The sequence below is a fragment of the Sphingobium sp. TomMM15 genome (assembly GCF_055397045.1).
In genome coordinates, this window is sequence record NZ_AP027314.1 from 778,694 (window position 1) to 1,675,512 (window position 896,819).

845 protein-coding genes, 22 tRNA genes, 1 other RNA gene, 12 pseudogenes and 1 other annotated feature (2 of these 881 running past the window's edge) are annotated in these 896,819 nt (G+C 61.6%); of the genes and pseudogenes, 406 read left to right on the forward strand and 474 right to left on the reverse strand.

The genetic code is table 11. From position 1 onward, the window contains the following. The 4 genes from ACZ51H_RS03995 to ACZ51H_RS04010 all read left to right on the forward strand — a co-directional run. Positions 1 to 542, forward strand: the 3' portion of a protein-coding gene (locus ACZ51H_RS03995) for a hypothetical protein (RefSeq protein ID WP_464802506.1). 250 nt of this gene lie to the left of the window's left edge; the window shows 542 of its 792 coding nt (coding positions 251–792); its start codon lies beyond the left edge, outside the window; its stop codon occupies positions 540 to 542. Beyond that, positions 542 to 3,877, forward strand: a complete 3,336-nt coding sequence (gene carB / locus ACZ51H_RS04000) for a carbamoyl-phosphate synthase large subunit (protein WP_464802507.1) — start codon at positions 542 to 544, stop codon at positions 3,875 to 3,877. Before ACZ51H_RS03995 ends, carB begins: the two co-directional genes overlap by 1 nt. 80 nt (positions 3,878 to 3,957) lie before the next feature. Next, positions 3,958 to 4,434: a transcription elongation factor GreA gene (gene greA, locus ACZ51H_RS04005; RefSeq protein ID WP_449472156.1), complete on the forward strand. Its 477-nt coding sequence runs from the start codon at positions 3,958 to 3,960 to the stop codon at positions 4,432 to 4,434. 25 nt (positions 4,435 to 4,459) lie between these two features. Then, positions 4,460 to 5,101 (forward strand): rhomboid family intramembrane serine protease, encoded by a 642-nt coding sequence (locus ACZ51H_RS04010; RefSeq protein WP_464772256.1) that lies wholly within the window; start codon positions 4,460 to 4,462, stop codon positions 5,099 to 5,101. A 4-nt stretch (positions 5,102 to 5,105) separates the two neighbouring features. Here the strand turns inward: ACZ51H_RS04010 and ACZ51H_RS04015 are convergent, their stop codons facing one another. From ACZ51H_RS04015 to ACZ51H_RS04035, 5 genes are all read right to left on the reverse strand, one after another. Further along, a complete protein-coding gene (locus tag ACZ51H_RS04015; protein ID WP_449472159.1) occupies positions 5,106 to 5,327 on the reverse strand; it encodes a DUF4170 domain-containing protein in 222 nt (73 codons plus the stop codon). A gap of 102 nt (positions 5,328 to 5,429) precedes the next feature. After that, on the reverse strand, positions 5,430 to 6,017 hold the full coding sequence (locus ACZ51H_RS04020) for a hypothetical protein (RefSeq protein WP_464802508.1): 588 nt from the start codon (positions 6,015 to 6,017) through the stop codon (positions 5,430 to 5,432). Next, the gene (locus tag ACZ51H_RS04025; RefSeq protein WP_464802509.1) at positions 6,010 to 6,333 is read right to left on the reverse strand and encodes a hypothetical protein; all 324 of its coding nucleotides are present in this window, start codon (positions 6,331 to 6,333) and stop codon (positions 6,010 to 6,012) included. The genes ACZ51H_RS04020 and ACZ51H_RS04025 overlap by 8 nt, the downstream gene beginning before the upstream one ends. After that, complete coding sequence (locus ACZ51H_RS04030) at positions 6,330 to 6,707, reverse strand: hypothetical protein (RefSeq protein ID WP_464802510.1); 378 nt, start codon at positions 6,705 to 6,707, stop codon at positions 6,330 to 6,332. The genes ACZ51H_RS04025 and ACZ51H_RS04030 overlap by 4 nt, the downstream gene beginning before the upstream one ends. A gap of 53 nt (positions 6,708 to 6,760) precedes the next feature. Further along, positions 6,761 to 7,375, reverse strand: a complete 615-nt coding sequence (locus ACZ51H_RS04035; RefSeq protein ID WP_464772260.1) for a hypothetical protein — start codon at positions 7,373 to 7,375, stop codon at positions 6,761 to 6,763. Between the two features lie 210 nt (positions 7,376 to 7,585). On the opposite strand from ACZ51H_RS04035, the gene eno reads away from it, so the two are divergent. From eno to ACZ51H_RS04055, 4 genes are all read left to right on the forward strand, one after another. Continuing rightward, the gene (gene eno, locus ACZ51H_RS04040; RefSeq protein WP_464802511.1) at positions 7,586 to 8,860 is read left to right on the forward strand and encodes a phosphopyruvate hydratase; all 1,275 of its coding nucleotides are present in this window, start codon (positions 7,586 to 7,588) and stop codon (positions 8,858 to 8,860) included. A gap of 75 nt (positions 8,861 to 8,935) precedes the next feature. Then, a complete protein-coding gene (locus ACZ51H_RS04045) occupies positions 8,936 to 9,247 on the forward strand; it encodes an FtsB family cell division protein (RefSeq protein ID WP_449472169.1) in 312 nt (103 codons plus the stop codon). Between the two features lie 110 nt (positions 9,248 to 9,357). After that, entirely contained in the window at positions 9,358 to 10,431 is a 1,074-nt protein-coding gene (gene pdhA / locus ACZ51H_RS04050; protein ID WP_464802512.1) for a pyruvate dehydrogenase (acetyl-transferring) E1 component subunit alpha, read from the forward strand. After that, a complete protein-coding gene (locus ACZ51H_RS04055) occupies positions 10,431 to 11,810 on the forward strand; it encodes a pyruvate dehydrogenase complex E1 component subunit beta (RefSeq protein ID WP_464802513.1) in 1,380 nt (459 codons plus the stop codon). Before pdhA ends, ACZ51H_RS04055 begins: the two co-directional genes overlap by 1 nt. Before the next feature lie 99 nt (positions 11,811 to 11,909). Here the strand turns inward: ACZ51H_RS04055 and ACZ51H_RS04060 are convergent, their stop codons facing one another. Then, on the reverse strand, positions 11,910 to 12,056 hold the full coding sequence (locus ACZ51H_RS04060; RefSeq protein WP_464772263.1) for a hypothetical protein: 147 nt from the start codon (positions 12,054 to 12,056) through the stop codon (positions 11,910 to 11,912). A 243-nt stretch (positions 12,057 to 12,299) separates the two neighbouring features. Here ACZ51H_RS04060 and ACZ51H_RS04065 point away from each other — a divergent pair, with 243 nt between their 5' ends. Together ACZ51H_RS04065 and ACZ51H_RS04070 are read left to right on the forward strand one after the other, a co-directional pair. Beyond that, a complete protein-coding gene (locus ACZ51H_RS04065) occupies positions 12,300 to 12,824 on the forward strand; it encodes a hypothetical protein (protein WP_460987978.1) in 525 nt (174 codons plus the stop codon). A gap of 11 nt (positions 12,825 to 12,835) precedes the next feature. Beyond that, positions 12,836 to 13,300 carry an EF-hand domain-containing protein gene (locus ACZ51H_RS04070; protein ID WP_449472174.1) on the forward strand — a complete coding sequence of 155 codons (465 nt, stop codon included), beginning with the start codon at positions 12,836 to 12,838 and terminating at the stop codon, positions 13,298 to 13,300. 12 nt (positions 13,301 to 13,312) lie between these two features. Here ACZ51H_RS04070 and trmFO read toward each other — a convergent pair whose 3' ends face one another. Beyond that, positions 13,313 to 14,665, reverse strand: coding sequence for a methylenetetrahydrofolate--tRNA-(uracil(54)-C(5))-methyltransferase (FADH(2)-oxidizing) TrmFO (gene trmFO, locus ACZ51H_RS04075; protein WP_464802514.1), 1,353 nt, complete (start codon positions 14,663 to 14,665; stop codon positions 13,313 to 13,315). A 62-nt stretch (positions 14,666 to 14,727) separates the two neighbouring features. Between trmFO and ACZ51H_RS04080 the strand changes: the two genes are divergently transcribed. Beyond that, on the forward strand, positions 14,728 to 15,144 hold the full coding sequence (locus ACZ51H_RS04080; protein WP_464802515.1) for a VOC family protein: 417 nt from the start codon (positions 14,728 to 14,730) through the stop codon (positions 15,142 to 15,144). Between the two features lie 52 nt (positions 15,145 to 15,196). Here ACZ51H_RS04080 and leuA read toward each other — a convergent pair whose 3' ends face one another. Beyond that, positions 15,197 to 16,867, reverse strand: coding sequence for a 2-isopropylmalate synthase (gene leuA, locus ACZ51H_RS04085; protein ID WP_464802516.1), 1,671 nt, complete (start codon positions 16,865 to 16,867; stop codon positions 15,197 to 15,199). A gap of 301 nt (positions 16,868 to 17,168) precedes the next feature. On the opposite strand from leuA, the gene ACZ51H_RS04090 reads away from it, so the two are divergent. Continuing rightward, on the forward strand, positions 17,169 to 17,735 hold the full coding sequence (locus ACZ51H_RS04090; RefSeq protein ID WP_464802517.1) for a DUF1993 domain-containing protein: 567 nt from the start codon (positions 17,169 to 17,171) through the stop codon (positions 17,733 to 17,735). Positions 17,736 to 17,836: 101 nt separating this feature from the next. Here the strand turns inward: ACZ51H_RS04090 and ACZ51H_RS04095 are convergent, their stop codons facing one another. From ACZ51H_RS04095 to miaA, 6 genes are all read right to left on the reverse strand, one after another. Beyond that, on the reverse strand, positions 17,837 to 18,460 hold the full coding sequence (locus ACZ51H_RS04095; RefSeq protein ID WP_464802518.1) for a YceI family protein: 624 nt from the start codon (positions 18,458 to 18,460) through the stop codon (positions 17,837 to 17,839). A 200-nt stretch (positions 18,461 to 18,660) separates the two neighbouring features. Beyond that, on the reverse strand, positions 18,661 to 19,680 hold the full coding sequence (gene ilvC / locus ACZ51H_RS04100; RefSeq protein WP_066523990.1) for a ketol-acid reductoisomerase: 1,020 nt from the start codon (positions 19,678 to 19,680) through the stop codon (positions 18,661 to 18,663). A gap of 205 nt (positions 19,681 to 19,885) precedes the next feature. After that, positions 19,886 to 20,401 (reverse strand): acetolactate synthase small subunit, encoded by a 516-nt coding sequence (gene ilvN, locus ACZ51H_RS04105; RefSeq protein WP_464794743.1) that lies wholly within the window; start codon positions 20,399 to 20,401, stop codon positions 19,886 to 19,888. Beyond that, the gene (locus ACZ51H_RS04110; RefSeq protein ID WP_460987985.1) at positions 20,401 to 20,751 is read right to left on the reverse strand and encodes an LSm family protein; all 351 of its coding nucleotides are present in this window, start codon (positions 20,749 to 20,751) and stop codon (positions 20,401 to 20,403) included. The genes ilvN and ACZ51H_RS04110 overlap by 1 nt, the downstream gene beginning before the upstream one ends. Positions 20,752 to 20,761: 10 nt before the next feature. Continuing rightward, positions 20,762 to 22,510: an acetolactate synthase 3 large subunit gene (locus ACZ51H_RS04115; RefSeq protein WP_464794745.1), complete on the reverse strand. Its 1,749-nt coding sequence runs from the start codon at positions 22,508 to 22,510 to the stop codon at positions 20,762 to 20,764. 99 nt (positions 22,511 to 22,609) lie between these two features. After that, on the reverse strand, positions 22,610 to 23,554 hold the full coding sequence (gene miaA / locus ACZ51H_RS04120) for a tRNA (adenosine(37)-N6)-dimethylallyltransferase MiaA (protein ID WP_464802519.1): 945 nt from the start codon (positions 23,552 to 23,554) through the stop codon (positions 22,610 to 22,612). On the opposite strand from miaA, the gene serB reads away from it, so the two are divergent. Beyond that, entirely contained in the window at positions 23,553 to 24,431 is an 879-nt protein-coding gene (gene serB / locus ACZ51H_RS04125; RefSeq protein WP_464772269.1) for a phosphoserine phosphatase SerB, read from the forward strand. The two genes, miaA and serB, sit on opposite strands and share 2 nt — an antisense overlap. A 35-nt stretch (positions 24,432 to 24,466) precedes the next feature. Here serB and ACZ51H_RS04130 read toward each other — a convergent pair whose 3' ends face one another. Next, complete coding sequence (locus ACZ51H_RS04130; protein ID WP_464802520.1) at positions 24,467 to 25,228, reverse strand: MauE/DoxX family redox-associated membrane protein; 762 nt, start codon at positions 25,226 to 25,228, stop codon at positions 24,467 to 24,469. 71 nt (positions 25,229 to 25,299) lie between these two features. Here ACZ51H_RS04130 and ACZ51H_RS04135 point away from each other — a divergent pair, with 71 nt between their 5' ends. Continuing rightward, on the forward strand, positions 25,300 to 25,698 hold the full coding sequence (locus ACZ51H_RS04135; protein WP_464802521.1) for a MerR family transcriptional regulator: 399 nt from the start codon (positions 25,300 to 25,302) through the stop codon (positions 25,696 to 25,698). Between the two features lie 19 nt (positions 25,699 to 25,717). Here the strand turns inward: ACZ51H_RS04135 and ruvX are convergent, their stop codons facing one another. Both ruvX and ACZ51H_RS04145 read right to left on the reverse strand, forming a co-directional pair. Next, complete coding sequence (ruvX, locus tag ACZ51H_RS04140; protein WP_460987990.1) at positions 25,718 to 26,191, reverse strand: Holliday junction resolvase RuvX; 474 nt, start codon at positions 26,189 to 26,191, stop codon at positions 25,718 to 25,720. Next, a complete protein-coding gene (locus ACZ51H_RS04145) occupies positions 26,188 to 27,306 on the reverse strand; it encodes a DUF3089 domain-containing protein (protein WP_464802522.1) in 1,119 nt (372 codons plus the stop codon). Before ACZ51H_RS04145 ends, ruvX begins: the two co-directional genes overlap by 4 nt. A gap of 126 nt (positions 27,307 to 27,432) precedes the next feature. Here ACZ51H_RS04145 and gatC point away from each other — a divergent pair, with 126 nt between their 5' ends. The 4 genes from gatC (at position 27,433) to ACZ51H_RS04165 (ending at position 31,834) form a co-directional block, all read left to right on the forward strand. After that, positions 27,433 to 27,720 carry an Asp-tRNA(Asn)/Glu-tRNA(Gln) amidotransferase subunit GatC gene (gene gatC, locus ACZ51H_RS04150; RefSeq protein ID WP_196226230.1) on the forward strand — a complete coding sequence of 96 codons (288 nt, stop codon included), beginning with the start codon at positions 27,433 to 27,435 and terminating at the stop codon, positions 27,718 to 27,720. Then, on the forward strand, positions 27,720 to 29,294 hold the full coding sequence (gatA, locus tag ACZ51H_RS04155) for an Asp-tRNA(Asn)/Glu-tRNA(Gln) amidotransferase subunit GatA (RefSeq protein WP_464802523.1): 1,575 nt from the start codon (positions 27,720 to 27,722) through the stop codon (positions 29,292 to 29,294). Before gatC ends, gatA begins: the two co-directional genes overlap by 1 nt. A 95-nt stretch (positions 29,295 to 29,389) precedes the next feature. Further along, positions 29,390 to 30,892 carry an Asp-tRNA(Asn)/Glu-tRNA(Gln) amidotransferase subunit GatB gene (gene gatB, locus ACZ51H_RS04160; protein ID WP_464802524.1) on the forward strand — a complete coding sequence of 501 codons (1,503 nt, stop codon included), beginning with the start codon at positions 29,390 to 29,392 and terminating at the stop codon, positions 30,890 to 30,892. A 72-nt stretch (positions 30,893 to 30,964) separates the two neighbouring features. Further along, positions 30,965 to 31,834 (forward strand): hypothetical protein, encoded by an 870-nt coding sequence (locus ACZ51H_RS04165; RefSeq protein WP_464802525.1) that lies wholly within the window; start codon positions 30,965 to 30,967, stop codon positions 31,832 to 31,834. Between the two features lie 160 nt (positions 31,835 to 31,994). Here ACZ51H_RS04165 and ACZ51H_RS04170 read toward each other — a convergent pair whose 3' ends face one another. Genes ACZ51H_RS04170 through ACZ51H_RS04180 form a run of 3 tightly spaced genes read right to left on the reverse strand, consistent with a single transcriptional unit; the run spans position 31,995 to position 35,905 of the window. Continuing rightward, positions 31,995 to 34,424, reverse strand: coding sequence for a TonB-dependent receptor (locus tag ACZ51H_RS04170; protein ID WP_464802526.1), 2,430 nt, complete (start codon positions 34,422 to 34,424; stop codon positions 31,995 to 31,997). Then, positions 34,408 to 35,337: a FecR family protein gene (locus tag ACZ51H_RS04175; protein WP_464802843.1), complete on the reverse strand. Its 930-nt coding sequence runs from the start codon at positions 35,335 to 35,337 to the stop codon at positions 34,408 to 34,410. Before ACZ51H_RS04175 ends, ACZ51H_RS04170 begins: the two co-directional genes overlap by 17 nt. Before the next feature lie 55 nt (positions 35,338 to 35,392). Then, entirely contained in the window at positions 35,393 to 35,905 is a 513-nt protein-coding gene (locus ACZ51H_RS04180; RefSeq protein WP_464802527.1) for an RNA polymerase sigma factor, read from the reverse strand. A gap of 145 nt (positions 35,906 to 36,050) precedes the next feature. On the opposite strand from ACZ51H_RS04180, the gene ACZ51H_RS04185 reads away from it, so the two are divergent. The 3 genes from ACZ51H_RS04185 (at position 36,051) to npdG (ending at position 38,919) form a co-directional block, all read left to right on the forward strand. Beyond that, the gene (locus ACZ51H_RS04185) at positions 36,051 to 37,250 is read left to right on the forward strand and encodes a serine hydrolase domain-containing protein (protein ID WP_464802528.1); all 1,200 of its coding nucleotides are present in this window, start codon (positions 36,051 to 36,053) and stop codon (positions 37,248 to 37,250) included. Positions 37,251 to 37,360: 110 nt separating this feature from the next. Next, entirely contained in the window at positions 37,361 to 38,095 is a 735-nt protein-coding gene (locus ACZ51H_RS04190; RefSeq protein WP_460987997.1) for a TetR/AcrR family transcriptional regulator, read from the forward strand. A gap of 158 nt (positions 38,096 to 38,253) precedes the next feature. Further along, positions 38,254 to 38,919 (forward strand): NADPH-dependent F420 reductase, encoded by a 666-nt coding sequence (gene npdG / locus ACZ51H_RS04195; protein WP_464802529.1) that lies wholly within the window; start codon positions 38,254 to 38,256, stop codon positions 38,917 to 38,919. A 44-nt stretch (positions 38,920 to 38,963) separates the two neighbouring features. On the opposite strand, the gene ACZ51H_RS04200 is transcribed toward npdG, so the two are convergent. Together ACZ51H_RS04200 and folK are read right to left on the reverse strand one after the other, a co-directional pair. Next, positions 38,964 to 39,039: transfer RNA gene (locus ACZ51H_RS04200), tRNA-Lys, on the reverse strand. Positions 39,040 to 39,083: 44 nt separating this feature from the next. Next, on the reverse strand, positions 39,084 to 39,596 hold the full coding sequence (folK, locus tag ACZ51H_RS04205; protein ID WP_464802530.1) for a 2-amino-4-hydroxy-6-hydroxymethyldihydropteridine diphosphokinase: 513 nt from the start codon (positions 39,594 to 39,596) through the stop codon (positions 39,084 to 39,086). Positions 39,597 to 39,619: 23 nt separating this feature from the next. On the opposite strand from folK, the gene ACZ51H_RS04210 reads away from it, so the two are divergent. After that, the gene (locus ACZ51H_RS04210; RefSeq protein WP_464802531.1) at positions 39,620 to 40,270 is read left to right on the forward strand and encodes a uracil-DNA glycosylase; all 651 of its coding nucleotides are present in this window, start codon (positions 39,620 to 39,622) and stop codon (positions 40,268 to 40,270) included. Between the two features lie 10 nt (positions 40,271 to 40,280). Here ACZ51H_RS04210 and ACZ51H_RS04215 read toward each other — a convergent pair whose 3' ends face one another. From ACZ51H_RS04215 to rpsD, 7 genes are all read right to left on the reverse strand, one after another. Then, the gene (locus tag ACZ51H_RS04215) at positions 40,281 to 40,571 is read right to left on the reverse strand and encodes a putative quinol monooxygenase (protein WP_464802532.1); all 291 of its coding nucleotides are present in this window, start codon (positions 40,569 to 40,571) and stop codon (positions 40,281 to 40,283) included. Positions 40,572 to 40,586: 15 nt separating this feature from the next. Beyond that, positions 40,587 to 41,435, reverse strand: coding sequence for an N-carbamoylputrescine amidase (aguB, locus tag ACZ51H_RS04220; RefSeq protein WP_464802533.1), 849 nt, complete (start codon positions 41,433 to 41,435; stop codon positions 40,587 to 40,589). A 13-nt stretch (positions 41,436 to 41,448) separates the two neighbouring features. Beyond that, on the reverse strand, positions 41,449 to 41,802 hold the full coding sequence (locus ACZ51H_RS04225) for a DUF3147 family protein (RefSeq protein ID WP_464802534.1): 354 nt from the start codon (positions 41,800 to 41,802) through the stop codon (positions 41,449 to 41,451). Next, positions 41,802 to 42,785 (reverse strand): agmatine deiminase family protein, encoded by a 984-nt coding sequence (locus tag ACZ51H_RS04230; protein WP_464802535.1) that lies wholly within the window; start codon positions 42,783 to 42,785, stop codon positions 41,802 to 41,804. The genes ACZ51H_RS04225 and ACZ51H_RS04230 overlap by 1 nt, the downstream gene beginning before the upstream one ends. Before the next feature lie 81 nt (positions 42,786 to 42,866). Further along, a complete protein-coding gene (locus ACZ51H_RS04235) occupies positions 42,867 to 43,421 on the reverse strand; it encodes a PilZ domain-containing protein (RefSeq protein WP_460988021.1) in 555 nt (184 codons plus the stop codon). A gap of 172 nt (positions 43,422 to 43,593) precedes the next feature. After that, positions 43,594 to 45,249: a M28 family peptidase gene (locus ACZ51H_RS04240; RefSeq protein WP_464802536.1), complete on the reverse strand. Its 1,656-nt coding sequence runs from the start codon at positions 45,247 to 45,249 to the stop codon at positions 43,594 to 43,596. A 129-nt stretch (positions 45,250 to 45,378) separates the two neighbouring features. Next, positions 45,379 to 45,993 (reverse strand): 30S ribosomal protein S4, encoded by a 615-nt coding sequence (gene rpsD / locus ACZ51H_RS04245; protein WP_449472226.1) that lies wholly within the window; start codon positions 45,991 to 45,993, stop codon positions 45,379 to 45,381. A gap of 232 nt (positions 45,994 to 46,225) precedes the next feature. Here rpsD and ACZ51H_RS04250 point away from each other — a divergent pair, with 232 nt between their 5' ends. Then, positions 46,226 to 46,522 (forward strand): chorismate mutase, encoded by a 297-nt coding sequence (locus tag ACZ51H_RS04250; protein ID WP_464772591.1) that lies wholly within the window; start codon positions 46,226 to 46,228, stop codon positions 46,520 to 46,522. Here the strand turns inward: ACZ51H_RS04250 and ACZ51H_RS04255 are convergent. The 4 genes and pseudogenes from ACZ51H_RS04255 to rpiB all read right to left on the reverse strand — a co-directional run. Beyond that, positions 46,519 to 47,310 (reverse strand): annotated as a pseudogene (locus tag ACZ51H_RS04255) (RNA methyltransferase); the annotation flags it as partial. The gene ACZ51H_RS04250 and the pseudogene ACZ51H_RS04255 sit on opposite strands and share 4 nt — an antisense overlap. A 27-nt stretch (positions 47,311 to 47,337) precedes the next feature. Next, positions 47,338 to 47,799: a transcriptional regulator NrdR gene (gene nrdR / locus ACZ51H_RS04260; RefSeq protein ID WP_196226215.1), complete on the reverse strand. Its 462-nt coding sequence runs from the start codon at positions 47,797 to 47,799 to the stop codon at positions 47,338 to 47,340. An 88-nt stretch (positions 47,800 to 47,887) separates the two neighbouring features. After that, positions 47,888 to 49,207, reverse strand: a complete 1,320-nt coding sequence (gene glyA / locus ACZ51H_RS04265; protein WP_464802537.1) for a serine hydroxymethyltransferase — start codon at positions 49,205 to 49,207, stop codon at positions 47,888 to 47,890. A gap of 12 nt (positions 49,208 to 49,219) precedes the next feature. Further along, positions 49,220 to 49,657 (reverse strand): ribose 5-phosphate isomerase B, encoded by a 438-nt coding sequence (gene rpiB, locus ACZ51H_RS04270; protein ID WP_449472229.1) that lies wholly within the window; start codon positions 49,655 to 49,657, stop codon positions 49,220 to 49,222. Positions 49,658 to 49,760: 103 nt separating this feature from the next. Here rpiB and ACZ51H_RS04275 point away from each other — a divergent pair, with 103 nt between their 5' ends. Continuing rightward, the gene (locus ACZ51H_RS04275; RefSeq protein WP_460988024.1) at positions 49,761 to 49,958 is read left to right on the forward strand and encodes a hypothetical protein; all 198 of its coding nucleotides are present in this window, start codon (positions 49,761 to 49,763) and stop codon (positions 49,956 to 49,958) included. Positions 49,959 to 49,960: 2 nt separating this feature from the next. Here ACZ51H_RS04275 and ACZ51H_RS04280 read toward each other — a convergent pair whose 3' ends face one another. After that, entirely contained in the window at positions 49,961 to 51,052 is a 1,092-nt protein-coding gene (locus tag ACZ51H_RS04280; protein ID WP_464794765.1) for an HPP family protein, read from the reverse strand. A 112-nt stretch (positions 51,053 to 51,164) separates the two neighbouring features. Beyond that, on the reverse strand, positions 51,165 to 51,821 hold the full coding sequence (locus ACZ51H_RS04285) for an alpha/beta hydrolase (RefSeq protein ID WP_196226211.1): 657 nt from the start codon (positions 51,819 to 51,821) through the stop codon (positions 51,165 to 51,167). 146 nt (positions 51,822 to 51,967) lie between these two features. On the opposite strand from ACZ51H_RS04285, the gene ACZ51H_RS04290 reads away from it, so the two are divergent. The 11 genes from ACZ51H_RS04290 to hisI all read left to right on the forward strand — a co-directional run bounded on the left by ACZ51H_RS04290 (position 51,968) and on the right by hisI (position 61,249). After that, positions 51,968 to 53,005: a cysteine desulfurase family protein gene (locus ACZ51H_RS04290; protein ID WP_464802538.1), complete on the forward strand. Its 1,038-nt coding sequence runs from the start codon at positions 51,968 to 51,970 to the stop codon at positions 53,003 to 53,005. Continuing rightward, entirely contained in the window at positions 53,002 to 54,093 is a 1,092-nt protein-coding gene (locus ACZ51H_RS04295; protein ID WP_464802539.1) for a cysteine desulfurase family protein, read from the forward strand. The genes ACZ51H_RS04290 and ACZ51H_RS04295 overlap by 4 nt, the downstream gene beginning before the upstream one ends. A 17-nt stretch (positions 54,094 to 54,110) precedes the next feature. Further along, the gene (locus ACZ51H_RS04300; protein WP_464802540.1) at positions 54,111 to 54,446 is read left to right on the forward strand and encodes a 2Fe-2S iron-sulfur cluster-binding protein; all 336 of its coding nucleotides are present in this window, start codon (positions 54,111 to 54,113) and stop codon (positions 54,444 to 54,446) included. A 36-nt stretch (positions 54,447 to 54,482) separates the two neighbouring features. Further along, entirely contained in the window at positions 54,483 to 55,388 is a 906-nt protein-coding gene (blaSGM, locus tag ACZ51H_RS04305) for an SGM family class A beta-lactamase (RefSeq protein WP_464802844.1), read from the forward strand. Positions 55,389 to 55,429: 41 nt separating this feature from the next. Continuing rightward, an RNA gene (gene ffs, locus ACZ51H_RS04310) (signal recognition particle sRNA small type) lies at positions 55,430 to 55,527 on the forward strand. A gap of 51 nt (positions 55,528 to 55,578) precedes the next feature. Beyond that, complete coding sequence (locus ACZ51H_RS04315) at positions 55,579 to 57,186, forward strand: DNA polymerase III subunit gamma/tau (protein WP_464802541.1); 1,608 nt, start codon at positions 55,579 to 55,581, stop codon at positions 57,184 to 57,186. Then, entirely contained in the window at positions 57,183 to 57,506 is a 324-nt protein-coding gene (locus ACZ51H_RS04320; RefSeq protein WP_196226206.1) for a YbaB/EbfC family nucleoid-associated protein, read from the forward strand. The genes ACZ51H_RS04315 and ACZ51H_RS04320 overlap by 4 nt, the downstream gene beginning before the upstream one ends. Positions 57,507 to 57,627: 121 nt before the next feature. After that, entirely contained in the window at positions 57,628 to 60,024 is a 2,397-nt protein-coding gene (gene lon, locus ACZ51H_RS04325; RefSeq protein ID WP_460988030.1) for an endopeptidase La, read from the forward strand. 182 nt (positions 60,025 to 60,206) lie between these two features. Then, on the forward strand, positions 60,207 to 60,479 hold the full coding sequence (locus ACZ51H_RS04330; RefSeq protein WP_196226204.1) for an HU family DNA-binding protein: 273 nt from the start codon (positions 60,207 to 60,209) through the stop codon (positions 60,477 to 60,479). A gap of 258 nt (positions 60,480 to 60,737) precedes the next feature. Next, positions 60,738 to 60,814: transfer RNA gene (locus tag ACZ51H_RS04335), tRNA-His, on the forward strand. Between the two features lie 63 nt (positions 60,815 to 60,877). Next, positions 60,878 to 61,249, forward strand: coding sequence for a phosphoribosyl-AMP cyclohydrolase (gene hisI, locus ACZ51H_RS04340; RefSeq protein WP_464795059.1), 372 nt, complete (start codon positions 60,878 to 60,880; stop codon positions 61,247 to 61,249). 523 nt (positions 61,250 to 61,772) lie between these two features. Here the strand turns inward: hisI and ACZ51H_RS04345 are convergent. Together ACZ51H_RS04345 and ACZ51H_RS04350 are read right to left on the reverse strand one after the other, a co-directional pair. Beyond that, positions 61,773 to 62,450 (reverse strand): L,D-transpeptidase family protein, encoded by a 678-nt coding sequence (locus ACZ51H_RS04345; protein WP_464802542.1) that lies wholly within the window; start codon positions 62,448 to 62,450, stop codon positions 61,773 to 61,775. A 30-nt stretch (positions 62,451 to 62,480) separates the two neighbouring features. Continuing rightward, the gene (locus ACZ51H_RS04350) at positions 62,481 to 64,748 is read right to left on the reverse strand and encodes an NADP-dependent malic enzyme (RefSeq protein ID WP_464802543.1); all 2,268 of its coding nucleotides are present in this window, start codon (positions 64,746 to 64,748) and stop codon (positions 62,481 to 62,483) included. 152 nt (positions 64,749 to 64,900) lie between these two features. Between ACZ51H_RS04350 and alaS the strand changes: the two genes are divergently transcribed. Both alaS and ACZ51H_RS04360 read left to right on the forward strand, forming a co-directional pair. Further along, on the forward strand, positions 64,901 to 67,555 hold the full coding sequence (gene alaS / locus ACZ51H_RS04355; protein ID WP_464802544.1) for an alanine--tRNA ligase: 2,655 nt from the start codon (positions 64,901 to 64,903) through the stop codon (positions 67,553 to 67,555). 649 nt (positions 67,556 to 68,204) lie between these two features. Then, the gene (locus ACZ51H_RS04360) at positions 68,205 to 69,200 is read left to right on the forward strand and encodes a tetratricopeptide repeat protein (protein WP_464802545.1); all 996 of its coding nucleotides are present in this window, start codon (positions 68,205 to 68,207) and stop codon (positions 69,198 to 69,200) included. Here ACZ51H_RS04360 and ACZ51H_RS04365 read toward each other — a convergent pair. The 7 genes from ACZ51H_RS04365 to aroA all read right to left on the reverse strand — a co-directional run bounded on the left by ACZ51H_RS04365 (position 69,187) and on the right by aroA (position 75,744). Next, positions 69,187 to 70,980, reverse strand: coding sequence for a cation:proton antiporter domain-containing protein (locus ACZ51H_RS04365; RefSeq protein ID WP_464802546.1), 1,794 nt, complete (start codon positions 70,978 to 70,980; stop codon positions 69,187 to 69,189). The genes ACZ51H_RS04360 and ACZ51H_RS04365 overlap by 14 nt on opposite strands. 72 nt (positions 70,981 to 71,052) lie before the next feature. After that, positions 71,053 to 71,138 (reverse strand) — tRNA-Leu (locus ACZ51H_RS04370). 51 nt (positions 71,139 to 71,189) lie between these two features. Next, on the reverse strand, positions 71,190 to 71,477 hold the full coding sequence (locus tag ACZ51H_RS04375; protein WP_449472252.1) for an integration host factor subunit beta: 288 nt from the start codon (positions 71,475 to 71,477) through the stop codon (positions 71,190 to 71,192). A gap of 161 nt (positions 71,478 to 71,638) precedes the next feature. Further along, entirely contained in the window at positions 71,639 to 73,351 is a 1,713-nt protein-coding gene (gene rpsA, locus ACZ51H_RS04380) for a 30S ribosomal protein S1 (RefSeq protein WP_460988199.1), read from the reverse strand. A gap of 172 nt (positions 73,352 to 73,523) precedes the next feature. After that, complete coding sequence (cmk, locus tag ACZ51H_RS04385) at positions 73,524 to 74,159, reverse strand: (d)CMP kinase (protein WP_464802547.1); 636 nt, start codon at positions 74,157 to 74,159, stop codon at positions 73,524 to 73,526. After that, a complete protein-coding gene (locus ACZ51H_RS04390; RefSeq protein WP_460988037.1) occupies positions 74,156 to 74,407 on the reverse strand; it encodes a CBU_0592 family membrane protein in 252 nt (83 codons plus the stop codon). Before ACZ51H_RS04390 ends, cmk begins: the two co-directional genes overlap by 4 nt. Further along, the gene (gene aroA, locus ACZ51H_RS04395) at positions 74,404 to 75,744 is read right to left on the reverse strand and encodes a 3-phosphoshikimate 1-carboxyvinyltransferase (RefSeq protein ID WP_464802548.1); all 1,341 of its coding nucleotides are present in this window, start codon (positions 75,742 to 75,744) and stop codon (positions 74,404 to 74,406) included. The genes ACZ51H_RS04390 and aroA overlap by 4 nt, the downstream gene beginning before the upstream one ends. Before the next feature lie 149 nt (positions 75,745 to 75,893). Here aroA and ACZ51H_RS04400 point away from each other — a divergent pair, with 149 nt between their 5' ends. The 3 genes from ACZ51H_RS04400 to ACZ51H_RS04410 all read left to right on the forward strand — a co-directional run bounded on the left by ACZ51H_RS04400 (position 75,894) and on the right by ACZ51H_RS04410 (position 76,605). After that, positions 75,894 to 76,229 (forward strand): TIGR02300 family protein, encoded by a 336-nt coding sequence (locus ACZ51H_RS04400; RefSeq protein WP_449472261.1) that lies wholly within the window; start codon positions 75,894 to 75,896, stop codon positions 76,227 to 76,229. An 88-nt stretch (positions 76,230 to 76,317) separates the two neighbouring features. Next, a tRNA-Ala gene (locus ACZ51H_RS04405) sits at positions 76,318 to 76,393 on the forward strand. 136 nt (positions 76,394 to 76,529) lie between these two features. Then, positions 76,530 to 76,605, forward strand: a tRNA-Ala gene (locus tag ACZ51H_RS04410). A gap of 387 nt (positions 76,606 to 76,992) precedes the next feature. On the opposite strand, the gene ACZ51H_RS04415 is transcribed toward ACZ51H_RS04410, so the two are convergent. Then, the gene (locus ACZ51H_RS04415) at positions 76,993 to 79,269 is read right to left on the reverse strand and encodes an ATP-dependent helicase (protein ID WP_464802549.1); all 2,277 of its coding nucleotides are present in this window, start codon (positions 79,267 to 79,269) and stop codon (positions 76,993 to 76,995) included. 324 nt (positions 79,270 to 79,593) lie between these two features. Here ACZ51H_RS04415 and ACZ51H_RS04420 point away from each other — a divergent pair, with 324 nt between their 5' ends. After that, positions 79,594 to 80,007: a Fe-S oxidoreductase gene (locus ACZ51H_RS04420; protein WP_464802550.1), complete on the forward strand. Its 414-nt coding sequence runs from the start codon at positions 79,594 to 79,596 to the stop codon at positions 80,005 to 80,007. Here the strand turns inward: ACZ51H_RS04420 and ACZ51H_RS04425 are convergent. Continuing rightward, complete coding sequence (locus tag ACZ51H_RS04425) at positions 79,955 to 80,443, reverse strand: Rrf2 family transcriptional regulator (RefSeq protein ID WP_464802551.1); 489 nt, start codon at positions 80,441 to 80,443, stop codon at positions 79,955 to 79,957. The two genes, ACZ51H_RS04420 and ACZ51H_RS04425, sit on opposite strands and share 53 nt — an antisense overlap. A gap of 115 nt (positions 80,444 to 80,558) precedes the next feature. Between ACZ51H_RS04425 and ACZ51H_RS04430 the strand changes: the two genes are divergently transcribed. Then, on the forward strand, positions 80,559 to 81,008 hold the full coding sequence (locus ACZ51H_RS04430) for a globin domain-containing protein (protein WP_449472266.1): 450 nt from the start codon (positions 80,559 to 80,561) through the stop codon (positions 81,006 to 81,008). A gap of 48 nt (positions 81,009 to 81,056) precedes the next feature. Here ACZ51H_RS04430 and rsmD read toward each other — a convergent pair whose 3' ends face one another. After that, on the reverse strand, positions 81,057 to 81,605 hold the full coding sequence (gene rsmD / locus ACZ51H_RS04435; protein ID WP_460988042.1) for a 16S rRNA (guanine(966)-N(2))-methyltransferase RsmD: 549 nt from the start codon (positions 81,603 to 81,605) through the stop codon (positions 81,057 to 81,059). A 59-nt stretch (positions 81,606 to 81,664) separates the two neighbouring features. Next, on the reverse strand, positions 81,665 to 82,582 hold the full coding sequence (locus ACZ51H_RS04440) for a pseudouridine synthase (RefSeq protein ID WP_464802552.1): 918 nt from the start codon (positions 82,580 to 82,582) through the stop codon (positions 81,665 to 81,667). Between the two features lie 161 nt (positions 82,583 to 82,743). On the opposite strand from ACZ51H_RS04440, the gene ACZ51H_RS04445 reads away from it, so the two are divergent. After that, a complete protein-coding gene (locus ACZ51H_RS04445; RefSeq protein ID WP_464802553.1) occupies positions 82,744 to 83,202 on the forward strand; it encodes a response regulator in 459 nt (152 codons plus the stop codon). Between the two features lie 245 nt (positions 83,203 to 83,447). Here the strand turns inward: ACZ51H_RS04445 and ACZ51H_RS04450 are convergent, their stop codons facing one another. Beyond that, entirely contained in the window at positions 83,448 to 84,200 is a 753-nt protein-coding gene (locus ACZ51H_RS04450) for a hypothetical protein (protein ID WP_464802554.1), read from the reverse strand. Continuing rightward, entirely contained in the window at positions 84,197 to 84,748 is a 552-nt protein-coding gene (locus tag ACZ51H_RS04455; RefSeq protein WP_464802555.1) for a hypothetical protein, read from the reverse strand. The genes ACZ51H_RS04450 and ACZ51H_RS04455 overlap by 4 nt, the downstream gene beginning before the upstream one ends. A 434-nt stretch (positions 84,749 to 85,182) precedes the next feature. Between ACZ51H_RS04455 and ACZ51H_RS04460 the strand changes: the two genes are divergently transcribed. Next, positions 85,183 to 86,508, forward strand: coding sequence for an AmpG family muropeptide MFS transporter (locus ACZ51H_RS04460; protein ID WP_464802556.1), 1,326 nt, complete (start codon positions 85,183 to 85,185; stop codon positions 86,506 to 86,508). Here ACZ51H_RS04460 and ACZ51H_RS04465 read toward each other — a convergent pair. From ACZ51H_RS04465 to ACZ51H_RS04495, 7 genes are all read right to left on the reverse strand, one after another. Further along, the gene (locus tag ACZ51H_RS04465; RefSeq protein ID WP_464794781.1) at positions 86,493 to 86,933 is read right to left on the reverse strand and encodes a DUF6628 family protein; all 441 of its coding nucleotides are present in this window, start codon (positions 86,931 to 86,933) and stop codon (positions 86,493 to 86,495) included. The two genes, ACZ51H_RS04460 and ACZ51H_RS04465, sit on opposite strands and share 16 nt — an antisense overlap. Before the next feature lie 71 nt (positions 86,934 to 87,004). Further along, positions 87,005 to 88,330 carry a bifunctional folylpolyglutamate synthase/dihydrofolate synthase gene (locus ACZ51H_RS04470; RefSeq protein ID WP_464802557.1) on the reverse strand — a complete coding sequence of 442 codons (1,326 nt, stop codon included), beginning with the start codon at positions 88,328 to 88,330 and terminating at the stop codon, positions 87,005 to 87,007. Between the two features lie 26 nt (positions 88,331 to 88,356). Beyond that, positions 88,357 to 89,208, reverse strand: coding sequence for an acetyl-CoA carboxylase, carboxyltransferase subunit beta (gene accD / locus ACZ51H_RS04475; protein WP_449472282.1), 852 nt, complete (start codon positions 89,206 to 89,208; stop codon positions 88,357 to 88,359). Beyond that, positions 89,205 to 90,035 carry a tryptophan synthase subunit alpha gene (gene trpA, locus ACZ51H_RS04480; RefSeq protein WP_464802558.1) on the reverse strand — a complete coding sequence of 277 codons (831 nt, stop codon included), beginning with the start codon at positions 90,033 to 90,035 and terminating at the stop codon, positions 89,205 to 89,207. The genes accD and trpA overlap by 4 nt, the downstream gene beginning before the upstream one ends. Before the next feature lie 147 nt (positions 90,036 to 90,182). Further along, positions 90,183 to 91,412 (reverse strand): tryptophan synthase subunit beta, encoded by a 1,230-nt coding sequence (trpB, locus tag ACZ51H_RS04485; protein ID WP_464802559.1) that lies wholly within the window; start codon positions 91,410 to 91,412, stop codon positions 90,183 to 90,185. Next, complete coding sequence (locus ACZ51H_RS04490) at positions 91,409 to 92,053, reverse strand: phosphoribosylanthranilate isomerase (RefSeq protein WP_464772305.1); 645 nt, start codon at positions 92,051 to 92,053, stop codon at positions 91,409 to 91,411. The genes trpB and ACZ51H_RS04490 overlap by 4 nt, the downstream gene beginning before the upstream one ends. 50 nt (positions 92,054 to 92,103) lie before the next feature. Continuing rightward, positions 92,104 to 92,952, reverse strand: coding sequence for a lysophospholipid acyltransferase family protein (locus tag ACZ51H_RS04495; RefSeq protein WP_464772594.1), 849 nt, complete (start codon positions 92,950 to 92,952; stop codon positions 92,104 to 92,106). A 53-nt stretch (positions 92,953 to 93,005) separates the two neighbouring features. On the opposite strand from ACZ51H_RS04495, the gene ACZ51H_RS04500 reads away from it, so the two are divergent. Then, the gene (locus ACZ51H_RS04500) at positions 93,006 to 94,130 is read left to right on the forward strand and encodes a glycosyltransferase (RefSeq protein WP_460988054.1); all 1,125 of its coding nucleotides are present in this window, start codon (positions 93,006 to 93,008) and stop codon (positions 94,128 to 94,130) included. A 779-nt stretch (positions 94,131 to 94,909) separates the two neighbouring features. On the opposite strand, the gene ACZ51H_RS04505 is transcribed toward ACZ51H_RS04500, so the two are convergent. Together ACZ51H_RS04505 and gyrA are read right to left on the reverse strand one after the other, a co-directional pair. After that, positions 94,910 to 95,257 carry a DUF952 domain-containing protein gene (locus tag ACZ51H_RS04505; RefSeq protein ID WP_460988056.1) on the reverse strand — a complete coding sequence of 116 codons (348 nt, stop codon included), beginning with the start codon at positions 95,255 to 95,257 and terminating at the stop codon, positions 94,910 to 94,912. Beyond that, entirely contained in the window at positions 95,254 to 97,986 is a 2,733-nt protein-coding gene (gene gyrA / locus ACZ51H_RS04510; protein WP_464802560.1) for a DNA gyrase subunit A, read from the reverse strand. The genes ACZ51H_RS04505 and gyrA overlap by 4 nt, the downstream gene beginning before the upstream one ends. A 223-nt stretch (positions 97,987 to 98,209) precedes the next feature. Between gyrA and ACZ51H_RS04515 the strand changes: the two genes are divergently transcribed. Together ACZ51H_RS04515 and ACZ51H_RS04520 are read left to right on the forward strand one after the other, a co-directional pair. After that, the gene (locus tag ACZ51H_RS04515; protein WP_464802561.1) at positions 98,210 to 99,490 is read left to right on the forward strand and encodes a hypothetical protein; all 1,281 of its coding nucleotides are present in this window, start codon (positions 98,210 to 98,212) and stop codon (positions 99,488 to 99,490) included. A gap of 127 nt (positions 99,491 to 99,617) precedes the next feature. Then, positions 99,618 to 100,871: a hypothetical protein gene (locus tag ACZ51H_RS04520; RefSeq protein WP_464802845.1), complete on the forward strand. Its 1,254-nt coding sequence runs from the start codon at positions 99,618 to 99,620 to the stop codon at positions 100,869 to 100,871. A gap of 80 nt (positions 100,872 to 100,951) precedes the next feature. Here the strand turns inward: ACZ51H_RS04520 and ACZ51H_RS04525 are convergent, their stop codons facing one another. Then, on the reverse strand, positions 100,952 to 101,425 hold the full coding sequence (locus ACZ51H_RS04525; RefSeq protein ID WP_449472300.1) for an Lrp/AsnC family transcriptional regulator: 474 nt from the start codon (positions 101,423 to 101,425) through the stop codon (positions 100,952 to 100,954). 200 nt (positions 101,426 to 101,625) lie between these two features. On the opposite strand from ACZ51H_RS04525, the gene ACZ51H_RS04530 reads away from it, so the two are divergent. From ACZ51H_RS04530 to ACZ51H_RS04545, 4 genes are all read left to right on the forward strand, one after another. Further along, a complete protein-coding gene (locus ACZ51H_RS04530) occupies positions 101,626 to 103,383 on the forward strand; it encodes a sensor histidine kinase (RefSeq protein ID WP_464802562.1) in 1,758 nt (585 codons plus the stop codon). A 49-nt stretch (positions 103,384 to 103,432) separates the two neighbouring features. After that, complete coding sequence (locus tag ACZ51H_RS04535) at positions 103,433 to 104,470, forward strand: polysaccharide deacetylase family protein (RefSeq protein WP_464802563.1); 1,038 nt, start codon at positions 103,433 to 103,435, stop codon at positions 104,468 to 104,470. A 25-nt stretch (positions 104,471 to 104,495) separates the two neighbouring features. After that, a tRNA-Ile gene (locus ACZ51H_RS04540) sits at positions 104,496 to 104,571 on the forward strand. A gap of 222 nt (positions 104,572 to 104,793) precedes the next feature. Next, a tRNA-Pro gene (locus ACZ51H_RS04545) sits at positions 104,794 to 104,870 on the forward strand. 84 nt (positions 104,871 to 104,954) lie between these two features. On the opposite strand, the gene mauJ is transcribed toward ACZ51H_RS04545, so the two are convergent. From mauJ to ACZ51H_RS04560, 3 genes are all read right to left on the reverse strand, one after another. Further along, positions 104,955 to 106,280, reverse strand: a complete 1,326-nt coding sequence (mauJ, locus tag ACZ51H_RS04550; protein ID WP_464802564.1) for a methylamine utilization protein MauJ — start codon at positions 106,278 to 106,280, stop codon at positions 104,955 to 104,957. A gap of 184 nt (positions 106,281 to 106,464) precedes the next feature. After that, on the reverse strand, positions 106,465 to 106,677 hold the full coding sequence (locus ACZ51H_RS04555; RefSeq protein WP_066523849.1) for a hypothetical protein: 213 nt from the start codon (positions 106,675 to 106,677) through the stop codon (positions 106,465 to 106,467). A 155-nt stretch (positions 106,678 to 106,832) separates the two neighbouring features. Beyond that, entirely contained in the window at positions 106,833 to 108,206 is a 1,374-nt protein-coding gene (locus ACZ51H_RS04560; RefSeq protein WP_464802565.1) for a M28 family peptidase, read from the reverse strand. Positions 108,207 to 108,308: 102 nt separating this feature from the next. On the opposite strand from ACZ51H_RS04560, the gene ettA reads away from it, so the two are divergent. Next, positions 108,309 to 109,994 carry an energy-dependent translational throttle protein EttA gene (ettA, locus tag ACZ51H_RS04565; RefSeq protein ID WP_449472309.1) on the forward strand — a complete coding sequence of 562 codons (1,686 nt, stop codon included), beginning with the start codon at positions 108,309 to 108,311 and terminating at the stop codon, positions 109,992 to 109,994. Positions 109,995 to 110,336: 342 nt separating this feature from the next. On the opposite strand, the gene ACZ51H_RS04570 is transcribed toward ettA, so the two are convergent. Genes ACZ51H_RS04570 through ACZ51H_RS04580 form a run of 3 tightly spaced genes read right to left on the reverse strand, consistent with a single transcriptional unit; the run spans position 110,337 to position 112,038 of the window. Continuing rightward, positions 110,337 to 110,615 carry an acylphosphatase gene (locus tag ACZ51H_RS04570; protein WP_464802566.1) on the reverse strand — a complete coding sequence of 93 codons (279 nt, stop codon included), beginning with the start codon at positions 110,613 to 110,615 and terminating at the stop codon, positions 110,337 to 110,339. Between the two features lie 2 nt (positions 110,616 to 110,617). Continuing rightward, a complete protein-coding gene (locus tag ACZ51H_RS04575) occupies positions 110,618 to 111,385 on the reverse strand; it encodes an NYN domain-containing protein (protein ID WP_464802567.1) in 768 nt (255 codons plus the stop codon). Continuing rightward, entirely contained in the window at positions 111,385 to 112,038 is a 654-nt protein-coding gene (locus ACZ51H_RS04580; protein WP_464802568.1) for a carbonic anhydrase, read from the reverse strand. Before ACZ51H_RS04580 ends, ACZ51H_RS04575 begins: the two co-directional genes overlap by 1 nt. 44 nt (positions 112,039 to 112,082) lie before the next feature. On the opposite strand from ACZ51H_RS04580, the pseudogene lipA reads away from it, so the two are divergent. Next, positions 112,083 to 113,040: pseudogene (gene lipA, locus ACZ51H_RS04585) on the forward strand (lipoyl synthase). 4 nt (positions 113,041 to 113,044) lie between these two features. Beyond that, on the forward strand, positions 113,045 to 113,515 hold the full coding sequence (locus ACZ51H_RS04590; protein WP_464794797.1) for a type II toxin-antitoxin system RatA family toxin: 471 nt from the start codon (positions 113,045 to 113,047) through the stop codon (positions 113,513 to 113,515). Here ACZ51H_RS04590 and ACZ51H_RS04595 read toward each other — a convergent pair. Both ACZ51H_RS04595 and ACZ51H_RS04600 read right to left on the reverse strand, forming a co-directional pair. Then, the gene (locus ACZ51H_RS04595; RefSeq protein WP_196226101.1) at positions 113,467 to 113,979 is read right to left on the reverse strand and encodes a CinA family protein; all 513 of its coding nucleotides are present in this window, start codon (positions 113,977 to 113,979) and stop codon (positions 113,467 to 113,469) included. The genes ACZ51H_RS04590 and ACZ51H_RS04595 overlap by 49 nt on opposite strands. A 4-nt stretch (positions 113,980 to 113,983) precedes the next feature. Next, the gene (locus tag ACZ51H_RS04600) at positions 113,984 to 115,159 is read right to left on the reverse strand and encodes a bifunctional 2-C-methyl-D-erythritol 4-phosphate cytidylyltransferase/2-C-methyl-D-erythritol 2,4-cyclodiphosphate synthase (protein ID WP_464802569.1); all 1,176 of its coding nucleotides are present in this window, start codon (positions 115,157 to 115,159) and stop codon (positions 113,984 to 113,986) included. Between the two features lie 102 nt (positions 115,160 to 115,261). Between ACZ51H_RS04600 and dusB the strand changes: the two genes are divergently transcribed. The 7 genes from dusB to hflX all read left to right on the forward strand — a co-directional run bounded on the left by dusB (position 115,262) and on the right by hflX (position 124,568). Continuing rightward, positions 115,262 to 116,281, forward strand: coding sequence for a tRNA dihydrouridine synthase DusB (gene dusB / locus ACZ51H_RS04605; RefSeq protein WP_460988067.1), 1,020 nt, complete (start codon positions 115,262 to 115,264; stop codon positions 116,279 to 116,281). Beyond that, positions 116,278 to 117,390, forward strand: a complete 1,113-nt coding sequence (locus ACZ51H_RS04610; RefSeq protein WP_449472316.1) for a two-component system sensor histidine kinase NtrB — start codon at positions 116,278 to 116,280, stop codon at positions 117,388 to 117,390. The genes dusB and ACZ51H_RS04610 overlap by 4 nt, the downstream gene beginning before the upstream one ends. Then, positions 117,387 to 118,829: a nitrogen regulation protein NR(I) gene (ntrC, locus tag ACZ51H_RS04615; protein WP_464802570.1), complete on the forward strand. Its 1,443-nt coding sequence runs from the start codon at positions 117,387 to 117,389 to the stop codon at positions 118,827 to 118,829. Before ACZ51H_RS04610 ends, ntrC begins: the two co-directional genes overlap by 4 nt. A gap of 93 nt (positions 118,830 to 118,922) precedes the next feature. Further along, complete coding sequence (locus tag ACZ51H_RS04620; RefSeq protein ID WP_464802571.1) at positions 118,923 to 121,175, forward strand: sensor histidine kinase; 2,253 nt, start codon at positions 118,923 to 118,925, stop codon at positions 121,173 to 121,175. Then, positions 121,165 to 122,538, forward strand: coding sequence for a nitrogen assimilation response regulator NtrX (gene ntrX / locus ACZ51H_RS04625; protein ID WP_449472322.1), 1,374 nt, complete (start codon positions 121,165 to 121,167; stop codon positions 122,536 to 122,538). Before ACZ51H_RS04620 ends, ntrX begins: the two co-directional genes overlap by 11 nt. Before the next feature lie 150 nt (positions 122,539 to 122,688). After that, positions 122,689 to 123,171, forward strand: coding sequence for an RNA chaperone Hfq (gene hfq, locus ACZ51H_RS04630; protein WP_196226095.1), 483 nt, complete (start codon positions 122,689 to 122,691; stop codon positions 123,169 to 123,171). A 65-nt stretch (positions 123,172 to 123,236) separates the two neighbouring features. Then, positions 123,237 to 124,568, forward strand: a complete 1,332-nt coding sequence (gene hflX, locus ACZ51H_RS04635) for a GTPase HflX (protein ID WP_464802572.1) — start codon at positions 123,237 to 123,239, stop codon at positions 124,566 to 124,568. 4 nt (positions 124,569 to 124,572) lie between these two features. On the opposite strand, the gene mazG is transcribed toward hflX, so the two are convergent. The 10 genes from mazG to ACZ51H_RS04685 all read right to left on the reverse strand — a co-directional run bounded on the left by mazG (position 124,573) and on the right by ACZ51H_RS04685 (position 134,597). Next, entirely contained in the window at positions 124,573 to 125,361 is a 789-nt protein-coding gene (mazG, locus tag ACZ51H_RS04640; protein WP_464802573.1) for a nucleoside triphosphate pyrophosphohydrolase, read from the reverse strand. A gap of 210 nt (positions 125,362 to 125,571) precedes the next feature. Then, positions 125,572 to 126,873 (reverse strand): MFS transporter, encoded by a 1,302-nt coding sequence (locus tag ACZ51H_RS04645; RefSeq protein ID WP_464802574.1) that lies wholly within the window; start codon positions 126,871 to 126,873, stop codon positions 125,572 to 125,574. Next, positions 126,870 to 127,496, reverse strand: a complete 627-nt coding sequence (locus tag ACZ51H_RS04650) for a retropepsin-like aspartic protease family protein (RefSeq protein ID WP_464802575.1) — start codon at positions 127,494 to 127,496, stop codon at positions 126,870 to 126,872. The genes ACZ51H_RS04645 and ACZ51H_RS04650 overlap by 4 nt, the downstream gene beginning before the upstream one ends. 4 nt (positions 127,497 to 127,500) lie before the next feature. Continuing rightward, positions 127,501 to 128,286 carry an MBL fold metallo-hydrolase gene (locus ACZ51H_RS04655; RefSeq protein WP_464802576.1) on the reverse strand — a complete coding sequence of 262 codons (786 nt, stop codon included), beginning with the start codon at positions 128,284 to 128,286 and terminating at the stop codon, positions 127,501 to 127,503. Beyond that, entirely contained in the window at positions 128,283 to 129,071 is a 789-nt protein-coding gene (locus ACZ51H_RS04660; RefSeq protein ID WP_464802577.1) for a TatD family hydrolase, read from the reverse strand. Before ACZ51H_RS04660 ends, ACZ51H_RS04655 begins: the two co-directional genes overlap by 4 nt. Before the next feature lie 3 nt (positions 129,072 to 129,074). Beyond that, entirely contained in the window at positions 129,075 to 130,637 is a 1,563-nt protein-coding gene (gene metG, locus ACZ51H_RS04665) for a methionine--tRNA ligase (protein ID WP_464802578.1), read from the reverse strand. Positions 130,638 to 130,681: 44 nt separating this feature from the next. After that, complete coding sequence (locus ACZ51H_RS04670) at positions 130,682 to 131,653, reverse strand: AAA family ATPase (protein ID WP_464802579.1); 972 nt, start codon at positions 131,651 to 131,653, stop codon at positions 130,682 to 130,684. Next, positions 131,650 to 132,276, reverse strand: coding sequence for a dTMP kinase (tmk, locus tag ACZ51H_RS04675; RefSeq protein WP_464802580.1), 627 nt, complete (start codon positions 132,274 to 132,276; stop codon positions 131,650 to 131,652). The genes ACZ51H_RS04670 and tmk overlap by 4 nt, the downstream gene beginning before the upstream one ends. Next, on the reverse strand, positions 132,273 to 133,436 hold the full coding sequence (locus ACZ51H_RS04680) for a D-alanyl-D-alanine carboxypeptidase family protein (protein ID WP_464772323.1): 1,164 nt from the start codon (positions 133,434 to 133,436) through the stop codon (positions 132,273 to 132,275). The genes tmk and ACZ51H_RS04680 overlap by 4 nt, the downstream gene beginning before the upstream one ends. Before the next feature lie 114 nt (positions 133,437 to 133,550). Next, positions 133,551 to 134,597, reverse strand: a complete 1,047-nt coding sequence (locus ACZ51H_RS04685; RefSeq protein WP_464802581.1) for a lytic murein transglycosylase — start codon at positions 134,595 to 134,597, stop codon at positions 133,551 to 133,553. 313 nt (positions 134,598 to 134,910) lie between these two features. On the opposite strand from ACZ51H_RS04685, the gene ACZ51H_RS04690 reads away from it, so the two are divergent. Together ACZ51H_RS04690 and ACZ51H_RS04695 are read left to right on the forward strand one after the other, a co-directional pair. Continuing rightward, positions 134,911 to 135,000: transfer RNA gene (locus tag ACZ51H_RS04690), tRNA-Ser, on the forward strand. Between the two features lie 15 nt (positions 135,001 to 135,015). Continuing rightward, complete coding sequence (locus ACZ51H_RS04695) at positions 135,016 to 135,249, forward strand: hypothetical protein (protein ID WP_464802582.1); 234 nt, start codon at positions 135,016 to 135,018, stop codon at positions 135,247 to 135,249. Positions 135,250 to 135,315: 66 nt separating this feature from the next. Here ACZ51H_RS04695 and ACZ51H_RS04700 read toward each other — a convergent pair whose 3' ends face one another. After that, positions 135,316 to 135,624, reverse strand: coding sequence for a hypothetical protein (locus tag ACZ51H_RS04700; RefSeq protein ID WP_464802583.1), 309 nt, complete (start codon positions 135,622 to 135,624; stop codon positions 135,316 to 135,318). 80 nt (positions 135,625 to 135,704) lie between these two features. Between ACZ51H_RS04700 and ACZ51H_RS04705 the strand changes: the two genes are divergently transcribed. Further along, a complete protein-coding gene (locus ACZ51H_RS04705) occupies positions 135,705 to 135,938 on the forward strand; it encodes a helix-turn-helix domain-containing protein (RefSeq protein WP_464802584.1) in 234 nt (77 codons plus the stop codon). 42 nt (positions 135,939 to 135,980) lie between these two features. Here ACZ51H_RS04705 and ACZ51H_RS04710 read toward each other — a convergent pair whose 3' ends face one another. From ACZ51H_RS04710 to ACZ51H_RS04730, 5 genes are all read right to left on the reverse strand, one after another. After that, entirely contained in the window at positions 135,981 to 136,211 is a 231-nt protein-coding gene (locus ACZ51H_RS04710; protein WP_464802585.1) for a hypothetical protein, read from the reverse strand. A gap of 5 nt (positions 136,212 to 136,216) precedes the next feature. Next, entirely contained in the window at positions 136,217 to 136,537 is a 321-nt protein-coding gene (locus tag ACZ51H_RS04715; protein WP_464802586.1) for a hypothetical protein, read from the reverse strand. Continuing rightward, the gene (locus tag ACZ51H_RS04720) at positions 136,527 to 136,949 is read right to left on the reverse strand and encodes a hypothetical protein (protein ID WP_464802587.1); all 423 of its coding nucleotides are present in this window, start codon (positions 136,947 to 136,949) and stop codon (positions 136,527 to 136,529) included. The genes ACZ51H_RS04715 and ACZ51H_RS04720 overlap by 11 nt, the downstream gene beginning before the upstream one ends. Before the next feature lie 85 nt (positions 136,950 to 137,034). Next, positions 137,035 to 137,520, reverse strand: coding sequence for a DUF5681 domain-containing protein (locus ACZ51H_RS04725; RefSeq protein WP_464802588.1), 486 nt, complete (start codon positions 137,518 to 137,520; stop codon positions 137,035 to 137,037). Positions 137,521 to 137,549: 29 nt separating this feature from the next. After that, positions 137,550 to 138,260 (reverse strand): hypothetical protein, encoded by a 711-nt coding sequence (locus ACZ51H_RS04730; protein ID WP_464802589.1) that lies wholly within the window; start codon positions 138,258 to 138,260, stop codon positions 137,550 to 137,552. A gap of 314 nt (positions 138,261 to 138,574) precedes the next feature. Between ACZ51H_RS04730 and ACZ51H_RS04735 the strand changes: the two genes are divergently transcribed. Then, the gene (locus ACZ51H_RS04735; RefSeq protein WP_464802590.1) at positions 138,575 to 139,423 is read left to right on the forward strand and encodes a hypothetical protein; all 849 of its coding nucleotides are present in this window, start codon (positions 138,575 to 138,577) and stop codon (positions 139,421 to 139,423) included. A 240-nt stretch (positions 139,424 to 139,663) separates the two neighbouring features. On the opposite strand, the gene ACZ51H_RS04740 is transcribed toward ACZ51H_RS04735, so the two are convergent. The 3 genes from ACZ51H_RS04740 to ACZ51H_RS04750 all read right to left on the reverse strand — a co-directional run bounded on the left by ACZ51H_RS04740 (position 139,664) and on the right by ACZ51H_RS04750 (position 143,200). After that, on the reverse strand, positions 139,664 to 141,121 hold the full coding sequence (locus tag ACZ51H_RS04740) for a DUF3987 domain-containing protein (protein WP_464802591.1): 1,458 nt from the start codon (positions 141,119 to 141,121) through the stop codon (positions 139,664 to 139,666). A 201-nt stretch (positions 141,122 to 141,322) separates the two neighbouring features. Next, complete coding sequence (locus tag ACZ51H_RS04745; RefSeq protein ID WP_464802592.1) at positions 141,323 to 141,556, reverse strand: helix-turn-helix transcriptional regulator; 234 nt, start codon at positions 141,554 to 141,556, stop codon at positions 141,323 to 141,325. A 378-nt stretch (positions 141,557 to 141,934) separates the two neighbouring features. Further along, on the reverse strand, positions 141,935 to 143,200 hold the full coding sequence (locus ACZ51H_RS04750; protein WP_464802593.1) for a tyrosine-type recombinase/integrase: 1,266 nt from the start codon (positions 143,198 to 143,200) through the stop codon (positions 141,935 to 141,937). A 306-nt stretch (positions 143,201 to 143,506) separates the two neighbouring features. Here ACZ51H_RS04750 and ACZ51H_RS04755 point away from each other — a divergent pair, with 306 nt between their 5' ends. Further along, entirely contained in the window at positions 143,507 to 144,064 is a 558-nt protein-coding gene (locus ACZ51H_RS04755) for a DUF6680 family protein (RefSeq protein WP_464802594.1), read from the forward strand. A 131-nt stretch (positions 144,065 to 144,195) separates the two neighbouring features. Here ACZ51H_RS04755 and ACZ51H_RS04760 read toward each other — a convergent pair whose 3' ends face one another. From ACZ51H_RS04760 to ACZ51H_RS04780, 5 genes are all read right to left on the reverse strand, one after another. Then, complete coding sequence (locus tag ACZ51H_RS04760; RefSeq protein ID WP_464802595.1) at positions 144,196 to 144,504, reverse strand: formate dehydrogenase subunit delta; 309 nt, start codon at positions 144,502 to 144,504, stop codon at positions 144,196 to 144,198. 4 nt (positions 144,505 to 144,508) lie between these two features. Next, a complete protein-coding gene (gene fdhF, locus ACZ51H_RS04765) occupies positions 144,509 to 147,355 on the reverse strand; it encodes a formate dehydrogenase subunit alpha (RefSeq protein ID WP_464802596.1) in 2,847 nt (948 codons plus the stop codon). Further along, a complete protein-coding gene (locus ACZ51H_RS04770) occupies positions 147,352 to 148,929 on the reverse strand; it encodes a formate dehydrogenase beta subunit (protein ID WP_464802597.1) in 1,578 nt (525 codons plus the stop codon). The genes fdhF and ACZ51H_RS04770 overlap by 4 nt, the downstream gene beginning before the upstream one ends. Further along, on the reverse strand, positions 148,926 to 149,378 hold the full coding sequence (locus tag ACZ51H_RS04775; protein ID WP_464802598.1) for an NAD(P)H-dependent oxidoreductase subunit E: 453 nt from the start codon (positions 149,376 to 149,378) through the stop codon (positions 148,926 to 148,928). Before ACZ51H_RS04775 ends, ACZ51H_RS04770 begins: the two co-directional genes overlap by 4 nt. A 92-nt stretch (positions 149,379 to 149,470) precedes the next feature. After that, a complete protein-coding gene (locus ACZ51H_RS04780) occupies positions 149,471 to 150,376 on the reverse strand; it encodes a LysR family transcriptional regulator (protein ID WP_464794817.1) in 906 nt (301 codons plus the stop codon). A gap of 207 nt (positions 150,377 to 150,583) precedes the next feature. On the opposite strand from ACZ51H_RS04780, the gene ACZ51H_RS04785 reads away from it, so the two are divergent. Continuing rightward, positions 150,584 to 150,823: a hypothetical protein gene (locus tag ACZ51H_RS04785; RefSeq protein WP_464794818.1), complete on the forward strand. Its 240-nt coding sequence runs from the start codon at positions 150,584 to 150,586 to the stop codon at positions 150,821 to 150,823. A gap of 289 nt (positions 150,824 to 151,112) precedes the next feature. Further along, a complete protein-coding gene (locus ACZ51H_RS04790) occupies positions 151,113 to 151,535 on the forward strand; it encodes a DUF983 domain-containing protein (protein ID WP_464802599.1) in 423 nt (140 codons plus the stop codon). A gap of 139 nt (positions 151,536 to 151,674) precedes the next feature. Here ACZ51H_RS04790 and secA read toward each other — a convergent pair whose 3' ends face one another. Beyond that, positions 151,675 to 154,407 (reverse strand): preprotein translocase subunit SecA, encoded by a 2,733-nt coding sequence (gene secA / locus ACZ51H_RS04795; protein WP_464802600.1) that lies wholly within the window; start codon positions 154,405 to 154,407, stop codon positions 151,675 to 151,677. 163 nt (positions 154,408 to 154,570) lie between these two features. On the opposite strand from secA, the gene argJ reads away from it, so the two are divergent. Then, positions 154,571 to 155,797: a bifunctional glutamate N-acetyltransferase/amino-acid acetyltransferase ArgJ gene (gene argJ / locus ACZ51H_RS04800; RefSeq protein WP_464802601.1), complete on the forward strand. Its 1,227-nt coding sequence runs from the start codon at positions 154,571 to 154,573 to the stop codon at positions 155,795 to 155,797. Further along, positions 155,797 to 156,594 (forward strand): inositol monophosphatase family protein, encoded by a 798-nt coding sequence (locus ACZ51H_RS04805; protein WP_464802602.1) that lies wholly within the window; start codon positions 155,797 to 155,799, stop codon positions 156,592 to 156,594. The genes argJ and ACZ51H_RS04805 overlap by 1 nt, the downstream gene beginning before the upstream one ends. Positions 156,595 to 156,678: 84 nt before the next feature. Here the strand turns inward: ACZ51H_RS04805 and trxA are convergent, their stop codons facing one another. The 10 genes from trxA to ACZ51H_RS04855 form a co-directional block, all read right to left on the reverse strand. Further along, positions 156,679 to 156,999, reverse strand: coding sequence for a thioredoxin TrxA (trxA, locus tag ACZ51H_RS04810; protein WP_449472362.1), 321 nt, complete (start codon positions 156,997 to 156,999; stop codon positions 156,679 to 156,681). Positions 157,000 to 157,029: 30 nt separating this feature from the next. Next, positions 157,030 to 160,470: a double-strand break repair helicase AddA gene (addA, locus tag ACZ51H_RS04815; protein ID WP_464802603.1), complete on the reverse strand. Its 3,441-nt coding sequence runs from the start codon at positions 160,468 to 160,470 to the stop codon at positions 157,030 to 157,032. After that, entirely contained in the window at positions 160,451 to 163,426 is a 2,976-nt protein-coding gene (gene addB, locus ACZ51H_RS04820; protein WP_464802604.1) for a double-strand break repair protein AddB, read from the reverse strand. The genes addA and addB overlap by 20 nt, the downstream gene beginning before the upstream one ends. Beyond that, the gene (locus tag ACZ51H_RS04825) at positions 163,419 to 164,129 is read right to left on the reverse strand and encodes a nucleotidyltransferase family protein (protein ID WP_460985834.1); all 711 of its coding nucleotides are present in this window, start codon (positions 164,127 to 164,129) and stop codon (positions 163,419 to 163,421) included. The genes addB and ACZ51H_RS04825 overlap by 8 nt, the downstream gene beginning before the upstream one ends. Further along, positions 164,126 to 165,112, reverse strand: coding sequence for an aminoglycoside phosphotransferase family protein (locus tag ACZ51H_RS04830; protein WP_464802846.1), 987 nt, complete (start codon positions 165,110 to 165,112; stop codon positions 164,126 to 164,128). The genes ACZ51H_RS04825 and ACZ51H_RS04830 overlap by 4 nt, the downstream gene beginning before the upstream one ends. Next, positions 165,109 to 165,546, reverse strand: a complete 438-nt coding sequence (gene tsaE / locus ACZ51H_RS04835) for a tRNA (adenosine(37)-N6)-threonylcarbamoyltransferase complex ATPase subunit type 1 TsaE (RefSeq protein ID WP_464802847.1) — start codon at positions 165,544 to 165,546, stop codon at positions 165,109 to 165,111. The genes ACZ51H_RS04830 and tsaE overlap by 4 nt, the downstream gene beginning before the upstream one ends. A gap of 13 nt (positions 165,547 to 165,559) precedes the next feature. Continuing rightward, positions 165,560 to 167,908, reverse strand: a complete 2,349-nt coding sequence (locus ACZ51H_RS04840; RefSeq protein WP_464802605.1) for a PAS domain-containing sensor histidine kinase — start codon at positions 167,906 to 167,908, stop codon at positions 165,560 to 165,562. A gap of 258 nt (positions 167,909 to 168,166) precedes the next feature. Further along, the gene (gene ahcY, locus ACZ51H_RS04845) at positions 168,167 to 169,576 is read right to left on the reverse strand and encodes an adenosylhomocysteinase (protein ID WP_464802606.1); all 1,410 of its coding nucleotides are present in this window, start codon (positions 169,574 to 169,576) and stop codon (positions 168,167 to 168,169) included. A 120-nt stretch (positions 169,577 to 169,696) separates the two neighbouring features. Then, complete coding sequence (locus tag ACZ51H_RS04850) at positions 169,697 to 170,248, reverse strand: hypothetical protein (RefSeq protein ID WP_464802607.1); 552 nt, start codon at positions 170,246 to 170,248, stop codon at positions 169,697 to 169,699. A 184-nt stretch (positions 170,249 to 170,432) separates the two neighbouring features. Continuing rightward, a complete protein-coding gene (locus ACZ51H_RS04855) occupies positions 170,433 to 170,993 on the reverse strand; it encodes a YqgE/AlgH family protein (RefSeq protein ID WP_196226065.1) in 561 nt (186 codons plus the stop codon). Positions 170,994 to 171,130: 137 nt separating this feature from the next. On the opposite strand from ACZ51H_RS04855, the gene ACZ51H_RS04860 reads away from it, so the two are divergent. Both ACZ51H_RS04860 and ACZ51H_RS04865 read left to right on the forward strand, forming a co-directional pair. Further along, positions 171,131 to 171,613, forward strand: a complete 483-nt coding sequence (locus ACZ51H_RS04860; protein WP_464802608.1) for a redoxin family protein — start codon at positions 171,131 to 171,133, stop codon at positions 171,611 to 171,613. A 76-nt stretch (positions 171,614 to 171,689) separates the two neighbouring features. Further along, complete coding sequence (locus ACZ51H_RS04865; protein WP_464802609.1) at positions 171,690 to 173,144, forward strand: AMP nucleosidase; 1,455 nt, start codon at positions 171,690 to 171,692, stop codon at positions 173,142 to 173,144. A gap of 12 nt (positions 173,145 to 173,156) precedes the next feature. Here the strand turns inward: ACZ51H_RS04865 and ACZ51H_RS04870 are convergent, their stop codons facing one another. The 5 genes from ACZ51H_RS04870 to ACZ51H_RS04890 all read right to left on the reverse strand — a co-directional run bounded on the left by ACZ51H_RS04870 (position 173,157) and on the right by ACZ51H_RS04890 (position 178,167). Beyond that, complete coding sequence (locus ACZ51H_RS04870; RefSeq protein WP_464802610.1) at positions 173,157 to 173,918, reverse strand: alpha/beta fold hydrolase; 762 nt, start codon at positions 173,916 to 173,918, stop codon at positions 173,157 to 173,159. Positions 173,919 to 173,920: 2 nt separating this feature from the next. Further along, entirely contained in the window at positions 173,921 to 174,610 is a 690-nt protein-coding gene (locus ACZ51H_RS04875; RefSeq protein WP_464802611.1) for a DUF2238 domain-containing protein, read from the reverse strand. A gap of 9 nt (positions 174,611 to 174,619) precedes the next feature. Beyond that, on the reverse strand, positions 174,620 to 175,645 hold the full coding sequence (locus ACZ51H_RS04880; protein ID WP_464772343.1) for an aspartate-semialdehyde dehydrogenase: 1,026 nt from the start codon (positions 175,643 to 175,645) through the stop codon (positions 174,620 to 174,622). 97 nt (positions 175,646 to 175,742) lie between these two features. After that, positions 175,743 to 177,977 (reverse strand): S9 family peptidase, encoded by a 2,235-nt coding sequence (locus tag ACZ51H_RS04885; protein WP_464802612.1) that lies wholly within the window; start codon positions 177,975 to 177,977, stop codon positions 175,743 to 175,745. A 115-nt stretch (positions 177,978 to 178,092) separates the two neighbouring features. Further along, positions 178,093 to 178,167, reverse strand: a tRNA-Val gene (locus ACZ51H_RS04890). Between the two features lie 137 nt (positions 178,168 to 178,304). On the opposite strand from ACZ51H_RS04890, the gene ACZ51H_RS04895 reads away from it, so the two are divergent. Continuing rightward, positions 178,305 to 178,430 carry an entericidin A/B family lipoprotein gene (locus tag ACZ51H_RS04895; RefSeq protein ID WP_097091531.1) on the forward strand — a complete coding sequence of 42 codons (126 nt, stop codon included), beginning with the start codon at positions 178,305 to 178,307 and terminating at the stop codon, positions 178,428 to 178,430. 28 nt (positions 178,431 to 178,458) lie between these two features. Here the strand turns inward: ACZ51H_RS04895 and ACZ51H_RS04900 are convergent, their stop codons facing one another. Next, positions 178,459 to 178,647 carry a hypothetical protein gene (locus ACZ51H_RS04900; RefSeq protein WP_464802613.1) on the reverse strand — a complete coding sequence of 63 codons (189 nt, stop codon included), beginning with the start codon at positions 178,645 to 178,647 and terminating at the stop codon, positions 178,459 to 178,461. A 199-nt stretch (positions 178,648 to 178,846) separates the two neighbouring features. On the opposite strand from ACZ51H_RS04900, the gene hslV reads away from it, so the two are divergent. After that, a complete protein-coding gene (hslV, locus tag ACZ51H_RS04905; protein WP_449474625.1) occupies positions 178,847 to 179,389 on the forward strand; it encodes an ATP-dependent protease subunit HslV in 543 nt (180 codons plus the stop codon). Between the two features lie 132 nt (positions 179,390 to 179,521). Then, the gene (gene hslU, locus ACZ51H_RS04910) at positions 179,522 to 180,823 is read left to right on the forward strand and encodes an ATP-dependent protease ATPase subunit HslU (RefSeq protein ID WP_449472387.1); all 1,302 of its coding nucleotides are present in this window, start codon (positions 179,522 to 179,524) and stop codon (positions 180,821 to 180,823) included. A gap of 133 nt (positions 180,824 to 180,956) precedes the next feature. Here hslU and proS read toward each other — a convergent pair whose 3' ends face one another. Beyond that, positions 180,957 to 182,483, reverse strand: coding sequence for a proline--tRNA ligase (proS, locus tag ACZ51H_RS04915; RefSeq protein WP_464802614.1), 1,527 nt, complete (start codon positions 182,481 to 182,483; stop codon positions 180,957 to 180,959). Positions 182,484 to 182,564: 81 nt separating this feature from the next. Continuing rightward, positions 182,565 to 183,155, reverse strand: coding sequence for a polyhydroxyalkanoate synthesis repressor PhaR (phaR, locus tag ACZ51H_RS04920; RefSeq protein WP_449472391.1), 591 nt, complete (start codon positions 183,153 to 183,155; stop codon positions 182,565 to 182,567). On the opposite strand from phaR, the gene ACZ51H_RS04925 reads away from it, so the two are divergent. Then, positions 183,154 to 184,242: an alpha/beta fold hydrolase gene (locus tag ACZ51H_RS04925; protein ID WP_464802615.1), complete on the forward strand. Its 1,089-nt coding sequence runs from the start codon at positions 183,154 to 183,156 to the stop codon at positions 184,240 to 184,242. The two genes, phaR and ACZ51H_RS04925, sit on opposite strands and share 2 nt — an antisense overlap. Positions 184,243 to 184,287: 45 nt before the next feature. Further along, positions 184,288 to 185,460 carry an acetyl-CoA C-acetyltransferase gene (locus tag ACZ51H_RS04930; RefSeq protein ID WP_464802616.1) on the forward strand — a complete coding sequence of 391 codons (1,173 nt, stop codon included), beginning with the start codon at positions 184,288 to 184,290 and terminating at the stop codon, positions 185,458 to 185,460. Between the two features lie 45 nt (positions 185,461 to 185,505). Here the strand turns inward: ACZ51H_RS04930 and alr (ACZ51H_RS04935) are convergent, their stop codons facing one another. The 6 genes from alr (ACZ51H_RS04935) to ACZ51H_RS04960 all read right to left on the reverse strand — a co-directional run bounded on the left by alr (ACZ51H_RS04935) (position 185,506) and on the right by ACZ51H_RS04960 (position 194,494). Continuing rightward, positions 185,506 to 186,552 (reverse strand): alanine racemase, encoded by a 1,047-nt coding sequence (gene alr, locus ACZ51H_RS04935; protein ID WP_464802617.1) that lies wholly within the window; start codon positions 186,550 to 186,552, stop codon positions 185,506 to 185,508. A 245-nt stretch (positions 186,553 to 186,797) separates the two neighbouring features. After that, a complete protein-coding gene (locus tag ACZ51H_RS04940) occupies positions 186,798 to 188,783 on the reverse strand; it encodes an acetyl-CoA carboxylase biotin carboxylase subunit (RefSeq protein WP_464802618.1) in 1,986 nt (661 codons plus the stop codon). A 172-nt stretch (positions 188,784 to 188,955) separates the two neighbouring features. Beyond that, positions 188,956 to 189,957 (reverse strand): biotin synthase BioB, encoded by a 1,002-nt coding sequence (gene bioB / locus ACZ51H_RS04945; RefSeq protein ID WP_464802619.1) that lies wholly within the window; start codon positions 189,955 to 189,957, stop codon positions 188,956 to 188,958. Then, positions 189,954 to 192,107, reverse strand: coding sequence for a methylmalonyl-CoA mutase (gene scpA, locus ACZ51H_RS04950; protein WP_464802620.1), 2,154 nt, complete (start codon positions 192,105 to 192,107; stop codon positions 189,954 to 189,956). Before scpA ends, bioB begins: the two co-directional genes overlap by 4 nt. A 172-nt stretch (positions 192,108 to 192,279) precedes the next feature. Then, positions 192,280 to 192,717: a methylmalonyl-CoA epimerase gene (gene mce / locus ACZ51H_RS04955; RefSeq protein ID WP_464802621.1), complete on the reverse strand. Its 438-nt coding sequence runs from the start codon at positions 192,715 to 192,717 to the stop codon at positions 192,280 to 192,282. Between the two features lie 244 nt (positions 192,718 to 192,961). Next, positions 192,962 to 194,494 carry an acyl-CoA carboxylase subunit beta gene (locus ACZ51H_RS04960; RefSeq protein ID WP_464802848.1) on the reverse strand — a complete coding sequence of 511 codons (1,533 nt, stop codon included), beginning with the start codon at positions 194,492 to 194,494 and terminating at the stop codon, positions 192,962 to 192,964. Positions 194,495 to 194,616: 122 nt separating this feature from the next. On the opposite strand from ACZ51H_RS04960, the gene ACZ51H_RS04965 reads away from it, so the two are divergent. Together ACZ51H_RS04965 and ACZ51H_RS04970 are read left to right on the forward strand one after the other, a co-directional pair. Then, positions 194,617 to 196,032: a helix-turn-helix domain-containing protein gene (locus tag ACZ51H_RS04965; RefSeq protein ID WP_464802622.1), complete on the forward strand. Its 1,416-nt coding sequence runs from the start codon at positions 194,617 to 194,619 to the stop codon at positions 196,030 to 196,032. Between the two features lie 72 nt (positions 196,033 to 196,104). Continuing rightward, positions 196,105 to 196,821, forward strand: a complete 717-nt coding sequence (locus tag ACZ51H_RS04970; protein ID WP_464802623.1) for a 2OG-Fe dioxygenase family protein — start codon at positions 196,105 to 196,107, stop codon at positions 196,819 to 196,821. 1 nt (position 196,822) lies between these two features. On the opposite strand, the gene gor is transcribed toward ACZ51H_RS04970, so the two are convergent. Next, positions 196,823 to 198,169: a glutathione-disulfide reductase gene (gene gor, locus ACZ51H_RS04975; protein WP_464802624.1), complete on the reverse strand. Its 1,347-nt coding sequence runs from the start codon at positions 198,167 to 198,169 to the stop codon at positions 196,823 to 196,825. 54 nt (positions 198,170 to 198,223) lie between these two features. Continuing rightward, the gene (pgi, locus tag ACZ51H_RS04980; RefSeq protein WP_464802625.1) at positions 198,224 to 199,741 is read right to left on the reverse strand and encodes a glucose-6-phosphate isomerase; all 1,518 of its coding nucleotides are present in this window, start codon (positions 199,739 to 199,741) and stop codon (positions 198,224 to 198,226) included. A 180-nt stretch (positions 199,742 to 199,921) separates the two neighbouring features. Between pgi and lepB the strand changes: the two genes are divergently transcribed. The 4 genes from lepB to era all read left to right on the forward strand — a co-directional run bounded on the left by lepB (position 199,922) and on the right by era (position 202,724). Continuing rightward, positions 199,922 to 200,746 carry a signal peptidase I gene (gene lepB, locus ACZ51H_RS04985; protein WP_449472415.1) on the forward strand — a complete coding sequence of 275 codons (825 nt, stop codon included), beginning with the start codon at positions 199,922 to 199,924 and terminating at the stop codon, positions 200,744 to 200,746. Then, a complete protein-coding gene (gene rnc, locus ACZ51H_RS04990; RefSeq protein WP_464802626.1) occupies positions 200,701 to 201,414 on the forward strand; it encodes a ribonuclease III in 714 nt (237 codons plus the stop codon). The genes lepB and rnc overlap by 46 nt, the downstream gene beginning before the upstream one ends. Positions 201,415 to 201,493: 79 nt before the next feature. Next, the gene (locus tag ACZ51H_RS04995) at positions 201,494 to 201,778 is read left to right on the forward strand and encodes a GIY-YIG nuclease family protein (RefSeq protein ID WP_464802627.1); all 285 of its coding nucleotides are present in this window, start codon (positions 201,494 to 201,496) and stop codon (positions 201,776 to 201,778) included. A gap of 37 nt (positions 201,779 to 201,815) precedes the next feature. Beyond that, complete coding sequence (gene era / locus ACZ51H_RS05000) at positions 201,816 to 202,724, forward strand: GTPase Era (protein WP_464802628.1); 909 nt, start codon at positions 201,816 to 201,818, stop codon at positions 202,722 to 202,724. 57 nt (positions 202,725 to 202,781) lie between these two features. Here era and topA read toward each other — a convergent pair whose 3' ends face one another. The 3 genes from topA to plsY all read right to left on the reverse strand — a co-directional run bounded on the left by topA (position 202,782) and on the right by plsY (position 207,090). After that, positions 202,782 to 205,337: a type I DNA topoisomerase gene (gene topA, locus ACZ51H_RS05005; RefSeq protein WP_464802629.1), complete on the reverse strand. Its 2,556-nt coding sequence runs from the start codon at positions 205,335 to 205,337 to the stop codon at positions 202,782 to 202,784. A gap of 74 nt (positions 205,338 to 205,411) precedes the next feature. After that, complete coding sequence (gene dprA, locus ACZ51H_RS05010; RefSeq protein WP_464802630.1) at positions 205,412 to 206,494, reverse strand: DNA-processing protein DprA; 1,083 nt, start codon at positions 206,492 to 206,494, stop codon at positions 205,412 to 205,414. Next, positions 206,491 to 207,090, reverse strand: coding sequence for a glycerol-3-phosphate 1-O-acyltransferase PlsY (gene plsY, locus ACZ51H_RS05015; protein WP_460985862.1), 600 nt, complete (start codon positions 207,088 to 207,090; stop codon positions 206,491 to 206,493). Before plsY ends, dprA begins: the two co-directional genes overlap by 4 nt. Before the next feature lie 270 nt (positions 207,091 to 207,360). Here plsY and murI point away from each other — a divergent pair, with 270 nt between their 5' ends. The 4 genes from murI to ACZ51H_RS05035 all read left to right on the forward strand — a co-directional run bounded on the left by murI (position 207,361) and on the right by ACZ51H_RS05035 (position 212,308). Next, complete coding sequence (murI, locus tag ACZ51H_RS05020) at positions 207,361 to 208,164, forward strand: glutamate racemase (protein WP_464802631.1); 804 nt, start codon at positions 207,361 to 207,363, stop codon at positions 208,162 to 208,164. Between the two features lie 154 nt (positions 208,165 to 208,318). Continuing rightward, complete coding sequence (gene hemA / locus ACZ51H_RS05025; protein ID WP_449472429.1) at positions 208,319 to 209,539, forward strand: 5-aminolevulinate synthase; 1,221 nt, start codon at positions 208,319 to 208,321, stop codon at positions 209,537 to 209,539. Positions 209,540 to 209,589: 50 nt separating this feature from the next. Then, entirely contained in the window at positions 209,590 to 210,582 is a 993-nt protein-coding gene (locus ACZ51H_RS05030) for a ligase-associated DNA damage response exonuclease (RefSeq protein WP_464802632.1), read from the forward strand. 142 nt (positions 210,583 to 210,724) lie between these two features. Continuing rightward, positions 210,725 to 212,308 carry a cisplatin damage response ATP-dependent DNA ligase gene (locus ACZ51H_RS05035; protein WP_464802633.1) on the forward strand — a complete coding sequence of 528 codons (1,584 nt, stop codon included), beginning with the start codon at positions 210,725 to 210,727 and terminating at the stop codon, positions 212,306 to 212,308. A 4-nt stretch (positions 212,309 to 212,312) separates the two neighbouring features. On the opposite strand, the gene ACZ51H_RS05040 is transcribed toward ACZ51H_RS05035, so the two are convergent. Beyond that, positions 212,313 to 213,662: a hypothetical protein gene (locus ACZ51H_RS05040; protein WP_464802634.1), complete on the reverse strand. Its 1,350-nt coding sequence runs from the start codon at positions 213,660 to 213,662 to the stop codon at positions 212,313 to 212,315. A 135-nt stretch (positions 213,663 to 213,797) separates the two neighbouring features. Here ACZ51H_RS05040 and ACZ51H_RS05045 point away from each other — a divergent pair, with 135 nt between their 5' ends. After that, entirely contained in the window at positions 213,798 to 214,145 is a 348-nt protein-coding gene (locus ACZ51H_RS05045) for a GFA family protein (RefSeq protein WP_464802635.1), read from the forward strand. Between the two features lie 54 nt (positions 214,146 to 214,199). Here ACZ51H_RS05045 and ACZ51H_RS05050 read toward each other — a convergent pair whose 3' ends face one another. After that, positions 214,200 to 214,598 (reverse strand): DUF1801 domain-containing protein, encoded by a 399-nt coding sequence (locus ACZ51H_RS05050; protein ID WP_464802636.1) that lies wholly within the window; start codon positions 214,596 to 214,598, stop codon positions 214,200 to 214,202. 122 nt (positions 214,599 to 214,720) lie between these two features. Here ACZ51H_RS05050 and ACZ51H_RS05055 point away from each other — a divergent pair, with 122 nt between their 5' ends. From ACZ51H_RS05055 to ACZ51H_RS05065, 3 genes are all read left to right on the forward strand, one after another. Further along, positions 214,721 to 215,926: a saccharopine dehydrogenase family protein gene (locus ACZ51H_RS05055; RefSeq protein ID WP_464802637.1), complete on the forward strand. Its 1,206-nt coding sequence runs from the start codon at positions 214,721 to 214,723 to the stop codon at positions 215,924 to 215,926. Positions 215,927 to 216,061: 135 nt separating this feature from the next. After that, positions 216,062 to 217,234, forward strand: a complete 1,173-nt coding sequence (locus ACZ51H_RS05060; RefSeq protein ID WP_464802638.1) for a carboxynorspermidine decarboxylase — start codon at positions 216,062 to 216,064, stop codon at positions 217,232 to 217,234. 149 nt (positions 217,235 to 217,383) lie between these two features. Then, positions 217,384 to 218,574 carry a type III PLP-dependent enzyme gene (locus ACZ51H_RS05065; protein WP_464802639.1) on the forward strand — a complete coding sequence of 397 codons (1,191 nt, stop codon included), beginning with the start codon at positions 217,384 to 217,386 and terminating at the stop codon, positions 218,572 to 218,574. A 67-nt stretch (positions 218,575 to 218,641) separates the two neighbouring features. Here ACZ51H_RS05065 and ACZ51H_RS05070 read toward each other — a convergent pair whose 3' ends face one another. From ACZ51H_RS05070 to ACZ51H_RS05105, 8 genes are read right to left on the reverse strand one after another with little or no spacing between them, the layout of a single operon-like run. Beyond that, positions 218,642 to 219,856: a class I SAM-dependent RNA methyltransferase gene (locus ACZ51H_RS05070; RefSeq protein WP_464802640.1), complete on the reverse strand. Its 1,215-nt coding sequence runs from the start codon at positions 219,854 to 219,856 to the stop codon at positions 218,642 to 218,644. Then, the gene (locus ACZ51H_RS05075; RefSeq protein ID WP_464802641.1) at positions 219,853 to 221,244 is read right to left on the reverse strand and encodes an NAD(P)H-hydrate dehydratase; all 1,392 of its coding nucleotides are present in this window, start codon (positions 221,242 to 221,244) and stop codon (positions 219,853 to 219,855) included. Before ACZ51H_RS05075 ends, ACZ51H_RS05070 begins: the two co-directional genes overlap by 4 nt. Then, a complete protein-coding gene (locus ACZ51H_RS05080) occupies positions 221,241 to 221,624 on the reverse strand; it encodes a hypothetical protein (RefSeq protein ID WP_464802642.1) in 384 nt (127 codons plus the stop codon). Before ACZ51H_RS05080 ends, ACZ51H_RS05075 begins: the two co-directional genes overlap by 4 nt. After that, positions 221,605 to 223,326, reverse strand: coding sequence for a dihydroxy-acid dehydratase (gene ilvD / locus ACZ51H_RS05085; protein ID WP_464802643.1), 1,722 nt, complete (start codon positions 223,324 to 223,326; stop codon positions 221,605 to 221,607). The genes ACZ51H_RS05080 and ilvD overlap by 20 nt, the downstream gene beginning before the upstream one ends. A gap of 44 nt (positions 223,327 to 223,370) precedes the next feature. After that, a complete protein-coding gene (locus ACZ51H_RS05090) occupies positions 223,371 to 224,087 on the reverse strand; it encodes an N-formylglutamate amidohydrolase (RefSeq protein WP_464802644.1) in 717 nt (238 codons plus the stop codon). Continuing rightward, entirely contained in the window at positions 224,084 to 224,953 is an 870-nt protein-coding gene (locus ACZ51H_RS05095) for a 4-(cytidine 5'-diphospho)-2-C-methyl-D-erythritol kinase (protein ID WP_464802645.1), read from the reverse strand. The genes ACZ51H_RS05090 and ACZ51H_RS05095 overlap by 4 nt, the downstream gene beginning before the upstream one ends. Then, positions 224,940 to 226,571: a tetratricopeptide repeat protein gene (locus ACZ51H_RS05100; protein WP_464802646.1), complete on the reverse strand. Its 1,632-nt coding sequence runs from the start codon at positions 226,569 to 226,571 to the stop codon at positions 224,940 to 224,942. Before ACZ51H_RS05100 ends, ACZ51H_RS05095 begins: the two co-directional genes overlap by 14 nt. A gap of 16 nt (positions 226,572 to 226,587) precedes the next feature. After that, a complete protein-coding gene (locus ACZ51H_RS05105; protein ID WP_464802647.1) occupies positions 226,588 to 228,240 on the reverse strand; it encodes an electron transfer flavoprotein-ubiquinone oxidoreductase in 1,653 nt (550 codons plus the stop codon). Positions 228,241 to 228,378: 138 nt separating this feature from the next. Here ACZ51H_RS05105 and ACZ51H_RS05110 point away from each other — a divergent pair, with 138 nt between their 5' ends. Genes ACZ51H_RS05110 through ACZ51H_RS05125 form a run of 4 tightly spaced genes read left to right on the forward strand, consistent with a single transcriptional unit; the run spans position 228,379 to position 232,513 of the window. Further along, the gene (locus tag ACZ51H_RS05110) at positions 228,379 to 229,089 is read left to right on the forward strand and encodes a uracil-DNA glycosylase family protein (protein WP_464802648.1); all 711 of its coding nucleotides are present in this window, start codon (positions 228,379 to 228,381) and stop codon (positions 229,087 to 229,089) included. Further along, positions 229,086 to 230,873 (forward strand): lytic transglycosylase domain-containing protein, encoded by a 1,788-nt coding sequence (locus ACZ51H_RS05115; protein ID WP_464802649.1) that lies wholly within the window; start codon positions 229,086 to 229,088, stop codon positions 230,871 to 230,873. The genes ACZ51H_RS05110 and ACZ51H_RS05115 overlap by 4 nt, the downstream gene beginning before the upstream one ends. Beyond that, a complete protein-coding gene (moaB, locus tag ACZ51H_RS05120; protein ID WP_464772374.1) occupies positions 230,873 to 231,400 on the forward strand; it encodes a molybdenum cofactor biosynthesis protein B in 528 nt (175 codons plus the stop codon). Before ACZ51H_RS05115 ends, moaB begins: the two co-directional genes overlap by 1 nt. A gap of 45 nt (positions 231,401 to 231,445) precedes the next feature. Beyond that, positions 231,446 to 232,513: a PA0069 family radical SAM protein gene (locus tag ACZ51H_RS05125; RefSeq protein ID WP_464772375.1), complete on the forward strand. Its 1,068-nt coding sequence runs from the start codon at positions 231,446 to 231,448 to the stop codon at positions 232,511 to 232,513. Here ACZ51H_RS05125 and dnaE read toward each other — a convergent pair whose 3' ends face one another. Continuing rightward, positions 232,514 to 236,056, reverse strand: a complete 3,543-nt coding sequence (gene dnaE / locus ACZ51H_RS05130; RefSeq protein ID WP_464802650.1) for a DNA polymerase III subunit alpha — start codon at positions 236,054 to 236,056, stop codon at positions 232,514 to 232,516. Positions 236,057 to 236,225: 169 nt separating this feature from the next. On the opposite strand from dnaE, the gene ACZ51H_RS05135 reads away from it, so the two are divergent. Further along, positions 236,226 to 238,034: a diguanylate cyclase gene (locus ACZ51H_RS05135; RefSeq protein WP_464802651.1), complete on the forward strand. Its 1,809-nt coding sequence runs from the start codon at positions 236,226 to 236,228 to the stop codon at positions 238,032 to 238,034. Here the strand turns inward: ACZ51H_RS05135 and ACZ51H_RS05140 are convergent. Both ACZ51H_RS05140 and ACZ51H_RS05145 read right to left on the reverse strand, forming a co-directional pair. Continuing rightward, positions 238,020 to 238,709: an ABC transporter ATP-binding protein gene (locus ACZ51H_RS05140; protein ID WP_464794868.1), complete on the reverse strand. Its 690-nt coding sequence runs from the start codon at positions 238,707 to 238,709 to the stop codon at positions 238,020 to 238,022. The genes ACZ51H_RS05135 and ACZ51H_RS05140 overlap by 15 nt on opposite strands. Next, positions 238,702 to 239,952 (reverse strand): lipoprotein-releasing ABC transporter permease subunit, encoded by a 1,251-nt coding sequence (locus ACZ51H_RS05145; protein WP_449472472.1) that lies wholly within the window; start codon positions 239,950 to 239,952, stop codon positions 238,702 to 238,704. The genes ACZ51H_RS05140 and ACZ51H_RS05145 overlap by 8 nt, the downstream gene beginning before the upstream one ends. A gap of 459 nt (positions 239,953 to 240,411) precedes the next feature. On the opposite strand from ACZ51H_RS05145, the gene ACZ51H_RS05150 reads away from it, so the two are divergent. Further along, a complete protein-coding gene (locus ACZ51H_RS05150) occupies positions 240,412 to 240,876 on the forward strand; it encodes an Hsp20 family protein (protein ID WP_196226014.1) in 465 nt (154 codons plus the stop codon). 47 nt (positions 240,877 to 240,923) lie between these two features. Here ACZ51H_RS05150 and ACZ51H_RS05155 read toward each other — a convergent pair whose 3' ends face one another. From ACZ51H_RS05155 to ccmC, 7 genes are all read right to left on the reverse strand, one after another. After that, positions 240,924 to 242,852 (reverse strand): potassium transporter Kup, encoded by a 1,929-nt coding sequence (locus ACZ51H_RS05155; protein ID WP_460985887.1) that lies wholly within the window; start codon positions 242,850 to 242,852, stop codon positions 240,924 to 240,926. 133 nt (positions 242,853 to 242,985) lie between these two features. Then, positions 242,986 to 243,630 carry a tetratricopeptide repeat protein gene (locus tag ACZ51H_RS05160; protein ID WP_464802652.1) on the reverse strand — a complete coding sequence of 215 codons (645 nt, stop codon included), beginning with the start codon at positions 243,628 to 243,630 and terminating at the stop codon, positions 242,986 to 242,988. After that, entirely contained in the window at positions 243,627 to 244,037 is a 411-nt protein-coding gene (locus tag ACZ51H_RS05165) for a cytochrome c-type biogenesis protein (protein WP_464802653.1), read from the reverse strand. The genes ACZ51H_RS05160 and ACZ51H_RS05165 overlap by 4 nt, the downstream gene beginning before the upstream one ends. Then, entirely contained in the window at positions 244,034 to 244,561 is a 528-nt protein-coding gene (locus ACZ51H_RS05170) for a DsbE family thiol:disulfide interchange protein (protein WP_464802654.1), read from the reverse strand. Before ACZ51H_RS05170 ends, ACZ51H_RS05165 begins: the two co-directional genes overlap by 4 nt. Further along, the gene (locus ACZ51H_RS05175) at positions 244,558 to 246,489 is read right to left on the reverse strand and encodes a heme lyase CcmF/NrfE family subunit (RefSeq protein WP_464802655.1); all 1,932 of its coding nucleotides are present in this window, start codon (positions 246,487 to 246,489) and stop codon (positions 244,558 to 244,560) included. The genes ACZ51H_RS05170 and ACZ51H_RS05175 overlap by 4 nt, the downstream gene beginning before the upstream one ends. Positions 246,490 to 246,535: 46 nt before the next feature. Continuing rightward, positions 246,536 to 246,982 (reverse strand): cytochrome c maturation protein CcmE, encoded by a 447-nt coding sequence (gene ccmE / locus ACZ51H_RS05180; protein WP_464802656.1) that lies wholly within the window; start codon positions 246,980 to 246,982, stop codon positions 246,536 to 246,538. Between the two features lie 132 nt (positions 246,983 to 247,114). Next, positions 247,115 to 247,837, reverse strand: coding sequence for a heme ABC transporter permease CcmC (gene ccmC / locus ACZ51H_RS05185; protein WP_464772382.1), 723 nt, complete (start codon positions 247,835 to 247,837; stop codon positions 247,115 to 247,117). Between the two features lie 183 nt (positions 247,838 to 248,020). Here ccmC and purF point away from each other — a divergent pair, with 183 nt between their 5' ends. Continuing rightward, the gene (gene purF, locus ACZ51H_RS05190; RefSeq protein WP_449472500.1) at positions 248,021 to 249,499 is read left to right on the forward strand and encodes an amidophosphoribosyltransferase; all 1,479 of its coding nucleotides are present in this window, start codon (positions 248,021 to 248,023) and stop codon (positions 249,497 to 249,499) included. Between the two features lie 98 nt (positions 249,500 to 249,597). Next, positions 249,598 to 250,308, forward strand: coding sequence for an SDR family NAD(P)-dependent oxidoreductase (locus ACZ51H_RS05195; protein ID WP_464802657.1), 711 nt, complete (start codon positions 249,598 to 249,600; stop codon positions 250,306 to 250,308). 2 nt (positions 250,309 to 250,310) lie between these two features. On the opposite strand, the gene ACZ51H_RS05200 is transcribed toward ACZ51H_RS05195, so the two are convergent. After that, a complete protein-coding gene (locus ACZ51H_RS05200) occupies positions 250,311 to 251,576 on the reverse strand; it encodes a class I SAM-dependent methyltransferase (RefSeq protein WP_464802658.1) in 1,266 nt (421 codons plus the stop codon). A gap of 36 nt (positions 251,577 to 251,612) precedes the next feature. Then, positions 251,613 to 252,989, reverse strand: a complete 1,377-nt coding sequence (locus ACZ51H_RS05205) for a cryptochrome/photolyase family protein (protein WP_464802659.1) — start codon at positions 252,987 to 252,989, stop codon at positions 251,613 to 251,615. Between the two features lie 180 nt (positions 252,990 to 253,169). Here ACZ51H_RS05205 and ACZ51H_RS05210 point away from each other — a divergent pair, with 180 nt between their 5' ends. From ACZ51H_RS05210 to ACZ51H_RS05235, 6 genes are all read left to right on the forward strand, one after another. Beyond that, a complete protein-coding gene (locus ACZ51H_RS05210; protein ID WP_464802660.1) occupies positions 253,170 to 253,655 on the forward strand; it encodes an RNA pyrophosphohydrolase in 486 nt (161 codons plus the stop codon). 98 nt (positions 253,656 to 253,753) lie between these two features. After that, positions 253,754 to 254,977 (forward strand): hydrolase, encoded by a 1,224-nt coding sequence (locus tag ACZ51H_RS05215; RefSeq protein ID WP_464802661.1) that lies wholly within the window; start codon positions 253,754 to 253,756, stop codon positions 254,975 to 254,977. Continuing rightward, positions 254,974 to 255,990 carry an arginine N-succinyltransferase gene (locus ACZ51H_RS05220; RefSeq protein ID WP_464802662.1) on the forward strand — a complete coding sequence of 339 codons (1,017 nt, stop codon included), beginning with the start codon at positions 254,974 to 254,976 and terminating at the stop codon, positions 255,988 to 255,990. Before ACZ51H_RS05215 ends, ACZ51H_RS05220 begins: the two co-directional genes overlap by 4 nt. Beyond that, a complete protein-coding gene (locus ACZ51H_RS05225) occupies positions 255,987 to 257,246 on the forward strand; it encodes an N-succinylarginine dihydrolase (protein WP_464802663.1) in 1,260 nt (419 codons plus the stop codon). Before ACZ51H_RS05220 ends, ACZ51H_RS05225 begins: the two co-directional genes overlap by 4 nt. Before the next feature lie 25 nt (positions 257,247 to 257,271). Next, the gene (locus tag ACZ51H_RS05230) at positions 257,272 to 257,493 is read left to right on the forward strand and encodes a hypothetical protein (protein WP_449472509.1); all 222 of its coding nucleotides are present in this window, start codon (positions 257,272 to 257,274) and stop codon (positions 257,491 to 257,493) included. Between the two features lie 60 nt (positions 257,494 to 257,553). Further along, the gene (locus ACZ51H_RS05235) at positions 257,554 to 259,008 is read left to right on the forward strand and encodes a cobyric acid synthase (RefSeq protein WP_464802664.1); all 1,455 of its coding nucleotides are present in this window, start codon (positions 257,554 to 257,556) and stop codon (positions 259,006 to 259,008) included. Positions 259,009 to 259,148: 140 nt separating this feature from the next. Here ACZ51H_RS05235 and ACZ51H_RS05240 read toward each other — a convergent pair. Then, positions 259,149 to 259,225, reverse strand: a tRNA-Arg gene (locus ACZ51H_RS05240). 141 nt (positions 259,226 to 259,366) lie between these two features. Between ACZ51H_RS05240 and ACZ51H_RS05245 the strand changes: the two genes are divergently transcribed. After that, positions 259,367 to 259,810 carry a hypothetical protein gene (locus ACZ51H_RS05245; protein ID WP_464802849.1) on the forward strand — a complete coding sequence of 148 codons (444 nt, stop codon included), beginning with the start codon at positions 259,367 to 259,369 and terminating at the stop codon, positions 259,808 to 259,810. A gap of 45 nt (positions 259,811 to 259,855) precedes the next feature. Here the strand turns inward: ACZ51H_RS05245 and ppdK are convergent, their stop codons facing one another. The 3 genes from ppdK to ACZ51H_RS05260 all read right to left on the reverse strand — a co-directional run bounded on the left by ppdK (position 259,856) and on the right by ACZ51H_RS05260 (position 266,059). Next, the gene (ppdK, locus tag ACZ51H_RS05250) at positions 259,856 to 262,555 is read right to left on the reverse strand and encodes a pyruvate, phosphate dikinase (RefSeq protein WP_464802665.1); all 2,700 of its coding nucleotides are present in this window, start codon (positions 262,553 to 262,555) and stop codon (positions 259,856 to 259,858) included. A 149-nt stretch (positions 262,556 to 262,704) separates the two neighbouring features. Continuing rightward, entirely contained in the window at positions 262,705 to 265,077 is a 2,373-nt protein-coding gene (gene glyS / locus ACZ51H_RS05255) for a glycine--tRNA ligase subunit beta (protein WP_464802666.1), read from the reverse strand. A 109-nt stretch (positions 265,078 to 265,186) separates the two neighbouring features. Next, positions 265,187 to 266,059: a glycine--tRNA ligase subunit alpha gene (locus ACZ51H_RS05260; RefSeq protein WP_460985904.1), complete on the reverse strand. Its 873-nt coding sequence runs from the start codon at positions 266,057 to 266,059 to the stop codon at positions 265,187 to 265,189. A 163-nt stretch (positions 266,060 to 266,222) separates the two neighbouring features. On the opposite strand from ACZ51H_RS05260, the gene ACZ51H_RS05265 reads away from it, so the two are divergent. The 9 genes from ACZ51H_RS05265 to ACZ51H_RS05305 all read left to right on the forward strand — a co-directional run bounded on the left by ACZ51H_RS05265 (position 266,223) and on the right by ACZ51H_RS05305 (position 274,205). Then, entirely contained in the window at positions 266,223 to 267,137 is a 915-nt protein-coding gene (locus ACZ51H_RS05265) for a TraB/GumN family protein (protein ID WP_464802850.1), read from the forward strand. A gap of 35 nt (positions 267,138 to 267,172) precedes the next feature. Continuing rightward, on the forward strand, positions 267,173 to 268,012 hold the full coding sequence (locus ACZ51H_RS05270; RefSeq protein ID WP_464802851.1) for a TraB/GumN family protein: 840 nt from the start codon (positions 267,173 to 267,175) through the stop codon (positions 268,010 to 268,012). Positions 268,013 to 268,123: 111 nt separating this feature from the next. Next, a complete protein-coding gene (locus ACZ51H_RS05275; protein WP_464794884.1) occupies positions 268,124 to 268,738 on the forward strand; it encodes a 50S ribosomal protein L25/general stress protein Ctc in 615 nt (204 codons plus the stop codon). A gap of 146 nt (positions 268,739 to 268,884) precedes the next feature. Next, the gene (gene pth, locus ACZ51H_RS05280) at positions 268,885 to 269,454 is read left to right on the forward strand and encodes an aminoacyl-tRNA hydrolase (protein WP_464802667.1); all 570 of its coding nucleotides are present in this window, start codon (positions 268,885 to 268,887) and stop codon (positions 269,452 to 269,454) included. A 135-nt stretch (positions 269,455 to 269,589) separates the two neighbouring features. Further along, on the forward strand, positions 269,590 to 271,218 hold the full coding sequence (locus ACZ51H_RS05285; protein ID WP_464802668.1) for an alpha-D-glucose phosphate-specific phosphoglucomutase: 1,629 nt from the start codon (positions 269,590 to 269,592) through the stop codon (positions 271,216 to 271,218). Between the two features lie 61 nt (positions 271,219 to 271,279). Then, positions 271,280 to 271,984: a DUF2490 domain-containing protein gene (locus ACZ51H_RS05290; RefSeq protein WP_464802669.1), complete on the forward strand. Its 705-nt coding sequence runs from the start codon at positions 271,280 to 271,282 to the stop codon at positions 271,982 to 271,984. Positions 271,985 to 272,053: 69 nt separating this feature from the next. Beyond that, on the forward strand, positions 272,054 to 273,154 hold the full coding sequence (gene ychF, locus ACZ51H_RS05295) for a redox-regulated ATPase YchF (RefSeq protein WP_464802670.1): 1,101 nt from the start codon (positions 272,054 to 272,056) through the stop codon (positions 273,152 to 273,154). 4 nt (positions 273,155 to 273,158) lie between these two features. Next, complete coding sequence (locus ACZ51H_RS05300) at positions 273,159 to 273,686, forward strand: DNA-deoxyinosine glycosylase (RefSeq protein WP_464802671.1); 528 nt, start codon at positions 273,159 to 273,161, stop codon at positions 273,684 to 273,686. 57 nt (positions 273,687 to 273,743) lie between these two features. Continuing rightward, positions 273,744 to 274,205 carry a MaoC family dehydratase gene (locus ACZ51H_RS05305; protein ID WP_464802672.1) on the forward strand — a complete coding sequence of 154 codons (462 nt, stop codon included), beginning with the start codon at positions 273,744 to 273,746 and terminating at the stop codon, positions 274,203 to 274,205. Positions 274,206 to 274,218: 13 nt separating this feature from the next. On the opposite strand, the gene ACZ51H_RS05310 is transcribed toward ACZ51H_RS05305, so the two are convergent. Beyond that, positions 274,219 to 274,761, reverse strand: coding sequence for a hypothetical protein (locus ACZ51H_RS05310; RefSeq protein WP_464802673.1), 543 nt, complete (start codon positions 274,759 to 274,761; stop codon positions 274,219 to 274,221). Beyond that, positions 274,758 to 276,536 carry a DNA mismatch repair endonuclease MutL gene (gene mutL / locus ACZ51H_RS05315; protein ID WP_464802674.1) on the reverse strand — a complete coding sequence of 593 codons (1,779 nt, stop codon included), beginning with the start codon at positions 276,534 to 276,536 and terminating at the stop codon, positions 274,758 to 274,760. Before mutL ends, ACZ51H_RS05310 begins: the two co-directional genes overlap by 4 nt. Before the next feature lie 159 nt (positions 276,537 to 276,695). On the opposite strand from mutL, the gene ACZ51H_RS05320 reads away from it, so the two are divergent. From ACZ51H_RS05320 to rodA, 5 genes are read left to right on the forward strand one after another with little or no spacing between them, the layout of a single operon-like run. Then, the gene (locus ACZ51H_RS05320; protein WP_007685698.1) at positions 276,696 to 277,742 is read left to right on the forward strand and encodes a rod shape-determining protein; all 1,047 of its coding nucleotides are present in this window, start codon (positions 276,696 to 276,698) and stop codon (positions 277,740 to 277,742) included. Positions 277,743 to 277,760: 18 nt separating this feature from the next. Then, the gene (gene mreC / locus ACZ51H_RS05325) at positions 277,761 to 278,675 is read left to right on the forward strand and encodes a rod shape-determining protein MreC (RefSeq protein WP_449472535.1); all 915 of its coding nucleotides are present in this window, start codon (positions 277,761 to 277,763) and stop codon (positions 278,673 to 278,675) included. Then, on the forward strand, positions 278,672 to 279,199 hold the full coding sequence (gene mreD / locus ACZ51H_RS05330; RefSeq protein ID WP_196225982.1) for a rod shape-determining protein MreD: 528 nt from the start codon (positions 278,672 to 278,674) through the stop codon (positions 279,197 to 279,199). Before mreC ends, mreD begins: the two co-directional genes overlap by 4 nt. Beyond that, positions 279,196 to 281,262 carry a penicillin-binding protein 2 gene (gene mrdA / locus ACZ51H_RS05335; RefSeq protein WP_464802675.1) on the forward strand — a complete coding sequence of 689 codons (2,067 nt, stop codon included), beginning with the start codon at positions 279,196 to 279,198 and terminating at the stop codon, positions 281,260 to 281,262. The genes mreD and mrdA overlap by 4 nt, the downstream gene beginning before the upstream one ends. Then, a complete protein-coding gene (gene rodA, locus ACZ51H_RS05340) occupies positions 281,262 to 282,377 on the forward strand; it encodes a rod shape-determining protein RodA (RefSeq protein WP_464802676.1) in 1,116 nt (371 codons plus the stop codon). The genes mrdA and rodA overlap by 1 nt, the downstream gene beginning before the upstream one ends. Positions 282,378 to 282,432: 55 nt before the next feature. Here rodA and ACZ51H_RS05345 read toward each other — a convergent pair whose 3' ends face one another. From ACZ51H_RS05345 to ACZ51H_RS05360, 4 genes are all read right to left on the reverse strand, one after another. Further along, positions 282,433 to 282,714 (reverse strand): hypothetical protein, encoded by a 282-nt coding sequence (locus ACZ51H_RS05345; RefSeq protein ID WP_464802677.1) that lies wholly within the window; start codon positions 282,712 to 282,714, stop codon positions 282,433 to 282,435. After that, positions 282,711 to 282,848 carry a hypothetical protein gene (locus ACZ51H_RS05350; RefSeq protein ID WP_464802678.1) on the reverse strand — a complete coding sequence of 46 codons (138 nt, stop codon included), beginning with the start codon at positions 282,846 to 282,848 and terminating at the stop codon, positions 282,711 to 282,713. Before ACZ51H_RS05350 ends, ACZ51H_RS05345 begins: the two co-directional genes overlap by 4 nt. 3 nt (positions 282,849 to 282,851) lie before the next feature. Then, the gene (locus tag ACZ51H_RS05355; RefSeq protein WP_464802679.1) at positions 282,852 to 283,805 is read right to left on the reverse strand and encodes a hypothetical protein; all 954 of its coding nucleotides are present in this window, start codon (positions 283,803 to 283,805) and stop codon (positions 282,852 to 282,854) included. A gap of 354 nt (positions 283,806 to 284,159) precedes the next feature. Continuing rightward, a complete protein-coding gene (locus ACZ51H_RS05360) occupies positions 284,160 to 285,122 on the reverse strand; it encodes an IS1595 family transposase (protein WP_464802680.1) in 963 nt (320 codons plus the stop codon). Positions 285,123 to 285,296: 174 nt separating this feature from the next. Here ACZ51H_RS05360 and ACZ51H_RS05365 point away from each other — a divergent pair. The 5 genes from ACZ51H_RS05365 (at position 285,297) to ACZ51H_RS05385 (ending at position 291,785) form a co-directional block, all read left to right on the forward strand. Continuing rightward, positions 285,297 to 285,372: transfer RNA gene (locus ACZ51H_RS05365), tRNA-Lys, on the forward strand. A gap of 225 nt (positions 285,373 to 285,597) precedes the next feature. Next, the gene (locus ACZ51H_RS05370; RefSeq protein ID WP_464802681.1) at positions 285,598 to 287,868 is read left to right on the forward strand and encodes an N-6 DNA methylase; all 2,271 of its coding nucleotides are present in this window, start codon (positions 285,598 to 285,600) and stop codon (positions 287,866 to 287,868) included. Between the two features lie 32 nt (positions 287,869 to 287,900). Beyond that, positions 287,901 to 289,301 carry a restriction endonuclease subunit S gene (locus tag ACZ51H_RS05375; RefSeq protein ID WP_464802682.1) on the forward strand — a complete coding sequence of 467 codons (1,401 nt, stop codon included), beginning with the start codon at positions 287,901 to 287,903 and terminating at the stop codon, positions 289,299 to 289,301. Beyond that, a complete protein-coding gene (locus tag ACZ51H_RS05380) occupies positions 289,298 to 290,779 on the forward strand; it encodes a ParB N-terminal domain-containing protein (protein ID WP_464802683.1) in 1,482 nt (493 codons plus the stop codon). Before ACZ51H_RS05375 ends, ACZ51H_RS05380 begins: the two co-directional genes overlap by 4 nt. Position 290,780: 1 nt before the next feature. Next, the gene (locus ACZ51H_RS05385; RefSeq protein WP_464802684.1) at positions 290,781 to 291,785 is read left to right on the forward strand and encodes a restriction endonuclease; all 1,005 of its coding nucleotides are present in this window, start codon (positions 290,781 to 290,783) and stop codon (positions 291,783 to 291,785) included. A 50-nt stretch (positions 291,786 to 291,835) separates the two neighbouring features. Here ACZ51H_RS05385 and ACZ51H_RS05390 read toward each other — a convergent pair whose 3' ends face one another. Further along, positions 291,836 to 292,126, reverse strand: a complete 291-nt coding sequence (locus ACZ51H_RS05390) for a hypothetical protein (protein ID WP_464802685.1) — start codon at positions 292,124 to 292,126, stop codon at positions 291,836 to 291,838. A gap of 158 nt (positions 292,127 to 292,284) precedes the next feature. Here ACZ51H_RS05390 and ACZ51H_RS05395 point away from each other — a divergent pair, with 158 nt between their 5' ends. The 4 genes from ACZ51H_RS05395 to ACZ51H_RS05410 all read left to right on the forward strand — a co-directional run bounded on the left by ACZ51H_RS05395 (position 292,285) and on the right by ACZ51H_RS05410 (position 294,020). Next, on the forward strand, positions 292,285 to 292,449 hold the full coding sequence (locus ACZ51H_RS05395; RefSeq protein WP_464802686.1) for a helix-turn-helix domain-containing protein: 165 nt from the start codon (positions 292,285 to 292,287) through the stop codon (positions 292,447 to 292,449). Between the two features lie 142 nt (positions 292,450 to 292,591). After that, positions 292,592 to 293,191 (forward strand): hypothetical protein, encoded by a 600-nt coding sequence (locus ACZ51H_RS05400; RefSeq protein ID WP_464802687.1) that lies wholly within the window; start codon positions 292,592 to 292,594, stop codon positions 293,189 to 293,191. A 213-nt stretch (positions 293,192 to 293,404) separates the two neighbouring features. Beyond that, the gene (locus ACZ51H_RS05405; RefSeq protein WP_464802688.1) at positions 293,405 to 293,632 is read left to right on the forward strand and encodes a hypothetical protein; all 228 of its coding nucleotides are present in this window, start codon (positions 293,405 to 293,407) and stop codon (positions 293,630 to 293,632) included. A gap of 70 nt (positions 293,633 to 293,702) precedes the next feature. Continuing rightward, positions 293,703 to 294,020: a hypothetical protein gene (locus ACZ51H_RS05410; RefSeq protein ID WP_464802689.1), complete on the forward strand. Its 318-nt coding sequence runs from the start codon at positions 293,703 to 293,705 to the stop codon at positions 294,018 to 294,020. Between the two features lie 178 nt (positions 294,021 to 294,198). On the opposite strand, the gene ACZ51H_RS05415 is transcribed toward ACZ51H_RS05410, so the two are convergent. The 9 genes from ACZ51H_RS05415 to ACZ51H_RS05455 form a co-directional block, all read right to left on the reverse strand. After that, entirely contained in the window at positions 294,199 to 295,971 is a 1,773-nt protein-coding gene (locus ACZ51H_RS05415) for a bifunctional DNA primase/polymerase (protein WP_464802690.1), read from the reverse strand. Continuing rightward, on the reverse strand, positions 295,968 to 296,288 hold the full coding sequence (locus ACZ51H_RS05420; protein ID WP_464802691.1) for a hypothetical protein: 321 nt from the start codon (positions 296,286 to 296,288) through the stop codon (positions 295,968 to 295,970). Before ACZ51H_RS05420 ends, ACZ51H_RS05415 begins: the two co-directional genes overlap by 4 nt. Next, positions 296,285 to 296,506 carry a helix-turn-helix transcriptional regulator gene (locus ACZ51H_RS05425; RefSeq protein WP_464802692.1) on the reverse strand — a complete coding sequence of 74 codons (222 nt, stop codon included), beginning with the start codon at positions 296,504 to 296,506 and terminating at the stop codon, positions 296,285 to 296,287. The genes ACZ51H_RS05420 and ACZ51H_RS05425 overlap by 4 nt, the downstream gene beginning before the upstream one ends. A 129-nt stretch (positions 296,507 to 296,635) precedes the next feature. After that, a complete protein-coding gene (locus ACZ51H_RS05430; RefSeq protein WP_464802693.1) occupies positions 296,636 to 297,256 on the reverse strand; it encodes a hypothetical protein in 621 nt (206 codons plus the stop codon). A gap of 26 nt (positions 297,257 to 297,282) precedes the next feature. Then, positions 297,283 to 298,461: a tyrosine-type recombinase/integrase gene (locus ACZ51H_RS05435; protein ID WP_464802694.1), complete on the reverse strand. Its 1,179-nt coding sequence runs from the start codon at positions 298,459 to 298,461 to the stop codon at positions 297,283 to 297,285. A 297-nt stretch (positions 298,462 to 298,758) separates the two neighbouring features. Further along, on the reverse strand, positions 298,759 to 299,343 hold the full coding sequence (locus ACZ51H_RS05440) for a hypothetical protein (protein WP_464802695.1): 585 nt from the start codon (positions 299,341 to 299,343) through the stop codon (positions 298,759 to 298,761). A 2-nt stretch (positions 299,344 to 299,345) separates the two neighbouring features. After that, positions 299,346 to 299,792 carry a hypothetical protein gene (locus ACZ51H_RS05445; RefSeq protein ID WP_464802696.1) on the reverse strand — a complete coding sequence of 149 codons (447 nt, stop codon included), beginning with the start codon at positions 299,790 to 299,792 and terminating at the stop codon, positions 299,346 to 299,348. Positions 299,793 to 299,919: 127 nt separating this feature from the next. Next, positions 299,920 to 300,507 (reverse strand): topoisomerase DNA-binding C4 zinc finger domain-containing protein, encoded by a 588-nt coding sequence (locus ACZ51H_RS05450; protein WP_464802852.1) that lies wholly within the window; start codon positions 300,505 to 300,507, stop codon positions 299,920 to 299,922. 662 nt (positions 300,508 to 301,169) lie between these two features. Further along, entirely contained in the window at positions 301,170 to 301,577 is a 408-nt protein-coding gene (locus ACZ51H_RS05455; RefSeq protein WP_464802697.1) for a MarR family winged helix-turn-helix transcriptional regulator, read from the reverse strand. Between the two features lie 132 nt (positions 301,578 to 301,709). Between ACZ51H_RS05455 and ACZ51H_RS05460 the strand changes: the two genes are divergently transcribed. Continuing rightward, positions 301,710 to 303,392, forward strand: coding sequence for a chloride channel protein (locus ACZ51H_RS05460; protein ID WP_464802853.1), 1,683 nt, complete (start codon positions 301,710 to 301,712; stop codon positions 303,390 to 303,392). A gap of 204 nt (positions 303,393 to 303,596) precedes the next feature. Here ACZ51H_RS05460 and ACZ51H_RS05465 read toward each other — a convergent pair whose 3' ends face one another. From ACZ51H_RS05465 to ACZ51H_RS05485, 5 genes are all read right to left on the reverse strand, one after another. Beyond that, on the reverse strand, positions 303,597 to 304,634 hold the full coding sequence (locus tag ACZ51H_RS05465; RefSeq protein ID WP_460985936.1) for a rod shape-determining protein: 1,038 nt from the start codon (positions 304,632 to 304,634) through the stop codon (positions 303,597 to 303,599). A gap of 166 nt (positions 304,635 to 304,800) precedes the next feature. After that, positions 304,801 to 306,240, reverse strand: a complete 1,440-nt coding sequence (locus tag ACZ51H_RS05470; RefSeq protein ID WP_464802698.1) for a glycosyltransferase family 2 protein — start codon at positions 306,238 to 306,240, stop codon at positions 304,801 to 304,803. After that, positions 306,240 to 307,067 (reverse strand): HEAT repeat domain-containing protein, encoded by an 828-nt coding sequence (locus ACZ51H_RS05475; RefSeq protein ID WP_464802699.1) that lies wholly within the window; start codon positions 307,065 to 307,067, stop codon positions 306,240 to 306,242. The genes ACZ51H_RS05470 and ACZ51H_RS05475 overlap by 1 nt, the downstream gene beginning before the upstream one ends. A 146-nt stretch (positions 307,068 to 307,213) precedes the next feature. Continuing rightward, positions 307,214 to 308,335, reverse strand: a complete 1,122-nt coding sequence (locus tag ACZ51H_RS05480) for a YaiO family outer membrane beta-barrel protein (protein WP_464802700.1) — start codon at positions 308,333 to 308,335, stop codon at positions 307,214 to 307,216. Next, the gene (locus tag ACZ51H_RS05485; RefSeq protein ID WP_460985940.1) at positions 308,332 to 308,706 is read right to left on the reverse strand and encodes a response regulator transcription factor; all 375 of its coding nucleotides are present in this window, start codon (positions 308,704 to 308,706) and stop codon (positions 308,332 to 308,334) included. The genes ACZ51H_RS05480 and ACZ51H_RS05485 overlap by 4 nt, the downstream gene beginning before the upstream one ends. 415 nt (positions 308,707 to 309,121) lie before the next feature. Here ACZ51H_RS05485 and ACZ51H_RS05490 point away from each other — a divergent pair, with 415 nt between their 5' ends. The 17 genes from ACZ51H_RS05490 to ACZ51H_RS05570 all read left to right on the forward strand — a co-directional run bounded on the left by ACZ51H_RS05490 (position 309,122) and on the right by ACZ51H_RS05570 (position 326,869). Then, on the forward strand, positions 309,122 to 309,352 hold the full coding sequence (locus tag ACZ51H_RS05490; RefSeq protein WP_464802701.1) for a hypothetical protein: 231 nt from the start codon (positions 309,122 to 309,124) through the stop codon (positions 309,350 to 309,352). 290 nt (positions 309,353 to 309,642) lie between these two features. After that, the gene (locus tag ACZ51H_RS05495) at positions 309,643 to 311,034 is read left to right on the forward strand and encodes a sugar transferase (protein WP_464802702.1); all 1,392 of its coding nucleotides are present in this window, start codon (positions 309,643 to 309,645) and stop codon (positions 311,032 to 311,034) included. A 148-nt stretch (positions 311,035 to 311,182) separates the two neighbouring features. Further along, positions 311,183 to 311,374, forward strand: coding sequence for a hypothetical protein (locus ACZ51H_RS05500; RefSeq protein WP_460985942.1), 192 nt, complete (start codon positions 311,183 to 311,185; stop codon positions 311,372 to 311,374). A 400-nt stretch (positions 311,375 to 311,774) separates the two neighbouring features. Next, the gene (locus ACZ51H_RS05505; RefSeq protein WP_464802703.1) at positions 311,775 to 312,848 is read left to right on the forward strand and encodes a hypothetical protein; all 1,074 of its coding nucleotides are present in this window, start codon (positions 311,775 to 311,777) and stop codon (positions 312,846 to 312,848) included. A gap of 43 nt (positions 312,849 to 312,891) precedes the next feature. Beyond that, a complete protein-coding gene (locus ACZ51H_RS05510) occupies positions 312,892 to 313,692 on the forward strand; it encodes a polysaccharide biosynthesis/export family protein (RefSeq protein WP_460988079.1) in 801 nt (266 codons plus the stop codon). Continuing rightward, positions 313,689 to 315,110, forward strand: coding sequence for an ATP-binding protein (locus ACZ51H_RS05515; protein WP_464802704.1), 1,422 nt, complete (start codon positions 313,689 to 313,691; stop codon positions 315,108 to 315,110). Before ACZ51H_RS05510 ends, ACZ51H_RS05515 begins: the two co-directional genes overlap by 4 nt. Further along, positions 315,107 to 316,465 (forward strand): GNVR domain-containing protein, encoded by a 1,359-nt coding sequence (locus tag ACZ51H_RS05520; RefSeq protein ID WP_464802705.1) that lies wholly within the window; start codon positions 315,107 to 315,109, stop codon positions 316,463 to 316,465. Before ACZ51H_RS05515 ends, ACZ51H_RS05520 begins: the two co-directional genes overlap by 4 nt. After that, the gene (locus ACZ51H_RS05525; RefSeq protein ID WP_464802706.1) at positions 316,462 to 317,370 is read left to right on the forward strand and encodes a P-loop NTPase family protein; all 909 of its coding nucleotides are present in this window, start codon (positions 316,462 to 316,464) and stop codon (positions 317,368 to 317,370) included. The genes ACZ51H_RS05520 and ACZ51H_RS05525 overlap by 4 nt, the downstream gene beginning before the upstream one ends. After that, complete coding sequence (locus ACZ51H_RS05530) at positions 317,367 to 318,167, forward strand: WecB/TagA/CpsF family glycosyltransferase (RefSeq protein WP_464802707.1); 801 nt, start codon at positions 317,367 to 317,369, stop codon at positions 318,165 to 318,167. Before ACZ51H_RS05525 ends, ACZ51H_RS05530 begins: the two co-directional genes overlap by 4 nt. 124 nt (positions 318,168 to 318,291) lie before the next feature. Further along, positions 318,292 to 319,539 (forward strand): polysaccharide biosynthesis protein, encoded by a 1,248-nt coding sequence (locus tag ACZ51H_RS05535; protein ID WP_464802708.1) that lies wholly within the window; start codon positions 318,292 to 318,294, stop codon positions 319,537 to 319,539. A gap of 5 nt (positions 319,540 to 319,544) precedes the next feature. Then, positions 319,545 to 320,909 (forward strand): O-antigen ligase family protein, encoded by a 1,365-nt coding sequence (locus ACZ51H_RS05540; protein ID WP_464802709.1) that lies wholly within the window; start codon positions 319,545 to 319,547, stop codon positions 320,907 to 320,909. Then, on the forward strand, positions 320,902 to 321,831 hold the full coding sequence (locus ACZ51H_RS05545) for a glycosyltransferase family 2 protein (protein ID WP_460985949.1): 930 nt from the start codon (positions 320,902 to 320,904) through the stop codon (positions 321,829 to 321,831). The genes ACZ51H_RS05540 and ACZ51H_RS05545 overlap by 8 nt, the downstream gene beginning before the upstream one ends. Then, entirely contained in the window at positions 321,828 to 322,772 is a 945-nt protein-coding gene (locus ACZ51H_RS05550; RefSeq protein WP_464802710.1) for a glycosyltransferase family 2 protein, read from the forward strand. The genes ACZ51H_RS05545 and ACZ51H_RS05550 overlap by 4 nt, the downstream gene beginning before the upstream one ends. Next, positions 322,772 to 323,740, forward strand: coding sequence for a glycosyltransferase family 2 protein (locus ACZ51H_RS05555; protein ID WP_464802711.1), 969 nt, complete (start codon positions 322,772 to 322,774; stop codon positions 323,738 to 323,740). Before ACZ51H_RS05550 ends, ACZ51H_RS05555 begins: the two co-directional genes overlap by 1 nt. Continuing rightward, positions 323,737 to 324,864 (forward strand): endo-1,4-beta-xylanase, encoded by a 1,128-nt coding sequence (locus tag ACZ51H_RS05560; RefSeq protein ID WP_464802712.1) that lies wholly within the window; start codon positions 323,737 to 323,739, stop codon positions 324,862 to 324,864. Before ACZ51H_RS05555 ends, ACZ51H_RS05560 begins: the two co-directional genes overlap by 4 nt. Continuing rightward, positions 324,861 to 325,946, forward strand: coding sequence for an acyltransferase family protein (locus ACZ51H_RS05565; protein ID WP_464802713.1), 1,086 nt, complete (start codon positions 324,861 to 324,863; stop codon positions 325,944 to 325,946). Before ACZ51H_RS05560 ends, ACZ51H_RS05565 begins: the two co-directional genes overlap by 4 nt. Then, positions 325,943 to 326,869 (forward strand): glycosyltransferase family 2 protein, encoded by a 927-nt coding sequence (locus tag ACZ51H_RS05570; protein WP_464802714.1) that lies wholly within the window; start codon positions 325,943 to 325,945, stop codon positions 326,867 to 326,869. Before ACZ51H_RS05565 ends, ACZ51H_RS05570 begins: the two co-directional genes overlap by 4 nt. On the opposite strand, the gene ACZ51H_RS05575 is transcribed toward ACZ51H_RS05570, so the two are convergent. The 3 genes from ACZ51H_RS05575 to ACZ51H_RS05585 form a co-directional block, all read right to left on the reverse strand. Next, positions 326,854 to 328,245 carry a glycoside hydrolase family 16 protein gene (locus ACZ51H_RS05575; RefSeq protein WP_464802715.1) on the reverse strand — a complete coding sequence of 464 codons (1,392 nt, stop codon included), beginning with the start codon at positions 328,243 to 328,245 and terminating at the stop codon, positions 326,854 to 326,856. The two genes, ACZ51H_RS05570 and ACZ51H_RS05575, sit on opposite strands and share 16 nt — an antisense overlap. Before the next feature lie 120 nt (positions 328,246 to 328,365). Beyond that, a complete protein-coding gene (locus tag ACZ51H_RS05580) occupies positions 328,366 to 329,709 on the reverse strand; it encodes a UDP-glucose dehydrogenase family protein (RefSeq protein WP_464802716.1) in 1,344 nt (447 codons plus the stop codon). 270 nt (positions 329,710 to 329,979) lie between these two features. Beyond that, positions 329,980 to 330,741: a competence/damage-inducible protein A gene (locus ACZ51H_RS05585; RefSeq protein WP_464802854.1), complete on the reverse strand. Its 762-nt coding sequence runs from the start codon at positions 330,739 to 330,741 to the stop codon at positions 329,980 to 329,982. A 90-nt stretch (positions 330,742 to 330,831) separates the two neighbouring features. Here ACZ51H_RS05585 and map point away from each other — a divergent pair, with 90 nt between their 5' ends. From map to ACZ51H_RS05605, 4 genes are all read left to right on the forward strand, one after another. Beyond that, the gene (map, locus tag ACZ51H_RS05590; protein ID WP_460985956.1) at positions 330,832 to 331,656 is read left to right on the forward strand and encodes a type I methionyl aminopeptidase; all 825 of its coding nucleotides are present in this window, start codon (positions 330,832 to 330,834) and stop codon (positions 331,654 to 331,656) included. A 238-nt stretch (positions 331,657 to 331,894) separates the two neighbouring features. Further along, on the forward strand, positions 331,895 to 332,233 hold the full coding sequence (locus ACZ51H_RS05595; RefSeq protein ID WP_196225956.1) for a P-II family nitrogen regulator: 339 nt from the start codon (positions 331,895 to 331,897) through the stop codon (positions 332,231 to 332,233). Between the two features lie 103 nt (positions 332,234 to 332,336). Next, entirely contained in the window at positions 332,337 to 333,749 is a 1,413-nt protein-coding gene (glnA, locus tag ACZ51H_RS05600) for a type I glutamate--ammonia ligase (protein ID WP_460985957.1), read from the forward strand. Positions 333,750 to 333,939: 190 nt separating this feature from the next. Next, positions 333,940 to 334,788 carry an FkbM family methyltransferase gene (locus ACZ51H_RS05605; protein ID WP_464802855.1) on the forward strand — a complete coding sequence of 283 codons (849 nt, stop codon included), beginning with the start codon at positions 333,940 to 333,942 and terminating at the stop codon, positions 334,786 to 334,788. Between the two features lie 26 nt (positions 334,789 to 334,814). Here ACZ51H_RS05605 and ACZ51H_RS05610 read toward each other — a convergent pair whose 3' ends face one another. Together ACZ51H_RS05610 and ACZ51H_RS05615 are read right to left on the reverse strand one after the other, a co-directional pair. After that, entirely contained in the window at positions 334,815 to 335,459 is a 645-nt protein-coding gene (locus tag ACZ51H_RS05610) for a histidine phosphotransferase family protein (protein ID WP_449473052.1), read from the reverse strand. A gap of 91 nt (positions 335,460 to 335,550) precedes the next feature. After that, positions 335,551 to 335,952: a M67 family metallopeptidase gene (locus ACZ51H_RS05615; protein ID WP_449473053.1), complete on the reverse strand. Its 402-nt coding sequence runs from the start codon at positions 335,950 to 335,952 to the stop codon at positions 335,551 to 335,553. A gap of 17 nt (positions 335,953 to 335,969) precedes the next feature. Here ACZ51H_RS05615 and ACZ51H_RS05620 point away from each other — a divergent pair, with 17 nt between their 5' ends. The 4 genes from ACZ51H_RS05620 to ACZ51H_RS05635 all read left to right on the forward strand — a co-directional run bounded on the left by ACZ51H_RS05620 (position 335,970) and on the right by ACZ51H_RS05635 (position 339,823). Continuing rightward, positions 335,970 to 336,920 (forward strand): RluA family pseudouridine synthase, encoded by a 951-nt coding sequence (locus ACZ51H_RS05620; RefSeq protein WP_464802717.1) that lies wholly within the window; start codon positions 335,970 to 335,972, stop codon positions 336,918 to 336,920. 77 nt (positions 336,921 to 336,997) lie between these two features. After that, positions 336,998 to 337,909, forward strand: a complete 912-nt coding sequence (rpoH, locus tag ACZ51H_RS05625) for an RNA polymerase sigma factor RpoH (RefSeq protein ID WP_196225951.1) — start codon at positions 336,998 to 337,000, stop codon at positions 337,907 to 337,909. Between the two features lie 139 nt (positions 337,910 to 338,048). Next, the gene (mtgA, locus tag ACZ51H_RS05630) at positions 338,049 to 338,747 is read left to right on the forward strand and encodes a monofunctional biosynthetic peptidoglycan transglycosylase (RefSeq protein ID WP_464802718.1); all 699 of its coding nucleotides are present in this window, start codon (positions 338,049 to 338,051) and stop codon (positions 338,745 to 338,747) included. Positions 338,748 to 338,968: 221 nt separating this feature from the next. Then, entirely contained in the window at positions 338,969 to 339,823 is an 855-nt protein-coding gene (locus ACZ51H_RS05635; RefSeq protein ID WP_464802719.1) for a trypsin-like peptidase domain-containing protein, read from the forward strand. A 191-nt stretch (positions 339,824 to 340,014) separates the two neighbouring features. Here the strand turns inward: ACZ51H_RS05635 and clpX are convergent, their stop codons facing one another. The 5 genes from clpX to ACZ51H_RS05660 all read right to left on the reverse strand — a co-directional run bounded on the left by clpX (position 340,015) and on the right by ACZ51H_RS05660 (position 345,044). Beyond that, positions 340,015 to 341,283: an ATP-dependent Clp protease ATP-binding subunit ClpX gene (gene clpX, locus ACZ51H_RS05640; RefSeq protein ID WP_066523548.1), complete on the reverse strand. Its 1,269-nt coding sequence runs from the start codon at positions 341,281 to 341,283 to the stop codon at positions 340,015 to 340,017. A gap of 132 nt (positions 341,284 to 341,415) precedes the next feature. Beyond that, positions 341,416 to 342,051, reverse strand: coding sequence for an ATP-dependent Clp endopeptidase proteolytic subunit ClpP (clpP, locus tag ACZ51H_RS05645; RefSeq protein WP_449473060.1), 636 nt, complete (start codon positions 342,049 to 342,051; stop codon positions 341,416 to 341,418). 89 nt (positions 342,052 to 342,140) lie between these two features. Then, complete coding sequence (locus tag ACZ51H_RS05650) at positions 342,141 to 343,118, reverse strand: glycosyltransferase family 2 protein (RefSeq protein ID WP_464802720.1); 978 nt, start codon at positions 343,116 to 343,118, stop codon at positions 342,141 to 342,143. A gap of 172 nt (positions 343,119 to 343,290) precedes the next feature. Then, the gene (gene tig / locus ACZ51H_RS05655) at positions 343,291 to 344,892 is read right to left on the reverse strand and encodes a trigger factor (protein ID WP_464802721.1); all 1,602 of its coding nucleotides are present in this window, start codon (positions 344,890 to 344,892) and stop codon (positions 343,291 to 343,293) included. 67 nt (positions 344,893 to 344,959) lie between these two features. Then, positions 344,960 to 345,044 (reverse strand) — tRNA-Leu (locus ACZ51H_RS05660). A 117-nt stretch (positions 345,045 to 345,161) separates the two neighbouring features. Between ACZ51H_RS05660 and ACZ51H_RS05665 the strand changes: the two genes are divergently transcribed. From ACZ51H_RS05665 to ACZ51H_RS05675, 3 genes are all read left to right on the forward strand, one after another. Next, positions 345,162 to 345,353 carry a hypothetical protein gene (locus tag ACZ51H_RS05665; RefSeq protein ID WP_460985963.1) on the forward strand — a complete coding sequence of 64 codons (192 nt, stop codon included), beginning with the start codon at positions 345,162 to 345,164 and terminating at the stop codon, positions 345,351 to 345,353. Between the two features lie 139 nt (positions 345,354 to 345,492). Continuing rightward, positions 345,493 to 346,092 carry a sigma-70 family RNA polymerase sigma factor gene (locus ACZ51H_RS05670; protein ID WP_464802722.1) on the forward strand — a complete coding sequence of 200 codons (600 nt, stop codon included), beginning with the start codon at positions 345,493 to 345,495 and terminating at the stop codon, positions 346,090 to 346,092. Then, positions 346,016 to 346,411: a DUF4880 domain-containing protein gene (locus tag ACZ51H_RS05675; RefSeq protein WP_464802723.1), complete on the forward strand. Its 396-nt coding sequence runs from the start codon at positions 346,016 to 346,018 to the stop codon at positions 346,409 to 346,411. Before ACZ51H_RS05670 ends, ACZ51H_RS05675 begins: the two co-directional genes overlap by 77 nt. A 23-nt stretch (positions 346,412 to 346,434) precedes the next feature. On the opposite strand, the gene ACZ51H_RS05680 is transcribed toward ACZ51H_RS05675, so the two are convergent. Further along, complete coding sequence (locus tag ACZ51H_RS05680; protein WP_464802724.1) at positions 346,435 to 347,133, reverse strand: NAD-dependent deacylase; 699 nt, start codon at positions 347,131 to 347,133, stop codon at positions 346,435 to 346,437. 104 nt (positions 347,134 to 347,237) lie between these two features. On the opposite strand from ACZ51H_RS05680, the gene dapB reads away from it, so the two are divergent. The 4 genes from dapB (at position 347,238) to ACZ51H_RS05700 (ending at position 349,309) form a co-directional block, all read left to right on the forward strand. Further along, positions 347,238 to 348,002, forward strand: coding sequence for a 4-hydroxy-tetrahydrodipicolinate reductase (dapB, locus tag ACZ51H_RS05685; protein WP_464802725.1), 765 nt, complete (start codon positions 347,238 to 347,240; stop codon positions 348,000 to 348,002). Positions 348,003 to 348,009: 7 nt separating this feature from the next. After that, positions 348,010 to 348,669, forward strand: a complete 660-nt coding sequence (gene nth, locus ACZ51H_RS05690; RefSeq protein ID WP_449473072.1) for an endonuclease III — start codon at positions 348,010 to 348,012, stop codon at positions 348,667 to 348,669. A gap of 103 nt (positions 348,670 to 348,772) precedes the next feature. Next, positions 348,773 to 349,159, forward strand: coding sequence for a hypothetical protein (locus ACZ51H_RS05695; RefSeq protein WP_464802726.1), 387 nt, complete (start codon positions 348,773 to 348,775; stop codon positions 349,157 to 349,159). A 73-nt stretch (positions 349,160 to 349,232) separates the two neighbouring features. Continuing rightward, positions 349,233 to 349,309 (forward strand) — tRNA-Arg (locus tag ACZ51H_RS05700). A gap of 21 nt (positions 349,310 to 349,330) precedes the next feature. Here ACZ51H_RS05700 and ACZ51H_RS05705 read toward each other — a convergent pair. From ACZ51H_RS05705 to ACZ51H_RS05720, 4 genes and pseudogenes are all read right to left on the reverse strand, one after another. Next, positions 349,331 to 349,807, reverse strand: a pseudogene (locus ACZ51H_RS05705) (methylated-DNA--[protein]-cysteine S-methyltransferase); the annotation flags it as partial. Positions 349,808 to 349,899: 92 nt separating this feature from the next. Continuing rightward, complete coding sequence (locus tag ACZ51H_RS05710; protein ID WP_464802727.1) at positions 349,900 to 352,797, reverse strand: M16 family metallopeptidase; 2,898 nt, start codon at positions 352,795 to 352,797, stop codon at positions 349,900 to 349,902. A gap of 107 nt (positions 352,798 to 352,904) precedes the next feature. After that, the gene (locus ACZ51H_RS05715) at positions 352,905 to 354,281 is read right to left on the reverse strand and encodes a DEAD/DEAH box helicase (RefSeq protein ID WP_449473079.1); all 1,377 of its coding nucleotides are present in this window, start codon (positions 354,279 to 354,281) and stop codon (positions 352,905 to 352,907) included. 274 nt (positions 354,282 to 354,555) lie between these two features. Further along, positions 354,556 to 355,026, reverse strand: a complete 471-nt coding sequence (locus ACZ51H_RS05720; protein WP_464802728.1) for a pyridoxamine 5'-phosphate oxidase family protein — start codon at positions 355,024 to 355,026, stop codon at positions 354,556 to 354,558. 113 nt (positions 355,027 to 355,139) lie between these two features. Here ACZ51H_RS05720 and ACZ51H_RS05725 point away from each other — a divergent pair, with 113 nt between their 5' ends. From ACZ51H_RS05725 to ACZ51H_RS05775, 11 genes are all read left to right on the forward strand, one after another. After that, positions 355,140 to 355,715 carry a NifU family protein gene (locus ACZ51H_RS05725; RefSeq protein ID WP_464802729.1) on the forward strand — a complete coding sequence of 192 codons (576 nt, stop codon included), beginning with the start codon at positions 355,140 to 355,142 and terminating at the stop codon, positions 355,713 to 355,715. 94 nt (positions 355,716 to 355,809) lie between these two features. Continuing rightward, the gene (gene tsaB / locus ACZ51H_RS05730; RefSeq protein ID WP_464802730.1) at positions 355,810 to 356,460 is read left to right on the forward strand and encodes a tRNA (adenosine(37)-N6)-threonylcarbamoyltransferase complex dimerization subunit type 1 TsaB; all 651 of its coding nucleotides are present in this window, start codon (positions 355,810 to 355,812) and stop codon (positions 356,458 to 356,460) included. Beyond that, the gene (gene rimI / locus ACZ51H_RS05735) at positions 356,457 to 356,936 is read left to right on the forward strand and encodes a ribosomal protein S18-alanine N-acetyltransferase (protein ID WP_449473086.1); all 480 of its coding nucleotides are present in this window, start codon (positions 356,457 to 356,459) and stop codon (positions 356,934 to 356,936) included. Before tsaB ends, rimI begins: the two co-directional genes overlap by 4 nt. Before the next feature lie 112 nt (positions 356,937 to 357,048). Further along, positions 357,049 to 357,471, forward strand: coding sequence for a Ros/MucR family transcriptional regulator (locus tag ACZ51H_RS05740; protein ID WP_449473088.1), 423 nt, complete (start codon positions 357,049 to 357,051; stop codon positions 357,469 to 357,471). Between the two features lie 120 nt (positions 357,472 to 357,591). Then, the gene (locus ACZ51H_RS05745; RefSeq protein ID WP_196225926.1) at positions 357,592 to 358,014 is read left to right on the forward strand and encodes a Fur family transcriptional regulator; all 423 of its coding nucleotides are present in this window, start codon (positions 357,592 to 357,594) and stop codon (positions 358,012 to 358,014) included. A 5-nt stretch (positions 358,015 to 358,019) separates the two neighbouring features. Beyond that, positions 358,020 to 358,778: a lysophospholipid acyltransferase family protein gene (locus ACZ51H_RS05750; protein ID WP_464802731.1), complete on the forward strand. Its 759-nt coding sequence runs from the start codon at positions 358,020 to 358,022 to the stop codon at positions 358,776 to 358,778. 9 nt (positions 358,779 to 358,787) lie between these two features. Beyond that, positions 358,788 to 360,137: a tRNA (N6-isopentenyl adenosine(37)-C2)-methylthiotransferase MiaB gene (miaB, locus tag ACZ51H_RS05755; RefSeq protein ID WP_464802732.1), complete on the forward strand. Its 1,350-nt coding sequence runs from the start codon at positions 358,788 to 358,790 to the stop codon at positions 360,135 to 360,137. 122 nt (positions 360,138 to 360,259) lie between these two features. Continuing rightward, entirely contained in the window at positions 360,260 to 361,264 is a 1,005-nt protein-coding gene (locus tag ACZ51H_RS05760) for a PhoH family protein (RefSeq protein WP_464802733.1), read from the forward strand. A gap of 50 nt (positions 361,265 to 361,314) precedes the next feature. Then, positions 361,315 to 361,827, forward strand: a complete 513-nt coding sequence (ybeY, locus tag ACZ51H_RS05765) for an rRNA maturation RNase YbeY (RefSeq protein ID WP_464802734.1) — start codon at positions 361,315 to 361,317, stop codon at positions 361,825 to 361,827. Positions 361,828 to 361,835: 8 nt separating this feature from the next. Then, the gene (locus ACZ51H_RS05770; protein WP_464802735.1) at positions 361,836 to 362,780 is read left to right on the forward strand and encodes a hemolysin family protein; all 945 of its coding nucleotides are present in this window, start codon (positions 361,836 to 361,838) and stop codon (positions 362,778 to 362,780) included. A 231-nt stretch (positions 362,781 to 363,011) separates the two neighbouring features. Next, positions 363,012 to 364,460: a DUF2142 domain-containing protein gene (locus ACZ51H_RS05775; RefSeq protein WP_464802736.1), complete on the forward strand. Its 1,449-nt coding sequence runs from the start codon at positions 363,012 to 363,014 to the stop codon at positions 364,458 to 364,460. Here the strand turns inward: ACZ51H_RS05775 and ACZ51H_RS05780 are convergent. The 4 genes from ACZ51H_RS05780 to ACZ51H_RS05795 are packed head-to-tail and all read right to left on the reverse strand — an operon-like array spanning position 364,422 to position 368,260. After that, positions 364,422 to 365,195, reverse strand: a complete 774-nt coding sequence (locus tag ACZ51H_RS05780) for a phosphatase PAP2 family protein (protein ID WP_464802737.1) — start codon at positions 365,193 to 365,195, stop codon at positions 364,422 to 364,424. The two genes, ACZ51H_RS05775 and ACZ51H_RS05780, sit on opposite strands and share 39 nt — an antisense overlap. Continuing rightward, positions 365,173 to 366,570 carry a dihydrolipoyl dehydrogenase gene (gene lpdA, locus ACZ51H_RS05785; RefSeq protein WP_464802738.1) on the reverse strand — a complete coding sequence of 466 codons (1,398 nt, stop codon included), beginning with the start codon at positions 366,568 to 366,570 and terminating at the stop codon, positions 365,173 to 365,175. The genes ACZ51H_RS05780 and lpdA (ACZ51H_RS05785) overlap by 23 nt, the downstream gene beginning before the upstream one ends. Before the next feature lie 5 nt (positions 366,571 to 366,575). Further along, positions 366,576 to 366,992: an acyl-CoA thioesterase gene (locus ACZ51H_RS05790; protein ID WP_449473104.1), complete on the reverse strand. Its 417-nt coding sequence runs from the start codon at positions 366,990 to 366,992 to the stop codon at positions 366,576 to 366,578. Next, positions 366,992 to 368,260, reverse strand: coding sequence for a pyruvate dehydrogenase complex dihydrolipoamide acetyltransferase (locus tag ACZ51H_RS05795; RefSeq protein ID WP_464802739.1), 1,269 nt, complete (start codon positions 368,258 to 368,260; stop codon positions 366,992 to 366,994). The genes ACZ51H_RS05790 and ACZ51H_RS05795 overlap by 1 nt, the downstream gene beginning before the upstream one ends. Before the next feature lie 208 nt (positions 368,261 to 368,468). Here ACZ51H_RS05795 and ACZ51H_RS05800 point away from each other — a divergent pair, with 208 nt between their 5' ends. Next, positions 368,469 to 368,924 carry a universal stress protein gene (locus ACZ51H_RS05800; RefSeq protein ID WP_460985984.1) on the forward strand — a complete coding sequence of 152 codons (456 nt, stop codon included), beginning with the start codon at positions 368,469 to 368,471 and terminating at the stop codon, positions 368,922 to 368,924. 171 nt (positions 368,925 to 369,095) lie between these two features. Here the strand turns inward: ACZ51H_RS05800 and rnr are convergent, their stop codons facing one another. From rnr to ACZ51H_RS05815, 3 genes are all read right to left on the reverse strand, one after another. Further along, on the reverse strand, positions 369,096 to 371,447 hold the full coding sequence (gene rnr / locus ACZ51H_RS05805; protein ID WP_464772451.1) for a ribonuclease R: 2,352 nt from the start codon (positions 371,445 to 371,447) through the stop codon (positions 369,096 to 369,098). A gap of 67 nt (positions 371,448 to 371,514) precedes the next feature. Then, positions 371,515 to 372,165: an MOSC domain-containing protein gene (locus tag ACZ51H_RS05810; RefSeq protein WP_464802740.1), complete on the reverse strand. Its 651-nt coding sequence runs from the start codon at positions 372,163 to 372,165 to the stop codon at positions 371,515 to 371,517. A gap of 42 nt (positions 372,166 to 372,207) precedes the next feature. Further along, on the reverse strand, positions 372,208 to 372,426 hold the full coding sequence (locus ACZ51H_RS05815) for a hypervirulence associated TUDOR domain-containing protein (RefSeq protein ID WP_196225914.1): 219 nt from the start codon (positions 372,424 to 372,426) through the stop codon (positions 372,208 to 372,210). Between the two features lie 120 nt (positions 372,427 to 372,546). Here ACZ51H_RS05815 and ACZ51H_RS05820 point away from each other — a divergent pair, with 120 nt between their 5' ends. The 4 genes from ACZ51H_RS05820 (at position 372,547) to ACZ51H_RS05835 (ending at position 376,055) form a co-directional block, all read left to right on the forward strand. Then, the gene (locus tag ACZ51H_RS05820) at positions 372,547 to 373,725 is read left to right on the forward strand and encodes a glycosyltransferase family 4 protein (protein ID WP_464772453.1); all 1,179 of its coding nucleotides are present in this window, start codon (positions 372,547 to 372,549) and stop codon (positions 373,723 to 373,725) included. Positions 373,726 to 373,752: 27 nt separating this feature from the next. Next, entirely contained in the window at positions 373,753 to 375,072 is a 1,320-nt protein-coding gene (locus ACZ51H_RS05825; protein ID WP_464802741.1) for a replication-associated recombination protein A, read from the forward strand. Between the two features lie 16 nt (positions 375,073 to 375,088). Next, complete coding sequence (locus tag ACZ51H_RS05830) at positions 375,089 to 375,949, forward strand: hypothetical protein (RefSeq protein ID WP_464802742.1); 861 nt, start codon at positions 375,089 to 375,091, stop codon at positions 375,947 to 375,949. 30 nt (positions 375,950 to 375,979) lie between these two features. Beyond that, a tRNA-Thr gene (locus ACZ51H_RS05835) sits at positions 375,980 to 376,055 on the forward strand. Positions 376,056 to 376,077: 22 nt separating this feature from the next. On the opposite strand, the gene ACZ51H_RS05840 is transcribed toward ACZ51H_RS05835, so the two are convergent. The 4 genes from ACZ51H_RS05840 to folE all read right to left on the reverse strand — a co-directional run bounded on the left by ACZ51H_RS05840 (position 376,078) and on the right by folE (position 379,211). Next, the gene (locus ACZ51H_RS05840; protein ID WP_464802743.1) at positions 376,078 to 376,371 is read right to left on the reverse strand and encodes a hypothetical protein; all 294 of its coding nucleotides are present in this window, start codon (positions 376,369 to 376,371) and stop codon (positions 376,078 to 376,080) included. Positions 376,372 to 376,939: 568 nt separating this feature from the next. Continuing rightward, positions 376,940 to 377,716 (reverse strand): enoyl-CoA hydratase-related protein, encoded by a 777-nt coding sequence (locus ACZ51H_RS05845; RefSeq protein ID WP_464802744.1) that lies wholly within the window; start codon positions 377,714 to 377,716, stop codon positions 376,940 to 376,942. Between the two features lie 53 nt (positions 377,717 to 377,769). Continuing rightward, positions 377,770 to 378,606: an SDR family oxidoreductase gene (locus tag ACZ51H_RS05850; RefSeq protein WP_449473120.1), complete on the reverse strand. Its 837-nt coding sequence runs from the start codon at positions 378,604 to 378,606 to the stop codon at positions 377,770 to 377,772. Continuing rightward, the gene (gene folE / locus ACZ51H_RS05855; protein ID WP_449473122.1) at positions 378,603 to 379,211 is read right to left on the reverse strand and encodes a GTP cyclohydrolase I FolE; all 609 of its coding nucleotides are present in this window, start codon (positions 379,209 to 379,211) and stop codon (positions 378,603 to 378,605) included. The genes ACZ51H_RS05850 and folE overlap by 4 nt, the downstream gene beginning before the upstream one ends. 193 nt (positions 379,212 to 379,404) lie before the next feature. On the opposite strand from folE, the gene ACZ51H_RS05860 reads away from it, so the two are divergent. Further along, the gene (locus ACZ51H_RS05860; protein ID WP_464802745.1) at positions 379,405 to 379,986 is read left to right on the forward strand and encodes a nucleotidyltransferase family protein; all 582 of its coding nucleotides are present in this window, start codon (positions 379,405 to 379,407) and stop codon (positions 379,984 to 379,986) included. Positions 379,987 to 379,990: 4 nt separating this feature from the next. On the opposite strand, the gene ACZ51H_RS05865 is transcribed toward ACZ51H_RS05860, so the two are convergent. Further along, on the reverse strand, positions 379,991 to 381,652 hold the full coding sequence (locus ACZ51H_RS05865) for an MFS transporter (protein WP_464802746.1): 1,662 nt from the start codon (positions 381,650 to 381,652) through the stop codon (positions 379,991 to 379,993). Between the two features lie 149 nt (positions 381,653 to 381,801). On the opposite strand from ACZ51H_RS05865, the gene ACZ51H_RS05870 reads away from it, so the two are divergent. The 5 genes from ACZ51H_RS05870 (at position 381,802) to ACZ51H_RS05890 (ending at position 388,355) form a co-directional block, all read left to right on the forward strand. Then, positions 381,802 to 383,010 carry an acetyl-CoA C-acetyltransferase gene (locus ACZ51H_RS05870; protein ID WP_464802747.1) on the forward strand — a complete coding sequence of 403 codons (1,209 nt, stop codon included), beginning with the start codon at positions 381,802 to 381,804 and terminating at the stop codon, positions 383,008 to 383,010. A gap of 77 nt (positions 383,011 to 383,087) precedes the next feature. Further along, positions 383,088 to 385,265, forward strand: coding sequence for a 3-hydroxyacyl-CoA dehydrogenase NAD-binding domain-containing protein (locus ACZ51H_RS05875; protein ID WP_464802748.1), 2,178 nt, complete (start codon positions 383,088 to 383,090; stop codon positions 385,263 to 385,265). Between the two features lie 246 nt (positions 385,266 to 385,511). Beyond that, complete coding sequence (galE, locus tag ACZ51H_RS05880) at positions 385,512 to 386,528, forward strand: UDP-glucose 4-epimerase GalE (protein ID WP_464802749.1); 1,017 nt, start codon at positions 385,512 to 385,514, stop codon at positions 386,526 to 386,528. Continuing rightward, positions 386,518 to 387,219 (forward strand): 6-phosphogluconolactonase, encoded by a 702-nt coding sequence (gene pgl / locus ACZ51H_RS05885; protein WP_464802750.1) that lies wholly within the window; start codon positions 386,518 to 386,520, stop codon positions 387,217 to 387,219. Before galE ends, pgl begins: the two co-directional genes overlap by 11 nt. Continuing rightward, a complete protein-coding gene (locus ACZ51H_RS05890) occupies positions 387,216 to 388,355 on the forward strand; it encodes a pyridoxal phosphate-dependent aminotransferase (protein WP_464802751.1) in 1,140 nt (379 codons plus the stop codon). The genes pgl and ACZ51H_RS05890 overlap by 4 nt, the downstream gene beginning before the upstream one ends. 415 nt (positions 388,356 to 388,770) lie before the next feature. Here the strand turns inward: ACZ51H_RS05890 and ACZ51H_RS05895 are convergent. Continuing rightward, positions 388,771 to 388,855 (reverse strand) — tRNA-Leu (locus ACZ51H_RS05895). A 198-nt stretch (positions 388,856 to 389,053) separates the two neighbouring features. Here ACZ51H_RS05895 and zwf point away from each other — a divergent pair. From zwf to ACZ51H_RS05920, 5 genes are all read left to right on the forward strand, one after another. Then, positions 389,054 to 390,529, forward strand: a complete 1,476-nt coding sequence (zwf, locus tag ACZ51H_RS05900) for a glucose-6-phosphate dehydrogenase (RefSeq protein ID WP_464802752.1) — start codon at positions 389,054 to 389,056, stop codon at positions 390,527 to 390,529. Beyond that, on the forward strand, positions 390,522 to 392,348 hold the full coding sequence (gene edd, locus ACZ51H_RS05905; protein ID WP_464802753.1) for a phosphogluconate dehydratase: 1,827 nt from the start codon (positions 390,522 to 390,524) through the stop codon (positions 392,346 to 392,348). The genes zwf and edd overlap by 8 nt, the downstream gene beginning before the upstream one ends. Positions 392,349 to 392,457: 109 nt before the next feature. Beyond that, positions 392,458 to 393,423 (forward strand): glucokinase, encoded by a 966-nt coding sequence (glk, locus tag ACZ51H_RS05910; RefSeq protein WP_464802754.1) that lies wholly within the window; start codon positions 392,458 to 392,460, stop codon positions 393,421 to 393,423. Beyond that, a complete protein-coding gene (eda, locus tag ACZ51H_RS05915) occupies positions 393,423 to 394,040 on the forward strand; it encodes a bifunctional 4-hydroxy-2-oxoglutarate aldolase/2-dehydro-3-deoxy-phosphogluconate aldolase (protein ID WP_464802755.1) in 618 nt (205 codons plus the stop codon). Before glk ends, eda begins: the two co-directional genes overlap by 1 nt. A 53-nt stretch (positions 394,041 to 394,093) precedes the next feature. Then, a complete protein-coding gene (locus ACZ51H_RS05920; RefSeq protein ID WP_464802756.1) occupies positions 394,094 to 394,606 on the forward strand; it encodes a hypothetical protein in 513 nt (170 codons plus the stop codon). Between the two features lie 120 nt (positions 394,607 to 394,726). Here ACZ51H_RS05920 and ACZ51H_RS05925 read toward each other — a convergent pair whose 3' ends face one another. The 4 genes from ACZ51H_RS05925 to ACZ51H_RS05940 are packed head-to-tail and all read right to left on the reverse strand — an operon-like array spanning position 394,727 to position 397,441. Then, positions 394,727 to 395,314, reverse strand: a complete 588-nt coding sequence (locus tag ACZ51H_RS05925; RefSeq protein WP_449473136.1) for a gamma carbonic anhydrase family protein — start codon at positions 395,312 to 395,314, stop codon at positions 394,727 to 394,729. 4 nt (positions 395,315 to 395,318) lie between these two features. Further along, a complete protein-coding gene (gene hemB, locus ACZ51H_RS05930; RefSeq protein WP_464802757.1) occupies positions 395,319 to 396,314 on the reverse strand; it encodes a porphobilinogen synthase in 996 nt (331 codons plus the stop codon). Between the two features lie 58 nt (positions 396,315 to 396,372). Next, entirely contained in the window at positions 396,373 to 396,864 is a 492-nt protein-coding gene (locus ACZ51H_RS05935) for a 2'-5' RNA ligase family protein (RefSeq protein ID WP_464794978.1), read from the reverse strand. Between the two features lie 37 nt (positions 396,865 to 396,901). Then, entirely contained in the window at positions 396,902 to 397,441 is a 540-nt protein-coding gene (locus ACZ51H_RS05940) for a peroxiredoxin (protein WP_449473139.1), read from the reverse strand. A gap of 96 nt (positions 397,442 to 397,537) precedes the next feature. Here ACZ51H_RS05940 and ACZ51H_RS05945 point away from each other — a divergent pair, with 96 nt between their 5' ends. Further along, positions 397,538 to 397,957, forward strand: a complete 420-nt coding sequence (locus tag ACZ51H_RS05945) for a sugar transporter (RefSeq protein ID WP_464794980.1) — start codon at positions 397,538 to 397,540, stop codon at positions 397,955 to 397,957. Positions 397,958 to 398,127: 170 nt separating this feature from the next. Here the strand turns inward: ACZ51H_RS05945 and mltG are convergent, their stop codons facing one another. The 5 genes from mltG to fabD form a co-directional block, all read right to left on the reverse strand. Further along, positions 398,128 to 399,099, reverse strand: coding sequence for an endolytic transglycosylase MltG (gene mltG, locus ACZ51H_RS05950; RefSeq protein ID WP_464802758.1), 972 nt, complete (start codon positions 399,097 to 399,099; stop codon positions 398,128 to 398,130). 10 nt (positions 399,100 to 399,109) lie between these two features. Then, positions 399,110 to 400,369 (reverse strand): beta-ketoacyl-ACP synthase II, encoded by a 1,260-nt coding sequence (gene fabF / locus ACZ51H_RS05955; protein WP_449473145.1) that lies wholly within the window; start codon positions 400,367 to 400,369, stop codon positions 399,110 to 399,112. A gap of 174 nt (positions 400,370 to 400,543) precedes the next feature. Continuing rightward, positions 400,544 to 400,777: an acyl carrier protein gene (locus ACZ51H_RS05960; protein WP_006950224.1), complete on the reverse strand. Its 234-nt coding sequence runs from the start codon at positions 400,775 to 400,777 to the stop codon at positions 400,544 to 400,546. A gap of 191 nt (positions 400,778 to 400,968) precedes the next feature. Then, positions 400,969 to 401,709: a 3-oxoacyl-[acyl-carrier-protein] reductase gene (gene fabG / locus ACZ51H_RS05965; protein WP_449473148.1), complete on the reverse strand. Its 741-nt coding sequence runs from the start codon at positions 401,707 to 401,709 to the stop codon at positions 400,969 to 400,971. Between the two features lie 17 nt (positions 401,710 to 401,726). Next, positions 401,727 to 402,662, reverse strand: coding sequence for an ACP S-malonyltransferase (gene fabD / locus ACZ51H_RS05970; protein ID WP_464802856.1), 936 nt, complete (start codon positions 402,660 to 402,662; stop codon positions 401,727 to 401,729). A 171-nt stretch (positions 402,663 to 402,833) separates the two neighbouring features. On the opposite strand from fabD, the gene ACZ51H_RS05975 reads away from it, so the two are divergent. From ACZ51H_RS05975 to rplI, 9 genes are all read left to right on the forward strand, one after another. Continuing rightward, positions 402,834 to 404,282, forward strand: coding sequence for an efflux transporter outer membrane subunit (locus ACZ51H_RS05975; RefSeq protein WP_464802759.1), 1,449 nt, complete (start codon positions 402,834 to 402,836; stop codon positions 404,280 to 404,282). Further along, positions 404,275 to 405,702: an efflux RND transporter periplasmic adaptor subunit gene (locus ACZ51H_RS05980; RefSeq protein WP_464802760.1), complete on the forward strand. Its 1,428-nt coding sequence runs from the start codon at positions 404,275 to 404,277 to the stop codon at positions 405,700 to 405,702. Before ACZ51H_RS05975 ends, ACZ51H_RS05980 begins: the two co-directional genes overlap by 8 nt. Positions 405,703 to 405,706: 4 nt before the next feature. Then, a complete protein-coding gene (locus ACZ51H_RS05985) occupies positions 405,707 to 406,405 on the forward strand; it encodes an ABC transporter ATP-binding protein (RefSeq protein ID WP_460988087.1) in 699 nt (232 codons plus the stop codon). A gap of 184 nt (positions 406,406 to 406,589) precedes the next feature. Then, positions 406,590 to 407,795 (forward strand): ABC transporter permease, encoded by a 1,206-nt coding sequence (locus ACZ51H_RS05990; protein ID WP_464802761.1) that lies wholly within the window; start codon positions 406,590 to 406,592, stop codon positions 407,793 to 407,795. A 124-nt stretch (positions 407,796 to 407,919) separates the two neighbouring features. Then, positions 407,920 to 408,297, forward strand: coding sequence for an RcnB family protein (locus ACZ51H_RS05995; RefSeq protein WP_449473156.1), 378 nt, complete (start codon positions 407,920 to 407,922; stop codon positions 408,295 to 408,297). 144 nt (positions 408,298 to 408,441) lie between these two features. Then, the gene (locus ACZ51H_RS06000; RefSeq protein ID WP_464772471.1) at positions 408,442 to 408,843 is read left to right on the forward strand and encodes a BLUF domain-containing protein; all 402 of its coding nucleotides are present in this window, start codon (positions 408,442 to 408,444) and stop codon (positions 408,841 to 408,843) included. Positions 408,844 to 409,003: 160 nt separating this feature from the next. Then, the gene (gene rpsF, locus ACZ51H_RS06005) at positions 409,004 to 409,435 is read left to right on the forward strand and encodes a 30S ribosomal protein S6 (RefSeq protein WP_449473159.1); all 432 of its coding nucleotides are present in this window, start codon (positions 409,004 to 409,006) and stop codon (positions 409,433 to 409,435) included. A 13-nt stretch (positions 409,436 to 409,448) separates the two neighbouring features. Next, on the forward strand, positions 409,449 to 409,673 hold the full coding sequence (gene rpsR, locus ACZ51H_RS06010) for a 30S ribosomal protein S18 (protein ID WP_004212076.1): 225 nt from the start codon (positions 409,449 to 409,451) through the stop codon (positions 409,671 to 409,673). Between the two features lie 13 nt (positions 409,674 to 409,686). Next, positions 409,687 to 410,283: a 50S ribosomal protein L9 gene (gene rplI, locus ACZ51H_RS06015; protein ID WP_449473163.1), complete on the forward strand. Its 597-nt coding sequence runs from the start codon at positions 409,687 to 409,689 to the stop codon at positions 410,281 to 410,283. Between the two features lie 242 nt (positions 410,284 to 410,525). Here the strand turns inward: rplI and ACZ51H_RS06020 are convergent, their stop codons facing one another. Beyond that, on the reverse strand, positions 410,526 to 411,236 hold the full coding sequence (locus tag ACZ51H_RS06020; RefSeq protein ID WP_464802762.1) for a helix-turn-helix domain-containing protein: 711 nt from the start codon (positions 411,234 to 411,236) through the stop codon (positions 410,526 to 410,528). 157 nt (positions 411,237 to 411,393) lie between these two features. Here ACZ51H_RS06020 and lgt point away from each other — a divergent pair, with 157 nt between their 5' ends. Continuing rightward, the gene (lgt, locus tag ACZ51H_RS06025; protein ID WP_464802763.1) at positions 411,394 to 412,296 is read left to right on the forward strand and encodes a prolipoprotein diacylglyceryl transferase; all 903 of its coding nucleotides are present in this window, start codon (positions 411,394 to 411,396) and stop codon (positions 412,294 to 412,296) included. Next, a complete protein-coding gene (locus ACZ51H_RS06030; protein WP_464802764.1) occupies positions 412,286 to 413,356 on the forward strand; it encodes a class I SAM-dependent methyltransferase in 1,071 nt (356 codons plus the stop codon). The genes lgt and ACZ51H_RS06030 overlap by 11 nt, the downstream gene beginning before the upstream one ends. 54 nt (positions 413,357 to 413,410) lie before the next feature. On the opposite strand, the gene gmk is transcribed toward ACZ51H_RS06030, so the two are convergent. After that, positions 413,411 to 414,076: a guanylate kinase gene (gmk, locus tag ACZ51H_RS06035; RefSeq protein WP_196225878.1), complete on the reverse strand. Its 666-nt coding sequence runs from the start codon at positions 414,074 to 414,076 to the stop codon at positions 413,411 to 413,413. Between the two features lie 27 nt (positions 414,077 to 414,103). Between gmk and ACZ51H_RS06040 the strand changes: the two genes are divergently transcribed. Beyond that, positions 414,104 to 414,703, forward strand: a complete 600-nt coding sequence (locus ACZ51H_RS06040; RefSeq protein ID WP_464802765.1) for a DUF2585 domain-containing protein — start codon at positions 414,104 to 414,106, stop codon at positions 414,701 to 414,703. Here ACZ51H_RS06040 and ACZ51H_RS06045 read toward each other — a convergent pair. From ACZ51H_RS06045 to ACZ51H_RS06055, 3 genes are all read right to left on the reverse strand, one after another. Then, positions 414,700 to 415,038 carry a hypothetical protein gene (locus ACZ51H_RS06045; RefSeq protein ID WP_449473171.1) on the reverse strand — a complete coding sequence of 113 codons (339 nt, stop codon included), beginning with the start codon at positions 415,036 to 415,038 and terminating at the stop codon, positions 414,700 to 414,702. The genes ACZ51H_RS06040 and ACZ51H_RS06045 overlap by 4 nt on opposite strands. A 40-nt stretch (positions 415,039 to 415,078) precedes the next feature. Further along, a complete protein-coding gene (fumC, locus tag ACZ51H_RS06050) occupies positions 415,079 to 416,461 on the reverse strand; it encodes a class II fumarate hydratase (RefSeq protein ID WP_464802766.1) in 1,383 nt (460 codons plus the stop codon). A 66-nt stretch (positions 416,462 to 416,527) separates the two neighbouring features. Then, complete coding sequence (locus ACZ51H_RS06055) at positions 416,528 to 417,004, reverse strand: SspB family protein (protein WP_449473174.1); 477 nt, start codon at positions 417,002 to 417,004, stop codon at positions 416,528 to 416,530. A gap of 98 nt (positions 417,005 to 417,102) precedes the next feature. On the opposite strand from ACZ51H_RS06055, the gene hisB reads away from it, so the two are divergent. The 6 genes from hisB to ACZ51H_RS06085 all read left to right on the forward strand — a co-directional run bounded on the left by hisB (position 417,103) and on the right by ACZ51H_RS06085 (position 420,946). Then, positions 417,103 to 417,690, forward strand: a complete 588-nt coding sequence (gene hisB, locus ACZ51H_RS06060) for an imidazoleglycerol-phosphate dehydratase HisB (protein ID WP_196225873.1) — start codon at positions 417,103 to 417,105, stop codon at positions 417,688 to 417,690. Next, positions 417,687 to 418,304 (forward strand): imidazole glycerol phosphate synthase subunit HisH, encoded by a 618-nt coding sequence (gene hisH / locus ACZ51H_RS06065; RefSeq protein WP_464802767.1) that lies wholly within the window; start codon positions 417,687 to 417,689, stop codon positions 418,302 to 418,304. Before hisB ends, hisH begins: the two co-directional genes overlap by 4 nt. Before the next feature lie 30 nt (positions 418,305 to 418,334). Continuing rightward, positions 418,335 to 419,072, forward strand: coding sequence for a 1-(5-phosphoribosyl)-5-[(5-phosphoribosylamino)methylideneamino]imidazole-4-carboxamide isomerase (gene hisA, locus ACZ51H_RS06070; protein ID WP_464772477.1), 738 nt, complete (start codon positions 418,335 to 418,337; stop codon positions 419,070 to 419,072). 97 nt (positions 419,073 to 419,169) lie between these two features. Beyond that, on the forward strand, positions 419,170 to 419,934 hold the full coding sequence (hisF, locus tag ACZ51H_RS06075; protein ID WP_464802768.1) for an imidazole glycerol phosphate synthase subunit HisF: 765 nt from the start codon (positions 419,170 to 419,172) through the stop codon (positions 419,932 to 419,934). Positions 419,935 to 419,980: 46 nt separating this feature from the next. After that, positions 419,981 to 420,301, forward strand: a complete 321-nt coding sequence (locus ACZ51H_RS06080) for a phosphoribosyl-ATP diphosphatase (RefSeq protein WP_464802857.1) — start codon at positions 419,981 to 419,983, stop codon at positions 420,299 to 420,301. A 72-nt stretch (positions 420,302 to 420,373) separates the two neighbouring features. Continuing rightward, a complete protein-coding gene (locus tag ACZ51H_RS06085; RefSeq protein ID WP_464802769.1) occupies positions 420,374 to 420,946 on the forward strand; it encodes a hypothetical protein in 573 nt (190 codons plus the stop codon). Here the strand turns inward: ACZ51H_RS06085 and ACZ51H_RS06090 are convergent. Continuing rightward, positions 420,930 to 421,847 carry a histone deacetylase family protein gene (locus ACZ51H_RS06090; protein ID WP_464802858.1) on the reverse strand — a complete coding sequence of 306 codons (918 nt, stop codon included), beginning with the start codon at positions 421,845 to 421,847 and terminating at the stop codon, positions 420,930 to 420,932. The genes ACZ51H_RS06085 and ACZ51H_RS06090 overlap by 17 nt on opposite strands. Positions 421,848 to 421,906: 59 nt before the next feature. On the opposite strand from ACZ51H_RS06090, the gene ACZ51H_RS06095 reads away from it, so the two are divergent. The 3 genes from ACZ51H_RS06095 to ACZ51H_RS06105 all read left to right on the forward strand — a co-directional run bounded on the left by ACZ51H_RS06095 (position 421,907) and on the right by ACZ51H_RS06105 (position 424,429). Further along, positions 421,907 to 423,361 carry a L,D-transpeptidase family protein gene (locus tag ACZ51H_RS06095; RefSeq protein ID WP_464802770.1) on the forward strand — a complete coding sequence of 485 codons (1,455 nt, stop codon included), beginning with the start codon at positions 421,907 to 421,909 and terminating at the stop codon, positions 423,359 to 423,361. A 6-nt stretch (positions 423,362 to 423,367) separates the two neighbouring features. Beyond that, the gene (locus ACZ51H_RS06100; RefSeq protein WP_449473188.1) at positions 423,368 to 423,658 is read left to right on the forward strand and encodes a hypothetical protein; all 291 of its coding nucleotides are present in this window, start codon (positions 423,368 to 423,370) and stop codon (positions 423,656 to 423,658) included. Between the two features lie 90 nt (positions 423,659 to 423,748). Beyond that, positions 423,749 to 424,429 (forward strand): murein L,D-transpeptidase catalytic domain-containing protein, encoded by a 681-nt coding sequence (locus ACZ51H_RS06105; protein ID WP_449473190.1) that lies wholly within the window; start codon positions 423,749 to 423,751, stop codon positions 424,427 to 424,429. Between the two features lie 180 nt (positions 424,430 to 424,609). Here ACZ51H_RS06105 and ACZ51H_RS06110 read toward each other — a convergent pair whose 3' ends face one another. From ACZ51H_RS06110 to ACZ51H_RS06135, 6 genes are all read right to left on the reverse strand, one after another. After that, complete coding sequence (locus ACZ51H_RS06110; protein WP_464772482.1) at positions 424,610 to 425,305, reverse strand: ATP12 family chaperone protein; 696 nt, start codon at positions 425,303 to 425,305, stop codon at positions 424,610 to 424,612. Further along, positions 425,302 to 425,556, reverse strand: a complete 255-nt coding sequence (locus ACZ51H_RS06115; RefSeq protein ID WP_449473194.1) for a hypothetical protein — start codon at positions 425,554 to 425,556, stop codon at positions 425,302 to 425,304. Before ACZ51H_RS06115 ends, ACZ51H_RS06110 begins: the two co-directional genes overlap by 4 nt. Next, positions 425,553 to 426,212 (reverse strand): HAD-IA family hydrolase, encoded by a 660-nt coding sequence (locus ACZ51H_RS06120; protein WP_464802771.1) that lies wholly within the window; start codon positions 426,210 to 426,212, stop codon positions 425,553 to 425,555. Before ACZ51H_RS06120 ends, ACZ51H_RS06115 begins: the two co-directional genes overlap by 4 nt. Then, complete coding sequence (locus ACZ51H_RS06125; protein ID WP_464802772.1) at positions 426,209 to 427,540, reverse strand: RluA family pseudouridine synthase; 1,332 nt, start codon at positions 427,538 to 427,540, stop codon at positions 426,209 to 426,211. The genes ACZ51H_RS06120 and ACZ51H_RS06125 overlap by 4 nt, the downstream gene beginning before the upstream one ends. Next, positions 427,537 to 427,920, reverse strand: coding sequence for a fluoride efflux transporter CrcB (crcB, locus tag ACZ51H_RS06130; RefSeq protein ID WP_464802773.1), 384 nt, complete (start codon positions 427,918 to 427,920; stop codon positions 427,537 to 427,539). Before crcB ends, ACZ51H_RS06125 begins: the two co-directional genes overlap by 4 nt. Positions 427,921 to 427,981: 61 nt before the next feature. Continuing rightward, complete coding sequence (locus ACZ51H_RS06135; RefSeq protein ID WP_464802774.1) at positions 427,982 to 428,704, reverse strand: hypothetical protein; 723 nt, start codon at positions 428,702 to 428,704, stop codon at positions 427,982 to 427,984. 152 nt (positions 428,705 to 428,856) lie between these two features. Between ACZ51H_RS06135 and ACZ51H_RS06140 the strand changes: the two genes are divergently transcribed. Together ACZ51H_RS06140 and rarD are read left to right on the forward strand one after the other, a co-directional pair. Continuing rightward, entirely contained in the window at positions 428,857 to 429,078 is a 222-nt protein-coding gene (locus ACZ51H_RS06140) for a hypothetical protein (protein ID WP_464802775.1), read from the forward strand. A gap of 29 nt (positions 429,079 to 429,107) precedes the next feature. After that, positions 429,108 to 429,977 (forward strand): EamA family transporter RarD, encoded by an 870-nt coding sequence (gene rarD / locus ACZ51H_RS06145; RefSeq protein ID WP_464802776.1) that lies wholly within the window; start codon positions 429,108 to 429,110, stop codon positions 429,975 to 429,977. A 13-nt stretch (positions 429,978 to 429,990) separates the two neighbouring features. Here the strand turns inward: rarD and ACZ51H_RS06150 are convergent, their stop codons facing one another. After that, a complete protein-coding gene (locus ACZ51H_RS06150; RefSeq protein WP_464802777.1) occupies positions 429,991 to 431,322 on the reverse strand; it encodes a dihydroorotase in 1,332 nt (443 codons plus the stop codon). Between the two features lie 48 nt (positions 431,323 to 431,370). Here ACZ51H_RS06150 and ygfZ point away from each other — a divergent pair, with 48 nt between their 5' ends. Next, positions 431,371 to 432,108: a CAF17-like 4Fe-4S cluster assembly/insertion protein YgfZ gene (gene ygfZ, locus ACZ51H_RS06155; RefSeq protein WP_464802778.1), complete on the forward strand. Its 738-nt coding sequence runs from the start codon at positions 431,371 to 431,373 to the stop codon at positions 432,106 to 432,108. Then, positions 432,105 to 432,869: a glutaminyl-peptide cyclotransferase gene (locus ACZ51H_RS06160; RefSeq protein ID WP_464802779.1), complete on the forward strand. Its 765-nt coding sequence runs from the start codon at positions 432,105 to 432,107 to the stop codon at positions 432,867 to 432,869. The genes ygfZ and ACZ51H_RS06160 overlap by 4 nt, the downstream gene beginning before the upstream one ends. Here the strand turns inward: ACZ51H_RS06160 and ACZ51H_RS06165 are convergent. After that, a complete protein-coding gene (locus ACZ51H_RS06165) occupies positions 432,866 to 433,171 on the reverse strand; it encodes a plasmid stabilization protein (protein WP_196225854.1) in 306 nt (101 codons plus the stop codon). The two genes, ACZ51H_RS06160 and ACZ51H_RS06165, sit on opposite strands and share 4 nt — an antisense overlap. A gap of 58 nt (positions 433,172 to 433,229) precedes the next feature. After that, complete coding sequence (locus ACZ51H_RS06170) at positions 433,230 to 433,604, reverse strand: hypothetical protein (protein WP_464802780.1); 375 nt, start codon at positions 433,602 to 433,604, stop codon at positions 433,230 to 433,232. 20 nt (positions 433,605 to 433,624) lie between these two features. On the opposite strand from ACZ51H_RS06170, the gene ACZ51H_RS06175 reads away from it, so the two are divergent. The 4 genes from ACZ51H_RS06175 (at position 433,625) to ACZ51H_RS06190 (ending at position 436,731) form a co-directional block, all read left to right on the forward strand. Continuing rightward, complete coding sequence (locus ACZ51H_RS06175; protein ID WP_464772493.1) at positions 433,625 to 433,870, forward strand: hypothetical protein; 246 nt, start codon at positions 433,625 to 433,627, stop codon at positions 433,868 to 433,870. 107 nt (positions 433,871 to 433,977) lie between these two features. Continuing rightward, on the forward strand, positions 433,978 to 434,907 hold the full coding sequence (locus ACZ51H_RS06180; protein WP_464802781.1) for a DUF808 domain-containing protein: 930 nt from the start codon (positions 433,978 to 433,980) through the stop codon (positions 434,905 to 434,907). A 28-nt stretch (positions 434,908 to 434,935) separates the two neighbouring features. Next, the gene (locus ACZ51H_RS06185; RefSeq protein WP_464802782.1) at positions 434,936 to 436,327 is read left to right on the forward strand and encodes an MATE family efflux transporter; all 1,392 of its coding nucleotides are present in this window, start codon (positions 434,936 to 434,938) and stop codon (positions 436,325 to 436,327) included. 83 nt (positions 436,328 to 436,410) lie between these two features. Beyond that, positions 436,411 to 436,731, forward strand: a complete 321-nt coding sequence (locus ACZ51H_RS06190) for a hypothetical protein (protein ID WP_464802783.1) — start codon at positions 436,411 to 436,413, stop codon at positions 436,729 to 436,731. Between the two features lie 34 nt (positions 436,732 to 436,765). On the opposite strand, the gene ACZ51H_RS06195 is transcribed toward ACZ51H_RS06190, so the two are convergent. From ACZ51H_RS06195 to ACZ51H_RS06205, 3 genes are all read right to left on the reverse strand, one after another. Next, on the reverse strand, positions 436,766 to 437,536 hold the full coding sequence (locus ACZ51H_RS06195; protein ID WP_449473216.1) for an ABC transporter permease: 771 nt from the start codon (positions 437,534 to 437,536) through the stop codon (positions 436,766 to 436,768). Next, positions 437,533 to 438,465 (reverse strand): ABC transporter ATP-binding protein, encoded by a 933-nt coding sequence (locus ACZ51H_RS06200; protein WP_464772496.1) that lies wholly within the window; start codon positions 438,463 to 438,465, stop codon positions 437,533 to 437,535. Before ACZ51H_RS06200 ends, ACZ51H_RS06195 begins: the two co-directional genes overlap by 4 nt. Before the next feature lie 64 nt (positions 438,466 to 438,529). Then, on the reverse strand, positions 438,530 to 439,159 hold the full coding sequence (locus ACZ51H_RS06205) for a class I SAM-dependent methyltransferase (RefSeq protein WP_460986037.1): 630 nt from the start codon (positions 439,157 to 439,159) through the stop codon (positions 438,530 to 438,532). A gap of 324 nt (positions 439,160 to 439,483) precedes the next feature. Between ACZ51H_RS06205 and ACZ51H_RS06210 the strand changes: the two genes are divergently transcribed. Continuing rightward, positions 439,484 to 439,786: a glycine zipper 2TM domain-containing protein gene (locus ACZ51H_RS06210; RefSeq protein WP_449473222.1), complete on the forward strand. Its 303-nt coding sequence runs from the start codon at positions 439,484 to 439,486 to the stop codon at positions 439,784 to 439,786. A 67-nt stretch (positions 439,787 to 439,853) separates the two neighbouring features. Here the strand turns inward: ACZ51H_RS06210 and ACZ51H_RS06215 are convergent, their stop codons facing one another. Beyond that, positions 439,854 to 440,138 carry a hypothetical protein gene (locus ACZ51H_RS06215; protein ID WP_449473223.1) on the reverse strand — a complete coding sequence of 95 codons (285 nt, stop codon included), beginning with the start codon at positions 440,136 to 440,138 and terminating at the stop codon, positions 439,854 to 439,856. 134 nt (positions 440,139 to 440,272) lie between these two features. Then, a complete protein-coding gene (locus tag ACZ51H_RS06220) occupies positions 440,273 to 440,680 on the reverse strand; it encodes an EVE domain-containing protein (protein ID WP_464802784.1) in 408 nt (135 codons plus the stop codon). Positions 440,681 to 440,803: 123 nt separating this feature from the next. Here ACZ51H_RS06220 and ACZ51H_RS06225 point away from each other — a divergent pair, with 123 nt between their 5' ends. Beyond that, positions 440,804 to 441,700 (forward strand): isopenicillin N synthase family dioxygenase, encoded by an 897-nt coding sequence (locus tag ACZ51H_RS06225; protein WP_464802859.1) that lies wholly within the window; start codon positions 440,804 to 440,806, stop codon positions 441,698 to 441,700. A gap of 12 nt (positions 441,701 to 441,712) precedes the next feature. Here ACZ51H_RS06225 and ACZ51H_RS06230 read toward each other — a convergent pair whose 3' ends face one another. Continuing rightward, the gene (locus tag ACZ51H_RS06230; RefSeq protein ID WP_464802785.1) at positions 441,713 to 442,096 is read right to left on the reverse strand and encodes a dihydroneopterin aldolase; all 384 of its coding nucleotides are present in this window, start codon (positions 442,094 to 442,096) and stop codon (positions 441,713 to 441,715) included. 110 nt (positions 442,097 to 442,206) lie between these two features. Here ACZ51H_RS06230 and ACZ51H_RS06235 point away from each other — a divergent pair, with 110 nt between their 5' ends. Genes ACZ51H_RS06235 through ACZ51H_RS06250 form a run of 4 tightly spaced genes read left to right on the forward strand, consistent with a single transcriptional unit; the run spans position 442,207 to position 445,135 of the window. Further along, the gene (locus tag ACZ51H_RS06235) at positions 442,207 to 442,725 is read left to right on the forward strand and encodes a GNAT family N-acetyltransferase (RefSeq protein ID WP_464802786.1); all 519 of its coding nucleotides are present in this window, start codon (positions 442,207 to 442,209) and stop codon (positions 442,723 to 442,725) included. A 43-nt stretch (positions 442,726 to 442,768) separates the two neighbouring features. Continuing rightward, positions 442,769 to 443,335 (forward strand): DUF1285 domain-containing protein, encoded by a 567-nt coding sequence (locus tag ACZ51H_RS06240; RefSeq protein WP_464802860.1) that lies wholly within the window; start codon positions 442,769 to 442,771, stop codon positions 443,333 to 443,335. Next, positions 443,332 to 443,943, forward strand: coding sequence for a CoA pyrophosphatase (locus ACZ51H_RS06245; protein ID WP_464802787.1), 612 nt, complete (start codon positions 443,332 to 443,334; stop codon positions 443,941 to 443,943). The genes ACZ51H_RS06240 and ACZ51H_RS06245 overlap by 4 nt, the downstream gene beginning before the upstream one ends. Next, entirely contained in the window at positions 443,924 to 445,135 is a 1,212-nt protein-coding gene (locus ACZ51H_RS06250; RefSeq protein ID WP_464802788.1) for a CCA tRNA nucleotidyltransferase, read from the forward strand. The genes ACZ51H_RS06245 and ACZ51H_RS06250 overlap by 20 nt, the downstream gene beginning before the upstream one ends. Here the strand turns inward: ACZ51H_RS06250 and ACZ51H_RS06255 are convergent. Next, positions 445,099 to 446,850: a putative bifunctional diguanylate cyclase/phosphodiesterase gene (locus tag ACZ51H_RS06255; RefSeq protein WP_464802789.1), complete on the reverse strand. Its 1,752-nt coding sequence runs from the start codon at positions 446,848 to 446,850 to the stop codon at positions 445,099 to 445,101. The genes ACZ51H_RS06250 and ACZ51H_RS06255 overlap by 37 nt on opposite strands. An 84-nt stretch (positions 446,851 to 446,934) precedes the next feature. After that, the gene (gene parC / locus ACZ51H_RS06260) at positions 446,935 to 449,223 is read right to left on the reverse strand and encodes a DNA topoisomerase IV subunit A (RefSeq protein WP_464802790.1); all 2,289 of its coding nucleotides are present in this window, start codon (positions 449,221 to 449,223) and stop codon (positions 446,935 to 446,937) included. Positions 449,224 to 449,338: 115 nt separating this feature from the next. Between parC and otsB the strand changes: the two genes are divergently transcribed. The 4 genes from otsB (at position 449,339) to purC (ending at position 454,314) form a co-directional block, all read left to right on the forward strand. Further along, complete coding sequence (otsB, locus tag ACZ51H_RS06265; protein WP_464802791.1) at positions 449,339 to 450,103, forward strand: trehalose-phosphatase; 765 nt, start codon at positions 449,339 to 449,341, stop codon at positions 450,101 to 450,103. Positions 450,104 to 450,255: 152 nt separating this feature from the next. Next, positions 450,256 to 451,980: a glycoside hydrolase family 15 protein gene (locus ACZ51H_RS06270; RefSeq protein ID WP_464772505.1), complete on the forward strand. Its 1,725-nt coding sequence runs from the start codon at positions 450,256 to 450,258 to the stop codon at positions 451,978 to 451,980. Continuing rightward, positions 451,977 to 453,383: an alpha,alpha-trehalose-phosphate synthase (UDP-forming) gene (otsA, locus tag ACZ51H_RS06275; RefSeq protein ID WP_464802792.1), complete on the forward strand. Its 1,407-nt coding sequence runs from the start codon at positions 451,977 to 451,979 to the stop codon at positions 453,381 to 453,383. Before ACZ51H_RS06270 ends, otsA begins: the two co-directional genes overlap by 4 nt. Positions 453,384 to 453,531: 148 nt before the next feature. Beyond that, a complete protein-coding gene (purC, locus tag ACZ51H_RS06280) occupies positions 453,532 to 454,314 on the forward strand; it encodes a phosphoribosylaminoimidazolesuccinocarboxamide synthase (RefSeq protein WP_449473245.1) in 783 nt (260 codons plus the stop codon). 79 nt (positions 454,315 to 454,393) lie between these two features. Here purC and ACZ51H_RS06285 read toward each other — a convergent pair whose 3' ends face one another. Together ACZ51H_RS06285 and ACZ51H_RS06290 are read right to left on the reverse strand one after the other, a co-directional pair. Then, on the reverse strand, positions 454,394 to 455,146 hold the full coding sequence (locus tag ACZ51H_RS06285; RefSeq protein ID WP_464802793.1) for a sulfite exporter TauE/SafE family protein: 753 nt from the start codon (positions 455,144 to 455,146) through the stop codon (positions 454,394 to 454,396). A 53-nt stretch (positions 455,147 to 455,199) separates the two neighbouring features. Continuing rightward, complete coding sequence (locus ACZ51H_RS06290) at positions 455,200 to 455,349, reverse strand: hypothetical protein (protein WP_176502204.1); 150 nt, start codon at positions 455,347 to 455,349, stop codon at positions 455,200 to 455,202. A 126-nt stretch (positions 455,350 to 455,475) separates the two neighbouring features. On the opposite strand from ACZ51H_RS06290, the gene purS reads away from it, so the two are divergent. Together purS and purQ are read left to right on the forward strand one after the other, a co-directional pair. After that, a complete protein-coding gene (gene purS, locus ACZ51H_RS06295; RefSeq protein ID WP_022683267.1) occupies positions 455,476 to 455,709 on the forward strand; it encodes a phosphoribosylformylglycinamidine synthase subunit PurS in 234 nt (77 codons plus the stop codon). Positions 455,710 to 455,712: 3 nt separating this feature from the next. Further along, positions 455,713 to 456,387: a phosphoribosylformylglycinamidine synthase subunit PurQ gene (gene purQ, locus ACZ51H_RS06300; RefSeq protein ID WP_464802794.1), complete on the forward strand. Its 675-nt coding sequence runs from the start codon at positions 455,713 to 455,715 to the stop codon at positions 456,385 to 456,387. A 570-nt stretch (positions 456,388 to 456,957) separates the two neighbouring features. Here purQ and ACZ51H_RS06305 read toward each other — a convergent pair. The 26 genes from ACZ51H_RS06305 to ACZ51H_RS06430 all read right to left on the reverse strand — a co-directional run bounded on the left by ACZ51H_RS06305 (position 456,958) and on the right by ACZ51H_RS06430 (position 482,703). Further along, on the reverse strand, positions 456,958 to 457,173 hold the full coding sequence (locus ACZ51H_RS06305; RefSeq protein WP_460986051.1) for a hypothetical protein: 216 nt from the start codon (positions 457,171 to 457,173) through the stop codon (positions 456,958 to 456,960). 252 nt (positions 457,174 to 457,425) lie between these two features. Then, entirely contained in the window at positions 457,426 to 457,950 is a 525-nt protein-coding gene (locus tag ACZ51H_RS06310; RefSeq protein ID WP_464772508.1) for an A24 family peptidase, read from the reverse strand. Beyond that, positions 457,947 to 458,774: a tetratricopeptide repeat protein gene (locus tag ACZ51H_RS06315; protein WP_464772509.1), complete on the reverse strand. Its 828-nt coding sequence runs from the start codon at positions 458,772 to 458,774 to the stop codon at positions 457,947 to 457,949. Before ACZ51H_RS06315 ends, ACZ51H_RS06310 begins: the two co-directional genes overlap by 4 nt. Next, a complete protein-coding gene (locus ACZ51H_RS06320) occupies positions 458,771 to 459,604 on the reverse strand; it encodes a tetratricopeptide repeat protein (RefSeq protein ID WP_464772510.1) in 834 nt (277 codons plus the stop codon). The genes ACZ51H_RS06315 and ACZ51H_RS06320 overlap by 4 nt, the downstream gene beginning before the upstream one ends. 24 nt (positions 459,605 to 459,628) lie before the next feature. Further along, complete coding sequence (locus ACZ51H_RS06325; RefSeq protein ID WP_464772511.1) at positions 459,629 to 460,600, reverse strand: type II secretion system F family protein; 972 nt, start codon at positions 460,598 to 460,600, stop codon at positions 459,629 to 459,631. A 4-nt stretch (positions 460,601 to 460,604) separates the two neighbouring features. After that, a complete protein-coding gene (locus tag ACZ51H_RS06330; RefSeq protein WP_449473261.1) occupies positions 460,605 to 461,609 on the reverse strand; it encodes a type II secretion system F family protein in 1,005 nt (334 codons plus the stop codon). Continuing rightward, positions 461,606 to 462,967 (reverse strand): CpaF family protein, encoded by a 1,362-nt coding sequence (locus ACZ51H_RS06335; RefSeq protein WP_460988090.1) that lies wholly within the window; start codon positions 462,965 to 462,967, stop codon positions 461,606 to 461,608. Before ACZ51H_RS06335 ends, ACZ51H_RS06330 begins: the two co-directional genes overlap by 4 nt. Further along, a complete protein-coding gene (locus ACZ51H_RS06340) occupies positions 462,967 to 464,178 on the reverse strand; it encodes an AAA family ATPase (RefSeq protein ID WP_464802795.1) in 1,212 nt (403 codons plus the stop codon). The genes ACZ51H_RS06335 and ACZ51H_RS06340 overlap by 1 nt, the downstream gene beginning before the upstream one ends. 20 nt (positions 464,179 to 464,198) lie before the next feature. Further along, positions 464,199 to 464,771 (reverse strand): TadE/TadG family type IV pilus assembly protein, encoded by a 573-nt coding sequence (locus ACZ51H_RS06345; protein ID WP_464775213.1) that lies wholly within the window; start codon positions 464,769 to 464,771, stop codon positions 464,199 to 464,201. A 65-nt stretch (positions 464,772 to 464,836) separates the two neighbouring features. Further along, a complete protein-coding gene (locus ACZ51H_RS06350; RefSeq protein ID WP_464772516.1) occupies positions 464,837 to 465,349 on the reverse strand; it encodes a TadE/TadG family type IV pilus assembly protein in 513 nt (170 codons plus the stop codon). Beyond that, entirely contained in the window at positions 465,349 to 466,971 is a 1,623-nt protein-coding gene (locus ACZ51H_RS06355) for a pilus assembly protein TadG-related protein (protein ID WP_464772517.1), read from the reverse strand. The genes ACZ51H_RS06350 and ACZ51H_RS06355 overlap by 1 nt, the downstream gene beginning before the upstream one ends. Positions 466,972 to 466,990: 19 nt before the next feature. Next, the gene (locus tag ACZ51H_RS06360) at positions 466,991 to 467,278 is read right to left on the reverse strand and encodes a hypothetical protein (RefSeq protein ID WP_464802796.1); all 288 of its coding nucleotides are present in this window, start codon (positions 467,276 to 467,278) and stop codon (positions 466,991 to 466,993) included. A gap of 14 nt (positions 467,279 to 467,292) precedes the next feature. Further along, the gene (locus tag ACZ51H_RS06365; protein ID WP_464802797.1) at positions 467,293 to 468,807 is read right to left on the reverse strand and encodes a type II and III secretion system protein family protein; all 1,515 of its coding nucleotides are present in this window, start codon (positions 468,805 to 468,807) and stop codon (positions 467,293 to 467,295) included. Beyond that, positions 468,794 to 469,678: a Flp pilus assembly protein CpaB gene (gene cpaB / locus ACZ51H_RS06370; RefSeq protein WP_464802798.1), complete on the reverse strand. Its 885-nt coding sequence runs from the start codon at positions 469,676 to 469,678 to the stop codon at positions 468,794 to 468,796. The genes ACZ51H_RS06365 and cpaB overlap by 14 nt, the downstream gene beginning before the upstream one ends. A gap of 118 nt (positions 469,679 to 469,796) precedes the next feature. Then, positions 469,797 to 469,982: a Flp family type IVb pilin gene (locus tag ACZ51H_RS06375; protein ID WP_464772520.1), complete on the reverse strand. Its 186-nt coding sequence runs from the start codon at positions 469,980 to 469,982 to the stop codon at positions 469,797 to 469,799. 696 nt (positions 469,983 to 470,678) lie between these two features. Further along, positions 470,679 to 471,461, reverse strand: a complete 783-nt coding sequence (locus ACZ51H_RS06380; RefSeq protein ID WP_464802799.1) for a DUF2569 domain-containing protein — start codon at positions 471,459 to 471,461, stop codon at positions 470,679 to 470,681. A 216-nt stretch (positions 471,462 to 471,677) separates the two neighbouring features. Then, positions 471,678 to 473,336, reverse strand: coding sequence for a sensor histidine kinase (locus ACZ51H_RS06385; protein ID WP_464802800.1), 1,659 nt, complete (start codon positions 473,334 to 473,336; stop codon positions 471,678 to 471,680). Between the two features lie 367 nt (positions 473,337 to 473,703). Continuing rightward, the gene (gene uvrC / locus ACZ51H_RS06390; protein ID WP_464802801.1) at positions 473,704 to 475,620 is read right to left on the reverse strand and encodes an excinuclease ABC subunit UvrC; all 1,917 of its coding nucleotides are present in this window, start codon (positions 475,618 to 475,620) and stop codon (positions 473,704 to 473,706) included. 479 nt (positions 475,621 to 476,099) lie between these two features. After that, positions 476,100 to 476,714 carry a F0F1 ATP synthase subunit B family protein gene (locus tag ACZ51H_RS06395; protein WP_464772525.1) on the reverse strand — a complete coding sequence of 205 codons (615 nt, stop codon included), beginning with the start codon at positions 476,712 to 476,714 and terminating at the stop codon, positions 476,100 to 476,102. Then, complete coding sequence (locus tag ACZ51H_RS06400) at positions 476,707 to 477,201, reverse strand: F0F1 ATP synthase subunit B family protein (protein WP_464772526.1); 495 nt, start codon at positions 477,199 to 477,201, stop codon at positions 476,707 to 476,709. Before ACZ51H_RS06400 ends, ACZ51H_RS06395 begins: the two co-directional genes overlap by 8 nt. A gap of 85 nt (positions 477,202 to 477,286) precedes the next feature. Continuing rightward, a complete protein-coding gene (locus tag ACZ51H_RS06405; RefSeq protein WP_021240110.1) occupies positions 477,287 to 477,514 on the reverse strand; it encodes a F0F1 ATP synthase subunit C in 228 nt (75 codons plus the stop codon). Between the two features lie 54 nt (positions 477,515 to 477,568). After that, positions 477,569 to 478,354 (reverse strand): F0F1 ATP synthase subunit A, encoded by a 786-nt coding sequence (locus ACZ51H_RS06410; RefSeq protein WP_196225809.1) that lies wholly within the window; start codon positions 478,352 to 478,354, stop codon positions 477,569 to 477,571. A 46-nt stretch (positions 478,355 to 478,400) separates the two neighbouring features. Further along, positions 478,401 to 478,724 (reverse strand): AtpZ/AtpI family protein, encoded by a 324-nt coding sequence (locus tag ACZ51H_RS06415; protein ID WP_449473288.1) that lies wholly within the window; start codon positions 478,722 to 478,724, stop codon positions 478,401 to 478,403. A 174-nt stretch (positions 478,725 to 478,898) separates the two neighbouring features. After that, positions 478,899 to 479,300, reverse strand: coding sequence for a DUF1318 domain-containing protein (locus tag ACZ51H_RS06420; RefSeq protein WP_449473290.1), 402 nt, complete (start codon positions 479,298 to 479,300; stop codon positions 478,899 to 478,901). Further along, positions 479,297 to 479,485 (reverse strand): YnbE family lipoprotein, encoded by a 189-nt coding sequence (locus tag ACZ51H_RS06425; protein WP_196225806.1) that lies wholly within the window; start codon positions 479,483 to 479,485, stop codon positions 479,297 to 479,299. Before ACZ51H_RS06425 ends, ACZ51H_RS06420 begins: the two co-directional genes overlap by 4 nt. Next, on the reverse strand, positions 479,482 to 482,703 hold the full coding sequence (locus ACZ51H_RS06430; protein ID WP_464802802.1) for an intermembrane phospholipid transport protein YdbH family protein: 3,222 nt from the start codon (positions 482,701 to 482,703) through the stop codon (positions 479,482 to 479,484). The genes ACZ51H_RS06425 and ACZ51H_RS06430 overlap by 4 nt, the downstream gene beginning before the upstream one ends. 130 nt (positions 482,704 to 482,833) lie before the next feature. Here ACZ51H_RS06430 and radC point away from each other — a divergent pair, with 130 nt between their 5' ends. Then, entirely contained in the window at positions 482,834 to 483,529 is a 696-nt protein-coding gene (radC, locus tag ACZ51H_RS06435; RefSeq protein ID WP_449473294.1) for a RadC family protein, read from the forward strand. A 46-nt stretch (positions 483,530 to 483,575) separates the two neighbouring features. Here radC and ACZ51H_RS06440 read toward each other — a convergent pair whose 3' ends face one another. Further along, positions 483,576 to 484,922, reverse strand: coding sequence for a DEAD/DEAH box helicase (locus tag ACZ51H_RS06440; RefSeq protein WP_464772528.1), 1,347 nt, complete (start codon positions 484,920 to 484,922; stop codon positions 483,576 to 483,578). 123 nt (positions 484,923 to 485,045) lie between these two features. Beyond that, a complete protein-coding gene (locus ACZ51H_RS06445; RefSeq protein ID WP_464772529.1) occupies positions 485,046 to 485,480 on the reverse strand; it encodes a hypothetical protein in 435 nt (144 codons plus the stop codon). A gap of 77 nt (positions 485,481 to 485,557) precedes the next feature. On the opposite strand from ACZ51H_RS06445, the gene ACZ51H_RS06450 reads away from it, so the two are divergent. The 3 genes from ACZ51H_RS06450 to ACZ51H_RS06460 all read left to right on the forward strand — a co-directional run bounded on the left by ACZ51H_RS06450 (position 485,558) and on the right by ACZ51H_RS06460 (position 488,274). Beyond that, complete coding sequence (locus tag ACZ51H_RS06450) at positions 485,558 to 486,997, forward strand: FAD-binding oxidoreductase (RefSeq protein ID WP_464802803.1); 1,440 nt, start codon at positions 485,558 to 485,560, stop codon at positions 486,995 to 486,997. 126 nt (positions 486,998 to 487,123) lie between these two features. Then, the gene (locus ACZ51H_RS06455) at positions 487,124 to 487,912 is read left to right on the forward strand and encodes a SapC family protein (RefSeq protein ID WP_449473299.1); all 789 of its coding nucleotides are present in this window, start codon (positions 487,124 to 487,126) and stop codon (positions 487,910 to 487,912) included. 287 nt (positions 487,913 to 488,199) lie between these two features. Then, positions 488,200 to 488,274 (forward strand) — tRNA-Glu (locus tag ACZ51H_RS06460). A 46-nt stretch (positions 488,275 to 488,320) separates the two neighbouring features. Here the strand turns inward: ACZ51H_RS06460 and pobA are convergent. After that, positions 488,321 to 489,490, reverse strand: a complete 1,170-nt coding sequence (gene pobA / locus ACZ51H_RS06465; protein WP_464772531.1) for a 4-hydroxybenzoate 3-monooxygenase — start codon at positions 489,488 to 489,490, stop codon at positions 488,321 to 488,323. A gap of 113 nt (positions 489,491 to 489,603) precedes the next feature. Here pobA and ACZ51H_RS06470 point away from each other — a divergent pair, with 113 nt between their 5' ends. After that, on the forward strand, positions 489,604 to 490,491 hold the full coding sequence (locus ACZ51H_RS06470) for a helix-turn-helix domain-containing protein (protein ID WP_464802804.1): 888 nt from the start codon (positions 489,604 to 489,606) through the stop codon (positions 490,489 to 490,491). Here ACZ51H_RS06470 and ACZ51H_RS06475 read toward each other — a convergent pair. From ACZ51H_RS06475 to ACZ51H_RS06505, 7 genes are all read right to left on the reverse strand, one after another. Next, positions 490,452 to 491,390 (reverse strand): Gfo/Idh/MocA family oxidoreductase, encoded by a 939-nt coding sequence (locus ACZ51H_RS06475; protein ID WP_464802805.1) that lies wholly within the window; start codon positions 491,388 to 491,390, stop codon positions 490,452 to 490,454. The two genes, ACZ51H_RS06470 and ACZ51H_RS06475, sit on opposite strands and share 40 nt — an antisense overlap. Positions 491,391 to 491,426: 36 nt before the next feature. Beyond that, positions 491,427 to 491,789 carry a hypothetical protein gene (locus ACZ51H_RS06480; RefSeq protein WP_464802806.1) on the reverse strand — a complete coding sequence of 121 codons (363 nt, stop codon included), beginning with the start codon at positions 491,787 to 491,789 and terminating at the stop codon, positions 491,427 to 491,429. Between the two features lie 21 nt (positions 491,790 to 491,810). Next, positions 491,811 to 492,659, reverse strand: a complete 849-nt coding sequence (locus tag ACZ51H_RS06485; protein ID WP_464802807.1) for a class III extradiol dioxygenase subunit beta — start codon at positions 492,657 to 492,659, stop codon at positions 491,811 to 491,813. Further along, entirely contained in the window at positions 492,659 to 493,063 is a 405-nt protein-coding gene (ligA, locus tag ACZ51H_RS06490; RefSeq protein ID WP_404954720.1) for a protocatechuate 4,5-dioxygenase subunit alpha, read from the reverse strand. The genes ACZ51H_RS06485 and ligA overlap by 1 nt, the downstream gene beginning before the upstream one ends. 106 nt (positions 493,064 to 493,169) lie before the next feature. Continuing rightward, a complete protein-coding gene (locus ACZ51H_RS06495) occupies positions 493,170 to 494,195 on the reverse strand; it encodes an amidohydrolase family protein (protein ID WP_464802808.1) in 1,026 nt (341 codons plus the stop codon). A gap of 330 nt (positions 494,196 to 494,525) precedes the next feature. Beyond that, positions 494,526 to 495,443 carry an NAD(P)-dependent oxidoreductase gene (locus tag ACZ51H_RS06500; RefSeq protein WP_464802809.1) on the reverse strand — a complete coding sequence of 306 codons (918 nt, stop codon included), beginning with the start codon at positions 495,441 to 495,443 and terminating at the stop codon, positions 494,526 to 494,528. 64 nt (positions 495,444 to 495,507) lie between these two features. Beyond that, a complete protein-coding gene (locus ACZ51H_RS06505) occupies positions 495,508 to 496,659 on the reverse strand; it encodes a LysR substrate-binding domain-containing protein (RefSeq protein ID WP_464802810.1) in 1,152 nt (383 codons plus the stop codon). 103 nt (positions 496,660 to 496,762) lie between these two features. Between ACZ51H_RS06505 and ligK the strand changes: the two genes are divergently transcribed. The 6 genes from ligK to ACZ51H_RS06535 all read left to right on the forward strand — a co-directional run bounded on the left by ligK (position 496,763) and on the right by ACZ51H_RS06535 (position 502,674). Beyond that, the gene (gene ligK, locus ACZ51H_RS06510) at positions 496,763 to 497,437 is read left to right on the forward strand and encodes a 4-carboxy-4-hydroxy-2-oxoadipate aldolase/oxaloacetate decarboxylase (protein WP_460986086.1); all 675 of its coding nucleotides are present in this window, start codon (positions 496,763 to 496,765) and stop codon (positions 497,435 to 497,437) included. Then, positions 497,430 to 498,485: a 4-oxalomesaconate tautomerase gene (locus ACZ51H_RS06515; RefSeq protein WP_464802811.1), complete on the forward strand. Its 1,056-nt coding sequence runs from the start codon at positions 497,430 to 497,432 to the stop codon at positions 498,483 to 498,485. The genes ligK and ACZ51H_RS06515 overlap by 8 nt, the downstream gene beginning before the upstream one ends. After that, positions 498,482 to 499,369, forward strand: a complete 888-nt coding sequence (locus tag ACZ51H_RS06520) for an amidohydrolase family protein (protein WP_464802812.1) — start codon at positions 498,482 to 498,484, stop codon at positions 499,367 to 499,369. The genes ACZ51H_RS06515 and ACZ51H_RS06520 overlap by 4 nt, the downstream gene beginning before the upstream one ends. Before the next feature lie 199 nt (positions 499,370 to 499,568). Next, positions 499,569 to 500,672, forward strand: a complete 1,104-nt coding sequence (locus ACZ51H_RS06525) for a Rieske 2Fe-2S domain-containing protein (RefSeq protein ID WP_464802813.1) — start codon at positions 499,569 to 499,571, stop codon at positions 500,670 to 500,672. A gap of 8 nt (positions 500,673 to 500,680) precedes the next feature. Then, positions 500,681 to 501,643, forward strand: a complete 963-nt coding sequence (locus tag ACZ51H_RS06530; protein WP_464802814.1) for a PDR/VanB family oxidoreductase — start codon at positions 500,681 to 500,683, stop codon at positions 501,641 to 501,643. Between the two features lie 89 nt (positions 501,644 to 501,732). Beyond that, a complete protein-coding gene (locus ACZ51H_RS06535; RefSeq protein WP_460986091.1) occupies positions 501,733 to 502,674 on the forward strand; it encodes a helix-turn-helix domain-containing protein in 942 nt (313 codons plus the stop codon). A gap of 267 nt (positions 502,675 to 502,941) precedes the next feature. Here ACZ51H_RS06535 and ACZ51H_RS06540 read toward each other — a convergent pair. After that, positions 502,942 to 503,980, reverse strand: a pseudogene (locus ACZ51H_RS06540) (IS110 family RNA-guided transposase). A 113-nt stretch (positions 503,981 to 504,093) separates the two neighbouring features. Beyond that, a complete protein-coding gene (locus ACZ51H_RS06545; RefSeq protein WP_464802861.1) occupies positions 504,094 to 505,389 on the reverse strand; it encodes a chloride channel protein in 1,296 nt (431 codons plus the stop codon). A gap of 507 nt (positions 505,390 to 505,896) precedes the next feature. On the opposite strand from ACZ51H_RS06545, the gene ACZ51H_RS06550 reads away from it, so the two are divergent. After that, positions 505,897 to 506,091, forward strand: coding sequence for a KTSC domain-containing protein (locus ACZ51H_RS06550; protein ID WP_464802815.1), 195 nt, complete (start codon positions 505,897 to 505,899; stop codon positions 506,089 to 506,091). Here the strand turns inward: ACZ51H_RS06550 and glmS are convergent. The 3 genes from glmS to glmU all read right to left on the reverse strand — a co-directional run bounded on the left by glmS (position 506,078) and on the right by glmU (position 510,140). Then, a complete protein-coding gene (gene glmS, locus ACZ51H_RS06555) occupies positions 506,078 to 507,901 on the reverse strand; it encodes a glutamine--fructose-6-phosphate transaminase (isomerizing) (protein ID WP_449473326.1) in 1,824 nt (607 codons plus the stop codon). The two genes, ACZ51H_RS06550 and glmS, sit on opposite strands and share 14 nt — an antisense overlap. A 92-nt stretch (positions 507,902 to 507,993) precedes the next feature. Then, on the reverse strand, positions 507,994 to 508,851 hold the full coding sequence (locus ACZ51H_RS06560) for a metallophosphoesterase (protein WP_464802816.1): 858 nt from the start codon (positions 508,849 to 508,851) through the stop codon (positions 507,994 to 507,996). Beyond that, positions 508,848 to 510,140 carry a bifunctional UDP-N-acetylglucosamine diphosphorylase/glucosamine-1-phosphate N-acetyltransferase GlmU gene (glmU, locus tag ACZ51H_RS06565; protein WP_464802862.1) on the reverse strand — a complete coding sequence of 431 codons (1,293 nt, stop codon included), beginning with the start codon at positions 510,138 to 510,140 and terminating at the stop codon, positions 508,848 to 508,850. The genes ACZ51H_RS06560 and glmU overlap by 4 nt, the downstream gene beginning before the upstream one ends. Positions 510,141 to 510,295: 155 nt before the next feature. Between glmU and ACZ51H_RS06570 the strand changes: the two genes are divergently transcribed. Together ACZ51H_RS06570 and ACZ51H_RS06575 are read left to right on the forward strand one after the other, a co-directional pair. Beyond that, positions 510,296 to 510,964: an HAD family hydrolase gene (locus tag ACZ51H_RS06570; protein WP_464802817.1), complete on the forward strand. Its 669-nt coding sequence runs from the start codon at positions 510,296 to 510,298 to the stop codon at positions 510,962 to 510,964. A 139-nt stretch (positions 510,965 to 511,103) separates the two neighbouring features. After that, positions 511,104 to 512,276: a GGDEF domain-containing protein gene (locus ACZ51H_RS06575; protein ID WP_464802818.1), complete on the forward strand. Its 1,173-nt coding sequence runs from the start codon at positions 511,104 to 511,106 to the stop codon at positions 512,274 to 512,276. 54 nt (positions 512,277 to 512,330) lie between these two features. Here ACZ51H_RS06575 and lpdA (ACZ51H_RS06580) read toward each other — a convergent pair whose 3' ends face one another. From lpdA (ACZ51H_RS06580) to ACZ51H_RS06625, 10 genes are all read right to left on the reverse strand, one after another. After that, positions 512,331 to 513,731 carry a dihydrolipoyl dehydrogenase gene (gene lpdA / locus ACZ51H_RS06580; protein WP_460986095.1) on the reverse strand — a complete coding sequence of 467 codons (1,401 nt, stop codon included), beginning with the start codon at positions 513,729 to 513,731 and terminating at the stop codon, positions 512,331 to 512,333. Positions 513,732 to 513,864: 133 nt separating this feature from the next. Next, a complete protein-coding gene (gene odhB, locus ACZ51H_RS06585; protein ID WP_464802819.1) occupies positions 513,865 to 515,112 on the reverse strand; it encodes a 2-oxoglutarate dehydrogenase complex dihydrolipoyllysine-residue succinyltransferase in 1,248 nt (415 codons plus the stop codon). An 8-nt stretch (positions 515,113 to 515,120) separates the two neighbouring features. Then, a complete protein-coding gene (locus ACZ51H_RS06590) occupies positions 515,121 to 517,916 on the reverse strand; it encodes a 2-oxoglutarate dehydrogenase E1 component (RefSeq protein ID WP_464793371.1) in 2,796 nt (931 codons plus the stop codon). An 89-nt stretch (positions 517,917 to 518,005) separates the two neighbouring features. Beyond that, positions 518,006 to 518,890 (reverse strand): succinate--CoA ligase subunit alpha, encoded by an 885-nt coding sequence (gene sucD / locus ACZ51H_RS06595; protein ID WP_464772547.1) that lies wholly within the window; start codon positions 518,888 to 518,890, stop codon positions 518,006 to 518,008. Positions 518,891 to 518,988: 98 nt separating this feature from the next. Beyond that, the gene (gene mdh / locus ACZ51H_RS06600) at positions 518,989 to 519,951 is read right to left on the reverse strand and encodes a malate dehydrogenase (RefSeq protein ID WP_449473341.1); all 963 of its coding nucleotides are present in this window, start codon (positions 519,949 to 519,951) and stop codon (positions 518,989 to 518,991) included. A 271-nt stretch (positions 519,952 to 520,222) separates the two neighbouring features. Continuing rightward, a complete protein-coding gene (zapE, locus tag ACZ51H_RS06605) occupies positions 520,223 to 521,335 on the reverse strand; it encodes a cell division protein ZapE (RefSeq protein WP_464802820.1) in 1,113 nt (370 codons plus the stop codon). Next, positions 521,332 to 521,793, reverse strand: coding sequence for a PaaI family thioesterase (locus ACZ51H_RS06610; RefSeq protein ID WP_464802821.1), 462 nt, complete (start codon positions 521,791 to 521,793; stop codon positions 521,332 to 521,334). The genes zapE and ACZ51H_RS06610 overlap by 4 nt, the downstream gene beginning before the upstream one ends. Before the next feature lie 4 nt (positions 521,794 to 521,797). After that, positions 521,798 to 522,586, reverse strand: a complete 789-nt coding sequence (locus tag ACZ51H_RS06615; protein WP_460986101.1) for a succinate dehydrogenase iron-sulfur subunit — start codon at positions 522,584 to 522,586, stop codon at positions 521,798 to 521,800. A gap of 316 nt (positions 522,587 to 522,902) precedes the next feature. Then, positions 522,903 to 523,685: a nucleotidyltransferase family protein gene (locus tag ACZ51H_RS06620; RefSeq protein WP_464801305.1), complete on the reverse strand. Its 783-nt coding sequence runs from the start codon at positions 523,683 to 523,685 to the stop codon at positions 522,903 to 522,905. A gap of 49 nt (positions 523,686 to 523,734) precedes the next feature. After that, entirely contained in the window at positions 523,735 to 525,267 is a 1,533-nt protein-coding gene (locus ACZ51H_RS06625; protein ID WP_464801306.1) for a peptidoglycan DD-metalloendopeptidase family protein, read from the reverse strand. A gap of 227 nt (positions 525,268 to 525,494) precedes the next feature. On the opposite strand from ACZ51H_RS06625, the gene ACZ51H_RS06630 reads away from it, so the two are divergent. The 4 genes from ACZ51H_RS06630 to ACZ51H_RS06645 all read left to right on the forward strand — a co-directional run bounded on the left by ACZ51H_RS06630 (position 525,495) and on the right by ACZ51H_RS06645 (position 529,659). Beyond that, the gene (locus tag ACZ51H_RS06630) at positions 525,495 to 528,098 is read left to right on the forward strand and encodes a helicase-related protein (protein ID WP_464801307.1); all 2,604 of its coding nucleotides are present in this window, start codon (positions 525,495 to 525,497) and stop codon (positions 528,096 to 528,098) included. Beyond that, positions 528,091 to 528,387, forward strand: a complete 297-nt coding sequence (locus tag ACZ51H_RS06635; protein WP_449473352.1) for an RNA-binding S4 domain-containing protein — start codon at positions 528,091 to 528,093, stop codon at positions 528,385 to 528,387. Before ACZ51H_RS06630 ends, ACZ51H_RS06635 begins: the two co-directional genes overlap by 8 nt. An 84-nt stretch (positions 528,388 to 528,471) precedes the next feature. Next, positions 528,472 to 528,810 carry a ferredoxin FdxA gene (gene fdxA / locus ACZ51H_RS06640; RefSeq protein WP_375196194.1) on the forward strand — a complete coding sequence of 113 codons (339 nt, stop codon included), beginning with the start codon at positions 528,472 to 528,474 and terminating at the stop codon, positions 528,808 to 528,810. Positions 528,811 to 529,131: 321 nt separating this feature from the next. Then, complete coding sequence (locus tag ACZ51H_RS06645; protein WP_097091261.1) at positions 529,132 to 529,659, forward strand: CarD family transcriptional regulator; 528 nt, start codon at positions 529,132 to 529,134, stop codon at positions 529,657 to 529,659. 284 nt (positions 529,660 to 529,943) lie between these two features. Here the strand turns inward: ACZ51H_RS06645 and ACZ51H_RS06650 are convergent, their stop codons facing one another. From ACZ51H_RS06650 to ACZ51H_RS06685, 8 genes are all read right to left on the reverse strand, one after another. Continuing rightward, a complete protein-coding gene (locus ACZ51H_RS06650; protein ID WP_196224095.1) occupies positions 529,944 to 530,186 on the reverse strand; it encodes a hypothetical protein in 243 nt (80 codons plus the stop codon). 385 nt (positions 530,187 to 530,571) lie between these two features. Next, positions 530,572 to 531,069 carry an asparaginase domain-containing protein gene (locus ACZ51H_RS06655; protein WP_464801308.1) on the reverse strand — a complete coding sequence of 166 codons (498 nt, stop codon included), beginning with the start codon at positions 531,067 to 531,069 and terminating at the stop codon, positions 530,572 to 530,574. 169 nt (positions 531,070 to 531,238) lie between these two features. Further along, positions 531,239 to 532,051, reverse strand: coding sequence for a pyrroline-5-carboxylate reductase (gene proC, locus ACZ51H_RS06660; RefSeq protein ID WP_464801309.1), 813 nt, complete (start codon positions 532,049 to 532,051; stop codon positions 531,239 to 531,241). Between the two features lie 9 nt (positions 532,052 to 532,060). Next, positions 532,061 to 532,567 (reverse strand): type III secretion system chaperone family protein, encoded by a 507-nt coding sequence (locus ACZ51H_RS06665; RefSeq protein WP_196224098.1) that lies wholly within the window; start codon positions 532,565 to 532,567, stop codon positions 532,061 to 532,063. Positions 532,568 to 532,675: 108 nt separating this feature from the next. Beyond that, the gene (locus tag ACZ51H_RS06670; protein WP_464793379.1) at positions 532,676 to 532,975 is read right to left on the reverse strand and encodes an accessory factor UbiK family protein; all 300 of its coding nucleotides are present in this window, start codon (positions 532,973 to 532,975) and stop codon (positions 532,676 to 532,678) included. Positions 532,976 to 533,024: 49 nt separating this feature from the next. Further along, positions 533,025 to 533,573: a TspO/MBR family protein gene (locus ACZ51H_RS06675; RefSeq protein ID WP_464793380.1), complete on the reverse strand. Its 549-nt coding sequence runs from the start codon at positions 533,571 to 533,573 to the stop codon at positions 533,025 to 533,027. Positions 533,574 to 533,751: 178 nt separating this feature from the next. Beyond that, positions 533,752 to 534,489 carry a TlyA family RNA methyltransferase gene (locus ACZ51H_RS06680; protein WP_464801310.1) on the reverse strand — a complete coding sequence of 246 codons (738 nt, stop codon included), beginning with the start codon at positions 534,487 to 534,489 and terminating at the stop codon, positions 533,752 to 533,754. Beyond that, a complete protein-coding gene (locus tag ACZ51H_RS06685; RefSeq protein ID WP_464801311.1) occupies positions 534,489 to 536,510 on the reverse strand; it encodes a protein-disulfide reductase DsbD family protein in 2,022 nt (673 codons plus the stop codon). Before ACZ51H_RS06685 ends, ACZ51H_RS06680 begins: the two co-directional genes overlap by 1 nt. A 78-nt stretch (positions 536,511 to 536,588) precedes the next feature. Here ACZ51H_RS06685 and ACZ51H_RS06690 point away from each other — a divergent pair, with 78 nt between their 5' ends. Beyond that, positions 536,589 to 538,235, forward strand: coding sequence for an alkaline phosphatase family protein (locus ACZ51H_RS06690; protein ID WP_464801312.1), 1,647 nt, complete (start codon positions 536,589 to 536,591; stop codon positions 538,233 to 538,235). Between the two features lie 3 nt (positions 538,236 to 538,238). Here the strand turns inward: ACZ51H_RS06690 and epsC are convergent, their stop codons facing one another. The 8 genes from epsC to ACZ51H_RS06730 form a co-directional block, all read right to left on the reverse strand. Beyond that, on the reverse strand, positions 538,239 to 539,249 hold the full coding sequence (epsC, locus tag ACZ51H_RS06695) for a serine O-acetyltransferase EpsC (protein ID WP_464801313.1): 1,011 nt from the start codon (positions 539,247 to 539,249) through the stop codon (positions 538,239 to 538,241). Positions 539,250 to 539,360: 111 nt separating this feature from the next. Beyond that, on the reverse strand, positions 539,361 to 540,683 hold the full coding sequence (locus tag ACZ51H_RS06700) for an ATP-binding protein (RefSeq protein ID WP_464772561.1): 1,323 nt from the start codon (positions 540,681 to 540,683) through the stop codon (positions 539,361 to 539,363). 8 nt (positions 540,684 to 540,691) lie between these two features. Continuing rightward, a complete protein-coding gene (locus ACZ51H_RS06705; protein ID WP_449474649.1) occupies positions 540,692 to 541,402 on the reverse strand; it encodes a response regulator in 711 nt (236 codons plus the stop codon). Positions 541,403 to 541,597: 195 nt separating this feature from the next. Then, positions 541,598 to 542,449 (reverse strand): TorF family putative porin, encoded by an 852-nt coding sequence (locus tag ACZ51H_RS06710; RefSeq protein ID WP_464770944.1) that lies wholly within the window; start codon positions 542,447 to 542,449, stop codon positions 541,598 to 541,600. Positions 542,450 to 542,738: 289 nt separating this feature from the next. Next, complete coding sequence (locus tag ACZ51H_RS06715) at positions 542,739 to 544,235, reverse strand: SulP family inorganic anion transporter (RefSeq protein ID WP_464770945.1); 1,497 nt, start codon at positions 544,233 to 544,235, stop codon at positions 542,739 to 542,741. Between the two features lie 3 nt (positions 544,236 to 544,238). Next, on the reverse strand, positions 544,239 to 544,937 hold the full coding sequence (locus tag ACZ51H_RS06720; RefSeq protein ID WP_464770946.1) for a carbonic anhydrase: 699 nt from the start codon (positions 544,935 to 544,937) through the stop codon (positions 544,239 to 544,241). A gap of 126 nt (positions 544,938 to 545,063) precedes the next feature. Further along, positions 545,064 to 545,774 carry a response regulator transcription factor gene (locus ACZ51H_RS06725; protein ID WP_460986117.1) on the reverse strand — a complete coding sequence of 237 codons (711 nt, stop codon included), beginning with the start codon at positions 545,772 to 545,774 and terminating at the stop codon, positions 545,064 to 545,066. Further along, on the reverse strand, positions 545,771 to 546,208 hold the full coding sequence (locus tag ACZ51H_RS06730; protein ID WP_464770948.1) for a hypothetical protein: 438 nt from the start codon (positions 546,206 to 546,208) through the stop codon (positions 545,771 to 545,773). Before ACZ51H_RS06730 ends, ACZ51H_RS06725 begins: the two co-directional genes overlap by 4 nt. Positions 546,209 to 546,459: 251 nt before the next feature. Between ACZ51H_RS06730 and ACZ51H_RS06735 the strand changes: the two genes are divergently transcribed. Together ACZ51H_RS06735 and ACZ51H_RS06740 are read left to right on the forward strand one after the other, a co-directional pair. Beyond that, entirely contained in the window at positions 546,460 to 547,560 is a 1,101-nt protein-coding gene (locus tag ACZ51H_RS06735; protein WP_464801314.1) for a glycosyltransferase family 4 protein, read from the forward strand. 10 nt (positions 547,561 to 547,570) lie between these two features. Then, complete coding sequence (locus tag ACZ51H_RS06740) at positions 547,571 to 549,790, forward strand: amylo-alpha-1,6-glucosidase (RefSeq protein WP_464802863.1); 2,220 nt, start codon at positions 547,571 to 547,573, stop codon at positions 549,788 to 549,790. 36 nt (positions 549,791 to 549,826) lie between these two features. Here ACZ51H_RS06740 and ACZ51H_RS06745 read toward each other — a convergent pair whose 3' ends face one another. Next, complete coding sequence (locus tag ACZ51H_RS06745; RefSeq protein WP_464801315.1) at positions 549,827 to 550,366, reverse strand: hypothetical protein; 540 nt, start codon at positions 550,364 to 550,366, stop codon at positions 549,827 to 549,829. On the opposite strand from ACZ51H_RS06745, the pseudogene ACZ51H_RS06750 reads away from it, so the two are divergent. The 13 genes and pseudogenes from ACZ51H_RS06750 to ACZ51H_RS06810 all read left to right on the forward strand — a co-directional run. Beyond that, positions 550,302 to 550,718 (forward strand): annotated as a pseudogene (locus ACZ51H_RS06750) (IS630 family transposase); the annotation flags it as partial. The gene ACZ51H_RS06745 and the pseudogene ACZ51H_RS06750 sit on opposite strands and share 65 nt — an antisense overlap. A 616-nt stretch (positions 550,719 to 551,334) precedes the next feature. After that, the gene (locus ACZ51H_RS06755) at positions 551,335 to 552,225 is read left to right on the forward strand and encodes a LysR family transcriptional regulator (protein WP_464801316.1); all 891 of its coding nucleotides are present in this window, start codon (positions 551,335 to 551,337) and stop codon (positions 552,223 to 552,225) included. 90 nt (positions 552,226 to 552,315) lie between these two features. Further along, positions 552,316 to 553,545 carry an amidohydrolase family protein gene (locus ACZ51H_RS06760; protein WP_464801317.1) on the forward strand — a complete coding sequence of 410 codons (1,230 nt, stop codon included), beginning with the start codon at positions 552,316 to 552,318 and terminating at the stop codon, positions 553,543 to 553,545. 18 nt (positions 553,546 to 553,563) lie between these two features. Further along, positions 553,564 to 555,027: a bifunctional 3-(3-hydroxy-phenyl)propionate/3-hydroxycinnamic acid hydroxylase gene (locus tag ACZ51H_RS06765; RefSeq protein ID WP_464801318.1), complete on the forward strand. Its 1,464-nt coding sequence runs from the start codon at positions 553,564 to 553,566 to the stop codon at positions 555,025 to 555,027. Beyond that, entirely contained in the window at positions 555,024 to 555,455 is a 432-nt protein-coding gene (locus tag ACZ51H_RS06770; RefSeq protein ID WP_464801319.1) for a GlcG/HbpS family heme-binding protein, read from the forward strand. The genes ACZ51H_RS06765 and ACZ51H_RS06770 overlap by 4 nt, the downstream gene beginning before the upstream one ends. After that, the gene (locus ACZ51H_RS06775; protein ID WP_464770955.1) at positions 555,452 to 556,351 is read left to right on the forward strand and encodes a VOC family protein; all 900 of its coding nucleotides are present in this window, start codon (positions 555,452 to 555,454) and stop codon (positions 556,349 to 556,351) included. The genes ACZ51H_RS06770 and ACZ51H_RS06775 overlap by 4 nt, the downstream gene beginning before the upstream one ends. Then, positions 556,351 to 557,175, forward strand: a complete 825-nt coding sequence (locus ACZ51H_RS06780) for a fumarylacetoacetate hydrolase family protein (RefSeq protein WP_464801320.1) — start codon at positions 556,351 to 556,353, stop codon at positions 557,173 to 557,175. Before ACZ51H_RS06775 ends, ACZ51H_RS06780 begins: the two co-directional genes overlap by 1 nt. Before the next feature lie 25 nt (positions 557,176 to 557,200). Continuing rightward, positions 557,201 to 559,546 (forward strand): TonB-dependent receptor, encoded by a 2,346-nt coding sequence (locus ACZ51H_RS06785; RefSeq protein ID WP_464801321.1) that lies wholly within the window; start codon positions 557,201 to 557,203, stop codon positions 559,544 to 559,546. A 64-nt stretch (positions 559,547 to 559,610) separates the two neighbouring features. Further along, positions 559,611 to 560,450, forward strand: a complete 840-nt coding sequence (locus tag ACZ51H_RS06790; protein ID WP_464801322.1) for an alpha/beta hydrolase — start codon at positions 559,611 to 559,613, stop codon at positions 560,448 to 560,450. A gap of 20 nt (positions 560,451 to 560,470) precedes the next feature. Next, the gene (locus ACZ51H_RS06795) at positions 560,471 to 561,781 is read left to right on the forward strand and encodes a family 1 glycosylhydrolase (RefSeq protein ID WP_464801323.1); all 1,311 of its coding nucleotides are present in this window, start codon (positions 560,471 to 560,473) and stop codon (positions 561,779 to 561,781) included. Positions 561,782 to 561,813: 32 nt separating this feature from the next. After that, entirely contained in the window at positions 561,814 to 562,755 is a 942-nt protein-coding gene (locus ACZ51H_RS06800) for an alpha/beta hydrolase (protein WP_464801324.1), read from the forward strand. Positions 562,756 to 562,771: 16 nt separating this feature from the next. Next, positions 562,772 to 566,101: a glycosyl hydrolase gene (locus ACZ51H_RS06805; RefSeq protein WP_464801325.1), complete on the forward strand. Its 3,330-nt coding sequence runs from the start codon at positions 562,772 to 562,774 to the stop codon at positions 566,099 to 566,101. Between the two features lie 17 nt (positions 566,102 to 566,118). Next, complete coding sequence (locus tag ACZ51H_RS06810; protein WP_464801326.1) at positions 566,119 to 567,144, forward strand: nucleoside hydrolase; 1,026 nt, start codon at positions 566,119 to 566,121, stop codon at positions 567,142 to 567,144. A gap of 80 nt (positions 567,145 to 567,224) precedes the next feature. Here ACZ51H_RS06810 and ACZ51H_RS06815 read toward each other — a convergent pair. Continuing rightward, positions 567,225 to 567,356, reverse strand: a pseudogene (locus ACZ51H_RS06815) (FAD-dependent monooxygenase); the annotation flags it as partial. On the opposite strand from ACZ51H_RS06815, the pseudogene ACZ51H_RS06820 reads away from it, so the two are divergent. After that, positions 567,342 to 567,473: pseudogene (locus ACZ51H_RS06820) on the forward strand (2-pyrone-4,6-dicarboxylate hydrolase); the annotation flags it as partial. The pseudogenes ACZ51H_RS06815 and ACZ51H_RS06820 overlap by 15 nt on opposite strands. A 148-nt stretch (positions 567,474 to 567,621) precedes the next feature. After that, positions 567,622 to 567,963 (forward strand): hypothetical protein, encoded by a 342-nt coding sequence (locus ACZ51H_RS06825; RefSeq protein WP_464801327.1) that lies wholly within the window; start codon positions 567,622 to 567,624, stop codon positions 567,961 to 567,963. A 312-nt stretch (positions 567,964 to 568,275) separates the two neighbouring features. Here the strand turns inward: ACZ51H_RS06825 and ACZ51H_RS06830 are convergent, their stop codons facing one another. The 5 genes from ACZ51H_RS06830 to ACZ51H_RS06850 form a co-directional block, all read right to left on the reverse strand. Beyond that, complete coding sequence (locus tag ACZ51H_RS06830; RefSeq protein ID WP_464801328.1) at positions 568,276 to 569,583, reverse strand: Hsp70 family protein; 1,308 nt, start codon at positions 569,581 to 569,583, stop codon at positions 568,276 to 568,278. Between the two features lie 105 nt (positions 569,584 to 569,688). After that, positions 569,689 to 570,165 carry a YaiI/YqxD family protein gene (locus tag ACZ51H_RS06835; protein WP_464770965.1) on the reverse strand — a complete coding sequence of 159 codons (477 nt, stop codon included), beginning with the start codon at positions 570,163 to 570,165 and terminating at the stop codon, positions 569,689 to 569,691. A gap of 29 nt (positions 570,166 to 570,194) precedes the next feature. Continuing rightward, positions 570,195 to 570,878: a CDP-alcohol phosphatidyltransferase family protein gene (locus tag ACZ51H_RS06840; RefSeq protein WP_464801329.1), complete on the reverse strand. Its 684-nt coding sequence runs from the start codon at positions 570,876 to 570,878 to the stop codon at positions 570,195 to 570,197. 215 nt (positions 570,879 to 571,093) lie between these two features. Next, positions 571,094 to 571,390 (reverse strand): hypothetical protein, encoded by a 297-nt coding sequence (locus tag ACZ51H_RS06845; RefSeq protein ID WP_460986138.1) that lies wholly within the window; start codon positions 571,388 to 571,390, stop codon positions 571,094 to 571,096. Between the two features lie 85 nt (positions 571,391 to 571,475). Next, a complete protein-coding gene (locus ACZ51H_RS06850; protein WP_460986139.1) occupies positions 571,476 to 572,297 on the reverse strand; it encodes a DUF1206 domain-containing protein in 822 nt (273 codons plus the stop codon). Positions 572,298 to 572,490: 193 nt separating this feature from the next. Here ACZ51H_RS06850 and ACZ51H_RS06855 point away from each other — a divergent pair, with 193 nt between their 5' ends. From ACZ51H_RS06855 to ACZ51H_RS06865, 3 genes are all read left to right on the forward strand, one after another. After that, complete coding sequence (locus tag ACZ51H_RS06855) at positions 572,491 to 573,273, forward strand: SIMPL domain-containing protein (protein ID WP_460986140.1); 783 nt, start codon at positions 572,491 to 572,493, stop codon at positions 573,271 to 573,273. A 2-nt stretch (positions 573,274 to 573,275) separates the two neighbouring features. Beyond that, on the forward strand, positions 573,276 to 573,617 hold the full coding sequence (locus ACZ51H_RS06860; RefSeq protein ID WP_464801330.1) for a hypothetical protein: 342 nt from the start codon (positions 573,276 to 573,278) through the stop codon (positions 573,615 to 573,617). 104 nt (positions 573,618 to 573,721) lie between these two features. After that, positions 573,722 to 574,462 (forward strand): SIMPL domain-containing protein, encoded by a 741-nt coding sequence (locus ACZ51H_RS06865; protein ID WP_464801331.1) that lies wholly within the window; start codon positions 573,722 to 573,724, stop codon positions 574,460 to 574,462. A gap of 247 nt (positions 574,463 to 574,709) precedes the next feature. Here ACZ51H_RS06865 and ACZ51H_RS06870 read toward each other — a convergent pair whose 3' ends face one another. Both ACZ51H_RS06870 and ACZ51H_RS06875 read right to left on the reverse strand, forming a co-directional pair. Next, positions 574,710 to 575,372 carry a glutathione S-transferase family protein gene (locus ACZ51H_RS06870; RefSeq protein ID WP_464801332.1) on the reverse strand — a complete coding sequence of 221 codons (663 nt, stop codon included), beginning with the start codon at positions 575,370 to 575,372 and terminating at the stop codon, positions 574,710 to 574,712. Continuing rightward, the gene (locus ACZ51H_RS06875; protein WP_464801333.1) at positions 575,369 to 576,070 is read right to left on the reverse strand and encodes a glutathione S-transferase family protein; all 702 of its coding nucleotides are present in this window, start codon (positions 576,068 to 576,070) and stop codon (positions 575,369 to 575,371) included. Before ACZ51H_RS06875 ends, ACZ51H_RS06870 begins: the two co-directional genes overlap by 4 nt. A gap of 238 nt (positions 576,071 to 576,308) precedes the next feature. Here ACZ51H_RS06875 and ACZ51H_RS06880 point away from each other — a divergent pair, with 238 nt between their 5' ends. From ACZ51H_RS06880 to ACZ51H_RS06895, 4 genes are all read left to right on the forward strand, one after another. Continuing rightward, on the forward strand, positions 576,309 to 578,510 hold the full coding sequence (locus ACZ51H_RS06880) for a TonB-dependent receptor (protein ID WP_464801334.1): 2,202 nt from the start codon (positions 576,309 to 576,311) through the stop codon (positions 578,508 to 578,510). Beyond that, positions 578,507 to 579,613 (forward strand): PepSY-associated TM helix domain-containing protein, encoded by a 1,107-nt coding sequence (locus tag ACZ51H_RS06885; protein ID WP_464801335.1) that lies wholly within the window; start codon positions 578,507 to 578,509, stop codon positions 579,611 to 579,613. The genes ACZ51H_RS06880 and ACZ51H_RS06885 overlap by 4 nt, the downstream gene beginning before the upstream one ends. Then, positions 579,594 to 579,977: an ATP-binding protein gene (locus tag ACZ51H_RS06890; RefSeq protein ID WP_464801336.1), complete on the forward strand. Its 384-nt coding sequence runs from the start codon at positions 579,594 to 579,596 to the stop codon at positions 579,975 to 579,977. Before ACZ51H_RS06885 ends, ACZ51H_RS06890 begins: the two co-directional genes overlap by 20 nt. Positions 579,978 to 580,590: 613 nt before the next feature. Further along, entirely contained in the window at positions 580,591 to 581,628 is a 1,038-nt protein-coding gene (locus ACZ51H_RS06895) for a helix-turn-helix transcriptional regulator (RefSeq protein ID WP_464801337.1), read from the forward strand. On the opposite strand, the gene ACZ51H_RS06900 is transcribed toward ACZ51H_RS06895, so the two are convergent. Continuing rightward, positions 581,620 to 583,344 (reverse strand): N-acyl-D-amino-acid deacylase family protein, encoded by a 1,725-nt coding sequence (locus tag ACZ51H_RS06900; RefSeq protein ID WP_464801338.1) that lies wholly within the window; start codon positions 583,342 to 583,344, stop codon positions 581,620 to 581,622. The genes ACZ51H_RS06895 and ACZ51H_RS06900 overlap by 9 nt on opposite strands. Positions 583,345 to 583,619: 275 nt before the next feature. On the opposite strand from ACZ51H_RS06900, the gene ACZ51H_RS06905 reads away from it, so the two are divergent. Further along, complete coding sequence (locus ACZ51H_RS06905) at positions 583,620 to 584,522, forward strand: TauD/TfdA dioxygenase family protein (protein ID WP_464801339.1); 903 nt, start codon at positions 583,620 to 583,622, stop codon at positions 584,520 to 584,522. Between the two features lie 598 nt (positions 584,523 to 585,120). Here the strand turns inward: ACZ51H_RS06905 and ACZ51H_RS06910 are convergent. Then, the gene (locus tag ACZ51H_RS06910; protein ID WP_464801340.1) at positions 585,121 to 587,265 is read right to left on the reverse strand and encodes a TonB-dependent receptor; all 2,145 of its coding nucleotides are present in this window, start codon (positions 587,263 to 587,265) and stop codon (positions 585,121 to 585,123) included. Positions 587,266 to 587,304: 39 nt separating this feature from the next. Continuing rightward, a complete protein-coding gene (locus tag ACZ51H_RS06915) occupies positions 587,305 to 589,170 on the reverse strand; it encodes an alkyl sulfatase dimerization domain-containing protein (protein ID WP_464801341.1) in 1,866 nt (621 codons plus the stop codon). Positions 589,171 to 589,243: 73 nt separating this feature from the next. On the opposite strand from ACZ51H_RS06915, the gene ACZ51H_RS06920 reads away from it, so the two are divergent. The 5 genes and pseudogenes from ACZ51H_RS06920 to ACZ51H_RS06940 form a co-directional block, all read left to right on the forward strand. Next, the gene (locus ACZ51H_RS06920; RefSeq protein ID WP_464801342.1) at positions 589,244 to 591,586 is read left to right on the forward strand and encodes an arylsulfatase; all 2,343 of its coding nucleotides are present in this window, start codon (positions 589,244 to 589,246) and stop codon (positions 591,584 to 591,586) included. A 5-nt stretch (positions 591,587 to 591,591) separates the two neighbouring features. After that, positions 591,592 to 593,913, forward strand: coding sequence for an arylsulfatase (locus ACZ51H_RS06925; protein ID WP_464801343.1), 2,322 nt, complete (start codon positions 591,592 to 591,594; stop codon positions 593,911 to 593,913). A 109-nt stretch (positions 593,914 to 594,022) separates the two neighbouring features. Next, complete coding sequence (locus ACZ51H_RS06930) at positions 594,023 to 595,309, forward strand: TetR/AcrR family transcriptional regulator (protein WP_464801344.1); 1,287 nt, start codon at positions 594,023 to 594,025, stop codon at positions 595,307 to 595,309. Between the two features lie 80 nt (positions 595,310 to 595,389). Beyond that, positions 595,390 to 596,301 carry a formylglycine-generating enzyme family protein gene (locus ACZ51H_RS06935; RefSeq protein WP_464802864.1) on the forward strand — a complete coding sequence of 304 codons (912 nt, stop codon included), beginning with the start codon at positions 595,390 to 595,392 and terminating at the stop codon, positions 596,299 to 596,301. 98 nt (positions 596,302 to 596,399) lie between these two features. Beyond that, positions 596,400 to 596,957: pseudogene (locus tag ACZ51H_RS06940) on the forward strand (catalase); the annotation flags it as partial. Positions 596,958 to 597,032: 75 nt separating this feature from the next. On the opposite strand, the gene ACZ51H_RS06945 reads toward ACZ51H_RS06940, so the two are convergent. Genes ACZ51H_RS06945 through ACZ51H_RS06955 form a run of 3 tightly spaced genes read right to left on the reverse strand, consistent with a single transcriptional unit; the run spans position 597,033 to position 600,330 of the window. Next, complete coding sequence (locus tag ACZ51H_RS06945; RefSeq protein ID WP_464801345.1) at positions 597,033 to 597,710, reverse strand: TadE/TadG family type IV pilus assembly protein; 678 nt, start codon at positions 597,708 to 597,710, stop codon at positions 597,033 to 597,035. An 11-nt stretch (positions 597,711 to 597,721) separates the two neighbouring features. Continuing rightward, positions 597,722 to 598,285, reverse strand: coding sequence for a TadE/TadG family type IV pilus assembly protein (locus ACZ51H_RS06950; protein ID WP_464801346.1), 564 nt, complete (start codon positions 598,283 to 598,285; stop codon positions 597,722 to 597,724). A 47-nt stretch (positions 598,286 to 598,332) separates the two neighbouring features. Continuing rightward, complete coding sequence (locus tag ACZ51H_RS06955; RefSeq protein ID WP_464801347.1) at positions 598,333 to 600,330, reverse strand: TadE/TadG family type IV pilus assembly protein; 1,998 nt, start codon at positions 600,328 to 600,330, stop codon at positions 598,333 to 598,335. 217 nt (positions 600,331 to 600,547) lie between these two features. Here ACZ51H_RS06955 and ACZ51H_RS06960 point away from each other — a divergent pair. Next, positions 600,548 to 601,764: pseudogene (locus tag ACZ51H_RS06960) on the forward strand (IS3 family transposase). After that, positions 600,829 to 600,945: a sequence feature (AL1L pseudoknot), on the forward strand. It overlaps the preceding pseudogene by 117 nt. 248 nt (positions 601,765 to 602,012) lie before the next feature. On the opposite strand, the gene ACZ51H_RS06965 reads toward ACZ51H_RS06960, so the two are convergent. The 5 genes from ACZ51H_RS06965 to ACZ51H_RS06985 form a co-directional block, all read right to left on the reverse strand. After that, positions 602,013 to 602,089, reverse strand: a tRNA-Arg gene (locus ACZ51H_RS06965). A 34-nt stretch (positions 602,090 to 602,123) separates the two neighbouring features. Next, entirely contained in the window at positions 602,124 to 602,597 is a 474-nt protein-coding gene (locus ACZ51H_RS06970; RefSeq protein WP_464771045.1) for a DUF1178 family protein, read from the reverse strand. Further along, a complete protein-coding gene (locus ACZ51H_RS06975; protein WP_464801348.1) occupies positions 602,594 to 603,424 on the reverse strand; it encodes a carbon-nitrogen hydrolase family protein in 831 nt (276 codons plus the stop codon). The genes ACZ51H_RS06970 and ACZ51H_RS06975 overlap by 4 nt, the downstream gene beginning before the upstream one ends. Positions 603,425 to 603,429: 5 nt before the next feature. Further along, positions 603,430 to 603,687, reverse strand: a complete 258-nt coding sequence (grxC, locus tag ACZ51H_RS06980; RefSeq protein WP_449473447.1) for a glutaredoxin 3 — start codon at positions 603,685 to 603,687, stop codon at positions 603,430 to 603,432. Positions 603,688 to 603,731: 44 nt separating this feature from the next. Beyond that, positions 603,732 to 604,481 (reverse strand): double zinc ribbon domain-containing protein, encoded by a 750-nt coding sequence (locus ACZ51H_RS06985; protein WP_464771047.1) that lies wholly within the window; start codon positions 604,479 to 604,481, stop codon positions 603,732 to 603,734. Positions 604,482 to 604,525: 44 nt separating this feature from the next. Here ACZ51H_RS06985 and ACZ51H_RS06990 point away from each other — a divergent pair, with 44 nt between their 5' ends. Next, positions 604,526 to 605,374, forward strand: a complete 849-nt coding sequence (locus ACZ51H_RS06990) for a class I SAM-dependent methyltransferase (protein ID WP_464801349.1) — start codon at positions 604,526 to 604,528, stop codon at positions 605,372 to 605,374. 62 nt (positions 605,375 to 605,436) lie between these two features. Here the strand turns inward: ACZ51H_RS06990 and ACZ51H_RS06995 are convergent, their stop codons facing one another. Both ACZ51H_RS06995 and ACZ51H_RS07000 read right to left on the reverse strand, forming a co-directional pair. After that, positions 605,437 to 606,405 carry an acylglycerol kinase family protein gene (locus ACZ51H_RS06995; protein ID WP_449473449.1) on the reverse strand — a complete coding sequence of 323 codons (969 nt, stop codon included), beginning with the start codon at positions 606,403 to 606,405 and terminating at the stop codon, positions 605,437 to 605,439. Positions 606,406 to 606,411: 6 nt separating this feature from the next. After that, the gene (locus tag ACZ51H_RS07000; RefSeq protein ID WP_460986163.1) at positions 606,412 to 606,906 is read right to left on the reverse strand and encodes a DUF2141 domain-containing protein; all 495 of its coding nucleotides are present in this window, start codon (positions 606,904 to 606,906) and stop codon (positions 606,412 to 606,414) included. A 136-nt stretch (positions 606,907 to 607,042) separates the two neighbouring features. Between ACZ51H_RS07000 and lptF the strand changes: the two genes are divergently transcribed. Together lptF and lptG are read left to right on the forward strand one after the other, a co-directional pair. Further along, positions 607,043 to 608,254, forward strand: coding sequence for an LPS export ABC transporter permease LptF (gene lptF / locus ACZ51H_RS07005; protein ID WP_464801350.1), 1,212 nt, complete (start codon positions 607,043 to 607,045; stop codon positions 608,252 to 608,254). A 3-nt stretch (positions 608,255 to 608,257) separates the two neighbouring features. Then, the gene (lptG, locus tag ACZ51H_RS07010; RefSeq protein ID WP_460986165.1) at positions 608,258 to 609,358 is read left to right on the forward strand and encodes an LPS export ABC transporter permease LptG; all 1,101 of its coding nucleotides are present in this window, start codon (positions 608,258 to 608,260) and stop codon (positions 609,356 to 609,358) included. Between the two features lie 82 nt (positions 609,359 to 609,440). Here the strand turns inward: lptG and ACZ51H_RS07015 are convergent, their stop codons facing one another. Then, complete coding sequence (locus ACZ51H_RS07015; RefSeq protein WP_464771050.1) at positions 609,441 to 610,508, reverse strand: fatty acid desaturase family protein; 1,068 nt, start codon at positions 610,506 to 610,508, stop codon at positions 609,441 to 609,443. A 142-nt stretch (positions 610,509 to 610,650) separates the two neighbouring features. Between ACZ51H_RS07015 and ACZ51H_RS07020 the strand changes: the two genes are divergently transcribed. Beyond that, on the forward strand, positions 610,651 to 611,811 hold the full coding sequence (locus tag ACZ51H_RS07020) for a GNAT family N-acetyltransferase (protein ID WP_464801351.1): 1,161 nt from the start codon (positions 610,651 to 610,653) through the stop codon (positions 611,809 to 611,811). Positions 611,812 to 611,815: 4 nt separating this feature from the next. Here the strand turns inward: ACZ51H_RS07020 and ACZ51H_RS07025 are convergent, their stop codons facing one another. Further along, positions 611,816 to 612,706: a diacylglycerol/lipid kinase family protein gene (locus tag ACZ51H_RS07025; RefSeq protein ID WP_464801352.1), complete on the reverse strand. Its 891-nt coding sequence runs from the start codon at positions 612,704 to 612,706 to the stop codon at positions 611,816 to 611,818. A 72-nt stretch (positions 612,707 to 612,778) separates the two neighbouring features. Between ACZ51H_RS07025 and ACZ51H_RS07030 the strand changes: the two genes are divergently transcribed. Next, complete coding sequence (locus ACZ51H_RS07030; RefSeq protein ID WP_464801353.1) at positions 612,779 to 613,660, forward strand: metallophosphoesterase family protein; 882 nt, start codon at positions 612,779 to 612,781, stop codon at positions 613,658 to 613,660. Positions 613,661 to 613,674: 14 nt separating this feature from the next. On the opposite strand, the gene ACZ51H_RS07035 is transcribed toward ACZ51H_RS07030, so the two are convergent. From ACZ51H_RS07035 to ACZ51H_RS07065, 7 genes are all read right to left on the reverse strand, one after another. Next, positions 613,675 to 614,193, reverse strand: coding sequence for a DUF2239 family protein (locus ACZ51H_RS07035; protein WP_464801354.1), 519 nt, complete (start codon positions 614,191 to 614,193; stop codon positions 613,675 to 613,677). A gap of 66 nt (positions 614,194 to 614,259) precedes the next feature. Further along, entirely contained in the window at positions 614,260 to 615,033 is a 774-nt protein-coding gene (xth, locus tag ACZ51H_RS07040) for an exodeoxyribonuclease III (protein ID WP_460986171.1), read from the reverse strand. Between the two features lie 164 nt (positions 615,034 to 615,197). Further along, positions 615,198 to 615,524 carry an iron-sulfur cluster insertion protein ErpA gene (gene erpA, locus ACZ51H_RS07045; protein ID WP_196224126.1) on the reverse strand — a complete coding sequence of 109 codons (327 nt, stop codon included), beginning with the start codon at positions 615,522 to 615,524 and terminating at the stop codon, positions 615,198 to 615,200. 81 nt (positions 615,525 to 615,605) lie between these two features. Beyond that, positions 615,606 to 616,331, reverse strand: coding sequence for a M23 family metallopeptidase (locus tag ACZ51H_RS07050; protein WP_464771055.1), 726 nt, complete (start codon positions 616,329 to 616,331; stop codon positions 615,606 to 615,608). Between the two features lie 109 nt (positions 616,332 to 616,440). Then, on the reverse strand, positions 616,441 to 617,250 hold the full coding sequence (locus ACZ51H_RS07055; RefSeq protein ID WP_464801355.1) for a ferritin-like domain-containing protein: 810 nt from the start codon (positions 617,248 to 617,250) through the stop codon (positions 616,441 to 616,443). Beyond that, positions 617,247 to 617,708: a thioredoxin-dependent thiol peroxidase gene (gene bcp, locus ACZ51H_RS07060; protein WP_464801356.1), complete on the reverse strand. Its 462-nt coding sequence runs from the start codon at positions 617,706 to 617,708 to the stop codon at positions 617,247 to 617,249. Before bcp ends, ACZ51H_RS07055 begins: the two co-directional genes overlap by 4 nt. After that, complete coding sequence (locus ACZ51H_RS07065; RefSeq protein ID WP_464801357.1) at positions 617,692 to 620,412, reverse strand: bifunctional [glutamine synthetase] adenylyltransferase/[glutamine synthetase]-adenylyl-L-tyrosine phosphorylase; 2,721 nt, start codon at positions 620,410 to 620,412, stop codon at positions 617,692 to 617,694. Before ACZ51H_RS07065 ends, bcp begins: the two co-directional genes overlap by 17 nt. A 29-nt stretch (positions 620,413 to 620,441) precedes the next feature. Between ACZ51H_RS07065 and ACZ51H_RS07070 the strand changes: the two genes are divergently transcribed. Next, a complete protein-coding gene (locus ACZ51H_RS07070) occupies positions 620,442 to 620,672 on the forward strand; it encodes a hypothetical protein (protein WP_464801358.1) in 231 nt (76 codons plus the stop codon). Positions 620,673 to 620,743: 71 nt separating this feature from the next. Further along, positions 620,744 to 621,088 (forward strand): hypothetical protein, encoded by a 345-nt coding sequence (locus ACZ51H_RS07075; protein WP_464801359.1) that lies wholly within the window; start codon positions 620,744 to 620,746, stop codon positions 621,086 to 621,088. A 16-nt stretch (positions 621,089 to 621,104) separates the two neighbouring features. Here ACZ51H_RS07075 and ypfJ read toward each other — a convergent pair whose 3' ends face one another. Continuing rightward, a complete protein-coding gene (gene ypfJ, locus ACZ51H_RS07080; RefSeq protein WP_464801360.1) occupies positions 621,105 to 621,980 on the reverse strand; it encodes a KPN_02809 family neutral zinc metallopeptidase in 876 nt (291 codons plus the stop codon). 145 nt (positions 621,981 to 622,125) lie between these two features. Between ypfJ and ACZ51H_RS07085 the strand changes: the two genes are divergently transcribed. The 5 genes and pseudogenes from ACZ51H_RS07085 to ACZ51H_RS07105 all read left to right on the forward strand — a co-directional run bounded on the left by ACZ51H_RS07085 (position 622,126) and on the right by ACZ51H_RS07105 (position 626,383). Then, complete coding sequence (locus tag ACZ51H_RS07085; RefSeq protein ID WP_460986182.1) at positions 622,126 to 623,304, forward strand: patatin-like phospholipase family protein; 1,179 nt, start codon at positions 622,126 to 622,128, stop codon at positions 623,302 to 623,304. Then, positions 623,301 to 624,092 (forward strand): 3-hydroxybutyrate dehydrogenase, encoded by a 792-nt coding sequence (locus tag ACZ51H_RS07090; RefSeq protein WP_464801361.1) that lies wholly within the window; start codon positions 623,301 to 623,303, stop codon positions 624,090 to 624,092. Before ACZ51H_RS07085 ends, ACZ51H_RS07090 begins: the two co-directional genes overlap by 4 nt. 21 nt (positions 624,093 to 624,113) lie before the next feature. Continuing rightward, positions 624,114 to 624,272, forward strand: a pseudogene (locus ACZ51H_RS07095) (opacity protein); the annotation flags it as partial. A gap of 121 nt (positions 624,273 to 624,393) precedes the next feature. Continuing rightward, entirely contained in the window at positions 624,394 to 625,749 is a 1,356-nt protein-coding gene (locus ACZ51H_RS07100; RefSeq protein WP_464801362.1) for an amidohydrolase, read from the forward strand. Between the two features lie 46 nt (positions 625,750 to 625,795). Continuing rightward, on the forward strand, positions 625,796 to 626,383 hold the full coding sequence (locus ACZ51H_RS07105; RefSeq protein WP_464801363.1) for an arsinothricin resistance N-acetyltransferase ArsN1 family B: 588 nt from the start codon (positions 625,796 to 625,798) through the stop codon (positions 626,381 to 626,383). Here the strand turns inward: ACZ51H_RS07105 and ACZ51H_RS07110 are convergent. Genes ACZ51H_RS07110 through ACZ51H_RS07125 form a run of 4 tightly spaced genes read right to left on the reverse strand, consistent with a single transcriptional unit; the run spans position 626,380 to position 629,049 of the window. Continuing rightward, complete coding sequence (locus ACZ51H_RS07110; protein ID WP_464801364.1) at positions 626,380 to 627,411, reverse strand: nucleotidyltransferase domain-containing protein; 1,032 nt, start codon at positions 627,409 to 627,411, stop codon at positions 626,380 to 626,382. The two genes, ACZ51H_RS07105 and ACZ51H_RS07110, sit on opposite strands and share 4 nt — an antisense overlap. Further along, on the reverse strand, positions 627,408 to 628,271 hold the full coding sequence (locus tag ACZ51H_RS07115) for an HprK-related kinase A (RefSeq protein WP_464801365.1): 864 nt from the start codon (positions 628,269 to 628,271) through the stop codon (positions 627,408 to 627,410). The genes ACZ51H_RS07110 and ACZ51H_RS07115 overlap by 4 nt, the downstream gene beginning before the upstream one ends. Then, positions 628,268 to 628,549, reverse strand: a complete 282-nt coding sequence (locus tag ACZ51H_RS07120; RefSeq protein WP_464801366.1) for an HPr-rel-A system PqqD family peptide chaperone — start codon at positions 628,547 to 628,549, stop codon at positions 628,268 to 628,270. Before ACZ51H_RS07120 ends, ACZ51H_RS07115 begins: the two co-directional genes overlap by 4 nt. A 59-nt stretch (positions 628,550 to 628,608) precedes the next feature. After that, the gene (locus tag ACZ51H_RS07125) at positions 628,609 to 629,049 is read right to left on the reverse strand and encodes a hypothetical protein (RefSeq protein WP_464801367.1); all 441 of its coding nucleotides are present in this window, start codon (positions 629,047 to 629,049) and stop codon (positions 628,609 to 628,611) included. 98 nt (positions 629,050 to 629,147) lie between these two features. Here ACZ51H_RS07125 and ACZ51H_RS07130 point away from each other — a divergent pair, with 98 nt between their 5' ends. The 7 genes from ACZ51H_RS07130 (at position 629,148) to phoB (ending at position 636,543) form a co-directional block, all read left to right on the forward strand. After that, positions 629,148 to 630,401, forward strand: coding sequence for an ATP-binding protein (locus ACZ51H_RS07130; protein WP_464801368.1), 1,254 nt, complete (start codon positions 629,148 to 629,150; stop codon positions 630,399 to 630,401). A gap of 145 nt (positions 630,402 to 630,546) precedes the next feature. Further along, on the forward strand, positions 630,547 to 631,602 hold the full coding sequence (locus ACZ51H_RS07135) for a substrate-binding domain-containing protein (protein WP_464771070.1): 1,056 nt from the start codon (positions 630,547 to 630,549) through the stop codon (positions 631,600 to 631,602). A 9-nt stretch (positions 631,603 to 631,611) separates the two neighbouring features. After that, complete coding sequence (pstC, locus tag ACZ51H_RS07140) at positions 631,612 to 633,006, forward strand: phosphate ABC transporter permease subunit PstC (RefSeq protein ID WP_464771071.1); 1,395 nt, start codon at positions 631,612 to 631,614, stop codon at positions 633,004 to 633,006. Continuing rightward, entirely contained in the window at positions 633,006 to 634,250 is a 1,245-nt protein-coding gene (pstA, locus tag ACZ51H_RS07145; protein ID WP_464801369.1) for a phosphate ABC transporter permease PstA, read from the forward strand. Before pstC ends, pstA begins: the two co-directional genes overlap by 1 nt. Before the next feature lie 5 nt (positions 634,251 to 634,255). Next, positions 634,256 to 635,044, forward strand: coding sequence for a phosphate ABC transporter ATP-binding protein PstB (gene pstB, locus ACZ51H_RS07150; RefSeq protein WP_449474654.1), 789 nt, complete (start codon positions 634,256 to 634,258; stop codon positions 635,042 to 635,044). A gap of 99 nt (positions 635,045 to 635,143) precedes the next feature. Next, on the forward strand, positions 635,144 to 635,839 hold the full coding sequence (gene phoU, locus ACZ51H_RS07155) for a phosphate signaling complex protein PhoU (protein WP_449473488.1): 696 nt from the start codon (positions 635,144 to 635,146) through the stop codon (positions 635,837 to 635,839). 2 nt (positions 635,840 to 635,841) lie between these two features. Then, positions 635,842 to 636,543: a phosphate regulon transcriptional regulator PhoB gene (gene phoB / locus ACZ51H_RS07160; protein WP_460986193.1), complete on the forward strand. Its 702-nt coding sequence runs from the start codon at positions 635,842 to 635,844 to the stop codon at positions 636,541 to 636,543. A 211-nt stretch (positions 636,544 to 636,754) separates the two neighbouring features. Here phoB and def read toward each other — a convergent pair whose 3' ends face one another. Further along, positions 636,755 to 637,285, reverse strand: a complete 531-nt coding sequence (gene def, locus ACZ51H_RS07165) for a peptide deformylase (RefSeq protein WP_464801370.1) — start codon at positions 637,283 to 637,285, stop codon at positions 636,755 to 636,757. A gap of 48 nt (positions 637,286 to 637,333) precedes the next feature. Next, complete coding sequence (gene recR, locus ACZ51H_RS07170; protein ID WP_460986194.1) at positions 637,334 to 637,930, reverse strand: recombination mediator RecR; 597 nt, start codon at positions 637,928 to 637,930, stop codon at positions 637,334 to 637,336. A 53-nt stretch (positions 637,931 to 637,983) separates the two neighbouring features. Between recR and fmt the strand changes: the two genes are divergently transcribed. Beyond that, complete coding sequence (gene fmt / locus ACZ51H_RS07175) at positions 637,984 to 638,892, forward strand: methionyl-tRNA formyltransferase (protein WP_464801371.1); 909 nt, start codon at positions 637,984 to 637,986, stop codon at positions 638,890 to 638,892. 127 nt (positions 638,893 to 639,019) lie between these two features. Continuing rightward, on the forward strand, positions 639,020 to 639,757 hold the full coding sequence (gene truA / locus ACZ51H_RS07180; RefSeq protein ID WP_464793450.1) for a tRNA pseudouridine(38-40) synthase TruA: 738 nt from the start codon (positions 639,020 to 639,022) through the stop codon (positions 639,755 to 639,757). A gap of 40 nt (positions 639,758 to 639,797) precedes the next feature. Here the strand turns inward: truA and ACZ51H_RS07185 are convergent, their stop codons facing one another. Continuing rightward, positions 639,798 to 640,517, reverse strand: a complete 720-nt coding sequence (locus ACZ51H_RS07185) for a queuosine precursor transporter (RefSeq protein WP_464801372.1) — start codon at positions 640,515 to 640,517, stop codon at positions 639,798 to 639,800. Positions 640,518 to 640,604: 87 nt separating this feature from the next. Here ACZ51H_RS07185 and ACZ51H_RS07190 point away from each other — a divergent pair. Then, positions 640,605 to 640,681, forward strand: a tRNA-Arg gene (locus ACZ51H_RS07190). A gap of 94 nt (positions 640,682 to 640,775) precedes the next feature. Here ACZ51H_RS07190 and ACZ51H_RS07195 read toward each other — a convergent pair. Together ACZ51H_RS07195 and fsa are read right to left on the reverse strand one after the other, a co-directional pair. Beyond that, the gene (locus ACZ51H_RS07195) at positions 640,776 to 641,126 is read right to left on the reverse strand and encodes an antibiotic biosynthesis monooxygenase family protein (RefSeq protein ID WP_464801373.1); all 351 of its coding nucleotides are present in this window, start codon (positions 641,124 to 641,126) and stop codon (positions 640,776 to 640,778) included. 168 nt (positions 641,127 to 641,294) lie between these two features. Beyond that, positions 641,295 to 641,948 (reverse strand): fructose-6-phosphate aldolase, encoded by a 654-nt coding sequence (fsa, locus tag ACZ51H_RS07200; RefSeq protein ID WP_464801374.1) that lies wholly within the window; start codon positions 641,946 to 641,948, stop codon positions 641,295 to 641,297. Positions 641,949 to 642,086: 138 nt separating this feature from the next. Here fsa and ACZ51H_RS07205 point away from each other — a divergent pair, with 138 nt between their 5' ends. From ACZ51H_RS07205 to ACZ51H_RS07215, 3 genes are read left to right on the forward strand one after another with little or no spacing between them, the layout of a single operon-like run. Next, the gene (locus ACZ51H_RS07205; protein ID WP_464801375.1) at positions 642,087 to 642,752 is read left to right on the forward strand and encodes a DUF2490 domain-containing protein; all 666 of its coding nucleotides are present in this window, start codon (positions 642,087 to 642,089) and stop codon (positions 642,750 to 642,752) included. Positions 642,753 to 642,797: 45 nt separating this feature from the next. Continuing rightward, a complete protein-coding gene (locus ACZ51H_RS07210) occupies positions 642,798 to 644,969 on the forward strand; it encodes a primosomal protein N' (protein WP_464801376.1) in 2,172 nt (723 codons plus the stop codon). 14 nt (positions 644,970 to 644,983) lie between these two features. Further along, positions 644,984 to 645,139: a DUF1289 domain-containing protein gene (locus ACZ51H_RS07215; RefSeq protein ID WP_464801377.1), complete on the forward strand. Its 156-nt coding sequence runs from the start codon at positions 644,984 to 644,986 to the stop codon at positions 645,137 to 645,139. A 163-nt stretch (positions 645,140 to 645,302) separates the two neighbouring features. On the opposite strand, the gene ada is transcribed toward ACZ51H_RS07215, so the two are convergent. Next, positions 645,303 to 646,367 carry a bifunctional DNA-binding transcriptional regulator/O6-methylguanine-DNA methyltransferase Ada gene (gene ada, locus ACZ51H_RS07220; RefSeq protein ID WP_464801378.1) on the reverse strand — a complete coding sequence of 355 codons (1,065 nt, stop codon included), beginning with the start codon at positions 646,365 to 646,367 and terminating at the stop codon, positions 645,303 to 645,305. 104 nt (positions 646,368 to 646,471) lie between these two features. On the opposite strand from ada, the gene ACZ51H_RS07225 reads away from it, so the two are divergent. The 8 genes from ACZ51H_RS07225 to ACZ51H_RS07260 all read left to right on the forward strand — a co-directional run bounded on the left by ACZ51H_RS07225 (position 646,472) and on the right by ACZ51H_RS07260 (position 655,985). Beyond that, the gene (locus ACZ51H_RS07225; protein ID WP_464801379.1) at positions 646,472 to 648,019 is read left to right on the forward strand and encodes a S1C family serine protease; all 1,548 of its coding nucleotides are present in this window, start codon (positions 646,472 to 646,474) and stop codon (positions 648,017 to 648,019) included. A 201-nt stretch (positions 648,020 to 648,220) separates the two neighbouring features. Beyond that, entirely contained in the window at positions 648,221 to 648,775 is a 555-nt protein-coding gene (locus tag ACZ51H_RS07230) for a F0F1 ATP synthase subunit delta (RefSeq protein WP_449473511.1), read from the forward strand. A 2-nt stretch (positions 648,776 to 648,777) separates the two neighbouring features. Continuing rightward, a complete protein-coding gene (gene atpA / locus ACZ51H_RS07235; RefSeq protein WP_464801380.1) occupies positions 648,778 to 650,307 on the forward strand; it encodes a F0F1 ATP synthase subunit alpha in 1,530 nt (509 codons plus the stop codon). Positions 650,308 to 650,421: 114 nt separating this feature from the next. Further along, positions 650,422 to 651,306 (forward strand): F0F1 ATP synthase subunit gamma, encoded by an 885-nt coding sequence (locus ACZ51H_RS07240; RefSeq protein ID WP_464801381.1) that lies wholly within the window; start codon positions 650,422 to 650,424, stop codon positions 651,304 to 651,306. A gap of 24 nt (positions 651,307 to 651,330) precedes the next feature. Further along, complete coding sequence (gene atpD, locus ACZ51H_RS07245; RefSeq protein WP_449473516.1) at positions 651,331 to 652,776, forward strand: F0F1 ATP synthase subunit beta; 1,446 nt, start codon at positions 651,331 to 651,333, stop codon at positions 652,774 to 652,776. Between the two features lie 157 nt (positions 652,777 to 652,933). Continuing rightward, positions 652,934 to 653,188 (forward strand): ATP synthase F1 subunit epsilon, encoded by a 255-nt coding sequence (locus ACZ51H_RS07250; RefSeq protein ID WP_449473518.1) that lies wholly within the window; start codon positions 652,934 to 652,936, stop codon positions 653,186 to 653,188. A 219-nt stretch (positions 653,189 to 653,407) separates the two neighbouring features. Then, positions 653,408 to 654,937: a CpaF family protein gene (locus tag ACZ51H_RS07255; protein WP_464771080.1), complete on the forward strand. Its 1,530-nt coding sequence runs from the start codon at positions 653,408 to 653,410 to the stop codon at positions 654,935 to 654,937. A gap of 109 nt (positions 654,938 to 655,046) precedes the next feature. Then, positions 655,047 to 655,985, forward strand: a complete 939-nt coding sequence (locus ACZ51H_RS07260; RefSeq protein ID WP_464801382.1) for a DMT family transporter — start codon at positions 655,047 to 655,049, stop codon at positions 655,983 to 655,985. Here the strand turns inward: ACZ51H_RS07260 and ACZ51H_RS07265 are convergent. Further along, entirely contained in the window at positions 655,977 to 656,408 is a 432-nt protein-coding gene (locus ACZ51H_RS07265; RefSeq protein ID WP_196224163.1) for an OsmC family protein, read from the reverse strand. The two genes, ACZ51H_RS07260 and ACZ51H_RS07265, sit on opposite strands and share 9 nt — an antisense overlap. 86 nt (positions 656,409 to 656,494) lie before the next feature. Here ACZ51H_RS07265 and ACZ51H_RS07270 point away from each other — a divergent pair, with 86 nt between their 5' ends. The 11 genes from ACZ51H_RS07270 (at position 656,495) to ACZ51H_RS07320 (ending at position 667,034) form a co-directional block, all read left to right on the forward strand. Then, on the forward strand, positions 656,495 to 656,860 hold the full coding sequence (locus tag ACZ51H_RS07270) for a PRC-barrel domain-containing protein (RefSeq protein ID WP_464801383.1): 366 nt from the start codon (positions 656,495 to 656,497) through the stop codon (positions 656,858 to 656,860). 150 nt (positions 656,861 to 657,010) lie between these two features. Further along, entirely contained in the window at positions 657,011 to 657,685 is a 675-nt protein-coding gene (locus tag ACZ51H_RS07275; protein WP_464801384.1) for an RBBP9/YdeN family alpha/beta hydrolase, read from the forward strand. A gap of 97 nt (positions 657,686 to 657,782) precedes the next feature. Then, a complete protein-coding gene (locus ACZ51H_RS07280; RefSeq protein WP_449473523.1) occupies positions 657,783 to 657,974 on the forward strand; it encodes a YezD family protein in 192 nt (63 codons plus the stop codon). 173 nt (positions 657,975 to 658,147) lie between these two features. Continuing rightward, a complete protein-coding gene (locus ACZ51H_RS07285; protein ID WP_464801385.1) occupies positions 658,148 to 660,607 on the forward strand; it encodes a TonB-dependent receptor in 2,460 nt (819 codons plus the stop codon). A 152-nt stretch (positions 660,608 to 660,759) separates the two neighbouring features. Beyond that, a complete protein-coding gene (gene panB, locus ACZ51H_RS07290; RefSeq protein ID WP_464801386.1) occupies positions 660,760 to 661,632 on the forward strand; it encodes a 3-methyl-2-oxobutanoate hydroxymethyltransferase in 873 nt (290 codons plus the stop codon). 74 nt (positions 661,633 to 661,706) lie between these two features. Then, a complete protein-coding gene (locus tag ACZ51H_RS07295) occupies positions 661,707 to 662,405 on the forward strand; it encodes a tetratricopeptide repeat protein (protein WP_464801387.1) in 699 nt (232 codons plus the stop codon). A gap of 10 nt (positions 662,406 to 662,415) precedes the next feature. After that, entirely contained in the window at positions 662,416 to 663,765 is a 1,350-nt protein-coding gene (locus ACZ51H_RS07300; RefSeq protein ID WP_464801388.1) for a PQQ-binding-like beta-propeller repeat protein, read from the forward strand. Positions 663,766 to 663,881: 116 nt separating this feature from the next. After that, a complete protein-coding gene (der, locus tag ACZ51H_RS07305; RefSeq protein ID WP_449473531.1) occupies positions 663,882 to 665,261 on the forward strand; it encodes a ribosome biogenesis GTPase Der in 1,380 nt (459 codons plus the stop codon). After that, the gene (locus tag ACZ51H_RS07310) at positions 665,248 to 665,463 is read left to right on the forward strand and encodes a sulfurtransferase TusA family protein (RefSeq protein ID WP_449473533.1); all 216 of its coding nucleotides are present in this window, start codon (positions 665,248 to 665,250) and stop codon (positions 665,461 to 665,463) included. The genes der and ACZ51H_RS07310 overlap by 14 nt, the downstream gene beginning before the upstream one ends. Positions 665,464 to 665,547: 84 nt before the next feature. Continuing rightward, positions 665,548 to 665,988 carry an Hpt domain-containing protein gene (locus ACZ51H_RS07315; RefSeq protein WP_449473535.1) on the forward strand — a complete coding sequence of 147 codons (441 nt, stop codon included), beginning with the start codon at positions 665,548 to 665,550 and terminating at the stop codon, positions 665,986 to 665,988. A 56-nt stretch (positions 665,989 to 666,044) separates the two neighbouring features. Next, entirely contained in the window at positions 666,045 to 667,034 is a 990-nt protein-coding gene (locus ACZ51H_RS07320; RefSeq protein WP_464801389.1) for an LLM class flavin-dependent oxidoreductase, read from the forward strand. Here ACZ51H_RS07320 and ACZ51H_RS07325 read toward each other — a convergent pair. Next, positions 667,027 to 668,118, reverse strand: coding sequence for an acyltransferase family protein (locus ACZ51H_RS07325; protein WP_464801390.1), 1,092 nt, complete (start codon positions 668,116 to 668,118; stop codon positions 667,027 to 667,029). The genes ACZ51H_RS07320 and ACZ51H_RS07325 overlap by 8 nt on opposite strands. A gap of 228 nt (positions 668,119 to 668,346) precedes the next feature. Here ACZ51H_RS07325 and ACZ51H_RS07330 point away from each other — a divergent pair, with 228 nt between their 5' ends. Beyond that, the gene (locus ACZ51H_RS07330; protein ID WP_464793513.1) at positions 668,347 to 669,999 is read left to right on the forward strand and encodes an ATP-binding protein; all 1,653 of its coding nucleotides are present in this window, start codon (positions 668,347 to 668,349) and stop codon (positions 669,997 to 669,999) included. Between the two features lie 3 nt (positions 670,000 to 670,002). Here the strand turns inward: ACZ51H_RS07330 and ACZ51H_RS07335 are convergent, their stop codons facing one another. The 5 genes from ACZ51H_RS07335 to ACZ51H_RS07355 form a co-directional block, all read right to left on the reverse strand. Further along, positions 670,003 to 671,454, reverse strand: a complete 1,452-nt coding sequence (locus tag ACZ51H_RS07335; protein WP_449473540.1) for an MATE family efflux transporter — start codon at positions 671,452 to 671,454, stop codon at positions 670,003 to 670,005. A 35-nt stretch (positions 671,455 to 671,489) separates the two neighbouring features. Then, entirely contained in the window at positions 671,490 to 674,312 is a 2,823-nt protein-coding gene (locus ACZ51H_RS07340; RefSeq protein ID WP_464801391.1) for a valine--tRNA ligase, read from the reverse strand. A gap of 108 nt (positions 674,313 to 674,420) precedes the next feature. Beyond that, a complete protein-coding gene (locus ACZ51H_RS07345) occupies positions 674,421 to 674,897 on the reverse strand; it encodes a DUF2497 domain-containing protein (protein ID WP_460986221.1) in 477 nt (158 codons plus the stop codon). 18 nt (positions 674,898 to 674,915) lie between these two features. After that, positions 674,916 to 676,376 (reverse strand): TolC family outer membrane protein, encoded by a 1,461-nt coding sequence (locus tag ACZ51H_RS07350; RefSeq protein WP_464801392.1) that lies wholly within the window; start codon positions 676,374 to 676,376, stop codon positions 674,916 to 674,918. Between the two features lie 15 nt (positions 676,377 to 676,391). Continuing rightward, positions 676,392 to 677,024, reverse strand: a complete 633-nt coding sequence (locus tag ACZ51H_RS07355; protein ID WP_464801393.1) for a protein-L-isoaspartate O-methyltransferase family protein — start codon at positions 677,022 to 677,024, stop codon at positions 676,392 to 676,394. A 188-nt stretch (positions 677,025 to 677,212) separates the two neighbouring features. Between ACZ51H_RS07355 and ACZ51H_RS07360 the strand changes: the two genes are divergently transcribed. Next, positions 677,213 to 677,286: transfer RNA gene (locus tag ACZ51H_RS07360), tRNA-Cys, on the forward strand. A gap of 8 nt (positions 677,287 to 677,294) precedes the next feature. Here the strand turns inward: ACZ51H_RS07360 and ACZ51H_RS07365 are convergent. Next, a complete protein-coding gene (locus ACZ51H_RS07365) occupies positions 677,295 to 678,089 on the reverse strand; it encodes a sulfite exporter TauE/SafE family protein (protein ID WP_464793518.1) in 795 nt (264 codons plus the stop codon). 167 nt (positions 678,090 to 678,256) lie between these two features. Here ACZ51H_RS07365 and ACZ51H_RS07370 point away from each other — a divergent pair, with 167 nt between their 5' ends. Further along, positions 678,257 to 678,931, forward strand: a complete 675-nt coding sequence (locus ACZ51H_RS07370; RefSeq protein ID WP_464801394.1) for a glutathione S-transferase family protein — start codon at positions 678,257 to 678,259, stop codon at positions 678,929 to 678,931. Positions 678,932 to 679,176: 245 nt separating this feature from the next. Here ACZ51H_RS07370 and ndk read toward each other — a convergent pair whose 3' ends face one another. The 3 genes from ndk to ACZ51H_RS07385 form a co-directional block, all read right to left on the reverse strand. Then, on the reverse strand, positions 679,177 to 679,599 hold the full coding sequence (gene ndk / locus ACZ51H_RS07375) for a nucleoside-diphosphate kinase (RefSeq protein ID WP_009820765.1): 423 nt from the start codon (positions 679,597 to 679,599) through the stop codon (positions 679,177 to 679,179). 89 nt (positions 679,600 to 679,688) lie between these two features. Next, positions 679,689 to 680,126, reverse strand: coding sequence for a DNA polymerase III subunit chi (locus ACZ51H_RS07380; RefSeq protein ID WP_464777835.1), 438 nt, complete (start codon positions 680,124 to 680,126; stop codon positions 679,689 to 679,691). After that, positions 680,126 to 681,571: a leucyl aminopeptidase gene (locus ACZ51H_RS07385; protein ID WP_464801395.1), complete on the reverse strand. Its 1,446-nt coding sequence runs from the start codon at positions 681,569 to 681,571 to the stop codon at positions 680,126 to 680,128. The genes ACZ51H_RS07380 and ACZ51H_RS07385 overlap by 1 nt, the downstream gene beginning before the upstream one ends. A gap of 255 nt (positions 681,572 to 681,826) precedes the next feature. Between ACZ51H_RS07385 and ACZ51H_RS07390 the strand changes: the two genes are divergently transcribed. The 4 genes from ACZ51H_RS07390 (at position 681,827) to rsmA (ending at position 687,370) form a co-directional block, all read left to right on the forward strand. Then, positions 681,827 to 684,031 carry an LPS-assembly protein LptD gene (locus ACZ51H_RS07390; RefSeq protein ID WP_464802865.1) on the forward strand — a complete coding sequence of 735 codons (2,205 nt, stop codon included), beginning with the start codon at positions 681,827 to 681,829 and terminating at the stop codon, positions 684,029 to 684,031. Between the two features lie 100 nt (positions 684,032 to 684,131). Next, the gene (locus ACZ51H_RS07395; protein ID WP_464801396.1) at positions 684,132 to 685,517 is read left to right on the forward strand and encodes a peptidylprolyl isomerase; all 1,386 of its coding nucleotides are present in this window, start codon (positions 684,132 to 684,134) and stop codon (positions 685,515 to 685,517) included. After that, entirely contained in the window at positions 685,495 to 686,532 is a 1,038-nt protein-coding gene (pdxA, locus tag ACZ51H_RS07400; RefSeq protein ID WP_464802866.1) for a 4-hydroxythreonine-4-phosphate dehydrogenase PdxA, read from the forward strand. Before ACZ51H_RS07395 ends, pdxA begins: the two co-directional genes overlap by 23 nt. Continuing rightward, positions 686,522 to 687,370, forward strand: coding sequence for a 16S rRNA (adenine(1518)-N(6)/adenine(1519)-N(6))-dimethyltransferase RsmA (gene rsmA, locus ACZ51H_RS07405; RefSeq protein ID WP_464801397.1), 849 nt, complete (start codon positions 686,522 to 686,524; stop codon positions 687,368 to 687,370). The genes pdxA and rsmA overlap by 11 nt, the downstream gene beginning before the upstream one ends. A gap of 96 nt (positions 687,371 to 687,466) precedes the next feature. Here the strand turns inward: rsmA and ACZ51H_RS07410 are convergent, their stop codons facing one another. The 16 genes from ACZ51H_RS07410 to ACZ51H_RS07485 form a co-directional block, all read right to left on the reverse strand. Beyond that, on the reverse strand, positions 687,467 to 688,036 hold the full coding sequence (locus ACZ51H_RS07410) for a peroxiredoxin (protein WP_464801398.1): 570 nt from the start codon (positions 688,034 to 688,036) through the stop codon (positions 687,467 to 687,469). A gap of 423 nt (positions 688,037 to 688,459) precedes the next feature. Continuing rightward, positions 688,460 to 688,978: a tetratricopeptide repeat protein gene (locus tag ACZ51H_RS07415; protein WP_464801399.1), complete on the reverse strand. Its 519-nt coding sequence runs from the start codon at positions 688,976 to 688,978 to the stop codon at positions 688,460 to 688,462. Between the two features lie 77 nt (positions 688,979 to 689,055). After that, entirely contained in the window at positions 689,056 to 690,231 is a 1,176-nt protein-coding gene (locus ACZ51H_RS07420; RefSeq protein ID WP_464801400.1) for an RsmB/NOP family class I SAM-dependent RNA methyltransferase, read from the reverse strand. A gap of 12 nt (positions 690,232 to 690,243) precedes the next feature. Beyond that, positions 690,244 to 691,701 (reverse strand): IMP dehydrogenase, encoded by a 1,458-nt coding sequence (gene guaB / locus ACZ51H_RS07425; RefSeq protein WP_464801401.1) that lies wholly within the window; start codon positions 691,699 to 691,701, stop codon positions 690,244 to 690,246. Between the two features lie 154 nt (positions 691,702 to 691,855). Next, the gene (locus ACZ51H_RS07430) at positions 691,856 to 692,206 is read right to left on the reverse strand and encodes a hypothetical protein (protein WP_464801402.1); all 351 of its coding nucleotides are present in this window, start codon (positions 692,204 to 692,206) and stop codon (positions 691,856 to 691,858) included. A 90-nt stretch (positions 692,207 to 692,296) separates the two neighbouring features. Then, positions 692,297 to 694,246 carry an ATP-dependent zinc metalloprotease FtsH gene (gene ftsH / locus ACZ51H_RS07435; RefSeq protein WP_196226569.1) on the reverse strand — a complete coding sequence of 650 codons (1,950 nt, stop codon included), beginning with the start codon at positions 694,244 to 694,246 and terminating at the stop codon, positions 692,297 to 692,299. A 73-nt stretch (positions 694,247 to 694,319) separates the two neighbouring features. Then, on the reverse strand, positions 694,320 to 694,511 hold the full coding sequence (locus ACZ51H_RS07440; RefSeq protein WP_196224194.1) for a hypothetical protein: 192 nt from the start codon (positions 694,509 to 694,511) through the stop codon (positions 694,320 to 694,322). A gap of 211 nt (positions 694,512 to 694,722) precedes the next feature. After that, positions 694,723 to 695,673 carry a tRNA lysidine(34) synthetase TilS gene (tilS, locus tag ACZ51H_RS07445; protein ID WP_464801403.1) on the reverse strand — a complete coding sequence of 317 codons (951 nt, stop codon included), beginning with the start codon at positions 695,671 to 695,673 and terminating at the stop codon, positions 694,723 to 694,725. Positions 695,674 to 695,682: 9 nt separating this feature from the next. Then, on the reverse strand, positions 695,683 to 696,588 hold the full coding sequence (locus tag ACZ51H_RS07450) for a hypothetical protein (protein ID WP_464801404.1): 906 nt from the start codon (positions 696,586 to 696,588) through the stop codon (positions 695,683 to 695,685). 132 nt (positions 696,589 to 696,720) lie between these two features. After that, positions 696,721 to 697,662: a helix-turn-helix domain-containing protein gene (locus tag ACZ51H_RS07455; protein ID WP_464801405.1), complete on the reverse strand. Its 942-nt coding sequence runs from the start codon at positions 697,660 to 697,662 to the stop codon at positions 696,721 to 696,723. A 90-nt stretch (positions 697,663 to 697,752) separates the two neighbouring features. After that, complete coding sequence (gene ptsP, locus ACZ51H_RS07460) at positions 697,753 to 700,029, reverse strand: phosphoenolpyruvate--protein phosphotransferase (protein WP_460986254.1); 2,277 nt, start codon at positions 700,027 to 700,029, stop codon at positions 697,753 to 697,755. A 139-nt stretch (positions 700,030 to 700,168) separates the two neighbouring features. Then, on the reverse strand, positions 700,169 to 700,636 hold the full coding sequence (locus ACZ51H_RS07465; RefSeq protein WP_464801406.1) for an SRPBCC family protein: 468 nt from the start codon (positions 700,634 to 700,636) through the stop codon (positions 700,169 to 700,171). Continuing rightward, positions 700,633 to 701,121, reverse strand: a complete 489-nt coding sequence (locus tag ACZ51H_RS07470) for a VOC family protein (protein WP_464801407.1) — start codon at positions 701,119 to 701,121, stop codon at positions 700,633 to 700,635. Before ACZ51H_RS07470 ends, ACZ51H_RS07465 begins: the two co-directional genes overlap by 4 nt. 11 nt (positions 701,122 to 701,132) lie before the next feature. After that, on the reverse strand, positions 701,133 to 701,936 hold the full coding sequence (locus ACZ51H_RS07475) for a VOC family protein (protein WP_464801408.1): 804 nt from the start codon (positions 701,934 to 701,936) through the stop codon (positions 701,133 to 701,135). Positions 701,937 to 701,961: 25 nt separating this feature from the next. Further along, positions 701,962 to 702,318: a DUF1428 domain-containing protein gene (locus ACZ51H_RS07480; protein WP_449474659.1), complete on the reverse strand. Its 357-nt coding sequence runs from the start codon at positions 702,316 to 702,318 to the stop codon at positions 701,962 to 701,964. 31 nt (positions 702,319 to 702,349) lie between these two features. Continuing rightward, positions 702,350 to 702,793 carry a VOC family protein gene (locus ACZ51H_RS07485; protein ID WP_460986258.1) on the reverse strand — a complete coding sequence of 148 codons (444 nt, stop codon included), beginning with the start codon at positions 702,791 to 702,793 and terminating at the stop codon, positions 702,350 to 702,352. A 123-nt stretch (positions 702,794 to 702,916) separates the two neighbouring features. Between ACZ51H_RS07485 and ACZ51H_RS07490 the strand changes: the two genes are divergently transcribed. Then, entirely contained in the window at positions 702,917 to 703,585 is a 669-nt protein-coding gene (locus tag ACZ51H_RS07490) for a winged helix-turn-helix transcriptional regulator (protein ID WP_464801409.1), read from the forward strand. Here the strand turns inward: ACZ51H_RS07490 and ACZ51H_RS07495 are convergent. The 3 genes from ACZ51H_RS07495 to ACZ51H_RS07505 all read right to left on the reverse strand — a co-directional run bounded on the left by ACZ51H_RS07495 (position 703,582) and on the right by ACZ51H_RS07505 (position 706,949). Next, positions 703,582 to 704,364, reverse strand: a complete 783-nt coding sequence (locus ACZ51H_RS07495; protein ID WP_464801410.1) for a hypothetical protein — start codon at positions 704,362 to 704,364, stop codon at positions 703,582 to 703,584. The two genes, ACZ51H_RS07490 and ACZ51H_RS07495, sit on opposite strands and share 4 nt — an antisense overlap. Before the next feature lie 176 nt (positions 704,365 to 704,540). Beyond that, the gene (locus tag ACZ51H_RS07500) at positions 704,541 to 705,554 is read right to left on the reverse strand and encodes an NAD(P)H-dependent flavin oxidoreductase (RefSeq protein ID WP_464793536.1); all 1,014 of its coding nucleotides are present in this window, start codon (positions 705,552 to 705,554) and stop codon (positions 704,541 to 704,543) included. A gap of 129 nt (positions 705,555 to 705,683) precedes the next feature. After that, on the reverse strand, positions 705,684 to 706,949 hold the full coding sequence (locus tag ACZ51H_RS07505; protein WP_464801411.1) for an aspartate kinase: 1,266 nt from the start codon (positions 706,947 to 706,949) through the stop codon (positions 705,684 to 705,686). A 167-nt stretch (positions 706,950 to 707,116) separates the two neighbouring features. On the opposite strand from ACZ51H_RS07505, the gene ACZ51H_RS07510 reads away from it, so the two are divergent. After that, the gene (locus ACZ51H_RS07510; protein ID WP_460986263.1) at positions 707,117 to 707,323 is read left to right on the forward strand and encodes a hypothetical protein; all 207 of its coding nucleotides are present in this window, start codon (positions 707,117 to 707,119) and stop codon (positions 707,321 to 707,323) included. A 42-nt stretch (positions 707,324 to 707,365) separates the two neighbouring features. Next, entirely contained in the window at positions 707,366 to 708,124 is a 759-nt protein-coding gene (gene ubiG / locus ACZ51H_RS07515) for a bifunctional 2-polyprenyl-6-hydroxyphenol methylase/3-demethylubiquinol 3-O-methyltransferase UbiG (protein ID WP_464801412.1), read from the forward strand. Positions 708,125 to 708,391: 267 nt separating this feature from the next. Here the strand turns inward: ubiG and ahpF are convergent, their stop codons facing one another. The 4 genes from ahpF to ACZ51H_RS07535 all read right to left on the reverse strand — a co-directional run bounded on the left by ahpF (position 708,392) and on the right by ACZ51H_RS07535 (position 711,954). Next, positions 708,392 to 709,972: an alkyl hydroperoxide reductase subunit F gene (gene ahpF / locus ACZ51H_RS07520; RefSeq protein ID WP_464801413.1), complete on the reverse strand. Its 1,581-nt coding sequence runs from the start codon at positions 709,970 to 709,972 to the stop codon at positions 708,392 to 708,394. Positions 709,973 to 710,136: 164 nt separating this feature from the next. Continuing rightward, on the reverse strand, positions 710,137 to 710,700 hold the full coding sequence (gene ahpC, locus ACZ51H_RS07525; protein ID WP_196224206.1) for an alkyl hydroperoxide reductase subunit C: 564 nt from the start codon (positions 710,698 to 710,700) through the stop codon (positions 710,137 to 710,139). A gap of 105 nt (positions 710,701 to 710,805) precedes the next feature. Next, positions 710,806 to 711,504 (reverse strand): transcriptional regulator BetI, encoded by a 699-nt coding sequence (gene betI, locus ACZ51H_RS07530; protein ID WP_464802867.1) that lies wholly within the window; start codon positions 711,502 to 711,504, stop codon positions 710,806 to 710,808. Between the two features lie 105 nt (positions 711,505 to 711,609). Further along, the gene (locus tag ACZ51H_RS07535) at positions 711,610 to 711,954 is read right to left on the reverse strand and encodes an ArsR/SmtB family transcription factor (protein ID WP_449473592.1); all 345 of its coding nucleotides are present in this window, start codon (positions 711,952 to 711,954) and stop codon (positions 711,610 to 711,612) included. Between the two features lie 287 nt (positions 711,955 to 712,241). Here ACZ51H_RS07535 and ACZ51H_RS07540 point away from each other — a divergent pair, with 287 nt between their 5' ends. Both ACZ51H_RS07540 and folP read left to right on the forward strand, forming a co-directional pair. Further along, the gene (locus ACZ51H_RS07540; RefSeq protein ID WP_464801414.1) at positions 712,242 to 713,381 is read left to right on the forward strand and encodes a DNA methyltransferase; all 1,140 of its coding nucleotides are present in this window, start codon (positions 712,242 to 712,244) and stop codon (positions 713,379 to 713,381) included. A gap of 115 nt (positions 713,382 to 713,496) precedes the next feature. Beyond that, a complete protein-coding gene (folP, locus tag ACZ51H_RS07545) occupies positions 713,497 to 714,621 on the forward strand; it encodes a dihydropteroate synthase (RefSeq protein WP_464801415.1) in 1,125 nt (374 codons plus the stop codon). A gap of 379 nt (positions 714,622 to 715,000) precedes the next feature. Here the strand turns inward: folP and ACZ51H_RS07550 are convergent, their stop codons facing one another. The 5 genes from ACZ51H_RS07550 to glmM form a co-directional block, all read right to left on the reverse strand. Beyond that, the gene (locus ACZ51H_RS07550) at positions 715,001 to 715,672 is read right to left on the reverse strand and encodes a L,D-transpeptidase family protein (protein ID WP_464801416.1); all 672 of its coding nucleotides are present in this window, start codon (positions 715,670 to 715,672) and stop codon (positions 715,001 to 715,003) included. 519 nt (positions 715,673 to 716,191) lie between these two features. Beyond that, a complete protein-coding gene (locus tag ACZ51H_RS07555) occupies positions 716,192 to 716,791 on the reverse strand; it encodes a ribonuclease HII (protein WP_464801417.1) in 600 nt (199 codons plus the stop codon). Beyond that, positions 716,784 to 717,545 (reverse strand): bifunctional hydroxymethylpyrimidine kinase/phosphomethylpyrimidine kinase, encoded by a 762-nt coding sequence (thiD, locus tag ACZ51H_RS07560; protein ID WP_464801418.1) that lies wholly within the window; start codon positions 717,543 to 717,545, stop codon positions 716,784 to 716,786. Before thiD ends, ACZ51H_RS07555 begins: the two co-directional genes overlap by 8 nt. Beyond that, positions 717,542 to 717,766 carry a DUF1272 domain-containing protein gene (locus ACZ51H_RS07565; RefSeq protein WP_464801419.1) on the reverse strand — a complete coding sequence of 75 codons (225 nt, stop codon included), beginning with the start codon at positions 717,764 to 717,766 and terminating at the stop codon, positions 717,542 to 717,544. The genes thiD and ACZ51H_RS07565 overlap by 4 nt, the downstream gene beginning before the upstream one ends. Beyond that, positions 717,766 to 719,106, reverse strand: a complete 1,341-nt coding sequence (gene glmM / locus ACZ51H_RS07570; RefSeq protein WP_464801420.1) for a phosphoglucosamine mutase — start codon at positions 719,104 to 719,106, stop codon at positions 717,766 to 717,768. Before glmM ends, ACZ51H_RS07565 begins: the two co-directional genes overlap by 1 nt. Positions 719,107 to 719,194: 88 nt before the next feature. Here glmM and ACZ51H_RS07575 point away from each other — a divergent pair, with 88 nt between their 5' ends. Then, positions 719,195 to 720,592, forward strand: coding sequence for an alanine/glycine:cation symporter family protein (locus ACZ51H_RS07575; RefSeq protein WP_464801421.1), 1,398 nt, complete (start codon positions 719,195 to 719,197; stop codon positions 720,590 to 720,592). 64 nt (positions 720,593 to 720,656) lie between these two features. Here the strand turns inward: ACZ51H_RS07575 and ACZ51H_RS07580 are convergent, their stop codons facing one another. The 5 genes from ACZ51H_RS07580 to ACZ51H_RS07600 all read right to left on the reverse strand — a co-directional run bounded on the left by ACZ51H_RS07580 (position 720,657) and on the right by ACZ51H_RS07600 (position 723,478). Then, on the reverse strand, positions 720,657 to 720,839 hold the full coding sequence (locus ACZ51H_RS07580; protein WP_449473604.1) for a CsbD family protein: 183 nt from the start codon (positions 720,837 to 720,839) through the stop codon (positions 720,657 to 720,659). A 140-nt stretch (positions 720,840 to 720,979) separates the two neighbouring features. Then, positions 720,980 to 721,507: a 30S ribosomal protein S9 gene (rpsI, locus tag ACZ51H_RS07585; protein WP_464801422.1), complete on the reverse strand. Its 528-nt coding sequence runs from the start codon at positions 721,505 to 721,507 to the stop codon at positions 720,980 to 720,982. Beyond that, on the reverse strand, positions 721,507 to 721,986 hold the full coding sequence (gene rplM, locus ACZ51H_RS07590) for a 50S ribosomal protein L13 (protein WP_097092068.1): 480 nt from the start codon (positions 721,984 to 721,986) through the stop codon (positions 721,507 to 721,509). The genes rpsI and rplM overlap by 1 nt, the downstream gene beginning before the upstream one ends. 131 nt (positions 721,987 to 722,117) lie before the next feature. Next, the gene (gene cutA, locus ACZ51H_RS07595) at positions 722,118 to 722,438 is read right to left on the reverse strand and encodes a divalent-cation tolerance protein CutA (protein WP_460986274.1); all 321 of its coding nucleotides are present in this window, start codon (positions 722,436 to 722,438) and stop codon (positions 722,118 to 722,120) included. Further along, a complete protein-coding gene (locus ACZ51H_RS07600) occupies positions 722,435 to 723,478 on the reverse strand; it encodes a COX15/CtaA family protein (RefSeq protein ID WP_460986275.1) in 1,044 nt (347 codons plus the stop codon). The genes cutA and ACZ51H_RS07600 overlap by 4 nt, the downstream gene beginning before the upstream one ends. A gap of 140 nt (positions 723,479 to 723,618) precedes the next feature. On the opposite strand from ACZ51H_RS07600, the gene ACZ51H_RS07605 reads away from it, so the two are divergent. Further along, positions 723,619 to 725,655: a hybrid sensor histidine kinase/response regulator gene (locus tag ACZ51H_RS07605; protein ID WP_464801423.1), complete on the forward strand. Its 2,037-nt coding sequence runs from the start codon at positions 723,619 to 723,621 to the stop codon at positions 725,653 to 725,655. A gap of 193 nt (positions 725,656 to 725,848) precedes the next feature. On the opposite strand, the gene ACZ51H_RS07610 is transcribed toward ACZ51H_RS07605, so the two are convergent. Beyond that, complete coding sequence (locus ACZ51H_RS07610) at positions 725,849 to 726,478, reverse strand: 2-dehydro-3-deoxy-6-phosphogalactonate aldolase (protein ID WP_460986277.1); 630 nt, start codon at positions 726,476 to 726,478, stop codon at positions 725,849 to 725,851. Beyond that, positions 726,475 to 727,377, reverse strand: coding sequence for a 2-dehydro-3-deoxygalactonokinase (locus ACZ51H_RS07615; protein ID WP_464801424.1), 903 nt, complete (start codon positions 727,375 to 727,377; stop codon positions 726,475 to 726,477). The genes ACZ51H_RS07610 and ACZ51H_RS07615 overlap by 4 nt, the downstream gene beginning before the upstream one ends. A gap of 99 nt (positions 727,378 to 727,476) precedes the next feature. Between ACZ51H_RS07615 and ACZ51H_RS07620 the strand changes: the two genes are divergently transcribed. Genes ACZ51H_RS07620 through ACZ51H_RS07630 form a run of 3 tightly spaced genes read left to right on the forward strand, consistent with a single transcriptional unit; the run spans position 727,477 to position 731,002 of the window. Further along, positions 727,477 to 729,279 carry an IlvD/Edd family dehydratase gene (locus ACZ51H_RS07620; protein ID WP_464801425.1) on the forward strand — a complete coding sequence of 601 codons (1,803 nt, stop codon included), beginning with the start codon at positions 727,477 to 727,479 and terminating at the stop codon, positions 729,277 to 729,279. 17 nt (positions 729,280 to 729,296) lie between these two features. Further along, positions 729,297 to 730,226, forward strand: a complete 930-nt coding sequence (locus ACZ51H_RS07625) for a Gfo/Idh/MocA family protein (RefSeq protein WP_464801426.1) — start codon at positions 729,297 to 729,299, stop codon at positions 730,224 to 730,226. Between the two features lie 11 nt (positions 730,227 to 730,237). Further along, positions 730,238 to 731,002, forward strand: coding sequence for a FadR/GntR family transcriptional regulator (locus tag ACZ51H_RS07630; protein WP_464801427.1), 765 nt, complete (start codon positions 730,238 to 730,240; stop codon positions 731,000 to 731,002). A gap of 180 nt (positions 731,003 to 731,182) precedes the next feature. Here ACZ51H_RS07630 and ACZ51H_RS07635 read toward each other — a convergent pair whose 3' ends face one another. Further along, the gene (locus tag ACZ51H_RS07635; RefSeq protein WP_464801428.1) at positions 731,183 to 733,849 is read right to left on the reverse strand and encodes a GAF domain-containing hybrid sensor histidine kinase/response regulator; all 2,667 of its coding nucleotides are present in this window, start codon (positions 733,847 to 733,849) and stop codon (positions 731,183 to 731,185) included. A 541-nt stretch (positions 733,850 to 734,390) separates the two neighbouring features. Between ACZ51H_RS07635 and ACZ51H_RS07640 the strand changes: the two genes are divergently transcribed. After that, positions 734,391 to 735,380 (forward strand): LacI family DNA-binding transcriptional regulator, encoded by a 990-nt coding sequence (locus ACZ51H_RS07640; RefSeq protein WP_464801429.1) that lies wholly within the window; start codon positions 734,391 to 734,393, stop codon positions 735,378 to 735,380. Positions 735,381 to 735,519: 139 nt separating this feature from the next. On the opposite strand, the gene ACZ51H_RS07645 is transcribed toward ACZ51H_RS07640, so the two are convergent. Further along, on the reverse strand, positions 735,520 to 736,377 hold the full coding sequence (locus tag ACZ51H_RS07645; RefSeq protein ID WP_464801430.1) for an SMP-30/gluconolactonase/LRE family protein: 858 nt from the start codon (positions 736,375 to 736,377) through the stop codon (positions 735,520 to 735,522). 3 nt (positions 736,378 to 736,380) lie between these two features. Further along, positions 736,381 to 737,475 (reverse strand): aldose epimerase family protein, encoded by a 1,095-nt coding sequence (locus tag ACZ51H_RS07650; RefSeq protein WP_464801431.1) that lies wholly within the window; start codon positions 737,473 to 737,475, stop codon positions 736,381 to 736,383. 165 nt (positions 737,476 to 737,640) lie between these two features. On the opposite strand from ACZ51H_RS07650, the gene ACZ51H_RS07655 reads away from it, so the two are divergent. Next, positions 737,641 to 738,945 (forward strand): sugar MFS transporter, encoded by a 1,305-nt coding sequence (locus ACZ51H_RS07655; protein WP_449473626.1) that lies wholly within the window; start codon positions 737,641 to 737,643, stop codon positions 738,943 to 738,945. 66 nt (positions 738,946 to 739,011) lie between these two features. On the opposite strand, the gene ACZ51H_RS07660 is transcribed toward ACZ51H_RS07655, so the two are convergent. After that, positions 739,012 to 739,905: an N-formylglutamate amidohydrolase gene (locus ACZ51H_RS07660; protein WP_464801432.1), complete on the reverse strand. Its 894-nt coding sequence runs from the start codon at positions 739,903 to 739,905 to the stop codon at positions 739,012 to 739,014. A 147-nt stretch (positions 739,906 to 740,052) separates the two neighbouring features. Between ACZ51H_RS07660 and cpdR the strand changes: the two genes are divergently transcribed. Then, positions 740,053 to 740,430: a cell cycle two-component system response regulator CpdR gene (gene cpdR / locus ACZ51H_RS07665; protein ID WP_449473629.1), complete on the forward strand. Its 378-nt coding sequence runs from the start codon at positions 740,053 to 740,055 to the stop codon at positions 740,428 to 740,430. Positions 740,431 to 740,437: 7 nt separating this feature from the next. On the opposite strand, the gene ACZ51H_RS07670 is transcribed toward cpdR, so the two are convergent. After that, a complete protein-coding gene (locus ACZ51H_RS07670) occupies positions 740,438 to 741,772 on the reverse strand; it encodes a dicarboxylate/amino acid:cation symporter (protein ID WP_460986286.1) in 1,335 nt (444 codons plus the stop codon). A gap of 125 nt (positions 741,773 to 741,897) precedes the next feature. Between ACZ51H_RS07670 and ACZ51H_RS07675 the strand changes: the two genes are divergently transcribed. From ACZ51H_RS07675 to ACZ51H_RS07700, 6 genes are all read left to right on the forward strand, one after another. Then, positions 741,898 to 741,972 (forward strand) — tRNA-Val (locus ACZ51H_RS07675). Between the two features lie 546 nt (positions 741,973 to 742,518). Continuing rightward, the gene (locus ACZ51H_RS07680) at positions 742,519 to 743,556 is read left to right on the forward strand and encodes a tyrosine-type recombinase/integrase (protein ID WP_464801433.1); all 1,038 of its coding nucleotides are present in this window, start codon (positions 742,519 to 742,521) and stop codon (positions 743,554 to 743,556) included. A 252-nt stretch (positions 743,557 to 743,808) separates the two neighbouring features. Next, entirely contained in the window at positions 743,809 to 744,828 is a 1,020-nt protein-coding gene (locus tag ACZ51H_RS07685; protein WP_464801434.1) for a glycosyltransferase family 2 protein, read from the forward strand. After that, on the forward strand, positions 744,821 to 745,510 hold the full coding sequence (locus ACZ51H_RS07690; RefSeq protein WP_464801435.1) for a class I SAM-dependent methyltransferase: 690 nt from the start codon (positions 744,821 to 744,823) through the stop codon (positions 745,508 to 745,510). Before ACZ51H_RS07685 ends, ACZ51H_RS07690 begins: the two co-directional genes overlap by 8 nt. A gap of 16 nt (positions 745,511 to 745,526) precedes the next feature. Next, positions 745,527 to 747,449, forward strand: a complete 1,923-nt coding sequence (locus tag ACZ51H_RS07695) for a GtrA family protein (protein ID WP_464801436.1) — start codon at positions 745,527 to 745,529, stop codon at positions 747,447 to 747,449. Further along, the gene (locus ACZ51H_RS07700; RefSeq protein ID WP_464801437.1) at positions 747,446 to 749,017 is read left to right on the forward strand and encodes a hypothetical protein; all 1,572 of its coding nucleotides are present in this window, start codon (positions 747,446 to 747,448) and stop codon (positions 749,015 to 749,017) included. Before ACZ51H_RS07695 ends, ACZ51H_RS07700 begins: the two co-directional genes overlap by 4 nt. Before the next feature lie 503 nt (positions 749,018 to 749,520). Here ACZ51H_RS07700 and rlxS read toward each other — a convergent pair. Further along, positions 749,521 to 751,485, reverse strand: a pseudogene (gene rlxS, locus ACZ51H_RS07705) (relaxase/mobilization nuclease RlxS). A gap of 320 nt (positions 751,486 to 751,805) precedes the next feature. On the opposite strand from rlxS, the gene ACZ51H_RS07710 reads away from it, so the two are divergent. Beyond that, positions 751,806 to 752,084, forward strand: coding sequence for a hypothetical protein (locus tag ACZ51H_RS07710; protein ID WP_464793569.1), 279 nt, complete (start codon positions 751,806 to 751,808; stop codon positions 752,082 to 752,084). A gap of 238 nt (positions 752,085 to 752,322) precedes the next feature. Here ACZ51H_RS07710 and ACZ51H_RS07715 read toward each other — a convergent pair whose 3' ends face one another. The 4 genes from ACZ51H_RS07715 to ACZ51H_RS07730 form a co-directional block, all read right to left on the reverse strand. Next, positions 752,323 to 752,940 carry a lytic transglycosylase domain-containing protein gene (locus ACZ51H_RS07715; RefSeq protein WP_464801438.1) on the reverse strand — a complete coding sequence of 206 codons (618 nt, stop codon included), beginning with the start codon at positions 752,938 to 752,940 and terminating at the stop codon, positions 752,323 to 752,325. Continuing rightward, on the reverse strand, positions 752,928 to 753,509 hold the full coding sequence (locus tag ACZ51H_RS07720) for a S26 family signal peptidase (protein WP_464801439.1): 582 nt from the start codon (positions 753,507 to 753,509) through the stop codon (positions 752,928 to 752,930). Before ACZ51H_RS07720 ends, ACZ51H_RS07715 begins: the two co-directional genes overlap by 13 nt. Beyond that, positions 753,506 to 753,736, reverse strand: coding sequence for a helix-turn-helix domain-containing protein (locus tag ACZ51H_RS07725; RefSeq protein WP_464801440.1), 231 nt, complete (start codon positions 753,734 to 753,736; stop codon positions 753,506 to 753,508). The genes ACZ51H_RS07720 and ACZ51H_RS07725 overlap by 4 nt, the downstream gene beginning before the upstream one ends. Before the next feature lie 159 nt (positions 753,737 to 753,895). Then, positions 753,896 to 754,195 carry a DUF736 domain-containing protein gene (locus ACZ51H_RS07730; RefSeq protein ID WP_464801441.1) on the reverse strand — a complete coding sequence of 100 codons (300 nt, stop codon included), beginning with the start codon at positions 754,193 to 754,195 and terminating at the stop codon, positions 753,896 to 753,898. 646 nt (positions 754,196 to 754,841) lie between these two features. On the opposite strand from ACZ51H_RS07730, the gene ACZ51H_RS07735 reads away from it, so the two are divergent. From ACZ51H_RS07735 to ACZ51H_RS07760, 6 genes are read left to right on the forward strand one after another with little or no spacing between them, the layout of a single operon-like run. Next, positions 754,842 to 755,192, forward strand: coding sequence for a hypothetical protein (locus ACZ51H_RS07735; protein ID WP_449473744.1), 351 nt, complete (start codon positions 754,842 to 754,844; stop codon positions 755,190 to 755,192). Continuing rightward, entirely contained in the window at positions 755,192 to 755,902 is a 711-nt protein-coding gene (locus ACZ51H_RS07740) for a cellulose synthase operon protein YhjQ/BcsQ (protein WP_460986346.1), read from the forward strand. Before ACZ51H_RS07735 ends, ACZ51H_RS07740 begins: the two co-directional genes overlap by 1 nt. Beyond that, on the forward strand, positions 755,899 to 760,254 hold the full coding sequence (gene bcsA, locus ACZ51H_RS07745) for a UDP-forming cellulose synthase catalytic subunit (RefSeq protein WP_464801442.1): 4,356 nt from the start codon (positions 755,899 to 755,901) through the stop codon (positions 760,252 to 760,254). The genes ACZ51H_RS07740 and bcsA overlap by 4 nt, the downstream gene beginning before the upstream one ends. After that, the gene (locus ACZ51H_RS07750; protein ID WP_464801443.1) at positions 760,251 to 763,718 is read left to right on the forward strand and encodes a cellulose synthase subunit BcsC-related outer membrane protein; all 3,468 of its coding nucleotides are present in this window, start codon (positions 760,251 to 760,253) and stop codon (positions 763,716 to 763,718) included. The genes bcsA and ACZ51H_RS07750 overlap by 4 nt, the downstream gene beginning before the upstream one ends. Beyond that, entirely contained in the window at positions 763,715 to 764,179 is a 465-nt protein-coding gene (gene bcsD, locus ACZ51H_RS07755; RefSeq protein WP_464801444.1) for a cellulose biosynthesis protein BcsD, read from the forward strand. The genes ACZ51H_RS07750 and bcsD overlap by 4 nt, the downstream gene beginning before the upstream one ends. Further along, positions 764,169 to 765,170, forward strand: coding sequence for a glycosyl hydrolase family 8 (locus ACZ51H_RS07760; protein ID WP_464801445.1), 1,002 nt, complete (start codon positions 764,169 to 764,171; stop codon positions 765,168 to 765,170). The genes bcsD and ACZ51H_RS07760 overlap by 11 nt, the downstream gene beginning before the upstream one ends. 7 nt (positions 765,171 to 765,177) lie before the next feature. Here the strand turns inward: ACZ51H_RS07760 and ACZ51H_RS07765 are convergent, their stop codons facing one another. Together ACZ51H_RS07765 and ACZ51H_RS07770 are read right to left on the reverse strand one after the other, a co-directional pair. Then, positions 765,178 to 766,413 carry a diguanylate cyclase domain-containing protein gene (locus tag ACZ51H_RS07765; protein ID WP_464801446.1) on the reverse strand — a complete coding sequence of 412 codons (1,236 nt, stop codon included), beginning with the start codon at positions 766,411 to 766,413 and terminating at the stop codon, positions 765,178 to 765,180. Between the two features lie 281 nt (positions 766,414 to 766,694). Next, entirely contained in the window at positions 766,695 to 768,149 is a 1,455-nt protein-coding gene (locus ACZ51H_RS07770) for a chromosome partitioning protein ParB (RefSeq protein ID WP_464801447.1), read from the reverse strand. Positions 768,150 to 768,238: 89 nt separating this feature from the next. On the opposite strand from ACZ51H_RS07770, the gene ACZ51H_RS07775 reads away from it, so the two are divergent. Together ACZ51H_RS07775 and ACZ51H_RS07780 are read left to right on the forward strand one after the other, a co-directional pair. Next, positions 768,239 to 769,270: an IS110 family RNA-guided transposase gene (locus tag ACZ51H_RS07775; RefSeq protein ID WP_464801448.1), complete on the forward strand. Its 1,032-nt coding sequence runs from the start codon at positions 768,239 to 768,241 to the stop codon at positions 769,268 to 769,270. Positions 769,271 to 769,583: 313 nt separating this feature from the next. Continuing rightward, positions 769,584 to 770,715, forward strand: a pseudogene (locus ACZ51H_RS07780) (IS3 family transposase). Positions 770,716 to 770,992: 277 nt separating this feature from the next. Here ACZ51H_RS07780 and tnpB (ACZ51H_RS07785) read toward each other — a convergent pair. Continuing rightward, positions 770,993 to 771,184, reverse strand: a complete 192-nt coding sequence (gene tnpB / locus ACZ51H_RS07785) for an IS66 family insertion sequence element accessory protein TnpB (RefSeq protein ID WP_464801449.1) — start codon at positions 771,182 to 771,184, stop codon at positions 770,993 to 770,995. 14 nt (positions 771,185 to 771,198) lie between these two features. Between tnpB (ACZ51H_RS07785) and ACZ51H_RS07790 the strand changes: the two genes are divergently transcribed. The 3 genes from ACZ51H_RS07790 (at position 771,199) to ACZ51H_RS07800 (ending at position 774,515) form a co-directional block, all read left to right on the forward strand. Then, complete coding sequence (locus ACZ51H_RS07790; protein WP_464801450.1) at positions 771,199 to 771,516, forward strand: DUF5372 family protein; 318 nt, start codon at positions 771,199 to 771,201, stop codon at positions 771,514 to 771,516. 115 nt (positions 771,517 to 771,631) lie between these two features. Then, entirely contained in the window at positions 771,632 to 772,096 is a 465-nt protein-coding gene (locus ACZ51H_RS07795) for a helix-turn-helix domain-containing protein (RefSeq protein ID WP_464801451.1), read from the forward strand. Positions 772,097 to 772,397: 301 nt separating this feature from the next. Beyond that, positions 772,398 to 774,515 carry a recombinase family protein gene (locus ACZ51H_RS07800; protein WP_464801452.1) on the forward strand — a complete coding sequence of 706 codons (2,118 nt, stop codon included), beginning with the start codon at positions 772,398 to 772,400 and terminating at the stop codon, positions 774,513 to 774,515. A gap of 6 nt (positions 774,516 to 774,521) precedes the next feature. Here the strand turns inward: ACZ51H_RS07800 and tnpB (ACZ51H_RS07805) are convergent, their stop codons facing one another. The 3 genes from tnpB (ACZ51H_RS07805) to ACZ51H_RS07815 all read right to left on the reverse strand — a co-directional run bounded on the left by tnpB (ACZ51H_RS07805) (position 774,522) and on the right by ACZ51H_RS07815 (position 776,266). Continuing rightward, positions 774,522 to 774,731, reverse strand: coding sequence for an IS66 family insertion sequence element accessory protein TnpB (tnpB, locus tag ACZ51H_RS07805; RefSeq protein WP_464801453.1), 210 nt, complete (start codon positions 774,729 to 774,731; stop codon positions 774,522 to 774,524). Beyond that, on the reverse strand, positions 774,728 to 775,096 hold the full coding sequence (locus ACZ51H_RS07810) for a transposase (RefSeq protein ID WP_464801454.1): 369 nt from the start codon (positions 775,094 to 775,096) through the stop codon (positions 774,728 to 774,730). The genes tnpB (ACZ51H_RS07805) and ACZ51H_RS07810 overlap by 4 nt, the downstream gene beginning before the upstream one ends. A gap of 4 nt (positions 775,097 to 775,100) precedes the next feature. Next, a protein-coding gene (locus ACZ51H_RS07815; protein ID WP_464801455.1) for an IS3 family transposase occupies positions 775,101 to 776,266 on the reverse strand; the annotation gives its coding sequence in 2 pieces (ribosomal slippage) (positions 775,101 to 776,014 and positions 776,014 to 776,266; 1,167 coding nt in all). Between the two features lie 396 nt (positions 776,267 to 776,662). Between ACZ51H_RS07815 and ACZ51H_RS07820 the strand changes: the two genes are divergently transcribed. Next, positions 776,663 to 776,736 (forward strand) — tRNA-Gly (locus ACZ51H_RS07820). Positions 776,737 to 777,090: 354 nt separating this feature from the next. Here ACZ51H_RS07820 and ACZ51H_RS07825 read toward each other — a convergent pair. Further along, positions 777,091 to 777,306: a hypothetical protein gene (locus tag ACZ51H_RS07825; RefSeq protein ID WP_464801456.1), complete on the reverse strand. Its 216-nt coding sequence runs from the start codon at positions 777,304 to 777,306 to the stop codon at positions 777,091 to 777,093. Between the two features lie 190 nt (positions 777,307 to 777,496). On the opposite strand from ACZ51H_RS07825, the gene ACZ51H_RS07830 reads away from it, so the two are divergent. Beyond that, entirely contained in the window at positions 777,497 to 778,795 is a 1,299-nt protein-coding gene (locus ACZ51H_RS07830; RefSeq protein WP_464801457.1) for a class I SAM-dependent methyltransferase, read from the forward strand. A 36-nt stretch (positions 778,796 to 778,831) separates the two neighbouring features. On the opposite strand, the gene rfbA is transcribed toward ACZ51H_RS07830, so the two are convergent. Genes rfbA through ACZ51H_RS07855 form a run of 5 tightly spaced genes read right to left on the reverse strand, consistent with a single transcriptional unit; the run spans position 778,832 to position 783,401 of the window. Beyond that, positions 778,832 to 779,701 carry a glucose-1-phosphate thymidylyltransferase RfbA gene (gene rfbA / locus ACZ51H_RS07835; protein WP_464801458.1) on the reverse strand — a complete coding sequence of 290 codons (870 nt, stop codon included), beginning with the start codon at positions 779,699 to 779,701 and terminating at the stop codon, positions 778,832 to 778,834. Then, on the reverse strand, positions 779,698 to 780,600 hold the full coding sequence (rfbD, locus tag ACZ51H_RS07840; RefSeq protein ID WP_464801459.1) for a dTDP-4-dehydrorhamnose reductase: 903 nt from the start codon (positions 780,598 to 780,600) through the stop codon (positions 779,698 to 779,700). Before rfbD ends, rfbA begins: the two co-directional genes overlap by 4 nt. Continuing rightward, the gene (rfbB, locus tag ACZ51H_RS07845) at positions 780,597 to 781,661 is read right to left on the reverse strand and encodes a dTDP-glucose 4,6-dehydratase (RefSeq protein ID WP_464801460.1); all 1,065 of its coding nucleotides are present in this window, start codon (positions 781,659 to 781,661) and stop codon (positions 780,597 to 780,599) included. The genes rfbD and rfbB overlap by 4 nt, the downstream gene beginning before the upstream one ends. A gap of 4 nt (positions 781,662 to 781,665) precedes the next feature. After that, a complete protein-coding gene (gene rfbC, locus ACZ51H_RS07850) occupies positions 781,666 to 782,229 on the reverse strand; it encodes a dTDP-4-dehydrorhamnose 3,5-epimerase (RefSeq protein WP_464801461.1) in 564 nt (187 codons plus the stop codon). A 56-nt stretch (positions 782,230 to 782,285) separates the two neighbouring features. Then, entirely contained in the window at positions 782,286 to 783,401 is a 1,116-nt protein-coding gene (locus tag ACZ51H_RS07855; protein ID WP_464802868.1) for a polysaccharide biosynthesis/export family protein, read from the reverse strand. Between the two features lie 715 nt (positions 783,402 to 784,116). Between ACZ51H_RS07855 and ACZ51H_RS07860 the strand changes: the two genes are divergently transcribed. Then, complete coding sequence (locus ACZ51H_RS07860) at positions 784,117 to 786,444, forward strand: glycosyltransferase (protein WP_464801462.1); 2,328 nt, start codon at positions 784,117 to 784,119, stop codon at positions 786,442 to 786,444. Between the two features lie 41 nt (positions 786,445 to 786,485). Here the strand turns inward: ACZ51H_RS07860 and ACZ51H_RS07865 are convergent, their stop codons facing one another. From ACZ51H_RS07865 to petA, 13 genes are all read right to left on the reverse strand, one after another. Continuing rightward, positions 786,486 to 787,277: a methyltransferase domain-containing protein gene (locus ACZ51H_RS07865; protein ID WP_464801463.1), complete on the reverse strand. Its 792-nt coding sequence runs from the start codon at positions 787,275 to 787,277 to the stop codon at positions 786,486 to 786,488. A 17-nt stretch (positions 787,278 to 787,294) separates the two neighbouring features. Further along, positions 787,295 to 788,281: a phytanoyl-CoA dioxygenase family protein gene (locus ACZ51H_RS07870; protein WP_464801464.1), complete on the reverse strand. Its 987-nt coding sequence runs from the start codon at positions 788,279 to 788,281 to the stop codon at positions 787,295 to 787,297. A gap of 9 nt (positions 788,282 to 788,290) precedes the next feature. Next, positions 788,291 to 788,938 (reverse strand): ABC transporter ATP-binding protein, encoded by a 648-nt coding sequence (locus ACZ51H_RS07875; RefSeq protein ID WP_464801465.1) that lies wholly within the window; start codon positions 788,936 to 788,938, stop codon positions 788,291 to 788,293. Continuing rightward, complete coding sequence (locus ACZ51H_RS07880) at positions 788,935 to 789,717, reverse strand: ABC transporter permease (protein WP_464801466.1); 783 nt, start codon at positions 789,715 to 789,717, stop codon at positions 788,935 to 788,937. The genes ACZ51H_RS07875 and ACZ51H_RS07880 overlap by 4 nt, the downstream gene beginning before the upstream one ends. Next, a complete protein-coding gene (locus ACZ51H_RS07885; protein ID WP_464801467.1) occupies positions 789,717 to 790,886 on the reverse strand; it encodes a KpsE/RkpR family capsule polysaccharide export protein in 1,170 nt (389 codons plus the stop codon). Before ACZ51H_RS07885 ends, ACZ51H_RS07880 begins: the two co-directional genes overlap by 1 nt. A gap of 61 nt (positions 790,887 to 790,947) precedes the next feature. After that, positions 790,948 to 792,330 carry a methyltransferase domain-containing protein gene (locus ACZ51H_RS07890; RefSeq protein ID WP_464801468.1) on the reverse strand — a complete coding sequence of 461 codons (1,383 nt, stop codon included), beginning with the start codon at positions 792,328 to 792,330 and terminating at the stop codon, positions 790,948 to 790,950. 121 nt (positions 792,331 to 792,451) lie between these two features. Continuing rightward, entirely contained in the window at positions 792,452 to 793,237 is a 786-nt protein-coding gene (locus ACZ51H_RS07895; RefSeq protein WP_464801469.1) for a DUF5672 family protein, read from the reverse strand. A gap of 7 nt (positions 793,238 to 793,244) precedes the next feature. Further along, the gene (locus ACZ51H_RS07900) at positions 793,245 to 794,660 is read right to left on the reverse strand and encodes a glycosyltransferase family 2 protein (RefSeq protein ID WP_464801470.1); all 1,416 of its coding nucleotides are present in this window, start codon (positions 794,658 to 794,660) and stop codon (positions 793,245 to 793,247) included. A 723-nt stretch (positions 794,661 to 795,383) separates the two neighbouring features. Next, positions 795,384 to 796,025 carry a 5'-methylthioadenosine/S-adenosylhomocysteine nucleosidase gene (locus ACZ51H_RS07905; protein WP_464801471.1) on the reverse strand — a complete coding sequence of 214 codons (642 nt, stop codon included), beginning with the start codon at positions 796,023 to 796,025 and terminating at the stop codon, positions 795,384 to 795,386. Between the two features lie 11 nt (positions 796,026 to 796,036). Then, on the reverse strand, positions 796,037 to 796,573 hold the full coding sequence (locus tag ACZ51H_RS07910) for an adenine phosphoribosyltransferase (protein ID WP_464801472.1): 537 nt from the start codon (positions 796,571 to 796,573) through the stop codon (positions 796,037 to 796,039). 81 nt (positions 796,574 to 796,654) lie between these two features. Continuing rightward, complete coding sequence (locus tag ACZ51H_RS07915) at positions 796,655 to 797,503, reverse strand: cytochrome c1 (protein ID WP_464801473.1); 849 nt, start codon at positions 797,501 to 797,503, stop codon at positions 796,655 to 796,657. 17 nt (positions 797,504 to 797,520) lie between these two features. Next, positions 797,521 to 798,840, reverse strand: a complete 1,320-nt coding sequence (locus ACZ51H_RS07920; protein ID WP_449473786.1) for a cytochrome b — start codon at positions 798,838 to 798,840, stop codon at positions 797,521 to 797,523. A gap of 11 nt (positions 798,841 to 798,851) precedes the next feature. Next, on the reverse strand, positions 798,852 to 799,418 hold the full coding sequence (petA, locus tag ACZ51H_RS07925; protein ID WP_449473787.1) for a ubiquinol-cytochrome c reductase iron-sulfur subunit: 567 nt from the start codon (positions 799,416 to 799,418) through the stop codon (positions 798,852 to 798,854). A gap of 210 nt (positions 799,419 to 799,628) precedes the next feature. Here petA and ACZ51H_RS07930 point away from each other — a divergent pair, with 210 nt between their 5' ends. Genes ACZ51H_RS07930 through ACZ51H_RS07940 form a run of 3 tightly spaced genes read left to right on the forward strand, consistent with a single transcriptional unit; the run spans position 799,629 to position 801,568 of the window. Beyond that, positions 799,629 to 800,087 (forward strand): tRNA (cytidine(34)-2'-O)-methyltransferase, encoded by a 459-nt coding sequence (locus ACZ51H_RS07930; protein WP_449473789.1) that lies wholly within the window; start codon positions 799,629 to 799,631, stop codon positions 800,085 to 800,087. 13 nt (positions 800,088 to 800,100) lie between these two features. Further along, positions 800,101 to 800,964, forward strand: coding sequence for an oxygen-dependent coproporphyrinogen oxidase (gene hemF / locus ACZ51H_RS07935; RefSeq protein ID WP_464801474.1), 864 nt, complete (start codon positions 800,101 to 800,103; stop codon positions 800,962 to 800,964). Between the two features lie 4 nt (positions 800,965 to 800,968). Next, complete coding sequence (locus ACZ51H_RS07940; protein ID WP_464801475.1) at positions 800,969 to 801,568, forward strand: GNAT family N-acetyltransferase; 600 nt, start codon at positions 800,969 to 800,971, stop codon at positions 801,566 to 801,568. On the opposite strand, the gene ACZ51H_RS07945 is transcribed toward ACZ51H_RS07940, so the two are convergent. Then, the gene (locus ACZ51H_RS07945) at positions 801,550 to 802,338 is read right to left on the reverse strand and encodes a DUF7847 domain-containing protein (protein ID WP_464801476.1); all 789 of its coding nucleotides are present in this window, start codon (positions 802,336 to 802,338) and stop codon (positions 801,550 to 801,552) included. The two genes, ACZ51H_RS07940 and ACZ51H_RS07945, sit on opposite strands and share 19 nt — an antisense overlap. Positions 802,339 to 802,412: 74 nt before the next feature. Here ACZ51H_RS07945 and lipB point away from each other — a divergent pair, with 74 nt between their 5' ends. The 3 genes from lipB to ACZ51H_RS07960 all read left to right on the forward strand — a co-directional run bounded on the left by lipB (position 802,413) and on the right by ACZ51H_RS07960 (position 804,266). Next, positions 802,413 to 803,117, forward strand: coding sequence for a lipoyl(octanoyl) transferase LipB (lipB, locus tag ACZ51H_RS07950; protein ID WP_464801477.1), 705 nt, complete (start codon positions 802,413 to 802,415; stop codon positions 803,115 to 803,117). A gap of 74 nt (positions 803,118 to 803,191) precedes the next feature. Continuing rightward, positions 803,192 to 803,467 carry a hypothetical protein gene (locus ACZ51H_RS07955; protein ID WP_464801478.1) on the forward strand — a complete coding sequence of 92 codons (276 nt, stop codon included), beginning with the start codon at positions 803,192 to 803,194 and terminating at the stop codon, positions 803,465 to 803,467. Positions 803,468 to 803,576: 109 nt separating this feature from the next. Beyond that, positions 803,577 to 804,266 (forward strand): hypothetical protein, encoded by a 690-nt coding sequence (locus tag ACZ51H_RS07960; RefSeq protein WP_464801479.1) that lies wholly within the window; start codon positions 803,577 to 803,579, stop codon positions 804,264 to 804,266. 256 nt (positions 804,267 to 804,522) lie between these two features. Here ACZ51H_RS07960 and queE read toward each other — a convergent pair whose 3' ends face one another. The 26 genes from queE to ACZ51H_RS08090 all read right to left on the reverse strand — a co-directional run bounded on the left by queE (position 804,523) and on the right by ACZ51H_RS08090 (position 826,694). Further along, a complete protein-coding gene (gene queE, locus ACZ51H_RS07965) occupies positions 804,523 to 805,170 on the reverse strand; it encodes a 7-carboxy-7-deazaguanine synthase (protein WP_464801480.1) in 648 nt (215 codons plus the stop codon). A gap of 11 nt (positions 805,171 to 805,181) precedes the next feature. Continuing rightward, on the reverse strand, positions 805,182 to 805,874 hold the full coding sequence (gene queC, locus ACZ51H_RS07970; RefSeq protein WP_460986459.1) for a 7-cyano-7-deazaguanine synthase QueC: 693 nt from the start codon (positions 805,872 to 805,874) through the stop codon (positions 805,182 to 805,184). 45 nt (positions 805,875 to 805,919) lie between these two features. Further along, the gene (locus tag ACZ51H_RS07975) at positions 805,920 to 806,330 is read right to left on the reverse strand and encodes a DUF3617 domain-containing protein (protein WP_464801481.1); all 411 of its coding nucleotides are present in this window, start codon (positions 806,328 to 806,330) and stop codon (positions 805,920 to 805,922) included. A 146-nt stretch (positions 806,331 to 806,476) separates the two neighbouring features. Continuing rightward, entirely contained in the window at positions 806,477 to 807,382 is a 906-nt protein-coding gene (gene hslO, locus ACZ51H_RS07980; RefSeq protein ID WP_464801482.1) for an Hsp33 family molecular chaperone HslO, read from the reverse strand. Between the two features lie 99 nt (positions 807,383 to 807,481). Then, on the reverse strand, positions 807,482 to 808,411 hold the full coding sequence (argF, locus tag ACZ51H_RS07985; RefSeq protein WP_460986462.1) for an ornithine carbamoyltransferase: 930 nt from the start codon (positions 808,409 to 808,411) through the stop codon (positions 807,482 to 807,484). Positions 808,412 to 808,513: 102 nt separating this feature from the next. Beyond that, positions 808,514 to 809,707, reverse strand: coding sequence for an acetylornithine transaminase (locus tag ACZ51H_RS07990; RefSeq protein WP_464801483.1), 1,194 nt, complete (start codon positions 809,705 to 809,707; stop codon positions 808,514 to 808,516). A gap of 224 nt (positions 809,708 to 809,931) precedes the next feature. Next, on the reverse strand, positions 809,932 to 810,330 hold the full coding sequence (locus tag ACZ51H_RS07995; RefSeq protein ID WP_449473811.1) for a flagellar export chaperone FliS: 399 nt from the start codon (positions 810,328 to 810,330) through the stop codon (positions 809,932 to 809,934). Between the two features lie 18 nt (positions 810,331 to 810,348). Next, positions 810,349 to 811,755 carry a flagellar filament capping protein FliD gene (gene fliD, locus ACZ51H_RS08000; RefSeq protein WP_464801484.1) on the reverse strand — a complete coding sequence of 469 codons (1,407 nt, stop codon included), beginning with the start codon at positions 811,753 to 811,755 and terminating at the stop codon, positions 810,349 to 810,351. 95 nt (positions 811,756 to 811,850) lie between these two features. After that, complete coding sequence (locus tag ACZ51H_RS08005; RefSeq protein WP_464771135.1) at positions 811,851 to 812,306, reverse strand: hypothetical protein; 456 nt, start codon at positions 812,304 to 812,306, stop codon at positions 811,851 to 811,853. Positions 812,307 to 812,385: 79 nt separating this feature from the next. Beyond that, positions 812,386 to 813,522 (reverse strand): flagellar type III secretion system protein FlhB, encoded by a 1,137-nt coding sequence (gene flhB, locus ACZ51H_RS08010; protein ID WP_464801485.1) that lies wholly within the window; start codon positions 813,520 to 813,522, stop codon positions 812,386 to 812,388. A gap of 1 nt (position 813,523) precedes the next feature. Next, positions 813,524 to 814,306 carry a flagellar biosynthetic protein FliR gene (gene fliR / locus ACZ51H_RS08015; protein WP_464801486.1) on the reverse strand — a complete coding sequence of 261 codons (783 nt, stop codon included), beginning with the start codon at positions 814,304 to 814,306 and terminating at the stop codon, positions 813,524 to 813,526. After that, positions 814,303 to 814,575 (reverse strand): flagellar biosynthesis protein FliQ, encoded by a 273-nt coding sequence (gene fliQ / locus ACZ51H_RS08020; RefSeq protein WP_066527003.1) that lies wholly within the window; start codon positions 814,573 to 814,575, stop codon positions 814,303 to 814,305. The genes fliR and fliQ overlap by 4 nt, the downstream gene beginning before the upstream one ends. 34 nt (positions 814,576 to 814,609) lie before the next feature. Continuing rightward, positions 814,610 to 815,383, reverse strand: coding sequence for a flagellar type III secretion system pore protein FliP (gene fliP, locus ACZ51H_RS08025; RefSeq protein ID WP_464801487.1), 774 nt, complete (start codon positions 815,381 to 815,383; stop codon positions 814,610 to 814,612). A 103-nt stretch (positions 815,384 to 815,486) separates the two neighbouring features. Then, the gene (locus tag ACZ51H_RS08030; protein WP_449473823.1) at positions 815,487 to 815,753 is read right to left on the reverse strand and encodes a FliO/MopB family protein; all 267 of its coding nucleotides are present in this window, start codon (positions 815,751 to 815,753) and stop codon (positions 815,487 to 815,489) included. An 84-nt stretch (positions 815,754 to 815,837) separates the two neighbouring features. Further along, positions 815,838 to 816,176: a flagellar motor switch protein FliN gene (fliN, locus tag ACZ51H_RS08035; RefSeq protein WP_460986472.1), complete on the reverse strand. Its 339-nt coding sequence runs from the start codon at positions 816,174 to 816,176 to the stop codon at positions 815,838 to 815,840. Next, positions 816,173 to 817,057, reverse strand: a complete 885-nt coding sequence (locus ACZ51H_RS08040; protein WP_464801488.1) for a flagellar motor switch protein FliM — start codon at positions 817,055 to 817,057, stop codon at positions 816,173 to 816,175. The genes fliN and ACZ51H_RS08040 overlap by 4 nt, the downstream gene beginning before the upstream one ends. Positions 817,058 to 817,108: 51 nt before the next feature. Beyond that, positions 817,109 to 817,759 (reverse strand): flagellar basal body-associated FliL family protein, encoded by a 651-nt coding sequence (locus ACZ51H_RS08045; RefSeq protein ID WP_464771139.1) that lies wholly within the window; start codon positions 817,757 to 817,759, stop codon positions 817,109 to 817,111. Positions 817,760 to 817,787: 28 nt separating this feature from the next. Then, positions 817,788 to 819,623, reverse strand: coding sequence for a flagellar hook-length control protein FliK (locus ACZ51H_RS08050; protein WP_464801489.1), 1,836 nt, complete (start codon positions 819,621 to 819,623; stop codon positions 817,788 to 817,790). Position 819,624: 1 nt separating this feature from the next. Beyond that, positions 819,625 to 819,990 carry a hypothetical protein gene (locus ACZ51H_RS08055; protein WP_449474666.1) on the reverse strand — a complete coding sequence of 122 codons (366 nt, stop codon included), beginning with the start codon at positions 819,988 to 819,990 and terminating at the stop codon, positions 819,625 to 819,627. Positions 819,991 to 820,046: 56 nt separating this feature from the next. After that, complete coding sequence (locus ACZ51H_RS08060; RefSeq protein ID WP_460986476.1) at positions 820,047 to 821,375, reverse strand: FliI/YscN family ATPase; 1,329 nt, start codon at positions 821,373 to 821,375, stop codon at positions 820,047 to 820,049. Between the two features lie 13 nt (positions 821,376 to 821,388). Then, the gene (locus ACZ51H_RS08065) at positions 821,389 to 822,027 is read right to left on the reverse strand and encodes a FliH/SctL family protein (RefSeq protein WP_460986477.1); all 639 of its coding nucleotides are present in this window, start codon (positions 822,025 to 822,027) and stop codon (positions 821,389 to 821,391) included. Continuing rightward, positions 822,020 to 823,036, reverse strand: coding sequence for a flagellar motor switch protein FliG (gene fliG / locus ACZ51H_RS08070; protein WP_449473834.1), 1,017 nt, complete (start codon positions 823,034 to 823,036; stop codon positions 822,020 to 822,022). Before fliG ends, ACZ51H_RS08065 begins: the two co-directional genes overlap by 8 nt. Next, positions 823,029 to 824,765 (reverse strand): flagellar basal-body MS-ring/collar protein FliF, encoded by a 1,737-nt coding sequence (gene fliF, locus ACZ51H_RS08075; RefSeq protein WP_460986478.1) that lies wholly within the window; start codon positions 824,763 to 824,765, stop codon positions 823,029 to 823,031. The genes fliG and fliF overlap by 8 nt, the downstream gene beginning before the upstream one ends. A gap of 3 nt (positions 824,766 to 824,768) precedes the next feature. Further along, positions 824,769 to 825,128 (reverse strand): flagellar hook-basal body complex protein FliE, encoded by a 360-nt coding sequence (fliE, locus tag ACZ51H_RS08080; protein WP_449473838.1) that lies wholly within the window; start codon positions 825,126 to 825,128, stop codon positions 824,769 to 824,771. Positions 825,129 to 825,140: 12 nt separating this feature from the next. After that, positions 825,141 to 826,379 (reverse strand): sigma-54 interaction domain-containing protein, encoded by a 1,239-nt coding sequence (locus ACZ51H_RS08085; RefSeq protein WP_464801490.1) that lies wholly within the window; start codon positions 826,377 to 826,379, stop codon positions 825,141 to 825,143. 87 nt (positions 826,380 to 826,466) lie between these two features. Beyond that, a complete protein-coding gene (locus ACZ51H_RS08090; RefSeq protein WP_464801491.1) occupies positions 826,467 to 826,694 on the reverse strand; it encodes a hypothetical protein in 228 nt (75 codons plus the stop codon). Between the two features lie 14 nt (positions 826,695 to 826,708). Here ACZ51H_RS08090 and ACZ51H_RS08095 point away from each other — a divergent pair, with 14 nt between their 5' ends. The 3 genes from ACZ51H_RS08095 to mdoH all read left to right on the forward strand — a co-directional run bounded on the left by ACZ51H_RS08095 (position 826,709) and on the right by mdoH (position 831,180). Then, positions 826,709 to 827,536, forward strand: a complete 828-nt coding sequence (locus ACZ51H_RS08095; RefSeq protein WP_464801492.1) for a flagellin N-terminal helical domain-containing protein — start codon at positions 826,709 to 826,711, stop codon at positions 827,534 to 827,536. Positions 827,537 to 827,752: 216 nt separating this feature from the next. Further along, on the forward strand, positions 827,753 to 829,237 hold the full coding sequence (locus ACZ51H_RS08100; protein WP_464801493.1) for an OpgD/OpgG family glucan biosynthesis protein: 1,485 nt from the start codon (positions 827,753 to 827,755) through the stop codon (positions 829,235 to 829,237). A gap of 59 nt (positions 829,238 to 829,296) precedes the next feature. Continuing rightward, the gene (gene mdoH / locus ACZ51H_RS08105) at positions 829,297 to 831,180 is read left to right on the forward strand and encodes a glucans biosynthesis glucosyltransferase MdoH (RefSeq protein WP_464801494.1); all 1,884 of its coding nucleotides are present in this window, start codon (positions 829,297 to 829,299) and stop codon (positions 831,178 to 831,180) included. A 94-nt stretch (positions 831,181 to 831,274) separates the two neighbouring features. Here the strand turns inward: mdoH and ACZ51H_RS08110 are convergent, their stop codons facing one another. The 8 genes from ACZ51H_RS08110 to ACZ51H_RS08145 form a co-directional block, all read right to left on the reverse strand. Further along, positions 831,275 to 832,006, reverse strand: coding sequence for a sigma-70 family RNA polymerase sigma factor (locus ACZ51H_RS08110; RefSeq protein WP_449473846.1), 732 nt, complete (start codon positions 832,004 to 832,006; stop codon positions 831,275 to 831,277). A 13-nt stretch (positions 832,007 to 832,019) separates the two neighbouring features. Continuing rightward, the gene (gene flhA / locus ACZ51H_RS08115; RefSeq protein WP_464801495.1) at positions 832,020 to 834,140 is read right to left on the reverse strand and encodes a flagellar biosynthesis protein FlhA; all 2,121 of its coding nucleotides are present in this window, start codon (positions 834,138 to 834,140) and stop codon (positions 832,020 to 832,022) included. Positions 834,141 to 834,149: 9 nt separating this feature from the next. Continuing rightward, positions 834,150 to 834,971: a lytic transglycosylase domain-containing protein gene (locus tag ACZ51H_RS08120; RefSeq protein ID WP_464801496.1), complete on the reverse strand. Its 822-nt coding sequence runs from the start codon at positions 834,969 to 834,971 to the stop codon at positions 834,150 to 834,152. Between the two features lie 244 nt (positions 834,972 to 835,215). After that, a complete protein-coding gene (locus ACZ51H_RS08125; protein WP_460986488.1) occupies positions 835,216 to 835,524 on the reverse strand; it encodes a hypothetical protein in 309 nt (102 codons plus the stop codon). Between the two features lie 8 nt (positions 835,525 to 835,532). Beyond that, positions 835,533 to 835,811: a flagellar biosynthesis anti-sigma factor FlgM gene (gene flgM, locus ACZ51H_RS08130; RefSeq protein ID WP_464801497.1), complete on the reverse strand. Its 279-nt coding sequence runs from the start codon at positions 835,809 to 835,811 to the stop codon at positions 835,533 to 835,535. A 46-nt stretch (positions 835,812 to 835,857) separates the two neighbouring features. Beyond that, positions 835,858 to 836,376 carry a flagella basal body P-ring formation protein FlgA gene (locus ACZ51H_RS08135; RefSeq protein ID WP_464802869.1) on the reverse strand — a complete coding sequence of 173 codons (519 nt, stop codon included), beginning with the start codon at positions 836,374 to 836,376 and terminating at the stop codon, positions 835,858 to 835,860. A 92-nt stretch (positions 836,377 to 836,468) separates the two neighbouring features. Then, positions 836,469 to 836,960: a flagellar motor protein MotB gene (locus tag ACZ51H_RS08140; protein ID WP_464801498.1), complete on the reverse strand. Its 492-nt coding sequence runs from the start codon at positions 836,958 to 836,960 to the stop codon at positions 836,469 to 836,471. Next, positions 836,960 to 837,628: a MotA/TolQ/ExbB proton channel family protein gene (locus ACZ51H_RS08145; protein WP_449473856.1), complete on the reverse strand. Its 669-nt coding sequence runs from the start codon at positions 837,626 to 837,628 to the stop codon at positions 836,960 to 836,962. Before ACZ51H_RS08145 ends, ACZ51H_RS08140 begins: the two co-directional genes overlap by 1 nt. A 261-nt stretch (positions 837,629 to 837,889) precedes the next feature. On the opposite strand from ACZ51H_RS08145, the gene flgB reads away from it, so the two are divergent. The 13 genes from flgB to ACZ51H_RS08210 all read left to right on the forward strand — a co-directional run bounded on the left by flgB (position 837,890) and on the right by ACZ51H_RS08210 (position 848,535). Continuing rightward, positions 837,890 to 838,261: a flagellar basal body rod protein FlgB gene (gene flgB, locus ACZ51H_RS08150; protein ID WP_460986492.1), complete on the forward strand. Its 372-nt coding sequence runs from the start codon at positions 837,890 to 837,892 to the stop codon at positions 838,259 to 838,261. Between the two features lie 2 nt (positions 838,262 to 838,263). Further along, on the forward strand, positions 838,264 to 838,674 hold the full coding sequence (flgC, locus tag ACZ51H_RS08155; protein ID WP_449473860.1) for a flagellar basal body rod protein FlgC: 411 nt from the start codon (positions 838,264 to 838,266) through the stop codon (positions 838,672 to 838,674). Then, positions 838,671 to 839,330: a flagellar hook assembly protein FlgD gene (locus tag ACZ51H_RS08160; RefSeq protein WP_464801499.1), complete on the forward strand. Its 660-nt coding sequence runs from the start codon at positions 838,671 to 838,673 to the stop codon at positions 839,328 to 839,330. Before flgC ends, ACZ51H_RS08160 begins: the two co-directional genes overlap by 4 nt. Before the next feature lie 39 nt (positions 839,331 to 839,369). Beyond that, complete coding sequence (locus ACZ51H_RS08165) at positions 839,370 to 840,233, forward strand: flagellar hook-basal body complex protein (RefSeq protein WP_460986494.1); 864 nt, start codon at positions 839,370 to 839,372, stop codon at positions 840,231 to 840,233. A 117-nt stretch (positions 840,234 to 840,350) separates the two neighbouring features. Further along, a complete protein-coding gene (locus ACZ51H_RS08170) occupies positions 840,351 to 841,094 on the forward strand; it encodes a flagellar basal body rod protein FlgF (protein WP_464801500.1) in 744 nt (247 codons plus the stop codon). A gap of 70 nt (positions 841,095 to 841,164) precedes the next feature. Continuing rightward, the gene (gene flgG, locus ACZ51H_RS08175) at positions 841,165 to 841,953 is read left to right on the forward strand and encodes a flagellar basal-body rod protein FlgG (protein WP_460986496.1); all 789 of its coding nucleotides are present in this window, start codon (positions 841,165 to 841,167) and stop codon (positions 841,951 to 841,953) included. A 173-nt stretch (positions 841,954 to 842,126) separates the two neighbouring features. Continuing rightward, positions 842,127 to 842,741 carry a flagellar basal body L-ring protein FlgH gene (locus ACZ51H_RS08180; protein WP_464801501.1) on the forward strand — a complete coding sequence of 205 codons (615 nt, stop codon included), beginning with the start codon at positions 842,127 to 842,129 and terminating at the stop codon, positions 842,739 to 842,741. 23 nt (positions 842,742 to 842,764) lie between these two features. Next, positions 842,765 to 843,853 carry a flagellar basal body P-ring protein FlgI gene (locus ACZ51H_RS08185; RefSeq protein ID WP_464802870.1) on the forward strand — a complete coding sequence of 363 codons (1,089 nt, stop codon included), beginning with the start codon at positions 842,765 to 842,767 and terminating at the stop codon, positions 843,851 to 843,853. After that, positions 843,853 to 844,167: a rod-binding protein gene (locus tag ACZ51H_RS08190; RefSeq protein ID WP_464802871.1), complete on the forward strand. Its 315-nt coding sequence runs from the start codon at positions 843,853 to 843,855 to the stop codon at positions 844,165 to 844,167. The genes ACZ51H_RS08185 and ACZ51H_RS08190 overlap by 1 nt, the downstream gene beginning before the upstream one ends. Then, positions 844,164 to 845,498, forward strand: a complete 1,335-nt coding sequence (gene flgK, locus ACZ51H_RS08195) for a flagellar hook-associated protein FlgK (protein WP_464801502.1) — start codon at positions 844,164 to 844,166, stop codon at positions 845,496 to 845,498. The genes ACZ51H_RS08190 and flgK overlap by 4 nt, the downstream gene beginning before the upstream one ends. A 12-nt stretch (positions 845,499 to 845,510) precedes the next feature. Beyond that, entirely contained in the window at positions 845,511 to 846,356 is an 846-nt protein-coding gene (locus ACZ51H_RS08200) for a flagellin (protein ID WP_464793632.1), read from the forward strand. A 259-nt stretch (positions 846,357 to 846,615) separates the two neighbouring features. Then, positions 846,616 to 847,479: a flagellar motor stator protein MotA gene (motA, locus tag ACZ51H_RS08205; RefSeq protein ID WP_460986500.1), complete on the forward strand. Its 864-nt coding sequence runs from the start codon at positions 846,616 to 846,618 to the stop codon at positions 847,477 to 847,479. 3 nt (positions 847,480 to 847,482) lie between these two features. Then, complete coding sequence (locus tag ACZ51H_RS08210; protein ID WP_460986501.1) at positions 847,483 to 848,535, forward strand: flagellar motor protein MotB; 1,053 nt, start codon at positions 847,483 to 847,485, stop codon at positions 848,533 to 848,535. Between the two features lie 161 nt (positions 848,536 to 848,696). Here the strand turns inward: ACZ51H_RS08210 and ACZ51H_RS08215 are convergent, their stop codons facing one another. The 6 genes from ACZ51H_RS08215 to ACZ51H_RS08240 all read right to left on the reverse strand — a co-directional run bounded on the left by ACZ51H_RS08215 (position 848,697) and on the right by ACZ51H_RS08240 (position 854,578). Continuing rightward, positions 848,697 to 850,043 (reverse strand): sensor histidine kinase, encoded by a 1,347-nt coding sequence (locus ACZ51H_RS08215; protein ID WP_464771160.1) that lies wholly within the window; start codon positions 850,041 to 850,043, stop codon positions 848,697 to 848,699. Beyond that, the gene (locus tag ACZ51H_RS08220; RefSeq protein WP_449473885.1) at positions 850,040 to 850,759 is read right to left on the reverse strand and encodes a response regulator; all 720 of its coding nucleotides are present in this window, start codon (positions 850,757 to 850,759) and stop codon (positions 850,040 to 850,042) included. The genes ACZ51H_RS08215 and ACZ51H_RS08220 overlap by 4 nt, the downstream gene beginning before the upstream one ends. Positions 850,760 to 850,829: 70 nt before the next feature. Continuing rightward, positions 850,830 to 851,486 carry an EF-hand domain-containing protein gene (locus ACZ51H_RS08225; protein ID WP_464801503.1) on the reverse strand — a complete coding sequence of 219 codons (657 nt, stop codon included), beginning with the start codon at positions 851,484 to 851,486 and terminating at the stop codon, positions 850,830 to 850,832. A 223-nt stretch (positions 851,487 to 851,709) separates the two neighbouring features. After that, positions 851,710 to 852,927: an argininosuccinate synthase gene (locus tag ACZ51H_RS08230; protein ID WP_449473889.1), complete on the reverse strand. Its 1,218-nt coding sequence runs from the start codon at positions 852,925 to 852,927 to the stop codon at positions 851,710 to 851,712. A 309-nt stretch (positions 852,928 to 853,236) separates the two neighbouring features. Continuing rightward, positions 853,237 to 854,217: an LPXTG cell wall anchor domain-containing protein gene (locus ACZ51H_RS08235; RefSeq protein ID WP_464801504.1), complete on the reverse strand. Its 981-nt coding sequence runs from the start codon at positions 854,215 to 854,217 to the stop codon at positions 853,237 to 853,239. Positions 854,218 to 854,383: 166 nt separating this feature from the next. After that, entirely contained in the window at positions 854,384 to 854,578 is a 195-nt protein-coding gene (locus tag ACZ51H_RS08240; RefSeq protein ID WP_464801505.1) for a DUF4169 family protein, read from the reverse strand. Positions 854,579 to 854,798: 220 nt separating this feature from the next. On the opposite strand from ACZ51H_RS08240, the gene ACZ51H_RS08245 reads away from it, so the two are divergent. From ACZ51H_RS08245 to ACZ51H_RS08260, 4 genes are read left to right on the forward strand one after another with little or no spacing between them, the layout of a single operon-like run. Next, entirely contained in the window at positions 854,799 to 855,995 is a 1,197-nt protein-coding gene (locus ACZ51H_RS08245; protein WP_464801506.1) for a hypothetical protein, read from the forward strand. A 5-nt stretch (positions 855,996 to 856,000) separates the two neighbouring features. Next, positions 856,001 to 856,783 carry a glycosyltransferase family 2 protein gene (locus ACZ51H_RS08250; protein ID WP_449473895.1) on the forward strand — a complete coding sequence of 261 codons (783 nt, stop codon included), beginning with the start codon at positions 856,001 to 856,003 and terminating at the stop codon, positions 856,781 to 856,783. Further along, on the forward strand, positions 856,780 to 858,081 hold the full coding sequence (locus ACZ51H_RS08255) for a lipopolysaccharide biosynthesis protein (RefSeq protein ID WP_464801507.1): 1,302 nt from the start codon (positions 856,780 to 856,782) through the stop codon (positions 858,079 to 858,081). Before ACZ51H_RS08250 ends, ACZ51H_RS08255 begins: the two co-directional genes overlap by 4 nt. Positions 858,082 to 858,086: 5 nt before the next feature. Continuing rightward, positions 858,087 to 859,217 carry a glycosyltransferase family 4 protein gene (locus ACZ51H_RS08260; protein ID WP_464802872.1) on the forward strand — a complete coding sequence of 377 codons (1,131 nt, stop codon included), beginning with the start codon at positions 858,087 to 858,089 and terminating at the stop codon, positions 859,215 to 859,217. Here ACZ51H_RS08260 and ACZ51H_RS08265 read toward each other — a convergent pair. Then, positions 859,141 to 860,040 carry a glucosamine inositolphosphorylceramide transferase family protein gene (locus ACZ51H_RS08265; RefSeq protein ID WP_464801508.1) on the reverse strand — a complete coding sequence of 300 codons (900 nt, stop codon included), beginning with the start codon at positions 860,038 to 860,040 and terminating at the stop codon, positions 859,141 to 859,143. The genes ACZ51H_RS08260 and ACZ51H_RS08265 overlap by 77 nt on opposite strands. A 165-nt stretch (positions 860,041 to 860,205) precedes the next feature. Between ACZ51H_RS08265 and ACZ51H_RS08270 the strand changes: the two genes are divergently transcribed. The 7 genes from ACZ51H_RS08270 to ACZ51H_RS08300 all read left to right on the forward strand — a co-directional run bounded on the left by ACZ51H_RS08270 (position 860,206) and on the right by ACZ51H_RS08300 (position 875,079). Then, positions 860,206 to 861,147: a LysR family transcriptional regulator gene (locus ACZ51H_RS08270; RefSeq protein WP_464801509.1), complete on the forward strand. Its 942-nt coding sequence runs from the start codon at positions 860,206 to 860,208 to the stop codon at positions 861,145 to 861,147. A 450-nt stretch (positions 861,148 to 861,597) separates the two neighbouring features. After that, on the forward strand, positions 861,598 to 863,709 hold the full coding sequence (locus ACZ51H_RS08275; protein ID WP_464801510.1) for a TonB-dependent receptor: 2,112 nt from the start codon (positions 861,598 to 861,600) through the stop codon (positions 863,707 to 863,709). 94 nt (positions 863,710 to 863,803) lie between these two features. Next, a complete protein-coding gene (locus tag ACZ51H_RS08280; protein ID WP_449473902.1) occupies positions 863,804 to 864,919 on the forward strand; it encodes a DUF47 family protein in 1,116 nt (371 codons plus the stop codon). Positions 864,920 to 864,947: 28 nt separating this feature from the next. After that, positions 864,948 to 865,949: an inorganic phosphate transporter gene (locus ACZ51H_RS08285; RefSeq protein WP_449473903.1), complete on the forward strand. Its 1,002-nt coding sequence runs from the start codon at positions 864,948 to 864,950 to the stop codon at positions 865,947 to 865,949. A 344-nt stretch (positions 865,950 to 866,293) separates the two neighbouring features. Further along, complete coding sequence (gene rpoB, locus ACZ51H_RS08290) at positions 866,294 to 870,457, forward strand: DNA-directed RNA polymerase subunit beta (RefSeq protein WP_464801511.1); 4,164 nt, start codon at positions 866,294 to 866,296, stop codon at positions 870,455 to 870,457. Positions 870,458 to 870,535: 78 nt separating this feature from the next. Continuing rightward, on the forward strand, positions 870,536 to 874,792 hold the full coding sequence (rpoC, locus tag ACZ51H_RS08295; RefSeq protein WP_460986515.1) for a DNA-directed RNA polymerase subunit beta': 4,257 nt from the start codon (positions 870,536 to 870,538) through the stop codon (positions 874,790 to 874,792). 213 nt (positions 874,793 to 875,005) lie between these two features. Beyond that, positions 875,006 to 875,079: transfer RNA gene (locus tag ACZ51H_RS08300), tRNA-Gln, on the forward strand. Between the two features lie 473 nt (positions 875,080 to 875,552). Here ACZ51H_RS08300 and ACZ51H_RS08305 read toward each other — a convergent pair. Beyond that, positions 875,553 to 876,230, reverse strand: a complete 678-nt coding sequence (locus tag ACZ51H_RS08305; protein ID WP_449473910.1) for a TetR/AcrR family transcriptional regulator — start codon at positions 876,228 to 876,230, stop codon at positions 875,553 to 875,555. Positions 876,231 to 876,577: 347 nt separating this feature from the next. On the opposite strand from ACZ51H_RS08305, the gene ACZ51H_RS08310 reads away from it, so the two are divergent. After that, on the forward strand, positions 876,578 to 877,159 hold the full coding sequence (locus tag ACZ51H_RS08310) for a nitroreductase family protein (protein WP_464801512.1): 582 nt from the start codon (positions 876,578 to 876,580) through the stop codon (positions 877,157 to 877,159). Between the two features lie 155 nt (positions 877,160 to 877,314). Here ACZ51H_RS08310 and ACZ51H_RS08315 read toward each other — a convergent pair whose 3' ends face one another. From ACZ51H_RS08315 to ACZ51H_RS08330, 4 genes are all read right to left on the reverse strand, one after another. Next, positions 877,315 to 877,716 carry a VOC family protein gene (locus tag ACZ51H_RS08315; RefSeq protein ID WP_464801513.1) on the reverse strand — a complete coding sequence of 134 codons (402 nt, stop codon included), beginning with the start codon at positions 877,714 to 877,716 and terminating at the stop codon, positions 877,315 to 877,317. Between the two features lie 48 nt (positions 877,717 to 877,764). After that, on the reverse strand, positions 877,765 to 880,287 hold the full coding sequence (locus ACZ51H_RS08320) for a TonB-dependent receptor (RefSeq protein WP_464801514.1): 2,523 nt from the start codon (positions 880,285 to 880,287) through the stop codon (positions 877,765 to 877,767). Positions 880,288 to 880,627: 340 nt separating this feature from the next. Then, positions 880,628 to 881,695 carry a hypothetical protein gene (locus ACZ51H_RS08325; RefSeq protein WP_464801515.1) on the reverse strand — a complete coding sequence of 356 codons (1,068 nt, stop codon included), beginning with the start codon at positions 881,693 to 881,695 and terminating at the stop codon, positions 880,628 to 880,630. Positions 881,696 to 881,965: 270 nt separating this feature from the next. Beyond that, positions 881,966 to 882,442, reverse strand: a complete 477-nt coding sequence (locus ACZ51H_RS08330; protein WP_449473921.1) for an Lrp/AsnC family transcriptional regulator — start codon at positions 882,440 to 882,442, stop codon at positions 881,966 to 881,968. A gap of 118 nt (positions 882,443 to 882,560) precedes the next feature. On the opposite strand from ACZ51H_RS08330, the gene alr (ACZ51H_RS08335) reads away from it, so the two are divergent. Continuing rightward, positions 882,561 to 883,691: an alanine racemase gene (gene alr, locus ACZ51H_RS08335; protein WP_464801516.1), complete on the forward strand. Its 1,131-nt coding sequence runs from the start codon at positions 882,561 to 882,563 to the stop codon at positions 883,689 to 883,691. After that, positions 883,688 to 884,941, forward strand: a complete 1,254-nt coding sequence (locus tag ACZ51H_RS08340) for a D-amino acid dehydrogenase (protein ID WP_464801517.1) — start codon at positions 883,688 to 883,690, stop codon at positions 884,939 to 884,941. Before alr (ACZ51H_RS08335) ends, ACZ51H_RS08340 begins: the two co-directional genes overlap by 4 nt. Positions 884,942 to 885,036: 95 nt before the next feature. On the opposite strand, the gene ACZ51H_RS08345 is transcribed toward ACZ51H_RS08340, so the two are convergent. Beyond that, positions 885,037 to 886,677: an FAD-binding protein gene (locus ACZ51H_RS08345; protein WP_464801518.1), complete on the reverse strand. Its 1,641-nt coding sequence runs from the start codon at positions 886,675 to 886,677 to the stop codon at positions 885,037 to 885,039. Between the two features lie 209 nt (positions 886,678 to 886,886). Here ACZ51H_RS08345 and ACZ51H_RS08350 point away from each other — a divergent pair, with 209 nt between their 5' ends. From ACZ51H_RS08350 to ACZ51H_RS08360, 3 genes are all read left to right on the forward strand, one after another. After that, on the forward strand, positions 886,887 to 887,678 hold the full coding sequence (locus tag ACZ51H_RS08350) for an SDR family NAD(P)-dependent oxidoreductase (protein WP_464801519.1): 792 nt from the start codon (positions 886,887 to 886,889) through the stop codon (positions 887,676 to 887,678). 125 nt (positions 887,679 to 887,803) lie between these two features. Then, positions 887,804 to 888,445 carry an FGGY family carbohydrate kinase gene (locus tag ACZ51H_RS08355; protein WP_464801520.1) on the forward strand — a complete coding sequence of 214 codons (642 nt, stop codon included), beginning with the start codon at positions 887,804 to 887,806 and terminating at the stop codon, positions 888,443 to 888,445. After that, the gene (locus tag ACZ51H_RS08360; protein WP_464801521.1) at positions 888,387 to 889,286 is read left to right on the forward strand and encodes an FGGY family carbohydrate kinase; all 900 of its coding nucleotides are present in this window, start codon (positions 888,387 to 888,389) and stop codon (positions 889,284 to 889,286) included. Before ACZ51H_RS08355 ends, ACZ51H_RS08360 begins: the two co-directional genes overlap by 59 nt. Before the next feature lie 52 nt (positions 889,287 to 889,338). Here the strand turns inward: ACZ51H_RS08360 and ACZ51H_RS08365 are convergent, their stop codons facing one another. Together ACZ51H_RS08365 and ACZ51H_RS08370 are read right to left on the reverse strand one after the other, a co-directional pair. Beyond that, positions 889,339 to 889,716, reverse strand: a complete 378-nt coding sequence (locus ACZ51H_RS08365; protein WP_464802873.1) for a GlcG/HbpS family heme-binding protein — start codon at positions 889,714 to 889,716, stop codon at positions 889,339 to 889,341. Between the two features lie 122 nt (positions 889,717 to 889,838). Continuing rightward, the gene (locus tag ACZ51H_RS08370; RefSeq protein ID WP_464801522.1) at positions 889,839 to 892,259 is read right to left on the reverse strand and encodes a TonB-dependent receptor; all 2,421 of its coding nucleotides are present in this window, start codon (positions 892,257 to 892,259) and stop codon (positions 889,839 to 889,841) included. Between the two features lie 283 nt (positions 892,260 to 892,542). Between ACZ51H_RS08370 and ACZ51H_RS08375 the strand changes: the two genes are divergently transcribed. After that, the gene (locus ACZ51H_RS08375; RefSeq protein WP_464801523.1) at positions 892,543 to 892,875 is read left to right on the forward strand and encodes a hypothetical protein; all 333 of its coding nucleotides are present in this window, start codon (positions 892,543 to 892,545) and stop codon (positions 892,873 to 892,875) included. Positions 892,876 to 893,154: 279 nt separating this feature from the next. Here the strand turns inward: ACZ51H_RS08375 and ACZ51H_RS08380 are convergent, their stop codons facing one another. The 3 genes in view from ACZ51H_RS08380 to ACZ51H_RS08390 are tightly spaced (at most 49 nt apart) and all read right to left on the reverse strand, a layout consistent with a single transcriptional unit that may run on beyond the window. Then, a complete protein-coding gene (locus tag ACZ51H_RS08380; RefSeq protein WP_464801524.1) occupies positions 893,155 to 893,892 on the reverse strand; it encodes a thioesterase family protein in 738 nt (245 codons plus the stop codon). A 49-nt stretch (positions 893,893 to 893,941) separates the two neighbouring features. Beyond that, entirely contained in the window at positions 893,942 to 895,573 is a 1,632-nt protein-coding gene (locus ACZ51H_RS08385; protein ID WP_464801525.1) for an AMP-binding protein, read from the reverse strand. Next, positions 895,570 to 896,819 carry the 3' portion of an aldehyde dehydrogenase family protein gene (locus ACZ51H_RS08390; protein ID WP_464801526.1) on the reverse strand. 154 nt of this gene lie beyond the right edge of the window, so 1,250 of the gene's 1,404 nt are visible here — the last part of the coding sequence; the start codon falls outside the window, past its right edge; the stop codon is at positions 895,570 to 895,572. Before ACZ51H_RS08390 ends, ACZ51H_RS08385 begins: the two co-directional genes overlap by 4 nt.

The window sequence follows — 896,819 nt, forward strand, 5'->3', positions numbered from 1 at the left end:
AGGTTTTCGATAAAATCTTTAATTTCTCGCATGATCCTTACTTTGGCGAGACGTTCGAGTTTGATGCCGGGGAATTTTCAGCATACATAAAGCACGTTCTGAGCAGGAGCCAAGCTCACGCTAAAGTTTCTGTACAAGTTAGGAAGTTTGGCCCGGCTGGCCTTCGGAACGCGCTGAAGAAGCTCGCCAGCGAGCATAAGTGGCGGACCGTAAATTCAGATCAGCAATCTGACGATACAGCACAAGTCTTGTCAGGTTCTTCACCGGAAACTCATCATATTGTTGAAGCGCGATCTTTTTTGCTGTCGTCCACAGAGTCTGAGCGTTTGGTGAAGGAAATTTTATCCTTGAGGCAGACGATCAATGAAGCAGATTTGTCTCAACAGGAGCGCGCACAAGCTTCTATGCTGGTTGATGCCGCACTCATACTTTCTCAGCTTCCGACACCAAATTGGTCGTTGGTACGCGAAATTCTTTACATGATAGCAGCAGTCTCAACCGTCCTTGGCGTAGCCTTGCAAGTGGCAGGAATGATCAAATAATGCCTAAAAGAACCGACATCTCCTCCATCCTCATCATCGGCGCTGGCCCGATCATCATCGGCCAGGCTTGCGAGTTCGACTATTCGGGCACGCAGGCGGTGAAGGCGCTCAAGGAAGAGGGCTATCGCATCATCCTGGTGAATTCCAACCCGGCCACCATCATGACCGACCCGGAATTTGCCGACGCGACTTATGTCGAGCCGATCACGCCCGAAATCGTGGCGAAGATCATCGAAAAGGAACGCCCCGACGCGGTCCTCCCGACCATGGGCGGCCAGACCGCGCTCAACACCGCGCTGGCGCTGTTCAACGACGGCACGCTGGAAAAGTTCGGCGTCCAGATGATCGGCGCGGACGCCGAAGCCATCGACAAGGCGGAGGACCGGATCAAGTTCCGCGACGCCATGGACAAGATCGGGCTGGAATCGGCCCGCTCGCGCATCGCCCACACCATGGAAGAGGCGCTGGAGGCGCTGGAGTTTACCGGCCTGCCCTCGATCATCCGCCCCAGCTTCACCATGGGCGGCACCGGCGGCGGCATTGCCTATAATCGCGAAGAGTTCGTGAATATCGTGCGCGGCGGTCTCGACGCGTCCCCGACAACCGAAGTGCTGATCGAAGAATCGCTGCTTGGTTGGAAAGAATATGAGATGGAAGTCGTGCGGGATCGCAACGACAACGCCATCATCATCTGCTCGATCGAAAATGTCGATCCGATGGGGGTCCATACCGGCGACTCCATCACCGTCGCGCCAGCACTGACGCTGACCGACAAGGAATATCAGATCATGCGCAACGCGAGCATCGCGGTGCTGCGTGAAATCGGTGTAGAAACAGGCGGTTCGAACGTACAGTTCGCAGTTAATCCGAAGGACGGTCGCCTGATCGTCATCGAGATGAACCCGCGCGTTTCCCGCTCGTCAGCGCTGGCGTCGAAGGCAACCGGCTTCCCGATCGCCAAGGTCGCGGCGAAGCTCGCGGTCGGCTACACGCTGGACGAGATCGAGAATGACATCACCGGCGCGACCCCGGCCTCGTTCGAACCGACCATCGACTATGTCGTGACCAAGATCCCCCGTTTCGCCTTTGAAAAGTTCAAGGGGAGCGAACCGCTGCTCGGCACCGCGATGAAGTCGGTGGGCGAAGTGATGGCGATCGGCCGCAACATCCATGAATCGATGCAGAAGGCGCTGCGCGGCCTGGAAACCGGCCTCTGCGGCTTCGATGAGGTCCAGCATCTGGTTGGCGCGCCCAAGGACGACATCGTTGCGGCGCTTGCCTCACCGACGCCCGACCGCCTGCTCGTCGCCGCGCAAGCCCTGCGCGAGGGGCTGACCGTCGCCGAGATCCACAACATCGCCAAGTTCGATCCCTGGTTCCTGGAGCGGATCAAGGAAATCATTGACGCGGAAGCCGAAGTGCTGGCGAACGGCCTGCCGCAGGATGCGGACGGCATGCGCCGCCTGAAGTCCATGGGCTTTTCCGACCAGCGCCTCGCTCATCTCGCCCTCAAGTCCGCCAATCTGCGCGGCATGGAGCGCGGCATCGCACGCGGTTCGGGCCTGATCCACGAAGCGGTCAAGGCGATGACCGGCGGCGTCACCGAAGCCGAAGTCCGCAGCCTGCGCCACAAGCTCGGCGTGCGTCCGGTCTTCAAGCGCATTGACACCTGCGCCGCCGAGTTCGAGGCCAAGACGCCCTACATGTACTCCACCTACGAAGCCCCGCTGTTCGGGGAGGCGGAGAATGAGGCGCAGCCCAGCGACCGCAAAAAGGTTGTCATCCTTGGCGGCGGACCCAACCGGATCGGGCAGGGGATTGAGTTCGACTATTGCTGCGTCCACGCCTGCTTCGCGCTGTCGGACGCGGGCTATGAGACGATCATGATCAACTGCAACCCGGAAACGGTTTCGACCGATTATGACACGTCCGACCGCCTCTATTTCGAGCCGCTGACCGCCGAGGACGTCCTCGAAATCCTGAGCGTCGAAATGTCGAACGGCACCCTCGCAGGCGTCATCGTCCAGTTCGGCGGCCAGACCCCGCTCAAGCTGGCGCAGGCGCTGGAAGATGCGGGCGTACCCATCCTCGGCACATCGCCCGACGCGATCGACCTAGCCGAAGACCGCGAGCGTTTCGCCGCCCTCATCGACAAGCTGAAGCTTAAGCAGCCCGCCAACGGCATCGCCCGCAGCCGTGAGGAAGCCATCGCCGTGGCCAACCGCATCGGCTACCCGGTCCTGATGCGGCCGTCCTACGTCCTTGGCGGCCGCGCCATGGAGATCGTCGACGGCCAGGCGCAGCTCGAGGAATATATCGCCACCGCCGTTCAGGTGTCAGGCGACTCCCCGGTGCTGATTGACCAGTATCTGCGCGACGCGACCGAGGTGGACGTGGACGCGCTCTGCGACGGCGAAGACGTGGTCGTGGCCGGCGTGCTCCAACATATCGAAGAAGCGGGCGTCCACTCCGGCGACAGCGCCTGCTCGCTACCGCCCTACAGCCTTTCCAGCGACGTTATCGCGGAAATCGAGCGTCAAACGGACGTTCTCGCCCGCGCCTTGTCGGTCCGCGGCCTCATGAACATCCAGTTCGCGGTAAAGGACAACATTGTTTACCTAATCGAGGTAAACCCCCGCGCCAGCCGCACCGTCCCCTTCGTCGCCAAGGCAATCGGCACCCCGATCGCCAAGATCGCCAGCCGGGTCATGGCCGGAGAGATGCTTCGCGACCTCCCGAAAATCGACCGCAATTCTATAACTCATATTGCAGTTAAGGAAGCCGTCTTCCCCTTCGCCCGCTTCCCCGGCGTCGATCCCGTCCTCTCGCCCGAAATGAAAAGCACCGGCGAAGTCATGGGCATCGACAGCAATTTCGCCACCGCCTTCGCCAAGGCTCAGCTTGGCGCTGGCACCGTCCTGCCAAAGAGCGGCACGGCCTTCGTATCGGTCAAGGACAGCGATAAGCCGGTGGTCTTGCCTGCGGTACAGAAGCTGGCAGGATTGGGCTTCACCATCGTCGCCACTGGCGGAACTGCGCGCTATCTGGAAGAACAGGGCATCGCGGTCCAGTCGGTGAACAAGGTCGCCGAAGGCCGTCCGCACATCGTGGACAAGATCACCGATGGCGACATAGACCTGATCTTCAACACCACCGAAGGCTGGCAGTCGCTAAAGGACAGCAAGGCGATCCGGACCAGCGCACTGCGTGCCAAGGTGGCCAGCTTCACCACGGCGGCAGCATCAGTTGCTGCGGCCGATGCGATCGAGGCTCTTCGAGGCCATGCCCTTGAAGTGCGATCGCTCCAGTCCTATTATCCCGTGTCGCAAGCCTGATCCCCTGCACAAGGAAGCACGCTGCGGGTGGCTCCGAGTTGGAGCCGCCAAAGGGAAGTTTTGACGAAGGATTTGCAATAATGGCGACCGTCGAAAAGATGCCGATGCTGCAAATGGGCTATGACAAGCTCAATACGCAGCTCCGCGAATTGAAGGCCGAACGGCCTTTGATCGTGGACGCCATCGAGGAAGCTCGTGCCCACGGTGACTTGTCCGAAAATGCGGAATATCACGCGGCTAAGGAACGGCAGGGGCAGGTTGAAGCCACCATCGCCGATCTCGAGGACAAGCTGTCGCGCGCCCAGATCATCGATCCCAAATCACTGTCGGGTGACAAGGTCGTGTTCGGTGCGACCGTTACCTTGCTGGATGAGGATGAAAAGCCGGTTCGCTACCAGATCGTGGGGCAGGCGGAAGCCGACGCGAAGCTTGGCATGATCAGCTACAACAGCCCGCTGGGACGTGCCCTCATCAGCCGTCAGGTCGGGGAGGAAATTGAGGTGTCGGTTCCGGCAGGCGACAAATTCTACCTGATCGACAAGATCGAATTCATCTAAGCCGGTGAAATTGCCATCGGGCCGTATGACAAATGGGATCGCGGTGATCACTTTCGCCGCCTTCCTAATATTGTCTCTGACTGGCCAGGTGGACACCGCCGCCATCCTCGGCGGCTTTATTCCGGCCAGGATTGACGATCCTCAGCTTTTTGCAGGCGTGGTTGCTGTACCTGTGTGGCTGACGCCCCTCAGTTGCACGCTGATCCATGCGGGTTGGCTGCACATTGGTTTCAACCTTTTGATGCTGGTCTTTTGCGGGCGGCAGGTCGAGCAGGTGCTGCAAATGCGTGCGGTCCTGATCCTCTATATCGCCGGTGCCTATGGCGCGGCTTTATTGCAATGGGCGGCAGGACCCGCTTCGCCTAGCCCCATGGTTGGCGCGAGCGGCGCCATATCGGCCGTTCTCGCGACCTATGCTCTACTCTACGGCCAGCGTGCGGTACGGCGGATCGGCCCATTTTCCGCCAATTTTCTGCGCGTGATCTGGCTGGCCGCTGGCTGGATCATCCTCCAACTTATGATCGGCGTCGCGTCGTCGCGTGGCGGCTTTGGCGATCTTGGTCAAATCGCCATAGCCGCTCACATCGGAGGATTCCTTGTAGGCTTGGTGCTGACCCGTCCCTTGCTGCTCTGGCGATTTCGCAAAGGACCCCGGCCAATCGTGTGATGGTTCAGGCTGGTGGCAAATCCGGTTCCAGCAGGCGATGCAGGTGCACGATCACATAACGCATTTCTGCGTCATCAACGGTTCGTTGTGCAGCACCTCGCCACGCATTCTCAGCAGATGCATAGTCAGGAAAGACGCCCACCACATCAATTGAGTTCAAATCTTCAAATTCCAGCGTCTGAGGATCCTTGACGCGTCCGCCCATAACGAGGTGGAGTTTGCTCATAATGTAATCTGTCTCCCTTGGAAGGAGTGGTCACCTTAGCAACGGCTCCACTCCTGTCCAAGGCTTCGTCACGAAAGCTACAGCTTTCGAACGTTTCGGCGGTCAGCGTTTCGGCAATCGGGCCTTGAGCGCCTCGCTGACCGTGTCGATTTTGCTGGCGACGAGTGACACAAGGTCATCGGCCATGCGCGAAGCAGTTCCCGTGATATCTGCAGAAGCGGCAGCATCCCGAGCGGAAGCCGCGGTCTTGGCGGCGCTATCGTGCGCATTGTGCAGGGCGTCAGTTGCACCGGCCTTGATATTCTCCGCGCCTTGGGCGGCGGCCGCGCTCGCTGCCATGGCCGCTTCCACGACGCGGCTCCCCGCAGTCATGGCAATAGCGGGAAGCGCCTTTATCGCCCTGCGGCTCTTGGGGAACAGCCAGGCCACGACGGCTCCAGCAGCCACTGCGCCTGCGACGGCGGCGACAGGATGCTCCTGAACGATCTCATTGGCTCGAGCCGCAACCCGCTGAGTGCGATCGCGCACATCGCTATAGGCGCCACCGGCGCGTTCGCGGCCGGTCTGGATCAGCTCAGCGGCATTTTCCCGGGCCTTCTCTGTAGAATCCCGGAATTTGCCTGTGGCAGTTCCGGCAATGTCGTTCGCTGCGTCGCGCACGCGAGTGATCTGGGCGTGAATATCAGCCATGGTCAGTCTCCGCTCTTTCCGGGTTACGGTTAGTAATCCGAACGTATGTCCGTTTGAAAAGTGCCGAAATCGGATTGCGGAAAAGATAGATCAGCAAAGCCGCCCCCGTCGCTCCAACAGCAATTGGCTGCTCCTGAACCTTGGTCGACACATAAGTGCGACCATTGGTGATCCCTCTTGCCGCCTTCTCCTTGAGGTCCTGCTTCAGCCGTCCCGGCGCTATGCGATCCTTCGCCGCCGACAGACTGGAGAGAAACCGAGCCTTCCGCTGCTCGGCATCAATCGCGGCTTGCCGATATTTTTCGGTTCCATTCATGCCTTGATGGCCCTCCGCATGCGCGAGATCCTGGCCTTTGCGAGTAACAGCAATATGGCAGCGATGAGCAACGCTGCGCCAAACACCGCCAGGGCCGACCAAGCTGCTCCCAGATGGGGGCTAAGCGCCATTACGAGCCCCACCAGAAATGCGACCAGGCCCGCGAAGCTGAGCAGGAAGCCAATAGTTGCGAAGATCGCAGCATCTCGAACACCGGCACCAGCTATGCCGACGCGCAGCTTCTGCCGCTCGATCTCCGCATCGGCATAGGCCCGACCATCCGTGTACAGCTTGGCGAACGTCGCGCGGACGCCGTCCTCCTGCTCATGCCCGGCTTCGGCGGGCTCTGCGATCAGACTAGGTTCGTCGGTCAAAAACCCCTCCGCCCCAGCTTCGGGGCTTTTGCGTGATTGATGGTAGTTCGGGTTCAAGCCTTGTCGTCTGAACCCTTGGCCAACCGCATCAGGACGAAGCCGACCACCGCTGCCGCGCCGATTGCCACAGCTGGGCTTTTGCGAACGAAATCGCGCGCTTCGGTCATCAGTTGATCGACGTCCTTGCTGTCCAATGTGTCGGCAGCTCCCGCCACGGCTTCGGCTGCCTGCCGTGCATAGTCGCCATATTGCGGACCCAGCTTCGCATCGACAGTTCCGGCCGTGTCCGTGATCAGCTTGGCAAGGCTCTGCATCGCGGTGCCAGTCTTGTCTTTAGCGACGACCGCTGCGGACATGGCGGTCTTCGTTGCCTGATCCTTCAACGGGTCGATATGCGTCTTCCAGTCAACAGTGTTGAACTTGTCAGCTGCCGTCCGGGCGGCTTTTTCCGCCTGCGCCTTCAACGGTGCGATCTGTGCTGCCCAACCATGCGAAGCAGCGCCGTTACCGGGCTTGGCGGTCGGTGCGGGCCGCGTCGCCGCCGTCTTGACCGGAGCGGGCGCGGTGGGTGTCGCTTCGCGGGTCGCAACGGGCTTTCCCTTGGCGGGCTTCGCCGGAGTAGCCTTCTTCGCGCGCTTGATGGGCGGGGTTTCCGGGGTGTCGGCCATCGTCCTATGTCTCCTCAGATTTTGTGGGGTCGCGATGCGGGCGAATGGATATCCGTCCTCAATGCTCGCGGCGGGCCACAGTTCCGTTGCCGTTACTAATTTGAGCATCGGCATTTTTCGAGTCCATGCAAGCCCTGCATTGCTAATCCTGAAGGCGCTGTCTAAGCGGGGCGCGATTTCAAGGCGCATTTCAGCATTCAGGGAGCGACCATGACCGCCATTCTCGATATCCGCGCTCGTCAGATTCTCGATAGCCGGGGCAATCCGACCGTCGAAGTCGATGTCATGCTGGAAGATGGCAGCTTTGGCCGCGCGGCGGTTCCCTCTGGCGCTTCGACGGGCGCCTATGAGGCTGTCGAAAAACGCGACGGCGACAAGAGCAAATATCTTGGCAAGGGCGTGCTGGGAGCAGTAGCGGCCGTCAATGATGAGATTGCCGAACAACTGATCGGCCTCGATGCGGAAGACCAGGCAGAGGTCGATGCGGCGATGATCGCGCTCGACGGCACTGAAAATAAGGGTCGTCTGGGCGCGAACGCCATTCTGGGTGTCAGCTTGGCCACAGCGAAGGCCGCCGCTGATGCTCGGGGCCTGCCGCTTTACCGTTATGTTGGCGGCGTTTCGGCTCATGTACTCCCGGTGCCGATGATGAACATCATCAACGGCGGCGAACATGCCGACAACCCGATCGACTTCCAGGAATTCATGATCATGCCCGTCGGCGCGGAAAGCATCGCCGATGCGGTTCGCATTGGTGCGGAAATCTTCCATACGCTCAAGAAGGGGCTTCATGACAAGGGCCTCGCCACTTCGGTAGGTGACGAAGGCGGCTTTGCACCTAACATCGCCTCCACGCGTGACGCGCTCGACTTCATCATGCTTTCTGTTGAAAAGGCAGGGTACAAGCCCGGCGATGACGTGATGCTGGCGCTGGACTGCGCCGCAACGGAGTTCTTCAAGAACGGCAAATATGAAATCTCCGGCGAGGGCTTGTCGCTGAACCCGGTCGAAATGGCCGATTATCTGGCTGCGCTCTGTGCCGACTATCCGATCAAGTCGATCGAAGACGGCATGAGCGAGGATGATTTCGAAGGCTGGAAGGCGCTGACCGACAAGATCGGCGGCAAGGTTCAGCTGGTTGGCGACGATTTGTTCGTGACCAATCCCAAGCGTCTGGAGATGGGGATCGGCAAGGGGCTTGCCAACTCGCTGCTGGTGAAGGTGAACCAGATCGGTTCGCTCACTGAAACGTTGGCCGCAGTCGATATGGCGCACCGCGCGCGCTACACCGCTGTCATGTCGCACCGCTCCGGCGAAACCGAGGACGCGACCATCGCCGACCTCGCGGTTGCTACGAACTGCGGTCAGATCAAGACAGGATCGCTGGCGCGGTCGGATCGGCTTGCCAAATATAATCAGCTGATCCGCATTGAAGAGGAACTGGGCGACGTCGCAGTCTACGCCGGCCGATCCATCTTCCGCTAAATTCATTTCAACAACCGGCCGCAAGTTAACCAGTTTTTGCTTGCGGCCGGCTCCGGCCTGTGATTCAACTGTTCCATGGCGCACATCGCTAAGCTCCGCATGTTGTTATTTTCGGCTTTCGGGCCTGCTATTGCGGTGCTGCTGTTGCTGTTCTTTGCCGGATATGTCGTGCTTGGTTCAAATGGCGTTCTTGCGTGGGGCGATTATACCCGCCAGCTACACCGTTCGCAGGCCGAGCTTAAGTCGGTTGAGGCGCAGCGGAACGAGCTTCACAACCGCGTTGACCTGCTCAACCCGCGCCGCGTCGACCCAGACCTGAGTGACGAATTGATCCGTCGCCAACTTGGCGTGATCCACCACGACGAAGTAATCGTCCCGCTCAACTGAGCCACAACGTCGCATGGCGTTATTAGGCGGGCTGTGGCGTTGCAATCCGGGCCGGTCTGCCGCTATATCGGGCTTCCTTCCATCCATCACCAGGCAAAAGGATAAGAGCCTTGGCGAAACCAACGACGCCGCGTCCTTCGCGTGCAAAGGCAAAGGCACAAAGCCCTGCCAGCGCGGATCACAACCGGCCTCGCCCCGATACTCCTTCGGATTACAAGGCCACGAAGGAAGAGTTGCTGGAATTCTATCGGCAGATGGTCCTCATCCGCCGCTTCGAGGAAAAGGCGGGCCAGCTTTACGGCCTCGGCCTGATCGGCGGCTTTTGTCACCTCTATATAGGCCAGGAAGCTGTAGCCGTCGGCATCCAATCCGCGCTCAAGCCTGGCAAAGACAGCGTTATCACCGGTTATCGCGACCACGGCCATATGCTCGCCTATGGGATTGATCCCAATGTCATCATGGCTGAACTGACGGGCCGTGAAGCCGGCATTTCGCGCGGCAAGGGCGGTTCGATGCACATGTTCAGCGTCGAGCATAAATTTTTCGGCGGACATGGCATCGTTGGCGCTCAGGTCTCGCTGGGCGCGGGCCTCGGATTTGCGCACAAATATAATGGTGATGGCGGCGTCTGCGTGGCCTATTTCGGCGACGGTGCTGCCAACCAGGGGCAGGTCTACGAGAGCTTCAACATGGCCGAGCTGTGGAAGCTGCCGATCATCTTCGTGATCGAGAACAACCAGTACGCCATGGGCACGAGCGTCAATCGCTCCTCGGCGGAAGATCAACTCTATCGCCGTGGCGAAAGCTTCCGCATTCCGGGTATCCAGGTCAACGGCATGGATGTGCTCGCTGTGCGCGGTGCCACGGAAGAAGCCCTTAAATGGGTGCAGGGGGGCAATGGCCCGATCCTGCTGGAAATGAAGACCTATCGCTATCGCGGCCACTCCATGTCCGATCCTGCCAAATATCGCTCGCGCGAGGAAGTGCAGGCGATGCGGGACAAATCTGACCCGATCGAGGGCGCAAAGAAATATCTGACCGACGCCGGGGTGAGTGAAGACGAACTCAAGAAGATCGATCAGGACATTCGCAAGGTCGTGAGTGACGCAGCGGACTTCGCCGAAACGTCGCCCGAACCGGATATGTCCGAACTCTATACCGACGTGCTGGTGGAGCAATATTAATGGGTATCGAAATCAAGATGCCGGCGCTCTCTCCCACGATGGAGGAAGGCACGCTGGCCAAATGGCTTGTGAAGGAAGGCGACGAAGTCCGTTCTGGCGACATTCTTGCCGAAATCGAAACGGACAAGGCGACCATGGAATTTGAAGCGGTCGATGAAGGAAAGATCGGCGCGATCGTCATTCCTGAAGGCACCGAAGGCGTGAAGGTGGGCACTGTCATCGCCACGATGGCGGGTGAGGACGGTGAAGTTGCTGCTCCGAAGGCTGAGGCGAGTGCGCCCCCGGCAAAGGCCGAAGCTGCTCTCGAAGCACCGAAGAAGGCGGAGATCGGTACAGCCAAGCTTGCCCCGGAAGCGAAGGCCAGCGTTGCCGACCCCGCTCTTCCGGAAGGCACCGAATATGTGAAGACCACGGTTCGCGAAGCGCTGCGCGATGCGATGGCCGAAGAAATGCGCCGCGATGAGCGCGTTTTCGTGATGGGCGAAGAAGTCGCCGAATATCAGGGTGCCTACAAGGTCACGCAGGGCCTTCTCGAAGAATTTGGCGACCGACGGGTTATCGATACCCCGATCACGGAATATGGCTTTGCAGGCATTGGTGCTGGCGCAGCAATGGGCGGTCTGCGCCCCGTGGTCGAGTTCATGACGTTCAACTTCGCCATGCAGGCGATCGACCACATCATCAACTCGGCGGCCAAAACCAATTACATGTCCGGTGGGCAGATGCGCTGTCCGATCGTGTTCCGTGGCCCCAATGGTGCCGCGAGCCGTGTGGGCGCCCAGCACAGCCAGAATTATGGTCCCTGGTATGCGGCTGTCCCTGGCCTGATCGTCATCGCTCCCTATGACGCTGCCGATGCCAAGGGCTTGTTGAAAGCAGCGATCCGATCAGAAGATCCGGTCGTCTTCCTTGAAAACGAGCTCGTTTACGGCCGCAGCTTCGATGTGCCCAAGGTCGATGATTATGTTTTGCCGATCGGCAAGGCCCGCATCATGCGCGCCGGCAAGGACGTGACGTTGGTCAGCTACTCGATCGGCGTGGGCATCGCGCTGGAAGCTGCCGAACAACTGGCGGCAGACGGTGTCGATGCCGAAGTCATCGACCTGCGTACCCTCCGCCCGCTCGATACGGCAACGGTGCTGGAAAGCCTGAAAAAGACCAACCGCATCGTGGTGGTCGAGGAAGGCTGGCCTGTCTGTTCCATCGCCTCCGAAATCGCGGCGGTCGTGATGGAACAGGGCTTCGACGACTTGGACGCCCCGGTACTACGCGTGACGAACGAAGACGTGCCGCTGCCCTACGCCGCAAACCTTGAGAAGGCCGCGCTCATCGACGCGGCTCGGGTGATCGCTGCTGTTAAGAAGGTATGTTATCGATGAAGGGCGAGAGGAGCGGCATCGGGCCGCTCCTCTCCCTTCACCAGAAAATCGATCCCTTACGAATATTGATTAGGCCGATAGTCAGTCGCACATGATTGCCTAGATACCCCCGGCTGAGATCAACAGCACGCCAGTGATCGCCGCAAACGGTATCGTTGCAGCAGCCACAATCGGCAGCGCGTTCCCTGCCTGGTTGTGATAGAGCCGCATTAAAATGAACAGCGTGCGCTTGATCCTGTCCCTCATATTACCTCCCACCCATGCTCATCGGCCCACCCGACCGGGTGACGTGCTGCTTGAAATGATGAAGTATCCATATTCGAGAACTGATTAAAATGCCGATAAACTCTAGCGGCCGGTATATGCTTCATGAATGACCAGGCAGAAGATCGGCCCTCAATATTAGCTGCATTACTTAGCTCCTATGCGGGGCGCGACAACCCGCGCCACCGCTTGCTATGGGCTTTGGACGCACGTCTTGGTCGTGTCGTGGCTACCACGACAGAAGCGATGATCGGTCAGTTGCGGCTTGCATGGTGGCAGGAAGCGTTGACCGATCCAGTGGGCATGAAGGGCAGGGGTGATCCGCTCGTCGATGCGTTACGCGCGGCTGGCGAAGCTCCACCGATGGGCCTGACAGCATGGCTTGATGGCTGGGAAGCGCTCATCGCCGACGATGATCTGGATGCTTATGCGATCGGAAGAGGGGGAGGGCTGTTCCAATCGCTCACGGGTGAAGCAGAAGTCCCGGATTGGCTGATCAAGGCAGGGGCCGCATGGGCGCTTTGGGATTTTTCAGGCCATGTCAGCAGCCCTAATCTCGCCGCCAAGGCGATCGATCTTGCCCGGCACAAGCTTTTTTCATGCGATCCGGTCTGGCCTGCATCATGGCGGCCAATGCGGATTGCCTATGGCTTGGCGCAAGGGGACATCAGGCGGGGTAAGGCCGCTCCTAACCGGTTGACTCCCGGCCTATATCTTCGGCTATTGCGCGTCGCGTTTAGTGCGCGTTGAGGGGGAATTTCGTGGGACGTATCATGGCTGGCGCCGGGGCTGCGCTGCTTCTTGTGGCGGCAGGGCTTTTCTGGTGGCAAGGGCGCGCGGCCAGCAGCGCTGCGCCGGAGGCCATAATCGCTCCACCGCCGCCGCCTGCGATAGACGCATTGCCAGAGGGAAATCCCGACGCCGTTGGCAAGGCACCTCCCTCACCCGGAGAGGCTAGTCCGCAAAGCCGCGAGCAAAAGCGCTTCGGCCGCTATGATCGGAACCGTGACGGCTTTATCACCCGGATCGAGATGCTGGGCAGCCGGGTCAAAGCGTTCAAGGCGCTCGACAAGGACAAGGACAACCTCCTTTCCTTCGAGGAATGGGCAGTCGCCACATCGGATCGGTTTGCCAGCGCTGACGCTAATGCGGACGGGAAGCTGACCCCTGCTGAATTTGCAACGACCGCGCCCAAGCGAACGGCGAAACCGAAATGCCGTTGCTGAACAAGAGGGCGCTCAGTTCATTTCAAACTGACTAAACCACTGCGCCAAGGAAGCGCGGGCGCGAGCAGTATAAGCCTCCTTGCGCTGTTTCTTCTTCACATCGTCCAGGGTCGGGAAAAGCCCGAAATTCACGTTCATCGGCTGATAGTCCGCCGTCGCGATATTGCCCGTGACGTGACCCAGCAATGCCCCAAGGGCCGTATCCCCAGGCGGCGGGGGCATGTGCTGGCCAAGCAGTTCGGCAACGGCGAAACGCCCGGCCAGCAGGCCTATGGCCGCACTTTCCACATATCCTTCGCACCCGGTCATCTGACCAGCGAAGCGGATGTGCGGCGCGTTTTTCAGGCGCAGGGTTGCGTCCAGCAGTTTGGGGCTCTGGATGAAGGTGTTGCGGTGTAGCCCGCCCAGTCGCGCAAACTCGGCCTTCTCTAGGCCGGGAATGGTGCGGAACAGGTCAACCTGCGCACCATGCTTGAGCTTTGTCTGGAACCCAACCATGTTCCACAGCGTGCCCGACGCATTGTCCTGCCTCAGTTGGACGACGGCATAGGGCCAGCGGCCGGTGCGCGGATCGTCTAGCCCCATTGGCTTCATCGGGCCGTGCCGCAACGTTTCGGGGCCTCGGGACGCCATCACCTCGATCGGCATGCAGCCTTCGAAATAGGGCGTGTTCGTTTCCCACTCCTTGAACTCAGTTTTTTCGCCGTCGAGAAGCCCCTGTACAAATGCCTGATATTGGTCCTTCGTCATCGGGCAGTTGATATAATCCTTGCCCTCGCCACCGCCGGGGCCGATTTTGTCCCAGCGGTTGGCCATCCAGCATTTGTCCATATCGATGCTGTCGAAGTGCACAACGGGCGCGATCGCGTCGAAGAACGCCAGATGATCCATGCCCGCAGCGGAGCCGATACTCTCCGCAAGCGCTGGTGCGGTCAGCGGCCCGGTGGCGACGATGGTCATCCCTTCGCGCGGCAACTGATCGATGCGCTCCCGCACGATCTCGACATTGGGATGATCGGAAAGAGCGCGGGTGACGCCATCGGAAAACAGGTTTCGGTCGACGGCCAGGGCCGATCCAGCGGGGACCTTTGCGGGTTCGGCCTGCGCCATGATGAGTGAGTCCAGCCGCCGCATTTCCTGATGCAGCAGGCCAACGGCATTTTTGTCCGCATCGTCCGACCGGAAGCTGTTGGAGCAGACGAGTTCGGCAAGGCCGTCAGTCTGGTGCGCCGGGGTCATGTCGCCACCACCCCGCATTTCCGACAGGCGCACCTTCACACCAGCCTGCGCCAGTTGCCAAGCCGCTTCCGACCCGGCGAGTCCGCCGCCGATAATATGCACCTGGTAATCTCTGACTTCGTCCATTTGTCCGTCCATGCGTTGGTGGCTGGCGTTTAGGTCAATTGGCGGCAAAAGGAGAGCGCAAAATGATCGACCATATCGGCATCGCCGTGAGTGACGCGGGACGGTCGCGCGACTTTTACGACGAACTGCTTGGCGCGATTGGGCTGCGGCGTTTGGTGACCATCCCGGCGGCGGATAATGAGCGCGGCGGTGAGACGCACGGCTATGGCCGGGACGACGACGCCTTCTTCTGGATCGGCGACAATGAAAGGGTGGGTGAGGGCACCCATATCGCCTTTCGCGTCGAAAACCGGGCGCAGGTTCATGCCTTTCACGCAGCGGGCCTGCGTGCCGGTGGGCGGGACCATGGCGCGCCGGGCCTCAGGCCGCATTACGGGCTACACTACTATGCTGCCTTCATCCTGGACCGGGATGGCATCAACGTGGAAGCCGTTTGTCACGCGGAGGTCGATTTGAGCGCCGCCGAGCATAAATCTTAAACCTGTCGCAGGCAGCGCTCGCGGCGGCGAGCCGCTGCCTGCATTCTATCGATCAGCCCGCTGCAACACTGTTCGCGGCGGACAGCACGGCCTGAACCGAGGCAGTCGCGATGTCCGTATCGGTGCCGATGCCGAAGACCGTGCGGCCGTCGGGCGTGCGGCATTCGACATAGGCAGCAGCGGCGACGTCCGTCCCAGCCCCGATCGCATGTTCGCTATAGTCGGCGACCTCCAGATCGACGCCGAGGTCATCGCGCAGCGCGGCCAGTACCGAGGAGATGAGGCCGTTGCCGCGCCCGGAAATGGAGCGTTCGCCGCCCTTGTGCGCGATCTTGCCGGTGAAGATGCGGTCGCCCGCATGGCCGGTCTCATTATAGTCGATCAGCGTGTAGGGCTGGTCGCCGGAGAGGCGGTAATGATCCTCGAAGGCGGTCCAGATGTCGGCGGCGTTCAGTTCGCGGCTCGACTGGTCGGCCAGCGCCTGCACAACCTTGGAGAAGTCGGCCTGCATCCGCTTGGGCAGCTTCAGCCCCTTGTCCTGCTGGAGCACCCAGGCGACGCCGCCCTTGCCGGACTGCGAGTTGACGCGGATCACGGCTTCATAGTCGCGGCCCAGATCCTTGGGATCGATCGGCAGATAGGGCACGTCCCAAATCTGGTCGTTGCGGGTTTCCTGAACGGCGAAACCCTTCTTGATTGCGTCCTGATGCGAGCCGGAAAAGGCGGTGAACACCAACTCGCCCGCATAGGGATGACGCGGGTGGACGGGCAGCTGATTGCAATATTCGACGGTCTGGATGACTTCGTCGATGTCGGAGAAATCCAGCCCCGGATTGACGCCCTGCGTGTACATGTTGAGCGCGACGGTCACGAGGTCGCAGTTGCCGGTCCGCTCGCCATTGCCGAACAGGCAGCCTTCGACACGATCCGCGCCCGCCATCAGGCCCAGTTCGGCCGCAGCGACGCCAGTGCCGCGATCATTATGGGTGTGCAGCGAGATGACGACGCTGTCGCGCTTGGAAATATTCCGGCACATCCATTCGATCTGGTCGGCATAGATGTTGGGCGTAGCCGCCTCGACGGTGGCGGGCAGGTTCAGGATCAGCGGTCCCTCGGGGGTCGGCTGCAGAATTTCCATCACGGCTTCACAGCATTCCAGGCTGAAATCCAGTTCGGCGGTGGAGAAGGTTTCCGGCGAATATTCGAAATGCCAGTCGGTGTTCGGCTGCTTCGCCGCATTGTCGCGCAGCAGCTTCGCGGCGTTGATCGCGATATCCTTGATCTGCGGCCGGTCCATCTGGAACACGATGTTGCGCCAGGCGGGGGACACGGCGTTATAGACATGGACGATGGCCTGTTTCGCGCCGCGCAGGCTTTCGAAGGTGGTGGCGATCAGGTCATCGCGGGCCTGGGTCAGAACCTGCGGGAACACATCGTCGGGGATCGCGCCGTCGCGGACCAGGCCGGAGATGAAGTCGAACTCGGTCGCGCCCGCCGAGGGAAAGCCGACCTCGATCTCCTTGACGCCGACCCGGACCAGCAAGTCGAAGAAGCGGCGCTTCTTTTCCGCGTTCATCGGGTCGATCAGCGACTGATTGCCGTCGCGCATGTCGGTCGAGAGCCAGCGCGGCGGCGAGGTGATGACGGCGCTCGGCCATTGGCGGTTGGGCAGGTCCACTTGCGGGAAGGGACGGTATTTCTGCGAAGGGTCGGTCAGCATCATGGGAAGCTACTTCTTTGCAAACGGGCGGCCCCTATCTGAAACAAAGGCGCGGCCTGCCCGGTGGAACGACTATCTGCTTGGGTATGCCCTTAGGCGGATTGCTGCGTCATTCAAGCGAAGAGCAGCAGAAATGCCACGCCTAAGGGCGTGTAAGTCGTAGCAGGGGAAGAAGCGCGCGCTGCATGATGTACCTGCCTTAACCGTTTTCGGGGCTCCGCGTCCAGCTTTTGTTGTGGAAGGTGTTTGGAAGAAGGTTCATTCACCTCATCATCACAATGATCCATCCCATCGCGAGGCCCTCATGTCCCTGACCAACCTGCTTATACCGACCTACAGCCAGATGCTGAAAACCCTCTCTGGCTGGCTCGACAAGGCTGAAAGGCAAATGGGGGGTGACGCGGCCAACGCGCTTCTGTCCGCGCGGCTTGCTCCCGACATGTTTCCGCTGTCCACCCAAATCCGGTTCGCTTGTGTGCAGGCTTGGGAAGGCGTGTTTCGGCTAAAGGGAGAGGAGTTTCCCATATCGATCCAGGCTCTTCTGGACGAGGGCCGGAACGCGGAGGAAAATCCCGGCTCGATCGCCAGCGCAAAGGCCAGAATTGAAGAAACGCTCGCCCTGTTGGACGATCTCGCTCCCGATGCGCTTGATACCGACCCGCAAAGCCCGATCGAGCATGCATTGCCGATGGGCATCATTTTCGACCTCACGGCCGAGCAATATGCTCGCGACTGGACGTTGCCCCAATTCTACTTCCACGTCATGACCGCCTACGCAATCTTGCGCAACCAGGGGGTGGAGTTGGGCAAGGCGGATTATATCGCGCATATGTTCCCATATATACGGCCGGGAACAATGCCGACCGGCTAAAGCCCATAGTCACGCGGGGCGGCTACGCCGGTCCCAAGTCGGATAGGATTTATTCCGGGATCGGCCCGGGTGATTACGGCTCATCACCCGGGCCTGACAGCTTACTTCTGAAAAGCGGCGACGATCTTCAGTTCCACATTATCGCCGACCATCGGGACGCCGTAACCCATATTGAAGTCGCTTCGCTTGACCGTTGTGGTCGCGACGAACCCTATATTTTCCTTGCCGCCAGCCATGGCCGGAGCCTTGCCCGCACCGTAGAAATCCGCATCGAGTGTCACCGGCTTGGTGACACCCTTGATCGTAAGATTTCCGGTGATCTCTGCGCTGGTGGCACCATCGGGCTTCACGCTTGTGGAGACGAATGTCGCCTTCGGAAATTTGTCGCTATCGAAAAAGTCCGACTTCATCAGATGTTCGTCAAGCGCAAGAATGCCTGTGTGGACATTGGCGATGGGGACTTCGATGGAGACCTTTGCAGCGGCCACATTTTTGGGGTCCAGCGTCAATGTGCCGACCGGGCCAGAGACGATGCCGAAATTGTTGGAGAATCCCATATGGTCATAGGCGAAGGCCACCTGGGTGTGACCCGGATCAACCTGATAAGTGCCACCGGTTACGCGGGCCGGGTCCTTTGCGCCGGGCGCGGCGGGCATCTGCTGGGCGATGACGGCGCCGCCGGTCAGGGCCGCAAGGGCCGCAGCGGAAATCAGGAATTTACGCATGGATGGGTTCTCCAGAAGCAGTCAAGGGACGCGCTACCATAGCGGCGTCCCTTGATTGTTCCAGAGGCGTAACCGGAAACGGAGAGTTACCGGATTGAAAATTCTGGGGTGACGGGAACGGGCGGAAATGGGAAGCGATTGCTTATCGCAATCGCGCCCACCCCAACCCCTCCCTTGAAAGGGAGGGGCTAATTTGGTGGTTAGTTCTTTTCCTTGTCCACCAGCTTGTTCGCGCCGATCCAAGGCATCATGGCGCGCAGCTTCGCGCCGGTTTCCTCGATCGGGTGGCGCTGGGCGGCGAGGCGGCTCGCCTTCAGTTCGGGCTGGCCGGCGCGGTTGTCGAGCACGAAGTCCTTGACGAAGCGGCCCGACTGGATGTCGGCGAGGACGCGCTTCATTTCCTTCTTCGTCTCTTCGGTGATGATGCGCGGGCCGGTCTTGATATCGCCATATTCGGCGGTGTTCGAGATCGAGTAGCGCATGTTGGCGATGCCGCCTTCATACATCAGGTCGACGATCAGCTTCAGTTCGTGGAGGCATTCGAAATAGGCCATTTCCGGGGCGTAGCCAGCTTCGACCAGCGTTTCGAAGCCCGCCTGGACCAGCGCGGTTGCGCCGCCGCACAGCACGGCCTGCTCGCCGAACAGGTCGGTTTCGCACTCTTCGCGGAAGTTGGTTTCGATGATGCCCGAACGGCCGCCGCCGACGCCGCTGGCGTAGGACAGGGCGATGTCATGGGCGTTGCCGGTCGCGTCCTGCGCGATGGCGATCAGGCAGGGCACGCCGCCGCCACGCTGATATTCGCTGCGGACAGTGTGACCGGGACCCTTCGGCGCGATCATGATGACGTCCACGTCCTTGCGCGGTTCGATCAGGCCGAAGTGAACATTGAGGCCGTGGGCGAAGGCGAGCGCGGCGCCGGGCTTCAGGTTCGCGTGAATGTCGTCGGCGTAGATGGCGGCCTGATGTTCGTCGGGGGCGAGGATCATGAGGACGTCGGCCCATGCGGCGGCTTCCGCGTTCGGCAGGACCTTAAAGCCTGCGCCTTCTGCCTTCTTGGCGCTCGCCGAGCCGGGGCGGAGCGCAATGGCGACTTCGGCTACGCCGCTGTCGCGCAGGTTCTGGGCGTGGGCGTGACCCTGCGAGCCGTAGCCGAGGATGGCAACCTTCTTGCCCTTGATGAGGCCGATGTCGGCGTCGCGATCGTAATAAACCTTCATGTCCGTTCTTCCTTCAGACCGTGCCTTTTCCTCGCCCTTTCAGGGGAGAGGATACGAAATCTCGGTTCGGCGGAAGCCGGACCTAGATGAAGTTGGAGAGGGGCTTTTCGCCACAGTGAGGGCGCTGCCCCCTCTCCAGCTGCGACTAGGCGGCAAAGCCGCCAAGTCTCGCTTCCTCTCCCCTGAAGGAGAGAGGATATTCAGTTCAGTTCGGCTCCTTGCCGCGGATCAGGCCGACGACGCCGGTGCGGCCGACTTCGACCAGGCCGATCTGACGCATCAGGCCGATGAAATTGTCGATCTTGTCGGTAGTCCCGGTGATCTCGAAGATGAAGCTTTCGATCGTCGTATCCACCACCTTGGCGCGGAACACGTCGGCAAGGCGCAGCGCCTCGATCCGGTCCTCGCCAGTGCCCGAAACCTTGACCAGCGCCAGCTCGCGCTCGACGAAGGGGCCGTTGGCGGTCAGGTCCGTCACCTTGTGAACGGGCACCAACCGATCGAGCTGGGCAATGATCTGGTCGATCACTTTGGGCGGGCCGTTGGTGACGATTGTGATGCGGCTGATCGCATGATCATGCGTGATATCCGCCACCGTCAGGCTGTCGATATTATATCCGCGCGCGGTGAAAAGCCCCGCGATGCGAGCAAGGATACCCGCTTCGTTGGTGACCGTCAGCGACAGGACGTGCCGCTCGCTATATTCTTCCTGAATGTGCATCAGATGCTTGTCCCGTTGTCCGGTTCTTTTTCGCGCTCATGGCGCTCGGAAATCATGCCCGTAAAGGCGTAGTGCCAGCTGCCATCGTCGCGATGAGCCATGCGAACCGGAAATCCGGCAATCGCATCGAACATGCGGCTCAGATGTTCGCCCACATATCGCGGACTGATCAACAGGCGGCCTATCCGGCGTTCGTGAAAATCGAAGCCCTCATCCAGGTGAACTTCCCAATCTTCATTCTCCGGATCGCTATGATCCACGGTCCAGCCTTTCAGCTCGGCCGTGCCGCTTATCCGTTCGAAGTCAAAGGGTTCGCTCACATGGATGCGGAGCTTCAGATGCCCAGTCACGCCATAACCCTCACACCAAAGCCTTTGCCTCGTCCGACATGATACCAGCGACCTGGCTGGGGTCGAGCAGCATGTCGGTATGCGCCGCGCCCGACGGGATCATCGGGAAGCAGTTGGAAAGCTTCGCCACGCGGCAGTCCACGATGACAGGGCCGGGTGTGTCGATCATCTGACGAATGCCTGCCGCCAGCTCCTGCGGCTCTTCGATGCGGATGCCGGTCCAGCCATAAGCCTCCGCCAGCTTCACGAAGTCCGGCAGGCTGTCCGAATAGCTGTTGGAATAACGGCTTTCATAGGTCAGTTCCTGCCACTGGCGGACCATGCCCATATACTCGTTATTCAGGATCAGCACCTTGACGGGCAGCCGATATTGGCTCGCGGTTCCCATCTCCTGAATGTTCATCTGGATCGAGGCATCACCAGCGACGCAGACGACTAGACTGTCAGGATTGCCGACCTGCGCGCCGATGGCGGCGGGGAAGCCGTATCCCATGGTGCCCAGCCCACCCGATGTCAGCCACTTGTTCGGTTCTTCAAAACCGAAATGCTGCGCAGCCCACATCTGGTGCTGGCCGACTTCGGTGGTGATGATGACGTCATCGGCCGACTTGGAAGCCCGGTAGAGCTCCGCGATCGCCTCCTGCGGCATGATCTCTTCGCGGCTCTCCGGATAGGCCAGGCTGTTGCGCGCGCGCCAGCCTTCGATCCTGGCCCACCACTCGCTGAGGTCCACAGCCTTGTGACCATGGGTTTTCCACGCAGCGATCATGTCCGTCAGCGCGTTGCCGACGTCAGCAATAACCGGAAGATCGATCTCGACCGTCTTGTTGATCGAGCTGCGGTCGATGTCGATGTGGATCTTCTTGCTGTTCGGCGCAAAGGCATCGAGACGGCCGGTGACGCGATCGTCAAATCGCGCACCGATGCAGACGATCAGGTCCGCCTTGTTCATCGCCCAATTGGCTTCATACGTGCCATGCATGCCCAGCATGCCCAGCCATTGCGGCGAGGATGCAGGGAAGGCGCCCAGACCCATCAAGGTTGAGGTAACAGGCGTACCAGTCAGCTCCGCCAGTTCACGCAGTAAAATCGAAGCCTTGGGACCCGAATTGATGACCCCGCCGCCAGTGTAGAAGACCGGCCGCTCTGCCTTGGCCAGCATTTCGACGGCCTGAGCGATTGCCGACGCATCCGCCTTGGTTTGCGGCTTGTAACTGGCATGCTCAAAGCCAAGCGGACGGGAATAGGGCGCGGTGGCGACCTGCACGTCCTTGGGAATATCGACGACAACCGGGCCGGGGCGGCCCGTGGTGGCGATATGAAAGGCTTCGTGGATGACGCTCGCCAGCTTGGCGGGCTTCTTCACCAGATAATTATGCTTTGAACAATGGCGCGTGATGCCGACCGTGTCAGCTTCCTGGAAGGCGTCAGTGCCGATCAGCGGCGTGCCGACCTGCCCGGTGATGACGACCATCGGGATGGAATCCATCAGCGCATCGGTGATGCCGGTGACCGCATTGGTCGCGCCGGGGCCGGAGGTGACGAGAACGACGCCGGGCTTACCGGTCGAGCGTGCATAGCCCTCCGCCATATGGGTCGCGCCCTGTTCGTGGCGGACAAGGACGTGGCGGATCTTGGGATGATCGAAAAGTGCGTCATAAATGGGTAGCACCGCGCCGCCCGGATAACCGAACACGACCTCGACCCCCAGGTCGATCAGGCACTCAACCAAAATGTCCGCGCCGCTCTTTTCGGCCACGATGAAATCCTTCCGCTATGCAGGTTGCGCCCTCTGCTCCAGATGAGGAGCGAAGGCAAGGTGGGTGCCTCTATTAGACATAAAATGGCTAGTCAATATCTATTCACGTAATTTAATTATGATTTTAGATGCTGAATTGTCATCAACAGGGCGTGTTTCCCTTAGCCAACTGGCTGGGGGCTGCCGCGAAAACCAGGTATATTGGCGTTTGGCATATTGCCGGGTCGCAATCCGGCCGCGCTCCAGCATCATCTCGCGGTCCATATCACCGGCAAGCCAGCTCGCAATTTCAGGCACACCGATAGCGCGCATGACAGGAAGATCGGGCGAGAGGTTGCGTGCGAGCAGGGCCTCTACTTCGGCTACGGCGCCACCCTCTACCATCTGCTCGAAGCGTTGGTCGCAACGTGCGATCAACCAATCGCGCGGGGGCAGCAGGATCAGCGGTGAAAGGTGGATCTGTTCGCCGATGCCTCCCACCTTCTGCTGTTGCCAATAGGCAAGCGGCTGGCCTGTCGAGCGCACCACTTCCAATGCACGGGCGACCCTTGTGCTATCGGCAGGCGCCAGCCGGGCGGCAGCTGCCGGGTCCTCAATTGACAATGCGGTATGGGCATCGGCGACCGGCATGGCGCGGACAGCGGAACGAATGGCGGGATCGATGTCCGGCACCGGAGCGATACCATCAAACAATGTGCGCAGGTAAAGCCCCGTGCCACCGACCAGAATGGGCAGGCGTCCTTCGGCATGCGCCTTGCCGATCTCCTCGCGCGCTTCTGCCGCCCACCGCGCAGCCGTACAGGCTTCCGCCCCGTCAATATGGCCGAAAAGGCGGTGCGGGATGCCACCCATTTCCTCCCTGCTCGGGCGCGCGGAAAGGACTTGGAGATCGTCATATACCTGGCTGGCATCGGCATTGATGACGATGCCGTTGGTCGCTTGGGCCAGCCGGAGTGCCAGCGCGCTCTTGCCGCTGGCGGTAGGCCCGGCAATAAGCGCGACGCGGGGGCGGGATTCGCCCATAGATGTTTCAGGAGTGTCCATGTTCGTCGCAACCTTAGTGGCAAGTGCGGCCTTGAGTCAGCGGGATATTGAAGATGCCGTGGCTCGGCTGGCGACGGCTGGCTGCGCGCCGGTGGATAGCAAGTGGCTGGATGAGGGCAAGGCTGCCGATATTTTCTTCGGCGGTGATCCTATGTTGGCCCGGGCGGCGCTAACCGGGATCGGCGACAGGATCGATGTCATCGTTCAACTTGCCGAGGGGCGCGAGAAGAAGCTGCTGATCGCGGACATGGACTCCACGATGATCACGGTGGAGTGCATCGACGAACTCGCCGACTATGCGGGCATCAAGCCGCAGATCGCCGATATCACCGAGCGGGCGATGCGCGGCGAGCTCGACTTCGCAGGCGCGCTGCATGAGCGCGTCGCCTTGCTCAAGGGCCTCGCCGATGAAGCGATCGACCGATGCCGGACAGAGCGCGTGAGGATCATGCCGGGCGCGGGAGCACTTGTCCGTACAATGAAGGCGAGGGGGGCTGAAACCCTCCTTGTATCCGGCGGTTTCACCCGCTTCACCGGACCCGTGGCCGAGGAAATCGGGTTTGATCGTGCGGTGGCGAATGTTCTGGAGATTGCTGATGGAGCGCTGGTGGGCACGGTAACGCTGCCGATCGTCGACGCGTCCCGCAAGCGTGCGGAACTGGAAGCCGCAATCGAAGCAGGCATTGATCGGGCATTGACGCTCGCGGTGGGTGACGGCGCCAACGACATACCTATGATCCAGGGCGCGGGTCTTGGCGTTGCCTATCATGCCAAGCCCAAAACGCGGGAAGCAGCCGCTGCGGAGATCGTCCATGGCGACCTCTCGGTACTTCTGTATGCGCAGGGCATCTCTTCGGCAGAATGGGTCCAGGCGTAGTTGCTCTCCGACAGCGATCGGGATGGCATCTGAGGTCAGATATGAACAAGCATCCACAGCGCCATCGCAACCATCATGACGTTTTCCGTCAGGGAAACGAACCCCAACGGTAAGTTGCTGCCGCCACCGACGCAGGCGCATTTCAGTTCCCGCTTGTCGATATAGACAGCCTTGAACACTGATACCGCGCCGATGCCGCCGATGAACAGCGCCACAGGGATGGAAAGCCAGGGCAGAGTGCCGGTCAACATCAGCACGCCCGCGCCAAGTTCCAGGAACGGATATGCCTTCCCATAGGGCACATATTGGCGGGCAAGCAGGTCGTAGTTCAGGAACATGGTGGCGAACCGGTCCACATCCTGAAGCTTCAGCATCGCGAGCAGCATCATGGTGACTGCAATGCAACTTTCGACGGTCATGACACTGATCAGCGGCATCGCGGTCAGCCAACTGATCGCGAGCGCCAACAGCGCGCCGACCCCAAAGACAGCGAGGACTGGGACATAGCTGGGGGCTGACGGATCAGCGACGGCCAAGCCAAAGAACCGGCGCAGATCGTCATGGCCACCGACCCGTTCGCCATCGATGAAGATTTGCGGCGTCGTCTTGACGTCATGCGCCTGTTTGAACGCCTTCGTTTCCTCGCGGCTCGTGAGCCAGTGATCCTCCACGTCGTAACCCCTGTGCCGCAATAACGAGCGCGCCTTGAGGCCATAGGGGCAAACATGGCCGGGCATCACCATCCGATAGAGGACAGCCATTCGCGGCAAGGCGGTCGTTGCTGTTGCGCTCGTCATCTCATCGCTTTCTCTTGGACACTATCGTTCTGCGCCCCATATGGGTTCCGTACCATGGTCCGGAGTCAAGCATGGCGATGACAATTTCTGGTTTGGCGCGCGCTGGCGGCGTCGGCGTGGAGACCGTGCGCTTCTATCAGCGCCGCGGATTGCTGGAGACGCCGGATCGGGGCGGCAGCGGACTGACGCGGGGCGTCCGTCGTTATGATGATCAGGATGTGCGACGTTTGAAGTTCATACGCTCGGCGCAGGCGGCGGGGTTCACGCTGGACCAGATTGGCGAGCTGTTGCGACTGGATGCCGGACAAGACAGGGCGCGTGCCAGGGAACTGGCGGCCGGGCAATTAGCTGCACTGGACGTGAAGATCGCCGAACTCCAGGCGGCGCGCGATTCGCTAAGGCGGCTCGCCAGTGCATGTCACGCATCCGATGAGGGGCCTTGTCCCATCATCTCGGCTTTCGAGGGATAGCTGCTCCCCCGAACGGTGATCAAAATCCGGCCATCAAACCGTCGATCGCCCCTTGCAGGATGTAACTCGCGGCCAGCTTGTCGACCAGCTCGCCCCGGCGCGCACGGCTGGCATCTGCCTCCAGCAGGGTGCGCGTCACCGCCTGCGTCGACCAGCGTTCGTCCCACAACAGGATCGGCAGGCCAAGATCCGCAATGTTGCGGCCAAAGGCACGGCTCGCCTGGCTGCGTGGACTCTCGCTGCCATCGAGATTGAGTGGGAGGCCGATGACGACGCCCTTCACCTGCTGCTGCTCCATGAAAGCGGCGAGCGCGACCTTGTCCTTGCTGAACTTCCCACGTGCCACCGTGTGCGCCGGACTCGCGATGGACCAACCCGCGTCGCACAAGGCAAGCCCGATCGTTTTCGTGCCAACATCCATGCCGAGCAGGCGGCCGCCGTACGGCAGCGCCTCGCGGAAGGCCGCGCGGTCGGTGGTGAGCAGCGTGCTCATTTCTTCAGGAAACTCGCCAGCCGCTGGCGCGCATCTTCCCGAACGTCACCCCAGAACAGTCCATAGTCATAGACGTGATAGTTATTGCCCGGCAGCGTGAACGGCCCCATGTCCACCGGCTCCCCGATCATCAATATGCCGCTGCTATCACAACGAGCAGGAACTACGCCCTTCAGCAGGCGCGGCGCTTTGCCTTCATCCCGGCCATCGATCGTACCGAGATTGGCGCTTGCCGGAGCAGCCCCGTTGAGGGTGCCGGTGATGGGATTGGTGCAGAGCATATGCGTGCCCTTGCGAGGGCGGCCCGTAAAACCGGGCTTGCGCTCAAAGCTTTCCACCATCGGAGCCGGATCAGCAGGCTCGGCATAGCTTTGCCAGCTGACAATGCACCGCGCCTGATCGCGCCGCGCGCAGGCGGGCAGGCCGAGGGCTGGCAAATCCGTCTCCACGGATACCGGCCAGCCAACGGCATAAACTGCCACGACGCGGGAAGCGACAGGCGTCCCCGCAACCTGATCGCGCAGCAACTGGAGCAGGTGGCGCGACCCCTGGCTGTGTCCTGCAAGGATCAGCGGACCCTTGGGATTGGCTTTGAGAAATGCCGCAAAGGCCTGGCGCACATCGCGATAGGCCGCCGCCAGAGCCTGTTCGCCAGCAGGCTTGTCGGTGAGGAAAGCGCCATAATTGGCCTGCCGATAGCGGGGCACCCAGACATCGCCGACCGCGTTGAAGGCGCTTGCCTGCCCCTGCACGAAACGACGGGCAGTCGTCAGCGCATCCTTGTCGTCCAGCCGCATGTTCCAATGCGCGCCGCCAAAAGCGGTAATGTAGGAGGTCGGATGAATGAAGAAGACAGCCGCTTTCTGGGCAGCCGCTTCATCCTTCTGTCCGGCGGGTTTCCACAAAGCTGGATTGCCTTGCGCGATGTCTGGCCTAGCGATCCACATCTTGGGATCATCATAGGCATTGGCCGGAAGCGGGGCGATCGGGGTAAAGGCTTCTCGCGGGACCATGACCACGCGGATCAGCTGCATCCCCCAGATGCGGTAAACCAGCAATGCCGCAAGAACCAGCACGATAAGGCTGGCGACGACATAGAGGAACTTGCGGGCCAATGCTTTGCTCTCCGCCGATCGCCAGAACCCCCATGGCCTGCGTCGAACGGCGCCTGTCTGGCGCAGGCACCCCTCATGCGCAAGTGCGGACTTGAAGCGGACGTGAGCGGGTGGTAGCGGCGGCCCATGTCGATAGACCTTCAGACCGTAAAGAAGATCGCCAGCCTTTCGCGCATTTCGGTGACCGAAGCCGAAGCCGAGGCGATGGTGCCTGAACTCAACAACATCCTCGGTTGGGTGGAGCAATTGGGCGAGGTGGATGTGACCGGTGTAGAGCCGATGACCGCCGTCATACCCAATAAGCTGCGCCTGCGTGAGGACGCCGTGACCGACGGCAATGTTCGCGACAAGGTGCTGGCCAATGCCCCGCAAGCCGAACATGGCTTTTTCGCGGTGCCGAAGGTGATTGAATAATGAGCAATCCTCCCATGGGCTTTATGCAGAACAATTCGTTCGGCACGCCGATAGAACGGAAGCCGTCCAGGCCGGCTGCCCCTTTGAAATCGGCCGATCTCACCGACCTGACGGTCGCCGAAATCCGCGACGGTTTCCGCGCAGGCGACTTCTCCGCGCGCGAAGTGGCCGAAGCGTTCAACGCCAATGTCGCTGCGGCCAAGGCCCTGAACGCCTTCATCGTGGAAACGCCGGAAAAGGCGCTGGCGTCCGCCGATGCGGCCGACAAGGCAAAGGCTGCGGGCGAAGCGCTCAAGCCGCTGTCGGGCGTGCCGATCGGCATGAAGGACCTGTTCTGCACCGAAGGCGTGCAGACGACCGCCGCCAGCCACATGCTGGAAGGGTTCAAGCCGACCTATGAATCCACCGTCTCCCAAAAGCTGTGGGATGCGGGCGCGGGGATGTTGGGTAAGCTCAACCTCGACCAGTTCGCCATGGGTTCATCCAACGAGACCAGCTATTTCGGCAATGTGATCTCGCCCTGGCGGCGGGGCGGCGGCGACAATGCCGCGCTGGCGCCAGGTGGATCGTCAGGCGGCTCCTCGGCGGCGATCTCCGCGCGGCTGTGCCCGGCGGCGACCGGCACAGATACAGGCGGGTCGATCCGTCAGCCTGCCGCCTTCACCGGCATCAGCGGTATCAAGCCGACCTATGGCCGTTGTTCGCGCTGGGGCATCGTGGCCTTTGCCTCCTCACTGGATCAGGCCGGGCCGATGGCGCGGACGGTGCGCGACAATGCGATCCTGCTGGAAACGATGGCGGGCTTCGATCCCAAGGATTCGACCTCGCTCGATCTGGCCGTGCCGCAGTGGGAAGCCAACCTCACGAGCAGTCTCAAGGGCAAGAAGGTCGGCATCCCCAAGGAATATCGCCCCGATGGCCTGAATGCGGAAATCTCCGCCATGTGGGATCTGGGCATCGAGTGGCTAAAGGACGCAGGCGCCGAGGTCGTGGAGGTGTCGCTTCCCCACACCAAATATGCGCTGCCAACCTATTATATCATCGCACCTGCCGAGGCTTCCTCGAACCTCGCCCGCTATGACGGCGTACGCTACGGCCAACGCGACCTTCCCGATGGGGCGGGCCTCCAGGACATGTATGCCGCCACCCGCGCCTTGGGGTTCGGGTCGGAGGTCAAGCGCCGCATCATGATCGGCACCTATGTGCTATCTGCGGGCTTCTACGACGCCTATTATACACAAGCGCAGAAGGTGCGGGCGCTGATCGCGCGCGACTTCGATCAGGCTTTCGAGAAGTGCGATCTGTTGCTGACGCCGACCGCGCCGAGCGCCTCCTTCGCGCTGGGGGAGAAGCAGGCCGATCCGCTCGCCATGTATTTGAACGACGTCTTCACCGTGCCTGCCTCGCTGGCGGGCTTGCCCGCGATGGCGGTGCCGGGCGGACTGGACTCGCAGGGCTTGCCGCTGGGGCTCCAGATCATCGGCAAGGCGCTGGACGAGCAGACCGTGCTGAACGCAGGCCTCGCGATCGAGGAACGCGCAGGCTTCACGGCCCGGCCGGAAAAGTGGTGGTAATCAAACTCGTCATGCCAGCGTAGGCTGGCATCTCAGGCGAGGTTGAACAACATACGAGAAAGATCCCAGCTTCCGCTGGGATGACGGTGTAGAAGATGACCGAGACAGCATACCGCATTCAGGGCGCAACCGGCGAGTGGGAGGTCGTGATCGGCCTGGAAGTCCATGCGCAGGTGACAAGCCAGGCGAAGCTCTTTTCCGGCGCCGCTACGGCATTCGGCGCGGAACCCAACACGCAGGTGTCGCTGGTTGACGCGGCGATGCCCGGCATGCTGCCCGTGCCCAACCGTGAATGCATCCGTCAGGCGGTGCGCACAGGCATGGCGATCAACGCGAAGATCAACAAATGGTCACGCTTCGATCGCAAGAACTACTTCTACGCCGACTTGCCGCAGGGCTATCAGATCAGCCAACTCTACCACCCGCTGGTCGGGGAAGGCGAGATCGAGATCAATCTCGATGAAAAGAACCCAGACGCCGCGACCAAGCGGATCGGCATCGAACGCATCCATGTCGAACAGGATGCGGGTAAGCTGATGCACGACCAGCACCCGACGCGCTCCTATGTCGACCTCAACCGCTCCGGCGTCGCGCTGATGGAGATCGTGTCGAAACCGGACATGCGCTCGCCCGCCGAAGCTGGCGCCTATCTGTCGAAGCTCCGCACGATCCTGCGCTATGTCGGCTCATGCGACGGCAATATGGATCAGGGTTCGATGCGCGCCGACGTCAACGTGTCGGTGCGCAAGCCCGGCCATGAGTTCGGCACGCGAACAGAAACGAAGAACGTCAACTCCGTCCGCTTCGTCATGGCGGTGGTCGAATATGAGGCCAGCCGTCAGGTCGATGTGCTGGAAGCGGGCGGCAAGGTCGTTCAGGAAACGCGCCTCTACGATCCGGACAAGAATGAAACGCGGTCCATGCGGTCCAAGGAAGATGCGCACGACTATCGCTACTTCCCCGATCCGGACCTGCTGCCGCTGGAACTGGAAGACGCCTTTCTGGAGGAATGCCGCCAGTCCTTGCCCGAACTGCCGGACGCCAAGCGCCGCCGGTATGAGGAGCAACTGGGCCTTTCGGCTTACAATGCCGCCACGCTGACCGCCGACGCTGACACGGCGCGCTGGTTCGAAGCCTTGCTGGCCGAAGCCGCGCGTATCCAGAAGAAGAGCGAGGGCGAGGTCGCCAAGGCTTCGGCCAACTGGCTGCTGTCGGAACTATATGGCGCTCTCAACCGCCTCGGGAAAAGCCTTGAGGACAGTCCGGTCGGCCCCGAAGAGGGCGCGGAACTGCTCGCACTGGTCGCCGATGGCACGATCAGCGGCACCATCGCCAAGCAGGTGTTCGAGATCATGCTGGAAACCGGCGATCGCGCGCCGAAGATCGTTGAGGAAAAGGGCCTGAAGCAGACCAGCGACACCGGCGCGATCGAAGCTGCCGTGGCCAAGGTCCTTGCCGACAATGGCGACAAGGTTGAACAATATAAGGCGGGCAAGGAAGCCTTGTTCGGCTTCTTCGTCGGCCAGACGATGAAAGCCATGCAGGGCAAGGCCAATCCCCAGGTCGTCAATGACCTCGTCCGCAAGGCGCTTGCGTAAATCGAAGCGCACTGTCTAAACCCCTGAATGGAAAGCGGAAGCGGGGGCGCTTCCTTCCACAGGGGGTAAGACATGAAGCTACGCGGGCTGATTGCGGGACTTGCGCTGTTGGCGGCCTGCGCGCCGCTGAGTGTGCAGGCCGAAACGCTGACCAACGACATGGTCGTGTCGCTCGTTCAGGCGGGGTTGGGCGATGACGCCGTGATCGCCAAGATCAGGGCGTCCGCCGGTCATTACGCTCTGTCGACCGACGATCTGATCGCCTTGAAAAAGCGGGGCGTGCCCGGCCCGGTCATTGCCGCCATGATCCAATCCGGCGCTGAAGGCGCGGTTTCGTCCAAGGCCGTTTTCTCCGCCGACTCGCCTGACCCACTGGTTCCGCACCCATCCGGCGTCTATCTGGCAACCGACGCGCGCATGGCGCGGATCGATCCCACGACGTCGAACCAAAGTAAGACCGGTGGTATATTGGGCTACGCCTTTACCGGCGGCATCGCTTCACTCAGCATCAAGGCGGTCATCCCGAACGTTACCGCGCGGGTCCGCACCGGCCGATCGCGCCCGACATTCTATTTCTACTTCGATGAGGCGACGCGCGGCCTTTCCCAGTCCGGCGGCTCTTTGTGGCTGTCGGGTCCGGCAAGCGCCATCACCTCCCCCAATGAATTCAGCCTCATCCGGTTCGAGGTGAAGAAGGATCGTCGCGAAACACGCGTGGGCAGCATGAATCTGGCAGGGGCCAAGGCAGGGGTGATGGACAAGGACCGCATCCCCTTCGACTATGAACAGGTGACGCCCGGAGTGTTCAAGGTGACGCCCTCATCGGACCTGCCCACGGGCGAATATGGCTTCCTCTATTCGGTAAGCGCGGGCGCTGGCCCCGGCATGTGGGGCAACGGCACGGGCTCGGCACGGATTTTCGATTTCGCCGTCCACCCGTGAATGAATGGGACGCCGCCTGAGGAGCAAGCGGCGTCCCGTCCACAAGGCTGTCCCGGGGGGCAAGACGGCCTCATGGCTGGTCTGGCGAGCAAGGAGGGGCGCGCCCGCCAGCGTTCACTGGCATGACGGCACCACAGGAACTTTCCCGTAACCGGTCGCGTCAAAAAGCGATGTCCATTCCAACCCTTATCGTCCGTGGGCGCATCGGCGTCACATAGTCGCCGCGCAGATTAAACGGCGTGCCCAGCGAAAAGCGGTTGCCGTGGCTGTCCAGCAGATTGCTGAGCGACAGCGAGAATTGCAGCGGCCCACGCGAAACGCTCGCGCTCATCGCCGTATCGACATAATCCCCCTGGTCGCGCCCAAGGACAGGGCCAACGCCCAGCCGCGACTTGCCGACATATCTGGCGGACCCGTTCAGGTGCAGGGTCATATCGCCGCTCAACCGGGCTCGATAATCGATCGCGATCCGGGCGCCGAGGTTGGCGACATTGGGCAAAGTCATCGACTTGTCTGCGGCCACCAGCGCTTGGACATAGGGCGCGGCCCTTTTGAGCCGACTGTCATTATAAATAAAACTGCCATCGATGCTCAGCGTCGGGAGCGGCCGCACAATGATGCGGCCTTCGACGGTAAAGATGCGCCCGTCACCGATATTGGCCGTGGCTGGCAGGCCGATCCTGTCGATCACGTCGGCCTGAATATCGCGCCAGTCGGTATAGGCGAAATTCCCGCTGATCGCGACCAGTTCGCCGCCGGAAACGCCCTTGCGAAATCCGAACTCCAGCGTCGATGCCCGGTCGTTGCTGAACCGCCTCACATGCTGGTCATCCACCGCCAGCCCGCCCGGCCGAAAGCCCTGCTGATAACGGGCGTAGAGTGTCAGGCCCGGAATCGCATCGCTCAGCAGGGAGAGAGACGGCAGGAAGATCGTCTCATGCCGCTTCGCCTCCGCTTCTGCTCGCGCAATATCGGCACTGGCCAGCAGGGCGACGGGATCGACTGCCTCGCCTGACAGGCTGCTGTTCGTCAACCGACCGCCCAGGGTGGCGACCAGTCCGGCGACGGGTTCAAAGGACGTCTCGCCAAAGATCGTCGCTTCCCGGATGCGATTGCGAACCCCCGTTGCGACTGCCGGAGTGCCGCTGCCGTATAGCGGGACGCCGGGAATGATCTCATCCTCCACGAAGCCGGGGCCGAAGGAAGCCAGCGACCGGCTCAATCGCGATACGCTTTCCAGATAGGAGAGGCCGACGACCCAGCCGAGGCCATTTTCCCTGTCCCGCGTCAGGCGGTTTTCCGTCGAAAAGATGGAAACCCGATTATGCTGGGTGAACAGCGCAGGCGGCGTGGAGGGCTGCGTCGCGTCATAGCTTTCGGTCAGACTGTTACGGACATAGCCGGTCGACGATACGAAGCGCAGATCATCCCATTGCCTCTCGATCCGCACATTGCCGAGCGCATAGTCGGAGGACGAGGGTTGCGCCAAGCTGGACCTCCGGTCGAGGGGACCCGCCGCCCGATCCGCATATTGCGCATCATCCCCGTTGATCCGCTGGTAGAGCCCCGTGAGATCGATCACCCAATCCTCATTGGGCGCAAAGCGCAGGGCGGCGCGGCCACCATATATATCCGTCCGATTGACGTCATTGCGTCGGCGCTGGAGGTCATCGATATAGCCGCCCTCCCGGACGCCGTAGCCGACAACGCGCAGCGCCAGCCGTTCCGGGACGATCGGGACGTTCAACGTTGCGGAAACATCACCGCCCGGATCGCCATGCTGAGTGAAGCTTAGTCCGGTGGACAGCTGCCCGCCGATCCGGGCCAGATTGGGCGGATTGGGCACGAAACGGATGATCCCGCCTAGCGAGCCCGCACCGTACAGCGTGCCCTGCGGCCCTTCCAATACTTCGACGCCCTGCATGTCATAGAGGCGCAGGTCAGGATCAGGCGCCGCATAGTTGAGGCGCATTTCGCCAAGATATTGCCCTGTGGTCGCCTGCGTCGGACCAGCGATGGCAGAATCGGCGATCGCGCGCAGGAACAGCTTGTTACGGCCCGGACCCGCATGGGTGGAACTCAGGCTGGCGACACGGCTCAGCAGAGTTGCGGTGCCAGCCGCAGCTTCTGCGCTGGTGAGCGAGGCATAGTCCAGGGCTTCCACGACGCCGGGATAGCGGGGCAACGGGACGTCGCGCTTGGAGGCGGTGACGACGATCTCGGCGGACGGCGGCGGCTCGGGAATTGCTGACCTGGCGCGGGCGGCAACGGCCGGCGCAGGCGTCACAGGCGCGCGGACGATGCGCCATGTGCTGGCGTTTATCCGCTCGGCACGAGCATTGGTCCCGCGCAGGAGTCGGCGCAGGGCCGTCTCAACCGACAAACGGCCTTCGATCGCGGGCGTGGCAAGCCCTGCGAGCGACTGGTCCGACATGCCGATAGAGGCGCCCGTCTGACGGCCAAGCACGACGACAGCTTCGCCCAGCCGGGACGGGGCGATGCTGATCATCTGCCTGTCCGCAGCGTTCGCCGGGGATGTGGCTGCAACGGCTACGGCAGTGACGATAAGGACGTCAGCGGATCGAGCCATCCTTTTCCTTCAGCAGCCATCCGTCATCTTGCCGCACGGCCGAAAGACCCATGAGCGGGGCGGCCGCTGCGAAAAAACGCGGCAAGTTCCGGTCCAGCCCGATCGTCCCCGTAAACCGCGTGCCGCCTGCCGCAGGCGTCGTATCCAGCTTCACTCCCAGCGATCGTGCGATGTCCGCGCTGATCTGCGCCACCGGCATATTATCGTAACTCAGCCGCCCCTCGCGCCAGCTTGCCACGCTATCGGGCGCGATGGTCATAAGGCGGACGCCGGTTGCGTCGCTGGACAACCCTCGGCCTGCGGGCAGGGCAATAGCCTGCCCTTGCGGATCGAAGATCACCTTGCCCTCCGCAACGCCGATCCGTGTCGCATTGCCGCTATGGACGATGTTGAAGATGGTGCCTGCATCCTCGAACACGGCTTTGCCCACGGTTACCCGGAATGGATCACCGCTGTCGTGGTGGACGGTAAAGGCGGCCTCGCCGCCATCGAGCGCGGCGAAGCGATCATTCTCATGATCGAGGCGCAACGTCGAACCACCGTTCAGGTCTATGCGCGTGCCGTCGTCCAGGACGATGTTGCGCACCTCACCCGGACGGGTGGTTACGGTATAGATGTCGCTCCTCGTCCAGTTGCCGATGGAGACGGCCGCCACGATTGCAGCGGCTATCGCACCTGCTGCAATCCATCGTCCCGGCCGCGATCCCGGCGTCCCCGGATCATTTGCGGGGGCAGGCGTGGCTTGGGGGGCTGCCGCCATGATCGCACCCAGTCCGGCATCAGCCACCATCACGGCATCATAGGCCGTTGCATGCGCCGGATCAGCCTCCAGCCAGACGGTGAAGGCATCCCATTCCGCAAAATCGGGATCGCGCGTTCGGATGACCCATCCGAGCGCCTCCTCATGAAGCATGGCATTCGCCCCGGTCATATATTGCCCCTTACCGGGCGAGACGCCGCCACGCCGATCATTCCGTATCCAGCCTCTGCTTGAGGACGGTCAGCGCGCGATAGGCCTTCTGCAAGTCCTTCTCCACAGTCGTCAGGCTGACCCCCAGTTCCTCGGCGATCCCCCGCTGTCCGACGCCTTCGATCCGAAATCGACGAAACACCAGTTCAACGCGTGGCCCTAGCTCGCGCAGCACCTCCTGCGCATTCTCCACGATCTCGGCCAGGATCAACCGTTCATCAACGGCCATGTCCTCGCCCGGATCGGCCATAACGCCGCCAGCGCTCTCCGCCCAATCCTGCTCCCGCTTTCCCCGGCGCGTGCTGGAACGATAACGGTCCAGCATCAGATTGTTGGCCGCGCGATACAGATAGGGCAGGGGGTCAGCAACCGGACCAACATCCCTCGCTTCCAGCTTCATCCACATGTCCTGCAGCAGATCTTCTGCATCATCCCCCGCACCGCGCGCGCGCAGGAAGCGCAGCAGCGCGCCCCGATTTGCCAGAAATATCGCAGATAGGCGGCTGGCCATGCCGTTGTAGGTCCAGTGCAGGAGAGGCCGCCTGAAATAGAGGGCTCCACAGGTCTTTGGCAATGGACAAGCGAATAGCCCCTGCCGGGATTGTTCTCAAAGCGCCACTGCTCTAGCGCAAATCGGGTGAGTGACCGGAGGCAGGATGCAGGCGACCACGCAGGTTGACGTAGCGGCAGCGACAGCGACGGGCATGAATCCGGAGAAACTGGAGCTGCTCGCCACATCGCTGCACGAAAAATATGTAGCGACCGGCAAGCTGCCTCATTTGCGCCTGCTTGTCTCGCGCGACGAGCGCTTTCTGCTGTCGCATGTCAGTGGCGTCGCACGCGCCAGCCAGGAACTGCTTGAGAAAGACTCGCTGTTCCGGATCGCGTCGATGACGAAGCCGGTCACATCGGTCGCTTTCATGATGCAGGTCGAACAGGGGCTGGTCGGGCTGGACGATCCCGTGACGGATGTCCTGCCGGAATTTGCAAATCTCTCCGTGGGAGTGGATCGGACGCCGTTAAAGCAGCCGATGCGAATGATCGACCTGCTCCGCCATACGTCTGGGCTGACCTACGGCCTCCAGCGGCAGACGATGATCGACGCCGAATATCGTAGATTGGGGCTCGACGAGTTTCAGCAGAAGCGCACTTCCGACGACTTCATAGCGGCATTGTCCCAGCTACCTCTGGAATTTTCTCCCGGTGAGCGCTGGAATTACTCGGTCGCGACCGACGTTCTGGGCGTGGTGGTCGAACGGCTGAGCGGCCTTGATCTGGACAGCTTCTTCACTCAGCGCATCTTCCGTCCACTCGGGATGACCGACACGTTTTTCGAGCTACCCGGCGACAAGGTAGAGCGGATGACCGACGCATGGCAGCTGCGTCCCGACGGCGGCCTGTCGCTCTACGATCGTGGCGCGCGCAGCGGTTGGCGGCGAAGTTTGAAGCTGCGCTCCGGCGGAGGCGGTCTCATATCGACCGCGGACGACTATCACCGCTTTGCTCGGATGCTGTTGCGGGGCGGTGAACTGGACGGAACGCGCTTGCTCAAACCGCAGACCGTAGCCGCCATGCACGCTAATCACCTTCCAGGCGGGGGCGATCTTGCCCGCCATTCCTTGTCCTTGTTCAGCGAGGCGGATTATGCGGGGGTAGGTTTCGGGCTGGGCTTGGCCACCGACCTTGCGACCCGAGAATATTTTTGGGGAGGCCTATTCTCCACCTTCTTCTTCATCGACCCCATGGAAAAAATCATCGGGTTGCTGATGACGCAGCATCTGCCGTCGAACAACTATCCGATCCGCCGGGAACTGCGCGATGGCGTGCGGGCAGCGATTGCGACCCGCAAGGCCTGAGCAGATGAGATCCGCTTCATCTCGCATCCACTCAAACCGAAATTTGCGCCTTCATGCATTCCCGCTATGCTAGGCAGCGGGGGATGAAATGCACAGAATGAGGCACGAGATTGACCGTCAAGGGTAAGCCGATGCTGAAGGATGTAGGTGATCGTCCGCAAACCTATTCCAGCCCCGCCATCATCGAACGGCGCAAGCGCATTCTGCAAGAAACGCGAAAAGTAATCGCTGAACAGGGCATCGCCGCCTTCAGCATGAACGAGATTGGGCACCGCGCGGGCGTTGCCAAGCGAACGCTCTACAATGCGTTCCAGACCCGAGAACGGATGATCGCGGCGGCGATCCAGGAATATTTCGACGAATATGTGAGCAATCTCTCCTATGTCAGCGCCCCTGGCACGATGGAGCAGAATATCGAACGCATGATTTCGGTCCTTCAACGCAACGCAAAACTGCGGAATTACGTTAAGGCGGTCATGTCCCTCTATTTCAGCTCCGATGTCGACCACGATATCTGGACCGCCATCCACGCGCCCGCCGTCCATCATAATCGCAGCTGGATCGCAGCGCTTGAAGCGAAGAAGCAGCTTCAGCCATGGGTCGATGTCGATAAGCTTGTTGATGATCTGGTGCGGTTCGAATTCGCGACGATCAACGAATGGGCGCAGGGCCGCATCGCCGACGATGAAGTCGTCGTCCGGCTCGTCAGCAGCTATCTCGGCTGCCTCTCGGGCGCGCTGAAAGGCAACGCTCGCAAGGATGTAGAGACGCTTCTTAAGGACATCGCTGAACGCGGCGTGGATGCGATCCCTGTTCCCCATAGCGCAAAGGCGATAGCAGCTTAAACTTCTGCTTCCGGTTCACGGGGCAGAGACAACGACTTTCAGCCAAATCTTCCCCACGCTACTGGACCGTGGAACTGCCAGCTTTGCCCAAGGATGGGGCGACAAAAAAGATCAAATGGCGCCCAAAACCGCGCCGTGAATATTGGAGAGTATGTCTGATGCAAAATGAACAACTGGCGACGATCGCCGTGCTGGGCGGAACAGGCAAGGAAGGCGGCGGGCTCGCGCTGCGCTGGGCGCACAAGGGGCACAGGGTCATCATCGGCAGTCGCACGGCCGAACGAGCAATGGAAGCCGCCGCGCAGATGAACGAGGTGCTTGGCGACAACCGGGTCACCGGCGCCCCCAATGCAGAGGCCGCCGCGCAGGGCGAGATCGTCGTTTTAGCCGTCCCCTACGCCGCGCAGCAGTCCACCGTGCAAGAGGTCGCAACGGCGCTGACAGGCAAGATCCTCATCGACGTCACCGTCCCCCTAATGCCGCCCAAGGTAAGCCGCGTACAGCTTCCCAAAGGCGGATCGGCAGTGGAGGCTGTGCAGAAGATGCTGGGCGAGGGCGTTCGCGTCGTGTCCGCCTTCCAGAATATCAGCGCCCATCACCTCACTAAGCTGGACGAAGATGTGGAATGCGACGTCCTGGTGTGCGCTGACGACCCCGACGCCGCTGATCAGGTAGTCGCACTGGCGCAGGAAATCGGCCTACGCGCCTGGAACGCCGGACCGCTCTGCAACTCCGTCGTGGCGGAAGGGCTGACCTCCGTCCTCATCGCGCTGAATCGCAAATATAAGGTCCCGGGTTCGGGTATCCGGATCACGGGCGTCTAAGGAGAAAGCGCGGCTCGCCATGTCAAACCGACGATGGCGAAATATGGTGAGCCCTGCTGGATTCGAACCAGCGACCTACTGATTAAAAGTCAGTTGCTCTACCGACTGAGCTAAGGGCCCTCTCATGCGAGGTCCGCACGCACTAGAGGCCGTTATGCGACTGGTCAACCTCTAGGGCGCAGCAAAACTTGTGCTTTTCGCAACCTCGCCCGCAGCTGCCGGATGGACAGGCCGGAAACCGGATCTCGCCAAGCCGGTGCGATCGCGCAAAGCGGTGACAGCACGAAATCGCGCGCCCGAAATGCGGGGTGCGGAATGTCCAGCGTCCTGCTCTCCCAGCGCCCGCCGGACCATAGGATGATATCGATATCGATGCTGCGCGCGCCCCAGCGGCGATGGCGGCGCCTGCCAAGTCCCGCTTCAATCATCTTGAGCGCGCTCAACATTGCCTTCGGTGGTAAGTCGCTCTCGATCAACACGGCGCTGTTTGCATATTCCCGCAACGAAGGCCCGATCGGCGATGACTTCAATGTCGGCGCCATAGCAAGCACCCGGCCAACCCGCCGCAAGCTGGCCGCAGCCTCTTGCATCAGCACCCGAGGCGTCCGCTTCCCCGACAGCGGCCGGTTCGACCCTAGTGCAAGTGCGTAAAGATGAAGAGTGCTTGTCTTGACCATCACACTGCGCCTAACCGCTACGCATGACGCTGCAAAGCCCCATAGCTCATGCGGAAGCTCCGCTCGATTGCCCGCTCTGCCCGCGCCTCGTCGCTTTGCGCGAGGAATGCCGGACCCAGCATCCAGACTGGTGGAACGCTCCTGTGCCTGCCTTCGGCGATCCGCTCGGCCGCATTGTCGTAGTCGGCCTCGCTCCCGGCAAGCAGGGAGCCAATCGGACCGGCCGGGCCTTTACGGGAGATTTCGCTGGCAATCTTCTGTTCGCGACGCTGCTGAATGTCGGCCTAGCCCAGGGCACCTATGAGGCTCGGCCCGATGATCAGCTCGTCCTGAACGACGCCATCATCCTCAATGCCGTGAAATGCCTCCCGCCGCAGAATAAGCCCGTACCGCAGGAAGCGCATAATTGCCGCATATTCCTGAAGTCCGCCGTGGAAGCACTGCCCAACGCACGGATATTCATCGCGCTTGGCGAAATCGCGCATCAATCGGTCGTGAAGGTGCTGGGCGGCAAGCTCCCAAAGGCCCGCTTCGCCCATATGGCGGAACATCGCATGCCCAGCGGCAAGATCGTGCTCGACAGCTATCACTGTTCCCAAAGAAACATAATGACCGGCCGCCTGACGAATGAGATGTTTGCGGCCGTTTTCGAAAGGGCAGTGACGCTGCTCTGACGCAGACCGCTCAGCTTATCAGATAGTCGAGATAAGCGCTTTCCGGCGGCCCATCCATCGCGTCCATCATTGGCCCGAACAGCCCCTTGTCCAGCATCGGCCCCGCCGCCTTGTGCGCTTCGACATCAGCCCAGCGCTCGATAAAAACGAAGCGCCGCTCATTCCCCAGGTCGCGTAGCATCTCGACACCCTCGCAACCCGGAAGCGGGCGGACGGCGGCGGCAAGCGCGCGAAGGGCACTTTCCAGTGCCGCGTCCGACCCTTCCTTTGCGAGCATCACATAATGGCGTGCTACCGTCATGGCGTCATTCTCCCATCAAATGTCTTGTGCGATCCGGGAATAGAGCTCTGGCCGCCGGTCGCGGAAGAACCCCATGCCTGCCCGATGCTTGCGCGCCTGGGCCAGATCGATCGTGGCGACCAGAGCGCCATGATCCTTGGCATCGGCCTCCGCCGCGAAATCGCCCCACTCATCGCTGATGAAGCTGTGGCCGTAGAATTTCTGGCCTTCCTCGTCGCCAATCCGGTTCGCCGCGATGACCGGCATGCAATTGCTGACGGCATGGCCGATCATCGCCCGGCGCCACATGCGGCTAGTGTCCAGATCCGCATCATAGGGTTCAGATCCGATCGCAGTAGGGTAGAAGAGCAGCTCGGCCCCCATCAGCGCCATGACCCGCGCCGCCTCCGGATACCATTGGTCCCAGCAGATGCCGACGCCGATCGTGCCGTGGCGCGTCTCCCACACCTTGAATCCGCTATTGCCGGGACGGAAATAATATTTTTCCTCATAACCCGGCCCGTCCGGAATGTGGCTCTTGCGATAAACGCCCATGATCTCGCCTTCATCATCGATCATCGCGAGAGAATTATAATGATGCTGGCCGTCGCGTTCGAAAAAGCTGGTGGGAATATAGACGCGCTCCGCCTTTGCCACCTTGCGCATCTCGGCCACGGCGGGATGTTCGCCGATCGGCTTGGCATTGGCGAACAGGGCCTCATCCTCGACCTTGCAGAAATAATGCCCTTCGAACAGCTCGGGCGGCAGGACGATCTTCGCGCCCCGTGCCGCTGCCTTCACCACATGGTCCGACACCATGGCGACATTGTCATCCAGATCCTCTGAAAAGGCGAGCTGAAGCGCGGCAACGGTGACTTTGGTCATATCCTCGATGGTCCTAGAGGCGAATGCCCAATCGGGCGGTGATGGCGACGGTTGCGAGATAGAGAAGGATCGTCATTGCGCAACCGGCGATCAATGCTGGGGGAAAGGAAATGCCCCGCCGCAGCAGCGCGGGGATCAGCAGGAACATGGGCAGGGACGGCAGGACATAGTAAAAGGTCGCCTCTGCATGCCGCGCCATATTCTCGGCATCGGGCTTGTCATTCCACAGCCATATCATCCCCAGCACCGAAATCAGGGGCAGGGACGCGATCAACGCGCCCAGCGCCGGATAGCGCCGGGATACGACAGACACGATGGCGATGATGACGCCCGACAAAAGCGCGCGTATCGCCAGCATTCCGCTCATCACGCGGACGGCATCTGCTGGCTGCAACAATGGAAACTGCCGCCGCCCGACAGGATGGCGTCGCTGCGGAGCCCGATGATCTCCCGATCGGGGAAGAACGGCTTGATCGCGTCCAGCGCCGCCTGATCATTGGGCTTGCCATAGACGGGCACGATGACGGCAGCGTTGCCGATATAGAAATTCATGTAACTGGCCGGGATGACTTCACCATCCACCAGCACGCGGCCGGGGGAGGGGATGGACGCCACCTCGACCCCAAACGCCTTGGCACGGGCGCGGGCATCGGCGTAAATGGGGGCGTTCGGATCATCATCCGTGCTTGCTTCGGGCAGCGCCAGCACCCCCGGAGCAACGAAGCGCGCCAGATTATCGACATGGCCGTCCGTATGATCGTTCAGCAACCCGTCGCCCAGCCACAGCATGTCGGACAGCCCCAGCGATCCCGCCAGCAGCGTTTCGATCTTGCCCCGATCCAGGTCCGGATTGCGATTGGGATTGAGCAGGCATTGCTCAGTCGTCACGAACAGGCCGGTGCCATCCGTGTCGACGGCGCCGCCTTCGAATATCCAATGCTGCGAAGATGTCGCCAACCCGGTGGTCGCGGCGAGACGCGCTCCAATATCTTCATCGCCCGGCATCTGATATTTGCCACCCCAGCCATTGAAGCCGAAATCGACCAGAGCCCGCTCGCCCCCGCGCATCACCGCGATCGGCGCCGTGTCCCGCAGCCATACGTCGCCCAGCTTTTGGACGACGATCGTCACATCCGGTCCAGCCAGCGATCGCGCCACTGCCGCGTCGCCCTCATTGGCGCAGACCAGCCGCACCTCTTCACCCCTGCCATCGGCATGAAGCGCCCTGGCAAAGGCAGCTATCTGCACCCGCGCATCCTCAAACGCGTCCGGCCATTCCTCCGGATAAGTGGGAAAGCCGATCCAGGTCCATTCATGCGGCGCCCATTCGGCAGGCATACGGAATGTCATCGGCTTTCTCCTGCTGAGATGGCGTTGTCCCCTGCGCTCTACAGGATTGCGGTCGGTGTGACAGCGCCAAATTCAACGGCGTCAGCCCATTATCTGCGCCGCCCACTGGTCGAGCAACTTGAATCCAAGGGCTACCTCGAAACTCAATCCTGCATATGTATCCTGACGCCAACGGACCATGGCATCCCGCTTGCCCAGCCCTTCCACGATGACCTGCACCTTCATGTTTTCCCGAAGCCCTGCCTCGTCGAGGACCTTGATCCCGAACAGCGAAATGTCCTGCATCATACAGGAATGCGTGCCGGTGATAGCGGATACGGTAATAGGCATGACGATGTTCAGCCGAACGGCTTCCCGTTCGCTGCGACCCTGCCTCTGTTCCGCGATGATGGTCGAAATGGCGATATGCTCTTCGAACAGCAAAGACACATGGTCGCCCATGTTCATGCCGACGACAGCCGAAACGGAAAAACCGTTTCGCAGCCCCAGCGTGACGCTTTCGCCCGCCGTCATCGGCAGGCTCGTGCGCACGAGTGCTTCACGCGGTGACAGCGAATGGACGACGCACAGGCATTCCTTGTGCGCCGTCACCAACTTGCCGACATGCAAGATTGTGACTGACTTGTTGACTTCCACGACCCATCCCCATTTTTTTATCGTTACGTGTCCGATTCTTCGGACATTGTGGTCATAGGGATCAAGTTTCCGTAAGGGAAATAATTAACCGGCTGGCCTTGTTGGATAATTGGGCAGCGCGCAGCTGGATGTCCTGCATCGGATCGGATGAAAAATAGCGTGTCGGTCGCGCTTAATGATGCTGATTGCTGACTCGACTTTTGTCCCGGATCGCGCGGAATTCGTCCCCTGCCATCCAGTTCGGCCACTCGGTGGTGTTCGCCAATGCCCTGCCGACCTCGTAGTAAAGTTTGAGGTCAGCCTTCACGCCGCTCCAGTCCCATTTTGGATCATATTCATCCTTTGGGCTATGGTAGCGATGCTCCTCATAATCCTTGGCCGCTGCCGCGCCCGCTTCGATCCCGCCCTTCGCCAGGTCTTGCCCCCCTTCGAAATAGAGCATGGGCACGCCATGTTTGGCGAAACTGAAATGGTCGGATCGATAGTAGAATCCCTTTTCGGGGGTGGGCTCCAGGCTGGCTACACGCTTCTGGGCGGCCAGGGCACGATCCAGATAGGCGTCCAACTGCGACTTGCCCTTGCCGATCACCACGACGTTTTTCGCCAGCCCTGCCATGCTGAGCGCGTCCATGTTGACGCCGCCCACTGTCTGCCTGAGCGGAAAGACGGGGTGGTTCCCATAATAGGCTGATCCCAGAAGCCCGGACTCCTCCGCAGTCACCGCCAGGAACACCTGACTACGCGCGCTCGGCCCTGCTTTCACATTCGCCTCCGCCAGCGCGACCAGCGCTGCCGTCCCGGTCGCATTGTCGATGGCGCCGTTGCAGATGTCGTCGCCATCGGGTGCGGCCTCGCAGCGACCAAGATGGTCCCAATGCGCCGCATAGAGCACATATTCATCGGGCCGGGTCTTGCCGGGCAGCAGGGCCACGAGATTCTTGGACATGTGCTTGCGGATGGCATTGTCAAAGGAGACGCTCGCCTTGATGCCCTTCAATGGCACTGCCTTGAACCCGCGCTTCTTCGCCGCCGCGCTCAATGTATTCAGATTAAGGCCCGCGCTCGCCATCAGCGCGGCAGCCTTGTCCTTCTGCATCCAGCCGATAGCCGCCGATTGTTTTGCATTGCCGTCCGCGCTGTCCGCGACATGCTGTGCCCCTGTCCAACTCGATTGAACGACGTTCCAGCCGTAGGCGGCGGGCATAGTGTCATGAACGATGATCGCGGCCGCCGCGCCCTGCCGCGCGGCCTCTTCGAATTTGTAGGTCCAACGGCCATAATAGGTCATGGCGCGGCCCTTGAACGGCCCGCTCAGGCTCGGGCTCTGATAATCCGGATCGTTGACCAGAATGATGACCGTCTTGCCCCGGACGTTCACCCCGGCATAGTCGTTCCACTTCTTTTCAGGCGCTTTTATGCCATAGCCGACGAATACGACCGGGCTATCCTTGACCTCGATGTGCGGCGCAGCCGTGCGGTAGGTGGCGATCACCATCTGCGATCCATAATCGGCCGAAACCGGCCCCTTGCCGCCAATGAAATGCAGCGGCGAAACATTCTTCGCCGCGATCTCCACCAGCGGGACATCCTGGAACCAGCTGCCCTTGTTGCCCGGCTTCAGCCCGATCGCCTCGAACCGCCGCACCAAATAGGAAAGCGTCTTCTCCTCACCCGCAGTCCCCGGCGCCCGCCCTTCATAGGCGTCCGATGAAATTTCTTTCACCACCTCCTTCATGGTTTCGATCGACGGACTTACGTCCGACGGCCCAGCCGCCGCGGCACTGCCAGCAACCAGGGCCATCAGCGAAATTGAAATAAACGAACGCATCGCAACAGCCTTGAAAAGGGAAGGGCGCAGCATTTCTGCCAGTAGCCCTCACACGGTACAAGGCTTGTTGAACAAACAAAAAAGGCGGCCCCGAAGGACCGCCTTTCCGTACATTATGACCCTGGCTGATCAGCGCGAATAGAATTCGACGACCAGATTGGGTTCCATCTTCACCGGGTAGGGCACTTCGTCCAGCGACGGGACGCGGACATAGGTGACCTTGGCCGCGCCATCGGGCGACACATAGTCAGGGATGTCGCGCTCGGGCAGGCTCTGTGCTTCCAGAACCAGCGCCATTTCCTGCGCCTTCTTGCCCAGGGTGATTTCGTCGCCCGGCTTAACCAGACGGCTTGCGATGTTGCACTTCACGCCGTTCACATAGACGTGACCGTGCGAAACCAGCTGACGCGCCGACCAGATGGTGGGCGTGAACTTGGCGCGATAAACTACTGCGTCCAGGCGGCGCTCCAGCAGACCGATCAGGTTCTGGCCGGTGTCACCCTTCATGCGAGCGGCTTCGGTGTAGTTTTTCTTGAACTGCTTTTCGGTGATGTCGCCGTAATAGCCCTTCAGCTTCTGCTTCGCCTTCAGCTGGATGCCATAGTCGGACATCTTGCCCTTGCGGCGCTGACCGTGCTGGCCGGGACCATATTCACGCTTGTTGACCGGGCTCTTCGGGCGACCCCAGATGTTCTCGCCCATGCGGCGGTCGAGTTTGTACTTCGCGCTGGAACGCTTCGACATGATAATTCCTTACAATCGCTAACATCGTTTGTTCACCCTCCTGATCCGAAAACCGGTTCCCACTTTTCGGGGAGGGTGAAAGTTATTCCCGGTCCTCGCCTGCTTGCCATAAAGGGGCAGGGCCGCCGCTTCACCGGGGTGCGGGGCCAATCACGAAGGCGCGCCTATGAAGAAGGCAAAGTGGCATGTCAACCCTCGACAGCTGCCCTCGGCGCGCCTAGTCAGCGTCGCCATGGACCCCGAAAACTACACCAGCATGGCGCAAGTCCGGACCGGCGTGGATGAAATCGACCGTCAGCTCGTTGCGCTGCTCGCTCGACGCTTCGCCCACATGCGCGCGGCCGCCCGTATCAAGCCGGAAAGAAGCGCCGTACGCGACGAAGCGCGTAAGGCGGAGGTGATCGACAATGTTCGCGCTGAAGCTGCTCGTTTAGGCGTCCCCGCCGACATTCTCGCTGCTTTGTGGGATCAGTTGGTGGAAGCTTCGATCGCCTATGAAATGAAGGAATTCGATCGCCTCAAAGCCTAGCGCGATCGCGGATTGCTCAAGGCGGAAAGTACGCCGCGCAGCGTCCGCACCTCCAGATGGTTCCAGCCGGGCTTCGTCAGCAGGTTCCGCAACGTCCGCTTGGTCGCGGGCGCGCGATCGGGCGGGAAGAAATAGCCCGCACCTTCCAGCAAAGTTTCGAACTGGTTTATCATCCCTTCCAGTTCCACCTGTGGCGCCGGTTCGCCAAGGTCGACGACCGTCGGCTGTTCCAACTGTGCCTGTTTCGACCATTCATAGGCGCACAGGATGACCGCCTGCGCCAGGTTCAATGATCCGAATTCAGGATTGATCGGCACTGTCAGAATCTTGCGGGCGAGCGCCACATCCTCCGTTTCAAGCCCTGATCGCTCCGGCCCGAAAACATAGGCGGCCCTTCCCGCAGCCTCGTGAATTTCGCGTGCCGCTTCTTCCGGCGTCACCACCGGCTTGGTCACGCCCCGCTTGCGCACCGTGGTCGCATAAACGTGCGAACAGTCCGCGACAGCGTCGGCAAGGCTTTCAAAAACCTCCGCCTTCTCGAGCACGACATCGGCTCCAGCCGCCGACGGGCCAGCATCGGGATTAGGCCACCCATCGCGCGGGCTGACCAACCGCATGTCGGTCAGCCCGAAGTTCAGCATGGCCCGCGCGGCCTTGCCAATATTCTCGCCGAGTTGCGGGCGCACGAGGACGATGACGGGGCGGGGTGCTGAAGGCTCTGACATTATCCCGTTTGCTCTGAAAAGTGGCCGAGCTTATCGCAGCTCGTTATCGAAGGCTTTTTGCGAAGTGACGAATGGGGGTAGCCGCCGCCCTCACTCACTCCCAACCTCTTTCACCGAGCCCGCGAAATCCTCGAAGTCCTGAGCATCGGTGAAGTCCTTATACACGCTGGCGAAGCGAATATAGGCGACGCTGTCGAGCCGTTTGAGGCCTTCCATCACCATCTCGCCGATCGCGCGCGCAGGCACTTCGCCGTCGCCGCTGGTTTCCAGTTGCCGTTGGATGCCGGAGATCAGTTTCTCCAGCCTGCTCGGATCGATTTGTCGCTTGCGACAGGCAATGTCGATTGAGCGCGCCAGCTTGTCGCGGTCGAACGCTTCCTTACGCCCCTCGCTCTTCACCACCCAGATGTCGCGCAATTGGATGCGCTCGAACGTGGTGAAGCGCGCGCCACAGGCTTCGCACTGCCGTCTGCGGCGAATGGCGGCGCCATCTTCGGTGGGGCGGCTGTCTTTTACCTGACTGTCGTCGTGAGCACAGAAGGGGCAACGCATTCAGTAATAAGCTCCGTTCGTTCGGATGAGTCGAGACACGAGATGGCACAGCCGCCGCGCCTCGACCACCCCTGACAGAACGAAGCTATCAGCCTTCGTAGATTGGGAAGCGGGCGCAGAGTGCCGAAACGCGTTCCCGGACACTGGCTTCGACCGCAGCATCGCCATGCTCGCCATGATCCCGCAGACCTTCCAGGACATCAGCGATCATGTCGCCAATCGCCTCGAACTCAGCCACACCAAAGCCGCGCGTGGTGCCTGCGGGCGAACCCACGCGAATGCCGCTGGTCTTGGTCGGGGGCAGCGGGTCGCCCGGGACGCCATTCTTGTTGCAGGTGATGAAGCTGCGCTCCAGCGCCTCGTCGGCATCCTTGCCGGAAATGCCGTAGGGACGCAGGTCGATCAGCGCCAGATGCGTGTCCGTGCCGCCCGAAACGACGGCGAGGCCACGCTGTTCCAGCTTGCCTGCCAGCGCCTTGGCATTGGTCACGATCGCCTGGGCGTAGGTCTTGAACTCAGGCCGCAGCGCTTCGCCGAATGCCACTGCCTTTGCAGCGATGACATGCATCAGCGGGCCGCCCTGAAGGCCGGGGAATACCGCCGAATTGATCTTCTTCGCAATGGCTTCGTCGTTGGTGAGGATCATGCCGCCACGCGGACCGCGAAGGGTCTTGTGGGTGGTGGTGGTCACGACATCGGCGAAACCGAAAGGCGTCGGGTGCGCGCCACCGGCGACGAGGCCTGCAAAGTGCGCCATATCGACCATCAGCAACGCGCCCACCTTATCCGCGATCGCACGGAACCGGGCGAAGTCGAGGTGACGCGGATAAGCCGATCCTCCCGCGATGATGAGCGTTGGCTTGGCTTCGATCGCCTGGGCTTCGAGGGCGTCATAGTCGATGACGTGCGTATCCTCGCGCACGCCGTACTGCACGGCGTTATACCATTTGCCCGAAAGCGCAGGCTTTGCGCCATGCGTCAGATGGCCGCCAGCGTCGAGCGACAGGCCCATGATCGTATCGCCCGGCTTGGTCAGCGCCAGCATCACCGCGCCATTCGCCTGCGCGCCCGAATGGGGCTGCACATTGACGAAGCCGCAGTTGAAGATCTGCTTGGCACGGTCGATAGCCAGCTGCTCGACCTCATCCGAAGGGGCGCAGCCCTGATAATAACGCTTGCCCGGATAGCCCTCGGCATATTTGTTGGTGAAGACCGACCCTTGCGCCTCCAGCACCGCCTTCGAGACGATATTCTCCGATGCGATCAGCTCGATCTGGTTCTGCTCGCGCTTCAGTTCCTTGGTGACGCCGGCGAAGACTGCCGGATCGGCATCGGCCAGGCTGCGCGTGAAATAGCCTTCCGCGCGGATATCGGAAAGGTCGGGCTGGGCGAGGGTGGCGGTGCTCATAGGGCTGGCTCCTTAAAGCGCGGGCTGAGAGAGTTTTTCGACACGGCCATAATGGCGGCCACCGCCGAATTCGGTGGAAAGGAAAGCGGTGACGCAGGCTTTGGCCATGTCCACGCCGGTCAAGCGGGCACCCAAGGCAAGGACATTTGCGTCATTATGTTCGCGGGATAGCGCCGCCGACAATGGTTCCGACACCAGCGCACAGCGGCACGCCGGATTCCGGTTTACCGCGATGGAAATACCGATGCCAGAGCCGCACAGCGCTATACCGCGCTCTGCCGCGCCGGATGCGACGGCGCTGGCGAGCTTGTAGCCAAAATCGGGGTAATCGACGCGGTCGGCTGTCGCTGGGCCGAGGTCATTAACCTCATGACCTTCATCACGCAGCCAATCGGCGAGCTCGGCTTTCAGATCAACGGCGGCATGATCGGAAGCTAGGGCGATTTTCACGGCGAAATTGTCCTGTCACACAAAGGGTGATTCGTATCCCGCGCCTCTTAGGGGCAGAGGCAGCCAATTGCCACAGTCCAGCTGGCCGCTTATGGCCTGCTTCATGGCATCTACAATATTATCCATTCTCATGCTCGCGGGACTGTTTCTCACGGGCGGCGGCATCTACGCGATCGTGAAAAAGGGCGATCGCAAGCGTGGCGTCCTGATGATCATAGCCGGACTGGTCATGTTCGCCAATGTAGCGATTTCCGCTATCCCCGGCCCTGATGTACCGATGCTGGAACGCCACCGCGACTGATCCTAGGCGCGCAGCGCCATCGCCGCCAGAAGATCGGTTTGCGTCACCATTCCACGCAGCTGTCCCGCGCCATCCACGACGATGGCTTCATGCGTCAATCCACTCGTCAGCGGACGAAGCAATTGCGAAACCGGTGTATGTTCCGACACGAGCAGCGGCTCCGACGCAATGTCGCGGGCCGTCTCACCTGCCCGCGAAAGGTCGAGCGGACCGACCAGACCTTGAACGCGCCCAGCGTCATCCAGCACCGGCAGCGACAATAGACGCCGGGCATGCAGCAGTTCGGCCGCTTCGGCCACGGACTGGCTTTCACGAATAGACAGGATGTCGCGCGACATGATCTCGCCGCACGTCAGCGTGGCATGGCTGCGTTCGGCCGCGCGTACCTCCGCATCATGCAGCACGACCTGCAAATCGGCGGCGTTAACGTCCAGAACATCGCCATAGGCCTGCAACGCTTCCTCGACATCCTGTTCGGACGGCGGCGTTCGCAGCAAGGGCGCCGGATCGTTCGTCCCATGTGCGCTCGGAGATTTGGGCGCGACATGAGGATAGCTGTGCCCCGCGATCCGGTGAAAGATGATTGCCACCGTCACCAGCAGCGCAGTGTTCAGCCCCACCGGGATAAAAGCGAACATATAGCTCGGCGCACCGTTGGCAGCGCCCAGCACGACCGAAAGTGCAACCGCGCCGCCCGGTGGATGGAGGCAGCGCAGCAGGGACATGCCCCCAATGGCGCAACCTACCGCCAGAGCAGCAGCTATCGTAGGATCAGGGATTAGTCGCGCGACGGTAATCCCGACCAGCGCCGATACGACATTGCCGCCGAAAACGGACCATGGCTGTGCAAGCGGGCTTGCCGGCACAGCGAACAACAGCACCGCCGAAGCGCCCATCGGGGCAACCAGCAACGGATGTGCTATGCCGTTCCCCAGCATCAGGCCGCAAAGCAATCCCGTGATCGCGATGCCGCCGATGGCGCCGCTCGCCGCTTTCAGCCGGTCGAAGAAACCTGGCCCGGGCGGCGCAGGTATGAAGGCGCTGTAATAGCGGCTCCATATCAGGCGAACGTCGTTGTTCTTCTCGTCACTCATGGCCCGCTGCCGCTAGTCGCGGCGACCGCGCAGGCCAAGATATATTTTCTTGATGGTTGATTTGGCCGGAAACAAAGAAGGGCCGCGTTGCGAGCGGCCCCTCTTCAGCAACTCAGCGGATCGGCGAGTCAGGCGACAGGCGCATGTCCAGATAATTGTCGACCGACTTCATCAACTGATCCAGCTCATGCTCGAAAAAGTGGTTCGCGCCACGGATTTCGTCATGGTGGATGGTGATGCCTTTTTGCGTGCGCAGCTTATCGACCAGCTTCTGCACCGCGTTGGCGGTCACGACCTCATCCGCTGTTCCCTGCACGATGATGCCGGACGCAGGGCAGGGCGCGAGGAACGAGAAGTCATACATGTTCGCGGGCGGCGCGACCGAGATGAAGCCGCGTATTTCCGGACGGCGCATCAGCAGCTGCATGCCGATCCATGCGCCGAACGAGAAGCCTGCGATCCAGGTGGTCTGCGCCTCGGGGTGGAAGCTCTGTACCCAGTCCAACGCCGCGGCGGCATCGCTTAGCTCGCCGATGCCATTGTCAAACGTCCCCTGACTGCGGCCCACGCCCCGGAAATTGAAACGCAGCACGGCAAAGCCGCGCTTCACAAAGGTCTTGTAGAGCGCCTGCGTGATGCGGTCGTTCATCGTGCCGCCGCCTTGCGGATGGGGATGCAGGATCATCGCGACTGGCGCGCGGGGGCGAGGCGGAGGGCTGAAACGGCCTTCGAGGCGGCCTTCGGGTCCGGGGAAAATAACGTCGGGCATGGCACCTGTTATGGTTCTGGCCGCCACCCGGAGAAAGGAGGCCGGCGGTTGGATGCGGGCGCGCGAAAGCCAATGCTGGCGTTGCGCGGCAGACCGCCTATATAGAAGGCGCCGCCATTTCCGCAATCAATGAGTAACATCGCCTCGTGGCCCTTGATCGCCTTTATCTGGACCACGCCGCGACAACCCCCATGCTGCCGCAGGCGAAAGCTGCCATGCGGGAGGCAATGGACCTGTGGGCAAACCCATCCAGCCCGCATGCTGAGGGACGGGCGGCCCGTGCTGCGTTGGAGGATGCCCGATCGCGTATCGCCACTGCCTTGGGATGGAAGGGGCATGTCCTGTTCACATCAGGCGCGAGCGAGGCGATCGTCATCGGCCTGACGCGAGCGAAGGCCGCCCATATTTTCACATCTCCGGTAGAACATGATTCGGTTCTACGCGTGACGCCCGAGGCCGAACGGCTGAAAGTCACGGAAGAAGGCACTGTTTCGCTCGCTTCAACGGCGCTCGGCCTCGGTACGCTCGTCGCCATCCAGCATGTGAATAATGAAACCGGCGTCATCCAGCCGCTCGAAACATTGGATCGTCAAGGATCGATCCTCTTTGCCGACTGCGCCCAAAGCGCGGGCAAGCTCCCCCTGCCTGACGCGGACATTATCGCAATCAGCGCCCATAAATTCGGAGGGCCGCCTGGAGTGGGGGCTCTTCTCGTAAAGGATTTGGCGCTCCTGCAACCCAGCGGTGGTCAGGAGCAGGGCTACCGGCCCGGGACTGAGAACCTCCCCGGCGTTCTTGCCATGGCGGCTGCTCTGGAAGATCGCCCGGACTGGTTGCCGGAAGCTGCGCGACTGCGGGAGCGACTGGACCAAGCCATCGAGGAAACGGGCGGCGAAATCGTTGCACGCGCTGCGCCGCGCAGCCCCGCGATTGCCAGCTACCGCATGCCAGGCGTTTCAGCCCGCGCTCAGCTCATTCAGTTCGACCTTGCCGGAATTTCCGTTTCGGCGGGCAGCGCTTGCTCATCCGGTTCGCTCAAGACCAGCCATGTCCTGCACGCCATGGGCTGGGACGAGGTTGCGGCGGGGGAAGTCATACGGGTCAGCTTCGGCCCTTCGACCAGCGACGCCGACATTGATCGCTTCCTGGATCAATGGACAAGGATGGCGAGCAGGCGGCCATGACCATCTATCTGGACTATCAGGCCACGACGCCGCTCGCGCCCGAGGCTTTTGACGTCATGGTCCCACTTCTGCGTGACCAGTTCGCCAACCCCCACAGCGCCCACCGCTTGGGGAGAGCCGCTGCGGCGCAAGTCGAGCTGGCACGCGAAGAAGTCATCAGGCTCTTGCCCCAGGGAGGGCGGCTGATCTTCACATCGGGCGCGACCGAAGCGCTGAACCTGGCCATTCTAGGAGCGCCCGCCGGTGACATCGTGACGCTGGCGACCGAGCATGCGGCCGTTCTTGACACGGTGTCCGCGCTTGGAACCGAGGGGCGGCGTGTCACGATCCTGCCAGTCGGAAGCGATGGCCTGGTCGATCTGGACGCAGCGGAAGCCGCGATCAAACCCGGCGTTGGGCTCGTCGCTGCCATGCTCGTGAACAATGAGATCGGCGTCATCCAGCCCGTGGACAAGCTCGCTGCCCTTGCTCATCGCATAGGCGCGCTGTTCCTCTGCGATGCGGTGCAAGGCTATGGCCGCGTCCCGATTCCCAACGGCTGTGACATGATCGCCATAAGCGCCCACAAGATCCACGGACCCAAGGGCGTGGGCGCCCTCTGGATACGGGACGAGGTGAAGTTGGAGCCCGTCATGTACGGCGGCGGGCAAGAGGCGGGCCTGCGATCAGGCACGCTATCGCCTGCCTTGTGCGCCGGTTTCGGCGTCGCAGCCCGGCTGATGCGGGAGAGGGCGGAGCAGGACCACGCCCATGTCGAGGCGCTATGGCAACAGGCGTCCAAACTGTTCGACAAATGGACCCTCAACGGTGGCGCGGATGCACGCTACCACGGCAATCTCAATATCCGCCGAGACGGGATCGATGGCGCCCGGCTGTTGTCGGAATGTCGTGAAGTCGCATTTTCGCTGGGAAGTGCTTGCGCGAGCGGCTCTGGGCGGCCAAGCCATGTGTTGCGCGCCATCGGATTGTCGGAGCGAGAGGCGCGCGGATCGGTGCGGATAGGCTTTGGCCGCTACACGACACTGGCCGAATTGGAGAGTGCCGCAAAGATAATGAACGACGCGGCAGCCGCACAAGCGGCGCCGTAGCCAAGGGAGTCGCAATCATGATCAGGGTCACGTTCGTCAGCGCGGATGGCGAAAATCGTCAGGAGGTCGATGCCGCCGCAGGCTCGGTGCTTCTGGAGGTAGCTCAGGCGGCAGGCCAGCCGCTGGAGGGAACGTGCGAGGGACAGATGGCCTGTTCCACCTGCCATGTGATTGTTGAAGCAGAAGATTTTTCCAAACTGCCGCCCGCCAGCGAGACGGAGGAGGACATGCTGGACCTCGCCGCAGCAGCCACCCGGACCAGCCGCCTGTCCTGCCAGATCATATTGGAAGAGAAGCTCAACGGTCTCACCGTCCGCATCCCCGGCGAATCCTACAATATGCAGGGCATGTAGTTCATGCGCCTTCGCATCGGTGTCGCGGCGGGGATTATGTTGTCGCTCTCTGGGCCACTCATGGCGCAACAGGATGGCGCGCGCCAATCCCTCTTGCCACCTGCGCCGCGTTACATGGTTAGCGAATCGGCGATGAAGTCCGTTCGCAACCCGCGCGAGATCGAAAAGGAGACTGGCGGCCGCCTCGGCGTCGCGCTGGTCGACAACAAGGGCGGACTGCTTCTCGGCTTCAACCGGGACGAACGCTTCGCCATGTGCTCGACCTTCAAGGCGCCTCTCGCAGCGGCGGTGTTGATGGGCGCCGACGCAGGGCGGTTCGGGCTGGAAGGACAGGTGGCGTTCACTGACGCTGACATTCTCGACTATGCGCCGGTGGTGAAGGCCAACCGCAAACGCGGTCGCCTGTCCATGGCGGAACTGGCCGAGGCGGCAGTGGAGGTCAGCGACAATAGTGCCGCAAACCTGCTGCTGCCGATGATCGGCGGCACGGAGGGATTGACGGCCTTCGCCCGCGCGCATGGCGATACGGTGACGAGGTTCGACAGGACCGAACCGGCGCTAAACGAAAATGTAGAAGGTGATCCTCGCGACACCACCAGTCCTGCCGCCATGGCAAACCTCATGGCTCGTCTGATCTTCCGCGACATGAAGAGCGAGAGCGCCGATCGCCTGAGGACATGGCTCAACGGCAGCACAACGGGAGATAAGCGGATCAAGGCGGGCCTGCCCAAAGGCTGGACTTCGGGCAGCAAGACGGGAAGCTGCGGCACCGCCTATAATGATGTGGCGTTGGTGAAGGCGCCGTCGGGCGAGGAATATGTGCTGGCCGTCTATCTCGATCGGCCGACCGCCGATGCCAAGACTGCCGAAGCAGCAATCGCCGAAGCGACCCGCGCCGCACTTGATTTCGTCGCGAAGGCGCAGCGAACCGGGCTTGAGTAACCCGGCCCTTGCCATCGCCACAGCCTTTCGCCATATGCCGCGCCGGGAGTCGGGCGGACGTGGTCGTCGCCAACCTGGTCAGGTCCTGACGGAAGCAGCCACAACGATTTCGCCGCGGGTCGTTCCGGCTCCCACCTTTATTCGGCTTTCCGGCTTCGACAGCCGCTCCTCAAGCCGCTAGATTGTTACCATGTCCGATTCATCTCAGCCTTATCGCGTGCTCGCGCGCAAATACCGGCCGCGTAGCTTTCGCGAACTGATCGGGCAGGATGCCATGGTCCAGACGCTGGGTAACGCCATCCGTAGGGGCAGGTTGGCCCACGCATTCCTGATGACAGGGGTGCGGGGCGTCGGGAAAACATCGACCGCGCGCCTGATCGCCAAGGCATTGAACTGCGTAGGGCCGGACGGGCAGGGCGGCCCCACGATCGATCCCTGCGGCGTCTGCGAACCCTGCCAGGCAATCGCCGAGGGCCGCCATATCGATGTGGTGGAAATGGACGCTGCCAGCCACACCGGCGTCGATGACGTGCGCGAGATTATCGAGGCGGTGCGCTATGCCGCAGTCTCCGCGCGCTACAAGATCTACATCATCGACGAAGTCCATATGCTCTCGAAGAACGCGTTCAACGCGCTTCTCAAGACGCTCGAAGAGCCGCCCGCGCATGTAAAATTCCTGTTCGCCACGACCGAAGTGAACAAGGTTCCCGTCACCGTCCTTTCCCGTTGCCAGCGTTTCGACCTGCGCCGCATTCCCGCGGAATTGCTCGCGGCCCACTTTGCCCATGTGGTCGAGACGGAACAGGTTGCAGCCGAAGACGATGCCCTCGCACTGATCGCTCAGGCGGCCGAAGGTTCTGCCCGCGACGGCCTTTCCATTCTCGACCAGGCAATCGCCCATGCGGAAATGGGGGAAGGCGCCCCGCTCGTCACCGCCGCTCAGGTCCGCGATATGCTTGGCCTGTCGGATCGTGGCGCCGTTCGCCGCCTGCTTGGCCTGCTGCTGGAGGGCGATACCGCCGCGCTGCTGGTTGCGGTGCGCGAGCAATATGCGCTCGGTGTGGAGCCCCTCTCGCTGGTTCGGGGGCTGCTTGAACTGGTGCATGCCGTGACGCTGGCGAAAGCAGGACGGGACATCGCCAGTCCCGGCCAGTCCGCGGAGGAACGTGAGGCGCTCGCCACCTGGGCCTCGCAAATCGGCTTCGCGCCTCTACATCGGCTCTGGCAGTTGCTCCTAAAGGGCCATGACGAGGTTGCAGGCGCCGCATTCCCGATCGAATCCTGCGAGATGGCGCTGCTGCGCGTCATGCACGCCGCGACCATGCCCGACCCCGGCGAGATCGCGCGCCTCCTGCGCGAAGGCTCTTTTCCGGCTGCGCAAACGGCTTCGGTTTCGGCCTCATCCGCCTCGGCTCCTACCGCATCGCTGCCCCAGGATGCTAAGGCCCTCGTCGATCTGCTTTGGGAACAAAAGAAGGGTCGGCTCGCTGACTTCCTTCATGATTGCGTGCGCATCGTCCGGTTCGATCCACCTGAATTGGAATTACAACTAATGCAGGAGTGGGCCGACGGTGATTTCTGCCGTACGCTCTCGATGGAATTGCAGAGGGCGACGGGTTCCCCGTGGCAGATCAAGCGAAGTGAAGGCGGTGCCGCTCCGTCATTGCTGGAGCAGCAACAGGCAAGTCAGGCGCAAGAGCGCGCCGAAATATTCGATACCCCCGTGGTGAAGGCCGTGCTTGCGGCTTTCCCCGAAGCCGATCTTGATCGGACCGAAGCATGGAGCGCAGAGCGATGAAGGATTTGAACGAAATATTGGGCATGGCCAGCCGCGTGCAGGAAGAGCTGCAACGCGCACAGGACAATCTCGACAAGATCGAAGTTGAGGGAGCAGCAGGGGGCGGTCTGGTAAAGGTCCGCGCTTCGGCCAAGGGCCGGATCGTGGGCGTGTCGATCGACGACAGCCTGCTCGCGCCTAGCGAAAAGCAGATGCTGGAAGACCTTGTGGCTGCAGCTTTCAACGACGCTCGCAAAAAAGCGGACGAGGTAAGTTCTGCGGAAATGTCGAAGATGACGAGCGGCCTGCCGCTTCCGCCGGGGTTCAAGCTGCCTTTCTGATCGGCACTCGGATAACAGTCCGTTCAAAAGGACGGCACCAATTGAATGAGGCCCTGATTGTCCCCATAAAGCCATGAACAGCATGGCAGAGCAAATAATCGTGCGGCCCCCCGGAGATTGAATGACTACGCAATATCCCCTCCTTCCGTTGCGCGACATTGTGGTTTTCCCGCAGATGATCGTCCCGCTTTTTGTCGGTCGCGACAAGAGCGTCTCTGCCCTTGAGTCGGCGATGGAAGGAAATAAGGAAATCTTCCTCGTGTCGCAGCTTGACCCTGCGGAGGATGATCCGAACCGTGACTCGCTGTACGACACCGGGGTCGTCGCGATCGTGTTGCAGCTGCTGAAGCTGCCGGACGGCACCGTCCGCGTGTTGGTCGAAGGAAAGCATCGCGCGCAATTGCAGTCGATCAGCTCGGCCGACAACCATCTGATCGCCGAAGTCGATCCGGTCGACGAGGTCGCAGCCGAAGGGCCTGAAGCCGAGGCGCTGATGCGCTCCGTTGCTGAGCAATTCGAAAACTACGCGAAGCTCAACAAGAAGCTGCCTGCCGAAACGCCGGTTCAGCTGCGTGAGATCGAGGATGCAGGCCGTCTGGCCGACGCCGTTGCCGCCAACATCAACGTGAAGGTCGCCGACAAGCAATCGCTGCTGGTCGAGGCTGATCCCGTAAAGCGTCTGGAAATGGTCTTCGCCTTCATGGAAGGCGAGCTTGGCGTTCTTCAGGTCGAAAAGAAGATTCGCGGCCGCGTGAAGCGACAGATGGAAAAGACCCAGCGCGAATATTATCTGAACGAGCAGCTCAAGGCGATCCAGCGCGAGCTGGGTAATGGCGAAGGCGAAGAGGGCGATGAACTCGCCGAACTGGCCGAGAAGATCGCCAAGACAAAGCTCAGCAAGGAAGCGCGAGCAAAGGCGACGGCGGAGTTCAAGAAGCTCAAGGGCATGCAGCCCATGTCCGCCGAAGCCACGGTCGTGCGTAATTATCTCGACGTGCTCCTGGGCCTGCCATGGGGCAAGAAGGGCAAGGTCAAGACCGACCTCAAGCGCGCGCAAGCGATCCTGGACGAGGATCATTTCGCGCTGGAGAAGGTCAAGGACCGGATCATCGAATATCTCGCGGTGCAGGCCCGGACCAACAAGCTCAAGGGGCCGATCCTGTGCCTCGTCGGCCCTCCCGGCGTCGGCAAGACCTCGCTCGGCCGATCGATTGCCAAGGCTACGGGCCGCGAGTTTGTGCGCCAGTCGCTTGGTGGCGTGCGCGACGAAGCTGAAATCCGTGGCCATCGCCGCACCTATATCGGGTCTCTGCCGGGCAAGATCGTGACCAACCTCAAGAAGGCGGGCACGATGAACCCGCTCTTCCTGCTGGATGAGATCGACAAGCTGGGCCAGGATTTCCGGGGTGATCCGGCTTCGGCCCTGCTGGAGGTTCTGGATCCGGAGCAGAACAGCAAGTTCCAGGACCATTATCTGGAGATCGATGTCGATCTGTCGGACGTGATGTTCGTCACGACCGCCAACTCGCTGAACCTGCCGCAGCCACTGCTGGACCGCATGGAGATCATCCGGCTCGAAGGCTATACCGAGGATGAGAAGGTCGAGATTGCGCAGCGCCACTTGCTGCAGAAGCAGATCGACGCTCACGGCCTCAAGGAAGGCGAGGTGGAAGTCACCGAAGCCGCGATCCGCGATCTTATCCGCTACTATACGCGAGAGGCGGGCGTCCGCACGCTTGAACGTGAAGTGGCACGGATTGCCCGCAAGGCGCTCCGCAAGATTTTGGAAGGCGTTTTCGAGAAGGTTACGATCACGCCGGAAAATCTTGCCGAATATGCCGGGGTGCGGAAATTCCGCCACGGCGTCGGTGAGGAAGAGAACCAGATCGGTGCCGTGACTGGTCTCGCCTGGACCGAAGTGGGTGGCGAGCTGCTGACCATCGAAGCTGTCACCGTACCGGGCAAAGGCGCGATCCGGACGACCGGCAAGCTTGGCGAAGTGATGACCGAATCCGTGCAGGCGGCCTTTTCCTATGTGAAGGCGCGCTCACCCGGCTATGGTATCAAGCCCAGCCTCTTCACCCGGAAGGACATTCACATCCACCTTCCCGAAGGTGCTGTGCCAAAGGACGGCCCTTCCGCAGGCATCGGCATGGTGACCAGCATCGTTTCGACGCTCACCGGCATCCCTGTTCACAAGGATGTGGCTATGACGGGCGAGGTGACGCTGCGTGGCCGTGTACTTCCGATCGGCGGCCTCAAGGAAAAGCTCCTCGCAGCGTTGCGGGGCGGTATCAAGACGGTGCTGATCCCAGCGGAGAATGAAAAGGATCTGGCGGAAATTCCGGCAAATATTAGGGAAGGGCTGGAAATCGTACCCGTTTCCCATGTGGATGAGGTGCTTGCCCGCGCGTTGATTTCGGTGCCTGAAGCGATAGCCTGGACAGAAGAAGATGATCTAGCCGCACAGCCGAGTCCGGCTGCGGGGCGGGATGGCGACGCGACGCTTCGCCACTGATTGCAAGCACAACGGTAATTAGCCGCCACTTTCAGTGAGATTTAGGCCTATGGTTGAAAATCTCATTGGAGGTGGTGGCTTTGTCGCTTTCCCTTTGACAGCCGATCAAAGCTGGGCCTTATTGCGCCGCCGACGCCGCGATTCCTTAGCTATTCACACAGTTAGAAGGGGGTTCCCAAGGTATGAACAAGCAGGATTTGATCAGTGCTGTTGCCGAAAGCAGCGGTCTTAGCAAAAGCGACGCCAGCAAGGCGGTTGAAGGCGTATTCGATTCCATTTCGTCTGCACTTAAGAAGGGCGACGAAGTCCGGCTCGTGGGCTTCGGCACCTTTTCCGTTTCGCAGCGCAAGGCGTCCACCGGCCGCAATCCGCGTACTGGCGAAACGATGACCATCAAGGCGTCGGCCCAGCCCAAGTTCAAGGCGGGCAAGGGTCTGAAGGACTCGGTCAACTAACAAGCAGGACGGCGCCTTGCAGGGCGCCTGATCCAGAACCAAGATGTTGGGCATCGCGGCCTGATTGGTTTAGGAGAGTAGCGTCGCCGAAGGTGAGAAAGCCTCGTTGCGATCATGTACTGAACAGAGGGAAGAGGGGCGCGGACCAATCGGTCGGCGCCCCGTTTCTTTTTCCATCGTGCGTACGCATTTGCCAGCTTGACGACTATCCAATCGCCGCATATGTGCCGCATCTCTCTTGGGCCGAACGGCCCTGTGGCGATCGTAGCTCAGTTGGTTAGAGCGCTGGTTTGTGGTACCAGAGGTCGGGGGTTCGGATCCCCTCGATCGCCCCATTTTCCTCCTTTTTCTGACGCGATGGGCTTCGCATGAGCCCTCCACCGGACTATAGCCCGACTATGGACGATGCGCGTGACAAGGGCCTGACCCTCAATCCAAAATATGATCGTGACGGGCTGATTACAGCAGTCGTAACTGATGCTGGCAGCGGCGAAGTGCTGATGGTTGCCCATATGAATGCGGAAGCGCTGGCCCTGACCTTGGAAACAGGATTGGCGCATTTCTGGTCGCGCAGCCGCCAGTCGCTCTGGAAAAAGGGCGAGACGTCGGGCCACATGCTGGAGGTACGCGACATCCGGATCGATTGCGATCAGGACGCGGTTTGGGTGAAGGCGGTTCCGGCAGGTCCGACATGCCACACAGGCGCGCGATCCTGCTTCTTTCGCCACCTAGGCCCGGAAGGACTGACTGCTGTCGATACGGTGGAATAGCCTCGTCATTCTGCCGCTACTGGTCGGGTGCCAGGGGGACGGCGGGGGCTCCGCGAGTTCGGCAGGCAATACCGCCTCGACGTCCGGGCTCGAACGCGCAGCCATCGAAAGCGGCGTCATCGCGGACACCTCTAGATCGTCTCCCGTCGGACTTTTTCAGCGGCGTCATGAGGCGGGCAGCGACAGCCTGTGCATCATCCCCGGTCGATCCGGCGATTTTCGCTTCGGCGCCGAAGCCATTTTCGGCGAGGATCAACGCTGTCGGGGGCGGGGTTCCGCAAAGCGAGCCGGAGACAGGCTAATACTCAGCTTCGATCGGGCCGGGGGCTGCATCATCGTCGCCCAATATGATGGCGATCAGATCGCCTTCCCCGGTGTGCTCGACCTGAAGTGCGCTGATCTTTGCGAGGGTCGGGGTTCACTCGAAGGCGTCAGCTTTCCCCGCGCATCGAGCGAAGCCAGCTCTGCGCTGCGCGTCACCGGGCGCGATGGCAATCCGCTTTGTGAACAGGATTGACGCAGCTCAGCTCGCGTCTCGAACCTGGCTGATGTCCAGCATTTTGCCCTGCGTGATGATCACCAGGTCCCCCAGCTTCACCGCAGAAAACAGCTTGCGCGCGAAGGCGGTCGGGACGCCGATGCAACCGTGGGTGGCGCTGCCCCATTTGACGTCGCTGCCATGGATCGCCACGCCATCATTCGTCAGTCGCAGCATGTAGGGCATCGGCGCATCATAAAGGCTGGACACATGGTCCGCGTCCTTCTGCGTAATGGGGAAGGCGCCCAAGGGGCTGGGCTTGTCATCCGCGCCATATAGGATCACTGCCGCGCCGATTTCATGGCCAGCGCGAAAGGCTGACAGTGTCTGAGCCTTCAGGTCCACCGTGATGATGACCGGGCCCGTCGCAGGCGCTTGGCTCTCATCCCAGATATACTCGCCATGGCGGAACGGCCCTTCGATCGGCAACACGCTTTTGACCACCAGCGCGTGCGGATCGACGGGCAGCGGCTGTGACCGGCTTCGCTCGATCGGTGCCTTGGCAGGGGCGCTTTCAGGTGAGGCGGCCTTCTGCGGCGAGGACTCAAGATCGCGCCCGCGATCCATATAAATGTTCACCAGCAAACCGGCAGCGCCAAGCATACCGCCTATGATCAGCTTCGGCCCCGCCGCTTTCGCTACATTCCGGATCAGTCGCGCCATGTCCATTCTATTGCATGCAAAAGGTTAAGCTCAGCCTTCCCGATCCACCTCGGCCGCCGCGATTGCGGTCAGGTTCAGGACACCGCGAGCGGTGACACCCGGCGTCAGCACGTGAATGGGTTGTGCCAGCCCCATCAGCATCGGCCCCACGGTCGGTGAACTGGACGAGGCGGACAGCGCGGTGAGGGTGATATTCGCCGAATCGAGGTTGGGCATCACCAGCAGATTGGCAGGCCCTTCAAAGCGAGTATCTGGCACCAACCGTTCCCGCAGCGATTGGCTCAGTGCCACATCCGCATGCATTTCACCATCGACGAGCAGATCCGGCGCCTGTGCGTGCACCAGTTGCAACGCCGTCCGCATCTTCCGCGCGCTGGGGCTGTGCGAAGCTCCAAAGTTCGAATGCGAAAGAAGCGCCACGCGCGGCGAAAGGCCGAAGTGCCGAAGCTCGGTAGCGCCCGCTATAGCCATCTCAGCCACCTGCTCGGGGGTCGGATCGGGGACCATATGCGTATCGGTGATGAACAGCGCACCCGCGTCCAGGATCAGCCCCGACAGCGCATAGACGCGGCTATGTCCCGGTCGACGCTCGATGATCCGCAGGACATGTTCCACCTGACCCCAATATTCGCTGTTCCCGCCGACCAGGGCCGCATCGACGCGCCCGGTGCGCAGCAGCATTGCTGCTGTCACTGTCGGCCGCCGATATACGTGGCGCAGCAGTTCTGCGGTGGGGACGCCTTTGCGCGCGGCGATGGCGCGATAGGCATCCACCAGCTGTCCGAACAGTTCATGATCGGTTTCCGGATCGACCACTTCCACATCGCGATCCAGCTCGAACCGTAGGCCAAGGCTGGGCAGCTTATCCTTCAATATCCGCCGCCGGGCGACGATGACGGGACGAACGATCCCCTCGTCCAGACCGTCCTGAATCGCGCGCAGCACGCGCTCATCCTCGCCTTCGCCATAGGCGATGCGGCGGCAGGTGCCCCGCGCGGCCTCGAACACCGGCAGCATCAGCTGCGCTGATCGCGTGTTCTGTTGGGCCAGTGACCGGCGATAGGCTTCGATATCCAGTGATCGCTTCGCCACGCCGCTGTCCATCGCAGCTTTGGCGACCGCAGGGGCGATCTCCGCGATCAGCCGGGGATCGAAGGGCGTCGGAATGATATAGTCCGGCCCGAACGCCAGCCGCCGCCCACCATAGGCCTGCGCAACGCTGTCATGCGCTGGCAACCGGGCGAGCGCGGCGATCGCTTCCGCCGCTGCGGCCTTCATGGCCTCGTTAATCTCGGTCGCTCGCGCGTCCAGCGCCCCTCGGAACATATAGGGGAAGCACAGGACGTTATTTACCTGATTGGGATAGTCGGAGCGCCCGGTGGCAACGATCGCGTCGGGCCGTGCCTCGCGTGCGACCTCTGGCCGGATTTCAGGCTCCGGATTGGCCAGCGCGAAGATTAGCGGATTCGGCGCGAGCAGGGGCAGCCATTCAGGCTTCAACACCCCCGGCGCCGACAGGCCCAGGAAAATATTAGCCCCCGGCAGCACTTCGGGCAAAGTCCGCGCATTGGTCTCGCGCGCGTAACGGGCCATGTTCGGCAACATGCCCTCACGACCGGAATGGATGACGCCATCCTTGTCCGTCAGCGTCACATGCTCTTGCCGAAGGCCCATCGACACCAGCAGATCGACGCAGGCCAACGCCGCCGCTCCGGCACCCGATGTAACCAGTCGCGCTTCTGCCAATGTCTTGCCCTGCAAGACCAGCGCGTTTCGCACTGCGGCCGCCACGACGATCGCCGTCCCATGCTGGTCGTCGTGGAAGACCGGAATCTTCATCCGCTTCTTGAGCTCCGCCTCGATGGCGAAACATTCCGGCGCCTTGATATCTTCCAGATTAATGCCGCCGAATGTCGGCTCCAGCAGCGCCACGGCCTCGATGAACTTTTCGGGGTCGGTCGTGTCCACCTCGATATCGAACACATCGATGTCGGCGAATTTCTTGAAAAGGACAGCCTTGCCCTCCATCACCGGCTTGGAGGCAAGCGCACCGATGGCACCCAGCCCCAGCACGGCCGTGCCGTTGGAGATCACCGCGACCAGATTGCCGCGCGCCGTATAGTCCATCGCTTTGTCGGGATCTTCGGCGATTTCCAGGCAGGGGGCGGCCACGCCGGGCGAATAGGCCAGCGCCAAGTCGCGCTGGTTCACCATGCGCTTGGTAGGCTCTATCCGTAGCTTCCCCGGCTGGGGAAAGCGGTGATAATCCAGGGCTGCGCGGCGGGTGTTGTCGTCCATGACGCGGCCTTATTATTGATTTGGGATAGGGGCAATGCCGACAGGCCCGTAAATGGCCGATTTGCGTGTCTTGTCGGATAAGAGACCCCACTTGACCGCTGCGATGAAAAGCCCCGCTTGTGCGCCGGGGCGCTTCCCACTAAATCGCGCGCATGACATCGACCAACGACATTCGCCGCTCCTTCCTCGACTATTTCGGGGCGAACGGCCACACCATCGTTCCTTCAGCGCCTCTGGTGCCGCATAACGACCCGACGCTGATGTTTGTCAACGCGGGCATGGTGCCGTTCAAGAATGTCTTTACGGGCCTGGAATCACGGCCCTACAAAACCGCGACCAGCAGCCAGAAGTCAGTTCGTGCAGGCGGTAAGCACAACGATCTCGACAATGTCGGCTATACCGCGCGCCACCATACCTTCTTTGAAATGCTGGGCAATTTCAGCTTCGGCGATTATTTCAAGGAACAGGCGATCACTCACGCCTGGACCCTGTTGACCAAAGAATGGGGCATCCCGGCGGAAAAGCTGACCGCGACTGTCTATCATACCGACGACGAAGCCTTCGACCTGTGGAAGAAGATCGCCGGGCTTCCTGAGCATAAGATCATCCGCATTCCGACCAAGGATAATTTCTGGGCCATGGGCGACAGTGGCCCCTGCGGTCCCTGTTCGGAAATCTTCTACGACCATGGCGATCATATATGGGGCGGCCCTCCGGGATCGCCGGAAGAGGATGGTGATCGCTTCGTCGAGATTTGGAACCTCGTCTTCATGCAATATGAGCAGGAAGCGAACGAGATCGTCGGCGAATTGCCCAAGCCCAGCATAGACACCGGCATGGGTCTGGAGCGCATCGCCGCTGTACTGCAAGGCGTCCATAACAATTACGACACCGACACGTTCAAGGCGCTGATCGAGGAATCGGGCGCGCTGACCAAGACCGCCATCGATGGCGAGCATCAGGCCAGCCACCGCGTCATCGCGGACCATCTTCGCTCCACCAGTTTCCTGATCGCGGACGGCGTGCTGCCCGCGAACGAAGGCCGCGGCTATGTCCTTCGTCGCATCATGCGCCGCGCCATGCGCCACGCCCACATCATCGGCGCGAAGGATCCGTTGATGCACCGTCTGGTGCCTAGCCTTGTCTCCGAAATGGGCGGTGCCTATCAGGAACTGGTCCGCGCTCAGCCGCTGATCGAGGAAACGCTGCTGCGTGAGGAAACCCGCTTCCGCCAGACGTTGGAAAAGGGCCTCAAACTGCTCGACGAAGCGACGGTCGATCTTTCCGAAGGCGGCACGTTGCCGGGCGAAACCGCGTTCAAGCTCTATGACACCTTTGGCTTCCCCTATGACCTGACCGAAGACGCGCTGCGGTCCCGCGGCCTGGGCGTTGATCGCGAAGGCTTCGACGCCGCGATGGCCGAGCAGAAAGCCGCCGCTCGCGCCGCATGGAAGGGCTCGGGTGAAAAGGCATCGGACGAAATTTGGTTCGACATCGCCGAAAGGACGGGCAATACCGAGTTCATCGGCTACAGCTCGACCGAGGGCGAGGGCGAGGTGCTGGCGATCGTCAAGGACGGTGTGAACTTCGACAGTGCATCGGCCGGTGATACGGTTACGATCGTCACAAATCAGACGCCATTCTACGGCGAAAGCGGCGGCCAGATGGGCGACGCTGGCACGATTACGTCGCTGTCCGGTCTGGTGGCTGATGTAGAAGATACCGCAAAGCCACTTGGTCGACTGCACGCGCATCGGGCAAAAATTGGGACGGGCAGCATCAAGGTTGGCGATACGGTGCATCTCACCGTCGACACCGACCGCCGCGATCGCATCCGGGCGAATCATAGCGCTACCCACCTGCTCCATGCCGCGCTCCGGAACACTCTGGGCGCTCATGTGACGCAGAAGGGGAGCCTCGTGGCGCCCGATCGTCTCCGCTTCGACTTCTCGCATCCCGAAGCGCTGACCCACGGTCAGATCGCCTCGATTGAAAGCCTGGTGAACGAACAGGTCCGCCACAATGAGAGCGTCACGACGCGCCTCATGACGCCCGATGACGCTATCGCGGCGGGCGCTATGGCTCTGTTCGGCGAAAAATATGGCGACGAGGTCCGCGTTCTTTCCATGGGTAAGGGTGACGCGAACAGCTATTCGGTTGAGTTGTGTGGTGGCACCCACGTCCGCGCGACGGGTGACATTGCGATTTTCAAGATCATTTCGGAAAGCGCGGTATCTTCGGGAGTCCGCCGCATTGAGGCACTGACTGGAGAAGCGGCCCGCCTGTGGTTGACCGACCGCGAAGATCGGTTGCGTCAGTCTGCCGCCGCGCTCAAGACCACCGCTGAAGAGGTGCCCGCGCGCATCGCCGCTCTGGTGGAACAGAGCCGTAAGCTCGAACGTGAATTGGCCGAAGCGAAGAAGGCTCTGGCCCTCGGCGGGGGCAGCGGCGCTCAGGCAGCTGGCCCTGAGAAGGTTGGCCAGATCGACTTCATCGGCCAAGTCATCGAAGGGCTTGATCCCAAGGAACTGCGCGGGATCGTTGACCAGAACAAGGCCGCGCTGGGCAGCGGCGTGTCCGCCGTGCTCGCCGTGGTGGACGGTCGCGTCAGCATCGCGGTAGGCGTGACGGATGACCTCACCGGTACGATCAGCGCCGTCGATCTTGTCCGTGCGGGCGTGGAAGCGCTAGGCGGGAAGGGCGGCGGCGGCCGTCCGGACATGGCTCAGGGCGGTGGACCGGAAGCAGAAAAGGCGGGGGCCGCGATAGACGCGGTCAAGGCGGCCTTGGCCAGCGTCCCGGCGTAAAAATTCCAGGATTCGAAGACCGCCGACAAGGAGGCGATGCTTAAGCTGCGCTTTCGCCACCTTGTTTCTGCTCTCATCACCGCTAATCTGATGAGAGACAATGATCGGGGGGATCATGCGGTTTCTTGTTGCTATCTGTTTACTGCTGGCACCGGCAATGGCGCGTGCTGAATGGCTGGAAGCTTCGAGCGACCATTTCGTTGTTTATGCCGAAGCTCGGGCAACGGACGCTCGTCTCTTCTCACAGCAGCTTGAAAGCTACCATGCGGCCATGGCGGCGATCACGGGAACGCCGAACCTCCGTCCTAGCCCCTCCAATCGCCTCACTATCTATGTGGTGAGCAGTGAAGCCCAGGTCCGAAAGCTATATGGGGCCAATTCGCAATATATAGGCGGATTTTATATACCCCGTGCTGGAGGATCGGTCGCGATCGTTCCCCGGGTCAGAGCGACGCACGGTCAAATCGACACGTCGATGATCACGCCGCTCCATGAATATGCACATTATTTTCTGATCGGATCGAGCAACTTCCCGATGCCGCGCTGGATGTCGGAAGGTGCGGCGGAGTTCTTTTCGTCAGCCGCTTTTCCCAATGATGGCGGGGTCGAACTCGGGCGGCCCGCGCAGCATCGCGCCTATGAGCTTTATATGGCGATCGACGTGACCGCGAACGATCTGCTTGATCCCGCCGCCTATGAAAAGCGCCGAGGCAAGGGGTATGATGCGTTCTACGGCAAGAGCTGGCTGCTTTATCATTATCTGACTTTCAGCCCTGACAGGAAAGGCCAGCTTTCACGCTACCTCACCCTTATGTCCCAGGGTAAGGACCCACGGTCTGCTGCGATCGAAGCGTTTGGAGATTTCGGCCAGCTCGAACACGAGTTAGACCGCTATCTCCTCAAATCCCGCATGACCATGCTTAAGCTGCCAGCCAGCATGATCAAAACCGGCCCCGTTGTCGTGCAAGGAGTAAGTGCGGGAGTAAACGCAATGATGCCGGTCATCATTCGTTCCAGGCGCGGCGTCGACGATGAAGGGGCCAAGGCCGTTCTGGCGGACGCGCGCGCCATAGCTTCGCGCTTCCCGAAAGATCCAGCGGTCCTATCCGCGTTGGCGGAGGCCGAACACGACGCTGGGAACGATAAGGAAGCGATCGCCGCAGCAGATGCTGCCCTGGCTAACGACCCGAAGCAGGTCAACGCCTATGTCCAGAAGGGGCTGTCCCTTTATCGCATGGCGCCAGATGCCCCGGATCAGGACGAGGGCTATAAGCAAGCGCGCGCCACTTTCATTGCACTAAATCGCATAGAAAATGACCATCCACTGCCGCTCTTCTATTATTATGACAGCTTCGCCCCGCAGGGGAAAACGCCATCTTCGCTCGCGCTTCAAGGACTGGAGCGCGCGTCGGAACTGGCGCCCTTTGATCTCGGCCTGCGTATGACTCTGGCGATGCAGCAATTGCGTATCGGTGACCGCAAAGAGGCGCGACGCAATTTACTGCCCGTGGCCTATAACCCCCATGGCGGCAACCTTGCTGAGACCGCAAGCACAGTATTGGAACAGATGGACAAGGAACCGAACTGGGATGGGAGCGGCATGTCGGGTACGGGGCCTGACAATGCCGTAGCTATTGGACCTTAGGCACCTCGTCAGGGCGGAGTCGCCTCAGTTTAGGAGCGGTATCCATCTGCGCCGCATCTTTAATGCCCATGCGCAAGTCCTCACGCGTTTGATGGATCGAGGCAATAACCGGCCCCATCGCCACGCCCAGGTCGATGAGCGCCGTTTCTGCGAGTTGTAACGAGCTTTCAAGCGTCTCGGGAACCGCATCGCTTGCGCCCGCCTGGTAGAGCTGTGCCGCATGATCAGTATCGCGCGCACGGGCGATGATCGGCAAATCCGGCACCCATCCACGCACCCGTTTCGTGACACGCACCGAAAGCACGGGATCATCCATGGTAAGGATCAACGCTCGCGCATGGCCCAAACGGAGCTTGTCGAGCATTTCGACGCGCGCCACGTCCCCGAAGAGGATCGGGTAGCCGCCACGACGCCCCTCCGCCACCACGTCGGGGTCGGATTCGACAACGGTGAAACGCTGGTTGTGGAGGCGAAGCAGATCGCACACCATTCGCCCGACGCGCCCGAACCCGATTACGACAGCCGCCGCCTCGGTGCTTTCTTGCTGTAGGTCTGGCGCTTCTTCGCCCAGCGCCATTTCCAGCCTGCGCGCGATGTCATGACCGATACGTGCGAGAAGTGGCGTGATCGTCAGGCCGATGGCCGTGACGATCTGCCAAAAGGCGGCGGTCGACGGGAGGATGAGCTTGGCCGCTGCTGCTGTCGAAAGCACGATCAGGGTCGTTTCAGAAGGACTGGCCATCAGCACGCCAACTTCCAGAGCCACACCCTTTCGCGCGCCCGAAAAATAGAGGAGCGCGGCGGTGACCAGTGTTTTGACCAGGACAACCCCGACAACCGCAAGAACAAGGCTAGGCCAGTTCGCCAGGATCACCCGGACATCCAGGCTCATACCCACAGTGATAAGGAACACACCAAGCGCCAGCCCCTTGAAGGGCGCCGTCATCACTTCGACCTCACCATGATATTCGGTCTCTGCGATAAGTAGGCCTGCCAGCAGTGCGCCGACGATTGGCGAAAGGCCTGCGAGCGAAGTCGCGATGCTCGAAACGATGACCACTAGCAGACTGGCTGCAAGAAACACTTCAGGGCTTTTGGTCCGCGCGGCCTGGCTGAAGATATGTGACAGGAAAATGCGGCCAAGAACGAGCATCACCGCGATCGTGATGCCGCCTTTCAGCAACGTATCAGCGAGCTCGCCCCAGGCACCGTCAGGACTGGAGGCTACTGACGGCGCGAGGGCGCCGAGCATGAATATTATGGGGACCAGCGCCAGATCCTCAAACAATAGCATCGCGAAGGCGGCCCGGCCCACGGCGCTTTGCGTGCCGACCATAGGGAGCACCACGGCCGTCGAGGAAAGGGCCAGGGCAAGACCCAATCCGACAGCCCCTGCGGTCGGCTGTCCCAGAAAGTAGAGGCCCAAAGCAATCAGCGACGCGCCGCCGATTAGTTCGGCGGCACCGACCCCGAACACTTGGGCGCGCATTGTCCAGAGGCGCCGAAAGCTGAGCTCAAGCCCGATCGAGAAGAGAAGTAATATGACACCAAGCTCAGCGAATGGTTCAATCGCTCCTCTGTTTGAGATGGTGACATGATAAAGCCACGGATATTCGGCGACCAGCGCGCCAAGGCCCGATGGGCCGACAGCTAGCCCGACCAGAATGAAGCCAATGACGGGACTGATCCTCAAGCGTGCGAAGCCGGGGATCACCAGCCCGGCGGCCCCCAAGATGACGAGGGAATCGCTGAAACTTTGTGGATTGATTGCACCGGCCATACGCCATCATTGCGGTAAGCGCGGCAGAATATCCAGCCTTGCGGCAAATTCACGTCCGATGCGTGACACCCCTGGTGCGGACGGCGGGACTTGAACCCGCATTCCCAGGGGGAGGCGGATTTTAAGTCCGCTGCGTCTACCGATTTCGCCACGTCCGCGTGGCGCTCCCACTGACCTTTCCGAACGCGTAGGTCAAGATGTGCTGGAGTTCACTGAGTCTTGCTGTTCAGCCGTTCGCGCATTTCCTTGCCCGGCTTGAAGTAGGGCACCCGCTTGGCCGAGACAGGGACCTGTTCCCCCGTACGCGGATTGCGCCCCGTCCGCGCGTCTCGCGCACGAGTGGTAAAGGCGCCGAAACCGCGCAATTCTACCCGGCCGCCACCCGACAGGCGGTCAACAATCTCCTTGAAGAAGAGGTCTACAATCCTCTCGACCTCTTGAAGGCCAAGGTCTGGATTTTCCTCTGCCAGAGTCTGAATTAATTCCGAGCGTATCATTGGTCCTCCAGCTCCCCCTTCTGGTTCCCAGTTTGGTCATAGTGAGTCCCTACCCACATGACAATTATCCAATGTCGGTAGTTGTTTTCTCATTTTGGGATATAAAAAGCCCGCCGGAAGAAGTTCCGACGGGCCTATTACTTTAGTTATATCCGAAGGGATTAGCCTTCGTTCTTGGCCTTCAGCGCTTCGCCCAAGATGTCGCCGAGCGATGCACCGCTGTCGGACGAACCATATTGAGCGACTGCCTGCTTCTCTTCTGCAATCTGCAGAGCCTTGATCGAGAAGGTCGGCTTCTTGGCCCGATCGAAGCCGGTAACCAGTGCGTCGAACTTCTGACCGATCTGGAAGCGCTCCGAACGCTGTTCGTCGCGGTCGCGGCCGAGGTCGCTGCGCTTGATGAAGCCGGTTGCGCCGTCGTCGCCAGCCTGGACTTCCAGACCGCCGTCGCGAACTTCCAGAACCGTGACGGTGATCGTCTGGTTCTTGTTGAGGCCGGCTGCAGCGGCGGTGGTGCCGCCAGCGGCCGGGCCGCCACGCTCAAGCTGCTTCATGCCAAGGCTGATGCGCTCCTTCTCGACGTCGATGTCGAGAACGACGGCCTGAACCGACTCACCCTTGCGGTGCAGAGCCAGCGCGTCTTCGCCCGAAATGCCCCATGCGATGTCCGACATGTGAACCATGCCGTCGACGTCGCCGTCCAGGCCGATGAACAGGCCGAATTCGGTTGCATTCTTGACTTCGCCTTCGACGGTCGAACCGATCGGGTGACGTTCGGCAAAGCTGTCCCAGGGGTTGTTCTGGGCCTGCTTGAGGCCGAGCGAGATACGACGCTTTTCGGGATCGACTTCCAGAACCAGAACTTCGACTTCCTGGCTGGTCGAAACGATCTTGCCGGGGTGAACGTTCTTCTTGGTCCACGACATTTCCGAAACGTGAACCAGACCTTCGATGCCCGGCTCCAGCTCGACAAATGCACCATATTCGGTGATGTTCGTGACGCGGCCCGAAAGCTTGGCGCCGATCGGATACTTGGCAGCGGCGCCTTCCCACGGATCGCTTTCCAACTGCTTCATGCCAAGGCTGATGCGCTGGGTGTCGCGATTGATGCGGATGATCTGAACGCGGACGGTATCGCCGATGTTGATCATCTCGTTGGGGTGGTTGATGCGCTTGTAGCTGAGGTCGGTGACGTGCAGCAGGCCATCGATGCCGCCCAGGTCAACGAACGCACCATAATCGGTGATGTTCTTAACGACGCCTTCGATGATCTGACCTTCGGCCAGCGTCTGGATAAGGCCACTGCGCTGTTCGGCGCGGGTTTCTTCCAGGATGGCACGGCGTGACACGACGATGTTGCCGCGGCGGCGATCCATCTTCAGGATCTGGAAAGGCTGCGGAATGTCCATCAGCGGGGTTACATCGCGCACGGGGCGAATGTCGACCTGCGAACCGGGGAGGAACGCCACGGCGCCGTCGAGGTCGACGGTGAAGCCGCCCTTGACGCGGCCGAAGATGACGCCTTCGACGCGGGCATTTTCGGTGAATTCGGATTCCAGCTTGTCCCAGGCGGCTTCGCGGCGAGCGCGGTCGCGTGACAGCATGGCTTCGCCATGGGCGTTTTCGACGCGATCGACATAGACTTCGACTTCGTCGCCGACCTTCAGATCAGCCTTCTGGCCCGGCGCAGCGAATTCGCGCAGCGGCACGCGGCCTTCCGACTTCAGGCCGACGTCGATCAGCGCCATGTCGTTTTCGATGCCGGTAACGGTGCCCTTTACGACGCGACCTTCGAAGCCGCCGTCCTCGCCACCGAGAGAATCATTGAGAAGCGCGGCGAAATCGTCGCGCGAGGGGAATGCCGTAGAGGCCATGTTTAAGTCCTTCACTCGTCATTGCTGGCCTACCGGTTGTATCCGGTGGTCTTTGAGGCCAAACCGTCCGCACGGCCGGATCGCCGCGCGAACATCCGTTCGGCCATGTCGGGTGAGACGCTCTTTGGATAAGCGAAAAGGGCGCCTGGGAATCCCAAGCGCCGTCATCGCGTCAGGCCTGTTGCCGACGTTCCAACTGGGCGTCCACCAGAGCAATCGCCTGCTGGACGGCGGCGTCTATAGTCAAATTACTGGTGTCGAGCAAGTCTGCGCCATCAGCCATTCGCAACGGCGCATGATCGCGGCTCATGTCGCGAGTGTCGCGTGCCTGAATATCCGCGATCAAGCTATCCATGTCCGGGTGTCCACCATGGGAAAGCGCGTCATCATAGCGTCGCTCGGCGCGCACGTGAACGCTCGCCGTGACAAAGACCTTCGCATCCGCATCCGGTGCGATCACCGTCCCGATATCGCGGCCGTCCAGTATTGCGCCACCCGGTCGGGTCGCAAAATCGCGCTGTCGCTGGACGAGCGCCTGGCGAACGCTCGGGTGGACGGAAACGCGGGAAGCGAGTGAGCCGACGGCTTCGCTCCGCAGCGCAGGGTCGCACAGGACTGCATCGTCAAAATCGCAAGCGGAAACCGCATCGGCTTCGTGGTCCGGATCGCCTCCGGCTTTTAGCACAGCAAGCCCAACCGCACGATAGAGCAGACCGGTGTCCAGCACAGGCAAGCCGTAATGGCGTCCGAGCGCCTTCGCAATCGTACCTTTGCCCGATGCTGCGGGACCGTCGACGGCGATGATCATTCTGCTTTGCCTTTCCGCAACGTCTTGGCGAGGCCAATGACGGCTATAAAGGCCCAGACGACCTCCAGTGCCATCGATGCGACATTGAAATGAACCGTCAGTGAGTAGATCAGCAGCAACGAACCGATCAGGTTGAGAAAGTTGAAGAGCGTGAAGTTCAGCACCTTCGCCATATTGCTGTAGGCGTAAGCAATAACCATGAGGCCGCTGCCAACCAGGCCTACCACGTTGGGGAAATCGAAATTCACGCTATCGCGCCGAGCGTTTGCAAGAGGGCGGTAAAGCCGGGGAAGCTGGTCGCGACCGGGCGCATGTCATCGATGGTGACACCGCTTTTGGACACAAGACCGGCCACCGCAAAGCTCATGGCGATACGATGATCCAGCTTCGTCGCGATGGGGCCGCCGCCGGGCAGGAGCGTACCTCCGCTTCCCTCAATGACGATGCCGTCTTCCAGTTCGTCCACTCTCACGCCGATGGCGCGAAGGCCCGCTGCCATGGTGGCGATGCGATCAGATTCCTTGACCCGCAATTCTTCAAGGCCTCGGAAGGTGCTGCGCCCTTCGGCAAGGGCGGCCGCGATGAAGGCGACCGGATATTCATCGATCATGGAGGGCGCGCGGGCGGGGTCTGGTTCGATGCCCGTCAGGCGGGAGGCCGTGACGACGATGTCTCCCACTGGCTCCCCGCCGACCTCGCGCGGGTTCTCGATGACGATGTCGCCCCCCATCTCGCGCAGCAGATCGATCAATCCTGCCCGAGTGGCATTCAGGCCGACATTTTCAATGGTAATCTTTGAGCCGGGGACAAGCAGCGCGGCGACCATGAGGAAGGCTGCCGACGAGGGGTCGCCGGGAACGGTGATGGCTTGGGGATGAAGTTCGGCCTCGCCTTTTAATGTGATGGTCCGTGTTCCATCAGCATCGATCTCTACGTCCAGGTCAGCACCAAAGCCCTTGAGCATCCGCTCGCTGTGATCGCGAGTCGGAACCGGCTCGACGACGCGCGTGATGCCGGGGGTGTTCAGACCCGCCAACAAGATCGCGGACTTTACCTGCGCTGATGCTACCGTAAGGCGATAATCAAGCGCCACGGCCGGACAGGCGCCCCGCATGGTGAGCGGCAACCGGTGTCCGGGGCTGGTGGTGAAGCTGGCGCCCATATGGGACAGCGGTTCGGTGACGCGCTGCATCGGGCGCTTGCTCAGCGATGCGTCTCCGATGAAAGTCGCGGTGATGCCATGACTTGCGACCAGGCCCATGAGTAGGCGGGTCGACGTGCCACTGTTGCCCATGTCCAAAGCTGTTTGGGGTTGCAGCAATCCGCCCACGCCCACGCCCCGAATGTGCCAGATGCCATCATCGTCTCGTTGGATCTGCGCGCCCATTGCACGCATTGCGGCGGCAGTGGCCAGCACATCCTCTCCTTCCAACAGACCTTCGACGCGGCTTTCCCCAACCGCCAGTGCAGAGAGCATGAGTGAACGATGCGAAATGCTCTTATCCCCCGGCACCCTTACACTGCCCGCAAGGGGAGGAGCACTGGAGAAGGTCATGGGAGCAGGCTGATCGGAAGAAGTGGTCACGGGTCAATCCGTTTGTCAGGAAACTGAAAAATTGCGCCCGGCTTTTGACAGCGCGGTTCCGCTATGGCAAGGCGCCCGTCGCTTCGCGGGCGACATGGTCGCGCCGCGTGATATTCGTTGAAGCACTCGTAAGAAGGACAAGGCCGGACATGGTCAAGGCTGAATGGGGCACGAAGCGTACCTGCCCGAAATGCGCCACGCGCTTCTATGACCTGGGCAAGGACGACCCGGTCTCCTGCATCAACTGCAACACCGCTTGGGAACCCGAACCGGTCCTGAAGTCGAAGCAGCCGCTGCCGTACGAGGAAGCGCCGAAGAAGGTTATCGAAACCGCCGACGGGGAGCTGGAGACGGCAGATGACGATCTGGATCTTGATCTGGATGTCGATGATGATGGCGATTCGCCGGACAATGACGTTGACCTGGGCGGTGACGACGACCTCGGCGTGGATGCCGCCGCCGACGACGGCGACGACGACAATTAAGTAATTTTGTGCTTGCCAAGGAAGTTGCTGCCTCCTAATGGCAGCGACCTCCGAAGCGCCGGACCCAAGCGGCGCTGACACTGGTAACGGGGCCTTAGCTCAGCTGGGAGAGCGCCTGCATGGCATGCAGGAGGTCAGCGGTTCGATCCCGCTAGGCTCCACCAGTTTTCCGGACGGTCCAAGCCTCACCTGTATAGCCCGGAAGCTATCAAGCGGGTGCTTGGCATCCTATATCGGCCGACGGCTCCATGCCGGACATGGCCCAATCCATTGGGATGCGGTATTATGCCGCGCAACGATGGGGCCTTAGCTCAGCTGGGAGAGCGCCTGCATGGCATGCAGGAGGTCAGCGGTTCGATCCCGCTAGGCTCCACCAATCTTCCTTGTCGCGATAGACTGCCGTTAGTCGTCAGCAAATGCTTCTCCGCGCGACGACCCGCCAGTTGGCATAACTCTCCGGCATCGACGTACACCACATTCCAATATGCCAATCTCCGTTAGGCAGCGAGGAAGTGATGGTGGAGGAGACCCATATCATTGCGAGCGACAGAAGATCGGCGACGTTTGCTCCAAGCCTGCGAGCGTTTCCTCCGCTCTCACGATCATGCTATATGGCCCTCGACCATCGTGCTTCGACCAGTGGTGGAGGCGGAGGGCGCAGGGATAGTGGCGCTACTCCTGCAAAACGACGAGATATTTTAAAAACTCTGCCCAAGCGGATGGTTGACGCGCATGACCCGCACGGAAACTGACTTGGTCAAGTTCAAGCTGGCTGCACGAAGCTATCCATCACGCGCTTACGGCCAGCCGTTTCAAAATCGATCTCGAGTTTGTTGCCCTCGATCTCCGCAATCGTGCCGTAACCAAATTTCTGGTGAAATACGCGCAACCCCAGGTGCATATCATCTCGACCCTTGTTGCCGAGGGATACCGCCGAGGCGCGAGCTTCCACGATCCGTACGGGTTCGCGGGAGAATTGGCCACTTTGTTGCGCCCGCTGCCAGCCTGGGCCACGCCCGCTGCCTCGTTGTACGTTGGAGAAGGGATCGGCGCGCTCGGACCAATTGGCCCGCCATAGGGATGCGCCGCCCGCCATGCTGCTTTCCTCCTCGACATGTTCCGGAGGTAACTCGCCTACGAACCGTGACGGGATGGAACTGGTCCACTGGCCATATATTCTCCGGTTCGCCGCATGAAGGATGACGCACAGCTTCCTGGCGCGAGTAATCGCCACATAGGCGAGCCGACGTTCCTCCTCCAGGCTGTTGAGACCGCCTTCGTCCAACGCTCGTTGAGAAGGAAAAATACCTTCTTCCCAGCCCGCCAGGAAGACGGTGTCGAATTCGAGCCCTTTTGCCGCATGGATGGTCATGATCGTGACCTTCCGTTCCTCGGCCTGCGCATCATTGTCCATGACTAGCGACACATGTTCGAGGAACGCGCCCAGCGTTTCATATTCCTCCATCGCGCGAGTAAGTTCATTCAGGTTTTCGAGGCGGCCTGCGCTTTCGGCTGTGCGTTCTGCCTGAAGCATGGCCGTGTAGCCGCTTTCATCCAGTATTTGGCGCGCGAGTTCGGCATGGGGAAGCTGGGTCGCGCGGTCGCGCCAGCGAGCCAAATCCCCGATGAAGGCGCCAAGGCTGCGGCGCGCTTGCGGAGTCATTTCGTCGGTATCGAGAATTCGTGCAGCCGCGAGCGCCAAGGGTATGGCCTCGGCCCGAGCGAGGCGGTGGAGCTTCTCCACGGCCTTGTCACCTAAACCGCGCTTGGGAACATTAACGATCCGCTCAAATGCCAGGTCGTCGGCCGGTTGGTTGACGAGGCGAAGATAGGCAAGCGCGTCGCGTATTTCGGCCCGCTCATAGAAGCGGAAGCCGCCTACGATCCTATATGCAAGGCCGATCTGAATGAATCGATCTTCAAATTCGCGGGTCTGGTGCTGCGCGCGGACAAGGATGGCCACCTCTTCCAACGATCGACCCGAGCGCTCGATCGCCTCGATTTCGTCGCCGACGCGGCGAGCCTCTTCTGGCCCGTCCCAAACGCCGATGACGCGGACTTTTTCACCGATGTCGATGTCGGTCCACAGCGTCTTGCCTAGCCTGTTGCCGTTTTCGGCGATCACACCGGAGGCGGCGCCCAGGATGTGAGGCGTGGATCGGTAATTCTGCTCCAGGCGGACAATCTTGGCGCCCGGGAAGTCCTTTTCAAATCGGAGGATGTTGGCGACTTCCGCGCCCCGCCACGAATAGATGGATTGGTCGTCATCACCCACGCAGCAAATATTCTTTCGCTGCTGAGCGAGCAGACGGAGCCAGAGATACTGGCTGCTGTTGGTGTCCTGATACTCGTCCACCATGATATAGCGGAACCGCTGCTGATAGCTTTCGAGCACATCCCGGTGGCGCTTCAATATGGTGAGCACATGGAGCAGCAAGTCGCCGAAGTCGCAGGCATTTACATCGCGAAGGCGGGCCTGATAGGCAGCATATAATTTCTGCCCGCGCCCATTCCCGTAAGATTCGCTATCTCCGGCGCTGATTTCGTCAGGCGTCAGCCCCTTATTCTTCCACTGATCGATCAAGCCACCCAGCTGCCGCGCAGGCCAGCGCTTTTCATCAATCCCTTCAGCCTGGATCAGCTGCTTCATTAGCCGAAGCTGATCGTCTGTATCAAGAATGGTGAAGTTGGATTGCAAGCCGACCAATTCAGCATGTCTGCGAAGCATTTTGGCAGCGATGGCATGAAATGTGCCGAGCCACGGCATGCCTTCCACGGCCGGACCGATCATACGTCCGACACGCTCGCGCATTTCGCGCGCGGCCTTGTTGGTGAAGGTGACCGCCAGGATTTCCGACGGATAGGCGCGGCGCGTAGCGATGAGATGCGCCAGTCGTGCGGTCAGCGCAGCCGTCTTGCCCGTTCCGGCACCCGCCAAAACAAGAACCGGCCCCTCGGCAGTGAGGACGGCTTCCCGTTGAGGCTCATTGAGGCCCTGAAGATAGGGCGGATCATCAGGCGAGGGAGCAGGGAGGGTCATGGTCAACAACTAGGGAGCAGGGATAGAGGGAGCAAGGGCTTGGTCGCGTGCGATTGATGGCAATCTATGAGAACAAAAGAGGAATCATGCAAGGGCGAAGGCCACTGTGTTCACCTTACGATATCCCCTCGGCCTCTCGTCGTGTCGTTAGGTCAAGGCCAAGCGGTTTCAGTGAGGGATGGGCGCTTTGCTGAAAGACAATGATCATTCGCCTGATAGCAGCAGAGCCACAGTTCGTCGCCGATATCGGAACGCGTGCGTCACCGATCTGGTTCTCTACCCGCCAAGAGGCAGAACGGGGTGATGAACAGGAAAGGATTACCCATGAAATCGATCATGCTTGCGGGTGCCGCCATGCTGGCTTTTACCACCGGCGCTACTGGCATTGCGATCGCTCAGGGTGTGCCGGACAATACGGCCCAACCCCCAGCCACTGATAGCATGCCGACGGATGCGGCTACGCCTGCGAGCCCTGCAACAGCGGCAGATCCCAATGCTGGTCAGCCGACAGGAGAGGTTCCAGCTGACACCGGCATGATGCCCGCAACGCCGGGGATGCCCAAGGACCCTGCCGCGCCTGTGGGCAGTGCGGCTAATCCGGTGACCGTTGGCGGCAACATGACCCCTCCGCCCGCAGGCGGTAAGGACTATCCGCTATGCAGTCGCACGGTACAGGATAGCTGCATCAATCCAGGCGAGGCGCCGCGTTCGAAGAAGATGGCGCGCAGGCATCGCTGACCGGAGAGACAGAAGCGGGCAGGGCGGCAATAAGCGCCGCCAGCCCGGTTCTGTCTTTGGCGGCGTCCGCCAGGCTGTGCTGGTCGAGCACTGCCAGAAAAGCTGTAGTTGCGGCCTTCAAAATGCCCGACAGGCCACAAGCGGCGCGGAGGCCGCAGCCTGCGCAGTCCGCCAGGTTCATGTCCGTTTCAGTGTGACGGACCACATCGCCCAGCCTGATTGCTTCAGGAGCATGGGCCAGCGTGAAGCCGCCGCCTCTGCCGCGCTGGGTTAGGATGAACCCGCCTTGGCCGAGGTGGTGGACGACTTTCATCAAATGATTGCGCGAAAGAGCGTAGGCGTCGGCGACCTCGGGGATGGTTGCGCGGCCTGTTGGCGTGACGGCCAGATGGATGAGGACGCGCAGGGCGTAGTCGGTGTGGCGGGTCAATTGCATGAGGGAATGCGTTAATTGAACGGGGTTTGCAGATCAAACATGTAGATCGTTTACATGTTTAAAGATGTACCGTAAAGGCGTCTTTACCGAGTCTTTATTTCAAAGGGGTGCATATATGAGCCAGCTCAGCGCTGAAACCATCGCGATCGTCAAAGCAACCGCTCCCGCGCTGCGGAGCCATGGGGTGGAGATCACGACCGCCATGTATGCGCGCCTGTTCCAGGATGCGTCGATCAAGGACATGTTCGATCAGGCGGCCCAGGACAGCGGCGAGCAGCCCAAGCGTCTGGCTGCGGCCATCCTGGGTTATGCCGAGAATATCGACAAGTTGCAGGCTTTGACCGGCGCGGTCGAGCGCATGGTGCAGCGGCACATCGAAACCGGCGTGAAGGCCGAACATTATCCCAAGGTTGCCGAAGCGCTGCTGCCCGCGATCCGCGATGTTCTGGGCGCGGAAGTTGCCACGGACGCTGTGTTGGAAGCGTGGGGCAAGGCCTATTGGTTCTTGGCCGAGATACTGATTGGCAAGGAAGCGCAGGCTTATGAGGATGCTGAAGCGGCTTGATTGATGGGTGGGGAGCTTGGGGGGTTCCCCTCTCCCTAGCCCTCTCCCCTAAAGGGGAGAGGGAATCGCTCTTAACAGAGTAATGCGCGCCTTGCCCACGTCTCGGGTTGCGTCCACGACAAAACCCTTGACCTCCACATCTTCGCGGCGATCGGTTTCGATGCTGATCCAGGTCGCGGGGCCGGTCCAGCCCAGACGGCTCAACTTGTCGAGAGCTACGACGCCTGCACCGCTATTGTAAGGCGGGTCCATGAAAATGAGGTCCAGCGGTTTCGGCGTTGGCCCCAGTGAGAGCACGCTACTCTGCCGAATGTCGGGCCGGATGCCGAGCTTGTCGCCATTGGCGCGGATCACATTCAGAGCCGCCTGATCCTGTTCGACGAAGAGGCAGCTAGCCGCGCCACGGGACAGGGCTTCAAAGCCCAAGGCGCCCGATCCCGCGAAGAAATCGCCGACGGCCAGCCCCTCGAATGATCCGATACGGCTCACGAGCATGGAAAAGAGTGTTTCGCGCGTACGGTCGGCCGTAGGACGAGTGGCGTCGCCCTTGGGAGCTGCCAGCGGGCGGCCGCGCCATTGGCCTGCGATGATTCTCATGATTGGCGTCCGTGCAGAAGGAAAGCCCTAAGACAAGCATAGGGCGAACGAGTTTAGCTTCAGGCTTTGGGCGTCTTCAAGCTCTTGCGGAAGACGATGAGGTCGTGCTGGCGCACTTCCTCCACCGCGCCCGACGCGAGTTCGCCGAGATGGAAGGGGCCATAGCTGGTGCGGATGAGGCGGCTCACCTGTAGGCCCAGATGCTCCAGAACGCGCCGCACTTCGCGGTTCTTGCCTTCGGTCAGGGTCATTTCGATCCACTGGTTACGACCGGTGCGGCGTTCCAGATTGGCCTCGATCTGGCCATAGCGAATGCCGTCAATCTCTATGCCCATAAACAGGTCTTCAAGCTGGGCCTGGCTGATTTCGCCAAAGGCGCGGGCGCGATAGGTGCGCGGCACGCCGGTCGCGGGCAATTCCATCTGCCGTTTGAATTCGCCATCGGTGGTAAGGAGCAGCAGGCCCTCCGTGGTCATGTCCAGACGGCCGATCGGCATGACGCGCGGCAGATCGGCGGGCAAGCGGTCGTAGATGGTGGGGCGGCCGCGCGGATCGCGCTCGGTCGTCAAATAGCCTGAAGGCTTGTGAAAAAGGAAGAGGCGAGCGGGAGCGGGTTGCGCCACCGGGTTGCCGTCCACCGCCACGCCGTTGAGCGAGGTCAGCAGGGTCGCCGGGGTCGAGATCAGTTGACCATCGAGAGTGACCCGGCCGTCTTCGATCATCCGTTCCACTTCCCGGCGCGAGGCGACCCCGGCGCGGGCAAGCAGTTTGGCGATGCGTTGCGGTTCGTTCGTTCCGCTGGCGGCAGCGGCCATGCGCGCCGGATGGGGATTTGCCGGTTTGGCTGGAGCAGCGTTTCTTTTCTTGAAAGGCGGACGAGCAGGGCGCGACGAACCGGCGGGCTTGCCGTCCGTGGGGCGCCGGGGGCCGCCCGGTCCTGCCCTGCGCGGTGGTGCTGATTTTTTCGGCGGCTCCACGCTCGGTTCCTTTTAACGAAGCGACGGCATTCCCATATCGGAGATGCCGGGAAAATGACGAATAGTGCCGTCCTGTCGCCGAGTGCGCAGGATCGGCCGCAACTCCCTTAAGGGGTCGCGCGTTTGATCGGGTGCATGGCGCATATGGGGCGGATCGGCAAATGTTTTTCGGGCTAGTCAAAGGGGACTCGAAGCCACGGCAGCAGGCACAGGCCATCAGCAGCGTGCTGGTGGTGGAAGATGAGCCTTTGGTCGCATTCGACAACGAGCATGTGCTGGAACAGGCTGGCTACCGCGTTGCCGCTACGGTCGAGGATTATGACCATGCGATCACCGTCATTGAACAGGATGAGGTCGATCTGGTGATCGCCGATATTACCCTGCACGGCGACAAGACAGGTATCGATGTGGCGCGTCATGCCTATGGGAAGGGGCTGGCGGTGCTGTTCGTCAGCGGCGCCTGTCCGATTGATGCGCATGAGATGGCGGTAGGGTGTCTGGCGAAACCTTATTTGCCGCGTGATCTGCTGGCTTCGATCGGGGTGATTGAGGCGGTGCTGCGTGGTGGGGAGCTGCCGCGAGTGCCGCGTGGGTTGCATTTGTTTGATCGGGTGGGGTGAGGTTGGTGCGGCGCGGATGCGCTGTTGGTTGATGACAGGTTCAATTGGGAACAGGTCACTAACGACCAGTTGCGGACGCTCGGCAAGCCTTTCACGTCGTCCAAAACCAGCCATTATCTCGGTTGGACACATCCACCATCTCATGATGACAAAAGACGACGCTCAGCATTTGCATGATGTCCATTCGATCCTCTTCAATAGAACCGCAGAAACAAAATGGTCGGTGAGCTATTCAAGGATCGAATTCAATTGAACACTAAATATTGATCTGGAGCGACGCTGTTACGTTGAAGATCGAGCACTTCACCTCTATCGTAACCGAGAATGCCCGGTATAGGAACAAGTCGATTGATGCTAAGGGCATTTTCCGCAATGAATTTTCCAGTGGCGCGAAATTTTGCTGGCACGATTGTCTTACCTGCCAATTGAGAAGGCAGAGGTATCGACGCGCTGGCGGGACGAATTGCTGCAGCCAAGGTACCCGTATATCCGTTCATGCTCGGACCCATATTCGTTGCGCTAGCAAGTTCTGGAATATCGGACGGCTTAAAAGCCTCCGCGACCAGCAGAGTCCCAAGGTCCACAATCTCCCCTGCGTGGCCTGCAAAAGAAACGGTACCCAAGCAAAGGCACGTATATAGAAATTGTTGCCAACCAAATCCGTATAAAACATAGTCACCCGGCATGGCTTCTATAAGAAATGTCTTTGTCGTTCCGGATTTTTGATATGGCTTTCCCATATCGATGATACCCAGATTACGGATATTTTTCGTTGAATCTCGGGAAGTATCGTAAAGATGCATCTCTTTATCTGTAGGCATCCGCAATAGTGCAGGGCCAAAGGGTGCGTCATTGCGAAAAAGGAAATAGGTGCGGTCAGAGCGGATGTCGACTGTAGCTTGGTTCCGGATTTCGGTCATTTCTTGCGTAGATTGTGCCGTGGCTGCTGAACCGAAGCTCAGGCTGGCAAATAGCGAAATTAATGTGCTGCGGATCATTTGTTGGGAACCACCCCGCCGAAATCGGGGCCAGAAGCGATTTTCGCCTGAACGGCCACCCATTGTTCTGGAGGGAGCTTTGAAATTCCGGTCCATATGCTCTGAGCTACGCCATAGCGAATATACCCACGCGGTTCCATGCAAGCTCTCATCTTTGCCTGATAGGCGCGACGCGTGAGCACGTCTTCGGCCATCCCAAGAATTACGCTGCCGATCACACCATAGTTGTTAGGCATATATCCCGCTCGTTGACGAGGGATATTGGCTGGTGCCCGATTCCAAGGAATGAAGCGATCTGTATTCGCCACCGACCAACCGACAGGCTGCATGAAGCGATAGCAGTCCGAAAAATCAGCGTAGGCCTCTTGGAATGTCACTCCATGTCGTTGAAAGACAAAATATTTCCATCCTTCCTTAACGACGCTGGGGTCGGATGATTTTGACAAGTCTGGTACGATAACAGTCTCTTGGTCAGAAATATGAGGTATTTGCGCATGAGCTTTGCTACATAATAGCAAAATCGCTAGAGAAAATATCATAATACGCATGTTCTGCGCGCCTCAATTTTAAGCGATCTTCGCTGAAAAAATTTTAGACTCATACGGCCTCATCCTTATGCTGTCAGCCTACCTTGCGGAGCCACTGCTATCCACGAGAATCTGCCGCAAAGCCGTCAGTCCGCTACCCACCCATCCAAGACATTCCCCTCCCGCAGGCGGGAGGGGTTAGGGGTGGGCGCGAGCGTAGCGAGCCTTGCGTGAGCCCATTTGATGAGGCCGGTGTTGCGCTAGCCCACCCCCGACCCCTCCCGCCTGCGGGAGGGGAGATGATAGGAAGGCTCCCAAAGCATCATTTCGGGGAAAGTCGGTGTCTGTGGGTTGCATGGCCTGAGCCGGTCATATGGTCGGGGCGAGTTCTGCTTGTTTCTCCGATGATTGGCCATATGGTGGCGCGATAAGCATTTTGGGGGCGCGCCTTTTTCATGACTGACATTGCCGTGGGCACCCGAGGCTGGCTGGATGCGGTGAAGCCCTATGTGGAGAAGGCGCCGCTGGCTGCGCTGTTCCTTGGGATTTCATCGGGCTTTCCCTTTGCGATGATCGGCGCGAACCTGGCGTCGCGGCTGGCGCAGGATGGGATCGACAAGAAGAGCGTTACGGCGTTCAGCCTGGTGTTGCTCGCCTATAATCTCAAATGGCTGTGGGCCTGGGTGATCGAGGGCGTGAAGCTGCCTCTGCTGCATCGGTTGGGTCAGCGGGTGTCGTGGATGCTGGTGGCGGGGCTGCTGGTGATGGCGGCGGTGGTCAATCTGGCCGTTGTCGATCCGGCGACCGATCTGATGGGGACGGTGCGGGCGGCGATCCTGCTGGGGATTGCGGGCGCGACGTTCGACATCATCATTGACGGTTACCGGATCGAGATATTGCGGCCCGAGCAATTGGGCATTGGCGCGGGCATGTCGCAATATGGCTGGCGCATCGGCGCGGCGGCGGCGGGTGCCCTGGCGCTGGTGGTGGCGCAATATTGGGACTGGACGCTGGCCTATCTCGTTTGCGCGCTGTTCGCGCTGCCCGCCATGCTGGCGGCGTTGATCGTTGGCGAGCCTGAACGGCATCGGGAGATTGCTTCCCGGAAGACGGGCGGGGAACTGGTGCAGGCGATCATTGGGCCGTTCGTTGATTTCTTCAAGCGCAAGGGTGCGCTGCTCGTCCTGCTGTTCATCATCGTCCACAAGATTGGCGATACGCTGGCGAACCTGACATTCCGGCTGCTGTTCAACGATCTGGGGTACAGCAATGAGGAGATCGCGATCTACGATGTGGGCGTGGGTTTCTGGGCTTTGCTGGCCGGGATTTTCGTGGGCGGGGTGCTGTATGCGCGGTTGGGGTTGAAGCGGTCGGTGCTGATCAGCCTTGTGCTGATGGCGGTGTCGAACTTCAGCTTTGCCCTGCTGGCGGCGACCGGCAAGAGCAATGTGGGCATGGCGGGGGCCATCGGGTTCGAGAATTTTGCTAGCGGGATTGGCGGCGTTGCGGTGGTCGCCTATTTCTCCGCGCTGTGCGACCTGCGCTTTACCGCCGCGCAATATGCGATGATTTCGGCGGCGGCGAGCATTGTCGGACGGTTCCTGACGGGGACGTCGGCGGGCGCATTGATCGAGCGGTTCGGCTATGTCGATTTCTACCTGCTGACGACCGTGCTGGCGCTGCCGGGCATCATCCTGTTCTGGCTGATGATGCGCAGCGGACTGGTGGATGCGAGTGTTGGCAGCGCCGCTACGGACGAAGGTGGTCAGGCTCCGGCGTAAAGGTCCAGCGGGCGGCCTAGGTCGCTATGGGCCTGAGAGACGGCTTGCAGGCAGGTCAGGGCGCCGAGGACATCGTCCGTGCCGAGCAGCGAGGCGAGTTGCTCATAGGATGCAGGTGGGTCCTGTAGCGCTGTGCTGATGGAGTGCATGAGCGATGCTTCATCGGCGGTCATGCGGGCGCAGCAGCAGGGCGCGACGAGTATCCGGCGGGTGGCGCAACGGGCGAGTTCGAGCATCATGGCGCGCATGAGGACGAGGGGACGGCGGTAGCTGCGGCCGAACGCGCCGAGCATCGCGTTGGCTGCGTGGGCGTCATCGACCCCGGCGCTGGCCATGCGGCGCATCGCATAGAGGAACAGGCGGTTGCCGTAGCCGGGAGGCATTGCGCCGGGCAGGTCGAGGGGGGTGATCTCTCCACGGGGCATATGCGAGCACCTTTTTATCCGTTGCGTTACGGAGAGCAAGGTACGCTATTGCGAGTCAATCGCAAGTAGATTCAGTCGGGATATTGCTCGTTCAGGCGCAAAATTTCGCCTGCGAGGTAGAGGGACCCGGCGATGAACAGGAGCGGGGCTTCGGTTTTGGATGACGCCGCGACCGCGTTGATGGCGTCCGTGGGATTTGCATGTGCTGTGCAGTCGATGCCCCAGCGCTCCGCGATGGCGGCGAAGCGGCTGGCGGGATGATGCTCGTGGCCGGGGACGGGCAGCGCGTGGATGTGGGCTATGCGTCCGGCGAAGGGGGCGAGAAAGGCCTCGGCATCCTTGTTGGCGAGCATGCCTATGATGAGGTGCAGCTTGCGTCCGGCGAGCTTGTCGGTGGTGAAGAAGGCGCTGATCGCTTCTCCGGCTCCGGCATTGTGGCCGCCGTCCAACCAGGCTTCGCTTTCGGGGGGGAGGGGAGCGAGCAGCGGGCCGTGGTCGAGGTGTTGGAGCCGGGCGGGCCAGTGCGCCCAGAGGGGCGCGGCTTTGAGCGCGGCTTCGCTGACGGGCAGGGCGGTTTGATGGCGCAGCATGGCGAAGGCGAGGGCGGCGTTCTGCACCTGATGCGCGCCGGGGAGGCGGGGGAGCGGGGTTTCGATGCGGCCTTGTTCGTCGCGATAGTGGAGGCGGTCGCGGTAGCTGGCGGCGTCCCAGCTTTGGCCCATGGGGAGCCAATTGGTGCGTGCGCGGCTGGCGGCTTCGCGCATCGCGGGAGCGAGTGACTCGGGATAGCGCTGGGTTACCAGGGCGGCGCCGGGCTTGGCGATACCCGCCTTCTCCGCCGCTATGGCGCGCAGCGTGTTGCCGAGGAACGTCTGATGATCGATCCCGAGTTGGGCGATGCCGCAAACGGCGGGGTTTTCGATGATATTGGTGGCGTCCAGGCGGCCGCCTAGTCCTACTTCAAGGATGCAGGCGTCGGCGGGATGTTCGGCGAAGGCGAGGAAGGCGGCGGCGGTGGTGACTTCGAAGAAACTGGCGCCGATGCCTTCGGCCACGTCGAGGACGCGGGAGAGATAGTGGGCGAGCGCTTCGTCGCTGATCAGCTGGCCGTTGATGCGGATGCGTTCGTTGAAGCGGACGAGATGGGGCGAGGTGAAGACGTGGACGCTCCGGCCATCCGCTTCGAGCGCGGCCCGGAGAAAGGCGCAGGTCGATCCTTTGCCATTGGTGCCTGCGACATGGAAGATGGGAGGCAGCGCGCGGTGCGGATTGTCGAGCCTATCAAGCAGGCTGGTGATGCGTTCGAGACCCAATATGTCCGCGCCCGGCGACAGCGTGGCAAGGCGGTCCAGCTGCGATTGGACCGCCGGGTCGTCCGAAATGGCGTGGTCGGGCATGGCCCTATGTTCCTCGCGCGATCGCGTCAGGCGGCTGCGCGAGGGGCTAGATAGCCGATCACTCGGGCCAGCGTGTCGCGCAATTCACTGCGATGCACGACCATGTCGAGCATGCCATGTTCCAGCAGATATTCGGCGCGCTGGAAACCATCAGGCAGCTTTTCGCGGATCGTGCTTTCGATGACGCGCTGGCCCGCGAAGCCGATCAGCGCGTTAGGCTCGGCGATCTGGACGTCGCCCAGCATGGCATAGCTTGCCGTGACGCCGCCGGTCGTCGGATCAGTGAGAACGACGATATAGGGTAGGCCCGCAGCGTGCAGCTTCTGGATGGCGACAGTCGATCGCGGCATTTGCATGAGGGACAATATGCCCTCCTGCATGCGAGCGCCGCCTGCTGCGGTGAAGATGACATAGGGGCATTTGTGGCCAATGGCCTCATTCACGCCCTGGATGAATGCCGCGCCGACGCCCATGCCCATGGAGCCGCCCATGAAGGCGAAATTCTGCACGCCCATGACCAGCGGCACATCGTCGATCGCGCCGCGCGCGTTGATAAGAGCGTCCTGATCGCCCGTCTGCGCGCGGGCAGCCTTGATGCGATCAGGATAGCGCTTGGAATCGCGGAACTTGAGCGGGTCTTCCTGCACCGGCGGGGTGGGCAGAAGGATGAAGCCTGCGTCGAGGATTTGCTCGAACCGCTCGGACGGGCCGATGCGGCCGTGATGGTCGCAGCGCGGACAGACGGAGAGATTATCCTCCCACTCCTTGATGAAGATCATCTCGGTGCAGGACGGGCATTTGTGCCACAGCGTCTCGGCGGTGGTTTCCTTCTTTGCGAGGAAGGGAACGGCCTTGCGGACGCGGTTGATCCAGCTCATGCGGCGGTCTCCCGGAAATGGGGGCTGTTGGCTTTGAGAGCGCCGCTCAATGTGGCGACGAACTCCTGAACGAAGGGCGCGGCGGCATCGCCGTGCGAGCCGACTATATCGACAATGGCTGACCCGACGACGACGCCGTCAGCGACGCGGCCGATGGCGGCTGCCTGCTCGGCGGAGCGGACGCCGAAACCGACTGCTATGGGGAGGTCAGTTGCGGCCTTGAGCTTCTCAACCGCCTGCTCGACAGCGGTCTGCGCAGCCTGCTGCTTGCCGGTCACGCCTGCGACGGCGACATGGTAGAGGAATCCGCTGGCGCCGTTAAGCACGGCGGGCAGGCGGGCCGCGTCGGTGGTCGGCGTGGCAAGGCGGATAAGGTGAACGCCTGCCGCGCGCAGGGCCGGGCCGATCTCCGCGTCCTCTTCTGGCGGGACATCGACGCAGATCACGCCATCCACGCCTGCTTCGCGACACTGCTGCGCAAACCATTTGGAGCCGCGGATCAGCATGGGATTGGCATAGCCCATGAGGATCAGCGGTATATGCGGGTGGCGGGCGCGGAAGGTGGTGGCGAGGTGGAAGATATCCTTCGTCTTCGTGCCTGACCCGAGGCTGCGCAGGTTGGCGAGTTCGATCGCGGGGCCGTCCGCCATCGGATCAGTGAAAGGCATGCCGAGTTCGATGATGTCCGCGCCGCCCGCGACGAGGGCATCGAGGATCGCCGGGGTGGCGGCTACGGTCGGGTCGCCTGCGGTCACGAAGGTGATGAGGGCGGCCCGGCCTGCTTCCTTGCAGGTGGCGAAGCGAGTGGCGAGGCGGTCAGCGGTCACAGTGAAATTCCAACATCCGTTCGCCCTGTCTGAACGAGCCACTTGTCTCGCTCAGATGTCGAAGGGCTTTTCTTTCTTTGAGAGAAGTGAAGGGCTTCGACAAGCTCAGCCCGAACGGGGGAGGGGTTGAAATGTTGGGAAACCCGCTCACATCTCCACTCCCAGCGCGTCGGCGACGGTGAAGATGTCCTTGTCGCCCCGGCCCGAGAGGTTGACGATGATGATCTGGTCCGCGTCCATCGTTGGCGCGACCTTTTCCGCGCTGGCGATCGCGTGGGCGGACTCAAGTGCCGGGATGATGCCTTCGAGAGCGGCGAGCTTCTGGAAGCTGGCGAGCGCTTCGTCATCGGTGATCGGCATGTACTCGACGCGGCCGATCTCGTGCAGCCAGCTATGTTCAGGGCCGATGCCGGGATAGTCGAGGCCCGCCGAAATGCTGTGGGCTTCGGTGATCTGGCCGTCTTCGTCCTGAAGCAGATAGGTGCGGTTGCCGTGCAGGATGCCCGACGCACCGCCTGCAAGGGACGCGGCATGTTTGCCGGTGAGGCCTTCGCCTGCTGCTTCCACGCCGATCATCTTGACCTCAACATCATCGAGGAAGGGATGGAAGAGGCCGATCGCGTTGGAGCCGCCGCCGACCGGGGCGATCAGCATGTCGGGCAGGCGGCCTTCGATTTCGAGAATCTGCTCGCGCGCTTCGCGGCCGATCACCGACTGGAAGTCGCGGACCAGTTCCGGATAGGGGTGTGGGCCTGCTGCCGTGCCGATGATGTAGAAGGTATCGTGGACGTTCGAGACCCAATGACGCAGGGCATCGTTCATCGCGTCCTTGAGCGTCTGCGAGCCGGAAACGACGGGGATGACCTCCGCGCCGAGCAGCTTCATGCGGAAGACGTTGGGCTTCTGCCGCTCGACATCCTTGGCGCCCATGAAAATCTTGCATTCCATGCCGAACAGGGCGGCGACGGTGGCGGTGGCGACGCCATGCTGGCCCGCGCCGGTTTCGGCGATGACCTTCTTCTTGCCCATGCGGCGGGCGAGCAGCGCCTGGCCGATGCAATTGTTGATCTTGTGCGCGCCGGTGTGGTTAAGCTCCTCGCGCTTCAGGTAGATTTTGGCACCCTTGCCTTCGGGCGCATCGGCGCGGAGCGCTTCGGTCAGGCGATTGGCATAATAAAGCGGGTTGGGACGGCCGACATAGTTGCGCAGCAGTTCCTCAAACTCTTCCTCGAAAGCGGGGTCTTGCCTGGCTTCCTTATAGACCTTCTCCAGCTCAAGGATGAGCGGCATGAGCGTTTCCGCGACGTAGCGGCCGCCGAAGGAGCCGAAATGGCCCGAAGCATCGGGTTGCGAGCGGAGGGAATTGTTGATGGTCATGATTGCTGTGCCGCTTTGCAGAAGGCCATGATCTTGTCCACACTCTTGATGCCCGGCGCGCTTTCCACGCCGGAAGAAACGTCAATCATCGGTGCGCCGGTGATGCGGATCGCTTCGGCGACATTGTCGATGCCGAGACCTCCGGAGAGACCCCAGGGCATGGATATGGGGACGCCGCGCAGGAGCGTCCAGTCGAAGCGCAGACCCATGCCGCCCGGGAGTGCGGCGCCATCCGGTGTCTTTGCGTCGAAGAGGAGGAGATCGGCCGCGCCGCTATAGGATTTTGCAGCCTCGATGTCGGCGCGGGTTTTTACGGAAATGGCTTTCCAGACGGGGAGGTTGAAGCGCTTAGCAATGGCGGCGGTGCGCTCGGGGCTTTCCTTGCCGTGGAGTTGCAGGGCGGTGAGGGCGTTTGTTGCGGTGAGTTCGGCGAGGGTTTCGTCGGTGGGATCGACCAGGACGGCGACGCGCTCGATATGGGCGGGGACTGTTGCGGCGAGGGCGCGCAGCTGGTCCGCTTCGACATGGCGGGGACTTTTTGCGAAATGGACGAAGCCGAGGTGGGTCGCGCCTGCGCGGATAGCTGTGCCGACTGTGTCGGGTGTGGAAAGGCCGCAGATCTTGATGGCGAGTCGGGACATTTGGGGGCTTTAGCGGGTGAGGTCACCGAGAACCATATGCTCCGTGCTACTCAAGGCCTCGTCAAATCCATGTCATGCAGGGCGAGCCATTGGTCCGCATGGTCGATGCAGGCTTTGCCCAGGAAGGCGTCGACCTGATCCAGCAGATCGGTTTCGTCCATGACCAGCGGATCAAGCGGCGGGTGCCAATCGAGGCGGAAATGAGCGCCCTGGGTCCTTGCCAGGGTGAAAGGCAGGAAGCGGGCGTTGCTGCGCCGGGCGAGGCGTAGCGCGATGGAAAGATTTCCCGACGGTTCCACATTTCTGCCGAAGCGCGGGAACCAGACCTGTCGATCCCTCCGTTCGTCCACCAAGATGTAGAGCATCGCCCTGTCCTTTTCCGCAAGGTGACGCAGGATCGATCGGGCGGCACCGCTGCCGGTGATGGCTTCCCCCATATAGCTTTCCCGTGCCCGCTTCAGCATCTTGGCCTGAGCAGGGTCGGAGGGAGGGTCGTAGACGCCGAGGCCGGGACGATCCGTTGACGCTTTCAAATGGGCGGCGAGCAAATCCCAGTTGCCGATATGGGTGGTCAGAAAGATCATGGGGCGGGGCAAGGCCAGCGCTTCCCGATAGGCCGGTTCGTTTGTGATGCTGACATGGCGGTTGTTCACGAGCCGGTCGATATTGGCGAGTTCCGCCATGGTGCGGCCGAGATTGAACCAGCGGCGGGTGAGCATGGCCTCGCGCGTGGTTTCGTCCAGATCAGGACGTAGGATAGCGAGGTTGGCGCGGGCGCGCTGGTCCCGCAGCTTCATGGTTCTGCGTGCAACGTTCGCCGACAACCAGCCGCCCAGCCATGAGGCGGCGGATGCGGGGAGCAGGCGCAGAAGGGTGAAGAGAAAAGGGTTGGAGAGCATCTTGCCAAGCGTCATACAGCAGCAGTCGAGAGGGTAAAGGGCTTGGATTTACGATGGGTTGGGCCTTTTGGGCGTGGGTGCTGTTGCAGGGGCTGACGCTGCTGGGGGTGCTGAACTATTGGCGGCATCTGCCGGTCGATCGTCAGGAGGAGGCGCCTGATGGCGTGGTCGTGCTGTTGTCGGTGCGGGATGATTGGGATGGCGGGGCGGAACTGATCGCCCGGTTGAAGGCGCAGGCGGCGCGGTTTCGGTTGCTGATTGCTTCGAGTGGCGGGTGCGCGGCGGCGGAGGCTTTGGCGGCGCGCGAGGGGGATTGGGTGCAGATCGTCCGCGCGGGTGTCGCGGTGGACGAGGGGCAGAAGGTTCATAAATTGCGGGCGGCTTTGCGGGCTTTGCGGCCGGATGATCGCTATCTGGTGTTCGTGGACGCGGATATTGAGCCGCCTGTGCGGTTGGTGGGGCGGTTGCTCTTTCCTCTGGTGCGGGGGAAGGCGGATATTGTGACTGGCTATCGGCTGCTGTTGCCCGGGCGGAGTGCGGTGGCGGCACTGGTGGGGGCGGTGGAGATGCAGTTGGCGACTTTGCCTCGGGCTGCTGGCGCGACCATGCCCTGGGGTGGAGCTATGGCCCTGACGCGGGAGGTGGCGGAGCGGCTCGATCTGGATGCGGCGCTGGCGGGGCGGTTGTCGGATGACATGGCGATCGGGCTGGCCGGGTGGCGCGCGAAGCTGCGGTTGCGGCCGGTGCGGGATTTGCTGGTGGCTTCGCCGATGGAGGTGCGGGGTGCGATTGCGTTTGGGGTGCGGCAGTATCGGCATATCTGGACGAATAGTTCGGGGATGTGGGGGATTGCTGCCGCCGTCGTGGGCGTACAGGCTTTGGGCTGGTTGTGGGTGTTGGGTTGGGGCGGATGGAGCGCTCTGGCGGTGGGTTATGCAGCGGCGGTGGGACGAGCACTGGTGCGGCGACGGATCATCGCGGGGGTGGTGGACCCGGAGCAGGCTCGGACGGCACGGCGGTCGCTTTGGTGGGATGTGCTGGCGCCGTTTGCGGTGTGCTGGGTGCATTGGGGCATGCAGTTGGCGGCGGCTTGCTCGCGGCGGATCAGGTGGGGCAGGTTTGATTATTGGGTGAAGAGTGGGAGGGTGGTGAAGATGGAGAGGAGCAAGTGCCGCTAGCGACCACCTGACGCTATTAATCAGCATAGGGTTAAACCTAAAATCGGACGCTAGCAGGAGCACCTTACTGTTGTGCATCACAGCAAACTGTTGATGATGTCGGGGAAGATTACGATGCCGGTTGACGCGAGGGGGTGACGGGAATGATTAGCCGAAGGATGGTATCCTTCGGCGGAGCATTGTTTTGGGTCACTCTTGCGCTCGCTAGCTCACATTTTTTTGGAGCAGATCAGTTTTTGTTTATATCGATCGTTGCGATCCTTGGTACTCTCACTGTGGGAACGATATTTGGATCCGCTAGGAAAAGGCGATTAAATAGGGCGCTCGCTGCAATCGACAACATAGATGCGCGGCCAGTCATGTTTCGCTGCGCGCCAGCGCAAGCTCCATTGGCCCTTGAGGTGGCCAAATCAAACGGCTGGGTCGGGGAGTTCCTTTCCGAATCAACGCAAGACATACTGAGTATCCGCTTTACTCCCGGCGATGGGGCCTTCGCTGTGCAGGAGTTTTTGGAGGCTCTTTTTGAGGCCAAACTCGTTCAAGAAGTTCAGCCCTGATTTATAAGTCGGTGTCTGCTTAGCTATGTGTTGCGGTTCAAAGCCGCTATTCCGTTATCCACCCACACTTCGTCATTCCCGCGAAGGCGGGAATCTATCTCCCACAAGCAGGGTCTCGGCGACATGTCGGGAGATGGCTTCCCGCCTTCGCTGGAATGACGGGAGGGGAGAGGTGATGCGCTTCGCTGATCGTTTCTCGACTTTGCTCGAAACGAACGGAGGTTAGAACCCCGCCGGGAAAAGGTGCTTCCCGTGCTCATCCAACCGCAGCACCACCTTCCCGGCGACTGCGCTGAGCGGCAGGTTGCCATAAAGATGCGGGAACAGCGCGCCGCCGCGTGACTCATCCCATTTGAGCGCGTCGCCGAAGGGGGCGAGGTCGATCATTAGCATTACCAGATTGTCCTGGCCCGCGAAGTGCTTTGCCGCTGTTTCGGCGGCCTGTTCGCGGGTGGACATGTGGATGTAGCCGTCGGCGAGATCGACGGGCGCGCCTTTGAACACGCCGTCGGTCTTTAGCTGGTCATACTGATCCTTGGTCAGGATCTTGTAGGCGAAGAGGTCGGTCACTCTTCGGTGAGGTCCGGGTCGGATTCGGGGCTGACTTCGGGTGAGGTTTCGAGGCCTGCGGGGGTGCTGACTTCGGTTTCCTCGTCGCTTTCCTCGATCTTCGCGGCGCTGACGACATGTTCGTCATCCGACACGTTGAAGAGGCGCACGCCGGCCGAGTTGCGGCCGATGACGCGCAGGGTGTCGAGGCCCATGCGGATCAGCTTTGCCTGATCGGTGACGAGCATCAGATGATCGCCGTGGCGCGCGGGGAAGCTGGCGACAACCGGACCGTTGCGGCCGATATTGTCGATGTTCGTGATGCCCTGACCACCACGTCCGGTGCGGCGATAGTCGTAGGCCGATGACAGCTTGCCATAGCCGTTGGAGCAGACGGTGAGGATGAACTGCTCCTTCGCCTGTAGATCGGCGAAGCGTTCCTCGCTCATCTGCGGCGAGCCTTCCTTTTCGGGCTTCCAGGGGGCGAAGCGGAGATAGTCGTCGCGTTCCTCCTGATTGGCGCCGGAGCGGTGGAGGATGGAGAGCGAGATGACCTCGTCATCCTTCTTGAGCGTCATGCCGCGCACGCCGGTTGACGTGCGGCTCTGGAATTCGCGCACGTCGGTCGCCTTGAAGCGGATTGCCTTGCCCTGACGAGTGGCGAGCAGGACGTCATCCTCTTCGCTGAGCAGCGCCACGCCGATCAGGCAATCGTCGCTGCCTTCATCGAAGCGCATCGCGATCTTGCCGTTGCTCGGCACGTTCGCGAAGGCGTCCATGCTGTTGCGGCGAACCGTGCCGTTCGCGGTGGCGAACATGACGTGCAGGTCCTTCCAACTGTCCTCATCCTCGGGCAGCGGCAGGACAGTCTGGATCGTTTCGCCCGGACCGAGCGGCAGCAGGTTCACCATCGGACGGCCGCGCGTGGCGGGACCGCCCTCGGGCAGGCGCCAGACCTTCATGCGATAGACCTTGCCCGCCGTGGAGAAGAAGAGGACCGGCGTGTGCGTGGAGGTCACGAACAGTTCGGTGATCGCGTCCTCATCCTTGGTCGCCATGCCGGAGCGGCCCTTGCCGCCGCGCGCCTGGGCGCGGAAGCTTTCGAGCGGGGTGCGCTTGATATAGCCCTGCACGGTGACGGTGACGACCATCTCCTCGCGCTCGATCAGGTCTTCGTCCTCGATACCGTCAGCGGCAGCGGTGATTTCCGAGATGCGCGGGGTGGCGAAGTCGCGTTCGATCGCCTCAAACTCTTCGCGCATGACGGCATAGAGCTTCTGACGGTCGCCGAGGATGGCGAGATATTCAGCGATGGCTGCGGCCAGTTCGGCCAGTTCATTGCCGATCTCGTCGCGGCCGAGCGCGGTCAGGCGATGGAGGCGGAGGTCGAGTATGGCGCGGACCTGAATGTCCGACAGGCGGTATGTTTCGCCGCCCGCTTCAGTTTCGATCGCTTCGACCAGCTTGAGGTAAGGCGCGATTTCCGCCACCGGCCAGTCGCGGGCGAGCAAGGTTTCGCGCGCCTCGGCGGGGCTGGCCGATCCACGGATGATGCGGACGACTTCGTCGAGGTTGGTGACCGCGATGACGAGACCCAGCAAGATATGCGCGCGATCGCGAGCCTTGTTGAGTTCGTACTTCGTACGGCGGGTAATGACCTCTTCGCGGAAGCGGACGAACGCCTCGATAATGTCACGGATGTTGAGCAGTTCCGGACGGCCGCCGCGAATGGCGAGCATGTTGGCCGGGAAGCTCGACTGGGCGGGGGTGTTGCGCCAGAGCTGGTTCAGCACGACTTCCGGTGTGGCGTCGCGCTTCAGGTCCATGACGATGCGAACGCCGAGGCGGTTCGATTCGTCGCGAATATCGCTGATACCCTCGATCCGCTTGTCCTTGGCGGCTTCGGCGATCTTTTCAACGAGGCCATTCTTGCCGACCTGATAGGGAATGGCGGTCAAAACGATGGAGCGGCGGTCGCCGCGCCCTTCCTCGATCACATGGCGCGAGCGCATCATGATGGAGCCACGGCCGGTATGATAGGCGTTGCGGGCGCCGGATTGGCCCAGGATCAGCGGGGCGGTCGGGAAGTCAGGGGCGGGAACGATCTGGATCAGTTCATCGATCGTGATCGCCGGATTATCAATATAGGCGAGGCAGGCGCGGATCACTTCGCCCAGATTATGCGGCGGGATGTTGGTCGCCATGCCGACCGCAATGCCGCCCGCGCCGTTGACGAGCAGGTTGGGGAAGCGGGCGGGCAGGACCTGCGGTTCGCTTTCCGAAGCGTCATAGTTGGGCTGAAAATCGACGGTGTCCTTGTCGAGATCCTCCAGCAGGGCGGTCGTGACCTTGGCTAGGCGCGCTTCGGTGTACCGCATGGCCGCTGGCGGATCGGGGTCCATGGAACCGAAGTTTCCCTGACCATCGATCAGCGGCACGCGCATGGACCAGTCCTGCGTCATGCGCGCCAAGGCGTCATAGATCGCGCTGTCGCCATGCGGGTGATATTTACCGATCACGTCACCGACGATGCGGGCCGACTTGCGGTAGGGCTTGTTGTGCTGGAAGCCCGATTCATGGGCCGAGAAGAGAATGCGACGGTGCACCGGCTTCAACCCGTCGCGGACATCCGGCAGGGCGCGAGCGACGATGACCGACATGGCATAGTCGAGATAGCTGGCCTTCATCTCATCGACGATGGAGATGGGGCTGATGTCCGAGGGGTCGGCGAGGGCAGTCTCGTCGGTCAATGCGATTCTCTTTTTGGATGGAACTGTTTCGTTGCTCATGCACTAGCGGAGCGAAACAATTCTGTCACCCCTCGCGCGCACGCGCGCTCGCGTCAGATCAAGCTGTAAGAAAGGGCTGACAGGCGGAAAACTGCTGCATATACGATGTTCAAACGTCATTCACGCGCCGCCCCCTAATCGGCGCTTAATCAAGGGCGCCTTTCCCCAAGGCGCAGAGGAGAAGATGATCATGCGTTTTGTATCCCCCGTGGCGCTCGCGCTGACGCTCGCGCTGGCTGGAGGCGCCATTTCCGCGCCCGCGATGGCGGCGAAGAAGGACGAGAAGAAGGGCGGCGCGCCCAAGCTCAACGTCTCTCCCGATGTGATAAAGGCACTGCAGGCGGCGCAGACGGCGGCGGCGAAGAATGACTTTGCCGCAGCCAAGGCGGCGCTGGCCGATGCAGACAGCAAGGCCAAGTCGAACGATGACAAATATCAGATTGGTGCCGTCAAGCTGAATGCGTCCATCGCCGCCAAGGACAGCGCGATGCAGAGCGAAGCGCTAACGCAGATGCTGGACAGCGGCCTCACCCCGGCGGACCAGGTCGGACAGTTCAACGCGGTTGCCGCCGATCAGGCGATGCAGGCGAAGAATTATGATCTGGCGATCCAGCGGGCGCAGGCGGCGGCTCAGGCGGGCTACAAGCCTGAAGCGGTCAACGCGACGCTGGCGCAGGCCTATTTCGGGAAGGCGGGGACGGCCAATCCTTCCGCTGAACCCGCTCGCGGCCTTAACCAGAAGGGCCTTTCCGCCTTGAAGGCCGCCGCCGACGCCACCAAGGCGGCGGGCGGTCAGGTGCCAGCCCAATGGTATCAGATCGGCGTGAGCCGCGCGGCGGCATCGCGCCTGCCCGAAGTGACCGAATGGGCGACATTGGCTTATCAGGCGGCCCCCAACGGCGAGAATCTTCGCACGCTCATCCGCCTGTTCCAGCAATCCAACCCCAACATCACGGCACGCGAGAATCTGGACGTTCTCCGATTGATGGCGGCATCGGGCGGCCTGGTGGTCGCGGGCGACTTCCTTGAATATGGTGAAATGGCGTCAAAGACCGGCATCTATGGCGAGGTAAAGTCGGCGATCGATCAGGGCCGCGCCAAGGGCGTGCTGAAGGGCACGGCAGGTGCGGACCTGTACCAGACCACAACGCCGAAGATTGCGGGCGACAAGGCATCGCTGGCTTCGGCCGAAGCTGATGCCCGCAAGGCTGCCACCGGCAAGATCGCGGCGGCTACGGCGGACGCCTACCTCGGCTATGGCGATTATGCCAAGGCGGCTGCGATGTTCGACCTCGCCAAGCAGAAGGGCGGCGTCGATGCGGACGAAGTGAATACGCGCTTGGGCATCGCCAAGGCACTGGGCGGCGATGTCGCTTCGGCCAAGGCGGCGTTCCAGTCGGTTCAGGCCGGGACGCGCAAGAAGATTGCCGATCTCTGGCTGGCCTATCTGGCCACCAAGGCCTGATTTGAAACAGGGTGCGCCGATCGGGTGATGGGCGCACCTTCTTTCCTATCATCGACATAACAGGGACCTGCGCCCAATGGCGCATGACATAAAGGGGACGGCCGACATGATCGCGCTGCGACAATCCATGCTGAAATCAGGCCTTCTTGCGATCACCGCCGTCGCGGCTTTTTCAGTGCCAGCGGCGGCGAAAAAGGCTTCGGCCAGCGGGCCGGTCATCGTCATGAGCGAAGGGTTTCGTGCAGCGGCTCAAGCGGCCGACAGCGCGATCAAGGCAGGCGACGTCAATACGGCGCAGGCGCAGATCAGCGGCTTGATGCCGACGAGCGATTATGAGGCCTATGCAGCGGCTGGGCTACGGTTCGAGCTGGCCGTGCTCAAGCAGAATTTCCAGGCGCAGCGGATCGCGTTGACGGATATGTTCAAGACCAATTCCGTGCCCAAGAAGGATGCGCCGCGATTGCGCTACGTCGCTGGCTACCTGTCCTATGTGGTCGGCAATTATGACGATGCGTTCGCGCAGCTCGATTATGCCAAGACGCTGGGTTATGATGGGATCGACGCGACGATGCTGCGCGCCGACATCTACCTTCGCAAGAACAAGGCCAAGGAAGCGCGCCCCTTCGTGCAGGATGCGCTGGCCCGGCAGCGGGCGTCAGGGCAGGCGATTCCTGCGGCCTGGTATGACCGGGCGATCTCGCTTGCCTATGCGGCCGGGGATTGGGCGGAGGTTGGTTCGCTCTATCGTGAGCGGCTGACCCATTATGGTTCGGCGGGGGAATGGCGGTCGGCGCTTGCCAACTATCTGACGGCGCCCGGCACAGACGCGCAGCCGCAGTTGGACCTGTATCGCTTGCAGGCGGCGAACGGCGCGATGGCGAGTGAACGGGATTATCAGGCCTATGCGCAGCTTGCTGAAAAGGCGGGCAATTATGCTGAAACGAAAGCCATCATCGAAGCGGGGCGTTCGGCGGGCAAGCTGACGCAAGCACAGGCCGCGACCGCCAGCCTGATGAAGAGCGTGGCGCCAAAGGCCGCCAAGGAAATCGCGGCGCTGCCCGCTGCGGCGAAGAAGGCCGCAGGCGCGAAGGATGGGTCGGCGGCGTTGGCGGTGGCCGACAGCTATTTCTCGCTCAGCCAGTTCCCGCAGGCGGTCGAAATGTACCGGCTGGCCCTGTCGAAAGGTGGAGTTGATCAGGGGAAGGCCAATGCGCGGCTTGGCATAGCTCTCGCGCGTTCGGGCGATCTGGCGGGAGCCAAGACGGCGCTGGCCCAGGTGACAGGTAATTGGGCCAACGTCGCGGGATTCTGGAGCGTTTGGGTCGATCAGCAGAGCCGTAAGACAGCGTTTCAGCCGGTGGCGGCTCCGCCTGCGAGCTAAGCGATTGATCCAAGGGCCAGCGCGCGACACAGAAGCGCTGCTGGCCTAGTGGCGGCGAGCAATCGCTGCCATTTTGCTGGTCAAAGGGGCAGGGGGACGCCCGGCAGGTTCTTCGCCATGCGGATGGTGAGAGAGGTCTTGACGCTCACCACATTTGGCGCGGGCGTTAGTTTCGAGGTGAGAAACTGCTGGAAGCTCTGGAGGTCCTTCGCCACGACCTTCAGGATGAAATCGATCTCACCATTGAGCATGTAGCATTCGCGCACCTCCGGCAGGGTCGCGACATGATCTTCAAAGGCTTTCAGGTCAGCTTCCGCCTGGCTCTTCAGGCTGACCATCGCGAAGACGGTGATGGTGTAGCCCAGCATGGCCGGGTTGACGACGGCGTGATAGGAGTTGATGGCGCCGCTTTCCTCAAGCGCGCGGACGCGGCGCAGGCAGGGCGGGGCGGTCAATCCGACCTTTCGAGCCAGTTCCACATTGGTCATCCGGCCGTCCTGTTGCAGCTCGCCCAGGATGTGCAGATCGATGTCGTCGATATTCGGGCCAGCCATCCGCTTGATTATTTCCTTTCTCATTTCGTGCCCAACATCATAATAATATTTCAGGGCAATGCAATTGTCCCACTATGCGACGATCCGAAATCGCCACGTCCGCCCCCTTTCCCTAACCGGCGGGAAGGCTTATTCCTGCGGCATGATTTCCTTCCGCGATGAAGTTCTGCGCATCGCCGGAAGTCCTCAAGGGGAATAGAGTGCGCTTCAACGATCTGATGCAGACGGTTCTGGCCGCAGAGAATAGAAGCGGCCTGGGCGCGGTGACGCTGTGGCGTCAGTGCGTCGACCTGCTCGCGCAGAATGATCGCGCGGATCGCGGCACATTGCCGGATGAGGAACGTGCCGCGCTGCTCGACCGGCTTGCGGCGCTGCAATCCCAATTGTCGGAAACGCAGCGGATCGCCACGGTGGTCGAACTGGGCGGCCGCCTTCGTTCGCCCGCGCTGGTGGAGTTTTTCGCCAATGATCGTCCGGCGATCGCGGCGGCGGCGATGTCGCGCGCGCGGCTGCCGGATGACGCGTGGATCGCCCTGCTGCCCCGCCTTACCCCGACCGCGCGCGGCGTCCTGCGCGGGCGGCGAGATTTGGGAACCGGGACTCAGCAGGCGCTGGAAGCGTTCGGCGCGGCCGACCTGGTACTGACGAGCGACCTGGCGGTGGAACCGGGCGAACAAGCGGACGACATGCTGCTGACGCCCGCGATGATGGCGCCTGCCGAGCAGTTGCCTCCCTCGGCGGACGTAGATGAAGCGCCGATCGAGGAGCCTGCCGATGAAGCGGCGGATGACGTTCCGGTGGGCGATGATCAGATCCGGAACCTTGTGGACCGGATCGAACGCTTTACCAGTGCGCGGCGGGTGCCCGACGTGGTCGTTCCCCGGGCTGACACCGGGCAGGCGGAGGTCGTTAACGCATTTGCTTTCGAGACCGATGCCACGGGCATGATCATCTGGGTCGATCAGGGGCCGCGCGCGGCGCTGGTGGGGCTATCGCTGGGTGAGGTGGCTGTTGTGGGCGCGAGCGGGCCGGACGGCAGCGTCGCAGGCGCCTTCATGCGGCGCAGCGGGTTTCAGAATGGACGCTATACTGTCGTCGGCGGCGCAATGGCCGGGGAATGGCGCCTTTCGGCGACGCCATTCTTTGATCCAAGATCGGGCCGATTTCAGGGCTATCGCGGTCAGGCGCGCCGCCCCTATCTGCATGAAGTCGCCGCGCCGCCACAGGCCGAACCTGTGTCTGTCGCGGGGCTTTCGGCGGACTCGCTACGTCAGTTGGTGCATGAGCTGCGCACGCCGTTGAATGCCATCCTGGGCTTTGCCGATATTATCGAGCAGGAGCTGTTCGGGCCGAGTGGACCGGAGTATCGCGAGATGGCGGGAAAGATCGCGCTGGACGCCCGGCATTTGCTGGCGGCGTTCGATGACCTTGACCTTGCCGCCCGCGTATCGCGAGGCGAAGGGGCGGAGGCGCCGAGCGCTGTCGATCCGGCGCTGTTGATCGCACAGGTTTCCGCCCGGTTCCGCGAGCAGGGCGAAGGCAATGGCGCGCAGATCGACATTAATCTGGCACGGGCACTGCCGATGGTGCGGATCGACCCAGTGCAGGGTGAACGCATGGTGCAGCATCTGATGCGGACTGTCGTTTCTGTTGCGGCGCCGGGGGAAGCGCTGAGCGGGGCCTGCTGGTTCCAGCCGGATGGCGGGCATGGCTGCGTGATGCTGGCGGTGGACAGGCCCGAGAGCCTGGACGGGATGGAGGATGAGCGGCTGCTTGATCCGGGCTATACCGCCGATGGCGACTGGGCCGACGGGCCGCTGCTGGGCCTTGGCTTTTCACTGCGGCTGATCCGGAGCCTGGCGGCAGGATGCGGCGGCGCGTTGCAGATCGAAGCTGACCGTTTCCTGCTTTCGATGCCCGCCATAACATCGGCGGAGGACGCTGCAGGGAGCCTCTGATCCCCGCGCGAAACCCTATCGCAACCATTGAGGGGCTAGGGGAAAGGGCATGAACGCTTTGCCCCATGACGGCAGCCTGCTGCGCGCGCCGATGCCGGACGACATGATCACGCTATCACCCGATTTCGGGACGCGGTTCATGCTGTTCGTCGATACCGAGGAGGAGTTTGACTGGAACGCGCCATTCAGCCGTGACGGCCATGCCGTGACCGCGCTGGCCGGGATGGCGCGCGGCCAAGCCTATTTTCGAGCGGCCGGAGTAAAGCCGATTTACGTCGCCGATTATCCGGTGATTGATAATGACGCGGCTGCCGGGATGATGGCGCAATGGGTCGCGGACGGGGCGGCCGATGTGGGCGCTCACCTGCATCCCTGGGTAAACCCGCCGCATGTGGAGGAGGTGACGGAGGCGAACAGCTATGCCGGTTTCCTTCCCGAAGCGTTGGAACGGGCCAAGCTGGAAACGCTGTGTCAGCGCATTGCCGAGCGTTTCGGACAACGCCCTGCCGCCTATCGGGCGGGGCGTTATGGCGTGGGTCATAATAGTGCGCGATTGTTGGAGCAGGCTGGATTTCGACTGGATAGCTCCGTGCGAAGCCGGTTTGACTATAGCGGCCAGCATGGCCCCGATTTTCGCGGCCTGCCGATCAATCCCTATTGGGCCGGGCCGGAACGATCGCTTGTGGAACTGCCGCTTTCAACCGCCTTCACCGGGCTGCTGCGGCGTGGGGGCGGGCGGCTTTATGAGCATTTGCGGAATGTCAGCCCCCTGGCATCGGGATTGGCGAGAACGGGCATGTTCAGCCGCATTCCTTTGACGCCGGAGGGCGTGCCGGTGCGCGACGCCATAAGGGCGATTGATGCGCTGATCGAAGAGGGCGCGGCGGTGCTCAACTTCAGTTTTCATTCGCCGACGCTGGAGCCGGGCCACACGCCCTATGTTCGCGATACGGCAGATCAGGCGGCCTTTTACAGATGGTGGGACACGGTTCTGGATCATCTTGCGCGGCGGAATGTCGGGGCGGCGTCGCTGGATCAATTATTGGCAGCGGTGCCGGTGCCGAGACAGGCTTGCCAAGCGGCGTGATGCTGCTTATCCGGTCGGGCAGGTGGGGCCTGTAGCTCAACGGTTAGAGCTGGCCGCTCATAACGGCTAGGTTGCGGGTTCGAGTCCTGCCGGGCCCACCAATATCTCCTTTCCCGCTATGCTGGTCCGAACGGGGCCGGAACATCGGCACCCACTCATCCATTTCAGCCTTGGGGCAGATGGATGGAGGCGAATGATCATGGGCAAGGGTATATTGCTGTGGCTGATCGGCATTCCGATACCGGTAATCATCATATTGTGGCTGCTGTTCCGGTGATGGCCGATTGACGGGACGCGTTATTCGCCGCTAAGGCGCCTTACGTCGGGGAGTAGCGCAGCCTGGTAGCGCATCTGCTTTGGGAGCAGAGGGTCGCAGGTTCGAATCCTGTCTCCCCGACCACTTTGTGAAGTATCGTAGTTTAGTGGTTTAGCTGAACCTTGCTCACGCACGAGGTAGGTTTGTTTGGCAGATTTGTGTGACTAATTACTGCTGGTGCGCAGAACCGCGCCTGCGCTCCTCAGCTTCCGACTCCCATCGTGCAATCTCCGCGTTCAAAACATCATGGTTTGGCAAGAAGTTTCGCGGAATGAAGGCATCGACGCGCGACAACTGGTGCCGAGTGTCAGCATCAAAAAGCAGCAGTTGGCCATTGCCGAGGTAGTCTCTCAGAAAAGTGGTGACCTCTGCTGCGTGGCAGGCAGCTGTATGTGAGCCATCGTCTGCTAGCCTGATGCCTCCATTCCAGTTGAACCGAAGGCGCTCCTCGGGAAAATCAAGAACGAACTCGATCTCAGCCAGTTCATCTTCTGATCGATAGATGGTCTGGAGGTTCCCGTCCTGATAGAACGCGTGAACAGGATGCATGGATTGAAACACCGCATAGGCTGGGCACCGCCGTAGCTCCACGTCGATACGCGGCAAGTTGATGGTATCGTCCGGTTTGGGCTCCACGCCAGCTAAGATATCTGAGAGGGTTTTGCTCCCTATCTGCTTCTTGAACCCTGCCAACTCGTAACGATGGTTCAACCATTCGGTATGGCGGGTCGGGATGCCCATCACTTCTTCGACCGCAAGTTCTGCTAGCCCAGCGATGATGGGAAGTTCCCTACGGATCATTTCGCTCTCGCCAGCATCGTCGGGATCAACGATTGGTTGCTCCCTCGCGTGTGCAATGGCCATCCTTCGAGCTTCGTAGAGGTGATCCGGTATGCTTGAGATGCCGCTTTCGCGCAGCTTTCCGATTGCCTCTTTGACGCCCGGCCCCTTGAGCCGGTCTATCGCTTCGTGCATCCAATTACCCCGGGCCTTCCCCGGGAAGGCGACCTCCAACACCCGGTACAAGGAGAGGAATGAGTAAGGTGGATGATTAAGTCCTCTCCCTTCACGCATTAACGCAAGGGCAAGTCGACCCTTGTCGTCTTGGGGCACGGGTAGGTAGCTGAGATCAAGGTCCGCAGTGATAGAGCCGCCAAAGAGCCGCTTCTGACGGCGCATAGGGCGTGGGAGTTGGTCAGACGAGAAATCTGCCACAGCGACCCCTGAAGCCATCGACCATGACAGGGCGCTGAGAAAGCGCATAACTTTCGTCTGCGCTTCCCGCAGTGGCAAACCATGGCGTTTGAAGGCTACGGCGGGGAGACTTTCGCGGGTTATGGGTAACAGGAGGAAATCCTCACCCAGATAATGCTCCGTTTGGGCAGACACAGGCCAACTGATCGATGTCTCTAGCTCTGCTATAACCCAGTCTGCTGCCGGGCCTAATGGGGTCTGAGCGAAGCTGTCATATTCTGGCATCTGAGGCATTAACATGGCCGGAGGTTACCCAAGATCGGCCCCACGCTGAACAAAAAAGCGAGGAGCACACGAGGTTGGCCAAAACCATCCCGAACGTCTCCCGACACCCTCTTTGTGGGGCACCGCTCAAATACCAAACATAGAAAAAGGGCGGACCGTTAGACGGCCCGCCCTCTTAAAAATCTTGCTGACGCGAAGATTATTCGGCGTTTGCAGCGTTCGAAGCAGCGTTCGCGGCGTTGTCAGCAGCGTTAGCGGCATTCGCAGCGTTGTCGGCTGCGTTAGCAGCGTTCTCAACAACGTTTTCGACGACAGCGTTCGAAGCGTTCGCGGTCTCGTTGGCCGGCTTCTCACCGCAAGCGGCGAGGGCCATCAGGCCGGCCGAAGCGAAAACAACAGCGATCTTCTTCATTGTGTACGGCTCCCATAGCATATTGCCGCGTCGGCATATTCGTAACACGCCCGACGCGAGCGACCCGCATTAACGTGTGCGCTGCACAAATCAATGCTTTTCTGCGTCGGTGAAGCGACGGAATCACGCGACGGAATGTTGTCTACTACAGAAGTTCACTTAACCGCCAGTGATTCTGCCGCATCGGCGATTGCAAAAAGCGTAACGGCCCAGGCGCTGACATTTTGTTGCAATTGAGCGCGGTTGACCTTGTCCAAGGTGTCGTCGGCGGTGTGGTGAATGTCGAAATAACGGGTGCCGTCCTGTTGCAAATCAATGACGGGGACGCCTGCCTTGACCAGCGGTTCGATGTCCGACCCCCCGCCCGCCGCCAGACGACTGGGTGCGATCCCGAGTGGGGAGAGGGCGCTGGCAATTCGATCCGAAAGCGCTTCATGCCCTGTGGGTAGTTTGAAATCGACGCGCCAGACCCGGTCGGCACCGAAGTCCGACTCCATGACCACTGCGTGCCGTTCGGCGCCATGTGCCGTGAAATAAGCGCGGCCGCCGTCGCCGCCCACTTCCTCTGCTCCCGCCATCAATATGCGGATGGTTCGACGGAGCGGGCCAGCCTTTGCGGCATGAAGCGCAGCGGCGGTGATGATCCCGCACCCAGAGGCGTCATCTATCGCTCCGGTGCCCTGATCCCAGCTGTCGATATGACAGGCGGCAAGGATGATCCCGGCCGCCGGGTCCGTGCCCGGCAGTTCGGCAATGACATTGCCCGATGGCTGATCCTTCAGCATTTTGGACGTGAGTGTGAGGCGCAGGCGAACCGGCTGCCCTCGGGAGAGGATGCGCGTCAGTTGGTCTGCGTCCACGGTGCTGAGCGCGGCTGCGGGGATCGGCTTCACACCATCGGCCCACATCTGCACGCCGCTGTGGGGCAGGCGGTGGCTGTCCGTGCCGATCGACCGTATCAGGATGGCGGCTGCGCCCTTTTTCGATGCAATGCTTGGCCCCTGGCGGCGTGTGGCGCCGAAATGGCTGTAGGAACTGCCATCCTGCGTTGCCGCCATGGCGTGGCTGACGAAGGCGATCTTGCCTTTCAGACTGCCTTCGGGTGCTGCTTGCAGGTCTGAAAGGGTGGGGAAATATAAGACTTCGGCTTCGATGCCGTTGGCGGAAGTGGAGGCGCTATTTCCCAGCGCCGCCAAGGCCAGATTTTGCGGGAAGGGGGAGAGGATGCGCGCATCGTCATGGCCGCGGACCCACACTGGCATCTTATAGCGTTCGGATCGCACATTGGAGAAGCCGAGCGCCTTGAGTTTCGCCACCGCCCATTCGCGGGCGCGCGCTTCCTGAGGCGTTCCGGCGGGGCGGGGGCCGACTTCCGTCGTCAGCCCTTCGATGAAGTCCCATGCTATATTGTCCTGCAACGCCGCCTCGCGAATCGCCGTCGTATCCGCAGGCGCGGCAGCTAGAGGAAGGGGGGAGGCGATGCTGCCGAGAAGGAGCGCGGCGAAGGTGCCCGATCGGATTTTCTGCATGGGTGAAGGCTTAGCCAGCCATCCCGCATTTGCCAATGGCGCCGGGCTTCGCTAACTCCGGCGCGATTTTACCTCATTCGTCCTTCGGAGCGTCTTCAAGCCATGTCCGCCTCCTCGCAATACGCCTTCGTCATGAAGAACATGACCAAGACCTTCCCCGGCGCGCCAAAGCCGGTGCTGAACGGTATCAACCTGCAATTTTATCGCGGTGCCAAGATCGGCATCGTCGGTCCCAACGGCGTTGGTAAATCGACGTTGATCAAGATCATGGCGGGCATCGACACTGATTATAGCGGTGAGGCATGGCCGGGCGAAAACATCACCGTGGGGTATCTGGCGCAGGAGCCGCAGCTCGACCCCGCCAAGAATGTGCTTGAAAATGTGAAGGATGGCGCGCGGGAAGTCGCGGACAAGCTCGACCGGTTCAACGAGATCAGCATGATCATGGCCGATCCGCCGGAAGACGCCGATTTCGACGCTCTGATGGCCGAGATGGGCGAGTTGCAGGAGCAGATCGACGCGGTCGATGGCTGGACGCTGGACAATCAGCTTGAGATTGCGATGGAGGCCCTGCGCTGCCCGCCATCCGACTGGTCGGTGGAAAGCCTGTCGGGCGGTGAAAAGCGCCGGATCGCGCTGACCCGCCTGCTGATCCAGAAGCCGGACATCCTGCTGCTGGACGAACCGACCAACCACCTCGACGCGGAGAGCGTGGAGTGGCTGGAAAACCACCTCAAGGAATATGCGGGTGCGGTGCTGATGATCACCCACGATCGCTACTTCCTCGACAATGTCGTGGGTTGGATCCTGGAGCTCGATCGCGGGAAGTATTTCCCGTACGAAGGCAATTATTCGACCTATCTCGAGAAGAAGTCGAAGCGTCTGGAGCAGGAATCCCGCGAAGAGTCGGGCCGCCAGAAGGCGATCAAGGACGAGCTGGAGTGGATTCGGCAGGGTCCAAAGGGGCGCCAGACCAAGTCGAAAGCGCGTATCGCCAAGTTCGAACAGCTGGTCGCAAGCCAGGAAAGCCGTACCCCCGGCAAGGCCCAGATCGTTATCCAGGTGCCCGAACGACTGGGTGGCAAGGTCATCGAGGCGAAGAACATCTCGAAAGCCTATGGCGACAAGCTGCTGTTCGAGGATCTGTCCTTCACTCTGCCGCCCGGCGGCATCGTTGGCGTGATCGGGCCGAACGGCGCGGGTAAGTCCACGCTGTTCCGCATCCTCACTGGTCAGGAGACGCCGGATTTGGGTGAGGTCGACATCGGTTCGACCGTCCGCCTGGGCTATGTCGACCAAAGCCGTGATCATCTGGACCCATCAAAGAACGTCTGGGAAGAGGTGTCGGACGGCCTCGATTATGTGAAGGTCAATGGCCACGACATGTCGACGCGGGCCTATGTCGGCGCCTTCAACTTCAAGGGGCAGGACCAGCAGAAGAATGTCGGCAAGCTGTCTGGCGGTGAGCGCAATCGCGTGCATATGGCCAAGATGCTAAAGAAGGGCGGCAACGTGCTGCTGCTCGACGAACCGACCAACGACCTTGACGTCGAAACGCTGGCTGCGCTGGAAGAGGCGATCGAAAACTTCGCGGGCTGCGCCGTGGTCATCAGCCACGATCGCTTCTTCCTCGATCGCCTTGCCACGCACATTCTTGCTTTCGAAGGCAACAGCCATGTTGAGTGGTTCGAGGGCAACTTCGAAATGTATGAAGAAGACAAGCGGCGGAGGCTGGGTGATGCTGCCGATCGGCCGACGAGTTTGGCTTACAAGAAACTCACGCGCTGACGGAATTTGTGCGGCGCGTCGGGAGAGGGGTGATTGCAATTAGCGCAACGACATCCTCGCCCTTCGCACTTGCACAATGACATTGTGAACCACATATCGGAGAGGCCTTTCAGGCATCCTCTCCTAAAACTTTCAGGCCGGCCCGCTTGGGTCGGCCATTTTTTGGTCGAGGGGCGAGTGAATGGCTCCTTGAATTTGTTTGGGTTAATCAATCGGTCACATTTGGAAAGCGAGGCCAGCTCACCTGGGCGTTTGCTGCAAACAGCCGAAGGGTCGCGCTTTAAAAGGAAGTAGAGCCCTTCGACAAGTTCAGGGCGAACGGTTTGAGAGGGTAGATCGGCCCTAACAGGTCGGCTTCTTCTCGAACGACTTCAAGCCTTCGACAGGCATGTCGGCCGCTTCGACGCGGGACACTTGCGCCGCTGGCGGGCCTTCAGCCGCCAAAGCGGTGAAGCGTTCCACGGCTTCATCGGCGCCTTCGATCACCGCTTCGACGCTGCCGTCCAGACGATTGCGGACCCATCCGGCCAAGCCCAACTCGGTAGCGGTCTGTTTTGCCCAGTTGCGGTAAAACACCCCCTGCACCCGACCAAGGATCATGAGATGCCGGGCGACGACCATCGTCAGTGAACCCGTTTGATCCAGGTCTGGCCGTCTGCCCGCGTTTCCGTGATGAAATTGGGGATCGCCTGCACCAGGTCCGACAGGCGCTTGAAACCGTAATTGCGCACATCGAAGCTGGATCGGTTGCCGACGCGTTGCCCGACTGGTCCCAGCGCGGCGAAGCCTTTCTCATCGCGCTTGGCCGCATCATAGGCTTCTATCAAGAGACGGACGACTTCATCATCCACCTTCTTATATTCATTCCTGGCTGGCGCGGCGGCTTTGGTCGAGACGTCGAGCGGCGTCGGTTCCGGCATCGCTTCGGACGCCGATGCCGTCAGAGAGCGGGCTAGCGCGGCTACGTCGATGAAGCGGGTGCAGGCCCGGCGGAAGCCCTCGGGAGTCTTGTCCGAACCGAAGCCATAGACGTCGATTCCTTCCTGACGGATACGCGTCACCAAAGGCGTGAAATCGCTGTCGCTCGACATGAGGCCAAAGCCCGTGACCCGGCCGCCCGCCATCAGGTCCATGGCGTCGATCGTCATCTTCATATCGGTCGCATTCTTCCCCTTGGTGAGGTCGAATTGCTGCTGCGTTTCGATGGCCTGGGTCACAGCCTGCCGCGCCCAGCCCTTGAGCGAAGGCTTGCTCCAATTGCCATAGGCGCGGCGAATGTTGACCGTCCCGAGCTCGGCCAGAACAGTCAATACCGGGTCGAAATGGTCCGCGGAAGCGTTATCTGCGTCGATCAACAGGGCGACATTGCCGCTGGGGATCGCCGAGGGCATCAGGCCGATTCCAGCGCCGCCGGATGGAATTCTCCGGTCGCTTCATCCAGCAGATGAAGCTGCCCGTCTGCAATTGCGAAGAATGCGCCGACCAACTTCAATTCGCCATTGCGTTCCTTGGTGCGGACGCAGGGGAAAGTGCGAAGGTTGGCAAGGCTGACCTTGACCCCTTCCTGCTCCATGGCGCGATGCGCGTCGCGGCCGTGATCATCGCCGAAGCGTTTGACGACCTTTTCCCGCGCGCCATCAAGCATGTCTATCCAGTTATGGATGAAGCCGCCTTCTCCGGGAGGGGCGTCCTTCAGTTCCTGGCTGAGCGCCGCCTTGCAGCCGCCGCACTTGCCATGGCCCATGACGACGATCTCGCCAACCTTGAGTACCTGAACAGCAAACTCCAGCGCCGCTGAAACGCCGTGATGGCCCGGATTGGTTTCAAAGGGAGGCACGAGCGCGGCCACATTGCGGACCACGAATATTTCGCCGGGGCTGGTGTCGAAGATCTGCGCCGGATCGACTCGGCTGTCGGAGCAGGCGATGACCATGACGCGAGGGCTCTGCCCTTCGCTTAATTCATCCCATCTGCCACGCTGTTGAGTCCAGCCGGTGTTGCGGAAGCGGCGATAGCCTTCGAGCATGTCGGAAAAGTCGGTCATGCCCAAGTCTCTGCCCAACAATCTGGGGGCTGGCAAGAGTGGGCATGCATCGCTATTTGATGGCGCATGACAGACACCGCTCCGCTACCTGTGCAAGCCACTCCGCAACGTGCGCGCAAGCCCGATTGGATCAGGGTGAAGGCGCCTACCAGTCCGGGCTATAACGAAACCCGGAAGCTGATGCGGGAAAAGGGGCTGGCCACGGTTTGCGAAGAGGCAGCTTGTCCGAATATCGGGGAATGCTGGACCAAGAAGCATGCGACGGTGATGATCCTGGGCGACGTGTGCACGCGGGCCTGCGCCTTCTGCAACGTCAAGACCGGCATGCCGCGCAAGGTTGATCCGAACGAGCCGCAGAACCTGGCCGACGCCTGCGCGGAAATGGGGCTGGAGCATATTGTCATCACCTCCGTCGATCGCGACGATCTGCCCGATGGCGGCGCTTCGCAGTTCGTGAAGGTGATCGAAGCGTTGCGGCGGACGACTCCGGATACGACGATCGAGATTTTGACCCCGGACTTCCGGAACAAGCATGAACGCGCAGTCGAGATGATCGTGGCTGCGCGGCCGGATGTCTATAATCACAACCTTGAGACGGTGCCCCGCCTGTATCCAACGATTCGCCCCGGTGCGCGTTATTATGCGTCGCTGCGGTTGCTGGAGTCGGTGAAGAAGCTGGACCCGTCGATCTTCACCAAGTCGGGGATCATGCTTGGCCTGGGTGAAGAGCGTCTGGAGGTCCATCAGGTAATGGACGACATGCGTTCGGCCGACATCGATTTCCTGACCATGGGGCAATATCTGCAACCCACGCCGAAGCATGCCAAGGTGATGGAATTCGTGACGCCTGCGGCGTTCAATGCCTATGCAGGGATCGCGCGTGCCAAGGGATTTTTGCAGGTCGCATCGAGCCCGCTGACCCGTTCCAGCTATCATGCGGGCAAGGATTTCGCCGAGATGCGGGCGGCGCGTGAGGCTCAGTTGGCACGGGCAGCGCGCTGAAAACATGCCGAAGCATCACGAAACAAGGCCACTTCCCTACACGCCTGACCAGATGTTCGACCTTGTTTCGAATGTGGCGTCCTATCCTGAATTCCTGCCGTGGATCAGCGCGATACGCGTTCGTCAGGACAGTGATTCGGAGATGGTCGCTGACATGATCGTCGGCTTCAAAGGCATCAAGGAAAGCTTTACGTCGCGCGTGCACAAGCATCGGCCTGATTTCGTGCGCGTGGACTATCTGGAAGGCCCGCTCAAGCATCTGCACAACCTGTGGCGGTTCCGCGATGACGGGAAGGGCGGCGTCCTTGTCGATTTCGAGGTGGAATTTGAGTTCAAGAATCGGCTGTTCGAGATGATCGCCGGGCAAATGTTCGACAAGGCGCTGCGCAAGATGATCGGGGCGTTCGAAACGCGAGCGGCTGAACTTTACGGCGACTCAGGCAGCAGAAGCTCAAGCGCGCAAAGCGCCGCCTGAAGGCGCACGCCGCCCCGGCCGCTATCTTCGAAATGTCGCATATCAGCGACGACCTTGTCCGGGTTGCCGCCGCGTTCGGCGCGGGCGAAAACGACGGTGCCCACCGGTTTTTGCTCTGATCCGCCGCCGGGACCAGCGATGCCCGTGATGGCAACGGCTACATTGGCGTGGCTTTTGGTGAGAGCGCCCTGCGCCATTGCCCAAGCGGTGGCGATGGAAACGGCCCCGAAGGTTTCCAATACATCCTGAGAAACCTTCAGCAGCTCATTCTTCATGTCATTGGAATAGGTGATGAATCCCGCTTCAAAGACCTCCGAAGACCCGGCGATTTCGGTAAGAGCAGCGGACACAAGACCGCCGGTGCAGCTTTCCGCAACGGCGATGGTGCGGCCAGCGCGGCGATTGGCGATGATGACTCGCTCGGCGAGGTCAACCAACGGGGCGGGGAGGATGCGATCTGGCATGGGGTCAGAATAGCGCGGGGAGGGAGATGGTTGCAACGGCTTGTGCAGCGATGCCTTCGCGGCGTCCGGCAAAGCCCAGGCGTTCGGTGGTGGTGGCCTTCACGCTTACCCGGTCAAGGGGGATGGCTAACAGTTCGCTGATGCGCTGGCGCATTGCATCGCGATGGGGGCCGATCTTCGGAGCCTCACAGATGATCGTGACGTCGATATGATCGATGCGGCCGCCCCGGGATGTTACGCGTTCCCCGGCATATTCGAGGAATCGGGAGGATGCCGCACCGCGCCATTGTGGATCTGACGGGGGGAAGTGACTGCCGATGTCCCCTTCGGCAAGAGCGCCGAGCATGGCATCGACGATCGCGTGGATCGCAACATCCGCATCGCTGTGCCCCGCCAGTCCCTTTTCGTGGGGGACCTGAACGCCGCAAAGCCAAAGCTCCTCATCCACAGCGAACCGGTGCACATCATAGCCCATGCCGACGCGGGTCGTTCGCTGTGATGCCAGAAGCGCTTCGGCCCGGATGAAATCCTGGGGGTAGGTCAATTTTTCCAGCCTTTCGTCGCCGGGAACCAGAGTGACGTCATGGCCCGCGTGTCGCAGCATCTGGGCATCATCGGTGGCTTCGCGCCCATCGTCCCAATCGCGATGCGCGGCGAGGATGGCGTCGAAGTGAAATGCTTGTGGGGTTTGCACGCGGAACAGCGCTGATCGGTCGACAATGTCGCCTGCGAGGTCGCCCGCTGACCTTACCAATGTGTCAGCAACGGGCAGGGCGGGGATGGCGCCCGGCGCGAAGTCGAGCGCGGCCAGTAGTTGATCGATCATGGAAGCGGACAGGAAAGGGCGGGCAGCATCGTGGATCAACACCCTGTCGGCACCACCGGCGGCAGCGATAGCCTCAAGCCCGGCACGAACCGATCCGCGGCGGCTGTCCGCACCCTGGACGATGGACGTGACCTGATCCTCGTCAATCAGGGATCGGACTGTTTCCTCCTGCCCGGCGCCGACGACCAAGTAGACCGCACCGACTAGCGGATGAGCCGCCAGCGCTTGAATGGAGTGGGCCAAGACGGCCTTGCCCCCAATGTGACGAAATTGCTTGGGTGTATCGCCCCCGGCGCGACTGCCCTGTCCGGCGGCGAGCACCAGCGCGGCGACCCTGTGATTGCTCCTTGTCATCGCAGCGCGTGTAGCGAACGGCGGATCGCTCCGCCAGACGGCTTGCTTGCCGCATCGCCGCTTTTCCGCTAAGGGCTGCCTGTTTTTTAGGCAAAGCTGGTGATGCGCATAATTTCCCCCATCTCCGTCGGTCCGGTGACGATCGACATGCCCGTAATCCTGGCGCCGATGACTGGCGTCACGGATATGCCGTTCCGCACTTTGGTCCGCCGTTACGGATCGGGCTTGAACGTGACGGAGATGATCGCGAGCGCGGCGATGATCCGCGAGACGCGGCAGTCTTTGCAGAAAGCGGCGTGGCATCCGGTGGAAGAGCCGGTGTCGATGCAGCTTGCGGGCTGCTCACCGCAGGAGATGGCCGAAGCGGCGAAGCTGAATGCCGATCGTGGCGCGGCGATCATCGACATCAATATGGGTTGTCCGGTCAAGAAGGTGGTGAATGGCGACGCCGGTAGCGCTCTGATGCGCGACCTGCCTCTGGCCGCCGCGTTGATCGATGCGACGGTGAAGGCCGTCGATGTTCCCGTGACCGTCAAGATGCGCATGGGGTGGGATCATGCCAGCCTGAATGCCCCTGAACTGGCGCGGATTGCGCAGGATCTGGGTGCGAAGATGATCACTGTGCATGGGCGGACCCGTTGCCAGATGTACAAGGGTAGCGCCGATTGGGCGTTCGTGCGGAATGTGAAGGATGCAGTGTCGTTGCCCGTGATCGTCAACGGAGACATCTGCTCGATCGAAGATGCGGAAACGGCGCTGGAGCAGAGCGGCGCGGACGGCGTTATGATTGGCCGGGGCGCTTATGGGCGGCCCTGGCTGATCGGACAAGTGATGCACTGGTTCCGCACAGGGCAGCGCCTTCCCGATCCTTCGCTAGCCGAGCAATATCAGCTGATAACAGAGCATTATCGTGCGATGATCGAGCATTATGACGGCCTGACGGGCGTCAACATGGCTCGCAAGCATATCGGTTGGTATACCAAGGGGCTCACCGGATCGGCGGAGTTTCGTAACGCTGTCAATCAGGAGCCGGATGGCGACGTGGTGCTTGATATGCTGGCGCGCTTTTACGAACCGCTGATTGCACAGGACGGAGCGATCGAGACGCGCAAGGCGGCATGACGATGCCACTAAGCACCATCCCGCCGCCCCCGATGCAGCAGGATGTACCATCACCGTCGGAATTGATGATCGCACTCCCCGTGGCGACATTGATCGTAGCGCCGGACAACAGCATTGCCGATGCGAATGTCCGGGCGGAAACTCTGCTCAACATGGCGCGATCCGCGATCGTGGGAAGTGACGTCACGCGCACGGTTCGCATGGCGGATGCGAGTTCGCGCTTCGACATTTGGCATAGCAGCAAGCCGATCGCCGCCTATGACGTCAAGGTGCATGCGGGGCGAACGGCTGAGATGGAAGTCGATCTGATGATCGCCCCGATTGTCGACCATGAAGGGTGGCGGGTGGTGTCGATTCACGCTCAAAGCCATGCGCGGCAAATAGGTCATCGTGGCACCCCAGGCGGCGCGCGATCGGCCATGGGCGCCGCGGCCATATTGGCCCATGAGATCAAGAATCCGCTGTCGGGCATCCGTGGCGCGGCGCAGCTTCTGGAGTCCGGCAACGATGGACGCGACGCCGTGCTGACCCAGCTGATCTGCAATGAGGTCGACCGGATCGCCGCCCTGATCGACCGTATGCAGGATTTCACGACCGATCACAGGCTGGAATGCCGACCGGGCAACATCTATCCCATGATCGATCGGGCGGCAAACATCGCCGCTGCCGGTTTTGCAAGAAATATCAGGATCATAAAACGTTACGATCCATCATTGCCATTTGCCGTCATCAATGACGATGCGCTTGTGCAGATCATGCTCAACCTGCTGAAAAATGCCGCCGAGGCGCTGGATGAAGTCGAAGAGCCCTGCATCCGCGTTGAAACCGCGTTCCGCCATGGCGTGTCGGTCGTGCTGGGCGATGGAAAGGGCAGCGCGGTACTGCCGATCGAGATACTGGTCATCGATAATGGGCCGGGCGTGCCGGAACATATATTAGATCACCTCTTCAACCCCTTCATCACGGGCAAGCGCGATGGGCAGGGGCTGGGGCTGGCGCTGGTCGATAAGCTGGTGCGGGACATGAATGGGTTCGTCCAATATTCACGCGATCCAGACGCGGGCGAATCGACGTTCCGTATCCTGCTTCCCATGGGGATGGGAGCATGACGACCACGGGGTCGATACTGGTCGTCGATGACGATCCCGCCATTTGCATGGTGGTCGGGGAAGCGCTGCGTCGGCAGGGTCATAAGGTGAAGACCGCGTCGTCCATTCGCGAGCGTAGCGCCCTGATCGACAGTTTCTCGCCGGATGTGCTCATAACTGACGTCATGCTGCCGGATGGCGATGGTCTGGACGGCGTCGCGGAGATCCTGGAGCGCAGACCAGACCTTAGCGTGATCATATTGTCGGCGCAGAACACTTTGAACACGGCGATCCGGGCGACGGAGAAGGGGGCCTTCGAATATCTCCCCAAGCCGTTCGACCTCAATGAATTGGCACGGGCCGTTGGTGACGCCCTCGGCATGAACAAGGCCGAGGAGGGCAATCAGGAAGATGGCCTTCCCCACGACGGCCTGCCTCTCGTTGGCCGGTCCCCTGCCATGCAGGAGGTTTACCGGACGATCGCGCGGGTATTGTCCAACGATCTCAGCATTTTGGTGCTGGGGGAGTCGGGCACGGGCAAGGAACTTGTCGCCGAAGCGATCCATGGCCTGGGGCAACGCCGGACCAAGCCATTTGTCGCGATCAACATGGCGGCAATTCCGCGCGAACTGATCGAGGCCGAACTGTTCGGCTATGAGAAGGGCGCGTTTACGGGAGCCAATGTCCGTACCGCCGGGAAGTTCGAGCAGGCGCAGGGCGGAACCCTATTCCTCGACGAGATTGGCGACATGCCGATGGAGGCGCAGACGCGCTTGCTGCGGGTCTTGCAGTCAGGCGAGGTGACGACGGTTGGCGGATCGAAGCCGGTGCGGGTGAATGTCCGCATCGTTGCAGCCACGAACAAGGACCTTCCCAAGCTGATTGAGGAAAACAGGTTCCGGGAAGATCTTTATTACCGGCTGAATGTCGTGCCCATCCCCTTGCCTGCGTTGCGCGAGCGACGGGAGGACGTGATCCTGCTTGCAAGGCATTTCCTTGAACGCGCCGCGCAGGAGGGACTGCCCCGAAAAACGTTGTCGGATGATGCCGCGCAATTGCTGATGGCCTATCATTGGCCGGGCAATGTGCGCGAGCTTCAGAACCTGATGCAGAGACTGGCGGTGCTCAGCCGTGAGACCGTGATCGCGGGGGAGGTGTTGCGCAACAGCTTGCCGCTGGACCTTGTGCCTCCGGATTATGCCGCGCCCGCCGATCAATTGGTCCTGGCCGTGCGCGAATGGGCAAAGCGGCAGTTGGGGATCGGCATCGGACAGCCCAACCGCAATCTGCATGATGATATGCTGGCGGTCGTCGAACCGATCCTGTTGCAGGAAACGCTGGCGAGCGTGGATGGTAACCAGATCCGGGCGGCCGGGTTGCTGGGGATCAACCGTAACACATTGCGCAAGAAGTTGACCGACTATGGTTTGGACCCGCTGCAACTGCGCGTGTCGGACTGAGCCGGGACGAAACGACACAGGTGTTCGGCCAAGGGACAATCTGTCCCAAATACTGTGTTTGATCAGGCACGGCGTTGTTGTAAGAAAGCCACTATGGAAGGTGCAGTGACTCTCTCCACGCGAGGTCGGGCATGGAAGAGATATTTTCCGCCCTTCCTTCGACGTCATCTTGCTCCGCTGGTGGAGGCGGTCACGTTGATGCTGTTCCTTGGAACGGCGGGCATCACCTATTTCCTGTTATCGGGCCAGGGGCAATCCTACACGCTGCTCACGCCACCCATCGTCGCGCTGCTGCTGGTGGGAAATCTGGTTCCGGCGATCGCGCTTCTCGTGTTGCTTGGACGCCGGGTCGCGAAGCGCCGCGCCGCCCAGTCCGCGATAGGCAGCGACGGACAACTTCACGTCAGGCTGGTGGCCATCTTCTCGATCGTGGCCAGCGTCCCGATGTTGCTGGTCGTCATCTTTGCCTCGCTGTTGTTCCAATATGGCGTGCAATTCTGGTTTTCGGACAGCGCGCGCGGAATGTTGCAAAATGCCAGCGACCTCGCGCGCGGCTATTATGAGCAGAATCTTCGCGAGGTGGGCGACGAAACGGTCACGATGGCGAGCGACTTGCGGGATTATCTCGGCCAGTCGAAAGTATCGAGCCCGCGCTTCGCCGAGGGTTATATCTACCAGGTCGTCACGCGAAAACTCAATCGTTCGGCAATCATCGAGGTGGGCAAGGACGGCGTGGCTCGCACCGCTGCGACGGTCGACCCGGATAGCAGACCTGCTTCAGAAATGCTGTCGCCCGATGTCATCAAGAGACTGGAAGCAGGCGAGAATGTGGTTGTTGCAGCGAAGCCAAACCAGATTCAGGCCGTGACGCTGCTCTACCCCGGCGCGAAAATCTATCTTTATGCCACTCGGGATTCCGGTTCGACCGCGTTCAGCAATGTGGAGCGCGCGCAGAAGGTCCTGTCCGACTATGATATTTTCGCCGCCCAATCACGCGCCCTTCAGTTGCGGTTCAACGTCGCCCTGTTCGTGGGATCGCTTCTGCTGGTCGGTATAGCGGTCTATATTGCGTTGGCGGTTGCGGACTGGATGGTTCGCCCAGTGAACGAGTTGGTGACAGCTGCCCGGCGGGTGACGGCAGGTGACTTGTCCGCCCGTGTCACCAGCCCGCAGTCCCGCGATGAAATCGGAACGCTCGCGTCTGCCTTCAACAGGATGACCCAGAGGCTGGAGGCGCAGACAGGCGCGCTCGTCGCCGCGAACAGCCAGTTGGATGAACGTCGCGCCTTTATCGAGGCCATCCTGTCAGGCGTTTCCGCAGGCGTGTTGTCGGTGGACAGGGAAGGGGTGATCCTGCTTCTCAACAGTTCGGCCGCCGCTATTCTGGTGAAGGACGGCGATGATCCGGTAGGGCGACCGCTGAGCGCCGTTTCGCCGGAACTGGCGGCTCTCATTGCTTCGGAGGAGGGGGCGGGGATCGTGCAGACGCGCGCGCATGGCGAAATGCGGACCTTGGCGGTCAAAGTGTCCGAAGACGCATCGCGCCATATCCTGACGTTCGACGACATCACGCAGCAATTGTCCGATCAGCGCCGCGCCGCATGGTCAGACGTGGCCCGCCGGATTGCGCATGAGATCAAGAACCCGCTGACGCCCATCCAGCTCGCGGCGGAGCGCTTGCAGCGCCGCTACGCCGAGGAAGTGACGAGCGACAAGGCGACCTTCACACGCCTGACCGGGACCATCGTCAGGCAGGTAGGCGATCTGCGGCGGATCGTGGATGAATTCTCCTCGTTCGCCCGGATGCCCAAACCTGTGTTCCGCCGCGAGGCTGTTGCGGATATCGCCCGTCATGCCTTGTTCCTGCACGAAGTCGCGCATCCCGACGTCAAATTTGAATTTCATGGCGGGCCGCATGATATGGAACTTGTCTGCGACCGGCGACAGCTGGGTCAGGCGCTGACCAATATCGTTAAAAATGCCGTGGAGGCTATCGAACCCAAGCCTGAACCTGCCGAGGGCGGAGTCCGTGGTCATGTTCGCATGACGGTCGGTCAGGAGGACGGCAATCTGCTCATCAACGTCAGCGATGACGGGGTCGGGCTTCCGCCGGAGCGGGAGAGGGTGCTGGAACCCTATATGACGACCCGCAGCAAGGGGACGGGCCTGGGCCTCGCCATCGTCAAGAAGATCGTCGAGGAACATATGGGCGAAATCCGCCTGGAAGATGCGGAAGGCGGAGGGACGAGCGTTACGTTGCGCTTCCCCACTGCCGCTCTTGAGAAATTGGAAGAAGGGCAGGTCGTAGCATTGCCCAAGGGAAAAGTGACAGCCAATGGCGCTTGATATTCTGGTAGTCGATGATGAAGAGGACATCCGCGATCTGGTCGCGGGCGTGCTTGAGGATGAGGGCTTTACCACTCGCACCGCTGCCAACAGCGACAGCGCGATCGAGGCGCTGGATACCAGACGTCCTTCGCTGGTCCTGCTGGACGTCTGGCTTCAGGGGTCGACCCTGGATGGTCTGGAATTGCTCGACGTGATCAAGCAGCGCGACGCGACCATTCCGGTGCTCATGATTTCAGGTCATGGCAATATCGACACGGCCGTGGCCGCGATCCGCAAGGGCGCGGCGGACTTTATCGAAAAGCCATTCGAAGCCGACCGGCTGCTGCATCTAGTCGCGCGCGCTACCGAAACCGAGAGATTGCGACGGGAAAATCAGGTCCTGCGTGCCCGGTTTGGACAGGATGACGAACTGACGGGCACTTCAGCCGCGATCAATGCGGTGAGAGCGACGATAAAGAAGGTCGCCGGAACGGGCAGCCGGGTGCTGATTTCCGGTCCTGCGGGCGTCGGCAAGGAAGTCGCGGCGCGCATGCTTCACAGCTGGAGCGGGAGGGCCGACGCGCCCTTCATCGTCGTGGCGGCGGCGCGCATGGACCCCGACCGGGTCGAAGAGGAGCTGTTCGGTGTCGAGGATCCCAGCGGCCTTGTGCGTCCCGGCTATCTTGAGCAGGCACATGGCGGCACGCTTTACCTTGACGAGATCGCCGACATGCCCGTGACGACGCAGGGCAAGATATTGCGGGTTCTGACGGATCAGAGCTTCACGCGTGTGGGCGGGCAGCGGCAGGTGAAGGTGGACGTACGCGTCATCTCTTCGACCGCGCGGGACCTAGCGGCGGAAATTGAGGAGCGGCGCTTCCGGGAAGACTTGTTCTATCGCCTCAACGTCGTGCCCCTGATCATCCCTTCCTTGTCGGAACGGCGAGATGACATACCACCGCTGGTCGAGCATTATCTCGCACGTTTCGCGGCCGAACGGCGGGTGCCGTCGCCCGAGATCGCCAGTGATGCCATGGCCGCGCTTCAGGCAAACGAATGGCCCGGCAACGTCCGCCAGCTGCGCAACGTCATCGAACGAACAATGATCCTTGCTCCGGGCGAGCGGATTGGCCGGATCGAGCTCGACATGCTGCCTAGCGAACTTTCGAGCAATGGCGCGGGTGAAGGGATGGGTCAGTCCGCGATCATGGGGGCGCCGTTGCGGGAAGCGCGGGAAAGTTTTGAACGTGAATACCTGCGCATTCAGATCAGGCGATTTTCCGGCAACATATCCCGAACAGCCACATTCATCGGCATGGAACGGTCTGCATTGCACCGCAAGCTCAAGCTGCTTGGGATCACGGATGGAAAAGACAATTGATGCAAGGGGATGAACGATAGCCCATCTGGGGCATGGACGTCCCTTCGCAATTGCGGTAGCTTTCTGATTGCCCCCGGTGAGCGGGGGCGGGCAAGACACCCTGCCCAGGGGTGCAAGAGCGGGTAACGTCCCGCCAATAAGGTGAAGACCATGGCAGAAAAACTCAATAATCTTCAGGACATATTCCTGAACAACCTGCGCAAGAGCAAGACGCCCGTGACCATGTTCCTGGTAAAGGGCGTGAAGTTGCAAGGGATCATCACCTGGTTTGATAATTTTTCGGTTCTGTTGCGGCGCGACGGCCAATCGCAGCTTGTCTACAAGCACGCGATTTCCACCGTGATGCCCGCTCAGTCGATGGACCTGACCGACCTTCGCAAGGCGAGCGACGGCAATTCAAAGCCCAAGCTGCTTCAGGAAATATTCCTGAGCGCCGTTCGCAAGTCCGGAAGCCCGGTCACCATGTTTCTGGTCAACGGCGTGATGTTGCAGGGCGAGATCGCTGCATTCGATCTTTTCTGCATGCTGCTGGAGCGCGACGGCATGGTGCAGCTTGTCTACAAGCATGCCATCTCCACTGTTCAACCTCTCCATGCGCTCGACCTGAGTGGCGAAGGCGAGGGCGAGGATTGACCAATCTATTTCGGTACGGCCCGCCTTCTGATGAGGCGGGTCGGCGCTTGATGCGTTAGCCGCTTATGGCCGTCTTCAACAGGGACTCTGCCGACGAAGTATCGCGCGGCGCGCGGGCCGTGGTCGTGCGCGCTGAAACTCATGGGGTGGAACGGCGCGACAGTGATGCCCGGCTGGAGGAGGCGAAAGGCCTCGCTCTGGCTATCGGCATAGATGTGCGCGCGGCGCAGGCGTTTCGTGTGCGGGATCGGAAGCCCGCAACGCTGTTCGGAAGTGGCCAGGTCGACCAGATTGCGACGCTTGCGCGGATGGAAGATGCCGAACTGGTGATTGTCGACAACGCGTTGAGCCCGGTTCAGCAGAGCAATCTTGAAAAGGCGACCGAAGCCAAGGTGATCGACCGAACCGGGTTGATCCTGGAAATCTTCGGGGAGCGTGCGGCCACTAATGAGGGCCGCCTTCAGGTCGAACTAGCCCATCTTGATTATCAGGCGGGCAGGCTGGTGCGTAGCTGGACCCACCTTGAACGGCAGCGTGGTGGGTTTGGATTCCTTGGCGGTCCCGGTGAAACGCAGATCGAGGCGGACCGGCGGATGATCCGGGATCGCATGGCAAAGATCAGGCGTGAACTTGACCAAGTGACCCGTACGCGCAGCCTGCATCGGGCGCGGCGGCAACGGGCTCCCTGGCCTGTGATCGCGCTTGTCGGCTACACCAATGCTGGCAAGTCAACGCTTTTCAACCGCATGACGGGCGCCGATGTCATGGCGGAAGATTTGCTGTTCGCGACGCTGGACCCGACCATGCGCCAGATCGCATTACCGGGATTGGACAAGGCGATCCTGTCGGACACGGTCGGTTTTGTGTCCGACCTTCCTACACAGTTGATCGCAGCGTTTCGCGCCACGCTGGAAGAGGTGCTGTCGGCTGACCTCATCATACATGTCCGCGACATCGCCCATCCTGACAGCGAGGCGCAGCGTGATGACGTGCTGGATGTGCTGAGTGAGCTTGGTGTTACGGGTGAGGGCGCTCTTGAGGGCGGAGCGGGGGACGACGCCCCCCCGATTATCGAGGCGTGGAACAAACTTGATCTGCTGGGTGAGGAAGAAGCTGCGCAACTTCGGGAAATCGCGGAGCGGCGCGGAGATGTCGTGATCCTTTCCGCCCTGACCGGAGATGGCGTGGATGATCTGCAACGATGCATAAGCGCCAGACTGACTGCTGGAGCGCAAATCCATCAGCTTCGGGTGCCGTTGGCGGATGGCGCTGCCGTTGCCTGGCTTCACGAGCATGGTGAAGTGATCGGCAGCGAAACGGTGGATAGCGAGCTTGTCGTCAAAGTTAGGCTGTCCGACTCTGCCCTTGCCCGGTTCAGCAAACGCGCGGCTCCTTGACCGGCTAAGGGCGGGCCAATTCGCGTTTGGCCTGCCGCCAGAGAGCTTCCTTTCCATCGAGGTCGAGGCTTTGGAATCCATTGCCCGCGGTCTGTTCCATGACGCGGAAGCGGGCCTCGAATTTCGCGTTGGCGGTCCGTAGCGCGGTTTCCGGGTCGACCTCTAGGTGCCGGGCCAGGTTGACCACGGCGAACAACAGATCGCCGACCTCCTCCTGATGTTCTTCGGGCGATGTGGCGTCGTGAACTTCCTGCAATTCCTCCTCGATCTTTGCGACAACACCCTGGGTGTCGGGCCAGTCGAAACCGGTGCGGGCGGCGCGCTTCTGGAGCTTTTCGGCGCGCAGTAGTGCGGGGAGCGCGTTGGCGACGCCAGCAAGAGCGCTGCTGTCGGGTTCTCTGGCAGCGCGTTCGGCTGCTTTGATCGCTTCCCATTGAGCATGGCCATGTTCGCGTTCGGCACCTTCGCCGAAGATGTGCGGATGGCGGCGGATCATCTTGTCGGTGACGCCGTCGATGACGGCTTGAAGATTGAAGTGCCCGGCTTGTTCGGCCATGCGACTGTGGAAGGCTACCTGTAGAAGGAGGTCGCCGAGTTCGTCGCAGAGCGCGGGCATGTCGTTGCGTTCGATGGCGTCGGCGACTTCATAGGCTTCCTCGATCGTGTAGGGGGCGATGCTGGCGAAATCCTGCTGGATGTCCCAGGGACATCCGGTGTCCGGATCGCGGAGACGGGCCATGACGTTTGCGAGCGGCATGATGTCGGCGGGGCTCGCTTTGGTGCTGGATGACATGGGGGTCCTGAAATCAAGAAGGAGATGGCGAGAAGATAGAGTTTTGGTGGGGGGAAGGCTATCCCCTCCGAACTGACATTTGTATGATAATATATATTATGTTAAATGCGACTTGGGATGACCGTTCGTAGCGTACCCAGATGAGCCAATTAGTCACCTGCCACGAAAGGTGAGCCCCCTCATATCAGGCGATACCGAGAACGCCCCGTTTCAGTCTTCCAGGATTTGGCTGTGGCGACGGGTGTCAGGCATTTTGATGTAGATGATGAGCGATATGGCGATCATGACGCTTACATAGATGTAAAATGCCTGTTCAATGCCGATCTGCTTGAAATAGAGCGCCACGAATTCGGCCGTGCCGCCGAACAATGTATTCGCCAAGGCATATGGCAAAGCGACGCCAAGGGCGCGGATATGGGCCGGGAAAAGCTCCGCCTTCACGACGGCGTTGATCGATGTGTAGCCGGTGACGATGATCAAGCCCGCCATCACCAGCAGCCCCGCAACCAGTGGATCGCGAGTTACGGCGAGCGTGGCGAAGATCGGATAGGTGAGCAGCAGGCCCAGGATGCCGAAGCCGATCATCAACGGCTTACGCCCGATCCGGTCGGAGAGCGCGCCAGCGAGCGGTTGCAGAGCCATGAAAAAGAACAAGGTTATCCCATTGATCTGCGACGCTGTTTCCCGGCTGAGGCCCGACGTGTTCACGAGGAATTTCTGCATATAGATCGAATAGGCATAGAAAGCGATCGTGCCGCCCGCCGTGAGGAGCATCACGGTCAGTGTTTCGCGGGGATGTTTTGTGATGAGCTCGACAAAACCGGATCGCGGCGCTCCTTGGGCTTTCGCCGCATGGAAGCTTTGCGTTTCACTTAGCCCACGGCGCAGCCAGAATACGATCACGGCGAGAGCGCCGCCAATCAAGAAAGGTATCCGCCACCCCCATGCGTCAAGCTGCGCAGTGGTCAACACGCCCTGAAGTACAAGCAGCACGCAGATTGCGACGAGTTGCCCGGCGATCAGCGTAACATATTGAAAGCTGGAGAAGAAACCGCGCCGATCGCGTCCCGCCATTTCCGATAGATAGGTTGCGCTGGCCCCATATTCGCCGCCGATCGAAAGCCCCTGCATCAGGCGTGCAAGGACGAGCAGCAGGGGCGCCCCTACCCCGATCACATCATAGCCGGGCGTGACAGCGATGAGCAGCGAGCCGGCGCACATGAGCGCAACAGACAGGGTGAGACCGCTTTTGCGTCCATGCCGGTCCGCATAAATGCCCATCAACCAGGCGCCGATCGGCCGCATCAGGAAGCCCACGGCGAATATCCCGGCAGCGCTTAAAAGCTGGGCGGTGCGATCCTCGCTGGGGAAGAAATGCGGCGCGAAATAGAGGGTGAAGGCGGCATAGGCGTACCAGTCATACCATTCCACGAGATTGCCGGTGGATCCGCCGACGATCGCCTTCAGCCTTTCGCGCTGGGTCGGTGCGCGCAGCGCCAAGGTTGCCGTCATGGATTGAGCACCATCTCACCATTTTCGACGCCCCAGCTTTTGAGCCGGGACAGCATGTTCATCCCTATGACGTTCACCTCACCAAAAGCGGGTGATATGACGATGGGCAGATCGCTCGACCGGACCGGGCCGATGGCCAAAGTGGAGATGGAGGAACGCTTGGCGTCAATCTGGCCGTTCGCGGTCATCATCGACACGCCCGGTGCGTTCAGGTCAAAATTGAGCCCGGCCGCACGAGCGGAGGGGACGGAAAGGGCCGTTATGCTGGCGCCGCTGTCGATGAGGAACCGGGTGGCGGTGCCGTTGACCGTTCCTTCGACCCAGAAATGGCCATCAGGTGCCATGGGAATGCGAAGTGCCTGACCTTCGGCGCGGGCAGGAGGCGGTGTTGGCGGCGTTTCCTGCGAAACCGGCCCTGCCCCTTCCCCAGACATTCGGGCGGAGAAAAGTCCGGCTTTCTCACCAATTTTGAACAGTCCCAGCAGGGCCGCAAATATGGCGACCCAGACCAGTGCAAGGCGCAGCATGCCAGCCATGGGCATGCGGCGAGCCAGCAAGGCGGAGCCGACGAGAACAAGCGCGAGCACATACCAGATGCTGGAAGCCGCCTGATCCCCATTCATGCCGTCAGCCCCCATCCCCGTTCAATTCGATGCACATGCCATCATAGCCGGGCTCCACGCCGTCCGGCAGCGTTTTCAACAGAGCCGCATAGTCCATGCTTTGATCCATATGCGTAAGGATGGCGCGGCCGGGACGGACAGCCGAAATGCCATCGAGGGTCAGGGCTAGGTGCGGATGAGTCGGATGCGGCTTTTCGCGGAGGGCGTCGACAACCCAGACGTCCAACCCGTCGTAAAGACTGATCATGTCGGCCGTAAGATCATGAAAATCAGTAGCATAGCCTATCGACCTGCCACCCGATGCGAAGCGAAAGCCGGTCGAGTAAATCTCGCCATGCGGTTGGTCTGTGCAGGCGATGTCGATGTTACCGATGCGCAGGCCATCGGGCAGCACATGCGGCTCTATGGTCGGATGATAGCCCTGCCGTCCTTCAAAGGCGTAGGCGAAGCGTTCCTTCAGAAGTTTCAATGTCTGACGGCGGGCATAGCCTGGGACGGGCGTGCGGCGGTGGTGGTAAAGCTGGCGCACGTCATCGATGCCGTGACAGTGATCGGCATGGTCGTGGGTCCAGAGAATGGCGTCGATATGGATGACATTGGCGGCCAGCAGTTGGGCGCGCATGTCTGGCGACGTATCGATCAGGAGGCGCGTGGTGGGGCTTTCCACCAGGATCGATGCTCGTGTCCGCCGGTTCTTCGGCTCGGTGGGATCACAACTTCCCCAGTCATTGCCGATCCGGGGGACGCCCGATGAGGTGCCACAACCCAGGATAGTGAGCTTGAGGCTCATGCCTTTTGCGCTGCTCCGGTCTTGCTGAACAAGTTGTGGAAGTTCGCTGAGGTTGCGGCGGCTAGTTGCTCGACGCTTTCGCCGCGCAGGTTTGCCAGAAAGCGTGCGGTGTCGGCGACGAATGCCGGTTCGCAGGACTTGCCACGGTGGGGCACGGGCGCGAGGAAAGGTGAGTCCGTTTCAACCAACAGCCGGTCGATCGGCAGACGGGCAGCGGTTTCCTGAAGATCCTTCGCGCTTTTGAAGGTCACGATGCCCGAAATGCTGATGTAGAAGCCGAGCTCCAGGGCCGCATCGGCGAAGGCTCCGCTGGCGGTGAAGCAGTGGATGACACCGGGATAGGCCCCCTGCTCCATTTCCTCGCGCATGATGGCGAGCGTATCCTCCTCGGCATCGCGGGTGTGGACAATGAGCGGAAGGCCGGTCGCGCGGGACGCTGCGATATGGGCGCGGAAGCTGTTCTGCTGCCGGGCGCGGTCGCTATGATCATAATAATAGTCGAGGCCGGTTTCCCCGATCCCAACCACTCGGGGATGGGCGGCGCGTTCGATCAGCTTGGCCGTGTCGATATGGGGATGCTCGTCCGCCTCGTGGGGATGGATTCCCACGGTGGCGTAGACATCGGGTTGTTGTTCGGCTGTCGCGAGAACCGCATCCCATTCGCTTTCGCGGGTCGCGATGTTCAGCATCAAGTCGATGCCAGCGGAGCGCGCGCGTTCAAGCACATTCTGCTGATCTTCGACCAAGCCTTTGTAATTCAAGTGGCAATGGCTGTCGATCAACATGGATCAGGCGTCCGCTTCGGTGAGTTCGAGGCGCGGGAAGAGTGGCTTGGGCGCGGCGAGCGTGAACCCGCTGGCGCGGAGATCGGCGTAGGTGTTGCTGCCGATCGCTTCGTAGGTCCGGCTCGTCTGCGGAACGCCCATCTGGTCCAGGAGCGCGGTGGCACTGGCCGGGATTACGGGCTGAATGATGATGGCGAGGTTGGCGATGGCTTCGTAAAGCGTCGCCAGTACCGCTTCCATCCGCGCCGGGTCAGTCTTGCGCAACGCCCAGGGCGCTTGGGCGTCGATATAGGCGTTGCAGGCGAATACCGCGCGCATCCATGCTTCGATAGCCGTGGAAGGCGCGAGATCGGCCATGGCGGTCTGGAACGTCTGTGCGGCGTCGCTGATAGTTTTTAGCAGATCATTGTCGACATCCTGCGGCGCGGGTTCGGGCAAGCGACCTTCGAGATTCTTGGCGATGAAGCTCAGGGTTCGCTGCGCCAGATTGCCGAAGCTGTTGGCCAGGTCGCTGTTCGATCGGGCGACGATCGCCTCCGCGCTATAGCTGCCGTCATTGCCGAAGGTGACTTCGGACAGGAGGAAATAGCGGAGTTGGTCCACGCCGAAACGCTCGGCTAATTCCATCGGGTCGGCGACGTTGCCGACCGACTTCGACATCTTCTCACCCCGATTGAGGAGGAAGCCGTGGCCGAAGATCTGCTTGGGCAGGGGCAGCTTCGCACTCATCAGGAAGGCTGGCCAGTAAACAGTATGAAAACGCAAGATATCTTTGCCAATGATGTGCGTTATGTCGCCGCCTTCTGACCAGTAGCGCGCCATGCGCTCGGCGTCGTCGGGATAACCGCAGCCGGTCAAATAATTGGTGAGCGCGTCGACCCAGACATACATGACATGGCCCTCACTGCCCGGAACCTTGACGCCCCAGTCGAAGCTGGTGCGCGAGACGCTGAGGTCGGAAAGGCCGCCTTCCACGAAGCGCATGATTTCGTTGCGGCGGCTGTCGGGCTGAATGAAGTCGGGCTGGCTGTTGTAGAGATCGAGCAGCTTTTGCTGATAGGCGGACAGGCGGAAGAACCAGCTTTCCTCGACGGTCCATTCGACCGGCGTGCCCTGAGGCGAGAGCTTTTCGCCCCCTTCCCCATCGACCAGTTCCTTTTCGTCGTAAAAGGCTTCGTCGCGGACGGAGTACCAGCCTTCATAGCGGCCGAGATAGAGGTCGCCATTGGCCTCCATCGCCTGCCAGATGGCTTGGGATGCGCGGTGATGGTCAGGCTCGCTGGTGCGAATGAAGCGATCATAGCTGATGTTCAGCCTGTCGTTCATATCTTTGAAATATCCGGACATTTCGTCGGCAAGGGCGCGCGGCTCGATGCCACGCGTGCGGGCGGCCTGATCCATTTTCAGGCCATGTTCGTCGGTGCCGGTCTGGAAGAAAACGTCGCGGCCCATCATCCGCTGGAACCGGGCGATCGCGTCGGTGGCGATCACCTCATAGGCGTGGCCGATATGGGGGCGGCCGTTGGGATAGCTGATGGCGGTGGTGATGGTGTAGGGCTGCGACATGCGCCTTCCCTAGCGGCTGTTAAGGCGCGCGCAAAGCCTGCTTTTCAACGCTGATCCGGGGCGAGTGCGGCGACATGGCCCGCGAGTTCGAAAGCGACGGCCGCGGGGTCGAGCGAGAGGATGATGGCGCCGCTGGCGAGTTGGCGCGCGGCTTCCCAGTGGTCCAGTGCTGTGCCGAGCGCCGGGCCGCTGCGCTGGCGGGCGGCGTCGGCGATGAAGGCGGGCACGCGTTCGAGAAAGGCTTCATAGCGCGGCCGCGCGGCTTTTCCCGAGAGCTGCTTTGCGAGGATGAGGCGGTGGCGGTTGCCGGGGTCGCCATCGGCTGCGATCGCGCGGAGCATGCGGTCCAGGTCGGTTACGTCTAGGCCCGCGTAGCGCAGAGCCTTCCCGGGCGCGCCCTCTCCCAGGGCGGCGAGCGCCTCTATGTCTGCGGGGGGTAGGTCGGGCTGCTCTTGGCGGAGGATGGTGCGCATCGCTTCGCTGTCTAGCGCGTCGAAGCGGAGGGTGCGGCAGCGCGAGCGGATGGTGGGCAAGAGGCGGCCGGGCGCGTGGCTGACGAGGAAGAAGAGCATGTCGGCGGGCGGCTCTTCGAGCGTCTTGAGGAGCGCGTTGGCGGCGCCGCGTTCGAGGTCGTCGGCGCTGTCGATGACGACGATGCGGCGTTGCGACAGGGACGGCGCGGACTGGACGAGGCGCTGGAGGCCGCGCACCTGATCTACGGAGATGTTGCGGGCGGTGCCGGTTTCTTTTTCCAGGCAGTAGAGTTCGGCGTAGTCGGGATGGGCTTCGGCTTCGATCAGCTTGCGGATGGGGTGATCGGTGGGGACGGACAGGCCTTCGCCTTCGGGCGCCGGGCCTGCTGCTTCGGCGAGGAGGCGAAGGGCCAGGGCGCGGGCGAAGCTGGCCTTGCCGATGCCGCGCGGGCCAGCGAGGATCCAGCCATGATGCATGCGGCCACTGCGCGCGGCGGCGAGCAGCATGTCGGCTTGCGCGTCATGGCCGAGGATGGTGGTCATGGCAGCAGGTCGTCGAGCGCTGCGAGGAGGCGCGAGGTTACGGCTTCGGGGTGGCCCGACGCGTCTATGGTGCGGATGCGGGCCGGGTCTTGCTCGGCGAAGCGGGCGAAGGCGGATGCTACATTGGTGTGGAAGGCTGCGTCGCGGCCGCCGATGCGATCGGCGGCGTCTCCGTCGCGGGACCAGGCGCGCTGCTGCGCCTCGGCTTCGGGGAGCGTGAGGAAGAAGGTGCGGTCGGGGAAAAAGTCGGCGCTGCCGATGCGGTGGAGGGTCAGAATGTCGGCGTCGGTGAGTTCGCCCATGCCTTGATAGGCGCGGCTGCTGTCGAGGAAGCGGTCGGACAGGACCCATGCGCCGCGATCTAGCGCGGGGCGGATGGTTTTTTCGATATGATCGGCGCGGGCTGCGGCGAAGAGGAGCGCTTCGGCGCGGGGGCTCCAGCGGTCGGCGGCGCCGGTGAGAAGAAGCGCGCGGATGGCTTCCGCGCCTTCGCTGCCGCCGGGTTCGCGGGTTTCCACGACCTCCAGGCCCTTCGCACGCAAGGCGGCGGCGAGGGCGCGGAGCTGCGTCGATTTACCTGCGCCCTCCCCGCCCTCCAGAGTGATGAACCGGCCGCGTGTCACCCGAAGAAGGACTTTAGACCGTTCCAGAGGCGACCGAAGATGCCTGCTTCAGACACTTCTTCGCCCGCCACCAGAGGCAACACCTGCGGCGGGGTGTCGGGGGTGGAGACGATCAGTTCGGCGATCTTCTGCCCCTTGGCGATGGGGGCCTTGATCGGGCCGGTATAGGCGACCTTGACCGAGATGTTGCCCGACGCGGTGCGGGGCAGCGTTACCGCCATGTCCTGCGGCGCGACGAGCGGCACGCTGGTGGCACTGCCCAGTTGAACCTCCGCCGTTTCGACGGTCTGGCCTTTTTTGAAGAGCGGCTGCGCTTTCCATGCCTTGAAGCCCCAGTCCATGAAGCGGACGGATTCCGAAACGCGGCCATTGTAGGTCGGCAGGCCAGCAACAACCATGACGATGCGGCGGCCATCCTGTTCGGCCGAGCCGGTAAAGCCAAAGCCCGCTTCCTCCGTATGGCCGGTCTTGAGGCCGTCGGCACCGGCAACCTTACCGAGGATCGGGTTGCGGTTCGCCTGCGCAATGTCGGAGCCGCCCATGGTCTTGCCCCAGGTGAAGGCGCGCGTCGCGTAGAAGCGCTTGTAGAGGTCAGGCGTCTCCTCGATCGTCGCTTCGGCGAGACGGGCAAGGTCCTGCGCGGTCACATAGGTGACGCCTTCATCCGGCCAGCCGTTGCTTGTGCCGAAATGGCTGTTCTTGAGGCCGAGACGCTTGGCTTCGTCATTCATCTGCGCGACGAAGGCCTGCTCCGTCCCGGCGATCCCTTCGGCCAACACCACGCAGGCGTCATTGCCGGATAGGGTCACGATGCCGTGGAGGAGATTTTCGACCGACACCTGCTCGCCCGCCGACAGGAACATGGTCGAACCGGCCGCCGGGCCATGCCACTGCTTCCAGGTTTCGGGGCGGACAGTGAATTTCGTGTCCAGCTTCAGGTCGCCCTTCTGGATCAGGCGGAAGGCGACGTGCGCCGTCATCATTTTCGCCATCGACGCTGGCGGGATGCGCGTTTCGCCGCCCTTGTCATACAGCACGGCGCCCGACGACAGGTCCTTCATGTAAGCGATGGGCGCCTCACTGGTGTAAGGAGGCGCGGCAGCCGTGAGAGGCTGCGCCAGCAATCCGACGAAGAGGATGGCGGCTAGTGACTTGTTCATGAGGACTGCCTTCGCACTGATGGATTCGGGTGATGAGAATGCCCTGCCCCTGTCATTAGCCATGACAGACACATTCTCAAGAGGGCTGGCGCAACAGGCGACGCGGCAGCGCCCTTATTGCCGGACGGCGTCGGCGAGCAGCCCGACGGACAGGGCGTAGAAATTCGAGCAGTTATAATCGAGGATCGCCCGGTAATTACTGGTGAGCAGATAGGCGGTCTTGCCCGGACCATCGGGTTCGAGCAGCGTTGCGAGCACTGTATCCGCTGGCCAGCTGCCACCTGCCGGAACGATGCCCCGGCTGCGCCATTCGGCCATCGTCAGCCAGCGGCTGTGGCGGTTGAATACACGGGGACAGCGGGCTGGAGAAAGCCGGGCGGTGACGCTCGACCGGTTGAACCCGTCGGGCACCGAGACGGCCACGCCCCAAGGCTGGCCACGCCGCCAGCCTGCGTTGACGAAATAGTTGGCGATCGAGGCAAGCGCGTCGGCTTCGCTGTTCCAGATATCGGCGCGGCCGTCACCGTCGCCATCCTTGGCCAGACGCAGATAAACGCTGGGAAGGAACTGGGGATAGCCCGTCGCCCCTGCCCAACTGCCGACCAGGCGGCTGCGGGGCACGCCATTATCCAGCATCTTGAGCGTCGCCAGCAATTCCGGTTCGAACAGGGTACGGCGACGGCCTTCATAGGATAGCGTCGCAAGCGAGCGGATGAGGTCGAAATCGCCGGTATAGGAACCGTAATTGGTTTCATGGCCGTAGATCGCGACCATGATTTCCTCAGGCACGCCGGTTTCCGCCTCTATCCGGGCAAGCCGGGCGCGGTTCGCCTGATAAGCGGTGCGGCCACGGCTGATGCGCGCGGCATCGACATGCTGCCGCCGATAGGGTTCGAAATTGGGAATGGGGGAATAGGCCCCTCCCCCCGGCTGGTTCTGATCCAGTTGGACAACCCGTGGGTTGGGCGTGAGCGTGGGGAAGACGGAATCTAGCGTGGATGGGCGGATGCCCATCGCCTGCGCTTTTGGCCGAAGCGTTTCCAGATAGCTGCGGAAACCGGCGTCCTGAGCCATGTCCTGCGTCATGCCAGGCCCCGCCATCAAGCTGCCCGCCGTGACGACGGCAAGACGCAGTAGAAGCGAGTGAATGGTTGAACGCATTAGAGAATCTCCCTCAGCCCTTTGTGGCACAGCGACAGCAAGAGGCGAAATCCCCCTTGTCGCTGCATTCATGCCAAGAACGCGTCGAAAGCGGATTTTGGTCATTTTACGCTTGGCATGACGCAAAGCTTCGCTAGGAAGCGAGCGGACGGACAGGTGGCCGAGTGGTTTAAGGCAGCGGTCTTGAAAGCTAATGGAGCTGGCGACCTGTGCGCGTGAATAGGAATGTGGTTACAAGGGGTTAGTATAGGTCCGACTCGCCGGGTAGTTTCACCCATAAGCCTGTCGTAAGCTGCCAGCCCCGAAACGGCGTGGAAGAGTGTCCGAGTGGTTTAAGGAACTGGTCTTGAAAACCAGCGACGGGGCAACCCGTCCGTGGGTTCGAATCCCACCTCTTCCGCCATTTCCGAGGATGAACATGGACCCGAGGCGAAAGATAGACGCGAAATCCGAACGGCTCCGCCTTGGTCGAGTGCCGTTTATCGAAACCTATCGCGAAACGGTCTTGGAAGAACAGCCACTAGGAGCGCCGCTAGAGCGCGAAATCATCGTCATCCGAATCGATAAGAGCCACCTGAAGCTCTACTCGTTTCTGCTCGCGTTCGTCCTCCTGCTCATCCTGATTTCGGTATTCACAGGCATTTCCTCGTAGGTGAATGAAGTAAGCAACAGCACCCCACGCCCGAAGGCGCACGGTGCTGACAGTGTGGTGTAGGTGTTAACGGGCGAACTGGTGAGTGTAGCCAATCACCCTACCCTCAGCATCTACCGAGATGGCGTAATGGAAGCCTCCGAGGGCACCGACCTTCATCCATTGATAGAGTTGTCCGCCAACCATTGCAGATATGGAGGAAGGGGGACCAACCCGTTTAATCACATTTTCAATCGGCCAACCGCCGATATTTCCCATCGCGGCAAATTTCTTCTGAGACGGGGTGGGCGTCGGTTTGGGGATGAGCGGATCGCCTGCTTTAACCCGCCACCAGATGAACGCGCACAACAGCGCGATAATTCCTAGAACTTCCATGATCGCCTTAACCCCGCCTCTGAAACGACCGATCAAATAGCAGGAACCCGTTAATAGGGACTATATTCCCTAGAGAATATATGCCCGACCGCCATCCATCATTGATGGACGATTGGCGCGCCATTGTTGGGAAGAATGTGAGGCGATTCCGCCAGCACGCCCAAATGACGCAGGAGCAATTGGCATTCGCGGCTGAGATTGACCTCACCTATGTCGGCGGCATCGAGAGAGGGAAGAGGAACCCAAGCGTGCAGGTGCTAGCGCGGATAGCCGTTGCACTAGGAACCGAGCCGTCGGAGTTGCTACTGCGCTGACGGTCGCGCTCGCGCCATGCTACCAGCCACGCGGGTTCACCATCAGCGAGCATGTGCCGCTCCCCAAGTCCCGTCTGTCTCCCATGCTCGCAGAGCAGCGACCACTTCCACCATGTCGTCGGGTTCCAGAGCCCCGCTCTCCACGCCCGGCAGCACTGCCTGCTCAACCCATGCGTCAAACGAGCCATACCAGACCGCGATTGGCGATGGCCTCGGCTTCCCGGCATCTTCCAGCTTCCCAAGCCGCTTCTGAAGTGCCCGGGTGCCTGCCATTGTGGTTATTGCAGTCCGAAGCGCTGGCGCAGACCATCAGGCGCACCGGGACGAATCGCCAACGGCGCGGGTGCAGGCAGTGCGACCGGCTCAGGTTCGGGCACGACCACAGGTGCGGGCATGGGCACAGCACCTCCCGACATAATGGCATGGATGGCAGGCGCAGCTTCAACGAGCGCTTCATACTCCAACCGTGCCATTGTCACATCAATCGCCATCTGCTGCTGCATGGTAGCGAAGTGGCGCGGTGCCAGCGCAGCGCGAATCTCCGCCTGCTGCTCCCGTTCAATACGGCGGCGTTCCGCCAGCGGTATGTCAGCTTTCATGGTGGACCACTTTCAATTGAGCGAGAACGTCATATGCGTCGGAGCGAACCTCCCAGTCGTCGCAGTCGCGCAGCAGCTCGCACATGCTGTTGACCACATCCCGGCGCATGGCACCCCGCTCCTGATCGTTCATATTCTGAATGGCTTCCCGGTAGGGGTTCCAGCGTTTGGTGCGCAGAATGTCGTTGTGATTGAGCGGCACGACATAGAGCGGGTGCGCCATCTGGTCTGCGATACCCACAGCCCAGTCCAAGCATTCCTGATAGTGCGTGATGGGCAAGTGGCGCAGCTTGCGACCGCACACCGTTCCGGGCGTATCGCCTTCACCGAACAAGATCACCTCGACCATTACGTCATCCGGTTCCGGTGCCTCCGTGATGACCGTGTTCCGCTGTGTGGTTATCGTCGTCATGTCGGTCTCCCCACCATGGGATTTTCAGCTTGCCGGGTCGCATCCGGCCTTTTTGCAAACGACGCCCATTTTGCTGTTTGCACCCTCACCCTTGCTTCTCCTCAAGGGCGGCGATTCGGGCTTCCAGCTCTTCGCTGGCGCGCACGTCCGCGAGCGACTTGATGCTGTCGATGATGAGCCTGCCAACATCGGGCGCGACCGCGCCAGCGGCAACGGCGTCAAGCACCTGGGCGACCTGATCGCTGATCGGTGCCGTGGCATCGAACTCGAAGTTCACCTTCTCCGCCTGAGCCTTGATGCTGGGCAGGCATTTCGCCAGAACGATGCTCGCCGCGTTCGTGTCGCCCTCAAGGGCGCGACCTACCAGCACGGCAACGATGTTGCGCATTTCCTGAAGCATCTGCTCGGTGGCGAGCAATCGCCGGTCGGGTCGGCCCGGTGGACGCCCACGCGGGTTGCCGCTCACGCCGGGTTGCCATGCGGGGTTGCCGGATCCGCGCGGCTCGGAAGATACGGGCGGCGGGGTTGGCTTCCAGTCCGTCCCCCAAGGTGGTGCAATCTGTTCAGTCATCGGATGCCTCGGATTGTTTAGAACAAGGATCAGACGACAAAGGACTGCTCCGCCTTGGCTTTGGCGGCGCGGAGTTGTTGCACTTTGGTCTGTTTGGCGCCGACCGCTTTTTCCATTTGCCCGAAAATTAGCGGTGCGCGCTCCCCGAGCAATTCAAGTCCAGCCTTCGCCGCCCGCAATTGCTTGGCGGCGCGGGGGTTGGACTTTTCGTGGTGCAAGCGCAGAAGGACGTTTTGCATCTCCGGGGTGATGCCGGACAGGTAGGGAACCCCGCCCAGCACCGCGCCCACCGTGCGTTCGTCGCCCGCCTCGATTGCGCGCTGAATGAAACCCATGCGCTGACCTTCCGGCAGCGAGTGGACATAGCCGCGAATCTCGCCCGCCATCGCTCCAACACCGCCACCCGCGATGGGCTGGGACAGATCGCGTTCCAGCCCCTCAATGACGCGGTTCAGTCCCGCCGTGGCGCTGTCGAACCGCTTGGCAAGCTGGATGGTCAGCTTGTCAGCAAAATCTGCCGTTTGGATGACTTGTTGCGCCTCATTCCAAGTCGGGTTGGTCTTGGCAGCTTCGCGGGCATCATGGACGCGCCCGACACCGATATACGCCTCGTTGAACGCGGCTTCGGTTCCGGCAAGAATACTTGCCGTATCATCATCGTATGCGTCAATGGACCGGACAGTCTGCGGGTGGAATGAGGGCGTAACGCGAGTATCGGCGTCTTGAATTTCGTCGGACATATCGAACTACACTTTCGCCTGATAAGTTACGGTAGGCTTATGCGTAACGAGACCGCGTGAAGGTCCGCAAACAATTTATTTGTTAAAACAGCCACTTAGTTCAGTTCTGCGAACCACGAACGCAAAATACTGTATTTGCCGTTCCTGAGTTTTTGGCTTGAACTGCAATTGCTTGCGCGGCCTACGGGGCCGCTACAGCGCTGGCAGGGGGTTAGCGGTGCTATGGGGGCGACGGTGCGGCTTTCGCGTGCTGTGCCCCGGCGCTGCTCGCTGTACGTGGTGACCACAACCGCAACCTGTGGCACGCTCTCACAATGATTCAACTTCAGCCGATCATTGACCGCATCAAGGCGCTACTTGAGCAGGATACCGAAGCGAGCGTGACTTATGCTGCGCTTGAATGCCGTTTGGCGCTTGAGAAGGTCGTTTACGATAGGCTCCGCCAGCGACACGCTTATATCTCGCACGACCAATTACGCCGGTGGCAGCCGGGCGCGGTCATTAATACGCTCATCACCGATGTCGATTCGCATCTTACCGACACTATGACGTTGAGCATTGGAAAGAACCCGGCGCGCGAAGGTGTCAAGCTGGAGGATGAGGAATACGTCAAACTCGGAACTGAGGTTGGTTTCGACGCCAAGAAGATCGTCAAAATGTGGAACGCCGTCGCCCGCTTGGCGCTGCATGTTCGTCTGCCGAAGGACAAGGATGACCACATACCGGACTACGGCGACAAAGCGGAGATCCGCGCTAAAGTTTTAGAGGTCGTCGCCGAGCTGGAGCGCCTAGCTAAGGGCACGATGATCTTTTCGGGCATTGGCATGGAGGTATCATTCGATTGCTCATGCGGAACAAAGAACAAGCGGCGGGAGAAGCTGTTGCGCGAAGGGCAACACGTCTATTGCATTAATCCCGATTGCGAACTGACTTGGAAGGTCATCAAGGAAGATAATGGATTCGGCTTTGAATCGGTCGCGGTCACCGTCAACTGCGATCAGTGCAAGGCTGAAAATCTAATACCTTGGCGCTTCGTCACGCGGATGAAGTATGACGAGGTTGCAACATTCTCTTGCCACACCTGCCAGCACAAAAATCATGTGAAATGGCATTTGATGCAGGCACGGCGCGATCCGCCGGAGGACGGCAGTCGAAGAGCCTGAGAGGACATGCGAACCGCTTAACCCCCATTTCCCCTTTTTACCCCGGCCACCCTCTATAGGTGCGGGACAGGGGTGAAAGAGGCAGAGAAATAGGTAGGGAGAAAGGAAAAGGGGGAAAAGGGTATTAAGCTATCTTACAATAGCTTAGCTACTACAATCTTCGGGGGCCAAGTTCGGGGCCAAGGGGGAATAAGCGGCGACATTCGGCATCACGTCGAGTCACTTATCCCCCGTGTTCGCCTAATCGTTGTCCTGCGGAGCCAAGCTATACAGATTACTCGGTCGCCCGCGCGTGGTAACAGTTTCTGAATAGATGCGCGGCGGTGACTCTCGCTCCAGAAGCTCAACCGCCATCTTGACATCTTTCGCGAGCGGCCAAGGCTTCTGGTATTTGTTTGTCACCTTATCAGCCACGTCACTGTGCTTGACCTTAATGCCGCCCAGTGTGGCCATCGCTTGAACAATCTCGTCCTTGAGACCTTTCATCCGAATGGCCTGTTCATTCTGCTCGCCATTGGAAAACACAAACAGCGTCGTGTCCTCCCAGAATTGGACCCATGCCAGCGCAGCGTCGAGGTGATCGCGCTGAATCACTTTCTGCCGGTTCAACAGTGCCAAAAGCGCGGCGAAGATCAGCGTGTAGGTGCTTTGGCGGGCAAGGAGCGCGGCCACCGCGGGCGGATGCGCCTTCTCTTCGAGCCGGTGATAAATATCGTACCAGTAATCCAGCGCATCGTCATCCATCGAGATTTGCGTCTGCTTGAACGCCTCGTAAATCGCCCAAGCCAAATGCTCAGCGAAGCCCTGCATGAGTTTGGGATCGGTCGCCTTTGGCATCGGCACGATCTTGGTCCGCACCGAATAAAACATGGGAAAGCGGTTCGCGAGACCGTTCGTAATGTCCGTGCTGGTGAGCGTCTTTACAATCTCCGTTTCCGGCACCGATCCGATAACGACGATGTGCGTGTCGGACGCTTCACAGAATGAGGTTTTGGTCGGCGTGACCAGCCTAACGCCGTCGAAGGCATCGCGCAGCACGGTGCTGATGGTCGCCGCATCGCGCCGCGCTTGTGCCAGCACCCCGGCAAATTCACTGACATCGAAGAGCAGCCGCTTGTCATCCACGCCTGCGTCAACGATTTCCCCATTCTGGTCGTGGCGCGGATCGCGAACCATGTGGATCAGCCCTTCGCCTGTGGCCAATGCCGTTAATTTGCGAAGAGGCCACCACCCAGAGGCGATCAATCGAACCTCTGCTTGCGTGAACAGTTCGTTGGGCATTTCCGCGCTGGTGCCCTTTCGTCCTTTTGCGGTTGGGCCGACAATGAGCGCGTTCATACGCAGATGCCGTCGCTGATCCCCGATTTGAATGTATGCTGTTCGACCGATTGTTGCCGCGAACCGCGCAAGGATATGGATTGCGACGGTCGGACGGACAGCTTCCGAGTTGGCGCACGCCGCATCCACCATGTCACGGAGGACACCGAACAGCGCAACGTTATGCAACTCTGGGCGACTCAGCACATAGTCGCTGAACTCCCCTTCATCCTGTTGCTGACCCTTCCGCTTGCCTTTGGGCTTGGGTAGATCATCAATCCCTTTCAGCCGTTCCATGCTGGATAGAAGACTGCTCCGCTCTTCGGATGACATAGGCGTGTCGCTGCCCGGAACAGGAGCCAGTTGAGAGAGATCAGCCATGACGCGCCTCCTGCCGGTGGGGGCGGTAAAGGATTTTGGACGCGCCGGTCTCCATCGGGCCTTTTTTGCACCGAAGTGCAAAATTAGCGGAAAAAGGCCGGGGTTGCGGACCCACGGCGAGGCCGTGTAAATTGGTGCGGTTCACGTTGATACCTTTCGGCGGCAGGGGTAGCGCCCTGCCGCTATTCATGATGGGAGGGGTCATGCATTGCCGGGGTGATTGACGGTCGCGTCGCTGGTCGATGCGAACTTCCTCGCGTCGAGCCATTCAAGAACGTCTGATTCAAGGTAGATGACGCCAGCCTGCTTAGCTGGCCCCAGCTTGATGAACTTGGGACCACGGCCCATGCAGCGCATGATCCGCAAGGTTCCATCGGTCACGCCGATCATGTCGGCAGTTTCTTTGTGCTTAAGTCTTTTGACGGCATTGGCCATCGTGACGGCTCCACAGCTTCCCTGCGCGGCACGCGACCGTCGATCAGGGTAAATTAAGCTGTGGTCATCAGCACCAAAGGAACACCCTCTGGCAGAATGTCGGTGTCCTGGGGCTTGCGCCTTACTCCAACCGATGCGCAGACAGTAGATTAGAGCGCCCCGTCTGCGGCGCTATGGTTAGCTTGTTAGCACAGGCTAAGCGGCCAATGTTGGATAAAATGCAAGGTCCGCTGTCCCGAACCGGGATCGCATAATGGGCCGGTGAAACGGACCTTCCCTGCAAGGCGGCGTGGGGCGCGATCGCCGCGTGGCCGTCCCTAACCCTGCGACGCGCTGGTGCCGCCGCTGTGCGCTCGGCTGTGCGCTCCCCGCCGTGCATCACGCTCGCTGGGGCAGCGCCACCACGTTGGCACCCGCCACCTTCGCCGCTTCAAGGTCGAGGTGATCGCCGATCTTCTGCGCTTCCGGCTGGAGCCACTGGAGATTCGTCGTGTCGAAGTAGTGCTCGGCGGTCACGTCGCGCGTGATGTGGTTCGTGAGCAGATCGGTGCGGAACTTCTCGATACGGCACTGGCGCAGCGCGACGTTCGTATAGGTCCGGCGCAGCGCGTGCGGCGTGATGGGCATCCCAGCGACCACGCTGAGCTTCTTCATCAGGTCGCGCGGGTCTTTGATATGGCCCAGCACGCCCCACGACGGGAAGACGTATTCGTTGCCGTCCACCCTCGGGCGCGCTTTCAACAGCTCCACCGCCTGCGTCGAAAGCGGCATTGATACGGGGTTGGAATTCTTCGGGTTAGGTAGATGGAAATATGCATCTTCCAGATGGACCTGGCTCCACTTGAGCGAGGATGCTTCGCTAATGCGCAGGCCGGTGAGCATTAGGAACCGCACTAGGTCGATGCTCGACATGGTATCCCGGTTGTGCGCCGTCGCGCGCCACTCGGTCAGCGCGTGCCACGCGGCACCCACCTTGGCATCGAGGATGCGGGCAGTGCGCGGCTTCAACTTCACCTTGTCGTCGCGCAGGATGGTGACGGGGTTGTGCGGGATCAGCGGCGAGCCATCCGCGCGCTTGTGCTGGCGCGCGGCATAGTTGAGCAGCGCCCCCAGCACCGAGAACGCCTGATTTGCTTGCCCCGGTGAGCCACCCTCGCGATTGCCACGCAGACCCTTCGTGAGAATCTCGCGATAGCGGGTGCGGCACATATCCTCGGTGATGTTGACGACCGGCTTGTCCTTCCACGCCTCAAACGTGGTCCGCACATGGCGCTCAATCGCCTCCTTGCTGGTGGCCTTCAGCTTACCGGGGCGAGACACATAAGCATCGCAGACGGCCTGCAACGTGACCTTCATCGCCTCGCTTTGCTTCTTCACCTCGCGCGGATCGTTGCCCATCCGCATGGAGCGCAGATGCTCCTTCGCCACGTCCCGCGCCTGATCCACGGTGAACACGCCATAGCTGCCAATGGTGATGCGGGCTTCCTTGCCCGTCCCCTCGACGCGCCCCTGCACGACGAAGGTGATCTTTCCCTTGGGCGTGACGCGAGCGCCGAACCCCTTCACCTCCGCGTCCCAATGAAACTCGTCCTTGGGGCCGGGCTTGATGCGGTCAACGACCGTCTTTGTCAGTTTGGAAGCCATTGCGGGAAACCTCGTAAGCAAGTCATAAGCAGCTTGCGCTAACTTACGGCAACCTACGTAAAACGTCTACGGCTATCAAACCCCTGTTTTCCCTAGTGTTGCTTGCTTACGACAACCTCTGCAAACATACGCAAACGCCGACTACGCTAAACTTGAAAACCGCCGTGGGTTTACGCTCACCGTGGGTTCGAATCCCACCCTGTCCGCCAATTTTTTCCAAAAATATTCTTTAATAGCCTTATAGACTTTGGCTATCTGATATAATTCATGCTTTTGGCTCTCTAAAGCATCAATGAATTGAGTGTCATGCCACCAGAACCGCAAATGCTCGGATTAAATGTCAGCATTTGGCTGAACGCGGCCAGCATCATAGTAGGCGTTATTCTTGCGGGATTTATATCCCCGTGGCTAGCAGCGCGAACTTCACGGCGTGACCAACGGGAACGGTTGCTGCGAGTCTTGTTGAACACATGGCAATTGCCTGCCAATGCGGACTATCAATCGTCGATCGCGCTTATACCGTTAGATTTCAAAGGCTGCCCCAAAATTCTCTCAGCGCGTCAAGGACTGCTCAAAGCGGTGAATACGCCAGCACCTGAGGATCAAGATGCGCAGGCAGAACACAATCGTCGGTTGGGTGAACTCCAAGCTGCATTGATCTCCAAAATCGCCAAGGAATTAGATTTCGACATCACGCCCGAAAGTCTCATGTCGGGAGCGTATCTTTCTAAGGGATTTGTGGATCGGGAACACCTTATTCTTGGCGCGTTGGTAGCATGGCAGCGGATCGCTCACGCGCTGGAACGAAATAACGAAATGTTCGCCGCAACGCTCAGTTCACCTGGCGAAGGTAAGGACAGTTAGGAAATCGGTTCGGCCTAGCCTGCTCATCCTTAAATCGGCCCTGAGGCGAGACTTAATAGCAGCGAGCCAAACAGGAATTGCATATTCGCCGCCATGAAGTTGGAAATGAAGTAATAGCTGTCATGCGAGCTTCAGCCTGCGTCGGAGCGACCGGCTTCGTTCACGCTGTTAAACTCAGTAGCCCGAGCCTCCGGCGGTGGCGAACCTGCGGCGCGCAAGAGGGCGATCGCCCTTGCAGCAACCGGAGCGAATGTCTCGGCCCCCTTCTCGTGCAGAGCGAATATCTGCGCCCGCATTCGCGGTTCCCAGAATTTGGCGATGTGATCGGCGACTGCCTGTGCCGCTTTCTCTTCGCCCATGGTCATGAAGTTTCTGGCGATCTGGTTGGCCATGTAGACCAGCCGGTCCTGATTGGACATCATCGAGTGGCCTTCAGTCATCCCGTCATTCCGCTGCGTGGATCATGTCGATGCGCCGACTGCGCCGGGCTTGCGCGTCATAGCTTTTCTGCCAGTCGCTGGGGCCGTTGGATGCGGACACCTGCACCGCCGTCACCTTATATTCCGGGCAATTGGTCGCCCAGTCCGAATAGTCGGTGGTGATGACGTTCGCCTGCGTTTCCGGATGGTGGAAGGTCGTGTAGACAACGCCCGGCGCGACGCGTTCGGTCACCAGTGCTCGCAGGGTGGTTTCCCCTGCCCTGCTGCGGAGCGTTACCCAATCCCCATCCTTAAGGCCCCTGTTTTCCGCATCGCTGGGATGGATTTCCAGCCGGTCTTCGGGATGCCAGGCGGCATTGGCGGTGCGGCGGGTCTGCGCGCCGACATTATATTGGCTAAGGATGCGCCCTGTGGTCAGCAGTAGCGGGAAACGTGGGCCGGTCTTTTCATCGGTCGGCACATAGTCGGTGACGACGAACTTGCCCCGGCCCCGAACAAAACCGTCTAGATGCATGGTCGGCGTGCCGTGGGGAGCCCGGTCGTTCGCGGGCCATTGCAGCGATCCCTCTGCGTCCAGGCGGTCATAATGCACGCCCGCGAAGGTCGGGGTGAGCGCGGCGATTTCGTCCATGATCTGCGCCGGGTGGCTGTAGGTCCAGCCCAATCCCATGGCGTTGGCGACCAGTTGCACGATCTCCCAATCTTCATAGCCGTTAAGGGGCGTCATCACCTTGCGCACGCGCTGAATGCGCCGTTCGGCATTGGTGAAGGTCCCGTCCTTTTCCAGGAAGGTCGAGCCGGGCAGGAAGACATGCGCGTAATTGGCGGTCTCGTTGAGGAAGAGGTCCTGCACCACGACGCACTCCATCGCCGCCAGTCCGGCCGCGACATGGTGCGTATTGGGGTCGGACTGGAGAATGTCCTCGCCCTGGATGAAAATGCCCTTGAAGGTGCCGTCGGTGGCCGCATCCAGCATGTTGGGGATGCGAAGCCCCGGTTCGGGGTCCAGCGCCACGCCCCAGCTTTGTTCGAACAGCGCGCGCGTGGCATCGTCGGAAACGTGGCGATAGCCGGAAAATTCGTGCGGGAAGCTGCCCATGTCACAGGCGCCCTGCACATTATTCTGCCCGCGCAGTGGGTTCACGCCCACGCCCTCGCGCCCGACATTGCCGGTCGCCATGGCGAGATTGGCGATTGCCATGACGGTGGAGCTGCCCTGGCTATGTTCAGTGACGCCCAGGCCGTAATAGATCGCGCCGTTGCCGCCGGTGGCGTAGAGGCGAGCGGCGGCGCGGACGTCCTGCGCCTTTACTCCCGTCAGCGGTTCGATGGCTTCGGGAGAACGGGCTGGCTGTGACACGAACTCGGCCCATTCGGCAAATTCGTCCCAATCGCAGCGCGCGCGAATGAAGGCTTCATCGTACAGCTTCTCGGTCACGACGACATGAGCGAGAGCCGTCAGCATGGCGACGTTGGTGCCGGGGCGCAGCGGCAGATGATGTTCCGCCTCGACATGGGGGGACTTCACCATGTCAATGCGACGCGGGTCGATGACGATCAGCTTGGCGCCCTGCCGCAACCGCTTCTTCATGCGCGAGGCAAATACGGGGTGGCCGTCAGTCGGGTTGGCGCCGATGACGAGGATCACGTCGGACTGCATCACGCTGTCGAAATCCTGCGTCCCGGCAGAGGTGCCGAAGGTCGTGCTGAGCCCATAGCCGGTGGGCGAGTGGCAGACGCGGGCGCAGGTATCGACATTGTTGTTGCCGAAACCCTGACGGACGAGCTTCTGGACGAGGAATGTTTCCTCATTGGTGCAGCGGCTTGACGTGATGCCGCCGATGGAGCGCGTACCATATTTGGCCTGGATGCGGCGGAACTCCGCTGCCGTGTGGGCAATGGCTTCGTCCCACGATACCTCACGCCAGGGCTGGTCCACGGATGCGCGGATCATGGCGTTGAGTATCCGGTCCTGATGCTGGGCATAGCCCCAGGCGAAGCGGCCCTTGACGCAGCTATGGCCACGATTGGCCTTGCCCTCTTTCCACGGCACCATGCGCACCAGCTCCTCGCCACGCATTTCCGCGCGGAAGGTGCAGCCGACGCCGCAATAGGCGCAGGTGGTGACGATGGCCCGGTCGGGCGTGCCGACCTCGACCACTTTCTTTTCGATCAGCGAGGCGGTGGGACAAGCCTGCACGCAGGCGCCGCAGGACACGCATTCGGAGCCAAGGAAATCTTCGCCCTGCGACGCAGAGACTTTTGATCCGAAGCCCCTGTCCTCGATAGTCAGCGCGAAGGTGCCCTGCACCTCTTCACAGGCGCGCACGCAGCGGGAGCAGACTATGCATTTGCTGGGATCGAAGTCGAAATAAGGGTTCGACTGGTCCTTCGCCTGCCCCATATTGGTTGCGCCGTCATAGCCGTAGCGGACCTCGCGCAGCCCCACCGCACCGGCTTGATCCTGTAATTCGCAGTCGCCATTGGCGGCGCAGGTCAGGCAGTCGAGTGGATGGTCGGAGATGTAAAGCTCCATCACGCCCCGGCGGAGCTGCTTCAGCCGATCGCTTTGAGTGCGAACCACCATGCCTTCGGCGATCGGCGTGGTGCAGGACGCCGGATAGCCGCTGCGCCCTTCCACCTCGACCAGACACAGGCGACAGGAGCCGAAACTCTCCAGATTGTCGGTGGCGCACAGTTTGGGAATGGAGCAGCCGGTGAGCGAAGCGGCGCGCATGATGCTCGTGCCCTCGGCCATCGTGACGCTTTGGCCGTCAATGGTGAGCGTGACGGGTTTGCCAGTGGTGAGGGCTGGCGGGGTGCCATGATCGGCTTCGCGGGTGAAGGTCATTCCGCAGCTTCCTTGGTAGACGCGGGCGCGCCAAAGTCTTCGGGGAAATGATCGAGCGCGCTCAGCACCGGATAGGGTGTGAACCCACCCAGCGCGCAGAGCGAGCCATATTTCATCGTATCGGCCAGGTCGCGCAGCAGTTGCAGATCCTCGTCCACGCTGCGTTGCATGGCACCGGGCGCTCGTGAATAGAGCGCCTTGCTCAGTCCTGCCGAAATTGATGGGTTCGCTGGAGGCAGCCCCTCCGCCCTGCGGGTCAGCAGCCGATCCATGATCTCCACCCCCCGCGTCGATCCGATCCGACAGGGCGTGCATTTGCCGCAGCTTTCGACCGAACAGAACTCCATGGCAAAGCGCGCCATATGCGCCATATCGACGCTGTCATCGAAGACGGTGATGCCGGCATGGCCGATCAGCCCGCCAGCTTGCGCAAAGGCTTCATAATCGAACGGCAGATGGAACATCGATGGCGGGAAGTAAGCGCCGAGTGGTCCACCCACTTGCACCGCCCGCACAGGGCGACCGCTCGCCGTGCCGCCGCCAATGTCGTTCACCAACTCGCCAAGCGTTATGCCGAAGCCAATCTCATAAAGGCCGCCATGCTTTACATTGCCCGCGAGCTGCACCGGCATGGTTCCGCGCGAGCGGCCAAAGCCAACCGTCGCATAGGCATCCGGCCCCTCCGCCAGGATGAAGGGCACCGCAGCCAGCGACAGCACATTGTTGATGACGGTCGGCTGACCAAATAGCCCCTGCAAGGCCGGGAGCGGCGGCTTTGCCCTCACCTGCCCGCGTTTGCCCTCGATACTGTCGAGCAGCGCTGTTTCCTCGCCGCAGACATAGGCGCCCGCGCCCTCGCGCACCTCCAGCGTGAAGGGCGTGATGAGATGCGCGCTGGCATCGATCGCCGCGCGCATGGTGGCGATGCTGTAGGGATATTCGCTGCGGATGTAGATATAGCCATGGGCCGCGCCGACGGCATGGGCGGCGATCGCCATCCCTTCGATCAGGCAGAAGGGATCGCCCTCCATCAGCATCCGATCCGCGAAGGTGCCGCTGTCACCTTCATCGGCGTTGCAGACGATGAACTTAGGCGCGCCCGGCGCATCCAGCACCGTCTGCCATTTGATCCCGGTCGGGAAACCGGCGCCGCCGCGCCCGCGCAGCCCTGACGCCTTGACCGCATCGACCACTTGCTGCGGAGGCATGGCGCGAGCCTTTTCCAGCCCCTTCCAGCCATCATGGGCCGCATAATCGGTAAGGCTCAGCGGATCGATGATGCCGCACCGTGCGAAGGTAAAGCGTTGCTGACCAGCGAAGAAGGGCAAATCGTCCACCTTGCCCAGCCTGGCAGGATGCGTGCCGTCCAGTACCGACGTAACGTCCTGCGGTCCGACCGGCCCGTAACCGATACGGCCTGCATCCGTCTCCACTTCGACCAATGGCTCGATGGAAAACAAGCCGCGCGATCCAGTGCGCACCACTTCGCACCCTGCCTGCGTGAAGCCGCGCGCGACTTCGTCGGCGCCGAGCGCGACGGAGGCCATATCCCGGCTGATGAAGACCCGGCTCATGCCGCCATCTCCGCTGCGATCCGTTCCAGGGCTTTGGCATCGATCCCCGCAACCGGTCGGCCGTCCACCAGCGCATTCGGCCCGATCGGGCAAAGGCCCAGGCAATAGACAGGCTCCAGGCTTAGCTGACCATCAGCCCGGGTCTCCCCCATGGCGACGCCCAGAATTTGCGCCGCCTGATGTTCGATCGCCGCGCCGCCGCGTGATTGGCAGCTTTCCGCGCGGCAGAGCTTCACAATGTGGCGGCCGGGCGGAACACGGCGAAAATCATGGTAGAAGGTGATGACGCCATGCACGTCCGCGCGAGTGAGGTTCAACGCCTGCGCAATTATCGGGACCTGCGCATCGTCGATATAGCCCGCCTCGTTCTGCACCGCATGCAGAAGGGGCAGTAACTGGTCGCGCGTGGCGCCATGACGCGCGGTCCAGCGTTCAATAAATGCTTCCATCCTGCCCTGCCTGCAGCCTTCGATCCGCAGCCATGGTGCCGGGCCACCCGGCTCGGGTCAAATTGAAGCCCCTAATGGATGATAGAGATATTCTATGAAGCGGTGCGATAGCCATTAGGCAAGCGCAGGTCGCGCGCGACGCTGAGGACCGCTTGAGCCAACGGTCCCATCGGTGCACGATCCGACACTATGACGCCCACGCGACTGCCTTCCGCCGTGGCGGGCAGCGGATAAGTGCGCGCCCAGGCCAGCCCTTCCAGCAAGGTGGCATGATTTTCCGGAATGATAGAACAGAGCCGCCCCTGCTGCACAAGGCCGAGCAGTGCGACATAGCTGTCCGCCGTGACCACCGGGCGCAGGGCAAGCCCCCGTTCGGCCAGACGCGCGTCCAGGATACGCCTGTTCTGCATGCCCTGATGCAACAGGCACAGCGGCAGGTCCGCAAGATCGGCCCAGTCCAGCGGATCGGGTATCGGAGCGCAGCCGACCGCACCGATGAGGATCGCCCGCTCTGTATAAAGAGGCACTGACAAGGCGTGGGCCGGTGGTTCGAAATCGAGATAGGTGATCCCGGCGTCCAGTTCGAACGCAGCAAGGCCCCGCTCGATCTGCCGGGAAGTGAGCGCGCGGACGGAGATGTTAAGGCCCCGATGGCGCTCCAGCATCGCTTCAGTGAGATGGCCGATCACCGGCATGGCGGCCGGGATCGCGCCCAGCCTTAATTCGCCCTTCAGCGGACCACGGGCCGTTTCCGCCGCGTGACCAAGGGCTTCGGCAGCGGCGATCAATTGACGTGCCCATGGCAGGATAGCCTCTCCCTCAGCCGTCAAACCCACATATTTGCGATCGCGCCGGATCAGCCGCTTTCCCAGCTGCGCTTCCAGTGACGCGATGCCCACGGACAGCGTGGGTTGCGAGACATTGCAGTAGGACGCCGCGCGCGCGAAATGACCTTCGCGCTCTAACGCCAGGAAATATTCTACAAGGCGCGTCTGCATGCTGTCATCTACACTGGATCGGGTGGAAGTTCATAGAGCGAAACTATGGTCGCCATTTGGAGCGGGGGTCGGAGCGCGAATTCGGCCGTATGCGCATCCTGTTGGCCGATTTTGCAGATGATCGCACCTACGCCTCGCCTTAACCCTCGTTAAGGAGTATCGTGAACCAGCATGCTATCACTTCCATCTCACCATCTGGAGGTTGCAATGTCTGGGCAAACGGATGCACCCTATTTGTTCCGGCGCGCACGGGAGGAAGCTGCCAAGGTCAACGACGCCTTGGCAAGGCACGCTCCTGCCGAAGAGGTCGCGGCGCATCGGGAATTGGCGTTGCGGTACAAGGTTAGGGCGCTGGCCGCTTCCTGTCCCGATCAGGTCCTGCATGACGCCATGGAAAATTTTGACGTGCCGAGCGACCCCGTAGGCGGAAAGCCTGCGCATCAATAACCTAGGGGGATTGCAGCCGATAAAAATGAAAGCGCCCCCGAGCAAGGGATGCCGGGGGCGCGACTTGTATGCTGTCGGGCATCCAAATCGCGGCGCGTTTAACAGACATTGTTGACGACTGCAATCCAGTGATAACTTTCCAGCGGCCATGCCGTAACGTCAATGCGGACGACGCCCTTTGGAGCGAGGCAATATGCAGGTGGGACAAAAAGGCCAATTGAATTAGGCTCCTCTATCATCACATGGACTTGCCAGGCGAAGGCCCGGAACGTGCACAGGGGAAGCAGATATGGTTCAACCGTCGGATAAGTCGCCAAGGCGTTCGCTGATCGAAACCGGCGCGCTGGGTCGTTGCCCCCGGTGCGGCGACGGGCATATATTCAAGGGATTTCTTACCGTCCGCGATAGGTGTGAGGTTTGCGGACTGGATTATTCCTTTGCGGACCCGGCGGATGGCCCAGCGGTGTTCGTGCAGTTGTTCGCCTGCGTTCCCGGCGTCATCTTTATCGTGATGTTGGAGATATTGGCGCGGCCGCCTTTATGGGTGCACATCGCCGTCGGTATCCCGGTGCTCATATTGACGACAGTGTTGCCGTTACGCCCGATCAAGGGCTGGCTGGTCGCCGCCCAATATGTGACGAAGGCGCAGGAGGCAGGGACGGCGGACTTATGGGCCAAGCTGCACGGGGATGGGCCGGACAAGCGGGATTGAGCGATGGGGGCGTATGGATCGCCCCTCCAGAAATGGCCTCTGCACGCCAGCCTTGCCTGAGATTTATCCCCGCCGCGCCAGTTTGGCTGGCATGACGGGAATTCGATAAGCCCTCAGAACTGCTGCTAGCGGTTTGCGCTCAGGCGAGCGCGCCGTGGCAGTGCTTGTATTTTTGACCAGAGCCGCACGGGCATGGCGCGTTGCGGCTGATATCCAGATTGGTGAACTCGCCGGGCTGAGCGTTGCCGACCGGAGGGCGCGGCAGCGTGGTCGTGATGCTGCCCAACTGGCCAGCGTCGATGTCACCGCTATTATCTTCACCTGAGAAGGGGTCGATGTGCGTGGTGATGAAGTCGGGAAGCACGGGCAGGTCGAACTCGGGCAGCGGTTCTTCCATCCTGAACTGCACGCGCGCGATCGAGCCGGTCACATCCTCACGGATGTTGCTCAGCATGCGCTCAAACAGGGCGAAGGCTTCCTGCTTATATTCGTTGATCGGCGTCTTTTGCGCATAGGCGCGCAGGTGAACGACCTGGCGCAGCGCGTCGAGGGTCGACAGATGCTCTTTCCAGTGATGGTCCAGGCTCTGGAGCAGGATCGATTTTTCGATCATGTGCCAGTTTTCCGGATCGATCCCGCCAATCTTTTCGGCGACCGCTTCATCGGCAAGAGCCTTGAGGCGTTCCTCGATCAATTCCGGATCGACGGCATCTTCCGTCAGCCATGCGTCGAAGTCGGGTTCAAGCCCGAGGATTTCGGCGGTGCGCGCCTTCAGCCGGTCGATATCCCACTGTTCGGGATATGTGCCCGGAGGACAGGATGCGCCGACAAGGTCGTTGACCGTTTCGTGCCGCATGTCCGTCACGACGTCGTCAACGGTATCAGCGTCCATGATGTCGGCGCGCTGTTCATAAATGACCTTGCGCTGGTCGTTCATGACGTCGTCATATTCGACGACCTGCTTGCGGATGTCGTAGTTGCGCGCTTCGACTTTCCTCTGCGCGGTTTCGATCGCCTTGCTGAGCCACTTGGACGGGGGCAGCGCCTCGCCATCCTCAAGGTTCGAGCGGATCATTTTGGCAAACATGGTGTCCGGGCCGAAGATGCGCATCAGGTCATCGTCGAGGCTGAGGTAGAAGCGCGAGAGGCCGGGGTCGCCCTGACGCCCTGAACGACCGCGCAGCTGGTTGTCGATGCGGCGGCTTTCATGCCGTTCGGTCGCGAGGACGAAGAGACCACCAGCGGCGAGCACCTCGGCCTTTTCAGCTTCGATCTCGGCGTCGATCCGGGCGATCGCGGCTTCGCGTTCCGGTCCTTCCGGCATGTCGCGCAGTTCGTCCTCGACGCGCATTTCCAGGTTGCCGCCCAATTTGATGTCGGTGCCGCGACCCGCCATGTTCGTCGCGATGGTGACGGCGCCCTTCCGGCCCGCCTGCGCGACGATGTGCGCTTCGCTTTCATGGAAGCGAGCGTTGAGGACGGCGTGCTTCACGCCTTCCTGATTGAGGAATTCGGACAGCATTTCCGACTTTTCGATCGACACCGTGCCGACGAGGACCGGCTGGCCCTTTTCGGCATGGACCTTGATCGTCTTGGCGATGCCGCGGAACTTATCTTCCAGATTCTTGTAGAAGCTGTCTTCTTCATCGACACGTTGCACCGGCCGGTTGGTCGGGATGGTGACGACGTTCATCTTGTAGATTTCGTAGAATTCGGTCGCTTCGGTCGCGGCCGTGCCGGTCATGCCGCCGAGCTTCGGGTACATGCGGAAAAAATTCTGGAAAGTGATGGAGGCGAGCGTCTGATTTTCAGGCTCGATATTCACCCCTTCCTTGGCTTCCACCGCCTGGTGCAAGCCGTCCGACCAGCGGCGGCCATCCATCATGCGGCCGGTGAACTCATCGATGATGATGACCTTGCCGTCTTTGACGATGTAATCGATGTCGCGGCGGAACATCACGACCGCGCGCAGCGCCTGATTTACATGGTGAACAACGGCGGTGTTTTCGAAATCGTAGAGGTTGGCGCCTTCCAGCAGGCCAGCATCTTCCAGCAGACGCTCGATCTTTTCCGTCCCGTCCTCCGTCAGGGTGACGGTGCGCTGCTTCTCGTCCTTCTCATAATCGGCTTCGTCCAGCTTCTTCACGATAGCATCGACGGCCACATAGAGTTCCGACTTGTCATCGGTCGGACCCGAGATGATCAGCGGGGTGCGCGCTTCGTCGATCAGGATCGAGTCCACCTCGTCGACGATGGCGAAGTTGAAGGGCCGCTGCACCATCGATGCGCGATCATACTTCATATTGTCGCGCAGATAGTCGAAGCCGAGTTCGTTGTTCGTCGCGTAGGTAATGTCGGCATTATAGGCTTCGCGCCGCTGATCCTCGCTGAGGTTCGGTACAATCACGCCCGTGGTCAGGCCGAGGAAACGATAGACCTGCCCCATCCACTCGCAGTCGCGGCTGGCGAGATAGTCGTTGACGGTAACGACATGGACGCCCTTCCCTTCCAGCGCGTTCAGATAGGTGGCGAGCGTCGCGACCAGCGTCTTACCCTCACCCGTGCGCATTTCGGCGATCTCGCCGCGGTGGAGGACGATGCCGCCGACCATCTGCACATCATAGTGGCGCTGGTGAAGGGTGCGCTTGGCGGCCTCACGAACCGTGGCGAAGGCCTCGGGAAGCAGGTCGTCGAGCGTCTCACCCTGCGCCAGGCGTTCGCGGAATCGGGCCGTCTGTGCCGTCAGTTCCTCGTCGCTCATCGCCGAAATGGCGGGTTCGAAAGATGCGATGCGTTCGACGATCTTGCCCAACGACTTTACGTAACGTTCGTTGGACGATCCGAAGATGGACTTGGCGAGTGCGCCGAACATGCAAGTTCCTGACAAAAGGGGAGCGCGCACCCTTTTAAGGCAACGCACACGGATATGCGCGGCGATTTAGGGTTTGGCTGTGGGATAGTCAATTGATGAGCGGCCTGAACGCTTCGATCGAGGCAATGATTGACGGACGGATGATATGCGCTAATCCGCGCTCATGACACAGCGCTCTCCCCTCGCCCCCGCAGACTTTCCCGAACTTCCCGCGATTTCAGGCGTGACCGCGCGCGTTGCCAGGGCGCGGTACAAGAATTGGGATCGGTGCGATCTGACATATGTGGAACTGGCCGAGGGGACGGCGGTTGCTGGCGTGACGACGCAGAGCAAGTGCCCCTCCCCCGAGGTCGAATGGTGCCGGGACGCCATTCCGCTCGGGTCGGCACGGGCGCTGGTGGTGAATGCGGGCAATGCCAATGCCTTCACCGGCCATCGCGGGCGGGCGGCTGTCGAAGCGATCGCGGCGAAGGTCGCCAATCATCTTGGATGCCTGCCTTCGGATGTTTTCGTGTCTTCGACTGGGGTGATCGGTGTTCCCTTGCCGGTGGACAAGGCTGAGGCTGGGCTGGAGGCAGCTTTCTCCGCCGTGCCTTGCAAGTGGGAAGAGGCGGCGAATACGATCGGGACGACCGACACCTATGCCAAGGGTGCGCGCACGAGCGCCATGATTGGCGAGACGCGCGTTGAGCTGGCGGGGATCATCAAGGGATCGGGCATGATCGCGCCGGATATGGCGACGATGCTCGGCTATATCTTTACCGACGCAGCGGTCGAGCCGAAACTGTTGCAGCAGATGCTGTCGGCGGCGAACCGGCGGACTTTCTCCTGCATCACGGTCGATAGTGATAAGTCGACCAGTGATACCGTGCTGGCCTTTGCCACGGGCAGGGCAGGCAACACCCCGTTGACGTCGATGGACGATGCGGGAGCGGATGCGTTTCAGGCGGCGCTGAGCGACCTTTGCCTGCAACTGGCGCATCTGGTGGTGCGCGATGGCGAGGGCGCGTCGAAGTTCATCGAGATCAGCGTCGAAGGCGCGGAGAGCGACGCGAGCGCGCACCGGATCGCACTGTCCATCGCCAATTCTCCGCTCGTGAAGACCGCTATTGCGGGCGAGGACGCGAATTGGGGGCGCGTGGTCATGGCGGTCGGCAAGGCGGGCGAACCGGCTGATCGCGACAAGCTGTCCATCCGGTTCGGCGTGACGCAGGTGGCCTCGGGCGGGCTCGCGGCGGAAGGCTATGACGAGGCGCCGGTTGCCGCGCACCTTAAGGGGCAGGATATCCAGATCGGCGTGGACCTTGGCCTTGGCGAGGGCCGCGCGACGGTCTGGACCTGCGACCTGACGCATGGATATATCTCGATCAACGCGGATTACCGTAGCTGATGCCGATCGAGCTGCATGACGATGTCGTCACGTTGATGCGTGAGGTGGCGCGAGACATCGTCATGCCGCGCTTCCAGAATTTACGCGCCGACGAGATCAGCGAGAAGGCCGTCGATGACTTCGTCACCGTTGCCGACAGGGAAAGCGAGATCAGGCTGGCCGAAGGGCTGAGCCAGATCCTGCCCGAAGCGGGAATCATCGGCGAAGAAGCCTGCGCGGCGGACCCGGCGATATTGGATCGGGCGGGTGACGGGCTCAACTGGATCATAGACCCGATCGACGGGACAGGTAATTTCGCAGCTGGGCGCCCGCCTTTCGGTATCATGATCGCGTTGGCCGACGCGGGAACGACATTGGCGGGATGGATATTGGACCCGCTTACCGGGCGTTTGTGTCACGCCACGCTAGGAGCTGGCAGTTATATCGATGGCGAGCAGGTCCGGGCGCGGGAGAGCGGTGATCCCCTGCCGATTGCGGCGCTGGCGGTCTATTTCATGACGCCGGAAGAGCGAGCTGACATTCAACGGCGGGCGGAAGGGGCTTTTGCGCTTGTGGACATTCCGCGCTGTGCGGCGGAGCAATATCCTCGGCTGGTGTTGGGGCAGAATGATGTTTCGGTCTTTGCGCGAACATTGCCGTGGGACCATGCCGCCGGGACGCTGTTCCTGAACGAAGCTGGCGGATGCTGTCAGCGGTTGGATGGGTCGCCCTATGTGGTGGGCGATTTGCGACGGGGATTGCTTGGGGCTTCGTCGCCGCGGTTGTGGGAGGCTGCGGCGGGGGTGTTGTTTCGGTAAGGCTTGGGGGCTACTTCGGTGGCGACGTTGCGCGTTCCCCTCTCCCCGGCCCTCTCCCCTAGGGGAGAGGGAGTCTTGGACAGATTAGAGGACGCTTTCGATCCAGCCTTTTAGGGCGCTCTTAGGCGCGGCGCCAACTTTCGTGGCCGCTGCTTCGCCATTTTTGAACAGGATCATCGTCGGGATGCCGCGCACGCCATATTTGCCGGGCGCGTCGGGATTTTCGTCGATGTTGATCTTGGCGATGATGACCTTGTCAGCCAGTTCCTCGGAGATTTCTTCCAAGGCCGGGCCGATCATCTTGCAGGGGCCGCACCATTCTGCCCAGAAATCGACAAGCACGGGCTTGTCTGCGTCGATCACGTCCGCCTGGAAGCTGGTGTCGGTGACTGCCTTGGTAGCCATGTTATATTTCTCCTTCAGTTGGGCGGATATCTAGGACGGTGACGCGTCCGTCTCAACGGGTGAAAGCGGCAAATTCTCCTGCGCGGGGGGAAAGCCCGGCTTGTGCGCGGCGAGAAGATCGTGCGGAAGCGTGATGAGGCGCGGGGCGCTGGTGTAGAGCAGCGCGGCTTCTATCCGCCGGTCGGGGAAGATCACCTGAAGCGCGGCGGCATAGGCTGCCATCTGGCGGACATGGGCGGCGGGCACTTCCTCCACGCTGAGCGGCGCTATGCGGCCCGTTTTGAAATCCACGACCTGCACGCGGTCGGGGCCGATGCATAGCCGATCCACGGTGCCGGAGATCACCATGTCGCCGACGACCGCGGCGACAGGCGCTTCAGCAAGGGCGCCGGGGGCGAAGAGCGGCGCGAAGTCGCTATCCTCGATCACGCGAAGAGCCTGTGAAATGACGTCATGGCGCAATGATGGATCCGCCGCGCCCTGCTGTTCGAGCCAGCGGTCGGCGCGTTGACGGCGTTGTTCGGGCAAAACATCAGGCAACCGTTCGAACAAGGCGTGCAGCCAGCGCCCCCGCTCGCTCGCCGCCCGCATGGCAGGCGTGGGCGGGGGATAGGGCACGTCATCCTCTACCGGAGCGGAAGGTGCGAGGGGCCGGGGGGGACGCGCTTCTTCTGGCGCGGGCTGACGGAGCCAAGCGGGTTCGGCGTGCGACGCCGCTTCAACAGTAGCGGCCTTTTGCAGGGGACGCGGAGGCAGGGCTTCTGCGCCCAGCCAACGCCGACGCGCGCCCCATAGATGATCGTCCTCCCATTCCGCGCCAAGGTCGATCATGGCGTTCTCGACCGCCGTGAACCAGCTTTCGGGTTGCGGCATGCCTCGGGCGCGCGGGCCTAGCGAGCCGGTGACGACCAGCCTTTCCTCGGCACGGGTCAGCGCGACATAGAGCAGCCGCCAATGCTCCTGCCGTTCGGCAGCGCGGGCTTCCTCCAGAACTTGCCCGATGGGACCAAGCCGCTCGGACTTGCGGGGAGGGAGGATAGGCAGGCCGTTCCATTCCAGCGAATCGCTGCGTGTCCCGGCATCGGGATCAAGGCAGGCGTCCGCCAATATGACGACCGGGGCCTGCAAACCCTTCGCACCGTGCACGGTAAGAAGGCGGAGCGAATCGCCCTGCGCCGCCGCGTCGCGGACGATCTCCACTTCGCCCCGGTCGAACCAATCGACGAAACGCTGCAAGGAGGGGTGATCGTCCGTCTCGAAAGCGAGCGCGGCGTTGAGCAGCTCCTCGATCGGATCGGTCGCCTCTACCCCCAGACGTTCGATCAGGCGGCGGCGCCCCTCCATCGGGCCGGACAGAATCGATTCGAGATAGCGGTAGGGCGTGGTGAGGTCTGCGCGGTTCAGCAGGGTGCGAAGCGGGGCGAGCAACTCTTCGTCCTGGGTCCGGGTGAGATGCTGCCAAAGGCCAACGCGGCGGTTCATGGCGCGGGCCATGAGATCATCCTGCGACCAACCGATCAGCGGCGATACCAACAGCGAGGCCAGGTTGAGATCATCCTCCGGCTGCACCGCGAAACGGAGCGCGGCAAGGAGGTCGCGCACGGCAAGCGGCGCATTGAGGCGAAGGCGATCGATCCCCGCGACGGCGACGCCTTCCTCATAGAGGCGGGCAACGATCAGGCGGGCTAGTTCGCTGCGGCGGCGGACGAGGATCATGATATCGCCTGCCGTAACCGGGCGGCCACGGCTTTCGAGCATCATGCCGTCATCGATCCATTGGCGGATCTGCCGCGCAATATTCTGGGCGAGCAGGCGTTCCTGATCGGCGGCCCAATCCTCCTCCCCTTCGGCGTCGTCGGACAGGCCAGCGATGGCTGGTTTCCATAGCAGGACTTCGCCGGGGAAGCGGTTGGCGCTGATGTGCTGGACGGCGCCCGAGAGGAGGCCGAGCCGCTCGGCGCTCAAGGTCGCGATTGTCCGGTCCACTACGTCGAGCACGGCGGGCGTGGAGCGGAAACTGCGTTCGAGCGACAGGTCGTGGAAGATATGGTCGGCATCTTCCGCATTACGCTGGAATGCTATCTGCGCGGCGGCGAAGGCCTGCGGGCTGGTGCCCTGGAAGCCGAAGATCGCCTGCTTGAAGTCGCCGACGGTGAAGATGGTGCGGACGCGATCACCCTTGGCGCCCTCCCCTGCGAAAAATTCGGCAGCGAGCGCGCCTACGATCTGCCACTGGCTGACGTTCGTGTCCTGCGCCTCATCGACCATGATGTGATCGATGCGCTGATCGAGCTTGTAGCGAATCCAGTCGGCGATGCCAGGTTGGGACAGAAGATCGGCGGTGCGGGCGATGAGGTCGTTGAAGTCCACGGCACCGGCAAGCTGCTTTGCCTCATGATAGGCGCGGGCATAGGCGCGGCCCGCATGCAGCCCTTCGGCGAGCAGGTCGGCATAGGCGGCGAGCGCCTTGAGGTTCAGAAGCTCGGCGCAGCGGGAGTGGAGGCGCGCGCTTGCTTCACCATAGCCATCGACCGGGGGAACCCAGCCCTTGGTCGAAATGAGGTCGCCGTCCTTCTTCGCCCAAGCGGCGTGCAGATCCTCCAAAGCCTCCGCGCGGCCGCGAGCGCCTAAGGCTCGCCATCGGGCTATGCGGTCACAGCGCTCCAGGGCGCGGCCGGTGCCCCAATCGGCATTGGCCTGAGCGATCCAGACGAGGGTCCGCATGTCGAACTGCGCGTCTTCGCACTGGCTGGCGAGGTGCGCGATGACGTCACCTTCGGGAAGGCCGAGTTCGCGATAGAGCGAGGCGGCGATGTCTTCTGGCAATTGCTCCAGCGCGGGCAGATGGGCGGCGCAGCGCAGGAGGAATTGTTCGGCGCCGCCTTCCCCCAGACGCAGGCTGATCGCTTGTAGCGCTTCCATGAGCCGGTCGTCGCCCTGATCCTGCGCACGGACGGCAAGATCGGCCAGGGTCTGGCGGGCGAGCGCCGCCTGCTCCCGCTGGTCGAGCGGGCGGAAGCCCGGCGGCAGGTCGGCTTCGAGGGGAAAGGCGGTCAGCAGTTGCTGGCAGAAGCCATGGATGGTCTGGATGCGAAGACCGCCGCCGGTGGATTCCAGCACCTCCGCAAAGAGGCGGCGGGCGCGATCGCGTGCTTCCGGGCCGCTATCCTCGTGCAGCGCCTCCAAATCCTCGAACAGTTCGCCTTCCTCCATCTGGACCCAGGCGGCGAGGCGATCATGGATGCGGTCGGCCATTTCCGCCGCGCCCGCTTTGGTGAAGGTGAGGCAGAGGATATTTTCGGGCCGCACGCCCTGTAGCAGCAGGCGGAACACGCGCGCGGTCAGCACATGCGTCTTGCCAGTGCCCGCCGAAGCCGACAGCCACACATGGGCGTCAGGCGAAGCAGCGCGCGCCTGCGCTCCCGCGAGGGGTTGAAGCGCGGAGGTCTTTCTAGACATCGTCGCGGCCATACCATTCCTCCAGCCGCATTAGCTGGTCATAGTCGCCATAGTTTGCGACTTCGGGATTCACCTGCGCGTCGAAGGGGGCGTTACCCGTCAGATAATCGCCAGCGATCTTTTCGAACCATTCGTGGACGAGCGATGTGAAGGAGGCCGTTACGATCTTATCTCGCTTCCCCATCGGATCGACGGGGCTTTCCCGATAGCCGAAGGCGTCGTTCTTCTTGGCCAGCGACCAATATTCGAAACATCCTGCGGTTTTTGCGCCCTCGATGGCCGGGAAGCCACCCTGTTCGGCGATGAGGCCCAGTAGCCCTAATTGGAGCGAATAGCCCGCCTTGACCTGCTTGGCGCTAGGCGGTTTGCCGGTTTTGTAGTCGACTATGGCGAGCGAGCCGTCCGGCATGCGATCTATCCGGTCAGCCTTGCCGGTGAGGGTCACGCCAGCGATTTCCGCCCGGCCATCCGTCTCCACCGCCAATATGGAGCGGCCTGCTGCCTGATCGGCGGTGACTTCGGCAGCGATCCAGCGGATGGCCTCGATCAACCTTGGCTGCCAGAGCGCCTTCAGCAGCGGATGGACATCGGGCCGGTCGAACATCGCGCGGGCGCGGGCTTCCAGATCGGCGGGATCGCGCCGCCCGGCCTCTGCCCAGTGCTGAAGGATTTCATGGACAGCCGTACCGCGCCATGCAGGGCCAGCATCGGCATCGACCGGGTCGAGGCGATTTAGGCGCAATATCCGCTTGGCGTAAAAGGCGAAGGGGTCAGCCTTTAAGCGATCGACGTCCGTTACGGGGATCAGCTTCGGGCGGACGGAGGCGGGTGGCACTGGCGCGGGACGGCGGCTGGGCTGGTGCCGCGCTGGGCGGTCGAGTGCCTGTGCCAGCGCTGCGTAACGATCGGCGCTCTTCCATTGTGGACCGGCCATGGCCTTGAGACGCAACCAGAAGCGGGAGGCTATGGCGGGACCGCCCGATCCTCTGCGCGCGCGGGTGATAAGGACGTGGGGAGCGCCCAATGCGCTGGCAAAGTCATGGGCGGCGCGGCCGATGCGGGTTTCCAGGCCCGGCAGGCCGAGTTCCCGCCGGATGCGGGGAGCAAGCCAGGGATCGGGGGACGGCAGGCCGGGCCAGGTGCCCTCGTTGAGGCCGCCGAGAATCATGAGGTCAGCCTGAACCAGTTGCGCTTCGATAAGGCCCAATATGGATATGCGCGGATGGCCGCCCTGAACGGGGCGCACCGAGACGCCGCCCAACATATTGTCGAGCAGGGTCGGGAGGGAGCGGATGTCAGACTGTTGAGGGCCTTCGGGGGCCGCCTGTTCCAACTCCGCGAACAGGTCGGCGGCGGCGTGGCCCTGGACACCCGACCATATGGCATCGCCGGTCAATGCTCCGGCTTGTTCGCGAATAGCGGCGAGTTGAGTTGCGACGGACGGCGCGGCGGCAAAGGCCTGCTCCAGCGGATCGAGCATGGAGCGGGCTTGCGACCACCATTGACGGCTTTGAGCGCGTAGCGCCTGCTGACGATCTTCCCCTTCGCGTTCGGCGAGAAGCAGGTCGATCCCCTGAAGGCCAGCGGGAGGACGAGGACCGCGCAGCAGCAGGTCGAGGCCGCGCGCACCCTCCAGCCAGGGGAGCCGCCCTTCCCCGCGCATGACCAGCGGATGCTTGAGGAGTGTCAAAAGCGCGACGGGCGCGAAGCGTTCGGCCACTGCCTGGGCCAGCGCGATGAGCAGAGTGCCCGGCGGCAGGCGGGACAGCGGAAGGCCTGCGGAATCGTCTGCCGCGATTCCCCAGCGCGCCAGATGCGCCGACACGCGCGTGGCGAGTTGGCGGTCGGGCGTGACCAGCGCGGCGGTGCGGCCCTGCGTTTCCACCGCCTCACGCAGGGCGATGGCGATCGCCTGAGCTTCCTCACCCGGCGTTGCGACTTCCAGCGCCTCCACCCCTGTGAGTGAGCGGTCGGCGGTCTTCAGATCGCGCCAGCGGCTGGTGAGGCGCGGCGGGAGCATGGCGTTGGAGATGTTGCGGCTGCGGACGGCGCGTGCATCATGCTCGCTGCCCCAGCGCCAGAGCGCTACGTCATCGCGCGTGGCGCTCATTCCATTGAGCAAGCGCTTGAGGGCATATTGGGGATGGGTTTCATGCGCAGGGGGCGCACGGCCGGTTACGGGGTCCGGCGCAAAAGGACCGATGGCATCCCATGCGGCTTCGTCCATTTCATGGTCGAGGCCAGCGAAAACGACGCTGCCGCGCGGCAGGACGGCAATCCTTCGAAGCAGACCCGCAACCGCCGGAGCGGTCGTGGCTATGCCAGCGGCGACGACGAAACCGGATGGCGGCTCTGCGTCCCAACGTGTGGTGAGGCGATCGAACAGGCGATTGCGGCGGTCAGCAAGGTCGATGAGGCCAAGCCGTGCCAATTCCTCGGGCCAGCGGCGAATGAGGATGGAAAATAAGTCGAGCGATCTTTGCCAATGGCCCGACAGTTCATCCGACAGCGTGAGTTCGGAAAGCGCGGTGATGGGCACCCGCTCCACCTGCATCTGGTCGAGCACCGTGCCGAGCGCCTGACCGAGCTTGATCGCCTGCGCGGCGTCCATTGGCTGGCCGGATGCCTGCTGAACCATGCGGGCCAGGATCATCTGGCGGCGCATGGGCGCGATCGCGGGGGGAATGGCCTCCCCCTCCGCCAGAGGATCGAGCGCACCGCCTGCCTGTTCGCCAAGATCGGGATCGCCGATCGCGACCAATCGGGGAAGAAGCAGGCCTCCACCCGATCGGCGGACGAAAGCGTCACTGACGGCACGGATCGCGCGGTTGGTGGGTAGCAGGATCATGCCCTGCGCCAGCGCCATGGGATCGCTGCCATGCTGCGCGACTATGCCCGCTGCCAAGGCGTCGGAAAAGGCGCGGTGAGCTGGGATGTTGAACAAGGCGGGCCGGGTGCGGTCACCCATAGGCGAGCATCGATTCCACAAAAGGAATGGCGCGCGGCGTGCCGACGTCGAACCAGAGGCCCTGATGGGAAACGCCGTAGAGGCGCCCCGCTTCGATAGCGCGGTTCCAGAAGATATTGGTCGAAAAGACGTCGGATGGCGGATCGACCAGCAGGCTGGGCGAAAGGATCTGAACGCCCGTAAAGACGAAGGGCGCGACATGGCTCGTCTTGCGGCGGCTCAACCGGCCAGAGGCGTCCATGTGGAAGTCGCCCGGTCCCGTATGGCAATGAGCGCGGGCGAGTGGCACCAGCAGCAGCAGCGCATCCATGCGATCGGGGTCCCACAGGCGCTGCATCATGCTCAGCGTTTCCTGCGGCCCGTCGATCCAGAGATTGTCGCTGTTCGCGCAGAAGAAGGGTTTGTCCCCCAGCAGAGAACGCGCATGGATCAAGCCCCCGCCCGTTTCGAGCAGCTTGGGGCGCTCGTCCGAAATCAGCACCTGCATGCCGTTCGAATGGGCATTGAGATGCGCCTCGACCGTGTCGGCGAGGTAATGAACATTGACCACCACCTTGCGGATGCCGCCAGCGGACAGCCGGTCCAGCGCATGGTCCATCAGCGGCTTGCCAGCTACCTTGACCAGCGGTTTTGGGCGCGTGGCGGTGAGCGGGCGCATCCGCTTGCCAAGGCCAGCCGCCATCAGCATTGCCGTGTCGATCATGCGGGGGCGTTATCCTGAAGCGCGAGATGGCGCTTTTCCGCTGGGATGTTGGCCGCGAACCACTCTGCAACAGGTGCCAATGCAGGATGAGCGAGGTCGCGTTCCAGCAGGTCCCACATGCGCGGCAGGAAGGACAGGTAGCGTGGCTTTCCATCCCGTTTCCACAGGCGGGTGAAGAGGCCGATGATCTTCGCATTCCGCTGCGCGCCCAGCACAGCATAGGCAGCGTCGAAGTCGGCCGGGGGATTTGCGATAGCCTTATAGTGGCGGATCATCGCAGCCTCCACCTCCGGCGGCACATCGCGCCGAGCGTCCTGAAGCAGCGACACAAGGTCATAAGCGGGATGCCCGGCCAGAGCGTCCTGAAAGTCAAGAAGGCCAAGCCCGCGTACTTCGGGCCGGTCGATCAGCATGATATTTTCGGCATGATAATCGCGCAGCACTGTGACTGTGGGGCTGGCGGATTGCTCCACGATCGGCAGCACGGCATCCCAGGCCCGCGTATAGGCATCTGTATCAACGGAAAGGCCGATCGCAGGGCAGTACCATTCGGTGACCAGCCCTGCCTCGCGCTGATAGACCGCGCGGTCATAGGGAGGCAGGTCGGCGGCAGGCTGGCGATGAAGATCAGCGAGCAGTTCGACTGCGCGGCTATAAACGCCTTCCTCGTCGACGGGGACATCATCCAGATGTTCCTTGACCCGCAAGTCGCCGAAATCCTCGATGAGCACCAGACCTTGCTCCAGGTCGCGGGCAAGGATCGCTGGGGCAGCAAAACCCTGCTGAACCAAATGTTCGGCAATGGCGATGAACGGGCGCGGGTCCTCATGTGGCGGCGGCGCATCCATCAGCACGGCACGGCGCGCGCCATCGACCACGCGGAAGTAGCGGCGGAACGACGCATCCCCTGCCAGCGGGACGATAGCGGCATGCCCCCACCCCGCAGCTGAGAGAAAGGCGGGAGCGGAAGCGGGCGGGATCATATCTGCGACCATCGCTCTGTCCAAGCGTCCGGCACGCGCACTGTCAAGCGCCGAGCGCCGTCGGGTTCGATGTCGATGTGGAGCCGCAGCGCATGCGGCCATGCATCCGGACCCAGGCGATCCGGCCATTCGACGATCAGCAGGCTGTCCATCAGATATTCGTCCAGAGCCAGTTCCCGCGCCTCTTCCGCATCGTCAAGGCGATAGAGGTCGACATGGGCGACGGGCAGCTTCACCTCCGGCACATCATAGGGCTGGACGATCGCGAAGCTGGGGCTTGGCGCCTCGCCTGCAAGGCCAAGCCCCTCCAATATGCCGCGCGCGAGCGTCGTCTTTCCCGCGCCAAGGCCGCCCTCCAGCGCGATGACGTCACCGATGCGCGCCAAGTCAGCCAGACGGTGGCCGAGGGCCAGCATCGCCGCTTCGTCGGGCATGGTCAGGCTCTGCTCAGCCACGGGGTAGCTCGATCACGGCCATGGTGCCCTGCCCCGGCTCTGACACGAGCTGGAGGGTGCCGCCATGCGCCTCTGCCAATTGCTTGGCGAGCGGTAGGCCGATCCCGGCCTTTTCGCCGCTGCGTGCCTGTTCCGCGCGAGCGGCTGCATCGAAGATCGTGGCGCGGCGCTTTGCGCTGATGCCTGGACCGTTGTCGGACACGACGAGCCGCGCGGAATCGCTGCTGCCGTCGCCGTGCAGCAATACCCGCGCGCCGCGTCCGCTGTAGCAGACCGCATTTTCCAGCAGATGGTCGAGCGCTTGGCCGATCCGGCGGCTGTCGCCTTCCACCTTTCCCAATGTTTCATGCAGGGAGATCGCAAGGTCGATGCCCTTGGCCGTTGCCTCGGTCTTGATCCGTTCGATGCTTTCCTTTGCCAGGGCGGCGAGATCGACAGGCACCCTATCGATCGGAAGTGTCCCGGCTTCTCCCTGTGTCAGGTCCAGCACATTGTCGATCAACATCGACAGGCGACTGGTACTCTGGAGAATGCCATCGACATATTCCTTGGCGGAATCGCTCATGTCTCCGGCGTAGCCCGCGCTCATCATCTCGGCGAAGCCCGCGATGGTGGTGAGCGGCGTGCGCAGCTCGTAGCTCATATTGGTGACGAAGGCGGTCTTGACCCGATCGGCCTGCTCCAGCGCCTCGTTGCGGTCGCGCAGCACCTGTTCGACACGGCGGCTGTCGGTGACGTCCAGCATCGTGAAAAGCGCATTGCCGTCGGGCAGAGGGATGGCGGCAAATTCGAAGATGCGGCCGTCCGCGAAACCGACATGGCCGACGCGCTGCTTGCGCTCCACTGTCGCGGCGCGGACCAGTTCGCGGACGAGATTGGCCTGCTGCGGCTTGGCGAGGCGGGATTGGACGGCGCGGAGAAGTTCGTCGATGCGCGGGTGCTGCGCCAGAAGATCTTCGGATATTTCCCAGATCGAGCGGAAACGGCTGTTCCACAGCGACAGGCGGCCATCGGAAGAAAATACGCCGATCGACTCGAACAGATTGTCGAAGGTCGCTGTGCGGACTCGCAGCAGCGTGTCGCGCGCGCTGGAAAGCTGGACCTGCTCCGTCCGATCCTCGAATATCAGGAGCAGGCCGCCGTCGGGCAATGGCTGACCATAGACGCGCAGATGCGTGCCATCGGCGAGCAGCCAGTTCTCCTCGCGCGGGTCGGGGGAGAGGAACCAGTCCCGGCGTTCCGCCCGCCAGGCCGGAAAGTCGCGATGTTCGGGCAGGCGGCGGGCCTCCCGCATGCGATCGAGGACGCGTTCGAACACGGGCTGGTCCGCCAGATGTTCCTGATCTAGCCCGAACAGGCTCATAAATGGCTGATTCCAGAAACGCAGGGTGCGATCCGGGCCAAAGCGGGCCACGCCAGCGGAGAGGCGATCGAGAAGGTCGCGCTGAGCCGCTTCAAGGCGGCGGTGCTCGACACGGGCCTGTTCAAGCTCATTCTGATCCATCGCGAAACCGGCGACACCAGCTTCGCCCAGCGGCACATCGACGACCCGCATCGTGCGACGTTCGCCATCTATGGTCGCTGGCACCATGCGCTCGACCACCCGATCCTCGGCCAGCGCCTGTTCTGCTGATGACTGAGGGCCAAGGCCGCCCACCGCCTCGACCAGTTCGGTGCCGTGCGCGATGACGTCTGCCGCATTGGCGCCATCAACCGCGCGGACATAGGCCGCGTTGACGAGGCTGAGGCGCATGTCGGCGGTGCGATGCCACATTGGGAACGGCGCGGCCTCCACAAGGCCCGCGAGCGCTTCCAGCGCTTCGCGCAGTTGCTCGACCTTGCTCTTCAGCGCCTGGATTTCCGACTGGCTGTCGGTCGCGTCGAATATCCAAAGGACCACCCCGCCGCTTTCGGCCAGCACTGGCCCGGCAGGCGCACCGCGCACCAGCAGGAGCCGGGACGAACCCTCTCCTCGCACAGGCAGGGCGAAGCTGCGACCGGCGCGTTGGGCCGCCGCTATTTCCTGCGCGAGGGCCGCTGCGTCCTCCGGCTCCAGGCCGCCGTCGGGCGCGGTCAATTCGGATACAAAAGCGGGTACACGGTCCTTGCCAAGCCATTTGGCGAGCCGGTCGGCGGCCTCGATCCGGCCATCGGCATGAATGATGATGGGTGCGGCCGGCGCCGAGGCGAGCAGGCTGGACAGGCGATCGAACTTGCCCTGCACTTGCGTGCCTTCGCGACGCATGCGCTGCCCGGTCGAAAGCGCCCACACCGCAGCGGCCAGCCACGCGGCCAGCACGATCCCCAATATGACTGCGGCAAATGGGGTCAATGACGTCATTGCGCCTGTTCACCCCTCATCGCGACTGCCACCCCTTTGCATGATTATCAGGGGACTAACCCAAGTCGGGAGCAGCGTGAAGCGGGGAGTTTGAAGAAATGCGCGGATCCTTCAAGACGGACACGCCCTCATCTTCGTCATGCCAGCGAAAGCTGGCATCTCAGCCGGACGCCGTTGGCAATAGATCCCAGCTTTCGCTGGGATGACGAGAGGCTAAGCATAAAAAAGGGGAGACTTTCGCCTCCCCCGTTTAGGTTTTTAGTAGCGGTAATGATCCGGCTTGAACGGACCTTCCGGCGTCACGCCGATATAGGCGGCCTGCTTGGGGGTCAGCTTGGACAGCTTCACGCCCAGCTTTTCGAGGTGAAGCGCCGCCACCTTTTCGTCCAGATGCTTGGGCAGGACGTATACGTCGTTCTTGTAGGTGTCCGACTTGGTCCACAGTTCGATCTGCGCCAGCACCTGGTTGGTGAAGCTGGACGACATGACGAAGCTCGGATGGCCGGTGGCGCAGCCCAGGTTCACCAGGCGGCCCTTGGCAAGGACGATGATCTTCTTGCCGTCGGGGAATTCGACTTCGTCGACCTGCGGCTTGATTTCGGTCCACTTCATGTTCGAAAGACCGGCAATCTCGATCTCGCTGTCGAAGTGACCGATGTTGGACACGATCGCCATATTCTTCATCGCGCGCATGTGATCGACGGTGATGACGGCTTCGTTGCCAGTCGCGGTGACGAAGATGTCGGCGCGAGTGGCGGCCTCTTCCATCGTCACGACTTCATAGCCTTCCATCGCCGCCTGAAGCGCGCAGATGGGATCGACCTCGGTCACCAGAACGCGGGCGCCGCCGTTCCGGAGCGAGGCTGCCGAACCCTTGCCAACGTCACCGAAACCGGCGACGCAGGCGACCTTGCCAGCCAGCATGACGTCGGTTGCGCGGCGGATGGCGTCGACCAGCGATTCCTTGCAACCATAGAGATTGTCGAACTTCGACTTGGTGACGCTGTCGTTCACGTTGATCGCCGGGAAGGGAAGCTTGCCCTTCTTCGCCAGCTCATAAAGGCGGTGAACGCCGGTGGTGGTTTCTTCCGAAACGCCCTTGATCGCGGCGACGGTCTTGGTCAGGTAGCCCGGACGATCGGCCAGGAAGCGCTTGAGCGTCGCGACGAAGATTTCTTCTTCCTCGTTACCCGGCGTGAACAGTTCTTCCCCAGCCTCGACCCGCGCGCCCCACAGCGCGAACATGGTGGCGTCGCCGCCATCGTCCAGGATCATGTTGCAGGGCGTGTCACCCCAGTCGAAGATGCGGATGACATAATCCCAATATTCCTCCAGCGTCTCGCCCTTGACGGCGAAGACGGGGATGCCGCACGCGGCGATGGCAGCGGCGGCGTGGTCCTGGGTCGAGAAGATGTTGCACGAAGCCCAGCGGATTTCCGCGCCCAGTTCCGCCAGCGTCTCGATCAGCACGGCGGTCTGGATCGTCATGTGCAGCGATCCGGTGATACGCGCGCCCTTTAGCGGCTTGGCAGCGCCGAATTCGGCGCGCAGGGCCATCAGGCCGGGCATTTCGGTTTCGGCGATCTCGATTTCCTTGCGGCCGAACGCGGCAAGGTTGATGTCGGCGATCACATAGTCCTGCGCCTGGGTGGCGGGTGCTGTGGCCACGAGCGTGTCTCCATCGGTTTAGAATGTGCCGGAGCCGCTCGCATGGCGAAACGGCGGCGATGGCCTGCGCTTTACCAATCGCCGCCGTTGATGGCAACTCAATATAAAGTTTTCTTTATGTCACTCTTTGCCGTTGTGTGAGGCGACCGCTACCCTCGTTCTACCCAGATCGGCAGATGGCTCCGCTTCCCGATCCGCAATCGCCATAACGACGTCGCAGCGGGCGCCCGAAAGATGCGGGGTCGTACCGGCAGCGTCCGACAGTTCAAGCAGCGCCGCCCGGGTCGCGGGTAGCGCGTTAGCCGCATCCGTGATCGACTGTAGGTCGCGGCAGGCGAGCCCTTCGGCTCCGGCGCCATAAACGTTGGCGAGGCTGGTTACGTAATTGTCATAAGCTCCCAGCGCGCCCACCGGTCCTGCGACGGAACGGAAATGTTCGCGCAGTTCGTCATTGACCTGCGTCAGCGCGTCACGCTTTTCCCGGATGAAGCGGTTATAGTCGGCCAGGAAGTTGCTGCCCGTGGAGCGGCAACGCAGCGCCGACACCATCAGCATCATCTCAAAATCCCGAATTTGCGCCGCCTCTACAGCGACGTTCTTCCAGCAAGGCGCGGCGCTGGCAGGCGCGAGCGGCATCGCTGCGGCAATCATAGCCGCGACAAACTTCTTCATGATTTGAACCCCCGAGCAATTTCCCCAGGATGAAGGTGCGCCCGCGCGCTTGCCGCGTTGTAAATGAAGGCGGTTAGCGGGAATTTACCTGGAAATGTTCAGTTACGATGCGGAAACAAGCTCTGTTCCGCGCCATCGTTACGCAGTTGAACCGGGAAAATATCTCGCAAATTATGCGACGCGATCAGGCGGAGCCAGCGCCGCTCACCAGATGAGACGCATCGACTCCGGCAGCGGCATAGGCCGCCGCCCATTTTTTTTCCGCCGGAACGTCGAACAATATATCCGCGCTGCATCCCGCCGGGAACCAGCTTTCGCCGGTCATCTCCTGATCGAGTTGCCCTGCGCCCCAACCGGCATAGCCGAGGGCGACGATGTAGCGACTGGGACCAGTGCCTTCCGCGATCGCCTTCAATATCTCCAGCGAGCCGGAAAGCCCCCAGTCCTCCCCGACCTCCACCATGTCATGCCCTTTCCAATCGAGGGAATGCAGCACGAAGCCCCGGCGCGGTTCGACCGGCCCACCGCGAAGCACGGGTATGTCGGGGACATTGGCAGGGTTGATGTCAAAGCTTTCGAGCAGTTCATGCAGCCCCACGCCCTCGATTTCATCGCTGACCGCGATGCCGAGAGCGCCATTTTCATCATGGACGCAAATGGCGATCACGGAATGATCGAAGCGCATGTCTTCCATGCCCGGCAAAGCGAGCAGGAACTGACCGGCATAGGAGCGAAGTTGATCCATAGGATGAATATACGCTGCCCAGCGGCTTTGCCAATGGCGGGCTGTCGTTCACCGGGGGCGATGCGACACGTAAGCGCGCCTTGACACAGGACCGCCAAGCGCCGACCTCCCGCCTCATCAACGGCAGGAGACAGAATATGACCATCGCAAAAGGGGATCGCATCCCCGCCACCACCTTTGCCAAGATGACGGAAAATGGACCGGAGCAGGTTTCCTCCGACGAATTTTTCAAGGGCCGGACGGTGGCGCTCTTCTCCGTTCCCGGCGCCTTTACGCCGACCTGCTCGGCCAAGCACCTCCCCGGTTTTGTGGAAAAGGCCGACGCCCTGAAGGAAAAGGGCGTGGACGAGATTGCCTGCACCGCCGTCAATGACGCGTTCGTCATGGGCGCATGGGGCAAATCAGCCGGAGCAGACGATAAGGTCACCATGCTGGCGGATGGCAATGGCGACTTCGTCAAGGCTGGGGGCCTGACGATGGACGGCAGCAAGTTTGGCATGGGCACGCGTGGCCAGCGCTTTTCCATGATCGTAAAGGATGGCGTGGTGACCGAACTGAATGTCGAGGCACCGGGCGAGTTCAAGCTTTCGTCGGCTGATCATCTGTTGGGGCAGCTCTGACGCGATGGCCGCGCGATGCCCTCATCGCGCGGCCACCGGCCTTCCTTCCGTCACATATCTGCGGTAGCAAGGTTCGATGACGAAAAGCATCGGCAGCGCGGCGGTCGCGCAACTGGACCGGATCTACCAGACCTCTATCGGAAATCTGCGCGAGGCCATGCAGGCCTATGCCCGCGATGGCAGCGTGCCTCCGCCAGAGGCAAAGTCCGATCGCCGCTTCTGTTATCCCGAACTGCGCATCACCCACCATGCCGAAACCGATGCCCCGCCGCCGGGGCGATCCTTTGCCCGCCTGTCCAAGCCCGGCCTTTATACCACCACGCTCACCCGACCGGAGATGTTCGGCGATTATCTGGCCGAGCAGATCGATTTGCTCGTCCGGGATTATGGAGTGGAGGTCGAAACAGCGGTCAGCGACCAGCAGATTCCTTTTCCCTATGTGCTCGATGGGCTGGACATCAGCGCCCTTGACGGCACGCCTCCGACCGAACTGGCGCGTCATTTCCCCGCAACCGAGTTGGCGGAGATCGGGGACGAGATCGCCGACGGCCTGTTCATGCCGGATGCAGATGGGCAAAGGCCGCTGGCTCTGTTCGACGGGCTGCGCACCGATTTCTCGCTGGCCCGATTGAAACATTATACGGGGACGCCGCCGGAACATGTTCAACGATACATCCTCTTCACCAACTATCATCGCTATGTCGATGAGTTCGTGGCCTGGGCCTGCGCGGAACTGCAAAGAGACGGTTCGCCCTACACCGCCTTGTCCGGCGCAGGCGGCGTCTATGTGACGCGGGAGACGGCCGATCCAGCGCGCATGATCGCGGACAGTGCATGGCGCAAGCATCAGATGCCCGCCTATCACCTGATCGCGCCCAATCGCAGCGGGATCACGCTGGTCAATATCGGCGTCGGTCCTGCCAATGCGAAGACCATCTGCGATCATCTGGCGGTGCTGAGGCCGGAAGCCTGGTTGATGATTGGTCATTGCGGTGGCCTGCGGCCCAGCCAGCGGATCGGCGACTATGTGCTCGCCCATGCCTATCTGCGCGACGACAAGGTGCTGGATGATATGCTGCCCCCCGAAATACCGGTGCCAGCCATTGCAGAGGTGCAGGTCGCGCTGGCCAAATCCGCCGAAGCGGTTTTGGGCGGCAGTGGCGCCGAGGATTTCAAGCGCAGGCTGCGCACCGGGACCGTGGTGACGACCGACGATCGCAATTGGGAGCTACGCTATTCCAGTTCAGCGCTGCGCTTCAGCCTGTCGCGCGCGGTCGGGATCGACATGGAATCCGCGACGATCGCGGCGCAGGGTTATCGGTTCCGGGTTCCCTATGGGACATTGCTTTGCGTATCGGACAAGCCGATCCATGGCGAGCTGAAGCTGCCGGGGCAGGCGAACCGCTTTTATGAGGAAGCGATTGCGGGACATCTGCGTATCGGGCTGATGACGTGCGAACTGCTGCGGCAGGAAGGCCCCAAGCTGCACAGCCGGAAACTGCGGGCGTTCAACGAGCCGCCATTCCGGTGATCGTTTGGCGGGTCAGCTGGTCAGGAACTCCACCATGGCCTCGCCCAATTCCTTCTTGGTCACTGCGGCCATGTGATTGCCGGGTATCTCGACATAACGGCCATTGGGCAGAATGTCGGCAAGTTCCTGCGCCACGCCGTTATCCTGATCGTCGACGCCGCAGATGACTTCGGTCGGCTGCGTGAAGGTCGCGATCGTTTCGGCGGACGTGTCCACGAAGGTGTTCAGGATATGCAGTAGCGCGACTGGATCGCCCTTCGTCGTTTTCAGGAAGGCTTCCGTCATCCATTCCGACGTGCCGCGCTCGAACGTGCCGAGGTTGGTGAGGACGTTACGATAATAGCCGCCCTTGTCGAGCGTATTGACGAGGCCGCGTAGTCCCATGCCAGCAAGGATCACCCGGCGCGGGGTCGCGCCGCACGCCAGCATCCGCACCGTCGTCCGCGCACCTAGCGAATAGCCGCCCAAGTCATAATCGGTCAGACCAAGCTGGTCGATGACGGCCAGATTGTCGTCCGTCAAAGCATCGGGCGGATAGGCGGCGGGGTCATGCGGTTTGCCGCTTTCGCCATGTCCGCGCAGGTCCGGCATGATCAGCCGGAAGCCAGCCTCCACAAGCCGCGCGGCATGGCCGTAACGGATCCAATTGGTCCAGGCGTTGGAGAAATAGCCATGAATGAGGACGAGGTCGCGTCCCTCCCCCGCGATATGGACCGCAATGGGAAGACCGCCGAGCCCCTCGACTTCCACTTTCTCTAGCTCAAGGTCGGTCATGATCACTCCCTCACTGTGTCGGCGCTGCTCGATATGGCCTTGGCGCCGCCTTGTCGATGGCGGCGTAGGCCAAGGACCAGCAGGGCGATTAGTGCACCGACCTGAGCGGCGGCCATGTCCTTCTGCGGATCCCAGACGTCACCTTGCTGGCCATTATACCAGTCGGCGGTTTCTCCTTCCGCCATCAACGTCAGCAGCCATTCGAAGGATTCATAAAAGGCGCTGATGAAGCCGATCGTGACGAAGCCGAAGGCCAGGCTCCAGCCCAATCCCATGCCACCCCGTCGCCGCGCGATCTGCGCCAGTGGGTGCGTCAGAAGCAGGCCAAAGGCGAAATGGACGAGCCGGTCATAGCCATTGCGCCGCCATCCGAAGGTGCTGGAAAAATCATGGCCTGTCATCGAGCGCGCCCAATCGTCATAGGGCACATAAGAATAGATGTAGCGCCCGCCCAATGTATGCAGGAACAGGAACAAGGTGATGCAGGCCACTGCGCCATTACTTAGAGGCCAGCGCCGCAGAAGCCATGGCGCAGCCAAGGCGAGGGCGATCGTCGGCCCATGCTGTAACGGCGCGAGTTCGGGAAATGGCTGATTGATCTGCGCGGCGGCGATGGCGCCAATCAGCAGCAGGATCATCCGGCGCTGGGCTATCGGAAGACTTTTCCAAACAGCGCCAGCGCCGGACGTCATCAGTTGGCCTCAGCCCTTCTTCAGGTGACGGCGGCCCAGCAGTTCGGCGATCTGCACCGCGTTCAGCGCCGCGCCCTTGCGCAGATTGTCGCTGACGCACCAGAGGTTCAGACCATTTTCGATGGTCGAATCCTCGCGGACGCGGCTGACGAAGGTCGCATAGTCGCCCACGCACTCGACGGGAGTGACGTAACCGCCATCCTCACGCTTATCGACGAGCATGATGCCCGGCGCTTCACGCAGGATGTTCTGCGCCTGCTCAGCCGAAATCTCGTTCTCGAACTCGATGTTCAGCGCTTCGGAGTGACCGACAAACACGGGCACGCGCACGCAGGTCGCGGTCACCTTCACCTTGGGATCGAGGATCTTCTTGGTTTCCGCGACCATCTTCCATTCTTCCTTGGTCGAACCATCGTCCAGGAAGACGTCGATGTGCGGGATCACGTTGAAGGCGATCTGCTTGGTGAACTTCTTCGCCTCGGCCGGATCGCCCACGAAGATGTTGCGCGACTGTTCGAACAGCTCGTCCATGCCCTCTTTGCCAGCACCGGAAACGGACTGGTAGGTAGCGACGACGACGCGCTTGATCTTCGCCGCGTCATGCAGGGGCTTCAAGGCCACGACCATCTGCGCGGTCGAGCAATTCGGGTTCGCGATGATATTCTTCTTCTTGTAGCCATCGATCGCGTCCGGGTTCACTTCCGGCACGATCAGCGGAACATCGGGGTCCATGCGGTACAGCGACGAATTGTCGATCACCACGCAGCCAGCCGCAGCAGCCTTGGGCGCATATTCAGCCGTCGGGCCAGAGCCTGCGGCGAACAGGGCGATGTCCCAGCCCGTGAAGTCGAAATGCTCGATATTCTTGACTTTAAGAGTCTTGCCGGTGTCACCGAAATCAACTTCGGTGCCATGCGACCGGGACGATGCGACCGCCGCGATCTCGTCAATCGGGAACTCGCGCTCGGCGAGAATGGTCAGCATTTCGCGGCCCACATTGCCCGTGGCACCAACGACGACGACCTTGTAACCCATGACTAAAGACTCCACTCCATGCAAAATTGCGGAGTGGGCGCCATAGCGTTGTCCCGGCAATTGTCCAGCATGAAGCGGCTTTGCGGGCGGATAGCCTTTATTTACCTAGGCGCGGCTCCTCGGGCGCGGTTCCGTTGCGACGGAGGAAATCCTCGATCGTGCGCCATAGGTGGATGCTGATGCCGGGGCCGCCCACGCGGTGCGTCTGGCCGGGATAGACCATCATCTCGAACGGCACGGCTTCTGCCTGCATCCGCGCCATCAAGGCGGTGGCGTTGTCGAACACGACATTGTCATCGGACATGCCGTGGATCAGCAGCATCGGGTCCTTGATCTTGACGGCATCGTCGATGGCGCCGGACGCCGGATAGGCGCTTGGGCGATCCTGCGGCTTGCCCAGATAGCGCTCAGTATAATGCGTGTCGTAAAGCTCCCAGCGAGTTACGGGAGCGCCCGCGATAGCGGCAGAGAACAGGCCTGGCGCCTTTTCCAGCAGCTTGACCGACATATAGCCGCCATAGGACCAACCATAGGTCGCGATCCGCTGCGGATCGACATAGGGCTGAGATTTCAACCACTCGACGCCCTTTAGCTGGTCGTCGACCTCTACCGTGCCCATTGCACGATATAATTGATCCTCGAACGCCTTGCCGCGATCCGGCGTGCCCCTGTTATCGACTGCAAAGACGATCCAGCCGCGATCCACCAGATATTGATAGACGGGCGATCCCCACTGATTGGTGACGACCCTACCCGCTCCCGGCCCGCCATAATGCAGCATGAAGACGGGGTATTGCTTGCCCGGCTCCAGCGGCGGGGTCATGATCCGTGTATAGAGCGTTGATCCGTCCGCCGCCTTGATCGTGCCAAAGCGCGTCTTGGCATGGCTGGCGAGGTAAGGGGCGTAGGGGTGATCCCCGGTCATGGCATTTTCCGACAGCCACCCAAGCCGCTTGCCGCTGCCATCGGCCAGATAGACCTGCTTGGGCTGGTCCGTGTTGCTGCGAGAGATCACCAGATGCGTTGCGCCGCTGTCCATCACCGCATCGTTCCACCAGCCATTGCTGGTCAACTGCCGCAACGGCCCCTTGCCCGACAACGCGGCAGCGTAAAGCTGCTGCTCCAAAGGCGTTTCGCGATTGCCGGTGAAATAGACGGTGCCCTGCCGTTCATCCACCGCCACCACGTCCCGCACTTCCCATGCACCGCTGGTCAGCGCGACCCACTTGCCGCCGCGAACATGGTAGAGATGGCCGTGCCCCGTCTTCTCCGACCACCACAGGAAGCTGCCGTCATTCAGCGGCTTGAAGTTATTGCTGAGGTTGATCCAGCTTTTCGCTCCTTCGGTCAGGACGATCTTGGACTTGCCCGTCGCGGGATCGACCGCCAGCAGATCGAGCCGCTTCTGGTCACGGGTCTGGCGCTGGACATAGAGCGTCCGCCCGTCCTTCGACCAATCGACCCGCGCCAGATAGATGTCGCTGTCATCGCCAAGGTCGACCTTGACTTGGCCACCGCCATCCGGCCGCATGACGTAGAGGTCAACCAGCGCGTTGGGCGTTCCCGCTGCGGGATAGCGCTGCTGATAGACTTTCGTGCCCTCGCCGCCGATCGCCGTGCGGGTGACGATACCGACCGGTCCTTCATCCACGCGAGCAACCGCGATCAACTGGTCATCCGGCGACCACCAATAGCCGGTGCGCCGGTCCATTTCCTCCTGCGCCACGAACTCGGCCACGCCCCAACTGACCGTGTCACTCGCCCCCTGCGTCACCTGCCGCTCCCGCGCACCGATCGGCTGCACGAAGAGGTTGCCGTCGCGCACGTAGGAGACAAAGCCACCCTTGGGACTGACCACGCCATTCAGTTCGCTGCTCGGAGTGTTGGTCAGGCGCGACACCTGGCCATCGAGCGATGCAAGGTAAAGATCGCCATCCACCGGGACGAGGATGCTCTTGCCATTGGGAGCCCAGTCATAGCTGGCGATCCCGGTGCTGCCTGCAACCGATCGGTCCCGTTCGCGCTGCATCTTTTCCGCTTCGGAAAGCTCAGCGCCGCTGCCGGTCTTCCTTGAATCCACCAACATGCGCTCCGCTCCGGTCGCGCTGTCGATGGCCCAAAGGTCCAGCCGTTCCTTCTCGTCCGCGCGGGGCTTGAGCAGCGTGACAAGCTTGCCATCTGGCGAGAGCTTCAGCGCTCGCGGCTGAGGCCCCGATAGATCGGGATTGGCGAAGATGCGCTCCAGCGTCAGTTGCTGTTGTGCGCAAACCGGGATGGCAGCACTTGCCAGCAGTGCCAGAGCGGCTGCGCTGCCCTTCAGCAATGAGGACATCCTTATCCTTTCGCCTCGGCCAAGACAGCCGGATGTATCACCGCGAGTTAACGCGGAGCGGACGAAAAGATCAATGTAGGGACATAATCTTTCTCACCATGACCGGAGGAGATCATGGTGGGCGCGACAGGGATTGAACCTGTGACCCCACCCGTGTGAAGGGTGTGCTCTACCGCTGAGCTACGCGCCCCCTGAAAGGAGGATGCGGCCATTGGCATCGGCCACGGCTCCTGTCAAGGCGAGCTTAGACGGGGAGTTGCAAATTGCACTCATTGCCTTTTAGGCGTGAAAGTTTAGTGGCGGGAACGATAAAGGGAGTGACTATCGATGCGTCAGACCATTGCCCTCATGATCACTGGGCTTCTTCTCACCAGCTTGGCGGCCTGCAACACGGTCAAGGGCGTTGGCCGGGACATTGAATCGGTCGGCCGGGCCGGTGAGAGGGCGATGTAAGGATAGGTCAGCCCTTCCTTCACACCGATTATTGGAGGACGCGGTTAGCCATGGCCGCGCTTCTTTCCAGCTTCACGCCGTCGCAATCCGGCTGGCCGCAGTTGCATGCCGCGATGGTGTAGCGGACCCCGCACATCACAAGGACGTCATGGTCGAAGGTATAGTTGGAAATCCCTGCCCGCTCGACCTTCTCTCGCGCTCTGGCTTTCAGAGACATGTGAAATTTCCTCCCATTCACCGTCCGGACATGATCTTTGCTGCTCTGCACAAAGTCAATTGACCGGGATCGGTTCCTGAATGGATTGTCATAAATCCGTCCAGAAAATGACACGATCCGACGCCCTCCGCTACTATGCTTGCGCGGTAGCCCATTCGCACCCATATGCCGCGCCATGAACGACCAACGCTCCTCCGCCATGCCCGTCTGGCATGGCACCACCATCATGTCCGTACGAAAAAATGGGAAGGTGATCGTGGCCGGTGACGGCCAGGTTTCCATGGGCCAGACGGTGATGAAGCCCAATGCTCGGAAGGTTCGCCGCTTGCATGACGGCTCAGTCATCGGCGGTTTCGCTGGAGCGACGGCTGACGCTTTCACCCTGTTCGAACGACTTGAAGCGAAGCTGGAACGGCACAATGGGCAGTTGATGCGCGCCGCTGTGGAGTTGGCCAAGGACTGGCGCACCGACAAATATCTCCGCAATCTGGAAGCGATGATGATCGTTGCCGACAAGGAAGTGACGCTGATCCTGACGGGCAATGGCGATGTGCTGGAGCCGGTCGGCGGCGTGGCGGCTATCGGATCAGGTGGCAATTTCGCGCTCGCAGCAGCCCGCGCGCTCGTTGAGTATGAGGAAGATGCAGAGACGCTTGCGCGTAAGGCGATGGCGGTGGCGGCGGACATCTGTGTCTATACCAACGATCAGCTTGTGATCGAAGAGCTGGCGAGCGTGAGTTGATGTAAAGCCCCTCCCGCAAGCGGGAGGGGTTGGGGTGGGCATTTTCCCTATCCCTAAAAGTTGAAGTCGATTGCTTTCGCAATCGCCCCCACCCCCGGCCCCTCCCGCTTGCGGGAGGGGAGTGAGAAGAAGATGAACGACAATCTGACACCCAAGGCCATTGTTTCCGCCCTCGATGCCCACATCATCGGTCAGGCCGACGCCAAGCGCGCCGTTGCCGTGGCGCTGCGCAACCGCTGGCGTCGGCAGCGCCTCTCGCCCGATCTGCGCGATGAGGTTACGCCGAAGAATATCCTGATGATCGGCCCCACCGGCTGCGGCAAGACCGAGATCAGCCGCCGCCTTGCCAAGCTCGCAGACGCGCCGTTCGTGAAGGTCGAGGCGACGAAGTTTACCGAAGTCGGCTATGTCGGCCGCGATGTGGAGCAGATCGTGCGCGATCTGGTCGAGGAAGCGGTGCGCCTGGAGAAGGACCGTCGCCGCGAAGCGGTGCGTGAAGCTGCTTCCGAGGCGGCGATGAACCGTCTGCTCGATGCCCTCACCGGCAAGGAAGCGAGCGAGGCGACCCGCCTCTCCTTCCGTCAGCGGATCGAGAATGACCAGATGAACGATGTCGAGGTTGAGGTGGAAGTCGCCGACAGCCCCTCCATGCCGATGGAAATCCCCGGCATGGGCGGCCAGATCGGCATGATCAACCTGTCCGACATGATGTCAAAGGCATTCGGCCAAACCCAGAAGAAGCGGCGCAAGCTACGCGTAGCCGAGGCTTGGGACAAGCTGGTCGAAGAAGAGCAGGACAAGCGGCTGGACCAGGACGATGTCGCCCGCGTCGCGATTGCGAGCGCCGAGCAGAATGGCATCGTCTTCCTCGATGAGATCGACAAGATCGCCGTCAGCGACGTGCGTGGCGGCTCGGTCAGCCGCGAAGGCGTGCAGCGCGACCTGCTGCCGTTGATCGAAGGTACGACGGTCTCGACCAAATATGGCCCGCTGAAAACGGATCACATCCTGTTCATTGCATCGGGTGCTTTCCATGTGGCGAAGCCCAGCGACCTGCTCCCGGAGCTTCAGGGCCGCCTGCCCATCCGTGTGGAACTGAAGGCGCTCACCGAGGATGATTTCGTTTCGATCCTGTCCGACACCAAGGCGAGCCTGGTTGCGCAATATCGCGCATTGTTGGCGACCGAAGGCGTCACGATCGACCTCACGCCCGACGGCATTCGCGCGGTCGCGAAGATCGCCGCCGAGGTGAATGGCGAAATCGAGAATATCGGCGCCCGTCGCCTCCAGACGGTCATGGAAAAGCTGCTGGAGGATGTGAGCTTCGAGGCGGAGGATCGTCAGGGCGAGACGCTGGTGGTCGATGCAGCCTATGTCGAGAAGCAGCTTAGTGAGGTGGCGCGGAACACCGACCTCAGCAAATATGTGCTGTAACTACTCCCCTCCAGAAGGCGTTCAAACGAGGCACGTGACTCGTTTGAAGGGCCGGGGGTGGGGGCGAGCGTAGTGAGCCTCCTTCGGAGGCCCCACCCCTTGATCCCCTCCCGCCTGCGGGAGGGGAAATTCATTAGTAGCTGCGCCCTACCAGGACTCGCTCCACCGCCTTCTCGCCGGTGAAGATACAGGCACCATCCGCCGCTTCCGCATCCAGCGGCACGTTGCGCAGCGTCAGCTTCTCGCCCTTCAGCCACTCGATCACCTTGTCGAGCGCCGGACCCGTGGGCTTTGACCATTGTACCAACGCCCAGCCCTGCTTCTTGCTCGCAGCGAAATAGGCTTTCAGCGCATCCAGCGACGTGATCGACTTGTCGATGTTCCCATGCAGCCGGGCCTGCGCATCGGCGAACAGAGCCTGCTGAATCTCCTCCAGCATGCCGGACGCAGCGGCCAGAAAATCGCCCTTTGCGACGATCTGGCTGTCGAGCTTCCCGTCCTCACGATAGAGGCGATCGCGGCGCAGAACCGATACGTTGCCGCCCGCAACGTCGCGGCCGCCCACCTCGATCACGATCGGCGCGCCCTTCTTCACCCAGCCCCAGCGCTTGTTCGCTGCTTTGGCGGGTCGCTTGTCCAGAAGCGCGCGGACGGGTTCGCGGAATACGTCCTGCTTGTTCAACTCGGCGACCAGATCGGCGCAATAATCTACGATCGCAGCATCCTCGTCATTATCACGCAGCATCGGCACGACCACGACCTGATAAGGCGCAAGGCGAGGCGGTACGCGCAGGCCGTCATCATCGCCATGCACCATGATCAGCCCCCCGATCATGCGGGTCGACATGCCCCAGCTGGTCGTCTGCGCCAGTTCCTGTTGCCCTTCCGCATTCTGGAACTTGATGTTCTGCGCCCGCGAAAAGGTCGTGCCGAGGAAATGCGACGTGCCCGCCTGAAGCGCCTTGCCGTCCTGCATCATCGCTTCGATCGAATAGGTCGCGACAGCGCCGGGGAAGCGTTCATTCTCCGGCTTCTCTCCAGCAACCACCGGCAGCGCAACGCACTCTTCGGCGAAGCTGCGATAGACCTCCAGCATCTTCATCGTCTCTTCCATCGCCTCATCGACGGTGGCGTGCGCCGTATGCCCTTCCTGCCAGAGGAACTCAGCGGTGCGCAGGAACATACGTGTGCGCATTTCCCAGCGGACGACATTGGCCCATTGGTTGATCAACACCGGCAGGTCGCGCCAGCTCTGCACCCAGCGGGAAAAAGCCGCGCCGATCACCGTTTCGGAAGTCGGACGAACCACCAGCGGTTCTTCCAGCTTTGCCTCCGGATCGGGCACCAGCTTGCCGTCCTTCTGGATCAGACGATGGTGCGTGACGACCGCCATTTCCTTGGCAAAGCCATCCACATGCTCCGCTTCCTTTTCGAAGTAGGAAAGCGGGATGAAAAGGGGGAAATAACAGTTTTCGTGGCCGGTCGCCTTGATCCGATCGTCCAGCAACTTCTGCATCCGTTCCCAGATACCGTAGCCCCATGGCCGGATGACCATACAACCACGAACGCCGCTTTCCTCGGCCATGTCGGCTTCGCTGACGACGGCCTGATACCAGGCGGCGAAATCCTGTTCGCGGGTAACGGAAAGGGCGTGCTTCACGGGTCCGGCCTTGTTCTTCGACTTAAAGGATGGCGCGCCATAGGCGAAGCGCGCCGTCCCGTCGACCCCGAACGCGCGGGCTCAGCCCAGCTTGTCGATCTTGGCATTGAGGGCGGAAAGCTGCGCCTTCAAATTCGCGATCTCGTCGTCCTTGCTGCTTTCGGAGGCAGGCTGCGCAGGCGCCGATGCGCCCGGCATTCCCGGCATGGTAGGCATTCCCGGCACGTTGCCGAAGGCATTCGCCGCGGCTTCTAACATCTGCATGTTGCGCTTGGCGATCTCCGCCAGCGGGCCACCGCCAAAGGCACCCTTCATCGCTTCCTGGAACTGCATCTGGTTCTTGCGGAAGGCATTCATCGACTCTTCCAGATATTGCGGCACCATCGACTGCATGGAATCGCCATACATGGCGATCAGCTGCCGCAGGAAGTTGACGGGCAGCATGTTCTTGCCCCGCTGCTCTTCCTCCATGATGATTTGCGTGAGGACATTATGTGTTATGTCCTCCCCGGTCTTGGCATCCACCACCACAAACTCGCGCCCCTCACGAGTCATTTGCGACAGCAGATCAAGAGTGATGTAACTGGACGTTTCCGTGTTATAGAGACGCCTGTTCGCATATTTCTTGATAATGACCGGCTCTGATTCATTGGCGGTCTTGGTTTTGGCCATGGATTCCTCTCCCACACCTGTACATTCCGCATTAGCACAAGGTGTTGCCGCACCGCAACATGGCCCTAGGCCGTTGCCCCTCTTTCTCGACATTTTATGGCGGGAAACGGAACATGACCCTGATCTGCGACGGGCAGCTTTCCAAGGTCTGCGTAAATATCAGGACGCCACCCGGCCGTCTCCGCCACCGGCGCCCACCGTCTTTGCTGCGGCCGGAAGTGCCAGATTGCTGCGATACGGCACGGAAAACGGTCGTGCGCCCGTCGTCTTCATCCCTTCGCTAATCAACCCGCCACAGGTTCTTGACCTGTCGGAAGGGCGATCCATGCTGCGCCACATGGCCGCAGCAGGACATGACGCCTATCTGGTCGATTGGGGCAGCCCCCGTGCCGAGGACGCGCACCTTGACCTTGAGCATCATGTGACGAAGCGCCTTCTTACTCTGCTGGAATCGCTCCCCCAGCAGCCCATCCTCGTGGGCTATTGTCTGGGGGGCAGCCTTGCGCTGGGAGCGGCGGCGGTTGCCGAGGTGAAGGCCGTCGCCACCATCGCGGCGCCGTGGCAATTTGATGGCTTTCCCGATGCCGACCGCAACCTTATCGCGTCGCTCTGGCGCGGCGCGAAGGCTACCAGTGAGCAGTTCGGTTATGTGCCGATGGAAGTGTTGCAATCGGGCTTCTGGGCGATGGACCCGGCCCGCACCATCCGGAAATATGCGGCATTCGCGGGAATGGAGCTAGGCTCTGAAGCGGAGCGCGCTTTCCTAGCCGTGGAGGATTGGGCCAACGGCGGATCACCCCTGACCTTCGCAGCAGGCCAGGAGCTGTTCGAGAACTTCTACGGACGAAATATCACTGGCCACCGGCGATGGCGAGTTGATGGCAAGACGGTCGATCCTGAAAGCCTTCGCTGCCCGACATTCTCCGTCCGATCCGCCACCGACCGGATCGTCCCGGCCAGCGCCGCGCCGGAACTGGCCGATGGTTTTACACTGCAACTCGGCCACGTCGGGATGATCGTCGGAAGCAACGCCCGTCACCTGCTCTGGGACCCGCTGTCTCAATGGCTTTCAACCCATGGAGGTTGATGATATTGCAACTGCGAACTGAAACCCTTCATTGAGGACAGGACTTTGTCAGACATCGTCATCACCGCTGCAAAGCGTACCGCCGTCGGCAGTTTCATGGGCGCATTCGGGTCCACGCCTGCGCACGAGTTGGGACGCACCGCCATCATCGCGGCGCTCGATCAAGCCGGGGTTACGCCTGAGGAAGTCGACGAGGTCATATTGGGCCAAGTCCTGAGTGCGGCGCAGGGGCAGAACCCCGCGCGTCAGGCCGCCGTTAACGCCGGAATACCTGTGGAACGCACCGCCATCGGCATTAACCAGCTGTGCGGATCGGGCCTTCGCGCCGTCGCGCTCGCGGCGCAGGCGATCAAGGCGGGTGATGCCCGCATCATGATCGCGGGCGGGCAGGAAAGCATGTCGCTCGCTCCCCATGCGCAATATCTGCGTGGTGGGGCGAAGATGGGTCCGATATCATTCATCGACACGATGACGCATGATGGCTTGACCGATGCGTTCAACAACTACCACATGGGCGTAACCGCCGAAAATCTGGCGGAACGGTATCAGATCAGCCGCGAAGCGCAGGATGCGTTCGCGGTGGCAAGCCAGAACAAGGCGGAAGCCGCGCGGACTTCGGGCCGGTTCAGGGACGAGATCGTCCCGGTGACCGTGAAGGGCCGCAAGGGCGATACCATCGTCGATGCCGACGAATATATTCGCGCTGGCGCGACCCTGGAAGCAATGCAGGGCCTGCGCCCGGCGTTCAAGAAGGACGGCAGCGTAACCGCAGGCAATGCCAGTGGCATCAATGACGGTGCTGCCGCACTCGTTCTCATGACCGCAGCCGATGCCGCCCAGCGGAGCGCTGCCGTACTTGGGCGCATCGCAGGCTTTGCTACCTGTGGGGTGGACCCTTCCATCATGGGCATCGGCCCCGCCCCCGCGTCGCGCAACGCGCTGGCCAAGGCGGGTTGGTCGCTGGCCGACCTCGACCTGATCGAAGCGAACGAGGCTTTCGCGGCCCAGGCGCTGGCGGTAGGTCAGGAACTGGGATGGGACCCGGAAAAGGTCAATGTGAACGGCGGCGCGATCGCCATCGGCCATCCGATTGGAGCATCGGGCGCGCGCGTGCTGACCACGCTGCTTTACGAAATGCAGAAGCGCGATGCGAAGAAGGGCCTTGCAACGCTGTGCATCGGGGGTGGCATGGGCGTCGCCATGTGCATCGAAAGATAATGGGTAATTGGGCCGCCGGATCAAGTTCGGCGGCCTACCACATCCTTATTCCCATAGCCGATCGTAACGGGGACCAAGGCCGGTCAGCAATTCATATTGCGATAGGCCGGATAGCGACGCGGTCGCGGGCAAGTCGTAGGCGATGTCGAGCCAATCCCCTTCCGACACTGACGGCATCGCAGAGACATCCACCGCGACGAGGTCCATCGAAACCCGTCCCACGATCGGCAGTTGAACGTCGCCCGCGCTAACCATCCCTCGGCCGGAAAAGCAGCGCAGATAGCCGTCCGCATAGCCGATGTTCAACACGGCTATTTCCATGTCGCGCTCGGCGATATGAACCGCGTTATAGCCGATCCCATCGCCTGCGGGCACATGGCGCCTTTGCAGAACTTGCGCCTGCGGAAAGACGACCTGCGCGATGTTTCCGGCGGCTTCGGCTCTGGGGATGCCGCCATAAAGCGCCAGCCCCGGCCGCGTCAGGTCAAATGCATAGGCTTGGCCTAAGCAAATGCCCGCGCTGTTCGCCAAGCTGTAACGGCGCGCGGTAGCTTTACCTGTTAGGGCGCCGAACCGATCAAGTTGCAGTTTGCTGAGCCCGCTATCCTCATCGGCCGACGCCAAGTGACTGAGCAGCGTGTCGACCGTCAACCCGTCCAGAGCGGCGGCGACGTCACTCCGCCAATCCAGTCCGAGCCGGTTCATGCCCGTATCAACCATGACGTCGCAAGCGCCTCCGCCCGCCGCCTTCCACCGCGCGATCTGATCCGCCGTGCAGAGAACAGGCCGCGCACGCGACGCGATCGCCGTCTGCATATCCTCGCCGCGCACACCGTGGAATACGGACAGGTTGATCCCATCCTGTAGCATCGGCTCCAGCAAAGCCGCTTCAGCCCAGTTCGATACGAAAAAGTCCCGGCAGCCCGCGACAAGCAGTCGGCGCATCACCTCGACCGCGCCGGTGCCGTATCCATTCGCCTTGATCGCGGCGCCACATGCGGCGACGCCGCTATGCCGTTGCAACCAGCGCCAGTTATTCACAAGTGCGCCGCCATCGAGGCGAAGACGCAGCGGAGCGGTAAATGCGGTCATCGCCGTTGCGATAGCGGCATCCAGTACAGGCGTCGAGGGTTTCCAGGGCGCGGCTTCTTGCTCCGGGGTCAGCGGCACTGCCGACGTGACAGCCTTTGAAAGCTGGACCCGTCATGCAATCGCGGACAGCCTCTGAAAGACCGAACCTGATGCACCCCCTATGGGCTAACGCCGCACGGGGTTTGGGTATCAACAAGATCTGGGCGCGGAAAGGAGACAATCCCCACCGCGCCCAACTCCAATTCCTATTCCAGTTCCAGAATGATCGCGTCCACGGGCAGGCTTTCGCCTTGCGCGGCCGAGACGCTCTTCACCACGCCCGCCTTGGCAGCGCGCAGGATATTTTCCATCTTCATCGCCTCGATCACGGCAAGCGGCTGACCGGCTTCGACCTTGTCGCCTTCCGTGACGTGCAATGCGACGAGCAGGCCCGGCATCGGACAGATCAGGAAGCGCGACAGATCGGGCGGAATCTTTTCGATCATGTGCTTGGCATGGACCGCTGCATGGGCGGGCAAAATGCGCAGCTTGTGGCTTGCGCCATGAGCCGTCAGCACGAAGCCGGAGCGAACCGGCGCGATCTTCACCGCCAGCAATTCCTCGCCAAACTCCGCCTCGATCAGGCGATCACCCGGTGTATATTCCAGCGCCAGGTCGATCGCTTCGCCATCCACGGTGACGTCATCCCCGTTGATGACCACGCCATGGACCGCCTCGCCAATCTTCACCTGCCAGCTGGTGGGAGCGCGCAACTTCTTGCCAAGCTGTCCATCGATGCGGCGGGCACGATCGGCCTGCGCCATCGCTGCGAACGCGCCAATCGCCGAAAGCTTCTTCAGCAGCGTTTCGGAAGCGGGAGCGCCGGTAAAGCCATCCGGATATTCCTCCGCGATGAAGCCGGTGGTGATGTTGCCCGAACGGAAACGCTCATGCTGCATGAGCGCCGAGACGAAATCGATATTGTGGCCCGGCCCTTCAATCTCGAACTGGTCGAGCGCCGCGATCTGCTTGTCGATCGCTTCCAGACGGGTCGGCGCCCAGGTGATCAGCTTGGCGATCATCGGGTCGTAGAACATCGACACTTCGCCGCCTTCGACCACGCCGTCATCGACGCGCACACCATCGCCGGTTTCCGGCGGATTGTAGCGGATCAGGCGGCCCGTCGAGGGCAGGAAGCCACGATAGGGATCTTCGGCATAGACGCGGTTCTCGATCGACCAGCCGTTGATCTTCACATCTTCCTGACGGAAGCTCAGTTCCTCGCCATTAGCGACGCGGATCATCTGCTCAACCAGGTCGAGACCGGTGATCTCTTCGGTCACCGGATGCTCCACCTGTAGGCGGGTGTTCATTTCCAGGAAGTAAAAGCCGTCGCCGGTCTTGTCCGCACCCGACACGATCAGTTCGACCGTACCCGCGCTGAAATAACCAACCGCGCGGGCCAAAGCGACACACTGCTCGCCCATCTTCTTGCGCATTTCGGGGTTGACGAACGGCGAAGGCGCTTCCTCGACAACCTTCTGGTGACGGCGCTGGATCGAACATTCGCGCTCATTGAGGTAGACGATGTTGCCGTGTTGGTCGCCCAATATCTGGATTTCGATATGGCGCGGGCTTTCGATGAACTTCTCGATGAAAACGCGGTCATCGCCGAAGCTGTTCAGACCCTCGCGCTTGGTCGCCTCAAAGCCTTCGCGGACATCCTGTTCCGAATAAGCAAGGCGCATGCCCTTGCCGCCGCCGCCAGCAGAAGCCTTCATCATCACCGGATAGCCGATCTCGTTGGAGATGCGGACGGCATGCTCAGTATCTTCGATAACGCCGACATAGCCGGGGACGACATTGACGCCCGCTTCCATGGCAAGCTTCTTGGATTCGATCTTGTCGCCCATCGCCGCGATGGCATTGGCGGGCGGGCCGACGAAGATGATGCCCTCGGCGTCCAGCGCCTTGCGAAAGCTCTCGCGCTCCGACAGGAAGCCATAGCCCGGATGGACTGCATCAGCGCCTGTATCCTTGCAGGCCTGGATGATCTTCTCCGCGATCAGATAGGACTGGGCGGCGGGCGACGGGCCGATATGCACCGCTTCATCGGCCAGCAGCACGTGCGGCGCGCGGGCGTCGGCGTCTGAATAGACCGCCACGGTCTTGATGCCCATCTTCCGCGCCGTGCGGATGACGCGGCAAGCAATTTCGCCACGGTTCGCGATCAGGATCTTGGTGATTGCCATTATCTATCCTTGCCCCAGTCCTATTTTCCTGCCCGTTCAGGCAGAGCTAATTCAAAGCTCACCTCTTCCCGTCATGCCGGACTTTATCCGGCATCCCGCTGCCTTCTCGCCGCGCAGCCAAGAAGCGGGACCCCGGATCAAGTCCGGGGTGACGAGTTTGAGAGAGTATCGGTTATTCAGCCGCCTCCAGATGCCCGTGTGGCTGCGCCATCATCGGCGTCAGCCCGAGCTTCGAAAGCAGCGCGCTATCCTTGTCATCCCCGGCATTGGCTGCGGTGAGCAGCTTGTCGCCGGTGAAGATGCTGTTCGCGCCCGCCATGAAGCAGAGCGCCTGACAGGCCTCGCTCATGCTTTCGCGGCCCGCCGAGAGGCGCACCATCGACTGCGGCATGACGATCCGCGCCACGGCGACGGTGCGGACGAACTCCACCTCATCGATCTTAGCGAGCGGCGTGTCCTTCAGCATGTCACCCAGCACGGTCCCGGCCACCGGCACCAGCGCGTTGATCGGCACGCTCTCCGGATGCGGCATCGTGCCAAGCGCATGGAGAAAACCGATCCGGTCGCTCCGCGTCTCACCCATACCGACAATCCCGCCGCAGCACACATTGATGCCCGCCGAACGCACATTTTCCAGCGTCTCGATCCGGTCCTCAAAGGTCCGGGTGGTGATGACGTTGGCGTAATTTTCCGGCGAGGTGTCGATATTATGGTTGTAATAATCCAGCCCCGCATCCGCGAGCTGCTTCGCCTGATCCGACGACAACATCCCCAGCGTCATGCAGGTTTCCATGCCCATCTGGCGCACGCCCTTCACCATTTCGATGAGCTTGGGCATGTCCCGTTCCTTGGGATTGCGCCACGCCGCGCCCATGCAGAAACGGCCCGAACCATGATCCTTCGCCTGCGCCGCCGACTGTAGCACCGCCTGCACGTCCATCAGCTTGGTAGCTTTCAAGCCGCTTTCCGCTTCGGTCGACTGGCTGCAATAGCCGCAATCTTCCGGGCAACCGCCAGTCTTGATCGACAGCAGCGTCGAGAGCTGCACCTCATTGCGCGGAAAATTCGCGCGATGGATCGACTGCGCTTCGAACATCAGGTCGTTGAAGGGCAAATCGAACAGCGCGGCGATTTCGTCGCGGGTCCAGTCGATACGGGCAGCAGTCTCGGTCAAGCGGCTTCCTCCAGCCCCGCGGGGGGCATGTTGTGGCCGAGGAGGCGCAGCACATCGGCGGCGCATTCCACGACATTGGAGCCCGGTCCATAAATGCCCTGCACGCCCGCGTCACGGAGATAGTCATAATCCTGTGGCGGGATCACGCCACCTGCGATCACCTTGATGTCGTTGCGGCCCTTTTCGCGCAGCTGGCGGATGAGTTCGGGGATCAACGTCTTGTGCCCTGCGGCCAGCGACGAAGCGCCCACCACGTCCACGCCGCTATCCAGCGCCAGCACCACCGTTTCCTCCGGCGTCTGGAACAGCGGGCCGGACACGATGTCGAAGCCCATGTCCCCGAAAGCGGACGCGATCACGTTGGCGCCCCGGTCGTGGCCGTCCTGTCCCATCTTGGCGATGAGTAGTTTCGGTTTGCGACCGAGGCGCCGCTCGACGGCCTGCACGCCGTCAAGAACCTGTTTCCAGCGGCTGTCCTGCGCATAGGGCTTGCCATAGACGCCCTTCACCGGCGTCGGCACAGTGCCGTAGCGATCGAAGCTGTCCTCCATGGCGGAGGAAATCTCGCCCAGCGTGGCGCGGGCGCGCGCCGCTTCGACCGCATGGGCGAGGAGATTGTTTTCGATCGATTGCGGACCAGCAGCGGCCTGACGCAGCGATTCCAGCGCGGCCTGGCAGGCGGCCTCGTCACGATCGGCCTTCACCCGGTTGATGCGGGCGATCTGCGCTTCGCGGACCTTGGTGTTGTCGACCTCCAGCGTTTCCAGCAGGTCCTCATTCGCCAGGCGATATTTGTTGACGCCAACGATGACATCCTCGCCCCGATCCACGCGAGCCTGACGGGCAGCCGCCGCCGTCTCGATCATTGCCTTGGGCCAGCCTGCCGCAACGGCCTTCGCCATGCCGCCTTCGGATTCCACACGGTCGATGATTTCCTGCGCCGCATCGACCAGTTGCTGGGTCAGCGCCTCGACATAATAGCTGCCACCCAGCGGATCGACGACATTGCACATGCCGGTCTCTTCCTGGATGACGATCTGCGTGTTGCGCGCAATGCGGGCCGAAAAGTCGGTCGGCAGTGCAATCGCCTCGTCCAGCGCGTTGGTGTGCAGCGACTGCGTGCCGCCCAGCATCGCCGCCATCGCTTCGATGGTGGTGCGCATGACATTGTTATAGGGGTCCTGCTCGGTCAGCGACACGCCCGACGTCTGGCAATGGGTGCGCAGCATCTTCGAACGCTCGTCCTGCGCGCCCAGCTTTGTCATCACGCGATGCCACAGCACGCGGGCGGCGCGCAGCTTGGCGATCTCCATGAAGAAGTTCATGCCGATGGCGAAGAAGAAGCTCAGACGCCCCGCGAACTTGTCGATGTCGAGGCCCGAGGCCACGCCGTAACGCACATATTCCGCGCCGTCCGCGATGGTGAAGGCCAGTTCCTGGACCTGCGTCGCGCCCGCTTCCTGCATATGATAGCCGGAGATGGAGATGCTGTTGAACTTGGGCATCTCGCGCGAGGTGTAGCCGAAAATGTCGGAGATGATCCGCATCGACGGTTCGGGCGGGTAGATATAGGTGTTGCGGACCATGAACTCCTTCAGAATGTCGTTCTGAATGGTTCCGTCCAGCAGCTTGCGCTCAACCCCCTGCTCCTCGCCCGCGACGATAAAAAAGGCGAGGATCGGGATCACCGCGCCGTTCATGGTCATGGATACGGACATCTTGTCGAGTGGAATGCCGTCGAAAAGGATCTTCATGTCCTCGACGCTGTCGATCGCCACACCGGCCTTGCCAACGTCGCCAACGACGCGCGGATGGTCGCTGTCATAGCCGCGATGGGTAGCGAGATCGAAAGCGACGCTGAGGCCCTTCTGCCCTGCGGCTAGGTTGCGGCGATAGAAGGCGTTGGATTCCTCTGCGGTCGAAAAGCCCGCATATTGGCGGATAGTCCAGGGACGTCCCGCATACATGGAGGCGCGCACCCCGCGCGTGAAGGGCGCGAAACCCGGCAAGCCCGGTTCGACGGTCACGTCCTCGGCAGTATAGAGCGGCTTGACGGTGATCCCTTCCGGGGTCTCCCAGTTCAAATCTTTGCCCTTCACTTCCTTGGCGGCGGCGGTCGCCCACTGATCCAGCGTCGGCTTGTCGGTCATCTGTCCCATTCCTTTCCTCGCCCCTTCAGGGGAAAGGATACGCAGGCTTGTCAGCTTGGCTGACTAGCCGAAGTTGGAGAGGGGGTGGCGTGCCCCGCCCCTCTCCGCTGCGACTAAGGCCTGCTACGCAGGCCCAAGTCTCACCGCCTCTCCCCTGAAGGGGCGAGGCAAATCAATGCGCCTCTTTCGGCGTCTCCATGATCTCGGTCAGCACCCCGTTCATATCCTTGGGGTGAACGAAGAAGATCAGCGTCCCATGCGCCCCGATGCGCGGTTCGCCCAGCACCTTCTTGCCCAGCCCTTCGAACCACGCTTTGGCTTCATGAATGTCGGGCACCTCATAACACATATGGTGCTGCCCACCCGCCGGGTTCTTGGCGATGAAACCGTGGATCGGGCTGTTCTCACCCAAAGGTTCGATCAGTTCGATCTGGGTGCCTTCAGTGCCGTTCTCCCCCGGCGTATCCACAAAGCATACCTTCACCCCCTGCGCGGGCAGGTCGAACGGCTCATGCGTCAGCATCGCGCCCATCACATCGCGATAGTAAGCGAGCGAGACTTCCAACGAAGGCGTCGCCACGCCGATATGGTTCAAGCGACCGAGTTTCATTTTTAATATCCTCGTATGAACTTCAGTCCAAACAGTAGGCCATAGATCAAGAAAAATACGCCCATCAACGAAGCGAGAAAATTCATGAAAATGACTCTGCGAAACCCCAGACTTCCTCTCCGATAATCTCCAAATCTTCCTTTCGCGATGCCGGTACGAAGTTCACTGCGCCCGGCCCGGAAGCAGTGGATCGCAAGGACTGCTCCTGTAGCGATCGCAACCAACGCTATTCCGGCATCCTTAGTCACAACGGAATATTGTCGTGCTTCTTCCACGGATTCTCCAGGCTCTTGTTGCGCAGCTTGCGCAGCCCCAAAGCGATCCGCTTGCGGGTCGAATGCGGCTGGATCACCTCGTCGATGAAGCCCTTGCCCGCCGCCACGAACGGATTGGCGAAGCGGTCTTCATATTCCTTGGTTTTGTCCGCAATCTCTTCGGGCGTCTTGCCACGGAAAATGATCTCCACCGCACCCTTCGCGCCCATCACCGCGATTTCCGCAGTCGGCCACGCATAGTTGAGGTCGCCTCGCAGATGCTTGGAGCTCATAACGTCATAAGCGCCGCCATAGGCCTTGCGCGTGATGACGGTGATCTTCGGCACGGTCGCCTCGGCATAGGCGAACAGCAGCTTGGCGCCATGCTTGATGATGCCCGAATGTTCCTGCGCGGTGCCCGGCAGGAAGCCCGGCACATCGACGAAGGTCACGATCGGAATTTCGAACGCATCGCAGAAGCGGACGAAACGCCCGGCCTTTTTCGATGAATTAATGTCGAGCACCCCGGCAAGCACCATCGGCTGGTTGGCGATGATCCCAACCGTCTTGCCCTCGATCCGGCCGAAGCCGCAGAGGATATTGCCCGCATGAGCAGGCTGAACCTCGAAAAAGTCGCCTTCGTCCACGACCTTGCGGATCAGCTCATGCATGTCGTAGGGCTGGTTCGCATTGGCCGGGATCAGCGTGTCCAGGCTCTCTTCCATCCGGTCCCACGGGTCCGCGCTCGGCCGCTCAGGCACCGGCTCCTTGTTGGACGCAGGCAGGAAGTCCACGAAATCGCGGGTCGCCAGCAGCGCCTCGATATCATTCTCGAAAGCCACGTCCGCGACGCCCGACTTGGTCGTGTGCGTCACCGCGCCGCCCAGTTCTTCCTGCGTGACGATCTCGTTGGTGACGGTCTTCACCACGTCGGGGCCGGTCACGAACATGAAGCTCGAATCCTTCACCATGAAGATGAAGTCGGTCATCGCGGGTGAATAAACCGCGCCGCCCGCGCACGGCCCCATGATCACGCTGATCTGCGGCACCACGCCGGATGCCAGCACATTGCGCTGGAAAATCTCCGCATAGCCCGCCAGCGATGCAACGCCTTCCTGAATGCGCGCGCCGCCGGAGTCGTTAAGACCGATCACCGGCGCGCCAACCTTCAGCGCCATGTCCATGATCTTGCAGATCTTCATCGCATGCCGTTCGGACACCGCGCCGCCATAAACGGTGAAATCCTGGCTGAACACGAAGACTAGGCGGCCGTTGATCGTGCCCGATCCAGTGACGACGCCGTCGCCCGGAATATGCTGTTCATCCATGCCGAAGTCGACGCAGTTATGCTCGACATACATGTCGACTTCTTCAAAGCTGTCTTCGTCCAGCAGGACTTCCAGACGCTCCCGCGCGGTCAGCTTGCCCTTGGCATGCTGCGCGTCGATACGGCGCTGACCACCGCCAAGGCGCGCGGCCTCGCGCTTGGCTTCCAGCTGTTCGATAATGGCGAGCTTCGACATATAGAATATCTCTCCGGTGACGGCACGGTCGGCTATATTGTCCCCTTTCCCTGCTTTCACCTTTTTCGCAAATGCAAATTTGCCAATTTGCAAATCACCATTTCGCAAATTAAGAGCCGCGCATGGCACGAGGCAATCGTATTTTCGCAGGTCCACGGCTGCGGCAGCTTCGCCTGGACCACCGGATGGACCAGGCGACCATGGCGCAGGCGTTGGGGATTTCCGTCTCTTATCTCAGCCAGCTGGAAAATGACGACCGGCCGCTGACGGCCAAGGTGAAAGCCGCGTTGGCCAGCGCCTTCCCCACTGATTGGGCCAGCTTCGACAGCCGCGAGGAAGAGCAGTTGCTCGGTGCCTTCACCTATGCGCTGGCCCATCCCGAGCTTCCCGGCCCTTTGATGGAGCCGGAAAGGATCGAGAAGCTGCACCTCCAATTTCCGGAGTTCGCAGCCCGCTACATCGACCTCTACAACGCCCATATGCGCGCGAATGAGCGCATCAACATGATCGAAGAAGCGATCGCCAACGATCATGAGGTGCAGGCGCGCCTTCCTTGGGAAGCGGCGCGCGACTGGTTTCATGAGGCGGGCAATTATGTCCACGCGCTCGATTGCCTGGCGGAAGACATGGCGTCCAGCTTCACGGCCGGGCAAGTTCTGGACGAAGGCATGCTGGTGGAGGCGCTGGCCCGCCGCCACGGCATCGAAACGCTGATCGCCGACACGCCCGATTCCGCCCTGCGTGCCTACTCATCGAACGATCGCCGCCTGTTCGTGAACGCGGCTCTCCCGACGGAAAGTCGCAAGTTCATGCTGTCTCACCAGCTCATGATGCTGGAGGGCCAGGCCGTGATTGCCGACGTCGTGAACCGGGCCGCCTTGCCGGTGGAAGGCGCCGACCGCCTCCTCGCCATAGGGTTGGGCAATTATGCGGCGGGCGCCCTGCTGATGCCTTACGCCCAATTCCGGCAAGCCGCGCGGGAAGTCCGCCATGACATAGATCGCCTTAGCCGTCGCTTCGGCGTCAGTTTCGAACAGGCCTGCCATCGCCTCTCAACCCTTCAGCGACCGGGCCTGCGCGGCATCCCATTCTTCTTCTGCCGCGTCGACATGGCGGGCAACATCACCAAGCGGCACAGCGCCACCCGCCTGCAATTCGCCCGTTTCGGTGGCGCCTGCCCCTTGTGGAACGTCCATGAAGCCGTCGCTATACCCGACCGCATCAATGTTCAGCTCGGCGAAACGCCGGACAGCGTGCGTTACGTGTCCATGGCCAAGGGTTTGGTAAAGCCTTCGGGCAGCTATTCGCGCACCCCGCGCCGCTACGCCGTTGTTTTGGGATGCGAAGTCGCCCATGCGGCGAACTTCGTCTATGCCGACGGGCTACAGCTGGAGATGGAGGGGGCAGCAACGCCGATCGGCATAACCTGCCGCCTCTGCCCGCGCCAAAGCTGCGACCAGCGCGCCTTCCCGCCCGCCGACCGGCCGATCCGGGTCGATCCGGACAACCGCCAGATTGTGCCTTACTGGATCGGCTGATCCGCTACGCCAGCACCCAGCTTGCGGAAACTGGCCCTTTGCGGGCTTCTCCGGCTGCTTAAGATCGGACTTATGGACCACGGCCTTTTTCACGGCGCCGAATTGCAGGCAGACCTAATGCGCGATGGCTTTGCCCGCATCGCCGGACCTCACATGCTGGCGATGCTGAAAGCCGATGCAGGATGCTGGACGCAATTCGCCGATAGCTGGAATGACCTTGGCCCCGACCTCTACATGGCGGACGGGGGACGTTATCGTCGTCGGCGGCACGCCGCATTTCGCTGTGAGCAGGGACGTTTTACGCGCAAGCCGCACCAGCCACATTTTCAGAGCCGCGACTATAACCCCCTTAACGGAGACGTGCAGCGCTGGTTCGACCCTGTCCATCAGGAGACGATCGACAATCCTGTCACGCAGGCGATCTTTGCTTTTTGCGCGGCAAACTTCGGAGCCGATAGCGCACGGGAGTGGCACGTCGAAATGCACCAGTTCCGCATCGAAACGCACGAGGACCATATCGGCCGCCCCACGCCTGAGGGACTCCACCGCGACGGAGTGGACTGGGTCCTCGTGATGCTCATCGAGCGGCGCAATGTCGACGAAGGCGTGACCCGCATCGGCGCGCCCGATGGTACGGCGCTGGGCGAGTTCACCCTCGCCCGGCCAGGGGATACGGTGTTGATAGACGACCGCCGCATCCTGCACGGCGTCACCGAAATCCGTCCGATCGATCCACGGCAAGCCGCGTGGCGCGATGCACTGGTCGTGACCTTAGCGGCGGCCCGCTGACCTATTTCAGCAGCACCAGTTCTTCGGCCATGCTGGGGTGGAGCGCCACGGTGTCGTCAAACTGCTGCTTGGTCAGTCCCGCTTTCACCGCTACCGCCGCAGCCTGTAGAATCTCTGGCGCATCCGGGCCGATCATGTGCAATCCAACCACGCGGTTCGTGGTCGCATCCACCACCATCTTGTACAGCGCGCGTTCGTCCCGGCCCGCAAGAACGTTCTTCATGGGGCGGAAGTCCGAAGTATAGACCTTCACCGTCCCCAGCTTGTTCTTCGCCTGGGCTTCGGTCAATCCTACGCCAGCCAGGGGCGGATGACTGAATACGGCGGACGGGACGCATTCATAATCCACGGTCCTGGGATTGTCGCCAAACACCGTGTCGGCGAAAGCATGACCTTCCCGGATGGCGACCGGCGTTAATTGCAGCCGGTTCGTAACGTCGCCGACCGCATAGATGCTCTCGCAACTCGTGCGGCTATAATCATCGACCTTGATCGCGCCCTTGTCGTCCAGCTCCACGCCTGCATTTTCAAGGCCCAAGCCCTCGACATGCGGCTGGCGTCCCGTCGCAAACATCACCGTATCGCAGGGGATGGGGTCGCCATTGCTGAAATGCATGCAAAGCGTGCCATCGTCATTTTTCTCGATCCGATCCATCTCCGCATTGAAGCGGAACTGGATGCCCTTCATCGTGGAGATCTGGAGCAACCGATCGCGGATCTGCTCATCATAACCGCGCAGCAGCGTCGATGATCGGTTGACGATGGTCACATGACTGCCAAGCTGATGGAATATGCCCGCAAATTCATTGGCGATATAGCCGCCGCCGACAATCACCATCCGCTTGGGCGCGTCCTCCAAATGGAAGGCCTCATTGGACGTGATGCCATGCTCCGCTCCTTCCATCTCCGGGATCGCGGGCCAGGCCCCCGTCGCGACCAGTATATATCTGGCGCTGATTTCCCGACCGCTTGAGAGCTTCACCGAATGCGGCCCGGTGATCGTGGCGCGTTCCGCGATCAACTCGACCTTATGGCTCTCCAGCGTGTTCCTGTAGAGCCCCTCCAACCGATCGACATCGGCCAGCACATTGTCGCGCAGGACTTTCCATTCGAAATCGCAGTCGGGGACATGCCAGCCAAAGCGTCGCGCATCCTTCAAATCCTCGGCGAAATGAGCCCCGTAGATCAGGAGCTTCTTGGGCACGCAGCCCCGGATAACGCAGGTGCCGCCGACCCGATATTCCTCGGCGACGGCGACCTTTGCGCCATGCGCCGCCGCCACGCGCGATGCACGAACCCCTCCCGATCCCGCACCAATGACGAAAAGGTCGAAATCGTAGTCGGTCATGCTGCTCTCCGCTGGATGGAGGCCGGATATGGCGGCTATCCAGCGGAGTTACAATCATCTTGGGGCACTAGCACCGCCTAACGCCAGCTCGATCAGTGCCATGGTCGAGGGGTCAAAGCCCTTCGCCCCTTCCGCCTCGATCGATTTGGCGATTTCCTTGCCCAGTTCCACGCCGAACTGATCGAAGGGATTGATGCCCATCAGCACGGCGTTGGCAAAGGTACGATGCTCGTAAAAGGCGATCAGCGCGCCCAGCGCATCGGGCGTCACATCCTCCAGCAGGATAGTGGTGGACGGCCGATTGCCCGGATAGGCACGTGCGGGGTCGTCCGCATTCTCCTTGCCCCGCATCAACGCCGCCCCTTGCGCGAAGCAGTTGACCAGCAGCGCCCGGTGATGCGCCGGATCCAGAGCATGGCCAGGCTCGATCGAAGCGACGAATTCGACCGGCGCCACGATAGTCCCCTGATGCAGAAGCTGGAACACGGCATGCTGCGCGTCCGTGCCCACGCCACCCCATGTAATCGGCGCTGTCGGCCCATCGACAGGCTGGCCATCGCGCGTCACGCTCTTGCCGTTGCTCTCCATCTCCAGCTGCTGGAGATAGGATGGCAGCAGCCGCAGCCGCTCGTCATAGGCGAAAAGCGCGCGCGTCTGGCACCCCACGACACGCGCATAATATTGGTCCACAAAAGCCGCGATCAGGGGAGCGTTATGAGCAGGATCGGACAGCCGGAAATGCCGATCCATGGCCGCCGCGCCTTCCAGCAGGCTTTCAAACGCGTCCCAGCCAAGCGCCAGCGCAGCAGGGAAGCCGATGGACGACCAGAGCGAATAACGCCCACCCACCGTCTCGGAAAATGGCAGGATTCGCGTTTCATCCACGCCCCACTCGATCGCCTTGTCGGGATTGGCGGTCAGCGCAATCACCTTGCCATAGGGATCATCCACCCCGGCCTCGACAAGCCAGTTGATCGCGCTTGCGGCGTTGAGCATGGTTTCGGTGGTGGTGAAGGTTTTGGACGCAATGGCGATCAGTGTCGTTTCCGGATCGAAGCGCGCGATCGCCCGCTCCATAGCGGTCCCGTCAACATTGGACACGATCGCCACGTCGTAGCGCGCGCCGTCGCCGCCCAGCGCGTCTATGATGAGGTCCGGCCCCAGCGCCGACCCGCCGATGCCGATGTGCAGGATGTGACGGATGGGGCCTAGCGCCTCCCCCTCGATCGCGTCGATCAGCGCGCGCATGCGGGCATGCAGCATCTTTGCCCGCGACACGCTTTCCGCATTGCCTTCGCCCCGTTCGGCAGGATGCTCGGCGGCGCGACCTTCGCTATTATTGATGGGCTCACCCGCGAAAAAAGCGTCACGCCATTTGGCGAAGTCCTTCTCCTCGGCCAGCTTCAGAAAGCCGTCCAGCAGATCGCTGGTCAGATGCGTCTTGGACCAGTCGAAACGGATAGGTCCCTGGGTCAGCGTGAACTTGCTCAGCCGGTTTGGGTCCGCCGTGAAGATGGACTTCAATTCGGGCAGCGGGATGGCCGCAATGGCCTCCAGTGCAGGGCTGGACATGGAAGGGTAAATCCTCTTTTTTCCGTGGTTAGCGACGACGCCGCACCTGTCGATTCTCCCGTCTCTTACCCAAGCGTGACGGCCAATGCATCGCCCGCTATGCTTGACGGCGGGTTTACAACGCAGCAAAAGCCGCAACGGCCTGTTTTCAAGGCGGATCGAAGGACTAGACAATATAGCATGAGCGCAAAATCCGAAACGCGGGACTTCCTTTGGTTTCTCGCTAAGCTGGCGGTGTTCGTCTTTGTCCTGCGCAGCTTCATCGTCTCTCCGTTCAATATACCGTCTGAATCGATGCAGCCCCGCCTGTTGATCGGCGACTATCTGCTCGTTGCCAAATGGCCCTATGGCTATTCGCACTACTCGCTGCCTTTCAACTTGCCGCTGATCCCCGGCCGCATCCTAGCATCCACGCCCCAGCGCGGCGATGTGGTGGTTTTCAAGGCGCCGCCTACCCAGAAGATTGATTATATCAAGCGGGTGATCGGCCTGCCCGGCGACATGATTTCGGTACGCGGGGGCACGGTCTATCTGAACGGTCAGGCCATTCGGAAACAGAGGGTCGCCGACCTCGTCATCCCCGTCTCACCTAACATGGTCGATGCTGCAGCCAAGGAGGGCAGCCCTTCCCCCTGTTACCGCCCGAAGTTTGAGGAAGATGCAGCGAGCGGCGGGCGTCAGTGCCGTTACCCGCAATATCGTGAGACATTGCCCGGCGGCAAAAGCTACAACGTCCTCGATCTCGTGCCGGACGGCGCCGCCGACGACCGCGACACGGTGCTGGTGCCCGAGGGCCATCTGTTCATGATGGGCGACAATCGTGATCGCAGCGCGGACAGCCGCTTCCCGGCGGTCGAAGGCGGCGGCATCGGGCTGGTGCCCGAGGAAAATCTGGTTGGAAAGGCGATGATCTCCGTCTTCTCCACCGATGGCAGCGCCAATTGGTTGCTCCCCTGGACATGGTTCACCGCAGCCCGCTGGAACCGGATCGGGGAAGGCTTTTGACAAAGGCCGACACGTCTGGCTGGCTCGCCGGGCTGATCGGACGAGCGCCGAAGGACGAGGCGCCTTTCCGTCAGGCGCTTACCCATGGCAGCGCAAATGCCGTCAATTATGAACGGCTGGAATTTCTCGGTGATCGGGTGCTTGGCCTGATCGTTTCCGAATGGGTTTATGAGCGTTTCTCGGGAGAACCCGAAGGCAAGCTGTCGCGCCGCTTCAACGCGCTGGTGTCGGGTGAGACGTGCGCCGAAGTAGCGCGCGCGGCTGGCGTCCCCACGCATCTTATCCTGGGTAAACAAGCCCGCGACGACGGCGCGGCCGACAGCGACAATGTGCTGGGTGACGTCATGGAGGCCCTGATCGGCGCGCTTTATCTGGAAGCAGGCATTGACGATGCCCGCAGGCTAGTGCGTCGTCTCTGGGCCGACCGCGTGGACACGCAGGAAAGCGCGCCAAAGCATCCCAAGTCCACCCTTCAGGAATGGGCCGCCGCCAACCGCCGCAAACCCCCGGAATATGCGATGACTGACCGCTCCGGGCCACACCATGCGCTGCGCTTCACGGTGACCGTGAGCATCAAGGGCGCAGGTGAAGCGAGCGCAACGGGGGGAAGCAAGCAAGAGGCGGAGACGGCTGCGGCGAAGGCGTTGTTGGATAAGCTAAACGGCTGAATCCTGTTTTCCAACGTGCTACTTACGCCCGTTCGCCCTGAGCTTGTCGAAGGGCTTCACTTCCCTTCTTCGAGCCAACATGCCTTTCTACACCTACATGCTCCATTGCGGCGATCGCAGCTTTTACACCGGCCACACGGACCACCTGCAAACCCGGATCGCTCAGCATGAAGCCGGCGCGATCCCTGGCTACACGCAAAACCGTCGCCCGGTAAAACTGGTCTGGTCGCAGGAGTTCGGAACACGTATGGAGGCGCTAGAAGCCGAACGCCAAATCAAGGGCTGGAGCAGAGCCAAAAAGCTCGCTCTGATCCGAGAAGATTGGAGACTAATCTCCACATTGGCGCGCCCAAAATTAAAGTAGAGCCCTTCGACAAGCTCAGGGCGAACGGAGTTTTTGTTTGACGATTGATCCCGAATCCCCACGCTGCGGCGTCATCGCCATAGTCGGCGCCCCCAACGCGGGTAAATCCACGCTGGTCAACGCCCTGGTCGGCCAAAAGGTCGCGATCACCAGCCCCAAGGCGCAGACCACCCGCACCCGCGTCATGGGCGTCGCTATCGAAGGCGACACGCAGATTGTCCTGGTCGACACACCCGGCATCTTCGCCCCAAAGCGCCGCCTTGATCGCGCGATGGTTCAGGCCGCATGGGGCGGCGCGCAAGGCGCTGACCTGATCGCATTGATTGTCGATGGGAAGGCAGGCCTCGGCTCAAAGATGGAGCCGATCATCGAAGCGCTGATACATCGGCCCGAACGCAAATGGCTGATCCTCAACAAGGTCGATATCGCTATCAAAGAGAAGTTGCTGGTCCACACCCAGAAGCTTTACGAACGGATTGGCTTCGAAGAGACATTCTTCATCAGCGCCGCGACCGGCGACGGCCTGCCCGAGCTCAAGACCGCCTTCGCCAATGCCATGCCCGAAGGCCCCTGGCACTTCCCGGAAGATCAGGTCTCCGACGCAACCGACCGCATGCTGGCCGCCGAAATCACCCGCGAGCAGCTTTATCACCAGCTCCACGCCGAACTGCCTTACGCGGCCGCGGTCGATACGGAGCAGTATAAGGAACGCGAAGACGGCTCGGTCGAAATCCATCAGCAGATCCTTGTCGGCCGTTCCAGCCAGCGTGCCATCGTACTCGGCAAGGGCGGTCAGCGCCTCAAGGAAATCGGTTCAAAGGCTCGCGCCGAGCTGGCGCAACTGCTGGGTGTCAAAGTCCACCTCTACCTCCACGTCAAGGTGAAGGAAGATTGGGAAGACGACCGCTTCATCTACCGCGACATCGGGCTCGATTGGGTGGAGTAATCTTAGAGCCACGTGCTCCTGCCCGGGCAGGAGCACGCTGCTTATTCCGGTGGCGGATTACTCCGCCGCCGCCTTCTTCTTAGCCGGAGCCTTCTTCGCCGCTGGCTTTTTAGCCGCAGCCTTCTTGGGCGCCGCCTTCTTCTTCCCCTTCTTCGCAGGCGCCGCAGCCGCCCGCGCATCGATCAACTGCGCCGCTTCCTCCAGCGTCAATGCATCCTGCTCGATCGTCTTGGGCAAGGTCGCATTGGTCGTGCCGTCGGTGACATAAGGACCATAACGCCCCGCCATCAACTTGATCTCGGCCTCGGTACGCGGATGCTTGCCCAGCACCTTCAAAGGCTCGCGCGACGCGCCACCGCGCCCGCCCTTGTTCGCCGCATCGGCTAGCTTGGCGACGGCGCTATTCATCCCCACCTCGAAAATCTCAGCGGTGGAGGACAGCCGACCATATTTGCCGTCATGCAGCAGATAAGGCCCGAAGCGTCCGATATTCGCGACGATCGGCTTGCCTGTTTCCGGATGCAGCCCGACCTCACGCGGCAGGCTCAATAGCTTCACCGCCCAATCCAGAGTCATCTCGCCATCGGGCAGGTCCTTGGGAATCGATCCGCGCTTAGCCTCCTTGCCCTCGCCCATTTCGATATAGGGACCAAAGCGCCCGGACTTGCGCACGATATCCTGCCCGGTTTCGGGATGCTGCCCCAGCACCTCCGGCCCCTTATCATCACCGCCATCGCTGTCGCCCGGTTGCCCGAACTTGCGCGTAAATTTGCACTCCGGATAGTTGGAGCAGGCGATGAACGCGCCGAATCGGCCGCCACGCAATGCCAGCTGTCCGTCGCCGCATATCGGGCAGGCACGCGGGTTGCTGCCGTCAGCCTTCGGCGGGAACAGCATCGGCTCCAGGAACTTGTCCAGTTCCGCCGTGATGTCCGACGGCTTCTGCTCCATGACTTCCGCCGTCTTCGGCTTGAAGTCGCGCCAGAAGGCTTCCAAAACAGCCTGCCATTGCGCCCGGCCGCCCGAAATTTCGTCCAGCTCGTCCTCAAGGCCCGCCGTAAAATCGTAGGACACGTAGCGCTCAAAGAAGCGCTCCAGGAACGCCGTCACCAGCCGTCCGCTCTCCTCGGCGAAGAAGCGGTTCTTCTCCACCCGCACATAGTCGCGGTCCTTGAGAACCTGAAGGGTCGAGGCATAGGTGGAAGGTCGCCCGATGCCCAACTCTTCCAGCTTCTTGACCAGCGAAGCTTCCGAATAGCGCGGCGGCGGCTGAGTGAAATGCTGCTCCGCCGTCACCTTCTTTTCGGCAGGCGCATCGCCCGCCACGAGACGCGGCAGCAGCTTGCTGTCGTCATCCTCGGCATCGTCGCGCCCCTCTTCGTAGAGCGCCAGGAAGCCCGGAAAGATCACGACCTGACCTGTCGCGCGCAGCGCATGCTGCCCCGTGCCATCGACCAGATCAATCACCGTCCGCTCCAGTCGCGCCGAAGCCATCTGGCTCGCCAGCGCGCGCTTGAAGATCAGGTCATACAGCCGTGCATGATCGCCCGATCCAACCTTGTCGCGGCCGAACTCGGTCGGACGAATGGCTTCGTGCGCTTCCTGCGCATTCTTGGCCTTGGTCTGATATTGGCGCGGTTTCTCCGGCAAATATCCGCCGTCATAACGCTCCGCGATCGCCTTGCGCGCGGCGGAAATGGCGCTGCCGTCCATCTGCACGCCATCAGTACGCATATAGGTGATCGCGCCATCCTCGTAGAGTTGCTGCGCGATCCGCATCGTATGGCTCGCGGAGAAGCCGAGCTTGCGCGCCGCCTCCTGCTGCAAAGTCGATGTCGTGAACGGCGCGGGAGGATTGCGCGAAACGGGCTTCGTCTCGACCTTTTCGACCGTAAAACGACCAGCCTCCACGTCCGCCTTCGCGGCCATGGCGTCGCCTTCCTTGCCGATGGTCAGCCGGTCGATCTTCTCGCCCTTCCAACGCACCAGCCGTGCGGTGAAGCCCTGGCCGCCTTGCTCCATCTCGGCCGCGACCGACCAATATTCCTGAGCGACGAAGCTTTCAATCTCACGCTCACGTTCAACCACCAGACGCAGCGCCACCGACTGCACGCGTCCGGCGGATTTCGCCCCCGGCAGCTTACGCCACAATACCGGCGACAGCGTGAAGCCCACCAGATAGTCCAGCGCCCGCCGCGCCCGATAGGCGTCGATCAGATCTTCATCCAGCGCTCGCGGCTTCGCCATCGCATCCAGCACTGCCGCCTTGGTGATCGCGTTAAAGGTCACCCGGTCCACGGTCGCAGGCAGCGCCTTCTTCGCGCGCAGCACTTCCTGCACATGCCAACTGATCGCTTCCCCTTCGCGATCAGGGTCAGTCGCGAGAATCAATCGGGTCGCCTTCTTGGCCTCATCTGTGATGGCCTTGAGCTGCTTGCCCTTGTCGCCATAATTCTCCCACTGCATGGCAAAGCCCGCGTCGGGGTCCACCGACCCGTCCTTCGGCGGCAAGTCGCGGATATGGCCATAGCTGGCGAGGACGTGGAAATCGCCGCCCAGATATTTCTCGATGGTCTTCGCCTTGGCTGGCGATTCAACGATGACAAGCTGCATTAATGCCCCGGTTTTTGAGTTCTCTCACGTACACGCGCGAGTCTGGAAGGCGGTGGCACCCCGCGTCAAGAGCATCACGACAGGCTTACCTTGCCGCCCGCACGACGTTCCAGCCGCCCTGCCAATTCCAACTCCAGCAGCACGGTCTGAACAATGGCTGGGGAAAGGCCGGATAGACGAATAACCTCGTCCACGGGCACCGGCGCATGGCCCAGCAGTCCCAGAACAACCTCCCGCTCCTGCCCCGCCACATCGGACGAAACCGGCGCGCCGCTAAAGTCGAGCCGCCCCTGCCGCACCATGCGCGCGTCAATGCCTCCAATTGCCTCGATCACATCCGCGCCATTCTGCACCAGCGTCGCGCCTTCGCGGATCAGGTGATTGCAACCTTGCGCCCGTGGATCGGCTGGCGATCCCGGCACCGCCATGACCTCCCGCCCGGCCTCGACAGCCAAGCGCGCCGTGATGAGCGATCCCGATTTGGGCGCCGCTTCCACGACCACCGTCCCTGCGGCCAGTCCAGCAATGATGCGATTACGCGCTGGAAAGTGACGCGCGAGCGGCTGCATACCGGGAGGATGCTCCGTAACCAGCAAACCCTCACTCGCGACCTGCTCCTGCAAGTCGCCATTTTCTGGCGGAAACACGACATCGATGCCGCAGGCGATAACCGCGATCGTTCCGGTTCCCACCGACCCTTGATGCGCGGCCGTATCGATACCCCTCGCAAGGCCCGACACCACCACCGCGCCCTGCTGTCCCAATTCCTGCGCCAGCGTCCGCGCGAAACGGCAAGCGGCGGCAGAAGCATTTCGCGCACCCACCATGGCCACGCATTGCCGCCCCGCCAGTCCCACATCGCCGCGCACAATCAACGCAGGCGGCGAACCATCCATCTGCTCCAGCAAAAACGGATAATCCTGATCCCCCATCAGCAGGTAGCGCGCGCCAAGCGCCCGGCTGCGGGCAATCTCCTGCTCAACAGCGCCTGCGTCCGCCACTGCCGCCTTCCCGCCGCCTCTTGCGGCAAGCTCCGGCACCGCCCGCAAAGCATCTCCCGCCTTTCCGAAGCGCGCCATCAACTGCCGGAAAGTAACCGGCCCGATGCGGGGCGAACGGATCAGGCGGAGGCGATCGAACCGCTCCTGCTCACTCACTCTCTGGCAGCCCCGATCTTGGGTTCGGTCCCCTTCGCAAGCCGCGCGATATTGGCCCGGTGCCGCCACAACAGGATCAGCGTCATTGCCAACGCTACAGGAACCAGATCAAACCGCCCCATGAACCACAACGCGACCGGGGCGCTAATCCCCGCCGCCATGCCTCCGACTGAAGACCATTTCGTCCCGAACAGCGCCCCCAGCCATACAAGCGCAAACACTATTCCCGCAGGCCAGTGCAGCGCGGTCACCACGCCCATCATCGTCGCTACGCCCTTGCCACCCGCAAAGCGCAGCCACACAGGATAGCAATGCCCGATAAAGGCCATCGCGCCCGCCATCGGCCCGCCATTGTCGATCAACGCCGCGCCGATCAGTACGGCCGCCGCGCCTTTCAGCAGGTCGAGCAACAAGGTCGCCGCCGCAAGCCCTTTGCGCCCCGTCCGCAACACATTGGTCGCGCCGATATTGCCCGACCCAATCTGCCGCAAATCTCCGGCACCTGTGATGCGCGTCAGCAGGAGTCCAAAGGGTATGGAGCCCAGCAGATAGGATATCAGCAGGACGAATGCGGGAAGTAGCCAGGGAGGGTTCATGATCTCGCCGAAATGATTGCGGCGCGACCATAGCGTTGCCGCCGTGGGGGGCAATGGCGAAGCTGCTCCAACCGAAACAAATCCTCCCCATGCCGCGCATGGGGAGGGGGACCGATCGCGAAGCGGGCGGTGGAGGGGAAATGCAAAGGTCGCGCCTTTTTCCCCTCCACCAGCCTTCGGCCGGTCCCCCTCCCCACGCCTTCGGCGCAGGGAGGATCAGGAAACCCCAATATTGACAGCCTCATCCTCACCCGCGACATGTGCGCCATAATGAAGGTCGCCCCATCAGCCCCCCTGCTCTTCTTCGATTCCGGCGTTGGAGGGCTCTCCATCCTCGCGCCAGCACGCGCAGCGTTGCCCAACGCCCCTATCGTCTATGCCGCCGACAGCGCAGGCTTCCCTTATGGAACGAAGGGCGAGGCGGAGATCGCCGCCCGCGTGCCCGCGCTGCTCGGCCGCTTGGTCGAACGCTTCCGCCCCCGCCTTGCCGTGATCGCCTGCAACACCGCCTCGACCATCGCGCTGTCCGCTGTCCGCGCCGCGCTGGACATCCCCGTCGTCGGCACCGTCCCCGCGATCAAACCAGCCGCGCTTCTTTCCAAAAGTCGCGTATTCGGCGTGCTAGGCACCGACGCCACCGTGCGCCAGCCTTATGTCGATCGCCTCACCGCCGAGTTCGGAGCAGACTGCACCGTCCTGCGTCACGGTTCTGCCGCCCTTGTCCAGCTGGCCGAAGCCAAGCTGCGCGGCGAGCCTTTAAACCCTGCTATCGCCCGCGACGCTCTCGCTGGCCTTCTCGATCAGCCCGGCGGCGACCTTATGGACACGGTCGTACTCGCCTGCACGCACTTTCCGCTGGTGGAGGCGGAACTCGCGGCCGCCGCACCCAGGCCCCTCACCTTCGTCCACGGCGGGGAGGGCATCGCGCGCCGCATCGCCTACCTGACACAAGGACAGGATTGGCCAGCCTCCCTCCCGTCCGGAAAAGCCGTGTTCACGCGCCTCGACAATAGCGTCGCGACGCTCGCCCCGGCGCTGGCTGACTTCGGCCTTACCCAGATGGAAGCGCTTTGAGGGGTGAGACCTTTGGTCCACTCCCAATTTCCTCTATCATCGTGATAGGTATTTCTCCCTAACGCTGCGAACGGTTATCGCTGGTAATGACGCGCGGCAGCAGGTAAACGCCCGCAAGAGGGGAATGCGGGCCACTAAGGGACTAGGGCGTTACGTGAACTACAAGCATATCTTCGCGCAGGCGATCGACCGGCTTCACAGCGAAGGCCGCTACCGCGTGTTCATCGATATTCTGCGGAACAAGGGTGCCTTCCCTAACGCCCGCTGCTTCCACGGCCATAATGGCCCGAAACCCATCACCGTCTGGTGCTCCAACGACTATCTCGCCATGGGGCAACACCCCAAGGTCGTCGCCGCGATGGAAGAGGCGCTGCACGATGTCGGCGCAGGCTCCGGCGGCACCCGCAACATCGGCGGCAACACCCATTATCATGTCGATCTGGAGGCTGAACTGGCCGATCTGCATGGCAAGGAAGCGGCTCTGCTCTTCACGTCCGGCTATGTGTCGAACGAAGCGGCGCTCTCCACTCTCGCCAAGCTGCTGCCCGGTTGCATCGTGTTTTCCGACGAGCTGAACCACGCTTCCATGATCGCGGGCATCCGCAATTCCGGCTGTGAAAAGCGCGTCTTCCGCCACAATGACGTCGATCATTTGCGCGAGCTGCTCGCCGCAGAAGATCCCGACGCTCCCAAGCTGATCGCCTTTGAAAGCGTCTATTCGATGGATGGCGACGTCGCCCCCATCGCCGAAATCTGCGACCTAGCCGACGAGTTCAACGCGCTCACCTATCTGGACGAAGTCCATGCGGTCGGCATGTATGGCGCGCGTGGCGGCGGCATTTCCGAACGTGACGATGTCGCGCATCGCCTGACGATCATCGAAGGCACGCTGGGCAAGGCTTTCGGCGTCATGGGCGGCTATATCACGGCCGATCAGATGATCGTCGATGTGATCCGCAGCTACGCACCGGGCTTCATCTTCACCACCTCGCTCTCGCCCGTCCTTGTCGCGGGCGTCCTCGCGAGCGTCCGCCACCTCAAGCAGTCGAACGAAGAGCGCGAAGGCCAGCAGGTCGCCGCTGCTACGCTCAAACGCTTGATGGCGGAATCGGGCTTGCCGGTCATGCCGTCCGTCACCCACATCGTCCCGCTGATGGTCGGCGACCCAGTCAAGGCCAAGCGGATCAGCGACATCCTGCTCGCCGAATATGGCGCCTATGTTCAGCCCATCAACTACCCCACCGTCCCGCGCGGCACCGAGCGGCTGCGCTTCACGCCCGGCCCCGCGCATACGGTGGAAATGATGCAGGACCTGGTTCAGGCGCTCGTCGAAATCTGGGATCGGCTGGAGCTGGAACTCAAGAAGGCCGCCTAACCGGACCTCTTGCGGAACAATAGGGGCATTTCCCATCTTCTTGGATGGATATGCCCCATTGGATCGAACCGCACCCCACCGGAATATACGTCCGCCCCGCTGACGCCTGGATCGATCCATCCCAGCCAGCCGAACGCGCGCTCGTCACCCACGGTCATGCTGATCACGCGCGCGGCGGCCACGGCCATGTCTGGGCGACGCAAGAAACCCTCGCCATCATGGCGCTGCGCTACGGCACGGCGAGCGGGACGCCCGTCGGCTACGGCGAGCAGATTCGCATGGGCGGGGTGGACATCTCCTACATTCCCGCAGGCCACGTACTCGGCTCGGCGCAAATCCTGCTTGAACATGCGGGGGAGAGGGTGGTCGTCACCGGGGATTACAAACGCCGCCCCGACCCCACCTGCAAACCGTTCGAACCAGTCCCCTGCGACATCTTCGTAACCGAAGCGACCTTCGGCCTCCCCGTCTTCCGCCACCCTGACACAGGCAGCGAAGTCGACCGCCTGCTCGCCGCCCTCCACGCCCATCCCGACCGCTGCGTCCTCGTCGGCGCCTATGCACTTGGCAAAGCCCAACGCCTGATCTGCGAAGTCCGCGCGCGCGGCCATCATGACCCCATCTACATCCACGGCGCGATGGAGCGCATGTGCGCGCTCTATCAGGATTTCGGCATCGACCTTGGCGAACTCCGCCCCGCGACGGGCATCCCGGCAAAGGAGATGCGAGGCCACCTCATCGTCTCGCCCCCTTCCGCCCTCAACGACCGCTGGAGCCGCCGCCTGCCCGATCCCATCACCGCCATGGCGTCAGGTTGGATGCGCGTCCGCCAGCGCGCCCGGCAGAAGAATGTCGAGTTCCCTCTCGTCATATCCGACCATGCCGACTGGGACGAATTGACCAGCACCATCCGCGAAGTCGCCCCCACCGAAACCTGGATCACTCACGGCCGCGAAGAAGCTCTGCTCCACTGGTGCATGACCCACCAGATGCGCGCCCGCGCCCTCGAACTGGTCGGCCGCGAAGATGAGGATGAGGGTTGATGATCACCAAACGCCCTCTATCCCCGTTCGCCCTGAGCCTGTCGAAGGGCTTTTCTTTCCTGACAGGAAGTAAAGGGCTTCGACATTCGAACGAGACAAGCGGCTCATTCGGACAGCCCGAACGGACGAGAGCTTTCATTCCATGAGGCAATTCTCCCAACTCCTCGACGGCCTCGTCTACACCCGCTCCCGCAACGGCAAGCTGGACCTCATCGCCCGCTACATGCGCGAAGCACCGGACCCCGATCGCGGCTGGGCGCTAGCCGCCCTCACCGGCAATCTCGACATAAAGGCCGTCAAAGCCTCAGCCATCGGCGAAATGATCCGCGCCCGCACCGACCCGGTCCTCTATGAAATGAGCCGCGACTATGTCGGAGACCTCGCCGAAACCGTAGCCCTCCTCTGGCCCAAACCCGAAGACCAGCCACAGGAAATAGACGACGCCACCCTCACCCTCTCCGCCATAATCGACCGCCTCCACAACGTCAGCCGCGCCGCCGCCCCCGACACGCTGGCGCAGATGATGGATCACCTGGACGCCTCCGGCCGCTTCGCCCTCCTGAAACTCGCCACCGGAGGCCTGCGCGTCGGCATCTCAGCCCGCCTCGCCAAGACCGGCTTCGCGCAAGCCTTCAACCTCGACGTCGATGACGTGGAGGAATGCTGGCACGCCCTCTCCCCACCCTACACAGCCCTGTTCGACTGGGCCGAGGGCAGGTCCGGCCGCCCCGACCCGGCAGGCACACCCTTCTTCCGCCCCTTCATGCTCGCCCACCCACTTGAAGCCGACAGCGTGGACCTGACCCACTATGCCGCCGAGTGGAAATGGGACGGCATCCGCATCCAGATCGTCGGCACGGGCGAGCAGACCCGCCTCTACAGCCGCGCCGGAGACGACATCACCGGCAGCTTCCCCGAGATCGCGCAAGCCTTCACCGCCCACGCAGTCCTCGACGGCGAACTCCTCGTCAAAGGCGAATTTCAGGGAGGCGAGGCAGCCAGCTTCAACGCCCTCCAGCAACGCCTGGGCCGCAAGGCGGTGACCGCCAAGATGATGGCCGACTACCCCGCCTTCGTCCGCCTTTACGACATCCTCCTCCACGCCGACGAAGACCTCCGTCCCCTTCCCTGGGAGCAACGCCGCCCGCGCCTCGAAGCCATCGTCCCGACCCTCAACCCCGACCGCTTCGACATCTCCGCCCTCATCACCGCCCCCGACTTCGAAAGCCTTGCCGACATCCGCGCAGGCGCCCGCGACGCCGCCATCGAAGGGGTGATGCTCAAGCGCCGCGACAGCCCCTATGTCGCCGGACGCAAGGCCGCGCTCTGGTATAAATGGAAACGGGACCCCCTGACCGCCGACTGCGTCATGATGTACGCCCAGCGCGGCCACGGCAAACGCTCGTCCTTCTATTCGGACTACACCTTCGGCTGCTGGACGGAAGAAGGCGAACTGCTCCCCGTCGGCAAAGCCTATAGCGGCTTCACCGACGAGGAACTGAAGTGGCTGGACCGCTTCGTGCGCACCAACACAGTCAACCGCTTCGGCCCCGTGCGCGAAGTGGAAAAGTCACTGGTGCTGGAAGTCGCCTTCGACAGCATCCACGACAGCAAGCGACATAAGTCCGGCTTGGCGATGCGCTTCCCGAGGATTGCCCGGATCAGACGAGACAAGCCTGCGGCGGAAGCGGATACGGTCGAAGGTTTGAGAAGACTGGTAAGTTAATCCGTCAGTATGTGTCCCTCACCCGAACATATACTTGTCCTCTGGAAGCGAACCCCTCTGGCGAACGACCGGTATAGGTAAAAGAGCTAAGACCGATAAAACTGCCAACTCGCGAGACTGTTACGACACCCTGCGCTGACAATGACACAGCTATTTCGCTAGGATTGTCATTGATGACAGACGTTATTACTCCTGATGGCATGCCTGAAAACAGAACATAGTCATTGCAGAAGAGCGCCCGCATCGAACTACAGTCATTTGGTGCAGTATATGAGTAGGGCACGACGCTAAATGGGTTCAGCTCTCTATAATCCGTTATACCTACATAGTCGGTCATAGCAGGGACTGATGCTGAAGCGAATGTTTGCACTGCCGTTTGAATGTCTACTTCTGTGATCGAACTGATCCGCGCGGTCGCCGGGTTGGGCCATTGCGCTAGTAGAATGGCGATTTCCGGAAGAACATAAAATCGATAGGCGTATGCCCATGCTTTGATGGATGTATCATCACTAAGCCTTTCCGGCATTGCGGAAAAATATTTTTGAAGCAAGTCCGCCGCAGCCTCCAGGCGTCCTGGAGGTGAAGACACCGCATTGCGACTTTTATTCAAAGCCGCCAGGATGACGGATTTTTCCGTCAAGCGAGCGTCCCCATTTTCATTTATAATCTGGGCCAGATAGTTCGCTACTTCCTGCACGGAAACGCTTGCATCTATCGAATCGCCGTTCGTATCCTTGGTGAGAACGCCCAACGCCAATATCTGCACGTTGATGGTGGTAATGCGCGCGGCATCTTCGCTCACCATCGAACTACTGCTGTTGCGACCCTCAACAGGATTAAAGGTGAGCAAATTCGTCTCACTCCTCAGCGCCATAGGACCAGTCGAAAGGCCTAATGCATTTCGCACGGTTGCTTGATTTCCATGAGCGTCAATCACCGTACTGAGAGGAGAGATCACCGACGCCCCCACTGGTGCCCTCAACCGTGAAAACGCAAAGCCCATAGTTGAGTCAACACCCAAGGCCTGCATACGATAAAGTGGAGAAGCCGGGATGGTTCCACTAATCCAGGACGGCTTTGCGACGGTGACGGCCGTACCGAAAGTTCCGGTCATTGAAGTGGGAGTGTTGCCGTCCGAGCCGTCACCAAACTGACCATTGCCATTAGCGTCGATCAACACTGTCGATAGAAGTGGGCCGACTGCTACCACCGAAAAGGTTGTGGGCGTCGGTGTCGGGGCAGGCGTTGATGGTGCCGGAGGAGCAGATTCCTCGCCGGATCCGCCTCCGCAACCAGATGTCATTGCTATAATCGAAATAGCCAAAAGGCTATGTTTGAGATATTTAGACTTCATGCCTGCCCCCTGAATGAGTTCCGGAGCTAATCGGAGCTGAGCCAGACGGCAATGACAAATGTTGTCTTTTTAAACAGGGCGTTAGCCGAGAGCCGCAAAGCTCTCGCTGTTGGATAGCATAAAGGAGAGCCCCCAATGCCCTACACCGGAAGCTGCCACTGCGGCGCAGTCACCTTCACCGTAACCACCGACGCCCCGACCGAAGCCATGTCCTGCAACTGCTCCCATTGCAGCCGCAAGGGCTTCCTCCTCACCTTCGTCCCCGCCGATCAGTTCACACTAGACAGTGGCGAGGACAAGCTGACCGACTATCAATTCTACAAGCACAAGATCACGCACCGCTTCTGCAATATCTGCGGCACGCAGTCCTTCGCTGAGGGCGATTCCCCCGAAGGCCCGACCCGCGCCATCAACCTGCGCTGCGTGCCCTCGGTCGATATCGACGCGCTCAAGATCAAGAAGGTCGATGGCGCCAGCTTCTAGGACGGACCGCGCGCACCGCATTTCTGCTCGCGCGGAGGCGCATGAAGGGACGGCCTAAGCCTTCTTCCTGCCCCGCGGCGGCTTCGCCTCATTCAGCGCAACCGCCGCAAGCACCAGCGCCTTGAACGCCTCCGCATCGATATCCTCACCCTCGCGGATATCGATCGCGCGCCTGACATTGCCCTCAAGACTCGCGTTGAACAGCCCCGCCGGGTCATCCAGCGAAGCCCCCTTGGCAAAGGTCAGCTTCACCACCGCCTTGTAAGTCTCGCCCGTGCAGATGATCCCGGCATGGCTCCAGGTTGGAACGCCGCGCCATTTCCATTCCTCGACAACCGCCGGATCAGCCTCCCTGATCAGCCCTCGGACCCGCGCCAGCGTCCCGCCTCGCCAGTCGCAAAGTTCCGCAATCCGCGCATCGATTAGTGCGGAAGCCTGCTGCTCATCGCTCATCCGTTCGGCCCATCCCTCGATGAAGGTTCCCGCTTCTGCCAGACTGACTTTGCGCTGTCACGCGCAGCCCCTATATGGGCGCTTTCGCGCCTCGTGCGCGGTGCAGTCATGGAGCAGTGGAATTGAGCAAGGTTCTGGTCATTGGCGCAGGCGGCGTCGGGTCTGTCGCGGTACACAAGATGGCGATGAACTCTGACATTTTCAGCCATATCACACTCGCCAGCCGCCGCATCCTCAGCTGCGAGAAGGTAGCCGAATCGGTGAAGGCGCGCACCGGCGTCACCATCGACGTGGCGCAGGTCGATGCCGACAATGTCGCGGAAACCATCGCCCTGATCGAAAAGGTCCAGCCCAAGCTCGTCGTCAATCTGGCCCTGCCCTATCAGGACCTGGCGATCATGGACGCCTGCCTCGCGACCAAGACCGACTATCTCGACACCGCCAATTACGAACCGCGCGACACGCCCAAGTTCGAATATGGCTGGCAGTGGGCCTATCAGGATCGTTTCAAAGAAGCGGGTATCATGGCGCTGCTGGGTTCGGGCTTCGACCCCGGCGTCACCAGCGTCTTCGCCAGCTATATCAAGAAGCATCTGCTCGACCGGATCGACACGCTCGACATTCTGGACTGCAATGGCGGCGACCACGGCCAGCATTTCGCCACCAACTTCAACCCGGAAATCAACATCCGCGAAGTGACCGCCCCCTCACGTCATTGGGAAGGCGGCAAGTGGGTCGAAGGCCCGGCGCTCAAGCACAAGCAGGTCTTCAATTTCGATCAGGTCGGCGAAAAGAATATGTACCTCATGTATCATGAGGAACTGGAATCACTCGCCAAATTCTACCCGGAAATCAAACGTATCCGCTTCTGGATGACCTTCGGCGATGCCTATCTCAAGCATCTCGAAGTCCTCCAGAATGTCGGCATGACCCGCATCGATCCGGTGACCTACAACGGGCAGGAAATCATCCCGCTCCAGTTCCTGAAAGCCGTTCTCCCCGAACCGTCGAGCCTCGGCTCCACGACCAAGGGCAAGACCAACATCGGCGACATCGCCACCGGCCTGAAGGACGGCAAGCAAAAGACCTTCTATGTCCTCAACATCTGCGACCATGAGGACGCCTATGCCGAAACCGGCAATCAGGCGGTCAGCTACACCACCGGCGTCCCCGCGATGATCGGCGCTGCTATGATGCTGACCGGCGCATGGAAAGGTGAGGGCGTGTTCAACATCGAACAGTTCGATCCCGACCCCTTCATGGACATGCTGAACAAGCACGGCCTGCCCTGGCAGGTGAAGGAATTGGGCAAGCCGCTGGATTTCTAACGCGGCGAAACGAAAAGGAATAACGTCACCCCGGCCCTGAGCCGGGGTCCCGCTTCTTCTCACCGTTGCCAAGGCAGCGGGACCCCGGGTCCAGCCCGGGGTGACGGTGGGGACGCCTGGAATGGAAAAAGACTCATGGAAACCAAAGCCGGCGACCCCGCCGCCTTCGCGCATTTCGACCTGCACCGCGTCCCCTCACCCGCCTTTGTGGTGGATGAGGCCGCGATCCGCCGGAACCTGTCCATCCTGCGCGACATAGGCGATCGCGCGGGCATCAAGGTGCTGGGCGCGCTCAAGGCCTTCTCCATGTGGTCCCTCGGCCCCGTAGTCGCCGAATATCTCGACGGCGTCTGCGCGTCCGGTATCTACGAAGCCCGCCTCGGCCGCGAAGAATATGGCGGCGAGGTCGCGACCTACTGCGCCGCCTATAAGCCGGACGATCTGGCGGCGATCCTCAAAATCTCCGACCACGTCATCTTCAATAGCCCCGGCCAGATCGAGCGGCTCAAACCCGTCATCGACGATGCCAGAATGAACGGTGTGAACTTCGGCATCGGTTTACGCATAAATCCCCTCCACGCGGAGGGAGAAGTCCCCAAATATGACCCCTCGCAGCCCCACAGTCGCCTCGGTTTTCCGATCGACCAACTGCGTCCGGAGCATCTCGAAGGCGTCGATGGCCTCCATGTCCACAATCTCTGCGAGCAGGATTTCCTGCCCCTCAAACGCACATGGGCAGCCATCGAATCGCGCGTCATGCCGCATGTCGATGGCCTCAAATGGCTGAACTTCGGCGGTGGCCATCATGTCACCCGCTCCGACTATCAGATCGACGATCTGATCGCCTTTCTCCAGCGGATCAAGGCGCAGACCGGACTTGAACTGTATATCGAACCTGGCGAGGCAATGGCCCTTGATGCCGGAATCCTGATCGGCGAAATCCTGGACGTCATCGACAATGGGATGCCCGTTGCCATCACCGACATTTCGGCCACCTGTCACATGCCTGACGTCATAGAGGCGCCCTACCGCCCCGCCATGCTGCATGAAGAGGCGGACGGTCCCGCCACGCGACTCGGCGGCCCTTCCTGCCTGGCTGGCGACATCATCGGCGACTATCGGGTCCCCGGCGGCGCGACTCCGGGACGGCGCATCGCCTTCCTCGACCAAGCCCACTACTCGATGGTAAAGACCAACACCTTCAACGGTGTACCGCTCCCGTCTATCTGGCTGTGGAACTCGCAAACCGACGAACTCAAGCAAATCCGCCAGTTTTCATACGAGGATTTTAAGTCCCGTCTCTCTTGACGCACGCTTCATGCCCGCCCGCGCAACAAAATTTACGCATGCGCTTTACAGGGGGGACCCCTACGCATATATCGCCGTTCCGCTGCCCCATGGGACTTCCACCGCAAGGCAGCTTTTAATGCCCTGAACTACACTGGAGGTCCCTTGAGTTGCACAAGCACCATAGCGCGCTGGGGGTAGCGACCGCCCTCAAACCGGCAGCACCGGTAACGCTGATCCGCCCGCAGGCTGCGGCCCGCGCCGCCCGATTCTTCGCTGAGAAGTTTCCGGGGCGCTCGCTCTATGCTGTAAAGGCTAATCCCTCGCCGGACCTGCTCCGGACTTTGTGGGACAGCGGAATCACGCATTATGACGTTGCGTCCATCGCCGAGGTTCGCCTCGTCGCGGAAACGCTGCCGCAAGCGAAGCTGTGCTTCATGCACCCCGTCAAGGCTGAAGAAGCCATTGCGGAGGCTTATCACGTCCATGGCGTGCGCACCTTCTCGCTCGACACGATCGATGAGCTGGGAAAGATTGTGCGTGCCACCGACGACGCCACGGACCTTGAACTCTGCGTTCGCCTGCGCGTCTCGTCCGAACATTCGGAACTGAGCCTGGCGTCCAAGTTCGGCGCGGAACTCGGCGAAACCCGCGAACTGCTGATGGCCACCCGTCAGGCTGCTGATGCGCTCGGCATCTGCTTCCATGTGGGTAGCCAGGCGATGAGCCCGCAAGCCTATAGCGACGCGATCGAACGCGTCCGCGCGGCGATCGTCGATGCGGCGGTTACGGTCGACATCATCGACGTAGGTGGCGGCTTTCCGTCCGTTTATCCGGGCATGGAACCGCCTGCGCTGGAAGCTTATTTCGACGCTATCTATCGCGGCTTTGAGAGCCTGCCGATCAGCTATTCCGCCGAACTGTGGTGCGAGCCCGGCCGTGCGCTTTCGGCCGAATATAGCTCCATCATCGTGCGGGTAGAGCGTCGTCGCGGCACCGAACTCTACATCAACGACGGTGCCTACGGCGCGCTTTTCGACGCCGCACATATCGGCTGGCGTTTCCCAGTCGCCCTGCTGCGCGAGGATGAGAGCGAGGCGGATCTAAACGGCTTCTCCTTCTACGGCCCGACATGCGACGACATGGATCACATGGTGGGTCCGTTCATGCTGCCCGACGATGTGGCTGCGGGCGACTATATCGAAATCGGCATGCTCGGCGCATATGGTGCGGCGATGCGCACCGGGTTCAACGGCTTCACATCAGAAGCGGTCATTGAGGTGGAGGACGAGCCTATGGCCAGCCTCTACGCCGATCCGGTTCCGGCACGCCGTCGCGCAACTGTCATCAAGCTGGGCTAAAAGGCTCAAGCTCCCCTTTGGAGAGGGTGCCTGTCCCTCGCCGCAAATATGTGGCGAGGGATTTTCTTTAAGGTCGGCGAAAGACCGCCGCCAATTCGACATGGGTCGACCATCGGAACTGGCCGACCGGCTTCACCTTGTCCAAAACATATCCGCTTGCCACAAGATGCGCCGCATCGCGGGCAAAGCTTGCCGGGTTGCACGAAACATAGGCGATCACCGGCACTGTTGACGCCGCCAACTGCATCACCTGCTCCCGCGCGCCCGCCCGGGGCGGATCTATCACAACCGCTGCAAACCTGTTCAATTCTTCAGGAAGCAGCGGACGCCTGAACAGATCGCGATGGTCGGCAACCATGCGCCGTTGAGCGCGATTGGCAGCCAGTTTGAGCGACAGCACCAGATCGCGCGCGCCCTCGGCGGCGTAAACCGGACGCTCCTTACCGACCCCGAGGGCGAATGTACCAAGCCCGCTAAAGAGGTCAGCAACCGCACCGCTTGCGGGTAGAGCTTCTCTCACGACCTCCAGCAAAGCCGCTTCCCCATCCGGCGTGGCCTGAAGAAAGGCGAAGGGAGGGAAGGCTACGGCAACGCCACCAAATGTCATCGTGCCCGGCTCAGGCTCCCAGCGCGTTTGCGGGCCATCGCCTTCATCGATCGTCAATCGCGCCAGGCTGTGAACAGCAGCAAAGTCACGCAACGCCTCATCCGCCGCCAAGCCGGAAACCTGAACATTTTCCAGAAGCAGGTCCACGCCCTGATCGATGAGGGTCATGCGAACATGCGCGGCCCGCCTATCCGGCAGGATCAGGGGCAGCAACGCTCTCAGCGGCTCGATCAGGGCAAAAAGCCGGGGTTCCAATATCTCGCACATCGCAAGATCGATCAGCTTGTGACTACCCGATTCAGCAAAACCGATGGCGATCCGCCGCCCCTCCCGAACGGCCCGTAAGGACGTTCGGCGCCGTGTCCTGGGCGGCGACAAATGAGGCGGCAGCAATGATCCAGGTGGAACCGTCAGGCCCTGCCCCAGCAAGGCGCCGGTCACGCGCCCCGTGACGAACTCAGCGAGGCTTTGTTCATCGACATGCTGCAGTTCGCATCCACCACAGGCGGAGAAATGAATACAGGGCGCTTCAACATGATGGGGACCAGTTGAAAGACTGCCATCGGCCGCCAGCCTGTCTCCAGGCGCTGCGAGCGGCACGTGCCTCCCGTCGGCGGTTACACCATCGCCCTTTGCAGCGATGCGAATTACAAGATCATTGTCGATGTCGGTCACAGGCGGGAGGCGATAGCCGCTGGCAACCGGGTGATCAAATCATCCGCAACAAACGCCGCTCCTGCGCGTCTCGCTGCCTCGCCATGAAGCCACACGGCTTCGCTTGCCGCGCGAAATGGGTCACCCCCAACCGCCAGCCGTCCGGCAGCCAGGCCCGCCAGAACATCCCCCGTCCCGGCGGTCGATAGCCAGGACGACGCGCCGGTTGCTACAGCAACGCGACCATCGGGTGCCGCGATGATGCTATCCGATCCTTTGAGGATCACTATCGCCCCCGTTCGCTGGGCTGCTTCAACCGAACGATCAATCTTGCTACCGGACAGATCGCCAAACAGCCTCACGAACTCCCCCTCATGTGGGGTCAGGATCGACGAAGGCGGAACTGGCCCTACCTGCCCCGTTGCCAATAATGTTAGCGCGTCAGCGTCGAGCACCAGTGGATGACCGCATTGCAGCACTGCCTTCAAACGATCGGCCGCATGCTCATCATGGCCCAAGCCAGGCCCGACCAGCACCGCCGCAAACCTCTCGTCCTGAAGTTGCGCCTTTACCTGATCAGGCTCGTCAGACCGCAACGTCACGATGGCGTCCGCAGTGGAAGAAGCTGCGTCCATGACCAGATGCCGAACCATGCCTGCGCCAGAGCGCGCCGCAGCCTCGGCAGCAAGTCGCCCTGCCCCCGCCATGCTGCCGCCCACTATGGCGACCAGTCCCCGGCTATATTTATGATCCGTTGCTCCCGGCGCTGTCAGGCGAGGCGGAGCAAGCCTATGAACGGCTCCGTCACCCCCCACACCAATGTCCGCACAAATCAGCCGCTTGAACGTACCGGCCGCAGGATGCAGCACATGAGCAGGCTTGAGCGCCCCCAGCGCAATGCAGACGTCGAATTGCGGCACCGGGGACAGCAGTGCCCCACTGTTCGTATCGACCCCGCTCGGCAGATCGATGGTGTAGCTGAGACCGGCTCGCTCCGTGAGGCTGTTCAACCGTTCGGCAACAACCGTATCCAGCCCACGCGAAAGCCCCGTGCCGAATAGAGCATCGACCATTTGGGTTGCCGAACCAGCGTCATTGAGGGGCTCGATCGGCCCATTCCATGCTGCCCGTGCACGGCGGCTCGAATCCGTGCGGCTTTCCCCCAACGCGGCGACACGGACGGGCACACCCCGCGCCCGCAGCAAACGGGCAATGACAAAGCCATCGCCGCCATTATTGCCTGGACCGCACAGCACCAGAAGGTCCCGCCGACCGCCCGCGCGCCAGATTACCTCTGCCGCCGCAGCCCCCGCGCGCTCCATGAGTTCATATTCTGGGATACCGCTCGCGAACACGGCCTGTTCGGCTTGCCGCATCTGGGCGGCGGTCAGGATAGCCGTCCCCGTCATGGCACAGCCGCCGGAGGTATAGTCGCGGGCAGCCGATAATGATCCTCACCCGCGCTTACTTCGATAACAGCGTCGCTAATTACGGCGATCTTCGCGGGCTCGGCACCATCAGCCGATGCCAGACCCCGCCTGTCGTCCAGAATATGAAAACGGCGGAACCCACCATCCGGGTGGCGGATAATTAGAAGCTCTCCGTCCTGCTCGACCGCGCAAATGCGCGCCCATTTGGCGTCGGCACCGATCGCGCAGTCCGCAAGAGCCCTCTTTTCCGATACAGAGTTCGCAAAGGGGCTCTGCGCCCCCTCTCCCTGATCACAGCCTGCCAGCGCGAGGCACAGGAGCCCCGCCCCGGCGATCTGTTCAGATATCCGCATAGACATGGGTTTCGGTCTTCGCTCCGGGATGCGTCACTGCCCCCTTGTAAGCCGGTCCCACATTCTGTGCATAGCGCCAGAGCGCGCCTGACTGATAATCATTCTGGCGAGGCTTCCAGTTCTTTTGCCGCTCGGCCAGCACGGACTCGGAAACCTTCAGGTCGATCGTGCCTGCTTCGGCGTCGATAGCGATGAGGTCGCCATTCTCGACCAGCGCGATCGGACCGCCCTCGGCAGCTTCCGGCCCCACATGGCCAATGCAGAAGCCGCGCGTCGCGCCGGAGAAGCGCCCGTCGGTGATCAACGCCACCTTCTCGCCCATGCCCTGGCCGTACAGCGCGGCAGTGGTCGACAGCATCTCGCGCATGCCGGGACCGCCCTTGGGACCTTCGTAACGGATGACGATAACCGATCCTTCGGCGATGTCGCGCGCTTCGACCGCCGCAAAAGCGTCTTCCTCACAATCGAAAACGCGAGCAGGCCCTTCGAACTGGAGGCGGTGCATGCCCGCCACCTTCACGATCGCGCCATTGGGAGCAAGCGACCCCTTCAAGCCCACGACCCCGCCGGTCGGCGTGATCGGCGACTTGACGTCATAAATGACCTTCTGGTCAGGATTCCAGGTCACTTCCTCGATATTCTCGGCGATCGTCTTGCCGGTGACGGTCATGCAATCGCCATGTAGCAAGCCGTTGTCGAACAAGGTCTTCATCAGCATGTAGATGCCGCCAGCATCGTACATATCCTTGGCGACATATTTACCGCCGGGCTTGAGGTCAGCGATGTAAGGCGTCGACTTGAAGATTTCCGCCACGTCGAACAGGTCGAAATCGATGCCGCACTCGTTCGCCATAGCGGGCAAATGCAGCGCTCCGTTGGTCGAGCCACCCGTCGCAGCGACGATGCGGGCCGCATTCTCGAAGGCCTCACGGGTGCAGATATCACGCGGACGTATGTTCTTCGCCAGTAGTTCCATCACTTGACGGCCCGCTGCGACGGCGACCTCTTCACGACTCTTGTATGGCGCGGGCGCCATGTTGCTGTTCGGCAGCGAGAGGCCGATCGCCTCACCCACGCACGCCATGGTGTTCGCGGTATATTGACCGCCGCATGCACCATGCCCCGGGCAAGCGACCTTTTCTAGCGCGATCACATCCTTCAGCGGACAGGCGCCCGCCGCATATTTGCCGACAACCTCGAACACATCGACAACGGTAACGTCGCGATTTTCAAAACGGCCCGGCAGGATCGACCCGCCATAAACGAAGATCGACGGCACATTCAGGCGCAGCATCGCCATCATCATGCCCGGCAACGACTTGTCGCATCCGGCAAAAGTGACGAGAGCGTCATAGCAGTGGCCGCGCACCGAAAGCTCAACCGAATCCGCGATGACTTCGCGGCTCGCCAGCGAGCTCTTCATGCCCTGATGGCCCATCGCGATGCCGTCGGTGACGGTGATGGTGTTGAACCGGCGCGGCATGCCGCCTGCCTCATTCACGCCCTGACGGCAGAAGTCCGCCTGCATGTCGAGCGTCGTGTTGCAAGGCGCGCTGTCATTGCCGGCCGAAGCAATGCCTACGAAGGGACGGCCAATCTCTTCTTCAGTCAGGCCCATCGCATAATAATAGCTACGATGCGGAGCGCGCTCCGGACCAACCGAGACGTGGCGGCTCGGGAGTTTCGACTTTTCGAATGTATGAGACATAAAACCTACCCTTCTTGCGCGCCTCCTTTCCAAAAAGGGACGAGTCACGCAAGGCTATTGCGGCATTGTAGCACGATGGGGCCAATTATGCTGGCGAAGCGGCTTTGCCCGTTGCCGTCGCTTACCAGATCCTGCCGCATCTCGATGCCGAGATAAGGTATGCCATTAGCTTCGGCATGGCGGTTCATTGTCGCATTCAGCAGCCGCCCCGAATAGGGCAGCTGATCGCCGACCATCAGGCCAGCCTCCTCCAGCATCGGAATGGCGATGCGGGCCGCACGGTCATCTTCATTGTAAAGCACGCCAATGTCCCATGGCCGTTCTGCTTTAGGGTCACTTGCCAGTTGCGGGGTGAAGCTGTGCACTGAGAGGATGAAAGGCGACGTCATTCCGTCGAGCAGTCCGCCGATCTGATGATGATAGGGATGATGAAAGCGGATCATCCGGTCGGAAAGGTCTGCATGGCGATTGCCCGGAATGACATGACCATCGCTCATCACGGGCAGCAGGCCCGGCGCGTCATCCTCACGATTAAGGTCGATCACAAGCCTGGAAACACCGCCCAATATCGCGGTGCATCCCAACTGCTCCGCCAGTAACCGGCTGACCTCGGCCGCTCCGATGTCTATGGCGATGTGGTTGCTCAGCAGGGCAGGATCGATATCCAGATCGATGTCGGCAGGCACGTGAGCCGACGCATGATCCGCGATGATGAGCAGGTCGAGGGGGCCGCCTTCCACCTGTGTAAATGCCTCGCTCATGCTCCGCCGATCTCTGTTTCCATTACCCACCAGCCGGGTTGCATCGCTGATATTGCGCGCGCAGCCGCAGCTCGCCCGCCCGGATCATCGAACAACGCAAAGCAGGTTGCGCCAGACCCCGACATCCGAGCCAGCCTGACGCCCACTTGCTCCCGTAGCAGTGAAAGCACGTCAGCAATGACAGGCGCGACAGCGATCGCCGCCGGTTCCAGATCATTGCGCGCCTTTGCTATCACGTCGTCAAGGACAGCGGCAGTCAGGGGGCCTCGATCCAGCCGGTCCCATCGGCTGAAGACATCGGCCGTTGAGACGCCGACACCTGGATTGACCAGGAGCATCGCGGCGCCCTTTAAGCCTTGGACATCCAGGGCCTCGAGCACTTCGCCCCGACCACGGACCATCTGCGTAACGCTGCTGACGCAGGCTGGCACGTCCGAACCCAGGGACAGGCCGATGCGCTCCAGTTCAGCGCCTGGGATTCGCGCGTCCCAAAGTCGGTTCAGCAATCGCAACGTCGCCGCCGCATCGGCGGAGCCGCCGCCAATGCCCGATGCTACCGGAAGGTTTTTCGTCAGCTTCAACGCAGCGCCGCGCGTTTCACCCAAATGGCCCTGCAACGCCCGGGCGGCTCTTATGACAAGATTATCTATGCCGGAGCCCAATGCCTTACCGAACGGCCCATCCAGCGTCAGGCTGATTTCCTGTCCATGACCTAGACTTCCGCTGAGGAGGTCTCCGTCCTTCGCAAAGACAAACAGGCTTTCCAGCGCATGATAGCCATCAGGCCGCCGATCGCGCACGTGCAGGGCGAGATTCACCTTTGCGAAGGCGGTTTCCACCAACATTGCGGCTTCAGGGCGCGACATATTCTGGCGTCATCCCGGTTTTCGCCTTCGCATGAAGTCGCGCCGCCACTTCTCCTTCCGCGAAGAGAGCCGCAGCCCGCCAGGCGTAGCGCGCTTCATAACGGCGTCCGGCGGCCCATAGCGCATCGCCCAAATGCTCGTTGATGGTCACATCAGCCGGAGCGCCTTCCGCCGCACGCTCCAGCACAGGCACAGCCGTTTCCACATCTCCGGTCACGAAATGCGCCCACCCAAGAGAATCGGTTATGGACGGGTCGTCTGGTTTCAGGGCGCTCGCCTTCTTCAGAAGTTCCAGCGCAGCCGTAACATTCTGCCGCCGCTCGACCTGAGCGTAGCCCAGATAGTTCAGCACCGCCGGCTCATTGGGCGCGATCTTCGCAGCGCGCTCCAGGGCTCCACGGGCTTCGTCCCATCGGCCCGCCTGCTCAAGCGCACTGCCCTGCATCAGCAACAGAGCCCAAGGCACATTGTCCGCGCCGTAGCGCCCTTCGGCCATCCGGAAAGCGTCAGCAGCCCCGGTGAAATCCTTCGCTTGCGCCAGCAACTGCCCCAGCTTCACCATATGATCTACATCCGCACCCGATGCGTTAGCCAGGGAGCGGGCGAGCGATATTGCTGCCGTGCTGTCATCAGACGCCGCGAGTGCATTGACCATCGCCGCCTGCCTGAGCGATCCAAACCAACCTTCTGGCGCGACCTGGTTCAGTTCAGACACAGCCTGGTCCCCGCGCCCGGCCTCGGTCAGCAATTGCGCCAGGGCCAGCCTGCCATCAGCGCCGCCGGGATTGGCGAAGCTGGCGATGCGAGCCAGCCTGATCGCCAGCATACGCGTACTCTCATCAGATGAAATGTCGGCAGCCAAACGCACAAGCAGCCGGGCGAACCCCTGCGCTGGCGTCAGCGCTCGCCCTGCTTCCCCGACTCCGCGTTTGCGCGCGATATCCTTCCGCGCCAGAGCATAGTCGGCCCGCCCATCAGGAAGCAAAGCCATCGCCTCCGTTCTTGCGCCCCGAGCCGCAAGCTGCGCCGCGAAGGTCAGCCGCATTTCGGCGAGTTCGACCGTGCGCAAACCCAGCGCGCGATTGATCGCCAGGCCAGCATCCGCAATGTCTCCACGGCCAAGCGCCTGGAGCGCGATATGCTCATCAATGTATCGCCGCGCGAGGGAGGCATAGCGATCCGCCGGGTCGATCTCCGGCGGCGCAACCCGGCCTTCACCCACCGCAATCCAGCTGCGGATTATCGGCGCCAGAAACCCGAAATTGCCTTCAGCCGCGACCCGATCCGTGATCTGACCGGCCGCCTTCCAATCCCTTCGGGTCAAAGCTTCGCCAAGGAACAGGAGCGTCCCGTCCCTCGGCATCAGGCCTTTGGCGTCGAGCAGCCTTGCCGATCGCATGGCCAGAGCCATGTCGCCGCTCATCAAAGCATGCAGATAGGAACGCCTCGCCACCTCCACGCTGTCCGAATCACCGGCCAGCGCATCGCGATAGCTATTAAGCGCAATGCGCGCCGCTCCATCACTGTCGGCCAACCTGCCCCGCGCATAAGCATGCAGCGCGCTCGACCGATCCACCGATGCGCCAGCAGGGGAAGCCAGCAGCATCGGCAGTAACATCGCAGAGAGCAGGCGCCTACATGTTGGGATAGTTCGGCCCCCCGCCGCCTTCGGGCACGACCCAGTTGATGTTCTGCGTCGGGTCCTTGATGTCACACGTCTTGCAGTGGACACAGTTCTGGGCGTTAATCTGGAACCGGGGATTGCCCTCTTCCTGCCCAACCACCTCATAGACCCCTGCCGGGCAATAGCGCTGCGCCGGTTCGTCATACAGGGGGAGGTTGTAGGCGATGGGGATGGACGGGTCCTTCAACTGGAGGTGAACCGGCTGGTCTTCCTCATGATTGGTGTTCGACAGGAACACAGAGGACAGGCGATCAAAGCTGATCACCCCATCGGGCTTGGGATAGTCGATCTTGTGCCCGATCTCCTTGGGCCAAATCTTTTCATTGTCCGGCTTGTGCTTCATCGTGAAAGGCAGGCCGATCTTGAGCGTGCGCATCCACATATCGATGCCCGCCAGCAACGTGCCGATCGTATTGCCAAACTTGGCCAACAGCGGCTCGGCATTCTTGACCAGCTTCAATTCGTCCGCGATCCAGCTCGACCGCAGGCGATCATCATAGTCGTGCAGGACATCGCGCGAGCGTTCGTTCTGAATCGCTTCAAACGCCGCCTCGGCCGCCAGCATACCGGACTTCATCGCCGTATGCGTGCCCTTGATGCGCGGCACATTGACGAAGCCTGCCGAGCAACCAATCAGCGCACCGCCAGGGAACACCAGCTTCGGCACCGACTGCCAACCACCTTCATTGATCACGCGCGCGCCATAGGACACGCGGCGGCCACCCTCCAGATACTGGCGGATCGCCGGATGCTGTTTCCAGCGCTGGAACTCCTCGAAGGGATAGAGGTAAGGATTGCGGTATCCGAGGCCAACCACGAAGCCGATCGCAACCTGCCCATTGGCCTGATGATAAAGGAAGCCGCCGCCATAGGCGTCGGTCAGCGGCCAAGCCTGCGTGTGGATGACCAGGCCCGGCTTGTGCTTGGCGGGATCGATATCCCACAATTCCTTCATGCCCAGGCCATAGACCTGCGGTTCACAATCCTTGTCTAGTTCGAACTGGCGCTTGAGGATCTTGGTCAGGTGGCCGCGCGCGCCTTCCGCGAAGAAGGTATATTTGGCGTGCAGTTCCAGCCCCGGCTGATAATCGCCCTTGCGATTGCCTTCCCGGTCGATGCCCATGTCGCCGGTGGCAACGCCTTTTACGCTACCATCTTCATTGTAGAGAATTTCGGCGGCGGCGAAGCCGGGGAATATTTCGACACCCAGGCCCTCAGCCTGCTCGGCAAGCCAGCGGCACAGATTGCCCAGCGACCCGGTATAGGTCCCCTTGTTGTGCATCCATCGCGGCGTGGCGATGTGGGGCACGGGCAATTTGCCGCGCTTGGTCAGGAACCAGTGCTGGTTATCGCGCACGGGAACCTCGGCAAGCGAACAGCCCATGTCGCGCCAGTCCGGCAGCAATTCATCCAGCGCCTTGGGATCGATCACCGCGCCCGACAGAATATGGGCGCCGATCTCGGACCCTTTTTCCAGAACGCACACCGCCAGTTCCTGACCGGCGTCATTGGCCAGCTGCTTCAGCCTGATCGCCGCGGACAGCCCCGCCGGTCCCCCGCCGACGATGACGATGTCATAGGGCATCGATTCCCGTTCGCTCATAATCCCTCCATCGAGACGGGCCGGATAGTTTCCCTCTCCTGTCCGGCCGCCGCATTACTCAAACGATTTACCACTGGTTGCCGATGAAGATTCTTGACCCCGGCGTCAACCTCTGGCCCTAGAAGAACGATGCGGGGAATGACGGAAGACTTGGCCGATGCTGCCAGCGCCTATCTGGCATGGTGGGACATGGCGGGCGTTGATGGCGCGACGACGGAAACGCCGGTGAATTGGCTGCGTCCAACGCCAGCTGCCACCCCGCCATCGTCTCCCTCCTCTCCCGCCACAGTGAAGAAGCCCGGATCGCTTCAGGATTTCACGGCCTGGCTCGCTGAGGATGCGGGACAACCCGAGCGCCGCTGGGCAGGAACGCCCATATTGCCGCAGGGACAAGCCGGATCTCCGCTGATGGTGATCACGGACATGCCCGATCCGGCCGACATGGACGCAGGCACATTGCTTGCCGATCGCGCCGGACGCTTGTTCGATGCCATGCTCTCTGCCATCGGCTTGTCGCGTGAGACGGTCTACATCGCTTCCCTCTTTTGCGCGCGCCCACCCGGCGGCATGGTGGAGGCGGCGGATCTGAATGCTGCGGCCGATCGCATGCGCACCCATGTTTCCCTCGCCGCTCCCGGCAAGCTCCTGCTTCTGGGCGACCGGACGATCCGCACATTCCTTCCCGTACAAGACAAGCAGGGGATGGAAAGTTTACACTTTTTTAACCATGATGGCGGCATTGTGCCTGCTTTAGCCACTTTCCACCCGCGGCTCCTGCTCGGGCAGCCCGCGGCGAAAGCGGAATGTTGGCGAACATTGCAACGCCTGGTCGAGGATATGCATCAGTGATTCGCGCGCTCACCCGATCGTCCTGTCTGGCTCTGGCCGCCATGAGTGCCGCCGCGGCCATGCCCGCAAAAGCGGATAACGCGCCGTCGGCCGCAGCATTCAGGTCCGACTTCAACTCCGCCTTGTCCATCAATGACGCCGACAAGGGGCGTTACTCCGCCATATACGCCGCACTGACGAGTCAGAGTTGGGCTGACGCAAAAGCCATGATCCTGGCGTTGGATCAGCAGGATCCGATGCGTTTCGTTGCCCTCTCCGACCTCTATGTGGCGAAGGACTCTCCACGCGTCGAGCTGTTCGATGTGCTCGACCTGGTGAACAAGGCAGCTTGGCTTCCCAACGCGGATCAACTTTCGCGGCTCGCGCAGAAGCGCGGCGCGACGATCCTGCCTACCCTCCCGCAAATCCAGAAGATGGTATGGCTGGGATCGGCCCCCCGCCGCGAATATGTCGCCACGACGAAGACCGACCTGCTGGCCCAGGCGCTGGTTGGCCAGATCACGCCTTTCATTAAGAATGACGATCCTATCGGAGCGGAAACGCTGCTGGCGTCCGGGGAAATCGGCCTTACTCCTGAAGGTGTGACGGAGGTGCGCCAGCGTGTCGCCTGGTCCTATTATATCGAGAATAACGACACCGACGCACGCCGCATGGCCAACCGAGCGCTCGAAACCCGTTCGAGCAGCGACTGGACGGTGCAAGCACATTGGACGCTGGGTCTCGCATCTTGGCGCCAGCATGACTGTGCCACAGCCGCGCCTGCGTTCGCCAATGTTGCGGCTCTCGCTGGAAATGCCGACATGCGGGCAGCAGGCGCCTATTGGGCTTCCCGCGCCTATATGGTCTGCGGTCAGGCCGAAAAGGTCGAAAGCCTTCTGAAGACGGCAGCTCGATCCGATGAAACCTTCTATGGCTTGCTTGCCCGCGAGACGCTGGGCATACCGGTTGGCGGCGCCAAAATGGCGCCCCACTTTGGCGCAGCCGATTGGCAACAGCTCAAGGACAGCCCGAATGTCCGCGCGGCCATTGCTCTTGCGTCCATCGGGCAGATCGCGAAAGCCGACCAGTTCATCCGCCACCAGGCGCGGCTGGGCGGCGCGGCCCAATATGACGCGCTGCTGAAACTGGCCAACGCTCTCAGCCTTCCCGCCACCCAGCTTTGGCTCGCGCACAATGGTCCGGCGGGTAAACAGCCTGGCAGCTTCGCCCGCTTCCCGACGCCCGACTGGCGTCCGGATGGGGGATGGCGCGTCGATCCCGCATTGATCTATGCCCACACACTTCAGGAATCAGGGTTCCGTAGCGACGTCGTCAGCAGTGCAGGTGCCCGCGGCCTGATGCAGGTCCTGCCTGGCACCGGCAGCGACATGGGCCTTTCCTCCCCTGCCCAACTCTTCGTGCCATCGACCAACATGGAATATGGCCAGCGTTACCTGGAAAATCTCCGCAACATGAGCGCCACCGGCGGGCTGCTGCCCAAGGTCATGGCCGCCTATAATGCAGGCCCCCTGCCCGTCGAACGGTGGAACAGCGAGGTCAAGGACAATGGCGACCCTCTCCTGTTCATGGAGTCGCTGCCCTATTATGAAACCCGCGCTTATGTGAACATCGTCATGCGCAACTACTGGATGTACCAAATCCAGGCGAAGGGCAGCGCTGATTGCCTCACCGGCATGGCGCAGGGCATGTGGCCCACCTTCCCCACCGCCAAGGGGACGCGCATGGTCAGGCTGAGCCAGAACAGCAATCTGTCCGCACCCAGCATCGCGGGCGGCTCTGACTAATGCCGATCGATGAGGACCGGCCATTTCTGCCGGTGCGAATTGCGGTCCTGACGGTGTCCGACAGCAGAGGCCTTGCAGACGATCGATCCGGCGACACCTTGGTCGAGCGGATAAAGGCTGCGGGCCACATATTGGCTGCGCGCTATATCGAAAAAGACGATCGATCTGCCATCGTTGCGCGCCTGCACAGCTGGATTGACGATCCACAAATTGATTGCATCATCTCTACGGGAGGCACGGGCGTCACCGGTCGCGATGTGACCCCGGAAGCGATCGCCCAGGTCCAGGACAAGGAAATACCTGGCTTCGGCGAACTGTTCCGCTGGCTCAGCTACCAGACAATCGGAACCTCGACGATACAGTCGCGAGCCACCGCCTGCGTCTCGCGCGGGACTTATATCTTCGCACTGCCAGGTTCTACCGGCGCGGTGAAGGATGCTTGGGACGGCATTCTCTCCACCCAACTCGACAGCCGTTATCGCCCCTGCAATTTCGTCGAACTGATGCCCCGCTTGATGGAGCGCTGACGCACTGGCCCTTGCCACAATGTTCCTATTATGTTCTAATGGAGCATGGTCGCTGAAAAGGGTCGAGGCGCGACGTTGAATGTCGCTAGTCACCGCTTCAATATCGCGGAACAGATCGCTGACGGCGACTGGCTCGATACGCTTGATGCCATAGATGGCCCCGTACCGCGCCGTCGCACACAGGTCACCGTCGAACATCCCCGGACTATCATCAGCCGCAACAAGTCGCCTGATCTCTCCTTTAGCCAATCGATCAACGCTTATCGAGGCTGCGAGCATGGATGCATTTACTGTTTCGCCCGGCCAACCCACGCCTATCACGATCTGTCACCCGGCCTGGATTTCGAAACGCGCCTCTTCGCCAAGCCGGATGCGCCCGCCCTGCTCCGCGCCGAACTGTCCAAGCCCTCCTACAGCGTCTCCCCTATCGCCATGGGGACCAACACCGATCCCTATCAACCGATCGAACGGGATTGGAAGATCACTCGGCAGTCTATTGAGATATTGGCTGAATGCCGCCACCCAGTCTTCATCACGACAAAGTCCGACCGGGTTCTTCGCGACCTTGATCTTCTGAAGGAGATGGCGCGCGACCGGCTCGTCGCCGTGATGATCTCCGTAACGACCCTTGATCCAAAAGTCGCGCGTACTCTGGAACCTCGCGCGGCCCATCCACTTCGGCGGGTTGAGGCTATCCGTCAGCTGGCGCAAGCAGGCGTGCCGGTCGTCGCCAGCGTCTCTCCCATAATCCCCGCCATCACGGACCATGAGATAGAGGCCATAGTCGAGACGATCGCCGCCGCCGGAGCTCGCGACGCTACCTTCATCCCGGTGCGGCTCCCCTTCGAAGTGGCGCCCCTATTCCGCGCCTGGCTTCAGGAACATTACCCAGACCGAGCCGCGAAGGTCATGGGAATCATTCGTGAAATTAGGGGAGGCCGCGACAATGATCCTGATTTCGGGACCAGAATGCGAGGACAGGGGGTTTGGGCCGACCTGATACGCACCCGTTTCATCAAAGCGCGAAAACGCGTCGGCTTTTCAGGCGAGAGGCTGATGCTCAGGACCGACTTGTTCCGTCCGCCTGCAGGTCCGCAGCTTCAACTCTTTTGATCAGGCCGTTGCCGCGACCAGCCTGAAGCCAGAGCGCCGTGTCCGTGCCCGATACCCATCCGCTTTCGGCTCCATCCGTTCGAATCTTTGGATGGACAAGCCCGGAATGAGCGCGATCGCGTCCACCTGATCCGCCCCGATCAGGAAATCATCCCCAACGAACATCCGCGCAGCCTTTCCGCCCGCCAGTGGGGTACGCAGGAAAACTTCGCTGCGCCCGCCCCTGTTGCGTAGCAGCAGTTCCGCCAACGCGTTGACAGCTGATGCATCCTGCACATCCACGACCAATTCCATCCGCGATGCGCTGGCGAGTTGGTTAAACTGCTCCACGCCTCTGATCGTCACGCGAGGTGTTTCCTCGCCCGGCATACGATCCAGCTCTACCATCAACAGGGCGCAATCACCGTCCCGCGCCATAACCTCGATAGCTTTGCATGCATCTTCATCGAAGCAACTCGCCTGGAATTGTCCGCTGCTGTCGGAGAAGGTCGCTGCCGCATATCGCGCACCGCGTCGCGTTTCGCGCCAGCGCACCTCTTCCACCATCGCGGCCATGACCGCATTGGCGCGCCCGCCCTCCGCCACCTGCTCGGAGCAGATCGCTCCGTAGCTCCTAGCGCCACGCGCCTCAGCCAAATGGCGATAGCGATCAACAGGGTGCGCCGAGAAGTAGAAGCCAAAGGCTTCCTTTTCCTGCGCCATCCTGTCCGCAGTAGACCAGGTCTGATGGGGCGGAATTCGGACGTCTGCATGCGGCGTCTCAACGTCGCCAAACAAGCCGCCCTGCCCGCTTTCGCGCGCTTCAGCAGCACTGGCGGCAACGCTCAGGATAGTATCCGCCGCTGCATGCACTCCAGCCCGGTCGGGATGGATTTCGTCGAACGCGCCTGATGCTGCGAGACTTTCAAGCTGGCGGCGGTTCAATAATCGCGGCTCTATCCGGTCTGCAAAGTCATCGAGGGACTTGAACGACCCACCCGCATCCCGCTCGGCAACCAGCTGCTCCATCGCCTTTTCGCCGACGCCCTTTAGCCCCCCCAAGGCATAGCGCACCGCAAAACCAAGGCGCGCATCCTCACCCTCATGCTGGATCGGTTCAACGGAGAAGTCGGCGAGGCTGCGATTGATGTCGGGCGCAAGGCAGCTGAGGCCCATGCGTCGCATATCATCGACAAAGATGGTCAGCTTATCCGTGAGATGGATATCGAACGCCATCGAGGCGGCATAGAATTCCGCCGGATAATGCGCTTTCAACCATGCCGTCTGATAGGCAAGCAGCGCGTAGGCGGCAGCATGGGACTTGTTGAAGCCATAGCCCGCGAACTTGTCGATCAAATCGAACAGCTCATTGGCTTTGGCGGCCGGAATTTCGCTCCCGGCGCAACCTTCCACGAACCGCGCGCGCTGAGCATCCATTTCCGCCTTGATCTTCTTGCCCATGGCGCGACGAAGAAGGTCAGCGTCCCCCAGGGAATAGCCCGCCAAGATCTGGGCGGCCTGCATCACCTGTTCCTGATAAACGAAGATGCCGTATGTCTCTTCGAGGATAGGCTTCAGGAGAATATGAGGATATTCAATATCTTCCTGGCCATTTTTACGGCGCCCGAACATAGGAATATTGTCCATCGGACCGGGCCGATAGAGCGAAACGAGCGCAATGATGTCGCCGAAATTAGTGGGCCGAACGGCGGCCAGCGTCTTGCGCATGCCTTCCGATTCCAGCTGGAACACGCCGACCGTGTCGCCCCGCTGAAGAAGGTCATAGACTGCCGGATCGTCCCAACTGAGGATGCTCAAATCGATCTCGACGCCGCGCCCGGCCAGCAGCTGGACCGCCTTTTGCAGAACAGACAGCGTTTTGAGACCCAGGAAGTCGAACTTTACCAATCCCGCGCCTTCGACATATTTCATGTCGAACTGGGTCACCGGCATGTCCGACCGCGGATCGCGATAGAGAGGCACGAGCTGTGACAAGGGCCGATCGCCGATCACGACGCCTGCAGCATGGGTCGAACTATGCCGGGGAAAGCCCTCCAGCTTCATCGCATAGTCGATCAGCCTTTTGACCTGATTGTCATTGTCATATTCGGCCTTGAACTCAGCCACGCCGTTCAAGGACCGTTCCAGCGTCCAGGGATCAGTCGGATGATTGGGCACCAGCTTGGCGAGCCGATCGACATGGCCATAGCTCATCTGCAGAACGCGTCCGGTATCCTTCAGCACCGCGCGCGCCTTCAACTTACCGAAGGTGATGATCTGCGCCACATGGTCGGAGCCATATTTCTGCTGAACATAGCGGATCACTTCACCGCGTCGCGTTTCGCAGAAATCGATGTCGAAGTCCGGCATGGAAACGCGTTCGGGGTTGAGGAATCGTTCGAACAGCAACCCCAGTTGCAGGGGATCAAGATCGGTAATGGTGAGCGCCCAGGCGACCACCGAGCCCGCGCCCGATCCACGCCCCGGACCCACGGGAATATCCTGCTCCTTCGCCCATTTGATGAAGTCGGCAACGATCAGGAAGTAGCCGGGGAAACCCATCTGAATGATGATGTCGGTTTCGAATTTCAGCCGGTCGAAATAGGGCTGGCGGGCCTCATCTCCCTCAATCCCCGCCTTTTCCAGCCGCCACTCCAGTCCTGCCGTTGCCTGCTCCCGCAACATCTGCGCTTCGCCTTCGATGTCGCCAGCGAGACTCGGCAGGATAGGCTTGCGTTTTGGTGCAGCGACCGCGCAGCGTTGGGCGACTACAAGCGTGTTGGCTAGCGCCTCCGGCAAATCCTCAAACAGCCGCTTCATCTCTGCGGCCGGTTTCATCCAGGCGTCAGGCGAACTCGTCCGCCGGTCGGGAGTTTCAACATAGGCCCCGTCGGCGATGCAGAGCATCACATCATGCGCCTCGTGAAAGTGAGGCTCAGCAAAGCAGGTCGGATTGGTAGCGATCAGCGGCAGATCACGCGAATAGGCAAGTTCGAGCAATTCAGCTTCCGCCCTCCCTTCGACGGGATCAAGCCTCCGGCAAATTTCGACATACAGCCGATCCGGAAAGAGGGCCTGAAGCCGGTCAGCATAGGCAAACGCGGCGTCGGGCTGGTCCTCCGCGAACAATCGAGCAAGCGCTCCCTCCGCCCCAGCGGTCAGAGCGATAAGCCCCTCCGTCCTGCCAACCAGCGCATCCAGGGTAACGTGGGGAACTTCTTCGACCGGACGATCGAGGTGAGCCATCGAAACCAGCGCGCAAAGATTATCGTATCCCGCTTCATCCTGGGCATAAAGCGCCAGCCAATCATGCACGGCAGCGGCATTGGCAGGGCGCCCGGGCCGCAATATGCCCAGCATGGCTCCGATTATCGGCTGCACACCCTCGCCCTTGCAGGCATCGGAAAAAGCCATCGACCCATATAGGCCATTGCGATCAGTGATCGCTGCTGCCGGAAAGCCGAGCGTTCGCGCCTGCTTCGCGATTTTCTTGGGCTCGATCGCGCCTTCCAGCATGGTGAAAGAGGAAAAAATGCGAAGGGGTACAAAACCGGCATGAGGCATTCTGCATTGATAGCGCCGCTACCACCTCAGGCGCCAGTCCTTCTTGAGAAATGCTGTGGATAAACGGCGGCGTCCGTCGGCTCGCAAGCTACGCCGATGTGGCGCAATCTCCGGGCCGTTTGCCCCATGATTAAGCATTCTCCAACTTCTCACACATAATTGCACGCATATGCGTTTATCCACGATCACCAACTGGGCTTATGGCGCCACCGTACTCCTGACGCTCGCTTCCGGCACGACGATGCTCATGGCATCAGGCGCTGAAAAGGCGGAACGCACCGCAGTCGAACAACGCGCGCTCTTTGATCAGCTCACGGCCGCGTTGCTCGAAGACAGCTACCGCCAGACGGAGCAGGCGCGGGCATTCTCGATTACCGGAGATCCCACTCACGTCATTGCATACCGGCGCGAGAAAGCTGCACTGCGCTCGGTCGAACAGCGTATCGACAGGTTGCGTGATGCGGGTGCGACGGAGGCCGAACTTCGTGCTCTTCGCGACGCCCTACATTGGACCGACGCTCTCACCGATGAGCAGGAAGCGGCCTTACGCGCCGTCGAGGCCGGCAACCGCGACACTGCCCGGACAATATTGTTCGGCGATGAATATGGCCGCGAACTCGACCGCATCGGCGCCCAGATCGGCAAGTTCCAGTACATGCTGGATCAACGTACCGAAGCGATGATCGCCCGTGCCACAACGACTGCGCGGCAATGGCGGAGCATGTCCGAAATCATGCTCGGCGCCACGGCGCTCCTTTTTCTCTGTGTTCTTTATTTCATTCTCAAACAGCGCATCCTGCACCCCGTCGTTCGCCTGAGCGATGTAGTTACCCGCTTGGCCGCGCAGGATTTTGCAGCAATCCCGCCGGAATTTTCGCATGTCGACGAAATCGGAGATATGGCCCAGGCGATCCGGATCTTCCGCGAAAATGGCCTAGAGCGGCAACGTTTGGAGAAAGAACGCGACGCTGACCGGATCATGCAGGACCTTCTTTCCCGCATGACACAGCGCCTTCAGGGTTGTGACAACAGCTCCGATCTCATCGACGTCGTGCGACGGTTCGCTCCGGAAATCGCACCTGGTTTCGCGGGCAGGCTGTACATCCACGACGCACGCCGGAATGCGATGCGCCAAGCCTGCGACTGGTTGTCGCCACTATGGTCAAACGAGGAGTTTCCCCCTTCAAGCTGCTGGGGATTGCGTCGCGGCCAGACGCACCGGCCTTCGGGGAACATAATCGACATTCCTTGCGAACATCTGGGCGGGCAATGTTCGGCTTCGACCATCTGCATCCCGCTGGCTGCGCAAGGTGAGACCATTGGTCTCCTTTATTTCGAAGAGCCCAGCAGCCTCGCAGCCGATCAGATCGAGAGGACCGAGAAATATCTGGAGATGCTGGCCGAAAATATCGGGCTGGCGCTGGCAAACCTCCGCCTCCGCGATGCGCTGCGAGAAATGGCGATGGTCGATGCGTTGACCGGCCTCGCCAACAGGAGGCGGTTCGACACCGCACTTGAAGACGCGGTGGCGGTCAGCACGCGCGATCGCTCTCCTCTGGCGTGCCTCATGATCGACATCGATCATTTCAAACGCTTCAACGACGCACATGGCCATGATGCCGGAGATGCGGTGCTGCGGGCCGTGGGCGGTGTGCTCGATGACTCGCTCCGTGAAGACGGTGTCGCCTTCCGCTTGGGTGGTGAAGAGTTCGTGCTGTTGATGCCCGGATTTTCGCTGGATCAGGCGATCGATCGTGCGCGGCATGTCCAAGCGAGGATTCAGAATCTGCGCGTGCAGCATGGCCATCAAGAGCTTGGCCCTATCACGGCTTCATTCGGGCTCGCCGCCTATCCCGATCATGGCAAACCCGGACAACTCGTCCAAACCGCCGACGCCGCGCTCCTTCGCGCAAAGGCGCAAGGACGAGACCAGATCGTGGTAGCCACTGTCCGTGAAGATGCCTCAGTTCAGGCCTGAAGCTTCTTCCAGCAACCCTTCATGAAGGCGGACGACGCGATCCATCTTCTCCGCGAGCCTTTCATTATGGGTCGCGACCAGAGCGGCTGAGCCTTCCTCCCGCACAAGGCGGAGAAATTCGGCCAGCACGATATCGGCTGTCCGTTCATCCAGATTCCCCGTGGGTTCATCGGCCAGGATCAAGGCAGGCCGGTTTGCGAGTGCCCGAGCCACCGCCACGCGTTGCTGCTCGCCGCCGGAGAGTTGGCTCGGCCGATGATCCAGACGATGACCAAGGCCCAAGGATGTAAGGAGCGACTCAGCACGTGCACGTGCCGCATGGAACTCCTTGTCGCGGATAACCTGGGGGAGGATGACATTTTCGGCCGCGTTGAAATCCGGCAGCAGATGGTGGAATTGATATACGAAGCCCAACGCATCCCTGCGCAAGCGCGTCCGCCCGTCATTATCGAGGCGCGCAGCTTCCTCACCATCGATGCGGATAGACCCGTCGAATCCCCCTTCCAACAGACCAACCGCCTGCAACAGGGTCGATTTGCCGGACCCTGACGGCCCGAGCAGCGCCACGATCTCTCCCTCTCCGACGGTCAGGTCGACGCCGCGCAGGACCTCGATCGTGACACCTCCTTGAGTGAAGCTGCGCTTCAGGCCCGCAACCTTCAATATGTCATTCATAGCGCAGCACCTGAACGGGATCGGTATTGGCAGCCTTGAAGGCTGGATAGAGCGTAGCAAGGAAACTGAAAATCAACGCCATCAGGCAGATGATCGTGATTTCGATAGGGTCTGGCTTGGCCGGCAGTTCGGTCAGAAAACGGATCGAGGGATCCCACAAATTCTGCCCGGTCAGGAACTGGATCGCATTCACCACACTCTGCCGGAAAAACAGGAAGGTGAAGCCCAGCACCATCCCGGCCACCATGCCGAGCGATCCGATGGTCACGCCCACGGTCATGAATATCTTGACGAGCCCAACCCGGCTTGCGCCCATCGTTCGCAAGATCGCGATGTCACGTGTTTTCGCTCGCACCAGCATGATCAGCGAGGAAAGGATGTTGAAAACCGCGACCAGCACGATGATCGAAAGCACCACGAACATCGCGACCCGTTCAACGGCCAGCGCTTCAAAAAGGGACGCGTTCATCTGGCGCCAATCGGTCACGACAGCGCGACCGGCAACCTTTCCAGCCAGCGGTTCCAAGATCGTTCCCACCCGGTCAGCGTCCACAGTCTCGATCTCGATCATCCCGACCACGTCGCCGAGCAACAATAGGGTCTGCGCATCTTCTACAGGCATCACGACGAACGCCTTATCGTAATCGTAGACACCTACCTCAAAGATCGCCGCCACCTGATAGGAAATCTGGCGCGGCACGGTGCCGAATGGCGTCGATCGCCCTGCGGGATTGATTATGGTGATGCTGTCGCCAAGCTGAAGGCCCAGATTTTCAGCCAGTCGCGATCCTATGCCAACCTTGCCTGCGTTGGCGGTGAGGTTATCCATGCTCCCTGCCAGCACCTTCGCCTTCAGTGTAGCATTGTTCCGGATGTCCTTGACGGTCATGCCCCGGACGAGGACCGCTTCGACCCGTCCCTGAAAGCTGCCGAGCAGCGGCTGTTCGATAAGCGGCGTTGCGCTGGTGACGCCGGGCGTCGCCTTTGCTTCTTTCAATATGGATCGCCAATCGGGCAACCGTCCACCATAGCCCTGCACCACCGCATGGCCATTCAGTCCCACAATTTTGTCGAACAACTCAGCGCGGAACCCGTTCATCACACTCATCACGATGATGAGCGCGGCCACCCCCAACATCACGGCGGCGAGGCTTATTCCGGCGACGAGGAAAATGAATCCTTCCCCCTTCCCAGGCAGCAGATAGCGTTTGGCAATCATACGTTCGTAGCGTGACAAGATCATGGTGGCGCGAACGGCCCTTTGCGTGATGTTAATTACTGCCCGTCTAGCAGGGTCTCAACTAACGGCAAGCATCGCAGATTGTTGCACCTCAGCCACAGGCGTGAAGCTAAAATCTTCCCGTACGGAAATAGCCCGTGACAGCGGGCCTTCGGAGCCATAGCAAAGTCATCGAAGCACAGGTTAATGGCCGTGGTTCAGGGATACTGCTTCCCGCTTCAAGCTTAGGGGGCTGAGAAGTGGTTGAGGCAGACCAAGGGGGAGACGAGCAATCGTCCATTAGTGCCCGGATCGTGGAAACACGATCCGGGCACTTTTGATTCCGGCCGAAACAGGCCTCTTGAAACCCGATTTCATTCAACCATATCAACGGCGCACGGCCGCCTGATGGGGTCGCGCATCGTATCGCCGGACGCCGACATGGGTCCGGTATGATCATTTTGCTCTGATGGAGATTATGACATGCGTGGTTTTGACCTTACCCCCTATCGCCGCTCCACTGTGGGTTTTGACCGACTTTTCGATCTGATCGAAAACAATGCCCGCCTGCAGCAAGGCGACAACTATCCCCCTTTCAATATCGAGCGCCTTTCCGAGGACCGATATCGGGTTACGCTTGCGGTGGCGGGCTTTCGGCCTGACGAAATCGACATCACTGCTCAACAAAATCTGTTGCAGGTTGTCGGACGCAAGGAAGATAGCCCGAACTCTGATCGCTCCAAATTCCTACATGTCGGCATCGCCAATCGCAGTTTCGAGCGGCGTTTCGAGCTGGCCGACTTCGTGCGGGTGGAAAAGGCCGATCTTGCGGACGGCCTGCTGACGATCGAACTCGTCCGCGAAATTCCTGAAGCGATGAAGCCAAAGAAGATCGCTGTGAATGGCGGGCAGCTGGTCGATATCAACAAGGATCGCGACGCAGCCTGATCGGATGTTCATGGGGCGCGGCCTGAAGGTCGCGCCCTTTTTGCATCTCAAATCTCTACCTGGCTACCCAGTTCGACCACGCGGTTAGTGGGCAGGCGGAAGAACTCCATCGCGCTTTCCGCGTTTCGCAGCATCCAGGCGAAGATTTTTTCTCGCCACAGGGGCATTCCTGGATTGGCAGACGGCAACAGGGTCTGGCGTGCCAGGAAGAAACTGGTCTCCATCATCCTAAATGCCTGACCACATCCGGTGACATTCTTAAGGGCCGCTGGAACGTCCGGTTCCTGCATGAACCCATATTCCAGAACAAGGCGGAAGAATCCTTTCCCGAGATCCTCCAGCCTGCATCGGCCATCATCCTCAACGACTGGAACGTCCTTGATCTTCACAGTCAGCAGGATGACCCGCTCATGCAACACCTTGTTATGTTTCAGATTGTGGAGCAAGGCATGGGGAACGCCGTTTGGCGTGGATGTCATGAACACGGCCGTCCCCGGAACGCGCACGGCGCTGTTAGCGGCCGAGGCTACGAACACAGGGATTGGCATCGCGCCTTCGCGCAAGCGATCCTGCACCAACCGACGTCCACGCGACCATGTGGTCAGCAGCGTGAATACGACGAACCCGATTAGCAGCGGGAACCAGCCGCCATCCGGAACCTTGGTAAAGTTGGCCGCGAGATATGCGCCGTCCACAATGAAGAATACCGCAAGCAAGGGTGCGGAATAATACCAGCGCCACTTCCACAGCCGATAGAGCAGCACGGTTAGCAGCAGATTGTCGATGAACATCGCTCCGGTGACGGCGATGCCATAGGCGGCAGTCAGATTGGACGATGTCTGGAACACCAGCACCAGCAGGATGACCATCACCATCAATCCCCAATTGATGAGGGGGATATATATCTGCCCCGCGGTCGAGGCACTGGTATGCGCGATCCGCAAGCGGGGCATGAAGCCCAGTTGGATCGCCTGCTGCGTCACTGAAAATGCGCCGGAAATGACTGCCTGGCTGGCGATTATCGCTGCCAGAGTCGCGAGGCCGATCAGAGGCAACTGCGCCCATTGGGGTGCCAGATGATAGAAGGGGCTGTGGAGCGCAGCCGCGCCTTCGCGAAACAGCAGAGCCCCCTGCCCCATATAGTTCATCATCAATGCCGGCAGGACGAAGCAAAGCCAGGACACGCGGATCGGGCTGCGCCCGAAATGACCCATATCGGCATACAGCGCTTCCGCCCCGGTCACCGCAAGGACGACCGCGCCCAAGGCGAGGAAGGCCGGCAACGGATCGGTCATGAAGAACATGAACGCCCAATAGGGATTGAACGCTAGGAGAATGCCAGGCGTCTTGATTATGCTGATGATGCCCAGGGCCGCGATCGTGACGAAATACAGCAGCATGATGGGGCCGAATAGGGCAGCGACGCGATTGGTCCCAAAGCCCTGAATCCAAAACAGGCACACCAATATGATCACTGCGGCAGGTAGAATCGCGGGCGCCAGTTCAGAGTTATAAACGGCGAGGCCTTCCACAGCCGACAACACTGACACCGCGGGGGTGATCATGGAATCGCCGTAGAAAAGCGAGGTCGCGAACACGCCCAAAAGGACGATGCCGCGCGACCATCGCTGAGTCTTTGTCTGTCCGTTGATCAGCGCGAGCAGCGCAAGGCTGCCACCTTCGCCCTTGTTGTCGGCGCGCATGATGATCGAGACATATTTCAGCGTCACGACCAGCATCATCGACCAGAACATCAGGCTGATGACGCCAAGGATGTGATCGGGATCGAGTGCCAGATGATGATGGCCCGCGAAAGTTTCACGAAAAGCGTAGAGCGGGCTGGTGCCGATGTCGCCGAACACGATGCCGATCGCCCCGACGACAAGCTTGGCCGTCGCTTTCTGGCCCGCGTGGCTATGTCCTTCGGACTCGTCGTCCTGCGCGCTCGCGACGGCGCTCGCCAATTGATCAGCCATGAAGGAAACGCCAGATGGTCATGATCATACGACACTCAAGCCAAGGCATGCGCACGGGGACAATCCCGCTTAACTCACAAGGATGGCGCGCGCCCTATCACGCCTCCCTGAGCAGCGCAATTGACGAGCCATGTCATTGAACCGCAGGCGCGCTGTCAGCCAGCATCGCGTCGATACGCTCAATGTTAAGCTCCAGTTCCGCCTTGATTTTCGAGCCTTCAGGCGCCCTTGCAGCCAAAGGCGCCCAAAGATCGCGGGCGGCCTGCAACTGGCCCGCTCGAACGAGAGCCAGGCCGTAGAAATAGGGCGGAGCAGGCGCTTGTGGGTCAAGCGACATGGCGCGCCGGTAAGCAAAGTCAGCGCTCGGCGACACCACACCGTCGGCATGTGCCACAAGCGCATTGCCCAGACCCAACCACAGGTTGGGATCACCGGGCGATTGTTTGATGCCCGCAAGCAGCACGTTCGCCGATTCTTTCGTCTTGCCCTGCCTGCCAAGGCCGTCTGAGAGCATCAGCCACTGCCCTGCCGGACCATAGCGCTCCGCCATGCCGCGGCGCAGTTGGGCGACTTGCTCATCAAACTGCTTGCCGTTCGAAGCAGCAGCATTTCTGGGCGCTCCCGCCAAGCCAGGATTTCCCTGCCATGCATAACCGGCAAGGCCGAGTAGCAGAGCGGCAGCCGTCAACTCCCATGAAACGCGCGGAATACGCCCGACGGCTACCAGAAGCGCCATCAGGCAAATAGCGAACGCCGCCGCTATGACCCATCCTGTCATCGCGGTCCTCCCCGCTTGATCCGGCCGCGCACAAGCAACAGCCCAAGGCCGATCAGCAATAATGGCGCGCCCCAAAGCGGCCAAAGAACCGGGTCCGCCGTAGGCTCATAACTTACCCAATCGCCATAGCGTTCAATGAGCCAGCTCCGGATATGCTCGGGTTGTTCCCCCGCCATGATCCGCTCCCTGATCTGGGAACGCATATCACCTGCCAGACTGGCGTTGCTGTCAGCGATAGATTGGCTCTGGCAAGTAAGGCAGCGAATCGTCTCCATCAGCGCCTTCGCCTTTCGCTCGAGCGCCGGATCATCGATTTGCCGGTCTGCATAGGGAGCTGGAGGAAGCGCCGACTGCGCCAGCACAGGCGAACTCATCAGCAATGCAAGCAATGTCAGCAGCCATTTCATCGCACAGCCTCCAAACGCTGGAGAATCATCGGGATGTCATCCGCCCTTATGTCACCGACATGCTGGTAGGCGATGCGCCCCTTTCCATCGATGATGAAGCTTTCCGGCACGCCGGAGGAGCCAATCGCGATCTGCACGCTGCTGCGCGCATCAAGGCCGATACGACTGTATGGATTGCCATAGCGCTGAAGGAAGCGGTCGACATCAGACCGGGCATCACGGATCGCGACCCCGTCAATTTCCACACCTGCTTGCTTCAGCGCCATAAGCTGCGGAGCTTCCGCAGCGCACGGCACGCACCAACTGGCGAAGATGTTCAACAGCCGGGGCTTGCCCGTTGCCAGTTCCGCGCTGGCCAAGGCGGGGCGATCGCTGGCCGCTGCTGGCAAGGTGAATTCGGGCAATGTCTTGCCGACGAGCTTGGAGGTGATGACCCGGTCGTCCGGCTTAAGCAAGCCGCTCGCAAACAGGATGAAGAAACCCGCAAAGAACACAAGAGGTAGCCAAATCAAGAGCTTCTTCATGTCGCAAGCGTCCTGCTGCGCCATTTAAGAAGCCATCCCCGGCGCTCGCGCCCTACCAATGCCAATGCGCCACCAAGGGCAATTAGCCCGCCGCCAAACCAGATCAGCGTGACAAAGGGCTTCCACCAGACCCGCAGTTGCCAACGTCCCTCGGTCGCCTCTTGGCCCAGCACCACATAAAGCTGTCCGTTCCACCGGGTCAGCAGGGCCGCTTCAGTGGTGGTCGTGGGGGGAGAAGGGAAGAAACGAGATTGCGGATGCAGGGCAACCGGTGCCCCATTCCCCCGGCTCGCCTCCATGTCAGCCTGTAACGCTGTCCAATTGTCTCCGGCAATCGGCGAAATCTGCACGAGGCGGAGTTTCCAATCGGCAGCTTCGACGACGTCGCCGGGGCGGACGGCCGCCAGCTTTTCAACGGTAAACGCAGAATCGCAAGCCATGCCCGCGAGGCTGACAGCGCATCCGAGGTGAGCGATGACCATGCCCCAGGTAAACAGCGGCGTACGGCGCAAGTTGCGCTTCCACAACGGGGCGACGCTGCCCGCTGCAACGGCCAAGGCGATGACCAGCCCAAGGAACGGCAGCACGCCAATCCGTCCCCAGGCGAGCATTGCCATGACGGCAAGAGCGATCAAGGCGATGACTGCCGGGATCATCATGCGCCCGGCAACCTCTGCCAGCTTGTCCCGGCGCCAGCGGGTCAATGGTCCCGCCACCATGACGATCATCAGGATGAGCGCAATTGGCCCAGCTATTCTGTCAAAATAAGGAGCACCGACCGACACCTTATGGCCGAACGCCTCGGTCAGCAGCGGATAGAGGGTGCCGATCAGCACGAGGCCGAGTATCACCGTCAGCAGCAGGTTGTTGATCACCAGCATGGTTTCGCGGCTGACAAGCTCGAACGGCGCGCCTTCACGAACCGCACCGACACGCCAACCGAACAACGCCAGCGCGCCTCCGATATAAACGCCCAGGAGGATCAGGATGAAGCTGCCTCGTTCCGGATCAACGGCGAAGGCGTGGACGCTCGTCAATATGCCCGAGCGGACCAGGAAGGTCCCAACCATCGACATAGAAAACGCGATGACGGCCAGCATCACTGTCCAGGCCCGCAAGGCATCGCGCGTGGCGAGTACTGTCACGCTGTGCAGCAAGGCCGTGGCCGCGAGCCAAGGCATCAACGAAGCGTTTTCCACAGGATCCCAGAACCACCAGCCTCCCCAGCCCAGCTCATAATAGGCCCAGTAGCTGCCAGCCGTGATTCCGAGCGTCAGAAGTATCCATGCTGCCAGCACCCAAGGACGCATCGCCTTAGCGAAATCTGCATCAACCCGCCGCGTCAGCAGCGCGCCAATGGCAAAGGAGAAGGCGACGGAGAGGCCGACATATCCAAGATAAAGGGTCGGCGGATGGAACGCGAGGCCGGGATCCTGCAACAGAGGATTGAGTCCTTGACCATCCGCTGCGGGAGGAGTGATCCGCGCGAAGGGGTTGGATGCGAAGAGCAGGAAGGCATAAAACCCCAGACTGATAGCCGCTTGACCGCCCAGCGTCGCCATATGCGTGTCCCGCCGTAGCGCCCGTTCAAACAGAGCAACGGCAGACCCCGCGACGCCCATGACCGTCACCCAGAGCAGCATGGAGCCTTCATGGTTGCCCCAAGTTCCCGCGAACTTGTAAAGCCACGGCTTCATGGAATGGCTGTTGGTGGCGACCAACAGCACCGACATGTCCGATCGCATGAAAAGCGTTATCAGCGCCACAAAGGCAATGGCGGTGAGAGCGCCTTGGGCGACGGCTACCGGTCGGACAGCCTGGAGCAATTCGCTCTTTTTTCCCGCCAACCCAAAAGCCACCAGGCTCAATTGTAGAAACGCCAGCGCCGCCGCAAGCCATAGCGCGGCCAGACCCGCTTCGGCGATCATGCAGCCTTCTCCGCTCGTTCCCGCCCTATGGCCACCCTAACAGCGTTCACTGGCCTGCCTTCATCTCGTGGGTCGTCTCATTATACTGAATGCCTTTGAGTTCCCGAGGCATGTACCGTTCGTCATGCTTGGCCAGCAGGTTGGTGGCGATAAAAGTGCCCGTGCCATCGAACGATCCTTCCGCAACCACGCCCGATCCTTCCTTGAACAGATCTGGCGCGATGCCCTTGAAAACAGCAGGAACGGTCGCTTTTCCGTCGGTCACGTCAAAATACATGGTCACGCCGTCGGCAGCTCGCTTGTGACTGCCTTTCACCACCATGCCGCCCAGACGAATGGGCCTGCCAGGTTCGACCCCTTTGGCGCGAACGTCGGCGGGCGCATAGAAATAGGCAGCTTCGTCGCGCAATGCCGATGCCGCGAGCAAACCCGCACCGATAAAGGCGAACAATGCGACGATCGCCAGAATGAGGCGCTGATGCTTCGCTTTCATGGCCGGTCTGACAATCTCTGCGCAGCCGACTCTGCGTCACGCATGGAGCGCCAGCATGCAAGGCAGAGGGCCAAGGTGCCCGAAAAGGTCAGCACATAAGCGCCGACGACGAAAGCCCATTGGTTCATGCCATTATCCCCGCGCCAGCCGCTGCATGCGCGCTTCCACCTTGTTGCGCGCCAATATCGTGCGCATCCGCATCAACACGATCGCCCCGAACAAAAGGGAAAAACCGATAAGGGTAAGCCCCAGCGGCCAGAGAATCGAGGTGTCGATACTCGACCCGCGCATCGTGATGCTAGGTCCCTGATGGAGACTGTTCCACCACACGACGGAGCGATTTATGATCGGTATATTGACCGCCCCGACCAAGCCAAAAATGGCTGTAGCCGCGCTGACGCCGCCCTGTTCCTGACGCGCACTGGCATTCGCCAGCGCTATATATCCAAGATAAAGGAAAAGGAGCACGAGCATGGAGGTCATCCGCCCGTCCCACTCCCACCATGTCCCCCAGGTGGGGCGTCCCCAAATGGACCCTGTCGCAAGGCAAATAGCCGTAAACAGCGCGCCTGGGACCGCAATCGCGCGTCCCGCAACAGCGGCCAGCGGATGTCGCCAGACCAGCTGCATCAGCGCCGCCACAGCAATTCCTGTCCATCCGGCCATTCCAAGCCATGCCGCGGGTACATGGATATAGAGTATACGAACCGTCTCGCCCTGGAGATAGTCAGCCGGGGTAATGAACAGCCCGCAGCCCGCACCCACCAGAAGCAGAACCAACCCTGGCCAGAACAGCCAAATGGTCAGCGGCCGAGCGATCTTCAGGAAACGGGCAGGATTGGCGAAGCGATGCATTTGGACAGGCTCTTTAGCTGCGCCGAACGCGCAAAGCCAGTGGCCCTTTTTCTGTTACGCACGGTACATAATGTCGCTGCCACAGTGGCCCAAACAGCCTTTTTTGTTTCAGACAGGCGACAAATCAGGATCGAACCACTATATGCGCGCGCAGCAGCCATTTTTAGGCGCACAGCATCGGCTATGGATCCGCTCGCACCCATGTTTACGACAAACCCGTTCGACGACGACAAGCTGCGTGAAGAATGCGGCATTTTCGGCGTCATTCAAGCCGAGACCGCTTCGGCGATCGTCGCGCTTGGCCTTCATGCGCTTCAACACCGTGGACAGGAGGCCGCCGGCATCACCAGCTGGGACGGTCACGATTTCCATACCCACCGCGCCATGGGGCATGTGGCGGGCAATTTCGACCGCGATGAAGTGATTCGCGGCCTGCCGGGTCACACGGCATCCGGGCACGTCCGTTACTCGACCACGGGCGAAACGTCCCTCCGCAACGTACAGCCCCTCTATGCCGAGCTTAACTCCGGCGGCTTCGCCATCGCGCATAACGGCAATATCTCCAATGCGATGAAGCTCCGCCGCGAGCTGATTCGTCGCGGCTCAATCTTTCAGTCGACCTCCGACACCGAAGTGATCATCCACCTGGTCGCGACTTCGACCTATCGGACTCTGCTCGACAAGTTCATCGATGCGCTCAAGCAGATCGAGGGCGCCTATTCGCTGATCGTGACTACACCCGAGGGCATGATCGCGTGCCGCGACCCGCTGGGCATCCGGCCGCTGGTCATGGGGAAATTGGGCGACGCCACCATTTTCGCGTCGGAAACCGTCGCCTTTGACGTAGTAGGCGCCGACCATATTCGCTCCATCGATCCGGGTGAGCTGGTCATCGTCACTCATGATGGGGAGATGCGCAGCCATCGCCCCTTCGGCGATGTGCATCCGCGCCCCTGTATTTTCGAACATGTCTATTTCAGCCGCCCCGATTCGATCGTGGATGGTTCAAGCGTCTATTCGGTTCGCAAGGCGATCGGCGCTCAATTGGCAATCGAAAATCCTGTCGATGCCGACCTGGTTATTCCCGTTCCCGACAGCGGCGTGCCTGCAGCCATCGGCTATGCCCAGCAGTCAGGGCTTCCCTTCGAACTGGGCATCATCCGTTCCCACTATATCGGACGGACCTTCATCCAGCCAGGCGACAAGGTCCGCCACCTTGGCGTCAAGCTCAAGCATAATGCCAATCGCGCCCTAATCGCCGGGAAGCGCGTCGTTCTTATCGATGATTCGATCGTGCGGGGAACGACCAGCCTCAAAATCGTGCAGATGATGCGCGAGGCAGGCGCCAAGGAAGTGCATATGCGCATTGCCAGCCCGCCAACAAAACATAGCTGCTTCTATGGCGTCGATACGCCGGAACGCACGAAGTTGCTGGCTCATCGCCTGGACATTGGCGGCATGCAGGACTTCATCCATGCCGACAGCCTTTCCTTCATTTCGATCGACGGCCTCTACAAGGCGCTGGGCGAAACGAAACGGGCCGACATCCGCCCGCAATATTGCGATGCCTGCTTTACCGGCGACTATCCGACCACGCTCACCGATCAGGACGACGTCGTGGTGAAAAACCAGCTTGAACTGCTGGCTGAACGGGTCGTCTGATCGACAGGTCATTTCTGGATGGCTGCCCGGTCATGGGCAGCTACTACCTTTCCCACTAAACCGGCCCTATCCATCCGGAAGGGCGAACAGGATGCTTCATGTCCACTCTTCCTCTTTCCGGTAAGCTTGCCCTGGTGACCGGCGCGAGCCGTGGTATCGGCGCCGCCACTGCCAAGGCCCTTGGCGCTGCTGGTGCTCATGTCATTCTGACAGCCAGAACGACCGGCGGCCTTGAGGAGGTGGAAGAATATATTCACGGTGCCGGAGGCAGTGCTACCATAGCGCCGCTCGACCTTGTCGATGGCGAAAGCATCGGGCGGCTTGCTCAGGCGGTTTCAGGTCGGTGGGAAACGTTGGATATTCTGGTTCTGAACGCAGCGACCCTAGGCAGCCTGGCCGCAGTGCCCGCGATCGACGTGAAGGAATTCGCTCGGCTGCTTACGCTGAACATAGCAGCACCGCAGGCTTTGATCGCAGCTTTCGATAGAATGCTCCGCGCAAGTTCCGACGCGCGTGTCATTGCTATCACATCATCGGTCGCTACCGCGCCGCGCGCTTATTGGGGTGCCTATGGCGCGTCGAAGGCAGCGCTGGAAACGCTCGTAAGCACTTATGGCGAGGAAGTGAAAAATATTTCGGCTATACGCACCCATATCGTTGATCCCGGTGCAACCCGGACGGCGATGCGCGCCAGAGCCTATCCGGGAGAAGATCCCGCGACGGTGAAAGACCCCGAGGTCGTGGGCCAAGCCATAGCCGATCTCGTCCTTTCGGATCGGCCAAACGGCTATCACCAACGTTTGGATTGATCTCAGCCCGGCTTGACCAGCGTTACCTGAGCGACATCGATCGTGCCGCCGCGAAAGCCGCCTTCGCAATACATCAGATAATAGCGCCAGAGCGCGACGAAATGCTGGTCGAAGCTGGGAGGTAAAAGACCGCGATCGACGGCTCGGTCAAACCTTTCCCGCCAGCGCCGAATAGTTTCCGCATAGTGGACGCCAAAATGGCAGACCTCCCTCCATTCCAGCCCGTTGGCTTCCGCCAAAGCCCTGAAGCGGCTTTCCGACAGCAGCATTCCGCCGGGGAAAATGTAAGTCTGGATAAAATCGGCGCTCCGCGCATATTTCTCGAATATGGCGTCGTCGATGAGGATATATTGGATTGCCGCCTTCCCGCCGGGTTTCAGCAACCTCTCTATGGCAGCGACATAAGCGGGCCAATATTCCTGGCCCACCGCTTCGACCATTTCGACGCTTGCAATCGCGTCATACTGCCCTTGAGCGTCCCGATAATCCGTCAGCAGGATGTTTGCGCCAGCACCTAGCCGCTCCCGCGCATATTCTGCCTGCTCGGTCGACAGGGTCAGTCCGTCATAGCGGATAGCGCAACGTTGCAGCGCCTGCTCGGCCAAGCCTCCCCACCCGCAGCCTATCTCGAGCAGTGTGCTCCCTTCCTTAAGGTCGAGCCGGTCGAGGATGGCGTCCACCTTGCGCTGCTGCGCTCGTTCAAGGCTCTCGATCCGGTCATCGGGATCACGGAACAACGCACTGGAATAATGCATGTCCCGGTCCAACCATAAGCGGTAGAAGTCGTTCCCGAGATCATAATGATAGGCGATGTTACGACGCGACCCCTTCCGGTCGTTGCGACGCACCCAATGCCCGAACCGGCCAATCCATCGAGCCGGGCCATTTGGACGAGCCACATTGCCCAGTGTCGCGGCGTTCGCCATGAACAACTCGAACAGGGGGACCGGGTCCGGACTACTCCATTCACCCGCAGCCCATGCCCGATACCATCCAGCCGATCCCCCGACGACCAGCCGCAACAGAGCGCGCCAGCGGACCAGCCGGACTTCGCAGACCGGTCCCGTTCCACGCCCCCCCAATATTCTCGCGGTTCCATCCGGCAGCGTCGCTTCAAGCCTTCCTTTCAGAAGGCCCGAATCGATACGGTCCAGCAAGCGGTGAAATTGAGGGGCAACCAAGCGCGATGCCCATCCGCGCGTATGTTCCCCGGCCGGGCGCCGCACGGTCGGCGCTCGTCTGCCATGCCCGGGATCGATCGCGTTCATCCTTTCACCCCTGTTCCCTTGTCCATGCGCCCGTCCTTAAGCCCTGCTTTGCCGGTAGGTCGCAAGCGCGCGTTCGCGTGCCTCGCGATGACCAACGCGCTTGGCAGGATATGAGGCCGGTCGTGCATCATAGGCTTCAGGATCGTGAATCGCCGTGTCATCGAGATGAGCCAGTTCGGGCACCCATTGCCTGATATAATCACTCGCTTCGAATTTTGGAGACTGGGTCAGCGGTGCCATGATTCGGGAAAACAGATTTGCGTCAACGCCACTGCCCACCACCCATTGCCAATTCACGCTATTGTTGGCGTAATCCGCGTCCACCAATGTGTCCCAGAACCATTGCGCCCCGTGTCGCCAATCTATCAAAAGATGTTTGATGAGGAAGCTGGCGGCGATCATGCGAACCCGGTTGTGCATCCATCCGGTCGCCCAAAGCTGGCGCATACCGGCATCCACTATCGGGTAGCCCGTTCGTCCTGTTTTCCAGGCGGCAAAATCATCGCCTGCTTCGCGCAAGCTGCGCCAAGCAAACCTGTCGAAATCGGAGCGGGCATTTTGTGACCCATAGGTCGGCAATGCCCAAATCTGCGTATGCGCATAGTCCCGCCAGATCAGTTCCTTAAGAAAGGTGGTCGCATCTGCCGCCGCCTCGCTCACCCGATGCCAGACATAGGCGGGAGAGACTTCCCCGAAATGGAGATGAGGCGAAAGCCGCGAAGTTCCTTCCACGGACGGAAGGTTACGCGCCACATCATATTCATCCGCCTCGTCGAGAAAGGAGGCGACGCGATGGCGCGCCCCATCTTCACCAGGCGACCAGTCCTCGACAAAAGCTGCTGCCCAGTCGGGATGACGAGGGCGCAAGTCCCAATCGTCGAGCGAATCGCTCGCGGGCCATTTTGCTGGCGCGTCGATCCTTGACGGGGTCGCGACGGGTTCGGCCGGTGGCATGTGATGCATCGTTGCCCGGGCGAACGGCGTGTATATCTGATAAAGATTGCCGCCCGACGTGCGGACGCTCCCAGGCGGCAACAACAGCATACCGTCGTGAAGCTGAAGATCGATCTGCTTCGCTGCTGCTTTTTCGGCATTCCGCCACCATGGCTCATAATGAGCGAGCGCATGCACCCGCTTGGCACCGGCTTCGCGGGCGAGCCTCTCTAGCTCCTCGGCGCTCTCCCCTTTGCGCAGGATGAGGCGAGACCCTTTACGACGAAGGCTGTCGTCCAGCGATTTCAGGCTGTGATGAAGCCACCATCGCTGCGCGCTGCCCATCTTCCATTGCTTTGGGGATGTATCGTCCAGGATATAGACCGGGATCACCGGCCCGTCCTTCACTGCCGCCGCCAGAGCTGCTTGATCAGATAAACGGAGGTCTTGGCGAAACCAGAGGATCACGGGATTGGACATTAGCCAGCTTTGCCATTGCCAGGCCGAGCTTCCAATCCCCTCTCCCATTTCGACGCGAAAAGCTGTCCGGATATGGTGCTGAGCGTTTTAGCGCATGGACGACCGCTGCTTCGCCCTTTATCATTGCACTGCACAAAGCGGGCCAATGGCTTGCGGCCAGGACAATGATCAGGGGACATCATGGCATCGGCGCCAAATGATTCGGAACTCGCGTATCGGCCCTGCGTCGGCGTGATGCTCGTCAGCATGGATGGCAAGGTTTTTGTCGGCCAGCGGATCGATAGCCAGGTGGAGGCTTGGCAAATGCCTCAGGGTGGAATCGATCATGGGGAGGAGGAAAGGACTGCCGCCCTGCGCGAACTGGGCGAGGAAACGGGCATTGGGCAGCATCATGTAGAGATCATCGCGAAGGCGCAGGACGAACATTTTTACGACTTGCCGCCCGAGCTTGTCGGAAAGTTATGGGGCGGCAAATATCGCGGCCAGCGCCAGATATGGTTCCTCGCGCGCTTCCTCGGCAGCGACGAGGATATCAACATCGCTACTGATGATGCCGAATTCTCAGAGTGGAAATGGATTGAGCCGGAAGCCCTTCCCGATGTGATCGTTCCGTTCAAGCGGAAGCTGTACCGGGACATTTTGCAGGAATTCAAGGCTCTCATCTGACCGGATCGCTGATCCTTTCGGCTCACTAGCGCGACCGGGGATAAATAGCGGAATCGCAAGGCTGGAGGCGATCAACCTAGTCTGGTAAGCTCCAGCGCATGAACGGCCTTTCGTCGTCAGACCGCGAACTACTGGATCGCGCCGCAGCCGCCCCGATGCTGGATCAGGTGCAGAAATGGGCGGCTATTAATAGCGGATCGCGGAACCTCCCCGGTTTGGCGATGACTGCTTCGATGCTGGCAGATGCATTCTCCACGCTACCCGGCGATATTCGCCTGATCGAAGGTGCGAAAGTCGATGCCGTTGATTCCGAAGGGCGCGTTCAACTGGTCGAACATGGACAGCATCTGCTGCTTTCCGTGCGTCCCGACGCTGCGATCAGGCTCCTCCTGACTGGACATATGGACACGGTCTTTCCGGCGGATCATGGATTCCAATCGCTTCGATGGACCGATCCCGGTAGTCTGAACGGTCCCGGCGTAGCCGATATGAAAGGCGGGCTAGCCGTCATGCTATCGGCACTCGGAGCGTTCGAGGGGGCATCGGCCGCCACCCGGATCGGTTATGACGTCGTCATAAACAGCGACGAGGAAGTCGGCAGTCCTTCTTCGGCAGACCTTCTCATGATGGCCGCGAAGGGGAAAGTTGCGGCGCTGACCTATGAGCCGGCGCTTCCCGATGGCACGCTTGCGGGAGCGCGGCCGGGTAGCGGGAATTTCTCCTTCATCGTCAGTGGCCGGAGCGCCCATGCCGGGCGCAATCCGGAAGAGGGCCGCAACGCTCTGCTCGCGGCGGCCGACCTCGCCCTCAAACTTAAAGCGGGGAGTTGCGCTGGCTTTACGTGCAATCCCGCGCGGATAGATGGAGGCTCTCCCAACAATGTCGTGCCCGACCGTGCGATCCTGCGAGTGAACTTCCGGCCTCGGACTGCGGAGGCTGAGGAGAGCGCAAAGCGGCTCATCAGTAATTCCATACGCGACGTTGCTCGCGATCATGATGTGAGCTTGAAAGTTCACGGAGGCTTCGGCCGTCCGCCTAAACCTCTCGACGAAAAAGCCGCTGCCCTCTTCCAGTTGGTCAAGAAATGTGGCGCCGAGTTGGGCTTGACCGTGAATTGGCGGGACACAGGAGGCGTTTGTGATGGCAACAACATTGCGGCGTGCGGAGTGCCTGTGGTGGACACGATGGGCGTTCGGGGCGGGGCCATTCATAGCGACGAGGAATATTTGATCGTCGAAAGCCTTGCCGAACGCGCGCAACTTTCCGCGCTGACCTTATTGCGGATTGCGGAGGGCAAATTTCCACAGGAGAAGATGGTTTGAGCTTTGTCATGCGGACTGCGCGGGCGGATGATCTGCAAACCCTGTATGAATTAGCGAAAATAACGGGAGGCGGATTTACCAACCTGCCTGCTGACCGGAAGGCGCTGGAGCAGAAGCTGATCCGGACCGAGACGGCGCTCGCTCGGGAGAGTGGAGGGGTGGAGGATGAGCTTATTCTGATGGTGCTAGAAAACTGCACCATGGGACAAGTTCGTGGTACTTGTCAGATTTTCAGCAAGGTAGGGCAAAGCTGGCCCTTCTATTCCTATCGCCTGGGCGTCCTGACCCAGCATAGCCGGGAATTGTCCCGCACATTCCGGGCGGAGATGCTGTCGCTCGTCACTGATCTGGAAGGCTCGACGGAGGTCGGCGGCCTCTTTCTGCATCCACGAGAGCGTGCTGAGGGCCTGGGCCTGCTGCTCGCCCGCAGCCGTTATCTCTATATCCGCAGTCATCGCGAACGCTTCGGAGACCGGGTGATAGCCGAGCTGCGCGGCGTGATCGATGAGGCAGGAGGCTCGCCTTTCTGGGATGGGCTCGCGGGGCGCTTCTTCGGCATGACCTTTCAGGAAGCGGATGAATTCAATGCGATCCATGGCAATCAGTTCATCGCGGACCTGATGCCCAAGACACCTATCTACACCGCCATGCTGAACGACAGTGCAAAGGCGGTGATCGGCCTGCCTCATCCCAATGGCCGAGCGGCGATGCGGATGCTGGAAACGGAGGGTTTTACGAACCCGGGATATATCGACATATTCGACGGCGGCCCGACGATGGTGGGACAGATAGACGCACTGCAAACCATATCCCATGCGCAGGATGTGATCCTGTCCGCCGTTCATGACGGTGGAGGAGAAAGACAGCTGGTGGCCACCGGAGAACGCGCGGATTTTCGTTGCACATATGCAATGGTCAAGGAAGACGGCGATAACCTGTCGCTTGATCGGCAAAGCGCCGAACGGCTGGGACTGGAACCCGGGCAGCAGTTCATGATGGTGTCCCGCGCATGACGGTCAGGGAAATCAACTTCGACGGCTTGATCGGACCGAGCCACAATTATGCAGGGCTTAGCCTGGGAAACCTGGCATCGGCAGGAAACGCCGGAACGACGTCATATCCCCGGGCCGCAGCGCTGGAAGGCATCGAGAAGATGCGCGCGAACCTGCGCCTGGGACTGGTACAGGGTATATTCCTGCCCCAGTGGCGACCGGACGGGCGATGGCTAAGCGCCTTGGGCACAAATATCAGCGAAGCTGAGCCCCATATACGGGCGGCCGCGATGTCCGCGTCCTCCATGTGGGCGGCGAACGCGGCGACCGTGTCGCCCGGCCCCGATACGGCCGACGGACGCACGCACCTGACGATCGCCAACCTCGTCACCATGCCGCATCGAAGCCATGAGTGGCAGCAGACACTGGCCCAGTTACAGGTCGCTTTTTCCGACAAGGATGCCTTTGCGATTCATCCCCCTATCCCCGCGCCCTATGGCGATGAAGGCGCGGCCAATCACATGCGCCTGTGTGACAGCCATGCGGATCGGGGAGTCGAGATATTCGTCTATGGCCAATCCGGCGGCCCCTATCCCGCCCGTCAGCATGTGGAGGCCAGCAAAGCCATAGCGCGGCTCCATGGCCTTGATCCGGCACGCACTTTGTTCGTCATGCAGTCCGAAGAGGCCATAGCGGCTGGCGCCTTCCACAATGACGTCGTGGCCGTCGCCAACGAGACCGTGCTTTTCGCCCATGAGCAGGCCTTCGCCGACAAGGCGCGCTTCTACGAACAACTGCGCGCCATGTTGCCCGCCGTCCAGATCATCGAGGTGCCAGCGGCGGATGTCAGCCTGGCCGATGCCATCCAAAGCTATCTGTTCAACGCGCAACTGGTGACGCTGCCGGATGGCGGCATGGCGCTGATCCTGCCTGCCGAGGCCAAGGGGGTTGCGAGTGTCTGGAACTGGCTGGAAAATCTGGTCGCGGGCAATGGCCCCATTCGCGAGTTGATCACCGTGAATGTGCGGCAATCCATGGCGAATGGCGGTGGCCCGGCCTGTCTGAGGCTGAGAGTCGTGGCTGATCCTGGCAATGTCGATCCCCGGTTCTTGGTGAACGAGACGAAGCTGGATGAGATCGCCAGTATAATCGAGCGCTATTGGCCTGAGCGGATCGTGCCTGCCGATCTGGCCGACACCCGACTGATCGCCCAGATCGAACAATCGTGGTTAATGCTTGTTGACCATTTGCAGCTTTCGGGCGACTTAATTCCCTAGAGCAAGTCACAGCTCGAGTGGGACGATGGAACGGATCAAGCGCCTCTTCACGATCAAGACAAAGTTCGAGGCGTTCCTGGTCATCTATGCGCTCGCGCTGGGCGCCACCGAGCGCGGCATCGTCTATCTCCAGCAATATCCCGGTTTCGGCGGACAATTGCTCGCCTTGGCATGCACCGGATCGGTGTTCATGGCAGGCGGGATGATCATCGATGCCGTTGAGATGCGGCGGCGCCTGATCTTCTGAATATTGCCGTCCGCAAAGCGGCGGTTGACCGGCAACGGACAGCCATGCAGGAGCGGCATCATGGCCGCGATTATGCTTCAGGGAACAGGATCCGACGTTGGAAAGTCGGTGCTCGTTGCAGGGTTGTGCCGGGCGCTGGTGCGTCGGGGCTACAGTGTGCGCCCATTCAAGCCGCAGAATATGTCGAACAACGCAGCCGTCACCATCGATGGCGGAGAGATTGGTAGGGCGCAGGCTCTGCAGGCGCTGGCCGCTGGCGTAGAGCCACACAGCGACATGAACCCCGTACTGCTGAAGCCGCAGGCGGATCGTACATCGCAGTTGGTGGTCCATGGGAAGGTTCGCGGCGCGCTGAACGCCGGCAACTTCCGGACGGCTCGTGCCGAACTATTGGACGCGGTGTTGGCAAGCTACGACCGACTACAGCAGCAATGCGATATCGTCGTGGTCGAGGGGGCTGGCTCTCCAGCGGAAATCAACCTGCGGGACGGGGACATCGCGAACATGGGGTTCGCGCGCGCCGCCAACGTGCCGGTCATACTGGTCGGCGACATAGACCGGGGCGGCGTGATCGCGGCGATCGCAGGCACGAAAGCTGTCATCGATCCGGCGGACGCGGCGATGATACGGGGGTTCCTGATCAACAAGTTCCGGGGCGACCCGGCCTTGTTCGAAGACGGTTATCGACAGATCGAGCAATTATCGGGCTGGCGGGGATTTGGCGTGGTGCCATGGCTTACCGCTACCGCACGGTTGCCCAGCGAGGATGCGGTCGTGCTGGAACGGCCGAGCGGCGGGGGTGGCAAGCGCATCGTCATCGCCTGCCCTATCCTGCCCCGCATCGCGAATTTCGACGATCTGGACCCATTCAAGCTGGAACCAGAGGTGACACTTGTGATGGTGCCGCCCGGCCAGCCCATTCCCGCCGAAGCCAGCCTGATCATCCTGCCGGGATCCAAGGCGACGATCGCCGACCTGCGCGCAATGCGAGCCGAAGGTTGGGACATCGACATCCTTTCACATCATCGTCAGGGCAAGCCTATATTGGGAATTTGCGGTGGTTATCAGATGCTTGGGAAGAGCATCTCTGATCCGGATGGAATTGAGGGCGAACCCGGAAGCATCGAGGGACTGGGCCTGCTCGACATCGAAACGCGGCTGACGGGCACTAAGTCGCTGGAAAGAGTGGTGGGCACGGCCTGGGAGCAGAGTTTCCAGGGGTATGAAATGCATCTCGGCTCTACCGAAGGGCCGGACTGCGCGCGTCCCTTCGCTCGATTGGACGATGGGCGGGTCGATGGGGCGATCAGCGTGGATGGCCTTGTGTCCGGCACCTATGTCCATGGCCTGTTTGCCAGCACAGGCGCTCGCGCCGGATTAATGGCCTCGATCGGCGTTCATTCTGAAGGCGTGGATTATTCCGCATCGGTCGATCGGGCGCTGGATGACATTGCAGAACAATTGGAGCGACATGTTGATATCGATGCGATGATCAAGATCGCCACCTGCGGCTGAAGGATCGCGATCGCGCTTAATTAGCGATGGATATGCGGGCTCGCAAAGCCCTTACGTGACCTGAAGTCACGCAAACAGGAACAGCTAAAGCACTCCCACAGGGACGCCTTATAAGTCACTGATTTTCCGTGAAAAGAAAATGGTGCGCCCGGAACGATTCGAACGTCCGACCCTCAGATTCGTAGTCTGATGCTCTATCCAGCTGAGCTACGGGCGCGTTGTGGAGCGGCAGATAGAGGGGGGCGGGAGATTGGGCAACCCCCTTTTTTCAGTTTTTTTACGGCGTCCGCTCAGCGGTTTCGCCAGCGCAACTTTTTGCAGCGCTGGCTCGTTGCGAACAGGGGCAAGGAGGCGAAGCATGGCTTTCACTTTAAACGAGATTTCGCTGCTCGTGATCGCGCTGGTTATTGGATTGGTGATCGGCCTGATGATCAGCGGTCGGGGAAAATATAAGCGGCTGTGGCGTGATGAGAGGTTGGCTCATCATGAAACGATTAAGGAGCGTGATGCGCGGCTCCCCGCTGCTTCTGACCGTAGAGCGGAGGCTGGAGATATTTCCGGCGAACGAAATGACCTGACGCGGATCAGGGGAATTTCGGCGAATGAAGCTGTTGAGTTAAAGGCTGCAGGCTATCACAGCTATGCGCAACTCGGATCGATTGATCGTGAGGAGCAGGCTGCGCTGGAATCAAGGCTGGGGCGAGAGCCGGGGACCATCGAGCGCGAGGAATGGCGCCTGCAGGCGCGGCTGCTCGAAGCGGGCAAGGTGCGCGAGCATGAGCGGCGCTACCTGGAGGCGTAACAAGGTCCGGGTGCCCCTCCGACGGTTGCGGGAGGGGCTGGAGCCTTACTTCTTTGCCAATGCGGCCTGAGCGGCGGCCAAGCGGGCAATCGGTACGCGGTAGGGCGAGGCCGAGACATAATCGAGACCGGTAGCCTCGCAGAAGGCAATGGAGGCCGGATCGCCGCCATGTTCGCCGCAGATGCCGAGTTTGATCCCCGGACGGGTCGCGCGACCGCGTTCGGCGGCCAGTTCGATGAGTTGGCCCACGCCCTCCACATCGATGCTGACGAACGGGTCGCGGGCGAAGATGCCCTTGTCCACATATTGGGTCAGGAACCGGCCCGCATCATCGCGGCTGATGCCGATGGTGGTTTGGGTGAGGTCGTTGGTGCCGAAGGAGAAGAATTCGCCCACCTCGGCAATCTCGCCTGCCTTGAGCGCCGCGCGCGGCAGTTCGATCATGGTGCCGACGAGATACTCCACCGATGCGCCCTGCTCCGCGAACACTTCGCTGGCGACGCGATCGACGATCGCCTTCATCAGCTCCAGCTCCTTTTTGGTGGCGACGAGCGGGATCATGATTTCCGGGATGGGCGCCTCGCCGCTGCGCTGCTTGACGAGCAGCGCCGCCTCGAAGATGGCGCGGGCCTGCATCTCGTAGATTTCGGGGTAAGTGACGCCCAGACGGCAACCACGATGACCGAGCATCGGGTTGAACTCATGCAGTTCGGCGGCGCGGCGCTTGAGCGCATCCACACCCACGCCTGCGGCCTTGGCCACTTCCTCGAACTCTGCTTCGCCATGCGGCAGGAATTCGTGGAGCGGCGGGTCGAGCAGGCGGATGGTGACGGGCAGACCCGCCATGACCATGAAGATTTGCGCGAAGTCGTCGCGCTGCTCGGGGAGCAGCTTGTCGAGGGCGACGCGGCGACCCTTTTCGCTGTCGGCGAGGATCATCTCGCGGACGGCGGTGATACGGGCGGCGTCGAAGAACATATGTTCGGTACGGCAGAGGCCGACGCCCTCCGCGCCGAACTCACGCGCGACCTGGCAGTCCTGCGGGGTTTCGGCGTTGGCGCGGACACGCAAGCGGCGGACCTTGTCGGCCCAGGCCATCAGGACGCCGAAATCGCCCGCCAGTTCGGGCTGCACGGTCGGGACTTCGCCCGCCATCACCTCGCCAGTCGAGCCGTCGATGGTGAGGATGTCGCCTTCCTTGAGGGTGCGGCCTTCGATGCGCAGAGTCTTGGCCGCATTGTCGATCGACAGGCTGCCCGCGCCGGACACGCAGGGACGGCCCATGCCGCGCGCGACCACGGCAGCATGTGACGTCATGCCGCCGCGCGCGGTCAGGATGCCCTTGGCCGCGTGCATGCCGTGAATGTCTTCCGGGCTGGTTTCGACGCGGACGAGGATGACGGAATCGCCCAGCTCATTGCGGCGCTCGGCGGTGTCGGCATCGAACACGATCGCGCCCGAGGCTGCGCCCGGCGAGGCAGGCAGGCCCTTGGTCAGCACATCGCGGGGCGCCTTGGGGTCTAGCGTCGGGTGGAGAAGCTGGTCGAGCGCGGCGGGATCGACGCGGGCGACGGCTTCCTGCTCGGTGATCAGGCCCTCGGTCGCCATATCGACGGCGATCTTGAGCGCGGCCTTGGCGGTGCGCTTGCCCGAGCGGGTCTGGAGCATCCAGAGCTTGCCCTGCTGCACCGTGAACTCGATGTCCTGCATGTCGCGATAATGGGTTTCGAGGATCTGGAACACCCGCGCCAGTTCGGCATAGGTTTCCGGCATCGCCTCTTCCATCGACAGCGGCTTGGCCCCTGCCCGCTCGCGTGCCTGCTTAGTCAGATACTGTGGCGTGCGGATGCCCGCTACCACGTCCTCGCCCTGGGCGTTGATGAGGTATTCGCCATAATAGGCGTTCTCGCCGGTTGCGGGGTCGCGGGTGAAGGCGACGCCGGTGGCCGAGGTGTCGCCCATATTGCCGAACACCATCGCCTGCACGTTGACGGCGGTGCCCCAATCGTGCGGGATCGAGTTCAGGCGGCGATAAACCTTGGCGCGGTCGGCCTGCCAGCTGCCGAACACGGCGCTGATTGCGCCCCACAGCTGGTCGTTTACGTCCTGCGGGAAAGGCTTGTTCCAGAGCTTTGAAACGAGGGCTTTATACTCGGCAACGAGCGCCTTCCAGTCGTCGGCGGTCATCTGCGTATCGAGCGTATAGCCCTGATCTTCCTTGGCGATTTCGAGGGCTTCCTCGAACGCACCGTGATCGAGTTCGAGCACCACGTCGGAATACATCTGGATGAAACGGCGATAGCTGTCCCAAGCGAAACGCTCGTCGCCGCTCGCGGTGGCGAGGCCGACAACGGTTTCGTCATTGAGGCCAAGGTTGAGGACCGTGTCCATCATGCCCGGCATGGAAATGCGCGCCCCGGAGCGGACGGAGACGAGCAGCGGGTCGGCCGCGTCGCCGAACTTCTTGCCCGTCACACCCTCGATATGGGCGATGCCGTTCGCGACTTCCGCCTTCAGGCTATCCGGGAATACGCCGCCATCTTCATAATAGCGGGTGCACATCTCGGTGGTGATGGTGAAACCCGGCGGCACAGGCAGACCAATGGCGGCCATGCCGTCCAGATTGGCGCCCTTGCCACCAAGGAGGTTCTTGTCACCCTTGCCACCATCATCGACGCCGCCGCCGAAACGATAGACATAACGCGTCGCGGTCGTGCTCATGCTGGCCTCTTCCATTGTCAACATAGTCCCGGCTCTCCCTGCACTGATTGCCGTGTATTTGTGCGTTGCAGCAACTTTCCTACAACAGGCGGGGCGATGAACGCACCCGCTTTTACGATGATCCTTTGTTCTTCTCTATCCTCTATCGCCGTGAAGCGTCGGACTTTTCCGAACTATCCTGCAATTTTCGAGAAGTCGGCGACCGCATGCACGGCGTCCCGCACCCGCGCCAGCAGCGCGAGGCGAGCCGACCGCTTGGCCGGATCAGCGTCGTTCACGGTGACCTTGTCGAAGAAGGCGTCGATCGGCGCGCGCAATGTTGCGAGTGCGGCCATCGCGCCTTCGAAGTCCTCCGCCGTGACAGCTGCTGTGGCGCGTGGTTCGGCGGTGTCGAGGGCGGTGATGAGATCGGCTTCGGCTGGTTCGGGGGTGTAGGTCAGTTCGACCTTCTCGGCGGTTTCGACGCCTTCCTTCTTCAGGATGTTTGCGGCGCGCTTGTATCCGGCGAGGAGGTTGGTCCCGTCATCTGTAGCGATGAAGGACTGGAGGGCCTTCACGCGGGCGAGCAGGCGGACGAGGTCATCCTCTCCACCGAGGGCGAATACGGCGTCAATCAGGTCGTGGCGGACGCCTGCTTCCTTTTGCTGGACCTTGAGGCGGTCGGCGGCGAACGAAACAGAGGGAGGAATGACCGATAACACATCCTCCCAGTCGACGAACCATCTGTGCCATCCGGCATAATTCCGGAACATCGAGCCTAGCCGCCGTTCCTGATTGAAGCGATTCTCGGCGTCTTCAGAATTTACGGGCATTTCAGGAAGGGAAGAAAGATATGTCTCCTTTGCCTCCTGATATATTCTGTCCAACGCCTCAAAAGAATTTCGATCCTTTTTGAAGCCCGAATACAGGTAAGAATCCAACGCGACTGTAAGACCCGGGACATCCTCTGCCATCGCCTGAACAAATTGTTCGTGAAAGATGACACCAAGGGCCTCAAAAGTTTGCGACAGAGGTATCCTCAGCTCGTTTTCGAAGATTATCGCCAGCGTGCCTAATGCCTGCCGACGAAGGGCAAACGGATCACGTGAACCTGTCGGTACTTCTTCGATGCTGAAGAAGGCAAACAGGCTGTCCAACTTATCCGCTAACGAGACCGCTACCGTTGCCGGTGCAGTCGGCACGTCATCCCCCTGCCCGACCGGCTTATAATGATCGCGAACGGCATCAGCCACCGCATCGGGCAAACCTTCGGCGCGGGCGTAATAGCCGCCCATGATGCCTTGGAGTTCGGGGAACTCTCCGACCATTTCGGTGACTAGGTCGGCTTTGGCGAGACGGGCGGCTTGTTCGGCTAGGTCTGCGAGTTGTTCTGTCGTTGGGGCTTGCCCACCCCCGGCCCCTCCCGCTTGCGGGAGGGGGGAAGAAGTGACGATGCCTTGTTCTACCAGCCAGCGGGCTAGCTTGGCTACGCGGTCGACCTTGTCCGCGACGGTGCCTAGCTTTTCGTGGAAGGTGATGCGTTCGAGCTTCTTGGCGTGGTCTTCCAGTTTGGTCTTGCGGTCCTGTTCCCAGAAGAAGCGGGCGTCGGAGAGGCGCGCGGCGAGGACCTTGCGGTTGCCTGCGATGATGGCTTCGCCGCCGTCCTTTGCCTCTATATTGGCGGTGCAGATGAAGGCGGGCGCAAGCTTGCCCGCGCCGTCACGCAGCACGAAATATTTCTGATTTATCCGTAGGGTTAGCTGGATTACTTCAGGTGGCACCTCAAGGAAGGCTGGGTCGAAATCGCCGAGCAAGGGCACCGGCCATTCGGTCAGGCCAGCATTCTCCGCGATGAGGCCCTTGTCCTCGATCACGGTGTAGCCCTTCGCGGCGGCGGCTTCGTTCGCCTTTGCCTCGATGATCGACTGGCGTTCCTGATGGCTGACGATCACATGGCAGGCGCGCAGCTTTTCGACATAGTCGTGCGCGCCGCCGATGGTGATTTCGCCGGAGTGGTGGAAGCGGTGGCCGAGCGTGGCGTAGCCGCTGCGCGTGCCTTCGATCTCGATATCGACAAGGTCTTCGCCGAGGATCGCGACGATGCCCTGCAACGGGCGGACCCAGCGGAGGCTTTCGGTTGTCTGCGAGGCTGTGCCCCAGCGCATGGACTTGGGCCAGGGGAACGCGCGGACGACAGCGGGGACGGCTTGCGCCAGCACCTCAGCGGTGGCTCGGCCGGGCTTGTTGACGGTAGCGAACCAGACGCCATCGCGGTCTTCGAGCTGGTCTTGAGTCAGGCCGGTTTTGCGGAGGAAGCCTTCAAGCGCCTGCGCTGGCGCGCTGGTGCGAGGGCCTTTGAATTCCTCGCTGACGGCGGCGGTTTGCAGCGGCAGGTTGCGGGCGATCAGGGCCAGACGGCGAGGCGTGACGAAGCTGTCGAGGCTCTCGGGCTTCAGGCCAGCTTTGGCCAGTTCCTCGGTGAAGAGCCGCGCTAGGTCTTCGGATGCCTTGAGCTGCATCCGTGCCGGGATTTCTTCGCAGCGGAGTTCAAGGAGAAAATCGGTCATGCGATTTTCTCCGCAGCCCCAGCGGAGGCTGGGGCCTCATGCCGGATGATCGAGCGCGTGGGGCATGAGATCCCAGCGTTCGCTAGGATGACGGAATTGAACATCTGCATCACGCGGCCCACCCGTTTACTTCCATCCACTTTTCGCATGAGCCTTTGGCGAGGTCGCGGACGCGGCCGATGTAGCTGGCGCGTTCCTGAACGGAGATGACGCCGCGCGCCTGGAGGAGGTTGAAGACATGGCTTGCTTTGATCGCCTGGTCATAGGCGGCGAGCGGGACGCCTGCTGCCAGCGAAGCTTTGCATTCGGCCTCGGCGTCCTTGAACCAGCGGAACAGCTTTTCGGTGTCGGCGATCTCAAAATTCCACTTCGACATCTGCTGCTCATTGGCGAGGAAGACGTCGCCATAGGTGACGCCTGCGTCGTTGAACTTCAGGTCATACACGCTGTCCACGCCCTGAATATACATGGCGAGGCGTTCGAGGCCGTAGGTTAGCTCGCCCGCGACGGGTTTGCAGTCGAAGCCGCCCATCTGCTGAAAATAGGTGAACTGGGTGACTTCCATGCCGTCGCACCAGACTTCCCAGCCAAGGCCCCAGGCGCCGAGCGTCGGGCTTTCCCAGTCATCCTCAACGAAGCGAATGTCGTGGATCAGCGGATCGATACCGATCTCGACCAGCGACCCCAGATACAGTTCCTGAAGGTTCGCCGGGGACGGCTTCATGATCACCTGATATTGGTAATAATGCTGGAGGCGATTGGGGTTTTCGCCATAGCGACCGTCGGTCGGGCGGCGGCTGGGCTGCACATAGGCGGCATTCCAGGCGTCCGGGCCAAGGCTGCGCAAGGTGGTGGCGGGGTGAAAGGTGCCCGCGCCCACTTCCATGTCATAGGGTTGCAGGATGACGCAGCCCTGCTTTCCCCAATAGGCGTGCAGGGTCAGGATGAGGTCCTGAAAGGAGAGCGGCTTTCCTGTCGCCACGGACGGTCCCTTGCGAAAATGACGGTTTGATCGCGCGCGCCTTGGCGCAGGAGGGCTTTTGGGTCAAGGAAAAGCGGGCTTGAAGGCGGTTAATCCGCTTGCCCAAACGCCGCCTGCCCCGCATGGATATGGCGAAACTCTTCGCAATGGATCGATAGCCGTTATGAAATGGTCGCTTTCGCGCTTGATGGTTGCAGGCTTGCTGCTGCTAAGCGGCTGCACTCAGGAACAGCAGGTCGCCGCTCGGCCGCCAGCGGCAAAGACCGCCTACGTGACGCCCGCCCTGTGGCAGGTGAAGGATGAGGATACGACCATCTACCTGTTCGGCACGGTCCATGTGCTGAAACCTGGGACCGAATGGTTCAGAGGCGGCATCAGGCAGGCATTCGATGCGTCCGACGAACTGGTGCTGGAAATTGTAGAGCCGGAAAATCCTCAGGCGATGGCTGCTTCCATGGCGCATACGGGCCTAGCGCGTGATGGGGTGAAGCTGTCGGATCGTCTGGATGCCGACATGCGGGGCAAATATCAGGCGGCGATGGGGGCGAACGGCTTGCCCTGGCAAATGTTCGAGCCGTTCAATCCCTGGATGGCTGGCATGGCGCTGGCGGTGAAGCCGCTCGAAAAGCTTGGCTATCAAGCGGACCTTGGCGCGGAGAAGACGCTGACGGCAGCGGCGAAGGCTGCGGGCAAGAAGATAGGCGCTCTAGAGACGGTGGAACAGCAACTGGGCTATTTTGCCGGGCTGCCGATGGACAGTCAGGTGAAGTTCCTTAACGCGACCGTTGATGGCCTGCCAGACATGGACAAGGAGTTCTCCAGCCTGATCGCGCATTGGCAGGAGGGCGATCCGGACAAGCTGGCCGCCGAAATGAACGAATCGCTCGAAGCGACGCCGGAACTGGCTCAGGTGCTGCTCATTCAGCGGAACATGAATTGGGCCAAATGGATCAAGGAACGGCTGGCGCGACCCGGAACGGTTTTCATCGCGGTCGGTGCCGGGCATCTGGCGGGCAAGGGTAGCGTACAAGAGCAGTTGAAGGGAATGAACGTCGCATCGGCCAGGGTCGCCGAGTGAACTTGCTGCGATGGCTGGGTCTGTGCGCGCTGCTGATGATCGCGGCGTGCGGGCCGGAGCCGGTTTCTCCTCCGGAGGGCGGCGGGCCTGCCCTGTGGCGAGCGCAGGGGCATGGGGTCGATGGATGGCTGTTCGGGACCATTCATGTGCTGCCCAAGGGGGTCGGCTGGCGAACCGGCAAGATTGAGCAGGCGATGGACGCTTCGGACCAGCTGGTGCTCGAATCCGCAGAAATTCAGGACCAGACGCGAACGAGGGCGCTGTTCGAGAAGATGGGTCGCAGCCCCGACCTCCCCACGCTCGAAGCCCGTGTGCCTGCGGACAAGCGCGATGAGCTTCGGCGGATTGCTGGCGAGGGAGGCGCTAATATGCAGCTTCTGTCCGGATATGAAAGCTGGGCAGCCGCAATGCTGCTTTCGGCGGCAGCGCAGCAATCGCTGCACCTAAACGCCAGCGCGGGTGTCGAGCCGGTGCTGATCGCCGCGTTCCGGGAAGCGGGCAAGCCGATTGGGGGACTGGAGACCGTGGCGCGGCAGTTCGGCGCTTTTGACACCTTGCCCGAAACCTCGCAGCGGCAGCTTCTGATTCAGACTGTGACGGAAGCCAAGGGGATGAAGGCGCTGTATGAGCGCATTCTTCATGCCTGGCTGAAGGGTGATATGGCCGCGATCGCGCGGGAGGATCAGGGTGGAGGACAGCCCGACCCGGAGGTTGAAAAGGCGGTGTTGGTTTCCCGCAACCGGGACTGGAGCGCGGCTATCACGAAGTTGAAGGGGCGCCCCTTCATCGCTGTGGGCACGGGGCATCTTACCGGGCGGCACAATCTCATCAGCTTGATTGAGGCGCGTGGCTACAAGGTGACGCGGGTGCAATAGCGCCGCGCCCTTGCCTTTGCCCGCCTTTCTGCTACAGGGCCGCCTTCCCGTGATGGTCATCCCTGGAGGCGTTGCGGGAAGTTTTGACATATCAGCTTTTGGAGACACGCAATGAGCGAGCAGCTTACGCTGTCGGCAGAGGCACGCGATCGGGCAGGCAAGGGAGCCTCCCGCGCTCTCCGCCGTGAGGGCCGCGTACCCGCCGTCATCTATGGTAACAACGAAGAACCGCAGTCGATCCACGTCGAGGAAAAGCTCCTCAACAAGCTGCTCGGCACCGGCCACTTCTTCAACTCGGTCGTCATGGTCGAGGTTGGCGGCAAGCAGGTTCGTACCCTGCCCAAGGACGTCGCCTTCCATCCCGTGAGCGATCGCCCGCTGCACGCCGACTTCCTGCGCGTTTCGGAACATGCCACCGTCCACGTCAACGTGCCGGTTCGCTTCGACAATGAAGATGCATCGCCCGGCCTGAAGAAGGGCGGCGTGCTCAACATCGTCGCGCATGAGATCGAACTGATCGTCGATGCGGCCGAAATCCCCGACGACGTCGTTGTTGACCTGACGGGTCTCGACGTGGGCGAATCAATCCACATCGGCTCGGTGAAGCTGCCCAAGGGCGCGAAGGCTGCGCATGATGAGAACGACTTCACCGTCGCGACCATCGTTGCTCCTTCCGCCATGAAGAGCGCCGAGGGCGACAACGAAACTCCGGCGGAAGGCGAATAAGCCTTTCACCCCGGCTTACCGATTACCGGTTTGCTCACCCCCGTTCGGGCTGAGCTTGTCGAGGCCCTTTGCTTTTCCTTGAAAGAGAAGAGAGGTCCTTCGGCAGGTTCAGGCGAACGGGGGTTCGCTTTGTTTGGAGACGTGGGATGCAGATCTGGGTCGGGCTGGGCAATCCGGGCACCCAATATGCGATGCACCGGCATAATGTCGGCTTCATGGCGGCCGACGTCATCGCCGACATGCACCGCTTCTCCCCGCCCAAAAAGCAGTTTCAGGGATGGGTGCAGGAAGGTCGCATCGGACCTGAGAAGATCATCCTGCTGAAGCCCGCCACCTTCATGAACGAAAGTGGTCGGTCAGTCGGGGACGCGATGCGTTTCTACAAGCTGGCGCCGGAGGACGTGACGGTCCTTCACGACGAACTCGACCTTGCGCCGATGAAGGTGAAGGTGAAGCGCGGCGGTGGCAACGCCGGGCATAACGGCCTGCGGTCGACCGACGCGCACATCGGGCCGGACTTCCGGCGCGTGCGGATCGGCATTGGGCATCCGGGGCACAAGGACCGAGTGCATGGCTATGTGCTTGGCAATTATCACAAAAGTGAGATGGATGCGCTGGCCGACATGCTGGGCGCGATCGGCGCGGAAGCCGAATGGCTGGCCAAGGGCGACGACGCACGCTTCATGAATGAGGTTGCGCTCAGGCTGGCGGACTGATCCGCAGAAGATGCGCTAATAAGTGAAAGTCCGTTCCGCCGCCCTGTCCGTGCGGTGAAATCAGGGGAATGGATTGCGCAGTGCAGCATTGCCGGGCCATAGAAGACGCCGGCTAAACTTCCCAAAGGGATACAGGTGATACTGACCGTCTCAACAAAGCCTTTCAGTGACCAGAAGCCGGGCACTTCCGGCCTGCGCAAAAAGGTCCGCGTCTTTCAACAGCCGCATTATGCCGCCAACTTCGTGCAGTCGGTGTTCGACAGCCTGACCGGATTTGAAGGACAGACTCTGGTGGTCGGCGGCGACGGGCGGTATCTCAACCGCGAAGTCATCCAGATCGTGCTCAAGATGGCGGCGGCAAATGGCTTTGGCCGGGTGCTGGTTGGGCAAGGCGGCATATTGTCGACCCCTGCGGCATCGCACCTGATCCGATCCTCAGGCGCGTTCGGCGGTCTGGTTCTGTCGGCCAGCCATAATCCCGGAGGCCCGGACGAGGATTTCGGCATCAAATATAATGTGGGCAATGGCGGCCCCGCACCGGAGAAAGTGACGGACGCCATTCACGCCCGCACGCTCACGATCGACAGCTATCGGATAGTCGATGCAGACGACATCGATATCGACACCATCGGCAAGGCCCAGCTTGGCGGAATGACGGTCGAGGTGGTCGACCCGGTTGCCGCTTATGCCGATCTGATGGAGCAATTGTTCGACTTTTCAGCCATTCGGGAGATGATCGCCGAAGGCTTCACCCTCTCCTTTGACGCGATGAGCGCAGTCACCGGCCCTTATGCCACAGAGATTTTCGAGCGGCGTTTGGGCGCGCCATCGGGAACCGTACGCAACGGCACACCCCTGCCCGACTTTGGCCATCACCACCCCGACCCGAACCTCGTCCACGCAAAGGAATTGTATGACCGCATGATGGGTGAAAGCACGCCCGACTTCGGCGCGGCGTCGGACGGGGATGGAGATCGAAACCTGATCATCGGCCGTAACTGCTATGTGACGCCATCGGACTCGCTCGCGGTACTGGCGGCCAACGCGCATCTCGCACCGGGCTATGCAAAAGGCCTCAAGGGCATTGCGCGGTCCATGCCGACCAGCGGCGCTGCCGATCGTGTCGCGGAAAAGCTGGGTATACCGCTTTACGAGACGCCAACCGGATGGAAATTTTTCGGCAATCTGCTGGGCGCGGGCATGGCGACGATCTGCGGCGAGGAAAGCGCGGGCACGGGTTCGGACCATGTCCGGGAAAAGGATGGCATCTGGGCCGTGCTGCTGTGGCTCAACATCCTGGCGGCCCGCAGGCAAAGCGTGACGGAGATCATGCAGGCGCATTGGGCTACTTACGGCCGCAACTATTATGCGCGCCATGACTATGAAGCCATCGCCAAGGACCGCGCCGATGCGCTGATGACGGCGCTGCGGGACAAGCTGTCCACTCTGCCCGGCACATCCAACAGCGGCGGCACGGTGAAGAGCGCAGATGATTTCGCCTATACTGATCCTACCGACCAGTCCGTCAGCCACAATCAGGGTATCCGCATCCTGTTCGAAGATGGATCGCGCATCGTGTTCCGTCTCTCCGGCACCGGCACCGAAGGGGCTACCTTGCGCGTCTATATTGAACGCTATGTGGATCATGACGGCAACCTTGGCATGGAAACCGCCGATGCCCTCGCGCCGCTGGTCCAGGCCGCGCAAGAAATCGCAGATATCGCTGGATTTACCAGCATGGGCCGGCCGAGCGTGATCACCTGACAGACATAAAAACTTATCCGAGGGACATGGGGCGGCAAGAGCGAAAGACTAGGGACGCGCCATGTTTCGTTCCCGCACTATTGCTCGTTCTTTACGCGCATTTTTAGGTGCCTGCACCCTTCTGACCGGCGCTGCTGGGCATGCGGCGACGGCCGAAGATAAGCAGGTCTGGCTCAATCTGACTGCCATGGGGCCGGTTAGCGGCGATCTCATCTATTTCGCCGAGATCCAGCCCCGGTTCGGCAATGGCGCCTCACGGGCCGACCAGGCTCTCCTGCGTGGCGCGATGGGATGGAAGCTGTCGCCAGAACTGTCCGTCTATCAGGGCTATGCGCATATCGTCCTGCCGTCGCAAGGCGGGCGCGATGTTAATGAAGAACGCAGTTTTCAGCAGGTCAGCTGGACGATCGGCAAGCCTTTGGACGGCGAACTATCGTCCCGCACGCGGCTGGAGCAACGCTGGCGTTCTGACGGCAGCGACATGGGATGGCGGCTGCGGGAGATGCTCCGTTATGAAAGGCCGCTGAAGCCCGACAGTCAGGCCATTAACGCTCTGGTCTATGCGGAGGGATTTGCCGCGCTCAACAGCACGGACTGGGGGCAGAGAGCGGGCTTCGACCAGCTACGCAGCTTTGTCGGCGCGGAGGTCAAGCTGATGGGCAAGTCTACGGCCGAGATCGGCTATCTCAACCAGCTGATCAACCAGCGGAGCGGGAACCAGCGCATGAACCATGTCGCATCAATCACCCTCTTCTTCCGCCGCTGAGCACAGGCTGGCCTTCGGACGCGGAACAGGCTATCGGCCCGGCCATCATTTTGACGTGAAGGCAGTTCCATGGGTTTTCGTTGCGGTATCGTCGGGCTTCCCAATGTGGGCAAGTCCACCCTGTTCAATGCGCTGACTGAAACGCAGGCGGCGCAGGCGGCGAATTATCCCTTCTGCACGATCGAGCCCAATGAAGGCCGCGTTGCCGTGCCCGACGACCGGCTTCAGACCATCGCCAAGATTGGCGGCAGCGCGAAGATCATCGAAACGCAGCTGTCCTTCGTCGATATTGCAGGCCTGGTGCGCGGCGCTTCCAAGGGCGAAGGGCTGGGCAACCAGTTCCTCGCCAATATCCGCGAGACGGACGCTATCGTCCACGTGCTGCGCTGTTTCGAGGATGGCGACATCACCCATGTCGAGGGCAAGGTCGACCCCATCGCCGACGCGGAGACGGTCGAGACTGAGTTGATGCTGGCGGACCTGGAATCGCTAGAAAAGCGCGTGCCAAACTTCGCCAAAAAGGCGGCGCAGGGCGACAAGGAAGCTAAGGTGGCCGCATCCGTCTTGGGCAAGGCGCTGGACCTGCTGCGTGACGGCAAGCCCGCGCGGCTGACGCAGCCCGCCGATGACGAGGAGGCCCGCATCTTCCAGCAGGCCCAGTTGCTGACCGCCAAGCCTGTCCTCTATGTCTGCAATGTCGAAGAAGAAGCGGCGGCGGAGGGCAATGCCCATTCCGTTCGTGTGTTCGAGAAGGCTGCGGCCGAGGGGGCAAAGGCGGTCATCGTATCGGCCGCGATCGAAGCCGAACTCATCACCATGCCGGTCGAGGAGCGCGCCGAATATCTAGAAGCTCTGGGCCTGACCGAAGCAGGCCTCGCCCGCATTATCCGCGCGGGTTATGAATTGCTCGGACTCATCACCTTCTTCACCGTTGGTCCGAAGGAAGCACGCGCCTGGACCGTGACCAAGGGGTCGAAGGCGCCCCAGGCGGCGGGCGCGATCCATACGGATTTCGAAAAAGGCTTCATCCGCGCCGAAACCATGGCCTATGCCGACTATGTCCAGTTCAATGGCGAGGCCGGAGCCAAGGAAGCAGGCAAGTGGCGGTCTGAAGGCAAGGATTATGTGACGCAGGACGGCGACATCATGCTGTTCCGCTTCAACGTCTGACGCCGTGACGCTGCGGCCCGGCCAGATTCCGGCCCAGCGCAAGGCCGCCTTTCCACCGAGCGTCGATGAACGCACGACGCTGCTGATCCTTGGCAGCCTTCCGGGCGATGCCTCGATCAAGCAGGGCGAATATTATGCCCACCGCGGCAACGCTTTCTGGTCGCTGATGGGCGATGTGCTGGACGAGGATTTGCGCCCCCTTCCCTACGCTATGCGGCTGAAGCGTTTGCGTGGGCGAGGCGTTGGTTTGTGGGACGTGATCGAGAGCGCAGACCGGGAAGGCAGCCTCGACAGCGCGATCCGTGGCGCGGAACTTCGGGATTTAGGCGCCTTTATCGCGCGCCTGCCTGCGCTGCGGGCGATTGCCTTCAACGGCAAGACGGCGTCTGTGCATGGCCGCCGTCAGATCGGCGCTGACACGGGGCTATCCTTGATCGACCTGCCATCCAGCAGTGGCGCTAACGCCATGCTATCCCGCGACAAGAAGGCAGAGCTGTGGCGGATGCTGCGACAATGGATCGCGCCATCCTAACATTGACGTAAACGTAAGGCCCGCCTAGATCGTCTGCAACATGAAAGGTGCTGGATCATGAGCGAGATTGTCTATTTCGAAGATGTGGAAGTCGGCAGCAAGCTGGAGTTCGGTACAATCACCGTCAGCCGGGACGAGATCATCGCCTTTGCAGCGGAATTTGACGCCCAGCCCTTTCACCTTTCAGACGAAGCTGCGGCAGAAACGCATTTTGGCAGCCTGTCGGCCAGCGGATGGCACACCACTGCGCTGTTCATGAAGATGTTCGTGGCGAAAATGCAGGCTGGCGGACATCAGGATGCAAGCCTGGGTGCCATGGGCATAGATGAACTACGCTGGTTGCGGCCGGTCAGACCGGGTGACACGCTGCGGGGCGCATCAGAGGTTGTGGAAAAGAAAGCCTCGCGCCGCAGGCCGGAGATGGGCATCATCAAAAGCAAGGTGACGATCTTCAACCAGCATGACGAACCAGTCATGACGCTGATGCCGATCACGATGTTTCGCACGCGTCCGAACTGAACGGATCGGCAGCCTATCTGTCGCGCTTTGGCGGCAGCGGCTGGTTCGCGAGAGCATCCGCAGCCATCAGGCGGATCTGGCTGGCTGACGAGTTCGACAGTTGAATGAGGTGCAGCCCCGGCGGCAGATCGAACCAGACGATCTTCGCAATGCCCGAACATGCGGCGCCGTGACCATGGGCGGCAGAGACGACTGCGCTGCGGCCAGTGACAATATCGACCCACGCGGAACCGGACAGGCCTATGCCCACCCGTGCGGGGGCCTTGATCGCCAAGCTGAATAAGCCGCCATAGCTTTTAGGCTGCTGATGCCTCGGCTTCACAGCATATTGGACCTGCGCTGAAGGACGCAAGGTTGCGACGATGGGCTTGCCGAGGATCAGTCGAGGCGCGGAAGCTGCTTCGCCCGCCGCTGCCTCCGTGCCGCTCTGGTTCCAGCTCGTCCATGGTTCAGGGGGAAGCGGCGCATTGCGGCATGGATCAGCGCCCTGCTTTGCGGCAAGGGCGGGCGCGGACAGGCTCAAGGCAGCCAAGCAGGCGATCATGCGCATGGTCATTTCCTCCCGAACAGCTTCTCGATGTCGCCATGACCCAGCTTCACCCAGGTCGGACGGCCGTGGTTGCACTGGCCGCTGCGTGGCGTGATTTCCATCTCCCGCAGCAGCGCGTTCATTTCCGTGACGCTCAGCATACGACCGGCGCGTACCGATCCGTGGCATGCCATCGTCGCAGCGACGAGATCGAGCCGTTCCTTCAACGACAGCGCCTCGTCATAGGCGGCCAGATCATCGGCGAGGTCGGTGACGAGCCCCTGCACGTCGCCCTGCCCCAGCATTGCGGGGACCGCGCGCACGAGCATGGCGGAGGGACCGAACCGCTCCAGTTCGAGGCCGAAGTCGCGTAACTCATCGATGCGCGTTTCGAGGCGGTCGCAGGCGGGCTCGTCCAGTTCGACTACTTCGGGCAGCAGCAGCGCCTGCGCGGCGACGCCCTGCCCCTCCATCGCGCGGCGCATGCGTTCAAGCGTCAGGCGCTCATGGGCGGCGTGCTGATCAACGATCACAAGCCCGTCCTCAGCTTCAGCGACGATATAGGTGCGGGCGACCTGCCCACGCGCCACGCCAAGGGGGAAGCTGGTTCCTTCCGGCGCAGGGGCAGCAGCGGGTTCCGCACGCGCTTGCGGCGGGGGGGCGAAGAAGGAAGGGCGGCGGTCGGCGAATGCGGCGGCGGGGAGCGTGTAAGATGCTGACGCAGCTTCGAAGATGGGGAGCGCATTGATGGGGGTGGGTGACACAGGCTCTGCCCTCCAGGCGGAAAGGCTCGCCGGGTCGGCCTGCTGCACGGATCGGAACCCTTCCGCATCGAGTGCGCGCCGTACGCCCGAAACGATCATGCCCCGGATCATCGCCGGGTCGCGGAAGCGGACCTCGGTTTTTGCCGGATGGACATTGACGTCCACCTCCAGCGGCGGAACGTCGAGGAACAGGGCCACCACGGGATGCCTGTCACGCGCCAACATGTCGGCATAGGCACCGCGCACCGCTCCTATCAACAGGCGATCCCGAACCGGGCGGCCGTTCACGAAGAGGAACTGATGGTCACCCACGCCCCGATTATAGGTTGGCAGCGAGGCAACGCCTGACAAGCGGACGCCTTCGCGTTCAAGCGAGACTATCACATGATTCTCGGCAAGCGCACGGTCGGTGAGCGCGGCCACCCGATCCTCCCCCGCTTCTACTGCCTGCACGGCGACGGCTCGGCGGCCGTCATGCTCCATGGTGAAGGCAACAGACGGATGGGCCATCGCCAGGCGGCGGACGATGTCGAGGCAGGCGGCATATTCCGCCTTGGCTGACCGGAGGAATTTGCGGCGGGCGGGCACCCGCGCGAAAAGCTGCTCGACGGTCACGCGGGTGCCCGGCGGCAGGGCAGCGGGTCCTTCCGACAGCAGCGCGCCATTATCGACAGTGCGGTTCCAGCCATCCTGCCCCTTGGGGCGACTGTCGATGGAAAGCCGGGCGACACTGGCGATGGATGGCAGTGCTTCCCCACGAAAGCCTAAGGTCGATACATTTTCGATCGCATCGTCTGGCAATTTTGAGGTCGCATGCCGCTCCAGCGCCAGTGCGATCTCGTCAGGCGCCATGCCGCAGCCATCGTCGATGACCTCGATACGGTCGAGCCCACCGCCGCCTAACCTTATGAAAATGCGGCTTGCCCCGGCATCCAGAGCATTTTCAACGATTTCCTTGAGCGCGCTGGCGGGTCTTTCGACCACTTCACCGGCAGCGATACGGTTGACCAGATGTTCGGGCAGGCGGCGTATTGACATTGATTAGTGACTAGCCCAAGCGAGCGCTTTCCGCGAGCCGTTGCCCCCGAAAATTTTGCCTCATCACACGGAATGGTGACAGGGGCGGCGGAACGTGGCAGGGACCTCCGAACGCCCCGGTTCGCGTCGCCGGGACGGGCGGGCTGAACAGGAACAAGCATGTCGATCTTTTCGCGACTTTTCAAACTCTCCTCCCAGGATATGGCTATCGATCTCGGCACGGCGAACACCGTCGTCTATGTGCGGGGCCGCGGGATTGTACTGAATGAGCCATCGGTCGTGGCGGTGGAGACACTGAACGGCGTGAAACGGGTCAAGGCCGTGGGCGACGATGCCAAATTGATGATGGGCAAGACGCCTGATTCGATCGAGGCGATCCGACCGCTGCGTGATGGTGTGATCGCCGACATCGATGTCGCCGAACAGATGATCAAGCACTTCATCACGAAGGTGCATGGCGGCAAGTCACGCCCCTGGCGCTTCCCTGAGATCGTGATCTGCGTGCCGTCAGGCTCCACCAGCGTCGAACGCCGCGCGATTCGCGATGCGGCGAGCAACGCGGGCGCGTCGCAGGTTTTCCTGATCGAGGAACCGATGGCCGCGGCGATCGGCGCCGACATGCCGGTGACCGAGCCGATCGGTTCGATGGTCGTGGATATCGGCGGCGGCACCACCGAAGTCGCGGTGCTTTCGCTTCGCGGCCTTGCCTATACCACCTCGGTACGCGTCGGCGGTGACAAGATGGACGAAGCCATCGTTTCGTTCGTGCGCCGTCACCACAATCTGCTGATCGGTGAAGCGACCGCCGAACGCATCAAGAAGCAGTTCGGCGTCGCCCAGCCCCCTGAAGACGGCGTGGGCGAAACCATCCACATCAAGGGTCGCGACCTGGTGAACGGGGTTCCCAAGGAAATCTCGATCAACCAGGGGCAGATCGCCGACGCGCTGGCGGAACCGATCAGCACCATCGTTGAGGGTGTCCGGATCGCTCTGGAAAATACTGCGCCGGAACTGGCGGCGGACATTGTCGATCAGGGGATCGTTCTGACTGGCGGCGGCGCGCTGCTGAAGGGCCTGGACGATGAATTGCGCGACGAGACTGGCCTGCCCGTCACGATCGCCGAAGATCCGCTGACCTGTGTTGCCATCGGCACCGGCCGCGCGATGGAGGACCCGATCTTCCGAGGCGTGCTGCAGACCGCTTAAGGTCAGGGGGACCACTGCATGGCGCGGCCATCCAGCCGACGTCCCGGCCATAACCGCAAGGCGCAGTACAGCCTGTTTGCCAGCTATGTTGTGGCGGTGACGGGTGCGGCTGCTGGCTTGCTGCTGATCGCCGTGGCAATTTTCGATCCCACAGGATTCGCGGCGATCCGTATGGTTACGGCGGAAATCTCCCGCCCCGCGTCGCTCGGCCTGCGCAACATGGTGAGCGGGGCAAGTTCGCTCGACGATGTGCTGACCGCCTATTGGCGCGCCGGATCACAGAATATCGCCTTGCGCCATCAAGTGGATGCGGATCGCAATCGCATCATCGAGGCGAAGGCGATCGCGCAGGAAAATCTGCGCCTCAAGAGGCTGTTGAAGCTGGTCGATGAAGATCAGAGCGATCTGCTCACGGCGCGGCTGATATCCTCCTCTTCCTCCAGCGCCCGCCGTTTCGCCCGCCTGAACGCCGGCCGGTGGCAAGGCGTCCGCCCCGGCATGCCCGTGCGCGCATCCGAGGGCCTGGTGGGCCGCATCCACAGCGTGACGCCCAACACGGCTGATGTGTTGCTGCTGACCGACAGCAGCAACATCGTGCCGGTTCGCCGCGCTACGGACAGCGTGGCAGCCATCTCAACCGGGCTGGGAGATGGAACCGTCGAAATCCGTTCGCTGGCGGCCGGCCGAAATCCGTTCAGCCCGGGCGACATCCTCGTCACATCGGGTGTCGGAGGCATATATCAACCCAATATTCCGGTTGCGGTTGTCGTGCGCATAGCGGGCGAGATCGCCTACGGTGTGCCGCTCGCCAATCCGGCGAAGGTAGATGCGGTGGTAGTCGAACGCTCTTTTGAAGAGGTCGTGACGCGCGGTAGCCCCACTATGCCTGAAGCGGCACCAGCAGAAGCGGCGGCGAACGCCAGCGCGCCATGATCGACCCACACCTCCAGCATGTTCCCAAGCTGGGCCGCACCCCGTCCAATTTTCGGCTGACAGGGACGCCGGTCATCACGGTCATGCTCGGATCGTCCATCACGGTCCTGCCGGTTATCGCACAAGCGCCGGTCATGCCGCCCTTCGGCCTGCTGCTGCTGCTATCATGGCGGTTGCTGCGGCCGGAATTGTGGCGCGTCTGGATCGGCGTTCCACTCGGCCTGTTCGACGACATCATGAGCGGGCAGCCGATCGGATCGGCGATGTTCCTGTGGACCATGATGTTGATCGGCATCGACGCGGTTGAACATCGCATGGTGTGGCGCAGCTATCGGCAGGACTGGCTAATCGCGGCCGCAGCCATTATCTTCTGCATCGCCGGTGGCCTGTTCTTTGCTCGGATTACCGGCGGAGGAAACATCAAGCTGGAACTGGTCGCCCCACAAATGCTCTGGACGATCCTGCTCTTCCCCTTCGTGGTGCGGCAATGCGCCCGGATCGATCGCTGGCGCGTGATGGCATGAAGCTGCCCAAGCTCAAGCGTAAGACCGTTAACGAAGCATCCTTGTCCTTCACCTTCACCCGACGGGCAATGGTGGTAGGCGGGCTGCAGGCAGGAATGGGCGCCATGCTGATCGGCCGCATGGGCTGGATCAGCGTCGCGGAAAACGAGAAATATAATCTCCTCTCTGAAAGTAATCGGGTTAACCTGACTCTGATTCCGCCGCGTCGTGGCTGGATATTGGACCGGAACGGCCGTGCGCTGGCCAATAACCGGACGGACTTTCGCGTCGATCTGATCCCCGAACGCGTGACCGATCCGGAAGGCACGATCCGCAGCCTGACGCAGCTTCTCTCGCTACCACCTGATGAGGTGGAGCGCATCCGGACGGAACTGGAAAAGGCACCCGGCTTCCGCCCCGTGCAGGTGGCCGAGAAACTCACCTATGATCAGTTCGCGGCGGTCAGCGTTCGTCTGCCCGACCTGCCGGGCGTCGCGCCCAGCCAGGGCTTTTCGCGCTACTATCCCGCAGGTGCGACCGTGGGCCATCTGCTGGGCTATGTAGGTGCGGCATCGGCCAAGGATTTTGAGGAACGCAGGGACCCGCTGTTGATCACGCCCGGCTTCAAGGTAGGTAAGGACGGGCTCGAAAAATCGTTCGACAGGGAACTGACGGGGAAGCCCGGCGCGAAACGGGTCGAAGTCACGGCGCGCGGAAAGATCGTGCGGGAATTGACCACCCGACCCGACGCACCCGGTCAATCCATTAAATTGACGATCGATGCGGGGTTGCAGGAATATGCCGGACGGCGGCTCGCCACGCAGAGTGGGTCGGTCGTCGTCATCGATTGCCGGAATGGTGACGTGCTGGCCATGGCTTCCATGCCCAGTTTCGATCCCAACAGCTTTTCCGACGGGATCAGCCATCTGGAATGGCAAATGCTGTCCAGCGACGATCATGTTCCTCTTCGCAACAAGACGTTGCAAGGCCTGTATCCGCCCGGATCAACGGTGAAGCCGATGGTCGCGCTCGCCCTTCTGGAAGCGGGCATCTCGCCTGCCGACCGTGTGAACTGCCCCGGAGCGATCAGAGTGGGGAACACATTGTTCCATTGCCACAAAAAGCGCGGGCATGGGGCGCTCGACATGCGCGGCGCCATTGCGCAGAGCTGCGACATATATTTCTACCAGATGGCCCAGCGGATCGGGATGGACCGCATTGCCAGCATGGCGCATCGTGTCGGCATGGGTCAGAAATTTTCCCTGCCCTTCCCCAGCCAAAGCTATGGCACAGTGCCCGACCCGGCATGGAAGCTAAAGAAATATGGGCAAAAGTGGCAGGTCTATGACACCGTGAATGCCACGATCGGTCAGGGCTATATGCTCATCAATCCTCTCCAGATGGCGGTCATGGCGGCACGTCTGGCTACCGGCCGTCAGTTGATGCCCAATTTCATCCATGGCGCTCAGAGGCCGGAACCGGCCCCCGTCGGCGTTGCGGAGCAACATCTTGTCACTATCAGGGATGCCATGAGCGCCGTCGTCAATGGTGGCGGCACCGGCGGCGCGGCGCGGATGAGCATTCCCGGCGTCCTCATGGCAGGAAAGACCGGTACGGCACAGGTCCGGCGCATCACCATGTCAGAGCGCGCAGGCGGCGTGCGCGGCAACGCCTCCCTGCCCTTTAAGCTACGCGATCACGCCCTGTTCCAGGGCTTCGCGCCGTTCGACAATCCCCGCTACGCGATAGCATGCATCATCGAACATGGCGGCCATACCAACAGAGTGGAAGACGCGCCGATGATCGCCAGCGACACCATGTCTTTCCTTTTTGATCAGGCGAAGGCGATAGAAAAGCTGGAGACGCTGGAAAAAGGCTGGGGCGGTCCACCCGCCGAGCGGATGGCCCGCCAGATGGCCGCGTTCCGCCTCGCCAAGGCGATCGAAAAGGGCGAGGCACCGCCAGAGGCCGCCAATGCCGCCCAGGCAACAAATTCCGTCAACGCGGCCGCCCCGGCGTCGCCATCGCCCGCGGCGGAAGATGATGCTCCGCCGCCGCCCGGCCCCGACACGGTGGCCGACTGATGGGCATTATCCCTCAACCGCTGACGGAATTTCCCTGGCGCGTACTCGCGATCCTGATCGCCATCGCAGGGTTCGGCACGCTCGTGCTCTACAGCGCGGCGAGCGGCAGCATCACGCCGTGGGCGATCAACCAGGGCGTGCGGTTCATTATCTTTTCGGTGATGGCCTTCACCATAAGCCGGGTGCCGCTGGAGCTTTTCGCGCGCTTCGCCTTTCCGGCCTACGGCGCCATTCTGATCTCGCTGGTGCTTGTCGAACTGATCGGCGGCGTTGCGGGCGGCAGTCAGCGGTGGATCAACCTTGGCTTCATGCAATTGCAGCCATCGGAATTCATGAAGCCGATGATCGTGCTGGCAGTCGCGCGTTTTTATGCTTTGCTTCCGGTAGGCGAAATCCGCCGTTGGACAGCGATATGGCCCGCACTCGTCCTCATCGGTGTGCCATGGGCGTTGGTTCTGGTACAACCAGACCTAGGGACAGCGACGATGATCGCGGCGGGCGGCGTGACGGTCATGTTCCTGGCCGGATTGCCGCTGCGCCTGTTCGTGGGATCAGGCCTCGTCATGGCGGCGATCATCCCGATCGCCTTTAGCTTCCTGCACGACTATCAGCAAAAGCGCGTGCTCATCTTCATGGATCCGGAAAGCGATCCGCTGGGTGCAGGCTACCATATCAGCCAGTCGAAGATCGCGATCGGGTCGGGCGGCATCTGGGGCAAGGGCTTCCTGAAGGGGACTCAGAGCCACCTCGACTATCTTCCCGAGGGGCATACCGACTTCGTCTTCGCCACCATGGCGGAGGAATGGGGTCTCGTCGGCGGCATATTCCTGATCGGCGCTTTTCTACTGCTCTTCCGGTGGGGCATCGGCGTATCGCTGCGCGCGCAGGACAAATATGCGCGGCTGGTCGCGGCGGGCCTGACCACGACGATCTTTTTCTATGTCGCGATCAACCTCATGATGGTGATGGGCTTGGCACCTGTCGTTGGCATTCCCCTGCCTTTCATGTCCTATGGCGGGTCGTCGATGTTGACCGTCATGCTGTGCATCGGGATCATCATGGCCATTGACCGCTCCAGCCGACGGGGCGGGAGACGGCCCGGAAATTGGGGCTGAAAGCAGCCGCTACCCAAAATTTTGGCGATTATGCACTTTACAAACCAACCGAGGTTTAGCCGTTTGCGACGGCTTGCCTCACGATCTCGCCAGCGCTCGTGAGAAACATTCGCGAACCATCAAAGCCTCCACCGATACGGGCGTGAACATATTTGACGTAAGCCAATCCATCATCCCGCAGCCCCCGGGCTGCGAATTCGATGCTGTCGAAATGGATAGAGAGCTTTTCGCTCAACTGCCCAAACGTCCACCCCTCCGACTTTGAGCAAAGCAGGATCAGACGACGCTGAGTTTCGCTGAGATAGAGCACATGCGCCCTTATCTCGCTTTCAGTCACTCCGGTTTCTCCACCGGCTTATGCTTCACGACCTTGGCAAGCCTCTCCTTGAAGTGCTTGGGATCGTCGTCCGTTTCTAGCTCGCGGGCGGCTTCTTTGAACTTGTCCAGTTGAGTTTTCGGCACTTCCGCCATTCGCTAGTTCCTATCAGCGGAGGCGCGCCGCTTCGCCTTCTTTATGAAGAGCGCGAAAAAGGCCTCTAGCTCCTCCACGCTGTCCGCAGACATGGAAGATGGAAAAATCACCTTCACGACCCCTTCATCCACTGTGAAGCGATCTAAATCCTCCCCTTCATCAGCCTTTGCTTCATGAGAGATTGCGGACGCAAAGGGCAGCACCGGCGGCGGATCGGCAGGCGGAGAAGCTTTTTCCAGCAATGTTACATCGGTCATTTTCGCACCAGACTGTGACGCCTCCACAAATATCCAAGGGCCGTCAATGGCGCGAACTCGCGTCTTCTCGAACACGATCTGTCCGCCGGACTCCACTCGCACCCAATCGCCAACGCTGACGCTCTGATTGGAAGGCTCAAGCAGGGCATCAAAGTCATCGCTGGTATCAGGAGTTTTATCAGACTCCGCTACCTTTGCATAGGTCATTGCATCATCGAAGACGCGTAGAAAGCTCTTTGCGCCGTCTTCTGTGAACTGATCTTCGAAGCGCAAATGACTGACCGCGACCCCGTCTGCGGGGCGGCCTGTGGCCCATGTCACAGCATACTCTGCAATCATTTTGGGAGAAAGAGCCGCCTCACTAAGCGCCCGCTCGCGAGCGCCAGGCCGTTGATCCTCTAACACCGTGAAGCCCAAGTCAGATACTCGGAACTTGCGATTTTCCTTAGCGCCACTGTCCTCCACGAGGCCATACGCAATAAGGGCTGCTAGAGTTTGGATCGCGCCGCTACTTTTCGCTCCATAACTCATGGCTGCTGCGGCATCAGCTAGACGCATTTCGTGACGACGACCAGCGACGTAGAGTTCGCGTGTGCGCTCGACCGCCTTTGTTAGCGTAATGAACGGGAAAGAGGGGCTTCGATCCTTTTTAGGCGAAGCCGGCGAAACCGTCACCTCAGCTTGCTCGCTATCAGACATTAAACCGCTACCTTCACAAAAGGTTGTTGATCACAATTTCAGCAGGTAGCAGATCAGGTAGCGCTTGACAAGCGGTGGAGGTAGCGTCATTCAGGGCTCAGAAAGGAGCTGGACCATGTTGAGGAGAAGAGTTGCTCTAGCCGATGTCACGCTCACGGATGCGGCACGGGCAAAATAGAGAAGCCGCCAAACCCCTGCTAGGGCGGCGGCTTCGAAGTGGGCCAAAAATCGGAACGAACCAACTGGCGGCGGTGTGTATAGCACCGCCGCCTTCTTTTGTGAAACCCTTTTAGCCTTCGATTTGGCTTAGTGATCCAGCGGGAGCGGTTTTTCTTCCTAGAAGCCTTCACCCGCTTAGGCGTTCCAGTCAGGCCTTGCATAGGTGAGGCGCTTGCCGACGATGCCCTTCAAACCTTCAACGGCGCGTTGGCGGTCATTCACGCCCAACGCCACGCGGTTGTTATAGCGGAACTCAAATTCAGCCAGATAGCGGTGCAAATGCTGCTCGCCGCAATGCTGATAGACGCCCTTCATGCCGCGCTTGAAGATGCTGAAATAGTTCTCCACGGTGTTGCTGTGGATGGTGCGGTCGGCCAGATCAACATACTGGCCCTTGCCGTGGCTGGTAGTGCCATGGCTGATGAAGTGATCCTTCATCGAGCGGTAGCCGCTGTGTTCATCGGTCATGACGCGGGTTTCGCGCGCGACGTTCTCCAGCACGATCGGCATGAGCGTTTCGGCCTTCACGTCATCAATGACCATCGTGCGGGCCTTGCCGGTTTCACGATCCACCAGCGCCAGAACCTTCATCTTGTGATGGAAGGCGCGCTTCTTCTCGACGCCCTTCAACTTGCCGATGAATGTTTCGTCCACTTCAACGATGCCGCCGTTACCGCCGAAAGGGGCAAGGTCGCCCGAACGCATGGCTTCGCGGATACGGTGAGCGAGAAACCACGCGCTCTTATACTGGACTTCCAGAACGCGGCTAAGCTGGTGGGCACTGATGCCCTTCTTGCTGGAAACGATCAGGTGAACGGCCTGGAGCATCTTGTAGAGCGGCATGCGGGCATGCTCGAACACGGTGCCGACCTTGACGGTGAACTGCTTGCGGCACTCACCGCACTTCTTGAGGCCGTGGCGGATAGCGCCTTCCGGGTTCTTCACGCTCTTGGAACCGCGAACGCCCGACAGGTCATAGACGCGACCGCCGATAACGCCACAGTGCGGGCAGGTCACGCCGTCCGCCCAGATCACGCTTTCCAGATACTCAAAAGCCTTGGCTTCGTCGTGGAAATGGGGGGCGGACAGAACGGACATGACGGCTTAACTCCTTGCCATCATTCCTACAGTTTCAGCGTGGGTTTGTAAAGTGCATAATCACCAAAATTTTCCGCACTGCGGCGATTTACTGTTTGCAAAGCCGGAGGATAATGCTAACCGCCCGGCCACGCCAAGGCGAGGCTCCAAACGGAGCGATCCGAAAGCGAGTGTGGACGCATAGCTCAGTTGGTAGAGCAGCTGACTCTTAATCAGCGGGTCCTAGGTTCGAGCCCTAGTGCGTCCACCATTTTTCAACGACTTGGATGCGAGATGACGACGGATATCCGGCGCGGGGTCCCATTGGGGTCCCAGATCCCGGGCGTGCAGTCGCTCAGACACAGAGCTCGTTGATTAAAACGTTCGGGTGCTTGCCACGAGATCCCAAAACCTCGCACAAACGAGCAAGTTCCCCTTGGCGGGTATGACCTCCCGCCGCTAAGACGCTCTCCGGAGTTCAGGCGGGGAATGTCGAATGCAGATTAGCGATACCATTCAGCGGGGGATAGACTCCAAGCTCATTTCGATTGATGCTGAATTTAAGAATGTCGCTTATCGCGCCCAAAATAAGAAATATAGGCTGAGCGATCCAGAAGAAATCGTCCGCGCTGGTGCTTATGTTTCCCTCATTCTGGACTATGGATACCCCGCCGAACAGCTAGATGTCGAATTCCCGGTCCCGCATCGCGTTCCAAGTCTGACCGCAGACATTGTCGTCTTCAAGGACAAAGCGCGGAAATCCCCTTTCATCGTCGTCGAAACCAAGCGCGAGGAAGCCAGCAAGGGCGAACTGGATCAGGCAGTTGAACAAGGCTTCGGCTATGCCAATTCCTTGAGTGCCGAATTCATGTGGATGACGTCCGGCATCCGCAATGACTATTTTCAGGTTGCCGGTTTTGGCGGCATGGAGCGCATCAAAAACCGCCAACCGGACATTCCGCGCTACGGCAAAACCGAGTCAGCCGCCTACAAATACACCAAGGGTGGTGTTGACGGCTTTGAACTCGAAGTGGTTCAAGAAAACGAACTCACGCGCAAATTCAAACAGGCGCATGATGCCCTGTGGGCGGGAGGAAAGCGCAACCCGGCAGAAGCGTTTGACGAACTCGACAAGCTGATCTTCTGCAAGATTTGGGACGAGCGCGCCGCCCGCAAGCCGGGCGCACCATATGATTTTCAGGTCTTCAAGAGCGACAGGGGCAACGAGCTAAAGCAGCGCATTCAAGCCATCTATGAGCAAGGTCGTGCCAAGGACAAAGAGGTCTTTCAGGACGACATCCGGCTGTCCAATGCCGAGTTGCAAACGGTCGTCGGCTACCTAGCCGACACAAACCTGAGCGAGACGGACCTGGACAGCAAGGGCCGCGCTTTCGAAACCTTCATGACCGGCTTTTTCCGGGGTGAGTTCGGCCAGTATTTCACGCCGCGCAACATCGTAAAGTTCATCGTTGATGCCCTGCCGATCACCAACGAAAGCGTCGTGATTGATACATCATGCGGCAGCGGCGGCTTCCTGCTGCACGCGCTCGACAAGGTGCGCCGCGCTGCGGATCGGATGGCGGAAGAAGGTTACTTCAAAAAAGAGGACCGTTTCCACCGCGCTCATTGGCACGATTTCGCAGAAAACAATCTTTACGGAATCGAGATTTCCGAAGGTATCGCCCGCACTGCCAAGATGAACATGATCATCCACGATGACGGCCATACCAATGTTATCTCGCACGATGGGCTTGAATCGATTGATGCGATGCGCATCGCGACCGGCAATCAGGGCTTCATGCCCGACACCTTTGACTACATCATCACCAACCCGCCGTTCGGCTCCAAAGTGAAGCTGGCGGAAAAAGGCTATCTTCAGGATTACGATCTGGGACGGAAAGACATCGACTGGGTCGATGCCAAGATGAACAATGTTCGCGTGGTGCAGAAGGACATCGGCGGGGGTGAGGTTATCCGCTTGTCGTTCACCGACAAGCACCGCGACCAGCAGACCACCGAAGTGCTTTTCATTGAGCAATGCCACCGCTTCCTGAAGCCGGGCGGCTATATGGCGATGGTCATTCCGGATAGCATCCTGACCAATTCATCGATGCAATATGTTCGCAATTGGATCGAGGAGCATTGGCGGATCGTCAGCGTAGTCTCCCTGCCGCAGTTCGCTTTTGCGGCCAACGGCGCGGGCGTGAAAAGCTCGGTCCTGTTCCTGAAAAAGCACGATGCCAAAACCACGGCGGCGATCCAGCGTATCAAGGAGCAAGCGCAAGATCGACTGCACGAGGCAAAGGACGGCGGCGGTGCGCTGGAAAAGTTGATTGCTGAGAAGAAAGCCGTGCTGAAGCGTGGCGATGCCACCTGCCAGCGAATCGATGCAGAGATGGTTGCCAAGGCCGATGCGCTTTCGGCGCAAGGCACGCTGACGGCAACGGAGAAGCGCGCGCTGAAGGCGGAAGCTGAAGCTGCCAAGGCCACCCACATGGAAAGCGAAGCCTATGCTCAGTGGAAAACCGATGCCACCGACGATTACAATGAGCGGATCGAAAACCTGCGCGAAACGCTGAACGATCAATATCTGGCCGAGGTGAAGGCCAACGTTTCCGACTATGAAATCTACATGGCGATTGCGGAGGACATTGGTTACGACGCCACCGGACGCCCCACCGCCACCAATGAACTGGAGACGGTAGCAGCAGAGCTTAGCCGCTTCATTGCCCATATCGAAGCGGGAGCAACGCGCCCTTTTGCGTAAGCCCCGATCTCGACGGAGAGCGTTTCTTCGTTGTGGGTTGGGGTGATCTCATCGACCGTTTCGATCCACTGCCACTTCAGGCTGGGTTCTTTCTGAATCAACTGGAGGTCGCTGGACAAGTTGAACTTGTACCGTTCAGATCCATTGCGAGCGGCTTCGTAAATGGTTTCGCCGCTGGCCGTGAGCAGCAATCCTTCGAACAGACGGCAAATGTTCAGCTGCGGCCGACCAATCTCCAACCGGATGGCCGATGGACGTTTGACAAGGCTACATATCTTGAATCTCAGGATATTCCGGCCATCGCGAAGTCGCCCAGGGTCGGATCGATCATTTTCAACAACACGAACTCCCAAACTCTCGTCGGGAAGACAGGCGTATGGCGAGACAAGGGTGGGATTACGCCCTATCTTTCAAACCATATGACCGAAATTCAGATGGCAGATGGATTTGATCCCGATTGCTACGCAGCTGTCATCAACATCTATCGGGAACGGCGAGTATTCTTTAATCTCTGCACCAATTGGAACAATCAGTTTGGCTTTTCTGGCGATCGACTGCGAGCCTTGCCAGTTCCGAAACTGACTGTGCACCAACAAAATTCAATCGGTGGCATCCTGCGCAAATCACGCCAATCTGCCGTCGCGAAGGAAAGAGAGGCCGCCGCGTTGCTGGCTTCGATTGACGACTATCTCTTGGTTGAGCTCGGCATCGCTCTGCCACCGGAAACTGAAAACACGCTGGCCAATCGCACCTTCCGCGTCGCCGTGCATAAACTCAGTGGTTGGCGGTTTGATCCCACGTTCTACAGCCACAAATATGTCGGTCTGAGTGCAGCACTCGAAATGCAGGCTCATCGTCGGCTCGGCGAAGTCTGTATATTTTCGAGCGAGAATTGGGATCAGGACAGCCTGTTCGTCGAAACTTTCCCCTACCTTGAGATTTCAGAAATCGACATCGGGACGGGAGCCATCGGGACGGTTGCCGACACGCCGATCATCGAAGCCCCGAGCCGGGCGCGAATGATTGTGCGTCAGGACGACATTCTTGTTTCAACTACCCGCCCAAGCCGGGGAGCTATCGCGCTCGCGGATGAAAAGCTGCAATACCCGATCATTGCCTCCACCGGGTTCGCCGTGATCCGCAAGGTCGCAGAAAGCCTAATTGAGCGCGAGTATTTGTTTTATGTCCTGCGGTCAAAGATCGGCCTGTGGCAAATGGAACAGCGTTCCAGCGGTGGGAACTATCCCGCAATCAACCCCACGGAATTGAAAAGGTTGATTATCCCGACGCCCGATTTGGAAAGGCAACGTCGAATTGTCGCCGGCTGCAAGCACCGTATTTCCGAGGCTTTGTCGTTGCGTAGCAAAGCCACCGCCGAACTCGAGGCCGCCAAGCGCCAGATCGAAGCGATTCTGCTGGGAGGTGCTGCATGAGAACGATTTTTCGCGGCGCCTATGAAATGTCGCTGGGAGGATTCCCCTGCATCCGGGGCTACGCCACTTTGCGCGAAATCGCGCAATGCTCTTTTCCCGATCCGGCCTATCAGCGCGAACTGACGCCTGAGCATCGGGACGAGATCAGTCGCTTCTTCGAGGCGGGCGAATATCTGTTTTTCCCCGAAATCATCCTTTCGGCCACGCTGGGAGCCGATTTCGAATTGCCGAACGCGCCAACCGAAGACCCATTGCAACTGGTGATGAAGGGCAAACGGTTCAAATCCAATGTGGACGGGCTTCAAATCCAGCCGCGCACTTCACGCTATGATCTGGTCGTTCCCAATGGCGAAAAGCTGCTGAAACGCATCGATGGCAATCACCGCCTCAATGCGCTGGAAGAATTGAACGATGAAGAATATGATCGTTACCTCGCCCCGTTCTGCATTATCCTGTTTGGGAAATCGGACGCGCTGCGCAACGAAAAGGCGCTCTTCCACAACATCAACTCCAAGGCTCGCTCCCTAACGTCCGAGGAATCGCTGCGCGGCATCATCGACGACGAAGAGGGTTTTCCCGATGATGATCTGAAAGAACAGTTCGGCGCGGACTATCGCATGTGCCGCCGGATGTTGAAAAAGCTGAATTTCGATTATCTGCCCCATCTCAAACCGGTGTTCGGACGGGGCGAAGAACAAGAAGATTGCAGCCGGTCGGTGATGCTCAAATCACTCGAAGACGTCAAAGCGCAGCTTCAACGCATCGATGGCACGGGCTTGCCCAATTCGGCGAAAATCCTGTCTGCCATTCAGGCGGTCAATCAAATCTATGCCGATGAACGGTTCAAGGATGCACAAGCGCAAGGCTTGTTCGCGGCGTTCCTCTTTTGGCAGCTTAACCCAAGTGCAAACGCAGGCCAGCGCAGCCAGTTCACGAACTGGGTGTTGCGCACGCACCAGTATGAGCTGACTTCAATCCACACCGCTGACCTTATCAAGATTTTCGAGAAAATCGCTCTGTCCCGCAAGCGGCAGATTTTCGTCTCCATGTGGTTTCACGAGACGACCAAGCCCAATTTCGACGCGATCAAGGCCGCGATTGAAGATGTGAACAAAGACCACAAGCTCGATATCAAGCTGCGGGAAATCCGCATCGATCAGTTCGACACAGGCTATTCCTACGAGATCAATCAGGAAATTCTCGACCTGATCGAAGATTCGGGCCTTATGATCGCTGATCTTTCAGGGGGAAACCGCAACGTCCATCACGAAATCGGCTATCTCATGGGCCTGAACCGTGGGCAAAGTTTGCCAGACGAAAATTTCCTGCTGGTCCACAACGAACAAATGGGGGCCCCAGCCGAACAAATCGGATTCAATCTCGGCGGGATCAAGCAGGTTCGCGTGAAAGACACGCACAGTTTGCGCGAGCAGGTCAAAAAGCAGGTCGAAATCTTCTACGGTTTGGCGGGGGCATAAAATGGCTGAGAAAACCATCTGGGGCATCCACATGCGCCGCGATCATGATTTCGCCCCCATCGAGCAAGGCTATATCGCGATCGGCTGGACGCAGATGGGCGACTTGTCGCTCATCAAGCCGAATCGCGATGCCTACAAGGCGGCCTATCAGCGCGCCTATCCCGACGAGAAGCCGGGCAAGATTCCAGTGTCAGCTGGCGTCGTCTACCGGTTCGTGGTCGAGATGAAACCGGGCGATATTGTTATTTATCCATCGAAGACCGACCGGATGGTGAATATCGGCATCATCGACAGCGATTTTCAATACGATGCCAACGCCCCTTTTAACTGCCCCCAGCGCCGACGTGTGAAATGGCTCCAGCACATCCCCCGCGCAAACTTCTCCCAGCCCGCGCTCAACGAAATCGGCTCTGCCGTTACGCTGTTCAAGGTGACATCCAATGCGGAGGAGTTCCTTGCGGCGCTTGAAGGCCAGACTTTCGAAGTTGAGGATATTGACGAAGTCAGCGCCGAACGGGTGACGGAGCAGGTCGAGGAGTCGACAGAGGACTTCATCATCAAGCGGTTGAAGACGTCGCAGACACCTTACCAGTTTGAACATTTCATAGCCCACCTGCTCAAGTGCATGGGCTACTACTCTCGTGTCACACAGGCGTCCGGTGACGGTGGTGTCGATATCATTGCGCACCGGGACGAGCTCGGGTTTGAGCCGCCCATCATCAAGGTTCAGTGCAAACAGATTCTTTCGACGATTGGCCGCCCGGATGTCCAAAAACTGTTCGGGGCAATTGAGCGAGAGGAAAAGGGCCTGTTCGTCACGCTTGGGTCATTCAGCGCCGATGCGCGGACCTTCGAGCAGACCAAGCCGAACCTGCGGCTAATCGACGGGTCGGCGCTGATCGAGCTGATCTACGAACACTATCATCAGTTTGAGCCGCGCTATCAGATGTTGCTGCCGCTCAAGCGATCATACATCCCCGGCCCGGTTGCGTCCGGCAGCGATTGACGGGCCCGAGCTGCATAGGATGTGTTGAGCTCTCGCAATGCGCGGCGGGCTTATTGTGCCGCCTGCCGGGGGACATCGGTAAGCCTCCCATCGGGTCCAAACGGCAAGCCTACCGACCGGGCATTCGCGCCGAACATCGATCCCATGGAATGCACCCAAACGAGGCGTTCGCTGCCGTCCGAGTTGGCAACGACCTGATTTGGTCGACCCAGCAGGCCGATAACTTCTGCCTTGGTCATGCCGACCCGAAGGCGCTCGACCGCAGCCACGTCATAATTCGTGCCCATCGACACGCAGCCTGCAAGCAGCAATGCAGCTAGGGTCACAAAGTGCTTCCGCATTTCCAGATCCTCCATATAGTCGATCAGTGACATCGATAAGCGGCACGGAATCCGTGGTCAAAGGAATTGTCACTGATCGTCTGTAGACTGATCGGCAGCATAGCTGTGCTGTCACCCCGATGGATGTTCGGGAGCGCCTTGCGAAGAATCTACGCCACTTGAGGCAGGGCAAAGGTTGGTCGCAGGAAGCGTTTGCGGACGAAGCGGGATTACACCGCACCTATATCAGCGACCTTGAACGAGGCGCACGCAACCCGACAATTACTGTGGTGGACAAGCTCGCAGCAGCACTGGGCGTCACACCGGGGCGACTACTCGACTGAAGCCGCGCCTACCCCAAGCCACAGTATTTCGTTGAATAGCCCCGCTTGAGAGGCACAGAGCCGCTGTCCGGAGGGCCAGAGGTTCACCCTGAGACGTTGCCGATCTCGATGTATGATGCCGTCCGAGACGCAGGAGGCTTTCATGGGCGGCATCGGATCGGGCGCACGGCGTTCAACGCATATCGGCAACGTAGAGGAAATGCTAACGCTTGATATACGCGCGTTGCGGCGGCTGGGTGTCATCGCACCGGGCGAATGCATCATCGACACGTTATGCTGGTCCATTGGCGGCCTAAGCACCGCTAGCGCGCGCCTGCGTGTCGATCTTAGCAACATTGAACGCGGCGTCGTGATGACGATCAATGGCGAAATGCCCGATGGAGCGACCACCCAGAACGTTGACATCGAAATGGTGCCATCACGGTTCGGAGGACACCGCTGCTATTTCATCTGCTCAGTCACCGCCCAGCGCTGCGAGGTCCTGTATTATACCGGAGGCCGTTTTGGCTCGCGGAAGGCACAGCGCCTAAATTATGCAGTGCAGGGAATGAACGTGGTTTCGCGTGCCCGCCGTAAGACAATCAAGCTACAAAGCCGTCTCTCTGGGTCGGGTGGAAAGCCGCGCCCGCGAGGACGCAATCGGATCGACGTGGTGAGCCGCCTCCGCATGGCGGAGTATGAGGCACAGGCGCTCTACCTTGACCGGCTCCGCGCCCTTTCCGGTTGGTCTGGTTCCCAGTGAATACCCGACAAAAACTATAGCTGATCCGAGAGACCGATTTCTGTGCTTTCGAGCATGCCGACCACCTGATTTACAATCAGCGGGTCCTGCCCGAATTGCGCGATCCCGCACACCGGCGCCCCTGAAAAAATCAGCAGGTCCCGTTTGGGATTTTTCCTGACTTCCCCGCATCCATGATCTTATTGGGGAGATGGTCAACGAAAGGAGACCATCATGTCTGACGACGAACCGCTCGACCGGTCACACCTATTATCCCATGCACAGGCGCTATTCCCCGGCGCGATGATCGAAGTGATCCACATGCCCGACGAGGTTATCCACATTGATGTGAACGGGCACCGCTACACGTTCCAGATCGGCAGCGACGACGACGAATATCTTTTCACTGATGGGAAAAACGCCTTTTCCATCCCGCTGATGGAAATCGACTGGGATTCCTAGGATTTGGCCTGACACGCCGTCCGGCCCCATCTTAATGGAAATGTTGGTCCCAACGAAGGAGATGACCGACATGACGACGCCCGAACCCGCAAAGCCGACCGCCGCGCCCAGCACAGGGAGCAAGACGGAGGCCGCCGCCAAGCCTGCATCGGAAACTACGGCATCTTCCAACTCCAAGGTTGAAATGGTTACGCTCGATCAACTCGCTCGCGAAATGAAGATGTCGCCGCGCGATGCCCGGATGCTGCTGCGGCTCGCCGCAAAGCAGACCAAGCTTTACCCGACATTGGGCAAGGAGCACGTCGCGAGGCAGCCGTGGCAGTGGACGCCGGGATCGAAGGCGCTGGAGGAAGCCCGCAAGGCGCTGTGCGCGACACCGGCAGTTTGAAGCGCGTCCGGGGCATCGGCCTGCCCGATGTCTCCCCTCGCCCTTCCCAATCCAACAATTCAGGTTTTCATGTTTTCAATGACCGGGACATCGTGAAAAGCGCCGGGACCAGACGAAAGCGCATGATGCAACTTCCGCCTACCCCGGCGATGAAAACTTGGAAACTTGGAAAGTTCGATCACTCCGGCGGGAGGGACCAGAACCAGATTTTGCCCTGCTTGGCCGAAATCACTTTGAGTTCCTTCCTTGCCCGGTCAAGCGTGGACGCACTGATTGCGCGCGCTTCAGCCTGCGACTTGAGCGCTGTTGCTGCCTTGGGGCCGTTTGCAAGGGCATCCACCAGGAATTGCTTGGCGACCTCCCGCTCATCCTGCTCTGGCCCTCTGGTCGTTGGCTTTTCGGCAAAGAACGCGTCCACGTCGATCTTCTCGAACCGGTTAAAGCCGATCTTCGGCTGCTGACCGCTTCGTCCATCCGCATCGCCCATGGTGAACAGCATGGCATCGCCGCGCTCGAAGTTCGTCTTCATGTGAAAGACTATGAATCCGCGCACGTCATCACGCCGCCGCGCAAGGCCGAACTGGTTGCGGGATATGCCGACAAAGTCGGTTGCACCGATACCCTTCTTCATGGCCTTGTCGTGCTGGCCCTTGCCGAAGTGCCGCACTACGATGATGGCGCAGCGGCGACGCTCGGCAATGTCCTTCAGTCGCTCCATAAACTCGCGGACATCGACATTGTTGCTCGCATCCACGTCGCCGGTAATGAACGCCTGAATAGGATCGAGGATCACAAGGCGCGGGCTTGCCTTGGCGATTTCTCCGTCCAGCCAGTCGGCCATTTCCGGCGTCAGCTTAAAGGTCGCCGTCTGGATAAACACCCGTTCGAGATCGGCCCCGTTCGCTTCCAGCCGCTTCTTGATGACTGCACCAGGCAAATCCTCGAAATTGAACAGGAAGCAGTTGGCGGGCGGAATTCTCGTGCCGTTTGGTAGCACCCGACCCCGGCTGACCTCAGAGACGAGCCAGCCGGTAAACTGGCTCTTACCGTCACCCGGATCGCCATCGAGCAGACCTATCGTCCCGAGACAGATGTAGGGATACCAAAGCCATTCCAACTCCTCGTCGGCGACCTCTGAAAATGGCCGTATACCGGGTAAAGGTTTGACCCGATAGCGCGATACGCTCCGTGCAATCTGCCTGACCTCGTGGTCTGGCAGCGGTTTTTCAGACATGTTGCGATTAAGCACCTTCAGGGCCTCCATCAGAGCCGCTTTCGGCACGTTGCGCGCATGCATGTAACCGGCGAACTGTGTCAGCGTCGAATTGCGCATGCCGACCGGAATCGGCCCGCCACCGGCTTTATCTGCCGGTTCGTCCGATCGTTCGGTGATGCCCGCGATGTTCTGTGGCAGGTCGGCAATCGGTTCGTCTTCCCACACAGCATAAATCGGCCCGGAGGCATGACGCGATCCCGGCCCGACTACATAGGAGTTGGGGCCGCTTTTCACGTCGAGCTTGTTTCGCACGCCATTACGCGCGGGCATTTGACCACGATAGTAGAAGTGGAACCCCCGCGCCGTTTTCACGGTGAGGGTCGGCGGTGGCTGGTAGCCCGAACGGAACACGCGCTGGGCCTCCTTGCTGTCGCAGTCGATCACCGCGAGCCCTTCGGTCGCAACGGCATAGTTCATGTCCGGATGTTTGCGATGCCAGCGCCGGACAATTTTCACATCGGTTGTCGCACCCTTGACGCCGTTGCGGACCAGCGAACTGATCGGGTGCTTGCCAGGGCTTTCGCATTCGTCGTTGCTGCACGTGCAACTGCCGTCCACAATCCCATAAATGGGTAGGACCGGAATGTCCCGCCCTGCAAACGACTCCATCATGCTCAGGACGCTGGCGCTTCGATCGAAGCTAAGACTGATTTTCTCGCGGTTTATGGTGCTCATCGCTGGCCTCCCCTTCCCCGAGACGAATACTGTTCAGGCTCCTTTGCCAGCGTGTCGGACCTTCGCTCGAAGTAGTAATTTATTTCCCCTTCTCCGATGGCCTTCTCGATAAATTCCGCGATCAGTGCGGGATGTAATCTAGCTTCAGCAACACTCAGGCCCAAGCGATTGTCGAAATTAAACTCAGCTTGGTGTTCCGGCGATGACAAATGAATAGAAACGTGATTGTTTGCAACGTAGGCAACGATCTCAATCGTGAAATCACCATCCAGATGTCGCTCAGTGAAGGTCGGCTCCATCGCATCGTCGGACATCATGCCACCTCCCGCTCAGCAGCAAGCTTGGCGATATGGGCGTGGATTTCCGACGCGAGCCAAGCCACCGAATGCGCTCCTATACGGACGCGCTTGGGGAACTGCCCGGCGGATTCGAGCCGCAGCATTGTTGAGTTGGAAAGGTTGATACCTAGACGAGGCAAATGTTCGCGACTGTAGAGCAATCGGCCATCGACCGCTTTTTCAAACTGACTTTTCATATTAAATTCCTTCACCCAGAGGATGAAGGTGCGCACCTTCGATCAACGACGTCGTAAGCGAATTTGCCCCAACCCGACGCGAAACGCTATCAAATGCCTTGGTCAATTCTGCCCGAATTGGGCACGATTTCAGAGGCGCATTTTGACAATCTCTTTGAAATGATCGTCAAGCTGCCGGGCTTTTTCGCCAGTGATCTGGACATAGGCGAGCTTGACTGCAGCGAAGAACGGCGACGCGTTTCCCTTGCCCACCATCTGGCTCACATCTACACCCGTATATGATCGCTCCTTCGCGATATTCCGCGCGTGCTTGGCGACAACCTGAGCTATCCAGAATAGAAATTCGCGTCGCATCTCGATGTTATGCCTGAGGTTTTTCTGCTTCGACCGATAGTCGAGGTCATCATGTAGGTCGCTCGCGAATGCCTCCAGTGTTTCCAGGCTTTTCGCGATTGCACGCCGCTTCTCGGCACACACCGAATTGGCATAGCTATCGGGGTATTCCGCGAACTTTGGATCATCCAGCAAGGCCGCGCGTAGGAGCTGGGACGGCTTCAATACGCTGCGCGACAGCCATCGCGCACGGCGCGACAGCGGGATGTCTTTTGGACCTCGATCAAAGCCGGTCGGCGTTGTATCGATGATCGCCCTTACCCTCTCTCCCACCGCGAGAAAATCCGCCTTCGCTGCCTTAGGCGATTTAATGTTCAGCAGGCGGACCAAGGTCTCCATCGCCATCGCATCGAACATTTCCGGCCTCGGGTCATCCACGAGCGCTATTCTCCGGCAAACGGAATGAACTTGTCTTGATCGGCTAGATTCGCAAGCATTTCGCCCCATGCTTCCAAAGCCTCCCGAGCCTCATCCGAATATTGATACTTATTATAGACCGCGGCAACGCCAGAAATAATCCCGCTAACGTGGTTCAGCACCTTCTCGACAACGTGTGGCGCTACCTTCATCCTTGCCATGCTCGACGCGGCAGTGCGACGCAGATCGTGCCAGCGCCAATCGGTCGTCTCCGCCTCTTCGGAAAGGCGTCGCAGCGCCTTCGAAAATCCACTCACTGGCGACTTTCGCGTGGTGGTGAACACATAGTCGCAATCGAGGAAGCGCGGCACCTCGCCGAGCATTTTGAGGGCGAAGGAGCTTAGCGGCACAACATGCGCCTTGCCGTTCTTTGATCGTTCGGAGGGTATCACCCACGTTTTCGTCTCGAGGTCGATTTCACTCCAACGCATTTCGGCCAGCTCACCACGGCGTTGCGCGGTTGCCAGAAGTAAAGGCGCGAACTGCCGGAATGGATATACATCGTTCTGACAAGCCCGCAGCACACGGACAACCTCATCATCCTCCAATGTGCGCTCGCGGGAAATTTCCTTGGTCGGCGGCTTCAGCCCGACAATCGGGCTGACTTCGATAACGCCGCGTTCGACGGTCCAGTTGAAGAGCTTACGAATGTGGGAAAGGATGCGATTTGCCTGATAGCTCGATCCGCGAGCGAGAGCGGCATCCATCATTTCGAGCACGTCAAATCTCTTGATCTCGCGGATATCGCGCTGCCCGAATGTAGAGATGAATTCCCGCTCCAAGATGCGCTCGGCTTCACGCCAGCTTTTGTTGCGCGGCTGAGCATGCAGGCGGATGAACTCTCGGCAGATGCTTTCAACCTTCATGTTGGCGGTGCGCCTGCGCTTGGTCGGGTCGATCCCCTCATCTACCTGCCGAAGAATATCAATGGCCTTCTCGCGGGCGGTCGCCAGTGAAATGCGCGGATAGATGCCAAGCTTCATGCGCTTTTGCGCAAGGCCATAGCGAAACTTGACGGTAAAGACTTTCTGCCCCTGCGCCGACACCCGCACACTCATTCCGGGGCAGTAGACGTCGTGAACCTCGTAACGCTTCGGCCTGGGTTTCAGAGCGTCGAGTGACTTTGACGTGAGCGCTTGCCGCATGTGCCATCCTTTCGAATGGCACTTTAATAATCATGGAAATCGGCCAATCTCAAAGGAATTCCTCGCGGGTGAACGATCTGCATCGGCAAAGTGCAACGCGATTCGAACCGGCGAGGTCCCGCTACACCGGGGGTGCTATGGATCGACGGCAAGCGTTCGCAGTCAGACGAGATGGCGTGACACTAATTCTGGATTTTGAAGAGACATTCGATTTCGTGTCGGATGATCCGGAACGTGGTCCTCCGAGATGTGCCTGTCCGTCGCGATCATCACGACAGACTGCCGACGCCGACTTACCTATTTGATTCCAAGGCTCGTAAACGCCTCGACCAGCTGGGGACGCAACTTCCAGCGCCATTCCACGTATTCATCTGAAGGCTCCGCCGAACCGCCATCGCAAACTCCGGTGGCGAGTGTATAGGTCCAAACGGGTAGGCCTGTCGACGAATAGATTTGAGATGGTGTGAATTCCATCTCCTCGGCAAGATCGCGCGCGAGGCGGCCATATTGAGAGTTCGCATACTCGTAACTATTCTTGCCCGCTGCTGCTGCTAATTCGGTGGCTGTTAGGATGTGATCAGGAGCATTCAGATGCGCCATCAACATTGCCAACTGACCATCACTGGGGCGAATTCTTACGATCGCTTTCTTGACAACATCAGGGGTCGGGAAGCCATCTTGGCCGCGACGGCTACGTTCCTCTGCTGCTTCGACGTCTAAGTCCGCCTTGACAGCCAAGATTGCATCATCCGAGGTGGGGCGAACATGGATTTGCGATGCAGGTGCCTTGTTGTCGAATGCCCTTGCTTCCCAGCCTTTATCCGTCTTGCGCGCTATGATCGTCTTGCGCCGATAACCGATCGAGAGCCTCTGGGATGACATGATCAGTTCCGTTCTGCCAAAGCTACACGGAAGGAACAGACCGTGGTCGGGGAAACTCGACCATGCCAATCCCCATCGCCGGTCTTTGTCCATTCAATCAAGGATGCTTCAGGGTTGCCGCAAATCGTCCGGGTTCGCTTAGTAATGCCTCCTAACGCGCCGCGCAGTTGCATATTTGACTTGCCTGTAAGCTTTGAAATGTCGGACATAAAAAGGTCGCCTTCACGCTCAACGATGGCTTGGAGAATCTCGATTGTCGCTTCAGAACAGTTGTTCAAATAGGCTCGTGCCTGGGCGACGCTGAGTGACATTGCGTCGATGGCGCCTTCTCCGTCCAGATGGTCATCTGCGCTCGAGAACGAGCGAGAAACATAAGCCAGCAATTCGTTTTGAAAGCTCTCGGTGAAATTCCGAACTTCCCGAAATGGGATAGAGATCATCGCGCACATGGTGGTTCTCCTTACCGATCCATATGGTCGTGTTTTAGATCAATGTCAATGTATTTAGTTCTATTTCATTCAATAACCACGTTGAGCTCTGCGGCCTGTGTGATCAACGCGGCACCCAGCCCGCACGCTATATCGAGCAGGAATACCGGCACTTCGGAAATTTGGAGCATCCCAGAAACTCACCGAACTGTCCGTCTCGTTTGACTAAGCGGCCCGTGCATCCAGTTTGCGGGCATGCCCGCAGATGTGGGACTTGATCAAACAGGGTCGGCTGTGTCCGCGGGCTTCGCGCACGCCTTTTCTGGTACTGCTGACGCTTGAATTCCCAAGGGTGAACGTTGTCATCGAAGGCCCAGATACCACGTCTTTTCCTCTGGGCGTCATCGAGAGCTTCGAAGTAGCATGGATCTGGCTCGTACCGGTCCAAGACCCATGTCCAGCCGTTGAGGATCATTTCAAGCTCGATGTTCCTCATCGCGCCCGCCCGTTCGTCGTCAGCAAGGTAAGGAACGCAAACGATGCGCCCGTGCCTGTCAACCACACCCCCAGTGTCCATTTTGACGAGCACGACCAGCTCGACCCATCGGTCAGCGATCAACGATGTCAGAAAGGCCTTGGACTCCTTTCCACCGGGCTGCTCAAGTTCGGGTGCATCGGTAAACCCGAGGCGGACGACAACCTCGCACGCCTTTTGCAGCTGTGTGTTCCAGAGCATCGTTTTGAAGCCATCGCCGTCGAACACCTTGAGTACCGGCGCACGTATGGTTTCAGTGCCTGGTTCTTCATATGCGATTAGCAATGCCTCCCCTCCACCTGCAGGCCGCCGATAAATCTCTCATCTGCAAGCTTCCAAAGCAATGGCTTAACCTGACAAGCGCACCAAATGATGTTACGACAATTTCCTTGTCCTCGCCCGCGCATGGCGGAGGAACTCCACCCAACAATCTGGTACCCAGAAATTCAATGATCTTCCGTGTGGGTATCGATGGGGTATCGGGCGCCTGAACTTGCTTGCTCGGATATGCGGCAACATAGTTCGGAACAGCGCACCCGAAGATTCGTTGACGCGAAGAATATGGTGCATTATGATGCAATTCAGGTGGTTATGGCTAGGCCTTAAGATTCGCTCTTAATCAGCGGGTCCTAGGTTCGAGCCCTAGTGCGTCCACCATTTTTTCCTGGAAAATGCAGCATTTCATCCCGCCATGGCGTTGCCGCGCCTTGTTCTAATGGACATGCGGTGAGGGCTTCCACGTCCCGGATGCCGCGACCGGATTTCGCTTCACAGAAGCGGGCTGCGGCTGCACGATGCCATTCCAAAAATGACGAAGTCACGCGATACGCAAGAATTTACGCGAAGCGCGCAAGGCCTGCTCCTTAAACCGCAACCCTTCCTAATAACTCCATCAACAGCGGTCGCAGCCGCCCGATTTCCTGCCGATGCGCGGCGCTCAGCGTAGTGAGTATCCCGTGCGCCTGCTCAGTCAGTTCGAGCAGCGCCTGTCGGCGATCCTGCTCCGATAAACGCCGCCGCACGAGGCCCAGCGCCTCCAGTCGGTCGACAAGGCCGGTTGCGCTATGGGGTTTGAGGATCAGCCGTTCCGCGACATGCCCGACCGTCGCCTTGCCCGTTGGCGCGGCGCGGATCGCGAGGAGAGCTTGATGCTGCTGGGGCGTCAGACCGCACTGCGCCGCCTCCCTTTCACTGAACGCCTGAAACTGCCGCAGGGAGAAGCGGAAATCGGCAAGGGCCGCATAGTCATTGTCGGTCAACTCATCGGCCATGCAACATCATAGCGTGCTCAGGGGCATTGATAAATATCGTAGTGCGATATAGTTGCTCCCCGCATGACATCATCGACCTCCTCTCCATCGCAAAGCCTTCTTGCCGATCATAGCGCCAACTTACGCATGATGATGCTAGCCGCCGCCGCACTGATCGTGGGCACGGGCGGCGCGCTGGGCGCATGGCTGCTGCTTCGGGCGATTGCGGTGGCCACCAATCTCTTCTGGTTTGGCCGTCTCTCTGCCGCGCCTGCTGCGATCACGGACAACATGCTAGGGGTCGGCGTCATCGCGGTGCCGGTCATAGGCAGCCTGATCGTGGGCGTGATGGCGCGTTACGGGTCGGAGAAGATTCGGGGGCACGGCATTCCAGAAGCGATCGAGGCGATCCTCTATGGCGAAAGCCGCTTGTCGCCCAAGGTCGCGGTGCTGAAGCCCCTCTCCTCTGCCATTTCCATCGGCAGCGGCGGCCCGTTCGGCGCCGAGGGGCCGATCATCATGACCGGCGGAGCGATCGGGTCTCTATTCGCTCAACTCTTTCATCTGAGCGCGGCGGAGCGCAAAACGCTTCTGGTCGCGGGCGCGGCAGCGGGTATGACAGCGATCTTCGGAACGCCAATGGCCGCTATCCTCCTCGCCGTCGAGGTTCTGCTGTTCGAGTGGAAGCCGCGCAGCTTCGTGCCAGTGGTTATTGCAGTGCTGATCTCACTGTTGTGGCGGCCAGTGCTGATCGAAAGCGGGCCGCTCTTTCCCGTGCATCATGCGGTTATGCTCACTCCCGTGCTGATCGGCATCGCTCTAGGCATGGGGGTGATCGCGGGGGTGCAAGCGACGTTGCTGTCTGCGCTGCTCTATCGGATCGAGGATATGTTCGGGCGTCTACCCGTCCACTGGATGTGGTGGCCAGCGATCGGGGGGCTTGCCGTCGGTATCGGTGGACTGGTGGATGCGCACGTGCTGGGCGCGGGCTATGAGAGTATCAGGGGGCTGCTGGACGGGTCGTTGGCGGTGCGAGTGGCGCTGGCGCTGCTGGTGGTTAAGGCGGCGGTGTGGCTGATCGCGCTAGGATCGGGCACATCGGGTGGCGTGCTGGCGCCGCTCTTGATGTTGGGCGGAACATTGGGCTTTTTGCTGGGCCAATATCTGCCGGGCGGGAGCGCGCTATGGGCAATGGCCGGGATGGCCGGGACGATGAGCGGGGCGATGCGCGCGCCGCTGACCGCCGCCTTGTTCGCAGCGGAGCTAACTGGAGATTTCGCGATGCTGCCGCTGACCATTGCGGCGTCAGTGGGAGCCTATGCGGTGAGCGTACTGCTGATGCGGCGCTCGATACTGACCGAGAAGATCGCACGGCGCGGGCGGCATGTGCTTCAGGAATATACCGTTGATCCGTTCGATTTCCTTCAGGCAGGGCAAGTGATGACGCGAGAACCGCAGACGTTGGAGGGGACAATGTCCATTGGTGCGGTCATTGCCTTTTTTGCGGGGCAGGCCGTCCATCGCAGTTACCCGGTGGTGGACAAGGAAGGGCGGCTCATAGGCCTTGTTTCACGTTCTGATGCGCTGCGCTGGCAGGTGGACGGCGCGCCGGTGCAAGCGACCCTCGCGGAAGTATTGTCCGATGCATCGCAGCCCTATGGCACGCCGAGTGATCCGATCAGCCGCATAGCGGACATGATGGTCGATGCGGGCATCGGCCGAATCCCCATCGTTGAGCCCGCATCGAGCCGGGTCATCGGCATTGTCGCGCGGCAGGACCTGCTCAAGCTGCGCTCCGTCCATCACGGCGCGGAGGTGGCTCGTACGAGGGGTTGACCGAGCTGTTCGGTCGGCGGGGGTACACGATCAAGGCAATGAAGGAATTTGGGGCATGATCCGCGTCAGGAAGGCGCGCCGCGCTCCACCGTGGCGATCCGGGCAGGACATCATCAGAAACGATATTGCTCGATGGACCACCCCGTTGGGCGGAACCATCTGAGCCTTCCTCTCCGCGCCTCAGCGCCTAGTTTCCCCGGACGATCAGGAAATGGCCAGAACGCCCTGATAGGCGGGATCTTCCAGAGCCTTGCCCGCTCCCATTGCCACGCACATCAGCGGCATTTCCGCGACCTTCACTGGCAAGCCGGTTTCCTCCATCAGCGCCTGGTCCAGTCGCCGCAGCAGCGCGCCGCCGCCCGTCAGGGTGATGCCTTCCTCGATGATGTCGGCCGCCAGTTCCGGCGCGGTCTTTTCCAGTGCCGTCCTGACCGCCATCTTGATCTGTCCGACAGGTTCGGCGAGCGCGTCCACGATTTCAGCCTCGCTGATCGTCATTTCGGCAGGGCGGCCATTCACCAGATCGCGGCCCTTGACCACTATCCGCCGTCCTTCGCCATCGGGTAGCGTCGCCGCGCCGAGTTCACACTTCACCCGTTCAGACGTTGCTTCGCCGATCAGCAGGTTGTGGTTGCGCCGGATATGCGATGCGATCGCATCGTCCATCCGGTCCCCGCCGACCCGCGCCGAATTGCTGTAGGCGATACCACGCAGTGACAGGACAGCGACTTCCGTTGTTCCGCCCCCGATGTCGACCACCATCGCGCCGCGCGGTTCCGTAACCGGCAATCCCGCGCCGATCGCCGCCGCCATCGGTTCCTCGATCAATTGGACGTGGGCGGCCCCGGCATTGGCGGCGGCGTCGCGTAGCGCGCGCCGTTCCACCATGGTCGACCCAGACGGAACGCACACGACAACCTCATGCCGCCGACCAAAGCGGCTGCCGTTCAGCGCCTTGTCGATGAAATGCTTGATCATTTGTTCGGCGACGTCGATGTCCGCGATGACGCCATCGCGCAAAGGCCTGATCGCCTGTATATTGGCGGGCGTTTTCCCCATCATCAGCTTGGCTTCATTGCCTACGACCTTTACGCGACGGAACCCCTGCCGGGTTTCAATGGCGATGACCGACGGCTCATTGAGGACGATCCCCCGGTCGCGGACATGGATAACCGTGTTAACAGTGCCAAGGTCGATGGCCATGTCAAAGGCAGAGGACGAAAAAAACCGGGGCAATTTCATCGAAACAAGGCAATCTTTTGCGGGAGGGAAAAGCTGATCTCGCCCTGCCGATGCCTCTACGCGAGCAGAAGAGCCCTGCGACGACCCGTCTGGTAACCGGGTCCAACCGAAAGGCCGAGCCGTAGCACTAGCGCATTCGAAAATCCGCCCTCGCCCGGAACAACGCTCATCCTCTGGAGAATCCCGCCCTCCCTGCGGCGGCCCAACGATTGTCCTTTCTGTAGAAACGCCACATGCCGTAAGTCCGGAAGGCCAAATTCACCTGGCGATATCCCAGATTTTCAACAACGGCAGCGACGCCGATCATGAAAAGGTCGCGGGCACTCGGCGTGCGTCTGAGCTGCATTTCCTCAAGCGCCAGGGTTCCAAGACTGAGCGCGGTTCCGAACAGCACCGTCAGAGAGAAGAAGGCAAGCACGACCGTGCCCGATCCGATCCCCAAAAAGTAAAGGATGGGGATCAGAAGGTAGCCGAACAGTTCGCAAGGCGGTCCGAGCACATCTTCAATCACGATCAACGGCATACCGATCAGCCCGATACGGCCGTAACGAGGGTTGAACAGCATGCGCCGATGCTCGACAATCGTCTCCAGCGCGCCCTGCTCCCACCGTGCGCGCTGGTTACGCAGTCCTCGCCAGCTTTCGGGCGCATCGGTCCAGCATACCACTTCAGGAACGAAGGCAATGCGATAGGGCCGCTTCTGCTCCCGCATCCGGCGATGGATGCGGGTGACGACTTCCAGATCCTCGCCAACCGTATCGTGCCGATACCCGCCTATTTCCACCAGTGGCGCCCGCCGGAATATGCCAAAGGCTCCGGAAATCAGCATCAGCATATCCAGCCGCGCATTGGCGATGCGGGCTGTCAGAAAGGCTCGAAGATATTCCAATATCTGATAGCGCGGCAACCAGCGCTGCGGCAGTCGAATCTGACGAACATGCCCGCCTTCGACAATTGATCCGTTCGCGATGCGAATTGCTCCGCCTACTGCCATCAACGAACCATCATCCGTCATGAAAGGCTCGGCAGCGCGCAGCAGGCCATCAGGCTCAATAATGGAATCGGCGTCGATGACGCAAACCAGCGGGGCAGCGGCAAAGCCCAATCCTGCGTTCACGGCGTCCGCCTTCCGCCCATTCTCCTTGTCGATCAGAATGAGGTTCGGATAGCGAGCGGAGCCAAAGATGCCCAAAATGCGCGTTTTCTGGAGTACCGCCAATTGTTCTCGTTCAATCGGGCGTAGATCGAACTCCTGAATCAGGACGGACAAGGTTGCGTCGTTGGACCCGTCATTGACCAATATCACTTCATGGTCCGGATATTCCAGAGCCAGCAAGGCGCGCGCGCTGTCTGCGATCGACAACTCTTCATTGAAGCAGGGTGCGATCACAGACACGGGGAGGGCAAGGTCGGCATAGCGAGACCAAAGGTCATAGGATCGCTGAGCAGGTCTGACACGCGTGGCAAAGACTCGCGCAGCAAGCAGCAACTGGATGGTCGAAACGAGATTGCGGACGGTCACGACCAGAAAGCACAGGATACCTATCGCGACCATGGTGCCCAGCCCGACGCTTTCCAACGTCGAGGATATAGAACCCACCCCCATCAGGCAGTCCCCAGCACCTGTTGAGCCTGCTGCGCGCGAAGGCGTACCCAGGGGGAAGGATCTTTGCGCAATTCCGCGATAGCAGGCAGGCTGCTGTTCAGCCTCATCAACTGACACGCGCGGATAGCTCTGGCACGGACGGGAGGCACGGGGTCGTTCAAAAGCGGCAATATCCATTTGGCGCTGCCGGGGTGCCCCAATCTGGCCGCCGAATCCAATGCGGCCAGACGGACCGGCGCATGGGTATCGGCGGCGGCAGCTTCCAATAGTGGAAGCGCAGAGAAATCCTCCGTCCACCCAAGGGCGTCAATCACCAGTGCCCGCACCGCTGGTGGCAAATCGGCGGACTGAGCCAAGCTGAATAGTTCGGACGGATGGCGTGCAGCGATCAACCTGAACAAGGTTCGATGCAGCGGCGTGATTTGCGCGCTTCGCAGGTCCAGGTGGTCAATCAACTCATTCGGCGGAGGCAAGGCATCCAACCGAGCAAGCAACGACGCGGCCTCCAACCGGGTGTCGAGTTTCGGATCCTCCCGCAGCACAAGGTAGAGCATATCGATCGCCTGCCCTCCTCCTATGCTGCCGAGTAGTCGCAGGGCGTCGATCTGCCGCCTCGGTCGGGACCGCCTTGCCGCCAGCAGCGCCTGCTTGAGCAACCCTTGTTCCTCCACCAGGGCAACGAGCCGCTCTCGGTCTTCACCCCTGAGTAGTTGAACAATCCGGCTGATCGCCGCCAGCCGTTCAGCAGGGCGGGCGAGCTGGAAAGCGGGCGACGCGGCGATATTCTGGCCAGCCCCCATGATTTCCCTCGTCAGGGCGCGGGTCAATTCCGCCCTGGCGATACTGGCGCGCTCCTTTCGATCACGGCGCATCACCAGGAAGAGCAGCTAGGCGGCCATCGCCAGCGCCCCGTAGACGGATATGAATATGGCGATCCGGGCAACATGATCGGCGATGGGGAAGCCCGGCACGATCAGAACCTGACCTGAAAACCTAGCGTCCCACCTGTCCGCCTGTAGGTAGCGCGACGGCGGTCATAGTCGACCCCTGCCCGAAGTGAGACCTTGTCAGCGATCGGCACCGTCACGCCCGCGAACAGGGAATGAACCTGCCGGGTTATCCCTGCTTCCGTATCGGGATAGGTGGCTGCTCCGACATAGAGTGTTGCCCCGCCCGAGAAGGTGCGATCCATTCGGCCCGACACGCCCCATCGGTGGGTGCCATCTTCATCCCACAAGTTGATCATCCGGACGGTGGCAGCAAGTCCCAACCTTTGCGCTGCAAGCCGAACGCCGGGCTGAAAGACGGTGACCGACGCATCGCGATATTCCGCATGCCGCAAATCAGCCAGCACCGTAGCAAATGAGGCAATGTCGGCCTCCACTCCGGCTGTCACGCCCCATTTTTCCCGGAAATTCGCATTCGGCGTCGCGGCTAAAGCGAGGAAGGTCCGAAACTTGTTGCCAAATCGATGGTCGATGCGGGTTTCGAGGCGGGTGTCAGCAAATGATCGCCGGTCTTCTCTTTCCACGGTCAAGGCTGCCGACGTATTGGAGTCAATGGCGCCGAAAAGAGCGACATTCGTATCATACCAGGTTTGGCTTGGCCGATTGGCAAAGGACACGCGGGAAACGTTCTGCGTGGCCGCCAAGCCCCAGTGCGTCGGCGCGGCACTGACAGCATCGCGAGCGTCCAATTGACGCCTGATGGCAACAGCGTCCGCATTTGCTGGAGAGCGCTGCTCCATGGCGACAAGCTCCCGCTCTGCCGCTGCCCGGTCGCCAGACCACAGGTAAGCGCGCACCAGCGCTGCGCGGATGTCGAGGTCTTCTGGTGCCAGCAGTTCTGCCCGACGAAGCGCTGAGATCGCCTGCGGATAGCGTTTGTCAAAGGCATAGGCACTGCCAAGCATGCGCAAGATTTCCGCGTCATTTGGATTGGCGGCATCCGCCTGCTCCAGCCTGCCAATTGCGGTGGCGAAGTCTTGCCGTGCCAAGGCTGCCCGTGCTTGTGCGATCAACTCCGCGCGCTGCGGAACAATCGTACCATCCGGCGTGACGGATGCCGCTGCAATCGTTAGAACGAGCAGGCTCATTGAACGGGCCTCGCGGATTTCAGGATGGCGTTTACCCGCACGACAAGTTCATCCGGGATGAACGGTTTCGTCAGATAGTCACGAGCGCCCGCGGTCAGCGCCGCCAATACGTCGGCCTGCGCCTTCCGCGACGTCAGCATGACAACCGGCATCCCAGGTCGCTCTTCTGCTAAAGCTCTGAGTACATCGGGACCGGACATTACCGGCATCATGGCATCAAGCACGAGGAGGTCGTATTCCCCTCCTCGCGCTTCCCGCAGCGCAGATGCGCCATCTTGCCTGATTGTCACATCGTGACCTGCCGCTTCAAGCTTGAACCGAACCAGTTCGCCCAGCAGATCGTCATCGTCTGCGACCAGGATATGCGCCACCTGACCTGTTCCTCTTTCTCGCCGATCCCTTAAGTATCAGCTACGTGCGACTAGTGCGAAAAATTTCTTTTCTTAACAATGGCTAAACCACCATTTTGGTTCAATTCGCCGTAGCGGAAAAACGTTTTGGCAGACTTGCCATGCTTTGTGGAAAGCTGATTTGGGCGCTGGGGCGAGAAATTGAAACGGCGCGACAAGGTCTGCCGTGCCCCCGAAGTGGACGACGCATCCGACAAATTGGATGTCGGACGCGCCATGATTTAACAGCGGGTCTCGAACTGCTCAGTTAATGTGCCGCACGCCCCAAAATGATGCGGAATTCGCTCACCAAAATTTACAAATCGAGTAGAAAGCTCTTCTTTTTTACATCAAAAGTTCTATTTGTGAGGGGCGTATCGCATTGGGGCTATTGCAGATGATCGACCTGTCACCTCAACCTCAGGATGAGACTTCCGACGGGGCAGAACTTCAGTCGGGGCCGCGTCACGATACGGCCGTTCGGACCCGCCCCGCAGAACCTCATCATCGCGCGGGGCTGTTCACCCATGAAAGCGTCGAGGCGAGCGTGCAGTTTTTATCGCGTTGGGCGGGACCGATCGCCTTGGCTGGAACTCTTGTCCTTCTCGGCTGGTGGTTCGCTGCCTGATTCGCGAAAATGACGGACTGATTCGAACAAGCGCTTCGTAAGTGCGGTAAATTTTCGCTTGCACATTTCGGCCATTGAATTTCGGGTCGTCGCAGATGTGGGGCGCCGTACCTTCCCATCCTAACGGATCATCGGAAAAGAGCATCCGAGCGTCCCAGCAATGATTGCCAGCCCGATGCAATTATGTCCTGCTGCTCCGCAACATAATCACAAGGCAGCGGATGCCTGATGCACACATTCGTCCTTCGGGATGAAGCGTAGTTGACGTCAGGACACGAAAAGGGTTGCAGATGTCGAAAATCGATCTGGCGATCGAGGGGTTTCCCGGTCGCCAGCCTACAACATCCGCCGTTCAGCGGAACGTAAGGCTTTGGCTGTGCCTCTTGCTCGTGGCAGCGGACATGGCCGCTCTCGCAACTGGCTTTGGTCTTGGCTTGCGCGCGGCTGGCGTGCCCTTGCTCTTTTCGGGGCTATGGCAACCACTTGGCGGAGGCATGATCGTCTACGGTATCGTCGCCTTCCACAATCAGGCATTCAATCCCGTCTGCTTGACTCAATTAACGCCCAGCTTGCGCAATGCATCGCTTGCGCTGGCTGGGACGCTGCTGATCTTCCTGCTCACGGTTTTCTCGCTGAAGGCGACCGGTCATCTTTCGCGGCTGGGCATTTCGGCGGGCATTCTTTGCAGTGCGACTCTGTTGGTTATGCAGCGCCTGGTTATCGTTCGCACGGTGCGTAGACATTTGAGCGACAATTTATTCGCACAACTGATGATCATCGATGGAGGCATGATTCCTGAAGATGTCAGCGGCATGGTGATTGTCGATGCGGAAGGTGCAGGCATCAAGGCAGACCTAGACGATCCTTATATGTTGCACAGACTAGGCACCTTGCTGCGCGACTTCGACCGAGTGGTCATATCCTGTCCTGCCGATCGCAAGACGGATTGGGCTCAAATGCTCAAGGGCGGCAATATCCTGGGCGAGATCATCGTACCGGAACTGGATTCGATGGCGCCCTTGGCTGTGCAAACTTACCGCGGCGTTTCCACTCTCGTCGTGGCGCGCGGTCCTCTGAATCTCGCAAACCGCGCGCAAAAGCGGCTTTTGGATATTGCCATCACCGTACCGCTGCTGATCGCACTGACACCTTTGCTGGTTGCGATCGCGATCTCAATCCGGCTCGATTCGCCCGGCCCCATCTTCTTCAAGCAAGAACGTATCGGCCGCGGAAATCGACTGTTCCACATTCTGAAGTTCCGAAGCATGCGCGTTGAACAATGCGACGCCGCTGGCGCCTCATCCACACGACGGGATGATGATCGCATCACTCGAGTAGGTGCGTTCATCCGCAAAACCAGCATCGATGAACTGCCTCAACTGATCAATGTTCTGCTAGGCGAGATGAGCCTGGTGGGACCGCGTCCTCACGCTCTGGGCTCGACAGCGGAAGAACAGCTATTCTGGCAAGTCGACCGCCAATATTGGCATCGGCACGCACTAAAGCCGGGCATCACCGGTCTTGCTCAAATCCGCGGATTCCGTGGCGCTACCGAGACGCGCCGAGACATTCTCAATCGGGTAGAAGCTGACCTGGAATATCTCCACGGCTGGAGCCTGATGCGGGACATCGCTATCCTGATCGGTACATTCAACGTCCTGATTCACCGCAACGCCTACTGAAGGGCAGGCGGTATCGCCCTCTAGGTAGGATTTTTGCACCACCTCATTGAATTTGCGACGGAATGAGTGACGATCGGCGCGTACGTGAACTATTTGTTAAGCGTAAAATAGGATATGTCTGCTATCTCGAACAGGGCGGACAAATCACGTGGCAGACGATCTTGCGCCGGTTGCCGTTGCGCAACATTCTTCCTTTGATAGCAACAAGGATTGTGCGCCCAAACTGGTGTATTCATCCTTCGCGGATCGCGCCGATCGCGGCGTCGAAATTCTGTCCCGTTGGGCAGGGATCGTCACCTTCGCAGCTGCAACCTGTTCGATCATCTGGTATTTGCTCTGACCAAGACTCAGCTTAATCTTGCTGCCAGATGAACAGCGTCCGGTTTGATACCTTGCTGGCAGATTAACAGTCCTCAACCGCACCAAACCGCCGATGATCGCTCGTTTTCACGATGAAACGAAGCGTGGCATAGTCGCGACAAGCTGCATGTTAAGAGGTTCGTTTTGCGCGCAAAGGCGCCTAGCATGCCCTGATTGCTGCAATGCAATAAAGGGTTGCACATTTGGTTATCACTTACACTCCATATTTTTGGAGGCGCTTTAACGCGCCTGCAAGCCATGATCTTTCTCCGGTCACGCGGGCGATTGCCGCAGCCATAAGCTGTGCTGCGCTCACTGCTCTGCCCTGTCCCGTCAGCGCTCAGACGGCGACGGTCGATGACGCTTCACGGCTCAAGACGATGGGCCTCCATGCGACGGCTGGCGTCGACCTTCTATATGACGACAATGTTTATCGTGTGGATGATCGGCTGGAGGATCCCACCGACGACATCATCGTGACGCCTTGGGCTGAACTGACTTATGGGAAGCCGATAGGACGACATGACCTGCTGCTGAAAGGTCGGGTCGGCTATGATCGTTTTATTTCGGAAGGGCAGCGTAGCAAATTGCGGCTCGACGCCGAGGCGAAGGCAGTCATTCGTTTTGGCGCGACTTGTTCCATCACGCCCGTTGCATCTTACAGGCAGCAGCGCGCTGATTATGGCGACATCAATCAGCAAACGGAAAATCTGCAGCGGTTCACCGCTTTTGGCGCAGACCTGAGTTGCGAGCGTCCGGGCCTGTTCCCAGTGGCATCCTACCGTCGCGACATGACCCGCAACGATAACGCCTTCGATTATGCGGATCAGACCAGCGACACATTTGTTGCCGGGATCGGCTATAACATGCCGAGCCTGGGTACGCTGACCGCCTTTTACGAGCGCGTGAACAGCGATCGGAACAAGCTTGGCATCGAAAATCGAACCAACAGCTATGGCCTGCGGTTCAAGCGTGAGGTGTCGCCGATCACACAACTTGATGCCGAGGTGCGCTGGCTGGATGTGAGCAGCGATTCGGCAGCCGTTGGCAATTATGATGGCCCAGGCTGGGATGTGAGTATTTCGACCAGCATCGTTCCCAGGCTCAAACTGACAGCCACGACAGAACGCAGCATTGTTAACGACAGCCTGATAGCCAGTGGTTTTGCCATCCGGACCAGATATCGACTGGAGGGCGAGTTCACCATTTCGGAACTCACCTCTGCCGGACTCTACGGCGAACTGGAGCGGCGCAGGTTCCGCCAGGACGCCGCGTTGCGCCCATTTTCCATAACCGCCGACCGCAACCAGCGGTTCGGAGCAATGCTGAAACGCAAGTTGTCGGATCGCGTCGACATCTCGCTCGATGCGCAACGGTACAAGCGGCGCACCGATACGGATGTGGCTGAATATAGCGGAACCCAGGCGACACTGGGCACGGCGATCCGATTTTGACCTCGAACATAAAGGAGCATGAACTGTGAAAGCAGAGGCTCTCCTGACCAGCTTCTCGATCTTCCTTGCAGTCGTCGCGGCAGCACCCGTTGGCGCGCAGACGGCCGAAATGGCGGTCACTACCGCGACGCCGTCGACTAAGCCCCAAGCTGATGCAGGCTATCAATTGGGGCCGGACGACGAAGTGAGGATTGCGATCTTCGGTCAACCAGACCTGTCATCCACCACCCGCATCAAGGAAGACGGCACTGTCACTCTCGCCTTGATCGGCCCGATTCAGGCGCGGGGCAAGACGACGTCGCAACTGGCTCAGGCAATCGCGGCCAGTTACGCGAGCGGAGGCTTCCTCGCCAATCCTTCGGTCAACGTCGAGGTGAGCAATTATGTCAGCCGCTTCGTGACCGTTCTGGGCAATGTGCCCCAAGCGGGCAATTATCCGCTTGATCGCAATTATACGGTCGCGTCGATGCTTGCCAAGGCTGGCGGCTCGACGAAGGACGGGGCTAACGCCGTCATCCTGACGCCAGCCGATGGCAGCGGCGCCGTCCGCATCTCGCTAGCCGACATGGCTGTCGGGGGCAGTCGTCAGTTGAAGCCCGGAGACATCCTGTTCGTCCCGCCAGCCGAGAAGGTTTATGTCTATGGCCAGGTGCAGCAACCTGGCGCCTTCTCGTTCGCGCCGGGTCAGAGCTTCCGCCAAGCGCTCGCGCTGGCGGGAGGGCCAACGCTCGCAGGTTCTACCAAGCGCATAAAAGTACGCCGGGGAGGCAAGGAAATACAGGCGAACCTGGATGATCCGGTTCAGCCTGAGGACGTCCTCATCATCCGGGAGAAGCTGTTTTGACGACAATCGATCATGGCTTCGCGCAGGATCGGTCCAGCGGCATGCGGGACTGGCTCCTGTCTTTTCGCCGCAGCACGGCACGTGCCGAGACTCCCAATGGTGGGCCGCGCTCGGCAATGGCTGAGCCGCTGCTGCTCGACACGCCCGTGGCGCCGGGGTTCCGGCAACAGCAAGATGAGATGGCGGACGTGCCGCGCGCCCTTTCGATGGGAGCGATGGCCGCGCCCCTGAAGCCGATTAGCTTGCGGCGGGATTCGATCTACAGCGCTTTCAGCACGGCGATGCCGGTGACGGATCGTCATGGGCTGGCGGGGCGGAATAGCGAGCTGGAGAAGCTGGTCGAGGCGATCGTCGTTCAGCGGAAGCATGCGGTCATTTTTGGTACGCGGGGGTCGGGCAAGACTTCGTTGGCGCGGGTTTTTGGCGATCTGGCAGATGAGGCCGGTTGCGTTGCGCTTTATGGGTCGGCGAGTGGCGACGCTGACTTCGATGCGTTGTTTCGGCCTTTCCTCAGCGAGCTACCGATGAGTGCGGCTGGGCAGGAAAAAGCGCGGAAATTAATGAATGAAACCATTGATGGAACGCGGTTGGCGAACCTGTTGGTGGAAGATGTACGGCAGCGTACTATTTTGATCCTGGATGAGTATGATCGGGTCCGGTCGGATGAGGCAAAGTCGGATGTGGCAACGCTGCTGAAGCTGCTGACCGACATTCATTCACCGGTTCAGGTGGTGCTGGTGGGCATCGCGGGAGATGTGGATGGGCTGATCGCGGCGCATCCATCATTGCGGCGGCATATCGCGCCGCAACGGGTCGCGCCGATCCCCAAGCTGGAGCTGGAACGGCTGCTGATGAGCTGCGCGGACAATGCGCGGCTGAGCCTTGACCCCGACGCGCTCGATGCGCTGGCGGGCGCGGCGATGGGGTCGCCCTACCATGCGCGGCTGTTCGGCATGCAGGCGGCGCTCGTCACCGAGTCCGCTGGACGCGAGCGCATGACGCTGGCCGACGTGGAGCAGGGCCTTGCGTCTGCGCTCGAAGATTGGGTGGAGATGAGCGGGGCGACCCACGCGCTGTTCCGTCGCGTCCTGTGGGAAGCCAATGCGAGCCGCCGGATGATCGCGCTGGCAGGCGTGGCTGCTTCGCAGATGTCGGTCATTTCCTATGAGCGGCTGGTTCGGCTGGGCCATGAGGTGTTGGGCGGCGGATCGATCAATGAAGGTCAGGCGGCCGATGCAATGCGGCGGCTGGAGCCTGCCCTTACAGCAATGCCCGGCGGCGAGCTGTTCATGTTCGAAGACACGCTGGCGCCCCAGTTCCTGCTGTTGATGGCGAAGCAACCGGTGCCAGCGACGCCCCCTGCCCCCACCCCCGCCGAAGAGATGCGGGCCATGTTGCGAGGAGTTGACGGGCTATGACCATGAACCCGATCGATCTGCTGTCGGCCGTACAGGCGCGATGGCGGACGGCGGCGCTGCTGGGCGGCGCGCTGTTCCTCATCATCGCCATTCTGGCCTTCGTCCAGCCGCGCCAATATGCGGCGACAACCTCGCTGCTGCTGGACCTGTCGCAGACGGACCCTACGGACGCCAACAACCAGCCCGGCGTTCGCGTCGAGGTGGATAGCATCCTGGGCACGCAGACCGATGTCATCCGATCCGCCAAGGTGATCAATGCCGTGGCCAAGGAAGCCGGTTTCGTCGATGCCCTGCCCAAAGACATTCCGCTCGACGCGCGCGTGCAGCAAGCCGCCGACCGGGTGCGGGCCAATCTGACCGTAACGACGGGTCGTCAGAGCAATGTGCTGCAACTGCAATATCTGGATGCCGACCCGGCGGTAGCGGCCAAGGTCGCGAACTTTGCCGCGCAGATATACATGCGCGAACAGGTCGAACTGCGCGCATCCCCCGCGCGCGGTTCCGCCAAATGGTTCGACGAGCAGACCCAGGAAGTGCGCCGCCGCTACGAACTGGCGCAGAAACGGCTGTCCGATTTCCAGCGGGCGCATGACATTATCGGCATCAACCGCATGGACCTTGAAGCCGAGAAGCTGAAGAACATGTCCTATCAGCTGACGCAGGCGCAGGCCGAGGCGGCGGCGGCGCGATCCAAGGCGGGCGCAGGTTCCGTTTCGGACATCGAAGGATCGCTGATCGTCCAGAATTTGCAGGAGCAGGTCGCGACCCAATCGGGCCGTGTTTCGGAGCTGTCGAAGACGCTGGGTCCGAACCACCCAAGCATGGTCGCGGCGAACGCGCAATTGTCGGAACTGCAATCCAAGCTGGCGTCTGCGCGGTCGAGCCAGGCGGGCGCGGTGAATGCGAACAGCGTCGCTGCAAACCGCCGTGAGGGCGACCTCAAATCCAACATGGCGGGCCAGGAAGATCGCATGATCCGCATGTCGGACGTGCAGGACCAGTTGATGGTCATGCAACGGGATGTGGATGCCGCACGACAGACCTACGATACGGTTCGGCAGCGCTTCAACGAGGCCACGCTGAAAAGCCAGATCTCGCAGCCTAATGCCAGCCTACTGGATGAAGCATCCGTCCCGCTGTTGCCAGCCAAGCCCAATCTTATGCTGTGGCTGATCGCAGGGGTCGCTCTGGGCCTGATCGGCGGGGTGGCGGCAGTCGTGATCGCCGAGATCCTGAAGCCTCGTGTTCGATCCGCCGCTGGTGTCGCAAAGGCGACCGAAGTTGAAGTCATCACCGAACTGCTGCCCGTCCCGACCCGGGGCGGCTGGTTCCTCAATCGGCAGGAGGCCGCATGAGACTGCGTTCCACGGCAGGCGCCCCACCCCAGTTAATGCCCGGCGGCGGAACCGCTGCGCTACGCCCCAGAGGGCGGGACAAGCAGAGCTTTGCCAAGCTGGCGGTGGATCACGGGTTCCTGGCGGAATCCGACGTCACCCGCGTTGACATGCATGCGCGTGAGCATGGCCTTGCCTTCCACGAGGCGGCTGTTGAGATGGGCGCGCTGGATACCGAGGCGGCAAATCTGCTGGCGGCGCTGGCAGGTGGGTTTTCGCTGTTGCCAGCGGGTGACGAGCGGATCGACCCGGCTGTGGTCGCGGCCTTCGACCCCGCAAGTCCCTACGCGGCCAAGGTCAGGACGATCCGGGCGAAGATGCGGGCAGCCGCGAAGGCGGGCGATCCATCCGCACTAAGGCTGGCGGTGCTGTCCGTGGATGCGGGGGACGAGGCGGCGGTCATGGCCGCGAACCTTGCCGTCGTACTCGCGCAGATGGACGGGCAGACGATGTTGATTGACGTCGATATGGGCAACCCGTCGCTCGACCGTCTGTTCCGGATAGCGAACAAGGCGGGTTTGGCGGAGCAGTTGATGGGCAGCGCGGCCCTGCTGCCAGCGGCCAAGACCGCGATCGAGGGATTGTGGCTGATGACCGCAGGGCGCGCCTCCGGCAGTGCGTCGAGCCTGATCACACGTGGGCCGCTGGCCGACACGGCCAATGGATGGGGCCTTAAGGAAACTTCGATGCTGTTCTACCTTGCCGAGCGCAAGGGCGAGCAGACGCCGGTCGGCAGCATTTTGGCGGGCTTTGACGCGGTGGTCATCGTGGCGCGGCGTGGCGATACCGCCATCGCAGATTTGCGCCGCATCATCGATGATCTGGACCGGCAGGGCGTGCCGATCGCCGGGACGGTCATTGCATGAGTGCAGAGCGAGCCCTCCCCCAGCCTTTTCCGTCCGTAGAGCCGCTAGACAAGAGCGTGCCCGTCGGCGGCGTGCCGGTTTCCACCCTCTCGCTTGATGCCCTGATCACGAAGATGGTGCGTGAGGCGCCGCTACGCCGAATGCAGAAGGAAGCGCCGTTGCTGGTGTTTGACTGCAACGGACAGGGGCTGTCGATGAACGCTCTCGATGCGAACTTTCGCGCGGATCTGGCTCAGGCGGACCTGATCCACGCCGATGGGCAAATCATCGTCATGGCGTCACGCTGGTTCAGCAACACGCCGATAGCCGACCGGTCGAGCACGACCGACATGTTCATAGACAGCCTGCCGCAGGCGGCGGCGGGCGATGTCCGCTATTATCTGCTGGGCGGCGAAGAGAAGGTGAATGCCGAATGTGCGCGGCGGATCACCGATGCGACGCCCGGCCTGAAGCTGGCCGGGCGGCGCAATGGCTTCTGGAGCGCGGAAGAGGAAGATGCGCTGATCGAGGAGATCAACGCGGCGGCGCCGGACGTGCTGTGGGTCGGGACGGGAAAGCCGCGAGAGCAGTCCTTTTGCGTCCGCAACCGGCACCGGATCAAGGCAGGGTGGATCGTCACCTGTGGCGGCCTGTTCAACTATGTGACGGGTGACTATCCGCGTGCGCCGATGTGGATGCAGAATGCGGGGCTTGAGTGGCTGCACCGGATGGTCACGCGGCCCCGGCAGTTGGCCTGGCGCTACATTACGACCAATCCCCATGCGCTTTGGCTGATCTGGAAGCATCGCTATGGCTGATGGAACGGCGGTTGCGCAGGCCCACCCCCTAACCCCCTCCCGCCTGCGGGAGGGGGAAAACAAGGAGCGCCCCCCCTCCCGCTTGCGGGAGGGAGAAGAGTCCTCCTGCTCGCCGGAGACGCGCGTGCGGAAACTTGGCAACATCTTTGGCCGCTTCGGCCTTGCCAGCCTGTCGTCGGCGATCGTGTCGGTCAGTCATCTGGCCGTGCAACTGTTTTCCATTCATCATCTGGGCACGGCGGCAATCGGCACATTGGCGTTTCTGCTGGTTATCATCCAGTTCGGGTACAGCCTGTCGAACGCGCTCGTTTCCACGCCCTATACGATCGCGGTCAATCAGGACGACGAAGCCGACCATAAGTCGTTCGACTTCTTCTTTCCGGTGAACCTGCTGCTGGCGGTCAGTCAGGGTTTGATCTGCGCGGCCATTGCCTGGGCGACGGCATCCCCTGCTGCGGCGGCGATGTTCGGACTAGCGGGCACCCTGTCTCTGGTTCGGTGGTTCGGGCGATCCAATGCCTATGCGCATCATCGGCCCGCACGAGCGGCGCGATCCGATCTTGCCTATGCCGGGACGATCGTCGCGGGCCTGCTCGTGGCTTCCCGGACGGGTGCGGACCTGGCCAGCATCGGCGCGATGTTGGTGGGGGCGAGCATCGCCGGGCTGCTGCCGTTCGGTCTTTCCTATTTGCGGCGGCATCTTAGCATGTGGCCGACGAGGGCTCTGAACGCCTATCGCCCCGTGTGGCGGGAGCAATCGGGCTGGACGTTGGTGGGCGTGCTATCGACCGAAGCGACATCCAACGCGCATAGCTATATCGTGACGCTGCTCGCGGGTCCGGCGGCCTTTGCGCCTGTCGCGGTGGGGATGCTGTTCTTCCGGCCCGTCAATGTGTGCATAACCGCCCTTACCCAGCTGGAACGACCGCGCATGACCCGAGCCGTGGCGCGCGGCGATCATGACGCCGCGATCACGTCCGAGCGCATTTTCATGGGCGCGCTGCTGTTCCTGTGGGCAGGCACGTGCGCGCTGGCGGCGGCTGTGCTGTTCATCTTTCCCCAACTGATCCTGAAGCCGACGCTTGATTGGCAGTTGGTTGCCATCGCGGTGGGGCTGTGCGCCCTGCTTTCGCTGGTTCAGTGCGTGCAGACGCCGATGAGCGTCATGACGCAGGCGCGCAAGGCGTTCCGGCCGCTTGCCAATCAGAGCCTGCGTAGTTGTGGCGTGGGCATTGTCGCGGTGACTTTGCTGACACTGGCGGTCGCGCCGATCTTCTCGATCGCTGGCGTCGTGCTGTCGCAACTGGTGATGATGCTGGGCATTTGGCAGCTCGACCGCAAGTGGCGGGCGAGCCAGCGGGCGGAAGGCTAAAGCCCATGGCGTCAACATGGCACCGCACTGGCCTTGCGCCCTCCCTCCCCGCTCCTGCTGCATCGCGGGAAAGTCGGGTGGTTCTGGTCGCTCAGATTTTCTACTTCATATTCCTGATGATGGTCTTCATCGGCCAGCAGCCTTTCGCATCGCGGACGCAGGATGAGCTGGTGGCGATGGCGGCGGACAATGACGGGTCGGACCTGTTCAAGCAGGCGCTGTTCATCGGCTTTGCGCTGCTGCTGACGGGGGTGCAGATATTTCGTCAGCATCCACTGAAATACCGTTTCACCTTCTGGCCGTTGGCGATCATGCTGGTCTGGTTCCTGATCACCTGTAGCTGGGGCGTCGATCCGTTCGTGTCCTTCAAGCGGGTGATGCAGCAGTTCATCGTGATCTACATCACATTCTGCGCATTGGCGCTGATCGGGCCGGAACGGCTGTTCACCGCCCTGCGATGGGCGTTGATTACCTCGCTTCTCATATGTTGGGTTTCGATGCCGCTGACCTCTGCGGCTGTGCATCCACCGACCGAGAGCGACAAGGCGTTGATCGGCGCGTGGCGAGGGTTCTTCTTTCACAAGAATATCGCGGGCGCTGTGATGGCGTTGTGCTTCATCGTGTGCGGCAATGCGTGGGTAGATCGCCGGAAATGGTATTATGCTTTGTTCGCGATCATGGCGTTCGTCTTCGTGATCGGGACGAAGAGCAAGACGTCGCTGGCGCTGTGCATCGGCATGCTGGCGATCAGCAACATCTACCGGGCGCTGAGCGACAATACGCAAAAGCGGGCGATCCTGCTGATCATGCTCGGGTTCGGGATGGTCGGGTTTCTGGCGCTCTACATCGCCTATCAGCCGACGATCGAACGGCTGTTCGCTGATCCGACGAGCTTTACCGGGCGCGTGTCGATCTGGCGCGTGGCGTTGGACTATCTGGCCGATCATCCGTTCCTGGGGGCGGGTTTCGGGGGCTTCTGGCAGGTGGGGGCAAACTCCCCGGCGCATGATTACCTGAACCAGCAATTCCAGATGCTGACGGCGCATTCGCATGATGGATATCTGGAGATTTGGGTGACGACCGGGCCTTTAGGACTGGCCATGCTGCTGGTGAGCTTTCTGGCCCTGCCCGCTTATTGGTTCCTGACCGGATCGACCAAGGAGAACCAGCATCTGATGGTTCCGGCTTTCGCCATCTGGGTGTTCGTCATGTACCAGAATCTGCTGGAAACCTCCTTCTTCGATAAGGACCGGCAGGTCTGGGTGATCTTCCTCGCGGCGGTTGCCACCGCGCACGCAACTTTCAAGGCCAAGCCGCGCCCGCAATGGCAGCGGCGGCACATTTCTTCCCCGGAGGCTGTTGATGGCTAGGGTTATTATCTCCATCGCTACGTGCAATCGGCCGCAAGGATTGCAGCGGACGCTGGAATCGATCGCGGCGCTGGAAACGAGTCATAAGCTGGAGGTGCTGGTCGCGGACAATGACGCCGCGCGGGCCGAGGGCATGGGCGTGGTCGAGAGGCTGGCGTCCCAGGGCTATCGCTGGCCGATCAAGGCGCTGCTGGTGGTTGAGCGGGGGATACCCGTGGTGCGCAATGCTTTGGTGGCGGAGGCGCTTGGGCGACCCGGCGTGACGCATGTCGCGATGCTGGATGATGATGAAGCCGCCTCCCACGGTTGGATCGATGCGCTGGTGGACACGGCCATGCGTTGGAATGCGGATGTCGTGGGCGGCGCGGTGGCGCGGGAGATGGACGCGCGGGTTGCGCCCTGGGCCGCGCGGCATCCTTTGTTGCAAGCCAAGCGGCGCGGGACGTCAGGGCCTGTCGCGCTCGTCGATAGCACGGCCAATGTGCTGATCTCTGCGCAGGCACTGCATCAGATGGGCGAGCGGCCGTTCGATGAGCGCATGGCGCTGACCGGCGGGTCGGACAAGCAGCTGTTCAGCCGGATGGCCCGCAAGGGCTTTCGCTTTGCCTGGTCGGAGGAGGCTCTGGTGACGGAGCTTATTCCGGCGAGCCGGGTCACTACCAAATGGCTGCTGATGCGCGGCTATCGGCTGGGGATGACCGACATGATGGTCGAGCGGTTCCATAGGGGGCGGCTGCGCACCTTGCTGGGCGAGGCGCCGCGCATCGCCGCCGGGTTTCTGGTCGGGACGCTGGGCGCTGCGGCCACTCTGGACCGGGGCAAGCGCGTTGTGCGGCTGGGCAAGCTCTACCGCGCCGTCGGCAAGATCGCGGGCATCGCGGGCTTCCGTTACGAAGAATATCGAAAGGTGCATGGCGCATGAGCGATGCTGCTCCCTTCTTCTCCGTCGTCATCCCGCTCTATAATCGGGCCGATATCGTGGGTGACACGATCCGGTCGGTGCGAGCGCAGGACTGGCAGGATTTTGAAATCGTCGTGATCGATGATGGATCGCGCGATAATCCGGCGCCGGTGATCGAAGCCATTGGCGACCCGCGCGTGCGCTATATCAGGCAGGATAATGCCGGGGGTGGAGCCGCGCGCAATCATGGGATCAAGGCCGCGCGGGGCCGATATATCGCTTTCCTCGATTCCGACGACCTCTTCCTGCCGGGCAAGCTGTCGATCATGGCGCAGGCGCTGAAGGATGATGACGGCCGCACAGTCCTTTATTCCCGCATGAAGGTGGACCGGGGCGTCGATCGTTACTGGATCAGGCCTGATCGCGCCATACGGGACGGCGAGGATGTTGGCGAATATCTGTTCTGCGCCAACCAGTTCATGCAGACATCGACCATGGTCGTGCCGAGCGAGATGGCCCGCAAGGTGCTGTTCGACCCGGCGTTGAAGAAGGGACAGGATCTCGACTTCTGCGTCCGATTGCAAGGCGCAGGGGCGCGGTTCAAGATGATCGACGAGCCGCTGACGGTGTGGCTGGACGCAACGGAAGATGGCCGCACATCCTATGTCCGGGGTTATGAAACCTCGCTCGACTGGCTGGATCGCTGCGGTCACATGCTGACCGATCGGGCGAGGCGCGGCTATCGCGCGACGGTTCTGGCCTATCACATGGCGCCCGTGCGCCCCGTCGCTGCGCTACGCGATCTGGTGATCGGTATGTTCGCAGGTGGGGTGCCGCCACGGGTGGTCGCGCGGCAGATATTGCGATCCTACCTTCCAAAGCCGCTCTACCGTTCGCTGGTCAACCTGTTCGTACTTCGGTTCGGCAAGGGCGAACCCGCCCACGACGGAGCGCGGTCGTGATGAGCGCCTGGCAACCTCCATCGCAGCTTCAGGCTGCCGTCGCCCAACCGATATTTTCGGTGGTCATCCCCACCTATCAGCGTCGCGACACAGTGGTCGCGGCGGTGCTTTCCGCACTGGAGCAGAGCATCGCGGTGATCGAGGTGATCGTTGTCGTCGATGGATCGACCGACGGCACCGAATTGGCATTGGGCGCGATCAAGGACCCACGCCTGACCATCGTCGTCCAGCAGAACCGAGGTGCGTCGGCGGCGCGCAACGCCGGTGTCGATCGCGCACGGGGCCGATACATCGCCTTTCTGGATTGCGATGACCGTTTCCTGCCGCATCACCTTGCCGATCTGCTGCCCCTGCTGGAGGAAAGTGACGATATCGTGGCCTATGGACAGGTGCTGGCCGACCGGGGCGGCGGGCGGAATTTCCTGAAACCTCCGCGCGCGATACAAAGGAATGAGCCGGTCGATCGTTACCTGATGTGCGATCGGGGCTTCATCCAGACCAGCAGCGTGGCGCTCAGCCGTTCGCTCGCCGAAAAGGTCCGTTATCGCGAAGATGTGAAGTTTGGGGATGACACGGATTTCGCGTTGCGGCTGTCGCTGGCGGGCGCGCGTTTCGTTATGGCCAGCCGCCCCGGTACGATCTGGGCAGACCGTCAGGCAGAGGACAGGCTGTCGCAAATCCGGGGGAGTGTAGGCAGCCTGACCTGGCTGGCCGACCTGCGCCCCCATATCTCGGCGCGGGCTTTTTCGGGATATATGGGTTGGCACGCGGCAAAGAGCATCTGGCCGACCAAACGGCTTCGGGCCATCCGCTACTATCTGACGGCATTGTTCCATGGCGCCTATGGGCCGCGTCTGGCGGGCGCGGTGCTGATGCAGATCGTTCTGCCGGACGGCGTTTATCGCAAAATCTGTGACCGCTGGATCGATGTCACGCGATTGTTGAGCGGGCGGAGGCAAAGCCTGTGAGGCGGCGGGATTTTCTGGCGGGGGCGGCGACGCTGGCGGCCTGCTCTCCCCTGCCTCCCGGCGCGGCCCGTGTCGTGTCGCGCGAAGGATTGGCGGATCATGCCAAGGCTTCCGGGCGCTATTTCGGCGCGGCCGTGAAATCGCGATTGCTGCGCGAGGACAGCGCGTATTGCGCAACAGTGACGCGGGAATGCGACATTTTGGTGCAGGAATATGAACTGAAGCGCGGAACCACCGAACCAAAGCCCGGCAAATATGACTTTAGCGGCGCTGACCAGATCATCGACTTTGCGCAAGCGCATGGGATGCGGGCGCGCGGACACACATTGGTCTGGTACACGGCCAATCCGCCCTGGCTGGAACCGGCGGTGCAACAGGCGAGCGATGCGCAGCAACGACAGTTGATGACCGGCTATATCGACGTTGCCATGCGACGCTATGCGGGCCGGATTTCCGAATGGGACGTGGTCAATGAAACGATCGAGCCCAATCAGGGCCGCGCCGACGGGATGCGCGCGGAGAATCTATGGATGAAAGCCATGGGCGAACATTATATCGACCTTGCGTTCCATCGCGCACGAGAGGCCGATAGCGGGGCGACGCTGTTCCTGGGCGATTATGGGCTGGAGCATGACTCCCCGCGCTGCGAGCGGCGGCGAACCGCGATGCTGAAGCTGCTCGATCGTTTGATGAGCCGGGGCGTGCCTGTGGATGCCATCGGCATTCAGGGGCATCTGAAACCCTATAAGGAGCCGTTCAATCAGCGGCAATTTGCCGATTTTCTGGAAACGCTGAGCGGATATGGATTGAAGCTGGCGATCACCGAATTTGATATCGCCGACCGTGGCGGGCCACCTAATCCAGACAAGCGCGACCGCGAGGTTGCGGCCTTTGCCAAGGCATTCCTGGACGTGGCGCTGGATAATCCGGCGATGGGATCCGTCCTGTGCTGGGGCGTGTCGGACAGAGATTCATGGCTGTCCAAATATCCCGAATATAAATGGCCTGACGGGCAGCTATCCCGTGGTCTACCCTTTGACGGTAAAATGGCCCGGAAGCCATTTTGGGACGCAATCGCTGGCGCCTTCGATGCGGCGCCTCCTGCTAGGAGGAACCGGGCATGAGGGTCGCCTCACTCACTGGCCTGCGCGGGGTCGCAGCCGTTTCCGTCCTGCTTTATCACATCCCGCATCAACCGGCCTTTTCGCAGTTTGCGATCCCGCTTTTCTCGCGGGCCTATCTGGCGGTCGACCTGTTCTTCATCCTGAGCGGCTTCGTCATTTCCTATGGCTATCATGACCGGGTGGTGAAGCATCTGGGCCGAGCGAGCTATGTCGATTTCCTGATCAATCGCATGGCGCGGGTCTGGCCGCTGCACCTGATCGTGACATTGGTCTTTGGGCTGCGCATCCTGCTCAACGTGTCGGGCAATCAGTCGATAGAGTTGAACCCGGCCAATATCCTCAGCAACCTGTTCATGGTGCAGAGCTGGGGTTGGGGCACGGAACCGATCGCTGGCAATAGCTGGTCGGTCAGCACGGAAGTTGCGGCCTACCTCATCTATCCTCTGATCGCGATCCTTGCCTTTTCGCGCTGGGCATGGGCGCAGGTGGCGATCTGCATCGGACTGCTGCTGCTCGTGGCTTCGTCGGGACTGGGGGCCAGCGGGCCGCTCGACGTCAATGATAGCGACAGCGTGTTGACGCTGCTGCGCTGCCTTGCGGGCTTTTCGCTGGGCGTTCTGACATATCGTGTTGCGGACCATCCTTTGTGCAAGGCCGTGATTGACCGCAGCGGCGGTTTTGCGGCGGTTTGTGGTCTGATCGCGCTGGCGCTGCTGTTGCCGGGAGCTGACGTGCTGGTTGTGTGCCTGATGCCCGCCCTGGTGCTGAGCTGCTATTATGACGGGCCAGCCGCGCGGGCGGTGATGGCCAACCGGTTGAGCTTTCACCTCGGCCTCATCAGCTATTCCATCTATCTTTGGCATCCACTGGTGCGCGACGTCGCCGCGCGCGCAATGGGCGTGGCGCAGCGGCATGGAATCGTCGGGGTGGACTGGCTGTTCGTGCTTGGGATGCTGATCGTCACCTGGCTGATCTGCTGGGTCAGCTATTTGCTGATCGAGGTGCGAGGGCATCAGTTCATCAAATGGCTGCAAAAGGGGCGTCCGCAACGTCCCCCAGCGCTGGAACCGGCGGCGCCATGATGGGCAAGCCGATATGGATTGCCGTTCCGACGTTCCGGCGCCCTGCCGAATTGCGGCACTTGCTGGAGACGCTGGCAAAGATGGTGCAGCGGCAGGATGTCATGGTGCTGGTCGCCGACAATGACGGGAACGCGGCAGAGGGCGCGGCTGTCGTGGAGGCTTTGCGGATTAGCGGCTATCCCTTGCCCCTGACGCTATTGCCGGTGGCGGAGCCGGGGCTTTGTTCGGTTCGCAATGCGATATGTGATGTTGCGATGGCCGATCCCGCTATGCGGTTCATTGCGATGATCGATGATGATGAGTGGCCACAGCCGGGCTGGCTCGACGCGCTGCTTGCCTGTCAGGCGCAGGTGGGTGCCGATGTGGTCGCAGGGCCTGTTGATTTTCACTTCAAGGATGGGCCGCCACGATGGGCGCAACAGACTTTGGTGTTCCGGCCGGAGCGGCGCGGATGGGGCGCGACGGGCATGTTGTGGGCGAGCAATAACCTGCTGGTGAACCGCAGGGCGCTGGAGATGGCGCCACGGCCGTGGTTCGATATGCGCTTCAACCGCAGCGGGGGTGAAGATCTGGATTTCCTTGCACGGTTGCGGGAAGCCGGTGCGCGGTTCGCCTGGGCACCTGATGCGCGGGTGAGCGAATGGGTGCCGCCGGAACGGGCGAAGCTCAGCTGGGTGTTGAAACGGATGTGGCGGATCGGATTTACCGAGACGCTGGCGCGGCGGAAGCGGCGGCCGGGGCGCGTTGCGCAGGTTGCCCTGTTGGGTAGGACGCTGGGCATACTGACGCTGCGCACCGCAGGGCTTGCAGGGTTGCTGCTGCCCGGCGTTCGCCGCGTGGACGTTGCCGGGCAGTGGGTCAAATGCTGGGGGCGCCTCTATGCCCTGTCAGGCGGCGCCCATAGCCATTATGGCGCGCTGTAGATGCGCAGGCTCGTGATGATCATGTCTCCTGACCCATCATCATAGGCGCCGCTGGTCTTCACCGCGACGTCCATGATCGGATACCAGCGATGCCCCTGGAAGGGATTGACCGACTGATAGGTTTCGACCCCGTCCACGAACCAGGTGATATAATCGCGTTGAATATCGACGGCGAAGCGGTGGAAGTCTTGGGCGAAGCCCTTGAGGCCGTAAGCCTGCTCAGCCTGGATCGTGACGCCGCGCTGGAAACTGCGGACGCCGTCCTTACCGCCATGGATGGTGTGGGCGATATGGCGATCGAAATCCCAAAAGCTTTGATAGCCGAAGCCCTCATAGATATCGATTTCGGGCGGCCATCCGCTGGTGGAGATCAGCCAGAATGCGGGCCATGACCCACGGCGGTTGGGCATCCGGGCCACCCATTCATATTGGCCATAGGCGATCTGCGAGGCGATGAAATTGCGGCCATCCAGCACCGACGCGCCATAATACCAGTTCTGGCCTTCATACCAGATAGGCGACTTCAGCTTCTGGCTATGCAGGACAAGACCCTTTGTGCCCCAGTAGACTGGACCTTCAATGCCGGGGAATAGCGACGAATCGAGATAGAGGCCGGTCTCTCCATTGGCGATCTGGGTACGGCCATGCGACAGCGAGGTGGCCCAGCGATCCCAGCCGCCGTCGGGCGAGCGCTTGTGCGTTTCCTTCTTCAGCTCGAACTGGAGCGTGCCCGTTGCCGCGAAGGTTCGGGGCTGGCGGAAAGTGCCGGTTGCCTTGGGTGTTGGCGCGACGGTGCTGCTCGCGGTGATGGTCGCCAGCGACTGCCCCTGGAGGCCGCCCCAGGGCGCTTCCCGCAGCTTTAACTGGAACTGCTGTCCCTCGGCGAGGCTGGTGATCGGTACACCGACCGTCTGGACGAGCGGATCGCCGGGGCGGAAGATCACGACTGTATCTACCGTCTGGTAGTTGTAGCCGGACAGCGCGCGCAGCGTGCCTGACCCGTTCACGGTAATGACCCGCGCGATGACGGTGTTTGGCGTCGGACGATCAAGCCTTACCGGCACATAGGCGGTGCCGCTGCCCGGACGTACGGTAGCGTTGCCTAGCGACAAGGTCGACTTGTCCGGCAGCTTTGTACCATTGGCGAAATCGAATGTGGAAAAGCTGGCTGAAACGGTCGAAGTGGTGTCAGTCGATAGCGAAGTTGTCGAAGTGGTTGTCGATGTCGATCCACTACTGAGCAGAGTCGTGGTTGACCCCGTCTGCAAGTTAGTCGATGTCGATCCACTCGATAACATCGTTGCGGCCCCCGCCGCCATGACGCATAGAAGCGATAATCCGGCTCCACACATGGAGCCGGTCAGTTTGATATTCATTTTTGCAACCCCCGCTTATTAGCCCCTTGAGGGTCCTATACGAAGATTAACAAAAACTTCCGGTCAAGCACGACTCATCGCAAAGCCGGAGCTTTTGCGATGAGCCGATACAGGTAGGCTTTATTCCGCAGCCTGGATGAGCGTTTCGGGCTCCGGTTCTGCGCCCCTGCCTACGCTGACATAGGAGAAACCCGCCGCTTCCGCGTCGGCGGCCCGGTAGATGTTGCGAAGATCGACAAGGCCCTCACCGCTCATCACGGATCGCAGGCGCGGCAGGTCGAGCGCACGGAGCGCGTCCCATTCGGTGACGATCACCACGGCCGCAGCACCCTGGGCGGCCTCATAGGGATTGGCGCAGAAATCGACGCCGCGCAGCATCGATCGAGCGGCCTCCATTCCTTCCGGATCATAGGCGCGGACCTGGGCACCAGCATCCTGCAACGCCTGGATGATCGAGAGTGATGGCGCGTCCCGCATGTCGTCCGTGTTCGGCTTGAAGGTCAAGCCCAGCACGCCGATCGTCTTGCCGCGAACGGAACCGTTGCACACAGCGACCACTTTGCGGGCCATGGCACGCTTGCGGCTTTCGTTGATCGCAACGGTTGTTTCGATGAGGCGGATCGGCGCGCCCGCGTCTTCGGCGGTTTTCACCAGCGCCAGCGTATCCTTGGGGAAGCAGGAGCCGCCATAGCCGGGACCCGCGTGGAGGAACTTGCTGCCGATGCGGTTGTCGAGGCCGATGCCGCGCGCAACCTGCTGAACGTCCGCGCCGACATGTTCGCACAGTTCCGCGATCTCGTTGATGTAGGTGATCTTCATCGCAAGGAAGGCGTTCGCGGCATATTTGATAAGCTCGCTGGTGCGTCGGCCGGTAAACTGAATCGGTGCCTGGTTCAGATAAAGCGGGCGATACACCTCCTCCATCAAAGGCCGGGCGCGATCATCCTCGATGCCGATGACGATGCGATCAGGCCGCTTGAAATCCTGAATCGCCGCGCCTTCGCGCAGGAATTCGGGGTTGGAGGCGACGGCAAACTCCGCAGCCGGGTTGGCTTCGCGGATGATGCGATCCACTTCATCGCCTGTTCCGACGGGAACAGTCGATTTGGTGACGACGACCGTAAAGCCACGCAATGCGGACGCGATTTCGCGAGCGGCATCATAGACGTAGCTAAGGTCGGCGTGACCATCGCCCCGGCGCGCAGGCGTGCCAACGGCGATGAAGACGACGTCCGCCTCCGCCACCGAAGCCGCCAGGTCCGTGGTGAAGGTAAGGCGCCCTCCCTTCACATTGCGCGCGATCAGGTCGGCGAGCCCCGGTTCGTATATCGGCACGCCGCCGTCGCGTAGCACTTCGATCTTGGCTACGTCCTTGTCTACGCAGACGACATCATGCCCAAAGTCGGCAAGGCATGCGCCCGAAACCAGCCCAACATAGCCCGATCCGGTCATCACGATCCGCATCACCTATTCTCCTTAACAAGCGGCTCCCCCTTGCGCAGCGATCCGGAGAAAAAGGCGCAAAAAGCCGATCCCGCGAGCGCGGGACTGATGGGCTTAGCCTTTCGCCATGGATCGGATGCCCAAGCGTGAAGCCCGACATCCAAAAGCTGGAACCAGCCAGCTATTGATGCAGCGCAGCATAGCGTCTCGCACTGAGTTGATGCAACGCAACCTGCCGCTAAGCAGACACATATGGGCGTGGAACCAGCCAGTTGCTGGTAGGAAACCGTGTCAGATGCCGCCAGCGAAGACCGGCCAGCCGCCTTGCTCCAGTCGAGCGCTCAAATCGGCAATGCACTGCTCCAGCACTGCGGCCCGGGTTGAGCGGATGACGAAGTTTGCCCCCGTCCGGCCTTCCCGGAAGAAGGGATAGCTGCCGATCTGGCAGCCTTCATGCGTGCGCTCTGTCGCGGCGAGAAGGTCGGCTATTTCGCTTTCAGCGACCCAGCAGCCAATCTGCGCCGACAGCAAGGGCTGCCCGCCCTCCAACGTGCCGGTCAGCATGTCGAGCATGCCAGCCGTGATGTGCGGCACGCCCGCCATGATGAAGATATTGCCATGTCGAATGCCAGGCGCGCCGGACATGCGGTTTTCGATAAGATCGGAACCGGCAGGCACCCTGGCCATGCGCAACCGGGCGTCGGTCAGCCCGCCCCGTGTTTCATAATAGCCCTGGAGCATGGCGCGGGCCTGCGGATGAATTTCGACATCGACCTCAAGGGCGCGGGCGATCGCATCGACAGTGATATCGTCGTGCGTCGGTCCGATGCCTCCCGTGGTGAAGAGATAGTCGTGGCGCACCCGAAGCGCGTTTACCGCTTCGACTATAGAGTCGCTGTCATCGGCGATCACGCGTACTTCCCGCAGCCTGATCCCCTGCACGTTAAGCCAGGACGCGATCTGGGCGATATTCTTATCCTGGGTTCGGCCGGACAGAATCTCGTCTCCGATCACGATCAGCGCGGCGGTCCAGATACGTTCGGTTACGGGCATGAGGCTGGCCATAGCGTTTGACACGTCGGCTGCCTAGCCCGACGCGATCGGGGCCTCGCAATATCCTGCTGCCCCGCCTATAACCGGCACATGACCGAATATATGACGATGACGGCCGATGCGCCGATTTCGCGATCGACCGCGATCAAATTGTATGACGCCGCTGGTTTCGAAGGCATGCGCAAGGCGGGACGGCTAGCTGCCGAAATCCTTGATGCGCTGGTGCCGCATGTGGTGCCGGGCGTGACCACGGGCGAACTGGACGACATCGTCCGGCGCATGACACTCGACGGCGGCGGCGTGCCAGCCACCCTTGGCTATCGCGGCTATACGCACAGCTGCTGCATCTCGCTGAACAATGTCATTTGTCATGGCATCCCCGGCGACATGAAGCTGAAGGATGGCGATATCCTGAATATCGACGTGACGCCGCTGGTCGATGGGTGGCATGGCGATACGAGCCGGATGTTCATAGTCGGCGAAACCAGCATCAAGGCACGGCGGCTGGTCGAAGTGACCTATGAATGCCTGATGCTGGGCATCGAGCAGGCAAAGCCCGGCAACCATCTGGGCGACATCGGCCATGCTATTCAAAAGCACGCCGAAAAACATCGCTATGGCGTGGTCCGCGATTTTTGCGGCCATGGTTTGGGCCGCGTTTTTCACGACAGTCCCGAAGTCGTCCATATCGGCCGACCGGGCGCGGGGCCAGAACTGCGCCCCGGCATGTTCTTCACCATCGAACCTATGATCAACATCGGAAAGCCCGGCGTGAAGATGCTGGAAGACGGATGGACCGCCGTCACGCGTGATCGCACGCTGTCCGCGCAGTTCGAACATAGCATCGGGATTACCGAAACTGGCTGCGAGATTTTCACGAAGAGCCCGGCCGGGCTCGACGCACCGCCCTATTGAGCTGAAAAACACTGCCTAAAAATCGGGCACAGTGGGACAATATTGCCCTGAAATCAGGCAATATGGACAAAGATTGCGGCATCGCCGAAAGCGTGGCGTAGCGATTCGCCGTTTGGCACGGTAATTGATTGTTGAAGGGCACGGCGCATGTCTCGGGGACATGAAGATCGTCGCTGTTAAATGATGAGGGCGAAGATCACTTCGTCATCGCGCGCGCGTTTGAGTTGGGATTAGAGTGATGAAAAAGATCGAGGCGATCATCAAGCCGTTCAAGCTCGACGAGGTGAAGGAAGCGCTGCACGAAGTGGGCGTGTCCGGCATCACGGTTACGGAGGCCAAGGGCTTTGGCCGTCAAAAGGGCCATACCGAACTGTATCGTGGCGCTGAATATGTCGTCGATTTCCTGCCCAAGGTAAAGCTGGAGGTGGTCGTGGACGACGCCTTGGCAGACCGCGTGGTGGAGGCGATCTCCGCCGCCGCGCAAACCGGGCGGATCGGCGATGGCAAGATCTTCATCTCGGCGATCGAAGGCGCGGTTCGCATCCGCACCGGCGAGCGGGACAGCGACGCTATCTGATCTCCACCAATTTTGATTTCGCGTCAGCTTCGTAAAGGAGCTGACGAACTGCAACATCCACTACCCCTTCGGGGGGGTAATCATGAAAGAAGGGCAAGCGCACATGGCCAACACGCCAAAAGACATCCTGAAGATGATCGAAGAGAAGGAGATCGAGTGGGTCGATCTGCGCTTCACCGATCCCAAGGGCAAGTGGCAGCACCTGACCATGGTGTCTTCGGTCTTGGGCGAAGATGAACTGAACGAAGGCCTGATGTTCGACGGTTCGTCGATCGAAGGCTGGAAGGCAATCAACGAGTCGGACATGATCCTGAAGCCGGACCTCGACGCCGTTTATGTCGATCCCTTCAGCGCCACCCCGATGCTGATCCTGTTCTGCGACATCGTCGAGCCCGACACCGGCGAACTCTACGCCCGTGATCCGCGTTCGACCGCGAAGCGCGCGGAAGCCTTCGTCAAGTCGGCTGGTTTCGGCGACACCGTCTATGTCGGCCCGGAAGCCGAATTCTTCATGTTCGACGATGTCCGCTTCAACAACGACTATAACGAGTCTTTCTACAAGATCGACGATATCGAACTGCCGACCAACACCGGCCGCGAATATGAGGGCGGCAACCTTGCCCACCGTCCGCGCGCCAAGGGCGGCTACTTCCCTGTCGCTCCGGTCGATCCGGCCACCGACATCCGCGCCGAGATGGTCACCACCATGCTCGAAATGGGCCTGCCCTGCGACAAGCACCACCATGAAGTGGCCGCTGCCCAGCACGAACTCGGTCTGACCTTCGGCACGCTGGTCCAGACCGCCGACCGCATGCAGATCTACAAGTATGTCGTGCAGATGGTCGCCCAAGCCTATGGCAAGACCGCGACTTTCATGCCCAAGCCCATCGCGCAGGATAATGGTTCGGGCATGCACACCCACATGTCGATCTGGGACAGCGGCAAGCCGCTGTTCGCGGGCGAAGGCTATGCTGGCCTGAGCGACATGTGCCTCTACTTCATTGGCGGCGTCATCAAGCACGCGAAGGCGCTGAACGCCTTCACCAACCCGACCACCAATAGCTACAAGCGTCTGGTGCCGGGCTTCGAAGCGCCGGTTCTGCTGGCCTATTCGGCTCGCAACCGCTCGGCCTCCTGCCGTATTCCGTACGGCGCGGGTTCGAAGGCAAAGCGCGTTGAGTTCCGCTTCCCCGACGCGATGGCGAACCCCTATCTCTGCTACGCAGCGCTGCTGATGGCTGGTCTGGACGGCATCGAGAACAAGATCCATCCGGGTTCCGCGATGGACAAGAACCTCTATGACCTGCCGCCGGAAGAACTGAGCCAGGTGCCGACCGTTTGCGGTTCGCTGCGTGAAGCGCTGAACAGCCTGGAAGCCGACTATGAGTTCCTGCTGAAGGGTGACGTGTTCACCAAGGACCAGATCGAAGCCTATATCGAGCTGAAGTGGCCCGAAGTGTACCGCTGGGAAATGGCTCCCTCGCCGGTCGAATTCGACATGTACTACAGCTCCTGATTTTTTCGGGTTGCCGTCAAGAAAGAAGCTCGGTCACGCAAGTGGCCGGGCTTTTTCTTTTGGTAGGGCCAACGAAATCAGAAACATTTGCGCAACCTGATAGCCATGATGAGTAAGCCTTCATTGATGATTGCCGCGCCGTCCATGTGGGATATCAACGTACCCAAAATGGAGGCAGGCCGTGACCAACATGCAACCGTCGGCGGGTATCCCCACACTTAGATCCATGGGCCTGCATCGCCATCGCTTCTTACGGCGTGCGGCTTTCGCGATCCTGCCGCGGCTCGCGTCCCGAGATATAACCATCTCTCATCACTGGGTCGACGGCGCGAAACTGCGCCTCAATCTGTTTCGTCACCGCGGCTACTGGTATCATGGCCGGGGGCGCGAAAGTGGTGTGATGTCCAGCCTTGCGCGGCTCATCCAGCCCGGTGACACCGTGATCGAAGCTGGCGCCCACATCGGATATATCAGCATCTACCTGGCGAAGTTGACCGGTCGTGAGGGCAATGTCTTCGTCTTCGAGCCCAGCCGCGACAATCTCCGCTATCTGACCGCCAACGTGGCGTCATTCCCGCAGGTGGAAATCATCCCGGAAGCTGTCGGGGATACGGTAGGACAGGCGTCATTCTACGTCGAAAATCTGTCGGGCCAGAACTCGTCCCTGATCCAGGATTATGAAAATCTGGAAAGGAATAACCAGAACGCCTTTTCAAACCAGCATTACAACCAGATGCAAGTGGATGTGACCACCGTCGACAGCTTCGTGGCGTCGAGGATGATCAGGCCCGACTTCCTGAAAATCGATATCGAGGGCGCGGAACTGATGGCGTTGAGCGGCATGACCGAATGCCTGGCCCGCGATCGGCCCAAGTTGATGGTGGAAGTGACCAATCAGGAAGACGCCGTGATGCAGCTGATGGCGGCAGCGGGTTACAAGGCGTTCGATAACCGCCTGAAGCCCTTCGGCCCGGATGCAGACCAAGGACCGAACCGCTTCTTCATACCCGAAGAACAGTCGGGAAGTATCCGCACCTAAACAGGCGGCGCCGGATCAGGACAGCTTCATCCAGGGATAGAGGCCCCGAAGAGCAGCACGGGCTCTCCGGCAGGGGATAGCGCGACCTCCCCTCCCGCGCTCGTCACCAGGCTGCGGATCATCCACGCGGCTGCTGTGCGTGACGCGAGGCTGTCTTCCGGGAGCGTTCCTGCCAGAGCGGCGCGAAGATCGGGGTCCAGCACCAGCTTGGGACCTTCGGCACGGACCACGATTTCCGTGACGCCAGGCCGCTTTTCAGCGCCGATGTCCAGTTGGCCACCGCGCACCAGTGCGTCGCCCGCGATGAGGGCGAGGTTCAGCAATACCTTAACCGGCAGCTTGTCGAGCATGTCGTCGTCTACAAGCCAGCCGACCTTGACCCGGCCCGCCGCGAACATGCCTTCAATCGCCACGCGGGCTTCGTGCGTGGGCACCGCGTCGCCGAATCCGCCCGCCGACCCGAAGGCAAGCCGGAAGAATTTCAGCTTATTGGCCGAAGTTTTCGCGCTGTCGGCCAGAAGATCGAGGCAACGCTGGCGCATTTCCGGGTCGGTTTCATCCGCCATCAACTCCAGACCGTTGTTTAGGGCGCCGACCGGGCTCAGCAGATCATGGCACAGGCGCGAACAAAGCAAGCTGGCAAATTCGATGCTGTCGGTCGGGTGGGTCATGAGGGGTTCTGCCGCCGGAAATAACTGAAAGGAATGACAGGCTAATGCGCTGCCGGGCCAGATGATGCAACCCCGGCCTGCCGCCTTTGCCTCACATGATATCGAGCAACGCCTCGGAAAATGTCACCTTTTCCGAACTCCCCATGCTTGCGATCCAAAGCCGCACTTCTCCCCGGCCGACGATAAGCCACAGGCTGCCGTCGGGGGCCGCATAGGCCGCGTCCGTGGCCGACGGTTCAGGGCAACCTCCAGGGTGCGAGTGATAATGGCCCATCACGGCTGGTCCACCCGCCCTCGCGGCCTTGTGAGCGGCAAGGAGCGCCGCTGGATCAAGTTCGAAATGCCGTGCCGGATCAGGCGCGACATTTTCTGCCGGGCGCGCTTGCGTGATGCAGCCGAAATGCCCCAGCAGCAACCCGCAGACTTCGTCAGCGCTGCTGGCCGCGTGAGACATGATCTGTTCCAGCAGCAATCTTGAAATGCGGACCATCATTCTTACATGCTTAACCAATGGGTTCGGGGGATTCTATCATCGAGACGACGATAGGCGAAGCGCAGCATGGCCTTCGCCTGGACAAGGCGCTTGCCGAACTGGTTCCGGAACTTTCACGCGAACGATTGAAGAGCCTGATCGTCGATGGTCAAGTGACACTCGCGGGAAGAACGCTGAGCCCGTCTGCGAAGGTAGCCGATGGTCAGACTTTTAAGATCAGCATTCCAACGCCCGCCGATGCCGAAGCGATCGCCCAGGATATTCCGCTGACCATCGTGCATGAGGATGCCCACCTGATCGTCGTCGACAAGCCAGCGGGTCTGGTGGTCCACCCGGCGGCTGGCAATCTGGACGGGACGCTGGTCAACGCACTGCTGCATCATTGTCGCGGGCAATTATCCGGCATTGGCGGTGTGGCTCGGCCCGGCATCGTCCATCGGATCGACAAGGACACGTCCGGCCTTCTGGTCGTGGCGAAGTCCGACCGGGCGCATGAGGGGCTGGCACAGCAGTTCAAGACGCACAGTATCGACCGACTATATGCGGCGATCGTCTACGGGCATCCCCAACCTGCGGCCGGAACGATCGACACATGGATCGGAAGATCGGATTCGGATCGCAAGAAAATGGCGGTTCATCGCGAAGGACGTGGCAAGCATGCCGTCACCCATTATCGTACGATAGAACGCCTGCCCGGCGCCGCATTGGTGGAATGCAGGCTGGAAACTGGGCGGACCCATCAGGTGCGCGTTCATATGGCACATCTGGGTCACCCCTTGATCGGCGATCCGGTTTACAGTAGAGAGAGAAAAGGTTTCAAAACGATACTGGAAACGATGCGTTTCAGAAGGCAGGCATTGCACGCGAAACAGCTGGGGTTCATACATCCGGTGACGGGGCAAAAACTTAGCTTTGACAGCGCACTGCCTGCCGACATGCAGGAACTGTTAAGCGAGCTCCACGTATAGTTTTTGACAAGTTTGCGACGGCGCATCGGATGCCTCTTCTGGGTCCCGCCGCGCACGAAAGGGAAAGGTGAAGCGACATGGCTGCAAAAAGCAATGTCCCCGCGGTTCCAGCGCTGGGCGGTGAAGCCAGCCTCAACCGCTATCTGTCGGAAATCCGCAAGTTTCCGCTTCTGACGCCTGAGCAGGAATATATGCTCGCCAAGCGTTACGCGGAACATCAGGACCCCGAAGCGGCGGCGCAACTGGTGACGTCCCACCTGCGCCTGGTTGCGAAGATCGCCATGGGTTATCGCGGCTATGGCCTGCCGGTCAGCGAGTTGATCAGCGAAGGCAATATCGGCCTGATGCAGGGCGTGAAGAAGTTTGAGCCGGAACGCGGTTTCCGCTTGGCCACTTACGCCATGTGGTGGATTCGCGCGTCGATCCAGGAATTCATTCTTCGCAGCTGGTCGCTGGTGAAGATGGGCACCACTGCGGCGCAAAAGAAGCTGTTCTTCAACCTTCGCCGGATGAAGAACAATATCGAAGCGTTCGAGGATGGCGACCTGCATCCCGACGACGTCAAGAAGATCGCTACCGACCTGGGCGTGACCGAGGAAGACGTGGTCTCCATGAACCGTCGCATGGCGATGGGCGGCGACACGTCGCTCAACGTGCCGATGCGCGAGGACGGCGAAGGGCAATGGCAGGATTGGCTGGCCGACACCGACCCGTTGCAGGACGAGTTGGTGGCGGATGAGCAGGAAAAGACGCTGCGCCACGATATGCTGGTCGAGGCGATGGACGATCTGAACGATCGTGAAAAGCATATCCTTGCCGAGCGGCGTCTGGCCGAAGAGCCCAAGACGCTGGAAGAACTGAGCCAGGTTTATGGCGTGTCGCGCGAGCGTGTTCGCCAGATCGAGGTGCGCGCGTTTGAGAAGCTGCAAAAGGCCATGATGCGGATTGCCGGCGACAGGCTGGGCAAGATGCGGCTGGCACTGGCCTGACGCTGATTACCATGAGGTAGGAAGCCCCGGAGTGATCCGGGGCTTTTTTTGTGGCGTTAACAGCGACCGATTTATGGCGGATTGGCTCGGCGGTGCGTGCCAACTTGAATGCTCGACGGATCGCGCTACGAACGAGCAAATGAGTGCCACCATCGCCGCTTCGTCTCGCCGCCGCTTCCGTTGGGCCGGCTTCGCCATCCGGATATTGGGCGGCTTTGTCGCGCTCTCATTGCTGTTGGTACTGCTCTATCGCTTCGTACCGCCCCCTGTGACGTTGACGATGCTGGCCGATCCGAATGGCATCACCAAAGATTGGGTAAGCCTGGACGATATTGATCCGAACATGGCACGCGCGGCCATTGCGGGCGAAGACAGCCGCTTTTGCAGTCATCATGGTTTCGACGCGGTCGCGATCGCGCAAGCCCTCCGTCACAATGTCAGTGGCGGACGGATTCGCGGCGGATCGACTATCAGCCAACAGACCGCGAAGAACGTGTTCCTGTTTCAGGGTGGCGGCTTCATCCGAAAGGGGTTTGAAGCCTGGTTTACTATCTTGATCGAGGCGATCTGGGGCAAGCGGCGGATCATGGAGGTGTATCTGAATGTCGCGGAGACGGGGATTGGAACCTATGGCGTGCAGGCCGGTGCCATCCGCTATTTCCATCATGGCGCGGGCAAGCTGACGCGCGCGGAAGCGGCGCGTCTTGCTGCCGTGCTGCCATTGCCCAAGAAAAGGGGCGCGATTGCGCCGCAAGGCTTTACCCGGCGATATGGCAACAGCATCACAAGCCGGATCGGGGTGGTGCAGCGGGATGGTTTGGATAGTTGCGTGCGGTGAATGAGGGCGTCGTGCTTGGGTGGAAAGCAGGCGTTCCGCATAGAAACGTCAGTTCGGCGGAAGTGGGTGTCATGCCTGTCGCGCATCCTCCTAACTTCCAGCTTGCGCTCGCATTATGTAATGATTGGCGGCTAATTGATTCAAGCCGCGCCAGAAATCCGATGGTCGCTGCCTCGCATTTGGCGTGCTGATCAAATGGAACGTTGGGGGTGTGGGGTTGAATGAAGCGGGTTCGAATTTCGCGCAATGAGTCATACCAGTCGATACCGATCACCATGTTTCGTGCTGATGAGGGCGGCGCACGAACCGCTGAAGCTCACGGCACTGGCTTTATCTGGGAGAGCAGTGGAGTTTGGTATCTAATAACGAATGTGCACAATCTCACAGGCTGGAACTACACGGCGAACTGTGCCCTTTCGGATATGGCGTTCACGCCGACAAACATCGACTTCAATCTTGGGGTTTGGGCGCTCGATCCCCAAGGCGCGCGAAGGTGGTATCGACGAGGATGGAGCCTGCCACTTTCTTCTGACAATGGACCCAATTGGCTGGTGCATCCCATACACCGTGAATTGGTCGATGTAGCTGCGCTTCAGCTGTGTGCCGTACCGGACGATGAAGCATTGCGAGTTCTCTCGATCGACGGGTTCGCGACTACACCGATAAATCTTCATCGTTGGGATCGCTTTGATGTCTCGGCAGGCGATGATGCCTTCGTTCTGGGCTTTCCCTTCAACATGTCTGGCGGTCACTTTCCTATCTGGAAGAGGGCATCGATAGCAACCGAACCCGACATCGATCTAGAAGGATTGCCGAAGCTGTTGCTCGATACTGCTACACGGAAGGGGATGTCTGGTTCGCCAGTGCTTCACGTCCGGAGGGGTTTAACAAATCCCTCGGGTGCGTTTGGAGACGATTCTATAATCGGCGAGGCCACAGGTTTTCTTGGCATATATTCGGGTAGAATCGGTGAAGATCCGTTAGGCGTTCAACTTGGGATCGTTTGGAAGGCGCAGGTAATCGATGAGGTAATTGCAGGAGGCGTGAAGGGCAAATGGCATTGGGAGCAATCATGATAGCCGAAACAGAGCCCCTGCTAATCCAATAGGTCTAATGCCCATTCTAGCGACGTCAGCTTCTGGTCATAGCCGACAGTCCATTCAGCGAATAACCGAAACGGCTAGAGGGCGTCCTGTTTCCCGACCCACCAAAAAGCCCCGCTGGAGCGATCCAGCGGGGCTTTTGAACGCCTAGGAGAACGCCGCGATCAGGCGGCGTCTTCGGCGCGTTTGTCCTTTTCGCTGAAGACCCGGATAGGTTCCTTGGTTCCAGCCACGACATCCTTGTCGACGACGACTTCGCCCACGCCTTCCATCGACGGCAGATCGAACATCGTATCGAGCAGGATCGATTCCAGGATCGACCGCAAACCGCGCGCGCCAGTCTTCCGCTCAATCGCCTTCTTGGCGATCGCCGTAAGGGCGTCATCAGTGAAGCTCAGTTCGACATTTTCCATGTCGAACAGCTTGCCATATTGCTTCACCAGCGCATTCTTCGGTTCGACCAGAATCTTGACCAATGCGGTCACGTCCAGATCCTCCAGTGTCGCGATCACCGGCAGACGGCCGACGAACTCGGGAATCAGGCCGAACTTCAGCAGATCTTCCGGCTCAGACTGACGCAGCAGTTCCCCGGTCTTGCGCTCTTCGGGTGCCGCGACATGGGCGCCGAAGCCGATCGACTTGGCTTCCAGACGGTCGCCAATGATCCGCTCCAGCCCGGCAAAGGCGCCCCCGCAGATGAACAGGATGTTGGTCGTATCGACCTGAAGGAATTCCTGCTGCGGATGCTTGCGTCCGCCCTGCGGGGGAACCGAAGCCGTAGTGCCTTCCATCAGCTTCAGCAGCGCCTGCTGCACGCCCTCGCCCGATACGTCGCGGGTGATCGAGGGGTTTTCAGCCTTGCGGCTAATCTTGTCGATTTCGTCGATATAGACGATGCCGCGCTGGGCTTTTTCGACATTATAGTCCGACGCCTGCAACAGCTTGAGGATGATGTTTTCCACATCCTCACCAACATAGCCCGCCTCGGTCAGGGTCGTGGCGTCGGCCATGGTGAAGGGCACGTCGAACGTCTTGGCCAGCGTTTGTGCCAGCAGCGTCTTGCCGCAGCCGGTGGGGCCGACGAGCAGAATGTTCGATTTGGCGAGTTCGACCTCACCCGGCTTCGTGCCGTGGTTCAAGCGCTTGTAATGGTTGTGGACGGCGACCGACAGGACACGCTTCGCCCGGTTCTGGCCGATCACATAATCGTCCAGCACATCGCAGATTTCCTGCGGGGTCGGCACGCCGCCATCCTTCTTGCCGACGAGACCACCCTTGGTCTCCTCACGGATGATATCGTTGCACAGTTCCACGCACTCGTCGCAGATGAAGACGGTCGGCCCCGCGATCAGCTTACGCACCTCATGCTGCGACTTGCCGCAGAAGGAGCAGTAAAGCGTGCTTTTGGAATCGGAGCCTGTAAGCTTAGTCATTCGCCAATCTTTCCTCCCTGCCCCAAGCGAAAAGCCGCGACGGCGAGGGATATTCTGGTCCTAGGATCATCCTAGACCGCGTCACGCCGATTTCACAAGGGGAGAAAACGGCGCGCGCGATTAAGATCCATGTTAGCTGTCAGTCGTTTCGGGTGCGGCTGGACGGCGATCAAATACCTCGTCCACCAGCCCGAACGCCTTCGCCTCATCGGCCTCAAGGAAGGTATCGCGGTCCATCGCGCGCTCAACCTCGTCCAGCGACTTGCCGGTGTATTGCACATACAGGTCATTGAGACGGCGGCGAATCCGGAGGATTTCCTTCGCCTGGATTTCGATGTCCGAAGCCATACCCTGGGCGCCGCCGGACGGCTGATGCACCATGATCCGTGCGTTGGAAAGCGCGATGCGCTTGCCCGGCTCACCTGCTGCCAGCAAGAAGCTGCCCATGGATGCCGCCTGACCGATGCAGACGGTGCCGACCTGGGGGCGGATATATTTCATCGTGTCATGGATCGCCATGCCCGCCGTCACCACGCCGCCGGGGGAATTGATGTACATCCAGATGTCCTTCTTCGGATTTTCCGACTCGAGGAACAGGAGCTGAGCGACGATGAGCGAGGCCATATGATCCTCAACCTGACCGGTCACGAAGATGATCCGTTCACGCAGCAGGCGGGAGAAAATGTCAAAACTGCGTTCGCCGCGATTGGATTGTTCGATGACGATAGGAACAAGCGCGGCCATGGGATCAGACATGATATTGGTCATTTTGCTCTTTCAGGGTGATTTTTGCCCGCTCTCTACATCGGCACAAAAGCGGGCAGGTTCAAGGGGTCCTGTGATCGCCGATCGCGAGTTCAGCGGCGCGGTTCGAAATCGGAAGGAGCACGGAATGTCAGATAAGCAAGGCGCCGCACTTCCCGGCGTCCGCGCACTACGGTGTCGAGGATCAGCCCACACATGCCCGATAGCGTGGCGAGTATCATGAGCCCCGTGACGAGGATCGCGGTCGGAAAGCGTGGCACAAGCCCGGTATCGAGATAGGTAAGGATCAACGGCGTGGCCAGAATGATCGCGCCCGCCGCCAGCAACGCGGCGATGATGCCGAAGAAAAGGATCGGCTTCTCGATCCGGTAGAGCGTGAAGATCGTTCGCAGGATACGCCACCCGTCGCGATAGGTGGAGAGCTTGCTGACCGAACCTTCCGGCCGAGCGCCATAGACAGTCATGATTTCGGAAACGGGCATCGCCAGTTCCAGCGCATGAACGCTGATTTCCGTTTCGATTTCGAAACCTGCGGACAGGACAGGAAAGCTTTTGACGAAACGGCGCGAAAAGACGCGATAGCCCGACAATATATCGGTGAAGCTGCGACCAAAGAGCTGCTTGAGCAGGCTGGTGAGCGCCCAGTTTCCGAAGCGATGGCCACGGCGATAGGCTTCTTCCACCTCGCTCTTGCGCGCGCCAACGACCATGTCGAGATTATCTTCCAACATGGCAGCGACGAGACTGGGCGCGGCAGCGGCATCATAGGTCGCATCGCCGTCGGCCATGACGTAGATGTCAGCATCCACATCGGCGAACATGCGGCGCACGACATGGCCCTTGCCCTGCTGCGTCACGCGGCGAACGATCGCGCCAGCTCCAGCGGCGAGTTCAGCGCTGCCGTCGCTGCTGTTATTATCGAAGACGTAGATGTCGGCGGCGGGCAGTGCGCGGCGAAAATCCTGCACCGTCTTCACGATCGCGCCCGCTTCATTATAGCAGGGCAGGATTACGGCAATGCGCGGACCTACCGCCCCCTGCCCGCTTGCCACTGCCGGAAATTCCTTCATCTGCCCCAAACCTCACCCGAACTTATCGCGGCATGACGTGCCGGGATTAACATTTCGTCTGCCATGCCGAGTGCTAAATGAAAAGCGCCCGTCTTCCATCTGGAGACGGACGCTTTTCATGTTTTGGTAGTGGCCCGGCGCACATCAGCGCTCAGCCGGGCAACCCCAATCCTTATTCAGCCTTGGCAGCAGCCTTCTTGGCCGGAGCCTTCTTGGCCTTTGGCTTTTCCTCAGCGGCAGCTTCTTCAGCCACGGCCTCGTCCTTCTTGGCGGCAGCCTTCTTGGCCGGAGCCTTTTTCGCCGGAGCTTCATCGGCCGCAGGCGCGGCTTCGTCAGCGTCCGCAGCCTTCTTCTTGGGAGCAGCCTTCTTCGCCTTGGGCTTTTCGTCATGATCATGATGATCATGGCCGCAACCCGGGCCGTGCACGTGGGGCTTCAGATCGCCATCTTCTGCTTCGATCGCGGCTTCCAACTCTTCGCGGCTGACGGCGCGATCGGTGACTTCGGCCTTGCCGAACAGGAAGTCTACGACCTTGTCTTCATAAAGCGGCGCGCGGAGTTGAGCCGCGGCCATCGGGTCCTGGCGGACATATTGAACGAACCGCTCACGATCCTGTGGGCCGTACTGCTGAGCGGCCTGCATGATCAGGCGGTTCATTTCCTGATCGGAAACCGCCACGCCATTTGCCTGACCGATTTCGGACAGGAGGAGACCAAGGCGAACGCGGCGAACGGCGATCGCGCGATAGTCTTCCTTCTCGGCTTCCATTTCCTTCAGAGCAGCTTCCGGGTCCGCCTCATGGCTGGCTTCGTGCTGAAGCTGCGCCCAGATTTGTTCGAACTCGGCTTCCACCATGCTTGGCGGCACGTCGAAATCATGGGCAGCGGCAAGCTGATCGAGCAGCTTGCGCTTCATGTGCGTCCGGGTGAGGCCATTATGTTCCTGCTCGATCTGGCCCTTCAGCAGCTCCTTGAGCTTGTCGAGACCTTCCAGACCCAGCGACTTGGCGAAATCATCGTCCAGCTTGGGCTTGTCGGCGTTCAGGATCGCCTTGACCGTGATGTCGAAGGTGGCTTCCTTGCCAGCGAGATGGGCCGCGCCATAATCCTCCGGGAAGGGGACGGTGATGGTCTTCTCGTCGCCCTTCTTGACGCCGCTCAGCTGCTCTTCGAAGCCGGGTATGAACTGGCCCGAGCCGATCTTGAGCTTCACATCTTCGGCCGAACCGCCTTCAAAGGCTTCGCCGTCGATCTTGCCGACGAAGTCGATGGTCAGCGTGTCGCCATCCTTCGCCTTGTGCGAAGCGGCATGCTCTTCCAGCGCGCCCTGCTGGGTCGCGATGTGGCCAGCGGCTTCATCAACCTGCGAATCAGAGACTTCGACGGTCAGACGCTCCAGCTTCAGACCTTCGATGCTGGGCGCGGCGATTTCAGGAAGCACTTCCAGCGCGACCTTCACCTCGGCGTCCTTACCGAATTCAAAGCCTTCGTCCAGCTCCACGGAAGGCTGCATCGCCGGACGCAGCTTGTTGTCCGCGATCAGCTTCTGAATGCCTTCCTGAATCGAATTGTTAAGGGCGTCGCGCTGAAGCGATTCACCATGCATTTTCTTGACGAGGTTGGCAGGCACCTTGCCAGGGCGGAAGCCGGGCATACGAACCTGCGGTGCGATCGCCGCCACTTCCTTTTCCACGCGGGCGTCGATGTCCTTCGACGTGATGGTCACGGTGTAGGCGCGCTTCAGGCCCTCGTTCAACGTCTCGACAGTCTGCATCTCTTCTCTCAAACGCTTTCTTCAGCTGAATTCAGGTGGCGCCTGACATGATACAAGCCGGGCGCACTGGTGCGGGCGAAGGGACTCGAACCCCCACATCTTGCGATACCAGAACCTAAATCTGGCGCGTCTACCAGTTTCGCCACGCCCGCATCGGCCGCCGGTCGGCGCGGCATAGAGAAAAGCATCCGGGGAGGCAAGCAATTGTGGATAACTTGCCCGGAACTCACGCAGGGCCTCAGGCGTAACGTTTAAACAAGGAGAGAAACATGGCCACTCAGCCTGATCCGGAACCGATCGGCGTACCCCCGCCTGACACGATTCAGCCGCAGTCACCCCCGGAGTCGCCTCCCCCCTCTACCCCTGATGAAACTCCTGCGGGCGAACCGCCCGAATTCGTGCCGACGCAGCCTGATTTTGACCAGCCGGATCGGTCCATCCCGGAATTGCCGCCGGATTGAGTGTATCAGCAGCGTCTATTCTTGCAGTAGCGAGAAATTTTCTCCCTCTCCTATGCTGGACAGGCCCTTGCAAGCATGATTGAACCACGACGGATAGAAGAAAAGCGGGAGAGGCGCGGCTGACATCAAGGGGGTCATCGTGCATCGGGTTCGCGCCAAATTAGATTGGTTCAAGGCAGTTATATTACCACAGGAGGCCGCACTTCGGGGTCGGCTTCGGAGGATTTTGCCTTCCTTCCTGGAGCTTGACGACATGGTTGCCGAGGTCATGGCCCGTGCCTATGCCACGGACAATTGGAACAATGTGACGACAGGCCGCGCCTATCTGTTCACGATCGCCCGCAATCTGATCATCGACAATGCCCGCCGCGACAAGGTGGTCAGCTTCGAAACGATCGCTGACCTGGAACTGCTGCAAGCCGAAAACAGTGTCGAGGCTCAACTTCATGCTCGCGAGGCCCTGCGGCAGATCGAAGCGATCGTCGAAACGCTTCCGCCGCAATGCCGGAGGGTATTTGTCCTGCGCCGTATCCATGAAAGATCGATGATCGAAATAGCGGCAGAAATGTCCTTGTCCGTTTCTACGGTTGAAAAACATCTGGCCAAAGCCATCGCGAGAGTTATGCGGGCATGGTCGGAACGTCAGGAAACGGATTTCGAACGTGCAAGCGTCGGGGCGAGGGTCAAGCAGCAGGAACGAAATCGAGGCGGAAGCCGCGCGTCTGCTGGTAAAGCTTAACACCGACCCGACTGTCAGGGATGAGGCGAAACTTTCCGCGTGGATCGAAGCGGACCCGCAGCACGCAATAGCTTACGCACGGGCGGAGGCGGCCTGGGAATCCGCTGAAGTGCTGAAGAGCGCGACGCCTGACAACGATTTGCCGACTATCGCGCTCATCGCTAGCGAGCCGCAGCGCCGCTTGTCGCGCAATATCATGATCGCGGCTGGAGTTGCCGTAATCCTGTTTATCATCGCCGCCATCTTCTCGGTCTGTACAGTCGATGACGCCGATCATCAGGAAACGCGAATCGGAGAGCTCCGCTTTCGCTCCGCCTGACGCCGAGGCATCACTTGCGGAATCTAGGCCAGTAATTCCCGTACCAGATCAGGCACGAGATCGCTGGCCAGACCGATGCGAGTTTCCTCGAAATAGAAGCTGCCCGCCGAAGGCTCCAGATTCAACTCTAACGTCCGGGCGCCTGCATACCGCGCCGTCTGGACAAAACCTGCGGCCGGATAGACCGCGCCGGAGGTGCCGATCGACACGAATAGGTCAGCCCGGCGCAGCGCTGCGTCGATCACCTCCATCTGGTACGGCATTTCACCGAAGAACACGATGTCCGGACGCAGGCTGGCACTGCGGCACGCTCCGCACGGCGCGCCCGGAGGCAAGGGATCAGACCAGGGCACCCCCTTGCCACAAGCGGCACAGAGGGCCGATCGAAGTTCGCCGTGCATGTGTATCAGGCGGCGGGCACCTGCCCTTTCGTGAAGATCATCGACATTCTGCGTGACGATGAGCAGCTCGCCTCGCCATTGCGCGTCCAAGGCTGCCAAAGCCTGATGCGCCGCATTGGGCTCCACTTCATGCAGCTTCGCGCGCCGTTCGTCATAGAAGCGATGCACCAGTGCCGCATTGTGCTCAAGCGCCTCTGGCGTGCAGACATCCTCCACATGATGACCTTCCCACAAGCCATCAGGCCCCCGAAATGTCGCAAGGCCGCTTTCGGCAGAGATTCCCGCGCCCGTCAGAATGACGATGTTGAAGATGTCGTCCATCTTGTCATCATGTCTGCTGCTCAATCCAAAAGCTACAGCTTCCAGATGACAAGTCGGGGTCATTCTGGCATCGGACGGGCGGATTTCCGGGGACAAGCACCATCATGACGAAGATCGGACTTTTTGGAGCAGCGGGCCGCATGGGACGCACGATCGCCCAGGTCGCGATCGAAGCAGGGCTGAACGTCAGTGGCGGTACCGATCGCGAAGGCAGTGGAGAGCTTCTGCCGGGACTTGCGATCACATCCGATCCGCTGGCGCTGGCCGAACGGAGTGATGTGCTGATCGACTTTTCGGTTCCGGCTGCTCTTTCCTCCCATCTGGATGCGTGCGTCGCGGCGAGGAAGCCGGTCCTCATCGGCACCACCGGGCTGGAGCAGGTGCATCACAATCTGATCGATGAGGCGGCCCGGATGATCCCCGTGCTCCAGACGGGCAACACCTCCCTCGGCGTAAACCTGTTATCGGCATTGGTCGAACAGGCTGCCGCCCGCCTCGGGGATGATTGGGACATCGAAATCGTCGAGATGCATCATCGGCACAAGGTTGATGCGCCGTCGGGTACCGCGCTTCTGCTGGGTGAGGCGGCGGCACGTGGCCGAGCCATCGAGCTTTCCAGCAACAGCGAACGGGGCCGCGACGGCATTACCGGGGCGCGGGCTCAGGGTGCGATCGGGTTCGCGGCACTGCGGGGCGGGTCGGTTGCGGGCGATCATCAGGTGATCTTCGCCGCCGATGGCGAGCGCATTGAACTCAGCCATCGCGCGGAGAGCCGCGTCATATTCGCACGCGGCGCCGTAAAGGGTGCGGCCTGGCTGATCGGCCAGCCTGCCGGGCGCTATGACATGAAGGCAGTGCTCGGCCTTTGATCCTGCGATGAACAAGGCGCAGATCTTCGACTTCTTCAGCCGTCTCGCGGAAGCCAATCCGGCGCCGCGAACGGAACTGGAATATGGCAACGACTATCAGCTTCTGGTCGCGGTCGTTCTGTCCGCTCAGGCAACCGACGTCGGCGTCAACAAGGCCACGCGCGCGCTTTTCATGCAGGTGAAAACGCCCGCCGAGATGGTGGAGCTTGGCGAAGAGGGCTTGAAGGAGCACATCAAGACGATCGGCCTTTTCAATGCCAAGGCGAAGAATGTCATCGCCCTGTCCGAAATATTGGTGCGCGATTTTGGCGGCGAAGTCCCGCAGGATCGTGACATACTCACGACGTTGCCGGGGGTTGGCAGGAAAACGGCGAATGTGGTGATGAACACGGCCTTCGGTCATGAGACGTTCGCTGTCGATACCCATATCTTCCGCGTGGGCAACCGTACTGGCCTCGCGCCCGGCAAGACGCCGCTTGCGGTTGAACAGAAACTGGAGAAGCGGGTACCCGGCCCGTTTCGCCGGGATGCGCACCACTGGCTTATCCTTCATGGCCGCTATGTGTGTAAGGCGCGGCGGCCGGAATGCTGGCGTTGCATCGTCGCCGACCTCTGCCGCTACAAGCCGAAGACCCCTGCTCCCAAAGGAGCCACGCCGATCACCTGAGCGCCCGCCATTATCATGCGGTTCAGTCAAGCTGTGCTAGGGCAAAGACGGAACGCGTCATTCGATGACGTGTTACCCGTGACGACAATAAGGAGAGACAATCATGTTCGTCCCTGTTTCCCCGGCGCTTCGCCTGGGTGTCGCCGTGGCGCTCATGTCCCTGGTTGCCCCGGCAACGGCCAAGACGCGGCCCGACAATCTGGTTGCAGCTGGCAAGCCCGTTGATTGCGTCCAGATAAATTCGATCCGCCAGACCGATGTGCGCGATGATCAGACGATCGATTTCATTCTCAACGGCAATAAGGTGTACCGGAACACGCTGCCGAACAGTTGCCCAAGCCTGGGTTTGGAAAAGCGCTTCATGTACAAGACGAGCCTGTCGCAGCTCTGCTCCGTCGATATCATCACGGTTCTGTACAGTTCGCCCGATCTGATGCGCGGTGCCAGTTGCGGGCTTGGCAAGTTCCAGCCCATGAAGAAGGTCAAATAGTCGGCGCGTCGCGATTTTGGTGCTGGCGTCGGCAGTTGCCCTTTGCTAAGCGGCGCTTCGCACCAAGCGACACGCACCCATAGCTCAGCTGGATAGAGCGTTGCCCTCCGAAGGCAAAGGCCAGTGGTTCGAATCCACTTGGGTGCACCATTCTCTTCCGGTTCGCAGCACAGCCTCCTCATGATCCAGCAGGTATCGCTTGGCCTCCAGCCCCCCAGCAAAGCCGGTCAGCGCCCCCGCCGATCCGATCACCCTGTGGCAAGGCGCAATGATGGAGAGCGGATTGCGGCCGTTAGCGGCACCGACCGCGCGGGAGGCTGAGGGACGGCCGATATCCGCTGCCACCTGACCATAGGTGCGCACTTGCCCGAACGGAATGCGAAGCAGGGCCGCCCAGACCTTCTTCTGAAAATCCGTTCCCTGAAAATCGAGCGGAAGGTCGAAGCGGGTGAGTTTGCCTGAAAAATAGGCGCGCAATTGCTTCGACGTTTCCTGGAGCAGTGGGTGATCCGGGGTCTTCGCCTCAGGTCTGGCCCGTACTCGCAGGGGATCGTCATTTTCCCATAACAGGGCAGCCAAACCCCCGCCGCTGGCGACCATGGTGAGATCGCCAACCGGCGACCGGAATATATCAAAGGCGAATGTCACGACCTATCCTTCCAACTTCGGAAAGACTGAAGAATAACTTGCCCTCTTCACGTTGGCTTCCTGCCGCTTGCCTTCAAAAGACCGCCGTGCCGTCAGCGAGCGTCCACGCCCTCTGGCAGCACCACAGCTGACCAGCTCTTCCCCGGAACCAGATATTTGGCGGCAAGGGCCTGAAGCTGAACGGGCGTTACCGAGAGCATGTCCTGAGCCATGGTCTGCATGGCCTGCACATATTGGGGGTTCTGGGTCGCGCCCTCCATCTGGTTCATCCAGAAGGCATTGCCGGTGCTCGCCCGCATCAATAGCTGGCGCATCGGCGCGACAGCGCGCTGAAGCTCATCCTCGCTGACCGGATTTTTGGCGAGGTCAGCCGCCGTATCCTTAACGACGCCGTAGAAATAATTGATGCGGTCGGGACGCACCTGGCTGGTCACCAGAATGTAGCCGCCGCTTTCGTATGAAAATGGCCAGTTATTCTGCACGCTGGGCGAATAGGCGGCCCCTTCCATCGATCGGAGGCGATCGAACAGGCGGTCATTGAAGATTTGCGTGAGGATTTCGAGCTGGCGCGCTTCCTTCATGAGTCCGAAACCCCCGGAGGTTGGCCAGGCCATGACCGCCGCGGCTTGCTCCTTGTCGCCCTTGTGCCGTAGGATGACCGGCGTCGCGACATGGGCGGGGAAGCGCATCAGCTTGTTTGCGTTGGGCACCGGGACATCCGGCCGTGCGGGCATGGCTCCGAAAGTGGCTGCCACCGCCTCTATCGCCTCTTCGGGCTTCACCTGCCCAAAAATCTGCACTTCAATCGGTCCAGAAGCCAGCAGCGGCTCCCAGGTGGAGCGAAACGCCTGCGGGGTCAGCGCCTCTATCTCATTTCGTGAAGGGGTGCGAAACCGGACGTCCTTGTCATGCAGCAGCCAGTTGAGATCACGCGCCAGCACCGAATCCGGCGCCCGTGCCATCGCGTCATAGGCAACGGCGGTGCCTGTCTTCACCCGCGCGATCGGCGCGGGGTCCCAGCCAGGCGCGGCCAATTTGGTCGCGAAGAGTTGCAACTGATCCCGGTAATCAGCCGGGCGAGTAACGGCCTGCATTTCGAAGGCATCATCGTCGATTGAGAAATCCATTCCCATGCGGCGACCGTTCGTCAGGTCATCCAGCTCACGCTGACCCAGCTTGCCGATGCCACTAGCCACCAAAGCATAATTGGCGGCCCAGCCCGGTGCTGCCTTCGTAGGCGAAAATGCCAGCTGCCCGTGGCCGAAGCGGACGTTGATCCGCACCTTTTCCGTTTCAGCATTATTGGCGAACAGGGTGAGCTTCACACCATTGGCGAAGGTCACGCTCTCCATGCCAGGCAAACCGACCTGTGTGCGCGACACCACTTTGCCGGGAGGACCGAGCTTGGGAAGGTCCGCCATCGTGATCGCCTTGTCCGCCAACCGGGCGTTGGTGGCAGCCTTCACCGGCGCGGCAAGGGCAGCGGACAGGCGGGCGTCGATCCCCGGCACCGGCTTGCCCGTAATCAGAAGGGCTCGGAACACACCGGCAGAAAACAGGCGGCGCGTGGAGTCCAGTATCTTCTGCGGCGTCATGGCCGGCTTGCCGGATCGGAATATCTCCAGCGCAGCTTGAGGGCTGACGGTAGTTTCGCGGATATCGACGGCGCTCACCAGATCGCTCGCCTGCTTGGCGCCCGCTTCCGTGTCGGCATTCTCGACCTGAATGGCGAGCGCCGTGTCGATCTGAGCATATTCCCGGTCAATTTCGAGCTGGCTCGGGGCGGTCGCCTTCGCGTCCTCGATGATCGCGCGGACATCGCCCAAGGCCTTTTCCCAATTCTCGCCGGTGGGGACCAGGGTGACGAAGGTCCCATCGGCCGATCGGCTGACATCCTGCTGATCGACGCTTGCCTGAATGAAGCTGCCGCCGCTGCGGGCCGCTTGTTCGAGGCGGCGGCTGATGATTTGCAGCGCCAGCATGTCCGTCAGCTTGTCCTGATTATAGACGATGGTGTCGGCATGCGGCTTCCATGGACGGAGCCAGGCCATGGTCAGGCCCGTTGGCGCGCCCGGCTCGACCGCGACGCTGGTCGCCGGTGCTTTGGCATCCGGCTCACCGAAATCCGGGAGCGCAGCCCCCTGCCCCGGCACCGACCATGATGCGAAATTATCCTTGATGATCTGCTCGGCTACAGCGGGATCGATGTCGCCCGCTATCGAGATCACTGCATTTTCCGGGCGATACCAGCGCTGATGAAAGGCTTCCATCCGCGCGGCAGTGGCAGCATTGAGGCTGGCGACCGTGCCAATGGGACTGCGCTCCGCCAGAAGCTGACCAGCGAAGAAGTGGCGGCGGCTTGCGTCGGAGATGCGCATCTGTGGCCCGTCCCCTTCCCGCCGTTCGGCCAGAACTACCGCCCGCTCCGCTTCAACGGCACTGTCCACGATGTTGGGGTCGACCATCATGCCCGCGAGAATTTTCATGCTCTCGCCAAGGCTGGCCGGTGTCGCCTGAGGAAGGTCGAGCGCATAGGTGGTGCCGGTGGGCGTCGTCTGGGCGTTGCTGTCGCTGCCGAAGGTTACGCCCAGCCGCTGCCATATTCGTTTGGACTCGCCATCGGGCACATGGCGTGATCCGCGAAAGGTCAGATGCTCCATGAAGTGCGCATAGCCCTGTTCATCGGGCTGCTCCATCAGGGCGCCGACATCCATGCGCAAGCGGACGGAAACCTGTCCCGGCGGAACGCCATTGCGGCGAACGGCATAGCGAAGGCCATTGGGCAAGGTGCCGAAGTGCCATGCCGGATCGATAGGCACGTCGCTATTTTCATAGAGCCACGGCCTGACCTGCGCCTGCGTATCATTGGTAGCCGACGCCGACTTTGCCGGGGCCGGGCCAGTTCTGGCTGACAGGGAAGCAGGAATGCCCGAAAGCAGTAACGCAATGACGGACAGCGAAACGGCAGGACGCCGGAGGAAAAAGCTCATGGCGCCGTAGCCTAGAGCCAAAATTCTGAATGGCTACTGACAAAGAGCAGCCATGTTTCACGAAGAAGGGCAGGATGGCACCACCTGGCACCATCCCGCCTGAAAATTTAACGGCCGCTGGTTTTTTGCACAGCACCCTTGTGCGCGCCTACTCCGCTCCGGTTGCGACGGAAGTTCTTCTTCGCGGGCTTTGCCTCTCCATCGGGGCGGTGAGCCCGTTCGGCCGTGCCGCGCTGTTGCTTCTGCTGGTCCTGATAGCGGCGCTGGCCATCGGCCCGGCGCGTCTTCTGTTCCGGCGTTTGCTCGCGGCCTTTACGCTGAGGCGCCGCCTTCGGGAGGTTGCGGACGGCTTCTACGAAATTGTCAGGCAAGGGCACGATCTCGAGCTTCACCTTTGCGGTGCGCTCGATCGCCTTGAGATAGGGCCGTTCATCATCAGCCACGAAGCTGATCGCAATACCTTCCGCGCCTGCCCGCGCGGTGCGGCCGATGCGATGGACATATTGTTCAGGCACATTGGGAAGCTCGAAATTGATGACGTGGCTGACGCCCGACACATCAATGCCGCGCGCAGCGATGTCGGTGGCGACGAGCAGCTTTACATGGCCGTGACGGAATGCCTGGAGCGCCGTGGTGCGTTGCCCCTGGCTCTTATTGCCATGGATCGCGACGGCCTGGATGCCCGCGCCTTCCAGGAAGCGGACAACGCGGTCGGCGCCGTGCTTGGTGCGGGTGAAGATCAGCGCGCGGTCGATCGGCTCGTTGCGAACCGTGAGAGTGAGGAGCGCCTGCTTTTCCGCCTGATTGACGAAGGTCGCCTGCTGCCGGACGCGCTCTGCCGTGGTGGACTGCGGTGCGACGCTGACCTTTACCGGATTGTTCAGGAATTGCGCGGCGAGCGCTTCGATCTCGCCGGGCATGGTGGCCGAGAAGAAAAGGTTCTGCCGTTCCTTGGGGAGCAGCTTGGCGATGCGCTTCAAGGGGTGGATGAAGCCCATGTCCATCATCTGGTCGGCTTCGTCGAGGACGAAGATTTCCGTGTCCTTGATGGTGAAGGCGCGCTGGTCGATCAGGTCGAGGAGACGGCCCGGCGTGGCGACGACGATGTCGACACCCCGGCCGAGTGCGCGGATCTGACGGTTGATGGGGACGCCGCCGAAGACGACTTCGACCGACAGCTTGAGGAAGCGGCCATAGTCGCGGAAGCTCTGGGCGATCTGTGCCGCGAGTTCGCGGGTGGGCGACAGAACCAGCATCCGGCAGCCCTGAAGCGGCGTCGGCTTGGGATTGCGGGCGAAGTGGTCGAGGCTGGGCAGCGCGAAGGCAGCGGTCTTGCCAGTGCCGGTCTGGGCGATGCCGCACAGGTCCTTGCCCTGAAGCAGGACGGGAATGGCCTGCGTCTGGATGGGGGTGGGGTTGGCGTAATTCTTGGCGGCGAGCGCCTTCAGGATGGGCTCGGCGAGACCAAGGTCGGTGAATTGCATGAATGAACTCTCGAATTAAAAAGGCTCAGACGCCCATAGGTTGCGAATCGCAACTGGACGCAAAGCGGGTTGCGAAACGACCCGCGTGAATAGGGAAGCCTCAAAAGCTTGGCGCAGACTTTCATTGGCCGGCCCCGTCACCCCTCAAGGGTCGGGACGATCACGCTGCCAATCGCTGATGGGCCATGAAGGCCGCCCGCTGCGTTGCGCCGCATATGCTTTCATTCATGCAAAAAAGCAAGGGCTTCGCCGAAACGAAGCCCTTGGGAAGAATTCAGAGCGACACTTCCACATGTTTGCCGCGCATCTCATCACGCACGTCACCGCCGAACAATTGTTTGAAGACGCCGCCCAGCGACATGTCCGCGCGCCAGATTTCCGCATGGCCAAGATCAAAGCGGAGCATGAGCAGATTGGGGTCCTGCCGCCCGCCGGGATACCAGGCCGCGACTTCATGGGTCCAATAGCGGTCGATCACCGCCGGGTCGGTTTCCTCCACAAGGGTGCCGTCGATGCAGGCGAACAGATAATGGCCCTTCCCCGCAAACTGCGCCATGGCGGGACCGCCCTTCGCCAGACGATTGTCCCGGGTGGTGTAGAACCAGAAGCAATGATTGGCACCGGGGTCGAGTTGCGCCGTCATCGGCAGGCTATGGTCGTGCGATCCCTGCAAACCGATCATCAGAAAAGGGCTCTGCGACAATTCGGTCCAGAAACGGTGGCGGATATCGGATTCGGTGCTCATCCTTCTGTCTCCTGCTCATGCTGATAGGAGTTTAATCGCCAGCATCTGGCGAAGTTCCCCAAAAGCCCGTCTGGACGCTTGATCTTGAGCAAGCTTCTCTCCACATAGCGGCCATGCTGATCGAGACCGAACCAACGCCAAATCCGGCAACCGTCAAGTTCATCCCCGGCCGGGTCGTCATGGGCATGGGCACGCGGGATTTCGCGACGCCTGAGGAAGCGGAAGCCTCTCCGCTCGCGAATGCCCTTTTTGGCCTTGGCGACGTCACCGGCGTGTTTTTCGGCGGCGACTTCATTTCCGTCACCATCGCGCCGGGCGCGCAGTGGAGCGATGTGAAGCCCGACATCCTGTCGATCCTGCTGGAGCATTTTTCGGCGAACATGCCGCTGTTCACCCCCGGATCGGCGGGCGAAATCTTCATCCCCGAAGAGGAAGAGCAGTTCACCGATGATCCAGCCGACGCGGAGATCGTCGCGCAGATCCGCGACCTTATCGACACGCGCGTTCGGCCCGCCGTCGCCAATGATGGCGGTGACATTGTCTATCGCGGCTTTGATCGCGGGACGGTCTATCTGCGGATGCAGGGCGCCTGTTCCGGTTGCCCGTCCTCAAGCGCCACGTTGAAGAACGGGATCGAGCAACTGCTCAAACATTATGTCCCGGAAGTCACGGAAGTGCGCGCCGTCTGAAATAGCGGCGGCGACGTTTGGCAAAACGATCGCGATCGACTAACCGCTTGCCACAGGCCGCCTGCTCCCACGCCGGTTTTCACAGGGGATTTTCTTGCGCACTCTCGTCATCGACACCGCTACGCAGGCGCTGTCCGTGGCGCTGCTGCAAGACGGCAGGGCAATCGGCCATTTCCATGAGATAGTCGGCCGGGGCCATGCCGAAGCGCTGGTGCCCGCGATAGCCGCCCTGCCCGACGGCGGCCGGGCGAACGCGATTGCGGTCGACCTTGGCCCCGGAAGCTTCACTGGCGTGCGCATCGGCATAGCGGCGGCAAGGGCGCTTGCCCTCGCATGGTCGCTGCCCTTACAGGGTTATTGCGCGCTGTCGCTGATCGCGGCCAAGGCGGCCCAAGGTCAGGATCAGCATCAAAATGGCGGGCCGATCGCGGTCACCATTACGGGGGGGCATGGCGAACTGTTCTGGCAATGTTTTGAAGCCGATGGCCTGACCGCCGTCACCCAGCCCGCGTCCACGCCGATCGCGACGCTCGCCACGATGCTGGAGCAGCCGGTGATATATGGCACGGGCGCCGAAGCATTGGTGACCGCGCGTGGCCATGGAACGGCCGTCAGCCTTTATCCCAATTCCGCCGATTATCCGTTGATCGCGGCGCTGCCATCGCTTCCGCCCTCCCCCATTTACTGCCGCGATGCCGACGCGCAGCCCATGAGGCAGCCTGCCCCGCAGCAGGGCCGTTCATGACCCCCGGCCTGACGCTGGACATATATGAGGATGGCGAGCGCAACGCGCTGGCCGACGCGATGGATGTCATGGCGGAGGCATTCGACCCCGCTTATGGCGAGGCATGGACGCTGCCACAGCTGTCCGGCGTCATGATGATGCCGGGCACCTGGCTGACGATCGCGCGGGTGGATGCGGCGGCGATGGGTTTCGCGCTGGTCCGGTCGGTGCTGGACGAATGCGAACTGCTGCTGCTGGCCGTCCATCCAGCGTGGCGCGGACGGGGCATTGGCCGGGAACTGTTGGTCGATAGTTTGAAGACGGCGCGACGGCGAGGCATCAAGTCGATGAATCTCGAAGTCCGTTCGTCAAATACAGCGATCAAACTATATGAAAAAGCAGGGTTCGAATATGTGCATAGGCGTCCCGGTTACTACCGGGGTGCCGACGGACAACTTCACGATGCCCTGAGTTTTCGTATAGAAATGCTGGGATAGACTGGATCGCCCTTGCTAATCGGCGTATCCGGGTATAACGCCGACATACCGCTCCTGAAACGAATTCACCTGGGCGGGTCGCACTCAATTCAGCATTCGCGGGATAAAAGAAATGGAAATCGAATCAGCCCAGAGCGAGCTGCTCATTACTTTGACTTCGGACATTGTTGCAGCACATGTTTCAAACAACAGTGTCGCCGTGTCTGACGTTTCGACGCTCATCCAGAACGTTCACGCCGCCCTTTCTGGTCTGACCAAGCCCGTTGCCGTCCCGGAAGTGAAGCCGGAACCAGCGGTGTCGGTGCGTTCTTCGATCAAGCCCGACTATATTATCTGCCTGGAAGACGGCAAGAAGTTGAAGATGCTGAAGCGCCACCTGATGACCCATTATCAGATGACGCCGGACGATTATCGCGCAAAGTGGGGCCTTCCCGCCGACTATCCGATGGTCGCACCCAACTATGCCGAACAGCGTCGTTCGCTGGCGAAGAAGATCGGCCTTGGGACAAAGCGCCGCCGCACCCGCGCGAAATAAGCAGCAACTGCGGCCGATCCGCGATGAGAGGGGCGCATTTGCCATGCGCCCCTTTTATAATGGCAGTTATGCCGCTAGATTTCCGCTGATTATCCGACACACCTGAATGAGCGAGCCCGCATGAACCGCAAGATCGATGTAGAAGCCCTTTGTCATGAGAAGGGCCTGCGCATCACCGAACAGCGCCGTGTGATCGCTCAGGTGCTGAGTGACGCGGTGGACCATCCCGATGTGGAGGAACTGCACAAGCGGTCGTCCGCCATCGATCCGGGCATTTCGATCGCGACCGTGTACCGCACGGTTCGCCTGTTCGAAGAAGCGGGCATTTTGGAGCGGCACGACTTTGGCGATGGACGCGCCCGTTATGAGGCGGCGCCCGAAGCGCATCACGACCATCTGATCGATGTCGAAACCGGCAATGTCATTGAGTTCGTCGATCCGGAACTGGAGCAGTTGCAGAAGCAGATCGCCGAGAAACTAGGCTTCCGCCTGGTCGACCATCGCATGGAATTGTACGGCGTATCGTTGGACCGCAAGAACTGACAACCTTGCGGCGGCTGCGCTTTCTCTATCGGCTGAGCGCTCTGGCGGCATGCCTGCTGCTTTGCCTGATCCCGCATCTGTTATGGCGGGCATTTGGTGCCCGATCCCCCTGGCCTCCCCGCTTTCTGGGAATGGCGGCGAGGGCCGTCGGCGCGCGGGTGCGGGTAGAGGGGCATCCATTTCACGGCGACAGCTTCATCATCGCCAATCATGTCAGCTGGGTCGATATATTGGCGCTGGGCGGTGCAACCGGCGCCGCCTTCGTCGCGCATGACGGGATTGCGGGCTGGCCGATCGTCGGGTGGCTGGCTGCGCAGAATAATACGCTGTTCGTCGCGCGGAACCGGCGGGGCGCGCTGGGCGGACAGATCGAAGCGTTGCGCGCGGCGCTGGCGGGGCACCAGCCGGTTGCGCTGTTCCCAGAGGGTACGACCAGCGATGGGCAGGGCCTGCTGCCGTTCAAGCCGTCGCTACTGGCGGTTCTGCTGCCGCCACCGCGCGCGGTGATGATCCAGCCGGTGCATATCGACTATGGCGCGGCCACGGCGGAGATTGCGTGGCATAGTGACGAACCGGCGGGGCAGAATGTGCGGCGACTGCTGGAACGGCGCGGCAGGCTGAACGTCACGCTGCGTTTTCTGGAGCCGTTCGATCCGGCGCTTTACCCCGATCGCAAGCAGTTAGCGGCAGTGGCGCAGGAGAAAATCGCGGCGAGCATTGCGATGCACCTGCCGCCTTTCACTCCGGTCGTGGCCCCTGTATAGGTGGACGGCATGAATCGTAACGACGCCCCAAAGACTCCAGCGACATTCCACGTCAAATCCTTCGGCTGCCAGATGAACGTCTATGATGGCGAGCGCATGGCCGAGATGCTGGGCGAACGGGGCATGACCGCAGCGGCCGATGGAGCCGAGGCGGATCTGGTCATCCTCAACACCTGCCACATTCGCGAAAAGGCGGTGGATAAGGTCTATTCGGATATTGGCCGCTTGAACCGCGAGGATGGGACGCGGCCGATGATCGCGGTCGCTGGCTGTGTCGCGCAGGCGGAAGGCGGCGAGATCAGCCGCCGGGCGAAGACTGTTGATATTGTGGTGGGTCCGCAGGCCTATCACCGGCTGCCTGACCTGATCGAGAAGGCCGGGCGTGGCGAGGAAGCGGTGGATACCGACATGCCGCTGGCGTCCAAATTTGCGGCCCTGCCCGGCCGTACGAAGCAGGCTCGGCCGACCGCTTTCCTGACGATCATGGAAGGGTGTGACAAATTCTGCACCTATTGCGTGGTGCCCTATACGCGCGGGGCGGAGATCAGCCGGACTTGGGGCGCGATCTTGGACGAAGCCAAGGCTCTGGTTGATGGCGGCGTGCGGGAAATCACGCTGCTGGGGCAGAATGTGAATGCCTGGGCTGGCGAGGATGACAAGGGCCGCTTGCAGGGCATGGACGGTCTGGTGCGGGAGTTGGCGAAGATCGGCGGGCTGGCGCGTATCCGCTATACGACGAGCCATCCCAATGACATGAGTGATGGGCTGATCGCTGCGCATGGCGACGAGGCGAAGCTGATGCCTTTCCTGCATCTGCCGGTGCAGTCGGGGAACAACCGCATATTGAAGGCGATGAACCGCAGCCATGATGTGGACAGCTATTTGCGGATCATCGAACGGGTGCGGGAGGCGCGGCCGGACATTGCTCTGTCGGGCGACTTCATCGTCGGCTTCCCTGGCGAGACCGACGCGGAGTTCGAGGATACGCTGAAGATCGTCGAGCAGGTGCGTTATGCGCAATGCTATTCGTTCAAATACAGCCCCCGCCCCGGCACGCCTGCGGCGGACATGGACGGGCAGATTGCGGCGGCGGTGATGGACGAGCGGCTGGCGCGGCTACAGGCGGCGATCAACCGGCATCAGGTGGACTTCAACGCCGCGACGGTGGGGCGCACGACCGAAATATTGCTGGAGCGCAAGGGGCGCCATGCCGGGCAGTTGATAGGGAAGACGCCTTGGTTGCAATCTGTCCATGTCACAGCGCCGGAACTTGTCATCGGTGACATGGTCGAAGTGGATATCATCAGTGCCGGTCCGAATAGTCTGGCCGGCGAACTCAGCAGGAGGAAAGCCGCTTGAACCCAAAACCCGTCGTTCCCGCTACTGCAGGAACCCATCTCCGACCCTGTCCACCGGGATCGAAGACCAGGAGATGGATAACCGCCAGCGCGGTTGTGACGGATGGAAAGGGAGGCTGCTGAATGTCCAAGAAACCGAACCAAAATCATCGCGTGGACGTTGCTGAACGGGCGCGGTTGGAAGTGACTTTCGAGAAGCCACATTTGTTGGGCGCGCTGTTCGGGCAATATGACCAGAATTTGGTGGCGATCGAAAACCGGCTGGGCGTCTATATCGCGGCGCGGGGGAATAAGCTTCAGATCGAGGGTGATGCTGAAGCGGCGGCGCGGGCGCGGGACGTGATGACGGGCCTCTACAACCGGATCGTGGCTGGGCAGGAGATTGACAGCGGCGCGGTCGAGGCGGTGATCGCCATGTCGGCCGAACCGATGCTGGACGGCATCATCCGCCATGACGTCGCCGAGCCGCCCAAGGTGATGATCCGCACGCGCAAGAAGACGATCGTGCCGCGTTCGGCGACGCAGGTCACCTATATGGAGGCGCTGACCCGGAACGACATCATCTTCGCGCTGGGTCCGGCAGGCACGGGCAAGACCTACCTCGCCGTCGCGCAGGCGGTGAGCCAGTTGATCACGGGCAGCGTCGACCGGCTGATCCTGTCACGGCCTGCGGTTGAGGCGGGCGAGCGGCTGGGATTCCTGCCCGGGGACATGAAGGAGAAGGTCGATCCCTATCTGCGGCCGATCTACGATGCGCTCTACGACACGCTGCCCGCCGAACAGGTGGAGCGGCGGATCGCGAGCGGGGAGATCGAGATCGCACCGCTGGCCTTCATGCGCGGGCGGACGCTGGCCAACGCCTTCATCGTGCTGGATGAGGCGCAGAACACGACCATCGCGCAGATGAAGATGTTCCTCACCCGCTTTGGCGAAGGGAGCCGGATGGTGATCTGCGGCGATCCGCGTCAGGTCGATCTGCCTCAGCCGGGGATTTCCGGCCTCGCGGACGCGGTCGCGCGGCTGGAGGGAGTGGATGGCATTTCCATAGTACCGTTCGGCATCGGCGATGTCGTGCGCCATCCGGTCGTGGGGCGGATCGTGCAGGCTTATGAGGGGCCGGATGCTTAAGGGCCGAACCTGTTTCTCGACTTCGCTCGAAACGAACGGAGCTTATTTGGATGATTGAAGTTGCGGTCCTTCATGATGAAGGCTGGCCGGGTGAGGATTGGGAGTTGCTGGCGCAGCGGGCGGTCGTAGCGGCGATCACCCACAGCCCCTACGCGGCCTTCGCCTCGGACCAGGCGCTGTATGAGGTCGCGGTCAAGCTGACCAACGATGAGGAGGTTCATCAGCTGAACCGCGCCTATCGCGACAAGGACAAGCCGACCAACGTCCTGTCCTTTCCGATGGTGCAGTCCGACCTGCTGGAAGGGACCGGCAATACCGACGATGGCGAGGTGTTGCTGGGCGATATCGTGCTGGCGGAGGGCGTGTGCGCCACCGAGGCGGCGGAAAAAGGCATAACGGTGGCCGAACATGCAACCCATCTGATCATCCATGGGACTTTCCATTTGCTGGGATATGATCATATGGAGGATGCCGAGGCAGAGGCGATGGAGGCGTTGGAGACGCAGTCGTTGCTGAGCCTTGGCATTTCCGATCCCTATGGGGATCGCCTGACAGGACAATAGGAAGAACGATGGCTGAAGGCAGTCCGAAGGACGGCAACGGTTCAAAGGAATCGGACAGTAGTAGTCACGAGGGCGGTTTATGGAGCGGCCTGAAGTCGCTGCTGTTCGGTGAGGAGGAGAGCCCCAGCCTGCGGCGCGAGCTGGAAGAGGCGCTCGACGATTATGATGAGGATGCGCAGGACGAACGCGCGCCTGCCGCAGCCAAGGGCGACCTATCCGCGATAGAGCGGCAGATGGTTCGGAACCTGCTGCATTTTTCCGAGCATACGGTCGATGACGTTGCGGTGCCGCGCGCCGACATCATCGCGATCGAGGAACGCGCGAGCTTTGCCGAACTGGCGGCGCTGTTCGCCGAAGCGGGGCACAGCCGCATTCCGGTCTATCGCGAGACGCTGGATACCATCGTCGGCATGGTCCACATCCGCGACGCCTTTGCGATATTGGCGGGCAAATCGCCCGTTCCAGACAGTCTGGAGCCTCTGATCCGTCAGCCGCTTTATGTGCCCGAGAGCATGGGCGCGCTCGACCTGCTGGCGGAGATGCGGGCCAAGCGGACCCATCTGGCCATCGTGCTAGACGAATATTCCGGGACCGAGGGCCTGCTGACGTTCGAGGATCTGGTCGAGGAAATCGTCGGCGACGTCGAGGATGAGCATGATGATGCGCCCGAGGCCCTGCTCGTTCCGCTGGAGGGCGGATTGTGGGAAGCGGACGCGCGCGCCGAGCTGGATGATGTCGCCGAGGAGATTGACGAGCGGTTGGCCGATGTCGAGGAAGATGTCGACACGCTGGGCGGCCTTGCCTTTGTCATTGCCGGGCGCGTGCCCGAGGCTGGCGAAATATTGGATCATGAACAGAGCGGCTGGAAGCTGGAAATCGTGAGCAGCGATGGACGCCGGGTGACGCGGCTGCGGCTCCATCCGCCCGCTGAAAAAGAAAATGAAGCCGAATGAAGCGGGACGCCTGCGCAATGATGGAGACGCGCGGGCAATGCTGGGGAAATGTTAAGAGCTGATCGTTAGGCTGCTGCCCGCCTTGCTTTCCGGTGAAGGCGATTTGGAGAGGGTGTGTGTCCAACGAATGTTGCGCCGCCCCCTCTCCCTGCCCTCTCCCCCGAGGGAGAGGGTTTTGTGGTGGAGCGGCTTGTGCGGCACGAAAGACTATCGATTTCTTCGGAGCGGGCGATGCTTTCGCCCATTACCGTGCCGGTGACGAGACTGGAGCGCTGGCTGCTGGCGCTGGTCTGCGCCGTTACATTGTCGTTTGCGGTGATTACGCCCCCCTTTCAGGCACCCGACGAAAATCAGCATTATATGAAAGCGCTGCTGCTGGCGGATGGGCGGGTCATGACCGAGCAGCGGAGCGAGGAGATCGGGGCTGAGCTGCCGCGATCCGCGCTGGATCTGCACGGGATCGACTTTCCCACCGAAGTTACGGGCGAGGCGCGGCGCTTTGATCGCGGGATGATGGAGCGGGCGTGGAGGGCTGACGCAGGGCGGCCGGGCACTGCCTTTGCCGATTTTCCCAACGTCGCCAATTATGCACCGACGCTTTATGCGCCTTCGGCCGCTGGACTGCGGGCTGGAGAAGCGCTGGACCTGCCGCGCATGGGCAGTTTCTATGTGGGACGGTTGGTCAATGCCACGGCCGGGCTAATATTGCTGGCGGTGGCGTTCGGGCTGATGCCCTTTGGACGCGGGGCCTTGTTGGCGACGGCATTGTTGCCGACATTCAGTTATCAGACAGGGTCGCTCTCTCCCGACGCCGTGATCAACGGAATGGGCTTTGTGGGATTGGCGCTGTCCTTGCGCCTTGCCGCAATGGGTAGCAATCCGGCCCGATCGGCCGGGCTGCTGATTGCCGCGCCTCTGCTCGCGCTGGCCAAGGGGGTGTATCTCCCCCTGATGGCGGCGGGGCTGCAATGGCCGCAGCATCGGCGGGACATGCGGCCATGGCTGCTGCTGGGCGCGATGGCGCTGGGAGCGGTGGTCTTCATTCTGTGGATGAAGATGTCCGGCGGCAGTCAGGCGCTTTATCATATCGTGTCGCGCAAGACGGGGGAGAATGTCATGACCGCGCCGCTTGGTGCGCAGCTGGCGGTCATCATGGCTGATCCGGCAGCCTATGTTCGCACGCTAGGGTCCAGCATTGCCGAGCGGTCGCCGGTTTATGCGTTGCAGCTTATCGGCCGCTTCGGGTGGAATGCGATATTGTTGCCGCTCGGCACCTATCTGCTGGCGGCTGTTATGTTGGGAGCGGCTGTTTTGAGTGGATCGGGGGTCCGGGTCGGCGCGGCGCAAAGGCTGTGGTGGCTGGCTGTGGCTGGCGGCACAGCTTTGCTGATCGAGACGGCCATGTATCTGACGGGCACGCCGCTCGGGGCCGATTATGTGCAGGGGACGCAGGGGCGTTATTTCCTGCCGCTGCTGCCTTTGGTGTTGCTGGCGATGATGCCGGAAGCGGGGTTGCGAGCCGCGCGGCCGGTCTTTGCAGGGTCGGCGCTGCTGTTGCTGCTGATTGCGCTGGGCAGTGCCTATGACAGCTTCTGGGTGCATGGCTTCGTCACTGCCGATGGGATGCCGCCGCATGAGCGATTAAGCGACGCGCTGATCCTGCCCTCGCCCCGCTGGTAGCCAGTAGCGGCAGAGGCATAGCCAGCCCAAGCCCTCGATCCAGCCGGCGAGGACGTCGGTCGGCCAGTGGACGCCGAGCCAGACGCGGCTGGTGCCGATTAGGGCGATGATGAGGGCGGCGGTGAGATAGGCGAGAGTGTGATGCTTTTTACCTGGATTACTCCATCCCGTTCGGGCTGAGCTTGTCGAAGCCCTCTTCTTACTAAAAGAGGAAGGAAAGCCCTTCGACAAGCTCAGGGCGAACGGTGATGGTAGGGCACCGGGTTCCAAACGCCTCAGCATCGCCAGCGCGCCGAACAGGATCATGGTCCCGGCGGAATGGCCGCTGGGGAAGCTGTAGCTATGCACGATGTCGATGTGCGGCAGCAGGTCGGGGCGCGGAGCGGCGAAAATCTGCTTGAGGCCGGTGTTGAGGAAGGTGCCGCCGACCGTGACGAGGGCGAGCCATTGGGCGGCATGGCGTTGTCGGCGGTAGAGCAATGCGATCGCCACGGCGGCCATGATGAGCAATCGCCCGATCGTGTCGCCGATGATGGACGCAGCCATCATGACTGGCGTGACCCACGGAGCGGCCGCCCTGCCCGCCCCCGCCGCCTTCATCGCAGCGACGTTCAGTGGATCGAACCAGCCGGATCGCTGGAGCAGCGCGATTGCCAGAACGGCGAGGAGCGCGAGGAGAAATATCCCCGCGCCCCTTTGCCATGAGCGGCGATCAGATATGGAGCGCGCGCCCATAAGCGGCGAGCACGCTTTCGTGCATCGATTCCGAGATGGTCGGATGCGGGAAGACGGTGTGCATCAGTTCCGCTTCGGTCGTTTCCAGCGTCTTGCCGATGGTATAGCCCTGGATCATCTCGGTGACTTCGGCGCCGACCATATGCGCACCGAGCAGTTCGCCGGTCTTCGCATCGAACACGGTCTTGGTGAAGCCTTCCGCTTCGCCGAGCGCGATCGCCTTGCCATTGCCGATGAAGGGGAACATGCCGACCTTTACCTCATAGCCTGCTTCCTTCGCCTTGGCTTCGGTGAGGCCGACCGAGGCGATTTGCGGGTGGCAATAGGTGCAGCCGGGGATGTTTCGCGGGTCCATGGCATGGGGGTGCTTGCACGCAATGGCTTCGGCGGTGATCACGCCTTCATGGCTGGCTTTGTGCGCGAGCCATGGTGGGGCGGTGATGTCGCCGATTGCCCAGAGGCCTTCGATGTTGGTGCGGCACATCTCGTCGGTTTTGAGGAAGCCGCGATCGTCCATCGCGACGCCCAGTTCCTTGAGGCCGATATTTTCGGTGTTGGGGACGATGCCGATTGCGACGATCATGTGGCTGAATTCAGCGGCGCTTTCCTTGCCCGCCTTGTCCTTCAGCTTCGCCTTGATGCCGTTGGCACCGACCTGAATATCGCTGACGCCAGCGCTGGTCAGGATGGTCATGCCCTGCTTCTTGAGCGCCTTTTCGAGGAAGGCGGAGACGTCCGCATCCTCTACGGGCACGACGCGGTCCATCATTTCGACCACGGTGACGTCCGCGCCCATGTCATTGTAGAAGCTCGCAAATTCGATGCCGATCGCGCCGGAGCCGATGACCAGCAGCTTGGTCGGCATTTCGGGCGGGGTCATGGCGTGACGGTAGGTCCAGACGCGCTTGCCATCGGCAGGGGTGCCGGGCAGGTCGCGGGCGCGGGCGCCGGTGGCGAGGATAATGTTCTTCGCCGTCAGTTCCTCGGTCTTGCCGTCCTTGGTGACAGAGAGCTTGCCTTTTCCGGTGAGCTTGCCGTCGCCCATGTGGACGGTGATCTTGTTCTTTTTCATCAGGTGCGTGACGCCCTGATTGAGCTGCTTGGCGACGCCGCGCGAGCGTTTGACGACGGCGGCGATGTCCGCGCTGATCTTTTCAGCGGCGAGGCCATAGTCGCCCGCATGCTGCATATAGTGAAAGATTTCCGCCGAGCGCAGCAGCGCCTTGGTCGGGATGCAGCCCCAGTTGAGGCAGATGCCGCCGAGATTCTCACGCTCGACAATGGCGGTCTTGAGGCCCAGTTGCGCCGCGCGGATCGCGGCCACATAGCCCCCGGGGCCGGAACCCAGAACGATGACGTCGTAATTTTCAGCCATGGATTTCAGTCTCTCTTGTCTGAAGCCGCCGTCATGGGCGGGACGGTGCGGGGCTGGCGATCTTCACCGATCGCCACGAAGGTGAAGGTGGCGCGGGTCACGCGATAGGAGCGGTCATCATGGCGGGTGCGGCGCCATGCCTCGACATCGATCTTCATCGACGTGCGGCCGACCGAAGCGAGCTTGGCGAAGACCGAAACTTCGTCGCCGACGACTACCGGACGGAGGAAGGTCATGCCTTCGACCGCGATGGTCACGGCGCGGCCCTTACTGTGGCGGGCGGCGACCGAACCCGCCGCTGAGTCCATGAGGCTCATCAGCCAGCCGCCGAAAATATCCCCATAGGGATTGGTATCGGCGGGCATGGCGATGACGCGTACCGCCGGGCTTTCCTCCGGCGGCGGCTCGTCGGCGGCGCGCATCAGGCGAGCATGCCGAGGGGGTTTTCGATCAGTTCGCGGAACACCTTCATCAAGCGCGCACCGTCCGAGCCGTCGATGGCGCGGTGGTCGAAGCTGCCGGTGGCGGACATGACGGTCGCGATCTGGAGTGCATCATCGACGACGAAGGGACGCTTTTCGCCCGCGCCGATCGCCATGATCATGGCCTGGGGCGGGTTGATGACGGCTTCGAACTGCTTGATGCCGAACATGCCCATGTTGGAGAGCGAAGCGGTGCCGCCCTGATATTCTTCCGGCTTGAGCTTGCCGTCCTTGGCGCGGGTGGCGAGATCCTTCATCTCGTTCGAGATGGCGGCGACGCCCTTGCTGTCCGCGCCGGTCACGATCGGGGTGATGAGGCCGCCGGGGATCGAGACGGCGACGCTGATATCGGCGCGGCTGAATTGCAGCATCTGGTCGCCCGCGAACTGGACGTTGCATTCGGGGACCTGGATGAGCGCGACGCCAAGCGCCTTGATGAGGAGGTCGTTGACGGACAGCTTGACATTGCGGCTGGCGAGACCGGCGTTGAGTTCGCCGCGCAGCTTCAGCAGCTTGTCGAGCTGAATATCGACGGTGAGGTAGATGTGCGGGACCTGCTGCTTGGATTCGGTGAGGCGGCGGGCGATGGTCTTGCGCATGCCGCTGAGCTTGATGACTTCGTGCGGGATGCCGAAGTCCTGCGCGGCGGCCGGTGCAGGGGCCGGGGCTGCTGCGGCCGGAGCCGGGGCGGCGGTCGGAGCCTTGGCCGAAGCGCCTTCCAGATCGGCCTTCACGATGCGGCCGTTGGGGCCGGTGCCGGTGAGGCTGGAGAGGTCGAGGCCCTTTTCCTCGGCGATGCGGCGCGCCAGGGGGCTGGCCTTTACGCGGTCGCCGGACTGGGGTGCAGTCTCCGCCTTGGGGGCGGGAGCTTCTGCCTTGGCGGGCACGGGGTCGGCCTTTGGCGCGGCGGCGGCTGGTTTGGGGGCGGGAGCCGAGCCGCCTTCAGCTGCTTGCGCGAGGTCTTCGCCTTCTTCGGCGATAATGGCGATGACCGTGCCGACCTTCACGCCTTCGGAGCCTTCGGAGACGAGGATTTTGGCGATCTTGCCTTCGTCCACGGCTTCAAATTCCATCGTGGCCTTGTCCGTCTCGATCTCGGCGAGCAGATCGCCCGACGACACGGTATCGCCTTCCTTCACCAGCCATTTAGCCAGCGTCCCCTCTTCCATCGTGGGAGACAAGGCGGGCATCTGGATTTTCTTGCTCATGCGTGAAGGCCTCTCTTCTTTTCCCGGCCGGGCGGGTAAGCGTTGAATGCCGTTTTGACCCTTTGCGCGGGAGGGTCAAGGGCGTGGCTTGCGCCTTGGGCGATAATCCGCCACATTTCACCAGACTGGTTCATAATTTACCAGATGGGTTCAGACAGGAAGGCAGCGGGAGACCAAGCTGCCCATTTTGGCGTGGGGTGCGGGAGCTATGCGGACTTATCTGGTTGTAGTGGACGAATCGCCGGAGGCGGAGACGGCGCTGCGTTTCGCGGCCCGGCGCGCGGCGAAGACGGCAGGGTCTATCCGCATCCTCGCGCTCGTGCCGCCCGCCGAGTTCGTGCAGTGGGGCGGGGTACAGGCGACGATGGAGGATGAAGCGCGGCAGCGGGCCGAGGCGCTCGTTACCAGCGCGGCGGGTACGCTGACCGAGGAGTCCGGTATTCGCCCGAGCATTACCGTGCGACAGGGTGACGCGGTGGCGCTGGTGCGCGAGACGCTGGATGAGATGCCCGATGTCGCGGCATTGGTGCTGGGCGCGGCGGCGAGCGGGCATCCGGGCGCGCTGGTGTCGCACTTTGCGGGGGCGGACGCGGGGAAGTTGCCCTGCCCTATCATGGTCATTCCCGGTGGGTTGAGTGCGGAGGCGATTGACCGGCTGAGCTAAGGTTTATGCTTTAGAGATTGGCACCGCCTCCTATTTCCGTTCGCCCTGAGCCTGTCGACCCGAAGGGCGGCGATAGCCAACGGTTCTACTTCTTTTTAGAAAGGAAAGCCCTTCGACAGGCTCAGGGCGAACGGGGTTAGGTGGTGCGCAAAAGAGGGATTGGAATAAGTCTCAGCGGCGGTGCTTGCCGCGTTTTGCGCCCATGTGCCGGATGTTTGCGGGGCGGCCGCGTTTCGCGCCGGGACGTGTTCTGTCCTTCTTGAAGCTCGGCCGTTGCGGTGGGGCGTCGGGGAGTTCGAAGCGCAGCGAGCCGTTGATCGGGTCGGCTTCGGCAAGGCGTAGCTGGAGATGCTGGCCGACGGTGTAGCGGTCGCCGCTCTCCACGCCTTCCAGCGCGCGGCCTGCTTCGTCGAAGAAGAAGCGTTCGTCGCCCATAGTGGACACCGGGACGAGGCCATCGCCGCCAAGCCCCTCCACCGTCGCGAAGAAGCCGAAATTTTGCACGCCCGTGATGCGTGCGTTGACCATTTCGCCGACATGAGCAGCGAGAAAGGCGGCGACATAGCGGTCGATCGTCTCCCGCTCCGCCTCCATCGCGCGGCGTTCATGCTGGCTGATCATCTCGCCGACGCGGCCCATATTTTCATGATCGTCGGCGCTGAGCGAGGTGCGGTCCGGCAGCGCGCCACCCTTGGGCGCGGGGAGTTCGAGCTTGTAGCCGCCGACGAGCGCGCGGTGGACCAGCAAGTCGGCGTAGCGGCGGATGGGCGAGGTGAAATGCGCATAGGAGCCGAGCGCGAGGCCGAAATGGCCCATATTCGCGGGGCTGTAATAGGCCTGGGTCTGGCTGCGCAGGATCTGCTCCATGATCTGGGGCTTTTCCTCCGCCTCGCCGATGCGGTCGATCAGGCGATTGAAGGTTGAGGGCTTGATGACCTGCCCCAGCGCGAAGTCGATGTCGAAGGTCGCGAGATAGTCCTTGAGCGCGACCAGCTTGTCACGGCTGGGCGGTTCGTGGACGCGGTACATGACGGGGGCCTTCTTACCTTCCAGCGCCTTGGCGGCGGCGACGTTGGCGGCGATCATATAATCTTCGATCAGCATATGCGCGTCGAGCCGTTCGCGGACGGCGACGCTGACGATCTTGCCATTTTCATCGAGGACGACGCGGCGTTCGGGGAGGTCGAGGGCTAGCGGGTCGCGCTTGTCGCGGGCTTTGCGTAGGAGTTTCCAGCAGGACCAGAGGGGTTTTAGGGCGGTTTCGAGGAGGTCGGGTTGATTTGGTGAGGTTTCGCCTTGCCCACCCCCGGCCCCTCCCGCTTGCGGGAGGGGAGATGTGCCGTCGATTGCGGCTTGAGCGTCTTCATAGGCCAGGACGGCGGCGACGCGGATGAAGGCGCGGGTGAAGTGCCAGGCGGTGACCTTGCCGGATGCGTCGATGGTGAGGTGGCAGGCCATGGCTGCGCGGTCCTGTCCGGCGCGGAGCGAGCACATGTCGGATGACAGCTGGTGCGGCAGCATGGGGACGACGAGGTCGGGGAAATAGACGCTGTTGCCGCGCTTGCGGGCTTCCTTGTCGAGCGCGCTACCGGGGCGGACATAGTAGCTGACGTCGGCGATGGCGACGATGGCGCGATAGCCGCCGGGATTGGCGGGGTCTTCGTCCGGTGCGGCCCAGACGGCGTCGTCATGGTCGCGTGCATCGACGGGGTCTATCGCGACGATGGGCAGGTGGCGCAAATCCTCGCGCTTGTCCTCATTCAGGGCGATGTTCGAAGCGGCGACAGCCTCATCCTCTACCTTTTCAGGGAAGACGTGCGGAATGCCATATTTGTGGATCGCGATGAGGCTGAAGCTGCGGGGCGCGAAGGGATCGCCCAATATATCGGTTACGCGGGCACTGATGCGCGGCGGGCGACCTACGGGTTCGGCCAGAACGAGATCGCCGGGGCTGGCATTGCCCGCGTCGCTGATCGGCGTGTCCTTGCGGATGCGCTTGTCGACGGGGCGTAGCCACAGCTTGCCGCCCTCCCCCGCTTCCACCACGCCAAGCAGTTCCTCGGTCGCCTTGGCGAGCTTCTTCATCGGGTGGGCGACCCAGCCGCGTCCGGCCTCTTCCGTGCGGGCGAGGATGCGGTCGCCGATGGTCAGCGCGCCCCTTTTGCCGCGTTCCATTACACGGAGGCGCGGCGCGGGCTGGCCTTCGGCTTCCCAGCGCTCGGGCGTGGCGATGAGGGTGGTGCCGTCGACATCGACGATGCGCAGGACGGTGACCTTTGGCACGCCGCCCATTTTGTGGAAGGCGCGCGCGGGGCCGATGTCCAGCAGCCCTTCGTCGGCCATATCCTTCAGCAACGCTTTCAGCGCGATCTTTTCCTGCCCCTTGAGGCCGAAGGCTTTGGCGATTTCCCGCTTGCCTGCGGGCTGATCGGAGGAGGTGACGAATTCCATCACCTGATCACGAGTGGGGAAGCCGGCGGGCCGGACTTTTTCGGGTTTCTTCTGCTTTTGGGTCGATGCCATGGATCAGCTATAGGGAAGGCCCAAGCGGCATACCAGATGGCTTGACCGAGATTTGCGGTGCTGCCCGCTATTCCACCAACTTACGGGCGCGGTCACGCCAAACCTCCGCCAGGACGGGCATGCCCGCCAGCGCCCGGACAGCATCGGGTTCCACCTTGTGCCGCCCGCCGATCAGCAGGCGAAAGACGCGGGCTATGGGCCATTCATGTAACGGACGGTCGAGCAGTTCCATGCGCCCTTTCGCTTCCGCCTCCCCTTCGCGCAGCACGCGGAAATAGAGACCCGCGCGGCCGGTTTTCACGATGGTGGCCAGTATGTCGCGTGAGCCGAAGCGGTGGTCGAGCTTCCAGCAGGGTTGGCGTCCATGGCTGACCTCTACCAGCGCGCTGCCGAGCGAGAAGCGGTCGCCGAGGCAGATTTCCTCCTCCGTCATGCCCAGCGAGGCAATGTTTTCGCCGAAAGCGCCGGGGGCCTGCAGCAACGTGTGGTCGGGCTTGCGTTCGCGCCACCAATCATAATGGTCCTGGGGGTAGAGGTGGATTGCCTTGTCCCACCCGCCATGGTGGACAGGGTCGGCGACGGAATCCCCTTCAAGCCCCTGCCATCCGATCCGAACGACGCCGTCCACAGGCCGTTTCGCAATGGCGCTATAGTCGCTGTCGCGAAAGGGCATGGGCGTGCCCGTCAGCAACGCCTCGATGGTAAGATGCTCAGCCATTCCGCCCCTATGGCAGCGGCGCGGAAAATTGGCGAGAGGGGGTCAGGCGCGGCTTAATTCCGACGCCAGTTTCAATACTTCGCTGCCGCTGTCGGTTTGGACGAGATAGGCGGGGTTCTTCGCCGTTCCATTGCGGCGGATCAGTGCACCTTCGATCGTCTTTTCGACATGGCGGTCGAACCGTTCGGCCACGCGTCCACGGCCTACGCCCTGCCCCCAATTCCACTTAACGCGCATCCCCCTGCGGAAAGCTTCGGACATCTTCATCCTTCTCCTGCCGCGACATCATGGCGGCGTTTCGATATGGTCATGGCCACAAAAATCCCGGTTGCGGATGCGGTTCCCTTGGGTTTTTCATTTGGCTGGGTTAAGGGGCGGCAGATGGACGTTACTGGCCTTCGCGTCGCGCTCTTCAGCGGCAATTACAATTATGTGCGCGATGGCGCGAACCAGGCGCTCAACCGCTTTGTGGGCTATTTGCTGCGTCAGGGCGCGGCTGTGCGCGTCTATTCGCCGACGGTCGCGACGCCCGCTTTCGAGCCGACCGGCGATCTGGTGAGCGCGCCGTCCTTGGCGATACCGGGGCGGAAGGAATATCGCGTGCCCTATCGCATGTCGGGGCATGTCCGGCGCGACCTGAAGCGGTTTCGGCCCAATCTGGTCCATGTGTCTAGCCCTGACCCCTTGGGGCACCGGGCGGTGACATGGGCGAGGAACAGCGGGCTTCCGGCGGTGGCTTCGGTCCATACGCGGTTTGAGACCTATCCGCGCTATTATGGGCTGGCTTTCCTCGAGCCTGTGATCGAGTCGATGCTGCGGCGCTTTTACCGGCGTTGCGACGCCATCGTCGCTCCTTCGGAGTCCATGGCGCAGCTGCTTCGCGAACAACGGATGAGCTATGATGTGGGCATCTGGACGCGGGGGATCGACCGGGACATCTTCAATCCAGGACGCCGCGACATGGCGTGGCGGCGGTCGCTCGGGATAGAGGATGATCAGCCGGTCATCGGCTTCATCGGTCGTCTGGTGATGGAAAAGGGGCTGGACGTCTTTTCCGATGCGATCGACCAGTTGAAGATGCGCGATGTGCGGCACAAGGTGCTGATCATCGGCGAAGGCCCCGCGCGGGAGTGGTTCCAGAACCGGCTGCCGGACGCTGTTTTCACCGGGTTCCAGAAGGGTGATGAGCTTGGCCGGGCGGTCGCCAGCATGGATATGCTCTTCAATCCCTCGATCACCGAGACGTTCGGCAATGTGACGCTGGAGGCGATGGCTTGTGCGCTTCCCACGGTGGCGGCGCGGGCGACGGGTAGTGAGAGCCTTGTCACCGAGGGCGTGACGGGCCGCCTGATCCGTCCGGGGGCGATCGGGGCCTTTGCCGATGCGTTGGCGAGCTATTGCACCGATCCTCATGCGCGGGCCGATGCCGGGGCTGCCGCGATGGCGGAGGCGGAGCGATATGGATGGGATCAGGTGAATCAAGCGCTGGTCGATACCTATGTCCGCGTGATTCGCCAGCGGACGCACGGCGCGAGGTTGCGCTCCAGCCCGGTTCCTTAAACCGCGCACTCTGCCTATATCGGGGCGATGGTCGATCTTTTTGCTTCCGATGCCGTGAACGAGCCCGGTGATGCCGGGGAGAATGCCCCGCTGGCCGACCGCCTGCGGCCGCGTACTTTGGCCGATGTCGTGGGACAGGAGCATCTGACCGGGCCGGAAGGCGCGATCGGGCGGATGGTGGCGGCTGGGCGGCTTTCGTCCATCATCCTGTGGGGGCCTCCGGGTACGGGCAAGACGACGATCGCGCGGCTGCTGGCCGACGCGGTGGATATGCGGTTCGAGCCGATCTCCGCAGTGTTTTCGGGCGTCGCTGACCTCAAGAAGGTCTTTGCGGCGGCGAAGGAGCATGCCCGGCGCGGGGACAAGACTTTGCTGTTCGTGGATGAGATTCATCGATTCAACCGGGCGCAGCAGGACAGCTTCCTGCCCTTTGTCGAGGATGGGACCGTGACGCTGGTCGGGGCGACCACGGAGAACCCCAGTTTTGAATTGAACGCGGCGTTGATGTCGCGGGCGCAGGTGCTGATCCTGCACCGGCTGGATGCTGCCGCGCTGGAGCTGTTGCTGGAGCGGGCAGAGGCGATCACGCAGCGGCCTTTGCCACTTACTGCGGCGGCGCGGGATGCCTTGCTGGCTAGCGCGGATGGTGATGGGCGGTTCCTGCTCAATCAGGTCGAGACGCTGTATTCGATCGATATTGGCGAGCCGCTCGATCCTGCTGGGCTGTCGGCGCTGCTGCACCGGCGCATGGCGGTCTATGACAAGGATCGGGAGGGGCATTACAACCTCATCTCGGCGCTGCATAAGGCGTTGCGCGGATCGGACCCACAGGCGGCGCTCTATTATCTGGCGCGGATGCTGACGGCGGGGGAGCAGCCGCTTTACGTACTACGTCGGCTGGTGCGCTTTGCGAGCGAGGATATTGGACTTGCCGACCCGCAGGCGCTGGTGCAGTGCCTTGCGGCCAAGGATAGCTATGACTTTCTGGGGAGTCCTGAAGGGGAACTCGCGATCGTTCAGGCTTGTCTTTATTGCGCGACGGCTCCCAAATCCAATGCAGCCTATGCAGCGATGAAGGCGGCGTGGAAATCGGCGCGCGATACCGGATCGCTAATGCCGCCGAAGAATATCCTGAACGCCCCTACCCGGCTGATGAAGACCATCGGCTATGGCAAGGGCTATCAATATGATCATAACAGCGCTGAGGGCTTTTCCGGGGACAATTATTGGCCCGAGGAGATGGAGGCTCAGACTTTCTTTGCCCCGACCGATCGCGGGTTCGAGGCGCGCATAGCCGAGCGCATGGCTTATTGGGACAAGCTGCGGGCCGAGCGCGGCGGCGACTGAGGGGGCGGTCGCATTCATGACACCGCGCTTCGCCCGATATGCCGCGATCGACTGGTCAGGCGCGAAGGGTGTACGGCATAAGGGGATAGCGGTGGCGCTGTGCGAGCGTGGTGATGCAGTTCCCCGGCTGATCCATCCGAAAGACGGCGGTTTCTGGTCGCGTTCGGCGGTGGCGCAATGGCTGATCGCGGCGGCTGCGGAGGGGCCGACGCTGTTTGGGTTCGATTTCAGCTTTGCGCCGCCCTTCGTGGCGCGGGAGGCGTATCTGCCCGGCGATGAGGTGCCGGTGACGGGGCCTGACTTCTGGGCCTATGTGGATAGCGTTTGCGACGATCCCGATCTGGGTGCGGGCAGCCTGCTGCACGTCACGCATCGCCGCCATTTCTACTTCGGCAAGGCGGACGGAGTGAAAGCCGACTTCATGCACAACCGGGTGTGCGAAGCGCATTATAATGCGGGCGGTGGGGGCAAGCCGTCCACCGTCTATGACGCGATCGGCGCGGCTCAGGTGGCGAAGGCGAGCTTTGCGGGGATGCGCCTGCTCCATCATGTGCGGGATCATGTTCCCGTCTGGCCATTCGACCCGGCGCCGCGCGACGGGTCGCTGGTGGTGGAGATTTATACCAGCATCGCGGCGCGGGCGGCGGGGCGGCCCAAGGGGCGGACGAAGATGCGTGATCTTGGCGCTTTGGACGATGCGCTATCCGCGCTCGGCTCCCAGCCCTATGAGGGATTGCCGCCGGATGATCATGGCGCGGACGCGATCGTCACTGCCGCATGGATGCGCAACGTCGCGCCAAGTCCGGGCATCTGGACCCCACCCGCGCTCAATCCGCATATTGCCGCAACGGAGGGCTGGACGTTCGGTGTCATCTGATAGTAAGGCGCTTTTCCGTCCAAACGACGTGCCGGCTTAGCTCAGTTGGTAGAGCACCTGATTTGTAATCAGGGGGTCAGGGGTTCGAACCCTCTAGCCGGCACCATCGCTCTTGCAGGGCAGCTGTTTTAGAGACCAACCTTCTTATTTTCCGGTTTATCCCGCCGCACTTCCACTGTCTTTATCCCAGTGTCGAGTGAGCCATATTTGGGCGTGGAATCGGGGCCGGGCTTGGGGCCGCTGTCCCTGGGGCCTCGGTCGCCTCCGCCCCCACCGCCGCTGGATGCGGCGATGGCTTCGGAGCTTAGTGAAGTGGATAAAAGGATGGTCATGGCGGGCGGGACCGTTGCCGCAAACCTGCCGCAGGTCTTCAGAAAATTGCGCCTGTCCTCCGTTACCGACGAATTCAGCTGGTCATCCATGATGCGATCCTTCTCTATCCACCTCATAGAGTACAGAAGAGCCGCGCCGATGGATTGGCAATAAAGAGACATAGACTTTTGGATAATGTGGACCGGCGCAGGGCGGCCCAAAAGCAAAATGGGGGCCGACATCGCTGTCGGTCCCCACTTCCGTCGTGTCCCGGATCCGCTTCCCTTTCAGGATGCGATCATCGGACTCGGCGCGCGATGCTTCTACCGAGAAGGTTTGGCATCGTGTCTGCTCCGGCTGTCCGGCTATTCGCCATATTCCGCAGCTGTCTTCAAAATTCCCCGTCCGACGTTCGCTTTCGCGCGTGCATGACAGGGTCTTTAGAAGACCATCAGTTTCCATTCGAACCTTGCAGTTCCAATTTCAGCCCGATGACCGAAACGTCAGTCAAATCTTTGATATGATCGCCGATTTGATGATCCGGATTTCTCCGTTTCTTCTTTCGTTTCGACAACCCGAAGGTCTCACCAAATGTGAGTCGTTCAAAGCGGAATCTGACGGTTCAGCGACAGCCTCTGTCTAAAGCTGTGGATAAGTGTGGATATTTTTTCGCGCCGGTTAGCGGCCCTTCCACACGCCCGGGCGCTTCTCAACGAAGGCGGTCATGCCCTCTTCCCGATCTTCCGTGGCGGTGAGCAGCTGGAACAGACGCCTTTCGGTCAGTAGCCCCTGCTCCAGCATGGTTTCGAAGGCGAGGTTCACCATTTCCTTGTTCACCATGGTCGCCATGGGCGGCATGGCAGCGATCGCCGCCGCGGTCTTGAGCGCGTCATCCAGCAGCTCCGCCGTCGGTACGATGCGCGACACGAGGCCCGAACGCTCGGCTTCCTCCGCGCCCATCATGCGGCCGGTGAGGCACATTTCCATCGCCTTCGCCTTGCCGACCGCCTTGGTCAGGCGCTGCGACCCGCCCATGCCGGGTGCGACGCCAAGCTTGATTTCCGGCTGACCGAATTTGGCCGTGTCTGCCGCGATGATGAAGTCGGCCATCATGGCCAGTTCACAGCCGCCGCCCAGCGCGAAGCCCGCGACAGCGGCGATCCACGGCTTGCGCGTCGCCACCACATGTTTTTGCCAGCCGGAGAAGAAGTCCTCCAGGAAGAAGTCGGCGACTTCCTTGCTGACCATCTCCTTGATGTCCGCGCCTGCGGCGAAGGCTTTTTCGCTACCCGTCAGCACGAGACACAGTTGCGAGGGATCAGCGTCATAGACCGCGAAAGCGGCGCTCAGGTCCGCCAGAACTTGCGTGTTGAGTGCGTTCAGCGCCTGCGGACGGTTCAGCGTGACCAGCGTCACCGCTTCGCGCTGTTCGACCAAAATCGTTTCGAAGCTCATCGTCATTTTCCTTCAAATCTGTGGTGCAGCGGGGCAGCAACAACCGCCGCCGATCACCTTCCCATATGCATGAAGTCGCGGTCGTAGCTGCGCATATGTGCGCCACCGTCGACATAAAGCGTTTGCCCGGTGACGGCGCTCGCCTGCGCCAGATAGAGAACCGCTTCCGCAATCTGTTCGGCCAGCGGCAAGCGGCCAAGCGGCATGGCCGATTGCAGCCTTTCCATCTGCGCCTCATCATAATCGGGCGTGGCGATGGTGAGGCCGGGCGCGACTGCGTTGACCCGGATATGCGGAGCGAGGCTGGCGGCGGAAAGGCGGGTCAGCCCCGCCAGCGCCGACTTCGACAAGGTATAGGCCAGCTGATCGGCGTGCGGATGATCGATCCGCTGATCAAGGATATTGATGATGCACCGATCCGCCACCCCGGCCGGTATGGTTGCAAACGATTTTGTGAGTAACGCGGGCGCGGCGCAGTTGACGGCATAATGCCGCATCAGATCGTCGGCGGAGACATTGTCCAGCCGGTCCTGACCGAAAATCGCGGCGCTGTTCACCAATATGTCGGGCGGACGACCGAAGCGTTCGGCGACCTTGGCGACGAGTTCCTCGGCGCTTTCAGGATCAGAGAAGTCGGCGGTGAAGCCGTCCCATTCCGTGCCATTTTCATCGAGCGTCAGGGCAAGCGCCGAGTCCAGCCGGGTATCATGGCTGCCGTGAATGGCGAGCGAATAGCCGACACGCGCGAACCCGGCGGCAATGACGCCGCCCAGCCGCCTGTGGCCGCCGGTGATCAGCGCCAAGCGCTTGTTCGCCAGCGGCAGCGGTCCTTCGGCCTGCCCGCGCGCGCCGCCAAGGGGCCGGTAAGCGGGTGTTTCCTCGCCGCTCACGATTCGATGAGCTTCAGCACTTCCTCGCGACTTTTTTCGTCCTCGCGGAATACGCCGAGCATGCGACTGGTTTTCATGAGCACATTGGGAGTGCGAACGCCCCGCCCGGTCATGCAACCATGCGTCGCTTCGATCACGACGGCCACGCCCTGAGGCTTCAGATGTTCCCAGATGCAGTTGGCGACTTCGGCGGTCAGGCGCTCCTGAACCTGAAGGCGGTTGGCGAAGGCGTGCAGAACGCGCGCCAGCTTTGAAATGCCGACCACATATTTGCCGGGCAGATAGGCGATATGCGCGCGGCCGATGATCGGCGCCATATGATGTTCGCAATGCGACTGGAACGGTATGTCCTTGAGCAGCACGATATCGTCATAGCCGCCCACTTCGTGGAAGATGCGCGACAGATGATAGGCCGGATCATCGCCATAGCCACGGCAATATTCGCGCCACGCACGCGCGACGCGTTCTGGGGTTTCGAGCAGGCCTTCTCGCGTCGGATTGTCGCCCGACCAGCGGATCAACGTGCGGATAGCATCTGCCACATCGACGGGCACCGCTTCCTTTGTCGCTTCGCCTACAGCCTCGGCATCGGGATCATAGTCCATGGCCGACACTACTCCTCATTATCTTTGTTCAGGGCGCATATGGCGGCTATGTTTGCGGAACGCCAGCCCCCTTTACCTATGCTATGGACAGGGGTCATGCCGGGTGGCACATCAACGCGCATCACAAGAAGCCGATCCGATAAGCATGGCCGTCCCGTCGCCCGTCCCCCATCCACGGCAGCAAGGCTGAAGCGTGCGAACTGAACGGATCGCAGCCGTGTTGCTGGCCGCCGGGACGTCGTCGCGCTTCGGTGAGGATGACAAGCTGATGGCCGACCTCAATGGCAAGCCGGTCGTTGCCCATACATTGGAAGCCGTCGCCTCCCTCGCCTTCGCCGAACTGGTGGCGGTGACGCGGCCGATCGGGGATGCTCCCGATATTCACCGGAAACTGGAGAGGCGTGGCTACAGCATATTGGTCAATGACAAGCCTGAAGAAGGGCTGGCGAGCAGTATCGTGCTGGCCGTGAACCATGTCATGCCGATCAGGCGCTGTCGGGGCATTCTCATCTGCCTGGCCGACATGCCCTATGTGCCGCAGTCGCATTATAACCGGATATGCCTGGCGGCGGAGGATGTGCGGTCGGTGGTAGCGAGTACGGATGGTTTTTCTTCCTCGCCGCCCGCCTTCATCGGACGAAAGCATTTTCCCGAGTTGCTGACCCTGCGCGGTGATCAGGGAGCTAGGGCGCTGTTAAGCCGAGGGCTTCAGATCGAAGCGATGAGCAGTTCGCTCGTCGATATCGACACGCCGGACGACCTGCCGCAGGGATAGCCGATCAGCTCGACCGGGTCGGGTCGGTCATCGGGTCGTCCATCTCCCGCACATCGGGCATCCGGCCGATTGGTAGCGAACCGGTCTGCCTTTCCAGCATGCGATGCACGACTGGTGGATGAGATCCGCTGTGTAACGCTGCAAGAGCGTCGGAATTGGCGGTATCGGCCATCGTCCGGCGGCTGTTGTGGCGGACATAGTCGAGCCAGGTGGAGACATGATAACGCTCGACCCATAATTCGGGATCGGCCAAGTCCCTGAGCAGCGACCAGCCATGCGCGCCGTCGCGGCGGCGGATGCGGCGGCGCTCGCTCATCGCGGTGAGGAACGGCACGACGGAACCCGGCGGAATGCGATATTCGATGGTGATGACCACTGGTCCGCTACGTGGTTCTATGGGCACCGAGGTCTGCGGTTCCTGCCAGCGGTTCAGGAGGTCGAGATTTTCGTCGCCGGTCTGGGATAGCGGCAGGAAAAGGCCGACCATCGCCGCCACGAACTGCACCCCGGCGGCGACGTGGAGCGACGTCACCACGCCCATATGTTCCGCCAGCCAGCCGAACAGCCAGGCGCCCAGTGCCATGCCGCCAAACGCCGTCATCTGGTAAAGGGCGACAGCCCGCGCCAGCACCCATCGGGGAGCGGACATCTGGACCGAGACGTTGAAGGTCGACAGCGCGATGACCCAGCCTGCGCCGCAGAGCAGGAGCCCCGCTATCGTTACAAGCAGCCAGCCGGTGGAAGCCGTGATAGCAGTGCCTATTGCCAGCGCAAGTGCGGCGGAACGCACGATGGTTTCGATGGCGAAGCGGCGGCGGAGCCTGCCGGAGGAGAGTGCGCCCAGGACTGCGCCGATGCCGAAGGCGCCGCTCAGGATACCGAAGGTAAGGGCGTCGCCCTTCAACAGGTCGCGCGCCACTAGAGGCATGAGGGCGGACACCGCGCTCGCGCCGATGCCGAAAGCTGCCGCGCGCAGGAGGACGAGCTGGATCTTGGGCGACATGGCGACATAGCGCGCGCCTGCCCTCATCGCGAGGCCGAGGCGTTCGCGCGGCAGGAGCTTCGGCCCGCGTTCCGGCTGCCAGCGGAGGAGCACGATGGTCAGGGCGATATAGCTCAGCGCATTGGTGAGGAACGCGGCGGCGGCGCCTGCGGCTGCGACGATGATGCCGCCGAGTGCGGGGCCGACGCTGCGCGCAAGGTTGAAGCCCATGCTGTTGAGCGCGACGGCGCTGGGCAGTTGGGAACGTGGGACCATGTCGCCGACCGATGCTTGCCACGCCGGACCGTTAATGGCGGTGGCACAGCCGACCAGGAAGGTGAAGGCGAGGAGCGACCAGGGCGTGAGCAACCCGAGCCACGCGAATAGCGCGAGCGACGCCGATACCAGGAGCATCGACAGTTGGCAGGCGAGCATGACGAGGCGGCGGTCGAGATTATCCGCGACCGCGCCTGCCCAGAGCGAGAGCAGCATGATCGGCAGGGTTGTCGATGCGGGCACCAGCGCGACGAGCATGGGGGAGCCCGACAGCGAGGTCATCATCCATGCCGCGCCGACCGACTGGATCAACCCGCCGAAGTTGGACGCGAGGCTGGCGAACCATACCGCGCGGAAGATGGGGATGGCGAAGGGCGATGGCGCTGGAGGAGAATCTGCCTCTGACACTGAAAATGCATGAACCCGAAAACGATTGGAGCGTCAAACGCGGAAGGAAGGAAAGCAGTTCAATGTTAAAGCGAATAGGCTTGCACTTTACGTAAACGTAAATACATTTGCGGCACGCTGGACGCCAAGCGAAGAGGAATGACCGAGCGATGGAAGCCTTTATCTACGATGCCGTGAGGACGCCCCGAGGTCGAGGGAAGCCGGACGGGTCGTTGCATGAAATCACCCCTATCCAGCTGGCGACACAGGTGTTGCAGGCGGTGCGGGACCGCAACGCCATCGACACGGCTGACGTGGACGATGTGATACTTGGTTGCGTCACACCGATAGGCGAACAGGGCGGTGACATCGCCCGCGCCGCCGTGCTGAACGCCGATTATGAGCAGACGGTGCCGGGGGTGCAGATCAACCGTTTCTGCGCGTCGGGACTGGAAGCGGTGAACATGGCGGCGGCGAAGGTATATTCGGGCGAAGCGGGCCTGGCGATCGGCGGCGGCGTCGAATCGATGAGCCGGGTGCCGATGTCATCTGACGGCGGCGCGATCGCGATGGACCCGGCGGTCGCCTACAAGACCTATTTCGCGCCGCAGGGCATCGGCGCCGATGTGATCGCGACCAAGTTCGGGATCAGCCGCGACGATGCGGACGCCTATGCGGTGGAGAGCCAGCGGCGGGCGAAGGCAGCGTGGGACGAAGGACGCTTTGCCAAATCGATCATTCCTGTGCGTGATGTGATCGGTTCCGTGGTGCTGGACCATGACGAGCATATGCGGCCCGACGCGACGATGCAGTCGCTCGCTGCGCTGAAACCGAGCTTTACCGCGCTGGGTGAGGAAATGCCGGGCTTCGACGCGATCGCGCTGCTCAAATATCCTGAACTGGAGCGGGTGAACCATGTCCATCATGCGGGCAACAGTTCGGGCATCGTCGATGGCGCGGCGGCTGTACTGGTCGGCAACAAGGACATGGGCGAGAAATATGGGATGAAGCCCCGCGCCCGGATCAGGGCAATGGCATCGATCGGGTCCGAGCCGCTGATCATGCTGACGGGGCCGGAATTTGTTGCGGGCAAACTGCTCAACCGAGCGGGGATGAGCAGTCATGACATCGACCTGTGGGAGCTGAACGAGGCCTTTGCAAGCGTGGTGCTGCGCTACATGCAGGCGATGGACCTCGACCATGACAAGATCAATGTGAATGGCGGCGCGATTGCCATGGGCCATCCGCTGGGCGCGACTGGTGCGATGGTGCTGGGCACGGCGCTGGATGAGCTGGAGCGGTCGGGCAAGGGTACGGCGCTGGTGAACCTTTGCGTTGGTGCGGGGATGGGGACAGGGATTATTATCGAGCGAGTTTGATCCCCCCTCCCCCTTGAGAAGAAAAGTGAAGCCCTTCGACAAGCTCAGGGCGAACGGAGTTGAGAGGCAGTAGCTTTATGCAAACCATCAATTTTGACGTCGATGCGGACGGCATCGCTACTCTGACCATCGATGTGCCGGGCCAGTCGATGAATGTCATTGGTCCCGACTTTCTGGCCGATCTGGACGAGGCAATCACGCGCATCGGTTCGGAAGAAGCGATCAAGGGCGCGGTGATTGCTTCGGGCAAGGACAGCGGGTTTATGGCGGGCATGGACCTTAAATATTTCGGGTCGATGCTGGCGAGCGGCGCGGACAAGCGCCCTGCTCCGGCCGAGATTTTCGAGCAAGTGTTCGTGCTCAACCAGCTTTTCCGTAGGCTGGAGACATGCGGCAAGCCGGTGGCCTGCGCGATTGAGGGGACTTGCGTTGGCGGCGGGTTCGAGCTGGCGCTGGCATGCCATCGGCGCGTCGTGGGCGACAGTCCCAAGACGCAGCTTGGCCTGCCCGAAATCCTGATCGGCCTTTTCCCTGGCGGCGGCGGGTCACAGCGCTTGCCGCGCCTCATCGGGGTGCAGGCGGCGCTGATGTATATGTTGCAGGGCAAGCTGTTCCGCCCAGCCGAAGCGGCGATGCTGAAAGCCGTCGATGAAGTCGTGCCGCAGGGCACGGCGGTCGAGAAGGCCAAGGAGTGGGTGAAGGCCAATCCGTCCGCCAGCGCGCAGCCGTGGGATGTAAAGGGCTTCAAGTTTCCGGGCGGTGCGGGCGCGTTCAACCCTGCCTTCGTGCAGACGATGGTCGGCGCGGTGCCGATGACGTTGAAGCAGACGCAGCGGAACATGAACGCGCCGGTGGCTCTACTGTCGGCGGTCTATGAAGGCGCTCTGCTGCCGTTCGACCGGGCGATCCGGGTGGAGAGCAAATATTTCGCCAAGGTCGCTGCGGAACCGCAGGCGGCGAACATGATCCGCAGCCTGTTCGTCAACAAGAATGCCGCCGAACGCGGCGCGCGACGGCCGAAGGATCAGCCCAAGGCGGCGACCAAGAAGCTCGCCATGCTGGGCGCGGGCATGATGGGCGCGGGGATCGCCACGGTCGCTGCGCAGGCAGGCATTGAGGTCATGCTGTTCGACCGTGACTTGGCCTATGCCGAAAAGGGCAAGGCGCATGTCGAGGATGTGCTGAAGAAGCGGCTGGGCCGGGGCATGACGCCCGAGAAGATGGCGGAGACGTTGGCGCGCGTCACACCGACGACCGACTATGCGGCGCTCGCCGGAGCGGACTTTGTGATCGAAGCCGTGTTCGAGGATGTGGCGATCAAGGCCGAGGTGACGAAGAAGGTCGAGGAGGTGCTCGGCGCCGATGTGATCTTCGGGTCCAACACATCGACCCTGCCGATCACCAAGCTGGCCAAGGCATGGAGCAAGCCCGCCAATTTCATCGGCATCCACTTCTTTTCGCCCGTCGAGAAGATGCCGCTGGTCGAGATCATCCTTGGCAAGGAAACCGGCCCCGCCGCGATCGCCAAGGCATTGGATTTCGTCAGCCAGATCAAGAAGACGCCGATCGTCGTCAATGACTCGCGCGGTTTCTATACCTCGCGCTGTTTCGGCACGTATGTGCAGGAAGGTGTGGAGATGGTGGCCGAGGGGATCAACCCGGCGCTTATCGAAAATGCCGGGCGGCAATTGGGGATGCCGGTCGGGCCTTTGGCCGTTGGTGATGAAGTTTCCATCCAGCTGGGCCACAAGATCGTGGTCGCCGCGCAGAAGGAATTGGGTGATGCCTATGTGGCGCAGCCTTCCGATGCGGTGATGGCGCGGATGGTCGAGATGGGACGGCTGGGGCGCAAGAGCGCAAAGGGTTGGTATGATTATCCGGAGGGCGGGAAGAAGCATCTTTGGTCGGGGCTGGCAGACATGTTCCCGCGTGCAGCGGTGCAGCCCGATGTGGAGGAAGTGAAGGAACGGCTGCTTTATCGGCAGTTGATCGAATGCGCCCGCTGCTATGAGGAAGGTGTGCTGGAAACGGTGGAGGATGGCGACTTGGGCGCGATTTTCGGCTGGGGCTTTGCGCCTTGGACGGGTGGGCCGTTCAGCCACATGGATACGGTCGGGATCGGCCATGTGGTGGCCGTGCTGGAGCGGCTGGCGGCGCGGCATGGGGATCGCTTTGCGCCGACCGTGCAGTTGCAGGATATGGCGGCGAGCGGGGCTACTTTCTATGATGGTGGGGTGAAGGCTGCGGCGGCTTGAGGGTTGAGACTTACGATTTTGATTCTTCGCCACCGTTCGGGCTGAGCCTGTCGACGCCCTCTCCTTCCAAGAAGAGAAGAGAAGTCCTTCGACAAGCTCAGGACGAACGGGGGTGGGCTGGGAGCACACCGAACCGCCTGCGATGCGGTGTTCGTCGGATTGATCCCGCGGCGCAACACTGAAGGCTGTCAATCACAATGACAGTCAGTTAGGTCTCGCCCGACATTTTCGGGAGACGTCCTTCTTATGAGCGAAAAGCCGACGGTTCTGGTCACAGGCGGTGCCGGTTATATTGGAAGCCATGCGGTGCTGGCGCTGCGCGATGCCGGTTATGGCGTCGTCGTGATCGACAATCTGGTGACGGGTTTTCGCTGGGCAGTGCCGGACGATGTGGCTTTCGTTGAGGGCGATATTGCCGACCAGCCACTGGTGCAGCAGGCTCTGCGCGATCATGACATAAAGGCGATCATGCACTTCGCCGGGTCCGTCGTGGTGCCGGAATCGGTCGAGAACCCGCTCAAATATTATCACAACAACAGCGCCAAGACCCGCGATCTGATCGAGAGTGCGGTGACAGTGGGCGTGCCGCATTTCATCTTTTCCTCCACCGCCGCGACCTATGGCATTCCGGAGGAAAGCCCCGTCAAGGAGACGACACCGCAGCGGCCGATCAATCCCTATGGCATGTCCAAGCTGATGACCGAATATATGCTGCGTGATGTTAGCGCGGCGCATGCGATGAACTTCTGCGCGCTGCGTTATTTCAACGTGGCGGGGGCCGATCCACAGGGGCGGACGGGTCAGTCGACGGCGGGAGCGACGCACTTGATCAAGGTGGCGGTCGAGGCGGCGCTGGGCAAGCGGGAGTTTGTGTCGGTGTTCGGCACCGATTTCGATACGCCCGACGGGACGGGCGTGCGCGACTATATCCATGTCACCGATCTGGCGGCGGCGCATGTGCTGGCGCTGGATGCTCTGATGGCGAGGCCCGAACAGAATTATCTGCTGAATTGCGGCTATGGGCGCGGTTTTTCCGTGCTGGAAGTGTTGGATGCGGTCGATCGGGTGACGAACATCAAGATCGACCGGCGGATGGGAGGGCGGCGCGCGGGCGATCCGGACTCGCTGATCTCCGACAATCGGGCGATCATGGCGGAATTTCCGTGGCAGCCGCGCCATGCCGATCTGGACCAGATCGTCACTCATGCGTTGGCGTGGGAGCGCAAGCTGACTGACATAAGGGGCGATCGCGATGCCCACTGAACATCTTTTTGTTGATGGCGGTCTGGCGGCTGCCGACATGGCTCGGCGGATCGAGTTCGTGCTGGGCGACGCGATCGCAGCGCGCGGCGTGGCGACGATCGCCCTGTCGGGCGGGCGGTCTCCCCGGCCGGTGCTGGAAGCGCTTTCGGGCGCGGCGCTGGAGTGGGGCAAGGTCATCGTGACCCTGGTCGATGAGCGATGGGTCGCACCCGATCATGCGGACAGCAACGAGCGGCTGGTTCGCGAGACGCTGTTGCAAGGCGCAGCGGCGAAGGCGCGGTTTGTGGGCATGAAGAATGACGCTGCGGATGCCTATGCGGGGCAGGCTGCGTGTGAAGCGGCACTGGCGGAGCTGCCTTGGCCGCTCGACATCGTGCTGCTCGGCATGGGCGAGGATGGGCATACGGCTTCGCTGTTCCCGGAGGCGAAGGAGCTGGCCGAGGGGCTGGCTACGAGCGCGCTGACGCTGGCCGTGACGCCGCCTGCCGCGCCGCATCAGCGCATGTCGCTGAGCGCCAAGGCGATCCTGAAGAGTCGGCATATTTTCCTGCAAATCGGTGGTGCGCCGAAGAAGGCGGTTTATGACCGCGCGCTGGCTGGCGGGCCGATCGAGGAGCTGCCGATCCGGGTAGCACTGTGCCAGCATGGCGTGTCGGTCGAGGTCTGGATTTCGGAGCAAGGCAGCGCATGATTGCGCAGATCGATCCTTTTCATGCCATCGCCATCGGGGTAGAGGCGCATCGGCTGGAGGCCGAGGGTCGCTCCATCCTGCATATGGAGTTCGGCCAGCCTTCGACGGGCGCGCCGGCCGCCGCGATCGCCGAGGCGCATGGGGTGCTGGACAGTGATCCGATGGGCTATTGGGAAAGCCCGGCGCTGAAGGAGCGAATCGCGCTGCTGTATCGCGAACGCTATGGCGTGGCGGTGGCGGCGGAGCAGATATTGCTGACCTGCGGCGCTTCGCCGGGGCTGGTGCTGGCGCTCAGTTGCCTGTTTGCGCCGGGCGCGCGGGTGGCGACGGCGCGGCCGGGCTATGTGGCTTATCGCAATACGATGCGGGCAATGTATCTGGAGCCGGTCGAGGTGGATTGCGGGCCTGCCGAGCGATACCAGATCAGCGCGGCGGCGCTGGAGGCGATGGAGCCTGCACCCGATGGCGTGATCATCGCGAGCCCGGCCAATCCGACGGGCACGATCATTCCCGCTGACGAGATGGCGCGAATCGCGGAGGTTTGTGCGCGGCGCGGGATCAGGATCGTGTCGGATGAGATTTATCACGGCCTGTCCTACGGCGAGGCGGCGCATTCGATGCTGGAGTTCGCGCCCGGTACGGTGGTGGTGAACAGCTTTTCGAAATATTTTTCGATGGCCGGGTGGCGGCTGGGCTGGGTGGTGTTCCCGCCAGCGCTGGTCGAGGCGGCGCGGGCGCGAATGGGGAATTTGTTCCTGACGCCCCCTTCCCTCGCCCAGCATGCGGGGTTGAAGGCTTTTGACTGCCTCGAAGAGCTGGAGGGGCATGTCGCGAATTACCGACGGAACCGGGAGTTGCTGCTGGCGGCGCTGCCTTCGCTGGGGTTGAAGGAGATCGCGCCGCCGGACGGGGCTTTCTACATCTATGCCGATGTGGGGCATTTGACGGACGACAGCTTGGCTTTTTGCCGGAAGCTGCTGGAGGAGACAGGCGTGGCGACGGCGCCGGGTATCGATTTCGATCCGGTGGATGGGCACCGGCATATTCGCATCAGCTTTGCCGTTTCTACGGACCGGGTGGAGGAAGCAATCCGGCGATTGGTCCCGTGGTTTGCGGCTCAGCGGCGGCGGGTTTAGTTTTTTCCACGCGGAAGCGGAAGATGTTCTGAGAGGTTTATGTCATCCCAGCGAAGGCTGGGATCTCGTGAGGCTAAGCCGTCCCTTATCGCCCGAGATGCCAGCTTTCGCTGGCATGACGTAAAGTTGTTCATGACGTGAAGCTGTGGGGGCCTCTGCTCACAAATACGGCTGGGTGAATGTTGACCCGTTGTTTGATCCATTATGGATGGACCGCTGCCGATTAACTGGAATTGTCATCTTTTTGCGCTAGGGAAGCCCCGCGACCCGAGGCTTTTACCTGGTAAAAGTCCCCCTTGGCCCGGCGGCTTCGTGCTGCCGGGTCTTTCTTTTTCTCGATGGGGGATGGTCCGGCTGAGCGGAGCGAAGTCGAACCCGCGAGATGGGTTGGTGGGCGGCATCGCGCAAACAAAGATGGTGCGGGCGGTCGGAATCGAACCGACACTCCTTTCGGAACCGGATTTTGAGTCCGGCGCGTCTACCAGTTTCACCACGCCCGCGTGCATGGCCTGCCCGCGCCAAATGGCAAAATCAGGTGCCAGCGTCCAGACAAAAATCAGATCGCGTGCAGGATAAAGCTGTCGGGCGGTTGCAGGGGCTGGTTCGCGCGGATAGCCTGCTTGCGTAACGAAACCGTACCGCTATAGGACCGTTTCGTGCAGACCTGAAAAATTCCTCCCAACGGAAAAGGGCATCCTTTGACCGATCCGTCTGCCACATTCCTGCTTTTCGGTGCCACCGGCGATCTGGCGCACCGCATGATCTTTCCGTCGCTCTACAATCTGCTTAGCGACGGTCTGCTGCCCGATGACTTCATGATCGTGGCGTCGGGGCGCACGGAGATGAATGACGAGGCGTTTCGCGCCGACATCGACAAGGCGCTGCAAAAGTTCGTCGGCGCTGATCGCTATGATGCGGAAGTCGCGGCGCGGCTGAAGGCGATGATCGGGTATGAGCCGGTCGAAGCGGGGAAGCCGGAGCAATTCAAGAAGCTGGCGAAGCGGCTCGACGGACGGGCGGAGCGCGGGCTGTCGGTCTATCTGTCGACGCCCCCTTCCCTCTTCGCGCCCACGGCGCAGGGGCTGGCGGACGCGGGCCTCATCACGCCGACGACGCGGATCGCGATGGAAAAGCCGATCGGCAAGGACCTCGCTTCTTCGAAGGAGGTCAATAACGGCATCGGCGCGTTGTTCGACGAAAGCCAGATTTTCCGCGTCGACCATTATCTGGGCAAGGAGACGGTGCAGAATTTGCTCGCCTTGCGCTTTGGCAATGTGATGTTCGAGCCGCTGTGGAACGCCACGGCGATCGACCATGTGCAGATCACGGTCGGCGAGACGGTCGGCCTCGAAGGCCGGGTTTCCTATTATGACGGCGTCGGCGCGCTGCGCGACATGGTTCAGAACCATGTGCTGCAAATCCTGTCGATCATCGCGATGGAACCCCCTGCCCGCATGGACCCGACCGCCGTCCGTGACGAGAAGGTCAAGGTGCTGCGGTCACTGCGCCCGATGACGGCAGAGACGGTGAAGACCAACAGCGTACGCGGCCAATATACGCCGGGCGCGGTCGGCGGTGAGATCGTCACCGGCTATAGTGACGAATTGGGCAAGGCTTCCGACACCGAAACCTTTGTCGCGTTGAAAGCCCATATCGACAATTGGCGCTGGCAGGGCGTGCCTTTCTATCTGCGGACGGGCAAGCGGATGCCGACGCGCCAGTCGGAAATCCAGATTCAATTCAAGCCTGTGCGGCATTCGATATTCGGCCGCGACGGGCAACATTCGGGCGGCGGTTCGGGGCTAGAGCCCAACACGCTGATCATCCGGCTTCAGCCCGACGAATATATCCGCCTGCTGATCATGAGTAAAAGGCCGGGGCTGGAGCGAGACGTCCATCTGGAAGAGGTGACGCTGGACGTGTCGCTGACCGCCGCCTTTGCCGGGCAGCGGCGGCGGATTGCCTATGAACGGTTGATCCTGGATCTGCTGGCGGGCGACCAGACTTTGTTCGTGCGCCGGGACGAGGTCGAGGCGCAATGGACATGGATCGATTCCATCATCGACGGCTGGAAAGAAGCGGGGGTGAAGCCTTCGCCCTATGCTTCGGGGAACTGGGGGCCGTCTTCGGCCATTGCCCTGATTGAACGAGACGGAGCCAGCTGGCATGACTGATCTTCATCCGGTGATCGCCAAGGTCACCGAACGCATCGTAAAGCGGAGCGCGCCGCGCCGCCGCCAGTATCTGGACCTGATCGAGCGGGGGCGTGACGCCGGGACTAACCGCGCGCAACTGTCCTGCGGCAACCTTGCCCATGGCTTTGCGGCGAGCGGCGAGGACAAGCCGGTGATCCGCACGGGCAGCGCGATGAATATCGGCATCGTCACCGCCTATAATGACATGCTTTCGGCGCATCAGCCCTATGGCCGCTACCCCGAAGCGATCAAGATCGCCGCGCGTGAGGTCGGTGCGACGGCGCAGGTGGCGGGCGGCGTCCCGGCCATGTGCGATGGCGTGACGCAGGGACAGGCGGGCATGGACCTGTCGCTCTTTTCCCGCGACACGATCGCGCTGGCGACGGCGGTGTCGCTCAGCCATGCGATGTTCGAGGGTGCGGCGCTGCTGGGCATATGCGACAAGATCGTGCCGGGGCTGCTGATCGGGGCGCTGCGGTTCGGGCATCTGCCGACGATCCTGATCCCCGCAGGACCCATGCCGTCGGGCCTCGCCAACAAGGAAAAGGTCCGCATCCGCCAGCTTTATGCTGAAGGCAAGGTCGGCAAGGATGAGCTGCTCGAGTCCGAAAGCGCCAGCTATCATGGCGCGGGGACCTGCACATTTTACGGCACCGCCAACAGCAACCAGATGATGATGGAAGTGATGGGCCTGCACATGCCCTGCGCGTCGTTCGTCAATCCTGGCACGAAGCTGCGCAGCGAACTGACGCGGGCGGCGGTGCATCGGCTGGCCAGCATCGGTTGGGATGGCGATGATTACCGGCCGCTCGGCCATTGCATCGATGAGAAGGCGATCGTCAACGCCATCATCGGCCTGATGGCCACCGGCGGATCGACCAACCATGCGATCCATGTGCCAGCGATAGCGCGGGCGGCGGGGATCAGCGTCGATTGGACCGACTTTGCGGAAATTTCCGATGTCGTGCCGCTGCTGGCGCGGGTCTATCCCAACGGCGCGGGCGATGTGAATAATTTCCACATGGCTGGCGGCATGTCCTTCGTCATCCGCGAGCTGCTGGACAACGGACTGCTGCACCGGGACATCATGACGGTCGCTCGGGCCGACCTGACCGATTATGGCAAGGAGCCGGTGCTGGAGGATGAAGCGCTGCAATGGCGCGACGTTCCGGTATCGCGCGATGACGCCATCCTGCGCCCGGTGTCGAGCGCCTTCAGCCCTGATGGCGGCATGCGCCTGCTGGCGGGCAATCTGGGCCGCTGCGTCATGAAGGTGAGCGCGGTCGAGAAGGAACGCTGGACCATAGAGGCTCCGGCGGCCGTGTTCCACGATCAGGACGATGTGCTGCGCGCCTTCAAGGCGGGCGAGTTGGAACGCGATGTCGTCGTGGTGGTCCGTTTCCAAGGGCCGCGCGCGAACGGGATGCCGGAATTGCACAAGCTGACCCCCGCGCTGGGCGTGTTGCAGGATCGCGGGTTCCGCGTGGCGCTGGTGACGGACGGGCGCATGTCGGGGGCTTCGGGCAAGGTGCCTGCTGCCATTCATCTGTCGCCCGAAGCATTGGGTGGCGGGCCGATCGCCAAGCTGCGCGATGGCGACATGGTGCGGGTCTGTGCTGACAAGGGCGTGATCGAGGCGCTGGTCGATGCGGCGGAGTGGGACGCGCGCGAGCTGCCCGTGCCGCCGCCGCCGCCCTATGACACGGGCCGCGAACTATTTGCGCTTTTCCGCCATCATAGTGATCTGGCGGAAAGCGGCGCGTCGCCGATTCTGGCTGCGATGGAAGCTGAATTATAATCCCCCACCCGTCATGCCAGCGCATGCTGGCATCTCCGGCGAGAGGGCACGGCCCGGCCTTACGAGAACCCAGCTTGCGCTGGGATGACGCCATGATTGGAGTGGTCCTATGACCGACATCATCGCTGCCGACATTGGCGGTACAAATGCCCGCTTTGCTCGCGCCAAACTGAGCGCGCGGAACGTGCCCACATTGGGCAAGGTGCGGAAATACAAGGTTGCGGACTTTCCCAACCTGCAAGCCTGCTGGGCAGCTTTCGCGCATGATGAAGGCGGCAATCTGCCCAAGGCGGCATCGATCGCCTTTGCCACCGCGATCGGGCGCGATGTTATCAAGCTGACCAACAGCAGCTGGATGATCAGGCCCGACACGCTGGACGAGGAACTGGGCCTGAAGCAGATGCGGCTGGTCAATGATTTCGAAGCGGTGGCGCATGCCGTCGCGCGCCTGCCGGACGACAATCTGCCGCTGCTGTTCGGGCAGGACCGGCCTTTCCCCCGCGACGGCGGCGTTACGGTGGTGGGTCCGGGCACGGGCCTTGGCGTCGCGATGATCGCGTTCGACGACGGCGAGCCGCATGTGATCGCGACCGAAGGCGGACATATCGACTTCGCGCCGCTTGATACGCTGGAGGAAAAGATCCTCGCCTATCTGCGCGACAAATTCCTGCGCGTGTCTACCGAGCGGGTCGTGTCGGGGCCGGGCCTCAACAATATCTACAAGGCAATGGCGACCATCGGTCATGACCGCGTCATCCTGATGGAAGATGCCGAATTGTGGCAGGCCGCGATCGACGGCACCGACGAATTCGCTCGGGCGGCGTTCGATCGCTTGTGCCTTTGCTATGGATCGGTCGTGGGCGACCTGGCGCTGGCGCAGGGGCCGAACGCGGTCGTGCTGGCGGGCGGACTGACGCAGCGGATGCGCGGCTTGCTGCCACAGAGCGGCTTTCATCGGCGCTTCATCGCCAAGGGGCGGTTTGAAAGCCTGATGGCGACGGTGCCCATCCGCCTTGCCGTGCATGAAGAGATTGGACTTTACGGGGCGGCCGCCGCCTTTCGGGAGAAGAAATAATGTCGCTCAGCGTTAAACAGGTGATGGAGCTGGCGCCGGTCATCCCGGTGCTGGTGGTGGATCGGGTGGAAGACGCGCTGCCCATCGCGCAGGCTCTGGTGAAGGGCGGCCTGCCTGCGCTGGAAGTCACGCTGCGCACGCCCGCTGCGCTGGACGTGATCCGCGAGATGGCGAAGGTCGAGGGCGCGGTGGTCGGCGCTGGCACCGTGCTGAACCCGTCGCAACTGGACGCGGCAATGGAGGCAGGCGCGCGGTTCATCGTCAGCCCTGGCCTCACTGAACCGCTGGGCAAGGCGGCGATCGCGGCGCGGGTGCCGTTCCTTCCCGGAACGGCCACGGCGGGCGACATCATGCGCGGGCTGGACCTGGGCCTTACCCATTTCAAATTTTTCCCGGCGGAGACTTCGGGCGGGCTGCCCGCTTTGAAGGCGCTGGCCGCGCCCCTTCATGTCGCGCGCTTTTGCCCGACGGGCGGGATTACGGCGGAAAGCGCGCCGAAATGGCTGGCCGAACCCTTTGTGAAGTGCGTCGGCGGTAGCTGGGTCGTGCCCAAGGGGCCGGTCGATGCCGCGAAGATCGAGGCTTTGGCGCGTGAGGCTGCGGCGCTGCCGCGCTGACGTTTCGCGCTGCCGCCATTGCGCAGCGGGATTTCCCGCCCTAGATCAGCGCCATGATCCTGCGTAGGCTGCTCCCTTCCATCGCCCTTTTCCTTTCTGGCTGTGCCGGGACGCTGACGGGCTATCCTTCACTCGCCAAGCGGGCGGTGGAGAATGCGCCGGTGGGAGAAGCTCCGGCTGCTCCGGTGCCGGTTGAGGCCGATCCGGCTTTGCTGGCGCAGGTTGACCGATTTGCGGCGCAGGCGCAGGCGGGCAGTGCGGCGTTCGACAAGGCATGGCCCGGCGCGGATCGCGCAACGCGAGCTGCTGCGGGCGCGGCGGTGTCCAGCGAATCCTGGGTCGCGGCGCAGCTTGCTATCAGCGCGCTGGAGGCGGCGAGAAACGATAGCGTTTCGGCGCTCGCGAGCCTCGACACGCTTTATGTCGAGCGTAGCAATGCGCTGGCGGAGGGAAAAGCCGGGGGCGGCGTCGAGCAGATCGATGCGGCGCGCAAGGGGGCGCTGGCGATCGTGGATGCGCAGAATGACCGGATCGATGCGGTGAAGGGGCGGTTGGCTCAGCCTTGAGTTTGGGGCTATGCGAACTTTAGATTTCCGTTCGGGCTGAGCTTGTCGAAGCCCTTTTCTGTTGTTCAAGAAAGTGAAGCCCTTCGACAGGCTCAGGGCGAACGGATGCAAGTATGTGGTTCAGGCGTCCGCCTTCAATGCGCCCTTGTGCGCTTTCGCATTGTGGACATAGCGGTCAACGCCTTCGCGCATATTGATCAGCGCTTCGTCGGTGAGGTCACGAACATATTTGGCCGGGCGACCGGTCCAGAGCTGACGGTGCGGGACCGTGCGGTTTGGCGCTAACAGCGCTCCGGCGGCCAGCATTGCATCGCTTTCGATGACGCAGCCGTTCATCACCACCGCGCCAAGGCCGACGAACGCCCGGTCCTTGAGTTCGCAGCCGTGGATCATCGCCATATGCCCGATCAGGACATCATCGCCGATGATCGTGGGCCAGCCGTCCGGCCTGGCGGGATCGGGGCCGTCGCAGTGGATGACGCTGCCATCCTGGATGTTCGTGCGCGCGCCGATGCGGATCGCGTTCACGTCGCCGCGGACGACGCAATTATACCAGATGCTGCTGTCGGGGCCGATCTCCACATCGCCTATGATGCGCGCGCCGGGCGCGATGAAGGCGCTGGGGTGGATGACCGGGGTCTTGCCGCCAAAGGTCAGGATGGTAGCGCCGGGATGATCGGCATGGGCGGCGTGCGGATGATCGGGCATGGCGTCAGGCTCCCAGCAGCCGCGCGGCGTGGAGCGCGTGATAGGTCAGAACGCCCGAGCAACCGGCGCGCTTGAACGCTAGCAGCGTTTCCAGCACCAGCGCGTCGCGGTTGCCCACTCCCGCAGCGACGGCGGCTTCGATCATCGCATATTCGCCCGACACCTGATAGGCGAATACGGGCACCTCGAACCGGTCCTTCACCCGGGCGATGATGTCGAGATAGGGCAGGCCCGGCTTCACCATGACGCTGTCGGCGCCCTCCGCGAGGTCTAGCGCGACTTCGCGCAGCGCTTCCTCGCTATTGGCCGGGTCCATCTGGTAGCTTTTCTTGTCGCCCTTCAGCAGGCCGCTGGAGCCAACGGCGTCGCGGAATGGGCCGTAAAAGGCGCTCGCATATTTGGCGGCATAGGCCATGATCTGAACATTGGCGTGGCCTTCTTCCTCCAGCGCCTCGCGGATCGCACCGACGCGGCCGTCCATCATGTCGCTGGGCGCGATGATGTCCGCGCCCGCCGCCGCCTGGTTCAGGGACTGGCCGATCAGCACGTCAATCGTGGCGTCGTTGATGACATAGCCTTGCTCGTCAAGCAGGCCGTCCTGGCCATGGGCGGTATAGGGATCGAGCGCGACGTCAGTGAGGATTCCGATGTCCGGCACTGCGTCCTTGATCGCGCGGATGGCGCGGCACATCAGGTTGTCGGGGTTAAGCGCTTCTTCCCCATCATCGCTGCGGCGATCGGCCTGCGTGTTGGGGAACAGCGCGAGACAGGGAATGCCAGCGTCGCGGGCTTCCCGCGCGCGGGCCACCATGCCATCGACCGACCAGCGCGAGACGCCCGGAAGGGACGCGATCGGTTCCTCCACCCCCTGCCCTTCCGTGACGAAGAGCGGCCAGATGAGGTCGCTCGGGTGCAGGCGATTTTCGGCGTGCAGCGCGCGGGTCCAGGCGGCGGCGCGGGCGCGGCGCAGGCGGAGCGCCGGATAAGAAGCGTGGGTCATCGGCGGGGTTTAGGCCGCCCGGACCACCCGATCAAGGTTCCGCTGTGCCATGTCGGAGCTATGTAAGGATGCGCGCGGAACGAAAGCTCACCTTCTTGGCGAGATCCCACGATCCATCGCTGCGATAATACCAGGCCGCTAGACCCGCGATGCGGAGCGGGCGGGGACGAAACTCTGCCTTCAACTGATCAGCAAGTGCGCGAGCGAGCGATGGCTCCACCTTATTTTGGACGGTGATGTGCAGGCGGGGACGCGCTTGATCCTGCGGGGTGAGCAAGCCGCGAAAAGCTTCGGCCAGTTCGTCCCGGATGGCGAGCAGGCCGTCACTGCGCATGTCGAAGGCGACGCCCCGGCCGAGCAACATGACGCCGGTTATCATCGCGAGCGGCGGTGGCCCGGCGCAAAGCCCCTTCATCCGGTCGCTCAATTCCGGCAGCAGCGTCGGCGGCAGATGATGGAACAGCGAAATATGCGCAGGCACCTTGTTGCGTTCCGGCGGGAAATGGGCGCGGCGGAGGCCATCCGCCCAGGCGAAATCCTCCGCTCCCATAAGCGCCGTCAATAGGATCGGCGCGGTGCCCGTGCCTTCAGCCAGCCGGATGTTCCTTTAGCCATTGCAGCACCGGTTCCGGGCTCGTCTGGCCATAGGGATCGTCATCCTCTCCGATATCGTTGATGCCAGGCTCCTCGAACCATGCGACCACCTGGCCGTCATCGACCACCATGGCGTAGCGCCAGCTCCGGTCACCAAAGCCCAGATGATCCTTCTTCACCAGCATGCCCATACGGCGCGTGAAGTCGCCCGATCCGTCGGGCAGCAGCTTCACATTCTTGATGCCGAGATGCTTGCCCCACTGGTACATGACAAAGGAGTCATTGACCGAAATGCAGTAGACGTCATCCACTCCCAGCGCCCTGAAATCGTCGTAGAAGCGTTCAAAAGCAGGGCATTGTTCGGTCGAACAGGTCGGGGTGAAGGCACCCGGCAGCGAAAATACGACCACCCGCTTACCCTTGAACAGGTCGCCCGTCTGGACATCCTGCCAGCGGAAAGGATTGGGGCCGCCAACGCTTTCGTCGCGCACGCGGGTCTTCAGCGTTACATCAGGTATGGAACGTCCGAGCATTTCATCATCTCCCGGTCAGCATCGCTTTCACGCGGTGAAACGCATCTATATGATGGTCGGCTACGTGGGCAAAGGCTTCAGGGAGGGGAAACTCATATGAGCACGTCACGATCCTTCAAATTCATCGCAATCGGCCTGCTGATCTGGAATTTGATCGGCGTGGCGGCCTTTGCCATGCAATATGGCGCTGATCTGGCGACGCTGGCGGAAAGCGATCCCTACACCGCTCGCATCTTTGCAGAGATGCCGGATTGGGCTTGGGCGGCCTATGCTGTTGCGGTGGGCGCAGGGACGGCTGGAGCCATGCTATTGTTGCTGCGGAAGGCGGCGGCAGTGGCGTTGTTCGCGCTATCGATGGTCGCTGTCGTGGTGCAGTTTGGCTACAGCTTTTTGGGCACCGATTTGTGGACGGTGAAGGGCGCGGCGGCGGCGGTGTTTCCGGCGGTGATATTCGCCATTGCGGTTGGGCAGTGGCTTTATTCGATTCGGTTGAGGGCGCGGGGTGTGCTGCGGTGAACTGGGCAGAGTAGGCGCTATTTCGGCCCCACCATCGTTCCGCGGCGGTCGTTCAGTCGCTTCATCCTTCCGTCATGCCAGCGGAGGCTGGCATCTCTCTCGATTGTTCTCGGCCTAGCCGGGGAGATCCCAGCGTTCGCTGGGATGACGAGAGCAATTACAGGCGTTCGTCAAAGTTCCCCGCGCGCGCGGCGGATTTCGAACCATTTGCGGACATTCTCATTATGCTGCTGGAGCGTGTCAGCGAAGATATGGCCGCCCTTCCCGTCAGCGACGAAATAGAGCGCCTTTGTTTCGGCGGGATGCAGCACGGCCAGGATCGACAGCTTGCCGGGGTTGGCAATCGGCCCCTTGGGCAGGCCTGTCATCGCGTAGGTGTTATAGTCGTTAACCGCAGCGATCTCCGACTTCTTGATCCGGCGGCCGAGCGGCTTGCCCTTGGTGATCGGGTAGATGATGGTCGGGTCGGCCTGAAGCATCATCCCGGCCTTCAGGCGGTTGCCATAAACGCCCGCGACGGTGGGCCGCTCAGACGGGACGGCGGTTTCCTTTTCGACGATGCTCGCGAGGATGATCGCCTCTTTGGGCGATTTCGCCACGCTATTGGGCGCGCGCTCGGTCCATAGCTTGGCGAGAGCGCGCGTCATCGCGTCCTGCATGCGTTTGAGCACAGCGACGCGGCTTTCACCCTTGTCGAACGCATAGCTGTCGGGAAGCACGCTGCCCTCGGCGGGGACCGAGACATCCCCAGTCAACTCGTCATTCGCCATCAGCCGTTCATGCACCATGATGGAAGGCATGCCCTCCGGAATGGTGACCAGCCGGGTCAGCGTCTTACCGCCCTGAAGGATCGAGAAAATGTCGGCGTTGCTGGCGCCCTTAGGGATCAGGAATTCGCCCGCCTTGATCGACTTTCCACGCCCGAACACCTTGGTCCGGGTGAGGAATGCGTCAGCGGAGCGAACCGCGCCCGCCTGTTTCAGAAGGACTGCGGCGTCCGCTACGGTCGCTCCATCAGGTACGATGACGGTGACGTCGCGCGGCGCAGGCCCCGCTTCGGTCCAGCCATAAACGAAGCGGAATGCCACGAAGGCGGCGACGGCCAGGCCGATCGCAAGGATAACCAGCCCGAACCGCCGCATGGCTCTGTCCTCAGATCGCCTTCATGATGAGCGACGCGTTGGTGCCGCCGAAGCCGAAGCTGTTGTTCAGCACCGCGCGGACCTTCCGCTCCTTGGCCACATGCGGGACCAGATCGACGCCCGCACAGCTTTCGCTCGGCTCATCAAGGTTGAGCGTGGGCGGTACGATCTGGTCGCGCATGGCGAGAATGCAGAAGATGCTTTCCACCGCGCCCGCGCCGCCCAGAAGGTGGCCAATCGCCGACTTGGTGCTGCTCATAGACATGGTCGAGATATTATCGCCGAAGAGGCGCTTCACCGCGCCCAGCTCCAACTCGTCGCCCAGCGGGGTCGAAGTGCCGTGCGCGTTCACATAGTCGATGTCGGCAAGGCTGAGGCCCGACTTCCTGAGCGCCATTTCCATCGAACGGTAGCCGCCGCTACCCTCTGGATGCGGGGCCGTAACGTGATAGGCGTCGCCGGACAGGCCATAGCCGATGACTTCGGCATAGATATGCGCGCCGCGCTTCTTGGCATGCTCATATTCTTCGAGCACCACCACGCCCGCGCCTTCGCCCATGACGAAGCCGTCGCGGTTGACGTCATAGGGACGGCTGGCCTTTTCGGGCGTGTCATTGAACGCGGTCGAAAGGGCGCGCGCCTGGGCGAAACCGGCAATGCCGATCGGGCAGATCGCGCTTTCGGCGCCACCCGCAAGCATGACGTCGGCGTCATCCATCGCGATCATGCGCGCGGCGTCACCGATCGAATGCGCGCCGGTCGAGCAGGCGGTGACCACCGCATGGTTGGGACCCATGAGGCCATATTTGATCGAGACCTGACCGGAAATCAGGTTGATGAGGCGGCCATGGACGAAGTGCGGGCTAACCCGGCTCGGCCCTTTGTTGGCCAGCACCAGCGATTCGCTTTCGATGCCCGGCAGGCCACCGATCCCCGAACCGATCGAGCAACCGGCGCGCAGGCGCTCCTCCTCGCTCATATTGTCGAGGCCCGCATCGCGCAGCGCCTGGCTGGCGGCGGAAATGCCATAGACGATGAAAGGATCGACCTGACGCTGGATCTTGTGATCGACATCCAGGCTCGGATCATAGCCATATTCATGGTCTGCGGGCTTCACTTCGCAGGCGATGCGGCACTTATATTCGCTGGCGTCAAAGCGCGCGATCGTCGCAGCGCCGGACTTCGAAGCAAGGATGTTCTTCCAGGTAGTTTCGACATTCCCGCCAAGCGGGCTCACCATGCCGAGGCCGGTTACGACAACGCGACGCATATATCTGCTCCGAAAATCTTCATAGGTTTGGGCCGCTCCTTAGCTGCTTCGAGAGCGCTTGTGAACGGTGCACCAGATACGAAAAGGCTCCCCAAGACCGGATTCGCCGGACAGGAGGAGCCATTTCCTTCAAAAAACGCAGGCAGCCGACCCCCGGTCAGCCGCACAACATTCTTACTGCTTGCTGTCGATATAATCGATCGCGTCCTTGACGGTGCCGATCTTCTCAGCTGCGTCGTCGGGGATTTCCACGCCGAATTCTTCTTCGAACGCCATCACCAGCTCAACGATGTCGAGGCTGTCTGCGCCCAGATCATCGATGAAGCTTGCATCCTCGGTCACCTTTTCGGCTTCGACGCCCAGATGTTCGACGACGATTTTCTTAACGCGATCCGCGGTCTCACTCATGAGTGGTCCTTTTTACTGGGTATCGTTGAGGTTGTGAATATTTGTTAAGGCATGCCCTAGAGGCAAGCCCCGACGGAGGCAAGAGGCAAGAAAAGATCGAAACGCATGATTCCCGCCCTTCCATGCGCCTGAATGGCACAAGGCCGTCCAATTGCGATGGATGAGTGGCCGCTTTCTGCCTCTTTCAAGGTTCAGATCATCGCCATGCCGCCATTAACATGCAGGGTCTGGCCAGTGACGTAGCCTGCCTCACGGCTGGCGAGATAGACAACCGCAGCACCGATATCCTCGCCTGTGCCGAGGTCGCCTGCGGGGATCTTCTGAAGGATGGCGCCCTTTTGTGCATCATTGAGCGCGTCGGTCATTGCCGAGCGGATGAAGCCGGGCGCGACGCAGTTGACGGTGATGCCCCGGCTCGCCAGTTCCTGGCCCAGCGACTTGGACATGCCGATAATGCCCGCCTTTGACGCGGCATAATTGGCCTGACCGGGATTGCCGGTGACACCGACGATCGAGGTGATCGAGATGATGCGGCCGAAGCGCGCCTTCATCATCGGTTTGGCAGCGGCACGGGCAAGGCGGAAGGCGGCTTCCAGATTGACCGAGATGACATCGGACCATTCCTCATCCTTCATCCGCATGATGAGGTTGTCGCGGGTAATGCCGGCATTGTTGACTAGAATGTCGATCTTGCCGCCGAGCGCTTCCACGGCCTGAGCCACGAGGCCGTCGACTGCTGCGGGATCGGACAGGTTGCAGACCAGCGTCTTGTGATCGCCGCCCAACTCAGCAGCGAAAGCCTTGAGCTTTTCCTCATTGCTGCCCGAAAGCGCCAGCGTCGCACCCTGCGCCGCCAGCGACCGGGCGATCGCTGAACCGATACCACCGGAAGCGCCCGTGACCAGCGCGGTCATGCCTGTCAGATCGAACATAGCTTTTTATCCTTATCTTAGAGAGCGGCGAGGGTGGCTTCGATGTCGTCCATGGTGACGACGCTGCGGACAGTGGCATCGGGGGCGATGCGCTTGACCATGGGGCCGAGCACCTTGCCGCCCAGTTCGACGAACTCGGTCACGCCCGCGTCCCACATGGCGGCGACGGATTCGCGCCAGCGGACGCGGCCGGTCACCTGTTCGACCAGGCGGCGCTTGATCTCGTCGGGGTCTGCGATCGGTGCGGCGAGGACGTTGGCATAGACGGGGAGCAGCGGGGTGTTGATGGCGGCCTTAGCCAGTGCCTCGTCCATCGCTTCCGCAGCGGGTTGCATCAACGGACAGTGGAATGGCGCCGAGACGGGCAGCAGCACGCCGCGCTTGATGCCATGGTCCTTCACCAGGGCGACTGCGCGCTCGATTGCGCCGCGATGGCCGGAAATCACCACCTGGCTCGGATCATTGTCGTTTGCGACGGTGCAGACTCCACCTTCCGCTGCCGCGTCCGCCAGCGCCTGCGCCTTTTCGATGTCGGCGCCCAGCAGGGCCGCCATTGCGCCTTCGCCAACCGGGACAGCCGCCTGCATCGCCTGGCCGCGCAGCTTTAGAAGGCGCGAGGTCGTGCCGATGTCGAACGCTTCGACGGCGCAGAGCGCGCTATATTCGCCAAGGCTGTGCCCGGCGACGAAATCGCCCTTTTCCGCCAGCGAGAAGCCGCCCTCGCGCTGCATCACCCGCAACGTCGCCAACGCATTGGCCATGATCGCGGGCTGCGCATTTTCGGTGAGGGTGAGGTCGCTTTCGGGACCTTCCACCATGATGCGGAACAAATGTTGCGACAGGGCGTCATCGACCTCTTGAAACAGTTCCTTTGCGGCCGGGCTTGCTTCGGCCAAAGCCTTCCCCATGCCAACCGACTGGCTACCCTGCCCCGGAAACAGAAATGCCCTCATCATTCACCTTCTGACGCAAGGACGCCTGCAAAAGCGCCGTTTTTCAACATCGTTACACTTTGAGACACAAATGCCGTTGAGACATCAGGTCCCTTTCGGCAGTTTCCCTGACTGGACCGCCTCAACCCCCAAGGTGGCGTCCCTTTAACGACGACGGAGTGCAAGGAAAAGGTGCGATATCGCATTGGCTGGATCAGCGGGACGGCTTTGACGCTCTCGGCTTGCGCGGCGGGGCCTGACTATCGGGCGCCGCAACCGGCTGCATTGGGGGTGCCGGGCAGCTATTACACCGATCCTGTGAGCGGCGCTCTGAGCGAGGCGGATCTGGCAAGCTGGTGGACCCGGCTGAACGATCCGGTGCTGACAGGGCTGATAAATCAGGCGGTAGCCAGCAACCTCGACATCGTGCAGGCGCAGGCGCGGTTGCGGCAGGCGCGGGAGTCGCTGGTGCAGGCGCGGGCGGCCTTTCTGCCGCAGGTCAACGCGTCCGGTTCTGGCGGGCGGAATTATTCCAATCGTAGCGGGGGCACGCGCGTCATCGACGGCAATGTCGTGTCCACCGGATCGGATAAATGGAGCAGCAGCTATTCGCTGGGCGCGAATGCGAGCTGGCAGATCGACCTGTTCGGGGAGTTGGCCCGGTCGGCTGAGGCTGCGCGCGCGGATCTGGCCGCGTCCGGCTATGACCTTGCCAATGTGCGACTGACCATCATAGCCGAACTGGTGACCAACTATATTCAGGCACGGCAGGCGCAGGAGCAGTTGCGCATCGCCCGTGAAACGCAGGCGATCCAGCGGGATAATTATAATATCGCCAACTGGCGGCTTCAGGCGGGGCTGGTTTCATCGCTGGACGAGCAGCAGGCCCGCGCCCAGCTTGCCCAGACGAATGCGGCGATCCCACAGCTGGAGGCGAGCCTGCGCGGTAGCCTGAACCGCATTGCCGTGCTGACCGGGCAAGCGCCGGGCGAAGCGACCCGCGCGCTGGAAGCCCCTACTCCGATCCCGATCGCTTCTACCATGATCGCGACGGGCATTCCCGCCGATACGCTGCGCCAGCGGCCCGATGTAAGGGCGGCGGAACGGAGTTTGGCTGCTGCGACGGCGCGGATCGGCGTGGCGCAGGCGCAGCTTTACCCGTCCCTCGGGATCAGTGGGAATATCGGCACCAACGCGACCAGCATCAAAAGCCTGTTCGACATCATCACCGGCGGCGTCTTCGCCAATATCGCACAGGTGATCTTCGACGGCGGACGGCTCGCGTCCCAGGTGCGATCGCAAAAGGCCGCCACGGATGCTGCTTTCGCGACCTACAAGAAGAGCGTGCTGACGGCGCTTGAGGATGTCGAGAATGCCATGGCGTCCCTGAACAGCGCCCGCCGACGCAAGGCCGAGTTCGCCACCGCCTTCGATGCGTCGAACAATGCCGCCCTTCTAGCGCGCAGCCAGTATCAATCTGGGCTGATCGATTTTCAGACGCTTTCCAACACCGAAACGACGCTGTTGAACGCGCGCAACAGCCTTGCCTCCGCGCAAGCCGACGAGGTCCTTGCCATCGCCCAGCTCTATAATGCGCTGAGTGGCGGCTGGCAGAATATGGACAACCGCCCCAATGAGTAAAGATGTGAGCACGGACAAGGATCTCGACGAATTTCTCGGCGCGCGTCCCGAAAAACCCTGGCGCAAATGGGTGGTTCGGGGCGTGGTGGCGCTGGCGCTGCTGATCCTTATCCTGCTGCTTGCCCGCTGTTTTTCAGGCGAGGACAAGCCGAACTTCGCCACGCGGGAGGTGCGGCGCGGCGACTTGACGGTGACGGTGTCGGCCACCGGCAATTTGAAGCCAATCAATCAGGTGGATGTGGGCTCTGAACAATCGGGCAAGATCACGCGCGTCTATGTCGATGTGAATGATCGCGTGACGAAGGGGCAGCGGCTGGCTGAACTCGATACGCGGCGTCTAGTGGATTCGGTCACCCAGAACCGGGCGCAGGTGGCCGCATCGCAGGCCAGCGTAAGTCAGGCGCAGGCGCAGGTTGCGCTCGCCAAGGCGACGCTCGACCGGCAACTGAACGTCTTCCGCCTGTCGGGCGGGCGCGTGCCTGCCAAGACGGAGCTGGACGCGGCGCGGGCTGATTATCAGTCCGCCTTGGGCAATTTGCGCGCGCAGCAGGCGCAGGTGAGTGTCTCGCGGGCTCAGCTTGCCACGGCGCAGACCAATCTTTCCATTGCGCAGATCGTTTCGCCGGTGACCGGCGTCGTCCTGTCCCGCGCCATTGAACCCGGTCAGACGGTGGCCGCTTCCTTCAATGCACCCGTCCTGTTCACCATTGCCGAAGACCTGACCAAGATGGAGGTGGAAGTCGCGGTCGACGAAGCCGATGTGGGCCAGGTGAAAGAAGGACAGGCGGCGACTTTCGCCGTCGATGCCTTTCCCGGAAAGAGCTTTCCCGCTCGGGTGACGCGGGTCAATGTCGGCTCCAACGCTTCGAGCAGTTCATCTTCCTCCTCATCGGGAAGCAGCACAACGGCCAGCACGGCTGGAACGGTGGTGGCTTACACGGCGGTGCTAGGCGTCGATAACAAGGATGAGACGCTGCGCCCCGGTATGACGGCGACAGCCGACGTGGTGACGCAGCAGCTGAGCAACGTCCTGCTGGTTCCCAACGCCGCATTACGGTTCAAGCCGAGCACGGGCGCCGGTCAGGGTGGCGGCATCACCAGCCAAATCGTGCCTAGCTCTCGCCGCTTCCGCCGTGGCGGCGCCAACCGGCAGGTCAGCTTCGGCATCGGCAGTAGCCAGACCGTTTATGTCGTGGGAGAGGACGGGAATCCCAAGGCCGTGCAGGTTATCGTAGGCGCCAGCGACGGCGCGCATACGGCGATCAGCGGCGGCGCGTTAAAGCTGGGGATGCGGGTCATCACGGGCCAGTTGGCGGCAGGGCAGGAACCGCCCTCCGAGGACACGAACGGTAGCGGCCAGCGGCGTGATCGTTCTGGCGGCGGCGAACAGCGCGGCACCGGACGGCAGAGCGGAACCTGACACGGTGGCTGATCCGATCATTTCCCTGCGCGGCGTGACCAAGATATATGGTTCGGGCGCCACCGCCTTTCAGGCGCTAAAGGGTATCGACCTGGACGTTGAGGAAGGGGATTTCGTGGCGGTCATGGGGCCTTCGGGTTCGGGCAAGTCCACAGCGATGAACATTATCGGCTGCCTCGATGTACCCAGCAGCGGCGAGTTCCTGTTTAAGGGACGCCATGTCGAAACGCTGGACCGCGACCAGCGGGCGTTGCTTCGCCGCCGCTATCTGGGCTTCGTGTTTCAGGGCTTCAACCTCTTGTCCCGGACGAGCGCGCTTGAGAATGTCGAACTGCCGCTCCTGTATCGAGGCGAGGACAAGAAGAGCCGCTATGACGCGGGGATGGCGGCGCTCGACAAGGTGGGATTAAAAGAATGGTGGGACCACACGCCCGCTGAACTGTCTGGCGGCCAACAGCAGCGCGTCGCCATTGCGCGGGCAATCGTGACGCAGCCTGCCGTGCTGCTGGCCGACGAGCCTACGGGCAATCTCGATTCGGAGCGATCGATAGAGATCATGGAACTGCTGGCCGACCTCAACCGGAATAGCGGCATTACCGTGATAATGGTCACGCATGAACCCGACATGGCCGCCTATGCCCGCACGATCGTTCACTTCAAGGACGGGCTGGTGGAGCGGATCGATACGGGGGTGACGGCGTGAGGACTGTACGCCCCCGACCTTCTCCCTTGAAGGGAGAAGGATACGAAGCCTTGCTCGCGCCGCGAGCTAGGCGAAGTTGGATGAGGGTGAGAGGCTGCGCGCATCCCCCTCACCCAGCTTCGGCTAAGCAGCACGCTGCCAAGCCTTCGCAACCCTCTCCCCGGAGGGGCGAGGGAGATCGGGGATGTTAGGGACCACTGTCACCCTGGCGTTCCGGGCGATCAACCGGCACAAGCTGCGCAGCTTCCTGACGACGCTGGGCATCATCATCGGCGTGGCGGCGGTAGTCACCATGGTGACGCTGGGCAATGGCGCGACGGCGGCGGTGCGGGAGCAGATCAGTTCGCTCGGCGCCAATGTGTTGCAGCTGCGGCCGGGCCAAGGCTTTGGCCGGGGCGGCGGCGGGCCGAGGCCACCCGACTTCAAGCCAGCCGATCTGACCGCGATCGAGAATCAACTGACGGGCGTTCGCGCCGTCGCGCCGCTGGTGCAGTCGAGCGGCACCGCCATCTATGAGGGCAGCAACTGGTCGACCACCGTCTATGGCACGACCGCTTCCTATTTCGAGGTGCAGAGCTGGAAGGTTGACGCGGGCCGCCTCTTCATGCCGGAGGAGGAAGAGGCGGGCAAAGCCGTCTGCATCATAGGCAATACGGTACGCACCAACCTGTTTCAGGGAAGCGATCCCACAGGCAAGCGCCTGCGCATCAAGGGCGTATCCTGTCAGGTCATCGGCGCACTGGCGACACGCGGCCAAGGGGGCTTTGGCGATCAGGACGATGTCGTCGTCATGCCGATCAAGTTCGTACAGCGCCGCTTCACCGGCGACCGCGACATCAGCCAGATCATGATCGCGGTGGACGATGCCTATGACACCTCCACGGTGCAGTCGAGCCTGGAAGAATTGATGCGCGAACGGCGCAAGGTGAAGCCGGGGGCGGACGATAATTTCAACGTCTTCGATACCAAGCAGATCAGCGACACGCTGACCGGCACGACCACCATTCTGACGCAGATCGTGGCGGCGGTGGCGGCCATTTCCCTGCTGGTGGGCGGGATCGGCATCATGAACATCATGCTGGTTTCGGTGACCGAGCGCACCCGCGAGATCGGCATCCGCCTGGCCATCGGCGCTGTCGCGCGGGAAGTGTTGATGCAGTTCCTGGTGGAAGCGATCGTTCTATCCTGCCTGGGCGGGCTGATCGGCCTGATCCTCGCGCTAATCGCGTCGATTGCCATCGCCCCGCTGATGCAGGTGCCTTTCATCTTCGATGTGAAGGTGAACATGACCGCCTTCCTCTTTTCGGCGGCGATCGGGGTGGTGTTCGGCTATTTCCCGGCCCGGCGGGCAGCGGCGCTCAATCCTATCGACGCCCTGCGGCACGAATAGGCGCTGTTACAATTTCAGACAGTTGAACCGTCCCACTGGCACAGGTTTGCGACAAGTCCGGCCTAAATCTGTCTTCAACGCCGAAGCAAAGGCGCGACAGATTAAGAGCAAAGGAGCAAGTGAGATGATCAAGAAACTGCTGATGACGCTGGCCGCAACGACGATGGTGGCAAGCCCCATGGTCGCCGCGCAGGCGCAGGCCGCGCCGCATCGCGAAATGACCCGCGTCGTCCATCAAGGCCCGCATGGCCGCACCGTAGTCAAGCATAGGGTGGTCAAGCACAAGACGGTCGTGCGCAAGAACGACTATCGCCGCTGGGGCAAGGGTCAGCGCTTCGACCGCCGCTATGCCCGCGATTATCGCGTGATCAACGATTATCGCGACTATCGCCTGAACGCCCCGCCGCGCGGTTATCACTGGGTCCGTTCCGGCAATGACGCAGTGCTGGTCGCGATCACCAGCGGCATCATCGGCGCGGTGATCGGCAGCGCGATCCGTTAAGGCTTCGCTCCACCGAGCGGCCAGAAAGCGCCCCGGGGACCTCTCTCCCTCCGGGGCGCTTCATGATCTATATCAAACATAATGTTTAAACCGTTGAGGATTAAAAACGCTTGGCAAGGGGCTCGATATTTTCCGGGAAGCAACATGTCCTTGTATCAGATCATGTATATCAGCAGCGCGACAGGCGCCGTCTCACCCAGCCAGTGCGCGACGATCGCGCTGGCTGCTTCGCGCAGGAACAGTGGCGAAGACGTGACCGGATTGCTGCTCTACAATGGCAAGCGCTTTCTCCAGGTGCTCGAAGGGCCAAAGGACAATGTCGAGCGGATCTATAACCGGATCGGCCTCGATGACCGCCACCGGGGGCTCGTGATGCTGCGCAAGCAGGAGATCGATGCCCGTGAGTTCGGTGAATGGGGCATGGCCTATGACGACCCCTTCCGTCCTTCCGAGCCTTTGAAGCACAAGGTCGCCGCGTTGCTCGACCGGGCGGGAGCCTCCACGCGGGCGCATTTCATCGGCACGGCCGAGATGCACCGCAACTGAGAAGTCTTCCTTGCCAACCCGGCGCATTTCCGCCATAGGCGCCGCTTCGCGTGGGCCGGGGTGACTCGGATCCTGTGCGAAAAATGCTTGAGACGACAGCCGGAGGGGCGTTCCACATGGGGTGGGCGTCAGCGATCGGCCAACAGATGAGGCAATACCCATGGCTCTTTACGAGCATGTGTTCCTTGCGCGCCAGGATCTGGCACAGGCGCAGGTGGACGCACTGGCGGAAACCGCCACCAAGATCGTCGAGGATAATGCTGGCAAGGTGACCAAGGTGGAAACCTGGGGCCTGCGCAGCCTCGCCTACAAGATCGCCAAGAACCGCAAGGCTCACTATGTGATGCTGAACATCGACGCCCCCGCTGGTGTCGTCGCGGAACTGGAGCGCCAGACGCAGATCAACGAAGACATCATCCGCTACATGACCGTCAAGGTCGATGAGCTGGAAGCTGGCCCGTCGGTCATGATGCGCAAGCAGGAGCGTTCCGAACGTGGTGATCGCGGCCCGCGCGGCGATCGTGGCGATCGTGGCCCCCGCGAAGATCGTGGCCCGCGCCGCGACCGCGAAGAAGCCCCGGCTGGCGAATAAGGAGATCTGAACAATGGCACGCCCGTTTTTCCGCCGCCGCAAGAGCTGCCCCTTCGCCGCCAAGGATGCGCCGAAGATCGATTACAAGGACGTCCGTCTGCTGCAGGGCTTCGTGTCCGAGCGCGGCAAGATCGTCCCCAGCCGCATCACTGCGGTGTCCGCCAAGAAGCAGCGTGAGCTGGCCCAGGCCATCAAGCGCGCCCGTCACCTGGGCCTGCTGCCCTACATCGTGAAGTGAGGGAGTAAGACTCATGGAAATCATTCTCCTCGAACGGATCGAGAAGCTGGGCGCCATCGGTGACGTCGTCACCGTGAAGGACGGTTACGCTCGTAACTTCCTGCTGCCCAACAAGAAGGCGCTGCGCTCCAACAACGCCAACAAGAAGGTCTTCGAAGCTAACCGCGCGAAGATCGAGGCCGACAACGCCGCCCGCCGTGGCGACGCTGAAAAGGCTGCCGAGGGCGTCAACGGCAAGCAGATCGTCCTGATCCGCCAGTCGTCGAACGCCGGCCACCTCTACGGTTCGGTCGCCGTCCGCGACGTTGTCGAAGCACTGCAGGCTGACGGTGTCACCAACGTCACCAAGGCGATGGTCGTGCTGGAACGCCCGATCAAGACGCTCGGCGTGTTCGACGTCAAGGTTGCGCTGCACCCCGAAGTCGCCGTCACCATTCAGGTGAACGTCGCTCGCTCGCCGGAAGAAGCTGATCTGCAGGCGCAGGGCGTCGACGTGATGGCCGACCTGTTCGAAAAGGACGAGGCTGGCTTCACCGAAGATTATGATCCGAACGCGGAACCCGGCGAAATCGCCGTGGAAGCGGAAGAAGCTCCGGCTGAAGAAGCCTGAGTTTCCACAACGGACCAAAAAGAAAGCCGCCCCTCACCGGGCGGCTTTTTTGTTGATTGGTTAGCGGATTGCTGGATGTTGCGATCCTGCCGGAGCTGGGCGTTCATTATTTACATAGGAAAGCCGCTAGGAAGCCAGATTGTCGAAGCGGTTTCCTGTCGAAAAGACAGAGCCCTTCGCCAGGCCTAAGCGAACGGACGGGTCGGAGTAAAATTCGGCCCAGGCGCCCACCCGATAGCGCTTCAATAATCGATGCGGATCTGCACCTGCGAGACATCGACGCCTGCGTGTTTCGCGACTTCCCGCTTCGCTGAGTCGATAACATCATGAAGCTGCTGACCCAGACGGGCATTGCCCGCCCCTGCGGGACCGTGCGACGGCGCGACCGCTTCACCCACAAGCAACTGCTGCTCGGTCAGGCCGAATGCCTGAGCGAGGGCGATCAGGCTCCTGCGCCGGGGCATGGTCTTGCCCACTTCCCACGCCCAGAGCGAGGGCTTGCTGAAACCCGTCAACCTGGAAAGCGCTTCCCGGCTGAGGCCGCGTTCGCGGCGCAACCGGCGCAGACGCGCAGGAAACATTTCAGGGCTTTGCGCATCGGCGGCATGGTCGATCGGCCTGCCATTGCTGCGCACCGTGCTGCGAAGCCGGGTCGCGCTGACAGCGGCTTGGGGGAGCGCCTCATCGAAACGGCATCCAAATAACGGTTCATCCTGCCACACGACGCGGGCGGAGACGGAACCCGCTTCGGGCAGGGACAAAAGCACGCCTTGGCCAAGCTGCAGTTTTGAGCTGGTTTCAATCAGCATCCCCGCCGTGGAGATATCGTGAACCACGACGTCGGCCGATCCCTCGCCCAGTGCTTCGGCCACCTCAAGGCGAATGGGCCAACGAATATCGGCGCGCTTGTCGCCGGGCTCGGGGGATTGCTCCATGATCGGATCGATAGCCATGCTATGATACTCGCATTTAACGGGTTTACAGTAAGTTAATGCCTGAAGCGGGTTGGACCGATCCGAGCCATTCTTCCCCCGCCCCATTCTGTTCAGCCGTCATCCCGTACCCGGATGAAAATAACAGCCCCCTTTCCTCTTTACCCTATCCTGCTCTATGGCGAAGGCCATATTTCCGAAGGGGACCGACAACTTGATCCTAGACCTTGCCGCCGCGGCTTCGGGCGCCATTCGTTTCGATCAGCTGGGGCTAAGCCCGGTCGCGCTCGACCTCGGCTTCTTCACGCTCAAATGGTACAGCCTCGCCTATCTGGCGGGCATATTGATCGGCTACTGGTATCTGCTGAAACTCATCGCCCAGCCGGGTTCTCCCATGGCGCGGCGGCATGCCGACGACATGATTTTCTATGCAACGCTCGGCATCATTATCGGCGGGCGGCTGGCCTATGTTTTCTTCTACCAGCCCGAAATCCTTGGCAATCCGCTCGACATCTTCAAACTGTGGAACGGGGGCATGTCCTTTCATGGCGGGGCGGCTGGCGTATCGCTCGGCATCCTTTACATGGCGCGGAAGGAAAAGCTGTCCTGGCTGCGCATCCATGATTTTGTCGCATGCTGCGTCCCCTTCGGGCTGTTTTTCGGCCGCCTCGCCAACTTCGTGAATGGCGAGCTGTGGGGCAAGGAAACGGATGTGCCGTGGGCGATCATCTTCCCGACCGGTGGCCCCTTCGCCCGCCATCCGAGCCAACTTTACGAAGCCTTTTTCGAAGGTATCGTGCTGTTCCTCATCCTCGCCTTCGCCTTCTGGAAGACGCGCGCCCGCTACAAGCCGGGAATGCTGGTGGGGATTTTCCTGCTGGGCTACGGCATATTCCGTTTCGGCGTGGAATATTTCCGCGAAGCTGACGCGCAGTTGATGGAATTTGCCGCGCGAACCGGCCTTCACATGGGCCAGTGGTTGTGCGTTCCGATGATCCTCGGCGGCCTATACCTGATAGCAACCGCAAAGGGCCGCCGCGTTCGCGTGGAGCCAATCGCGGGGAGCGCGAGTGTCAGCTGAACCGCTGACCCTCGCCCAGCGTCTGGCTCGGCAGATTGACGCCGGAGGGCCGATCTCGGTCGCGCATTATATGGCCGAGGCGAACCAGCATTATTACGGCACGCGCGATCCTCTGGGCGCGGCAGGCGATTTCACCACCGCGCCGGAGATCAGCCAGATGTTCGGCGAACTGGTCGGCCTGTGCCTGGCAGACCTGTGGATGCGATCGGGCAGCCGCTCCAACGCACTTTATGTTGAGCTTGGTCCGGGGCGCGGCACCCTCGCGTCCGATGCGCTGCGCGCCATGGGCGGCGCGGGGTTAACGCCCCAACCCCATTTCGTGGAAACCAGCCAGACCCTGCGCGAGCGGCAACGCGCGCTCGTCCCGAACGTCTTTCATCATGACAGCGTCGCCGCCTTGCCGGACAATGCGCCGCTGCTGGTCGTCGCGAACGAGTTTTTCGACGCCCTGCCCGTCCGCCAGATCATCCGTTCGGGTGACGAATGGCGCGAGCGTGTCGTCATTTGCCCTGATGAGACCGACTCAAACCGTTTCGAAGCCGTGCCGGGCTATCGGCGGGTCGAATCGGGCATTCCCGCCATCGCGGCGGACGCTCCCGATGGAGCGATCATCGAAATACCGCTGGCTGGGACCGCCATAGCGCTGGAACTGGCGCAGCGGATCGCGCGGCAGGGCGGCGCGGCGATCATCATCGACTATGGCTATGAAGGTCCAGCGATCGGCGACACGTTGCAGGCGGTACGCAAGCATCAATTTGCGGACCCTTTCCTGGAACCGGGCGAAAGCGATCTTACGACCCATGTCGATTTCACCATGATCGGCAATATGGCGCGGCAGGCGGGCCTGCGAGTTCTGGGGCCGGTGAACCAGGGTGAGTTGCTGCGAAAGCTAGGCATTGATGCGCGGGCGGATCAGCTCGCGCGCACATCTCCCGCGCGGGCGGCGGAGGTGGAGGCTGCGCGACTGCGACTGACTGCCGAGGACGCCATGGGGACGCTGTTCAAGGCGATGGCCTGGGTGCATCCGGATTGGGCGGAACCAGCGGGATTTGAGAGGTAAGATCAGCCTCTCGCCTCCGCTCGAAACCAACAGAGGCGGGAAAACTACGCCTCCTCAATCTTCCTGATGATAACGGCTCAACCGGCGGATGAAGCCGATAAGGCCGGTCTGGCGGCTGCGTTTCATGCGTTCGGCGTGAAGGATCGTCTGGACCCGCCTGAAGCAATCCTCCGCATCGACATTGCAGAGAACATAATCATAGCCATCCCAATGCGCGATTTCATTGGCGGCGCGGGACATGCGGCCTTCAATCACTTCCTCGCTGTCAGTCGCACGGCCACGCAGGCGGCGTTCCAGCTCTTCCATCGAGGGAGGCAGGATGAACACGCGCACGACATCGCCGCCGGCGATCTGGTGCAGCTGCTGAGCGCCCTGCCAGTCGATGTCGAAAAGTACGTCGCGGCCGCTCTTCAACATGGCCTCGACCGGCGCGCGCGGCGTGCCGTAGCGCTGGCCAAAGACGTGCGCCCATTCGAGAAATTCATGCTCCGCCGTCATCCGGCGAAATTCCTCCAGATCGACGAAATGATAGTCCTTGCCGTCCACTTCGCCCGGACGCATCGGCCGCGTGGTGGCGGAAACGGACATGGCAAGGTCCGACTCAGCAGCCAGGAGCTTGCGCGCGATGGTGGATTTGCCCGCGCCAGAAGGCGAGGAAAGAACGAAGAGCACGCCACGCCGCTTGAAATCGGGCGCCTCAATAGGGATGCTGTCGGCCATGGCCGCTAGTGACGCCGTGGAACGCGTTTGGCAAGAGGCCGTGAAGGGGGACGATCGTTGAGACGCAAGGCACTACGCAACCGCCGGGGCTTCGTTGCCGCCGGGATCATCGTACTGCTGACCTGCGCGCTGCTGTTCCTGATGGCACGGCCGCCGATCTGCACTTGCGGCCATGTCGAGCTATGGCACGGGGCACTGGACAGCGGTAACAGCCAGCATATCGCCGATTGGTACAGCCTCAGCCATGTGATCCACGGCTTCCTCTTCTACGCGGGGGCGTGGGCGTTGATGCGGCGGCAGCCGATTGGCCCACGCTTTGCGCTGGCGGTGCTGGTCGAATCCGTCTGGGAGATATTGGAGAACTCGCCGATAATCATCGACCGCTACCGCGCGGCGACGATCGCTTTGGGCTATAGTGGCGACAGCATCCTGAATTCGATGAGCGATATCGGCATGATGGCGTTCGGCTTCCTCTTCGCGGCCCGTGCGCCGGTCGCGGTGACGATATGCGCTGGCATCGCACTGGAAATCATCGCGCTAGTGGCGATCCGCGACAATCTGACGCTCAACGTGCTGATGCTTGCCTGGCCGATTGAAGCGATAAAAAGCTGGCAGTCAGCCCTTTAGGCCTTTTTCGTGCGGGCTTCGGTGATCGGCACCGGTTCGTTGCTAAGATCAGGCAGCGCCTTCACCGCACGCTTGCGATCGACTTCGCGCTTGGTCTCATAGGCTTTGCCCGCAAGATAAGCGCCGGTGACGAACAGCGCGCCCAGCGGATAGCGCATGATCAACCGCTTGGCGCCCATGCCCGCGACGAGTCCGACCACGCCCTTCTTTCCGGTCGCCGCAGCAACGCGGGCCGCGACGACGGCCGCGCCCAGCCGTGCCGTCTTTCGCAGCAGCCCTGCCTTGCGCGGCGGGCGGACGGTGACAAGCGGCTGTTTGGACGTGATCTTCTTCATATGGCGATCAATGTATCGCAGGACGGGCGGTTCCGCCAGTTCACACCATATTTTCCGGCCGGACCAGCCGATCAAAACTTTCCTCATCGATCAGGCCAAGGGCAAGACCCGCCTCCTTGAGCGTGAGCCCTTCTGCATGCGCATGTTTCGCGATCTTCGCGGCGTTGTCATAGCCGATCTCGGGCGCGAGGGCGGTGACCAGCATCAGCGACCTGTCGACCAGTTCCGCAATGCGCTTCTCGTCCGCCTCCAGCCCCTCGACGCAGCGTTCGGCAAAGCTATCCATGCCGACGCTCAGCAGATGGATGGAACGCAGGACGGCAGCGCCGATCATCGGTTTGAAGACATTCAATTCCAGATGCCCCTGAAGGCCGCCGACCGTGACGGCCTGATGGTTGCCGATCACCTGTGCGGCCACCATGGTCAGCATCTCGCATTGGGTCGGATTGACCTTGCCCGGCATGATCGAACTGCCCGGTTCATTGGCGGGAAGCTCCAGTTCGCCGAGCCCCGAACGCGGCCCGCTGCCAAGCAGGCGGATGTCGTTGGCGATCTTGGTGAGCGCGACGGCCAGCGTGGCAAGGGTCGAGGATAGATGGACCAGCGGATCGTTGGAGGCCAGCGCTTCGAACTTGTTATCCGCCGTGCGGAACGGCAGGCCGGTGATCGCCGCGATCTCCTTGGCCATGGCGACGTCGAAGCCCCCGGGTGCGTTGAGTCCAGTGCCCACCGCCGTCCCCCCCTGAGCCAGCGCCATCATCCCGTGCGCCACGGCAGGCTCGATCCGATTACGACAGCGGTATAGCTGATGCGCGTAGCCCGAAAATTCCTGCCCCAGCGTCAGCGGCGTCGCGTCCTGAAGATGGGTGCGGCCGATCTTCACGATGCCACCCCATGCCTGCGCTTTATCGTCCAGAGCCTTATGGAGCCGGTCGAGCGCCGGGAAAAGCTGCTCCATCGCGGCGCGGGCGGCGGCGATGTGAAGCGCGGTCGGAAAGCTGTCGTTGGACGACTGCCCCATATTCACATGATCGTTCGGATGCACGGGTGACTTGCCACCCCGCTTGCCGGTCAGCGCTTCATTGGCGATGCCCGCGATCACCTCATTGACGTTCATGTTGGATTGCGTGCCGCTGCCCGTCTGCCAGATGACGAGCGGGAATTGGTCGTCATGATCGCCCGCGATCACTCGGGCGGCGGCCGCTTCTATCGCCTCGGCCAGTTCCGGCGCCAATCCCCCCGCGCGATTGACCCGCGCCGCAGCCTGTTTGACGATGGCGAGCGCGTGGACGATCCCGATGGGCATGCGCTCCATCGCTCCGAAGGGGAAATTTTCGATGCTGCGTTGGGTCTGCGCGCCCCAATAGGCGCTTGCGGGCACTTCTATGGCGCCGATGCTGTCGGTTTCGGTGCGGCTTTCCATGCAGAGGCTCCCGGAACGTAAAGTCAGGTAGCCAATCTGGGAGGTAAGGCGGCTATCCGCCAGCCCTTATTTCTTCTTGCCGAAATCCACAGTCACGACGTTGGAGCCGTCTTCGGTCGTGACCAGCGGCGCGTCATTCTCCGCTTCTTCATGCGGCTCGGGCAATCCGTCCGACTGCACCTGGAATTGGAGCGCGAAATTCACTGCGGGGTCCACGAAAGCTGTGATGGCGGCAAAGGGTATTACAAGATGCGACGCAACCTGATTGAATGTCAGGCTGACCTCGAACCCATCGCTGCTGACTTTCAGATCCCAGAATTTATTCTGAAGGACGATCGTCATCTCGTCCGGGAACCGCTCCACCAATTGCTTGGGGATCGCGACTCCGGGAGCCTGCGTCTTGAAGGTGATGTAGAAATGATGCGAACCCGGCAGACCGCCAGAATGTTCGACTTCGCCAAGCACGCGGCCGACCACGGCACGCAGCGCCTCCTGCACGATTTCGTCGTAGGGAATCAGGCTGTCAGGCAAGTCGTCGCTCATCCCCCATTGTCCTAACGGCGCGGCGCGGCTGGTCAAGTGCGCCCCGCACATGCAACGCCACATTGCATGCCACCCCCACTTCGGTATAGGGCGCAGCCATGCGCACGGCCGAAATTCACCGCAACACTGCGGAAACGCAGATCGACGTGACCGTCAATCTCGACGGAACGGGCATCTATACCGTCTCCACCGGCATAGGCTTTCTCGATCACATGATCGAGCAGCTATCGCGCCATTCGCTGATCGACATGACGGTCAGCACGGTAGGCGACCTGCATGTCGATCAGCATCACACGACCGAGGATACGGCAATCGCCATCGGCGAGGCTGTTGCCAAGGCGCTGGGCGACAAGCGCGGCATCACCCGTTATGGCAGCGTCTATTCCCCGATGGACGAAACGCTTTCGCGCGTGTCTCTCGACATTTCGGGCCGTCCCTGGCTGGTGTTCAACGCGCCCTTCACGGTGCAGCGCCTCGGCGAATGGGATACCGAGATGATCGAACACTGGTTCCACAGCTTCGCGCAGGCTGCCGGGATCACGCTGCACGTCGAAAATCTCTATGGCAGCAACAATCACCACATCGTCGAAAGCTGCTTTAAGGGGCTCGCCCGCGCGCTGCGGCAGGCGGTGGAGATCGACCCGCGCAAGGCGGACGCCATCCCGTCCACCAAGGGGATGTTGTGACTGCGCTAGCCCTCATCGACTACGGCGCAGGCAACCTCCATTCGGTCCATAATGCCCTGCGCAAGGCGGGGGCGGAGGATGCCGTCATCACCGCCGACCCTGAGGTAGTGGCGAAGGCTGACCGCATCGTCCTGCCCGGCGTAGGCGCCTTCCGCGCGTGCATGGATGCGCTGTCCGCCATTCCCGGCATGATCGGCGCGATGAACGAGGCAGTGGGCCAACGCGGCACGCCCTTCCTTGGCGTGTGCGTCGGCATGCAACTGCTCGCTGATGCAGGCGAAGAGTTCGGACGGCATGAAGGATTGGGCTGGATTCCCGGCACGGTTCGGCGGATCGAGCCGACCGATCCCGCCATCAAGGTCCCGCACATGGGCTGGAACAAGGTCGTGCTGAACGGCGCGCCGCCTCTGCTGGAGCCGGGCGAAGCCTATTTCCTACACAGCTATCATTTCGAAGCTGCCCACCCTGCCCATGTCGCCGCCATCACCGATCATGGCGGCCCGCTGGTGGCCGCAGTCGCGCGCGACACGATCATCGGTTGCCAATTCCATCCGGAAAAGAGTCAGACCTATGGCCTTTCCTTCCTCTCCCGTTTCCTGAAGTGGCGTCCGTGACCCCACTTCGCCGCCCGTTCGGATATTGATATGAGCCTGATCATCTTTCCCGCAATCGACCTCAAAGGCGGACAGGTCGTCCGTCTGGCCGAGGGCGACATGAACCGCGCCACCGTCTATGGCGACGATCCCGCCGCGCAGGCGCTGATCTTCGCGGAGGCAGGGGCCGAGCATCTGCATGTCGTGGACCTCGATGGCAGCTTTGCGGGCCATGCGGTCAATGCCGAAGCGGTAGAGCGCATCGTCGAAGCCTTCCCCGGCCATGTCCAGCTAGGCGGCGGCATCCGCAATCGCGAGGCTGTGGAGCGCTGGTTCGACCTTGGCGTGTCGCGCATCGTGATCGGCACCGCTGCGCTCAAAGACCCGGCCTTCGTCAAGGCGGCGGCACGCGATTTTCCGGGCGGGATCGTGGTTGCCGTCGATGCACGGGATGGTTTCGTTGCGACCGATGGCTGGGCCGAAAAGTCCGACATGCCCGTCGCTGACCTTGCTCGCCGGTTCGAGGATGCGGGCGTCGCCAGCCTCCTCTTCACGGACGTAGGCCGGGACGGCTTGCTCAAGGGCTGCAATATCGACGCGACCGTCGAGTTGGCGCGTGGTACGGACATTCCCGTCATCGCCAGCGGCGGCGTGGCGGGAATCGCGGACATTCGCGTGCTCAGCCTGCATGCAGACGAAGGCATCGAAGGCGTCATCACCGGCCGCGCGCTTTATGATGGGCGGCTGGACCTGAAAGCCGCGCTGGCGATCGCGAAGGCTGCGGCATGATAGTATCTGCTTCCGTTCGTATCGAGCGAAGTCGAGATACGGGTGCAATCGTGGTTCTCGACTGCGCTCGAACCGAACGGGAGAGGATGCGCCGCTCATGACCGTCTGCACCCGCGTCATCCCCTGCCTGGACGTCGCCAACGGCCGCGTGGTCAAGGGCGTGAACTTTGTCGACCTGCGCGACGCGGGTGACCCAGTGGAACAGGCGCGGGTCTATGACGCGGCAGGCGCGGACGAGCTGTGCTTCCTCGACATCACGGCCACCCATGAAGCGCGCGGCACCATATTGGACGTGGTGCGCCGCACCGCCGAAGTCTGCTTCATGCCCGTAACCGTCGGTGGCGGCGTGCGCAGCCCGGAAGATGCGCGAGCGCTATTGCTCGCGGGCGCTGACAAGATAGCCGTAAACAGCGCCGCAGTGGCGCGCCCCGAAGTCGTGGCCGACATTGCCGACCGCTTCGGCAGCCAGTGCATCGTCGGATCGGTCGACGCCCGGCGCGTCGGCAACAACCGCTGGGAAATCTTCACCCATGGCGGTCGCAAGCCGACCGGCATCGACGCGGTCGAACATGCGGTAAGGCTGGCGCAACTCGGTGCGGGCGAACTGCTCGTCACTTCCATGGACGGGGACGGCACGAAACAAGGCTATGACCTCGCCCTCACCCGCACCATCGCCGACGCGGTTTCCGTTCCCGTTATCGCCAGCGGCGGTGTCGGCACGCTCCAGCATCTGGTCGAAGGCGTGATCGAAGGTCATGCCAGCGCAGTGCTCGCCGCCTCCATCTTCCACTTTGGCCAGCACACGGTAGCCGAAGCGCACCAGGCGCTTGCCGCTGCGGGCGTGCCTGTCCGTTGGCGATGAACAACTTTTCATTGACGCATTTGGCGGTGAAGGCTTGATGGACAGCATGCGCTCGACACTCTTCGATCTTGAAAAGACCATCCGGCAACGGCGTGCCGCTGACCCATCCCAATCCTATGTGGCAAAGCTGACCGCACGAGGCCGGGGCAAGATCGCGCAGAAAGTGGGCGAAGAAGCCGTGGAGACGGTCATCGCCGCCATGGCATCCGACCATGAAGGCGTGATCGGCGAAAGCGCGGATTTGCTGTTCCACCTGATGGTTCTCCTGGCGGACCTCGACATTCCGCTGGACGCTGTGCTCGATGAACTGGACCGCCGGGAAGGCGTATCCGGGATCGCGGAGAAGGCTGCGCGCCCGCGAGATTGATACACAGCCGGAAAGAAATCCGCCCATCGGCGTTTCCTGATCTGCCTCAAGGCAAACAGGGAGAACGACGGCATGGTAAGAACGATCGCGGGCGGCATATTGGGCGGCTTCGCTCTTTTCGTGATCCGCTTCCTCTTCTGGCAGACGCCGCTCAGCGCTCTTGCCTTTCACCGCACGGGTGAAGCCCCCGGCGCGAACCTTCAGGCGGCACTGGCGCAGTCTCTGACGCAGACCGGAACCGGCGTCTATATCGTCCCCGATCCGGCGACCGCGCAGGGCACCATCCTATATGGCAAGGGTCCGATCGCGACGATATTCTACAACAATAGCGGCTTTCCGGTGACGGATAGTGCCGCGCTGATCGGCGGGCTCATCCTCGCCCTGATCACCGGGGTACTCATCGCCCTGGCGCTGAGATTCGCGGCGGCGGACTTCGGCAACCGGGCGCGCATTGCCCTGCTTTCCGCGCTCGCGGCCGTGCTGTGGCTGGACATAGGCCAAGCCGTCTTCAACCACGCGCATTGGGGATATAGTCTCTACCTCGCATTCAGCGACTTCATCGCGCTGGCTGCCGCCGGGCTTATCGCGGCTCGACTGATCGTGACGGCTCCTGCCGCATCGGTTAACGCTACGACGATGCACTAAGCCTCGTGCCCGCCTCCTCCGCCAACCGGATCATGCAGGCGGCGTGACGCTCTGCCACCACCATCCTGTCCTCGCCATAACCCCCACCCATGGTACTGGCGAGCGGGATGCCCCGGTTGCGCGCTTCCTGCATGACAGTACGGTCCCGCGCTTCCAGCCCCGCATCGCTCAGCGCCAATCGCCCCAGCCTGTCGTCAGCATGCGGATCGACCCCGGCTTGGTACAGAATCAGGTCAGGGCCGAAGCTATCAAGCGTCTGGGGCAGTACCTCCATCAACGCCGCGAGATATTCGCCATCGCCCACGCCGTCGGGAAGCGCCACGTCCAACGACGATCGCATCTTGCGCACGGGGAAATTCTTTTCCGCATGGACGGACAGCGTGAAAACATCGTCCCGCCCCTCCATCAACTGCGCGGTACCATCGCCCTGATGCACGTCGAGGTCGAGAATCAACACCCGCCGCGCATCCCCTTCCCCGATCAGGCGATTCGCCGCGATGGCCAGGTCATTGAACACGCAATAGCCCTCGCCGCTCTCGTAAAGCGCATGATGGCTGCCCCCGGCCGCGTTGGCGGCATAGCCGTGAACCATCGCCAGCTTTGCCGCCGCCCAGGTTCCGCCGGGAGACAGCATCGACCGCAGCATCACCCGATCATTCACCGCAAAACCGATCCGCCGTTCCTTTTCGGGCGGCACATTCAGACTGGCAACCTCCTCGACATAGGCCGTGTCATGGACTGCTTCTATCCAGTGGCGGGGCATCATCGCGGGTTCATGGAGGGTAAAGGCCGCGCCACTTACCCTAAGCGCTTCCATAACCAGCCCATATTTATCAAAACGAAAGCGGCTGCCGCCTGTGGCAGGGGAAACATAGGCAGGATGGTGAACGACATGGAGCATCATCTTTTTTCCGCGATCTCGAGTTTGAACGATGAGGGCTTTGCGCTATCTGGTCCAGCATGAACCGTCCCAATTTGATCCGTCTCAGCCTCAGCTCCCTCATGGGTCTTGCCGCGGCACCCGTGCTCGCGCAGCCGCCAGCCGTTGTGCCGACGCTGCCGGCACCCACTCCCCCGGTCATCGCGCCGCCCGCTATGGTGACGCCACCGCCCGTCCCCATCCCGGCTCCATCGGCCGCGCAGCAGGCATGGCTCAACAATTGGCTGAAAGGTGGCGCTGAACAGGGTCTGATGGCGCGCAGCAAGGCGACCGGCGTCCTGAGTGGCGACGCGTTGGTCACCGCCGTTCTGGACAGGGCCAAGGCGCTCAGCACCGGCAGGGTCGATACCGCCGACTTCCTGGACATCTGGGCCTTGCGCCCTGCGACCGTCGATCCGCGCCCCGGCCTTGCCCGCGCCATTGCCGAAGACCGCTTGCCGCAATGGGCGGCCAGCCTGACGCCGCCCTATTCGGGCTATGAGGGGCTGCGCCGGGGCCTTGCCAATTATGAGCAAATCCGAGACGCCGGGGGCTGGCCGGTCCTCGGCGCGAAATCCGCGCCCGATGCGGTGCGCAAACGCCTCGCCATCGAGGACAAGAGCGTTCAGCCCGACGAAAAGCTGTCCGACGCGCTTCAGCGGGCGCAGCGTCGCTATGGGTTGAACCCCACCGGCCTGCTGGACGCCCGCACGCTCAAGGAACTCAATGTTCCGGTGGAGGAGCGCATCGCCGCCATCATGGCGAATATGGAACGCTGGCGCTGGATGCCGCGCCAGCTGCCGGTCAACCGCGTGCAGGTGAACATCGCCGCCGCCGTTCTCACTCTGTTCGAAGGCGACCAGCCTGTCACCTCTATGCGAGCGGTCACCGGATCGCCCGACAATGCGACGCCGATGCTGACATCCAGCATCCATTCGATCGTCGTCAATCCGCCATGGAACGTGCCTTCCTCCATCGCGAAGAAGGAATTGTGGCCCAAGGGCCGCGCCGCCCTGCTGCGCCAGGGCTACAAGATCGTCGGCACGCCTGAGACCGGGGAGCGGATCGTTCAGCCAGCGGGTCCCGGCAGCGCGCTCGGGCGGTTGAAGTTCGACTTCAACAATCCCTTCGCCGTCTATCTGCACGACACGCCTGCCCGCGCGAAATTCTCAAGCTATGACCGGCTCGCCAGCCATGGCTGCATCCGGCTTGAAAAGCCCGTTCCGCTCGCGGAATTGATGCTGCAAAGCGACCCCAACCTTGCTGGGAAGGTGCAATCGCTGATCGACACCGGCAAGACGCAGCGCGTGCAATTGCCCAAGGAAGTGGCGGTGTATCTGCTCTACTGGACCGCTTTCGCCAGCAGCAACGGCACCATGAACTTCCGATCTGACCCCTATGGCTGGGACAAGCTGCTCGCCCAGAAGATCGAGGCATCCAGCCGCCGGCTAGATCCCACCGCCGCCCCGGCGCCCACCATCGCATCGAAGGATTAAGACCCCATGCGCAAGATTGCCCTCGCCGCCCTCGCTGGCGCGCTCGCCCTCTCCGCCTGCGGGAAAAAGGAAGAGCAAACGCCCGCGACCAACAACATGGTCGAACCTCCGGTTGAAAATGTAATCATCGAGGAACCGGAAGCTCCGCTGCCGCCAGCCAACAACGCTGTGCAAGCCCCGGAACCCGCGCCGCCGCCAAGCATTACCGAGAAACAGCAGATCCAGGACGATGCGGAAGCCACCGGCATGACCGCGCGGCTGGACCAGTCGGCCGAGGGAAGCAACTCGTCCAATTGAGCCGAAGGCTGGCCGCCTTCGGACGAACGGCGGCCGCCCATTTGCACCCTGCCCTTTAAGCGGGCGCAGAGCTTTGCTATATTGCGATTCATGGATCGTCGCAGTTTTACGAAGGCCGCTTTAAGCGGACTCGCCTTTTCATTCCTAGCAGACAGCGCCGGACGCGCGGCCGTGACGGCCATGCCACAGCCTGCCGCACCAGTGCCGCCGCCTGTTACCCCGCATCCGGTTACGCCCTTGGCGCAGCAACCCTATGCTCGGCTGCTGGACCGGGCAAAGGCGGCGCTGGACGAACATGCGCATATGTTCGAATTGCGCGACCGGATCGCGCTGGCCGATTTCAACGCCCCTTCGCGTGAGTTGCGCTTCCACATCGTCGATCTCGTCGGCGGTCATTCCAGCTCCTATCTGGTGGCTCATGGCCGGGGGTCCGATCCGGGACATTCCGGTTGGCTGCAAACATTCTCCAACGAACCCAATTCGCTGGCGAGTTCGGCGGGCGCGTACAAGACCGGACAAATTTACGAAGGACAGCACGGCCGCGCCATGCGGCTGGCAGGGCTCGATTCGCAGAACAACAATGCCGAGATGCGCGCCATCGTGATCCACGGCGCCGACTATGTGAGCGAAGATCATATCGCGTCATGGGGCAAAATCGGCCGCAGCGAAGGCTGCTTCGCCGTCGCCCAGCATATGTTGCCGCAACTGCTGGGTCTGCTTGGCCCGGGCCGCATGGTTTATGCGAACAAGCTCACGGCAATGGGGGCTTGAAGAGGGGCGCACGCACCGCTGGCAAGAATCTTAGACCCCCGCTCTAGTTAATCAGCTTTTCCTCACCCCGTTCGCCCTGAGCCTGTCGAAGGGCTCTATTTCTTTTAAGAAAGTGGAGGGCTTCGACAAGCTCAGCCCGAACGGGATTAAAAGGTGGTGCCGGTTAAATCCAACTCTGATCTATCGCGCAACCAACTCGCAAAAGCGTCGGGCCACGGCGAACTCATCCCGCCGTCTGGCTGATCGGGCCGCGGCTTCTGCGTCCTCGCCCCACTGTTCGACTTCCCAAGCCTCATCTATTTCTGACGCGGTCCAGATCGCATCGGCATCATGTCCGCCCTCGACGATCGCCAGGCCGCAGACCAGCGAACCCGACAGGGTCACGAGCGTGGACAATCCCGCTAGCGTGAAAGGATCATAGACTTTCACCGCCGCATCCAGCCGCTCCAAAGTCTCTGGCGGCTGATCGACCGGAATGATGCCTTGGGTCACGCGAAACGTGACGTCATAACGCCGCCGCGCCCAGTCCAGCAGCGGGTCCCACGCCGCCGCCTCCCGCGACACCAGTTCCGCAGGCCCTTCGGCGCGATAGCAGAGCAGGTCGCTGGTTCCATAATTGGCGATGCCCGAAGCGAAGCTCTCGCGATTGGGCGCAATCTGGTCGATGGCCCCGTTGGCAAGGCCCGTGAAGGGCATAGAGCGCGGATCGACCATATCACCCTGGCCGCGCCATTCCTCGGCCACAGCCTCCGCCAATCCCGTGGTCGGCAACGCCAGCGCCGCGCGCGCGGGCGTTCGCACCGGACGCCCGTCCAGCTGGATCTCATGCCCAGCCTCGCCGGAAATCACCGCGACATCCTTGTAGAAGCGCCTCATTGTGGCGGCTTCCGGAACAGGGCCAACAGCAGACGCGGCACGATGATGAACTGAAACAGGCCGACCAGCACGAATATCATGCCCATCGCCTTGGCCTTGCTGCCCTGCACCCAGCTAAAACGCTCCATCAGGATGAGGAAGCCGAACATCACGAGCAGGGCACCCGAAAGGCGGAACATGCCAAGCGCGAAGTGACGCTGGCGCGCGACCTTTTCAGGATCGACGGGAGGGGGAGGAGGAAAGTCGGTCATGCTGCGCGGATATGGTTCCTGAGTTCATCGCTGTCCATCGCCACGGCATGCGCGCCAGCCGCAATGAGATCGGCGGGCAAATGATAGCCCCAACCGACCCCCAACGCCCTCGTCCCCGCGCTCAGCGCCATGTCGATGTCATAGCTGGTGTCGCCGATCATCACCGTCGTTTCCGGACTCGCGCCCGCTTCCGCCATGGCGGTCAGCAGCATGGACGGATGCGGCTTGGACGGATGCCGGTCGGCGGTCTGAAGCGTCACGAAATGCGCATCGATGCCATGATGCGCCAGGCAGAGGTTCAGCCCCCGATCCGACTTGCCGGTCGCCACGCCCAGCAGCCATCCTTCGGCATCCAGTTCCCGGATCAACTCGGCTATCCCCGGATATAGCGGCTCCGACACCGCATTATCGCGGCGCATCTGCTGGAAAGCGCGCTTGTAGCTTTCCGACAGATGGTCATGGAAATCCGCCTGTGCTTCCGGCAGCAATCGCGCGATCGCCAACGGCAGCGACAGGCCAACCACGGACAGGATCGTCATCCGATCAGGCGCAGCCAGCTTCTCGCCCTCAAATGCCAGCGTCATGGCCGCGCAGATGCTGTGCTGGCTATCGACCAGAGTGCCGTCGCAATCGAAAACGGCAAGGCGGTTGCTCATTTCTTGCGGGGGCTCCCGCTACTACCCGATCCGCGCGACCGCCGTTCCCCACGACGCTCCTTGCGCCATTGCTTGGCATGGGCACGCGCCGCCTTCTTCTCATCCTCGCGGGTTGGCGCGCGGGCGATTTCCTCGTCCAGCGGCAGGTCACCCGCATTGATGTCGAAGCCCAGCGAAATCAGGCTAGCCGCGAAATGCTCGGGCAGATCGGCACGCACATCGACGCGGCCGCCGTCGGGATGATCGACACGGATGCGGCGGGCGTGCAGGTGCATCTTCCGGCTGATCGAGCCAGACAGGAACGCTTCCTTGCCGCCATATTTGCCGTCGCCGACAATCGGATGCCCGATAGCCGCCATATGCACGCGCAACTGGTGCGTGCGACCCGTATGCGGTTGCAGTTCGACCCAGGAGGCCCGGTTCCCCGCGCGCTCGATCACGCGGTAGCGCGAGCGGGCGGGCATCCCCTCTTCCTCATCAACATGCATTTTCTCGCCGCCGGTGCCGGGCTGCTTGGCGATGGGCAGCTCGATCATGCCGTCATTGATCGAGGGCACGCCCATGACGATCGCCCAATAAACCTTGCGCGCGGTGCGGCTGGAAAAAGCCTTCGCGAAATAAGCCGCCGACCGCGCCGTGCGGGCCACCAGCAACGCGCCGGACGTATCCTTGTCCAGCCGATGGACCAGCTTGGGCCGCTGATCCAGCTCATATTCCAAAGCGTCGAGCAGGCCGTCGACATGCTCATCGGTCTTGGTGCCGCCCTGCGTCGCCAGGCCCGGCGGCTTGTTGATGACGATCGCCTGCGCGTCGCGATGGATCACCATATTCTGTGCGAAACTGATCTCGTCTTCGCTCAATTCCGGCCGGACGCGGCGAGGCTTGGCGGTCTCGGCGGCTTTGGGCTCGGCAGGAGGAACGCGGATGAGCTGCCCCTCGGCCACGCGATCGCCCGGCGCGGCGCGCGCGCCATCAACTCGCAACTGACCCGTGCGAGACCAGCGCGACACGCTGTTGAAGCCGATGTCGGGCAAATGCCGCTGGAACCAGCGATCCAGCCGGATGCCATCATCGTCCGCGCCCACGCGGAACTGACGCACGTCCAGCGAAACGCCTTTACCCGCAGCAGCAGCCTTGGGCGCAGCAACCTTGGGCGCTGCGACCTTGGGCGTTGTAGGCCTGGCGGGAGTTTTCGCCGGTGACTTGTGCGCATCAGGCTTGCGCGCCCGCGCCGCCTTTGCACCACTATGGGCGCGGCCGGGCGCGCCACCGCCGGGCTTGCCCCCACGCGAGGGACCGGAAGGCTTGCCGGGAGGACGCCCCTTCATGCGACGCTCCGCATCATGCCAAGGCCAAGAATCAGAGCGCCGACCGCCGCGATGACTGACAGGGCAGCATAGCTCATCGCCATGCCCAACTGCCCCCGCTCGATCATCAGCACGGTCTCCAGACTGAAGGAGGAAAATGTCGTAAAGCCGCCAAGCAGACCGACTGCCAGTAACAGACGCAAGGCTTCACCCGATGCAGCGCCGAACCGCGCCAGCCAACCGGCAAGCAGACCCATGGCAAAGCCGCCCAGCACGTTCGCGGCAAAGGTGCCCCAGGGCCATTGCACACCCGGCAGCATGTGACCGGCAAAGCGGCCCAGCTGATAGCGCGCCAGCGCGCCAACCGCGCCGCCGCCCATGACAAGGAGGATATTGTTCATCCCGCCCGCCCTAGAGGCAAATTGCGGTAAAGAAAATGGCGGCGCGCGCCTTTCTGCGCGCTTACCGTCCCTTGTCGGCGATTATATCGACATTCGTCCGCCCGCCCGATGCATTGGTGAAGACCAGCAGGAAAGCGGCGCCGTCATCCTTGCGCGTACCGCCGAGCACATGATCGCCGCCCATAACCGTGTGTTCGGCGTCAAAGCCGGAACGTCGTGCCTGCGTATAATAATAGTCCATGACACTCTGGCGGGGCACCGGCGTCACAAAAGTGGCCGCGCGCAGCGTGCAACCATTTTTGTCCGCGCCCGCCGCCTCCGTCAATTTGGCACCGGGGTAAACGCCGAAGGGATCGGGCAGGCGGCTGGCCCACTGTATGCCGTAGGCCAGTTGCTTGCGGCAGAAGACATTGCCGCCCGGCTTGTCCTGACCTTGAGCGGCGGAGGCCAGCGCAGCCGCCGGTTCCTTCCCCTCACCTGCCGTTGAAGCAGGGGTCGCGAGCAGCTTACCACCCGCGAGCTTCACCGATTCGGCCAGTGCCTTAGCCGCGTCGCCACTAAGCTTCGGCAAACCCGCGATCGCAGGGCGTCCGGATTGCCCCGTCAATTTGGGATCGACCGTGATCTTCCCACCCAATGCTTCCTGAAGGGCAGGGTCCACGGCATTGTTGGTCAGCTGGGCGTCGAGGGCGTTAAGATCAGCCTCCTTGTCCCCCTTCCCGCAACTCGCCAATGGCAGCGCGAGCAGCACGGCAAGGGCATAGGCAGAACGGAAAGGCGGCATGGCTTAACTCCTTTGTAAACAAGAGGTGAATGTCAGGAGTTAATTTTCCGTTAGTGATTTTGGTAAATCGCTAAATATTCCCATGCCATTAAGATGCGAATGGCATCCACGCCCATCTTGTCTCCGGGCGGAACAAGGCCCATTTCATCGCGATGCTAAACGTCCTCTCGGTCCTGATCGGCCTTTTCGCCCTCCTGCTGATGATCCCGGCTTTCCTGCCGCTTTTGGGGATCGCCAATTGGCTGCTGGTGCCGATCGCACTGTTTGGCGCCGTGATCGGGATATTATCGACGCGTAACAGCGGCCGCAACCTGTGCCTCATCGTCGCGGCGATCGGGGCGTTCCGCCTGTTCATGGGCGGAGGCATTTTCTGAACCCGCATGATCAGCAGCTAAGGACGGGCTTGCTCGCTGCGGTGGCGGCCTATGGGCTCTGGGGCCTGCTGCCTATCTTTTTCAAGCTGCTCCACGCCGTGACCCCGGTCGAGGTCGTGGCGCAGCGGGTCATATGGTCGCTCATCCTGATCGTCGGCGTGCTCGCGGCACGGCGGAAACTGGGCGCGCTTGGAGCAGCATTGCGCGACAGGCGGATCGTCCTGCCCCTCACCGCATCCGCACTGTTCATCGGGTTCAACTGGCTGGTTTATGTATGGTCGGTCAATAACGGCCACGTCATCGCTGCCAGCCTTGGCTATTTCCTCAATCCACTGGTCAATGTCGCGCTCGGCGTCCTGGTGCTGAAGGAACGGCTGCGGCGCGGGCAAACCATCGCCATCGCGATCGCTGCGGTGGGTGTCGCCATCATGGCGGCGGCGGCCTTCACCACCCTGTGGATCAGCATCGGTCTAGCCGTCAGCTTTGCCTTGTACGGCCTTGTCCGCAAATTGACCCCGGTTGCGCCGATGGTTGGCCTGGGCGCGGAAACGCTGCTGCTCGCGCCGCTCGCTCTTGCATATCTGCTATGGCTGTGGGGCCATGGCGGCATCAGCCTTGGGCGGGAAAGCTATACCAGCAGCCTTTTGATCTTCTCGGGCGCGCTGACGACGGTGCCGCTGATCCTGTTCGCCATGGCTGCTCAGCGCCTGCCGCTTACGACGCTGGGCCTCATCCAATATCTCGCGCCCACGCTGCAATTCCTGTGCGGCGTGCTGCTCTATGGCGAGAAACTGACACAGGGCCAGATGATCAGCTTCGCACTGATCTGGCTGGGCCTCATCCTGTTTGCGACAGACAGCTTCGCCGCCGCCCGCAAGAACAGGCTGGCGGCGGCGTAGCGAGTTAGCGCGCTCAGGCGAACTCGGTCGCCTCGAAGCGCACGGCTTCGCCCACCGCTTCATTGGCCAGCGTATCTTCCCACATGACCCGATTCCCGCGCACGATCGTCCCCACGGCCTTGCCGGTGAGGTCCATACCTTCAAAGGGCGACCAATTGCAGCGCGAGGACAGCCAGTCGCTGCCTACCGTCCACCGTTTCTTGAGGTCCACCACCGTGAAGTCGGCATCATAGCCAAGCGCAATCCGCCCCTTGCCGACAAGCCCGAACACCCGCTGCGGACCTGACGAGGTCAATTCGATAAACCGCCGCAGCGACAAACGCCCCTCCGCCACATGGTTGAGCAGCAAGGGCACCAGCGTCTGGACGCCCGGCATGCCGCTGGGCGATCCGGGATAGGTTTTCGCCTTCTCCTCGATCGTATGCGGCGCATGGTCGCTGCCCAGCACATCAGGCACGCCCTGATTGAGCCAGTGCCACAGGCCGTCCCGGTGCGAGGCCGACCGGATCGGCGGGTTCATCTGCGCATAGGTGCCAAGCCGGGGATAGGCATCCTCCGCCGCCAGCGTCAGATGCTGCGGCGTCACTTCGCAGGTGGCGATGTCCTTATGCCCGGCGATATATTCCAGCTCCGCGGGCGTCGTCACATGCAGGATGTGGATGCGCCGACGCGCCTGACGGGCAAGACCGATGATCCGCTTCGTGGCGATCATCGCGCTTTCATCATCGCGCCAGACGGGGTGGGAGGAAGGATCGCCCTCCACCCGCAAATCCTTGCGCGCATTCATCCGCGCCTCATCCTCGGCATGGATGGCAACACGCCGCGTACCGCTCGCCAACACACGCGACAGCGCCGCGTCATCATCCACCAGCAGACTGCCGGTCGACGCGCCCATGAAAATCTTCACGCCCGCCGTACCGGGAATACGCTCCAGTTCTTTCAGCGCTTCGGCATTGTCGGCCGTCGCACCGACATAAAAAGCATGGTCGCACCACATGCGATGGTGAGCGCGGGCCAGCTTGTCATGCACGCGCTCGGCGCTGTCCGTATTCGGGTTGGTGTTCGGCATCTCGAACACAGAAGTGATCCCGCCCAGCACGGCGGAGCGGCTGCCTGATTCGAGATCTTCCTTATGCTCAAGGCCTGGCTCGCGGAAATGCACCTGGCTGTCGATGCAGCCAGGCAACACGTCCAGCCCGGTGCAGTCGATTACCTCGCCAGCGTCGCCTAGCGAAGACCCGATCGCCACGACCTTGCCGCCGCGCACGCCGACATCGGTCTGCGCCGCCCCGCCGGGCGTGTGGACGGTGCCGTTCTTCAGGATCAGGTCGAAATTCTGGGACATGATTGCTCGCCGCTTGGATATGGTCGGCGTCTGTCCTACCTAAAGCCGATGACCGGCACCACCCTAACCGACCGCGCGCTACTCAGAATTTCAGGCGAAGAGGCACGGTCCTTCCTGCAAGGCCTGCTGACCCGTGACGTGCTGGCACTCAAGGCGGACGAACCACGCTGGACCGGGCTCCTGACGCCGCAGGGGAAAGCACTGTATGACCTCATTTTGTGGGCGGACGGCGACGATGTGCTGATCGATTGCGAGGCTGCGCAGGCGGAAGCGCTGGCGAAGCGGCTCACCCTCTACCGCCTCCGCCGCAAGGTGACGATCGCGCGGGAGGAATCACTCGCGGTCCACTGGTCGCTCGAAACCACTGACAAGCCAGCCGACCCGCGCCTCGCCGACCTCGGCCATCGCTGGCTCGCTCCGCCCGCATCGGGCGACGCCTCTTCTGCCTTCCGCGCCCACCGCCTGTCGCTCGGCGTGTTCGAAGGCGCGGGCGAGCTTGGTCAGGACCAGACGCTATGGCTGGAGACCAATGCGGGCGGCCTGCATGGCGTTGACTTCGACAAGGGCTGCTATGTCGGTCAGGAAAACACCGCCCGCATGCATTATCGCAGCAAGGTGAACCGCCGCCTCATCGCCGTGCCCTTGGCCAACGCTGACGAGAAGCGCCAACGCGCCGCCCTGCCTGACCTTGGTCTATCTATCGAACTGCGCCGCGTGGAAGACATCGATCCCGCGACCCTGCCTCCATGGCTCGCCGCCACGATCGCGGAGCAAGCCGCCGAATGAAGCGCCTCTTGCTCGCCCTGATCGGGGCTCTCAGTATCACAGTGCCCGCATGGGCCGATACGCCCTGGACACTGGTCAAAGCCTATCCTCACGATCCCATGGCCTTTACTGAGGGCCTCTTCTTCCACGACGGCGCCCTCTACGAAAGCACCGGCCTGGAGGGCCAGTCGGAAATCCGCAAAGTCTCGCTTGAGAACGGCAAGGTCCTCGAAAGCCGCACCCTCGCTCCGCAATATTTCGGCGAAGGCATCGTCAACTGGAAAGACCGGCTGATCAGCCTAACCTGGCGCCATCGTCAAGGCTTCGTTTGGAAAATCAATGGGTTCTCGCCGCTTTCCCAGTTTCGCTATGAAGGCGAAGGCTGGGGCCTGACCCAGGACGGCCAAAGCCTGATCATGAGCGATGGCACCTCGCAGCTTCGCTTCCTCGACCCCGAAACGCTTGGCGAGACACGCCGCATCACGGTCACGTTCAACGGCCGTCCGGTCGAGCGTCTGAACGAACTGGAATATGTGAAGGGCGAGCTATGGGCGAACATCTGGTATGACACGCGCATCGCCCGGATCGATCCCGCGACCGGCAATGTCATCGACTGGATCGACATTGCCCCCCTAATCCGAGAAAGCGGCGTTACTGATAGTGAAGGCGTACCCAACGGCATCGCCTATGACCAGAAGCACGACCGCATCTTCATTACTGGCAAATACTGGCCAAAGCTGTTCGAGATACGCCTGAAAAAGCAAAGCAAGGACGCGCGTTAACCGGCCGCCTTCTTGCGCCGCGTTTCCCATCCCTTCTTCGCCGCCGCAGATCGATCCGCCGCCGACCGCCCAGCCGAAGCGGCGCCGCCCTTTCGCCCGCCCTTGCGCGAGGAAACATGCGTGTCAGGCTTCCCCCGCCCCGACCCGGACTTGTTTCCGCCACCGGATTCCTTGTTCACCGTGGCCCAGGCCCGCCGTTCCGCCTCCTTCCGGGAAACGCCGCGATCTTCATATCCTTCCTCGATATGCTCGGCCTTACGCTTTTGCTTGTCGGTATAACTGCCCTTGTCGCCACGCGGCATGATCCATCTCCTGTCATTAGCCCCCCACCGCCTTCCAACGATCATTCGGCGATCGCGTTCACAACGCTGCGCTTGCGTCACGAAACTGGCGGAACGGAAGCTGATGGGCGGGCGTTCCCCGGCTATGGAACAGCGCACCCTTATCGAACGGCTGGCCCGCCATCTCGCCGCGCATGAACCCGATCAGTGGCAGGCGCACGTAGCCGACGCGGCCAGCATCCTCGCCATCATGAAAGACCCTGACCCCGCCATGCGCGAGGCAGGTGACGAAGCTCAATGGCGCGCTATGATCAACGCCGCGCTTCGGGAGCGGTGGGCGGTCACGACTCACCCGGGAGGCGACCATGCTGAACCCGGCACCGATGAAGAGGGCGAATTTTCCCTTCATCCCCATGGCGTTACCCAGGACCGTGCCGACTGGGTCCATGTTCATGACAGGCAGGAGAAATCATCATGAAGGGGTTGTTGAAGCTGGCATTTCTTGGCGGGCTGGGCGCTGTGGCATGGCGTAGCTGGAAAGACCGGAAGGCCCCAGCTGAGCTTGACGATCGCGCGCCGGTGGGATCGTCGGGAATCATCCGGGACGCCGGTCCCGCAGAACAGCATATCGCCCCAAGCGACTGGGACATGATCGACGAGCAGGTGGACGAATCCTTCCCGGCAAGCGACCCGCCCGGTAACTATCGCGGCATAGCCTGACCTGTTCCGACTGGCGCGGTTGTTGCCCCTGACCGACCCGGCCTCTATGAGACGGGGCCGTAATGGCCGCACATCGCCATCGACCGACAAAAGGGGAAATCCAGCAAATGCCTTCGGGTCTCATCGCGCTGCTCGACGACGTAGCGGGAATAGCCAAGCTCACAGCCACGTCTCTGGACGATGTCGCCGCAGCCGCAGGTAAGGCCGGGTCGAAGGCGGCCGGGGTCGTCATCGACGACGCAGCGGTGACGCCCCGCTATGTCATGGGGCTGACGCCGGATCGCGAGCTTCCGATCATCTGGAAGATCGCGCGCGGATCGCTGCGTAACAAGCTGCTGTTCCTCCTCCCCGCCGCCCTGCTGCTGAGCGCCTTCGCGCCCTGGCTTCTCCCGCCATTGCTGATGCTGGGCGGCGCATTCCTCTGCTTTGAGGCCGTCGAAAAGCTGCTGGAGGCGGTTCAAGGCGGGCATGACGTCGCGCAGGAAGCGCTCACCACCCACAGTTCTCAGGAGCTGGAGGACCAAAAGGTTGCGGGCGCCATCCGCACCGACTTCATCCTTTCCGGCGAGATCATGGCAATCGCGCTCGGCACCGTGGCAGCAGAACCGCTTTGGGAACAGGCGCTGATCCTGGTCGTCGTCGCCATTCTCATCACAGCGGGCGTCTATGGCGTCGTCGGCTTCATCGTGAAGATGGACGACATCGGCCTGCACCTGACCGAACGCTCCTCATCAACGGCGCGCACCGTGGGACGCGGGCTGGTCCATGCCATGCCAATCCTGATGAAGATCCTGTCCGTGGTTGGTACAGCCGCCATGTTGTGGGTCGGCGGCGGCCTGATCGTTCACGGATTGCATGAGTTCCACTGGGACCTGATCCCCGGCGCCATCCACCATGTTGCGCAAAGCGTGGCGGCCACCGCGCCCGCCATCGGGCCTTTCCTGGATTGGACCGTGACCGCGATCGGCGGGGCCATCGTCGGGCTGGTGATCGGTGGGATCATCGTTGCGGTGCTGCACCTGTTCAAAAAGCACTGAAGCACGCGGCACGCCGGACATTCGGCCAATGCAGAACTTAAAAACGCCCCAAACCCATTCCCCCTGGCGCGTCGAGGCCGTCGCCCTGCTCGCCCTTGCGCTGCCGATGATCGCGGGGAATGTCGCCTGGGCAGGGATAGCCGCGACCGACCTTTTGCTGATCGGCCGTCTGGGCGCGCAAAGCGTCGCGGCGGGCGCGCTCGCCATCAACCTGTTCCAGGCCCTGCTCATATTCGGCATGGGCCTTGTCACAGCCGCCGCGCCGCTGATCGCCAATGAGCGTGGCCGCCGCCGCCATTCCGTCCGCGACGTGCGCCGCACGGTCCAACAGACGCTGCGCGCCGCCTTTTTGTTCGTACTGCCCGCCTGGGCGCTGCTCTGGCAGAGCGAAGCCATCCTCCTCGCCATGGGGCAGCAGCCCGACCTTGCCCATCAGGCCGGAGTCATGATGCGCGGGCTGCAATGGGCGCTGCTTCCCTTCCTAGCCTTCTCGACGCTGCGCAATTTCATGTCGGCGCTGGAGCGGCCAGTCTGGGCCGTGGTCGTCATGCTGCTTGCCATACCCTTCAACCTCTTGGCGGGGTGGGTTCTGATCTTTGGTAAGCTGGGCATGCCAGCCCTTGGCCTTTTAGGCGCGGGACTGGCCAGCACCCTGTCCTCCTGCTTCCTTTTTTTGAGCCTTCTGGCGGTGATCCTGATCGACCGGCGCTTCCGCCGCTATCGGGTGATGGGCCGCTTCTGGGCTAACGACCAGGACCGGCATCGCGCCGTCTGGGCGCTGGGCCTGCCGATCGCGATCACTGTGGGTTTTGAGACGACGGTGTTCAACGCCTCGGCCTTGCTCATGGGCCTCATCGGCCGCGATTCCCTCGCCGCGCATGCCGTCGCGATTCAAATCGCCGCGCTTCTCTTCATGGTGCCCATGGGCATAGGTCAGGCCGCCACAGTACGAGTCGGCCTCGCTCAGGGACGCGGCGATGCTGCCGAAATCGGACGCGCGGGCTGGCTCGCCCTCCTGCTGGGCTTCGGATTCGCGCTGGCTGCCGCCATCCTGCTTATCACCGTGCCCCGTCTGCTGATCGGCGCCTTCCTCGACCTGAACGATCCCGCTAATGCTCGAACGGCGGCGCTGGCGGTCAGCTTCCTGGCCGTGGCCGCGCTGTTTCAACTGGTGGATGCCACACAGGCGGTCGCCGCCGGTGTTTTGCGCGGCCTGCATGATACGAAGGTGCCGATGATCTTCGCGCTGATCGGCTACTGGATCATCGGCGTGGGCGTGGGAACGGTCCTGGCATTCCCGCTCGGAATGGAAGGTCTGGGCATATGGCTAGGCCTCGCCAGCGGCCTTGGTGCGGTGGCACTACTGCTCCTCATCCGCTGGACGATGCGGGAACGGCTGGGCCTCGTCAGCTCATCCTGAAAAGCGCCCGGATGCACTTTGCGTCGATATTGCGGCGCACAAAGCAATTGAAGACAGCCTGCGAATCGGTAATGACGAAAATCATGACTGCCCCGACGACCATTTTCGAAGCCATCGCGCTTCAGAAATGCCTGATGGCGACCTACAATAAATTGGTCGTCAAGCTGGCACCCCACATCCTTTACACGCGCCATGATGAGATGTTCATCGACGCCGTGACGGTGGAACGCGAAGGCGGTCCGCCACGCGAACTGAAGCTCGGCACATTCAAGCTGGCGGGGCTCAACGACGTCACCGTGCTCGATGAGACGTTCGAGGCGATGTACGGTCTCTACAATGAGACCGACGACAAATATAAGGGCGTGACCCTCTTCGCCGTCGCGCCCGAGAGCGCAGTCGCCTGAGAGCCGACGGAGCGGCCCCGGCAGGCCGCTCCTTTCATTTCTTCAGCCGATAGCCGGTACGGAATACCCATCCGATAACCGCCAGGCACACCGCCAGCATCCCTGCGATGAACAACAGGCTGAACTCGATCCCCACGTCGCCCCGGCCGAAAAAGGTCCAGCGGAAGCCCGACACTAGATAGACGATCGGGTTGAACAGCGTCACCGTGCGCCACGGCTCGGGCAGCATATGCACTGAATAGAAAGCGCCGCCCAGAAAGGTCATGGGCATGATCAGCAGAAGCGGGATCACCTGCAACTGCTCAAAGCTCTGTGCCCAGATGCCCAGGATGAACCCGAACAGGCAGAAACTGACCGCGATCAGCACCATGAACGCCACCATGGCGATCGGATGTTCGACATGAACGTCGACGAACAGATGCGCCGTCACGAATATGATCGTGCCCACGCTCAACGCCTTGGTCGCCGCCGCGCCGACATAGGCGATCACCGTTTCCGTCGCCGATACGGGCGCTGAAAGCAGCTCGTAAATGGTGCCCGCGAATTTGGGCATATAGATGCCGAAGCTCGCGTTGAAGATGCTTTCAGTGAACATTGACATCATGATGAGGCCGGGCACGATGAACGCCGCATAATCGATGCCGTCAATCTGCGTCATCCGCGACCCGATCGCACCGCCGAACACCACGAAATACAGGGATGTCGTGATCACCGGCACCAGCAAGCCGGTCAGCAATGTGCGGCTGAACCGGTGCAGTTCGAATTTGTAGATCGACCAGATCGCCCGATAATTGAAGCCGCTCATGCCACCTTCTCCTGATGGACCAGGCTGACGAAAATATCCTCCAGGCTGCTCTGCTGCGTGTTGAGGTCCTTATAGCCGATGCCCAGGTCGCCCAGCGTCCGCAACAATGAGGACACGCCCGTACGCTCGGCACGCGTATCGAAAATATATTCGATCTCATGGCCGTCGGACTTTAGCGACAAATCCCATTGGCTGAGTTCCGCCGGAAGCTGGTGCAGCGGCTGGTTGAGCGCCACGGTCAGGCTCTTCTTGCCCAGCTTCTTCATCAGCGCCGTCTTTTCCTCGACCAGGATCAGTTCCCCATTGTTGATCACGCCCACCCGATCGGCCATTTCCTCGGCCTCTTCGATATAATGGGTCGTCAGAATGATGGTCACCCCCGTCTGCCGCAGTTCGCCGATCAGCTTCCACATGTCCCGGCGCAACTCAACGTCCACGCCAGCGGTCGGCTCGTCCAGAAACAGCACGCGCGGCTCATGGCTCAGCGCCTTGGCGATCATCACCCGCCGCTTCATGCCGCCGGACAGTTCAAGCATCTTGTTGTTGCGCTTGTCCCAAAGCGACAGGTCGCGCAGCACCTTTTCGATATGGGCATCGTTGCGCGGCTTGCCGAACAGCCCACGGGAAAAGCGTACCGTGTCGATCACCCGTTCAAAGGCGTCGGTGTGCAATTCCTGCGGCACCAACCCGATCGCGGAGCGCGATCCGCGATAGTCACGCACGATGTCATGCCCCGCAACGGTCACTGTTCCACCGCTCGGCCGCACATTGCCGCAGATGATGGAGATCATCGTCGTCTTGCCCGCGCCATTGGGGCCTAGCAGGGCAAAAATCTCGCCCTCCTCAATCTCAAGATCGATGCCCTTAAGCGCCTGAAAACCCGATGCGTAGCTTTTCGTCAGCCCGGAAACGGTAATGATGGACGCCATGCGCGCAAAAGCCCCTTTTTATCTGCACGCCAAGATAGGGGCGCCGGGTCCAAGCGCAACCGGCCTATTCGCCCTGACGATGAAAGCGGAACACTGTTGCTGGCGGAAAATTGCGCACCGTCTGTCCCACGCGCGCGACTTCCAAGTCCAGCGCATACAGGACGTCACGGCTGACCGGCGGCCGCGTAGAATAGGTGAACTGGATAAAGCTGCCGCCCGGCCGCAGCATGCGGAATGCTTCGGACAGAATGTCGGCATGCACATGGCGGTCCATCGCTAGCAGCGGAAGGCCGCTTATCACCGTCTGATATTGCCCCGGCTCACCAGCCGCCGCCGTCGATACGATCTGCGCTGGCGTTTCCAGCACCGACACATGCGGAAAGTGCCGCCGCAGCCCGCGCGCGAAGGCGGGATTGATCTCCACCACCTCCAGCTTTTCCGGCGGCAGGCCCGTCTGCAGGATCGCGCGCGTGAATACGCCAGTCCCGCCGCCCAATTCCATCACTCGGCCATCCAGCGGATCAATATGCGCCACCATCAACCGGGCAAGATAGCGGCTGCTCGGCACCACCGAGGCGGTTTGGCGCGGCTTCTTCACCCAGGCGGCCAGGAAATCCAGATATTCCGTCGCCCGCGCCCGGAATTCGCTCCGGGGCATGGCGACTGCCCGGCCGCGTTTGGACTTGTCATGCATGAGCGAAAGGCGACCGGAAACATGTCATCGCGACTCCCCTTAGCGAGCCTGAAGCGCGCCGTCGATTGGCTTTAACATGTCTATAGATGGCAAATTTTTCACTTGTGCGGCGCGCGTCGCGATTCCCACCGGGACCTGCCCGCAAGCCTTCCCGAACAAATATGCAGGATAAGACTGAAGGTGATCGCCTCGAGATCCTGCCCCACATTACAAAAGTCAAAAATAATAGTTGATAATCAATATATTACATCGTTGCCGCAGGTTCATGCAACCTCCTCCACTATGAGCGGGTTGAACAGCAAATCATTGTTTCGGAGGAGAATTATGCGCAAAGCCATTATCGCCCTGTCGGCCCTTTCAATGGCCATCCCTGTGTCCATGGCGATCCCGACAGATGGGGCGAGCGCCCGGAAGCATCACCACTATCGCGAATGGCGTGGCCGCGACGGACGGACATATTGCCGCAAGTCCAACGGCACGACCGGCCTTATCGTCGGCGGCGTAGGCGGTGCCCTTGTAGGCCGTGCCATCGACACGCGCGGTGATCGGGCCACCGGCACGATCTTGGGCGCTGCTGGCGGCGCGCTGCTCGGCAAGGAAATCGATAGCAAGCGCCGCTGCCGCTAATCTGCCAACAAATAAGGGCGGCTCCCGATTGGAAGCCGCCCTGTGCACATCCCTAAAGTACCGCCGCTTACTCCGAGGCGGCTCCGCGAGCCTCATCGACCTTGAACGCAACCGGTCGGCCGCCAGACACGCCGGACACCTTGCCGTTCTTGATCGCCAGGTTAAACGCAACGGCATCCGGATAGCGGCGGCCTGACACGAGCCGACCCGTCTTTGTATCCTTCACCTGATAGACATAGGTGTAGCCTTCATGGGTGAAGCGCTGCTTGCCTTCTTCCGCATGGACGGGGGCAAGGGCAGCGGCGACGGTGCCGACTGCACCGATAAGAATGAATTTCGACAGCATTCGCATAGGTTTTCTCCTTGTGAATGCCGATCAAACACCTCTGCATTTCTGTTCTGTCGGTGTCGAACCTATGGGCCAGACACATGCGCGCAATCGCAAAAGGCGGATCACCAGTTGCGCCGGGCGCAACCGGCCACGCATCAAACCTCCGACATCGCCACGATGTGACGAAACTGCGCTTCGGTCAGGGGGGACACGGACAGGCGCGACTGCCGCAGCATCACCATATCGGCCAGCGCCGGGTCCGCCTTCATCGCCTTCAGCGTGACGGGCTTTTTCAGCTTTTCCTTGGGTGCGACATGCACCGCGATCCACTTGCCGCTTTCGTCGGTGCTGTCGGCCGCGGCTTCCTCGACAATCTCCATGATGCCGACCGCTTCCACACCAATATTGCTGTGGTAAAAAAAGGACAGGTCGCCCTTGCGCATTGCCTTCATGTTCAGCTGCGCGGCATGGTTGCGAACGCCATCCCACTCCGCCTTTCCTTTCTCGACCAAGTCGTCATAGGAAAAGACATCGGGTTCCGATTTCATGAGCCAATAGTTCATGATCGCCTCCTTGCATCAGCCGCCCGGGCCGATCAAGGATCGGACGGCGCCAATTGACAGAAGGAAAGCCGAAACTTGCCGCACGCACCGCTGGAACAGGTTCCACTGCTGTCCCTTACCGCGATGGCTAAGCCGGATTTTGCAACAGCGCTCGGCGATTCGTTCCGGCAATTCGGCTTCGCCATGGTGAAGGACCACGGCATGGATGCCGCCCTGATCAACGATGGCTGGAGGCTCGCCCGCGCCTTCTTCGCCCTGCCGGAGGATGTAAAGCGCCGCTACGATGCCAGCAGCAATGGCGGCCAGCGAGGCTACACGGCGTTCGGCAGGGAAATCGCCAAGGGCGCGAGCGAGAATGACCTCAAGGAATTCTGGCATGTCGGCCGCGACCTACCCGCAGGACACCCCCTTGGCATCACCATGCCGCCAAACATCTGGCCCGAAGAAATACCGGAATTTCAACCCACTTTAAGCCGTCTTTATGCAGAGTTCGACCGTATAGGCGGCCAGCTTCTCGCCGCGATCGCCCTCTATCTCGACTTGCCCGAACATTGGTTCGAGGACCCCATCGAAAGCGGCAACTCGATCCTGCGACTACTCCACTACCCGCCAGTTTCGCCCGAAGCCCCCGGCATCCGCGCAGGCGCGCATGAGGATATCAACCTCATCACCCTGCTGCTCGGCGCCGAGGAAGGCGGCCTGGAGATCAAGGACCGCCAGGGCAACTGGCTCCCCGTCGTACCGCCCCCCGGCGCGCTGGCGATCAATGTCGGCGACATGCTCCAGCGGCTGACCAACCACCGCCTGCGATCAACCAGCCACCGGGTCGTCAATCCTCCGCCGGAGCGGCGCGGCGTCGCGCGCTATTCCATGCCCTTCTTCCTGCACCTGCGGCCAGATTTCCTGATCGAACCGCTGCCGCAATGCGTGGATGCGGACCACCCGCGCCGAGACCCGCCGATCACCGCGCACGACTATCTGACCGAGCGCCTGCGCGAGATCGGACTGGTGAAGGGCTGAACGCCCGTCAGCTCACTTGCGCCACCGACCCAGAGTAATGCCGATTTCCTCACCCTTCTCGCTCAGCGCCAGCTTGATGATCTTCACCTCGACATGCAGCACCTTGTCATCCTGAAGGAAGATGGTGTCGATGATATGGTCCGCAACGGCCTCGATCAGCGTGAAATGCTGTCCTTCCGGCAGCGCGATCGTGGCGGCATGCTTCAGGTCCATGTAATTTTTCGAACGGGATAGCGGCGTATCCAGTTCATAATGGTCAGCGACCTTCAACCGCGCGCGGATGGAAATGCGCAGCGGTTGCGGCAGGTGGGTTTCTTCCGAATAGATGCCCGTCAGGACATTGACGTCCAGATGATTGACCTCCAGCGTCAGAAAATCGTCAAATCCGCGGTCCATGGCTTTCCTGCTGCTGGCGATGGCCAGAATAGACTTTAATTTTGCGGAACAGGCGTTAATCCCGCCGCTCCGGCGCGGTCCATGCGCCATTGACGGCGGATCGGCAAGACGTGTCTCATATTGTGCCCCTCAACATCGTGGCGGAAGAGGCGATTGAGCAACTGCTCGACGCCGCCTTCGGCCCCGACAGGCACGGCCGCACCGCCTATCTGATCCGCGACGGCATGCCCTGGGTGCCTGAACTGTCCTTCGGCATGATGGATGAACATGGCGAGCTGGCTGGTTCGCTCCAAAGCTGGCCGGTGGCGCTCACCCATGCCGACGGAACGCAGACACCGCTCATCATGGTCGGCCCGGTCGCTGTCTCCCCCACCCTCCAACGCACCGGTCATGGCCGCGCGCTCATGGACGCGGTCGTCAATGCCGCTCGCGCCCACCATAGCGATCCGCTGATGATGATCGGCGATCCCGAATATTATGGCCGCTTCTGGGGCTTTTCCGCTGCATCCACGGGCGGCTGGACCTGCCCCGGCCCCTATGAAGCGCGCCGACTACTCGCTCTTTCGGTCGATGGAGCCGCGATCGGCGGCGAAGGGATGCTTGGGCCGCGAATCACCGCGCCACTGTGATTTCCCTTTTGCCTTCGGCGCCGCGCGATCCTATCTCGACGCCATGCCGATGGACCCGCCCCCTGATCTTGCCAACCTGTCCCTGGCCGACATAGCCCGTCTGGTCGAGGAAAAGCGGCTGCCGCCCGTCGAAAAGTGGAATCCCGACCATTGCGGCAACAGCGAAATGCGCATCGCCCGCGACGGCACATGGTTTCATCAGGGTTCGCCGATCGGTCGCGAAGCCATGGTACGCCTCTTTTCTACGATCCTGCGGCGTGAAAAGGATGGCTCCTATGTCCTTGTAACGCCAGTTGAAAAGCTGTCGATAGAGGTGGACGACGCCCCCTTCCTCGCCGTCGAGCTAAAGAGCGAGGGCGAAGGCCGCGACCGCGCCCTCGCCTTTCGCCTCAACACAGGCGACCTGATCCCCGCAGGCCCCGAAAACCCGCTCGTCATCCGGGAAACGGCGGATGGCCCGCACCCCTATCTGCACGTACGTCGCGGGCTTGAGGCGTTGGTCAACCGCAGCGTCTATTATGAGTTGATGAACCTCGCGCTGGACGAAGCAAGCGATCCGGTTGGCCTCTGGAGCAATGGCGCTTTCTACCCATTGGACGGCTCCGCATGACCTTGGCCGACCGCGTCCGCGCCGCGCTTGCCGAAGGACATGCGCGCGAAGTCGGGCTCATGCTATCGGACACACGAGATCCCCGCATCGACGGCGAACTCGTTCTTGCGCCCGCCGCCGTGCTCGTCGCCATCACTGACCGACCGGAACCCGGCCTTATCCTCACCGAGCGCGCGGCTTCCCTGCGCAAACATGCGGGGCAGATCGCCTTCCCCGGCGGCCGCGTCGATCAGGAAGACACTAGCGAGATCGCCGGAGCACTGCGGGAGGCGCACGAAGAAATCGGGCTGCTCCCTAGCTTAGTGGATGTCATCGGCACGACCGATCGCTACCACACCTTCACCGGCTTCGACATTGTGCCCGTGCTGGGCGTCATCCCGCCCGACCTGCCGCTCATGCCGCAGGCAAACGAGGTCGCTGACTGGTTTGAACTGCCCCTCTCCTTTGCGCTCGATCCCGCAAACCGGGTCAGCCATTCCGCCCATTATCAAGGTGTTGAACGGCACTATTATGAAATAATGTGGAATGACCGCCGTATCTGGGGCATCACCGCCGCCATACTCGCCAACCTGTCGCGGAGGCTTGATCTTGACCGCCTATTTGCCTGACGCCGACTGGCGCCACCGGCCCGGCCTTGACGGCCTGCTCGCCGCGCTGGGGGCGGAACAGGGTCTTGCCCGCTATGTCGGCGGCGCGGTGCGCGACGGCCTGCTGGGACTTCCCGTCAACGATCTCGACATCGCCACGGCGCTGGAGCCGCAAGAGGTGATGGAGCGCCTGAAGGCCGCCGGGATAAAGGCTGTGCCCACGGGCATAGACCATGGCACGATCACGGCGGTGATCGGGGGATGGCCGGTCGAAATCACCACCTTGCGCCGCGACGTCAGCACCGACGGCCGCCGTGCGACCATCGCCTACACCACCGACTGGCGCGAGGATGCGGCACGGCGCGATTTCACCATCAACGCGCTCTATGCCGATCCCCACACCCATGAAGTGACCGACTTTTTCGGCGGCGTTGATGACCTTGCGGCAGGCCGTGTCCGCTTCATCGGCAGCGCGGCTGAGCGTATTGCCGAAGATCATCTACGAATCCTGCGCTATTTCCGCTTCCTCGCCCGCTTCGGCCGCGACACACCGGATGAGCAGGCATATGCCGCCTGCCGCACCGCCGCCAACAGCCTGATGGCCCTGTCGCGGGAGCGTATCGCCGATGAGCTTATGAAGCTCCTCGCCCTCCCCGATCCTTTCGCCTCGCTCCAATTGATGATCGAAGGCGGCATCCTAGTTCCCGTTCTTCCGGAGATCGACGGGGGCGGACTTGCTCGACTGGGGCAGTTGACGGCGCGGGAAGCCGACGCTGGCATTCCTTACGCAGCGCTGCGCCGGCTGGCTGCCCTGCTCCCCCCCGACGCGCGTACCGCCGATGCCGTGGGCGCCCGCCTCAAACTGTCCAACAAGGCGCGAAAACGCCTCGTCCTCGCGCTGGAACCCCATAAGGCGGCCCCATCGCTCAAAGCGCTCGCCTTCACCATCGGCGTCGAAGGTGCAATCGATCGCATCCTGCTAGATCCCATGGCGCCCCTCGACAGCATCGCCTCGCTCGAAGGCTGGACACCACCGCAACTCCCGATCGGCGGAGGCGCCCTGATCGCGCGCGGCCTGCCGCCCGGCCCCGAAGTCGCCAAGGCGCTGGGCGAGGTGCAGCGTATCTGGGTAGAAGAAGGTTTCCCGGAGGCAGGCCGGGTCGATCAGATCGCGGATCAGACCGTTTCGAAATTCCAGCGCGCGCGCCAATAATCGAACGCGTCATTTTCGGGCATGGGACGCGCGAAGTAAAAGCCCTGCCCGTGGCTGCATCCCATGCCTTGCAGAGCATGGGCCAGCTCCTGCGTCTCCACTCCTTCGGCGGTGACATGCAGGTTCAACGATTCGGCCAGCGACAGGATCGTGCGAACGATCGCCTGCTTGTCCTTGTCATCCAGCATGTTGGTCACAAAGCTGCGGTCGATCTTCAAAATGTCGATCGGCAGGCTGTGCAAGCTGGCAAGGTTGGAATAGCCCGTTCCGAAATCGTCCATGGCGATCGGCATTTGTAGGTCCTTCAACGCGACCAGCAGTTTCCGCGCCTTGTCCGGATCGGCGATGATCGCGCTTTCCGTCAGTTCGACGGTCAGCCGCCTGCCCGATACGCCTGAATAGCGCAGCGCTTCTTCGAACATCGACGCCACATCATCCCGCGCCATCTGGATCGGCGACAGGTTCACATTGACCCCGACCGGCATTGCCTGCCCGAATTTCGCGTCCCACCGGCTCAGCGCCTGCGCCGCCTCATAAGCCGCCCACCGGCCGAGAGGCGTGATGAGGCCGCTTTCCTCGGCAACCGCAATGAACTCGCACGGGGAAACATGACCCAGTTCAGGGTCATTCCACCGGGCGAGCGCTTCAAATCCGGTAATCTCCCCAGTCTGCAACTGAATGAGCGGCTGATACGCCAAGGTAAGCTCACCTTGTGTCAACGCGGTGCGCAGGCGGCTTTCGATGGAAAAGCGCCGCTGCGCTTCCTTCAGCACGCCGTTGCGGTAGATCTCCACCTTGCCGCTACGCTTGGCGATTTTCACCGCCGCCTGCGCCTTGCGGATTATATCGTCGGGGTCATCGTCCAGGCTTGTCGCCAGAGCACATCCGATCGCGCAGTCGACCCGAATTTGCAGATCACTGAGGCGGATCGGCGAATTCAGCGCATCCCTTACCCTCTGCACGATATGAAGACAGTCGGACAAACCATTGTTCAATCTAGCGAATATCGCAAAGTCATTGCCGCCGATCCGCGCCAGCACATCGCCCTGCCGCAGGCTCGACTTCAAACGCTTGGCAACCGTGATCAGCAGTTCATCACCCGCCATCGGCCCCAGCGATTCGTTAACCCGGCTAAATCGGCTGAGATCGATCGCGATGATCCCGAACTGCGAATTGCTCGGCCATGGAGAATTGCGCAGTCGGTCTTCGATCTCCTCGCCAAATCCCGTACGGTTCGGCAGCGCTGTCAACCCGTCGGATAGCAATTCGCGGCGTAAATTCCGTTCGGTCACGCGATCGCTAGTGCGGTCCAGCGCGGTGAAGAGAATGAGGTGCGCCGCTTCGTCAGTCGAGGGCAGCAGCCCGGCGGTGCAGGAGAAATATTCCGGCCCCAAAGGACCATCACGCCGCAATTCAAACGTGGCGGAGACGCTTTCCGAAAGCGCAACCTCGATGATCCGTTCGCGCCAGTCCTTGCAATAGGGCAACTCGGTGCCCGTATCGCCCCTCTCCAGGAAGCTGTGATAAAAAGCCTTGTTAACAGCAACGATCGACAAGTCATTGTCTTTAAAACATAACATGGCTGCGGCGTGAGGCACCGCCTCCAACCAATGCTCCATCTCCGCCAGGCAGCGCAGATGCGTGCGCTCGAACCTCGCGAGGAGGTTGTCGTCCAGCCTTTGACCTGGCCGAATACGCGCTGGCACCGTTTTCATGCCACCGGATTAGATACCAGTGGTAAATTTTCAGGAAATGACCCGATGTAATTTCAAGAAGATATGCGGCTCGTTACGCATTCATCAAAATCGGTTGTCTCGCGGGAAGCCAACCGGCGGCATCCGCCCGGCCGCCCCGCGCGCAACGCGCCACGGCGTCATGTCGGCCTCGGTTCGGGTGCGCCCGCTTCCTCCGCCCATCGCCCAGCTGAGGCCCTCGCTCATCCGGAAAGTGACGGCATCCGACAGGCCGCCATCGCGATAACGCTGCATCTGCACGCCCTGCCCGCGCGACATGCGCGGCATTTCGACCAGCGGAAACACCAGCAGCTTGCGATTCTCACCGACCACGGCGACGCTGTCCGCCTCTGTCCCAATGATGTGGACCACCGTCAAGCGAGCGCCCGAGCGCACATTCACCACCTGCTTGCCCTTACGCGTCTCGGCAATGACATCCGCGACCGCCGCGACAAAGCCCCTGCCGTCCGATGCAGCCAGCAACAGCTCGCTTCCTGTCTTCGCTGGGAACAGCGCCACGATGTCGCCCTGATCATCCATATCGACCAGCGACCGCACCGGATCGCCAAAGCCGCGCCCGCCCGGCAACTTGTCCGCCCCCAACGTGAATATGCGCCCGCTCGCCGTCGCCAGCAGCAGCTTGTCGGTCGTTTGCGCATGAAAGGCGATTTTCGGCCCGTCGCCTTCCTTGAACTTCAAGGTGTCCGCCGAAGAAAGGTCGCGATGGCCGCTCATCGCCCGTATCCAGCCGCGCTCCGACAGGATAACGGTGATCGGCTCGCGCTCGATCATCGCCTCCAGCGGAATTTCTCGGGCGGGCGCCGCTTCCTCCACCAAAGTCCGCCGCCTGCCGATATCGCTCTCTGGCGAATAGCGCTTGCGCAGTTCCGCCAGATCCTTCTTCAGGCGGTTGCGCTGGCGCGTCGGGCTCTCGACCAGCTTGGTAAGCTCATCCCGTTCCTTGAGCAGCCCCGCATGCTCGCGCCGCAGTTCCATCTCCTCCAGCTTGCGCAAGGAACGCAGCCGCATGTTGAGGATGGCTTCGGCCTGCCGGTCGTTCAGCCCAAACTCCTCCATCATCACCGCCTTTGGCTCATCCTCCGTCCGGATGATCTCGATCACCCGGTCGAGGTTCAGATAGGCAATGATATAGCCGTCGAGCAGTTCGACCCGCGCGGCGATCTTGTCGAGCCGATGCTGCGCCCGTCGCACCAGCACGTCGATCTGGTGCTTCAGCCACTCGATCAACACCGGCTTCAGCCCCAGAACGCGCGGCGTCCGGCTCGCATCCAGCACGTTGAGGTTCAGCGGAAAGCGGTTCTCCAGGTCAGTCAGCCGGAACAGGCTGTCCATCAGCACATCGGAATCCACCGTCCGCGCCCGCGGTTCAAGGACAATGCGAATCTCCGCGTCGCTCTCATCCCGCACATCCGCCAATATCGGCAGCTTCTTGTCGTTGATCAGCGCGGCGATATGCTCGATCAACTTGGACTTCTGCACCTGGAAAGGGATTTGCGTCACCACCGCCACCCAAGTCCCGCGCCCGCCATCTTCCTTGTGCCAGCGCGCCCGCGTGCGGAACGATCCCCGCCCCGTCGCATAGGCTTCCGAAATAATGGAAGCGTTATCCACCAGCACGCCGCCAGTCGGGAAATCCGGCCCGCGCACGACCTGCATCAGGTCGGCATGTTCGGCATCCGGATTTTCGATCAGCAGGCTCGCCGCATCGATCAGCTCGGACACATTATGCGGCGGAATGCTGGTCGCCATGCCGACCGCGATCCCGCTTGCGCCATTTGCCAGCAGATTGGGGAAAAGGCCGGGGAAAACCTCCGGCTCTTCATCCTCGCCATTATAGGTGGGCCTGAACTCGACGGTCCCCTCGTCCAGCCCGGCCATCAGGTCGGCCGCCGCCTGCGTCAGCCGCGCCTCGGTATAGCGCATGGCCGCCGCATTATCGCCGTCGATATTGCCGAAATTCCCCTGCCCATCGACCAAGGGGGTGCGCAGCGAGAAATCCTGCGCCAGCCGCACCATAGCGTCATAGACTGAAGAGTCGCCATGCGGGTGATATTTACCGATCACATCGCCCACGACGCGCGCGCATTTCTTATAAGAAGTCGTGTTACGCGCCGGATTAGCGACCAGCACATCCGGCGACGCGCCGCCCGGCTCCATCTTGAGCAGCCGCATCGCCCACAACAGACGCCGGTGCACCGGCTTCAATCCATCGCGCAGGTCCGGCAGCGACCGCGCCGTGATCGTGGAAAGCGCATAGACGAGGTAGCGCTGGGACAGCGCTTCGTCGAACGGGTGATCCTTGATAGCGTCGAACGGGTCGCGAAAATCGGTCATCGCGATCGGAATAGCAGCGCAACGACAAAACGGAAACGGGGATTGCAGCCCCGAAAAATTCATCTTCTTCGCCTCCGGGGCTTGCACATTCGTCGCCACGCGCCAATTTGCGCCCGTGTCCGATTCCAACCCACCTCCTGTCATCGCCCTTCCGCCGCCGCCTGCCTCGCTGCTGACCGGCGCGGCGCTGTTTCTCGATTTTGACGGCACCCTCGCGCCGATCGCCGCCACACCTGACGGCGTGGTCGTGGACGGCGATCTGCTCACCCTGCTCGGCGAATTGCGCGATGTGCTGCAAGGCCGTCTGGCTATCGTCAGCGGCCGGTCTATCGTCACCTTGCGCGATCTCGGCTTCGCCAACTTCCTGCTTGCCGGAACGCACGGACTGGAATTCGCTCAACCCGGCGAACAGGTTGAAGCCGCCCCTCGCCGCCCGGCGGTCGATGATGCCGAAGCGGCCTTCCACAGCTTTGCGGAGGGCAAGCCCGGCATATTGGTCGAACGCAAATCGATCAGCGTTGGCCTGCATTTCCGTGGCGCGCCCCAATGGGGCGAGCAGGCGGGCGAACTGGCCAGCGACCTCGCCGCCAAACTTGGCCTCGCCGTGCAACCGGGCAAGATGCTGTTCGAACTGCGCCCCGGCGGCGCGGACAAGGGCAGCGCGGTCCACACGCTGATGGCCCGCACTCCCATGGCAGGGGGACGCCCGCTCTTCATCGGCGACGATGTCACGGATGAGGAAGGCTTTGCCGCTGCCGCCGATCTTGGTGGCGCGGGCATTCTCGTCGGCCCGCCCCGCCCGACACTCGCCGCATTCTCTTTGGAACAGGTTGCCGCTGTCAGGCATTATCTCGCGCGGGGGGTCGTCAGGCCCGGCTGAGCCATGGCTGGCGCCCCCTCGTTCGAATGAGCCAGGGGGGCAGACCGATAGTCAGGACCAGTAAAACGCATTCCGCCGGAAACGAACGCACTCTCGATCTCTGGCCCATCGGCAATTGCCAGGCATCCGCGCTGATCGATCGCGCAGGGCGGATGATATGGGCGTGCGTGCCCCGCGTGGACGGGGACCCCGTCTTTTCCGCCCTTCTCGACGACAAAAGTTGGGACGCACCGGACGCGCGCGGTTTCTGGGCGATCGAACTGGAAAACTGCGTCAGCGTCGAACAACATTATATCCGCAATACGCCGATCCTCGTGACCCGCCTGACCGACGATCACGGCAATGCCATAGAGCTATACGACTTCTGCCCGCGCCATCGCCACATGGGCCGCATGTACCGTCCCGTGGCTTTCGCCCGGATCGTCCGGCCTGTGGCAGGCAGCCCACGCATCCGCGTGCGGCTTCGCCCGACCACGTCCTGGAATTCGGAGAGCGTGCCGATCAGCTATGGCTCAAACCATATTCGGCTCGTCCTGTCCTATATGGCTATGCGCATGTCGACCAACGCGCCCATCGGCCTCATTTCCCAGGAAAGCTGGTTCCGGCTCGAACATGACATGCACTTCTTCCTCGGGCCGGACGAAAGCTTTTCGGATGCGCTTCGCCCCGAAGTGGAGCGAATGCTGGACGACACCATCCACGAATGGCAGGTCTGGGTGCGCGGCCTCGCCATTCCCGCCGAATGGCAGGAAGCGGTCATTCGCTCGGCCATCACGCTAAAGCTTTGCCAGCATGAGGAAACCGGCGCGATCGTCGCGGCGCTGACCACCAGCATCCCGGAACATGCCGACTCGGGGCGCAACTGGGACTATCGCTACTGCTGGATACGCGACGCCTATTATACCGTGGAGGCGCTGAACCGGCTTGGCGCGCTCGACGTATTGGAAAGCTACCTCGTCTACCTCCGCAACATCGTCGACGGCGCAAAGGGCGGCCATATCCAGCCGCTCTATGACGTGCGCGGCAACGCCACGCTGGAGGAACGCGAGGCGCAGAACCTTCCGGGCTATCGCGGCATGGGGCCGGTTCGCGTCGGCAACGCCGCCTATTCCCAGATTCAGCATGACGCCTATGGCCAGATCGTGCTGTCCTCGGTTCAGGGTTTCATCGACCAGCGACTGCTTCGCATGGCGAGCATGTCCGACTTCGAATCGCTCGAAGCGGTCGGCGAACGCGCATGGTCGGTCTATGACCAGCCCGACGCTGGCCTGTGGGAACTGCGCACCCGCGCTCACGTGCACAGCTACAGCGCCGTCATGTGCTGGGCCGCCTGCGATCGCCTCGCCCATGCCGCCGCCGCGCTCGACCTGCCCGAGCGGGAGGTTTATTGGCGCGAACGGGCCGAGATCATGAAGGCGCGCATCCTGCAATCGGCCTGGCGCAGCGGCAGCAACGCCATCTCCGCCAATTTCGAGGATGACGCCCGCGACGCCTCACTGCTTCAGCTTCTGGACCTGCGCTTCCTGACGGCCGACAATCCGATGTTTGTGGGTACATTGAAGGCGCTGGAAAAGGACCTGCGCCGGGGCAATGACATGCTGCGCTACAGCACGCCGGATGATTTCGGGGAGCCCGTCACCGCCTTCAACGTCTGCACCTTCTGGCTGATAGAGGCCCTCCACCGCACCGGCCGCACGGAAGAAGCGCGGCTGCTGTTTGAAGAAATGCTGTCCCGCCGCACCGCCGCCGGGCTATTGTCGGAGGATATCGATCCCGCGACAGGGGAATTGTGGGGCAATTATCCCCAGACCTACTCATTGGTCGGCATCATCAACTGCGCCGTTCTGTTGAGCAAGCCGTGGAGCGTTATGCGATGAGCCGCCTGATAGTCATTTCCAACAGGGTCAGCAGGCCCAACAAGTCCGGCAATCAGGGTGGCCTTGCCGTGGCGCTGGCACAGGCGCTGCGCGAAAGCCGGGGCATCTGGGTCGGTTGGTCTGGCGAAGTCACCGAAAATTTCACCGGCCATATCGGCTTTTCCGAAGATGAAGGCGTCAAGACGGCAACGATCGACCTCGAAGAGCAGGACGTCGACGAATATTATAACGGCTATGCCAACAAGACGCTGTGGCCGCTCTTCCACTTCCGCATCGACCTTGCCGAATATGCCCGCGATTTCGAAGGGGGCTATAACCGCGTCAACCACCGCTTCGCCGACACGACCAGCCCGCTGATCGAGCCCGAAGACATTATCTGGGTGCAGGATTATCACATGATTCCGCTCGGCCAGATGTTGCGCGACAAGGGGCATAACAACCGGATGGGATTCTTCCTCCACATCCCATGGCCGCCCACGCGTCTGCTGGTGTCCCTGCCCCATCATACCAAGCTGGTGCAGACCCTGTTCGCCTATGACGTCATCGGCTTCCATACCGAAGAATGGCTCGAATCCTTCCGCCATTATGTGGAGCGGGAGATGAACGGGACGGTAAATGGCGACTTCGTCACGCTGGGCGACCGCACGATTCAGGCGATCGCCTGCCCCATAGGCATCAACGCGCAGGAATTTTCCAACGCCGCCGTCAGCGAACCCGCGCGGGGCATGTTCGAACAAGTCCGCCGCTCATTGCAGGACCGCGCGATGATCGTCGGCGTAGACCGGCTCGACTACAGCAAAGGGCTGGAGGAAAGATTCAGCGGCTATGCCCGCTTCCTCAAGGACCATCCCGAACATCATCGCAAGGTGGTCCTGACGCAGATCGCGCCACCCTCGCGAGGGGAAGTGGAAAGCTACCAGCACATCCGTTCGACGCTCGACGCCACCGCCGGGCGCATCAACGGCGAATATAGTGATGTGGACTGGACGCCGATCCGTTACGTGAACCAGGGCTATCCGCGCGACAAGCTGGCGGGCATCTATCGTGCCGCTCGGATCGGCCTCGTCACCCCGCTGCGCGACGGCATGAACCTCGTCGCCAAGGAATATGTCGCCGCGCAGGACCCGAACGATCCCGGCGTCCTCATCCTCTCCCGCTTTGCTGGCGCCGCGACCCAGCTAAAGGACGCGCTCCTCATCAACCCTTACAGCCCGGAGGAGATGTCGGACGCCATCACCCGCGCCCTCGCCATGCCACTGGATGAACGCAAGCGCCGCTGGCGTTCGATGATGGATTGCGTCGAGGAACAGGACATCAGCTGGTGGCGCCGCTGCTTCACCGAACGCCTGATGGCCGTACGTCGCGACGATGAGCAGGCGGCAGACGTCGAAATCGCGCACTGAACCCACGACAGTTCGCCGCCAGATCAGTGCGCTAATTGCACCCCTGTCTGCTTTGGTCTATGGGCCAGCCAGCAGCCCCGGCACCCGCTGATCCTCTTCGATTCGCGTTGCCGGGGCACATTCTTTTCTCGGGAAGACAGGAACGCGCATGGCCCGTCGCCGCCAGATCTACGAAGGCAAGGCAAAGATCCTTTACGAAGGCCCTGAGCCCGGCACGATCATCCAATATTTCAAGGACGATGCCACCGCCTTCAACGCGCAGAAGAAGGGCACGATTTCCGGCAAGGGCGTACTCAACAACCGCATCTCCGAGCATATCTTCACCCTGCTCGGTCAGATCGGCGTGCCGACCCACTTCATCCGCCGCCTCAACATGCGCGAACAGCTCGTCCGCCAGGTCGAGATCGTGCCGATCGAGGTCGTGGTACGCAACGTCGCCGCCGGTTCCTTGAGCAAGAAGCTGGGGATCGAGGAAGGCACACAGCTGCCCCGCACCCTCATCGAATATTGCTACAAGGACGATGCGCTGGGCGACCCGCTCGTTTCCGAAGAACATATCGCCTGCTTCGGCTGGGCCACGCAGGAAGAGATGCACGACATCGCCGACATGGCGATCCGCATCAACGACTTCATGTGCGGCCTGTTCGCCGCCATCGGCATCCGCCTTGTCGACTTCAAGCTGGAGTTTGGCCGCCTGTGGGACGGCGATTTCAGCCGCGTCATCCTGGCCGACGAAATCAGCCCGGACGGCTGCCGCCTGTGGGACATGAACACCGGCGAAAAGCTGGACAAGGACCGCTTCCGCCGCGACCTCGGCGGTGAAGTCGAAGCCTATCAGGAAGTCGCCCGCCGCTTGGGCCTCCTGCCCGAAGGCGCGGACACGACTGTCCTAGACCTCGACACCCACCGCAAGAAGCGCAGCAAGGACTGACCGTCTCAAATCCTCCCCATCGATAGATGGGGAGGGGGACCGCTCGCAAAGCGAGTGGTGGAGGGGAATAGCGCGCCGCTCATCCCACCACCGCATCCACCATCAGCTTCACCCCCAACAGCACCATCAGCACATAGATCAGCGTGTAGAACCGCGCCGGATCAACCCTGCGCGCCAGCACCACCCCGGCATAGGTCGCCCCAATGGCCACCGGCGCCAGCATCGCGGTCGCCATCAAATTGGCCCGCGTAAACTGCCCCAGCGCCGCATAAGCAGGCACCTTGATCCAGTTCATGATGGCAAAGGCAATCGCCGTGGTGCCGATCAGCGTGTCGCGCGCCAGCCGCTTGGGCAGCACCCACATCTGGAATGGCGGCGCGCCCGCATGGGCGATCTGGCTGGTAAATCCGCTCGCCACGCCCAGCAATGTCCCGACCCAGTTCGGCGAACTGGACGGCAGAACAACCTTCCCGCCTCGCTCAACCCACAGCCTCTGCGCGCCAAACAGCGTAGAAATGAAACCGAGCGCCCCCAACACAGCCGTCTCCGGCACCCGCGCAGCGAACAGGTAACCCAGCCCCACGCCGACAACCATGCCCGGCATCATCACCTTCAATATATGCCGATCCCAGCTATGCCGGAACGACCAGACGCTCACCGCATCCTGCAATATTAGGATAGGCAGCATGATCGCCGCCGCCCGCACCGGATCGATGCCCAGCGCCATGATCGGCATGGCCAGCGCCCCGGCCCCAGCAAAACCGCCCTTGGCCAGCCCGGAAAGGACCACCGCCACGATCGCGCAGCTATAATAGAGATAGTCACCACTCATAGCCCCGCCCTAAAACAGGCGGCAGCTCAAACGAACAGCTTTTCTGCAAAAGCTCAGGCGCTAGCCCGGTATCCGATCAGAACACCGAAGGCAAAGGTAGCCAGCAGGGCCAGCTGCACACGGCCATGCGGATCGTCATAGCCGACGATCTGCTGCCCAAAGGCGAAAAGCCCCACAAACATCGCCAGTGCAAGACCAGCCATATTCAAAACCCTCTATCCCGTCCCGAAACCATAGCGCCGTCTCGCTAATAAAGGGATAATGCCTTGCTTGGCGCGGCGCAGGGGACTAGGGGGTGCGCCATAGCAATCCACGGAGTTTTTGGCCTCATGAAAGCCCGCATCTTCGTCACCCTTAAGGGCGGGGTTCTCGACCCGCAGGGCAAGGCGATCCACCACGCACTCGACGGTCTGGGCTTCTCGGGCGTCAACGACGTGCGCGCGGGCAAGCTCATTGAGCTGGACCTGGCCGACGGCACCAGCGACGAAGATATCGACGCCATGTGCCGCAAGCTGCTCGCGAACACGGTGATCGAAAACTACCGCATCGAAAAGGTGGCCTGAGCCATGAAGAGCGCCGTCATCGTCTTCCCCGGCAGCAATTGCGACCGCGACCTCGCCGTGGCTTTCGAGGCGGTGAGCGGTGAAAAGCCGGTCATGGTCTGGCACCGCGATACCGAGCTGCCCGAAGGCATCGACCTGATCGGCGTGCCCGGCGGCTTCTCCTATGGCGACTATCTGCGCTCCGGCGCGATGGCCGCGCGCTCGCCCGTCATGCAGGCGGTGGCCAAGGCGGCCGAACGCGGCACCTATGTGCTGGGCATCTGCAACGGCTTTCAGGTGCTGACCGAAAGCGGCCTGCTCCCCGGCGCCCTGCTCCGCAACGCAGGCGGCCATTTCGTCTGCCGCGATGTCTCGCTGACCGTCGAAAACGCACAGAGCGCCTTCACCAGCCGCTATGCCGCTGGCGAGACAGTGACTTATCCCGTCGCTCACCATGACGGCAATTACTTCGCCGACGCCGCAACCCTCGACCGCCTCGAAGGCGAAGGCCGCGTCGCCCTGCGCTATGGCGAAGCCGTAAACGGCTCCGCCCGCAACATCGCTGGCATCCTCAACGAAGCAGGCAATGTGCTGGGCATGATGCCCCACCCCGAACGCGTGATTGAGGCCGCCCACGGCAAAACCGACGGCCGCCGCCTGTTCGAAGGCCTGGTAGAGGGACTGTTGGCCCGCGCCTGACCCGGCGCGCGCTACCCCTCCTCCACGCCCAGTCCCTGATCCACCACCCAACACCCGTCATCCCAGCGCACACTGGGATCTCAGGAGGCTGGGCAAAACGCCATCAACTTACGCTGGCATCACGAGATTGGGACTGTCGCCTTACGACCAGTTCACGCCCTTCTGACGCGGCGACCGCCTGCTTCAAAGCGGTCACGTTTCAAGACCGCGATGATCTTCTCGTAAGCACGAGCGAGGGCATCATGTTGCTGCCGGTCCATCTCGCAGATTGCACCTGCCGCACTACATTCTGCCAGCTGTTGTCGGCGTTGTAAGTTTATGATTTGCTGCATTACCGCGACCTGTAGGATGCAGGAGGTTGGCGCGAAACGTGCGCGGCCGAGCGCTTAATCTCGCCAGTAAGAATTTTATTCTTTAACAACAGGCGAACTTGTTCGGCGTCCCTTCCGTCAAGCAAAACCACTCTCGAACCACCCGACGCCAAGGTTTCTATCGTTGAAATGCGAAAACTGTGCGCGGCGCAAATCTTCTCGATCTCAGCCACGCTCGCCGTCGTGTTGACAACCCGACTCATGAATGTTGTCCTTCGCCACCAAAGGGATATGGGGCAAAAGCTTTTCCACTATTCACCGGGCCTGATCTGTAAGGATAGTCATGGGCACGAATGCGCCGGGCATAGCTCCTGGCACGAAATCGATGAGCGGAACGCGCGAAAATACACGTCGCCGCCTGCTCTTTTAAAAGCTCGATTTGTTCATTTTCCAGTAGATTATTCAGATCTTCCATGGGCACACTTCAGCAGGCAAGCGGGAGCGCGATGGTCTCTCTGTCAATACGAAGGCTTGCGGGCTGATTTCGCTCGATTACGCCTCTTAACAGAATATTTTTACTTTGTCGCATCATTTGCGAAAGGCTATTCGACAGCATAATCCGTTACAGTCGATCCGCTCCATCCAACACATTCCCTCCCGCGGGGGTTAGGGTGGGCGCGAGCGCAGCGAGCTTCCGCGTCAGCCCCTCAACAATGCCAATGTTGCGCTACTTCAGGCCCCTCACAAACGCAGGCAGATGCGCAACCCCGCTCGGGTTCGGCCCCGCCATATACAGCGCCATCACCGTCCCCAGCGCAATCGCCACCCCATAAGGGATCGGCCCGCCCGGCGCGAAGATCGCCAGCGATGACCCGTCCCGCACCGCTTTCGGCACCATCCGCCGCCCGGCCATGATCAGCAGCGCCAGCACACCCCCACCGACCGTCACATAAACAAACCAGGGCAGCGCCGCGCCCCAATCGAACCACAGCGCGCACGCCGCCAGCAGCTTGATGTCGCCCCCGCCCATCCATCGCATCGCGAACATTAAGCATCCGAGCGCGAACACGGCCAAAAACAGCGTGCCATTCTGCCAGATGTCATTTTCCCATCCGGCCAACGCTACCCAAGGCACGAACAACCCCATCACCAGCAGCGGAAAGATGTTGGATATCCGCAACCGCGCAATATCCTCGATCGCCGCGCCCAATAAAACCAACGACAGCGCAATCAGGACAAGGTCCTTCGTCATGGCCTTGCCCCCATCCCAGCTAAAGCCGCAGTCGCCTCCGGCTGAAAACTCTCGGACTCCGTGACCGCGCGGCTCAGATAAGCCCGCGCCTTCACCGCGTCCCCCATGCGCAACGCCACCTGACCCGCATCGCTCAGCCGCTTGGCCCAGCTATTGGCGTCATCGGCAGTGCGCCTTTCTATGTCGCGTCCGGCCATCACCTGAGCGGCATCGCTATGCGCGATAAGGCGCGCGTCATCGGGCGCCATGTCCCGCGCCTTGTCGAATATGGCGATCGCCTTGTCCGCCTGTCCCTGTGCCATCAGCGAAAGCCCATAATTGTTCAGCACCTGCACCGGCCTGTCGGTCAACTGAAAGGCCCGCTCATAGGCGGCGGCACTCAGGGCCCAGGACTTTGCCTTGTCATAAGCGACGCCCAGCGCGTTCCAGGCCCGCCAACGCGATGCACACTGATCGACCGCACGACGCAGCGCCTCTGCTGCCTGAGCCGCTCGGCCCAGCCGCAACCTTGCGATGCCCAATCCCTCATCGATCCGGCAATCCGCCGTTCCTGCCTGACCGATCGCGGAAAAGCGCGCCTCCGCCTCCGCATCCTGTCCCTTGGCCAGAGCCATTTGCGCGACCGCGATGTCGATGCCCCGCTTATCCTGCGCCTGCGCCCCGTCGCGCCATTGGCTCAGCATCAATTCGGCCTGTACGATCCGCCCGCCTTCGATCGCGTCATCGATCAATCGGCCATAGTCCAGAACCGCTGCGGGCACCGTCTCGGCTGCCGTCGCGCCGGGGGATATGGCCGCAGCCGCCAGCAGCAGCAGGATGCTCATCCCCGGCCTCCGCTCCACGCCCATAGCTTCTGGAACAGGCTGTCCGGCTCATCCCCGCCCGCCATCGTCGCGCAGGGGCGTGACGCTCCCGCACTGGTCCCATCCTTGGACTTGCCACACCCTGCCACCGTGACTTGCACGGGCGTGGGCAGGGTCGTGATCGGCGCCGCCAACGACCGCGAAAGCGAGATGGCAGGCGCCGCGCCAGTCCCGTCCGCAACAGTCACGATCGCGGTATTCAGTTGCGCGATGGCCCTGCCCGGCAACGCAGCCTGTGCGACGCCCGTTGACACTGTGCGCAGCCGCACCTCGCCCATCGAAACCCGCTCCAGCTCCAGCCCGGCCGCCCGCACGGGTGCCGCCGGACGCTTGCCACCGTCCATCGCGATCTGCGCCAGCGTCGGGCGGCGCGCACTACCGGCTTGCACGCCCTGTCCGATCTCAGCCAGCAAGGCGTTTGCTTCTCCCTGCAAACCCTGCGCATTCAGGCTGCGCGCGAAGTTGCGATGGATGCGCTCATCCATGGGAGCGCGTGCCAGGGCCAGCTCGAAATAATCCCGCGCCAGATCATGCCGCCCCATCGCCGCATAGCTGATCGCAACGCCGTTCAGCGCGTTTGCATCGGCCGGGTCCTGCCGCATTGCCCGCCGGTAAGCATCCAGCGCCAGCGCATATTCTCCCCGCGAAAACAGCAGCTGCCCCCGCGCGATGGCTTCTTTCCCGGTCGCCGCCGCCTCAACGTTCACGGGTCGGATAGCCACGTCCCGGTTGGCCGAACTGCATGCCGCGCACGCCAGCATCAGCGATATCGCCACTGCCTGTCTCATCATGCCCCGTCCCCCTCTTGGTTTCCGCTACCGGCTCAACACCGGCAGGATTTCCCTCACCACCCGCACCACGGCGGGCAGCATCAGCACCCCGATCATCACCGGCAGCATGCACGCGACCAGCGGCACTGACAGCAGCACCGGCAAGCGATGCGCCTTCTCCTCCGCCCGCATCCGCCGCTTCTCCCGCATCTCCGCTGCATAGACGCGCAACGTCTGCCCGACGCTAGACCCCAGCTGGTCCGATTGGATCAACAGCGTCGCGAAGGACCGAATTTCGTCCACGTCCACATCATCCGCCATCCTCCGCAGCGCATCCGCCCGGCTCATACCTGCGCGCAGTTCCAGCACGACTTTACCCAGCGCCTGCGACACCAGCGGGTGCGAGATGGCGAGTTCGCGCCCCACCCGATCCATCGCCGCTTCCAGCCCCAGCCCCGCCTCGACGCACACCAGCATCAGGTCCAGCGCATCGGGAAAGCCGTGGACGATCGCCTCCTGCCGCCGCGCCGCCTTCGCCGAAATGAAGAGGTTCGGCAGATACAGCCCCAGCACCGCAACGGCAGTCGCCATGAAATACAACTTCACCGGGCTCGGCGGCTCGGGCTTGTTGAGCGACATGAGCACCAGCACAGCAGGCAGCGCCAGCGTCAGCACCAACCGGATGAACGTAAAGATCTTCGGCGCCTCGGGCGAAGGATAGCCCGCCGCGATCAACCGCTTGCGCAAGCTGTCATTCTTCGTATCCGCCAGCGAAATGCCCAGCTTCTCGATCCGATCGACCAGCTTTTTCCATTCGCTATTGTTGCGCTCGTTACGCAGCGACTGCCCACCGCCCTGCACCGCGCTACCGACGTCGCTCACAACGTCCAGCCGACTCCGCACCCTGGACGTACGCGCGACCGCCTCCGTCACGCCATAGACGATGGCCACGATCGCGACGAACAGCAGCACCAGCAACACCGGCCGCAATTGCGAAATAAGGGCAAGGTCCAGCATCAGGTCAGACTTTCAAATCAACCATGCGGCGTATCGTGACGAAGCCGATGATGTAGAGGATGATCAGCCCGGAAAAGCCAAAGATGAACATCGGGTCCTGCGCGATATCCAGGTAGAAGGCCGGGTTGAGCAGGAACAGCGCCACGAACGCCAGGATCGGCAGCGCCGTCAGCATCACCGCCGTCATCCGCCCCTCGGAACTCAGCGCCCGCACCTTCAGGAACAGGCTCGCCCGCTCACGGATCACCAGCGACAGATTTTCCAATATCTCCGCCAGGTTGCCGCCCGTCTCCGCCTGCACCGACAGCGACGTCACGAACATGTGCATCTCGTTCATGTCCCACCGCTCGGCCATGCGCTGCAAAGCATCGCGCAGGTCGGAGCCATAGGTCACCTCGTCGACGACGATGCCGAACTCGCTGCCGATCGGGTCGCGCATCTCCTTGGTCAGCAGGTCCAGCGCCGCCGCGATCGGATGCCCCGCGCGCAGGCCACGCACGAAAGTATCGAGCGCGACCGGAAACTGCTCTTCCATCTTCTTGCGCCGCCGCTGGCTCAACCGGCTCAGGACCATGATCGGCAGCAGCACGCCCAGCGACACGGCGAAGGCCCCCGCCATCACGATCATCCCCGCCGTCATGCCATAGCCCGCCGCCAGCGCGCCGATCACCACGATCAGGAACAGCACCCCCGTCGCAATCGCCATGAAGGTCAGCACGACGCGCGCAGGCACGCTCAACCCCGCGCCATGCAGCGACCGCACGACGCTCAAAGCCATCCGCCCAAAGACGCTGTCATGATTAAAGTTCAAACTATCGTCATTGCGCCGCAGCCGGGACAGGACCGTGCTGCGCTCAAACCCCGCCGCGATCATCTTCAACCGCTTGTTGACGACCCGCTCAGTCCCTGCCCGCGCCCGGAACCAGCTATGAACCCCCTCGATCGTCAGGATCACCGCCGCGAACAGCAGCACCAGCACAAAGGCACGGATGTAGATCGGATTGATCATTGCACCACCGCATCAGGACGGAAAAGTTCGGCGGGCAGGTGAATGCCCCGGTCGGCCAGATCGCTCATGAATTTCGGGCGGATGCCGGTCGCCTCGAAGTGACCGCGCACCATGTCATTCTCGTCACGGCCCGTCATCTTGAAGCGGAAGATTTCCTGCATGGTGATGACCTCGCCCTCCATGCCCGTAATCTCCGAAATGCTGAGCAACCGCCGCCGCCCATCCGACAAACGCCCCACCTGCACGATGACGTTCAGCGCCGAAGCAATCTGCGCCCGCGCCGATCGCGGCGAAATGTCGATCCCGCTCATGCCGATCATCTGCTCGACACGGGACAGCGCATCGCGCGGCGTATTCGCATGGACCGTGGTCATCGATCCATCATGCCCCGTATTCATCGCCTGAAGCATGTCAAACGCCTCCCCGGCGCGCACTTCGCCCACGATGATCCGATCCGGCCGCATACGCAGCGCATTCTTCACAAGATCGCGCTGCGTGACCTCGCCCCGCCCCTCAATATTGGGCGGCCGCGTCTCCAGCCGAACAACATGCCGCTGCTGCAACTGAAGCTCCGCCGAGTCCTCGATCGTCACGATCCGCTCGGCCTCATCAATGCTCGCAGACATGGCATTGAGCAGCGTCGTCTTGCCCGAACCCGTACCGCCGGAAATCAGCACATTGCGCCGCGAAGCCACCACCGCCGACAGCACCTGCGCCATCGGCGCGGGCACGCTGCCCAGTTCCGAAAGCCGCGCCATGCTGATCGGCACCTTGGCGAACTTACGAATGGACAACAGCGATCCATCGACCGCCAGCGGCGGCACCACCGCATTGACGCGCGACCCGTCCGCCAAACGCGCATCGACAAAGGGCGAAGCCTCGTCCACGCGCCGCCCCACGGCCGCCACGATCTTCTGGATGATGCGCAGCAGATGCTTCTCATCCTTGAAGCGCGCCGCCGTCTCCACCAGCCGCCCGCCGCGCTCGACAAAGACGATCTTGTGCCCATTCACCAAAATATCGGTGACGCTATTATCCTTCAGCAGCGGCTCCAACGGCCCCAGTCCCAACAGCTCATCCAGGATATCGGACACCAGCCGCTTGCGCTCTTCCAGGTTCAGCGCATGCTTCTGCAACGCCAGCTGCTCATGGACGATCTCGCCCACTTCCGCCTCGACCTGCGCGCGCGACATATTCTCCAGCGCCGACAGGTTGATAAGGTCGATCAGCTTCTGGTGTAGCGCGACCTTCAGCTCGGTATGCCGGTCCTCTTCCCAATGGACCAGCTCGGTATCGGTCGGCCCCACGTCATCGCGGGAATCGCCAAAGCGGCTGTCGCCTTTCCGGATCTGCCACATCACCCTTTCTCCGCCTGACGCCGCGCTTCGACCGCCTGCATGGTGCAATCGACTATGTCCGCCATGTCCTTGCAAATACGGCTGCGCGCCTTCAATTCCTGGATCAACACCCCCTGATCCAGCGCAGAGCTGACCAGCGGAAAGTCGTTCGCGATGCTAAGGTTCACCGGATGATCCAACGCCGCCGCCGCATCCTCCAGCCCGATCGCGCGGAACAGCTTCTTCTCGACCCGATTGGCGATCACATGGATGCGCGACGGATCGATATCCTGATCCCGCAGCAAGGCGATCTGCCGCCGCGCCTGTCGCAGGCTGGCGATGGTCAGCTCGCACACCAGGAAGATCACCTCCGACCGTGCCACCAGCGACATGGACCAGTTCGTCCAGTTGCCCGGCAGGTCCAGATAGATGGTATCATAATTGCGCTGCGCCAGTTCGATCACGCGGAACACCTGATCGGCATTCACCGCCTCCAGCGGCATGATGTCCGTCGGCGCCGTCACGACATGCAGCCCGGTCGGCGTCTCGACCGTGACAGAGCCCAGCAGCTCCCGGTCCACCCGGCTACCGCCCTGCAACAGGTCCGCCAGCGTCAGCGGAGAGGAGATGCTCAGGAACGTCCCCGCATTGCCGAACTGCACATCGAAATCGAACAGGCAAACCCGCTCGCCCGTCTGTTTGGCGTTGCGCGCATGCAGGCTGGCCGCCTGTGTAGCGATCGTCGTCGCGCCCACGCCGCCGACGCTCTTGATGATCGACACCAGCGCGCCCGTCTTGACGTCACGCCCGCCCTTGGCCGCAATCTCTCCCCGCAGCTGGTCGATGATCGATGACAGCTCGCTCGCCTGCAAAGGCAGCGCCACCACATCGTTGATCCCACTGCGCAGCAAGGCCCGCACCAATGGAATCTCCGCATTGCGCACGGCGGCAACGACCAGCAGCGCCGGATGAGCCGCCCGCAAAGCCGCCAGCCGCCGCGTCGACGCGTCATCGTCCGGCTGCACCTCCAATATGACGGCCTTCGCCTCCGCCACCAACGACTGCGGCAACGGCGCCCCGGCAGGCAACATGGACAAGGTCAAGGACTGCCCACTCAACTGATCCCCAAGAATATCGGAAGCCGCCACCTCCTGCTCCGAAAGGATCAGATGAATCCCCTCATCCCCCACATTGAGTGTCCAGCTCTCGGCCGCTTCCGCTGTGTTCGTCACGATGCCCAAGATCTTGTTCCTCAATTTGATACCGTGCCCTGGCCATCTTCCATGGTGAGGGCGGCGCTGAAGCTGGGTAGGGAAATGGTGCCGTTGAAAAGAGACAGAAGGATTGGACGAAAGGTCAATGTGTTGGGTCTGATGCTTACCCTCACGAGGGGCGAAACGTCCGATCCATTTGGATCGCCTGCATAGCCGAGCCCCGAATAGTCATAGTCGATCTGGACGGCGCTGGACGTGATCTGCGGCATGAAGCGCCGCATACGATCAACGATGTTGTTGAAAGCAGTGAGTGCCGTCGCGCTATTGCTGACGAGTGTTCCGGGACAAGTTGCGCCTGTTTTGCAGGAACAACTCACGGCGCCTCCCGTAATGACACAACTCGCTCCGCCAAAGGACGATTCTGGAATGGCATCACCCTGTGAAAGCCCTCCACTGACAACGAAACTATACGAGGCAAGGCCATTTGGGATCATGTCCGTTGCGACGGCGTAGCGCGCGCCCATCTGAGTGGCCTTCTCGGCCTCGTTCCATGTCCACATCAGGCGCCCGACGTCAATGATGCCCAACAGGAAGATCAGCAGCAGCGGCAATATCAAGGCAAACTCAGCGGCCGAGGCGCCCTTTTTGTCACGGATCAAGCGAACTACATGTCGCATCACAATCCCTGCACCGTAGCCTCGGATTCCGATACCAGATTCAATGTCGAACTGGTGAAGCCGAGATTGTTGAACAATGATCTGTAGGGCACAGTTGCCGACACCTTTACCTTGGGTAGATCTGCCATGCCCTTGTATATGCCTGAATAGTTTCCACCACTGATAGTGGTGCAACTCAATGTCACCGTTACTGTGTTGGGATTGGTCCAATCCACCAACCTTGCTGTTCCGCCTGAAATTTGGCCCGTTCTGGTAAGATTTTTGGTCTTGGTCTGAACCTCAGCGTCTACCGTGTTGGGACACGCAAAATAGGTAAACGGGCGCCGAGCGGCATAACGCGCCCCATCCCGCACCGCCTTGGCGACCACATGCTCGCTGAGGAAATAATTGCCGAGCTCAAAGGATCCGAACATCAGGATAATAAGCATCGGCGTCACCAGCGCCATCTCGGCAGCAGCGGCAGCGCGGGTGCAAGTCATCAGACGGGCGAGAAGAACGCGCATCATCTCCATTACTCGATCAGATAAGGCACAGAGCGCTGGATAACCTGCGCCTGCGTCTGGCCGTTGGCTCCAGCCGAGGTTTCAGCAATCGGCTCTACGTAAACGTCACCCGCGCTGGTCCGCGCCCTGTTGTAGGAGGGTTCGACAAGGAAGGCATCCATCCATTCTTCGACGGGAACGCCGGTCGAATTACCCCGGACATTATTGGCCGTGCAATTGACGACTGCTACCGATATGCGCCGTCGATCGACTACTGTTCCTCCTGGAACTGAGCCTGTTCCATAACCTTGTGCCGAACTGCATACCGGCGCGCCATAGGCAGTCAAAGCGCTCGCTCCATTACCCGACGCCGTGCGCGGCCCCAGAATGGTTGCCCCGCCGATCGACTGACCACGATGAGCTATTTCCCAAGTATAGACATTATAACGGCTTGCATAATTAGCTGCTGTGACCGCCACCGATGTCGATAGGCCGGTATTGGTGCGCCAATCAGTCGATGACCAATTATAATTGGTCCTGAAATAAGCGTCCCGGTCCCAGTTGCCATCGCCTATCGGACCGGAACAATAGCCGGTCGCGGAAGAGAGGGCCGCATGACACATGTCACGCGGATGTCCCATGGCCAGTGGCGTCGTGGTTGTAGGCAGAGCCGTCGTAGCCGAAGAAGGCAGATATTGCCCGGCTGCGCCAACCTCCTGCCATCCCTGATTGTGAAAGCCGCAGGCATTGTTGCCGTTGGCATTTGCAGGACGAACGACGTCCTTGATTGAATTGATGGAGGCGGGACAACTCCCTCCCGTGGGGCAGGCTACATTACTGTCATAGATGTCGAAACGGGTGTTGACGGCATCAGTTACGCTTACCGTCGCCCCTGGCTTTGTATCGACGCCGGTCGCCTCAACGCAATCCCCAGGCGGCGACGTCCACCCCAACGCCTCGCGCAGCCCCGGCGCTCCATTGCTGCCGCCCCCGGTGTCGAGATAACCAAAGTTGCCCGGCACCCATGCTCCGCCGCCATTGCCGACAGAAACCAGCTTCAATCCCTTGCCAATAAACTGCGACACATCAAATGATGTGTTCCCGCCCGTTTCTTGAGGGTTGCAGATCATCACCGGCGGCACCTTGCAGATTGCCTGACCGACCCCGGCATAGGCCGTGGCCGAAAGCGCTCCCGATGAAAACACCGAAACTATGGGCGTCAACGCAAAGAAAGCCGTACGCGAGTTGACGGTGACTTCGACGAAGTTTGCGTTTGCGTCGGTCAGCGTGCCTGTGTCGCTACGATCCTTGTTCGTGTAGAATTTGATGAAGCCGGTGCGGTCGCAAGTGCCTTCATTCGCAATGGTGACCGCCAACCCGGCGCTGTCGTTTGCGAAGCGAGTGTCATTGCGGATCAGCCCGCTGGCCGCGCTAGCTGCGCGACTACAAGCGTTCCCCTTACCATCCAACTGCGTCGCCGCCGCCAGCGCAGCCTGATCAGCCGCCGTTTGCAGCTCCGAATCCAGACTCGCCATTCGCGCATAATCAAACGCGATGCCACCCGCCGCAATCAAACCGAAAAGCGACAGGGCCACAGTCGGCGCCACCGCACCGCTGGTTGACCTTAGCAGGCTGTTCCGACGGGCAGACATGGATCGAACCCCTCCCCGCTTACCGGCCGCCCGAGCCGCCACCGCCGCCGCCGGACCCGCCGCCAGTGCCGGAGGTCGTGCTGATCGTCGCGGGCTTCTTCACCTTGTCGGTGCGATAGCGTTCCACCGCCGCCGCGCTGCGCTTGCCCTCGCCCCCTTCGACGAGCGTGCCTTCATAGCGCGGCTCCGAATTGATCACCTGCAACGCATAGTTATTCCGCACCGCCCCGCCAAAGGTCGGGTCGTTCGCCGTGCATCCAGCCAGCGCCGGAACGACCAGCATGGCGGCCAGGGACAGTCTGCGCATGGTCTCACTCCCGCTCATAGTTCATATCCGCTCTGGCTCGCCCCCGCCGGGGCCTGAGCCGGTGCCGGAGCAGCCGCCGCCGGAGCAGCAGGAGCGGGCGCGGCCTGGCGCTTTTCCGGAGGCATCGCGTCAGGGTTAAGCGGATTGATCCCCACCGCCTTGTCCGTCCGCCCCATCAGGAACAGGTCCAGCTCGTTGGGATTGCCCACCCGGTCGGTCGGCAGGCTCACATCCTCCGCCCGCATCGGCTTTACCAGCCGCGGCGTCACGATCATGACCAGCTCGGTCTGCTGCTTCTGAAAGCCCGTCGAGCGGAACAGCGATCCAATGATCGGGATCGAACCCAATATCGGCAACTGCCGCACCGTATCCTGAAAATCGTTGCGCAACAGCCCGGCAATGGCGAACGACTGCCCATCGCGCAGTTCGACCACCGTCTTGGCCCGCCGCGTCAGCAAGCCAGGCACCACCAGCCCGTTGATCGACACCGAAGCCGAAGGATCGATCGAGCTCACTTCCGGCTCGACCACCAGGTTGATGATCCCGTCGCTCAACACCGTAGGCGTAAAGCCCAGGCTGACACCGAAAGGCTTGAACTCGACGGTAATGCCATTATTGCCATTGCCGCCCCCGCCGCCGCCATTCTGCACGACCGGGATCGGAAACTCACCACCCGCCAGGAAGGATGCCGTCTCGCCGGAAAGCGCCACCAGCGTCGGTTCCGCCAGCGTCTTGACCAGCCCCTTCCGCTCCAGCGCATCCAGCGCGGAAAACAGGTTCAGGCTGCCGATCTTATAGGCCCACGTCCCGACACCGAACGCATCGGACAAACCGTCCAGCTTGATGGTGGGAACACCGTCATTATTGGTCGGGATGATCGAATCCCCCGCCAGATTGCCGATGCTGCCCGCCGTCCGATTGCCGGTGAAGCTATGGTTCAGCCCAATCTGCTTGGCCGCCTGCCGGTTCACCTCCGAAAAGCGCACCTCCAGCATCACCTGCTGCGAAGCACCCACCGACAGCATGTTGACGACCTTCTCGTCACCGCCCGCATAAGTCCTGGCGATCTGCACCGCCCGATCCACCGCCGAAGCGCTCGACACCGTGCCCGTCAACACCACCGCATCGTTGGAGATGCGCGCGCCGATCTGCTCGCCGGGGATCAGCTCCGCCAGCTGGCGCTTCAGCGTCACGACATCCGGCCCCACCGCCACGTCGACCACGGCGATCAGCATGTTGCGGCTGTCATAGAGTGTCAGGCTCGTCGTCCCCACCTTCTTGCCCAGCACATAGAGCGACCGGTTGGTCAGCGGCAATATGTCCGCAACGTCCTGATTGCCCACCAGCGCCTTGGAAAAAGCGCGATCAACCGTCAGCACCTGGCTCTTGTTGAGCGGCACGTCCAGCTGCCCTGCATGATCCACATTGCTGGCGGTCAGCGAAGCGATCTGGGCCGGGGCGGGCGACGCCGCCCCTGCGGCCAGCGCTGCCCCCAGCGCCAGCGCCCTCATGGACTTACCGCGAACCATAGCGCTTCACCTCATAGCTGGTGCCGGTCGTGCCGCGCACGATTTCGACCGATGCGGTCGCGGGCAGGGCGGAAACATTTTTCGGAACGCTGCGCCGGGGCGCACGCATCCTGGGCATCGGGGCGGGCGCGAAGCCAGCCTCCGCGATCCGCGCGCGCGGGCCGGAGAAGCCCCCGACATAGGCGCCGTCACGCAGATCCTCGATCCCCACGGTCTGCACGGCCGGGTTCGGCTGGTCCGTCACATTGCGCAGCACCAGCGTCAACTGGCCGACCTGCTGGCCCAGGACCAGCTTCTGCGCATCGACCTGATTGACCTCCAGCGTCGCGGTCTTGCCGACCGCCGGGTCCTTGGAGCTGTCATTGGCATTCTGGTCGATGGCGATGATACGGGTGTTCTGGAGCAACACATCGGTGATCTGCTGGCTACCGCCCGCGCCGTCCTGCGCCGTGCGCGTGACGAAGACATCGACCGTATCGCCCGGCAGCACGAAGCCGCCAGCCGCCGCCACGTCGCTCACGCGAACCGCGACTGCACGCATTTCGGGCCGCAGCACACCGGACATGGTGGCACGGCCTCCTTCTGCGGACAGCTTGGATGTCAGGATCGGCTCACCCGGCTCGATCTGGCGCAGCACAACCCGCTGCTTGCCAAGGGAGGTCAGCTGTACGGGATCGCGAAAAGCGCCCGGCGGCACGGAAGCCGCGGGCCAATCGACCACCCTGATCTTTTCCGGAGTGACCGCCGTGCCAAAGGCCAAAGGCATCGACGCAACGACGACCTTGACCATGCCCCCTTGCGGAGTGGCCTGCGCCTGCTCGGCCTTGCTCAAATAGCTGTTGGCGATGAACACCGCCGCCAGGCCCAGCAAGATCGCGAAGCCAAGGATTATTAGAGATCTGCGCTGCCCCACAACTACTCCCCCCGGAACTGTAAGGTCTGTTGAGACGGTCGACAAACCGCCGACCGTCTCGAAAACATTGAACCTATCAGCAAGCGGCGTTGCTGGGAGCCCGGCTAATGCAGTTCGATGCCTTGTCCATCGCGTTGGAAATCGACGTGCCGAGCGTGAAGGCGGCAACCGCAATACCCGTACCCACGATCGCCAGGATCAGCGCATATTCCGCTGCCGAAGCACCGCTTTGATCATTCCAAAGGTTCTTGAAAAAAGTCATGTCTTTTACCCCTATTTGACCGGAAACCATTTTCCCGGCTGCTCTCGCACAGTTCTGCGGAGGGGCCTTTGCCACCTGGCGACCCCAGCAGTGGTTTCTCCACTCGCCAGGCAGTTGGGCAGTTCCCGTAGAACTTGTCCCCAAATTGGCTCAAAGCTGATGCAAGTCAACATGGTAAAAAAAGACCATATTTTACAATGTTTTACGGGAATTTTCTGTTAACCATTTTTGATTTCAATATCCGACTTTGCAAGTAACTCTGCCGAATTGCTTAATATATCCTTGGTTATATATCGCTTGAAATCTACAGAAATTCGCCCATTTACTTTTAGGCATTTTTCCGTTTCTACCAATATATCTTGCACAAATAACAATAAAACTACGAATAACGCAAATCTATACTTTTGCTTCTTAGCAGTATAAAGGTCTAATTAACGATATATATCCATGGCTCTTGGTGATCCGTCGGACCACATGCTCGCCACCAATAGCTCCACCAACCCTTCCGCCCCGTCACCTTTTAAGGGTACAGCCTCGCACCACCGCTCGGCGTCGCACCTCACGCTCCATCGCGAATCAGCAACAACCCGCCGCGCCTTACGGCCCGCGAATCACCAGCATTTTTTGGAAAACGACTCGGCCCGGCTCCCTGCCCTGCCGAACCATCCGATCAGTTCGGGATCACCCCGAACGCTTTCAGGCGCTCACTCGGTTGCGAAAAGTCACGTTCACCCGCTCCGACAGCAGCAGATAGGGCAGCCATAGCGCCGAGCTGATCAGCACCTTCTTGATATTGCCGGTCAGCAGGTCGACCAGCGCCAGCTCAACGGCATGGGGCACATCCCCGATGCGCGCCACCAACTGCGCAATTCCCAATTGCGCCATCAGGTCCACGCCCCACACCATCACCAGAAAGCGGGGGAACAGCGGCACCATGCGCAACGCCATGGCAAAGGCGAACATGTAAAGGCAGGACAGCAACACCACGTCCGCCAGCATCACCGCATACAGGCTGACGAACCATGTCGGCGCATAGCTGCCCAGCGCAGGCACGGCGCTCAAAAACTCCAGCGTCCGCACCGGCACATTGAGCGCGATGCCCAGCAACAGCGACGCCATCACGCCATACAGCCCGAATTGCGACATCTCGCGCGCCTTCAGGCAGTCGATCTTGCGCCACCGGCCGACCTTCGCCAGCCGAAAGCTCGGCTGCGCATGCACGCGCCCGGCCGGAAACAGCTTGAGGCCTAGCAGCAGCGTGGCCACCGGCGCGCCTATGACCAGCAGATAGGGCAACAGCCCCGCTTCGCTCGTCCAGGGAACTCCCGCATAGGGTGTAGCGGGAAAAGCCAGTCGCAGCCCGCAGGCAAAGGCTGCGATCACGACCCAGGCGGCAATGATGCGCTCCAGGTTTAGCTGCAACGATAGCACCAGCGCCACGCTCTTGCGGTAAAGATGATCCTGAACCAATCGCACCATGGAAACCCGGACCTCCGCCCCGCCAACTAGAAGGGCGGATTATCAATCATTCTGGTTAACTCACGGTAAAACGCCCCGCCCCCCAAATGGTTCTGCCCTTTAATCCTCCCCATGCCTGCATGGGGAGGGGGACCAGCGAAGCCGGTGGAGGGGAAAACGCGCAACATCCCCCAAATGCCCACCCTAACCTCGACTCCCCCAACACCACCCCACCCCTCACTTCCGCGGCACAGTAATCTGAATCATCGTCCGCCCGCCCAGATTGTGCAAATACACCTCGCCCCCCAATCCCTGTATCCGCCGCATCAACGATCGCGACTGCACCGCGCCGGTCGACCCCAGCCTCGCCAGATTTGGCACCCCGTCATCCGTCACATGCAACGCGATCCGGTTGCCCGCCGGTCGCAGGGAAAAGTCCATCGTCCGCGCTCCGGCATGGCGCACCGCATTGGCGACGATCTCGCGCACGGCAAAGCTCAGTTCCCGGCCGATCATCGCACTGGTGGCGCAATTGCCCTCCTCCACGCGCAGGTCGCACTCTATGCCCCATTGCTGCGCCAACGACCGAACGACCATCGACAGTGTTTCAGGCAGGTAGGCAAAATCATCCTCATCCCGAACCGGATTGATGATCCATCTTATGGTGCCGATCTGATCCTTCGCGATCTGATCGATAGTGCGCAGCACGGGAATGGCGTCCTCTACCGTCCCATTCAGCACCGGCGCGGCCTGATAACGGATGCTGGCCAGCGCCTGCAACACGCTGTCATGCAACTCCCGCTGCAACCGCTCACGCTCCCGCGCGCCTGCGATGACATGGGCCAGGTCCAGGCTATTGCGGACCATCAGCTCTTCGCACGCGCTTTCGAACACCCGCTGGGCGATCGCCGCCACATCCTCATGCGTCGGATCGTCCAGTTGAACCGCGCCCGCCGCCTCAAACGTGCCCAGCGAAACGTGCAGCGTCATCACCGTTTCGGCATCCAGCAGAACCGCCCAGGCCCGACCACTCCGCGTCAGGGGCTCGATCTGGCTGACACCGTCCTGCGAAAGACTGATCGACGCGCCACGGCGGCGGTCATGCCATCCCGTCTCGACCGCCAGCAATGCGTCGCTGCCCTCCGGCATGCTGTCGCCGGAGCGGCTTGATGCAAAACGATAGGGTTCCGTGCTGGCGGTACGGAACAGCAACGCGCCATTTTCACCGCCCGTCGCGATCTTCAACGCCTGCAACAGAAAGGCGCCAGCCCCGCCCTTTGCCAGCGTCAGACTGCCTTCCGTCAGCCTCCTTGCCCGCTCCTGCTGAAGCAGCTTTTCGCGGCGCGGGCCTAGCAACATGCCCGTCACCGTGATCACCACCGCAAGGTAGAGGACGCGCAACGCAACCCGTTCGGCGTCCGGTTCGGATGGAACCGCAACCACGTCATTCACCCAAATGATCAGCATCGCGGTTATCGCTGCAAACGCCCCTACAAACAGGTGGAAGCGCCGCCGGACGATCAGCGCGATCTCGACCACGACGAACAAGCTGCCGGGAAAATAGGGGCTGGTCGATGCGTTGGTCACGACCAGCAGCGCCAGGAACAGCAGAGCATCCAGGCACACCACCGGCTTGCGGATGCGCAATTCCGTGACCCAGGACCGCCCGGACAGGATCAACGCACCCACGGCCAGCAGCAGCATGGCGGCGATGATGCCGTTCTCCACGGCCTCCGCCCAGGACCGGGGCGTCGCGAAGACAAAGCTAACAAAGCCATAGACGCTGGCGAGCACAAGCCGCGTGACGTCCAGCATGCGCCATGGCCGAAGCGCGGACGGGGCGAACGAACGCCGCCTGCCCAAGGTCCGCAGCAGTTCGGCATGTCTTCTGATCATGCTCTCACAACTCCGCCCGCCTATCTTATAGGACTGGATATATGTCTTCGGATAAGTATCTTCTGATTTCACTTAATAAGGGTGAAGTGAATCTAAATGACATATCCGGGCAAGAGCAATGATAGATTGCAACGGACGTAGTAAATTAGCGAAATCACTCCGCGACGATGAACGAAAGCTCATCTTCCTCACGACCCCTTCTCCCGAACCCGCGCCATGATTGTCAGCGTCTGACCGGACCATCGCAGGCCTACCTTCATTACGCAAGGGCAACAGGAAAAATCAGGGGCAAAGTCAATCACATGCCCCAAATCCTATCGTTCCGAACCCGAAACGATGATTTCAGAAGATGATTCTTCTCGCCATCTCATCCATGAAAATAATCAAAAATCTGCTGCGCCACAGCTTTCGAAACCCCCGGCGCTTTCAGCAAATCTTCCAGCGCCGCGCTTTTCACCGCCTTCGCCGTTCCAAAATGCATCAACAGCGCCCTCTTCCGCGACGGACCAATTCCCGGCACCTCATCCAGCGAACTGGTCGAAATCGCCTTGCTCCGCTTCTGCCGGTGCGCCCCGATCGCAAAACGATGCGCCTCATCCCGCAGCCGTTGCAGATAGAACAGCACCGGATGATTGATCGGGAAACTGATCTCCCGCCCATCCGGCATATGGAACACTTCCCGTCCATCACGCCCATGATGCGGCCCCTTCGCGATACCGATCATGCAAATATCCTCGATCCCCAAATCTTCCAGGATCGCCCGCGCCGCCGACAACTGCCCCTTACCGCCATCGATCAGCACCAGGTCGGGCCATTCCCCACTATCGCGATCAGGATCTTCCCGCGCAGCCCGGCCGAAACGCCGCTCAAACATCTCGCGCATCATCGCGAAGTCGTCGTTCGATGTTTCGGGGTTCTTCATGTTGAACTTGCGATAGGCATTCTTGCGGAAACCTTCCGGCCCCGCGACCACCATCGCGCCCAGCGCATGACTTCCCTGGATATGGCTGTTGTCATAAATCTCGATCCGGTCAGGCACGCCATCCAACCCGAATGTCTCGACCATCTCTTCCAGAATCTTAGCCTGCGTCGTCGTCTCGGCCAGCCTTCGGTCCAGCGCCTCCACCGCATTGCGCTGCGCCTGCTTGATCAGCCGCGTCCGATCGCCGCGCTGTGGAACCTCGATCCGCACCTTGGACCCGATGCGCTCCGTCAGAGCCTGCGCCATCAGTTCGCATTCCATCGGCGCGCGGTCGGACAGGATCAATTTAGGCGGCGGCACTTCCTCGTAAAATTGCGCCATGAAACTAGCCAGCACCTCCTCTTCTGCCACTTCAGCCGTGTGGACAGGGAAGAAGCTACGATGTCCCCAATTCTGTCCGCCCCGAATGAAGAAGGCCTGGATACACATCGAACCACCCTTCGTCGCCAGCGCGAAGATGTCCGCATCGCCCAGCCCTTCGGCGTTGATCGCCTGACTACCCTGAATGAAGGTCAACGCCTTCAGCCGGTCGCGCAGAACCGCGGCCTGTTCGAAATCCATCGCTTCCGAAGCGGCCTGCATCGCCTCGCCCAGCTTCTTCTGCACGGCAGTCGATTTGCCGCCCAGGAAATCCTGCGCATCCTTCACCAACTCTGCATAGCCCGCCTCGTCGATCCGCTGGACACAGGGCGCCGAACAACGCTTGATCTGAAATAGAAGGCAGGGCCGCGACCGATTGGCAAAGAAGCTGTCCGTGCAACTTCGCAGCAGGAACAGCTTTTGCAGCGCATTGATCGTCCGCGTCACTGATCCCGCGCTGGCGAACGGCCCATAATAGCGCCCCTTATACTTGCGTGCGCCACGATGTTTCTGGACCCTTGGAAAGTCATGATCTTCCCGCAAAAGAATGAAGGGGAAGCTTTTGTCGTCCCGCAACAGCACATTGTAAGGCGGCCGGAACCGTTTGATCAGTTGCGCTTCCAGCAGTAGCGCCTCTGCCTCGCTGTTAGTCGTCACGATCGTCATCGACCGCGTTTGCGCCACCATGCGCTGCAACCGCTTTGGCAGGCGATCTACCTGTGTATAATTTGCCACCCGATTGCGCAGCGCCCGCGCCTTGCCAACATAGAGAACGTCACCGCGAGCGTCCTGCATCCGGTAAACACCAGGCCGCGTCGGCAGAGTCTTTAGCGTGGTACGGATCGCCTCCACCCCTGCCTCGATATCCGGCGCACCTGCTCCGCGTACGGTAAAGCTGGCCTTGTCCTCATGAAAACGGTCGGGAGATTGGGGATGCGACATGGGTGCAGAGATAGCGGTGACACAGACAAGCGCAATGGCTGGGGCGCCGCTTCCTGAACCTTGGAGCCTAAATCAGCGCGAACCACCTTGACCATCTTTGGCCTTGTTCACGCGTGATTAGGTGCCCGCGATATCCGCCCCCCCCTTCCAACATCGGAGCGCGGATAACCGGAAATAATCGTAGAGACTTTGATCCTCGGCAACCCGGAGATGCTCGACATCCGCATGGCCAGGGAATCGTTTCCGAGATCCGAATCGTCGGCGTGCACGATATTCAAACTGCTCATAACCGGACGCAGGGGAGCGACACCAAGCTCCGCATGGTCATCGACAACAGCGGGCTTGCCGGTCAATCTTCTATGGTCGGCACATCGCGCGAGATATTAGCTGGGAACACACAAGGCCGATCCACATCCAGACATAAAAAAGGGCCGGTGCGACAAACCGCATCGACCCTTTTTAAGACGAAATCGTCGGCTTCAGATGCTGGGGCCAAGACCCTTGATTGCGCTATCCACCAACTGCCGATCCGCGCCCGCGTCATGGTTCTGCGCGATCAGCGTCGCAGCCGCGCTGGTGGCAGCGTTGACTGCCTTTGTACGGATGCCCGCAATGGCAGAGCGCTCCGCTGCACCGATCTTGTCCTCGGCCATCTTTTGGCGACGGGCAACCAGCGCTACCGCATTGGCCTTGGCATCTTCGAGCAGCGTTGCCGCTTCGCTCTCGGCCGACTTGCGCATCGCTTCGGCTTCACCAGCCGCATTGGCCAGCTTCGCTTCATATTCAGCCTTCAGCGCGTCAGCCTCGGCGCGCAGCTTTGCAGCTTCCGCCAACTGTTCCTTGATCTGGGCGATCCGGCCATCGAGCACATTGCCGATCAGCGCGGGGACCTTCTTGATCAGGAGAATGAGGATGAAGACCGCCATCGCCAGGCTGACCCAGGCGGTCGCGTCCATGCCAACGGCCTTCGGATCAGTATGCGGCGCCACGCCTTCATGCGCGACGGTGCCTACCGGCTCCATCCCTTCGGAGTGAATTGCGTCGTCAAGATGCGGAGGCGTACCTTCGCTATGCTGTGCTGCTGCCTCAGCCATGGGCCAGTGCCGCCTTTACTGCGTTGCGGGCCGCTTCGTCCGACGCGTTCACGCCGGAAATACGAGCGACCATGTCGCGCGCCGCTTCGGCGGCGACGGTTTCAATCTCTGCCATCGCTGCCTGGCTGGCCGCCTGGATGCGGGCTTCGGCAGCGCCGATCCGCGTGGCGATTTCAGCATCGGCGGCAGCAAGCTGTCCTTCGGAAGCCTTCGCAGCTTCCGCTTTCGCACGGGCCAGCGTTGCCTGGGCCGCAGCCCTGCTTTCCGCATCGCGGGTGCGATAATCAGCCTCTGCCTCATCGGCGCGGGCGAAGGCAGCCTTGGCCGCGTCCAGATCACCTGTGATCTTCGCGTCGCGCGCGTCGGCCGTCGCCTGAACCTTGGGGACCATACCCTGGCCTATGACGAAGAAGACAAAGCCGAATGTCAGCAGCATCCAGAAAATCTGAGATGCATAGGTTTCGGCAATTTGCGCGATTTGAGGCATTATAGGTCCGTCCGATCAGGGCGCCGTCAATTCATGCGTGCGGGCGGGACGGCGACAGCCGCTCTGCCCGCACGCCAAGCGGTTATCAGGCCACGAACACCAGGATCATGGCGATAACGAACGCCAGCAGACCCAGAAGTTCGGCTGCGGCGAAACCGATGAACAGGCGGCCCTGCTGGCCGTCAGCGGCACCCGGATTGCGCAGCGCGCCTTCCAGGAACGATGCGAACACGTTGCCCACACCGAGCGAGGCGAGGCCCGCACCAATCGCGGCCAGGCCAGCACCGAGCAGCTTTGCGGCTTCTGCGTCCATGTCGTAAACTCCCTTTTCTAAACTCGAACAAATGGTTGGAAAAATAGTGGAAACTTAGTGGAGGTTCTCGGCGTCGTTCAGATAAACCGAAGTCAGCAGCGCGAACACATAGGCCTGGATCACCGCCACCAGCACTTCCAGAGCGCTGATACCGATCATCAGGATGAAGCTGGCGGAACCGACCGTCAGGCCATATCCGGCACCCGCGTTGGAGCTGTTGATGACGAACCCGGCCAGCACCTTGAGCAGAACGTGCCCGGCGGTCATCGCGACGAACAGTCGCAGGCCAAGGCTGAACGGCCGCACCATGAAGGACACCAGCTCGATCGGGAAGATCACCGGGATCATAGGCAGCGGCGTACCATGGGGCACGAACAGCGAGAAGAAGTGCAAGCCATGCTTCCAGAAGCCAACGATCAGCACGATCGAGAAGCTCAGGATCGCGAGAACGCCGGTAGCCGTGAAGTGGCTGGTGAAGGTGAAGGGATGCAAGCCGATCAAACCAAGCGGCAGCAGGCCAAGCAGGTTTGCCAGCAGGATGAACATGAACAGCGAGAAGACATAAGGAATATACTTCTTGCCGCCCTCACCCACATTGGCGATCAGCAGGCTTTTGATGAAGCCGGTCATATATTCGACCGCCATCTGCCAGCGCCCGGGCACCAGCTCACGCTTCATGCCGCCGATCACGAAAATCCACAGCACCACAGCAGCAGCCACCATGTAGAGCGCGCTGTTGGTGAAAGCGATGTTGAAGCCGCCAAGCGACAAGTGATCCGTACCGAACAGCGGTTCGATCGCAAACTGGTGCATCGGATCGATTTTGCCGGATTCTGCCACGTTGACCCCTGTAACGTCTGGTATTCGGACTAAGATAAAAGCGCCCCTATTCGCCGGGACGCTTCGTCGTCGTCAATCTGATGATGTTCCTGAAAGCAACCACGATCCCAAGACCGAGGAACGCCAGCAGGAGCCAAGGGGATGTTCGCAGAAAGTAGTCCAAAGTCCCACCAACCACGGCACCACCGGCAAGACCGCCGATCAGTTCTGCGAGAACCCTGTTGCCCAGGCGCGATCCATCATCGCCCTGTTGCTTAGTGGTCCCCTGTCTGACCTTTTCGGCTCGTTCGGCCTTCGCGATCCGCTCCTCAAGGGAAGTGATGCGCTCGTCCTCATTTGCCGGGTCTTGCCCGGGCACATCCTGCGTCATGGCCGTTCCTTTTCGTTCAGGCAGATAAGCCAACGTCAGGCGGCATGGCGCGTGCGGTTGCACCCGTCAAGGCGCGGCCCGTTTAGAAAGGGCTTTCGGGATAGTCAACCGTAGTTGGACAGGAGAATTGCGCTTCCGCCGGGCACAGCGGCGAAACACCCCGCAGTCGCGTAATTACCCGGCGGTCGCGCAATAGCTCGGCAGGGCGATCGGCCCGGCACCCTTGGTTTGCCAGGGTCCCGCGCCCACGCGATAAACCTGGCCCTGCTTCACGCGGTTGCTCAATGTCTGGCAACCCGTGGCTGCCGCCATATCCTGAACCGTGACGCCTCGCTTGCTGGCAAGGTCGGTGTAGGCCGCGCGCCGCTTGATGTTGATCGATTCGACTTCCGATCGCACCGCCGCGCTCACCGATCCAGCAATGCCCAAATAGCCGTCCGCCTGCTCGCCCACGGCGCCCTCCGCCATTGCAGCGGCAACCGCGCCCGACTGCGCGCGAGCAGGCGCGCTCGCAACAAGGCCCGTGGCCAGCACGACGGCGGCACCTGCGACGATCATCAAAAGCTTGCGTGTCATTGCGGGAACAACTCCGGGTTATTCTGGATAAGATCCTGTGCATCGCGCTGAAGTCGTACGACGACCTCCTGCTGCACCTTTACATTCAGGTTGATTTCGATCGGCTTGTCCGGTGCCTTCACCTGGATGCAGCCCGTCAGGGCCAAACCGGCGAAACCCGCCGCAAAGATAGCTTGTGTCTTCATTTCTGTTCCCTGTTTCTCACAGTGTCGCTTTCCGCAGGGTTAACTGCAATCCCTTGGCGAATCTTCTCCTGCATCTGATCCCCTATGCTGTTCTGGATAAGCATAGTGGGATCGATGAAGGATTTTGCCGTGCCCAGCAGGCCGCGAAATGGCGCCGCGATGCGCACATTGAAGATGAAGGGCAATCCGGTCAGGTTGCGCGCCATACCCGCCGGCACATCGCCCAGCTTCCCCCGGTTGACGCCGTTGAACACGACATTGGTCACCATCTCTCCATCCAGCGCGCCGTCCATCAGGATGGTGAGGCATTTATATTGCATATTCTTGAGCGCGTCGAAGGCCAGCTTGCCCATCACGCCCAATTGCTCGTTCGAGACCGGCCCGACATAGGACAGCGTTCCCGACTGGCGGTTGGGATCGCACGGCACCGTGGGCAGCACCCCTTCGGGCATGATGAGCGGCGGCATCCCCTGCTGCCTTGCGGTCAGCACGCCCCCCGCGACGCGCCCGCCCTGGACATTGAAGATCAGCGGCATGATCCCGTCGAACGTGCCTGTGGCCGATATATTCTCAAGCTCCATCGTCTGGATGAAGGCACCCGCATCAATGCCGATGACGCGGAACGTCAGATAGCGGTCCACATCGGCGCTGAAGTCCATGGTCGTCGGCAACAAAACCAGTTGCCCTCCGGAAAAGGGCCAGCCGCCGCCCTCGATGCGAACCTTCTGCCCAGGCTCCAGCCGGTAGCGGACAAGGCCATCGCGCACTTCGACGCCGGGATTGACCATCCTCATCCGCATTTCCTGCCCCGGCGCACTCACCAGCCCCAGCAGATCGGTAAAGCGCAATTCGCCGGACATTCCCTCCACCGGACCGAACGCCGCCGCCAGCTTGGCGTTGTCGGTGCGGAACACGCCATCGCTGGTCACATCCGTGCCGTTCCATCGGATATGTCCCTCGCCCGTTACCGTCGCATTGACGTTGGCGACAACTCCCAGCGCAAGGCGGGTCACGTCCTCTGGCTGCAAATTGGGACCGAACACCAACCCCGGCACGGTCAGGTCGGCGTTGCCCCGGCCGGAGCCCAGATCATGCGCGATGTCCGCACGCGCCACCAAGGCATCGTTGCGCGGCGCCCGCAACGTTCCTGTCGCCAGGATTCGGCCGTCCCGCAAGCTGAGCGCGAAGTCCGGCACCTTCAACGGCTCGAACCGTCCCGGCGTCTGGGCATCGCGCACCATCACCGACGCGGCGAGCTTCAACACTCCTTGGGCGAAGCTCCATTCGCCCGCGCCATCCTCCACGATTAGCGGAACGGAACCGATTCGCGCGTTGGTCCCTGCCAGCCTTCCCGCCAGACCCTGTGCCGTAGCCCGGCCGGTCAGCGTTTGCGCGACCAGCCGTACCGGAGATGCTTCAGGCCCGATCGCCAGTTCCGCCCGAGATAGCGAAAAGCCCTCCTGACCGATGGCGACCCTTGCCCGCTCCGCCGACAGCCGCATCGGACTCTGGCCGCTACGTCCTCGCAGGTCGAGATTGCGAATCTCGGCCCCCGCGCTCACCCCGCCCGGCCCCGTCGCGACCAGAGCGCCACCGCCGATTGGGCACAGTGTCTGCCGGGTACGCCCGACAGAAAAGCTGCCGTACTGCGCCTCCTCCAACGCCAACGGCACGCAGCGCCGGTTGATCGCTATCGAGCCATCAGCATTCAGCTGTCCCACGACTGGCATCATGAGGCCGCGTAGCCGCCCGCCGGGCAAAGGGCCGTCCAGCCTTGCCACTGTTGAAAAGAGCGTATCTCCCCGAGGTCCGGCGGTAAAACGTACAGGGTCGAGCGCCAGCCTGGCGTCGCGAGCGGCATATGGGTCGATAAAAAGCTGCCCACCCAATCCGCCACCCGGCCGCCGTGCCAGCCGCAGTGCAGCCTTCGGTAGCCCACCCCCGTCCGTCGTGAGCGCGCCATCCAGCGCCCAGTCGACAGCTGCTCCCGCCTTGCCCGGCCAGGCAATGGTCACCCTGCCATCACCAGGAATCGTCACACGCGCGCCGCTGCGCGATTCGAATCCACTGTTCGTCAGCACCACGCTCCCACCCTGGCCGCTCTGCGCGAAGGCCAGGCTGGTTCGCAGCACATTATCCTCCCCCGCGCGGCGCACCGCATCGGCCAGCCGTTCGGCCAGCGGCGCCAAAGGCGTGCCCGCCGCAGACCGCTTCAATCCCACCAGAGGATCACGTCCGGGAAGGCTCAGTTGATGCGCCGACAAACGCCCGCTGGCCTGTGACTTACCTTTTGCGACGCTCCAAGCGCCGACAATCTCCGACTGACCTGCCTTGAGACCCGCCATACCCAGTGCCGCCGCGCCGATCCGCGCACGGCCAGCCATCGCCAACGCATTGCCATCAAAGTCGATCCGCCCGACGGGCTTCGCCAGCACCATGCCAGAGGACTTCAACGCCTCCGCTCCCAGCACGACATGGCCGTTCCACCGATCCAGGGCCTTGCCGATCCAGACATCCATGTCCGCTCTCGGCTTCGCCGCGCCGGTCGCGCTGCTCCTGCATCCAAGAGCCGTCGCCTGCGCCGGTCCAACCAAATGCGGCCGCTCATTTCTTATCGCGACATCCAGCAAGGCGGTCATGCCCGCCACGTTGCACCCCGCGAACGCCGCCCGTGGCATGGCAGCGGCAAGGCGGCCGTCGAAGCCCGACCTTAGATTACCCTTGCCGTCGATCTGCATACCGACCACTCCGGCGTCGGTCTCAAGCCGCATGCGCGCATCGCGCAGCGCGAGGACGATGTCCGGTAGACTGAATGGCGCCTTAGACGCAGGATCGCGGAACTTGTCCAATTCTCCGAGCCGGAGCACCCCATCACGATAAGAACCGTGCAGCCGCACGCCCCCGGCCCTCACGGCCGCGACATGGGGGGACAGGCCGGTGAAGGCCAGATCCACTTCCACCCACCGGGCAGTCAGATCGGGATTCGCCGGATCGCCAAGGACGATATTCTCGATACGCTGGGTGCGCAGGCCAATGTCCTTCAGGTCATAGCTTGCTTGGACGCCGCGCCGGTTCATCTCCCGCCCAATGAAATTTTCCGCGATCGGCGCTCGCTGGGTCCACAACGCAACAAGGATCAGCGCCAGAGACCCCGTCCCTACGCCCAGCCAGCGTAACCAGCCGCGGCGAACTCCCTCTTCGCCGTCCTCAACTTCCATGCTTATGGCCAACCCCGGCTTTCACACTCGATCCGTAACGCCTGCATAACGTCTGACGCTCCCTAAATATCCTTGCCCGATTTTTGCGCAACGCATAGGCCCATTTCTCTGAACGGGGGATTATAAGGCATTGGCGGACAGGGAAGTTGTGGTCAGCCATGACGGCGTGGGGCATCGCGCCCGGCTTCGGCAGAAGCTGGCGGAGAGCGGCGGCGATGCGCTGCACGATCACGAGCTTATCGAATATCTGCTGGCCCTTGCCATTCCCCGCCGCGATACCAAGCCGCTCGCGAAGGCGTTGCTGCGTGAATTTGGCGGCATCGGCGGCTTGATGACCGCCGATTGGCAGGCGATCGCGCGCGTCCCCGGCATGGGCGACACCAGCATCGCCGCTGTCAAGATCGTGCATGCCACCCTTCTGCGCATGCTCCGCAATGAGGTGTCACAGCGTCCGGTCCTTGCAAGCTGGCAAGCCCTGCTCGACTATCTGCGTGCCGACATGGCCTATCTCCCAGTGGAGCGCGTTCGCGTGCTTCACCTCAACAGCCGCAACATGCTGATCCGCGACGAACATATGGGCGACGGCTCGATCGACCAGGCCGCCATCTACACACGCGAAGTCATTCGCCGCGCCATCGACCTTGGCTCATCAGCGCTGATCCTGGTGCACAACCACCCAAGCGGTTCTCCCGAACCCAGCCGTCAGGACATTGAGATCACGCGCCAGATTGCGGAGGCAGGCAAGCGCCTCAACATCGCGGTGCATGATCATATCATCATCGGATCGCAGGGACACAGCAGCCTGCGCGCGATGGGGCTATTGTAGGGCCGTCCTTCTTACCCACCGCCAGGAAGGACGTTCCACAGACGTCCTAACCCTCGAACCCCACCGAAAGAAATTCAGGCACAGGTCCGTTCCAGCCCTCATCCGGACCTTCATCCCGAACATCGGCGCGACGCGACTTTGAACCATTATCCTGCTGGCGGGCAGGACGAGGCTCTTCCCGCGGTTCGTCATCCTTGCGCTTGGCGGGCTTGCGCTCCACCTTCCGCTCGCTATTCCGGCGCGGCTCTTCGGCCTTATCCACCTTTGCAGCGGCAGCAGCGGGGGTGTCGATCGTCTCGATCTTCTGCCCGATCAGCTTCTGAATATTATCGATCGCCTCGGCATCTTCCGGGGTCACAAAGGTATAGGCGACACCCGATGCCCCCGCACGCCCGGTACGGCCAATGCGATGGACATAGTCATCGGGATGCCAGGGAGCATCGAAATTGAAGACGTGGCTGACGCCCTTGATATCCAGCCCGCGCGCAGCGACATCGGACGCTACCAGGATATTCACCGATCCCGCCCGGAACCGCTCCAGTTCGGCAATTCGCGAAGACTGATCGATATCTCCATGAATCTCGCCCGACTTGAAACCGTAGCGCTGTAGGCTCTTGTTCAGTTCACGAACCGTGGTCTTGCGGTTGCAGAAGATCACCGCGCTCAGCACTTCCTCCTGCTCCAGCATCGCGCGCAGGGCTTCGCGCTTCTTGCGCGAATCAACCTTCACCAGCCTCTGGGTGATGTTCGTGGAGGCAGTGGCGGGCCGCGCCACCTCGATCGACTTGGGATTGCTGAGGAACCGATCCGCCAGCTTCTTGATCGGCGCGGGCATGGTCGCTGAAAACAGCAGTGTCTGCCGCTGCGAGGGCAATTTGGTGCAGATTTCCTCAATGTCCGGGATGAACCCCATGTCCAGCATGCGGTCAGCTTCATCGATGACCAGCATCGAACAGCCGTTCAGCAATATCTTGCCGCGCTGGAACAGGTCCATCAGTCGGCCCGGCGTGGCGATCAGCACATCGACGCCCTTTTCCAGGGCCTTGAGCTGATCGCCCATCTGCACGCCGCCGATCAGCAGCGCCATGTTGAGCTTGTGATATTTCCCGTATTTCTCGAAATTCTCGGCAACCTGCGCCGCCAATTCGCGCGTCGGCTCCAAAATGAGCGAACGCGGCATCAACGCACGAGCCCGGCCATGAGCCAGAATGTCGATCATCGGCAAAACGAAGCTGGCGGTCTTGCCCGTCCCCGTCTGCGCGATGCCGATAATGTCCTTCATCATCAGTACGGGGGGGATCGCCTGCGCCTGAATCGGCGTGGGCGTATCGTATCCGGCCTCGTTAACGGCCTTCAACAGTTCATCGGAAAGGCCGAGATCGGCAAAAGTCATTCAATTGTCCGGGACAGAGGCTCTTCCGCAACGCGCTCATGCGTCACGGAAATCGCGCGCGCCTTGCGGAAATATTGGTATCTTGTCAAGAAAATCGCGCATCGGAGCGCGTTTCGACAGGGGTCAATCGTCCCTGTCCGCCTCTTCCAATCGCCGGAAACTGTCGATCACGCAACTAAGCCCGCTTCGCGCTTGCAATTCATCGCGCCCGGAACAAAGCGACCCATCCTCATCCGGCTCGACATAAAATCCCGAGTAGAAGCCTGTCGAACTGCACCCCCGCTCCAGCCGAGCCCTATAGCGGTGATTATCGGCCAGCAGCAGATCGACGCCATTATCCACAATGACGCTGGCTGACCGGATCGACCGCAAGGCGATGCAGCGCGGCCCCTTCTTTTCCTTCCACGCACGCCCCGCCTGCGGAGCAATGCGCGCGGGCGCTCGTCCCTTTTTCGCCATTGGCACGCGAATAATGATCCGTTGCTCGATCGACATCTGCGCCAATTGCACGGGCTCACTCACGGGCGCGACAAGGAGCAACAGGACGGAATGAAGCAAATCGAACCCCTTTTGGGGCGGCACGCTATGGGCCGGTGGTTGAACCGTCGATGAATTCCGGGGCATAGCATTGCAGTATGATAGGGCAAGACATCATCGATAGGTTCATAGCCTTGCTGGGACCGAAAGGCGTCGTTTCCGATGCGGACGACATCGCTCCCTGGCTCACCGATTGGCGGGGACGTTTTCACGGCGCCGCTGCCGCCATTCTCCAGCCCTCCAATACGGACGAAGTTGCCGCGACCGTCGCACTCGCAGCTGATCTTCACGTGCCCCTGGTTCCTCAGGGCGGCAATACCTCAATGGTCGGCGGCGCGACTCCTCCGGATGACGGGTCGGCACTTATCCTGTCGCTGCGCCGGATGAACCGCATCCGCTCCCTTTCTCCCGACGACAATCTCGCAATATGCGAAGCAGGCGTCATCCTCGAAACCCTGCACGATGCTGCGGAGCAAGCCGGGCGCCGCTTCCCGCTCAGCCTCGGCGCGAAGGGATCGGCGACGATCGGCGGCCTGATATCGACCAACGCGGGCGGCACTCAGGTGCTGCGCCATGGCACGATGCGCGCACTTGTCGAGGGGCTGGAGGCAGTCCTCCCCGACGGCACTATCCTGAACGGCCTCGACGCGCTCAAGAAGGACAATCGCGGCTATGACCTCAAACAATTGCTGATCGGCGCGGAAGGAACGCTCGGCATCATCACCGCCGCCTCGCTCCGCCTCGCCCCTGCCATCGCGATCCGCGCAGTCGGCTGGGTGGGCGTCCGCTCGCCCGCCGATGCGCTCGCCCTGCTCCGCCTGAGCGAAAGGCAATTGGGGGACAGCGTCGAGGGGTTCGAGATTATCGCCGACGATGGTCTTGGCCATGTCCTGTCCCACATTCCCGGCACCCGATGCCCGATCGAGACGCGCACGCCCTGGCATGTGCTGATCGAAGTCGATCATGCCGACCTGTCCAGCCCATCTCCGACCGAGCGCCTTGAAGGAGCGCTGGCGCAAGCACTCGAACAAGGACTCGCTGTCGATGCCACGATCGCCGCCAATGATGCTCAGGCAGCGGCGTTCTGGCGCCTGCGCGAATCGCTTTCCGAAGCGGAGAGGGCGCAAGGACCGGCGCTGCAATTTGACATCAGCGTGCCCGTGGCCCGCATGCCCGCCTTCATGATCGACATAGCCGCGGCGGCCGAACGCACCTTCGCGGGAACCACCGCCTCCTCCTTCGGTCATCTTGGCGATGGCAATGTCCACTTCCATGTTCGCGCGCCCAAGGGAACGACGGACGGCCCCGCCTGGATCGCGGCAGAAGGGAAGTCGATCAACGCCTTCGTCCATGATGCCGTCGTCGCGGCGGGCGGCTCCATTTCGGCGGAACATGGCATCGGCCAGATGAAACGGGCCGAACTCGGCCGCCTTGCCAGTCCCGCCCGGCTACATGCCCTGCGCGCGATCAAGGCTGCGCTTGATCCCCTTGGCCTCATGAACCCGGACAAGCTGATCCCCCGTCCCGAAGAGGGCTAGAGGCAGCGGGGCAGCTCGACAAAGCAATTGCCTCCCACCCACAAGGTCTTTATCGCCCACACCCAGTTTTTAGGAAAGGCAGTGCAGCCAACATGCGCTGCTTCGATAGGATGGAAGAACAGCATCATGGCTAGCGCGCCCGCCAACAATCTCCCCGTGTTTTACAACGACCTGCTCCCGCTCAGCAGCGTCGATCATGCGAGCTATCGCAGCCGCTCGGTGGAGTCCGCGCCTTTCCTCACGAAGCAGCATGCCGTTCCCCTGACCGTCGATGAATTCGTCGCGGCCCAACGGTTCGTGCCGATCATCTTCTCGGCTGGCGACGAAGCGGTGCCGCTGGCGCTGATGGGCCTTAATGAAGGCGTCAACACCTTCCTCGACGATGAAGGCAAGCTGCGCGGTCCCGCCTATGTCCCCGCCTATGTCCGCCGCTATCCATGGATGCTGGCGAAGCTGCGCCCCGACACCGACGAACTGTCGCTCTGCTTCGATCCGACCAGCGAAGCGGTCGGCGAGTTTGAGGAAGGCCAGCCCCTTTTCGAAGATGGCAAGCCGACCGAACTCACCCAGGGCGTCCTCAAATTCTGCGAGGATTTCGAACAGGCCGCCGCGCGGACTGGCCAGTTCATGAAGGACCTGAAGGAACTGGACCTGCTGATGGACGGCGAAGTCGCCATCCAGGTCCCCGGCAACGATCAGCCGTTCGTCTATCGCGGCTTCCGCATGGTGAACGAAGAAAAGCTGCGTGACATGCGTGGCGATCAACTGCGGAAGATCAGCCAGAACGGCATGCTGCCCCTTATCTACGCGCATCTTTTCTCGCTGCAGTTGATCCGCGAAGTTTTCGAGTCGCAGATCACGCAGGGCAAAGGTCCCATTTCCGTCCCGGCAGCGCCCCAGACCGCCGACGCATGACGCTATAAATTAACCTGCATCAATAATGCGATAGAAAAGGTTTCTGCTCGCCACTTGAAAGTGAGCGGGACCTTCTTTATCTTCCAAACATACGGCGCACCTGCCCCCCTTTCGGGTGTGTCGTATGGGCGCCTCCCCCTTTTGGAGGCGTCTCCTCCCTGAACCTTGGCCACCCCATGTAATACATGGGGTGGTTTTTTATGGGCCGGACAGGATAAGTGGTTTCGCTTGACGGCGAACCCCTCTCCCCCTAAACGCCACCGCCTGCCAGCCGCCCGAGCGGCCAAGGCCCCTTCGTCTAGCGGTTAGGACGCGGCCCTCTCACGGCTGAAACACGGGTTCGATTCCCGTAGGGGTCACCACTTACCTATTTGGGCGCAGAATGCTGCGATGCAGCCCTAAGTCCTTTCAGAGCGGCAATCCCACATAATTTTCCGCGATAGCCGCCTGCGCCGCCCTGGAAGAGGCAATATAGTCCAGCTCAGCAACCTGCATTCGCCGGTCGAACGCATCCATTTCCGGAAAACGGTGCATCAGCCGCGTCAGCTGCCAGGAAAATCGTTCCGCTTTCCAGATCCGCGCCAGCGCCTGCTGGGAATAGCCCGCTATCGCGTCCCCGTCCCCCCGCCGGAACCATCCAGTCAAGGCCGCCGAAAGATAGAATATATCCGACGCCGCGAGGTTCAGCCCCTTCGCTCCCGTCGGCGGCACGATATGCGCGCTGTCCCCCGCCAGCATCAACCGCCCATATTGCATCGGCTCGAATACGAAGGATCGCAGCGGCGCGATCGACTTCTCCAATGCTGGCCCGCGCACCATCCGCGCACCCGCTTCAGGCCCCAGCCGCACTGCCAGCTCATCCCACAGCCGATCGTCCGGCCAATCCTCGATCCGTTCATCCAGTGACACCTGAATATAATAGCGGCTGCGCGTCCCCGATCGCATGGACGCCAGCGCAAAGCCGCGCTCATGATTGGCATAGATCAGTTCGTCATCGCACGGTGGCACATCCGCCAGGATGCCGAGCCAACCGAACGGATATAGCTTCTCATAGGCGGTCGCTACGCCAGCCGGTATGGCTCGCCGCGAAGGACCGTGAAAGCCGTCGCACCCGCAAATGAATTCAGCATCTATCCGCTCCTGCCGACCATCCTTGCTATAGGTCAGGTACGGCACGTCGCTGTCAACGTCATGCAATGCCACGTCAGCCGCTTCGTAGATGATCTCCAGACCGCGCCCGGCCGCCGCTTCCATCAGGTCGCGGGTAATCTCCGTCTGGCCATATACCATGACCTGCCGTCCGGTCAGGCCCGCGATATCGATGCGGATCGACCGATCGCCGCTGGCCAGGTGAAAGCCGTCATGGGGCAACCCTTCACGATGCATCCGCTCGCCAAGGCCCAGCCGGTCCATCAAATCCGTCGTGGTCCGCTCCAGCACGCCTGCGCGGATGCGGCCCAGGACATAGCTGGGTGAGGCTCGCTCCACCACGACGACCTCCAGCCCCTCCGCCCGAAGCAAATGGCCGAGCAGCAACCCGGCAGGCCCCGCGCCTATGATGGCGACTTGCGTCTTCATGACATCCTCTTCGCAGCTTTCCGACGCCGCGCATGATGCGCCCGATGCTGCTTGCGGGACATGGGCGAACTGGCCTATGACTTGGACGATCCAGCAGCTTTCCGGACGTAGCCATGACCACCCCCGTCCCCAGCTTCTACCTCTATGGAGAACCGCAACGTAGCGTTGCGGAAGGCTTCGTACATGTCGAGAGTCTGGACGACCGCTCCCGCCCCAGTGAGTGGACGATCCAACCGCATCTCCATCGCGATCTCAACCATATCATCCTCATCGCCGAAGGCGGCGGATCGATGCGGGCGGATGGCGAAAGCGTCACATTTGAAGCGCCCTGCCTGCTGCTGATGCCGGCCGGGATCATCCACGGCTTTTCCTGGCACCGCGACTCCCGTGGCTGGGTCATCACCATCGCCAACAGCTACCTCCACCACCTGCTGGAGCGTGACGCCGACCTCCAACCGCTCTTCCGCGCACCCCGTGCCATCGCCGTGCCCAGCGCCGCCGAAGTGGAAACCCGCATCGGCGCGCTCGCCCGCGAGCTTGCATGGTCCGGCCCTGCCCAGCGCGCGGCGGTCGAAGCGCTCCTCCTCTGGCTCATGGTCCAGGCGCTGCGCCACGCCGCCCTGTCCGACGCCAGCGCCAGCAGCGGCGGCCGCCAGGCCCGTCTCGTCGCCCGTCTGCGCGATCGGATCGAACAGCGTTTTCGCAAGCGGGAGCCTGTCGCTGCCCACGCCCGCGCGCTGGGCGTCAGCGAAACCGCGCTCCGCCAAGCCTGCGCTCGCGCCGCAGGGCTCTCCCCTGCCGCCATGCTCGACGAGCGCGCCCTGCTCGAAGCCCGCCGCCTGCTCCTTTATTCCAACCTGTCCGTCGCGGAGGTCGGTTATGCGGTGGGGTTCGAAGACCCCGCCTATTTCTCCCGCTTCTTCGCCCGCCACACCGGCCGCTCACCCCGCGACTGGCGCGCTCACCCCAGCTGCTTCTCCAATTCGCCCAGCACCCGGTAGCAGTCGAACACCTTCGCCACGCTCGAATTGGGCTCCCGCCCCTCGCGGATGGCGCTCACAAATTCGCGGTCCTGCAACTCGATCCCGTTCATCGACACGTCCACCTTCGACACGTCGATCGGCTCTTCCTTGCCGTTCACCAGGTCATCATAGCGCGCAATATAGGTGCCCGTGTCGCCGATATAGCGAAAGAACGTCCCCAGCGGCCCATCATTGTTGAAGCTCAACGAAAGCGTACAGATCGCTCCGCTCTCGCTCTTCAGCTGGATCGACATGTCCATCGCGATGCCCAGTTCGGGATGGATCGGCCCCTGCATCGCATGCGCGTCCACGATCCGCCCCGCCTGATAGGCGAACAGGTCCACCGTATGCGCCGCATGGTGCCACAGCAGATGGTCGGTCCATGACCGCGCCTCGCCCTTCGCATTGATATTCTTGCGCCGGAAGAAATAGGTCTGCACATCCATCTGCTGAACGTTGAACGCGCCCGCCTTGACCTGCTGATGCACCCATTGATGGCTCGGGTTGAACCGCCGCGTATGCCCGACCATGCAGGTCAGCCCCGTTTCCTCCTGCTTGCGCAATACCGCCTGCGCATCGGCCCAACTATCGGCCAGCGGTATCTCCACCTGAACATGCTTCCCCGCGTCCATGCAAGCTATCGCCTGTTCCGCATGCATCTGCGTCGGCGTGCACAGGATCACCGCATCGACATCATCGCGCTGCAAAGTCTCGGCCAGCTCAGTCGTCGCATGCCCGATCCCATATTTTGCCGCGATCGCCTGCGTCGGCTCCAAATTGCGCCCGACCAGCGAGGTGACGGTCACGCCGTCGATAGTCTTCAGGCCATCCAGATGCTTTTCACCAAAAGCCCCCGCACCGGCCAGCGCGATTCTCATACTCTAACTCCTCATCTTACTGGCCGCGCACTCTGGCTATCGCTGCATCAGCGCGCGCATCACCGTCATGAATTGCTGATAGGTCTGCCCCACATTGGCGGCAGACTGACTATATCCTGGGTTCTGCCGGTCGATTTCGACGACCGGCCAATCCGCCTGGTGCAACGCCGTCGCCGTCCGGAACTTGCCAAAGGCATCGCGAAACCGGCGGCTATCCTCATCGGACAGGTTCAACTGCGCATCCGCCTGGCACAATCGGTTGATCTGTTCCTGCAACGCCCGCCGAGCCTGCAAATATTGCTTTTCCCAGCCCGGCTCCGCACCGGTGGATAGCTCCCCCAGCTGCTTATGCACCTGCTCCAGCCTGACCAAGGCATCCTCGATGTCGGCGCGCGCCATCATCCATCCCTTCGATTGTCGTTATGAATCGTCGGGTTTCAACACCAGATGCCCGACCGCCGTATTGGATGCGGGAACATGATAATGGCGATGCAGCGGCGTGACCTTCTTGCCCAGCGCACCGCGCATGATCAGCCACATCACCATCTCGATCCCCTCCGATCCGGTTTCCCGCAGATATTCGATATGCGGGATGGCGCGCAACTGCCCATTATCTTCGGCACTTAACAGGTCCAGGAAGCGATTGTCCCACTCCGCATTGATCAAACCCGCGCGCGGCCCCTGCAACTGGTGGCTCATCCCGCCCGTGCCCCACACCTGCACGTTCAGATCCTCGGGGAAACTCTCCACCGCCCGCGCGATCGCCTCGCCCAGCATCCAGCAGCGATTGCCCGACGGCGGCGGATAGGTGACGACATTGACGGCCAGCGGAACGACCTTGACCGGCCACTTGTCTGGCTGGTCGAACATCAGGCTCATCGGCACGGTCAGCCCATGATCGACATCCATCTCATTGATGATGGTCATGTCGAACTCGTCCAGGATCAGGCTCTGCGCGATGTGCCAGGCCAGGTCCGCATGCCCCTCCACGTCCGGCACCGGCCGCGGCCCCCATCCCTCGTCGCAAATGCCATAGCGATCCGCACAACCAATCGCGAAGGTCGGAATGATCTTCATGTCGAACGCCGACGCATGGTCATTATAAACCAATATCACGACATCCGGCTTTTCCTGCGCGATCCATTGCCGCGACCAGTCATATCCGGCGAACAGCGGCGCCCAATAGGGCTCTCCCACCTTTCCATTGTCCATCGCCGCGCCGATCGCCGGCACATGGCTGGTCCCTACGCCAGCGGTAATGCGGGCCATCAACGTTTCTCCCTTATCGAACGCTGGCCTTCTGGTGATCGCCCTCCGGCAATCATCATGGCCTGATACTCTTCCGTGCTCATGCCGGTCATGGTTCCCACCGCCTGCAAAAAGGACATGCCGTCGGTCGAAAATACTTTGGCCAGGAAATAGATATTGCCGCCCAGATCCAGGCAACGATTATAGTCGCGATCCAAAATCGCCTGCCGCTGATCTTCGGTCATCGGCCATTCGTTCAGATAGGCGCGCTCGTCCGCCTTCCACCGTTCGCGATTATCGCCTTTCATCAGGCTCATCGCGAACTGGTTCATCCAATAACCCTGCCGCGCGCGCTTTCCGGTATAGACGCGCGTACCGGGTATATCGTCGAACTCGGCCAGATATTCATGGATATCAACGCTCATCGGCGGTTCTCCAGACAAAGAAAAATCCATCTCCCGCCCCGTCCTTCCACAGCAAGGACGGGAGATGGAGCCACCACCCACAGGGATAAATGGGGGGTGTGGAAGCTCACAGACCGCGCGCCTTCAGTTGCGCGTCCAAACGGGGGAAGACACGACGGGCATTGCCCTCGAATATCGCGTGCCGTTCCGCATCGCTGATATCCAGCGCATCGACATAGCGCTTGGTGTCATCGAAATAATGGCCGGTCGTCGGATCGATCCCGCGCACTGCGCCGACCATTTCCGAACCGAACAGGATGTTCTTATTGTCGATCACATCGGCCAGCAAATCGACGCCCGGCTGATGATAGACGCAGGTGTCGAAAAAGATGTTGTTCATCAGATGCGTGTCGAGGTTCGGCTTCTTCAGCATGTCCGCCAGCCCCCGATACCGCCCCCAATGATAGGGCACCGCGCCGCCGCCATGCGGAATGATGAAGCGCAGCGTCGGGAAATCCGCGAACAAATCCCCCTCCAGCAACTGCATGAAGGCGATCGTGTCCGCCGCGATATAATAGCCCCCGGTCGCATGCATCGCCGGGTTGCAGCTGCCCGACACATGGATCATCGCCGGAACGTCCAGCTCGACCATCTTCTCGTAAAAGGGATACCAGTAACGATCCGTCAGCGGCGGATGCTGAAAATGCCCGCCGCCCGGATCGGGATTAAGGTTGCATCCGATAAAGCCCAGCTGGGTGACACACCGTTCCAGTTCGGCAATGCTGTTGCCCATGTCGGCCTTTGGCGACTGCGGCAGCATGCACACGCCAGCGAAAGTCTCGGGGTACAGCCCCACCACCCGCGCAATCAGGTCATTGCACCGCATCGCCCATTCCCGGGCGACCTCCGCATCCCCAACATGCGGCGCCATCGCCGAAGCACGCGGAGAAAAGATCGTCAGGTCCGCGCCCCGTTCCCTGATCAGCCGCAACTGGTTGGACTCGATCGTATCGCGGATTTCGTCATCGCTGATCTCGGGATAAGGCGGCGCAGCAACGCCTGCCTTGAACGCCGCCTTCTGCTCTTCCCGCCAGCCGTCATGCCCCTTGGGAAGCACGGTATAATGGCCATGGCAGTCGATAATCAGGCTCATTCGTCTCTCAGTCCTTCAATCACAGCATTTGCACATCGCCGTCATCGGCCAGTTTCCGTCATCCCAGCGCAAGCTGGCATCTCATGCCTTATTCCGCCCCCACCAAGCTCGTCACCCCGGGCTCGACCCGGGGTCCCGCTTCTCCATCCCCGCGCACTCAGCCAGCGAGACCCCGGATCAAGTCCGGGGTGACGAAGGCGAGAAGCGCCCTCGCCCAACTCCTGTCATCCCAGCATCTCCCGTCATCCCAGCGAAAGCTGGGATCTCCTGCCTCAAGGCCGAACCCAAGCCGCCTGAGATCCCAGCTTTCGCTGGGATGACGAAACTCCCTCAAGCCGCAACTGCACTCCCATCTCGGGCCAAACCATCACCCCCCGCATCCTCACGCCGCGCCAAAACCACCTCAAGCTTCCCGCTCAACCCATCCGGCACATCCGCCACGCCCAGCGCCCCGATCGCCCGCTGCCGCTCCACCGCACCACGCGTCATCGCAGCCCCAGTGCCCAGCGCCTCCAACGTCTTCACCACTTCTTCCATTTCGGCAGCGCGGCGCAGCCCATGAACCAGCATCCGCTCCAGATTATAATCCACCCGCTCGCCCCAAGGCCGCGCCTTCTCGCTCGCATCCAGCGACGCCAGCACCTCATCACGCACGCCCGCCGCCTCCGCCGCCAGCACGCATTCCGCCGTCAGCGCCTCCAGTCCCTTGACCATCACCGACCGGATCATCTTGATCGCGGATGCACGGCCCACCGCGTCTCCAACCACGCGCACATTGGCAAAGCCCAGCGCCTGCAACCTCGCTGTGGCCTCTTCCGCCGCACCGCCGCTCAACAGCAACGGGACGGACAGCGCCGCCGGATGAACCGGCGCCATGACGGCAACATCGACATATCGTCCGCCGACGGCCTCGATCGTCCCCGCCGCTTCCTGCTTCGTCTGCGGCGCCACGCTGTTCATGTCGCAATAGATGGTGCCCGGCGCGATGCACTCCGCCGCCGCATCGGCAACCGCCAATGCCTGATCCGCCGTCACCAGCGAAATCACCAATCCCTCGCCTGAAAGCGCATCTTCCAGAAAGCGCGCGCCCAGCACATGGGCGTCCGCATAGCTGGCGATCATCGCGTCACGCGCCGCCGCATCTTCGGTCTTGCTATCGAATACATGCGCCCGCGCGGCCCAGCCCCCTGCCAATGCAAAGGTCAAACCCGCCTCGCCAAATCCGATCAGACCGACTTCCTGCTCCATGCGCCAAGGGATGGCCCATCCCTATCGGCCCCGCCAATCGAATCCCCGGCATCCTCATAAGTTTTTACGAACTTATGCCTTCAACTTCCTGATCGATCGCCGCCATGAAACAGTGTTGCAAGCGGGTCGGCCGCCAGTCCGTTCTGGTGGTCAGCCCGATCATGCGGCTGATCGCGCCGGGCGCGGGACCGATGTCGATCACCATCCCGGCGTTCAGCTCCAGCGCCAGTTGATCGACCGACAGCATCGTCAGATAATCGCCGTTCACCAGCAGCTCGCGGATCGTCATCACCGATCCGCATTCGATCGGCACGGCAGGCAATTCGCCGCCCAGCGTCTCCACCATCTCCCGCCATAACTGCCGCAACGGCGTCCCTTCTGGCGGCAATATCCATGGGAAACGCCGCAAAGCATCCGCGTCCCATCCTCGCGCCAGCGGATGCCCTGCCCGCGCCATGATCGTCGGCCGATCCTCGAACAGGGGCTTTTGCACCAGATCCTGCCCGACCGACGCATCACGCAGCGCGCCGATCATCATGTCCACCTCGCCGTCGCGCAGCGGGCCGACCAGTTCGGCATGTGATCCTTCATGGACGCTGATATGCACCTGCGGGAACTCGCGCCGAAACCGGCTGATCACGCGGGGCAGCAGCCTTGCGCGCGACAGCGGCATTGCGCCCACCACGACCCGCCCGCTCTCCTGCCCTTTCAGCGCCTCGATCTCTTCCAGCCCCGACCGCAATTCCGCCAGCGCCAGCCGCAACCGCCGCGCCAGCGCTGCCCCCGCATTCGTCAGCGCTACGCCCCGCCCACGCCGCTCCGCCAGCCTGTATCCCATCGCGAGGCCAAGGTCGCCCACCGCCCTATGCAGCGACGGCTCCGTCACCCCTGCCTCGACCGCCGCCGCCGCATAGCTCCCCGCCCGCGCAAGCGCGACAAAGGCCCGTATCTGCGCCGCCGTCGCCCGGTTGCTACCAATCAGCCGCAACGCCGCCTCCAGACGCGGGGCAAGCCTTGTCGCCGCTTCCGTCGGCGTCATGCCGCCCGGATGCCGCTCGAACAGCGGCAGGCCCAGCTGCGCCTCCAGCTTGGCGATCCCCTGCGTCACCGCAGGCTGCGTCAGATTGACGGCACGCGCCGCCAGGCTGACCGTCCCCTGCGCGACCACGGCGGCGACGGCAGACAGGTGCCGGATATTGAACTGATCAGGTGTCATCACGAACACTTAGCAAAAACTAATGCCAACGACACAGTTTAAATTTGAGCAACCCGTTTCTTTTCGCCACTTCCTTCATGCTTTCGCCAAAGGAGCAAATCGCATGTCCGGCATCGTCGTCCAGAATATCGACCGGGCGGACCTTTCGATCATCGACGCCCTCGCCCATTGCGGCGTCGCCACCGTCCACGAATCCCAGGGCCGCACCGGACTCCTCGCGCCGTACATGCGCCCGATCTATCCCGGCGCCCGCATTGCCGGCAGCGCCGTCACCATTTCCGCCCCTCCCGGCGACAACTGGATGATCCACGTCGCGATCGAACAGCTCCGCGAAGGCGACATCCTCCTCCTCGCGCCCACCAGCCCCTGCACCGACGGCTATTTCGGCGATCTCCTGGCAACCTCAGCTCAGGCGCGCGGCTGTCGCGGCCTCGTCATCGACGCAGGCGTGCGCGACGTCCGCGACCTCACGCAAATGAACTTCCCTGTCTGGTCAAAGGCGGTCCATGCCCAGGGCACGATAAAGGCGACGCTCGGCAGCGTGAACATCCCCGTCGTCTGCGCCAATGCCCTCGTCAATCCGGGCGACATCATCATCGCCGACGATGACGGCGTCTGCATCGTCCCACGCGCCAACGCCGCCGCTGTCCTCGAAAAGGCCCAGGCCCGCGAAGCCGCCGAAGAAGCCAAGCGTGTTCGCCTGGCTGCTGGCGAACTCGGACTCGACATCTACAACATGCGCCCGCGCCTTGAAGAAATGGGCCTCAAATATGTCTGACTCGGCCCGTGTCATGTGGATGCGCGGCGGCACGTCAAAGGGCGGCTATTTCCTCGCCGAAGACTTGCCAGCCGACCCCGCCATTCGCGACAGCTTCCTTCTGCGCATCATGGGTTCACCCGATCCCCGGCAGATCGACGGCATGGGCGGCGCCGATCCGCTGACGAGCAAGGTGGCCGTGGTCAAAAAGTCGGCGCGGCCCGGCGTGGATGTCGACTATCTTTTTCTCCAGGTCTTCGTTGATCAAGCCATCGTCACCGACGCGCAGAATTGCGGCAACATCCTTGCTGGCGTTGGCCCCTTCGCTATCGAGCGCCGCCTGGTCAAGGCGCAGGATGGGGAGACCCGCGTCGCCATCTACATGGAAAATACCGGCCAGACCGCGATCGCGACCGTGCAAACCCCGAGCCGTATCGTCCGCTATGACGGCGACGCGAAGATCGACGGAGTCCCCGGCACCGCTGCCCCTATCCCGCTGGAATTCCGCGACACCGCCGGTTCTTCCTGCGGCACCTTGCTCCCAACCGGCAATGTCTTCGATGAGGTCGAAGGCGTTCGCGTCACCCTGATCGATAACGGGATGCCTTGCGTCGTCATGAAGGCGCAGGACTTGGGCATAACCGGCTATGAAGATCGCGACGCGTTGGACAAAGACACCGCCCTGAAGGCTCGCATCGAGAAAATCCGTCTCGCCGTTGGAGAGCGCATGAACCTTGGCGATGTAAAGGAAAAGTCGGTGCCCAAGATGATGCTGGTAGCACCCCCGCGCCACGGCGGCGCGATCACCGTGCGCAGCTTCATTCCCCATCGCGCCCATGCCTCCATCGGCGTGCTGGGCGCAGTCAGCGTCGCCACCGCCTGCCTCATTGAAGGCACGCCAGCGGCAGAGCTTGCCGCCATTCCCGATGGCAGGATCAAAAGCCTTTCGGTAGAGCATCCCACGGGCGAAACCACCTGCGTCATGGAACTGGACCATCAGGACAGGGTCGTCAGCGCCGCCTTGCTGCGCACCGCCCGAAAGCTGATGGACGGAGAGATTTTTGCATGACGGATCGTGTTGTAAGCTGGCACTCCAATCCGTCAGCCCCTCGCTTCATGCCACCTCCGGGCGCAGTCGATGCGCATTGTCATGTCTTTGGACCAATGGCGCGGTTTCCATTCAGCCCCAAAGCGAAATATCTTCCAGAGGACGCAGGGCCGGATATGCTCTTCGCGCTTCGGGACCGGCTGGGATTCTCCCGCAACGTCATCGTCCAGGCGAGTTGTCACGGAACGGATAATGCCGCGACTTTGGACGCCATAGCGCAGTCAAACGGCAAGGCGCGTGGCGTCGCAGTGGTTGACCCGGAAATCAGCGACGCAGAACTTGAAACGCTGCACGAAGGCGGCATCCGCGGAGTACGGTTCAACTTCCTCAAGCGCCTCGTCGATGACGCGCCGAAGGACAAGTTCCTCGAAGTCGCCCGCCGCATCGAGCAGCTTGGATGGCATGTAGTTGTCTATTTTGAACCCGACCTTCTGGAAGAGCTACGCCCTTTCCTGGACGCCATTCCCACCCTCATCGTCATCGATCATATGGGCCGTCCGGACGTCACCCAAGGGCCAGACGGCATCGACATGCGCGCTTTTCGCGCCCTGCTCGACAGCAGGGACGACATCTGGACCAAGGTCACATGTCCCGATCGGTTAGACCCGCGAGGCCCGCCGTGGGACGATTTCGCAAGGACCGTCGCCCCTCTGGTCACGGATTATCCGACCCGCGTGCTTTGGGGCACCGATTGGCCGCACCCGAACATGGACAAGGCAATTCCCGACGACGGCGCGCTGGTCGATATGATCCCGCGCATCGCGCCCACCGCCAGCCTCCAGCATAGTCTGCTCGTCGCCAATCCCGCCCGGCTTTACTGGCCTGAGGAAGTAGCTGACGATTAGTTTACAGCCGAAATGCTCGATCGGTGCCGGTTCTCGAAATCGCAGTCTTGATCCATGGAAGTCCCCATGCACGCCCCTGACGGCGCTGCTTCCTAGTCCCAACTTTTGTGCTCTCCTGTCCGCGCAAGCCCGGACGCGCCGATCTATCCTGACAGCGAAAAACGGCCCGACGACAGGCTGAAATAATGCGGAGAGGCAGATGTTCCTTAAGAATTGCTGGTATGTAGCCGCTTGGAGCAGCGAGATCGGGCGCACCCTGCTGGAACGTCAAATCTGCAATGAATCGATCGTCTTCTACCGCACGGAAAATGGCGATCCGGTCGCTCTCGGCAATGTCTGCCCGCACCGCTTTGCCCCGCTAAGCGCCGGAAAGCTGATCGGCGATGATGTCCAGTGCGGCTATCATGGCTTCCGTTTCGGGACGTCGGGCGGCTGCACGCGAACGCCGCTGATCGACGGCGTCATCCCGGCGAAGATGCGGGTGAAGCGCTATGCCGTGGTTGAACGCTATGACATGATCTGGCTGTGGCTCGGCGATGCGGATCATGCCGACGAAAGCACGATCCCCGATTTTTCCTGCAACAATCACCCCTCCTTCCGCCGGATCGAAGGCATGATGGAGGTCGCGGCCAACTATGAGCTGATCAGCGACAACCTCCTCGACCTGACCCATGCCGAATTCGTGCATGAAGGCGTTTTGAACAGCGAGGCGCTGACCCGCAGCAAGTTAGAGACACTCCAAAGCGGCACCACGGTCTGGTCGAACCGCTGGGCGCATGACGGGGCGGCACCGCCCGCCTGGGCCGCCGCTTTCGACCATTATGCCGAGAATGTCGATCACTGGGCCTATATGCGCTGGGACCCGCCCGGTAACCTGCTGCTCGATGTGGGCGTCACCCCGGTGGGCAAGACACGGGATGAGGGCGTCTGGCTCTATGGGTGCGACCTGTTGACGCCCAAGGATGCGACCTCCAGCTGGTATTTCTGGTCCTTCGCCCGCAACTACAAGGTGGACGATCCGTCGGTCGACGAGATGTGGCGCGCCGCGATCGAGATCGCCTTCGTCGGGCAGGACAAGCCGATCCTGGAAGAACAGCAGCGCATGATGGGGACCCGGACGCTCGATGAGATGGGACCGGTCATGGCGTCAGCCGACGTCGCGGCAACCCGCGCCCGCCGGATCATGAAGAAGCTCATCGCCGACGAGGCGCAAGGCGCCCTGCCGCAGCCCGGCGCGGAATCGCCGCTCGACCTGCTGAGGCGAAAGGCTGGCACGCGACTGCCGGTCGAACCTGTGGTCTGAGGCAGGTCATGGCAAAGCTGGCTGACGGGCTGACGCTCGAAATCACCGGACGCATGCTGCTGGCTCCAGATATCGTGCAGATCGACCTCGCGCGCGCTGACGGCGGCGATATGCCGCCCTTCGCGGCAGGGGCACATATCGACGTCCTGGTTGAGGAAGGATTGGTGCGGCAATATTCGCTGTGCAACAACCCGGTCGAGCGACATCGCTATCAGATTGCGGTGCTGCGCGAACGGCAATCCCGCGGCGGATCGGCTCTGGTGCATGACGCCTTCCATCCGGGACGGCAGGTAAATGTGGGCACGCCGCGCAACCTGTTCGCGCTGGCCGAAGGAGGTAGCCGCCACATATTGATCGGCGGCGGCATCGGCATCACCCCGATCATGTCCATGGCAGCGGCACTGGCGAGCGGAGGGAAGTCTTTCGACTTGCATTATTGCTGCCGGAGCCCGGCAAGCGCCGCCTTCGGCAGCGCCGTGGACGCGGCAGGCGGACGCACCTATTTCAGTCGGCATGACGGATCGCCTCGCTTCGATCCGGCGGCAGCGCTTGGGTCGCCCGGCCCAGACACCCATATTTATGTGTGCGGCCCGGTAGGCTTCATGAACGCCGTGCGGGACGAGGCTCAGCGGCTTGGCTGGGCGGATGCCAGCATCCATCGCGAACTGTTCGAAGCCGCCGAACCGCTGGTACAAGCAGGCGACAAGCCCTTCGATGTGCGCATTGCCAGCACGGGCGCGACCTTTACGATCGCACCCGGCACGTCGGTTGCCAGCATTCTGGCCGATGCGGGGGTGGACGTGCCGATCAGTTGCGAACAAGGCGTGTGCGGCACCTGCGTCACCGGCGTGCTGGAAGGGGTGCCGGATCATCGGGACAGCTATCTGACCGACGAGGAACGGGACGAAGGAAAGCTCTTCACCCCCTGCTGCTCGCGGGCGCTATCGCCGCTGTTGCTTCTCGACCTCTAACCTAACGTCCTTGTGGCGCGTCCCCGCCTTTCCGGCTATCGTCGCGACCGAACGTGCGATCGACGGCGCGGGAAGGAGACGGACTGCGGGTGAATGGCCCCGGCTATCACGTATCGACCGCCGCGCTGGACGGCGCGCCCGCCTTTGACCATTGGCACGGGCAGGTGCAGGCGCATGTGACGCCCATCGACATTCGCGTGCCGGATCGCACCACATTCCGCGGCGAGTTGCGGCAGCAGCATATCGGCGACGTGCAATTCTCCGTCATCAACGCGACCAGCCAGGAAGGCGTGCACGACGCCAGCGGACGCCACGGCGCCTCGCCGCGCTTCGACCTTGTCTATATGCGCAGCGGCGGCATCACCCTGCGCCAGAACGGGCGCGAAGCCACGCTGGGCGCGGGCGAGGCCCTGTTGTTCAGCCATCTCGATAATTTCAGCTTTGTCACATCGGCATTTTCGGAAGCCTATCTGGTCGCCCTGCCCAGCGCATGGATCGAACGCTGGCTCGCCGATCCCTATGCCTGCACCATCCGCCCGCTGATCGGATCATCGCCCTGGGGCGCCGCGATCGACGGGCTGTTGCACAGCGTCGCCCATGCCGTGGAGGAAGGACGGCCCCTGCCCGCTCACTTGATCGCTGACCAGCTTGGCGGCTGCCTGGCGTTGATGTGCGATGGGATGGCGGGCGAGGAAACCACACATCGCCGCCGCCTGATGCACCAGATCCGACGGACGCTGACCAGCGGCTTCGCGGACCCGGACCTGACGCCCGCGACCATCGCCGCGCAGCACGGCATTTCGGTCCGCTATCTCCACAGCCTGTTCGCCGCGACGGGCAGCAGCGTCGGGCGCGAACTGCGCACGATCCGCTTGGGCCGCGTCCGCGCGATGCTGGAGGACAGGGCGTGCCGCAGCCTGACCGTCAGCGAGATCGCTTATGCGTGCGGCTTCAATGATCCGGGCTATCTCGCCCGCTGTTTCGCACAAGAATTTGGGCGTTCGCCGACGTCTTTTCGGAAGGACGGTTAGGGGCTCAGCTTCTTTCCGTGTAAATTACATCACCGTTCGCCGTGAGCCTGTCGAAGGCAGACGGTCTTCTGTGGATGGCTCCCACGTTGCAAGCGTAAAGTGATGACTGGCATTCCGTCAGGTGCAGTCGTCTGTCCGGCCTGTTGATGCAGTCGGTGTAGACTGCTGGCCCTGATGGTGTCCGCGAACAAGGTCCTATCGGTTTTGCCATCACATCCTTCGCTCTCACAACCTCGTGAAGCTGATCTCCTCAGCTAAGTTCTTGATCTATGCTGCCGCCAGCATAGGCGCATGCCCGCGTTCGAACACGCCGCCGCGCGCCATGACCGCCCATGCGATCCGCGCCATTTTGTTGGCAATGGCGACCGAGGCGACGCGCGCGGGCTTTCGGGCGAGCAGAGCGACAAAGCCCGGATCGACCGTGCCGGGTTTCTCCTTGGCGTATCGGATCAGCGCGGTTGCGCCGACGACCAGGAGCTACCGCAGATATCTGTCGCCCATCTTGGTAATGCGCCCCAACCGTTCCTTGCCGCCACTCGAACTCTGCCGCGGGGTCAGCCCCAGCCGGGCGGCGAACTGACGTCCTGACGAGAACTGGCCTGGATCAGTCACCGATGCGGCAAGCGCGGTCGCGCCGATCGGTCCGATACCACGGATCGTCGCTAGGCGCCGCGACCTGTCGTCGCTCCGTTCCAGAGCGGCGTGACGCAGGTCGAGCTTGCGCAACTGGACATGAATCTGGAGCAGTTGCCCGGCCAGCATGCCGACGACGTTCGCGGCTTCGGCTGGCAAGTCGAACTCGGACTCGCCGTCAACGATCTGTCGCGCCATCTGCAGTGCCTTCACGATCCCGACCGGATGGCGATACCCAGCTCGGCGAGCACGCTGCGCATCATGTTGACCAGTTGTGTGCGCTGCTTGATCAACAGCTGGCGCACGCGGTGCAGCGACAACGCCGCCTGCTGCTCGCGCGACTTGATGGGCACAAACCGCATTGTCTGGCGTGTGACCGCTTCGCAGATCGCCTCGGCGTCGGCGGCATCGTTCTTGCCGCGCTTTACATAAGGCTTCACGTACACCGCCGGCATCAGCCGCACCTCGTGACCCAGCCTAGTCAGTTCGCGCGCGCAGTGATGCGACGTCCCGCAGGCCTCTGCGCCTACCAAGCAAGACGGCAACTTCTGGAAGACGGCAGCATCTGGGATCGCCGCAGCGCCTTGCGAATGACGACCTCACCGGTCGCGCTGATACCGTGAACCTGAAAAACGTTCTTGGCCAAATCCAGGCCGATCATGCTAATCTCCATGGCGGGTGGCTCGGGTTGCGTGACAGCAAAACCATCTTGGCACCTAGATGCCGTGAGCGGGAGCCATCCACCTCATCCACTTGCGGAAGGCGCTTGGGCAAGATGGACATTATCTAAGCCCGCTTCGCCTCGTGTGAAGTGGAGCGGAACTGCCCGGACAGAGCGTGATAAAGTTTTTGGCGACAAATCATGGTGCTGACGGCATCCGCGATTAACGCCGTCGCGAACAAGGGTAAAATCATGGTCCGGTCGGCCGTCATCTCCATCATGATGATCACAGCAGTCATCGGCGCCCGAACAACACCCGTAAAATATCCAACCATACCAAGCAGTACTACGGCGCCTGAAGGGCTGTTGGGGAAAACGGAGGAAATCAACTGACCAAGACCAGCTCCGACCGACAGCGACGGGGCAAATATGCCACCGGGAGCACTACTGAGCGCTGTAGCAAGGGTGGAGATAAACTTCGCCGGGCCAAAGCTCATGGTCGAACCGTGGCCAACGAGAAGAAGTTTGGTGGTTTCGTAGCCGGTGCCCCATGTAAGGCCATTCGTGACGCAGCCCGTGATGGCGACGATTAGCCCACATCCCGCCGCGAACATGACGGGGCGAGACCGAATGCGGATCAGCACTGGGTGGCGCGGCCATGTAGCCGCGATAAGAATGCGGGAGAAAATACCGCCGAAAAAGCCTCCAAGCACTCCCGCTATCGGCGCAATGAGAAGCATAGCCCGGAGCGGCAGATTTCCGTTCATCGCCCCGAAATACACATAGTCTCCCGCCAGACCGAGGCTCACCAATCCCGAGATCATCACTGCGGCCATCACCATAAGGGCCACTTTCTGCTCAAACGCAGATGCCAGCTCCTCGATCGCAAACGCAACCCCGGCGAGCGGGGTGTTGAAAGCTGCCGCCACGCCTGCCGCGCCCCCCGCGATAATGATACCGCTCGAGACGGGCACCCGAAGCCAGCGATGAACCGCAACCATGAGTGCCGCGCTGATTTGTACGGTTGGACCTTCGCGTCCTGCCGATCCACCGACGAGTAGCATGCTGATCGTGCCGCATAACTTGGCCCCAGCCGTCTTCAGCGACAACAAGTCCCCCCCTGCATGCAGGTCTGGGTTATGACTGGCGGCCATCACCTGCGGGATGCCAGACCCACGAGCAGCAGGAAAGAAGCGCAGCGTGGCATAGGCGACTGCCGCGAAGACCAAGGGCGTGACGATGAGAGGCGCATAGCGCGAGATCGTCACTACTTGCAGAAAAATATTTTGAGAAAACTCACCCATCCGAGCAAAAACAATAGCCGCCAGACCGAGTATGATGGCGCCTGCAACGGCAGCCAACCGGCTGTGGACGGCAGCGATATGTTTGCCGGTCAGTGGGATACGAATAAGCTGGCGCATGGCTTGGAAATTATCTGGAATGTAGAAATCATATGCCCCCGGAGACGCCTCCCCTGCTGCGAAGCGGGCAGTTCGGCCGTGAACATCCACCTCATAAACGTCAAAGCCATGAATTGGCTTGGAATAAGGGGGGCGTGGAAGTGAACTTCGCCGATTCTGCGCCAACGAGGAAAAATGCGGCTACTCTTTGAATCGTCCAAAGGCCATTTTACGCCTTGGGATCTTACGCCCAGAGGATTCCAATCCATCGACATGGATTATCCCTTAACGGAACGTAGGCTCATTGGAACGGGAAATTGACCACGGAGCGGCAACAAATGGTCGAAAGCCTACCCTCCTCATTTCGTCATGCCAGCGCATGCTGGCATCTCGGTCGATGGCGCTCGACCTCGCTCACGAGATCCCAGCTTGCCGCTGGGATGACGGAGAAAGGACAGCTGCACGGGACCGAAACCATGCCACCGCTCGAACATGAAACATCTTAGGCCATCGATCATTACATAAGCCGTGCCATCCACAGCCATTCGCGAATTTCACTATAACGCGGCCGAACACCGGCTGGACGTCCAGTTCGTCAGCGGAAAGCGTTACAGCTATTTCGATGTGCCGGAAAATCTGGCTGCGGAGATGACCAAAGCGACCTCGAAAGGCGGCTTTTTCAACCACCACATCCGTGATCGCTTTCCCTTCACTCGACGGTGACGGACTTCGCCAGATTGCGCGGCTGGTCGACATCGGTCCCCTTCGCCACCGCCACATGATAGGCCAGCAACTGCACCGGCACGGCATAGACCATCGGTGCGATCAGTGGGTGAACCTTGGGCATGGTGATCGTAGCGATGCAGCCCTCGCCCGCCGCCTTCACGCCGTCATAGTCGGAAATTAGCACCACCTTGCCGCCGCGCGCCTGCACTTCCTGCATGTTGCTGACGGTCTTCTCGAACAGCGGCCCACTCGGCGCCAGAACGATTACCGGCACCTTGTCATCGATCAGCGCGATCGGTCCATGCTTCATCTCGCCGGCCGCATAGCCTTCGGCATGGATATAGCTGATTTCCTTGAGCTTCAGCGCCCCTTCCAGCGCCAACGGATAGTCCGGCCCCCGGCCGAGATAGAGCACATCCCGCGCGCCCGCGATAAGGTGCGCCATGCCCTCGATCGACTCATCATAGGCCAGCGCGCCATTGAGAGCCGCAGGGGCTTCGGCGAGGTGACGGACGAGTTCCTTTTCCGCCTTGGCATCCAGCCGCCCCTTGGCTCGCGCAAGATTCGCCGCGAACGCCGCCAGCACCGCCAGCTGGCACGTAAAGGCCTTGGTCGACGCGACACCGATTTCCGGCCCGGCATGGGTCGGCAGCAGCAGGTCAGCCTCCCGCGCCATGGTGCTGGTGGGCACATTGACGACCGCCGCGATCTTCTGCCCCTCGCTACGGGCATGGCGGAGCGCGGCCAGGGTATCAGCGGTTTCGCCCGACTGGCTGATGACGATCATCAGCCCGCCATCCTCCATCACCGGTGCGCGGTAGCGGAACTCGCTCGCCACATCGATATCGACGGGGACGCGGGCGAATTGCTCCACCCAATATTTGGCGACCATCCCGGCATAATAGCTGGTTCCGCACGCAACGATCGTAACGCGGCGGATCGCGCCCAGGTCGAAATCCGGAATGGGCAGCGACACCCGGTCTTCCATCCGCTGGAGATAGGATTTCAACGTCTGAGCGACGACCACCGGCTGCTCGTAAATCTCCTTGAGCATATAGTGGCGGTGATTGCCCTTGGAGATCAGCTCGCCCGTCACGCCGGAAATGGTGATCGGCCGCTCGACAGGATTGTTGTCCTTGTCAAAAATCTCCGCGCCCTCTGCGGTGATGACGACCCAGTCGCCCTCCTCCAGATAGGCAATGCGCTGCGTCAGCGGCGCCAGCGCCAGCGCGTCGGAACCCAGATAGGTCTCACCCTCGCCATAGCCCACAACCAACGGCGAACCGAGCCGCGCGCCGATCAGCATGTCGGGATGACTGCGGAACAGGATGGCCAGCGCAAAGGCGCCATGCAGGCGGGGCAGCACCTGCGCCACCGCGTCCTTCGGCGAAGCGCCCTGCTCCACCAACTCGCTCACCAGATGCGCGACAACTTCCGTATCCGTTTCGCTATCGAAACGACGTCCGCGGCTGGTCAGTTCCTCCCGCAGCGGCTTGAAATTCTCGATGATCCCATTGTGCACCAACGCCACTTCCTTCGTGGCATGCGGATGCGCATTGCTCGTCGTCGGCGCCCCATGCGTCGCCCAGCGGGTATGTGCGATCCCGGTCGTCCCCGGCAGCGGATTATTCGCCAATTCCTTCACGAGATTGGCGAGCTTCCCCTCAGCCCGCCGCCGCTCGATCGCGCCCTCATAAACGGTCGCGACCCCCGCGCTGTCATAGCCGCGATACTCCAGGCGCCTCAGCCCATCGACCAAACGCTCCGCCACATCGTCCTTACCGATGATCCCGATGATACCGCACATGAATCCTGAGCCTCAAAGCTATGCAAACAAACGACCAACCCGTTTCGCGCCCACCTATGCCATGATCCACGGATCAGCGACAGGGTAGACAGTCATTCTGGACGAATTGTAACCAGCCAGACATCTGGCGGCGAACGCAGCCTGATCGGCAGGCCACTGGTGCCGATCCCCGCCGACACGACCATGGATTTCGCATCGTCACGATAGACGCCGCAAGCATAGCGGGTGCCGAAGCGGGACGGCACATAGACAACCCCAGCAAAGGGCAGCGCCACCTGACCACAATGCGTGTGCCCCACCATCGCCAGCAACGACCTGTCGGGCAGGGAAGGGAAAACGTCAGGCCCGTGAGAAAGGAGTATCTGAGCACCGCCCATATCCTCCATCTCGTGTAACACGGCGGGGACATCCGGGCGATCGGTGTAAATGTCGCGCAACCCGCCGATCACCAGCGGCCCCCGGCGCACAGCCTGGTCGGTCAAAAGGGTGATCCCGATCCGCCGAAAAAGGGCGCGCCATTGGGTGCGACTGATCTTCGCGTAACGGCGCGCGTCGTGATTGCCAAGCACCGCCAGCACACCCATCGGCGCGCGAAGAGCGGAAAAAGACGCGATACTCGCTTGCGGATCATAAACCGCACCGCCCTTATGATCGCCGATATAATCCCCACCCAACAGGATAAGATCGGGCCTCAGTCCGTTCACCTGGCGCACGATCCGCGCCATTCTTTCGGGACTGTTATCCGGTCCCGACAGATGGGTGTCGGTCATCAGTGCGACCGTTACCGGCCGCAGCGGCGCCCCCTGCGGAAATGGTAGCGCAATGTCTATCCGGCGCACCACGGGCGTGGCCCGCGCATTGGTAAAAAGCCAGATGCAGGAGCCCGCCGCGATCAGGCCAAGAAAGAGCAGCGCCCAAAGGCACCCGGCCCGACTGAACGGGGATTTCACTTGGCCGCTTTGCGCGCCTGCATTCCAGCGCGGAACCGCGCCGCCCATCCGGACTTGCCCTCCTGCGCGGGCCGGACGAGGCAAAGAGCGTCCGCCTCCACCTCCTTAGTCACCACACTCCCTGCGCCGACGATCGCGCCTGCCCCGATCTTGACCGGAGCGACTAGCGCGCTGTTGGAGCCGATGAACGCCCCCGCGCCGATTTCCGTCTTATATTTGAAAAAGCCATCATAGTTGCAGGTGATCGTACCCGCGCCGACATTGGCGCCTGCCCCGATGGTGGCATCGCCAATATAGGACAGGTGATTGACCTTCGCGCCTTCGCCCAGTTCCGCCTTTTTGACTTCGACGAAATTGCCGACCTTCGCCTTTGCGCCAATTTGGGCTCCGGGACGCAGTCGCGCATAGGGGCCGATCTCGGCACCCTTGGAGATGGTTGCGCCTTCGATGTGCGAGAAGGCGTGGATGACCACATCGTCGGCCACCGTCACGCCCAGCCCAAATACGACATTCGGCTCGACCATGACATCGCGGCCAAGTTCGGTGTCATGCGCGAAGAATACGGTTTCCGGCGCCACCAGCGTCACGCCATCACGCATCGCCTCGCTACGCCGCCGGTCCTGCCAGGCAGCCTCGATCACCGCCTGTTCCGCGCGGCTGTTCACGCCAGCCACTTCCCACGCCTCGGTTTCGATGACGGCACTTTGAGCGCCGGGCAACATGATGATGTCGGGCAGATAATATTCGCCAGCCGCATTGTGGTTGCCGATCTTGTCGAGCAGGACGAAAAGGTCGGTCGATCGCACAGCCATCAGGCCGGAGTTGCACAGCGTCACCGCCCGTTCCGCCGCGTCGGCATCCTTATATTCGACCATCTTGCCGATGATGCCTTGGCCGTTGGTAATGATCCGCCCATAGGCGCCCGCGTCCTCGGGTCTGAAGCCCAGCACCACCGCGCGCAGGTCATCCCCCAGGTTCAGCCGGTCCAGCATGGCCCGCATGGTTTCCGCCCGCACCAACGGCACATCGCCATAGAGGATCAATATGTCACCCGCGAAACCGGCAAGCGCGTCATGCGCCTGGGCAACCGCGTGGCCAGTTCCCAACTGCTGCTCCTGCACGGCGATCACCGCGCCAGTTCCGGCGACGGCGGCTTCCACTTGCTCGCGGCCAGCGCCGACTACGACGACCTGCCGCTCGGGCTGAAGCTCCGCGACACTGGCCAACAGATGCAGCAACATTGGCCGACCCGCGACCGGATGGAGCACCTTGTGCTTGGCTGACTTCATGCGCGTACCCTGCCCGGCGGCAAGGATGATGACGGCGAGTGGGCGGGTGGCGGTCACGGCGGAACGCGTCCTCTTTAGCAGGAAGGTTATGAATCTGATCGCTCTCTGCCACGTTTGCCTTGCCTTTGCCACCGGAGAGGCCGCATGAGCCGCGCATGATCAGCATTCCCTTCGATATAGTAGGTTTCGACCTCGACGGCACCTTGCTCGACACGAGCGGCGACCTCGCCGCAGCAGTCAATTATGCGATCGCGACGGATGGCCGCCCGTCTTTTCCCGTCGATGCCATCCGCCCGTTCGTGGGCAAGGGCGCGAAAGTCATGCTGGAACGGGCGCTAACCGCATCGGGCGGCTATGATGACGCCCTACTGGCTCGGATGCTGCCGACATTGCTCGATTATTATGAGCAGAATCTCGCCATCCATTCGGTCCCCTATCCCGGCCTCATGAACACGATGGAGGCTTTGGACAAAGCGGGCGCGAAGCTTGCGATCTGCACGAACAAGGCTGAACGCTTCACTATTCCCCTGCTCCATCAGATCGGCCTTTCCGAACGTTTCGTCAGCGTCATTGGCGGCGACACGCTTGGCGTAGCGAAGCCGGACCCAGCGCCGATCCACGAGATGATCGCGCGCGCTGGCGGCGGCCGCACGATATTCCTCGGCGACACGATCAACGATATCGCGGGCGCTCGTAACGCGGGAGTGCCAAGCATAGCGGTCAGCTTCGGCTTCCTCGACGGCCCCGTCGAACAATTGGAAGCAGACGCGGTCATAGATCATTTCGATGAACTGATGCCGCTTCTCGAAGGTTGGCCAGACTGATCGTCGGCCGTTTGATCCATAGCGGATGAACATCTCGTCGATTTTGGAAGTATTTTTTAAACAAAGGCTTATACCGCCGCCCCAACGGCGGCTTCGTGCCTGCCGATCCTCCGGGTAACATCAGGTAAAGGCAGTCAGCATGGGAGAAAATTTCGCTTTCTTCCTGCCGATCATGATGGCCAGCTTTAGCATCGCGTTCCTGATCATCTGTAACTGGCATGTGCGGGCCGCTGCATGGTGGAGCGCGGCCTTCTTCTGCGTCGCCGCGGGATTTGCGGCACCCGTCGGTTTTGCCGCAATGCCGGACCCTGTCTGGAGCATCATCGCTGATCTGCTGTTTGCCACCGGGTTCCTGCTTTTCGGTCAGGCCCTGTTGCAACGCTGGCGACCATCCTGGCTTCTGACGGCGCGGCTGATGATCTGGGGCGGCTCGATCCTGCTGTGCATCCTAGCCTACGCGATGGACAATCTACCGCTCGAACTGGTCGCCTCGGACTTTGGCTGCTTTCTCCTGATCGGACTTCCCCTTGTCGCGGCGAAGGATCACTTGCGTACAGGGGCCGATCGGACGTTGTTCGCCGCTGCATCGCTCGTCGCAATGGATAATTTCGTTCGCGGCACCACCGTCCCGCTCACGCTGTCGGAGAATGGCGACTTCCTCACCAGCGAATATGCCTTTTTGATGCAGGCGCTTGCATGCATATTCGGCTTGTTTCTCGCGTTCGCTGCTCTTGCGACGCAGGTGATCGACATACTGAGTCGCTATCAGCGGGAAGCCATGGTCGATCCGTTATCCGGCCTCTTCAATCGTCGGGGATTCGATGACGCCATCCAGCGTAGGCAATCGGATAGACTGCCCGCAGGAAGTCTCCTTGTCTGTGACATCGACCATTTCAAGACCATCAACGACGAATATGGCCACGCATCCGGCGACCAGGTGATCAGGGCGCTTTCGCGTCTTCTAACCACATTGGCTCCGGAGGGCGCGGTCGTGGCCCGCTTCGGTGGAGAGGAATTTGTCCTATTCCTACCGGGCATCAATGCAGCACATGCGGCGGAGATCGCGAACAAGCTGCGCGAAGGCTTCACCGCGACGATTGCAAAGCAACTACGGCTCAGCCGTCCATTGACTGCCAGCTTTGGCCTATCGACCACTCAGCGCAGCGACACGTCAATCCACGACACCATCGCTCGCGCGGATGATGCACTCTATGACGCAAAGGCGCGTGGCCGGAACCGGGTCTGCATCCGGCGCGCGCTATCCTCACCAACCATAGCGGCGGCGTCCACGCCCCGCATCGCCAGCGCCTGAAAAGCAGAAGGGCCGCACAGCGGCGGCCCTTTCCAACTTCGCCAAAGGCGCCGATCACATGTGGATCGGCTTGCCCATGACCGCCATTGCGGCTTCCTTGATCGCTTCGCTATGCGTCGGATGCGCGTGGCAGGTATAGGCAATATCCTCGCTCGATGCGCCGAATTCCATCGCCTGTGCCGCTTGCGCGATCATCGTGCCAGCCACGGTCGCGATGATCCACACGCCCAGGACCCTGTCGGTTTCCGCATCGGCGATCACCTTCACAAAGCCATCAGGCTCATGATTGGTCTTGGCGCGGCTATTCGCCATCATTGGGAACTTGCCGACCTTGACCGCACCGCGCTCCTTGGCGGCTTCCTCGGTAAGGCCGACGCCTGCAATCTCAGGCTTGGTATAGACCACCGACGGGATCACCGCATGGTTCACGATCCCGGTCAGCCCGGCGATATTCTCGGCGACGGCAATGCCCTCGTCCTCAGCCTTATGCGCGAGCATCGGGCCGGGGATCACATCGCCGACGGCCCAAACACCGGGGACCTTGGTTGCAAAGTCATGATCGGTCTCGATCTGCCCGCGCGCATTCAGCTCAAGGCCGATCTTGTCGAGACCCAGTCCATCTGTATTGGGACGGCGGCCGATCGACACCAGCACGACATCGGCCTCGATCGTCTCCGAAGCCCCGCCTGCGGCAGGCTCAACCGTCAGGCTGACGCCCTTTTTATGTGCCTTGGCGCCCGTGACCTTGGTGCCGAGCTTATATTCGAAGCCCTGCTTCTTGAAGATCTTGTTCGCTTCCTTACGAACCTCGCCATCCATGCCCGGCAGGATCTGGTCGAGAAATTCGACGACGGTCACCTTCGACCCCAAACGGCGCCAGACCGACCCCAGTTCCAGCCCGATGACACCCCCGCCGATGACGACGAGGTGATCCGGGACTTTGTCCAGTTCCAGAGCGCCGGTCGAATCGACGATCAGGCCCTTGTCATTTTCCACTTCGACGCCCGGCAGCGGCGTCACGGAGGAACCGGTCGCGATGATGATATTCTTCGCGGTCACGGCCTTGCCCGCAACATCGACCGTGTTCGCGCCAGTAAAGCTCGCGCGCCCCTTCAACCAGTCGACCTTGTTCTTCTTGAACAGGAATTCGATGCCGCCCGTCAGGCCCTTCACGGCATCCTTGCGCTGGCCCTGCATGGTATCCAGATCAAGGCTCATCTTGTCGATCTTGACGCCCAGCTTTGCGAGCGCGCCACCTGCGGCCTCCTCATAAAGCTCCGACGCGTGCAGCAGCGCCTTCGACGGAATGCAGCCGACATTCAAGCAGGTGCCGCCCAGTGTCTCACGGCTCTCGGCGCACGCAGTCTTGAGACCCAGTTGAGCCGCGCGGATGGCAGCGACATAGCCCCCCGGACCCGCGCCGATCACCAGGACGTCATAATCGAAGTCAGCCATCTCAATCTCCGTTCGCCCTTGTTCCGAGCCGCTTGTCTCGTCCCAACCTGTCAAAGGGCATTACTTTTTCTTACGTCCCCTAGAAAGGACAGGGCTTCGACAGGCTCAGCCCGAACGGAATTAAAGGTTGATCTTACAGGTCGATCAGCAGACGGGTCGGATCTTCGATCGCGTTCTTGACCGCGACCAGGAAGGTCACCGCTTCACGGCCATCGATCAGGCGATGGTCGTAGCTGAGCGCCAGATACATCATCGGACGGATGACGATCTGACCGTCGCGGACGACCGGACGGTCCTCGATACGATGCAGACCCAAAACCGCTGACTGGGGCGGGTTGATGATGGGGCTCGACAGCAGCGATCCGAAGACGCCGCCATTGGAGATGGTGAAGGTTCCGCCCTTCATATCTTCCATGGTCAGCGTGCCTTCCTTGGCCTTCTTGCCAAAGCCGCCAATCGTCTTTTCGATGTCGGCGACGCTAAGGCTTTCAGCGTTGCGGATCACCGGCACGACCAGGCCGTTCGGGGCCGACACGGCCACGGAAATATCGGCGAAGTCGTTATAGACGATCTCATCGCCTTCGATCTGCGCGTTGACGCCCGGAATGTCGCGCAGCGCCATGCAGACGGCTTTGGTGAAGAAGCCCATGAAGCCCAAACGGACGCCATGCTTCTTCTCGAACAGGTCCTTATACTTCGCGCGCGCTTCGATGACGTTGGTCATATCGACGTCATTATAGGTGGTCAGCAGCGCCGCGTTATTCTGGGCTTCCTTCAGGCGTTTGGCGACCGTCTGGCGCAGGCGCGTCATCTTGACGCGCTCCTGACGACGGCTCGGGCCAACAGCAGGCGCCTCGGCAGCAGGCGCGGCAGCCGGTGCCGACGCCGTCGCCTTGGCCGTGCCCGCAGCCACGGCGGCCATCACGTCATCCTTCGTCAGGCGGCCGTCCTTGCCGGTGCCCTTGATCTTGCTTGGGTCGAGTCCATGCTCCAGCACCAAGCGGCGAACGGCTGGAGACAGCGTCAGGTTGCCGCCCTCATCCTCATCGACCGGCGCCGAAGCCGCAGGAGCAGGCGTGGCAGCCTCTGCCTTGGCAGCCGGAGCGGAAGCCGGGGCAGCTGCGGGCGCCGCAGCAGCAGCCGCGCCCTCGTTGATCATCGCCAACAGCGCGCCGACGTTCACCGTGTCGCCTTCCTTGGCGATGATGTCGCCCAAGGTTCCCGCGACCGGTGCGGGCACATCCACCGCCACCTTGTCGGTTTCCAGGCTGACGATCGGCTCATCGGCCTTCACCGCCTCGCCGGGCTTCTTCAGCCACTGACCAACGGTCGCTTCGGTAACGGATTCGCCCAGCGTGGGGACTTTGACTTCAGTTGCCATGAGCTGTGTCAGCCTTTCTTCTGGCGGCGGATTTCTTCACGAACGCTGTGACCCAGCGCATCGGCTACAAGGGCGCCCTGTTCGGCGACATGGCGCTTGGCGAGGCCCGTCGCAGGCGAAGCAGCAGCCTTGCGGCCCGCGTATCGCGCACGCATCGGCGCCTTGCCGGCAAGGCCCAGCGCTTCCTCGACATAAGGTTCGACGAAGAACCATGCGCCATTGTTACGCGGCTCTTCCTGGCACCAGACCACCTCTTCCAGGTTGGTCATGCGCTTGATGCGCGTGGCCAACGCTTCGGTGGCGAAAGGATAGATCTGCTCGATACGAACGATCTGAACATCCTTGTCACCCGCCGCGTCGCGCGCTTCGAGCAGATCATAGAAGACCTTGCCGGAGCACAGGACCAGCCGCTTCGTGTCAGCGTCCGCCGCTGCATGCGGATCGGACAGGATGCGCTTGAAATGCGTCTCCCCCACAAAATCCTCGGCCTTGCTCACCGCCAGCTTGTGCCGCAGCAGCGACTTCGGCGCCATGATGATGAGCGGCTTGCGGAAGGGGCGCAGCATCTGACGGCGCAGGACGTGGAAATAATTGGCCGGCGTCGTGATGTTGGCGACCTGAATATTTCCTTCCGCACACAGCTGAAGGAAGCGTTCCAGACGCGCCGAGCTATGCTCTGGCCCCTGCCCCTCATAGCCGTGGGGCAGCAGGCAGACGAGACCGTTCGAACGCAGCCACTTCGTCTCGGACGAGGCGATATATTGGTCGAACACGATCTGCGCGCCGTTAGCGAAGTCGCCAAATTGCGCTTCCCACAACACCAGACTCTTGGGGTCAGCCAGCGCAAAACCATATTCAAAGCCGAGCACGCCATATTCAGACAGCGGCGAATCCAGCACCTCAAACCGGCCATGCGGCACGGTCGAAAGCGGGACATATTTCCTCTCGCTATCCTGATCGACCCAGACCGCGTGACGCTGGCTGAACGTACCGCGTCCCGAATCCTGACCCGACAAGCGGACGCCATAGCCTTCGGACAGAAGCGAACCGAAAGCGAGCGCCTCACCAGTCGCCCAATCGAAATTCTGGCCCGACTTGAACATCTCCGCCTTGGCGTCGATCACGCGCTTGAGCGTCTTGTGGACGTTCAAACCTTCCGGAACGGTGCTGAGCGTTTTGCCCAGGCTATCGAACAGCTTCTGGCTGATCGCGCTTTCGACATTCTGGCGCGATGTTTCGGCGTCGGCCGGCTTGTGCAAACCCGACCAGCGGCCAGCGAACCAGTCGGCCTTATTGGCTTTGTAGCTCTTGGCCGCCTCAAACTCTTCTTCCAGATGATTGACGAAGTCGCCCGTCACCTTGTTGACGAAATCATCGTCAACCACGCCTTCCGCCTTCAGCCGCGCCGAATAGACGTCGCTGACGGGGGGATGCTGGCGAATCTTCGCGTACATCTGCGGTTGCGTGAAGCTCGGTTCATCACCTTCGTTGTGACCGAAGCGGCGATAGCACCACATGTCGATCACGATGTCGCGATGGAAGGTCTGGCGATATTCGATCGCCAGCTTGCACGCGAAGGTCACAGCTTCCGGATCGTCGCCATTGACGTGCAGGATCGGCGCCTGAACACCCTTCGCCACATCGCTCGGATAGGGCGAACCGCGCGAGAATTGCGGGCTCGTCGTGAAGCCGATCTGGTTGTTGACGATGAAGTGGATGCAGCCGCCAGTATTGTAACCGGAAACGCCGGAGAAGCCGAGGCATTCCCAGACGATGCCCTGACCAGCAAAGGCCGCGTCGCCGTGGATCAGCACAGGCAGGACCTGCTCATGCTTCTCCAGATCATCGCGGAAAGTCTGCTGCGCGCGGACCTTGCCCAGAACCACCGGATCGACGGTTTCGAGGTGCGACGGGTTGGGCACCAGCGACATGTGCACCTTGATGCCGTCAAATTCGCGGTCGGTGGAGGTGCCGAGATGATATTTCACGTCCCCCGATCCGCCGACATCCTCGGGGTTCGCAGTGCCGCCCGAAAATTCGTGGAAGATGACGCGGAAGCCCTTGGCCATCACATTGGCGAGTACGTTCAGGCGGCCGCGATGGGCCATGCCGTAAACGATCTCGCGCACGCCCAGCGCACCGCCATGTTTGATGATGGCTTCGAGCGCGGGGATCATGGACTCGCCACCATCCAGACCAAAGCGCTTGGTGCCGACATATTTGCGGCCCAGGAACTTTTCGTACTGCTCGCCCTGGATCACCTTGGACAGGATCGCCTTCTTGCCTTCAGGCGTGAAGTGAATCTCCTTGTCCTTGCCTTCCAGCCGGTCCTGAAGGAACACGCGTTCCTCAACGTCGGCGATGTGCATATATTCCAGGCCGACATTGCCGCAATAATTGGCACGCAGGATGGCGACGATCTCGCGCACTGTGGCATATTGCAGGCCCAATGTGCCGCCCAGATAGATCTTCCGCTCAAGGTCGGTGAGACCATGATATTCCGGGGTCAGGTCTGCGGGCAGTTCGCGCTGGGTAAGCCCCAAGGGATCGAGATTGGCCGCCAAATGGCCGCGCACGCGATAGGTGCGGATCAGCAACTGGGCACGGATCGCATCGTCAGCGGCGCTGACTGCGTCGGCGTCAGAGACTGACTTGCCCGCAGCCTTGGCGGCAGCCTTCACCGCCACCTGCATCTGCGTCGGATCGAGCGCACCGGTCAGATCATCAGTGTCCGCCAGAGGCCAATTGGGGCGTGCCCAGCTCGGCCCGCGTTCCGTTTCAAAGTCCTGGTTCTCGTAACCCATGCCTTAAGTCCCATGCCGACCGCGTGCAGTCGCGAAGCGGGGTATCAAAGACGGCCGGGGTGCAGCCCGGCCACCTTGTCTGCCTTTGCTTAGCCCTTCAGGACTTCGACAAGCGTCGAGCCCAGTTCGGACGGGCTGGCGGCGACCTTGATCCCGGCGGCTTCCATCGCCGCGATCTTGCTTTCCGCGTCGCCCTTGCCGCCCGACACGATCGCACCGGCATGGCCCATGCGGCGGCCCGGAGGCGCCGTGCGGCCCGCAATGAAACCAGCCATCGGCTTCTTGCGGCCCTTCTTGGCTTCGTCGATCAGGAACTGGGCAGCCTGTTCTTCCGCGTCGCCGCCGATTTCACCGATCATGATGATCGATTCGGTCGCGTCGTCGGCCAGGAAGAGCTCCAGCACGTCGATGAAGTTGGTGCCGTTGACCGGATCGCCGCCGATGCCGACGGCCGTGGTCTGGCCCAAGCCCGCATTGGTGGTCTGGAACACGGCTTCATAGGTCAGCGTGCCGGAACGCGATACGACGCCGACCGAACCCTTGGAGAAGATCGAACCGGGCATGATGCCGATCTTGCATTCATTGGGGGTCAGGACGCCGGGGCAGTTCGGACCGATCAGACGCGACTTCGAACCCGACAGGGCACGCTTCACGCGAACCATGTCCAGCACCGGAATACCTTCCGTGATGCAGACGATCAGGGGGATTTCCGCATCGATCGCTTCCAGGATCGAATCGGCCGCGAATGGCGGCGGAACGTAGATGACCGAAGCGTCAGCGCCGGTCTTCGTCTTGGCTTCGGCAACCGTGTCGAACATGGGCAGGCCGATATGGGTCGTGCCACCCTTGCCCGGCGTAACGCCGCCGACCATTTGCGTGCCATAGGCCAGCGCCTGTTCGGTGTGGAAGGTGCCGGTCGCGCCGGTCATACCCTGCGTAATGACCTTGGTGTTCTTGTTCACCAGAATGGACATGTCAGTCCCTTTGCATTCTGTGGAGGTGGCACTTCAGGTGAAGGCGGCACACCCCAGGCTGCTCACTCACCTGGGGTATGTCGGTGCAGCTTGTCTGTTCAGGCGAGCGAAGGGTCGATGCCCTTGCAGGCTTCCAGCAGTTCCTTGACCGCGTCCACCGACACCTGAAGGTTCGCCTTGGCCTCGTCGTCGAGTTCGATCTCGATGACCTGCTCGACACCATCCTTGCCGATGATCACGGGCACGCCGACGTAGAGGTTATCGACGCCATACTGGCCGGTCAGGTTCGCCGCGCAGGGCAGCAGGCGCTTCTGATCGAACAGATAAGCTTCAGCCATCGCGATGCCGCTGGTGGCGGGCGCGTAGAAAGCGGAACCGGTCTTGAGCAGACCGACGATCTCGCCGCCGCCCGAACGGGTGCGCTGAACGATAGCGTCGATGCGCTCCTTGGTGGAGCGGCCCTGCTTGATGAGGTCGGGGATGGGGATGCCGGCGACGGTCGAATATTCGACGACCGGAACCATGGTGTCGCCATGACCGCCGAGAACGAAGCTAGTCACTTCCTTCACCGACACCTGGAATTCTTCAGCGAGGAAGTGGCTGAAGCGTGCGGAGTCGAGAACGCCCGCCATGCCGACGACCTTGTTGTGCGGCAGGCCGGAGAATTCGCGCAGTGCCCACACCATCGCGTCGAGCGGGTTGGTGATGCAGATGACGAAGGCGTTGGGGGCGTTATTCTTGATGCCCTCGCCCACGGACTTCATGACCTTGAGGTTGATGCCCAGAAGATCGTCGCGGCTCATGCCCGGCTTGCGGGCGACACCGGCGGTAACGATGATGACGTCGGCGTCCTTGATGTCGGCATAGTCGTTCGTGCCGATGATCTTCGAGTCGAAACCTTCGACCGGGCCGCACTGCGACAGGTCGAGCGCCTTGCCCTGAGGAACGCCTTCGACCACGTCGAAGAGGACGATGTCGCCCAGACCCTTGAGAGCGGCGAGATGCGCGAGCGTACCACCGATATTGCCAGCGCCGATCAGCGCGATCTTCTTACGGGCCATATGCAATCATCCTCCAAGCACGGAAATTGGGATTGCCCGCCCGCTTAAGCCGATCTCATTAATGATTCAACCAACTAAACGGGGTTTGGAGCATTTATCTTTGCAATTCATTCGCAGTTTCATTAAGAGGCTTTTGCCCCTGTTCGTTGCGCGCTTCTACCCTGGCGCTGACTTGTCCCGCAGCGGCCACCTGCCGGGCGCTTCCTCTCATAAGGAAGCGTCCGGGCCATTTTCAATGTGATGAATGAGTGCCCCGCAGCACCGACTGGCGCTATTTCGGGCCGTGCCCGAGGGCAAGATAGTCGTCCGACTGCATTTCCATCAGGCGCGAAACCGTGCGTTCGAATTCGAACGCTCCGTCGCCACGAGGATAAAGCTGCGCGGGTTCCGCATCGGCCGATGCGAGCAGCTTGACCTTATATTCGTACAAGGCGTCGATCAGCGTAACGAAGCGGGCGGCTTCGTTGCGGTTCTCAGGCCCCAGCACCGGGATGCCGACGAGGATGACGGTATGAAAGCGCCGCGCGATCGCCAGATAGTCCGGTGCGCCGCGCGCCTCAGCGCACAGGCGTTTGAAGGAAAAGACTGCCACGCCCTTCAGGCTCTTTGGCACATGCAAGGTGCGCCCACCCTGCACCTTTATGTCCTCCACAGGAACCTTTGCCCGATCCTCCACCGGATAATCGGTAAGGCGGAAGAACGCTTCGGAAAGCGCCTTGGTCGCCGCTGGACCATTGGGCGAATGCCAAAGCTGCGCGTCTCCCAAACGATCCAGCCGGTAGTCGGTCGGCCCATCCAGGGTCAGGACGTCCAGCCGATCCTTGATCAGGTCGATGAACGGCAGGAAAAGCTGACGATTGAGGCCGTCCTTATAAAGTTCATCCGGCGCGCGGTTGGAAGTCGTGACGACCGTCACCCGCTTGTCCAGCAGCCCGGTGAACAGACGTGACATGATGGCGGCGTCGGCCATGTTGTTCACGACCATCTCGTCAAAGCAGAGCAGCCGCGCCTCTTCGGCGAGCGAGTCCACGACCGGAGGGATGGGATCCCCCTTCTCCGCCTTGCGAACCTCGGCAAGCCGCGCATGCACGTCGAGCATGAATTCATGAAAATGGGCGCGCTTCTTGCGCTTGATCTGCACGGTGTCGAAGAACAGGTCCATCAGCATCGACTTGCCCCGGCCGACGCCACCCCACATGTAGAGACCGCGTGGCGGCTCAGGCGCCTTTCGCAGCAATTTCCACAAGGTCGATCCGCGTGGCGGTGCCGCTTCCAATTCCTGCTGAAGCGCGTTCAGCCGTGCTGCGGCGGCCTGCTGATCCGGATCGGGACGCAGTTCCCCGGCCGCGACGAGCGCGCGATAACGCTCGATAACGCTGCTCATTTGGGAACCGGCACCTTTCGCACCGTGGCAGTCGAGGACGCGACCAGCCCGTCATCCTGATGCAGTATCAGCCGCATGAAGAATAAGCGCCCGGTTTCCTGCAAGACCTCAACATCGGCGCGCAGCGGCTGGCCCACTTTGCCGGAGCCGCAATATTGCATGGAAAGATCGACAGTGACGGCAGCCGCCTGCTCGGGACGCCCCATGGCCGCCAGCGCCGCAAAATAAGCATGGTCGGCAAAGGCCGCGAGAAAGCCGCCATGCAGCGCGCCATTGCGGTTGGCGTGCGACGGACGGGTTTCCAGCATCACAGTAGCGCGGCGATCACCGGCACCTTGCGAATAGCTGGGGCCGACGGATGTGCTGAGGAACGTCTCCGGAACCGGATCGCTCCAGCGCAGCCAGTCAGCCCACGGACCTTCCAGCACCAGGCTTACAGGACCAGCATTATCGCCCACTGGATTAAAGCTGCCGTTCGACCATCATCTTCTTGGTCTCCGCGATCGCCTTGGCAGGGCTCAGACCCTTGGGACAGACATTCGCGCAGTTCATGATGGTGTGGCAGCGATAGAGGCGGAAGGGATCTTCCAGCTCATCGAGGCGCTCGCCGGTAAATTCGTCACGGCTGTCAGCCAGCCAGCGATAGGCCTGAAGCAGGATGGCGGGGCCGAGAAACTTGTCGGAGTTCCACCAGTAGCTGGGGCAGCTGGTCGAGCAGCAGGCGCACAGAATGCATTCATACAGGCCGTCGAGCTTTTCGCGGTCTGCGGGCGACTGGAGACGTTCCTTGCCGCTGGGCGCGGGGCTGACGGTTTGCAGCCAAGGCTTGATCGAATTGTACTGCGCATAGAAATGCGTGAAATCGGGGACGAGGTCCTTGATCACATCCATGTGCGGCAGCGGCGTGACGCGCACTTCCTTGCCCGCGCACTCCTCGATCGAGGTGGTGCAGGCAAGGCCGTTCTTGCCATTCATGTTCATCGAACAGGAACCGCAAATGCCTTCGCGGCAGGAACGGCGGAAGGTCAGCGTCGGATCATATTCATTCTTGATCTTCAACAGCGCGTCGAGGACCATCGGACCGCAATTGTCGAGGTCAATCTCGAACGTATCATAGCGCGGATTCTGACCCGAGTCGGGATCGTAGCGATAGACCTTGAAGCTCTTGACGTTGCTCGCACCGTCAGGCGCCTTGTGGGTCACGCCCTTACCGGAAATCTTGCTGTTCTTGGGCAGGGTGAATTCGGCCATGGTTTAAGATGTCCTCCGTCCGCGCCAATAATTATATGGGGGCGCGCGCCAGAGGCCCTTAGCGCCTCGTTTCGCCATTTGCTACCCATCAAAGCAGCAAAAGCATGAAGCGATTTTTGGTGGTTAGATTAGAGAGCGTTCAATCTGAATCTCTCGACCCGTTCGGGCTGTTTGAACGAGCCGCCTGTCTCGTTCAAATGTCGAAGCCCTTTCCTTTCTGAAAAGATAGTGAAGCCGTCGGCTTCGCCGGCCTTCGGCTCGACAGGCTCAGGGCGAACGGATGAGAGGAGAGGTGGCGGTATAACAGCACGAAAGTTTAGGCGCGGTCGCTCAATATCTGTTCGATCAGCACCACATCCTCAACCTTGTCCGCGTCGATGCAGGCTTCCGCCTTGCGCATGGGCACCAGTCGGGCGACGAGGCCAAAGCGACGGCCGATACGCGCTATGCCGCCATGTAGCGTTGAGAGGCGCAGCACCGCACCGAGCAAGGCGACCGGACCGAATGCGGAAAGGATCTTCCAACCCTTTTTGCGGTCCTGCTCAACCTCTTGCCAGAGGGCGATGACGGCGCGCGCCTTGGCGCTGCCCAACCAGAAGAGGTTGGCGCCAGACCACCAGCCGTCCCTGAATTTGAGCCAGGTCCGCCGCGACGAGGGGTGGCGAGCAAGCAAGGTCGCCCGTTCGACCATCGCCACCGCGATGTCGGCCCCTTCTGCCTCGGCCACAAATTGGTCGAGCATGTCGGCGTCGAGCAGAACATGATCCGCCGTGGTGACGAGCAGCGGAAAAGGGAGGTCTGGCCGTTGCAGGAGGCCCAGCAATGTGGACGCTATACCGCTGCCGCTTTGTTCGAAGCGGACGCGCGGGTCTTCGCCAAGCCAGGCTGTGGCGGGATCGGCGCGATATAGCTCCGGCGTCTGCGTGAGAATGACGACCTGTCCGACCGATGGATGCGCGAGCAGCGCCCGCGCGGGGTAATTGATCATCGGCTCGCCCGCCACAGGCGCGAGAGGCTTTACCGCGACCCCGGCTGCCTGCGCCAGAGGATCGGAACCGGGGCGCGATCCGGCGAGCAGCAGGGCGGTGATCTTGGTCATGGAGGCGGGTTAGCGAAGCGGCCCAATTACGGGAAGCAGCTAATTGCTCTTATAGGGCGGGCGTGACGGCCTGCGGCTTGTTTTGCGCGATGGTGACCGGCACGCCGACACGCAGGCTCTTCAACTGCCTCAGCCGGTTCCGGAAAGCCGCCAGTTCTCCCCCGGCAAGCTGAGCAGTGGTGGTGAATTTGACCGAAAGCGGGTTCACCGTTTGGCCGTTGCGATACAGTTCGTAATGGAGATGCGGGCCGGTCGAAAGGCCGCTTGAACCGACATAGCCGATCACCTGCCCCTGACGGACGCGCTGACCATAGCGCGCGGCGATGCGGCTCATATGGGCATATCCGGTGGCAAGGCCGTTGCCATGTTCCAGCCGGACATAATTGCCATGGCCACCATGGCGTCCTGAATAGGACACGACGCCATCGGTCGCGGCATAGATGGGCGAGCCATAGGCGGCGGCAAAGTCAATGCCCGCATGCATGCGCGTATAGCCAAGGATGGGATGGCGGCGCATGCCAAAGCCAGAGGACATGCGGCCTTGCACCGGCGCGGACAGCACGCCGCGCCGTTCCCCGACGCCGGACGCTTCGAACCATTGGCTGCGGCCGTCGGTGGTCCATTTGAGCATGTCGATGCCCCGGCCGCTCGCACGGTGGAGGCCAGCGAACAACAGGTCGCCTACTTCGACATCCCCGGTTGCCGCCCGGCGATATTCGGTGATGATGTCGTAGCGGTCGCCGCTGTGGATCGACCCCAGATCGACTTGCTGCGCAATGACGCGCAGGAAGCTCTGGATCGCCTTGGGCGGTGCGCCAGCCGCGCGCGCGGATTGATAGATGCTGTCGCCAATCACGCCCTGAATGCGCAGCGGCGTGTCATCGACATGGATGGCCGTGCGCTTCACTTGCAGCAGCCCGCCCACGCGATTGATCTCCAGCGCCAGGTCGAGCCGGGCGCGGAAGGCGAGATGATCCAGCGGCCGGGGCATGTCGCGGCTGGCGCGGCGGCCAAGCACGATGTCGAGCGGCGTGCCCGGTTTCAGGCCCTTGGCTATATCGCCGCTGGCAAGCGCCATGACCTGAGCGGCGTCCGCATTGCTGACCCCCGCCCTCGCCAAGGCCCGGCCAAGCGAATCACTTCCACCTATCTGCGCGCGCAATTCGATCTGCGGACGTTCGGGCGTTTCGCGCAGAGGTTGGACGGCGTCGGTCGGCCCCATGCGCCGTCCGCTGTCCGCGCCCATGGCGAGCGGCGTGATCATCTGGCTGCGCACTTCCTCGAACTGCGGCTGAGCGAGCAGTGGCTCCGGTTCGCCAGGCAGAGGCTGAAAGCCGGGGGAGAGGTAAAGCGCCGATGCGCAAAGCCCAAAACAGGTAGCAAGCCCGCGAAACCATGTACGGCTGCCCACTCGCTGGCCAAGATCGGGGACCAGTTCGACCTCATCAGCCCAGTCGCGCAGGCGGGTGCGCCAGTCACGCGCATCGGCGGTCGCGAACGCCCCCTTGCCGATGGCGTCGGTCACCCAAAGGGAAGCGGATGCGCCCCCCTGCTGAGGACTGAACTGGCTACCGTGAAACACTTGAAAAAGCCCCCCACGGGCTGAAATTTCGCCCGACCCCCGCCGCGCGTTCATGGGCATTGTTGTGAACGCATAGGGTTAAAGTCAAATAAAGACGGATTTTTTAACCATATTCACGCGACGAAACGTGCCCTTCAGCCGTTGAACAACGCAAGCTGCATAGCCCAAAGGAGAATCGCGCCCTTCCCCTTGCTCTCGCTGCACTCATCCCCGACATAGAGAGGATCATGGCTCAATTTGCCCGATCGCCCGTCACAGCCGTGCTGGGTCCCACCAATACCGGCAAGACGCATTTGGCCGTCGAGCGCATGTGCGGTCATTCCAGCGGGATGATGGGCTTTCCGCTCCGTTTGCTGGCGCGCGAAGTGTACGATCGGGTTGTCGCCATCAAAGGTCCCGGTCAGGTCGCGCTGATAACGGGGGAAGAGAAGATCGTCCCTCCGGGGGCGCTTTACTATCTCTGCACGGCCGAATCGATGCCGCTGGATGGTGACTATGCCTTTGTTGCGCTCGACGAGGCGCAGCTGGGCTCCGATCCGGAGCGTGGACATATATTTACTGACCGACTGCTGCGGGCGCGTGGTCGGGAAGAAACCATGATTCTGGGGTCGGCCAGCATCGGCCGGGTGGTGAAAGCACTGGTGCCGGGTGTGGAAATCGTCAGCCGCCCGCGCTTTTCCACGCTGTCCTATGGCGGGGCGAAGAAGCTGTCGCGCCTGCCGAAGCGATCGGCCGTCGTCGCCTTCTCGGCGGAGGAAGTCTATGCCGTAGCGGAGATGCTGCGGCGTTTTCGTGGCGGCGCTGCCGTCGTCATGGGGGCGCTCTCGCCCCGCACCCGCAATGCGCAGGTGCAGATGTTCCTGAACGGTGAGGTCGATTATCTGGTCGCGACCGATGCGATCGGCATGGGGCTCAATCTGGACGTGGCGCATGTCGCCTTCGCATCGCTGCGCAAGTTCGACGGGCGGCGGACGCGGCGGCTGACCGTATCGGAAATGGCCCAGATCGCGGGGCGGGCCGGGCGGCATCACAAGGACGGGACCTTCGGTAGCCTTGGTCATGAAGATGGCGACGCGGCCTTCACGCCCGAAGAGATAGAGGCGATCGAAGCGCATCGCTTCCCGCCAATCGAGCAACTCTTCTGGCGCGAAGGGCAGCCGCGCATGGACAGCGTCAGCCGCCTCATCATGGAGTTGGAGACGCGGCCTGATCGTGACGAGTTGCGGGCGGCGCCCGAAGCGGTGGACCTGGCGGTGCTCCGGCGGCTGTCCGACGATCCGCTGGTCATCGACCGGGTTAAGGGGAAGAAGGCCGTCGAAAGGCTGTGGGCCGCATGCGGACTGCCCGATTTCCAGAAACTGGGTGCGGAACATCATACGCGCACCGTGGGCCGTATTTGGCGTTTCCTGTCGGAGGGTCAGGGCCACATTCCGCGCGACTGGTTTGCTCAGCAACTGGCGCGGCTCGATTCGGTGCAGGGCGACATCGACACGCTGTCGGGGCGGATCGCCGCCGCCCGCACATGGTCCTATATCGCGCACCGCCCCGACTGGCTGGCGCATCCGGCGGAGATGGCAGAGCGGACGCGCGCTCTGGAGGAAAGGCTTTCCGACGCCCTGCATACCGCGCTGACACAGCGTTTTGTCGACCGCCGCACCGCTATACTGTTGCGCGACATGGGGCAGGACGCCAGCAATTTGCCCGTCGATGTGGAGCAGGACGGGACGGTCTGCGTCGATGGTGAGACGATCGGGCGACTTGACGGATTTCGTTTCTCGGTCGATCCGGCTACGCGGCATCAGGATAGAAAGATGCTACTGGCGGCGGCGGAACGCCGTCTTGGAAGGATATTACGAGTGAAGGCTGACGAATTGCTGGGCGCGCCCGACACTGATTTCGTGCTGATGGACGAGCCGGGACAGGCGCCGGGTATCGGTTGGCAGGGCAATGCCGTGGCGGCGCTGCTCGTCGGCCCGTCGCTGCTGGCGCCGGAAATACGGCTTGATCGTGGCCTTCTGGCGCTTGGCCAGGATGTGCAGAAGCAGGTGACCGCGCGCCTCACAAGCTGGGTCGAAGCGCAAAAGGAAAAGCATCTTCTGCCCCTGGTGAAGATGGCGGCCAGCGCGGCCGACCCGGAAGTTCCTGCGGTGGTACGGGCGGTGTTCGCTCAACTGGCCGACGCTGGCGGCGTCATGGCGAGGATCGATCTCGATTCGGCGCTCAACCATCTGGACAAGGACCAGCGTCATCTTCTGCGTCGTGCAGGCATCGATATTGGGGTACTCGACATCTATCATCCGGGACTTCTGAAGCCCGGAGCGGCACGATGGCGCGCGGCGCTGCTGGCGGCACGCATCGCCAAACCATGCCTTCCCCTGCCCCTGCCCGGCCTGACGCTCATCCCGACGGGCGAAAAGGCGGAACAGATGGGTGCCCGCATAGCTGGCTTCCGCGGCTTCGACGATCAGATGCTGCGAATCGACATGGCGGAACGCATGGCCCGCGCCGCCCATGAAGCGATCGCGAAGGGCGAGGCCTTCACCGCGCAAAGCCCACAGATCGTCTCGCTCGGCCTCAACGAACCTGCTTTCCTGCAATTGATGCGCCTGGCTGGATTCCGCCCTGTCGAGGCAGCCACGGAAGGCGGCGCGAACTGGACCTTCCGTGGGCGGCAGAAGGCGCGGCCGGATCAGCAGCATGCCCGTGGGCCTAACCGGCGCAACGCACCTGCGCGTGGCGCGCCTTCCCGCCCCGCTTCGACTGGAGCGGCGGCGCCAGTGGGCAACAATGCCTTTGCGGGCCTGGCGGAGCTTCTTGGCCGCAATGGCTGAAGGCGCGCCCCTCGGCAATCATGGACCGAGCCTGCGCATCGACAAATTCCTGTGGTTCGCCCGGCTCGCCAAAAGCAGGTCGGTGGCGCAGAAATTGGCCGAAGAGGGTCATATCCGCCTGAATGGCCGCCGCATCGAGCGCGCCCATTCGCCCGTGCGCGCGGGCGATCTCATCACATTTCCCCACCCCAGCGGGGTACGCGTGGTCCGTGTCGTGGAGCTTCCGGGACGCAGGGGACCAGCGCCAGAAGCTCAGACCTGTTATGAGGAACTGAAGCTGGGCGATTAGGGACGCAAAAATATCCTCATTGACCTTCGCGCCCGCCGAGCATAGCAGGGCCGCCGCTGTCGAACCCCTATAGAGTGCTGATCCATGACCTATGTCGTGACCGACAACTGCATCCGCTGCAAATATATGGATTGCGTCGAGGTCTGCCCCGTCGATTGTTTCTACGAGGGCGAGAACATGTTGGTCATCAATCCCAACGAATGCATCGATTGCGGCGTGTGCGAACCTGAATGCCCTGCCGAAGCCATTCTGCCCGATACGGAGAATGGTTTGGAGAAGTGGCTGGAACTCAACACCAAATTCTCGGCTGAATGGCCCAACATCACCGTCAAGGGCGACGCCCCTGCCGACGCTGATGATATGAAGGGCGTCGAGAACAAGCTGGAGAAGTTCTTCTCGCCCGAGCCCGGCTCTGGCAGCTGATCGCACGATTCGGTGATGAGCAGGACGGCGTGTCCAGACGCTGAAGTCCTATCGTTTCCGATCATCATATTGATGCCAGATCGCCGCTGACAAACTACCCCTAGCGTTTCGGCATGAGGCTCACTCCCGGATTTTGCGTCTGGGGGTGGCAATTTTGTTACGAATCTGCTAAATAAGGGTCAAGAGGCGGAAACGGTCGCATTCCGTCCTGGAGTATTTGCTCATGTCCTGACGGTGGCGCCGTGGAATCCTCGGCTTGTGCTACTCTGCGCATCTGTGACGCGGCGATATCCGTCCCCGGTAGAATTAGAAAGGTTTCAAATGGCTGCCAAGGCGCTGTCCTTTGACGTTGGTGATTATGTTGTTTACCCCAAGCACGGTGTTGGCCGGGTGGTCGAGCTGCAAAAGGAGCAGATCGCGGGCATGGAATTGGAGCTTTACGTGCTCCGGTTCGAAAAGGAGCGCATGACGCTCCGCGTGCCGACCAACAAGGCCGAAGGCGTCGGCATGCGCAAGCTGTCGTCGAACAAGACCCTGGAAGAGGCCATCGAAACGCTGAAGGGCAAGCCGAAGGTCAAGCGCACCATGTGGTCGCGCCGCGCGCAGGAATATGAAGCGAAGATCAATTCGGGCGACCTGGTGTCGATCGCCGAGGTGACCCGCGACCTGTTCCGCGCCGACGACCAGCCCGAGCAGAGCTATTCCGAACGGCAGATTTTCGAAGCCGCTTCCAGCCGCCTTGCTCGCGAACTGGCCGCGATGGAAGAAACGGATGAGCCCAGCGCTCTCAAGAAGATCCTGCGCATCCTGAACGAAGCCGCACCGAAATATGCCAAGGTGGAAGGCTGATCTGAATTCAACCGAGCCGACAACGGCAGGTGAATATAGATAGAGGGCGCCCCGACCGGGGCGCCCTTTCTTTTGCCCGCTGGAGCTTCGAGCTAAATCGGCCCCACCTTGTTTTACCGTTCGCCCTGAGGCTGTCGAGCCGAAGGCCGGTGAAGCCAACGGCTCTACTTCTTTTAGAAAGTAGAGGGCTTCGACATTCGAACGAGGCAAATGACTCGTTCGGACAGGCCGAACGGGGTTGAGGGATTCGGATAAGGCACGCCGCTCTCATAGAGCTGTTCGGCTTATTCACCCTTCGCGCTGTCGGCTGCGTCCTTTGCAGCGCTTCCAACATCGCTCGCCGCTTGGCCGACCTGCGTGGCAGCGCTCTCAACCGCGCTATCCTTGCGCGTCTGGCTGCTGATCAGGAAAAAGGCGGCGATCGCCACCACCACTACCAGCAACAGCACCGCAATCGCCGTGCCGCCACCGCCGCGCCGTTCAACTATCGTAGTCGTCGTCGCTGGACGCTCCTGATAATCGGCCATGAATATCCTCCTCATCGTTACGCCACCCGCACGAATAATGCGCAATGACGGAGGCGGTTCCTGCATCATGCTAGGTCGACGCGACGACAGTCTCTCGCGCAGAGGCCGCAGAAGGCGCAGAGAGAAATCTGTATGCCCGCGCGCGCGCTCAGCGGGCTCTGCGCGAATGATATTCACGCGGAGGCGCGGAGACGCGGAGATGATGTTAAATATAAAGTAAAAACAACGGCTTAATTACAGCCCCAATCCCGCCTGATGCGGCAAGCGTCCGCAGCAATCCTCCGCGCCTCCGCGCCTCCGCGTGAAAAACCAAAGGCTCTGCCGCCGCTGCTCGACCAACATCGGACTGGCAGAAGGCATCGCAAAGCGATGCGGATGTCGACGCTTATCGCGGGACGAACGCGCCTTTTGCTCGATCCTTGACGACCTGATCCGCCCGAAACACCGATCCGCTCATGCTGATGTAGATACCAGGATCGGCAATCTGAGCCGTCGCGAACGCCATGCCGAGGTTGAAGCTGGCGTCGCTTTCACCAAAGCGCGCCGGGGCGAGCGCGCCGACAAGGACGATCGTCTTGCCCGTTACATCCTCAAGCGCCTTGGCGGTGTCCGTCATGGTATCCGTGCCATGGGTGATGACAATATGGCTTTCCGCCGCTGAGAGAACCCGCTCACGGATCAGCGCCCGGTCGGCATCATCCAGTTCCAGACTATCCTTGCGCGTCACCTCTTCTATGCGAAAGGGACGCTTCACCCCGCCTATCTGCAACAGTTTCGCAACGACGCTTTCGCCGACCTTATAATCCGACAAGGCATCAAAATAGATTTTGTCGATCGTTCCGCCCGTGGTGAGAACCAGGATCGGCGCATTCACAGCCAGCATGGCGAACTCCCAACTTAGAGTATCGTGCGCAAAAGTGGGAACCGGTTTTGCGCCTAAAACGATGCGAAAACGAAAAACTAGAGCGCGCGGCCTGCGTCCAATTAAACGCAGCGCGCTCTAGGCAGGTGCATTCAGTCTAAACGCGCCGCCATCGGATCGGAACCGCAGATCAGCGCGCGCGGGCGATTTCCTCGCCACGGTCGCGGGCGGCGGCCAAGGTATCGGTAAGGAGTTTCAACAGCCGATCGTCCGCGTCGAGGACGTTCAACCCTTCGCGCGTCATCCCGCCGGGGCTAGCCACGCGGTCGGCCAATATCGCGGGGCTTTCGCTTGCCTGCGCGGCAAGACTGGCGGACCCTTGGACAGTAGCGAGCGCCATCCGTGTGGCCTGATCGGCTGAAAGTCCAATCGCTTCTCCCGCGCGCGCGAACGCATCGATGAAGCGGAACAAAAAGGCGGGTCCACAGCCTGACAGGGCCGTCAGCGCGTTGAACTGGCCTTCGTCTTCGATCCACTCGGCCGCACCTAATGGCGTGATTAGCGCGTCCACTTCGCTGCGGGCTGAGTGGGACACCTTGTCGTCGGCATACAATCCCGTGACGCCCTGTCCCAAGGCGACAGGCAGATTAGGCATCGCCCGGATGACGTCCCGGACCAGCGGGAAACGCTGTCGCAGGTCCACAACCGGCGTCCCGGCCAATATTGAGACAATGCGCGTATCCGCCGCGCAAAGAGGCGCGAGCGAGGCTGCTACATCGTCAAGCTGATAGGGCTTCATGCCCAACAGCACCGTCGCGTGCGCGGGCAGCGATGCAGGATAGTCTGCTACCACCCGCACCCCGTCCGCGACAGCACGGCCGCTCGGGCGCAACACGGTGACGCTCGCCGGATTAAGGCCGCATGCCAACCATCGGGCGAGCATTTGCCCAGCCATATTGCCGCAGCCAACCATGAACAGGTGCGCGGGCCAAGCTTGCGTCATGGACAATCCTCAGGCTTCGCCGCGCGTCTCGATCAGGCTGGCGGAAATCGCCTCCGTCGGGCTCTTGCCGCCCCACAGGACGAATTGGAACACCGGGTAGAAGCGCTCGCATTCGTCGATCGCGGTTTCGACCAGTATCTGCGCCTGATCCAGCGTCAACACGCCTCCCGCGCCCAGCAGAGCGCCGTGCCGGAACAACACGATGCCGCTCGACGACCAAAGCTCGAAATGGCCGAGCCAAAGCTGCTCGTTGATCAGGCCCAGCGTTTCGTAAATCGTCGCCCGCTTCTCTTCCGTCACGCGGATGTCGGGCAGGGCGAGCAATTGCAGCACCTGATCTTCGTCGCGCCAGATGCCGCGCAGCTCATACTGCGCCCAGCTACCCTGGGTGCTGGCGACGATTTCATCTTCGCCGACCTGATCGAAACTCCACCCATTCGCTTCGAAATAGGCGGCCAGCATATCGATCGGCGCGGCCTCCTGGCCGCCATTTTCAAATTCGTCGCTGTCCATCATTGGCTGGCCATAGAGCATTTCCCGGCGGCAAGGAAACCACCGACTGAGGGAAACGCATCAAAATAGGCGATCGTTGCAGAAAACCAACGGACAGGCGGCAAAGCCTGCTTATTCCGCGTCGCCTGCCTTGGGCTTTGGCGAGCGGACGGTCTTTGTTACTGGCTCACCCGACCGGCCTTCCAGCGCGTCGATCCGGGCCTTCAGCAATTCAACCTCTTCACGGGCCGCCGCCGCCAGCGCCTTCACGGCATCGAATTCTTCGCGGCTCACGAAATCCACGCCGCCGATCCACTGCTTGGCCTTTTCGCGGGCGTTGGTTTCAAATTCCCGGCTCATGCCAGCGACTGTTCCCGCAGCGCCGTTCACCAGCTTGGCAAGGTCGTCGAAAAAGCGGTTTTCGCTCTGCATGGTCTGAATGTCCTTGTTTGCTGGCGCGCGAATGTGCGCCACGATGATGTCATATCTGGGTCTTGAGCGCGGGCGCGACAAGGGTCTCAGCATCCGGGTTGAGGCGCCCGATCTCATAATTCAGCGCCGATGCAAAGCCCAGCCATGCCAGATAAGGCAGCAGCAGCAGCCCCGCGACCCGCCTGATGCGCCAGAACAGCCATGCGGTCACAGCCACGGCGACGAAAAGGACAATGATCAACCCAAGCGCATTATCGACCTGATGCGCGCGGAAGAAAAGCGGCGACCAGACGAGGTTTAGCGCCAGCTGGATCAGGAACAGGATGATGGCCACCCCCCTGCCCCGCGCTCCCCGCGCATGAATGACGATGGCCAGGGCAAGCCCCATCAGGATGTAAAGGATCGTCCAGGCGACGCCAAAAGCCCAGCCGGGCGGCATGAAGTCGGGCTTCACCAGCGCGTCGAACCAGCGATTGCCATATCCGCTATTGGCCAGCTTGCCCGACAGGAAGCCCAGGAACACGATCGCCGGAACCGTGACCAGCGCCCAGCGCAGATAGGCCAGACGCAACTGACCGGGGGACGCGATTTCGTTCATCGTCGGCGCAGCTCCACTAATCCTCACTCGGCGGCCTCGGGCGAATCCTTCCGGGCCTTGTCAAGCCGCCAGTGACCGGTTTGCGGTGAAACACTTCATCCCGCAACCGCGAATAGAGGTGGAAGACCGGCATCTGTCACAAAATCAAACGCCTGCCGGGCTATGAGCAAGCCCGCGCCTAGCCGTCCAGCCGCGCGCCGATGAGAAACTCGACATTGCCTTGGGGGCCGGTGATGGGGCTTGGTGTCACGCCCAGCACCGTCCATCCCTTCGCAGTCAGCCACTGGCTGACCTCTTCGCAGACGCGGGCATGGATGGCGGGATCGCGCACGACGCCGCCCTTCCCGACCTCTTCCCGACCAGCCTCGAACTGCGGCTTGATGAGGGCAACGAGATGCGCGCCCGGCCGGGCAAAGCTGAGCGGCCGGTCCAGCACCTTCGCCAGCGAAATGAAGCTGGCGTCGCATACGATGATATCGACCGGCTCCGGGATATGATCGGCCGTCAATATGCGCGCGCTCGTCTGCTCATGCACGACCACGCGCGGGTCGGATCGCAGCTTCCAGGCAAGCTGGTTCGTCCCGCTGTCCACCGCATAGATCCGCGCCGCGCCGTTGGTCAGCAGCACGTCGGTAAAGCCGCCGGTCGAACTCCCGACATCAATCGCGACCATGCCAGTCACATCCAGCGCGAAATGATCGATGCCGTGGGCAAGCTTTATGCCTCCACGCGACACCCAGGGATGATCGCGCCCCTTCACCTCCAGCGCGGCATCCTCCGCAACCTGCTGCCCCGCCTTCTCGATCTTCCTGTCGCCCAGAAAGACAAGGCCCGCGAGAATGAGCGCCTGCGCGCGCGCCCGGCTCTCGGCCAGCCCGCAATCGACCAGCAACTGATCCGCGCGCAGCTTCGCCATCAGCGCACCAGCCCGGTCAGCGTGGACACCGTCAGCAACTGCGGCAGCACCTCGGCGGATTTTCCCGGAACATACCAAAGGTAGAGCGGCACGCCCGATCGTCCCTGCGCTTCCAGAAAGCGTGTGATGGCCGGGTCCGCACTCGTCCAGTCACCGACCATCACCGTCACGCCAGCCTTGGCAAAGGCCTCCCGCGTGTCGGCCCGGTCGATGGCGGCAGCCTCATTGGCCTTGCAAGTCAGGCACCAGTCGGCGGTGAAGTAAAGGAATACCGGCTTTCCAGCGGCACGCAGCGCGGCCAGCCGCCCCTCGTCAAAAGCCATAGCGCCATCCTGAACCTGCGCAGCACCAGCCATGCGCGCAGGCAGCATCACCATCCCTACGCCGAGCAGCAGCGCAGCACTCAGCATGACGATCAGCCCGCCCCGCTTGCCGCGATGCTGACGCTCCCCCAGCCACCATAGCAGCAGCGCCAGCAGCAACGCCGCGCCCAGACCGATCGTCATCCCCGGCACGCCGCGCTGTTGCCCCAGCAGCCAACCCAGCCCCAGCGCGGTCAGGAACATCGGGATCGACAATATTCGCTGGAAAGTCCCCATCCACGCCCCCGGCCGTGGCAAACGCCCCCGAAGCGCCGGCATATAGGCGAGCAACAGGAAAGGCAGCGCAAGGCCCAAACCCAACCCGGCAAAGACCGCAAGCGCAGCCGCGACCGGCAGCACCAACGCCGCCCCCATCGCCACCCCCATGAACGGCCCGGTGCAAGGCGTGGCGACGAAAGCGACCAAAGCACCAGTCCAGAATGACCCCGCAACGCCCGCCTTCCCCGCCAGCTTCTCACCACCGCCAAATGCGCTCAGTTCAAACAACCCCGCAAGGTTGAAGGCAACCGCCGTCACCAGCAGCAGCAGCAGCAAAATGACGCGCGGGTCCTGCAACTGAAACGCCCAACCCACGGCCACGCCCGCCGACCGGATCGCCAGCAGCAACCCGCCCAGCACCAAACAGGTGAGGATAACGCCAGCGCCATAGGCAAGCGCCTCCCGCCGCACCGTCCCCTCATCACCGCCCGCGCGCGCCAGCTTGAGCGCCTTCAGCCCCAGGATCGGAAACACGCACGGCATGATGTTGAGCAACAGCCCGCCCAATATCGCCCCGCCAAGCGCGATCAACACCGTGCGCAGCAGGTCTGAACTAGCTCCAGCTACCGCGCCGGGGCGAGCCGTCACCAGAAAGCCGACATGATCGCCTGTGCGGAGGACTGCCTGCACCGCATCTCCCTTGAACCCCTGCCCTGCCTCGGTTTCGATCAGCAGCCGGTCCCCCTGCCGATGGACCGATTGAGGCGCGGCATAGCGGACGACACCCTCTTCCAATGGAAAGAGGTGCACGTCAGACGCCGCAGCTTCCCCCGGAAAAGGGATCGACATCCGCAGCTTGCCATCGGCAATGGCATAAATCGCCTCACTCCCGAGCGGCCGGGGCAGATGCGCCCGCCAACCATCGAACCGGGCCTGCGTTGCGGGCGCCACCGCGCCATCACCCGCGATCAGGTCCAGCGCGATATCAGCGCTCTCAGGCACGCAAATCTTGTCTGTGCAGGCCAGCCATTCCGCCTTCCCGCGGATCGGCAGACGCGTTCCCTTCGCCACCTCAGGCGCAATATTCACAGGCGCGAGGAGCGCATAAGGCCCCTCATAAACATGGTTCATCAGCCCGGAAATGAGCAGCGTCTCAGGCACCGGATAGCGCAACGCCCCAATGCTCACGCCCTTGGGCAGCACCCATTTCACGGTCATGCCCAGACCCGCATCACCCGGATTTTGCCAATAGCCATGCCAGCCAGCCTCTGGCGTCATGGCGAAGGCAATGCTGCTGGTCCGGCCCGGAGCAGGCGCATCGCTTTCGGCAACCAATTGCGCGGCGATATGCGGCGCACCCGATCCGAATGCGCCCTGGGCGCTGGCAACAGGCGCGATAAACAGCGCCAGCGTCATCAGGAGGACATGGAAAATCCGCATCGGGCCTCTGTTCGCGTGGATCACAGCGGGCTAGGTCGGCATGGTTGCGCCGTCAAGGCACAGAAGGGCTCGAAAAAGATGTTCAGGAAGACGCTTCATACCCTCCTGCTGCTGGCACCTTTGCCCGCGCTGGCCCAACCTGCCGCGCCACCCGCCCCTTCCGATGCTCCGCCACGGCTCATCATCGCAATCTCGGTCGATCAGTTTTCGGCTGATCTGTTCAACGAATATCGCCCCTATTATAGCGGCGGCCTCAAGCGCCTGAGCGAGGGCGCCGTGTTTCCGCGCGGATATCAAAGCCATGCCGCAACCGAAACCTGCCCGGGCCACAGCACCATCCTGACCGGCAGCCGACCGTCACGCACCGGCATCATCGCCAATAGCTGGATCGATCAGAACGCCGCCCGACCCGATAAAACAATCTACTGCGCGGAGGATGAGAAGCAGCCGGATAGCAGCAGCTCCAAATATATCCCCTCCTCCGTCCATCTGCGCGTGCCCACACTCGGCGAACGCATGAAGGCAACCAATCCCGCTGTCCGCAATGTGGCCATCGCCGGAAAGGATCGCGCGGCCATCATGATGGGCGGCGCAAAGACGGATCAAGTCTGGTGGCTGGGGCCGAAGGGCTATGTCAGCTATCCCGGCACGCCAACGCCCCCGCTGGTCGCACGGGTGAATGAAGTGTTCGCACAGCGGCTGGCACAGCCCAATCCCGGTTTTGACCTGCCCCCGCAATGCGCCGCCAAGGATTTTCCCGTAAGTGCTGGCACGCGGGTTGTCGGCACCCGCCGCTTCGCAAGGCCCGCCGGTCAATTCGGCGCATTCCGTGCGTCGCCCGAGCAGGATGCCATGACCCTGGCGTTCGCCGCTGCCGTCATCGAAAGCATGAGCCTTGGCAAACAAACTCAAACTGATCTCATTTCCATCGGCCTTTCGGCGACCGACGTCATCGGCCATGCCTATGGCACGGAAGGAACCGAAAGCTGCATCCAGATCGATCGGCTGGACCGCGAACTCGGCGCCTTCTTCGACCGGATCGACAAGCAGGGCATCGATTATGTCGTGATGCTCACCGCGGATCATGGCGGCCACGACCTACCGGAACGCCATCAGCAAAATGCGATGCCAATGGAGCAGCGCGTCGATCCGGCGCTCATGCCCCGCGCGCTTTCAGAAGCCGTGGCCTCCCGCACCGGCGTAAACGGCAAGGGCTTGATCCAGGGCGATGGCCCGTCGGGCGACCTTTATTTCGACCGCAATCTCACCCGCGCCCAACGCGCCAAGGTGGAAGCCGCCACACTCATACTGCTGCGCGCCCATCCGCAGGTCGAAACCGTCCTTACCAAGGCGCAGATCGCCGCAGCGCCGTCTCCTTCAGGTCCGCCGGAAAGCTGGAGCCTGCTTCAGGAAGTCCGGGCCAGCTTCGATCCCGAACGCTCAGGCGACCTTGTCTTGCTGCTAAAACCACGCATAACGCCCATCGCCGATCCTTCGCATGGCTCTGTGGCCACGCATGGCTCGCCCTGGGACACGGATCGGCGCGTCCCGATCCTCTTCTGGCGCAAGGGCATGCGGCATTTCGAACAGCCGCTCGGCGTCGAAACGGCTGACATCATGCCGACGCTGGCGGCGCTCATTCGTCTGCCCGTTGCCCGCAATGAGATAGACGGCAGGTGCCTCGACCTGATCGCAGGCCAAGGCGACAGCTGCGCGGCGAATTAAGGGTCAAATATTCTCCGCAAAGCCGTCCCGTTCCGCGTCCATCAGGGAGTGAACGCGGTGCGGCGCGGACACTTCGACCCGGCTCGTGACCTCATATTGCGCCTTTGCCTGACGCACATTGCTGTTCGCGGGAACACTGTCGGTCAGCCAGACATTGCCGCCGATCACTGACCGGCTGCCTATGATGATGCGGCCCAAAATGGTGGCGCCCGCATAAATCACCACATCATCCTCGATGATCGGGTGCCGGGGGATAGCCTTGGCCAACGCGCCCCTCTCATCGGCAGGAAAGCTGCGCGCGCCCAGCGTTACGCCCTGATACAGCCGCACCCTGTCACCCACTATGGCCGTCTCGCCGATGACGACGCCGGTGCCATGATCGACAAAGAAACTGCGTCCGATCGTTGCCCCCGGATGAATGTCGATACCCGTGCGCGAATGGGCAATCTCGGAAATGATGCGGGCGACCAGCGGCGCGCCCAGATCATAGAGGCGATGGGCAAGCCGGTGATGGATGATCGCCAGCATCGATGGATAGCAGATCAGCACCTCATCGACGCTGCGCGCGGCGGGATCGCCCAGAAACGCCGCTTCCACATCGGAATCGAGCAAGTCGCGCAAGCCAGGCAGGCTTTGGGCGAAATTGCCGATGATGCGCGCGGCTTCGCCATCGATTTCGGCAGGCGGCCTGCCATGCATGTTATAAAGAAGCTCAAGGCGTATCTGGCCGTAGAGGCGGCTGAGCGCCGTCTGCAACGTCTGCGCGACAAAGGCATCTTCATTGTGGATGCGAATGAAGCTCGGGCCAAGGCGCAACGGAAACAGCGCGCCACACAGCGACGTCATGATCTTGGCAAGATTGGCGCGTGACGGAAAACCCTCCGCGCCATATTCGGCATGATGCTGCTGCGCCGCGCGCCAGCCCGTGCGAACCTTTCCAAGATCGCTCACCAGCCGATCCAGGTCCCAATAGCCTTCCAGCAGTTGATCTTCGCTTTCGCCGTCTGCGGTCATATGCGCCTCTTGTTCAACGAAAGCTGGCATAGACCGCCACCAGCCGATCCGATAAACGAGTTTTGCTTGTCCCCGCGATGCTTCTTTTTAACTGGAAGCGTCGGCCCGGTTTCAGCGGGTGAGGTTGGCGCCAGCTATATGCAGGCGGATTTCCACGCTCAACCCGCCTTGGGGCCGGTTTTTCAGAAGCAGGCTGCCACCTTCCTGCTCGACTGCCTTTGCCACGATCGCGAGGCCCAGTCCCAGGCCCCGGGTATAACGCCCCCGCGCTTCATCCAGTCTGAAGAAAGGCTTCAACACCTCCTCCAGCTTATCCTCCGGGATGCCTGGACCATCATCCTCCACCCGGATCAGCGCCTCCCCGTCACGGCGCTCGACGCTGACATAGGCGCGCTGGCCATAATGGAGCGCGTTCTCGACCAGATTGATGACCGCGCGGCGCAGCAGGAGCGGCCGCACATCCATTTCCAGATGATCCGGCCCCTCGTAGCTTACATCGGCCCCCTGATCCTGAAAGCTATCAACCACCGTCGCCACCGTGACAGCCACATCCGCGCGCACAGGTGGCTCGCCATTCTTCTCCCCACCGAGGAAGGCGAGCAGCGATTCGATCATCGCCCCCATTTCGCCGAGATCCCCGGCCATCGCATCACGCGCTTCCGCATCGCGAATTCCCTCCAGCCGGAGCTGCAGGCGCGCCAGAGGCGTACGCAAGTCATGCCCGACTGCGGCCAGCGTTTCGGTACGCTCGGTGATCAGCCGATGGATGCGCGTCTGCATCGCATTGAACGCACGGATCAGGTCCCGCACATCGCTGGTCCCGCTTTCCGCGACGACGACCTCGTCACTCAGGCCGATATGCTCGGTCGCCTTGGTAAGGTCTTTCAGCGGCGCCAGCGTCCGCCGGATCAGCATGCCCCCAGCCACCATCAGCGCCACCAGCGGAATGAGCGCCAGCCCCATCCGCCCGATGGTAAAGGTCCACTGCCCCCCGCTATGCCGCATCCCAAAATAGAGCCAGCTGCGATCGGGCAACTGCAAGCCGCCATTGATCTGCGACACCCGTCCCCCAGGCGACGCGAGCCGCAGCCAGAGACCGGACTGCTCCAGGCTCGGTTCCCAAGCGATGATCTGCCGCCGCATCCGCTCCAGCTCAGGCGCCAGCGTTGGCGCGGGCGGCGACGCCGGCGTCCAATGAATGTCATAGCGATCGGTGGTAAGCTGGATCGCCATCGCATGCCGGTCGTTCGGCGGCTGCTCCGTCACCAGCTTGCGCGCGATCACCAGATGCTCGGCCAACCGCCGCGCCTCGTCATCCTGCAAGGAAAGATGGCCAGCCCGCTCATAAATCAGCGTGCCCACCGCAAATTCCAGCGTGAGCGCCAGCAGCAGGATCGCCAGCAGCCGCCCGACCAGACCCAGCGACCGGCTCATATGCAAGCTCAAGCCCGGCTGACTTCCGCGTTGAACATATACCCCACGCCGCGCACGGTCGTGATCGGCGCCGCCGCGCCTTCGGTCGACAGCTTGCGCCGCAACCGGCTGACCAGCACATCGATGCTGCGATCAGAGCTGTCACCCATGCGCGTGCGCGACAATTCGATCAGCCGCTCGCGTGCGATGACCCGCTGCGGGTGGCTGAGGAAGGAGCCGAGCAGGTCGAACTCCGCGCCCGTCAGGTCAACGATCGCACCAGTTGGGGAGCGCAGTTCCCGGCGCGGGAAGTTGACGACCCAGCCGTCGAAGCGCGCCTCATTCTCCCGATGTTCGTCCGGCCCCCGCTCCACGCCTACGCGGCGCAGGATAGCCCGTATCCGCGCGATCAGTTCGCGTGTGCCAAACGGCTTGGGCAGATAATCGTCCGCGCCCAGCTCCAGACCCACGATCCGATCGGTCTCGCTGCCCTTCGCGCTGATGAAGATGATCGGGACGTCGCTCTTGCGACGTATCTGGCGGCACAGGTCGATGCCGTTGGTGCCCGGGAGCATGACATCCAGCACGACCAGATCGACCGGTCCGGCGTCAAAGGCCACCCACATTTCCGGCCCCGAAGAGGCCGGACGCACCTGATACCCATGTTCCTGAAGAGCGCGCGCGGTCAGCGTGCGCAGCGGCGGATCGTCCTCGACAAGTATGATCGTGGGGGCGGTCATGCCGGAAATGTTGCGCGACTAAAACGGCTCATAGCGCTTGAAGTAGGGGCGGCTTCCAACAGGGTCAACCGAACGTTACCGCAGAAACCCTGGGAAACAGGTTCAGCAATGATTTGTCATGCAAGGGACAATTTCGCCCCCATTACGAGCAAGAATGCCATGCCGGGCCTCGTGAAAGGCCCGGCATGATTTCCGTCAGAAAGCGGCCGACAGGGAGAATACCACCTGGCTGCGAGCGATCGACTTGCCGAAATTGTCACCGTCCTGAACCATGAAGTTCGGGCGGATGTAGGTTTCGTCCGAACGCTTGATGTCGGTATCGACATAGGCGACGCCGAGCGTCAGCGGCGTGCCGGGGATCGCCACGTCCGCACCAATCAGCCAGTCGAGATACTTGCCCGTGGGTGCGATCGACGTGCCGTTCGGACCCAGGCCGGGGTTGCCGTCCGAATAGCCCAGATGTGCCTTCAGCGTAACCGGCGTGCCCGGCACTGCGCCGCTTACGTCACCCCAGACATACAGATTGTCTTCCTTGTCGCCCGGATCAGCGACCGTGCATGCCGCGTCGCTGCACCAGTTGCCCAGCGCCTGCTGCTTGGGTGCATAGGCGACACCGAGCAGACCCTTTACCGGGCCGAGCTGGCTCGAAAGCTTCACATAAGGCTCAGCGAAGTCGGTCTTGTCCGCGCCCGACGGGTACATGTACCAGGTCAGGCCGACGTCCAGCGTCGCGCTGCCCAGCGGGATGGCATAGCCAGCGAACAGATCCAGTTCCATGTTGGAACCGCCGAACTGGCCCCAGCCGGAAAGGTTCGAGGCCCAGGTGCCGACATAGGCGCCGCTTTCATGGGTGGCTGTGATGCCGCCCTGAATGGCCATGCCCTTGTCGCTCTGCGACACGCCACGGAAGCGATAATCGGAAACCAGCGCAACGCTGCCCGAAACGGTGACGGGACCTTCGGCCTCTTCCTGAGCGAAGGCCGGAGCGCTCGACAACAGGGCAAGAGCCGCACAGGCCATCTGCAACTTAGCGATTTTCATGAACATTCCCCTTTTTCGGTAAGAATGTTCCGTCCTGCGTCCGCGCTGGCCCAAAGGTCTGAATGCCCCGGATCCCGGCGGATTGACAGCAGGCTAGGGCGCGCCCGGATGAAGGGGAATGGACTTTTACCGCAAGTGCGAAGGTGACATTCAGGCCGTGCCATCAAAGGCACGGTTATTTGCTGATGGCGTTCCAAACATGTCCATTTGATTTCCTGATCACATCCAGACATGAAAAAGCCGCCGCACCTGGAAGGGGTGCGGCGGCTAACGACGCCTGATGGAGGGGGGAGGTTCAGGCGGCGAGGTTACGCAGGCGTCCGGTTGCGCCCGCCAGTTCGACGCTGGCTCCGGTGCCACGGCGGCGGTCCATCCATTCCCGCACCATCTCGGCGCAGGTATGATCGATATGGAGCAGCCGCTCGACGTTCAGGATGACCGGACGTTCGGCGGGAACCGACTCCAGCTTTGCCGACAATTTGGGCAATGTCAGGAATGTGGCCGTGCCGTGCAGTGCCAATTCATGCGCATCATCCCGCTGGTCTTCGTCCAGACCCAGACGCAGACGGCGCGCATGGGGCAGCAGCTCAAGCAGCGACAGACCAATACCCACCAGCACGCCCGTCAGCAGGTCCATCGTGACCACCATGATCAGCGTCACCGCCCACACCACGGCGGGCAGCGGGCCATAACGGTGAAGCAGGTGCTTCACATGGTCCAGACTGACCAATCGAACACCGGTCACGACCAGAATGCCTGCCAGCGCCGCCATCGGAATCTCACGCAGCAACCAGGGCAGCAATGCCACGAAGCCGAGTATCCAGATGCCGTGCAGGACAGCGGACATGCGGGTCTTGGCACCCGCCTGGACGTTCGCGGAACTGCGGACGATAACGCCGGTCATCGGCAAAGCGCCCGCAACGCCGCACAGCAGATTGCCTACCCCCTGCGCGCTCAATTCGCGATTATAGTTGGTCCGCACGCCATCATGCATCCGGTCCACCGCAGCGGCCGACAGCAATGTTTCAGCGCTGGCGATGAACGCGATCGCGATCGCCGTCGTGATGACCGTCGGGTTCATCAACTGCTGAAACAGCCCTTCGCCCGGCAATGTCACCGCTGCGACGATCGATTCCGGCACTACGACGCGCGCCACCGGCAGACTGAACAGAAACGCCACCAGCGTGGCCAAAACCACGCCGACAAGGGCGCCGGGCAGCAGCTTCATCGACGCGGGGCGGATCTTTTCCCAACCCAGCATGCCGCCGATGGTGACCAGACCCACGGCAAAGGCGGTTGCTGCGTCCTGATTGCTGAGACCGAAAAGCTGGCCTGGCATCGCGATCAGGTTGGCAAGCCCGCTGGACAGCGGCTTGTCATCGAACAGGACATGGAACTGCCCTACGACGATCAGCACGCCGATACCCGCAAGCATGCCGTGGACGACGGCGGGCGAAATAGCGCGAAACCAGCCCCCGACCCTCATCAATCCGGCAATGACCTGAATCGCACCGGCAAGGATCAGGATCGGCCCTAGCGCGGACAGGCCCTGCTCGCGCACGATTTCAAAGACGATGACCGCAAGGCCCGCCGCCGGGCCGCTGACCTGCAAGGGAGAACCGGCCAGCAGGCCGACGACGATGCCGCCGATGATACCGGTGATCAGCCCCTTCTCCGGCGGCACGCCGGAGGCGACCGCGATGCCCATGCAGAGGGGCATCGCGACCAGGAACACGACGATGGATGCGGTGAAGTCGCGGCTGAACGTGCCGCCGGAAAGAGCCTTCAGCATAGGTTACTCCGCGGCCATGGCGATGCTGGTTTCACCAGCAAGGCGCCGCGCCTGCGCCTGTGCGACAGGAAGCGGATCGCCTTCGCGCATGGGCATGAACCGGCCGGTTTCCCCGTCGAGCCCAAGAACCTGGCCCGCATGAATATCGACATACCAGCCGTGCAGCGCGATTTCTCCACGCGCCACGCCCGCCGCCACCGACGGATGGGTGCGCAGGTGGTTCAACTGCACCACGACATTTTCCAGCGCCATGTTGCGCAGCTTTTCAGCGTCGTTCAGATCGGACGGATAATTCTCGCGGCACACCTTCTGCGCGGCATGCGAGTGACGCAGCCATGCGGCAACATTGGGCATCGACGTCAGGTCGGCATCCGTCGCCAGCGCCTTCATCGCGCCGCAATCGCTGTGCCCGCAAACGATGATGTCGCGCACGCCCAGAACCATGACGGCATATTCGACCGTCGCGGTGACGCCGCCCAACTGGCTGGCGTGCGGGGGCACGATGTTGCCCGCATTGCGGCATACGAACAGATCGCCGGGATCGGCCTGCATGATATGTTCCGGCACGATGCGGGAATCCGCACAGGAAATCATCAGCGCCTTGGGGCTCTGTCCGTGATTGGCAAGCTGGTTATAAAGCGTGCTCTTGTCCGGAAAGACCTTGCTTTCGAAACTGAAGACGCGACCGATAAGCTCGTTCATGGCTTCTATCCTTCTTTTTGGTTGCCGATCAGGGGGGCGGATCGGCGCTATTTGAAGAATAGGTACGTGCCTTTGCTGCGTCGCAGCGGTTTTGTTAAATAGTGTGTCTGACTGGATTTTCTGTCGTCACTGCCGCTCGACAGCAGCGCTCAGCATATATCCTGCCCCCCGAACGGTGACGATCGGCGCGGCCCTGCCACCAACGCTCAGCTTCCGCCGGACCCGGCTGACCAGCACGTCGATGCTGCGATCGGACGATGGCGCATCGCGCACACCGGCCAATTCCATGAGCCTGGCGCGAGGGATCACTGTCTGCGGATTTTCCAGCATGACCTGGAGCAGTGCGAATTCGGCGGCGGTAAGCTCAATCGGCTGGTCGGCCTCGTCCTTCACTTCACGCCGCGCGAAATCGACCTGCCACCCGTCGAACCGGGCGAGCGTACTGGCGCGCAGGCCGATCAGCCGCTCCTTTTTGCTGCGACGCAGCACCGCGCGCAGCCGGGCGGCCAGTTCACGGGTCGAATAGGGCTTGGACATATAATCGTCGGCCCCCAGTTCCAACCCCACCACCCGGTCGACCTCGCTGCCGCCCGCGCCGACCAATATGATCGGCACGTCGCTCCGTTCCCGGACGTCACGGCATAGGTCCATGCCATCGGGACCGCGCAGCGCCGCATCCAGCACCAGCACGCCCACAGGCGCGGTCTTGATCGCGTTCCAGATGTCGGATGCCGACGCCGCGGGCAGCGCGCGAAAACCGCTCTGCTCCAGATATTCGCGCACCTGCTGCCGCTGTTCGGGCTTTTCCTCGGCAATCAGGATCAGCGGTGAACTCATCCGCCCTTCACTGACAGGCTGCGAAGGCCATCAAGCTCACCCTGGATAACTGCGCTGTCGCCCTGCGCCGCCGCCAGCGCCTCGCCAGCGCGCGCCCGTGCGTAGCGCCCGATTGCCGCGTCGATCTGGCCCCGCGCGCTTGCACAGTTCCCGGCGTAGCTACCCGATAGCGGGGTGAAGCGATGGATGGCCTTACCCATCGCGGCAATCGCATTGCCCTCTGCCGTCACCGAGCGATTCACACCCAGTTCGGCCTGCCAGCGGCAGACGGGCATGGTCGGACGGCTGGCGAAACGCGGTTCGACCTGCCGGACATGAACCGTCGACACCGTTTCATAGCTCGTCCGATAGGCTGTGGACGCATGGTTGATGTCCGCACTGTGGACCGGAGCGACGACGGCCATGACGGCAGCGGAAGCGAAAATGGAAAGCATGCGAAGAAACTCCTTGGCATAGGAAGCGCTTGCCAAGGCATAGGCGGGGCAAATGTCTCTGAAATTTTCCGAATGTTACAAATTGTTGCTGCACACGCGGAAACGCTTCGGCGCGGCAAGGCATTTTTACGCGCCAAAATCCATCATGGTTTGAACAGCGCATGCAACTCGCCCGGCGCTCAGGCTTTTAACCCTCGTCAACGGCCGCCCGCGCCTTTGGCGCCTTCATGGCCAATGATGAGGATTGCTGAATGAAAATCGCTCAAATCGCTCCCTTGGCCGAAAGCGTACCGCCGAAGCTGTACGGCGGAACCGAGCGCATCGTTTCCTACCTAACCGAAGCATTGGTCGATCAAGGACATGACGTGACATTGTTCGCCAGCGGCGATTCCGTCACTCGCGCGGAACTGGTGCCCGTCACGGACATGGCGCTTCGCCTCAATCCCCATGTTCGCGACGCCATTCCCTATCACATGATGCTGCTGGAAGCGGTGCGCCAGCGCGCCCATGAGTTCGATGCGCTACATTTCCACATCGATCTTGTTCACATGCCACTGGTGCAGGACATCGTCGGCCGATGCGTCACGACGCTGCACGGCCGTCTGGACCTGCCGGACCTGCGCCCTTTCTACCAGACCTTCCGTGATCACAGCCTGGTTTCCATTTCCGACCACCAACGGCTGCCTATGCCCCCAGTGAACTGGGCAGGCACTGTCTATCACGGTCTTCCCGCAAACCTTCTACCGCCGAAAATCGACAGCGATGACGGCTATCTCGCCTTCCTTGGGCGCATATCGCCGGAAAAGCGGCCCGACCGCGCCATTCGCATAGCCGCCCGTTCCGGAAAGCCGCTCAAGATCGCCGCCAAGATCGACAATGTGGACAAAGCATATTGGGAGGCAGAGATCGCGCCGCTCATAAACCTTCATCCCAACATTCATTTCGTCGGCGAAATCAATGAAGCGCAGAAGGCTGACTTCCTCGGCGGCGCCAGCGCCCTCCTCTTCCCGATAGACTGGCCCGAACCATTTGGTTTGGTGATGATCGAGGCGATGGCATGCGCGACCCCCGTCATCGCCTTCCGCTGCGGATCGGTTCCCGAAATTATCGACCATGGCGTGTCGGGCTTCATAGTCGATACGGAGGATCAGGCCGTCGAAGCCGTTTCCCGGCTCGGCGAACTCAACCGTCGCGGGGTACGCGCCGCCTTTGACGCACGTTTCACGGCAGACCGGATGGCGGCCGACTATGTCTCGCTTTATCACGGCCTGCCCGGCGCGCGCACCGATGCCGCACGGCTTCGTCGCGAGCGCGGCGATGAAGCGGAGCTTCACCTTCAGGTCGTCGGATAAGGAGATTCGCATGACGGCGAGCCAGTTGCAGCCAGAAGCCTTGGCCACGGAACCGGCAAAGTCCCTGTCCCAGCAGCAGACACAGTTCTTTATCCCGGCCACCGCTTCGCTCCACGAAAGGCGTCCGCGAACGCTGAAGCATGGCGACAGCTTCGCGGTCTTCGACCATAGCGGCGATGCGATTGCCGGACCGGGGAGTCCCGAAGGGCTTTACCACCGCGACACCCGGCACCTGTCGCACCTCTATATGACGATCAACGGACTCCGGCCCATATTGCTGAGTTCCGCATTGCGTGACGACAACGCAATGCTGACCTGCGACCTCACAAATCCCGATTTTTCAGGCGACGATGGCCGGGTCGCGGTGGAACATGACCTTATCCACCTGCGCCGCACAAGGTTCCTCTGGGACTCCGCCGTCCATGAGCGGATCACGATCCGCAACTTCGATACCGACGCCCGAACGGTGAAGGTGGAGATGAGCTTCGCTGCCGATTTTGCCGATCTGTTCGAAATTCGCGGCATGACGCGCTTGCGTAAGGGGACCATGAAGCCCCCCGTCGTGGGAAGCGCCGACGTTCTCCTCGTCTATGAAGGCCGCGACGCCAAGACGCGTGAAACCCACCTTTGTTTTGATCCGGCGCCTCAAGAGCTCACCGAAAGCCATGCCATGTTCGAGGTCATGGTCCCGCCCGGCGAACGGCGCACCTTGTACATGCGCATTGCATGCGAGCGGGTCGAATTGACGCAAGAACCCTTCTCACGCCAGTTCCTCAAAACCCTTCGCGAATCCATGAAGTCGCTGAAACAGGCAAGGGCGCGCGGCGCGACCGTCCGTTCATCAAATGCTCTGTTCGATGAGGTTACGCGCAGGTCCGTTGCGGATATCACCATGCTGTCCACGGACACCGAATTTGGTCCCTATCCCTATGCGGGCATTCCCTGGTTCAGCACCGTGTTCGGCCGCGACGCCATCATCACCGCGCTCGAAACACTTTGGTATGATCCAGCGCTCAGCCGTGGCGTGCTCGGCTATCTGGCGAAGCATCAGGCCACCGCGTTCGACCCGGCAGCGGACGCGGAGCCGGGGAAGATACTGCACGAAGTCCGCCATGGCGAAATGGCGGAACTGGGCGAAGTGCCGTTCCGCCATTATTACGGCAGCATCGATTCAACGCCATTGTTCATCATGCTGGCTGGCGCTTATCTGGAACGAACAGGCGACCAGCCCTTCATCACCAGCCTGCTGCCGCATCTGGATGCAGCCCTCGAATGGGTCGATCAGTATGGCGACCGCGATGGGGACGGCTTCGTGGAATATGGGCGGCTCACCGATCAGGGCCTGACCAATCAGGGCTGGAAGGACAGCCACGACTCGATCTTCCACGAGGATGGCTCGATCGCGCGCGGCCCCATCGCGCTCGCGGAGGTCCAGGCCTATGTCTACGGCGCCTGGAGAGCCGCCGAAGCCATCCATCGGGCGATCGGCGATGCTCAACGGGGGGCGGACTACGGACTACGCGCCGACCATTTGCGCGACCATTTCGATGCGGCCTTCTTCGACCCGCAACTTGGCACCTATGTGCTGGCGCTGGATGGAGAAAAAAAGCCCTGCCGCGTTCGTTCTTCCAATGCCGGGCATGTGCTGTTTACCGGCCTCGCGCGGGAAGAGCGCGTGGAATCGGTGGTGCGCACGCTGATGGCGCCAGCCTCCTTTTCCGGATGGGGCGTCCGCACCATCGCATCGACGGAAGCGCGCTACAATCCAATGAGCTATCATAATGGCTCGATCTGGCCTCATGACAATGCCCTCATCGCGGCGGGCTTCTCCCGCTACGGCTACAAGCGTGAGGCAGCGCAGATATTCGAAGGCCTCTTCGCGGCCGCGACATATGTGGACCTCATGCGCCTGCCGGAACTTTTCTGCGGATTTCCCCGCCGCCGCGCGCAAGGACCGACCTTCTATCCCGTGGCCTGTAGCCCCCAGGCATGGTCCGCCGCAGCGCCTCTGTCACTGATCCAGTCGAGCCTGGGTATCGGCTTCGACGTAGCAGGCCCTGAAATCTCCCTGCGCGAACCAGCCCTGCCGCGATTCCTCGACGAACTGCGGCTCTATGGCCTGCGCATTGGCGAAGCATCGATCGACATCGCCTTTGACCGGATGGGAGACAAGGTCGTGGTAAAGCCGCTCGACCGAACAGGCTCGGCGCGGGTGGTGACGATCGCTTGAGGCTTTTGCCTGGCTGCTCGGCGTCATTACAGGCTGCTAAAAATGGTGCAGGACGCATTCCAGAGCGAACCCGTCTCTTCCCTGCATTTCCCTGATATTGCCGTGAACTGCATTTTCGTCTGGAAATTGTCGCCATTCATGCGAAGAAAATGGCGGAAATCTGCCGTTCTGAAGAGAGATTTCCCTAGTCTTGCCAGCAGGCATTCTCTCCTTCGATTGCAGGGAAAAGCGGCAAGTCAGCAGGGAAGCTGATATCGCCCGGCATGATCTGAAAAAAATCGTGCCGGTGTCAAACGTTGGTAGGCGCGAAAGGTCAGGACGTGGTTCTGACGCTCTCCACCAAAGGAGAACGATTATGATGCAGCGCGCAACGCGCGTACCCACTCCAAGAAGCAGATCGGCCAGATCGCCAGGAGTATCAGGAAGTTCGGATTCACCAACCCGATACTGATCGACGAGGAGGATCGGATCATCGCCGGGCACGGCCGCGTCGAGGCGGCAAAGAGCCTCGGAACGCCGGGCCTCGGCCTGGATCTTTGGCGCCATCTGCCCGGCTGAAGGAAAGGCGGCCGGCATTGTCATGCCCCACTGCAACAGCGAGGCGATGGGCTTGCACCTGGAAGAGATCGCCTTCCATGTCGCGCCTGGCGCGCACGCCGTAATCCTGCTCCACCAGGCCGGATGGCACGGCTCGAATGATCTGATCATCCCCTCCAACATCACGCTGCTGCCGCTACCACCCCGCTGCCCCGAGCTGAACCCCGTCGAGAACCTGTGGCAGTTCATGCGCGATAACTGGCTGTCGAACCGCATCTATAAATCCTACGACGACATCGTCGAGCACTGCTGCCACGCCTGGAACAAGCTTGCTGACCAGCCATGGCGCATCATGTCGATCGGCCTGCGTCAGTGGGCGCATGGGTTCTGATCAATGCGCCTTGGTATTAGCCTCACAGGAGGAACCGCCCGAACCTCGCCGATTTGCCACGGGGTGACCGCTGGCGAAATCGGCTTTCAGGCCCTTAACTTAATTTCTGCCCGCGATGTGAATGTACGGGTCGTCCCACCAAGATCTGATGGGAATATTGCGAGAGAGAGAGAGAGAGAGAGAGAGAGAGAGAGAGAGAGAGAGAGAGAGACGGGGTGCTGCCCGAGAAGCCGTATGATGGTTTGATACGTACCGAAGCGTCGGCTTTGATGGACTAGCGGATTGAAAGAAATGATTTATTTTAATGACGAGCGTCGGCCGCAAGTGGAGTCGTCCAAAGCGCGGATCTCGCAGTTGTCGGTAATCGACAACATCGGTCCGGGGGGCTCGATCGGCGCTACATCGAAATTGTAGGTAGCAAATAGCCCGCCAAACGCCACCAGGCGTTCGCAGATGCCTCTGGTGTATGATTTTTAGGCACCGCGTGATATCTGCCGTCCAATATTTGCCTTCACTTCATCTAGATAGATCGAATACGCTCGATCCGTGATCCGTACTCTTTTCGGAGGCCGAGTTAATCCAAGTCGTTGCTGTATTGGAGGGCTAGACGCTAAGCATGATTGATCCTCGCGCCCTTCGCACCTTCCTGGCCGTATGCCGGGCCAATTCGATCAGCGGAGGCGCCCGGCTGCTCAACATTTCACAACCATCCGTATCGATCACCATCGCCCAGCTGGAACAATCGATCGGCGCCACCCTGCTGGAACGATCGCGCGCAGGCATAGCGCTGACGGCGGAAGGCCGCATGCTCCTTCGCCGAGCGCAGGCGATGGAAGGTTTGCTCAAGGACGCCGAAGAAGAGTTACGCCTCTCGCGGCAGGGTATCGCCGGGCCGCTGCGCGTCGGCGGTACGCCCGGAGCATTGGTCAGCCTCCTGCCAGGCGCCGTCCGTTTCCTTGAAGATGATGCGGGCAGCTTCGCGCTTCATGTCATCGAACGGCCCGATCCCGACCTCGCCACGCTCCTCCGCCAGGGCGACATCGAACTCGCCTTCGTCACCACCGGCATGGATACGCCGCCAGACGATCTGGACGAACTCACCTTTTCCCAAGATCCCTTTTCCCTGATCGTCGGGCGGGCCAACGAACATCTGCCGAGCGAAGTGTCGTTGAAGGACCTAGCCGATCTGCGCTGGGTGTTGCCCGAAGCACGCGGCGCATTCCGCAGGCAGGTCGATGCCCTGTTCCTCGCCGCCGACGCACCCGTGCCCAACAGCAGCATCCGCTGCGACTCCCTGCTGACGACGAAGGCTATCGTGCGCAGCAGCAGCCGTGTCACCATCCTGCCAATGCAGGTCGCCGCCGCGGAACTGTCCATCGGCGTACTCCGCGCCATCGCCATTCGTGAGGCTGCATTCCCCCGCAGCATTGGCATCCGCAAGTTGAAGGGCGCCCGCCTGTCCGGTCTGGGACAACGCCTGCTCGACTATTTCATCCATAGGCCCTGACTATGGTATTAGTAAAAATGATTATTTTTCCTACGGACGAATAAGGCGCATGTAAGCCCCGGCAAACAAAATATGCCGGGAGAGGACAAGATGCGGCAGCTGATCCACAACGTGCGGATCTTCGATGGCAGCGGCGCTGCCAGCGCACCGGGCGCCGTCCTGATCGATCAGGATCGCATCGCCGCCATCTTCCCCGCTGATGCCGACATTCAGTCCATCGCCGCCGACATCCGCATCGATGGCCATGGCAACACGCTCATGCCCGGCCTGATCGATGCGCATTGCCACCTCACCTGGGGCAGCTCGGTCGAACATATCTACCACCAGTTCATCCTGCCGCCCGAAGAGCTCAAGACCGCCGCGTGGCGTAACGCCCGTGTCCTCCTCGATCATGGCTTCACCAGCGTCTATTCCGCAGGCGCGCTGGGCGAAGGCATAGAGCCCGAACTCGCCCGCGCCATCGCAGCAGGCGAGACTCCCGGCCCGCGCCTGATCCCCTCGACCTTGGAACGCAGCCCCGAAGGCGAACAAGGCGTGGAGACGGGCAACGTCTTCAACGGCCGTGGCCCTGAAGCGATACGCGCCTTCATGGACCATTGCCGCGACACGGGCGTCAAATCGGTAAAGCTCGTCATTTCCGGCGAAGATGCGCTGAAGCCCGGCTCGGCGCAGGACATCCTCTACACCGATGAGGAAATGCAGGCGGCTGGCGAAGCGGCCAAGGCGAACGGCCTCTGGATCGCCACCCACGCCTACACCCCGCGCGCCATCGACCTCGCGCTCGAAGCAGGCGCGCGCATCCTCTACCATTGCTCCTTCGCCGACGAAGCCGCGATCGATGCGCTCGCCGCGCACAAGGACGAGATTTTCTACGCCCCCGGCCCCGGCGTCTCAGTCGCAGCGCTGGAAGCAACGCCCCCACCCCATATCGACATGAGCGCGATGAAGGCCAGCGCCACCCAGCGCATGCAACTCGAAGCAAGCCTCGTCCCCGAACTCAAGCGACGCGGCGTGCGCATCCTGATCGGCGGCGACTATGGTTTCCCCTTCAATCCCCATGGCCGCAACGCCCGCGACCTCCAGCATTTCGTCGATTATTTCGGCTTCACGCCCGCCGAGGTCCTGAGCGCAGCAACCATGCTCGGCGGCCAGCTCATGGGCGAGCAGACCGGCCTCATCAAGCAAGGCTATCTCGCCGACCTTCTTCTGGTCGATGGCGACCCCACGCAGGATGTCGCCATCCTTCAGGACCCCGCGCGCCTCCTCATGATCATGCAGGGTGGCCGTCTCCACAAGTCCGTCCAGCCCGTTTCCGCCTGAAAGAACTGACCCAGTAAGATGTTCGACGTAGCGATCATCGGTTGTGGCCCGGTAGGGGCTTTCGCAGCCAATCTCCTTGGCAGGGCCGGCCTGTCCGTCCTTGTCGTGGAGCAGGAGGCGCACCCCTATCCCCTGCCCCGCGCCGTCCATCTCGACCATGAGATGATGCGCCTGTTCCAGTCCGCAGGCGTCATTGATCGCGTAGCGGGCGATATGCGCGAAACGGAGGGCCATCTTCATGTCGGCGCGGATCATGGCGTCATCCGCTACATGGGCACGGTCGGCCGCCCCCGCCCCTTCAGCTGGTCCAACGACTATTTCTTCTACCAGCCCGAACTGGAAGAGCATCTGCGCGAAGCCCTCGCCGCCTATCCCAATGTCACCCTCCTGCTCGGGACGGCGTTCGAAGGGCTGGAGCAGGACGCTCAAGCCGTCAGCCTCCACCTGTCCGGCAACCGCACCGAAAGCGCCCGCTATGTCATCGCCTGCGACGGTTCACGCAGCACCGTCCGCAAGGCGCTCGGCATAGCCCTCGACGATCTGGATTTCGAGGAACCCTGGCTCGTCGTCGATGCCGAAGTCGACGGCCCGGTCCGCTTCCCCGACCTGTGGGGCGTACCGGAAGCCGCCGACCTGCAAAAGCTCTCTGTCATGATGTGCGACCCCAAACGCCCCGCGACCATTGTGCCGGGCCGTGGCAATCACCGCCGCTGGGAGTTCATGCTCCTCCCCGGCGAGGATGACGCCGTCATGATGCAGCCGGGCAATGTCGCCGCCCTCGTCGCCCCCTACCTCACCGGCGTGCCGCACAAGATCGTCCGCGCCGCCACCTACCGCTTCCACGGGCTGATCGCGGAGCAATGGCGTCAGGGCCGCGTCTTCCTCGCCGGGGACGCCGCGCACCAGACACCGCCCTTTTTCGGCCAAGGCATGTGCCACGGCCTGCGCGACATAGCGAACGTCGCCTGGAAGCTCGAATTGGTGCTGGCGGATCGCGCCCCTGAAACCCTGCTCGACAGCTACCAGACCGAGCGCGACCCCCATGTCCGCGCCGTCATCTCCGCCGCCGTAGCCGCAGGCCGTTACATCTGCATGCTTGACCCCGCCCAAGCCGCCACCCGCGACGCCCAAATACGCGAAGCCGCCAAGGGCGCGAGCCATGGCACCGCCGCCGACCTCATCCCCGCCATCGCGCAGGGCATTGTCGCTATCGGCACCCCCGGCGCAGGCGAACGCTTCATCCAGCCCAACGTAGACGGCCAGCTTCTCGACGACATTATCGGCAGCGGCTGGCGCCTCTTCACCACCGCGCCCATTGACGTCCCTGCCGAAATCACCCTCGTCCCCGCCAGTGGCGCGATCCAAGACTGGCTCACCGCTCACAACGCGCAGGCTGTCCTAGTCCGCCCCGACCATTATGTCTTCGGCACCGGTACGCCCGCCGACCTCCTCACACAATGGCAAGGAAAGCTCCGGCCATGACCCTAACTCTCGCCCAAGCCCGCACTATCCTGGACGCCACGCTCGCCCACGCCCGCGCGCAGCAGGCGCAGCCGCTCGCCATCATCATCCTCGACGCAGGCGCGCACCCCATCGCCTTCGCGCGAGAGGATGGCGCGAGCCTGTTCCGTTTCGACATAGCCAGGGCAAAAGCCTCGGGCGCATTGGGGTTGGGGGCGGACACACGAATCATTGCGACCCGCGCCGCTTCCAACCCCACCTTCTTTCAGAGCGTGGTGGCCGTTACGGGCGGCCAACTCGCTTTGTCACCCGGCGGCGTCATCATCCGTGACTTGGAAGGGCGGATGATCGGCGCCGTCGGGACCAGCGGCGACACCGGCGACATGGACGAAGCCTGCGCCATCGCTGGCATCGCCGCCGCTGGCCTCACTCACGGAGACGCAAAATGAAACTGCGCAGCATCGAACTGGCGCTGCCCCACGCCGCAGAGGCCGCCGCCTTCCTCACCGACATCTGGGGCATGGCCCCCGCCGAAGTGCGAGGCGGCACCCATTATCTGCGCGGATCGGGCAGCTTCCCCTATCTCGTCGCGCTTGAAGAGTCGGCGGAACCCCATGTCCGCTCCACCACCTTCACCTGCTCGCCCGAACGGCTCGAAGAACTGAAGGCCAGCGTCACGAAGGCGAACCTCCCCGCCAGCCCTGTCACTTCGAACGATCCCGGCAATGGCCACGGCATCATCGTCGAACTGGCCGAGGGCGAGCTGCTCCGCTTCCTCACCGATACGAGCGAAGTCGCGCCGATCGAAGGCAAGGATCTCCCCGTCAAGCTCACCCATGTGGTGTTCAACGCCACCGACGCCGAAGCCACCGGCCACTTGATCGAGGAAGCACTACGCTTCCGCGTCTCCGACCGGACGAAGGGCATGGTCTTCGTCCGCTGCAACGAGTCCCACCACTCGACCGCCTTCGCCCGCGCGGGCTTTTCCTCCCTCAACCATATCGCCTTCGAGATGGCGGACATGGACGCGGTGATGCGCGGTATCGGCCGCCTGCGTGACCATGGCATGGTCCCCGCCTGGGGTCCCGGCCGTCACGGCCCCGGCGCGAACGTCTTCGCCTATTTCATCGCCCCCTTTGGTCCCGTCATCGAATTTTCCACCGCCGTCGAGAAGGTCCCCGACGACTACAAAGCCGGAGCCCCCGAAGACTGGACCTGGCCCGAAGGCCGCATCGATCAGTGGGGCATGTCCGACAAGGATCTCACCGGCCTCCGCGCCGCCGAGGAGAAATTCCGCCACCGCCGCGACTGGGCTCCGCAGCCCCTGAACGAGGAACAAGTCTGATGCGCTACGTGAGTTTCCGCCGCCCCGACGGCACCCCCAGCTTCGGCCGCCTGGACGGCGACGCCATCGTCGAACTGACCGGCGCCCCCAGCCTGAAAGCCGCACTCGCCGCGGGCAACCTCGCCTCGCTAACCGAGGGCGCCAGCTACAACCGCAACGACATCGTCCTGCTCCCGGTCATCCCCGACCCGGCCAAGATCCTTTGCGTCGGCCTTAACTATGCCGAACATGTCAAGGAAACCGGCCGCGAGCAGAAGGAGCACCCCGCAATCTTCGTCCGCTATGCCGACAGCCTAGTCGCCGACGGCCAGCCCATGGTGAAGCCGTCCGTCACGACCCGCTTCGACTATGAAGGCGAACTGGCCGTCATCATCGGCAAGCCCGCGCACAAAGTCGCCCGCGCCGACGCGATGGGCTACATCGCCGGTTATGCCTGCTTCAACGACGGCTCAGCCCGTGACTGGCAGCGCCACAATATCCAGTTCACCCCCGGCAAGACCTTCCCCGGCACCGGCGGCTTCGGCCCCGCGCTGGTGACGCCGGACGAGGCGGGCGACCTTGCCGCCCAGGGCGTCCAGACCCGCCTCAACGGCGAACTCGTCCAGGATCAGCCGATCAGCGACATGATCTGGGATATCGCCACCGTCATCGAATATATCTCCGCCTTCACGCCCCTTGCCCCCGGCGACGTCATCGCCACCGGCACCCCCGGCGGCGTCGGCGATAAACGCACCCCGCCGCTCTACATGAAGGCCGGCGACAAGGTCGAAATCAGCATCGGCGTCATCGGCACGCTCACCAACCGCATCATCGACGAACAGTAATCAACAAGGGGAGAGGATCAACGTCATGAGAAAGTTCACCACGCACATAGCCTTGGGCAGCGCCAGCCTGCTCGCCATCGCGACGCCTGCATGGGCGCAGGAAACAACCGCGCCGCAAGCGGCCGAGCCCGTCGCCTCGACGGACATCATCGTCACCGCCACCCGGCGCGCCGAACGCCTGCAGGACGTCCCACTCGCCGTGTCGGCTCTTAGCGGTGACCAGCTTGCCGCGACCGGCTTCAAGGACCTCACCAACATCGCCTACACCTTTTCGGGCGTGCAGTTCGGCACCACCCCCAACGACGCTGGCTTCCGCGTTCGCGGCGTCGGCACGCTCGGCGGCTTCACCAGCGCGTCCGAAGCGCCGGTCGGCCTGGTGGTCGATAATGTCGTCATCGGCTTCGGTAGCCCGGTCAACAGCCTTGGCGATCTGGAACGGATCGAAGTGCTGAAGGGACCGCAGGGCACCCAGTTTGGCAAGAACGCCTCCTCGGGCGTCATCAATATCACGACGAAAAAGCCCGAACTCGGCGAATTCAGCGGCAATGTCTTCGCCTCCTATGGCTCGTTCGACGAGCGCGACATTCATGGCGCGGTCAACATTCCGATCGGCAGCAAAGCCGCGTTCAACATCTACGCCTTCGACCGCGCCTATGACGGCTTCATCAAAAATGTCGTCCGCGATGAAACATGGGGCGGCCAGCATTATTATGGCACACGCGCCAAGCTGCTGGTCGAGCCCACCGATGGTCTCTCGGTCACCCTGATCGGCGACTATTCGCGCCAGAAGCAGAAGGGACCCGGCCAGACCTGGACCCTCAACAAGCTCTCAGCCGCTCAGACCGCTCCGGGCGGCATCGCTGGCGTGCCCTTCGTCAATCTCGCGGCGCTGGGCGTCACGCCCGGCCTGCACAATGAAGAGTCCATCGAAGACGGCGCGGGCTTCTACGACGTCGAAAATTACGGTGCCTCGCTTCAGGTGGACCTTGAACTGGGTGATCATACCCTGACCTCTGTATCGGCTTGGCGCGAATTCAATGAAGCGCCCTTCACCTATGCGATCGATGGCCTGCCTTATGAGAAGTTCTTCGCCAAGTCGAAGGGCGAAACCAAGCGCTTCTTTTCGCAGGAACTGCGCCTGACTTCACCGCAGGGCCAACCGCTCGAATATATTGCGGGCCTGTTCTTCTCCCGGCAAAAGACCGGCCTTGGCGGCGGCCAGAGCGCGATCCTGCGTCCGGCGCTGCCCTATTCGACCTTCCCGACCGTCTCGATCACCGCAGGCTATAACGTCACGCGCACCACATCGGACAGCGCCGCGTTGTTCTTCGACGGCAAATATCATATCACTGACACGCTCAGCCTGATCGGCGGTGCGCGCCTCACGCGGGACAAGGTGAAGGCGCTGAACTACTCCTATGCCGATCCGGAACTGGCGCCGTTCGATCCGCCATCTCCCGCGAACAATTTCACGCCATCGGGCACCGTGCCTTACGACGTGCGCGCGCCGCAGACCGGCCGGGCAAAGAAGACCGACATTTCGGGCCGCGGGGGCCTCGAATATAAGCCCAACCGCGACCTCCTCTTCTACGCCACCTACGCACGTGGTTATCTGGGGCCGACGGTGACCTTCTCCGGCCTCACCGGAACCCGCAGCACAGTCGCGCCGCAGACGGTGGACGACATCACGGCGGGCGCGAAGATGCAGTTCCTCGACCGCACGCTGACCGTCAACCTCAACGCCTTCTGGGACAAATATAAGGATCTTCAGACGTCGGTCTTCGATGGTCAGGAATTCCTCACCGAAAATGCCGGCGGCGCGGAGGTGAAGGGGTTCGAAGTCGAGCTGGTCGCCCGTCCTTCCAAGACCTTCTCGGTCAACGCGTCCCTCACCTATTCGGACGCGAAGTTCACCGATTATGTGACGGCCTGCCCGACCGTGTTCGTCGTTTCGGGCACCGCAGCGACGGTCTGCAACGCCTCGGCAACGCCGGGTCAGTTGTTTGACGCCAGCGGGGAAGTCCTGCCCGGCTCACCCAAATATAGTGTCGTGCTGGGCGCGAACTGGGAATATCCGGTCACCGACCGCTTGACCTTCGACGCATCCGGCAACCTGTCCTTCCGGTCCAAGACGCAAAATGCGGTGGGTGACAAGAATACAATTCAGCCCGCCTATGAAGTGGTGAACCTCAACCTTGGCATAGGCAATGCGGACGGCGCATGGCGCGTGGGCGGTTTCGTGCGCAACCTGTTCGACGTCGATTTCAACTCGGCAATCCTTGGCCTCCCCTTCTCGGACGGCGGCTACGTGAACTGGCGCACTCGTGAAGCCGAGCGCACCTTCGGCGTGTCGTTCGAAGCGCGTTTCTGATCAAAAGCTGGCGGGCGGTCCAAATGAGATCGCCCGCCTCTGTTGCCAGCTAAGGACGAAACGGATGAGGCACGATATCGCCGCCATGGGCCAAGCCCTCGGCCCTGACATTCTAGCCCGCTGCACCGCGTTATTCGATGCGGAACAGAGCACCCTCGCCGCTCGCATCCCTGCCGCCGCGACCGACATCCCCTACGGCCCCCACGAACGCCACCGCCTCGACCTCCACCGCCCGCAATCCACATCCTCCGCTCCCATCCTCATCTTCCTCCACGGCGGCGGCTTTCTGAAGGGCGACAAGGGTGGCGATCAAAGTTGGCCCAACGCCAATGTCGGCCGCATGGCGGCGCAGGCGGGTTTCATGGGCATCGTCCCCAACTACCGCCTCGCGCCCGACCACCCGTGGCCCGCCGGTCCCGAAGACGTTGCCGCCATCATCGCCTGGACGAAGAGCAACGCCGCCCAGCATGGCGGCGACCCCAGCCGCATCGTCCTCATGGGCACCTCGGCCGGCGCGGTCCATGTTGCGGGATATTTCCAGCGCCACGGCACCACCGATATCCGCGCCGCCATCCTGCTCTCCGGCCTCTATGGCTACACCCCGCTCGATGAACGCGACACGCTCTATTATGGCGACCCAGCACTCTACCCCGACCGCATGCCGCTCGAAGCCGTGGCCTCGACCACCCTCCCGCTCTTCATCGCCTGCGCCCAGCATGACCCCGCCCGCTTCCAACAGGAATTTCTCGGGCTGATGCAGGACCGGCTCAACCGCCACGGCGCCATGCCGCGAGCGATGATCGTCAGCGGCCACAATCATTACAGCCTGCCCATGCACCTCGGCACCAGCGACCGCCGCCTCGCCGACGAAATCTGCGCCTTCATCAAAGACACAACAAACTAACCCGAAAAAGGGAGAGAGACATGATCGACCGCCGGACCCTGATCGCCACCGGCGCGGCTCTCGCCGCCAGTCCCGCGCTCGCAGCCGCAGACCGGCTGAGCGGCCGCCGTTTCCCGCAGGGCTTCCTCTGGGGCGCCTCCACCGCCGGGCATCAGGTGGAGGGCAATAATGTCGCCAGCGACCAGTGGTTGCTCGAAAATATCAAGCCCACCATCTATTCCACGCCCTCGGGCGACGCCGCCAACAGCTTCGCCCTGTGGCCGCAGGACATGGACCTGGCCAAGGGCATGGGCCTCAATAGCTACCGCTTTTCCCTCGAATGGGCGCGGATAGAGCCGGAGCCCGGCCTCTTCTCCATCGCCATGCTCGATCATTACAAGCGCATGATCGACGGCGCCCGCGCCCGAGGCCTTAACCCTGTCGTCACCTTCAACCATTTCACCGCGCCGCGCTGGTTCAGCGCCATGGGCGGCTGGACCAACAGCGAAGGCGTCCAGCTCTTCGCCCGCTTCTGCGACCGCACCGCCCGGCATCTGGCCGACGGCATCAGCCACGCCATCACCTTCAACGAACCCAACATCCTCCTCGTCCTGCGCGCCGTGGTCCTGCCGCCTCAAGTCATGGAGGCGCAAAAGGCGATGCTCGACGAAGCAGCCCGCCGCATGGGCACGCCCAAATTCACCGCGCTCAACGCCGCCAACATGGACGATCTCGACGCCATGCAGGCAAACCTCGTCCCCGCACACAAGGTTGCAAAGGCTGCGATCAAGGCCGTGCGCGGCGACCTACCCGTCGGCCTCTCCCTCTCCATGTTCGATGACCAGGCCATCGGCCGCAACAGCCTCCGCGATGCCAAGCGGCGGGAGCTCTACGGCGCATGGCTGGAAACCGCGCGAGCCGACGACTTCCTCGGCGTCCAGAATTACGAACGCAATATGTGGAGCGACAAGGGCAAGCTTCCCCCGCCCAAGGGCTCGCAACTCAACTATTCCGGTGCGGAAGTCTATGCCCCCTCCCTCGCCGGGGCCGTCCGCTACGCCCATGAAGCGACCGGCGTCCCCATCTTCGTCACCGAACATGGCGTGGGCACCGATGACGACAGCATCCGCGCCCGCTTCATCCCCGCCGCCCTCGCGGAGCTGCAAAAGACCATCGCGTCGGGCGTGCCCGTCATCGGCTACAGCCATTGGTCGCTCATCGACAACTTCGAATGGATCTTCGGCTATCGCCCGAAATTCGGCCTCCACAGCTTCGATCCCACCACCTTTGTCCGCGTTCCCAAGCCCAGCGCGACCGTATATGGTGCAATCGCACGCTCCAATGCGATTTGATGCACAGAACAGATAGAGAGGAGACCCGTTCGATGAAGCGCCCGGCCCTGACCACCCTCGTCCTGACCACGCTCACCTTGGCGATCGCCGCCCCCGCAGCCGCGCAAATGCAGCTCACGCCGATCGCCAAGCCAAAGCTCGCCGAAATCCCGCTCTATCCCTCCGCCAAGGATGCCGACAACGAACAATGGGAGCATTACAGCGTCCGTTATGGTCAGCTGCACATGGAAAATGACATTGTCCGCAATGTCACGCGCCCGACGATAACGCCCTATCTCCCCAACCCTGCAAAGGCCACTGGCGCAGGCGTCGTGGTCGCGCCCGGCGGCGCTTTCCTTCAACTTTCCATGGTCAGCGAAGGCGAGGAAATCGCCCGCTGGCTCGCTGCCCAAGGCATCGCCGCGTTCGTCCTCAAATACCGCCTGAACGAATCCCCCCGCGACGCGAAGGCCTACGGCACATTCATGGGCCAGCGCATGGCGCAGGCAACCAAGCCCGGCGCGGTGGACCAGATCAAGGAACCCCGCGCGACGCAGGACGCGCTGACCGCCCTCGCGATGATCCGCAGCCGCGCCAAGGAGTTCCGCGTCGATCCCGCCCGCGTCGGTATGATCGGCTTTTCCGCCGGAGCCATGACCGCGCTCAGCGCCGCGCTGGAGGGCCAGGGCGACGCCCGCCCCGCCTTCATCGGCTATATCTACGGCCCCATGACCGTCGTCACGGTCCCTGCCGACGCCCCACCGATGTTCGCCGCCATCGCCATGGACGATGGGCTGTTCAAGAAGCAGGGCTTCGCCATCGCCGACGCCTGGCGCAATGCCCGCCGTCCCGTCGAACTGCACGCCTATGAACGCGGCGACCACGGTTTCGGCGCTGGCCGCCCCGGCACCACCTCGACCGGCGTTCTACCGCAATTCGCCGACTGGCTGCGGATGCACGGCTGGCTGGCCGCCGCCCCCGCTACCGCCCGTTGATCCAAAGGATACCGGCATGAAGACCCGCGCCCTTCGCCTTGCGCTGCTGCTCGCCTGCACCGCCTTCGCCAGTCCGCTGCTGGCGGATGATCTCGCGGACGGCTTCCATAACCCACCGCAAAGCGCCCGGCCGCGCGTCTGGTGGCACTGGATGAACGGCAACATCACGAAGGAAGGGATCGACAAGGATCTCGACTGGATGGCGCGCATGGGGATCGGCGGCGTCCAGAATTTCGACGCCAGCCTGGAAACGCCGCAGATCGTGCCCAAGCGGCTTGTTTACATGACGCCGGACTGGAAAGACGCCTTCGCCCACGCCGTCCGCACCGCCGATGCCAAGGGCCTGGAATTCGCCATCGCCTCCTCCCCCGGCTGGAGCGAGACGGGCGGCCCCTGGGTCAAGCCCGAAGACGCGATGAAAAAGCTCGTCTGGGCGGAGACCACCGTGCGGGGTGGCCGCCGCGTTACGGGCGCGCTGCCTCAGCCACCCGCAACCGTCGGCCCCTTCCAGAGCGCATCCTTGCCCCCCGCCTTCGAAGGCATGGGTGGCTCGAAAACGCTCGCCCCACTCTATCGCGACGTCCGCCTGCTCGCCTTTCCGGTAAAGCGCGCCAGCCTGCCCCGCCCGCAAATGCGTCAAGGCGACGGCACGGCTATCGATGCCGCCGCGCTAGATGATGCCGACCTCAACACCACCGCCCAAATCACCACCGGCACCCCCGATCAGCCCGGCACGCTGATCCTCGACTATGGCAAGCCCGTCACGGTCCGCTCCGCCAGCCTCTTCGTCCCCAATGCCAAGCCCCCCTTTCGCGACCCGGCCTACCGTCCGGTGCTAGAGGCGCAGCAAGGCAGCGACTGGCGCCAGGTCGGCCATTTCCCCCTTTCCGAAGCCGCTACCACGATAGCCTTCCCCGCCGTCACCGCCAGTCGCTTCCGCATCGTCCTGCGGCGCAACGACGCGCCCCGCGCGCCCGGCCTTGGCGACGGCGTGCCGGGAGCCGTCACCATCGACTTCTTCGCTGAGCCGTCCAAACCAAAGCTGGCCATCGGCGCGCTCCAGCTATCCGCCGAACCACGCCTCGACCGCTTCGAGGCCAAGGCGGGCTTCACCATCCTGCGCGACTACGCCGCCCTCCCCGCCGGATCATCCTCCACCGCTGGCGCCGTAGACCCATCGAAGGTCATCGACATCAGCAGCCATCTACGCCCCGACGGCACGCTCGACTGGACCCCGCCTTCGGGCAGCAATTGGCGCATCCTCCGCCTCGGCTATTCGCTGCTCGGCAAGACCAACCATCCCGCCACCGCCGAAGCGACCGGCCTTGAAGTCGACAAATATGATCCCGCCGCCGTGCGCCGCTACATGGAAACCTATCTCTCCATGTATCGCGACGCAGTCGGCCCCGGATGGATCGGCGCAAAGGGCATCCGCGCGCTCCTGACCGACAGCATAGAGGTTGGCCCCTCCAACTGGACGCCGCGCATGGTCGAGGAATTCACCGCCCGGCGCGGCTATGATCCCCTGTCCTATCTGCCCGTCCTCACCGGCGCGATCGTCGGCTCGCCCGCGCGCAGCGACGCCTTTCTCCATGACTATCGCCAGACGCTGGCCGATCTTCTCGCCGACGCGCATTATGGCACCATCGCGAAGGTCGCGCATGAAAATGGCCTCATCCTCTATGGCGAAGCGCTTGAGGACGTGCGCCCGGTCTTGGGCGACGACCTCACCATGCGCAGCCATGCCGATGTGCCGATGGCCGCGCTCTGGACCTGGAACCGCGATGCAAAGCCCCGCCCCACTCTGCTCGGCGACATGAAGGGCGCAGCGTCCGTGGCCCATATCTACGGCCAGAATATCGTCGCGGCAGAATCCATGACCTCAGCCTCATCTCCGTGGGCCTTCGCGCCTTCGGACCTGAAGCGTATCGTTGATCTAGAATTCGCGTCCGGCATCAACCGGCCGATCGTCCACACCTCCGTTCACCAGCCAATCGACGACAAGGTGCCGGGCCTCAGCCTCATGATCTTCGGCCAATATTTCAACCGGCATGAAAGCTGGGCGGAAATGGCGCGCCCCTGGGTCGATTATATGGCCCGCACCAGCTACCTGCTTCAGCAGGGCCGCGACCATGCCGACATCGCCTGGTTCCATGGAGAGGACGCGCCGATCACCGCCCTGTTCGCGACCGCAGAACCGGCGGGATTGCCCAAGGGCTATGGTTATGACTTCGTCAACGCCGACATCCTCGCCAATGTCCTGAAGGTCGAGGATGGCCAGCTGGTCGCGCCCGGCGGCGCCCGCTACCGCGCCCTTTATCTCGGCGGATCGAGCCGCGTCATGACCCTGCCCACCCTGCGCCGCATCGCCGCGCTCGCCGACGCAGGCGTCCCCATCATCGGCGAAGCGCCCGAGCGCGACCCCGCCATGAAGGATGATCCCGCCGCCTTCGCCGCGCTTGTCGATCGCTTGTGGAAAGGCACCACCACCGCCAAGCCGCGCATCATCCCCGCTCAAGACCCGGACGCCGCCCTTGCCCGCATCGGCATCGCCCCTGATTTCCGCGTCACCGGCGGTGCGCCCGACAGCGAGTATCGCTTCGTCCACCGCACGCTGCCGGACGGCGAACTCTATTTCGTCAACAACCGCCAGAACCGCGCGGAAAAGATCGAAGCCCGCTTCCGCGTGACCGGCCGCCAGCCCGAAATCTGGCGCGCGATCGACGGCACGGCAGCACCTGTCTCCTACCGCACCGAAGGCCAGGAAACCGTCATCCCGCTGGACGTCGGCGCGGAAGATGCCTTCTTCATCCTCTTCCGCAAGCCCGCCAGCGCCCCCGCCGCGACGATCACCGCTCCCAACCCGCGCCAGATCGCAACCCTCGACCAGCCATGGCAGATCAGCTTCCAGCCCGGCCGGGGTGCGCCCGCCACCCTGCCGATGCCCCAACTCACGCCACTCAACGAAGCGAGGCAAGAAGGCGTCCGCTACTTCTCCGGCATCGCCGCCTACACCAGCCGCTTCACTCTGCCCAAAGCCGCAAAACGCGGCCAGCCACTCTGGCTCGATCTTGGGAAGGTAGGCGACCTCGCCGAAGTCCGCGTAAACGGCCAGCTTGCCGGGACCAGCTGGTTCGCACCCTATCGCCTCGACATCGGCCGCTTCGTCAAATCCGGCAGCAACCAGCTGGAGGTGAAAGTCGCCAATCTCTGGGTCAACCGCCTCATCGGTGACAAGCAACCCGGCGCCAAACCCATAACCTTCACCGCCGCTCCTACCTATAAACCGAACGCGCCCCTACGTCCGGGCGGTCTGATCGGCCCGGTGACGCTGTGGACCAAGTGAAATCTCAGGCTCATCGCGTGGACCGCAGGGGATTTATAGGGTCGGCCGCCGCCCTATTGGCGGCGCTCCCCTGTTCGCTGCGGGCTGCTCCATCGCACCGGCCTTCTCTGGCGCGAGTCATCATCGACAATGACTTTGCCGGAGATTCCGATGGCTTGTTTCAGCTCGCCCATCATCTTCTTTCCCCCTCCGTGAATATCCCGATCCTCGTCAGCTCCCACCTGCCCCCGGCCTTCGGCGGCGCGTCGTCTGCAGCGGACGGCCTGGCGAAAGCAAAACAGCTACTCGCTGTCCTGAAAGCGCCCAGGACGCCACATCTGCTGACCGGATCGGAAAGCTCGATCGCCTCGCGTGACGCCTGGAAGCCCAGTCCCGCCACCGCCGCGATCGTTCGGGAAGCCATGCGCGAGGACACGAATGAACCCCTCGTATACGCCGCGGGCGCGGGGCTGACCGAACTCGCCCTCGCTTGGCTTGCAGAGCCACGCATCGGCCGCCGGCTGAAGCTTGTCTGGATCGGCGGACGCGAACATAGCGGTATCGCCTACCCGCCTCCTGGCCCGGACGAGCCCGAATTCAATTTCTCGATCGATTCCCTGGCAGCGCAACTGATCTTCAACGAATCCGACATTGAAATCTGGCAAGTCCCTCGCGACGCCTATCGGCAGCTGCTGTTCAGTTCGGCGGAAATGCAGGATCTCGCCGCCTCAGGGCCGCTTGGCCGCTTTCTGAAGCTGCAAGTGGACGAAATGGACTCTAAACTCGCGGCGATCCCTGCATTTTCCAGCATGCCCTCGTCAGAAGTTATTGGGCTCGGCGACAGTGCGCTGGTGACGCTCACAGCGCTGTTGCCGCCCATCCAGCCCGATCCATCGTCGAGCCGGTACATTCTCCAGCCGACCCCTCGTTTGACTTCCGATGGCACCTACATCGCCAGGCCGACCGGCCGACCGATGCGTGTTTACACCTCGATCGACGCAGGCCTTACCATTCGCGACATGGTGCACAAGTTCAGGCGGCCACAGGTTCACCGGGAGCATTGATGGGGGCGAGCGCTATGATGCTGTGCCAGAGCAGTCGAAAGTGAGACAAGGGGCGCGTGAAGGCCCCTTGCGCCTCGATTATAGCGGCTGCGCCTCTCCGACCGCATCGACGTCAGCGCAAAGCCATGTTCATGATTGGCGTAGATCAGCTCATGCTCGGATGGCGGCACATCGGCCAATATGCCCAGCCATCCGAACGGATAGATTTTCTCCTAAGTGGTCGCGAGCACTTGGTCGATAACGCGCCCAAGGACAAGTTCCTGGAAGTCGCCCGCAGCATCCAACCCTTGGGCTGGCATGTCATCGTCTATTTCGAAGCCGACATATTGGGTAAGCGTGGGCTGGAGGCCGCGGATCAGGCGGCTTCGGCGATGGGTTGCTGATCTGGACGCCAGTTCCACGGCATGAGTTCATCCCAGCGGGCAGCAGGCCATTCGCCCGCAATCTTGGCGATAACGTCGGCGATATGTGATTTGCGTGATCCGCGCGCCTTGGAAAGGCAAAGTCATCGAGAAAACCGCAGCGAAGTTCGAGCCACTTGAGCAGACTGGCGCGAACATCGTCCATCAGTTCAAACTGAACTGGGCGGCCGATCTTTTGCTGAACAACGGTGGCCCTGGTCCGGATTTTGCGATCACAAACAATGTCACTGATCCGGATTTTCACCAGGTCGCAGCCGCGCAGCTTGCTATCGATAGCCAGATCGAAAAGCGCTCGATCTCGAAGTCGTCGGTGTCGATCAAGGAAGAAACGGACTGCCCAAATCTGGCGGGGCTTGAGGGCTCGCTTGGCGCCAACTTTTCGTCCCGCGTTTCATGACACTCGCTCGCGAGCGGCGGGATCAAATTCTGATAATCCAATGACACTTCTTCTGTGGCCACGATGGCCACAGGCAAAACGCGTCAACGCGAGACCGACCCTTTGCGGTCATTCAGCCACTAACTTCCCGACCTTCGGGGCGGTCGGTCTGCTTTTTTTGATCCTGTAGGCTCAGCCAATGACGGTCTGATAAGGAAACTGAGCAGTCAGCGGACCTTCTGCCTTGCCAGGACCACTGCTGAGTTGACGTTTTTCACCAGCGACGGCTGCATCCATGATCCTGATCGGCCATACAGGCACCCATGCCACGTTTTAATGCGCGCTGACCGCGGCCCATTCGGCAATGTTTGTTTCCTGACCGATCAGCGCCAAGCCATGAGCGATCGACGTCAGTTCATCGCCACCCGCGATGCGGTCGGCCGCGAAACGCTCTTCAAAAAGGCGCCGGACGGCAGGGATCAGAGAGGAGCCTCCGGTAAGAAAGACCTGATCTATCGCCTGGGGCCCGATCCCCGCTTCGGCAAGCGCCGCGTCTACTGTCGCGCCGATGCGGTCGAGGTCCGGTGCGATCCACTGTGCGAAATCCGCACGGCTGACATCTGCCTCTACACGCACGCCAGCACGATCGAAATGAAAATGCGCATGCTCTTCGCTGGAGAGCCCGCGCTTCAATTGGGCGACCGCGTCATACAGTGGGTAACCCAGCTCATTTTCCACGACAGCGATCATACGGCCTATCGCTGCGGGATCGGCCGCGGTCCGCTTCAGCTTCTGCAATTCGGCCAGTGTGCGGCGATTATGCATCAGCGCAAGGCGAGCCCAGTCGCCAAAATCGGCGAAATGGCCCGCAGGGATCTCCAGCGACTTGCCCATCGATGCATAGGTACCGCCTTTGCCCAGCATGGGCAGCACCAGCTTGTCCATGATACGATAGTCGAAGCGATCACCCGCTATACCAATGCCCGCGGAGCCAAGCGGTATACAGCGTTTCGCCGCACCCGGCGCCTCGATCCGCACCACGGAAAAGTCGCTCGTGCCGCCTCCGAAGTCGGCGACCAGCAAGGTGGCGGGTTTGGTCAGCCGCGCGGCGAAGCTGAAGGCAGCGCCCAGCGGTTCGTAGACATAATGCACTTCGCGCTCCAAAGCGGCGAACATGAGGTCGTAGCGCTGGCGAGCCAGCATATCGTCTGGCCGTTGCCCTGCATAACGGACCGGGCGGCCAACGACGACCCGCGGTGGCAACAGTTTGAGTTCATCGGCCGCATGTGCCCGCAGCCGCTCCAGAAAAATATGGCCGAGTTCCTCGAAGCGCAATCGCTTTTCGAAGATGGTTGCGTGTTCGAACGCCTTGCTGGCAGCGACGGATTTGAAGGATTGCAGAAAGCGGCTGCCCTGAGGAAAATCCAGAAACTCGGAGATGGCCCATGGCCCAGCTTCCCGCGCGATGCCGCCCGGCACGCCGCTATCCTCCCAGAAACAAAGCGCGGAGCGGAAGATGGGACCGGCATTACCAGAGGCTGGATAATTCACCAACATCGCCTCGCCATCCGCGCAGCCTAGCGCGACAACCGAATTGGTGGTTCCAAAGTCGATGCCAATCGAACGAGGAGACGAAATCATGTTATCGCCAATGCAATTGGGGAAAGGGCAAAACCGGCCCGACCGGTGGGGCGGGGCCTATCGCAGGCACAAGCGCCCGACGCAACCTTTACGATATCGCGGACATTAGAGCGGGCGGGCCACCGCACGGCGCTGTATAGCGAGCAAGCGAACCAGCGTTTCATCCAGTGCGGAGAGGAACCGCGACCGGTCAACTTTGCTGAAAGCGGCGGGCCCACCAACATGATCGCTGCCAGCTCTCAAATCAGCCATGATCGCGCGAACCGCTATGGCATTGCCGATGGACGCGTTCGTAAAGGGCTTGCCGGTGGGAGAAATTACCGCCCCACCCATTTTCAGGCAGCGGTCAGCCAGCAGAATATCAGCCGTGATGACTACCGTTCCGGCCGTCACCCGCTCGGCGATCCAGTCGTCCGCCGCGTCGAACCCGTCGCTGACCACTGTGCGGCTGATCAGAGGATGACGGGGTATCCGCAAGGGACTGTTGCTCACGACCGTGACAGGCACGGCATGGCGAAGGGCAACCTTGTAGATTTCATCCTTTACCGGGCAGGCGTCGGCATCAATTAAAATTTGGATCATCGGACACCACACTCATGCTGCATGGCGCATCATCTTCCACCACGCTCGGCCCGGGCGAGGCGCCGTCCGGTGGTGATCGTCTGAATGATGAACAGCAAGATCAGGATCAGGCCAGCTGCTCCCACAAAAACATCAAAGCCGGACAGCGCTCCAAAGATGCCGGGACCTGACCCGAGCACCATCATCATCACCGTCAGTGCGATCAGCATCAGTCGCAATTCTGTGGGTCCAGCGGCGAGATAGGACAGCTTGAACTCCCCCAGAACACGGGCGGAAAGATAGGCATGGATCGACAGCAACAGATAACCGGCCAGGGCCACCAGCGCGACGTTCATGGTTACGAAGGGACTAAGGCCAATGCCTGCAAGGATCAGCAGTGTTGCCAACCCATCGCAGCTATGGTCGATGAAGTAACCGTAGGAGGGACGCTCAATATGGCGATAGCGCGCAATGCTGCCATCCATCGAATCCCCGAACCATTGGACTACATAGCCGACGATGGCGAGTAGCAGCCAAGAAGCTGCCAGACCACTGGCGACATAACCCACGAAGATCATGAAGGCACCAACCATACCCAGCAAAGTCAGCCGATCAGGCGTGACCCACGGCGGCATCTGGCTGCACAGCCAATTCAGCAATCGGCGTTCCCTGGCGGCTAACCAATTTCCCTGTATTCTCGATAGGGAAGGCGCGGTCTGTAATGGGATTGTCATACGGCCTTATGAGGCCGTACGCTTCTATGAGCAACGTGCGAATGTTCCGACCTGAAGGCAGCGGCATGAGCGGCAAATCTCGGCAGAGCACGCCCCTTTGTAGCCGCTCAGCAGCTAATTTCTGGCACCCAGCTGCGGACGGTCGGGTTTTCCTGCTCGACCGCCGACGATCAGCGCTTGGCAGACGCGATCGGGAAGCTGCCCGGTAGTTCAGCTCAATTTCCGTTCACAATCTTGTCGCGCTGGTCAGCGGAGAGCGCGTCCGCATTGATGTCGGACTCGTCGATCGCTTCTTCCTTGGCTTCGCCTTGTTCCCGCGTGGCGTCAGCCTTGGCCTGCATCATGTCCTCGGCCGTTCCGCTCATATTGTCGGCCATCGCGTCCATCCTGTCCGCCCTGTTTTCCATCGCTTCCTGCGCCTGTTCGCCCAACTTGTCGTCTCCTTTGCCGCCACAGGCTGCCAAAGCCAGGCTGAGGCTCGCGGCGCAGGCGAAGATAATTGTGCGATGCATGTCGTCTCTCTCATTTTCCATCCAGGCCATAACCCCTTAACCCAATGTCGGATCCCAGAGGCAGATCGGGAGGCGTGGACAATCCTTACAAATTCGGCGTAACGACCTTGAGACGGCGATATCTCGCCTCCACGAAGCTGAAGATGCCGAACAGCGCCAGGCCGGTCGCGACTATCAGCAAGAGTGATGGCCCATGATCCTGCTCACGCAGTTCCCGGAGCGCCGCGCCAAGACCGCCTGCCTCTTGTGGATCGCGGTTGAGCAGTACGTTAATCAGGAACCATGCGATCATGGCAAAGACCAGCGCCCGCGCGGCATAACCTGCTTGTCCGATCCAACGAACCTGACGGGGGGCGGGCACATCGCCGTCCAGTTCGTCGAAATTCGCCTGATACGCCTTGACGCCCTGAGCCACCGCGACGGCAAGGAGGGAAAGTGCCACGAAGGCCACCAGCAGCGGACCTGCGGGCTGCTCCAACAGCCAGCCGGACCAGCTTTGAGCGGCTTCGTCACCCGGGCTGCCCAAGGATGCGGGGGCTTTTCGCAACGCCAGGCGTGCTGCCGTCACCGCAAGACCAGCGTGGACAATGCCGCTCAAGGCATAGCCAAGTCTTTCGAACTTCCCCTTGAAATCGCGCGATCGCATTTCGGGATCGAGAATGGCCTCGGTCAGACGCCAGAAGGCATAGCCAGCAAAGCCAAGAGCGCAAAGGACCAAGAGCAAGCGACCCAGCGGCGCATCGGCGAGCGTGCCCAGGACGCCCTGATTGTCACTTGGCTGCCCCCCATCGAATGCGACGTCGATCGCGAATACACCAATCAAAACGTAAACGAGCCCGCGCGCCGCAAAACCCAGCCGGGCAAACAAGGTGAACCAACTCCCGGAACCGTCGTACTTTATTCTCATCGCGCCTCCTGGTCATGGAACGCCGGGGAGCCGACGAAGTTGCCGAGGCTGATTGCGACACCGTCGGCGCACGGCAGCAGGTCGGCCAGGCAATGTATGCCGATCATCCAAAGGCGCCAGCAAGATCGTTCCTGCTGCGATGAAACCAGAGCAGCGTGGCAACGTTACGCTGACACAACAAGGAGAGAGGCTGATGAAATGGTGCGTCTTTCTGGCGATCGCAGCGAGCGCCACATCCGCCGGGCAGGCGCAGTTGCCTGCTGCAAACCCGGTGCTCGCCCCTGAGGAAACCTTGCTGGTGGTGAGCGGAGAAGGACAGAGCCGCCGAGTGCCTGATGTGGCCGTCTTCTCAGCTGGCGTTGTTACCCAGGGCAAGACGGGCGGCGACGCGCTCAGTGTCAACGCAATGCGGATGGATGAGGTGGTCAAAGCCTTGAAACGTGCCAGCATTGCGGATCGCGACATCCAGACATCGGCGCTTTCCCTGCAGCCGCAATATTCCAATCCGGATCAGGAGGCCCAAATCCGGGCAAGAATGACGCGCGAGCCCTATGTCGCGCCGGCACAGCCCCAGGCGCCCCGGATCATCGGCTATGAAGCGCGCAACAATGTGCAGGTGCGCGTCCGCAAGCTGGGTGAAATGGGGCGGATCATCGACACTCTGGTCCAGGCTGGCGCCAATCAGGTAGACGGCCCGTCCTTCACGCTGGACGAGCCCAAGGCCGCGCTCGACGAAGCGCGGACGGCGGCGGTGCGCGAGGCCCGGTCTCGCGCCGAGCTTTACGCGCGGGCGGCGGGGTTGCGCATTTCCCGCATCCTGTCGATCAGCGAGGGCGGAGGCTATTATCCCCAGCCGATCATTGTCACGGGCCGCATGGCAGGAGCGCCCCCCGCGCCGCCGCCGCCAAGTCCAGTGGCACCGGGCGAGTTGATGCTCGGCGCAACCGTCTCCATCCAGTTCGCGCTTCGACCCTAGGCGTGAAGCTGACGGCCTGGCCCGCGATGATCGCCGGGTCGCTCCTGCTTGCAGGCGGGTCCGCTGCAATCCATCGGCATGGGCCTGATCAGGCGGTCTTCTGTGCGCTGGGCAAGTCAAAGGACGGGTTTGACATCTATTGCCCACAGCCAGTGCTCAACGCCGGGTGGCCAGCACCCTATCTGTTCGACCGGCCGGGTATCTCGGTCGAGAACAGTATAGGCGTTGTAGAGGATGATTTTCGGTTCTGGCCGTTCGTAGCAGACATGGCCTTTTATGGGCTGCTGCTCGCCGGATTGGGGAACAGAGGGCGGCAAGTCCGGTCTCGGCGGAAGCGAGGATAAGGGGCGGCGGGTTCACGACGGTCATGTCCGCGCGGCACAGCGTCAGCATTCCTTCATCTTGCGCTCGGATGTTCGCTTCGGAACGATGATGGTGGAGAGATGATGTGGCGAGATTGGCCTTCGCACTGAGCGCGCTGATGCTGCTGTGCGCTTGTGACCGGGGCTCCCATGACCCGCGCGGCATCGACCGCGACGAAACTCTTCTCTCTGTCAGCGCGACGGGCCAGGCTGATGTCCGTCCGGACCAGGCGCAGTTCCAAGCAGGCATCAACACATGGGCCATAGCAGCGGAGGATGCCAGCGCTGCGAACCGGCAGATGATCGCGACGATCGTGGATGCTCTTGCCCAGGCGGGCATCGTGGAGAAGGACATTCAAACCCGATCTCTGAACGTGCAGCGAATTGATTGGGGCGATCGCAAGGGTCAGTATCAGGCGAGTAACGTCATCAATGTCACGGTTCGGGATGTGGATCGCGCCTCCGCTGCCATCACGGCGGCTACGGCTGCTGGAGCCAACATCCCGAGCGGTCCCGACCTGCGCCTCGCGGACCCGGAAAAGGCAGCCAACTCAGCCTACACAACGGCGTACGAGGCAGCCCATGCGCGGGCGCAGGCCTACGCCGATGCAGCGGGCATGACGATCGCCCGTGTTCTGACCATCCGCGATGCGGGCGGGACGCAAGGCAATCGCTACCTGCCCGGCGCCGTACCCGTCGCGCCGCCGCCTGTCGCTGTCGAGCAATCCGCCGCCAACGCCTCGACAGTTCTGCTCATGCCGGGGCAGACAGCGAGCACCGTTTCAGTTCAGGTCGATTTCGCGCTGGTGCCAAAAGCCGCCCTCTAACGAGCCGCGTCTCGTAAAAACGATTAGTTCGGGTGGCGACGCTTTGCGGCCGTTCGGAAGCCAAATTTTACATCCCGGATGCAGACGCCCAGCTATCCCGTTTAGGTAGCAGGAGGCTTCCGATGTTGAACGCCCACCGTGATAAAATCTCGGCTTCCCGCACAGGAAAGTCGCCCCTCATTCCGCGATGATAAGTTAAACAGGCAAGTTTCGTCAGGACCGCCTGTCACTGGCACCTTGTAGATGATCAATGCGGCCAATCGGCTGGTTTCTTGCCGGTCCGGCCCGCTTGCAGGGCATCCAGCGCTCGCTTGAATGCCGGGCGTGCCATGCCCCGCGCGACATAGGCGCCGAGCGTAGGATAATCTGCGAGGATCGCGCCATCGACATGACGCAGGACCTGAACCATGAGCAGATCGCCCGCGCTAAAATCGCCATACAGCCAGTCCCGATCACCCAGCGCGGCAGCGAGTTCGCCAAGACGCACCTTCAACCGTTGCAGCACGCTTGGCCAGCGATCTTCAGCCCAGCTTTGCTTCGCGTCTATAATGCGAGCGATCACCTGATCCCATACTACTGGCTCGACGGTATTGAGCGCTGCGAAAATCCAGTCAATCGCGCGTGCCCGATCGGCCGGATCGTCGGGCAGCAGGCCCGGCCAGCGCTGCGCGATGTGCAGAACGATTGCACCAGATTCGAACTGAACGACGTCGCCCTCTTCATAGGCGGGCACCTGTCCGAACGGGTTGCGGGCACGATGCTCCGGATCCTTTTGCTCACCCCAGTTCAGATAGCGCACGTTATAGGCCTGGCCGACTTCCTCCAAAGCCCAGCGGACCCGCATGTCGCGTACAAGGCCGCGCCCTTCGTCGGGCGCCCAATTGTAGGCGGTGAGTACAGGTCGGGTCATGCCGATTGGTCCGGCATGTTGTTCATATTTTCCCTCCATTCGTCATAGGCCGCAGGGGGAGAGCCGGTGAAGCCCTCCAACTGGCTCGCGAGCGCTCGCTGAAACGCCGGGCGCGCCGTGCCGCGCTTCACATAATCCACCAGCCTTGCCTGTTCGGTCAGCAGCGGATCATGCTCGATAATACGAAGCACCGAGATCATCATCAGGTCGCCTGCCGTGAAAGCCCAGTCAAACCATTCTTCATCGCCCAGTCGGTCAGCGGTTTCCTGCAACCGCTCCCGGATGCGGGTCTCGACGGCCGGGCGGCGCGGGCTGGACCAGGGTTTGTCGGCTTCGAACAGGTCGATGATGGACAGGTCCATGATCAACGGCTCGACCGTATTGAGCGCAGCAAATATCCATTCCGTTGCCCGGGCTCGGCCGGCGGCGTCGGCGGGAAAAAGGCCATCACGTGTGCTCGCAATGTGGTGGACGATCGCGCCGCTCTCGAACAGCGTGAGGTCACCCTCCTCCAGGGTCGGAACCTGTCCATAAGGTTGACGTCTGCGGTGCCCGGCTTCCTTCTGTTCGCCCTGGCGCAGATAGCGGACATGATATTCCTCGCCGACTTCCTCCAGCGCCCACCGTACACGCAGGTCGCGGACTTGCCCTTTCGCGAAATCGGGCACCCAGTCGAACGCAGTGATGGTAACCGCCATATCGTCCTCTCTCGGAATCCGCCGCTCGGCCGCCGACTTTAGCGGGATGCCGCCGTCATCGCGACAAACAATGACACACAAATATGATTTGAGTCGGCATAAATATTCAGAGTTCGCCGACGCATATCAAGCATCGCGCACGGATCGGCGCATCGCGCCCAACCTACCTCACTAAATGCGACTGACTTGCATTAGTATCAAACATTCAGTAGCGAGCCCCAGGAAAACGGGGAACTCGATGCAAAAGACCATTCACGCTCTTCTGACAACCTGTGCGCTTGTGGTCACGGGCTCGGCATTCGCGCAATCGCCAGCCGGGTCGGACGGCGAGGCGGCTGCCCCGATTATCGTCACCGCCGCGCGCAGCATCCTGCCTGTCAACGCCCTGCCGCTGACGATCGACGTGATCGATAAAGAAATGCTCGACCAGCAGATCGCCATTTCCGGTTCGGTCACCGATGCTGTGGCGACGCTCACTCCTTCCTTCTCCCCCACGCGCCAGAAGCTGTCTGGCGCGGGCGAGACATTGCGCGGTCGATCGCCGCTTTACGCGATCAACGGCATCCCGCAATCGACGCCGCTACGCGACGGCGGGCGCGATGGCTACACCATTGACGGTTTCTTCGTGGATCGCGTCGAGCTGATCTACGGCTCCAACGCGCTGCAGGGGATTGGCGGCACCGGCGGTATCGTCAATCAGGTCACCGTCGGCGCGCCCAAACAGGAAGGCCTCAGCAGCCGGGTGCTGCTGCAAGGGACGGCGGACAACGGGTTCCACTCCAACGGCATGGGCGGCAAAGCGGGCGGCCTGTTCCAATATAAGGCGGGCGATTTCGACGCGACAGTCGGCGCGACCTACGAAAAGCGTGGCGTCTTCTATGACGGGCAGGACCGCCGCGTCGGCCTCAACCTGACGCAGGGCGAGACGCAGGATTCGCAGGCGACGAATTTCTTCGCGCGGTTGGGCTATGCCGTCTCGGCGACCGGCCGCATCGACCTCATCGCCAGCCGCTTCGAGCTGAAGAGCGACGGCGATTACATTGCGCTCCCCGGCAACCGCCCGGCGGGCTTGCCGACCAGCGCCACACGGGGCGCTTCTCCCGGAGATCCTGCCGCCAACCGCACCGAAAGCGTGGCCCTGTCGTACACCGACAGCGCGCTTTGGGGCGGCAATTTCGTCAGCCAGCTTTTCTTCAACCGCTCGCGCGACACCTTTGGTGGTGAAAACCGCGATGCTACCGGCAAATATATCGCCTCCTTCCAGGACCCGAGCATCGCGCCTGTCGGCGATCTGTTCGACCAGTCGCAGAACCGCTCCCGCAAAATGGGCGCCAAGTTCAGCTATGAGCGCGCCGTGCCGGGGTTAGAGGCTCTCACCGCCACCCTCGGCTTCGACACGCTGTGGGACAGGACGCAGCAGCGCCTGATCGCCACCAACCGCGTCTGGGTGCCGCCCGCCGAGTTCCGCAGTCTCGCCCCCTTCCTGCAGACCAACCTCAAGCTGTTCGACGGACTGGTCCGCGTCGCGGGCGGGGCGCGCTGGGAAAATGTGCAGATCAAGATCGATGATTTCCACACCCTGGCCCAGACCACCCAGACGCTTCCGCCTGCTCAGCGCTATTGGGGCGGCGTCGATGTCGCGGGCGGAAAGCCCAAGTTCGACGACCTGCTGCTGAATGGCGGTGTCATCCTCGAACCGTGGGACGGAATCCGCGCCTACGCCAGCTATGCCGAGGGCTACACAGCACCTGATGTCGGGCGGATCACGCGCTCGATCAATCTGACCGGCATCGACATCGACAGCTATCTTGCGATCGAACCAATCGTCTCCAACAATCGCGAGATCGGTGTTGAAGTGAAGCGCGGACCGTTCGACGGGTCCGCCACCTATTTCTGGTCATCCAGCGATAAGGGCCAATTGCTCGTGCCTGGCACCGGCCGCAATTTCGACGTCCAGCGGCAGCGCATCGAGATTGAGGGGATTGAGGTCAATCTGCGCAGCCAAACACCGATCTCGGGCCTGAAGCTCGGCATCGGCTATGCCCATATCGAGGGCCGCTATGACAGCAATGCCGATGGTGCGGTCGATATCGATCTGGACGGCGTCAATATCTCACCTGATCGCGTAAACCTGTCCGCGACCTATAATCGTGGTCCAGTTTCAGCGATCCTCCAGACGCAATATTATCTCTCGCGCAGCTTCCATGCCGACGCTGGTGTGACGCAGCCCGATCCGCGCAACAACTTCGGCGGCTACGCCGTTACCGATGCCAGCATTCGTTACCAGACCGGTTTCGGCGGCGTCCGGTTGAGTGTGCAGAACCTGTTCGATAAATTCTACATCGATTACAGCAGCGACACGCGGCTGCCGTCCGACAATCTCGCTTATTTCGCGGGACGAGGGCGCAGCTTAACACTGAGCTGGGATTATAATTTTTGAAGATCCTCGACATCCTGCACCGCTGGATCGGCGGGTTGATCGGCGTGGTACTGGCGGTGCTGGGACTGTCGGGCGCGCTGCTGGTGCACAAGGATGCCTGGGTGATGCTCCCCCATGCATCCGATGTACTGGTGCAGGACGGCGCGGTCATCGCCCGGACGGTCGAGCGGGTCATGGCCGATCCCGCCCACCGACCGGAGATGATAAGCTTTGCCGGGCCGAATTTCGGCCTCGACCGACTACGTTTCGCGGACGATTCGGGCGCATATGTCACTCAGACAGGGGATTTGGTGACGCGCTGGGACAGCCAGTGGGAGCGGCCGGAACTTTGGCTGTTCGACCTCCATCACCATCTCTTCGCTGGCGACGTGGGCGAGACGGTCATCGGCATCGCCGCGCTGCTGGGGATGTTCTTCGTGGTATCGGGCGTCATCCTGTGGATCCGGACGCGCAAGACCTTCGAATTTCGCCTTTTCCCCAGGCGGCTCACCCGCCCCGCAATCGTGCGCCAGCATCGCGATCTGGGCGTGATTGCTGCGCCCTTGCTGGTATTGGCGTTTCTGACGGGCTCCATATTGGTTTTCCGTCCCATGGCGGCGCTGATCCTTGGCCCCTCCGCGCCCGCGCAGATCGATGCCAGCCTGAAGCCACCCAAGGCCACTGCTGTACCGCTAGGCTCAAACCTCGACTGGCGCGCAATGATCGCCACGGCGCATGCGCGATTCCCCGATGCGGAGCTGCGCAGCCTGTCGCTGCCTCGCAAAAAGAGCGGCCTTATCACCCTGCGCATGAAGAAGCCGGAAGAATGGCTACCCAACGGCCGCACCACCGTGTGGTTCACGGCGGACAGCGGCCGGCTGATTGCGGCGCGAGACGCATCGCGTCTGCCTGTAGTCGTGAAAATCTATAATATGCTCTATCCACTACATGCGGCTAAAGTGGGTGGTTTGGCCTATCGGCTGGTGATGACCTTCGCCGGTCTGGCTCTCACGCTGTTGGGAAGTCTGACCCTCTGGTCCTTCTGGTTCGCTCGAGGCCGAACCCCAAACATGCTTCCGCGATCCGCCGACAATCCCAAACCTCTTGTTACCAACGCCAGGTAAGCCACGTATCTCGGCCTGCGTCACGGATACTGGTACTGGAATTCCAAAAGACATCGCCGCTCGCATCTTCGATCCCTTCTTTACGACCAAGCCAATCGGCCAGGGCACAGGGTTGGGTCTTTCCATTATCCACGGCTTCGTGCCGCAGTCTGGCGGGCAGGTTCGGGTGTACAGCGAACCCGGGGATGGCACCACAATGTGCCTGTACCTTCCGCGCTTCTTGGGTGAGTTCGTCGATGATGTCGCCGAGATGCAGGAAGAAACTCCTGAGGTCGGTGCTGGCGAAACAGTGCTTGTGATTAATGACGAACTGACCGTTCGCATGCTGATCGTGGAGGTCCTGGAAGACGCGGGAAGACCCTGATCGAGTCTCTGGGCATACCCAAGTTCCTGCGCACCAAGGGGGCTTCCGGCTATCCAGATCTGCTGGTCGGCGGGCCTGGCTTTTGCTTCCCTGTGTTGCGGTGGAATGGTCGAGCATACAGCCGACATCATTTCGAATATGAGGGCAAGTCTTGCCGAGCGCGGTCGTGATGGTGATGGGAAACTCGACCCTTCTTTGCCGTTTAGGAGAAAAATTTCGCTGCTCCGGTGCGGACTGTCCGCTTGTCCATGCTGAGCACCCCGAAACTGGCCACTCGCTGGCGGTCAGGCTCGTTCCGCCGCTCGCAACGCAGGCAACAGTGCCGCTGGTCATTAATCTGATGTGCTTTGCAAAGTGTGGAAGTCCACATTGCCAACGTCGCCTGGGCCGTGATTAGCTGTGACTGGTCGATCACAGGATGGACCATTAGCGACGAGGGACTCGCCAAAGCAGCTCTCGAACAATCAGGCTAGCCTGTCGCGCGACTACCCTTGCACCGGATGATGAGGATGCTAAACCTTGGACCAGCCCGTCTCCGATCCCATAGGCGTATCGCGGTCCCAGGATCAAAGCTATCTCGAACAGCCGCCTCCCAGTTGCCGATGCTGGCACATTGCAGTCCCGCGAAACGCTGCTGAACGCGCTATACGCTAGTGCGTCGGAGGTCCCCGCTTGGGTCAGCTTCACGCATGCTGCGCGCGAAGTTTTCGGCTGTGAACATGCAGCGGTGATGGTGGGCGCATCCGGCGCTGAGGTCGCTGTCGGCGCCTATTCAGATGACGCGGTGGCAGCGGAGATCGAAGCGTTCTTCGCAACCACAACGCTGGAACCAAACAGCGGCGTGCACAGCCTCCCGGCCCTTGGCGGTGCGCATGTCACGCTCCTGCCCGTCGCCGATAGTCAGAAGCGAAGTGCAACGATCATATTGTGGCGGCAGAGTGAAAGTGCGCCCCTTTCCGCGCCGCAGGAACAGCTGCTTGCGTCCCTGTCGGAACCTTTGCGCCGCAGCTTGCAGATTTACTACCGGATCATGGATCTGGCGCGGCGCGGCATGTTGAATGATCTTGCGCTCAACACCAGCCGCATCGGCGCTGCTCTCGTAAGCAGTGATGCGGAGCTGATGCTGGCCAATGATGTGGCGGAGCATCTGCTTGCGACCGGCGGCGGCTTGCGTGTCGTAGGCGGCCGATTGCAGGCGGAAAGCGGAGAGGAAACCCGCGCGCTGCTTGCCGAAATCAGGCGTTGCGCGCTGGCCCAGGCGCCCGAGCCCGATCTGCAGAATTATGTGCCCATGGCCTTTTCCCGCCGCGACCATGACTTGCCGCTGACGATCATCGTCCGGCCAGGTCCCGGCTATTTCCCGCTGCGCCAGCCCAACCGGCGGACGGCCATCCTGGTGCTGCGTGATCCGGCAGCGCAGGCTGCCTGGCCAGCAGAGACCCTCGCCCGCCTCTTTGGCCTTAGTGCGGCCGAGGCGCTGCTCGCAAGCAAATTAGCCAAGGGCGCGAGCCTTGAGGAAGCAGCGGCAGAACTCGGCATCAGCCGCAACACCGTGCGGTCGCAGCTGCAAAGCATCTTCCTCAAGACTGGCATCAATCGCCAAAGCGACCTGATCCGGGCACTGCTGAACTCGGCCGCGACCTCAGCCTAAGTCAGGCTTAGCACGGCCACCGCGCACGAGGCGGCCCGGCAGCACGCCAGTGGGCTGTCCATCGCGCAGCACAATCTCGCCCGCCAGCATGGTGACATGATAGCCATCGGCCCGCTGCGTCAGCCGCCGTCCGCCTGCCGGAAGATCGAACGTCACCTCTGGCGCGTGCAGGCGAAGCGATTTCAAATCGATGACGTTGATGTCCGCACGGTATCCGGGTGCCAGCACGCCGCGATCGTTAAGGCCGATGAGCGAGGCCGGGCCGCGCGTCAGCGCAACGACCGCCCGCTCCAGCGGTACACGCCCGTAGGCGCGATCCCGCACCCAGTGGGTCAGCAGGTGCGTCGAGTAGCTCGCGTCGCAGATCGCGCCATAATGCGCGCCCCCGTCGCCTAACCCCATCACCGCATCGGGGTGCATCAATATCTTTCCCATCCCGTCCAGATTGCCTTCGGCATAGTTGGAGATGGTGAGGTACAGTTGCCGCTTGCCATCCCGCTCCAACAGCATGTCGTAAGCAAGCTCGGCTGGCGTGATGCCCATCGCCTCTGCCCGCCCCGCCATGCTTTCATCCAGCGATGGTTCGTAATTCGGCGTGTCGGCAAGCGGGAAGATACGGCCAAAGTCATGGACGAAGTTGGTCAAGGCATTGCCCGGGTCGGGCGTGAGCGGGTCCGAGAGGATCGCGGCCCTCACCTCCGGCCGCCGCAGCTCCGCTATCTTGGCTTCGAACGGCAGCTTGGCGAGCGATCGGTAGGTGGGGCTGGTACAGAAGGGATGCAAGGTGAGTTGGTGCCCCATCACCGCGCCCGTCGCCCGGCCCAGAACCTGTACGCCGATGCGACAACCGGCTGCGTTGGCGGCGCTGATGCGTGACATCAGCTTGCTGCGTTCCGGGTCTTCCACCGTACCGCTGACGGGGAAAGTGATCGGCCGACCCGACTTTTCGGCAATGCGGGTCAGCATGTCGAATTCCGCCTCTTCATCGGCGAAATCGCTGACGAACTGGAAGGTGCCGCCACCCGCCGCCGTCATGGCGTCCGCCAGCGCCTGGAGCTCGGCTTCTCCAGCTGTCAGCGTGGGAATGAGATTGCCGTCGATCGAACGGTGGAACATCGTGCGGGATGTGCCGATGCCCATCGCGCCCGCCGCGATACCCTCCTTCACCAGCGCGGCCATGCGGGAGCGGTCCTCCGCCGTAGCTGGCTCGCGCGCTTCGCCCCGCTTGCCCATCACATAGACGCGCAGCGCTGCGTGCGGGATAAGCGCGGCGACATCCGCGTCGAATGCCTTGTCGCCAATGCTGTCGAGATATTCGGGGAATGTCTCCCAATTCCAGGGCAGGCCCTCGGTCAGCACGGGGTTCGGAATATCCTCCACGCCTTCCATCAGCCGGACGAGCCCCTCGCGCTGCTCCGCGCGGCACGGGGCAAAGCCAACGCCGCAATTGCCCATCAGCACCGTGGTCACCCCATGCTCGGTCGATGGGCGCAGCCGGGAATCCCAGGTTACCTGGCCATCATAATGGGTATGAATATCGACGAAGCCGGGCGTCACGATCATGTCCGTAGCGTCAATCTCTTCGACCGTTTCGCCCAGATTCATGCCCACCGCAGCGATGCGGTCGCCGATGATCCCGACATCGGCCCGCCGGGCTTCGTTGCCCGCGCCATCGACCACCAGGCCATTGCGTATCAATATATCGAAGCCGCTCATTTCATTGCTCCTCGCCGTCGCCGTCTTTGCGGCGCGATCATGCTGCTTGTCCTATCCACTGATGTTAACAACAGAGGGCGTACCCGCCTTCATCCAAACGGATGATCGCCAGTCTTCACGCCGTTTTTCGCGCCGTCGTGCCGATCATTCATTTGCATGATGACAGTCGTGAAGCGTCGATTGAGAATAGCGCCATCACAACAGTTCGGCGGTCACCGGCCTGCATCAGGCAGTCGCAAAAACGGGATCAGGCTGAATCAGAAGAGGTGTTTGCAATGATCGAAACAAGGAAGCTCGGCGCGATCGGGTTGGAAGTCATCGGTGTAGATGCTTCCGGAGCGATCGATGAGGATACAGCCCGGCAACTTGTTGCGCTGTGGCGGGAAGAAGGCGTTCTGTTGTTCCGGGGCGTCGGCGTCGCGCCTGAACTTCTGCTCAACCTCAGCCGGTGCTTTGGCGAACTGGAACCGCATCCCGTTCCCGACCTGCGCCTGCCCGAACATCCCGAATTGATCCTACTCACCAACAAGGGTGGGCCGCGCGGGCCGGTCTATGCGTTTGACGGCGTGCCGACCTACGGCCGGATACCCTGGCATACTGATCTTGCCTTTCAGGAAGTGCCCAATGCCGGGGCGCTGCTCAACATGGTGGAGAAGGCGACGATCGGCGGCCACACCGCCTGGCTCGACACCGCAGCGGCCTATGACGAGCTCGATGAATCGCTCAAGCGCCGTATTGAGGGCCTCGAAGTACGCTTCGAATTTTGCACCGACCTCAGCCGCGTTCGCTTCGGCAATGAAAATGGCACGCGCGTCGGCGAAATGAAGATGAACTTTCCCGATTATCCGCCACAGGCAAGGCCGCTCGTCTGGAAGCATCCGCAAACCGGCCGCACGATCATGAATATCTGCCCGCTGAACCTGCAAGCCATTGTTGGCATGGATCAGGCGGAAAGTGATGAACTGCTCCAGACTCTGATCGGCCAGCTATGCCAGCCGCGGTTCATCTACGAACATGATTGGGCCGAGGGTGACATCATCCTATGGGACAATTACCGGATGATGCATCGCGCCGAAGGACATCCGCTGGACGTCATCCGGGTCGTGCACCGGACGACATTGCGTGGATCGGCGAAGGTCGGGCGAACGATCGCTCCACACGCCGCGCTCGTCGCTTGAGGCGGTGCGCGCCGCCTGCCCTGACAACAGAAATTTGACACCGTGATCAAGGGCTTGGGCTTCGCCGCAGCGACAAAGGAACGAAGATGAAGCACAGATCCTCCTTGGAAAATCGTGGCAAAAGGTCGGAAGTTCCGCGGTTAGCGGAAGCAGAAACCGCCTCGTAGGCTGTTAAAACTTGCAGCCTGCATGTTTACGAGCTGCTACCGGCAGCAACCTTGCGCCGTCCCTTCATGATGATGGCCCATCAAGGGACCTCTTACACGCGTTCGATGCTTAGACGGTTTCAGTGCAATTCACTCGTGGCACGATCGCACTGGCTTACGAGCAAATAGGCTCTCACCCTCCCCTCTTGAAGACTGCAGTTCCCGTGGCGACCATCGCCAACCATCGCCAACCATCGCGGCTGCGTTCGGCGGCGATCTAGGCGAGTTCGGCGTAAAAGAGAAACAACTTGCGTCAAATGTTATCAGGTCACACCTGGGGCTGGGTGCCGGACACCTGATCATCTGAGTGCTTGTGGCAGTATCGACCGAAGCGATAATCCGACGATTGCGGGTGCCGAGCCAAAAAATCAGTCTCGACACCGCGGCATCGTTCAATACTCAAACGTAAGTTCAAGCCCATAAGTGCGCGGATCGCCGAAGATCGCGCTTGGCAGGCCGCCGTTGAAATGGGCGATATAATATTCCTTGTCGGTCAAATTCTTGCCAAAGGCCGACAGACGCCAGTTGCCGAAGCCCACCGGAATATCGGAAAGGGTGAGGCGGGCGTTGAGCAGTCCATAGTCTCCGATCACATAACGCGGATCGGCTGTGGACGTCGAAACCTTGCTTTTGAGGAAATAGTCGACATTCGCCGTGAGGACGCCGATGGGCGTATCGGGGAAGCGATATTCCAGCGAAGTCGTCAGCGTATGTTTTGGCGCTTCGACAAAAGTATAGCGAGACGTGATGTCGTTGCCTGTTTGATCGAGGATCTGCTGGAACTTGGCGTCCAGATAGGCATAGTTGACTGAAAGCGTCAGCGCATCGGCCGGCTTGGCGATCAGGTCCAGTTCGAAACCCTGTATCCGGGCCTTGCCTGCATTGAACACATCGGTGATCGCGACATTGGTCGGGTCGGACTGAAGATTGGTCTGGATATCCTTGTAGTTCGACCGGAACAGGGCGAAGTTTGTCTGGAGATGATTGTCGAGCCAGCTCGCTTTTACGCCGAGTTCGAAGGAGTCCAGCGTTTCGGGACCGAAGCCTTCATTGAAGCGCGTGATGCTGCTGGCGCGGATATTGTAGCCGCCCGTCTTATAGCCACGCGCATATTTGGCGTAGATATTGAGGTTGGGGGTGGCGTTGTAGCCGATGACGAAGCTGGGGCTGAGGTTGGAGAAATGATTTTTGCCCTCGCCATGGGGTAGCACGGTCGGCGCGCCTGACGCGGGAACGATCGTCTGATCCAGCGTTGCTTCACGCTCGTCACGCGACCAGCGCAGGCCACCGGTCAGGTAGAGCCCCTCAACGAAGGCAGGGCGCAAGGTCGCCTGGCCGTAGAGGGCATAGGCGCGGTTGTGGATCGTCGCGACGCGATCCACGCGGGGACGGCCCGTTATCGCCGAATAATCGGTGCTTTCGCCATTTTCGTCGAAATAATAAGCGCCAAGGACATAATCCAGCCGGCGATCGAGAGCGGAGCCGACAAGTTGCACTTCCTCGCTCCATTGATCCTGCTGCTGGTCAAAGCCGGTCAGGATCAATGGGAATGCGCCGACGACGCCGGTCAGATAATTTTGATTGGTGACGCTGGAGAGCTTCCGATAGCCGGTGAGCGATTTCAAGGTGACGTCGTCAGCCACTTCCCAGCTGATGGTGAGGTTATGACCTTGAGACGTGGCATCGTTCGGCATGAGGTTGCGCACAAAGGGCGACCCCGCCGTTGGCCGGCCGGCCTTACGCGGGTAGAAAGGCGCCGCGGCCATGAAGACGGGTGTGTCGTTGATGTCGGAACGGTCATAGGTGTAGCGCAGCTGCAGAGCATCGGTCGGCTGGAACAGAATGGCCGCGCGATAGGCGTCGCGGCGCTGATCGCCCCAGCGGTCGACGCCGGTGCCCGGATTATCGACAAAGCCATCCTTCTGGCTGTGCAGATAGCCCAGTTCGACCGCCAGCTTGTCACCCACCGGGATGTTTACGCGGGTGCGCGACCGAAACTGGTTGTAGTTGCCGACGGCGAGGGTTTGCTTCGCGGAAAACTCGTCCAGTTCAGGCGCGCGGGTGATGTAGTTGATCGCGCCGCCCGTCGCATTGCGGCCATAGAGCGAACCCTGCGGCCCGCGCAGCACTTCAATCCGCTCGACCTCCGCAACTTCGGCAGAGAGGCCCTGGTTGCGGGCGATGTAGATGCCGTCCAGATAGACTGCGACGCTGGGGTCCACGGTGATCTGGTCGTCATTATTGCCGATCCCGCGAATGAAAACGCGAGCCGTTGTCGCGCTGTTCGGATGGGGAGTCACGGCAAGGCTGGGGACCAGCGTGCGCAGGTCGGTGATGTCGGCAATGCCCTTCTTTTCAATGTCGGCGCCGGTCATGGCCATCATCGATATGGGCGTTTTCTGAAGGGATTCAGATCGCTTTTGGGCGGTGACGACGATCTCCTGGATGCCCCCGCCATCCTCTTCCTGGGCGAGCGCGGGTGAGGCGCAGGCGAAAAGGCACAGTGCCAGGGCGTGGCGTGAAATAGCGTTGTTCATGATAGTTCCTCCCTGTTGTACGATGTTGTTTCGTACTGGTTAGCGTATGACGAGATTGATCGGGGTGACGGTGAGGTCGAGCGCGGCGAATATCTGCCCGAGCGCGGACGACCCTGCGCCGGAGATTGCGCCTGTTTTCACCAACGCGTCGACGGACTGGCTGCCGGAGACTAGATCTCCCAGCGCAGTGCGCTCCAGATTCACGACGGGCATGGTCCCCGCCTGGCCCCGCCGAAACTTCAAGGTGCTGTTACGCAGTTCGAGAAGCCATGGGTCGCCTTCTCCAGCGATCGCCAAGGCGACGGCATGGTCGCCAGCCCCGGCCCGCTTCGGATCGACCTTGTAGCGGATTTGTTCGAGCATCAGCGCCACCGGCATCTTACGGATATTGTCCGGGTTCATGTAGCGCGCGGTGAGGCCCGCCTGCTGCAGCTTTCCTTCCAGCTCCAGCGCGCCCATCAGGTAGAAGCCGCGCCGGTTGCTGTTATAGTTGGCGTAGCCCAGCTTGCGGAAAGCAGCGGCCTTCAGGCGACGCGCGTCCATATCCTGATGATCTATGGCGATCAGCAGCGTGGCAAGCTCCGCCGCCCATTGCGCGTCGCCCTGTGCAAAGGCGCGGTTAGCAGCGGCGAGGACCGGCGGTCGCCCGCCCATCAACGCCACCTCCCGCCGCGCGCGCTCCACACGCGGCGTGGGCGCAAGATCGGTCGCATCGCCGGAGAACCAGCTGATATAGCCGACATAATAACTGCGCGCGGCATCGGCGACGGTGCCATAATATTCGGTCGTATAGGGTTCCGAACGCAGCCATTGCGGCAACGGTCCCAATGCATCGGGTAGTTCATCCTCCGTGACGCCCTTGTTGATCAGGCGGATCGTCTGGTCATGCGTATATTGGATCGCATCCTCATAGCGGGCCAGCAGAGCCTTGATCTGCGGCGCGCCCTCCACGACCGGCCCATGCATCGGCACCATCCAGGCCGCGTCATAGCGCTCCATCCGGCGCAGCGCCTCGATCCAGCGGTTGGCGTCGCGCATCTTGGTGCCGCGCATCGAATGGAGGTTGGGGAAAGTCGGCCCCTGCACCTCGTCGCCCGAAATCAGCACCTGATAATCGGGGAGCCATGCCGCGATATGCGAGGCAGCCTCCCCGCCAGTGTGGAACAGGTGCAGCTTAACCCCAGCGATTTCGATGTCGCGCGCCCCGTCCATATCGACGAATTGCGTGGGTGGGATATAGGCGGACTCATTCTTTCCAGCCGCGCCCAAGCCGCCACAGCAGCCGACATGAAAATCCTCAGCCTCCTTCCCGGTCAGGCTGAAGCCGAACATATAAGCGGCGCGGGTGGCGACGATCGGCAGCGTCGCAACGCCTTCATCCGACAATTCCTTCAGGAAATTGGAGGCGGCGTAGATCGGCACCTTGCCGCTGGCGACGTCGGCCGGGGTTGCGAAGACCCCTGCTCCATTCACATGATCGGGATGATGGTGCGTGTAGATGATCGCCTTGATCGGCTTGGTCGAGATCTGCGCCCTTATCTTTGCAAGGGCGGCGGTCGCGACATCGCGGTTCATGCCGGTGTCAAGGAGGATCAGCCCGTCGCTGCCTTCGACGACGACGATGTTCATGCCCTGAAATTCGATCTGCCAGACCGGCGTCTTTCCTACATGCGTAACGCGCTCCTGAAACAGGCGGGCATGCGCGGTGTAATTGGACGGCGCGGAAAAGGGCACGTTCAGGTCTGGCGCATGAGCGAGCGCAGGGGTGGCTGCGCCGGCCAGCAGCAGGGCTGTCAGGATGCGCATCAGATCGACACTCCCGGCGCATACGGCGATTGTCGAATGCGCCGTCGATCGGCGCAGCAGGTCGAAACCCTGCGGGTCATATACTCTCCTATCGTTCATTTTGTCGTTTGCTAGCTTGTACTGTACGAAACTCTTCCGTACAAGATACAAAACAGGATGGAGTGGATGAGCGATGCCAAGACGTTCGGAAATGAGAGTTGGCGCGGGATTTCTGGCGGTTCTGCTGGCTAGTGCAGCGCCTATCGCGGCGCAAACCGTGCTACCACGCGCACCCGAACCATTTGCGGGCAAGATCGGGCAGACCTATGCCGATTCGGTCGCGGCCTTCCCCAAGCCGGTGACCGCGCCTGCGGGAGCACCCAATGTCCTGCTGATCCTGACGGACGATGTGGGCTTTGGTGCGGCGTCGACCTTTGGCGGGCCGATACCTACGCCCAATCTGGATCGGTTGGCGGCGAGGGGCCTAGTCTATAACCGCTTTCATACCACCTCGATGTGTTCGCCCACGCGCGCTTCGCTGCTGACCGGGCGTAATCACCATGCGGTGGGCAATGCGGTGGTCAGCGATATCGCCACCGGATATCCCGGCTATTGGTCGATGATCCCCCGCAGCGCAGCCACGGTCGCCGAGGTGCTGCGCCAGAATGGCTACAACACGGCGATGTTCGGCAAGCATCATAATATCCCGGCGCAGGAGGGCTCCATCGCAGGCCCCTTCGATCAATGGCCGACGGGGCTAGGCTTCGAGCAGTTTTACGGCTTCCTGGGCGGCGACACGGAACAATGGACGCCCAAGCTCTATCGCGGCAATGCGCCCGCCGAGCAGAAATATGACAAGGACCCGACCTACATCCTGGACCGTGATCTGGCGGACGAGGCGATCGGCTATGTCCACGCGCAGAAGGCAGCGGCGCCCGACAAGCCCTTCTTCCTCTATTATGCTCCCGGCACCGCGCACGCCCCGCATCAGGCGCCAGCCGACTGGATCGCGAAGTTCCGGGGTCAATTCGACCAGGGATGGGACGCGGTTCGCGCCGAAACCTTGAAGCGCCAGATCGCGATGAAGATCGCTCCGCCAGGCACCAAGGCCACGCCGCGCATCGGTGATATTCCCGCTTGGGACAGGCTGAACGCCGACCAAAAGCGCGTCTATGCGCGGATGATGGAAGTCTATGCTGGCATGCTCGCCTATCAGGACGCGCAGATCGGCCGCCTGCTGGACGAGTTGGACCGCATGGGCGAGAGCGGCAACACGCTCGTCATGTTCATCGAAGGCGACAATGGCGCGTCATCCGAAGGCGGAATGGCGGGGAGCACCAATGAGCTGGGCACATTCGCCAACGGCGCGACAGAGGACATGGCCTGGCTCAACAGCATGATCGACAAACTGGGCGGCAAGGACAGTTACGGTCATTTTCCGGTCGGCTGGGCCTGGGCGACCAATGGACCCTTCCCATGGATGAAGCAGATCGCCTCTCACCTTGGTGGAACACGCAACGGCATGGTCGTGTCCTGGCCCGATCATATCAAGGCGCGGGGCATCCGTTCGCAATTCACCCATGTGAATGATGTGATGCCGACGATTTTGGAAGTGGCGGGGATCAAGGCGCCCGAGAGCGTCAATGGCATCGCGCAGCAGCGGATCGACGGCGTCAGCTTTGCCTATAGCTTCGATGCGCCCAAGGCTGCGGAGCGGCATGATACCCAATATTTCGAGATGATCGGCACGCGGGCCATCTATCACAAGGGCTGGATGGCCAGCACCACGCCCGCCCGCATGCCATGGAAGATGGGCGAAGTTCTCAGTTCTCCCCTCGATTATAAATGGGAACTTTATGACCTGAACAAGGACTATGTGCAGTCCCGCGATCTGGCGGCGCGCTATCCGGAGAAGCTGAAGGAGTTGCAGGCGCTCTGGACGGCAGAGGCGCAAAAGAACAACGTGTTCCCGCTCGATGGGCGGCAATCGCTCGACCGTTCCTCCGCTTCGAAGATCGCCTTCGCGCCGCGCCGCAAGAGCTTCACCTATTGGGGCAAGGGGATCAGCGTAGCTGAAGGCGCGGCCCCCATGATCCGGGGGCGTTCCTTCGAGATCGTCGCCGATATCGACATGCCCTCGGGCGGCGGCAACGGCCCGCTGGTCGCGCAGGGCAGCAAGTTCGGCGGCTGGAGCTTTTACCTGAAGGATGGGAAACCAGCAGCGCACCTGGCGTTGACGCAGCAGCCAAGCCATCAATGGGACGTCGCGGCGGCCACACCGATCCCGGCGGGTCCGGCCAAAATCAGCTATGCGTTCGACTATGACGGCGACGGCTTCGGGCGCGGCGGGCTGATGCGCATCAGCGTCAACGGCAGCGAAGTCGCGCGCGGGCGGATCGAGCGGACCTTCCTAATCCCCGCCGGGCTCGGCGAGACCTTCGACATTGGCGACGACACGGGGGCGACGGTGATCGACTACCCGAACGGCCATTCATTCAACGGCGAAGTCCGCAAGATCGAGGTATTTCTGAAATGAGAAAAATGCTTGCCGCAGCTTTGCTTGCGAGCGCGTCGCCGCTTGCCGCGCAAACGGTATTGCCTGCCCCGGCTGCTCCGTTCGCGGGGAAAATCGGGCAGACCTATGCCGATTCCACTCCCGCCTTTCCCAAGCCCGTTACCGCGCCCGCCGGAGCGCCCAACGTGCTGCTGATCCTGACCGACGATGTGGGTTTCGGCGCGGCATCGACCTTTGGCGGGCCGATCCCGACGCCCAATCTGGATCGGCTGGCGGCGCGGGGCCTAGTCTATAACCGCTTTCATACCACCGCCATGTGTTCACCAACGCGCGCCTCTCTATTGACGGGGCGCAACCATCATGCGGTGGGCAACGGCATCGTCGCCAATCTGTCCACGGGCTTCCCGGGTTATACCAACATATTACCGAAAAGCGCGGCGACAGTGGCCGAGGTGCTGCGGCAGAATGGCTATAATACCGCCATGGTCGGCAAGCATCATAATGCGCCGGAAGCTGATGTGTCGCCAGCAGGGCCGTTCGACATGTGGCCAACAGGGCTTGGCTTTGAACATTTCTACGGCTTCATGTCGGCGGAGACCAACCAGTTCACCCCGGCCCTGTATCGCGGCATCACGCCCATACCCACGCTGAAGGAAGGGGTGCTGGACAAGGCGCTCGCCGACGAGGCGATCCAATGGATCCACAATCAGAAGGCGTCCGCGCCAGACAAGCCCTTCTTCCTCTATTATGCGACGGGCTCAGCGCACGCGCCGCTTCAGGCCCCGGCGGACTGGATCGCGAAGTTCAAGGGCCAGTTCGACAAGGGATGGGACGCCGTGCGGGCGGAAACAGTCCGCCGCCAGAAGCGGCTCGGCATCATACCCTCCGCCACGCAGGACACCGCGCGGCCCGACGGCCTGAAGGCGTGGAGCGAACTGACCCCCGACCAGCGTCGGATCAACGCGCGCTTCATGGAGGTCTATGCGGCGATGCTCGCTTATCAGGATGCGCAGATCGGCCGCGTCCTCGATGAACTCGATCGCATGGGGGAAAGCAACAACACGCTGGTGATGTTCATCGAAGGCGACAATGGCGCTGCCGCCGAAGGGGGAGAAAATGGCAGTTCAAACCCCATGTCCGCCTTCGCCAACGCCATGCAGGAGGATGATAGGCTGCTGCTCGCCAATCTCGACAAGATCGGCAGTCCAGATGCCGTCGCCAACTGGGGTTATGGCTGGGCCTGGGCGACGGACGCGCCGTTTCGCTGGTTCAAGCAATATGCCTCTCATCTTGGCGGCACCCGCAACGGGCTGGTCGTGTCCTGGCCCGATCATATCAAGGCGCGCGGAATCCGGTCGCAATTCACGCATGTGACCGATGTGATGCCGACGATATTGGAAGTCGCCGGTCTGAAGACGCCTGATGTCGTCAATGGCGTGGCTCAGCAGCGGATCGACGGCGTCAGCTTCGCCTACAGCTTCGCCGCGCCCAAAGCGCCCGAGCGGCACGACACCCAATATTTCGAGATGATGGGCAATCACGCCATCTACCATCAAGGCTGGCTGGCGAGCAGCACGCCCATCAATCTGCCGTGGCAGCGCGGCGACGGCTCGGTCCTGCCGAACCAATATAAGTGGGAGCTATACGATCTGCGCAAGGATTTCTCCCAGGCGCATGATCTGGCGGCGAGCCGAGGCGCGAAACTGAAGGAAATGCAGGCACTTTTCCAGAAGGAGGCGGAACGGAACCAGGTTCTCCCGCTCGACGACCGGCTGACGCTCGCGCGGTTCCAGGCAGCGGAGAGCCAGCGGCCGCATCGATCGACCTACAGCTATTGGGGGGCGGGCATCAGCATCCCCTCGGTCAGCGCCGCGCCGTTGTTGGCGCGCAGCTTCCGCATCACGGCCGATATCGACGTGCCGAATGAACCTGCAACCGGCGCGCTCGTGGCGCTGGGCAGCAAATTCGGCGGTTGGAGCTTCTATCTGAAGGACGGTCTCCCCATTGCCCTGATGGCGGCATCGCAGCTGGCTGACGACCAGTCGCAGGTGGCTGCGGCGCAACCGCTTGCGGCCGGGCAACAGCGGCTGGTGTTCGACTTCCGCTATGATGGCGGCGTCAATGCCGGGGGCGAGATGACGATCAGCGCCAATGGCGACATCATCGGACAGGGCCGCATCGCGCGCACCATCTCGAAACTGCCGGAGATGAGCGACACGCTGGACATCGGCTTTGACGCCGACACGCCGGTCACGTCCGGCTATGCGGCGGGCGGGCATTTCCCCGGCCGGATCGGGAAGGTGGACATCGCCGTGGGCAAGCCGGGCGCTGGCGGTGAAGCGCCCTGAACGGCGAGCCCCTGACGCTTGCAGTCCCGCGCGACCGCAGGCGTCGGGAGGCGCTTTTCGGCTTTGCCCGTTGACGTCGCGCCCTTTCCCGCCGTTAAGATGATCCCGCATGGTCGAAATCACTCTTCATCCCGATAGCGCCGAGCGCGACGGCAGGACGCAAATCCTTGACGCAGCCGGTGAAGTCTTTCTGTCCGAGGGCTTCGAACGCGCAAGCGTCGACCGGATTGCTGCCGTCGCGCACATGAGCAAGCAAAGCATTTACGAGCTTTATCCCAACAAGCTCGCCCTGTTCGAGGCCGCCGTCCGCAACAAGTTGAACGGCGCGTGGCTCAGCATGACCAATATCGACAACGGCATGGATGCCGAGGACACGCTGACCCGGTACGCCATGCGCCTGTTCGAAGGTTTCGCCGAACCGGTGAATTTCGGACTGTTCCGCGCCAATATCGAAGCGGCGAACCATGTGCCGGAATTGGCGGCGGAATTGCACGAAAGGCGACTGGCAGCGTCTCAACCTCTCGCCTTTTACCTTGAAGCGTTGATCGAGGGCGCGGTGATCGTGCCGTGCGATCCACTCGCCATGGCTATCCGCTTCGGCGGCGTGGCGGTGGAAGGCGCGCGCTATTTTCTGGGCAAGCAGTTGCCGGGCAAGGCCGCGCAGAAGCGCATCGTGGATCAGGCCGTGCGGATGTTCCTGGACGGATATCGCAGCGTGCAGGACGCGGCCGGGGACAAGGCCCCCTCCACGCCCATCGAGCCGCCCGCCCGCGAAGGCGTCACCGCGCTGCGGCTGCCTGCGGAAAAGCTGTTGGCGCTGCTGGATGCAGCGACGAGCGAATTTCTGGAATATGGCTATCGCCGCGCCAGTATCGACCGCATCTCGGCGGCCGTAAGGGTCAGCAAGGCGACCATCTACCGGCAGTTCGGCAACAAGGAAAATCTGCTGCGCTACATCGTTCAGCGCGAAATTTTTGCCGCCAGTCATCAGCCGTTCGAGCTGCTGCCCGCGAGTACGGACGCGGAAATCGCGATTGTCGCTCTGGCGCGTCAGGCGCTGGACCGTCATCTGGAACCGGCAAATATCCGCATGCACCGGCTGCTGATCGTGGAAGCCGATTTCATCCCCGACCTTGCCCAGCTATTCTATGAAGGCCGGGTACGCCGCCTGGGCGATGCGCTGGAGCAGCAACTGGAAGCGCTGGGCCTGGCTCGTCCCAGCCAGTCAGCGACACGCATGTTTTATACGCTTGCGACTTTCGCCGTTCGCTTCTTCACCGCCATGACGCCGCCGTCGGAAGCAGACCGCGACATTTACGCTAGAGAGTGCGCCGGGCTGTTCCTGAATGGGCTGCGCGTTGGCAGTAGGCAAAAGGCGATCGCGCAAGCAGATTGAGATTCGGAGCATCGATGCGTCAGTTTTCCAAGCAAAAGGCGATGCGATCGTCACGGGCAGCTCAACCCGACACCAGTGGCATGCGCTGGGTGGAAGGGGGCGTGTTCGCGATGGGGTCTGAGAATTTCTACCCCGAAGAAGCGCCGGTGCGGCCCGTGCGCGTCGATGGCTTCTGGATCGACGAGACTCCTGTCACCAATCGCGAATTCGCCCGCTTCGTCGACGCCACGAACCACAAGACGCTGGCTGAAATCGCGCCTGATCCCAGAGACTATCCGGGCATGCCGATCGACATGGCGCGGCCGGGATCTTTGCTGTTTCACCGTACGTCCGGGCCGGTTGACCTGCACGATCCCAGCCAGTGGTGGGACTTCGCGTTCGGCGTGGACTGGCGGCATCCGCATGGCCCGGACAGCAATCTGGACGGGCTGGAGGATCACCCCGTCGTGCATGTCGCATTAGAGGATGTCCGTGCTTATGCGAAATGGGCAGGCAAGTCGCTGCCGACCGAGGCCGAATGGGAATATGCGGCGCGCGGTGGGTTGGACGGGCAGGATTATGCCTGGGGCGATCAACTGGCGCCCGATGGAGCAATGCTGGCCAATTATTGGCAGGCCGCTTTTCCATTCGCGAATACTCTGGACGATGGATGGGAAAGGACTTCCCCCGTCCGCAGCTATCCGGCGAACGGTTTTGGCCTTTACGACATGATCGGCAATGTCTGGGAATGGACCATCGACTGGTATGCCCAGCCAAAGATTGAAAGCAAGGCGCGCGGTAGCTGCTGCATACCCGCAAATCCACGCGGTCCGACGCGGCGCGAGAGCATGGACGCAGTGAATGCGATCCCGCGAAAGGTCGTGAAAGGCGGTTCGCACCTTTGCGCATCCAATTACTGCCAGCGCTACCGCCCGGCGGCGAGACATGCGCAGGCAATCGATTCATCGACCAGCCATGTAGGTTTTCGCTGCGTGGTGCGGGCGAAAGGGTGACGCCACCGACAACCTAACCGTCCGCGACGGGCTACAGGCTTTCGGCATCGCGGAGCAGGGCTATGCCCACCACTGCTATGCGGCGGCAGTCTTCGACCGATCCGGCCGTGGCCGCACGCAAGCCTATCATGGACCTGCCGCCTTCCGACAAGCTCAGCATCGTCAAAAACGGTCCGGGTAGTTTTCGCGGTCGAAAGCTGGGCATCCTGCTGAGCGACGGAGCGGACGCAAAATTGCTCAAGGCGCTGATCGATGCAGTGGATGCAGAAGGCGCCATGTTCGAGATCATCGCCCCGAAGATCGGCGGGGTAACCCTGTCCGATGGGACGCGGGCAGCTGCCAAGCACAAGATTGACGGTGGGCCGTCGGTGCTGTTCGATGCAGTCGCCATCATCGTGTCCGCCGAGGGGGCAGCGCTGCTGTCGCTCGACGCGGCAGCCAAGGATTTCGTCACCGACGCTTTTGCCCATTGCAAATTCATAGGGATCAGCGCCGAGGCAGAGGCGATCTTCGCCAAGGCTGGCATCGCCAGCGATCTGGACGAGGCCTGTCTGCCGCTCGGCAAGACCGACGACGCCCGCACGTTCATCGCGGCGTGCCGCCCGCTTCGCTACTGGCCACGTGAACTAAATGTCGACCTTGACGCGAACCCATAGCCCAAAGCGCAGCCTGCGCAGTCTTAGCGCTCAGCGCCCACTTTCACACGCCGTTATGCCGGGAAGGACGCAGAGTCAGGTGCAGGTTGAAGGCGTCACGTTTTCGCTATTATAAACTTGGGTAATATCGCGACTGTCACGAACATTAAAGGCTGAAAGCTCTGTAATATCGTGAAGTGGTAAAGAAACAATCGGCATCAAGCGCTTGTAGGTATAATGGATTTCCACCACCATCACAGCTGTTCCCGCAGCTGCCTTGATCTCCTCACCCGTCGGCCCCATGCCCGCAAAGCTCGTACCCGTAGCCCCCGTGCCTTGTGGCCCATAAGCGGAGTGATATGCATCGCCGCCAAAGCACCGTTGCCATTTGATGGTCTGACCACCATCGGGGTTGGTCTGCAGGCTGGAAAGCACGATCTTACCATTTTGGCCGAGGCCTAGTTCAGACGCCTGTAAGTCGGCACCGATAAAAACGTCATTAATCTCTGCCTCGCTGACCGGCTTGTTATTAATAGCGCTTTGAGAGCCCATGCGCGATGCATTGTCCGCCACCATTCCGGAGATTTCGCCTATCTTCTTGACCGTCAGAGCATAGTTGATGAGTTCAAGGCCTGAAGTGGCAAGTATCAGTAGCAAAGGAAACGCTATTGCAAACTCCGTCAAGGCTATTCCGGATTTACAACGGACCAGACCACCTAGTCGATGAGCGATCGCATCAATCACGCTTTGTACCCGCGAGAGAAGAATATTCATCAACAAGATCCTCAACATTTTCCGATCAGCGGCTCTGCCTGCTTATCAAAGGGCTGGTTGTGCAATATGGTGCGAGAGGTCATACTGACCCTGGGGCTCCATCCCAAAAGTGTGGCCATCGGGAAAACGCGATCATATTGCAGGGTTACCGAATAGATGGTGACATCCTTGGCGCCGCCTTGACCCTGTACCCCGGAATCTGCATCCCTGACACCGTTGCGGTTGGCGTCGTCGAAGCCCTCATTGTTGTTGCAGATGCCGTCACCATTAGAATCAATAAAGGACTCAACCCGGGATTGCGCTCGGCCATAGGATTTGAATGCGAGCCGTTCAAAACTGAGCATACCTCCGCTCACCAATTTCTTTACGGCCCCTTCAACGCCCGCATCCAGCAAGGCACGATTGGTGTCGGTGGCAGTCTCCAGTGCCGACGCTCGCCCCGCGGCCTGAACCTCTCCGCTCAAAACCGCACGGGCATAAAAATAATAGCCCGCGTCAAACAGGAACATCAGGATAAGGACAAGGATCGGCGCGACAATGGCGAATTCGACCAGAGTGGCACCAGTCTCATCCAACGCCGCTGCTTTCCGACGTCCCTTGACGAACTTCTTGCCTCCGCACATTATCGTGTGATCCGCAGAGAGGCGATCTGCGACGCAATTTGACTGAATGTCGCGTTGAGTTCCGCAGCATTGTTTGCCTGATAAGACTTGCCGGGCGATCCGCAATCGCTAAGCAACTGCGTCAGGGTCGTTCCAAAGGCGATCACCCAAACCGTGATATTCTTTTGATCCTTCGCGATCGAGCAGAGTTCCAGAAGTCGGCTTTCCGTGAGCCCATTTTGTTCAGTATCGGTCGGGATGGATGCAGAAGCGGTGCGCCGTCTGGCTGTTGCAGACAATCCCCACGCATCATAGGCACCAATATGCGTTTCGGTCTGGCCGTCGGTCATAAAGATAATGTGCCGCGCTATCTTGCCGGTCGCTTCGGCCGCCTGGTTTTCAGCGCTGAAGATGCCATCACGCGACATCAGGCGAAGACCCCACAACATGCCGATGTCATGATAGGTAAAACCAGCTGGCGACAGGGCGTTAAGATAGGTCGTCAGCGCAGACGAGGTTATCGAACCTAGCTTACGCGCCGGTGATGGACAGGCGCCGTAAAAGCTTGTGTCGCCGGAAGGGGTATAATAATTTGCGTTAGTCAAAGTCGCAGCAGAGCCACTCCAGACCCAGCCGCTGGCCGCCGTCGCGCTGGCCGCGTTACGTCCATAGACGATGCCGGGGATATATGGCTTCCACTGTGTGTCGGGACTGGCAGCATTGGGGACCAGGTCCACGTCCATATCATTGCGCGGGACGGTGGAGCCCTCATTGGATCGACGCGTCGAGCGTTCTTCAATGCATGCATTTGCTGCGGTCCAGTTGATCGTACGGCTAGTGTTTTTGTTGGCGACGGTCGCAGTGAAGCTGCCTCCGGTCATCAGGCCGTTCGCAGCGTTGCCCTTGAGTGTGGCCATCGAATATTGGACGGGCTGATAGTACCAATTGTACACTGGTGTTGTCGTGGTGGTCGTTGTCGTCTGACCAGCGTTGGGATTGTTTGTGACGGTTTCGGTAACCGTCTGGGCATAATTATTGTAGGTCGTGGCGGTTATAGTGCAGCCACTGGCGTTTGAGGATGCCGAATAGGTCGTTCCATTTCGGGTCCGTGTCCGGGTCCGCGTCCGGGGCGAAGCAGTGGCGGAGGGGCTGTAGGCCGACCAGCCGCTGTAGACATCCGTATAGTTGGAATTGGCCGGCGCGGCGCAGCTCTCTGCCTGCCCAGGGGAAGTCGAAGTCGTGATGCTTCCGCTGTTAAAAACTGTGCTGGAAGACGAATTCGTCGCCGGCTGCGTCGTGGTCGTGGTCACAGTATTCGTCGTCTGAGGCGCCGGTTGCCTGGAGTCATACCAAGGATTGTCCTGGACCCACTCGCGCTTTAGCAACATCCCGACATTCACTGTCGACGAATAGGGCACAAATCCGTAGCGGATGGCGCTGCCGACGGGCTTCACCTGCTCCAGCAAGTTGTAGAAGTTCGTCACCGCGCTGCGCAGTCCGACGATCTTGCTTGAACTGTCGCCGCTGTTTGTATCCAGCATCGACCGAGTTGTGTCGAGGACGAACATGACGTCCGTATTCGGCAATTGAAGATCCGCCGTACAGTTCGCCGTTATGGTTTTGTCTGGAATATTAAATAGCGACATCAAGGTCATCGGCACCACTACGGAAGCTGTGCCCGTGACAGCGCCTGTGGCGCTTGCAGAATAGACCCCCGTCGCCAAGCTGGTCCCATATTTGTGCGCTGGAAAGTTGACATTGAAGAACTTGACTGCAGTGTCTTCTGTACTGCCCGCGCCAGTCGTCCAAGTCAGACCCGTCATCGCCCGCCGTCCGGCAAGAGCGCCAGCATCGCAAGCTTGCTGAAGCCGAGTCTTCGTCAAGTAGAGGCGGCTGATGTCTACTCCGCCTCCAATTAGGCCCGCTAAGGGGAAAAACGCCGCGGCAGTGATTGCCAGTGTGTTGCCCGCCTCATTCCGTCGAAAGCGTCTTAAAAAGGAATGTTGTTCTTCGAACAAAATTTTCCTCCCCGATTTTTATACTTTCTTTCAATTAGGAGGAGATCGTTAAGAACAAATTTCTGGAATTTTACGTTCTGATTGATCTAGATTTACTTTCTTCAGAAAAGATGTTGCTTAAGCAGCATCGTCGCGCCGTAATGGATCGTAAGATATAGGAGCATTGAACCGGGCCGGGTTTGCCGGAGGCTCCAACTCTTGAGTAGATGGAGCCGATATGAGCAAGACGACGAACAAGTTTGCACCGGAGGTGCGCGAGCGAGCGATCCGGATGGTGCTGGATCACGAGCGGGATTATCCTTCGCGCTGGGCAACGGTGGTATCGATTGCCGAGAAGATCGGCTGCTCGCCGCCGACCCTGCATGATTGGGTGAAGAAGGCTGAGGTCGATAGCGGCAAGCGGACGGGCGTCCCGACCGAGGTAGCCGACAAGATGAAGGCGCTGGAGCGCGAGGTCCGCGAGTTGCGACAGGCCAATGAGATCCTGCGCAAGGCGTCGGCTTATTTTGCCCAGGCGGAGCTCGACCGCCCGTTCAGGCGATGATCGCTTTCATTGACGATCACCGCGATGCCTTTGGGGTCGAGCCGATCTGCCGCGTTCTGCCGATCGCCCCATCGACATATCACGAGCGCGTCGCGCAGCGTCGCGATCCGACACGCCTGTCGGCGCGGGCTCAACGGGACCAGTCGATCAAGCCTGAGATTGCCCGCGTGTTCGCCGAGAACTTTGCAGTCTACGGCGTCCGCAAGGTCTGGCGGCAGATGATGCGGGAGGGCTTTCCGATCGCCCGCTGTACCGTTGCGCGACTGATGCGTTTGGCAGGGGTGATCCGTGGCAAGCCGATGCGCACGACCATCAGCGACAAGGCCGCGCCGTGCCCGCTCGATCACGTCAACCGCAGGTTCTACGCGCCAGCGCCGAACATGCTGTGGGTGTCGGACTTTACCTATGTCGCGACTTGGGCGGGGTTCGTCTACGTCGCCTTCGTCATCGACACCTACGCCAGGCGGATCGTCGGTTGGCGGGCCAGCAGGACGGCTCATGCCAGTTTCGTCCTCGATGCCCTGGAACAAGCGCTTCACGATCGACGGCCGACCCATCGGGGCGGCCTCATCCATCATAGCGACCGCGGGTCGCAATACCTGTCTATCAAATACACCGAGCGCCTCGCAGAAGGGATCGAGCCCTCGGTCGGCAGCGTCGGCGACAGCTACGACAATGCTTTGGCCGAGACGATCAACGGCCTTTACAAGGCAGAGGTGATCCACCGGCGAGGACCGTGGCGCAGCTTCGAAGCTGTCGAATATGCCACGCTCGAGTGGGTCGATTAGTTCAACCATCGCCGACTGCTGGAGCCCATCGGCAACATCCCGCCTGCCGAAGCCGAAGATCAATATTATGCTGCCGCAGACAACATCGGTAGGGCAGCGTGACTCACAACCCTATGCCTCCGGCAAACCCGGCGCGGTTCACTTGGATTTGGTGGATAGGCTATAATCTAAACCGTGCGCCACCCGAAAGGGGCCCGTGAGACACGGGGCCTTTTTTGCGGTCCTGAGGTCTAAAATTGAGTCTCTGTGGCACCCGATTCGCTAGCGCGTCGGCAAAATGGCGCGGAACTGCGCCATTCTAAGGCCACGACAGGACCAGGCCTTTAAACGCCGCGCAAGGCGAGAATGCGTGGTGCACCCGACGGGATTCGAACCCATGGCCCTCAGATTAGGAATCTGATGCTCTATCCTGCTGAGCTACGGGTGCCCGGTGACGGCTCTATGCTGCGTCGCAGGCGCGGTCAATTCTTCGCTTCGGGCGGCACGACCGGAAACAGCAACGGAGCAACCTCCACGCCTTCCGATATCAAGGCGCGGGCTTCCTCGGGCGCCACTTCGCCGTGGATGCTTGCCCGGTCCTTCTCACCATAATGCATGGCGCGGGCATGTTCGGCAAAGCCCCTGCCGACCCAGGTCGAATCCTCCAGAACCTTTGACTGCGCCTGCGCCAGCGCCTGCATCATCTCACGCATCCGACCTTCGTCGCCCGCCATGGCCACCGGCGCGGTCGAGGTAGCAACCGGCGCTTCCGCCCGGCGGCTGTTTCCTTTGGCGGCGATAGCGGGCGCCATCAATGCCTTCGACACCTCCGCATCGCCGCACATGGGGCAGGCCAGCAGGCCGCGAGCCACCTGATCCTCATAGTCCGCGCTCGATCCGAACCAGGCTTCGAACACATGGCCATGGGCGCCGCATTTGAGGTCGAAAACAATCACGAAATGGTCACATCCGCTGGAAGGTTGCGCCGGTTGGCAATCGCAGGCACGCGCCCGCGCACGTCCTCTACGCGCGACAGGTCGATCTCGGCAAGGGATAGTCCCGCCGCCTCTCCCATGTCGAGCAAGACCTCACCCCAAGGATCGATGACCAGACTATGCCCGTAAGTTTCGCGCCCGTCCTCGTGGCGGCCGGTCTGCGCCGCCGCGATCACGAAGCACCCAGCTTCGATCGCACGGGCGCGCAGCAGGACATGCCAGTGCGCCTGCCCGGTCGGCACGGTGAACGCGGCAGGCATCAGCAACATCGTGGCGCCTGCATTGGTCAAGGCGCGGTAAAGGTCGGGGAAGCGCATGTCGTAACAGACCGACAATCCGATCCTTGCCCAAGGCGTATCGACCGCCACCACCTCTTCCCCCGGCCGATAGACCGACGATTCCCGCCAGCTTTCCCCGGTCGCCAGATCGACATCGAACAGATGGATTTTGTCGTAACGCGCCCGAATGCCGCCCTTGTCATCGATCATGAAGCTGCGGTTGACCCAGCAGCCATCGCCACCTTCTTCCTTGAGCGGCAAGGAACCAAGATGCACCCACAGGCCATGCCGAGCGGCCGCCTCGCGAACGGCGTTTAGCACCGGATCGTCAGCCTCACTGCGCAGGGTATCCGCAGCCCGCGCACGGTTCCGATCCAGATATCCCGCCATTTCCGGCGTAAACAGCATGTCCGCGCCCTGTTCGGCCGCGCGTCCCGCCATCTCGACGATGGCGGCCGCATTCGCGGAGGGATCAATCCCGCTCGTCATCTGGAAGATCGCGGCCCGCATGACGCTTATAGTCCCAGCAACGGGTTCAGCTTGCCCTGACGATCCAGCGCCGCCATGTCGTCGCTGCCGCCAATATGCCTGCCGTCGATGAATATCTGCGGCACCGTGGTCCCGCCATTGGCGCGATCCAACATTTCGCCGCGCTTCGGGCCGCCCATCGTGATGTCATATTCGTCAAAGGCCACGCCCTTGCCTTCCAGCAGCGCCTTTGCCCGCGCGCAATATCCGCACCATGCCTTTGTGTAGATTTCCACCTTCGCCATTCGATACTCCTTGCGCGCTGAAATTGTGGCTGAACGGAGCTTTGTCAATCAGTGCCTTCCGCGCCTTCCGGCAAAGCCCGCGCCCAGCACAACAGATGAACGCTGGACGCCCCGCCCCGTTTCAGCACCCGCGCGCAAGCAGCCGCAGTCGCGCCGCTGGTATGAACATCGTCGATCAGCAACACCGCCCTGCCTTTGACGCCATGATCCTTAGCCAGTGCAAAAGCGCCCGCGACAGCCTTGGCCCGCTGTCGCGCATGCATACTCCGCAGCGGCTGCGTGGCACGGACTCGAAGCAGCGCATGCTTGTCCACCGGCAGCCCTGAAGCCCTACCAAGATGATCCGCGATCAGCGCCGCCTGATTGAAGCCCCGCCACCACAGCCGCCACCGATGCAACGGCACCGGCACGACTAACGGCGGTGCATCGAAGGCGGGCAAGCGCCGAGCCATATGCCGCGCGATCAGGCGCGCCAGACTGATGCGCCGCCCATATTTCAGCCGCAACGCCACCGTCCGCGCGACATCGCCATAGGCCAGCACCGCCCGCGCGCTGTCGAATGGCGGCGGATCGGCAAGGCAGGCGCCGCATGCCGCGTCCCCGCCCCTATCATGTTCGAACGGCACGCCACATCGCGCGCAGCATGGTTCGCCCAGAAAGCGCATCCCGCTCCAGCATGTCAGGCAAAAGGCATCGTCGGCATTAACGATGACGCCGCATCCGGGGCAACGCGGCGGCAGCGCATAGTCGAGCGCCGGGCGAACAGCGCTCTTGAGAAGAGAAGCGAGATGCATGATCGCCCTTGTTCCCGCTCCGGCACCGATGCACAAGGCCCGCCATGAGCCAGCCCGACATCTTCGACCGCACATTGCGCGCCAGGCGGCGGGACCGGATGATGCCGCACTTCGCCGAGCATGACTTTCTCTATCGCGCGATGCTGGACGAATTGCTCGACCGGCTGGCGGATGTTCAGCGTGACTTGTCCGAAGTTCTCGTCATCGGCTGCCCCGACGGCAGCGCTCGCGCCGCGCTTGAAACCATGGGGAAGACGGTAATATGCACCGACCCCGGCTTCGCAGCCGCGAGCGCGCAGGGCGGCGTGCAGGCGGAAGAAGACGCGCTCCCCTTCGCCGACGACAGTTTCGACCTCATCATCGCATGCGGCACACTGGACAGCGTCAATGACCTCCCCGGCGCGCTCATCCTCATGCGGCGCATCCTGCGGCCCGACGGCCTGCTGCTCGCGGCCTTTACCGGCGCGGGCACCCTGCCCCGCCTGCGTACAGCGCTGATGGCCGGAGAAGGCGACCGCCCCGCCCAGCACATCCATCCGCAAATCGACGTGCGCGCGGCAGGCGACCTGCTGAGCCGGGCAGGATTCGCCATGCCAGTGGCGGACAGCGAGACGCTGACCGTGCGCTATGGCGACATATTGCGTTTGATGCATGACCTGCGCGGCATGGGCGCGGGCAATGTGCTTGCGTCCCATCCCCCAGCCCTGCGCCGAGACGCACTGATCAGGGCAAGCCAGCACTTCGCCGCCGCCGCCGATCCCGACGGCCGTACCAACGAAGAAATGGCTATCCTGTATCTAAGTGGTTGGAAGCCCGACCCCAGCCAGGCCAAGCCAGCCCGGCGAGGCAGCGCGACCGTTTCGCTGGCAGAAGCGCTCAAGCGGAAGGAGTAGCCGCTCGTCCCTTTATTGGGTCGCGAATAGGAACGGCAAATTTTTGAACCAGTCGCGTCGCTCTAAGCCGCCAGCCGCAGGAAAGGCACCGGCTCCGTCGATCGCAACACGATCGGCTTGCCCTCCGAAGCCTCAAACAGCTCACCGTCCAGGATGACGCTGCTTCGGTCGCCCTCGATCCGGATGATATCGCCCTGCTCCAGATGCACGCCCTGCACCTGCGACTTGCCGACCCGCCGGGTGATGCTCGCCCAAGCCAGCCGCAAAAGCGCGGCCAGGCTCTGGTCCACCGCCATCAGCTTCATGTTCCCGCGACGGCTGTCCCCCGCCTGCACGCCCAGCAGCAGCCGGTCGAGCGTCGTCACGATAAGCACGGCAAAGCGCCCCGCCAACTGCCCTTCCCGGATCAGCGAGATGCGCACCGGATGGCTGGATTGCGGCAGGAACCGCGCTCGAATGCCGAAAACCAACGACACCAGCACCGCTATCACGGTCAGGAAATGGCTAAGCCCATTGGACAGGCCAAGCGGATAAATCTGGTTGCGGCAGTAAAGCATGTAATCGGCAAGCCCCGCGCCGCCCAGGAACATGCCCAGCACCGGCCGCGATTCCGCCCCTCCGTCGGACAGCGCGATCAGCTCACGCGCCACGACATGATCGTCCACGCCCGCCTTGGCGATCTGAACGATCCGCTCCAGCGCCTTGATCGGATCGCCATGGATGCCAAGGTCGAGCGCGATCAAATTGGTCTTGCCGTTGGGCAGCACCGCGATAGGCGGCACGCGGCCCTTGAAATGCTCACCCTGATACAGTTCCGTCAGCGCCGCCTGCACCGTCCCGTCGCCACCATTGATGACGATGACCACCGGATCGACGCGCGCGATGGTTTGCAACGCGCGGCCGATCTGATCGACATGCTCCACCTCATAATGGAAGATGTCGGGATTGCTCGCGCAGTAACTGCGCACGCGCGGCAGCGTCTGCCGGTTGCCCGTCGACTTGGGATTGGACAGAAGCGCGACCCGGACCATCAGAACTCACATATATTGAAGTTTAATGGTGATCCGCGTCACACCCGGACCAACCTTCACCGCAGCCTTTTCGACCGACGGCTTGCCCAGGTTGAAGATGCTGATCGACGGATTGTTGGAAAAACCGCCGCCGTCGCGCGAAATGCTCGTCTTGCCATTGCCGTCCCGGTCGTGCCGGACCGCAATCGCGTATCTGCCCGGTTCGGGCACCGGCATGCAGAATCGCATCCCGTCGCTGCCGGAGCGAACCGCCGTGTCGATCCGGTTCAACCACGCACCCTTCGCCAGCCAGGCACTTTTGGTCGCGGGATAGGATTGCACGCGGACCTTGCCCGTCGCGGCGGCAAAACCCCGAACGTCGATCAGCAGCGCCGGACCCTTCGCGGACGGACCACAACGATCCAGCTCGTTTCCGATTTCCTGCCCGTGAGCCAAGGCCGGGATAGAGGCAAACACTGCCCCAGCCGACAAAAGGCCCATCGCAACTTTGAACATGACCATCCAACTCCGTGAAGCTATAGCCGCCCGATGAAACCGGACGGCGAGCCCCTGTTCGCCCCCGCGAACTTCATTTCCTTGACTCTGCTATGGGCGGGGTTTGCGGCCAAATCATGGTGATGGGACGACCACATAGAGAATGCTGACCGCCACCGACCGATATCTCGCCCGTCTGATTGCGCTGCCGATGCTCGGCACGCTGGTCATTTCCGCGATGCTGCTAGTGCTCGACAAGATGCTCAGCCTCTTCGACTTCGTGGCGGCGGAGGGCGGCCCCGTCAGCGTCGTGTGGCGCATGCTCGCCAACATGATGCCCGAATATCTGTCGCTTGGCATTCCGATCGGCCTGATGCTGGGCATATTGCTGGCGTTCCGCAAACTTGCCCTGTCATCGGAACTGGACGTCATGCGCGGCGTCGGCCTGTCCTACGGCCGCCTGCTGCGTGTCCCCTATATGTACGCGATCGCGCTCGCCCTCCTCAATTTCGGCATCGTCGGCTTCGTTCAGCCACTCTCCCGCCACGCCTATGAAGCGCTGCGCTTCGAACTGCGCTCGGGCGCTCTAGGCGCATCGATCAAGGTCGGCGAGTTCACCAGCCTGGGCAAGCGCATGACCCTGCGCATCGAACGCAGCCTGGATGAAGGCCGCAATCTTCAGGGCATCTTCGTGCGCGCCGCTGGCAAGGATGGCCAGACCGTCGCGGTGACCGCCGCGCAAGGCAGCTTCCTGGCGACGGACGATCCCGATACCATCATCTTCCGCTTGCGCGATGGGGTGCTGGTCAACGACGCGCCCAAATATAAGTCCCCGCGCATCCTTTCCTTCTCCAGCCACGATCTGCCGATCGACCTGCCGCAGATAGAGCGTTTCCGTGGCCGCAGCGTGGACCGGGAAAAGACCATCCCTGAACTTGCGGTGATGGGTCATGACCCCACGACACCCGAAAAGCTGCGCTATGAAATTCGCGCCAACTTCCACTTCCGCCTGGTGGAGGTGGCGATGATGATGCTTCTGCCGCTCGCGGCCCTCGCCTTCGCCATCCCGCCCAAGCGCTCGACCTCGGCCCTCGGCGTCTTCCTCTCGATCGTCTTCATCGTGACCTATCACAAGATCAACGAATATGGCCAAGGCGTCGGCTCGCTGGGCAAAGTTGATCCGATCATAGCGCTCTGGACGCCATTCCTGCTGACGGCCGTACTGATCATGTGGATGTATCATGTCGTGGCGCACCGCCCTGGCGGCCAGCCGATCGGTGCCCTGGAATATGCCTTTGCAAAGCTCGGCAAGCAGATCGCGAAACTGCTTCGCTTCGGGCGAAAGCGGGTGACCACCGCGCAGGGAGCAGCCTGACCCATGCAGTTCGACTTCTTCCCCTCGCCCCAGATCAGCTGGTACATGGCGCGCCTGTTCCTGACGCGGACCTTCGCCGTGCTGGCGCTGCTGGTCGTCGTGCTGCAAACGCTCGACCTGCTGGGCGAGTCAGGCGATATCCTGGCCTATGCCGGTAACGGCGATGCGCAGCTGTGGCATTATGTCGGCCTTCGCATACCGCAGATCATAGCGCGCTTCCTGCCCTTCTCCGTTCTTCTGGGCACGCTCATCATGCTTGCGGGCATGAACCAGAATAGCGAGATCGTATCGATGAAGGCGGCGGGCCTGTCCGCGCACCAGATATTGGCGCCACTGATCGCCTCCGCACTCGGCGTCGCCATCATAAGCTATGCTTTCAACGAACGCGTGGTAGCCCGCGCAACGGCTTCGCTCAGCGCTTGGCAGGCCGTTGATTACGGCCCCATTCCCGCAGACAGCGGCGTAAAGTCAAATCCCTGGGTCCGTGACGGCAACAACCTCGTCACCGCCGCGATCGTCGCGGGTCGAGGCAATAATGTGCAGCTACGCAAGGTCGAGATTTTCAACCGTGTTAACAATAGCCTGACGACCATCGTCCAAGCTCCGCGCGGCCATTATGACGCGGCGAGCAAGAGTTGGTTGCTGGAGGATGCGCGCCAGTTCGACGTTGCGCGCGGCACGGAACGGCAGGTTGGCACCGTCCGCTTCGGCCATGCGATCCGGCCCGACCAGTTTACCCTGGCAAAGGTCGATCCTGACGCCCTGACTTTCTCGGAACTACGCGCCGCCATCGCCGACCTGCGCGACGCCGGACGTCCAACCGCCGAACTGGAAGGCAGCCTGTGGCACAAGCTGTCCGGCCCGCTTTCGGCCCTGCTGATGCCGATCCTGGGGTCCGTCGCCGCCTTCGGCCTTGCTCGCTCGGGCCAATTGTTCGTGCGCGCAGTGCTGGGGATGGCACTTGGCTTCGCCTATTTCGTCGCGGACAATTTCTCGCTCGCCATGGGCAATCTCGGCGCCTACCCACCCATCCTCGCGGCATGGGCGCCCTTCTTCCTGTTCCTGCTCGTGGGCGAAACAGTCCTCTTCAGAACGGAAGAATAGGCGTCACCCTCATCCGTCATCCCAGCGTTGAAATGAGGCGCGTGACTCATTTTAACTGGGATCTCAGGCCCAACGAGGCGGCTTAACGCCGAACCATAGTACTGCGCGCAATCTTCCCCACCAGCGGCCACATGCCCGCATAATTGCCGCGATGATAAGGAGACTCCTCGCCCAAGGCCGCGATCAACCGCGCATGCGCCTTGCCCAACGCGTGATAAGGCACACTAGGCAGCAGGTGATGCAGCGCATGATAGCGCAGCCCCACCGGCGCCCAGATCGCGGCCAGCGGCGAAGGCGGCGGCACATTCACCGAATCCAGATATTGCGCCGTCACAGTCATCGCATCGCCCTCATTCTCCCAAAGGTGCGCGACCAGCGTACGAAGCTGGTTGATGACGGTCATGCCCGAATGCACGGCCATATAGACGAGCAAAGGCTTCCATCCAAAAACGAACACGCTGGCGACCAGGGCAAGCGCAAACAGCGAAGCGCCCGCCTCCTGCCAAAGCCAGCGGCGGCGGAACTCCCCTTCCGGCGCGCGACGGCGATAGGCGGGGTTGATCGACAGCGCCGAAAACTCCGCAACGACCTTGCGCCGTAGCGCGGGCACGAAGAGGCTGAGCGGCGCCAACACGCCATAGCGCAGGATCAGACCCACGGGCGCAAGCGACGCGATCAGGATGAACAAAGGCAGCGACCACGGCTTCATCAACGCCAGCGGCAGATATTCCGGATCATTCGCCGTCCCGTAGCGGGTGCGCGCATGGTGCTGCGTATGCACATCCTCATACATGAAGGACGGGATCATCAGCGGAATGCCGACCAGCAGGTTCCAGCCCAGCCGGAAACCGGGAAGCGCGTCCCTGCGGATATGCGTCAGCTCATGGATGAAGCTCGCCGCGCGATAAAGCGCCAGCATCGCCACCAATCCGCACAATAGCGCCAATGCGACACTGTTCGCCACGATCGCCCCAGCGAGCGCCGCATAGCCGATCAGCGCCGACGCCAGCAGGTCCGGCCAGTAAATCCTCGGGTTCGCCACCGCAAATTCGCGCGACAGTTCCGCTGCGGCGCGCAGCATCGCGGCGTCATCCGGAATCGAGGCGCGCTTGACGGCCGCGCCCGCTATGATGGGATCATGCACAGTCATGCAGGCGCTCCTAAATGGTAAATGCGCTGAAATCGTGGCAGCGGCATGACAGCTTCGCCTTGGTACGTCATCAGGCGCGCACCGGATTGACAATCCCGTAACAAGCGCCGAACTGCTCCGGTCCTTTAGCGAAAGCTCTGCCGTGGCTCACTCGAATCTGGTAATAACCCTCGTCACTTCCAAGGCTGACAAAAAGGCGTTCGTGGACTTGCCATGGCGCCTGTACGCCAATGACCCCAACTGGGTCCCGCCTCTCAAGAGCGAGGTTTACGGCGTCATAGAGTCCAGCAAGAACCCGTATTTCGGCCATGCCGAGGCGCAATATTTCCTGGCCCGCCGCGATGGCCGGGTCGTCGGCCGCATCTCCGCCCATATCGATCATCTGGCACTCGCCCAGCCGGTCGAACAGGGCATGGGTCCGGGCACCGGCAATTTCGGCTTTTTCGAAGCGGAAGACGCCGAAACCGGCAAGGCGCTGATCGAAGCGGCGGAAAGCTGGCTCCGCGCCAAGGGCATGACCCGCGTTCTAGGCCCCATTTCGCTCTCCATCTGGGAAGAACCCGGCCTGCTGATCGAAGGCCACGATCATCCGCCCACGGTGATGATGGGCCACAACAGCCCCACTTATCAGGCGATGATCGAGGGTGCGGGCTACCAGCCCGTCAAGCAGCTCAAGACGTACGAACTCGACATCACCAACCCCTTCCCACCCCTCATCCAGCGGATCGTCTCGTCCGGCGAAAAGAGCGACCGCATCCGCATCCGCCAGGTCGACAAGTCGAAATTCGACGCCGAGGCGGCCATCCTGCTCGGCATCCTCAACGACGCCTGGGGCAGGAATTGGGGTTTCGTCCCGATCACCGACGCCGAAGTCGCGCATACCGGCAAGAAGCTGAAGCCCATTGTGTTCGAAGACCTGATCATGATCGCCGAACTCGACGGCGAGCCGGTCGCCTTCATGATGACCCTGCCCGACCTCAACGAAGCGACCGCGCCATTGAACGGCTCCCTGCTCCCCTTCGGCTGGGCCAAGCTCCTCTGGTGGCTGCGCAAACCGCAAGTCCGCACCATGCGCGTACCGCTGATGGGCGTGGTCCAGAGGCTCCAATCCTCCCGCCTTGCCAGCCAGCTCGCCTTCATGATGATCGAATATATCCGCCGCAACGCCGTCAGCCGCTATGGCGCAACGCGGGGTGAGCTCGGCTGGGTGCTCGACGACAATCAGGGGATGAACGCCATCGCAGATGCCATCGATGGCAAGGTGAACAAGATCTACCAGATCTACGAAAAGAACCTCGCCTGAAAGCCTAACCCGGCACCGCCACATCAATAGCGCCCGCCGCGACCTTCACCGTCGCGGGCGTCCTCGCGACTACTTCGCCGTCGATCGATATCCGCTGCCGTGGCCGCGTTTCGATGCGGAAAGACTTTCCCCGAAACTCCTCCGTCTGCGCATCCCTGTCGCGCAGCTTGAAGAATTTAGCGTACCAGTCCCACGCCAGCCGCGCATGGCTGCGTCCCACCACCGCCTGAACCACGATCTCGCCGCTATCCACGTCGGCCCGATCGGACAGTTCAACCCCGCCATGATAAGGTCCGTTCAATATCCGCACTTCCGTCGACCACATGCGCTGCTCGGCCTGGCCGTCATTGATCATCAAGCGGAACGCCCGAAACCCGACCGAACATTTCACCGCCCAGATCAGATAACCGATCCGCCCCAGATAGCGCTTCAGCTTGTGCGGCACCGTCTTCCCGATCATCGGCGACAGCCCCAGCGACGCCGCGTTGACGAAATAATCGTGATCGATCATCCCGAGGTCAATGCGCCGCCGCTTGCCCTGCGCGATCACCTGCACGGCCCCATCCAGATCCAACGGAATACCAAGCGTCCGCGCAAAGCTGTTGGCCGTGCCAAGCGGCAACACGCCAAAGACGCAATCCTTCCCCACCAGCTCATCCACCGTCCCAGACAAAGATCCATCGCCGCCACCCACGATGACCATCGGGGCGCCACTGCCCACCGCCTCGCGTACCGTCTCCTGCAATCGCTCCGGATCGCGCACCGCATGGGCCGCAATCAAGCGCACCCCCGCCGCCTCCAGCTTCTCCCGCGCCTGTTGGAAAAGCGCCTCTCCCTTCCGGCTGTGAACATTGACGATCAGCGCCGCATCGCGCGGCAGGGAGTTCGTTTCCATGCCCCAACAACTCGCCAGAACCCCATCGGCTCCTCACCGCAACAAATCCGCGTGAACAGTCGTTGGAAAGCCATGGCTCGCATCGCTCACCTGTCCGACATCCATTTCGGCGCCAACGATCCCAAAATAGTATCCGCCACCGAAGCTTGGCTGGAACGCAGCCAGCCCGACCTGGTCATCATCAGCGGCGATTTCACGCAGCGCGCCCGCGTCGATCAGTTCCGCGCCGCCTCCGCCTGGCTCAATCGGCTACGCGCGGCGGGCATGCGCCTGCTCGTCATTCCGGGCAATCATGACGTGCCGCTCTATGACGTGGTCCGCCGTTTCGCCGCCCCCCTGAAACGCTACAAACGCTATATTAGCAATGAGCTTTGCCCTTGGTATGAGCATGAAAAGGTCGCGATCCTGGGCATCAACACGGCCCGTTCGCTGACGATCAAGGACGGGCGCATCAATCATGACCAGATGAAGATGATCGAAGAGCGCTTCGCCCCGGTCGCACCGGAAAAGACGCGCATCCTCGTCACTCACCACCCCCTGTTCGCCATGCCCATCGGCAAGGGCGGAGAGCTGAGCGAAGCGGTCGGCCGCCATGATGACGCGGTCGAAGCGGCGGCAGAAGCCGGAATCCACATCGCCCTCGCAGGCCATTTCCACCGCACCTATGCCGAAGCAGCGCAGAAGATGGTCGCCGACGCAGGCGGCGCGCTAGTAATTCAGGCAGGCACCGCGACATCAACCCGCCTGCGCAACGCCGAACCGCAAAGCTTCAACTGGCTCCACGTCCACCGCAACGACCGGATCGAACTGCAAGTCATCGTCTGGGACGGCGCCAGCTTTCAGCGCGGCCATCATGTCGAATATAGCCGGGATGCCGCCGGATGGCAGGCACATGAGCTGGCCGACCCGACCGCTCGCCCCGGCATCCGCGTGGCGCAAGCCGCCCGCGCCTGAGCGCCCGACGCTGATCAGGCGAATGCAGGGGCAGCCAGCCCCAACGCATGATCGCGGATCGCGACCGGCCAATCCGCACACAGTTCCTCGAACGCAGCCTGATCCCCCGCATACAGCGCGCGAATGGCCGCTTCATAACCGGGCCGGTCCCCTGCCATCACCGTCAGGAAATGATAGGCGGCGTCCATGGCGACGCGCGGCGTTATCAATCCTTCTGAAGCCTTTCGCGCCTGCTCCACCAATTGTCGCAACGTCGCCGACGCTCCGCCGGGCTGAGCCGCCAGCCATTCCCAATGACGCGGCAACAGCGTGATCTCCCTCGACTGCACGCCCATTTTCGGCCGCCCTCGCCCCCGTTGCTCCTGATCGGCGGAAGCATGGAGGTCGATATCGACCTGGCGCCCGGTCATGTCATCGAACAGCAGGACGCCTTGCGCATCGTCGGCCATGGCCTTCAGCGCCCGCCGCATTTCCCCTTCGTCGCCAGCGGCGACCACATGTTCACCCGCAAAGGCCGTAAAACGCCGTGTCACATCGAATCTCCTTCGACGCGACAAATATTACCCGGATAATATAGAGTCAATTATTCCCGGGTAATATTACGCGCTCAGTTCAACCCATGTCGGCGCATGGTCGCTCGCCTTCTCCCGTCCGCGAAAATCCTTGTCCACTTGCGCGTCGATCAGGCGATCGGCCGCCGCCGGGCTCAGCAGCAGATGGTCGATCCGGAAGCCAGCGTCACGCGGCCAAGCGTTCATCTGATAGTCCCAATAGGTCCACACCCCGCCCGCCGGATGGCGGCTGGCAATCGCGTCGGTCCACCCGTCGCCCAGCAGGCGGCGGTAAGCGGCCCGGCTTTCAGGCTGCATCAGCGCGTCGTCCGCCATGGCCTTGACCGAATAGACGTCCCGGTCGCGCGGGATGACATTATAATCGCCAGCAAGAATGGCGGGCACTTCCTCCGCCCAAATCTCCGCCGCCCGGTCGCGCAGACGTTTCATCCAGCGCAGCTTGTAATCGAATTTCGGCCCCGGCTGCGGATTGCCATTGGGCAGGTAGATGCTGGCCACCCGAACGCCCTTCACATCGGCTTCGATATAGCGGCTATGTTCATCCTCGGGTTCACCTTCCAGGCCCCGCCGCACCTCGACCGGCGTCTCGCCGCGCGCCAGGATGGCAACGCCGTTAAAGCCCTTCTGCCCGTGCCAGATCGCCCCATAGCCGACATCCTCAATGTCCTTCAGCGGGAATGTCTCGTCCGAAGTCTTGATTTCCTGAAGGCAGGCGACATCCGGCTGCGTCTCGCTCAGCCATTCCAGCAGGCGCGGCAATCGCGCCTTGATACCGTTGATGTTGAAGGTCGCGATGCGCATGGGGCTTTTCTCCTCCCGCGCATCCCTAGAGCATTTTCGAAGCAGGTGGTATCACCTGCTGGCTCGGAAAATGCGGAAAACAAAAGCTAAATGGAACATGGTCCGATCCAATCGGGGCGGGTTCCAAAGAGAAGAGCCGCCCTTAGACAAGGGACGGCCCGTGCTTAAATCGAAAAGCTCGACCCGCAACCGCAGCCAGCAGTGGCATTGGGGTTCGTCACCTTGAACGCCGATCCGCCAAGGTCGGAAACAAAATCGACGGCGGCGCCCCGCACCAGATCCAGGCTCACATCATCCACGACCAGCGTCACGCCATCCCGCTCCACGGCCACATCCTCCGCCTCCACCGCATCGGCCAGTCCGAAACGGTACTGAAAGCCCGAACATCCGCCACCCTCGACGGCCAGCCGCAGGATCGCGGGCTTGCCTTGCTTGGCGGCAATCGCAGCCACGCGGGCAGCGGCGGAAGGGGTAAGGTCAATGTCAGCCATGGCGCCTAGATAAGATCAAGCAAAAGGCCCGGCAACCCATTGGTGCCGAGCCTTTGCAAAGGATAAGCGGCGTAGCGCGGATTATTCCGCGTCATGCTCCTGCGCTTTCGTCGGGCCGCCCATGGCGATCGGCGGTTTCGTGTTCATCGCCACGAGGACATCGGGACCGACGACGAACGGCATGGGGTTGATCGCCTGGCCATCCACGCGGACTTCATAATGAAGGTGGCTGCCAGTCGAACGCCCGGTCGATCCCATCAGGCCGATCAACTGGCCACGATGCACATAGCTGTTGGGGGCTGCGATCAGCTTCGACATATGGCCGTAACGGGTCTCAAGACCGCCGCCATGGGAAATCTGCACCAGATTGCCGTACCCGCTGGCCCAACCAGCGCGGCTGACGATGCCGTCTGCGGTGGCGTAGACCGGGGTGCCGACAGGGCCAGGAATATCGATGCCCTTGTGCATCCGCGCGCCGCCGTTGAACGGGTCGGAACGAACGCCAAAGTTGGAGGTCAGCGACAGTCTTTCGACAGGCCGACCGGTCGGAATATTGTTGCTGGCCGCCTTGACGCCGCCGTCCAGCCGCTGAAGGCTGGAGAAAAGATTGGAAAAGCCGATATCTGCCGGGCCAAGCCCGCTGGTATTAATTTCCGTTGCATCGCCATAAGGATCGTCGGCGACAGGCTTGGCCTGCGCAGGCATTGCGGCGCACAATGCGCTCACTACGCCTATAGCCCCAATGGATTTACACGCAGACAGGAACCATCGCGCGCTACGCGCATTATTCGAACGAAGAAACAACATGCCGACCCCGACTTATCCTCCGGAGGCTTTTTGAGCCTCTCGGCGCTCCCCGTGTTGACCAAATGCGACCTAAATCGCCACCCGCGTCATCAAAAGGACATTTCCCGCTTCATTGTGCAAGCGCGCCGTAAAAATCCAGCGTTAAACCGGCTTGTCGACGCGCCGAGTCGTTGAACGGCGGTTTCAGCGACCCGCGAAAATGGCGTTTTACAAGGATTTGGTAATGATTTGCGGGGGTCAGCCCCTCTCGGTTCGCCGCATGACCAAACCAACTTGTCCCGGCTCTAACGTGGCGAATCTCATCTGTCATAATGCGGCGCAACATGCGCGCGGATGCCTTGTCCCCCACCCCTTCGAACCGTGCGATCGTGGCGGGCGTGATGTCCAGCGCGCGCGCTTCCAGCACCATCGGAACGATGGCGAGCCGCGCCATGGCATCCCCTGCGGTTTCGGTAGCGGCCTGCCACAGCCCGTCATGGGCAGGCAGTTGGCCATAAAAGCTTCCCATTTGCCGCAGACGCCGGTCCAGCAGCGCGAAATGCATCGCCTCTTCGGCGCCGACCTGCATCCAGTCATCGACAAAGGCTTGCGGAAACTCGCTCCCGAACCGGCCGATCAGGTCGAAGGCAAGGTCGATCGCGACGAACTCGATATGCGCCAAGGCATGCAGCATGGCGATCCGCGCCCGGTCAGAACCCATCTTGCCGCGTTTGGGCATCTGATTGGCTGGCAGGAGGGCGGGAGCGTCGGGCCGCGCGGGCGTGTCGGGCATCGCGGCATCAAACTGATGCGCCAACCGGCCCTGCCTCCAGGCACGGGCCACCGCGCGCGCCGCCATCAGCTTGTCCCGTGGCTCCGGCGTCATCAGCACATGAGCGCAGGCTTGCCCCACACTCTCAATCTCGACCGGCAAATTCAAAGCGCCTTCACGGCCTCCAGAACTTCGGCAGCATGGCCCTTCACCTTCACCTTGGGCCAGACGCGCACAATCTTGCCCGTTCCATCGGCAAGGAAGGTCGCCCGCTCGATCCCCATATATTTCCGGCCATAAAGCGACTTTTCCACCCAAGTGCCGAACGCCTCGCACGCCTCCCCCGGCTCGTCGGATGCGAGCGTCACGTTCAGGCCGTATTTGTCCGCGAATTTCTTGAGCTTCGTGGGCTTGTCCTTGGAAATGCCGACCACCGGCACGCCCAATGCCGCATAGTCACCCGCCAACTCGGTGAAGTCCTTCGCCTCATTCGTGCAGCCGGGCGTATCGGCCTTGGGGTAGAAATAGACGACCACCGGCTTCCCCTTGAACCGGTCCAATGTGAAGTCGACGCCGTCGGCATCCTTCAACGTCACGCTCGGCAGGGCATCACCGGCTTCCAGCATCTTCTTCCTCCGAATAGGGCGCGGACAGCTCTGCCCAGGCATCGCTCACCCTTTGCCGGGCCTGCGCATAGCTTTCAAGCAGCGCGTCCCAGCTTTCCACACCACATGCCCGTGCAACGACCGGCCGGGTGGCCTCCGGCGGCTCGGTCGATTTGGGCGAAACCAGCCGCGACACGATCAGGAAACGCGTGATCAGGTCATGCGCATCAATCAGGTCGGCTGGAAGATGACCCGCCTCGACCAGCTCATCCAAAGCGGCGCGCAAATCAGGACTGAACGCCATATTATGCTTGAACTGCGACACATGGATCAGGAACTCCAGATCGACCAAGCCCCCCGGCACCAGCTTGACGTCCAACTCGCTGGCAGGCGGTTTATGCGCGGCGATATCCCGGCGCATCTTCACCGCCTGACGCGCCAGCTCCGGGAAATCGCGCGGCCGTTCCAAAGTCTCGGCCAATATCGCGCTCAACGCAGCCCGACCGCTATCCGACCCGAAAACCGGCCGCGCGCGCGTCAGCGCCAGATGCTCCCAGGTCCACGCTTCCTCGCGCTGATATTTGGCAAAGCTGTCCAGACTGACCGCCAGCAACCCCTGCGCCCCCGACGGTCGCAACCGCGTATCCACTTCATAAAGCGGCCCCGCTGCCGTCTGCACCGATAATGCATTGGTTATGCGTTGCCCCAGCCGGTTGAAATACTGCGTAGCCCCCAACGGCTTTCTTCCATCGGATTCCTTCATGAAATCGCCGGAAAAAAGAAAAACCAGATCCAGATCCGAAGCATGCGTCAAAACGCCGCCACCCAGTCGGCCAAGCGCAAGGATAAGCATCTCGCCACCCTGCACCCGTCCATGCACCGTTTCGAATTCCCGAACGGTCGCACTCGCCAACGCCTCGATCGCCGCCTCAGCCACCCGCGAATAGCCACGCCCTGCTTCCAGGGGATCACCGCCGCGAATAATCTGCGCACCCAGCGCAAAGCGCCGATCATTGACCCGCTGCCGCACCCGATCGAGCAGCGCCTGATAATCCTCGCCCGCTTCCAGCTGCGCGAACTGTTCCGCAAGTTGGTCCACGGCAGGCGGCGGATCAAAAGCGGAGGTATCGATCAGCCCATCGAGCAGTTCGGCCCGTCGACCCAACGCATCCGCCAGCGTCGGCGCATGACTGAGCAACTCCGCCATCAGCTCTGCAAGCCCCGGCCGCGCGGCAAGCAGCTTGAAGAAGTTGATGGCGCTCGGCAGCCTGCCGATCAGGTCATCAAGGCGGTTCAGCGCCCGCACCGGATCGGGCGCCGCCGCCAATGTGCGCATCAACCCCGGCAGCAAATCTTCCAGCGCTTCCCGCGAAGCCGTGCTGCGCAACGCCCTGATGCTGCCCGTGCGCCAGCGAGCGATCCGCGCAACCGGAGCCTGCGGATCGACAAAGCCCATTTCCGCCAGCTGCGCCGCCAGCCGGTCCTCGTCATGCGAAAGCGACTCTGATTTTTCAGCAGGCGTCAGCTGATCGTAATTGGCGCCCACCCATTCCACCTTAGGACGAAGCAGCTCGATCAGTTCCGCGCCATTCTCCAGTCCATGCAGCCGCGCGACATTGTCGATTGCTTCGGCGGTCTTGGGCAGCTCATGCGTTTGCCGATCCTCGACCATCTGCAATCGATGCTCAATCGTGCGGAACAGCACATAGGCTTCGTCCAGCTTGCGCGACACTTCCGGATCGAAGACCCCTGCCGCCGCCAGCGCTCGAAGCGCCTCGCGCGTATTGCCCGATCTTAGCGCCGGATCGCGCCCACCATGTATCAATTGATGGGTCTGCGCGAAAAACTCGACTTCCCGAATGCCGCCACGTCCCCGTTTCAGATCATAGCCCGGCCCAAAAGCCTGACCCTGCGCATAATGGTCGCGAATTCGCCGCGAAATGTCGGTGATCGCGTCGATCGCACCGAAATCCAGGTTCCGCCGCCAGACGAACGGACGGATCTGCTGCATGAAATAATCGCCCAGACCAAGGTCGCCTGCCGCAGGGCGCGCGCGGACAAAAGCGGCCTGCTCCCATCCCATCGCCGTCGATTCATAATAGCCGATCGCCGCCTCGACCGGCAGCGCAATGGGCGTGGCTTCGGGAGAGGGACGCAGCCGTAAATCCACACGAAAGACGTAGCCATCACCGTCCCGCGCATTCAAAAGCTCGCTCACTCGCCTGCCGATCCGCACTGCCGCATCAGCCGGGTCTTCCCGCTCCCCATGCGGCAGGGTCGTCGGATCATAGAGCAGGATGGGGTCTATATCGGACGAGTAATTCAACTCGCGGCTGCCATGCTTGCCCAATGCCAGCACGACAAATCCCTTCGGCTCCACGCCCGGGTACCGCTCGGCAAAGGTGGCGCGCAGTGCTTCTTCCAAAGCCTGATCAGCAAAATCCGACAAAGTGCGCGTCACCCGGTCCAGATCCCAGGCGCCCGACAAATCCGCCGCCGCCGTGACCAGCGACAGCGCGCCCTTTCGCCGCCGCAGCGACCGGGCGATCCCCTCGTCCGCGTCCGATACGTTTTGGGCCGCCTTCAGCGCCGCTTCGACCTCTCCACCTTCGAGCAGGTCAACCACTTCGGGAAACCTGTCCATCTGTCTGGCGAGGAAAGGCGAATGCCCACGCATCCGCGCCATTGCCGCCGTCCAGTCCGCCACCGCAATCTCTCCTGTCATACCGCCGCTATCGCCCGAGGCTCAAATGAATGCCAGAAACTTTTCCCGTTGCCGCCCGTTGTAGAAACATGGAAATGCAGCGTAAATCGGTGAGCCGATCTGGCAACGGGCGGAAGGCCACTGATCGCAAATTCCTGACGGTTGGCGTTCCTCAGCCCTATGAAGGCATCGGCAACGCGTTGCAGTCTACCTTCCGCGCCAAGCGCGATAGCTTGCCATCGGATATGATGGACCTACTGAAAAAACTGGACCGTAATTAGACCAGATGCGCAGGATTTTATTTACCGAGAGCCACTAGAAACAGCGCGTCTTTGGTTCAGGATGTGCCTGCATGCTCTACAAGGCTTTCGCCGCCATCACATTGGTCAGCGCCCCAATAATCGTTCTGCTGGTTCAGGGCATCACGCCGCACCCTTCGGCGACACCCTCAGTTCCGGTGGTTCAACCCATGGTTCCGCAGCTCCCGGTTCAACAGCCTTTGCCCACCCAACAAGCTGTCGTAGCGCCAGTGCCGATGGAGCAGGCCCCTCCTGCCGTATCCTTTGGCCAGCCTATGCCGGAAGCGGGCAAGCCCTTCCTCGCGCCAGGCAACGGCCTTCCCGGTGAACCGCCGACCGGCGCGAGCGAAGCCGGTAATAGCGATACTGCAACAAGTTCGGAAGCCCGCCCCCTCTGACAGTTTAGAGCGCTTTTTAACGCGCCGCCCCGGCAAAAGTATCGCATTGCGCCGGGTCACCGCTGTCCAGCCCCTTGCGCAGCCAGATCATCCGCTGCTCGCTTGACCCATGGGTAAAGCTTTCCGGCACGGGTCGCCTCCCCGCCGCCTTTTGCAATGTATCATCGCCGATGGATTGCGCGGCGGTCATGCCTTCTTCCAGATCGCCCGCTTCCATCAGCCCTGTGCGTTTCGCCCACACGCCTGCATAGCAATCGGCCTGCAACTCGACACGCACTTGCAGCACATTGCCTTGCTCTTCGCCCACGCTGCGCTGACGCTGCTGCACCTGCCCCAACGTGCCTTCCAGATCCTGCACATGATGCCCAACCTCATGGGCGATCACATAAGCTTGGGCAAAGTCACCCGGCGCGCCAAAGCGCTGGCGTAGTTCATTGAAAAAATCGGTGTCCAGATACACCTTCTTGTCATTGGGGCAGTAGAATGGACCCATCGCGCTTTGCGCGGCGCCGCAACCCGACGCGCCAGCCTGCGAGTAAAAAGACAGGACTGTCGGCTGATATTGCTGCCCCGATTGCTGGAAAATCTGGCCCCACACCTTCTCGGTCGATCCCAGGACCTTCAAAGACCAATGCTGAATTTCCGACAATTTCTGCGGATCGCGACTGACGGACGCATCCTGCTGCACGCCGCCTCCGCCACCGACCAGGCTCAGCGGATTGACGCCCATCACCATCAGGATGATGAGCGCGACGACGATCCCGCCGCAACCAAAACGGCTGCCGATAAATGGCAACAGCATGCCAAGGCCACCGCCTAGCCCGCCACCAAAGCCGCCACGGCCGCTTTGCACCTCGAAATTGGAGCTTTCCCGTTCGTCGTCCAGCCGCATGACGCCCTCTCTTTCATCCCATGCCTATCCGATCAGCGTGAAGGTTGGAACGGCTGCGATATGGAGTTGGTTGCTTTCAGCTTATCGGATTGTTGCAGCACATTAAGTTGGCACCCGCGCGCTAGTCGTTATATTGCACTGCGACATGGCCGATATCGATCCTTCCATTCCGCGCCGGGCGAGCACGCCGCTCCCCTTGCCCCACGATGTTGCGCTGCTGCTTCAAGGCGGCGGCGCCCTTGGGTCTTTTCAGGCCGGGGTTTATCAGCGCCTCGATGAACTTGGCATCGACGTCAGCTGGGTCGCGGGCATTTCGATCGGCGCTGTCAATGCCGCGATCATAGCGGGCAATCCACCGCACCGCCGCATCAGCAGGATGAAGAAATTTTGGCTGACGGTTTCCGGCGGCCTTCCCAATATCGTCCTGCCCGAAATCGATCATATTCGTGAAGCGGCACATTTGATGGCGGCGGGAGCCGTTGCGACCTTCGGCGTGCCCGGCATGTTCCGCCCTCGCCTCTGGCCATCCGTGATGATGCCCGAAGGCACGCCGGGGGCGATCAGCTTCTATGACAGCGCGCCCCTCAAGGAAACGCTCGACGCTTGTGTGGATTGGGACCTTCTGAACGACGGCCCTGTCCGCCTCTCGGTCGGAGCGGTGGATGTAGAAAGCGGCAACTTCGCTTATTGGGACACGCGAGGCCCTGACGGGCGGACCCGCATCGACGCCCGCCACATCATGGCTTCGGGCGCGCTTCCCCCCGGCTTGCCCCCGGTGGAAATAGATGGGCGGCATTATTGGGACGGCGGTCTCGTTTCCAACACGCCCCTAGCTCATGTGCTGGAACATCAAAATGACGACATGCTCGTCTTTCAGGTCGATCTTTTCCCCGCCGAAGGTCCGATGCCGCGCCAGATGACGGACGTCTATTCCCGCGCCAAGGACATTCAATATTCCAGCCGGACGCGTCAGGTCACTGATCAATATTTACGTCTGCGCCGCGAGCATAAGGCGATCAAGGCGCTGCTCGACAAACTGCCGCCAGATCTCAAGGACGACGCCGACGCCCAGCGCCTGCGCGAATATCTCGACCGTGGCTCGGTCAACATCGTCCACCTCATCTACCGCAGTCGCGCCTGGGAAAGTGGCGCTCGCGACTTTGAATTTTCCCGTTCCACCATGCTGGATCATTGGAGCCAGGGCCGCGACGCCGTCGAAGAAGTGATGCACAAGGGCGACCTTATCGCCCGCAACATCACGAACGGCAAAAGCGCCACCTTCGACCTCCAGGCCCCCGATACTCTCAAGGAGAAAAACGCATGACCAAGTCCCTCGCCGGAAAGACAGCGCTGATCACGGGCTCCACCTCCGGCATCGGCCTTGCTTATGCGAAGACCCTCGCGGCCGAGGGCGCGAACATCATCATCAACGGCTTCGGCGACAGCGCTGCGATCGAACAGGAACGGCAGGCGTTGGAGCAGGCGAGTGGCGCCAAGGCGCTCTACAGCGGGCATGACCTCACCAAGGCTGCCGAGATCGAAGCGATGATGCAGGAAGCGGCCAGTGCTTTTGGCGGCGTCGATATCCTCATCAACAATGCCGGTATGCAGCATGTCGCCCCGGTCGAGGATTTCCCGGTCGACAAATGGGACCTCATCATCGCCCTGAATCTGACCAGCGCGTTCCACACGTCCCGACTCGCGATTCCCTATATGAAGTCGAAAAAGTGGGGGCGCATCATCCAGACCGCCAGCGCCCATTCGCTTACAGCCTCTCCGTTCAAGAGCGCTTATGTGACCGCAAAGCACGGCCTTGCCGGGTTTACCAAGACGCTGGGCCTCGAACTCGCCACGTTCGGAATTACCGCCAACTGCATCTCACCGGGCTATGTCTGGACGCCGCTGGTCGAGAACCAGATTCCCGACACTATGAAAGCGCGGAACATGACGCGCGAGCAGGTGATGAATGATGTGCTGCTCGCTGGACAGCCGACCAAGCAATTCGTGACCGTGGATCAGGTTGCCGCCATGGCGCTCTTCCTGTGCAGTGATGCGGCGGCCAATATCACGGGCGCCAACATGAGTATCGACGGCGGCTGGACTGCCCAATAAGAGCGCGTTGCAATTTTACCACGCAAGGACTGGATGCACGGCGTCGGCGTTGAAGTTGGCCCGAAGAACATCGGCCTTGGCGGCATCACCGGCAACAGCGGCATTCGACTGCGCTTCCAGACCGAAACCTATGATTTCGACAGCTTCCGTCCGACCGCGGGTGTGATCTTCCACTTCTGATCCCGTCGCGACGGGTCATGACAGGCGCTCGTCCTTCAATGGACGGGCGCCTTTTCATATCTGCCACTTTCCTTGCGCCGCCAAATCTTCCTATGCTCCCATCCAACAGGGAGAATAGCCGATGCGTCACGCGTTCAAGCTCATCATGGCCGCCGCCACTCTTTCGTCCGCCGCCACGGCACAGACCGACCCCGCCCCCGCTCCTGCATCTCCAGTTCCACTGGCACAGGGGATAGCCGCCCAGATCGATCGCGACATGAGCGACCTCATGACGCTTTACCGCGATCTCCATGCCCATCCCGAACTGTCGGAACAGGAGACGGCAACCGCCGCAAAGCTCGCCCGCCGCCTTAAGGCGATGAAGTTCGACGTGACCGAAAAGGTGGGCGGCACCGGCGTCGTCGCAGTCATGAAAAATGGCGAGGGACCGGTTCTCCTCATCCGCGCGGACATGGATGGCCTGCCGGTTACTGAGCAGACCGGCCTCCCCTTCGCCTCGAAAGTTCGTACCAAGACGGCTGAAGGCATCGAAACCGGTGTCATGCACGCCTGCGGCCACGACACGCACATGACCGCCTTCATCGAAACCGCTAGGCTGCTGTCATCAAGGAAGGACAGCTGGCGCGGCACGCTGGTCATGATCCTCCAGCCAGCCGAGGAAGTCGGCCGGGGCGCGCGCATGATGCTGGACGATGGTCTCTACACCCGCTTTCCCCGTCCCACGCATGCCATCGCCTTCCATGACGCCGCCAATCTTCCGGCGGGCACGATCGGTTATACCCCCGGCTATACGCTCGCCAATGTAGACAGCGTGGACATAGTGGTTCGGGGCACTGGCGGTCATGGCGCCTATCCTCAAACGACAAAAGACCCCATAGTGCTGGGCGCCCGCATCGTCGGAGCTCTTCAGACCCTCATCAGCCGTGAACAGGACCCTCTGGACCCCGCAGTCGTCACGGTCGGCAGCTTCATCGGCGGCGCGAAGCATAATATCATCCCTGACGAGGCAAAGCTGCTTCTCACCGTCCGCAGCTATTCCGACGAGAATCGCGAACGGCTGATCCACGGCATCGAACGCATCGCGCGCGGCGAGGCAATCGCGGCGGGCATTCCCGACGATCGGATGCCGATTGTCTCGCTAAAGGATGAATTCACGCCCGCCGCCTACAATCCGCCAGCCTTCGCCAACGAAATGGCCGGACTGCTCAAAGCGCATTTCCCCGAAGGACGCGTCATCGAGACGAAGCCATCGATGGGCGGTGAGGATTTCGGCCGCTATTACCGGGCTGACAAAAGCATCAAAAGCTTCATCTTCTGGGTCGGAGGCGTTCCCGCCGATCAGATGGCAAAAGCCGCCGTTGGGCAGCTCACCCTTCCCTCCCTTCACAGCCCCTTCTGGGCGCCGGAGGCCGACAAGGTCATCGCCACGGCAAGCGAGGCCATGACGGTGCTCGCGTTGAACATATTGAAGCGATGAGCCGCAGCAATCCCTCTGTTCCCCCTGTCCCAACAGGATTCATGGCATGACGGCAATCATAAGAACGGCTGTTGAGGACGATGCGCCTCACCTCGCGGCAATCTACGCTCCTTATGTCTTGAACACCGTAATTTCGTTCGAAAGCGTGCCTCCAGACGCTGAGGAATTCAGCTTTCGGATGGCCGATTGCTTAAAATATTACCCATGGCTCATCGCGGAGGTGGATGGTCAGATAGTGGGATATGCCTATGCCGGACCCCATAGCGGCCGGGCAGCTTATGATTGGTCGGCGAATATCTCCGTCTATCTGACGGCTGATCATCATCGTCGCGGGATCGGGAGGCGTCTCTACGACATATTGATCCAGATATTGCGGCATCAGGGCTATCACAGCCTCTTCGCGGGCATAACCCTTCCGAACAGCGCCAGCGTGGCCATTCACACGGCGTTGGGTATGAAAGAGGTCGGCATCTACAGGGAAGTCGGCTTCAAATTCGGTCAATGGCATGACGTGATGTGGATGGGGATGGCGATTTCCCCCTCTACCGAACCTTCCGGAAAGCCGACGCCTTTCCCCTTACTCGGCAATCTTCAGAATATTGTTTCCGATCTGCATGTCACGGCCAGGCGCTAGGCGGGCCGGTGCCCTTTGCGCCACTTCGTCAGCAAATGCCGGGCCAGCATCATCGGGGGCATGCGCAGCCAGTGTGACCGAACGTAAAATGCAAAGCGCAGCAGCTTGCGCCTTTCACGCCCCCAACCGTCCCGAGCCAGCAGACGCGCGATGCAAAGGCGGTCGCTCCATCTCAGGCGATAGTCCACCTGAATGGGCGAGCGAAGGGGCCGGACAGGAGTGCCAAACAGGAAGTGCGCCAGCCTCAGCGCGCGCAACACCACCGCATACAATTGATGCTCCGCCGCCCTTTCAAGCAAGCCAAGATCAAAATCCTGCTGGTTCTCCCCAAATTCGCGGCACAGGCAGTGAATATCCCACAGGTTGCGCAAACCACCCGCCAGATCGCCATCCGCAAACAAGTGCGCGGCGGAATGGCAGATCATATCCTCCGGCGACAAGACCGATAACCGATCAGTCACCGGCACCGCATCCGCCAGCATCGCCTCCGCGTTCGGCCTCGGCCGCGCGGTCAGCGGCAGGATCGTATGATGCACATCGATCATCCGGTCACGCTCGCGATGGATCATCGGCGGCAGTTCATGCATCCATTGCCGGTAATAGGCGTCGTCATAGGCGTCTTCCTTGACCCACTCCCACCCCGCCGCGATCAACCTGTCCTCGACCTGCTTCAAACGGCCGTGCAGAACCAGAATGTCGAGATCGCCGATAAATCTTCCCTCGCCTGCCTTGAGCCCAGCTGCCGCATAGGCAGTCCCCTTCAACAGCAGCACCGGCTCGCCGAGCGCTTCAGCAGCCCGATCGGCTTCCCATAAAGCCTGCCGGGCTTCCCGTGCCGCATCCAGCCGAGCATCTGCGAGAATCGGCCGCACCCGCTCGGGCGCCAATCCCTCATCGATAACCATAGCCAGCGTTCCGACCAGCCGTTCAGCCCGAGCCGCCGCGATCAACGCATTCCACCCGGCACTGTCCAGACGCCTGACCGACGCCGGATCGCGGAGCGACCTGACCAAAAGCGCGGCGCTCATGTGAGTTCTTCCCACAACCGCTCGACCATCGCGATGGCTTCGTCCCCCGAGGGAAAGTCGATCGCCCGCGCGGGTACATGCTGAACGAACCGGGTTAGCGCACCGAACCCCGCCTCTCCCAATGCGACATAATTGGTGGACGCCTGAGTCAGGCGCATGAAAACCTCGCCCTGCCCCACCGGGCGAACGTCGGCGGCATGCCCGAAACGCGGAAACAGCAGCAGGGCGGGCTTCGCCGCTTCCGTCATCCGCGCGGCCGCATCGGGGCGCGGCATGAGGTGTCGAATATCCCCCTTCGCCGTGCCAGCCATCAACGGCCCCATCCGCTCGGCCGAAACCTCCCCCACGATCACGTCAATGGCGCCGTTCTTAAGCGAAACGAGCCGAGGGAAAGGCAGTAATTCCCCGGTGGCCAGGTCCAGCAGAGCGAATTCATCGCCCATGAGCCGCCAGCCGCGCTCGCCAAGCTGGGCCGCGAGCGTCGACTTGCCCGATCCGGACTCCCCGGTCATCACAAGGGCACGACCATCCTTCTCCACGCTCGACGCATGGAGCAGCAGGTGCCGCCGCCAACCCAACGCCATTTGCAGGTTCATGCCCATTTCCGCCGCCAGCAGCCCATGGGTCAAGCTCATCGGCGCCGCGTCGGCCAGGCCATGGTCACCGGTGATGAAGATGGACGGCCTGACCCATCGTCGGACCATGCTCGTCGGCTCAAGCCGCACGGTGAAGTCGGCCACATCCTCCCTTGGCTGGGGATAGCTGGCGTACAGCTTCGCCAACAGTTCCAGCGGCTCCCGCCACGCTGAACCAATCCGAAATGACGCTGGGCCGATGGACAAGGAAAGCTGGTGCCTCATGAACAGCGCACCAGACCCAGCGCCGTCAGCCCTTCCAGATGCGTCTCGATTTCCGCAATCGCCTGCGTCCGCTCGCCCAGATCATAGTGGCGTTCCAGCCGCGCATGCAGTTGCGCGGCTGTGGAGACATCTTCGTCATCCAGCGCCTCCAATATCTCTGGAGCAGGGCTGACCATCATATGCGTCTGGCCCGACGCGCGATGGTAAAGGACGATGATGTCCTCCAACACGCACGCGGCAATGTCCCTGTCTCTACGATAACGACGTTCTACGGTCACAAACTGCTCTCAAACTCACTGGCGACGCTCCGCTGTAGCGCACAGGAGTAAGCAGGTGCCTAACGCGGCATTTGCAATGATGCGTAGCAGGTGAAACCGCTGGTTCCGGACTGAAGGCGCCGGATATAGTTCAGATACGCCTGATTCTGCTCATAGCTTGTGCCCGGCAACCTGCCGCCACGCAGAGCCTGCCGGACCTGCTCACCGCTATAGCTTGTCCCTTGCGCAGGCACGGCGCCCGCTGTCCCTGCCGGTACAAGCTGGCCATTGGGCGCGATATATTTTCCCGCACGCGCCTGATCGGGAACCGGAATGGTGCAGTTCAGCACCGACGCGGCGGTATTGGCCAGAGCCGGACGGATGGACACAATCGCTGATGCGGCAACGGCGCCACCCATCAGCAGCTGGCGGCGCGAAGGCGCGATCGAGTCGACATCCCGCTCCGTGGCCTCTGAAGGCACGGAATCGGAAGCATGCTGTCCGGGCGATTGATCTTTCATACCGTCCTGATCCGCTATCGCGCTTGCCAAAGCGTAAAGAATCCACGCTATTGCGCCAGCCATTGCAGCAAAGCAGCCAATAATCCAGCGCGGTAACCATGAATCGACTGAGCATTTCCCAGATCACGGCGTCGCTCGCCATGCTGTTTTTGGCTACCGGAACCGCATTGCTGATGGGCGCGGCGCTCTCAGCCATCGCTCTTCCTGTGCTCGCGGGCATCGCCGTCCTGCTCATCGCTGCCCAATCGCCCACGTCCCGCCCTGCCGCATCTCCCACGATCGAACCTGTCACCGACATAGTCGAACATCCCGACTTCACCGACATGATGGAGGCGATCGCGGACCCCCTAATGCTCATTGAACGGGGCCGGATCATCCGGGCCAACCGGGCGGCGCAACGATTGCTCGGCGCGCATATCGAGGGTGAGGATGCCCGCATCGCCATCCGCCATCCCGCCGCCGCCGAACGGCTCGCCAGCCTTGCGCCGATGAGCGAGGCGGTGATGCTGGAGCTGGTGGGTCTCGGCACACGCGATCAACGCTGGCAGATGCGCATTGCACCGGTCGGCGACGATGACGCAGTGCGTCGGCTGGTGCATCTTGCCGACCATAGCGGCGCCTATGCCGCCGAAAAGATGCGCGTCGATTTCGTGGCCAACGCCAGTCACGAGCTTCGCACGCCCCTTGCGGGCATATTGGGCTTCATCGAAACGCTGGGTGATCCGGACCTTGGCCGCGACAATGATACGCGGCAACGCTTCCTCAAGATCATGGACGGTGAGGCGCGCCGAATGCAGCGGCTGATCGATGATCTCATTTCCCTTTCCCGCATTGAGGCGGAAAAATACCGCGTCCCTGACAGCCCGGTCGATCTTGGCGCCTTGGCTGCCGAGGTGGTAGGCGTTTTCCGAACGAGCCATGGCGACCGGGGCCGGGAAGTGGAGTTGGACGTCACGCCCGGCCTGTCCGAAGTCGCGGGAGACAGGCCGCAATTGTCACAGTTGCTTCACAACCTGATCGGCAACTCGGTGAAATATGGAAAGGCCGGAACACCGATTCGCGTCAGCCTGACGGAAGGCCCTGGCGGGATGACCCGGCTCGTCGTCGCTGACGAGGGCGAAGGGATCGGCCCGGATCACCTGCCCCGCCTGACCGAACGTTTCTACCGCGTCGATTCCGGGCGCAGCCGGGCTGTGGGCGGCACCGGCCTTGGCCTCGCCATCGTGAAGCATATCGTGGAGCGGCACCGTGGTCGGCTCGACATTGTAAGCGCGCCGGGAAAAGGGACCACGATCACGGTCCTGCTGCCGCCGATGCCCGCTGAAGAGAGGCTGTCAGTGTCCAAACATTGAATAAATTCTGCTCATCTTTTGAGCTTCCGGCCGCAATGTCATAAAAGTGCAATTGGACTGTCACAAAGGCGCGACCTACCGCGGCTACTGCGCGCCAAGGGGGGCAGCGATTGCGAATCGCGGCCTTTGATAAAGGAGACTATCCGTGAAGCATTTCGCTCTGATGGCTGCTACCGCAGCGGCCGCTCTTACTCTTGCCGGTTGCGGCGACCAATCGGGCGGCAGCGCCGGTGGGACGCGTGACCAAATCCGCGCGGTCGGTTCCTCGACCGTTTATCCCTTCGCGACGGCGGTCGCCGAAATGTTCGTCCAGGGCAATCCCGGCATGAAGTCGCCGATCATCGAATCGACCGGCACCGGCGGCGGCATGAAGCTGTTCTGCGCGGGCGTCGGCGCACAGCATCCCGACATCGCAAACGCCTCGCGCCGCATGAAGAAAGCCGAGTTCGAGGATTGCCAGAAGAACGGCGTCAAGGACATCATCGAAGTCCAGGTGGGCGTCGATGGCCTCGCCTTCGCCGAGTCAAAGGACGGCCCGGGTTTCAAGCTGACCCCGAAGATCGTCTATGAAGCGCTCGCCGCCAATCCTTATGGCAAGGGTCCGAACAAGGCGGAAACCTGGAAGGACGTTGACCCGAGCCTGCCCGCAACCGCGATCAGCGTATTTGGCCCGCCTTCGACCAGCGGCACCCGCGATTCGCTTGCCGAACTGATCCTGACCAAGGGCTGCGAAACCGATCCGGCCATGAAGGCACTCAAGGAAAAGAGCGAGGACGAGTTCAAGGCAACCTGCACCCGCATCCGCGAAGACGGCAAATATGTGGATTCGGGCGAAAACGACAATCTGATTGTTCAAAAGCTCGCCGCGAACCCCAATGCTCTCGGCGTGTTCGGCTTCAGCTATCTTGAGGAAAACAAGGACAAGCTGAAGGACGTGTCGATCAACGGCGTCGAAGCGACCTATGAAACAGTGTCGACCGGCAAATATCCGGGCGCTCGCCCCCTCTTCATCTATGTGAAGAAGGCGCACATGACCGCGATCCCGGGTCTTCAGGCCTATCTCAACACCTTCGCCGCCAACTGGGCGCCCGACGGCGCGCTGACAAAGCGCGGCATGGTTGCTGCACCGGAAGACGTGCGCAAGACGAGCGGCGAAACGATAAAGTCGCTGGCTGTTCTCGACGGTTCGCAGCTCAAGTAAGCGGAAAATATGACAGGTCCTGCAATCTTCCTGCTGCTGGCAGGCCTGGGCGCCATCGCCTGGGTCAGTGCCCGGACGCGCGCGCTGCGGCTGCAAACCGCCGCGCGCGCTTCGGGCCGCCGCGACGCCGTGCATAGCCTTCCTGGCTATCATGGCTGGTATGTCGCGCTCTGGACGCTCATCCCAGCGGCGATCTTTCTCGCCGTCTGGGCGAACGTCGCCCCTGGGCTCGTCACTCAGCAAGTGTTGAGCAGCCCGGCCGCGCACAGCCTGCCAGCAGATGATTTCTCGCGCTCGGCCATATTAGGCGAAGCGCGAGCGATCGCCAGCGGTTCGCAATCGGGAGCGTTCAACCCGCTCTCGCAGGGCCTTGTCCAACCCTATAAGGACGCCATCGGCAAATATGGCATCGCGGGCGCAGCGCTCGCACTGGTGCTGGCCTTTGCCGGGGGCGCCTATGCCTTCACTCGCGTGCGGCCTGATTTCCGGGCGCGCACGCGGGTCGAAAGGCTCGTGATGGCGGTGTTGCTTGTCGCATCGCTCCTCGCGATCGTTACCACATTGGGCATCGTCGTGTCGCTGCTGTGGCAGAGCCTTCGCTTCTTCTCGATGGTGAACCCGTTCGATTTCCTCTTCGGCACCAAATGGAGCCCGCAATCGGCGGCGCTGGGCTACGGCAATGACGACGCGTTCGGCGCTGTCCCCCTATTCTGGGGCACGATCTTCATCGGCGCGATCATCGCGATGGTCGTCGCCATCCCGCTTGGCCTGATGAGCGCCATTTATCTGACCCAATATGCCAGCCCCACGGTACGCAAGTGGATGAAGCCCATCCTTGAGGTGCTCGCGGGCGTCCCGACCGTCGTCTACGGCTATTTCGCCGCATTGACAGTGGCCCCCGCATTGCGCGACCTCGCCGTGGCGATCGGCATTCAAGGAGCCTCCTCCGAAAGCGCCTTAGCCGCCGGCTTGGTCATGGGCGTGATGATCATACCCTTCGTATCCTCCATGGCGGACGACAGCATCGCAGCCGTGCCGCAATCCATGCGCGACGGCAGCCTCGCCATGGGCGCAACCACCAGCGAAACGATCCGCCGCGTGCTGATCCCCGCCGCCCTTCCCGGCGTCGTCGGCGGCGTGCTGCTGGCCGTCAGCCGCGCGATCGGCGAGACGATGATCGTGGTGATGGCAGCCGGTCTGGCGGCAAACCTCACCTTAAATCCCTTCGCCAGCGTCACGACTGTAACGACGCAGATCGTCCAGCTTCTGACCGGCGACCAGGAATTCGACAGCGCAAAGACGCTGGCCGCCTTCGCCCTTGGCCTCGTCCTCTTCGTGGTAACACTGCTGCTCAACATCGTGGCCCTGCGGGTCGTGAAGAAATATCGCGAGGCTTACGAATAATGGCACCCGAACGCCTCCCCACCGACTGGAAGTCGGACGCGATGCGCAAGCGGATCGCCCGGCGCTATGCTTCCGAACGCCGCTTCAAGGCGGCTGGCCTTCTCGCCGTGGCACTGTCGGCCGCCTTTCTTGCCTTCCTGCTCTTCAACATGATGGGCAATGGCCTGCGCGGTTTCACGCGGACGGAAATAGCGGTGAAGATCGACTTCCCCGCGTCGCCGCTGCTGCTCGATCCGAATGCGATTACCGATCAGTCGCTCGCCAACGCGAACCTGCCGATGGTGACGGGCGACGTCGTGAAAAAGGCGCTGGGCGCGGATGCCGAGGAATGGGTGTCGCCCACGGCCTGGGTCGTTCTGCGTGACGCTATCAAGGCCGATCCCGGCATCCTTAGCCGTACTGAGACCATCAAACTGCCCGCATCGACCACCATCGATCTGGCGGCAAAGAGCGAGGGTTCGCCCGAGGCCGAAGCGGCTGTGGAGCGCCTCAACAAGGCAGGCCTGCTCACGACGGGCTTCAATATGAGCTTCCTGTCCGCCAGTGACGGCACCGACCCGACACAGGTCGGCATCTGGGGCGCGTTCAAGGGATCGCTTCTCACCATGCTGGTGACGCTGGTGCTCAGCTTCCCGATCGGCGTCGCTACCGCCGTCTATCTGGAGGAATATGCGCGCAAGAACTGGCTGACCGACATCATCGAAGTGTCGATCAATAATCTCGCCGCCGTCCCCTCGATCATTTTTGGCCTGCTCGGTCTGTCGATCTTCTTGAACTTCCTGCACCTGCCGCGCTCCGCCGCGCTGGTCGGCGGCATGACGCTGGCGCTCATGACCATGCCAGTCATCGTCATCGCCGGGCGCAACGCCATCAAGTCGGTCCCGCCCAGCATCCGCGACGCAGCGCTCGGCATCGGCGCTTCGCCTGTCCAAGTGGTCTTCCACCACGTCCTGCCGCTCGCCCTGCCCGGCATCCTCACCGGCACGATCATCGGCATGGCCCGCGCGCTCGGCGAAACGGCGCCGCTGCTGATGATCGGCATGCGCGCCTTCATCGCCACGCCGCCGGGCGGGATCACCGATCCAGCGACCGTCCTGCCGGTGCAGATTTTCCTGTGGTCCGACGAAGTCTCAAAGGGCTTTGTCGAAAAGACCTCCGCCGCCATCATCGTCCTGCTGATCTTCCTGCTCGCGATGAACGGCCTCGCCATCTACCTGCGCAACAAGTTCGAAAAACGGTGGTAACAATGATGCACGAACCGCAAACACTGGTGCCCGCCACCCAAGTCAAGATGACCGCGCGCGACGTGAAGGTCTTCTATGGCGAAAAGCAGGCGATAAAGGGCGTCTCCATCGACGTCGACATGGATAATGTCACTGCCTTCATCGGCCCGTCGGGCTGCGGCAAGTCGACCTTCCTGCGGACCCTCAACCGCATGAACGACACCGTCGCTTCCGCCCGGGTCGAAGGCGCGATCACGCTCGATGGCGAGGACATCTACGCCCCCTCGATGGACGTGGTGCAACTGCGTGCCCGCGTCGGCATGGTGTTCCAGAAGCCCAACCCATTCCCCAAGTCGATCTACGAGAACATCGCCTACGGCCCGCGCATCCACGGCCTGGCCCATGCCAAAGCGGATCTTGACGTCATCGTCGAAAAATCGCTCCGCCGCGCGGGCCTGTGGGAAGAGGTGAAGGACCGCCTGCACGACAGCGGAACCGCGCTTTCGGGCGGCCAGCAGCAGCGCCTCTGCATCGGCCGCGCCATCGCGGTCGAGCCGGAAGTCATCCTGATGGACGAGCCCTGCTCGGCACTCGACCCGATCGCGACTGCGAAGATCGAGGAGCTGATCCACGAACTGCGCGGTCGTTACGCGATCGTCATCGTCACCCACAATATGCAGCAGGCCGCCCGCGTGTCGCAGCGCACCGCCTTTTTCCATCTGGGCGAACTGGTCGAATATGGCGTGACCTCGGACATCTTCACTAATCCCCGCCAGGAGCGGACCAAGGACTATATCACCGGTCGCTACGGCTGACCCGAGCGATTTCGAGCCAGATGGAACATCTGGCGGCTCGGAAATCGCGCAACAAGATCCAGCATCGATCAACGATCGATGCCTGCGGAGAGACGACATATGGCTGAACATACGATCAAGGCGTTCGACGAGGAAATCGACAAGCTGCGCGGCCTTATCGCCGAAATGGGCGGTCGTGCCGAAGCCGCCATCGAGAATGCAATGGTTGCGCTCCAGCGGCAGGACAAGACGCTCGCCGCGCAGGTGGTCACCGACGACAAGCGCATCGACGCTATCGAGGCGGAAGTTGAAAAGCTGGTGATCCAGGTCATCGCCCTGCGCGCGCCCATGGCCAACGACCTGCGCGATGTCATTGCCGCGCTGAAGATCGTCGGGGTTGTCGAACGGATCGGCGACTATGCGAAGAATATCGCCAAACGCGTTCCCCTGATCGCCACCAACCAGCGCACGCTGGAGCCCGTCTCGCTACTGCCCTCCATGGGTCAGGTAGCGGCCGAGATGGTGCATGACGCGCTCAACGCCTTCGCGGCCCGAGACGCTGATCTCGCCACGGCGGTGATCGAGCGCGACACGGTGGTGGACGATTTCTACAACAGCGTCTTCCGCAGCCTCGTTACCTACATGGTCGAAAATCCCAAGACCATCAGCGAGTGCGCGCATCTGCTCTTCATCGCGAAGAATATCGAGCGGATCGGCGACCACGCCACGAACGTCGCGGAGATGGTCTATTACGCCGCGACCGGCCAGATGGCCCCGGAACGCGAACGCGGCGGCACCCAGCCCTTGGAGGACTGAATATGGCGAGAGCCAAGATGCTTCTGGTTGAAGATGACGCGGCCCTCGCAGAACTTCTCATCTGGCATTTCAAGCGCGAGGATTTCGAGGTCGCCCATACCGTCGATGGTGAGGAGGCCTTATTGCTGGCGCAGGAAAATGTGCCCGACATCGTCCTGCTCGACTGGATGGTGGAAAGCCTGTCCGGCATCGAAGTCTGCCGCCGCCTCCGCCGCATGAACGGCACGGCCAATGTGCCGATCATCATGCTGACAGCGCGCGGTGAGGAGGAAGATCGGGTTCGCGGCCTGGAAACCGGCGCCGACGATTATGTCACCAAGCCCTTCTCACCCCGCGAACTGGTGGCCCGCGTCGGCGCAGTCCTCCGCCGCGTGCGCCCGGCCCTCGCTGGCGAGACGCTCACTTTTGCAGACGTGGAAATGGACACCGTCGGTCACAAGGTCCGTCGCGGCGGCCAGGTGATCCCCCTCGGCCCCACAGAATTCCGCCTGCTCAAGCATTTCCTGGAGCATCCCGGCTGGGTCTTCTCGCGCGAGCGGTTGCTGGACAGCGTGTGGGGCCAGGACAGCGACATCGAACTGCGCACCGTCGATGTCCACATCCGCCGCCTGCGCAAGGCAATCAATGCCGACGGCCAATATCGCGACATCATCCGCACCGTGCGTTCAGCGGGTTACGCGCTCGACACGGATGGGGTGGGTTAATCCTCCCCATGGCACATGGGGAGGGGGACCAGCGAAGCTGGTGGAGGGGAAATGGCACGACCTCCGCAGCTTCTCCTCCACCATTTGCTGCGCAAACGGTCCCCCTCCCCACGCTTCGCGCAGGAGGAATTTCCATCCCAATCAACCAACTCAAAGCAAAAGCGCCCCAGTCTTTCAAGCCAGAGCGCTTCCCTGACCTCTTACAGGCGTCTCAAGCCGCCTTGCGCGCCTTCACCAGCTTCTTCATCAACATGTCCCGCTTCAACCGCGAGAGATGATCGATAAACAGCACGCCCTGCAAATGATCCATCTCGTGCTGTAAGCAAGTGGCCAGCAAGCCCTCAAGCTGCTCCTCATGAATACGCCCTTCGCGATCCATCCAGCTCGCCCGGATCGTCGCGGGCCGCTCCACCTCGGCATATTGGTCTGGCACCGACAGGCAGCCCTCATTATAGACGGACAGGTCCGCCGAACCCTCCAAAATCTCGGGATTGATGAACACCATCGGCTTTTTCACCGCCGGTGCCCCTTCCTCGTCTGATTCGGGCTCCTGCAAATCCATCACCAGCACGCGCTTCGGCACGCCCACCTGGATCGCCGCAAGGCCTATGCCCGGAGCGTCGTACATGGTCTCGAACATATCATCGATCAGGCGTTGCAGATCGTCATCGATCGCCTCCACCGGAGACGAAATGTTACGCAGGCGCGGGTCAGGCGCCTCAAGGATTGGAAGAATGGCCATGTGGTTAAAATAGCCGCAATGACGGGCTTTTTCAAGCGACCGCCAAATTCACCCAAGAGGCCGCCGCGCCCGCAAAGCCTGCGCCAATGTGCCCTCATCCAGATAGTCGAGTTCACCGCCCACAGGCACGCCATGGGCCAACTGCGTCAGCCGCACCGGAAAGCGCTCCAGCCGTTCCGCCAGATAATGCGCGGTGGTCTGCCCCTCCAGCGTCGCGTTCATCGCCAGCACCACTTCATCAATGCCGCCCGCTTCGACTCGCGTCACCAGCGCATCGATGGAAAGGTCTTCCGGCCGCACCCCTTCCAGCGCCGACAATCGCCCACCTAATACATGGAAACGCCCCGGAAAAAGCCTCGACTTGTCGAGCGCCCACAGGTCCGCCACATCCTCCACCACGCACAGCGCGCGAGCGTCGCGGCGCGGGTCGGCACAGATGCCGCAGGGATCCACCGTATCGACATTCCCGCATAAACCGCACGTAACCAGCCGATCATTCACCGCATCAAGCGCACGCAGCAGCGGTTCCAGCGCGCTTTCCCGCTTCTTCAGCAGGTGCAACACAGCACGCCGCGCCGAACGCGGGCCAAGGCCCGGCAGACGGGACAGCGCCTGCGTCAGCGCATCAATCTCGAGAGAAGCCATGGAACCGAGATAGGGGCTTGCAAGTCCGGGGTCAAAAGAGTTGAGAGGCGACTATGCGCATCATCTATATGGGAACTCCGGATTTCGCCGTCCCCGCCCTCGTGGCGCTGGCCAAGGCCGGGCATGAGATCGTGGCGGTGTATAGCCAACCGCCCCGCCCCGCCGGGCGTGGGAAGGCGCTACGCCCCTCCCCCGTTCAGGCTCAGGCGGAGCAGATGGGCATCGAGGTTCGCACGCCGATTTCGCTCAAGGACGCGGAGGTGCAATCCGCCTTTGCCGCATTGAACGCCGATGTCGCAGTGGTTGCCGCCTATGGACTGATCCTGCCGCGCGCTGTGCTGGACGCCCCCCGTTCCGGCTGCCTCAACATCCACGCCTCCCTGCTTCCCCGCTGGCGCGGCGCAGCGCCGATCCAACGCGCTATCCTCTCGGGCGACAATGTCACCGGCGTCACGATCATGGATATGGAAGCGGGCCTCGACACCGGCCCGATGCGCGCCAAGCATGTGACCCCGATCGAGGACAAGACCGCAGGCGCGCTCACCGCCGAGCTGGCGCAGGCAGGGGCTGAATTGATGATCGAGGTCTTGGACGACCTCCCTGCACACCCGGCTGTGCCCCAGCCAGAAGAGGGCGTCACCTACGCCGCCAAGATCGACAAATGCGAAGCCCGTCTCGACTTCACCCGCGACGCGCATCAGGTCGAACGGCAGATACGCGCCTTCAACCCCTTCCCCGGCGCATTCCTGGAATATCGCGGCGAACGCTTCCGCATCCTCGCCGCCCATGTCGAGGAGCATGAAGGCCCGCCAGGCGAACTGCTCGACAACAGCCTGCTCATCGGCTGCGGCCACGGCGCGATCCGTCCGACCCTGATCCAGCGCGCCGGCAAGGGTGCGATGTCTCCGGGCGAACTCCTGCGCGGCTACGACATGCCCGCCGGGTCGCGCGTCGATGCCTAATCCCACTTCACCCCACAACCGTCATCCCAGCGAAAGCTGGGATCTCAGGGGACGGCATGCCACATGGTCCAACATCCCAGTTTTCCCTGGGATGACGGCGTCAATATTTTCGCTGATATAGCCCCCAATGACCCGCTTCGCCTTCACCGTAGAATTTGACGGCCGCCCGTTCATGGGCTGGCAACGGCAGGCGCACGGTCCCAGCGTCCAGCAGGCGCTGGAATACGCCATCCACGCCATCACCGGCGAGCGCGCCGTGATTCACGCAGCGGGCCGAACCGACGCCGGGGTCCACGGCCTTGCCATGCGCGCCCATGCAGACATTGAGAAGCCGATCGCGCCCTTCCGCCTGATGGAAGCGATGAACGCGCTCTTGCGTCCCGACCCCGTCGCCATTCTCGCCTGCGAAACCGTGCCCGATGACTGGCACGCCCGCTTCTCCTGCATCGGCCGCGCCTATGTTTACCGCATCGCCAATCGCCGCGCGCCGCTCACATTCGAAAGCGGTCTGGTCTGGCGCGTTATCCAGCCGCTCGACACCGACGCCATGCAGGAAGCCGCACAATTGCTCGTCGGCCGTCACGACTTCACCACCTTCCGATCGGCCCATTGCCAGGCGGAAAGCCCGCTAAAATCCCTCGACCGCCTCGACGTGGAACGCGAAGGCGACCGCATCGCCATCCATGCCGAGGCGCGTTCCTTCCTCCACCATCAGGTGCGCTCGATGGTCGGTTGCCTGGCGTTGGTCGGCATGGGTCGCTGGTCGATAGCCAACATGCGCGCTGCCCGAGACGCGAAGGACAGAGCCGCGCTCGGCCTAAACGCTCCGCCAGACGGCCTGTATTTCGTGCAAGCGCGCTACTGAACCCCTCGTCATCCCAGCGAAAGCTGGGATCTAAGGCCCCCTAAATCCGCGTCCGGAACGGCGTAAAGTCCGTCCCCTCATCATAGACGTCCAGCCCCTCGGCGCGCTTCAGGCTGTTCACCACCAGATAGGTCAAGGGCGTCAGCACCGCTTCCCACGTCACCTTCAATATCCAGTTGGTGGCCATCACCGTCAGCACCTGCGCATTGCTCCACACGCCAACAAAGGCCAGCGGATAGAAAAGCAGGCTGTCCACTCCCTGCCCCACGATCGTCGACCCGATCGTCCGCATCCACAGATGCTTGCCCTGCGTCAGCAGCTTCATCTTGGCCAGCACGAAACTGTTGGCAAACTCCCCCGCCCAAAACGCAGCTAGCGAAGCAAAGACGATGCGCCATGTATTGCCGAACACCGCCTCATAGGCCTTTTGGTCCGGCCAGCCTTCCGCCGGAGGCAGCTTCACCACCACCCAGCTCATCAGCGCCATGAACAGCATCGCGCCGAAGCCAGCCCAAACGCATCGGCGGGCACGGGCGTAACCATAGACCTCGGTCAGCACGTCCCCCAGCACATAGCCAAGCGGAAAGAAAAGAATGCCTGCGCCAAATGTGAAGCCGCCAACCGTCGACAGCTTCGCCGCCCCGATCAGGTTCGACAGCAGCAATATGGCGACGAACGCCGCGATGAAGAAATCGAAATAGCGCATCGGCCGCCCAGAGAGCGCCTGTGCATCGATTTTCCGAACCCCCAAATCGGTCATGCGCCCTTGCATATCGGCTGCCCAAGCAAATGCAATGGCAGGCATGATTGCGCGCGGGCACAAGCCCCGCTATCGAAGCGCCGATGCGGCCCCGTAGCTCAGCTGGATAGAGCATTCGCCTTCTAAGCGAATGGTCACAGGTTCGAATCCTGTCGGGGTCGCCATCTTCCCTACAAGCGCCAGCCGAACAGCAGCATCAATAACCCGGCGATCAGGATCGCCGCCGCCAGAAATCCCCAGCCAAAATCCAAGCCGTTCCTATTCGCCATCGAGCGGACTGTCTTGTGGCCGCGCCCGCATCAGCAGGTCGTCGGTCACCGTCATGGTGAAGATTGGATCCGCATCAGGCGGCACTTCCGCAATCGCATCGACAAAGGCGGCACGCGTTTCCGGCTCATCATAGACCATCTTCTGGTCGAAAGCCGCCCGCCATGTCTGTTCATCCGGCCACTCCGCATAGCCGACAAAGCGCCCATCGGCATCCCGGTGGAGCCGTGAACCGAAGCTGCCATATTTTTCGCGGATCAGGTCAGTCCCGCGCCGCCACGCCGCGCGGAACTGATCTTCTTTTCCCGGATGCACCCGCCACCAATAGACCGCGACGAACATCGCATCTCTCCTTTGTGGAGAGAATGATGCAGCGGGGAAGAGGTTGCGAGCACCCTCCCATTAGGACCGAGCTTCTGCCACATCCCGTTCGTGTCGAGCGAAGTCGAGACACTCTATGCTAGGCTTCTCGACTTCGCTCGAAGCGAACGGAGGTTATCCCTTACTGGATCAGAGAACCGACTGCCCGGTCTTCTCCCAGTCCGCCAAGAAGCCCGCAATCCCCTTGTCGGTCAGCACATGGTTGAACAGGGCCTTGATCACCGAAGGCGGCGCGGTCATCACGTCGGCGCCGATCTTCGCGCTTTCCAGCACATGGACAGGATGCCGAACGCTCGCCACCAGAATCTCGGTGTCGAACGCATAATTGTCGTAGATCAGGCGGATATCCTCGATCAGCTGCATGCCATCAAAGCCGTTATCGTCATGCCGCCCAACGAAAGGCGAGATGAAGCTCGCGCCCGCCTTGGCCGCCAGCAGCGCCTGATTGGCCGAGAAGCACAGCGTGACGTTCACCATTACGCCATCACTGGTCAGCGCCTTGCAGGTCTTGAGGCCGTCGATGGTCAGCGGCACCTTGATGCAGACATTGTCCGCGATCTTCCGCAGCACGGCGGCTTCCTTCATCATCGTCTCATGGTCGAGTGCGACGACTTCGGCGGAAACGGGGCCATCGACGATGCCGCAGATTTCCTCGACCACTTCCATGAACTTGCGGCCTGATTTGTGGATCAGCGACGGATTGGTCGTCACGCCGTCCAGCAGGCCAGTCGCGGCAAGGTCGCGGATTTCGTTGGTGTCGGCGGTATCGACGAAGAACTTCATGGGTCTGCTCCGGGGCGGGATGTGCGAATCGGCTCCCCTTTAGCGGCTGATCGCCGGTTTAGCCATTATTGCCAGCGGCGGGCTTTACGGAAACAGGTCCGTAACATTATGAGCGCTACACCGTTCCAAGGATTCCGCATGCCCGTTCCCACGCCCGGCCGCAGCGCTCTGGCAGCGCTCGCGCTCATTTTACTCGCCTTCAGCCCCGCTGCGCAGGCGGCCGAAGAGGAAACGCAGCTATGGCTCGGCGCATCGGCAACGATGAAGGCCAGCCCTCACAACATCGTCCTGATCGACATCGGCCACCGCTTCCGTCGCGATGAATCGGGCGGCGAACAGCAACTCGCCCGCATCGCGCTAGATCATGCGCTTGCTAAAGATGTCCAGATCGGCGGCGGCTTGGCCTTCTTCCATTCCGGTCCTGAACAGGAATTGCGCACGTTCCAGCAGTTGACCCTCACCCACGGCATCTGGCAAAGCCGCACCCGGCTGGAGCAGCGCTTCTTCGACACGACTGACGAAGCAAGCTGGCGGCTACGGCAGCGAGTGCAGGCCTCCATTCCACTGGACGCCGCGAAAAAATGGACGCTGGTCGCAGCAGGCGAGCTCTTCTTCCACCTGAACCGGGCCAAGCCGAGCGACAAGACCGGCCTTGCCGTCATGCGCCAGCAAGCCGGGCTGCGCCACGCGCTCAGCAAGTCCATCGATATCCAGGCACTCTATATGCGCCAGCAGACCTTCCGCGACGACCGGCCCGACGCGGTCGCCCATATTCCCTGGCTGACGCTCAGCTGGAAAATCTGAACGCGCCACCTTGCCTCGCGCCCTTGAAGCGATAGGGAGAGGCGGATGAGTTCGCGCGCCCGTGTCATCCTGCTGAACGCCGCCCTTGGGCCGCTCGACTATCGCGTGCCCCATGGCATGAACGCGCAGCCGGGCAGCATCATCGTAGCGCCACTCGGCCCACGGCAAATCATCGGCGTGGTGTGGGATGAGGACAGCTTCCCCGAAGTCGAAAGCGTTGGCGACAACCGCCTGCGCAACATCGTGGGACCCGTGGACGCGCCGCCGATCCCCGAAACCCTCCGCCGCCTGATCGAATGGACGGCGGACTATTATCTCGCCCCCATCGCCTCGGTCCTGCGCATGACGCTGGCATCCATGTCGGCGCTGGAAGGCGCGCGCACCATCATCGAATATCGCGCCACCGGCGACCTGCCGGACCGCATGACCGAACAGCGCGCCCAGGCCATGGAGCGCATAGGCGATCGGCAAGGGCTGATCCGCGAACTGGCGCTGATCGGCGGTGTCAGCGACGCCGTCATCCGTGGTCTGGTAAAGGCAGGCGCCTTCGAAGCGGTGGAAGTGAGCATCGACACGCCCTTCCCCCGGCCCGACCCCGACCATGCCCCGCCCCAACTATCCGACGGCCAAGCCAACGCCGCCGCCGAGTTCGTGGACGCGGTGCGCCAGCGCGACTTCGCCCCTTTCCTGCTCGACGGCGTCACTGGCTCCGGCAAGACCGAAGTCTATTTCGAAGCCATCGCCGCAGCCATCCGCGAAGGACGGCAAGTGCTGGTCCTCCTGCCCGAGATCGCGTTGACCGAACCCTTCCTCGAACGCTTCGAAAAGCGCTTCGGCACCGTCCCCATCAGCTGGCACAGCGGCCTGCGCCAATCCGAACGTCGCCGCGCCTGGCGTGCCATCGCCTCAGGTGAAGCAGCGGTCGTCGTCGGCGCCCGCTCGGCCCTCTTCCTCCCCTATCCCAATCTCGGCCTCATCGTCGTCGATGAAGCGCATGAGGCAAGTTTCAAGCAGGAAGACGGCGTCCACTACCACGCCCGCGACGTGGCGGTGATGCGCGGCCTCATGGAAAAATTCCCTGTCATCCTCGCATCGGCCACACCGGCCATCGAAACGCGGCATCAGGTCGAACTTGGCCGCTATCGCGAAATCAAGCTGCCCTCTCGTTTCGGCGGCGCGGAAATGCCTGGCATAGAGGGCATCAACCTCCTCACCGATCCACCAGAACGCGGACGCTGGATCGCGCCGCCCCTCATCCGCGCGATTGATGAGACGATGGAGAAGGGCGAACAAAGCCTGCTCTTCCTCAACCGCCGGGGCTATGCGCCGCTCACCCTGTGCCGCCATTGCGGCTATCGCTTCCAATGCCCCAATTGCACCGCATGGATGGTCGAACATCGGCTGACCAAGCGCCTCGCCTGCCACCATTGCGGCCATGTCATCCCCTCGCCGCGCTTTTGCCCGGAGTGCAAGGAAGAGGACAGTCTCGTCGCCTGCGGTCCCGGCGTGGAACGCATCGCGGATGAAGTGAAGACGCTCTGGCCACAGGCACGCACCGCCATCGTCACCTCCGACACGCTCTGGTCCCCCGCCAAGGCCGCCGAGTTCGTGAAGTCGGTCGAGGCAGGCGCGGTCGACATCATCATCGGCACCCAGCTGGTGACGAAGGGCTATCACTTCCCCAACCTGACGCTGGTGGGGGTGATCGACGCCGACCTCGGCCTTGAAGGCGGCGACTTGCGCGCATCCGAACGCACCTTCCAGCAGATCGTCCAGGTAGCGGGCCGGGCAGGCCGGGGGCAGAAACCGGGCCGAGTCTTCATCCAGACCCGCATGCCCGAATCAGAAGTCATCAAGGCCCTCATCGCAGGCGATTCTGAACGCTTCTATGAGGTGGAGACAGAGAATCGCCGCCGCGCCAACGCCCCGCCCTTCGGCCGCTTCGCCGCGATCATCGTCTCCAGTGAGGATGCCGATGAAGCCGCGCAGGTCGCCCGCCTGATCGGCAAGTCCGCCCCGCTGATCGACGGCATGCGCGTCTATGGCCCCGCCCCCGCGCCACTCTCCGTCCTGCGCGGCCGCCACCGCCATCGCCTGCTGATCCATGCCAGCCGCCAGATCGACGTGCAGGCGGCAATCCGCGAATGGCTGGACAATATCAACTGGAAATCAGGGACGCGGGTCGCGGTGGATGTCGATCCCTACAGCTTCATGTGATGGCCTGAACGCCCATGGAAAGCCCCTGCGTTAACATCTGCAAGCTGGACAAGGCAGACCGCATCTGCACCGGCTGCGGCCGGACGGTTCAGGAAATCGCCCGCTGGCGCGGCATGAGCGAAGCGGAGCGCCGCGCGATCATGGAACGGCTGAAAAGGTCAAGAAGCTAAGAACACATTCCCCTCCCGCAAGCGGGAGGGGTTAGGGGTGGGCGCGAGCAAAGCGAGCTTCAAGGTTCGCCATTGAAGAACACCGCCGATGTTGCAAGGCCCACGGCCGGCCCTTCAAAGGAGTCACGTGCCTCGTTTGAACGCTCGCGGGAGGGGAGTATCTTCACTCTCCCCCACGTTCCCGCTCCAACAAAGCCTTTTTCCGCTCCAACCCATAGGCATAGCCACCAAGGCTACCATCACTCCGCAACACCCGGTGGCAGGGAATAATCACAGCCAACCCATTATCCCCACAAGCCGTCCCCGCAGCCCGCACTGCCCCCGGCCGCCCAATCGCCGCCGCGATCTCGCCATAGCTCCGCGTCTCTCCCGCCGGAATCGCCCTCAACGCCGCCCAGACCGCCTGCTGGAAAGCCGTGCCATTCACATCCATCGGCAAATCCAAAGGCTCAGCCGGATTCTCGATCAACCGCACCACCTGCCCCGCCAACGCTTCCAGCGCCGCATCTCCCGGCACGATTTCCGCCTTGGGAAAGCGCCGCCGCAGATCACCCTCATCCTCATCAAAGCTGATCCGGCAGAGCCCCTTGGCCGTCGCCGCCACCAGCACAGGCCCAAGACTCGACCCCACCACAACGTATCGGATCGCAACGCCGCGCCCGCCATCCTTCCACGCACTCGGCGTCATGCCCAAATGCCGATCCGCATCGGCATAGGCCCGGCTCGGCGCATTATAGCCCGCGTCATAGATCGCGCTGGTCACGCTCCCTCCTCCCTCCAAAGCCGTCTTCAGCCGCTCAGCCCTCAGCGACCGCGCATAAGCAGCAGGCGTCAGGCCCGTATCCCGCTTGAACAGCCGATGGAAATGATGCGGTGCATAGCCCGCATGCGCTGCGACCTCGTCCAATGAGGGCACTGCCTCGCACCCGGCAATGAAAGCCTTGGCTGCGTCAACCGCCAACCGATCCCGCCCGACCTCATCCGGCCGACAACGCAGACAGGCGCGAAAGCCCGCCGCCCTCGCCGAAGCAGGATCGGGCAAGAAGATCATATTCTCCCGCCGGGGATGCCGCGCCGCGCAGCTTGGCTTGCAATAAATGCCGGTCGTCAGCACCGCGCCCACAAACTGCCCATCCACGTCCCGATCGCGCCGCTGGAACGCGTTCCAGCAGGCATCGTCATCCATCGGTAGCGGAGTCGAGGCGGAAACTTCGGTCATCTGGTTCATGCATATGGGATAACAGGCGCGATCGGGCCAGCCTTCCCGCCACTTGCGCTCAAAGCATTTCCCGATTGCCTCAGCCAGACTTTACCATATGAATGCGCCGCATCATGGTCGAATTCTTCCGCCCCCTATGCCTTTTGCTCGCCCTCGCCTTGCCCGCGACAGCGCGCGCCGAACAGCAGGACATCGCCGCCGCCGCGCGCGGCGTTGTCCGCATCGCCATCGTGGCGACGGACGGCAGTGAGGCCTATTTCGTCGGCCATGGCAGCGGCTTTGCCGTCGCGCCGGATAAGGTGCTGACCAATGCCCATGTCGTCGAACTGACCCGCGAAGAAAAGAACCTCGTCATCGGCGTCGTCCCTTCCGAAGGCCGCAAAAGCTACGGCGGCCGCGTCATCGCCTATTCCCCAGGCAACGACCTCGCGCTCATCCAGCTTGAGGAAGGCCACCTGCCCGTCAGCACCTTCTACGCGGGCGCCGTCAGCGATGGGCAGCATGTGACCGCGATCGGCTATCCCGGCACGGTCGATCGGGCGCAGGGCCTTGGCCTCAAGGAAATGGTAGAACCGCTCGGCACGGTAAAGACCAGCGGCAACGTGTCGTCGGGCCGGTCAAGCCACAGCTTCGACACCATCCTCCACACCGCCCCTCTCGCAGCCGGGAACAGCGGCGGGCCGCTCGTCGATGATTGCGGCCGGGTGCTGGGCGTCAACAGCTTCGGGTCCATCTCGGACGGCAATGATGCCGAGTTCGGTTTCGCCGTGTCCTGGCGCGAGGTAGCCTCTTTCCTCCGGCAGGCAGGCGTTTCCTCCCTGCGTACCGTCGTTCCCTGCCGCTCCATGGCCGAAGCCGACGCCGCAGACGCCGCGCTCACCCAGCGCGCAGCGCAGCAAAGCGAGCAGTCGGAGCGCGCCCGCGCCGACGCGCGCGAAGCCGCGCTTGGCAAGGCGCGCGACGCGGCGGAACGCGAAGTCATCTCCGGCCGCGAAAATGCGATGGCGGGCGCGGCCGTGCTTCTGGCGCTGGCAGTGCTTGGCCTCGGCGCGGGCGGCCTCTTCTACAGCCAGGGCCGCGAACGCCGCGCGACATGGTCGCTCGCGGGCGGCGGCATCTTGCTGTTGGGCGCCGTCGCGCTGTTCCTGCTGCGGCCGAGCTTCTCCAGCGTGGATGAGCGCGTGAAACTGCCCGACGACGGCAGGGTGGCGGGCAACCATGCCTATGCGTGGGAAGGCGACAATGTCTGCGCGATCGACCTCAACCGCAGTCGCCTCACCGTGTCGGAGGCCAACGACATCTCCTTCAACTGGACCGGCACCGGCTGCGTCAACGGCAACAGCCAATATGTCAGCGCAGGCAATGAATGGGAACGCGCCGCCGTCCCGGATTCGGGCAACTTCATCACCGTCAGCCGCTTCGACCCGGCAACGGGCACCTTACGCGTCCAGCGCTGGCTGCCGGATGGCGATGCGATGGACAAGGCTCGCGCCTTGCTGAAGGACGGCCCGATCAAGGCGTGTGGAACCGATCCCGATCTGCTCGCCCGGATCGCCGCCCTGCGAAGCGATCTTGCCTCCCTGCTGCCCGCGCAGCCCAACGAACGCCTGGTCTATCATTGCCGCAAGGGCCGCCTCGCTCCCCCCGACCCCGCAAACTGATCAAAATCGCGCGGCGGAAAGCGCCGTCTAATCGTCTCCATTCCATCCTTGCGACGGAATCGCGTTCCATGACTTGCATAGTCATAAAGCCGCTGCTAACCGGCCGGGCAACAGGGGATCGGGACGGATAAGACCGCGCCCCTCTTTTCGCATGACCGGCAAATCAAGTGCCAGTGACAGAAATTGGAGGACGGTAAGCGCGTGGAGACTACCGGCGGCATTCAGGCTAGCCTCAGCGGACGCTACGCGCTTGCGCTGTTCGATCTGGCCCGCGACGGCAACGCCCTCGACACCGTGGCGGCCAGCCTCGGTGCGATCAAGGCGGCGATCGCCGAATCGGCTGATTTCAAAAGCCTCATCAACAATCCGGTGCTGAGCCGCGAAGCGTCTGGAAAGACCATTGCGGCGGTGGCAGCATCCATCGGCATCGACGCGCTGACGACGAAGTTCCTGGGCGTCCTCGCCGCGAACCGCCGCCTGTCGCAGCTGCCCGCCGTCATCCGCGCCTATGAAACGCTGCTGTCGAATCACAAGGGCGAAGTCCGCGCGGAAGTGACCAGCGCGCATCCGCTCGATTCGAACCAGATCACCGCGCTTGCGCAAAACCTCCGCACCCGCGTCGGCCGCGACGTCGCGCTCGAAGCCAAGGTCGATCCCGCGATCCTGGGCGGGCTGGTCGTCAAGATCGGCAGCCAGATGATCGATTCCTCCATCCGCACCCGTTTGAATAGTCTCGCCCAGGCGATGAAAGGCTGAACATGGATATCAACGCCGCAGAAATTTCGAAGGTCATCAAGGACCAGATCGCCAATTTCGGCACCGAAGCGCAGGTGAGCGAAGTCGGTTCCGTGCTGACCGTGGGTGACGGCATCGCCCGCGTCCATGGCCTCGACAACGTCCAGGCGGGCGAAATGGTCGAGTTCGCCAATGGCGTGCAGGGCATGGCGCTCAACCTCGAAGCCGACAATGTTGGCGTCGTGATCTTCGGCTCGGACGCCGAAATCAAGGAAGGCGACACCGTCAAGCGTACCGGCACCATCGTCGACGTTCCGGTCGGCAAGGGTCTGCTGGGTCGCGTGGTCGACGGCCTCGGCAACCCCATCGATGGCAAGGGCCCGATCCAGTATACCGAGCGCAAGCGCGTTGAAGTCAAGGCGCCGGGCATCATCCCCCGCAAGTCGGTGCACGAGCCCGTGCAGACCGGCCTGAAGGCGATCGACGCCCTCGTCCCCGTCGGCCGTGGCCAGCGCGAACTCATCATCGGCGACCGTCAGACCGGCAAGACCGCCGTCGCGATCGATACCTTCATCAACCAGAAGGGCATCAACGCGGGCGACGACGAAGGCAAGAAGCTTTACTGCATCTACGTCGCCATCGGCCAGAAGCGCTCGACCGTCGCGCAGATCGTCAAGCAGCTCGAAGAAAATGGCGCGATGGAATATTCGATCGTCGTCGCCGCGACCGCTTCGGAACCCGCTCCGCTCCAGTATCTGGCGCCCTACACCGGCGTCACCATGGGCGAATTCTTCCGCGACAACGGCATGCACGCCGTGATCGTCTATGACGATCTGTCCAAGCAGGCCGTCGCCTATCGTCAGATGTCGCTGCTGCTGCGTCGTCCTCCGGGCCGCGAAGCCTATCCGGGCGACGTTTTCTATCTCCACAGCCGCCTGCTGGAACGCGCTGCGAAGATGAACGACGCCAATGGCAATGGTTCGCTGACCGCGCTGCCGATCATCGAAACGCAGGCGGGCGACGTGTCGGCCTATATTCCGACCAACGTGATCTCGATCACCGACGGCCAGATCTTCCTCGAAACCAACCTCTTCTACCAGGGCATCCGTCCGGCCATTAACGTGGGCCTCTCGGTGTCGCGCGTCGGCTCCGCCGCGCAGACCAAGGCGATGAAGAAGGTGTCCGGCTCGATCAAGCTGGAGCTGGCGCAGTATCGCGAAATGGCGGCCTTCGCCCAGTTCGGTTCGGACCTCGACGCTTCGACCCAGAAGCTGCTGAACCGCGGTGCGCGCCTCACTGAGCTGCTGAAGCAGGCCCAGTTCTCGCCCCTGCCCTTCGAAGAGCAGACTGCGTCGATCTTCGCTGGCACCAACGGCTATCTCGACAGCGTCGCCGTCAAGGACGTGACGCGTTATGAAGAGCTGATGCTCGCCTATCTGCGGCACGACCATGCCGATGTTCTGGCGGCCATCCGTGACAGCAAGGATCTTGGCGACGACGCCAAGGCCAAGCTGAAGGCCGCGCTCGACAGCTTCGGCAAGACCTTCGCCTAATATTTAGCCGTCACCCCAGCGAAAGCTGGGGTCTCAGGCCGGATAGGTCCGACCTGACGGCCTGAGATGCCAGCCTTCGCTGGCATGACGGAACAGGATTAAACGAGACGGTATATGGCCAGCCTCAAGGAACTGAAGATCCGCATCGGGTCGGTTAAATCGACCCAGAAGATCACCAAGGCGAAGCAGATGGTCGCCGCCGCGAAGCTGCGCAAGGCGCAGGCTGCCGCCGAAGCCGCGCGCCCCTATTCCAGCCGCCTGGAAGCCGTCGTCGCCAGCCTCGCGTCGAAGATCGCGGGCGGTTCCGGCGAAGGCGCTTCGCCGCTGCTCGCTGGCACCGGCAAGGATGAGGTTCACCTGCTGGTCGTCGCCAACTCCGACCGTGGCCTTGCGGGCGCGTTCAACGCGAACATCGTCAAGGCGGCGCGCGCCAAGGCAGACGAGCTGATCCAGCAGGGCAAGACCGTGCGCTTCTACCTGATCGGCCGCAAGGGCCGTCCGGTCATCAACCGCACCTTCCCCGGCATGATCGTCGCACAGTTCGACACGACCGGCGCGAAGGAGCCGGGCTATGCTCAGGCCGAAGCTATCGCGCATGAGCTGACCGACATGTATCTGAACGGCAAGTTCGACGTAGCGCATCTCTTCTTCTCGCGCTTCAAGTCGGCCCTCGCCCAGATTCCGACGGAGCAGCAGATCATCCCGGTCAAGATCCCCGAAGACGCGGATCGCAACGCTATCCCCGCGACGGTCGAATATGAACCGAGCGAAGAAGCGATCCTCGACGACCTGCTGCCGCGCAACATCACGGTGCAGATTTTCAAGGCGCTGCTGGAAAACAACGCGTCCGAACAGGGTGCATCGATGACCGCCATGGACAATGCGACCCGCAACGCAGGCGACCTCATCAACAAGCTGACCATTCAGTATAACCGCAGCCGCCAGGCCGCGATCACCACCGAACTGGTCGAAATCATCTCGGGCGCAGAAGCCCTCTAAGATCACGCACGCAAGGAAGCAGTCATGGCAACCACCAACAATGTAGGCCGCATTTCGCAGGTCATCGGCGCTGTCGTCGACGTGACCTTCCCCGATGCGCTCCCCGCGATTCTCTCGGCGCTGGAAACCAGCAACAACGGCAACCGCCTTGTTCTGGAAGTCGCCCAGCATCTGGGTGAAAACACCGTCCGCACCATCGCGATGGACTCGACCGAAGGTCTGACCCGTGGTCAGGAAGTGACCGACACCGGCGCACAGATCAGCGTTCCCGTCGGCCCGGCCACGCTCGGCCGCATCCTGAACGTCGTTGGCGAACCGATCGACGAACGCGGCCCGGTCGCGACCACGCTGACCGCGCCGATCCACGCCAAGGCTCCCGAGTTCGTCGATCAGTCGACGGAAAGCTCGATCCTCGTCACCGGCATCAAGGTCATCGACCTTCTCGCCCCCTACGCAAAGGGCGGCAAGATCGGCCTGTTCGGCGGCGCGGGCGTCGGTAAGACCGTCCTCATCCAGGAACTGATCAACAACATCGCAAAGGGCCATGGCGGCACCTCCGTGTTCGCGGGCGTCGGCGAGCGTACTCGTGAGGGCAACGATCTTTATCACGAATTCCTCGACGCTGGCGTTATCGCCAAGGACGCCGATGGCAACGCGATCAGCGAAGGTTCCAAGGTGGCGCTGGTTTATGGCCAGATGAACGAGCCCCCGGGCGCCCGTGCACGCGTCGCCCTGTCGGGCCTCACCATCGCGGAATATTTCCGCGACCAGGAAGGGCAGGACGTGCTGTTCTTCGTCGACAACATCTTCCGCTTCACCCAGGCGGGCGCGGAAGTGTCGGCTCTGCTCGGCCGTATTCCTTCGGCCGTGGGCTATCAGCCGACCCTGTCGACCGACATGGGCGCTCTCCAGGAGCGGATCACCTCGACGAACAAGGGTTCCATCACCTCGGTTCAGGCCGTCTACGTTCCCGCGGACGACTTGACCGACCCGGCGCCTGCAACCTCCTTCGCGCACTTGGACGCCACCACCGTTCTCAACCGCGCCATTTCGGAACTCGGCATCTATCCGGCGGTCGATCCGCTGGACTCGACCAGCCGCGTTCTCGAACCCCGCACCGTGGGCCAGGAACATTACGACACGGCTCGCGCTGTCCAGTCGATCCTGCAGAAGTACAAGTCGCTTCAGGATATCATCGCGATCCTGGGCATGGACGAGCTGTCGGAAGAAGATAAGCTCACCGTCGCCCGCGCCCGCAAGATCCAGAAGTTCCTGTCGCAGCCCTTCCACGTCGCCGAAGTCTTCACCGGCATCTCGGGCAAGTTCGTCCAGATCGAAGACACGGTGAAGTCGTTCAAGGCTGTGGTCGAAGGCGAATATGACCACCTGCCCGAAAACGCCTTCTACATGGTCGGCGGCATCGACGAAGCCATCGAAAAGGCGAAGAAGCTGGCTGCGGAAGCGGCGTAAGCTTCCAAATGTTTCCCCTCCCGCAGGCGGGAGGAGATTAAGGGGTGGGCCGCGAGCGCAGCGAGCTCCTGACCTATCCCGAAGCGTTGCAGGCGATTGCTAACGCAATCGCACCCACCCCTGCCCCTCCCTTGAAAGGGAGGGGGGAGAGATACAGATGGCACTGCATTTCGAACTCGTGACCCCCGAAAAGCTCGTCCGCTCGGAAGAGGTCTATCAGGTCGTCGTCCCCGGCACCGATGGCGACTTCGGCGTGCTGGAAGGCCACGCGCCGTTCATGTCCACCGTCCGCGACGGCGCGATCCAGATCTTCGCCAGCGCGGGCGCCGCGCCCGAAATCATCCCCGTCCAGGGCGGCTTCGCTGAAGTCAATGAAAAGGGCCTGACCGTCCTCGCCGAGCATGCGGGCTGAAGCAGCTAAGGCGATCCCGCCAATAAATTAAAAGGCCGCCTCCCAACAGGAGCGCGGCCTTTTCCTATCAGGGGGCAGGCTGACCCCCACATAGGTCACCAAGCCACCTTGCTCAGCGCCATTAGCCATTTGTCAAAGTTTCCGCCTTATTCACCATTGCAGCCAATTCGGATCAGCCTGTTCCGGCAGGGAAATCCTACGATATCGCGGCGGAGAATTATGAGCGCGTTTGGACGGAAAAATGGACCTGCCGGCATCAAGCCGGGATTCGGTGTAGCCCGGCCAATGCAGGGCGGCGCCCCGCGTGAGGAAGCGCGAGGCGGAGACCAGTTCCCCCCGCTAGACATGGCTCCCCTGCCCGCCGCCGACACCCCAATCGATCCGCTGTCCGCGCCCACCAGCCAGATGCAACGCAACGCCGACGCCTTGCAGCGCTTGTCCGATCGCGCCAACGCCGAGCATGTCGCCGATGCGGGGCCGCAAGGCTTCGAAGCGTCAGTCCACAAGATCAAGGAACAGGTCCTCCCCCGCCTTCTCGAGCGCGTCGACCCCGAAGCCGCCGCGACGCTCAGCAAGGATGAACTGGCCGAGGAATTCCGCCCGATCATCATGGAGGTGCTGGCAGAGCTCAAGCTCACCCTCAACCGCCGCGAACAATTCGCGCTGGAAAAGGTGCTGGTCGATGAACTGCTCGGCCTCGGCCCGCTAGAGGAGCTGCTGGCCGACCCCGAGGTCACCGACATCATGGTCAACGGCCCGGAACAGACCTATATCGAAAAGAAGGGCAAGCTCCAGATCGCGCCCATCAAGTTCCGCGATGAGGAGCATCTGTTCCAAATCGCCCAGCGCATCGTGAACAAGGTCGGCCGCCGCGTCGATCAGACCACGCCGCTGGCCGACGCCCGCCTGCCCGACGGCAGCCGCGTCAACGTCATCGTGCCCCCGCTCTCGCTGCGGGGCACCGCCATCTCGATCCGTAAATTTTCGGCCAAGCCGATCACCATCGACATGCTCGCCCAATGGGGCGCGATGAGCCCGAAGATGGCCACCGCGCTCAAGATCGCTGGCGCATCGCGCATGAACATCGTGATTTCGGGCGGCACCGGCTCGGGCAAGACCACGATGCTCAACGCCCTGTCGAAGATGATCGACCCGGGCGAGCGCGTCCTGACGATCGAGGACGCGGCCGAACTCCGCCTGCAACAGCCGCACTGGCTCCCGCTCGAAACCCGCCCTCCGAACCTGGAGGGGCAAGGCGCCATCACCATCGGCGACCTCGTCAAGAACGCCCTGCGTATGCGTCCTGACCGCATCATCCTGGGCGAAATTCGTGGCGCGGAATGTTTCGACCTGCTCGCCGCGATGAACACGGGCCATGACGGCTCCATGTGCACGCTCCACTCCAACAGCCCGCGCGAGTGCCTGGGCCGTATGGAAAACATGATCCTGATGGGCGACATCAAGATCCCGAAGGAAGCCATCTCCAAGCAGATCGCCGACTCCGTCGACCTTATCGTACAGGTAAAGCGTCTGCGCGACGGTTCGCGCCGCGTCACCAACATCACCGAAGTCATCGGCATGGAAGGCGACGTCATCGTCACGCAGGAACTGTTCAAGTTCGAATATCATGACGAGGATGACAGCGGTAAAATCGTTGGCGAATACCGCTCCATGGGCCTGCGCCCCTACACGCTCGACAAGGCGCGCCAGTTCGGTTTCGACCAGCCTTTCCTGGAAGCCTGCCTCTGATCTTGTCATCAGGATAGCGGCGGAACGACCGCCGCTACATTTTCAAAGGCGGGTCGATAATTATCATGGGGTGGTTGCGTCATCCTGTCCGCCGGTTAAAGCAACCCGCGTGCAACCCCCCGCCCCCATCAGCCCCCCGGAAGAACTTCCGCCACCGCCATCTGCGCGTGACGAACATGCGCTGACGGGTATCGGCCTGCGTCTGCTGGCGATGTTGTTCATGGCGGTCATGTTTGCCCTGGGCAAGCTTGTGGGCACGCGGGGCGTCAGCCTGGTCGAGCTGATCTTCTACCGCCAGGCGCTCGCTCTGCCGCTTATCGTCACCTGGGTTGCTATGACCGATGGCCTTGCCTCTGTCCGCACGAACAGGCTGGGCGCGCATGTCAGCCGGACTGTGCTCGGCCTTACCGGCATGGTCCTTAATTTCGGCTCCTATCTGCTTCTTCCGCTGACCGAAGCCACCGCGATCGGCTTCACCATGCCCATCTTCGCCACGCTGCTGTCGGCCATCCTTTTGCGCGAAGCGACCGGCCCCCACCGCTGGGCTGCCATCATGCTGGGCTTTGTCGGGATCATCGTCATGGTCCGCCCTGATGGCGCGCATTTCCCGCCGTTCGGCCTTGCCATCGCGTTGTCCGCCGCCATCATCACGGCCTGCATCGGCTTGCTGTTGCGCGACCTTGGCCGCACCGAAAAGACCGGCGTCATCGTATTCTGGTTCACCATCCTGTCCGTGCCGCCGCTGGGTATCCTGATGCTGTTCGTCGGGAAGGCGCACGATCCCATGACCTGGGCCATGCTCGTCGGCGTCGGGCTGACAGGCGGTATTGCGCAGCTCTGCATGACCGGCGCCCTTCGCCATGCGCCTGTCTCCGTGGTACTGCCGATGGACTACAGCACCATCATCTGGTCCACGCTGCTAGGCCTCCTGATCTGGGGCGAATGGCCGATGCACACCACATGGGTAGGAGCAGCGTTAATCATCGCCAGCGGCCTCTACATTGCGTGGCGGGAGCATGTCCGCACCCGCCGTTTCGCTTCAGCCTAGCAATTCCGCGTCCAGGCTGATCTGCGCGTTCAGCAGCTTCGACACGGGGCAATTTTCCTTGGCTTTGGCGGCCAGCTCCTGGAATTTGGCGTCGTCAGCACCGGGAATGGTCGCCTTCAGCGTCAGCTTGCTCGCCGTTATCGCAAAGCCGCCCTCCTGCTGCTCCAGCGTCACGACCGCGTTCGTTTCCATTTTCTCCGCCGTCAGCCCGGCCTCCCCCAAAATGAGAGATAGCGCCATGGTGAAGCAGGACGCATGGGCGGCGGCGATCAATTCTTCCGGATTGGACCCCGGCACCCCTTCGAACCGCATGGCATAGCCATAAGGATGCGCGTCCAAGGCGCCACTTTGCGTGGAGATCGCGCCTTTGCCTTCTTTCAGGCCGCCGCTCCATACCGCCGAACCACTGCGATTGATCTTCATGTCATCCTCCTGCGTGAAGAGTGGGAACCCCGCTGATCCTGCTCGGTTTCATCATCATAGCCTGATTCCTGTTCAGGAGGGTGACAATGACTGACCCGGCAGTGGAAAATCCCGGCGACCTGATCGCATCCGACCGGGTCGAAGGAACAGCCGTCTACAACCGCGAAGGCGAACGGTTGGGCCATATCTCCAACTTCATGGTGGAAAAGCGCAGCGGCCAGGTCCGCTACGCTGTGCTGTCCTTTGGCGGATTTCTCGGCATCGGCCATGACCATTACCCCATCCCATGGTCGATGCTGAGCTACGACACCGACAAGGGCGGCTATATCGTCGATCTGAGCAAGGAGGTGCTGGACAGCGCCCCTCGTCATCTGGCGGACACGCGGCCGGAATATGACGAGGCCTATGGCCGCAACGTCTACTCCTATTACGGCCTTATATATCCTTGGTAACAGGCGAAGTTGTTGCCCTGACGGCGCCCTTCCAATGCTGAACCCCAGATGAATCCAGTCGCCTAAATTTGGACACATTTGGTCGCTGAAGTATTGTCTACCTAAAGAATAGAATATACATTCCGCATGTAATTGGACGAGGATCAGACCATGGACCGATTCGGACATCTGGGCGATGCGCGCAATCCTGTGGTGCTGACCATACCGGGTCTCAACAACAGCGGCCCCGGTCATTGGCAAACCCTTTGGGAGGGCATGCGCGGCGATTGCGAGCGTGTCGATCTGGGCAGTTGGGCGAGCCCCAACCGCAATGCATGGGTCACCCGCCTTGATGCGGCGATCCGCGAAGTTGAAGGACCGATCATCCTGGCCGCGCACAGCCTGGGTTGCCTCGCCGTCGCCTGGTGGGGCGCGTTGCAGAGCCAGGCTTATGGCTGGCCGGTGACGGGCGCATTGCTGGTCGCCCCGCCTGATTGCGACCGGATGGAAACGCCCGAAACGATCGGCGGCTTTGGACCGACGCCACGGGCACAGCTGCCCTTCCCGTCGATCGTCGTCGCCAGCCGCAACGACCCTTATATCTTCTTCGAACGCGCCCACAGTATCGCCAAAAACTGGGGCAGCAGCTTTGTCGACGCGGGCTTTAGCGGACATATCAATGCTGAAGCCAATCTTGGCACATGGGATTTCGGCGAATCCCTGCTGGAACGGCTGGTCGACAACGCACATGAACAGGCTTCGCTCATGCGACAGATGCGGCCAGCCATTCCCCTGGCCCATCATCAACATGACCGCAAACTGGCGGCGATGCGGTTGATCGGCTGAATTCCAAAGGGGCGCGACAAGGCAAACTTGGGCGCCCTATATATTTGCTTTTTTGTCTATGGAATTAGTTGAGATAAAAGCGGGCCATGAGGTGCTTATGAGTGACAGCCCATCAACAGAATTTGCCCGCAACGGCCGCGCAGATGGCCAGCGGGCGGACATTTCCGTCAGCATCGAAAAGGTTCGCGGCGTTCTTGAAGCGCTCCGTTTCGGGTCGATCACATTGACCGTGCATGATGCCCGCGTCGTCCAGATCGACGTGACGGAAAAGACTCGTCTCACCGCCTGAAAAAGGCGGGGGCCTTTAAGGGTTGCAAAACCGAGCCGCCGGACAGGCGGTTAATGATAGGCGGCAGGGGTGGGCCGCCAACTGTCCAGTACCATTCTCAGACCATCGGTGTTGACCGGCCAACCGGAAACGCCGCGATCAACATTCACCGGACCTCCGGAAGGGGAATTTTTATGATTGCGCGTTCTCTGTTGCTCGCCGGTGTGGCGAGCGCATCCATCTTTGCGTCCAGCGTCCATGCCGAGGAAGCGCCTGCGCCAGCCGCCGACGCGGCCGAACAGCCTGCCAATCCTCGCGGCGACGTGATCATCGTCACCGCCCGCCGCCGCGCGGAAACGGCGCAGGAAGTGCCGCTGGCGATCTCCGTCATTCGCGGCGACAGCATCGAAGCGACCGGCAATTTCAACGTCGTGAAGCTTCAGCAGCTGGCCCCGACCTTGCAGGTATATACCACCAATCCCCGCAACACCTCGGTCAACATCCGTGGCCTTGGCGTCCCGTTCGGCCTCACCAGCGATGGCTTCGAGCAGGGCGTCGGCATCTATGTCGATGACGTCTACAATTCCCGCGTCGCCGCCGCGACTTTCGACTTTCTGGATGTGAACCAGGTCGAAGTGCTGCGCGGCCCGCAGGGCACGCTCTACGGCAAGAACACGACGGCGGGCGCGATCAACATCACGACCAACCAACCGACCTTCGATTTCGAAGGCCGTGCGGAACTCAGCGTCGGCAACCTCAATTACCGGCAGGCAAAGGCCGCCATCTCCGGCCCGCTTTCCGACACAGTCGCCGCCCGCCTCGCGGTCGCCGCGACCAGCCGCAGGGGCACGCTCTACAACGTCACGTCGCAGCGCTGGATCAACGAGCAGGACAATCTGGGATTGCGTGGCCAGTGGCTGTTCCAGCCCAACGACGATTTCAGCATCACCCTGTCAGGCGACTATAGCAAGCAGGACCCCGAATGCTGCGGCACCACCTTCGTCCGCGTCGGCCGCACGCAGCGCCCGCTCAACCGTCAATATGACGCTCTGGCCGCAGCGCAGGGCTATGTCGTGCCCAGCCGCAATCCCTATGACCGCCTGTCCGACCTCGACAGCAATCTGAACGCTGGCAACAAGATCGGCGGCGTTTCGGCGCGGGTGAAGTGGGATGTCGGCCCCGGCACGCTGACCTCGGTCACCGCCTGGCGCTTCTGGGATTGGAAGCCGGAGAATGACCGCGACTTCACAGGCCTGCCCATCGTCTCAAAATCGCAGAACCCCTCGCAACAGAACCAGTATAGCCAGGAATTCCGCTACAATTACGAAAGCCAGAAGATCGACTTTGTCGTCGGCCTCTTCGGCTTCAAACAGCGGATCGACACACAGGGCACCGAACAGCAGGGGGCAGCAGCCGCCAAGTGGAGCCTTGCACCCTCGGCCGATCCTTTGAATCCCGCCAACAACCCCGCGACGCTTGCGGGCCTCACCGCCAGCAACACGCAGTGGCTCAAGAGCGAGAGCGCCGCGCTGTTCGGCCAGCTCAGCTGGAAAGTCACCGATGCGCTGACGATCCAGCCCGGCCTGCGGCTCAACTACGACAAGAAGTCAGGCTTCTACCAGCGTGTAGTGACGAACGCGCTGGGACAGGCGATCAGCTGCACCACGCCACCGGCACCCGGCACGATTGCGGGCACCTCACAGCAGTGCGGCATCTATCAGCCGCAGGTAAGCGCCCCATCGGACAGCGCGTGGAACTTCACCTACGACTTCAACGTCAACTACAAGTTCGCGCGGGACGTCCTCGCCTATGCGACCTATGCCAAGAGCTTCAAGACGCTGGGCATCAACCAGAACGGCTTGCCGCTCAACCTGGACAATACGGTCAACTATGACGCCGCAACGGTGAAGCCGGAATCGGTCCAGCATTTCGAAGTCGGGCTCAAGACCCAGCTGTGGGATCGCCGCGCGACCTTCAACATCTCGGCCTTCCGCACCACGATCGAGGACTTCCAGGCGACCGTGAACGGCGGCCAGTTCGGCACCATGCGCGGCTACCTCGCCAATGCCGAAAAGGTCCGGTCGCAGGGTATCGAGGCGGACTTCAAGGTGGTCGCCAGCGACCGCTTCACCGCCTATGCCAACGCCGCCTACACCGACGCCAAGTACAAGAAGTTCACCAACGCACCCTGCCCGCCTGAACTGTCCGGTGGACCCTCGCAACCTTCCGGCGCGACGCCCGATTATTCGCAGCCGGGCGTGCCGGGCGCTGCCAGCCCTCGCCAGTGCGACATCTCCGGTCAGGACCTGCCCGGCGTGTCCAAATGGGCTTTCTCCTACGGCGCGGAATATAACATTCCGGTGACGCTGCTGGCGAAGGAAGGTCAGGTCTATCTGGGCGTCGACGGCAACTACCGCTCCCATTGGAACTCGAACGCCTCACCGTCACGCTATACCGAAGTGAAGGGCTATGCCCTCACCAACTTCCGCGCAGGCTTCCGCGGCGAGGGCTTCGATGTATTCGGCTGGGTCCGCAACGCCTTTGACGTGAACTATATCGAAAATCTTCAGGTTGCTCCCGGCAACACCGGCCTGATCGCTGGCCAGCCTGGCGATCCCCGGACTTGGGGCGGGACGATCAAATTCTCGTTCTGATCCCGTAACGATGTTCTCCCCCTGCGGGAGCGGCACAGGCCCGCCGCTCCCGCATCTTTTTCAATTCGCCATTTCCTTCTCTAATTCCACTTCGCCAAAACCGGCCCGCCACCCGATTTGCGCCCGCCACCCCACTGGGGTACATCGCCTTCATGTCCACCACCTTCACCCTCGACACCTCCACCAGCCGCGCCAATCCCACGCCCGCGCCAATGAAGCGCCTGACCGTCCCCGCCATTCAGCGCCGCAAGGTCGAGGGCAAGACGGACGAACCGCTGGTGATGCTGACCGCCTACACCGCCCGGCAGGCACAGCTCCTTGATCCCCATTGCGACATGCTGCTCGTCGGCGATTCGCTCGGCCAGGTGATCTACGGCCTGCCCTCGACCCTTGCCGTCACGCTCGACATGATGATCGCCCACGGGGCCGCTGTCGTCCGGGGCAGCTATCACAGCCTCGTCCTCGTCGACATGCCCTTCGGCAGCTACGAAGCCTCCCCCGCCCATGCCTTCGCCAGCGCCAGCCGCGTCATGGCTGAAACCGGCTGCGCAGCCGTGAAGCTGGAAGGCGGGCAAGCCATGGCGGAAACCATAGCCTTCCTTACCCAGCGTGGCATCCCCGTCATGGCCCATGTCGGCCTCACGCCTCAGGCCGTCAACGCACTGGGCGGCTATGGCGCGCGCGGCAAAAGCCAGGAAGAACATGCCAAGATCATGGACGACGCCCGCGCCGTCGCGCAGGCTGGCGCCTTCGCCGTGGTCCTTGAAGGCGTGATGGAAGACCTCGCCGTCGCCATCACCGACAGCATCGACATCCCCGTCATCGGCATCGGCGCGTCGGCCCATTGCGACGGCCAAGTGCTGGTCGCCGAGGACATGCTGGGCATGTTCGAACGCGTGCCACGCTTCGTGAAACGATACGAAAACATTGCCGAAACCATCAGCAATGCAGCCGAACGCTATGCCGTCGAAGTACGCAATCGCAGCTTTCCCACCGCAGATCAGGTCTATCGCCCCAAAAAGTGATTTGCGCTAAGCGCCACCGCCGCTATTGATCGCGCCTTCCGCGAGCTTTTTCTGACGCATATCTGGAGACCCACGTGGCCCTGACGCCGCAAAATAGCGAAGCATTCATGCGCGAGGTCGATGAGGCCGTGCGTCAGGACCAATTGCTGACCTTCTGGCAGCGCTTTGGCCGCTGGATCGTCGCGGCCGTGGTCATCGGCCTTATTGCCTTTGCGGCATGGCTTTATTGGCAGCATTACAGCGCCACTCAATCGCAAGCCGTGTCCGAGGAAATGGACAAGGTCATCTCGGCCGCTGCGGGCGGCGGGACGCCCGATGCCAAACAACTCGACACGCTGACCGACGCCAGCCAGCCCGGCTTCCGCGCGTCAGCCCTGCTCGTGAAGGCTGGTGTCGCCGCGCGCAAGGGCGACAACAAGGCCGCGATCGCCGCTTACAAGGCAATGGCAGCGGACAGTTCGCTTGATCAGCCCTATCGCGACCTCGCCCTGATCCGCCAGACCACGCTGGAGTTCGAGACGCTTCAGCCGCAACAGGTGGTCGATCGCCTCAAGCCCCTCGCCGTTGAAGGCGCGCCATGGTTCGGCAGCGCGGGCGAACTGGTCGCCATATCCTATATGAAGATGCGCAAGCCCGATCTTGCTGGCCCGCTGTTCGCAGCGATGGCAAAGGATGCCACCGTGCCTCAGTCGATCCGTTCACGCGCGCGACAGATGGCGGGCTTATTGGGCATAGATGCAGTCGAAACGCCGACCGTACCGGGACAGGGATGAAGATAAGCGCATGGGGATGCACAGCATGACGAAATTTGCGGGCACGCGCCGGGTCCTGACCGTCGCCGCGATGGTCGCGCTACTGGCGGGCTGCGGCGTCATCGGGGGTAAGAAGGGTGGGCCCAAGACCCCCGTGGTCGGCAACCGCGTATCCATCCTGACGAACGAGCAAGGCGTGGAGGTCGACCCGACCCTGGCCGATGTGCCCGTGTCGCTTCCCGAAGCCTATGCCAACGACCAATGGTCGCAGCCGGGCGGTAGCCCTGCCAAGGCGATGGGCAATCTTGCGCTGAGCACCTCGCCCGCCACGGCCTGGACCAGCTCGATCGAGGGCAGCACGCCTCGCGCGCGCCTCGCCTCCTCGCCGGTGATCGCCAACGGCAAGCTCTACGTCATCGACGCGGGCGCCCATGTCATCGCCTTCGATGCGGGGACTGGCGCGAAACTCTGGCAGACTGCCCTGCCCGCCGAAGGCAGCGGCCGCGCCTTGTTCGGCGGTGGCGTCAGCATCGTCGATGACAAGGTGTATGCGAGCACCGGCGTGGGCGACGTAGCCGCGCTCAGCGCCGCAAACGGCTCTATCCTGTGGAAGAAGCGCCCCGGCGGCCCGCTTCGCGGCGCACCGACGCTCGCCAACGGCCATGTCTATGTCATGGGGCAGGACAACCAGATTTTCGCGCTCAACCAGAGCGATGGCGAAGTGCAGTGGACCGACAGTGGCACGTTGCAGGTGACCGGTGTGTTCGGCGTCGCCGCCCCCGCCGCTGCGCAGGGCACGGTGATCGCGGGCTATAGCTCGGGCGAGCTCACCGCCTACCGCTATGAAAATGGCCGCACGCTGTGGGGCGATGCCCTTTCGCGCACCAGCATTTCAACGGCCGTCGCCTCCCTCACCGACATCGATGCCAATCCGGTTATCGACCGTGGCCGGGTCTTCGCCATCGGTCAGGGTGGCCGCATGGCCTCCTATGAACTGGTGAGCGGCCAACGCCTGTGGGAAATCAATATTGCGGGCATCTCGACGCCGTGGGTTGCGGGCGAATGGGTATTCGTCGTGACCAGCGATGCAAAGCTGCTCTGCGTCGCCCGCGCGACCGGCAAGATTCGCTGGATCAGCCAGCTTCGCCGCTGGGAAAAGGAAAAGAAGAAGGCGAACGCCATCCGTTGGACGGGTCCCGTTCTGGCAGGCGGTCGCCTGATCCTGGTATCCACCCATGGCGATCTCAACTATGTCGATCCGGCAACGGGCGCCGTTCAATCGGCTGTTGATATGGACAAGTCCATGTCGCTGTCGCCCGTTGTCGCCAACAACATGCTCTATATTCTTGCTGACAACGGCAAGCTGACGGCGTTTCGTTAACGCCTTAGATGATGTTAGATAAGCGTGCTCCTGCGCAGGCTGGAGCCCAGATCCGCCGTTTGGACTGGGCTCCAGCCTGCGCAGGAGCACCGTCATTTTAAAGGAAACGGGCTATCATGCTGCCCACAGTTGCCATTGTAGGGCGGCCCAATGTGGGCAAGTCCACCCTCTTCAACCGGCTCGTCGGCAAGAAGCTGGCGCTGGTCGATGACCAGCCCGGCGTCACGCGCGATCGGCGGGAAGGGCAAGCGAACCTGCTCGGCGTCGATTTCACCATCATCGACACCGCCGGTTATGAGGACGAGGATCCTCAGACCCTCCCCGGCCGGATGCGCATGCAGACGCAGGCGGCGGTCGAAAATGCCGATGTCGCCCTGTTCGTCGTCGATGCACGCGCTGGCATCACCCCGTTGGACGAGGAAATCGCCCGCTGGCTACGCGAAGGCGACGCGCCCGTCGTGCTGATGGCCAACAAGGCCGAGGGCAAGGCCGGTGACGACGGCGTGATGGAGGCATTCAGCCTAGGCATGGGCGACCCCATCCCCTTTTCCGCCGAACATGGTCAAGGACTTGCCGACCTGTTCCAGGCGCTCCTCCCCTATATCGACCGGGAGGATGAGGAAGAAGAGGAAGCCGAACCGAGCGAGGCCGATCTGGAGGCCGCTCCGCTCAAGCTCGCCATCGTCGGCCGTCCCAATGCGGGCAAATCGACCCTCATCAACCGGCTGCTCGGCGAAAACCGTCTGCTCACCGGCCCCGAAGCAGGCATCACCCGTGATAGCATCGCGGTGGACTGGACTTGGACAGACCCCCGCAATGAGGAGGCTGAACCCCGCCCCGTCCGCCTGATCGACACCGCTGGCATGCGCAAGCGTGCGAAGGTGCAGGACAAGCTCGAAAAGCTCGCAGTTTCGGACGGTCTGAACGCTGTGAACTTCGCCGAAGTCGTTGTGCTTCTGCTCGATTCCACGCGCGGGCTGGAAGCGCAGGACCTGCGCATTGCCGACAAGGTGCTGGAGGAAGGCCGCGCCCTCGTCGTCGCGCTCAACAAATGGGACACGGTCGAGCATGGCTCCGCCCTGTATCAGGGCATCAAGCAGGCGCTGTCCGACGGCCTGGCGCAGATACGCGGCGTGCCGATCATGACCGTGTCAGGCGCGACAGGAAAGGGTCTGGACGACCTCATCCGCGTCGCCTTCGAAACGCGCACCGCCTGGTCGCAGCGTGTCTCGACAGGCATCCTCAACCGCTGGTTCGAACGCGCACTGGAGGCCAACCCGCCCCCCGCCCCCGGCGGCAAGCGGATCAAGCTCCGCTACATCACCCAGAACAAGACCCGCCCGCCCACCTTCGTGCTATTCGGCACCCGTCTGGACGAACTACCGGAAAGCTACCGGCGCTATCTCGTCAACGGCATCCGCAAGGAACTGGGCTTCGGCGCGGTGCCCGTGCGCCTTACGTTGCGCAGCGCGCGCAATCCCTATGCCACCAAATGATACCGCCTATGTGAATGCCAGGGGAATGAAATGCCCCTGGCCCGCATTGCGCGCCGCCCGCGCGATGCGGTCGGCCAATGCGGTAACGGTCGAAGCGGACGACCCCAACGCCGCCCGCGAATTGGAGGCGCTTACCCGGCAGCATGGCTGGAATTTCTCCGCCGCTGCTGGCGATCGCTTTGAATTGTCGCGTAAATCCTGACGCCAACCTTGTTCTGACGCCTCCGCTTAACCTGCTGTTTACGCGCGGCTTCTATGCTGAAGTCGAAACAGGGAGTGTGACAGGGTGTCGTATCAAGAGGCAGAACTGGTCAATCAGGCCGATCTGGCAAAGTCCCGGTCGGAACTGGGCAGCGCATTTCTCCGGATTCTCAGCTATTTTCGCGAGGATGGCGACAAGGCCATTGGCGCGATCGAGCAGGCGATCCGCGAACGCAATGCCATCGCGCTCGTCACGCCCGCTCACACATTGAAGGGCGAATCGGCTCAATTTGGCGCCCATCGCTTGAGCAGCATGGCCGAACGCATTGAAATGGTCGCGCGCCGCTGCGTCGAAACACGCGAGGGTCCTGACGAATTGATCGAGGTTGTCGTCAGTTTGCGGCCCTGCTTTACCGAGACAATGTCCCTCCTCGATCACGACTCCAATCCGTTAGTCGCACGTCGCCCCGCCACATTTGGCCGCCGATCCGAACCACCGTCGCAGGGGTTCGGCCGCGTAGGCTGATCTTAGCTAACATCTAGGTATTGAAATAAAACGGATCATCGCCCCATATCCGGGCAATGATCCGTTTTTCCGTTCTGGACCTCGTCCCCGTCATTGAAGGAAGCACCGTTGGCAAAGCCCTCGTCAACGCCGCGGCCTTCGCCGTTCATGCTGAACAACTCGGCTTCCATCGCTATTGGGTTGCCGAACATCACGGCATGCCGGGCATCGCATCGGCCGCAACTTCGGTAGTGCTGGCGCATATCGGACAGGCGACATCGACCATCCGCATAGGTTCGGGCGGCATCATGCTCCCCAACCATGCCCCCCTGCTGATAGCCGAACAGTTCGGTACGCTCGCAGCGCTTTTCCCCGGTCGAGTAGACCTTGGGCTAGGCCGCGCGCCCGGATCGGACCAGCGGGTGGCTCAAGCCATGCGCCGCACGCTTTCCGGTGGGCCGGATGAATTTCCGCGCGACGTGCTGGAATTGCAGGCCTATTTCGCGGGTGACGGAAGGCTCGGCTTTCAGGCGACGCCCGGCGCGGGCGAAGATGTGCCACTCTGGATCCTCGGGTCCAGCCTCTACGGCGCCCAACTCGCCGCCGCGCTGGGCCTGCCTTATGCCTTCGCCTCCCATTTCGCTCCTGGCGCGCTTGAGGACGCGATCGCGGTTTACCGTCGCGACTTCAGACCCTCGGCCCAGCTTGATCGCCCCTATGTGATGGCAGGCTATAATATATTCGCGGCGGACAGCATGGAAGAAGCGCGACTGCTCGCCACCTCCATGCAACAGGCCTTCGTTCGTCTCCGCACGGGGCAGCCGGGTAAGTTGCAGCCACCCGTGCCCGGCTATTTCGAAAGCCTGCCACCCGGCGCGCAGGCGATGCTTTCGGATGTCCTGAGCGCCACGTCGATCGGCACGCAGGACAAGGTCCAAGAGGATCTTGCCGCTTTCGTAGAGCGGACGGGTGTCGATGAATTGATCATCGGCGGGCAAATCCATGATTTCAGTGCCCGCAAGCGTAGCCTGGAAATCGCCATGGCCGCCGCCAAGGCGATTAGCTGACCGCCGAAGCTCCCTGCAACCGTCCGCCACTCAGCACCTTGGCCAGTCCCGGCCAGGCACGGCTGAGAATCGATCCCAACAGCAGAACGGCGATCAGGACCAGCAAGGGCTGGATCAGCAGATAAGCAGGATAGAAAGGCGAACCGAGCTTCCCGAACAAAACACCCAGTAACGGCCCGCCCAGCCAGATCAGGATCAGATGCGAACAGAATAACAGAAAGGCGAAAGGCTCGATCCTCAGCAGCAGTCCCCGCACAGGGCTTCCCGCCAGCCCCCAGGACAGCCGCCAGAAGCAGGTGGCCGCCGCAACACGCACGGCAAGGTCAAGCAAGCCAACGCCTATGGCCGATCCCTGCGCCGCTTGCAGGGAAAAATGAAGCTGCACGGCCATGAGCAACAGGAAGGGCATGGCCGCTGCGGCCCAACCCAGCCCGGCAACCCGCTCCGCCAGCCCGGTTCGCCGGGCCATCATGCCCACGACAAAGAAGAACAGGATCGCCGGGCGCATCAGCACCGGCGGCCCCCATCCCGCAAGTTGGGCGACCGCTGCGACAGCAGCAACGCCAATCAGCACGCGGTTGGGCAGGCGAAGCAACAGCGGAGCAATGACCATGCACAGGAACAAGTCGCGCAAGAACGGCATCTGCACATTGATGTCCGGGTTCCGGGTCGCGACGAACAGCTCCTGAAACAACCAGTCGAACGAGACCGGCACAGGCGCTGACAATCCAAGGGACCAAGCCGCGCCGGATACCAGCAGGATGCCAAGGCCATTCCACAGGATCATCGGCAACAGGATCGTCCGCGCCTTTTGCAGCACATGACGGAACCAGTTCTGTGCGCGGGACGATCCCGCTACCAGCCAGCCGGAAATGACGCCCAGCAGCGGCACTGCGCTGCGCCCGAATATTTCCATGAGCAGCCAGCGCAGATTTTCCTGCGGTGTGCCGCGCGCGATTTCCAGGTCATGACCGTTCAACCCGGTCCAGGCGTGCACATAGACCACACCCAATATGCAGATCACCCGAGCTATGGAAATCGCATCGGATCGGCGTGCCGCATCGGCCGTCATCAACTGGGTCAAATGCATATCCTGATCTTACGGCAGTCAGCGGCCGATACGCATGGCGAACGATTCGCGCCAGAGCAGGTGCCCGAACGCGCGGCGGAATGTGGCGATAGCGGGGTTAACAGGGTCGCGCGATCGCAGGCGCAAAACGTCGGCGATAAGCCATTTCTTTACCTATGTACGGCTACACAGGCAGGCCGAATTCCGGCAGCGCGCGCCGGAAATCAGATTCAAGGGGGGTGTATGAGCCACATGCCGGGAGCTGCCGAATTCACGCACGGCCAACCGAAGCCTGCCGCAGCCAACGCCATGGGCGCGGTTTTTCAGATAGCGGGTTCCAGTTCCAAGGTGCTGATCGACGCGGCCTCCATCGCGACGCTGGCCCATGACAGCGACCCCTGCACGGCAATGGCGGGGCAAGTCGGCAGCCAAGTGAAAATGCGTGTGGGCAGTGCATGGCTTATCGCCAGCGTGCGCTCCATGACGATGGATCGGCAGGACAGCGGCCTGATCATCGCTGACGTCGATTTTCTGGGCGAAGGTGACGAGGAACCGCTTACCGGTCGCATTCATCACTTCCGTCGCGGCGTCACCCGCTATCCTGCACCGGGCACAGAAATTTTCCCCGTATCCAGCGCCGATATGCAGCAGATCTACGCCGCCGATGACCGGCCCCATGTGCAGATCGGCACCGTCTACCCCACGACAGACACGCGCGCCGCCCTCTATGTCGATTCCATGCTCGGCAAGCATTTCGCCCTGCTGGGTTCGACCGGTACGGGCAAATCCACCAGCGCCGCTCTCATTCTTCACCGCATTTGCGACCTGTCGCCCGAAGGCCATATCGTGATGGTCGATCCGCATGGCGAATATGGGGCGGCCTTTGCCCAGAATGGCGCGGTCTTCGACGTAGGCAACCTCGCTCTGCCCTACTGGCTGATGAATTTCGAGGAGCATTGCGAGGTTTTCGTCACCTCCGAAGGCTCCGATCGCACGGTCGACTGCGACATTCTGGCAAAATGCCTGCTCGCCGCGCGACAGAAGAACCGGCTGGCGGAAAGCATCGGCAGGCTGACCGTCGATTCGCCGATCCCCTATTTGCTGTCGGACCTCACCAACATCCTGCAAAATGAGATGGGGAAGTTGGACAAGGGCACGGGCGCCCTCCCCTATATGCGGCTCAAGACCAAGATCGATGAGATCAAGGCGGACCCGCGTTACAGCTTCATGTTCTCAGGCATGCTCGTCGCGGACACGATGCAGGAATTTCTGGCAAAGATCTTCCGCCTGCCATCGGGCGGGAAGCCGATTTCGATCATCGACGTGTCGGCCATGCCGTCGGACATCACCTCCGTGGTGGTATCGGTACTGTCCCGTCTGGTCTTCGATTATGCCATTTGGGCGCGGGACGAGGCTCAGCGGCCGATCCTGCTCGTCTGCGAAGAGGCGCACCGCTATATTCCGAGCACAACCACCGGCACCGGCCAGGCCGTCCGCCGCATCCTGGAGCGTATAGCCAAGGAGGGCCGCAAATATGGCGTATCGCTTGGCCTCATCACACAGCGACCGTCGGACCTTGCCGAAGGCGTGCTGTCGCAATGCGGCACCATCATTTCCATGCGCCTCAACAATGATCGCGACCAGGCATTCGTGAAGGCCGCCATGCCCGAAGGCGCGCGCGGTTTCCTCGACTCCATTCCCGCGCTCCGCAATCGAGAGGCGATCATCTGCGGTGAGGGTGTCGCGGTGCCCATCCGCGTCGCGCTGGACAATCTGGAGGAGCACCGGCGGCCCGCATCGGGCGATCCGAGCTTCACGGATCTTTGGCGTCAGTCCGGTGGAGAGGCAGACATTCTCGACCGCACTATCACCCGCTGGCGCAGCCAGGGACGATAAGCGTCAGCCCGCAGGTGCGAACCGCCCTGCGGGTTCGCTCTCCGCGCTGATGCTTTCCCGGCACTCTTCCTCATGCACGGGGACGAGCAGCGTCGCCTTGCGCCAGCCGCCCTGCAGATAGGCGAGACCTGCAATCAGAAGGGCTGATCCCGAACTCACAGGGAAGCTCAACCACAAGGCATTGGCGCCCAGATACGGATAGCTGAAGTGATAAAAGCCAAGGCGAACGCCGAACAACGTGACGGTAAGGATCAATAGCGGCCTCACCACGACGCCATTCGCCCGCATCACCCCGAACAGGATCATCGTCGCGCCGAACAGCATATAGCTCCAGGTCGCAAGCAACTGCATTTTCCAGGCGGCATCGATCGCGGCCCTGTTGTCGCCAAGGAAGAGCGAGAGCAGCGGCGCGTGAAACAACAGGATCACGCCAATCATCGCGCCCGTAATCAGCAGCAGATAGCCCAATCCATAAGCGGTAATCCGGCCAATCCTGTCCCACCGGCCCGCACCGATATTTTGCGCCGCCATGGCGCTGACAGCCGCACCCATGGCCATCGCAGGCATCTGCAAATAGGTCCAGATCTGCTGCGCCGCGCCATAAGCCGCCGTAACGATAAGCCCTTCGCGGTTAACCAGACCGATGATCATCAGGCCAACCGCCGACATGACGATCATCTGAAGCCCCATCGGCAACCCTTTGCCCAGCAGGATACGCAATTGGTCCGGCGCCGGGATCAGATAGCGCAGCTCCTGCCCTCGCAAACGCAGCGGCAGGTCCTTGGCATAGACATAGAAGATCAGGCCAAGCAGGCTGGCGATGCCGGCGGCCGCCGTGGCCGCCGCTGATCCGCCGATGCCCATCGCCGGAATCGGCCCCAGCCCAAGGATGAATACCGGGTTCAGCACCAGATCGATCCCGACGCTGACGAACATGAAGATCAACGGAGTGCGCGCGTCCCCAGCGCCCCGCAATCCCATCATCATCATGACGCTGATCAACGTCGCGGGCATCGCAATGAAAATCACGCGCAGATAGATCAGCGCCATGTCAAATGCTTCGGCAGGCGTTCCCAGCAGGTGCAACATTGCGGGCGATGCAGCCCATCCGGCCGCAGCGACAACGGTGCCCAATATGGTGCAAAAGCCCGTCGCTGACCCGAAGGACCGGCGGGCGGCATCCATATCGCCCCGACCCGCCGCCTGGGCGATCACCACGGTCGATGCCATGCCGAATCCGAACACGATGGAAAACATCAGGAACATGGTGATGTTCGCGTTGGCCGTGGCGGCAAGAGCCTGCGCGCCCAGAAAGCGGCCGACCCAGATCGCGTTGATCGATCCATTCAACGACTGAAGCACATTGGACGCCAGCGTCGGCACGGCAAAGACCAGCAAGGACGACGCGATAGGCCCGTTTACCAGGTCCCTTGTTTCACGCTTCCCTGCCGCCATTCTTGCCCTCCCCTAAGCGCTTCATCATTAACCGATCAGGCCAGACGATCCAGCGCCGCCGCCAACCTGTCCGCCTCCGCGGTTTTCTCGGCATGATCTTCACGCGCCTTGGCCACCGCCTCGGGCTTGGCCTTTTCCACGAAACTCGGATTGGAAAGACGCCCGGAAAGCGAATCCCGTTCCTTTTCCGCAGCGGCGAGAGCCTTTGCCAGCCTCGCCTTTTCCGCAGCGATGTCGATCACGCCCTCCAGCGGGAGGATGAAGGTCGCCTCATCGACAACGATCTGCGCCGCGCCACCAGCTACGCTATCGCCAAAGGACAGGCTCTCCACCCGTCCCAAGCGCGCCAGGGCCGCCCCCTGCCGATCGATGCGGCGTCGCGTTTCTTCCGACGCTTCGCTGACAACGACCTTCAGCTTGGCGCCCGGCGGCACGTTGAGTTCCGTTCGCGCCGTGCGCATCGCGCTGATCAAGCGGATCAGCCAGTCAATCTCTGCCTGCGCCTCGCTATCGACGGCATAGAGCGCCTGCGGCCAGCGAGCGACGATCAGTTCCGTCTCGCGGGTGCCAGTCAGGTTCCACAGCTCTTCGGTGATGAAGGGCATGAAGGGGTGGAGCATGACGAGGATCTGGTCGAACGCCCAGCCCGCGACAGCCTTTGTCTCCTCATCCATCGAACCCTTGGTGAGTTCGATGTACCAGTCGCAAAACTGGTCCCAGACGAAATGATAGATGGCGTTCGCGGCTGCGTCGAAGCGCAGCTCGGTCATGGCGGTGTCGATCGCCTGCACGGTCGCCACCGTCTCGGCAACGATCCAGCGGTTGACCGGCGCGGCGGCGGCAGGCGCCTCATGGCTGGTCGATGCGGTGACGCCGTTGGATTGCAGGAAGCGCGCCGCGTTCCAAAGCTTGGTCGCGAAGTTGCGATACCCCTCAACCCGCTTCTCATCCATCTTCACGTCGCGGCCCTGGCTTTCCATGGCGGACATGAAGAAACGCAGCGCGTCCGCGCCGAACTTGTCGATCAGGCCCAGCGGATCGACGACATTGCCCTTGGACTTGGACATTTTCTGCCCGTCCGCCGCACGCACCAACCCATGGAGGTAGAGCTTGCGCCACGGCACATCGCCCATGAACTCCATCCCCTGCATCGCCATGCGCGCATCCCAGAAAAACAGGATGTCGAAGCCGGAAATCAACAGGTCGTTGGGATAATGGCGCTGGAGCAACGAGCCGGGACGAGGAATCAAGCCCCTCCCCTTCAGGGGAGGGGTTGGGGTGGGGGATTGCCCCAAGCGCTGCGTATGATCGAGAGCCCCCACCCCCGGCCCCTCCCCTGAAGCGGAGGGGTGCGTGAGGTTGTCCGGCCAACCCAGCGTGCCGAAAGGCCAGAGCGCCGAGGAAAACCATGTGTCGAGCACATCGGGATCGCGAACCAGCTTTTTGTTGCCGGCAAGCGCCTGCGCTTCCTCCTCGCTTTCCGCGACATAGGGCTTGCCATCCTCATCATACCAGGCGGGAATCTGATGCCCCCACCAAAGCTGGCGCGATACGCACCAGGGCTGGATATTCTCCATCCAGTTGAAGAAGGTCTTTTCCCAAGTCTTGGGCACGATCTCGATCCGCCCGTCACGCACGGCCTGCATCGGCGCGACCGCCAGCTTCTCGGCATCGACATACCATTGGTCGGTCAGCCAGGGTTCGATCACCACGCCCGAACGATCGCCAAAAGGCGTCTGGATGGTACGCGGCTCGAAATCGGCTTCGACCTCCTCGCCGTCCTTGTTCTTAGTGACATGCGGCACCAGCATCCCCAGCGCCTTCATCTCCGCCACGACCAGTTCGCGGGCGCCATCGACGCCATCGCGCTTGAATCGGTGTAGCCCCAGGAAGCGCTCCGGTATCAATCCATCTGCCGTCTGCACGACATTGGCATCGGCATCGAACATGTTGAGCATCTCGGCCGCGCGGAAGCCCGCCCGCTTGCCCACTTCGAAATCGTTGAAGTCATGCCCCGGCGTGATCTTGACCGCGCCAGACCCCAGTTCCGGATCGGCATAGTCGTCCGCGACCACCCTGAACCGTCGCCCCGTGATCGGCTGGAGAATATCCTTGCCAATAACGTCCCTGTAGCGTGGATCGTCAGGATGCACCGCCACCGCCATATCGGCCAGCATCGTCTCCGGCCGGGTTGTCGCGACGACGATATGATCCGCGCCGTTGGCCAGCTTTACGCCATCCGCCAGCGGATAGCGGAAATGCCAGAAGCCCCCCTTCACTTCCTGCGTCTCGACTTCAAGGTCCGAAATCGCGGAGCGAAAACGCGGGTCCCAATTCACTAGCCGCTTGTCGCGATAGAGCAGACCGCGCTCGTGGAGTTCCACGAACACCTTGATGACGGCTTTCGAAAAGCCCTCGTCCATGGTGAAGCGCTCGTTGGCCCAGTCCATCGAGCAGCCGAGCCGCCGCAGCTGGCGCGTAATCGCGCCGCCGCTCTCGGCCTTCCACTCCCAAACCTTCTCGATGAACTGCTCGCGCGTATAGTTGGTGCGCTTGTCCTGCCGCGCCTCCATTTGCCGCTCGACCACCATCTGCGTCGCGATGCCCGCATGGTCGGTGCCCACGACCCACAGCGCGTCCTTGCCGCGCAGCCGTTCGTAGCGGATCACGATGTCCTGCAACGTATTATCGAGCGCATGGCCGATATGCAGGCTGCCGGTCACATTCGGCGGCGGATTGACGATGGTGAAGGGTTCGGCGTCGGGGCGTTCCGGGCGGAACAAGCCCTTTTCTTCCCAATGGGCATACCAGCGGGATTCGATTTCGGCGGGGTCGAAGGTCTTGGGCAGTTCGGTCATGGAAAGGCGCCTTAAAGCCCCTTCCCTGACCATTCCAGCGCTTTTACCGCCTTGCAGGCGTCAACCGAGCCAATGCGCGATAAGTTGGAACGCGGAGAGCCTGCGAGATCAGCGGCCAGTGATGCGGGCGATTTCCTTTGCCACCATGTCTTCCACCAACGCGGGAAGGCGGGCGTCCAGCCATTCCTTCAGCATCGGCTTCAACATGGACCGGACCAGACCATCCAGCGTGTTATCCTCGCCATCCTTGGGCGTTACCAGCATGGACGACAGCGCCGAAAGCGAATGCCGCGCGGCCACTTCGCTTTCAACCGAGAGGATTGAGCTTTCCTCAACCGGCGCTTCGACCTGCGTTGCACGGCCAGTCTTGTGGGCAGGCATCGGCTCCTCCGCTCCAACCTCGTCAGTCAGTTCCAGCACTTCCTCGACCGCAGGGTCGGCGGGTTCGGCAGCCTGCTTGGGTGCGGCGTCGGATTTACCCCGGCGCGACACCGCCTGCGCAGCCTCCTCGCCTTCCTCGGCAATGATGCGCTTGATGGACGAAAGAATGTCCTCCATCGAGGGTTCCTTGCTCATGTCGCCCATGAATAACCCCTGTTAACTTTAAGGTTGTTGCGCCAAACCAGCAGGCACATTGGCATTTTGTGCAGGCGTGTCAACGGTTCTGGTCGCTTCCGGCTTGGGTGCGGGACCGAAATCCCAATCGAACCACTTGCCCTTGACCCGATCATAATTAACCATGGGATCATAGAGCGTGCCTGCTTCCAGGCTGAGGTCGTCCGCTTCCGCATGGCCCATCGCGGCCAGCAGACTGAAGCCCGCGACATAGGCGTTACGGCGAGCAGACACCAACTGCACCTTGGCGTTGAGCGCTTCCTGTTCCGCATTCAATATGTCCAGGATGGTGCGGCTGCCCACGGAATTTTCCGCGCGCACGCCTTCGAGCGACAGATTGGCCGCCTCGACCGCCTTCTGGTTGGATTCGATGCTTTGCAGCGATGCCTGCCAGCTCGCATAGGCTGACCGCGTTTGAGCGATGACGCCACGCTCAACCTCAATCTCCTGCTCCATCGCCCGCGATTCGAGCGCCTGGTTCTGGCGCACCTGCGCGCCGGGCCGGCCGCCCTGATAAAGCGGAAGGCGCAACGTCGCTCCCGCAACCACCTGCTTGTTCAGCTGCGACGGATCGGTCGGGTCATCAAGTGATCCCAGATAATGGGTATAACTGCCCTGCGCGAAACCGGACAGCGTCGGGAGGACGCCTGCCTTCGCCACCCGCACGTCATAGCGAGCAGCTTCACGCGCCTTTTTCGCGGCGACGAGGTCAGGATTGTCGGCAAGCGCCACCTGCACCGCCGTTTCAGGCGTAACAGGAAGGCCGGGGAGCGGCGGCGGCGGCTGCAAGTCGTCCGGCGTCGCACCAACCAGGGCGATGTAATTTTCGCGGCTGGTGATCAGGTTCGCCTGCGCCGTCTGAAGGTTGGATCGGGCCAGCGCGAGCCGCGATTCGGACTGGGCGACGTCCGTGCGCGTCAGATCGCCCACTTCGAATCGGTCGTTCGTTGCCTGCAAATTGACGCCGAGCGCGCTGACATTCGCCAGATTGAGCGACACGACCGCGCTGTCGCGGATAACGTCCATATAAGCGGCGACAACCTGGGAGAAGATCGATGCCTCGGTCCCGCGCAGATTGGCCTGCCCCGCCTGCACGCGCACCTGGGCAGCCTTCACCCCGTTACGCACTGCGCCGCCCTGATAAATTGGGACGTTCACCGTAGCGGTGCCGACGAGCGAACGATCAGGCGCGAGGAAGGACCGCGCGGGCTTTACCAGCAACTCCTGATATTCGGTGGTGGTGCCAATATTGGGCCGCCCATCCGCCTTCCGGATCGGCACAGTCTCATCCGTCGCCCGTTGCTGCGCCCGGGTGCCGGTGAGCGTGGGGTTGGAACGATAAGCCTTTGCCAACGCGCCCTGCAGGGTTTCGGCCTGCGCGATCCCAGCGTTGAGGAGCAGCAGAGCCGTGGCGGCCGAGTGCCGAAGAAACACCTGCTTTGCCGTCATGACCCCCCCAGCCGGTTAAAAGACGAAACGCTCCGGCGCCGCAAAACCGGGCAGGATGACCATCTCAAGGTCGGTCAGGCTGACAAGACCCAGAATACCGGAAACCACCCGCCCGCTGCACAGACGTGTAACGCCGCGCTCGACAAGACCGGTTACCACACGCGCACCATCGGCAAGCTGCCCGACAAGCGTCGCGGGCACTTCCTGCACCGCCCCATCAATGAAAAGTATGTCATAAGGCGCGCCCTGCGGATAGCCCGCTTCCAACGGGCCGCGCATGACCGTGGCGCCATTGCCTAACAATTGCGGACCATCCTCAGTCTCGACTGCCGTCACCTGGGCGCCAAGAGCGGCCAGAAGTGCCGCGCTATATCCCGTGGCCGCGCCGATGAGCAGAACGCGATCACCCTCTTCTACCTGCGCTTCCTTGAGCAGCCGTCCGGTGGCCAGCGGCGGATTGAGCGCACGGCCGGAAGAAAGCGGAATCGAACGATCGACATAGGCCATGGCGCGCCGTTCAGCAGGCACGAAATCTTCCCGCGGCACGCGCGCCATCACCGCGATCACCCGTGGGTCATCGACATCGCTGGTGCGAAGCTGGCTTTCGACCATGGCGGCCCGCATCGATGAAAAATTCTGCTCGGTCACGATACTACCTCGATTGGCATAACTGTATTGGTATAGCAATACAGCGCTGACATTACCGGAACGTCTAGATCACGCGACAAGCAACGCCAAGCGGCTTTCCACACCGTGAGCGATAATCTTGGGATCAGGGAACATGGCCGCGCTTGACTTTGCATCAAAAGCCGCACATTTGCGGCCACCCACGCCGAGGCCCGATGGCGGAGTGGTTACGCAGAGGACTGCAAATCCTTGCACGCCGGTTCGATTCCGGCTCGGGCCTCCAAAACCGCCTCATCCTGCGATAAGGCGCCAGCCCACCAGAACCAGAATGATCGCCAGCAACGGCTGAAGTACGCGGTCTGATGCGCGCGTCGCCAGCAGCGATCCGATGATGATGCCCGGGATTGATCCGATCAGCAGGTTGGCGAGCAGCATGCCGTTCACATTGCCGATCCACAAATGGCCAAGCCCGGCGATCAGGGTAAGCGGCACGGCGTGGACAATATCAGTCGCCACCAACCGTTGCAGCCGCATGCGGAGGGGATAGAGCGCAAGGAGCAAGGTCGCGCCGATCGCCCCCGCACCCACGGACGTCAATGTTACCATCGCCCCTAGCAGCGCACCCGCGGCAACCGTCAGCGGAGGCTGCCAACGCGTAAAGCGATCGGCGGTGCCAACGCGACGAGCCAAGGCCCAGCGATGGAATCGCCCGCGTAGGAGGGTTGCGATCGCCGTGACGACCAAGACGCCACCTAGCGCGCTAGTGACAATGCCGCTCTTGATCTGCTGCATATGCGTCTGGGAAAGGATCAACAGCGTGATCAGCGCGGCCGGAAGGCTCCCCAAACACAGGCGCTTCACCACCTGATAATCCGGGCCGCCATCTGGCCCGCCGTGACGGTGATGGATCGCACCGCCCACTGACTTGGTGATGGCCGCGAACCAGAGGTCGGTGCCGACCGCCGTCGCCGGTGCGACGCCGAACAGCAGGATGAGGATTGGCGCCATCAGCGACCCGCCGCCAACACCCGTCATTCCGACCATGATTCCGACGAACAGGCCCGCTATTCCATGCAGCCAGTCCATAATTCCCCCCACTCGGCGTTCAGTTCGCCGTTGGGCCATACGACGGCCCCCATGATGCAGCCAAGCCCTGTACCAAGGATTTTCTACCAAAATAATATAGAAAGTGATTCGAATGCGCCATCCGGTTGCTCTCGACACCCCTTCCTTCGCCCGTCTAAAGAAGGGCGATGATGAAGCTATTCATAGGCAACAAGGCATATTCCAGCTGGTCTCTGCGCGGCTGGCTCGCCTGCAAGCTCAGCGGGTTGCCGTTTGAGGAAGTCGTGGTCCCCCTCTATGATGAAGCATGGGAAAGACGGCGCGAAGGCGATGAATTCGCCCCTTCTTCAGGTAAGGTGCCCATATTGTGGGACGGCGACGACACCGTTGTCTGGGACAGCCTGGCGATCATTGAATATCTGAACGAGAAGGCTGGCGGCGACAAATTCTGGCCCACCGACACGGCGGCGCGGGCGATGGCCCGGTCAATGGCGGCGGAAATGCATTCCAGCTTCGCGGCGCTGCGCCGCGAGCACAGCATGAACATCCGCCAGATTTACGACGCCGTGCCGCCCTCCGAAGCTGTCGCGCAGGACATCGCCCGCATCATGCAGCTATGGGCACAGGCCCGGGCTCGTTATGGCGGCGTGGGCGACTTCCTGTTCGGCGAATTGGGTGCAGTGGATGTGATGTTCGCCCCGGTCGTGACGCGCTTCATAACCTATCAGCTGCCCGTCGCACGTTTTGCCGAAGCCTATATGCAGGCGGTCGTCAATCATCCCTGGATGCAGGAATGGATCGGCGGCGCACAGGCTGAGGAATGGGTGATCGATCGATTCGAAGCACCGCCCGTTTCGAATTGAGGTTGCGGCGAACCCTTCCTAAATCCTCCCTGCGCGAAGCGTGGGGAGGTGGCAGCGCGTAGCGCTGACGGAGGGGAAAATGCGCGGCGTCAGTCCATTTCCCCTCCATCATCGGCTACGCCGACGGCCCCCCTCCCCATCTGCCCGATGGGGGACTTCAATGTCCGCAATCCAACCAAATCCGATCACAAAAAAGGGCCGGCGGACTTGCGTCCCCGGCCCCTCTTTCATCCTGATCGATTAGATCAGCCGACGATTTCTTCGGGCTTGAAGAAATAGGCGATCTCGATCGCGGCATTTTCTTCGCTGTCCGAACCATGGACAGAGTTGGCTTCGATCGACTCGGCATAATCCTTGCGGATGGTGCCTTCGTCGGCGTTGGCCGGGTTGGTGGCGCCCATGATGTCGCGGTTGCGCTTCACGGCGTCTTCGCCTTCCAGAACCTGGACGACGACCGGGCCTGAAATCATGAAGGCCACCAGATCAGCGAAGAAAGGGCGTTCCTTGTGAACGGCATAGAAGCCTTCGGCCTGCTCGCGGCTCATGCGGATGCGCTTGGACGCGACAACGCGCAGGCCTGCTTCTTCCAGCTTCTTGGTCACAGCGCCGGTCAGGTTGCGGCGCGTGGCGTCAGGCTTGATGATCGAAAAGGTGCGGGTCACGGCCATAAGGCTCAAAAGCTCCGGATTGTTGGAATTGGCGCGCCCTTTAGACCGCGCCGCTTCGCACCGCAAGGGGGCGTGGCCGCCCCGCTTGCTCACGGACCCTGCACCCATTTCCCCTGCTCCTGCCGCCAGAAGCGGGGCGTCACCCCCTCCCGCTTCGACAGGGCACGCCAGCTTTCGCGCGCGCCATCGACGGTCAGCGTGTCGAAAAAGTAGAAAGCGCGCTCGAAATCGAGCGCCTCTTCACGCCATAGGCCATCGGCAATCGCGACGTGCCGGGCACCGTTCGCAGGGCTGCAATCCTGCGCCAAAAGTACCGGCTGCATCGCCTCGCCGCCCTCCCCCGCCCGGCCATGGGCAAGGAAGCTTTCCGGCGGCCCGTTCCACAGCCCAGCCGAAATGCGTTCCAGCTGTTCCTCGTCCTGCGCGACCACCAGCAACCGTTCACCCAGGCCGAGTATGCGCGCCGCAATGGCGGGCAGCACCCGGTCCACAGGATCACGGCTAAGCTGGTAGAAATCGACCTGCATCAGCGCTCAAACTTGTCCGCCACCAGACGATCGATCAGGCGCACACCATAGCCGGTCGCACCCTTGTCCCAGGTTGCGCCGGGCTTGTCGGCCCAGACCATGCCTGCAATGTCGAGATGCGCCCACTTGACCCCATCATCGACGAATCGCTTGATGAACTGCGCGGCGGTGATCGATCCAGCATAGCGCGCGCCCATATTCTTCATGTCCGCGATCGGGCTGTCGATCAGCTTGTTATAGGCATCGCTCAGCGGAAAGCGCCAAAGCTGGTCCCCCGCCGCCTTGCCAGCAGCGAGCAGATCCTCGGCCAGCCCTTCGTCATTGGCGAACAGCCCGGCATATTGATCGCCCAACGCCACGATCATCGCGCCGGTCAGGGTGGCCAGATCAATGATGACCTCAGGAGAATAGGTTTTTTGCGCCCAGGTGATGACGTCGCACAGCACCAGCCGCCCTTCGGCGTCGGTGTTGATGACCTCGATCGTCTGGCCCGACATGGACGTGACAATGTCACCGGGACGCTGCGCGTTGCCGTCCGGCATGTTTTCCACAAGGCCGCAAACGCCGATGATGCGCGCCTTCGCCTTGCGCCCCGCGAGCGCCTTCATCGCGCCCGCGACCGCGCCTGCGCCGCCCATGTCCCACTTCATGTCTTCCATGCCCGCGCCGGGCTTCAACGAAATGCCGCCGGTATCAAAGGTGACACCCTTGCCGACAAAGACGATGGGCTTGTCGCCCGCGCCGCCCGTGCCATCCCACTCCATCGCCAACAGGCGGGGTTCGCGTACCGACCCCTGCGCAACGCCGAGCAACGCACCCATGCCCAGTTCCGCCATCGCCGCCTTGTCGAGAACGGTGACCTTGACGCCCAGCTGCTCCAGATGACGGCAGCGTTCGACGAAGCTTTCCGGATACAGAATGTTCGCCGGTTCAGAGACCAGCTCGCGCGTGAAGGTGACGCCATCAGCCACCGCCGACAGCCTTTGCCAATGCGCATCCGCGTCATTCGCAACGACCGACAGCTTCATCAATGTCGGCTTTGTCTTTTCCGGCTGTCGGGTGCGATAGGTGTCCATCCGCCAGGCGCGCAGGGATGCCCCAAAGGCAAAATGAGCCGCCTTATCGCCGGTCGTGCCGCCGAAAAATTCCACCGCGGCGTGGCTCGCCCCGCTCGTCAGCAAGCGTGCAGTCAGCGCCGCGCCCGCCCGTTCATAATCCGCCTCGCTCCCGCTGCCGGTGCCGACGAGAACGATGCGCAGCACCTTACCACCCTCTTCGACGAAGCTTTCAAAGCTTCCGCCCGCCTCGCCCGTGAAGCGCGCCGCCGCAGCACCCGCCGCCAAAGTAGGCGCCGCCGCGATCGGCAAGGCATCGAAACCGCCCTTGGGAACGGCAAAGACCAGCGTGTCGGCGTCGGGACGCACCGGGGTGAATGCGATTTCCATCAAGGGTCCTTCTTCTGCTTTTCTGATCGTGTGGCGCTAGGAACGCTCCATGCCAGATAATGTCGCTTGCCCCATCTGGCAAAGCCGTTCGACCGATTTCCCGCAAAAGAAGCGTGACGAAAGATTGCGGCGCGCGCAAAGCAATGCGATAGGCGGGCAACGAAGCGCCCCTGAAGAGGCACGATCCCCTTGCAGAATTTTTCCCGTTCCTCGCGTCTGAAACATATGCTGGCCGCAAGCGCGGCGCTCGCCTGCATGGGCGGGATGCCGCATGCCTTCGCGCAGGAACTGCAATCACCGCCGACGCCAGTCAGCGCGCCCGACGCTCCCGTGCCCGCGACCGACGAGCAAATCGGCTTTTCGGCCGACGCCCTGGAATATGACAATAATACGGAGATTGTGACAGCCACCGGCAATGTCCAGCTGCTCCGGCAGGGCAACCGTCTGCGCGCGGACAAGGTGGTGTGGAACCGGACGACCGGCGAGGTGGAAGCGCGCGGCAATGTCTCGGCGACTGATCCTGAAGGCAATATCGCGTATGGCGACCGCTTCCAGGTGACCGACACGCTGAAGGACGGCACGGTCGAAAACATGCTGCTGGTGCTCCAGTCGGGCGGCCGATTGGCGGCGGTGCAGGGCGTTCGGGTGAACGGCGTCTATACGCTGCACAAGGCTGCCTACACCGGCTGCAGCGTAGTGGACAGCGACGGCTGCCCCAAGGAACCCACCTGGCAGATCAAGGCGGTCAAGGTCGTCTACGACCCCGTCGCCGCCCGCGTGCGATACCGCAATGCCAGCGTGGAAATATTCGGCCTGCCGCTCATTCCGCTGCCCGGCTTTTCGCACCCGGTGGGCGACACGGGGGGCACGGGCCTTCTGGTGCCGAACCTCCGCTACGACCGGAATAACGGCCTCGAAGTCGCCCTGCCTTATTATATCAAGCTGGCGCCCAACCGCGACCTGACGATCACACCGCATGTCTATTCCAAGACGCTACCGATGCTGGAGGCGAATTTCCGCCATCGCTGGGACCGTGGCGCCTATCAGATCACCGGATATGTGACACATGCGCGGCGCATCGACGCCAGCAGTTCCCTGCCCAGTTCCACCGGCCCAGCGGGATCGGAAAAGGATTTTCGCGGCTATCTGGATGCCAGCGGCGCCATGCAGCTGACACCGGAATGGAGCGTCAACGGATCGCTTCGCGTTGCGAGCGACCGCACCTTCCTTCGGCGCTACGACATCAGCCGCGACGATCGGCTGCGTTCGACCCTGGGCGCTCAGCGCATCGGCGAGAATAGCTATTTCTCCGTCGCTGGCTGGGCCGTCCAGACCCTGCGCCTCGGCGATCCGCAAGGGCAAACGCCGATCGCGCTGCCCGTAATCGACTATCGCCTGCGCCTGATCGACCCCCTGCTCGGCGGCCGAATTCAGTTTCAGGCGAACAGCCTCGCGATCACCCGCACCCACGGCCAGGATACGCAGCGCGCCTTCGCTGCCTTTGAATGGAACCTGCGCAAGCTGACGGGCATGGGTCAGGAGGTGAATTTCACCACCTATCTGCGCGGCGACGTCTATCACAGCAGTGACAATCTGCAGAACAATATTGCCCGTTATGCCGGCGATCCCGGCTGGCAGGCGCGCGGCATCGCCGCAGCCGCGATCGATGTCCGCTGGCCCTTCATGGGTGAGGCGTTCGGCGGTGTGCAGCGGATCGCGCCCCGCGTGCAGATCGTAGCAGCGCCCCGGCTGGCAAATCTGTCGATCCCCAATGAAGACGCGCGCGCCATCGATCTGGAGGACAGCAACCTCTTCGCGCTCAACCGCTTTGCAGGCTATGACCGGTTCGAAGATTCGACCCGCATCACCTACGGTCTGGAATATAGCCTCGCCCTACCCGGCTTTTCCTTGGAAAGCGTAGTTGGCCAGAGCTACCGCCTCAACAGTCGCGAAAGCATCCTGCCCGACGGCACCGGCCTTTCCGATCGCATGTCCGACATTGTCGGCCGCACGACCGTCCGTTTCCGCGATTTCGTCAGCCTCATCCACCGTTTCCGCCTGGACAAGGACGGGCTGGCGGTGCGCCGCAACGAAATCGACGCGACGATCGGCAGCCGCAAAACCTATGCCATGGTCGGCTATCTCCGGCTCAACCGGAACGCCGCGACGGGGCTTGAGGATTTGCAGGACCGCGAGGAACTGCGTTTCGGCGGCCGTGTGCAGTTCGCCCGCTTCTGGTCCGTTTTCGGGTCCACCGTCGTCGATCTGACCGACCGGAAAGAAGATCCGCTCAGCGTCTCCGATGGCTACGAACCCGTCCGTCACCGGCTCGGCATCGCCTATCAGGATGACTGTCTGACGCTGGGCCTAACCTGGCGTCGCGATTATCTGGCCGCTGGTGACGCGCGAAAGGGCAATAGCTTCCAACTACGGCTGGCTTTTCGGAATATCGGCATATAAGGATCAGCCTTCCCGTTCAGGACCGGTTCTGGCCGCTCAGGACCGGTTAAGGCGGACCGGCGCATCACGCGCTGGACCGTAATGGAGAGTTTTGTCGACGATGCAGCCTGTCGTTTCCCCGCCTTCCCGCCTTGGACAATCGCTTCGGACCAGCGCGCGCGCCCTGCTCCTGTCCTCAATCCTGCTGGGATCGATCGGCAGCCCTGTCGCCGCCCAGACCGTCAATGACGATGAAGGGGTTGCCGCACAGCAGTTGAACCTGCCCAAGGACGTGACCGTCTTTGGCAAAAGCGATCCCAACGTCCGCAAGGCTACGGCCATCGTCAACGGCCGCATCATCACCGGCACGGACGTTGACCAGCGCCTGGCGCTCATCCTCGCGGCAAATGGCGGCAAGGTGTCGCCAGAGGAACGGGAGCGGCTGCGCGTGCAGGTGCTGCGCAACCTCATCGACGAGACGCTTCAGATTCAGGAAGCCGCCGCCCACGACATCAAGATCGACAAGTCGGAAATCGACCAGAGCTATGAACGTGTCGCGGCGAACTTCAAGCAGTCGCCCGCCCAGTTCGACCAATATCTGCGCGCTCAGGGTAGCGCGCCCGCCAGCATCAGGCGCCAGATCGAAGGCGAGCTGGCCTGGAGCCGCCTGCTCCGCCGCAACATCCAGCCCTTCGTCAACGTTTCCGCCGATGAAGTGAAGTCGGTCGTCGATCGCATGAACGCCGCCAAGGGCAGCGACGAATATCGCATCGGTGAGATTTACCTGTCGGCTACGCCCGAAAATGAGGCTCAGATCGTCTCGAACGCCCGCAACATCATCGAACAGATCAAGCAGGGCGGCAGCTTCGCCGCCTACGCCCGGCAGTTTTCCGAAGCATCGACTGCTGCGGTTGGCGGCGACCTCGGCTGGGTACGCCCGGCGCAGTTGCCCGATGAACTGGCCAAGGCCGCCAATGAGATGCAGGTCGGGCAGCTCGCTGGTCCCATCCCCGTTCCGGGCGGCATCTCCGTCATCTATGTCATGGACAAGCGCAAGGTGCTGACCGCTGACCCGCGCGACTCTCTGCTCAGCCTCAAGCAATTGTCGATCAGCTTCCCGCCCGGCACGACCAAGGAGCAGGCGAGTGCCAAGGCGGCCAGCTTCGCCGCGCAGATCAAGACGATCAAGGGATGCGGCCAGGCGAATGAACTGGGTGGCAAGATCGGCGCCGATGTCGTGGACAATGACAATGTGAAGGTGCGCGACCTGCCGCCGCAGTTGCAAGAAATCCTCCTCGGCCTGCAAGTTGGTGAAGCGACCCCTCCCTTTGGCTCTGTCAATGACGGCGTGCGCGTTCTCGTCGTTTGCGGCCGTGATGAAGCCAGCAGCGCCGCCGCGCCGAACGCCGAACAGATCATGGCTCAGCTGGAGGAAGAACGGGTCAACAAGCGCGCTCGCATCTATCTGCGTGACCTTCGCCGCGATGCCATCATCGACTATAACTGATCCAGCCTCGGTTCGACCGGAGCTGGCACCTTTTGCCGTCCCGCTGGGCGACCCGGCGGGGATCGGGCCGGAAATCGTAGCGAAAAGCTGGGTGATGCGCGAAGCACGCGGATTGCCCACCTTTTTCGCCGTGGGTGATGCTGCATCGTTGCGCCGGGTCTGGTCCGGCCCTATCGCCCCCATCGCCACGCCGCAAGAGGCAGCGGCGCTGTTCGACACCGCGCTTCCCTGCCTTCAGGTTGCCGACGCCGGTGACATCGTACCGGGCTCCCCCAGCATCGACGGCGCGCGCACTGCGTTTCAGGCACTGGAAGTGGCGGTCGGCCTCGCCCGCACCGAATCGGCCGCCGGGATCGTCACCGCCCCTGTCGGCAAAGAGCAGCTTTACGGCGTCGGCTTCACCCATCCTGGCCAGACCGAGTTCATCGCCGAACGTTGCGGCGTAGCCCCCCACAATGCGGTGATGATGCTCGCCGGTCCTTCATTGAAGGTCGTGCCCATCACCATCCATATCCCGCTGGCAGAGGTGGCCTCGGCCCTGACCATCGACCTGATCCGCGCCCGCGCCACGACCACGGTCAAGGGATTGCAGCGCAATTTCGGCATCCCCCGCCCGCGCATCGTCGTCGCCGGACTCAACCCCCATGCGGGTGAGGGCGGCGCGCTGGGCCGGGAAGAAATCGACATCATCAGCCCCGCGATCGAATCGCTGCGGGCGGAAGGCATGGACATTGTCGGCCCCCTTTCCGCCGATGGCCTGTTCCACGCCCGCGCCCGCGAAACCTACGACGCGGTGCTGTGCATGTATCATGACCAGGCGCTGATCCCGCTCAAGACGCTGCATTTCGATGAGGGCGTCAACATCACGCTCGGCCTGCCCATCGTGCGCACCTCGCCCGATCATGGCACCGCCTTCGGCATTGCCGGAACGGACAGCGCAAACCCCGGCGCGATGATGGCCGCGCTCAAGATGGCGGCGGAAGCTGCGCGATCCCGGTTAAGCCATGGGAACTGATACGCGGCCGGTCCTGCCGCCGTTGCGTGAAGTCATCGCTGCGCACGGCCTGCAGGCGAGCAAGGCGCTCGGCCAGAACTTCCTGCTCGACGAACAGTTGCTCGATCGCATTGCCGTGATCCCCGGATCACTAAAAGATCAGCCCGCGTTCGAGGTTGGCCCCGGCCCCGGCGGTCTGACCCGCGCGATCCTGCGCGCTGGAGCGCGGCTGGTCGCCGTCGAAAGGGATCATCGCTGCCTGCCCGCTCTTGCTGAATTGTCAGACGCCTTCCCCGGCCAGTTGCGCGTTATATCCGGCGACGCCATGCAGGTGGACGCGCATGCCGAAGCGGGCGAACATGCCCACATCATCGCCAACCTGCCCTATAATGTTGGCACAGCGCTACTTATCGGCTGGCTGTCTGTGAAATGGAACCCGCTGCCCTGGTGGTCTTCCCTCACGCTCATGTTCCAGATGGAAGTCGCCGAGCGCATTGTCGCGAAACCCGGCGGCGACCATTATGGCCGCCTAGCCGTCCTGTCCCAATGGCGCAGCGACGCCCGCATCGCCATGAAGGTCCACCGCAGCGCCTTCACCCCGCCGCCCAAGGTCATGTCCGCCGTCGTGCACATCACGCCCAAAGCAGCGCCAGAGGGCGTGCAACTAAAACATCTTGAACGCCTCACCGCCGCCGCCTTCGGCCAACGCCGCAAGATGCTGCGCCAAAGCCTCAAAGGTCTACCGGGAGCGTTGGAGGCGCTGGATCAAATCGGCATAGATCCACAGCGACGGGCCGAAACGGTCAGCGTCGAGGAATTTGTTGAAGTGGCCCGGGTGATGGGAGGGGGCGGATCATAGATCTGCTTTGGATGGATTGCGGACAGTCTGCTTTGACAAGCGATGTTGAGAATTAACCTATTTTGACAGGAGTCAAACTGGTCCCTTCAAAGCTACTCACAAGGTGAACTGTGAGCCCAAATAATCGATCACATCTTGTGCGTTTTGATCCGGCGGAAATACCGGGTAGAAGACTTTTGAAATTAAGCCATCGCGAACGATCAGCGTACACCGCTTCAACAACCGCATCCCGCTGGTTTCGAAGTATGGCAGTCGCATGGCATCAATCAACACATTGTCTGCGTCAGACAAGAGAGGGAACGGCAGATGCAGCCGTGCCGCTGCCTCTGCTTGATAATCTGTGCTCTGGGTTGAAAGCCCAAACAAATTCCTGACGCCAAGCGCCCGAAGCTCTGCGAAATGGTCGCGAAAGGCGCAGGATTGTGGAGTGCACCCCCGAGCGCCGGGGATCATATCCCAATTTGGGGGCAACGGGACGTCAGGTTGCCCCGTCATCGGATAGGCATAGATAACCGTCAGTCCAGCCAATGCTGCTACGTCGATCTGCCCGCCTTCGGTAGATGAAAGCAAAACAGGCGCGAACATAGTGCCCTGTAAGTGGTCAGCAGTACCATCATTTTCCGGCGTGGGTATCGCCGTCCAATCGACTGCCAACAAATTTGTCATGGCGACTCCTAGTTCGATGCACAAATGGCAGGCGGGCGTATTTCTGGCAAACGCTGATTTTCCGGACAAAGTGGCCCTACCCGCATCTATAAACCTGTATCAGAATCTACGTCTGTAAATGGATTGCCGACCCTATCGACCGAACGACAATTCTGATCGCTTGCAGCTGGGCAGCTTGCCTCTCTCCATCCGGAAGGCGCTGTAGAACGCAGCGCCCCACGATCAGCACCGTCGATGGCTGGCGAGCGTGAATTTCAGTCATCCCCCCTCCCGCAGGCGGGAGGGGGCTAGGGGGTGGGCCAGCGCAACGCCCGACCTTATTCTTCAACGGCACGCCAGCAGGCTCGTTTCGCTCGCGTCCAACCCTATTAAACCCCTCCCACCTACGGGAGGGAATGTCTTAGGTAACCCCTTCAAGAAGCCTCAGGGCGTCTCGGTCTCCACCGCCTTAGGCACCACGACAGCATCCTTCGCACTCAGCACAGTCGCAGGCGGCCCCTTCTGGATCGCGGCGGCGAGCTTGCCGACAGCCGCGCAGTCGGACTTGCAAGCGCTCTGCGCCTGAGCGAGATTTTCCTTTGCCTTGGCGATCGCACCCTTCTCGACCATCGCCTCGCCCTGCCCAACTAGCGCATGCACATCGTTCGGGTCGAGCAGCAGCGCCTCGCGATAGAGGCGGATGGCCTTGCCCTGAAGGCCCTGCGCACGGGCTACTTCAGCGAGCTCAATATAGGCCGAGCGATTGCGCGGATCGACCGCCAGCGCCGTTTCCAGCGCATCGTTCGCCGCATTGAAATTCCCCGCCCGGCGCGCGGTGACGCCCGCCTGCTGCCATTCGATCGACAAAGGCGAAATCTGGGCATCCGGCCGCTGCGTCAAACCGGCGCTCGACACGGTGGTCAGCAGGGCGGCAAGGGCGATCGAAGCAGGGGTAAAACGCATGCACAACTCCAGCCATGTTTCAGGCGTTGATTCTGCCCGAGTGTCGTCATTTTGGCGGGGCTTGTCCATCGCCTCTTTCATGCACCGCGCCGAAGCCGGGCGAAATAGAAACCGTCCGTCGCGTCATGGCCCGGCGTCAGCAAACGGCCATGCCCATGCACCCGCCCGGCCATGATCGGGATCGCCTCAGCCGTCCATCCCTGGTGGCGATCGAGAAACGCCTGCACCTGCCCTGCCCCTTCCTGATCGGTCAAGGCGCAGGTCGCGTACACAAGCACCCCACCGGGCGCCACCAGCGGCGCCGCGAAGTCCAATATGCGCGCCTGCTCGCCCACCAGCCGTTCGAGCCGCGCGGGTGTCAGGCGCCAGCGAGCCTCGGGATTGCGCCGCCAGGTCCCGGTCCCGGAACAGGGCGCATCGACAAGCACGACGTCCGCTTGGCCCTGCAGGCTCTCCAGCCCGCGCGCCTCATGCCCCTGATCCAGCAGCAATGTCTGGATGAAGGTCGCCCCCGCCCGCTCGGCGCGCGGGTCGAGGCGTGAGAGGCGCGAGCGGATCGTGTCCGCCGCGATCAGCGTCCCTTGTCCCGCCATCGACGCCGCAAGCGCCAGCGTCTTGCCGCCCGCGCCCGCGCAAAGGTCGATGACAGTCATGCCGGGCGCAGCGCCGCAAGCCGCCGAAATGAGCTGGCTGCCCGCATCCTGCACCTCGACCAGCCCCTGCTTCCACGCATCGCTCTGCTCAACCGGCCAACCCTCCGGCAGGCGCAGCGCGTCAGACAAGCCGTCGATCGGCACCGCTTCGGGAAAGATCGGCGCGGCATCCTCCGGCGTAGCTTTCAACGGGTTCACCCGCAAATCCACAGGCGCCCGGCCCAGCAACTCCTCCTGCTCGACAGGCGCCGCAAACAGCGGCTTGAGCCAGACGGGCACCGCTCCGGCTATCGCACCCGCCTCATCGGCGAGGATGGGCGCAGGAGCATGGCTCGATCCATCGAACAAGTCCGCGATATCCGGCCGCTCCAGCGCCAGTCCGATCATCGCCGCACGGCCATTTTCCGGCCGCTCCGCAGCCCGGCGCACCGCATCATAAACATGATCGCGCACCGCCCGTCGGTCGCGCGAACCGGCATAGCGCCGTTCCTTGAAATAGCGTGCGATCAGCGTATCGGCAGCCGGTCCGCCATCGCGCGCCGAAGCGATGATGGCATCGAGCAGCTCGATCGCAGCCTGAACACGCGCGGAGGGGGTCACCCCGCCTTACCCTCAACGGGTGGGATAGTTGGGCGCTTCCCGCGTGATGGTCACGTCATGGACATGGCTTTCGGACAGGCCCGCATTGGTGATCTGAACGAAGCGCGCGCGCTCCTGAAGGTCCTTGATCGTGCGGCTGCCGGTGTAGCCCATCGCCGCCTTCACACCACCGACCAGCTGGTGGATGACGTCCTTCGCAGGCCCCTTGAACGGCACCTGCCCCTCGATCCCTTCGGGCACCAGCTTCATCTGGTCCTTGATGTCCGCCTGGAAATAGCGGTCGGCAGAACCGCGCGCCATCGCGCCGACGCTGCCCATGCCGCGATAGCTCTTGTAAGCGCGGCCCTGATACAGGAAGGTTTCACCCGGTGCTTCGGCCGTGCCCGCCAGCAGCGATCCGACCATGACGCAGCCCGCGCCAGCCGCCAGCGCCTTCGCAACGTCGCCCGAGGTACGAAGCCCGCCGTCGGCAATCACAGGAATACCATGCTTTGCCGCTTCATTGGCGGAGTCCATGACCGCAGTCAGCTGCGGCACGCCCACGCCCGCCACCACGCGCGTGGTGCAGATGGAACCAGGCCCAATGCCGACCTTCACGCAGTCCGCCCCGGCGTCGATCAAAGCCTTGGTCGCTTCAGCGGTCGCGACATTGCCCGCTACGACCTGAACATGGTTGGACAGACGCTTCACCGCCTCGACAGCAACCGCGACCTGCTTGCTATGGCCATGCGCGGTATCGATGACGATCAGGTCGCATTCGGCGTCGATCAGCGCCTCGCTGCGCTCCAGCCCCTTGTCGCCCACTGTCGTCGCCGCCGCCACACGCAGGCGGCCCGAACCGTCCTTGGTCGCCTGCGGATAGGTAACCGCCTTCTCGATATCCTTGACGGTGATGAGGCCAACGCAATGATAGTCATCATCGACCACCAGCAGCTTCTCGATCCGCCGCTGATGCAGCAGCCGCTGCGCTTCATCCTGCCCCACGCCCACCTTGACCGTGGCAAGATTATCTTTCGTCATCAGTTCGCTGACGGGCTGATTGGGGTTTTCCGCGAAGCGCGTGTCACGATGGGTGAGGATGCCGACCAGCTTGCCGCTGTTCTCAACCACCGGAATGCCGCTGATCCGGTGGCGCTCCATCAACATCTGCGCGTCAGCCAGGGTAGCGCGCGGCGTGATCGTGATAGGGTTCACCACCATGCCACTCTCAAAGCGCTTGACCGCACGCACCGCGTCCGCCTGCTCTTCGATCGACAAGTTGCGGTGCAGGACGCCGATGCCGCCCAGCTGCGCCATGACGATCGCCATGTCGGCCTCCGTCACCGTGTCCATCGCAGAGGACAGGACCGGGATGTTCAGCTTGATCTGCTTGGTCACATAAGTGCTGGTGTCCGCCTGGCTGGGCAGCACATCGGACTCGCCGGGCTGCAACAGCACGTCGTCAAAAGTGAGGCCGAGGCGGATATCCATGTGAAAGCCACTTTCTTCTGTGCGACCTGCCAAGGGGCATAGCGCGATCGCTGGGGATTCGTGGCGGCCCATGTAACCATTAACCAGCGAAACGGCCAGACCTTAGGCGCATTTTGTTGCTGGCCGCCTCACGGCACAGGAGGACGGGCGCTTTTCAGGATTTGGCAGTCGCGCCCACAAGCCGATCCAGCCATGCCTGCGCCTGCTTCGGCTCCCCAACAGCCTGCGAACTGACCGGGCCGCGCGATGCAAGAAACTCCTGTTGCAACTCAAACTGCGGCATCAAAAGTTGCTCCCGCGCCTTGTCGATGGCTTCCCCGATTTCTGCCAACTGTTCGATGACCGGAGCGATCGCGGCGCGACTTGCCCGGTCCTCCTTATGCCCGAACAGACCCCATTTCCCCGAAGCAGTCACGCGCAATGCGTCGATGAGCTTCTCGGTATATTCCGCCTCCAGTTCCAGGCGGCGGGAGTCCAGGCGTTCCAGTCGGTCAGCTTTTGCCATGACAGTCCCTATCTCACCACGATGAGATCGCCGCAAACAAAAAGGGGCGCCGCCCGACGGCAGCGCCCCTTTCAAACCATAGACCGCAGATCAGATTCCGGCAGGCGAAGGATCGCCGAACGGCCCCTTCCGCTTGCGCGTCTTGGGGATAGACGAACCCGCCGCCGGAACCACCGAAGGCTTGATCGTCGTGCCGTCGTCGCGGGTAATCTCACCCTTGTCGAGCAGCGTCTTGATCTCCTCGCCCGACAACGTCTCATATTCCAGCATCGCGTTGGCCAGCAGGTGCAGCTGGTCCTCATGACCCTTCAGCACTTCCTGCGCCCGGGTATAGCCCTGCTCCACCAGTCCGCGGATTTCCTTGTCGATCAGCTTTGCCGTCTCGTCCGACATATGAACGCGCTGGCTCTGCGAATAGCCGAGGAAGGTTTCGCCCTGCTGCTCCTCATATTGGAGCGGCCCCAGCTTGTCCGACATGCCCCACTGAGTGACCATGTCGCGCGCGAGCTTTGTAGCATATTGAATGTCACCCGAAGCACCCGACGACACCTTGTCATAACCGAAGATGATCTCCTCGGCGACGCGGCCACCCATGGCGACAGCCATGTTCGCGTGCATCTTGTCACGGTGATAGCTGTAGCTGTCCCGTTCCGGCAGGCGCATCACCATGCCCAGCGCACGGCCGCGCGGAATGATCGTCGCCTTATGGATCGGATCGGACGCCGGTTCATGAACCGCGACGATGGCATGGCCTGCCTCATGATAGGCGGTCATCTTCTTCTCGTCCTCGGTCATAACCATGGAGCGGCGCTCGCTGCCCATCATGACCTTGTCCTTGGCCGCCTCAAACTCATCCATCGCGACCAGACGCTTGCCCCGCCGCGCCGCCATCAGCGCCGCTTCGTTGACGAGGTTTGCCAGATCAGCACCCGAGAAACCCGGCGTACCGCGCGCAATCGTGCGCGGGTTGACGTCGGGCGCCAGCGGCACCTTCTTCATGTGCACGGCCAAAATCTTCTCGCGGCCCTCGATGTCGGGACGCGGCACCACGACCTGACGATCGAAGCGGCCCGGACGCAACAGCGCAGGGTCCAGCACGTCGGGGCGGTTGGTCGCCGCAACGATGATGATACCCTCATTCGCCTCGAAACCGTCCATTTCGACCAGCAGCTGGTTCAGCGTCTGCTCGCGCTCGTCATTGCCGTTACCGAGGCCCGCGCCGCGATGGCGGCCGACCGCATCGATTTCGTCGATGAAGACGATGCAAGGCGCGTTCTTCTTCGCCTGCTCAAACATGTCACGAACACGGGAAGCACCCACGCCGACAAACATCTCAACGAAGTCCGAACCGGAAATGGTGAAGAAGGGAACCCCCGCCTCACCCGCAATCGCGCGCGCGAGCAGCGTCTTACCCGTACCCGGCGAACCCACCAGCAGCGCGCCCTTGGGAATCTTGCCGCCCAGCCGCGCAAATTTGGTCGGGTCCTTCAGAAACTCGACGATTTCCTGCAATTCCTCGCGCGCTTCATCGATGCCCGCAACGTCATCAAACGTCACTTTGCCGTGCTTCTCGGTCAGCAGCTTTGCCTTGGACTTGCCAAAGCCCATCGCACCGCCAGCGCCGCCGCCCTTTTGCATCTGCCGCAACACGAAGAAGGCGATACCCAGGATCAGCAGGAATGGCAGCGACTGGTAGAGCATGATTTGCCAGAAGCTCGGCTGCTCCTCAGTCTGTCCGGAATATTTGACGTTATAATCGTCAAGCAGCCCGGTCAGCCCCGGATCATTCACGGGTACGGTGTTGAATCGCTGTCCGCTGGTCAGTGTGCCGGTAATCTTGTCGGTCGCGATCGCGACGTCCTTGACCTGCCCCTCCTGAACCTTTGATCGGAATTCGGAATAGGCGAGGCCGCTACCCGCCTGCGAGGCGGAACGGCTGTCGAACATCGAGACGAATAGCAGCAGAGCGACAATCACCCCCGCCCAAATCATCGCGCTCTTGATCCAGGGGTTACCCTGCGGGTCCTTCTCGTCGTTCATCATCACTCTCTTTCACCGGGCAAGATAGGATGCTCCGGCAAAATCGCAAGTTGGGTGCAACGGTCTGCTGACGTTATCCGCCCACGAACTGCGACAGGGCGATATAGGCCAGGATCATCGCCAGGCCCGCCGACACGCCGCACAGCAGATATCCGACATACAACAACAACGGCGGATGCGGGCGGGCCAGCTTCCGGTTACGTTGCGCCGCCGAAAGGATCACACTGGCGAGCACACCATAGGTCAACGCCGCAAATTCGAACATAAATGACTTTCCATGCCTGAGTGCCGACCCCAATACGCCTGAAGGCTATTAAGGAAAGGTCATTGCGCTGCAACAATTCGACGGAGCGAGGCGTCGGCGCGTTGATCCGTGGAACCTTTCCGTAACGATCAATTCAATGCCCGAAGTCGTTTCGGACGAGACTCATCATCTCGCTTAACGGTCGGCCTTCGCACCCAAGATCGATTCTGATTCAGCGTCGCGGCGGCGCCACGCTGATTTTCCAGGCGGAGCCTCCTGTCAGCAGCAAACTGCCAAGGCTCGCCTGCCCGCCCCGCATTGCCACCGCGATGGCCCGGTCAAGCGTGTCGCCTCGCGGCTCCGAGTCCGGCTCCGCCTCGGCGATAATGCGCAGCAACAAGCGCCGCAGCAGCTCACGGGGTAAATCCGTGCGGGTCAGCAGCCACGCCCCCCCTTCCCTGCGAACATGCGCCGCCGCGATATCCTCGACCGTCCAGTCCAGCGCTTTCTCGCACTCCGCCAGCGCCGCCGCACTGCGGACGGCACTTTGCGGGTCGAGCCATTCGGCTTCCTTCAGATGCCGTCGAATCACCGCCCGATCAAATCGCGGATCGACATTGGAAGGATCGTTGACGAAGGGAAGCCCGCGCTCACGCGAATAGTCCAACAGTTGCGCGCGTCGCACGCCAAGCACGGGCCGCAATACCCGCCCTTGCCGCGCGCGGATTCCGGCCAGACCATTGACCCCGGCACCCCGGTTAAGCCGCATCAGCACGGTTTCCAGCTGATCATCGGCATGGTGCGCGGTGAAGATCCAATCGATCCCGCGATCGGTCCTCCATTGTTCCAGCGCCGCATAGCGTTGGGTCCTCGCCCATTGCTGGACATTGCCCGTAAGAGGCTGGGGCGGATGCAGAACGGCATGCGCGACACCGTTGCTACGGCACCACTGCCCCACCATTGCGGCCTCTTCCGCGGACTCCGGCCTCAATCCATGGTCAACGGTGGCCGCTTCCACCCTGCCCGCGAAGGCATGCGCAGCCATGGCAAGCAAGGCCATGCTGTCGGGACCGCCCGACACCGCCACGCCAAAACGCAGCGAGGCATCGTTCCCCGCCAGCGCACCAACCGATCGCGTCAGCAGCGCTTCCAAGTCAGGCTGAGCCGAATGCGGCGCGGCCATGCGGGTGCCTTAGCTGCACTTCGCCTTGGCGCGTCCCTTGTCCATCATGCCGCGCTGGCTGGCCGACATGGTGGTGCCATAGACCTGTTCCAACTCCGCATAGACCTTGCACGCGTCGGCAGGCTTCTTGAGCTGGATCAGCGCCTCACCCAGATAGGCAAGGCTGTCGGCGGCGCGATCCCCCTTGGGGCGCTTCTGATAATTGTCGTAAAAAGCGACGGAAGCCAGCGCGGGCTTGCCATCGTCCAGATAGGCACGACCCAGCAGGTTCGAAGCGCGGCTCGCGACCGGCGCAGTACCATATTTATCCACCGTCGCCTTCAGTTGCGCCTGCGCCTCGGGATAGAATTTTGCGTCCCACAGACGAAAGCCATAGCTATAGGCGTCGGCCGCCGCATCGCCGGTCGATGGCCGTTCGATCGCCGCCACGGCCGCCTTGCGCGCCTCGGTCGCACCACCATTAGTGCCCGGCTTTGGCGTGGCCGGGGCTGCATTATCTGCAGGAGCCACGGGGCGCACGGGCGGCGGAGCAACCACTTCGGCGCGGCTCTGCGCCTCAGCCTTATATTTGTTGAACGCCTCTTCCAGCTGACGGATCTTGAAGCTGTTTTCCTCAACCTGTCCGGTCATCGAGGCGAGCTGCGATTCCAGCGCGCCCACCCGCGCCGTCAGATCGGCGACGGGCGATGATGACGGCGTGCCGGGCGGGACGGTGGGCGTCACCGGGCGATTGATTTCCGCCTCCAGAGGAGCGCCTGCGGGAAACACCTTGCGCTGTACCGCGCGCATTTCCTTTTCCAGCCGGTCAACGCGCACATCCAGCGCCACATTCTGGGCGGCCGCTGCTGGCGCGAGCGCAACCATAGCGGGCGCCTCCAGCAGCAGGGCGGTTGTCGCAAACAAGGCGTAACGCATGATGATCCCCGACTAAAACTTAAATTCACCGACGATACGGCCCGCAAAGGCCGCGCTCCCCGCTCTTAACCATAAGGCCATATTCGCCGCCGTAAAGCAGGACGTGCGACCCAAACAGGGATTGGAGACGCGTTAATCCGCCGTGGACGGAGCCGCTGGTGCGGGCTCCGCAGGGATCGCAGGCGCCACGCTCCCGGTCACAGGCCGCGCGGCAGGTGTTTGCGCAGCCGAGGGGGCGGCTGAGGGGACCGCCGCAGGGGCAGGCGAATCGGCCGAAGCGGCAGGCGCCGGAGCAGCCCGCGCCAGCAACGCCGCCGCCGAGACAGGCACATCGGAGATCGTGCGATCAGGTGCGCCAAGCGGCGCAATAGGCTTGCCACCGACCGTGACCGTCAACGCTTGCGGACGGCCGGTCAGGATCATGGGGTTGCGAGCAGTGGCAGGCAGGGTGAAGCTCTCACCCTTCTTCATCAGGCCATCCTTCAGCCGATCACCAGCCTCGTCATAAATGCGCAGCCACACATCGTCATTGGCGGTGAACACCACCGTCTGCGCCACCGGCGCGGCGGGACGCGCGCCCGGCGCCGGTTTCGCGGCAACGGCGGGCTTGGCCTGTTCGGCGGCGATCTCCTGCCCTGTCGGCGGAGTCAGCATCTGCGTACGCCAGATGGTGAAGCCAGCCACCAGCACAATCACGATCGCCGCGGCCGTCCAGGCAAGCAGGCGCGACGGCACACGGGCCGGATCGGCCGGTTCGAACGCCTCGTAGCGATTGGCGCCTAGGTCGGAATTATGGACGGCATGGCGCACATCGGCGGCAATGGCCACCTCGTCCAGATCGACCGCGCGGGCATAGGCGCGGGCAAAGCCGACCGCATAGGGAATTCCCGGAAGCGCAGAATAGTCGTCCCGCTCTATCGCTTCCAACTGACGTTGCGCGATGCGCGTGCGCGTCGCCACGTCCTGGATCGACAGGCCATGCGCCTCACGCGCCGCGCGCAGCTTTGCGCCCGGAGTGCCCAATTGCACGTCCGGCGCCGTCGCGCCGCTTTCCACTTCGGGTTGTTCTGCCATGCTGCTCCGCGATCTTATAAGCCGGTCTTGTCTCATTCCGGCACAGGGATTGTCAACGCCGCCGGGGTCGTGCCTGACCCATTTTCCGGTTCAATTCAGTTCGATGCCCCGCTCATCCGCCCATTGCGTCAGCGCGCCACGAATATCCACGATCCCGTCGTCCAGCAGCTTGCGCATCAACGCCTGCAATTCGGCGGCATCGATAGCCCGGATCATGGCCTTGACCGGACCAACCGACGCAGGCGTAATCGACAAGCGCCGAACGCCCAGGCCAACCAGCGCCATCGCTTCCAGCGTCCGCCCGCCCATCTCTCCACAAACGCCAACCGGCACCTGATATTCTTCGCAAGTCCGCACCACCCGGCTGAGGAAGCGCAAGATGGCGATGCTCAGCCAATCATAGCGCTCCGCCAACTTCGGATGCGCCCGGTCGGCTGCAAAGAGAAATTGCGTCAAATCATTGGTGCCGATCGACAGGAAATCGAGCTTGGGTAGCAGCAGGTCCAGCACCTCCGCCAGCGCAGGCACCTCCAGCATCGCGCCATAGCGTACCGCCGTCGGCACCTTCTTGCGCTGGGCCACCAACCATTCGCGCTGATGCTCCACCAGAGCGCGCGCCTTCTCATATTCCCACGGCTCCGACACCATCGGGAACATGATGTTGAGCACCTTGCCCGCCGACGCTTCGAGCAGCGCCCGCGCCTGCGCCTTCATCAACCCGTCGCGGTCCAGCGCCAGCCTCAGCGCGCGCCAGCCCATCGCCGGATTGTCCTCCAGCTCCTCATCCTCATCGCGCTGCATATAGGGCAGCGCCTTGTCACCGCCGATGTCGACGGTGCGGAAGATGACGGGCCGGTCGCCCGCTGCGTCCAGCACATCCTTGTAGAGCCGCTGCTGCTTTTCCCGCTGCGGCAAAGTCGCGGACACGAGGAACTGGAATTCCGTCCGAAACAGCCCGATGCCGTCAGCGCCGACCAGGTCCAGCGCCTGCGCGTCCTCACGCAGGCCCGCATTCACCATCAATTCGATACGCTGCCCGTCCGCCGTCACCGACGGCAGATCGCGCATCGCGGCGAACTCCGCCCGGCGCTTCTGCGTGACATGCAGCTTGTTCTCGAACGCCTCGTCCATGTCCGCCGTCGGACGGATCAACAGGTTGTTCGACACGACGTCCATCAGGATGAGGTCACCCTCATTCACCTTGTGCCGGATTTCGCGGACGCGGCCCAGCACCGGCACGCCCATGGCGCGCGCCACGATAGTGACATGCGCGGTCAGCGACCCTTCCTCCAGGATCACACCTTTCAACCGCCGCCGGTCATATTCCAGCAGTTCCGCCGGACCCAGATTGCGCGCGATCAGGATGGCGTCCTGCCGCAGGCCCATGGTCGCGGCCGTCCCCAGCTGCCCCGACACGATCCGCAACAGGCGATTGGCCATGTCCTCCAGATCATGCATGCGATCCTGCAACAGAGCGTCATCGATCTGCCGCATGCGCATGCGGGTGCGCTGCTGCACGCGCTCGATCGCCGCCTCGGCGGTCAATCCGCTGTCGATCGCCTCATTGATGCGCCGTATCCAGCCTTCATCATAGGCGAACATCTTGTAGGTCTCGAGCACCTCCTGATGCTCGCCCTCCATCCCGAACTCGACAGCGCCCGTCATGCGGTCGATCTGTTCGCGCATCTTGGTGAAGGCGGAAATGACGCGCTGCCGCTCCGCCTCGGTATCCTCCGCCACCGTATGCTCGACATGAACACGCGGCTGGTGGAACACCGCATGCCCCCGCGCCATGCCCATGACCAGCTGCAAGCCTTGCAACATGATCGTGCCCGTATCCTGCACGCGCGAATCCGCCGGGCCATCATCGGCCAATTCAGCATTGGCGATCAGTTCCGAAAGCACCATGGCCACGGTCTGAAGCGCCTCGATCTCGACCTCTTCATAACGGCGCGGTTCCACATGCTGCACGCACAAGACGCCGATCGCGCGCTCGCGCCGTACAATCGGCACGCCTGCAAAGCTGTGGAACAATTCTTCGCCCGTTTCCGGCCGATAGCTGTAGTCCGGATGCGCCGCGGCTTCGTCCAGGTTCAGCGTTTCCACATTGGTGGCGATCAGGCCGACAAGCCCCTCCCCCATCGCCATGCGGGTGACGTGGACGGCCTCCTGCTTCAAACCGCGCGTCGCGAACAGTTCCAGCAGCCCCTCGCGCACCAGATAGATGGAGCAAACCTCGCTCGACAGCGCCTGGCCGATAATGTCCACGACCTTGTTCAGCTTGGCCTGCGCGCTCGTTCGCGCAGCCATCACCTCCTGCAAACTGGTGAGGATGTGGCGGGCGGCTGCGGCGGGCGTCGTGGGCATGATCAAGCGCTAACAGATCGCAGCCCCCCTTTCCAAGAGGAAGTCAGGGTTAATCTGGAGAGAACCCCATCAAATCGTCAAAAGACGAGCGCCTTCCCCCCAAAATCCTCCCCATCGCCAGATGGGGAGGGGGACCCCATCAAGCCGTCGCCGCCGAAGTCTCACACAATTCCTTGAACTGCTGCGCCATCTGATCCCATCCCGGATGAAACCCCATTGCCTCATGTCGCTTCAGCGCTTCGTCGCTCCAATGCCGCGCCGTCGCGGTAAAACGCGTGCCCTCACCCTCTTGCGCGAAGCTCCAGATCGACGTCAGGAACGGCTCCTGCGGTATCCAGCCGGACGCATAAGCATCGGTCGACACAACCCGCTCTCCCGGAACGACCTCAAGGAAAATGCCCTCCATCGGCCCGGTATCCTCGCCATCGGGGCCGAACATGCGCACTGCACTGCGGCCACCGGGGCGCAAATCTTCCTCAATCACCTCGGCCCGCCACGGCTTGGGGCAAAACCATTGGTCCTTCAGGTCCGTCCACACCTTCCACACAATCTCGCGCGGGGCGGCGATGTGACAGCTGACCGACAGCTCATGTTGCGCGCTGCTCATACCGTCGCTCCCTCATAAGCCGCCTTCATCCGGGCAAGGTCCAGCTTTTGCATGGTCATCATCACCGCCATCATGGGCTGGATGCCGGGACCGCCCTTCCGGTGCATCTCCATCACCTCTTCAGGCACCAGCTGCCAGGACAGGCCATATTTGTCCTTCACCCAACCACAGGGACCGGGCGAGCCGCCATCGGCCGTCAGCACATCGAAATAGCGGTCCAGTTCCGCCTGATCCTCGCAGGACACCGACAAGGACACCGCTTCGGTAAAGGGAAATTTCGGCCCACCGTTCAGGCCCTGATAGCTTTGCCCGAACAGGGTGAACTCGACCAGCAGCACGTCCCCTCCCTTGAAAGGCGCAGGACTGGGGACATCATCCGGATAGCGGCTGATCGAATCCACCGATCCGCCAAAGACCGAGACATAGAAGCGCGCAGCTTCCTCGGCCTGCCCATCGAACCACAGGCAGGGTGAAATCTTGGACATCGTTCCTCTCCTTACGCTGCGGTCGAGCGCATGCCGACCAGCGCGAACATCGCGCCTTGCGGGTCGGCAGCCTGGATGATCCAGGCGCCGCCCGGCACTTCGGCAGGGCCATTAAGCACCGTGCCGCCGCCTGCCCTCACCTTCTCAACGCCCACATCAATGTCGGGCACGACGAAGTAGAAAAGCCATTGCGGCACCGGCATTTGCTCGGGCTTGCGCATCATGCCGCCCTCCATCGCGTTGAATTCGGTGGAGCCTGACATGGAGAAAAGCTGATAGCTTCCCATCGGCCCCATATCCATCGCCTCACCCTTCCCCCAGCCAAACTGCGACGTGTAAAAAGCCAGGTCCGCATTGAAATTGCCGCTGTACAGCTCGTGCCAGCCGACATGGCCGTTCGCCATCGGCGGCGCGGCGTCCATGCCATCGGGGCTTGATCCCTTCAGCAGCATGAAGATCGCCCCGCCCGGATCGCTCATCACGGCAAAGCGGCCGACGCCGGGAATATCTTCCGGCGGCCGCTTCACGCTTGCCCCCGCACCGCTCAACCGCCCGGCATCCGCATCGACATCGGCCGATCCGACATAGCCGCCCCACCAGGGCGACATGCCGCATTCCTTCGCTTCGGCCGGAATCCGCATGATGCCACCCACCGGACCCGCGCTGCCGGACACGACATTATAGGGATCGTCCGTCCGCTCGCCACCAAAGGGCTGCGCCGTCCAGCCTACCACGTCGCCGTAGAAGGCGATCGCTGCGTCAGGGTCGCTGGTCATCAGTTCGTACCAGAAGAATTTGCCGGTGAGATCGGTCATCATCCGTCTCCTCTAAAAGGAAGTTTCAGGCCTTTTGGTCGAGCATCACGTCGAACCCGCCATAGATCATCCGCTTGCCGGAAAAGGGTATCTCCCCATCTTCCTGCATGCGGGGGTCCTTCATCGCTTTTTCCTGCCCCGCATCACGGGTCGCCTTGTCGGGCCATTCGATCCAGGAAAAGACGACATCCTCGTCCTCTTCGGCGATCACGGATGTCCGGAAGTCATTCACCTTCCCCACCGGGACATCATTGCCCCAGCATTCAACCATACGCAGCGCGCCATGTTCCAGAAAAACGGGCGCGGAACGGGCGGCAAACTGCTGATACCGCTCCTTCTGCCCCTTGGGCACGGGAACCACGAAGCCATCGATATAGCTCATCATCTCTCTCCTTATATCTGTCAGGACGAAGTCAGGCCGTCGTTTCCGGCTGATTCACAGCCAGGGCCGCCTCCATATCCATCCACGCGAGTTCCCAGATATGGCCGTCCAGATCGGCGAAATCGCGGCCGTACATGAAGCCATGATCCTGCAACGGATTGGGTTCCGTCCCTCCCGCCGCCAGCGCCTTGGCCATCGTCGCATCGACCGCAGCCCGGCTTTCCTCGCTGAGCGCAAGCAGCACCTGCGCCGTTTCATGCGCATTGGGAATGCGCCGCGCCGTGAAGCTGGAAAAACGTTCATGCGTCAGCAGCATGACGTGGATTGTGTCGGAAAAGCTGACCATCTGCGCGCTGTCATCGGCAAAGTCATTGTTCCGCACGGCACCGACCGCTTCGTAAAAGGCGATGGAAGCGGATAAGTCCTTCACCGGCAGGTTAACGAAAATCATCTTTGGCGCGGGGGCATTGGGCATCACGCATCTCCTTGAGCTTCGCGGCAAGGAACTGTCGCTCTCGACTCACCGCCTTGAACTTTGTGGACCCATAGATTATCTTCTGCAACATATAAGTTATAAAAAATAACTAAGGACTCGCAATTGAAAAAGCGCGCCTATCAGGATGGCTGTGCAGTCGCCCATGCGCTGGACCTTGTCGGGGACCGCTGGGCCATGCCCATCATGCGGGAATTGATGCTGGGGCCAAAGCGCTTCACCGATCTGCGCGCCAGCCTGCCCGGAATCAGCGCCAACGTGCTGACGCAGCGACTGGAGGAGCTGGAGGCGGCCAGCGTCCTCATCCGCCGCCGCCTGCCCCCACCGGCCGCCAGCCAGATTTACGAACTGACGCAATGGGGCCGCGAGTCGGAAATCCTTTTCCAGGTCCTCGGCCGCTGGGCCTGCCGCTCACCTACGATGCAACCCGGCCAGCCAATGAGCAACGTGTCGGTGGTCCTCTCTATGCGCACCATGATCGACCGCAGCCGCATTGGCGATCTGGACGCCGTGATCGGCTTCCGCTTCGGCGAGGAAGAATTTCGCGCGCTATTGAAGGATGGCGACTTCACCATCGATCGCGGCTCAGCCCAGGACGCAGACGTGCTGTTCAGCGGCGATCAGAACGCCTTGGCCGCCGTCGTCTATGGCGGAGCCAGCTTCAAGGATGTCGCCGACGCGCTCCAGGTCCAGGGCGACCCCGCATTGGCGGAACGCTTCGTGCGCCTGTTCCCCCTGCCCGCCAAGGCCCCCGCGACCTACCCCTCCGCTTAGCGCGTAATCGGGAAAGTCGGCACAATCACACGGGGCGCGGATGTAGCGCCCGGCACCAGCGCCTGCCCGCTTTCCTCACGCAACCTTGGCAGCGCGGGCGGCGGGACGAAGCCCGCTCCGATTTCCGCAGGCGGCTTGGGCGGCGGCGGCAAAGGCGTTGGCGACACAATCACCGTCACAGTCCCGCCAAAGCGCGACTGCCACTCCGCCAGCCGCCGCAGATAGTCGGCATAAGCCTCGTAAAATTCCTGAAACGGCTGCTCAAGCGCGGTCAGCGCCTCCGGAGCGTAGCCCAGCAGCTGGCTCGACGGCATCGCAAGCACCTTCGCCCCGACCTCAATCGCGGCCTTGCAGAAGGTCGGCTGAACCGGCGGGAGCGAGAAGAAATTATAGACGACCGTATTCAGCAGTTCGCGCGACTGAAGGCCCCCGCTCCCATAAGCCGCCGTATAGTTGCGATCGACCGCGGCATTGGCCTCCCGCAGCACGTCCTTATGAACCCGCAATATCTGATTATATTGCACCCGCGCCGGTTCGTTCACGCCATGGCAGGACAGCGCCGCCACATTCAACGCCATCCGGACATGCCAAAGCGCCGTATTGGCCGTCACCCCGCGATTGGGCGTCAGATATTTGCCCTCCGGATCAGCCTCGGGAATGCTCATATCCTCTACCGCGCCCATGGGCGGCAGCGGCTTGATCGTCCGAACGACCGGCGGCGGAGGCGTGGGCGGTGCCTTGGGCGTGGAGCAGCCTGCAACCAGCGCTAAGGCGCCCACCGAAGCAATTGTCCAGACGCGACATGAAACAGCACGCAGCGGCAACCCGATATCCCTTATGATGAATTCTCTGCGCAAAAACTCATGGCAAAGCCGCGCGTTCCTGGCGATGACCGCCCGGATCACTTCATCCCTCAGGAGATTCGGCTCATCCCGATATCGGGACCGGGTACACTTCAGGCGCTACGCCGCTCCAGCGCAACCGCCGCCTCGGCCATCAATTGCGCGATGATCTCCGCGACCGGCTCTTCCTTGGTGACCATGCCAACGGACTGACCCGCCATCAGCGACCCGCCTTCGACATCACCGTCAATCACAGCGCGACGCAGGGCACCTGCCCAATAATGTTCGATCTGCAACTGCGCCTCGCCCATGTCGACCGATCCGCTGTCGAGCAGGTTGGCGACTTCACGCTGCTTGGCGGTGAATGCCTCCGTGCCGTTATTCTTGAGCGCGCGCACGGGGATGACCGGCAGGCGCGGGTCGATCTGCACACTCGCGATCGCGTCGCGAGCGGACGCGCGGAAGAAGGATTTCTTGAAATTCGGATGCGCGATGCTCTCGCTGGCGCAGGCAAAGCGGGTGCCCAGCTGCACGCCCGCCGCACCCATTTCCAGATAGCCGGCGATCGCCTCGCCGCGCCCGATGCCGCCCGCGACGAACACCGGCACCTGCGAAGCCATTTCGGGCAAGATTTCCTGCGCCAGCACGCTGGTCGCCACCGGGCCGATATGACCGCCCGCTTCCATCCCCTCAACCACCAGCGCGTCCACGCCCGAACGCACCAGCTTCTTCGCCAGGCTCAGCGCCGGGGCAAAGCAGATCAGCTTCGCGCCCTTCGCCTTGATCGCCTCGATGCTGCCCTTGGGCGGCAGGCCACCTGCCAGCACGACATGACCGACTTCATGACGCGCGCACACTTCGATCAGGTCGAACAGCTGCGGGTGCATGGTGATCAGGTTGACGCCAAAGGGCTTGCTCGTCAGCGCCTTCGTCGCCGCGATTTCCTTGTCCAGCAATTCAGGCGTCATCGCCCCACAAGCGATCACGCCGAACCCGCCAGCGTTGGAAATGGCCGCAACCAAATTCCGCTCCGACACCCAACTCATCGCCCCGCACATGATCGCGACCTCGCACCCGAGAAATTCGGTGCCGCGAGCCATCAGGGAAGTGAGTTTGGCGTTGGTCATATGCATATTCCTAGAATCACAAAGCCCCTCCCCTTCAGGGGAGGGGTTGGGGTGGGGGGCTTCCCCACGCATTGTTCTATGGGGCACGGCCCCACCCCCGACCTCCCCTGAAGGGGAGGGGAGAAAAGGTCAAGCGACCGGCGCGTCGAGCCCATAAGCCGTGTGCAACACACGCACCGCCAGCTCAGTCTCATCCTCGTCGATCAGCACCGAAACCTTGATCTCGCTGGTCGAGATGGCGAGGATATTGATCCCACGCTCCGCCAGCGACTTGAACATCGTCGACGCGACACCCGCATGGCTCTTCATGCCGACGCCCACGACGCTAATCTTCGCGACCTTCGTATCGGGGATCACGCGGTTGAAGCCGATCTCGTCCTTCTGGCTTTCCAGCACGTCCAGCGCGCGGGCCAGATCAGCGCCCGGCACGGTGAAGGTAACGTCCGTCTCGCCCTTGTCGCGGCCGACATTCTGGATAATCATATCGACGTTGATCGCCGCATCGGCCAGCGGGCCAAAGATGTGCGCCACCGCGCCCGGACGATCCGGCACGCGGGTCAGGGTGATCTTCGCCTCATTCTTGTCATGGGCGATGCCGGTGATGAGCTGACGTTCCATCTTGTCTTCCTTGAGCTTGGCTTCCAGTTCCTCTTCGCTGACGATCAGCGTACCGGGGAGGTCGGTCTGGGTGGGATCATCGAAGGAGGAAAGCACCTGCACGACCACGCCTTCCTTCATGGCGAGGCCGACCGAGCGGGTCTGGAGCACCTTGGCCCCGACCGATGCCAGTTCCAGCATTTCCTCATAGGTAACGAGGTCGAGCTTGCGCGCCCTCGCCACAATGCGCGGGTCGGTGGTGTAGACGCCATCGACGTCGGTATAAATGTCGCAGCGATCAGCCTTCAGGGCCGCCGCAACCGCGACCGCCGAAGTGTCCGAACCACCACGACCCAGGGTCGAGATGCGGCCATCCTCCATCATGCCCTGAAAACCGGGGATAACCGCCACGGTGCCGCCGCGCATGGACGAAAGCAGATCGATCGTGTCGATCTCACCAATGCGTGCCTTGGCATGGGCTTCATTGGTACGGATCGGCAGCTGCCAACCGAGCCAGCTGCGCGCGTCCACACCCATGGCCTTCAACGTCATGGCCAGCAGACCGCTAGTCACCTGCTCGCCGCTTGCAACCACGACGTCATATTCCGCCGGATCGTAAAGCGCGGAAGCTTCCTTGCAGAACCCCACCAGACGGTCGGTCTCGCCCGCCATCGCGGATACGACAACAGCGACTTCATGCCCCTGTTCGACAACATGTTTCACGCGCGCGGCCACGTTGCGAATTCGCTCCATCCCCGCCATGGAGGTGCCGCCGAATTTCATCACGATGCGCGCCATTTGCCTGTCAAACCTGTCTGCTGATCTGGAAAGCGTCCGTCCCCCTCCGGGGAAAAACGGCGCCGCTATAGCAGCAGCGGCGGATATGGCAAGCAAGCCATCGGCCGGGGCGGAACACCACGGCTCACCCCTCATTCCTTTCACTCGAAGAATGGAAGGAAGAAGCCATGGACGGAATCTTGTACGGGCTCATCACGATCGGAGGCCCGATCCTGCTGGCGGCGGTGCTGATCTACGTGATGATGAGCAACCGTCGGCATAGAAGCCCCGAAGAATTGGCGAGGACGGAAGCGGCTACGCGCGAGCTGCGCCGCCAGCTGGACGCCGAGGATAAATATCTTGACGGCGAAGGCCCGCCACCGCGCAAGACATAAATGCCCGTGGCGCGCAGTCGCGCAGCTTGATAGTCAGGGCGCATGGCCAATTCAGCGACAAGCACGATCGATCCCCGCGAAGCCGCGCACTTCGGCGCAATGGCGGCCGACTGGTGGGACCCCAAGGGCAGCAGCGCCATGCTGCACAAACTCAACCCGGTAAGGCTGCGCTATATTCGTAGCGCGATCGACAGACACTGGCTTGGCGAGGAAAGCAGCTTCCTCCCACTTGAAGGCAAATCTGCGCTGGATGTGGGATGCGGCGCGGGCCTTTTGTCCGAACCTCTGGCACGGTTGGGCGCTGCGGTCACCGCGCTCGACGCGGCGGAAGAAAATATCGCCATCGCCCGCGCCCATGCGGACGGTCAGGGTCTCCTGATCGACTATCGCGCGACGCCCGTCGAACAGCTCAACGCCGGAAGCTTCGATCTCGTCACCTCCATGGAAGTCGTGGAGCATGTCACCGACCCCGCCGCCTTCGTCCGTGCGCTGGCGGACAAGCTCAGTCCCAACGGCCTGCTCGTCATGTCCACGCCAAATCGCACACCACTCTCACGCCTCGCCATGATCCGCATCGGCGAAGGTATCGGCGGCATTCCAAAGGGAACGCACGACTGGGACAAGTTCCTGACGCCCGAGGAGCTGAAAGACATGCTGGTGAAGGCCGGACTGGAGGTGACGGATGTAACCGGCCTCTCCTTCGACCCGCGCAAAGGCTTCACGCTCTCGTCGAACAAGGCGATCAACTATCTGCTGACCGCCCGCCACGCTGGCGATGGACGGCGCGCGTTGACGGGATGAACAGGCGCGCCCGGAATGAGATGTAGGGCTCACGAGGGGCGCGGAGCTTTGTGCTTAAGATCCGTACCATCTCTCATCCGTTCGCCCTGAGCCTGTCGAAGGGCTCTACTTCCTTTTAAAAAGGAGAGGGCTTCGACAAGCTCAGCCCGAACGGGGTGAGGGATTCAATCAAGAGGTACGGCCCCCTCAACCCAACACACTAAGAAGCGGCCGCCACCGGGCCTGGGGGCGACCGCTTCCCAATCCCCCGCTCGGAGGGTTGTCTCGTCAGGCTGCTTGCGCCGCCTCTTCCGAAGCGGGCAGGCGGATAAGATAATCGAAGGCGGAAAGCGCCGCTGTCGATCCTGCTCCCATGGCGATCACGATCTGCTTGTAGGGCACGGTCGTGCAATCGCCCGCAGCGAATATACCTGGCTGACTCGTTTCGCCCCTGGCGTCAATCTCGATCTCTCCGCGTGGCGACAGCGCGATCGCGTCCTTCAGCCATTCCGTGTTCGGGACCAGCCCGATCTGCACGAAAATGCCCTCCAGCTCGACATCATGCTCGGTGCCATTGTTGCGGTCCTTGTAGGACAGACCCGTAACCTTGGCTCCATCGCCGTCCACCTTGGTGGTGAGCGCCGAAGTGATGATCCGCACATTGGGCAAGCTGGCGAGCTTTCGCTGCAACACCGCGTCGGCGCGCAATTGGCTGTCAAACTCGATCAGCGTCACATGGGCGACGATACCGGCCAGGTCGATCGCAGCTTCCACGCCGCTATTGCCGCCGCCGATCACCGCCACGCGCTTGCCCTTGAACAAGGGGCCATCGCAGTGCGGGCAATAGGCTACGCCCTTGTTGCGATATTCATCCTCGCCCGGCACGCCCATCTGCCGCCACCGCGCGCCGGTGGACAGGATGACGGTGCGCCCCTTCAACGAAGCACCACTTTCCAGCACGACCTCATGATAACCGCCCTCACTCTGAGCCGGGATCAGCTTGGCCGCCTTTTGCAGGTTCATGATCTCGACATCATAATCCTTCACATGCGCTTCCAGCTGCGCGGCAAGCTTCGGCCCCTCGGTATGGCTTACCGAGATGAAATTCTCGATCGCCATCGTGTCGAGCACCTGCCCGCCGAAGCGTTCCGCCGCGACACCGGTACGGATACCCTTGCGCGCCGCATAGATCGCCGCCGCCGCACCAGCGGGGCCGCCGCCGACCACCAGCACCTCGAACGGCTCCTGGGCCTTGATCTTCTCCGCCGCGCGATCCGCCGCACCGCTGTCGATCTTCGCGACGATCTGCTCCAGCTCCATGCGCCCCGAAGCGAAGGGCTCGCCATTCAGGAACACAGTCGGCACCGCCATCACCTGGCGCGCGTCTACCTCTTCCTTGAACAGCGCGCCGTCGATCGCGACGTGCTTGATCCGGGGATTGAGCACGCTCATCAGGTTCAGCGCCTGCACCACGTCGGGGCAGTTCTGGCACGACAGCGAGAAATAGGTTTCGAAACTGAAATCGCCGTCCAGATCCTTGATCTGCTCGATCAACTCCTGCGCCGCCTTGGACGGATGGCCGCCCACCTGCAACAGCGCGAGCACCAGCGACGTGAACTCATGCCCCATCGGAATGCCAGCGAAGGTCACGCCGATATCGGTCCCCGCCCGCCGGATCATAAAGCTCGGCTTGCGCTTGTCATTGCCGGAAGTGACCGTCACCTTGTCCGACAGCTCGGCAATCTCGTTCAGCAAGCCTTCCAACTCGCGCGACTTCGCGCCTTCGTCCAGCGACGCCACCAGCTCGATCGGCTGCGTGATGTTCGCCATATAGGCCTTCAACTGGCCTTTCAGATTTGCGTCCAACATCTATCGTAGCTCCATTGAATTGGCGCGCCTCCCGTGGGCACGCGGGTCCGCTTGCCGGACGATACGACCCGAAGGTCCGGCATGTCAGCGGTCAAATTGTCAGGTAAAACCCCCGCCGGGCCGGGGAGTTGCTCAACCCGGCCCGGCGAAAGGTCAGGTTTTGCTTAGATCTTGCCGACGAGGTCGAGCGAGGGAGCCAGGGTTTCTTCACCCTCTTCCCACTTGGCCGGGCACACTTCGCCGGGGTGAGCGGCGACATATTGCGCAGCCTTGACCTTGCGGAGCAGTTCGGTCGCATTGCGGCCGACGCCTTCCGAAGTGATTTCCATGAACTGGATCACGCCTTCGGGATCGACCAGGAAGGTCGCGCGGTCAGCCAGGCCAACGCCCGGACGCATTACGTCGAAATTGTTGGTGATCTGGCCCGACTGGTCACCCAGCATATAATAGTTGATCTTGCTGATCGCGGGCGAAGTGTCGTGCCATGCCTTGTGGCTGAAGTGCGTGTCGGTCGAAACCGAATAGACTTCCACGTTCAGCGACTGCAGCGTCGGGTAGATACCGGCTAGGTCTTCAAGCTCGGTCGGACACACGAAGGTGAAGTCAGCGGGGTAGAAGAAGAAAATCGCCCACTTGCCCTTCACGTCCGCGTCGGTGACGTCGACGAACTTGCCTTCCTTGAACGCGGTGGCTTTGAACGGCTTGATGCTGGTGTTGATGAGAGCCATGGGCTTTCCAGTTCCTTCTTAGGGTTGCTGTTGCCCGGCCTATGTAGGGAGGTAGCAGGGTAAGGGGAAATTGCTTTTCTTCACACCACTGATTGAGAAAAGCGATCAAGCTCCCAATGATTGATCGACCGGCTCATCCCTTGGCTTCTGAAGGACATAGGTCATCGCTTCCCTGGCCATCTCCAGCGCCTCATCGATAGTGAAGGTCGAGGAATCCAGACAAAGCTCCAGCCACAGCCCATCCAACATGGCCGTCAACCCGATAGCCGCGATCCGCGCAGCCGGACGCGGTATCTGCGGCGCCGCCTCGCGCAGCAACACCTCCAACCGCTCGCGCGACCCTCCATAGGTCTCCGCATGCGTCGCAGCGATCTCGGGACTGGTCTTCACCAGACTCCAGAAGGAAATCCAGGTCGCCAGCAAATTGGGGTCCAGCACCGGCGGCTGCAAATTCGCCCTTATATAAGCCCACAGCCGGTCAAGCGGATCAGGCCCCGCCTCCGCCACGGCCTGCTCCAGCGCCGCCGCCACCTTATTTCCAACCTCGCGGTAGGTGGCGAGGATCAGGGCATCGACACCATCGAAATAATGCGTCAGCAACCCCGCCGAAACGCCCGCCCGCGAACAGATCGCCCGGACGGAAGTCGCGGCCACGCCCTTCTCCGCAAGGCACTGCGCCGTCGCTTCGATCAGCGCCTGACGCCTGACATCGGGTGTTTCCCTGACAAAGCGCGCGCGCCCCTCTATCCTACCAAGGCGGCCTGCAATCTTATCCACGTCTCGTTTCCCGTCACCATGCCGCATGCCCTTAGGGCGGCACATCCCGCCCCCTTCCCGCAACATGGATCACCGCGCCTTCGATCACCATTTAGGCCAGCAATGCAAGGGGAATTATGGCGCGCAGCCCCGTCAGGCGGGCTCGCTCAATTCTTCCAAAGCGGTAAAGCGTTGCGACCACAGTGCCCCATAAATCGCCATCCACTGCACGACCGGAGCCAGGCCCTTCACCCGCGCCGCATAATAGGTCTCCCGCCCCGCCCGGCGAGCCGTCACCAAACGTGCGCGCTTCAGCTTCCCCAGATGCCGCGACACCATCGGTTGCGATACATCGGAGACGGCCGTCAGGGCATGCACGCTCTGCTCGCCCTCCTTCACCAGATATTCCAGCAAGGCCCGCCGCGTCCCATCGGAAAGCGCCTTGAAAAGTTCGTCACATGCCGCCGAGCGGTCGCCACTTGAAACAGGATCATTCATTGCGAACTCATAACCAAATGATTATGAGAAGATCAAGCGAAGACCGTTTTTGACGGATCGAAGCGACGTTAACCAAAAAAAGTTGGCGGGGTCCAGCAGCTGAGTCTTTTGAGTCACACCACCTGATATTGAGTCCCTTGGCTAAATCCGGACTCAACATGTCGTGTCTACCTCTTTCGTTCTCACGCTGTTAACTTTTGTCTGAGGCTCAATGGCTAAGCCGTTGATCTTGACGCCGGACTCTCGACGACTCAACGCTGGTCCTCGAAACGAATGGGGGTCACATAATGGGTGTCATGGAACGCGTCGCACCGCGGCGTAAAAGGGCGGTTGCGCCGATCGAAAAAGAGGCGGTCAACGTCCCGGCAAACTGCCTGCTGCGCGGCGACTGCATCGCCGAAATGGCAAAGCTGCCCGACGCCTGCATCGACATGATCTTCGCCGATCCGCCCTATAATCTTCAGCTGGGCGGCGACCTGTTCCGCCCCGAAGGCGGCCGGGTCGATGCCGTCGACAATGACTGGGACAAATTCGATACGCTCAGCAGCTATGACCGCTTTACGAAGGCATGGCTGGCGCAGGCCCGCCGCATCTTGAAGCCCAATGGCAGCATCTGGGTCATCGGCAGCTACCACAACATCTTCCGCGTCGGCACCGCCCTTCAGGACGAAGGCTTCTGGATCCTCAACGACATCATCTGGCGCAAGTCGAACCCCATGCCCAATTTCAAGGGCACCCGCTTCACCAACGCGCATGAAACGCTGATCTGGGCCAGCCAGGGCGAGGACGCCAAATATACCTTCAACTATAAAGCGATGAAGACGCTCAATGACGAGCTTCAGATGCGCTCCGACTGGGTGTTGCCGATCTGCGGCGGGCAGGAACGGCTGAAGCGCAACGGGACCAAGGCGCACCCAACGCAAAAGCCCGAGTCCTTGCTCTATCGCGTGCTTCTGGCCTGCACAAAGCCGGGCGACGTCGTGCTCGATCCCTTCTTCGGCACCGGCACTACCGGCGCGGTCGCCAAGCGCCTCGGCCGCAAATGGATCGGCATCGAACGTGAAGACAGCTATATCGAAGTCGCCATGGAGCGGATCGAAGCCGCCCTGCCGCTGGACGAATCCGCCCTCACCATCATGCAAAGCGCCAAGAGCCAGCCCAAGGTTGCCTTCGGCACGCTTGTCGAAACCGGCTATCTCCAGCCCGGCGCGATCCTGACCGACGCCAAGCGCCGCTGGCAGGCCACCGTGCGCGCGGACGGCTCGCTCAGCGTCGGCACCGACACGGGTTCGATCCACAAGATCGGCGCAACCCTGCAAAATGCCCCCAGCTGCAATGGCTGGACGTTCTGGCATCATGAGGTTGAAGGCACACTCAAACCCATCGACACGCTGCGCCAGACTTACCTGCTGGCAAACGAACCCTGATAGCGCCCATACCAAAACTCCAAACCAACCTCCGTTCGGGCTGAGCCTGTCGAAGCCCCTTCCTTTCCTTTAACAAGGAAAAGCCCTCGACAGGCGCAGCGTGAACGAGACCAGCATGACCCTCTCCACTCTCCCCCAGGGCGCCCGGCTCTACCTGAAGCCCACATGGTTCGTCCCCTCCCCCATCGGCCTGCCCGATGGGTCAGCGGCACGCATGGCCAACGGCCTCATCTGGTTCCAGGCCTATGAGCTAACCGCACTTCAAGGCTCCCAACGCCTCGCCCGAACCACAATCCCGGTCGCCCAGTTCGCCCAAACCATCGCCACCCTCCCCGACGCGCTCGCCGAACGAGCGCAACGTCTCGCAACAAACATCTCCGCCCAACGCCAGCCGCTCGCACTAGGCGATCGCACCATCCGCTTCGACGCGCCGCAAGTCATGGCGATCCTCAACGTCACGCCCGACAGCTTCTCCGATGGCGGAAAGCATATGGACGACCCGCAAGCCGCAGCGGACGCAGGCTTCGCCATGGCGGCCGCAGGCGCCGCGCTTATCGACATAGGCGGGGAATCCACCCGCCCCAAAGCGCCCAAAGTCTGGGAGGGCGACGAAATCGCCCGCGTCGTCCCCGTCATCGAAAAACTGGCCGCCGCAGGCGTCCCGGTCTCCATCGACACCCGCAAGGCGTCCGTCATGGAAGCGGCTCTTGCAGCAGGCGCAAAGGTCATCAATGATGTCAGCGCCCTCGCCCACGATCCCCGCGCGATGGAAGTCGCCGCGCGGTCAGCCTGCCCCGTCATCCTGATGCATGCGCCCTCCTCCGGCGATGACCCGCACGACAATCCCGACGGCTATGGCGATGTCGTCGCCGATGTGTTCGACATGCTCGAAAGCCGCATCGAAGCCTGCGTCGCCGCAGGCATCGCTCGCGACCGGATCATGGTCGATCCGGGCCTGGGCTTCGGCAAATCGCTCGCCGACAATCTCGCGCTGGTCAACGGCCTGTCGGTGTTTCAGGGCCTCGGCGTGCCCCTGCTCTTCGCCGGAAGCCGCAAGCGTCTGATCGGCGCCCTCTCCAACGAAGCCCCCGCTCCCGACCGCCTCGGCGGCTCCATCGCCCTCGCCTTCCGCGCCGCGCAATCCGGCGCGCAGATGGTGCGCGTCCATGACGTAAAGGAAAGCGTGCAAGCCCTGCACCTCTGGCGCGGCCTCGCCGACGCAGGGCTGAGCGCGGTCTGAAGCATGATCATGCTTGAGTGATCGTCACCCCGGCCTTGATCCGGGGTCCCGCTTCTTTTCTGACGCTGCCGATGCAGCGGGACCCCGGGTCGAGCCCGGGGTGACGGAAAATCAGCCTTAATGCGATGCTTCCGTGTAAAACGATCAGCCTCTAAGGATCGCAAGCACTCTTAACCCGGTTCACCCTGAGCCTCAGCCCAACAACCCGCCCCCCGTTCGGGCTGAGCTTGTCGAAGCCCCTTCCTTCTCTTCAGCAATCAACCCGGAAAGCTGCAAAGGCCCGCTATCAGTGCTAAGCCGTCCCGTTCAGGCTGAGCAGATCGAAGCCCTCACCTGTTCAAAACGAAGGCCCCAGACCTCCGGAAAACAGGCACCAACCCTACCACCGCCGCAACCTCGGCCGAAACACACTCGGATCAATCGCGAGCACAGGAACATCCCTAGCCGCCAATTCAACCTTCGCCTGCTCCACCCCCGGCGGCTTGCCACCCGGCGTGAAAGTCACCACCGCCGTCCCCGGATCATCCAGCACCAGCCGATCGAGCATCAACGCAGGCCCCAACTCATCCGCATTCACCCGCACCAGCGTCCCAAGCTGCGTCATCCCGAACAAGGTCCGGGCAAAAGCAGTAGGCAACCTTATGCAACCATGGCTCGCCGGATAACCCGGATTATGCCCGGCATGCAGCGCCACCCCATCCCATGTCAGCCTTTGCATGAACGGCATGGGCGCATTGCTGTAGAGGTTGGACCGATGCCATTCCCGCTTTTGCAGGATCGTGAACTCGCCGGTCGGCGTCCGATGTCCCGCCGTGCCCGTTGACACGCTCGCCACGCCCACCAGCCGGTCGCCGCTATAGACATGCACCATCTGCCGCTGAAGGCTGATGATCAGATAAAGCGGCCCATCGAACGGCCCTTCCTCCAGCCAACGATAGCCGCCCGGCTGCACCACCCCACCATCCGGAATCGCTGGCGCAGCAGCAGCATCACACGTCGGCGAAAGAGAAGCTAGGGCGACCAGCGCCAGCAGGAACGGCATCACGCGCATAAAGACTTTCTTAGCCATAATGCGCGACTGTACCAGTCGGGAAGCGGTCAATTGCTCGCTATTCTTAATCCCATTGCGAAACAGGTTAAGAATGCTGATCCTTTCCGCATACGGCGCACTAGGATGTGTGGGGATTCAGTTCAGGGCGAGGCGAAAATGGCGAATTTCGAGAACCTCGAAGCGAGTCACGTGCCTCGCTTCGACGCAGCGTACTTCAGTACGTGAGCACCGGAAGCGCAGAAAGTCGCCATTTGCAGGCCGTCATGGGCTAAATCCCCACACATCCTAGAACATTGTTTAGGCAACCGGCGTCTCTGCCGGTTCAGAAAATGCGGATGACAAGCGCAGTGACTGATCTGCTGACGCCGGTAGAATATGGAAAGGGCTGAAACCGTCCTTGGGCGTGGTCCAACCCGATCTGATCGGGTGCCTTAGCCGTTCGATCGGCCGCCCGATCCTCTTCGATGCCAGTGGGATGAAGCGACCAAGCGCCGCACCGTTAATTTCGCCCTATCGATCCTACAACAGGACCAGCTGAGCGACCGGGGCAAAGCTGCGGCGGTGCAGCGGCGTCGGACCATGTTCCCGCAACGCCGCCAGATGCATCGGGCTACCATAGCCCTTGTTGCTTTCCCAGCCATAATGGGGATGCACCGCCGCCGCCTCTATCATCATGCGGTCGCGCGCCTCCTTGGCCAATATCGACGCAGCGGCGATCGACAGGCATTTGGCGTCGCCCTCCACCACAGCCGTCGACGCCCAGCGCCATTGCGGGCAACGATTGCCGTCCACCAGCACATGTGCGCAATCATGCGCCAGCGCCTCCACCGCCCGCGTCATCGCCAGCATCGTCGCCCACAGGATGTTGATCTCATCAATCTCCTCGACCGACGCGACCCCGATCCCCCAGCACAGCGCCCGCGCCTTGATCTCGACCTCCAGCACGGCGCGCCGAGCGGCGGTCAGCTGCTTGCTGTCGTTAAGGCCATCCGGGCAATCCTCCTGCCGCAGGATGACGGCAGCGGCCACCACCGGCCCCGCAAGCGGCCCCCTGCCCGCTTCGTCCACCCCGGCGACCAAGCCCGGATGATGCAACCGCTCATGCGCAAAATCAGGCATGCTGGTGAAACCCGAACGGCGCCCCCATAGGCCCATGACCCTGCCCCAGCCCCGGCGCCAACATCAACGCCTCTCGAACATATTTACGAGCAAATTCAATAGCTTCTGTTAGTACTGAACCCTGCCCCAGCCGAGCAGCAATAGCACTGGCCAAGGTACACCCGGTCCCATGCGTATGAATCGTTTCAATTCGCGCATTGCTCCATGACTTTACCAACCCCCGCGGCCCAATCAGCCGATCCGTCAGCATCGCCCCCTCGCCATGCCCACCCTTCGCCAGCACATGCGTGCCGAAACGGATCGCAATCTCCTCGCTCCCCAACGCCTCCAGTTCCGGAATATTCGGCGTCACCAAAGTCGCCAGCGCCATCAACCGCTCAAACGCCGCAATCGTCGCCTCGTCCGCCAGCACCGATCCACTAGTAGCGACCATCACCGGATCGAATATAATCGGCACATCAGACAACTGCGCAAGCCGATCAGCAACGGCCTGAGCAGTCTCAGCCGAACCGATCATCCCGATCTTCACCCCATCCACACCGATATCGCTGATGACGCTATCCATCTGCCGCAGCACCATATCAGTGGGCACCGCATGCACGCCCTGCACCCCCAGCGTATTCTGAGCAGTGATCGCAGTGATCGCCGTCATCGCATGCCCACCCAGCAGCGTGACTGTACGGATATCCGCCTGAATGCCAGCCCCCCCGCCACTGTCCGACCCGGCGATGATCAAAATGCGCGCGGGCTTCATGCCTTGTAGTGACGCTCGGTAGAGGCGGGATGGCACGCAAGCGCATCGCCTATGCGTGTCGGCCGGTCCATCAGTTCCCCGCTGCAATTAGGGCAACGGTCATCAAGCGCCTCGGCACAGGCAGCGCAAAAGGTGCATTCGAATGAGCAAATGAACGCACCCGGCTCCGCAGCTGGCAGATCCTCGCCGCATCGTTCGCAATCAGGACGCATATCCAGCATCAGGCTGCCACCCTCGCCACCGCGTCGCATATCCGTTCGACGACGTCCTTCACCTGATCTTCCCGATCGCCCTCGGCCATGACACGGATCACAGGCTCCGTGCCGGACGGACGAATGACCAATCTGCCGCAACCATTGAGTTCACTCTCCGCCTGCGCGATCACCCGCTTGACCTCCTCATGCTCCAGCGGCTTGCCACCGGAAAAGCGGACGTTCTTGAGCAGTTGCGGCACGGGATCGAACTGATGCAGCACTTCGCTGGCGGGCTTGCCCGCGCGAACAAGCGCAGCAAGCACCTGAAGCGCCGCTACGGTCCCATCGCCGGTCGTCGCATAGTCGGACAGGATCATGTGACCCGACTGTTCACCGCCAACATTGAAGCCACCCTCACGCATCCGCTCCAGCACATAACGATCCCCAACCTTGGTGCGCTCGAGATTAATGCCTCGCGCAGCCAGAAAGCGTTCCAGGCCGAGGTTGGACATAACCGTCGCAACCAATCCGCCCCCCCGCAGCAATCCGTCGCGTGCGAAATTGCTGGCGATCAGCGCCATGATCTGATCGCCATCAACGATCTGGCCCTTCTCATCCACGACGATCAGCCGGTCGGCATCGCCGTCAAGAGCGATCCCGATGTCCGCACCGGACGACACGACCGTTTCCTGGCACAGAAGGGGAGAGGTCGATCCACAACCATCATTGATATTGATGCCGTTCGGCGTCACCCCAATCGCGATCACCTCAGCGCCCAATTCCCACAGAGCCGACGGCGCGACCTGGTAAGCGGCGCCGTTCGCGCAATCGACGACGATCTTCAGCCCGTCGAGGCGAAGGTCGGCGGGAAAGCTGGATTTGACCGCATGGATGTAGCGGCCCCGGGCATCCTCGACCCGGCGCGCACGTCCGATGTCCGATGATGCTGCAAGCGGAATATCCTGCTCCAGCATCGCCTCTATCTTCATCTCATCTTCGTCGGAAAGTTTGTAACCATCGGGTCCGAACAGCTTGATCCCGTTGTCCGCATAGGGATTGTGACTGGCCGAAATCATGACGCCCAAATCTGCTCGCATCGAATGAGCAAGCAGCGCCACGGCAGGCGTTGGAATCGGCCCGAACTGAACAACGTCCATCCCCACCGCAGTGAACCCCGCGACCAGCGCGTTTTCGACCATATAGCCGGACAGGCGCGTGTCCTTCCCGATCACAACCCGATGCCTATGGCTCCCCCGCTGAAAATGCTTCCCGGCGGCCATGCCGACCTTCATCGCCAGTTCGGCGGTCATCGGCCATTGGTTCGTACGGCCCCTGATCCCGTCGGTGCCGAAATAACGCCTGCTCATGATTCTGTCCTGCAACGCGACCTAAGTTGCCGTCGTCCATAGCAATCTTTGTTCGACTTTCCACTGGCCGACAGTCATCCCATAGCAGATGGACGGTTTCAATGCAGCGGTGGACGCGCTTTCAAGTGCGGTCTTCTTCAAGCTACCCGTTCTGGGTGTCCGGATCGAACTGATCGTCCTTTATCTTGCGGTCCCGATGTTGTTTTTCACCATCTGGCTAGGCTTCCCCAATGTCCGCGCCGTGGGACGAGCGTTAAGAATATTGCGGACCCAGCCAGGCGTAGGCGAGGCCACGGGCGACGTCAGTCAGTGGGGCGCTTTGACTACCGCGCTCGCCGGAACGATCGGCCTTGGCAACATCGCCGGGGTCGCGGTTGCGTTGACCATGGGCGGGGCGGGCGCGATCTTGTGGATGTTCGTGATCGGCTGGTTCGCAATGACCGTGAAGATGGCCGAAGTAACGCTCGGCCTTAAATACCGGACGTTCGATCAACGCGGCCATGTGCATGGTGGCCCCATGTATGTGCTCAAAGCCATAGGCACGGCCCGAGGCTGGCCCCGTCTAGGACTTACGCTCGGCGGCCTTTACGCCTTCTTCGCCCTGTTTGGCGCGATCCCGATGGTGCAGGTTAACCAGAGCTTCGCGCAGGTGAAGGTTGTGACCGGTCTCTCTAATGGTTGGGCCTATGGCGTGCTTCTGGCTGCCGCCGTGGCGTTGGTGACACTGGGCGGCGCGGCGTGGCTTGGCGAGGTCGCGAAACGGCTCACCCCGCTCAAGGTGGCCGTCTATCTCATTGGTGTCGCTGCCGTCCTCATCATCCACGCGCCAGCTATACCCGACGCATTGGCCCAGATATGGCACAGCGCCTGGAATGGAAGCGCGGCCACAGGGGGCGCTGTCGGCGCCTTTGTCTCGGGAATGAGGCGAGCGGTCTTTGCGAGCGAGGCGGGTGTCGGCTCCGCAGTGATGGCACACAGCCTGGCACGAGTGCGCCATCCGGTTTCAGAAGGACTGGTGGCCCTGCTTGAACCGCTGCTCGGCACAATGATCGTCTGCTCGGTGGGTGGTCTGGCGCTGGTGGTCGCGGGCACTTGGACATCTGGATTGGAGGGCATCGCAATCACATCTGCCGCCTTCGCGCAGGTATCACCATGGTTTCCATGGCTACTAGCGGCCGTCGTTGTGCTGTTTGCCTATTCGACGCTTGTGGCGTGGGGCTTTTATGGTCTTCAGGCGTGGGGATACCTGTTCGGTCATGGTCCAAAGGCGCAGTGGAGTTACAAGATCCTCTATATCGTCGCGCTGCCTCCTGCGGCCGCGATCGACCTTGGTCGGGTCGTGGACATCGTCGATAGCAGCTTCTTCCTGATGGCGATTCCCAACGTCATTGCCCTCTATCTCTGTGCGGGGGAATTACGGCGAGACGTGCGTGCCTATCTAAGCGAAGCGGAAGAACATGCCTCACCAAGCGGATTTAAGGACTAACCGATAAGCGAAAGGCCCCACCAGTTGGCGAAGCCTCTCTTAAATTATATCAGGTTAGGTTGGTTCAGATCTTGTCGCCAAGCGCACCCTTCACAGACCCTTTGATGTCCTGAGCGGTGCCCTTAGCCTGCTGCGCCTTTCCCTCTGCGACCAGATCGGCATCATTCTGGTTCCGGCCCGCAGCTTCCTTGACCGCTCCAGCAATCTTATTGCCTGCCGCTTTAACCTTGTCAGTCATTTCACCCATAACGTCCTCCTATCGAAAGCTACGATGGGTCAACAACTTGGAGTAACCGAAGGTTGCCACCGGTACGATTGCGCAACGGTTGCAGACAAAGAAAAAGGGGCCGGAAAACCGGCCCCTTCCAAAATAATGGTAGCTGACGCTTAGCGCTTCGAGAACTGGAAGCTGCGGCGAGCCTTGGCGCGGCCATACTTCTTACGCTCGACGGTACGGCTATCGCGGGTCAGGAAGCCTTCGGCCTTGACTGCGCTGCGCAGCGCCGGCTCATACTTCGTAAGAGCCTGGGCGATGCCGTGCTTGACCGCGCCGGCCTGGCCAGACAAACCGCCGCCCTTGACGGTGGCGATCACGTCATACTGACCTTCACGCTCAGTGATGCCGAAGGGCTGGTTGATCACCAAACGCAGGGTCGGGCGAGCGAAATAGATTTCCTGATCGCGGCCGTTGACCGTGATCTTGCCGGTGCCGGGCTTCACCCAGACGCGGGCGACGGCATCCTTACGCCGGCCAGTAGCGTAGGCGCGGCCGAGGCTGTCGATTTCCTGGGCGCGCAGCGGAGCCGAGGGCTGAACAGGGGCGATCGGTGCGTCGGCAGCGACGGTCTCACCAGCGGCGGGAGCGTTGGCGGTCAGCGACGCGAGGTCGGACAGGGACTGGCGGTTATCGGACATTATGCACCCACCTTGTTCTTGCGGTTGCGCGATGCGAAATCGAGCACTTCGGGGTTCTGCGCTTCGTGCGGATGTTCAGCGCCGGCGAAGATGCGCAGGTTGCGCATCTGCTGACGGCCGAGCGGACCACGGGGGATCATGCGCTCAACGGCCTTTTCCAGGACGCGCTCAGGGAAACGGCCTTCCAGGATCTTGGCAGGCGTGGTTTCCTTGATGCCGCCGGCATAGCCAGTGTGCTTGTAGTACACCTTGTCTGTCAGCTTGCGGCCGGTGAACTTCACCTTGCCAGCGTTGATGATGATGACATTGTCACCGCAATCGACGTGGGGCGTGAAGCTGGTCTTGTGCTTGCCGCGAAGGATGTTCGCGACGGTCGAGGCGAGGCGGCCGACGACGAGACCTTCCGCGTCGATCAGGATCCACTTCTTTTCGACCGTTGCCGGGGTTGCCGGCTTAGTGGTCTTCATCAGCGCCTTCATGGTGCCAATCTCCAGAATGAAATAGTGAATTGAACGCGTTTTGAGGGCGTTCAAAGATGGGCGCTAATGACCGGCGAGGTTCAAGAAGTCAAGAGATTCGGCGGGTTTCCTGACGGGTAAAATAATACCCGTCACTTTGCGATCTGTTCGGCAACCCATTTTGCGTAGCTTAGATCGGCGCTTTCCACCGGTAATGCGAGGATTGCGGGCACTTCATAGTCGTGAAGTTCTGCGATCCGCGCCATCAGCGCGTCGCGGCGCGAGGGCGTGGTCTTGAACAACACCGGCACCTCCGCCGCGCTTTCCAGCACGCCGTTCCATTCATAGAGGGACGTCGCAGCTCCGAGCATGTTGGCGCAAGCAGCAAGCCCTTCCCCGATAAGCTGGCGCGCGACGCGGTCGGCGGCCTCCGCGGAGCCGAAGAGCGTGTAGACGAGCGCGACGCCGCTCACCCCCGGCGCGACCCGACCGCATGCGCGCCCCAGGCGGCGGAAGCGACGACGAGGGCGCCGACCGCCTGATGCAGCACCGCGAGCGGCAAGGCGATGCCGCTGACGACAGTGGCGATGCCCAGCGCGATCTGCGTGCCGACGGCAGCGTTGATGGCGATCGAGGGACCGCGCCGCCCCGCCCGCTTTGCCTTACGCGCAAGCAGGACCAACATCGCGGCGGCAACCCATGCCCACCAGCGATGGATGAAATGGACGAGATAAGGGTCGCTGGACAAGGTCGCCCAAAGCGATCCCAGCCACGAAATCCCCTCCGGCACGAGATGGTCGTTCATGAGCGGCCATGTGTTCGAGACATAACCGGCGTCGAGCCCAGCGGTGAACGCGCCGAACATCAGCTGGACCAACAGCACCAGCAGGGCGACCAGCGCAAAGGGCTTCAGCGCAGCAGGACGGGCGGCAGGGTTCCGCGCCAAGGCAAACAGATCAAGCGCGGTCCAGATGAGGCCGCCGATGATGAAAAGTGCCGTCAGCAGATGAACCGCGAGCCGGTAATGGCTGACATCGGTGCGCACGGACAGGCCAGAAGTCACCATCCACCAGCCGATCGCGCCCTGAAGGCCGCCGAGCGCCAGCAAAGCGACCAGACGCCAGCCGTAGCCGTATGGGATAGCGCGGCGAAAGGCGAACCACAGGAGCGGCAGGGCGAAGGCGAGGCCTATCAGTCGTCCAAGCAGCCGATGCACCCATTCCCAGAAGAAGATGAACTGGAAATCGGACAGGGTCATGCCCTGCCGCAATTGCTGATATTCGGGGATTTTCTGATAGAGGCGGAAGGCGTCCATCCACTGATCATGGGTCAGCGGCGGAATGGCGCCGGTGATCGGTTTCCACTGCGTTATCGACAGGCCCGATTCGGTAAGCCGGGTAATGCCGCCCACCACCACCATGCAGAAAACGAGCGCTGCCACCGTGAGCAGCCAGCGGGCGATCGCGACGGGACGGGAAACATCCATGGCCGGGCGAAGGGCAAGTTCAGTCATGGCGCCGATCCATGCGCCGATGCCCGGATTGTTGCAAGAGGGCGACCATAGGACAAAAGGTCGCAACGCTCCGTAACGAGCGGATACAAATCAATGGACAGGCGTATCCCGTCTATGCACTTCTTAACAGAGGATAATCGATGAGCGCCCCGGCGACCCACATTGCCGGGATGATCGCTGCACATGGTCCGATCGGGGACCTGACGGCGCGCATCGGCCACGCGTCCCCTCTGGGGCCGGTCAGCCGATGGTCGCCTGCACTGATATCAACGGTGCGGCTGATGCTGTCTTCCAAGGCAGAAATCGTTCTGTTCTGGGGGTCGGACCTCTGCGCGCTCTATAATGAAGCCTATGCGCCGACGATCGGCGACAAGCATCCGGGGGCATTGGGCCGTCCGGCGCGGGAGAACTGGGCCGAGCTGTGGGACGATCTGGAGCCGCTGCTGCTGTCGGTGATCGAGCGGGGCGAGACGGTGCATGCCAAGGACCGCCCCTTTTACATCGAACGCGACGGCGGCCGTGGCGAGGAAGTCTATTTCGATATCAGCTATTCACCCGTGTTCGAAGCGGACGGGTCGATCGGCGGGGCGCTGTGCATCGTCAGTGAGACGACGCAGCGCGTCCGAACCGAGCGCGAGATGCTGGCGGATAGGAACCGATTATGGACGCTGGCCCGCGACCCATTTCTGATCGCCGACATGGACGGCACATGGCTGTCCGCCAGCCCCGCATGGACGGACATATTGGGATGGAGCCAAGAGGAGCTGATCGGCCGCACGTCGGAATGGATGGAGCATCCCGATGATGTCGCACGCGTCCGGAAAGAAGTTGACACGCTCCAGCAAGGCGTTCCCTCGCTGCGGTTCGAAAACAGGTTCCGAACAAAGGACGGCGGCTATCGCAACTTCAGCTGGACGGCCGTGCCGGACAATGGGCTGATCTATTGTGTGGCGCGGGATGTCACCGAACAGCGCGCCCATGCCCGCGCGCTTGCCGAAGCGGAAGCCGCGTTGCGGCAAGCGCAGAAGATGGAGACGCTAGGCCAGTTGACCGGCGGCGTGGCCCATGACTTCAACAACCTGTTGCAGGTGGTGACGGGCAATCTTGAACTGCTCCAGCGCGGCCTCAAAGATAATGAGCGGATGCGCCGTGCGGCGGACAATGCGATGGCGGGCGCCGAACGTGCGGCCATGCTGACGCAGCGGCTGCTCGCCTTTTCCCGCCGCCAGCCATTAGCGCCCGAGCGCGTGAACCCCAACCGGCTGGTGAGCCGCATGTCGGAGCTGTTAAGCCGCACTTTGGGCGAGCGGATCGAGGTTGAAACGATCCAGACCGCGCGGGCCTGGCCGATCGAGGTCGATCTTAATCAGATGGAAAATGCGCTGTTAAATCTGGCGGTCAATGCGCGCGATGCGATGCCCGATGGCGGCAAGCTGACCATCGAGGTCGCCAATACACATATAGATGACCGTTACGCGGCGCAGGAAGAGGATGTGCAGCCCGGACAATATGTGCTGATCAGCCTGTCGGACACGGGACAGGGCATGGATGCGGAGACGTTGAGCCATGCGATCGAGCCGTTCTTCACCACCAAGGAGGTGGGTCGTGGCACCGGGCTTGGGCTGTCCATGGTCTATGGTTTCATCAAGCAATCCGGCGGCCACATCCGGGTGTATTCGGAGGTCGACGAAGGGACGAGCGTCAAGATTTACCTCCCTCGTTTCCATGGCCTGGTGCCAGCCAATGATCAATTGGAGGAGGCACCGGCCCCGGTCGTAAGCGGGGGCGATGAGACGGTTCTGGTGTGCGAGGATGACGATAAAGTCCGCGCCTATGCGGTCGAGGTGCTGAACGAGTTGGGATATCGGGTGATCGAAGCCAGTAACGGAGCGGCGGCGCTAGATGCGCTGGAGCAGGCCCCGGTGCCGGTCGATCTGCTATTCACCGATGTCGTGCTGCCCGGTGGGATGACCGGCGCCGACGTTGCGCGGGAAGCGGCGGTGAGGCGGCCAGAGCTTAAGATCCTGTTCGCGACCGGATATGCGCGCAACGCTATTTTCCACCATGGGCGGTTGGACCCGGGGGTGGAGTTGCTGACCAAGCCTTTCACTTACGCGGAACTGGCGGGGAAGGTGCGTGAGGTGTTGGACCGGCGGGAAGAGCAGCGGGTGGGGTAAGGTTGAGCTTTGGAGTGGCTTCGCTTCGCTCGGCCTAAACGGGGGTGGGGCAGTTCAGCCCCGTCAAAGCCTCGCCTCGATCCAATCACTTTAAATCCGTTCGGGCTGAGCTTGTCGAAGCCCTTTCCTTTCTTGAGAAGGAAGTGGAGCCCTTCGACAGGCTCAGGGCGAACGGAGATAGGGGTTAGCGCACTTAGCCAATGGCGCGCCATGCCGTGACCAACGCCCTCGCGCGTTCCGCCACCGTCGCGGCATTGTCGCCGGGGCGGTATAAAGCGCCGCCGACGCCAATGCCTTCGCAGCCTGCGCCGAGCCATTGGCCGATCGTGTCGGCGCCAGTGCCGCCCACTGCCCAGAGGCCGACATGGCGCGGCAGCACTTCCTTGATGGCCTTTATATAGGCGGGGCCAAGGCTGGCAGCGGGGAACAGTTTCAGGCGGCGGGCGCCAGCGCGGACGGCGGCGAAGCCTTCGCTGGGGGTCATGAAGCCGGGCAGCATGTCGAAGCCATATTGCGCGCCACGGGCGATGACGGCCGGGTCGGTGTTAGGCGTGACCATGATGCGTCCGCCGGTGCGACGCAGATCGTCCACCGCCTCTACCGTCAGCACGGTGCCGCCGCCGATCAGCGCGGTGGCGCCGAACGCCTGTTGGAGCGCGGTGATGCTTTCGAAGGGTTCGGGCGAGTTCAGCGGTACTTCGATGATGCGGATGCCCGCATCGATGAGGGCCGCGCCGATCTCCACCGCCTCTTCGGGGCGAAGGCCGCGCAGGATAGCGGCGATGGGGGGTGCTCCGGCTGCAAGAAGGGAATCGAGGGTCATGCGGCATTCTCCGGAAGGGTGAGGCCAGCGAGGACGCAATCGTCGCCGCTCAAGGATCGGGAAGCAAGGCCTTGCGCCTCCAGCGCCTCTGCATAGCGGGCGCAAAGGCGCTGGTCGCCGATGAGGGTGATGCCGCTTACTTTGCCGAGCATGGCGCGCACTTCCGCGATTTCGCAGCCGATGAGCAGGCCGGAGAGGTAGCCAGCGGCCCAATCGTGGGAGCGTCCGGCGCGCAGGCGTTTGGCGCGGGCGGCGAAGAGGTTGGTGAGGAGGCGGCCCTCCCCTGCCCGGCCGAGGCCTTCGGCGAAACCTTCGGCTTCTTCGGAAGCTTCGGCGGGGGCGGCTTTGGAGCCGAGGGTGGAATGATCGCGCAGCAGGGCGAAGAGTTCGCCGGTGGGCACGGTGCGAAAGCTGACGATGCGGCCGTCCTCCACCAGCGACCATTTATTGTGGGTGCCGGGAAGGACGATGAGGTGGCGGCCCTGCGCAAGGTCGGGATGGCGATGCATTGCGCCGAAGATTTGCGTTTCTTCGCCGCGCATGACATCGGGCACGCCGTCCTTGTCGGTGCAGGCCAGGCCCGCGAGGATCGTGACGGGCGTGCCTTGCCAGTCGAAGCGCATGGCGGCGGCGCGCCATTGCTGCGCGGTTGCGGGGCAGTCGGCATAGGGCGCCTCGACCCAGCCATCGCGCGCGCCCGCCATGCCGCACAGGCGGATGCTGCCGGGGGTGCCGTCTTCCAGCCAGGGCGCGATGGTTTGCGCGAAGGCTTGCGTGGCATTCGCGCCCGCTTCGGCAATGCCGGGACCTTCGCGGCGGGCGGTGACTTGCCCTTGCTCCATGCGGAAGAGGCGCAGGCGGCTGGTGCCCCAGTCGCCGACGACGTCATAGCTGCTCATGCCGAAGTCATTTCCGTTCTTGTCTGCTTATTTGTATGAGTATATGCAACGGCCGATAGCGTCAATGCGTCGCGCACCTCATGTCTTTCAGGAACTCTCATGGCCGCTTCGTCTCAGCCCAACCGGAAATTGCGCAGCCGCGCCTGGTTCGACAATCCCGACAATATCGACATGACGGCGCTCTATGTGGAGCGTTACCTGAACTTTGGGCTCAGCCTGGAGGAACTGCGCAGCGGAAAGCCGATCATAGGCATCGCGCAGACGGGGAGCGACTTGTCGCCCTGTAACCGGCACCATCTGGTGCTGGCCGAGCGCATCCGCGAGGGGATTCGCGAGATGGGCGGGATCGCGCTGGAGTTTCCGGTGCATCCGATCCAGGAGACCGGCAAGCGGCCGACGGCGGGGCTAGACCGCAACCTTGCCTATTTGGGGCTGGTCGAGGCGCTGTACGGCTATCCGATCGACGGCGTGGTGCTGACGACGGGCTGCGACAAGACGACGCCTGCGCTGTTGATGGCGGCGGCGACGGTGAATATTCCCGCGATCGCGCTGTCGGTCGGGCCGATGCTGAATGGCTGGCACAAGGGGCAGCGGACGGGATCGGGCACGATCGTCTGGCATGCGCGGCAGCTGCTGGCGGCGGGGAAGATCGATGATGAGGGCTTTATCAAGCTCGTCGCTTCGTCGGCGCCTTCGACTGGCTATTGCAACACGATGGGCACGGCTACGACGATGAATTCGCTGGCCGAGGCGCTGGGGATGATGTTGCCGGGGTCGGCGGCTATCCCTGCTCCCTATCGCGACCGGCAGGAGGCGGCGTGGCGCACTGGCAAGCGGATCGTGGAGATGGTGGCGGAGGATCTGAAGCCGTCCGACATATTGACGCTGGATGCCTTTCATAACGCGATCTTGGTGAATTCGGCGATCGGTGGGTCGACCAATGCGCCTATCCATCTGGCGGCGATTGCCCGGCATGTCGGCGTTGAATTGCCGCTGAAGGATTGGGAGACGGTGGGGCATGACGTGCCGCTGCTGGTGAACCTGCAACCGGCGGGCGAATATCTGGGCGAGGATTATTATCATGCCGGGGGCGTGCCTGCGGTCGTGGGGCAGCTGATCGCGCAGGGCCTGATCCGCGAGGGCGCGATGACGGTCAACGGGCGGACGATGGGGGAGAATTGCCGGGATGTCGCGATCGAGGATGAGAATGTCATCCGTCCTTTTGCCCAGCCGTTGAAGGAGGAAGCGGGATTCCTGGTGCTGTCGGGCAATTTGTTCGACGCGGCGATCATGAAGACGAGCGTCATCAGCGAGGAATTCCGGCAGCGATACCTGTCCAATCCTGACGATCCCAATGCCTTCGAGGGGCCGGCGGTCGTGTTCGACGGGCCGGAGGATTATCATGCGCGGATCGACGATCCGGCGGTGGGCATCACGCCCGAAACGCTGATGTTCATGCGCGGCGCGGGGCCGATCGGCTATCCGGGCGCGGCGGAGGTGGTGAACATGCGTCCGCCCGCTTACCTGATCACCGAAGGCGTGTCCGCCCTGCCCTGCATCGGCGACGGGCGGCAATCGGGGACTTCGGGGAGCCCGTCGATCCTCAACGCTTCGCCGGAGGCTGCGGCGATGGGCGGGCTGGCGCTGCTGAAGACCGGGGACTGGGTGCGGATGGACCTGGAGGCGCGGACGGTGAATGTGCTTATTCCCGAAGAGGAACTGGAAGCGCGGCGCGCGGCGCTGCGGGCCGAGGGGGGGTATGCTTATCCCGCTTCGCAGACGCCGTGGCAGGAGATTCAGCGGGCGCTGGTGGGGCAGTTGGACAAGGGCGCGATCCTGGAGGGTGCGGAGAAATTCCAGCGGATTGCCCAGACTCAGGGCCTTCCGCGCGACAATCACTAAGAGATAAGGGAAGCGGCATGAGCGGCATCATCAAGGCAGGGCTGGTTGGCTTGGGCAAGATCGCCCGCGATCAGCATCTGCCCGCTATCGAACAGACAAGCGGCATCGACCTGATTGCGGTCGCCAGCCGGAATGCGCAGGCGGAGGGGGTGAACAACTACCCGACGCTCGACGCGATGCTGGCGGGAGAGCCTGACATGAATGCGGTGATCCTGTGCCAGCCGCCGCAGGTGCGGTACGAGGCCGCGCGCAAGGCGATCCTCGCGGGCAAGCATGTGTTTCTGGAAAAGCCCCCCGGCGCGACGGTGACGGAGGTCGAGGCGCTGATCGCTCTGGCGAAGGCGCAGGGCGTGACGCTCTATGCGAGTTGGCACAGTCGCCATGCCGCCGCCGTGGGACAGGCGAAGGCATGGCTCGCCGTGCGCAAGGTCACGCGCGTGTCGATCGAATGGCGCGAAGATGTGCGGCACTGGCATCCGGGCCAGCCGTGGATTTGGGAAGCGGGCGGCTTTGGCGTGTTCGATCCGGGCATCAATGCGCTGTCGATCCTGACCGAAATCATGCCGGAGCCGGTGACGATGCTGTCCGCCAGCCTGGAAGTTCCATCCAATAAGGACGCCCCGATCGCCGCCGCCCTGAAGATGGCCAGCGCGTCGGGCGCGCCGATCGATGCAGCGTTCGACTGGCGGCAGACAGGTCCGCAGACATGGGACATTGCGGTCGAGACAGACGATGGCGCGCTGATCCTGTCAGAGGGCGGAAACCGCCTGACGCTGAACGGGGACGTGATGGTGCAGGCGCCCGACCATGAATATCCCGATATGTACCGCCTGTTCGTCGAGCTGGCGGGGCAAGGCGCGATCGATGCGGATACCAGTCCCCTGCGACTGGTGGCTGACGCCTTCCTTTGCGGCAAACATTGCCCTACGGCGGCGTTCGACGATTAGACCAAAGGAGCATGGCATTGGGGAGGGAAGACCGGCGTCCAGCCGAACGCAAGTTCGGACATGAGGAAGGCGGGCTTCGCATCCATCAGGCCATTGCCCGGCAGCTTGGCACCGCCATCGTCGCGGGAGTCCACAAGCCCGGCGATATTTTCGAAGGCGAGATCGAGGCCGCCGAACGGCTGGGCGTATCCCGCACCGCCTATCGGGAAGCGGTGCGCATTTTGGTGGCCAAGGGCATGCTGGAAAGCCGGCCCAAGGCGGGCACGCGCGTCCTGCCGCGCAGCCGCTGGAATGTGCTGGACCCGGAGATGCTCGCCTGGATGTTCGCGGGGGAGCCGGACCCGGCCTTTGTCCGCGATCTGTTTGAACTCCGCGGCGTAATAGAGCCAGCTGCGGCGGAACTGGCGGCGCGGCGGCGCACCGATGCGCAGCTTTTGGCGATGGAACAGGCGCTCATGGGCATGCGCGATCATGGCCTTTCGTCCGAAGAAGGACGCGCGGCCGACCAGCGTTTTCACCATGCCATCCTTGCCGCGACGCGAAATGACGCTCTGGCTGCGCTGGCGAGTTCGGTGGGCGCGGCGGTCAGCTGGACCACGACATTCAAACAGCGCAAGAAGTCGCCGCCGCGCGATCCTTTCGCGGATCATCGCGCGGTGTTCGATGCGATTGCTTTGCGGGATGCGGACGGGGCGCGATCGGCGATGGCGGAGCTGCTGCGGCTGGCGCTGGCGGATATGGATGTTGCGCTTTCCGGGCCGGGGGTGGGTTCTTGATCGACGCTATTGGGAGGGCAAACGGCATTTTTGCGATCATGAGCCTGGGCAATTTTCTGTCATGCCAGCGCAGGCTGGGATCTCGGGCAAGGCCGTACTGCACCTCCTGAGATCCCAGCTTCCGCTGGGATGACGGGACGGGGGTGTCTTGTTGTGAAGCGGGCCGTGACGCCGATCGGATCAGCTTTGATCGATGAGGTCCCGAAGGCGGCTTGCCAGTTCCTGTAGCGTGAACGGTTTTGCGAGCAAGGCGATGTCCGGGTCCAGCTTTCCGTCGCGTAGGAAACCATCGCGTGTGTAGCCGCTGGTATAGAGAATCTTGAGGTCGGGCCTTAATGCGCGGGCCTTTTCGCTCAATTCCTTGCCGGACATTCCCGGCATGACCACATCGGTGAAAAGCAGGTCGATTGGCTGATCATCCGCTTCGATCAGGCGCAGTGCGGCGTTGCCGTCGGCTGCCTCCAGAGCTCGATAGCCAAGTTCGCGCAGAGTCTCGACGGAATAGGCACGCACGCCGTCGTCATCTTCCACCACCAATATGGTTTCCCCATTGGCTGACAGGTCGTGCGGGGCGGCCTTTTCTTCCTGCGCCTCATCCGCCTCTCCGATAAAGCGCGGCAGGTAGATTTTTACCGTGGTCCCCTGCCCCTGTTTCGACAGCACTTCGACATGGCCGCCCGACTGCTTGACGAAGCCGTAGACCTGACTGAGGCCGAGCCCCGTGCCCCGGCCGATTTCCTTGGTGGTGAAAAAGGGTTCGAAGATGCGCGTCAGCACGGGGGGCGCCATGCCCGTGCCGGTGTCGCTGACCGCAACCATCACATAATTGCCCGGCGTCACGTCACCACAAGCGGCGGCATAGCCGCTGTCCAAATGTGCGTTGCCGGTTTCGATCGTCAGCGTCCCGCCGTCCGCCATGGCATCGCGGGCATTCACCGCGAGGTTCAGCAGCGTGCTTTCGATCTGGTTGGGATCGGCCTCTACCAACCATAGATGCGGGCCGTTCACCGTTTTCAGCTGAATAAGTTCGCCAAGGGCGCGCTTCAGCAGATCAGAAAGCCCGTCCACCACCCGGTCCAGGTACAGCGGCTTGGGCGACAAGGGTTGCCGCCGGGAAAAGGCGAGCAGCCGCTGGGTGAGCGACGCCGCACGCTCGGCCCCCTGCCGCGCATTGGCGATCGCACGGCTGATCTTGGCCGGGTCCGATCCCTTTTCCAGATTGCGTTCGGCCAGTTCGATATTGCCATTGATGACGGTCAGCAGATTGTTGAAGTCGTGCGCGATGCCGCCGGTGAGTTGTCCCACCGCCTCCATCTTCTGCGCCTGACGCAGTTGTTCCTCGACCGCCCGTTTTTCGGTGAGATCGCGCGTCACCTTTGCAAATCCGATCAGACGGCCCTGATCGTCATGAATGGCATCGACGATGATGCTGGCCCAGAATTCGGACCCGTCCTTGCGCACGCGCCAGCCTTCAGCCTCAAACCGCCCGGCGCTGGCCGCGACCTGAAGGGTGTGGGCTGGCATGCCCGCTTGCTGGTCCGGATCGGTGTAGAAGCAGGAGAAGTGACGCCCGACGATTTCATGGGCCGTATAGCCCTTGATCCGTTCCGCCCCAGCGTTCCAGTTGGTGATCGTGCCGTTCGCGTCCAGCATGCACATGGCGTAATCGGTCACGCCCTGGACCAGCAGGCCGAAGCGCCGTTCGCTTTGTTCCAGTTCGCGGAAGGCGGCGCGAATCTGTTCGGTGCGCTGTTCGATCCGCTGTTCCAGCGTGGCGTTCAGCTGGCGCAATTCTCCTTCCGCCACCGTTCGCGCCGCGATTTCCCGCTGCGCCTTATGATGGAGGCGGGCATTATCGATGGCGATCGACGCGTGCCCGGCGACACCGGCCATGATCTTTTCATGTTCGGCGGTGAAGCGGCCGGGCAGATGATGACCGAAGAAGAGGCCGCCCTGCACTTCGCCGCTTTGCGAGATGACCGGCACCGCGAGATAGCTGGTGACGGGCAAGTGGCCGGGCGGCATGCCCTTGTGCGGGGCGTTATGACCATAACGGGCGTCCTGCCGGATGTCATCGGACCGGACGATGCCCTCGCCCAGGAAAGTGGGTGCGAAAACGGCCGTGTTGCGCGGCATGGGAAAGTCGGCAAAGGCTTCCCTTGGAACGCCCGAAAGGCTGTACAGCATGTAGCTCTCACCATGCTGGTCGATCAGATTATAGAAAAAGGCGCCGAATTCAGCGCCGGTCAGTTCCACGGCGGCGTCGGTGATCGTCTGAACGACTATGTCCAGATTCGGCTCGGCAGCCACGGCGGCGCCTATGCGATTGATGATCTCGAACGAGGTCTGCAACGACACGTTGCGCACGGCGGCACCGACAAGCCGGGCAAGCTGGCCGAGCAATTCGACCGAAAAATCGTCCGGCGCATTTGCCCGTGACCAATAGGCGCCGATCGCCATCGGCTGCGATCCGGTTTCGACCGGCGTCATCACCATGCTGCGGACGAAGCTGTCCGCGTACAAATGGTGAGGGACGCGAGCGTCTGCGAAAATATCGGGGATGACCGCCGCCTCCCCATGCGCCATCACCCAGCCGGAAACGCAGGCCGAACGTGGGAACCTTTGCCCCTTCCAGAGGGGTTCGACGGCATCTTCGGCGACGTAGAGGCAGTCATCGCCCTCCGCCAGCACGACCGTGATGCCCTGCGCCCCTGCGATGGTACGCGCCGCCGTCCGCACGACTTCCACCACGTCCTCCAGCGAACGGGCGTTCGCCAGACGCTCCGCTGCCGCGAACAATGGCGTCCATCGGTGAGGAGCGTCTTGAGCAGGCAGCAACGTGTCCAACAAAGCAGCTTTCGGAAATTGGGACGCCCCAGCATAACGCTTTGTTTTTGAACCGCCAACCGCCCGAATTGCCGCAAGATGGTGAAAAGCTCTTAACCCTGATTGCATAAACGGGGGTTGATGAAGGTCAGGGCGGCGAGGCGGGCAATCGGTTATGATCACGCCGAGGCTGCACGATCGATTCGCGTCGTTCAGCAAAATGGCTGGGAGGCGGCAGGGCGGACATGGATCGCCTGCGCCAGATGCCCGCCGAGGTTTTCGGTAATGAAGGGAAAGCGCATCCCGGACAGCCGCGTGCTCGTGCAGTTAGCCCATAGCTGTCCGGGATGACCTCATCGCCATTCAGGGAATGACAACGCTGTCTTTCTTTAGACATTTGCGATGATCGATCAAGTCCCTTTTTGCTGTCTTGAGCCGAAAATCCGGACGCGATCCTTGGCCCCTGCGCCTCAGCCTTGTGCTGGGCGGCATTTCCGTGCCAAGGCCGGAAAAATGCGTCGGGGCTGTCACACAGGATTGGGCGAAATTCGCCGGGAGTTTCATGGCCAGCATCCATGACGTGGCGGCACTGGCGCGCGTTTCGATCAAGACGGTCTCGCGCGTGGTTAACAAGGCGCCCAATGTCAGCGAGGAACTGCGGGACCGGGTGACCGCGGCGATAGCGGAGCTGGACTATCGCCCGAACCAGTCCGCGCGGAGGCTGGCTGGCGGACGGTCGTTCATGATCGCCTTCCTCTACAATAATCCGGTGGCAAGCTACATCAGCGGCATTCAGGCAGGCGCCGTCAACCGGTGCCGGGAACTGGGCTATCATCTGGTGGTCGAGCTGATCCCGTTGGCGGGTGAGGAGCGGTTCGACATATTGGAGGGGCTTGCGGCGGCGCTGCGTCCGGATGGCGTATTCCTCGCGCCTCCCCTGTCCGACGATCCCGCAGTGCTGGAATGGCTGGCCCGCAAGAAGCTGCCCTGCGCCCGGATAGCGGGGCCGAATGGGGCGCAGAGCCTGAATATCGTTACGCCGGAATGGGCTGCGGGGCGGATGGTGGCCGATCATCTGCTTGGCCTTGGTCATCGCCGGATCGGCGTCGTCACGCCGCCGTCCGGCCATGAGGCGGCGACGCATCGCGTGGACGGGTTTCGCGAGGGGCTGGCGGCAGCGGGGCTGGCGGAGGAGCCTGAATTGTTCGTCGAGGGCGGGTTTGACTATCCGTCCGGGATCGCGGCGGGCGAGATGCTGTTGGGGCTGGCCGAGCCGCCGACCGCGATCTTTGCGACCAACGACGACATGGCGCTGGGCGTTCTGCAACTGGCGCGGCAGCGGGGTTTGAGGGTGCCGGATGATCTTTCGGTGGTGGGATTCGACGATACGCCCGCCAGCGCGACGGCCTGGCCGCCGCTCACGACCGTGCGGCAGCCGCTGGCGCAGATGGGCGCGGCCGTGATCGACGCGCTGATCAACCGGCCCGCAAAGGCGCCGCAGTTCGATTTCGAGCTGGTGCGGCGCGAAAGTTCCGCGCCGCCGACTGCCTAGGGTGTGTGGGGATTCAGTTCAGGGCGAGGCGAAAATGGTGAATTTCGAGCACCGGCGCGCAGCGTACTTCAGTACGTGAGCACCGGAAGCGCAGAAAGTCGCCATTTGCAGCCCATCATGGGCTGAATCCCCACACACCCTAGCCTGCGTAGAGCGGCGTCGGCATGCCCTTCACGCCGGCATCGACCTCAAACAGGCCGCCATCATAGTCGCTGTCGGGCAATCCAACGGCCGCCGAACTCACGAACATGCGATCGAGCGCGGGGCCTGCAAAACAGATGTTCGTCACCTGCTGCGCGGGCAACGCGATGGCACGGTCCAGCTTGCCATCCGGAGTGAAGCGGCTGATGCGGCTGCCGCTCCAATGCGCGATCCAGAGATGTCCTTCCGCATCCACCGTCATGCCGTCGGGATAGCCGTCCGCGTCGCCGAACTGGATGAAGACTTCTCGCGCGGAAAGGCCGCCGCCTTCGGTGCGGGCGAAGCGGTAGACAGTGCGGCGCGCGCTGTCGGTGTGATAAAGCCAGTTGCCGCAAGGGGAAAAGGCAGGGCCGTTGGGCACGCGATAGCCACTGTCCATCTGCGTCCAGCGACCGTCCGGGTCCAGCCGGTAGAAGGCCCCGCTATCCTCCTTCTCCGCCATGTCCATCGTGCCGCACCAGATGCGTCCTTCCGCATCCGCCTTGCCATCGTTCATGCGATTGCCGGGCAAATGCTGTTCAGGGTCGCCGAACGGCTCGATCGTCAGCGGATCGAGAGAAAGGCGCGCGAAACCGCTCTGCAATCCGGCGATGAAGCCGCCCCCCTGCCGCTCGGAAACCCAGCCGATCGGCTCCGGCATGGCCCAGCGGTCGATGCGGCCATCCGTCAGCGACAGCCGATTGAGCGCGGGTGCGATGATGTCGGTCCAATAGACCGCATTGTCGCGCGCCGACCAAAGAGTGCCCTCGCCCAGCTGATCGCGAATGTCGCGCTTGATGAGTTGCCACTGCGCCATGGGTCAGCGCTTTACCGAGAGGCGATAGATCATGACGTGGCGATAGGGCTTGCCGGGATCGACCCGAGCCGAAGGGAAATTTGGGTGATTTGGCGCATCGGGGAAATTCTGTGGCTCAAGCGCGAAGCCGTCGCCCATGCGATAGAGATGACTGTTTTTACCAAGGAATGTCCCGTCGAGAAAATTGCCGGAGTAGAATTGAAGTCCAGGCTCCGTGCTCAGCACTTCAAGCACGCGTCCTGACTCAGGGTCCTCAAGACGCGCAGCCAGTTCCGGCGTCGCCGTCTGCCCCTTGTCCAACACCCAATTATGATCATAGCCCCGCCCGAAACTGATTTGCTGATCGGCGCCGTCGCGCACGGCATCGTCCACGCGGCGAGGGACGCGGAAGTCGAACGGCGTTCCCGCGACCGGCCTGATCTCGCCGGTGGGAATGAGTCCCGCCTCGACGGGCGTGTAGGCTTTGGCGGGTATCGTCAGCAAATGACCAAGGGCGCCGCCCGGTGCCCCCTCGCCCGCCAGATTGAATATGGCATGGTTAGTGAGGTTGACGATCGTGGGCTTGCTCGCCTTCGCCTCGAAACTGATGGTCAGGCCGCCGCTTTCGTCCAGTGCGTAGCTGATGCGGGTGTCAAGCTGGCCGGGATAGCCCGCCTCCCCATTCGGGCTGCTGTAGGAGAGGACGACTTCGGGCCGCGGTTCGCGGCGAACCGACACGACCTTCCAGACCTGCTTGTCGAACCCCTTGCCGCCGCCGTGCAGCGTATTGCCCTTGTCATTGAGGGGCAGCTGGTAGGTCTGACCATCCAGAGTGAACCGGCCATGCCCGATGCGGTTGGCATAGCGGCCAACGGTCACCCCAAAATAATCGGGCCGAGCCAGATAGCCCGCCAGATCATCATAACCGAGCAGCACGTCGGCCTGCTTGCCGTCCCGATCCGGCCCCGTCAGCGATTGCAAAGTCGCGCCATAGGTAAGAATGCGGGCCGAAACGCCGTGGTCGTTAGAGAGCGTGATCGCTTCGACCGCCGTGCCGTCTGGAAGCTGTCCTGCGGGGGCGCGGCTGGCTTCACCCGCCCATGCTGACGTGCTTGCCATCAGACACGCAAAATAATAGGACGACGATGTTCGAAAAGCGTGGCTGATCCAGCCCCTCTGCATACGATCCCCTTACCGCCGGAGTATATTGACGCCCGACCGGCAGCTATATACTCGGACAAATTGAAGCAGCACAAGCCTGTTGGCGCCTGTTGGAGAAGATGAATGCCTGCACCTCCCTCATCATCAGCCACTCTGACGGCGGGCGACCACCCCGCCACCCGGTACGGGCCTGCCCTGACGCTGCTGGCCAGCCTGTTCTTCATGTGGGGCTTTATCACCGTCATCAACAACACGTTGCTGCCGCATCTGCGCAGCGTGTTCGAACTGAACTATACCCAGACAACGTTGATCGAGTCCGTCTGGTTCATCGCCTACTTCGTGGCATCCATCCCCTCGGCCAAGCTGATCGAACGCGTCGGCTATCAAAAGGCGCTGGTGATCGGGCTGCTGATCATGGCGGCGGGAGCATTGGGCATGATGCTGGCGGCCAGCCTGCCATCCTATGGCGTCACCTTGGCCATGTTGTTCATCATCGCCAGCGGCATCACGCTGTTGCAGGTGGCCGCCAATCCCTATGTGGCGGTCGTCGGCAAGCCGGAGACAGCGTCGTCACGCCTCAATCTGGTGCAGGCGATGAACTCGGCTGGTACGATGCTCGCTCCGCTGTTCGGCGCCTATCTGATCCTTGGCCGATCAAAGGGCGGCACGGCGAGCGCGGACGTCGTCCTGACCCAGGCGGAACGGTTGGCCGATGCGCAATCGGTGATCCTGCCCTACGGCCTCGTTGCCGCGGTCCTGCTGGTGCTGGCGATCGTGATCGCTCGCTTTCCCCTGCCCGCCATGGGTTCGTCCACCTCGCGTCTGGCGAAGGAGGACCGCAAGAACCACTCGCTCTGGGCGCATCGCAACCTGGTCTTCGGCGTCCCCGCCATCTTCATTTACCTGATCGCGGAGATCGGCGTCGCCAACCTCTTCGTGAATTTTGTCAGCCAGCCTGACATCGCCAACCTGACCCATGAGCAGGCAGGCCGCTATCTGAGCTTCCTGTGGGGCGGCATGATGGTCGGCCGTTTCGTGGGATCGGCGATCATGCAGAAGGTGGACGCGGGCAAGGTGCTGGCGGCCTTCGCGACCGGATCGTTCATCGTGATGCTTGTCGCGGTCTTCAGCCACGGGCCGGTCGCCATGTGGGCGCTGATTCTGGTGGGCCTGGGCCATTCGATCATGTTCCCGACCATCTTCACCCTGGGCATTCGTGGCCTGGGGCCGCTGACCGAGGAAGGATCGGGACTGCTGATCATGGCGATCGCTGGCGGGTCGCTGGTGGTGGTGCAGGGATGGCTGGCCGACAATTATGGCTTGCAAAACAGCTTCCTGCTGACGGCCGTCTGCGAACTCTACATCCTCTTCTATGCCCTTTGGGGTTCAAGGCCCACGCACGCGCTGCCTGATCAGCATCTGGAATGATGCGCGCATAGCGGTATCAAGCGAAGGCCGGGGTGCAGGTAGCGCCCCGGCCTTCTGCATATCTGGCTATTCAGCGGCGAGTGGATAGGCGGCGCGTGGCGCTTCGCTGGCCAGCGCGTCGATCAGGGATCTGATGGCCGTCTGAACCCTTGGCAGGCCGGGGCCGGGATTGTCCAGGGCGGCATCGAGATAGAGACTGCGGTCAACCTCCACCTGCAAGGCGTAGAAGTCATGGGCCGGATCCCCATGGCGTTCGATCATATGGTCGCCCGCATAGGGATGATTCTGCGCCACCGTCAGCCCATGCCCCTCCAGCACATCGGCCGCCAGCGTCATGAGCCGCGCCGACGCAGCCCGGCCGAAGCGATCCCCCAGCACCACGCTGGGCGCAGGCTGTCCGGCAGCAGCAGCGGGAAGCGGCGGCATCGAATGAAGATCGATCAGCACGGCGTGGCCATGGACTTCCCGAGCCGCCCGCAGCATCCGCGTCAATGCCTCATGATAGGGCCGATGGATCGTGTCGATCCGCCGACGGACTTCGTCCCACCCGATGGGCCGCTGCCACAGTTCATAGGCGCCCGGCAGGCGCCGGGGTAGAAGGCCAAGGCCACCACGCAGCTTCGCGCTGCTTTGAAGGGGGACGTCGCGGGGCAGGCCCGTCACCATCGCGGGATCGATTTCCCGTTCATGGCGATTGAGGTCGATCATCGCGCGGGGCGCGCGCGCCACCAGCACATGATAGCCGCGTTCGATCAACGGATGGGCCAGCAGGTCCGCCCAGCGATCCTCCAGCCGTCGCAATATGTCCGGTGCGACTCTGGCGGTGCCCAGCAGAGCCGGGGCATATTCGCGCCCGGCATGGGGCACCGAAATAACCACCGGAGCGATCGGGCGGTCCGGTCCGTAAAGATCATGAGAGGCTGTGGATTGGGCCGGAGCGCGCGGTGCGGAATAGCTCAAATCATCTCCTTCCACAGGGCGCGGCAAAAATGGTTACCCGGCTGGATATATATACTGGTTGTCGCATATAATGGCATACAGCGCCACCCGCGAGGGGTGCCGCACGAGATCGGCCGACACCGGCCAGAGACGAGATTGATCCAAGCGATGGTTCGAATTTTGCTGGCCGAGGATGATGACAGCATGCGCGTCTACCTCGCCCGCGCGCTGGAGCGGTCGGGATATGAGGTGGTGGCGGTCGCCACCGGCGCGCAGGCCGTGCCGCATATCGACGACGATCATTTCGACCTGTTGCTGACCGACATCGTCATGCCCGAGATGGATGGCATCGAGCTGGCCCAGCATGCGGCCACGGTCGCGCCCGATATGCGGATCATGTTCATCACGGGCTTTGCCGCCGTGACGTTGAAGGCTGGAAAAGCGGTGCCGCAGGCGAAGGTGCTGTCCAAGCCCTTCCACCTGCGCGACCTGGTGCTGGAGATCGACCGGCTTTTCGGCAGCACCAGCATGAGCGAGCTGAACTGAAAGCCGCTTAGCCGGGGACGACTTCTTCCATGTCGGGGGTCGGGGGCAGCGGCTTGCCCGCCATGGCGGCGGCGAAACGCTCGCGGTCGAGCCCCCTCTCCCACGCCGATACGACCACCGTCGCGACCGCATTGCCGACGAAGTTGGTGAGGCTGCGGCATTCGCTCATGAAACGGTCGACGCCGAGGATCAGGGTCATGCCTGCGACCGGCACGGACGGGACGATCGAGAGCGTGGCAGCGAGCGTGATGAAGCCCGCGCCCGTGACGCCCGCCGCGCCCTTGCTGGACAGCATGGCGACCAGCAGCAGCAGGATCTGGTCGCCGATGCTCAAATGGACGTTGGTCGCTTGCGCTATGAACAGCGCCGCCAGCGTCATATAGATGTTCGTGCCGTCGAGGTTGAAGCTGTACCCCGTCGGCACCACCAGCCCGACGACGGACTTGCGGCACCCTGCCCGCTCCATTTTCTCGATGAGACTGGGCAGCGCAGCTTCCGATGAAGATGTGCCGAGGACGAGCAGCAGTTCCGCTTTCAGGTAGCGGATGAGATGCAGGATGTTGAAGCCGATCAGCTTGGCGACGAGGCCCAGCACGACCAGCACGAACAACAAGGATGTGAGGTAGAAGGTCGCGACCAATTCCACGAGGTTCGCCAGCGCCCCCACGCCATATTTGCCGATGGTGAAGGCCATGGCGCCGAGCGCGCCGACGGGGGCTGCCTTCATCAGGATCGACACCAGCTTGAAAATGGCGTGGCTGGCGGATTCCAGGACCTGCATGAGCGGGTCCGCCCTCTCACCAATCAGGGTCAGGGCGATGCCGAACAATATGGCCACGAACAGCACCTGAAGGATGTTGTGGCCATCCGCGACGGCCGAGATCAGCGTGGCGGGGATGATGTCCATGAGGAAGCCGATGAGTGACCGGTCATGCGCCTGCTGCTGATATTCCGCGACCTTGCCCGCGTCGAGCGTCGTCGGGTCGATGTTCAGCCCCGCGCCCGGATGCACGACATTGGCGACGATCAGCCCGACTATCAGCGCAAGGGTGGAAAAGATGAGGAAGTAAGCAAATGCCTTTGCCGCCACCCGCCCGATCGCGCCCAATTCCTTCATGCCCGCGATGCCGGTCACGATGGTGAGGAAGATGACCGGCGCGATGATCATCTTCACCAGCTTGATGAAGGCGTCGCCGAGCGGCTGGAGCGCAACGCCGGTCTGCGGGAAGAAATGGCCGATCAGGACCCCGATCGCGATGGCGGCGAGCACCTGCACGTAAAGCTGCCGGTAAAAGGGCAGTGGCATCGTCGCTCCGCCCGCTGCGTTGTGGATGTCGTTCATGCCGACGGCGCCCCCTGTTTTCCCCGCACAATATGGGCTGCGCTCCCTCTGTCCAGAGAATTAGCTTTTAAGCGAATTTCGCGCTTGCACACCCCACCACCCCCCGCTATTGGCCCAACTCCCGTGGGCGTGTAGCTCAGTGGTAGAGCACTGTGTTGACATCGCAGGGGTCGCAAGTTCAATCCTTGCCACGCCCACCATCGAAAACCCCGTCAAATCAACGATTTGGCGGGGTTTTTGTTTGCCTGATGGAGGTCGCCTCCCCCGCATTGCCCAAGAGATTTTTGGGCAAATTTTGGGCATATCGACGCCTCTTTGGGCAAATTCTGGGCATGAAAATGCCGGGCGAACCCAGCGAGATTCCGATTCGCTAGCGCCTCGCCGACATGGTCTCGCAAAGCCTCATGATGCCCCATCGTCGACCCACGGACAGGTCGTCACCCCATTCGCGCGTGAGCCGCATCTTGCGGCAGAAAAACGGTGCTGCGCCACGGCAGAGCAGGCAATCTCGTCAGCAAGCAAAAGACGACACGCCGCCTCCGCCCCCCATAGAGCCCGCGATCCCCCGAAACAGACACAAGCCCCTTCGGGTCTCGCGACACTCTGCACCAGCCCGGCATAGCCACCGCCGTGCATGCACCGGAATGCGCCAGACCTTCACGAAACATGGCGTGCCCCACGTTCAGGAATGCGGATAAAATCCGTGCGGGGAAGGCGCAAAATCACATGCGACTGGAAAAGATCACATGCTCTCAATCCGTACCCGTGGGAAGAAAGGCATATACTACATCCGAGGCTCGGTTTCGCTTGGCGACAAGCATATCGAGGTCCAGGAGTTCAGCCTAAGAACAACCGATCGCGATGCGGCCGCCCATCTGATGGCAGAACATGAAACGAAGCTGCGCCACCAGCTCATGTTCGGTCCCGCAGCGCTCGTCGCCCAGGGAACCATCGCCGATGCCTTCAACAGCTATCTGTCAAAAGCCAAGCCTCCTTGCGCGTCCGACATCCTGCGCATCGGCAAACTGAATGGCATCATCGGCGACTTCAGCCTGCGCGAGCCGAAGCAGGCGTGGGAGCATTTTCGCCGGGCTTACCTGACCGGCCATGACCCGGGCGGTCAGGACCGCTATCGCTCGGTTTTCCAGGCGGCGATAAACGTCCATCACGATCTGCATGACCTTCCACCGCTCCGGATCAAGGCGATCCCGTTCAACAATGAGCGGGTGCGCTTCCTCAGCAAGGAGGATCGCGATCGGCTGATCGCCGCCTATTCCCCTCACATCCAGCCAATCATCACCATGCTGGCTTTCCAGGGTCCGAGGATCCAGACGGCATTGCAGATCCCGTGGGGCGTCGATGGGGTCGATATGAAAGAGAGATCGATCCGGCTCAACCACAGCAAGAACGCGGTCATCAAGTCGGTGCCGATGCATTCCCGCGTGTTCGATGTGCTCTGGCCGATCTGGGAAAAACGAGGACAGCCGACAAATGGCCATGTCTTCCTCAACCGGTTTGGCAAACCTTATTCGGACACGCGCAAGGCGAAGATCCCCGGTGGCAACCCGATCAGGAACCAGCATGCGACCGCCTGCACGCGCGCGGGGATCGAGGATTTCACCGTCCATGACTGGCGCCACCATTGGGCGTCCCACTGCGTGATGGCCGGGATAGACCTTATCACCATCATGAACATGGGCGGCTGGAAGTCACTGCGGATGGTCCAGCGCTATGCGAGCGTGGGCGTGGATTACACGCGGGCGGCGATCAACGAGATGGACTGATTTCGAACGAATTTAACCGGGCGACAGCGATTGCCGATCCATTTCAGGCCCAGATACCAGTATGAACAATCGCACTGAGCAGGGTCGGATAAAGTGCCAACATCCTATCACAATAAGTCATTTATTACAGTCGGCTACCAGCATTCCGTTGCCACTCCGCCCCAACCTTGCCCATCGTTGGTTACCGAACGTTCTTTACGATTTGTAAATTGGGCGTTGTTATGGGAAATTCCTATGAGGGTGGGAAGCGGCATGGATCAGCAACATTGTGATACAGTACCGGCGATCTCCATCGTCGTGCCCTGCTTCAACGAGGAAGAGAGCCTGACGGCGCTGGTCGATCGGGTATCGGCGGTCTGCCATAGCGCCGCATCCGGCGATTACGAAATCGTCCTCGTCAATGATGGTTCGCGCGATCGGACCTGGGCCATCATCACCGATCTAACCGAGAAATTACCTCAGGTTGTGGGCGTGAATCTGGCGCGCAATTACGGTCATCAAATTGCGCTCAGCGCCGGTCTCCAGATTTGCCGGGGTGACAGGGTGATGGTCATGGATGCAGATCTGCAGGACCCTCCCGAGTTGCTGCCCGCGTTGCTTGCAAAAATGGAAGAGGGTTACGATGTCGTTTATGGGCAGCGTCTGAGACGTGCCGGAGAAACGATGTTCAAAAGAGCGTCGGCAAAACTCTTTTATCGGCTGCTCGATCGGATGGTCGACGTACCTGTGCCACGCGACACGGGCGATTTCCGCGTTATGAGCCGCCGCGTCGTGGACCATCTGAACGCCATGCCGGAACGGTATCGTTTTGTGCGCGGCATGGTCAGCTGGATAGGGTTCCGACAGGCAGCGCTACCTTATGAACGGGAGGCGCGCTTCGCCGGGGAGAGCCATTATCCCCTTCGAAAAATGCTCTCCTTCGCGCTGGACGCGATAACGAGCTTCTCGACATTGCCGCTGCGCATGGCGGCACATCTTGGGCTGGCTGCCGGTCTGTTAGGTATGCTCATGCTTGGCTGGGTCTTGATATCCTATGCTATGGGCGACACGCTGACCGGATGGGCGAGCATTGCCAGCATCGTCCTGATCCTCGGCAGCATTCAGTTGCTGATGCTGGGTATATTCGGCGAATATCTTGGCCGCATGTACATGGAATCCAAACACCGACCGCTGTTCATTGTGCAGGAAGTCCAAGCGAGACCAACAGCGTCTGCGGAAAGAAGCCCAGCACACGAGATGACTGCGAAGATCAAGCGAGCCATGCATGGCTGAAGCAGAGTTCGATCTGGTCGCAACCGACTATACCGCGCAACATGCCCGTTCCATCCGGCTCAGTGGGGAGGATGTTGGCTTTTTCGCAGAGTATAAGATCGCCGATGCGCGTCGAGCGGTCGAGCAGAGTGGCCTCACGATCAAGAGGATTTTGGATTTCGGGGCAGGCATCGGCAATTCGTTGAAGCCCTTGCGGCAAGCCTTCCCGGATGCACACATCAGCTGCCTCGATGTCTCGGAACGCTCGCTGGACCTATGCCGTGAACAATTGTCGGATCGGGTCAGCTTCCATGTCTATGATGGCCAGCATATGCCGGCCGCCATGGGTTCGTTCGACTTGGTCTTCACCGCCTGCGTCTTCCACCACATCCCCGAAAATCTGCATGCGGGCTTGCTGGGGCAGATTCGCCAGCATCTGTCTCCTGACGGAACGTTCATGCTGTTCGAACATAATCCATGGAACCCCCTCACCCGATATGCAGTCGCCAATTGCCCGTTCGATGAAAATGCGGTGCTGATCAGCGCGCCCGAGATGAAGCGACGTCTGTTGCATGCCGGTTTCGATCGTGTGCGCACGAATTACCGGATCTTCTTTCCAGGCCCGCTGGCTGCGTTACGGCCGTTGGAACGTTCGTTAACATGGTTGCCGATCGGCGCTCAATATTCGCTGATGGCTTCCTGAGCGCGCTCGCCCACTTATGACAATCATCAAATTTGGCCTGGTAGGGCTGCTCAACACCGCTTTTGGTTTTTCCATCATTTTATCCGCCTTGGCCCTCGGGCTTGGCGACTACGCAGCCAATGCGTTGGGCTATGGTTTCGGCCTTGTCCTTTCGTTCGTGGCAAATCGCTACTGGACATTCGCCGTGCGCGAACCGATGTCAGCCACCGAACTGGCGCGGTTCGGCGCCGTGGCCGTCCAAGCCTACGCCGCGAACCTCCTGGTCGTCGGCGCCTTTCGCATGGCGGGATGGATCGACGAGCCGGTCGTACATCTGATCGGGATAACGCTCTACTCAGCGCTATTCTACGTTCTATCACGCCTTCTGGTGTTTGGGGGCGACGCGGCTGAGCGCTGGAGGCGAGCCGTTGGCGTTGCAACACATCGCCTGCCGGATATCGCATTGTGGGCGACGGCTATTGTCACGTTGATCCTGCTGCACGACATTCCGATCACCCATGATGTGGTCTGGCAATTTTGGATCGCCCGCCAGATAGCCAATGGTGCGGTGCTGTACCGGGATATATGGGAAATCAATCCGCCGCTCTGGTTTTGGTCGGCTGTACCGATCCATAATTTGGCACATTGGTTTCATGTGCCGCCGCTGCGGCTGCTAGTCACTGCGATTGTCGGAGCCGGCGCGACGTCCGCTTTGCTCGTGGCGCATCTGGCAAATCTTTCATCACCGATTACGCGATTGGCGACGATGCTCCTTGCCTTCTGGCTGACGGTGATCACGCCGCTTTACGACTTCGGCCAGCGCGAACAAATCGCGCTGATCTTAACTCTTCCATACGCCGCCTTGATCGCTCGTCGATCGGCGGGAAGTGCGATTCCAGCTCTCTTAGCGCTGCTGGTAGGAATGGGCGCAGCCTATGGCTTTGCGCTGAAGCATTATTTTGCCGTTATCCCGGTCATGTTGGAAGTCTGGCTGATTACCGTTGTCCGCCGGCAATGGAGTGCGGTGCGTCCAGAAACCCTCGCATTGGCAGCAGGCGCACTGCTTTACGGGGTGGCTGTCCTCGTATTCGCGCCTGACTTCCTGACCCGTGCCGTGCCAATGGTCCGGACGGCCTATCATGGTTTCGAAACGTCCTGGGACATGATGCTGATACGGCCTTGGGTTGTGATCTGGGTCGCCATCCTTGCCTTTTTCCTGACCTACGGCGGAGCTTTCGGCGAGACGGCCAAGCCGCTGGTGTCCACCTTGCTAATTCTGGCGATCGGATTTGCGGTTGCCTACTTTTTGCAGCGAAAGGGATGGCTTTACCACAGCGTGCCGGTTACAGGCGCCGCCGCCCTCGCAATGGGCTTGCGACTGATGTCGGCGGACATGCGGCGCTTGATACCGATCAGCATAGGACTGGCGATGCTCTCACTGCCAATCTTGTTGCCGTTCAAGACCGGCCCGTATCTTAATTTCTTTCGCACCGAAATAGATCCGATCCTAGCCAATACGCCGAAGGGCAGCCCGGTTTTCATAGCTGCAGCAGATCCCATGTGGGGCTGGCCGATTATTGAGGATCATGCCCTTGCCTGGCCGTCGCGCCTCTATGCCTACTGGATGATACCCGCAATCGCCCATGCGGAGGTGATCGGTCCCAATCCACGGCCGTTGCAGATAATGGCAGAGAAGGTGCGGTCCGAAGCCGCGATGGAAATAAGCTGCTCTTCGCCCACGCTGATCCTGTTCGAACGGCGCCGCAACTATATTTATCAGCCCCCCTCATTCGATGTGCGCGGGTTCTTCCTGCGCAGTCCGGCCATCCGCTCTTATCTCGTACGAAATTATCGCGAAGCGAGTCCAACCCCTTCCCTTCATGTCTATCGGCGGATCACTCCTCCCGATCCGATACCTCACAGGCCTGAATGCCCAACATTCATCCAGGCGACCTCATGATCTCCTCCCTCAGCATTGATCCGGCCTCGCACCACCGACGGTCGAAATTCTTCATGCAGCTACTGGAGCGCTATGCCGGGTTGCTCATCATGGTCACAACCGCCCTACTGTGCATACCTTTCACGCGATCGATCTGGTTGCTCGCAGATGAAGGTATATGGCTTCACGCCGCCCAGCGCATGATTGGCGGCCAGATATTATATCGTGACTTTTTCGAGTTCCATCCGCCGCTGGGATTCCTCATCACGACTGGTTGGCTGACTCTTTTCGGGCAGACGCTGCTGGCAGCAAGGTTGCTCATGGTACTGGTGATCGCGCTGATCGCCGGGCTTGGCTATAGCTGCTGCCGAATGGTGTCAAACCGACCCGGCTTGTCCGCCATGTTGGTGCTGGCCTGGTCGGTGTCGGTGCCGGGGCCGTGGATGCAGGTCAATCATCACTGGTTCACCAGCCTGTTTTCCATTCTGACCCTTTGGACGATCCTATGGGCCGACGGAAAGGCCACTCGTTTGACCGTGGCGGGATTTGCCGCGTGTGCGGCCGCACTGGTAACGACGCATCGTGGCGGAATGATCGCTGTGGCCGGGCTGGTGTCGATCCTGTCGACCCGGTCAGTGAGATCGCTGGCCGTCTACATCTCCAGCGGTTTGGCGCTTTCACTATCAGCGCTGGGCTACCTTTGGTGGCAAGGGACGATGATGGCGGCTTTCGATCAGGTCGTCCTTTATGCTCTGAACCATTATTCGAATATTCAAGCCCTGCCCTACGGCGCCTTCATGAACGTGCAGATGATATTCGGGGTGCTGACCTTCCCGCTTGCCGCATTATTATTATTGCTTCTGGTCTGGAGGAAGGGAGCTGCCTGTTTACTTCAGCAGCCCTGGCCCACTCTCCTGCTGTTTGCCGCTGCCGGGTTTGGAGGATGTTTTCCTCGACCCGACGCTGTGCATATCGCTTTCTGCGCAGTACTGGTCCTCCCGCTGCTGGCTGCCGCTCTGGGACAGCTGCTGCCCCATGAAAAAAGCAAACCTCTGTGGCGAACGGTCGGCCTTGTGGCGGTCTTCATGCCGCTTCCTTCGCTGATCGTCGCAGCGGTGCGTAGTGTCAGTTCGCCACAGGTGGAAACAAGGGCGGGCGTCTACGGCGTGGTGACCAGCGGCGATATTCTCCCGCTGCTGAAACGGTTGCAGACGCTTCCTCCGAGTGCCACCGTGTTCTTCTATCCTGCCGATCCCATGCTGCCTTTCCTGACCGGGCATCATCACCCCGCCCGTCTTGACATGTTGCTGCCGCAATATTCGACGCCAGCACAATACAAGGAAACGTGTCGCGAGGTTATGCAGAACGCACAATGGATTGTATCGCATGTCGAAATCACGCGACCAAATTTTTATCGTACTGTGTTCCCGGCTATGACCAACCCTTCTCCGCACGAGAAAATAGCCTTTGAGGTCGTGCTCGACAAAGCTTTCATGCCAAATGGCACTTATGGCGGCTTTCAGATCATGCGAAGAACGGCAGCCAACGTCACGCTATGCAACGCCATCGCGCCGACAATCCGCAATTAGTCATCCTCTGCGCTGCCCTCGTATTTCTGTTCGTCCATCGATGAGGTTTCTCCGATCCAGCCTTTTGGCATTGGCGATAGCCGAGGATTTCAGCGTAGAAATGGGCTTTCGACGCAGAGAGTCTTACATTAGCAACATCATGGCGAATAAGGCATAAGGTGACGGTCGAGCGAGGTTTGCATGTCCGGCCGACCGTCAGTGATGATCAGGTGAAAGCTCTTGTCTTGGAGATGGGATAAATCTGCCAGTACTGCCGCAGAATGATCTGCCCGAAAGCTCCCAAACCCCCAATGCCTTAAGCTCCTCGCCACGGCACCTCGTGCGGGAAGGTTTCCAGGGTTTCTAAAGTGCTGATAATTGGTCCAGCAGCGCGTCGGTGTCCTCAGCCGAAGATTTTCGACCAGAAGCGCGTCGCCATACGCGTCTGCAAAACCGACCATAGATTCGAAGCCATGATCCGCCTCGCCGCGGCCGTCATCAACTCCTGATGAATCCCACAAGCCTTAGTCAATCGACGGACCGGAACGACCCCGCCGGAATTGCCAGCTAACACCGTCCGTGCGCATGATCCCAGACGCCGTCTTGCCGGTATTGCGCTCAAACATACCGCGCCACGGTACCAGCGTGAAATCCCGCGCACGCTCGACCACCGCATACGGCCCATTCTCAAGGTCCAAACGCCGCCCAATGATACCCTCCACTCGCTCGCCCACATTGATCGACTCAAATCGCTTGCCGAGTTCCTTGCCAAGCCTGTCGCCAACATCGCGAAGCTCGCGCAAGCGGAGGGCCTCCAATGCGCCGCGCCGCAACTGGAAAACCTGGCCTTCGCGATCGGCCAATTGCTGCTCGATGAGCCACTGACGCCTGGCCGACATTGCATCGCGTACTTCGCGACCAAAGCCCGCATCGCGGACCGCGCTCGGTGTACCTGATGCCAGTTCGCGATCGAGCTAGGTCGACGCCTCCTTTGTCCGCAGGTCGGCGACAGGTGTTCGCGAGAGGATCGAGACCGCCACCGGCCGGTCACGTTTCTGTCGCTGGGCATAGGCCTCGGCGCGGGCGAGGTGATCGTCGGGAATGACCCAGCTCCCATCCTCTGATCGCTCCGGCCCGGCCCCGGCCCGTCGCATAGCTTCCAGCCGCCGGACATGGCTCGCGGCATAAGCTTCGCTGGCCCGAGCATCGTGCGCCAGATGGAGGTCGACCGAATAGCGTCCACCGTTGGCGCGAGCGACAGCATCGACGGTACGATCCGCCTGCATCACGCTCGCCCTTGTCGGCTCTATCCGCACGGTCGCATTCTCTGGAACCGACGGCACACCATCGCCCCGACCAAGGTCTATATAATGGACCCGGCCATCGACACCGTCGAGCATCGCATAATGACGGTCGCGATGCTCGTCGGAGAAGCCTCTATGGATCAACCGGCCAATAATGGATTGTTGGATCTCTGTCGCTACCAGCCGCTCGACGCCGGGTCGGTCAAGGCGGCGTGCCGTCAACTCGCGCTGCATGAGGCGGATGATGTCGCCGCGCTCTCCCATGCGCCACAGCGTGTCCTCCATTCCATCGACCAGCTGATAGCGCCCGCCGCCGATATCTTCGGCAAGTTCCATCGCCTTCAATTTGCGAAGCCGACCGGCCGCCACCGATTGCTGGAAAGGCTCGTTGTCGGCGGGCGATACGATTCGATCGGCATCCATCCGCCGCAGCAGGCGACGGTCGATCGCGGTCAGCCGCTCCTGCTCGACATCATGGCGCAGGCGGGCTTCGATTTCGTGATCGGTTCGCGGCCCCAGGTCGAGCGTCACCAGTTCGGACGCGCGCTCGCGCAGGCCGTGTGAAATATATTCGCGCGCGATGATGAGATTATCGCCACGATCATCGACGCCGCGCAGCACGATATGCGTGTGCGGTCGCTCGGTGTTGAAATGATCAACCGCGACCCAGTCGAGCTTGGTGCCGAGGTCCTGTTCGACCTGAGTCATGAGCAGCCGGACATAGGGCTTGAGGTCGGGATATTCTGCCCCATCTTCTGCAGAGATTATGAAGCGGAATTGGTGGCGATCACCAGCCGTGCGCTTCAGGAAATCGTCGCCATCCGCGCGGTCGGTCGCCGGACCATAGAGCTCCCCCGGCAAACCCTCGCGCGTGACGCCGTCGCGCTGGATGTAGCGCATATGGGCACGGGCTGCCTGGCCAGCCTTGCCACCGAGCCGGATGAGGCTCGCCTTCACCGCCGCGCGGCGTCCGCGGAAACCGCCCAACCTGTCGCGACTGGCGAGAAGCCGTCCCATGCTCGCGCGCCGGCCCATCCGACTGCCATCAAAGCGCCGCGACCTTTTGCCTGTCTTGTTACCAGCCAGCCGCGTCGCCGCGAGGATGCGCCCGCCATATTTGACGGTGCGCTTGCCATCATTGCCCCGCATCCTGCCGAGCCTGGGCGTGAGGTCGTCGTCAGACATGGTAACGCCGCCCCATCTCGCGAATTCGGCCAGAAACTGGCGGATTTCCGCCGTTCCCGCCCGTCCTGCCTCTCGAAGTCAGGGCACGATCTCGTGAAAAAAGGATGTGCAGACAAACACTTAAGCCGGGTCGCGAGACACTGCCTTTATCTTGTTTCCCCTTACCCCCTCTCTCGACACCCCCTCGGCTCGAAAAAAGGGGAGAGACGGCGCCGGTTCGACGCCGCCTCTCCCCGCCGGCCAATGCGTCCTTAGCGCGCACCAGCCATAGCCTTTCGAGCAGCGTCGCGACTGTGGCAAATGCGCTTCGCAATCGTTCCATGCGGCATTCCCTCGCCATCCACGAGGATGATGGCCATGAACCAGCGGCCATCCAGCCGACCCCAGATCGCGATCCGGTCGAGCTCCAGATCATCCTCGCCAAGGCCCTCATAGGAACCCAGCCAACGCTCCTCGCCGCGCCCATCCCAGTGGAAATCGCTCTCCTCCGCGTCCAGGAAGCGCTGCGCCAGTGCTTCTCCCGCACCCGTCCCAGCTCGATTTCAAGTCCTGCTACCAGCGTTGCTACGACGCTGTCCGACGCCGTTCCGATGCCCTGAACCATGCCCATGATGACCTCCTTGCACTTCGTCCTCACCATCGAGAACGGCGTCCGGGGGACGGGTGGCGGGGCGGCTGTCAGGGCCGCGGCGCGTAGCGCGGCGCCGCGAAGCGGACGCGGGGGGAACCGATTTGCGCAGCAAATTGGGGGGCGCCCGCGGGCCTTGATAGGCGCTTCGCCACCCGTCATGCTGGGTCTGTCGAGACGAGCCTCCACCCTCTCCTGGACATGCGGCATCACTTCAATTTCCCTTGCGACAGAGCGACAAAGATCGGGCTTGGCGATGGTGCGCCGACGGCGGCGGCCGGGGCCAATCCGCCGCCCTTTTGTATGGCGAACAGCGGCTCGACCGGTGGTGATGCCGTCGCACTGACCCCGCCCATCTGCCGCTCCGGCGCCACGCTTGCGAGATAGCCGATGGTCTCGCCCGGCAGCGGACGGCGGCCCGCAAGATGTTCGGCATAGCGCCCCGGCCCGGCATTATAGGCGGCGAACAGCCCGGGATATCCGAACCGGTCATGCATCAGCCGCAGGTAGAAGGTGCCAGCCAGGATATTGTCGCGGGGCTCGTCGGGATCATGGCTGAGCCCGAGCCGGGCGCGCATTTCCGTCCAGGTTGCAGGCATGAGTTGCATGAGACCTATGGCGCCAGCGGAAGAGCGGATGGGTCGGCCGTTCCAGCGAGTCTGCCCACCGCTTTCGGCGCGCATGACCCGCTCGATCCAAACGGTGGGGATGCCGAACCGCAGCGATGCCTCGCGGATATAAGGCTGCCATGTGGCGACCGATTCAGCTTTGGCAGGCGTCGCTAGGGCGAGCGCCAGCAGGATGATGGCGCGTTTCAACGGCGCCACAGGAGCGTCGCCTTCCCGATCACATCGTCGCCATCGGTCGGCCCGAAATAGCGGCCGTCGAAGGAGGCCGGACTGTCCATCAGTAGGAAAAGCTGTCGTCCCCGCAGCACCATGCAACCGCTCCACCAGGGCATCGGGAGACCAGCGGCATCAGCTGCGCGGCGGCTCGCAATCCATCGCCCGTTGAGAAAGATGTCCTCGGCCAGCGCGCAGACCTTATCGCCCGCATAGGCCACGGCGCGCTTCACCAACGGCACGTTCATCGGGAGGTAGCGACGGGACGCACCGAGCAGCCGATAGCGCCTGGGCACGCGAGCGATGACCATGTCACCCGGCTCCACCACGGCGCCGGGTTCTACCCTGTAGAGTCCGATCGGCGCGCTGGCGCTCGCATTCCAGACGAGGCGCGGCGTGGACGGAAGCGCGGCGGAAAGGAGGGGGATGAGAGTGCCAGCACCAACGCACAAGATGCGCCCGCGCAATCGAACGTGCCTCCGCTTTTCCGTCCGCAAGGTCTCGCCCCAGGCGAGCAACGGCGCATCGGCGGCAGGGCTGCGACGGCGGCTCACGCGCCCAGATCCCGCGCCGAATGCTCGGCGGACCAGCTGTCCAGGTCATCGATATGATATTGGACGAAACGGCAATGGCGGCGGAAAACCGGCCCCTTGCCGTCGCGGCGCAGGCGTTTCAGCAGGCGGCTGGAGATCTTGAGATAGGCGGCGGCCTGATCGGTGTTGAGGAAGGGCGAGCCGCGTTTCGCGCGGTTCGCGCGGGCAATGTCGTCGTCGGTGTCCATGGGGCGCTATCCTGTCTGTCGAGATCACAACGGCGCGATCGCGGCACCCAGGATGCGGACAGGGACACCCCGGCATCAGTGTCGAAAACCACTCCCAGGCTTTCGACACCCCAGGAGAAAAAGAGGCTCCGCGCCGATCTGGCGCGGAGCTTCTTCATTTCAGCGGGACCAGATGAGCTTGTGCTCGCCCTCGTCGCCCTGGGTGAGAGTCGCGTAGATGGGCGCGGGGAAGGATGGATCGTCGAGCTTGAGGCTCAGATATTCCGCGCCGGCCTCGCGCGCCGCCTTGGTCCAGCCCGCGCCGAACTCGACGCCACCGGCGCTGACGCGATGGTCCGGAGCCTTGTCATGCTCGCGTTCGACAGGCCGGATCGTGGCCTTGACGCGAAGGGTGAGGGTGCGGATTTCACCGGTGTAAACGCCGTCCTCGTTGCGGGTGAAGCTGCCGATCTGTGCCATGGAAAGTCTCCTTCTGCTTGTTCGAATGCCGCCCCTGCGGCCTCGATGGCAGTCGATGAGGCGATGGCACGGCGCTGTGCACCCCTGGGCCGAAGCGCCAGCGAAGGACGGCCGGAGCCGGTTTTCTTGCCTCGCGAGGAAGCCCGCAAGGGCGGGGAAGAAAGCCGACGAAGCCGTTGCGCGGACAAGCCGTGCCGGCGCCAGACCTGCCATGAAAGAGAGGCCGGTGCGGCATTGCCACCAGCACGCGAGGATCTTGGGACAGGACCGAAACGCAGGATTTCGCCCAGCGATGATCGATATTGGAGGCGATATCCAAGCCCTCCTTGACTCGGATGCCCCGGCTCTCCCCTAGCGCTCGACGAGCTTCCGGTTCATCAGCAGGACGGTCGCACAGGCCGGGCGACCATATTTGCCGGTGCCGCACACCGTGGTCATGACGACGACGTCAGCGTCCGCTGGAGCCGGCAGTTCACAAACAAGGGACTCCTGCCTGAGTGCCATTGTTCTACAATTGTACAGCTAATCTTTAAATCGACTGAGTGGCCCGAATATTTAGTTGACCTTATTCATATTCCCCGCTTGATCGCAAAGGCCTTTTTAACCAACGATATATATCGCACGAAGGCATCAAAGGGGATTCTTTATGCGATCAGACGCCGCCAACCTGCTCGCCCGGCTCGGGCGCAGGGATTTCAGATACCGTGAATTCACCGACAATTTTGCGGATATGGAGCTCTGGCCCATATTCGAAGCCCTGCTGACAGACGATCGCGTTGTAGGCAAACCCGTTTCCGCGCTCGCAGCCCGCAGCGTCGAAGATGTGCTTCCCACAGTCAAGGCGGCACCAGCAAAACCGGCAGTGTCACAGTCGGACGCAGGTATTTTCGGCGGCTATTCTTCCAGTCGACAGAATACATCCTCAGACGAAATGAAAAACGACCTGCGGTCCTTTTTCCAGCGCATCTCCGACAATGATGAAGGGGGCCGCGCCTGATGCCCCTGATCCTCTGTCATTCCCCCAAAGGCGGAACCGGAACGAGTTTCATCGCGGCTCATCTCTCGATGCATCTCGCGCGGAAGGGGCATGATGTCGCTGCAATCGATTTTACCTATCAGGACACGCTCAAGCTGTTTTTCGGCCTGCTTCCAACGCAGGCACTTGCCGAATTTCATGGCGGCGGATCAGCCCTTGCTGTCGCGGGAGTAGAACTTTTCTCCGCTTATCGCCTCAGCAGGGAGCCTGATTTCATCGAGGCGCTCCGTCATGGCAAATCGCCGTTCCGCTCGGGCAAGGTCTACGTTGCCGACGTTGCGGCGGGTGATCGGGAAACCAAGGATCTTTTGCTCCCACATACGGACCTGCATGTCTGCACGCTGCTACCGCAACCTGTCTCCCTTGCGGCGCTCAGCAAGGTACAGGCGGGTGTTCCTACCATCGAGTTGAGTAGTACCGCCTTCATCCTCAACCAGCTGGATGACACGCACCGCTTCTCGCGGCACACGCATATTTTCCTGCGCGAACTGGTCGGCGACCGGCTCGTGGGTACGGTCAGGCGAGACGAGGCCGTGAACGAGGCGGCCGCCATGTTCGAACCGATCAGCAAATATGCTCCCGCCAGTGCAGCTCTGGCCGATATCCGGGCAGTCGCCCAGCATATCGAGGCCAGGCTGGGGCTTAACGCCAATGCGGAACAGCTGTCATGAAGCTGCTGTCCTCGCCTATCGCCAAATGGGGCATCTCAGTTTTCGCGGCCCTGCTGGTTCTGCTGGTTATCGGCGTGCCGCTGGACCTCCAGGCCCAATGGCTATTCAGTGGCATTACGATTGGCGGTGCGTTGATACTCGGCCGATCCCGCACGCGGAAAGCGACGCTTGCGCTCGGCCTCCTGTCGATCCTGGTGTCTACCCGTTACATGTTCTGGCGTACGACGCAGACGCTGGAATTCGGCACACCGCTGGAATTCCTGCTCGGCGCTGGCCTTTACCTGGCGGAAATCTACGCCTGGATCATCCTGCTGCTTGGCTTCCTGCAGACCAGCTGGCCGCTTCATCGCCCGGTCGTAGAGCTTCAGGGGGAACCTTCACAATGGCCCACGATCGACGTCTTCATCCCCACCTATAATGAAAGTCTCACCATCGTGCGTAACACGGTGTTCGCGGCGCTGGACATGGACTATCCCGCTGATCGCTTCAGGGTTTTCATTCTGGACGATGGTCGCCGACCCGAGTTCCGCGCCTTTGCCCGGCAGGTCGGCTGCGGATATCTGACCCGGCCTGACAATCTGCACGCCAAGGCAGGCAATCTGAATGCCGCCATGAAGAAGACTGCGGGCGAACTGATAGCTGTGTTCGACTGCGACCATGTACCGACACGCGCTTTCCTGCAAATGACGGCCGGCTGGTTCCAGAAAGACTCCAGGCTCGCTCTCATGCAGACGCCGCACCATTTCTATTCCCCCGATCCGGCGCAGCGCAACCTGCGTACAGTAGAGGACCTCCCCGGTGAGGGAGACCTGTTTTATGGCAGTGTCCAGCAGGGTAACGATCTGTGGAACGCGGCCTTCTTTTGCGGTTCCTGCGCCATCATCCGGCGTGAGGCGCTCATGGAGACCAATGGGTTCGCTGGTGAAACAGTGACTGAGGACGCCCACACGGCGCTCAAGCTCCAGCGCATGGGGTGGAACACTGCCTTCATCAGTGCCCGCCTCTCCGCAGGTCTCGCGACGGAACGTCTGGTGCTGCATATCGGCCAGCGCATACGATGGGCACGCGGGATGACCCAGATCCTGCGGATCGAAAATCCACTGCTGGGGCCAGGCCTCAAATGGCAGCAACGGCTCTGTTATCTGAATGCGATGCTGCATTTCCAGTTTCCGCTGCCGCGCATCGTGTTCCTGACGAGCCCGCTCGCCTATCTCATCTTCGGGCAGAATATCATCCACGCCTCTGCATCGCTGATTTTCGCTTATGCAGCGCCCCACCTTTACTGTTCGATGGTGTCGGGTGCGCGGTCGCAAGGCGGTGACCGGCGCCCGTTCTGGGGCGAGATCTATGAAACGATCCTTGCCTTCCATCTGGTGCCGGCAACTGTCTTCACGCTGTTCAATCCCCGCAAGGGCAAGTTCAACGTCACCGACAAGGGAAGCCTTCTGGATCGCACCTATTTCGATCTGGGGACGGTGAAACCTCACTTGCTCTGCATCGCGCTGATGCTCTTTGGCATCGCACTGGGCGTGGTGAAGCTGATTTTCTTTCCGCACCTTTTCAACATCCAGGCCGATACCCTGTTGTTGAACGGAGCATGGGCGCTGTTCAGCCTCATTATCCTGCTGGCCGCTGTGTCCGTCGCTCGGGAGACAAAGCAGGCGCGCGAATTCATTCGCATCGAAACTCAGGTTCCGGTCACCATCTATGTCCAGGATGGGCATGTTTTTGATGCCGTCACAATCGACCTGTCGATGGGCGGCGCCGCCATACGCCTGCCGCAGGACATATCTTTGCGCGACCGGGTCGTCACGCACATCTCGCTGCCCATGGGTGACGAGAAGCTGACATTACCTGTCGATACCATTCGAATTGAACATGGGGAGGCGTTTCTGCGTTTTCAGCCGCTTGATATGACGCTGTCCCGGCATCTTGTCCGGGCCATTCTCGGCCGTGCCGATGCCTGGGAACCGGTCGCCCCGCAACCTCCGGTCTCTGGCCTCAGGTCCTTGTGGGACATCATCGTCGTCGATCTTACGACACTCAAACGGCTGTTTCGTCTGAACAGGACCGAACGCCGGAATGTGAAGCGCACGGCTGCAATGACCGGGCTAAAGGCTTCCGCCATCCTGCTGGCGACCGGCGCTCTCATGAGCGGCACACCGCAAGCGGCCAAAGCTGCTCCGACTCCCGCTCCCGCCGCAAGCGTGAGCACGGCGTCAGCGAGTGGAACCCGGCAGCAGCGGCTGACCTTCCGCGATCTTCAGGTAAAGTCGCCCATCCGTCTTGAAGGCACGAGGGGCGAAATCGGCATTCCTTTCGGCATGCGGCGTAGCGACGTGGTGACGAACGCCACATTGAGGCTGAGTCTGGCCTGGTCGCCGGCCATGATCGGCGACCTCAGCCAGTTGGTCGTCTTGCTGAACGGCGAGGTTGTGCAGGTGGTCCCGCTTCGCTCCAGTGATGCACGAGGGCAGATTCTGAACATCCCGGTCAACCCGGCACTGTTCCTGCCGGGCGACAACCGCCTCAACCTGCGCCTGCTCGGACATTACACGCGCGATTGCGAGGACCCGTTCCATAGTTCGCTATGGGCCAACATCAGCAATGTCCGCTCCTGGTTTGACCTTAGCGTCCAGAGCCTGCCGCTCACGCCCGACCTGTCACGTCTGCCAAGTCCCTTTTTCGACCGGAACGACAATCTGCCTCTCCGCCTACCCTTCGTATTCGCTGGCAGGCCCAGCAACGGCGAACTGGAAGCAGCCGCCAGCGCGGCGTCATGGTTTGGGGGACTGGCAAGCTATCGCGGCTTTTCATTCAAACCGATGTTCAATCAGCTTCCCCAGGGAAATGCCGTTGTCTTCCTGTTGGGCAATCGGCCCGTGGGGGGCGTAACCATGCAGGTCCGCGGGCCATCGGTTGCCGTCATCCGGAACCCGCGCGACACCTTTGGCAACCTCCTCCTAATCATGGGCCGCAACACGCAGGAACTGAAGCTTGCGGCGGCGGCCGTGGCCAGCGGGCGCGGAGTATTCGGCGGCTCACAGATGGCATTCGACAATGTGCGCATCCCTGCACATGGCCGTTATTCTGCTCCGCGCTGGATCAACACGAACCGGCCCGTCCGTCTGGGCGAGCTCACCGACGCTTATGCCTTGCAAGGTCTGGGGCTGCCGCCCGGGCCGCTCAGCGCGCGCTTCCGCATCGCGCCCGACCTTTTCTTCTGGCCTCGTCAGGGCGGCAGGCTGGACCTGCAATATCGTTACCCGACAGCAGACTGGCTGGACAAGCGGGGATCACGCCTCGATGTGTCGATCAACAATCAGTATCTGCGCACGCTGCCCCTCGCCGGTGGCGATTTGTGGGACCAGGTCTTTCGCGGTCGCGGGCCATCATCGCAGGACAGCAAGGCTTCGCTCGTGCTGCCGCGTTATAATCTGTTCGGCCAGAATGAGTTGGTGTTCGACTATAATCTGATCCTGGCGAACAAGAAGAAGTGCGAAGGCACATTGCCGGAAAATGTCCGCGTCAGCATCAGCCCGACCAGCACAATCGACTTCAGCCATGCCTATCATGCGCTGCAGATGCCCGACCTCGCGACGTTCGCGGGGGCGGGCTATCCCTTCACGATCCGGCCCGATCTGGCGGAAACGGCCGTTATAATGCCGCACGGGGCCACTGCTAGCACCATCGAGGCATTTTTGGCCATGATGGGCCGCTTTGCTGACTCGACCGGCCTCCCCGCTACCCGCGTCACGGTGATGGACAGGATCGACCCGATCGCCTTGGAGGGGAAGGACATATTGATAATTGGCGCCAGCAGTGTCGCGGGGTCGGGCCAATTGTTCGGCAACGCCCCGGTTCGCTTCAGCGATGGCGCACTCCAGGTGGCTGAGCGATCTCCATTCCAGAACGCCCAGAATTTCTTCTCGCTCGGCGATCGATCCAATCCTGAAGAAGCACAGCAGATCATCTATAACGCACGCGGCTTTTCCGGCATTGTGGGCTTCCGCTCCCCCTTCGACAGCGACCGCAGCGTAGTCGCTTTGCTCGCGGACGACCCTAATGCCTTACCGCAGCTGGTGAACGGCATGGCCGATACGAAGATCAATGCACAGATCCAGGGTGACCTTGCTGTCACCGATGGTGAAGGCATGACCAGCTTCGCGGTCGGACCTACCTATTGGGTGGGCTCCCTGCCCATCTGGATGCGTATCGCCTACTGGTTCAGCCTGCGACCGATCCTCATGGCGGCCAGCGGCCTGCTGCTGGCATTGCTTCTCGCAGGCCCTGCATATCTCTATTTCAATTCACAGGCCAAACGCCGCCTCGAAGGGGCTGACGAGGCATGACCGGAGCGATAACGATGCGAAAATTCCTTGTCGCTGCCCTGCTTGCATCAACCGTCACGCCCACCATCGCCGTTGCGGAGGTGCCCGGTGTCGCCGCGCTGATTCAACAGGGCCGCTATTGGCGGGCGAAGGGGCGAAATGACTTGGCAGACCAGGCCTTTCGCAGGGCGTTGGTACTCGATCCTGTCAATAGCGAAGCGAGACACGGGCTGAGTGGCGCGCAATCGCGCCCCGCCAGGCCGCCAGCGGCAAAAACCGGGGCCAAACCAGGGTCCCGACCTGTCCCGGAATTGACACGACCGGCGCAGGCCGCGCGATCCGCCCCGCCCCGCCCTGCCCCAGCCGACCGCGGCGGCGACGCCCGCGCCGCGGGTTTCAAGGCTTTGAACAAGGGTAATCTGGGCGAAGCCGCGACATCTTTCGAACGAGCCCTTGGCCGCAACAGCTACGATGCCGACGCGCTAGGCGGCCTCGGAATCGTACGACTGCGTCAGAACCGTTTTGCCGAGGCCCGCGACCTGCTTGAACAGGCTTCACGCCGGGGGACACCGTCCAAATGGGTTGAGGCTCTCGCCTCATCGCGCTTCTATGCCGATTTGGGTGAAGCCCAAGCGGCCCTGTCCGAAGGACGGCTCGGGGAAGCGCAGGCAAAAGCCGAAGGGTTGGTCAGGTCTGGCTTTTCCGATCGACAGCCTGCTTTTGAGCTGCTCGCCAATATATTCGAGCGGCAGGGGCGCTATGCCGACGCCGCAGATATTTTGAGACAGGCATCGGGCAGTGCTGGAAGTGAACAGTCCGAGCTTCGACTGAAGAGCCGGGCGGCACGCGGACGGGCGCTCGCTGCAATCGGGCGCGGCGACGAAGTCACTGCCGAACAGGAGTTTCAATCCGGCCTGCTCCTCGATCAAAATGATCCCTGGATTCGGTATGAATATGCGCATTTCATGATCGACCGCGGTCGGGTGTCAGACGCTGACGCCTTGTTGCGGTCACTATCGTCCTCATCCAGCCCGGACGCACTCTACGCAGCGGCTCTCCTCAATAATTCGCTCAAGCGCTTCAGCACGGCCGAAGCATTGGTCGATCGCATCCCCGACGATCAGCGCACCTCGCAGATGCGGAACTTCGCCATGGGGTTGAAGGCCGATCAGGCCATCCAGAGGGCGCGGGATATCGGCGCGATGGGCCGTCAGGCCGAAGCACGCGCCGCACTGAATCAGTTAAGCGGAACGGCAGGATTGCCCGCGGCCAAACAAGCTGCGATCGCCGACGCGCTGTATGATCTGGGCGATACGAGCGGTGCAGCTCAACTCGCGGAGCAAGCGCTTTCCGGTGAGATCAGCGATGTAGAAGGCTATGAGCCTGTCGTCCGCGTACTTGCCAAGACAGGACGGGATGACCTCGCGGCAACAGCGTTGCAACGCGCCAGCCAGTTCGCAAGTTCGTCCGCCGATGGTCAGCGCACACTCGCTCGTATCAACGGAGGCATGGCGGCGGCGCAGGCAGACCGGCTCAGGCTGGCGCAACAATATGCACCTGCTTTCGACCTGCTCCAGTCCGCCTGGAATGCAGCACCAGGAAATCGCGAAGTCCTGTCGGCGCTTGCGCGGCTTTATCAATCAGGTGGCATGCCCGCGCGCGCGGCCCAAAGCTACCAGCTGATCCTGGCGCAGTCGCCCAAGGATCGTGAAGCCCAGTTGGGGCTGATCGAGACAGCGGGGGCTGCGGGTGACCGGGTGCTCGCCGCTCAAGCGGTCGATCGCGCGATCCGGACCTGGCCCGAGGACCATGAAGTCTACATGGCCGCCGCGCGGATGGAACAGGCACGCGGGAATGAAAGCGGGGCAGTCCGCTATCTAAAACGCGCTCGGGAAATCTATGCCCGGCAGATGGGCGGCAGCAATGTCCAACTGACAGCCAGCAACCCCTTCGGAAGTATCGGTGGGACAAATGGCAACATGGGTAGCAATCCATTCCGTTCGCAGGCGTTTGCTCCCCCCCCTCCACCGGTTAACCCCTTTGCACTTGAAGGCGGCGCACGCCTGCCTTCCTATCAGGCCGCACCGGGCTATGCGGCAACTACGCCCCTGCCTGCAGGTGCTGCTGCAATCGGCGTTCCGGCAGCTTTTGACAATAATGGCTACGCCTCCAGTGCTCCGACGATGGCGCAAGGCGGAGTCGTTGGAGATCCTGTCCTTGCCCGACTGGAATCCGACATCCGCACGCTTGCGGGCGAGAGTGGTCCACGGGCCGACGTCGAAACCGGATACCGTCAACGTTCCGGCGAACCGGGGCTGAGCGAGCTGAAGGAAATCACCGGATCGGCAAGTATATCGACAGGCGTCGGTAACGGCCGCCTTTCAGTAAAGGCGGAGGCAGTGGTGCTGGATGCCGGGGCACCGAGCGCGTCGGGCGCGGCACGCTTTGGCGGCAATGGAATAGCGGAGGCGGCAGCGATCGCCGGCCAGGTCGCCTCGCGCAATTTCGGCGTTGATGCGCAACACGCTGCGGGCGTCGCCCTGTCGGCATCCTACAAGAGCCCTCTGGTGGAGCTGGAAGCAGGTGTCACTCCGCTTGGCTTCGGCAATACGAGAGCGACCTGGCGCGCTGCGGTCACGCCACGCTTTTCCTCCACGGCTTCGGCGAAGCTATGGTTTGAACGGCAGCCGGTAAAAGACAGCATCAGTTCCTATGCAGGCGCCCGTAACCCCGCGACCGATGCCAGGCTGGTCGAGGCGGCAAGCGCGATCGTTATGGCGGCAGGCGCGCGCGACCCTGTAACCGGACAGCGACTGCTGGATGTCCCCGGACTTTTCGGCCCCTACGGCATGGGAGAGCGATGGGGACAGGTCATGAAGACGGGCGGCGGCCTGTCCTTCAGCTATGACCGCAACGGCAACGGCTTTTACGGCGACGGCAGCTTTCACCGCTACCGCGGTGAAAATGTCCGTCGCAACTACGGCATCCAGCTGAACGCGGGCGGCTATATGCGGTTTTATCAGGGTGACAATTCATCCCTGACTGGCGGCATCAACGTCAATTATCAGGATTTTGATAACAACCAGAATTTCTTCACTTATGGCCATGGCGGCTATTTCAGCCCGCAAAGCTTCATCAGCGTCAGTTTCCCCGTGCGTTACGCCTATGACGACAGCCGTTGGGAAGTGAGGGGGAATTTCGCCCCAGGTTATCAAAGCTACGATCAGGAAGCCGCGAACCTCTATCCTACCAGCGACGCCGCGCAGGGGCTGCTTAACAATCTGAAACTCCTGAACAGTGATGTGCGTTCAACCTACGACGCCATCAGCAAAACCGGCTTTGCCCTCTCTGCCGACAGCGCCATTTACTATCGCGTAAGCCCTTCCATGCGAGTGGGGGGACAAATGGGAATCAATACGTTCGGCAACTATGATGAATTCCGGTCCTTGATCGGCATTCGCCAATCACTTGGAGGTGGGCAGTGAATAACGCCACGCGGCAACTGATGCCGGTTGACAGTGCCTCGGCCGATCCAAAGGGCCTGGCGCTGCTCGTCGCTATGATTGCCGCCGAGATAGGGAGCACGGCGACGCCTGCTCAGGCCTATAACTTTTACCTGGCCGTCGGGCGGAAACTCGCCGCTGCAGAGCCGATGGAAGACGCAGCCGATCTGACCTTATTGGCGACACGCGTCAACAAGCTTTGGTCGGCGCTTGACTGGGGTCATGTCATTTTCTGCATGGAAGAGGAAGGCATAGCTATCCGGCATCAGGGCCTGCCACCTGCACTGGATGGCGATGTCGAAGGGCTGTGGGCTGAGATCATCTCTGCGGTGCTCGAAGGCGCTTATGACAGCTGGTTCCGGACACTCGGCAGCGGCGCGGCGCTGATGACCCGGCGGGTAGATTTCAATGGCGGCACACTGGACCTATGGCATGGCCGTTGATCGAAGGTTTTTTTCGCTTACTGCTTTGGCGGCGCTGACCATATCCTGCGCCAGAGCTGGCGGGCGACCGCCGTTGACGAACAGCTTGTGGCCCCGTTTCAAATCCGCCTTCCTCGATCCGTCCGGCCGCGTCCTGGACAACGGCAATGGGGGAATCAGTCACAGCGAAGGCCAGGGCTATGGTCTATGGCTGGCGCTGACTGCGAATGATCGTGACGCCTTCGAGAAAATGCACCGTTGGACCGAAGCCACCCTCGCCAGGCGCGACGTGGCGCTCTACTCCTGGCGATACGATCCGCGCCAGGAAAATCCGGTGGCAGATCGTAACAATGCAACAGATGGCGACATCTTCATCGCCTGGGCTCTGGGCCGTGCAGGTGAGCAGTGGCAGGACGCCGCTCTGACTGCACGAGCCGAGGAAATCAGGGCTGCCATTCTCTCTCATCTGGTCATCGAGCGATTTGGTCGGCGCCTTCTCCTACCCGGCATCGACGGCTTTTCCTCACCCAATGTCGTGACGGTCAACCCCTCCTATTTCGTCTGGCCGGCATTCGACCAGTTCCGGCGGCTGGATGGTGAAGCCGTCTGGGGAGACGTGATCCGCGACAGTGAAAAGCTGCTGGCAGCGGCGCGCTTTGGCCCGCGCCGCCTACCCACGGACTGGATCGATGTAACCGCGAACGCGGCGATCGCGCCTGCGGCAGCCAAGCCGCCCCGGTTCGGCTTCGACGCTGTACGCCTGCCTCTTTATGCACAGGCGGGAGGCAGGCAGCAGCTGGTCAGGCCGATCATTGATTGTTGGCGGGGCTACGTCCGTGCTGGACGAGCCATTCCCGCCTGGATCGACATTCAAACGGGACAAGAGGCCGACTTCGCGCTCTCACCTGGGGGCATGACGATCGCCAACCGCGCGCTTGGAATGCCTGCGTCCCTGCCGTTGTCGACCGATTATTATGCAGCAGCGCTGCAGATGCTGTCGCAGTCACTTTGATGTTTTTCTATGCCACCGCCCGCCCAGCATTAGACACGTCCTCTGGCGTACAGAAATATAACTGGGCCTTGCCGCCTCGTTTGGAGCGATAGAGCGCGGCGTCCGCACAGGCTGTCAGATGCTCAAGATCGAGCCCGTGACGGGGCGCCATCGCAATGCCGACGCTCACGGAAATCCGGATCTGCTCGTCCATCAGCAGATAGGGCTCACTCAGTTGCCTGATAATACGGCGGCCCAGCATCTCTGCTTCGCTCTCATGCTGAACGCCTTCCTGGACGACGATGAATTCGTCACCGCCGATGCGCGCGACCGTGTCCACCGAGCGAACAATTGAACGCAGCCGGGTGGAAACCTCGCGTAAAACGGCGTCACCCATGGGATGGCCGTAGCGGTCGTTGATAAGTTTAAAGCCGTCAAGATCGAGGAAATGGACGGCGAGTTGACTGTTCTCGAACGCTGCGGTGCTCATGCTGTTCTGGAAACGCTCTCTCAGGAGCAGCCGATTAGGCAGTCCGGTCAGCGCGTCCTGCCGCACAAGGTTGGCCAGATCATGCTTTGTCGTGAGATGCTCAACGTCCGATCGATACAGATGACGAACCGACTCAAGGCTGAGCAGCGTCACGACGCTGACCAGCAGCGCCTCTATCACGAAATATTCCGCGTGCATCGCACCGGCATCGCCAGCCCGAGCGTGCAGGGCAAGGGCGACGACAGTTGGGACAGTCGCAAGCAACAGGCTGGTCACGCAAATGCGTGGCCTGCCACCTATCCGTGACACGAGCCCGGCGCCGAACGTAAAAATGAGGCTGACGACGACAAGATGGTTGAGCGGAATATGTGTACCGAGCACAGTCGCGCTAAGCGCGCCCAACAACCCAGCGAAAATGTAACTTCCTGCTGCATAACGCCGTTCCCATTGTTTCACGCGATCGATGGTCAGGGTCGTTCCACATGCCTCCCGCTGATAGGCGGTGATGAGGGCCAGGCGCGCGATTGTCACTACCACTGCAATCGCGGTTATAAGCCCGATCGTGGCATCGCGATGTTCTATGAAAATTGTTGTTCCCGCCACGCCGAAAAGGACACCCATGCCGGCGATGGGCAGGCGCATGGCGAAGAGGGACTGCACGAGTTCGCAGTGGACAGCATCCGGGATTGGCAGGGTCGTGAAATGGTTGGAGAATGCTAGGACACCTCTTCTCATCTTCACCATCCAGTCTGGCATCATCGTAAACCGTTTCAAATCCTGCTCCCGGCAAAAGAAGGGCTCACCACCCAACGCTCCAAAGCCGTAAAAAATGTCAAAACCCGCTTGACGGATCAGCCCATTTTTTGAGCTTTTATCTCCTTTAGCGACAATGGCGCTGTCGGACCAAATCCAAATCCGCCAATCACTATGGCGCTGGCAAGCAGGTTCTATGCACCACCCCCGCCAGCCTCCCAGCTCGTTCCGCTATCACCCACGCGACGCGCGATTTTTGGCCCGCTGGCGGGCGGAAGGTTCGCACCTCCCGCCCTACAGCCTCATGCGGCTTCTGCGAACGGCTCCCCGCTCGCATCGGCTGTTGTCGTGGCAGCAAGATCGCGTGCGGCAACGACTTTGCCATGGGCCGCAACCGTGCCCACCCCACCCCGTTCGGTGTAGGCGCTCGGTGGAAAAGCCATCCAGCGCGGCACCCAGCGCTCGACCTTGGCGCGCCCATCCGCCCCCGACAGATGGTCGGCAATCATCTGCTTCAAGGTCTTGACCTTCTCTTGGCCATTGGCTGTCGCGACCGTCTCGCCCGCGACCTCCGCGACCATATGGCCGAGCAGTTCACGGTCGCGCAGCAGGGAAAAGAGCGCCTCGTCGGCCTGCCACCATGCGGCCATGTCGATGCCGATCTCGGCACCAACTGCCTCGACGGCGGCGCTGCCCGCCGCCAGCGTCTCGCCCATCACGACCGCGATCACGTCCATGAGCGCCGGGTCCGGCAGCGCGATCAGGCGCAGAAAGACGCCCGCGACCCCCTGCTGGGAGTCACCTGCCTCCCAAGCAGCATCGCCATTGCCGCCCGTGACTGTCGGCTCCTCGGAGGAGAAGCCGAGCAGGTCGAGCACGGCGCGGCGGCGCTCGTCGAACAGCGCCTCGCCCCGCGACAGTTCGACGCTTTCGCGCACTTCGTCGTTGCGCGTTGACTGCGGTTCGGGCCGTACTGTCCAGAGGGGCGAACCGACGATGGCGTGGGCGACCATGAGCCGCAGCGCCATGCCCGGATGACCCAGAAGCGCGGCGCGCACGGCGGCATGGCGGTGCAGGTCTACATAGGTTTGCAGCGTCGAGGTGAGCTCAGGCCGCTGGATTTTCCCGCCACCTGACACCTCGCCGCGCTCTGCCTTCCGCGCTTCCTTCCGCGTCAAATAGCCTTCGTGGAAGCTGACCTCGCCCGTCGCGCGGACATCGACATAGACCCGGCCGCCCCTGCGCTTGGCGACCTTCTCATATTCCCAGCTATGGAAATGATCTGATGGCGGAACGATGACGACATCGCTCCAGCCTTGATCGAGATAAGCCTCGCTCGCAGCCTCGATGGCCGCATTCTGGGCGATCCAGAAAGCATCGGCATCCGCGAAATAGCGGTCGTCGCCGAACAGGTCCGCGACCGTTACGCCCTTATACTCTGCCAGATCGAAGAGGGCGAAGCGCGCCGGGATCGACTGGCCGCCGAATAACCATGCCTTCAACTGGTGCTCGATCGGCACATAGCTGTCCGGGTCATCATGGAGCGCAAGCCACGCCTTTTGCTGGCTCTTGCTGGCAAGGGTCAGGTGGCGGACGGTGGTACGGTCGAGCTTCTCGGCCCGGTAGAGATCGCGGATGCGTGGCAGGAGATTGCCGAGCGCGAGGATGCGGCGGATGGTGAGGTCAGGAAATCCGAAGGTCGCGGCGATATCATCCACCTCGCGGCCCTCCTTCACCAGCCGGGTGAAAGTTCCCATTGGGTCACCTTGGACTTGATGGGGTGGACGCCCCCCGAGGCATCGATGTGCCATAGTGGAGGTGTTGAACACCACTTGAGGAGGCGTCCATGTCGGAGATTAGCATGATCGGTTTGGATATCGCAAAGAATGTGTTCCATGCGCACGGGGCCGATGCGAACGGGCTTCAGGTTTTCAGTCGACGGGTTACGCGTGGTAAAGTGCTGTCGTTCTTTGCTGCTCAGCCAAAGTGCCTAGTGGCGCTGGAAGCTTGCGGCGGGGCACATCACTGGGCTTGGGAACTGATGCGTATGGGACATGATGTTCGGTTGATTGCGCCAGCCTACGTGAAGCCGTTCGTAAAGCGACAAAAGAACGATGCCCCTGATGCCGAGGCCATTTGCGAAGCTGCGCAGCGCCCGAACATGCGGTTTGTGACGGTGAAGAGCGAGGAGCAGCAAGCCTCGGCACTGGTGTTCCGGACCCGCGATCTACTTGTCCGGCAACGCACGCAAACGATCAATGCGATTAGGGGGCACATGGCTGAGTATGGCTGGGTTGCTCCGAAAGGGCCGAGCTGGGTAGCGCAGCTTGGCGAGCTGATCGATGATGCGGTCACTGCGTCGCTACCCTCGGCTGCGCGAGAAATGTTCCGCGTCATGCTCGGCATACTTGAGGAGTTTGATCACCGGATAGCGGAACTCGACAAGGAAATCGCGCGGCGAGCCCGCGAAGATGAAGTCGCTCGTCGGCTGATGACCATCCCCGGCGTTGGACCGATAGCTGCGACAGCGATCGCAGCACTCGCACCTGCTGCAGCGACATTCAAACGGGGGCGTGACTTTGCCGCTTGGCTTGGCCTTACGCCCCTGCAGAAATCTACAGGCGGAAAAACCAAGCTGGGGCGGACATCCAAGATGGGCGAGCGCACACTGCGGCGATTGCTGATCATTGGCAGCAGTGCTGTTGTGCGTCAGGCCAGTAAACGAGGTGCGACTGAAGGTTCGTGGCTTGCTCGAATGCTGGCTCGAAAGCCGCGTATGCTGGTGACCGTGGCCCAGGCGAACAAGACAGCGCGGATCGTTTGGGCACTGCTCATGAAGGAAGAGGATTACAAAGCTCCGGTGATAATGGCGGTATAGCGCCGCCAAAGTCACCAGAGGTCGTCGGAAGACGCAGTCGGTCGAAGGAGGGTATGGCACAACAGTCGGCGAGACGAGGTCAAAAAACCAGACCGTTACAATGTGCACAAAGCACGCGGACTTGATTTGGATTTCACCCGCGGACTCCCATACAGGCCCGCAGTACATCCTGCATAACGAGGCCGGACAGATGGCAGCATCCGACTACGCGCCGAACCCAATTTTCCGCTTGCGTCTGAAGGGGCGTCTGGACATGTAACGGTTTTGTGCCGGTCACTTGAGAGTTTAAAGCTCGTTCAAGGAGACCGACGAGATGATCAAACATAGCGAGGAGTTCAAGCAGGAGGCGGTGCGGATTGCGCTGACCAGTGGGTTGCCGCGGGAGCGGGTCGCGTTGGATTTGGGGGTTGGCAAATCGACGCTGAACAAGTGGGTGTCGCAGTATCGGCCCAGTGATCTGGTTTCAGCGCCGCAAGCAGATCTGGCGCGCGAGAATGAACGGCTTCGCCTTGAGAACCGCGTGCTGCGGGAGGAGAGGGAAATCCTAAAAAAGGCCACGCAGTTCTTCGCGAGCCAAAGGCCGTGAAGTTCGCTTTCGTGCATAGCTGGCGGCAACTGCTCTGCCGTGTCATGCTTGTCAGTGAACGCGGCTATCGTTCCTGGCGCTCGCGCCCGATCAGTTGCCGGGACCGGACGGACATGAAGGTGTTGGCTCATATCCGCGAACAATACAGGCTGAGCCTTGGCAGCTACGGCCGTCCTCGCATGACGATGGAGTTAAAAGAGGTGGGGCTCGATGTGGGTGAGCGCCGGGTCGGGCGCCTTATGACCCGAAGGGCGGCGTAGCCAACATCAACGGGATCAGGCCGGTCCGCACGCGCAAACACAAGGTTACGACAGACAGCCACCATCGCCTGGGTGTCGCGGCAAACTGGCTGGACGGCGATTTCGCCGCCGATGCGCCCAACCGTAAATGGGCCGGCGACATCACCTATATCTGGACGTCGGAGGGATGGCTCTACCTCGCTGTCATCCTCGATCTGCATAGCCGCCGCGTCGTGGGCTGGGCTGTCAGCGACAGGATGAAGAAGGATTTGGCGATCAGGGCACTGGATATGGCGGTACGCCTGCGCCAGCCACCAGAGGGCTGCCTTTTCCATTCGGATCGCGGCAGCCAATATTGTTCTTACGATTATCAGAAAAAGCTGCAGGCCTATGGCCTGCGTCCATCAATGAGCGGCAAGGGTAATTGTTACGACAATGCCTCCGTCGAGACGTTCTTCAAATCCCTGAAGGCGGAACTCATCTGGCGGCAGCGCTGGCCAACGCGACGGCAGGCAGAAGCTGCCATCTTCCAATACATCAACGGCTTCTACAACGCCCGTCGTCGCCATTCATATCTGGGCGGCATTAGCCCGCTCGCCTTCGAAGCCAAGGTGGCATAATGAGATAAGTGACCGGCACAAAACCGTTACATGTCCACTCGGACCGGCGGCCGAAACGGTGCCGCATGAAGGCATCGATGATCGACTGAAGACGCTCGATCTCGCGTCTGCCTCACCCTTGGCAACGCCCAGTTCTGTCAGCCTGGCCTCAGATGCTGCCCGCTCCTCCACCAACAGCCGGGACTGCTCCAGAACGAGCGCGCGGAGCGCGTCCATATCGTCAGGCAGGTCCGCTTGCGTCAGCATGGAAAGAGTGAATCAGTAGGGCAGAGCCCCGTCAACCGGCAATCTGCGGGGCCTGCGGCCGACGGCCGCCATGGACCCGGCGCCAGTCCAATCCCTCCAGAAGCGCACCCAACTGGGCGGCAGAAAGGCGCATCACGCCGTCCTGGATGCCAGGCCACTTGAAGCCGCCTTGCTCAAGACGCTTGTACCTCAGTTGGAAATGCGGGCGGTACATCTGCGCCATTGCAGCTTGTGACTGTGACCCACCCTTTCCATCCATACTCCGGACAGCAAGGGGAGTGCATTGCGAGACGTGGCAATCGATCGGGCAAGCGGTGGTTGCTGCGCTTTGCCGATGGTCAGATTTGTTCTGTTCCGCCGCAATGGACGGATGCGACATCTCCTGATCTTGAGGTCAGGCGTGTCCTTTGCAGCCTTACCGATCTGTTGGAGCTCAATGAACTGGTGGGACTGCTGATGGCGCGGAAAAGAGCTTCCGGGACAAAATCACGTAAGCATAATTATGCCGCTACTGTAAAGGAAAAGACGCCGCGATATCCGTGGAGGTTGCGATGAATGTTGTGCAATATGGCAATTTACTTGCGAGTCTATGGGTGCAATAGCCTTGACGAATGCGCCATATACGGCATATTATACATTACATATACAAAGCGGGTAGCGAGGGTTGCAGGTGCCGGACAAGATCAAGCACAAGCGATCGAAGGCGAGTGTTTTGGCCGCAGATGGCACGCTCAATCCGGCGCCGGAGAAGGTGGGCGATCCGAAATTCCAGAAGGACGGCTTCTTCGATCCGCGCGACATTGTGCAAGTGAAATACGAGATGCTGCGGCGCGTATCCGTCGACAAAATGTCGGTGACCGACGCATCCGACGAATATGGTGTCTCCCGGCCAACCTTCTATCAGGCCAAGGCGGACTTCGAGGATGCGGGCTTGGCCGGCCTAGTCCCGAGGAAGCGTGGTCCTCGCGGACCACACAAGCTCCAAGGCGAAGTGATGACGTTCCTCAAGGCGCAGGTGGACCCTGGCGAACCCATTCGGGCGCGCGAACTGACGGATCGTGTCCGGGCAAAGTTCGGGCTCGATGTCCACCCCAGAACGATCGAGCGGGCGCTCGGTGTAAAAAAAACTGCGTGATCGGCGCCGGCGCGCAACTGCATCCCGCGATGCAGTGCCGCGCCATGGAGCGATACGAAATATTGCGCGCTGCCGCGCTTGGGACCGCGCTACCCCCGGAGGCGCGCAGCGGCCTTACTATCCTTCTGCATCAAGGCATGTTGGCTTGGGCTCGCGCGATTTTGCGGGCGCCCTGCCATAGCCCATCCGCTGCCGTCCCGGCAGTTGGTCTGCCGATCGCAGATGCAACTTCCGAACGACGCACAGTCATCCACCTGCTCGCCGCCATGGTGATGGCAGCCCCTGAATGGAGGAGATCGGCATGAACGAAAATCTCAAGGTCCAATCGCGCCATCTCGAGCGAGGGGCCTATCTCTACATCCGGCAGTCGTCGATGCGGCAGGTCATGGAGAATGTCGAAAGCACCAAGCGCCAGTACGACCTTCGCGGGCGTGCGGTCGGGCTGGGATGGCGCGACGACCAGATCATCGTCATTGACAGCGATCAAGGTGAATCCGGTGCGTCGGCGTCATGGCGCGAAGGGTTCCAGAAACTGGTGTCCGATGTCGGTATGGGGCGTGCGGGGATCGTCATGGGCCTGGAAGTATCCCGTCTCGCGAGAAACAATGCGGACTGGCATCGGCTGCTGGAAATCTGCGCTTTGGCCGACACGCTCATCCTCGACGAAGATGGCGTGTACGATCCGTCCAACTTCAATGATCGCCTGCTGCTCGGACTCAAGGGCACGATGAGTGAAGCCGAGCTGCATGTCATCAAAGCGCGATTACGTGGCGGCATCCTCAACAAGGTGCGCCGTGGTGAATATCATTGTCCTCTGCCAACCGGCTTTATCTATAATGAGGTTGGCGACGTCGTGCTCGATCCTGACGCCCAAGTCCGGGAGATGATCGCCCACTTCTTCGAGACCTTCTCGCGGGTCGGATCGGCCGCGCAAACCGTCAAGGCGTTCGCCAGGGAAGGCCTGCTCTTCCCATCTCGCCTTCGCAATGGCAAACAGGTGGTCTTCCAACCGTTGACCACATCGACCACAATGCGCACGCTGAAAAATCCGCGCTATGCGGGTGTTTACGCCTATGGCCAGCGTCTTTACCGCCGGACCGTCGACGGAAGGATACAACTCCGCAAACGTGATCCCAAGGAATGGCTCGCCTGCATCCCTGATGCCCATCCTGGCTACATCAGTTGGGAACAATATCAGCATAATCTCAAAATACTTGAGGCCAATGGGCGAGGATACGATCCCGCGCGCGCCTCGCCGCCTCGCGAAGGCGCAGCCTTGCTGCAAGGGCGCGTGATCTGCGGACGCTGCGGCAGTTATATGAAAGCCCGCTACGCCGATCGGCGAGGACAGGTGGATACGTGGTATGTGTGCAGCCAGGCCTACGAGACTCGCGGTGAACGCCACTGTCAGTCGATCGCAGGCTGGCCCATTGACGGAGCCATCGGCGAACTGATCGCTGCTGAAATGACGCCCGCCGCCGTGGAGTTGGCGCTGGAGATCAGAAAGGAGATAGAGGCGCGCCATGACGAAGCGGATCAACTCCGGCTTCGCGCTGTCGAACGAGCCCAGATCGATGCCGATCTTGCGCAGCGGCGGTTTATGCTGGTCGATCCGAACAATCGCCTGGTGGCCGACACTCTTGAACGAGAGTGGAACGACAGACTGCGCTTGCTGGCCGACCTGCAGGAAGAAAGGGAGCATGCTCTACGCGAAGAACGGGTGGCACTCGACGATGGAGTCCGCGATCGGTTGACCGCCATGACGACCGACTTCAAAACGGTCTGGCACGACCCGACGCTGCCGAACCGTGAACGCAAGCGGCTTCTTGCCTACCTCGTTGAAGACGTCACACTGCTCAAGATCCCAGCTGAGGGAGAGACACGGGTGAATATCCGCTTTAGGGGCGGAAGGACCCAAACGCTCACGACCCAAAATCCTAAATCTTCTGCACAGCAGGTAAAGACCCGGCCCGAGGTCGTCGCACTGGTCGACAAGCTGCTCGACGACCATATCTGTGCCGAAATCGCGGACATACTGAATGCAAAAGGGATCCGGCCCGGCGGTTCAGCGCGACGGGATCAGGCCGACGCCCAGTTTACCGACATGCGCGTCATCTATCTCGTCAAGACATATGGTCTGCGCCCGCGCTACGACCGGCTGCGCGAGCGAGGAATGCTGACGAAAGCCGAGGCCTGCGCCAAACTCGGGATCACCGAGTGCACTTTGGTCCGGTGGGCGAAATACGGTATCGTGAAACGACATCCCTACAATGGCTATATCAGCCTCTACGAGCCGCCAGGACCGCATGTCCCGGTCAAGCAGTGCAGCAGATGGAACCAATTAGCCCATCGGGCCGAGACAATCCGTCGGCTCGACGGCTCTAAATGCATGGATCTCGACGAAAGGGCTGTAGTATGAAACCAGTTAGTTCGCCATCAGGCACAGGCCGGTCCCGTCCCACCAGATCAGCTTGATCCGGTCGGCACGCTTGGCCCGAAAGACGTAGATCACGCCAGAAAATGCATCGCCGCGATATTGCGCGCTCACCAGCGCCGCCAGGGCATCAGGCCCTTTGCGAAAATCGACCGGGCGTGTCGCCACCATGACCCGCGTGCCCGGACCGATCCCGATCATCGCTGTACCTGCAACGCCTGGATCACCGCCGCCACCAGATCGGCCTTAGCCATACGTCCAATCCGAACGACGGCGCCTCCTACCTCAACCTCTATTGCGACATCGCTCGACAATGGCTTGGGACTGTCGGCCATGACCGGCACAAACATCGGTTCCGCATGGCTGGCGGCCCGACCCGCTTCCAACGCATAGCGCAGCTCCCGGCGCCAAGTGTAGAGCAACGATGTGCGAATGTCGTGCTGGCGGGAGAACTCGGCGATGTTGCCGCAACGCGCCATCTCCCCGACTATCGCCAGCTTCTGCTCCAGCGTCCAGATCCGTCGCCGACCTGCCATGCTGCCGAGCACCTCAGGACGTGACCCCAATCTCTCATCCAGCGGCAACCAGAGAGCGACCGGTGTTGTCGCGCATGAGCGCAGGTGAAGCAACGGGCGGGGTTAACCCCGCCCGTTGCTGATCAAGCCCGGCAGCGAATGAGGCCGGGGTGGCGTAGCCGAGCGACGAGTGCGGCCGCTCGGTGTTGTAGTCGTCCACCCAGCGAGCCAGGATCGAGCGGGCCTGACCGATGGTGAAGAACAGCGTCTCGTTGAGCAGCTCGTCGCGCATGCGACCGTTGAAACTCTCGACGAACCCGTTCTGCGTCGGCTTGCCCGGCGCGATGTAATGCCACTCGACGCCTGCATCGCCCGACCAGGCGAGCACCGCGTTCGACGTCAGTTCGGTCCCGTTGTCGCTGACTATCATCTTTGGCCTGCCACGTTCGGCGATCAGATCGGTCAACTCGCGCACGACCCGCCGGCCCGAGATCGACGTGTCCACCACCGCCCGGAGGCACTCACGCGTCACGTCGTCGACGATGTTGAGCACACGGAACCGTCGGCCGGTGACGAGCTGGTCGTGCACGAAATCCAAGCTCCAGCGCTGGTTGGGAAGCGCCAACACCGGCGCGGGCGCCCGCGCGCCAACCGCGCGCCTTCGGCCCTTCCGGCGCCTGACAGTCAAACCCTCCTCACGGTAGAGCCGCTGGGTCTTCTTCCGGTTGATCGTGATGCCGTCCCGGCGCAGCAGGATGTGCAGACGCCGATAGCTAAACCGCCGGCGCTGCTGCGCCAGCTCACGCAAACGCGACCGCAGGTCGCCATCATCTCCCCGACACGAGTGATACCGCATGCTCGTGCGATCCGCCCCGACGACCATGCACGCCCGCGGCTCGCTCATCCCCAGCGTCGCCTGGAGATGAGCGACCGCTTGCCGCTTCGCGGCGGGCGTCACCATTTTTTTGACAGCAGATCCTTCAGACCCGCGTTGTACAACATCGTGTCCGCGAGCAGCCGCTTGAGCCGGGCGTTCTCCTCTTCAAGCGACCGCAGGCGCTTCGCGTCGGATACCTCCAGGCCGCCGAACTTCGCCTTCCACGCATAGTAGGTCGCGCTCGACATGCCGTGCTTGCGGCACAGCTCCGTCACCACCGCACCCGCCTCGGCCTCCTTCAGAATGCCGATGATCTGCTCTTCCGAAAACTGCTTCCGCTTCATTCCGTCCGTCCCTTCAAGGGCCGGTCTCTAGTTCCAAGTGGATGAAGAAATGGGGGTCACGTCACCTCACTCCCATCAAGTTGAAGGCCATTCCCTTCGACAACCAGCGCGTTCGCTTCCTGAGCAGAGAGGAGTGCGACCGCCGACCTCATCACCATCATGCACATGTGCGGCTGGAAATCACTTCGCATGGTCCAGCATCACGCCAGCGTGGGCGTTGATCACATGCGGGCGGCGATTCAGAAGTTGGACTAAAGGGGGATCGACCGGGCTCAACGGTGTGGCGGCGATGACCGACTAAATCCAAGCGATCTTTACACGTCCAAACTTCACAATAGCTGATTGGAGCTATTGACGAATGCCCTTGAAAGATGGCAGGGCGCTGGCCTCGTACGGGCGGGTATAGCTCAATGGTAGAGCACTAGCCTTCCAAGCTTGTGATGCGGGTTCGATCCCCGCTACCCGCTCCACAGTTTTCCGTCAGTTTCCGCCCTTGACCCGTACGGCCTAGACCCCGGATAAGCATCCGGCGGAAATACAGTCAGATGGCCAATATCCTTTCCTGAAATTACCGCAAATCCTTCACGCGACATTGACACAGGGCGCCAATGAGCGCGCTCCCTCCAATGAGAATGCAGCAGATCGATCGGATACGTCAGTCGCAGGGTTTTACACGCACACCCGTCTTGCCCTACCCTCTGCCACAACCGTCAGAAATTTCGCATAGGTACTGACCGCGCGTCGGTCGTATTTGCCTCAGCTACTCCGAGTTAAGGAAGGCTGGCGAAATTCATTTGCGCGAAGCACGCTGCTCTAGGTTTCGTTCAGTCCCTGGTAGAGATGTCTTTGCCGATCGCGTCCATCATGAAGCGCCAGACATTGGCAGCATCCCCCGTAAAGCCAAGCGTAGCTTCTTCTGGATTAGCGTAGCGTATCACCTCTGCCCCCGCCTCTGCCATTTGCAGACTTGGTTCATGGATAGCGTCCAGCACGACGCGGACATGCGGCAAATAACTTTGCCAGCGGGGCTTACCCGCCAATTCCTCATCCTCGGGCCGACCATCTAGCAGACAGAGGGCCCGGGCAGCTCTTTCGATCAGCATCATATCAGAAGGTTACGCTCAGAAATTAGTTTGTAAACAGCAGGATTACAAGGATAGGTTTAGCCAGCGGCTGGTGAAATCCGAGTATCATGCAAACACTGGCAAATCGGTCTGAAGGGGTAAACTAATGGGATTGCTTGCCAAGGTCGGGGATGCACTGGCGCCGCGCGGAAATATAGACGCGGCCGCTGGCGGCAGAATAGCCGGATGGGCCCTTGGCCGAGGGCCAGTGCACGTGGAAGCGTGGTTGGACACCAACCGCATTCTTTCCTGCGAACCATCGATCACCAGGGCCGACGTGGCCGCCGCTTATCCCGACATTCCCGGCAGCAATAGTTGTGGCTTCGCTTTCGACCTACCCTATCGGGAAATGGGGGATGATTTTCTGGGGGAACTGCGCATCGTCGTCCGACCGACCAAGCCGTGGTTGCCCAGCACCACTCTGGCGACCTTACACCTAGCCGGGCCAGCGACGATGCTTAAGTTGGCCTCGCCTCCGGACAGCGGCATAAGCGGTCCTTTCCCGCGCTGCGTGATCGATGCCGTCGCCTTCCATTGGCCTGAGGATTGCGCCGATTTGCTGACGAGCGCCGGTCAAAGGCGATTTGCCGACCGCCTGCTTTGGATCATGGCCACGCCGGATCTCAATGCCATACCGGTTTTCGCCGACTATGCGCGTTATCTGTCCGCGACCTTCGCCCATTGCCGCTTCGTCGAACGCCACTTCCCCCAGACCAACAGGACAGCTACTCTTGGATCGACTGACTTCCATTGCAAGCCTAATTCCATTCGCGAACTGTTCGCCATCATCCACCAGCTCTACGTGCTGAAAAGCTGGGGCGTGGAAGGCGAATTCGCCGAATTTGGCTGCTTCAAGGGCTATAGTTCGGCCATGCTGAGCTATGCCTGCCGACAGCTGGGGCTGAAGATGCATATTTTCGATTCCTTCGAGGGTCTGCCCCCCTCGGCGGGATCGGGCTACGAAGCCGGGCAATATGCAGGCAGCCTTGATGAAGTGCGCGATCATGTGACGCGCTTCGGCGCCAGCGAGGCGGTGGAATTTCACAAGGGCTTCTTCGCCGACACCTTCCGTGACTGGCAGCCACCGCAGCTGATGTGCCTGTGGATGGACGTCGACCTTGAAGTATCTGCGCGCGACCTCATGGTGGTGGCCGACCGACTGAGCCCGGAGGCAACATTGTTCAGCCATGAATGCACCGCCGACATCTTCCGGAACGGCTCTATCGTGCGATCACCGTCGCCAGACAATCCTATCCCGCCAATGCTGGAGCGGCATGATGAGATCGGCCGTCCGCTGACAGGACGCTATATCGCGGGTTACACCGGGGCGTTCTGGCCACGGCGTGGCGGCATACCGGTTATGGACAGCGATGTGTTGATGCGCCTCGTTCAGAAGCTAGCGTGACAGAAGTCTGGCGCCGTCGCGGCGGCACCACTCTGCTCACCCCTCTGCCAAAATCCCGCGCAGATAGCGGCCATAATCGGACTTCCCGAGCTTGGCGACCACCTGCTCCATCTCCGCCGCGCCGATAAAGCCCTGCCGGAAAGCAATTTCCTCGGGACTCGCGATCTTAAAGCCCTGTCGTTTCTCCAGCACACGGACAAATTCCGCAGCATCGAGCAAGCTGTCAGGCGTTCCCGTGTCGAGCCAGGCATAGCCGCGCCCCATAATCTCGACATTCAGTTCGCCGCGCTCTAGATAAACGCGATTGACGTCGGTGATCTCCAGTTCGCCGCGCGGTGAAGGTTCGAGATTGGCCGCGATATCGATCACCTGCTCGTCGTAGAAATAAAGTCCCGTAACCGCCCAATTAGACTGCGGTTGCTCTGGCTTTTCCTCGATCGAGACCGCCTTCATGGCACTATCGAAGCTAACCACGCCATAGCGTTCGGGGTCGTTAACATGATAGGCAAAGACGCTTGCCCCAGCCTTGCGCGAGGACGCGCTGGCCAGCAGTTCGGGCAGGCCGTGGCCATGATAAATATTGTCGCCAAGGATTAGCGCCGACCGCTGCCCTGCTACGAAACCTGCGCCGATGATATAAGCCTGCGCGAGGCCATGGGGGCTGGGCTGCTCGGCATATTCGAAGTGCATGCCCCATTGCGACCCATCGCCCAGCAGCGCCCTAAAAGCGGGCAGATCACGCGGGGTGGAGATGATTAGAACTTCGCGGATGCCCGCCAGCATCAGGGTGCTTAGCGGATAATAGATCATCGGCTTGTCATAGACCGACATCAGCTGCTTCGACGTCGCCAGCGTCATCGGATAGAGGCGGGTGCCGCTGCCCCCGGCGAGGATAATACCCTTCATGCGTTCTCGTTCCTCTGAGCAGGTTGCAGGCGGCCCATCACAGTTTCCAGTGACTCCCGCCAGTAAGGCAGCCTCACGCCATGAACCCGGGCGATCAGACCGCAATCGAGCCGCGAATTGGCTGGGCGCATGGCCGGCGTCGGATAGTCGGCGGTCGTGATCCGCTTCACCCGTGCCGACGGGCCGCCGCCCGCTGCGGAGGTGGCGAAGATCGCCTCAGCAAAGTCGGCCCAGCTCGCTTCGCCCTGCGCTGTCATATGAAAGACGCCGCGCAAGGAGCGGCTACCATCGGATACCATATTGGTCGCCACCCGCAGGATAGCGTCGGCGATATCGAGAGCGCTAGTCGGATTACCCACCTGATCGGCGACGACGCCAAGCTCGTCTCGGTCGCCCGCAAGCCGCAACATGGTCTTCACGAAATTGGCGCCGAAGGGACTGTAAACCCAAGCCACGCGCAGGACCGCGCTATTGTCGCCATGGTCGGCAAGCACGGCCCGCTCGCCCCCCAGCTTGGACACGCCATAGACTCCGGTCGGCCCGGTCGGATCGCTTTCGACATAGGGCCGGTCCAGCGTGCCGTCGAACACATAGTCGGTCGAGACATGGACCAGCGGCACGCCCAGTCTATGGGCTACCTGCGCCATCGCAGCGGCGCCCGCTTCATTGACCGCATGGGCCAACTCGCTGTCGCTCTCCGCTTTGTCAACCGCCGTATAGGCTGCCGCCGAGACGATGACATCGGGCGCCACCGCCTCCAGCGCGTGGGCGACAGAGGCCGGGCTGGCAAGGTCCAGCTCTGGCCGCCCCAACGCGATCACCTCATGCCCGGCAATCGCACCGCGTTCGAGCAGGCTGGAAACGATCTGCCCGGTCTTACCGGTGACAGCAATCCTCATGCAGCAACCCCGGTGGATTTCGCCAGTCCCAGTCTCTGGCCGTCATAACGATCCCGCAACGGACGCCACCACCATTCATTTTCGAGATACCAGCGCACCGTCTTCTCGATGCCACTGTCGAAATCCTCCTGCGCGCGCCAGCCCAGTTCGATCTCAAGCCGGGTCGCGTCAATAGCGTAACGGGCGTCATGTCCAGGGCGGTCGGCGACGAATTCAATCAGCCGTTCGCGCGGAGCGGCGTCGGGGACGAGATCGTCCAGCACCGCGCAGATCCGGCGCACCACATCGATGTTGCGCCGCTCGTTGCGGCCGCCTACATTATATGTTTCGCCTGGGATGCCCTTCTCGATGATGAGGTCGAGAGCCCGGGCATGATCGTCGACGTAGAGCCAGTCGCGCACATTCTCACCCTTACCATAGACCGGCAGCGCGCGACCCGCTAGCGCGTTGAGAATGGCGAGGGGAATCAGCTTTTCGGGGAAATGATAGGGGCCGTAATTGTTCGAGCAGTTCGACACCACCACCGGAAGCCCATAGGTGCGCTGCCAAGCCTTGGCGAGATGGTCGGACGCGGCCTTGGACGCCGAATAGGGCGAGCTGGGGTCATAGGGCGTGCTTTCCTGAAACAGCCCTTCGTCGCCCAGCGAACCATAGACCTCATCGGTCGAGACATGGAGAAAGCGAAAGGCGTCCTTAGCCGCCTTCTCCAGTCCGTTCCAATAGCCGCGCGCCGCCTCCAACAGTGTGAAGGTGCCCACAATATTGGTCTGGATAAAATTCGCCGCCTCCGTGATCGAGCGGTCGACATGGCTCTCAGCGGCAAGATGCATGATGCGATCGGGCCTGAAACTGACGATGGCTTCTTCCATCGCAGCGCGGTCGCAAATATCCGCCTTGAGGAAGTGATGACAGGCCTTTCCCTCCACCTCTCGCAGCGATGCTTCGCAGCCCGCATAGGTCAGCGCATCGATATTGAGAACCTCATAGCCCTTTTCCAACATCAGATGGCGGACCAGAGCGGAACCAATGAAGCCGGCACCGCCGGTGACGATCACGCGCATGCCTTCAGTTCCTCCAAGCGAAATATTCTGGAAGATCGACCAACCGGGGTTGCTGGCGATCCTTCGGTGAAAGTGTATCAGGATCAGCGCCTTCGGGCCAAGCGATGCCAATCGCCGGATCGTCCCAGCACAGCCCCTTGTCGCATTCAGCGCTGTAATAGTCCGTCACTTTGTAACAGATGACGGTGTTTGGCGCGACGGCGCAAAAACCGTGCGCAAAGCCTGCAGGAACCCAGAGTTGTTTTCCATTATCCGGCGTAAGCATCTCGCCGACCCATCGCCCGAATGTGGGAGAGCCGCAACGGATATCCACTGCTACATCGAAAAGTGCGCCAGCGGTGCAGCGCACCAGCTTCCCTTGGGCGTGCGGTTCGCTCTGAAAATGGAGACCGCGAATCGTGCCCTGCCGAACGCTCAGGGATTCATTGTCCTGGACGAAGGCGAAATCACCGCAATGCTCAGCAAAGAGATCGGCGCGGAAGGTCTCCGCAAAATAGCCTCGCTCATCGCCGATATGCTTTGGGATAAAGAGCTTGACGCCGGGAATATCAAAGGACTGAACTAGCATTTTCCCTCGTCGTTTCCATGGCCACGATTCTGTAGACGAGCAGCAGCAACAAAGGCTTAATTGTTCAACGCATTTGCTGTGTTGGTGACAGTGATGATCGGTGAGAATAATTGACTGATGAGCTGCACCAGCTTGCTCGGCTGATTAGCTAGGGCATTGCCGAAATAAAGAACGTCGCCATCATGCAAAGCAAATTTTTGCGCGAGGAAATAAGATCCTGTTTTCATCATGTTAAAATGATAGACGACCGGCTTGGATGCTCCCTCCTCATCCTTTTGATAGCGCAGGACGAAGACGGCTTTCGGATCGCCATGATTGCTGTTCGGCCCTCCCGCCGCGGCGATGGCCTCCACCAATGACATCGTTCCCCGGCTGAACGGCATCTGCTGAACCCGTCCCGAAGCTCCCAGAACGGAAAACAACAAAGGGTCCTGAACCAGCGTTACACGATCTCCTGGGTAAGCAGGGACGTCCACTTGCGGATTATCCAGTACTTCGCTCAGGCGTAATTCGGCGACGTCCGGCCCACGCCGTACGCGCAGCAGCAGGTCTTTGGCGCTGCCGCGATATCCGCCTGCCAGCGCGATCACGTCGGACAGTCTTTCCTTGTTGGTTTGCAGGACAAGCCGCCCCGGTTGCCCTACCTCGCCCCCCACGATCACCGAATTGTTGATGGCCTGCTGCAGCGTCACCAGAACTTGTGGACTTTGGGACAGCCCGCGCAGCGACTTTCGGATCAGGTTTTGGACTTCGAGCAAGGTCAATCCGCTGACATGCAGCCTGCCCGCATAGGGGACGACAATATCGCCATTGTCGTCGATCCGGCTGGGCGGCAATGTCTGAGCCTTCACGGACGGATCAAAGTTTCCGGCCAGTTCCATGGTCGTCCCGCCGAACAGGGGAACGCCCGCTTCATATACGACAATGGAGATGACATCGCCCGGACCGATCATGTCCGTCGGCGGAGGCGTGAGCGCAGGCAGGGTCCACTGACCATGTTCAGGCGGCGGCGGAAGCAACGAAGCGTCATCCACCTCGACGATTGTGATGTTCGCTTGGGCCGTTTCCGCGGATTTGACGAACTGTGACCCCGTAGGCCCGCTGCTCGGGAGAGTGGAGCAAGCACCCAGAAGACAGGAGACTGCCAGTGTTATTTTTCGTTTTTGATGCATAACCACCAGTAATTAGCCATGTCTTGCGTAGGCTTGGCCTCGGAACAATAGAGGCGGTTACCCAAGTCAGACCGATACAGCAAGCCCAACCCAACGCAAATTTATAGAAACGCGAGCCCATGGCGCTTCCTCCAAGATGGCAGATGAAGGAGATTTCAAAAAAAGGGCGTGCTAGGTGGTCTCGCCTTCTTGGACAGTTTGGCAGCTAAGTTATGCTGATCCTAGTTATCGTTCATGCCGTCTGCTCCCGCTCAATGACCGTTGCCCGATACTGGCATGCAATTTCTCAACCTCGCGCTCCCCGGTATCCTTTGCCACGCCGCCAGCCCCGGAGAAGATGTCCGCCATCCCGCCAATGGCCTGCCGCTTCCAAGTCGCGATCATCTGTGGTGGGCACCGTGCTTGGCGGCGAGCCGCCAGCATCAGGTCACCCTGATCGCCTCCAGCGCTACCTTCACCTTGAAATCCGCGCTGCAGCGCGTTCTCGTCGTCGTCATTCCCAGACCAATCCATAAGGTCGGGACCAGCTTAACACCCTGTCCAGCAAACCGATACTACCTCAACGAAAGGCCAACGCTTCACATGGGAGGCTTAACGAGCTCTTCTTGAAACCAAACACATAGTGTGGAAGACAAACCCATCGTTTTGCCGCTAGAGGGGAGGCAGCGCTACCGCGCTCGAAACTCAATCTGACATCAGGTGAGACAAACTGAATATGGATCCAGACAAACTAAGCATCGAAGAGATCAGGCAATCCGGCTTTTTCGACGAGAATTGGTATCTGCGCAATTACGAGGATGTGGCTGAACTAGCAATGTCCCCGATCGAGCATTTCACCTGGATCGGCCATCGCCTCATGCGCAATCCCGGCCCCAACTTTTCAGTAGAACATTATTTGACCGACCATCCGGATGTTCGCGCTGCCGGTGTCAACGCCCTTCTCCATTATGTGCGCACGGGCAAGGCCGAGGGCCGCACAATCAAACGCGCGGACGGGACCTCCTTTTTGCAGGCGCAGAAATCGCCTTTTCCTGCTAAGACCAAACCTCACCAACCCCTTCCCGATACGCGGTCGAGCATCACTCAAGCTGCTTCGATTCTGCTTGTGTCAGGTGAACCGCTCGATCGACCAGGCGCGATTTACCGGATCATGCGTTTCGCGGAATCCTTCCGCGCATCCGGATGCAAGGTTGAGGTGATGGACCGCGAGAAAGCCGCCAAAAAGCTCGACCGCCTCGAGAATTTCAACATGCTTTATGTTTGGCGGGCCCGGTGGCCGGACATCAAAGCAGTGTGCATGCAAGCGCGCGCTTTGAAAATCCCCTATGTTTTCGATGTCGATGACTTGATGGTCAGGCCGGAACTGGCGACAGCGGAGTTCATCGACGCCATTCGTTTCAACAAGCACAATGAAGAGAATGTTAAGGCCCATTATAGCGATGTCCGCGATGCCATGCTGCATGCGGACTATTGCGTAGCGAGCACGCGAGAGCTAGCATGGCACATGCGCACACCGCCGGGAAGACGCCCTACCTTCGTCATCCCGAACACTTATGATCGGGCCGCCTATCAAAAATCGCGCGTCGCAGCACGGCGCAAACAGACCGCCCCCGACGATGGCAAGATCCGCATAGGATATGCCAGCGGCAGCCGGACGCATCAAGCCGATTTCAAGCTATGCTCCCGCGCAGTCGCGGATATCCTGCGCGCACATCCTGAGACTTGCCTGGTGCTGTTCCGCCGTAACGATATGGTGACGCTGGATGTCTCGGAGTTTCCTGAATTCGTGGGTCTGGAAAGCCGCATAGAATGGCGCGAGTTCGTCCCATTGATCGACCTTCCGAACGAGGTGGCGCGGTTCGATATCAATTTAGCGCCGCTAGAAGTCGGCAACCCCTTCTGCGAAAGCAAATCCGAGCTGAAATATTTCGAGGCGGCGATCGCGGATGTTCCGACCATCGCCTCTCCCACCGGCCCCTATCGCTGGGCAATTGATCATGGGCGAACCGGCTTTCTCGCCAACGACCAGAAGCAGTGGTCATCAGCCCTGGAAGAACTGGTCCGTAGCGCCGATCGCCGCAGAGAAGTCGCGCGGCAAGCCCATCGCGCTGCATTGTGGGACTTTGGCCCGGTGCGTCGGGCCGAGTTGGTGGCCTCATTGCTCGATCACGTTTACTCACCCCGTCGGGCAAGCCGGGCCATGCATTTCGAACAACATATTCAGTCCTTTCGTCCCCAGCCCATCCACTTACAACCCCACAGGATCTTGGCGACTTATGACAAAGGCGAGATGTCGCGCGTCACCGTCGTGATCCCACTATATAACTATGAGAATTTCATCACTGAAGCGCTGGACTCAGTCAAGACGCAGATCATGCGTGAACTAGACCTGATCATCGTCGATGATAAATCCACTGATAATTCAGCATCGATAGCCCAAGCTTGGCTAGCCGAAAACCATGCCCGTTTCAACCGCGCCTTGCTGGTCCAACATAACGAAAATAGCGGCCTAGGTAACTCGCGCAATACCGGCTTTGACCTGTCTGACACGCTCTACATCATGGCGCTGGACGCAGACAACCGCCTGCTGCCCGACTGTTGCGAACGGCTTATGAGCGCAATCGAGCGCACTAAGTCAGCCTTTTCCTACAGTGTTATTCAGCAATTCGGAGATGCCACTTCCCGAATGGGCACACGACCCTTCGATCCGGCGGATTTCATTCCGGGCAATGTCATTGATGCCATGGCCATGATTTCAAAGGAAGTTTGGTCTCTTGTAGGTGGTTATGCCGATCACCGCATGGGATGGCAGGACTACGATTTCTGGTGCCGGATCATCGATGCCGGGCTGTCTGGACAGCATGTCGACCGCATCCTCAGCGAATATCGGGTTCATGGCAATTCCATGCTGCGCACCGCCACCGATCGCGCCAAGAACAAGGCGGTCCTGATCGATCAAATGGAAAAAGACTTCGCCTGGATCAGCCCTCTCGACATGCGGGTTGGCTATCGTGTTCCCGCACCCACGCCGCAAAACAAATGAGGATCTCGGCTCGACCGCACAGAAACGGTCGAGCCAGCCGGTCAGGCATTGCGCCGAGTAAAAACAGCGTAAAATTCTGCGGCGCCCTGCGCCGTTCGAGACACCGCTTCAAGTCGAAGATCGATATAACCGAGCCGATAACCGACATCCATGATATCCCTGAACGTATCAGGCGTCAGGAACCATAGATGCGGCGCCATCTTCGCAAGTCGGTCCGGGCTGTTGAATTCCCTGAGCGCAGTCAGAATCTTGTCCATCTGAACGGACGGCGGTGGTGGCCCATGATCGCCAGCCCAATGCCGGGCCGCATCATTGTGCGTGCCCCGGACATAACGATCGATCCATAATCCCAGCGGGCAATCGACGCGCTGTTCGTGATAGGCCGCAATGGCATCGCCTATCGATGTGCTTTGTTTGAAATGATCGAAGCAATATCTCTTATCCGGTATCGCCAAATAATAACTTCCATCCGGCTCGATAATGTTCGCTACTTCGTTGATATGTCTATAAATATCGGTCGTGTGCTCTATAACATGACTACTATATACTAATGAGAACTTCTCTGGAATTTTCCCTATAGAAATTTCTCCGGAAATATAGTCTATTTTTTCCGGGGTGAATTCGGAAGAAATGCAAAGCCTTCTACATTCTGCCTTGATCTGCTCCGCATTCAACACATCGAAATATCTTACGAGTTCACCGTGAAACTTTGGAAAAGCAAATGGACCTATTTCGAGCATGCGCACACCGGTTGGAATGCTGCCGATGAAGTCCTGCCTCGACATAGATTCGAGAAGTCTGATTTCTATCCGGTCTTTGACATCTGCTGGCATGGCTAGATTCCTTGAACCTATTTAGGCGGAAAACGAAAAGAACGAGCGAGGCGCCGCAGCCCTCTTTTCCATCCGCGAGCCTTTCTTGTTAAGGCCGCGAGCGCTTCTGCTTCGGCCATCGCCCCGACATCCTCACCCAGATAGCGGTTTGGTCTCGGACGACCGTCATGGATGGCAACCAATTCGCGTGTTGCCAGCTTTCCGATCGCCTCATCGGAAAATGCTGGCGTGTAATAGATGCAATCCTCGAAAAAATAATGCGTCACCTGGGACCAGCGCGTCAATGTGGCATTGGTCTGCCGACTGCCGCCATGTAGCAGATTGGCGCACCAGATCAGCGCCTGTCCCTTGCGGGCAAGAAATGGTTCTTCCCGGCCCCCATTGACCCGGCACAGCGCTTCCCATGCCGGACCATAAGGGTCCTGCGCCGACGACAGATCGCTGCCATGCCCCTTGCGGCCGATCAGCACATTGCTCATGATGGGCCAGCGGTGGGACCCGCGCACATAAAATAGCGGCCCGGCTTCTGCCGAAACATCTTCCATGGCCAGCCAGACGCCGCACATGAAGCGTTCCGGCAGGCTCGAAAAATGCACTGAATCCGAATGGGCGCGCTGCTGCGTACCAACTGGGAAATTCAGCGTCTGAAAGGGAAAGGCGGCGCGACCATAGAGCTTGCTGAGCAGATCAAGGATCGCGGAATTGCATGCGATCGCACGCACATCATCATCGAAGGACCATGCGTCCTGTATACGACGCGAGCCACCCGTCTTGTTGCTATGGGGATTGTCTAGTTCCAGATTGAACCGCGGGCCAAGGCTGCGTTTCACCCGATCGATCCGCGCGCCAATGTCCGGATCGGGAAAATCGATAACCGCAAACCCGTTCTGGTGAAGGCGACGCGCCACAAACTTCTCTTCCGCCGACCAGTCCGACGGCAGAGCATCGGGCATGAAGATCGGAGACTCGATTAGAGGTGTGCCGGGGAAGAGATTGTTGTCCATGTCCAGCAGTCACAAGTCGGCATAAACGCCGAGCGCTTCGCCCACATCTTCATACATGGACGCGATGCCATCGTGTAGCACTATTGCACGGTTGCAATATCTCTTAATAAAATCCGGACTGTGTGAAGCGAGCAAAAGTGCCCGGTCCTGCCGCCTCTCAAAGAACTCGCGCTGGCATTTGAGCTGAAAATTTCGATCGCCCACCATGATGACTTCGTCGATCAAATAGCATTCGAATTCGATGGCCAACGTTAGCGCGAACGCAAGCCGGGCGCGCATGCCGGAAGAATAGGTCTTTACGGGCATGCGCAACTGTCGACCTAGCTCCGTGAATTCCTCAACGAAACCGCGAATCTCTGCATACGGCTTGTTGTAGATCCGCGCAATAAAGCGCGCATTATCATAACCCGTCAGACTGCCCTGAAACCCCCCGTTAAATCCCAATGGCCATGAACATCGCATCGACCGAACGATCTTGCCCGACGTAGGCATTTCTACCCCGCCTATCAACTTGATAAGCGTCGATTTGCCCGCACCATTACGGCCGAGCAACCCAATACGATCATGCGGACTGATGGTGAAATTCACGCCGCGAAGAACAGTCTTCACAGCATGGCCGCTGCGATACTGTTTGTGTATGTCGCGGCATACTATCATCCGACCACCAAGACCCGCCGCACGTAACGGCAAAGGATGAGACCGATGATCAAGCAACAGGTCGACACAACCATCGCCTTAAAGACATCATAGTAAGGCTGCACTGTCGCGCCGTAAAGCCCATGGCGCATCAATTCCATGCCAGTCACCATTGGCGACCACATGAGAACGGAACGAGCCTCCGGTGAAAGCCACGAAGCCATGTTAAATGTTCCAGAAAAGGGAATGGCGATGTAAACGCTAACCGGTAGCAACTTCTCGACTAATTCCGAAATTTCGGACAGAGGCGCCAGTATGGTACAGATCGCAAGAACGAAGAAGAAATATACTCCCCACCCCAATAGTATTGATCCAAAATCTTCCGGGAAAGGAAATAAGTTAAAATAACCGAATACGGCCATGATGAACAAGTAAGCCATCATTGCACCAATTGCTTCAATCAATACACGGACAAAAATGAAATCAAGGACCTTGACCTGACGATGATACAGCAAAGCGCTATTTGCCATGAACATGCTAGCGGATTTATTGAAGCAATGGCGCAAGAACGTCAGGGGAATATAACCACTGGCGACGAAGGATACAACGCCTATACCGTGACTTTCTGTGCCCTTCATGAATGTCCAGACGACGCCCACTAAGCCCGCAAACATAAGCGGTTCGGCCATTAGCCATAGGAAGCCAATATTTTCCCGCCCAAAACGCGTAGTGAGTTCGCGTATCATCAATGCTTTCAACACGAGCAACTGAATGCGCAGACCGCTTCTAAATCTTGCCATCAGTTTTCCGGCGCATGCTCGAGAATGCCAACGACAAGCATCCACCCGACCAAATACAGACAGAGACAGCCGAAGAGTACTGTCAAGATTTTCTTTATCCGCGCCGGCAAAAGCGCTTTGTCAGGCTTGTTCGGTTGCACAACCCGTTCCAGATAATATTGCTGCTTTAATGCCTCCGCCCGCGCTTGTTCGAGAGACGCATTAGCTGCCGTTAACATCTGCGTTGCAAATTCCTGCTCAACGGCCAGTGTTTCGTAACCACTCATTTTCGAGGCGATGCCGGAGGGCGTACCAACAGCACGCCCCGTCTGCGCTGCAATCTGTTCGGAAAGCGCCGCGATCCGCTGACGAAGGGCTGGAATGGAGGGATGGTTAGGTGCCGCCTGCTGAATTTCCACCAGCTTGGCACGAAGCGACGCCACCTGTCCGATCAGGCCGTTGGACAGCTCGAGAACGCCCATGCCCTGCTGCTGGGGATCAAGCAGCGCCGAACTGTTCCGATATTGCCCAAGATCCTCGCGTGCCTTGCGGACACGATTCTGTGCCACTTCGACGCGGGCTTCCGCTTCCTTGATCGTTTTGGAATTTGCCCTCGCATTGAGGCTATTAACCAACGACTCGCTCAATTGCAGTAGGTTTTCGTTTAACTTCTTGGCCTCCGACGGTTCGAATGCGTTAACATTCAATACAGCCATGCCGGTTTCATGGTCGAGATGAACGTCCACCATGGATCCATAATAATCGTAGAGATTTTCAAAATTGTCCTGACGAAACAACCGAGGAAAACGACTAAGTCGATCGGCCGCAGAAGACATGAACGCGTCCCGCACGTTAACACGTTTTGACAAATCCTGCAAAGCATCACGCGAACGCAGATAATCCATTATCTCCTTGGTTTGCTCCTGACCTGGAGAAAGCCCCGTGGTTTCAATTAAACCGGCAAGTGAAGACATGGAAGCGGCCTTGCGTTCAGGCGACTTGATGATGAATCGGGATTCCGAAACATAGATGTCCGACGCAATCATCCCATAATAAATTGTCGTCAACAGGAATGGCAGAATCACAAGCAGCGCAAACCAGCGCCAAGCCTTGAGGCGCTCGTAAATCCAAGAGCGCTCCTTGGCGCCGTCGGATTCAACCGCACGGTGAAGTTGGGTATCGTGTTGCATGTCCAAACTCTGAATTCCTCGACGCGGAAAATCGGGCCATGCCCTTTAGCCGCTTAACGTATCAACGGGCAAGCGTCCGCCCTTCTAGCATGCCATGCAGGATATAATGGCGAACCGGATCCATGCCGTTGGATGCAACATCCGGGTAAAGTTCAAGATAGCGTCGGGCATCGAAAAGCCGCTTCCGCTTCAATCGATCATGTTCGCGACGGCGACCCCACTCTCGAGGCATCAGTGACCACCACCAAGGACGGTTGGCCAAAACGGAATATGTTTTGACGAGCCATTCCCGCTGGCTGGCGGCCGCAACGCAATTCCTTTCTGCGCTTTCGAGCAGTTCCGTCAGTATTTTCAACTCATGAAAGCGAGCTTTAACGCTTGACTCCGCCCTTTGCAGATCAGCCTTTGTGCGGGACGATTCCAGTTCCATTTTCGAAAAATTGGAAAGCATTTGACCGAGCTGTCGCTCGGCGTTCCGGCGCTCAACAGCCTCATCATGCAGCCTTCGCAAGGAAGCTTCCTGGGCGGCCGCCTTGGCTACCGCCCGGTCAGCACGTCGTTTTTGCAGAGCCGCCGATTTCTCCGCCGCCTGACGCTCGCCTGCCAATCGGAAAACCCAAGCATCGGCCTCCTTCAGCTTGTCGCGCAGGACCATTGCTTCCTGCGCATCCCTCTTGGCAGCCTCCATATCTCGGTGAGTCTGCTCGATTTCCTCCTGACGTTGGCGCAATGTGCTTTCCAGCACAGCGATGCGACCCTTTGCCTCTGCAATTTGAGCTTCCAGCACTACCGCTGCCTTATGCCCCCTATCTATTAATTCCATATCCTGTGTAGCGGCTTTCGGATTTGCGAGCTGCGTCGCTCCCAAAGTCCAAACATTCGTACCCTTTACTTCGGCATGAAGACTGCGCGCGGGCAATTCTCCTTCCCAAGTTCCCTTACGGAATACCGCAACAAAATCGTTCCAAATGTCATCTATCCGGGGAGCGGTAAAACTCTCAATCAACGTCAGTTCCATCTGCTGGCTTTTCGCCCATCTCTCCAATGCGAGACCGGAATCGGGATACAAGCGCCAATGATCTTCCGGATAACGATGCACCGCCCCATTCGAGGGCGTGTTAACATACAGATAGCCTCCATCGCGCAGCAACCGACCGAGTTCGAGAAATGTCATCCAAAAGGCAGGATCGTGCTCAAAAACAGAAGAGGCTATGGCCAAATCGAATGACTGGGGATTAAACGGCAGTGGCTTTCTGGGATCGACAACAATGTCAACCCCTTTGCCTTCCACTATATCAACACCCACATATTCACTGCCCTCTGGGGCAAACTGGCGCAGCGATCCATTAACATCGAGCGATCCAATCTCTAAAATCCGTGCGCCCACTCTATCGGCATAAATCTCGATAGTAAGCCGTCCAATTTCTAGAGCCGTGTCATGCATCTCCGACCGCTGCCTCGCACCTTGAGTTCAAATGAGCGCTTTGTGGCACCGCTTAATCAAATACTCCAGCAGTTCAAGTCGCAACGGCAAACTCGCTCTCCAAAATGGCATACTTACATCCTCACCTTGCCCGCACCGCAACATCGTGTAGACGATCAGCGATCATCCTTGCCGCTCGGAAAATGTAATTCCGCCCCTCGCGCAAATGCTTCAAAATATCGGGCAGATCCCTACCAATGCTCGATCGATCATCTAGATCCCTATAGACTTGCCAAAATGATTCATTGCCAAGAAAACGGGGCATGTTGAAAACGCCATGATAGCCGAAGCTCACGCTGCATTCGCTCACACGTTCAATCGCGAAGAGATCAGCCAGCTGTTTTGAAGCAAATTGCATCCCTTGACGTTCCAGCCAAGGCCGGTTCGTTCTTCCGATGGCAATGTCCTCGGGATGCGACGGACGAAATTCTGGGTGTCGGCACGCTTCCATCAATCGGCGCGTGCGCAAAGAAAAGCCTCCGTTGCCTACGTCATGTCCATCACCGAATTGCGGCCAACTCGCACCGATATAATCATAGTTCAGGAACTCAGAACGCCATTGTTTAGCATCGAGCACATGGCCGTCCCATTGCGCTATGAGACAATGCGAAGTCTCAACATGATCAACCATGTGCGACAGTAGAAAATCAGAATATGCGGCGGAAGAGCTGAGCCGCGGGATCGGCACAACAGAGATGCCGGGATGATTGGGTCGGACAGACACATCAGTAAATAGCTTGCAGCCAGCAAAATCGATCTGCGCTAGGCTCAATTCAAGCGCCCGCAGCGTCGCTTTCACATTAACCGAAGTGGCTGCGCACAGCGTCACCTGCGGTAGTGAGAGCCGAGGAGGGCGGGTAGCTGTCATACCCCACCTATAGCCTCAACACGAAACGTTCGCTCGCACGGCTCAGCTCAGGGTGATGAAAGGGATCCACCACCTCCGTCGTACCCCATCGCCGCTGAAGAGCGGATAGCTCCCCGGCGAATCTAGCTGCGCCCACGGGATCTCGGTCCAATCCTCGCGAAACCGATTCATGATGAATTAATGTAGCGCGCGGCTCGTACAAGGATTGCCACCCCCGCATATTTAGCCGCATGCATAGGTCTACATCGTTGAATGCTACCGGGAACTTGCGTTCGTCGAGGCCCCCGACGGCTAGGAAGCGGTCACGTGCAACCACAAGGCACGCCGCCGTCACCGCCGATGCGAATTGCGGTAGTGAGTGGCGTTGAAAGTAGCCCTCTTCATTTGGCTGAAGAAAGCGATGGGCATGACCCGCCGCATTTCCCACACCAATTACCACGCCGGCATGCTGGATGCGCCCATCGGGGTACAGCAGCCGCGCGCCCACCGCACCGACATCTTCTCTTACGGCTTGTGTCGCCATCGCAGCCAGCCAAGTGGGCTCAATCACTTCAATATCGTTGTTGAGGAGGCACAGCAACCGTCCTCGCGCCTTCTCCACCGCACGGTTGTTGATAGCAGAATAATTAAATTCGCCCTCATGCCGTAGCACTCGATGGCGCGCAGTATCGAGACTCGTGAGAAAAGCCAACGTCTCCGGATCGTCGCTGTCGTTATCGACGACGATCACCTCTATGTTAGGGTAATCTGTGGCCGCAATGCCCTCTAAGCAGGTCCTCAGCAGGTCCATTCGATTACGCGTCGGCACAATGATGGTGACAGAGGGCAAATCACTGCAACGTGCACTTAAAATTGCCGGCACGCACGGAGACGGACGAGCACGCCGGTGGTGAAGGATCTGGCGGATGTGCAGGGGAGGCTCTTCATTCGTCCTATTCTCGACGATTTGTCGAACCAGGCCGGCGAAACCAGTCTGCGTTTCCAGTTCTAGCGGCGAGCAACGAAAAATGCAGGAGCCCGTCAAGTAATCGAAATAGCGGAATAGTTCGCTATTCCAGTCAGGCTTAAAATGCGGCGCCGTGCGTCGACCTCCTTTATCGAGCAAGTCATCATCGCCATAGGCAATCTGCGCTTTTGTATTTGTGACAGCAGAACGGTATACGCTTGCCGCTCCCCGCGCAAGCTGATCGCCGGCGATCATAGGAATCAGCCAAAGATCTTCGCTCCAATCGATCTGTCGAGCTGCTTGGGCGAGACTCGGTACCTCATCGGTGCCGATCACCAGCGCACGTATGTTTTCAGCCGCCAGATTGCTTAGAGTTTGCTCTATCTCGCCTCCCATAATATCGACAAGCGCCAGAATAGGCGAGGCCGCATCGGTTCTGACAGTAGGAACAAACTCCTTTTCCCACTTTACCCACATGTCATAGGCTCTACGCGAACCGCCCAGCAAGCGGGCAAACTGGTTACGGGATCGAACCCGTTTACGGCATAGTCGCCACCATAAAGCTGTCAGATAGCCACGAGGTGATCTGAGAAACGCGTCACAGTGGACGGCGATCGTGGGCCATGGGCCAATATTTTTGCCTGGATACGGCACTCGCCGACGCGATAACATGGTAAGCCGCGATAGCGGCTTAAGGCCGACGGGCAAAGAAAAAATCTCACGATGGTGTTATCCCTGAGGTTGCGATGACATTCGAAGCGGCAGTCGGATCTATGTGTCCGACGCCGTTGCGCATAATTGTTCATCTTCTGTTACGGATCGAAACGGGCGGGCGGTGCACCACCAAGAATGTTCTAACTATACCGGCCGTTTCGGTGCCGAATACCCTTTTTCAAGCTTAACAGAGCCGCCGCCGCATCAGTGGTGAGGAGACATGGAAAAATCTTCTCGATCCGTTATAGTGAAGCCCAGTTGGCAGGCGGCGCATTCGAGTGGAACTGGACTATGACAGAGGTGGGCACAATGTGGGCAAGCCCACCTTATCAATGGTTTATACATTTGATTTTCAATGGAAATTTTGCCCACCTCCGCCGCCTTGACATCGCAGGTGTTCCAAATCGGTCTGGCACGCCCAACACTGACGTTCGATTCAGCGAATGACTGGTGGGCTTCGCATGTCTCTGCTCTCTTTTTGCGAAATTAGCTGCTCACCTGGTTCAACGTGTCGGCCAGTAAATCAACTGTTACCGCCAGCCGCTCGTCTAGCAATGCGAGGAGTTGTGTCCAACCGAGCATATCGTTCAGTTCTCCTGGGCCGTCGGATATGCCGCGCAGTCCCATCAGGGGAACAGTGAAGCGCTGGCAGGCTCGGGTAATGGCGAAGGTTTCCATATCGACCATATCGGCGTCTATCAGTGCATATTCCTCGCCGCCTACGATGTTTGCGCCGGTTGAAAGGCGCGCCGCGGGAATGTCGAGAGGTGCGTGCAGCGGTAGATCGACGGGGTGATCTATGAACGGAGTCACTCCCTTTGCGAAACCAAGGCGGGAAGCGTCCATGTCACGCCAGGATACGCTTGCGACCTGATAGACCTCCCCCAACTGACAGGCGCGGGAGCCAGCTGAGCCCAGTGACACAACAAGGTCAGGCAGAGCATCATGCTGGTGAAGGTGCTGAAGCGCCAAGCTGGTTGTGATCGCGGCTTCTACGGGACCGACACCTGTCATTAGTGGCGTGAAGCGGGAACGCAGATGCGGACCGTATTCATCCTCTATCGCCATTAGGAAGAGGATGCGTTTTCCCGCGATTAGCTCGCAATTTGGTTGGCGGGGGAAATTCATGAAGGAAACCGTTAATTGCCGGGGAATTTGAGGAGGGCGGCGGTGGCGATGCCGTCGGCTTCGAGGGCGGAGCGGCCGCCGAGGTCCGGGAGGTCGATGGCGAAGAGGGCCAGGAGCAGAGTGGCGCCTTGTTCGCGGAGGAGCTCTGCGGCGGCGAGAGCGGTGCCGCCTGTGGCGATAAGGTCGTCGATCAGTAGGACGCGAGCGCCCTGGCCTATCTGTCCTTCATGCAATTCGAGGCGGTCGGTGCCATATTCGAGCACATAGTCGATGCCGACGGTCTTGCCGGGTAGCTTGCCCGACTTGCGGATCGGAACGAAGCCGAGACCGAGCGCGTGAGCGAGTGCCGATCCAAGCACGAAACCGCGCGCCTCGATCCCGACGACGATGTCCGCGTCGAGCGGACGGGCGATCGCGGCAAGGCTGCTGACGAGGGAGGAGAAGCCTTCAGCGTCGGCGAGTAAAGTCGTGACGTCGCGGAACAGGATGCCCGGCTTCGGAAAGTCGGGAATGGTCCGGACCAGCGCGGCGAGTTCATCTAGATCCATGTAAACTCCCAATGAAAAAGGGGCGCGGTGTCATCATGACGCCGCGCCCCTTCCCTATTCATTCCCTTGGCCGAAAGGCGGTCAGGGGGCCTTTTTCTTGTCGGCCCAGATATTCTGGTAGGACATGTAGGCCAGCGCCGTTGCGATCAGCAGGAAGACGATGGTCGCCAGACCCGCGCGGCGGCGGTTCTCAAGCTTGGGTTCGGCGGTCCAGGTCAGGAAGGCCGAAACGTCCTTCGCCATCTGGTCAACGGTCGCCTTGGTGCCGTCGCCATAGGTCACCTGACCGTCAGCCGTCAGCGGCGGGGCCATGGCGAGGTTCAGGTTGGCGAAATAGGGGTTGTAGTGCAGCCCCTGCGGCGTCTTGGCATCCGGGAAGTGCTTCAGCAGCTCGGCAGGCTGGTTCTGGAAACCAGTCAGCAGCGAGTAGACATAGGCCGATCCCTCATGGCGCGCCTTGGTCATCAGCGACAGATCTGGCGGGATCGCATTGTTGTTCGCCGCCATCGCCGCGACATTGTTGGCGAAAGGCTTGGGGAAGTAATCCGCCGGGACCGGAGCACGCGTCGACATTTCACCCGTCTTGGGATCGACGTCAGGCGTCTTGATCGCCCACTGCTTGGCGATCGCCTTGATCTCCGCCTCGTTGTAGCCAATGCCCTTGAGGTCGCGGAAAGCGACGAACTTCAGGCTGTGGCAGGCCGAGCAAACTTCCTTGAACACCTGGAAGCCGCGCTGCAGCTGGGGCTGATCGAACTTGCCGAACGGGCCGTTGAAGGAGAAGTCCACTTCCTTGGGATGCTTGTGGAATTCATGCTCCACCGTCGCAGCGGGCGGTTCGGAGACATAGGCCACAGCGCCCACAAGGAAGGAGATCAGCAGCCAGCCAGCAAAGAAGAGGCCGACGAGAAATGCGCCGATGCGAACCATGTTGATCTTGTCCCCTATTAGCCGGCGTTCGACGGCTGCGGATCCGCGCCCATTCCGGGAAGCGCATCCTGTTCGCCCTTGATGTTATAGCGGTTAAGCACCGATTCCGTGATCGAGCCCGGCAGCGGCAGCGGCCGTTCAAAGCGCGAGATCAGCGGGAGGATGATCAGGAAGTGGGCGAAATAATAGGCGCCCGCAATCTGGGAGATCATCACATAGGGTTCGGCAGCAGGCGCGCCGCCGCAATAGCCCAGGATCAGCACGTCAACGATCAGGATCCAGAAGAACTTTTTGAAGGTCGGACGATAATTGCCCGAACGCACCGGCGAGGTATCCAGCCAGGGCAGGAAGAAGAGCATCAGGATCGAGCTGAACATCGCCAGCACGCCCAGCAGCTTCGCGGGGACAAAGAAGAAGTCCACGGTGAAGGCGCGCAAGATCGCGTAGAAGGGCCAGAAATACCATTCCGGAACGATGTGCGCAGGCGTCGAAAGCGGGTTCGCTTCGATATAGTTGTCGGGATGGCCGAGATAGTTCGGCGCGAAGAACAACAGGATCGCGAAGAGGATCAGGAAGACGCCCGCCCCGAAACCATCCTTCGCCGTATAGTAGGGATGGAAGGGAACGGTGTCCTGCGGACCCTTCACTTCCACACCGGTCGGGTTCGACGAACCCGGAATGTGCAGCGCCCAGATGTGCAGGATGATGACCGCAGCGATCACGAAGGGCAGCAGGAAGTGCAGCGAGAAGAAGCGGTTGAGCGACGCATTGCCAGGAGCAAAGCCGCCGAGCAGCCAGGTCTGGATCGGCTCACCCACGACCGGGATCGCGCCGAACAGGCCGGTGATCACCTTTGCACCCCAATAGGACATCTGCCCCCAGGGAAGCACATAGCCCATGAAGGCGGTCGCCATCATCAGGAGGAAGATGACGATACCGAGCAGCCAGACCATTTCGCGCGGCGCCTTGTAGGAACCGTAGAAAAGGCCGCGGAAGATGTGGAGATAGACGACGATGAAGAAGAAGCTGGCGCCGTTGGCATGCGCATAGCGCATCAGCCAGCCCGCATTCACGTCACGCATCGTCTGTTCGACGGTGCTGAACGCGACCAGCGTGTTGGCGCCATAATGCATCGCCATGATCACGCCGGTGACGATCTGGATCACCAGCGCGAGGCCAGCGAGAACACCGAAGTTCCAGAAATAGTTGAGGTTGCGCGGGACCGGGTAACCGGCGCCGATCGCGTTGTAGACGAGGCGCGGAAGCGGCAGCTTCTCGTCGATCCACTGCATCGCGGGATGCTTGGGAGTATAATGCTCAGCCCAGGGAAAGCTCATGGTTTCTTACCTCAGCCTACGAGAATGGCGGTGTCGGAAGTGAAGCTGAACTTCGGCACTTCCAGGTTCTTGGGCGCGGGGCCTTTGCGGATGCGGGCCGCCGTGTCGTAGGACGAACCGTGGCAGGGGCAGAAATAGCCGCCAAATTCACCGCGATTCTCGCCCTCGCCCGCACCCAGCGGCACGCAGCCCAAATGGGTGCAAACACCCATGGTGATCAGCCACTGCTTCTTGCCAGCGACGGTGCGCTGTTCCAGCGTCTGCGGATCGCGCAGCGAGGAAACGTCAACCTTGTCGGCTTCGGCGATTTCCTTGTCCGTCAGATGACGCACGAAAAGCGGCTGCGAGCGGAAGGTCGTCTTGATCGCCTGACCCGGCTGGATCGAAGAGATATCAACCTCGGTCGATGCCAGCGCCAGCACGTCCGCGCTGGGGTTCATTTGATCCACGAGCGGAATGACGACGGCGACAGCCCCGACCCCCGCGAAGCTTACTGCGGCGATATTGATGAAGTCGCGACGACGCACTCCACCTTCGCCGGATAGACCTTGGCTGTCCGTATGTTCAACGCTCGCCATGCACCTCAACCCTTGCAAAGACGTCCCTGTTACCCGCCGCATTGCCGTCACCGGCCCTGATTATCGAGAGAGTAGCGCCGCCCACGGAATATGGGCCTCGCCTTTCCCCCTGGCGTGGTTCGGGGGCCTGATAGACCCACTGTAGCTTCTTTGCCAACAGCAATTTGGCCATGGCTATGACAATTTGCCCCGCTGCTTTATGCGCGGGGCATGCGTATTGCTCTTTATCAACCCGAGATTGCCGGGAATGTCGGCGCCATATTGCGGCTGGCCGCCTGTTTTTCCGTGCCCGTGGACATCATCATGCCGATGGGATTCGCCTTTTCCGACGCCAAGTTGAAACGCGCCGCGATGGATTATGGCGCGGCGGCGGAGGTGACTCGCCACGCCAATTTCGAGGCATTTGACGAGGCCCGGCGTGCGGAGGGCCGTCGTCTGGTGCTGATGAGCAGCCATGCTTCACAGCCCCTGCCAGAGGTGCGTTTTGACAGGAATGACGTGCTGCTGATGGGATCGGAAGGTGCGGGCGTGCCCGACGCGGTGCGCGACATGGCCGACCTGCGCGTCCGAATCCCCATGGCTGCGGGCTTCCGGTCCTTGAACATTGCCGTTTCCACGGGCATCGCGGTTGCCGAAGCCCTTCGCCAGACTGGACAATTTCCAACATGATCGAGATTTCCCAATGACCTTGGTCCTCAATCCCCAACAGCAGGCCGCCCGCAACTGGTTCGAATCGCTGCGCGACCGCATCTGCGCGGAATTCGAGGCGATCGAGCGCGAGGCGGGCAGCGATGCCTCCTTTGCCTACACGCCATGGGACCGCGAAGCGCCGGGATTGACGCCGGGCGAAGGCGGCGGCGGCGTGCGCGGCGTGATGAAGGGCAAGATATTCGAGAAGGTCGGGGTCAATGTATCCACCGTCTCGGGCGAGTTCGCGCCGGATTTTGCCAAGACCATCCATGGCGCGGGGGAGAATCCGGCCTTTTTCGCAACGGGGATCAGCCTGGTCGCGCATATGGCCAATCCGCATGTGCCCGCCGTGCACATGAACACGCGCTATCTGATTACGTCGAAGAGCTGGTTCGGTGGTGGCGCGGACCTTAACCCTCCCCTGCCCCGGGATGAGGACACGGCGAGCTTCCATGCGGAATTCAAGGCGGCATGCGATGCGCATGATGCAGACTATTATCCCCGCTTCAAGGCGTGGGCCGACGACTATTTCTTCATTCCGCACCGGGGCGTTCATCGCGGCGTTGGCGGCATCTTCTACGATCATCTGGAGTGCGAGGATGATGCAGGATTTGATGCGAATTTCGCCTTTACCCGGTCGGTGGGCGAGGCGTTTCTGGCGGCCTTTCCGCCGATTGTCCGGCGGCGGATGGGCGAAAGCTGGAGCGAAGAAGATTACGCCAGGATGCTGGAATGGCGCGGCCGTTATGCGGAATTCAATCTGGTGCATGACCGGGGCACGCTGTTCGGGCTGAAGACCGGCGGCAATGTCGATGCGATTTTGATGAGCCTGCCGCCGATGGCGAGCTGGAGCTGAATCCATGCCGCTGACGCCGGTGGCCAATGATCAGATTGCGACGATCGTGACTTATCTGGAGATGGTGGAGCGTCCTCGGCCTGCGCCGATTCCGCCTGCTCCGTTGCGGCTGGTGCCGTGGAAGGCGCCTGCGCTGGATGCCTATCGCGCGCTGTTCCGGCGTGTGGGGGAGCCGTGGCTCTGGTTCTCACGCCTTGTCATGAGTGATGCGGAATTGATGGCGATCATCCACGATCCGGCAGTGCAGATTTTTGCGATCACCGATCCGCGTGGCGTGGAGGTGGGCTTGCTGGAGCTGGATTTCCGGGCGCTGCCGGACTGCGAGTTGAGCTTCCTTGGCCTTATACCTGAGCTGACCGGCAAGGGATTTGGGGCTTGGCTGATGGCGCAGGCGAAGTCGCTGGCATGGCGCAAGGAGGTGCGCCGGTTCTGGGTGCATAGCTGTACGCTGGACAGTCCGGGTGCGCTCAGCTTCTATCAGCGGGCGGGATTTGTGCCCTATAAGCGGGAGGTCGAGGTTTTCGCTGATCCTCGGCTCGCCGGTTTATTGAGCGCCGATGCGGCGCCGCATGTGCCCATGCTGGGTCAGCCCGCCTCCGCCTGACGATAAAGCCGGGCGAGCATGACGAGCATATAGACCTGCACCACGGTCGAGACGACGGCCGCTGCGACGCCGCCGACGAGCCGCGCGCCTTCCGCTCCGGCGATCAGGCGACCGAACAGGCCGAAGATGACTTGCGCGGCTGAGCCGACGATGGCGGAGAGCAGCGTCAGCACCAGGATGAAGCCGAGCAGCCGCCAGAAATGGCCGCGTGTCAGCGCCCAGCTATGCCGGAGCGAGGCCATCACGCCTTCATGGCCGTCGATCACGACGGGATTGAGCAGCAGAAGCCGCACGCTGGCGAAGAGCATGACGGCGCCGCCAGCGGTCACCAGCAACGCGGCGAGGGCTGCGGCAACAGGCTTTGCCACCATGGAGAAGGCGACGACCACGATCATGCCGACGATGGCTATGCCAAGCAGGGTGCCGATCACGACAAGCGCCGTGCCGAGCAGCACGGGCAGGCGGGAGAGGCTGAGCCGCAATGCTTCGCCGACGCTGATGCCGGGCCTTAACGCCAGTGCGAACAGGGCGAGTGACCCGAACCAGATGATGATGACGCCGATCAGCGTGGACAGGATGAAACTGGGCGGGATGTCGGGCATGGCGCCCTTGTCCATCGTCCAGGTAGCGAGTTCGGGCGGCGTCATCTCCTGAAGGATGAGGCCGGGCAGCGCGACGAAGAGCAAGGCGACGGGGAAGAGCAGGCTGCGTTCGCGCGCGACGAAGGCGACCGCTTCTTCCCATGCCTTGCCGATCGACATCGCCGCCATATCTTCGCCTTTTCCCGTACTTAAAATCGGGGAGGAGACTTGATCGCTCCCCTCGCGCAAGTCAAGGAAGTGCCATGTCATCCTCTTCCCCTTCGCCTGCTGTCGCCGACCAGATCGAATGGCGGGTTGATTCGGCGCTTGTGGACTATCCCGAAGCGCTCGCCGACATGGAGGCGCGGGCGGCGGCGATCTTTGACGGTGAGGCGGGCGAGCGGGTGTGGCTGCTCGAACATCCGCCGCTGTATACGGCGGGGACGAGCGCCGATCCGGCGGAACTGATCGACCCGCGCTTTCCGGTGCATGATGCGGGGCGCGGGGGGCGCTATACCTATCATGGGCCGGGGCAGCGGATCGGCTATCTCAACATCGATCTGCGCGAGCGGGGCAAGGATGTGCGCAACTTCGTCCATCATCTGGAGGGGTGGATGATCGACGCGCTGGGCGACCTTGGCATCGCGGCGCGGCGGGCGGAGGGGCGGATCGGTATCTGGACCGATGACCTTGACGGGCGCGAAGCGAAGATCGGCGCGCTGGGCATCCGGGTGCGGCGATGGGTGACGCTGCATGGCTTTTCCATAAATGTGGACCCCGACCTGTCCCATTTTGGCGGCATCGTGCCGTGCGGGCTTGCGGAATATCCCGTCACCAGCATCGCGGCGCTGGGCAAGAATGCCTCAATGGCCGATCTCGACGCGGCATTAAAGGCGCATTTCCCTGCCTTTCTGGGCCGGTTGCGGCGCTGTGGCGCGGGGGTTGAGCAATGCGGATCGGGCGGCTAGGGTCGGCGCCTTCGCCGGGTGGGGGCCGCCGGGCATCACATGTTTGGGAGACCCGGATGCGCTGCAAAGCGAGGATGATCTTTACCGCCTTGCTGCTGACCGGCTGCACCGCGCTGGCGGCCTGCGGCAAGGACGACAAGGGGAGCAACACGGTCCAGATGAAGGATCTGGAGGTTGTCGATGGCACGACCACCGACGCCATGACGGACCTGGACGGGGTGCAGAGTGAAGCGCCGTCGGCGGCCCTGCCCTCGGCTGGAGGGAATAACAGCGCCGCTACCGCGCCTCAGCCGGAACCTGCCGCGGCCAATGCGGCGCAGGGCGAGGCTGAGATACTGTCGGATCAATAGACGGAGCGAGGCGTTCAGGCGCAATACAGGCGCCGGACGCGAGGCATATCATAAGAGAAGCCCTGCCCGATCGTCATTCACAAAGGCCGCCATTCTTAAAGGGGAAGTCATGACATCCTGTTCCACGCTGCGCCGGGTCTGTGCCGGGTTGATGATTGCCGCCGCGCCGCTGTTGGCTCAGCCGGCCGCCGCCCAGTTTTTCTGGTCGCCGCCCGACTTTTCCAGCCCGCCGCTGACGGACGCGGACGCGGCGATCGCGCTCGGCCTGCCCGGCGCCACGGCGGAGGAAATTCGCGCGGGCCTCGTGTGGAACCTGCGCGCGGCGCTCAACGTCGCGGCGCTTCAGTGCCAGTTCGAACCGACGCTGCTGTCGATCAGCAACTATAATGCGATGATCGCGCATCATGACGCGGAACTGGATGCGGCCCAGTCGGTCCTGCTCGGCTATTTCCAGCGCACCGTTGGCAAGGGCAAGCCGGGCCAAGCCGCAGCCGACAAATATGGGACGCGCATCTATTCGGGCTATTCGACCGTCCAGGCGCAGCGCGGCTTCTGCCAGGCGGCGGGTCAGGTCGGGCGGCAGGCAATCTTCGCCAATCGCGGTTCGCTGCATGAGGTGGCGCGCACGGGGCTGGGGTCGATCAAGAAGTCGCTGGTGCTGGCGGGTGAGCAATTTTACGGCGACCCGGGGCGGAGCTATGCGCTGACCCTGCCCTCGTTCGACAAGAAATGCTGGAAGAAGGACAAGCTGCGGCCGGAATGCCAGGTGGCTTATGAGCAGAAAGTGGCAGCTAAGTGATGGTGTGATGGCGTGATATGTGAGGAGCGCGGTTGTCGGGGCTCCGATCAATAAAGCATGATCATGTTTGAGTGATCGTCACCCCGGGCTTGACCCGGGGTCTCGCTGCCTCGGCAGAATTCACGAAGCGGGACCCCGGATCAGGTCCGGGGTGACGGAAAAGAAGCGTTAGTGCCGATAATTCTGTATCAATGACGCTGCAACAAGCGTGGGGCGAACAGTGGAGGGGCGGCTCGGCGTTTGATCGCCTATGCTTTCACCTAAGCCCCAGATATTTATGCGATTGAAGGCTTAGCCGCCATTTCGGCCGCGCCATGACCAGATCGATCGCCGCCTGCATGTTCGCCGCCGCGTCCGCGCTGTCGAGGGGTTGGATCAGCAGGTTGTCGAAAGCCCAGCCCTCCATCGCCTCCACATCGGCGATGCTATGGCCCCTGCCCGGCTGCGGCCAGACCAGCTTCAGTTCATTGCCGCTGCGTTGCACGACATCGCTGCCTGCCTTGGGGCTGATGCAGACCCAATCTATGCCGGGATGCGCCGCGATCGTGCCGTTGCTTTCGATGGCGATGGTGAAGCCACGGGCGTGGAGCGCGTCGATCAGGGCGTCATCGACCTGCAACATGGGTTCGCCGCCCGTCATGACGATGTAGCGGCCTTCGTCACCCGTCCCCCAGAAGGCGAGAGCCGCGTCGGCAAGGGCCTGCGCGTCGGCGAATTTGCCGCCGCCGTCGCCATCCGTGCCAACGAAATCGGTATCGCAGAACTGGCAGACAGCCTTGCGCCGGTCCTCTTCGCGGCCGGTCCAAAGATTGCACCCGGCAAAGCGCATGAAGACGGCGCGGCGGCCGCTATGGACGCCTTCGCCCTGAAGCGTCAGGAACATCTCCTTGACGGCATAGCTCATCCGCTTGTCCTTTACGGCTTGGCTGCGTAGCGGGTTGGATCGGGCAGGCCCGCTTCCTCAAAACCCCTGGAGCGAAGGCGGCAGCTATCGCAAAGCCCGCAATGCTGGTCGCCCGGCGCGGGATCGTAGCAGGACCAGCTCATCCCCGCATCCAGCCCCAACCGGTTCGCCTCTCGCGCGATGTCGGCCTTGCTCATATGCTGGAGCGGGGCGTTGATCCGCACGGGATGCCCTTCGACCCCCGCCTTGGTCGCCAGCGCCGCCATATTCTGGAAGGCGTCGATGAACTCGGGACGGCAGTCGGGATAGCCCGAATAATCGAGCGCGTTGACGCCGATGAAGATGTCATTCGCGCCCGACACTTCGGCAAGGCCAAGCGTGAGCGACAGGAAAATGGTGTTGCGCGCGGGCACATAGGTGTTGGGAATGCCCGGCCCCACCCCGTCCTTCGGCACCGCGATGTCCGCCGTCAGCGCCGATCCGCCAAAGGCGGTGAGATCGAGCGGAAGGACGATATGCCGTCGGACCCCGAGAACAGCGGCGATGCGCGCGGCCGCGTTCAATTCGACGCGGTGCCGCTGATTATAGTCGATCGTCAGCGCGACCAGTTCATAGCCCGCCTCGCGCGCGAGGCCGCCCACGACCATCGAATCCAACCCGCCCGACAGCAGGACGACAGCGATTTTCCCATCATTGGCAGTCATGGGCGCTCCGCTACCGCCACAGGCGCGCTGGCGCAAGCGGTGCGGTCAATGACAGGCGCCGATGCGCCGTCCTTCCATGCTGAAGGAGAAGGGCGCGCCGCCCGCAATCCCCTGAGCGTGGATTTGCACCAGCCTGGACGTTTCGATGCGCAGATCGGTGCGCCCACCCCCTGCCCCGGCGCAATCGTAGCTGACCGTCAGCCGTTTGGCGCTTTCGTCGATCGTCAGCCTTTTGCAGTTGTTGCGGCCATGGCGAAGCTGGATCAGCTGGCGAATATCGGCAAGGCAGATGCGGCGTATATCGCCCTTCCCGCCTTCCTCCGGCCGTTCGCGCAATTCCCATTCGCCCGGTTCCAGACCCCTGAGCGGCGGCTCGGAAAGCGCCTGCGACCCGACCGGCGATACAGCGATCAGCACCGCAATGGCCGCGCTCAAGACGTGCAGACCTGACGTCATTCAATAGCCCCCGTATTTCATCGCGGACTCCGGAGCGGCTCGCCGCGTGCATGGCGGCACGGCCTTCATGCACCCAAATCCGGCGGGTTGATAGCGCCAGCCCCCGCTAACGCCCCAACCTGTTCCGAAGTCGCAATAAATTCGTGTCAGCCTTGCGCGAAACTGTCCAGCGAAACTGGAAACAAGCGCGAACAAAAGGCGCAATCTACCCCAATGACCCCCTGTTCATCAGCCATTTGGGCACGTTCTTCGGCGGGGAAACGGCCGATGACGCTGCGGATATGGGCCAGATCGCAGCGGCAACCCTTGGTCAGGTTGACCGGATCGGTGACGCGCACCACCTCTTCCTCATGGAACAGACGCCAGACGATATCGGTCAGCGGCAGCGCTTCGTCGGTTAGTTCATTATCGCTGAGCGTGACGGCCAGCGCCTGGACATGTTCCCATTCGGGATGGTCATGCCGCGTGTGGAGACGTTCGCGGCCCACTTCACCTTCGGGCAGATGCTGGAGCAGCATGCCTGCGGCAAAGCAGCCCTGCCCCGCTTCGTGCCGGACGGCGATCTGGACGACGCTGGGGATTTGTTCGGACTGGAAGAAATAATGTTCGGCCGCCTGGGCGAGCGAATCGCCGTCGAGCGGGACGATGCCCTGATAGCGCTCACCCGTGACCGCCTGGTCGAAGGTGATGGCGAGATAGCCCTTGCCGAACAGGCCGAAGAGCGTGGGGTCAGGCCCAAGCTCCGCCAACCGATCGGCGTCGAACTTGGCGTAACCGCGCACTTCGCCGCCCTTGTAATCGGCGACGAGCAGGCTGACGACGCCATGTTCGTTATGCGCCTGTAGCGTCAGCTGTCCGCCCGCATCCTTGAGCGTCGAGCCGAGCAGCGCGGCGAGGACCAGCGCGGAGGCAAGCAGCCGTTCGACTGGCGGGGGATAGGCATGGGCGGCAAGCACCTGATCCAGCACCGGCCCAAGGCGAAGGATGCGCCCGCGCGCGTGACGCGACGGGATGGTGAAGCCCAGGGCCTGATCGATATCGGATGCGTTCAAGACAAGCTCCGTTAGTCCCGGTGCAGGGCGGGAATATAGCGGCGGCCGGGCGTTATCGCCCGGCCGGTTCGCTGCTAGATAGGAATATGTCCGGCAAACTCAACCAAGGCGGCCCGCCGCCCAGAGCAGCACGGACTTTTGTGCGTGGATGCGGTTTTCCGCCTCGTCCCAGATCAGCGATTGTGGGCCGTCGATGACCTCCGGCACGACCTCTTCGCCGCGATGGGCGGGCAGGCAGTGCAGGAATTTCGCGCTGGGCTTTGCTTTTGCCATCAGGTCTTGCGTGACCTGATAGGGCATCATGGCCTTCAGCTTTTCGTCCGCATGCGCCTGACCCATGGAAATCCACGTGTCAGTGACGACGGCGTCGGCCCCCGCTACCGCCTCGACAGGATCACGGGTGAGCGTGATGCCAGCGCCCAGCGCCTGCGCCTCCTTGATGAAGGCGTGGTCGGGCTCATAGCCTTCGGGTACGGCGATGCGCAGGTCGAACTTGAAGAGGCCCGCCGCTTCGATGATCGAGTGGAGGACATTATTGCCATCACCCAGCCATGCCCACTGGCTGCCGGGCAAGGCCACGCCATGTTCGACCAGCGTCAGAAGGTCGGCGGTGATCTGGCACGGGTGCGACAGGTCGGTGAGGCCGTTGATCACCGGAACGGTGGCATAGCGGGCCATTTCCTCGATCTTGGCATGGTCATCGGTGCGGATCATGATCATGTCGCACATGCGGCTGAGCACGCGCGCCGTGTCCGCCACGGTTTCGCCCCGGCCAAGCTGGCTGGTGGCGCCATCGAGGATCAGCGAGGTGCCGCCAAGCTGGCGGATCGCCATGTCAAAGCTGACGCGGGTACGGGTGCTGTTCTTTTCGAAGATCATCGCCAGCGTGTGGCCAGCGAGCGGCGCGTCGGCATCGGCCTGGCCCTTAGGCAGGGCCTTGCGGGCGGTTTTCCGGTCGATGGCGTCGGAAAGCATGGCGGCGAGCGCGTCGGCGCCAGCGTCGGAGAGATTCAAGAAATGTCTGGTCATAGGGAGTAAACCTCCAACCCGTTCGGGCTGAGCCTGTCGAAGCCTTCTCTTCTTAAGAAAGGAAAGCCCTTCGACAGGCTTAGGGCGAACGGTGGTTAGTGTCTAAGCCGCTGAAGCCTCCGCGAAGCTGCGGGCACCAGCGGACAGTTTTTCGATGCATTCGGCGACATGCTTCTCGTCAATGATGAGCGGCGGCAGAATGCGGACGACATTTTGTCCGGCCGACACTACCAGCAGCCCATGATTGTCGCGCAGATGCGCCACGAAGTTTCGCGCGTCGCTGCTGTCCTTGAGCTTGACGCCGAGCATCAGGCCAAGGCCGCGCACATCCTCGAACATGTCGTGGTTGGGGATGAGCTGCTCCAGCGCGGAACGCAGGCGCGCGCCGATGCTGTTCACATGGTCGAGGAAGCCTTCGCCCAGCACTTCGTCCAGGACAGTCAGGCCGACCGCCATGGCGAGCGGATTGCCGCCATAGGTGGAGCCATGGGTACCGAACACCATGCCCTTGGCCGCTTCTTCCGTCGCCAGGCAGGCGCCGAGCGGGAAACCCGCGCCTATGCCCTTGGCGACGGCCATGATGTCGGGGTTCAAGCCATATTGCTCATGGGCGAAGAAGGTGCCGGTGCGGGCATAGCCGCACTGCACTTCGTCGAGGATGAGCAGCATGCCCTTGTCATCGCACAGCTTGCGCAGGCCGGTGAGGAACTCTTGGGTCGCGGGCGTGACGCCGCCTTCGCCCTGCACGGTTTCGACGAGGAAACCGGCGGTGTTCTCATCGACGGCAGCGGCGGCGGCTTCCAGGTCGTTGAACGGCACGACGGTGAAGCCGGGCAGCAGCGGTTCGAAGCCGTCGCGCATCTTGGGCTGGCTGGTGGCCGAGATGGTCCCCAAAGTCCGGCCGTGGAAGGCGTTGTCGAAGCTGATGATATTGTGACGGTGCGCCTCGCCATTGGCATAATGGTAGCGGCGCGCGGTCTTGATCGCGCATTCGACCGCCTCCGCGCCCGAATTGGTGAAAAAGACCGTGTCGGCGAAGGTCGAATCGACCAGCCGCTGCGCGAACTTTTCCCCCAGCGGCATGCCGTAGAGGTTCGACGTGTGCATCAGCGTCGCGGCCTGATCCGCGATCGCCTTCACCAGTTTCGGGTGGCCATGGCCGAGCAAATTGACCGCGATGCCGCTGGCGAAGTCGAGATAACGCTCGCCACGCTCGCCGATCAGATAGCAGCCCTCGCCTCGCACCGGGCGGACCTCGCACCGGGGGTAAACGGGCATGAGCGGCGTAATCGACATGGTGGCCCTCCCTTCGCTGGGGCTGATGAAAAAAGTCTCAAAACGCAAAAAGGCGGCCCCCGCCGGGCCGCCCTTTGCGAGCGCTGCCTATACTAGGGGCGCTGGAGTGGCGCAAGCCATTCTACCAGCGTCGTCCCAGCGGACGCTGGGATCTCGTTAGGCTGGGTTGTGCCCTCTCGCCTGAGATCCCAGCTTTCGCTGGGATGACGGCTGTTGGAGGATCGTCAGGCGATCTGGTTCCAGGCGTCGGCGATTTCGGCGATGATGTCGCGGGCCTGCTCGGCATGTTCGGGCGAGCGTTCCTTGGCGCTGAGCAGCAGCAAGCGGCGCGCTTCGCGGTAGATTTGGGCGAGACCCATGGCGATGTCGCCGCCCTTGTCGAAGTCGAGGCTGGATTCGAGCGCGATCAGGATCGACATGGCGCGGGCCTGCTTGTCGGAAACTTTCAACCGGTCGTTGTTGCGTTCGGCCAGCGCGGTGGCTTCGAGAGCGATCAACAGTTCGTCGAACAGCACCTTTACCAGCGCATGGGGCGTGGCGCCTTCGATCCGGCTGCCCGAATGCACGGCCGCATAGCCGCGTGCCGCGCGATTGCCTGCATAGCCCTGTTGAGAATAGAACATCTTACCTGACCCCTGTTATCAATTATCGCTCTTGGTCCACATGGCGACCTGCTGTTCCAGATAGTTCTGGGTCGCCTTGAAGGCCGCCAGACGCTTGTCCATCGCCGAATAGACCTTGGAAAGCTGCGCCTGATAGTCGGTCATCTGGTCGTTCAGCTTTTCCAGCTGCTCGGTCAGCGCCTCACCCAGCTTTTCATATTTGCTTTTTGCCGCAGCCAGCGGACCATCCGTCTGCTGAATCTTGTCGCGCACGCTGTCCATCAGACCGGCGAGGCCGGGCTTCGTGTCCGACTTGACCGCCGGGTTCAGCATCTGGGTGATCCCGGCGGGGTCGGCGAGAAGCGCCTTGTCGAGCGCGGCGGTGTCCAGCTTCAGCGTGCCGTCGCGATTGGTGCTGACACCGATGGACGACAGCGTCGTATAGGTCCCCGTGGGCGCCAGCACGGCCGACGTCATCTGCGACAGCTGCCGCTTCATGTCGCGGATCGATGCTTCACCGTTCAACGCGCCCGCGCTGGACGAATTGCCACCGGCCGCCGTGGCGGTGTTCAGCGCCTTCATCAGCGTATTATAGGCGTCCACGAACTCGACCATCAGGTCGCGCATCGACGTGGTCGGCTCGGTCGATGCCAGCGTCACATTGGTGCCCGGCGCGGCCTTGTTCAGGTCAATGCGCAGGTTGGCGATGGCGGTGTCGATCGTGTTGCTGCTGTAATGCTGCTCGACGCCGTCCAGAAGGATGATGGAATCCTTGGCCTGCACCTGACGCGTCATCCCGCCGGTCGCGCCGTCCCACGTGAAGGCATCGAGCGCCGCGTTTGCAGGCGAAGATGTGTTGGTGAAGGTAAAGCTGTTCGCGTCGCCCGTCGCGCCCTTCATCACCAGGCGCGTGCCCTGATTGTCGGTGATGACACTGGCGCTGACGCTTGTCCCGGCTGCGTTGATCGCCGCTGCAAGGTCGGCATAGGTGGCACCGGCACCAAGCGTGATGGGGACGGCGGCGCCGCTACCCACTGTCAGCGAGAAGCTGCCCGCGCCAAGCACGGTGGCGGCGGTTGCGCCTGAAACGGGTGCAGAGGCAATGGTCTGCGCAGAGGCAAGCTGCTGCACCTGAAGCTGCGCTGGCAGCTTTGGCACACCGCCCGGCAGCAGGCTGACAGCCGCAATGCTGGGATCATTGGAGGCGGGCGAACCCGCGAAACCCGTTCCGGCGAGCAGGCTGTTCAGGGCGTTGGCAAAAGTATCGAGCGAGCTGGAGGCCGATGCGAGCGCCGAAATCCGTGCATTATTGGTGCTCTGACGATCGGTAATCTGCTTCTGCTTCGGGTCGCGGGCAGCGCTCACCAGGCTGGTGACCAGCGCTCCGGTGTCGATGCCGGACCCAATGCCGAGCGCTGTTGAAATGCTGCTGCTTACCGAGGTCATCGTCCGTCCTTTCGAGGATGAGAACGGCTCTAGGATGAAGACCTTTAGGAATGATTTTCATGGGGTAGAGGAAGATCGCGCGCGGCGATCTTTCCTCAACCGTCGATTGAAAGCAGCTGATCCACCGTGCCACGGCGCAGATGCGCCTGCGCGGCATGGGCATAGCTTGCCTGCTCCGCGATGCGTTTGCCCAAGGTGACGGCGCTTTCGACCACTTCCTTCGATGCGGGCGGCAAGGGCACCAGGATCATCGGCGCGGGCAGCAGCGACTGAATTTCGGCCTCCGCCCCTTCAACCGTGGGTCCGGCCGAGGCCGATCGCAGTTGCGCCAGTATGTCAGCCACGCGGGCATGCACCTTGGCATATTCTGCCGCGCTGGCGAGATCATCTTCGGACAGAGTGGAGTTCGTGTCGCCGCTCTGGGGCTTGTCCGCATGCGGATCGACGCCCTGCTGGGCTGCAATCGGCTGGACTGCGGGCACGGCCGAAGGCGTTCGAGATGATACCCGATCAACCTGCGTTACATCGCTCCGCGAAACATATTCGTTCATGACGCACTATCCTAATGCGTCCCCATGAATATATTACGGCCAGCAATGCCTAAGATTTAGTTCACCTTGAGAATTTTCTTCAGAGCTTCTGGCCATCGGCGTCGAAGCGCAGATCGTCGGGCACGCTGATGAAGGGCCGATCGATCTCGCTCGCCATCCGGTTTTCCACGCGGAACACGAAGGCAAGGACGGTCGCGACCGCCATGTAGAGGCCTTCATTGACGATCTGCCCAGCGCGCGAGGTGAAGTAGATGGCGCGGGCAAGGTCGGGATATTGCAGCACCGTGACGCCATTCTGATCGGCAAGCTCACGAATGGCGGCGGCGATCGCATCGCAGCCCTTGGCTACGACGATGGGCGCCGCATCCTGCCCCGGCTTGTAGCGCAGGGCGACGGCGAAATGGGTCGGGTTAGTGATGATCACGCTGGCTTCGGCCACGGCCTTGCGGGTCGATCCGCTCAGCACTTCGAACTGACGGCGGCGGATATGGCCCTTGAGTTCCGGCGAGCCTTCGCTTTCCTTATGCTCGTCCTTGATGTCCTGCTTGCTCATGCCGAGCCGCTTGGAACGCTGCATGATCTGCGCCGGGACGTCGATGCCCGCGATCAGGAACAGCCCCCCCGCCATGATGAGGCAGGTCATGATGAACATGTTGCCAAGGTCGGACATGGCTGGCGCGAGGCCCTGCGAGCCGAGACCGATGATCGCGGTCAGCCGGTCCCAGATCAGCCAGACGCCGATCGCTCCGAGCAGCGTTACCTTGGCGATCGACTTCATCAGTTCGATGAGGCCCTGCATGCCGAACATGCGCTTGAGGCCCGCCGCCGGATTGAGCTTCGACGCCTTGGGCGCGAAGGCGCCGGGGCGGAAGCCGAGCGAGCCGAGGATGGCTGGCCCGGCGATTGCCGCCAGTGTCGTCGCGAGCAATATGCCGCCGACCGGCAGCGCTATGCCGGTGAGCAGGCTCATGCCGCGCGCGGCCGGAGCGAAATCGGTAATGTCTTCCCGGCGGAAGCGCAGCGCTTCGATCAGCATCTGCGACAGGGATTCAACGACGGACGGCCCCGTTGCCGCGATCCAGCCGATCCCGGCCATCACCACCAGCGCGGTCGCCAGTTCCTTGGACTGGAGGATGTCGCCCTTCTTGGCGGCGTCCTGTAATTTCTTTTGTGTTGGCTTTTCGGTCTTTTCGCCGCCACCATTGCCGCCTGACATATCAGCGGCCCTCCGATATCGACTGGGCCTGATCCAGCCCGGCCTTCAGAGCAGCAGTCAGCCCCTCGCCCATCACCGGCGCGGCGATCGCCAGCAGAATGAGGCCCGTCATGACGGCGACCGGCATGCCCACGGCAAAGAGGTTGAGCGAGGGCGCGCTGCGGGCGAGCATGCCCATGATGATCTGCACCAGGATCAGCGCGAAGCCGACCGGCAGCGCGACGGTGACGCCCGCGCCGAGCAGCGAGCCGCCGAACTGGACCAGATGCCAGACCGCGTCATTGCTGAGCATCGCGTCGCCCGGCGGCAGCGCCTTGTAACTTTGCACCACGAAGCTGGCGAGCATCAGATGACCGTCCATGCCGAGTAGCAGGAAGGTGGCGAGGATCGAGAGGAACGTACCGATCGCCTGCGTATGCTGGCCCGAGGAGGGATCGACCATGGCCGCGAAGTTGAGGCCCATGGCGTTGCCGATCGTCTCCCCCGCGACGAAGGCGGCGGCATAGCCGATCTGGACCGCAAAGCCCATGGCGAGGCCCGCCAGCACTTCGCCCATGACGAGCATCACGCCTGCGAAGCTGGCTACGCCGTCCTGCGGCAGCTGGATGGTGACGCTGTTGAGCGCGGCCATGCCAAGGGCAAGCGACAGGATGAAGCGCAGCGGCAGCGGCACGGAAGGCGCGCCGAACACGGGCGCCGCGATGAAAGCCGCACCCGGTCGGATCATGGCGATGAGCCAGATCCACAGCTGCGTCTCCACATTCGCGAAGCCCGGTGCGATCATTGCAGCAGGTCCGGGATGCGTTCGAATATCTCGCGGGTGAAATCGGCGATCAGGACGAGGATCGACCCGCCGAACAGCACCAGCATCGCGCCGACGACGATGATCTTGGGGATGAAACTGAGCGTCTGTTCGTTGATCGAGGTGGCGGCTTGTACCATGCCGATGAGCACGCCCGCGATCAGTGCGGGGATCAGGATGGGTGCGGCGGCGAGCGCCGTGATCCAGAGCGCCTGTTGGGCAAGGCCCATGAAGAAGTCGGCATTGTCCATGCCTACCCCCTCCCCCGTAAGTGCAAAAGCCGCCTCACGTCGCGAATGACCCGGCCAGCGATCCCATGGTCAGCGCCCATCCATCCACCAGCACGAACAGCAACAGCTTGAACGGCATGGAGATGATCGTCGGCGACAACATCATCATGCCGAGCGCCATCAGCGTGGAGGCGACGACAAGGTCGATGATGAGGAACGGCAGGAAGATCATGAAGCCGATCTGGAACGCGGTCTTCAATTCGCTCGTGACGAACGCGGGCAGCAGGATCGAGAAGGGAATATCGGCAGGCGATCGGAAAGCGGGTGCCTCGGCGAGATTGGCGAACAGCTTGAGGTCGGTCTCGCGCGTCTGCTTCGTCATGAAGCCGTGCAGCACCTTGCCCGAGCGACCTACGGCTTCCTCGATGCTGATCTGGCCCTTGCCATAGGGGTCGAAGGCCTGCGCGTTGATCTGGTCGATCGCCGGGCGCATCACGAACAGCGATAGGAACAGCGACAGCCCCACCAGCACCTGATTGGGCGGGGTCTGCTGAAGGCCAAGCGCCTGGCGCAGCAGCGACAGGACGATGATGATACGGGTGAAGCTGGTCATCATGAGCACAAGTGACGGCAGCACCGACAGCAGGCTCATCAGGACGAGGATTTGCAGCGACAGGGACAGCGAGCGGCCGTCGCCCGAAATCGCGCCCATCGCCTTGGTCAGCGCGCCGCCATTATCGACGGGCGCGGCCGGAGCGGCGGCTTGGGCCAGCGCGGGGGTCGTTAAGAACAACCAAGACAGCAGCCCTGCGACCAGAAGGGCGATCACTAGACGCCCTGACACCCGTTCGGGCTGAGCTTGTCGAAGCCCTTTACTTCTTGAAGAGAAGGGATGCCCTTCGACAGGCTCAGGGCGAACGGAGGGGAGAAGCTCAGCGCCCCGCACGATAGGGATCGCCTTCCGCGATCTTCTCGATGCGGCCGCGTGTGACGGACAGCAGGATCTTCTTGCCCTCGAACTCGACAACGGCGAGCTTGCCGAAGGTGCCGAGCGGCAGCGCCTCCAGCATCTTCAGGGACCGGCCATCCTGCCCCACCATCAGGCCGGGCTGATATTTGCGCCAGAGCCACAGCGCCCCGAAAGCCATGCCGCCGACCAGCGGCAGGAGGATCAGCAGTTTGACGAAGTACCAGAACATGGGGCGCGATCCGCTTTCATGGTTAATCGCCTTTCCGAATCAGAAAGATCGGCGCGCAGCAAGAGAAAAAGGCATTGAGCGCGATCAGCCGCGCCGTTCGACCCCGGCAAGGCGGCTTTCGGCGGCGGCGATATCGACGATGCGGATGCCATAGCGGCCATTCACCGTGACGACCTCGCCCTTCGCGATCAGGGCGCCGTTCACCATGATGTCGAGCAGATCATCGGCCTGACGGTCGAGTTCCACGATGCTGCCTTCGGCCAGGTCCATGACCTCCGCCAGACGCAGCGAAGTGGAGCCGACCTCCACCGACATGCGGACCGGAATGTCGGCCAGCAGGCGGAACTGGCGGTTGCTCGCCATCCGGCTCAGCCCTTCTTCGGCAAAGCCGTCAATCCGCGGCGCTTCGCTCATGTCACTCATTGTTCTGGTCCCTGTGCTATCTTTTCGATCTGGAATGCGGCGCGGCCGTCCTGCTCGCCGATTGATCCGTGAGCGACGATGCGGTCGCCCACGATCAGTGGCAGGCTGCGGCTGATGTTTACTGGAATGATGTCGCCGGTCTTCAACTGCATGAGGTCGGCGAGCGAGAGATTGGGGCGTGCCAGCACGGTGCGGGCGGGCAGGCGGATGTCGCGCATGCGGTTGGCGATGCGCGCCTGCCACACAGGATCGATGCGTTCTTCATCGACCGTGGCCTTGGCGCCCATGAGCGGCTCCACCGCGCGCAGCGACGACAGCGGGAACAGCAGGTCGATCGGCCATTCCTGATCTCGCGCGATGCTGAGCATGAAGCGTTGCAGCACCATCTGTTCGCCCGGCTGCGCGGCCGACGCGAAGCCGATGCCCGCTTCACGGATGATGAGGCCAATTTCCAACGGCAGAATATCGGTCCAGCTTTCGACGAGGCATCCAATCACACCTTCGGAAATACGGCTGATCAGGCGGTCTTCGGTCGGTGTGAACTCGCCGCGTGCGGGCAGCGGGCGATTGCCGGGGCCGCCATAGAAGCAATCCACCAGGGTCGAGATCATGGCTGCGTCCATGCGCAGCAGCATCTGCCCTTTCAGCGGGGTGATGCGATAAACGCCGATGCTGGAAAAGGCGGGCACTTCGGCTGACCATTCGCCGAAATCGAGCACCCGCGCGTCAAGCATCGCGATGTGCGGGCGCACGCCGGAGATAGGCTCAATCAAGGCACGCAAACGCCGGCCGAGCTTTTCGCCCAGCCGGTCTAGTCCGGACAGCAGCTGTGGTGTCTGCGATTCCCCGCGCCCGAGGGCGTAGGTCTGAACGTCGGTCATGATAGTCCCCTGCCCTAGTGGACGGGGGACTTCCCGACCTTTCAGGCACCCCTATTGAATAACGAAATTGGTAAAATAAACGTTATCTATGCCGCCATAACCCGTCTTTTGCTTCAAAATATCGTTTATCACGCCCTTTATGCGTCCCTGGAGCTGGCGTTTGCCTTCGGGCGTCGCCAGCATCGTTTCGGGCTGCTGCGCGAGCATCATCAAAACCTGACTGCGAATCGCCATCTCATGGGTCTTGATCGCCTCGATCACGCGCAGGTCGTAATAGGTCGATACCGCGACGGAGATCTGGGCGAAGGCGTCCGTGTCCGACATGTTGGAGGTGAAAGGCGCCTGCAACTGGAAATAGGTGGCCTGATAGGCGGCCGGATTGGCAGGCGTGGGCAGGTCGATGCCCTTGCCCGGATGCGCGGGCGCATGCGTGCCACCGCCACCTCCGCCTTCGCCGCCTTCGCCATGCCCTTCACCAGCCATGCCATGGGCCTTGGCCACTTCCTCGGCGCTCTCGCCCGCCAGAACGAGGACCGGTTTGTTCGGGTCTTCCTTCGGCCCTTCTTCCTTGGCGCTGAAGAAACCGGCGGCATATAGCCCGCCAGCCGTCCCCGCACCACCCAGAACGAGCGCGGCGGCGACGAGGAGGATCATCTTCTTGCCCCCGCCCTTTTTCTTCTTCGCCTTCGCCTCGTCGCTCATCTGCCGGTCCCCCGAATAACCTTAAATCCTATGCGTACCGCGCGCGCGCCCTGTCATGGGCGGCAGGCTGCGCATCCGCATGGTTAAGAACGGCAGGATCGCCGGAGCCTTTAGGGCCAAAGCCGTTATTTTCGCGCCCCTGCCAGCGATTTTGCTGACTCTGGGGCTGACCCATATTCTGGCCGCTATTCTGCGCCCAGGCGGACGTTTGAGAGCCCTGCTGCGACTGTTGCTGCTGCTGAGACGAGGACTGGCCAGTCGTTTCGGCGCGATGCGCTTCGGCGATAGCGGGTGCGCGTTCTACCTTCACCTCGGCGATGCGCACGGCGGCAAGACCCGCGTCGAGCTTCAGCCGGTCGCTATCCTGACGCAAGGCCATTTCCGCCGCCTCGCTGGCGACGGTCAGGCTGACGGCGGCGCCATCCATGTTATGGCGGATGTCCACCTGCACAGCGCCAAGATGGTGCGTATCGATCTGGAAACGGCCCTGCGCGCCATTGGCGGACAGCCCGGCGATGTCGCGGGCCAGCCCGTCGATCCACTGGCCCGATACGCCCATGTCGATGACCTGAGCGCCAAGGCTGGCAGACAGGTCCGGCGAGGACGAAGCGATTGGCAAGGACGGCGTGGTGCCCTGCGGCGCGGAGGCGGCAGGGACAGCCGGAACCGTGTCAGAGGGCGGCGGAAGGATGGAGGGGTCGAACGTCGTGTCAACAGGACGAGCGGACGCATCGGCTTTCGCATGAGCGGCGGCCGAGACCTGTTCGCCAACCCGCACCGGCGCGCCCGTCTGGCGCGCGGCCACCTGTTCACGCACGATTTGCAGCAGGGCGATCGCTTCTGCCTTCATTGGCTTGCCATTGAGAACAGGCGCTGCTGCCACGGTGAGTTCGGGCGCTGGGCTTTCGTTTTCGGCAGTCGCAACGGGTGCATCGGGAATCGCTGACGGAATCTTGCCCTCGCTGCGCGCAGCCCGCTTGTCAGGAGCGATCCCTTCAGGTTCGCGCGGCAGCGGCGAGCGGCCTTTCGGCGCTGGTGGCATTGCCCCCGCCATCGCGGTCATGCTTGACATAGCGGCGGTGGCTTGCGGGTTGTCTGCTGACACCTGTTCTGGCGCCGCTGGCACGGAAGCAACCGGCGGAACATCCGCAGCAGCCGCGACGGGTTGCGGCACTGGCGCCACAGTCACGGCATCCTGCTGCGGCAGTTCAGTCTTCGCCTTTTCCTTGCGCGAAGATTTTGTGGGGGCCGGAGGAGCATCCTGTACCACCGGACTGATCACTTCTGGCGCTGCGTCGTCCTTACGGATGTCCGGGCGCGGCTTGGGCAAGTGAAGGGGTTCGGCCACTTGTTTCGGTTGTTCCGGTTGTTCTGGCAATGCGGTTTCAGGCTGAATAGGCGCTTCGTTCGGCAAGCTTGCCTCAGCCTGCGCGGGGAGTCCGGCAGGCTCAACCGGTGCCTGCTCATCCACTGGCGCATCAGTAGCCTGCTTGATGAGACCCAGCGCTCGGCCGGGCGGCAATGATGACGGCAAATCCTTGCCAGCGGCAACCGCTATGGCAAGCCCGTGCGGCACATGACCATGCGCAGGCGTGGCCTCTGGCTGACCGATATTCATAGGAAGAACCGGGGTGGTGGTGACAGCATTCTGCCCCTCGACGCCGGGAATCTCTGGCACGGCGGCAGCGGCACCCTGCCCGTCAATCTCCGGCAGGGCTGGAGACACAACAGCCTCTTGCGCCATGGTGCCATTGAGCAGCGCGGCGAAGTCCGCCGTCTCGCCCGGCACGGCAGGCTGCGACGCAGCCACACCCTGCGAAGCCGAGGAAAAGAGCAGTGCCTTCAGGCTGGAAAGCATGTTCATCTCATACATCTCCTGTCCGCTGCATCCGGCGGTAGCGCGGCAAGGCCGCCAGCTTGTTCTCCCGCCATTCCTCCAGGTTCGCGTGGGCGCGATCCTTGAGCTTTTCGGCGATTTCGCGATCGCGATTGGTCACTTGGCTGAGACCTTCCTTCACTTCTACCTTACGGCGCGCATCGTAGAGCGCACCATCCAGCTGACGGCCGGCCTGCTCCAGCCGACCAGCAAGTTCCTGCATCGCAGCAAAATTCGCGCCAATTGCCATGCCGGGGTCGGAAAAAAGATCGCTCCGCACCTTGCGCAGCCTGTCGGCGTTGCGTTCGATGCCGTCCGCCTCGTCCTGAGCGCGGGCGGTTTCAGCAACGGCCATGGCATGTTGCACATGGCGGACGCGCAGCACGCGCTGGCGGGTCTTGAGCGCACCCTTCACGCGCCAAACTCAGCGATTAGCGCACCGGCGCTGGTGTCGAGGTCGATGCGGCTCTTCTGATCCTGCCGGATGAAGTCGAGGATTTCCTGACGGCGCTGAACCGCTTCATCGATCACCGGGTCATTGCCGGGGCGATAGGCGCCCATCAGGATGAGGTCGCGATTTTCCTCATAGGCTGCCCAAAGGCGACGATAGGAAGCGGCGGCCATGCGATGCTCGTCCGGCACCACATCGGCCATGACGCGCGAGAGCGACTTGCCGATGTCGATGGCGGGAAAGATCGCCTGTTCCGACAGATGGCGCGAGAGGACGAAATGGCCGTCCACGATCGCGCGGGCGGCGTCCACGATCGGATCATCCGTATCGTCGCCGTCTGCCAGCACGGTGTAAAGCGCGGTGATGGAGCCGCCGGTGCGGGCATCGACGCCAGCGCGTTCAACCAACCGGGGGATCAGCGCAAGGGCCGAGGGCGGATAGCCCTTCATCGCGGGCGGTTCGCCCAGCGCCAGGCCAATCTCGCGCTGGGCATGGGCGCAGCGGGTCAGGCTGTCGATCAGCAGCAGGACTTTCTTGCCGCGTGCGCGGAAATATTCGGCGATGGCGGTGGCGCGGGCGGCGGCGCGCAGGCGCAGCACCGGGGGATGATCGGCGGGCACCGCGACGACGATCGACTTGTGCATCGAATTTTTAAGCTTGGTTTCAAGGAAGTCGCTGACTTCGCGGCCACGTTCGCCGATCAGGCCCACGACGACGATGTCGGCTTCGGCCCCGGCGATCATCTGGCCCATGAGGACCGACTTGCCAACGCCGGAACCTGCGATGATGGCGATGCGCTGCCCGCGCCCCGCGGTGAGCAGCGCGTTGACCGCGCGCACGCCAAGGTCGAACGGTTCGGTGACCCGGCCACGGTCAAGGACGTTGCCCTTGACGCCGTTGAGCGGCCAGCTGCCGCCCGCGATGATCGGCCCCTTGCGGTCGAGCGGTTGGCCCATGGCGTCGATGACGCGGCCGATCAGCCCCTCGCCCACCTGCACCATATTCGCCTGGCTGTCCGGTTCGACGCGCGCGCCATTTTCCAGCGGCACATCATTATCGAGCGGCACCAGCAAGGTCTTGTCGCCACGAAAGCCAATGACTTCGGCGCGGCAGACCGTGCCGTCCGATGCGATCACCCGCGCGCCTGCGCCGATCGGCTTGCGGAAGCCTGTGACCTCCAGCATGCCTGCGTCGTGACTGACCAGTCGGCCAACATGGCGGGGTGCACGGTTTTGAACCTGAAGGTGGTCGAACAGGCTTTCGGCCTGGGCAAGCGAGGCCTTGATCATGCCCAAATCCCTTTCATGAACGGCCTTCCATGTCGTCCATCAGCGCGCGCAGGCGCGACAGGCGCACATCCGGGCCATCCTCGACCCAGCCGTCAGCGGTTTCGAGACGTACGCAACCGCGATGCATGGCGGGGTCGCCGACCAGCTTGAGGCCGATCGCTTCGCCTTCCAGCATCGCCACATCCTCAGGATGCAGGTGCAGCGCGCTCTTATCCTCATTATCCTCGATGAAGGCGGCGACCGTGTCACAACGCTGGACCAGCCGTTCGATGTCGATCTCCACCTCGCCCACGATCTGCTCGACCAAGCGAACGACGGCAGCGGACAACATGGTGGACAGCATGCCACTGGGAGCGGGGGTCAGCAGTTCCAACGCTTCAGCGAGGCGAGCGCGCGCTTCGGCATCGGCGGCGGAGGCGTCCCCGACCACCCGGCATCCTTCATCGAAACCGAGGGTGAAGGCTTCCATCCGCGCCTGCTCCAGCAGGTCTTCGTCGGTCATCGCGGGCATGGCGCTGTGCATCGTCATGCCGGGCGAAGCCGCCCCGTCGGCATAAAGGCTGCGAAAGCTTCCGCTCTTCACCTGCCCCATGCCGCCCAGCGGAATGCTGGAGAAATCCTGACAGCTGCCTGCGTCCCAGACCTTAAACAAAGTCGTTCCCCTTGCCGCCCAGCATGATGGTGCCTGCGTCCGCCATGCGGCGCGCGGTGGCGATGATCAGCTTTTGCGCCTCCATCACCTCGGCAAGGCGAATGGGTCCGCGTTCCTCGATCTCGTCGGCGATGGCCTGAGCCGCGCGCGCCGACATGGCGCCGAAGATCTTGCCCTTCAGCATCTCGTTCGCGCCCTTCAGCGCCACGACCAGCACGCTGCTGTCGATGGTGCGCATCAGCGTACCCATATTCTTGTCATCCATGTCGATCAGGTTATCGAACACAAACATCTCTTCTTCGATGGTCTGGGCGATCATCTTGTCGCGCTTGGCGACCGCCTTCATGATCCGCTGTTCATTGTCCTTGCGGACATTGTTCATGATCGCGGCGGCTTCGATCGTACCGCCGCGCTGCGACGCCGCACCCTGCTTCTTGGACGTGGAACCGCGCAGCAACAGCTGCTCCAGGTCGTCCAGCGCCTCGTTCGACACGGGGCCGAGCGTGGCAATGCGATAGACGATCTCTTCCTGATATTCTGCCGGAAGCAGTTGCAGGACGTCGGCGGCTACCGGCGCTTCCAGATGAGCGAGCACGATCGCCATGATCTGCGGATGCTCCGCTTCGATCAGGGAAGCCACTTCCTTGGCGTCCATCCACTTCAGCATTTCGAGCTGGGTGGAGCGGGTCGGCGGCGTGATGCGGGCCAGGATCGTTTCGGCGCGCTCCTCACCCAGCGCCTTGGTCATCGCGCCGCGGATGTGGCGGGTCGCGCCATAGCCGATGGTGGTGCGCTTCTTCGCCTTGGTGACGAAATGGTCGAGCGCTTCATTGACTTCCTCGACCGCGACGTCGGCGACGTCGTACATCGCATAGCCAAGCTGGCGGACTTCGTCGGGTTCCAGGCGCGACAGGATCTGCGCGGCTTCATCCTCATCGAACAGCATCAGCAGGACGGCGGCGGCGGCGCTGCCTTTGATCGCGGCAGGAGCGGTTGCGGCCTCAGCCATTGTCCTTCTTCCCTTCCTTCAGGAGGTCGCGGACGACAAGGGCGGCACGATCCGGGTCCTGCTTCACGAAGTTGCGAATAAGGTCGGCGCGCTGCGCATAGTCATAGGTGGACGAGATCATGTCGAGCGTGATCGGCTTTCCTGCCTGCGGCGTCGCAGCGGCATGGCGGCCGATTTCGCTTGAGATTTCGCGGCCGATCTTCTGGCCCTGGGCGGCCATGTCGGCAGCGGCAGTTTCCTGAGCGGCGGCGCGGCGCTTCAGAAGGGGGCGGCCGATGCCGAAGATGACCAGCAGCGCGACGGCAAGGGCCGACAGGTTACGCACCAGAGGCGAAATCCAGTCGGCTTCATACCAGGGGGCTTTCACTTCTTCGGCCTTCACGAAGCTGCGTGAGGACAAGGCAACCACGTCGCCGCGCGCCTGGTCGAAACCGACCGCGCCCTTCACCAGTGCTTCGAGCGCGGCGATTTCCTGCGCCGAGCGGGGCTTGCCGTCCGCGCCATTGTCGAGCGCGACGGCGACCGACAGGCGCTTGACGGTGCCGACGGCATCCTTGGTGACCGACACTTCACGGCCCAGCTCGAAGCTGCGGTTGAAGGTTTCCTCGGTCTTCATCGGCGCGCTGGCCGGGGTGGCTGGCTGGTTTGCCTGCGTGCCCTGGCTGACGGCCTGACCATTGGGATTGGTCTGCGTGACGGTCGGGTTGACGGGCGCCTGATTGCTGAGCGCGCCGGGAACGCCGCTGGCCTCACCGCCAGCACCCTGGCCACGCGGATCGGATGCCCATGTCCCCTGCTCGGTGCGAAGGCGCGCTTCGTCCTGCGGGAAGCTTTCGCGGGTCGCCTGACGTTCGGCGAAATTCAGTTCAGCCCGGACTTCCGTCGAGAATTTGCCTTCGCCCAGGATCGGGGTCAGCAGCGCGATCACAGACTGGCGATAGCGGTCCTCGATCTTCCCCTGGACAGCGAGTTGGCGATCGTCGGCGGCATTGCCGTCATTATTGCTGAGCAGGCGGCCATTCTGGTCCACCAGCGAAATCTGGTCGGGGCTGAGTTCCGGCACCGATGATGCGACGAGGTGAACGATCGCGCTCACCTGCGCGTCGGCCAATGTCCGGCCCGAAGCGAGGCGGAGCATGATCGATGCCGAAGGCTTGGCCCGATCCCGTAAGAAAACGCTGGGCGGTTCAACGGCGAGGTGGACCTTGGCGCTCTCAACACTGTCGATAGCCTCGATCGTACGGGCAAGGTCCATTTCGCGGGCGGAGCGGAGCTTTTCGCCCTCGACCGCGCGGCTGGCGCCCATCGGCAGGCTGTCGATCATGCTGTTGCCGTCAGGCGCGCTCTTGGGCAGGCCCTGCGCGGCGAGCATCATCTTCGCCTTGAAATAATCGTCTTCGGCCACGGTCATCGCGCCCGACTTGTCGAAGTCATAGGCGAGGCCGCTCTGGTCCAGAACCTGCGCAACCGCTGATTTGTCAGCATCGGGCAGGCCACGGAACAGGTCGCGCTGCGGCGGTTCGCGAAGCGCGAGCCATGCAGCACCAGCGGTAGCAACGACGCCCAGCAGGCCGAGCAGCGGCAGGCTTTTCGCTACCGCTGGCTGCTTGATGAGGCCGGTGAAGCGCGCTTTGAGCGCATCGGCGCCCTTCGCACCGCCGAAACCGGCGCCGCTGGTGGCGGGGAGAGCGGCAGCGCCGCCATCGAGGGTGAGTGCGTTCTCGCTCATCGTTTATACCGGCATGCTCATAATGTCCTTATAGGCGGACAGGAGTTTGTTGCGGACCTGAAGTGTCGCCTCGAAGCTGACCGACGCCTGCTGCTTGGCCAGCATGACGGCAGCGATATCGGTAGTCTCGCCACGCTCGAACGCGGAAGCCGCCGCGCCCGCCTGGCTCTGCAAGCCGTTGACCTGTTGCAAGGCAGAGTTGAGCGCCTCGGTGAAGCCGCCGGGCTTGGTGCCCTCGGCCCCGCCCACACCCGCGCCGCCACCGACCGTCCCGGTCTGGGCGACGTCGCGCAGGGCGGCGTTCTTCTGAAGGATGGCGTTGCGTATCGCCATCACGCTGTCAGTCGGGGAAATGCCGGTCATGCCCTACCTCCCTCAAGCCGCTGCAAGTTCGCGCATCTCGGCAAGCCGATAGCGCAGGGTGCGTTCTGAAATGCCGAGTTTGCGGGCGGCGGCGGCGCGGTGGCCGTCCGTTTCACGAAGCGCGGCGCGGACCGCCTCCAGTTTCGACTGGTGAGCAACGTCGCGCAAGCGGACCGGCTCGGCCGGGGCAGGCGCGCCCACGACACGCAGCTGCGGCGCACTGGCGATGTGCAGGTCTTCGTCCTCGATCCGGTCACCTTCACGCAGCACGATAGCGCGCTGAAGCACATTGCCGAGTTCGCGGGCGTTGCCCGGCCAGACATGGGCGGCGAGCTTTTCCAGCGCGGCGGCGGTCGGCCAGACGAAATCCTGATGGCGCAGCAGCATGGCGGCGGCGATGGCGGTCACGTCGCCAGCACGCTCGGCCAGCGGGCGCAGTTCCAGCGGCATGACATTGAGCCGCCAGTAAAGGTCTTCACGGAAGCGTCCGGCGGCGACTTCGGCGGCGAGGTCGCGGTTGCAGGCGGCGATGATGCGCACATTGACCGGCACCGGATGGGTCGCGCCGACGGGAAGGACTTCGCCTTCCTGCAACGCGCGGAGCAGCTTGGCCTGAAGCGGCAGCGGCAGTTCGGCGATTTCGTCCAGGAACAGCGTCCCGCCGTCAGCGGCGAGGAACAGGCCATCCGAGGCGTTTGCCGCGCCGGTGAAACTGCCCTTCTTATGACCGAACAGCATCGCTTCCATCATGGTTTCAGGAAGCGCGGCGCAGTTGACTGCGATGAAGTCGTGGGAAATGCGGCCCGACTGCGCATGAAGGAAGCGCGCCATGCCTTCCTTGCCCGTGCCGGTGTCGCCCTGGATCAGGACGGTGGCGTCGCTGCGGGCAACCCGGCCAGCCAACGTCATCAGGCGGGTGCTGGCGGCGTCGCCTACTGCCGGGACGCTCGCGGGGCGGGCCAGCTCAGCGATCAGCGCAAAGGCAAAGGCCATGTCTTCAAGGCCGAAAGCCACGCGGGCGGGCAGGCCGTTGGCGGCAGGCACCAGCGAAGGCGCGCCGTCGATCATGTTGATCAGGATGTCGCGATGGGTGGCATGGCCGATCTCGGTCGCCAGAAGGACGCGGCGGTCCTCCCGCTCACGCGGGCTCTGCGCATCGACGATGCGTACCATGTAGTAGGCATTTTCCAGCCAATGTTGCAGGCCCGGAACGAGCGCACAGACACCTCGGCTGACGTCTAACGATGCCATGAAAGTCCCCAATCATTTTGGCCGGATTGTGCCCCCGCACATTCCAACCCCCCTTCGATGCTCTGACAAATGCCCTTCTCATGGTTATCATCTGGTTAATGCGGCAATAACCCTGCCGGTCGGCGGCAATTTTCTTCCGCTTTCCCGCCGCACGAAGTCGGCTTCTATTGGACGCGCGCGCGTGAAAGCCTTGATTTCCGGGCTTTTTGAACTTTTCTCAAAAAAATCGCGCTCAGGCCTAAAAGCTTTTTCCGCGCCGCCGTTATCCCCTTTCGAGGCCGCAAGCAGCCTGATGGCAGCGACCTGATAGGACATAGAAAGGGAATATCATGACTGTTATCGGAACCAACTCTTCTGCTCTGCGCGCCGCCAACGCTTCGGCTCTCGCTGGCAAGTCGCTGAGCACCGCCATGGAGCGTCTGTCGAGCGGCAAGCGCATCAACAGCGCCAAGGACGACGCAGCGGGCCTCGCGATCGCTTCGCAGATGACCTCGCAGATCAAGGGCATGACCCAGGGCATCCGCAACGCCAATGACGGCATCTCGCTGGCTCAGACGGCGGAAGGCGCTCTCGGCGAAGTCGCCAACATGCTGCAGCGTATCCGCGAACTGGCCGTCCAGTCGAAGTCGGAAACCTACTCGGCAACCGACCGCACCAACCTGAACGCTGAAGCGACCGCGCTGAAGACGCAGATCACGAGCGTCCTCGCCACGACCGAATTCAACGGCGTCCGCATCTTCAACAGCGCGGCCGGCGCAACCTACACCGCCAAGGCCGGCGACGTGGACATCCAGGCCGGCGCCAATTCCGGCGACGTCGTGAACATCGCCTTCGCAGCGCTGACCAACCTTGCTTCTTCGGACGTCAGCACGACGACCGGCGCTGCAACCGCCCTGACCGACGTTGACACCATGCTGAAGGATGTGGCGACGACCCGCGCTTCGCTCGGTGCCGCCCAGAACCAGCTGGAATCGACGGTCAATGGCCTGACCAACAACATCACCAACCTCTCCGACGCCAAGAGCCGCATCGAAGACGCCGACTTCTCGGCCGAAACGACCGCGCTCGCCAAGGCGCAGATCCTGAACCAGGCTTCGACCGCGATGCTCGCCCAGGCGAACCAGAGCCAGCAGAACGTCCTGAAGCTGATCCAGTAATCTGGAATAGCTGAACTGAATTGACCGGCTGGGGTATTGGTCACCTTACAGTCAGTCACGGGAACCCGGCACATCAACAGTCCCCACCGCGCCGGGCAACCAACCTTCGATCGAACGGCCAGCATATCGAAGCCTCCGTCCCCCCGGGCGGAGGCTTCACCGCATTTTGGCCTGCCAAGGCTTGCAATGTGCGGCCATGCGCCCATCATTACGGCCATGATGAAGATTGACCGGCGCGCAATGATCGCCGCCTCAGGCGCCACCCTTCTCCTGCCCGGATCGGCCCTGGCCCAGCAGGGTCGCGGGCGCTTTTCATGGGAAATGGTGATCGCCCGCGCCCAGCGGCTCTCGCGGCAGCCTTATAGGGAAACGCCTCATCATCCCGGCGCCCGCAAGGTCGACTATGATGCCCTCTACAAGGCGCGCTTCCGCGAAGACCGGACCATCTGGGGCAACCTACCCGGCGACACCGGAGTGCAACTTTTCCCGTTGAGCGCTTCGGCTGAACAGCCAGTGGAAATCGAGCTGGTGGAAAATGGCCGCGCCGTCCCGCTGCGTTATGATCCGACGATGTTCGACGCCCCCGCCGACAATGCGGTGCAACAGCTGGGGCCGGACGCTGGTTATGCCGGGTTCCGCGTCATGAATGCGGCGCGCAATGGCGACTGGCTGTCCTTCCTCGGGGCCAGCTATTTCCGTTCCCCCGGCGCCACGAAGCAGTTCGGCCTGTCCGCCCGTGCGATCGCGATCAACACCAGCATCCAGGGCAAGGAGGAATTCCCCCGCTTCACCCATTTCTGGCTGGAGCGCACCGGCCGCAGCAGCCTCACCATCTATGCCCTGCTGGACGGCGCATCCATCACGGGAGCCTATCGCTTCGTAAGCGAGCTGACCCCACAGGGCGTGCGGCAGGATGTGGACACCGCCCTGTTTCCCCGCCGCGCGATTGCCGAACTGGGGTTGATGCCGATGACCAGCATGTTCTGGTATGATCAGGCAAGCCGCGCGTCGCGCACCGATTGGCGCCCGGAAATCCATGATTCCGACCTGCTGGCGATCGGCAGCGCCGACGGGACAACCCATGCGCGTCCGCTTATCAACCCAACTGCTCCACGCGTCGATGCCTTCACCGAACGCAATCCCCAGGGCTTCGGCCTGATGCAGCGGGACCGGAATTTCGACCATTATCAGGATGATGGCGTTTTCTACGAGCGCCGTCCCTCGCTCTGGGCAGCTTCGCGCAAACCATTGGGTGCGGGTCAGGTGCGCCTCTATGAATTTCCCACCACCAGCGAATATGTCGATAATGTCTGCGCCTATTGGACCCCGGCGGCGGCGGTGCGCGCGAGCGGCAGGATCGACGCCAGCTATCGGCTGGACTGGTCGTCCGCGGGTGGACCGGCGAAGAACGGCGCGGTGCTCTCCAATATCTGGACCGGACAGGCTAATGAAGCGGGCGTCGACCGCCTGATCCTCGACTTTTCCGGCGTTGCGCAGGATGTGCGACCGGACATTTGGGTCGATACGGCTGGCGCTGCATTGGTCAGGAAAGGCGGCTATCCCGTCCTGCATCAGCCCGGCCTTTTCCGCGTCGCCCTCGATCTACGGCGGGATGGCGGGAAAGCGGCCGATATCCGGGTTCAACTTCGCTCCGGCAATACCGCGCTCAGCGAATATGTGCATTATCCGCTAGGCACTTGAAGAAACCGGCGGAGACCGGGCGCGTTGCGTCCGTTACGATGACAGAACGGAAACACAAGATGGCGATCAGTGGCGGACAGACGAGCGGCGAAGCGGCGCAAGCCGTTGCGCGCGGGTTCGAGCATGTGCCCGCCGAAATGCCCCTCGCCATGCCGGAACAGGATTTCCGGGAGCATCCGCGCGACTTCCCCCATCGGCCGCTGAATATCGACCAATGGGCGCGGCGCATGCTGGTCGTGCTGCTGGCTTTGCTTCCCGCCTCCATTGCGGCTCATGAGATGCGGCGGTCGATTGGTCTGGACGGCATTTCGCTATGGGAAGGCGTCTATCTCGCGCTCTTCATTCCCCTGTTCGCGTGGATCGCCTTCGGCTTTGCGACCAGCCTCATCGGCTTCCTCACGCTTACCTTGGGCAAAGGTCCGGGCGCCCACCCCCATCGCGCGCTGTTCGCTAGTCCGATCCGGGGCCGCACGGCCGTGCTTCTACCCGTCTGCAATGAGGATTTCCTGGGCGTCATGGGCCGCCTGTCGTTCATGGAGCGCTCGCTGGCGCAGGTCATGGGCCATGAACGCTTCGAATTCTTCATCCTGAGCGATTCCAACCCCGCCAATGGGGAGATTGAGCGCCAAGCCTATATGGAAATGCGCAAGGGCTTCTCGCGCCCTGTCCATTATCGCCGACGCGCGCTGAATATCGGGCGTAAACCGGGCAACATCGCCGAATGGGTGCAGCGTTTCGGCGGCGGCTATGATTATATGATCGTCCTGGATGCCGACAGCGTCATGAGCGGCCAGACCATGGCGCGTCTGGCGCTCGACATGGAACGGCACCCTCATGTCGGCCTCATCCAGACAGTGCCGACGCTCGTAGGCGCGACCACCTTCTTCGCACGCTGGCAACAGTTCGCCAGCCGCCTGTTTGGCCCCATCTCTGCTGCGGGCATGATCTGGTGGGCAGGGTCCGAAGGCATGTTCTGGGGGCATAATGCTATCCTGCGGACCAAGGCGTTCGCGCAAAGCTGCGGCCTTCCCGAACTACCGGGACGCGCGCCTTTCGGCGGCCATATCATGAGCCATGACATGATCGAGGCCGCGCTGCTGCGGAGGCGTGGCTGGGACGTTCACATGGTCATGGCGGACGACAGTTTCGAGGAGTTTCCGCCTTCCCTGCCCGACCTAGCCACCCGCGACCGGCGCTGGTGCCAGGGCAATATCCAGCATGTGCCGCTCATCCCCAAGATCAGGGGACTGCATCTGGTCAGCCGCTTCCAGTTGCTGGTCGGCGCATCGGCCTATTGCACGTCACCGCTCTGGCTCGCGCTGATGCTGGTGGTGCTGGGCGGCGCGCTGGCTGGCGTCTGGCCGCCCAGCGCCATCCTGCCATCGGGCGGCCTTCTGGCGCTGACGGCGGTGCTATTGTTCGGTCCCAAGTTGCTGGCGATGGGATGGGCGATGGCTGATCCCGCCCGGCGCATTGGCTTTGGCGGAGCGGCCCGCATGAGCCGCGGGGTCATCGCCGACATCGCGCTTTCGATCCTGATGGCGCCCGTCAGCATGCTCACCCAGACGATCAACCTGTTCGGCATATTGATGGGCCGGAAAAGCAGCTGGAGCGGCCAAATCCGCGACCGGGATGGCATGTCAATCACCAGCGCCATCTGGCTGTTCAAATATCATATCATGCTAGGCGGCTTGCTGACCGTGCTGGCGATCAGGGGCGGCACATCGGTTGGATGGATCATGCCGGTCGTCGCGGGCCTGGTGCTTGCCCCCGTCCTTGCCGCTGTCACCGCCCGCAAGGATTTGGGGCAGAAGGCCGAACGCAGCGGACTATTCCAGGTGGCCGAGCCATGGTGGCGGGCACAAAGCTATCGTCCACCGCACTATCCCGAGCAGGTTCGCGGGGCGGCTCCGCTTCAGCAGGCAGTCGCGAACGATAGGTGATGAACACCGTCATGCCAGCGAAAGCTGGCATCTCAGGCGAGAGCAAGCGACATAGCCTCACGAGATCCCAGCTTTCGCTAGGATGACGCCTCGGTCAGTCCCACTCGCGTAATTTCTCGCGCAGCTTATCCAATGCAGCCTTCTTGATCTGGCACACCCGCGCCGCGCCAATGTCCAGCGCCTGGCCGATTTCCTCCAGGTTCAATTCCTCGACAAAATACAGCTGCAACACCAGCGCCTCACGCTGCGGCAGTTCGCCGATGCACCCGGCGAGCGCAGCCTTGAGCGACTCCCGCTCCATGACGTCATCGGCGCGATCTTCCACGTCCGCAAACCACATGGACTGGTCGGAATAGACCTCATCCATGCTGGTGTGCTGCACCATCTCACAACTGTCGGCGAGTTCGCGATAGGCGGCCGCCTCCATACCCATCTCGCTCGCCATTTCGGCTTCGAGCGGCGCGCGGCGCAATTGCTGTTCCAGCCGGTTGCGCACCGCAGCCAGCTGCTTGCGGTTGGCCATGGCCGACCGGGCGATCGTCGCTCCTCGCCGCAGATGATCAATCATCGCCCCACGGACGCGCATCTGCGCATAGGAGGCAAAGCCAAAGCCGCGATCTTCAAAACCGTTTGCCGCCTCGACCAGCGCGACCATGCCGATCTGCAACAGGTCTTCGACCTCGACCGCGCTCGATACCCGGCCATGCACATGCCAAGCGATCTTGCGCACCAGCGGCATATAGCGGCGGGCGAGTTGTTCGGGGCTATTGTTCGACCGGCCGTAGGTATTGGCATCGGAACCGGCGACGACCTTTTTCATGAACATGGGTCAGGCTCCTTTAGGCCACGCGTTCGCGTGTTGGCAGCGGATCGTGGCGCGGCGCAGGCCGCTGTTCGCCGCCGACGACAGCGACGACCTCCACACCCTTGCCGTCGGGAATTTCCAGGAAGGACAGCACCGGCGTTTCGGGCAGATGCGGCTTGAACAGGCGGGCAAGCGCGCGGCGCGCCACCGGCGACGTCACAATAGCAAAGTTCCGCGCCTGACCCATGATCGGCCGCGCAGCCTGCACCACCGCTTCGATAATGCGGTTTGCCAGCGCGGGTTCGATCGGATGCTTGGCATCGCCCGCGACGCGCATCGCCTGGGCGAGCAGTGCTTCCAGATCGCCGTCCAGCGTGATGACCGGCAGCGGCATCTTCACCGGGACAAGACCCTGAATGATCAGCGCTCCAATCCGCTGGCGGACGGCTTCGACGAGCTGCTCATGGCTCATGTCGGGCCGTGCGGCATCGACCATCGCCTCGCAAATGCGGCGGAAGTCCTTGAGCGCAATACCTTCGGACAGCAGAGCGCGGCAGAGCGCCGAAATCTGCACCAGGCTGAGAGTGCCGGGGGTCAGGCCATCGACCAGTTGCGGCGCGGCGTCCTTCAGATTGTCGAGCAGCTTGCGCGCTTCGTCCAGACCGAACATTTCGCTCGCGTTCATGGCGATCAGCTGGTTGAGGTGCGTCGCGACGACCGTCGGCGGATCAACGACCGTATAGCCGCAGACCACCGCTTCGCTGCGCTTGGCGGCGGAAATCCACACGGCGTCCAGACCGAAAGTCGGGTCCTTCGCCTCGCGGCCAGACACCACGCCTTCCAGCGCGCCACTGTCGAGGGCCAGCAGATCGTCGGGATAAATCTCGTCCTCGCCCACGACCACGCCAGCGATGGTGATGCGATACTGGTTGGGTTCCAGCGCCAGATTGTCCTTCACACGGACCATCGGCACGACGAAGCCCAGCTCCTTGGACAACTGGCGGCGGATGCCGGTGATGCGGGCCATCAGCGGCGCGCCCTTGCGCTCATCGACCAGCGAAATGAGGCCATAGCCGATCTCTAGGCCCAGGATCGCGCCGTCCGACACGTCGTTCCATTCGATGAGCGCAGGGTTAGCCGGTTCCGGCATCGGCGCAGGCTCGGCGGCCTTGGCCTTCGCCGTCTTGCGCAGGTGCCAGGCGATATAGCCCGCAAGTGCTGCGGCGGGCAGGATAATCATGTGCGGCATACCGGGCAGGATGCCGAGGAAAGTCAGGATCGCGGCGACCGGCGCCCAGGCCTTGCTCGATCCGAACTGGCCGGTGATCTGGTCCGAAAGCTCCTGCTCACTGCCGACGCGCGTCACGATGGCGGCGGCGGCGATGGAGAGCAGCAGCGCGGGAACCTGCGCCACCAGCGCGTCGCCGATGGCGAGGACGATATAGGTCTGCGCCGCCTCACCCATCGACAGGCCGTGGCTGACCACGCCCAGGATGATGCCGCCGACGATGTTGATGGCGAGGATCAGGATGCCCGCAACCGCGTCACCCTTCACGAACTTGGACGCACCGTCCATCGAACCGTAGAAGTCGGCTTCGGTAGCCACTTCGCGGCGGCGGACCTTGGCTTCTTCAGGCGTCAGCAGACCGGCGTTCAAATCCGCGTCGATCGCCATCTGCTTGCCCGGCAAGGCGTCCAGGGTGAAGCGCGCGCTGACTTCCGACACGCGGCCCGCGCCCTTGGTGATGACGACGAGGTTGATGATCATCAGGATCGCAAAGACGAAGATGCCGACGACATAATCGCCGCCGATCAGGAAATGACCGAAGGCCTCGATGACATGCCCCGCCGCGTCCGATCCCTCATGGCCCTGCACCAGCACGACACGCGTCGATGCGACGTTCAGCGCCAGCCGCAGCAAGGTCGCGAACAGCAGCACCGTGGGAAAGCTCGAAAAATCCAGCGGCTTGGCGGCATTCAACGCCACCATCAGCACCGCCAGCGAAATCATGATGTTGGTGATGAAACCAACGTCCAGCATGAACGCGGGCACCGGCACCATCATGAACAGCACGACCATCAGCGTCGCGATGGGCAGCACGGCCCCCTTGGCGGCGCTCATCCAGATCTTCGCTTTGACTTGGGCGGGAGTCATATCGGGCCGTTACCTTCCGAGGGTGGCGAGCATGAGATAGGCGAGACGCGCAGTTTCCGGCTGCGGCTTGATGCTGACATCGGCCGCAGTGGCGAGGCGCTGGGTTTCGATCCGCACATAGTCGGCGGGCTGCACCGTCTTCGCGCCTTCGGGCAGTGAAGCGGCGGCATATTGGATGGGTCCGGTGTTGATCGAATCGACGCCGCGCTGGAGCTTCGACGCAAAGCGGTCGCGAATTTCGGCAAAGCTGCGGGGACTGCCGGAGCGATCGTAGAAAATGGAACGATTTGCCCGCGCAGCAGCCGGGAACATAGACGCGGCGGTCGCACCCGGCGCGCGATCATGCACAGACAGGAACTTGCTCGCCCCACCGACGCCCAAAAAATGAGCGAGGTAAAGATCGACCGGCTCAGCCTCGCGGCCAAGCCGCTGTTCCAGATAGGCCTTGTTGTCGGCGGCATGCTGCGCGGCCATGACGGAGGCGGTTTCGGGGTGGTTGCGCAGGTCCAGTATCTGCTGGCGCATGTCCGGATCGGCGACATAATAGCGGCCATTCTGACCCCGGCTGATCATGTCGGCCGCCCAGCCCAGCCCATATTCGCTGCCATGCTTATCGACAACGGCAAGCCAGCTCTGGTCAACAAACTGATAAAGACCCCGCGCCGACGAAGTGCTCGCACGCGCCGTGGGATTGAGGCTGCTCTCGATCTTGGCCTGGCCCAGCAGATAGGCGAAATCGACGCCCGTCCTGCGGCTCGCCATCGCAATCGCGTTCGTCACGCGATTGCCGGTCGAAGCGCCTGTCGCTGATATGTCTGCAAAAGCCGACAAATGAAAAATCCCCGTTGGTACCGGAGACCATTAGAGCAAGGGTTATGCCAAGATTTGGTTAACGCGCGCTCCATAAATGTTGATGGCGCGTTCAGCATGCATGAAAAAAGGCGCCTCTGGGGCGCCCTCGTTTCCAACATCAAAACTGTACAACCGTTCGGGCTGAGCTTGTCGAAGCCCTTTCCTTCTTCAAGAAGTAGAGCCCTTCGACAGGCTCAGGGCGAACGGAAATAAGTGTAGCTCGTTACCGCCCGTAAACCAACGGAGCCTGCGTCGACCCATGCGCCGCCAGCAAAGACAGACGCTGTCCGGCATGATCGGTCAGCACATTGATTCGCACCCGCGCCGCTTCGATCAGGGGAAGCAGTGCCGTCACCCTCTCACGAATCGCGTCATCCGCGCGCCATGCGCCGATCGCGCGCACTGCGGCGGCGCTCCTGCTCACATGAGATGCGGCGGCATCGATCGCCGCCACGTCGGTGCCATCAAGCGCCGCGCGCAACTCCTCGAAGGCCGAGAAGAGGTCATCCAGCGCTGCAAGCCCGAGCGGCATCGACTATCTTACCCGTTAACCGGCAGGTCGAGCGCGAGCATCTTGTCGGCAATCGCAGCCGCATCGACCGGATAGTTGCCCGAAGCAATGGCTGCCTTGATCGCGGCAACGCGGTCCATATCGACCGGCGCGCCTTCTGAAGCCATGCGGGCAGCCGGGCTAGCCGATGCTGAAAATGACGACACGCCTACCGATCCCTTGTCTGAAAAGGTCCGCGCCTTGCCCCCTTCCCGCAAGCGGGAAGCCTCTATGGCGGCGCTCATATTCTGGCCGACAGATTTGATCATGGCTTACAATCCTTCACTCGTCCCGCCCTATCTATAACGGCCGGGTTCAAAAATCATTAAATCCCGGAATGCGCACAGTGCCCATTTCCACAACCTGCGCCAGAACCGGCGCTGCTTTCTTGTCCTCGCGCACGCGGATGGTGTCGCCCACGGCGCCATCTTCATCCGCGATCATCACGCGCGACACGCTGAAACTCGCATTGCCAGCGATCAGCTGGACGGGGTCGCCGCGCTTGACCACCATGTCGCGCTGCGCCGGGCGAGCAGGTGCACCATAGCGGGCGACCGGCGTCACAGCACCAGCCCCACCACCGCTCAGCGGCACGCGTATGCGCCAGCCAAGGGGATCGCACTTCACGATCGCCGCGCCGAAAGTCGGCCCTTCGACGCTGGGCGTCACCGGACAAGCCGCCAGCCGCAGCCGCCGATCGACCGGCGCGACAGGACCGCCCGGTTCACCGATATTGGCGCCCACGGTCATCGCGACCAGCCCGTCCAGGCGATCGAGATTCTCGAATTTCTGCTGCGCCAGCGCAGGCTGAGCAGACGCTGCGGCCAGCACCATAGCGGCAATGAAGGGCAGCTTGTTCACAGAAGGTCTCCGGATGCAGGCAGATTCATGCCACGCATTAAGCATCCGACATGGCTAACAAGTCGTTAACGCCGCCGGACATCTTCGCCGATGCGGATCACCTGCCCCTTGCCCGTGCCGCCATCCATCTGATCAAGGCCCCGGATGCGCAGCCGGTCATCGGCCAGCCCCTGCGCCTTCAACTCACGCGCCACCGCGCCCAGTCGTGCCGCAGCCAGATCCCATGGATCGAACCGCCGCCGCGCTGGATCGGTGCCGATGCTGCTGATGTCGATCCTGCCCGTTCCTCGCCGCAAGCCAGCGCCAACCCTGGCGACCGCCGCCCTGCCCCGATCGGACAACAAAGCCTCGTCCGGCAGAAACAGCTCCCCCGCGCGCAGCTCCATGTCCTTGGCAACCGCGCGCCCACCAAATTGCTGACGCACCTGCGCGAGCATGGCGTCGCGCTTTTGTCCGCTCGCCTGCAAGAGTATGAAAAAGCCGAGTAGCAACAGCAGCAGGTCGGCGAAACTCACCGCCCACCGATTACGCCGGGCTTGCGACGCAGCGGCGGTCATCACGCGACCTCGCGGATGGATGCCCGCAGCGTCGTCACATTTTCGCGCCGGGCGATGGCGACCATGCGGGTGACCGCTTCTTTCTGCCATGCCAACTCGCGCTCCGACAGGTCGGCCAGGCGGCTTGCGATCGGAGCGGCGATGACATTGGCGATCACCACGCCATATAGCGTCGTCAGCAGCGCCAGCGCCATGGACGGACCCAGCGCCGCTGGGTCATCCATCGCCGCGAACATGCCGATCAAGCCCAATATCGTGCCCGCCATGCCAAGTGCAGGCGCGGCATCGGCGATCGACAGCCATACGTTGCGCGCACCGCCATGACGGCGCGCCCGATCGGCCAGCGCCTGCGCTGCCCAAATCTCGAACTGCTCGGTCTTTTCGCTGTTGGCGAGGCGGCGCGCCGCTTCGGCCAGAAAGGGATTGGCCGTCTTCACCCGATCGGTGCAGGCAAGGCCGCGCAGCTGCGCAACCTGATCGATCTTCAGCAGCGCCGCGCGCGCTGTTGCCTGATCCTTGTCCGGATCGGCGCGCAGCAGCGGCACCAATGCCGCGAACCCTCGCCCAATCGCCGGGCCGCCATTCTGAAACAGCGCCACCGCGCCCACGCCCGCAATCATGATGATCAGCGTCAGGGGATCGAAGAGTTGCGCCAAAATCCCGAACATCAACCAATCCCCCATTCACCCGGATCACCTGCGGCAAAGTCTTGCCAGAGACCGGCAAAATCCTGCCGCCCCTGCCGTCTCTTTCACCCGAACCCACGGATTTCCGCCATTCTCGCCATTGCCGATGCGTCACCCACGCAAATTGGCACGGCTCTTGCTAATACCCGTTCGGATCACCCGCGGTTCACGCCATCAGGCTTCAGAACGGCGGATGACCCACAACTTTTAGGCCCCTCGGGGCAAAAAGACGGAAAGACGGAAATGTCGCTGGAAGACGGACTGTTCGGGATACATGGAAAGGCGCTGGCGCTTCGCTCGCAACGCCTGTCCCTGCTCGCGTCCAACATCGCGAACGCCTCGACCCCCGGGTACAAGGCGCGCGACATCGATTTTGAGTCAGCGCTGAAGGAAGCGACGACGCGCCAGCAGGGCAGCGGAATCGCGGATGTCGGCAAAGCGGTCGATGACAGCATGGGCTATCGCGTCCCGCTTCAGCCCAGCCTTGACGGCAACACCGTCGAACTCAGCACCGAACAGACGCTGTTCGCCGAAAACGCCGTCAAATATCGCACGACCCTCTCCTTCCTTGAGGGCCGCATCAACACCGTCACTCGCGCCCTGAAGGGAGAATGAGCATGAGCGGTTCTGGCCCCATGAACGTCTTCGACATCGCCGGCCGCGCCATGAGCGCGCAGCTTGTCCGCCTGAACGCCACCGCTTCCAACATGGCGAACGCGGGCAATGTCACCGGCAGCGAGGCATCCGCCTATCGCGCCATCAAGCCCGTTTTTGAGTCGGTCACCGACAAGCCCGGCGTGTCCACGGTGAAGGTCGCCAGCGTCCTTACCACGGACGCCAAGCCCACCAAGCGCCACGATCCCAATCACCCGCTCGCCGACAAGAATGGCGACGTATGGGAATCGGCCGTGGATAGCAGCGCGGAGCTGGTCGACATGATCGAGACCGCCCGCATGTATCAGAACAACGTGCAGGTGCTGAACACCGCCAAATCGCTGATGCTCGAAACCATAAGGATCGGCAAATGAGCACGACCTCAACCGTCACCGACAGCGCGGGCCTTACCGCCTATAACCCTTACAAGAATGTCGGCACCGGCAAGGCGGAGATGGGCCAGGCGGATTTCCTGCGCCTGCTCACCGCGCAGATGCAGACGCAGGACCCATTCGCGCCGATGGATAACGCGCAGATGGTGGCCCAGATGGCGACCATCACCAACTCCAGCGGCATCGCGGAAATGAACCAGACGCTGAAGGGCCTCGCCTCGCAGCTGACCGGTTCGCGCCTGGGCGATGCCGCCAGCTGGATCGGCAAGTCGATGCTGGTCCAAAGCAACATCGTCGCGCCTGATGCCGCTGGCCAGTATATCGGCCAGGTCACGTTCGCCGACGCAACCAGCGGCGCGAGCGTCGATCTGATGGACGGCAACGGCAATGTCGTGAAGACCATCGACCTTGGCAACCGATCCGCAGGCGACGCCAATTTCTACTGGGACGGCAAGGACGAAGCCGGAAACAGGGTCGCCACCGACGCGCTCAAGATTCGCGTCAACGGCGCAACCCCTTCCCGCGTCGCCAGCTGGGCCACCATCGCCGCCGTCCAGTCACCCGCTGACGGCAGCGCCTCCAAACTCATCACCGCATTGGGCAGCTACAGCCCGTCAGACGCCATTTCACTCTCCTAACCTCGTCACCCAAATCCTTTTCACCCAAGGAGTAACGCCATGTCCTTCTATATCTCGCTTTCCGGCCTGAAGGCCGCACAGACCGATCTGGCCACCATCGCCAACAATGTGTCGAACGTGAACTCCACCGCTTTCAAGAAGAGCAAGGCCGTGTTCGGCGACATCTTCGCCGCCGCGCCGATGCAGACGACCACGCAGGTCGCTGGTCAGGGTGCGCGCGTGCAGGGCATCACCCAGCAGTTCACGCAAGGCACGATCGAGGGCACGGACAAGACGCTGGACCTCGCCATCACCGGCGAAGGCTTCTTCACCGTCAAGCGCACCGGCGACAGCCAGGTCAGCTTCACGCGTAACGGCGCATTGTCGCTGACCGAGGACCGCTTCGTGGTCGATACCACCGGCGCCCGCGTTCAGGTCATCCCGGTCGATCCCACCACCGGCTTGCCTTCCGCAGCGACCGCTGCGGGCCTCGCCGCTGGCACCCTGACTTCCGGCGACCTCGCCGACCTTCAGGTCCCCACGAACTGGCCCGCAGGCGGCACCGGCAACCAGCTGAACAGCGTCGGCGTGGGCAAGGATGGGCAGATCACCGGCGTCTATGCCGATGGTTCGACCGTCTATCTCGGCACCACCGCGATGGCAGCTTTCAACAGCCAGGACGGCCTGCGCCAGCAGGGCGACGCGCACTGGACATCAACTTCGGCCAGCGGCGCGCCGCGCTTCGGCACCGGCAACAGCGGCCTCTACGGCTCGGTTCGCTCGGGCGCCCTCGAACGCGCCAACGTGGACATCACGGAAGAACTGGTCGCCCTGATCTCGGCCCAGCGCAACTTCCAGGCGAACTCGAAGGCGATCGAAGCGGCCAACACGCTGTCGACCACCATCGTGAACATGCGCACTTAATAGCAAGGCGCAGGGATGCTCACGCATCCGCGCCTTGGCTACGCTCAGGCCCCGCGCGGGCTTTACCGGGTTCCACAGAACCCGGTCAGCCCGCCGCGTTAGAAACAGGACAGACCCATGGACCGGCTCGTCAACACGGCACTCACCGCAATGCGCGGCGCGATGGCGCGGCAGGCGTCGATCTCCAACAATCTCGCGAACGTCAACACGGTTGGCTTCCGGGCGGAGATCGCCAATGCAGAGACGCGCTGGATCAAGGGCGATGGTTTCGAAACGCGGGCGCAGGCGTCCGAACAGGTGATCGCGTCCGACATGGCGCAGGGCGCGGTCGTCGAAACCGGCAATCCGCTGGACGTGGCCATGAACGGCGATGCACTGCTCGCCGTTCAGGCCGCGGACGGCAGCGAAGCCTATACGCGCCGGGGCGACCTTAAGGTCTCCGACAGCGGCCTCCTCACGACCGGCGACGGCCTCCCCGTCCTGGGCGAAGGCGGCCCCATCACCCTGCCGCAGATGGACAGCGTTTCCATCTCGCAGGATGGCAGCATCTGGGGCGTGCCGCAGGGCGGCGACCCGGCAAACCCGCAGCGCGTCGATGGATTGAAGCTCGTCCGCCCCGTCGGCTCCAGCATCGCCAAGGGCACCGACGGCCTTTTCCGCGAAACCAATGGCGGCGTCCTGCCGACTGATCCGCTGGCGACCGTTACCGGCGGTTCGATCGAAGGCTCCAACGTCAACGCGACCTCAGCACTGGTCGACATGATCGAAGCCAGCCGGGCGTGGGAAACGCAGGTGAAACTGATCGACACCGCCAAGCAGCTCGATGACGGCGGCGCATCGCTCATGCGGCTTGATGGTTAATTTGGCACGAACCTTGCTTCTCGTTGAGCATAGCCATTGGGCAAGCCTGACGGCATCACGGAGTTAGACCATGACCAACGCAGCCCTTCACGTCGCCCGCACCGGCCTCGACGCGCAGAACACGAAGATGCGCGTGATCGCCAACAACCTGGCGAACGTCAACACGACCGCCTTCAAGCGCGACCGCGCCGATTTCGAAACGCTCGCCTACCAGCAGATGGTCGCGGCAGGCGCCAATTCGGACAGCGAAAACAAATTCGCCACCGGCCTCAATCTCGGCTCCGGTGTCGCTATGCAGGGCACCAGCAAAATCAACACGCAGGGCACGTTGCAGCAGACCGGCAACGCGCTCGACATGGCGATCGAAGGCTCCGGCTTCTTCCAGGTCCAGCGCCCGGACGGCACCATCGCCTATACCCGCGCGGGCAATTTCAGCACCACGGCGGAAGGCGCGATCGTCACCAGCGACGGCCTGCCCCTCATCCCGCAGATCACCGTGCCGCAGGGCGCGACCGGCATCACCATCGGCAATGACGGCACCGTCACCGCGACGCTTCAGGGCCAGACCGAACCGACCCAGCTGGGCCAGGTCGAACTCGCCAGCTTCATGAACCCTGCGGGCCTTCAGCCCATCGGCGGCAACCTGCTCACGGAAAGCGCAGCCAGCGGCACCCCGCAGGTCGGCGTCGCCGGCCTCGACGGTCGCGGCATGATCCGCTCGGGCAACCTCGAAACCTCGAACGTCAATGTGGTCGAGGAACTGGTCGACATGATCGAAACGCAGCGCGCCTATGAGGTGAACAGCAAGATGATCAAGGCGACGGACGAAATGCTCCAGTACGTCAATCAGCAGCTGTGAGCGGACTTATGACTTCCCCCCACACACCGTTCGCCCTGAGCTTGTCGAAGGGCTTCACTTCTTCAAAAAGAAAGGGAAGGGCTTCGACATTCGAACGAGACAAGCGGCTCGTTCGAACAGCCCGAACGGCTGTTTTATTCCTCACGGCAACCGCCCTTGCCGCCACCCCGGCAATGGCCGGCAAAAAGCGCGATGCCGAGCGGCAATTTTTTGCCCCCACCATCGTTGCCGCCCCTGCCGCTCCGGTGGCCAACGGCTCGATCTTCCAGGCATCGATGGGCTACACCCCGCTCACCAGCGGCGCGCGGGCGCAAAGCGTCGGCGACATCATCACCATCGTGCTGGTCGAACGCACGCAGGCAACCAAGACCAACTCGGCCGACACGAGCCGCAGCGGCAGCATCGGCCTGACGCCGCCCAGCACCGGCCCCCTCTCCAAGCTCTTCTCCGCCAGCGACATCGCGGCAAGCGGCGATCAGGGCTTCACCGGCAAGGGTAACGCCAGCCAGTCCAACGCGCTCAGCGGCGAAATCACCGTGACGATCGCGGCGGTCTATCCCAACGGCACGATGCTGGTGAAGGGTGAAAAGGCGCTGACGCTCAATCGCGGCGACGAATATATCCAGATCAGCGGCCTCGTCCGTCAGGCCGACATCAGCCCCGATAACCGCATCGCCTCGACCCGCGTGGCCGACGCCAAGATCATCTACACCGGCAAGGGCGAGATCGCCCGCGCGAGCCGCCAGGGCTGGCTGCAGCGCTTCTTCTCGATGATCAGCCCCTTCTGATGGAGCGCGCCTTCATGACCCGCCTGTTCCGTATCCTTCTTCCCCTGCTCGGCCTGCTGGCGGTCCCCGCCCATGCCGAACGGATCAAGGACCTGGGCACCTTCCAGGGCGTGCGCCCCAACCAGCTAACCGGCTACGGCATCGTCGTCGGCCTCGCTGGCACCGGCGACGATAGCCTCGACTATGCCACGCAGGGTGTGAAGGGCATGGTCTCGCGCTTCGGCCTGACCTTGCCGCAGGGCATCAACCCCGCGCTCAAGAACGCCGCCGCTGTGCTGGTCACCGCCGACCTCCCCGCCTTCGCCAAGCCCGGCCAGCGCCTCGACGTCACCGTCTCGGCTTTGGGCAAGGCCAAGTCGCTGCGCGGCGGCACGCTCATCATGACGCCCCTGCGCGGCGCGGATAACGAAATCTACGCCATGTCGCAGGGCAACCTCGCGGTCGGCGGTCTCGGCGTGTCAGGCGCGGACGGCAGCCAAGTCTCCGTCAACATCCCCTCGGCAGGCCGCATCCCCGGCGGCGCGACGGTCGAGCGCGCGGTCGCAACCGGCTTCGACACCGCGCCCACCCTCACCTTCAACCTCGCCGAAGCCGACCTCACCACCGCCCTGCGCGTGGCGGACGGCATCAACCGCACCTTCGGCGACCAGCGCGCGCGCGCCACCGACGCGGTTTCGGTGAACATCGACGCCGCCCCCGGCGCGACCGACCGGATCATGATGATGGGCATGATCGAGAATATCGAGATCAAGCCCGCCGATGCACCTGCCAAGGTCATCGTCAACGCCCGCACCGGCACCGTCGTCATCAACGGCGCGGTCAGGATCCATCCGGCCGCCGTCGCGCACGGCAAACTGACCGTCAGCGTCAACGAAAGCCCGCGCATCGTCCAGCCCGCGCCCTTCTCTCGCGGACAGACCGCCATGGAGCCTTCCAGCTCGATTTCGATCGATCAGGAAAAGAAACCAATGGTTAATTTTAAAGGTGGAGCCTCGCTGGCCGATATAGTGAAAGCGGTGAATGCCATTGGAGCCTCTCCCGCCGACATGGTCGCGATCCTCGAAGCCTTGAAGCAGGCAGGCGCGATGAAGGCTGAACTGGTGGTGTTGTGATGCAGATAAACGCGATTTCCAAAGTGGTTCAGCCCACCGCGTCGCCCGAAAAGGCGCAGCTGGAGAAGACCGCCAAGCAGTTCGAGGCCATCTTCCTGCGCCAGATGATCGGCACCATGCGCCAGTCGGGCGGCGGCGAAGGCATCTTCGATTCCAGCACGACCGAACAGTTTCGCGACATGTCCGACGCGCGCACCGCCGACACGATGGCGGAAAAGGGCGCACTCGGCATCGCGGAAATGCTGCTGCGCCAATATGAAAGCCGCATGCCGAAAGCCCCCGCCGCTCCGGTAACACCGGATAAGGGCGCATGAGCGATCTCTTCATCATCGGCGCCTCAGGCACGAAAGCCTACCGCCAGGCGATGGCCGCGATTTCGGAAAATATCGCGAACGCCAGCACGGAAGGCTATTCGCGCCGGTCGCTGACGACCGTTGAGTCCGGTTCGTCCACGGCGACGATGGCGACCTATATCGCCCGCGCCAATTTCGGCGGCACCGAAGTGTCGGGCGTCGCCCGCGCCGCCGATCCCTATCTGGATGCCGCCGTCCGCTCCAGCGGCATGGCGCTTAGCAGCTCTACTGCCCGGCTGCGCTGGATGACCGATCTGGAAGGCGCGCTCAACGACACGGATACCGGCATCGGCAAGCTGATGACGGGCATGTACCAGAATATCGACAAGCTCGCCGCCAGCCCCAGCGACCGGTCGCTCCGCGTCACCACGCTCGACAGCATCAATCGCGTTGCCGAGGCGTTTCAGCGCACCTCGGCCGACCTCTCGCAGGTATCCAGCGGCATCGCCACCGAAGCGACAGCGTCTGTCGAAACCATCAACCGCTCGCTGTCGCAACTGGCTGGCATCAACAACAGTCTGCTTCGCGCGCAGCCCGGCACATCGGCCTATGCGCAGCTGCTGGACGGCCGCGACGCGGCGCTGAACACATTGTCGGCCAATCTCAATGTCGACATCAGCTTCGGCGCGCATGACGTGGCGACGATCAACTATAATGGCACGACGATCGTGCAGGGCGACAATCCGACCGCGCTGGCGCTGACCGTCAATGCCAATGGCACCCTGGCGCTAGCCACCGCTGGCGGCACGGCACTGCCCGCACCCTCCAACGGGACGCTCGGCGGCCTCTTTTCCTCGGCCGACATAACGGCGCAGCGCCGCACCAGCTTGGACACGCTGGCGCAGCAGTTTGTGACGGACGTGAACAACTGGCACGCGCAGGGCCGTACAGACGCGAACGTGGCGGGCGCAGCGCTCCTCTCCGGCACGACAGCGGCGAGCGTCACCGCGCTCATAACCGATCCCGCCGCGCTGGCGACCAAATCCACGGACGGAAGGCTCAACGGCAACTTGCTGGACGCGGGCACCGTCCTGCGCGGCAATGGCAGCGTCGAACAGGGGTGGACGTCGATCATCGCGACGCAGGCGAATTTGCTCTCCTCCATCAAGGCCGAACAGACAACCGCTCAGGGCCGCAGTGATCAGGCGATCGCCGCGCGCGAAGCGGTCAGCGGCGTCGATCTCGACATGGAAGCGGCCGAACTGCTCCGGTTGCAGCAGGCCTATTCCGGCTCGGCGAAAATCCTTCAGATCGCGAAGGAAACTGTCGACGCCATTCTGCAGATCATTTGAAAGGGCTGACCCATGGTAGGCATCACCAACAAGACGCTGATCGCCGAAATCCGTCGTCAGCAGACATTGTCTCAGGGCATCATCGAAGGGCAGACCGCCATTTCGACCGGCATCACACTGAACAAGCCATCGGACAATTCCCTGGCTTGGGTGCAGGTGTCGGAAATCGGCAAGGAGCAGGCACAGCAATCGGCCTGGCAGGCCAATGTCAGCTATGGCACCGGCCGCGCGGCCAACGCCGAATCTAATCTGGACGAAATCAACACCCTGCTCATCAGCGCGCAGGAACTGGTGACCTCCGCCCGCAACGGATCGCTCAACGACGCGCAGCGCACCGCGATCTTCGAAGATGTGAAGGGCATTCGCGAGGCCATCGGCTCGCTGCTTAATCAGACCGACTATCAGGGCGTGCCGGTATTCGACGACACCCAGAGCGTATTGGTTCCGGTGAGCCGTGGGCTCAACCTGGCAGTGGTCGGCACCCGGCAGGAGGTTTCGGAAGGGATCGACGTCGGCGGAACGCCCATGACGCTGGACGACATATTGGGCCAGGCGCTCACCGCCTTGCAGGGCGGCACCGACGCTGACCTCCAATCGGCGCTGTCCGCAATCAAGGCGGGGCAGAGCCACGTCACCATCGAACAGGCCAAGCAGGGCGTCCGTAGCGACCGGCTGGACGTGACCGGCAACCGGCTGACCAGCGTCGATCTGGACCTGAAGGAACGCCGTCAGGGCCTCGAATCGACCGACCTTTCCGAAGTCATCTCCTCCGTGAAGAGCAAGCTGCTGCAACTGGAAGCCGCCCAGTCTGCCTTTGCCCGGATCAACCAGCAGACGCTGTTCGACCTGATCCGCTAAGTTTTCAGGCTGCGGCGCTCCCCTACTCCGTCGTCCCCCCTCACTCCGTCATCCCAGCGAAAGCTGGGATCTCAGGAGAGGGCGCGCAACCTGGCCCAAGATCCCAGCTTACGCTGGGATGACGAAGAAGAGGCGGATTTGGTGCAAAAAACCTCCCATCCTAAACCTCCCGCTAACCATTAGGCGTTAACCATCTGACGAAAGCGCATCTTGCGTCGTCGGGTAAAAGCCCAGCGGGCAGAATTTTTCAGGGGTACTCATGTTCGCACTCATTGGCCTGGTCGTGCTGCTCGTCATGGTATTTGGCGGCTTCATCTTCACGGGTGGCGACATCGGTCCCGTTCTCCACGCCCTGCCCCATGAAATGCTCATCATCGGCGGCGCCGCCGTCGGCGCGCTGATCATCGGCAATTCTGGCGCGGACCTGAAGGCGCTGGGCGGCGGCGTCGGCAAGGTGTTCAAAGGCCCCAAATATAAGAAGCAGGATTTTCTCGACTGCATCTTCCTCGTCTCCCGCCTGATGAAGACGCTGCGCGTCGAAGGCCCTGTGGCGCTGGAGCCGCATATCGAGGACCCTGCCAGCTCGACGATCTTTTCCGAATATCCCCGCCTGATGGCTGACAAGACGCTGATCCACCTGATGAGCGACACGCTGCGTCTGGTGGTCGTGTCCTCGGGTACGCTCGATCCGCATGCGGTCGAAGAGGTCATGGATAACGCGCTCAAAACGCACCACCACGAAGCGTTGAAGCCCGCCGACAATCTTCAGGGTCTGGCTGACGCCCTCCCCGCCCTCGGCATCGTCGCGGCGGTTCTGGGCGTTGTGAAGACCATGGGCTCGATCGACCAGCCCCCGGCAATCCTGGGCGGCATGATCGGTTCGGCGCTCGTCGGCACCTTCCTCGGCGTGTTGCTCGCCTATGGCATGGTCGGTCCCTTCGCCAATCGCTGCCGCGCGGTGATCGAGGCGGATGGCTCCATGTACCATGTCGTCAAGCAGATCATCATCGCCTCGCTCCATGGCCACCCCCAGCCGCTCGTCATCGAAGCGGCGCGCTCCAGCCTGACCCATGCGAACCAGCCGGCCTTCGCCGAAGTGTTCGACGGCATGCGGGGCAAATAAGCCATGGCCGAAAAGAAGCGCGGCGGGAACGAGCCCGAACCCCGGCCGATCATCGTCAAGAAGATCATCGTCGATGGTCATGGCGGCCATCATGGCGGCGCGTGGAAGGTCGCCTATGCCGACTTCGTGACGGCAATGATGGCCTTCTTCCTGCTGATGTGGCTGCTCGGCGCAACCACCGAAAAGCAGCGCAAGGGTCTCGCCGACTATTTCACGCCGACGCTGGTCGAACTGAAAATGTCCTCGGCTGGTTCAAGCGGCCTGTTCGGCGGCGACTCCATGGTCAGCAAGGAAAATTATCCCACGACCGGCGGTCAGGGCAACCTCGCCATCACCATCCCGCGCGACGCGACCGGCACCAAGGATCAGGGCGGCAAGGCCACCCGCGCCGCCGATCGCGCCAAGTTCGAGGCGGTGAAGAAGGAACTGGAAGCGCGCATGGCCCGCAAGAAGGGCATGGACAAGCTGCGCCGCAACGTCCGCTTCACCGAAACGCGCGAAGGGCTGCGCATCGACCTGATCGATGAATCCAATTTCGCGATGTTCGCCATGGGCACCGACAATCTGCTGCCTCAAGCGCGCGATCTGGTCAGCGAAGTCGCCGGGGTCGTGCGCGGCATGCCCAATCCGCTGATCGTGCGCGGCCATACCGACGGCCTGCCCTATAGCTCGGGCCAGAGCATGAATAACTGGATGCTATCCTCCGCCCGCGCCGAAGCCACGCGCAAGACGCTGGCGGCCAGCGGCATCGGCAACGACCGCTTCGCCCGCATCGAAGGCGTCGCCGACCGCGAACCCTTCGCCAAGGGCAATGTCTACGACCCGCGCAACCGCCGCATGTCGATCATTCTCGGCTGGACCCGTGGCAGCGACAGCAGCGACGACGAGGCGCCGGACGAGGCGACCAAGGCCGCTATCAAGGAACGCGACAACCCGGCACGGATAGCTCGCGAAGAGGTGACCAGGATCGACATGGGCGGCACGGGATTGCCTAGCGGGGTCCAGTTGCTTAACCCAACCGCCCCCGGCACCTCGAGCAAACCGGGTAAGCACTGATCGAAGCAGAACTTCTCCTTCTCCCTCTCTCCTTCAGGGGAGAGGGCCGGGGAGAGGGGAGCAACGGGAGATCAATATCGGTCCCCTCTCCCGCCTTCGCTACGCTCGGCACCCTCTCCCCTAAAGGGGAGAGGGAAATTCGTATCTGCCACCATCCCCGCTCAAACCGGCAACACCAAACTCGCCTCCAACCCGCCACCAGCCCGGTTCACCAGCCTCAGCGCGCCGCCATGCTCCGCCATGATCGCCCGCACCAGCGCTAGCCCTAGTCCAGCCCCGCCGGTCTCCCGGTTCCGCGACCCCTCCAGCCGCGTAAACGGCTCCATCATCTCCTCCATCCGATCCTCGCTGATACCCGGCCCATCATCCGCCACGACGATCCGGATCGCGCCATCCTCGCGCACCACGGACACATGCGCCCGCTCGCCATAAACGATCGCATTTTCGATCAAATTACGCAGCGCCCGCCTGATCTGCTGCGGCCTCACCGAAGCCACCGCCCGCGCACTATCCGCCATCTCCGCAGGCGAACCCAGCTCTATGAAATCCTCCACCACCGCATCGGCCAGCGCGGAAAGATCAACCTTCTGCGCCGCCTCTGTGCTCCGCCCCGCCCGCGCCAGCGACAGGATATCCTCGAGCATCCGGTTCATCTCGTCGATGGTCTGCGACATGCGCGCCCGCTCGCCCTCATCCTCCACCGACTCCGCCCGCACCCGCAGCGACGCCAGCGGCGTGCGCAAATCATGGCCGATCGCGCCGAGCATCCGGTCCTTTTCATCAAGCATCGCAAAGATCCGGCCGCGCATCGCATTAAAGGCAGTGGTCAGCTCCCGCACATCGCCCGGCCCACGCTCCTCCACCGCATCGGCCGATCCCGTGCGCGCGAACTGCTGCGCCGACCGCGTCAACTGCCCCAAAGGCCGCGCCAGCCGTCGCCCGACCCACAGCAGCGGCAGCAGCACGATCACATAAAGGGTCAGCGTCTGCCAGGCGAGCCAGCCGCCAAAGCGCGGCGCCCGGTTGCCCGCCCGCGTCTGGGTCACGACCCATTGTCCGGGGGCATATTCGGCCGCCATCGTCAGCCGCCCGCCGCGCGCCGCGCCACGCATGTCGTCCATGGCGCGCATCCTGACGCTGTCGATCCGGCGCATCGGCGGCGGCCGGTCCTGCTCGATCACCCGCACCGATCGCACGGGCAGCCCCACATCCGCGAACATCGCCAGCGCACGCCGCTCGACCTCGGGCCGCCGCTCGCCCGTCAACGTCGGCGCAGCATCAAAGAAGCGCGCCCTCGGCGGCCGGTTGCGCGCAGGCGTCTCACCCCGGCTGTCCAGCGCATCGACGATACGATAGACGCCCGGCGCCGTCTGCGCGGTCAGCGTCAACCTATTACGCTCCCGCAGCAGCAGCCCGAAATTGATCGCCTGCGCCACGAACAGCGCGATCGCCACCAGGACGATGATCTGCCCGACCAGGCTCTGCGGCCAAAGGCGAAAGCGCCTCACAGCTTCCTCACATCGGCGGACAACGTATAGCCGCCGCCCCACACCGTCTTGATCAGCGTCGGGTTCTTGGGATCAGGCTCGATCTTCTTGCGGAGCCGACTGATCTGATTGTCGATCGCCCGGTCGAACGCATTGGCCTCCCGCCCCTGCGTGATGTCGAGCAGCTGGTCACGGCTCAGCACCTGATTGGGCCGCGTCGCAAAGGCCATCATCAGATTATATTCCGCCGTCGACAGCGGCAGCGCCACGCCTTCCTGATCCACCAGCACCCGCTCCTGCGTCTTGAGCAGCCAGCCCGCAAAGGCATAGGTCGCCCCATCGGGCGCCGTCACCCGCTGGCCGCCCGTGGCCACGCGCCGAAAGATCACCTTGATCCGCGCCACCAGTTCGCGCGGGGAAAAGGGCTTCAGCACATAATCGTCCGCCCCCATCTCCAGCCCGACGATCCGGTCAGTCTCTTCCGACTTGGCGGTCAGCAGGATGACGGGAATCTCGCTCGTCTCGCGAATATGGCGGCAGAGCGACAATCCATCCTCGCCCGGCATCATGATATCCAGGATCACCAGATCGATCGCATTGGCATTCAGCCGCAGCCGCGCCTCCGCCGCGCTTTCGACGGCAGTCACGCGAAATCCGTTGCGCGACAAATATTGCGCCAGCGGCTCGCGGATCGAACGCTCGTCGTCAACGAGCAGCAGATGGGGTTTTTCACTCATGGGGAATATCTGTCACGACTATCAGCAGCTTGGAAGGGTGAAGGACGCATCCCCCACCCTTCCCCTATGATCAGTTCTTCGGCGCGGCGTCCGCACCACGGCGGGCCTGCCAGGCTTCACGCATCGCCTGACGCGCGGCCTTCATTTCATCCGCCGTCACAAAGCCGTCCTTGTTGCTGTCCGCCTTGTCGAACATCGCGAGCGGCCGGGCCATGAACTCGGCACGCGTCAGAACGCCGTCCTTCATCGCCTTGCCACCTCGGCCGCCACGCCCATGAAACATCATGCCGCCGTCAAAGCCGTGATGACCGCGCCCGCCAAACCCGTGACCTCGACGCCCGTCGCGCCCCTCGCGATCGCCATCCCCGCGACCCCAGCGGCCCTGGTGCCCGGCGACGAACTCGGCCTTGCTGATCTGCCCGTTGCGATCCGTGTCCAACGCGGCAAAGCGCTGGTCCAGCCGCGCCTGACGGCTGATCTCCCGATCTTCCTTTGTCAGCTTGCCGTCGTGATTGGCGTCCATCTTCGCGAACCGCGCATCAAGCGCTGCGGTCAGTTCAGCCTTGCTGATCTTCCCGTCCTTGTTCGCGTCGGCCATCGCCATCATGCTGCCATGACGGCCGCCCGGACCAGCATCGCCCGGCTGCGCCAGCGCCAGATGCGAGGCGGCCAGCCCGCCAACGAACAGCGCGCCGACAGCAGCGGTGCCCAAAAATTTGCGAATCATCTCGTCTCTTCCTTCCAAGGGGTCACGAACGGCGTGTCGCCGCTCCTGAAACCCCTTATGAGGAAGACTTGTCCCGCAAACTTGTCATGTCACGGGCTAAATTGTCGCAATATGTAACGAGGGCGAGCCTCCCCACCCCCGTCATCCCAGCGCAAGCTGGGATCTCAGGAGGCAAGGCGCCAGGCCGCATAAGATCCCAGCTTGCGCTGGGATGACGAGTTCGTCAGCCGTCCCGCCGCCCCAGCAACCGCAGACGCAGCGCATTCAGCTTGATAAAGCCCGCCGCATCGCGCTGATCATAGGCGCCCGCATCATCCTCGAACGTGACAACCTTCTCGCTGTAGAGCGAATAAGGCGACTTGCGACCAACGACCTGAACGCCGCCCTTGTACAGCTTCAGCCGAACCGTCCCCGTCACCTTCTCCTGGCTATGGTCGATCGCCGCCTGCAACATCTCACGCTCGGGCGAGAACCAGAAGCCGTTATAGATCAGCTCGGCATATTTGGGCGCCAGCTCATCCTTCAGATGCGCCGCACCGCGATCCAGCGTCAGCTGCTCGATACCGCGATGGGCAAGGTGATAGATGGTGCCGCCCGGCGTTTCATACATGCCGCGCGACTTCATGCCGACGAAGCGGTTCTCCACCAGATCGAGGCGACCGATGCCATGCTTGCGGCCATATTCGTTCAACGTTTCGAGCAGCGTCGCCGGGCTCATGCCCACGCCGTTGATCGCCACGCCATCGCCACGCTCGAAATCGACCGTGATATATTCCGGCGCGTCGGGCGCGTCCTCCGGGTTCACCGTGCGCGAAAAGACATAGTCGGGCACTTCTTCCCACGGATCTTCCAGCACCTTGCCCTCGGAGGAGGTGTGCAGCATGTTCGCGTCGGTCGAAAACGGGCTTTCGCCGCGCTTGTCGCGCGGAATCGGAATCTGGTGCTGCTCCGCGAACTCGATCAGCTTGGTGCGGCTGGCCAAATCCCACTCCCGCCAAGGGGCGATGACCTTGATGTCGGGCGACAGCGCATAATAGCCCAGCTCGAACCGCACCTGATCATTGCCCTTGCCGGTCGCGCCATGGCTAACGGCATCCGCGCCGACCATCTTCGCAATCTCGATCTGCCGCTTGGCGATCAGCGGGCGGGCAATCGACGTGCCCAGCAGATACAGCCCCTCATACATCGCGTTCCCGCGCATCATCGGGAAGACATAGTCCTTCACAAACTCTTCGCGCAGGTCGTCGATGAAGATATGCTCATCCTTGACGCCCATCAGCTTGGCCTTCTGCCGCGCAGGCTCCAGCTCCTCGCCCTGCCCCAGATCGGCGGTAAAGGTCACGACCTCACACTGGTAGGTCTGCTGCAACCATTTCAGGATCACGCTGGTGTCGAGCCCTCCCGAGAAGGCAAGGACAATGCGGTTGATCTTATCGGACATGGGTGGAGCGACCTTCCTTCAAACTTGGCCTGCAAACTGGCGCGAAATTACCGGCGCGCCGGTATCAGGGGTCGGCCCCAAGTGCAACCGAATCGACGTGCGCAGGTCACGCAAACGGGGCGGCACCGTGCGATGCCGCCCCTGTCTGACTGACTGTCCGGTGACTTAGGACCAATCGACATTCAGTTCTGGCGGTCTGCAAATGGCGGTTGTCCGCGCTTCCGGTGCTCACGTACTTTGAGTACGCTGCGCTCCGGGTCACGGAAAACCACCATTTTCGACACGCCATCTCCTGAATGTCGATCGGCCCTAGCGCGTTTGCGGCTTGAATGTCATCCGGCGATTCCGATCCGCGCCCATCCGATAGACGGTCTGCACCTGCGGTTCGGCATGGATGGTCTGCGGCGGCATATGGGCACGCGCATCGGTAAAGGATGCTCGTTCGCCCTTCTCCTGTTGCGCCAGCAGGAACCGCGCCCGGGCCAACCGCTTGCGGTGCGTGCGGAAAGGATTCTCCGCGCTCGGGGCGGCGGCGACCATCGCCTCCAGACTGGAGCCGTAAGCAGCCCGGGCCGCAAGGGGCGCGCGCATCGGCGCACGCACGACGGCAGGCTTAGCCACCGGTTCCCGCTCCATAAAGGTGGGCGCGACGGCGACAGGCTCTTCTACTAGCGGAGTAACTGGGGTCGCAACGACCTCCTCTTCCTCGACCCCCGCAATGTTGCGGCGACGACGAACAGCGGCAGCCCCGCCCATCCCCGCGAGTAGCAACACGCCACCACCCAAGGCCCACAGGAGCGATTCCTTTGTGCCAGTATCGGCAGCACCAACCTCGCGCGCCTCAGCGACAGGCGGTGTGGCGGGTACAGCTTCGCTCACGATAGGCGGCGGAACAACGGCAGCTTCGCGCTCAGGCGATGCCGCCACAGGCGGCGCCTCCGCCCGTTCAACCGACGGCGCAGCAGCAGACCGCTCGACTTGCGTCCGTGGTGCAGTTCGAACCGACGTGGAAGCCATCCGCGCGTTTGGCCGACTAGCAGCAGGTTTCACCGCAGTCTCGGCTTCCGAAGCAGCCACCGCAGCATCCAGTCGTTCCTCAACCGAAGCGGTCGGCTGGACCATCGGCTGCGGGACCGACGCAGCAGGGGCTACAACCGGCGGCGGCACGACAACAGGCGGCGAAACCGCGTCAGGAACAGTTTCCTGCGCGAAAGAACAGGTTGAACCAAGGGCCAGAACAGCGGCAATCGCGGCACCAGCCGGGCGAACAGATTGAATATATCCTCTCATAGCCCAAGCTGAACCAACGAACTTTTCAATTGACCGCAGACATGGTCACGGATTCACGATGAGTTGATTTTCCGAAGAGACGAATTGTTGCAGACGCGAGAGAGATGAACATCCATTCATCTCATTTGACCTAAAAAGCCTGGAAGATTGCTTGCAGTCCTAAACACTATTCAACCGGGTCGACGTCACCATCCCGTCGGCTACCGTCCAACAGCCGATCCTGCCGCGCCTCATCGATCCGCCGCACCGCACGCTCAGCCTTAGTCTGGCCGAACTTCGCCCGATTTGCAGCCGCCACCTGCTCCTTATCCTTCCGCACCTTGGCCTTGCGCGCCTGCCGCAGATTGATGATGTCACCCATAGCTGGTCAAAACCCTATATGTTCGCGCCTTTTGATCTAAACCCCAAGACTAGGCCAGCAACTGCCGACTTGCCAAGACAACGCCCCGACGGCTCCTTCGGAACCCGGCCATGGCATCTTGTAAACATGCAGAAACCATCTAAGGGCTCAAATGCGAGGCAGGCCGCTCGGGATCGGCAATAAGGGAACTGCTATCTCGCATCTGCTTGGGAGCAGTGGTTTGCGCGTAGGTTTCCTGTTCAATCACGATCAGATACACCAGATTGCCCACAGCCTTCCTGTCGCCATAGCGATGGCCAAAGGCGGTTTCCCTGGCGAAATCATCGTAGCCACGACCAACCCCCGTTTGTCAGCGGAAGTTCAGCGGATCGCCGGGGCATGGCTGGGGACGCGCATCCAGCATGTCGAATTGAAGCTGGCGCCGCGTTCCCTGCGCCTGTCCCGACTGTTCGGCCGCCTGGTCCCCGCCTCCAAACTCCTCGTCTATCGCGACAATCTCCCCTTTTTTCGCAGCCTCGACATGCTGATCGTGGCGGAAAAGACATCGCTTCTGCTGAAATCGCGGTACGGGCTCAAAGACCTTTTCATGGTGCACACCAGACATGGCGCCGGGGACCGCGCCATCGGGTTTGACAAGGCCAGCGCCGGTTTCGATCATGTCCTTTGCTCAGGCGAGAAAATTCGCCGCCGCCTGATAACCGAGGCGCAAGTCGACCCCGCCAGGATCAGCATCGTAGGCTATCCCAAGTTCGACATGGTGCCTCAACAGGGCATAAGCCACCCCCTCAACCGAGGCAGGCCGGTGGTCCTCTATAATCCCCACCCCTCCCCGCATCTGTCATCCTGGTATCGGCATGGCCGGGACATACTCGACTATTTTCGCGAGAGGGACGACCGCGCACTCCTGTTCGCCCCGCACGTCATGCTCTTTGAACGGCCATTCGTAGTGACGATCGACCGCCTGAGCGTGAACCGGGCCGGGACGATCGGGAACCGCTATCTCCATGGGGACAACATCCATGTGGATCTGGGCAGCAAAGCCTCGACCGACATGAGCTATACGATGGCGGCGGACATTTACCTGGGCGATGCCAGCAGTCAGGTCTATGAATTCCTGCTGCGCCCCCGGCCCTGCATCTTCCTGAACAGCCACGGCATCGACTGGGAGGGCGATCCCAATTTCGCGCATTGGCGGGCCGGTGAGGTCATAACCCATCCATCCCAACTGCATGATGCCCTATCCCGCGCGGACCAGTTGCACACCAGCCAATATCGTGAGGTTCAGGAGCAGATGTTCAAGGACAGCTTCGATCTCGACGACCGCCCGTCATCGCAGCGCGCGGCGGAGGTCATCGCGATGCTGGCAGATCGGCGCGGCGCGACCACGGGCAATTTAAAGGCGAGCCAGACGGCGTGACCATAATGCTCACCATTATTCTGCCCTTCTTCAACGAAGAAGGGTGGATTGGCCCGACTGTGGCAAGCCTCGCGGCTCAAAGCGATGACCGTTTCCGCGTCCTGCTGGTCGACAATGGTTCGACCGATGGCGGCGCGGAAGAAGCAGCTTCACACGCCGCTGCTCTGGAAGGTCGCTTCGAAATCCTGTCCTGTCCGAAACCGGGCAAAATCCATGCGATGCAGGCCGGACTTGCGCTTGTGGAAACGCCGCTGGTTACAATCTGCGATGCCGACACCCTCTATCCGCCTGATTACGTTAACCGGATTATCACGTTGTTCGAGAGTGACGATCAGGCAGCGGCCGTTATGGCCATTGATCTTTACAAGCCCCAAGCCGATCCGTGCTCACAGCAGCGCATAGCCTTCATCATGCGAAAGAGCCGCCGCTTTCCGCGCAAATGCCATGCTGGTGGCTATGCTCAGGCATTCCGAACTGCCGCGCTCAGGACCGCTGGCGGCTTCGACACCAAAATCTGGCCGTATGTGCTGGAAGACCATGAAATCATCCATCGTGTAATCCATCACGGCCATATCCTCCATCACCCCCTACATATCTGCTTCCCGTCCGAACGACGAATTTCCCGCAAAAATGTGAGCTGGAATGGCTTGGAGCGGCTCATATATCGATACATGCCCCAATGGGGTATGAACTGGTATTTCTACAGCTTCCTTGGACGCAGGCTTGCCGCTCGCAACAGCTTAGGCATTGCCTTGCGGGAAAAACAATGGTGTTCAGCGGCCAAATGATGGCACCTGCGGGCATTACCAAACGCATCTTCAAAGGCATGGGCCTGGTCCTGGGCGGCAAGGCCGGTGCCGGGATCATCAGCCTTGTTTACCTGATCATCGCGGCCCGGGCACTGGGGCCGCGCGACTATGGGCTGCTCGTCCTGGTCCATGGCTATGTCACGGCGGTCTGCGGCATCATAGAATTTCCAGCCTGGCAAGCCATCGTCCGCTACGGCGCGGAAGCGGGTGAGGAAAGCGCAATGCCCCGTCTAGCGCGACTGCTGCGCTTCGGGACCGCGACAGAGTTGATAGGCGGCGTCGCCGCGGTCGTTGCGGCAATGGTGCTCGCACCCTTTGTCGGGCCGCGACTGGGGTGGCCGCCAGAAACCGTCGCCTTTGCCATTCCCTACAGCTTTGCCGTGTTGGGCTCCGTTCGCTCCGCCCCGGCGGGTTATCTCCAGCTGATAAACCGATTTGACCTGATCGCCTTTCACAATCTGGTGCAGCCTGCGGTTCGCCTGATGGGCGCCAGCCTCGTCTTGTTGTTCGGCTGGGGCCTCAAAGGTTTCCTCGCCGCATGGCTCATCGCCGCGCTGGCGGAATTCGCGGTCCTTTGGGCGATGGGCATCTGGCAGGCCTATCGGCAGCTTGGCCGGGCCTTGTTTCAACCGGGACCGGGGAGCGCCCGCCTGGAAAATCCCGGCATATGGCGGTTCATGATCGCCAGCAATGCCGACATCACCCTCAACGAACTGACCGGACGGATCGCGCCTCTCATCATCGGCTGGGTCCTCGGCCCCGCCATGGCGGGCCTGTTCGCAATCGCTCAACGCGCAACCGTCATTATCGCGCAACCCGCGCAAATCCTGGGCAACACGGCCTATGCCGAACTCGCCAGGATGATAGCGGCTGGCGAAGGCGGCCATTCGCTCCGCAGGACACTGACACGCGTAATCCTCATTGCTCTCGCGGCAGCGGCCCCGGTCGTGTTCATCGTGGCCCTGTTCCCCACCTCGATCATCACGCTGCTCGCCGGTCCCGCCTTTGCCGCAGCGGGCAGTGTCATGATCGTGCTCGTCGCCGCGCGCGCCATAGCGATCGTCGGCCCCCCATGCAGCTCCGCCCTCTCCGCAATGGGCTATCCCGCGCTCTCCATGAGCGCCAATCTCCTTGCCGGGCTCCTTTTTCTGCCCGTCCTTCCCTGGTTACTCCATCAATGGGGACTGATGGGCGCGGGCATTCAGGCCCTCGGGCAAGCATTGTTGGCCAGCGGCCTTCTCGCTGGCCTGACATGGCGCAGGAGCCTCGCGCATTGAGCGCGATGCGGATCGCCTATGTGATCAACTCGGTCGAGGGCGGCGGCGCCTCTCGGCCGGTTCCGGCCATCACGCGCGTCCTGCGTGATCAGGGAGCCACTGTGCGGGTGTTTGCACTCACGCCCCGCGACCGGCGCGGGGCGCCCGCGATGGTCGAAGCGGGCCTCGACCCGCTCATCCGGGAGGGCGGAACGGGCGACCATCTTGCCGCGGCCTTGTGGTTGAAGCGGCAGTTGCAGGATTGGGGCGCGACCCACATCTGGACCTCCCTTTCTCGCGCCACGATCCTCGGCCTCCTGCTTGGGCCAATGCTCGGCCTGCCCGTGATCAGCTGGCAGCACGCCGCTTTCCTGAAGCCATGGAACAGGCGGCTCATGCGGCGGCTGCAAAGCCGGGCGCTCCTTTGGATCGGAGATTCGCGATCCGTCACCGCCCTGACCGCAGAGCGCCTGAACGTGCCTGAAAATCGCCTGATGTGCTGGCCGATTTTCGCGGCCGATCCCGCCCTGCCCCATGCAACGGCCTGGTCCCCCGGCAAGACGCTCCGCATCGGCTCACTAGGGCGGCTCCATCCCGTAAAGGGCTATGATGTCCTGATTGCCGCCTTGGCCAAGCTGAAGTCCGAAGGTTTTTCAGCGCCCTGCCCCTTCGAAATTTCCATCGTGGGCGATGGCGCGGAGCGGGACAGGCTGGAAAGCCTTGCGCGACAGGCCGGAATATCGAACCTGTCCTTTTCCGGCTACACGGCCAGTCCGCAAACCTTCCTTTCGCACCTTCATCTGTATGTTCAGCCGTCCCGTTCCGAAGGTTTCTGCATCGCCGCGCATGAAGCGATGACCGCCGGGCTGCCCGTGATCGCTTCGGCGGTAGGGGAATTGCCCTGGTCAATCGAACAGGGGCAAACCGGCTTTACCGTGCCGCCAGCAAACCCGGACGCGCTGGCCGCCTCCTTGCGCGACATGCTCGGCGACCCCGCGAAGCTAAGCGCGATGGGCGCGCGGGCGCGCGACGTCATGCTGGATCGTTATTCCTGGGAAAAGTTCTCGGCGACGGGGGCTCTCATCCTCGATCATATCCGCCAAGCATCCGGCGAAGATCAAGGGCAAGGCCGTGCAGCGAAGTATCGACGCGTTTGACGTCGAATAATGTGATGTCACCACAGGCGCTCAGCGTGTGCATGCCATCCTGATATGCGCCCGCTGACCCGGGAAGACCCAGCGCATCGCCTGCCTCCGCCTCAAACTCTTTCTCGTTCAGACGCGTGATCCAAAGGGGCCGGATGCCCCCACCATAGGTTGTGGTGCAATCCTGAACGGGCAGCATGATCCTGGCTCCGATCATACTGGGCGTGCCGCCAGGACGCGCCGACGCGCGATCGATCCGAACCGGATTGCCCGGATGGGGGGTCCAGGGGCCACATAGACTGTCCGCCCAGGCCACATGAAGGTGCGACTGCTTCGTCGCTCGGCTCGTTGCAGGCGAATAGAAAAGCCACCAACGCAGACCGTCGTGAAAAATGCTGGCGTCGACAGCCACGCAGTCGAGTTCGATGTCGCATTCCGCGCGCCAGTCGGCCAGCCCGCCTTTGTCCCGGTACAGGATCAGCCGCCCGGATCGGTGCGCTTCCGGAAGCATCCAGACAGCACCCTCCGCGCTGAATATCTGCGGGTAGGAAAGGTGCCAGGGCTCCTTCAGACACGGATGGCGGGAAACCAGTCGCATCTTGTCGTCGAAGACCCTCGCTTCGATCGTGCCATGTCGCGTTCGATAGTCGTAATGCTCCACAAAGACGTGAAGATGACCGGCTTCATCCCGCCATCCAAAGGGGTCTGCGATAAATTGAAAGTCGGGCTCTTCCGCCAACCAGGTGACAGGACCCTCGATACACCCTTTTGACAGGACAATATCGATTGGCTCCGTCACCAATCCACATCTCCAGATATCCTTGCGGCGGGGCATATCGTCGCTATTCCCCCTTCTTGCCGGAATGCCAAGCATGATCTTGCCGATTGAGGATTTTCATCGAAACGGCGATGGGCCTCGCGTCACCCCCAGTTTGACATCGCCTGACCACCGCCAAAGATCGCGCTTAACCCCGCGTCCCAATTGCACTATCACCGCCGCATGGCCACGCCTTCCCTGCGTCAACTCGACATTTTTGCGCAGATGGTGGCGGCGGGCAGCATGACGCGCTGCGCCCGCGATCTGGGCGTCCCGGTCGAAGACATCGCGCGCGCAATCGCCTCTTTGGAAATGCGCCTTGGCTATCATCTGTTCGAAGGTCCGCCTGATCATCAGCGGCTGACTGCGGCAGGGCGCAAGACCGCCGAGGCGATGACCCTGTTGTCGCAGGATCAGTCCGACAACTGGGCGCCGGATGAAACGCCCCCTCCTTCCCCTTCGTCGGTCGTGGCTGAAGCGGCGCCTGCGGAGCCTTCCCCCGCACCAGCGCGGCAGTCGATCACCCTTGCCGCTCCCGCGCCTGTTTTCGGTCATTTTCAGGAAGCGCTCGCCGCGTTTGAGGCCGCGAATGAGGATATCGCGATCACGCTCGACCTCTCCATCCACCTCGCCGATGAGGCGCATGCGGCACTGGAGCAGGGCCGCGTCGATATCGCCTATTTCTACGCGTTGGGGGAACAGCCGGGCTTCGCCTCCCGCTATGGCTGGTCGGAACAGATCAACCTTTACGCCGGGGCGGATCATCCGCTCGCCCGGCGCGACATCGTCACGTCCGACGATCTCCGGATCAGCCCCACGCTCGCCATGGAGCCGAATAACGGTCTGCGTCGCATCATCGATGAAGCGCTCGACCGAGAAGGCATCAGCATGGGCGCGCCGGTGCTCGAAACCGACAATATGTTCGATATCATGACCATATTACGCGAAGGCGCGGGCTGCTTCGCCGCCTTCGGCCCCCTCGCGCGAGACCTCGGCCGCATGACCGGCATCCGCCGCCTGCCCCTCGAACGCCCCCTCCCCTCCATCGAGGTCCGACAAGCCCTGCGCCCCCGCGCCGACGCAGACTCGCCAGTAAGTGCGCTGGCGGAATTCCTGTTCCTCTGATCTTTGTTTCCGGGTCCACGATCGATCTTGGTAGTTGGTCGCTAGGCCTGTAGTCGATCGTCGATCCCCAGCAGCCGGGTCTGGCTCCTGTCCCTGCCTCCAGTCCCATATCCCCTGATCACTGATCCCTAGAGCCTGATGATGCCACACTAATCGTCACCCCGGACTTGATCCGGGGTCCCGCTTCGTTTCTTACGTTGTCGACGCAGTGAAGCCCCGGCCGAGCCCCGGAGTGACGGAAATTCAGCCTCAATTCCGATGCTTCCGTGTAACACGATTACGCTCCCAATCGCCGGTAATTGCCCGCTGATCCAGGCCACTTATCTACGATCTCGCCCGCTTGGCCGCTAACCCTTTCCCCTCCCCCGATAATCCCCCCAACCCCATTGATACGTTATAACATTTAAGATAGAGGCGCCTCACAAACCGTTTCAATTAAGGGTTTCCTTCATGAATTCCCCCCTGCCGCTCCTCCGCGCCAGCTGCGCCCTCACCGCAATCTGCCTCGCCTCCCCCAGCCTCGCCCAATCGCCATCAATCCAGCCCGGCACCTATCATGATGATCAGCCCAACATCGTCGTCACCGCCATCATCCCCCGCCGCCAGGGTGACATATTGTCCGGCACCTCGGTCCTCTCCGGTGCCGAGCTGACACGTGACCTGCGGACCACCATCGGCGAAACCCTCGCCCATCAACCCGGCGTTTCCGCCACCTCCTTCGGCCCCAACGCCTCTCGCCCGATCCTGCGCGGCCTTCAGGGCGAACGGGTACGCATCCTCACCGATGGCGTCGGCAGCTTCGACGTATCCAACACCTCGGTCGACCACGCCGTTGCGATCAATCCCCTGACCGCCGACCGCATCGAAGTGCTGCGCGGCCCGGCTGCCCTTCTGTACGGCTCCTCGGCGATCGGCGGCGTCGTCAATGTGATCGACAGCCGCATACCCCGACGCGTCCCCGACGAGCCGATCCACATCGAAGGCATCGCCAATTACGGCAGCGCCGCCAACGAACGCAGCGGCTCCGCCGAGATCGAAGCGCCGGTAACGGACAAGATCGTCGTCCACTTCGACGGCAGCTATTCGAAGAGCGATGATCTCGACACCGGCAATTACATCCTCACCTCCGCCCTGCGCGCCCAGGCCGCAGCGAGCGGAGACCCCGCCATCACGCCCCTAGCCGATCTGCGAGGCAAGCTGCCCAACAGCGCCGCGCGCACCTGGGAAGTGGCTGGCGGCGCGACGCTGGTGACCGATGGCGGCAACCTCGGCTTCTCGATCGCCCACACGGACAATCTCTACGGCGTTCCCGTCCGCTATTCGGTCCAACCGGGGTCGGAGGGCGAACAGGTCCACCTACACATGAAGCAGGACCGCGCGGACATGCGCGCCGAGTTGCCGGTCAATGGCGGCATCCTGGATTCCATCCGCCTCCGCGCAGGCTTTGCCAATTACCAGCATCAGGAGATCGAACCGTCCGGGGACGTCGGCACCACCTTCTACAACCAGTCGATCGAATCGCGGCTGGAACTAGTGCAGGCCAAGCGCGGCGGTTGGGATGGCGCCGTCGGCGCCCAATTCTTCGCCCGCAATTTCCATGTCGAGGGTGAAGAGAAGTTCCTGCCCCGCAACCGGACGGAGCAACTCGGCTTCTTCACGCTTCAATCCTTCGACCTGGGCAGCAGCCGGATCGAACTGGGCGGCCGCTATGAACATAATAAGGTAGGGGCGGACGCGGACGCGACCTTGTTCAATCCCGCTTATCAGCGCAGCTTCGACGCGTTTTCCGGGTCGATCGGCGCCAGCCAGGAAATACGTCCCGGCTGGCGCGTCGGCCTGAACCTCGCTCGAACCGAACGCGCGCCCTCGGCTGAAGAGCTGTTCGCGCGTGGCAATCACGCCGGGACGCAAGCATTCGAGCTTGGCAATCCAAACTTCGACCTGGAAAAAAGCTGGGGCGTAGAAGCCACGCTGCGCGGTGCAGGCCCCGGCTACACCATGTCTCTGTCGGCCTATCACAACTGGTTCAACGGCTACATCTACGATGCGCTGGTCGATGATGCCGCCTGCATGGCGGTGAATGGCGGAGAGCCGCTGGATTTCCCCTGCTTCCAATATAATCAGGCGGACGCGCGCTACCTCGGCTTTGAAGCAGAGGCATCGGTCATGCTGGGGGAGGTCGGCGGATACAAGGTCAATCTGGATGGCCTTGCCGACTATGTCCGCGCAACCATCACCGGCTCAGGCCCTGCGCCACGCATCCCGCCGCTGCGTTTGCTCGGAGGGATCGAACTTCAGGGTGAGCGCCTGAGCTTCCGTGGCGAGGTCGAACATAGCTTTGCGCAGGACAGGATCGCATCGACCGAAACGCGCACCGACGGCTTCACGCTCGTCAACGCATCCTTGTCCTTCAAGCCGCTGAAAGGGAATGACCGGACCACCATCAGCCTTTCGGCGAACAATATATTCGATGTCGAGGCGCGGCGGCATGCCAGCTTCCTCAAGGATTATGCGCCACTGGCCGGACGGGATATCCGCCTGACGGCTCGACTATCCATCTAACCAACCTAGTTCATTGCGCAATGTGACGGTTTGGTTACAAGGCGCATATGGATAAGGGGCATTTTATGGCTAAGGTTGCGGGGGCGGACTGGTAATGCGCCAGATCGCCGCTTTGCCCTATGCCGCCGACCCCGATGGCTCGATGCGCATCCTGCTCATCACCTCGCGCGAAACCCGCCGATGGGTTATCCCTAAGGGAAATCGCATCAAGGGGATGGCCGGACACCGGGCCGCTGAGCTTGAAGCCTATGAGGAAGCAGGTATTCACGGCATCGCCTGCCCCGCTCCTTTAGGCCGCTACCGTTATGACAAGCGCCGCCGCAAGGGCGACACACGCGAAGCCACGGTTGAAGTTTTCCCCCTTGCAGTGACCGGCCAGTTGTCGCAATGGCCCGAGCAGGGGCAGAGGGAACTGCGCTGGTTTCCGGTCGCAGAGGCCGCGAAAGCGGTCGAGGAACCCGATCTTCAAACGATCATCGCGGCCTTTCGCGAACCGCCGCGCGATCCGGGCTGGTTCATCCGAACGCTGCTGCGGATCAAGGAATGGCAAAGCGAAAGGACTGGAATGCTGCGGTGGTTTCACGCGCTGATGCCCAAACAGGGGCGCTTCTTCGAACAGTTTGAGGATCATGCGGTGACGCTCGTCGCGGGGGCCGATGCGCTCGCCAAGCTGCTGAAGGGCGGCCCGGACATGGACGCACATATCGAAGAGATCTCCGCGCGTGAGCATGAAGCCGACGACATCATCCGCGAAGTGCTGCAGGACGTCCGCCGCATTTTCGTGACGCCCTTCGACCGTAGCGCCATCACCGGCCTGATCGGCGTGATGGACGACGCGATCGACCAAATGAACCAGACCGCCAAGGCGATCGCCCTGTTCGAGGTCAAGGAGTTCGCGCCCCAGATGCAGGATATGAGCGCCCTTATCGTGGAGTGCGCCCGCATCACAGCCGAAGCGATGCCACTGCTGCGTTCGCTAAACCTCAATTCGGTGCGGCTGCATGAGCTGACCGAGCGGCTGGTGAAGCTGGAGGGGCATGCCGACATATTGCATGAGGCGGGCCTTAAGGCGCTGTATAATCAGGCCCGGCAAGGCAACCCCATGGACTTCGTCGTGGGGAACGAAATCTACGCCCATCTGGAGAAGGTGACCGACCGGTTCGAGGACGTCGCCAACGAAATCTCCGGGCTGGTCATCGACCACGCCTGATCCTTAGCTCCATTCGAGTCTCAATCTGATGGAAGCCCATCTCGCCTTTCCGCTGCTCGTTGCCCTGGTCGGCATCGCGCTCGCCTTCGACTTCCTGAACGGCCTGCATGATGCCGCCAACTCGATCGCGACGATCGTATCGACGCGCGTGTTGAAGCCGCAATATGCGGTGGCCTGGGCGGCTTTCTTCAACTTCATCGCCTTCCTCTTCTTCGGCCTGCATGTCGCCGAAACGGTAGGCAAAGGCATTGTCGATGCCAGCATCATCGACCCGCAGGTTATCTTCGGCGCGTTGATGGGCGCCATTGCCTGGAACCTGATTACGTGGGGCCTCGGCATCCCCTCGTCCAGCAGCCATGCGCTGATCGGCGGACTGCTGGGCGCGGGCACGGCCAAGGCAGGCCTCGGCGCTGTCGTATGGAGCGGCGTATTCAAGACCAGCGCCGCCATCGTCATGTCACCTGCGATCGGCCTCATCCTGGCGCTACTGCTCGTCCTGATCATCAGCTGGATATTCCGTCGCTTCACGCCCCAGGGCGCGGATCGGGTGTTCCGCAAGCTTCAGCTCGTATCTGCGTCCCTCTACTCGCTTGGCCATGGCGGCAATGATGCGCAGAAGACGATGGGGATCATCGCGGTCCTGCTCTATTCGCAGGGCATGCTGACGGGCGGCTTCCACGTTCCTTTCTGGGTGGTTATTTCCTGTCAGGCGGCGATGGGCCTCGGCACGCTGCTCGGCGGCTGGAAGATCGTCCACACAATGGGGTCGAAGATTACGCGGCTTACTCCGGCTCAAGGCTTCTGCGCCGAAACCGGCGGAGCAATGACGCTATTCCTGGCGACGCATCTGGGCGTGCCGGTTTCCACCACGCACACCATCACCGGCGCGATCGTCGGTGTCGGCGCTTCCCGCCGCTTGTCGGCAGTCCGGTGGAACGTCGCCTCCAGCATCGTGATCGCCTGGGTGGTGACGCTACCCGCCGCCGCCCTGATCGGCGCAGGCTTCTATGGCCTGACACGACTGTTCTGATGCGCCACAGCGATCGGATCATGATCATTATTGGGACAATCCACCCTTCACAAAGGGTCGCACCGTCTCTATATGGCGTTTTGAAAATCCGGTTCCTGCAAGCCTTCCAGCAAGCATGAACCGTCCCCTGGATCGCCCGGGGACCGGTTTCGAATAGCGCGCGAAACCGGCGGGATTGGGCGACATTTGGTGGGTCACAAGGTGCTGACAGTGCGGATCGGACAGTCCCGGCCCGCACTTTTTTGCGTGGCGGCAGAAGGGCGAATCAGCCCTTTCACCCGTCTCGTCAGGCTGAATTTCGCTGCGATGCGAAAAAATGCGACGAATTACAGGCAGGAAACGCAATGGCGACCAAAGCTCTCCCCACGATCAGCAATACCGGCGCGAAGAAGCGCATCAGAAAGGTATTCGGCGACATCCACGAAGTGGTGCAGATGCCGAACCTGATCGAAGTCCAGCGGGAGAGCTATGAGCAATTCCTGCGTTCGGACCCGTCGATCGGCTATGTATCGGGCCTCGAAAAGACCCTGCGCTCGGTATTCCCGATCCGCGATTTCGCCGGCACCGCCGAAATGGACTTCGTCCATTACGAGCTGGAAGAGCCCAAATACGACGTCGAGGAATGCCGTCAGCGCGGCATCACCTACGCGGCGCCGATGCGCGTCACGCTGCGCCTGATCGTGTTCGAGGTCGACCAGGACACCGAAACCCGCTCCGTGCTCGATATCAAGGAGCAGGACGTCTACATGGGCGACATGCCGCTCATGACGGGCAACGGCACCTTCATCGTCAACGGCACCGAGCGCGTTATCGTGTCGCAGATGCACCGTTCGCCGGGCGTTCTGTTCGACCATGACCGTGGCAAGACCCACTCGTCGGGCAAATATCTCTTCGCCGCGCGCGTCATTCCCTATCGTGGTTCGTGGCTCGACTTCGAATTCGACGCCAAGGACATCGTCAACGTCCGCATCGACCGCAAGCGCAAGCTGCCGGTCACCGCGCTGCTCTATGCGCTCGGCCTGACCGCCGAAGACATGCTCGGCTTCTTCTACAACAAGGTCGTGTTCGTCCGTGGCGAAGGCGGCTGGCAGATCCCTTATCTCGCCGAAGCATGGCGCGGCCAGAAGCCCGCTTTCGACATCGTCGATGCCAAGTCGGGCGAAGTCGTGTTCGCCGCTGGCCACAAGATCAGCCCTCGCGCCGCGAACAAGGCCGAGAAGGACGGTCTTGAGACGCTGCTGATCCCGACCGAGGAAGTCTATGGCCGCTACAGCGCCTACGACCTCATCAACGAGAAGACCGGCGAAATCTACATCGAGGCCGGTGACGAAGTCAGCCCTGAAAACCTCGAAAAGCTGGACAAGGCGGGCATCGACCGTCTCGAACTGCTCGACATCGATCATGTCACCACCGGCCCCTGGATTCGCAACACGCTGAAGGCTGACAAGGCCGAAGAGCGCGACCAGGCCCTGTCCGACATCTATCGTGTCATGCGCCCCGGCGAACCGCCGACGAAGGAAACCGCTGAATCGCTGTTCGCCGGTCTGTTCTTCGACCCCGAGCGCTATGACCTCTCGGCCGTCGGCCGCGTGAAGCTCAACATGCGCCTCGACCTCGACGCCGAGGACACGGTCACCACCCTGCGCGTCGAGGACATCCTCGCCGTGGTCAAGGAACTGGTGAACCTGAAGGACGGCAAGGGCGAGATCGACGACATCGACAATCTCGGCAACCGCCGCGTCCGTTCGGTGGGCGAGCTGCTGGAAAACCAGTATCGCGTCGGCCTTCTCCGCATGGAGCGCGCCGTCAAGGAGCGCATGTCGAGCGTCGACGTGTCGACGGTCATGCCGAACGACCTCATCAACGCAAAGCCCGCCGTGGCCGCGGTGCGTGAATTCTTCGGCTCCTCGCAGCTGTCGCAGTTCATGGACCAGACCAACCCGCTGTCGGAAGTCACCCACAAGCGCCGCGTGTCGGCGCTTGGGCCGGGCGGTCTGACCCGCGAGCGCGCAGGCTTTGAAGTCCGCGACGTTCACCCAACCCATTATGGCCGTATCTGCCCGATCGAAACGCCGGAAGGCCCGAACATCGGTCTGATCAACTCGCTCGCCACGTTTAGCCGCGTGAACAAATATGGCTTCATCGAGACGCCGTATCGCAAGGTGATCGACACCAAGGTGACCAATGAGGTCGTCTATCTGTCGGCGATGGAAGAAGCCAAGCACACGATCGCGCAGGCGAACGCTGAGCTGAACGCCGACGGCACGCTGGCCGAAGACCTGATCTCGGCGCGTGAAGCGGGCGAATTCCTGATGGCGCCCAAGGACCACATCACCCTGATGGACGTCAGCCCCAAGCAGCTGGTGTCGGTCGCGGCCTCGCTCATTCCGTTCCTGGAAAACGATGACGCCAACCGCGCGCTCATGGGATCGAACATGCAGCGTCAGGCCGTGCCGCTGGTCAATGCCGAAGCGCCGTTCGTCGGCACCGGCATGGAAGGCACGGTTGCGCGCGATTCCGGCGCGGCCATCGCCGCCAAGCGTCCGGGCATCGTCGATCAGGTCGATGCGACCCGTATCGTCATCCGTGCGACAGGCGATATCGAGCCGGGTCAGTCGGGCGTCGACATCTACACGCTCCAGAAGTTCCAGCGTTCGAACCAGGACACCTGCATCAACCAGCGTCCGCTGGTGAAGGTGGGCGACCTGATCGAAGGTGGCGACGTGATCGCCGACGGTCCATCGACCGAGTTCGGCGAGCTGGCGCTGGGCCGCAACACGCTGGTCGCGTTCATGCCCTGGAACGGCTACAACTACGAAGACTCCATCCTGATCTCCGAGCGGATCGTGAAGGATGACGTCTTCACCTCGATCCATATCGAGGAGTTCGAGGTCATGGCCCGCGACACCAAGCTCGGGCCGGAGGACATCACCCGCGATATCCCGAACGTCGGCGAGGAAGCCCTGCGCAACCTCGACGAAGCGGGCATCGTCTATATCGGCGCCGAGGTGGAGCCGGGCGATATCCTGGTAGGCAAGATCACCCCCAAGGGTGAATCGCCGATGACCCCGGAAGAAAAGCTGCTCCGCGCGATCTTCGGTGAAAAGGCGAGCGACGTGCGCGACACCTCGCTGCGTCTGCCGCCGGGCGTTGCCGGTACGGTCGTGGAAGTCCGTGTCTTCAACCGTCATGGCATCGACAAGGACGAGCGCGCCATGGCGATCGAGCGGGAGGAAATCGACCGTCTCGCCAAGGACCGCGAGGACGAACGCGCCATCCTCAACCGCGCGACCTTCAACCGCCTCCAGGAAATGCTGCTCGGCCAGACATCGGCCGCTGCTCCCAAGGGCATCAAGAAGGGCGTCGAGATCGACGAGGCCCTGCTGGCCGAAGTCGAGCGTCATGAATGGTGGAAGTTCGCCGTCGCGGACGACACCCGTCAGGCTGGCATCGAAGCCGTCAAGGCGCAGTATGACGAAGCGGTGAAGCTGATCGTCGAGAAGTTCGAGGATCGCGTCGACAAGCTGCAGCGCGGCGACGAGCTGCCCCCGGGCGTGCTGAAGATGGTCAAGGTCTTCGTCGCGGTGAAGCGCAAGCTGCAACCGGGCGACAAGATGGCCGGCCGTCACGGTAACAAGGGTGTCATCTCGCGCATCCTGCCGATCGAGGACATGCCGTTCCTTGAGGACGGCACCCATGTCGACATCGTGCTGAACCCGCTGGGCGTGCCTTCGCGTATGAACGTCGGTCAGATCTTCGAAACGCATCTGGGCTGGGCTGCCCGTGGCCTCGGCCAGCAGCTCAAGCACGCGCTGGAAGACTGGCGTGAAGCCAATCCGAACCCGCAGCCGGGCACCATGCCCGACGCGGTCAAGGAACGGTTGCTTGCATCCTACGGCCCGCAATATGCCGATCAGATCGAAGGCCGCACCGCCGAGCAGATCATCGACCTGGCCGAGCATCTGCAGCGCGGCATTCCGATGGCGACCCCGGTGTTCGACGGCGCCCGCGAAGCCGACGTGTCGGCGATGCTGGAGCTGGCGGGCCTGCACTCATCGGGGCAGTCGGACCTGTTCGACGGCCGCACGGGTGACCGCTTCGACCGTAAGGTGACTGTCGGCATCATCTACATGCTGAAGCTGCACCACTTGGTAGATGACAAGATCCACGCCCGTTCCATCGGCCCCTACAGCCTCGTTACCCAGCAGCCGCTGGGCGGTAAGGCGCAGTTCGGTGGTCAGCGCTTCGGTGAAATGGAGGTGTGGGCACTGCAGGCCTATGGCGCCGCCTACACCTTGCAGGAAATGCTGACGGTGAAGTCGGACGACGTTGTCGGCCGTACCAAGGTCTACGAAGCAATCGTCAAGGGCGACGACACCTTTGAGGCCGGGATCCCCGAAAGCTTCAACGTGCTGGTCAAGGAAATGCGCTCGCTGGGCCTCAACGTCGAACTCGCCGCAATGGATGAGGTCGAGGACGACGACGGCTTCGCGCAGGCAGCGGAATAAAGGGTTTGCGGGGCGCGGCCTGACGGCGGCGCCCTCCCCTTCGCTCCAAAGATTTGCCCTCATGAGGGAATGAAAAAGATGAACGAACTGACCAATTTCGCCAACCCGGTCCAGAAGGCCGAAACCTTCGACCAGATCCAGATCGGCCTCGCCTCGCCAGAGCGTATCCGCAGCTGGTCTTTCGGCGAGATCAAAAAGCCGGAAACCATCAACTATCGCACGTTCAAGCCTGAGCGTGATGGCCTGTTCTGCGCCCGCATCTTCGGTCCGATCAAGGATTACGAGTGCCTGTGCGGCAAGTATAAGCGCATGAAATATAAGGGCATCGTCTGCGAAAAGTGCGGTGTCGAAGTCACGGTGTCGAAGGTCCGCCGCGAGCGGATGGGCCATATCGAACTGGCCGCGCCGGTCGCGCACATCTGGTTCCTGAAGTCGCTGCCTTCGCGCATCGGCCTGCTGCTCGACATGCAGCTCAAGCAGCTTGAGCGCGTGCTGTATTTCGAGAGCTACATCGTCACCGAACCGGGCCTGACCCCGCTTGAGAAATTCCAGCTTCTAAACGAAGACGAGCTGCTCGACGCGCAGGACGAATATGGCGAAGACGCCTTCTCCGCCGGAATCGGCGCGGAAGCGGTCAAGCAGATGCTGATGGACCTCGACCTTGAAGGCGAGAAGCAGGCGCTGCTCGATGAGCTGGCCGTCACCAAGTCCGAACTGAAGCCCAAGAAGATCATCAAGCGCCTGAAGGTCGTCGAGAGCTTCCTGGAATCGGGCAACCGTCCGGAATGGATGATCCTGGACGTCGTCCCGGTCATTCCGCCAGAACTGCGCCCGCTGGTGCCGCTGGACGGCGGCCGCTTCGCGACTTCGGACTTGAACGACCTCTATCGTCGCGTCATCAACCGTAACAACCGCCTGAAGCGCCTCATGGAACTGCGCGCGCCGGACATCATCGTCCGCAACGAAAAGCGCATGTTGCAGGAAGCTGTCGACGCCCTGTTCGATAACGGCCGCCGCGGCCGCGTCATCACCGGCGCGAACAAGCGTCCGCTGAAATCGCTGTCCGACATGCTCAAGGGCAAGCAGGGCCGCTTCCGTCAGAACCTGCTCGGCAAGCGCGTCGACTATTCGGGCCGTTCGGTCATCGTGACCGGCCCGGAACTCAAGCTGCATCAGTGCGGCCTGCCCAAGAAGATGGCGCTCGAACTGTTCAAGCCCTTCATCTACGCCCGCCTCGACGCCAAGGGTCTGTCCATGACCCTTAAGCAGGCGAAGAAGTGGGTCGAGAAGGAACGCAAGGAAGTCTGGGACATCCTCGACGAAGTCATTCGCGAGCACCCGGTCATGCTGAACCGCGCGCCGACGCTTCACCGCCTCGGTATTCAGGCGTTCGAACCCGTCCTGATCGAAGGCAAGGCGATCCAGCTGCACCCGCTCGTCTGCTCGGCCTTCAACGCCGACTTCGACGGTGACCAGATGGCCGTCCACGTTCCGCTGAGCCTTGAGGCCCAGCTGGAAGCCCGCGTGCTGATGATGTCCACCAACAACATCCTATCGCCCGCGAACGGCAAGCCGATCATCGTTCCGTCGCAGGACATGGTGCTGGGCATCTATTACCTGTCCATGGAACGCGAAGGCGAGCCGGGCGAAGGCATGCTGCTGGCCGACATGCAGGAGGTCCATCAGGCTCTCTTCGCAAAGGCCGTGACGCTGCACTCGAAGATCACCAGCCGCGTGCCGCAGACCGACGAAGCCGGCAATCAGTATATGAAGCGCTTCGAAACGACGCCGGGCCGCATGCTGCTGGGCGAATGTCTGCCCAAGTCGCACAAGGTGCCCTTCGACGTCGTCAACCGCCTTCTCACCAAGAAGGAAATCGGGGACGTCATCGATCAGGTCTATCGCCACACCGGCCAGAAGGACACGGTGCTGTTCGCCGACGCCATCATGGCGCTGGGCTTCCGCCACGCGTTCCAGGCCGGCATCTCGTTCGGCAAGGACGACATGGTGATCCCGGACTCGAAGGAAGGCACCGTTGCCGAAACCAAGGCGCTGGTGGCTGACTATGAGCAGCAATATCAGGACGGCCTGATCACGCAGCAGGAAAAGTACAACAAGGTTATCGACGCCTGGAGCCGTTGCGGCGACGTGGTAGCGAACGCCATGATGGACGAAATCCGCGCCCAGCCCAAGGACCCGCAGACCGGCCGCATGGCCCAGATCAACTCGATCTACATGATGGCGCACTCCGGTGCCCGTGGTTCGCAGGCTCAGATGAAGCAGCTGGCCGGTATGCGCGGCCTGATGGCCAAGCCTTCGGGCGAGATCATCGAAACGCCGATCATCTCGAACTTCAAGGAAGGTCTGACCGTCCTTGAATACTTCAACTCGACCCACGGCGCCCGTAAGGGTCTGGCCGATACCGCGCTCAAGACGGCGAACTCGGGTTACCTGACCCGCCGTCTGGTCGACGTATCGCAGGATTGCACCATCGTCGAGGAAGATTGCGGCACCGAAAAGGCGCTGGAGATGAAGGCCATCGTCCAGGGCGGTTCCGTCATCGCTTCGCTCGGCGAGCGCATTCTGGGCCGCACCACGGCGCAGGACATCGTCGACAGCAAGGATGGCAGCATCGTCATCCCGATCGGCACCCTGCTCGACGAACCGATGATCGCGCAGATCGAGGCGATCGGTACCCAGGCGGTGAAAATCCGCAGCCCGCTGATCTGCGAAAGCCGGATGGGCGTGTGTGGCAAATGCTACGGTCGTGACCTCGCCCGTGGTACGCCGGTCAATATCGGTGAAGCGGTCGGCGTCATCGCGGCGCAGTCCATCGGTGAACCGGGTACGCAGCTTACCATGCGTACTTTCCACATCGGCGGCGCGGCGAACTTCAACGAAACGTCGAACCTGGAAGCCCTGTCGGACGGCACTATCGAGCTGCGCGACATGCCGACCATCACCGACAAGAATGGCCGTCGCCTGTCGCTCGCCCGCAATGGCGAGATCGCCATCATCGACTCCGAAGGCCGCGAACGCGAAACGCACCGCCTGCCCTACGGCGCCACCATCCTGTTTGCAGATGGCGACACCGTGAAGAAGGGTGAGCGCTTTGCCGAGTGGGATCCGTTCACCATGCCGGTGATCACGGAAAAGCCGGGCATCGTGAAATATGTCGACCTGATCGACAACAAAACGCTGACTGAGCAGACCGACGAAGCGACCGGCATCGCCCAGCGCGTCGTCATCGAGCATCGCGGTTCCGCCCGGACCAAGGAAGATCTGCGTCCGCGTCTCACCCTGCTCGACGATCAGTCGGGCGAAGCCGCCCGCTACATGCTGGCGGTGGGTGCGACCCTGTCGGTCGATGACGGCGCGCAGGTGCAGGCCGGTGACGTGCTGGCGCGTGTCTCTCGCGAAGCCGCGAAGACCCGCGACATCACCGGCGGTCTGCCGCGCGTCGCCGAATTGTTCGAAGCCCGCAAGCCCAAGGACAATGCGATCATTGCCAAGGTGTCGGGCCGCGTGCAGTTCCTCAAGGATTACAAGGCGAAGCGCAAGATCGCCATCAATCCGGAGGATGGCGGCGAGCCGGTCGAATATCTGATCCCCAAGAGCAAGGTGATCGACGTTCAGGAAGGCGACTTCGTGAAGCGCGGCGATAACCTGATCGGCGGTTCGCCCGATCCGCACGACATTCTGGAAGTTCTCGGCATCGAGCCGCTGGCCGAATATCTGGTCGCGGAAATCCAGGAAGTCTATCGCTTGCAGGGCGTGAAGATCAACGACAAGCATATCGAGACGATCGTTCGTCAGATGCTGCAAAAGGTCGAGATCATCGAGTCCGGCGACACCACGCTGCTGGTGGGCGAGCAGATCGACCGCGAGGAAATGGACGAGATCAACGCCAAGCTCCAGCCGGGCTTCGCGCCTGCCGCTGGCAAGCCGGTGCTGCTCGGCATCACCAAGGCCTCGCTCCAGACGCGTTCGTTCATCTCGGCGGCCTCCTTCCAGGAAACCACCCGCGTCCTCACGGAAGCGGCGGTTCAGGGCAAGAAGGACACGCTGGTTGGTCTGAAGGAAAACGTCATCGTCGGCCGCCTCATCCCGGCGGGCACTGGCGCGGGCATGAACCGCATGCGGGTTGCCGCCTCGTCGCGTGACGCGGCGATGCGCGCCGCCCTGCGGGCATCGAGCCAGGTCGACCTGATCGCGCCCAAGACGGCTGCTGAAGAGCATGCTGCCGAACTCGCACAGGGTCCGGAAGCCGCCATTGGCGACGATCCGCTCGGCGCGGTTCAGGGTGAGGACTTCACCACCCAGGATCTCGACTGAAGCTTTGAAATGAAGGGAGCTGCTTCCTATATCAGAAGCGGCTCCCAAGCCTGTCTACCCCGCAAGGGATGATGAATGAGCCCGCCGGACGAATATGCGACCGGCGGGCTTTTTCCTAACCGAAGTATGCGGCATTTTCCGGCGCAAGCCCCTTGACCAGCCGATCCAACCAGCTTATTTGCGCGCTTCCGATGCGGGCTACACCCGCCTTGGTGCCCGATCCTCTAATGGTAAGAGAGCGGACTCTGACTCCGTCAATCAAGGTTCGAATCCTTGTCGGGCATCCAAACATTCGGCAATCTAGAAAATTTAAGCCATGTATGAACTTGGCCATCGCCTTCTCTGGCCGGTCGCTGGTGCTTGGCGGAGGCATTGGGCTTGATGACTGATCGTGGTCGAAGCAAAGGGTCGAGGGGCGCCTAACGCGATCCCTTCATCTAGAGTAAAGGGTGCATCCTCAGTGGCATCACAATCAAGCGAGAAAAGCCGCTCTTCCTGCCCATGAAATATCAGAAGCTGACTTCTACGCGGACCTGAGACATTGGCGCACAAACATCCGGCCACGTCACTGGCCGGAAAACCTCCGCGTCATCTCACTGGACGGCTTGGCAGGAACGGTTGATCGCCGAATTGCTCGCGCTGTCGGCTATCATCGGCGCTATCGCCGCCTCCTGCTCAGCCTGGGCAGACTTGCATCCGCTTTAATCGCCTGATGTATGGCCGCAGCCAAGAGCTCCTGCTCCCAGTCCCAAGTTTACCGTCACGCAGCCGGGCGAAGCCCTCTCACCTCCTCGGGAGTGATGGTCTTGGCAAGATTGATCAGAGATTTGACGGCAAAAGCCTTGAGCTGCGGCATCTTGGCCTCCCACGGCTTGCCATATCCCGCCAATATCGTTGACCCTTCGATCGACGTGTTGATGAACAGGGTCACGATGTCGACTTCCTCCGTGGAAAGCGCCGGGTTGAGTTCGGCGACATAGGAAGCCATCAGATTGTGCATATACTGATTGACCATCTCGACCCGTTCCGCGACGAACTGATTGTGGTTCGCCATCGCCCACAATTCGGTAAACAGATGGGTCATCTTCTTCGTCTTCGTCTCGTCGAAGGTGCCCCCGATGACCAGCGCGAGCGCTTCTTCGGCAGGTAAGCCCTTGTTGGTGAGGCTGACTCTCGCTTCGCCCACGGTTGGGCTCAGCAGTTCGTCCAGCAGCACCTGAACCAGCATTTCCTTACGCGGGAAATGACGGCTCACATTTCCGACCTTCATCCCACATTCGGCGGCAATCCGACGAAGGGTGAACGCCGATGCGCCCTCATCGACGAGGACGTGCAACGCGGCCTTCAGGATTGCATCGACCGTGTCGGAACCCCGGGAATATACTCCCGGGCGAGGAGGAGCGACAAGCTTGGCCTTTTTCACCTTAAGATCAGTCATACTCCCCCGTAGCGCTGATTTGAATTGATGAAAAGTTCTGCTCGCATGTCATCTGACCATTCAGCTTATGAAAAGTCGATAGCGTTATTCACCGTTCGCAACATGGTTATCAAAGGGCTCCCCGCTCCAACTTTTCGCCGTCCTGCAACAAAGGTTGCACGCGCGGAAGGCCCTTAAGCAACCATGATCAATAGTCACCGCAGAACGTAATGGTCCGAAGCGCGACCCTGCGATCACCGCCGCCATCAGGACGTTGACATACGACAACTTTTAGTCAAGCATTTCTGGTGATCTGCAGCGATAAGCCTGTGTAAAATCCATCTTGTTTGCAAAGGACCCTTAAAGACATGACGCTCAACCGGGTAACCGACACGGCACTCGACCCTTTGTTTCTAAATCGCTGGTCGCCACGCGCCTTTGATGGCTCCGTTATGCCCGCTGACGATCTGCGCACCATATTGGATGCCGGACGCTGGGCGCCCTCTTCCTTCAATTATCAGCCCTGGCGCTTTCTCTATGCGACGCGTGACGATGCCGCCAATTGGGCGCGCTTCCTCGATCTGCTGATTCCGTTCAACGCGATCTGGGCCAAGGAAGCCTCGGTGCTTTTGTTCATCCTGAGCGAAACGACGATGGGATCGCCGGACAAGCCCAGCCATTCGCACAGCTTTGACGCTGGCGCCGCCTGGTCGGCCATAGCGCTGCAATCGACCCTGATTGGCTATCACGCCCATGGTATGGTCGGGATCGATATGGACAAAACCAGGGCGGAGCTGGGCGTTCCGGACGGGTTCCGGATAGAGGCCGCCGTAGCGATAGGCCGGATGGGCGACCCCGCGTCTCTTCCGGAAAAGCTGCAGGCACGCGAAGAGCCAAGCAACCGCAAGCCTCTTGAAGAGATTGCCTATTCCGGCAACTTCCGCAGCTGACTTGAAACTGCGACGCCGATCATCGATCGACAGGCGCCGTTATGAAAGTCGGGGGAGGCACCATGTACCTCCCCCTTCCACCTGATCCAGAAGCCTTCAGGCACTGGATGTCACGAAATGACCGCTCACATTTGCACGCGTGATGACCACGCGCCTCACATGAGTTGGACCACCTCGATCAAATTGCCTTCGACGTCTTTGACGAAGGCCACATGTACGCCATGTTCGGGCTCCGGATGAGCAGCCACGACCACAACACCACCTGCGGCGGCGGCACTTTCCACGAACCGGTGGATATCATCCGCGATGAACCCCAGGATAACCGACTCCGTGGCCGATTTTTCCACGTCGATGAATTTCGTCAGCGTGAAGTTCCCCGTGCCCGGCGGATTTGACTTGAAGTACAGTTCCCGAATGGGACGGCCTGCGATCTCCGCATCGGCCTGCGCTTCCTCGACCAGGCCGCATACGGCGCCATAGAAGGCCGCAACCTTGTCAAGATCCTGCACGATCAGCTTGGTGAAGCCTAAGGGAATTACTTTATTCACATCTGACATATTCATCGCTCTTCATTTTAAGCAAATTCAACCCTTCGGAACTCCAAGTCATTTTCCGAATGAGTAGCGCAGACGAACCCCGTACATTCTGGGTTCGCCGTATAATGTCGCGGTAAAGAACTGACTGTTATAGGTGTTGCTGTTGCTGACACGATACAGCTTGTTCGTCAGGTTGGTCGCGTAAAAGCCTACGTCCACGCGGCTACCTGCAACATTCCGCCAATCGAGCGACAGGTTCAGCGTCCCGAATGGTTCAAGCCGCTCGCCCGGCTGATCCCCAGGAAGGCTGGTCCCCGCCGTATGCTGCGCCGACGTGTGTGAATAGTTGACGAACATCGCAAGTGTGCCGAGATCCCCGCCAAGCGGCTGCTCTGCGGACACGTGGAAGCTGTAGATGTACGGCGACACATATTGGAACGGGATGCAGGTCAAATCTACAGTCGCGGGAGCACTTATGACATTGCCGGTACAGTCCTGAGTGGGGCTGCTCGGTGCGAACTCATATTTCTTATATTTGGCATCTGTATAGCTGAACGTACCACCGATCTCGACACCCGGAATCGGTCGCAGCGACGCTTCCGCCTCAATGCCCTGGATGCGCGCATCTGCGGAAAGAACCCTTGCGCCAGCTGCACCGGTGGTGGGATTGAAGTCGCCGGTCGCGCGCTGAATACCCTTATAGGTCAGATAATAATAGGTAGCGTTGAGCCGAAGCGGCATGCCCCCCAGTCGCACATCCGACTTGAAGCCCGCTTCATAGGATGTGACGAACTCCGGCGGGAAAGTGCGGGTGGTGGTAAACACCGCATTGGCGTTTATGCCACCGGCCTTATAGCCACGGCTAATCTTGCCGTAGACAAGAAGCTCGGGCGAAAATCTGTAATCTACACCAATGTTCCAGGTCGGCTCATTGGTCTTCAGATTGGCCTCAAATGAGCAGCCGGCCGCGTCTGGTGCAATCGTATTGTCGGCGAAGCAGAAGAATGCTCCTGGCGCGAGCACCTGATACAGACCCGCCGAGCCGCTGACCCTATCCCAAGTGTACCGAATACCGCCGGTGACCTTGAGGTTCTGCAATGCAGGCGAAACCAGTCCCAAATCCAGCGTCGACTGCGCGTATAGCGCTTTCGACGTATTGGTGATCGCATATCTTATGTCATACACCCCGCAAACCAATGGGTTGCCGGTGAACAAAGCTGGGCAGAAACCAGTAGCACCCGCCCCCTGGGTCCCGGCCGGACGCTGATCATAGTAGAATGCGCCTGCGGTAAAGGTGAGCAGTTTGTCAAACAAATCGCCCTGAAGCTGCAATTCCTCGGTGAAAACCTTGATATCATCTCGCGGCAGTCGCGTCGGTGAAGCATTATCGTAGATGACCGGAGTACCGTCACCGGGCAAAGTAACTACGCCGGGAGCCGGATAGCTTCTTGGATCGCCATCATCGAACTGGAAGATGGTGCCATCACTGTCGACGCTATATGTCGTCTTGAAGCGTTGATAGCTGACGATGTTACGCAGCGTCAGTTCTTCGTTCAGATTGAGTGTGGAAGTATTGGTAACACCCCAGGTCTTCGTCCTTTGAAACGAATTGGTGCCATGCGCTGTTTGTCTGGGTCCACGAGCATCTGCTTCCGCGCTAGCCGCCCTGTAGACGTCGCACGATGCGCTAAAGCCAGGGATTGTCGGTCCTTCAACGCAGAAAGGAAGGCCGACAAAACTCGTGGCCGCCAGTCCCGCAACGTTGAGATGCGTGTTGACCGTACCGGTCCCATGGGTCCGGGAATTCGCCCCATAGGCCATGGTATAATTTTCGAAAGTCTCGGTCGGCCGCAGCGTCAGTCCAACGCGCCCGGAATACCAGTGCAAATTATCGCGATCGGTGTTCCAGACGACATCCCGCGTGTAGCCATCCCGATCCTGATAGGCTCCGGCCACCCGCAGCAGGACCTTGTCATCCACGATCGGGACGTTGATCGCGCCTTCAAGTTCCTTGTTGTCGTAATTACCGAACTTGCCCTGAACATAGCCTTCAAAGTCGTTCGTCGGCTTTTTGGGAACGAGCAGCACCGCGCCGCCAGTCGTGTTGCGTCCGAACAGCGTTCCTTGTGGGCCGTTTAGTACCTGGACATTCTCCAGATCTACGAAATTACCGGCACCACCTTGTTGAGGAATGGAGATCGGCGCGGGCAGCGGCACTTCGTTCAGATAAACGACCACGCCAGGCGACGCCTGAAAGGTCGCACCCTGCCCTCGGATCGTAAAGCTTTGCGCTTCACGTGACGGATTGCCGTTGTTGCCGACCACCAGAGACGGAACCGTTGCCTGCAAATTTTGCGGCTGCGTAATACCTTGCTGCTGGAGACGCTCTGGCGAAAATGCCGTAATCGCGATGGGAACGTCCTGCGCGCGCTCGTCACGGCGCTGCGCGGTAACGACAATTTCATCCGGGGCCGAGTTCACGCTCGAACCAGCGCCCGGTTGAGCCTGGGCTTGCGCGGCTCCCGCAATGCACAATGCCGTCATCCCGGCTCCGCATAGCAGCTTCAAGCTATTTTCTACTGATCGCATCATTGCTACTCCCCATATGTAGCAATGCCCCTCCACATGGGACATCGCGGCCCCCGGCAAAAGTTACCGGTTCCGATCGGCGATTGGGTTTTGATATTCGTTCCGTCAGCAACTTCGCTGACTGTGCCCCTCATACGTTCGCCATCTACGATAGTTGACGTATTTCAACCATTGTCAAGATGAATTTATTTGCACATGCCGTTGTTCTATAAGTTACCGCCTATTCGGAAAAACGGCGATATTATAATCCGCGCCAAGTCCTCTTTCGCATTCCCTAGAACGCAAATGGCGGGCCGCAGAGGCCCGCCATTCACTTCATCTTGCATTGTACCGAATTCAGCTATCAGGCGGCGAGCGGCGCCTCGTCCATGTCAGCCGGAATGTTCGCCGGGCCGTTCACAGCGAACACCTGGCTGAGCATGCCGATGAACGCGCGATCGGTCAGCGGATCAGTGGGCGTTTCGAACTGAGCGCCACGATTGCGGGCTTCGTCCATCAGCATGTTCAACGCCTGGTCGTGCGTGATATCGTCCGTGTGGTCGAACGTCCGCTTAAGGTCGGCCATATCCGTGAACACCCGTGCGCCCCAGTGAACCAGCAGGCGCACTTCGTCTGCCGGCAACTGCTGATTGACCACACCGTTGGTCTCGATCCGCCAGCCGCCTTCGACCGTCGGATCGGGCGCCATCACGCTGCTGATATCCAGACCTTCGGAACGACGCATCGCAAGCGGGCCGGTCGCCTGAGCGTGGTGGAACATCATCTCGTTCTCGGCAACGACCGCGCGACCCCACATAGGCGCAGTGATCTGCTTGGGTTCGCCACGCGGACCGTCCGGCCAATAGTTGAATCCGCCGCCGATATTGCCCTTATAATACCAGCCGGTGACCTGCATCTTCTTGCTGCGCCATTGTTCGAACATGCGAGACTTGGCCATCGTCAACAGAAGCCAGAGCGGCGCGTTTTCCATGGTCATTCCGCGGAAGACCGTACCATCAAGATGCGGCGGCCCACCGATGAGGGTCGGCCCCTGAATGTTGATCAGAAACGTCTCTGGCTCGGCATATTTGGCGCCCCAATAGTTGCGCGACATTTCAAGGAACTTGGAGTTATAATAGCAGTCGTTCAGTTCAGGATAGAAGCAGACACCCTGACGAGCGATATACCCCCGGAACGTCCCGCTGCCTTGCAGGATCATGTCCCAGGTCAGCGTGAACCCTTCAGGAATGGTGCCGCCGGTCGTGGCTATGACTTCTTCAGGAGACTTGAAGTTTTCGGCGAGAATGAGCGGCCACGGCCCATTCTCCCGAACAACCTTGAATATCCGCTGACGCTGATCTTCCGTATAGGCGTTTTCGATCACGTAAGGCGGCGCTACCGGACGGAACTGGTCGGCAAAATCGGTAGTCATCAGGCACTCCATTGATAAACTGGACGTCGTCTCACTCCAATCGCCCGGAAATGCCGTTGGCCCGCCGCGATTCGAGGGGATGCGCTAACCGGATGTTGGACCATAAGTTGACGATCGTCAACTGTGTCAAAAATTAGAAATATGTAATGATCGCGCATTGTTCCGCCTGAGCGGAAATTGGCCGATTCCCCGTCGAAATCCCCTGGATGGTACAAGCGAACGCCGCCGCGGAGTCAGGCTGACCGATGTGCACCCGGGGAACGCCCTGCCCTAACGGCCCCTAGGCCCTGTTGATCGCGGGCTCAGCGCATCGCGCATCGCGACGCTTGAATTGATGCGCGCTACGCCGGGCATCCGGGACAGGATTTCGCTATGGATGATTTCATAGGCGGCAACGCTTTCCGTTTCGACGCGCAGCCAATAGTCGGTACCGCCCGTCATCAGGAAACATTCGCGGATCTCCGGACATTGCCTGACGGCATGTTCAAAACGTGCCAGATAATCTTCGGTCTGCCTGTCGAGCGTCACCTGCACCAATATGTTCACGCTATTCTCGCCGACCCGCAGGGGGCTGGTCAGCACCGTATAGCCGCGAATGACCCCCGCATCTTCCAGCAGCTTGATCCGTCGGTGACAGCTTGACGGCGACAGCCCGACTTCCTCGGCAATCTCGGAATTGGGACGTCTCGCATTGAGCCTTAGCAAGCGCAGGATCGCGCGATCCGTCTGATCCAGTCCTACGGCCATTTCGCCCAATTCCTTCGCACATTCTCTCAATAATATCGAAATTATAGAACATACTGCGTCACTTTGGGAGAAAAAGGCACAATCCCCCCTCTACAAAATGCATGAGGGGGATCGCTAAATGGGATCGCTGGATTGCGCGGGCGCGGTGTTACGCATCGACTTGGACGCCCTTGTGGAAAACTACCGCATCATCGCGCGCCGCGTGGCACCTGCGGAGGTGGCTGGCGTGGTGAAGGCTGATGCCTATGGCACTGGCGCTTCGGCGGTAGCGTCCGCCTTGCTGGACGCGGGTTGCCGCCATTTCTTCGTGGCGCAACTGAACGAGGCGCTGGCGCTCAAACCTGACCTCCCCGACCTGGTCCAGCTTTTCGTGCTGAATGGCCTCCAGCCCGGAGCCGAACGGCAGTGCCTGGACGCGGGCGCGACGCCCGTCCTCAATTCCCTCGATCAGATCAGGCGCTGGTCGGGCCTCGCGCAAGCAACGGGCCGCCCCCTTCCCGCAGCGCTTCAGATCGACAGTGGCATGTCACGGCTCGGCCTTTCTTCGGACGAAGCGAAGGCGATCCTTGCTGACCGATCGCTCCTGAACGGCATCGACCTCGTGCTCATTATGAGCCACCTCGCCTGCGCCGACGATCCCTCTTCCGCCTTCAATGACAGGCAGGTCGTGGCCTTCAACGACTTTGCCCGCCACTTCCCCGATGTGCCGCGTTCGCTGGACAATAGCGGCGGCAGTTTCCTCGATCACCCTCATTATGAGGTCGTGCGCGCCGGGATCGCGCTTTACGGCGGGGCGCCGCAGAACGGGCTCAATCCCATGCGCCCGGTCGTTTCGCTAGAGGCGCGGATCGCGCAGCTACGCACTGTCACTTCTGGAACGGGCGTTGGATATGGCCTCTCCCACACGGCAGAGCGCGTATCGCACATCGCAACCATTCCTGTCGGCTACGCGGACGGCTGGCCGCGCCATCTCAGCAACCGTGGGGCGGCCTTCATCGGCAATATCAGGGTGCCGATCGTCGGCAGAGTGTCGATGGACAGCATCACGCTCGACGTGACGGACGTTCCCGACATGCTGCTCTATCCCGGCGCGCCAGTCGAACTGCTCGGCCCCCATCAGTCGATCGACGATGTCGCGGCCGACGCGGGCACCATTTCCTACGAAATCCTCACCCAACTCGGCCACCGATACGCCCGTGAATATCACGCCGCGCAGGCCATCGAGCAAAAGCGGAGTATGACAGCATGAAGGTCGCCATTCTGGGAAGCGGGGTCATCGGCGTAACTTCGGCCTGGTATCTCGCCAAAGCGGGCCATGAAGTCGTCGTGATCGACCGGCAGTCCGGCCCGGCCCTTGAAACCAGCTTCGGCAACGCCGGAGAGATTTCGCCGGGCTATGCGTCACCCTGGGCCGCGCCGGGCATACCGATGAAGGCGCTGCGCTGGCTGTTCATGCAGCACGCGCCGCTCATCCTTCGCCCGACATTCGATGCCGCCATGTGGCGCTGGATGGTGGCCATGTTCGGCAACTGCACGGAAAAGGCCTATGCCGTGAACAAGAGCCGCATGGTGCGCCTGGCCGAGTTCAGCCGCGACCAACTCATCACGCTCCGCCACGAAACCGGCATAGCCTATGATGAACGGACCCAGGGCACGCTCCAGCTGTTTCGAGAACACAAGCAAATGGACGGCATCGGCAAGGATGTAGCCGTGCTGAAGGCAGATGGCATTCCCTTCGAAGTGCTCGACCGGGCAGGGTGCATCGCGGCCGAACCGGGCCTTGCTAACAGCCAGTCGCCGATCGTGGGCGGCCTGCGCCTGCCCAATGACGAAACCGGCGACTGCTTCAAGTTCACCAACGCGCTCGCCGTCATGGCGAAGGAGGCGGGCGTCACCTTCCTGCACGATCACAAGATCGAGCGTCTCGTTGCGGATAAGGGCGCGATCGATCATGTCGAAACCGACAAGGGACCGATCAAGGCAGACGCATTCATTGTCGCGCTGGGCAGTTACTCGCCGCTGCTGGTGGCGCCGTTGGGGATCAAGCTGCCAGTCTATCCGGTGAAGGGCTATTCGATAACCGTTCCCATCACCGATGCAGAACGCGCCCCTGTTTCCACGCTGCTGGATGAAAGCTTCAAGGTTGCCATCACGCGGCTGGGCGACCGCATCCGGGTTGGGGGAATGGCCGAGCTTTCCGGCTTCTCGACAAACCTCCCGGACAAGCGGCGCGACACGCTGGAATATTCGGTTGAGTCCTTATTTCCGGCGTCCGGCAATCTTGGCCATGCCAGCTTCTGGTCGGGCCTGCGTCCCATGACGCCGGACGGCACACCCGTGATCGGCTCTACGCATATTCCGAACCTCTACCTCAACACCGGCCACGGCACGCTTGGCTGGACCATGGCCTGCGGGTCCGGACATGTGATCGCGGACATTATTTCCAACCGGAAACCGGCGATCGAAACGGCCGATCTTTCCATAGCGCGATATCGCTGACGCCCGCGCGGTCCATAGGACATGGCGCCATCGTCTCGCATATCTACGCGACGACGGCGCCAATTGCCCTAAAGATCGCTGGCCCAGCCCAAGCTTTACGCAGCCGCAGCGGCGCTGTGCTGCCCCGCAATCCAGGCGAATACCATGGCCGGGCCAAGCGTCGCGCCTGCACCGGGATAGGTCCTACCCATAACCGGGGCCGCGCAATTGCCTGCGGCGTAAAGCCCTTCGATGACACTGCCGTCCGCGCGCAGCACCCGCGCATGCTCGTCGGCCATCAGTCCCCCCTTGGTGCTAAGGTCACCGGGGTAAAAGCGCGTCGCGTAAAATGGTGCCTTGTCGATGGGGCCGAAGGATGGGTTCGGCTGATTGCCGGGATCGCCATAATATTGGTCGTACACATTGTCGCCACGACCGAAATCCTCATCGACCCCGGTCTTCGCCATCGCGTTTACGCGCTCGACCGTCCGGTTGAGGCCCGCCGCATCGATCCCGATTTTCGCGGCAAGCTGGTCAAGCGTCGGCGCCTTGACGAAAAAGCCGTTTTTCACCAGTTCCCCGTTCATCCCCGGCGGTGTGCCCCCGAAGAAATAACGACTGCGATAGCGCGCATCGAAGATCAGCCAGCTCGGCACGGCCGACACGGTCTTGTCACGGTCCAGCATGGCCCGCCCGGCGTTGACATAGGACGCCGCCTCATTCGTGTAGCGCTGCCCCGAAGCATCGACGATGATCGATCCGGGCAAGGTGCGTTCCCAGATGCCGACATTGATGGTGCCGTTCGGCAGGATCGACACCGGATACCATGTGGCAGCGTCCATCAGGGCGAGTTCTGCACCCACCTCCGCGCCGATCTGGTGCGCATCGCCGGTATCGCCGGGGCTAGCCGGGCTCCACTCGCCGCTGACATCCTGAAACTGCCTGCGATACTCGCTGTTCTTCGCGAATCCGCCGGTGGTCAGCAGCACGCCGCGCGGCGCCATGATCCGCCGTTCGGCCTCCCCCTCGCCGATCACGACGCCCACCACTTTATCGCCGTCCTGGATCAGCGACTTGAGCGGGCTGTCGAGAAGGACGGGTATGCCCAGGCGCTGAACGATGACCATCAGCTGCCCCATCAATGTCCCGCCCAGGCACAACGGTTCGCGCCCGCGTACACGCCAGGCGGCCGTGCGCGCGATAATGCCCATGAACCTGGAGAACGCCTTTAACGACCGCAACATCACCGGTATCACGGGCGCGTCATCGGTGCCCATTACCATCGATGGCATGTCCGATTTGCGCATCGTCTTGAGCCAGTCGCCCAGCTTTTTGCCGTCGAAATTCACGCCTTCCAGCGTCCGGCCCACGCGCGCGCCCGGCTGATCCTGATGATAGTCGGGATATCGGGGCGCCCGGACCCAACCAAGGCCCTGCTGTTCCAGGGCCATCACCATCTGCGGACCAACATTCAGATAGGCGGTCTTGCGCTCTTTGCTGCTCGCCGGGCCGACATCTCCGATGGTCGCTTCCATATAGGCAAGCGCTGCCTCGAAACTATCTTCCACCCCGTCCCGCTCCATTAGCGGATTATTGGGTATCCAGACCCCACCGCCAGAAAGCGCGCTCGTCCCGCCCCAACGGTCGGTTTTCTCGATTACCAGCGGATTGAGGCCGTTCAACTTGGCGGCAATCGCACCGACCAGGCCACCTGCCCCACTTCCCACGACAATGAAATCAGCCTGATAATCGCGCAACGCTTTGCCCCTGTTTGTGTATTTGCCCAGGATTCCGCTGCATAGCGCGCTTCCCGACATGCAGCGTCTATAGCTATCCGACGACGCAAGTGAAGCGTATGGGATAAATGGCGCTGCTGTACTTCCACAGGAGCGTCAATATAATCGCTGACGCCTGTTCGTCAGATCTGCCCCGCCCAACATTTCCAATAAGTTCCAGGAGAGTGAGAATGTCCGATAATCGGCTGAACGGAAGGGTCGCGGTGATAACGGGCGGGGGCGATGGCATTGGCCTCGGCGTCGCTCGACGTTTTGCGCGCGCGGGCGCGGCGGTGATCATCGCCGAATTCGATGCAGGCAAGGGAACGGCTGCGGCAGATGCGATTGTCGCAGAGGGCGGCCGGGCGCGCTTCGTGCGCACCGACGTTACGGATCGCGCGCAGATGGAGGCGGCCGTGGATGCGGCTGTCGATCAGTTCGGCAGCATCGATATATTGGTCAACAACGCCTATCGCGGCCGGGGCTTTGCCCGCGCCGAAGCGATGGGCGACGAATATTTCCATGAATCCTTTGACATCAACCTGTTCGGTCCCAAATGGGCGATGATGCGCGCCTTTCCTCATATGAAAGCGAATGGCTGGGGGCGGATCATCAGCCTCTGTTCCCTGAACGGCGTTAACGCGCATATGGGGACTGCCGATTATAATGTGGGCAAGGAAGCGCTTCGCACGCTTACCCGCACCGTGGCGCGGGAATGGGCCGGTTTTAGCATCTGCGCCAACATCATTTGCCCGGGCGCCGCATCCGCCTCGTTCAACCATTTCAAAGCACTTCAGCCCGAACTCGCCGCCGATGCCGAGCGCGCCAATCCGATGGGACGCATGGGCGACCCGGAAAAGGACATTGGCGGCGCAGCCTTGTTCCTGGCCAGCGAGGACGCGCGCTATGTCACCGGCAACACGCTGTTCGTGGACGGCGGAGGTCACATCAACGGCGTCAACTGGGTGCCCGATCTGCCCTGAGACGCCAAGATGGATCGACCGTGCCTGCCCGCCGACTGACGCCCAGTCGCGAATGTAGCGTAGAATAATCCAAATTCTGTGAGATCATGGTCGGCATGGGGATGAACCGCAAGGCGGAGGGTAGGATGAAGGCGGTGCTCGCGATCGATCAGGGGACCACATCCACCCGATCGCTGTTGATCGATGAAACAGCCACCGTGCGAAGCGCCGCGCAAATAGACCTGAAACAATATTATCCCGCGGACGGATGGGTCGAACATGATCCCGAAGCGATATGGCGCGACGTCGTGGCGACCGCGCGCGAGGCGTTGGACGAGGCGCATCGCACGGGGCTGGATGTCGCCGCCATCGGGATCGCCAATCAGCGCGAAACCTGCGTGCTGTGGGACCGTGAAAACGGACAGCCCATCCATCCGGCCATCGTCTGGCAGGACAGGCGCGGCGCGGACCTTTGCAGCCGGTTCATCGCGGATGGCCTCGAACCTGAAGTCACCAGCCGCACCGGCCTTCTGCTCGATTCCTACTTCACCGCCAGCAAGCTTGCCTGGCTGCTCGAAACAATCCCCGGTGCGCGCGACCGCGCGGAAAAGGGGCAACTGGCCTTTGGGACCATCGACTGTTTCCTGCTGTGGCGCCTGACAGCGGGAAAGGTGGCATGCGACCGACGCAACCAACGCCAGCCGGACCTTGCTGTTCGACATTGCCCGGATGGCATGGTGCCCGGATCTGTGCCGAATGTTCGGCATCCCGATGCAGATATTGCCTGAAGTGCGTGAGAATGATTGCCTCTTCGGGACATCGGACAAGAATATCCTGGGCGTATCGCTGCCCATCGCTGGAATGGTCGGGGATCAACAGGCCGCGTTGATTGGCCAGGGGTGCCTGGACCGGGGCGGCGCAAAGGTCACGCTGGGAACTGGCGGGTTCGCGATGCTGAACACGGGAGAGCAGATCTGCCGATCGGGGCACCGGATGCTGTCCACCGTCGCCTGCCATTCCAATGGAAGCGTCAGCTACGCGATCGAAGGCGCTTTCTTCGTCGCGGGCGCCGCCGTCAGATGGACGCGGGACAAGCTAGGCCTGGTCGCCACGGCCGCCGAGACCGAATCCATGGCGCGGTCTTTGCCGGATAATGGCGGCGTCTATCTGGTGCCCGCCTTTGTCGGCTTGGGCGCTCCGCACTGGAACCCGCATGTAAGGGCCATGCTGACGGGAATGACCTTCGCCACGGGTCCTGAACATATCGTGCGCGCGGCGCTGGAATGCGTCGCTTACCAGAGCGCGGACTTGCTGGACGCCATGGCGTTCGACAGCGCCGTGCAGCCTGACGAGCTCAAGGTGGATGGTGGAATGGTGGCCAACGACTGGTTGTGCCAATTCCTCGCCGACATACTGGATCTCACCATCATCAGGCCCGCCAACATCGAAACCACGGCACTGGGCGCCGCCTTTCTCGCTGGCGCTGCGACGGGGGTCTGGCCGACACTCCCCGAAGCCGTGTCGTGCGTAACGCCCGACCGGCGGTTTAGCCCAACACTACCCGCTGTTCAGAGAGATCAGCTTATCGCCGGTTGGCGCGGCGCGGTTGGCCAGGCCATCTACCGCTGAGGAAGACAGATGTCGGCCACCCACCATCTCAGCGACGCGCCAGCAAAGCGCCCTACCCTGAACGCGAAGACCCGCCGCACTGATCCGCCAGCGCGCAGGCTTCGTCATTGTCCGACGTGTCGCCGGTCACCCCCACCGCGCCGATCGGCACACCCGTGCCATCGACGACGATGACGCCGCCCGCCGCTGGAACCACGCCATGGGGCGCGATCGGCCCGAGCGACGCGATGAAGGTCGGCCGTTCGGCTGCCATGTCGCCGATCTTGCGCGACGAAACACCAAGGCCGAGCGCACCCGCAGCCTTGGCGCAGGCAATCTGCGGCCGCAGCGTGGATGCCCCATCCTGCCGCTGGAAGGCGAGAAGATGCCAACCGGCATCCAGGACAGCGATGCTGAGCGGCTTCAGCCCGATTTCGCGGCCATCAACGATTCCAGAGGGAAAGAAATAGTGCGCCTACGTCACTCGAACACGTGACTCCAGCCGCTGGGGCCGGTGCGGATCATTATGAAGCTGCTTCATATGTTGGTGATCCGACCGGCCCTGCCTTGATCTTAGAACTTGAAGTTGCCCGTCAATCCAAACTCGCGTGGGTTGGTCACGTTGACCGTGCGGTAGCCCGAGTCGTAGTCCACGCCGCTGGACGTGCCGACTACGGCGTTACCCTGGCTGATGTTGGCGATCCGCTTCTGGTTCAGCACATTCTTCGCAAACAAGGTGAATTCCCATTTGCTATCCTCGGCACGAAGGCCAACGAACAGGTTGAGCATCTCACGGCTACGATAATCATAATCGATCCGGTCGGAATAGAACCCAGGCCGGTACGTGAACAACCCACGCAGGAACGGCGTAACGCTGTCCATCGGGAAACGGATTTCCGTGTTGGCGGTCAGGCTGAAATCAGGCGTCTCGCCGATGCGGCCATTGCTGGCGCAGAAGCTTACATTGCCCGGCCCCGTAACGGTCGCCGCTCCATCCCGGTTCGGGCGGCCAGTTCCTGCGAAGTCGTTGCACGGCAGCAGGGCGTTGCGATAACGGGCGCGAGTATAGGCAGCGCTGACGCCGAAGTCCCAGTCTCTCGTGATCCGGCCGTCCAGCGATCCTTCGATCCCCTTGATCCGTGCGTCGCCATTATAGTTGAAATCGAAAAAGCCGGTGGGCGGCGCGGCTACGGTGGACTGATAATAGATGCCGCTGAAACGGTTCAGGAAGTTGTCGAGCTTCTGATAATAGACCGACACCGCATAATGCAGGCGGCGTCCGGCGAAGCTGCCTTTAACGCCTGCTTCGATCGAATCCGTCTTTTCCGGCTGAGTCAGGATCAGGTCGTCGCTCAGTCCATCGGGCAGGCCGGGGCTGACGCTGCCGGCGCGGAAGGAGTGGCCGTAGGAAGCGAAGATATTCATCGACGGCATCAACTGGTAACTGATCGTCAGACCGCCCGTGATCGGCTTGTCAGACGTATTGCGCAGGTTGGCCGGAATGATGTCCGTTGCCGGGTAGGACGCCGGTAAGCAGCCAAACGACACAGCGTCAACAATTGGATCGCCGGTGCACAGCAAGCTGTTGCCCGGCGTGCTCAAACCCAGTCGGCTGACATTCACCGACTTGATGATCGAGTAACGCAGGCCGCCTTCAATTGCCAGGCCGCCTCTACGAAAGTTAAGATTGGCGTTGAACGACCAAATGCTCCGATCTACCGGAACGATAATTTCGGTGGCGATGGGCAGATAAGGCAGTGCGCCCAGGGTGTTCAGGCTATCATTCTGTTCAAACGGGAAAATGAAGCTGTCGCCGGGCTGAAAGATGCGCGTCGTTCCCCCAATCTTACTGTAGAAGACGCCAATGCCTCCGCCCAGGCCATCCTTGTTATTCGTAGCCAAGCGCATTTCGACCGTATCGTATACGAAGGGAGTTGGGCCAAAGGAGTTGGAGATGTAGTTGGGCACGGCATTGCCGACATCCAGATCACGCTGGCCTTTCAGACGTGAATCCTGATGCGCACCTACAAACGACAATGTTGCCGGACCCAAATCCCAGTCAATCGCCAGGTTGACGATGTGGCTTTCATTGATATTGCGGCTCGTGCCCTCTGCGACGGCGGCATAGTCATCGACACCCAGGGCTGGGCCGGAACGCGTTGATGAATTCGGAACCAGAGCGCCGCCCAGGAAGGCGCCAGCGTCGAAAGTCGATGTGTTGCCTGATCCGATGACCTGCTGCATCTGCCTATTGTCCGCATACAGATACTGATAGGTGATATAGGCAGTGAGATTGTCCTTTGGACGAAGGCCCAGGGTCAAACGGGCGCTTTCAGTGCGGCTGCGCGACCGTTCGCCGGTGTTGACATTGCGGACATTGTTCAGGCGATTGCCGTCGACCAGTGCGGCAACGCGCAGTGCGATCTTGTCAGAGAAAGGCAGGGAAACCCCGCCCTGCACATTATAGCCCCCACGCGTGGTAGCGGTAGTCTGCGCATAGCCTTCGATCTCATCGAAGCTGGGGCGCGCCGTGGAGATGGTGATCGCACCTGCGGGGGCGGAGATACCGCGCAGCAAGCCTTGGGGACCGCGCAGCACTTCGATCTGCTTGATATCGTAAAGGGCCGTGTAGACCGTCTGCGCATCGGTCGGAATTTCGTTGAAATAGACCTGGACCGCCGGGTCCGTGCCCTGGTCGGGATCGAACGAGATACCGCGCAGCGTCGTCGAATTGTTACGGCCCGTAGTGTTGGTCATCTCCAGGCCCGGAGCGAGCTGCTGGACGTCCTTGGCGTCGAAAATGTTCAGCTTCTGCAACTGCTCGCCGGTCGCCACATTGACGCTCATAGGCACTGATTGAAGCGAGCGGGCTTGGCGTGTCGCCGTAACGACGATCTCGCCTCCACCATCGCCCGCCTCCTGCGCCCAGGCAGCGGTCGGCACGATCATCGCTGCACCGCACAACAATGCAGAAAGACTCTTTCCCTGTTTCATGACAGCGTTCCTTTTCTCGGCAGAAGCCAGCCCCATAATGTTGACAACTGCTAACGATCGCGCAGGAACCCTGCAACCCTCGCCGTCATATTTTTGTAAATTTCGGCCCGCCTACCAACTTTTTATCAAATATAGGCGTTATTTCTTTGCATAATGCGCTTTATATGGCGGAGTTTCATCCGCATTACGTCGATTAGATATCCGAATTCAGCTGACATCGTCCTAGCGCCCAAGGGGCCAAAAGACTGACACGCGCTAGATAATTTTTCCTCATCGGAGGGATATGAATAAGGACCGCGAAACGGTGAAGCGCAACCCCGTCAACGTGGATTTGCTGCATTTGCGAATATCGAGGGAGGCCGGAGGAAAAGTCACGTCCGGTGGTGAAGAAATTCAGCGCTGGGGGCCTGCGGAGATCATTTCGGGCAAGGCTCACATTGGACCAGATGGACTCGCGGTGGTCATGCTCGAAGTAACAAGGGCGAGCCTTTTCCCTCAACCCCACCGAATCGTCATTCCAACACGTCATTGGCGATCTTCCGGTTTGAGACGGGCAAGCTGCCGGGCAGCACGCGCGAACATTGCCGCCATTCGACCGCTCGAAACTGCTCCCTAAAACCTGCCCTTAGTTCATCAGATTGTCGCCACAAGCGATGGACCGACATTGGGACAATGCAGCCTTTCACGGGTGCATTAGCGAGGGGCAGGTTTTGCACAAACCGGACTTGGAGCTGCTGGAAACCTAGCCCCACGAACATAACGCTGGCCGCTTAGCAGGCCGACAGCGATCGTAAAGAAATAGCATCACAGCTGCCTTTAACTCGGGCGTCGCCGATTGACGAGTAAGCCATTTGGTTTAAAAGTCAGGAGCAGCCAAGCCCATGCAATATCCAGATCAATTTTTAGGGCGCAGCGTCAAGCATTGGCAGACTGTGCCAAATGCCCCGCTTTCATCATGAAGAATGCTATGTGTAAGTCCGAGGCCTTGCGGACTCGCGGAGACTGAGGTGTCGAGGCCGATCCATTCTCCCGTTGGCGGTCGCAGAAGATGTGCGGTAAGATCGAGATTGGGAAAAGCCGCGTCCTGGGGCGATATCAGCGGCGCAAGGCCGTTGGCGATATCGACCAGTCCCATGGCCCGCGCCGTCGCCGACACATCCTCGCCGTCAAGCAGCGCCAGAGGCGAACGAACCCAGCAGCGGGCGCGGCCCCGCCCGTGCTGTTGTCGCCGCACCTCCACACTAGCGATGAAACCTCCGGCCCAGAGGCTGGACGGATTCCAGCCGACTATGGTGTCGGGCGGCGGTAGGGTAGGGAAATTGGTCGCAGCAAAGGCGCTGCTGTCGTTGGCCTGCGTCAGCCAGGCGCGCAGGACGATGGCGGGGCGGCCGCCATGGCTGAGCCGGGCCTCGACCAGTTCGATGGTGCGGCCTGGTCGCAGCACGATCACCTCTATCTCCACCGCCTCCATCGGGATGACGCCCCATATGTCGTAGGAGAGACGCGCGACCTGCAATCGATCGTCCCGTCGCGCGGCATGATCGGTTTCCACCGCATGGAGCAGCAGGCCGATCGCTGGCGCAACATGCTGTTCCGCGACATTCCATGCGCCGCCGACATGGCTCGTGGGCATGAACCTCCCATCGTCCATCCGCAGGAAATAGGCCTGTGGGCCGCTGTGTTCAGACCCCAAGACCCAGTTCCCGTTCCATGATCGCCCGCATCTCGAACTTCTGCGCCTTGCCCGTCACAGTCATCTCGAACCGCTCGACGATGCGCACGTAGCGGGGAACCTTGTAGTGCGCGATGTGCCCGCGACAATGGTCCTGAATATCCTGTTCCGACAGGGTGGCGTCAGCCTTGGCGATGATCCAGGCGCAGACCGCTTCACCGAATTTCGCGTCGGCCACGCCGAACACCTGCGCGTCGGCGACGTCGGGGTGACGAAGTAGATATTCTTCTATCTCGCGCGGATAGATATTTTCACCACCGCGAATAATCATGTCCTTGATGCGGCCGGTGATGCGGACGTAGCCCCGCGCGTCCATCGTCGCCAGATCGCCCGAATGCATCCAGCCGTCGGCGTCGATCGCCTCTGCCGTGCGATCAGGATCGTTCCAATAGCCCAGCATCACGGCATAGCCGCGCGAACAATATTCGCCCTGCTGGCCGATGGGGAGGATCGCGCCATCGGGGCCGACGACCTTCGCCTCCGCATGGGGGGAGACGCGGCCGACCGTGGTCACCCGTTCCTCCAACGGATCATCCGTCGCGGTCTGGGTAGTGAGCGGGCTGGTTTCGGTCATACCGTAGCCGATGGTGATCTGGGTCAGGTTCAGCCGGTCCATCACCTGCCGCATCACCGTTTCCGGACAGGGCGATCCCGCCATGATGCCGGTGCGCAACGTCGATACGTCGAATGCGTCCAGATCCGGCTGGTTCAAGATGGTGATGAACATGGTCGGTACGCCATGCAGCATGGTGCAACCTTCCGCCTGCACTGTGTCGAGCACCAGCCGAGGATCATAGGCTTCACCGGGATAGATCATCGCCGCGCCACTGGTCAGCGCCGCCATATTGCCCAGCACCATGCCGAAACAATGATAGAGCGGCACCGGGATACACAGCCGGTCGGCGGCGGTGAGACGCATCGTACGGGCCGAGAAATAGCCATTGTTGAGCACGTTGCGATGGGTCAGCGTCGCGCCCTTGGGCTGGCCGGTGGTGCCGCTGGTGAACTGGATGTTGATCGCATCATTGTTGTCGAGCGTCGCCTCGATCAGGGTCAGACGATCGGGGTCGGCCTCCGCATGCAGATCGGACCAGTTCAACAAGTCCTGCTGCCTTTCGTCACCCAGCACGACCACTTGGCGCAGCGCCGGGAGGCGGTCCGGCCCGATGTCCCGCAGCATCGCCACATAGTCGCTGCTCCTGAATCGGGGCGCGGTGACCAGCAGGCTGCACCCGACCTTGTTCAGTGCATATTCGACTTCGCTGGCGCGATAGGCAGGATTGATGTTGACCAGGATGGCGCCGATCCGCGCCGTCGCGAACTGGATCACTGTCCATTCAGCGCAATTGGGCGCCCATATGCCGACGCGGTCGCCCTTGCCGACGCCAAGGTCCAGCAGCCCAGTGGCTACAGAATCGACCTGTGCAATCAATTGCGCCCAACTCCAGCGGATGGACTGGTGTCGCGACACCAGTGCGAGGCCGTCACCATGCTCCGCTGCGACCTTCAGCAGCGCCTGACCGATGGTGGTTTCCAGCAGCGGGACGTCGGTGGCGCCCCGCGCTATCGACAGGCCGCTCATCGCTTGATGTTGATGACTTGCAGTTGGGTATATTCCGCCAGCCCTTCCTCGGCCTGTTCAACGCCCAGCCCGCTATTCTTGAAACCCGCCATGGGGATGTGCGGGCCGATGGCGATATGCTGGTTGACCCAGACCTGCCCGCTTTCGATCCGCGCCGCGATGTCGGCGGCGCGCGCCACATCGGCGGACCAGACCGATCCGCCCAGCCCGTAGTCGGACGCGTTGGCGCGGGCGATCACATCCTCCACATCGTCGAACTTGATCAGCGGCAGGATCGGGCCGAACTGTTCCTCGTCCACGATCGTCATGCCGTCGGTCACGTCGCGCACGATGGTCGGCGCGATGAAATAACCGGCCCGCTCCATCGCCTGTCCCCCTGCCACGATCTTGCCGTCGGATCTGGCGGCGTCGAGGAACCCCTTCACTTTCTCGAACTGCATCGCGTTCTGGATCGGCCCTATTTGCGTGCCCTGCTCCAGCCCGTCGCCCACGATCGCCGCCTGCGCCAGCGCCGCCAGTTCCTCGCACATGGCGTCGTAAATATCGGCGTGGATATAGGCGCGCTTCACCGCCAGGCACACCTGTCCGCAATTCAGGAAGGCATTGCCGAAAATCGCCTTCGCCGTTTCGCGGACATCGACATCTTCCAGTACGATTGCCGGATCATTGCCGCCCAGTTCCAGCGTCACGCGCTTGAGCCCATCCGCACTGCTGGCGGCGATGCGCTTGCCGGTCGCGGTGGAACCGGTGAAGCCGATCTTGGCCACATCGGGATGGGTAGTCAGATGCGGCCCCAGATCATTGGCGTCAGTGATGATATTGACGACCCCGGCCGGGAAAATCTCCTTGCACAAAGCTCCCAGCGCCAGCGCCGTGGCGGGCGTGGTCGGCGCGGGCTTCAGCACGATGGCATTGCCCGCCAGCACCGCCGGCCCGATCTTCCAGCAGGCGACAAGCAGCGGGAAGTTCCAGGCGATGATCCCGACCACCACACCCAGCGGCTTGTGCTTGACGGCGATATAGCCCGCTGCATCATCCTGAATAACGCGATCCGGCAATTCCAGGGTCGCATAATGGCGCAGAAAACCTTCGGTCCAGGCGACCTCGCCCTGCGCTTCGGGCAGCGGCTTGCCCTGTTCCTGCGTCAATAGTCGCGCCAGTTCCGCGCCGTTGGCCGCGACCGCATCGGCCAGCGCGACCAGCTTCGCCTGCCGCTCGGCATAGGGCACCGCCGCCCAGCCGGGCT

What these genes read in the sequence shown, in the direction of transcription:
- carB (WP_464802507.1), top strand. Translation starts at nt 542, where the DNA reads ATGCCTAAAAGAACCGACATCTCCTCCATCCTCATCATCGGCGCTGGC.
- greA (WP_449472156.1), top strand. Translation starts at nt 3,958, where the DNA reads ATGGCGACCGTCGAAAAGATGCCGATGCTGCAAATGGGCTATGACAAG.
- ACZ51H_RS04010 (WP_464772256.1), top strand. Translation starts at nt 4,460, where the DNA reads ATGACAAATGGGATCGCGGTGATCACTTTCGCCGCCTTCCTAATATTG.
- ACZ51H_RS04015 (WP_449472159.1), bottom strand. Translation starts at nt 5,327, where the DNA reads ATGAGCAAACTCCACCTCGTTATGGGCGGACGCGTCAAGGATCCTCAG.
- ACZ51H_RS04020 (WP_464802508.1), bottom strand. Translation starts at nt 6,017, where the DNA reads ATGGCTGATATTCACGCCCAGATCACTCGCGTGCGCGACGCAGCGAAC.
- ACZ51H_RS04025 (WP_464802509.1), bottom strand. Translation starts at nt 6,333, where the DNA reads ATGAATGGAACCGAAAAATATCGGCAAGCCGCGATTGATGCCGAGCAG.
- ACZ51H_RS04035 (WP_464772260.1), bottom strand. Translation starts at nt 7,375, where the DNA reads ATGGCCGACACCCCGGAAACCCCGCCCATCAAGCGCGCGAAGAAGGCT.
- eno (WP_464802511.1), top strand. Translation starts at nt 7,586, where the DNA reads ATGACCGCCATTCTCGATATCCGCGCTCGTCAGATTCTCGATAGCCGG.
- ACZ51H_RS04045 (WP_449472169.1), top strand. Translation starts at nt 8,936, where the DNA reads ATGGCGCACATCGCTAAGCTCCGCATGTTGTTATTTTCGGCTTTCGGG.
- ACZ51H_RS04055 (WP_464802513.1), top strand. Translation starts at nt 10,431, where the DNA reads ATGGGTATCGAAATCAAGATGCCGGCGCTCTCTCCCACGATGGAGGAA.
- ACZ51H_RS04060 (WP_464772263.1), bottom strand. Translation starts at nt 12,056, where the DNA reads ATGAGGGACAGGATCAAGCGCACGCTGTTCATTTTAATGCGGCTCTAT.
- trmFO (WP_464802514.1), bottom strand. Translation starts at nt 14,665, where the DNA reads ATGGACGAAGTCAGAGATTACCAGGTGCATATTATCGGCGGCGGACTC.
- ACZ51H_RS04080 (WP_464802515.1), top strand. Translation starts at nt 14,728, where the DNA reads ATGATCGACCATATCGGCATCGCCGTGAGTGACGCGGGACGGTCGCGC.
- leuA (WP_464802516.1), bottom strand. Translation starts at nt 16,867, where the DNA reads ATGATGCTGACCGACCCTTCGCAGAAATACCGTCCCTTCCCGCAAGTG.
- ACZ51H_RS04090 (WP_464802517.1), top strand. Translation starts at nt 17,169, where the DNA reads ATGTCCCTGACCAACCTGCTTATACCGACCTACAGCCAGATGCTGAAA.
- ACZ51H_RS04095 (WP_464802518.1), bottom strand. Translation starts at nt 18,460, where the DNA reads ATGCGTAAATTCCTGATTTCCGCTGCGGCCCTTGCGGCCCTGACCGGC.
- ilvC (WP_066523990.1), bottom strand. Translation starts at nt 19,680, where the DNA reads ATGAAGGTTTATTACGATCGCGACGCCGACATCGGCCTCATCAAGGGC.
- ilvN (WP_464794743.1), bottom strand. Translation starts at nt 20,401, where the DNA reads ATGCACATTCAGGAAGAATATAGCGAGCGGCACGTCCTGTCGCTGACG.
- serB (WP_464772269.1), top strand. Translation starts at nt 23,553, where the DNA reads ATGTTCGTCGCAACCTTAGTGGCAAGTGCGGCCTTGAGTCAGCGGGAT.
- miaA (WP_464802519.1), bottom strand. Translation starts at nt 23,554, where the DNA reads ATGGACACTCCTGAAACATCTATGGGCGAATCCCGCCCCCGCGTCGCG.
- ACZ51H_RS04130 (WP_464802520.1), bottom strand. Translation starts at nt 25,228, where the DNA reads ATGACGAGCGCAACAGCAACGACCGCCTTGCCGCGAATGGCTGTCCTC.
- ACZ51H_RS04135 (WP_464802521.1), top strand. Translation starts at nt 25,300, where the DNA reads ATGGCGATGACAATTTCTGGTTTGGCGCGCGCTGGCGGCGTCGGCGTG.
- ruvX (WP_460987990.1), bottom strand. Translation starts at nt 26,191, where the DNA reads ATGAGCACGCTGCTCACCACCGACCGCGCGGCCTTCCGCGAGGCGCTG.
- gatC (WP_196226230.1), top strand. Translation starts at nt 27,433, where the DNA reads ATGTCGATAGACCTTCAGACCGTAAAGAAGATCGCCAGCCTTTCGCGC.
- gatA (WP_464802523.1), top strand. Translation starts at nt 27,720, where the DNA reads ATGAGCAATCCTCCCATGGGCTTTATGCAGAACAATTCGTTCGGCACG.
- gatB (WP_464802524.1), top strand. Translation starts at nt 29,390, where the DNA reads ATGACCGAGACAGCATACCGCATTCAGGGCGCAACCGGCGAGTGGGAG.
- ACZ51H_RS04165 (WP_464802525.1), top strand. Translation starts at nt 30,965, where the DNA reads ATGAAGCTACGCGGGCTGATTGCGGGACTTGCGCTGTTGGCGGCCTGC.
- ACZ51H_RS04170 (WP_464802526.1), bottom strand. Translation starts at nt 34,424, where the DNA reads ATGGCTCGATCCGCTGACGTCCTTATCGTCACTGCCGTAGCCGTTGCA.
- ACZ51H_RS04175 (WP_464802843.1), bottom strand. Translation starts at nt 35,337, where the DNA reads ATGCTTCATGAGGAGGCGCTCGGATGGGTCATCCGAACGCGCGATCCC.
- ACZ51H_RS04180 (WP_464802527.1), bottom strand. Translation starts at nt 35,905, where the DNA reads ATGGCCAGCCGCCTATCTGCGATATTTCTGGCAAATCGGGGCGCGCTG.
- ACZ51H_RS04185 (WP_464802528.1), top strand. Translation starts at nt 36,051, where the DNA reads ATGCAGGCGACCACGCAGGTTGACGTAGCGGCAGCGACAGCGACGGGC.
- npdG (WP_464802529.1), top strand. Translation starts at nt 38,254, where the DNA reads ATGCAAAATGAACAACTGGCGACGATCGCCGTGCTGGGCGGAACAGGC.
- folK (WP_464802530.1), bottom strand. Translation starts at nt 39,596, where the DNA reads ATGGTCAAGACAAGCACTCTTCATCTTTACGCACTTGCACTAGGGTCG.
- ACZ51H_RS04210 (WP_464802531.1), top strand. Translation starts at nt 39,620, where the DNA reads ATGACGCTGCAAAGCCCCATAGCTCATGCGGAAGCTCCGCTCGATTGC.
- ACZ51H_RS04215 (WP_464802532.1), bottom strand. Translation starts at nt 40,571, where the DNA reads ATGACGGTAGCACGCCATTATGTGATGCTCGCAAAGGAAGGGTCGGAC.
- aguB (WP_464802533.1), bottom strand. Translation starts at nt 41,435, where the DNA reads ATGACCAAAGTCACCGTTGCCGCGCTTCAGCTCGCCTTTTCAGAGGAT.
- ACZ51H_RS04225 (WP_464802534.1), bottom strand. Translation starts at nt 41,802, where the DNA reads ATGAGCGGAATGCTGGCGATACGCGCGCTTTTGTCGGGCGTCATCATC.
- ACZ51H_RS04230 (WP_464802535.1), bottom strand. Translation starts at nt 42,785, where the DNA reads ATGACATTCCGTATGCCTGCCGAATGGGCGCCGCATGAATGGACCTGG.
- ACZ51H_RS04240 (WP_464802536.1), bottom strand. Translation starts at nt 45,249, where the DNA reads ATGCGTTCGTTTATTTCAATTTCGCTGATGGCCCTGGTTGCTGGCAGT.
- rpsD (WP_449472226.1), bottom strand. Translation starts at nt 45,993, where the DNA reads ATGTCGAAGCGTTCCAGCGCGAAGTACAAACTCGACCGCCGCATGGGC.
- ACZ51H_RS04250 (WP_464772591.1), top strand. Translation starts at nt 46,226, where the DNA reads ATGGACCCCGAAAACTACACCAGCATGGCGCAAGTCCGGACCGGCGTG.
- nrdR (WP_196226215.1), bottom strand. Translation starts at nt 47,799, where the DNA reads ATGCGTTGCCCCTTCTGTGCTCACGACGACAGTCAGGTAAAAGACAGC.
- glyA (WP_464802537.1), bottom strand. Translation starts at nt 49,207, where the DNA reads ATGAGCACCGCCACCCTCGCCCAGCCCGACCTTTCCGATATCCGCGCG.
- ACZ51H_RS04275 (WP_460988024.1), top strand. Translation starts at nt 49,761, where the DNA reads ATGGCATCTACAATATTATCCATTCTCATGCTCGCGGGACTGTTTCTC.
- ACZ51H_RS04280 (WP_464794765.1), bottom strand. Translation starts at nt 51,052, where the DNA reads ATGAGTGACGAGAAGAACAACGACGTTCGCCTGATATGGAGCCGCTAT.
- ACZ51H_RS04285 (WP_196226211.1), bottom strand. Translation starts at nt 51,821, where the DNA reads ATGCCCGACGTTATTTTCCCCGGACCCGAAGGCCGCCTCGAAGGCCGT.
- ACZ51H_RS04295 (WP_464802539.1), top strand. Translation starts at nt 53,002, where the DNA reads ATGACCATCTATCTGGACTATCAGGCCACGACGCCGCTCGCGCCCGAG.
- ACZ51H_RS04300 (WP_464802540.1), top strand. Translation starts at nt 54,111, where the DNA reads ATGATCAGGGTCACGTTCGTCAGCGCGGATGGCGAAAATCGTCAGGAG.
- blaSGM (WP_464802844.1), top strand. Translation starts at nt 54,483, where the DNA reads ATGTTGTCGCTCTCTGGGCCACTCATGGCGCAACAGGATGGCGCGCGC.
- ACZ51H_RS04315 (WP_464802541.1), top strand. Translation starts at nt 55,579, where the DNA reads ATGTCCGATTCATCTCAGCCTTATCGCGTGCTCGCGCGCAAATACCGG.
- ACZ51H_RS04320 (WP_196226206.1), top strand. Translation starts at nt 57,183, where the DNA reads ATGAAGGATTTGAACGAAATATTGGGCATGGCCAGCCGCGTGCAGGAA.
- lon (WP_460988030.1), top strand. Translation starts at nt 57,628, where the DNA reads ATGACTACGCAATATCCCCTCCTTCCGTTGCGCGACATTGTGGTTTTC.
- ACZ51H_RS04330 (WP_196226204.1), top strand. Translation starts at nt 60,207, where the DNA reads ATGAACAAGCAGGATTTGATCAGTGCTGTTGCCGAAAGCAGCGGTCTT.
- hisI (WP_464795059.1), top strand. Translation starts at nt 60,878, where the DNA reads ATGGACGATGCGCGTGACAAGGGCCTGACCCTCAATCCAAAATATGAT.
- ACZ51H_RS04345 (WP_464802542.1), bottom strand. Translation starts at nt 62,450, where the DNA reads ATGGCGCGACTGATCCGGAATGTAGCGAAAGCGGCGGGGCCGAAGCTG.
- ACZ51H_RS04350 (WP_464802543.1), bottom strand. Translation starts at nt 64,748, where the DNA reads ATGGACGACAACACCCGCCGCGCAGCCCTGGATTATCACCGCTTTCCC.
- alaS (WP_464802544.1), top strand. Translation starts at nt 64,901, where the DNA reads ATGACATCGACCAACGACATTCGCCGCTCCTTCCTCGACTATTTCGGG.
- ACZ51H_RS04360 (WP_464802545.1), top strand. Translation starts at nt 68,205, where the DNA reads ATGGCGATCGACGTGACCGCGAACGATCTGCTTGATCCCGCCGCCTAT.
- ACZ51H_RS04365 (WP_464802546.1), bottom strand. Translation starts at nt 70,980, where the DNA reads ATGGCCGGTGCAATCAATCCACAAAGTTTCAGCGATTCCCTCGTCATC.
- ACZ51H_RS04375 (WP_449472252.1), bottom strand. Translation starts at nt 71,477, where the DNA reads ATGATACGCTCGGAATTAATTCAGACTCTGGCAGAGGAAAATCCAGAC.
- rpsA (WP_460988199.1), bottom strand. Translation starts at nt 73,351, where the DNA reads ATGGCCTCTACGGCATTCCCCTCGCGCGACGATTTCGCCGCGCTTCTC.
- cmk (WP_464802547.1), bottom strand. Translation starts at nt 74,159, where the DNA reads ATGATCATCGCCGTCGACGGTCCCGCAGCATCGGGCAAAGGTACGATT.
- ACZ51H_RS04400 (WP_449472261.1), top strand. Translation starts at nt 75,894, where the DNA reads ATGGTCAAGGCTGAATGGGGCACGAAGCGTACCTGCCCGAAATGCGCC.
- ACZ51H_RS04415 (WP_464802549.1), bottom strand. Translation starts at nt 79,269, where the DNA reads ATGACCCTCCCTGCTCCCTCGCCTGATGATCCGCCCTATCTTCAGGGC.
- ACZ51H_RS04420 (WP_464802550.1), top strand. Translation starts at nt 79,594, where the DNA reads ATGAAATCGATCATGCTTGCGGGTGCCGCCATGCTGGCTTTTACCACC.
- ACZ51H_RS04425 (WP_464802551.1), bottom strand. Translation starts at nt 80,443, where the DNA reads ATGCAATTGACCCGCCACACCGACTACGCCCTGCGCGTCCTCATCCAT.
- ACZ51H_RS04430 (WP_449472266.1), top strand. Translation starts at nt 80,559, where the DNA reads ATGAGCCAGCTCAGCGCTGAAACCATCGCGATCGTCAAAGCAACCGCT.
- rsmD (WP_460988042.1), bottom strand. Translation starts at nt 81,605, where the DNA reads ATGAGAATCATCGCAGGCCAATGGCGCGGCCGCCCGCTGGCAGCTCCC.
- ACZ51H_RS04445 (WP_464802553.1), top strand. Translation starts at nt 82,744, where the DNA reads ATGTTTTTCGGGCTAGTCAAAGGGGACTCGAAGCCACGGCAGCAGGCA.
- ACZ51H_RS04450 (WP_464802554.1), bottom strand. Translation starts at nt 84,200, where the DNA reads ATGATCCGCAGCACATTAATTTCGCTATTTGCCAGCCTGAGCTTCGGT.
- ACZ51H_RS04455 (WP_464802555.1), bottom strand. Translation starts at nt 84,748, where the DNA reads ATGCGTATTATGATATTTTCTCTAGCGATTTTGCTATTATGTAGCAAA.
- ACZ51H_RS04460 (WP_464802556.1), top strand. Translation starts at nt 85,183, where the DNA reads ATGACTGACATTGCCGTGGGCACCCGAGGCTGGCTGGATGCGGTGAAG.
- ACZ51H_RS04465 (WP_464794781.1), bottom strand. Translation starts at nt 86,933, where the DNA reads ATGCCCCGTGGAGAGATCACCCCCCTCGACCTGCCCGGCGCAATGCCT.
- ACZ51H_RS04470 (WP_464802557.1), bottom strand. Translation starts at nt 88,330, where the DNA reads ATGCCCGACCACGCCATTTCGGACGACCCGGCGGTCCAATCGCAGCTG.
- accD (WP_449472282.1), bottom strand. Translation starts at nt 89,208, where the DNA reads ATGAGCTGGATCAACCGCGTCCGCAAGGCCGTTCCCTTCCTCGCAAAG.
- trpB (WP_464802559.1), bottom strand. Translation starts at nt 91,412, where the DNA reads ATGACCATCAACAATTCCCTCCGCTCGCAACCCGATGCTTCGGGCCAT.
- ACZ51H_RS04490 (WP_464772305.1), bottom strand. Translation starts at nt 92,053, where the DNA reads ATGTCCCGACTCGCCATCAAGATCTGCGGCCTTTCCACACCCGACACA.
- ACZ51H_RS04495 (WP_464772594.1), bottom strand. Translation starts at nt 92,952, where the DNA reads ATGCTCTCCAACCCTTTTCTCTTCACCCTTCTGCGCCTGCTCCCCGCA.
- ACZ51H_RS04500 (WP_460988054.1), top strand. Translation starts at nt 93,006, where the DNA reads ATGGGTTGGGCCTTTTGGGCGTGGGTGCTGTTGCAGGGGCTGACGCTG.
- ACZ51H_RS04515 (WP_464802561.1), top strand. Translation starts at nt 98,210, where the DNA reads ATGATCATGCGTTTTGTATCCCCCGTGGCGCTCGCGCTGACGCTCGCG.
- ACZ51H_RS04520 (WP_464802845.1), top strand. Translation starts at nt 99,618, where the DNA reads ATGCTGAAATCAGGCCTTCTTGCGATCACCGCCGTCGCGGCTTTTTCA.
- ACZ51H_RS04525 (WP_449472300.1), bottom strand. Translation starts at nt 101,425, where the DNA reads ATGGCTGGCCCGAATATCGACGACATCGATCTGCACATCCTGGGCGAG.
- ACZ51H_RS04535 (WP_464802563.1), top strand. Translation starts at nt 103,433, where the DNA reads ATGAACGCTTTGCCCCATGACGGCAGCCTGCTGCGCGCGCCGATGCCG.
- mauJ (WP_464802564.1), bottom strand. Translation starts at nt 106,280, where the DNA reads ATGTTAATGCCTCAGATGCCAGAATATGACAGCTTCGCTCAGACCCCA.
- ACZ51H_RS04555 (WP_066523849.1), bottom strand. Translation starts at nt 106,677, where the DNA reads ATGAAGAAGATCGCTGTTGTTTTCGCTTCGGCCGGCCTGATGGCCCTC.
- ACZ51H_RS04560 (WP_464802565.1), bottom strand. Translation starts at nt 108,206, where the DNA reads ATGCAGAAAATCCGATCGGGCACCTTCGCCGCGCTCCTTCTCGGCAGC.
- ettA (WP_449472309.1), top strand. Translation starts at nt 108,309, where the DNA reads ATGTCCGCCTCCTCGCAATACGCCTTCGTCATGAAGAACATGACCAAG.
- ACZ51H_RS04570 (WP_464802566.1), bottom strand. Translation starts at nt 110,615, where the DNA reads ATGGTCGTCGCCCGGCATCTCATGATCCTTGGTCGGGTGCAGGGGGTG.
- ACZ51H_RS04575 (WP_464802567.1), bottom strand. Translation starts at nt 111,385, where the DNA reads ATGCCCTCGGCGATCCCCAGCGGCAATGTCGCCCTGTTGATCGACGCA.
- ACZ51H_RS04580 (WP_464802568.1), bottom strand. Translation starts at nt 112,038, where the DNA reads ATGACCGACTTTTCCGACATGCTCGAAGGCTATCGCCGCTTCCGCAAC.
- ACZ51H_RS04590 (WP_464794797.1), top strand. Translation starts at nt 113,045, where the DNA reads ATGCCGAAGCATCACGAAACAAGGCCACTTCCCTACACGCCTGACCAG.
- ACZ51H_RS04595 (WP_196226101.1), bottom strand. Translation starts at nt 113,979, where the DNA reads ATGCCAGATCGCATCCTCCCCGCCCCGTTGGTTGACCTCGCCGAGCGA.
- ACZ51H_RS04600 (WP_464802569.1), bottom strand. Translation starts at nt 115,159, where the DNA reads ATGACAAGGAGCAATCACAGGGTCGCCGCGCTGGTGCTCGCCGCCGGA.
- dusB (WP_460988067.1), top strand. Translation starts at nt 115,262, where the DNA reads ATGCGCATAATTTCCCCCATCTCCGTCGGTCCGGTGACGATCGACATG.
- ACZ51H_RS04610 (WP_449472316.1), top strand. Translation starts at nt 116,278, where the DNA reads ATGACGATGCCACTAAGCACCATCCCGCCGCCCCCGATGCAGCAGGAT.
- ntrC (WP_464802570.1), top strand. Translation starts at nt 117,387, where the DNA reads ATGACGACCACGGGGTCGATACTGGTCGTCGATGACGATCCCGCCATT.
- ACZ51H_RS04620 (WP_464802571.1), top strand. Translation starts at nt 118,923, where the DNA reads ATGGAAGGTGCAGTGACTCTCTCCACGCGAGGTCGGGCATGGAAGAGA.
- ntrX (WP_449472322.1), top strand. Translation starts at nt 121,165, where the DNA reads ATGGCGCTTGATATTCTGGTAGTCGATGATGAAGAGGACATCCGCGAT.
- hfq (WP_196226095.1), top strand. Translation starts at nt 122,689, where the DNA reads ATGGCAGAAAAACTCAATAATCTTCAGGACATATTCCTGAACAACCTG.
- hflX (WP_464802572.1), top strand. Translation starts at nt 123,237, where the DNA reads ATGGCCGTCTTCAACAGGGACTCTGCCGACGAAGTATCGCGCGGCGCG.
- mazG (WP_464802573.1), bottom strand. Translation starts at nt 125,361, where the DNA reads ATGTCATCCAGCACCAAAGCGAGCCCCGCCGACATCATGCCGCTCGCA.
- ACZ51H_RS04645 (WP_464802574.1), bottom strand. Translation starts at nt 126,873, where the DNA reads ATGACGGCAACCTTGGCGCTGCGCGCACCGACCCAGCGCGAAAGGCTG.
- ACZ51H_RS04650 (WP_464802575.1), bottom strand. Translation starts at nt 127,496, where the DNA reads ATGAATGGGGATCAGGCGGCTTCCAGCATCTGGTATGTGCTCGCGCTT.
- ACZ51H_RS04655 (WP_464802576.1), bottom strand. Translation starts at nt 128,286, where the DNA reads ATGAGCCTCAAGCTCACTATCCTGGGTTGTGGCACCTCATCGGGCGTC.
- ACZ51H_RS04660 (WP_464802577.1), bottom strand. Translation starts at nt 129,071, where the DNA reads ATGTTGATCGACAGCCATTGCCACTTGAATTACAAAGGCTTGGTCGAA.
- metG (WP_464802578.1), bottom strand. Translation starts at nt 130,637, where the DNA reads ATGTCGCAGCCCTACACCATCACCACCGCCATCAGCTATCCCAACGGC.
- ACZ51H_RS04670 (WP_464802579.1), bottom strand. Translation starts at nt 131,653, where the DNA reads ATGACCACCATCCTCGGCCATGACGCGCAAGCCGACATGCTGCTCGCC.
- ACZ51H_RS04680 (WP_464772323.1), bottom strand. Translation starts at nt 133,436, where the DNA reads ATGAACAAGTCACTAGCCGCCATCCTCTTCGTCGGATTGCTGGCGCAG.
- ACZ51H_RS04685 (WP_464802581.1), bottom strand. Translation starts at nt 134,597, where the DNA reads ATGCGTTCAACCATTCACTCGCTTCTACTGCGTCTTGCCGTCGTCACG.
- ACZ51H_RS04695 (WP_464802582.1), top strand. Translation starts at nt 135,016, where the DNA reads ATGGACCCGAGGCGAAAGATAGACGCGAAATCCGAACGGCTCCGCCTT.
- ACZ51H_RS04700 (WP_464802583.1), bottom strand. Translation starts at nt 135,624, where the DNA reads ATGGAAGTTCTAGGAATTATCGCGCTGTTGTGCGCGTTCATCTGGTGG.
- ACZ51H_RS04705 (WP_464802584.1), top strand. Translation starts at nt 135,705, where the DNA reads ATGCCCGACCGCCATCCATCATTGATGGACGATTGGCGCGCCATTGTT.
- ACZ51H_RS04710 (WP_464802585.1), bottom strand. Translation starts at nt 136,211, where the DNA reads ATGGCAGGCACCCGGGCACTTCAGAAGCGGCTTGGGAAGCTGGAAGAT.
- ACZ51H_RS04715 (WP_464802586.1), bottom strand. Translation starts at nt 136,537, where the DNA reads ATGAAAGCTGACATACCGCTGGCGGAACGCCGCCGTATTGAACGGGAG.
- ACZ51H_RS04720 (WP_464802587.1), bottom strand. Translation starts at nt 136,949, where the DNA reads ATGACGACGATAACCACACAGCGGAACACGGTCATCACGGAGGCACCG.
- ACZ51H_RS04725 (WP_464802588.1), bottom strand. Translation starts at nt 137,520, where the DNA reads ATGACTGAACAGATTGCACCACCTTGGGGGACGGACTGGAAGCCAACC.
- ACZ51H_RS04730 (WP_464802589.1), bottom strand. Translation starts at nt 138,260, where the DNA reads ATGTCCGACGAAATTCAAGACGCCGATACTCGCGTTACGCCCTCATTC.
- ACZ51H_RS04735 (WP_464802590.1), top strand. Translation starts at nt 138,575, where the DNA reads ATGATTCAACTTCAGCCGATCATTGACCGCATCAAGGCGCTACTTGAG.
- ACZ51H_RS04740 (WP_464802591.1), bottom strand. Translation starts at nt 141,121, where the DNA reads ATGGCTGATCTCTCTCAACTGGCTCCTGTTCCGGGCAGCGACACGCCT.
- ACZ51H_RS04745 (WP_464802592.1), bottom strand. Translation starts at nt 141,556, where the DNA reads ATGGCCAATGCCGTCAAAAGACTTAAGCACAAAGAAACTGCCGACATG.
- ACZ51H_RS04750 (WP_464802593.1), bottom strand. Translation starts at nt 143,200, where the DNA reads ATGGCTTCCAAACTGACAAAGACGGTCGTTGACCGCATCAAGCCCGGC.
- ACZ51H_RS04755 (WP_464802594.1), top strand. Translation starts at nt 143,507, where the DNA reads ATGCCACCAGAACCGCAAATGCTCGGATTAAATGTCAGCATTTGGCTG.
- ACZ51H_RS04760 (WP_464802595.1), bottom strand. Translation starts at nt 144,504, where the DNA reads ATGACTGAAGGCCACTCGATGATGTCCAATCAGGACCGGCTGGTCTAC.
- fdhF (WP_464802596.1), bottom strand. Translation starts at nt 147,355, where the DNA reads ATGACCTTCACCCGCGAAGCCGATCATGGCACCCCGCCAGCCCTCACC.
- ACZ51H_RS04770 (WP_464802597.1), bottom strand. Translation starts at nt 148,929, where the DNA reads ATGAGCCGGGTCTTCATCAGCCGGGATATGGCCTCCGTCGCGCTCGGC.
- ACZ51H_RS04775 (WP_464802598.1), bottom strand. Translation starts at nt 149,378, where the DNA reads ATGGAAGCATTTATTGAACGCTGGACCGCGCGTCATGGCGCCACGCGC.
- ACZ51H_RS04780 (WP_464794817.1), bottom strand. Translation starts at nt 150,376, where the DNA reads ATGCAGACGCGCCTTGTAGAATATTTCCTGGCGTTAGAGCGCGAAGGT.
- ACZ51H_RS04785 (WP_464794818.1), top strand. Translation starts at nt 150,584, where the DNA reads ATGTCTGGGCAAACGGATGCACCCTATTTGTTCCGGCGCGCACGGGAG.
- ACZ51H_RS04790 (WP_464802599.1), top strand. Translation starts at nt 151,113, where the DNA reads ATGGTTCAACCGTCGGATAAGTCGCCAAGGCGTTCGCTGATCGAAACC.
- secA (WP_464802600.1), bottom strand. Translation starts at nt 154,407, where the DNA reads ATGTTCGGCGCACTCGCCAAGTCCATCTTCGGATCGTCCAACGAACGT.
- argJ (WP_464802601.1), top strand. Translation starts at nt 154,571, where the DNA reads ATGACACAGCGCTCTCCCCTCGCCCCCGCAGACTTTCCCGAACTTCCC.
- ACZ51H_RS04805 (WP_464802602.1), top strand. Translation starts at nt 155,797, where the DNA reads ATGCCGATCGAGCTGCATGACGATGTCGTCACGTTGATGCGTGAGGTG.
- trxA (WP_449472362.1), bottom strand. Translation starts at nt 156,999, where the DNA reads ATGGCTACCAAGGCAGTCACCGACACCAGCTTCCAGGCGGACGTGATC.
- addA (WP_464802603.1), bottom strand. Translation starts at nt 160,470, where the DNA reads ATGGCCGCGACGATGTCTAGAAAGACCTCCGCGCTTCAACCCCTCGCG.
- addB (WP_464802604.1), bottom strand. Translation starts at nt 163,426, where the DNA reads ATGGGTGACCGCACCCGGCCCGCCTTGTTCAACATCCCAGCTCACCGC.
- ACZ51H_RS04825 (WP_460985834.1), bottom strand. Translation starts at nt 164,129, where the DNA reads ATGATCGACACGGCAATGCTGATGGCGGCTGGCCTTGGCAAGCGGATG.
- ACZ51H_RS04830 (WP_464802846.1), bottom strand. Translation starts at nt 165,112, where the DNA reads ATGATCCCGCCCGCTTCCGCTCCCGCCTTTCTCTCAGCTGCGGGGTGG.
- tsaE (WP_464802847.1), bottom strand. Translation starts at nt 165,546, where the DNA reads ATGCCCGACGAAGCGGCGATGCTGGCCCTCGGCCACCGTCTGGCTGAC.
- ACZ51H_RS04840 (WP_464802605.1), bottom strand. Translation starts at nt 167,908, where the DNA reads ATGACGTCATTGACCCCATTTGCCGCAGTCATATTGGGGATCGTGCTG.
- ACZ51H_RS04850 (WP_464802607.1), bottom strand. Translation starts at nt 170,248, where the DNA reads ATGAAGAAGTTTGTCGCGGCTATGATTGCCGCAGCGATGCCGCTCGCG.
- ACZ51H_RS04855 (WP_196226065.1), bottom strand. Translation starts at nt 170,993, where the DNA reads ATGGATCAACTTCGCTCCTATGCCGGTCAGTTCCTGCTCGCTTTGCCG.
- ACZ51H_RS04860 (WP_464802608.1), top strand. Translation starts at nt 171,131, where the DNA reads ATGACCATCGCAAAAGGGGATCGCATCCCCGCCACCACCTTTGCCAAG.
- ACZ51H_RS04865 (WP_464802609.1), top strand. Translation starts at nt 171,690, where the DNA reads ATGACGAAAAGCATCGGCAGCGCGGCGGTCGCGCAACTGGACCGGATC.
- ACZ51H_RS04870 (WP_464802610.1), bottom strand. Translation starts at nt 173,918, where the DNA reads ATGACCGACCTTGAGCTAGAGAAAGTGGAAGTCGAGGGGCTCGGCGGT.
- ACZ51H_RS04875 (WP_464802611.1), bottom strand. Translation starts at nt 174,610, where the DNA reads ATGACGTCCGGCGCTGGCGCTGTTTGGAAAAGTCTTCCGATAGCCCAG.
- ACZ51H_RS04880 (WP_464772343.1), bottom strand. Translation starts at nt 175,645, where the DNA reads ATGGGTTACAAGGTCGTCGTCGTTGGTGCCACGGGCAATGTGGGCCGC.
- ACZ51H_RS04885 (WP_464802612.1), bottom strand. Translation starts at nt 177,977, where the DNA reads ATGTCCTCATTGCTGAAGGGCAGCGCAGCCGCTCTGGCACTGCTGGCA.
- ACZ51H_RS04895 (WP_097091531.1), top strand. Translation starts at nt 178,305, where the DNA reads ATGCGTCAGACCATTGCCCTCATGATCACTGGGCTTCTTCTCACCAGC.
- ACZ51H_RS04900 (WP_464802613.1), bottom strand. Translation starts at nt 178,647, where the DNA reads ATGTCTCTGAAAGCCAGAGCGCGAGAGAAGGTCGAGCGGGCAGGGATT.
- hslV (WP_449474625.1), top strand. Translation starts at nt 178,847, where the DNA reads ATGCCCGTCTGGCATGGCACCACCATCATGTCCGTACGAAAAAATGGG.
- hslU (WP_449472387.1), top strand. Translation starts at nt 179,522, where the DNA reads ATGAACGACAATCTGACACCCAAGGCCATTGTTTCCGCCCTCGATGCC.
- ACZ51H_RS04925 (WP_464802615.1), top strand. Translation starts at nt 183,154, where the DNA reads ATGGATTCCTCTCCCACACCTGTACATTCCGCATTAGCACAAGGTGTT.
- phaR (WP_449472391.1), bottom strand. Translation starts at nt 183,155, where the DNA reads ATGGCCAAAACCAAGACCGCCAATGAATCAGAGCCGGTCATTATCAAG.
- alr (WP_464802617.1), bottom strand. Translation starts at nt 186,552, where the DNA reads ATGACCGCATTTACCGCTCCGCTGCGTCTTCGCCTCGATGGCGGCGCA.
- ACZ51H_RS04940 (WP_464802618.1), bottom strand. Translation starts at nt 188,783, where the DNA reads ATGGCAATCACCAAGATCCTGATCGCGAACCGTGGCGAAATTGCTTGC.
- scpA (WP_464802620.1), bottom strand. Translation starts at nt 192,107, where the DNA reads ATGACCGACAAGCCGACGCTGGATCAGTGGGCGACCGCCGCCGCCAAG.
- mce (WP_464802621.1), bottom strand. Translation starts at nt 192,717, where the DNA reads ATGAAACTCGGTCGCTTGAACCATATCGGCGTGGCGACGCCTTCGTTG.
- ACZ51H_RS04960 (WP_464802848.1), bottom strand. Translation starts at nt 194,494, where the DNA reads ATGTCGAAGCTCGCCATTATCGAACAGCTGGAAGCCAAGCGCGAGGCC.
- ACZ51H_RS04965 (WP_464802622.1), top strand. Translation starts at nt 194,617, where the DNA reads ATGGCACGAGGCAATCGTATTTTCGCAGGTCCACGGCTGCGGCAGCTT.
- ACZ51H_RS04970 (WP_464802623.1), top strand. Translation starts at nt 196,105, where the DNA reads ATGGACCACGGCCTTTTTCACGGCGCCGAATTGCAGGCAGACCTAATG.
- gor (WP_464802624.1), bottom strand. Translation starts at nt 198,169, where the DNA reads ATGACCGACTACGATTTCGACCTTTTCGTCATTGGTGCGGGATCGGGA.
- pgi (WP_464802625.1), bottom strand. Translation starts at nt 199,741, where the DNA reads ATGTCCAGCCCTGCACTGGAGGCCATTGCGGCCATCCCGCTGCCCGAA.
- lepB (WP_449472415.1), top strand. Translation starts at nt 199,922, where the DNA reads ATGAGCGCAAAATCCGAAACGCGGGACTTCCTTTGGTTTCTCGCTAAG.
- rnc (WP_464802626.1), top strand. Translation starts at nt 200,701, where the DNA reads ATGGTTCACCGCAGCCCGCTGGAACCGGATCGGGGAAGGCTTTTGACA.
- ACZ51H_RS04995 (WP_464802627.1), top strand. Translation starts at nt 201,494, where the DNA reads ATGCCTTTCTACACCTACATGCTCCATTGCGGCGATCGCAGCTTTTAC.
- topA (WP_464802629.1), bottom strand. Translation starts at nt 205,337, where the DNA reads ATGCAGCTTGTCATCGTTGAATCGCCAGCCAAGGCGAAGACCATCGAG.
- plsY (WP_460985862.1), bottom strand. Translation starts at nt 207,090, where the DNA reads ATGAACCCTCCCTGGCTACTTCCCGCATTCGTCCTGCTGATATCCTAT.
- murI (WP_464802631.1), top strand. Translation starts at nt 207,361, where the DNA reads ATGAAGGTCGCCCCATCAGCCCCCCTGCTCTTCTTCGATTCCGGCGTT.
- ACZ51H_RS05030 (WP_464802632.1), top strand. Translation starts at nt 209,590, where the DNA reads ATGCCCCATTGGATCGAACCGCACCCCACCGGAATATACGTCCGCCCC.
- ACZ51H_RS05035 (WP_464802633.1), top strand. Translation starts at nt 210,725, where the DNA reads ATGAGGCAATTCTCCCAACTCCTCGACGGCCTCGTCTACACCCGCTCC.
- ACZ51H_RS05040 (WP_464802634.1), bottom strand. Translation starts at nt 213,662, where the DNA reads ATGAAGTCTAAATATCTCAAACATAGCCTTTTGGCTATTTCGATTATA.
- ACZ51H_RS05045 (WP_464802635.1), top strand. Translation starts at nt 213,798, where the DNA reads ATGCCCTACACCGGAAGCTGCCACTGCGGCGCAGTCACCTTCACCGTA.
- ACZ51H_RS05050 (WP_464802636.1), bottom strand. Translation starts at nt 214,598, where the DNA reads ATGAGCGATGAGCAGCAGGCTTCCGCACTAATCGATGCGCGGATTGCG.
- ACZ51H_RS05060 (WP_464802638.1), top strand. Translation starts at nt 216,062, where the DNA reads ATGGAAACCAAAGCCGGCGACCCCGCCGCCTTCGCGCATTTCGACCTG.
- ACZ51H_RS05075 (WP_464802641.1), bottom strand. Translation starts at nt 221,244, where the DNA reads ATGACGGGGACGGCTATCCTGACCGCCGCCCAGATGCGGCAAGCCGAA.
- ACZ51H_RS05080 (WP_464802642.1), bottom strand. Translation starts at nt 221,624, where the DNA reads ATGTCTATGCGGATATCTGAACAGATCGCCGGGGCGGGGCTCCTGTGC.
- ilvD (WP_464802643.1), bottom strand. Translation starts at nt 223,326, where the DNA reads ATGTCTCATACATTCGAAAAGTCGAAACTCCCGAGCCGCCACGTCTCG.
- ACZ51H_RS05090 (WP_464802644.1), bottom strand. Translation starts at nt 224,087, where the DNA reads ATGAGCGAGGCATTTACACAGGTGGAAGGCGGCCCCCTCGACCTGCTC.
- ACZ51H_RS05095 (WP_464802645.1), bottom strand. Translation starts at nt 224,953, where the DNA reads ATGTCGCGCCCTGAAGCCGCAATGTTGGTGGAAACCGCCTTCGCAAAG.
- ACZ51H_RS05100 (WP_464802646.1), bottom strand. Translation starts at nt 226,571, where the DNA reads ATGTTACTGCCGATGCTGCTGGCTTCCCCTGCTGGCGCATCGGTGGAT.
- ACZ51H_RS05105 (WP_464802647.1), bottom strand. Translation starts at nt 228,240, where the DNA reads ATGAGCGAACGGGAATCGATGCCCTATGACATCGTCATCGTCGGCGGG.
- ACZ51H_RS05110 (WP_464802648.1), top strand. Translation starts at nt 228,379, where the DNA reads ATGACGGAAGACTTGGCCGATGCTGCCAGCGCCTATCTGGCATGGTGG.
- moaB (WP_464772374.1), top strand. Translation starts at nt 230,873, where the DNA reads ATGCCGATCGATGAGGACCGGCCATTTCTGCCGGTGCGAATTGCGGTC.
- ACZ51H_RS05125 (WP_464772375.1), top strand. Translation starts at nt 231,446, where the DNA reads ATGGTCGCTGAAAAGGGTCGAGGCGCGACGTTGAATGTCGCTAGTCAC.
- dnaE (WP_464802650.1), bottom strand. Translation starts at nt 236,056, where the DNA reads ATGCCTCATGCCGGTTTTGTACCCCTTCGCATTTTTTCCTCTTTCACC.
- ACZ51H_RS05135 (WP_464802651.1), top strand. Translation starts at nt 236,226, where the DNA reads ATGCGTTTATCCACGATCACCAACTGGGCTTATGGCGCCACCGTACTC.
- ACZ51H_RS05140 (WP_464794868.1), bottom strand. Translation starts at nt 238,709, where the DNA reads ATGAATGACATATTGAAGGTTGCGGGCCTGAAGCGCAGCTTCACTCAA.
- ACZ51H_RS05145 (WP_449472472.1), bottom strand. Translation starts at nt 239,952, where the DNA reads ATGATCTTGTCACGCTACGAACGTATGATTGCCAAACGCTATCTGCTG.
- ACZ51H_RS05150 (WP_196226014.1), top strand. Translation starts at nt 240,412, where the DNA reads ATGCGTGGTTTTGACCTTACCCCCTATCGCCGCTCCACTGTGGGTTTT.
- ACZ51H_RS05155 (WP_460985887.1), bottom strand. Translation starts at nt 242,852, where the DNA reads ATGGCTGATCAATTGGCGAGCGCCGTCGCGAGCGCGCAGGACGACGAG.
- ACZ51H_RS05160 (WP_464802652.1), bottom strand. Translation starts at nt 243,630, where the DNA reads ATGACAGGATGGGTCATAGCGGCGGCGTTCGCTATTTGCCTGATGGCG.
- ACZ51H_RS05165 (WP_464802653.1), bottom strand. Translation starts at nt 244,037, where the DNA reads ATGAAATGGCTGCTGACATTGCTTGCATTGCTGATGAGTTCGCCTGTG.
- ACZ51H_RS05170 (WP_464802654.1), bottom strand. Translation starts at nt 244,561, where the DNA reads ATGAAGAAGCTCTTGATTTGGCTACCTCTTGTGTTCTTTGCGGGTTTC.
- ACZ51H_RS05175 (WP_464802655.1), bottom strand. Translation starts at nt 246,489, where the DNA reads ATGATCGCCGAAGCGGGTCTGGCCGCGCTATGGCTTGCGGCGGCGCTG.
- ccmE (WP_464802656.1), bottom strand. Translation starts at nt 246,982, where the DNA reads ATGAAAGCGAAGCATCAGCGCCTCATTCTGGCGATCGTCGCATTGTTC.
- ccmC (WP_464772382.1), bottom strand. Translation starts at nt 247,837, where the DNA reads ATGCATCGCTTCGCCAATCCTGCCCGTTTCCTGAAGATCGCTCGGCCG.
- purF (WP_449472500.1), top strand. Translation starts at nt 248,021, where the DNA reads ATGGATCCGCTCGCACCCATGTTTACGACAAACCCGTTCGACGACGAC.
- ACZ51H_RS05195 (WP_464802657.1), top strand. Translation starts at nt 249,598, where the DNA reads ATGTCCACTCTTCCTCTTTCCGGTAAGCTTGCCCTGGTGACCGGCGCG.
- ACZ51H_RS05200 (WP_464802658.1), bottom strand. Translation starts at nt 251,576, where the DNA reads ATGAACGCGATCGATCCCGGGCATGGCAGACGAGCGCCGACCGTGCGG.
- ACZ51H_RS05205 (WP_464802659.1), bottom strand. Translation starts at nt 252,989, where the DNA reads ATGTCCAATCCCGTGATCCTCTGGTTTCGCCAAGACCTCCGTTTATCT.
- ACZ51H_RS05210 (WP_464802660.1), top strand. Translation starts at nt 253,170, where the DNA reads ATGGCATCGGCGCCAAATGATTCGGAACTCGCGTATCGGCCCTGCGTC.
- ACZ51H_RS05215 (WP_464802661.1), top strand. Translation starts at nt 253,754, where the DNA reads ATGAACGGCCTTTCGTCGTCAGACCGCGAACTACTGGATCGCGCCGCA.
- ACZ51H_RS05225 (WP_464802663.1), top strand. Translation starts at nt 255,987, where the DNA reads ATGACGGTCAGGGAAATCAACTTCGACGGCTTGATCGGACCGAGCCAC.
- ACZ51H_RS05230 (WP_449472509.1), top strand. Translation starts at nt 257,272, where the DNA reads ATGGAACGGATCAAGCGCCTCTTCACGATCAAGACAAAGTTCGAGGCG.
- ACZ51H_RS05235 (WP_464802664.1), top strand. Translation starts at nt 257,554, where the DNA reads ATGGCCGCGATTATGCTTCAGGGAACAGGATCCGACGTTGGAAAGTCG.
- ACZ51H_RS05245 (WP_464802849.1), top strand. Translation starts at nt 259,367, where the DNA reads ATGGCTTTCACTTTAAACGAGATTTCGCTGCTCGTGATCGCGCTGGTT.
- ppdK (WP_464802665.1), bottom strand. Translation starts at nt 262,555, where the DNA reads ATGTTGACAATGGAAGAGGCCAGCATGAGCACGACCGCGACGCGTTAT.
- glyS (WP_464802666.1), bottom strand. Translation starts at nt 265,077, where the DNA reads ATGACCGATTTTCTCCTTGAACTCCGCTGCGAAGAAATCCCGGCACGG.
- ACZ51H_RS05265 (WP_464802850.1), top strand. Translation starts at nt 266,223, where the DNA reads ATGAAATGGTCGCTTTCGCGCTTGATGGTTGCAGGCTTGCTGCTGCTA.
- ACZ51H_RS05270 (WP_464802851.1), top strand. Translation starts at nt 267,173, where the DNA reads ATGATCGCGGCGTGCGGGCCGGAGCCGGTTTCTCCTCCGGAGGGCGGC.
- ACZ51H_RS05275 (WP_464794884.1), top strand. Translation starts at nt 268,124, where the DNA reads ATGAGCGAGCAGCTTACGCTGTCGGCAGAGGCACGCGATCGGGCAGGC.
- pth (WP_464802667.1), top strand. Translation starts at nt 268,885, where the DNA reads ATGCAGATCTGGGTCGGGCTGGGCAATCCGGGCACCCAATATGCGATG.
- ACZ51H_RS05290 (WP_464802669.1), top strand. Translation starts at nt 271,280, where the DNA reads ATGTTTCGTTCCCGCACTATTGCTCGTTCTTTACGCGCATTTTTAGGT.
- ychF (WP_464802670.1), top strand. Translation starts at nt 272,054, where the DNA reads ATGGGTTTTCGTTGCGGTATCGTCGGGCTTCCCAATGTGGGCAAGTCC.
- ACZ51H_RS05305 (WP_464802672.1), top strand. Translation starts at nt 273,744, where the DNA reads ATGAGCGAGATTGTCTATTTCGAAGATGTGGAAGTCGGCAGCAAGCTG.
- ACZ51H_RS05310 (WP_464802673.1), bottom strand. Translation starts at nt 274,761, where the DNA reads ATGACCATGCGCATGATCGCCTGCTTGGCTGCCTTGAGCCTGTCCGCG.
- mutL (WP_464802674.1), bottom strand. Translation starts at nt 276,536, where the DNA reads ATGTCAATACGCCGCCTGCCCGAACATCTGGTCAACCGTATCGCTGCC.
- ACZ51H_RS05320 (WP_007685698.1), top strand. Translation starts at nt 276,696, where the DNA reads ATGTCGATCTTTTCGCGACTTTTCAAACTCTCCTCCCAGGATATGGCT.
- mreC (WP_449472535.1), top strand. Translation starts at nt 277,761, where the DNA reads ATGGCGCGGCCATCCAGCCGACGTCCCGGCCATAACCGCAAGGCGCAG.
- mreD (WP_196225982.1), top strand. Translation starts at nt 278,672, where the DNA reads ATGATCGACCCACACCTCCAGCATGTTCCCAAGCTGGGCCGCACCCCG.
- mrdA (WP_464802675.1), top strand. Translation starts at nt 279,196, where the DNA reads ATGAAGCTGCCCAAGCTCAAGCGTAAGACCGTTAACGAAGCATCCTTG.
- rodA (WP_464802676.1), top strand. Translation starts at nt 281,262, where the DNA reads ATGGGCATTATCCCTCAACCGCTGACGGAATTTCCCTGGCGCGTACTC.
- ACZ51H_RS05350 (WP_464802678.1), bottom strand. Translation starts at nt 282,848, where the DNA reads ATGGCGGAAGTGCCGAAAACTCAACTGGACAAGTTCAAAGAAGCCGCC.
- ACZ51H_RS05355 (WP_464802679.1), bottom strand. Translation starts at nt 283,805, where the DNA reads ATGTCTGATAGCGAGCAAGCTGAGGTGACGGTTTCGCCGGCTTCGCCT.
- ACZ51H_RS05360 (WP_464802680.1), bottom strand. Translation starts at nt 285,122, where the DNA reads ATGTCCGTTCTGTCCGCCCCCCATTTCCACGACGAAGCCAAGGCTTTT.
- ACZ51H_RS05370 (WP_464802681.1), top strand. Translation starts at nt 285,598, where the DNA reads ATGCAGATTAGCGATACCATTCAGCGGGGGATAGACTCCAAGCTCATT.
- ACZ51H_RS05380 (WP_464802683.1), top strand. Translation starts at nt 289,298, where the DNA reads ATGAGAACGATTTTTCGCGGCGCCTATGAAATGTCGCTGGGAGGATTC.
- ACZ51H_RS05385 (WP_464802684.1), top strand. Translation starts at nt 290,781, where the DNA reads ATGGCTGAGAAAACCATCTGGGGCATCCACATGCGCCGCGATCATGAT.
- ACZ51H_RS05390 (WP_464802685.1), bottom strand. Translation starts at nt 292,126, where the DNA reads ATGCGGAAGCACTTTGTGACCCTAGCTGCATTGCTGCTTGCAGGCTGC.
- ACZ51H_RS05400 (WP_464802687.1), top strand. Translation starts at nt 292,592, where the DNA reads ATGGGCGGCATCGGATCGGGCGCACGGCGTTCAACGCATATCGGCAAC.
- ACZ51H_RS05405 (WP_464802688.1), top strand. Translation starts at nt 293,405, where the DNA reads ATGTCTGACGACGAACCGCTCGACCGGTCACACCTATTATCCCATGCA.
- ACZ51H_RS05410 (WP_464802689.1), top strand. Translation starts at nt 293,703, where the DNA reads ATGACGACGCCCGAACCCGCAAAGCCGACCGCCGCGCCCAGCACAGGG.
- ACZ51H_RS05415 (WP_464802690.1), bottom strand. Translation starts at nt 295,971, where the DNA reads ATGAGCACCATAAACCGCGAGAAAATCAGTCTTAGCTTCGATCGAAGC.
- ACZ51H_RS05420 (WP_464802691.1), bottom strand. Translation starts at nt 296,288, where the DNA reads ATGATGTCCGACGATGCGATGGAGCCGACCTTCACTGAGCGACATCTG.
- ACZ51H_RS05425 (WP_464802692.1), bottom strand. Translation starts at nt 296,506, where the DNA reads ATGAAAAGTCAGTTTGAAAAAGCGGTCGATGGCCGATTGCTCTACAGT.
- ACZ51H_RS05430 (WP_464802693.1), bottom strand. Translation starts at nt 297,256, where the DNA reads ATGTTCGATGCGATGGCGATGGAGACCTTGGTCCGCCTGCTGAACATT.
- ACZ51H_RS05435 (WP_464802694.1), bottom strand. Translation starts at nt 298,461, where the DNA reads ATGCGGCAAGCGCTCACGTCAAAGTCACTCGACGCTCTGAAACCCAGG.
- ACZ51H_RS05440 (WP_464802695.1), bottom strand. Translation starts at nt 299,343, where the DNA reads ATGTCATCCCAGAGGCTCTCGATCGGTTATCGGCGCAAGACGATCATA.
- ACZ51H_RS05445 (WP_464802696.1), bottom strand. Translation starts at nt 299,792, where the DNA reads ATGTGCGCGATGATCTCTATCCCATTTCGGGAAGTTCGGAATTTCACC.
- ACZ51H_RS05450 (WP_464802852.1), bottom strand. Translation starts at nt 300,507, where the DNA reads ATGCTCTGGAACACACAGCTGCAAAAGGCGTGCGAGGTTGTCGTCCGC.
- ACZ51H_RS05455 (WP_464802697.1), bottom strand. Translation starts at nt 301,577, where the DNA reads ATGGCCGATGAGTTGACCGACAATGACTATGCGGCCCTTGCCGATTTC.
- ACZ51H_RS05460 (WP_464802853.1), top strand. Translation starts at nt 301,710, where the DNA reads ATGCTAGCCGCCGCCGCACTGATCGTGGGCACGGGCGGCGCGCTGGGC.
- ACZ51H_RS05465 (WP_460985936.1), bottom strand. Translation starts at nt 304,634, where the DNA reads ATGAAATTGCCCCGGTTTTTTTCGTCCTCTGCCTTTGACATGGCCATC.
- ACZ51H_RS05470 (WP_464802698.1), bottom strand. Translation starts at nt 306,240, where the DNA reads ATGGGGGTGGGTTCTATATCCTCGACGTTGGAAAGCGTCGGGCTGGGC.
- ACZ51H_RS05480 (WP_464802700.1), bottom strand. Translation starts at nt 308,335, where the DNA reads ATGAGCCTGCTCGTTCTAACGATTGCAGCGGCATCCGTCACGCCGGAT.
- ACZ51H_RS05490 (WP_464802701.1), top strand. Translation starts at nt 309,122, where the DNA reads ATGATCGACCTGTCACCTCAACCTCAGGATGAGACTTCCGACGGGGCA.
- ACZ51H_RS05495 (WP_464802702.1), top strand. Translation starts at nt 309,643, where the DNA reads ATGTCGAAAATCGATCTGGCGATCGAGGGGTTTCCCGGTCGCCAGCCT.
- ACZ51H_RS05505 (WP_464802703.1), top strand. Translation starts at nt 311,775, where the DNA reads ATGGGCCTCCATGCGACGGCTGGCGTCGACCTTCTATATGACGACAAT.
- ACZ51H_RS05520 (WP_464802705.1), top strand. Translation starts at nt 315,107, where the DNA reads ATGACCATGAACCCGATCGATCTGCTGTCGGCCGTACAGGCGCGATGG.
- ACZ51H_RS05525 (WP_464802706.1), top strand. Translation starts at nt 316,462, where the DNA reads ATGAGACTGCGTTCCACGGCAGGCGCCCCACCCCAGTTAATGCCCGGC.
- ACZ51H_RS05530 (WP_464802707.1), top strand. Translation starts at nt 317,367, where the DNA reads ATGAGTGCAGAGCGAGCCCTCCCCCAGCCTTTTCCGTCCGTAGAGCCG.
- ACZ51H_RS05540 (WP_464802709.1), top strand. Translation starts at nt 319,545, where the DNA reads ATGGCGTCAACATGGCACCGCACTGGCCTTGCGCCCTCCCTCCCCGCT.
- ACZ51H_RS05545 (WP_460985949.1), top strand. Translation starts at nt 320,902, where the DNA reads ATGGCTAGGGTTATTATCTCCATCGCTACGTGCAATCGGCCGCAAGGA.
- ACZ51H_RS05550 (WP_464802710.1), top strand. Translation starts at nt 321,828, where the DNA reads ATGAGCGATGCTGCTCCCTTCTTCTCCGTCGTCATCCCGCTCTATAAT.
- ACZ51H_RS05555 (WP_464802711.1), top strand. Translation starts at nt 322,772, where the DNA reads ATGAGCGCCTGGCAACCTCCATCGCAGCTTCAGGCTGCCGTCGCCCAA.
- ACZ51H_RS05565 (WP_464802713.1), top strand. Translation starts at nt 324,861, where the DNA reads ATGAGGGTCGCCTCACTCACTGGCCTGCGCGGGGTCGCAGCCGTTTCC.
- ACZ51H_RS05570 (WP_464802714.1), top strand. Translation starts at nt 325,943, where the DNA reads ATGATGGGCAAGCCGATATGGATTGCCGTTCCGACGTTCCGGCGCCCT.
- ACZ51H_RS05575 (WP_464802715.1), bottom strand. Translation starts at nt 328,245, where the DNA reads ATGAATATCAAACTGACCGGCTCCATGTGTGGAGCCGGATTATCGCTT.
- ACZ51H_RS05580 (WP_464802716.1), bottom strand. Translation starts at nt 329,709, where the DNA reads ATGCGGATCGTGATGACCGGATCGGGCTATGTTGGGCTGGTTTCGGGC.
- ACZ51H_RS05585 (WP_464802854.1), bottom strand. Translation starts at nt 330,741, where the DNA reads ATGCCCGTAACCGAACGTATCTGGACCGCCGCGCTGATCGTGATCGGA.
- map (WP_460985956.1), top strand. Translation starts at nt 330,832, where the DNA reads ATGACCGAATATATGACGATGACGGCCGATGCGCCGATTTCGCGATCG.
- ACZ51H_RS05595 (WP_196225956.1), top strand. Translation starts at nt 331,895, where the DNA reads ATGAAAAAGATCGAGGCGATCATCAAGCCGTTCAAGCTCGACGAGGTG.
- glnA (WP_460985957.1), top strand. Translation starts at nt 332,337, where the DNA reads ATGGCCAACACGCCAAAAGACATCCTGAAGATGATCGAAGAGAAGGAG.
- ACZ51H_RS05605 (WP_464802855.1), top strand. Translation starts at nt 333,940, where the DNA reads ATGCAACCGTCGGCGGGTATCCCCACACTTAGATCCATGGGCCTGCAT.
- ACZ51H_RS05610 (WP_449473052.1), bottom strand. Translation starts at nt 335,459, where the DNA reads ATGACCCACCCGACCGACAGCATCGAATTTGCCAGCTTGCTTTGTTCG.
- ACZ51H_RS05615 (WP_449473053.1), bottom strand. Translation starts at nt 335,952, where the DNA reads ATGATGGTCCGCATTTCAAGATTGCTGCTGGAACAGATCATGTCTCAC.
- ACZ51H_RS05620 (WP_464802717.1), top strand. Translation starts at nt 335,970, where the DNA reads ATGGGTTCGGGGGATTCTATCATCGAGACGACGATAGGCGAAGCGCAG.
- rpoH (WP_196225951.1), top strand. Translation starts at nt 336,998, where the DNA reads ATGGCTGCAAAAAGCAATGTCCCCGCGGTTCCAGCGCTGGGCGGTGAA.
- mtgA (WP_464802718.1), top strand. Translation starts at nt 338,049, where the DNA reads ATGAGTGCCACCATCGCCGCTTCGTCTCGCCGCCGCTTCCGTTGGGCC.
- ACZ51H_RS05635 (WP_464802719.1), top strand. Translation starts at nt 338,969, where the DNA reads ATGAAGCGGGTTCGAATTTCGCGCAATGAGTCATACCAGTCGATACCG.
- clpX (WP_066523548.1), bottom strand. Translation starts at nt 341,283, where the DNA reads ATGACTAAGCTTACAGGCTCCGATTCCAAAAGCACGCTTTACTGCTCC.
- clpP (WP_449473060.1), bottom strand. Translation starts at nt 342,051, where the DNA reads ATGACCAATATCATGTCTGATCCCATGGCCGCGCTTGTTCCTATCGTC.
- ACZ51H_RS05650 (WP_464802720.1), bottom strand. Translation starts at nt 343,118, where the DNA reads ATGAAGGAATTTCCGGCAGTGGCAAGCGGGCAGGGGGCGGTAGGTCCG.
- tig (WP_464802721.1), bottom strand. Translation starts at nt 344,892, where the DNA reads ATGCAGACTGTCGAGACGTTGAACGAGGGCCTGAAGCGCGCCTACACC.
- ACZ51H_RS05665 (WP_460985963.1), top strand. Translation starts at nt 345,162, where the DNA reads ATGGCCACTCAGCCTGATCCGGAACCGATCGGCGTACCCCCGCCTGAC.
- ACZ51H_RS05680 (WP_464802724.1), bottom strand. Translation starts at nt 347,133, where the DNA reads ATGGACGACATCTTCAACATCGTCATTCTGACGGGCGCGGGAATCTCT.
- dapB (WP_464802725.1), top strand. Translation starts at nt 347,238, where the DNA reads ATGACGAAGATCGGACTTTTTGGAGCAGCGGGCCGCATGGGACGCACG.
- nth (WP_449473072.1), top strand. Translation starts at nt 348,010, where the DNA reads ATGAACAAGGCGCAGATCTTCGACTTCTTCAGCCGTCTCGCGGAAGCC.
- ACZ51H_RS05695 (WP_464802726.1), top strand. Translation starts at nt 348,773, where the DNA reads ATGTTCGTCCCTGTTTCCCCGGCGCTTCGCCTGGGTGTCGCCGTGGCG.
- ACZ51H_RS05710 (WP_464802727.1), bottom strand. Translation starts at nt 352,797, where the DNA reads ATGAGCTTTTTCCTCCGGCGTCCTGCCGTTTCGCTGTCCGTCATTGCG.
- ACZ51H_RS05715 (WP_449473079.1), bottom strand. Translation starts at nt 354,281, where the DNA reads ATGCAATTCACCGACCTTGGTCTCGCCGAGCCCATCCTGAAGGCGCTC.
- ACZ51H_RS05720 (WP_464802728.1), bottom strand. Translation starts at nt 355,026, where the DNA reads ATGAGCACCGAATCCGATATCCGCCACCGTTTCTGGACCGAATTGTCG.
- ACZ51H_RS05725 (WP_464802729.1), top strand. Translation starts at nt 355,140, where the DNA reads ATGCTGATCGAGACCGAACCAACGCCAAATCCGGCAACCGTCAAGTTC.
- rimI (WP_449473086.1), top strand. Translation starts at nt 356,457, where the DNA reads ATGACCCCCGGCCTGACGCTGGACATATATGAGGATGGCGAGCGCAAC.
- ACZ51H_RS05740 (WP_449473088.1), top strand. Translation starts at nt 357,049, where the DNA reads ATGGAAATCGAATCAGCCCAGAGCGAGCTGCTCATTACTTTGACTTCG.
- ACZ51H_RS05745 (WP_196225926.1), top strand. Translation starts at nt 357,592, where the DNA reads ATGAACCGCAAGATCGATGTAGAAGCCCTTTGTCATGAGAAGGGCCTG.
- miaB (WP_464802732.1), top strand. Translation starts at nt 358,788, where the DNA reads ATGAATCGTAACGACGCCCCAAAGACTCCAGCGACATTCCACGTCAAA.
- ACZ51H_RS05760 (WP_464802733.1), top strand. Translation starts at nt 360,260, where the DNA reads ATGTCCAAGAAACCGAACCAAAATCATCGCGTGGACGTTGCTGAACGG.
- ybeY (WP_464802734.1), top strand. Translation starts at nt 361,315, where the DNA reads ATGATTGAAGTTGCGGTCCTTCATGATGAAGGCTGGCCGGGTGAGGAT.
- ACZ51H_RS05770 (WP_464802735.1), top strand. Translation starts at nt 361,836, where the DNA reads ATGGCTGAAGGCAGTCCGAAGGACGGCAACGGTTCAAAGGAATCGGAC.
- ACZ51H_RS05775 (WP_464802736.1), top strand. Translation starts at nt 363,012, where the DNA reads ATGCTTTCGCCCATTACCGTGCCGGTGACGAGACTGGAGCGCTGGCTG.
- ACZ51H_RS05780 (WP_464802737.1), bottom strand. Translation starts at nt 365,195, where the DNA reads ATGGGCGCGCGCTCCATATCTGATCGCCGCTCATGGCAAAGGGGCGCG.
- lpdA (WP_464802738.1), bottom strand. Translation starts at nt 366,570, where the DNA reads ATGGCTGAAAATTACGACGTCATCGTTCTGGGTTCCGGCCCCGGGGGC.
- ACZ51H_RS05790 (WP_449473104.1), bottom strand. Translation starts at nt 366,992, where the DNA reads ATGCGCGCCGCCGACGAGCCGCCGCCGGAGGAAAGCCCGGCGGTACGC.
- ACZ51H_RS05795 (WP_464802739.1), bottom strand. Translation starts at nt 368,260, where the DNA reads ATGAGCAAGAAAATCCAGATGCCCGCCTTGTCTCCCACGATGGAAGAG.
- ACZ51H_RS05800 (WP_460985984.1), top strand. Translation starts at nt 368,469, where the DNA reads ATGCGGACTTATCTGGTTGTAGTGGACGAATCGCCGGAGGCGGAGACG.
- rnr (WP_464772451.1), bottom strand. Translation starts at nt 371,447, where the DNA reads ATGGCATCGACCCAAAAGCAGAAGAAACCCGAAAAAGTCCGGCCCGCC.
- ACZ51H_RS05810 (WP_464802740.1), bottom strand. Translation starts at nt 372,165, where the DNA reads ATGGCTGAGCATCTTACCATCGAGGCGTTGCTGACGGGCACGCCCATG.
- ACZ51H_RS05815 (WP_196225914.1), bottom strand. Translation starts at nt 372,426, where the DNA reads ATGTCCGAAGCTTTCCGCAGGGGGATGCGCGTTAAGTGGAATTGGGGG.
- ACZ51H_RS05820 (WP_464772453.1), top strand. Translation starts at nt 372,547, where the DNA reads ATGGACGTTACTGGCCTTCGCGTCGCGCTCTTCAGCGGCAATTACAAT.
- ACZ51H_RS05825 (WP_464802741.1), top strand. Translation starts at nt 373,753, where the DNA reads ATGGTCGATCTTTTTGCTTCCGATGCCGTGAACGAGCCCGGTGATGCC.
- ACZ51H_RS05830 (WP_464802742.1), top strand. Translation starts at nt 375,089, where the DNA reads ATGACACCGCGCTTCGCCCGATATGCCGCGATCGACTGGTCAGGCGCG.
- ACZ51H_RS05840 (WP_464802743.1), bottom strand. Translation starts at nt 376,371, where the DNA reads ATGGATGACCAGCTGAATTCGTCGGTAACGGAGGACAGGCGCAATTTT.
- ACZ51H_RS05845 (WP_464802744.1), bottom strand. Translation starts at nt 377,716, where the DNA reads ATGAGCTTCGAAACGATTTTGGTCGAACAGCGCGAAGCGGTGACGCTG.
- folE (WP_449473122.1), bottom strand. Translation starts at nt 379,211, where the DNA reads ATGGACTATGATCCCGATGCCGAGGCTGTAGGCGAAGCGACAAAGGAA.
- ACZ51H_RS05870 (WP_464802747.1), top strand. Translation starts at nt 381,802, where the DNA reads ATGGAAGCCTTTATCTACGATGCCGTGAGGACGCCCCGAGGTCGAGGG.
- ACZ51H_RS05875 (WP_464802748.1), top strand. Translation starts at nt 383,088, where the DNA reads ATGCAAACCATCAATTTTGACGTCGATGCGGACGGCATCGCTACTCTG.
- galE (WP_464802749.1), top strand. Translation starts at nt 385,512, where the DNA reads ATGAGCGAAAAGCCGACGGTTCTGGTCACAGGCGGTGCCGGTTATATT.
- pgl (WP_464802750.1), top strand. Translation starts at nt 386,518, where the DNA reads ATGCCCACTGAACATCTTTTTGTTGATGGCGGTCTGGCGGCTGCCGAC.
- ACZ51H_RS05890 (WP_464802751.1), top strand. Translation starts at nt 387,216, where the DNA reads ATGATTGCGCAGATCGATCCTTTTCATGCCATCGCCATCGGGGTAGAG.
- edd (WP_464802753.1), top strand. Translation starts at nt 390,522, where the DNA reads ATGACTGATCTTCATCCGGTGATCGCCAAGGTCACCGAACGCATCGTA.
- glk (WP_464802754.1), top strand. Translation starts at nt 392,458, where the DNA reads ATGACCGACATCATCGCTGCCGACATTGGCGGTACAAATGCCCGCTTT.
- eda (WP_464802755.1), top strand. Translation starts at nt 393,423, where the DNA reads ATGTCGCTCAGCGTTAAACAGGTGATGGAGCTGGCGCCGGTCATCCCG.
- ACZ51H_RS05920 (WP_464802756.1), top strand. Translation starts at nt 394,094, where the DNA reads ATGATCCTGCGTAGGCTGCTCCCTTCCATCGCCCTTTTCCTTTCTGGC.
- ACZ51H_RS05925 (WP_449473136.1), bottom strand. Translation starts at nt 395,314, where the DNA reads ATGCCCGATCATCCGCACGCCGCCCATGCCGATCATCCCGGCGCTACC.
- hemB (WP_464802757.1), bottom strand. Translation starts at nt 396,314, where the DNA reads ATGACCCACGCTTCTTATCCGGCGCTCCGCCTGCGCCGCGCCCGCGCC.
- ACZ51H_RS05935 (WP_464794978.1), bottom strand. Translation starts at nt 396,864, where the DNA reads ATGGGAGCGGAGGATTTCGCCTGGGCGGATGGCCTCCGCCGCGCCCAT.
- ACZ51H_RS05940 (WP_449473139.1), bottom strand. Translation starts at nt 397,441, where the DNA reads ATGCTCGGACGTTCCATACCTGATGTAACGCTGAAGACCCGCGTGCGC.
- ACZ51H_RS05945 (WP_464794980.1), top strand. Translation starts at nt 397,538, where the DNA reads ATGAGCACGTCACGATCCTTCAAATTCATCGCAATCGGCCTGCTGATC.
- mltG (WP_464802758.1), bottom strand. Translation starts at nt 399,099, where the DNA reads ATGCGGCGGTTCGGGCTGGTTATCCTTGCGATCGGCCTGGCCGTCGCC.
- fabF (WP_449473145.1), bottom strand. Translation starts at nt 400,369, where the DNA reads ATGCGTCGCGTTGTCGTAACCGGCCTCGGCATGGTGAGCCCGCTTGGC.
- ACZ51H_RS05960 (WP_006950224.1), bottom strand. Translation starts at nt 400,777, where the DNA reads ATGAGTGAGACCGCGGATCGCGTTAAGAAAATCGTCGTCGAACATCTG.
- fabG (WP_449473148.1), bottom strand. Translation starts at nt 401,709, where the DNA reads ATGTTCGATCTGACAGGCATGACCGCGCTGGTCACGGGCGCTTCCGGT.
- fabD (WP_464802856.1), bottom strand. Translation starts at nt 402,662, where the DNA reads ATGAGGGCATTTCTGTTTCCGGGGCAGGGTAGCCAGTCGGTTGGCATG.
- ACZ51H_RS05980 (WP_464802760.1), top strand. Translation starts at nt 404,275, where the DNA reads ATGAGTAAAGATGTGAGCACGGACAAGGATCTCGACGAATTTCTCGGC.
- ACZ51H_RS05990 (WP_464802761.1), top strand. Translation starts at nt 406,590, where the DNA reads ATGTTAGGGACCACTGTCACCCTGGCGTTCCGGGCGATCAACCGGCAC.
- ACZ51H_RS05995 (WP_449473156.1), top strand. Translation starts at nt 407,920, where the DNA reads ATGATCAAGAAACTGCTGATGACGCTGGCCGCAACGACGATGGTGGCA.
- ACZ51H_RS06000 (WP_464772471.1), top strand. Translation starts at nt 408,442, where the DNA reads ATGTCCTTGTATCAGATCATGTATATCAGCAGCGCGACAGGCGCCGTC.
- rpsF (WP_449473159.1), top strand. Translation starts at nt 409,004, where the DNA reads ATGGCTCTTTACGAGCATGTGTTCCTTGCGCGCCAGGATCTGGCACAG.
- rpsR (WP_004212076.1), top strand. Translation starts at nt 409,449, where the DNA reads ATGGCACGCCCGTTTTTCCGCCGCCGCAAGAGCTGCCCCTTCGCCGCC.
- rplI (WP_449473163.1), top strand. Translation starts at nt 409,687, where the DNA reads ATGGAAATCATTCTCCTCGAACGGATCGAGAAGCTGGGCGCCATCGGT.
- ACZ51H_RS06020 (WP_464802762.1), bottom strand. Translation starts at nt 411,236, where the DNA reads ATGGCTATCGATCCGATCATGGAGCAATCCCCCGAGCCCGGCGACAAG.
- lgt (WP_464802763.1), top strand. Translation starts at nt 411,394, where the DNA reads ATGGCGAAGGCCATATTTCCGAAGGGGACCGACAACTTGATCCTAGAC.
- gmk (WP_196225878.1), bottom strand. Translation starts at nt 414,076, where the DNA reads ATGGCCGACAGCATCCCTATTGAGGCGCCCGATTTCAAGCGGCGTGGC.
- ACZ51H_RS06045 (WP_449473171.1), bottom strand. Translation starts at nt 415,038, where the DNA reads ATGAAGAAGATCACGTCCAAACAGCCGCTTGTCACCGTCCGCCCGCCG.
- fumC (WP_464802766.1), bottom strand. Translation starts at nt 416,461, where the DNA reads ATGGAAAGCCGCACCGAAACCGACAGCATCGGCGCCATAGAAGTGCCC.
- ACZ51H_RS06055 (WP_449473174.1), bottom strand. Translation starts at nt 417,004, where the DNA reads ATGAGCGACGACTTGCCTGACAGCCTGATTCCCTACGACGAAATCGTG.
- hisB (WP_196225873.1), top strand. Translation starts at nt 417,103, where the DNA reads ATGCGCACGGCCGAAATTCACCGCAACACTGCGGAAACGCAGATCGAC.
- hisA (WP_464772477.1), top strand. Translation starts at nt 418,335, where the DNA reads ATGAGCCTGATCATCTTTCCCGCAATCGACCTCAAAGGCGGACAGGTC.
- hisF (WP_464802768.1), top strand. Translation starts at nt 419,170, where the DNA reads ATGACCGTCTGCACCCGCGTCATCCCCTGCCTGGACGTCGCCAACGGC.
- ACZ51H_RS06080 (WP_464802857.1), top strand. Translation starts at nt 419,981, where the DNA reads ATGCGCTCGACACTCTTCGATCTTGAAAAGACCATCCGGCAACGGCGT.
- ACZ51H_RS06085 (WP_464802769.1), top strand. Translation starts at nt 420,374, where the DNA reads ATGGTAAGAACGATCGCGGGCGGCATATTGGGCGGCTTCGCTCTTTTC.
- ACZ51H_RS06090 (WP_464802858.1), bottom strand. Translation starts at nt 421,847, where the DNA reads ATGCTCCATGTCGTTCACCATCCTGCCTATGTTTCCCCTGCCACAGGC.
- ACZ51H_RS06095 (WP_464802770.1), top strand. Translation starts at nt 421,907, where the DNA reads ATGAACCGTCCCAATTTGATCCGTCTCAGCCTCAGCTCCCTCATGGGT.
- ACZ51H_RS06100 (WP_449473188.1), top strand. Translation starts at nt 423,368, where the DNA reads ATGCGCAAGATTGCCCTCGCCGCCCTCGCTGGCGCGCTCGCCCTCTCC.
- ACZ51H_RS06105 (WP_449473190.1), top strand. Translation starts at nt 423,749, where the DNA reads ATGGATCGTCGCAGTTTTACGAAGGCCGCTTTAAGCGGACTCGCCTTT.
- ACZ51H_RS06110 (WP_464772482.1), bottom strand. Translation starts at nt 425,305, where the DNA reads ATGAGGCGCTTCTACAAGGATGTCGCGGTGATTTCCGGCGAGGCTGGG.
- ACZ51H_RS06115 (WP_449473194.1), bottom strand. Translation starts at nt 425,556, where the DNA reads ATGACCGACTTTCCTCCTCCCCCTCCCGTCGATCCTGAAAAGGTCGCG.
- ACZ51H_RS06120 (WP_464802771.1), bottom strand. Translation starts at nt 426,212, where the DNA reads ATGAGCAACCGCCTTGCCGTTTTCGATTGCGACGGCACTCTGGTCGAT.
- ACZ51H_RS06125 (WP_464802772.1), bottom strand. Translation starts at nt 427,540, where the DNA reads ATGAAGGGGCGTCCTCCCGGCAAGCCTTCCGGTCCCTCGCGTGGGGGC.
- crcB (WP_464802773.1), bottom strand. Translation starts at nt 427,920, where the DNA reads ATGAACAATATCCTCCTTGTCATGGGCGGCGGCGCGGTTGGCGCGCTG.
- ACZ51H_RS06135 (WP_464802774.1), bottom strand. Translation starts at nt 428,704, where the DNA reads ATGCCGCCTTTCCGTTCTGCCTATGCCCTTGCCGTGCTGCTCGCGCTG.
- ACZ51H_RS06140 (WP_464802775.1), top strand. Translation starts at nt 428,857, where the DNA reads ATGCTAAACGTCCTCTCGGTCCTGATCGGCCTTTTCGCCCTCCTGCTG.
- ACZ51H_RS06150 (WP_464802777.1), bottom strand. Translation starts at nt 431,322, where the DNA reads ATGTCCCAGAATTTCGACCTGATCCTGAAGAACGGCACCGTCCACACG.
- ygfZ (WP_464802778.1), top strand. Translation starts at nt 431,371, where the DNA reads ATGACCGGCACCACCCTAACCGACCGCGCGCTACTCAGAATTTCAGGC.
- ACZ51H_RS06160 (WP_464802779.1), top strand. Translation starts at nt 432,105, where the DNA reads ATGAAGCGCCTCTTGCTCGCCCTGATCGGGGCTCTCAGTATCACAGTG.
- ACZ51H_RS06165 (WP_196225854.1), bottom strand. Translation starts at nt 433,171, where the DNA reads ATGCCGCGTGGCGACAAGGGCAGTTATACCGACAAGCAAAAGCGTAAG.
- ACZ51H_RS06170 (WP_464802780.1), bottom strand. Translation starts at nt 433,604, where the DNA reads ATGAACATGGACCCAGTCGGCACGGTCCTGGGTAACGCCATGGGGATG.
- ACZ51H_RS06175 (WP_464772493.1), top strand. Translation starts at nt 433,625, where the DNA reads ATGAAGGGGTTGTTGAAGCTGGCATTTCTTGGCGGGCTGGGCGCTGTG.
- ACZ51H_RS06180 (WP_464802781.1), top strand. Translation starts at nt 433,978, where the DNA reads ATGCCTTCGGGTCTCATCGCGCTGCTCGACGACGTAGCGGGAATAGCC.
- ACZ51H_RS06185 (WP_464802782.1), top strand. Translation starts at nt 434,936, where the DNA reads ATGCAGAACTTAAAAACGCCCCAAACCCATTCCCCCTGGCGCGTCGAG.
- ACZ51H_RS06190 (WP_464802783.1), top strand. Translation starts at nt 436,411, where the DNA reads ATGACTGCCCCGACGACCATTTTCGAAGCCATCGCGCTTCAGAAATGC.
- ACZ51H_RS06195 (WP_449473216.1), bottom strand. Translation starts at nt 437,536, where the DNA reads ATGAGCGGCTTCAATTATCGGGCGATCTGGTCGATCTACAAATTCGAA.
- ACZ51H_RS06200 (WP_464772496.1), bottom strand. Translation starts at nt 438,465, where the DNA reads ATGGCGTCCATCATTACCGTTTCCGGGCTGACGAAAAGCTACGCATCG.
- ACZ51H_RS06205 (WP_460986037.1), bottom strand. Translation starts at nt 439,159, where the DNA reads ATGCATGACAAGTCCAAACGCGGCCGGGCAGTCGCCATGCCCCGGAGC.
- ACZ51H_RS06210 (WP_449473222.1), top strand. Translation starts at nt 439,484, where the DNA reads ATGCGCAAAGCCATTATCGCCCTGTCGGCCCTTTCAATGGCCATCCCT.
- ACZ51H_RS06215 (WP_449473223.1), bottom strand. Translation starts at nt 440,138, where the DNA reads ATGCGAATGCTGTCGAAATTCATTCTTATCGGTGCAGTCGGCACCGTC.
- ACZ51H_RS06220 (WP_464802784.1), bottom strand. Translation starts at nt 440,680, where the DNA reads ATGAACTATTGGCTCATGAAATCGGAACCCGATGTCTTTTCCTATGAC.
- ACZ51H_RS06225 (WP_464802859.1), top strand. Translation starts at nt 440,804, where the DNA reads ATGGCTAAGCCGGATTTTGCAACAGCGCTCGGCGATTCGTTCCGGCAA.
- ACZ51H_RS06230 (WP_464802785.1), bottom strand. Translation starts at nt 442,096, where the DNA reads ATGGACCGCGGATTTGACGATTTTCTGACGCTGGAGGTCAATCATCTG.
- ACZ51H_RS06240 (WP_464802860.1), top strand. Translation starts at nt 442,769, where the DNA reads ATGCCGATGGACCCGCCCCCTGATCTTGCCAACCTGTCCCTGGCCGAC.
- ACZ51H_RS06245 (WP_464802787.1), top strand. Translation starts at nt 443,332, where the DNA reads ATGACCTTGGCCGACCGCGTCCGCGCCGCGCTTGCCGAAGGACATGCG.
- ACZ51H_RS06255 (WP_464802789.1), bottom strand. Translation starts at nt 446,850, where the DNA reads ATGAAAACGGTGCCAGCGCGTATTCGGCCAGGTCAAAGGCTGGACGAC.
- parC (WP_464802790.1), bottom strand. Translation starts at nt 449,223, where the DNA reads ATGACCGATTTTCGCGACCCGTTCGACGCTATCAAGGATCACCCGTTC.
- ACZ51H_RS06270 (WP_464772505.1), top strand. Translation starts at nt 450,256, where the DNA reads ATGATATGGGCGTGCGTGCCCCGCGTGGACGGGGACCCCGTCTTTTCC.
- otsA (WP_464802792.1), top strand. Translation starts at nt 451,977, where the DNA reads ATGAGCCGCCTGATAGTCATTTCCAACAGGGTCAGCAGGCCCAACAAG.
- purC (WP_449473245.1), top strand. Translation starts at nt 453,532, where the DNA reads ATGGCCCGTCGCCGCCAGATCTACGAAGGCAAGGCAAAGATCCTTTAC.
- ACZ51H_RS06285 (WP_464802793.1), bottom strand. Translation starts at nt 455,146, where the DNA reads ATGAGTGGTGACTATCTCTATTATAGCTGCGCGATCGTGGCGGTGGTC.
- ACZ51H_RS06290 (WP_176502204.1), bottom strand. Translation starts at nt 455,349, where the DNA reads ATGGCTGGTCTTGCACTGGCGATGTTTGTGGGGCTTTTCGCCTTTGGG.
- purS (WP_022683267.1), top strand. Translation starts at nt 455,476, where the DNA reads ATGAAAGCCCGCATCTTCGTCACCCTTAAGGGCGGGGTTCTCGACCCG.
- purQ (WP_464802794.1), top strand. Translation starts at nt 455,713, where the DNA reads ATGAAGAGCGCCGTCATCGTCTTCCCCGGCAGCAATTGCGACCGCGAC.
- ACZ51H_RS06305 (WP_460986051.1), bottom strand. Translation starts at nt 457,173, where the DNA reads ATGGAAGATCTGAATAATCTACTGGAAAATGAACAAATCGAGCTTTTA.
- ACZ51H_RS06310 (WP_464772508.1), bottom strand. Translation starts at nt 457,950, where the DNA reads ATGACGAAGGACCTTGTCCTGATTGCGCTGTCGTTGGTTTTATTGGGC.
- ACZ51H_RS06315 (WP_464772509.1), bottom strand. Translation starts at nt 458,774, where the DNA reads ATGAGCATCCTGCTGCTGCTGGCGGCTGCGGCCATATCCCCCGGCGCG.
- ACZ51H_RS06320 (WP_464772510.1), bottom strand. Translation starts at nt 459,604, where the DNA reads ATGATGAGACAGGCAGTGGCGATATCGCTGATGCTGGCGTGCGCGGCA.
- ACZ51H_RS06325 (WP_464772511.1), bottom strand. Translation starts at nt 460,600, where the DNA reads ATGCTGGACCTTGCCCTTATTTCGCAATTGCGGCCGGTGTTGCTGGTG.
- ACZ51H_RS06330 (WP_449473261.1), bottom strand. Translation starts at nt 461,609, where the DNA reads ATGATCAATCCGATCTACATCCGTGCCTTTGTGCTGGTGCTGCTGTTC.
- ACZ51H_RS06335 (WP_460988090.1), bottom strand. Translation starts at nt 462,967, where the DNA reads ATGTGGCAGATCCGGAAAGGCGACAGCCGCTTTGGCGATTCCCGCGAT.
- ACZ51H_RS06350 (WP_464772516.1), bottom strand. Translation starts at nt 465,349, where the DNA reads ATGGAGATGATGCGCGTTCTTCTCGCCCGTCTGATGACTTGCACCCGC.
- ACZ51H_RS06355 (WP_464772517.1), bottom strand. Translation starts at nt 466,971, where the DNA reads ATGTCTGCCCGTCGGAACAGCCTGCTAAGGTCAACCAGCGGTGCGGTG.
- ACZ51H_RS06360 (WP_464802796.1), bottom strand. Translation starts at nt 467,278, where the DNA reads ATGCGCAGACTGTCCCTGGCCGCCATGCTGGTCGTTCCGGCGCTGGCT.
- ACZ51H_RS06365 (WP_464802797.1), bottom strand. Translation starts at nt 468,807, where the DNA reads ATGGTTCGCGGTAAGTCCATGAGGGCGCTGGCGCTGGGGGCAGCGCTG.
- ACZ51H_RS06375 (WP_464772520.1), bottom strand. Translation starts at nt 469,982, where the DNA reads ATGACTTTTTTCAAGAACCTTTGGAATGATCAAAGCGGTGCTTCGGCA.
- ACZ51H_RS06380 (WP_464802799.1), bottom strand. Translation starts at nt 471,461, where the DNA reads ATGGTGCGATTGGTTCAGGATCATCTTTACCGCAAGAGCGTGGCGCTG.
- ACZ51H_RS06385 (WP_464802800.1), bottom strand. Translation starts at nt 473,336, where the DNA reads ATGATCAGAAGACATGCCGAACTGCTGCGGACCTTGGGCAGGCGGCGT.
- uvrC (WP_464802801.1), bottom strand. Translation starts at nt 475,620, where the DNA reads ATGTCGCATCCCCAATCTCCCGACCGTTTTCATGAGGACAAGGCCAGC.
- ACZ51H_RS06395 (WP_464772525.1), bottom strand. Translation starts at nt 476,714, where the DNA reads ATGGCTGAGGCAGCAGCACAGCATAGCGAAGGTACGCCTCCGCATCTT.
- ACZ51H_RS06400 (WP_464772526.1), bottom strand. Translation starts at nt 477,201, where the DNA reads ATGCCTCAAATCGCGCAAATTGCCGAAACCTATGCATCTCAGATTTTC.
- ACZ51H_RS06405 (WP_021240110.1), bottom strand. Translation starts at nt 477,514, where the DNA reads ATGGACGCAGAAGCCGCAAAGCTGCTCGGTGCTGGCCTGGCCGCGATT.
- ACZ51H_RS06415 (WP_449473288.1), bottom strand. Translation starts at nt 478,724, where the DNA reads ATGACGCAGGATGTGCCCGGGCAAGACCCGGCAAATGAGGACGAGCGC.
- ACZ51H_RS06420 (WP_449473290.1), bottom strand. Translation starts at nt 479,300, where the DNA reads ATGACACGCAAGCTTTTGATGATCGTCGCAGGTGCCGCCGTCGTGCTG.
- ACZ51H_RS06425 (WP_196225806.1), bottom strand. Translation starts at nt 479,485, where the DNA reads ATGAAGACACAAGCTATCTTTGCGGCGGGTTTCGCCGGTTTGGCCCTG.
- ACZ51H_RS06430 (WP_464802802.1), bottom strand. Translation starts at nt 482,703, where the DNA reads ATGGAAGTTGAGGACGGCGAAGAGGGAGTTCGCCGCGGCTGGTTACGC.
- ACZ51H_RS06440 (WP_464772528.1), bottom strand. Translation starts at nt 484,922, where the DNA reads ATGACTTTTGCCGATCTCGGCCTTTCCGATGAACTGTTGAAGGCCGTT.
- ACZ51H_RS06450 (WP_464802803.1), top strand. Translation starts at nt 485,558, where the DNA reads ATGATAGGGCAAGACATCATCGATAGGTTCATAGCCTTGCTGGGACCG.
- ACZ51H_RS06455 (WP_449473299.1), top strand. Translation starts at nt 487,124, where the DNA reads ATGGCTAGCGCGCCCGCCAACAATCTCCCCGTGTTTTACAACGACCTG.
- pobA (WP_464772531.1), bottom strand. Translation starts at nt 489,490, where the DNA reads ATGAAGACGCAAGTCGCCATCATAGGCGCGGGGCCTGCCGGGTTGCTG.
- ACZ51H_RS06470 (WP_464802804.1), top strand. Translation starts at nt 489,604, where the DNA reads ATGACCACCCCCGTCCCCAGCTTCTACCTCTATGGAGAACCGCAACGT.
- ACZ51H_RS06475 (WP_464802805.1), bottom strand. Translation starts at nt 491,390, where the DNA reads ATGAGAATCGCGCTGGCCGGTGCGGGGGCTTTTGGTGAAAAGCATCTG.
- ACZ51H_RS06480 (WP_464802806.1), bottom strand. Translation starts at nt 491,789, where the DNA reads ATGGCGCGCGCCGACATCGAGGATGCCTTGGTCAGGCTGGAGCAGGTG.
- ACZ51H_RS06485 (WP_464802807.1), bottom strand. Translation starts at nt 492,659, where the DNA reads ATGGCCCGCATTACCGCTGGCGTAGGGACCAGCCATGTGCCGGCGATC.
- ligA (WP_404954720.1), bottom strand. Translation starts at nt 493,063, where the DNA reads ATGAGCGTTGATATCCATGAATATCTGGCCGAGTTCGACGATATACCC.
- ACZ51H_RS06495 (WP_464802808.1), bottom strand. Translation starts at nt 494,195, where the DNA reads ATGAGCCTGATTATCGACTGCCATGGCCATTATACCGTGCTTCCCAAG.
- ACZ51H_RS06500 (WP_464802809.1), bottom strand. Translation starts at nt 495,443, where the DNA reads ATGGAGCAGGAAGTCGGTCTGATCGGATTTGGCGAGGCGGGTTTGACC.
- ACZ51H_RS06505 (WP_464802810.1), bottom strand. Translation starts at nt 496,659, where the DNA reads ATGACACCTGATCAGTTCAATATCCGGCACCTGTCTGCCGTCGCCGCC.
- ligK (WP_460986086.1), top strand. Translation starts at nt 496,763, where the DNA reads ATGTCCGGCATCGTCGTCCAGAATATCGACCGGGCGGACCTTTCGATC.
- ACZ51H_RS06515 (WP_464802811.1), top strand. Translation starts at nt 497,430, where the DNA reads ATGTCTGACTCGGCCCGTGTCATGTGGATGCGCGGCGGCACGTCAAAG.
- ACZ51H_RS06520 (WP_464802812.1), top strand. Translation starts at nt 498,482, where the DNA reads ATGACGGATCGTGTTGTAAGCTGGCACTCCAATCCGTCAGCCCCTCGC.
- ACZ51H_RS06525 (WP_464802813.1), top strand. Translation starts at nt 499,569, where the DNA reads ATGTTCCTTAAGAATTGCTGGTATGTAGCCGCTTGGAGCAGCGAGATC.
- ACZ51H_RS06530 (WP_464802814.1), top strand. Translation starts at nt 500,681, where the DNA reads ATGGCAAAGCTGGCTGACGGGCTGACGCTCGAAATCACCGGACGCATG.
- ACZ51H_RS06545 (WP_464802861.1), bottom strand. Translation starts at nt 505,389, where the DNA reads ATGCGCCAGCTTATTCGTATCCCACTGACCGGCAAACATATCGCTGCC.
- glmS (WP_449473326.1), bottom strand. Translation starts at nt 507,901, where the DNA reads ATGTGCGGTATCATCGGGATCATCGGTAAGGACGATGTGGCGGAGCGT.
- glmU (WP_464802862.1), bottom strand. Translation starts at nt 510,140, where the DNA reads ATGAAGTCAGCCAAGCACAAGGTGCTCCATCCGGTCGCGGGTCGGCCA.
- ACZ51H_RS06570 (WP_464802817.1), top strand. Translation starts at nt 510,296, where the DNA reads ATGATCAGCATTCCCTTCGATATAGTAGGTTTCGACCTCGACGGCACC.
- ACZ51H_RS06575 (WP_464802818.1), top strand. Translation starts at nt 511,104, where the DNA reads ATGGGAGAAAATTTCGCTTTCTTCCTGCCGATCATGATGGCCAGCTTT.
- lpdA (WP_460986095.1), bottom strand. Translation starts at nt 513,731, where the DNA reads ATGGCTGACTTCGATTATGACGTCCTGGTGATCGGCGCGGGTCCGGGG.
- odhB (WP_464802819.1), bottom strand. Translation starts at nt 515,112, where the DNA reads ATGGCAACTGAAGTCAAAGTCCCCACGCTGGGCGAATCCGTTACCGAA.
- ACZ51H_RS06590 (WP_464793371.1), bottom strand. Translation starts at nt 517,916, where the DNA reads ATGGGTTACGAGAACCAGGACTTTGAAACGGAACGCGGGCCGAGCTGG.
- sucD (WP_464772547.1), bottom strand. Translation starts at nt 518,890, where the DNA reads ATGTCCATTCTGGTGAACAAGAACACCAAGGTCATTACGCAGGGTATG.
- mdh (WP_449473341.1), bottom strand. Translation starts at nt 519,951, where the DNA reads ATGGCCCGTAAGAAGATCGCGCTGATCGGCGCTGGCAATATCGGTGGT.
- zapE (WP_464802820.1), bottom strand. Translation starts at nt 521,335, where the DNA reads ATGAGCAGCGTTATCGAGCGTTATCGCGCGCTCGTCGCGGCCGGGGAA.
- ACZ51H_RS06615 (WP_460986101.1), bottom strand. Translation starts at nt 522,586, where the DNA reads ATGGCCGAATTCACCCTGCCCAAGAACAGCAAGATTTCCGGTAAGGGC.
- ACZ51H_RS06620 (WP_464801305.1), bottom strand. Translation starts at nt 523,685, where the DNA reads ATGACCAAGATCACCGCCCTGCTGCTCGCCGGATCGCGCCCCGGTTCC.
- ACZ51H_RS06630 (WP_464801307.1), top strand. Translation starts at nt 525,495, where the DNA reads ATGGCTCAATTTGCCCGATCGCCCGTCACAGCCGTGCTGGGTCCCACC.
- ACZ51H_RS06635 (WP_449473352.1), top strand. Translation starts at nt 528,091, where the DNA reads ATGGCTGAAGGCGCGCCCCTCGGCAATCATGGACCGAGCCTGCGCATC.
- fdxA (WP_375196194.1), top strand. Translation starts at nt 528,472, where the DNA reads ATGACCTATGTCGTGACCGACAACTGCATCCGCTGCAAATATATGGAT.
- ACZ51H_RS06645 (WP_097091261.1), top strand. Translation starts at nt 529,132, where the DNA reads ATGGCTGCCAAGGCGCTGTCCTTTGACGTTGGTGATTATGTTGTTTAC.
- ACZ51H_RS06650 (WP_196224095.1), bottom strand. Translation starts at nt 530,186, where the DNA reads ATGGCCGATTATCAGGAGCGTCCAGCGACGACGACTACGATAGTTGAA.
- ACZ51H_RS06655 (WP_464801308.1), bottom strand. Translation starts at nt 531,069, where the DNA reads ATGCTGGCTGTGAATGCGCCGATCCTGGTTCTCACCACGGGCGGAACG.
- proC (WP_464801309.1), bottom strand. Translation starts at nt 532,051, where the DNA reads ATGACGCAAGCTTGGCCCGCGCACCTGTTCATGGTTGGCTGCGGCAAT.
- ACZ51H_RS06665 (WP_196224098.1), bottom strand. Translation starts at nt 532,567, where the DNA reads ATGATGGACAGCGACGAATTTGAAAATGGCGGCCAGGAGGCCGCGCCG.
- ACZ51H_RS06670 (WP_464793379.1), bottom strand. Translation starts at nt 532,975, where the DNA reads ATGCAGAGCGAAAACCGCTTTTTCGACGACCTTGCCAAGCTGGTGAAC.
- ACZ51H_RS06675 (WP_464793380.1), bottom strand. Translation starts at nt 533,573, where the DNA reads ATGAACGAAATCGCGTCCCCCGGTCAGTTGCGTCTGGCCTATCTGCGC.
- ACZ51H_RS06680 (WP_464801310.1), bottom strand. Translation starts at nt 534,489, where the DNA reads ATGGCGAAGCTGCGCGCGGATCAGTTGCTGGTCGATTGCGGGCTGGCC.
- ACZ51H_RS06685 (WP_464801311.1), bottom strand. Translation starts at nt 536,510, where the DNA reads ATGCGGATTTTCCATGTCCTCCTGATGACGCTGGCGCTGTTTATCGCG.
- ACZ51H_RS06690 (WP_464801312.1), top strand. Translation starts at nt 536,589, where the DNA reads ATGTTCAGGAAGACGCTTCATACCCTCCTGCTGCTGGCACCTTTGCCC.
- epsC (WP_464801313.1), bottom strand. Translation starts at nt 539,249, where the DNA reads ATGACCGCAGACGGCGAAAGCGAAGATCAACTGCTGGAAGGCTATTGG.
- ACZ51H_RS06700 (WP_464772561.1), bottom strand. Translation starts at nt 540,683, where the DNA reads ATGAGCCGGTCGCTGGGTCTGGTCGGGCGGCTGCTGGCGATCCTGCTG.
- ACZ51H_RS06705 (WP_449474649.1), bottom strand. Translation starts at nt 541,402, where the DNA reads ATGACCGCCCCCACGATCATACTTGTCGAGGACGATCCGCCGCTGCGC.
- ACZ51H_RS06710 (WP_464770944.1), bottom strand. Translation starts at nt 542,449, where the DNA reads ATGTTCATGAAAATCGCTAAGTTGCAGATGGCCTGTGCGGCTCTTGCC.
- ACZ51H_RS06715 (WP_464770945.1), bottom strand. Translation starts at nt 544,235, where the DNA reads ATGCTGAAGGCTCTTTCCGGCGGCACGTTCAGCCGCGACTTCACCGCA.
- ACZ51H_RS06720 (WP_464770946.1), bottom strand. Translation starts at nt 544,937, where the DNA reads ATGAACGAGCTTATCGGTCGCGTCTTCAGTTTCGAAAGCAAGGTCTTT.
- ACZ51H_RS06725 (WP_460986117.1), bottom strand. Translation starts at nt 545,774, where the DNA reads ATGAGTTCACCGCTGATCCTGATTGCCGAGGAAAAGCCCGAACAGCGG.
- ACZ51H_RS06730 (WP_464770948.1), bottom strand. Translation starts at nt 546,208, where the DNA reads ATGCTTTCCATTTTCGCTTCCGCTGCCGTCATGGCCGTCGTCGCTCCG.
- ACZ51H_RS06735 (WP_464801314.1), top strand. Translation starts at nt 546,460, where the DNA reads ATGAAAATCGCTCAAATCGCTCCCTTGGCCGAAAGCGTACCGCCGAAG.
- ACZ51H_RS06740 (WP_464802863.1), top strand. Translation starts at nt 547,571, where the DNA reads ATGACGGCGAGCCAGTTGCAGCCAGAAGCCTTGGCCACGGAACCGGCA.
- ACZ51H_RS06745 (WP_464801315.1), bottom strand. Translation starts at nt 550,366, where the DNA reads ATGCCGGCCGCCTTTCCTTCAGCCGGGCAGATGGCGCCAAAGATCCAG.
- ACZ51H_RS06755 (WP_464801316.1), top strand. Translation starts at nt 551,335, where the DNA reads ATGATTGATCCTCGCGCCCTTCGCACCTTCCTGGCCGTATGCCGGGCC.
- ACZ51H_RS06760 (WP_464801317.1), top strand. Translation starts at nt 552,316, where the DNA reads ATGCGGCAGCTGATCCACAACGTGCGGATCTTCGATGGCAGCGGCGCT.
- ACZ51H_RS06765 (WP_464801318.1), top strand. Translation starts at nt 553,564, where the DNA reads ATGTTCGACGTAGCGATCATCGGTTGTGGCCCGGTAGGGGCTTTCGCA.
- ACZ51H_RS06770 (WP_464801319.1), top strand. Translation starts at nt 555,024, where the DNA reads ATGACCCTAACTCTCGCCCAAGCCCGCACTATCCTGGACGCCACGCTC.
- ACZ51H_RS06775 (WP_464770955.1), top strand. Translation starts at nt 555,452, where the DNA reads ATGAAACTGCGCAGCATCGAACTGGCGCTGCCCCACGCCGCAGAGGCC.
- ACZ51H_RS06780 (WP_464801320.1), top strand. Translation starts at nt 556,351, where the DNA reads ATGCGCTACGTGAGTTTCCGCCGCCCCGACGGCACCCCCAGCTTCGGC.
- ACZ51H_RS06785 (WP_464801321.1), top strand. Translation starts at nt 557,201, where the DNA reads ATGAGAAAGTTCACCACGCACATAGCCTTGGGCAGCGCCAGCCTGCTC.
- ACZ51H_RS06790 (WP_464801322.1), top strand. Translation starts at nt 559,611, where the DNA reads ATGAGGCACGATATCGCCGCCATGGGCCAAGCCCTCGGCCCTGACATT.
- ACZ51H_RS06795 (WP_464801323.1), top strand. Translation starts at nt 560,471, where the DNA reads ATGATCGACCGCCGGACCCTGATCGCCACCGGCGCGGCTCTCGCCGCC.
- ACZ51H_RS06800 (WP_464801324.1), top strand. Translation starts at nt 561,814, where the DNA reads ATGAAGCGCCCGGCCCTGACCACCCTCGTCCTGACCACGCTCACCTTG.
- ACZ51H_RS06805 (WP_464801325.1), top strand. Translation starts at nt 562,772, where the DNA reads ATGAAGACCCGCGCCCTTCGCCTTGCGCTGCTGCTCGCCTGCACCGCC.
- ACZ51H_RS06830 (WP_464801328.1), bottom strand. Translation starts at nt 569,583, where the DNA reads ATGATTTCGTCTCCTCGTTCGATTGGCATCGACTTTGGAACCACCAAT.
- ACZ51H_RS06835 (WP_464770965.1), bottom strand. Translation starts at nt 570,165, where the DNA reads ATGATCCAAATTTTAATTGATGCCGACGCCTGCCCGGTAAAGGATGAA.
- ACZ51H_RS06840 (WP_464801329.1), bottom strand. Translation starts at nt 570,878, where the DNA reads ATGACAATCCCATTACAGACCGCGCCTTCCCTATCGAGAATACAGGGA.
- ACZ51H_RS06845 (WP_460986138.1), bottom strand. Translation starts at nt 571,390, where the DNA reads ATGCATCGCACAATTATCTTCGCCTGCGCCGCGAGCCTCAGCCTGGCT.
- ACZ51H_RS06850 (WP_460986139.1), bottom strand. Translation starts at nt 572,297, where the DNA reads ATGAGAATAAAGTACGACGGTTCCGGGAGTTGGTTCACCTTGTTTGCC.
- ACZ51H_RS06855 (WP_460986140.1), top strand. Translation starts at nt 572,491, where the DNA reads ATGAAATGGTGCGTCTTTCTGGCGATCGCAGCGAGCGCCACATCCGCC.
- ACZ51H_RS06870 (WP_464801332.1), bottom strand. Translation starts at nt 575,372, where the DNA reads ATGACCCGACCTGTACTCACCGCCTACAATTGGGCGCCCGACGAAGGG.
- ACZ51H_RS06875 (WP_464801333.1), bottom strand. Translation starts at nt 576,070, where the DNA reads ATGGCGGTTACCATCACTGCGTTCGACTGGGTGCCCGATTTCGCGAAA.
- ACZ51H_RS06880 (WP_464801334.1), top strand. Translation starts at nt 576,309, where the DNA reads ATGCAAAAGACCATTCACGCTCTTCTGACAACCTGTGCGCTTGTGGTC.
- ACZ51H_RS06900 (WP_464801338.1), bottom strand. Translation starts at nt 583,344, where the DNA reads ATGAGCGGCTTCGATATATTGATACGCAATGGCCTGGTGGTCGATGGC.
- ACZ51H_RS06905 (WP_464801339.1), top strand. Translation starts at nt 583,620, where the DNA reads ATGATCGAAACAAGGAAGCTCGGCGCGATCGGGTTGGAAGTCATCGGT.
- ACZ51H_RS06910 (WP_464801340.1), bottom strand. Translation starts at nt 587,265, where the DNA reads ATGAACAACGCTATTTCACGCCACGCCCTGGCACTGTGCCTTTTCGCC.
- ACZ51H_RS06915 (WP_464801341.1), bottom strand. Translation starts at nt 589,170, where the DNA reads ATGAACGATAGGAGAGTATATGACCCGCAGGGTTTCGACCTGCTGCGC.
- ACZ51H_RS06920 (WP_464801342.1), top strand. Translation starts at nt 589,244, where the DNA reads ATGCCAAGACGTTCGGAAATGAGAGTTGGCGCGGGATTTCTGGCGGTT.
- ACZ51H_RS06925 (WP_464801343.1), top strand. Translation starts at nt 591,592, where the DNA reads ATGCTTGCCGCAGCTTTGCTTGCGAGCGCGTCGCCGCTTGCCGCGCAA.
- ACZ51H_RS06930 (WP_464801344.1), top strand. Translation starts at nt 594,023, where the DNA reads ATGGTCGAAATCACTCTTCATCCCGATAGCGCCGAGCGCGACGGCAGG.
- ACZ51H_RS06935 (WP_464802864.1), top strand. Translation starts at nt 595,390, where the DNA reads ATGCGCTGGGTGGAAGGGGGCGTGTTCGCGATGGGGTCTGAGAATTTC.
- ACZ51H_RS06945 (WP_464801345.1), bottom strand. Translation starts at nt 597,710, where the DNA reads ATGAATATTCTTCTCTCGCGGGTACAAAGCGTGATTGATGCGATCGCT.
- ACZ51H_RS06975 (WP_464801348.1), bottom strand. Translation starts at nt 603,424, where the DNA reads ATGCGGGCCGCGATCTTCCAGATGACGAGCGGGATTGATCCCTCCGCG.
- grxC (WP_449473447.1), bottom strand. Translation starts at nt 603,687, where the DNA reads ATGGCGAAGGTGGAAATCTACACAAAGGCATGGTGCGGATATTGCGCG.
- ACZ51H_RS06985 (WP_464771047.1), bottom strand. Translation starts at nt 604,481, where the DNA reads ATGCATCTCGCTTCTCTTCTCAAGAGCGCTGTTCGCCCGGCGCTCGAC.
- ACZ51H_RS06990 (WP_464801349.1), top strand. Translation starts at nt 604,526, where the DNA reads ATGAGCCAGCCCGACATCTTCGACCGCACATTGCGCGCCAGGCGGCGG.
- ACZ51H_RS06995 (WP_449473449.1), bottom strand. Translation starts at nt 606,405, where the DNA reads ATGGTCCGGGTCGCGCTTCTGTCCAATCCCAAGTCGACGGGCAACCGG.
- ACZ51H_RS07000 (WP_460986163.1), bottom strand. Translation starts at nt 606,906, where the DNA reads ATGGTCATGTTCAAAGTTGCGATGGGCCTTTTGTCGGCTGGGGCAGTG.
- lptF (WP_464801350.1), top strand. Translation starts at nt 607,043, where the DNA reads ATGCTGACCGCCACCGACCGATATCTCGCCCGTCTGATTGCGCTGCCG.
- lptG (WP_460986165.1), top strand. Translation starts at nt 608,258, where the DNA reads ATGCAGTTCGACTTCTTCCCCTCGCCCCAGATCAGCTGGTACATGGCG.
- ACZ51H_RS07015 (WP_464771050.1), bottom strand. Translation starts at nt 610,508, where the DNA reads ATGACTGTGCATGATCCCATCATAGCGGGCGCGGCCGTCAAGCGCGCC.
- ACZ51H_RS07025 (WP_464801352.1), bottom strand. Translation starts at nt 612,706, where the DNA reads ATGGAAACGAACTCCCTGCCGCGCGATGCGGCGCTGATCGTCAATGTT.
- ACZ51H_RS07030 (WP_464801353.1), top strand. Translation starts at nt 612,779, where the DNA reads ATGGCTCGCATCGCTCACCTGTCCGACATCCATTTCGGCGCCAACGAT.
- xth (WP_460986171.1), bottom strand. Translation starts at nt 615,033, where the DNA reads ATGCGCATCGCGACCTTCAACATCAACGGTATCAAGGCGCGATTGCCG.
- erpA (WP_196224126.1), bottom strand. Translation starts at nt 615,524, where the DNA reads ATGGCTGACATTGACCTTACCCCTTCCGCCGCTGCCCGCGTGGCTGCG.
- ACZ51H_RS07050 (WP_464771055.1), bottom strand. Translation starts at nt 616,331, where the DNA reads ATGTTGTTTCTTCGTTCGAATAATGCGCGTAGCGCGCGATGGTTCCTG.
- bcp (WP_464801356.1), bottom strand. Translation starts at nt 617,708, where the DNA reads ATGCTGGAAGCCGGTGATGCCCTGCCGAGCGTGACGTTGAAGGATGCC.
- ACZ51H_RS07065 (WP_464801357.1), bottom strand. Translation starts at nt 620,412, where the DNA reads ATGACAGGAGAGATTGCGGTGGCGGACTGGACGGCGGCAATGGCGCGG.
- ACZ51H_RS07070 (WP_464801358.1), top strand. Translation starts at nt 620,442, where the DNA reads ATGCCAGAAACTTTTCCCGTTGCCGCCCGTTGTAGAAACATGGAAATG.
- ACZ51H_RS07075 (WP_464801359.1), top strand. Translation starts at nt 620,744, where the DNA reads ATGCTCTACAAGGCTTTCGCCGCCATCACATTGGTCAGCGCCCCAATA.
- ypfJ (WP_464801360.1), bottom strand. Translation starts at nt 621,980, where the DNA reads ATGCGGCTGGACGACGAACGGGAAAGCTCCAATTTCGAGGTGCAAAGC.
- ACZ51H_RS07085 (WP_460986182.1), top strand. Translation starts at nt 622,126, where the DNA reads ATGGCCGATATCGATCCTTCCATTCCGCGCCGGGCGAGCACGCCGCTC.
- ACZ51H_RS07090 (WP_464801361.1), top strand. Translation starts at nt 623,301, where the DNA reads ATGACCAAGTCCCTCGCCGGAAAGACAGCGCTGATCACGGGCTCCACC.
- ACZ51H_RS07100 (WP_464801362.1), top strand. Translation starts at nt 624,394, where the DNA reads ATGCGTCACGCGTTCAAGCTCATCATGGCCGCCGCCACTCTTTCGTCC.
- ACZ51H_RS07105 (WP_464801363.1), top strand. Translation starts at nt 625,796, where the DNA reads ATGACGGCAATCATAAGAACGGCTGTTGAGGACGATGCGCCTCACCTC.
- ACZ51H_RS07110 (WP_464801364.1), bottom strand. Translation starts at nt 627,411, where the DNA reads ATGAGCGCCGCGCTTTTGGTCAGGTCGCTCCGCGATCCGGCGTCGGTC.
- ACZ51H_RS07115 (WP_464801365.1), bottom strand. Translation starts at nt 628,271, where the DNA reads ATGAGGCACCAGCTTTCCTTGTCCATCGGCCCAGCGTCATTTCGGATT.
- ACZ51H_RS07125 (WP_464801367.1), bottom strand. Translation starts at nt 629,049, where the DNA reads ATGAAAGATCAATCGCCCGGACAGCATGCTTCCGATTCCGTGCCTTCA.
- ACZ51H_RS07130 (WP_464801368.1), top strand. Translation starts at nt 629,148, where the DNA reads ATGAATCGACTGAGCATTTCCCAGATCACGGCGTCGCTCGCCATGCTG.
- pstC (WP_464771071.1), top strand. Translation starts at nt 631,612, where the DNA reads ATGACAGGTCCTGCAATCTTCCTGCTGCTGGCAGGCCTGGGCGCCATC.
- pstA (WP_464801369.1), top strand. Translation starts at nt 633,006, where the DNA reads ATGGCACCCGAACGCCTCCCCACCGACTGGAAGTCGGACGCGATGCGC.
- pstB (WP_449474654.1), top strand. Translation starts at nt 634,256, where the DNA reads ATGCACGAACCGCAAACACTGGTGCCCGCCACCCAAGTCAAGATGACC.
- phoU (WP_449473488.1), top strand. Translation starts at nt 635,144, where the DNA reads ATGGCTGAACATACGATCAAGGCGTTCGACGAGGAAATCGACAAGCTG.
- phoB (WP_460986193.1), top strand. Translation starts at nt 635,842, where the DNA reads ATGGCGAGAGCCAAGATGCTTCTGGTTGAAGATGACGCGGCCCTCGCA.
- def (WP_464801370.1), bottom strand. Translation starts at nt 637,285, where the DNA reads ATGGCCATTCTTCCAATCCTTGAGGCGCCTGACCCGCGCCTGCGTAAC.
- recR (WP_460986194.1), bottom strand. Translation starts at nt 637,930, where the DNA reads ATGGCTTCTCTCGAGATTGATGCGCTGACGCAGGCGCTGTCCCGTCTG.
- fmt (WP_464801371.1), top strand. Translation starts at nt 637,984, where the DNA reads ATGCGCATCATCTATATGGGAACTCCGGATTTCGCCGTCCCCGCCCTC.
- truA (WP_464793450.1), top strand. Translation starts at nt 639,020, where the DNA reads ATGACCCGCTTCGCCTTCACCGTAGAATTTGACGGCCGCCCGTTCATG.
- ACZ51H_RS07185 (WP_464801372.1), bottom strand. Translation starts at nt 640,517, where the DNA reads ATGACCGATTTGGGGGTTCGGAAAATCGATGCACAGGCGCTCTCTGGG.
- ACZ51H_RS07195 (WP_464801373.1), bottom strand. Translation starts at nt 641,126, where the DNA reads ATGTTCGTCGCGGTCTATTGGTGGCGGGTGCATCCGGGAAAAGAAGAT.
- fsa (WP_464801374.1), bottom strand. Translation starts at nt 641,948, where the DNA reads ATGAAGTTCTTCGTCGATACCGCCGACACCAACGAAATCCGCGACCTT.
- ACZ51H_RS07205 (WP_464801375.1), top strand. Translation starts at nt 642,087, where the DNA reads ATGCCCGTTCCCACGCCCGGCCGCAGCGCTCTGGCAGCGCTCGCGCTC.
- ACZ51H_RS07210 (WP_464801376.1), top strand. Translation starts at nt 642,798, where the DNA reads ATGAGTTCGCGCGCCCGTGTCATCCTGCTGAACGCCGCCCTTGGGCCG.
- ACZ51H_RS07215 (WP_464801377.1), top strand. Translation starts at nt 644,984, where the DNA reads ATGGAAAGCCCCTGCGTTAACATCTGCAAGCTGGACAAGGCAGACCGC.
- ada (WP_464801378.1), bottom strand. Translation starts at nt 646,367, where the DNA reads ATGAACCAGATGACCGAAGTTTCCGCCTCGACTCCGCTACCGATGGAT.
- ACZ51H_RS07225 (WP_464801379.1), top strand. Translation starts at nt 646,472, where the DNA reads ATGGTCGAATTCTTCCGCCCCCTATGCCTTTTGCTCGCCCTCGCCTTG.
- atpA (WP_464801380.1), top strand. Translation starts at nt 648,778, where the DNA reads ATGGATATCAACGCCGCAGAAATTTCGAAGGTCATCAAGGACCAGATC.
- ACZ51H_RS07240 (WP_464801381.1), top strand. Translation starts at nt 650,422, where the DNA reads ATGGCCAGCCTCAAGGAACTGAAGATCCGCATCGGGTCGGTTAAATCG.
- atpD (WP_449473516.1), top strand. Translation starts at nt 651,331, where the DNA reads ATGGCAACCACCAACAATGTAGGCCGCATTTCGCAGGTCATCGGCGCT.
- ACZ51H_RS07250 (WP_449473518.1), top strand. Translation starts at nt 652,934, where the DNA reads ATGGCACTGCATTTCGAACTCGTGACCCCCGAAAAGCTCGTCCGCTCG.
- ACZ51H_RS07255 (WP_464771080.1), top strand. Translation starts at nt 653,408, where the DNA reads ATGAGCGCGTTTGGACGGAAAAATGGACCTGCCGGCATCAAGCCGGGA.
- ACZ51H_RS07265 (WP_196224163.1), bottom strand. Translation starts at nt 656,408, where the DNA reads ATGAAGATCAATCGCAGTGGTTCGGCGGTATGGAGCGGCGGCCTGAAA.
- ACZ51H_RS07270 (WP_464801383.1), top strand. Translation starts at nt 656,495, where the DNA reads ATGACTGACCCGGCAGTGGAAAATCCCGGCGACCTGATCGCATCCGAC.
- ACZ51H_RS07275 (WP_464801384.1), top strand. Translation starts at nt 657,011, where the DNA reads ATGGACCGATTCGGACATCTGGGCGATGCGCGCAATCCTGTGGTGCTG.
- ACZ51H_RS07280 (WP_449473523.1), top strand. Translation starts at nt 657,783, where the DNA reads ATGAGTGACAGCCCATCAACAGAATTTGCCCGCAACGGCCGCGCAGAT.
- ACZ51H_RS07285 (WP_464801385.1), top strand. Translation starts at nt 658,148, where the DNA reads ATGATTGCGCGTTCTCTGTTGCTCGCCGGTGTGGCGAGCGCATCCATC.
- panB (WP_464801386.1), top strand. Translation starts at nt 660,760, where the DNA reads ATGTCCACCACCTTCACCCTCGACACCTCCACCAGCCGCGCCAATCCC.
- ACZ51H_RS07300 (WP_464801388.1), top strand. Translation starts at nt 662,416, where the DNA reads ATGGGGATGCACAGCATGACGAAATTTGCGGGCACGCGCCGGGTCCTG.
- der (WP_449473531.1), top strand. Translation starts at nt 663,882, where the DNA reads ATGCTGCCCACAGTTGCCATTGTAGGGCGGCCCAATGTGGGCAAGTCC.
- ACZ51H_RS07310 (WP_449473533.1), top strand. Translation starts at nt 665,248, where the DNA reads ATGCCACCAAATGATACCGCCTATGTGAATGCCAGGGGAATGAAATGC.
- ACZ51H_RS07320 (WP_464801389.1), top strand. Translation starts at nt 666,045, where the DNA reads ATGATCCGTTTTTCCGTTCTGGACCTCGTCCCCGTCATTGAAGGAAGC.
- ACZ51H_RS07330 (WP_464793513.1), top strand. Translation starts at nt 668,347, where the DNA reads ATGAGCCACATGCCGGGAGCTGCCGAATTCACGCACGGCCAACCGAAG.
- ACZ51H_RS07335 (WP_449473540.1), bottom strand. Translation starts at nt 671,454, where the DNA reads ATGGCGGCAGGGAAGCGTGAAACAAGGGACCTGGTAAACGGGCCTATC.
- ACZ51H_RS07340 (WP_464801391.1), bottom strand. Translation starts at nt 674,312, where the DNA reads ATGACCGAACTGCCCAAGACCTTCGACCCCGCCGAAATCGAATCCCGC.
- ACZ51H_RS07345 (WP_460986221.1), bottom strand. Translation starts at nt 674,897, where the DNA reads ATGGGCGACATGAGCAAGGAACCCTCGATGGAGGACATTCTTTCGTCC.
- ACZ51H_RS07350 (WP_464801392.1), bottom strand. Translation starts at nt 676,376, where the DNA reads ATGACGGCAAAGCAGGTGTTTCTTCGGCACTCGGCCGCCACGGCTCTG.
- ACZ51H_RS07365 (WP_464793518.1), bottom strand. Translation starts at nt 678,089, where the DNA reads ATGGACTGGCTGCATGGAATAGCGGGCCTGTTCGTCGGAATCATGGTC.
- ACZ51H_RS07370 (WP_464801394.1), top strand. Translation starts at nt 678,257, where the DNA reads ATGATGAAGCTATTCATAGGCAACAAGGCATATTCCAGCTGGTCTCTG.
- ndk (WP_009820765.1), bottom strand. Translation starts at nt 679,599, where the DNA reads ATGGCCGTGACCCGCACCTTTTCGATCATCAAGCCTGACGCCACGCGC.
- ACZ51H_RS07380 (WP_464777835.1), bottom strand. Translation starts at nt 680,126, where the DNA reads ATGCAGGTCGATTTCTACCAGCTTAGCCGTGATCCTGTGGACCGGGTG.
- ACZ51H_RS07385 (WP_464801395.1), bottom strand. Translation starts at nt 681,571, where the DNA reads ATGGAAATCGCATTCACCCCGGTGCGTCCCGACGCCGACACGCTGGTC.
- ACZ51H_RS07390 (WP_464802865.1), top strand. Translation starts at nt 681,827, where the DNA reads ATGGGCGGGATGCCGCATGCCTTCGCGCAGGAACTGCAATCACCGCCG.
- ACZ51H_RS07395 (WP_464801396.1), top strand. Translation starts at nt 684,132, where the DNA reads ATGCAGCCTGTCGTTTCCCCGCCTTCCCGCCTTGGACAATCGCTTCGG.
- pdxA (WP_464802866.1), top strand. Translation starts at nt 685,495, where the DNA reads ATGCCATCATCGACTATAACTGATCCAGCCTCGGTTCGACCGGAGCTG.
- rsmA (WP_464801397.1), top strand. Translation starts at nt 686,522, where the DNA reads ATGGGAACTGATACGCGGCCGGTCCTGCCGCCGTTGCGTGAAGTCATC.
- ACZ51H_RS07410 (WP_464801398.1), bottom strand. Translation starts at nt 688,036, where the DNA reads ATGACAAATTTGTTGGCAGTCGATTGGACGGCGATACCCACGCCGGAA.
- ACZ51H_RS07415 (WP_464801399.1), bottom strand. Translation starts at nt 688,978, where the DNA reads ATGCGTTTTACCCCTGCTTCGATCGCCCTTGCCGCCCTGCTGACCACC.
- guaB (WP_464801401.1), bottom strand. Translation starts at nt 691,701, where the DNA reads ATGGATATCCGCCTCGGCCTCACTTTTGACGACGTGCTGTTGCAGCCC.
- ACZ51H_RS07430 (WP_464801402.1), bottom strand. Translation starts at nt 692,206, where the DNA reads ATGGCAAAAGCTGACCGACTGGAACGCCTGGACTCCCGCCGCCTGGAA.
- ftsH (WP_196226569.1), bottom strand. Translation starts at nt 694,246, where the DNA reads ATGAACGACGAGAAGGACCCGCAGGGTAACCCCTGGATCAAGAGCGCG.
- ACZ51H_RS07440 (WP_196224194.1), bottom strand. Translation starts at nt 694,511, where the DNA reads ATGTTCGAATTTGCGGCGTTGACCTATGGTGTGCTCGCCAGTGTGATC.
- tilS (WP_464801403.1), bottom strand. Translation starts at nt 695,673, where the DNA reads ATGGCCGCGCCGCATTCGGCTCAGCCTGACTTGGAAGCGCTGCTGACG.
- ACZ51H_RS07450 (WP_464801404.1), bottom strand. Translation starts at nt 696,588, where the DNA reads ATGCGTTACGCCTTGTTTGCGACAACCGCCCTGCTGCTGGAGGCGCCC.
- ACZ51H_RS07455 (WP_464801405.1), bottom strand. Translation starts at nt 697,662, where the DNA reads ATGGCAGAACAACCCGAAGTGGAAAGCGGCGCGACGGCGCCGGACGTG.
- ptsP (WP_460986254.1), bottom strand. Translation starts at nt 700,029, where the DNA reads ATGCCCACGACGCCCGCCGCAGCCGCCCGCCACATCCTCACCAGTTTG.
- ACZ51H_RS07465 (WP_464801406.1), bottom strand. Translation starts at nt 700,636, where the DNA reads ATGAGCAGCGCGCAACATGAGCTGTCGGTCAGCTGTCACATCGCCGCC.
- ACZ51H_RS07470 (WP_464801407.1), bottom strand. Translation starts at nt 701,121, where the DNA reads ATGTCCAAGATTTCACCCTGCCTGTGGTTCGATGGGCAGGCCGAGGAA.
- ACZ51H_RS07475 (WP_464801408.1), bottom strand. Translation starts at nt 701,936, where the DNA reads ATGACCGATCTCACCGGCAAATTCTTCTGGTACGAACTGATGACCAGC.
- ACZ51H_RS07480 (WP_449474659.1), bottom strand. Translation starts at nt 702,318, where the DNA reads ATGAGCTATATCGATGGCTTCGTGGTTCCCGTGCCCAAGGGGCAGAAG.
- ACZ51H_RS07485 (WP_460986258.1), bottom strand. Translation starts at nt 702,793, where the DNA reads ATGCCCAATGCCCCCGCGCCAAAGATGATTTTCGTTAACCTGCCGGTG.
- ACZ51H_RS07500 (WP_464793536.1), bottom strand. Translation starts at nt 705,554, where the DNA reads ATGACCAACGCCAAACTCACTTCCCTGATGGCTCGCGGCACCGAATTT.
- ACZ51H_RS07505 (WP_464801411.1), bottom strand. Translation starts at nt 706,949, where the DNA reads ATGGCGCGCATCGTGATGAAATTCGGCGGCACCTCCATGGCGGGGATG.
- ACZ51H_RS07510 (WP_460986263.1), top strand. Translation starts at nt 707,117, where the DNA reads ATGGACGGAATCTTGTACGGGCTCATCACGATCGGAGGCCCGATCCTG.
- ubiG (WP_464801412.1), top strand. Translation starts at nt 707,366, where the DNA reads ATGGCCAATTCAGCGACAAGCACGATCGATCCCCGCGAAGCCGCGCAC.
- ahpF (WP_464801413.1), bottom strand. Translation starts at nt 709,972, where the DNA reads ATGTTGGACGCAAATCTGAAAGGCCAGTTGAAGGCCTATATGGCGAAC.
- ahpC (WP_196224206.1), bottom strand. Translation starts at nt 710,700, where the DNA reads ATGGCTCTCATCAACACCAGCATCAAGCCGTTCAAAGCCACCGCGTTC.
- betI (WP_464802867.1), bottom strand. Translation starts at nt 711,504, where the DNA reads ATGCGGCATGGTGACGGGAAACGAGACGTGGATAAGATTGCAGGCCGC.
- ACZ51H_RS07535 (WP_449473592.1), bottom strand. Translation starts at nt 711,954, where the DNA reads ATGAATGATCCTGTTTCAAGTGGCGACCGCTCGGCGGCATGTGACGAA.
- ACZ51H_RS07540 (WP_464801414.1), top strand. Translation starts at nt 712,242, where the DNA reads ATGGGTGTCATGGAACGCGTCGCACCGCGGCGTAAAAGGGCGGTTGCG.
- folP (WP_464801415.1), top strand. Translation starts at nt 713,497, where the DNA reads ATGACCCTCTCCACTCTCCCCCAGGGCGCCCGGCTCTACCTGAAGCCC.
- ACZ51H_RS07550 (WP_464801416.1), bottom strand. Translation starts at nt 715,672, where the DNA reads ATGCGCGTGATGCCGTTCCTGCTGGCGCTGGTCGCCCTAGCTTCTCTT.
- ACZ51H_RS07555 (WP_464801417.1), bottom strand. Translation starts at nt 716,791, where the DNA reads ATGCCTGATTTTGCGCATGAGCGGTTGCATCATCCGGGCTTGGTCGCC.
- thiD (WP_464801418.1), bottom strand. Translation starts at nt 717,545, where the DNA reads ATGAAGCCCGCGCGCATTTTGATCATCGCCGGGTCGGACAGTGGCGGG.
- ACZ51H_RS07565 (WP_464801419.1), bottom strand. Translation starts at nt 717,766, where the DNA reads ATGCTGGATATGCGTCCTGATTGCGAACGATGCGGCGAGGATCTGCCA.
- glmM (WP_464801420.1), bottom strand. Translation starts at nt 719,106, where the DNA reads ATGAGCAGGCGTTATTTCGGCACCGACGGGATCAGGGGCCGTACGAAC.
- ACZ51H_RS07575 (WP_464801421.1), top strand. Translation starts at nt 719,195, where the DNA reads ATGGACGGTTTCAATGCAGCGGTGGACGCGCTTTCAAGTGCGGTCTTC.
- ACZ51H_RS07580 (WP_449473604.1), bottom strand. Translation starts at nt 720,839, where the DNA reads ATGGGTGAAATGACTGACAAGGTTAAAGCGGCAGGCAATAAGATTGCT.
- rpsI (WP_464801422.1), bottom strand. Translation starts at nt 721,507, where the DNA reads ATGTCCGATAACCGCCAGTCCCTGTCCGACCTCGCGTCGCTGACCGCC.
- rplM (WP_097092068.1), bottom strand. Translation starts at nt 721,986, where the DNA reads ATGAAGGCGCTGATGAAGACCACTAAGCCGGCAACCCCGGCAACGGTC.
- ACZ51H_RS07600 (WP_460986275.1), bottom strand. Translation starts at nt 723,478, where the DNA reads ATGACTGAACTTGCCCTTCGCCCGGCCATGGATGTTTCCCGTCCCGTC.
- ACZ51H_RS07605 (WP_464801423.1), top strand. Translation starts at nt 723,619, where the DNA reads ATGAGCGCCCCGGCGACCCACATTGCCGGGATGATCGCTGCACATGGT.
- ACZ51H_RS07610 (WP_460986277.1), bottom strand. Translation starts at nt 726,478, where the DNA reads ATGACCCTCGATTCCCTTCTTGCAGCCGGAGCACCCCCCATCGCCGCT.
- ACZ51H_RS07615 (WP_464801424.1), bottom strand. Translation starts at nt 727,377, where the DNA reads ATGAGCAGCTATGACGTCGTCGGCGACTGGGGCACCAGCCGCCTGCGC.
- ACZ51H_RS07620 (WP_464801425.1), top strand. Translation starts at nt 727,477, where the DNA reads ATGGCCGCTTCGTCTCAGCCCAACCGGAAATTGCGCAGCCGCGCCTGG.
- ACZ51H_RS07625 (WP_464801426.1), top strand. Translation starts at nt 729,297, where the DNA reads ATGAGCGGCATCATCAAGGCAGGGCTGGTTGGCTTGGGCAAGATCGCC.
- ACZ51H_RS07630 (WP_464801427.1), top strand. Translation starts at nt 730,238, where the DNA reads ATGGCATTGGGGAGGGAAGACCGGCGTCCAGCCGAACGCAAGTTCGGA.
- ACZ51H_RS07640 (WP_464801429.1), top strand. Translation starts at nt 734,391, where the DNA reads ATGGCCAGCATCCATGACGTGGCGGCACTGGCGCGCGTTTCGATCAAG.
- ACZ51H_RS07645 (WP_464801430.1), bottom strand. Translation starts at nt 736,377, where the DNA reads ATGGCGCAGTGGCAACTCATCAAGCGCGACATTCGCGATCAGCTGGGC.
- ACZ51H_RS07650 (WP_464801431.1), bottom strand. Translation starts at nt 737,475, where the DNA reads ATGGCAAGCACGTCAGCATGGGCGGGTGAAGCCAGCCGCGCCCCCGCA.
- ACZ51H_RS07655 (WP_449473626.1), top strand. Translation starts at nt 737,641, where the DNA reads ATGCCTGCACCTCCCTCATCATCAGCCACTCTGACGGCGGGCGACCAC.
- cpdR (WP_449473629.1), top strand. Translation starts at nt 740,053, where the DNA reads ATGGTTCGAATTTTGCTGGCCGAGGATGATGACAGCATGCGCGTCTAC.
- ACZ51H_RS07670 (WP_460986286.1), bottom strand. Translation starts at nt 741,772, where the DNA reads ATGAACGACATCCACAACGCAGCGGGCGGAGCGACGATGCCACTGCCC.
- ACZ51H_RS07680 (WP_464801433.1), top strand. Translation starts at nt 742,519, where the DNA reads ATGCTCTCAATCCGTACCCGTGGGAAGAAAGGCATATACTACATCCGA.
- ACZ51H_RS07685 (WP_464801434.1), top strand. Translation starts at nt 743,809, where the DNA reads ATGGATCAGCAACATTGTGATACAGTACCGGCGATCTCCATCGTCGTG.
- ACZ51H_RS07690 (WP_464801435.1), top strand. Translation starts at nt 744,821, where the DNA reads ATGGCTGAAGCAGAGTTCGATCTGGTCGCAACCGACTATACCGCGCAA.
- ACZ51H_RS07695 (WP_464801436.1), top strand. Translation starts at nt 745,527, where the DNA reads ATGACAATCATCAAATTTGGCCTGGTAGGGCTGCTCAACACCGCTTTT.
- ACZ51H_RS07700 (WP_464801437.1), top strand. Translation starts at nt 747,446, where the DNA reads ATGATCTCCTCCCTCAGCATTGATCCGGCCTCGCACCACCGACGGTCG.
- ACZ51H_RS07710 (WP_464793569.1), top strand. Translation starts at nt 751,806, where the DNA reads ATGCGGCATTCCCTCGCCATCCACGAGGATGATGGCCATGAACCAGCG.
- ACZ51H_RS07725 (WP_464801440.1), bottom strand. Translation starts at nt 753,736, where the DNA reads ATGGACACCGACGACGACATTGCCCGCGCGAACCGCGCGAAACGCGGC.
- ACZ51H_RS07730 (WP_464801441.1), bottom strand. Translation starts at nt 754,195, where the DNA reads ATGGCACAGATCGGCAGCTTCACCCGCAACGAGGACGGCGTTTACACC.
- ACZ51H_RS07735 (WP_449473744.1), top strand. Translation starts at nt 754,842, where the DNA reads ATGCGATCAGACGCCGCCAACCTGCTCGCCCGGCTCGGGCGCAGGGAT.
- ACZ51H_RS07740 (WP_460986346.1), top strand. Translation starts at nt 755,192, where the DNA reads ATGCCCCTGATCCTCTGTCATTCCCCCAAAGGCGGAACCGGAACGAGT.
- bcsA (WP_464801442.1), top strand. Translation starts at nt 755,899, where the DNA reads ATGAAGCTGCTGTCCTCGCCTATCGCCAAATGGGGCATCTCAGTTTTC.
- ACZ51H_RS07750 (WP_464801443.1), top strand. Translation starts at nt 760,251, where the DNA reads ATGACCGGAGCGATAACGATGCGAAAATTCCTTGTCGCTGCCCTGCTT.
- ACZ51H_RS07760 (WP_464801445.1), top strand. Translation starts at nt 764,169, where the DNA reads ATGGCCGTTGATCGAAGGTTTTTTTCGCTTACTGCTTTGGCGGCGCTG.
- ACZ51H_RS07770 (WP_464801447.1), bottom strand. Translation starts at nt 768,149, where the DNA reads ATGGGAACTTTCACCCGGCTGGTGAAGGAGGGCCGCGAGGTGGATGAT.
- ACZ51H_RS07775 (WP_464801448.1), top strand. Translation starts at nt 768,239, where the DNA reads ATGTCGGAGATTAGCATGATCGGTTTGGATATCGCAAAGAATGTGTTC.
- tnpB (WP_464801449.1), bottom strand. Translation starts at nt 771,184, where the DNA reads ATGGCGCAGATGTACCGCCCGCATTTCCAACTGAGGTACAAGCGTCTT.
- ACZ51H_RS07800 (WP_464801452.1), top strand. Translation starts at nt 772,398, where the DNA reads ATGAACGAAAATCTCAAGGTCCAATCGCGCCATCTCGAGCGAGGGGCC.
- tnpB (WP_464801453.1), bottom strand. Translation starts at nt 774,731, where the DNA reads ATGATCGGGATCGGTCCGGGCACGCGGGTCATGGTGGCGACACGCCCG.
- ACZ51H_RS07830 (WP_464801457.1), top strand. Translation starts at nt 777,497, where the DNA reads ATGGGATTGCTTGCCAAGGTCGGGGATGCACTGGCGCCGCGCGGAAAT.
- rfbA (WP_464801458.1), bottom strand. Translation starts at nt 779,701, where the DNA reads ATGAAGGGTATTATCCTCGCCGGGGGCAGCGGCACCCGCCTCTATCCG.
- rfbD (WP_464801459.1), bottom strand. Translation starts at nt 780,600, where the DNA reads ATGAGGATTGCTGTCACCGGTAAGACCGGGCAGATCGTTTCCAGCCTG.
- rfbB (WP_464801460.1), bottom strand. Translation starts at nt 781,661, where the DNA reads ATGCGCGTGATCGTCACCGGCGGTGCCGGCTTCATTGGTTCCGCTCTG.
- rfbC (WP_464801461.1), bottom strand. Translation starts at nt 782,229, where the DNA reads ATGCTAGTTCAGTCCTTTGATATTCCCGGCGTCAAGCTCTTTATCCCA.
- ACZ51H_RS07855 (WP_464802868.1), bottom strand. Translation starts at nt 783,401, where the DNA reads ATGCATCAAAAACGAAAAATAACACTGGCAGTCTCCTGTCTTCTGGGT.
- ACZ51H_RS07860 (WP_464801462.1), top strand. Translation starts at nt 784,117, where the DNA reads ATGGATCCAGACAAACTAAGCATCGAAGAGATCAGGCAATCCGGCTTT.
- ACZ51H_RS07865 (WP_464801463.1), bottom strand. Translation starts at nt 787,277, where the DNA reads ATGCCAGCAGATGTCAAAGACCGGATAGAAATCAGACTTCTCGAATCT.
- ACZ51H_RS07870 (WP_464801464.1), bottom strand. Translation starts at nt 788,281, where the DNA reads ATGGACAACAATCTCTTCCCCGGCACACCTCTAATCGAGTCTCCGATC.
- ACZ51H_RS07875 (WP_464801465.1), bottom strand. Translation starts at nt 788,938, where the DNA reads ATGATAGTATGCCGCGACATACACAAACAGTATCGCAGCGGCCATGCT.
- ACZ51H_RS07880 (WP_464801466.1), bottom strand. Translation starts at nt 789,717, where the DNA reads ATGGCAAGATTTAGAAGCGGTCTGCGCATTCAGTTGCTCGTGTTGAAA.
- ACZ51H_RS07885 (WP_464801467.1), bottom strand. Translation starts at nt 790,886, where the DNA reads ATGCAACACGATACCCAACTTCACCGTGCGGTTGAATCCGACGGCGCC.
- ACZ51H_RS07890 (WP_464801468.1), bottom strand. Translation starts at nt 792,330, where the DNA reads ATGCATGACACGGCTCTAGAAATTGGACGGCTTACTATCGAGATTTAT.
- ACZ51H_RS07895 (WP_464801469.1), bottom strand. Translation starts at nt 793,237, where the DNA reads ATGACAGCTACCCGCCCTCCTCGGCTCTCACTACCGCAGGTGACGCTG.
- ACZ51H_RS07900 (WP_464801470.1), bottom strand. Translation starts at nt 794,660, where the DNA reads ATGTGGGTAAAGTGGGAAAAGGAGTTTGTTCCTACTGTCAGAACCGAT.
- ACZ51H_RS07905 (WP_464801471.1), bottom strand. Translation starts at nt 796,025, where the DNA reads ATGAATTTCCCCCGCCAACCAAATTGCGAGCTAATCGCGGGAAAACGC.
- ACZ51H_RS07910 (WP_464801472.1), bottom strand. Translation starts at nt 796,573, where the DNA reads ATGGATCTAGATGAACTCGCCGCGCTGGTCCGGACCATTCCCGACTTT.
- ACZ51H_RS07915 (WP_464801473.1), bottom strand. Translation starts at nt 797,503, where the DNA reads ATGGTTCGCATCGGCGCATTTCTCGTCGGCCTCTTCTTTGCTGGCTGG.
- ACZ51H_RS07920 (WP_449473786.1), bottom strand. Translation starts at nt 798,840, where the DNA reads ATGAGCTTTCCCTGGGCTGAGCATTATACTCCCAAGCATCCCGCGATG.
- petA (WP_449473787.1), bottom strand. Translation starts at nt 799,418, where the DNA reads ATGGCGAGCGTTGAACATACGGACAGCCAAGGTCTATCCGGCGAAGGT.
- ACZ51H_RS07930 (WP_449473789.1), top strand. Translation starts at nt 799,629, where the DNA reads ATGCGTATTGCTCTTTATCAACCCGAGATTGCCGGGAATGTCGGCGCC.
- hemF (WP_464801474.1), top strand. Translation starts at nt 800,101, where the DNA reads ATGACCTTGGTCCTCAATCCCCAACAGCAGGCCGCCCGCAACTGGTTC.
- ACZ51H_RS07940 (WP_464801475.1), top strand. Translation starts at nt 800,969, where the DNA reads ATGCCGCTGACGCCGGTGGCCAATGATCAGATTGCGACGATCGTGACT.
- ACZ51H_RS07945 (WP_464801476.1), bottom strand. Translation starts at nt 802,338, where the DNA reads ATGGCGGCGATGTCGATCGGCAAGGCATGGGAAGAAGCGGTCGCCTTC.
- lipB (WP_464801477.1), top strand. Translation starts at nt 802,413, where the DNA reads ATGTCATCCTCTTCCCCTTCGCCTGCTGTCGCCGACCAGATCGAATGG.
- ACZ51H_RS07955 (WP_464801478.1), top strand. Translation starts at nt 803,192, where the DNA reads ATGATCTTTACCGCCTTGCTGCTGACCGGCTGCACCGCGCTGGCGGCC.
- ACZ51H_RS07960 (WP_464801479.1), top strand. Translation starts at nt 803,577, where the DNA reads ATGACATCCTGTTCCACGCTGCGCCGGGTCTGTGCCGGGTTGATGATT.
- queE (WP_464801480.1), bottom strand. Translation starts at nt 805,170, where the DNA reads ATGAGCTATGCCGTCAAGGAGATGTTCCTGACGCTTCAGGGCGAAGGC.
- queC (WP_460986459.1), bottom strand. Translation starts at nt 805,874, where the DNA reads ATGACTGCCAATGATGGGAAAATCGCTGTCGTCCTGCTGTCGGGCGGG.
- ACZ51H_RS07975 (WP_464801481.1), bottom strand. Translation starts at nt 806,330, where the DNA reads ATGACGTCAGGTCTGCACGTCTTGAGCGCGGCCATTGCGGTGCTGATC.
- argF (WP_460986462.1), bottom strand. Translation starts at nt 808,411, where the DNA reads ATGACCAGACATTTCTTGAATCTCTCCGACGCTGGCGCCGACGCGCTC.
- ACZ51H_RS07990 (WP_464801483.1), bottom strand. Translation starts at nt 809,707, where the DNA reads ATGTCGATTACGCCGCTCATGCCCGTTTACCCCCGGTGCGAGGTCCGC.
- ACZ51H_RS07995 (WP_449473811.1), bottom strand. Translation starts at nt 810,330, where the DNA reads ATGTTCTATTCTCAACAGGGCTATGCAGGCAATCGCGCGGCACGCGGC.
- fliD (WP_464801484.1), bottom strand. Translation starts at nt 811,755, where the DNA reads ATGACCTCGGTAAGCAGCAGCATTTCAACAGCGCTCGGCATTGGGTCC.
- ACZ51H_RS08005 (WP_464771135.1), bottom strand. Translation starts at nt 812,306, where the DNA reads ATGAACGAATATGTTTCGCGGAGCGATGTAACGCAGGTTGATCGGGTA.
- flhB (WP_464801485.1), bottom strand. Translation starts at nt 813,522, where the DNA reads ATGTCAGGCGGCAATGGTGGCGGCGAAAAGACCGAAAAGCCAACACAA.
- fliR (WP_464801486.1), bottom strand. Translation starts at nt 814,306, where the DNA reads ATGATCGCACCGGGCTTCGCGAATGTGGAGACGCAGCTGTGGATCTGG.
- fliQ (WP_066527003.1), bottom strand. Translation starts at nt 814,575, where the DNA reads ATGGACAATGCCGACTTCTTCATGGGCCTTGCCCAACAGGCGCTCTGG.
- ACZ51H_RS08030 (WP_449473823.1), bottom strand. Translation starts at nt 815,753, where the DNA reads ATGTTCTGGTACTTCGTCAAACTGCTGATCCTCCTGCCGCTGGTCGGC.
- fliN (WP_460986472.1), bottom strand. Translation starts at nt 816,176, where the DNA reads ATGAGTGACATGAGCGAAGCGCCGCGGATTGACGGCTTTGCCGAAGAA.
- ACZ51H_RS08040 (WP_464801488.1), bottom strand. Translation starts at nt 817,057, where the DNA reads ATGACCGACGTTCAGACCTACGCCCTCGGGCGCGGGGAATCGCAGACA.
- ACZ51H_RS08045 (WP_464771139.1), bottom strand. Translation starts at nt 817,759, where the DNA reads ATGAGCGACGAGGCGAAGGCGAAGAAGAAAAAGGGCGGGGGCAAGAAG.
- ACZ51H_RS08050 (WP_464801489.1), bottom strand. Translation starts at nt 819,623, where the DNA reads ATGAACATGCTTTCCAGCCTGAAGGCACTGCTCTTTTCCTCGGCTTCG.
- ACZ51H_RS08055 (WP_449474666.1), bottom strand. Translation starts at nt 819,990, where the DNA reads ATGGCCGTTGCTGAAACCGCCCGCGCTCAGGACGAGGCGGACGGCATC.
- ACZ51H_RS08060 (WP_460986476.1), bottom strand. Translation starts at nt 821,375, where the DNA reads ATGATCAAGGCCTCGCTTGCCCAGGCCGAAAGCCTGTTCGACCACCTT.
- fliG (WP_449473834.1), bottom strand. Translation starts at nt 823,036, where the DNA reads ATGGCTGAGGCCGCAACCGCTCCTGCCGCGATCAAAGGCAGCGCCGCC.
- fliF (WP_460986478.1), bottom strand. Translation starts at nt 824,765, where the DNA reads ATGAGCGAGAACGCACTCACCCTCGATGGCGGCGCTGCCGCTCTCCCC.
- fliE (WP_449473838.1), bottom strand. Translation starts at nt 825,128, where the DNA reads ATGACCGGCATTTCCCCGACTGACAGCGTGATGGCGATACGCAACGCC.
- ACZ51H_RS08085 (WP_464801490.1), bottom strand. Translation starts at nt 826,379, where the DNA reads ATGGCATCGTTAGACGTCAGCCGAGGTGTCTGTGCGCTCGTTCCGGGC.
- ACZ51H_RS08090 (WP_464801491.1), bottom strand. Translation starts at nt 826,694, where the DNA reads ATGTCCTATCAGGTCGCTGCCATCAGGCTGCTTGCGGCCTCGAAAGGG.
- ACZ51H_RS08095 (WP_464801492.1), top strand. Translation starts at nt 826,709, where the DNA reads ATGACTGTTATCGGAACCAACTCTTCTGCTCTGCGCGCCGCCAACGCT.
- ACZ51H_RS08100 (WP_464801493.1), top strand. Translation starts at nt 827,753, where the DNA reads ATGATGAAGATTGACCGGCGCGCAATGATCGCCGCCTCAGGCGCCACC.
- mdoH (WP_464801494.1), top strand. Translation starts at nt 829,297, where the DNA reads ATGGCGATCAGTGGCGGACAGACGAGCGGCGAAGCGGCGCAAGCCGTT.
- ACZ51H_RS08110 (WP_449473846.1), bottom strand. Translation starts at nt 832,006, where the DNA reads ATGTTCATGAAAAAGGTCGTCGCCGGTTCCGATGCCAATACCTACGGC.
- flhA (WP_464801495.1), bottom strand. Translation starts at nt 834,140, where the DNA reads ATGACTCCCGCCCAAGTCAAAGCGAAGATCTGGATGAGCGCCGCCAAG.
- ACZ51H_RS08125 (WP_460986488.1), bottom strand. Translation starts at nt 835,524, where the DNA reads ATGCCGCTCGGGCTTGCAGCGCTGGATGACCTCTTCTCGGCCTTCGAG.
- flgM (WP_464801497.1), bottom strand. Translation starts at nt 835,811, where the DNA reads ATGATCAAATCTGTCGGCCAGAATATGAGCGCCGCCATAGAGGCTTCC.
- ACZ51H_RS08135 (WP_464802869.1), bottom strand. Translation starts at nt 836,376, where the DNA reads ATGGTGCTGGCCGCAGCGTCTGCTCAGCCTGCGCTGGCGCAGCAGAAA.
- ACZ51H_RS08140 (WP_464801498.1), bottom strand. Translation starts at nt 836,960, where the DNA reads ATGACCGCCGCTGCGTCGCAAGCCCGGCGTAATCGGTGGGCGGTGAGT.
- ACZ51H_RS08145 (WP_449473856.1), bottom strand. Translation starts at nt 837,628, where the DNA reads ATGTTCGGGATTTTGGCGCAACTCTTCGATCCCCTGACGCTGATCATC.
- flgB (WP_460986492.1), top strand. Translation starts at nt 837,890, where the DNA reads ATGTCGCTGGAAGACGGACTGTTCGGGATACATGGAAAGGCGCTGGCG.
- flgC (WP_449473860.1), top strand. Translation starts at nt 838,264, where the DNA reads ATGAGCGGTTCTGGCCCCATGAACGTCTTCGACATCGCCGGCCGCGCC.
- ACZ51H_RS08160 (WP_464801499.1), top strand. Translation starts at nt 838,671, where the DNA reads ATGAGCACGACCTCAACCGTCACCGACAGCGCGGGCCTTACCGCCTAT.
- ACZ51H_RS08165 (WP_460986494.1), top strand. Translation starts at nt 839,370, where the DNA reads ATGTCCTTCTATATCTCGCTTTCCGGCCTGAAGGCCGCACAGACCGAT.
- ACZ51H_RS08170 (WP_464801500.1), top strand. Translation starts at nt 840,351, where the DNA reads ATGGACCGGCTCGTCAACACGGCACTCACCGCAATGCGCGGCGCGATG.
- flgG (WP_460986496.1), top strand. Translation starts at nt 841,165, where the DNA reads ATGACCAACGCAGCCCTTCACGTCGCCCGCACCGGCCTCGACGCGCAG.
- ACZ51H_RS08180 (WP_464801501.1), top strand. Translation starts at nt 842,127, where the DNA reads ATGGCCGGCAAAAAGCGCGATGCCGAGCGGCAATTTTTTGCCCCCACC.
- ACZ51H_RS08190 (WP_464802871.1), top strand. Translation starts at nt 843,853, where the DNA reads ATGCAGATAAACGCGATTTCCAAAGTGGTTCAGCCCACCGCGTCGCCC.
- flgK (WP_464801502.1), top strand. Translation starts at nt 844,164, where the DNA reads ATGAGCGATCTCTTCATCATCGGCGCCTCAGGCACGAAAGCCTACCGC.
- ACZ51H_RS08200 (WP_464793632.1), top strand. Translation starts at nt 845,511, where the DNA reads ATGGTAGGCATCACCAACAAGACGCTGATCGCCGAAATCCGTCGTCAG.
- motA (WP_460986500.1), top strand. Translation starts at nt 846,616, where the DNA reads ATGTTCGCACTCATTGGCCTGGTCGTGCTGCTCGTCATGGTATTTGGC.
- ACZ51H_RS08210 (WP_460986501.1), top strand. Translation starts at nt 847,483, where the DNA reads ATGGCCGAAAAGAAGCGCGGCGGGAACGAGCCCGAACCCCGGCCGATC.
- ACZ51H_RS08220 (WP_449473885.1), bottom strand. Translation starts at nt 850,759, where the DNA reads ATGAGTGAAAAACCCCATCTGCTGCTCGTTGACGACGAGCGTTCGATC.
- ACZ51H_RS08225 (WP_464801503.1), bottom strand. Translation starts at nt 851,486, where the DNA reads ATGATTCGCAAATTTTTGGGCACCGCTGCTGTCGGCGCGCTGTTCGTT.
- ACZ51H_RS08230 (WP_449473889.1), bottom strand. Translation starts at nt 852,927, where the DNA reads ATGTCCGATAAGATCAACCGCATTGTCCTTGCCTTCTCGGGAGGGCTC.
- ACZ51H_RS08235 (WP_464801504.1), bottom strand. Translation starts at nt 854,217, where the DNA reads ATGAGAGGATATATTCAATCTGTTCGCCCGGCTGGTGCCGCGATTGCC.
- ACZ51H_RS08240 (WP_464801505.1), bottom strand. Translation starts at nt 854,578, where the DNA reads ATGGGTGACATCATCAATCTGCGGCAGGCGCGCAAGGCCAAGGTGCGG.
- ACZ51H_RS08250 (WP_449473895.1), top strand. Translation starts at nt 856,001, where the DNA reads ATGCTCACCATTATTCTGCCCTTCTTCAACGAAGAAGGGTGGATTGGC.
- ACZ51H_RS08255 (WP_464801507.1), top strand. Translation starts at nt 856,780, where the DNA reads ATGATGGCACCTGCGGGCATTACCAAACGCATCTTCAAAGGCATGGGC.
- ACZ51H_RS08260 (WP_464802872.1), top strand. Translation starts at nt 858,087, where the DNA reads ATGCGGATCGCCTATGTGATCAACTCGGTCGAGGGCGGCGGCGCCTCT.
- ACZ51H_RS08265 (WP_464801508.1), bottom strand. Translation starts at nt 860,040, where the DNA reads ATGCCCCGCCGCAAGGATATCTGGAGATGTGGATTGGTGACGGAGCCA.
- ACZ51H_RS08270 (WP_464801509.1), top strand. Translation starts at nt 860,206, where the DNA reads ATGGCCACGCCTTCCCTGCGTCAACTCGACATTTTTGCGCAGATGGTG.
- ACZ51H_RS08275 (WP_464801510.1), top strand. Translation starts at nt 861,598, where the DNA reads ATGAATTCCCCCCTGCCGCTCCTCCGCGCCAGCTGCGCCCTCACCGCA.
- ACZ51H_RS08280 (WP_449473902.1), top strand. Translation starts at nt 863,804, where the DNA reads ATGCGCCAGATCGCCGCTTTGCCCTATGCCGCCGACCCCGATGGCTCG.
- ACZ51H_RS08285 (WP_449473903.1), top strand. Translation starts at nt 864,948, where the DNA reads ATGGAAGCCCATCTCGCCTTTCCGCTGCTCGTTGCCCTGGTCGGCATC.
- rpoB (WP_464801511.1), top strand. Translation starts at nt 866,294, where the DNA reads ATGGCGACCAAAGCTCTCCCCACGATCAGCAATACCGGCGCGAAGAAG.
- rpoC (WP_460986515.1), top strand. Translation starts at nt 870,536, where the DNA reads ATGAACGAACTGACCAATTTCGCCAACCCGGTCCAGAAGGCCGAAACC.
- ACZ51H_RS08305 (WP_449473910.1), bottom strand. Translation starts at nt 876,230, where the DNA reads ATGACTGATCTTAAGGTGAAAAAGGCCAAGCTTGTCGCTCCTCCTCGC.
- ACZ51H_RS08310 (WP_464801512.1), top strand. Translation starts at nt 876,578, where the DNA reads ATGACGCTCAACCGGGTAACCGACACGGCACTCGACCCTTTGTTTCTA.
- ACZ51H_RS08315 (WP_464801513.1), bottom strand. Translation starts at nt 877,716, where the DNA reads ATGTCAGATGTGAATAAAGTAATTCCCTTAGGCTTCACCAAGCTGATC.
- ACZ51H_RS08320 (WP_464801514.1), bottom strand. Translation starts at nt 880,287, where the DNA reads ATGATGCGATCAGTAGAAAATAGCTTGAAGCTGCTATGCGGAGCCGGG.
- ACZ51H_RS08325 (WP_464801515.1), bottom strand. Translation starts at nt 881,695, where the DNA reads ATGACTACCGATTTTGCCGACCAGTTCCGTCCGGTAGCGCCGCCTTAC.
- ACZ51H_RS08330 (WP_449473921.1), bottom strand. Translation starts at nt 882,442, where the DNA reads ATGGCCGTAGGACTGGATCAGACGGATCGCGCGATCCTGCGCTTGCTA.
- alr (WP_464801516.1), top strand. Translation starts at nt 882,561, where the DNA reads ATGGGATCGCTGGATTGCGCGGGCGCGGTGTTACGCATCGACTTGGAC.
- ACZ51H_RS08340 (WP_464801517.1), top strand. Translation starts at nt 883,688, where the DNA reads ATGAAGGTCGCCATTCTGGGAAGCGGGGTCATCGGCGTAACTTCGGCC.
- ACZ51H_RS08350 (WP_464801519.1), top strand. Translation starts at nt 886,887, where the DNA reads ATGTCCGATAATCGGCTGAACGGAAGGGTCGCGGTGATAACGGGCGGG.
- ACZ51H_RS08355 (WP_464801520.1), top strand. Translation starts at nt 887,804, where the DNA reads ATGAAGGCGGTGCTCGCGATCGATCAGGGGACCACATCCACCCGATCG.
- ACZ51H_RS08360 (WP_464801521.1), top strand. Translation starts at nt 888,387, where the DNA reads ATGGCATGGTGCCCGGATCTGTGCCGAATGTTCGGCATCCCGATGCAG.
- ACZ51H_RS08370 (WP_464801522.1), bottom strand. Translation starts at nt 892,259, where the DNA reads ATGAAACAGGGAAAGAGTCTTTCTGCATTGTTGTGCGGTGCAGCGATG.
- ACZ51H_RS08375 (WP_464801523.1), top strand. Translation starts at nt 892,543, where the DNA reads ATGAATAAGGACCGCGAAACGGTGAAGCGCAACCCCGTCAACGTGGAT.
- ACZ51H_RS08380 (WP_464801524.1), bottom strand. Translation starts at nt 893,892, where the DNA reads ATGCCCACGAGCCATGTCGGCGGCGCATGGAATGTCGCGGAACAGCAT.
- ACZ51H_RS08385 (WP_464801525.1), bottom strand. Translation starts at nt 895,573, where the DNA reads ATGAGCGGCCTGTCGATAGCGCGGGGCGCCACCGACGTCCCGCTGCTG.